The sequence below is a fragment of the Aequorivita marisscotiae genome (assembly GCF_029814825.1).
Classification (GTDB): Bacteria; Bacteroidota; Bacteroidia; order Flavobacteriales; family Flavobacteriaceae; genus Aequorivita; species Aequorivita marisscotiae.
Genome location: NZ_CP122379.1, coordinates 346,030 through 1,268,775 on the forward strand (window position 1 = coordinate 346,030; position 922,746 = coordinate 1,268,775).

Annotated in this window: 840 protein-coding genes, 13 tRNA genes and 5 pseudogenes (2 of these 858 cut by a window edge); 428 read left to right on the forward strand and 430 right to left on the reverse strand. The window is 37.6% G+C overall.

From position 1 onward, the window contains the following. The 22 genes from QCQ61_RS01665 to QCQ61_RS01770 form a co-directional block, all read right to left on the reverse strand. Positions 1-734, reverse strand: partial view of a T9SS type A sorting domain-containing protein gene (locus QCQ61_RS01665; protein WP_279448985.1) — the beginning only. It extends 877 nt beyond the left edge of the window; 734 of the gene's 1,611 nt are visible here — the first part of the coding sequence; its start codon is at positions 732-734; the stop codon falls past the left edge of the window. A gap of 85 nt (positions 735-819) precedes the next feature. Further along, positions 820-2,880, reverse strand: a complete 2,061-nt coding sequence (locus tag QCQ61_RS01670) for an alpha-ketoacid dehydrogenase subunit alpha/beta (protein WP_279448986.1) — start codon at positions 2,878-2,880, stop codon at positions 820-822. A 141-nt stretch (positions 2,881-3,021) separates the two neighbouring features. Continuing rightward, a complete protein-coding gene (locus QCQ61_RS01675) occupies positions 3,022-3,387 on the reverse strand; it encodes a four helix bundle protein (RefSeq protein ID WP_279448987.1) in 366 nt (121 codons plus the stop codon). Between the two features lie 92 nt (positions 3,388-3,479). After that, positions 3,480-4,790 (reverse strand): dihydrolipoamide acetyltransferase family protein, encoded by a 1,311-nt coding sequence (locus tag QCQ61_RS01680; RefSeq protein ID WP_279448988.1) that lies wholly within the window; start codon positions 4,788-4,790, stop codon positions 3,480-3,482. A gap of 127 nt (positions 4,791-4,917) precedes the next feature. Beyond that, positions 4,918-5,523, reverse strand: a complete 606-nt coding sequence (locus QCQ61_RS01685; RefSeq protein WP_279448989.1) for an acyltransferase — start codon at positions 5,521-5,523, stop codon at positions 4,918-4,920. A gap of 55 nt (positions 5,524-5,578) precedes the next feature. Next, on the reverse strand, positions 5,579-5,938 hold the full coding sequence (locus tag QCQ61_RS01690) for a four helix bundle protein (RefSeq protein WP_279448990.1): 360 nt from the start codon (positions 5,936-5,938) through the stop codon (positions 5,579-5,581). Between the two features lie 77 nt (positions 5,939-6,015). Beyond that, positions 6,016-6,774 carry an enoyl-CoA hydratase/isomerase family protein gene (locus QCQ61_RS01695; protein WP_279448991.1) on the reverse strand — a complete coding sequence of 253 codons (759 nt, stop codon included), beginning with the start codon at positions 6,772-6,774 and terminating at the stop codon, positions 6,016-6,018. A 12-nt stretch (positions 6,775-6,786) separates the two neighbouring features. Continuing rightward, positions 6,787-9,282, reverse strand: coding sequence for a phenylacetic acid degradation bifunctional protein PaaZ (paaZ, locus tag QCQ61_RS01700; RefSeq protein WP_279448992.1), 2,496 nt, complete (start codon positions 9,280-9,282; stop codon positions 6,787-6,789). Positions 9,283-9,293: 11 nt separating this feature from the next. Then, the gene (locus tag QCQ61_RS01705) at positions 9,294-9,626 is read right to left on the reverse strand and encodes a type II toxin-antitoxin system PemK/MazF family toxin (RefSeq protein WP_279448993.1); all 333 of its coding nucleotides are present in this window, start codon (positions 9,624-9,626) and stop codon (positions 9,294-9,296) included. Beyond that, a complete protein-coding gene (locus QCQ61_RS01710; protein WP_279448995.1) occupies positions 9,623-9,868 on the reverse strand; it encodes a ribbon-helix-helix protein, CopG family in 246 nt (81 codons plus the stop codon). The genes QCQ61_RS01705 and QCQ61_RS01710 overlap by 4 nt, the downstream gene beginning before the upstream one ends. A gap of 63 nt (positions 9,869-9,931) precedes the next feature. Then, positions 9,932-11,140, reverse strand: a complete 1,209-nt coding sequence (gene pcaF, locus QCQ61_RS01715; RefSeq protein ID WP_279448996.1) for a 3-oxoadipyl-CoA thiolase — start codon at positions 11,138-11,140, stop codon at positions 9,932-9,934. A gap of 85 nt (positions 11,141-11,225) precedes the next feature. Beyond that, a complete protein-coding gene (ypfJ, locus tag QCQ61_RS01720; RefSeq protein WP_279448997.1) occupies positions 11,226-12,083 on the reverse strand; it encodes a KPN_02809 family neutral zinc metallopeptidase in 858 nt (285 codons plus the stop codon). A gap of 34 nt (positions 12,084-12,117) precedes the next feature. Next, entirely contained in the window at positions 12,118-12,522 is a 405-nt protein-coding gene (locus tag QCQ61_RS01725) for a PaaI family thioesterase (RefSeq protein ID WP_279448998.1), read from the reverse strand. A 110-nt stretch (positions 12,523-12,632) separates the two neighbouring features. Then, complete coding sequence (locus QCQ61_RS01730; protein WP_431605808.1) at positions 12,633-13,766, reverse strand: 3-hydroxyacyl-CoA dehydrogenase NAD-binding domain-containing protein; 1,134 nt, start codon at positions 13,764-13,766, stop codon at positions 12,633-12,635. Between the two features lie 76 nt (positions 13,767-13,842). Next, on the reverse strand, positions 13,843-14,208 hold the full coding sequence (locus tag QCQ61_RS01735) for a four helix bundle protein (RefSeq protein ID WP_279449000.1): 366 nt from the start codon (positions 14,206-14,208) through the stop codon (positions 13,843-13,845). An 80-nt stretch (positions 14,209-14,288) separates the two neighbouring features. Then, positions 14,289-15,071, reverse strand: a complete 783-nt coding sequence (locus tag QCQ61_RS01740; RefSeq protein ID WP_279449001.1) for an enoyl-CoA hydratase-related protein — start codon at positions 15,069-15,071, stop codon at positions 14,289-14,291. A 53-nt stretch (positions 15,072-15,124) separates the two neighbouring features. Then, positions 15,125-15,628, reverse strand: a complete 504-nt coding sequence (gene paaD / locus QCQ61_RS01745; protein WP_279449002.1) for a 1,2-phenylacetyl-CoA epoxidase subunit PaaD — start codon at positions 15,626-15,628, stop codon at positions 15,125-15,127. An 84-nt stretch (positions 15,629-15,712) separates the two neighbouring features. Beyond that, a complete protein-coding gene (gene paaC, locus QCQ61_RS01750; protein WP_279449003.1) occupies positions 15,713-16,462 on the reverse strand; it encodes a 1,2-phenylacetyl-CoA epoxidase subunit PaaC in 750 nt (249 codons plus the stop codon). Between the two features lie 49 nt (positions 16,463-16,511). Then, positions 16,512-16,856 carry a four helix bundle protein gene (locus QCQ61_RS01755; protein ID WP_279449004.1) on the reverse strand — a complete coding sequence of 115 codons (345 nt, stop codon included), beginning with the start codon at positions 16,854-16,856 and terminating at the stop codon, positions 16,512-16,514. A gap of 32 nt (positions 16,857-16,888) precedes the next feature. Continuing rightward, positions 16,889-17,179: a 1,2-phenylacetyl-CoA epoxidase subunit PaaB gene (gene paaB, locus QCQ61_RS01760; protein WP_279449005.1), complete on the reverse strand. Its 291-nt coding sequence runs from the start codon at positions 17,177-17,179 to the stop codon at positions 16,889-16,891. A gap of 78 nt (positions 17,180-17,257) precedes the next feature. After that, complete coding sequence (paaA, locus tag QCQ61_RS01765) at positions 17,258-18,214, reverse strand: 1,2-phenylacetyl-CoA epoxidase subunit PaaA (protein WP_279449006.1); 957 nt, start codon at positions 18,212-18,214, stop codon at positions 17,258-17,260. A 41-nt stretch (positions 18,215-18,255) separates the two neighbouring features. Continuing rightward, a complete protein-coding gene (locus QCQ61_RS01770; RefSeq protein ID WP_279449007.1) occupies positions 18,256-19,329 on the reverse strand; it encodes a 2Fe-2S iron-sulfur cluster-binding protein in 1,074 nt (357 codons plus the stop codon). A 113-nt stretch (positions 19,330-19,442) separates the two neighbouring features. Here QCQ61_RS01770 and QCQ61_RS01775 point away from each other — a divergent pair, with 113 nt between their 5' ends. The 3 genes from QCQ61_RS01775 (at position 19,443) to QCQ61_RS01785 (ending at position 22,080) form a co-directional block, all read left to right on the forward strand. Beyond that, a complete protein-coding gene (locus QCQ61_RS01775) occupies positions 19,443-21,275 on the forward strand; it encodes an aromatic amino acid hydroxylase (protein WP_279449008.1) in 1,833 nt (610 codons plus the stop codon). 54 nt (positions 21,276-21,329) lie between these two features. Next, on the forward strand, positions 21,330-21,635 hold the full coding sequence (locus QCQ61_RS01780; RefSeq protein ID WP_279449009.1) for a rhodanese-like domain-containing protein: 306 nt from the start codon (positions 21,330-21,332) through the stop codon (positions 21,633-21,635). A gap of 118 nt (positions 21,636-21,753) precedes the next feature. Continuing rightward, on the forward strand, positions 21,754-22,080 hold the full coding sequence (locus QCQ61_RS01785; RefSeq protein WP_279449010.1) for a thermonuclease family protein: 327 nt from the start codon (positions 21,754-21,756) through the stop codon (positions 22,078-22,080). On the opposite strand, the gene QCQ61_RS01790 is transcribed toward QCQ61_RS01785, so the two are convergent. The 3 genes from QCQ61_RS01790 to QCQ61_RS01800 form a co-directional block, all read right to left on the reverse strand. After that, entirely contained in the window at positions 22,075-22,689 is a 615-nt protein-coding gene (locus QCQ61_RS01790) for a DUF4230 domain-containing protein (protein WP_279449011.1), read from the reverse strand. The genes QCQ61_RS01785 and QCQ61_RS01790 overlap by 6 nt on opposite strands. A 147-nt stretch (positions 22,690-22,836) precedes the next feature. After that, complete coding sequence (locus tag QCQ61_RS01795) at positions 22,837-26,118, reverse strand: caspase family protein (protein ID WP_279449012.1); 3,282 nt, start codon at positions 26,116-26,118, stop codon at positions 22,837-22,839. A 1-nt stretch (position 26,119) separates the two neighbouring features. Further along, positions 26,120-27,625, reverse strand: coding sequence for a C1 family peptidase (locus QCQ61_RS01800; RefSeq protein ID WP_279449013.1), 1,506 nt, complete (start codon positions 27,623-27,625; stop codon positions 26,120-26,122). A gap of 146 nt (positions 27,626-27,771) precedes the next feature. On the opposite strand from QCQ61_RS01800, the gene QCQ61_RS01805 reads away from it, so the two are divergent. From QCQ61_RS01805 to ppk1, 4 genes are all read left to right on the forward strand, one after another. Further along, entirely contained in the window at positions 27,772-28,569 is a 798-nt protein-coding gene (locus QCQ61_RS01805; RefSeq protein ID WP_279449014.1) for a hypothetical protein, read from the forward strand. 5 nt (positions 28,570-28,574) lie between these two features. After that, positions 28,575-29,189 (forward strand): deoxynucleoside kinase, encoded by a 615-nt coding sequence (locus tag QCQ61_RS01810; protein WP_279449015.1) that lies wholly within the window; start codon positions 28,575-28,577, stop codon positions 29,187-29,189. 83 nt (positions 29,190-29,272) lie between these two features. Next, positions 29,273-29,797, forward strand: a complete 525-nt coding sequence (locus QCQ61_RS01815; protein WP_279449016.1) for a lipocalin family protein — start codon at positions 29,273-29,275, stop codon at positions 29,795-29,797. Between the two features lie 132 nt (positions 29,798-29,929). Beyond that, a complete protein-coding gene (gene ppk1, locus QCQ61_RS01820) occupies positions 29,930-31,981 on the forward strand; it encodes a polyphosphate kinase 1 (RefSeq protein WP_279449017.1) in 2,052 nt (683 codons plus the stop codon). A 30-nt stretch (positions 31,982-32,011) separates the two neighbouring features. Here the strand turns inward: ppk1 and QCQ61_RS01825 are convergent, their stop codons facing one another. The 10 genes from QCQ61_RS01825 to QCQ61_RS01870 all read right to left on the reverse strand — a co-directional run bounded on the left by QCQ61_RS01825 (position 32,012) and on the right by QCQ61_RS01870 (position 53,068). Further along, a complete protein-coding gene (locus QCQ61_RS01825; protein WP_279449018.1) occupies positions 32,012-33,022 on the reverse strand; it encodes an App1 family protein phosphatidate phosphatase in 1,011 nt (336 codons plus the stop codon). 58 nt (positions 33,023-33,080) lie between these two features. After that, complete coding sequence (locus QCQ61_RS01830; protein WP_279449019.1) at positions 33,081-34,346, reverse strand: MgtC/SapB family protein; 1,266 nt, start codon at positions 34,344-34,346, stop codon at positions 33,081-33,083. Positions 34,347-34,543: 197 nt separating this feature from the next. Continuing rightward, the gene (locus tag QCQ61_RS01835; protein WP_279449020.1) at positions 34,544-37,078 is read right to left on the reverse strand and encodes a sodium-translocating pyrophosphatase; all 2,535 of its coding nucleotides are present in this window, start codon (positions 37,076-37,078) and stop codon (positions 34,544-34,546) included. Positions 37,079-37,259: 181 nt separating this feature from the next. Beyond that, positions 37,260-37,772, reverse strand: coding sequence for an inorganic diphosphatase (locus QCQ61_RS01840; RefSeq protein ID WP_279449021.1), 513 nt, complete (start codon positions 37,770-37,772; stop codon positions 37,260-37,262). Positions 37,773-38,253: 481 nt separating this feature from the next. Further along, the gene (locus tag QCQ61_RS01845) at positions 38,254-39,435 is read right to left on the reverse strand and encodes an MvaI/BcnI restriction endonuclease family protein (RefSeq protein WP_279449022.1); all 1,182 of its coding nucleotides are present in this window, start codon (positions 39,433-39,435) and stop codon (positions 38,254-38,256) included. Then, entirely contained in the window at positions 39,432-41,639 is a 2,208-nt protein-coding gene (locus QCQ61_RS01850; RefSeq protein WP_279449023.1) for a DNA cytosine methyltransferase, read from the reverse strand. The genes QCQ61_RS01845 and QCQ61_RS01850 overlap by 4 nt, the downstream gene beginning before the upstream one ends. A gap of 778 nt (positions 41,640-42,417) precedes the next feature. Then, a complete protein-coding gene (locus QCQ61_RS01855) occupies positions 42,418-44,496 on the reverse strand; it encodes a hypothetical protein (RefSeq protein ID WP_279449024.1) in 2,079 nt (692 codons plus the stop codon). A 286-nt stretch (positions 44,497-44,782) separates the two neighbouring features. Next, positions 44,783-45,559 carry a DUF1206 domain-containing protein gene (locus tag QCQ61_RS01860; protein ID WP_279449025.1) on the reverse strand — a complete coding sequence of 259 codons (777 nt, stop codon included), beginning with the start codon at positions 45,557-45,559 and terminating at the stop codon, positions 44,783-44,785. Between the two features lie 182 nt (positions 45,560-45,741). Next, positions 45,742-46,515, reverse strand: coding sequence for a DUF1206 domain-containing protein (locus QCQ61_RS01865; RefSeq protein WP_279449026.1), 774 nt, complete (start codon positions 46,513-46,515; stop codon positions 45,742-45,744). A gap of 574 nt (positions 46,516-47,089) precedes the next feature. Beyond that, positions 47,090-53,068: an HYR domain-containing protein gene (locus tag QCQ61_RS01870; RefSeq protein WP_279449027.1), complete on the reverse strand. Its 5,979-nt coding sequence runs from the start codon at positions 53,066-53,068 to the stop codon at positions 47,090-47,092. A gap of 355 nt (positions 53,069-53,423) precedes the next feature. On the opposite strand from QCQ61_RS01870, the gene QCQ61_RS01875 reads away from it, so the two are divergent. After that, on the forward strand, positions 53,424-54,902 hold the full coding sequence (locus tag QCQ61_RS01875) for an exonuclease domain-containing protein (RefSeq protein ID WP_279449028.1): 1,479 nt from the start codon (positions 53,424-53,426) through the stop codon (positions 54,900-54,902). Between the two features lie 76 nt (positions 54,903-54,978). On the opposite strand, the gene QCQ61_RS01880 is transcribed toward QCQ61_RS01875, so the two are convergent. From QCQ61_RS01880 to QCQ61_RS01905, 6 genes are all read right to left on the reverse strand, one after another. Next, positions 54,979-55,626, reverse strand: a complete 648-nt coding sequence (locus tag QCQ61_RS01880) for an HAD family hydrolase (protein WP_279449029.1) — start codon at positions 55,624-55,626, stop codon at positions 54,979-54,981. A gap of 73 nt (positions 55,627-55,699) precedes the next feature. After that, complete coding sequence (locus tag QCQ61_RS01885; RefSeq protein ID WP_279449030.1) at positions 55,700-56,719, reverse strand: LLM class flavin-dependent oxidoreductase; 1,020 nt, start codon at positions 56,717-56,719, stop codon at positions 55,700-55,702. A gap of 5 nt (positions 56,720-56,724) precedes the next feature. Beyond that, positions 56,725-57,792 (reverse strand): NADH:flavin oxidoreductase/NADH oxidase, encoded by a 1,068-nt coding sequence (locus QCQ61_RS01890; RefSeq protein ID WP_279449031.1) that lies wholly within the window; start codon positions 57,790-57,792, stop codon positions 56,725-56,727. A gap of 49 nt (positions 57,793-57,841) precedes the next feature. After that, positions 57,842-58,156 (reverse strand): hypothetical protein, encoded by a 315-nt coding sequence (locus QCQ61_RS01895; protein ID WP_373693835.1) that lies wholly within the window; start codon positions 58,154-58,156, stop codon positions 57,842-57,844. 80 nt (positions 58,157-58,236) lie between these two features. Continuing rightward, complete coding sequence (gene acnA / locus QCQ61_RS01900; protein ID WP_279449033.1) at positions 58,237-61,017, reverse strand: aconitate hydratase AcnA; 2,781 nt, start codon at positions 61,015-61,017, stop codon at positions 58,237-58,239. Between the two features lie 171 nt (positions 61,018-61,188). Further along, entirely contained in the window at positions 61,189-62,739 is a 1,551-nt protein-coding gene (locus tag QCQ61_RS01905; RefSeq protein ID WP_279449034.1) for a helix-turn-helix transcriptional regulator, read from the reverse strand. A gap of 163 nt (positions 62,740-62,902) precedes the next feature. Here QCQ61_RS01905 and QCQ61_RS01910 point away from each other — a divergent pair, with 163 nt between their 5' ends. Next, positions 62,903-67,291, forward strand: a complete 4,389-nt coding sequence (locus tag QCQ61_RS01910) for a T9SS type A sorting domain-containing protein (protein ID WP_279449035.1) — start codon at positions 62,903-62,905, stop codon at positions 67,289-67,291. Between the two features lie 189 nt (positions 67,292-67,480). Next, the gene (locus QCQ61_RS01915; protein ID WP_279449036.1) at positions 67,481-67,921 is read left to right on the forward strand and encodes a hypothetical protein; all 441 of its coding nucleotides are present in this window, start codon (positions 67,481-67,483) and stop codon (positions 67,919-67,921) included. Positions 67,922-68,064: 143 nt separating this feature from the next. Here the strand turns inward: QCQ61_RS01915 and QCQ61_RS01920 are convergent, their stop codons facing one another. Further along, positions 68,065-69,108: a T9SS type A sorting domain-containing protein gene (locus tag QCQ61_RS01920; protein ID WP_279449037.1), complete on the reverse strand. Its 1,044-nt coding sequence runs from the start codon at positions 69,106-69,108 to the stop codon at positions 68,065-68,067. Positions 69,109-69,394: 286 nt separating this feature from the next. Here QCQ61_RS01920 and QCQ61_RS01925 point away from each other — a divergent pair, with 286 nt between their 5' ends. Next, on the forward strand, positions 69,395-69,826 hold the full coding sequence (locus tag QCQ61_RS01925; protein ID WP_279449038.1) for a hypothetical protein: 432 nt from the start codon (positions 69,395-69,397) through the stop codon (positions 69,824-69,826). 9 nt (positions 69,827-69,835) lie between these two features. Here QCQ61_RS01925 and QCQ61_RS01930 read toward each other — a convergent pair whose 3' ends face one another. From QCQ61_RS01930 to QCQ61_RS01955, 6 genes are all read right to left on the reverse strand, one after another. Next, positions 69,836-70,360 carry a DUF1697 domain-containing protein gene (locus tag QCQ61_RS01930; protein ID WP_279449039.1) on the reverse strand — a complete coding sequence of 175 codons (525 nt, stop codon included), beginning with the start codon at positions 70,358-70,360 and terminating at the stop codon, positions 69,836-69,838. 1 nt (position 70,361) lies between these two features. Then, positions 70,362-70,631 (reverse strand): type II toxin-antitoxin system RelE/ParE family toxin, encoded by a 270-nt coding sequence (locus QCQ61_RS01935; RefSeq protein WP_279449040.1) that lies wholly within the window; start codon positions 70,629-70,631, stop codon positions 70,362-70,364. Then, entirely contained in the window at positions 70,621-70,866 is a 246-nt protein-coding gene (locus QCQ61_RS01940; protein WP_279449041.1) for a hypothetical protein, read from the reverse strand. The genes QCQ61_RS01935 and QCQ61_RS01940 overlap by 11 nt, the downstream gene beginning before the upstream one ends. A 58-nt stretch (positions 70,867-70,924) precedes the next feature. Continuing rightward, positions 70,925-72,142 (reverse strand): BaiN/RdsA family NAD(P)/FAD-dependent oxidoreductase, encoded by a 1,218-nt coding sequence (locus QCQ61_RS01945; protein ID WP_279449042.1) that lies wholly within the window; start codon positions 72,140-72,142, stop codon positions 70,925-70,927. Beyond that, the gene (locus QCQ61_RS01950; protein ID WP_373693818.1) at positions 72,139-73,533 is read right to left on the reverse strand and encodes a pyridoxal phosphate-dependent decarboxylase family protein; all 1,395 of its coding nucleotides are present in this window, start codon (positions 73,531-73,533) and stop codon (positions 72,139-72,141) included. Before QCQ61_RS01950 ends, QCQ61_RS01945 begins: the two co-directional genes overlap by 4 nt. A 221-nt stretch (positions 73,534-73,754) precedes the next feature. After that, a complete protein-coding gene (locus QCQ61_RS01955) occupies positions 73,755-75,221 on the reverse strand; it encodes a T9SS type A sorting domain-containing protein (protein ID WP_279449044.1) in 1,467 nt (488 codons plus the stop codon). A gap of 102 nt (positions 75,222-75,323) precedes the next feature. Here QCQ61_RS01955 and QCQ61_RS01960 point away from each other — a divergent pair, with 102 nt between their 5' ends. Together QCQ61_RS01960 and QCQ61_RS01965 are read left to right on the forward strand one after the other, a co-directional pair. Continuing rightward, positions 75,324-76,364 carry an endonuclease/exonuclease/phosphatase family protein gene (locus tag QCQ61_RS01960; protein ID WP_279449045.1) on the forward strand — a complete coding sequence of 347 codons (1,041 nt, stop codon included), beginning with the start codon at positions 75,324-75,326 and terminating at the stop codon, positions 76,362-76,364. A gap of 174 nt (positions 76,365-76,538) precedes the next feature. Beyond that, on the forward strand, positions 76,539-78,053 hold the full coding sequence (locus tag QCQ61_RS01965; protein WP_279449046.1) for a catalase: 1,515 nt from the start codon (positions 76,539-76,541) through the stop codon (positions 78,051-78,053). Between the two features lie 57 nt (positions 78,054-78,110). On the opposite strand, the gene QCQ61_RS01970 is transcribed toward QCQ61_RS01965, so the two are convergent. Next, positions 78,111-78,192, reverse strand: a tRNA-Leu gene (locus tag QCQ61_RS01970). Between the two features lie 173 nt (positions 78,193-78,365). Here QCQ61_RS01970 and QCQ61_RS01975 point away from each other — a divergent pair. From QCQ61_RS01975 to QCQ61_RS01985, 3 genes are all read left to right on the forward strand, one after another. Next, positions 78,366-79,754 (forward strand): dipeptidase, encoded by a 1,389-nt coding sequence (locus QCQ61_RS01975; protein WP_279449047.1) that lies wholly within the window; start codon positions 78,366-78,368, stop codon positions 79,752-79,754. Between the two features lie 223 nt (positions 79,755-79,977). After that, positions 79,978-81,759 (forward strand): hypothetical protein, encoded by a 1,782-nt coding sequence (locus QCQ61_RS01980; protein WP_279449048.1) that lies wholly within the window; start codon positions 79,978-79,980, stop codon positions 81,757-81,759. After that, a complete protein-coding gene (locus QCQ61_RS01985) occupies positions 81,756-83,507 on the forward strand; it encodes a tetratricopeptide repeat protein (RefSeq protein ID WP_279449049.1) in 1,752 nt (583 codons plus the stop codon). The genes QCQ61_RS01980 and QCQ61_RS01985 overlap by 4 nt, the downstream gene beginning before the upstream one ends. 1 nt (position 83,508) lies before the next feature. Here the strand turns inward: QCQ61_RS01985 and QCQ61_RS01990 are convergent, their stop codons facing one another. Further along, positions 83,509-84,084 carry a PhnA domain-containing protein gene (locus tag QCQ61_RS01990; protein ID WP_279449050.1) on the reverse strand — a complete coding sequence of 192 codons (576 nt, stop codon included), beginning with the start codon at positions 84,082-84,084 and terminating at the stop codon, positions 83,509-83,511. 197 nt (positions 84,085-84,281) lie between these two features. Here QCQ61_RS01990 and QCQ61_RS01995 point away from each other — a divergent pair, with 197 nt between their 5' ends. After that, entirely contained in the window at positions 84,282-84,647 is a 366-nt protein-coding gene (locus QCQ61_RS01995) for a BlaI/MecI/CopY family transcriptional regulator (protein ID WP_279449051.1), read from the forward strand. 2 nt (positions 84,648-84,649) lie between these two features. Further along, a complete protein-coding gene (locus QCQ61_RS02000; protein ID WP_279449052.1) occupies positions 84,650-86,704 on the forward strand; it encodes a M56 family metallopeptidase in 2,055 nt (684 codons plus the stop codon). Between the two features lie 69 nt (positions 86,705-86,773). On the opposite strand, the gene QCQ61_RS02005 is transcribed toward QCQ61_RS02000, so the two are convergent. Then, on the reverse strand, positions 86,774-88,708 hold the full coding sequence (locus QCQ61_RS02005) for a M1 family metallopeptidase (protein ID WP_279449053.1): 1,935 nt from the start codon (positions 88,706-88,708) through the stop codon (positions 86,774-86,776). A gap of 160 nt (positions 88,709-88,868) precedes the next feature. Beyond that, on the reverse strand, positions 88,869-89,543 hold the full coding sequence (locus QCQ61_RS02010; protein ID WP_279449054.1) for an RNA polymerase sigma factor: 675 nt from the start codon (positions 89,541-89,543) through the stop codon (positions 88,869-88,871). 103 nt (positions 89,544-89,646) lie between these two features. Between QCQ61_RS02010 and QCQ61_RS02015 the strand changes: the two genes are divergently transcribed. The 14 genes from QCQ61_RS02015 to QCQ61_RS02080 all read left to right on the forward strand — a co-directional run bounded on the left by QCQ61_RS02015 (position 89,647) and on the right by QCQ61_RS02080 (position 102,921). Continuing rightward, positions 89,647-90,045 (forward strand): hypothetical protein, encoded by a 399-nt coding sequence (locus QCQ61_RS02015; protein ID WP_279449055.1) that lies wholly within the window; start codon positions 89,647-89,649, stop codon positions 90,043-90,045. A 230-nt stretch (positions 90,046-90,275) separates the two neighbouring features. Then, positions 90,276-92,165, forward strand: a complete 1,890-nt coding sequence (locus QCQ61_RS02020; protein WP_279449056.1) for a tetratricopeptide repeat-containing sensor histidine kinase — start codon at positions 90,276-90,278, stop codon at positions 92,163-92,165. Further along, positions 92,165-92,932 carry a LytR/AlgR family response regulator transcription factor gene (locus QCQ61_RS02025; RefSeq protein WP_279449057.1) on the forward strand — a complete coding sequence of 256 codons (768 nt, stop codon included), beginning with the start codon at positions 92,165-92,167 and terminating at the stop codon, positions 92,930-92,932. The genes QCQ61_RS02020 and QCQ61_RS02025 overlap by 1 nt, the downstream gene beginning before the upstream one ends. Positions 92,933-93,377: 445 nt before the next feature. Beyond that, positions 93,378-93,902 carry a nuclear transport factor 2 family protein gene (locus tag QCQ61_RS02030; RefSeq protein ID WP_279449058.1) on the forward strand — a complete coding sequence of 175 codons (525 nt, stop codon included), beginning with the start codon at positions 93,378-93,380 and terminating at the stop codon, positions 93,900-93,902. A 20-nt stretch (positions 93,903-93,922) separates the two neighbouring features. Continuing rightward, positions 93,923-94,927 (forward strand): NADPH-dependent aldehyde reductase Ahr, encoded by a 1,005-nt coding sequence (gene ahr / locus QCQ61_RS02035; protein ID WP_279449059.1) that lies wholly within the window; start codon positions 93,923-93,925, stop codon positions 94,925-94,927. A 78-nt stretch (positions 94,928-95,005) separates the two neighbouring features. Continuing rightward, positions 95,006-95,944: an NAD-dependent epimerase/dehydratase family protein gene (locus tag QCQ61_RS02040; RefSeq protein WP_279449060.1), complete on the forward strand. Its 939-nt coding sequence runs from the start codon at positions 95,006-95,008 to the stop codon at positions 95,942-95,944. Between the two features lie 37 nt (positions 95,945-95,981). Beyond that, positions 95,982-96,914: a nuclear transport factor 2 family protein gene (locus tag QCQ61_RS02045; RefSeq protein WP_279449061.1), complete on the forward strand. Its 933-nt coding sequence runs from the start codon at positions 95,982-95,984 to the stop codon at positions 96,912-96,914. Between the two features lie 80 nt (positions 96,915-96,994). Next, the gene (locus tag QCQ61_RS02050; RefSeq protein ID WP_279449062.1) at positions 96,995-97,768 is read left to right on the forward strand and encodes a hypothetical protein; all 774 of its coding nucleotides are present in this window, start codon (positions 96,995-96,997) and stop codon (positions 97,766-97,768) included. Between the two features lie 80 nt (positions 97,769-97,848). Next, complete coding sequence (locus QCQ61_RS02055; RefSeq protein WP_279449063.1) at positions 97,849-98,184, forward strand: hypothetical protein; 336 nt, start codon at positions 97,849-97,851, stop codon at positions 98,182-98,184. Positions 98,185-98,318: 134 nt separating this feature from the next. After that, the gene (locus QCQ61_RS02060) at positions 98,319-98,768 is read left to right on the forward strand and encodes a RidA family protein (RefSeq protein WP_373693817.1); all 450 of its coding nucleotides are present in this window, start codon (positions 98,319-98,321) and stop codon (positions 98,766-98,768) included. Positions 98,769-98,779: 11 nt separating this feature from the next. Further along, positions 98,780-99,637: a nuclear transport factor 2 family protein gene (locus QCQ61_RS02065; protein WP_279449064.1), complete on the forward strand. Its 858-nt coding sequence runs from the start codon at positions 98,780-98,782 to the stop codon at positions 99,635-99,637. Between the two features lie 186 nt (positions 99,638-99,823). Further along, positions 99,824-101,188: an MFS transporter gene (locus QCQ61_RS02070; protein WP_279449065.1), complete on the forward strand. Its 1,365-nt coding sequence runs from the start codon at positions 99,824-99,826 to the stop codon at positions 101,186-101,188. 81 nt (positions 101,189-101,269) lie between these two features. Then, positions 101,270-102,076 (forward strand): DUF3472 domain-containing protein, encoded by an 807-nt coding sequence (locus QCQ61_RS02075; RefSeq protein ID WP_279449066.1) that lies wholly within the window; start codon positions 101,270-101,272, stop codon positions 102,074-102,076. A gap of 197 nt (positions 102,077-102,273) precedes the next feature. After that, complete coding sequence (locus tag QCQ61_RS02080; protein ID WP_279449067.1) at positions 102,274-102,921, forward strand: carbonic anhydrase; 648 nt, start codon at positions 102,274-102,276, stop codon at positions 102,919-102,921. 90 nt (positions 102,922-103,011) lie between these two features. On the opposite strand, the gene QCQ61_RS02085 is transcribed toward QCQ61_RS02080, so the two are convergent. The 7 genes from QCQ61_RS02085 to QCQ61_RS02115 all read right to left on the reverse strand — a co-directional run bounded on the left by QCQ61_RS02085 (position 103,012) and on the right by QCQ61_RS02115 (position 109,427). Further along, positions 103,012-103,590 carry a T9SS type A sorting domain-containing protein gene (locus QCQ61_RS02085; RefSeq protein WP_279449068.1) on the reverse strand — a complete coding sequence of 193 codons (579 nt, stop codon included), beginning with the start codon at positions 103,588-103,590 and terminating at the stop codon, positions 103,012-103,014. 80 nt (positions 103,591-103,670) lie between these two features. Then, positions 103,671-104,558, reverse strand: a complete 888-nt coding sequence (locus QCQ61_RS02090) for a DUF5777 family beta-barrel protein (RefSeq protein ID WP_347814823.1) — start codon at positions 104,556-104,558, stop codon at positions 103,671-103,673. Positions 104,559-104,562: 4 nt separating this feature from the next. Continuing rightward, the gene (locus QCQ61_RS02095; RefSeq protein ID WP_279449069.1) at positions 104,563-104,940 is read right to left on the reverse strand and encodes an OB-fold protein; all 378 of its coding nucleotides are present in this window, start codon (positions 104,938-104,940) and stop codon (positions 104,563-104,565) included. Positions 104,941-104,953: 13 nt separating this feature from the next. Then, positions 104,954-105,502, reverse strand: a complete 549-nt coding sequence (locus QCQ61_RS02100; RefSeq protein WP_279449070.1) for a YceI family protein — start codon at positions 105,500-105,502, stop codon at positions 104,954-104,956. A 5-nt stretch (positions 105,503-105,507) separates the two neighbouring features. After that, positions 105,508-105,870 carry a c-type cytochrome gene (locus tag QCQ61_RS02105; RefSeq protein WP_237603079.1) on the reverse strand — a complete coding sequence of 121 codons (363 nt, stop codon included), beginning with the start codon at positions 105,868-105,870 and terminating at the stop codon, positions 105,508-105,510. Positions 105,871-105,993: 123 nt separating this feature from the next. Further along, positions 105,994-107,499 (reverse strand): hypothetical protein, encoded by a 1,506-nt coding sequence (locus QCQ61_RS02110; RefSeq protein ID WP_279449071.1) that lies wholly within the window; start codon positions 107,497-107,499, stop codon positions 105,994-105,996. A 167-nt stretch (positions 107,500-107,666) separates the two neighbouring features. Continuing rightward, positions 107,667-109,427: a hypothetical protein gene (locus QCQ61_RS02115; protein WP_279449072.1), complete on the reverse strand. Its 1,761-nt coding sequence runs from the start codon at positions 109,425-109,427 to the stop codon at positions 107,667-107,669. Between the two features lie 103 nt (positions 109,428-109,530). On the opposite strand from QCQ61_RS02115, the gene QCQ61_RS02120 reads away from it, so the two are divergent. The 3 genes from QCQ61_RS02120 to QCQ61_RS02130 are packed head-to-tail and all read left to right on the forward strand — an operon-like array spanning position 109,531 to position 113,549. Beyond that, complete coding sequence (locus QCQ61_RS02120; RefSeq protein WP_279449073.1) at positions 109,531-110,040, forward strand: RNA polymerase sigma factor; 510 nt, start codon at positions 109,531-109,533, stop codon at positions 110,038-110,040. A gap of 40 nt (positions 110,041-110,080) precedes the next feature. Next, positions 110,081-111,007 carry a FecR family protein gene (locus QCQ61_RS02125; RefSeq protein ID WP_279449074.1) on the forward strand — a complete coding sequence of 309 codons (927 nt, stop codon included), beginning with the start codon at positions 110,081-110,083 and terminating at the stop codon, positions 111,005-111,007. After that, positions 110,988-113,549 (forward strand): TonB-dependent receptor, encoded by a 2,562-nt coding sequence (locus QCQ61_RS02130; protein WP_279450217.1) that lies wholly within the window; start codon positions 110,988-110,990, stop codon positions 113,547-113,549. Before QCQ61_RS02125 ends, QCQ61_RS02130 begins: the two co-directional genes overlap by 20 nt. 130 nt (positions 113,550-113,679) lie before the next feature. On the opposite strand, the gene argS is transcribed toward QCQ61_RS02130, so the two are convergent. Further along, on the reverse strand, positions 113,680-115,467 hold the full coding sequence (gene argS / locus QCQ61_RS02135; RefSeq protein ID WP_279449075.1) for an arginine--tRNA ligase: 1,788 nt from the start codon (positions 115,465-115,467) through the stop codon (positions 113,680-113,682). Positions 115,468-115,716: 249 nt separating this feature from the next. On the opposite strand from argS, the gene QCQ61_RS02140 reads away from it, so the two are divergent. Continuing rightward, positions 115,717-116,349: a MarC family NAAT transporter gene (locus QCQ61_RS02140; protein ID WP_279449076.1), complete on the forward strand. Its 633-nt coding sequence runs from the start codon at positions 115,717-115,719 to the stop codon at positions 116,347-116,349. On the opposite strand, the gene QCQ61_RS02145 is transcribed toward QCQ61_RS02140, so the two are convergent. Then, positions 116,346-116,552 (reverse strand): hypothetical protein, encoded by a 207-nt coding sequence (locus QCQ61_RS02145; protein WP_279449077.1) that lies wholly within the window; start codon positions 116,550-116,552, stop codon positions 116,346-116,348. The genes QCQ61_RS02140 and QCQ61_RS02145 overlap by 4 nt on opposite strands. 126 nt (positions 116,553-116,678) lie before the next feature. On the opposite strand from QCQ61_RS02145, the gene QCQ61_RS02150 reads away from it, so the two are divergent. Then, the gene (locus QCQ61_RS02150; RefSeq protein ID WP_279449078.1) at positions 116,679-118,121 is read left to right on the forward strand and encodes an SDR family oxidoreductase; all 1,443 of its coding nucleotides are present in this window, start codon (positions 116,679-116,681) and stop codon (positions 118,119-118,121) included. Here QCQ61_RS02150 and ctlX read toward each other — a convergent pair. The 4 genes from ctlX to QCQ61_RS02170 form a co-directional block, all read right to left on the reverse strand. Next, entirely contained in the window at positions 118,118-119,020 is a 903-nt protein-coding gene (gene ctlX, locus QCQ61_RS02155) for a citrulline utilization hydrolase CtlX (protein ID WP_431605809.1), read from the reverse strand. The genes QCQ61_RS02150 and ctlX overlap by 4 nt on opposite strands. Positions 119,021-119,228: 208 nt before the next feature. Beyond that, on the reverse strand, positions 119,229-119,606 hold the full coding sequence (locus QCQ61_RS02160) for a hypothetical protein (protein WP_279449079.1): 378 nt from the start codon (positions 119,604-119,606) through the stop codon (positions 119,229-119,231). Between the two features lie 121 nt (positions 119,607-119,727). Then, positions 119,728-120,126 (reverse strand): rhodanese-like domain-containing protein, encoded by a 399-nt coding sequence (locus QCQ61_RS02165; RefSeq protein WP_279449080.1) that lies wholly within the window; start codon positions 120,124-120,126, stop codon positions 119,728-119,730. Between the two features lie 13 nt (positions 120,127-120,139). After that, positions 120,140-120,451 carry a rhodanese-like domain-containing protein gene (locus QCQ61_RS02170; RefSeq protein WP_279449081.1) on the reverse strand — a complete coding sequence of 104 codons (312 nt, stop codon included), beginning with the start codon at positions 120,449-120,451 and terminating at the stop codon, positions 120,140-120,142. Positions 120,452-120,731: 280 nt separating this feature from the next. Between QCQ61_RS02170 and QCQ61_RS02175 the strand changes: the two genes are divergently transcribed. The 13 genes from QCQ61_RS02175 (at position 120,732) to QCQ61_RS02235 (ending at position 130,946) form a co-directional block, all read left to right on the forward strand. After that, entirely contained in the window at positions 120,732-122,195 is a 1,464-nt protein-coding gene (locus tag QCQ61_RS02175) for an anthranilate synthase component I family protein (protein WP_279449082.1), read from the forward strand. 103 nt (positions 122,196-122,298) lie between these two features. After that, the gene (locus QCQ61_RS02180) at positions 122,299-122,865 is read left to right on the forward strand and encodes an anthranilate synthase component II (RefSeq protein WP_279450219.1); all 567 of its coding nucleotides are present in this window, start codon (positions 122,299-122,301) and stop codon (positions 122,863-122,865) included. Positions 122,866-122,938: 73 nt separating this feature from the next. Continuing rightward, a complete protein-coding gene (gene trpD / locus QCQ61_RS02185) occupies positions 122,939-123,934 on the forward strand; it encodes an anthranilate phosphoribosyltransferase (protein WP_279449083.1) in 996 nt (331 codons plus the stop codon). A 137-nt stretch (positions 123,935-124,071) separates the two neighbouring features. Then, entirely contained in the window at positions 124,072-124,854 is a 783-nt protein-coding gene (gene trpC / locus QCQ61_RS02190) for an indole-3-glycerol phosphate synthase TrpC (RefSeq protein ID WP_279449084.1), read from the forward strand. Positions 124,855-124,877: 23 nt separating this feature from the next. Beyond that, on the forward strand, positions 124,878-125,492 hold the full coding sequence (locus tag QCQ61_RS02195) for a phosphoribosylanthranilate isomerase (RefSeq protein ID WP_279449085.1): 615 nt from the start codon (positions 124,878-124,880) through the stop codon (positions 125,490-125,492). A gap of 59 nt (positions 125,493-125,551) precedes the next feature. Next, positions 125,552-126,733: a tryptophan synthase subunit beta gene (gene trpB / locus QCQ61_RS02200; RefSeq protein ID WP_279449086.1), complete on the forward strand. Its 1,182-nt coding sequence runs from the start codon at positions 125,552-125,554 to the stop codon at positions 126,731-126,733. Between the two features lie 116 nt (positions 126,734-126,849). Next, the gene (trpA, locus tag QCQ61_RS02205; RefSeq protein WP_279449087.1) at positions 126,850-127,617 is read left to right on the forward strand and encodes a tryptophan synthase subunit alpha; all 768 of its coding nucleotides are present in this window, start codon (positions 126,850-126,852) and stop codon (positions 127,615-127,617) included. Between the two features lie 81 nt (positions 127,618-127,698). Further along, positions 127,699-127,827 (forward strand): hypothetical protein, encoded by a 129-nt coding sequence (locus tag QCQ61_RS02210; RefSeq protein ID WP_279449088.1) that lies wholly within the window; start codon positions 127,699-127,701, stop codon positions 127,825-127,827. A 40-nt stretch (positions 127,828-127,867) separates the two neighbouring features. Further along, positions 127,868-127,999, forward strand: a complete 132-nt coding sequence (locus QCQ61_RS02215) for a 30S ribosomal protein THX (protein WP_279449089.1) — start codon at positions 127,868-127,870, stop codon at positions 127,997-127,999. A gap of 141 nt (positions 128,000-128,140) precedes the next feature. Continuing rightward, on the forward strand, positions 128,141-129,454 hold the full coding sequence (locus tag QCQ61_RS02220) for a hydroxymethylglutaryl-CoA reductase, degradative (RefSeq protein ID WP_279449090.1): 1,314 nt from the start codon (positions 128,141-128,143) through the stop codon (positions 129,452-129,454). A 51-nt stretch (positions 129,455-129,505) separates the two neighbouring features. After that, complete coding sequence (locus QCQ61_RS02225) at positions 129,506-129,745, forward strand: hypothetical protein (protein WP_279449091.1); 240 nt, start codon at positions 129,506-129,508, stop codon at positions 129,743-129,745. Further along, on the forward strand, positions 129,742-130,032 hold the full coding sequence (locus QCQ61_RS02230) for a type II toxin-antitoxin system RelE/ParE family toxin (RefSeq protein ID WP_279449092.1): 291 nt from the start codon (positions 129,742-129,744) through the stop codon (positions 130,030-130,032). The genes QCQ61_RS02225 and QCQ61_RS02230 overlap by 4 nt, the downstream gene beginning before the upstream one ends. Before the next feature lie 11 nt (positions 130,033-130,043). Next, a complete protein-coding gene (locus QCQ61_RS02235; RefSeq protein ID WP_279449093.1) occupies positions 130,044-130,946 on the forward strand; it encodes a GYDIA family GHMP kinase in 903 nt (300 codons plus the stop codon). A gap of 314 nt (positions 130,947-131,260) precedes the next feature. Here the strand turns inward: QCQ61_RS02235 and QCQ61_RS02240 are convergent. After that, a tRNA-Phe gene (locus tag QCQ61_RS02240) sits at positions 131,261-131,333 on the reverse strand. Between the two features lie 145 nt (positions 131,334-131,478). On the opposite strand from QCQ61_RS02240, the gene QCQ61_RS02245 reads away from it, so the two are divergent. From QCQ61_RS02245 to QCQ61_RS02335, 18 genes are all read left to right on the forward strand, one after another. After that, complete coding sequence (locus tag QCQ61_RS02245) at positions 131,479-132,207, forward strand: type III pantothenate kinase (protein ID WP_279449094.1); 729 nt, start codon at positions 131,479-131,481, stop codon at positions 132,205-132,207. Next, on the forward strand, positions 132,207-133,445 hold the full coding sequence (gene bamG / locus QCQ61_RS02250; RefSeq protein ID WP_279449095.1) for a BamG family beta-barrel-assembly machinery protein: 1,239 nt from the start codon (positions 132,207-132,209) through the stop codon (positions 133,443-133,445). Before QCQ61_RS02245 ends, bamG begins: the two co-directional genes overlap by 1 nt. 19 nt (positions 133,446-133,464) lie before the next feature. Continuing rightward, positions 133,465-134,829, forward strand: coding sequence for a tetratricopeptide repeat protein (locus QCQ61_RS02255; protein WP_279449096.1), 1,365 nt, complete (start codon positions 133,465-133,467; stop codon positions 134,827-134,829). A 2-nt stretch (positions 134,830-134,831) separates the two neighbouring features. Further along, positions 134,832-135,410 (forward strand): LPS export ABC transporter periplasmic protein LptC, encoded by a 579-nt coding sequence (gene lptC / locus QCQ61_RS02260; RefSeq protein WP_279449097.1) that lies wholly within the window; start codon positions 134,832-134,834, stop codon positions 135,408-135,410. Between the two features lie 265 nt (positions 135,411-135,675). Next, entirely contained in the window at positions 135,676-136,929 is a 1,254-nt protein-coding gene (locus QCQ61_RS02270) for a hemolysin family protein (protein ID WP_279449099.1), read from the forward strand. 196 nt (positions 136,930-137,125) lie between these two features. Continuing rightward, entirely contained in the window at positions 137,126-139,237 is a 2,112-nt protein-coding gene (locus QCQ61_RS02275; protein ID WP_279449100.1) for a peptidylprolyl isomerase, read from the forward strand. Positions 139,238-139,371: 134 nt separating this feature from the next. Beyond that, positions 139,372-140,277 carry a tryptophan 2,3-dioxygenase family protein gene (locus QCQ61_RS02280; protein ID WP_279449101.1) on the forward strand — a complete coding sequence of 302 codons (906 nt, stop codon included), beginning with the start codon at positions 139,372-139,374 and terminating at the stop codon, positions 140,275-140,277. A gap of 29 nt (positions 140,278-140,306) precedes the next feature. Further along, positions 140,307-140,654, forward strand: a complete 348-nt coding sequence (locus tag QCQ61_RS02285; RefSeq protein WP_279449102.1) for a DUF488 domain-containing protein — start codon at positions 140,307-140,309, stop codon at positions 140,652-140,654. Positions 140,655-140,716: 62 nt separating this feature from the next. Then, positions 140,717-141,469 carry a DUF481 domain-containing protein gene (locus tag QCQ61_RS02290; protein ID WP_279449103.1) on the forward strand — a complete coding sequence of 251 codons (753 nt, stop codon included), beginning with the start codon at positions 140,717-140,719 and terminating at the stop codon, positions 141,467-141,469. Positions 141,470-141,579: 110 nt separating this feature from the next. Further along, on the forward strand, positions 141,580-141,918 hold the full coding sequence (locus tag QCQ61_RS02295) for an arsenosugar biosynthesis-associated peroxidase-like protein (protein ID WP_279449104.1): 339 nt from the start codon (positions 141,580-141,582) through the stop codon (positions 141,916-141,918). A 90-nt stretch (positions 141,919-142,008) separates the two neighbouring features. After that, positions 142,009-143,085 (forward strand): arsenosugar biosynthesis radical SAM (seleno)protein ArsS, encoded by a 1,077-nt coding sequence (gene arsS, locus QCQ61_RS02300; protein ID WP_279449105.1) that lies wholly within the window; start codon positions 142,009-142,011, stop codon positions 143,083-143,085. Between the two features lie 51 nt (positions 143,086-143,136). Continuing rightward, complete coding sequence (locus tag QCQ61_RS02305) at positions 143,137-143,637, forward strand: rhodanese-like domain-containing protein (protein ID WP_279449106.1); 501 nt, start codon at positions 143,137-143,139, stop codon at positions 143,635-143,637. Between the two features lie 31 nt (positions 143,638-143,668). Then, positions 143,669-144,361, forward strand: a complete 693-nt coding sequence (locus QCQ61_RS02310; RefSeq protein WP_279449107.1) for a TIGR04282 family arsenosugar biosynthesis glycosyltransferase — start codon at positions 143,669-143,671, stop codon at positions 144,359-144,361. Positions 144,362-144,363: 2 nt separating this feature from the next. Next, complete coding sequence (locus QCQ61_RS02315; RefSeq protein ID WP_279449108.1) at positions 144,364-145,182, forward strand: purine-nucleoside phosphorylase; 819 nt, start codon at positions 144,364-144,366, stop codon at positions 145,180-145,182. A gap of 31 nt (positions 145,183-145,213) precedes the next feature. Continuing rightward, the gene (locus QCQ61_RS02320; RefSeq protein ID WP_279449109.1) at positions 145,214-146,110 is read left to right on the forward strand and encodes a sterol desaturase family protein; all 897 of its coding nucleotides are present in this window, start codon (positions 145,214-145,216) and stop codon (positions 146,108-146,110) included. Between the two features lie 28 nt (positions 146,111-146,138). Then, the gene (locus QCQ61_RS02325; protein WP_279449110.1) at positions 146,139-146,939 is read left to right on the forward strand and encodes a DUF547 domain-containing protein; all 801 of its coding nucleotides are present in this window, start codon (positions 146,139-146,141) and stop codon (positions 146,937-146,939) included. A gap of 33 nt (positions 146,940-146,972) precedes the next feature. Next, positions 146,973-147,746: a TIGR04283 family arsenosugar biosynthesis glycosyltransferase gene (locus QCQ61_RS02330; RefSeq protein ID WP_279449111.1), complete on the forward strand. Its 774-nt coding sequence runs from the start codon at positions 146,973-146,975 to the stop codon at positions 147,744-147,746. Between the two features lie 87 nt (positions 147,747-147,833). Next, the gene (locus QCQ61_RS02335; protein WP_279449112.1) at positions 147,834-148,268 is read left to right on the forward strand and encodes a hemerythrin domain-containing protein; all 435 of its coding nucleotides are present in this window, start codon (positions 147,834-147,836) and stop codon (positions 148,266-148,268) included. A 20-nt stretch (positions 148,269-148,288) separates the two neighbouring features. On the opposite strand, the gene QCQ61_RS02340 is transcribed toward QCQ61_RS02335, so the two are convergent. After that, positions 148,289-149,335 (reverse strand): glycoside hydrolase family 113, encoded by a 1,047-nt coding sequence (locus QCQ61_RS02340; protein WP_279449113.1) that lies wholly within the window; start codon positions 149,333-149,335, stop codon positions 148,289-148,291. 128 nt (positions 149,336-149,463) lie between these two features. Between QCQ61_RS02340 and QCQ61_RS02345 the strand changes: the two genes are divergently transcribed. After that, the gene (locus QCQ61_RS02345; RefSeq protein ID WP_279449114.1) at positions 149,464-150,771 is read left to right on the forward strand and encodes an NAD(P)/FAD-dependent oxidoreductase; all 1,308 of its coding nucleotides are present in this window, start codon (positions 149,464-149,466) and stop codon (positions 150,769-150,771) included. 46 nt (positions 150,772-150,817) lie between these two features. Then, positions 150,818-152,404 carry a 4Fe-4S binding protein gene (locus QCQ61_RS02350; RefSeq protein WP_279449115.1) on the forward strand — a complete coding sequence of 529 codons (1,587 nt, stop codon included), beginning with the start codon at positions 150,818-150,820 and terminating at the stop codon, positions 152,402-152,404. 151 nt (positions 152,405-152,555) lie between these two features. Here QCQ61_RS02350 and QCQ61_RS02355 read toward each other — a convergent pair whose 3' ends face one another. Next, a complete protein-coding gene (locus QCQ61_RS02355; RefSeq protein ID WP_279449116.1) occupies positions 152,556-152,936 on the reverse strand; it encodes a DUF2784 family protein in 381 nt (126 codons plus the stop codon). Positions 152,937-153,059: 123 nt separating this feature from the next. On the opposite strand from QCQ61_RS02355, the gene QCQ61_RS02360 reads away from it, so the two are divergent. The 3 genes from QCQ61_RS02360 to QCQ61_RS02370 all read left to right on the forward strand — a co-directional run bounded on the left by QCQ61_RS02360 (position 153,060) and on the right by QCQ61_RS02370 (position 155,993). Further along, positions 153,060-153,755 carry a glycosyltransferase family 2 protein gene (locus tag QCQ61_RS02360; protein ID WP_279449117.1) on the forward strand — a complete coding sequence of 232 codons (696 nt, stop codon included), beginning with the start codon at positions 153,060-153,062 and terminating at the stop codon, positions 153,753-153,755. Beyond that, complete coding sequence (locus QCQ61_RS02365) at positions 153,752-155,242, forward strand: cellulose synthase family protein (RefSeq protein ID WP_279449118.1); 1,491 nt, start codon at positions 153,752-153,754, stop codon at positions 155,240-155,242. The genes QCQ61_RS02360 and QCQ61_RS02365 overlap by 4 nt, the downstream gene beginning before the upstream one ends. A gap of 154 nt (positions 155,243-155,396) precedes the next feature. Continuing rightward, a complete protein-coding gene (locus QCQ61_RS02370; RefSeq protein ID WP_279449119.1) occupies positions 155,397-155,993 on the forward strand; it encodes an FMN-binding negative transcriptional regulator in 597 nt (198 codons plus the stop codon). 1 nt (position 155,994) lies between these two features. Here the strand turns inward: QCQ61_RS02370 and QCQ61_RS02375 are convergent, their stop codons facing one another. From QCQ61_RS02375 to QCQ61_RS02435, 14 genes and pseudogenes are all read right to left on the reverse strand, one after another. Further along, complete coding sequence (locus QCQ61_RS02375) at positions 155,995-157,359, reverse strand: hypothetical protein (protein ID WP_279449120.1); 1,365 nt, start codon at positions 157,357-157,359, stop codon at positions 155,995-155,997. Positions 157,360-157,363: 4 nt separating this feature from the next. Continuing rightward, the gene (locus tag QCQ61_RS02380) at positions 157,364-158,719 is read right to left on the reverse strand and encodes a UDP-N-acetylmuramate--L-alanine ligase (RefSeq protein WP_279449121.1); all 1,356 of its coding nucleotides are present in this window, start codon (positions 158,717-158,719) and stop codon (positions 157,364-157,366) included. Between the two features lie 99 nt (positions 158,720-158,818). Continuing rightward, on the reverse strand, positions 158,819-159,838 hold the full coding sequence (locus QCQ61_RS02385) for a tetratricopeptide repeat protein (protein WP_279449122.1): 1,020 nt from the start codon (positions 159,836-159,838) through the stop codon (positions 158,819-158,821). Between the two features lie 36 nt (positions 159,839-159,874). After that, complete coding sequence (locus QCQ61_RS02390) at positions 159,875-160,396, reverse strand: DUF4136 domain-containing protein (RefSeq protein WP_279449123.1); 522 nt, start codon at positions 160,394-160,396, stop codon at positions 159,875-159,877. Positions 160,397-160,519: 123 nt separating this feature from the next. Continuing rightward, positions 160,520-161,635, reverse strand: a complete 1,116-nt coding sequence (locus tag QCQ61_RS02395; protein WP_279449124.1) for a sensor histidine kinase — start codon at positions 161,633-161,635, stop codon at positions 160,520-160,522. Then, positions 161,632-162,399 (reverse strand): LytR/AlgR family response regulator transcription factor, encoded by a 768-nt coding sequence (locus tag QCQ61_RS02400; RefSeq protein ID WP_279449125.1) that lies wholly within the window; start codon positions 162,397-162,399, stop codon positions 161,632-161,634. Before QCQ61_RS02400 ends, QCQ61_RS02395 begins: the two co-directional genes overlap by 4 nt. A 173-nt stretch (positions 162,400-162,572) precedes the next feature. Next, positions 162,573-163,124: a hypothetical protein gene (locus QCQ61_RS02405; RefSeq protein WP_279449126.1), complete on the reverse strand. Its 552-nt coding sequence runs from the start codon at positions 163,122-163,124 to the stop codon at positions 162,573-162,575. A 318-nt stretch (positions 163,125-163,442) separates the two neighbouring features. After that, the gene (locus QCQ61_RS15530) at positions 163,443-163,652 is read right to left on the reverse strand and encodes a T9SS type A sorting domain-containing protein (protein ID WP_431605810.1); all 210 of its coding nucleotides are present in this window, start codon (positions 163,650-163,652) and stop codon (positions 163,443-163,445) included. A gap of 140 nt (positions 163,653-163,792) precedes the next feature. Next, positions 163,793-164,791: a GTPase ObgE gene (obgE, locus tag QCQ61_RS02410; protein ID WP_279449127.1), complete on the reverse strand. Its 999-nt coding sequence runs from the start codon at positions 164,789-164,791 to the stop codon at positions 163,793-163,795. A 79-nt stretch (positions 164,792-164,870) separates the two neighbouring features. Beyond that, a pseudogene (locus QCQ61_RS02415) lies at positions 164,871-165,446 on the reverse strand (adenylate kinase); the annotation flags it as partial. 295 nt (positions 165,447-165,741) lie between these two features. Beyond that, positions 165,742-166,056: a hypothetical protein gene (locus tag QCQ61_RS02420; RefSeq protein WP_279449128.1), complete on the reverse strand. Its 315-nt coding sequence runs from the start codon at positions 166,054-166,056 to the stop codon at positions 165,742-165,744. A gap of 4 nt (positions 166,057-166,060) precedes the next feature. After that, a complete protein-coding gene (locus QCQ61_RS02425) occupies positions 166,061-166,558 on the reverse strand; it encodes a hypothetical protein (RefSeq protein ID WP_279449129.1) in 498 nt (165 codons plus the stop codon). Positions 166,559-166,606: 48 nt separating this feature from the next. Beyond that, entirely contained in the window at positions 166,607-167,152 is a 546-nt protein-coding gene (locus tag QCQ61_RS02430) for a GNAT family N-acetyltransferase (protein WP_279449130.1), read from the reverse strand. A gap of 117 nt (positions 167,153-167,269) precedes the next feature. Beyond that, positions 167,270-169,108, reverse strand: coding sequence for a DUF885 domain-containing protein (locus QCQ61_RS02435; RefSeq protein ID WP_279449131.1), 1,839 nt, complete (start codon positions 169,106-169,108; stop codon positions 167,270-167,272). A 540-nt stretch (positions 169,109-169,648) separates the two neighbouring features. Between QCQ61_RS02435 and QCQ61_RS02440 the strand changes: the two genes are divergently transcribed. Next, positions 169,649-170,263, forward strand: coding sequence for a class I SAM-dependent methyltransferase (locus QCQ61_RS02440; RefSeq protein WP_279450220.1), 615 nt, complete (start codon positions 169,649-169,651; stop codon positions 170,261-170,263). 55 nt (positions 170,264-170,318) lie between these two features. Here QCQ61_RS02440 and QCQ61_RS02445 read toward each other — a convergent pair whose 3' ends face one another. Continuing rightward, entirely contained in the window at positions 170,319-170,888 is a 570-nt protein-coding gene (locus QCQ61_RS02445) for a DUF4256 domain-containing protein (RefSeq protein WP_279449132.1), read from the reverse strand. 578 nt (positions 170,889-171,466) lie between these two features. Between QCQ61_RS02445 and QCQ61_RS02450 the strand changes: the two genes are divergently transcribed. Next, positions 171,467-172,591 (forward strand): M23 family metallopeptidase, encoded by a 1,125-nt coding sequence (locus QCQ61_RS02450; protein ID WP_279449133.1) that lies wholly within the window; start codon positions 171,467-171,469, stop codon positions 172,589-172,591. A gap of 82 nt (positions 172,592-172,673) precedes the next feature. Here QCQ61_RS02450 and QCQ61_RS02455 read toward each other — a convergent pair whose 3' ends face one another. From QCQ61_RS02455 to QCQ61_RS02465, 3 genes are all read right to left on the reverse strand, one after another. Next, entirely contained in the window at positions 172,674-173,576 is a 903-nt protein-coding gene (locus QCQ61_RS02455) for a DMT family transporter (RefSeq protein WP_279449134.1), read from the reverse strand. Positions 173,577-173,683: 107 nt separating this feature from the next. Beyond that, positions 173,684-174,016, reverse strand: a complete 333-nt coding sequence (locus QCQ61_RS02460) for a thioredoxin family protein (protein WP_279449135.1) — start codon at positions 174,014-174,016, stop codon at positions 173,684-173,686. Position 174,017: 1 nt separating this feature from the next. Beyond that, on the reverse strand, positions 174,018-174,473 hold the full coding sequence (locus tag QCQ61_RS02465) for a hotdog fold thioesterase (protein ID WP_279449136.1): 456 nt from the start codon (positions 174,471-174,473) through the stop codon (positions 174,018-174,020). Positions 174,474-174,707: 234 nt separating this feature from the next. On the opposite strand from QCQ61_RS02465, the gene purK reads away from it, so the two are divergent. The 4 genes from purK to QCQ61_RS02485 all read left to right on the forward strand — a co-directional run bounded on the left by purK (position 174,708) and on the right by QCQ61_RS02485 (position 179,003). Further along, positions 174,708-175,862 (forward strand): 5-(carboxyamino)imidazole ribonucleotide synthase, encoded by a 1,155-nt coding sequence (purK, locus tag QCQ61_RS02470; protein ID WP_279450221.1) that lies wholly within the window; start codon positions 174,708-174,710, stop codon positions 175,860-175,862. A 210-nt stretch (positions 175,863-176,072) separates the two neighbouring features. Beyond that, positions 176,073-176,564, forward strand: a complete 492-nt coding sequence (purE, locus tag QCQ61_RS02475; protein WP_279449137.1) for a 5-(carboxyamino)imidazole ribonucleotide mutase — start codon at positions 176,073-176,075, stop codon at positions 176,562-176,564. Between the two features lie 54 nt (positions 176,565-176,618). Next, complete coding sequence (locus QCQ61_RS02480; RefSeq protein ID WP_279449139.1) at positions 176,619-176,975, forward strand: GIY-YIG nuclease family protein; 357 nt, start codon at positions 176,619-176,621, stop codon at positions 176,973-176,975. A gap of 6 nt (positions 176,976-176,981) precedes the next feature. After that, positions 176,982-179,003, forward strand: coding sequence for a M3 family metallopeptidase (locus QCQ61_RS02485; RefSeq protein WP_279449141.1), 2,022 nt, complete (start codon positions 176,982-176,984; stop codon positions 179,001-179,003). A 148-nt stretch (positions 179,004-179,151) separates the two neighbouring features. Here QCQ61_RS02485 and QCQ61_RS02490 read toward each other — a convergent pair whose 3' ends face one another. Continuing rightward, on the reverse strand, positions 179,152-180,606 hold the full coding sequence (locus tag QCQ61_RS02490) for a M20/M25/M40 family metallo-hydrolase (RefSeq protein ID WP_279449142.1): 1,455 nt from the start codon (positions 180,604-180,606) through the stop codon (positions 179,152-179,154). Between the two features lie 258 nt (positions 180,607-180,864). Here QCQ61_RS02490 and QCQ61_RS02495 point away from each other — a divergent pair, with 258 nt between their 5' ends. Continuing rightward, complete coding sequence (locus QCQ61_RS02495) at positions 180,865-181,413, forward strand: sigma-70 family RNA polymerase sigma factor (protein ID WP_279449143.1); 549 nt, start codon at positions 180,865-180,867, stop codon at positions 181,411-181,413. Positions 181,414-181,418: 5 nt separating this feature from the next. Beyond that, entirely contained in the window at positions 181,419-181,649 is a 231-nt protein-coding gene (locus QCQ61_RS02500; protein WP_279449144.1) for a hypothetical protein, read from the forward strand. Positions 181,650-181,668: 19 nt separating this feature from the next. On the opposite strand, the gene QCQ61_RS02505 is transcribed toward QCQ61_RS02500, so the two are convergent. Beyond that, entirely contained in the window at positions 181,669-182,487 is an 819-nt protein-coding gene (locus QCQ61_RS02505) for a UbiA prenyltransferase family protein (RefSeq protein WP_279449145.1), read from the reverse strand. Positions 182,488-182,620: 133 nt separating this feature from the next. On the opposite strand from QCQ61_RS02505, the gene gcvP reads away from it, so the two are divergent. The 7 genes from gcvP (at position 182,621) to QCQ61_RS02540 (ending at position 190,827) form a co-directional block, all read left to right on the forward strand. Then, positions 182,621-185,470 (forward strand): aminomethyl-transferring glycine dehydrogenase, encoded by a 2,850-nt coding sequence (gcvP, locus tag QCQ61_RS02510; protein WP_279449146.1) that lies wholly within the window; start codon positions 182,621-182,623, stop codon positions 185,468-185,470. A gap of 117 nt (positions 185,471-185,587) precedes the next feature. Then, a complete protein-coding gene (locus tag QCQ61_RS02515; RefSeq protein WP_279449147.1) occupies positions 185,588-186,646 on the forward strand; it encodes a 3-oxoacyl-ACP synthase III family protein in 1,059 nt (352 codons plus the stop codon). 40 nt (positions 186,647-186,686) lie between these two features. Further along, positions 186,687-187,208 (forward strand): class I SAM-dependent methyltransferase, encoded by a 522-nt coding sequence (locus QCQ61_RS02520; protein WP_279449148.1) that lies wholly within the window; start codon positions 186,687-186,689, stop codon positions 187,206-187,208. Beyond that, positions 187,208-188,062, forward strand: coding sequence for a glycosyltransferase family 2 protein (locus tag QCQ61_RS02525; RefSeq protein ID WP_279449149.1), 855 nt, complete (start codon positions 187,208-187,210; stop codon positions 188,060-188,062). Before QCQ61_RS02520 ends, QCQ61_RS02525 begins: the two co-directional genes overlap by 1 nt. An 88-nt stretch (positions 188,063-188,150) precedes the next feature. Beyond that, entirely contained in the window at positions 188,151-189,257 is a 1,107-nt protein-coding gene (locus QCQ61_RS02530; RefSeq protein ID WP_279449150.1) for an alkaline phosphatase, read from the forward strand. Between the two features lie 68 nt (positions 189,258-189,325). Further along, entirely contained in the window at positions 189,326-190,066 is a 741-nt protein-coding gene (locus QCQ61_RS02535; protein WP_279449151.1) for an MlaE family ABC transporter permease, read from the forward strand. Then, positions 190,063-190,827 (forward strand): ABC transporter ATP-binding protein, encoded by a 765-nt coding sequence (locus QCQ61_RS02540; protein WP_279449152.1) that lies wholly within the window; start codon positions 190,063-190,065, stop codon positions 190,825-190,827. Before QCQ61_RS02535 ends, QCQ61_RS02540 begins: the two co-directional genes overlap by 4 nt. 2 nt (positions 190,828-190,829) lie before the next feature. Here the strand turns inward: QCQ61_RS02540 and QCQ61_RS02545 are convergent, their stop codons facing one another. The 3 genes from QCQ61_RS02545 to QCQ61_RS02555 all read right to left on the reverse strand — a co-directional run bounded on the left by QCQ61_RS02545 (position 190,830) and on the right by QCQ61_RS02555 (position 194,032). Continuing rightward, on the reverse strand, positions 190,830-192,266 hold the full coding sequence (locus QCQ61_RS02545) for a DUF389 domain-containing protein (RefSeq protein WP_279449153.1): 1,437 nt from the start codon (positions 192,264-192,266) through the stop codon (positions 190,830-190,832). Further along, positions 192,266-193,345 carry a mannose-1-phosphate guanylyltransferase gene (locus QCQ61_RS02550; RefSeq protein ID WP_279449154.1) on the reverse strand — a complete coding sequence of 360 codons (1,080 nt, stop codon included), beginning with the start codon at positions 193,343-193,345 and terminating at the stop codon, positions 192,266-192,268. Before QCQ61_RS02550 ends, QCQ61_RS02545 begins: the two co-directional genes overlap by 1 nt. Before the next feature lie 66 nt (positions 193,346-193,411). Further along, positions 193,412-194,032 (reverse strand): SprT-like domain-containing protein, encoded by a 621-nt coding sequence (locus tag QCQ61_RS02555; RefSeq protein WP_279449155.1) that lies wholly within the window; start codon positions 194,030-194,032, stop codon positions 193,412-193,414. A gap of 248 nt (positions 194,033-194,280) precedes the next feature. On the opposite strand from QCQ61_RS02555, the gene QCQ61_RS02560 reads away from it, so the two are divergent. Then, on the forward strand, positions 194,281-196,662 hold the full coding sequence (locus tag QCQ61_RS02560; RefSeq protein ID WP_279449156.1) for a TonB-dependent receptor: 2,382 nt from the start codon (positions 194,281-194,283) through the stop codon (positions 196,660-196,662). Positions 196,663-196,729: 67 nt separating this feature from the next. Then, entirely contained in the window at positions 196,730-197,761 is a 1,032-nt protein-coding gene (locus QCQ61_RS02565; RefSeq protein WP_347814824.1) for a PepSY-associated TM helix domain-containing protein, read from the forward strand. 115 nt (positions 197,762-197,876) lie between these two features. Here QCQ61_RS02565 and QCQ61_RS02570 read toward each other — a convergent pair whose 3' ends face one another. The 6 genes from QCQ61_RS02570 to porU all read right to left on the reverse strand — a co-directional run bounded on the left by QCQ61_RS02570 (position 197,877) and on the right by porU (position 207,150). After that, positions 197,877-198,557: an SDR family NAD(P)-dependent oxidoreductase gene (locus tag QCQ61_RS02570; RefSeq protein ID WP_279449157.1), complete on the reverse strand. Its 681-nt coding sequence runs from the start codon at positions 198,555-198,557 to the stop codon at positions 197,877-197,879. A gap of 71 nt (positions 198,558-198,628) precedes the next feature. Next, positions 198,629-200,323, reverse strand: a complete 1,695-nt coding sequence (locus QCQ61_RS02575) for a pyruvate dehydrogenase complex dihydrolipoamide acetyltransferase (protein WP_279449158.1) — start codon at positions 200,321-200,323, stop codon at positions 198,629-198,631. A gap of 3 nt (positions 200,324-200,326) precedes the next feature. After that, positions 200,327-201,325 carry a pyruvate dehydrogenase (acetyl-transferring) E1 component subunit alpha gene (gene pdhA, locus QCQ61_RS02580; RefSeq protein ID WP_279449159.1) on the reverse strand — a complete coding sequence of 333 codons (999 nt, stop codon included), beginning with the start codon at positions 201,323-201,325 and terminating at the stop codon, positions 200,327-200,329. Between the two features lie 179 nt (positions 201,326-201,504). Beyond that, positions 201,505-201,987, reverse strand: a complete 483-nt coding sequence (gene cdd, locus QCQ61_RS02585; protein ID WP_279449160.1) for a cytidine deaminase — start codon at positions 201,985-201,987, stop codon at positions 201,505-201,507. Between the two features lie 92 nt (positions 201,988-202,079). Further along, positions 202,080-203,240, reverse strand: a complete 1,161-nt coding sequence (gene porV / locus QCQ61_RS02590; RefSeq protein WP_279449161.1) for a type IX secretion system outer membrane channel protein PorV — start codon at positions 203,238-203,240, stop codon at positions 202,080-202,082. Positions 203,241-203,274: 34 nt separating this feature from the next. After that, positions 203,275-207,150, reverse strand: coding sequence for a type IX secretion system sortase PorU (porU, locus tag QCQ61_RS02595; protein ID WP_279449162.1), 3,876 nt, complete (start codon positions 207,148-207,150; stop codon positions 203,275-203,277). A 179-nt stretch (positions 207,151-207,329) separates the two neighbouring features. Between porU and gldJ (QCQ61_RS02600) the strand changes: the two genes are divergently transcribed. Beyond that, positions 207,330-209,003: a gliding motility lipoprotein GldJ gene (gene gldJ / locus QCQ61_RS02600; RefSeq protein ID WP_279450222.1), complete on the forward strand. Its 1,674-nt coding sequence runs from the start codon at positions 207,330-207,332 to the stop codon at positions 209,001-209,003. Between the two features lie 70 nt (positions 209,004-209,073). Next, positions 209,074-210,354: a UDP-N-acetylmuramoyl-tripeptide--D-alanyl-D-alanine ligase gene (locus tag QCQ61_RS02605; protein ID WP_279449163.1), complete on the forward strand. Its 1,281-nt coding sequence runs from the start codon at positions 209,074-209,076 to the stop codon at positions 210,352-210,354. 13 nt (positions 210,355-210,367) lie between these two features. Here QCQ61_RS02605 and QCQ61_RS02610 read toward each other — a convergent pair. The 10 genes from QCQ61_RS02610 to QCQ61_RS02655 form a co-directional block, all read right to left on the reverse strand. Then, positions 210,368-210,442 (reverse strand) — tRNA-Val (locus QCQ61_RS02610). 58 nt (positions 210,443-210,500) lie between these two features. Further along, positions 210,501-211,481: a YitT family protein gene (locus QCQ61_RS02615; protein ID WP_279449164.1), complete on the reverse strand. Its 981-nt coding sequence runs from the start codon at positions 211,479-211,481 to the stop codon at positions 210,501-210,503. Between the two features lie 113 nt (positions 211,482-211,594). Beyond that, positions 211,595-211,672 (reverse strand) — tRNA-Val (locus tag QCQ61_RS02620). A gap of 67 nt (positions 211,673-211,739) precedes the next feature. Further along, positions 211,740-212,957 (reverse strand): bifunctional folylpolyglutamate synthase/dihydrofolate synthase, encoded by a 1,218-nt coding sequence (locus tag QCQ61_RS02625; RefSeq protein WP_279450223.1) that lies wholly within the window; start codon positions 212,955-212,957, stop codon positions 211,740-211,742. A 23-nt stretch (positions 212,958-212,980) separates the two neighbouring features. Next, positions 212,981-213,763, reverse strand: a complete 783-nt coding sequence (locus QCQ61_RS02630; RefSeq protein WP_279449165.1) for an energy transducer TonB — start codon at positions 213,761-213,763, stop codon at positions 212,981-212,983. A 100-nt stretch (positions 213,764-213,863) separates the two neighbouring features. Then, complete coding sequence (locus QCQ61_RS02635; RefSeq protein WP_279449166.1) at positions 213,864-214,256, reverse strand: ExbD/TolR family protein; 393 nt, start codon at positions 214,254-214,256, stop codon at positions 213,864-213,866. After that, positions 214,256-214,954 carry a MotA/TolQ/ExbB proton channel family protein gene (locus tag QCQ61_RS02640; protein ID WP_279449167.1) on the reverse strand — a complete coding sequence of 233 codons (699 nt, stop codon included), beginning with the start codon at positions 214,952-214,954 and terminating at the stop codon, positions 214,256-214,258. Before QCQ61_RS02640 ends, QCQ61_RS02635 begins: the two co-directional genes overlap by 1 nt. A gap of 48 nt (positions 214,955-215,002) precedes the next feature. Then, positions 215,003-216,385, reverse strand: a complete 1,383-nt coding sequence (gene nhaD, locus QCQ61_RS02645) for a sodium:proton antiporter NhaD (protein ID WP_279449168.1) — start codon at positions 216,383-216,385, stop codon at positions 215,003-215,005. Between the two features lie 21 nt (positions 216,386-216,406). Next, the gene (locus QCQ61_RS02650; protein ID WP_279449169.1) at positions 216,407-217,633 is read right to left on the reverse strand and encodes a Glu/Leu/Phe/Val dehydrogenase dimerization domain-containing protein; all 1,227 of its coding nucleotides are present in this window, start codon (positions 217,631-217,633) and stop codon (positions 216,407-216,409) included. A gap of 127 nt (positions 217,634-217,760) precedes the next feature. After that, positions 217,761-218,822, reverse strand: a complete 1,062-nt coding sequence (locus QCQ61_RS02655) for an anhydro-N-acetylmuramic acid kinase (protein ID WP_279449170.1) — start codon at positions 218,820-218,822, stop codon at positions 217,761-217,763. A gap of 208 nt (positions 218,823-219,030) precedes the next feature. Between QCQ61_RS02655 and QCQ61_RS02660 the strand changes: the two genes are divergently transcribed. Then, positions 219,031-220,173 (forward strand): acyl-CoA dehydrogenase, encoded by a 1,143-nt coding sequence (locus tag QCQ61_RS02660; RefSeq protein WP_279449171.1) that lies wholly within the window; start codon positions 219,031-219,033, stop codon positions 220,171-220,173. A gap of 70 nt (positions 220,174-220,243) precedes the next feature. Here the strand turns inward: QCQ61_RS02660 and QCQ61_RS02665 are convergent, their stop codons facing one another. Further along, a complete protein-coding gene (locus QCQ61_RS02665) occupies positions 220,244-222,127 on the reverse strand; it encodes a putative porin (RefSeq protein WP_279449172.1) in 1,884 nt (627 codons plus the stop codon). A 203-nt stretch (positions 222,128-222,330) separates the two neighbouring features. Between QCQ61_RS02665 and rnhB the strand changes: the two genes are divergently transcribed. Next, on the forward strand, positions 222,331-222,942 hold the full coding sequence (gene rnhB, locus QCQ61_RS02670) for a ribonuclease HII (RefSeq protein WP_279449173.1): 612 nt from the start codon (positions 222,331-222,333) through the stop codon (positions 222,940-222,942). Positions 222,943-223,039: 97 nt separating this feature from the next. Then, complete coding sequence (locus tag QCQ61_RS02675; protein ID WP_279449174.1) at positions 223,040-225,508, forward strand: hypothetical protein; 2,469 nt, start codon at positions 223,040-223,042, stop codon at positions 225,506-225,508. A gap of 91 nt (positions 225,509-225,599) precedes the next feature. Here QCQ61_RS02675 and lipB read toward each other — a convergent pair whose 3' ends face one another. After that, positions 225,600-226,313, reverse strand: a complete 714-nt coding sequence (gene lipB, locus QCQ61_RS02680; RefSeq protein WP_279449175.1) for a lipoyl(octanoyl) transferase LipB — start codon at positions 226,311-226,313, stop codon at positions 225,600-225,602. A gap of 181 nt (positions 226,314-226,494) precedes the next feature. Between lipB and QCQ61_RS02685 the strand changes: the two genes are divergently transcribed. Beyond that, entirely contained in the window at positions 226,495-228,738 is a 2,244-nt protein-coding gene (locus tag QCQ61_RS02685) for a zinc-dependent metalloprotease (protein ID WP_279449176.1), read from the forward strand. Between the two features lie 148 nt (positions 228,739-228,886). On the opposite strand, the gene QCQ61_RS02690 is transcribed toward QCQ61_RS02685, so the two are convergent. Genes QCQ61_RS02690 through QCQ61_RS02700 form a run of 3 tightly spaced genes read right to left on the reverse strand, consistent with a single transcriptional unit; the run spans position 228,887 to position 230,384 of the window. Further along, positions 228,887-229,423: a hypothetical protein gene (locus QCQ61_RS02690; RefSeq protein WP_279449177.1), complete on the reverse strand. Its 537-nt coding sequence runs from the start codon at positions 229,421-229,423 to the stop codon at positions 228,887-228,889. Positions 229,424-229,474: 51 nt separating this feature from the next. After that, on the reverse strand, positions 229,475-230,221 hold the full coding sequence (locus QCQ61_RS02695) for a hypothetical protein (RefSeq protein ID WP_279449178.1): 747 nt from the start codon (positions 230,219-230,221) through the stop codon (positions 229,475-229,477). A 4-nt stretch (positions 230,222-230,225) separates the two neighbouring features. Continuing rightward, positions 230,226-230,384, reverse strand: coding sequence for a YqaE/Pmp3 family membrane protein (locus QCQ61_RS02700; protein ID WP_279449179.1), 159 nt, complete (start codon positions 230,382-230,384; stop codon positions 230,226-230,228). 246 nt (positions 230,385-230,630) lie between these two features. Here QCQ61_RS02700 and lysS point away from each other — a divergent pair, with 246 nt between their 5' ends. From lysS to QCQ61_RS02720, 4 genes are all read left to right on the forward strand, one after another. Next, a complete protein-coding gene (lysS, locus tag QCQ61_RS02705; RefSeq protein ID WP_279450224.1) occupies positions 230,631-232,322 on the forward strand; it encodes a lysine--tRNA ligase in 1,692 nt (563 codons plus the stop codon). Positions 232,323-232,498: 176 nt separating this feature from the next. Then, on the forward strand, positions 232,499-234,613 hold the full coding sequence (locus tag QCQ61_RS02710) for a T9SS type A sorting domain-containing protein (RefSeq protein ID WP_279449180.1): 2,115 nt from the start codon (positions 232,499-232,501) through the stop codon (positions 234,611-234,613). Between the two features lie 280 nt (positions 234,614-234,893). Then, positions 234,894-235,322, forward strand: coding sequence for a DUF4890 domain-containing protein (locus tag QCQ61_RS02715; protein WP_279449181.1), 429 nt, complete (start codon positions 234,894-234,896; stop codon positions 235,320-235,322). 94 nt (positions 235,323-235,416) lie between these two features. Then, entirely contained in the window at positions 235,417-235,764 is a 348-nt protein-coding gene (locus QCQ61_RS02720; RefSeq protein WP_279449182.1) for a hypothetical protein, read from the forward strand. A gap of 83 nt (positions 235,765-235,847) precedes the next feature. On the opposite strand, the gene hemL is transcribed toward QCQ61_RS02720, so the two are convergent. The 5 genes from hemL to QCQ61_RS02745 all read right to left on the reverse strand — a co-directional run bounded on the left by hemL (position 235,848) and on the right by QCQ61_RS02745 (position 242,575). Further along, complete coding sequence (gene hemL, locus QCQ61_RS02725; RefSeq protein WP_279449183.1) at positions 235,848-237,137, reverse strand: glutamate-1-semialdehyde 2,1-aminomutase; 1,290 nt, start codon at positions 237,135-237,137, stop codon at positions 235,848-235,850. A 67-nt stretch (positions 237,138-237,204) separates the two neighbouring features. After that, positions 237,205-238,041, reverse strand: coding sequence for a glucosaminidase domain-containing protein (locus QCQ61_RS02730; protein ID WP_279449184.1), 837 nt, complete (start codon positions 238,039-238,041; stop codon positions 237,205-237,207). A 1-nt stretch (position 238,042) separates the two neighbouring features. Beyond that, entirely contained in the window at positions 238,043-238,966 is a 924-nt protein-coding gene (locus QCQ61_RS02735) for a 1-aminocyclopropane-1-carboxylate deaminase/D-cysteine desulfhydrase (protein WP_279449185.1), read from the reverse strand. 102 nt (positions 238,967-239,068) lie between these two features. Beyond that, on the reverse strand, positions 239,069-241,561 hold the full coding sequence (locus tag QCQ61_RS02740) for a DUF5686 family protein (protein WP_279449186.1): 2,493 nt from the start codon (positions 241,559-241,561) through the stop codon (positions 239,069-239,071). A gap of 33 nt (positions 241,562-241,594) precedes the next feature. Beyond that, positions 241,595-242,575 carry a pyruvate dehydrogenase complex E1 component subunit beta gene (locus QCQ61_RS02745; RefSeq protein ID WP_279449187.1) on the reverse strand — a complete coding sequence of 327 codons (981 nt, stop codon included), beginning with the start codon at positions 242,573-242,575 and terminating at the stop codon, positions 241,595-241,597. A gap of 231 nt (positions 242,576-242,806) precedes the next feature. Here QCQ61_RS02745 and QCQ61_RS02750 point away from each other — a divergent pair, with 231 nt between their 5' ends. From QCQ61_RS02750 to QCQ61_RS02765, 4 genes are all read left to right on the forward strand, one after another. Further along, complete coding sequence (locus tag QCQ61_RS02750; protein WP_279449188.1) at positions 242,807-243,547, forward strand: electron transfer flavoprotein subunit beta/FixA family protein; 741 nt, start codon at positions 242,807-242,809, stop codon at positions 243,545-243,547. 19 nt (positions 243,548-243,566) lie between these two features. Beyond that, positions 243,567-244,535, forward strand: coding sequence for an electron transfer flavoprotein subunit alpha/FixB family protein (locus tag QCQ61_RS02755; protein WP_279449189.1), 969 nt, complete (start codon positions 243,567-243,569; stop codon positions 244,533-244,535). A gap of 154 nt (positions 244,536-244,689) precedes the next feature. Continuing rightward, the gene (locus tag QCQ61_RS02760; RefSeq protein ID WP_279449190.1) at positions 244,690-245,313 is read left to right on the forward strand and encodes a bifunctional nuclease family protein; all 624 of its coding nucleotides are present in this window, start codon (positions 244,690-244,692) and stop codon (positions 245,311-245,313) included. A gap of 88 nt (positions 245,314-245,401) precedes the next feature. Continuing rightward, positions 245,402-247,111, forward strand: coding sequence for a NupC/NupG family nucleoside CNT transporter (locus QCQ61_RS02765; RefSeq protein ID WP_279449191.1), 1,710 nt, complete (start codon positions 245,402-245,404; stop codon positions 247,109-247,111). 2 nt (positions 247,112-247,113) lie between these two features. Here QCQ61_RS02765 and QCQ61_RS02770 read toward each other — a convergent pair whose 3' ends face one another. Beyond that, a complete protein-coding gene (locus QCQ61_RS02770) occupies positions 247,114-247,473 on the reverse strand; it encodes a hypothetical protein (RefSeq protein WP_279449192.1) in 360 nt (119 codons plus the stop codon). Positions 247,474-247,615: 142 nt separating this feature from the next. Here QCQ61_RS02770 and QCQ61_RS02775 point away from each other — a divergent pair, with 142 nt between their 5' ends. The 6 genes from QCQ61_RS02775 (at position 247,616) to QCQ61_RS02800 (ending at position 251,983) form a co-directional block, all read left to right on the forward strand. Next, the gene (locus tag QCQ61_RS02775) at positions 247,616-248,440 is read left to right on the forward strand and encodes a thymidylate synthase (protein ID WP_279449193.1); all 825 of its coding nucleotides are present in this window, start codon (positions 247,616-247,618) and stop codon (positions 248,438-248,440) included. 22 nt (positions 248,441-248,462) lie between these two features. Beyond that, positions 248,463-248,897 carry an energy transducer TonB gene (locus tag QCQ61_RS02780; protein WP_279449194.1) on the forward strand — a complete coding sequence of 145 codons (435 nt, stop codon included), beginning with the start codon at positions 248,463-248,465 and terminating at the stop codon, positions 248,895-248,897. Between the two features lies 1 nt (position 248,898). Further along, entirely contained in the window at positions 248,899-249,399 is a 501-nt protein-coding gene (locus tag QCQ61_RS02785) for an energy transducer TonB (RefSeq protein ID WP_279449195.1), read from the forward strand. Positions 249,400-249,499: 100 nt separating this feature from the next. Beyond that, complete coding sequence (egtB, locus tag QCQ61_RS02790; RefSeq protein ID WP_279449196.1) at positions 249,500-250,663, forward strand: ergothioneine biosynthesis protein EgtB; 1,164 nt, start codon at positions 249,500-249,502, stop codon at positions 250,661-250,663. A gap of 33 nt (positions 250,664-250,696) precedes the next feature. Then, a complete protein-coding gene (locus QCQ61_RS02795) occupies positions 250,697-251,668 on the forward strand; it encodes an L-histidine N(alpha)-methyltransferase (protein ID WP_279449197.1) in 972 nt (323 codons plus the stop codon). A 33-nt stretch (positions 251,669-251,701) separates the two neighbouring features. Beyond that, a complete protein-coding gene (locus tag QCQ61_RS02800) occupies positions 251,702-251,983 on the forward strand; it encodes a DUF427 domain-containing protein (protein ID WP_279449198.1) in 282 nt (93 codons plus the stop codon). On the opposite strand, the gene QCQ61_RS02805 is transcribed toward QCQ61_RS02800, so the two are convergent. Beyond that, positions 251,984-253,060 carry an aminotransferase class V-fold PLP-dependent enzyme gene (locus tag QCQ61_RS02805; RefSeq protein WP_279449199.1) on the reverse strand — a complete coding sequence of 359 codons (1,077 nt, stop codon included), beginning with the start codon at positions 253,058-253,060 and terminating at the stop codon, positions 251,984-251,986. 88 nt (positions 253,061-253,148) lie between these two features. Here QCQ61_RS02805 and QCQ61_RS02810 point away from each other — a divergent pair, with 88 nt between their 5' ends. Genes QCQ61_RS02810 through fabD form a run of 4 tightly spaced genes read left to right on the forward strand, consistent with a single transcriptional unit; the run spans position 253,149 to position 255,859 of the window. Next, positions 253,149-253,586, forward strand: coding sequence for a 2TM domain-containing protein (locus QCQ61_RS02810; RefSeq protein ID WP_279449200.1), 438 nt, complete (start codon positions 253,149-253,151; stop codon positions 253,584-253,586). Further along, positions 253,583-254,068: a dihydrofolate reductase gene (locus tag QCQ61_RS02815; protein WP_279449201.1), complete on the forward strand. Its 486-nt coding sequence runs from the start codon at positions 253,583-253,585 to the stop codon at positions 254,066-254,068. The genes QCQ61_RS02810 and QCQ61_RS02815 overlap by 4 nt, the downstream gene beginning before the upstream one ends. Further along, complete coding sequence (locus QCQ61_RS02820) at positions 254,053-254,940, forward strand: fructosamine kinase family protein (protein ID WP_279449202.1); 888 nt, start codon at positions 254,053-254,055, stop codon at positions 254,938-254,940. The genes QCQ61_RS02815 and QCQ61_RS02820 overlap by 16 nt, the downstream gene beginning before the upstream one ends. Positions 254,941-254,977: 37 nt before the next feature. After that, complete coding sequence (fabD, locus tag QCQ61_RS02825; RefSeq protein ID WP_279449203.1) at positions 254,978-255,859, forward strand: ACP S-malonyltransferase; 882 nt, start codon at positions 254,978-254,980, stop codon at positions 255,857-255,859. A gap of 91 nt (positions 255,860-255,950) precedes the next feature. Here the strand turns inward: fabD and QCQ61_RS02830 are convergent, their stop codons facing one another. The 4 genes from QCQ61_RS02830 to QCQ61_RS02845 all read right to left on the reverse strand — a co-directional run bounded on the left by QCQ61_RS02830 (position 255,951) and on the right by QCQ61_RS02845 (position 259,303). Continuing rightward, complete coding sequence (locus QCQ61_RS02830; RefSeq protein ID WP_279449204.1) at positions 255,951-256,523, reverse strand: hypothetical protein; 573 nt, start codon at positions 256,521-256,523, stop codon at positions 255,951-255,953. A gap of 270 nt (positions 256,524-256,793) precedes the next feature. After that, positions 256,794-258,119 carry a D-serine ammonia-lyase gene (gene dsdA, locus QCQ61_RS02835; protein ID WP_279449205.1) on the reverse strand — a complete coding sequence of 442 codons (1,326 nt, stop codon included), beginning with the start codon at positions 258,117-258,119 and terminating at the stop codon, positions 256,794-256,796. A gap of 60 nt (positions 258,120-258,179) precedes the next feature. Next, positions 258,180-258,959 carry a methyltransferase domain-containing protein gene (locus tag QCQ61_RS02840; protein ID WP_279449206.1) on the reverse strand — a complete coding sequence of 260 codons (780 nt, stop codon included), beginning with the start codon at positions 258,957-258,959 and terminating at the stop codon, positions 258,180-258,182. Next, positions 258,959-259,303: a cupin domain-containing protein gene (locus QCQ61_RS02845; RefSeq protein WP_279449207.1), complete on the reverse strand. Its 345-nt coding sequence runs from the start codon at positions 259,301-259,303 to the stop codon at positions 258,959-258,961. Before QCQ61_RS02845 ends, QCQ61_RS02840 begins: the two co-directional genes overlap by 1 nt. Positions 259,304-259,496: 193 nt before the next feature. On the opposite strand from QCQ61_RS02845, the gene QCQ61_RS02850 reads away from it, so the two are divergent. Further along, on the forward strand, positions 259,497-259,973 hold the full coding sequence (locus QCQ61_RS02850; RefSeq protein ID WP_279449208.1) for a hemerythrin domain-containing protein: 477 nt from the start codon (positions 259,497-259,499) through the stop codon (positions 259,971-259,973). A gap of 109 nt (positions 259,974-260,082) precedes the next feature. Here the strand turns inward: QCQ61_RS02850 and QCQ61_RS02855 are convergent, their stop codons facing one another. From QCQ61_RS02855 to QCQ61_RS02870, 4 genes are all read right to left on the reverse strand, one after another. Next, the gene (locus QCQ61_RS02855) at positions 260,083-260,274 is read right to left on the reverse strand and encodes a hypothetical protein (RefSeq protein WP_237603294.1); all 192 of its coding nucleotides are present in this window, start codon (positions 260,272-260,274) and stop codon (positions 260,083-260,085) included. Between the two features lie 126 nt (positions 260,275-260,400). Continuing rightward, a complete protein-coding gene (locus tag QCQ61_RS02860) occupies positions 260,401-261,678 on the reverse strand; it encodes a metal-dependent hydrolase family protein (RefSeq protein WP_279449209.1) in 1,278 nt (425 codons plus the stop codon). Between the two features lie 29 nt (positions 261,679-261,707). Continuing rightward, positions 261,708-262,730 carry a UDP-glucose 4-epimerase GalE gene (gene galE / locus QCQ61_RS02865; RefSeq protein WP_279449210.1) on the reverse strand — a complete coding sequence of 341 codons (1,023 nt, stop codon included), beginning with the start codon at positions 262,728-262,730 and terminating at the stop codon, positions 261,708-261,710. Between the two features lie 32 nt (positions 262,731-262,762). Beyond that, on the reverse strand, positions 262,763-263,923 hold the full coding sequence (locus tag QCQ61_RS02870; RefSeq protein ID WP_279449211.1) for a DegT/DnrJ/EryC1/StrS family aminotransferase: 1,161 nt from the start codon (positions 263,921-263,923) through the stop codon (positions 262,763-262,765). A 168-nt stretch (positions 263,924-264,091) separates the two neighbouring features. On the opposite strand from QCQ61_RS02870, the gene QCQ61_RS02875 reads away from it, so the two are divergent. From QCQ61_RS02875 to QCQ61_RS02890, 4 genes are all read left to right on the forward strand, one after another. Then, the gene (locus QCQ61_RS02875) at positions 264,092-265,333 is read left to right on the forward strand and encodes a 3-deoxy-D-manno-octulosonic acid transferase (RefSeq protein ID WP_279449212.1); all 1,242 of its coding nucleotides are present in this window, start codon (positions 264,092-264,094) and stop codon (positions 265,331-265,333) included. Between the two features lie 143 nt (positions 265,334-265,476). Beyond that, positions 265,477-265,695, forward strand: a complete 219-nt coding sequence (locus tag QCQ61_RS02880) for a hypothetical protein (RefSeq protein ID WP_279449213.1) — start codon at positions 265,477-265,479, stop codon at positions 265,693-265,695. Between the two features lie 28 nt (positions 265,696-265,723). Next, on the forward strand, positions 265,724-265,954 hold the full coding sequence (locus QCQ61_RS02885) for a hypothetical protein (RefSeq protein ID WP_279449214.1): 231 nt from the start codon (positions 265,724-265,726) through the stop codon (positions 265,952-265,954). Positions 265,955-265,989: 35 nt separating this feature from the next. After that, positions 265,990-266,241, forward strand: a complete 252-nt coding sequence (locus QCQ61_RS02890; RefSeq protein WP_279449215.1) for a hypothetical protein — start codon at positions 265,990-265,992, stop codon at positions 266,239-266,241. Between the two features lie 34 nt (positions 266,242-266,275). Here the strand turns inward: QCQ61_RS02890 and QCQ61_RS02895 are convergent, their stop codons facing one another. Continuing rightward, on the reverse strand, positions 266,276-267,058 hold the full coding sequence (locus QCQ61_RS02895; RefSeq protein WP_279449216.1) for a LexA family transcriptional regulator: 783 nt from the start codon (positions 267,056-267,058) through the stop codon (positions 266,276-266,278). A gap of 168 nt (positions 267,059-267,226) precedes the next feature. Between QCQ61_RS02895 and QCQ61_RS02900 the strand changes: the two genes are divergently transcribed. Beyond that, positions 267,227-267,823 carry a TIGR03915 family putative DNA repair protein gene (locus QCQ61_RS02900; RefSeq protein WP_431605802.1) on the forward strand — a complete coding sequence of 199 codons (597 nt, stop codon included), beginning with the start codon at positions 267,227-267,229 and terminating at the stop codon, positions 267,821-267,823. 52 nt (positions 267,824-267,875) lie between these two features. Next, positions 267,876-268,136, forward strand: coding sequence for a hypothetical protein (locus QCQ61_RS02905; RefSeq protein WP_279449217.1), 261 nt, complete (start codon positions 267,876-267,878; stop codon positions 268,134-268,136). 121 nt (positions 268,137-268,257) lie between these two features. On the opposite strand, the gene QCQ61_RS02910 is transcribed toward QCQ61_RS02905, so the two are convergent. From QCQ61_RS02910 to mutS, 3 genes are all read right to left on the reverse strand, one after another. Continuing rightward, positions 268,258-268,341 (reverse strand) — tRNA-Leu (locus QCQ61_RS02910). Positions 268,342-268,471: 130 nt separating this feature from the next. Next, a tRNA-Gly gene (locus QCQ61_RS02915) sits at positions 268,472-268,544 on the reverse strand. A 97-nt stretch (positions 268,545-268,641) separates the two neighbouring features. Continuing rightward, on the reverse strand, positions 268,642-271,257 hold the full coding sequence (gene mutS / locus QCQ61_RS02920; protein ID WP_279449218.1) for a DNA mismatch repair protein MutS: 2,616 nt from the start codon (positions 271,255-271,257) through the stop codon (positions 268,642-268,644). Between the two features lie 207 nt (positions 271,258-271,464). Between mutS and QCQ61_RS02925 the strand changes: the two genes are divergently transcribed. After that, positions 271,465-271,998 (forward strand): RNA methyltransferase, encoded by a 534-nt coding sequence (locus QCQ61_RS02925; RefSeq protein ID WP_279449219.1) that lies wholly within the window; start codon positions 271,465-271,467, stop codon positions 271,996-271,998. Positions 271,999-272,072: 74 nt separating this feature from the next. Here the strand turns inward: QCQ61_RS02925 and QCQ61_RS02930 are convergent, their stop codons facing one another. Beyond that, complete coding sequence (locus tag QCQ61_RS02930; protein WP_279449220.1) at positions 272,073-272,984, reverse strand: geranylgeranylglycerol-phosphate geranylgeranyltransferase; 912 nt, start codon at positions 272,982-272,984, stop codon at positions 272,073-272,075. Between the two features lie 48 nt (positions 272,985-273,032). Then, positions 273,033-273,971 (reverse strand): mevalonate kinase family protein, encoded by a 939-nt coding sequence (locus tag QCQ61_RS02935; protein ID WP_279449221.1) that lies wholly within the window; start codon positions 273,969-273,971, stop codon positions 273,033-273,035. Between the two features lie 349 nt (positions 273,972-274,320). Here QCQ61_RS02935 and QCQ61_RS02940 point away from each other — a divergent pair, with 349 nt between their 5' ends. Further along, positions 274,321-277,494, forward strand: a complete 3,174-nt coding sequence (locus tag QCQ61_RS02940; protein ID WP_279449222.1) for a CHAT domain-containing protein — start codon at positions 274,321-274,323, stop codon at positions 277,492-277,494. Positions 277,495-277,531: 37 nt separating this feature from the next. On the opposite strand, the gene QCQ61_RS02945 is transcribed toward QCQ61_RS02940, so the two are convergent. After that, positions 277,532-278,623, reverse strand: a complete 1,092-nt coding sequence (locus QCQ61_RS02945) for a diphosphomevalonate decarboxylase (RefSeq protein WP_279449223.1) — start codon at positions 278,621-278,623, stop codon at positions 277,532-277,534. A gap of 107 nt (positions 278,624-278,730) precedes the next feature. Here QCQ61_RS02945 and QCQ61_RS02950 point away from each other — a divergent pair, with 107 nt between their 5' ends. From QCQ61_RS02950 to QCQ61_RS02990, 9 genes are all read left to right on the forward strand, one after another. Further along, positions 278,731-281,208, forward strand: coding sequence for a T9SS type A sorting domain-containing protein (locus tag QCQ61_RS02950; protein WP_279449224.1), 2,478 nt, complete (start codon positions 278,731-278,733; stop codon positions 281,206-281,208). Between the two features lie 268 nt (positions 281,209-281,476). Further along, positions 281,477-282,046, forward strand: a complete 570-nt coding sequence (locus QCQ61_RS02955) for an RNA polymerase sigma factor (protein ID WP_279449225.1) — start codon at positions 281,477-281,479, stop codon at positions 282,044-282,046. Between the two features lie 23 nt (positions 282,047-282,069). After that, positions 282,070-282,819, forward strand: coding sequence for a tetratricopeptide repeat protein (locus QCQ61_RS02960; RefSeq protein ID WP_279449226.1), 750 nt, complete (start codon positions 282,070-282,072; stop codon positions 282,817-282,819). 142 nt (positions 282,820-282,961) lie between these two features. Then, positions 282,962-286,225, forward strand: a complete 3,264-nt coding sequence (locus QCQ61_RS02965; RefSeq protein WP_279449227.1) for a CHAT domain-containing protein — start codon at positions 282,962-282,964, stop codon at positions 286,223-286,225. A 233-nt stretch (positions 286,226-286,458) separates the two neighbouring features. Further along, entirely contained in the window at positions 286,459-287,955 is a 1,497-nt protein-coding gene (locus QCQ61_RS02970; RefSeq protein WP_279449228.1) for a T9SS type A sorting domain-containing protein, read from the forward strand. Positions 287,956-288,011: 56 nt separating this feature from the next. After that, entirely contained in the window at positions 288,012-289,877 is a 1,866-nt protein-coding gene (locus QCQ61_RS02975) for a S8 family peptidase (RefSeq protein ID WP_279449229.1), read from the forward strand. 171 nt (positions 289,878-290,048) lie between these two features. Further along, positions 290,049-290,441 carry a DUF2147 domain-containing protein gene (locus QCQ61_RS02980; protein ID WP_279449230.1) on the forward strand — a complete coding sequence of 131 codons (393 nt, stop codon included), beginning with the start codon at positions 290,049-290,051 and terminating at the stop codon, positions 290,439-290,441. A gap of 130 nt (positions 290,442-290,571) precedes the next feature. Continuing rightward, entirely contained in the window at positions 290,572-291,672 is a 1,101-nt protein-coding gene (locus QCQ61_RS02985) for a DUF4407 domain-containing protein (RefSeq protein ID WP_279449231.1), read from the forward strand. A 98-nt stretch (positions 291,673-291,770) separates the two neighbouring features. Next, positions 291,771-294,794 (forward strand): aminotransferase class III-fold pyridoxal phosphate-dependent enzyme, encoded by a 3,024-nt coding sequence (locus QCQ61_RS02990; protein ID WP_279449232.1) that lies wholly within the window; start codon positions 291,771-291,773, stop codon positions 294,792-294,794. A gap of 37 nt (positions 294,795-294,831) precedes the next feature. On the opposite strand, the gene QCQ61_RS02995 is transcribed toward QCQ61_RS02990, so the two are convergent. Continuing rightward, positions 294,832-295,866, reverse strand: coding sequence for an AI-2E family transporter (locus tag QCQ61_RS02995; protein WP_279449233.1), 1,035 nt, complete (start codon positions 295,864-295,866; stop codon positions 294,832-294,834). Between the two features lie 135 nt (positions 295,867-296,001). On the opposite strand from QCQ61_RS02995, the gene QCQ61_RS03000 reads away from it, so the two are divergent. Beyond that, entirely contained in the window at positions 296,002-296,430 is a 429-nt protein-coding gene (locus QCQ61_RS03000) for a YybH family protein (protein ID WP_279449234.1), read from the forward strand. Here QCQ61_RS03000 and QCQ61_RS03005 read toward each other — a convergent pair. The 9 genes from QCQ61_RS03005 to hemW form a co-directional block, all read right to left on the reverse strand. Beyond that, positions 296,427-297,422, reverse strand: coding sequence for a metal-dependent hydrolase (locus QCQ61_RS03005; protein WP_279449235.1), 996 nt, complete (start codon positions 297,420-297,422; stop codon positions 296,427-296,429). The two genes, QCQ61_RS03000 and QCQ61_RS03005, sit on opposite strands and share 4 nt — an antisense overlap. 112 nt (positions 297,423-297,534) lie before the next feature. Continuing rightward, a complete protein-coding gene (locus QCQ61_RS03010) occupies positions 297,535-298,356 on the reverse strand; it encodes a hypothetical protein (RefSeq protein WP_279449236.1) in 822 nt (273 codons plus the stop codon). A gap of 165 nt (positions 298,357-298,521) precedes the next feature. Next, positions 298,522-300,294 carry a MutS-related protein gene (locus tag QCQ61_RS03015; RefSeq protein WP_279449237.1) on the reverse strand — a complete coding sequence of 591 codons (1,773 nt, stop codon included), beginning with the start codon at positions 300,292-300,294 and terminating at the stop codon, positions 298,522-298,524. A 52-nt stretch (positions 300,295-300,346) separates the two neighbouring features. Further along, a complete protein-coding gene (locus tag QCQ61_RS03020) occupies positions 300,347-300,706 on the reverse strand; it encodes an MmcQ/YjbR family DNA-binding protein (RefSeq protein WP_279449238.1) in 360 nt (119 codons plus the stop codon). Between the two features lie 26 nt (positions 300,707-300,732). Then, positions 300,733-301,662, reverse strand: a complete 930-nt coding sequence (locus QCQ61_RS03025; RefSeq protein WP_279449239.1) for a transglutaminase domain-containing protein — start codon at positions 301,660-301,662, stop codon at positions 300,733-300,735. Then, positions 301,659-302,276 (reverse strand): DUF4230 domain-containing protein, encoded by a 618-nt coding sequence (locus tag QCQ61_RS03030; protein WP_279449240.1) that lies wholly within the window; start codon positions 302,274-302,276, stop codon positions 301,659-301,661. The genes QCQ61_RS03025 and QCQ61_RS03030 overlap by 4 nt, the downstream gene beginning before the upstream one ends. A gap of 4 nt (positions 302,277-302,280) precedes the next feature. Continuing rightward, complete coding sequence (locus tag QCQ61_RS03035; RefSeq protein ID WP_279449241.1) at positions 302,281-302,631, reverse strand: DUF4260 domain-containing protein; 351 nt, start codon at positions 302,629-302,631, stop codon at positions 302,281-302,283. A gap of 1 nt (position 302,632) precedes the next feature. Beyond that, positions 302,633-303,379, reverse strand: coding sequence for a cyclase family protein (locus QCQ61_RS03040; protein ID WP_279449242.1), 747 nt, complete (start codon positions 303,377-303,379; stop codon positions 302,633-302,635). Beyond that, positions 303,379-304,572, reverse strand: coding sequence for a radical SAM family heme chaperone HemW (hemW, locus tag QCQ61_RS03045; protein ID WP_279449243.1), 1,194 nt, complete (start codon positions 304,570-304,572; stop codon positions 303,379-303,381). Before hemW ends, QCQ61_RS03040 begins: the two co-directional genes overlap by 1 nt. 154 nt (positions 304,573-304,726) lie before the next feature. Here hemW and QCQ61_RS03050 point away from each other — a divergent pair, with 154 nt between their 5' ends. Next, positions 304,727-305,785, forward strand: a complete 1,059-nt coding sequence (locus QCQ61_RS03050) for a transporter substrate-binding domain-containing protein (protein ID WP_279449244.1) — start codon at positions 304,727-304,729, stop codon at positions 305,783-305,785. 1 nt (position 305,786) lies between these two features. Here the strand turns inward: QCQ61_RS03050 and ruvC are convergent, their stop codons facing one another. After that, on the reverse strand, positions 305,787-306,347 hold the full coding sequence (ruvC, locus tag QCQ61_RS03055) for a crossover junction endodeoxyribonuclease RuvC (protein WP_279449245.1): 561 nt from the start codon (positions 306,345-306,347) through the stop codon (positions 305,787-305,789). Between the two features lie 44 nt (positions 306,348-306,391). Between ruvC and QCQ61_RS03060 the strand changes: the two genes are divergently transcribed. Genes QCQ61_RS03060 through QCQ61_RS03070 form a run of 3 tightly spaced genes read left to right on the forward strand, consistent with a single transcriptional unit; the run spans position 306,392 to position 309,399 of the window. Then, positions 306,392-307,348, forward strand: a complete 957-nt coding sequence (locus QCQ61_RS03060) for a lysylphosphatidylglycerol synthase domain-containing protein (RefSeq protein ID WP_279449246.1) — start codon at positions 306,392-306,394, stop codon at positions 307,346-307,348. Then, positions 307,345-308,484, forward strand: coding sequence for a glycosyltransferase family 2 protein (locus tag QCQ61_RS03065; protein ID WP_279449247.1), 1,140 nt, complete (start codon positions 307,345-307,347; stop codon positions 308,482-308,484). The genes QCQ61_RS03060 and QCQ61_RS03065 overlap by 4 nt, the downstream gene beginning before the upstream one ends. A 36-nt stretch (positions 308,485-308,520) precedes the next feature. Next, entirely contained in the window at positions 308,521-309,399 is an 879-nt protein-coding gene (locus tag QCQ61_RS03070; protein WP_279449248.1) for a hypothetical protein, read from the forward strand. Position 309,400: 1 nt separating this feature from the next. Here the strand turns inward: QCQ61_RS03070 and QCQ61_RS03075 are convergent, their stop codons facing one another. The 5 genes from QCQ61_RS03075 to gldJ (QCQ61_RS03095) all read right to left on the reverse strand — a co-directional run bounded on the left by QCQ61_RS03075 (position 309,401) and on the right by gldJ (QCQ61_RS03095) (position 314,343). After that, positions 309,401-309,880 (reverse strand): hypothetical protein, encoded by a 480-nt coding sequence (locus tag QCQ61_RS03075; RefSeq protein WP_279449249.1) that lies wholly within the window; start codon positions 309,878-309,880, stop codon positions 309,401-309,403. Between the two features lie 204 nt (positions 309,881-310,084). Further along, on the reverse strand, positions 310,085-311,503 hold the full coding sequence (locus tag QCQ61_RS03080; protein ID WP_279449250.1) for a M56 family metallopeptidase: 1,419 nt from the start codon (positions 311,501-311,503) through the stop codon (positions 310,085-310,087). Then, complete coding sequence (locus QCQ61_RS03085; protein WP_279449251.1) at positions 311,500-311,868, reverse strand: BlaI/MecI/CopY family transcriptional regulator; 369 nt, start codon at positions 311,866-311,868, stop codon at positions 311,500-311,502. Before QCQ61_RS03085 ends, QCQ61_RS03080 begins: the two co-directional genes overlap by 4 nt. 166 nt (positions 311,869-312,034) lie before the next feature. Further along, entirely contained in the window at positions 312,035-312,589 is a 555-nt protein-coding gene (locus QCQ61_RS03090; protein ID WP_279449252.1) for a nitroreductase family protein, read from the reverse strand. 95 nt (positions 312,590-312,684) lie between these two features. Beyond that, the gene (gene gldJ / locus QCQ61_RS03095; RefSeq protein WP_279449253.1) at positions 312,685-314,343 is read right to left on the reverse strand and encodes a gliding motility lipoprotein GldJ; all 1,659 of its coding nucleotides are present in this window, start codon (positions 314,341-314,343) and stop codon (positions 312,685-312,687) included. A gap of 289 nt (positions 314,344-314,632) precedes the next feature. Here gldJ (QCQ61_RS03095) and QCQ61_RS03100 point away from each other — a divergent pair, with 289 nt between their 5' ends. From QCQ61_RS03100 to QCQ61_RS03145, 10 genes are all read left to right on the forward strand, one after another. Then, positions 314,633-315,196, forward strand: coding sequence for a peptidoglycan-binding protein LysM (locus tag QCQ61_RS03100; RefSeq protein ID WP_279449254.1), 564 nt, complete (start codon positions 314,633-314,635; stop codon positions 315,194-315,196). Positions 315,197-315,468: 272 nt separating this feature from the next. Beyond that, the gene (locus QCQ61_RS03105) at positions 315,469-316,017 is read left to right on the forward strand and encodes a peptidoglycan-binding protein LysM (RefSeq protein ID WP_279449255.1); all 549 of its coding nucleotides are present in this window, start codon (positions 315,469-315,471) and stop codon (positions 316,015-316,017) included. Between the two features lie 232 nt (positions 316,018-316,249). After that, positions 316,250-316,798, forward strand: a complete 549-nt coding sequence (locus QCQ61_RS03110; RefSeq protein WP_279449256.1) for a peptidoglycan-binding protein LysM — start codon at positions 316,250-316,252, stop codon at positions 316,796-316,798. 89 nt (positions 316,799-316,887) lie between these two features. After that, positions 316,888-317,694, forward strand: coding sequence for a hypothetical protein (locus QCQ61_RS03115; protein ID WP_279449257.1), 807 nt, complete (start codon positions 316,888-316,890; stop codon positions 317,692-317,694). 9 nt (positions 317,695-317,703) lie between these two features. Beyond that, entirely contained in the window at positions 317,704-320,496 is a 2,793-nt protein-coding gene (locus QCQ61_RS03120; protein ID WP_279449258.1) for a hypothetical protein, read from the forward strand. A 12-nt stretch (positions 320,497-320,508) separates the two neighbouring features. Next, positions 320,509-321,924 carry a hypothetical protein gene (locus QCQ61_RS03125; RefSeq protein ID WP_279449259.1) on the forward strand — a complete coding sequence of 472 codons (1,416 nt, stop codon included), beginning with the start codon at positions 320,509-320,511 and terminating at the stop codon, positions 321,922-321,924. 35 nt (positions 321,925-321,959) lie between these two features. Next, positions 321,960-324,734 (forward strand): PAS domain-containing hybrid sensor histidine kinase/response regulator, encoded by a 2,775-nt coding sequence (locus tag QCQ61_RS03130; protein ID WP_279449260.1) that lies wholly within the window; start codon positions 321,960-321,962, stop codon positions 324,732-324,734. A 94-nt stretch (positions 324,735-324,828) separates the two neighbouring features. Then, the gene (locus tag QCQ61_RS03135) at positions 324,829-325,551 is read left to right on the forward strand and encodes a sensor histidine kinase (protein ID WP_279449261.1); all 723 of its coding nucleotides are present in this window, start codon (positions 324,829-324,831) and stop codon (positions 325,549-325,551) included. A 12-nt stretch (positions 325,552-325,563) separates the two neighbouring features. Next, positions 325,564-325,851, forward strand: coding sequence for a response regulator (locus tag QCQ61_RS03140; RefSeq protein ID WP_279449262.1), 288 nt, complete (start codon positions 325,564-325,566; stop codon positions 325,849-325,851). Positions 325,852-325,857: 6 nt separating this feature from the next. Beyond that, positions 325,858-326,199, forward strand: coding sequence for a LuxR C-terminal-related transcriptional regulator (locus QCQ61_RS03145; protein WP_279449263.1), 342 nt, complete (start codon positions 325,858-325,860; stop codon positions 326,197-326,199). A 181-nt stretch (positions 326,200-326,380) separates the two neighbouring features. Here the strand turns inward: QCQ61_RS03145 and QCQ61_RS03150 are convergent, their stop codons facing one another. The 8 genes from QCQ61_RS03150 to QCQ61_RS03185 form a co-directional block, all read right to left on the reverse strand. Next, positions 326,381-327,067, reverse strand: coding sequence for a DUF5995 family protein (locus QCQ61_RS03150; RefSeq protein WP_279449264.1), 687 nt, complete (start codon positions 327,065-327,067; stop codon positions 326,381-326,383). A gap of 225 nt (positions 327,068-327,292) precedes the next feature. Further along, positions 327,293-327,366 (reverse strand) — tRNA-Asp (locus QCQ61_RS03155). A 161-nt stretch (positions 327,367-327,527) separates the two neighbouring features. Continuing rightward, a complete protein-coding gene (locus tag QCQ61_RS03160) occupies positions 327,528-328,457 on the reverse strand; it encodes a DUF58 domain-containing protein (RefSeq protein ID WP_279449265.1) in 930 nt (309 codons plus the stop codon). A gap of 54 nt (positions 328,458-328,511) precedes the next feature. Continuing rightward, on the reverse strand, positions 328,512-329,057 hold the full coding sequence (locus QCQ61_RS03165) for a ClpP family protease (protein WP_279449266.1): 546 nt from the start codon (positions 329,055-329,057) through the stop codon (positions 328,512-328,514). Positions 329,058-329,244: 187 nt separating this feature from the next. Further along, complete coding sequence (gene trxA / locus QCQ61_RS03170; RefSeq protein ID WP_068761863.1) at positions 329,245-329,562, reverse strand: thioredoxin; 318 nt, start codon at positions 329,560-329,562, stop codon at positions 329,245-329,247. Between the two features lie 137 nt (positions 329,563-329,699). Beyond that, positions 329,700-334,130: a DNA polymerase III subunit alpha gene (gene dnaE, locus QCQ61_RS03175; RefSeq protein ID WP_279449267.1), complete on the reverse strand. Its 4,431-nt coding sequence runs from the start codon at positions 334,128-334,130 to the stop codon at positions 329,700-329,702. A gap of 202 nt (positions 334,131-334,332) precedes the next feature. Beyond that, positions 334,333-334,782, reverse strand: a complete 450-nt coding sequence (locus QCQ61_RS03180) for a ferritin-like domain-containing protein (RefSeq protein WP_279449268.1) — start codon at positions 334,780-334,782, stop codon at positions 334,333-334,335. A gap of 184 nt (positions 334,783-334,966) precedes the next feature. After that, complete coding sequence (locus QCQ61_RS03185) at positions 334,967-335,761, reverse strand: DUF6252 domain-containing protein (protein ID WP_279449269.1); 795 nt, start codon at positions 335,759-335,761, stop codon at positions 334,967-334,969. 140 nt (positions 335,762-335,901) lie between these two features. Between QCQ61_RS03185 and QCQ61_RS03190 the strand changes: the two genes are divergently transcribed. The 3 genes from QCQ61_RS03190 to QCQ61_RS03200 all read left to right on the forward strand — a co-directional run bounded on the left by QCQ61_RS03190 (position 335,902) and on the right by QCQ61_RS03200 (position 337,894). After that, positions 335,902-336,489 (forward strand): 30S ribosomal protein S16, encoded by a 588-nt coding sequence (locus QCQ61_RS03190; RefSeq protein WP_279449270.1) that lies wholly within the window; start codon positions 335,902-335,904, stop codon positions 336,487-336,489. An 11-nt stretch (positions 336,490-336,500) separates the two neighbouring features. Beyond that, positions 336,501-337,025, forward strand: coding sequence for a ribosome maturation factor RimM (gene rimM / locus QCQ61_RS03195; RefSeq protein WP_279449271.1), 525 nt, complete (start codon positions 336,501-336,503; stop codon positions 337,023-337,025). Between the two features lie 131 nt (positions 337,026-337,156). Continuing rightward, positions 337,157-337,894 carry a tRNA1(Val) (adenine(37)-N6)-methyltransferase gene (locus tag QCQ61_RS03200; protein ID WP_279449272.1) on the forward strand — a complete coding sequence of 246 codons (738 nt, stop codon included), beginning with the start codon at positions 337,157-337,159 and terminating at the stop codon, positions 337,892-337,894. Between the two features lie 6 nt (positions 337,895-337,900). Here the strand turns inward: QCQ61_RS03200 and QCQ61_RS03205 are convergent, their stop codons facing one another. From QCQ61_RS03205 to QCQ61_RS03225, 5 genes are all read right to left on the reverse strand, one after another. After that, on the reverse strand, positions 337,901-338,077 hold the full coding sequence (locus QCQ61_RS03205) for a hypothetical protein (RefSeq protein WP_279449273.1): 177 nt from the start codon (positions 338,075-338,077) through the stop codon (positions 337,901-337,903). 13 nt (positions 338,078-338,090) lie between these two features. Next, complete coding sequence (locus tag QCQ61_RS03210) at positions 338,091-339,038, reverse strand: hypothetical protein (protein ID WP_279449274.1); 948 nt, start codon at positions 339,036-339,038, stop codon at positions 338,091-338,093. Between the two features lie 4 nt (positions 339,039-339,042). Continuing rightward, positions 339,043-339,495: a hypothetical protein gene (locus QCQ61_RS03215; protein WP_279449275.1), complete on the reverse strand. Its 453-nt coding sequence runs from the start codon at positions 339,493-339,495 to the stop codon at positions 339,043-339,045. Positions 339,496-340,140: 645 nt separating this feature from the next. Next, complete coding sequence (locus QCQ61_RS03220) at positions 340,141-340,638, reverse strand: TlpA family protein disulfide reductase (protein WP_279449276.1); 498 nt, start codon at positions 340,636-340,638, stop codon at positions 340,141-340,143. Positions 340,639-340,806: 168 nt separating this feature from the next. Continuing rightward, positions 340,807-341,205 (reverse strand): hypothetical protein, encoded by a 399-nt coding sequence (locus QCQ61_RS03225; protein ID WP_279449277.1) that lies wholly within the window; start codon positions 341,203-341,205, stop codon positions 340,807-340,809. A gap of 463 nt (positions 341,206-341,668) precedes the next feature. On the opposite strand from QCQ61_RS03225, the gene QCQ61_RS03230 reads away from it, so the two are divergent. From QCQ61_RS03230 to QCQ61_RS03245, 4 genes are all read left to right on the forward strand, one after another. After that, the gene (locus QCQ61_RS03230) at positions 341,669-342,058 is read left to right on the forward strand and encodes a helix-turn-helix transcriptional regulator (RefSeq protein WP_279449278.1); all 390 of its coding nucleotides are present in this window, start codon (positions 341,669-341,671) and stop codon (positions 342,056-342,058) included. A gap of 71 nt (positions 342,059-342,129) precedes the next feature. Then, positions 342,130-342,348, forward strand: a complete 219-nt coding sequence (locus tag QCQ61_RS03235) for a hypothetical protein (RefSeq protein WP_279449279.1) — start codon at positions 342,130-342,132, stop codon at positions 342,346-342,348. A gap of 50 nt (positions 342,349-342,398) precedes the next feature. Further along, positions 342,399-343,577, forward strand: a complete 1,179-nt coding sequence (locus QCQ61_RS03240) for an acyl-CoA dehydrogenase family protein (protein WP_279449280.1) — start codon at positions 342,399-342,401, stop codon at positions 343,575-343,577. Positions 343,578-343,736: 159 nt separating this feature from the next. After that, on the forward strand, positions 343,737-344,429 hold the full coding sequence (locus QCQ61_RS03245) for an SGNH/GDSL hydrolase family protein (protein WP_279449281.1): 693 nt from the start codon (positions 343,737-343,739) through the stop codon (positions 344,427-344,429). On the opposite strand, the gene QCQ61_RS03250 is transcribed toward QCQ61_RS03245, so the two are convergent. The 7 genes from QCQ61_RS03250 to trmB form a co-directional block, all read right to left on the reverse strand. After that, the gene (locus QCQ61_RS03250; protein WP_279449282.1) at positions 344,426-344,755 is read right to left on the reverse strand and encodes a 2Fe-2S iron-sulfur cluster-binding family protein; all 330 of its coding nucleotides are present in this window, start codon (positions 344,753-344,755) and stop codon (positions 344,426-344,428) included. The genes QCQ61_RS03245 and QCQ61_RS03250 overlap by 4 nt on opposite strands. A 59-nt stretch (positions 344,756-344,814) precedes the next feature. Next, complete coding sequence (locus QCQ61_RS03255) at positions 344,815-345,867, reverse strand: NAD(P)/FAD-dependent oxidoreductase (protein ID WP_279449283.1); 1,053 nt, start codon at positions 345,865-345,867, stop codon at positions 344,815-344,817. A 67-nt stretch (positions 345,868-345,934) separates the two neighbouring features. Further along, complete coding sequence (locus tag QCQ61_RS03260; RefSeq protein ID WP_279449284.1) at positions 345,935-346,177, reverse strand: NifU family protein; 243 nt, start codon at positions 346,175-346,177, stop codon at positions 345,935-345,937. A 1-nt stretch (position 346,178) separates the two neighbouring features. After that, positions 346,179-347,318: an Mrp/NBP35 family ATP-binding protein gene (locus tag QCQ61_RS03265; protein WP_279449285.1), complete on the reverse strand. Its 1,140-nt coding sequence runs from the start codon at positions 347,316-347,318 to the stop codon at positions 346,179-346,181. A gap of 235 nt (positions 347,319-347,553) precedes the next feature. Then, positions 347,554-347,877 (reverse strand): MGMT family protein, encoded by a 324-nt coding sequence (locus QCQ61_RS03270; RefSeq protein WP_279449286.1) that lies wholly within the window; start codon positions 347,875-347,877, stop codon positions 347,554-347,556. A gap of 1 nt (position 347,878) precedes the next feature. Further along, positions 347,879-348,505 carry a lysine transporter LysE gene (locus QCQ61_RS03275; RefSeq protein WP_279449287.1) on the reverse strand — a complete coding sequence of 209 codons (627 nt, stop codon included), beginning with the start codon at positions 348,503-348,505 and terminating at the stop codon, positions 347,879-347,881. A 38-nt stretch (positions 348,506-348,543) separates the two neighbouring features. Beyond that, the gene (gene trmB / locus QCQ61_RS03280) at positions 348,544-349,218 is read right to left on the reverse strand and encodes a tRNA (guanosine(46)-N7)-methyltransferase TrmB (protein ID WP_279449288.1); all 675 of its coding nucleotides are present in this window, start codon (positions 349,216-349,218) and stop codon (positions 348,544-348,546) included. Between the two features lie 66 nt (positions 349,219-349,284). On the opposite strand from trmB, the gene QCQ61_RS03285 reads away from it, so the two are divergent. Further along, complete coding sequence (locus QCQ61_RS03285) at positions 349,285-350,352, forward strand: glycosyltransferase (protein ID WP_279449289.1); 1,068 nt, start codon at positions 349,285-349,287, stop codon at positions 350,350-350,352. Here the strand turns inward: QCQ61_RS03285 and QCQ61_RS03290 are convergent. After that, entirely contained in the window at positions 350,326-351,363 is a 1,038-nt protein-coding gene (locus QCQ61_RS03290) for a sensor histidine kinase (protein ID WP_279449290.1), read from the reverse strand. The two genes, QCQ61_RS03285 and QCQ61_RS03290, sit on opposite strands and share 27 nt — an antisense overlap. Before the next feature lie 6 nt (positions 351,364-351,369). Further along, positions 351,370-352,050, reverse strand: coding sequence for a response regulator transcription factor (locus tag QCQ61_RS03295; protein ID WP_279449291.1), 681 nt, complete (start codon positions 352,048-352,050; stop codon positions 351,370-351,372). 243 nt (positions 352,051-352,293) lie between these two features. Between QCQ61_RS03295 and QCQ61_RS03300 the strand changes: the two genes are divergently transcribed. Together QCQ61_RS03300 and QCQ61_RS03305 are read left to right on the forward strand one after the other, a co-directional pair. Next, complete coding sequence (locus QCQ61_RS03300; protein WP_279449292.1) at positions 352,294-353,271, forward strand: T9SS type A sorting domain-containing protein; 978 nt, start codon at positions 352,294-352,296, stop codon at positions 353,269-353,271. Positions 353,272-353,363: 92 nt separating this feature from the next. Next, positions 353,364-354,338, forward strand: coding sequence for a LuxE/PaaK family acyltransferase (locus tag QCQ61_RS03305; protein ID WP_279449293.1), 975 nt, complete (start codon positions 353,364-353,366; stop codon positions 354,336-354,338). Positions 354,339-354,596: 258 nt separating this feature from the next. On the opposite strand, the gene tyrS is transcribed toward QCQ61_RS03305, so the two are convergent. Continuing rightward, positions 354,597-355,895, reverse strand: a complete 1,299-nt coding sequence (gene tyrS, locus QCQ61_RS03310; RefSeq protein WP_279449294.1) for a tyrosine--tRNA ligase — start codon at positions 355,893-355,895, stop codon at positions 354,597-354,599. 166 nt (positions 355,896-356,061) lie between these two features. Between tyrS and QCQ61_RS03315 the strand changes: the two genes are divergently transcribed. Then, positions 356,062-357,060 (forward strand): NAD-dependent epimerase/dehydratase family protein, encoded by a 999-nt coding sequence (locus tag QCQ61_RS03315; RefSeq protein WP_279449295.1) that lies wholly within the window; start codon positions 356,062-356,064, stop codon positions 357,058-357,060. Positions 357,061-357,063: 3 nt separating this feature from the next. On the opposite strand, the gene QCQ61_RS03320 is transcribed toward QCQ61_RS03315, so the two are convergent. From QCQ61_RS03320 to QCQ61_RS03330, 3 genes are all read right to left on the reverse strand, one after another. Next, the gene (locus QCQ61_RS03320; RefSeq protein WP_279449296.1) at positions 357,064-357,438 is read right to left on the reverse strand and encodes a DUF4296 domain-containing protein; all 375 of its coding nucleotides are present in this window, start codon (positions 357,436-357,438) and stop codon (positions 357,064-357,066) included. A 56-nt stretch (positions 357,439-357,494) separates the two neighbouring features. Then, complete coding sequence (locus QCQ61_RS03325) at positions 357,495-358,835, reverse strand: dihydroorotase (protein WP_279449297.1); 1,341 nt, start codon at positions 358,833-358,835, stop codon at positions 357,495-357,497. Positions 358,836-358,904: 69 nt separating this feature from the next. Then, complete coding sequence (locus QCQ61_RS03330) at positions 358,905-359,654, reverse strand: polyprenol monophosphomannose synthase (RefSeq protein ID WP_279449298.1); 750 nt, start codon at positions 359,652-359,654, stop codon at positions 358,905-358,907. A 109-nt stretch (positions 359,655-359,763) separates the two neighbouring features. Between QCQ61_RS03330 and QCQ61_RS03335 the strand changes: the two genes are divergently transcribed. After that, a complete protein-coding gene (locus QCQ61_RS03335; RefSeq protein WP_279449299.1) occupies positions 359,764-360,423 on the forward strand; it encodes a DUF4271 domain-containing protein in 660 nt (219 codons plus the stop codon). A 32-nt stretch (positions 360,424-360,455) separates the two neighbouring features. Next, a complete protein-coding gene (locus tag QCQ61_RS03340) occupies positions 360,456-361,205 on the forward strand; it encodes a uroporphyrinogen-III synthase (RefSeq protein WP_279449300.1) in 750 nt (249 codons plus the stop codon). A 72-nt stretch (positions 361,206-361,277) separates the two neighbouring features. Here the strand turns inward: QCQ61_RS03340 and pckA are convergent, their stop codons facing one another. Further along, entirely contained in the window at positions 361,278-362,879 is a 1,602-nt protein-coding gene (pckA, locus tag QCQ61_RS03345; RefSeq protein WP_279449301.1) for a phosphoenolpyruvate carboxykinase (ATP), read from the reverse strand. 73 nt (positions 362,880-362,952) lie between these two features. Beyond that, complete coding sequence (locus QCQ61_RS03350; RefSeq protein ID WP_279449302.1) at positions 362,953-363,348, reverse strand: DUF423 domain-containing protein; 396 nt, start codon at positions 363,346-363,348, stop codon at positions 362,953-362,955. 72 nt (positions 363,349-363,420) lie between these two features. Here QCQ61_RS03350 and QCQ61_RS03355 point away from each other — a divergent pair, with 72 nt between their 5' ends. Beyond that, positions 363,421-364,788: a saccharopine dehydrogenase family protein gene (locus QCQ61_RS03355; RefSeq protein WP_279449303.1), complete on the forward strand. Its 1,368-nt coding sequence runs from the start codon at positions 363,421-363,423 to the stop codon at positions 364,786-364,788. A gap of 86 nt (positions 364,789-364,874) precedes the next feature. Here the strand turns inward: QCQ61_RS03355 and QCQ61_RS03360 are convergent, their stop codons facing one another. From QCQ61_RS03360 to QCQ61_RS03370, 3 genes are all read right to left on the reverse strand, one after another. Continuing rightward, a complete protein-coding gene (locus QCQ61_RS03360) occupies positions 364,875-365,564 on the reverse strand; it encodes a zinc metallopeptidase (protein WP_279449304.1) in 690 nt (229 codons plus the stop codon). Between the two features lie 52 nt (positions 365,565-365,616). After that, positions 365,617-369,003, reverse strand: coding sequence for a leucine--tRNA ligase (locus tag QCQ61_RS03365; RefSeq protein ID WP_279449305.1), 3,387 nt, complete (start codon positions 369,001-369,003; stop codon positions 365,617-365,619). Positions 369,004-369,091: 88 nt separating this feature from the next. Continuing rightward, positions 369,092-370,036, reverse strand: a complete 945-nt coding sequence (locus QCQ61_RS03370) for a UbiA family prenyltransferase (RefSeq protein ID WP_279449306.1) — start codon at positions 370,034-370,036, stop codon at positions 369,092-369,094. Positions 370,037-370,083: 47 nt separating this feature from the next. On the opposite strand from QCQ61_RS03370, the gene QCQ61_RS03375 reads away from it, so the two are divergent. From QCQ61_RS03375 to QCQ61_RS03400, 6 genes are all read left to right on the forward strand, one after another. Then, positions 370,084-370,962 (forward strand): cell division protein FtsX, encoded by an 879-nt coding sequence (locus QCQ61_RS03375; RefSeq protein WP_279449307.1) that lies wholly within the window; start codon positions 370,084-370,086, stop codon positions 370,960-370,962. A 65-nt stretch (positions 370,963-371,027) separates the two neighbouring features. Further along, complete coding sequence (locus QCQ61_RS03380) at positions 371,028-371,291, forward strand: DUF3098 domain-containing protein (RefSeq protein WP_279449308.1); 264 nt, start codon at positions 371,028-371,030, stop codon at positions 371,289-371,291. Beyond that, a complete protein-coding gene (locus QCQ61_RS03385) occupies positions 371,292-372,086 on the forward strand; it encodes an undecaprenyl-diphosphate phosphatase (protein WP_279449309.1) in 795 nt (264 codons plus the stop codon). It abuts the gene before it with no gap. Next, the gene (gene truB / locus QCQ61_RS03390) at positions 372,087-372,776 is read left to right on the forward strand and encodes a tRNA pseudouridine(55) synthase TruB (RefSeq protein WP_279449310.1); all 690 of its coding nucleotides are present in this window, start codon (positions 372,087-372,089) and stop codon (positions 372,774-372,776) included. A 71-nt stretch (positions 372,777-372,847) separates the two neighbouring features. Further along, positions 372,848-373,570 (forward strand): hypothetical protein, encoded by a 723-nt coding sequence (locus tag QCQ61_RS03395; RefSeq protein WP_279449311.1) that lies wholly within the window; start codon positions 372,848-372,850, stop codon positions 373,568-373,570. 39 nt (positions 373,571-373,609) lie between these two features. Then, positions 373,610-374,179 carry a DNA-3-methyladenine glycosylase I gene (locus QCQ61_RS03400; protein ID WP_279449312.1) on the forward strand — a complete coding sequence of 190 codons (570 nt, stop codon included), beginning with the start codon at positions 373,610-373,612 and terminating at the stop codon, positions 374,177-374,179. Here QCQ61_RS03400 and QCQ61_RS03405 read toward each other — a convergent pair whose 3' ends face one another. The 6 genes from QCQ61_RS03405 to QCQ61_RS03430 all read right to left on the reverse strand — a co-directional run bounded on the left by QCQ61_RS03405 (position 374,180) and on the right by QCQ61_RS03430 (position 379,036). Further along, positions 374,180-374,518: a hypothetical protein gene (locus tag QCQ61_RS03405; protein WP_279449313.1), complete on the reverse strand. Its 339-nt coding sequence runs from the start codon at positions 374,516-374,518 to the stop codon at positions 374,180-374,182. 194 nt (positions 374,519-374,712) lie between these two features. Next, positions 374,713-376,461 (reverse strand): agmatine deiminase family protein, encoded by a 1,749-nt coding sequence (locus QCQ61_RS03410; protein WP_279449314.1) that lies wholly within the window; start codon positions 376,459-376,461, stop codon positions 374,713-374,715. Between the two features lie 99 nt (positions 376,462-376,560). Next, positions 376,561-376,713 carry a hypothetical protein gene (locus QCQ61_RS03415; RefSeq protein WP_279449315.1) on the reverse strand — a complete coding sequence of 51 codons (153 nt, stop codon included), beginning with the start codon at positions 376,711-376,713 and terminating at the stop codon, positions 376,561-376,563. A 286-nt stretch (positions 376,714-376,999) separates the two neighbouring features. Continuing rightward, entirely contained in the window at positions 377,000-377,641 is a 642-nt protein-coding gene (aat, locus tag QCQ61_RS03420; protein ID WP_279449316.1) for a leucyl/phenylalanyl-tRNA--protein transferase, read from the reverse strand. Between the two features lie 95 nt (positions 377,642-377,736). After that, positions 377,737-378,114: a DUF3127 domain-containing protein gene (locus QCQ61_RS03425; protein ID WP_279449317.1), complete on the reverse strand. Its 378-nt coding sequence runs from the start codon at positions 378,112-378,114 to the stop codon at positions 377,737-377,739. 46 nt (positions 378,115-378,160) lie between these two features. Continuing rightward, positions 378,161-379,036, reverse strand: a complete 876-nt coding sequence (locus QCQ61_RS03430; protein ID WP_279449318.1) for a flavin reductase family protein — start codon at positions 379,034-379,036, stop codon at positions 378,161-378,163. 117 nt (positions 379,037-379,153) lie between these two features. On the opposite strand from QCQ61_RS03430, the gene QCQ61_RS03435 reads away from it, so the two are divergent. Further along, the gene (locus QCQ61_RS03435; protein WP_279449319.1) at positions 379,154-380,308 is read left to right on the forward strand and encodes a sensor histidine kinase; all 1,155 of its coding nucleotides are present in this window, start codon (positions 379,154-379,156) and stop codon (positions 380,306-380,308) included. 2 nt (positions 380,309-380,310) lie between these two features. Then, positions 380,311-380,655 carry a hypothetical protein gene (locus QCQ61_RS03440; protein WP_279449320.1) on the forward strand — a complete coding sequence of 115 codons (345 nt, stop codon included), beginning with the start codon at positions 380,311-380,313 and terminating at the stop codon, positions 380,653-380,655. Here the strand turns inward: QCQ61_RS03440 and QCQ61_RS03445 are convergent. Further along, positions 380,652-381,047 (reverse strand): HIT family protein, encoded by a 396-nt coding sequence (locus QCQ61_RS03445; protein WP_279449321.1) that lies wholly within the window; start codon positions 381,045-381,047, stop codon positions 380,652-380,654. The genes QCQ61_RS03440 and QCQ61_RS03445 overlap by 4 nt on opposite strands. Before the next feature lie 2 nt (positions 381,048-381,049). After that, positions 381,050-381,526, reverse strand: a complete 477-nt coding sequence (gene greA, locus QCQ61_RS03450; RefSeq protein WP_279449322.1) for a transcription elongation factor GreA — start codon at positions 381,524-381,526, stop codon at positions 381,050-381,052. A gap of 265 nt (positions 381,527-381,791) precedes the next feature. Between greA and QCQ61_RS03455 the strand changes: the two genes are divergently transcribed. Further along, entirely contained in the window at positions 381,792-382,226 is a 435-nt protein-coding gene (locus tag QCQ61_RS03455; protein ID WP_279449323.1) for a hypothetical protein, read from the forward strand. A 39-nt stretch (positions 382,227-382,265) separates the two neighbouring features. Here QCQ61_RS03455 and QCQ61_RS03460 read toward each other — a convergent pair whose 3' ends face one another. Beyond that, on the reverse strand, positions 382,266-384,653 hold the full coding sequence (locus tag QCQ61_RS03460; RefSeq protein ID WP_279449324.1) for a TonB-dependent receptor: 2,388 nt from the start codon (positions 384,651-384,653) through the stop codon (positions 382,266-382,268). 374 nt (positions 384,654-385,027) lie between these two features. On the opposite strand from QCQ61_RS03460, the gene QCQ61_RS03465 reads away from it, so the two are divergent. Continuing rightward, complete coding sequence (locus QCQ61_RS03465) at positions 385,028-387,496, forward strand: hybrid sensor histidine kinase/response regulator (protein ID WP_279449326.1); 2,469 nt, start codon at positions 385,028-385,030, stop codon at positions 387,494-387,496. Here QCQ61_RS03465 and QCQ61_RS03470 read toward each other — a convergent pair. The 9 genes from QCQ61_RS03470 to QCQ61_RS03510 form a co-directional block, all read right to left on the reverse strand. Then, positions 387,493-388,839: a sigma-54-dependent transcriptional regulator gene (locus QCQ61_RS03470; protein WP_279449327.1), complete on the reverse strand. Its 1,347-nt coding sequence runs from the start codon at positions 388,837-388,839 to the stop codon at positions 387,493-387,495. The two genes, QCQ61_RS03465 and QCQ61_RS03470, sit on opposite strands and share 4 nt — an antisense overlap. Before the next feature lie 125 nt (positions 388,840-388,964). Beyond that, on the reverse strand, positions 388,965-389,360 hold the full coding sequence (locus tag QCQ61_RS03475) for a hypothetical protein (protein WP_279449328.1): 396 nt from the start codon (positions 389,358-389,360) through the stop codon (positions 388,965-388,967). Positions 389,361-389,571: 211 nt separating this feature from the next. Beyond that, positions 389,572-389,976 carry an alternative ribosome rescue aminoacyl-tRNA hydrolase ArfB gene (gene arfB / locus QCQ61_RS03480; protein ID WP_279449329.1) on the reverse strand — a complete coding sequence of 135 codons (405 nt, stop codon included), beginning with the start codon at positions 389,974-389,976 and terminating at the stop codon, positions 389,572-389,574. Beyond that, positions 389,973-391,496 (reverse strand): DUF4301 family protein, encoded by a 1,524-nt coding sequence (locus QCQ61_RS03485; protein WP_279449330.1) that lies wholly within the window; start codon positions 391,494-391,496, stop codon positions 389,973-389,975. The genes arfB and QCQ61_RS03485 overlap by 4 nt, the downstream gene beginning before the upstream one ends. Positions 391,497-391,572: 76 nt before the next feature. Then, on the reverse strand, positions 391,573-392,103 hold the full coding sequence (locus QCQ61_RS03490) for an AAA family ATPase (RefSeq protein WP_279449331.1): 531 nt from the start codon (positions 392,101-392,103) through the stop codon (positions 391,573-391,575). Next, positions 392,103-392,738 carry a nicotinamide riboside transporter PnuC gene (gene pnuC / locus QCQ61_RS03495; protein ID WP_279449332.1) on the reverse strand — a complete coding sequence of 212 codons (636 nt, stop codon included), beginning with the start codon at positions 392,736-392,738 and terminating at the stop codon, positions 392,103-392,105. The genes QCQ61_RS03490 and pnuC overlap by 1 nt, the downstream gene beginning before the upstream one ends. Further along, positions 392,722-392,982 (reverse strand): thiamine-binding protein, encoded by a 261-nt coding sequence (locus QCQ61_RS03500; RefSeq protein WP_279449333.1) that lies wholly within the window; start codon positions 392,980-392,982, stop codon positions 392,722-392,724. The genes pnuC and QCQ61_RS03500 overlap by 17 nt, the downstream gene beginning before the upstream one ends. Before the next feature lie 87 nt (positions 392,983-393,069). After that, positions 393,070-393,762, reverse strand: coding sequence for a phosphoglycerol geranylgeranyltransferase (locus QCQ61_RS03505; protein ID WP_279449334.1), 693 nt, complete (start codon positions 393,760-393,762; stop codon positions 393,070-393,072). Continuing rightward, complete coding sequence (locus tag QCQ61_RS03510; protein WP_279449335.1) at positions 393,763-394,401, reverse strand: 4'-phosphopantetheinyl transferase family protein; 639 nt, start codon at positions 394,399-394,401, stop codon at positions 393,763-393,765. A 93-nt stretch (positions 394,402-394,494) separates the two neighbouring features. Between QCQ61_RS03510 and ahcY the strand changes: the two genes are divergently transcribed. From ahcY to QCQ61_RS03530, 4 genes are all read left to right on the forward strand, one after another. Next, the gene (ahcY, locus tag QCQ61_RS03515; protein ID WP_279449336.1) at positions 394,495-395,811 is read left to right on the forward strand and encodes an adenosylhomocysteinase; all 1,317 of its coding nucleotides are present in this window, start codon (positions 394,495-394,497) and stop codon (positions 395,809-395,811) included. Positions 395,812-395,937: 126 nt separating this feature from the next. Next, entirely contained in the window at positions 395,938-396,408 is a 471-nt protein-coding gene (locus tag QCQ61_RS03520) for a very short patch repair endonuclease (RefSeq protein ID WP_279449337.1), read from the forward strand. Beyond that, positions 396,401-397,546 (forward strand): methionine aminotransferase, encoded by a 1,146-nt coding sequence (locus QCQ61_RS03525; RefSeq protein ID WP_279449338.1) that lies wholly within the window; start codon positions 396,401-396,403, stop codon positions 397,544-397,546. The genes QCQ61_RS03520 and QCQ61_RS03525 overlap by 8 nt, the downstream gene beginning before the upstream one ends. Before the next feature lie 44 nt (positions 397,547-397,590). After that, a complete protein-coding gene (locus QCQ61_RS03530; protein WP_279449339.1) occupies positions 397,591-398,367 on the forward strand; it encodes an amidohydrolase in 777 nt (258 codons plus the stop codon). Here QCQ61_RS03530 and QCQ61_RS03535 read toward each other — a convergent pair. Continuing rightward, the gene (locus tag QCQ61_RS03535) at positions 398,354-399,958 is read right to left on the reverse strand and encodes an Ig-like domain-containing domain (protein WP_279449340.1); all 1,605 of its coding nucleotides are present in this window, start codon (positions 399,956-399,958) and stop codon (positions 398,354-398,356) included. The genes QCQ61_RS03530 and QCQ61_RS03535 overlap by 14 nt on opposite strands. Positions 399,959-400,039: 81 nt before the next feature. Continuing rightward, positions 400,040-400,702 carry a ComF family protein gene (locus QCQ61_RS03540; RefSeq protein ID WP_279449341.1) on the reverse strand — a complete coding sequence of 221 codons (663 nt, stop codon included), beginning with the start codon at positions 400,700-400,702 and terminating at the stop codon, positions 400,040-400,042. A gap of 83 nt (positions 400,703-400,785) precedes the next feature. Here QCQ61_RS03540 and QCQ61_RS03545 point away from each other — a divergent pair, with 83 nt between their 5' ends. Continuing rightward, positions 400,786-401,670 carry a hypothetical protein gene (locus QCQ61_RS03545; RefSeq protein ID WP_279449342.1) on the forward strand — a complete coding sequence of 295 codons (885 nt, stop codon included), beginning with the start codon at positions 400,786-400,788 and terminating at the stop codon, positions 401,668-401,670. A gap of 129 nt (positions 401,671-401,799) precedes the next feature. Further along, positions 401,800-403,338: a glycine--tRNA ligase gene (locus QCQ61_RS03550; RefSeq protein WP_279449343.1), complete on the forward strand. Its 1,539-nt coding sequence runs from the start codon at positions 401,800-401,802 to the stop codon at positions 403,336-403,338. Between the two features lie 47 nt (positions 403,339-403,385). Here QCQ61_RS03550 and QCQ61_RS03555 read toward each other — a convergent pair whose 3' ends face one another. Then, entirely contained in the window at positions 403,386-403,757 is a 372-nt protein-coding gene (locus tag QCQ61_RS03555) for a hypothetical protein (protein ID WP_279449344.1), read from the reverse strand. A gap of 99 nt (positions 403,758-403,856) precedes the next feature. Then, complete coding sequence (locus QCQ61_RS03560; protein ID WP_279449345.1) at positions 403,857-407,321, reverse strand: DUF8818 domain-containing protein; 3,465 nt, start codon at positions 407,319-407,321, stop codon at positions 403,857-403,859. Between the two features lie 286 nt (positions 407,322-407,607). Between QCQ61_RS03560 and QCQ61_RS03565 the strand changes: the two genes are divergently transcribed. Both QCQ61_RS03565 and QCQ61_RS03570 read left to right on the forward strand, forming a co-directional pair. After that, entirely contained in the window at positions 407,608-408,372 is a 765-nt protein-coding gene (locus tag QCQ61_RS03565) for an exodeoxyribonuclease III (protein WP_279449346.1), read from the forward strand. 2 nt (positions 408,373-408,374) lie between these two features. Beyond that, a complete protein-coding gene (locus tag QCQ61_RS03570; RefSeq protein WP_279449347.1) occupies positions 408,375-409,412 on the forward strand; it encodes an NADP(H)-dependent aldo-keto reductase in 1,038 nt (345 codons plus the stop codon). Between the two features lie 27 nt (positions 409,413-409,439). Here the strand turns inward: QCQ61_RS03570 and QCQ61_RS03575 are convergent, their stop codons facing one another. The 3 genes from QCQ61_RS03575 to radA all read right to left on the reverse strand — a co-directional run bounded on the left by QCQ61_RS03575 (position 409,440) and on the right by radA (position 413,474). After that, positions 409,440-410,804, reverse strand: coding sequence for an acyl-CoA dehydrogenase family protein (locus tag QCQ61_RS03575; protein WP_279449348.1), 1,365 nt, complete (start codon positions 410,802-410,804; stop codon positions 409,440-409,442). Between the two features lie 66 nt (positions 410,805-410,870). Beyond that, entirely contained in the window at positions 410,871-412,004 is a 1,134-nt protein-coding gene (locus QCQ61_RS03580) for a peptidoglycan DD-metalloendopeptidase family protein (protein WP_279449349.1), read from the reverse strand. A gap of 108 nt (positions 412,005-412,112) precedes the next feature. Continuing rightward, on the reverse strand, positions 412,113-413,474 hold the full coding sequence (radA, locus tag QCQ61_RS03585) for a DNA repair protein RadA (RefSeq protein WP_279449350.1): 1,362 nt from the start codon (positions 413,472-413,474) through the stop codon (positions 412,113-412,115). Positions 413,475-413,520: 46 nt separating this feature from the next. Between radA and QCQ61_RS03590 the strand changes: the two genes are divergently transcribed. Continuing rightward, complete coding sequence (locus QCQ61_RS03590; RefSeq protein WP_279449351.1) at positions 413,521-416,382, forward strand: sensor histidine kinase; 2,862 nt, start codon at positions 413,521-413,523, stop codon at positions 416,380-416,382. A 1-nt stretch (position 416,383) separates the two neighbouring features. Continuing rightward, on the forward strand, positions 416,384-417,037 hold the full coding sequence (locus tag QCQ61_RS03595) for a response regulator (RefSeq protein WP_279449352.1): 654 nt from the start codon (positions 416,384-416,386) through the stop codon (positions 417,035-417,037). Positions 417,038-417,043: 6 nt separating this feature from the next. On the opposite strand, the gene QCQ61_RS03600 is transcribed toward QCQ61_RS03595, so the two are convergent. The 4 genes from QCQ61_RS03600 to panC all read right to left on the reverse strand — a co-directional run bounded on the left by QCQ61_RS03600 (position 417,044) and on the right by panC (position 420,457). Further along, positions 417,044-418,192, reverse strand: a complete 1,149-nt coding sequence (locus tag QCQ61_RS03600) for an alpha/beta hydrolase (protein ID WP_279449353.1) — start codon at positions 418,190-418,192, stop codon at positions 417,044-417,046. Between the two features lie 83 nt (positions 418,193-418,275). Beyond that, the gene (locus tag QCQ61_RS03605; RefSeq protein ID WP_279449354.1) at positions 418,276-419,247 is read right to left on the reverse strand and encodes a lysylphosphatidylglycerol synthase transmembrane domain-containing protein; all 972 of its coding nucleotides are present in this window, start codon (positions 419,245-419,247) and stop codon (positions 418,276-418,278) included. 1 nt (position 419,248) lies between these two features. Next, positions 419,249-419,599 (reverse strand): aspartate 1-decarboxylase, encoded by a 351-nt coding sequence (gene panD / locus QCQ61_RS03610; protein ID WP_279449355.1) that lies wholly within the window; start codon positions 419,597-419,599, stop codon positions 419,249-419,251. Between the two features lie 12 nt (positions 419,600-419,611). Next, entirely contained in the window at positions 419,612-420,457 is an 846-nt protein-coding gene (gene panC / locus QCQ61_RS03615) for a pantoate--beta-alanine ligase (RefSeq protein ID WP_279449356.1), read from the reverse strand. Positions 420,458-420,588: 131 nt separating this feature from the next. Here panC and QCQ61_RS03620 point away from each other — a divergent pair, with 131 nt between their 5' ends. From QCQ61_RS03620 to QCQ61_RS03640, 5 genes are all read left to right on the forward strand, one after another. Continuing rightward, complete coding sequence (locus tag QCQ61_RS03620) at positions 420,589-421,398, forward strand: glycogen/starch synthase (RefSeq protein WP_279449357.1); 810 nt, start codon at positions 420,589-420,591, stop codon at positions 421,396-421,398. A gap of 147 nt (positions 421,399-421,545) precedes the next feature. Then, positions 421,546-423,084 (forward strand): BamH family beta-barrel-assembly machinery protein, encoded by a 1,539-nt coding sequence (gene bamH, locus QCQ61_RS03625; RefSeq protein WP_279449358.1) that lies wholly within the window; start codon positions 421,546-421,548, stop codon positions 423,082-423,084. A 9-nt stretch (positions 423,085-423,093) separates the two neighbouring features. Further along, positions 423,094-424,941, forward strand: coding sequence for a glutamine--fructose-6-phosphate transaminase (isomerizing) (glmS, locus tag QCQ61_RS03630; RefSeq protein WP_279449359.1), 1,848 nt, complete (start codon positions 423,094-423,096; stop codon positions 424,939-424,941). Positions 424,942-425,263: 322 nt separating this feature from the next. After that, the gene (atpD, locus tag QCQ61_RS03635; protein ID WP_279449360.1) at positions 425,264-426,769 is read left to right on the forward strand and encodes a F0F1 ATP synthase subunit beta; all 1,506 of its coding nucleotides are present in this window, start codon (positions 425,264-425,266) and stop codon (positions 426,767-426,769) included. Positions 426,770-426,840: 71 nt separating this feature from the next. Then, entirely contained in the window at positions 426,841-427,116 is a 276-nt protein-coding gene (locus tag QCQ61_RS03640) for a FoF1 ATP synthase subunit delta/epsilon (RefSeq protein ID WP_279449361.1), read from the forward strand. 83 nt (positions 427,117-427,199) lie between these two features. Here QCQ61_RS03640 and QCQ61_RS15535 read toward each other — a convergent pair whose 3' ends face one another. Genes QCQ61_RS15535 through QCQ61_RS03650 form a run of 3 tightly spaced genes read right to left on the reverse strand, consistent with a single transcriptional unit; the run spans position 427,200 to position 428,381 of the window. Beyond that, positions 427,200-427,376 (reverse strand): type II toxin-antitoxin system RelE/ParE family toxin, encoded by a 177-nt coding sequence (locus QCQ61_RS15535; protein ID WP_431605811.1) that lies wholly within the window; start codon positions 427,374-427,376, stop codon positions 427,200-427,202. A gap of 27 nt (positions 427,377-427,403) precedes the next feature. Next, positions 427,404-427,610 carry a helix-turn-helix domain-containing protein gene (locus QCQ61_RS03645; RefSeq protein ID WP_279449362.1) on the reverse strand — a complete coding sequence of 69 codons (207 nt, stop codon included), beginning with the start codon at positions 427,608-427,610 and terminating at the stop codon, positions 427,404-427,406. Between the two features lie 3 nt (positions 427,611-427,613). Beyond that, positions 427,614-428,381, reverse strand: coding sequence for a DUF2975 domain-containing protein (locus tag QCQ61_RS03650; protein WP_279449363.1), 768 nt, complete (start codon positions 428,379-428,381; stop codon positions 427,614-427,616). Positions 428,382-428,551: 170 nt separating this feature from the next. On the opposite strand from QCQ61_RS03650, the gene QCQ61_RS03655 reads away from it, so the two are divergent. Next, positions 428,552-429,406, forward strand: a complete 855-nt coding sequence (locus tag QCQ61_RS03655; protein WP_279449364.1) for a cupin-like domain-containing protein — start codon at positions 428,552-428,554, stop codon at positions 429,404-429,406. A gap of 40 nt (positions 429,407-429,446) precedes the next feature. Beyond that, positions 429,447-429,965, forward strand: a complete 519-nt coding sequence (locus tag QCQ61_RS03660) for a DUF6646 family protein (protein ID WP_279449365.1) — start codon at positions 429,447-429,449, stop codon at positions 429,963-429,965. A 43-nt stretch (positions 429,966-430,008) separates the two neighbouring features. Here QCQ61_RS03660 and QCQ61_RS03665 read toward each other — a convergent pair whose 3' ends face one another. The 5 genes from QCQ61_RS03665 to QCQ61_RS03685 all read right to left on the reverse strand — a co-directional run bounded on the left by QCQ61_RS03665 (position 430,009) and on the right by QCQ61_RS03685 (position 433,432). Continuing rightward, complete coding sequence (locus QCQ61_RS03665) at positions 430,009-430,200, reverse strand: helix-turn-helix transcriptional regulator (RefSeq protein WP_279449366.1); 192 nt, start codon at positions 430,198-430,200, stop codon at positions 430,009-430,011. Beyond that, on the reverse strand, positions 430,197-430,610 hold the full coding sequence (locus tag QCQ61_RS03670) for a hypothetical protein (RefSeq protein ID WP_279449367.1): 414 nt from the start codon (positions 430,608-430,610) through the stop codon (positions 430,197-430,199). Before QCQ61_RS03670 ends, QCQ61_RS03665 begins: the two co-directional genes overlap by 4 nt. A gap of 93 nt (positions 430,611-430,703) precedes the next feature. Continuing rightward, the gene (locus QCQ61_RS03675) at positions 430,704-431,180 is read right to left on the reverse strand and encodes a regulatory protein RecX (protein WP_279449368.1); all 477 of its coding nucleotides are present in this window, start codon (positions 431,178-431,180) and stop codon (positions 430,704-430,706) included. 60 nt (positions 431,181-431,240) lie between these two features. Beyond that, positions 431,241-432,785 carry an Rne/Rng family ribonuclease gene (locus QCQ61_RS03680; RefSeq protein ID WP_279449369.1) on the reverse strand — a complete coding sequence of 515 codons (1,545 nt, stop codon included), beginning with the start codon at positions 432,783-432,785 and terminating at the stop codon, positions 431,241-431,243. Positions 432,786-433,141: 356 nt separating this feature from the next. Then, on the reverse strand, positions 433,142-433,432 hold the full coding sequence (locus QCQ61_RS03685; protein ID WP_014782104.1) for an HU family DNA-binding protein: 291 nt from the start codon (positions 433,430-433,432) through the stop codon (positions 433,142-433,144). 127 nt (positions 433,433-433,559) lie between these two features. Here QCQ61_RS03685 and mutY point away from each other — a divergent pair, with 127 nt between their 5' ends. The 7 genes from mutY (at position 433,560) to rpmA (ending at position 438,889) form a co-directional block, all read left to right on the forward strand. Continuing rightward, positions 433,560-434,624, forward strand: a complete 1,065-nt coding sequence (gene mutY / locus QCQ61_RS03690; protein ID WP_279449370.1) for an A/G-specific adenine glycosylase — start codon at positions 433,560-433,562, stop codon at positions 434,622-434,624. A 112-nt stretch (positions 434,625-434,736) separates the two neighbouring features. Then, positions 434,737-435,192: a single-stranded DNA-binding protein gene (locus QCQ61_RS03695; protein WP_279449371.1), complete on the forward strand. Its 456-nt coding sequence runs from the start codon at positions 434,737-434,739 to the stop codon at positions 435,190-435,192. 21 nt (positions 435,193-435,213) lie between these two features. Further along, positions 435,214-436,545 (forward strand): gliding motility-associated protein GldE, encoded by a 1,332-nt coding sequence (locus tag QCQ61_RS03700; protein WP_279449372.1) that lies wholly within the window; start codon positions 435,214-435,216, stop codon positions 436,543-436,545. Continuing rightward, a complete protein-coding gene (gene gldD, locus QCQ61_RS03705) occupies positions 436,535-437,098 on the forward strand; it encodes a gliding motility lipoprotein GldD (RefSeq protein ID WP_279449373.1) in 564 nt (187 codons plus the stop codon). The genes QCQ61_RS03700 and gldD overlap by 11 nt, the downstream gene beginning before the upstream one ends. Before the next feature lie 89 nt (positions 437,099-437,187). Then, on the forward strand, positions 437,188-437,646 hold the full coding sequence (locus tag QCQ61_RS03710; protein ID WP_279449374.1) for a DUF4199 domain-containing protein: 459 nt from the start codon (positions 437,188-437,190) through the stop codon (positions 437,644-437,646). Positions 437,647-437,876: 230 nt separating this feature from the next. Beyond that, entirely contained in the window at positions 437,877-438,590 is a 714-nt protein-coding gene (gene rplU / locus QCQ61_RS03715) for a 50S ribosomal protein L21 (RefSeq protein ID WP_279449375.1), read from the forward strand. Between the two features lie 35 nt (positions 438,591-438,625). Then, positions 438,626-438,889, forward strand: coding sequence for a 50S ribosomal protein L27 (gene rpmA / locus QCQ61_RS03720; RefSeq protein WP_279449376.1), 264 nt, complete (start codon positions 438,626-438,628; stop codon positions 438,887-438,889). Between the two features lie 52 nt (positions 438,890-438,941). On the opposite strand, the gene QCQ61_RS03725 is transcribed toward rpmA, so the two are convergent. Both QCQ61_RS03725 and QCQ61_RS03730 read right to left on the reverse strand, forming a co-directional pair. Then, the gene (locus QCQ61_RS03725) at positions 438,942-439,601 is read right to left on the reverse strand and encodes a transglutaminase domain-containing protein (protein WP_279449377.1); all 660 of its coding nucleotides are present in this window, start codon (positions 439,599-439,601) and stop codon (positions 438,942-438,944) included. Positions 439,602-439,667: 66 nt separating this feature from the next. Next, the gene (locus tag QCQ61_RS03730; protein WP_279449378.1) at positions 439,668-440,648 is read right to left on the reverse strand and encodes a DUF1028 domain-containing protein; all 981 of its coding nucleotides are present in this window, start codon (positions 440,646-440,648) and stop codon (positions 439,668-439,670) included. A gap of 196 nt (positions 440,649-440,844) precedes the next feature. Between QCQ61_RS03730 and QCQ61_RS03735 the strand changes: the two genes are divergently transcribed. Next, positions 440,845-443,085, forward strand: a complete 2,241-nt coding sequence (locus QCQ61_RS03735) for a tetratricopeptide repeat-containing hybrid sensor histidine kinase/response regulator (protein WP_279449379.1) — start codon at positions 440,845-440,847, stop codon at positions 443,083-443,085. Between the two features lie 13 nt (positions 443,086-443,098). Here QCQ61_RS03735 and QCQ61_RS03740 read toward each other — a convergent pair whose 3' ends face one another. The 5 genes from QCQ61_RS03740 to QCQ61_RS03760 all read right to left on the reverse strand — a co-directional run bounded on the left by QCQ61_RS03740 (position 443,099) and on the right by QCQ61_RS03760 (position 452,107). Then, positions 443,099-445,564, reverse strand: coding sequence for a T9SS type A sorting domain-containing protein (locus QCQ61_RS03740; RefSeq protein WP_279449380.1), 2,466 nt, complete (start codon positions 445,562-445,564; stop codon positions 443,099-443,101). A 142-nt stretch (positions 445,565-445,706) separates the two neighbouring features. Then, on the reverse strand, positions 445,707-446,453 hold the full coding sequence (locus QCQ61_RS03745; RefSeq protein WP_279449381.1) for a succinate dehydrogenase/fumarate reductase iron-sulfur subunit: 747 nt from the start codon (positions 446,451-446,453) through the stop codon (positions 445,707-445,709). Between the two features lie 26 nt (positions 446,454-446,479). Beyond that, positions 446,480-448,483 (reverse strand): fumarate reductase/succinate dehydrogenase flavoprotein subunit, encoded by a 2,004-nt coding sequence (locus QCQ61_RS03750; RefSeq protein WP_279449382.1) that lies wholly within the window; start codon positions 448,481-448,483, stop codon positions 446,480-446,482. A gap of 20 nt (positions 448,484-448,503) precedes the next feature. Further along, complete coding sequence (locus QCQ61_RS03755) at positions 448,504-449,160, reverse strand: succinate dehydrogenase cytochrome b subunit (RefSeq protein WP_279449383.1); 657 nt, start codon at positions 449,158-449,160, stop codon at positions 448,504-448,506. Positions 449,161-449,266: 106 nt separating this feature from the next. Beyond that, on the reverse strand, positions 449,267-452,107 hold the full coding sequence (locus tag QCQ61_RS03760) for a WD40/YVTN/BNR-like repeat-containing protein (protein WP_279449384.1): 2,841 nt from the start codon (positions 452,105-452,107) through the stop codon (positions 449,267-449,269). Positions 452,108-452,376: 269 nt separating this feature from the next. On the opposite strand from QCQ61_RS03760, the gene QCQ61_RS03765 reads away from it, so the two are divergent. From QCQ61_RS03765 to QCQ61_RS15570, 6 genes are all read left to right on the forward strand, one after another. After that, positions 452,377-452,958, forward strand: a complete 582-nt coding sequence (locus QCQ61_RS03765) for an alpha-ketoglutarate-dependent dioxygenase AlkB (protein WP_279449385.1) — start codon at positions 452,377-452,379, stop codon at positions 452,956-452,958. A gap of 72 nt (positions 452,959-453,030) precedes the next feature. Beyond that, positions 453,031-453,852: a hypothetical protein gene (locus QCQ61_RS03770; RefSeq protein WP_279449386.1), complete on the forward strand. Its 822-nt coding sequence runs from the start codon at positions 453,031-453,033 to the stop codon at positions 453,850-453,852. Between the two features lie 67 nt (positions 453,853-453,919). Continuing rightward, positions 453,920-454,924 (forward strand): tetratricopeptide repeat protein, encoded by a 1,005-nt coding sequence (locus QCQ61_RS03775; protein ID WP_279449387.1) that lies wholly within the window; start codon positions 453,920-453,922, stop codon positions 454,922-454,924. A 192-nt stretch (positions 454,925-455,116) separates the two neighbouring features. After that, positions 455,117-456,409 carry an aminopeptidase P N-terminal domain-containing protein gene (locus QCQ61_RS03780; RefSeq protein WP_279449388.1) on the forward strand — a complete coding sequence of 431 codons (1,293 nt, stop codon included), beginning with the start codon at positions 455,117-455,119 and terminating at the stop codon, positions 456,407-456,409. 62 nt (positions 456,410-456,471) lie between these two features. After that, complete coding sequence (locus QCQ61_RS03785) at positions 456,472-457,242, forward strand: alpha/beta fold hydrolase (RefSeq protein WP_279449389.1); 771 nt, start codon at positions 456,472-456,474, stop codon at positions 457,240-457,242. 73 nt (positions 457,243-457,315) lie between these two features. Next, a complete protein-coding gene (locus QCQ61_RS15570) occupies positions 457,316-457,549 on the forward strand; it encodes a DUF1660 family phage protein (RefSeq protein ID WP_489470565.1) in 234 nt (77 codons plus the stop codon). A gap of 72 nt (positions 457,550-457,621) precedes the next feature. Here QCQ61_RS15570 and thiL read toward each other — a convergent pair whose 3' ends face one another. Next, a complete protein-coding gene (gene thiL, locus QCQ61_RS03790) occupies positions 457,622-458,677 on the reverse strand; it encodes a thiamine-phosphate kinase (RefSeq protein ID WP_279449390.1) in 1,056 nt (351 codons plus the stop codon). 202 nt (positions 458,678-458,879) lie between these two features. On the opposite strand from thiL, the gene QCQ61_RS03795 reads away from it, so the two are divergent. From QCQ61_RS03795 to QCQ61_RS03865, 15 genes are all read left to right on the forward strand, one after another. Continuing rightward, positions 458,880-460,289 carry a choice-of-anchor B family protein gene (locus tag QCQ61_RS03795; RefSeq protein WP_279449391.1) on the forward strand — a complete coding sequence of 470 codons (1,410 nt, stop codon included), beginning with the start codon at positions 458,880-458,882 and terminating at the stop codon, positions 460,287-460,289. A 19-nt stretch (positions 460,290-460,308) separates the two neighbouring features. Next, positions 460,309-461,667, forward strand: a complete 1,359-nt coding sequence (locus QCQ61_RS03800) for a hypothetical protein (protein ID WP_279449392.1) — start codon at positions 460,309-460,311, stop codon at positions 461,665-461,667. A gap of 29 nt (positions 461,668-461,696) precedes the next feature. Continuing rightward, positions 461,697-462,533, forward strand: coding sequence for an MbnP family protein (locus tag QCQ61_RS03805; RefSeq protein ID WP_279449393.1), 837 nt, complete (start codon positions 461,697-461,699; stop codon positions 462,531-462,533). A gap of 10 nt (positions 462,534-462,543) precedes the next feature. Then, positions 462,544-463,644 carry a cytochrome-c peroxidase gene (locus QCQ61_RS03810; RefSeq protein WP_279449394.1) on the forward strand — a complete coding sequence of 367 codons (1,101 nt, stop codon included), beginning with the start codon at positions 462,544-462,546 and terminating at the stop codon, positions 463,642-463,644. 153 nt (positions 463,645-463,797) lie between these two features. Continuing rightward, positions 463,798-464,127, forward strand: coding sequence for a HesB/IscA family protein (locus QCQ61_RS03815; RefSeq protein ID WP_279449395.1), 330 nt, complete (start codon positions 463,798-463,800; stop codon positions 464,125-464,127). Positions 464,128-464,141: 14 nt separating this feature from the next. After that, positions 464,142-465,590, forward strand: a complete 1,449-nt coding sequence (sufB, locus tag QCQ61_RS03820) for a Fe-S cluster assembly protein SufB (protein ID WP_279450226.1) — start codon at positions 464,142-464,144, stop codon at positions 465,588-465,590. Positions 465,591-465,669: 79 nt separating this feature from the next. After that, positions 465,670-466,089, forward strand: coding sequence for a hypothetical protein (locus QCQ61_RS03825; protein ID WP_279449396.1), 420 nt, complete (start codon positions 465,670-465,672; stop codon positions 466,087-466,089). 1 nt (position 466,090) lies between these two features. Beyond that, on the forward strand, positions 466,091-466,840 hold the full coding sequence (gene sufC / locus QCQ61_RS03830) for a Fe-S cluster assembly ATPase SufC (RefSeq protein ID WP_279449397.1): 750 nt from the start codon (positions 466,091-466,093) through the stop codon (positions 466,838-466,840). 19 nt (positions 466,841-466,859) lie between these two features. Further along, positions 466,860-468,173, forward strand: coding sequence for a Fe-S cluster assembly protein SufD (gene sufD / locus QCQ61_RS03835; protein WP_279449398.1), 1,314 nt, complete (start codon positions 466,860-466,862; stop codon positions 468,171-468,173). A 90-nt stretch (positions 468,174-468,263) separates the two neighbouring features. Next, on the forward strand, positions 468,264-469,481 hold the full coding sequence (locus QCQ61_RS03840) for an aminotransferase class V-fold PLP-dependent enzyme (RefSeq protein ID WP_279449399.1): 1,218 nt from the start codon (positions 468,264-468,266) through the stop codon (positions 469,479-469,481). Positions 469,482-469,537: 56 nt separating this feature from the next. Further along, complete coding sequence (locus QCQ61_RS03845) at positions 469,538-469,978, forward strand: META domain-containing protein (protein ID WP_279449400.1); 441 nt, start codon at positions 469,538-469,540, stop codon at positions 469,976-469,978. A gap of 9 nt (positions 469,979-469,987) precedes the next feature. Next, positions 469,988-470,413: a SufE family protein gene (locus QCQ61_RS03850; RefSeq protein WP_279449401.1), complete on the forward strand. Its 426-nt coding sequence runs from the start codon at positions 469,988-469,990 to the stop codon at positions 470,411-470,413. Between the two features lie 4 nt (positions 470,414-470,417). Then, complete coding sequence (locus QCQ61_RS03855) at positions 470,418-470,747, forward strand: SUF system Fe-S cluster assembly protein (RefSeq protein WP_279449402.1); 330 nt, start codon at positions 470,418-470,420, stop codon at positions 470,745-470,747. A gap of 31 nt (positions 470,748-470,778) precedes the next feature. Then, positions 470,779-471,282 carry a DUF2480 family protein gene (locus QCQ61_RS03860; protein WP_279449403.1) on the forward strand — a complete coding sequence of 168 codons (504 nt, stop codon included), beginning with the start codon at positions 470,779-470,781 and terminating at the stop codon, positions 471,280-471,282. A gap of 73 nt (positions 471,283-471,355) precedes the next feature. After that, positions 471,356-472,282 carry a DUF3078 domain-containing protein gene (locus tag QCQ61_RS03865; RefSeq protein WP_279449404.1) on the forward strand — a complete coding sequence of 309 codons (927 nt, stop codon included), beginning with the start codon at positions 471,356-471,358 and terminating at the stop codon, positions 472,280-472,282. A 77-nt stretch (positions 472,283-472,359) separates the two neighbouring features. On the opposite strand, the gene hflX is transcribed toward QCQ61_RS03865, so the two are convergent. Beyond that, positions 472,360-473,571 carry a GTPase HflX gene (gene hflX / locus QCQ61_RS03870; protein WP_279449405.1) on the reverse strand — a complete coding sequence of 404 codons (1,212 nt, stop codon included), beginning with the start codon at positions 473,569-473,571 and terminating at the stop codon, positions 472,360-472,362. Positions 473,572-473,890: 319 nt separating this feature from the next. On the opposite strand from hflX, the gene QCQ61_RS03875 reads away from it, so the two are divergent. Genes QCQ61_RS03875 through QCQ61_RS03885 form a run of 3 tightly spaced genes read left to right on the forward strand, consistent with a single transcriptional unit; the run spans position 473,891 to position 480,097 of the window. Further along, on the forward strand, positions 473,891-477,226 hold the full coding sequence (locus QCQ61_RS03875; RefSeq protein WP_279449406.1) for a T9SS type B sorting domain-containing protein: 3,336 nt from the start codon (positions 473,891-473,893) through the stop codon (positions 477,224-477,226). 37 nt (positions 477,227-477,263) lie between these two features. Then, positions 477,264-478,181 carry a PorP/SprF family type IX secretion system membrane protein gene (locus tag QCQ61_RS03880; protein WP_279449407.1) on the forward strand — a complete coding sequence of 306 codons (918 nt, stop codon included), beginning with the start codon at positions 477,264-477,266 and terminating at the stop codon, positions 478,179-478,181. 23 nt (positions 478,182-478,204) lie between these two features. Further along, positions 478,205-480,097, forward strand: a complete 1,893-nt coding sequence (locus QCQ61_RS03885) for an OmpA family protein (RefSeq protein ID WP_279449408.1) — start codon at positions 478,205-478,207, stop codon at positions 480,095-480,097. A 73-nt stretch (positions 480,098-480,170) separates the two neighbouring features. Here the strand turns inward: QCQ61_RS03885 and QCQ61_RS03890 are convergent, their stop codons facing one another. The 3 genes from QCQ61_RS03890 to QCQ61_RS03900 all read right to left on the reverse strand — a co-directional run bounded on the left by QCQ61_RS03890 (position 480,171) and on the right by QCQ61_RS03900 (position 484,949). Further along, entirely contained in the window at positions 480,171-480,659 is a 489-nt protein-coding gene (locus QCQ61_RS03890; protein ID WP_279449409.1) for a GNAT family N-acetyltransferase, read from the reverse strand. Positions 480,660-480,762: 103 nt separating this feature from the next. Beyond that, positions 480,763-482,151 (reverse strand): DUF5689 domain-containing protein, encoded by a 1,389-nt coding sequence (locus QCQ61_RS03895; protein ID WP_279449410.1) that lies wholly within the window; start codon positions 482,149-482,151, stop codon positions 480,763-480,765. Between the two features lie 32 nt (positions 482,152-482,183). After that, positions 482,184-484,949 (reverse strand): carboxypeptidase-like regulatory domain-containing protein, encoded by a 2,766-nt coding sequence (locus QCQ61_RS03900; RefSeq protein WP_279449411.1) that lies wholly within the window; start codon positions 484,947-484,949, stop codon positions 482,184-482,186. A gap of 132 nt (positions 484,950-485,081) precedes the next feature. On the opposite strand from QCQ61_RS03900, the gene QCQ61_RS03905 reads away from it, so the two are divergent. The 4 genes from QCQ61_RS03905 (at position 485,082) to QCQ61_RS03920 (ending at position 487,432) form a co-directional block, all read left to right on the forward strand. Then, on the forward strand, positions 485,082-486,140 hold the full coding sequence (locus tag QCQ61_RS03905) for an endonuclease/exonuclease/phosphatase family protein (RefSeq protein ID WP_279449412.1): 1,059 nt from the start codon (positions 485,082-485,084) through the stop codon (positions 486,138-486,140). Positions 486,141-486,341: 201 nt separating this feature from the next. Next, positions 486,342-486,584, forward strand: coding sequence for a cysteine peptidase family C39 domain-containing protein (locus QCQ61_RS03910; RefSeq protein WP_279449413.1), 243 nt, complete (start codon positions 486,342-486,344; stop codon positions 486,582-486,584). A gap of 87 nt (positions 486,585-486,671) precedes the next feature. Continuing rightward, positions 486,672-486,935 carry a hypothetical protein gene (locus tag QCQ61_RS03915; RefSeq protein ID WP_279449414.1) on the forward strand — a complete coding sequence of 88 codons (264 nt, stop codon included), beginning with the start codon at positions 486,672-486,674 and terminating at the stop codon, positions 486,933-486,935. Between the two features lie 2 nt (positions 486,936-486,937). Next, entirely contained in the window at positions 486,938-487,432 is a 495-nt protein-coding gene (locus tag QCQ61_RS03920) for a hypothetical protein (RefSeq protein WP_279449415.1), read from the forward strand. A gap of 98 nt (positions 487,433-487,530) precedes the next feature. Here the strand turns inward: QCQ61_RS03920 and QCQ61_RS03925 are convergent, their stop codons facing one another. From QCQ61_RS03925 to uvrC, 10 genes are all read right to left on the reverse strand, one after another. Continuing rightward, entirely contained in the window at positions 487,531-487,971 is a 441-nt protein-coding gene (locus QCQ61_RS03925; protein ID WP_279449416.1) for a hypothetical protein, read from the reverse strand. A 97-nt stretch (positions 487,972-488,068) separates the two neighbouring features. Continuing rightward, positions 488,069-490,702, reverse strand: a complete 2,634-nt coding sequence (locus QCQ61_RS03930; protein ID WP_279449417.1) for a TonB-dependent receptor — start codon at positions 490,700-490,702, stop codon at positions 488,069-488,071. 188 nt (positions 490,703-490,890) lie between these two features. Then, entirely contained in the window at positions 490,891-492,114 is a 1,224-nt protein-coding gene (locus QCQ61_RS03935; protein WP_279449418.1) for a M23 family metallopeptidase, read from the reverse strand. 29 nt (positions 492,115-492,143) lie between these two features. Further along, on the reverse strand, positions 492,144-492,917 hold the full coding sequence (locus tag QCQ61_RS03940; protein ID WP_279449419.1) for a DUF3108 domain-containing protein: 774 nt from the start codon (positions 492,915-492,917) through the stop codon (positions 492,144-492,146). A gap of 108 nt (positions 492,918-493,025) precedes the next feature. Beyond that, positions 493,026-494,186 carry a 4-hydroxyphenylpyruvate dioxygenase gene (hppD, locus tag QCQ61_RS03945; RefSeq protein ID WP_279449420.1) on the reverse strand — a complete coding sequence of 387 codons (1,161 nt, stop codon included), beginning with the start codon at positions 494,184-494,186 and terminating at the stop codon, positions 493,026-493,028. A gap of 37 nt (positions 494,187-494,223) precedes the next feature. Then, positions 494,224-494,451: a DUF2442 domain-containing protein gene (locus QCQ61_RS03950; protein ID WP_279449421.1), complete on the reverse strand. Its 228-nt coding sequence runs from the start codon at positions 494,449-494,451 to the stop codon at positions 494,224-494,226. Next, a complete protein-coding gene (locus tag QCQ61_RS15540; RefSeq protein WP_431605803.1) occupies positions 494,432-494,671 on the reverse strand; it encodes a DUF4160 domain-containing protein in 240 nt (79 codons plus the stop codon). The genes QCQ61_RS03950 and QCQ61_RS15540 overlap by 20 nt, the downstream gene beginning before the upstream one ends. 46 nt (positions 494,672-494,717) lie before the next feature. Further along, entirely contained in the window at positions 494,718-495,881 is a 1,164-nt protein-coding gene (locus QCQ61_RS03955; protein ID WP_279449422.1) for a homogentisate 1,2-dioxygenase, read from the reverse strand. A gap of 161 nt (positions 495,882-496,042) precedes the next feature. After that, a complete protein-coding gene (locus QCQ61_RS03960; protein WP_279449423.1) occupies positions 496,043-498,274 on the reverse strand; it encodes a patatin-like phospholipase family protein in 2,232 nt (743 codons plus the stop codon). Between the two features lie 44 nt (positions 498,275-498,318). Continuing rightward, on the reverse strand, positions 498,319-500,112 hold the full coding sequence (gene uvrC / locus QCQ61_RS03965) for an excinuclease ABC subunit UvrC (RefSeq protein WP_279449424.1): 1,794 nt from the start codon (positions 500,110-500,112) through the stop codon (positions 498,319-498,321). A 223-nt stretch (positions 500,113-500,335) separates the two neighbouring features. Here uvrC and QCQ61_RS03970 point away from each other — a divergent pair, with 223 nt between their 5' ends. From QCQ61_RS03970 to QCQ61_RS15545, 13 genes are all read left to right on the forward strand, one after another. Continuing rightward, positions 500,336-500,824, forward strand: a complete 489-nt coding sequence (locus QCQ61_RS03970; protein WP_279449425.1) for a hypothetical protein — start codon at positions 500,336-500,338, stop codon at positions 500,822-500,824. 44 nt (positions 500,825-500,868) lie between these two features. Next, positions 500,869-501,954, forward strand: coding sequence for a T9SS type A sorting domain-containing protein (locus QCQ61_RS03975; RefSeq protein WP_279449426.1), 1,086 nt, complete (start codon positions 500,869-500,871; stop codon positions 501,952-501,954). Between the two features lie 189 nt (positions 501,955-502,143). Then, positions 502,144-503,307 carry a zinc-dependent metalloprotease gene (locus tag QCQ61_RS03980; protein WP_279449427.1) on the forward strand — a complete coding sequence of 388 codons (1,164 nt, stop codon included), beginning with the start codon at positions 502,144-502,146 and terminating at the stop codon, positions 503,305-503,307. Between the two features lie 12 nt (positions 503,308-503,319). Next, positions 503,320-504,408 (forward strand): T9SS type A sorting domain-containing protein, encoded by a 1,089-nt coding sequence (locus QCQ61_RS03985; protein ID WP_279449428.1) that lies wholly within the window; start codon positions 503,320-503,322, stop codon positions 504,406-504,408. Between the two features lie 193 nt (positions 504,409-504,601). Next, positions 504,602-505,015, forward strand: coding sequence for a hypothetical protein (locus QCQ61_RS03990; RefSeq protein ID WP_279449429.1), 414 nt, complete (start codon positions 504,602-504,604; stop codon positions 505,013-505,015). A gap of 200 nt (positions 505,016-505,215) precedes the next feature. After that, positions 505,216-507,438 (forward strand): TonB-dependent receptor, encoded by a 2,223-nt coding sequence (locus QCQ61_RS03995; RefSeq protein WP_279449430.1) that lies wholly within the window; start codon positions 505,216-505,218, stop codon positions 507,436-507,438. A gap of 57 nt (positions 507,439-507,495) precedes the next feature. Further along, a complete protein-coding gene (locus QCQ61_RS04000) occupies positions 507,496-508,371 on the forward strand; it encodes an ATP-grasp domain-containing protein (RefSeq protein ID WP_279449431.1) in 876 nt (291 codons plus the stop codon). A gap of 103 nt (positions 508,372-508,474) precedes the next feature. Then, positions 508,475-508,900 carry an ATP-dependent zinc protease family protein gene (locus tag QCQ61_RS04005; RefSeq protein ID WP_279449432.1) on the forward strand — a complete coding sequence of 142 codons (426 nt, stop codon included), beginning with the start codon at positions 508,475-508,477 and terminating at the stop codon, positions 508,898-508,900. Beyond that, positions 508,897-509,769, forward strand: a complete 873-nt coding sequence (gene rimK, locus QCQ61_RS04010) for a 30S ribosomal protein S6--L-glutamate ligase (protein ID WP_279449433.1) — start codon at positions 508,897-508,899, stop codon at positions 509,767-509,769. The genes QCQ61_RS04005 and rimK overlap by 4 nt, the downstream gene beginning before the upstream one ends. Positions 509,770-509,771: 2 nt before the next feature. Beyond that, positions 509,772-510,773 carry a succinylglutamate desuccinylase/aspartoacylase family protein gene (locus QCQ61_RS04015; protein WP_279449434.1) on the forward strand — a complete coding sequence of 334 codons (1,002 nt, stop codon included), beginning with the start codon at positions 509,772-509,774 and terminating at the stop codon, positions 510,771-510,773. A gap of 129 nt (positions 510,774-510,902) precedes the next feature. Continuing rightward, complete coding sequence (locus tag QCQ61_RS04020) at positions 510,903-511,487, forward strand: 5-formyltetrahydrofolate cyclo-ligase (protein WP_279449435.1); 585 nt, start codon at positions 510,903-510,905, stop codon at positions 511,485-511,487. A gap of 34 nt (positions 511,488-511,521) precedes the next feature. Next, a complete protein-coding gene (locus QCQ61_RS04025) occupies positions 511,522-511,806 on the forward strand; it encodes a CD225/dispanin family protein (RefSeq protein WP_279449436.1) in 285 nt (94 codons plus the stop codon). Positions 511,807-511,837: 31 nt separating this feature from the next. After that, positions 511,838-512,209: a DUF2752 domain-containing protein gene (locus QCQ61_RS15545; RefSeq protein WP_373693847.1), complete on the forward strand. Its 372-nt coding sequence runs from the start codon at positions 511,838-511,840 to the stop codon at positions 512,207-512,209. 2 nt (positions 512,210-512,211) lie between these two features. On the opposite strand, the gene QCQ61_RS04030 is transcribed toward QCQ61_RS15545, so the two are convergent. The 6 genes from QCQ61_RS04030 to QCQ61_RS04055 all read right to left on the reverse strand — a co-directional run bounded on the left by QCQ61_RS04030 (position 512,212) and on the right by QCQ61_RS04055 (position 518,077). After that, positions 512,212-512,823, reverse strand: coding sequence for a lipoprotein signal peptidase (locus QCQ61_RS04030; protein ID WP_279449437.1), 612 nt, complete (start codon positions 512,821-512,823; stop codon positions 512,212-512,214). Between the two features lie 36 nt (positions 512,824-512,859). Beyond that, positions 512,860-513,282 (reverse strand): DUF4097 family beta strand repeat-containing protein, encoded by a 423-nt coding sequence (locus QCQ61_RS04035; RefSeq protein WP_279449438.1) that lies wholly within the window; start codon positions 513,280-513,282, stop codon positions 512,860-512,862. Between the two features lie 45 nt (positions 513,283-513,327). Beyond that, positions 513,328-513,489: a hypothetical protein gene (locus QCQ61_RS04040; RefSeq protein ID WP_279449439.1), complete on the reverse strand. Its 162-nt coding sequence runs from the start codon at positions 513,487-513,489 to the stop codon at positions 513,328-513,330. Between the two features lie 116 nt (positions 513,490-513,605). Then, the gene (locus tag QCQ61_RS04045) at positions 513,606-513,989 is read right to left on the reverse strand and encodes a TraR/DksA family transcriptional regulator (protein WP_279449440.1); all 384 of its coding nucleotides are present in this window, start codon (positions 513,987-513,989) and stop codon (positions 513,606-513,608) included. Beyond that, on the reverse strand, positions 513,986-517,396 hold the full coding sequence (ileS, locus tag QCQ61_RS04050) for an isoleucine--tRNA ligase (protein WP_279449441.1): 3,411 nt from the start codon (positions 517,394-517,396) through the stop codon (positions 513,986-513,988). The genes QCQ61_RS04045 and ileS overlap by 4 nt, the downstream gene beginning before the upstream one ends. A gap of 144 nt (positions 517,397-517,540) precedes the next feature. Then, positions 517,541-518,077: a hypothetical protein gene (locus QCQ61_RS04055; protein ID WP_279449442.1), complete on the reverse strand. Its 537-nt coding sequence runs from the start codon at positions 518,075-518,077 to the stop codon at positions 517,541-517,543. A gap of 371 nt (positions 518,078-518,448) precedes the next feature. Between QCQ61_RS04055 and QCQ61_RS04060 the strand changes: the two genes are divergently transcribed. The 5 genes from QCQ61_RS04060 (at position 518,449) to QCQ61_RS04080 (ending at position 524,191) form a co-directional block, all read left to right on the forward strand. Further along, positions 518,449-520,509 (forward strand): protein-disulfide reductase DsbD family protein, encoded by a 2,061-nt coding sequence (locus QCQ61_RS04060; protein ID WP_279449443.1) that lies wholly within the window; start codon positions 518,449-518,451, stop codon positions 520,507-520,509. Positions 520,510-520,618: 109 nt separating this feature from the next. Further along, complete coding sequence (locus QCQ61_RS04065; RefSeq protein ID WP_279449444.1) at positions 520,619-522,109, forward strand: aminotransferase class V-fold PLP-dependent enzyme; 1,491 nt, start codon at positions 520,619-520,621, stop codon at positions 522,107-522,109. 62 nt (positions 522,110-522,171) lie between these two features. Continuing rightward, a complete protein-coding gene (locus QCQ61_RS04070; RefSeq protein ID WP_279449445.1) occupies positions 522,172-523,095 on the forward strand; it encodes a DUF6268 family outer membrane beta-barrel protein in 924 nt (307 codons plus the stop codon). Between the two features lie 74 nt (positions 523,096-523,169). After that, entirely contained in the window at positions 523,170-523,523 is a 354-nt protein-coding gene (locus tag QCQ61_RS04075) for a hypothetical protein (protein WP_279449446.1), read from the forward strand. Positions 523,524-523,657: 134 nt separating this feature from the next. Further along, the gene (locus QCQ61_RS04080) at positions 523,658-524,191 is read left to right on the forward strand and encodes a lipid-binding SYLF domain-containing protein (RefSeq protein ID WP_279449447.1); all 534 of its coding nucleotides are present in this window, start codon (positions 523,658-523,660) and stop codon (positions 524,189-524,191) included. Between the two features lie 97 nt (positions 524,192-524,288). Here QCQ61_RS04080 and QCQ61_RS04085 read toward each other — a convergent pair whose 3' ends face one another. From QCQ61_RS04085 to QCQ61_RS04095, 3 genes are read right to left on the reverse strand one after another with little or no spacing between them, the layout of a single operon-like run. Further along, entirely contained in the window at positions 524,289-533,270 is an 8,982-nt protein-coding gene (locus QCQ61_RS04085; RefSeq protein WP_279449448.1) for an HYR domain-containing protein, read from the reverse strand. A 47-nt stretch (positions 533,271-533,317) separates the two neighbouring features. Beyond that, positions 533,318-533,830: a phage tail protein gene (locus tag QCQ61_RS04090; RefSeq protein ID WP_279449449.1), complete on the reverse strand. Its 513-nt coding sequence runs from the start codon at positions 533,828-533,830 to the stop codon at positions 533,318-533,320. Positions 533,831-533,848: 18 nt separating this feature from the next. Continuing rightward, positions 533,849-534,400, reverse strand: a complete 552-nt coding sequence (locus QCQ61_RS04095; RefSeq protein WP_279449450.1) for a hypothetical protein — start codon at positions 534,398-534,400, stop codon at positions 533,849-533,851. 261 nt (positions 534,401-534,661) lie between these two features. Between QCQ61_RS04095 and QCQ61_RS04100 the strand changes: the two genes are divergently transcribed. The 9 genes from QCQ61_RS04100 to QCQ61_RS04140 all read left to right on the forward strand — a co-directional run bounded on the left by QCQ61_RS04100 (position 534,662) and on the right by QCQ61_RS04140 (position 542,682). Further along, positions 534,662-535,750, forward strand: a complete 1,089-nt coding sequence (locus tag QCQ61_RS04100) for a sensor histidine kinase (RefSeq protein ID WP_279449451.1) — start codon at positions 534,662-534,664, stop codon at positions 535,748-535,750. Positions 535,751-535,755: 5 nt separating this feature from the next. After that, complete coding sequence (locus QCQ61_RS04105) at positions 535,756-537,072, forward strand: sigma-54-dependent transcriptional regulator (protein WP_279449452.1); 1,317 nt, start codon at positions 535,756-535,758, stop codon at positions 537,070-537,072. 231 nt (positions 537,073-537,303) lie between these two features. Continuing rightward, positions 537,304-537,477 (forward strand): hypothetical protein, encoded by a 174-nt coding sequence (locus QCQ61_RS04110; RefSeq protein WP_279449453.1) that lies wholly within the window; start codon positions 537,304-537,306, stop codon positions 537,475-537,477. 13 nt (positions 537,478-537,490) lie between these two features. Then, positions 537,491-538,786: a Glu/Leu/Phe/Val family dehydrogenase gene (locus QCQ61_RS04115; RefSeq protein WP_279449454.1), complete on the forward strand. Its 1,296-nt coding sequence runs from the start codon at positions 537,491-537,493 to the stop codon at positions 538,784-538,786. Between the two features lie 91 nt (positions 538,787-538,877). Beyond that, positions 538,878-539,294, forward strand: coding sequence for a GreA/GreB family elongation factor (locus QCQ61_RS04120; RefSeq protein ID WP_279449455.1), 417 nt, complete (start codon positions 538,878-538,880; stop codon positions 539,292-539,294). Between the two features lie 24 nt (positions 539,295-539,318). Continuing rightward, on the forward strand, positions 539,319-539,699 hold the full coding sequence (locus tag QCQ61_RS04125; protein ID WP_279449456.1) for a hypothetical protein: 381 nt from the start codon (positions 539,319-539,321) through the stop codon (positions 539,697-539,699). A 32-nt stretch (positions 539,700-539,731) separates the two neighbouring features. Beyond that, positions 539,732-540,865, forward strand: a complete 1,134-nt coding sequence (locus QCQ61_RS04130; RefSeq protein WP_279449458.1) for an NAD(P) transhydrogenase subunit alpha — start codon at positions 539,732-539,734, stop codon at positions 540,863-540,865. Further along, on the forward strand, positions 540,823-541,164 hold the full coding sequence (locus tag QCQ61_RS04135; protein ID WP_279449459.1) for an NAD(P) transhydrogenase subunit alpha part 2: 342 nt from the start codon (positions 540,823-540,825) through the stop codon (positions 541,162-541,164). The genes QCQ61_RS04130 and QCQ61_RS04135 overlap by 43 nt, the downstream gene beginning before the upstream one ends. Before the next feature lie 129 nt (positions 541,165-541,293). Beyond that, entirely contained in the window at positions 541,294-542,682 is a 1,389-nt protein-coding gene (locus QCQ61_RS04140) for an NAD(P)(+) transhydrogenase (Re/Si-specific) subunit beta (RefSeq protein ID WP_279449460.1), read from the forward strand. A 12-nt stretch (positions 542,683-542,694) separates the two neighbouring features. Here the strand turns inward: QCQ61_RS04140 and QCQ61_RS04145 are convergent, their stop codons facing one another. The 7 genes from QCQ61_RS04145 to QCQ61_RS04175 all read right to left on the reverse strand — a co-directional run bounded on the left by QCQ61_RS04145 (position 542,695) and on the right by QCQ61_RS04175 (position 549,226). Continuing rightward, a complete protein-coding gene (locus tag QCQ61_RS04145) occupies positions 542,695-543,636 on the reverse strand; it encodes a YeiH family protein (RefSeq protein ID WP_279449461.1) in 942 nt (313 codons plus the stop codon). 74 nt (positions 543,637-543,710) lie between these two features. Continuing rightward, positions 543,711-544,607, reverse strand: a complete 897-nt coding sequence (locus QCQ61_RS04150) for a LysR substrate-binding domain-containing protein (RefSeq protein WP_279449462.1) — start codon at positions 544,605-544,607, stop codon at positions 543,711-543,713. Between the two features lie 73 nt (positions 544,608-544,680). Beyond that, on the reverse strand, positions 544,681-545,787 hold the full coding sequence (locus tag QCQ61_RS04155) for a mechanosensitive ion channel family protein (protein WP_279449463.1): 1,107 nt from the start codon (positions 545,785-545,787) through the stop codon (positions 544,681-544,683). A 49-nt stretch (positions 545,788-545,836) separates the two neighbouring features. Next, complete coding sequence (locus QCQ61_RS04160; RefSeq protein ID WP_279449464.1) at positions 545,837-546,718, reverse strand: DMT family transporter; 882 nt, start codon at positions 546,716-546,718, stop codon at positions 545,837-545,839. A 242-nt stretch (positions 546,719-546,960) separates the two neighbouring features. Then, positions 546,961-547,377: a DUF2141 domain-containing protein gene (locus QCQ61_RS04165; protein ID WP_279449465.1), complete on the reverse strand. Its 417-nt coding sequence runs from the start codon at positions 547,375-547,377 to the stop codon at positions 546,961-546,963. Positions 547,378-547,406: 29 nt separating this feature from the next. Continuing rightward, positions 547,407-548,219, reverse strand: coding sequence for an META domain-containing protein (locus tag QCQ61_RS04170; RefSeq protein WP_279449466.1), 813 nt, complete (start codon positions 548,217-548,219; stop codon positions 547,407-547,409). 233 nt (positions 548,220-548,452) lie between these two features. Continuing rightward, positions 548,453-549,226, reverse strand: a complete 774-nt coding sequence (locus tag QCQ61_RS04175; protein ID WP_279449468.1) for a cation:proton antiporter regulatory subunit — start codon at positions 549,224-549,226, stop codon at positions 548,453-548,455. Between the two features lie 208 nt (positions 549,227-549,434). Between QCQ61_RS04175 and QCQ61_RS04180 the strand changes: the two genes are divergently transcribed. Continuing rightward, on the forward strand, positions 549,435-551,003 hold the full coding sequence (locus QCQ61_RS04180) for a serine hydrolase (protein ID WP_279449469.1): 1,569 nt from the start codon (positions 549,435-549,437) through the stop codon (positions 551,001-551,003). A gap of 1 nt (position 551,004) precedes the next feature. On the opposite strand, the gene QCQ61_RS04185 is transcribed toward QCQ61_RS04180, so the two are convergent. Next, on the reverse strand, positions 551,005-551,226 hold the full coding sequence (locus QCQ61_RS04185) for a PLD nuclease N-terminal domain-containing protein (RefSeq protein WP_279449470.1): 222 nt from the start codon (positions 551,224-551,226) through the stop codon (positions 551,005-551,007). A gap of 187 nt (positions 551,227-551,413) precedes the next feature. Between QCQ61_RS04185 and QCQ61_RS04190 the strand changes: the two genes are divergently transcribed. From QCQ61_RS04190 to QCQ61_RS04200, 3 genes are all read left to right on the forward strand, one after another. Next, positions 551,414-551,872, forward strand: coding sequence for a Na(+)-translocating NADH-quinone reductase subunit F (locus QCQ61_RS04190; protein WP_279449471.1), 459 nt, complete (start codon positions 551,414-551,416; stop codon positions 551,870-551,872). 83 nt (positions 551,873-551,955) lie between these two features. Further along, complete coding sequence (locus QCQ61_RS04195) at positions 551,956-552,651, forward strand: TVP38/TMEM64 family protein (RefSeq protein WP_279449472.1); 696 nt, start codon at positions 551,956-551,958, stop codon at positions 552,649-552,651. 70 nt (positions 552,652-552,721) lie between these two features. Then, positions 552,722-553,363, forward strand: a complete 642-nt coding sequence (locus tag QCQ61_RS04200) for a GNAT family N-acetyltransferase (protein WP_279449473.1) — start codon at positions 552,722-552,724, stop codon at positions 553,361-553,363. 22 nt (positions 553,364-553,385) lie between these two features. Here the strand turns inward: QCQ61_RS04200 and recO are convergent, their stop codons facing one another. The 5 genes from recO to gdhA form a co-directional block, all read right to left on the reverse strand. Then, a complete protein-coding gene (recO, locus tag QCQ61_RS04205; RefSeq protein ID WP_279449474.1) occupies positions 553,386-554,105 on the reverse strand; it encodes a DNA repair protein RecO in 720 nt (239 codons plus the stop codon). Next, positions 554,105-556,405, reverse strand: coding sequence for a type IX secretion system anionic LPS delivery protein PorZ (gene porZ, locus QCQ61_RS04210; RefSeq protein WP_279449475.1), 2,301 nt, complete (start codon positions 556,403-556,405; stop codon positions 554,105-554,107). The genes recO and porZ overlap by 1 nt, the downstream gene beginning before the upstream one ends. 136 nt (positions 556,406-556,541) lie before the next feature. Beyond that, positions 556,542-557,624 (reverse strand): T9SS type A sorting domain-containing protein, encoded by a 1,083-nt coding sequence (locus QCQ61_RS04215; RefSeq protein WP_279449476.1) that lies wholly within the window; start codon positions 557,622-557,624, stop codon positions 556,542-556,544. A 10-nt stretch (positions 557,625-557,634) separates the two neighbouring features. Further along, positions 557,635-558,768: a zinc-dependent metalloprotease gene (locus QCQ61_RS04220; RefSeq protein ID WP_279449477.1), complete on the reverse strand. Its 1,134-nt coding sequence runs from the start codon at positions 558,766-558,768 to the stop codon at positions 557,635-557,637. A gap of 267 nt (positions 558,769-559,035) precedes the next feature. Then, the gene (gene gdhA, locus QCQ61_RS04225; protein WP_279449478.1) at positions 559,036-560,379 is read right to left on the reverse strand and encodes an NADP-specific glutamate dehydrogenase; all 1,344 of its coding nucleotides are present in this window, start codon (positions 560,377-560,379) and stop codon (positions 559,036-559,038) included. A gap of 254 nt (positions 560,380-560,633) precedes the next feature. On the opposite strand from gdhA, the gene QCQ61_RS04230 reads away from it, so the two are divergent. Continuing rightward, positions 560,634-561,434: a THC0290_0291 family protein gene (locus QCQ61_RS04230; protein WP_279449479.1), complete on the forward strand. Its 801-nt coding sequence runs from the start codon at positions 560,634-560,636 to the stop codon at positions 561,432-561,434. Between the two features lies 1 nt (position 561,435). Here the strand turns inward: QCQ61_RS04230 and QCQ61_RS04235 are convergent, their stop codons facing one another. Next, the gene (locus QCQ61_RS04235) at positions 561,436-562,578 is read right to left on the reverse strand and encodes a cystathionine gamma-synthase (RefSeq protein WP_279449480.1); all 1,143 of its coding nucleotides are present in this window, start codon (positions 562,576-562,578) and stop codon (positions 561,436-561,438) included. Positions 562,579-562,735: 157 nt separating this feature from the next. Here QCQ61_RS04235 and QCQ61_RS04240 point away from each other — a divergent pair, with 157 nt between their 5' ends. Beyond that, complete coding sequence (locus QCQ61_RS04240; RefSeq protein ID WP_279449481.1) at positions 562,736-563,494, forward strand: DUF3298 and DUF4163 domain-containing protein; 759 nt, start codon at positions 562,736-562,738, stop codon at positions 563,492-563,494. Between the two features lie 10 nt (positions 563,495-563,504). Then, positions 563,505-563,867: an arsenate reductase family protein gene (locus tag QCQ61_RS04245; RefSeq protein ID WP_279449483.1), complete on the forward strand. Its 363-nt coding sequence runs from the start codon at positions 563,505-563,507 to the stop codon at positions 563,865-563,867. A gap of 37 nt (positions 563,868-563,904) precedes the next feature. Here QCQ61_RS04245 and QCQ61_RS04250 read toward each other — a convergent pair whose 3' ends face one another. After that, a complete protein-coding gene (locus QCQ61_RS04250; RefSeq protein ID WP_279449485.1) occupies positions 563,905-564,393 on the reverse strand; it encodes an acyl-CoA thioesterase in 489 nt (162 codons plus the stop codon). Between the two features lie 83 nt (positions 564,394-564,476). On the opposite strand from QCQ61_RS04250, the gene QCQ61_RS04255 reads away from it, so the two are divergent. The 5 genes from QCQ61_RS04255 (at position 564,477) to QCQ61_RS04275 (ending at position 568,889) form a co-directional block, all read left to right on the forward strand. Next, on the forward strand, positions 564,477-565,433 hold the full coding sequence (locus QCQ61_RS04255) for a YheT family hydrolase (protein ID WP_279449486.1): 957 nt from the start codon (positions 564,477-564,479) through the stop codon (positions 565,431-565,433). Between the two features lie 80 nt (positions 565,434-565,513). Further along, positions 565,514-566,371, forward strand: coding sequence for a YicC/YloC family endoribonuclease (locus QCQ61_RS04260; RefSeq protein WP_279449488.1), 858 nt, complete (start codon positions 565,514-565,516; stop codon positions 566,369-566,371). Continuing rightward, complete coding sequence (gmk, locus tag QCQ61_RS04265) at positions 566,372-566,947, forward strand: guanylate kinase (RefSeq protein WP_279449489.1); 576 nt, start codon at positions 566,372-566,374, stop codon at positions 566,945-566,947. A 54-nt stretch (positions 566,948-567,001) separates the two neighbouring features. Further along, positions 567,002-567,586 carry a nicotinate (nicotinamide) nucleotide adenylyltransferase gene (nadD, locus tag QCQ61_RS04270; protein ID WP_279449491.1) on the forward strand — a complete coding sequence of 195 codons (585 nt, stop codon included), beginning with the start codon at positions 567,002-567,004 and terminating at the stop codon, positions 567,584-567,586. 298 nt (positions 567,587-567,884) lie between these two features. Continuing rightward, positions 567,885-568,889: an NAD(P)H-dependent glycerol-3-phosphate dehydrogenase gene (locus tag QCQ61_RS04275; RefSeq protein ID WP_279449493.1), complete on the forward strand. Its 1,005-nt coding sequence runs from the start codon at positions 567,885-567,887 to the stop codon at positions 568,887-568,889. A 51-nt stretch (positions 568,890-568,940) separates the two neighbouring features. Here the strand turns inward: QCQ61_RS04275 and QCQ61_RS04280 are convergent, their stop codons facing one another. The 7 genes from QCQ61_RS04280 to QCQ61_RS04310 all read right to left on the reverse strand — a co-directional run bounded on the left by QCQ61_RS04280 (position 568,941) and on the right by QCQ61_RS04310 (position 575,789). Continuing rightward, a complete protein-coding gene (locus QCQ61_RS04280) occupies positions 568,941-571,088 on the reverse strand; it encodes a prolyl oligopeptidase family serine peptidase (RefSeq protein ID WP_279449494.1) in 2,148 nt (715 codons plus the stop codon). 115 nt (positions 571,089-571,203) lie between these two features. After that, entirely contained in the window at positions 571,204-571,584 is a 381-nt protein-coding gene (locus tag QCQ61_RS04285) for a DoxX family membrane protein (RefSeq protein WP_279449496.1), read from the reverse strand. 117 nt (positions 571,585-571,701) lie between these two features. Beyond that, positions 571,702-572,691, reverse strand: a complete 990-nt coding sequence (locus tag QCQ61_RS04290; RefSeq protein WP_279449497.1) for an aspartate-semialdehyde dehydrogenase — start codon at positions 572,689-572,691, stop codon at positions 571,702-571,704. A 125-nt stretch (positions 572,692-572,816) separates the two neighbouring features. After that, positions 572,817-573,398 (reverse strand): N-acetylmuramoyl-L-alanine amidase family protein, encoded by a 582-nt coding sequence (locus QCQ61_RS04295; RefSeq protein WP_279449498.1) that lies wholly within the window; start codon positions 573,396-573,398, stop codon positions 572,817-572,819. 111 nt (positions 573,399-573,509) lie between these two features. Then, positions 573,510-573,920: a large conductance mechanosensitive channel protein MscL gene (gene mscL, locus QCQ61_RS04300; RefSeq protein ID WP_279449500.1), complete on the reverse strand. Its 411-nt coding sequence runs from the start codon at positions 573,918-573,920 to the stop codon at positions 573,510-573,512. Positions 573,921-574,000: 80 nt separating this feature from the next. Further along, positions 574,001-575,110 carry an alanine racemase gene (alr, locus tag QCQ61_RS04305; RefSeq protein ID WP_279450227.1) on the reverse strand — a complete coding sequence of 370 codons (1,110 nt, stop codon included), beginning with the start codon at positions 575,108-575,110 and terminating at the stop codon, positions 574,001-574,003. A gap of 31 nt (positions 575,111-575,141) precedes the next feature. After that, positions 575,142-575,789 (reverse strand): thymidine kinase, encoded by a 648-nt coding sequence (locus QCQ61_RS04310; RefSeq protein ID WP_279449501.1) that lies wholly within the window; start codon positions 575,787-575,789, stop codon positions 575,142-575,144. A 181-nt stretch (positions 575,790-575,970) separates the two neighbouring features. On the opposite strand from QCQ61_RS04310, the gene QCQ61_RS04315 reads away from it, so the two are divergent. The 4 genes from QCQ61_RS04315 (at position 575,971) to QCQ61_RS04330 (ending at position 579,104) form a co-directional block, all read left to right on the forward strand. Beyond that, a complete protein-coding gene (locus QCQ61_RS04315; RefSeq protein ID WP_279449503.1) occupies positions 575,971-576,762 on the forward strand; it encodes a DUF8457 domain-containing protein in 792 nt (263 codons plus the stop codon). A gap of 9 nt (positions 576,763-576,771) precedes the next feature. After that, positions 576,772-577,128: a DoxX family protein gene (locus tag QCQ61_RS04320; protein WP_279449505.1), complete on the forward strand. Its 357-nt coding sequence runs from the start codon at positions 576,772-576,774 to the stop codon at positions 577,126-577,128. A 3-nt stretch (positions 577,129-577,131) separates the two neighbouring features. Then, positions 577,132-577,806: a 16S rRNA (cytidine(1402)-2'-O)-methyltransferase gene (gene rsmI / locus QCQ61_RS04325; protein WP_279449507.1), complete on the forward strand. Its 675-nt coding sequence runs from the start codon at positions 577,132-577,134 to the stop codon at positions 577,804-577,806. Positions 577,807-577,907: 101 nt separating this feature from the next. Beyond that, positions 577,908-579,104, forward strand: a complete 1,197-nt coding sequence (locus QCQ61_RS04330; RefSeq protein ID WP_279449509.1) for an ATP-binding protein — start codon at positions 577,908-577,910, stop codon at positions 579,102-579,104. A 20-nt stretch (positions 579,105-579,124) separates the two neighbouring features. Here QCQ61_RS04330 and QCQ61_RS04335 read toward each other — a convergent pair whose 3' ends face one another. The 3 genes from QCQ61_RS04335 to QCQ61_RS04345 form a co-directional block, all read right to left on the reverse strand. Further along, the gene (locus QCQ61_RS04335) at positions 579,125-579,712 is read right to left on the reverse strand and encodes a carboxymuconolactone decarboxylase family protein (RefSeq protein WP_279449511.1); all 588 of its coding nucleotides are present in this window, start codon (positions 579,710-579,712) and stop codon (positions 579,125-579,127) included. A 133-nt stretch (positions 579,713-579,845) separates the two neighbouring features. After that, positions 579,846-581,318 carry a T9SS type A sorting domain-containing protein gene (locus tag QCQ61_RS04340; RefSeq protein ID WP_279449512.1) on the reverse strand — a complete coding sequence of 491 codons (1,473 nt, stop codon included), beginning with the start codon at positions 581,316-581,318 and terminating at the stop codon, positions 579,846-579,848. 39 nt (positions 581,319-581,357) lie between these two features. Then, a complete protein-coding gene (locus QCQ61_RS04345; protein WP_279449514.1) occupies positions 581,358-582,845 on the reverse strand; it encodes a T9SS type A sorting domain-containing protein in 1,488 nt (495 codons plus the stop codon). Between the two features lie 172 nt (positions 582,846-583,017). Between QCQ61_RS04345 and recJ the strand changes: the two genes are divergently transcribed. Then, complete coding sequence (gene recJ, locus QCQ61_RS04350; protein WP_279450228.1) at positions 583,018-584,706, forward strand: single-stranded-DNA-specific exonuclease RecJ; 1,689 nt, start codon at positions 583,018-583,020, stop codon at positions 584,704-584,706. 70 nt (positions 584,707-584,776) lie between these two features. Here recJ and QCQ61_RS04355 read toward each other — a convergent pair whose 3' ends face one another. After that, positions 584,777-585,544, reverse strand: coding sequence for a UDP-2,3-diacylglucosamine diphosphatase (locus tag QCQ61_RS04355; protein ID WP_279449515.1), 768 nt, complete (start codon positions 585,542-585,544; stop codon positions 584,777-584,779). Positions 585,545-585,641: 97 nt separating this feature from the next. Here QCQ61_RS04355 and QCQ61_RS04360 point away from each other — a divergent pair, with 97 nt between their 5' ends. Beyond that, positions 585,642-585,896, forward strand: coding sequence for an AbrB/MazE/SpoVT family DNA-binding domain-containing protein (locus QCQ61_RS04360; protein WP_279449516.1), 255 nt, complete (start codon positions 585,642-585,644; stop codon positions 585,894-585,896). Further along, complete coding sequence (locus QCQ61_RS04365) at positions 585,890-586,210, forward strand: type II toxin-antitoxin system PemK/MazF family toxin (RefSeq protein WP_279449517.1); 321 nt, start codon at positions 585,890-585,892, stop codon at positions 586,208-586,210. Before QCQ61_RS04360 ends, QCQ61_RS04365 begins: the two co-directional genes overlap by 7 nt. Positions 586,211-586,213: 3 nt before the next feature. On the opposite strand, the gene QCQ61_RS04370 is transcribed toward QCQ61_RS04365, so the two are convergent. Next, the gene (locus QCQ61_RS04370) at positions 586,214-586,663 is read right to left on the reverse strand and encodes a 6-pyruvoyl trahydropterin synthase family protein (RefSeq protein ID WP_279449519.1); all 450 of its coding nucleotides are present in this window, start codon (positions 586,661-586,663) and stop codon (positions 586,214-586,216) included. Between the two features lie 187 nt (positions 586,664-586,850). Here QCQ61_RS04370 and QCQ61_RS04375 point away from each other — a divergent pair, with 187 nt between their 5' ends. Continuing rightward, a complete protein-coding gene (locus QCQ61_RS04375; protein ID WP_279449521.1) occupies positions 586,851-587,486 on the forward strand; it encodes a 2OG-Fe(II) oxygenase in 636 nt (211 codons plus the stop codon). 25 nt (positions 587,487-587,511) lie between these two features. On the opposite strand, the gene QCQ61_RS04380 is transcribed toward QCQ61_RS04375, so the two are convergent. The 6 genes from QCQ61_RS04380 to QCQ61_RS04405 form a co-directional block, all read right to left on the reverse strand. Next, a complete protein-coding gene (locus QCQ61_RS04380; RefSeq protein ID WP_279449523.1) occupies positions 587,512-587,823 on the reverse strand; it encodes a hypothetical protein in 312 nt (103 codons plus the stop codon). A 168-nt stretch (positions 587,824-587,991) separates the two neighbouring features. After that, the gene (locus tag QCQ61_RS04385) at positions 587,992-588,735 is read right to left on the reverse strand and encodes a WecB/TagA/CpsF family glycosyltransferase (protein WP_279449525.1); all 744 of its coding nucleotides are present in this window, start codon (positions 588,733-588,735) and stop codon (positions 587,992-587,994) included. Positions 588,736-588,765: 30 nt separating this feature from the next. Beyond that, positions 588,766-589,833 (reverse strand): glycosyltransferase family 4 protein, encoded by a 1,068-nt coding sequence (locus QCQ61_RS04390; protein WP_279449527.1) that lies wholly within the window; start codon positions 589,831-589,833, stop codon positions 588,766-588,768. Continuing rightward, on the reverse strand, positions 589,826-591,064 hold the full coding sequence (locus QCQ61_RS04395; RefSeq protein WP_279449529.1) for an O-antigen ligase family protein: 1,239 nt from the start codon (positions 591,062-591,064) through the stop codon (positions 589,826-589,828). The genes QCQ61_RS04390 and QCQ61_RS04395 overlap by 8 nt, the downstream gene beginning before the upstream one ends. After that, complete coding sequence (locus QCQ61_RS04400) at positions 591,030-592,031, reverse strand: glycosyltransferase family protein (RefSeq protein ID WP_279449531.1); 1,002 nt, start codon at positions 592,029-592,031, stop codon at positions 591,030-591,032. Before QCQ61_RS04400 ends, QCQ61_RS04395 begins: the two co-directional genes overlap by 35 nt. Next, positions 592,028-593,167: a hypothetical protein gene (locus QCQ61_RS04405; RefSeq protein WP_279449532.1), complete on the reverse strand. Its 1,140-nt coding sequence runs from the start codon at positions 593,165-593,167 to the stop codon at positions 592,028-592,030. The genes QCQ61_RS04400 and QCQ61_RS04405 overlap by 4 nt, the downstream gene beginning before the upstream one ends. A 213-nt stretch (positions 593,168-593,380) precedes the next feature. Between QCQ61_RS04405 and QCQ61_RS04410 the strand changes: the two genes are divergently transcribed. The 3 genes from QCQ61_RS04410 to QCQ61_RS04420 all read left to right on the forward strand — a co-directional run bounded on the left by QCQ61_RS04410 (position 593,381) and on the right by QCQ61_RS04420 (position 597,051). Further along, positions 593,381-594,058 (forward strand): class I SAM-dependent methyltransferase, encoded by a 678-nt coding sequence (locus QCQ61_RS04410; RefSeq protein WP_279449534.1) that lies wholly within the window; start codon positions 593,381-593,383, stop codon positions 594,056-594,058. A 47-nt stretch (positions 594,059-594,105) separates the two neighbouring features. Further along, positions 594,106-595,932 carry a heparinase II/III domain-containing protein gene (locus QCQ61_RS04415; RefSeq protein WP_279449536.1) on the forward strand — a complete coding sequence of 609 codons (1,827 nt, stop codon included), beginning with the start codon at positions 594,106-594,108 and terminating at the stop codon, positions 595,930-595,932. A gap of 63 nt (positions 595,933-595,995) precedes the next feature. After that, complete coding sequence (locus tag QCQ61_RS04420) at positions 595,996-597,051, forward strand: T9SS type A sorting domain-containing protein (RefSeq protein ID WP_279449537.1); 1,056 nt, start codon at positions 595,996-595,998, stop codon at positions 597,049-597,051. A gap of 45 nt (positions 597,052-597,096) precedes the next feature. On the opposite strand, the gene QCQ61_RS04425 is transcribed toward QCQ61_RS04420, so the two are convergent. The 15 genes from QCQ61_RS04425 to QCQ61_RS04495 all read right to left on the reverse strand — a co-directional run bounded on the left by QCQ61_RS04425 (position 597,097) and on the right by QCQ61_RS04495 (position 613,925). Continuing rightward, positions 597,097-599,889 (reverse strand): MGH1-like glycoside hydrolase domain-containing protein, encoded by a 2,793-nt coding sequence (locus QCQ61_RS04425; protein WP_279449539.1) that lies wholly within the window; start codon positions 599,887-599,889, stop codon positions 597,097-597,099. Between the two features lie 54 nt (positions 599,890-599,943). Continuing rightward, positions 599,944-601,257, reverse strand: a complete 1,314-nt coding sequence (locus QCQ61_RS04430; protein ID WP_279449541.1) for an MOP flippase family protein — start codon at positions 601,255-601,257, stop codon at positions 599,944-599,946. A gap of 8 nt (positions 601,258-601,265) precedes the next feature. After that, complete coding sequence (locus tag QCQ61_RS04435) at positions 601,266-602,468, reverse strand: glycosyltransferase (RefSeq protein WP_279449543.1); 1,203 nt, start codon at positions 602,466-602,468, stop codon at positions 601,266-601,268. A gap of 22 nt (positions 602,469-602,490) precedes the next feature. Beyond that, complete coding sequence (gene wecC, locus QCQ61_RS04440; RefSeq protein WP_279449544.1) at positions 602,491-603,702, reverse strand: UDP-N-acetyl-D-mannosamine dehydrogenase; 1,212 nt, start codon at positions 603,700-603,702, stop codon at positions 602,491-602,493. A 1-nt stretch (position 603,703) separates the two neighbouring features. Continuing rightward, entirely contained in the window at positions 603,704-604,828 is a 1,125-nt protein-coding gene (gene wecB, locus QCQ61_RS04445) for a non-hydrolyzing UDP-N-acetylglucosamine 2-epimerase (RefSeq protein WP_279449546.1), read from the reverse strand. A gap of 44 nt (positions 604,829-604,872) precedes the next feature. After that, entirely contained in the window at positions 604,873-605,835 is a 963-nt protein-coding gene (locus tag QCQ61_RS04450; protein ID WP_279449548.1) for a hypothetical protein, read from the reverse strand. Positions 605,836-605,853: 18 nt separating this feature from the next. Then, the gene (gene rfbD / locus QCQ61_RS04455; RefSeq protein ID WP_279449550.1) at positions 605,854-606,711 is read right to left on the reverse strand and encodes a dTDP-4-dehydrorhamnose reductase; all 858 of its coding nucleotides are present in this window, start codon (positions 606,709-606,711) and stop codon (positions 605,854-605,856) included. Beyond that, positions 606,708-607,253 carry a dTDP-4-dehydrorhamnose 3,5-epimerase gene (gene rfbC / locus QCQ61_RS04460; protein ID WP_279449552.1) on the reverse strand — a complete coding sequence of 182 codons (546 nt, stop codon included), beginning with the start codon at positions 607,251-607,253 and terminating at the stop codon, positions 606,708-606,710. The genes rfbD and rfbC overlap by 4 nt, the downstream gene beginning before the upstream one ends. 2 nt (positions 607,254-607,255) lie before the next feature. Next, positions 607,256-608,113, reverse strand: a complete 858-nt coding sequence (rfbA, locus tag QCQ61_RS04465; protein ID WP_279449554.1) for a glucose-1-phosphate thymidylyltransferase RfbA — start codon at positions 608,111-608,113, stop codon at positions 607,256-607,258. Positions 608,114-608,179: 66 nt separating this feature from the next. Beyond that, positions 608,180-608,461: a type II toxin-antitoxin system RelE/ParE family toxin gene (locus tag QCQ61_RS04470; RefSeq protein ID WP_269352300.1), complete on the reverse strand. Its 282-nt coding sequence runs from the start codon at positions 608,459-608,461 to the stop codon at positions 608,180-608,182. Continuing rightward, entirely contained in the window at positions 608,461-608,700 is a 240-nt protein-coding gene (locus QCQ61_RS04475) for a hypothetical protein (RefSeq protein WP_279449558.1), read from the reverse strand. Before QCQ61_RS04475 ends, QCQ61_RS04470 begins: the two co-directional genes overlap by 1 nt. Before the next feature lie 121 nt (positions 608,701-608,821). Beyond that, positions 608,822-609,832 carry a dTDP-glucose 4,6-dehydratase gene (gene rfbB / locus QCQ61_RS04480; RefSeq protein ID WP_279449559.1) on the reverse strand — a complete coding sequence of 337 codons (1,011 nt, stop codon included), beginning with the start codon at positions 609,830-609,832 and terminating at the stop codon, positions 608,822-608,824. A 2-nt stretch (positions 609,833-609,834) separates the two neighbouring features. Then, complete coding sequence (locus QCQ61_RS04485; protein WP_279449560.1) at positions 609,835-611,535, reverse strand: DUF6909 family protein; 1,701 nt, start codon at positions 611,533-611,535, stop codon at positions 609,835-609,837. A 23-nt stretch (positions 611,536-611,558) separates the two neighbouring features. Further along, the gene (locus QCQ61_RS04490) at positions 611,559-613,055 is read right to left on the reverse strand and encodes a GH3 auxin-responsive promoter family protein (protein ID WP_279449561.1); all 1,497 of its coding nucleotides are present in this window, start codon (positions 613,053-613,055) and stop codon (positions 611,559-611,561) included. Between the two features lie 6 nt (positions 613,056-613,061). Then, a complete protein-coding gene (locus QCQ61_RS04495) occupies positions 613,062-613,925 on the reverse strand; it encodes a M23 family metallopeptidase (RefSeq protein ID WP_279449563.1) in 864 nt (287 codons plus the stop codon). A 118-nt stretch (positions 613,926-614,043) separates the two neighbouring features. Between QCQ61_RS04495 and tatA the strand changes: the two genes are divergently transcribed. Continuing rightward, entirely contained in the window at positions 614,044-614,235 is a 192-nt protein-coding gene (tatA, locus tag QCQ61_RS04500; RefSeq protein ID WP_279449565.1) for a twin-arginine translocase TatA/TatE family subunit, read from the forward strand. Between the two features lie 75 nt (positions 614,236-614,310). Here the strand turns inward: tatA and QCQ61_RS04505 are convergent, their stop codons facing one another. The 3 genes from QCQ61_RS04505 to QCQ61_RS04515 all read right to left on the reverse strand — a co-directional run bounded on the left by QCQ61_RS04505 (position 614,311) and on the right by QCQ61_RS04515 (position 618,250). Next, positions 614,311-615,288, reverse strand: coding sequence for a DUF4837 family protein (locus QCQ61_RS04505; RefSeq protein ID WP_279449567.1), 978 nt, complete (start codon positions 615,286-615,288; stop codon positions 614,311-614,313). Between the two features lie 21 nt (positions 615,289-615,309). Next, a complete protein-coding gene (locus tag QCQ61_RS04510) occupies positions 615,310-616,875 on the reverse strand; it encodes a lytic transglycosylase domain-containing protein (RefSeq protein WP_279449568.1) in 1,566 nt (521 codons plus the stop codon). A 187-nt stretch (positions 616,876-617,062) separates the two neighbouring features. Continuing rightward, positions 617,063-618,250: a phosphoglycerate kinase gene (locus QCQ61_RS04515; protein WP_279449570.1), complete on the reverse strand. Its 1,188-nt coding sequence runs from the start codon at positions 618,248-618,250 to the stop codon at positions 617,063-617,065. A 149-nt stretch (positions 618,251-618,399) separates the two neighbouring features. Between QCQ61_RS04515 and QCQ61_RS04520 the strand changes: the two genes are divergently transcribed. Then, the gene (locus QCQ61_RS04520) at positions 618,400-619,554 is read left to right on the forward strand and encodes a DNA polymerase III subunit (RefSeq protein ID WP_279449572.1); all 1,155 of its coding nucleotides are present in this window, start codon (positions 618,400-618,402) and stop codon (positions 619,552-619,554) included. A gap of 142 nt (positions 619,555-619,696) precedes the next feature. On the opposite strand, the gene QCQ61_RS04525 is transcribed toward QCQ61_RS04520, so the two are convergent. The 4 genes from QCQ61_RS04525 to QCQ61_RS04540 all read right to left on the reverse strand — a co-directional run bounded on the left by QCQ61_RS04525 (position 619,697) and on the right by QCQ61_RS04540 (position 626,409). Then, on the reverse strand, positions 619,697-620,542 hold the full coding sequence (locus QCQ61_RS04525) for a class I SAM-dependent methyltransferase (protein WP_279449574.1): 846 nt from the start codon (positions 620,540-620,542) through the stop codon (positions 619,697-619,699). 83 nt (positions 620,543-620,625) lie between these two features. Then, a complete protein-coding gene (gene mnmG, locus QCQ61_RS04530; RefSeq protein ID WP_279449576.1) occupies positions 620,626-622,497 on the reverse strand; it encodes a tRNA uridine-5-carboxymethylaminomethyl(34) synthesis enzyme MnmG in 1,872 nt (623 codons plus the stop codon). Between the two features lie 110 nt (positions 622,498-622,607). Then, positions 622,608-623,024: an rRNA maturation RNase YbeY gene (gene ybeY, locus QCQ61_RS04535; protein ID WP_279449578.1), complete on the reverse strand. Its 417-nt coding sequence runs from the start codon at positions 623,022-623,024 to the stop codon at positions 622,608-622,610. Then, positions 623,017-626,409 (reverse strand): DUF4175 family protein, encoded by a 3,393-nt coding sequence (locus QCQ61_RS04540; RefSeq protein ID WP_279449579.1) that lies wholly within the window; start codon positions 626,407-626,409, stop codon positions 623,017-623,019. Before QCQ61_RS04540 ends, ybeY begins: the two co-directional genes overlap by 8 nt. Before the next feature lie 220 nt (positions 626,410-626,629). On the opposite strand from QCQ61_RS04540, the gene gltX reads away from it, so the two are divergent. After that, on the forward strand, positions 626,630-628,162 hold the full coding sequence (gene gltX / locus QCQ61_RS04545; protein WP_279449580.1) for a glutamate--tRNA ligase: 1,533 nt from the start codon (positions 626,630-626,632) through the stop codon (positions 628,160-628,162). 183 nt (positions 628,163-628,345) lie between these two features. Continuing rightward, positions 628,346-629,338 carry an SPFH domain-containing protein gene (locus tag QCQ61_RS04550; RefSeq protein WP_279449581.1) on the forward strand — a complete coding sequence of 331 codons (993 nt, stop codon included), beginning with the start codon at positions 628,346-628,348 and terminating at the stop codon, positions 629,336-629,338. 75 nt (positions 629,339-629,413) lie between these two features. Here QCQ61_RS04550 and QCQ61_RS04555 read toward each other — a convergent pair whose 3' ends face one another. From QCQ61_RS04555 to QCQ61_RS04570, 4 genes are all read right to left on the reverse strand, one after another. Beyond that, positions 629,414-629,662: a hypothetical protein gene (locus QCQ61_RS04555; RefSeq protein WP_279449583.1), complete on the reverse strand. Its 249-nt coding sequence runs from the start codon at positions 629,660-629,662 to the stop codon at positions 629,414-629,416. Positions 629,663-629,667: 5 nt separating this feature from the next. Beyond that, positions 629,668-630,114 (reverse strand): hypothetical protein, encoded by a 447-nt coding sequence (locus tag QCQ61_RS04560; protein ID WP_279449585.1) that lies wholly within the window; start codon positions 630,112-630,114, stop codon positions 629,668-629,670. A gap of 1 nt (position 630,115) precedes the next feature. Beyond that, on the reverse strand, positions 630,116-630,493 hold the full coding sequence (locus tag QCQ61_RS04565) for a YtxH domain-containing protein (RefSeq protein ID WP_279449586.1): 378 nt from the start codon (positions 630,491-630,493) through the stop codon (positions 630,116-630,118). A 168-nt stretch (positions 630,494-630,661) separates the two neighbouring features. After that, entirely contained in the window at positions 630,662-632,341 is a 1,680-nt protein-coding gene (locus QCQ61_RS04570; RefSeq protein ID WP_279449588.1) for a glutamine--tRNA ligase/YqeY domain fusion protein, read from the reverse strand. A gap of 108 nt (positions 632,342-632,449) precedes the next feature. Between QCQ61_RS04570 and folB the strand changes: the two genes are divergently transcribed. Continuing rightward, on the forward strand, positions 632,450-632,806 hold the full coding sequence (gene folB, locus QCQ61_RS04575) for a dihydroneopterin aldolase (protein ID WP_279449589.1): 357 nt from the start codon (positions 632,450-632,452) through the stop codon (positions 632,804-632,806). 95 nt (positions 632,807-632,901) lie between these two features. Beyond that, positions 632,902-632,972: transfer RNA gene (locus QCQ61_RS04580), tRNA-Cys, on the forward strand. A 108-nt stretch (positions 632,973-633,080) separates the two neighbouring features. On the opposite strand, the gene QCQ61_RS04585 is transcribed toward QCQ61_RS04580, so the two are convergent. Genes QCQ61_RS04585 through rnr form a run of 3 tightly spaced genes read right to left on the reverse strand, consistent with a single transcriptional unit; the run spans position 633,081 to position 636,765 of the window. Beyond that, positions 633,081-633,821 carry a LysE family translocator gene (locus QCQ61_RS04585; protein WP_279449590.1) on the reverse strand — a complete coding sequence of 247 codons (741 nt, stop codon included), beginning with the start codon at positions 633,819-633,821 and terminating at the stop codon, positions 633,081-633,083. Positions 633,822-633,867: 46 nt separating this feature from the next. Next, positions 633,868-634,545, reverse strand: a complete 678-nt coding sequence (locus tag QCQ61_RS04590; RefSeq protein ID WP_279449591.1) for a head GIN domain-containing protein — start codon at positions 634,543-634,545, stop codon at positions 633,868-633,870. A 15-nt stretch (positions 634,546-634,560) separates the two neighbouring features. After that, on the reverse strand, positions 634,561-636,765 hold the full coding sequence (rnr, locus tag QCQ61_RS04595; protein ID WP_279449592.1) for a ribonuclease R: 2,205 nt from the start codon (positions 636,763-636,765) through the stop codon (positions 634,561-634,563). Between the two features lie 154 nt (positions 636,766-636,919). On the opposite strand from rnr, the gene QCQ61_RS04600 reads away from it, so the two are divergent. The 4 genes from QCQ61_RS04600 (at position 636,920) to QCQ61_RS04615 (ending at position 639,617) form a co-directional block, all read left to right on the forward strand. Further along, positions 636,920-637,159, forward strand: coding sequence for a putative signal transducing protein (locus tag QCQ61_RS04600; RefSeq protein WP_279449593.1), 240 nt, complete (start codon positions 636,920-636,922; stop codon positions 637,157-637,159). A 643-nt stretch (positions 637,160-637,802) separates the two neighbouring features. Next, a complete protein-coding gene (rpiB, locus tag QCQ61_RS04605) occupies positions 637,803-638,234 on the forward strand; it encodes a ribose 5-phosphate isomerase B (protein WP_279449594.1) in 432 nt (143 codons plus the stop codon). 9 nt (positions 638,235-638,243) lie between these two features. Further along, on the forward strand, positions 638,244-639,161 hold the full coding sequence (locus QCQ61_RS04610) for a cation diffusion facilitator family transporter (RefSeq protein ID WP_279449596.1): 918 nt from the start codon (positions 638,244-638,246) through the stop codon (positions 639,159-639,161). Positions 639,162-639,176: 15 nt separating this feature from the next. Further along, positions 639,177-639,617, forward strand: a complete 441-nt coding sequence (locus tag QCQ61_RS04615) for a GNAT family N-acetyltransferase (protein ID WP_279449597.1) — start codon at positions 639,177-639,179, stop codon at positions 639,615-639,617. Here the strand turns inward: QCQ61_RS04615 and QCQ61_RS04620 are convergent, their stop codons facing one another. The 8 genes from QCQ61_RS04620 to QCQ61_RS04655 all read right to left on the reverse strand — a co-directional run bounded on the left by QCQ61_RS04620 (position 639,618) and on the right by QCQ61_RS04655 (position 648,296). Beyond that, positions 639,618-639,989 carry a hypothetical protein gene (locus tag QCQ61_RS04620; protein ID WP_279449599.1) on the reverse strand — a complete coding sequence of 124 codons (372 nt, stop codon included), beginning with the start codon at positions 639,987-639,989 and terminating at the stop codon, positions 639,618-639,620. It lies immediately after the preceding gene. Positions 639,990-640,062: 73 nt separating this feature from the next. Continuing rightward, positions 640,063-640,881, reverse strand: a complete 819-nt coding sequence (locus QCQ61_RS04625; RefSeq protein WP_279449600.1) for a sterol desaturase family protein — start codon at positions 640,879-640,881, stop codon at positions 640,063-640,065. 89 nt (positions 640,882-640,970) lie between these two features. Next, positions 640,971-642,593 carry a S41 family peptidase gene (locus QCQ61_RS04630; RefSeq protein WP_279449601.1) on the reverse strand — a complete coding sequence of 541 codons (1,623 nt, stop codon included), beginning with the start codon at positions 642,591-642,593 and terminating at the stop codon, positions 640,971-640,973. A gap of 94 nt (positions 642,594-642,687) precedes the next feature. After that, positions 642,688-643,482, reverse strand: coding sequence for a DUF4349 domain-containing protein (locus QCQ61_RS04635; protein ID WP_279449603.1), 795 nt, complete (start codon positions 643,480-643,482; stop codon positions 642,688-642,690). Continuing rightward, on the reverse strand, positions 643,469-643,834 hold the full coding sequence (gene rnpA, locus QCQ61_RS04640) for a ribonuclease P protein component (protein WP_279449605.1): 366 nt from the start codon (positions 643,832-643,834) through the stop codon (positions 643,469-643,471). The genes QCQ61_RS04635 and rnpA overlap by 14 nt, the downstream gene beginning before the upstream one ends. An 81-nt stretch (positions 643,835-643,915) precedes the next feature. Beyond that, positions 643,916-645,754, reverse strand: coding sequence for a M1 family metallopeptidase (locus QCQ61_RS04645; RefSeq protein WP_279449607.1), 1,839 nt, complete (start codon positions 645,752-645,754; stop codon positions 643,916-643,918). Continuing rightward, positions 645,754-647,421 (reverse strand): S8 family serine peptidase, encoded by a 1,668-nt coding sequence (locus tag QCQ61_RS04650; protein ID WP_279449609.1) that lies wholly within the window; start codon positions 647,419-647,421, stop codon positions 645,754-645,756. Before QCQ61_RS04650 ends, QCQ61_RS04645 begins: the two co-directional genes overlap by 1 nt. Positions 647,422-647,435: 14 nt before the next feature. After that, entirely contained in the window at positions 647,436-648,296 is an 861-nt protein-coding gene (locus QCQ61_RS04655) for an MBL fold metallo-hydrolase (RefSeq protein ID WP_279449611.1), read from the reverse strand. Positions 648,297-648,433: 137 nt separating this feature from the next. Here QCQ61_RS04655 and QCQ61_RS04660 point away from each other — a divergent pair, with 137 nt between their 5' ends. Continuing rightward, positions 648,434-650,302 carry a cation:proton antiporter gene (locus QCQ61_RS04660; protein WP_279449613.1) on the forward strand — a complete coding sequence of 623 codons (1,869 nt, stop codon included), beginning with the start codon at positions 648,434-648,436 and terminating at the stop codon, positions 650,300-650,302. A gap of 38 nt (positions 650,303-650,340) precedes the next feature. After that, positions 650,341-650,568, forward strand: coding sequence for a hypothetical protein (locus QCQ61_RS04665; RefSeq protein ID WP_279449615.1), 228 nt, complete (start codon positions 650,341-650,343; stop codon positions 650,566-650,568). 74 nt (positions 650,569-650,642) lie between these two features. On the opposite strand, the gene lepA is transcribed toward QCQ61_RS04665, so the two are convergent. Beyond that, entirely contained in the window at positions 650,643-652,439 is a 1,797-nt protein-coding gene (gene lepA / locus QCQ61_RS04670; protein WP_279449616.1) for a translation elongation factor 4, read from the reverse strand. Positions 652,440-652,660: 221 nt separating this feature from the next. Between lepA and QCQ61_RS04675 the strand changes: the two genes are divergently transcribed. The 3 genes from QCQ61_RS04675 (at position 652,661) to QCQ61_RS04685 (ending at position 656,857) form a co-directional block, all read left to right on the forward strand. Then, positions 652,661-655,069: a TonB-dependent receptor domain-containing protein gene (locus tag QCQ61_RS04675; protein WP_279449617.1), complete on the forward strand. Its 2,409-nt coding sequence runs from the start codon at positions 652,661-652,663 to the stop codon at positions 655,067-655,069. Between the two features lie 72 nt (positions 655,070-655,141). Next, positions 655,142-656,134, forward strand: a complete 993-nt coding sequence (gene dusB, locus QCQ61_RS04680) for a tRNA dihydrouridine synthase DusB (RefSeq protein ID WP_279449618.1) — start codon at positions 655,142-655,144, stop codon at positions 656,132-656,134. A 66-nt stretch (positions 656,135-656,200) separates the two neighbouring features. Next, positions 656,201-656,857: an FAD-binding oxidoreductase gene (locus QCQ61_RS04685; protein ID WP_279449619.1), complete on the forward strand. Its 657-nt coding sequence runs from the start codon at positions 656,201-656,203 to the stop codon at positions 656,855-656,857. A 38-nt stretch (positions 656,858-656,895) separates the two neighbouring features. On the opposite strand, the gene QCQ61_RS04690 is transcribed toward QCQ61_RS04685, so the two are convergent. Next, a complete protein-coding gene (locus QCQ61_RS04690) occupies positions 656,896-658,101 on the reverse strand; it encodes an ABC transporter permease (RefSeq protein WP_279449620.1) in 1,206 nt (401 codons plus the stop codon). A gap of 1 nt (position 658,102) precedes the next feature. Beyond that, positions 658,103-658,498 carry a 30S ribosome-binding factor RbfA gene (gene rbfA, locus QCQ61_RS04695; RefSeq protein ID WP_279449621.1) on the reverse strand — a complete coding sequence of 132 codons (396 nt, stop codon included), beginning with the start codon at positions 658,496-658,498 and terminating at the stop codon, positions 658,103-658,105. A gap of 105 nt (positions 658,499-658,603) precedes the next feature. On the opposite strand from rbfA, the gene mce reads away from it, so the two are divergent. The 3 genes from mce (at position 658,604) to QCQ61_RS04710 (ending at position 659,657) form a co-directional block, all read left to right on the forward strand. Continuing rightward, positions 658,604-659,011, forward strand: a complete 408-nt coding sequence (gene mce / locus QCQ61_RS04700; RefSeq protein WP_279449622.1) for a methylmalonyl-CoA epimerase — start codon at positions 658,604-658,606, stop codon at positions 659,009-659,011. Between the two features lie 116 nt (positions 659,012-659,127). Continuing rightward, positions 659,128-659,201: transfer RNA gene (locus QCQ61_RS04705), tRNA-Ile, on the forward strand. Positions 659,202-659,462: 261 nt separating this feature from the next. Then, on the forward strand, positions 659,463-659,657 hold the full coding sequence (locus QCQ61_RS04710) for a PID-CTERM protein-sorting domain-containing protein (protein WP_279449623.1): 195 nt from the start codon (positions 659,463-659,465) through the stop codon (positions 659,655-659,657). Here QCQ61_RS04710 and QCQ61_RS04715 read toward each other — a convergent pair. Further along, positions 659,638-660,225 (reverse strand): riboflavin synthase, encoded by a 588-nt coding sequence (locus QCQ61_RS04715; protein WP_279449624.1) that lies wholly within the window; start codon positions 660,223-660,225, stop codon positions 659,638-659,640. The genes QCQ61_RS04710 and QCQ61_RS04715 overlap by 20 nt on opposite strands. 56 nt (positions 660,226-660,281) lie before the next feature. On the opposite strand from QCQ61_RS04715, the gene pdxA reads away from it, so the two are divergent. From pdxA to QCQ61_RS04760, 9 genes are all read left to right on the forward strand, one after another. Further along, positions 660,282-661,343: a 4-hydroxythreonine-4-phosphate dehydrogenase PdxA gene (gene pdxA, locus QCQ61_RS04720; protein ID WP_279449625.1), complete on the forward strand. Its 1,062-nt coding sequence runs from the start codon at positions 660,282-660,284 to the stop codon at positions 661,341-661,343. 81 nt (positions 661,344-661,424) lie between these two features. Beyond that, positions 661,425-661,970, forward strand: a complete 546-nt coding sequence (locus QCQ61_RS04725; protein WP_279449626.1) for a YceD family protein — start codon at positions 661,425-661,427, stop codon at positions 661,968-661,970. A 9-nt stretch (positions 661,971-661,979) separates the two neighbouring features. Then, positions 661,980-662,177 (forward strand): 50S ribosomal protein L32, encoded by a 198-nt coding sequence (gene rpmF / locus QCQ61_RS04730; RefSeq protein WP_062620449.1) that lies wholly within the window; start codon positions 661,980-661,982, stop codon positions 662,175-662,177. Between the two features lie 170 nt (positions 662,178-662,347). After that, positions 662,348-663,346 (forward strand): beta-ketoacyl-ACP synthase III, encoded by a 999-nt coding sequence (locus QCQ61_RS04735; protein ID WP_279449628.1) that lies wholly within the window; start codon positions 662,348-662,350, stop codon positions 663,344-663,346. A gap of 35 nt (positions 663,347-663,381) precedes the next feature. Continuing rightward, on the forward strand, positions 663,382-663,873 hold the full coding sequence (gene accB / locus QCQ61_RS04740) for an acetyl-CoA carboxylase biotin carboxyl carrier protein (protein ID WP_279449629.1): 492 nt from the start codon (positions 663,382-663,384) through the stop codon (positions 663,871-663,873). A gap of 81 nt (positions 663,874-663,954) precedes the next feature. Then, positions 663,955-665,307 carry an acetyl-CoA carboxylase biotin carboxylase subunit gene (gene accC / locus QCQ61_RS04745; protein ID WP_279449630.1) on the forward strand — a complete coding sequence of 451 codons (1,353 nt, stop codon included), beginning with the start codon at positions 663,955-663,957 and terminating at the stop codon, positions 665,305-665,307. A 144-nt stretch (positions 665,308-665,451) separates the two neighbouring features. Next, positions 665,452-666,570 carry an NAD(P)/FAD-dependent oxidoreductase gene (locus QCQ61_RS04750; RefSeq protein ID WP_279449631.1) on the forward strand — a complete coding sequence of 373 codons (1,119 nt, stop codon included), beginning with the start codon at positions 665,452-665,454 and terminating at the stop codon, positions 666,568-666,570. Next, complete coding sequence (gene mtgA / locus QCQ61_RS04755) at positions 666,563-667,276, forward strand: monofunctional biosynthetic peptidoglycan transglycosylase (protein WP_279449632.1); 714 nt, start codon at positions 666,563-666,565, stop codon at positions 667,274-667,276. The genes QCQ61_RS04750 and mtgA overlap by 8 nt, the downstream gene beginning before the upstream one ends. After that, a complete protein-coding gene (locus QCQ61_RS04760; RefSeq protein ID WP_279449633.1) occupies positions 667,273-667,731 on the forward strand; it encodes a 3-oxoacyl-ACP synthase in 459 nt (152 codons plus the stop codon). The genes mtgA and QCQ61_RS04760 overlap by 4 nt, the downstream gene beginning before the upstream one ends. Before the next feature lie 8 nt (positions 667,732-667,739). Here QCQ61_RS04760 and QCQ61_RS04765 read toward each other — a convergent pair whose 3' ends face one another. After that, complete coding sequence (locus QCQ61_RS04765) at positions 667,740-669,962, reverse strand: FUSC family protein (RefSeq protein ID WP_279449634.1); 2,223 nt, start codon at positions 669,960-669,962, stop codon at positions 667,740-667,742. A gap of 160 nt (positions 669,963-670,122) precedes the next feature. Between QCQ61_RS04765 and QCQ61_RS04770 the strand changes: the two genes are divergently transcribed. Further along, complete coding sequence (locus tag QCQ61_RS04770) at positions 670,123-671,121, forward strand: NADP-dependent oxidoreductase (RefSeq protein ID WP_279449635.1); 999 nt, start codon at positions 670,123-670,125, stop codon at positions 671,119-671,121. A 129-nt stretch (positions 671,122-671,250) separates the two neighbouring features. Here QCQ61_RS04770 and QCQ61_RS04775 read toward each other — a convergent pair whose 3' ends face one another. Genes QCQ61_RS04775 through QCQ61_RS04795 form a run of 5 tightly spaced genes read right to left on the reverse strand, consistent with a single transcriptional unit; the run spans position 671,251 to position 674,232 of the window. Then, the gene (locus tag QCQ61_RS04775) at positions 671,251-672,207 is read right to left on the reverse strand and encodes an ABC transporter ATP-binding protein (RefSeq protein WP_279449636.1); all 957 of its coding nucleotides are present in this window, start codon (positions 672,205-672,207) and stop codon (positions 671,251-671,253) included. 9 nt (positions 672,208-672,216) lie between these two features. Then, entirely contained in the window at positions 672,217-672,612 is a 396-nt protein-coding gene (locus QCQ61_RS04780; RefSeq protein WP_279449637.1) for a hypothetical protein, read from the reverse strand. Between the two features lie 2 nt (positions 672,613-672,614). Further along, entirely contained in the window at positions 672,615-672,779 is a 165-nt protein-coding gene (locus tag QCQ61_RS04785) for a hypothetical protein (RefSeq protein WP_279449638.1), read from the reverse strand. A gap of 50 nt (positions 672,780-672,829) precedes the next feature. Continuing rightward, positions 672,830-673,849, reverse strand: coding sequence for a phenylalanine--tRNA ligase subunit alpha (gene pheS, locus QCQ61_RS04790; protein ID WP_279449639.1), 1,020 nt, complete (start codon positions 673,847-673,849; stop codon positions 672,830-672,832). A 26-nt stretch (positions 673,850-673,875) separates the two neighbouring features. Then, positions 673,876-674,232, reverse strand: a complete 357-nt coding sequence (locus tag QCQ61_RS04795) for a hypothetical protein (protein WP_279449640.1) — start codon at positions 674,230-674,232, stop codon at positions 673,876-673,878. A gap of 208 nt (positions 674,233-674,440) precedes the next feature. Between QCQ61_RS04795 and QCQ61_RS04800 the strand changes: the two genes are divergently transcribed. Next, complete coding sequence (locus QCQ61_RS04800; RefSeq protein WP_279449641.1) at positions 674,441-674,995, forward strand: CvpA family protein; 555 nt, start codon at positions 674,441-674,443, stop codon at positions 674,993-674,995. Positions 674,996-675,000: 5 nt separating this feature from the next. Here the strand turns inward: QCQ61_RS04800 and QCQ61_RS04805 are convergent, their stop codons facing one another. The 8 genes from QCQ61_RS04805 to QCQ61_RS04840 all read right to left on the reverse strand — a co-directional run bounded on the left by QCQ61_RS04805 (position 675,001) and on the right by QCQ61_RS04840 (position 684,120). Then, positions 675,001-675,750 (reverse strand): SH3 domain-containing protein, encoded by a 750-nt coding sequence (locus tag QCQ61_RS04805; RefSeq protein WP_279449642.1) that lies wholly within the window; start codon positions 675,748-675,750, stop codon positions 675,001-675,003. 11 nt (positions 675,751-675,761) lie between these two features. Further along, positions 675,762-677,534 carry a BatD family protein gene (locus QCQ61_RS04810; protein WP_279449643.1) on the reverse strand — a complete coding sequence of 591 codons (1,773 nt, stop codon included), beginning with the start codon at positions 677,532-677,534 and terminating at the stop codon, positions 675,762-675,764. A 3-nt stretch (positions 677,535-677,537) separates the two neighbouring features. Next, entirely contained in the window at positions 677,538-678,374 is an 837-nt protein-coding gene (locus QCQ61_RS04815) for a tetratricopeptide repeat protein (RefSeq protein ID WP_279449644.1), read from the reverse strand. Between the two features lie 47 nt (positions 678,375-678,421). Further along, positions 678,422-679,462, reverse strand: a complete 1,041-nt coding sequence (locus QCQ61_RS04820; protein WP_279449645.1) for a VWA domain-containing protein — start codon at positions 679,460-679,462, stop codon at positions 678,422-678,424. Between the two features lie 2 nt (positions 679,463-679,464). Then, positions 679,465-680,469: a vWA domain-containing protein gene (locus tag QCQ61_RS04825; protein ID WP_279450229.1), complete on the reverse strand. Its 1,005-nt coding sequence runs from the start codon at positions 680,467-680,469 to the stop codon at positions 679,465-679,467. Next, positions 680,459-682,129 carry a DUF4381 domain-containing protein gene (locus QCQ61_RS04830; protein ID WP_279449646.1) on the reverse strand — a complete coding sequence of 557 codons (1,671 nt, stop codon included), beginning with the start codon at positions 682,127-682,129 and terminating at the stop codon, positions 680,459-680,461. Before QCQ61_RS04830 ends, QCQ61_RS04825 begins: the two co-directional genes overlap by 11 nt. Positions 682,130-682,150: 21 nt before the next feature. Further along, positions 682,151-683,014: a DUF58 domain-containing protein gene (locus QCQ61_RS04835; protein WP_279449647.1), complete on the reverse strand. Its 864-nt coding sequence runs from the start codon at positions 683,012-683,014 to the stop codon at positions 682,151-682,153. Between the two features lie 101 nt (positions 683,015-683,115). Then, a complete protein-coding gene (locus QCQ61_RS04840) occupies positions 683,116-684,120 on the reverse strand; it encodes an AAA family ATPase (protein WP_279449648.1) in 1,005 nt (334 codons plus the stop codon). 246 nt (positions 684,121-684,366) lie between these two features. On the opposite strand from QCQ61_RS04840, the gene QCQ61_RS04845 reads away from it, so the two are divergent. The 4 genes from QCQ61_RS04845 to QCQ61_RS04860 all read left to right on the forward strand — a co-directional run bounded on the left by QCQ61_RS04845 (position 684,367) and on the right by QCQ61_RS04860 (position 688,226). Then, the gene (locus QCQ61_RS04845) at positions 684,367-685,119 is read left to right on the forward strand and encodes an SDR family NAD(P)-dependent oxidoreductase (protein WP_279449649.1); all 753 of its coding nucleotides are present in this window, start codon (positions 684,367-684,369) and stop codon (positions 685,117-685,119) included. A gap of 95 nt (positions 685,120-685,214) precedes the next feature. Beyond that, on the forward strand, positions 685,215-686,351 hold the full coding sequence (locus QCQ61_RS04850) for an ATP-binding protein (protein WP_279449650.1): 1,137 nt from the start codon (positions 685,215-685,217) through the stop codon (positions 686,349-686,351). Positions 686,352-686,444: 93 nt separating this feature from the next. Beyond that, complete coding sequence (locus tag QCQ61_RS04855) at positions 686,445-687,170, forward strand: metallophosphoesterase family protein (RefSeq protein ID WP_279449651.1); 726 nt, start codon at positions 686,445-686,447, stop codon at positions 687,168-687,170. A 66-nt stretch (positions 687,171-687,236) separates the two neighbouring features. Continuing rightward, positions 687,237-688,226, forward strand: a complete 990-nt coding sequence (locus QCQ61_RS04860; RefSeq protein WP_279449652.1) for an acyl-ACP desaturase — start codon at positions 687,237-687,239, stop codon at positions 688,224-688,226. A gap of 121 nt (positions 688,227-688,347) precedes the next feature. On the opposite strand, the gene amaB is transcribed toward QCQ61_RS04860, so the two are convergent. The 3 genes from amaB to QCQ61_RS04875 all read right to left on the reverse strand — a co-directional run bounded on the left by amaB (position 688,348) and on the right by QCQ61_RS04875 (position 691,224). Continuing rightward, entirely contained in the window at positions 688,348-689,901 is a 1,554-nt protein-coding gene (gene amaB, locus QCQ61_RS04865; protein WP_279449653.1) for an L-piperidine-6-carboxylate dehydrogenase, read from the reverse strand. Positions 689,902-690,111: 210 nt separating this feature from the next. After that, entirely contained in the window at positions 690,112-690,648 is a 537-nt protein-coding gene (locus QCQ61_RS04870) for a 3-hydroxyanthranilate 3,4-dioxygenase (protein WP_279449654.1), read from the reverse strand. A 66-nt stretch (positions 690,649-690,714) separates the two neighbouring features. Continuing rightward, positions 690,715-691,224, reverse strand: coding sequence for a CAP domain-containing protein (locus QCQ61_RS04875; protein ID WP_279449655.1), 510 nt, complete (start codon positions 691,222-691,224; stop codon positions 690,715-690,717). Positions 691,225-691,429: 205 nt separating this feature from the next. On the opposite strand from QCQ61_RS04875, the gene QCQ61_RS04880 reads away from it, so the two are divergent. From QCQ61_RS04880 to pbpC, 7 genes and pseudogenes are all read left to right on the forward strand, one after another. Continuing rightward, the gene (locus tag QCQ61_RS04880; RefSeq protein WP_279449656.1) at positions 691,430-692,494 is read left to right on the forward strand and encodes an isoaspartyl peptidase/L-asparaginase family protein; all 1,065 of its coding nucleotides are present in this window, start codon (positions 691,430-691,432) and stop codon (positions 692,492-692,494) included. Next, positions 692,495-692,785 (forward strand): annotated as a pseudogene (locus tag QCQ61_RS04885) (antibiotic biosynthesis monooxygenase family protein); the annotation flags it as partial. A gap of 140 nt (positions 692,786-692,925) precedes the next feature. Continuing rightward, positions 692,926-694,431: a DUF4153 domain-containing protein gene (locus QCQ61_RS04890; RefSeq protein ID WP_347814825.1), complete on the forward strand. Its 1,506-nt coding sequence runs from the start codon at positions 692,926-692,928 to the stop codon at positions 694,429-694,431. Positions 694,432-694,715: 284 nt separating this feature from the next. Continuing rightward, entirely contained in the window at positions 694,716-700,307 is a 5,592-nt protein-coding gene (locus QCQ61_RS04895; protein ID WP_279449658.1) for an alpha-2-macroglobulin family protein, read from the forward strand. Between the two features lie 35 nt (positions 700,308-700,342). Continuing rightward, complete coding sequence (locus QCQ61_RS04900; RefSeq protein ID WP_279449659.1) at positions 700,343-700,612, forward strand: hypothetical protein; 270 nt, start codon at positions 700,343-700,345, stop codon at positions 700,610-700,612. Then, positions 700,605-700,907 carry a type II toxin-antitoxin system RelE/ParE family toxin gene (locus QCQ61_RS04905; protein ID WP_279449660.1) on the forward strand — a complete coding sequence of 101 codons (303 nt, stop codon included), beginning with the start codon at positions 700,605-700,607 and terminating at the stop codon, positions 700,905-700,907. Before QCQ61_RS04900 ends, QCQ61_RS04905 begins: the two co-directional genes overlap by 8 nt. A gap of 55 nt (positions 700,908-700,962) precedes the next feature. Continuing rightward, a complete protein-coding gene (gene pbpC / locus QCQ61_RS04910; protein ID WP_279449661.1) occupies positions 700,963-703,263 on the forward strand; it encodes a penicillin-binding protein 1C in 2,301 nt (766 codons plus the stop codon). 61 nt (positions 703,264-703,324) lie between these two features. Here pbpC and QCQ61_RS04915 read toward each other — a convergent pair whose 3' ends face one another. The 3 genes and pseudogenes from QCQ61_RS04915 to QCQ61_RS15500 form a co-directional block, all read right to left on the reverse strand. After that, positions 703,325-704,014 (reverse strand): T9SS type A sorting domain-containing protein, encoded by a 690-nt coding sequence (locus QCQ61_RS04915; protein ID WP_279450230.1) that lies wholly within the window; start codon positions 704,012-704,014, stop codon positions 703,325-703,327. Between the two features lie 12 nt (positions 704,015-704,026). Continuing rightward, entirely contained in the window at positions 704,027-704,371 is a 345-nt protein-coding gene (locus tag QCQ61_RS15495; RefSeq protein ID WP_347814831.1) for an NHL repeat-containing protein, read from the reverse strand. A gap of 33 nt (positions 704,372-704,404) precedes the next feature. After that, positions 704,405-704,623 (reverse strand): annotated as a pseudogene (locus QCQ61_RS15500) (delta-60 repeat domain-containing protein); the annotation flags it as partial. 379 nt (positions 704,624-705,002) lie between these two features. Between QCQ61_RS15500 and QCQ61_RS04925 the strand changes: the two are divergent. From QCQ61_RS04925 to QCQ61_RS04955, 7 genes are all read left to right on the forward strand, one after another. Next, positions 705,003-705,491: a GbsR/MarR family transcriptional regulator gene (locus QCQ61_RS04925; protein ID WP_279449663.1), complete on the forward strand. Its 489-nt coding sequence runs from the start codon at positions 705,003-705,005 to the stop codon at positions 705,489-705,491. 11 nt (positions 705,492-705,502) lie between these two features. Beyond that, entirely contained in the window at positions 705,503-706,630 is a 1,128-nt protein-coding gene (locus QCQ61_RS04930; RefSeq protein ID WP_279449664.1) for an efflux RND transporter periplasmic adaptor subunit, read from the forward strand. A gap of 9 nt (positions 706,631-706,639) precedes the next feature. Further along, positions 706,640-709,783, forward strand: coding sequence for an efflux RND transporter permease subunit (locus tag QCQ61_RS04935; RefSeq protein WP_279449665.1), 3,144 nt, complete (start codon positions 706,640-706,642; stop codon positions 709,781-709,783). A gap of 13 nt (positions 709,784-709,796) precedes the next feature. After that, the gene (locus QCQ61_RS04940) at positions 709,797-711,185 is read left to right on the forward strand and encodes an efflux transporter outer membrane subunit (RefSeq protein ID WP_279449666.1); all 1,389 of its coding nucleotides are present in this window, start codon (positions 709,797-709,799) and stop codon (positions 711,183-711,185) included. 102 nt (positions 711,186-711,287) lie between these two features. Beyond that, complete coding sequence (locus QCQ61_RS04945; protein WP_279449667.1) at positions 711,288-713,840, forward strand: beta-mannosidase; 2,553 nt, start codon at positions 711,288-711,290, stop codon at positions 713,838-713,840. A 2-nt stretch (positions 713,841-713,842) separates the two neighbouring features. Beyond that, positions 713,843-716,140, forward strand: coding sequence for a glycoside hydrolase family 20 protein (locus QCQ61_RS04950; RefSeq protein ID WP_279449669.1), 2,298 nt, complete (start codon positions 713,843-713,845; stop codon positions 716,138-716,140). 34 nt (positions 716,141-716,174) lie between these two features. After that, the gene (locus tag QCQ61_RS04955) at positions 716,175-716,909 is read left to right on the forward strand and encodes a copper homeostasis protein CutC (RefSeq protein WP_279449670.1); all 735 of its coding nucleotides are present in this window, start codon (positions 716,175-716,177) and stop codon (positions 716,907-716,909) included. Here the strand turns inward: QCQ61_RS04955 and QCQ61_RS04960 are convergent. The 3 genes from QCQ61_RS04960 to QCQ61_RS04970 all read right to left on the reverse strand — a co-directional run bounded on the left by QCQ61_RS04960 (position 716,901) and on the right by QCQ61_RS04970 (position 718,622). Further along, on the reverse strand, positions 716,901-717,395 hold the full coding sequence (locus tag QCQ61_RS04960; RefSeq protein ID WP_279449671.1) for a YciI family protein: 495 nt from the start codon (positions 717,393-717,395) through the stop codon (positions 716,901-716,903). The genes QCQ61_RS04955 and QCQ61_RS04960 overlap by 9 nt on opposite strands. After that, positions 717,385-717,864: a CYTH domain-containing protein gene (locus QCQ61_RS04965; protein ID WP_279449672.1), complete on the reverse strand. Its 480-nt coding sequence runs from the start codon at positions 717,862-717,864 to the stop codon at positions 717,385-717,387. The genes QCQ61_RS04960 and QCQ61_RS04965 overlap by 11 nt, the downstream gene beginning before the upstream one ends. A 113-nt stretch (positions 717,865-717,977) precedes the next feature. Further along, positions 717,978-718,622 (reverse strand): NAD(P)H-binding protein, encoded by a 645-nt coding sequence (locus QCQ61_RS04970; protein ID WP_279449673.1) that lies wholly within the window; start codon positions 718,620-718,622, stop codon positions 717,978-717,980. Between the two features lie 92 nt (positions 718,623-718,714). On the opposite strand from QCQ61_RS04970, the gene dinB reads away from it, so the two are divergent. Next, positions 718,715-719,818 carry a DNA polymerase IV gene (gene dinB / locus QCQ61_RS04975; protein WP_279449674.1) on the forward strand — a complete coding sequence of 368 codons (1,104 nt, stop codon included), beginning with the start codon at positions 718,715-718,717 and terminating at the stop codon, positions 719,816-719,818. Positions 719,819-719,928: 110 nt separating this feature from the next. Then, positions 719,929-720,690, forward strand: a complete 762-nt coding sequence (locus QCQ61_RS04980) for an SH3 domain-containing protein (protein WP_279449675.1) — start codon at positions 719,929-719,931, stop codon at positions 720,688-720,690. A 43-nt stretch (positions 720,691-720,733) separates the two neighbouring features. Here QCQ61_RS04980 and pyk read toward each other — a convergent pair whose 3' ends face one another. The 5 genes from pyk to QCQ61_RS05005 all read right to left on the reverse strand — a co-directional run bounded on the left by pyk (position 720,734) and on the right by QCQ61_RS05005 (position 725,037). Beyond that, a complete protein-coding gene (gene pyk / locus QCQ61_RS04985; protein WP_279449676.1) occupies positions 720,734-722,164 on the reverse strand; it encodes a pyruvate kinase in 1,431 nt (476 codons plus the stop codon). Beyond that, the gene (locus QCQ61_RS04990; protein WP_279449677.1) at positions 722,165-722,656 is read right to left on the reverse strand and encodes an IPExxxVDY family protein; all 492 of its coding nucleotides are present in this window, start codon (positions 722,654-722,656) and stop codon (positions 722,165-722,167) included. A 131-nt stretch (positions 722,657-722,787) separates the two neighbouring features. Next, complete coding sequence (gene rnc, locus QCQ61_RS04995) at positions 722,788-723,531, reverse strand: ribonuclease III (RefSeq protein WP_279449678.1); 744 nt, start codon at positions 723,529-723,531, stop codon at positions 722,788-722,790. A gap of 8 nt (positions 723,532-723,539) precedes the next feature. Further along, complete coding sequence (gene fabF, locus QCQ61_RS05000) at positions 723,540-724,793, reverse strand: beta-ketoacyl-ACP synthase II (RefSeq protein ID WP_279449679.1); 1,254 nt, start codon at positions 724,791-724,793, stop codon at positions 723,540-723,542. Between the two features lie 10 nt (positions 724,794-724,803). Then, the gene (locus QCQ61_RS05005) at positions 724,804-725,037 is read right to left on the reverse strand and encodes an acyl carrier protein (protein ID WP_014781833.1); all 234 of its coding nucleotides are present in this window, start codon (positions 725,035-725,037) and stop codon (positions 724,804-724,806) included. Positions 725,038-725,261: 224 nt separating this feature from the next. Between QCQ61_RS05005 and purN the strand changes: the two genes are divergently transcribed. The 4 genes from purN to QCQ61_RS05025 all read left to right on the forward strand — a co-directional run bounded on the left by purN (position 725,262) and on the right by QCQ61_RS05025 (position 729,520). Continuing rightward, positions 725,262-725,840, forward strand: a complete 579-nt coding sequence (gene purN, locus QCQ61_RS05010) for a phosphoribosylglycinamide formyltransferase (protein ID WP_279449680.1) — start codon at positions 725,262-725,264, stop codon at positions 725,838-725,840. Positions 725,841-725,915: 75 nt separating this feature from the next. Beyond that, positions 725,916-726,548, forward strand: coding sequence for a ribonuclease H family protein (locus tag QCQ61_RS05015; RefSeq protein ID WP_279449681.1), 633 nt, complete (start codon positions 725,916-725,918; stop codon positions 726,546-726,548). A 90-nt stretch (positions 726,549-726,638) separates the two neighbouring features. Next, positions 726,639-727,562, forward strand: a complete 924-nt coding sequence (locus tag QCQ61_RS05020) for a PfkB family carbohydrate kinase (RefSeq protein ID WP_279449682.1) — start codon at positions 726,639-726,641, stop codon at positions 727,560-727,562. 59 nt (positions 727,563-727,621) lie between these two features. Further along, positions 727,622-729,520: an amidophosphoribosyltransferase gene (locus QCQ61_RS05025; RefSeq protein WP_279449683.1), complete on the forward strand. Its 1,899-nt coding sequence runs from the start codon at positions 727,622-727,624 to the stop codon at positions 729,518-729,520. A 1,357-nt stretch (positions 729,521-730,877) separates the two neighbouring features. On the opposite strand, the gene QCQ61_RS05030 is transcribed toward QCQ61_RS05025, so the two are convergent. Continuing rightward, a complete protein-coding gene (locus QCQ61_RS05030; protein WP_279449684.1) occupies positions 730,878-731,486 on the reverse strand; it encodes a superoxide dismutase in 609 nt (202 codons plus the stop codon). A gap of 137 nt (positions 731,487-731,623) precedes the next feature. Here QCQ61_RS05030 and QCQ61_RS05035 point away from each other — a divergent pair, with 137 nt between their 5' ends. From QCQ61_RS05035 to QCQ61_RS05095, 13 genes are all read left to right on the forward strand, one after another. After that, positions 731,624-734,782, forward strand: a complete 3,159-nt coding sequence (locus QCQ61_RS05035) for a UvrD-helicase domain-containing protein (RefSeq protein ID WP_279449685.1) — start codon at positions 731,624-731,626, stop codon at positions 734,780-734,782. 22 nt (positions 734,783-734,804) lie between these two features. Next, the gene (gene kbl / locus QCQ61_RS05040; protein ID WP_279449686.1) at positions 734,805-736,004 is read left to right on the forward strand and encodes a glycine C-acetyltransferase; all 1,200 of its coding nucleotides are present in this window, start codon (positions 734,805-734,807) and stop codon (positions 736,002-736,004) included. A 122-nt stretch (positions 736,005-736,126) separates the two neighbouring features. After that, complete coding sequence (locus tag QCQ61_RS05045; RefSeq protein ID WP_279449687.1) at positions 736,127-737,512, forward strand: OmpA family protein; 1,386 nt, start codon at positions 736,127-736,129, stop codon at positions 737,510-737,512. A 72-nt stretch (positions 737,513-737,584) separates the two neighbouring features. Then, entirely contained in the window at positions 737,585-740,311 is a 2,727-nt protein-coding gene (locus QCQ61_RS05050; protein ID WP_279449688.1) for a PD-(D/E)XK nuclease family protein, read from the forward strand. After that, the gene (locus QCQ61_RS05055) at positions 740,311-741,150 is read left to right on the forward strand and encodes an alpha/beta hydrolase family protein (RefSeq protein WP_279449689.1); all 840 of its coding nucleotides are present in this window, start codon (positions 740,311-740,313) and stop codon (positions 741,148-741,150) included. Before QCQ61_RS05050 ends, QCQ61_RS05055 begins: the two co-directional genes overlap by 1 nt. Before the next feature lie 80 nt (positions 741,151-741,230). After that, positions 741,231-741,304, forward strand: a tRNA-Ala gene (locus tag QCQ61_RS05060). Between the two features lie 55 nt (positions 741,305-741,359). Next, positions 741,360-741,875, forward strand: a complete 516-nt coding sequence (locus QCQ61_RS05065) for a GNAT family N-acetyltransferase (RefSeq protein ID WP_279449690.1) — start codon at positions 741,360-741,362, stop codon at positions 741,873-741,875. 29 nt (positions 741,876-741,904) lie between these two features. After that, complete coding sequence (locus QCQ61_RS05070; RefSeq protein WP_279449691.1) at positions 741,905-743,239, forward strand: MATE family efflux transporter; 1,335 nt, start codon at positions 741,905-741,907, stop codon at positions 743,237-743,239. 131 nt (positions 743,240-743,370) lie between these two features. Next, positions 743,371-744,594 carry an O-antigen ligase family protein gene (locus QCQ61_RS05075; protein ID WP_279449692.1) on the forward strand — a complete coding sequence of 408 codons (1,224 nt, stop codon included), beginning with the start codon at positions 743,371-743,373 and terminating at the stop codon, positions 744,592-744,594. 115 nt (positions 744,595-744,709) lie between these two features. Then, complete coding sequence (locus QCQ61_RS05080; protein ID WP_279449693.1) at positions 744,710-746,023, forward strand: UDP-glucose dehydrogenase family protein; 1,314 nt, start codon at positions 744,710-744,712, stop codon at positions 746,021-746,023. Then, positions 746,020-747,006: a UDP-glucuronic acid decarboxylase family protein gene (locus QCQ61_RS05085; RefSeq protein ID WP_279449694.1), complete on the forward strand. Its 987-nt coding sequence runs from the start codon at positions 746,020-746,022 to the stop codon at positions 747,004-747,006. The genes QCQ61_RS05080 and QCQ61_RS05085 overlap by 4 nt, the downstream gene beginning before the upstream one ends. A gap of 5 nt (positions 747,007-747,011) precedes the next feature. Beyond that, positions 747,012-748,364: an exopolysaccharide biosynthesis polyprenyl glycosylphosphotransferase gene (locus QCQ61_RS05090; RefSeq protein WP_279449695.1), complete on the forward strand. Its 1,353-nt coding sequence runs from the start codon at positions 747,012-747,014 to the stop codon at positions 748,362-748,364. Continuing rightward, complete coding sequence (locus QCQ61_RS05095) at positions 748,333-749,145, forward strand: glycosyltransferase family 2 protein (RefSeq protein ID WP_279449696.1); 813 nt, start codon at positions 748,333-748,335, stop codon at positions 749,143-749,145. The genes QCQ61_RS05090 and QCQ61_RS05095 overlap by 32 nt, the downstream gene beginning before the upstream one ends. Positions 749,146-749,148: 3 nt before the next feature. On the opposite strand, the gene QCQ61_RS05100 is transcribed toward QCQ61_RS05095, so the two are convergent. Continuing rightward, positions 749,149-750,462, reverse strand: a complete 1,314-nt coding sequence (locus QCQ61_RS05100) for a phenylacetate--CoA ligase family protein (protein WP_279449697.1) — start codon at positions 750,460-750,462, stop codon at positions 749,149-749,151. Between the two features lie 67 nt (positions 750,463-750,529). Between QCQ61_RS05100 and purD the strand changes: the two genes are divergently transcribed. Further along, the gene (purD, locus tag QCQ61_RS05105) at positions 750,530-751,801 is read left to right on the forward strand and encodes a phosphoribosylamine--glycine ligase (RefSeq protein ID WP_279449698.1); all 1,272 of its coding nucleotides are present in this window, start codon (positions 750,530-750,532) and stop codon (positions 751,799-751,801) included. A gap of 3 nt (positions 751,802-751,804) precedes the next feature. On the opposite strand, the gene QCQ61_RS05110 is transcribed toward purD, so the two are convergent. Further along, a complete protein-coding gene (locus QCQ61_RS05110) occupies positions 751,805-752,032 on the reverse strand; it encodes a DUF6341 family protein (RefSeq protein ID WP_279449699.1) in 228 nt (75 codons plus the stop codon). Between the two features lie 41 nt (positions 752,033-752,073). Between QCQ61_RS05110 and QCQ61_RS05115 the strand changes: the two genes are divergently transcribed. From QCQ61_RS05115 to QCQ61_RS05135, 5 genes are all read left to right on the forward strand, one after another. Then, positions 752,074-753,027, forward strand: coding sequence for a DUF6427 family protein (locus tag QCQ61_RS05115; RefSeq protein WP_279449700.1), 954 nt, complete (start codon positions 752,074-752,076; stop codon positions 753,025-753,027). Beyond that, entirely contained in the window at positions 753,024-753,665 is a 642-nt protein-coding gene (locus QCQ61_RS05120; RefSeq protein WP_279449701.1) for a hypothetical protein, read from the forward strand. The genes QCQ61_RS05115 and QCQ61_RS05120 overlap by 4 nt, the downstream gene beginning before the upstream one ends. Further along, a complete protein-coding gene (locus tag QCQ61_RS05125) occupies positions 753,662-754,681 on the forward strand; it encodes a DNA adenine methylase (protein ID WP_279449702.1) in 1,020 nt (339 codons plus the stop codon). The genes QCQ61_RS05120 and QCQ61_RS05125 overlap by 4 nt, the downstream gene beginning before the upstream one ends. A gap of 61 nt (positions 754,682-754,742) precedes the next feature. Beyond that, the gene (locus QCQ61_RS05130; RefSeq protein ID WP_279449703.1) at positions 754,743-755,351 is read left to right on the forward strand and encodes a DUF4254 domain-containing protein; all 609 of its coding nucleotides are present in this window, start codon (positions 754,743-754,745) and stop codon (positions 755,349-755,351) included. Positions 755,352-755,405: 54 nt separating this feature from the next. Then, the gene (locus QCQ61_RS05135; protein WP_279449704.1) at positions 755,406-756,440 is read left to right on the forward strand and encodes a glycosyltransferase family 9 protein; all 1,035 of its coding nucleotides are present in this window, start codon (positions 755,406-755,408) and stop codon (positions 756,438-756,440) included. 93 nt (positions 756,441-756,533) lie between these two features. Here QCQ61_RS05135 and QCQ61_RS05140 read toward each other — a convergent pair whose 3' ends face one another. Next, positions 756,534-757,574 (reverse strand): 2Fe-2S iron-sulfur cluster-binding protein, encoded by a 1,041-nt coding sequence (locus QCQ61_RS05140; protein WP_279449705.1) that lies wholly within the window; start codon positions 757,572-757,574, stop codon positions 756,534-756,536. A 282-nt stretch (positions 757,575-757,856) separates the two neighbouring features. On the opposite strand from QCQ61_RS05140, the gene porW reads away from it, so the two are divergent. The 18 genes from porW (at position 757,857) to QCQ61_RS05230 (ending at position 770,963) form a co-directional block, all read left to right on the forward strand. Beyond that, positions 757,857-760,409 (forward strand): type IX secretion system periplasmic lipoprotein PorW/SprE, encoded by a 2,553-nt coding sequence (gene porW / locus QCQ61_RS05145; RefSeq protein WP_279449706.1) that lies wholly within the window; start codon positions 757,857-757,859, stop codon positions 760,407-760,409. Positions 760,410-760,463: 54 nt separating this feature from the next. Then, positions 760,464-760,931 (forward strand): bactofilin family protein, encoded by a 468-nt coding sequence (locus QCQ61_RS05150; RefSeq protein WP_279449707.1) that lies wholly within the window; start codon positions 760,464-760,466, stop codon positions 760,929-760,931. A gap of 24 nt (positions 760,932-760,955) precedes the next feature. Then, positions 760,956-761,177 (forward strand): AtpZ/AtpI family protein, encoded by a 222-nt coding sequence (locus tag QCQ61_RS05155; RefSeq protein WP_279449708.1) that lies wholly within the window; start codon positions 760,956-760,958, stop codon positions 761,175-761,177. 6 nt (positions 761,178-761,183) lie between these two features. Continuing rightward, positions 761,184-761,579: a hypothetical protein gene (locus tag QCQ61_RS05160; protein WP_279449709.1), complete on the forward strand. Its 396-nt coding sequence runs from the start codon at positions 761,184-761,186 to the stop codon at positions 761,577-761,579. Between the two features lie 118 nt (positions 761,580-761,697). Next, the gene (atpB, locus tag QCQ61_RS05165) at positions 761,698-762,786 is read left to right on the forward strand and encodes a F0F1 ATP synthase subunit A (protein WP_279449710.1); all 1,089 of its coding nucleotides are present in this window, start codon (positions 761,698-761,700) and stop codon (positions 762,784-762,786) included. Positions 762,787-762,818: 32 nt separating this feature from the next. Then, complete coding sequence (gene atpE, locus QCQ61_RS05170) at positions 762,819-763,022, forward strand: ATP synthase F0 subunit C (RefSeq protein WP_237601234.1); 204 nt, start codon at positions 762,819-762,821, stop codon at positions 763,020-763,022. 81 nt (positions 763,023-763,103) lie between these two features. After that, entirely contained in the window at positions 763,104-763,595 is a 492-nt protein-coding gene (locus tag QCQ61_RS05175; protein ID WP_279449711.1) for a F0F1 ATP synthase subunit B, read from the forward strand. A gap of 6 nt (positions 763,596-763,601) precedes the next feature. Beyond that, complete coding sequence (gene atpH, locus QCQ61_RS05180) at positions 763,602-764,138, forward strand: ATP synthase F1 subunit delta (RefSeq protein ID WP_279449712.1); 537 nt, start codon at positions 763,602-763,604, stop codon at positions 764,136-764,138. A gap of 56 nt (positions 764,139-764,194) precedes the next feature. After that, complete coding sequence (gene atpA, locus QCQ61_RS05185) at positions 764,195-765,775, forward strand: F0F1 ATP synthase subunit alpha (protein ID WP_279449713.1); 1,581 nt, start codon at positions 764,195-764,197, stop codon at positions 765,773-765,775. A 72-nt stretch (positions 765,776-765,847) separates the two neighbouring features. Continuing rightward, the gene (gene atpG / locus QCQ61_RS05190; RefSeq protein WP_279449714.1) at positions 765,848-766,723 is read left to right on the forward strand and encodes an ATP synthase F1 subunit gamma; all 876 of its coding nucleotides are present in this window, start codon (positions 765,848-765,850) and stop codon (positions 766,721-766,723) included. Between the two features lie 114 nt (positions 766,724-766,837). Beyond that, the gene (locus QCQ61_RS05195) at positions 766,838-767,371 is read left to right on the forward strand and encodes an outer membrane beta-barrel protein (protein WP_279449715.1); all 534 of its coding nucleotides are present in this window, start codon (positions 766,838-766,840) and stop codon (positions 767,369-767,371) included. A gap of 84 nt (positions 767,372-767,455) precedes the next feature. Then, positions 767,456-767,968 carry a hypothetical protein gene (locus QCQ61_RS05200; protein WP_279449716.1) on the forward strand — a complete coding sequence of 171 codons (513 nt, stop codon included), beginning with the start codon at positions 767,456-767,458 and terminating at the stop codon, positions 767,966-767,968. Positions 767,969-767,970: 2 nt separating this feature from the next. Then, positions 767,971-768,336, forward strand: coding sequence for a cupin domain-containing protein (locus QCQ61_RS05205; protein WP_279449717.1), 366 nt, complete (start codon positions 767,971-767,973; stop codon positions 768,334-768,336). A 3-nt stretch (positions 768,337-768,339) separates the two neighbouring features. Continuing rightward, entirely contained in the window at positions 768,340-769,290 is a 951-nt protein-coding gene (locus QCQ61_RS05210) for a 2-hydroxyacid dehydrogenase (protein ID WP_279449718.1), read from the forward strand. Continuing rightward, the gene (locus QCQ61_RS05215; RefSeq protein WP_279449719.1) at positions 769,287-769,673 is read left to right on the forward strand and encodes a VOC family protein; all 387 of its coding nucleotides are present in this window, start codon (positions 769,287-769,289) and stop codon (positions 769,671-769,673) included. Before QCQ61_RS05210 ends, QCQ61_RS05215 begins: the two co-directional genes overlap by 4 nt. Positions 769,674-769,717: 44 nt before the next feature. Next, the gene (locus QCQ61_RS05220) at positions 769,718-770,065 is read left to right on the forward strand and encodes a TM2 domain-containing protein (RefSeq protein ID WP_279449720.1); all 348 of its coding nucleotides are present in this window, start codon (positions 769,718-769,720) and stop codon (positions 770,063-770,065) included. A 41-nt stretch (positions 770,066-770,106) separates the two neighbouring features. Continuing rightward, a complete protein-coding gene (locus QCQ61_RS05225) occupies positions 770,107-770,520 on the forward strand; it encodes a VOC family protein (RefSeq protein WP_279449721.1) in 414 nt (137 codons plus the stop codon). 20 nt (positions 770,521-770,540) lie between these two features. After that, positions 770,541-770,963: a hypothetical protein gene (locus tag QCQ61_RS05230; RefSeq protein ID WP_279449722.1), complete on the forward strand. Its 423-nt coding sequence runs from the start codon at positions 770,541-770,543 to the stop codon at positions 770,961-770,963. Between the two features lie 62 nt (positions 770,964-771,025). On the opposite strand, the gene QCQ61_RS05235 is transcribed toward QCQ61_RS05230, so the two are convergent. The 4 genes from QCQ61_RS05235 to QCQ61_RS05250 form a co-directional block, all read right to left on the reverse strand. Beyond that, entirely contained in the window at positions 771,026-771,775 is a 750-nt protein-coding gene (locus QCQ61_RS05235; RefSeq protein ID WP_279449723.1) for a DUF5995 family protein, read from the reverse strand. Positions 771,776-771,795: 20 nt separating this feature from the next. After that, positions 771,796-773,646: a GNAT family N-acyltransferase gene (locus QCQ61_RS05240; protein ID WP_279449724.1), complete on the reverse strand. Its 1,851-nt coding sequence runs from the start codon at positions 773,644-773,646 to the stop codon at positions 771,796-771,798. Positions 773,647-773,780: 134 nt separating this feature from the next. After that, on the reverse strand, positions 773,781-775,034 hold the full coding sequence (locus tag QCQ61_RS05245; RefSeq protein WP_279449725.1) for an aspartate kinase: 1,254 nt from the start codon (positions 775,032-775,034) through the stop codon (positions 773,781-773,783). 68 nt (positions 775,035-775,102) lie between these two features. After that, positions 775,103-775,585 (reverse strand): GNAT family N-acetyltransferase, encoded by a 483-nt coding sequence (locus QCQ61_RS05250; protein WP_279450231.1) that lies wholly within the window; start codon positions 775,583-775,585, stop codon positions 775,103-775,105. A 124-nt stretch (positions 775,586-775,709) separates the two neighbouring features. Here QCQ61_RS05250 and fbp point away from each other — a divergent pair, with 124 nt between their 5' ends. Next, positions 775,710-776,717, forward strand: coding sequence for a class 1 fructose-bisphosphatase (gene fbp, locus QCQ61_RS05255; protein ID WP_279449726.1), 1,008 nt, complete (start codon positions 775,710-775,712; stop codon positions 776,715-776,717). Between the two features lie 115 nt (positions 776,718-776,832). Here fbp and QCQ61_RS05260 read toward each other — a convergent pair whose 3' ends face one another. Continuing rightward, positions 776,833-777,258, reverse strand: a complete 426-nt coding sequence (locus QCQ61_RS05260; protein ID WP_279449727.1) for a tellurite resistance TerB family protein — start codon at positions 777,256-777,258, stop codon at positions 776,833-776,835. 148 nt (positions 777,259-777,406) lie between these two features. Here QCQ61_RS05260 and QCQ61_RS05265 point away from each other — a divergent pair, with 148 nt between their 5' ends. Genes QCQ61_RS05265 through QCQ61_RS05285 form a run of 5 tightly spaced genes read left to right on the forward strand, consistent with a single transcriptional unit; the run spans position 777,407 to position 783,974 of the window. Then, the gene (locus QCQ61_RS05265; protein ID WP_279449728.1) at positions 777,407-778,429 is read left to right on the forward strand and encodes a ligase-associated DNA damage response exonuclease; all 1,023 of its coding nucleotides are present in this window, start codon (positions 777,407-777,409) and stop codon (positions 778,427-778,429) included. A gap of 45 nt (positions 778,430-778,474) precedes the next feature. Further along, the gene (locus tag QCQ61_RS05270) at positions 778,475-780,067 is read left to right on the forward strand and encodes an ATP-dependent DNA ligase (RefSeq protein ID WP_279449729.1); all 1,593 of its coding nucleotides are present in this window, start codon (positions 778,475-778,477) and stop codon (positions 780,065-780,067) included. Next, positions 780,064-782,523 carry a ligase-associated DNA damage response DEXH box helicase gene (locus QCQ61_RS05275; protein WP_279449730.1) on the forward strand — a complete coding sequence of 820 codons (2,460 nt, stop codon included), beginning with the start codon at positions 780,064-780,066 and terminating at the stop codon, positions 782,521-782,523. The genes QCQ61_RS05270 and QCQ61_RS05275 overlap by 4 nt, the downstream gene beginning before the upstream one ends. Further along, positions 782,520-783,161, forward strand: coding sequence for a ligase-associated DNA damage response endonuclease PdeM (pdeM, locus tag QCQ61_RS05280; RefSeq protein WP_279449731.1), 642 nt, complete (start codon positions 782,520-782,522; stop codon positions 783,159-783,161). The genes QCQ61_RS05275 and pdeM overlap by 4 nt, the downstream gene beginning before the upstream one ends. A gap of 6 nt (positions 783,162-783,167) precedes the next feature. After that, positions 783,168-783,974: a tryptophan-rich sensory protein gene (locus QCQ61_RS05285; protein ID WP_279449732.1), complete on the forward strand. Its 807-nt coding sequence runs from the start codon at positions 783,168-783,170 to the stop codon at positions 783,972-783,974. 74 nt (positions 783,975-784,048) lie between these two features. Here the strand turns inward: QCQ61_RS05285 and QCQ61_RS05290 are convergent, their stop codons facing one another. Continuing rightward, a complete protein-coding gene (locus QCQ61_RS05290; RefSeq protein WP_279449733.1) occupies positions 784,049-785,401 on the reverse strand; it encodes a dihydrolipoyl dehydrogenase family protein in 1,353 nt (450 codons plus the stop codon). 182 nt (positions 785,402-785,583) lie between these two features. Here QCQ61_RS05290 and mfd point away from each other — a divergent pair, with 182 nt between their 5' ends. The 4 genes from mfd (at position 785,584) to QCQ61_RS05305 (ending at position 790,523) form a co-directional block, all read left to right on the forward strand. Continuing rightward, positions 785,584-788,940, forward strand: coding sequence for a transcription-repair coupling factor (gene mfd / locus QCQ61_RS05295; protein WP_279449734.1), 3,357 nt, complete (start codon positions 785,584-785,586; stop codon positions 788,938-788,940). A gap of 111 nt (positions 788,941-789,051) precedes the next feature. Further along, positions 789,052-789,288 carry a hypothetical protein gene (locus QCQ61_RS05300; RefSeq protein WP_279449735.1) on the forward strand — a complete coding sequence of 79 codons (237 nt, stop codon included), beginning with the start codon at positions 789,052-789,054 and terminating at the stop codon, positions 789,286-789,288. Beyond that, positions 789,288-789,593 (forward strand): type II toxin-antitoxin system RelE/ParE family toxin, encoded by a 306-nt coding sequence (locus tag QCQ61_RS15550; protein ID WP_373693807.1) that lies wholly within the window; start codon positions 789,288-789,290, stop codon positions 789,591-789,593. Before QCQ61_RS05300 ends, QCQ61_RS15550 begins: the two co-directional genes overlap by 1 nt. A gap of 111 nt (positions 789,594-789,704) precedes the next feature. Beyond that, positions 789,705-790,523, forward strand: coding sequence for a helix-turn-helix domain-containing protein (locus tag QCQ61_RS05305; RefSeq protein ID WP_279449736.1), 819 nt, complete (start codon positions 789,705-789,707; stop codon positions 790,521-790,523). Positions 790,524-790,544: 21 nt separating this feature from the next. On the opposite strand, the gene QCQ61_RS05310 is transcribed toward QCQ61_RS05305, so the two are convergent. Together QCQ61_RS05310 and QCQ61_RS05315 are read right to left on the reverse strand one after the other, a co-directional pair. Further along, positions 790,545-790,907, reverse strand: a complete 363-nt coding sequence (locus tag QCQ61_RS05310) for a YraN family protein (RefSeq protein WP_279449737.1) — start codon at positions 790,905-790,907, stop codon at positions 790,545-790,547. A 21-nt stretch (positions 790,908-790,928) separates the two neighbouring features. Then, positions 790,929-791,831, reverse strand: a complete 903-nt coding sequence (locus tag QCQ61_RS05315) for a S66 peptidase family protein (RefSeq protein ID WP_279449738.1) — start codon at positions 791,829-791,831, stop codon at positions 790,929-790,931. An 84-nt stretch (positions 791,832-791,915) separates the two neighbouring features. On the opposite strand from QCQ61_RS05315, the gene metG reads away from it, so the two are divergent. Beyond that, positions 791,916-793,991 (forward strand): methionine--tRNA ligase, encoded by a 2,076-nt coding sequence (gene metG, locus QCQ61_RS05320; protein WP_279449739.1) that lies wholly within the window; start codon positions 791,916-791,918, stop codon positions 793,989-793,991. 58 nt (positions 793,992-794,049) lie between these two features. Further along, complete coding sequence (locus QCQ61_RS05325; RefSeq protein WP_279449740.1) at positions 794,050-796,188, forward strand: Tex family protein; 2,139 nt, start codon at positions 794,050-794,052, stop codon at positions 796,186-796,188. A gap of 1 nt (position 796,189) precedes the next feature. Here the strand turns inward: QCQ61_RS05325 and QCQ61_RS05330 are convergent, their stop codons facing one another. Further along, a complete protein-coding gene (locus QCQ61_RS05330) occupies positions 796,190-796,858 on the reverse strand; it encodes a C40 family peptidase (protein ID WP_279449741.1) in 669 nt (222 codons plus the stop codon). Positions 796,859-797,167: 309 nt separating this feature from the next. Here QCQ61_RS05330 and QCQ61_RS05335 point away from each other — a divergent pair, with 309 nt between their 5' ends. Beyond that, positions 797,168-798,061: a DMT family transporter gene (locus QCQ61_RS05335; protein WP_279449742.1), complete on the forward strand. Its 894-nt coding sequence runs from the start codon at positions 797,168-797,170 to the stop codon at positions 798,059-798,061. Between the two features lie 5 nt (positions 798,062-798,066). On the opposite strand, the gene QCQ61_RS05340 is transcribed toward QCQ61_RS05335, so the two are convergent. Together QCQ61_RS05340 and QCQ61_RS05345 are read right to left on the reverse strand one after the other, a co-directional pair. Continuing rightward, positions 798,067-798,297, reverse strand: coding sequence for a ferredoxin (locus QCQ61_RS05340; RefSeq protein ID WP_279449743.1), 231 nt, complete (start codon positions 798,295-798,297; stop codon positions 798,067-798,069). Further along, positions 798,298-799,539: a peptidase U32 family protein gene (locus tag QCQ61_RS05345; protein WP_279449744.1), complete on the reverse strand. Its 1,242-nt coding sequence runs from the start codon at positions 799,537-799,539 to the stop codon at positions 798,298-798,300. A gap of 109 nt (positions 799,540-799,648) precedes the next feature. On the opposite strand from QCQ61_RS05345, the gene QCQ61_RS05350 reads away from it, so the two are divergent. Beyond that, complete coding sequence (locus tag QCQ61_RS05350) at positions 799,649-800,551, forward strand: histone deacetylase family protein (protein WP_279449745.1); 903 nt, start codon at positions 799,649-799,651, stop codon at positions 800,549-800,551. Beyond that, entirely contained in the window at positions 800,552-800,731 is a 180-nt protein-coding gene (locus QCQ61_RS05355) for a hypothetical protein (RefSeq protein ID WP_279449746.1), read from the forward strand. A 2-nt stretch (positions 800,732-800,733) separates the two neighbouring features. Here the strand turns inward: QCQ61_RS05355 and recQ are convergent. Together recQ and QCQ61_RS05365 are read right to left on the reverse strand one after the other, a co-directional pair. Further along, positions 800,734-802,811 (reverse strand): annotated as a pseudogene (recQ, locus tag QCQ61_RS05360) (DNA helicase RecQ). A gap of 74 nt (positions 802,812-802,885) precedes the next feature. Further along, entirely contained in the window at positions 802,886-803,221 is a 336-nt protein-coding gene (locus tag QCQ61_RS05365; protein WP_279449747.1) for a single-stranded DNA-binding protein, read from the reverse strand. Between the two features lie 252 nt (positions 803,222-803,473). On the opposite strand from QCQ61_RS05365, the gene QCQ61_RS05370 reads away from it, so the two are divergent. Then, positions 803,474-804,052: a TMEM175 family protein gene (locus QCQ61_RS05370; protein ID WP_279449748.1), complete on the forward strand. Its 579-nt coding sequence runs from the start codon at positions 803,474-803,476 to the stop codon at positions 804,050-804,052. On the opposite strand, the gene QCQ61_RS05375 is transcribed toward QCQ61_RS05370, so the two are convergent. Continuing rightward, a complete protein-coding gene (locus QCQ61_RS05375) occupies positions 804,053-804,514 on the reverse strand; it encodes a CBS domain-containing protein (protein WP_279449749.1) in 462 nt (153 codons plus the stop codon). It lies immediately after the preceding gene. 176 nt (positions 804,515-804,690) lie between these two features. On the opposite strand from QCQ61_RS05375, the gene QCQ61_RS05380 reads away from it, so the two are divergent. Beyond that, the gene (locus QCQ61_RS05380) at positions 804,691-807,057 is read left to right on the forward strand and encodes a M28 family peptidase (RefSeq protein WP_279449750.1); all 2,367 of its coding nucleotides are present in this window, start codon (positions 804,691-804,693) and stop codon (positions 807,055-807,057) included. Further along, positions 807,054-807,860 carry an SDR family oxidoreductase gene (locus tag QCQ61_RS05385; protein ID WP_279449751.1) on the forward strand — a complete coding sequence of 269 codons (807 nt, stop codon included), beginning with the start codon at positions 807,054-807,056 and terminating at the stop codon, positions 807,858-807,860. The genes QCQ61_RS05380 and QCQ61_RS05385 overlap by 4 nt, the downstream gene beginning before the upstream one ends. Positions 807,861-807,913: 53 nt before the next feature. Here QCQ61_RS05385 and QCQ61_RS05390 read toward each other — a convergent pair whose 3' ends face one another. Then, positions 807,914-809,980: a M13 family metallopeptidase gene (locus QCQ61_RS05390; RefSeq protein ID WP_279449752.1), complete on the reverse strand. Its 2,067-nt coding sequence runs from the start codon at positions 809,978-809,980 to the stop codon at positions 807,914-807,916. A gap of 75 nt (positions 809,981-810,055) precedes the next feature. Then, entirely contained in the window at positions 810,056-810,646 is a 591-nt protein-coding gene (locus QCQ61_RS05395) for a hypothetical protein (RefSeq protein WP_279449753.1), read from the reverse strand. A gap of 115 nt (positions 810,647-810,761) precedes the next feature. On the opposite strand from QCQ61_RS05395, the gene QCQ61_RS05400 reads away from it, so the two are divergent. Beyond that, complete coding sequence (locus QCQ61_RS05400; protein WP_279449754.1) at positions 810,762-811,709, forward strand: NAD-dependent epimerase/dehydratase family protein; 948 nt, start codon at positions 810,762-810,764, stop codon at positions 811,707-811,709. Between the two features lie 2 nt (positions 811,710-811,711). Here QCQ61_RS05400 and QCQ61_RS05405 read toward each other — a convergent pair whose 3' ends face one another. The 10 genes from QCQ61_RS05405 to QCQ61_RS05450 all read right to left on the reverse strand — a co-directional run bounded on the left by QCQ61_RS05405 (position 811,712) and on the right by QCQ61_RS05450 (position 822,893). Beyond that, entirely contained in the window at positions 811,712-812,587 is an 876-nt protein-coding gene (locus QCQ61_RS05405; RefSeq protein WP_279449755.1) for an SdiA-regulated domain-containing protein, read from the reverse strand. Between the two features lie 253 nt (positions 812,588-812,840). Beyond that, positions 812,841-812,912, reverse strand: a tRNA-Arg gene (locus QCQ61_RS05410). Between the two features lie 181 nt (positions 812,913-813,093). Further along, positions 813,094-814,884, reverse strand: coding sequence for a ribonucleoside-diphosphate reductase subunit alpha (locus QCQ61_RS05415; protein WP_279449756.1), 1,791 nt, complete (start codon positions 814,882-814,884; stop codon positions 813,094-813,096). Next, positions 814,885-816,159, reverse strand: coding sequence for a ribonucleotide-diphosphate reductase subunit beta (locus QCQ61_RS05420; RefSeq protein WP_279449757.1), 1,275 nt, complete (start codon positions 816,157-816,159; stop codon positions 814,885-814,887). It abuts the gene before it with no gap. A 227-nt stretch (positions 816,160-816,386) separates the two neighbouring features. Then, positions 816,387-817,376: a DNA topoisomerase IB gene (locus QCQ61_RS05425; RefSeq protein WP_279449758.1), complete on the reverse strand. Its 990-nt coding sequence runs from the start codon at positions 817,374-817,376 to the stop codon at positions 816,387-816,389. Between the two features lie 233 nt (positions 817,377-817,609). Then, positions 817,610-817,683 (reverse strand) — tRNA-Asn (locus QCQ61_RS05430). A 115-nt stretch (positions 817,684-817,798) separates the two neighbouring features. Continuing rightward, positions 817,799-818,533, reverse strand: a complete 735-nt coding sequence (locus tag QCQ61_RS05435; RefSeq protein ID WP_279449759.1) for a hypothetical protein — start codon at positions 818,531-818,533, stop codon at positions 817,799-817,801. Next, entirely contained in the window at positions 818,520-819,107 is a 588-nt protein-coding gene (locus QCQ61_RS05440; protein WP_279449760.1) for an RNA polymerase sigma factor, read from the reverse strand. The genes QCQ61_RS05435 and QCQ61_RS05440 overlap by 14 nt, the downstream gene beginning before the upstream one ends. Before the next feature lie 253 nt (positions 819,108-819,360). Next, complete coding sequence (gene rseP / locus QCQ61_RS05445) at positions 819,361-820,686, reverse strand: RIP metalloprotease RseP (RefSeq protein ID WP_279449761.1); 1,326 nt, start codon at positions 820,684-820,686, stop codon at positions 819,361-819,363. 275 nt (positions 820,687-820,961) lie between these two features. Next, positions 820,962-822,893, reverse strand: a complete 1,932-nt coding sequence (locus tag QCQ61_RS05450; RefSeq protein WP_279449762.1) for a M1 family metallopeptidase — start codon at positions 822,891-822,893, stop codon at positions 820,962-820,964. A gap of 170 nt (positions 822,894-823,063) precedes the next feature. On the opposite strand from QCQ61_RS05450, the gene QCQ61_RS05455 reads away from it, so the two are divergent. The 3 genes from QCQ61_RS05455 (at position 823,064) to feoB (ending at position 826,246) form a co-directional block, all read left to right on the forward strand. Then, the gene (locus tag QCQ61_RS05455; RefSeq protein WP_279449763.1) at positions 823,064-823,729 is read left to right on the forward strand and encodes an SCO family protein; all 666 of its coding nucleotides are present in this window, start codon (positions 823,064-823,066) and stop codon (positions 823,727-823,729) included. 125 nt (positions 823,730-823,854) lie between these two features. After that, positions 823,855-824,082, forward strand: a complete 228-nt coding sequence (locus QCQ61_RS05460; protein WP_279449764.1) for a FeoA family protein — start codon at positions 823,855-823,857, stop codon at positions 824,080-824,082. A gap of 64 nt (positions 824,083-824,146) precedes the next feature. Continuing rightward, on the forward strand, positions 824,147-826,246 hold the full coding sequence (gene feoB, locus QCQ61_RS05465; protein ID WP_279449765.1) for a ferrous iron transport protein B: 2,100 nt from the start codon (positions 824,147-824,149) through the stop codon (positions 826,244-826,246). A 389-nt stretch (positions 826,247-826,635) separates the two neighbouring features. Here feoB and QCQ61_RS05470 read toward each other — a convergent pair whose 3' ends face one another. The 7 genes from QCQ61_RS05470 to QCQ61_RS05500 form a co-directional block, all read right to left on the reverse strand. Then, complete coding sequence (locus QCQ61_RS05470) at positions 826,636-827,052, reverse strand: hypothetical protein (protein ID WP_279449766.1); 417 nt, start codon at positions 827,050-827,052, stop codon at positions 826,636-826,638. A 102-nt stretch (positions 827,053-827,154) separates the two neighbouring features. Continuing rightward, positions 827,155-828,315, reverse strand: coding sequence for a metal ABC transporter permease (locus QCQ61_RS05475; RefSeq protein ID WP_279449768.1), 1,161 nt, complete (start codon positions 828,313-828,315; stop codon positions 827,155-827,157). Continuing rightward, positions 828,308-829,426 (reverse strand): metal ABC transporter permease, encoded by a 1,119-nt coding sequence (locus QCQ61_RS05480; RefSeq protein ID WP_279449769.1) that lies wholly within the window; start codon positions 829,424-829,426, stop codon positions 828,308-828,310. The genes QCQ61_RS05475 and QCQ61_RS05480 overlap by 8 nt, the downstream gene beginning before the upstream one ends. A gap of 88 nt (positions 829,427-829,514) precedes the next feature. Next, positions 829,515-829,841 (reverse strand): four helix bundle protein, encoded by a 327-nt coding sequence (locus tag QCQ61_RS05485; protein ID WP_279449770.1) that lies wholly within the window; start codon positions 829,839-829,841, stop codon positions 829,515-829,517. Between the two features lie 70 nt (positions 829,842-829,911). Next, a complete protein-coding gene (locus QCQ61_RS05490) occupies positions 829,912-830,649 on the reverse strand; it encodes a metal ABC transporter ATP-binding protein (protein WP_279449771.1) in 738 nt (245 codons plus the stop codon). A gap of 19 nt (positions 830,650-830,668) precedes the next feature. After that, positions 830,669-831,574 carry a metal ABC transporter solute-binding protein, Zn/Mn family gene (locus QCQ61_RS05495; protein WP_279449772.1) on the reverse strand — a complete coding sequence of 302 codons (906 nt, stop codon included), beginning with the start codon at positions 831,572-831,574 and terminating at the stop codon, positions 830,669-830,671. A gap of 59 nt (positions 831,575-831,633) precedes the next feature. Further along, entirely contained in the window at positions 831,634-832,290 is a 657-nt protein-coding gene (locus QCQ61_RS05500) for a metal-dependent transcriptional regulator (protein WP_279449773.1), read from the reverse strand. Between the two features lie 89 nt (positions 832,291-832,379). On the opposite strand from QCQ61_RS05500, the gene QCQ61_RS05505 reads away from it, so the two are divergent. Together QCQ61_RS05505 and QCQ61_RS05510 are read left to right on the forward strand one after the other, a co-directional pair. Further along, entirely contained in the window at positions 832,380-834,686 is a 2,307-nt protein-coding gene (locus tag QCQ61_RS05505) for a TonB-dependent receptor (RefSeq protein ID WP_279449774.1), read from the forward strand. Between the two features lies 1 nt (position 834,687). After that, entirely contained in the window at positions 834,688-835,179 is a 492-nt protein-coding gene (locus QCQ61_RS05510; RefSeq protein WP_279449775.1) for a thioredoxin family protein, read from the forward strand. Between the two features lie 27 nt (positions 835,180-835,206). On the opposite strand, the gene QCQ61_RS05515 is transcribed toward QCQ61_RS05510, so the two are convergent. After that, the gene (locus QCQ61_RS05515) at positions 835,207-835,935 is read right to left on the reverse strand and encodes a TerB family tellurite resistance protein (RefSeq protein ID WP_279450232.1); all 729 of its coding nucleotides are present in this window, start codon (positions 835,933-835,935) and stop codon (positions 835,207-835,209) included. Between the two features lie 258 nt (positions 835,936-836,193). Here QCQ61_RS05515 and QCQ61_RS05520 point away from each other — a divergent pair, with 258 nt between their 5' ends. The 3 genes from QCQ61_RS05520 to QCQ61_RS05530 all read left to right on the forward strand — a co-directional run bounded on the left by QCQ61_RS05520 (position 836,194) and on the right by QCQ61_RS05530 (position 838,332). Continuing rightward, a complete protein-coding gene (locus tag QCQ61_RS05520) occupies positions 836,194-836,604 on the forward strand; it encodes a BrxA/BrxB family bacilliredoxin (protein WP_279449776.1) in 411 nt (136 codons plus the stop codon). Between the two features lie 322 nt (positions 836,605-836,926). Then, positions 836,927-837,670, forward strand: coding sequence for a lysophospholipid acyltransferase family protein (locus QCQ61_RS05525; protein ID WP_279449777.1), 744 nt, complete (start codon positions 836,927-836,929; stop codon positions 837,668-837,670). Beyond that, entirely contained in the window at positions 837,670-838,332 is a 663-nt protein-coding gene (locus tag QCQ61_RS05530; protein WP_279449778.1) for an HD domain-containing protein, read from the forward strand. Before QCQ61_RS05525 ends, QCQ61_RS05530 begins: the two co-directional genes overlap by 1 nt. 37 nt (positions 838,333-838,369) lie before the next feature. On the opposite strand, the gene QCQ61_RS05535 is transcribed toward QCQ61_RS05530, so the two are convergent. The 13 genes from QCQ61_RS05535 to QCQ61_RS05595 form a co-directional block, all read right to left on the reverse strand. After that, entirely contained in the window at positions 838,370-839,440 is a 1,071-nt protein-coding gene (locus QCQ61_RS05535) for a PA0069 family radical SAM protein (RefSeq protein ID WP_279449779.1), read from the reverse strand. A 143-nt stretch (positions 839,441-839,583) separates the two neighbouring features. Then, the gene (locus QCQ61_RS05540; protein ID WP_279449780.1) at positions 839,584-840,066 is read right to left on the reverse strand and encodes an Hsp20/alpha crystallin family protein; all 483 of its coding nucleotides are present in this window, start codon (positions 840,064-840,066) and stop codon (positions 839,584-839,586) included. 209 nt (positions 840,067-840,275) lie between these two features. Next, positions 840,276-842,099 (reverse strand): Xaa-Pro dipeptidyl-peptidase, encoded by a 1,824-nt coding sequence (locus QCQ61_RS05545; RefSeq protein ID WP_279449781.1) that lies wholly within the window; start codon positions 842,097-842,099, stop codon positions 840,276-840,278. Between the two features lie 83 nt (positions 842,100-842,182). Beyond that, on the reverse strand, positions 842,183-843,754 hold the full coding sequence (locus tag QCQ61_RS05550) for a hypothetical protein (protein WP_279449782.1): 1,572 nt from the start codon (positions 843,752-843,754) through the stop codon (positions 842,183-842,185). A 126-nt stretch (positions 843,755-843,880) separates the two neighbouring features. Next, positions 843,881-845,458, reverse strand: coding sequence for a hypothetical protein (locus QCQ61_RS05555; protein ID WP_279449783.1), 1,578 nt, complete (start codon positions 845,456-845,458; stop codon positions 843,881-843,883). Between the two features lie 68 nt (positions 845,459-845,526). Next, a complete protein-coding gene (locus QCQ61_RS05560; RefSeq protein ID WP_279449784.1) occupies positions 845,527-846,309 on the reverse strand; it encodes an enoyl-CoA hydratase/isomerase family protein in 783 nt (260 codons plus the stop codon). Positions 846,310-846,410: 101 nt separating this feature from the next. Then, entirely contained in the window at positions 846,411-847,868 is a 1,458-nt protein-coding gene (locus QCQ61_RS05565; RefSeq protein ID WP_279449785.1) for a sensor histidine kinase, read from the reverse strand. Positions 847,869-847,977: 109 nt separating this feature from the next. Beyond that, positions 847,978-848,523: a CopD family protein gene (locus QCQ61_RS05570; protein WP_279449786.1), complete on the reverse strand. Its 546-nt coding sequence runs from the start codon at positions 848,521-848,523 to the stop codon at positions 847,978-847,980. Positions 848,524-848,605: 82 nt separating this feature from the next. Then, entirely contained in the window at positions 848,606-849,319 is a 714-nt protein-coding gene (locus QCQ61_RS05575; protein ID WP_279449787.1) for a T9SS type A sorting domain-containing protein, read from the reverse strand. Between the two features lie 3 nt (positions 849,320-849,322). Then, on the reverse strand, positions 849,323-850,399 hold the full coding sequence (locus QCQ61_RS05580; RefSeq protein WP_279449788.1) for a T9SS type A sorting domain-containing protein: 1,077 nt from the start codon (positions 850,397-850,399) through the stop codon (positions 849,323-849,325). A gap of 40 nt (positions 850,400-850,439) precedes the next feature. After that, positions 850,440-851,780 carry an MATE family efflux transporter gene (locus QCQ61_RS05585; RefSeq protein WP_279449789.1) on the reverse strand — a complete coding sequence of 447 codons (1,341 nt, stop codon included), beginning with the start codon at positions 851,778-851,780 and terminating at the stop codon, positions 850,440-850,442. 30 nt (positions 851,781-851,810) lie between these two features. Then, entirely contained in the window at positions 851,811-852,848 is a 1,038-nt protein-coding gene (gene hemH, locus QCQ61_RS05590; protein WP_279449790.1) for a ferrochelatase, read from the reverse strand. An 87-nt stretch (positions 852,849-852,935) separates the two neighbouring features. After that, positions 852,936-853,826: an AraC family transcriptional regulator gene (locus tag QCQ61_RS05595; RefSeq protein ID WP_279449791.1), complete on the reverse strand. Its 891-nt coding sequence runs from the start codon at positions 853,824-853,826 to the stop codon at positions 852,936-852,938. Between the two features lie 302 nt (positions 853,827-854,128). Between QCQ61_RS05595 and hemA the strand changes: the two genes are divergently transcribed. The 16 genes and pseudogenes from hemA (at position 854,129) to QCQ61_RS05675 (ending at position 867,194) form a co-directional block, all read left to right on the forward strand. After that, a complete protein-coding gene (gene hemA, locus QCQ61_RS05600; protein ID WP_279449792.1) occupies positions 854,129-855,391 on the forward strand; it encodes a glutamyl-tRNA reductase in 1,263 nt (420 codons plus the stop codon). A gap of 2 nt (positions 855,392-855,393) precedes the next feature. Further along, positions 855,394-856,338 carry a hydroxymethylbilane synthase gene (gene hemC / locus QCQ61_RS05605; protein WP_279449793.1) on the forward strand — a complete coding sequence of 315 codons (945 nt, stop codon included), beginning with the start codon at positions 855,394-855,396 and terminating at the stop codon, positions 856,336-856,338. An 18-nt stretch (positions 856,339-856,356) separates the two neighbouring features. Further along, complete coding sequence (locus QCQ61_RS05610) at positions 856,357-857,010, forward strand: uroporphyrinogen-III synthase (protein ID WP_279449794.1); 654 nt, start codon at positions 856,357-856,359, stop codon at positions 857,008-857,010. A 69-nt stretch (positions 857,011-857,079) separates the two neighbouring features. Then, a complete protein-coding gene (gene hemE, locus QCQ61_RS05615) occupies positions 857,080-858,108 on the forward strand; it encodes a uroporphyrinogen decarboxylase (RefSeq protein WP_279449795.1) in 1,029 nt (342 codons plus the stop codon). Between the two features lie 57 nt (positions 858,109-858,165). Continuing rightward, a complete protein-coding gene (locus tag QCQ61_RS05620; RefSeq protein WP_373693808.1) occupies positions 858,166-858,591 on the forward strand; it encodes a DUF6973 domain-containing protein in 426 nt (141 codons plus the stop codon). Positions 858,592-858,663: 72 nt separating this feature from the next. Next, entirely contained in the window at positions 858,664-859,434 is a 771-nt protein-coding gene (locus tag QCQ61_RS05625) for an EI24 domain-containing protein (RefSeq protein ID WP_279449797.1), read from the forward strand. Between the two features lie 59 nt (positions 859,435-859,493). Further along, positions 859,494-859,847, forward strand: a pseudogene (locus QCQ61_RS15575) (transposase); the annotation flags it as partial. Between the two features lie 288 nt (positions 859,848-860,135). Next, positions 860,136-861,038, forward strand: a complete 903-nt coding sequence (gene hemF, locus QCQ61_RS05635) for an oxygen-dependent coproporphyrinogen oxidase (protein WP_279450233.1) — start codon at positions 860,136-860,138, stop codon at positions 861,036-861,038. Positions 861,039-861,132: 94 nt separating this feature from the next. Beyond that, positions 861,133-862,122 carry a porphobilinogen synthase gene (gene hemB / locus QCQ61_RS05640; RefSeq protein WP_279449798.1) on the forward strand — a complete coding sequence of 330 codons (990 nt, stop codon included), beginning with the start codon at positions 861,133-861,135 and terminating at the stop codon, positions 862,120-862,122. Between the two features lie 45 nt (positions 862,123-862,167). Next, the gene (locus QCQ61_RS05645) at positions 862,168-862,527 is read left to right on the forward strand and encodes a hypothetical protein (RefSeq protein ID WP_279449799.1); all 360 of its coding nucleotides are present in this window, start codon (positions 862,168-862,170) and stop codon (positions 862,525-862,527) included. Between the two features lie 83 nt (positions 862,528-862,610). Continuing rightward, the gene (locus QCQ61_RS05650) at positions 862,611-863,081 is read left to right on the forward strand and encodes a hypothetical protein (RefSeq protein ID WP_279449800.1); all 471 of its coding nucleotides are present in this window, start codon (positions 862,611-862,613) and stop codon (positions 863,079-863,081) included. A gap of 112 nt (positions 863,082-863,193) precedes the next feature. Continuing rightward, positions 863,194-864,300, forward strand: coding sequence for a CNNM domain-containing protein (locus QCQ61_RS05655; protein WP_279449801.1), 1,107 nt, complete (start codon positions 863,194-863,196; stop codon positions 864,298-864,300). Next, positions 864,300-864,776, forward strand: coding sequence for a methylated-DNA--[protein]-cysteine S-methyltransferase (locus QCQ61_RS05660; protein ID WP_279449802.1), 477 nt, complete (start codon positions 864,300-864,302; stop codon positions 864,774-864,776). Before QCQ61_RS05655 ends, QCQ61_RS05660 begins: the two co-directional genes overlap by 1 nt. Before the next feature lie 9 nt (positions 864,777-864,785). Continuing rightward, positions 864,786-865,934, forward strand: a complete 1,149-nt coding sequence (locus QCQ61_RS05665; RefSeq protein ID WP_431605812.1) for a serine hydrolase domain-containing protein — start codon at positions 864,786-864,788, stop codon at positions 865,932-865,934. 44 nt (positions 865,935-865,978) lie between these two features. Further along, positions 865,979-866,692, forward strand: a complete 714-nt coding sequence (locus QCQ61_RS05670) for a 3'-5' exonuclease (RefSeq protein WP_279449804.1) — start codon at positions 865,979-865,981, stop codon at positions 866,690-866,692. 85 nt (positions 866,693-866,777) lie between these two features. Then, positions 866,778-867,194 (forward strand): hypothetical protein, encoded by a 417-nt coding sequence (locus QCQ61_RS05675; protein WP_279449805.1) that lies wholly within the window; start codon positions 866,778-866,780, stop codon positions 867,192-867,194. Positions 867,195-867,261: 67 nt separating this feature from the next. Here the strand turns inward: QCQ61_RS05675 and QCQ61_RS05680 are convergent, their stop codons facing one another. Next, the gene (locus QCQ61_RS05680) at positions 867,262-870,306 is read right to left on the reverse strand and encodes a M4 family metallopeptidase (protein ID WP_279449806.1); all 3,045 of its coding nucleotides are present in this window, start codon (positions 870,304-870,306) and stop codon (positions 867,262-867,264) included. A 142-nt stretch (positions 870,307-870,448) separates the two neighbouring features. Here QCQ61_RS05680 and QCQ61_RS05685 point away from each other — a divergent pair, with 142 nt between their 5' ends. Beyond that, the gene (locus QCQ61_RS05685) at positions 870,449-872,137 is read left to right on the forward strand and encodes an ABC transporter ATP-binding protein (RefSeq protein ID WP_279449807.1); all 1,689 of its coding nucleotides are present in this window, start codon (positions 870,449-870,451) and stop codon (positions 872,135-872,137) included. 1,503 nt (positions 872,138-873,640) lie between these two features. Here QCQ61_RS05685 and QCQ61_RS05690 read toward each other — a convergent pair. The 6 genes from QCQ61_RS05690 to trhO form a co-directional block, all read right to left on the reverse strand. Continuing rightward, positions 873,641-874,297: a CoA transferase subunit B gene (locus QCQ61_RS05690; protein ID WP_279449808.1), complete on the reverse strand. Its 657-nt coding sequence runs from the start codon at positions 874,295-874,297 to the stop codon at positions 873,641-873,643. Next, a complete protein-coding gene (locus tag QCQ61_RS05695) occupies positions 874,297-874,998 on the reverse strand; it encodes a CoA transferase subunit A (protein ID WP_279449809.1) in 702 nt (233 codons plus the stop codon). The genes QCQ61_RS05690 and QCQ61_RS05695 overlap by 1 nt, the downstream gene beginning before the upstream one ends. Before the next feature lie 101 nt (positions 874,999-875,099). Continuing rightward, positions 875,100-877,412 carry a penicillin-binding protein 1A gene (locus QCQ61_RS05700; RefSeq protein ID WP_279449810.1) on the reverse strand — a complete coding sequence of 771 codons (2,313 nt, stop codon included), beginning with the start codon at positions 877,410-877,412 and terminating at the stop codon, positions 875,100-875,102. 7 nt (positions 877,413-877,419) lie between these two features. Further along, on the reverse strand, positions 877,420-877,905 hold the full coding sequence (locus QCQ61_RS05705; RefSeq protein ID WP_279449811.1) for a gliding motility lipoprotein GldH: 486 nt from the start codon (positions 877,903-877,905) through the stop codon (positions 877,420-877,422). Further along, complete coding sequence (locus QCQ61_RS05710) at positions 877,898-879,154, reverse strand: PSP1 domain-containing protein (protein ID WP_279449812.1); 1,257 nt, start codon at positions 879,152-879,154, stop codon at positions 877,898-877,900. Before QCQ61_RS05710 ends, QCQ61_RS05705 begins: the two co-directional genes overlap by 8 nt. Positions 879,155-879,766: 612 nt before the next feature. Next, entirely contained in the window at positions 879,767-880,798 is a 1,032-nt protein-coding gene (gene trhO / locus QCQ61_RS05715) for an oxygen-dependent tRNA uridine(34) hydroxylase TrhO (RefSeq protein ID WP_279449813.1), read from the reverse strand. 164 nt (positions 880,799-880,962) lie between these two features. Here trhO and QCQ61_RS05720 point away from each other — a divergent pair, with 164 nt between their 5' ends. The 4 genes from QCQ61_RS05720 to QCQ61_RS05735 all read left to right on the forward strand — a co-directional run bounded on the left by QCQ61_RS05720 (position 880,963) and on the right by QCQ61_RS05735 (position 885,226). Next, the gene (locus QCQ61_RS05720) at positions 880,963-881,688 is read left to right on the forward strand and encodes a T9SS type A sorting domain-containing protein (protein WP_279449814.1); all 726 of its coding nucleotides are present in this window, start codon (positions 880,963-880,965) and stop codon (positions 881,686-881,688) included. A gap of 217 nt (positions 881,689-881,905) precedes the next feature. After that, positions 881,906-882,913 carry a recombinase RecA gene (gene recA, locus QCQ61_RS05725; RefSeq protein WP_279449815.1) on the forward strand — a complete coding sequence of 336 codons (1,008 nt, stop codon included), beginning with the start codon at positions 881,906-881,908 and terminating at the stop codon, positions 882,911-882,913. A gap of 126 nt (positions 882,914-883,039) precedes the next feature. Next, the gene (locus tag QCQ61_RS05730; RefSeq protein ID WP_279449816.1) at positions 883,040-883,579 is read left to right on the forward strand and encodes an RNA polymerase sigma factor; all 540 of its coding nucleotides are present in this window, start codon (positions 883,040-883,042) and stop codon (positions 883,577-883,579) included. 111 nt (positions 883,580-883,690) lie between these two features. Then, positions 883,691-885,226 carry an outer membrane beta-barrel protein gene (locus tag QCQ61_RS05735; RefSeq protein ID WP_279449817.1) on the forward strand — a complete coding sequence of 512 codons (1,536 nt, stop codon included), beginning with the start codon at positions 883,691-883,693 and terminating at the stop codon, positions 885,224-885,226. Between the two features lie 129 nt (positions 885,227-885,355). Here QCQ61_RS05735 and QCQ61_RS05740 read toward each other — a convergent pair whose 3' ends face one another. Then, entirely contained in the window at positions 885,356-886,096 is a 741-nt protein-coding gene (locus QCQ61_RS05740; RefSeq protein ID WP_279449818.1) for a lysophospholipid acyltransferase family protein, read from the reverse strand. 74 nt (positions 886,097-886,170) lie between these two features. On the opposite strand from QCQ61_RS05740, the gene trpS reads away from it, so the two are divergent. Continuing rightward, positions 886,171-887,139, forward strand: a complete 969-nt coding sequence (gene trpS, locus QCQ61_RS05745) for a tryptophan--tRNA ligase (protein ID WP_279449819.1) — start codon at positions 886,171-886,173, stop codon at positions 887,137-887,139. Between the two features lie 91 nt (positions 887,140-887,230). Here the strand turns inward: trpS and dprA are convergent, their stop codons facing one another. After that, on the reverse strand, positions 887,231-888,334 hold the full coding sequence (gene dprA / locus QCQ61_RS05750; RefSeq protein WP_279449820.1) for a DNA-processing protein DprA: 1,104 nt from the start codon (positions 888,332-888,334) through the stop codon (positions 887,231-887,233). A gap of 94 nt (positions 888,335-888,428) precedes the next feature. On the opposite strand from dprA, the gene QCQ61_RS05755 reads away from it, so the two are divergent. The 3 genes from QCQ61_RS05755 to QCQ61_RS05765 all read left to right on the forward strand — a co-directional run bounded on the left by QCQ61_RS05755 (position 888,429) and on the right by QCQ61_RS05765 (position 893,757). Beyond that, on the forward strand, positions 888,429-889,385 hold the full coding sequence (locus QCQ61_RS05755) for an HU domain-containing protein (RefSeq protein WP_279449821.1): 957 nt from the start codon (positions 888,429-888,431) through the stop codon (positions 889,383-889,385). A gap of 66 nt (positions 889,386-889,451) precedes the next feature. Further along, positions 889,452-889,961 carry an acyl-CoA thioesterase gene (locus QCQ61_RS05760; RefSeq protein ID WP_279449822.1) on the forward strand — a complete coding sequence of 170 codons (510 nt, stop codon included), beginning with the start codon at positions 889,452-889,454 and terminating at the stop codon, positions 889,959-889,961. A gap of 196 nt (positions 889,962-890,157) precedes the next feature. After that, positions 890,158-893,757: a S8 family serine peptidase gene (locus tag QCQ61_RS05765; RefSeq protein ID WP_279449823.1), complete on the forward strand. Its 3,600-nt coding sequence runs from the start codon at positions 890,158-890,160 to the stop codon at positions 893,755-893,757. 52 nt (positions 893,758-893,809) lie between these two features. Here QCQ61_RS05765 and QCQ61_RS05770 read toward each other — a convergent pair whose 3' ends face one another. The 13 genes from QCQ61_RS05770 to QCQ61_RS05830 all read right to left on the reverse strand — a co-directional run bounded on the left by QCQ61_RS05770 (position 893,810) and on the right by QCQ61_RS05830 (position 906,849). Beyond that, positions 893,810-895,102, reverse strand: coding sequence for a murein hydrolase activator EnvC family protein (locus QCQ61_RS05770; protein WP_279449824.1), 1,293 nt, complete (start codon positions 895,100-895,102; stop codon positions 893,810-893,812). Next, complete coding sequence (lolB1, locus tag QCQ61_RS05775) at positions 895,103-895,867, reverse strand: lipoprotein insertase outer membrane protein LolB1 (protein WP_279449825.1); 765 nt, start codon at positions 895,865-895,867, stop codon at positions 895,103-895,105. It abuts the gene before it with no gap. Between the two features lie 6 nt (positions 895,868-895,873). After that, positions 895,874-897,250, reverse strand: a complete 1,377-nt coding sequence (locus QCQ61_RS05780; protein WP_279449826.1) for a tetratricopeptide repeat protein — start codon at positions 897,248-897,250, stop codon at positions 895,874-895,876. 81 nt (positions 897,251-897,331) lie between these two features. Further along, positions 897,332-898,351, reverse strand: coding sequence for a sugar phosphate nucleotidyltransferase (locus tag QCQ61_RS05785; protein WP_279449827.1), 1,020 nt, complete (start codon positions 898,349-898,351; stop codon positions 897,332-897,334). An 81-nt stretch (positions 898,352-898,432) separates the two neighbouring features. Continuing rightward, entirely contained in the window at positions 898,433-898,903 is a 471-nt protein-coding gene (dut, locus tag QCQ61_RS05790; RefSeq protein ID WP_279450234.1) for a dUTP diphosphatase, read from the reverse strand. A gap of 63 nt (positions 898,904-898,966) precedes the next feature. Then, positions 898,967-900,421: an oligosaccharide flippase family protein gene (locus QCQ61_RS05795; RefSeq protein WP_279449828.1), complete on the reverse strand. Its 1,455-nt coding sequence runs from the start codon at positions 900,419-900,421 to the stop codon at positions 898,967-898,969. Between the two features lie 68 nt (positions 900,422-900,489). After that, on the reverse strand, positions 900,490-900,885 hold the full coding sequence (locus QCQ61_RS05800) for an acyl-CoA thioesterase (RefSeq protein WP_279449829.1): 396 nt from the start codon (positions 900,883-900,885) through the stop codon (positions 900,490-900,492). After that, positions 900,882-902,237, reverse strand: a complete 1,356-nt coding sequence (mgtE, locus tag QCQ61_RS05805; protein WP_279449830.1) for a magnesium transporter — start codon at positions 902,235-902,237, stop codon at positions 900,882-900,884. Before mgtE ends, QCQ61_RS05800 begins: the two co-directional genes overlap by 4 nt. Beyond that, positions 902,212-903,045, reverse strand: a complete 834-nt coding sequence (gene rsmA, locus QCQ61_RS05810) for a 16S rRNA (adenine(1518)-N(6)/adenine(1519)-N(6))-dimethyltransferase RsmA (RefSeq protein ID WP_279449831.1) — start codon at positions 903,043-903,045, stop codon at positions 902,212-902,214. Before rsmA ends, mgtE begins: the two co-directional genes overlap by 26 nt. 68 nt (positions 903,046-903,113) lie before the next feature. Continuing rightward, complete coding sequence (locus QCQ61_RS05815; RefSeq protein ID WP_279449832.1) at positions 903,114-903,443, reverse strand: DUF4286 family protein; 330 nt, start codon at positions 903,441-903,443, stop codon at positions 903,114-903,116. A gap of 82 nt (positions 903,444-903,525) precedes the next feature. After that, positions 903,526-905,394: a tetratricopeptide repeat protein gene (locus QCQ61_RS05820; protein ID WP_347814827.1), complete on the reverse strand. Its 1,869-nt coding sequence runs from the start codon at positions 905,392-905,394 to the stop codon at positions 903,526-903,528. 184 nt (positions 905,395-905,578) lie between these two features. Continuing rightward, on the reverse strand, positions 905,579-906,181 hold the full coding sequence (locus tag QCQ61_RS05825) for a hypothetical protein (RefSeq protein WP_279449833.1): 603 nt from the start codon (positions 906,179-906,181) through the stop codon (positions 905,579-905,581). Positions 906,182-906,270: 89 nt separating this feature from the next. Next, on the reverse strand, positions 906,271-906,849 hold the full coding sequence (locus QCQ61_RS05830; RefSeq protein WP_279450236.1) for a DUF3109 family protein: 579 nt from the start codon (positions 906,847-906,849) through the stop codon (positions 906,271-906,273). A gap of 118 nt (positions 906,850-906,967) precedes the next feature. Here QCQ61_RS05830 and QCQ61_RS05835 point away from each other — a divergent pair, with 118 nt between their 5' ends. Continuing rightward, a complete protein-coding gene (locus tag QCQ61_RS05835) occupies positions 906,968-907,552 on the forward strand; it encodes a MarC family protein (RefSeq protein ID WP_279449834.1) in 585 nt (194 codons plus the stop codon). 4 nt (positions 907,553-907,556) lie between these two features. After that, on the forward strand, positions 907,557-907,754 hold the full coding sequence (locus QCQ61_RS05840) for a hypothetical protein (RefSeq protein WP_279449835.1): 198 nt from the start codon (positions 907,557-907,559) through the stop codon (positions 907,752-907,754). Positions 907,755-907,759: 5 nt separating this feature from the next. Here QCQ61_RS05840 and QCQ61_RS05845 read toward each other — a convergent pair whose 3' ends face one another. From QCQ61_RS05845 to QCQ61_RS05855, 3 genes are all read right to left on the reverse strand, one after another. Continuing rightward, complete coding sequence (locus QCQ61_RS05845) at positions 907,760-909,385, reverse strand: S41 family peptidase (protein WP_279449836.1); 1,626 nt, start codon at positions 909,383-909,385, stop codon at positions 907,760-907,762. Beyond that, positions 909,385-909,819 (reverse strand): deoxycytidylate deaminase, encoded by a 435-nt coding sequence (locus QCQ61_RS05850; protein WP_279449837.1) that lies wholly within the window; start codon positions 909,817-909,819, stop codon positions 909,385-909,387. The genes QCQ61_RS05845 and QCQ61_RS05850 overlap by 1 nt, the downstream gene beginning before the upstream one ends. Before the next feature lie 164 nt (positions 909,820-909,983). Next, positions 909,984-910,562: a HupE/UreJ family protein gene (locus QCQ61_RS05855; RefSeq protein ID WP_279449838.1), complete on the reverse strand. Its 579-nt coding sequence runs from the start codon at positions 910,560-910,562 to the stop codon at positions 909,984-909,986. 414 nt (positions 910,563-910,976) lie between these two features. Between QCQ61_RS05855 and QCQ61_RS05860 the strand changes: the two genes are divergently transcribed. The 4 genes from QCQ61_RS05860 to QCQ61_RS05875 all read left to right on the forward strand — a co-directional run bounded on the left by QCQ61_RS05860 (position 910,977) and on the right by QCQ61_RS05875 (position 913,970). Continuing rightward, the gene (locus QCQ61_RS05860; protein ID WP_279449839.1) at positions 910,977-912,356 is read left to right on the forward strand and encodes a T9SS type A sorting domain-containing protein; all 1,380 of its coding nucleotides are present in this window, start codon (positions 910,977-910,979) and stop codon (positions 912,354-912,356) included. A gap of 110 nt (positions 912,357-912,466) precedes the next feature. After that, positions 912,467-913,177, forward strand: a complete 711-nt coding sequence (locus tag QCQ61_RS05865) for a T9SS type A sorting domain-containing protein (protein ID WP_279449840.1) — start codon at positions 912,467-912,469, stop codon at positions 913,175-913,177. A gap of 153 nt (positions 913,178-913,330) precedes the next feature. Further along, positions 913,331-913,516 (forward strand): type II toxin-antitoxin system HicA family toxin, encoded by a 186-nt coding sequence (locus tag QCQ61_RS05870; protein ID WP_279449841.1) that lies wholly within the window; start codon positions 913,331-913,333, stop codon positions 913,514-913,516. 46 nt (positions 913,517-913,562) lie between these two features. Further along, the gene (locus QCQ61_RS05875) at positions 913,563-913,970 is read left to right on the forward strand and encodes a type II toxin-antitoxin system HicB family antitoxin (RefSeq protein WP_279449842.1); all 408 of its coding nucleotides are present in this window, start codon (positions 913,563-913,565) and stop codon (positions 913,968-913,970) included. 291 nt (positions 913,971-914,261) lie between these two features. Here QCQ61_RS05875 and QCQ61_RS05880 read toward each other — a convergent pair. Further along, positions 914,262-914,343, reverse strand: a tRNA-Leu gene (locus QCQ61_RS05880). Between the two features lie 122 nt (positions 914,344-914,465). Between QCQ61_RS05880 and QCQ61_RS05885 the strand changes: the two genes are divergently transcribed. From QCQ61_RS05885 to QCQ61_RS05905, 5 genes are all read left to right on the forward strand, one after another. Further along, positions 914,466-915,404, forward strand: a complete 939-nt coding sequence (locus QCQ61_RS05885) for a ribose-phosphate pyrophosphokinase (protein WP_279449843.1) — start codon at positions 914,466-914,468, stop codon at positions 915,402-915,404. A gap of 121 nt (positions 915,405-915,525) precedes the next feature. Further along, positions 915,526-916,173 (forward strand): 50S ribosomal protein L25/general stress protein Ctc, encoded by a 648-nt coding sequence (locus QCQ61_RS05890; protein WP_279449844.1) that lies wholly within the window; start codon positions 915,526-915,528, stop codon positions 916,171-916,173. 78 nt (positions 916,174-916,251) lie between these two features. Beyond that, positions 916,252-916,887 carry an aminoacyl-tRNA hydrolase gene (pth, locus tag QCQ61_RS05895; RefSeq protein ID WP_279449845.1) on the forward strand — a complete coding sequence of 212 codons (636 nt, stop codon included), beginning with the start codon at positions 916,252-916,254 and terminating at the stop codon, positions 916,885-916,887. Positions 916,888-916,889: 2 nt separating this feature from the next. Then, on the forward strand, positions 916,890-917,822 hold the full coding sequence (locus QCQ61_RS05900; protein WP_279449846.1) for a bifunctional riboflavin kinase/FAD synthetase: 933 nt from the start codon (positions 916,890-916,892) through the stop codon (positions 917,820-917,822). Beyond that, complete coding sequence (locus QCQ61_RS05905) at positions 917,815-919,149, forward strand: HTTM domain-containing protein (RefSeq protein ID WP_279449847.1); 1,335 nt, start codon at positions 917,815-917,817, stop codon at positions 919,147-919,149. The genes QCQ61_RS05900 and QCQ61_RS05905 overlap by 8 nt, the downstream gene beginning before the upstream one ends. A 20-nt stretch (positions 919,150-919,169) precedes the next feature. Here the strand turns inward: QCQ61_RS05905 and QCQ61_RS05910 are convergent, their stop codons facing one another. Then, positions 919,170-919,523 (reverse strand): 3D domain-containing protein, encoded by a 354-nt coding sequence (locus tag QCQ61_RS05910; RefSeq protein WP_279449848.1) that lies wholly within the window; start codon positions 919,521-919,523, stop codon positions 919,170-919,172. 247 nt (positions 919,524-919,770) lie between these two features. On the opposite strand from QCQ61_RS05910, the gene serS reads away from it, so the two are divergent. Next, positions 919,771-921,042 (forward strand): serine--tRNA ligase, encoded by a 1,272-nt coding sequence (serS, locus tag QCQ61_RS05915; RefSeq protein ID WP_279449849.1) that lies wholly within the window; start codon positions 919,771-919,773, stop codon positions 921,040-921,042. Between the two features lie 102 nt (positions 921,043-921,144). Here serS and QCQ61_RS05920 read toward each other — a convergent pair whose 3' ends face one another. Continuing rightward, positions 921,145-922,746, reverse strand: partial view of an inorganic phosphate transporter gene (locus QCQ61_RS05920; RefSeq protein ID WP_279449850.1) — the 3' portion only. Its footprint extends 642 nt past the window's final position; only the last 1,602 of its 2,244 coding nucleotides appear in the window; the start codon falls outside the window, past its right edge; it ends in the stop codon at positions 921,145-921,147.

The following is a 922,746-nucleotide window of genomic DNA, read 5'->3' on the forward strand; positions in this document are numbered from 1 at the left end:
GCAGTAGCTCTGTCAGAAATTTGAACAGCACTTCCCCAGACCGGATTACCATCTGCATCGTAACGTTGCGCATATAGAAAAGAGTTAATTCCCGTTAATAATTTATGGAAAACAGCTATATATTCGCCGCCTGCAATCTCAAAAAAGTTTCCTGGAGACGAAGTTCCAGAACCCGTTGTTAGCGGCTGAGTTGACGGCCAAACGGCAAGTCCGTTATCGTCGTATTTTTGCATAACTGCACCACTTCCAGAGAGCCAACTAACAATTGCTCCCCCTGTTGAAAGCGGTAGCACTGTTACCACATTCCCACTACCAACTTGAACTCCATTTGCACCCCATAAATGATTGCCATCGGTATCCATTTTAAACACAAAAGCAGGGTCTCCGCCCGCTGTTCCTGTAGCACCAATATAAAGATTGTCATTGGCATCTACGATTGTATTCATAATTACGGTTGAAGTACTCATAGGAATTTGGTCGCTAACCAACATACCATCGCTACCAAGTGTTTGGTTGCCATCGGCATCCATAATTTGCAAGCGAAGTTCAATATTTGTTGGTGGTCCAACATTTTTCCAAAACACTACATAAGTTTGCCCATCAGAAGTGCCACGCGTCTGTACATCTAGTTCTCCAGATTCTGCTACAAGTGTATTCGCATCGGTGTCGGCAGTCCATTGGGCGTGTAAAATCGTTACCCCAAATAATGCAAGAAACGTAATAATAGTTTTCATAATATAGGTTTTTGATTAAAATTAAGCCATATTAAACGAGGTTTACTGAGTGAGGTTGTCATCTTGTGAAATTAGTTAATTGAAATCAATATTTTAGTATTTCAAGTATCTTCTTCTTCACTTTTTCCGTGGAAGGTATCATCGTTTCCTCCAATGTGGAATTAAGTGGAATTGCAGGCATATTTTCTGAACCAATGAGCATCACCGGCGCATCAAGTTGCTGAAAACATTCTTCTTGAATTCTTCCCTGCAAACCGCGTGAAAATCCGTTGTCGGAAGGTTCTTCGGTTACAACCAAACATTTTCCGCATTTCTTAACCGATTTAAAAACCGTTTCATAATCCAAAGGATGCAGTGTTCTAAGGTCAACAACTTCAATTTTATCCTGCATTCCAAGTTCTTCGGAAGCGTTCATTGCCCAGTGCACGCCCATTCCGTAGGTTATTATAGAAAGTGTTTCCTCTTCTTCCTGTTTCCAGATTTCCTGCAAAACCCAAGCTTTTCCAAAAGGCAAAACATAATCTTCTGCAGGCATTATAGACGTTGCGCCCTTTGTTCCCTTCACCTTACTCCAATACAAGCCTTTATGTTCAAAAATCACAACAGGATTTGGGTCGTAATAGGCCGCTTTTAGCAGACCTTTTAAATCGGCACCGTTACTCGGATACGCAATTTTTAATCCACGAATATTAGTCACCACACTTTCCACGGAAGAGGAATGGTACGGGCCACCACTGCCGTAAGCGCCAATAGGCACACGTAAAATCATTGAAACCGGCCATTTTCCGTTTGAAAGATAACAGCTTCGGGAAACTTCAGTAAAAAGTTGATTGAGCCCTGGCCAAATATAATCGGCAAACTGAACTTCTACAATTGGTTTTAAGCCAACAGCGCTCATTCCCACGGTTGAACCTACGATAAATGCCTCTTGAATTGGCGTATTAAAAACACGATTGTCGCCAAATTTTTGTGCCAAAGTAGCCGCTTCGCGAAACACGCCACCCAAACGTGCGCCCACATCCTGACCATACAATAAACATTCCTTGTGTTTCCGCATCAATTCCTCAATGGCAAAAAGTGCACAATCTACCATCACCACTTTTTCGCCTCCTTTAGGGGATCGTTCACCCTTTTCTTCGGTAATTTCCGTTGGAGCAAAATCGTGCGTAAAAAGATCTTCGGGTTTTGGATCTTCAGCATTTAACGCCCTTTCCAAAGATTCTTTGATTTCGATTTTGATGTCGGCTTCTATTTCTGAAAGTTCTTTGTCATTAAAACCATTATCCAATAACAATTTTTTCAATTTTGGATACGGATCACGACTTCGCGCTTCCTCCAAATCATCGCGATAAAACTCCATCCGAACGCCAGAAGTATGATGGTTCAATAGCGGAACTTTTGCGTGAACCAAAAATGGTCTGCGCTCTTCCCGAATTTTTGAAATTACATTCTGAATTGTATTATAACTTTCCTCAAAATCAGCCCCATCAATTGAAATTGCTTCTAATCCGTGAAATCCCTTTGCGTATTCTGCGGCATTCTGGGCTCTTGTTTCCGCAGCATTAGCCGAAATATCCCACTCGTTGTCCTGTACTAAATAAAGAATGGGCAGCTTCTTTAAAACTGCCATTTGAAAGGCTTCAGCAACTTCGCCTTCTGTAACCGAGGCATCACCTAAACTACAAACCACAATGGGCAATTCTGAATTCTGAATTCCGAATTCTGAATTCATTGATTCCTTATACCAAAACCCCATTGCAACACCCGTAGCTGGAATAGCCTGCATTCCCGTTGCAGAACTTTGATGTGGAATTTTTGGTTTATCATCATCTTTCAAACTTGGATGACTATAATAGGTTCTTCCGCCCGAAAAGGGATCGTCTTTTTTTGCCAAAACCTGGAGCATAAGCTCATACGGTTTCATTCCAATGGAAAGCAACATAGAATCATCACGATAATACGGAAATGCGTAATCCTGCGGCAACAGCTGCATTCCCAGGGCTATTTGAATTACCTCATGACCCCGCGAAGTTGCGTGCACGTATTTTGAAACGGTTTTAAAATTTTCCTCATAAATCTCTGTCATCGCTTTTGCGGTGACGAGGTTTTTAAAGGCTTTTTTTAATATATCTTTTTTAATTTTCATCTTTAGATTTTGACGTTTTTGAATCACGACCACTTGCTTCGCTCGTTATACGAACCACGACGGTTGGAATCACAACTTTTAAACGTCGTTTTTCGTGCAGTATGCCAAGTGAACGATTGTGGTTCAAAACGTCCTTTTCATTTAATTATTCGGATCTAATGTATCTATAAAATTTGATATTTTACTTTGTAATGCTTGTACCTTATCTTCCAATCTCAAAAATAATTCTTTCGAAATAAAATTTTGACGAGCGCAAACCATCAACTGTGTTTCCCATTCAAAAGCTGAACCAAGGCTGTTTTCAAGAAAATTCAAAAAATGTCTATCTGTTCTTTTGCTCGAACCTTCAGAAATGTTTGAAGCAATGGAAACCGAACAACAATTCATTTGTGTTCGCAAACCGTATCTTTCATAATCTGGTAAAGTTGCCGTGAGTAAATAATTTTTATCAATTAACTCCATTGCCAGTAACCATATTTGCAATTTCTTAAAATTATGTCTTCTCATATATTAATTTTTTGAAACACGCCCTACGACTGTTTGATTCACAATTTTTAAAACTTGTGATTCGTGCAGTGAGCACAGCGAACGATCGTGGTTCAAAACGTCTTTTTCACATCAAACTGTTCCATATAATCGGCAATTCTTCGTAAAAAAGAACCTGCCAGATAACCATCTACTATTCGGTGGTCAAAGGAAAGTGAAAGGTACATCATTTGGCGGATTTCAATCGTATCGCCTTCTTCTCTTTCCATTACTTCGGCGCGTTTTTTAATAATTCCAGTTGCCAAAATTGCGGCTTCGGGTTGGTTGATTATGGGTGTACCCATTAAACTGCCAAAAGTTCCCACATTGCTAATTGTAAAGGTGCTGCCTTTGGTTTCATCGGCCTTTAATTTATTATCACGGGCTTTTCCAACCAATTCATTTGTCGCAGTAGCCAATTCATTTAAATTCTTTTTATCGGCGTTTTTAACAACGGGCACGATTAAGTTTCCCGATGGAAGTGCAGTTGCCATCCCAATATTTATTTCGTCTTTTACAATAATGTTTCTCCCATCCAAGGTAGAATTAATCATTGGAAAATCCTGGATGGCCTTCGCAACACATTCAATAAAAAGCGGGGTAAATGTTAGTTTTTCGTTGTATTTTTTTTGAAATGCAACTTTATTTTTATTTCGCCACTGAACCATTTCGGTTAAATCAGCTTCCACATAAGCTGTAACGTGTGGCGATGTATGTTTCGAAAAAACCATATGATCCGAAATCATTTGGCGCATACGGTCCATTTCTACGATTTTGCCTTTTCCTTTGTCGAATTTTAAATCTGGAACCTGAAATCCTGAAACTTCCGGAACAGCTTGCGCAAATTGAAACGGGCGTCCATTTTCCAAATAATTTGAAACATCACTTTTTCGTAATCGGCCATCTTTTCCAGTACCTGAAATTCGGGCCAATTCTTCGTAGCTGATATGATTTTTACGGGCAATGGCATCAACCAAAGGTGAGATGAAAACATTTTCGTTTACTTTAAAAGAATTTGAAGATGCCGATGGAATTGGTTTTGAAGTTAAAGTCCCCCTCTGCCCTGCGGGCATCTCCCCCGTGGGGGGAGAAACAGGTGCTATTTTTTCAGAATTTGAAATGCTTTTTTTAGATTTCACGTTTTCTGAAAGCTCCAAAACAGCAATCACTTCGCCAACGGGAACAACATCCTGCGCCTTAAATTTATGTTCCAGCATTTTTCCGGCAGCAGTAGCAGGTACTTCATTATCTACTTTATCGGTTGCAACCTCCAAAAGAATATCGCCTTCCTCAAAAGAATCGCCCTCCTTAACCATCCAATTTATGATGGTTCCTTCGGTTATGCTCTCGCCCATTTTGGGCATTTTTAATTCTGTTTTTTGCATTTTTTATAAATATCACACTGAGCAGTCTATCCTGAGCGCAGTCGAAGGCTGTCTAAGTGCTTTTGTGTACTAATCAAAATTTATCTTGACTATGACCCCTCGACTGCGCTCGGGGAGACATTCGTCATTACTCTTGGTTCTTGATTCTAAATTCTTCCAAAGTTTTATAAAAATCTTCCTGAACGGGTCGGTTCTTCGGAATTTCCCGTAACGGTTCCACTTCCCGCAAACTTTCGTGGCAATCATTGGGTAATTGTTGGTACAATCTTGTTCCAGCTGTTTTCCATGCAATCATTTCATCTGAAATATCCTTTATAGCTTTTGCAGGATTACCAACTATTAATTTCCGTTTTGGAAATTTTGTTTCCGCTTTTACAAAACTCATGGCACCAACAATACATTCATCTCCAATTTCGGCATCGTCCATAATTACGCTATTCATTCCAATCAAGCAGTTTCTGCCCAAATTTGCTCCGTGAATTATGGCACCGTGGCCCACGTGCGCGCTTTCCTTCAACACAATACTTTTTCCGGGAAACATATGAATGGTACAATTTTCTTGCACATTCACGCCATCTTTGAGAATAATCTCACCCCAATCGCCGCGAATTGCCGCACCGGGACCGATATAGCAGTTTTTTCCAATAATCACATTGCCGGTTACCGCCGCCAACGGGTGGACGAAACTGCTTTCGTGGATTACTGGAATATGGCCTTTGAAACTGTAGATCATTTTTTTAAATTATATGACAAAAAGATAAATGGACAAAAAGATTAAATGACAGTTATTAGTTCAATGTATTTTTAAAATTTGAAATCATTGCCTGCAATTTTTGTATTGTTTGTAAATTTTCTTCAAATGTAATATTGTCAATATATTGCAAATCATACGCACAAATTAATTGAGTTTCCCATTCAAATGAAGAACCCAATGCAGATTCTAAATACTGAATGAAATGTTTATCAGAATTTCTGGCAGAACCCTCCGCAATATTTGAGGCGATAGAAATTGAACAACGCTGTAATTGATTAGAAAGACCATAAATTTCAGATTTAGGAAATTTGGAAGTAAAAATATAGGTTTCACTCACAAGCTTCCTAGCATTCTGCCATATTGCCAATTTTCTAAAATTATTCTTTAATGCCATTTTAGGTTTTATTATCCTTTTATCCTTTCGTCATTTTATCCTTTCGTCTTTTATCATTTGATTCTTGGGGTTTCTATCTAACTTTCACCAAACTTCTTTAATGTATGTTTCGTAAATTCCGAAAGCACCAATCTTCCGGAAATCACGGCACGTTCCGCAAGTAATTCATCCCAATTTTCTGTGCCGCTCCAAAATACTTTTTTCATTTCCGCCATCGCTTCTGGATTATAATTGCAAAGATTTTCAGCAAATTTTTGAACCGCTTCATCCAATTCCTCCAAAGAATCAAAAACCTGATTGTACAATCCTTTTTGGCGGGCCCATTCGGCGTCGTAAAAGGAATTTGCATCAATTGCAATTTGGCTGAAACCGCTTGTTCCCAATTTGCGTTCAACGGCAGGACCAACCACAAATGGGCCAATTCCCACATTTAATTCGCTTAATTTAATTGCGGCAAATTTTGTGGCCATACAATAATCTGTAGCCGAAGCAACGCCTACGCCCCCGCCAACGGTTTTCCCTTGTATTCTTCCGATGATGAATTTTGGGCATTTTCGCATTGCGTTTATGACGTTTGCGAATCCACTGAAAAATACTTTTCCAGTTTCGGCATCATTAATACTTATAAGTTCATTAAAGCTTGCGCCGGCACAAAAAGTTCTGTCGCCGCCACTTTTCAGGATGATAACTTTTACTTCGTCATTGTTACCAGCTTCAGTTATTGTATTTGCGAGTTTCGACAACAAATCTCCCGGCAAACTATTGTGTGCTGGATGGAAGAATTCGATGGTTGCAATTTTGTTTTCGGTTTTTATGTTTACGTATGGTTGTTCCAAAATATTTTAAATTTAAATTATTCCAAACTGTTCAAAATGATGGTTCAAATGTTTTCGCTCCAGTAAATACCACTCGTAGCGATTCATTTCGCCAAAAACCAGATTGTTCAATTTGGCATCGGGATTTTCTTTGAAATAGTTTTTATATGCTTCCCGTTCTTCCAGAAATTTCTCTTTCGCCGTTGCTAAATCGGGATGTTTCAGTTTATCTAAAGTATCTTTTTCCAATTGCGGAAAATTCGAGTTTCGCGGAAATTTATCGTAATTGTAAAGGCTCGCGTGTACTTTTTCCAAAATCTTTTCTGGCGTCGCAACTTCAAAATCCTGAATTTTTCCCGAAGCAATTTTATAGGTATATTCCAAATGTTCCAACATATGTTGGGGCGTCATAATGCCCCACTTGGGCTTGGAATCTTCGGATAATTTATTCAACGATTCCTGAATTTTTTCATCGGTCATTTCAACAAAGGTTTCTTGCTTCTTTTGAACCATGGTGAGAATTGTAGCCAAAGCAACCAATTCATCTTCAGCATCAAAAACCTCCACAAACCATTTTACGATTCCGCTGGGGTGTTCAGCCGAAGCTACGTCGCGATCTACTTTTTGCTTGCACGTTAACCGTACATAAATTGTATCGTTATGATATAGCGGGCGCAAAAAACGACAGTCTTCCAAGCCGTAATTTGCTGCAACCGGCCCTTTGTTCGGATAAACGAAAAGTCCCGCTGCCGCCGCGATGATAAAATATCCGTGAGCAGTGCGCTTTTCAAAAATACTTCCGTCGAGCGAGGTGATATCCGTATGTGCATAAAAATGATCCCACGTAAGATTTGCAAAACTTATAATATCTGAATCCGTTAACGTGCGCTTGTGTGTTTTTAGCGACATTCCGGGTTTTATATCTTCCCAGTGATATTTAAAGGGGTGCTGTTCTGCCTCTTTATATTTGGCATTTGCTTGATAAATTCCGGTGATTTCGGTTAAGGTAGTTGGCGAACCTTGAATTGCAGTTCGTTGCAAATAATGCTTTATTCCGCGCATTCCGCCCATTTCCTCACCGCCACCCGCACGTCCCGGACCGCCATGGACCAAACTTGGCAATGGCGAACCGTGGCCTGTACTTTCCTTGGCACTTTCGCGGTTTAACACCAAAATACGGCCGTGATGCGAAGCTGCATTAATTACATATTCCTTAGCAATATTGTCGTCGTTGGTTGCTATGGAAGAAACTAATGAACCTTTCCCCATTTGCGCCAAAGTAATGGCTTCATCTAAATTTTTGTACGGCATAATTGTGCTCACCGGTCCAAATGCTTCAGTTTCGTGAACCGACAAATTCTTAAACGGATTATCTTCACGAAGTAGAATAGGAGCCAAGAAAGCACCTTTTTTTGCATCGGCGCCAATTACTTCTATTTTATCTAAATGGCCATAAACGATACTTGCAGTTTTTGACAATTCCTGCACACGCTCACGGACTTCTTTTACTTGATCTAAACTTACCAAAGAGCCCATTCGCACTTCCTTTAAACGCGGATCGCCAATGGTTACTTTTGAAAGGGCCCTCCCAAGGGCAATTTGCACATCTTCAACTAAGTTTTCAGGAACGATTACACGACGGATGGCGGTACATTTTTGGCCGCATTTTACCGTCATTTCATTTCGGACTTCTTTTATAAAGAGATCAAATTCGGGGGTTCCGGGTTTAGCATCTTCACCTAAAACCGAAGCGTTTAAACTATCGGCTTCCATTGTAAATGGTACGGCTTCTTCAATAATTCTTTTATGCGATTTTAGCAATCTTCCCGTAGTTGCAGAACCTGTAAATGTAACCACATCCTGTGATTCAACACTGTCTAAGATAGTTCTAGCCGAACCTGTAATCAATTGCAAGGCGCCTTCGGGCAAAATTTTGGAAGCAATTATTTCACGAACTACGGCTTCAGTTAAAAAGGAAGTATTTGTAGCTGGTTTTACCACCGCTGGCACACCCGCCATCCAGTTTACCGCACATTTTTCCAACATTCCCCAAACCGGGAAATTAAACGCATTTATATGAATGGCAACCCCGCGTTTTGGCACCATTATATGATGCGCCATAAAACGACCGCCTCTTGACAAATCTATAGGATCGCCTTCAACGTGGTAGGATTGGTTCGGAAATAATTTCCGAAGGGAAGCGTTGGCAAAAAGGTTGCCGAAACCGCCTTCAATATCGATCCAACTATCAACTTTTGTGGCGCCGGTTCGGTAGCTTATTTCATAAAAATCGGCTTTCTTTTTCACCAAATGCAGCGCTAAGGATTTTAACATATTTCCGCGCTCCTGAAACGTCATTTTCCGAAGTACCTCTCCTCCTTTTGTTCTTCCATATTGCAGGATTTCGGCAAAATCGAGACCTTCGGTATCCGAAAGTGCAATGATTTCACCAGTAATGGCATCGTGCATTGGTACGCCTTCGCCTGTGCCAGTAACCCAAGTTCCGAGTATGTAGTTTTGTAATTTCATATAATTGAAAACTAATATTTTAATAAATCGTTTAGAGTGTTTTTAATTTCAGAAATATAAGCTTTGTCAATATAACCAACCTTCTTTTTGAAACGTTCCTTCGAGATTGACCGAACATGAAAAACCATTACTTCCGAAATTGAAGTGAGTCCATTTTCGGGGTTAGGCCGTAAGATTGGGTTGCCTTTAAAATGATGTACAGACGAGGATAACGGACAAACAATTATGACATCGAGATGCATATTTAGTGCATTTCCACTAATAATTACGGCGGGTCTGTTGCCAGATTGCTCGCTACCTTTTACAGGGTCAAAATATACATTCCAGATTTCTCCCTGTCTCATTTTTCGTCATATTCCTGAAGCATCCTGAAATAGTCTGCAATTCCTTCCTCTGCCATTGCCATTACCTCTTTATCCTGCGAAGCACGTTTAAAAGACTTAATATATTGAGCTTTATTAAGTTCATCGAGGTATAGCTGTAAAGCCTTTTCGATAATTCTATTCTTCGGCATTTTAAGCTCTTTGGCCATTTTCGAAAGATTTTCGAGAAGATCGTCCGGTAAAGATGATGTGAATGTTGCCATAATATATTTATAAAACATAAATATAAAACATATTTCAATTCAAAAAAATTAAAAATCGAAAACTTATAGGTTTACATTTTCAATAATGGCAGCATAACCTTGCCCCACGCCTACACACATTGTAATTAAAGCGTATTTTTTATTCTGAAGTTGAAGTTCCAAAGCTGCGGAATATGCAAGTCGCGCTCCCGTAACACCGAGTGGGTGCCCGATGGCGATGGAACCGCCATTAGGATTAATACGTGGGTCATCATCTTTCAACCCCCATTCGCGAATGCATGCTAACGCTTGGGAAGCAAAAGCCTCGTTCAGCTCAATCACGTCCATGTCTTCCATTTTTAAACCTGCTTTTTCGAGTGCTTTATTAGAAGCTTCCACGGGACCAATGCCCATAATTCGCGGTTCGACTCCAACAACGGCGGAAGAAACAATTCTAGCAATCGGTTTTAAATTGTATTTTTTTACTGCCTCTTCCGAAGCGATAATCGTTGCCGCTGCACCATCATTTAATCCTGAAGAATTTCCGGCGGTAACACTCCCATCTTTTTTAAAGGCTGGACGCAATTTGGCCAAAATCTCTTTTGTGGAGTCTGGGCGAATAAACTCGTCATCCTTAAAAATTATTGGGTCTTTTTTTCGCTGCGGAATTTCAACTGGAACAATTTCCTTTGCCAAACGCCCATTTTGTTGCGCCTTTGCAGCCTTCATTTGCGAATTAAAGGCGAAAGCATCTTGGTCTTCCCGAGAAATATTATGCTTTTCAACCAAATTTTCAGCTGTATTTCCCATCCCGTCCGTACCGTACATTTCGGCCATTTTAGGATTTACGAAACGCCAGCCAAAACTGGAGTCGTACATTTTTGCATCGGTTCCGAAAGCTTTTGAAGGTTTAGCAACTACATATGGGCCACGAGTCATATTTTCAACGCCACCCGAGATAAAAAGGTCGCCATCGCCAGCTTTTATCGCACGGTTGGCGTGAATAATTGCTGAAAGGCCGCTGCTGCAGAGTCTATTTACCGTTTCACCGGGAACGGTTACCGGCAAACCTGCCAAAAGTGACGCCATTCGGGCCACGTTTCGGTTATCTTCCCCCGCTTGGTTTGCGCAACCGAGAATTACATCGTCATATGCTTCTTTTGGGATGTTTGGATTGCGTTTTACAATTTCGGCAATTACCAAAGCCGCCAAATCATCTGTTCTAACAGCACTTAGCGTTCCTTGATAACTGCCTATTGGCGTTCTTATTCCATCAATTATATATGCTTCCATAAATGACTTTTTATTTTTGATTGATAATTTTTGACGTGAAAAATAATTCGGAAATCAAAAATCGTTAATCTGAAATCGTTAATTATTAATTCAATAGTTCCGAAAAGGTATCGCCTTGATTTATATCGCCCGTTTTATAACCTTTCATAAACCATTTCATGCGTTGTTCGGAGCTTCCGTGGGTAAAACTATCTGGCACCACATCGCCCTGTGTTCTTTTTTGAATGGCATCATCACCAACAGCATTTGCGGCGCTTAATGCTTCTTCAATATCACCTTCTTCCAAATATTCTTGATTGTGATGTGCCCAAAGGCCTGCGTAAAAATCTGCTTGAAGTTCTAACGCAACTGAAAGTTGGTTGGCGGCGTTTCTATTTTGTTGTTGCAATTGCCGTACTTTTTGTGAAGTGCCCACCAAAGTTTGTACATGATGGCCAATTTCATGAGCGGTTACATAAGCAATCGCAAAGTCGCCACCTTTAGCACCAAATCGGGTTTTTAATTCATCAAAAAACGCCAAATCCATATACACTTTTTGATCTGCGGGGCAGTAAAACGGTCCCGAGGCAGAACTTGCATTTCCGCAGGCAGTGCTTACGGCATCTGTAAACAAAACCATTGTAGGTTCTTTATAATCGCCGATATTGTTTTGGCTAAAGATCTGGTTCCAAACATTTTCAGTGTCAGCTAATACCGTAGCCATAAAATCGCCCATTTCCTTTTCTTGTGCAGTAAGTTCTCTTTGCTCAGTTTGCTGCAACGATTGACTGCCTCCTATTTGTTCAACCAAGGGGGCTAGTTGTTGGCCTGTTTCACCTCCAAAAATCTGCAGTGCGATCACAATGAGTGCAACCACACCACCACCGGCAACTAGTTTTCCTTTGCCGCTCATTCCACGGCGGTCGTCTAAATTACCGCTTTTTCTTCTACCTTTCCATTTCATAATTTTTTCTGATTAGTTAAATATACTGCTTAATCTATTCCCAAGCCTTACTGGTTCTATAAACAACACCTTTGAAAAGTGCCACTAGCTTATCGCCGCGTTTTACTTCAACAATATTAAACCCTAATTTATTCCCTACTTTCTCAATTACGGATTGGGCTGTTAGATAATCACCCTCATTCAACGCTTCAATATGATTGATGGATGTTTCAATAGATACCGCGTATTTTCCGTGGGTATTTGCGGCAAAGCCGAAGGCAGTGTCAGCTAATGAATATGCAATCCCACCGTGGGCTTTGTTCATGCTGTTGAGCATTTCCTTTCGGATCGTCAATCCAACTTTTACACTTCCAACCTCACATTCTAGAATCTCTATTCCCAACCAACTGCTAAACGCATCTTGACTTAACATTTTGTGTGGTATTTTCTTTCCTTCCATATATTTTTATAAGTGTTGTTGACCAATATCAATTTCTTATTGAAAAGCTAAAATCTACATGATAGCCTGCGGCAATACCTTGCAGGAAATCTCCCGTATTTCTCCATTGTTTAGTCAAAAAAACTACTACCTGAATTTTTCATTTTCCGCAACAAAGGTGAACAACGATAGCGGTCTTCGTGGTATTCATTGTAAAGTTCGTCCATTTTTTTAACGCACCAATCAATTCCTTTTTCATCTGCCCAGCTCAATAATCCCTTCGGATAATTTACGCCTTTTGTCATCGCGTTGTCAATATCTTCTCCGGATGCTATGTTCCAAAAAAGCGCGTCGGCAGCCTCGTTTATTAGCATTACAAGAATACGATCAAAAATTTGTATAGATTTTTCAGAAGACAAAGACCCTTCGACTGCGCTCGGGGTGACATTCTTCGAATAATCATAATACCCTTTTCCGCTTTTTCTTCCCAAGTATCCAGCTTCAGCAAAACGCTTTTGGGTGAAAGAGGGTTTGTAGCGTGGATCGAAATAGAACGCTTTAAAGACAGTTTCGGTTACCGTATAGTTCACATCATTTCCGATGAAATCCATCAATTCAAAAGGGCCCATTCTGAAGCCACCGATTTCTTTCATTGCTTTATCTATTTCAGAAAACGAAGCAATTCCTTCTTCATAAATACGAAGTGCTTCCCCATAAAATGGTCGTGCAACCCTATTTACTATAAATCCGGGTGTATCTTTCGCTACGGCAACGGTTTTTCCCCAATCTTTAATAGTTTCAACTGAAATTTTCAGTGTTTCTACCGAAGTTTGAATAGATGGAATTACCTCGACCAATTTCATCAATGGCGCGGGATTAAAAAAGTGTATCCCGATGCAGCGCTCCGGTTTTTGAAGTGATGAAGCAATTGATGCAATGGAAAGCGACGATGTGTTCGAGGCAATTATACAATCGTCGCTTACAAACTTTTCAAGTGTTGAAAACACATTTTTTTTGATGTCCAGGTTTTCAACAATCGCTTCAATGGTTAAATCGGAATCTTTTAATTCCTTTAGCGAATTAACGTATTTTATATTAGTTTGAATTCGCTGTTTTTCTTTGGAATTGATTTTTCCTTTTTCAACCAACCGATCCATAATTTTATTTAAATCTGCTTCGGCTTTTTCCAAAGCTTCCGTTTTGGTATCGTATAATTTCACTGAGCAACCTGCGGTGGCAGCTACTTGTGCAATACCTGCGCCCATTGTTCCTGCTCCTATTATTCCAACAAATTTAATTGATGATTTTTGATTAACGATTTTTGATTTTTGATTTTCCAAGTTATTGAATATTATTTTTTTGTGATGCCGTTTTTATACTAGCTACAAAAATTGAGATTAATTCATTATTTTCAATCAGTAGCCTATCTATTATTTGAACATTTGTTATCAAATTCGCGCCCCTTTGAATTTTCATATTAACGAATGACTCTCTCAATTCTTTTAAAGAAATTTTCATTTTATGTAGAAAATCTCTTGAAGATTCGGCACTTCTTGCTTCGCCATAATTCAACGCAACAGATGTGCTGGAACGGATAAGTTGTTTTGTAAGATGCTCCGCAGCAAATGAACCGTTAATATGTTTGCACATTAAAATAACTTCAACGGCAAATTTGATTAATCTATCTTCAAGTTGATTTGGAACCATATTCTATAATTTGGGTTAACACCACCATATTTAAAATTTTAAAAATCTGCACTCAACAATCGTTAATCTTAAATCGTTAATCACTTTCCTCTGAAATTCGGTTTTCTTTTATTCACAAACGCATCAACTCCTTCTGCATAATCTTCGCTTTGGGCGGCTTCAATTTGAAGTTTGCTTTCCAAATTCAACTGTTCTTCTAAATTATTTTGCATGGAATTATTTAACAAACGCTTCGTTAACCCCAATGCTTTTGTTGGCATATTCGCCATCGTATTTGCAATGATTTTTACTTCTTCTGAAAAGTTCTCTGAGGAGACAACTTTGTAAACCATTCCAAGCTTTTCAGCATCTTGGGCAGAAACTTTGTCGCCCAGCATCATTAACGCCGAAGCCTTTTGAAAACCGATCAATCGCGGTAAAAAGAAGGTTCCCGCGCTGTCCGGCACCAAACCGATTTTACTGAATGCCTGAATAAAACTTGCATTTTCGGAAGCAATTACCACATCGCAAGCTAAGGCAATATTTGCACCTGCTCCAGCCGCAACTCCATTGATTGCGCCAATAATTGGTTTTTCAATATTCCGAATTCTTTGAATAATGGGATTGTAATGTTCTTCGAGAATTTTTTTAAAACCTGGATTTAATTCGGGGGAAGTTACTTCCTTTAAATCCTGCCCTGCACAAAACGCTTTTCCGCTGCCGATGATAATTATAGCGCGGACTTCTGGATTTTTTTCACAATTGTCCAATTCATCTTGAAGCAACAGCGCCATTTCGCGATTGAAGCTGTTAAAAACTTCGGGGCGATTAAGGGTTAATGTAGCTACTTTATTTTCTATTTGGGTGGTTATGCTTTTATTCACTTTTTATAGGTTTAATAAACCCTTCGACTGCGCTCAGGGTGACATTTAGAAATTTATTTCAAACATTTAAAATAATCAAACGGTTCGTGGCAATCGTCACATTTAAACAGTGCTTTACAGGCTGTTGAACCAAATTGACTCACTAAATGTGTGCTTGTACTTCCGCATTGCGGGCATTTTACCAATTTTTTATCGCCCAACAAAACATCTTTATCGTGCGACTCTGAAAGCGGACGCGCAATACCGTATTCCTCCATTTTCTGAAGCCCTTCTTCACTAATCCAATCCGTGGACCACGCTGGGGAAAGCACCAATTCAACTTCTGTCTTTTTTCCTATTTTAGAAAAAGCAGCTTTTAAATCGTCTGCAATAACATCCATTGCTGGGCACCCGGAATAGGTGGGTGTAAGTTTTATTTGAACGTTTCCATTCACTTCAACAGCTTCGCGAATTACACCCAAATCCAAAACCGAAAGCACAGGAATCTCAGGGTCTGAAACGGTTTTCAGAACTGAAATTAAATTTTCTTGTATGTTTGGTTCTTCTGTAAGTGTCATAATTTATTAACGATTGCTGATTAACGATTTTTGATTTTTGAACTTTTTTACTTCTGAAATCGGCAATCAAAAATCGTAAATCTTTTACCATTGCATATTTGGATATGTGCGCTGCATATATTGCAAATCGGCCAAAATATAGCCCATGTGCTCCGTGTGAACGCCTTCTTTTCCGCCTTTGGTGAAATATTTATTTTCGGGAATTGCCAGTGTTGCTTCTTTTAAAACTTCAGAAACTTCTTCGTAATATTTTTCTTTAAAAGTGGAAACATCTACGCCAACTCCTTTCTTCGCCATTTCGGTTTCTGCTTCTGTCATAAAAAAAAGTTCATCCGTAAATCGCCACAGATCGTCAATTGCTTCCTGCATCTTTTGATTGCTCTCTTCAGTTCCGTCGCCTAAACGTTTTACCCAATCTGATGAAAATCGTTTGTGGTAACTTACTTCTTTAATACTTTTTTTAGCAATTGCGGCCAAAGTTTCGTCTGGGCTATTCTGAAGCTTTTCCAATAACATAAAATGGTAAACATCAAACAGGAATTGGCGCCCAATTACATATCCAAAATGTGTATTGGGCTGTTCAACGAGCAAACAATTTTTGTATTCGCGTTCAATTCGAAGAAAAGCGATATCATCTTCTGTTTTTCCGTCGCCAGTTAGCTTTGCCGCATATTGATAATAACTTCGCGTTTGCCCCAATAAATCCAACGAAATATTAGTAAGTGCAATATCGGTTTCCAAACTTGGGCCGTGACCGCAAAGTTCGCCCAATCGCTGTGCGAGGATTAGGGAATTGTCGGCTATTGTTAGGATGTAATAGTATAAATCTTTCATTTAGTATTTATAAAAATCGAAATCGAAACTCAAATCGAAATCGAAAACATTAGCTATATTTTTTGAGAAGTGAAACAACAATTCTTATAAGTTCGTCATTTTCATTTCTTATTGCTGCAATATTATTAGAATTAATGAGAATCGCTTTAATTTGAATATTAATATTTCTCAGTGACTCTCGTAATTCTTTTAATGTAATCCTTAATTTATTAGCTCTATCTTTATCCGAACCTGCGCCTTCAAATTCTCCGAAATTTAAAGCAGATGAACAGGCAGATCTTATAAGTTGTTTAGCGAGATAATCGGCAGCATAGGATTTTGGTGGCATCTTAAAAATTACAACAATCGAAGCGGCGAAATCTTCAAACCGATTGTCTAAATTATAACTTTTCATTTTTCGATTTCAGTTTAGATTTCGATTTCCCTCTACATATGCTTCACCTCATCCGGCAAATCATAAAAGGTGGGATGGCGGTAAATTTTATCCTGTGCGGGCTCAAACATTTCGCCATTGTGATCTGGATTGGAAGCGGTAATGTTTTTGCTTTCCACCACCCAAATACTTACACCTTCATTTCTACGTGTGTAAACATCGCGGGCGTTTTCCAGAGCCATTTCGGCGTCGGCAGCGTGAAGGCTTCCGAAGTGACGGTGCTCCAGTCCGTTTTTACTGCGGACAAATATTTCCCAAAGGGGCCAGTTTTTCTTTTCAGACATGAGATATTAGATTTGAGATGTGAGATGTGAGATTTAGACACTTTTCTCACGTCTAATATCTCACGTCTCACATCTATTTCAACTTGCTTTTGCTATTTTTCTTTTTTCTTTTTTTTCGGCGTGTGCCATTGCGGCGTCGCGCACCCATTCGCCATTGTTCCAAGCATTCACTCTGGCGCTCATTCTTTCTTTATTGCAGGGTCCGTGGCCTTTTACAACTTGCCAGAATTCATCCCAATCAATTTCACCAAAGTCGTAATGGCCAGTTTCTTTGTTCCATTTTAAATCGGGATCGGGAATGGTAATTCCGAGAATATCGGCTTGCGGTACCGTTTGGTCTATAAACTGTTGGCGCAATTCGTCATTACTTTTGCGTTTCAGCTTCCATTTCATGGATTGCTCTGTATGTACTGATTCTGCATCTGTCGGGCCTAACATCATTAAACTTGGCCACCACCAACGGTTGAGCGCATCTTGCGCCATTGCTTTTTGCTCTTCAGTGCCGCGGCAAAGGGTGAGCATAATTTCATATCCTTGGCGCTGGTGGAAACTTTCTTCTTTACAAACGCGAACCATTGCTCTAGCGTACGGTCCAAATGAAGTGTTGCAAAGCGGCACCTGATTTATAATTGCAGCACCGTCAACCAACCAACCAATGGCACCCATATCTGCCCAAGTAATTGTGGGATAGTTGAAAATGGAAGAATATTTAGCCTTTCCGGAGTGCAATTGCTCGTACATTTCCTCGCGTGAAATCCCCAAGGTTTCGCAAGCGGAATACAGATACAATCCGTGGCCAGCTTCATCTTGAACTTTTGCAAGCAAAGCAGCTTTTCGTCTAAGAGTTGGGGCGCGGGTTATCCAATTTCCTTCGGGCAGCATCCCAACTATTTCTGAATGTGCGTGCTGGCTTATTTGCCGAATATGTGTTTGGCGGTATTTCTCCGGCATCCAATCTTTTGGCTCTATCTTTTCATCGCGTGCAATGCGGGCTTCGAAAATTTCTTCTAAATTCATTATTTCTTTTTCACTCATAACTTTATGCTTTAAGCTTAATGCTGTATGGAGTAAGCTAGTTATACATCAAAATCTACTTTTACTTTTTCGGAAGTAGGAACGGCCTGGCAACTTAAAACATAATTTTGCGCTACCTCCTTTTCTTCCAATGCGTAATTTATTTTCATCTCTACTTCGCCTTCCAAAATCTGGCATTTACAGGTGCTGCAAACTCCGCCCTTACAGGCAAATGGTAAATCTGCACCCGCGGCCAAAGCCGCATCGAGTATATTGTCAAAATCTTTTGTCATTGTAAATTGAAATTCCTTTCCGGCATCTACAATGGTTACTTCAACCCCTTCTACATTTTGTTGCGCCAAACGTTCGGCACGTTTTTTATCTTCTTCGGTTAGACCAGTTACAAATAATTCAAAATGAATCAATTCTTTCGGCAAACCTGCTTCAATTAAATAATTGCTTACGTAGCTCACCATTTCTTCGGGTCCGCACAAAAACACTTCGCTGGTATCGGGAATGTCGATAAACGTTTTGGTTAAAACCTGCATTTTTTCGTCATCAAATCTGCCGTTGAAAAGATCTATATCGCGACGCTCTTTGGTGAGAAAATAATAAATTTCCAATCTTCCAAAGTACTGGTTCCGCAACTGCTCCAAAGCTTCTTTAAAGATAATGGATTTTGCTGTCCTATTCACATAAAACAGTTTGCAAGTTGCGTTGGGCTCCAGTGCCAAATGTGTTTTAATCATAGAAAGTACGGGCGTAATTCCACTTCCGGCGGCGAAAAACAAATAGTTTTTAGCTTTTTCCGGTTCAATTTCCACACCAAACATTCCGCTGGGCTCCATTAATTCCAAAGTATCGCCAGCTTTTAAGGTTGAATTTACAAACGTTGAAAATCTGCCTTCCGGAATTGTTTTCACGGCAACCTTCCATTCCTTATCAATGGGGCTGGAACACAAACTGTACGAACGGCGGGTATCTTCGCCATTAATATCTGCTTTTAAGGTTAAATGCTGCCCTTGGCGGAAGTGGAATTCTTCAACCAATTTATCCGGCACATCAAAGGTTATAACCGAACAATCGTCAGTTTCTTTATAAATGTCCTTTACTTTTATTCTATGAAATTTTGCCACAAAATGAGTTTAAAATGGTAAACAAAACTACGTTTTTTGCTTTTATCGGCAAGATACAAAAATTAGCTCTTTATCGTTTTGGAAACCTGCCGAGTCTAACCTATTTTTGAACAATGGAATACAAAATTGAAACCAACGAATTGTTGGACCGTTTACCACCGCATTTAAAACAATATATAAAACCACAAAACTATGAGCAATACACGCCCATTAATCAAGCTGTATGGCGTTATGTAATGCGAAAAAACGTAGATTATCTTACCAAAGTTGCGCACGAAAGTTATGTTGAAGGTTTAAAAAAAACCGGTATTTCCATAGATGAAATTCCCTCTATGTACGGGATGAACCGTATTTTAAAAGAAATTGGCTGGGCCGCAGTTGCGGTTGACGGGTTTATACCGCCGAATGCTTTTATGGAATTTCAGGCTTATAAAGTGCTTGTGATTGCCAGCGATATCCGCCAACTTGAAAACATAGAATACACCCCAGCGCCCGATATTATTCACGAAGGGGCGGGACACGCTCCTATTATTGCAAGTCCGGACTATGCCGAATATCTTCGCCGCTTTGGGGAAATTGGCGCAAAAGCAATTTCTAGCGCACACGATATTGATATGTATGAAGCCGTTCGCGAGCTTTCCATTTTAAAGGAAAGCCCTGTCCCACCCCCCAGCCACCTCCCTAAGGGAGGGGGAGCCATAACGGATTCACAAAAAAAACATTGGCAAAAAATTGAAGCCGCGGAAGCACGAGTTGAAGTACTTCAAAATAAAAAAGTGAAACCATCAGAAATTTCTCTGATTCGAAATCTACATTGGTGGACCGTGGAATACGGTTTGGTGGGCACGGTTGAAAATCCGAAGATTTATGGCGCCGGATTGCTTTCTTCCATTGGCGAAAGCGTTTGGTGCATGCAGGATGAGGTGAAGAAAATTCCGTATTCCATTGACGCTGCCTACCAAGATTTCGACATCACAAAACCGCAGCCGCAATTGTATGTAACGCCAGATTTTGCGTATTTGCAGGAGGTTTTGGAAGAATTCGCAAACACCATGGCCGTTCGGAAAGGCGGTTGGCGTGGGTTGAAAAAGTTGATAAAATCGAAACAGCTCGGGACTATTGAAATTAGTACCGGACTTCAAATTAGCGGTCATTTTTCACGAATGATAAAAAACGAGGATAACGAGGTTGTTTATTTTGAAACCGAAGGCGAAACAGCACTCTCTTACCGTGAAAAAGAAGTGATTGGCCACGGCATAAGCCGTCATACCAACGGCTTCCGTTCGCCTTTGGGGAAATTGAAAGGAATAAATCTCGCCATTGAAAATATGGGCCCGCGCGATTTGCAAGCGTATAATTTTTACGACGGAAAACCCATTGAATTTGAATTTGAAAGTGGAATAACCGTAAAAGGCTTGAATGTTACCGGAATGCGAAATCTACGAGGCGAATTGATGTTGATTCAATTTACGGATTGCACGGTTACCTATAAAGATGAAGTATTGTTTTCTCCAGATATGGGCGATTTTGATATGGCCGTGGGCAAGGAAATAGTTTCGGCATTTGCTGGGGCGGCAGATTATAATTCGTTTAATTTGGTAACGCACACTGCCAAAAGCGAGACCATCCGACCACAACTTTCTGAAAGAGAAAAAGAATTAAACTCTCTCTATAAAGAGGTTCGGGGAATACGTAATGCTGAAGAAATTGATTCGACAAAACTTCAGCAAGTCTTTAAAGTTTTAGAAGATTTTCATACAACGGATTGGCTGTTGCCACTCGAAATTTATGAATTGGTAGCGGCTAACAACTCAGATTTTTCAAAAGAAGTACTGAATTATCTTTTGAATTTGAAAATAGAAAGACCAAAAGTTGCGCATTTAATTGAAGGTGGGTTAGAACTTATTGATATAAAAAGTGTAAAGATTAAAGCAGTTGCGGAATAAATCCGCATCGACAATAAATTAATTAAAAAATTCTGCCTGAGCAGTAAAAATATTATGGGACTATTTGATTTTTTATTCGGAAACAAAAAACGAAAAATACAAGAATTTAAAAGTAGAGGCGCCATTATTGTTGACGTACGCAGTAAAGGAGAATACGATAGCGGTGCAATTCCGGGTTCCAAAAACATTCCATTACCAAGCATTTCTTCAAAAATGAAAGAAATTAAAAAGTGGAACAAACCCGTAATTTGTTGCTGCGCTAGTGGTATGCGCAGTGCTAGTGCCGCTGGCATTTTAAAGAGCAACGGGATAGAGGCGATGAACGGCGGCGGATGGTTTAGTTTGAGCAAGAAACTATAGGCCCACCCCTAACCCCTCCCGAAGGGAGGGGAATTATTTTCATAAAAAACAATTATTTTTAAATGGTTGAATTTCAGTTTTTTGTAGCTTTATAAATACTAATCAAAAAATTGAAATTATGTATCAATACAGAGCAAAAATCATTAAAGTTTACGACGGCGACACCGTAACTGCTATGGTGGATTTAGGATTTTACCACTTTCAGCAAATGAAATTTAGGCTTTACGGAATAGACACTCCCGAATTGCGCGGTGAAGAAAGAGAGCGTGGTTTAGTTGTGCGCGACATTGTTCGTTCAATGATTCTGGATAAAGAAGTTATAATTAATTCGTATAAAGATAAGCAGGAAAAATACGGCCGCTACCTTGCCAATATTATTATTGGCGATATAGATTTAAATAAGTGGTTGGTAGATAACGGGCATGCAAAAGAATATATGCTATAGTTTCAGCTTTTGAAGTTCGGCTTCGGTTTCCACTACTGTGGAATTGTATTTTAACGTCCAGCCCATCGAGTTGGTTAATATATAAATTTTCTGAAGTTCGGAAATCAATCTGTTTTCAGCATTCGTTCGCAATTCTGAAGCTTCAATTTTTTTGCGAAGCGAATTTTCAATCCGACTTTTAATTTTATTATAATCTGATGCGGTGAACTGGTTTAAATAATCCTGCGTAACATCGTAATATTGAATATTTGGGTTTATGGAAAGCTCGGGCTCGGGAATGTTTGTAATGGTTACGGTTTTTGTGGTTTCATCTATTTCCGTTTTAACTTTACTTAAATCATACGCAATCGTAGCTTTTGCATTAACCACAACCAAAGCCCGTTTATTGGCATAGGTAAGTCCGTAAAACAAATCCTTGCTGTCTCGATAACTAAAAACTTGTGCGTAGCTGCCTTCGGTAACAATCAGTTTTCCCACATTTTTTAATTCCTTTTGAATGAGCGCTGTATTGGCTTCAAGAATTTCGCGGTTTTCTTTTTTGTTTTCACAATAACGAAGGCCGAAAACGATAACGAAGGCAATTATAATTCCGAGGAAAATATTTCTCATTTTTTAGATGTGAGATTTGAGACGTGAGATTTGTGATAGTACGATTATTTCGATATGAATAATTTTATCAAAAATACAATATTTTGAATCGCAAAAATCCCAAAGATTTTTTAAAACCTTTGGGAATCTCGTCTATTTAATTCAAAATCAATTTTTAACCCCAACAGGAAAATCTTGCCCAAAACCAAAACTGGCAGGATATTGTGCACTACCTCTATACTTTCCCGAAACTTCCGGCACTTGACTTTCTAAGTATGCTTTCAATTCGTTTACAGTTATTCTGCCATCGCCACTATCTGCTTTTCCACTTAGGGCTTGTAGTAAAACATAGGTAAAAACTCCGTGGCCAAGTTCATCAAATTCGGTGGCAAATTGTTCGCTGCCACTTGCCGTTAGCCAGTGAGTACCGGTACTTCGCGCAAGTTGTGCAATTGCTTTTTCTTCTGCCGCCCCTCTTGAAGAAATTGTAGTTAATGCGCCGCCACTTTGGCAAGCATCCAAAATATAAAGTTGTTTTTGTGCAGGGATTGCCGCTGAAAGTTCTTTTAAAAGTTCTGCTGAAATTCCTTTTTGGGCAATAGATTCATCGGCTCCATAAATCTGTGTCACGTCGTGTGGGACTAAATAAAAGGTTTTATTTTCATCGCTTGTCATCATTCCGTGGCCGGCGTAATAGAAAATGAAAACGTCTTGCGGATTTGCTTTTGAAGAAATTTCTTTAAACGTCTGCAAAATCTTATCTTTATTGGCTTCGCTGTCTTTAATGTAATAATTATTTACGTTGCTAGTAATGGTTTTCATTCCTGCGTCCACAGCACTTTTAAAACCATTGGCATCCGCAACAGCATAATTTAGGTTGTACTTTGGGTTTTTGTAATTGTCAATTCCCACAACCATTAAATGCAGTTGGATTCCGGCGGGTTTTATAATTTCCTCCTTTTTTGGAATATATTCTACCGAAATTTCCTGCGGGGCACTTTCGGTATTCTGACTGTTTAAAGCAACGGCACGAAAGCTGTTTTCACCTTCCAATAAAGTAAGGTTAAAAACTTTTTTTGTCGCTGCGGGAGCATCGTCTTCAACTGTGAGATTTCGAGTATTGTTTGAAACCAATTTATTGTTGTGATACAATCTTACCTCCGAAATTTTATCGCCTTTTGCAAAACCTTCAACCGTAATTTTAGCCGAAGGATTTTCAGTTTTTACCACTGCTACTGCATCTTCAACTGTTAGGTTCCGTGCACCTTCAGAATACATTATCGTAACCAGTGGCGGATTCTTAATTTTATCAATATCTATAGTGGGTTTGTTAATTTTTTCACCTTGCAGCGTGCTAAACAAAAGCCTTGGTGTATAAAATTTATCAAACACTTGGTCTAGAGGAATAGTTTCGCGACCTCGTACAAACGCAACTCTATTCCAAGCGTTTTGTGAACCTTCAAACAATCCTTCGGGGGTATGCGCAATCCACTCTCCGTCTAAAAAAAGTATCAATCTTAATATTTCATTGGCGCTATTTACGTTGAAAAATTTAATAGAACCATCAGATGCTTGGGCGTAAACATTATCGTTTACAAACGCCACACCCGCATAATAAAGATCTTTAAAATTTTTACTTTCGTTTTCTAATTTACCTGTAGTTATATTGTAAATTTTGGTGCCCATTTCCTTATTAAAAAAAATTAATTTGGTTTTACTGGGATTGATGGCAAACTCTGCGTTATAATCCGCCTGCGGAATTGGAAAACTTTTTACTAATTGACCAGTAGCAGTATTAAAAATATCGGCGGTTTTTGTATTGAGGTTTATTGCTAATAATTGTTCGCCATCCTTTATATGATACATAGTCCGATAGCTATTGGGTTTGCTCCACGCAAGCTTTTTTGTTTCCAGATTAAAGTAATCCAGCCTATCTATATATTCATGATCAAAAACAATTTCGTCGCTTAAACCAACGGCTACACCCTTTCCGTTGGGCGATATATCTAAATACGCCTGTTCGGCTTTTCGAACATTTGTGAAAGGAATTTCTGCTAGCTGCTGCTTACTTTCAACATCAAGAATATACAAGGTATTTTGTTTTACATATCCTAATAATTTACTGTTTGGGTTGAAATGTGCTGTATTTGAACTCTTATCAAAATCTGTAGTAAGTGTTGTAAAACTATCTTTTATTCCAGGTACAAATTGCTTAATTCCTTCGGTATCATTTCGGGTAATGTAGTATGCAAGATTGCCTTCTTTATTAACCGATATGTCGCCATACAGCGAGTATTTAGAAGTGTAATTAGGATCGTATTTGGTTAGTTGAGTGGTGGCGTTATTACTTAACAAAGAGTGAATTTTTCCGTTAATGTCTGAAGTAAACAAACTAACGGCATTATCTGTTTCTGAAAAAATAATGTTCTGCGAATTTAGCACTTCAGACCCAAAATGCGCCACCGGATTGTTGGAATAGCGTTTGTATTTTTTATAATTTCCTTGACCAAACCATTCGTCGTTTTCATAAACATACACAAAATCCTTATCCGCTATAAGTTTTCCTTTGTTCAGGTTATTGTAAATTACACCTTTTACTTCTCCAGTAGCCGCATTAAGTTCAATGATAGGCGTTTTTAAATAGGAAACCCAAAGACTATTGCTTTCTTCGGAAATTGCAATATTGCCCGTAAAATTTTTAAGGGCACGGTTTGTATTTTTTTCAACCACTACTATTTTTTCCCAAAGCGGTTGCGAAGTAGTGGCACTAAATCGAATTACTTTTAGATGTGTTTCATCAACCACAACCGTATAAATCTGATCCAGATTTTTAAAAAATGCACTTGGCGGCACGTATAATTCGCCATAGCTCTTACTATTTATTTCGTAAAATTGATGATTTCGGGTACCGCTTTTAAACCAGATATATTCGTCGTTACCCAAAAATTCCATTCCACCCGCTTGTGGATTAGGAAACGTTGCGCCATCTGTTTTTTGCATTGCGCCTGTAACTGGATTGAATGTATTCAATGCAATATCATCAAAATCTCCTGTTAGGTAATACACCAAATTATCTGCCTTCCGAAATGCTACGTTTTGAATTTCTTCCTTTGAAGGAAATCGTTTTACTTCATTTAAAGTTGTATTGTCGTAAACAATAAATTCATTTTTTGTAGCCACGTATGTTTTTCCTGAAATATCATCCAAAGTTAAATCTCTCGCGTGCTCAGGAATATCAATGGTTTTTAGTAAGATACCCGTTGTTTTGTCCCAAAACTTTAAGGTTTTATCGTCAAAACTTCCATAACTAATAACAAGGTTTCGAGGATTGTCAAAAAGCATTTTGGTTACATAACCGCTGTGAGCAGATTGTATAGCGATGCGCGAATCCTGTGCTTGCAGATTTAGCACAATGAGAAGAAGGATAAATATTGTAAATAGCTTTTTCATATTATAAATGTGTTATTTCTACCATTAGCGGCACTACGTAACCTTTTGCACCATCTTTAACCTTAAAACCTAGTTCGCCAGAAGCGTATTGAACCATATGTTTATCTATCAATTTATCGCCTAATGCTGCTTTTATTTTTGAAGTAAGGCCGCCGTTAGTCTGTTGCATTTTCTGAAGTAATTCTGCTTGGTTCAATTCTTCTTGGCTGAAAAGTATTAGCAAATAATCGGTTCCAGGATTGCTGTCCATTTTTATCACCTTCTTTTCACTGGGAAAAGCAAATTCTGAATTAGCACCAATGAGCGGCGACATGCCGTCGCTAAATGGTAAAATTTTATTGATTTTTTGTGAAAGATCTGTTGCAAAAGCATAGATGTAACCTTCATTTACATTTTTTAGATAAAACCGGAAACGCGTGTTGCTGGGATACCCTTGCGTCATTCTATACGCAACCAAATCTTCTCCTTCAACATCGTCTTCTACTACAAGGTTTCTTGTTGAAATACGGGTAACCGGCATTGGCTGTCCGTTGTTTTGTTCAAAACGAAGGCTGCCCTCAGGTAGTTTTGCAGCTATAGGGTTTGGGTCTGGTTTGGGTTCAGGTTTAGGCTCTGGCTTAGGGTCTGGTTTTGGTTTAACGTCATCTTCTTTTTTCTTAAAATAACTATATGGTTGCAAGGCGCCCAAGCACCATTTATCGTACACATCGTACGGAATCCAGATAAATCCGCCATCGCCCCATTGGGTGCTCCAACTGTTTAGTACTCTAAAACAGCCCCCTTCGTAATTATCGTCGTAGCCAACAGCTACCATGGCGTGTTGGCCGTGTTTTTTAGCCTGTGTTCCTTCATCGCTAGGTACGGTACGCCACACTTTTTTAGATGTAAAAAAACTTTCAGGTAATTTCATACCTATTAATACGGGATAGCCTTCAGACAATGCTTTTTTAGTGGCGTTTACCCTTACCATCGGTGCTTGTTCATCATAAAAAAACAAGGTTTGATAGTCTCTAATCCGATAGTCTATAGCTTCCATTTGAGCCGCTTGGCTTATGCGGGGATTGCATTGGTAAGGCACTGTTTTTAAGGTAGGAACCCCGAGTACTTTTAAAGCCTCCATTCCCAATTTTGGATTGGTTCCCATTTGGCAATTTACATCTTCTTCTCTTTTAATTGCGTAATACACAAAAGAAGGGGAAAGAGCTGCCTGGGTTATTTTTTGTTTGTCGGTTATGTTGTAATCTTTTGCGAGCATTGTAGTACGCAAGCCATAGGCCGCCGCATAGGCAACACAAGTACCAAATTGGCCCTGATCGCCGGGAATGGGCACATACTTTTCCAAGGAATACGCGCTAGGCAAATCGTCGTAAGTACTTGCGGTAAATTGTACTTTGTACGGAATACTCCGATAGGATTCTTCGTCCCATACCATCCCGGTACTGTATTGATTTTGCGCGAATAATAAACTCGTGAAAAGGAATGCAATAATGCAGCTTAGATTTTTCATAATGTTGAACTTAGTTTTTACATTATAAAATAACAGCTACTATTTTTAATTTTAAATAGGGCAGTTGCCGTATTATTTGGCGTGAATAATCTCTGTTCAAAGTTTGCGTTTAAGAGTTGGCTCACATTTTGTAACTTGCCACACGTATGAAATCGTTACTTCTTCTATTTTTAATTATCGCTCAAATTGGTGTAGCGCAAAGCATCGCTCCCGAAAGCAAGGCGCCACTTGTGGCTGATAGGTTTATTGGCATTGACAATTACAAGAACACCTATTTTATTAAAGATCGTGTAATTAATAAACAAGGGCCGGACGGAAATTTTCTATTTAACGATTTACAATTGGGGCGAATTACTTCGGTAGATATTATAAATCCGTTAAAGGTTGTTGTGTTTTTTCAGGATACCAATACAGTAGTTTTATTAGACAATAAACTGAGTGAAATACAACGAATTAATTTTAACAACCTTCCGCAATTTTTAAATGTAAGTACCGCTACAAATGCAGGCAATAACAGTCTTTGGCTATTTAATGTTGATACCCAACAGCTTGAACTTTACAATTACGGATCAAAATTGCAGACGGTGGTATCGCAACCGTTTCCGGGGAAATTACTATCGCAAGCCAGCAATTTTAATTATTGTTTCACATTAACCGAAAAGAAATTACGCGCCTTCAATATTTATGGAAGCATTTTAAATGAAGCACCTTCAGAAGGTTATGAACGTATAGTTCAACAGAATGAAAATGTAATAGCCCTAAAAGAAAACCAACTGCACTATCTCCCCGATTTTGCAAAGCGCAACAACGAAATTACCCATAACACTGTTAGGTTGAAATTGCCCGAAATTAGCATTAAAGACTTGCAGCTTAGCAATGATTTCCTGTATATTTATGACGGCGAAAATTTGCACACTTTTAAACTAACCATCCCAAAGAAATAACAGTTATGCACGTTGCAATTGCAGGAAACATAGGTTCTGGAAAAACTACCCTTACTCGTTTATTGTCTAAACATTACAAATGGCAAGCCCATTATGAGGACGTGGAAGACAACCCGTATTTGGACGATTTTTACAACCAAATGGAGCGTTGGTCGTTCAACCTGCAAATTTATTTTTTGAACAGTCGTTTCCGTCAGATTCTCGATATTCGTGAAAAAGGCAAGTCGGTAATCCAAGATAGAACAATCTATGAAGACGCCTATATTTTCGCACCCAATTTACATGCCATGGGGCTAATGACGAATCGTGATTTTGAAAATTACCGTTCGCTTTTTGAACTGATGGAAAGCGTAACCGAAGGTCCCGATTTGCTCATTTACTTGCGCAGCAGTATTCCTAATTTGGTAAACCAAATACACAAACGCGGGCGCGATTATGAAAATTCTATCAGCATTGATTACCTCAGCCGATTGAACGAGCGCTACGAAGCTTGGATCCATGGGTACGACAAAGGAAATCTGATAATTTTTGATGTTGACAATATTAATTTTGTTGACGATCCCGAGCATTTGGGAGAAGTTATCAATAAAATTGATGCAGAACTTCACGGACTATTTTAAAAATATAAACACTTCATTGCTACGTTTGATAAAAGTTATACCTTGCGCGCTTTAACTTTTTATTAACACGTAAAACATCACAAATGAAGATTTTTAAATTATTCTTATTTACAGCATTTATTTCATTAACTATTTCTTGTTCAAGCGATGACGACAGTTCATCTGCCGCTAATAACGATAACATCGTTGGCGTTTGGAAAGGCACTGAAGTAAATTATACAGGCGTACAAACTAGCGTTGCGAATGGAGAAACGACGACTATGGAATTTGTAGGAACAGGCTACGATCTTGATTACACAATAACCATTACTGCCAACCCAAATAATATAACATCTGAGGGAAGTTATAAAGTAGAATTGGTTACTACCATAGACGGGCAAACCAATACTGTAAATCTTGAAGATATCAACTTTCTTGAGACCAGCACTTGGAGTATAGACGGCGATCAGTTTTCATTAACCAGTAATGGCGATACAGACGTTATGACTATTGTAGAATTAACAGACAGCAACTTAGTGTTGAATGGCATATCAGTAGAAACACTTTCACAAGGTGGCGTTCAAATGGAATCGACAACAGATATAACTTTAAAGTTCTCTAAATTATAATTTTCAGCTTGTTTGTTTTTAAAAAATTCCTCGTCAATTATGGCGGGGTTTTTTTATGCCCATTTGCAAATGTCTTTTAACGTTTCCCTTACAGTATTCTATTACTAATTCCAGTAATTTGCCGTACAGACTATGGCATCACTCTACAACACTAAATTTTATCACCGCGATCTTTCTTGGTTGCGCTTTAATCATCGAGTTTTACAGGAAGCGGAAGACGAACGAAACCCGCTTTATGAACGCATTAAATTCTTAGCGATTTTTTCGTCTAATTTAGACGAATTTTTTCGGGTTCGCGTTTCAGATATTCGGCAGATCAAAGACTTAGAAAAACCACTCCGAAAAAAGCTTATAACCAAACCCAATAAGGTTTTAAAGGAAATAAAAGCGCAGGTAGATATTCAGCAAAACCAATACGGACACATTTTTAATAATGAAATTATTCCACAATTGGCTTCGGAAGGAATTCATTTAATTCGCCATGAAAACTTTTCAGAAGAACAAAAAGAAATAGCTACGGCCTATTTTGAAGAGCAGCTAAAGGAAATTACCGAAATAAGCTGTAACCCTTGTACCCAAACGCAATCGGTTTTTGTAAAGAATGAAAGGCTCTATTTAGCTGCCCAGACTACCAAAGACGAATTTTTAATGGTAGAAATTCCCGATACCGAACCGCGATTTTTTGTATTTCCGTCCAAAGATAAAACGGCGTTTTATATCACTTTTATAGACGATATTTTAAAATTCAATTTAAAAAGGGAATTTACAAAAGAGCAAGCCTTAGATTTTTATTCTATCAAAATTTCGCGCGATGCTGAATTGTATATTGAAGATGAATTTTCAGGAAATTTGATGGAAAAAATAAAGGCCGCACTTCCAAAAAGAGATACCGGCCAAGCTACAAGAGCTTTAATAGACCCGGAGATGCCACAGGAGTTCCGGGAAATTTTAAAGAAAGCACTTGATGTAAACCACACCGACGTAATTTTAGGCGGGCGCTATCATAACTTTAAGGATTTTATGCAATTTCCAAATCCGACGAAAAAAGACTTTAGCAACCAAAAATTGCCGCCCTTGCCGCATCCGGATTTAGCAAATTGCGATTCTATTTTTAACTTAATTGATAAAAAAGACCAACTGCTGCATTATCCATATCAGAGTTTTAAGCCAGTAATAAAATTGATGCAGGAGGCTGCTATCGATCCGCTGGTGAAAACGATAAAGATGACCATTTACCGCGCAGCAGACGATTCCGATTTAAACGATGCCATTGCTTTAGCCGCCAAAAACGGAAAGGATGTTACCATTTTTATTGAAGTAAAAGCTCGTTTTGACGAACATAACAATTTAAAGTGGGGTGCAATTTTTAGGGAAAATGGGGCAAAGGTTATTTACAGTTATCCTGATATTAAAGTACATTCAAAAATTTTATATTTTGAACGGGAATTGGATGGAAAAACAAAGCGCTACGCATATATTGCCACTGGAAATTTTAATGAAAACACGGCAAAACTTTACACCGATTTTGGATTAATGACTAGTCACAAAAAAATAACCAACGATTTAAAACGTGTGTTTATGGTTTTGGAGCGCGATGTAATAGTACCAAAAGCAAAACATTTACTCATCTCTCCATTTACTACGCGCGAACGGTTTACTGCACTGGTAGAAAAAGAAATAGCCTTGGCAAATGCAGGTAAAAAAGGACTTATTGTTTTAAAAATGAACAGCCTGCAAGATAAAGGAATGATAAAAGAACTTTACAAAGCCAGCAATGCGGGCGTAGAAGTTAGATTGCTTATTAGGGGTATTTGTTCTCTGGTACCCGGAATTAAAGGCCAAAGCGAAAACATTTATATTACCAGCATTGTAGATCGTTTTCTTGAACACGGACGGGTATATTTATTCGGAAATGATGGAGACGAAAAAATATTTGTGGGCTCGGCAGATTGGATGACGCGAAACCTAACGCACAGAATTGAGGTGGTAACACCAATTTTGGATAAAGACCACAAAAAAACCATTCGCGATTTACTAAATATTGAACTGGCAGACAACGTAAAAGCCCGCATTGTAGATGCCGATCAAAAGAATGAATATGTAAGAAATTCTAAGCCTGAAGTGCAGTCGCAGTTGGCAATTTATAGATATTTTAAAAAGAAAAGTATTCAAGAATCAGAATGATAAAAGAATCTTTTCACACGAATTTCTTTTCTAAATAAAATTGTTTTCTTTGGCATGGGCTATAGCGGCTTCGCTATCTTCAACCAATAATACTGGTACGGTTTCAAAGGTTTTAAAAAGGCCTTTTACACGAAGCATTTTGCGTTTGTGTTTTACATTTCGCAAGTAGATTGCAAGAATGCGTTCGGGGTGGTCTTCGGCAATTTCTATATAAATATCTGGGTCGTGTTCGCCGCTATCGCCAATTAAAATAAAGGGCAATTGCGGATATGTTTTTAGAATATTTATAATTTCCTTTTGCTTTTGCGGCTTTTCCCCATCTGTAGCTTTTGGCGCGAATAGTTTTACGAACGGATTTACAAAATCGCGAAGCAATATTGGTCCTTTTATAAAATTATTCTTTTGCAAGAATATTTCTAAATAACTGTATAGATTCCACGGGCCGTGACTTACATAAAATACTGGATTACACTCATTACCCGATTTACCATCGTGTAATTTTTCATACAATGCTGCAGCTCCTTTTAGTGGAATTCGTTTTTCGGCTCTTTTAAAAATTGTGTTTTTAACCACCTGCCATTTTAACCGAGACGTGAGTCCGGTGTGCATAATTGTGTCGTCTATATCGCTAATTATTCCGTATTTCACTTCCGTTGAAGGGATTAATACTTCGCCTTTAAAATTATTTTTACGTTGAATTTTTCGACTTAAATTTTTATCGACAAACGAAATGGAATAATGCAGCCACCCTTCTTTATCGATAAGCGGAAGTAAATTTTTAATTGTGGTATCTATTAAAAAATAACCTTGCGAATCTGTAGTGGTTTCAATGCTTCTTCCATCGGGAAGGGTGAGTAAAAGTTTCGTGTTTGTTACTTTATCCGTTTCAAAGCGTTTCCAACTATTCCAAAGTAAATTAAAAACGCCAGTCTTGGAATGATCTATGTTTTCATCTTCAATAGCCCGACCTTTTACATACAAATGGTTTGACGTACCATAGCTCCGGAAAGTGATAATTTGAATTGGGTCTTTTTTGAACATAGTTAAAGTTTGTGATTGGCATTGAACGTACACCTAATCTTTGCAAGTGGGTTACACTTTAAAAATGCCAGTTCTCGGGCCAGAGCATCATCAACAATAATCCAAAAACAATAGTAATTCCAAAAGAAATTCCCACCCATTTTGCCAATTGCCGTGTACCGAGAACGGCTGCCATAATTCCCTTAAACAATAAATTGGAAAGCGATGCCAACAAAATAAGTCGCCAGCCTGTAGCGGTATTCAGGCCTTCAACTTTCATCATTTGCGATAGAGACAGGGTAATTGCATCTACATCGGTAAGCCCGCTAATTATAGCGACCACATACAGTGCTTCTTTCCCGAACTCTTGTTTGGTAAATGCAACTGCCAATAAAATAGCGCCGTAAAGTAGTCCGAAAATCAATGCGCTTTTAAACTGAGCTGGATTTTCAGGTTCGGGCATTTTATCATCCGTACCATTTTTGGTGATTATATAAAACAAACCTACGCAAAGCAATACCATTAATACCAAAACAGTAAGCAGCGGTAATAGCAGCTCGGGCAGTTTGCTGGGAATAACTACGCTAACTTCAATTAAAACTCGCACCAAGGCTACAGCAGAGGCAGCAGTAATAACAAAAGCAGCCATTTTACTTATTGAGGTGTTATCTGTGGTCTTTCTGGCGTAGCTTACAGTTGTAGCCGTACTGCTAATAAGGCCACCTAAAATTCCATTTGAAATAATGCCTACTTTCTTACCTACAAATTTATAGATAAAGTAGCCTACCACGCTAATACCAACTATTAAAGTAACCATTAACCAAATATTCCGCGGGTTTAGCACATCCAGTGGACCGTAAGTTTTATCCGGCAAAAGTGGAAGAATTATTAAAGATATTCCGGCAAACGTCATAATAGCCGCAAGGTCTTTTTCGCTGAGTTTTTCAATAAAACTGTGGAGGTGTTCCTTTAAATAAAGCAGTATGGCCATAGAACCTCCAACAATAACCGCAATAACCCGATCGCCCATTACCAAATAAGCTCCCACGGCAAACATAAGCAATGCGGCTACCTCGGTGGTTTGACCAATATCGGTTTCGTTTAGTTTTTTCAGCTTTATAATATTTGCAGTAACCAGCAAAGCAGTTAGACACAGACCGAGGACTGGAAGAATAAAAGGATTGTTAAAGTCGCGTGCTAAAAAAGCCGAAACTACGCCCATAATAGAAATTAGGGTAAACGTTCGGACTCCCGCCATTTCATGGTCGCTTTTTTGTCTTTGCAGACCCACAAGCATCCCTAAACCAAAGGCGATTGCCAAAGTAACAATATCGTGGTAGTTCATAGCAGTGCCAAGATAATAAAAATTGTGAATAATTTTTTACAATATAATGTAAAATGGTGCTGCTGTTGAATGACCCTGGATGGGTGCCCGATGACAGGTGGCCGAGTGATAAAGGGCGCGGAATTTATATTAAAAAAAACCCCCAACGGTTTTGAAAACCATTGGGGATTGAGTTAAATTGAAATACGAATTTATCGTTATTCTTTATCTTTTATTTTTATTTTCATTCCTTCAACATCCTTTAGTTGGGCTCGAACTTCTTCTTCGGTACCGGTGAAGGTTTTGGTTTCAACTGTTTCTTCGCCATTAACGGTTTTAGTGATGGTTACATTGGCAGTTACTTGGTTGTTGTTATCGTTTTTCAACATTTCAACTACAGTTTCAGTTTTATCTTTAAGATTTTCACCTTCAACAATCGTGCTTCCAGTTTCAATATATTGAATTTGCTTTTCGGTTAAAACAGTTTTGTTTCCTTCGGCATTAATAAAGTAAACTTCCTCCGTAGTAGTTTCCGCAGCCGTTACGGTATTGGTATGGCCACCGAGAATAGGCGCAATAACAAGTCCGATTAGGCAGGTAAGTTTAATTAAGATATTCATAGACGGTCCAGAAGTATCTTTAAAAGGATCACCAACGGTATCGCCAGTTACAGCAGCCTTGTGCGCATCACTACCTTTGTAGGTCATTTTGCCATCGATCATAACACCTGCTTCAAAAGATTTTTTAGCATTATCCCAAGCGCCACCAGCGTTATTTTGGAAAATAGCCCAAAGTACACCACTTACGGTTACCCCTGCCATATAACCTCCGAGCATTTCGGCGATAGCCATATTGTTCATTCCAAAAATCATAGGTACAAAGGCGATAACAATAGGAAAACCAATTGTCATAATACCTGGTAACAACATTTCTCTTAACGATGCTTTCGTTGAAATTGCCACACATTTATCGTATTCTGGCTTGCCCGTACCTTCCATAATTCCAGGAATTTCACGGAACTGACGTCTTACTTCATTAACCATTTGCATGGCAGCTTTACCTACGGCATTCATTGCCATTGCCGAAAATACAACGGGAATCATCCCACCTACAAAAAGCATGGCCAGTACGGGAGCTTTAAAAATATTAATTCCGTCAATTCCTGTAAAAGTTACGTAGGCAGCAAAAAGCGCCAATGATGTTAATGCCGCCGAAGCAATGGCAAAGCCTTTACCTGTTGCAGCCGTAGTATTACCTACAGAATCTAAAATATCGGTACGTTCACGTACAATTGGGTCTTGTTCGCTCATTTCGGCAATTCCACCTGCATTATCGCTAATTGGTCCGAACGCGTCTATAGCAAGTTGCATAGCTGTTGTAGCCATCATAGCAGAAGCTGCAAGCGCAACTCCGTAAAAACCAGCCAGTGCATACGAAGCCCAAATAGCACCTGCAAAAAGTATTACTGAAGGAAAGGTAGAAATCATTCCAGTAGCTAAACCCGCAATAATGTTTGTTCCTGCTCCAGTAGAAGATTGTTGTACAATTTTAAGAATTGGTTTTTTACCTAGACCCGTGTAATATTCGGTAACCGATGAAATTCCAGCGCCCACTACCAAGCCAACCAAGGTGGCATAAAACACTCTCATAGATGAAATTTCTTGTAGTCCTTCACCGAAGAAACTCATATTCATAGTTTCGGGAAGCATCCATTTTACTAGCGCAAAACACGAAATAGCTACCAATATAATTGAAACCCAGTTACCAATATTTAAGGCGCCCATAACTTGAGCTTCCTTTGCATCATTATTTTTTATTTTCACCAAGGTTGTACCTATTACAGAAATAATAATACCCACTCCTGCAATGGCCATTGGCAATAATATTGGGCCAATACCACCAAAAGCATCGGTTATTGCACCGCCCATATCTTTAATTACGTAATTCCCTAAAACCATAGCGGCCAATACCGTTGCTACGTAGCTCCCGAATAAATCGGCACCCATTCCTGCAACGTCTCCTACGTTATCTCCAACGTTATCGGCGATAGTTGCCGGGTTACGAGGATCGTCTTCTGGAATTCCTGCTTCAACTTTTCCTACTAAGTCGGCACCTACGTCGGCAGCTTTCGTATAAATACCCCCACCAACTCTTGCAAATAGTGCAATAGATTCTGCTCCAAGTGAAAAGCCAGCTAATGTTTCAAGAACAATGGTCATAAGTTCCTGAGGCGCCAAGGTAACTCCATCTATAGTAGTTGGCTCCCAAACCCCATTCATAAAAACGTGAAAGAAGATGATAAAAAACAAGGTAAGACCTAAAACGGCTAAACCTGCAACACCCAACCCCATTACGGTACCACCACCAAAAGATATTTTTAGTGCTTCTGGCAAGCTTGTACGCGCAGCTTGTGTTGTACGAACATTTGTTTTGGTCGCTATTTTCATCCCCATATTTCCAGCTAAGGCCGAGAAAAATGCTCCGAAAATAAAAGCAATTACAATTAAGATATGTGTTGTGGGGACCACGTATGATACAAATGCCAAAGCAACGCTCACTACAAGAACAAACACCGCTAATAATCTGTATTCGGCATTTAGAAAAGCTAAAGCACCTTCGTAGATGTGGTCGCTAATTTCTTTCATTTTACCGTCCCCTGAATTTTGTTTTAATACCCAAGAACGTTTAACGGCCATAAAAAGCAAGCCTACAATCGCCATCGCTATTGGCGCATAAATCATCATTGATTCCATATAATTTTAAATTAAAGTTGGTTGTTAAAAATGCGATTGCAAAAATAGGGAAATGGATTGGGATACGAAACAGTAAAATAACATAGAACAATACGGCCTTTTAAAAAGCGTTGTACCATTCTATGTTATAGCTATATAGCTGGAAAGACTACAATAAGTTTTATGCCGGTATTTGTACTATTTAAATACTAAAATGTCCGTGAACTTCAGGAGTATCGGCATAACGCTTAATACATTGATTGTAAATTTCAGTAGCTTCTGCGGCATCGCCCCAACCACCAACATCTACGCGTTTCTTTTCTAGGTCTTTATAAACTTGAAAGAAATGTTCAATTTCACGTACCAAATGAGGGTTTATATCTGACAGATCATTTAAGGTGCTCCAAATAGGATCTGAAATAGGAACACAGATAATTTTTTCATCTTGGCCTTTTTCGTCTGCCATGTGGAAAACGCCAATTGGCTTCACTTCCATAACACACATAGGGAAAGTTGGCTCGCCTCCTAAAACCAGTACATCTAGCGGATCGCCATCCAGCGCTAAGGTTTCGGGAATAAAACCATAGTCTGCAGGATACATCATGCTGCTAAAGAGCATACGGTCAAAACGAATTTTCTTTAGTTCAAAATCGTATTCATATTTGTTGCGGCTTCCTTTGGGGATTTCTATCAGTACGTCGAATGTCTTTTTCATAATCTTTTCTGTGAATTATTTTTTGGTGGGTGCAAAAGTAGTCTTTTTTATTGGTATTTTTTAGTAGTGAGTAGTTAGTAATGGTTATTGAGGTTAGAATTTTTAGTGGATACTTTTTTATTATTTTCCATATCCAATCGGTATTTTGATTGCTCATTTCTGCGCATTTTCTACTATTTTCTAATTTGTAGGAAAAAAGAGCCATTTTCTTACAATTTAATACAGTATCTATGGCTTTGGTAGGGCTTTGCGGTCTAGTATATGAAAAGTAGGGCGGTTGATAAGCACCCATTTTCGGATTTATACTGAGCCATATTTTTCATTTTATTTTTATCTTTTTTCTAAAATACAAATTAAAAATGTGGCGGACTTTGCAAAAACGCACAAACCTTTGATTTAGCAATTATCGTCCTATTTTTTATATACATCTTTGTTATCTGGCTGGCGTTTCTCCGCAAACTTGCTAGCGTTGGCAATTCCGCTATGTCATTAAATTATAACTTTCACTTGGCGGGAACAGTAATTCAATTCCTTTAGGTCTGATTTTAAATAACGGACCTTTTTCAACCACTTTCCCTTTTGAGTTTCGCTTAATTAAATGGTCAAGAGTTATGATACCTTGTTCAATTAGTAAGTCAAATTGTGAGGTAATTGGCTTTTTTGTGTGTTCTACCAGCTTATATTGAAAATGTTCACGTTCATCAATCCTTATACTTTCAGCTTCTACCCAAAATGTTTCTTTATGTTTTGATTTTAATCGGTTATGAAGTTTGTCTAATGTCCACACTACAAAATCTCCAACCTCTGGCTTATCAGAGTTTTCAATTAGTTGTTTTATTTCGCTATCAATTCTTAAATTCAAACCTTGCGAGTTTCTTGTAATTGCTGAAACTGTGCAATAAAGTTTAAAATCATCATCACGTTCATATCCAAAATTGTCAAGAATTTCAGCTGAACTTTTAAACTTACTTAATTTCCAATCTGGAACTTGTGCGAATAGATTTTTTCGATTCGTTCTGCTGTTTCTAAACGATTTAAGTTCAATTCCTTTATAATCTGGTTGTTTTGAAGAGTTAATGTCAATTCCGAGTGCTGTCTCAAGTGTCCTACCTACAGAAGTGTCAGCGTCAACCATTGAAGGAATTGGGCCAGCATTTGCTATTTTTCTTAACATAGCCAAAAGCTCAAAAGCGACTTCGTTCTCAGTTGTGTTAATTGCATTAATTAACTCTTGAAATGGATTCAGAATTGAAGAATAAATTAATTCCTTGATATTTAATTTTGTCAAGTTAAAAACTTGAAAATTATCGTTGTAAAAAGTAATTCCAATAATATCGTTAGGGTCAGCTACTTTTGTTAAACCATAAAACCAAATTCTTGGGTCTCCTTTTTTAGTTGAAGGACGATATAGAGATGCTTTTGATTTTATAATCTTAAAACCAGTATGAATAATTGCTGGAATCATTACTTTGCTCTCTGTACCTTGATTCTGCAATTCATAATCGTGAATGTTCTCACTTTTTAAATAACTACGAACAGAACCAGTCGCATCCATAATGGATTTTTTTAATCCGGTTTCGGTTGGCTCAATTAAAGTAAGAGAAACTTGGTTTTTGGTCAGTAATTTTATTTTTTCTTGTTCGTCGTCTGTAAGTTTTCTCACTTGATATGTTTTAAAATTTCACTTGCTACTGCTCTTGCTAATAATGGTGGAACAGCGTTACCCACTAAAGTGTATTGTGGCACTTCCGTTTTTCTATTATTTCCACCTGTTGAGCGTTTGCCTTGGAATACAAAAGAGTCGTCAAAGGATTGTAAACGTGCCATTTCTCTAACTGTTAAAGACCTTGGCGAATTGTAATGAATATAATCGTCTGCGATGGTCATTATTGTAGAGCTTTGTTCATCTGGTTTTAAAACATTATAATTTCGCTTGTTTGTCGAAAGACCTAATTTTTCTAATTCTGGTTGCGCTTTTTTATAATCTCCATTTTTTAAAATGACACCAAGTCTTTCAATAACGGTTTCGTTTTGGTTACTTGTTTTGTGATTGTTTAGTATGTCAAAATACTTTTCTCCATTTTCAAGTGCTTCACTATTCCTTACATAAAACGGCTTAGTTTGTGGTTTGAAACGTTCAATCAATCGACCTTTTTTTGACCACTCAGCAAATGATTTTCCGCCTTTTGAAATTGGCTTTCCATCAATTCTACGTTTTTTCAAAAGTTTAGCCATTTTTTTGGCTGTTCCATTGTATTGAGCTGAAATGTCAACCAATTCGTAACGATGGGCTTCTTGATTGTTGCCTATAAAATCCAAATCATACAAAGCTTCAAAAATGGTAACTTTTTCTTCTTCTGAAACTGTTGCTGGAATTTCAGAAATATACTTTTGGTCTTTACGACAACCTATAAAAAGTACTCTTTCTCGATTTTGTGGAACACCATAATTTGATGCGTTAGCAACAAATGGCTGTTCTATTTTGTAAAGCCTAATGCTCTCAAGAATTATTTCTAACTCTTTATTCTGTTTGGTATTACAATGCGATTTTAATATTTCAATGGATTCATCAAAAGACGTTGTGTAGATTTTCAAAGATGTAATAATGTCTTCACAATCTTTTTTATGAGTACTTGGTACTTTAAGAATTTTGAAAGCATCTTCAATTTTTGAAATTACATTTTCAGAACTGATTTCTGTAAGGAAATCTGTGAACGCATTTGCGAAATTGTCGCTGTCAATATTGCAAAAATCTTTCTCTTTTATAATATCACGTTTGAGTTTTTCCCATTCTTTTGTTCTAGCCAAAAGGTTAAAACCGTGACGAATTGTGTTGATGTTTTCGTCCGTTTTACTCGTTTTGTAATCAGCAATTTTTGGCGTTAACTTTCTAAATCTATTTTCTACAAAAGTTATGAAATCAGCTTTTCCAGTATCTTTATCTTTTTCAAGTAGTTTTTCTAGTTCTACTCGTTTTATTATACTGTCAAAAAGAAACGAATTAGATTCTTTTCGTATTTTTTTAATGAATGAAATGAGTAATGGAATTTCATTTGTGTCAACAATAGAGTTAATCTCTTTGATGATTAGTTCTTTTATTTTGCCTTTTTCTTTTGTTAAAATTCCCTTTACATTTTCCATAACGAAGTATTTTGGTTGTAAAACCTTAATTACTTCTAAATAATGAGAGAATAAATCATCTTTTTTGTCAAACTTTTTTCTTTTCCCTGCAAGACTAAAACTTTGACAAGGTGGTCCACCACAGACAACATCAATTTGACGACCGTCAATTTTTTTTAATAAATTATCTAAAAAGTCTGGTTCTGTAATATCTTGTTTTAGAAATTCTGTATCTAAACCTAATTGGTGGTTGTATCGAACAACGTGAGTTAATTCGCAATTTTCATTAATATCGTTGGCAACCACGAAATCAAAGAATTTGTTGTTGTGCTCAGCTTGCAAAAATCCCTCACTAAAACCACCTGCTCCTGCAAATAAGTCTACAAAAGTGAAGGGCTTTCCATAAAGAGAGACCTGTTCTTTTATAATATTTACATTGCTATTCGCTTTATAGTTTTCTATATGCTCGTTCAATAAACTTTTTACTTCGTCCTGAACAAAGGTTTTTTTGTTAGAATGGTGCAGAAGTTCGTCCGCTCGTTCTCTTAGAAAATCCAAATAATGGTTGATTTCGTGAGATTCTACACTTAATCCAATAGCTTTTTGTTTGGATTTATTGAAGTTTTTCAGTTTTATTTTTTGTCCCGTTGAAACCTTAACTTGACTTCCGTTACAGTTTATTCGTAAATGAATTGGTGTAAACCCTTTTTTGTCTGGTTTGTCTAGATAAAAATTAATTGTTGCCATAATTATTCACGGACGTTTTTACGTACACGGACAAATTTACGGACATTTTTTTAAATTCCTATTTAATTCTGATTTTTGTTCGGATTAAGCGTTGGAAAAAGGCAAGCTCTTTTATTTTGTGAGGCACGAGCAAAATAAAAGAGCTTGACTATGCGGCTGAATTCGCTTGCAGGTAACTATGGGGTATCCGTGGGCGAGGGTTTTTGGAGCAGATATTATACGTTTTTGGATTTAAAAATGCTGGGGGTAGTTATAGGGATTTTACGGGAAAACGAATTTTAAGTTGGTATTGAGCAATGTTGGTTTTGAGGGTTTTGAGATATTATAAGCCTTTAAATTTTAGTTTAAAAAAATAAATGATTTTTGGTTTCTTGAAAAAAATTAATCTTTTCAATTAATGCTAAATTACCATTACAAAAAGAATTTTTCATTATTTATGCACCAGAGTGCCGAAGCTATAAATGGTGCTATTAGAATTTCAAATCAATTTAACTCTTTTCAAAATCAAAATAGTTTTACAAACTCTAAATATCGATTCTTAAAGAGGCGGTCTTCCCACTTATATTGCTTTATTAAAAATATGTATAAAACCCACGCTGGCTACCGTTTGCAACTTGTAGTTCCAAACAACCCCCAATCTCATCTTATAATATTTACACTAAATTCAGTCTGTATATTAAAATGATTGCCATGTAAGTTATTACATCGAGCATTTCAAAATAAAACAACTTACAAAACGCTCAAAAAGATTACATTCAAAAAGCCAAAACACTTCTATTTAATATTTTATAACTAAGTTACCTTTTTCCCATCTTCCGGCTTCCACTGTTTTATTGCTGTAAAATTTAATGCCCTTTCCTGTTAATTGATTGGCTTCAAAATCTCCAATATAGGTGAAACTTGGCATGGTGTACATACCGGGGCCTTGCATAATATTGTTGGTGTAACTGCCATAATAGTGGGAATTGACGCTTTTAAAATAGTAATGTCCTACTCTTTGTTGTTTGCCGGCTGTCCAAAAGCCTTCGTAAGTATCGCCGTTGCTATAGGTAAATTTACCAAATCCGTTTTCGCAATCGCCTTCGCAGCCGGCTATGTTGCTTTGTTTTCTTTCGAGAAGATAATTATACTTTTGTTTGCCATTTTCATATTCGCCAGCTTGGAGCAGTTTTCCGTCTTGTACAAAAAAACCGAAACCGTGTACATTTCCGTTGCTCCAATACCCATAGTAGTATTGGTTGCTGTCTTTCCAATAATATACGCCAAAACCGTCTCTAGCGCCATTCAGGAATTCACCTTTGTAATAGTCTGCACCATACGATCTCTCGCCGTACGAACTAAATTTACCCTTAAGATAAAGTCCTTTTTGAATATTGTTTTCAACTTTTTTTACACCATAACCATCTTTACAATTGCCTGAAATGCACGCGTCAGTTTCTTCATTTGCAATAATATTTGTTGTAGGAAGGTTATTGCCGCCCGGTAAGTTTGTGGTTAGTTTATTTAATTTCGGATTGTTTTCAAAATCTTCCAAGGTATATGCCGCGTAAAGTTCATTCGGTTTCGCTGTATTAAAATCTGGCAGCACCACTTTTATTTCATTATTGGGAAATCCGCTATGATACAAACTCACATAGGTAGTGTTTTTAGCAGACTGTGCTATTTTTTTTGATTCCGTATTCAATTTAACAGCTTTATAAACTACGCTAAATTCCTTCCCGTTACTATGTTTTACAAAAAACAGATGCTGGTTAGCAGTCATTGGTATTGCTTTATAATAGCCAGGATAGTCAGTTTTTATACTGAATGAAGTGTTAAGCGCTTCAATATAGAAAAAGCAAAATCCCTCGTTTATATAGGTGTCTTTTACTCCGCTAGCATATACACTTTGAGTATAGGTATTACCTTCGTGAATAAGGCCCGAATAACTTTTTTCTATTTGGGCGTAGGCTGCATTATCTGTAACGTTATAGAGTATTAAATTTAATTTTTTATTTCTTTCTTGGGTTACATCTACGTTGGTTAGGTATTTTTTTTGTGAAAAATCCCACAGCACCACTTGCTTTCTATCAATTAGATTGATGGGGATAAAAGAAGCGCGTTTGCCGTTCACATATACTTTAATATCATTAGCTGCCAAAGGCATCGCCATGGTGTTGGAAACATATTGCGTATTTTCTATTTGAATGTTATTCTGTTTGTTTTCAATTTCAGAAAAAGTGAAGTAATCGTTTGCCGTAAGCGGCGTTGTTTCAAATCGATCGCCGTTGCTGGTGATTGTATATACTTTAAAACCATCTTTATAGGCTTCCACACGAGATGTTTTTTTACCATTATTGTTTTCTACTATAGCAACCTCTAGTATATCACCTACTTTTTTATAGGAATAATCCTTGGTGAATTTCCCATCTTTATAAGACTGGCTTATAATGCGGTCTTCGTTATCATAGGCATAAGTAGTTTTAAACTCTTGGTTTTGTTGCTCTACCAACAAACCTTTGTTGTTATAGGTATAAGTCCAAATTCCACTGTTGCCCGCACCAGGTCTGCTAAATTTGGTTATATAACCTTGAGAGTTAAACTCAAATTTTTCTTGCAGTGAATTAGTTTTTAAAACACCATTTTCATAAAAGTACTTTACACCTCTATCAAAATTTAAAGCCGTATATACACTTCCATCTTTATTGAAGGTTTTATCTTGAAAAGCAAAAACACCTTTTGGCAGATTAAAATGCTCTAATTTATATTCAAATGCCATGGGATTTACCGGCGCTTTCACCCAATCTATTTTCTGTGCATTAACAGTTATTGAAATAAGAAAAATCCAGCTAATAGAGAAGCGTATTTTAAATTTCATAGTAATAGTCTTAGAATTAACGACTAAAATACCGTGGATAGATTGCAAATGGTATAAGGCATTTGCCCTATATTGACGAACATATGCTACATAATTGCTTATTCTAGAATTTAATGATTGTAAATTCCATCATTTGTTATTTTTAAAACAAGGTTATTGGATTTCGGTTGTAGCTTCTCTCCTCCTTGCCTATTCAATCTTGGTGAAGTTATACCTATATTGAAATCGCGATGGCAGAAGTATTCTAATTCCTAATTACAGAATCAACCATTTTAAGGCACAGCACTTACCTCTCTTCAAAAGTCCGAAATCGCGTTAGCAAGATATAAAATGTACCGTATGATATAAACCCTACGGCAGTAATGGCCATTAAAATACCGCCTATTCCAGAAGTGTGTAAAAACGAAAAAGCATCTTGTATGCCTTTAATTTCATTATTATCGGTATAAATTCCTGCTCTTAAAAAGAAATAGGCAAGAATTGCTACTACAAAGGCACGCGCGTAATATCCAAACTTGCCCAGAATTTTTATAAGATGTGAATATGTAGCACCCTCCAAATTAAACCTGTCGAGCAGATGCCCTTTAATTACGCCAATAATTAATGCAACAGCTTGCACGGTTAGCACTACTCCTACCACAATAAACAGGATGGTTAGCGTGGTTGGACCCAGAAAATCGAGATATGCAGTATCAGATTTTTTACTGCCGGTGCTGCCAAATAAATGATAAAAAGCCAATCCAGCGATTACCGTGTATACCAAACCATTAAAAAAATAGATGAATCGTTTTAGCTTGCCTTTGGTATCCGAACCTATATTTTCGGGGTCTTTAATGCTTTGTACATACATCCAAGCCGAATAACAAATAAGCCCTACACCCAATAACATTAATAGTACTTGCCCAAAAGGCTGTTTCTTTAAAAAAGACAATGCCGAATTGGTCCCTGTACTTTCGCCACCCATATTTAAAGCAGCTAAGAGCGAAAGTGTACCAATTACAAGATAAATAAGCCCTTTTGAGACAAACCCTATATAGGCAATTGTTTTAAACGATTTTTTCACAAGTTATAATTTGAATTTTATAAAAGTACAACTTGTCATGTCATCCTATTTGTGTTTTTTGATGATGTTAACAGGTTTACAGCGTAAACAGCAAACAAATTCTTACAGATATCCAAGATTACTGAAGGGTTTGTATTTATAAAATATAGTAGTAATTTAAAATACTTGAAATTTCATCCTCTTCACTCTTCAAAACTCCGAAACCTTGTAAGCAGTATATAAAATGCGCCATATGAGATAAACCCTACGGCAGTAATCGCCATTAAAACCCTACCAACCGGAGACTGATCTAAAAAAGAAAATGCATCTTGAATGCCTTTAATATCATGGTTACCCGTATAAATTGCAGCATGCAAAAAGAAATATGCTATTATTATTACCACAAAGGCTCTGGCATAAAATCCAAATTGCCCGATTTTTCTGATAACCCCCGAGCCTCTATGACCTTCTAAATTAAACTGATCTAACAGGCCACCTTTAATTACACCCACAATTAACACCACCGCTTGAAAGGCCAAAATAACTGCAATTCCACCAAATATATACGATAGCGTTACTGGGCCAATAAAATCTAAATACTGCGAATTGTCACTATCAGAGGTGGGATACGTTATTAAATGATAAAAACACAAAATAGCAACTACTACGTAAACCAAGCCTGTAGTAAAGAGTCCAAATCGGCGCAATTTCGCTTTCAATTTACTGCCTATATTTTCGGGATCTTTAAACGTTTGAATAAACATCCAATACGAATAACACAACAGCCCAACACCCATCAACATTAATAATACTTGGCCAAAAGGCTGTTTCCTTAAAAACCTAAGTGCTTGATTGGTCCCCGAACTTTCACCGCCCATATTTAAAGCTGCCAATAGAGATAATGCGCCAATAACTAGGTATATAATTCCTTTGGAAATGAAACCGATAATAGCAGCAGTTTTAAAAGAATTTTTCAATAGATTTTTTTCTTATTTGTAGTATTACTGAGCTTGTAAAGTTACAACTACAATGTGAGATTTATTAAAATATTAAAGATCAAAATCTTTGGTTAAAATTTATGAGAATTCGGTTAAAATTATCATTGCTTAATTTCTTTAACGCTTTAAAAAATTTTAATGGAGAAATTTATAGCGCTGTTTCAAAATCAACTAATATGAAAGTGAATCAATTTTGGAGACACGGTAATAAGTCTATCGAGTTGTGAAGCAATAAGCCTATTTGGGAGAAAATTAGTTATGTTCACAAAATTCTGCTGAGGCTGGTTTGGTTTATAGAGCGCAAGATTATGATTGTGGCAGTGCTTCGGATTATGTAATAGAAAAGGGATTGTTAGATGATATTGTAGTATATCGGTATTATGGTTGAATGGGAAAATTAGAGAATTTAATTAAAAATTGTGCAAGGAAAGAACACGATGTAATCTCGCACCAGTGGGGGATTGAGATAGTGTTTTATGGCAGTAATGAATATTAAAAAACCGCCTAGAGAATTTCCCTAGGCGGCTTTACAAAATAAACTAACAAATAATTACTATTCCTTTATAAGTCTCATGGTTATTTCACCATTAGCGCCTTTAATTTTTACGTAGTAAGAAGCAGCTGCAAGTTGATCTACGTTTATAGTTTTTACATTGCCCATTCCACGAAGGTCTGCACTTTGTACCAATCTACCTCTTAGGTCGTAAATTTCCAGTCTTTCCAATTCTAAACTCTGCGGATTGCTGATGTTTAAAATATTGTTGGTTGGAACTGGATACATTTTAACGCTTCCAAGGTTTTGGTGATTGTCTTCTGCACCAAGTACGCTTTCAACAGTTAATTCAAATTCGCAAGTACTTGTATTACCATATGCATCGGTTGCAGTGAAAGTAATAGTGTGTACTCCATCAGGAAGCGGCGTGCCTGCTACTGGCGATTGCGTTGTATTTGTAACTGGATCTGTACAGTTGTCTATTGCTGTAGCTTCGCCCGTTGCAAAATAATCTGGAAGTATATAGAATATATTTCCTGGTCCTGGATCTACTGTTTGATCTACTGGACACGTAATTACCGGTGCAAGGTTGTCTACCACAGTAACTTCTGCTGTACAAGATGCAAGGTTGCCATTTACGTCAATTGTAAACACCTGAACCGTTACTGGCGCACCAATATCTGAACAATCAAAATCGGTAATATCTACTGCCGAAGTAAAGATTCCACAAGCATCATCATTAGAAGCTATCACATCACTTGGGTCAAGAATAGCTGTTCCGTCTGCACCAAGCTCTAATGTGAAGTCTTGACAAACTAATACCGGACTCGTATTGTCTTCTACTGTTACCGTAGCGGTACAAGTTGACGTATTTCCGTTTACATCGGTTACCGTCAATGTTACAATATTGTCACCAACATTTGAACAATCAAAAGTATCCATATCTAAATCATAACTCGCAATGCCACAAGCATCGGTGCTTCCGCCGTCAACGTCTATTCCTGCGATGGTTACAGTTCCTGTTGCATCGAGTACAACTGTAATATCTTGACATACTACCATTGGTGCAGTTACATCTTCAACAGTTACAATGGCAGTACAAGTTGAAGTATTTCCGTTTACATCGGTTACTGTTAAAATAACGTTGTTGTCGCCAACATCAGAACAGTCAAAAGTATCAACATCTATCGATAGGCTACCAATACCACACTGGTCTGTACTTCCTCCATCAACATCGGCTGCAGTAATAGTTGCATTACCAGCTGCATCAAGTTGGATAGTGATATTCTGACATACTGCTACCGGAGCTTCATTATCCGTTACGGTAATAGTAAAACTGCAGGTGCTGGTGTTTCCATTTACATCGGTCGCGGTGAATTCAATGGTGTTTACGCCAACCGGGAAACTGCTTCCGCTTGGGTCACCCATTGTTTGGACGACGCTTGCAATGCCGCAATTATCAAATGCTACCGGAGTAACAAAGATTACCGTTGCAAAACAATCTCCCGCATCTGTGTTGGTGGTTATGTCTGCCGGGCAGATAATTGTTGGTACTTCATTGTCCTCAATTGTAATAACTGTAGTACAAGTAACAGTTTGACCGTTGCCATCATCTACTGTCCAAACTACTGTAGTTACTCCTTTTGGAAGCACTTCGCCAGCCATAGTAGTTGTTCCATTATAATCGTTGGTTATTGAACCATCAGGACAGTTATCTGTAAAAGTTGCATCAAATTCAGTTCCTATTACTGTGTATTCACATAAACCTGGTTCGGTATCTCTTGAAGCATTTGGTACGCAAGTGATAACCGGATCTTCGTTGTCTTCCACAGTGATTACCGTAGTACAAGTAGCAGTTTGACCGTTTCCATCATTCACTGTCCAAATTACAGTAGTTACTCCTTTTGGAAGAACTTCTCCAGCCATCGTAGCTGTGCCGTTATAATCGTTTGTAATTGAACCATCAGGACAGTTGTCTGTAAATGTTGCATCAAATTCAGTACCTACAATTGTGTAGTTACATAAACCTGGATCGGTATCTCTTGTTGCATTTGGTACGCAAGTGATAACCGGATCTTCGTTGTCTTCCACAGTGATAACCGTAGTACAAGTAGCGGTTTGTCCGTTGCCATCATCTACCGTCCAAATTACAGTCGTTACTCCTTTTGGAAGGACTGCTCCCGCCATAGTAGCCGTACCGTTATAATCGTTTGTAATACTTCCATCAGGACAATTGTCTGTGAAAGTGGCATCAAACTCAGTACCTACAACTGTGTAGTTACATACTCCTGGATCGGTGTCTCTTGTGGCATTAGGCACACATGTAATTACTGGGTCTTCGTTATCTTCAACGGTGATTACTGTAGTACATGTAGCGGTTTGACCGTTACCATCATCTACCGTCCAAACTACCGTAGTTACTCCTTTTGGAAGAACTTCGCCAGCCATAGTAGCTGTGCCGTTATAGTCGTTAGTTATTGAACCATCAGGACAGTTATCTGTAAAAGTTGCATCAAATTCAGTTCCTACTACTGTGTATTCACATAAACCTGGATCGGTATCTCTTGTGGCATTTGGCGCGCAAGTGATAACCGGCGCTTCGTTGTCTTCAACGGTGATTACTGTAGTGCAAGTAACAGTTTGACCGTTGCCATCATCTACTGTCCAAACTACTGTAGTTACTCCTTTTGGAAGCACTTCGCCAGCCATAGTAGCCGTGCCGTTATAATCGTTTGTAATACTTCCATCAGGGCAGTTATCTGTAAAAGTTGCATCAAATTCAGTTCCTACTACTGTGTATTCACATAAACCTGGGTCGGTGTCTCTTGTGGCGTTTGGTACGCACGTGATAACTGGGTCTTCGTTGTCTTCAACCGTAATTACCGTAGTACAAGTAGCGGTTTGACCGTTGCCGTCATCTACTGTCCAAATTACAGTCGTTACTCCTTTTGGAAGTACTTCTCCAGCCATAGTAGCCGTTCCGTTATAATCGTTTGTAATGCTTCCATCTGGACAATTGTCTGTAAACGTAGCATCAAACTCAGTTCCTACAACGGTGTATTCACATAGACCTGGTTCGGTATCTCTTGTGGCATTTGGAACGCAAGTAATAACCGGCGCTTCGTTGTCTTCAACCGTAATTACCGTAGTACAAGTAGCGGTTTGACCGTTGCCGTCGTCAACTGTCCAAACCACAGTCGTTACTCCTTTTGGAAGAACTTCTCCCGCCATAGTAGCCGTGCCGTTATAGTCGTTAGTAATACTTCCGTCAGGACAGTTATCTGTAAATGTTGCATCAAATTCAGTTCCTACTACTGTGTAGTTACATAAACCTGGATCGGTATCTCTTGTGGCATTTGGTACGCACGTAATAACCGGATCTTCGTTGTCTTCAACGGTAATTACCGTAGTACAAGTTGCCGTTTGACCGTTACCATCATCTACTGTCCAAATTACAGTCGTTACTCCTTTTGGAAGCACTTCGCCAGCCATAGTAGCTGTGCCGTTATAGTCGTTGGTAATTGTGCTACTCGTACAATTATCGGTAAAAGTTGCATCAAATTCAGTTCCTACTACTGTATAACTACATACTCCCGCATCGGTATCTCTTGTGGCGTTTGGTACGCAGGTAATTACTGGTGCTTCATTATCTTCAATTGTGATAACAGTTTGGCAGAAAACAACCGGATTCGTGCCATCAAACACTGCCCAAACAACTGTTGTGCTTCCTATTGGGAAAACAGCTCCTGCCAATGAAGTAGATCCGTTGTAATTATTTCCTATGGTACCTCCACAATTATCGTTAAATGTAGCGTCAAACTCGGCACCTACCACGGTATAATCACAAACTCCCGGATCGGTATCTCTAGTTTGATTTGGTACACAAGTAATTACTGGCGATTGATTATCAACCACTGTAATATCGGTAGAACAAGTAGCAGTTTGACCGTTACCGTCATTGGCTGTCCAAACCACCGTAGTTGTACCACTCGGGAATATTTCGCCCGCTAGGGTTGCCGTTCCGTTATAATCATTTGTAATGGTTCCGCCAGTACAATTATCTGTAAAAGTGGCGTCAAACTCTGTTCCTACAACAGTATAACTACATACGCCAGGATCGGTATTTCTTGAGTCGTTTGCAACACAAGTGATTACAGGAGCTTCGTTGTCTTCAACGGTGACAATAGTTGTACAAGTAGAAACATTTCCATTTACATCTGTTACAGTCAAAGTAACATTGTTTGGACCTATATCAGCGCAAGTGAACATGTTTGGCGAAACAGAGAGTGAAGAAATTCCACAGGCATCTGTTGAGCCACCATCAACATCGGCCCCCGTAATTGTTACATTTCCGGTAGCGTCTAGTTGCGCAATAAAAGGCTGACATACAGCTGTAGGTGAAACATTATCTTCAACTATTACTGTAGAAGTACAAGTTGAACTGTTGCCATTTACATCGGTTACCGTTAGGGTTACCGTATTTGGACCAACATCTGCACATGTAAAATTATTAGGACTCACCGACATACTGGCAATTCCACAATTATCTGTGCTTCCACCATCAATTGTCGCAGGATCTAATATTGCTTGACCATTTACATCCAACTGTATTACAGTAGGTGCAGTTGCAGTCCAAACATAGTTTATTTTGCTAAGATCGGTGTGATCCCTTACATAAGCAGATACCGCAGAATCATAGCCACCTGGATTATTATAGCCAGGAGCTCCAGTATCTAAACTATAATCTTCGGCATTGATTACAAAACCAGTTCCCCAGCTATCAGTCCAACCAGTGTTGGTAATGGTGCTAGGATCGGTAGTATTTGGATCAACAGAGATTGCATAATCTGATGCATTTCCTCCAAAAATTAAAGCAGCTGCTTCTTGAGGGCTATAAACGGAAGGATTAGTATTCCAGGTAGGTCCATCACTAACTCTATAAGATCCTACGAATATAGGCGCAGATCCAAGACATACGGCAGTCGGCGCTTCGTTGTCTTCAACGGTTACATCAAAACTACAAGTTTCGGTATTTCCATCGCTATCAGTTACTTCAAAAGTATTAGTTGTTGTACCAACTGGAAACCGAGATCCAGAAGGAAGCCCTGCCGTTTGGGTAGGCGTTAACGGCCCGTCTTCGGCATCATTGGCGGTTACCGTATAAGTTACTATTGCACCACATTCATTCGCATCATTATCAACAGTAATATCTCCAGGGCAGGAAATAGTGGGTGGTGTATTTGGTTTTACCAAAAACTCAACTTCATTTTCAATAAGATCTAAATATGAATTAAGGTCCATATCTCGCGCCGCAAATCCATGAAATATACTATTGCCTCCATTCCCCAAAACTATTGCTGCTTCATTTGTTGTTGGAGAAGACACAAAACCACCGAGAGCAGTAGCTCCTGCAGCTGGCTCTAAGCGATCACCGTTATCACCACCGCCATAATCGCCAATTGTGGCTAAGCCACTTACAGTATTAGGATTATTAAAAATAGGATGTGCAGCATCCCATACTGAAACCGAAATTGGGGTATTAAATGAAATTGTATTACTTACTTCTACTATCGATTGTACGGCAGGGTCATTATTTAAATTCCAATAAGACATTATTAACTTTCCCCCACTTGCAAGATAATTGGATAGAGCCGTTACTTCATTTGGTGAAAGATTACTTGCTTGTATTTGCAGAATTACAAGATCCCAAGGTTGAGAAGGAAGTAAAACATCCAAATTTCCAGCACCGTTATCTTCAGTAACAGTAAATCCTATACTCGTTAATAAAGGACTGAGTTCAACACCAGATCCAAACTGCATATAATCTAGCACAATCGATCCTGGAGGAACAAGGGCCGATGTAGTACCAATTGAAGAATCTTGACGCATCTGCAAAAGAGATTCTTGAACTGTAGTTTGAAAATTTAAAGGAAGATTGACATTTGTCGGTCTACTCTCAGAGTTAGATATCGTTTGTGCCGTTACGACACCTGCAATACACAAAAGCATCACAGAAAGAACCAAGGTAATTTTTCTCATAGATTTGGGGTTAGTTATAAATATGCGAAGTTATAACATTTTGTTAATATAATTTTAGCTAAAAACTCGTAACAACACCTAACTCGCTATAAAACACAACCAAATAATTAATTTACAAATTTTTAACTCATGCAAAAAAATAAAAATAAATTCAAATAAGACGATTATTGACTAAAATTATAGATTAAAAGCATTCTTACGTGTTAGGTATTGAATGATATTTTACCTATTTTTTAAAGAACTTCGGATGAAAAAAATCAGACTTTTAAAACGAAGTAGGATTAATTCCATATAACGGGAATAATTCCAATTATTTCAAATAGATTTCCCTACATTTGTTGATCGATTAAAAAACATGCAATCACAACTTTTCGCAATTATAGATGTAGAAACTACCGGCGGTGGCATTGCAGGCAATCGCATTACCGAAATATGCATCGCACTTTTAAAGAATGGTGAAGTTGTAGATAAATATTCAACATTAGTAAACCCCGAGCGCGATATTCCGCAGTACATTACAGCACTCACCGGAATTGATAATGACATGGTATCCGACGCCCCACGCTTTTTTGAAGTTGCCGAAAAAATTGAAGAATTTACAAAAGACGCAATTTTTGTAGCGCATAACGTAAGTTTCGATTACAACGTAATTCGCGGCGAATTTAGGCTTATAGGTCAGCATTACAACCGAAAAAAGCTATGCACTGTTCGGCTTTCACGAAAATTAATACCGGGTATGCTTTCCTATAGTTTAGGGAGGCTATGTAACACTATAAATATTCCGCATCTTAATCGGCACCGTGCTGAAGGCGATGTAGATGCTACAGTTATTCTCTTCCAAAGGCTACTTTCTTTAGATAAAGATTTCAGCACAATTAGTTCATTTTTAAATCCGCGCTCAAAGCAAGCCACCCTTCCGCCACATTTGCCCGCCGAACAAATAGACGAGCTCCCGGAAGAGGCCGGAATTTATCTTTTTAAAAACCAAAAGCACCAAGTGATTTATGCTGGAAAGGCGAAAAATATTAAGAAACGCGTTCTCTCCCACTTTTACGATAAAAAAACCAAGGAGTATCAATTAGGGCAGGAAACACATTTTATTGACTTTGAACGTACTGGCAATGAATTGTTGGCCCTTTTGGTGGAGTCTGAACATATTCGAAACTACTATCCAAAATTTAATCGCGCCCAAAAATGGCCTGCCACAACGTATCAAATAATAAGTTACGAAAATCAACGTGGCATTACGCAGCTTGCATTAGGTAAAACTAAAGCGCATCGCGATTCGGTTAGTACGTTTTACAATCGCGCCGAAGCTACCGAAAAGCTGGAGGAAATATGCGAAACATTTAAACTGTGCCCACGGTTTTGCAGTTTGCAAAGTAGTACCGAAAAATGTTCGCACTATCGCATAAAAAACTGTGAAGGTATTTGTGAAGGCTCCGAAAATGTGGCAGATTACAATTTAAAGGTGCAAGCGGCTATAAAGTCTTTAGACGAAAACCAACCTACTTTCGCTATTCAAGGAAAAGGCAGAAATCAAGACGAAATTGCTTTTGCTTTAGTTACTGAAGGGCAGTATAAAGGATTTGGGTTTTTTAGCAGAAGTGAAGCTATTTGCAATATTGAAGACTACGAACCTTTTTTAAAATTGCAACAAGCTAGTTATCACACGCACGCAATTATTAGAAGTTATCTTAAAAAAAATGGCGATCGCAATGTGGTTTATTTTGAAAAGCCCAAAAAACTTACAAATCACCGCCTAAAGAAATTATCAACGTATAAAGAAACCACAGAAACCGAAAATATTTTCAGCCATTGGAATTTGGGATAAACATTGCTTTCTAGCCTTTCCTTTTGAAAGAGATAGGTAGTTTTTCGTTCTACAAATTAGAATTCATAAAACTATTTTAGGGTAGATTGGCAAATAATATTTCGTCAAAACTTGTAATTACCCTATCTGCTTTACTGTAATCCTGATTTGCGGAGTGCGGACTTTTAAAACCCACGCAATAAATATTGGCGGCTTTTGCAGCGGCTATTCCGTTTGTAGAATCTTCAATAACCATGCAATTCTCTCTACGCTCGTTAGCGAGTTCGGCAGCTTTTATAAAAATTTCTGGATGCGGTTTTGAAGCTTTTAAATCGGCACCGCTAATTTTGGCTTTAAAGTATTTATTCAAGTCGAACCTATCAAAAATTCGGTTTATGTTAGGCATAGAAGCCGAAGATGCCAAAACCAACGTTAGCCCGTTATTGTAATAATCTTTAATTAAATTATGCACTCCGTCTAAAAGTGCTAATTCACTATCATTTTCAAACAAATATTTAAAGTGTTTTCTTTTTAAGGCAACTAAGTTTTCTGGAGCATCAGAAAGGTTAAAGTGATTACAAAGTGTTCTGCAAATAGGCAGAGTTGCCTGTCCGGTAAACGAATCGTACAAAGTTTCGGAAACTTCAATATTTACATCTTCAAACATTTTAAAGTATGCTTTTCGGTGCAAGGGTTCGGTATCTACAATTACCCCATCCATATCAAAAAGTACTGCTTTTAGCATTTTTTATAATTTTTGTTGGCAAAGAAAACAAAACTTTTTTAGAGTATCCCTTCAAAAGCAATTTGACTTCTTTTTAAATTGAAATATCATGTTTAAGTTGCGCTAATAACTCAAAAGAATTCAATCGCGCTTTTTGATCGTATATATGGGCAACCGTAATTAGTTCGTCAATATGAGTTTCCGAAATAAAATTGACTAATTTCTCCTGAACCGTTTCTGGGCTTCCCACAAATGTATATTGCATCATTTTCAAAATTTGTGCTTCCTCAATCGGACTCCAGCGTCCGTTCATACTTTCCACCGGCGGCGGAAGCGGTGCACGGGTATTTCTGATAATATTTAGCATAAACAGCTTCATACTCGTAGCCAAATATTCGGCTTCCGCATCGGTTGTTGCCACGACAACATTAACGCAGGCCATAGTATACGGCTTATTTAATTGCTTGGAAGCTTCAAAATTGCTGTAGTATAAACCCAGCGCATCGTGTAAATGTGTTGGTGCAAAATGACTGGCAAACGCATAGGGCAAACCCAGCGCTCCAGCCAATTGTGCACTGTATGTACTTGAACCCAAAAGGTAAAGCGGTACTTCCAAACCTTCGCCCGGAATGGCCCGAACCAAACTATTTTTATTGGTTGCTGAAAATAACCTTTGCAATTCCTGCACGTCATTCGGAAAATCGTTTACCGTTTCTGTGCGTTCGCGTCTAAGTGCTCGCGCTGTAATCTGATCTGTACCCGGCGCACGCCCCAAACCCAAATCAATTCTTTCTGGGTAAAGTGTAGCGAGGGTTCCAAATTGTTCTGCAACAATAAGGGGCGCGTGGTTTGGCAACATTACGCCACCAGAACCAACCCGAATGGTTTTAGTGTTTCCGGCTACATACCCAATAAGCACAGGCGTGGCCGAACTCACAAGACTTTCTGCATTGTGGTGTTCCGAAATCCAAAACCGCTTAAACCCTAAATTCTCCGCGTGTTGCGCCAACGCCAAGCTGTTTTCCATAGCTGTTTTATGGCTACTGCCTTCAATTACAGGGACAAGATCTAAAACTGAAAAAGGGATTTTTATAGTATGCTTTTCGTTACTCATATTTTTTAAATTTTGGCTCTTTCATATTGTAGTGGCCAATCTACGTCAACATTTAACTCTTGGGCAGCGTGCAGTGGCAAATAGGGATCTCTCAAACTTTCGCGCCCAAAGAGAATTAGATCTGCCTTCTCTTTCTTTAAAAGTTGCTCGGCCTGTTCTGCATTGGTAATTTGGCCAACGGCTCCTGTTAAAATATTCGCTTCTTTTTTAATTTGTGCAGCGAAACCTGCTTGATATCCCGGTTCGCTCGGAATGTTTGCTTTGGGAACATTTCCACCCGAAGAAACATCAATTAGATCTACCCCTATTTTCTTTAAGGCCATTGCGAGCTTTACAGAATCATCAACATTCCAACCGCCCTCTATCCAATCTGTGGCTGAAATGCGAACGAACAGCGGCTTTTTCTCCGGCCATTCGTTTCTTACAATCTCGGTAACCTCCAGTAAAAGTCTAATTCTGTTTTCAAAACTGCCACCGTATTTATCGGTTCGTTTATTAGCCAAAGGCGAGTAAAACTGATGGAATAGATATCCGTGGGCCGCGTGAATTTCAACTATGTCGTAACCCGCAATTTTAGCACGGATGGTTGCGGCTTTATAATCGTTTTTTATTTTGTCAATTCCGCTTGCGTCCAAAGCTAATGGTGCAGGTTCCGTATCCCTAAAAGGCAAAGCAGAAGCAGAAACCGTTTGCCATCCATTTTTATCAGTAGGCTTAATTTTTTTGGCTCCTTCCTTCGGCAATTCGTGACTGGCTTTTCTGCCAGCGTGTGCTAATTGAATTCCTATCAATGCGTGCTGCGCGTGAACAAAATCGACAATTTCTTTAGGTTTTCTGATTTGCTCATCGTTCCATAAGCCCATATCGCCATAACTAATTCTTCCTTCGGGCGAAACAGCAGTTGCCTCTTGAATTATCAATCCAAAACCGCCAACCGCACGACTGCCCAAGTGCACTAAATGAAAATCGTTTGCATAACCGTCAACGCAGCTATACATACACATAGGCGACACTACCGTTCTATTTTTAAACGTGGTGTCTTTAATTTGTAATGGGGAAAAGAGTAGGCTCATATTTTGTGTTTATTCTCTATTATTATTTGTTTTATATTGAATTGGCATTCTATAAAAACTTTAAAAACCCGAAAGGTTTTCTACGTTTTATATAATCGAAATGTTGTTCGTGAAAATACGCTTCTCTTTCAAAAGAAATATTACGATACGCTTTTAGCCGGTTTTTATATTGAAACCAACGAAATAAGAATTCAATCCCGTACCATACATAAAAAAGCACCAAGAGCAATTCGGCTTGTTGGCGAAGATGAATGCGCTCGTGATTTATAAAAATAGCGTCATTTTTTAATGAATTGTGTTTTAAAATTACGAACGGCCAAAGAGTTATTCCATTAAAATTTTTTCGAAGAAGTTTTGGTTGCACGAGTAATATCACGTTTCTATAAAATAGCAAAAGTTAGTTCGAGATTCAAATAAAGAATCCCGAGCTAACCAATTAGTAGTTTATTGTTTTAGAAACTGTCGCAATACATATTGCAAAATTCCTTCATTTTGGTAATAGGCAACTTCAATTGGAGAATCCAGTCTGGCAACAACTTTAAATTCAATTTTCTTGCCATCCTCAGTTTTCGCAATAACATCAATTTTTTTAGATGGAGTTAAATTATTCTCAATACCCGTTATACTAAAAGATTCGTTACCCGTAAGCCCGTGAAAACTGGCCGATTCACCCTTTAAATATTCCAGTGGCAATACGCCCATCATAATTAAATTGCTTCGGTGAATACGCTCGTAACTTTCTGCCAAAACGGCCTTAACCCCAAGTAAAATTGTTCCTTTGGCGGCCCAATCTCGCGATGATCCACTACCGTATTCTTTACCGGTAAGCACAATTAGCGGGGTTTTATCTGCAATATATTTTTGCGCCGCATCGTACACGGTCATTTCTTCGCCTGTAGGGAGATACTTGGTATAACCGCCTTCGCGTTGGGCCAATTGGTTTTTTATACGCACATTGGCAAAAGTTCCGCGAACCATCACTTCGTCATTTCCGCGACGCGAACCGTAGCTGTTAAAATGTTTCTTTTCCACCCCTCGCGAAATTAAATATTTACCTGCGGCGGAATCTTCGGAAAAAGCTCCTGCCGGCGAAATATGATCTGTAGTAATACTATCGCCTAACATCAACAGGGCGCGGGCGCCTTCAATATTTTTAAGTGGCTTTGGATCGTCAGGGAGATTGTGAAAAAACGGCACTTCCTTTATATAGGTAGAATCGTCTTCCCATTGGTAGAGATTATCTTCCGGCACTTCCAAGTTTTGCCAAATATCGTTTCCTTCAAATATTTCGTCATAATTCTTTTTAAAATCTTTAGGTGTTAACACCTTGCTCATCACTTCGTGAATTTCGTCATCGGTAGGCCAGATGTCTTTTAAATATATTGGCTTGCCGTTTCGGTCGCAGCTTAATGCTTCCGTTGTAAGATCTATGTCTACTCTCCCAGCGATTGCAAAAGCCACAACGAGCATTGGCGACATTAAGAAATTCATTTTAACCTGTGAATGAATTCGCGCTTCAAAATTTCGGTTTCCAGAAAGTACAGAGGTTACAATTAAATCGTTTTCTTCCACTGCTCTAGAGATTGCTGGCGGCAATGGCCCAGAATTTCCAATACACGAAGTACAACCATAGCCTACCAAGTGAAATTGCAGAGCTTCAAAATCTTTTAGCAGATCTGCTTTTTCCAGATAATCTGTAACTACTTTTGATCCAGGCGCCAAAGACGTTTTCACCCAAGGCTTTACATCTATGCCGTGTTCCCTGGCTTTTTTGGCCACCAAGCCAGCCCCTATCATTACAAATGGGTTTGATGTATTTGTACAAGACGTAATAGCCGCAATTGCTACCGCACCATCGGAAAGCATATATTTTTCATTGCCGTGCGAAATCCAAACGGTTTTTAAACCATTTTTAATTTTAGCTTCAATTTCTACATCGGGTTCGGGATCGTGCGGCTGCTCAACCGGCTGGCTTCCACCTTCGGCTTTCCACCGCGTTATTGCATCTTCTCTATCTGCGGGCGCAATATATTTTCTGCCGAAGGAAGTATCCTCCAACTCAATAAACTTTTCTTTTAAATCTTTTAATAAAATTTTATCCTGTGGACGCTTTGGCCCAGCTACACTTGGCATTACAGTTGAAATATCCAATTCTACTACATCGGTATATTCAATTTTATCTTCATCCTGTCTCCACAGCATATTTGCTTTACAATAATCTTCAACCAACTTTATCTGTTCCTCGCTGCGATTACTGCCGCGCATATACTCCAACGTTTTGTTGTCTATTGGAAAATAAGTAATTGTACAGCCAAACTCTGGCGACATATTACCAATAGTTGCTCTGTCTGGCACCGAAAGATTGTCTAAACCGGGTCCAAAAACTTCAACAAATTTACCCACTACCCCATACTTACGCAGTAAGTTGGCAATGGTAAGCACTAAATCTGTGGCCGTTGATCCCAGCGGGAGTTTTCCAGTGAGCTTTAAACCAATAACTTCTGGGCTAATAAAGTAAATAGGCTGCCCTAAAATGGCGGCTTCGGCTTCAATACCGCCAACGCCCCAAGCCACTACGCCAATTCCGTTTACCATAGGAGTATGACTATCGGTACCCACAAGCGTGTCTGGAAAAACCATGCCGTCGCGCGCAATGGCTCCCTTAGAAAAATACTCGAGATTTACTTGATGGCAAATACCCATTCCCGGTGGTACCACGCTAAAATTATTAAAGGATTTCTGTGCCCATTTTAAAAATGTATAGCGCTCTCTATTGCGTTTATACTCCTCTTCCATATTTTGTTGGTAGGCGTATTGAGCGGCAAAATAATCTACTTGCACACTGTGGTCTATCACCAAATCTACAGGAATTAGCGGGTTTATTTTGGAAGCATCGCCACCTTTTCGCGCCATTTCGGCTCTAAGCGATGCAATATCCACTACGGCCGGAACACCCGTAAAATCCTGCATTAAAACACGTGCAGGCTTAAAAGCGACGTCTTTTTCGCTTTGTTCAGGGGTCCAATTGAGTATTGTTTCTACGTGTTCTTTAGTAACCGAAAAATCATCAAAATTGCGCAGTGCATTTTCTAGTAAAATTCTTATAGAAAAAGGCATCTTGCTTATGTTATGCCCTTGTTTTTCGAGTTCGGGAAGACTGTAATACGTAAGTTCTTTGTTAGAAGAATTTAACTTCTTTGTGAGATTGTAGATATCGTGTTGCATAATTTAGCTATTAAATTACTAAAATTACGCAATATTTACTGTCTTAAGTAGGTAGTCTATTTGTTTAACAAGGTGTTAACAATTAGCTTATTTGTTGAAATTAATAAATTAAAGCAATTTGTGCAGCACCGCAATTTTTTTTCTAAAACTTTAAAAATAATCTTGCTTAAACTAGTAGTTTTCATTTAGAACGCTCACGAGTATTTTACTGTTTTCCAAACTCATTTTTTTACTGATGCGATAGCGTATGCTTTCCACACTTCGAATACTTCTGTCGAGAAAAAACGCAATTTCCTTATTTTTAAAACCTAATTTTAAATAATAGCACACTAGTGTTTCTGTATTTCCTAGTTGGGGATAATCTTCATTAATTTCATCAAAAAAAGACTCGTTTAATTCCTGTAGCATTTCAAAATGCTTTTCGTCGTCGTTTTTTATAGTAGTTGTTTCGGCATTTATAGTTCGGTATAAATCTCTAATTTCACTTCTCTGCGTGGATTTGTCTTCTTTGGAAGTAATTGCTTTAAGCTTGTTTTTTACATCTTCAATATAACTTTCCAACTCATGGTTTTTTACTTTTAGTTTCTCGTGTTTTGTTTCAAGTTGCGAAAAGTTTTTCTCCTTAAGTAAGAGATGCTTGATGCTTATCTTTAATTTTTTGTATCCAAAAATCAATACAAATAAAAAGAACAAGAGTACAACTCCTAATATTTTAAGCCAATTTTGATGTCTTTCTGTGTTTTCAGACTCTTTGCTCAATGTTTCTTCGGTTTTCAGCAATATGTCGTTTAGTTCTAAACTGGCTTCCATATTATCGCTAAAAATTTTTTCCTGAAATAGTTTAAGAGAATCTAAATAGGCGAGGCTTTTATCATAGGCTCCCTTGGCTTTATATGCCTCTGCATTAAATGAATAAAATTCACCTTGCGCAATTAGCCCTAAATAGTCTTGTAAACGCCTTGCATTAGACAAATAAAAGATAGCAGAATCTGACTGCTTTAGGTCTAAATGCAGTTTGGCCATACATATATTTAATTCGGCCTTATAATTTTTATAATTATATTCTTCAATTGTAGGGTTAGATTTTAGGCTTCGAAATTCATCCAAATATTTGTTGGCATTTTCTAGATCATTTAAATGTATATAGTTAGACGTTAGCATATATATAGCGAACAAATAGTAGTATGCATCGTCTGTTACAGCTTTGTACTCCGCCAGATCTTTAAGGATAAGCTCATTGCACTTTTTATAATCACTGTGCGTAAACGCAACGTAGGCATGCATTTGCTTTATCTGAAGTAGTCCGTTATGATCGTTTGCAAGTGTGTAATACCTTTGGGCGTCATCTAAATATTTATAGGCCGTAGAATCATTTTCAATTACATAAATATCTGAGAACAGTTCTATGCTGGCATCACCAGCAACAGAATAATCTTTTTCTTTTTTGGCATTTCTAATTGCCAGCAGATAACTTTGATACATTAATGCCTCCTCGTTTAGGCGGTAGTAGGCAATTCCCTGCAAATAATAATATTTTCCAACGCTTCCATCTATGTAGTTTTCCAGCGGTGTAGGAATGCTGTCTAAAAACTGAAGTGCTTTTTCGCCATCTACAAGAACATATACATCTGCGGAATCAATATACTTACCGTAATTGTTTTCCTTTTGGGAAAAAACGGGTAAAAATTGAAGGAAGAGGAAAACACAAAACAGGAATTTCATCAAAAAAAATAAGAGATTTGAGTTAAAAAATTGAGTTTGTAATTATACACCTTTTAACTGTAAAGTACAATATTTAGGGTTGCGTAGTAGGTGCGTAGTTGAAATTTTATTGTTGAATTGTAAAAAAATTAAATTCGCTCTATAAATTTTAATTCCACAAAAAATGTTGAAAAACTTTACCTTCTTATTTTGCATCTTGAGCATCGGGTTTATGACGGCCCAAAACAAAGATTTTGAATATAGTCAAAATTACAAATCTAGTGTAAACGACCCCAGCGCAAATTTCTTTGAAATAGTAGCGCAGAAAAGAGCGGAAATAGCCACTTGGGATCTTCGCGTAAAAGCAAACCACAAAGCGATGAAACAATTTGAACGCTGGGTGTACATTTGGCAAGACAAAGTAAACGCAGATGGATCTTTTCCTACAATGGCCAATCGTCCGTTATCTGGCACTGCATATATAAATGCTTTAATGGCAGACCAAAACCAAAATCGTGGTCCTGGCGATACGTGGGAACAGATAGGGCCTGTGGACAAACCTTTAGAAAATGGATATGTAGGCTATCCTGGAAAGGGAAGAATAAACGTAATTGCTGAAGACCCAACAAATACAGACATAATGTATGCTGGATCTGCTGCCGGAGGTATTTGGAAAACAACTAATGGTGGTTTGTTATGGACGCCAAAATCTGATTTTCTTGCGGGATTGGGTGTTACAGATATACTTGTAGATCCAAACAATACCAATATAATTTATATGGCAACTGGCGATGAAGACGGACAGCATATTTCTTCAATAGGCGTGTTTAAATCTACAGATGCCGGTGAAACGTGGAACCCAACCGGTTTAACATTTAGCTTAGACGAAAATGAATTTATAAACGACTTGGCATTTGCTCCGGGCAGTAGTACCAAAATTTTTGCTTTAACAAATACTGAAATAAAAGTTACTACCAACAGCGGAACTACTTGGACAGATGTACCGGTAACTTATCCCTATGGAACTTTTACAGAAGGATTTCAAAATATAGTTTTTGATCCAAATGATGCTACCAAAGTGGTGGTTTCAGATAGATTTGATGCTATATATTTTTCTACGGACAGTGGTGCAAACTTTGCGATGCACGCTATTTTTGAAGGAGGAAATAGTCAGAAAAAATTAAAAATAACCAGTTCGCCAAATGATCCCGATTATTTTTACGGTGTAAGTGAAGAAGAAAGAAGCAGTGGGGTTATTACCAAACAAGCTGAATTTAGAAAATATAAATTTAATTTGGCAAACACAGCCGCAGATTTAGTATCATCAACAGACATGACCGGGTTTAATTCGCAAGGCGGTTACAATCAAAATATTGCGGTTTCTCCTGTAAATAAAAATCATATTATCGTTGCCGGTGTAAATGGATTTCGCTCTACCGACGGAGGAGCCACCTTTACTACCCTAATGAATGCTTATGACACACCTCCAGGAGTAGGTTTTTATGTACATGCAGATCATCATCACGTATCATTTGTAGGAAATACTGAAAATGTATTAAATGGGCATGACGGTGGCATTCACAAAGGACCATTTAATGCAACAACCGCTACGCCTTGGGAAGATATCTCTAACACATTAGTAATTACACAACCATATAATATTGCAGTTACACAAGAAGCCAGTGGCGATAACTTTATGATGGCCAATCAGGATAATGATGGTTTCTCGAAAATACTGCAAGGTGGAAGTAGAAATTGGCTTTCGGCAATTGCAGGTGATGGTACGGCAACAGCTATTGATATTTCAAATTCAGATATTAGATACTTGGGTGGAACAAACGGGCAATTATATCGCGCAGATGCTGGATATGCAGATGGGTACGACCAAGCTACCTATATTCTTGGAAACAATAATGATGCTGCATTTGTTTCACCAATGGCAGTACATCCTACCAATGCCAATATTATTTATGCATGTCACGGCGATATAAAAAAATCTGTAAATAAAGGAGGTACTGGAGACCCAAGCGACTGGACCGCATTAAGTACGGGATTAACCAGAACAAAATTTATTGATGTTACAGCTAATGGTGGATCAATACGAATTTATACCATTAGTGAAACTGGTGTTGCAAAAAGAAGCGATGATGATGGAGCAACCTGGACAACCGTAACCCCACCAGCAGGGCAGGTTTTTAATAGTTTTTCGGCAATACCAAATGCCACAATAGTTTATGCAACGGTAAATGGTTACAATGCAGGAAATAAAGTATATAAATCTACTGATAGTGGCGCTACTTGGACGAATATAAGCGCTGGTCTTCCAAATATAATTATGAAGAAGGTAGTTGCCAACAGAGCCTCCACAGACGAAACTCTTTATTTAGGCACTGAATTAGGCCCTTATTTTAGAAACAATACAGCAAACTGGCAAAAAATGGGTACAGGTTTGCCGAACGTTCGGGTAGAAGATTTAGAAATAAATTATACCGACAATATACTTTATATTGGAACATTCGGACGTGGTATGTGGAAAATGTCTACAATCCAAACAGACTCAACACCACCAGTCCCAGATGTACCCGTGTTACCAGATGTAATTTCGCAGTGCGCTATTAATAGTATCGCCGAATTAACGATTCCAACAGCTACCGATGCAGTGTCAGGAACAATAAACGGAACTACCACAGCAACATTCCCTATTACTGCAAACACGACCATTACTTGGACTTATACCGATACAGCTAATAATTCTTCAACACAAACGCAAGATATTATTATCAATGACACTACAGCACCTGTTCCTGATGTAGTAAATTTACCAGATGCTATTGAACAATGTAGTGTAACGAGCTTGCCAGTGCCAACCGCAACAGATAACTGTGTGGGAAGTGTTACAGGCACTACAACAACTACATTCCCTATTACTGCATCAACTACGGTAGTTTGGACGTATACGGATGGTGCTAACACAAGTACGCAGAACCAAACGGTAACTATTAACGATACCACGGCTCCTGTGCCAGATGTTACAACTTTACCGGACGTTGTAGAACAATGTAGCGTAACCAGTTTACCTGCACCAACAGCAACAGATGCTTGTGCGGGTAGCGTAACGGGTACTACAACAACTACTTTCCCTATTACTGCATCAACTACGGTAGTTTGGACGTATACGGATGGTGCAAACACAAGTACGCAGAACCAAACGGTAACTATTAACGATACCACGGCTCCCGTGCCAGATGTTACAACTTTACCGGACGTTGTTGAACAGTGTAGCGTAACCAGTTTACCTGCACCAACAGCAACAGATGCTTGTGCGGGTAGCGTAACAGGTACTACAACAACTACTTTCCCTATTACTGCTTCAACTACAGTAGTTTGGACGTATACGGATGGTGCAAACACAAGTACGCAGAACCAAACGGTAATTATTAACGATACCACGGCTCCCGTGCCAGATGTTACTACATTACCGGACGTTGTAGAACAGTGTAGCGTAACCAGTTTACCTGCGCCAACAGCAACAGATGCTTGTGCGGGTAGCGTAACAGGTACAACAACAACTACCTTCCCTATTACTGCATCAACTACAGTAGTTTGGAATTATACGGATGGTGCTAACACAAGTACGCAGAACCAAACGGTAACTATTAACGATACCACGGCTCCTGTTCCAGATGCTACTACATTGCCAGATGTTATTGAAGAATGTAGCGTAGCAAGTTTACCTGCACCAACCGCAACCGATAACTGCGTTGGCGGCGTAATAGGTACTACAACAACTACTTTCCCTATTACTGCATCAACTACGGTAGTTTGGACGTATACGGATGGTGCTAACACAAGTACGCAGAGCCAAACGGTAACTATTAACGACACCACGGCTCCCGTACCAAACATTCCTAATTTACCCACAATAACAGCTACTTGTAGTGTTGATAGTATCCCCGCGCCAATTGCGACAGATAATTGTATTGGAAGTGTAACTGCAACCACCACGGCAACTTTCCCGATTTTGGAAAGTACTGTAATAACATGGTCGTATACCGATGGAACGAATGTTTCCATTCAAAACCAGATAATTGTTATTGAGCCTATTGACAATTCGGTTACCCAAACCAGCAATACCTTAACTGCCAATGCATCCGGATATAACTATCAATGGGTTGATTGCGACAACGGTAACGCTCCAATTTCTGGCGAAACAAACCAGAGCTTTACCCCTACGGTATCTGGAAACTATGCTGTAGTTATTAGTAATGCGCTATGTACAGTAACCTCCAACTGTTATATGGTTACAGTTTTAGGCATACCAGAAACGAGTTTTGGTACAAACCTAAAAGTATATCCAAACCCTGTAAAAAGGAGTGTTACTGTAGAATTAGGATCCTTCCATAAAAATGTAAGTGTTAGTATTTACAATTTATTGGGACAAATAGTGGCGAAACAAGATTTCAATGACACCAATAAAATTGAAATGGAAATTGAAGCAGCTGCTGCTATATATTTTATGAACCTTACTTCTGAAACAGGGCAGACAGTAATGCTCAGACTTATTAAAGAATAGGCTCATAGCTTTAGATTAATTGTTATTCGAATAACTCCAAAGACTACCTTTGGAGTTATTTTTGAATAATAATTAAAATTCGCACAATAAATTAAGTTGCTTTACACATCGTTTTTGCAACCGATTTAACTACGTTAAAAAATCTTTCCTTTATTAATTTCTTTCAGAATTTTAAAGGAAATAATCTGAATGAAGAATTCAAAAAAAATGCATTATTTAAAAATCATTGCGCTGTCGCTCGTTACAGGTATAACAATAGGCTGTAACATTATACAAGTTTCAAATGTACATAGTCAAATACACAGACCCGGATTGCCATCAGGCTCACCAACAATTAATTATTCCTGGAAGCTCTCTGTAGAAAAACCTATTGAAATAAAATCTGTTTCATTATATAAAAAAAGTGAAGTAATTAAAATTCCCAACTATATTATTTACGATTTAAAAGACGGAAAAATAATTAATGGGGAAAAATTGCCTTCGGGAGACTATTTTATAAAATTTGAAATTTCAGGCAACCAACTCGATCCAAAAGAAGAGAATATAATTCAACTGGAATATATTAAAAATAGCACCAAAAATACCCTTCGTTTTAAAAGCACAAAAATTGCAGATTTACTTATGAAATAGTTATTTGAAATATTCTGACTTTCATTTTACCCTAAAATTTAAACCACATATATTGAATGAATTTTAAAGTTAAGAATAATAAAAAAACTCCCGAAACATAACATCTCGGAAGTTTCTTTCTCCCCACATTCATAAATTTTAAACTATTCCTTTACTATCTTTTTTGTTATTGTGCCATTTTCAGTTTCTAGTTGAAGTATGTAAGCACCTCTTACAAGATTTTCAATATTTACTTCTCCATTAGAAAAAATTGAACCGGTATCTCTGCCAAGCATATCAAAAAGCGTAACGTTTTTTAATGCCACTCCAGTTGGATTCTCAATGTATAGTTTGTTGGTAGCTGGATTTGGGTACACACTTACCAAAGCCAGATCGTTCTCGCTTACCCCAAGCGATTCACCATTAATCGCAAAAAGACTGTATTTTCTGGAACCTCCAAATCCAAGGGTTGTAAGAGCTCCATTAGAAAGATTAACCGTATAAAAAGTAGACCAAATAGCACCTTCTCTATTCTGCAAAACTGCATACATAACATTGGTGCCGGGGTCTATGGAAAACCCGCTTCGCACCGGGTACATTCCATTGGGAAGCATATTGCCAACTACGCTGCCAACACCCGTATTAATATCTACAGTATACAAATTTCCTGTGTTAGCATCGGCAACGTACACGTTTCCGTTGTTGTCTATTTCCATAGCAACGCCATTTAAAATACCTGTACCAGCACCTATTGGTGTTAGAACGCCGGTGGTAATATTAACCTCATAAAACTGTGTTCCGGAGTTATTGTTAGGGTCTGCACTCAATGCGTAAAAAGTATTATTTGTGGTGTTAAAAGATAACTGACTTAAAAATTGGCCACCTACATTGCCGGATACGGTAGCGGCATAGTTTACAGCTCCCGTACTTAAATCTACAATTCCCAGTACATAATCTGGGGCTTGATATACAAATGTATAAAGTTCGCCAGCATCGTTAAAATCACCTCCCAACATAGTAAAAGCATTACCCGTAATTACAGTACCCAATGGGTAATACGGCCCTGCAAGCGGAATAGTGCCAAACTGCCCCGGATTGGTAAAAGTTTCCATTACATAAACATCTGTTGCAGCTCCGAGCAAATTCTGCGCTTTGGTGTTAGCTGCAATAAGTGCGAACAAAAAAGTAAAAAGAAGTAAATTTTTCATGACTTATAATTTTAAGGATTATAACCATATATCGAAGATTGAGTAATTGGTCATCATTCTTTTGGGAAGAATTTTTGTAAATTTAAAACCCTTAAACACAAATTTTCAGTCTGAATATTTTCCGGGAGATCCTTTTACGGTTTTCACTTCCGAATATTCTGAAATAAGGAATGCATATTTTGCTGAAAGGTATGCTGTTTGGAAGAGGGGGGAATGGGAAGTAAAGCCTAAAATAAATTTATTTGTAGCTTTAAATTAGTTCCATCATTTCAATAAATATTCTTTTATGAAACTAGATCAAAGTAAAAACAGTGATTTTACATTCGAAATGACCTCAGAGAATGTCGAGAAAATAATCAAAAAAATTAAATCACATATTAACGATGATGATAATGGTTATTGCCGTGTAGGTTGGGCAATGGCAGAAATTTTAGGAACTGAACAAGTTTATAATGATAAAGAACAAGTTTTAAAAAAAGTCAGAATTACTTCTTTGATTACGCAATCTGGAAAATACAAAGCAGAGTCGTCCGTAAAAGATTATAGAGATTGGGATATTATGCTAAATAGTGACTATCAAAAATCCCAATTAGAGATAAAGCTAGCTAAATCAACTCTCAAAGCATATAAATTAAATAATAAAGCAACAATTATAAACGTTTCTTTTGGCTTAATAAATCTGATACTATTAGTGATTCAAATTTTGTTATTAATATAAAACAAACAGCTATCCCGCCAACGCCACCAATTTAGCAAGCGTACGATGGTTGCGCGTAGTAGCCGCAACCTTCAGCTTTTTCTCAAAGAAGTTGTTGTTCAATTTTGCATTGCCGTAACCATTGCCGAAGTAGATATAAACACATTCTGGGGTCAACACAAATTCTTCATTTGGGTAGCTAATTTCGCGCACTGCCTCCATTAATTTCGCTTTGGGTGGCGATGTAAGTAACATATAATAGGTTTCAGTTTTCTTTGTTTCGTCAAAAGGACAATCGGCTAAAATTTCGGCAATTGCCTCGCCTGTTTTTACTAATACGGGAACTTCCCAACCAAACTTATTCGTTATTTCATTTGAAATTTTTTCAGAAAGACTTCTTTCTCCCGCAGCAGAAAAAATCACGTTCCCGCTTTGTATATAAGTAACCACATTTTCAAAACCCAATCCTTCAAAAAGAAGTTTTAAATCTGCCATTTTCAGTTTTTTATGTCCGCCAACGTTAATACCGCGAAGGAGAGCAATGTGGGTTTTCATTTTAATAGTTTTGGCGCTGGTGAAGAACCTTATAAATCTTTATACTGCCATCTGTCAGTTCATAATGAATATTAAAGCTGAAATATTCTAAAGCAACAATGCGTACAGAATCGTACCGAATCTGAAACGCTTCCGGCATCAATTTAATAACTTCTAATGTATTAAAGATATCATCTAAGAACAAGTCTCCCTTTTGAGCAAGATCATATTGGCATTTCGCTCTGTAAATATCACGCTTGGCATCCTCCGAAAAGAATGTTTTATCTGCCATAGCTCTTCTTTATTTCTTCGGAGGTATACCATTTTAATTTCCCTTCTGCATCACGTTTCTTCAATATATCCATCATAGCCTTATATTCCTCACTGGGCTCTGCTAAACGCAGTGCCGTTTCTTCCAAAGACCATTCAAGGAAATTTTTTAAAGAACGCTTGTTTATTTTTGCCTGTTCTTCAAGAATAGCAATTGTTTTATTATCCAGCTCGATCAATTTTTTTGTCTTTCCCATTGTATATAGATTGTATATATCAAATATATACAATCTAATACTGAATTTCAAAAATTAATTATAAATTTTGTGAAACAACGAACCCACTCGTCCAAGCACTCTGAAAATTGAAACCTCCAGTAATAGCATCAATATTAAGCACTTCGCCCGCAAAAAATAGGTTTTGGCAAATTCTACTTTCAAAAGATTTGAAGTTCACTTCTTTTAAATCTACTCCACCAGCTGTTACAAATTCTTCCTTAAAAGTACTTTTTCCAGTAACTTCAAAAATTGCCGCGGTTAACTGATTTGCAATATTTAATAGATTTTCGCGCGTAGCTTCGGCCCAAGTTAGGCGTTCGTTAATTCCCGAAGATTTAATAATACTTTGCCAAAGTCGTTTAGGCAGATCGAACTGGGCATACTTAAATATGGTCTGCTTCCCTTGAAATGATTTTAATTCCTTTAAAGAATCTAAAACATCTTCTTCAGAAAGTGTATTCAACCAATTTATTTCAATATTGAAATTATATTTTAAAGGTTCCAAAAGTCGTGCGCCCCAAGCCGAAAGTTTTAAAATGGCGGGGCCACTCATTCCCCAATGGGTAATTAAAAGCGCACCGCTACTTTCTAAAAGTGTTTTGCTTTTATTGTCTAGTACTTTTACCGTTACATCGGTGCTTAAGCCGGGTAAATCTGCAATACGGCTATCTTTAATATTAAAAGTGAAAAGCGAAGGCACCGCAGGCACAACGGTATGTCCCAAACCTTCAAGTATTTTCCAAATCTTCGGATTACTACCTGTGGCAACAACTAGTTTTTTTGCCGAAAAAGTCTCCGAGGTTGTATGTAAAATGAAGGATTCACCCTCCTTCTGAATTTCTTTTACGGGTTCATTTAACAGAATTTCAACACCCAACCGTTTGGCTTCAGACAAAAAACAATCAATAATTGTTTGGGAAGAATCTGTAACCGGAAACATACGGCCGTCTTCTTCAATTTTTAGCTCCACGCCTCTATTCTGAAACCATTCAATGGTATCGCCAGTCATAAAAGTGTGGAAAGGCCCTAAAAGCTCCTTTTCACCCCGCGGATAGTTTTGTGATAATTCTTTCGGGATAAATTCGGCGTGGGTAACATTGCACCTTCCACCGCCAGAAATTTTCACTTTTGTGAGTACTTCCTTTCCGCGTTCGAGGATTATAATTTTAAGATTCGGATTCCTTTCCGCAACATTAATTGCTGTAAAAAATCCGGCTGCCCCACCGCCAATTAGTAGTATATCGGCCTTTTTCAAACAAGTGCTTTTTCGGCTGCAAAAGATTCGCAAAGCGCAATTGTTTCTTTTACATCAGTGAGAGTTGTTCGCGGATTTATTAAACACATACGCAGCACCACTTGCCCATTGAGCACCGTGGTTACTAATAATGCTTCTTTGGAATTTACAACACTTTGTGAAATCCGCTGGTTTAAAGCGTCCAATTTTTTCTCTGAGAGCTTGTTGCCAATTGGGTTATATCTAAAGTTGATAACCGCCAAAGTTGCCGGCGAAATTACTTCCCAATTAGAACTTGTACGAAGAAAGCTTTCGGTAGCTTCTGCCAATTTAATATTGTATGAAATAGCTTTTCTAAATTCGCCCATTCCAAAAGTTTTTACAGACATGTAAAATTTTAATGCGCGGAAACGGCGTGTTAATTCAATCCCGTGATCGTAAAAATTTATCTCGGAAGTATTGCCTTCAATATCGCGAAGGTATTCAGGTTTTTCGGTAAAAGTTCCCTTTAACCACTTGTGATTTTTAATTAATAAACATCCTATTTCATACGGTTGATAAAACCATTTATGTGGATCGACAGTTAAGGAGTCTGCCTTTTCAATTCCTTTCATCGCTTTTTTTCCGTCTTCAGAAAGAATTGCAAAACCTCCGTAAGCCCCATCAATATGAAACCAAATATCTTCCTTTTTACAAATTTTTGCAATCTCCGATAACGGATCTACCGTTCCCGTATTTGTAGTTCCGGCAGTTGCAATTAAGCAAAAAGGCTGCAAACCTTCCAGTCTATCTTTTGCAATTGCGTTCTTTAATTTATTGAGCGAAAATTTAAACTCGCCATCGGTGGGGATTACTCTAATTTGTTCCTTTTTAAAACCGAGCACACGAATGGCCTTAATATTTGAGGAATGCGCTTGGTCTGAAAGATAAATTACTGCCTTGCTAAAATCGTCGCCACATTTTACCGTACGTGCTGTAACCAACGCAGTTAAATTGGCCATTGAACCACCACTCGTAAAAATTCCACCTCCTTTTTTCTGAGGAAAACCGAACATTTTTAACAACCAGTTCATAGTAACTATTTCCATTTCGGCTGCAGCGGGCGAGGCTTGCCAACCTCCAGAAAATATATTAAAACCTGAAGCCAACCCATCTGCCATGGCACTAATATAATTGCTCGGCCCCGGAACAAATGAGTAGGATTTTGGATGCGAAACAATATTGCTTTTGGTCATTACTTCGTTTAAAACAAAATTTAAAACCTTTTGTGGATCGCTGGATTTTTCGGGTGCATCTTCAAGAAATAAATCTTCCATTTCCTCTCGTGACCCAGAAACTACGGGTAGTTTTTCGTTTTGGGTTGCAAAATGCTCCACGATGGCATCAACTACTTTATAACCATAGTGTTTCATTTCGTCATGGCTCAATTCTAACGTTGCTTTATTCTGAATTTTCACGGATGTGTATTTTGAAATTTTAAAGTGCAAAATTACAGTTTTATGAAGGGAAATTAGGCTTTTATATAATAAAAATGCCTTGATGTAAAAACCAAGGCATTTTAAAAAAATTGTAGCACCGAACGTAGTCCAGACCTGTAAAGCGGTCACGTACTGCGATTGAATAAACTATCGCGTTATTTTACAATCATTTTCTTTGTAACCGTTTGTGTATTATTGCTGAATTTCACAAAATACATACCAGGAGATAAGTTAATTGGCAAAGATTGTTGCCCTTCAGAAATTGTTTTTAAAGCAATTAAACTTCCTTGTACATTATAGATTTCAACTTTTTCAAAAACAAAACGGTTGTTGAAGTTAATTTCGTTTTTCACCGGATTTGGATAAAAGTTAAAGTTTTCGGCCGTATTCTCCGCAACACCCAATACGCCACATAAAAAAGGATTAAAAGTAACCTCGCCTAAAGTAGGGTCGTCAACGCTGTGATAAATTACATCTTCTACTTGTTCCGGAGTACTTTCCTGGTTTTCGATCCAGCAGTTATTTTTAGCCATAATCGGGTTTGCCGTGTTGTTGTACAGTGCGTACACTACGCCTCCATTTTCGTTTTCGGCAAAAATATTATTGCCCGGATTACCTGCGTCATCTCCGAGATTTGCCGTAGCTGAGCCTTGTAGTGTAATTCCCCAAAGGTTTCTTCTTATTTGGTTATCCGAAACAATTATTGCAGTTCCAACATTAGAAGCATTGTGGTTTATTCCGCTTCCACCGAGCAAAGGATCTCCCTGAATGTTATTGTCTTCAATTATATTATTTTTTATTTCTGCCGAATCTACATTACCCAAAATAGTAATTCCGTACCGATTGCCGCGAATTGTGTTATTTTCAATTAGCACATTTACATCGCCGCCCACGAAATTGGCAATGGCAATACCGCCAGCTTGGTCTAAAGCAGGATCGCCAATGATTGTATTTTGAATAATCTCTAATGTAGTATTTGCCAATGTGGTACCCAAATTAATTTGCGGTCTGTTAGAATTTGCAATATTGTTACCTTGGATGGTATTGTTGAAAATATAGGCCGAAACAGCCGAATTTGCAGCAGAACCAATTGCCGGATTGCTATTGGATGAAATAGTATTATTGGTAATTTGCGGCGTTCCGCGAGAAAGTTGAATTACAGCACTACTTGTTGTTCCGGAAACATTATTAGTAAGCGTACAGTTATCTATGGAGAAAGTTTCGGTTAAAACTCGCAAACCACCCCCGTAGGTTATGGTTGCATTTTTTATATCTATAGTTGAAAATTCCTCAAAGCGAAAACCGTCGTAGGGTGCGTTTTCGTCTAAAGCTGTAATGGTTACAGCATTTGCATCTACTGTGAAATCGCCAAAAATCGTAACTCTTTTTTCAAAATCAATAAGTAAAGTTAAATCGGCGTCTATTAGCAGCGCGTCATTTTCCGAAATTGTAAGATTTCCCAAAAGCGTGTAGTCACTACCAGAAACAGTAATGGTAGAAGGGCTTGCAGCCGCAATGTCGTCTAGCGAATAGGTAACACCTGTATTTGGAGTTGTGTAATCTTGTGCAATCAAAGCACAGCTTAAAAGTGTAAAGAAGACACTAAAAATAGTTTTTTTCATTTTTAATTATTTTTTAGAATGTGGCAAAAGTAGGGATATGTAATTAAGCAAAAAAGTTATTTAATTGGTTTTACATAATTACAAAAGCGGTAACTTTGAAATATGGTATTATACGTTTTGATGCTATTTTTTATAATCAGCCCCTTTTTTCCTGCAACTGGAAACCCGCATTGGTTTTTCAGAACCGCAGATTTTGTACGATTGCAATCTTTATTTATACAACTAGTTTTACTTGGGCTGTTTTTCTATTTTGAAGAAAACTACTCGGCTTTTAGTTATGCCCTCGCAATAGCTTTAATTGCCAGCGTATTGTATCAGCTCTATAAAGTGTTTCCGTATAGTTTTTTATTTCCAAGAAGAAGATCGCACGCTGCGAGCGATGGCCACGTTTCTATTTTAGCCGGAAATGTTTTGCAAACCAATACAAGCTATCCTCAATTTTTAGCCGAAGTAAAACGATTTAAACCAGATTTGGTTTTGGTAATGGAATCGAACAAAGATTGGGAAAACGGACTTTCAGAACTTGAAAACAACTACCCATTCACCGTAAAAGTACCCTTAGAAAATTTTTACGGAATGCATTTGTATTCTAAAAAAGAATTGAAAAATGTGGAGGTAAAATACCAAATCGAAGGCGATAAGCCTTCAATTTTTTTCGATTACTACACCGATAAGTATTCGCCAATATTTTTCTGCTGTTTACATCCCGCTCCTCCCAGCCCCACTGAAAATGAAACCTCTAAAGAGCGCGATGCAGAGTTAATGATTACAGGAAAACGAATACGAAAACTAGACAAACCAACAGTTGTTTGTGGAGATATGAACGATGTTGTTTGGAGCCGCACCACCCGCCTTTTCAAAAAAATGACGGGAATGATAGATCCGCGTGTAGGCCGTGGTTTCTTTTCTACCTATCATGCTAACTATTTCTTTTTACGATTTCCTTTGGACCATCTATTCCACACGCGCGATCTGTATGTTGGAAAAATGATTCGTTCTAAAAATTTTGGCAGCGATCATTTTGCTATGTATTATGAAATCCATCATAAAAAAAAAGTAAAAACTCCTGAGAATCCTAAATTAAACGGCGAAGAAAAAGAAGAAATTGAGGAGTTAGTAGATGAAGGAAAAAACAATACATAATATTGCCATTCTTTCGTTTTATAATTTAAAATATCCCCTCTCAGTAATCTTTTGTTTTGCGTCTTGTTTTTAGATATTTTTTCCGCCACACACACTACGCAGCTACACAATTTTAAAAGTTTCAAAATTATTGTAACTTCATAGGCTATATCAATAATTTAAATACGGAGCATTATGGAGGATAAAAAATCGAAATTAACAAGACAAACTGGAGCACCTGTTCCAGACAATCAGAATGTACAAACCGCCGGACCACGCGGCCCAATGCTTATGCAAGACGCATGGTTTCTCGAAAAAATGGCGAATTTTGACAGAGAAGTAATTCCCGAAAGGCGAATGCACGCCAAAGGTTCGGGAGCTTTCGGAACATTTACGGTTACGCACGATATCTCGAAATACTCCAAAGCGAAAATTTTTAGTGAAGTGGGCAAAAAAACCGAAATGTTTAGTCGCTTTTCCACCGTTGCCGGGGAAAGAGGCGCTGCCGATGCCGAAAGAGATATTAGGGGTTTTGCCTTAAAATTTTATACCGAAGAAGGTATTTGGGATTTAGTTGGAAATAATACACCTGTTTTTTTCTTCCGTGACCCAATGAAATTTCCAGACTTAAACCACGCCGTAAAGCGCGACCCAAAAACTAATTTGCGGAGCGCCAACAACAACTGGGATTTTTGGACATTGCTACCTGAGGCTTTACACCAAATTACCATTGTTATGAGCGATCGCGGCATTCCAAAAGGTTACAGACATATGCACGGCTTTGGAAGCCATACTTATAGTTTAATAAACAATGACAACGTTAGGCACTGGGTGAAATTCCATTTTATTACCCAACAAGGTATTAAAAATCTAACGGATAAAGAAGCCGCAGAATTAGTGGGTATTGATAGAGAGTCTTCGCAAAGAGACTTGTTTGACGCCATTGAAAAGAAAGATTTTCCAAAGTGGAAGATGTTTATTCAGGTTATGACCGAAGAGCAGGCAAAAACATATCGCTTTCACCCTTTCGATTTAACCAAGGTTTGGTCTAAAAAAGATTTTCCACTTATTCCTGTAGGTGAATTTGCATTAAACCGAAACCCCGAAAATTATTTTCAAGATGTTGAACAGGCAGCTTTTAACCCAACGAATATAGTACCTGGAATTGGCTTTTCTCCAGATAAAATGCTACAAGGACGATTGTTTTCGTACGGTGATGCACAACGTTATAGATTGGGGGTAAATCATTACCAAATTCCTGTAAATAAACCTACCTGCCCGTATCACGCTTATCACAGAGATGGCGCTATGCGCGTAGACGGCAATTATGGAGCAACCAAACATTACGAGCCAAACAGCTACGGACAATGGCAAGAACAGCCCGATGCAAAAGAACCACCGTTGGAATTAAATGGCGATGCCTATGCCCATAATTTTAGAGATGACGATGAAGATTACTACACACAACCAGGCGATTTATTCCGCATAATAAAGAGCGATGGGAAAGCACAGCAATTGTTTGATAATACTGCAGCTCAAGTAGGGGGTGCAGAAAAGTTTATTCAGATTCGCCATATTAGAAATTGCTATAAAGCAGATCCAGAATATGGCGAAGGTGTGGCTAAAGCGCTGGATTTAACAATGGAAGAAGTTGATAGTTTTGACATGGCTCCATATAACAGATGGGCCCCCAGCCCCTCACAACGATAAACTCACAAATCATTATATAAAAAAAGCCGACTAGTTAAAGTCGGCTTTTTTGTTTAGTACAGGCGGAGAGACTCGAACTCTCACACCGTAAGGCACTAGATCCTAAGTCTAGCGTGTCTACCAATTCCACCACGCCTGCATTAAATTCTCCCACAAAAGTTATTACTTATTGTAAAAGGAGTGCAAATATAAACAAGAATTTTATTTTTCAACCAAATCTTTTCGGAAAATTTTCAATGTCATAAAATATCTATATTTCTTCAATGAAGGAGGGTTGTTTTTGTAACTTCGCTTTTATTCAAATAGTAATTTATGAAAAGCGCAAAACCTTACATTGAAAAAAATAAAGATCGATTTATAGACGAATTGGTTTCACTATTGAAAATACCTTCTATCAGTGCAGATTCAGCCTATAAAAAGGATGTTTTAAAAACTGCCGAAGCAGTAAAAAATCAACTTAAAAAAGCAGGCTGCGACACAGTTGAAATCTGCGAAACACCCGGGTATCCTATTGTTTACGGTGAAAAAATAATAAACAAAAAATTGCCCACTATTTTGGTATACGGACATTACGATGTGCAGCCGCCAGATCCATTGGATTTGTGGGATAGCCCGCCATTTGAGCCGGTAATTAAAAAAACCAAGCTACATCCTGAAGGCGCTATTTTTGCCCGCGGAAGTTGCGACGATAAAGGCCAAATGTATATGCACGTAAAAGCGCTGGAATATATGACCGAAACCAATCAATTGCCTTGCAACGTGAAGTTTATGATTGAAGGCGAAGAGGAAGTGGGTAGCAGCAGCTTAGAGTGGTTTGTAACCCGAAACCGAGAAAAACTCGCTAATGATGTTATTTTAATTAGCGATACCGGTATGATTTCTAAAGACGTACCCTCAATAACTACGGGACTTCGCGGCTTGAGTTATGTAGAGGTGGAAGTTACGGGACCAAATCGCGATCTGCACAGCGGTCTTTACGGCGGTGCAGTGGCAAACCCAATAAACGTTTTAACTAAAATGATTGCGTCCCTTCACGACGAAAACAACCATATTACCATTCCAGGATTTTATGATGATGTTGAAGAACTTTCAACCGATGAACGCGCAAAAATGGCAGAAGCTCCATTCAACTTAAAAGATTACGAAGCATCTATTGATATCGACTCCGTTTATGGGGAAAAAGGATATTCCACAAACGAGCGAAATAGCATTCGCCCAACTTTAGATGTTAACGGTATTTGGGGCGGCTACATTGGTGAAGGTGCAAAAACAGTTATTGCTAGTCAAGCTTTTGCCAAAATAAGTATGCGATTGGTGCCAGACCAAGATTGGAGAAAAATTACGGAACTTTTTAAAAATCATTTTGAAAGTATTGCTCCAAAAGGCGTTCGCGTTAAGGTAAAACCGCATCACGGCGGGCAGGCGTATGTTACCCCGATTGATAGTCTGGGTTACAAAGCTGCTGAAAAAGCGTATGAGGCAACCTTCGGCAAAACGCCTATTCCGCAGCGAAGCGGTGGTAGCATTCCAATTGTAGCGCTGTTTGAAAAAGAATTAAAAAGCAAAACAATCTTAATGGGATTTGGATTGGATAGCGATGCCATCCACTCGCCAAACGAGCATTTTGGTATTTGGAATTACCTAAAAGGAATAGAAACCATTCCACAATTTTATCATTATTTTACTAAAATGAGTTCATAAAAAATAATCTCCACACCTCCCTTTTAGCGGGGAGGTTCGGTGGAGAAATAAATTGTTATATGTACTCAGCAAAATTCTAAATTGTTAAGCCTACACTGTTTTTTAGGATAAATTCATTCCCATTTAAATTGGAATGTAATTAACCGCGTAAACTTTTAAATAGAATTTTAAAACATAATTTCGCTATCTTTAGGATTAGATTCCTCACCAAAGAATCTAAATTGTGAAGCGAAAAAATAGCTTTTGGAATGAACTAAAACGACGTAACGTAATAAAAAGCGCAATTTCGTATGTAGTTGTGGCGTGGTTACTTATACGTATTGTTGCGCTATTGGGAGATATTTTGGAAATGCCGCTATGGATTTCAAAAAGCCTGTTTTACCTACTTTTAATAGGTTTCCCCTTTTATTTATTGGGTTCTTGGATTTATGAATTTACTCCCACAGGCATAAAAAGAACCAGTAAAGTAACCGAATCTGCTTCCATTCGAAAAAAAACCGGAAAACGTCTCAATAAAATCATAATTGCCTTCTTAGTTTTAATACTCGCAGTTTTAATTGTTGACAGGTTTATTATAACCGACAAAAAAGCCGAAAACAACATTAGTAGTTTAGTTTTAGCGACAAACGCTACGACCATAGCCGTACTTCCATTTCAAGATTTTTCGGAACAAAAGGACAACGCCTATTTTGCCGACGGACTTACCGAAGAACTTCTCAATCTGCTGTCGCAAGTAACCAATCTAAAAGTAACTTCACGAACCTCAACATTTTCTTTTAAAAATTCTGAACTAAAAATTACCGACATCGCCAAAAAACTAAATGTTTCGTACATTTTAGAAGGAAGTGTTCGCAAATCGGGAAACCTTCTTCGTATTACTGCACAGCTCATCGATGCAAAGAACGATAAACACTTGTGGTCTGAAACATACGACAGAACTTTAGATAACATATTTGTAATTCAGGACGAAGTATCGGAAGCTGTTGTAAAAGCGTTGGAAATTAATTTATTGGACACAAAACCCCTTCCAAAATCTAAAAAAACAAATCCCGAAGCATATAAATTGTATTTACAGGCAATTCACGAATCGCATTTTTCCAGCGATCCCCAACAATTAATACAGGCTGTATCTTTTGCAAAACAAGCTTTGGCAATAGACAGCAACTACGTTCCGGCTTGGTTATTATTGGCAAATATATATCAAACACAGGCCAACAACGGCACCTTAACTTTTGACGAGGGCTATGGTTTGGCGACAAAAGCAGCAAAGAAAGTGTTGGAAATTGAGCCAAATAATGCCTTAGCATACGCCTACCTAGCCGATATTGAATTAGGATATAACTGGGATTTTACCAAAGCCAAAAAACTTAATGCAATTGCGCTAAAACTAGACGGTTCCAATCCCGAAATAATAAACTTAACTGCGGTACTTGCCATTGCACTTGGCAATATTGAAAAAGCCTTGCGGCTGCAGGAATATTCGGCAAGTTTAGACCCTCTTAACCCAGACATATATTACCAATTGGTAAACGTATATTATTGTGCAAATAGGCTCGACGAAGCCGTAGATGCTGCCAAGAAATGTATAGAATTACAACCCAATCGGTATGCCATTCATTATTATTACACAAGGGTTTTATTACAGCAGAATAAACCAAATGAAGCTCTTGAAGCTATAAAGGCAGAGAAAGATGAAGGATGGCGCTTACAGATGTATGCCGATATCTACTTTAAATTAAATGAAAAAGAAAAATCTGATGCATATCTGAACGAACTTATTTTAAAATATGAGCAAGAAATGGCGTACCAAATTGCCGAAAGCTATTCGTTTAGACGCGATACCGAAAACGCTTTTAAATGGCTAGACATAGCATACAAACTGCACGATGTAGGATTAAACGAAGTGCTTTCCGAACCGCGTTTTAGAAATTTACACAACGATAAAAGATGGCAACTCTTTATAGAAAAGATGGGTTTTCCCGAAACAGCTAACGATACCCAATGAATCTAAACGAATTTTTTAATGAGTTAAAAAGAAGAAATGTCTTTAAAGGCACAGTTTCCTATTTGGTGTTTTCTTGGGTTCTGCTACAGGTTATCGCCATACTCAGCCCCATAATAAATGCCCCGGCCTGGTTTGGCAAAATGTTGCTAATTATTTTAATTGTGCTTTTGCCCGTTTGGATTTGCATTTCATGGTTCTTTGAAATTACGGCTGATGGTATAAAAAAAACAAAGAATGTTCCAAGAGAAAAATCAATTTCACAAAAAACAGGGCAAAAACTCAACACTTTTATCATTGCGTTTTTGGCCCTGGCAATAATTTTATTGTTTGTAGATAGATTTAGATTACGGGCCGAAAAAAAAGAAACCGCCATTGCTACAGAAACAATTCCCGAAAAATCTATTGCAGTTTTACCCTTTTCAGATATCACCCCCGATAAGCAACAGGGTTATTTTGCCGATGGATTGGCAGAAGAGGTGCTTAATTCATTGGTGAAAATAAACGAACTGCAAGTTACCTCCCGCACCTCTGCTTTTTCGTTTAAAAACAAAGCTATGGACCTGCCCGAAATTGCAAAAGCACTTCACGTTAGTTATATTCTCGAAGGCAGTGTACGCGCCCAGGACAGCACACTACGGGTAAGCGTAAATCTTGTGGAAACAAAAACCGACAACAATATTTGGTCTCAAACTTGGGAAAAAGAACTGAAAAACATTTTTAAAATTCAAAATGAAATCGCTGAGGCTGTTGCAGAAAATCTTCAGTTACGCATTCTCGACAATATAATTCCGAAGGTTAAAGAATCTAACACCGAAGCGTACGAATTGTTTTTAGAAGGCAGATACGTTTTTAGAAGTAACATTGACGAGGCTTCGCTAATAGAATCTGAGCAGTTAATAAAACAATCCCTGGCTATTGATTCTACCTACGTTCCCGCATTAGTGCTTTTAGGAAATATTTATCACGTGCAAAACAATTACGGAACAATAGATTTTGAACAGGCAAAAAAAGTTACTTCGCAAATTGCTGAAAGAGCAATAAAAGCAGACAGTACCTATGCCGAAACGTATGCTTTTATGGCATTATCCTCCTTAGAATATGAAAACGATATCGGCAAAGCCGCTAAACTTACAAACAAAGCATTAAGCTTAGAGCCCAATAATGAAACTGCTTTGCACAGAGCATCAGAGATAGCATTACTCCGAGGCAATGCAGAAGAAGCAATAAACATTCTTAAAAAAGTGCTTGCGATAGATCCTTTGAATGCCAACAATTACTATGCGCTGGCAAACACATATTACATGGCTAAAAAATTTCCGGAAGCCGAATTAAATATTAAAAAATCTATAAAATTAGACCCAGATCAAGATTTGGCATATTCGCAACTTGCACTTACATTAATGTATCAAAAACGGTACAAAGAAGCTTTAAAAGTTATAGAAAAAGAACCTTTAGAAGGGTTTCAATTACATGTACAAGCTATGATATATTATTTTTTGGGCGATACGGAAAAATCTGATGCCGCGTTAAATAAACTTACCAAAGAATTTGAAAAAGCATGGGGCTTCCAAATTGCCAGTACCTATGCCGTGCTCAATAACGAAACCCAAATGTATTTTTGGTTAGAGAAAGCCAGAACCAACAATGATCTCGGATTAATAGAATTACCGTATGAACCTACTTTTGAGCCCTATAGAGACCAACCTCGCTTTAAAGAATTTATTAAAAAGCTGAATTATAAATACTAGCCTATATTTTCTTTACAAAATCTGTGATAATCACAATTTGTTGGCCATCTACTTTACCTTCAATATATTTTTCGTTTTCGTGATCGAGCGAAATTCTGCGTACGGCCGTTCCCTGCTTGGCAACCATACTGCTACCTTTCACTTTTAAATCTTTTATCAAAACTACAGAATCGCCCGCTTCCAAAATAACACCGTTGCTATCGCGATGAATAACGGCATCGGCTTTTGCTTCTGCTACACCTGCCTTTGCCCATTCCTTTGTTGCGTCTTCCAGATACATCATATCCAGCAAATCCTGTGGCCAACCTTCGGCTTTTAAACGGGTTAGCATGCGCCAAGCCATAACCTGTACTGCAGGAACTGTACTCCACATACTATCATTCAAGCATCGCCAATGGTTTGCATCTACTTTTTCTGGGTCTTCTATTTGTTCATTACAAGTATGGCAGATTAAAATAGTTGTTTCGGCCACGTCTGTTGGGGAATTTGGCACTTCAAAAACCCTAAGATTTTCTTCGTTTCCGCAAAGTTCACATTTGTTATCGCTTCGCTGTTGTAATTCTTTCTCTAAACTCATCTTAAAATAATTTGGGTCAAAGATATTCTTTTGAACTCGAAACCGAAACCCAAATCGAGACCAGTTCATAACTTTAAAAAGGTTTTGGTTACGACTTTGAAATTTGGGATTTGTCATTTGAAAATTTTTTAACCTCTACATTTGTAGAATTAAAATAATTGTTCTACGTTTGTAGAGTTAGTTTTAAAAATACAAAGATGACGCTCTCAAATGCCGAAGAACAATTAATGCAGCTCCTCTGGAAAAAGGAGCGTGCAATTATGAAAGATTTAGTTGAAGCTTATCCAGAACCAAAACCTGCCACAACTACCGTTGCCACGCTTTTAAAACGCATGCAGGACAAAAGGTTTGTAGATTACGTACAACTGGGGCGATCGCGCGAATATTTCCCATTGGTGAAAAAGAAAGATTATTTTTCAAAACACGTAAATGGGTTGATAAAAAATTTCTTTAACAACAGTCCGTCGCAATTTGCTTCATTTTTTACGGAAGAAACCAATCTTTCCAAAAAAGAGCTGGAGGAATTAAAGGCTCTAATAGATTCAGAAATTAAAAAGAAGTAGTTATGGTAGTATATTTACTGAAATCCGCAGCCATTCTAACAGTTCTTTTCGCATTTTACAAAATTGTTTTGGAAAAAACCTCCATGCACACTTTTAAGCGTTTTTATTTATTGGGAAGCTTTTGCGCCGCTTTTTTTATTCCTCTAATAACCTTTACCAGTTATGTAGCAATATCGCCGAGCGTTACTATTTATAACGACCAAATTTTGCAACCCATACACGCCGAAACCAAAATAACGATAAATTATTGGCCGTTTGTTTTATGGACAATTTACGGTTTGGGAGTATTGTTTTTTAGTGTGAAATTTATTCGAAATCTGCTGGCATTAGTTCAGAGAATTCAACAAAATCCAAAATATAAAAACAGTAGTTTTATTCATGTGCTTTTAAGCGAAACTGTTGTTCCACATACATTTTTCAACTATATTTTTTTAAATAAAATACAGTTTACAAACGGTGAAATCCCCGCCGAAGTTATGCAGCATGAAGAAACCCACGCACGGCAAAATCACAGTTTAGATATACTTTTAGTCGAAATTTTACAAATTGTATTTTGGTTTAACCCCCTATTCGCTTTCTTAAAAAGCAGTATTAAGCTAAACCACGAATTTTTGGCAGACCAAGCAGTATTGAACTCTGGCGCGCAAACTTCGGAATATCAAAAAATACTACTTGCATTCTCATCAAATGCTTTAACGCCCTCGTTGGCACATTCACTCAATTATTCATCAATCAAAAAACGTTTTACAGTTATGAAAATACACACGTCAAAAAGAGCCATTTGGCTTCGAAGCCTCTTAATTTTACCCATACTTTCCCTGTTAATTTATGGGTTTAGTACAAAGGAAGTTTTAGCGAAGGTTTCTGAAAAGAACACAACTATTACAACCGACACTATAGAGGATATAAGAATTGTAATTGATAAAGACTCTCAATTAACCCTAAATGGTTTCTCTGTAGATTTTGAAGATTTAAAAAGTGAAATCAACAAACGAAATACACATTTAACAGCCGAACAAAAGCAAAAATATATTTCGGCCACTGTGGGGTTCCACAATGATGATGATAAAGTTTTAGCTAAAAATATAATAGAAATACTTTATGCGAATAACTTGAGAAAACTAAGCATGTCCAATATAAAAAACCTGGAAGCTGCCAATTTGGATACAAATGTTATCGTAAATTCATACTCAGGAAAAACTATTGAAGAAGCTAGAATTTTATATCAGGAATATTTAAAGGATCTTGAAAAATTTAAAGCGACAAGAACTAATGTGAAAAATGACGAAAATAATCCGTGGTCCATTCAAGTTGGCGAACCCGAAGAAAGAGACGAAAACACTGGGAAAATTATCCAGCAAAAAGCTACAAAAGCCGAACTCGCCGAATACGACAAACTAGCGTTAAAATACAACGCTGTTGAAATTGAAAAACGCATCATCAAAAAGAAGGATTTGGAGCGATTGGAAATTATCTACAGAAAAATGACCGATGCACAAAAGGCAATAGCGCAGCCTTTTCCGGAATGTATTCCGCCGCCTCCGCCTTCGCCACCGAAACCACCGAAAGTAAAAAAGGGCGATAAAAGTGAAATTCCCCCGCCACCGCCGCCAAAGCAATTCAGTTCCAAAGAAGAGGACAACAAGAAATTTAGGGAAGCTACTTACTATTTTAAAGGAGAGAGAATCACTTTTGAAAAAGCCAACCACTTACTCGACAACAACAATAATCTGGGGATTTATATTGGCAAACCTGGAGGTGAAGTAGGGATTGTTCATTTATATGAAGAACCTTTCGATAAAACTAAAATAGAGGTTAAAGAACAGTCAAAAGCACCTTCAGCCGAAAACGGCAATTTATATACGGCAGCCCAAGCCCCCCCGCCACCAAATTCAAACCCAGTTGAATACGTAAAGGAATTGGGGAAAAGAGGTGCTACTTTTTATATAGGCCCTCACAAATACAGCACAGATGAGGCGATTGATTTGGTACGGAAAAGTAATGAAGCAACCATTGATGTAAGCAATTATCCAAAAGTGATTTTGGGAGGATGTTAATCTGAATTTCTTCAAATATCTTACAAAAAAAACCTCTTGTTTTTAGAGGCTTTTCTTTCGCTAAATGGATTATAACTTATTCCAAGTATCATTTAACACATTTACATCGGGAATAATTTTATCGGGATCCAACACCACGCGTTTTATTTCTTTGGTGCTATTTATTAGATGGGTCCAACTATTGCCGCGGTGCCAAATTTCAACTGGCAATTCAACAATTTCCGAAGCGTTATCGGTATAGATAACCTGAAATTTTACGGGCATTGGTATTTCCCCTTTATTTTCCAACGTTATTAACGAATTGCCTTTATACGGTTTCACTTCCACAATGCCCAAATCTATGTTGCCATTGCCATAAAACCATCCTTTCCAAAACCATGCTAAATCTTCGCCCGTAACGTTTTCAAAATGATTAAAAAAATCATTCGGCTGTGGATGTTTATACGCCCAAGTTTCAATATAACTTTTAAACGCATTGTCAAAACGCTCGTGGCCAATTATGTATTCGCGAAGCAAATAAAGCCCTGCAGCAGGTTTGTAATATGCGGTATAAGCTAAATTTCTTGGATTGGCTACATCTGGATAGGTATCAATACCTTCTCTACTTTCTGAAGTAAGATACCCAATTAGGCTGCGCGGACTGCTAGATCTGGTGGGGAATTCGCCATTGTTAAAAGCTTCGGTACTGTAATGGTTTATAAATATATTGAAACCTTCGTCCATCCAAGCATAGCGGCGCTCATTGCTTCCCACAATCATCGGGAACCAGTTGTGACCAAACTCGTGATCTGTTACGCTCCACAGCGAAGAGCCTTTACTTTGATAGCTGCAAAAACTAACGCCTGGATATTCCATTCCGCCAACGCTAGCTGCAACGTTAATTGCGTTATGGTAGGGATATGGGTAATAATTATTTGAATAAAATTCTATTGAAGCTTTTGTATATTCTGTAGAACGTGACCAAGCAATTTGCCCATCACTTTCCTTTGGATAAACCGATTGCGCTAACCCCGTTTTGCCATTGCCAAGATTCATTTTAGCAGCGTCCCAAATAAATGCCTTTGAAGCGGCCCAAGCCACATCGCGAGTGTTTTCCATTTTAAAATGCCAAGTAAGTGTGCCGTTGGTTTTGGTTTGGGCAATAGGTTTACCAACTTCCTCTGGTTTTATAATGTAAACCGTTTTGTCGCTTTTCTCGGCTTTTTCCCAACGTTCCTGTTGCTCCTTAGTCAATACTTCTTTTGGGTTTTGTAAAATTCCGGAGCAAACAACCGTTAGATTTGCCGGGGCGGTAATTTTTACATTGTAGTCTCCATATTCGCAATAAAATTCACCCGCACCCAAATACGGATCTGTGTTCCATCCTACCACATCGTCAAAAACCGCTACTCTAGGATACCATTGTGCCAAGGCGTAAATAGTGCCATCTTTTACTTCTAATCTGCCCATGCGATCCATACCTTCTACGGGCACTTTAAATTTGAAATCCATTTTTATCTCAACCTCGCCTCCATTAGCTGCCAAGGGTTTATCCAACCAAAGTTGCATGCGGGTATCCGTAATTATATATTTTGAAGAAACGCCCGTATCAGTTTTAGCGGAAACGTTAGAGAGGGTATAACCGCCTTCAACATCGCCACTGTATCTACCACCTTGAATTGAAGTGGTTAATGTACCGCGCGAATTTTCGGTAAAGCGATTTTGTTCCAAATAAATCCAAATAAAATCTAAGGTTTCAGGACTATTGTTTGTGTATTGAATGGTAACATTTCCCGAAACGGTGTGGTTTTTATCGTCTAAAGTAACATCCAAGTTATAATCTGCTGCATTTTGCCAGTATTCCGGGCCCGGTTTCCCCGAGGCGGTTCTGTAGGCATTGCCCTGTCTGTAGGTAAAATTATTAAAGAGATGTTGGTTGTCTTGATTTACTTCCTGTGCATTCAAAGTGAAAGATACTGTGGAGGAAAGCAGCATGAATAATAGGCTGCCAGCAAAATACTTCATCGTTGTTCAATTTTAAAAATAATCTGCTAATGTACTAAATACAATTTGAAATAGGGTGTTAAAGTAGATGCTTTAGCGCAACTTCAGATAAAATGAAAGCACGCTCAATTCCACCTTTTTCAGAGCTGATTGTAATTTTAAAATTTCTAAGAAACACAGCTTATAAATCTTGAATGCGCTTCATAACATTTGCAACCAATACGTCGCATTTATGATTTCCAAACTCAAACACCGAGGGATCGTGGGTGGTTTTAAAGAGTTCTTCTTTCAATAAATTTTTGGCACGATGCAAACGCACCTTTACATTGCTATCGCTCAGTTTTAAGCAAGCAGCTATTTCAGGATTAGACAATCCTTCTATTTGATGCAGTATAAATACCACTCTGTATTTTTCTGGAAGTGCATCAACAGCTTTTTCAACCAATATTTTGGTTTCTGTTTTTATAGCTTGCTTTTCTGGATTCATAGTATTTGTGTCTGGCAGATGAAAAACATTTTCTAAACTTTCGGTTTTTCCATAATTCGTCATTTGCCTTTTTTTCTTTCGAATTATTTGAAGTGCTTCGTTAATGGCTATTCTAGTGAGCCAGGTAGAAAAGGAAGATTGGTTGTTAAATTGATAAAGTTTTGTGAAAGCTTTTACGTAGGCATCCTGCAAAATATCCTGTACATCGTCTTCAGAATAAATATAGCTCCGAACCACCCTAAACAGACGCTGATTATAGCGTCGCATCAAAATTTCAAAAAGTTCTTTTTCGCCTTCCAACACCCGTTGCACAACGATAGAATCGGTTAATTGGGTATCAGCAGATCTGTTGGTTTGTGTCGCCTTCATAAGTTGTTTTTCTTTTAGATGCAATAACCAAGCTTAAGTTACAAATTTTGTAACCGTTTTTCGCATAATACATCTAACCGATAGAACTTTAATTCTAAAAACTATGAAAACACTAATAAACAATGCTGAAATCAGCAAATTACAGACTCTATTAAAATACACTTTTACTATAGTCCCCATTGCCGCTGGCGTGGACAAATTTTTAAATATTCTGACAGATTGGAGCAATTATTTGGCACCTTCCATGGTAGATATATTACCCATAAGTGCAACAACTTTTATGATGATTGTTGGGGTTGTTGAAATTGTTGCGGGAATACTTGTTTTCACCAAAACCCAACTGGGGGCTTATATAGTTTCTATTTGGCTATTACTAATTGCTTTAAGCTTACTGTTTACCTGGCATCAACCGGATGTTGCGGTACGCGATATTGTTATGGCCATTGCCGCTTTTGTCCTGGCAAAATTAAGCGGTTCTGAAACTGTCCCCAAAGCTTCCTAGTTTCTTTTTTTTATTGTAAATCTTCTCTGTCACTACAATTTGTGATGGGGAAGATTTGTTTTTTAGGCTATATAATTATTTTAAAATTTTAAAAATCAGAGCACAATAATTCAAAAAGTAAATTAAATTATCAAAAATTTACAGCAGAAATTAATAGAAATAGTTTCTCATTTTTGGTCGCTAAAAAAAAATAGTTGTAAATTTATAATCCACTTATAACCATTCAACTAATGATGAAACCACTATTACTCATAGTAGTATTAGCTTGTGTTTCGTGGAGTAGTCTTCCTCAAACTCCTTCTCAAAACCAAGAAGACACGCTAAAAAGTTCGTATTTAAATTCGGATGCAGAAAATGTAAGTATTAATGACACGGTTAGCGAGTACAACAATCTTAAAAAAACTATTGAGCGAGCCCAAAAAGATAAGAATTTTGAAACCCTCGCAAAATCTTACATTAGTTTAGCAAAATGGCATGAAGACAACACGGTATTAGACTCTTCGATTGTTTATTTAAAAAAGTCAATTTCAGTTTATGAAAAATTAAAGCTGCCAAACAAGTTGGCAGATACGTATCTTTTACTTGCAACCAATTACAGTGGTACTGCCGAATACGATTTAGGTTCGCAAGCAGTTTACAAAGCATTGGCGCTGTACGAAAAAGTAAACAACGAGCGCGGAATTGCGCAATGCTACACAAAAATAAGCGACCTACTTTATTATTCAGACAGCTATGCCGAAGGCGCAGAATACTGCAAAAGAGCAATTGCAATTCAAACAAAAAACGGTTACGAAGAAGATCTAGCCCTCTCCTACCGGCGATTATCTGAAAACCAATTGTTTCTGGGCGATTTGGAAAAAAGCCTTGGCAATATGAACCGCGCCATCAATTTGTATAAAAAAATAGGCATTACAGACGCGCCGCTCTTGGCCTGCTACAACGGTCGCGGAAATATATATAAGTACATGGAACGGTACGACGATGCCATTGCAGACTACAACCGCTGTTATGAAGGCGCAAAAAAAATAGGTCTCGTCCGTTATACTATGCCTCCCACAGCAAACATCGGGCACGTTTATATTTTACAAGGAAAATATGCCGAAGCCCTACCTTACAATTTAAGAGCTATAGAAATTATGAAACGCATAGGTAACACCAAAAACCTATGGGAAAACTATATGCACGTTGCCAATATTTACAGTGAATTGGGCGATTATAAAAACGCTCTGCAATATCACGAACTATACGAACAAGGCCATACAGAATACCTGAACACCATAATTGCACGACAGGATAGCGAACTACAAGTAAAATACGAAACCGCACAAAAAGATATAGAAATTTTAAATCAAGAAGCAAAAATTGCACAACAACGTAAAACACAAATCCTTTACATTGGCGTTGCGGGTTTGTTGGCCATTATACTTTTCGGGATGTATTTTACCTTAAAGAATATTCGCAAAAAGCGTAGAGCACTTGCTTTGTTGAATAGTGAATTGGATGCCAAGAACAAACAAAACGAATTGTTGTTAAAAGAAATTCACCATCGCGTAAAAAACAATCTGGAAATGGTAAAGAGTTTAATTGCCCTGCAATCTGCAAAATTAGACGATGGTGCAAGTAAAGAGGCCATGCTCGCCAGCCAGAACCGCGTGCAAAGTATGGGTATAATTCACCAAAAACTATATCAAGGTGAAAACTTGGGCAGTATTGAAATGAAGGACTATTTTATTAATTTAAGCGAAGGCGTTCTAGATACATTTAAGGCAGAGGAAAAAGTGAAAATAGAATGCGCAATGGACCATTTAAATCTAGATGTAGACACGGCAGTGCCAATAGGATTAATCGTTAACGAGCTTTTAACAAACGCTTTAAAATACGCCTTTCCCGAAGGAACTCAGGGAAAAATAAACATTAGTCTAAGCAAACAAAACGAAGAGTTATTTCTGAAAGTTTCGGACAATGGCATTGGGAAAACAAAAGGTTCAAAACCCAAAGGCACTGGTTTTGGAACACAATTAATACAACTACTTACCCAACAATTAAACGGAACTATAACCGAAGAAAATACCCAAGGAACTACCGTACTCTTTAATTTCAGAAATTTTAAAACCGCTTAATGGATCCTGTAACCAAGATATTAATTGTAGAAGATGAAATGGTTATTGCCGCTAATATTTCGTTGCAATTAAGCAACCTTGGTTATGAAGTAACGGGCATTTTGCCGCGAGGGGAAGAAGCGCTTTCGCATATAAATATTGATAGGCCGGATATTGTTTTAATGGACATACAATTAAAAGGTAAAATGGACGGCATAGAAACCGCCAAAATAATTGAACAGCAATACAACATTCCCATCATATATTTAACTGCAAATACTGATGACGAACATTTTAATCGTGCCAAAACCACCCATCCCTATGCTTTTATATCAAAGCCATTCAAAAAACTAGATTTACAACGTGCAATTGAATTGACGATTGAAAGAATTAATATAGAAAACACTGCCGATGCAAGTAAAAATAACGGTGATAATAATTTGTTTGACGATGGCAGCGCAACCGATTTTATTTTAAACGATCGCATTTTTGTTCGGAACAACGAAAAAATGCTGAAAATTGATATTAAAGACATTTTTTATATTGAAGCAGATCGCAACTACTGCCGAATTTTTTCGCAAGGAAGAGAATATCTTTTGGTGATGACCTTAAAAGATATAGACGAAAAACTTCCGCAGAAACATTTTCTTAGAATACACAGATCGTATATTATAAATATTTCACAAATAGACGAAGTAGCCGGCACGCACGTGGTAATTGCAAAAAAGGCTATTCCTATGAGCAAAGCCATGCGCACGGAGCTTCTTAAAAGGTTGCAGACAATTTAAAGATTTTAAACTTTTAAATCACGACGTTCAGGCTCACGACAGCATACCTGTAAATATTAACTGCCTACTTAAAAGATAAAATCTTAAAAGCCGTGGCTCAAAACCTCGCGATTATAAACTTCCAATTTCGTTAAAATTTCCTTCGGCAACTAATTTGCCATCTTCGGACAGAAATTGCTATTCTTCGTCCTAAATCATTTTCCATACTTGTTGTATTTCAGTTACTTAGATGCATTCCTCACGCATGTTTTTAGCAATATTTAATTCTATTTATTATGAAAACAAAAGCGAAATTTCTAAATACCTGTGCCACTCTTTCATATTAATAAGAAGAATTGAATTTACTACTTCCAATTTTTTCACGAGAAAATTAGAGTAGCGACTAGAGCAGCCGGGCAGGACGATTTCGGTAACATATAAATCAATAACTTAAAAATAGAAAATCATGAAAAAATCAATTCTTTTAGTACTTGCAGCAGTCCTTTCATTAACCGCTTGTAAACAACAAGAAAAGCGTTACACTCAGCAATCGCCAGAAATTGACACCTATAAAAAAGTGATTGAAGCTTATGATAAGCAAGATTGGGAAACAATGGCCAGTCATTACTCAGATACCGCAAAAATTATGAATAATGTAACCGAAAAGGAAGCTCAAACTCTGGCAGAATTGGTTGCCAGTGATAAAGAAGACGCCTCCCTCTTTTCGAGTTGGGAGTATGTAGACGGAGAATCTGAATTTGAAATGGTAGTGACCGACAAGGGCAAAACATATGTAAACTTTTGGGGTTTATGGCAAGGCACACTTGCAGCCAACAATAAAACCTACACCATACCAACACACCTAACCGCTCAGTTTGTAGATGGCAAAATAGTAAAAGAATTTGGCTATTGGGATCTTTCCAAAATCATGCTGGATATGCAAGTCATGCAGCAAGCAGAAGCAGCTATTGTGAAAGATTCAATCAACTAATAAATTAAATACTTAAAAAGATGATAGTTAACGGCTTCGCTGCCCTCGAGCAGCACAGTAAACTTACCCCATTCGCTTACAATTTGGAAACATTAGGCCCAGAGGAAGTAGAAATTAAAGTTTTTTATTGTGGTTTATGTCATTCCGATTTAAGTATGATAAACAATGACTGGGGAATGACCCAATACCCCTTTGTACCTGGCCATGAAATTGTAGGCGAAGTAATAGCCACAGGCAGTGCGGTAAAAAATGTAAAAGTAGGCGATAAAGTGGGCCTGGGGTGGCAATCTAAATCGTGTATGAGTTGTAACCAATGCATGGATGGGCACCACCATCTATGCGGCCAAGGCGAAGCCACCATAGTAGGCAGAAATGGCGGGTTTGCAGACAAAGTACGTAGCCATTGGTCTTGGGCTATACCACTCCCAAATGCTATTGATATGAGCAAAGCAGGACCTTTATTATGTGGCGGCATCACTGTTTTTAGTCCAATTATATTGGCCGGAGTAAAACCAACAGATACGGTAGGTGTAATAGGTATTGGAGGATTAGGACATTTGGCAATTAAATTTTTAAAACACTGGGGATGCCACGTAATAGCCTTTAGCTCAAATCCAAATAAAAAGGACCACATTTTAAAGATGGGAGCGAGCAAAGTAATTAATTCAACGCGGCCGGAAGAACTCGAGAGTATTAACGGCAAACTAAATTTTATTCTCAATACCGCGAATGTAAAGTTAGACTGGAATTCGTATTTAACCGCACTGGCGCCCAAAGGGAAATTCCATACAGTGGGAGCGGTTTTAGAACCTATGGAAATATCGGCTTTCAGTTTAATTCTCGGTGAAAAAACAATAGGTGGAAGCCCAATAGGAAGTCCTGCAATAATTAAAACCATGCTTGATTTTTGTGTAAGACATACTATTTATCCGGAGGTAGAGGAATTTCCGATGGAAAAAGTAAATGATGCCATTGAGCACCTTGAAACTGGCAAAGCTCGCTTTAGAATTGTTTTGAAAAACTAACAACTTTTTAATCTTAAATCTCATAAAGAATGGAAGCTAAGTTTCAACATTTTTAGGAGTTTAAAAAATAATCGAATTATGAAAACAGTAGGCATTATAGGTGGTTCAGGATTTATAGGAAGCTATATTACCAAAGAGTTTTTGGAACAAGGTTACAGTGTAAAAGTGTCTGTAACCGATATTAAAAAAAGTGAAAAGTATCAACATCTTTTTAATTTAAAAAATTCAGATACTCTAAATATCAGCCCATTAAAGGTTGAAAATTTAAGCGACTTAAAAGATTTTATTAGTGATTGTGAAATTGTTATTCACGGCGGCACCCCGTTTCAGCTCGACGTAAAAGATCCGCAATCTGAGCTTTTTGAACCAACAATTAAAGGTACCGAAAACTTTTTGGCAGCCGCCAAGGAAGCACCATCAATTGAAAAAGTAGTTTTTATTGCATCTGTGGCAGCGTATAATACCAACTTTCCGTTACCCGCAGGCGGCAAAAAACCGCAGGACACATTTAATGAAAGCGACACCCCATTTATAAGCGAAGAAAGTCATCCGTATGCACAGGCAAAATATATTGCAAACCAAACGGTTGAAAAATTTATTAACCAACATCCCGATCTATCATTTGAGATTACTTCGGTATCGCCGGTTGGCGTAATGGGAAAATCACTATCAAACAGAGAAGATTCTACTTCAACCGGATTGCAGTTTCTTATTAAAAATAAAATCGCTCCCAATCCATTTATTCAGATGCTGTATGACACTGATACCGAGTTTGCCCTAGTAGATGTGGGCGATGTGGCCCAAGCAATTTATAAAGCGGCAACTACAAATGGTTTGCACGGTAAAAACTACTTATTGAGCAGTGAATCCTACCGCATTAGCGATATGAATTTGATGTTAAACCATCACCCCCCAAAAAATAAGGCGAAGGTTATTTATGATAGTTCATTAGCAAATAAAGATTTAAAAATAACATTCAAGCCCTTACAAAAAACATTTAACCGGTACTCTCAATAACCCAAAAGCGAATAATAACCAAATAAATACAAACAAGATGAAAACAAAGATTCTCTCGGTAATGATGCTTATAGCTTTCATTTCCACAGCGCAAAAAAAGAATGGAACTGTGTATATAGAACATCCTTCCATTGAAATTGTAAACCAATTTGTAAAAGCCTCCGTAGCCGGTGACCGATCAAAAATGGCCAGCTATTTAAGCGAAGACTTTAAAGCCTACAACGGCACCACAGACCGGGCAAGCGACAAGGGAATGGATAAAGAGGCATTTCTGAACAATCAAATGGTTTACCACGACAACTTAGATTATTATAGTATTGAACCCTTTCCCAATTCGTATCCCGACGCCATCGAATACAAAAAAGACAATCCCAATGGTACGGTCTGGGTACAAACTTGGGATCTGATAAAGGGTGTTCATAAAACCACAGGCGTTAAAATTGATGCGGCATCGCATAGATTGTACACGGTTAATAAAGACGATAAAATAACCATGCTCATATATTATAAAAATGGTGAAGTAATTGACGAAATCCGCTCCAGTTTTTCGGATCGAAAAAACGGTACCATTTACAATCATCACGACTTTATAAACACCACACGTAAAATGATGTATGCTTTAGAAAATAAAGATATGGACAAAGTTTACGGTTTTTATGATAAGGACGCTCGATTCGTAGATTCTAGTTCGCCAGAATTCAAGAGTATTTCGCTGGAAGAGCAAAAAGTCATAGACAAACAAATCATGAACACATTTGATATTGCAAGTATAGATATGGTTGGCTATCCGGACTATTTGCATTATGAAATGGGCGATGCCCACGTAGTGCAGTCTTGGTGGAATATAAACTTAGTTCGCAAATCAGACAAAAAAACCATTACCGTACCAATACACTATCAAATGTATTTTAATAAAGATGGTAAAATAACACAAGAAACTGCTTATTACAATCCAAAACTCTTGGAATAACAAATAAATCTCCCCAATTAATTTATTAAAAATTAATTTATATAAACCAGTTCGCCCTTGGTGAACCCAAATTAAAAATTATGAGAAAATTACTATTTACAATATTTCTATTACCTCTCTTGGTAATGAGCCAAGAAAGCGCCGAATATGTCGTATTTGAAAATGATTTGTTAACGCCAAATCCCACGCAGATAAGCCAATTCGAAAAAGGGATTGCCGCCCACAACAAAAAATATCACAACGACGGAGCCCACGGTGTTCGCGTTTATTGGATTTCCAACGGACCTCGTACCGGAAGCTATATGTGGGTTATGGGCCCATTCCTCTGGAGCTCCATGGACAACGGCCCCGCACAAAAAGAAGGACATGATGCCGATTGGCGAGACAACGTATCGCCATACCTAATGCCCGGTAGTGGCTTTGAAACTTCGTATTGGAAATTCCATGCAAACCTTTCGCGCTTCCCAAAAAACTTTACCATAAAGAACATGGCGGTAAATATCTGGGATCTTAAACGCGGCAAATATAAAGAAGCCACAGCATTGGCAAAAAAAGTGCACGACGTATACGCCGAAAAAGCGCCTAATGAAACCTTTGGTATTTATACCAACGAATTCCCCAGCACAAAAGAAGGACAAGATATGGCGGTTATTTCGTTTTTTGAAAAGTCGGCCTGGCTTGGCGAAGATCACAGCATTGCCAAAAAATATAACGAAATGAACGGTGCAGGCAGCTGGGACCAATTTCTAAAAGATTGGATGGAGGTTACTAACGGCGGTGTTACCGAAATTTGGATGTATCGTCCAGATTTAAGCGGTATAAGCGGAGATGTGAAAGCTGCCGCAAGACAATAAAAACTTTGCGCCTCTGTGTCTTTGCGTATAATTTATTGTCTCGCAAAGACGCAAAGTCGCCAAGAAACTAAAAACAATATATGAAAACTAACGCAACTCCGTGGAACAAGGCAGAACTGAAAGCGTACATTTTAATGCTTTGTGCAAAAGTAGATAATTTGGAAACCAATGAAGAAATAGCACTTATAAAGACTAAAACTTCAGAAGAAATATTTGCTAAAATGTACAGCGAATTTCAGAATGATAACGAAGACGAAAGCATTGAAAAAATTGAAGATGCTTTTGAGCATCATCAATATTCTGAACTGGAACTGTGCGAATTAAAGAATGAAATTCAACAACTCTTTGCGGCAGATCGTAAAATACCTATGTCTGAAAGTAATTTGGGCCGCATTTTGGAGAATATTATTTACTAATAAATAAAATATCAGCCATGAAAACATCAATTATAAAAATCCTGTTTCTGTTATTTGCAACCTTCGCAATGAAGGCTCAAACAGACCCGCATAGTACTGCAGATGCCGCAATAACAGGCATAGCTTCAACAGAGATAAACACAACAACTTTTAATGCGAAAAAAACTTCGGTTACAACAAATTCAAAGGCAAAAGAATCACCCGAATATTTTCACCTACGGCCACAGATTGAAAAAGCATACGGCTATTCACATGCAGTAAAGATTGGCAATACCATAAAAATCTCTGGTGCCGTGAGTATGGACGATAAAGGCAATCCTACCGCTGTTGGCGATTTAGGGCAACAAATGAAAAACTGCTATTCAGATTTGGAAAAAGTACTAGCGCATTTCGGATGCACCTTTGACGATGTGGTTGTAGAAAATGTTTTCACCACTAATATGCCCAAATTTTTAGAATTGTCGGGTTACAGGGCTGAAATCTATAAAAAGCAATTTCCAACAGGTACTTGGCTTGGCGTAAAGGAATTGGCTATTCCCGAATTTATGATAGAGATAGAATTGGAAGTACATAAACCTCAATAAAACACAACATTATGAAAACTCTTAAAAACTTTACGTTATTAATCACTGCCATTTTTATTACGACGGCTTCTTTTGGTCAAAAAAAATTAGATGCAAATACCTTCGCCTATAATACGGGAAATCCTGCCGATTGGCCTGCCGAACTGGATGCTGTTATAGCCGCCCCAAAAAACCATAAAATTTTATTGGAAAACGATAAAGTTAGGGTTTTGGAGGTAACACTACTTCCTGGCGAAAAAGAACCGCTGCACCATCATCAATGGCCAAGTACGCTTTATATAATTAGTGCAGGCGATTTTATAGATTATGACAGCGAAGGCAATATGATTCTCGATTCCCGAAAATTCCCGGAACAACCGACTTATCCATTAACCATTTTCAAAAATCCGGAAGCACCACATCAAGCTGAAAACTTGAGCAAAACAGAGACCATCAAGCTTATTCGCGTTGAGATGAAAAATGGAAATACGGCTCAAAATATAGCCGCTGTGGATGGCCTTTACAAAGCCTTTGCAGCTGGCGATATTCCAACCGTCCTCGCCGGTATGGATCCAAAAATAGTTTGGAACGAAGCCGAAAGCAATTCACTTGCAGATGGCAATCCATACATTGGCCCGGAGGCGGTGTTAAATGGCGTTTTCAAAAGACTTGGAGAGGAGCACGAATATTTCAAATTGGCTGACATACAGCTTCACGGTATGGACAATAACCAAGTGCTGGCAACGCTTCGCTACGAGGCCAAAGTAAAGAAAACCGGAAAAACCTATAATGCTCAGGTAGCCCATCTCTGGACGCTTAAGAATGGCAAGGTAGTAACCTTTCAGCAGTTTTTGGATACCGAGAAAGTGGCCGAGGCGATGGAAAAATAAATTTTTCAAAGACGACGGAGCGGCTGACCTGCCTGCCCTCCTCCGGCGGGTAAACCGATCAGGCAGGAAACCGAAAAAAGTAGGCAGTAACAATTTAAATCAAACAAAATTCAGGAAGAAAAGGCAGTTTCCCCATGTCACCCATAAAAAAGGAAGATTTTAATCTTTCCATTAAAACCTAGAATCATGGCGAACGAAACTACTATCAGAAAAAAAAGATTGGGCAGGATCTTGACCGACAATGCCTTAACCAGGTATATTACCTTTTCGGCACTTTATATTGCCCAGGGAATTCCCGAAGGCATTACCTTTTTTGCAATTCCCGCTTGGTTGGCCATGAACGGCAAGTCGGCTATGGAAATCGCAGCATATGTGGGGGTTGTTGGGATTCCGTGGAGCTTTAAAATTGTGATTGCGCCTTTGATCGATCGTTTCACCCTGTTGGCAATGGGCAGAAAAAGACCGTGGGTGATCTTTGGGCAGCTTGGTTTAATCATTAGTTTTTTATGTATCGGGTTGGTTCCCGATCCGTTGACCAATCTTTCCGCCTTAATGGTTGCGGGTTTTTTCATCAGTTTTTTTGGCGCATTTCAAGACGTGGCAACCGATGGCATGGCCGTTGATGTAATTCCCGGGAACGAACAGGCCCGGGCCAATGGCCTTATGTGGGGGGCCAAAACCATTGGCATTTCGGCGTCATTGCTTATGGGCACTTGGCTTATCAATACCTTTGGTTTCCCTACGGCTATCTCTTCCCTTTCCATTGCGGTGGCAACCATTATGCTTTTCCCGATTTACTTTAAGGAACGGCCGGGCGAAAAGACAATGCCCTGGACAGCCGGGGCAGTTTCCCCAGATTCGAAGCAGACACAATTGCGAAGCTGGAAGCACATTTTTAAATGCCTTTACAAGGTTCTTCGGTTAAAATCGAGCTTGGTATTTGGCCTTGGGGTTTTTGCCGTGGGTTTAATGTTCGGACTTATTGACACGCTGCTGCCTATTTTCAGCATTCAGGAATTGGGGTGGACAAATTCGTATTTTTCAAATGTATTTTCCATTACAACGGTAATTGGAGGTTTTTTGGGCATGTTCATCGGGGGCTATCTGGTGGACTATTTTGGAAAAATCAAAATGCTTTCGGTGTATTTATTTTTCTTGACCCTACTTATAGCCGTATTTGCATCCCTGTCCAATCTATGGGGAAATAATTTAATTGTTTACGCCTTTATCCTTTCCTATTACACACTATACACATTTTTGTGCATTGCGGTGTTCGCATCGGCGATGCACCTTTGCTGGAAAACTGTTGCCGCGACCCAATTTACCCTTTATATGGCACTTTCCAATATGGGGCGCGCTGCCGGAGCTGCAATGCTCGGGGTTTTGAAAACAAATTTTACTTGGGAAATCGTCTTTTTCATTATAGCCGCTATGCCCGTGATTATGATAATCCTTATTCAACTTATAAACTTTAAGAAACACCGGGTTACCGTGGATAGCTTTGTTATTTTGAAACAAACGGTCGTGGCGCCACCTGTATTAAAAGATTAATAATAAAATGAAAAATCCTTGTCAGTAATCTGTTTCGGGTATTTAAAGCAAATGAAAACAACTAACCTAAAATCAACAATAATGAAAAATTTCAAGCAAATTTATACTTCAGCTGTCCTACTATTTTTTGCCGGCAATAGTTTTTTAATGGCACAAAATAATACGGGCGATAACGAATTAACCTTTAAATCGCCCTCTTATATAGCGTCAGCAATATTTAACTGGCCGCAATTAGATGCTGACAGCAAAGGATATAATAATTTAGATTTCTTTCTTACCATAGAAAAAGAAGCCCCCAATTTCTATTGGGCACAGCAATTCTCTTTTAAAAATGGTAAAACAGGATATATGGGCCTTCAAAATTCGGCTTTGTATAAAGGTGAGAAAACAAAAATTGCCATTTTCTCGATTTGGGAAGCAAAAACTGTCGAAAGTCCAAATGGTTTTACCGAAGCCTTTGGGCATGAAGGTTTTGGGTATTCTTGCAGGATAAAATACAACTGGCAGGAAGGACGTAAATACCGCATAAGGGTTTGGGAACTTGGCAAGGCAGAAGCACCAAATAGCGGAACTTGGTGGGGATCTTGGGTTATGGATATGGAAACTGGAAAAGAGGAATTTATAGGAAAAATCTTGGTTCCGGATACTTGGGAATGGCTTAATGCTACATCCTACAATTTTACTGAATATTGGGGCTCACAAGATGGCAATAGACATCCATGTAGTAGTATTGGGTATACAAAAACCATTTATGATTTTCCAACCATGGCCAACGGAGCTGTAAAACCTACCAAAGCAATCTTTGAAAGAAATGACGAATGTGCATCACTTACAACAACGGGACAAATTGGGCCAAATACTTATATAGTAGAAGCAGGAAGCCAATAAATTCTGAAAAGTCATATCAACAATCAATCATCAAGTTACCCAATATCTCCACCAAATTGCAGGTTTTGGAAGTTCCAGAAAAATCCAATCAACTTAAATAATGTTCAAAATTAATAACTAACGGAATATATTTTGAAGTTGCAAGCAAAACTGCTTTTACTGTATCTTTATAGCCTGAATAAAATCTTCAGAAAAATATGGATATAGCACAAATTTTTAAGAACAATCAAACCTGGGTGAGTGAAAAATTAGGCAACGATCCCGACTATTTCAAGAACCTAGCCAACGGGCAAAACCCAGATATTCTCTATATAGGTTGTAGCGACAGCCGCGTAACTGCAGAGGAAGTTATGGGGGTAAAACCGGGAGATGTTTTTGTAATGCGGAACATTTCAAATATGGTTTCCAACTTAGATTTAAGCGCGATGAGCGTTATAGATTATGCCGTTGATGTTCTAAAAGTAAAACATATTGTTATTTGCGGCCATTACGGTTGTGGCGGGGTTAAAGCTGCTATGCAATCTAAAGATTTGGGGATTTTAAATCCTTGGCTGCGTAATATACGAGATGTGTATCGCCTGCATCGCGATGAGTTAAATGGTATTGCAGATGAAGAGGAAAAATACAAAAGATTGGTAGAGCTTAACGTACAGGAGCAGTGCGTAAATGTTATAAAAACTGCCGATGTTCAGATTGGCGTGCGTCAAGGACGTTTAACCGTTCACGGGTGGGTGATGGATATGGCTAGCGGTAAACTGATAGATTTAAAAATAGATTTTGAAAAAGTCCTCGAAGGAATTATGGAAATTTATCACTTAGATAAAGATGAAATAGAATCTAAATAAAAACAGCCGCTTCACCAAAATGGAGCGGCTATTTTTTCTGCTTAGATTATTCAAACAACAATTTAACTTAAGGTTTAAAAAAGTAGTGTTTTATCGCTTTAAAACTTTAAAAGTTGACTGCATATCTCCCGAAGTTGCATTTATAAAATACATTCCACTCTCTAATTTAGATAGATCAATTTCTGTAATGTTTCCATTGGCAGCCCCTTGTGCAACCAATTTACCCAATACATTGTGAATTTTGTAACTATCTAGTTTGTAAAGGGAAGCCACGGTTAACTTATTGGTTACGGGATTGGGATAAAATGAAATATTCATTTTAAATTTTTCTTCAATTGAAGCAATATTATCTACCGTAATAGTTCCTTCCATATTTGAATGTACATCGCATTCGTAGTCATTTACACCTATTTCAGTAAAAGTGTACGAAAATTGCGTACCGCTACCCGTTAGTATTCCACTGTCAAAACTCTCCTGGCTTCCAGAATCGCTTGTTACCGAATGTGGAACCTCGTCTGTCCACGTCCACCGTACAGTATCTCCCGGTTCAATGGTGATGCTGGCATCCCCATTCGGAATTCCAACATACCAGTCTAGATCAAAAGTTGTTTGTGCACTAGCCAATGTAGCTATTAGTGCCATTGTAAAAAATAGTTTAAATTTTATCATAATGTTTAATTTTAGGTTAATAAAAAATTTTACTACTTTATGTACTTTAAGTTTCATTTAAAAAAGGAATGAAATATTCTTTAAAAAACACGACTAATATTAAAGCCGAAAAAGAAATTACCATCTACCCAATCACCTTGTCCCTGCACAATAAATCCTTCTTCAAACATGGCTTGAGCATTTGTGAAATGCATTTGAAACACGTGACCACCCGTTTCAATATCTACTCCCACCGAAAGTGGATTTCTATAACTGGAATTATCATTTCGGTTTAAATGAATTCCATAATCTGCGTTGATACTCACTCGAGTTGAAATTTTATATCGCCCTCCCACACCCAGTGCGAATTGATTGGAATTTTCGTCATAATTCACCGTGGTCCCATTTGGCAATACCTCACGACTACGCGTTGCTAAATTTTCATGGATATATGTTGGGGCGAGCAATACTGAAAATGATTCACTAAATTTTTTCGACAGCAACAATTGCGAAGTGTATGTAAGCCTGTCTTCAAATTCCAGATTTGTATATTGGTCTTTTTCCAACGAGGTATTTACTGTAACCAAATTATAACCTACTACGGTCAACGGAAAGCCGTCCCGCTTTTGAGGAATTAAACGGTATTTAATATGCGCTCCATATTTTTGTTGAAAAGAACTTCGTGCAATCCCTACATTCAACCAATTAGTAAAACCGTAAATAAATTTTAGTTGGGTGACTGCATTGTCCAATCCAAAAAAATCTTTAATTCCGTTTTTCACTGACCCAAAACGGTGCGCCACTACAAAATAGAAATCGTTTTTGTCGGCAAGCTTTGTGGTTTCAAAGTTTACTACTTTTAAACCTTTAAAGGCTGCGGTCACGGTTTTATCTACTTCCACTTCGCTTTCTAGATCATCTAATAAGTCATCCTGAGCGAAAAGTCCAAAGGGAAGAAAGCATATTAAGAGTGCTATATTTTTCATCATGGTTCTATTTTATCACTGTGCTTTGATCCAGCTTTACAATTTCAAATAACTCGTCATACCCTATACATCTGCCTTTAATTTTCACTTTATCCTTTACGTTAACTTCTGTGCTCAAGGCGTCAAAACTGGCATAAACGCTTTCATCTAGGGTGATGGCGTTTCCTTCTATGTTGGTTATAACTCCCGTTACGGTTATGGTTTTATTCAGCAGGTCCTCAGCATTATTTGTTTTAAAACGTTCCAATAAATACGGCGCAGTAATCTCTAGCTGTGAAGTTTCAGTTTTTATATTTCTATGGTCTTGGTATATATAGTTATAGCCAAAATAGCCTACTATCGCTAGTAGTAAAAGGGCGATTAAAAATATTCTTTGCTTGCTCATCGGTTCTATTTTTTTATTGTTTTTGTAGGCTGAATTCAGCAAAAACGTTTACATCTTCGGCTATTTTATTGCTGACAATCGAAGGGATTTTTATGTTGAAATCTTCCGGTTGCATAACAAATTGGGCCGTTAGCATAACTGTATCACCGTTTACAGAAATAACAGCGGGCACTTCCATTTCTTTATCGGTTCCGTGCATATTAAATGTGCCTTTAATAGAATAGTCACTCTTTCCTGAGATTTCAGAAATGTCAAAATCTTGAATAATTCCTTTAAAAGTCGCTTTTGGATATTTTGAAGATTCTATATAATTTTCATTAAAGTGTTCTTCCATTAAAGCCACTTTAAACCGAAATCCTTTCATTAGTGCGAGAGCCGCAAACTTACCAGTTGACGCATCTAAAACTGCACTCACGTTGGAGTTTGCTGCCTTTACTTCTTCAAAAGAAGGAACTGACGCTTCAAAATCTATTTGTCCAGTTTTGGTAGTGTATTTTTCTTGCCCTATAGCCGAAACTATAAAAGCGAAACAGATAATTGCAAAAGTGATTGTAGTTTTCATAAATTTTAATTTTCCAGTAGGCCATCTAGGTTCCACTGCGTTATTAAATCAATTTGTTGTTGTGGCAAGCGCGGGCCACCCAAGGGCATCAAACCTTGCTCGCCTTCTTCTCTGCTAATACGGTCTATTAAATCGCGATCTTCCACGGCATCTTTTACTTCGGAATAATTTGTTAAGGGCATTGGCGCACCGTTTTGTGGTGGATTGCTGTGGCAAACCGTACAATTATTTTGAAATATAAAAGCAACATCTTGATAGGTTACCAGCTCCCCTTGATTTTCTTCTTGAATCTCTTCAATATCATCATAGGTACTGGCGGTACAGCCAAGCAGTAAAAATGAAATTAAGATTAGAGCCACTGTTTTCATAAAGATGTTTTTTAGTTTTTATGTTCAATTTATTTTTCAAAAATGGAGGGCGCCGTAGTAATTGGATGACAAAATCACATCGCAGTTACATATTTATCACCCGCCAAAAAATTGACTAAAATGCTATAGTTTTTCAAAAGTTAAATAATCTGTGCCGCCGTTTCCACCGCTAACATCAAAGAGTTCAACTCTAGTGCTTGTGTAGGTATCAACATCCCAATCATCATTAAATTCGTCAAAAGGAATTGCAGTTCCAAAATCTAGTATTACATCAAGACCGCTTCCGCTTGTTACGACACTCCATGTTCCGCTAATGGTATTATTGCTATTTACTGCAAGCACACTGCCATCTGCGTTAAATGTAAGCGCATAGCCGTTGTAATCGTTTGTTTCATCATCGCCGTCGTCTATGTAGCTTGCTACTAACCATTGGCCATCAATTAAGATATTTGTTAGCTCCGTTGTGTTTCCACCACCGCTGCAACCTTGGTACGGATTTCTTCCGAAATCGAGATAATCTGTACCGCCGTTTCCGCCGCTAACATCAATTAATTTTATAATTTCAGTGTCAAAACTTAGCACATCCCAATCGTCGTTTAAGTCGTCAAAAGGATCGTCGCCACCAGCTATTTCGAAGTTTAGAATAAGGTCTATTCCGCTACCACTACTTGTAGCTGTCCAAGTGCCATTAACAGTGTTGTTAGTACTTGTAGCCGTAACCGTTTCATCTGAATTAAATGTGAATTTATAATCTACATAATCACATGTTTCGTCATCACCATCGTCGTCTAAAAGATTTACGTACCAAACACTGGTTGTAAGGTTATCGACAAAATTTGAAGTATTTCCACCCCCGCCGCCACCATTCGGGGTGCGTTCAAAGGTTAGGAAATCTACGCTGCCGTCGCCGCCGCTAATGTGTTTCAGTTTAATAATATCTTGTGTTGCTTCAATAATGTCCCAATCTTCATCTAATTCATCAAAAGGATCGGTATTACCGAAAAACAATAATAAATCTGGAGTTGTGCTAGTTGTTAAATTCCAAGTTCCATTCACGGTGTTTGAAGTACTTACCGCTTGAGCCGTGTTATCTGTTGCGAAGGTAAATTCATAGCCTGCAAAATCACCAGTTTCATCTTCATCGTCGAAAAAATAGGTTACAAACCAGGAATCTGTAGTTAATATAGTTTCAAAATCTGAAGGAATACCGCCGCCATTGGCAGAACAGTCAGAAATTAATGCTACCAATTCGGCATTGCTATTCACTTCTACAATAGTTCCATCTTGCAACACCACACTAATAGGAAACTGCAGCGCGATGTAAGTGCCATTTTCTAGTGAAAGCAATAACGCCAATAATTCCCCATCGTTATTAACCGTTTGTGTACCGGTTTGTTGCTGGTTAGAATTGTATATGAAAAATGTAACCGGATAAACCAGATCTATACAATCTATTGAAGACGTATTATTAACGTCTGTAGTGCGAAGCAATAAATTGCCTAATTCAGAATCTACTGCAATTAAATTTGAATCTGGATTTTCGGTAGGTTGTGAGTCGTCTTCGGAGCAGGAGTTGGCCACAATCATTAGAAGACAAATAAATACTGATAATTTGATGAATCTAGACATTGTAATTTCTTTTTGGGTTTTATATAAGTAAGACAGGCAACGCAATAAAAACCCTACCCTTAAATTGACTTTTTTTATAAAAACCCTGAAATCTCAATTTGATTTATAAAAAAAACCATCCAAAAGTGGGATGGTTTTACGGGGAAGCTTAAAACGCTGGGGGAAAATTAATTCTGTTTAAATATTAAAGTATCTTCTATTTGCCCTTGACTATTTCTAGTTATAAAAGTTACTGAAGTGGGTGCATATTGCAAAGCTTTATATTCTTGACTGTCTGCTCCATTTATTGGGCTATCCATATCAAATTCAAAATTGAGTTCTTGGCCAGTTACGGTTACAATCCATATTCCGTAAACGTACTCGGTGCCATTGGTGGCATAAACGGTTTCGTTGTTGTAAAAGTTGAAATTGTATCCGTTAAATTCTTCCGTTTCATCGTCGCCATCGTTCAAGAATTTTTCAACATACCAAGTTCCAGATTCAAGAATATCGCGCAGCTCCTGTGGATCGGGACCTCCGCCACCGCCACCGTACGGTTCACGACCAAAAGTAAGGTAGTCTGTACCACCGCCACCACTTACGTCGGAAAGTTCAATAATAGTTTGGGTGGCTTCCAGCACATCCCAATCATCGTTCAATTCCTCAAAATCGCCGTTGGTGGTAGTTTCAAAATTCAGGATAAAGTCTAAATTACCACTGTCCATTTGGGCAGTCCAATATCCGCTTATTGTATTGTTATTACTAACTGCAGTGGCTGAACCATTTCCGAAGAAAGTAAATTCATATTCAGTAAAATTTGTAGTGTGGTCAATCCCTTCTTCTTCCAGCAAGTTTATATACCAACTTCCAGTTATTAAATTTTCAATAAAAAGATTGAGTTCGGTATTTGTGCCGCCGGTATTTGGTTCGCGACCAAAGGTTAGGTAATCTGTACTACCATCGCCATCGCTGATGTGTTTCAGTTTAATACTATTTGCGTTGGCTTCAATTATTTCCCAATCTTCATCAAGCTCATCGAGCGGGGAATTTGTTCCAAAGAAAAGATCAAATTTTAAATCTTCTACCAGTGCCCAGGTTCCATTCACCACCACGCCTGATTTTACACTCTGCGCCGTGCCATCTAATGCAAAAGTGAACGCGTATCCGGCATAGTTATCCGTTTCATCGTAATCGTCAAAAAAGTAATCTACATACCAGGTACCCGTTGTTAAATCTTCTTCAAATTGCGAAATATCAATGGGGTCGTCGTTGGTATTTGCCACACATTCTAAAATTAATGTCTGCAGCTCTTCGTTGCTATTTACTTCTACTACTGGCCCCTCTTCTAAAATCGTCGACACAGGATAATCGAAACTTATAAAATCATCTGAGCCCAAATTATACAGATAATTGAAAAGTTCCCAATCATTCCCAATTGCAACGGTTCCTGTTCGTTGTTGCGCCGAATTATAGGTGAAAAATGAAACTGGATAAACAATATCCAAACAGCCTATTTCGGTATTGGTAAGATCGCACGTAGCGGCAAGGGCATCCAATTCGGCTTGATTGGTTATTGTTACTTGGGTATAATCAAACAATTCCAACGAAATTGGATATAATATTTCTAAGGTATCGGTATCGTTCGGAAACAGATTAAAAATCTCCTTAATTAAATTTATATCCTCAGGAGTGTTTACCGTTACTTGCTGTCCGTTAGCTATTACAGTTACGGGTAAAATTACTGACGCGCAGCTATTTCCGTCTATTATATCGTCATACGCGCCTGGACTTTGGGACGTTCGCAACAACAAACCCGTCAAAGGAGAATTTGCGGTTATGGTTTCTTCCTCGGTTTCATCAATATGCTCCTCTTCTTCTTTCTGACAAGAAAAAAGTGATACACTTAATAGAACCAAAAAAATAAAACGGAAGAAGTATGATTTTTTCAAATTTTAAACCTTTATGCTACAGTTATAACAAATTAATAAAAATTAACCCTACCCTGCAAATTGAATAACTTTTAAATATATTTGAAAATTAGCAATCCCCTTTATGAAACAACCCGAAAACGTCTGTAACGAAAATACATTTGCCCAGTTGTATGAGGCGCACGGAAAACCGGTTTGGCGGTTTATATATTTTAAATGTGGCGACACAGCGCAAGCCGACGATTTGGTGCAGGAAGCGTTTATAAAACTGTGGCAAAACTGTGCGAAAGTCACTAAAGAAAAAGCAAAATCGTTTTTATACACCGTTTGTAACAATGCTTTTTTAAATGAAGTAGCGCATAAAAAAGTAGTTTTAAAACACGCTAAACGGCAGCCTGATAAAACCAATTATCAGTCTCCAGAATTTGTAATGGAGGAAAATGAATTTCACGAAAAACTGAAAAACTCTATTGAAAATCTTACCGAAGCACAACGCACCGCTTTTTTATTAAATAGAATAGAAGGTAAAAAATATGCCGAAATAGCCGAAATGCTTAACATTTCGGTAAAAGCTGTAGAAAAGAGAATGAGCCAAGCGCTGGCTATTCTTAGAAAGGAAATAGGAAATGTTTAAAATTAAAAGTAGGGTAACGGTTGGCTGAACTGTTTCACTTATGAATACAATAAAAATGGACAAAGATTACATTTTACATAAATGGCTAAATAATGAAGCCACGCCCGAAGAACTGGAGCAATTAAAAGCAGACCCCAAATATGCTTCGTATTTAAAGATTGCAGATGCTAGTTCAGGTTTTGAGGTTGCCGATATGAATTCCGAAGCAAATTTTAAAGCTATTTCAAATAAAACAAAACCTGTTCGCCAGTTACAAAAACCGAATGTTTTTTCAGTGGTTTGGAAAGTGGCTGCGGTATTCGCATTATTGCTTGCGGGATATTATTACACTACAACCCTCGATACTTCAATTAAAACTGAAGTTGCACAAACCGAAACCTTTTCGCTGCCCGATGGGTCTGAAGTAGCTTTAAATTCGGGTTCAAAAATTACGTATAACAAAAAAAATTGGGACGATTCCCGCGAACTTTCTTTAGATGGCGAAGCGTATTTTAAAGTAACTAAAGGAAATAAATTCAGTGTAAAAACTGCAGAAGGAATTGTAAGCGTGTTGGGCACACAATTTAATGTTGCTGCACGCGACGGACTCTTTACCGTAACGTGTTACGAAGGCTTAGTAAGCGTCGCCTTTAACAATAGTTTGATAAAACTTCCCGCTGGGAAAAAAATAGAAATAATAAATGGCAAATTAGTTGCCAACGAAGTCACTGATAACCAATCCCCACTGTGGCTTCAACAAGAAAGTAGTTTTAACAATGTACCGCTACAAAGGGTTATAAATGCTTTGGAAAGACAATATGTGGTGAAAATAAATTTAAAAAACGTAAATTTAGAAAAAAGATTTACGGGCACATTTACCCATAAAAATCTTGAACTTGCATTAAAATCAATTTGTGAGCCCCTGCAATTGACGTATAAAATAAATAAAAACGGAGCAGTAACCATTGATGCCAAACATAGCAAGTAGCTACAGAGTTTTTGTTTTCTTTTTGGTGTTCTGTGTTTTTGGCGCAAAAGCCATAGCACAGGAAACCGAAGCCACTACACTTTTAACCTATTTAGAAACGTTAGAAAAAAAACACAATGTGCGTTTTTCGTACGTTCGCGAAGAAATTGAAGGAATAAAACTGAAAAAACCTACCGAAAATTTAGCATCAATAGAAAGTGAACTTTTATACCTTCGGGAAAACACGCCATTTCATTATAACCGCATTAACGAGCGGTACATTACAATAACCAAAAAAGAAAATACTGGGCTTCTCTGCGGTAGAATAATCGACTTTGAAACTCAGTTGCCATTGGTTGGAGCCACTGTTATTTCAAATGATAATTCTTTTAAAACAATTACCAATGCCGAAGGTTTTTTTTATGTTCCACTTCAAAATAAAAACACAGCCTTTACTGTTACTTTTGTTGGCTATTCGCCTCTTACAAGCAGCACAGCTACACTTTCAACAGATTGTGTCGCACTGTTGATGCTCCCCTCCGTTTCAACGCTTGAACCCGTGGTTATTCAAAATATATTTACCAAAGGAATCGATAAAAATACAGATGGTTCAATCCTTCTTTCAACGGCACATTTTGGCTTATTGCCTGGGCAAATAGAAAACGATGTTTTACAAATTGCACAAGCCCTTCCGGGAGTTGAAAGTGTGGATGAAACCATTTCAAATATCAACATTCGCGGTGGGATGCACGATGAAAACTTGCTGCTTTGGGACGATATAAAAATGTACCAAAGCGGGCATTTCTTCGGACTTATTTCAGCGTTTAACCCAGATCTTACCAAAAGGGTAACACTGTATAAAAACGGCACCAACATTCGTTATGGCGAAGGGGTTTCGGGTGTGCTAGATATGCGTTCACAAAATACAGTTTCATCAAAAACCGAAGCGGGAATCGGCTTCAATTTAATAAACGGAAGCGGATTTTTGGATATTCCAATTTCTGAAAAAGCAAGCCTTCAAGTTGCGGGAAGAAAATCCATAAGCGAAGTTTGGGAATCGCCAATTTATAAAAATTACACCCAACGAATTTTTCAAGATAGCGAAATAAACAAGGCTGAAAGCACCCAAAACAACATAGGTATTAGCACAGATGAAGATTTTAGTTTTTACGATTTCGGCACCAAATTGCTGTGGGATTTTTCAGAAAAAGATAAAATTCGTTTTAACTTTTTAACCATCGATAATTCACTCGATTTTACTGAAACTTTAGCAATAAACTCGCAGTCTAAAACCAGTAAATTAGACCAACGCAGCTTGCTTGGCGGCGTTTCTTGGAATCGCTCGTGGAACGATAAATTTGAAACCACGATTTTAAGTTACGGCACCTATTATTTACTGGACGCAATTAACCGCGATATTTTTACTACTCAGGAACAAATTCAAAGAAACGAAGTCTTGGAAACAGGCGTTAAACTTGACGCGAACATGCTACTTTCTGAAAATCTAAAACTTCAAACTGGCTATCACTTTTCGGAAGTTGGCATTGCAAATACGCAAGATGTTAACCTGCCACGCTTTCGTAATTACGAAAAAGATGTATTGCGAACACACACACTTTTCGCTGGAATAAATTACCATTCAAAAAACCGAAAGACCTTTGTGGTTGCGGGTTTACGGGGGAATTATTTCGATAAATTTGAAGAAATTTTAATCGAACCTCGATTTAGCTTACATCAAAAATTCTTAAACGGTTTCGCTATTGAAGTTTTGGGTGAGTTTAAAAGCCAAAGCGCAACGCAAAGAGTCGATTTTGAAAGCGATTTTCTGGGCATCGAAAAAAGACGCTGGATTTTAGCCGACGAAGAAAACACGCCAATTTTAAAAAGCAAACAAGCTTCGGCAGGATTGGTTTACAGCAGGAATGGACTATTTTTAAATGCTGAAGGATTTTATAAAGTCGTGGAAGATATAAACAGTGCGAACCAAGGATTTCAAAATCAATTTCGATTTACAAAAGCAATTGGAAATTACACGGTGAAAGGCGCCGAATTTATAATCAATAAAAAATCGAAAACATTTAGTGCGTGGGCAAGTTATGTGTTCAGTAAAAACGATTATGAATTTATAACGCTCGTACCACCAACCTTCCCGAATAATTTAGATATGCAGCATGCCGCAACGCTAGCGGGAAGCTATTCGTGGGATGCTTTAAAAATTGCATTGGGATTAAATTGGCACAGCGGAAAACCTTACACCACTCCCCTAAAAGATGCTGAAACCACAACCGACGGCGGTTTAACCACAATCCAATACAACCCTCCTAATAATGAGCGACTGCCAAATTATTTTAGAACAGATTTCTCTGCAGAGTATCTCTGGAAATTATCGCCAACCATTGATGCGAAAATTAACATTGCGCTTTTAAACATTCTGAATGCCGAAAATACTGTAAACATTCGGTATGCGATAATTCGAGATGAAAACAACGAAGTTTCAGTAAATAAAGTAGAAGAAATTTCCTTGGGAATTACGCCCAACTTTTCGTTTCAGGTTTTGTTTTAAGAAGTGGTGAGTGGTGAGTGGTGAGTGGTGAGTGGTGAGTGGTGAGTGGTGAGTGGGAAAAAAACATAAAACTCTGCGCCTTTGCGTGCAAAATTTCTCTCGCAAAGGCGCCAAGTCGTAAAGAAAAAATCTACATTCGCTCCGGAACCTCGATTCCTAACAGTGCGAAAGCACTTTTTATAACCTCAGCAACCGCTGCCGAAAGCTGTACTCGGAAAGCCTTTTCTGTTTTATTATCCGTTGCCAAGATTGGTACGTTTTGGTAAAAGCTGTTGAATTCTTTAACCAAATCATACGTATAATTTGCAATCAAAGCTGGACTGTAATTAGCTGCTGCCAACTGAATAGTTTCAGGGTATTGTTGAATAATCTTTAAAAGTTCTTTTTCCTTTGGATGCATTTTGATTCCTTCACCGAAAGAGGTTTCGACTGCGCTCAACCTGACATCATCAGCTTTTCGGAGAATTGACTGAATCCGTGCATAAGTATATTGAATAAAAGGACCTGTGTTTCCTTGAAAATCTACGCTTTCTTCTGGGTTAAAAAGAATCCGTTTTTTTGGATCAACTTTTAATATATAATATTTTAAAGCTCCTAAGCCAATCATTCGGTAAAGTGCTTCTTTTTCTTCTTCCGAAAAATCATCAATCTTTCCAAGTTCTTCCGAAATGGTTCTTGCCGTATTGGTCATTTGAGCAATTAAATCATCGGCATCTACCACGGTTCCTTCGCGGCTTTTCATTTTGCCCGAAGGAAGATCCACCATTCCGTAACTTAAGTGAAATAGGTTTTCAGCCCAAGAATAACCAAGTTTTTTCAGGATTAAAAACAAGACCTTAAAGTGGTAATCCTGTTCGTTTCCAACGGTGTAAATCATACCGCCAACATCGGGATGATCTTTTACGCGCTGCACGGCGGTACCAAGATCCTGCGTCATATAAACTGCAGTGCCATCACTGCGCAAAACCAGCTTTTCGTCTAGGCCTTCTTCGGTTAAATCGCACCAAACCGAGCCATCGTCTTTCATAAAGAAAACATCGTTTTTTATGCCTTCTTCAATAATATCCTTTCCTAAAAGGTAGGTGTCGCTTTCGTAATAATAAAAGTCAAAATTTACACCGATAGACTTATAAGTTTCCTCAAAACCGCTATAAACCCAGCCGTTCATTTTGTTCCAAAGCGCTACGGTTTGTTCATCGCCGGCTTCCCATTTGCGAAGCATTTCTTGGGCTTCAAGAATAAGTGGCGCTTGCGCTTTTGCTTCTTCTTCGGTTTTACCTTCAGCTTTTAAAGTTTCGATTTGCTTTTTATATTCCTGATCGAATTTTACGTAATAATTACCAACGAGCTTATCGCCTTTTAAATCGGCATCGGCAGGGGTTTCGCCATTTCCAAACTTTTTCCAAGCGAGCATACTTTTACAAATATGTATGCCCCGGTCGTTTATAATTTGGGTTTTATACACTTTTTTACCCGCAGCCTTTTCAATTTCAGAAACTGAATAACCCAGCAACACATTTCGAACGTGCCCTAAATGAAGTGGTTTATTAGTGTTTGGCGAAGAGTACTCAACCATTAAAGCTTCTTTTCCCTGCGGCACTTTTCCGAAGGAAGAAAAATCCGCAACGGAACTGAAAAAGTTTAAGTAATACGCATCGCTTAAAACAATGTTTAAAAAACCTTGAACCACATTAAATTTTTCAATTTCTGTAACGTTTTCAACCAAATAGTTTCCAATGGCTTCACCAATTTGCACTGGATTTCCTTTTACCACCCGCAACATAGGGAACACAACAGCAGTAATATCGCCCTCAAAATCTTTGCGCGTAGGTTGCAATTCTACCGATTCAAGTTTAGCGCCGTACAGTTTTTCTACCGCTGTTTTAATTTGATTGTCTAACGTTTGTTGAAGTGTCATTACTATAGTTTTTTAATATGGCGAATTGGGTTGTCCAGGTTTCAGAAATTTTGGCAAAGATACACGTTTTTAAATTTGAAGGATTTAGGAATGGGTGAACTTTATACGAAAAAAATATAGTGCAAATCGCAGCTAATTATTTTGAAAACATCGTAAAATCATCACATTTTCAACAACTGCATTTAAACTTTTGATAACATAATGGTAATCTCAAAATTGAAAAACCGCGCTTCCTTTGTTTAAAAAACTATGGATATATTTTTATACGTATTTGCGGCACTTTTTTCAGTAATAAACCCTTTGGGGACGGTGCCTGTTTTTGTAGGATTAACGAGTGATGAAAATCCTGAGGAACGAAACAAAACTTCACTTTTAACCACCGTTAATGTTGCTGTTATTTTAATAATTTCCTTTTTTGCAGGAACTTATTTGCTGGATTTCTTCGGAATAAGTTTAAATGCATTGCGTATTGCAGGTGGAATGATAATAGTTACTTCGGGCTTTGCGCTGCTCACGGGAACTTTTTCAAAACACAAGGGAATGAAAAACAAGCGGGTGCGAAAAGATTTAGACAAACGAGAAAAATTTTCATTAACACCGCTAGCAATTCCAATGCTCGCAGGCCCTGGATCAATTTCACTATTAATTACTTTTAATCAGAAATACCAAGCAACCAACGAAATTGTATTTGTAATTTTAGCCGTATTAGCGGTTGGTTTAGCCACTTTTCTAATTTTGCGAAGCTCTCATTATATCAGTAAGTTTTTAGGTGCTTCCGGTATTAATGCAATTTCCAGAATTGTTGGGTTTATTGTAATAGCAATAGGTATAGAATATATTAGCGCCGCCGTTATTTCTATCTTAAAAACGATACATATTTAATTCCGATTTTTAAGCAATGCGCCCGCCACCAAAGCCAAAACCCCAATGCCGATCATCCCTAAAGTTTGATTTGTTAATCCCTCTTTGGCATTGACTTCCAAAGGACCAATATCCAGTACTTGCTGCGGCACGAATGCATTGTAAAGTCCAAATACAATTAAAACAATTCCTACTATTAGCAAGACAACTTTTAAGATTTTCATCGAATTAAAATTTTACTGGTTGAAGTTTTAAAGATACCGCTTTGAAAAATATAGCAGGCTATTTGTTAACGGGTTTTTAACTGATGTTTAATTATATTACTTTATCTTTAAACAAATTATAAAGTATTGAAAATTTTACTCACTGGCGCCAATGGCTATATTGGCATGCGATTGTTACCCGAACTACTTGAAAACGGACACGAAGTGGTATGTGCAGTTCGCGATAAAAATAGATTGCCCTTAGACCCTAAAACCACCGAGCGAATAAGCGTGGTTGAAGTAGATTTTGCCGAAGAGGTACAAACCGATTCCTTCCCAACAGACATAGATGCGGCTTATTATTTAATACATTCTATGAGCGGCTCCACCACAAATTTTGACGAAATGGAAGCCCGTTCGGCCGAAAATTTCAACAAATACATGGCGGTAACGTCGGTTAAACAGGTAATTTATTTAAGCGGAATTGTAAATCAGGAAGAATTATCAAAACATCTTTCTTCCCGAAAAAAGGTTGAAGAAATTTTATACAAGGGCAACTATAATCTTACGGTGCTTCGAGCGGGAATTGTAGTAGGTAGCGGCAGTTCTTCTTTTGAAATAATAAGAGATTTATGCGAAAAATTACCAATAATGATTGCGCCCAAGTGGTTAAAAACAAAAATCCAGCCCATTGCAATTCGCGATGTGATTGCCTTCCTGTATGGGGTTTTAAATAACGAAAAATGCTATAATGAATCGTTTGATGTTGGCGGACCCGATGTTTTAACATACCGGGAAATGTTAGAAAAATATTCTAAAATTCGCGGATTAAAACTTTGGATTATTCCCGTACCCGTTATGTCGCCACGACTATCATCGTATTGGCTTTATTTTGTTACCTCTACTTCATATAAACTTGCTGTAAACCTTGTAGATAGTATGAAGATGGAAGTTGTTACCCGAGACAATAAACTTCAAAAAATATTGAATATTCAACCAATTTCATACGAAGAAGCAATTAAAAATGCATTTATAAAAATTGAACAAAATTTGGTTATCTCTAGTTGGAAAGATTCGTTGACCGCCGGGAGGATTTCGAATTTAAAGGAATACATTCAAGTGCCAAAATACGGCTGTTTAAAAGATGAACAAATTATTAAAGTAACTGATCCGGAAAACGCTTTAAATAATATTTGGGCAATTGGGGGAACCCAAGGATGGTATTATGCTAATTCGCTTTGGAGAATACGTGGTTTTATCGACAAACTTTTTGGGGGAGTGGGTTTACGGCGTGGCAGAACGCATCCCGATAAAATTTACACTGGTGATGTTTTAGATTTTTGGCGCGTATTGTATGCCGATAGAGAAAACAAACGTTTGCTCCTTTTTGCCGAAATGAAGCTCCCGGGAGAAGCCTGGTTAGAATTCTGCATTAACGAAGAAAACAACCTAATACAAACCGCCACTTTTAGACCCAAAGGTTTGTGGGGCCGCCTATATTGGTATTTAATGCTGCCCTTCCACTATTTTATTTTTGGGGGAATGATAAAAAATATCGCAAAAGGAAATTACGTTTCTAAACCAGATTAAGCTTTTGGCAAAAACACTTCGGCCATCATACAACGGGCGCTTCCGCCGCCGCAGGTTTCAATGGTTGTAAGGTCGCTGCTTAGTATTTGGCAGTGTTTTTCAATAGTAGTTATTTGCTGTTTGGTTAAACTATTGTGAGCAGCAGAACTCATTACCAAATACTTTTTGTCCTTTCCCTGAACTTGAAGCATATTGCCTGCAAAATGGTGCATTTGAGCTTCGGTAATTGGAATAATCTCTTTTCCGTCCTTTTTTAAATGCTTTACTACATTTTTCTTTTCAACAGCATCGTCAATACTGTCCAAACAAATAACGCAGAATTTTTCTGCCAAACACATCATTACATTCGTGTGATAAATTGGCACACGATTTCCATCAACAGTTTGGTTCGCGGTAAATATTACAGGGAAATATTCAAAATCTTCACAAAACTCAATAAGCAGCTCCTCATCGGCGCGTGCGGAAAGTGCGCAATAAGCTTTATGGTTTACGCGGTCCAGCAATAAACTTCCCGTGCCTTCCAGAAACAGGCCTTCATCTTCGGCAGATGTATAATCGTAGATAGTGTTGATTTTAAAACCTTCATCTTCCAATCGGATTAAAATTTCTTCGCGTCTTTCTCGCCTACGGTTTTCGGCAAACATTGGATACAAACCTATATCGCCATTTTCGTGAAAACTAATCCAATTATTCGGAAAAATTGAATCTGGCGTATCCATACGTAAATCGTCATTTTCAACAATAACTTGCACACCTACCGCTCGCAGTTTTTCAACAAAAGCATCAAATTCCTTCTGAGCTTTGGTATTTATTTCAGCATTTTTGAGCGCTATGTCTTCTTGAAAAAAATTATTCACCGCCGTTTGCTCATTCATACGAAAAGCTACCGGGCGTATCATTACGATTGTATCTGTTATTTGTCTTGCCAATTCATGAAATTTTAGGCTGCAAATTTACAGGAATTTCTTTCTGAAAAAATGCTTTAAACAGGAATATTAATTTTGATTTTTACAATTGAATTATTTTAAACCGAAATAGAAAAGATTAGTACAGATTTCTTGCACGATACCTCCGTTTCTGATCTATTTATAGAGAGAGAAATTTAATTTAGGCACTTAAAAAATGATCGTCGTTATTTAAGAAATTGCTGTATTTTAAAAGAAGTGTTTTATAATACTTGTCTTGAAGCTGCCCACTTTTAAGGCATCCTGCGAGGGTTTCCTCTAAACTGGTATAAGAGAGTGTGTCTGCCACGGCATCTTTCATATTAAATAACCGAACAGGACTTGTAGTTAACGGTTTGGAATTCCAAATGGAAATTAATTTTTTGCCATAATCAACTGTCACCCTTACCGCACCAAACGAAAACAATAACAACTCTTTGTGCAATTCCTGAAATTCAGAGTTTGGGCAAAGCTCGTCCATACAACTTATTGCCACGAGCCGCCGCATTTCCTTTTGTACAAATTGTGAGTTAGTATCCATTTCCAAAATTAGTTATCTTGAAGATACTTAATTTTGGCGTTTGATTGTTCTTTGAAGTTGCACTTTAGCGTGAGTTTAACTCACAAAGCAGGGCATCGTTAAATAAATTAAGAATTGGTTTTTAATTCGCTTCTTGAAGTCCTTGGCTGTCCCAATTTAAAAATCCACCTTCCATATCGTAGATTTCCTTAAAACCCATTTCTTTCATAATCTGGGCTGCCCGGGCACTTCTTTTTCCGCTTCGGCAGTATAGATAAACAGGTTCGTCTTTGTCTAACTTGGCTACTTTTTCCTTAAAATCATCGTCAGTAACACAAATATTTTGCGCTGTTTCTAAGTGATCTTCGCCATATTCCTCCTTGGTACGCACATCTATCAATTGCAAATTTTTGCTATTGCTAACTGCATCATATACTTCTTGAGGCGATATTACTTCAATACCATTTTGCGTATTGTTGTCTTTGCAAGCTGTGGTAAAAAGAAGCATCGCTAATCCAAAAACAAAAATTATCTTTTTCATAATATACTCAGATTTAATTATTTATTTCACCATTCCACTCCATAATTCCGCCCTTGAGATTATAGGCATTTTTTACGCCAACAGAATTCAGCAACATACAAGCTTGTCCGCTTCTACCACCCGAACGGCAGTAAACGTAGTAGCTTTTGTTGGGGTCTAATTCTTTAATCTTTTTTATAAATTCAGCACTATTATGAATATCCAATTGCAATGCCCCCGGAATGTAACCTTCCTCAAATTCGGCATCGGTACGCACATCCAAAATTACTGCGTTTTCGTCATTTTCGCACTGCTCGCACCATTGTTCTTGAGTTAAATCTGCCATATTTTAAATTTTTTAGCAAAAATAAGGAATCAAATATGAAGCGAAACTTAATTTCAAAAAATTATTATCATATTGTGAAATTTCAAGAAAAACCTTTTTATATTTGAACCCGAAACAATGAACACATTTACACAAAATATTTGGTGGTGGAAAAACTTACGGCAAATCTCGTGAGCGGAACACCTATGGTATAAAAATATACGAAAAGGCTTGTCAATCACGACAAGCCTTTTTTCATGCCCGCAACAGCCGACAATTCTCAAAATATAGTATTCTAAAAATGAAATATAACTTAAAAACACATTCAAAAAAACTATTGGCAGACACCCTCACGCCGGTTTCGGTGTATTTACGGTTACGCGATAAATTCCCGAACAGCCTACTTTTGGAAAGTAGCGATTACCACGCCAACGACAATAGTTTTAGCTATATCTGTTTCAATCCAATCGCATCAATTAAAGTTGAAAATGAAACCATAACACAAAAATTTCCGGATGGAAAATCAACCTGCATAGCTGTCTCCCCCATGGGGGGAGATGCCCAACGGGCAGAGGGAGACAAGGGGGACCGAGGGGATACTGTTCCAAAAATTTTAGACGAATTTGCCTCCTCTTTTTCAATAAAATATGTTGAGCCTTCCCCTCTTCGAGGGGATCGAGGGGGAGCTGGTCTTTTCGGCTTTATGGCCTTTGATGCCGTACGCTATTTTGAGGATATTTCGCTTTCAAAAAAAGAAGAAAATCTCGGAATGCCAGATCTGTATTACGCCGTTTACCAAAACATCATTGCGATAAACCATTTTAATAACGAAGCCTACATTTTTGCACATTGTTACAATTCCGAAAATAACATTGCGCAGATTGAACAGATTTTAAAGTCGAAGAATTTTGCCGAGTTTCCTTTTAAAAGAAATGGTCCGCGAAGTACAAATCTAAACGATGAAGATTTTAAAGATTTAGTGCGAAAATGTAAGGAGCATTGCCAACGCGGCGATGTATTTCAAATTGTGCCCAGCAAACGTTTTTCGCAGCAATTTACAGGTGATGAATTCAATGTTTACAGAGCTTTGCGAAGTGTAAACCCTTCCCCCTATCTTTTTTATTTCGACTACGGAAATTTTAAAATCTTTGGAAGTTCGCCCGAAGCACAATTGGTCGTAAAAGGAAATACAGCAGAAATTCATCCAATCGCAGGCACCTTCAAACGCACTGGGAACGATGAGCAGGATGCCGAGCTCGCCAAAAAACTTTCTGAGGACAAAAAGGAAAACAGCGAACACGTAATGCTCGTAGATCTGGCGCGAAACGATTTAAGCCGGCACGGTAGCGATGTTAACGTAGAAACCTACAGAGAGGTTCAATTTTTTTCGCACGTTATTCATTTGGTCAGCAAAGTTACGGCAACAAAAAATCCTGAAACTTCAACTATGCAGATTGTTGCAGACACTTTTCCAGCAGGAACTTTAAGCGGCGCCCCCAAACACAAAGCCCTGCAATTGCTGGAAAAATACGAAAACAGAAGTCGCGAATTTTACGGCGGCGCTATCGGTTTTATGGACTTTAGCGGTAATTTTAACCACGCAATAATCATCCGTTCCTTTGTGAGCAAAAACCATACATTGCATTATCAAGCGGGCGCTGGTGTAGTTTCAGAAAGCAATGAAGAAAATGAATTACAGGAAGTTTATAATAAACTCGGTGCTTTAACGAAAGCCCTTGAATTAGCAGAGAAAATAGCCCCCTAACCCCCGAAGGGGAAATTTAAACCCAATATAAATGAAAAGTAAAATGTTAAATAAAAAACCAAAACAAGCTCCCTTTCCCTTTGGGGAAGGGCTGGGGATGGGGATGAAAATATTAGTAATAGACAATTATGACAGTTTTGTTTACAATCTCGTCCATTATTTAGAAGAATTGGATTGCGAGGTTACTGTAAAACGAAACGATAAATTCACTTTGGAAGAAGTTGAAAATTACGATAAAATTTTGCTTTCCCCCGGTCCGGGTATTCCGGATGAAGCAGGTTTACTGAAGGAAGTGATTCAAAAATACGCAACCTCAAAACCAATTTTCGGCGTGTGTTTGGGGCAACAAGCAATCGGGGAAGTGTTCGGCGGGAAATTGGAAAACTTGAGCCAAGTTTTTCACGGTGTTGCAACAAAAGCAACAATAATTTCAGAAAACGAACCGCTTTTTAAGGGAATTGAAAAAGATTTTGAAATAGGTCGTTACCACAGTTGGGTGGTTTCCAAAGAAGATTTTCCGGAGGTTTTGGAAATTACCTCCGTAGATGAAAACGGACAGATAATGTCGCTCAGACATAAATTTTACAACGTATGCGGCGTGCAATTTCATCCCGAAAGTGTATTGACACCAATGGGAAAAATGATCGTTAAAAATTGGGTAGAAAGCTGAAAAAGTAGTGTTCAGTGTTCAGTAGTAGTATTCAGTAAAAACTTGGTGCCTTTGCGCCTTTGCGAGGAAAAAAATGAAACAAATTCTAGACAGATTAATAAACCACGAGCAACTTTCAAAAGAAGAAGCGCGTACTGTGTTGGTAAACATTTCCGAAGGAAAATACAACCAAAGTCAAATTGCCGCATTTTTGACAGTATATATGATGCGAAACGTGAGTTTGGAAGAATTGGAAGGATTCCGCGATGCGTTATTAGACCTGTGTTTGGCGGTAGATTTTAGCGAATACAACACTATAGATTTGTGCGGCACGGGCGGCGATGGAAAGAATACTTTTAATATTTCAACTTTGGCATCGTTTGTTACGGCGGGCGCTGGAATAAAAGTCGCCAAGCATGGCAATTACGGAGTTTCTTCCGTAAGCGGCAGTAGCAATGTGATGGAAGCATTGGGAATAAGATTCAGTAATAATAGAGACTTTTTAAAACGAAGTTTGGACGAGGCCGGAATTTGTGTTTTGCACGCTCCCCTCTTTCACCCTGCAATGAAAAATGTAGCGCCAATTAGAAGGGAATTGGGTGTAAAAACCTTTTTCAATATGCTCGGACCAATGGTAAATCCTGCATTTCCAAACAATCAATTGGTGGGGGTTTTCAATTTGGAATTGGCGCGGATGTACGGGTATCTCTATCAAAAAAGTGAAAAAAAATTCGCAGTGCTGAACGCAACGGACGGTTATGATGAAATTTCACTTACGGGCCCCGTAAAGGTTATTTCGAAAAATTCAGAAAACATGTTGAATGCCGAGGAATTTGGCGTGAAAAAAATTCGCGAATCTGAAATATTCGGTGGTGAAACGGTAAAAGCTTCCGCCGAAATATTTTTGGATATTTTAAACGGAAAAGGCTCCGAAGCACAAAATAACGTGGTTTGCGCAAATGCTGGAATGGCCATTTCAGTAGTTGAAGATTGCACTGTTAAAGAAGGTTTTGAAAAAGCGACGGAATCTTTACAAGCTAGAAAAGCATTGCAATCATTTAAAAAATTACAACAACTATCGGAAAGATGAATTGGGAGTGACGAGTTACGAGCGACGAGCGACGAGTTACGAGCGACGAGTTACGAGTGACGAGCGACGAATCACGAATTAACGATTAACGATTAACGATTAACGATTAACGATTAACGATTAACGATTAACGAAAAATGAACATTTTAAATACCATAACTGCTTATAAACGCAAGGAAGTTTCCGCAAAAAAAGAAGCTATTCCTACAAGATTATTGGAGAAATTTCCACTTTTCGCCAAAGAAACAAAATCATTAGCAGAGGCGTTACGCAATTCTACAACCGGAATTATTGCAGAGCACAAACGCCGCTCGCCCAGTAAATCTGTCATTAACGACAAGGTACTGTTGCCCGAAGTAGTTTTAGGTTATGAAAATGCTGGGGCTAAAGGAGTTTCAGTTTTAACCGATTCTAACTTTTTTGGTGGCTCATTAGATGATCTTTTGGTAGCCGAAAAAACGATTTCCATCCCAATACTACGGAAAGAATTCATCATTGACCCCTATCAAATTTACGAATCGAAAGCATACGGCGCAGATGCCATTTTATTAATTGCGGCGTGTCTTTCGGCAGAAGAATTAAAACAGTTTTCGCATTTGGCAAAAAGTTTAAAACTCGATGTATTATTAGAAGTCCATAATCTGGAGGAACTTCAAAAATCAATGTTGCCAAATGTAGATATGATTGGCGTTAACAATAGAAATTTAAAAAATTTTAAGGTAAGTATAGATATCAGCAAAAAGCTTTCCAAAGAAATTCCGAATGATTTTGTGAAAATTTCCGAAAGCGGAATTAGCGATGTGGAAACTATAAAAGAATTGAGAACCTTTGGTTACGAAGGGTTTTTAATTGGTGAAAATTTTATGAAGACGGAAAATCCCGGAGAAACCGCAAAACAATTTATTGAAAAACTGAGATGAAGCCATTGCTAAAAATTTGTGGAATGAAACACAACATCGCCGAAGTTGCCAAACTTCAGCCAGATTATTTGGGTTTTATTTTTTATGAAAAGAGTCCGCGGTATTTTGATGGTGAAGAAATTCCACAGCTTCCCGAAGGCGTTAAAAAGGTTGGCGTTTTCGTGGATGCTACAATAGATGAAATTCTCACAACTTTTGAAAAATACAATTTGGATGTTATTCAACTTCATGGCAATGAAACAAAGGAATTTGTGCTAACCCTAAATATGTATTTGCGGTTAAAGTTTTGGGATGGATATGAAGTTTGGAAAGTCTTTCCCGTTGACGATTCTTTCGATTTTTCCGATACACGTGATTTTGTAAAAAAAGTAGATGCTTTTTTATTCGATACAAAAGGTCATAATCACGGTGGCAATGGAAAAACTTTTAATTGGGAGATTTTGAAAAATTACAAATATAAAACACCCTTCATTTTAAGTGGCGGCATAGGTTTGGAAGAAATTGAAAATTTAAAAAAACTATTAAAAACAAACCTGCCAATTTATGCGATTGACGTAAATAGCAAATTTGAAATCGAGCCAGGAATGAAGGACGTTTCAACTTTAAAGAAGTTCATGGACGTTTTAAACCACGACTGAGGAAACCACGAACTACGACTAAAAAAAGCGATGAATACTGAATATTGAATACTGAAAATATGAATTATAATGTAAACGAAAAAGGCTATTACGGGGAGTTTGGTGGAGCGTATATTCCCGAAATGCTGTATCCAAATGTGGAGGAATTACGACAAAAGTATTTAAAGGTAATGGGTGAGGAATCCTTTCAAAAAGAATTCCACCAATTGCTGAAAGACTACGTGGGGCGCCCTACACCGTTGTATTTTGCAAAGCGGCTTTCAGAAAAATACAACACAAAAATCTATTTAAAACGCGAAGATCTCTGCCACACGGGAGCGCACAAAGTAAACAACACTATTGGCCAGATTTTGATGGCAAAACGATTGGGCAAAACCCGGATTATTGCCGAAACCGGCGCCGGGCAGCACGGCGTTGCGACCGCAACAGTTTGTGCTTTAATGGGCTTGGAATGTATTGTTTTTATGGGTGAAATCGATATAAAACGTCAAGCGCCAAACGTGGCCCGTATGAAAATGCTGGGCGCAAAAGTTGTACCAGCCACAAGTGGAAGCAAAACTTTGAAAGACGCCACCAATGAAGCAATTCGAGATTGGATCAACAATCCGGTTAATACACATTATATTATAGGTAGTGTTGTTGGCCCGCACCCATATCCTGATATGGTAGCCCGTTTTCAAAGTGTGATTTCAGAGGAAATAAAAACTCAACTCAACGAAAAAGAAAGCCGTGAAAACCCAGATTTTGTAGTGGCTTGTGTGGGTGGTGGCAGTAATGCCGCAGGAGCATTTTATCATTATTTAAACAAACCTGAAGTAGGAATCATCGCTGTAGAAGCAGCCGGAAAAGGAATTGATAGTGGCGAAAGCGCGGCAACTTCAGCTTTGGGAAAAGTGGGGATTATCCACGGGAGCAAAACGCTTTTAATGCAAACACCGGACGGACAAATTACAGAGCCATACTCTATCTCGGCTGGTTTGGACTATCCCGGTGTAGGCCCCATGCACGCCCATCTTTTTGCTAGCGGCCGCGGCGAGTTTATTTCCATAACAGATAACAAAGCGATGGAGGCCGGAATGGAACTTTGCAAATTGGAAGGCATTATTCCCGCCATTGAAAGTAGTCATGCATTGGCAATTTTTGAAACCCGAAAATTTAAAAAAGACGAAGTGGTTGTCGTGAATTTAAGCGGCCGTGGCGATAAGGATTTGGATACTTACATTAAGCATTTTGATTTATAAAACCGTTGTCCGGTGGAGCGCAATTGAGACCCACTTTTGTGCAAATGGACATTTAGTTCTCGACTTTAATTTATACTCAGCAGGTCGAAGGACTCGAACAGACAAAAAATAATAATATGAACAGAATTCAACAAAAACTTTCAGAGAACAAAAAACTACTTTCTATTTACTTCACCGCAGGTTATCCAAAATTGGATGACACGGTTGAAATAATACAAGAATTGGAAAAATCCAGCGTAGATTTTATTGAAATCGGATTACCTTTCAGCGACCCTTTGGCCGACGGACCCACCATTCAAGTGAGTTCGCAGCTTGCATTAAAAAATGGAATGACCACCCAAGTGCTTTTTCAGCAACTGAAGGACATTCGCAAAACAGTTACAATTCCATTAATTATTATGGGGTATTTTAATCCCCTGCTTCAATTTGGCGTTGAAAATTTCTGTAAAAAATGTGCCGAAATCGGTATTGACGGCTTAATTCTGCCCGATTTACCTTTGGCAGAATATCAAGAACACTATGCCGAAATCTTCAAAAAACATGGGCTTTTGAACATATTTTTAATCACACCCCAAACTTCCGAAGCGCGTATTAAACAAATAGATGCCGCTTCCGAAGGTTTTATTTATATGGTGAGCAGCGCCAGCGTTACGGGCAATTCTTCCGGTTTTGGAGCTGCGCAGGAAAATTATTTTAAAAGAATTGAATTACTACAACTTAAAAATCCACAGATTGTAGGATTCGGAATAAACAATTCAGAAACGTTTCAGCAGGCTACAAAATATTCAAGAGGAGCAATTATTGGCAGTGCCTTTATAAAAATGCTGTCCGAAAAAGGATTGGAAGGCATCTCTAACTTTGTAGGTTCAATTAGAGAGGTTTAACCAATTTTTAGCAAGCATTTAGCACATTTTATGATATATAATCTGTAGTTTGGTAATCTATTTAAATTAAAAGACAAGATTATGGAAAAGAAATTTGAAAGAAAGACAGAACAAAAAAATCCTACTAACCCTACAGGTAACACGAATCAAAAGACCAATAAATTTGATATTGACGAGAAAACCATTAAAAAGCAACAAAATAAAAAATAACGGATTTCCTTTCTAAAGGAAGTGCATTAAAAACTTTATAATGGGAAAAGGCGATAAAAAAACAAAACGCGGAAAGATTAATATAGGCTCGCATGGAAAATTGCGTCCAAAACGCAAAAAATTCAATGTTAGACCAATGCCTACAGAGGATGCGCAAAAAAAAGAAACTTAAAATAAATTGATTTTCGTTTTAAGTTGAATTGAAAAGATTTTTGAGAACAGAGTTTAGTTCTTAAAAATCTTTTCTTTTTTAATTGATTCCAGCGAAGACACATCGAAATACTATCTTTGCAACTTAATTATACCTATTTAAATGAAGCAACCCGTTTCTGGATTTTCAAAGAAAACCAAAGCCGAAAAAATTGATTGGCTCGCAAGTAATTATCTGCAAGACAATCCTTCGGCCATTGATATTTTAAAAAAATATTGGAACGAAGATGCACAACTGCAGCAACTTCACGACGATTTTATTGAAAATACACTCTCCAATTACTATTTACCTTTTGGCATTGCGCCCAATTTTTTAATCAATCAAAAATTATACGCTTTACCCATGGTTACCGAAGAAAGTTCGGTAGTGGCTGCCGCCAGTAATGCTGCCAAATTTTGGTTGGAACGCGGCGGATTTGAGGCAGAAGTAATTTCAACAGAAAAAAATGGGCAAATTCACTTTAACTTCTTTGGAAACGAAAAGGATATTGAAGCATTTTTTGAAGTAGTAAAACCAAAACTTCGCAATAGCATTCAATCTATCGAAAAGAATATGAAGGCCCGTGGCGGAGGGCTTTTAGAGCTTTCACTGGTAGATAAATCGCACATTTTAGAAGGGTATTTTCACATACACGCTACATTTGAAACACTTGACGCCATGGGCGCCAATTTTATAAATAGCTGCTTGGAACAAATGGCCACTGTTTTTGAAGAAGAAGCCAAAAGTTTTGAAAAATTTCAAAAAGAAAAAATGTATCCAGAAGTAGTTATGAGTATTCTCTCTAACTATGTTCCCGAATGTTTGGTTCGAGCCCAAGTGAGCTGCAGAGTTGACGAACTTACTCTAAAACATCACGACGGAAAACAGTTTGCCGAAAAATTTGTTCGCGCCATTGAAATCGCAAAAACCGAAACCCGACGGGCCGTTACGCACAATAAAGGAATAATGAACGGCGTGGACGCAGTAGTTTTAGCTACTGGAAACGATTTTCGGGCCGTGGAGGCCGGTGTGCACGCGTATGCCGCCCGAAATAGCTATTACGGAAGTTTAACTCACGCAAAAATAGAAGATGGCATTTTCACTTTTTGGATAGAATTACCGCTAGCAGTGGGCACCGTTGGGGGTTTAACATCGCTTCATCCTTTAACAAAACTTGCTTTTGAAATCCTTCAAAAACCCGATGCAAAGGAATTGATGAAAATTATTGCAGTGGCAGGACTCGCCCAAAACTTCGCCGCGATACGTTCGTTGGTTACCACGGGAATTCAAAAAGGACATATGAAAATGCATTTGATGAATATTTTAAATCAACTGCACGCCACAAAGGCGGAAAAGAAAGTAGCCATGGAATTTTTTATTGCTAATCCTGTTTCGCATAGTGCGGTGGTAGATTTTTTGGAAAAGCTGAGAAGTTGATGCCTTTGTTTGTTTGAATTTAATTTGAAAAAATGTTGTAATTTTATAAGCATGGATGTTAAGGCAAAAAAATTGGATTTGATTGAGTGGCTGTTACACCTTAAAGATGAAGCAACTATCGAAAAAATGTGTAAACTAAAAGAAAGTATTGATGGAGATTGGTATGATGAACTCCCCGACACAGCAAAAGCGTCCATCGAAAAAGGCAGACAAGATTATAAGGAAGGAAAAATCTTTACTTCGCAAGAGGTTAATCAACGTATAAAAAACAAATTTCCTTTTTTGAAATGAATTTAATTTGGACCGAAAATGCAGAAGAAACCTTTTACGAAATCCTACTGTACATTTCTACCGAATTTTCAGAACGCAACGCCCAAAAATTTTATGATGAATCCCATAAAATGCTGGAGAGAATAGCTTTGGAACCTTATTTATTTAGTGTGTCTGAAAAGAAATCTATCAGAAAAGCGGTAATACATAAATATACTACATTATTTTACTTCGTAGATACTGAGACAGATACCATCTATTTGTTTTCTTTTTTTGACACACGTCAAAATCCAAATAAAAAACCATAGAAATTAAACTTTTGAAAAAAACATTCCAAAGCAACGGAAAATTATTGCTCACGGGCGAATATGTGGTTCTCGATGGCGCAACGGCTTTGGCCATACCTACAAAATACGGGCAATCTTTAGAAGTTGAAGTTTCAGAAAGAAAAGGAGTCCATTGGCAAAGTTTTACTGAAAAAGGAGCTGTTTGGTTTGAAGGTTTTTTCGATGTAAAAAATTTTGAAACCCAAGATGCAGAAAGTGAAACCGCAAGTACCTTGGCAAAAATACTTCGTGAAGCACGAAATCTAAATCCTGATTTTCTTTTAAAATCTGAAGGAATTACAGTCAAAACCAAATTGGATTTTCCCCGAAATTGGGGTTTGGGCACTTCTTCAACCCTTATAAATAACATTGCACAATGGGCAAATGTGAACCCTTTTAAACTTTTAAAAAACAGCTTCGGCGGAAGTGGTTACGACATTGCCGCCGCACAAAGTGACGCCCCTATTTTATATGAATTGGAGAATGAAAATCCTAAATTTAAAACAATTCAACTTTCTTGGGATTTTAAAGATGCACTGTTTTTTGTGCATTTAAATCAAAAACAAGACAGTAAAGAAGGCATTTCACACTATAGAAATACTAGAGTTGACCGAAATACAATTCAGCAAATTTCGGAAATAAGCAATACGTTATTAACCTGCCCTTCCCTTTCAGACTTTGAAGATTTAATGAATGCCCACGAGGGAATTATTTCAGAAATTATAAAACTGCCCACAATTAAAGAGCACCTTTTTAATGATTATCCGCACACGATAAAGAGCTTGGGCGCTTGGGGCGGCGATTTTGTTTTGGTAACTGGAAGAGAAAAGGATATGGGTTATTTTAGAAAAAAGGGGTTTGATGTTATTCTTCCTTTTGAAGAAATGATTCTCTAAACAACTGAGTACAAACGCGATTTAAAAAAACTCGAAATAAAAGTTTGGGTTTTTAAATGGTGCCACCAACCCCGAAGTCTCGAGGGAACTAGAAACAAATCTTAAAATCAAAAAATCCCCAAACAAACCGTCTGGGGATTATGTGGTGCCTCCAACCCCGAAGCCTCGGGGGAACTAGAAACACAACGTAAAAACAAAAAATCCCCAAACAGACCGTCTGGGGATTATGTGGTGCCTCCAACCCCGAAGCCTCGGGGGAACTAGAAACACATCTTAAAACAAAAAATCCCCAAACAAACCGTCTGGGGATTATGTGGTGCCTCCAAGAATCGAACTAGGGACACACGGATTTTCAGTCCGTTGCTCTACCAACTGAGCTAAGGCACCATTATTGAGACGGCAAATATAAAGCTATTTTCGTTTTTGCAAAACATTATTTAAAAAAATAAATAAGAATTACACTTTCAATTTAATAGAGCCTTAACAATTTCTTCACAATGTGAGTTGTACTTTTATGGCCATATTTTAAAAAATGAATCTTGTAATTGATGTTGGTAATACCTTAGTAAAGCTTGGAGTGTTTGATTCTGACAGCCTTAAACACAAAAAGAGTTGTATAAAACCAGACTTTTTACCCACGCTCGAAGAAATTTATGAAAGTTTCCCCGCAATAAAACGCAGTATTGTTTCTTCGGTTTCTAATCTTTCAGAACATCAACTTTCAAAATTGAAACAGCTTTACAAAGTTTTAATTTTAAATCACGAAACCGAGGTTCCTTTTAAAAATAGTTATACCACACCGCAAACCTTGGGTATAGACCGAATTGCACTAGTGAGTGCCGCGGCGCATAAGCACAAAGAAAAAAATGTACTAATTATTGATGCGGGAACTTGCATAACGTACGATTTTTTAAATGACAAAAACGAATATCTCGGAGGGGCTATTTCACCTGGAATTACAATGCGTTATAAGTCGCTACATACGTTCACGGCAAAATTACCGTTATTGGAAGCAACTAGTACTAAATTAATAACGGGAAATAGCACGGTGAGCGCCATTCACTCCGGTGTGGTAAACGGAATGCTGTTTGAAATAGATGGATTTATTACTGCCTACAAAGAAAATTATGAGAATTTAACAGTTATTTTAACAGGAGGAGACGCACATTTTTTGCGTGATAGCATAAAAAATGACATCTTTGCCAACTCAAATTTTTTAATGGAGGGCTTGAACCACATTTTAGAATATAACAATCATTGATGTTTAGACAAATAATAGTCGGTTTATTTATACTTGTTTCAGGTGTAATTGTGGCCCAGGAAGGAACCACTTCTCCATATTCTTATTATGGTATCGGAACCTTGAAATTTCGCGGAACTTCAGAGAGCAGATCCATGGGTGGTTTGGGGATTTTTTCAGATAGTATTCACGTTAATCTTCAAAATCCGGCTTCGTACGCAGGTTTGCGCTTGGTTAACTTTTCAGTTGGTGGAAGTCATAAAGTTTCTACTCAGAAAAACAACGATAACAGCCAGAATACCTCTACTACCACTTTAGATTATATTTCAATGGGTATCCCGATGGGAAAGGTCGGGATGGGCTTTGGTGTTATTCCTTATACTTCAGTAGGCTATGATTTTTATTCTGATGTAGCCGACGGACGCACAGAATACTCCGGAACCGGCGGATTAAATAAAGCTTACCTTTCATTAGGCTATCAAATAATTCCGGAATTGAGCCTTGGTGTTGATGCAAATTATAATTTCGGTAAAATTGAAAATACAGCCATAACCCAAAAAAATGATGTTCAGTATGGCACTCGTAGTTTTAACCGTTCAGATATTTTAGGGTTCAGTTTTAATTTTGGCGTTCTGTATAAAAAAATGATTACTGAAAGCTTAGAGTTAACGGGCTCGGCAACTTATACCCCCGGCACTAGTTTTACATCGGAAAATTACAGAAGGATCGCCTCTGTTTCAATTACTCCAGTGGGAATATTTACGGTAGATGAGCGGGAGCTAACCGTTGCCGACACCGATTTTACCTTTCCATCGCAATTTAGTATTGGAGCTGGAATAGGAAAACCCAAACATTGGGCATTGGGTGCTGAATATACTAACCAGAAAACTAGTAATTTTACAAACCGCTCATTTAACATAGACAACGTAACCTACCAAGACGCATCTAAATTTCGTTTGGGAGGCTATTATATTCCAAATTACAATTCATTTGGAAACTACTTTCAGCGAGTGGTTTATCGCGCCGGAGCACGTTACGAGCAAACCGGCTTAAAGGTAAATGGGCAAGACATTAACGAGTTTGGCATATCTTTTGGAGTTGGTTTACCTGTTGGACGACTATTCTCTAATGTAAATCTAGGATTTGAAGTTGGAAAACGCGGAACCACAGATAATGGCTTAATTCAGGAAAACTTCTTTAATACCTTTTTAAGCTTCTCATTAAATGACCGATGGTTCGAAAAAAGACTATATGATTAATACCAATAACTTAAATACCATGAAAACAAAATTCCTTTTATTATTCTCAATTGCACTACTCACTTTTTCTGGATCATCTTTTGCCCAGGCTCCTGACGATTGTGCAATTTCGTTATCCTATTTCACCGAACCTGCCAAAATAAAAAACTATGAGGCTGCGCTTCCACATTACGAAAAACTAATAAAAGAATGTCCAGACTACAATCTTGCCATCTACCAATATGGCGTTAAAATGTTTGAATATTTTGTTGAAGAAAAAGGAGACAAAAGCAAAGTAACCGATTTAATCCAAGCATATAAATTGAGATTGGAGAATTTTCCGGAAAAAACGAAAGAAGGAGATGTACTTTCTACTATAGCGCAAATAAAATACGATTACGGTATTGGCTCCAAGCTCGAGCAATTTAACGCATTTGACGAAGCGTTTAAAAAACACCCTGAAGATTTCACCAGCGGAAAAAGTCTTTATACCTATTTCTCATTAGCGGTAGAACTTTATAACAACGGTGAGAAAACACTTCAGGAAATTTTTAATCTATACGACGTAGTAATAGATAAAATAGATGCTGAAAAAAACAACCTTGCTTCAAAATTCACTATTTTAATGAATAAAGAGGAAGCAGGCAACACCCTTACCAGCAAAGAAAAACGTGCAAAAGACGTTTACGAAAACAACTTGGGTGTATATACTACTGTTGAAAGCAGTGTTAATGGCACATTGGGTCAATTAGCAGATTGTAAAAATCTAGTTCCGTTTTACGAAAAAGATTTTGAAGAAAAAAAGAACGATATAGACTGGTTAAAATCTGCAAGTAACAGATTGGATGCCAAGGAATGTGAAACGCCATTGTCTAACAAGTTAGCAGTGCGTCTTCACGAATTGGAGCCAAGTTCTACTTCTGCTTATTTATTAGGAAAGCAAGCCGAAGCTGAAGGGAAAGCATCTAAAGCTTTAGAATACTTTAACCAAGCAGCTGATCTTGAAAAAGACAATTCAAAAAAATACAGAATTTATTATAGTATCGCAGAAAACTACCGCAAAAAAGGAAGTTATGGTACTGCAAGAAATTATTACAACAAGATGTTAGAGGTAAAACCATCTGCGGGTATTGCTTACTATAAAATAGGCGCTATGTACGCAGATAGCGCAAACAACTGCGGAAACACAGTTTTCGAAAAAAGAGCTATGTACTGGTTAGCAGCAGACATGATGGATAAAGCAGCTCGTGTAGATGGTTCTGTTGCAGGAAATGCTAGAGCAGCGGCATCGTCATACAGAGGGCGCGCCCCACAACCAAGCGATATTTTCTCTGAAGGTATGGCCGGAAAAACAGTTAAATTTAATTGTTGGGTTGGTGGAAGCGTAAAAGTTCCTAACTTATAGGAATGTACACCCCACTAAATATGTTTAAAAGCGTGATAGCCTTGGTATTGGCTATCACGTTTTTTGCATGTGAAAGCAATTACCAAAACGTAAAAAAACTGAGCCTTTCAGACGGCGCTCCCGTGGCCGAAGGCAAAAACGTAAATTTTAAATATACCGATTCGGGAAAACTGGTTACCAATCTTTTAGCTGAAAAGTTACTGGATTTTTCAAATTTAGAGTTCCCGTATAAAGAATTTCCCAACGGAATTGAAGTTAGATTTTGGGACGACGATGGCAAAAAAAATATTGTAACAGCAGATTATGCCATTCAGTTTGACGAAACGGGCCTGGTAGATTTACGCCAGAATGTAGTAGTTGTTACCGCAGACAGCGTAGTGTTAAAAGCGAACCAACTTTACTGGGACCAAAAAAACAAATGGGTTTTTACCGATAAACCCTATCAAATAAAATTTAAGGATGGTTCGTACAATGAGGGCGCGGTTGGGTTTGACAGCAGTGAAGATTTTACTACCTTTCTATCCCGAAAGAACCAAGGAGTACAATTAGTAGATAAAAATAAAACTATAGATGGTAAATAAAGTATATCGTTTTTTTGAATACGCATATTTAATAATTGCGGCATTTTTTCTTTATGAAACAATAAACAACTGGAACACCCAGCCCAATAGAGCATATTTATTTTTATTCTTCGTTGTGCTAGCAATTTTTATGTTTTTTTTCAAACGAAATTTCAGAAAGAAAATGGAAGAACGAAATAAAAAATAATGCAGCAATTTAAGTTTATAGGTTCAGAAACCAAATCGTAACCCTGTATTCAAAATTAAAAAAACCACAACCTAAAAATTGGATTACAGTATTTTAATTATACTCACCATGCTCATTCTCTCCGCCTTTTTCTCGGGCATGGAGATTGCCTACGTTTCTTCCAACAAAATCCATATAGAAATTGAGAAAAAACAGAACACCTTTTTAGCGGGTATTCTAAAAAAAATAACCCGACGCCCGTCAAAATTTATTGCTACAATGTTGGTTGGTAATAACATTGCGCTGGTTGTTTATGGTTTTTTTATGGGCGATTTGTTAATGCAGTATATTCCACTGGCTGGCTTCGGAGGGCTCTTTGTGCAAACCATAATTTCTACTCTTATTATTTTAATGACCGCAGAGTTTTTGCCTAAAGTGTTCTTTCAAATTTACGCCAATAGTTTGGTTAAAATTTTTGCGTTACCGGCCTACTTTTTTTATGTACTCTTCTCGTTAATTTCTGAATTTGTAATTTGGATTTCAGACCTAGTACTGAAATTAATTTTTAAATCTGAAGGCGATACGGTACAACTCACCTTCAGCAAATTAGAATTGGGCAATTACATTTCGGAACAAATGGATATTGCCGAAACCAAAGACGAAATGGATTCGGAAATACAAATTTTCCAAAACGCTTTAGATTTTTCCGAAGTAAAATCGCGCGAAGCCATGATTCCGCGAACAGAAATTGTAGCAGTAGATATTAACACCACTCCTAAGGAACTCGCCAAAATTTTTACCGAAACCGGCCTTTCAAAAATAATAGTTTACAAAGACAATATAGACGATATTTTAGGCTATGTGCATTCCTTTGAACTCTTTAATAAGCCGGCCAACATTAAAAAAGTTTTAATGCCAGTTGTTTTTGTCCCCGAAACTATGCTCATTAAAGACGTGCTCGGCATCCTGAGTAAAAAAAGAAAGAGTATTGCCGTGGTTATAGATGAATATGGCGGAACCAGCGGCATTATTACCGTAGAAGATATTATTGAAGAACTCTTTGGCGATATAGAAGACGAGCACGACAGTATAGCCCTGATTGAAGAAGAAATTGGCAACGGACATTATAAATTTTCTGCGCGTTTAGAGGTAGATTACATAAATGAAAATTACAACCTTAACCTAGAAGAAAGCGAAAATTATGAAACTTTGGGCGGTTTAATTGTTAACTACACCGAAGAAATTCCCGACCAAGGTGAAACCGTGGAAATTGACGATTATATATTTACAATTCTAGAAGTTTCCAGTACAAAAATTGAACTCGTAGAAGTAAAAAACAACGCGGACGATTAGAATTTGAATTATTCCACACTTTTTTTCATATACTTTTTTATTAATGAGAGGAAAATGGTATTTTCGCCCCCTAAATAACCGAAAAAAAAATACATCCTCAAAATCCTTGACAACAACAAGAAATAAGAGGAACTCACAACCAAATCCTTCATTTTCGAAAGATTGAGAATGAAGAAATATAAATTACTGAAATCAAATGGCAATCTTAAACAGTATTAGAAAAAGAGGGATATTCCTTATCCTTATTATTGCATTGGCACTTTTCGCCTTTATTTTAAGCGATGTTTTAACCAAAGGCGGAGGCACAAAAGTTCAGGATACAATTGCCACCATAAATGGCACAGACGTTTCCAGACAGAGTTTTATGGAACAAGTGGAAGCTACACAGCGAAACATGGGGCCAAATTCCAATGCCACACAAGCCGTTAATATGGTTTGGGAGCGTGAACTTCGTCGTGTAATTCAGGAAGAACAGTATGAAAAAGCAGGACTTTCGGTTGAAAAAGCACAATTAGACGATGCACTTAAAACAACCTTGGCAAACAACCAAACCTTTTTAAATGAAGCTGGACAGGTTGATGATGGCAAAATTCAAGAATACATTGCAAGCATTAAGGCATCTTCACCAGCTATGTATAAACAATGGCTCGATTTTGAAAAAAATACCGAAAATAGCATACTTCAGCGTACCTACTACAATTTGGTTAAAGGTGGCTTACGAACTACCGTTATTGAAGGTGAGCAAGAATACCATTTTCAAAACGACAATTTAAACATTAACTACGTTATGATTCCTTACAGCAAAATTGCTGACGAGGATGTAACCGTTTCTGATGACGAAATAAAGAAATATGTAGCCACGCATCCAAATGATTACGAAGTAGAAGCACAAGCAGATATTCAATATGTATTTTTTTCTGAGCAACCTTCGGAAGAAGATATTGCCGAAGCTAAAATGCAAACAGCCCAATTACTTAACAACAAAGTAGAATATAACCAAAACACTAAAATTAACGACACTATCGCTGGTTTTAGAAATACCAAAAATTACGAAGAATTTGTAAATGCAAATTCCGATGTTCCGTTTTTTGACCGTTGGATGTTTAAAAATGAACTTCCACAAACGGTTGCAGATACATTGATTAACTTAAACGAAGGCGATTTTTACGGTCCTTTTAAAGTTGATAATACATTCTACCTTTCAAAGGTTTTAGAGACCAAAAAAATGCCCGATTCAGCAGCGTCTAAACACATCTTAATTCGCTATGTAGGTACTATGCGCGCTCCCGAAACAATTACAAGAACTAAAGAGGAAGCACGTAAATTGGCAGATAGCATATTAAGCGTAGTTAAAAAAGACAAATCTAAATTCGCAGATCTAGCCAACGAATTATCAGACGATGGGTCCAGTCAAAACGGCGGCGACTTAGGCAGTTCTACTCCAGGCCGAATGGTACCACCTTTTGATAAATTTATTTTCAACAACCCAACGGGAACAATCGGGTTGGTAGAAACAGATTTCGGTTTTCATATTGTGGAGGTTGGCGAACAATCTGAACCTAAAAAAGCTATTAAACTCGCAACTGTTGTAAAAGCCATTGAACCGTCTGACAATACAATTAACGACGTATTTTCCAATGCCTCAAAATTTGAGGTGGCTTTAAAAGACGGCGACTTTTCAGAATTGGCAAAAGCTCAAAATCTAGAAGTAAAACCCGTTAACAATCTTGCTAAAATGGAAGGCAATATTCCCGGACTGGGAGCAAACCGCAGTATTGTAAATTGGGCTTTTGAAGAAGATACCAAAGTTGGAGACTACAAGCGTTTTAGCGTATCAGACGGCTATGTAATTGCACAGCTTACCCGTAAAAATGAAAAAGGTTTAATGAGCGTTGCACAAGCTACCGCCACTGTTAAGCCTATTTTATTAAAGGAGAAAAAAGCCGAAAAAATACGCAATTCGGTTACCGGCAATACGCTCGAGGAAGTTGCCAAAAACCAAAGTGTAAGTGTGCAAACAGCAACTGGTATTACTATGGCCAATCCATTAATTGGAGCCAATAGCGAGCCTAAAGTTGTGGGTACTGCTTTCGGCACTAAACCAGGCGAAACCACCGGGTTAATTAATGGTAACACTGGCGTTTATATGGTAAAAACTACCGCTTTTAATCCTGCTCCAAAACTAGAGTCGTATGTAAACTATGCGAACCAACTAAGTTCTAAAGCAGTTCCAGCGGCACAAAGCGCCGTTTATAACGCACTAAAAAAGAAAGCCGAGATTGAAGATAATCGCGCAACTTTCTATTAATAGTAAATAGATAAACTTATAAAAGCCCTGTTGCACATTTTGCAACAGGGCTTTTTCTTTAAAACTGAAGATGGAATGCTTCGGTTAATCAAAAATATCCATTATTTTTAAGCACTTTTACCAAAAATCACAAAATGGATAATTCAGAAATTATAGCAGCCATAGAGGAAAAATACCGCGCTCTGGGCGAAAATCCCCAAACCTACTTAAACGGTCTTTTACAAGCCAAACCCATTAATTATTGGGATTATATTCAAGTAGACACGCTTTTGTCACTTCAAAAAACGCGAACCGATTTTAAGGACGAAGAAATATTCGTGATGTACCATCAAGTTACCGAACTCACCCTAAAAATGATGGTTCACGAAATAAAACAACTTTCAGAAGGTGAGAATCTTTCAGAAGAAACTTGGATTACAAAGCTAGACCGCTTAAAGCGCTACACTCGTATGCTTATCACTTCATTCGACATTATGAAGGACGGCATGAGCTATGACGATTATAATATTTTTCGCGCAACCCTTACTCCTGCCAGCGGCTTTCAGAGCGCGCAATTTCGCGTGTTAGAAATATATTGCACCAAGCTAGAAAACCTTATAAATAGTCAAGGTAGAGAGCGCATGCCCGACAATCCATCAATTGATGATTATTTTGAAAACATTTATTGGAAAGACGCAGGTTTAAACCGAAAAACCGGTAAAATGACCTTAACGCTACGACAGTTTATTGAAAAATACGAAGCCGATTTTAAGGTCTTAGCCAAAAATACTATGGGGAAAACGCTCGAGGAACGCGTAGCACAAATGCCCAATCCTTCAGACGAACTAAAAGATAAATTAAAACAATTTGATCATTTTTATAATGTAGCCTGGCCCATTGTTCATTTAGATACAGCAAATCATTATTTAAACAGCAAAGGCGAAACTAAAGCCGCGACGGGAGGCTCTGATTGGCAAAAGTACCTCCACCCCAAATATCAGCAGCGCAAATTTTTTCCAGAATTATGGTCGGCTGAAGAAGTTGCAAATTGGGGCGAATAAGCAAAAACAGTGCGACAAGAATTTTACTGATGGACATAAAAACCAAACGCATTTATGAAGATGCCAACAAAACTGATGGCTTTAGGGTTTTAGTAGATAGAATCTGGCCACGTGGCGTGAGTAAAGAAGATGCAAACCTAAACGAATGGATGAAGGAAATAGCCCCTTCAAAAGAGCTTCGGAAATGGTTTGATCACAAAGAAGAACGCTTTGATGAATTCTCCAAAAAGTACAAAAGTGAATTGAAAAAAAAGGATGACCTTGTGCAGCAATTAATAGCGAAGGCAAATGATAAACGCATCACCCTTCTCTATGGAGCCAAAGACGAAAAAAATAACCAAGCCATTGTGTTAAAGGAATATCTCGAAAACCAATAAATTCTTCCCTTTTAAACCTTTTCAGTATTTTTAATGGCTGAAACCAATTTTTTAATTTTAGCATGAAATATTTTGTTGCGCTTTTAATTATCAGCTTTTCTATTACTGCAAAATCTCAAATTCTCAATGCCGAATCACTTCGAAAAGTAACCGACACTTCTGGTTTTTCGGGCTCAGTAAGTCTTGGATTTTCACTTAAACGCAATGTAAATGATTATTTCGCTTTTAGCAGTAGCACCCATCTTCAGTATAAAATGAATAAACATTTAGTACTGCTGAAAAACGATATAGAACTAAAAAATATTGAAGGCAATAAATTTGAGAATGCAGGAATAACACATCTTCGTTATAACTATAAATTTCACCCTCGCATTGCCTGGGAAGTTTTTGCACAAGCTCAGTACAACAAGGTTTCGAAAATAGATTTTAGAGGCTTGTTGGGAATGGGCCCGCGCTTTAAATTAACTACTTCTGAGGATTATAAATTCTATTTTGGCACACAACTAATGTATGAAGTTGAGGAGCTAAACGACGGTTTTACCGCAATTCAGCGCGGATTTAGAAGCACTTCCTATCTTTCTTTCAGCTTATACCCTACCGAAACTGTGACTATTGTTAGCACTACCTATTATCAACCCCGAATAAGTGATTTTGGCGATTACCGTATTTCAAATCAGAGCTCATTGCTTGTAGATCTTTTTAAAAATTTTGCCTTTAAAACTACGTACACCTTTATTTATGACGAAACCCCAGCGGTTGGAATTCCAAATTCCCAATACAATTTGGAAAGCGGTTTTGTTTATTCTTTCGATTAAATTGTTAAACTTTAGTAAGGATAGGACTTTTTAAAAGACTACTTCGCTATATTTACCTCAATTCGCAAACCGAATTGCTTCAATTTACGTATCTATAACCAAACTTCATTATGGCCAACAACAATTATTACGACCCCGCAGATCTTAAAAAATTTGGAAAAATCTCAGAATGGAGCAAGGAGCTCGGCGACAAATTTTTTGAGTATTACGGAAAAGTTTTTGAAGAAGGTGCGCTTACTGCACGCGAAAAATCGCTAATCGCACTTGCCGTTGCCCATACCGAAATGTGCCCGTATTGCATTGATGCATATTCACAAGATGGATTGCAGCGCGGCATCACTAAGGAAGAAATGATGGAGGCCGTACACGTGGGAGCCGCTATTAAAAGCGGTGCCACCTTGGTACACGGCGTAATGATGATGAACAAGGTGAACAAGTTAGAAATGTAGCGCCGCAGAACAATGTGCCACCGTCGGTAAAAAGCAATGTTTTACAATTTGCGTTTTAGAACAGTATTTCGAATATTTTAAAATGATTACATGCCCAATATTAAAAAGAAAAAGCAACAATCCCTTCATAAACGCGATAGCGAATTTGCAATTGCAAATAAACAACTCGAAAAACTTTCTAACGGCATTTTTGCCAATGGTGAGCTACCTACTTTTTCCGAAAAAATAAAAGAAACAGACCAGTTTCCCTTACGACCTTCAAAACTGGAGATTCTTCAAATTAATGTTGGTTATATGTGCAATCAGGTTTGCGAACATTGCCACGTAGATGCAGGCCCCGATCGCAAAGAAATAATGACGCGCGAAACCATGTTGCAGTGTTTGGAAGTAATTAAAAATACTGGCGCGCATACCTTAGATCTTACCGGCGGCGCCCCGGAAATGAATCCAGATTTTCGCTGGTTTGTTGAAGAAGCGAGCAAAGCTGGCATTCAGGATTTTATAGTGCGAAGCAATCTAACAATTATTCGCGCCAACAAAAAATACCACGATTTGCCCGAATTCTTTAAAAAACACGATGTACACGTAGTGAGTAGCATGCCGCATTGGACGCGTGGCAAAACCGACAAACAAAGAGGCGAGGGTGTTTTTGACCAATCTATTAAAGCTTTGCAGGAACTAAATGCCGTTGGTTACGGTATGCCAAACAGCAACCTGCGATTAGATTTGGTTTACAATCCGAGCGGCGCCTTTTTACCAGGCGATCAAACAAGTATGGAAAAAGATTTTAAAAAAGCATTACTCGAAGATTTTGGGATATATTTTCACAACCTTTTTGCCATTACAAATTTACCTATTTCGCGATTTTTGGATTATTTAATCGCTTCTGAAAATTACGAAGATTATATGTATTCCTTAGTGGAAGCCTACAATCCTGCGGCTGTAAAAAACGTAATGTGCCGCAATACCATTTCCATTAGTTGGGACGGATATTTATACGATTGCGATTTCAATCAAATGTTGGAACTAAAGGTAGCTAGCCAAATCCAGCATATTTCAGAATATAATGAAGATATTTTAAACAACAGAAAAATAATTGTGTCACAACACTGCTACGGTTGTACTGCAGGGGCAGGAAGTAGCTGCCAGGGCGTGGTTACAAATTAAATTCAGTACAGACTTTCACCTTTATAAAATCAGTTGGATCGTTATCATTCCATGAAAAAATTTCTACCATTTTTATTGCTTGTTTTTGTCTTTGGCTTATCCTTCGCCCAAAAACCGCTTGACGAACTTTTAGATCAATACAATTCACAGAGTATTTCCTATATTTCCGTGGAAGAACTGCGTATGTTACAATTGAATGATACCGTTCTAATTCTTGACGCGCGCGAGCCAGAAGAATTTCAGACAAGCCATATAAACACATCAATACACGTGGGTTTCAACAATTTTTCTATGGAAGAAAAACAGCTTCAAAAGCTCGATAAAAACCTTCCAGTAGTAGTTTATTGCTCGGTGGGAATTCGTTCCGAAAAAATTGGCGAAAAATTAAAAAAAGCTGGTTTTACTAATATTAAAAACCTCTACGGCGGTATCTTTGCATGGAAAAATAAAGGCTATCCAGTGGTAGATTCCACTGGCAATGAAACTGAAAACGTACACGCTTTTTCCAAGCATTGGAGTAAGTATCTGCACGGCGGCAACCCGATGTACTAAGTTCTGCTAGCCTTAAAAATAGTATAATACCATGGCTTTATTAACCTCTAAAAATACAAAAAGCGACAACGAAATGGCGCGTAATTTTTACTTTCCATCTTCAAAAAAAGCATTAATTATATTTACCCGAAACCCGGAATTGGGCAAGGTAAAAACCCGATTGGCTAAATCTGTAGGTGATGAAAATGCCTTAAATATTTACAAGTTTCTCTTAAAACACACCGTAGAAATTACAAAAAATATTAACGCAGATAAATATATTTTTTATTCCGAAAACATTCATCGAGACGATATTTGGGATCCGGAAATTTTCAGAAAAAAGCTGCAATCCGGAAGTAATTTAGGTGAAAAAATGAACAATGCATTTTCAGAATTATTTGAAATGGGCTACGGAAACATTCTGATTGTAGGAAGCGATATTTATGATTTAAGCCAAAAAGACATTGAAAACGCCTTCGAAGTTTTACAAAAAAACCAGTTGGTAATTGGTCCGGCGGAAGATGGTGGCTATTATTTACTGGGAATGAAAGAATTGCATTCAAAAATATTTCAAAATAAAAATTGGGGTACAAGTTCCGTTTTGGAAGAAACCTTAATCGATTTAAGAAATGAAAAAGTGGTGCTTTTGGAAGAGCGAAACGACATTGATTATTACGAAGATATTAAGGAACTAGATGCTTTTCAACAATTTTTACCTCCTCATTTAGACAAAAACTTTTTATAAATATGACAGCTTTAAAATATATTGAAGAAGCAGCAGCATACCTTCAGCAGCGAGGTATTGAAAAACCCGAAATAGGAATAATTCTCGGCACTGGCCTTGGAAAAATTATTGACAACGTAACTGTTGAAGTTGAAGTTAGCTATAATCACATTCCAAATTTTCCCACTGCAACCGTAGAATTTCACAAAGGAAAATTAATTTACGGCACGCTTGAAGGTAAAAAGGTATTGCTAATGCAGGGGCGTTTTCACATTTACGAGGGGTATTCGCTTACAGACGTAACCTTCCCGGTTCGCGTTATGCACCTTTTGGGCATTAAACATTTGCTGGTGAGCAATGCCTCGGGCGCGATAAATCTCGATTTCAAAAAAGGTGAAATTATGCTTATTGACGATCATATTAATTTGCAGGGCAATTCGCCGCTAGCCTTTCGTGGAGTTGAAAAAATGGGCGAACGTTTTGTAGATATGAGTGCACCCTACAATGCTGCCATGAACGAAAAACTGGAGCAGATCGCTTCCGAAAAAAATATAAAACTACACAAAGGCGTGTATGCCAGCGTCGTTGGACCGCAACTGGAAACTCGCGCCGAATACCGCTATTTAAAGATTATTGGTGCCGATGCCGTGGGAATGAGCACCGTACCGGAGGTTATCGTTGCCAACCACTTAGGATTACCAGTTTCGGCCGTTTCAATCTTAACAGATGAATGTAATCCAGACAGTCTTAAACCCGTTGACATTGAAGAAATAATTGCAATGGCCGCCAAAGCAGAGCCCGATATGATTACCCTCTTTACTGAGCTAATTAAGCAATTGTAAATTATTTCAATACGGCACGACTAAAGAAATCTTGGAAAAATACTTCGAAATATTTAAAAACTCCTACCACGGATACTTTAACTATCTGTGGCGGGAAATAACGTATTTCCATTGGGAAAACTATTTCTATGGATTGATTCTGGTTTCTTTATTGGTCTGGGTTTTGGAGCTGCTCTTTCCATGGAGGAAGCAACAAAAGGTGTTTCGAAAAGACTTTTGGTTAGATACTTTTTATATGTTCTTCAATTTTTTTCTGTTGAATTTAATTGTACTAATCTTCCTTTCCAACGCAACGGCCGAACTTTTTAACGACTTGTTATCGGTCGTGGGATTAAAGCTTTCAAGTTTTCAGCTTTTAGATTTAGACGCCCTGCCCTTTGGCATCGGACTTTTAATATTCTTTTTAATTACGGATTTTGTGCAGTGGAACACGCATCGTTTACTCCACTACTCTCCTTTTCTGTGGAATTTTCACAAGTTGCACCACTCTGTTAAGGAAATGGGGTTTGCGGCACATCTGCGCTATCATTGGATGGAACCAGTGGTGTATAAATCCTTACTGTACATTCCGTTGGCAATTATTGGCGGTTTTAATGTGGAATCTGTTGCCATTGTGCATTTTTCGGCACTTGCAATCGGTCATCTAAACCATGCCAATTTGGGCTGGGATTACGGCTTTTTAAAATATATTTTCAACAATCCTAAAATGCACATTTGGCACCACGCTAAAGTTTTGCCAAAACACGCCCAATACGGTGTTAATTTCGGGATTAGTTTAAGTCTTTGGGATTATCTTTTTAAAACGAACCATATTCCGCACGACGGTCGCGACATTGAGCTGGGCTTTGATGGAGATGAAAAATTTCCTTCCGGTTTTATTTCACAGGAATTATATCCTATAAAAACCAAAAGGCGAACTAATTCGTAATTATTTTAAATCCTGAAAACTGTTATAAATGAAAACGATCTTCAATCTCGCCACCTTATTATTTTTAGTATGCTCACTCCAAAGTTGCAATCTGCTATCGGCCGCGGGTATTAGTAGCCAAGGACAACCTACAAAGAAAGTACAATCCAATCTCACCTCAACCACAGCAAATTCTGCCGTAAATATTGATCATTCGCAATGGGACAAATTGCTGAAAAAACATGTAAACAGCGACGGAATGGTAGATTATAAAGCGTTTAAAAAAGACGAAGCCAAACTGGATGGATATTTAAAAATGCTTTCGGAAAAAAATCCAACCAACAACTGGAGCGTTCAGGAATTGCTCGCTTTTTACATAAACCTTTACAATGCAGCTACGGTAAAATTGATCGTGGAAAATTACCCACTAAAAAGCATAAAAGATATTGATGGCGCTTGGACCAAAGGACGTGTGGCAGTGGGCGATAAAATGCTTTCGCTCGGCGGAATTGAAAACGGAATACTTCGGAAAATGAACGAACCACGCATTCATTTCGCTATAAATTGTGCTTCTATTTCCTGCCCAAAACTTTTAGACGAAGCTTATACCGCCGCAAAAATTAACGAGCAATTGGACCGCGCGACAAACGAATTTATCAATAGCGACAAGAACGATATTTCTGCGAGCAACCCAAAGGTTTCCTCAATTTTTGATTGGTATGCAAAAGATTATAAAGTAAACGGCAAACAGGATGTAATAGCATTTATTAATCAATATTCTAATACAAAAATAAATGCAAACGCTACTTTAAGCTATAAAAACTATGATTGGAACCTAAACGATCAGTAGTAGGCGAATCATTTAAAAATTTTAAATCTCAACATGCTTTCAATCATCATCCCCGTTTTAAACGAAGCCGAAATCATAACCGAGTTGCTTCAAAAACTGCCCGCCCGACTTTCGGGAAAATATCGGGCCGATATAATATTTGTAGATGGCGGAAGCACAGACGGCACACAGTCATTAATCAATACCTATGTAACGAAAACGGTACAGCCCCAAAGTATTTATAGCATTCGCCTACTTTCTTCCGAAAAAGGTCGCGCAAAACAGATGAACGAAGGAGCAAAACACGCTCTAAGTGAAATACTGTACTTTTTGCACGCCGATTCATTTCCACCTAAAAAATTTGATAAATATATTGTTGCCGAAGTAAACAAAGGCAATCCGGCTGGCTGTTTCCGGTTAAAATTTGACAGTAATCATTGGTGGTTGCAATTGGCAGGCTGGTTAACGCGGTTTAACTGGAAAGCTTGTCGCGGCGGTGACCAAAGCCAATTTATCACCAAACAGCTTTTTAATTCTATCGGTGGTTTTGATGAAGATTATATAATTTACGAAGACAATATTTTAATAGGACAACTTTACAAACGAAAAAAGTTTGTAGTAATACCTAAAAAACTAACGACCTCCGCACGACTTTACAGGCAAAAAGGGGTTTGGAACTTACAGTATCATTTTTGGGCAATCTATGTAAAACGCGGGGTTGGCGCAGATGCCGACGAATTATATCAGTACTATTTGAAGCATATCAAGCAAGTGAATTCAACGGAAATTTCAGAAGAAAAATTTTCCAATCAAATTGTTGAAAATTAAACAGATTTAAAATCTTTCAATTTTCAAAGAGGTTTCTTTCCAAAATTTTTAGGATATTGTACAGAAAAACAAACAAAAAACATAGCTATGAACATTTTTGAAGCCATTAGAAAAGACCACGATAAACAACGCGAACTTTGCCGTTTGGTAACCTCCACTTCGGGCGATTCAAAAGGAAGGAAGGAAATGTGGGAAAAACTGAAGCACGAGTTAAAAATTCACGCTGATGCAGAGGAACGCACCTTTTATTCACCATTAATCCACAACGATATGATGCAGGAACACGCCCGCCACGGGATAGCCGAACATCACGAAATGGATGAACTCATGGAAAAAGTAGATGAGACCGATATGGATTCGCCAGCTTGGTTAGTGTACGCCAAACAATTGTGCGAAAAAGTTGAGCATCATTTGGAGGATGAGGAGCACAGTTTTTTTCAATTGGCAGGCAAGGTTTTCACCGAAGCACAAAAAACCGCAATCGCCAAAGATTATTTAAAACAAATGGAGGAAAACAGGTAACTGTTTAAAATAGTTACTCTTTATGGTCCATAATATTTTGCAATAATTTTCTGTGCTGGTTTATTTTGTGGCGTAAACTGAGTGTTCCTTGCACCTCCAACTTTATCGTTGGCAATAAACCATTTCCACAAAAAACCACCGGCGAACCACTGTTCATTCCAAACGCTTTTATACAGTCCTTCAAGTAAATTTGCCTGTGCTTTTAAATTTATGGAAGTCATTTCCCGATCGCTTCTCCAAGGCTCCTTCCCGCTTAAATCAACGCTTCGGTAACCGTATTCCGTAAAGAGAATTTTTTTATTTTCCTTATCCGAAATGGTTTGCAATTCTGTTTTCCATCGGCCCCAGCCTATTTTGGTTTCCTCTACTGTTGGCGTTTTTTGGTCTGAAATAGGGAAATACGCATTTACGCCAATATAGTCCAACGCATCCCAAAATGGAACTTGTTTGTACTCATCCCAATTGGCGGCATAGGTCACTTTTCCGTTGAAAATAGTTTTTACTTCAGCAATCAATTCGCGCCAAAATGCTGGGCGGTGTTCAATAAATTTTTCCAATTCGGTTCCTACACAGAAGATTTCAATATTTTCAGTTTCGGCAACTTTTGCAAAATCCAGAATGAAATTTTTATAGGTTTCTTCAAGTTGAAGCCAATCTGCTTCCGAAGCCATTTCAACATAGCCCGTAAATTCGCCGTTCCAAACCCAGATTTGAGGTTTCAACATTACCCTTATTCCGTTTTGATGAAGCATGTTAACATATTGCGCTACCCCTTCGTACGTTTCGCCAAACCATTGCCGCTTTTGATTGTATATAATTTCGGGATGATTCAAACCTTTTATAAAGCCAAAAGGCATCACCGTTACATAATTGGGATGGACCGTTTGTAACGCAACAATGTGCCTCGCCGAAAGTGAATCGGCAGCAGCCACAAAGCTCACGCCGTTAATTTTTGTAGATGCATTTTCAATAGTAGGTAAATCTAAAGAAGCATCCTTCTTTTGTGCACAGCCAGCACAAAAGAATATTATAAAAATGCAGCAAACAAAACGGTTAATAGGCTTCATAATAAAAGTTGAAGTTGAAATTACTGTTTTATTTCAGAATTTTTGTAAAAATTAATAACTGTTTTAAATCAGCCCCACATGTAATTGCGTAAATTTATAAACGACTGAAGAAAACAAGCATCAAAAGTATGGAGCACATTGTTATTATAGGCAACGGTATTGCGGGCATTACCGCAGCGCGACACATCAGGAAACTTTCAAATAAAAAAATTACCATCATTTCTGCTGAAACCGATCATTTTTTCTCCCGCACTGCTTTGATGTACGTTTATATGGGCCATATGCGGTGGCGCGATATAGAACCCTACGAATCTTGGTTTTGGGAAAAAAACAGACTGGAACTCAAAAATGCTTACGTTGAAACGGTAGATACCAACAACCAAACGCTTTATTTTAAAGGTGGCGGCAGTATAATTTACGATAAGCTAATAATTGCCTCTGGCTCCGTAACAAACACGTTTGGATGGGATGGACTGGAACTTAATGGCGTACAAGGTCTGGTGTCAAAACAGGATTTGGAAAAGCTAGAAACTAATGCTCCCAACAATAAAGAATGTCCGCGTGCTGTAATAATTGGCGGTGGTTTAATAGGCGTTGAAATGGCCGAAATGCTCCGCACTCGCGATATTGAAGTTACGATGCTTGTTCGCGAAGATGGTTTTTGGGCCAATGTGCTTCCAAAACAAGATGCCGAAATGATTTCTCGACACATTATTTCGCACGGTGTAGATCTTCGGCATAACACCGAATTGGATAAAATTCTAGATGATGGCAAAGGTAATGTGCGCGCCGTTTTAACTAAAAATGGCGAGGAAATTCCCTGTAGTGTTGTTGGAATTACCACCGGGGTAAAACCACAAATTTCATTTCTAAAAAACTCAAAAATTGAAACCGATAGAGGTATTTTGGTAAACCGTTTACTAGAAACAAATATTCAAAATGTATACGCAATTGGCGACTGTGCCCAACAACGGGAGCCCATCGGCAATCGCCCACCCGTAGAGGCGGTTTGGTACACCGGCCGAATGATGGGTGAGGCTTTGGCGCAGACTATAAGCGGAAAACCTTTTGAGTACAATCCTGGCAATTGGTTTAACAGCGCTAAATTTTTTGATATTGAATACCAAACGTACGGCTGGGTTTTTTCGGAAGAACGAAAAAAGGAATACGAAGTTCAATTTCATTGGAAATGCGCAAGCGACCTTCGTTGTATAACTATTTCATACCATAAAAATTCCAATGAATTTCTGGGTATAAATACGTTCGGAATACGGATGAGACAGGAAGTTTTTGATACTTGGCTCAACGAAAAAAGAAGTGTGGATTATGTAATCGAAAATTTAAAGCAAGCCAACTTCGACCCAGAATTTTATAAAAAATATGAAAACGAGATTTTGAGAGAATTCTTGTCATTAAATAAAACAGCAGTTTCCTAAAAACCTCACAGGTCTGGGAGACCTGTGAGGTCTAATTCCAAATAATATGAGTACAGTACAAAGAAATATGTCGCTTACGGGCGAACCGCCAAAAACCATAAACACGCAACAAAAGTTGGCTTCCGCCATAGGTTTAATTGGTTTGACCATACTCTTTTTGGCACTATTAAATGTAAGTTTTCCCAATAGAGCAATTTGGCTTACCACATCACTATTAATGATTGGCGGAGGAACCGTTTGGTTCTCTAATGCAGCGTATTTAAACAAACACGAAGGAATTAAAAACGACGGTGTCTATTTTAAATCGCTTACCTCTAAAGGGTTTTGGGCGTGGATTTTAGGCATAGCACTCACCTTATTTTATGTTTTGCTGTATTGGTTTCCACAATATTTGGGATTGGCTCAAAATGGTGATAATACAGGGCTCGTAGCACTTTTTGATCCGCTTAGCGAGGTTTTAAACGGTGGTCCCGCAAGCCAATGGTTTGTTTATGGCACCCTTTATACACTAGCTATTTTGGCATTTGGAATAAAATTTATTTTAAAATATCGCCACAATAAATACGAGAAATTACGCACCTATTCGGTCATGTTTTTTCAATTGGGTTTTGCGTTTCTTATTCCCGAGCTTATGTCCAGATTAAATAATGACACTTTCTCGCTGCCCTATTACGACCTTAAAAATATCTGGCCGCTTAACTATTATAATTTCGAGCAGTACCGTGTAGATCAGTTTATTTCGGCCGGTGATATTGGCTTGGCTTTGTTGATTTTTGGAATCGTTTCAATTTTTATAATCACCCCAATTTTAACTTATAAGTACGGCAAGCGCTGGTACTGTAGTTGGGTGTGCGGTTGTGGCGGACTCGCCGAAACGGCTGGCGATCCATTTAGGCATTTGAGCGACAAACGGCAGATAGCCTGGAAGGTGGAACGTTGGGTAATACACAGTGTGTTGGTTTTTGTAGTGTTAATGACAACGGCAGTAGTGCACAGCTATTTGGGCGACGACAGCACAAAATATTGGTTAACAAAAGATGTATTTCTACTCTCCGTGGCAGTAATTTTAACGGCAGTTGTCGTAGGTACTTGGATTTTTAAAAGAGAAGAATTGCAAAAAGATGCGCGTTATGGGGCAATTGGTTATTTCGTGATTATTATTTCGTTGATCGGGTTTCACTTTTTTTCAGGAAAGACTTTGTTTCTATTTGAAGCAGAAACCCTTCGTCAGAGCTATGGTTTTTTGATCGGTGCCGTTTTTAGCGGGGTGATTGGTGTAGGATTTTACCCAATCTTCGGAAGCCGGGTTTGGTGCCGTTTCGGTTGCCCGATGGCGGCAATTTTGGGATTTCAGCAACGGCTTTTTTCGCGGTTCAGAATTACCACAAACGGCGGGCAATGCATTAGTTGTGGCAATTGTTCCACCTATTGCGAAATGGGCATTGACGTACGCGCATACGCCCAAAAAGGTGAAAACATTGTACGTTCCAGCTGTGTAGGCTGTGGAATTTGCTCTGCGGTTTGTCCGCGTGGGGTTTTAAAACTTGAAAATGGTCCGTTGGAAAAACGCATCAATAGCAACGAAATTTTACTTGGTAACGACGTAGATTTAATGCATTATGTGAGCAAATAATCAGTGGTCAGTTGTCAGTTGTCAGTTGTCAGTGGTCAGTTGTCAGTTGTCAGTGGTCAGTTGTCAGTTGTCAGTTGTCAGTTGTCAGTGGTCAGTTGTCAGTTGTCAGTGGTCAGTTGTCAGTTGTCAGTTTCAAATTACTCATTATTCATTATTTTAATCCTTTTCTTTTAAAATTCACCCAAAGCGAAAAAACCAAAGCTAGCAGCGTAAAAACTAACGTTAATATTTCAACGAGTTGTGCATCGGGCCGCCAGCCGGAAAACGTTTCCACCAAAAAGCTTATGTAGCTATTCGGTAGATTGGTTTTACCCAAGTTACGCAAAATATCGTAATGCCAATCGGTTAAAAAACAATAACCGAAACCATTCCAAATGCCTAAAACAAGCCACGAAAAAAGGGTAAGTGCCAAAGTGAAAAAATGGAGCTTTCGTGTTTTTCTAAAAATCCAGCCAAAAAGATTAAAAACAATAAGCCCTGAATGAAAAACGATAAAAAACCAATTGCCGAATTGAAGCCAGAAATTTTCCAAGGGGAATTTTAATTTTTTGAATTAGTAAAATGCCACAATTTAAAGTTTATTTTTCTGAAATTCGCAAATCTAAAGAAGAGACCTAACAGGTTTTAAAATCCTGTGAGGTCTAATCCATATTAAATGAATAAAAACATCAAAGTAATAATTCCCGCCTATAACGAAGAAGCCTCGATAGGGAAAGTGATTGCTGAAATTCCCGATATCGTTTCAGAAATAATTGTGGTGAACAACAATTCTACTGACAGTACTGCAGCAGTTGCTGAAAAAGCAGGTGCCACTGTTCTGTTTCAACCAAAGGCGGGCTACGGAAACGCATGTTTGAAAGGAATGGAATACATTTCAGACAAAGATAAAAAGCCGGAAATAGTTGTTTTTTTAGATGGCGATTATAGCGATTACCCATCAGAATTAACAAAAATTGTGGCACCAATTCTTGAAGATAACCTAGATTTTGTTGTGGGTGCGCGTGTGAAAGAATTGCGGGAAGTGGGCGCCATGACTTTTCCCCAACGATTCGGAAATGTATTGGCAACCAAATTGATGACTTTATTTTTTAATTCAAAATTTACGGATCTGGGACCCTTTCGCGCTATTAAATACGAAAAATTACTCGCTTTAAATATGCAGGACAAAACCTACGGTTGGACGGTAGAAATGCAACTTAAAGTTCTAAAAAAGAATTTTACATATACCGAAGTACCCGTTAATTACAAAAACCGCATCGGGGTTTCAAAAGTTTCGGGTACCGTAAAAGGTGCTATCTTTGCGGGCGTAAAAATCCTAAGCTGGATTTTTAAATACAGTTTCAAAAAATGATTCTCGAATCAATAATCATCACGGTTTACTCCATTGCCCTGCTTCTCATTTTTATGTACGCTTTGGCACAATTAAACTTGCTTTTCAATTACCTCCGAGCGCGAAAAAACCATAAAATTGCGCCCACTTTTAATTTTTTAAATGCTGAAGAAATTCCATTTGTAACCATTCAGCTTCCTGTTTACAACGAATTATACGTAATGCAACGCTTGCTGGATAATATTTCTGAAATTGATTATCCAAAAGAAAAATTTGAAATTCAAGTGCTTGACGATAGCACAGACGAATCTTTTGAAAAAACCGCAAAACATATTATAGAACTTCAAAAAACGGGTTTGAACATCCAGCACCTAACACGTAAAAACCGTGAAGGCTTTAAGGCTGGCGCGCTAAAAGAGGGACTCAAATCCGCAAACGGCGAGTATATAGCTATTTTTGATGCCGATTTTCTTCCGAAGAAAAACTGGTTAAAAGAAACCATTCCTTATTTTAAAGATGCCGAAATTGGCGTGGTACAAACCCGTTGGGGACACCTAAACCGCGACTACTCCATACTTACGCGCGTGCAAGCCTTTGCGCTCGACGCACATTTTACTTTGGAACAAGTGGGTAGAAATAGCAAAGGACACTTTATAAATTTTAACGGCACGGCGGGTGTTTGGCGAAAAGCGTGCATTCTTGATGCGGGAAACTGGGAAGGCGACACCCTAACCGAAGATTTAGATCTGAGTTATCGCGCTCAACTTAAAAATTGGAAGTTTAAATATTTGGAAGCGGTGGAGACCCCTGCCGAACTTCCAGTGGTAATTAGTGCCGCGCGTTCGCAACAATTTAGATGGAACAAAGGGGGCGCAGAGAATTTTCAGAAAATGGCTTGGCGCGTATTTAAAAGTAAAAATGTTTCTTTTAAAACTAAAATACACAGTTTTCTGCATTTGCTAAACAGCACTATGTTTTTAAACATTTTGATAGTGGCAATCTTGAGTATTCCTATGCTTTACATAAAAAATGAATACGAACATTTGAAGCTCTATTTTTACGTGATGAGCTTTTTCGTGATAAGCACACTTATCTTTTTTATCTGCTATTGGTTTACCTATAAAGCAGTTTACGGCGGTGGTTTTAAACATTTTATGAAATACACAGCTATGTTTTTTACCTTCTTTTCGGTGGCGATGGGATTTTCGCTGCACAACTCCATTGCGGTTTTGGAAGGACATTTCGGGAAGAAAAGTGAATTTATCCGTACGCCGAAATTTAACATTGGAGCGCTGAAAGATGGTTGGAAAGACAATAAATACCTCACCAAAAACATTTCTCCAAACGTGGTTATAGAAGGCGTATTGATGCTCTATTTCGCTTTTGGAATGTACAGCGCCTTTGTTGTGGGCGACCAAGGAGGCGATTTCGGATTGTTCCCGTTCCACTTGATGCTTTTCCTGGGGTTTGGGTTTGTATTTTTTAAATCGCTTACTTCAAAAGCATAAACCATTTTTTTTTACATTTAAACTCTGCGAATCTCAGCGCTTTTCTCTGCGATACTCTGCGTAATATTTATTCCACAGAGTTACACAAAGAGCCGCAGAGTTTCAATGAGAAGTTCTTAAATCGTTAATCGACAATCTAAAATCAACAATCAAAATGTATCCACCACCACACCACCAATCGCACGACATTGAAAAAATGATTTCGGTTATTGAGCATTTTCCGTTGGGAATGTTGGTTACCGCAAAGGACGGAAAACCTTTTATTACGCACATTCCGTTTATTTACGACGCTGCCACCAAAAAATTGATTGCACATTTAGACCGAAGCAACCCACAAATGGAAACTTTAAAAGATGGCGCGGAAGTTACCGTTGTTTTTAAAGGGCCAGACACGTACATTTCGCCCAGCATTTATACCACTCCGCAATTACCAACGTGGAACTACATAATCGTTCATATTACGGGTAAGCTAGCCCTCATCAACGATAACGAAGCAGCCAAGCAAACCATTATTAATATGACTGAATTTTTGGAAGGCAATCAACCGCATTTTGTATTAAAAAAAGACGACGCCCGTATGGCACGATTAATAGATTATATTCAAGCTTTTGAAATAGAAATCACCAATTGGGAAGGGAAATTCAAGCTATCACAAGATAAAATCCCGCAGGATTTTGAGAATGCGAAAGAGGAATTGATAAAAAAATCTCGAAAGGATATCTCGCGGTTTATCAATTTTACTTACAATTAAACTATTCAATATAGTTTTCAATTATAAGTAGCGGATATTTCTTGTGAATTCTTTGCTGATCCGCTTCATACTCCTTTCTATTCAGCGGTCTAAAATAATCTTCAAACTTTAATTTGACCCTTTCATCGTTATATCGCAAATCTTGAATTGCCTGTTTATGGGAAGCCAATAACGTGATATATGTCTGGTAGGTGACATTGTCATTATAAACATAATTAAATTGTATAACACTATCAATGTGTTTTATAAAGAATTCAACCAGTTCATTTTCAGCTATTTTTTCATTGTCAACAATAAAGGCATTTTCACTTAAATAAATTTTTATTGTTTTACTCGCAACCGCATCTTTTGACTGTGGAGGTAAAGGGATTTTAGATGCAGAATCTGGGGTGTTTATAAAATGAAGCTCCTTATGCAAACCTCTAGCGTCGAATCGATTTACAAGTGCTTCATCATTGAATTTTGTTATATATTTTATAGAAAGATAGCCTAAACTAGTGAGTCGGTTTTCAAGTTTCACTAAATTTTTGAGGGAAATATTCTGTGGCATCAACAGTGTAATATTTAAACTTCCTCGAGATCTTTTGGATATTTCTTCCCTTAAATAATCGCCCAACAAATCAAAGTTTGCTATTTTCTCGCTATCCAATAGATACAGTAGCTGATTATTTTCTTCATAAACCTTGAGTTTCTTCCATCTAAAGTATATATCCACATTATCTTCATAATCAGACACAGGTAATTCTACAAACGGATTGAAACTCACCCGAATATTTTCAATTCTTTCTGCAGGAAATACTGAAGTAAATGCGAAACCAAAAGCCAAAACAAGTAGTATAGAAAAATTTAATAACAGGGGTTTGTAAGCTGCCTTTTTGAAGTATCTAATTATAGATTTCCAACTTTCAAAAAATATTACACTCACAGCTAAAGGCAGTATATACTTCATTTCAGAAACTCTCGTGTCAATACTGTCAGAAAGCAACGCGACCATAAGGCCTAATTTGAATAAAAGATAAGAAAAATTGAATGGAAGAAAACGCTGATCGTTTACTACTGCCAATCTCACATTACCTGGAACAGGATTGTAATCGGGTTTACGAAAAAGATTCAGTAGAAACATAGCATTTCCCAGCACCAATGAGATTAACGCAAAGTTGAAGTTTTGCCAATACCGCTCCACAGCACCAGTTGCAAGCACGTAATTAGAGGTTCCCAAATCGAATAACCCAGTAAACAAACTGATAAAGCAAAGTAAGGTATAAAAAGAATATGATGCCCCAATACCAAGAGCCACACTAACCCAAAAACGTTTTTTTGAAATGTTTGGTTTAGACCTATTTCTTAAAAATCCATTTTGGAGCATTCCGCTATTTTAAATACTCCTTCACCTCCTCAAAATCCAGCCCGCCATAATTTCCGCTGCTCATCAAAAGCAAACTGGTATTGTTGTAATCCTGTGAAAAAAGATAGGTCTTAAAATCTGCCGGATTTGTGAAAACTACCAAGTCATCACGGTCAAAGGCCTCTTCTATTTGCTCCCTCTTTATTTCTTCTAACTCTTTTATCATTACCGCGTGAGGCGAGTAGAAAACTACCGCGCTATCGGCTGCATCGAGCGTTCCTTTGTATTCCTTTAAAAATTCAGGATTTAGGCTACTGTAAGTATGTAGCTCCAAACAGGCTATCAGTTTTCTATGAGGATATTGATTTTTTACCGCTTGCGTAGTAGCTTTTACTTTGCTGGGCGAATGTGCGTAATCTTTATACGCCACTGCGGTCTTGGTTTCGGCAATTTTTTCTAATCGTTTACTCGCGCCTTTAAATGTAGCAATGGCTTCGTAAAAATCATCGGCATCCACGCCCATCAATTGGCAGATCCATCGGGCGCCTTCCAAGTTGTTTAAATTGTGTTTTCCGAAGATTTCAACCGGCATTGAGCCTTCGGGAGTTTCTAAAAGCGTGGTTCCGTTTTCAACGGTATATTCAGGAGTTTTATATGGATATTTTTTAATGGGGTTTGTAGCGGCTTCCACTACACGTTTTACTTCGGAATCTTCTTCGTTGTAAATAATTGCCCCGCCATTGGTTATTTCATTTAGAAATATTTTAAACTGCTCCACATAGTTTTCATAGGTTGGAAAAACGTTAATGTGGTCCCAAGCAATGCCACTCAACAAAGCAATGTTCGGTTTGTAAAGGTGAAATTTTGGGCGACGGTCTATAGGCGAAGACAGATATTCATCGCCTTCAATTACCATAAAGTCATTATCATTAGTAATTTTCACCATCGTGTCAAACCCTTCCAATTGGGCGCCAACCATATAATCCACATTTTTTTCGTGATAATTCATCACGTGAAGAATCATAGAAGTAATTGTAGTTTTTCCGTGCGAACCACCAATAACCACACGGGTTTTGGTTTTAGACTGTTCATAAAGAAATTCCGGATAACTATAAATTTTTAAACCGAGTTCCTTCGCCTTTAAAAGTTCTGGATTGTCTGCTTTGGCATGCATTCCGAGGATAACGGCATCAATTTCAGAAGTTAATTTTTTGGGAAACCAACCTTCTTTTTCCGGTAAAAGGCCTTTGTTTTTTAATCTGCTTTTTGAAGGTTCAAAAACCTCGTCGTCGCTTCCAGTTACCGTATCGCCTTTTTGATGTAATGCCAAGGCAAGGTTGTGCATTGCGCTGCCGCCAATGGCTATAAAGTGGATTCTCATTTTAATTTATGCGTTTAGCCCTTCAACTGCGCTCAGGGTGATATTTCGTTTTGTAAAGATACTTTTTCTAATTCTGAATTATGAATTCAAAATTCAGAATTACATCGCTAAAATTAGCGATTTTTCCTGTTGTGCCTCTTTAAAATCTGTTCGGTCCATTAATGCTTTATTTATCCAAGTAAGTGCAATTTCCTTTTTTCCGAGATTTTTATATATCTGTGCCAATCGGTAATAGGCCCAATCTTTGGGCACACCATCTTTTATGGAGTAATTGGCCAAATACTGGCTAAGGCATTTAATGCCGTATTCGGGCTCCAGATTGTATTGCGCAGCTATCTTCCCGATTTGGTAGTTGAGTTGGTTGCGCTTGTGGATTTTCAACGATTTTGAAGTTGTTTCCAAGGCTTCCTTCGGTTGGTTGTTTTTTTCATAAAGATCTGCAAGTTTTTCATAGGTGTGTGGCGAACCACCTACTGCAATTGCTTTTTTGTAATACCGTTCTGCATCTTTGGGTCTATCGGTATATTCGGCAATATAGCCATTGGCGAGATAGCCATCCACTTTTGAAATAGCTCCCAATTCATTCGCGTATTCTATTGCTTTCTTTTCACTTCCGCCGATAATTCCGGGCAACTGAATGTAAAATTCCACCAAGGCCCAGCGTGCCTCTATGTGTCTGGGATTGAGTTTTGCGGCGCGTTCCAAATGGTGTTTTATCTCGCCAATGTAGGTTACAGCGCGAAGACGACTCACCGATAAGGCTTTCATCCCGAGGGCTCCACCATACTTAAAATGATAGTTGGCATTGCTCTCTTCTTCCTTTACCAAATTTTCGTAATATAAAAGGGCCTCATCCCAATCTTTGCCGTAAGCAGCAATATCTCCCAGATATTCGCGGGTTTGTTTATCGTTCGGATTCTGTATTAAATAGTTTTCGAAAATTGGCTTTGCCTTGCCGAAATTTTCCTGTTTAAAATATTCCTCCGCCTGTTGGTAGTTGGTTTGGGCAATAGTAAATAACGGTAAAAGAATACACAGTAGGTATAGTCCCCCTCTGCCTGCGGCATCTCCCCCGAAGGGGGAGAAACGCGTCCATTTATTATAAACTTTGATTTGCAACTTAGAATTAATTTGGAATTTGGAATTTGGGAATTGTTATTTTCCTAAAGGTGGATATTTCGTCAAAATTTTCTGTAAAACCGAAATGTAATATGCTTCTTTTTGCTGCGGCGTAGCTCGTTCCTTCATTTCGCCATCGGCTACGGCCTGCCAAACCAAATCGTCTTTTTTAGTGTCTATAAAATCCATCGTTAATTGCTGGTTGACGACTCTTCCGCCAATTGGAATTCCGCCACTAACGCCCACTCCAACATTGCCACCGCCACTGCCAATACCTATGCCAATCGTGTTTCGGGAACGGGAAACACTTTCCCGTGCATAAAAGTTGATATACAATTGTGGCACTTCACTCTTAACAAAGCCGCGTTGCTGCATAAGACTATCCGTAATTTGCATAATGCGATTATCATCCAATTCATTTAAACCAGAATCTATTGTAGGGAAATAATTGTAGCTATTGTATTTTGAAAAATCTACCTGTTTGTCGTAATCCACAGCAACAGTGGCACCACAGGAAACCAAAAACAGGGAGAGCATAAAAATTGAGGGGAACTTCATTGCGTTATTCTTTTCAATAAAAATACGCAAAAACCAATAACTTGGATTTTAGAAAAGGTTAAAGTTGAAAAAAGCGTTTTAAAACTAAATGTTCGTTTTCGATTTAGTATAGCTCAAATACGCTTAATTTTCGATTGGAATTTTAATTAATGTTTCTACACCCGACCCGTCGATTTTATTTCGTACTTCAAAAAAGTAATTGTTGCCGTAAAGGTTTTCTAAACGATCATTAATATTGGCCAACCCCATCCCGCGTTTCAGCAATAATTTGTGACTTACCTCAACGGGAGCGCCATTGTTTTCGGCCTTTATTATCAAGGTTTTTCCTTCTGCATAAATTTTTACGAGAATCTCCAAATCGGTATGGTTAAAATCGTAGCCGTGTTTTATTGAATTCTCGAGAATAGGCTGCAACAAAAGCGCTGGCACCATTTTGCTCAACAACGATTCGTCTATTTCTGTTGTTATTTTTAAATGATCGGAAAACCGAACTTTAATTATATTTAGGTAGAATTCCAAGATACGCAGTTCCTTTTCCAGCGGAATGCGGTTGCTGTCGTTGTCGTAAAGTATTTCCCGTAAAAAATCACTTAGGTCTGCGATTGTATCTTTGGCTTTCCCGGCATCAATATCTGTTAATACGGAAATTGAATTCAATGTATTAAAAAGAAAATGGGGCTGTAACTGCGAAGAGAGCATTTTCATTCGGGTACTTACCAATTGCGCTTCTAATTTGCCATGTTTTTTTTCAGCTTTTTTCACCTCTTTCACATAATAGTATGTGTAGATAATGAAGACCATCGCAAAATAAATAAGGAAATTCAGGTCTATTACGTACATAAATCTAAAGATGCTGCTTTCAAAATCGTATTCTGCAAAACTTACACGACCAAGCAGAATGTAGTAAAGATCAACAACCAGCCGTATTACCATTCCAATCAACAATGAAAACAAGATATGTGTGGAAATGATTTTGGTCCAGGAATAATTTTTCCGCAAAAATCGTTTTGTGCTTATGGCGATCAACGTCATAAAACTCACCACGATTATATAGTCGAAAAGTAGGTTGTCTATCAAAAAGCGCAACCATGAGAAGCTTTTCATTGATTCCATTCCAAACATCTGCATGTAGGCGGTCTTGGCTATTAAAACCAAATCGAACAAGGCATAAAACCCAGCTAATAGCAGCACGAGTTTTAGGTCTATGTATTTCTTCTTTATATTGTAATTTTTCTTCATATTCCTACTTTTTCCAGGAAGTCTTTTTTATACGATTTGCTAATGCGCAACAGGGTATTATCATTCATCCGGGCATCAATTTCAGAAAATTCTGAATGCACTATTTCCTTCACATGCTGCAGATTTACGATGCTCGATCTGTGAATGCGAACAAATTTATTACTGTCTAAAGATTCGCAAAGATTGTTTAAAGTTTCGCGGAGCACGTATTTTTTATCTTCAACAAAAATTTCCGCATAACTGCCCGATGCGGTAATGTATATTATATCTACAGGATTAATGAGCAGGGTTTTGTTTCCCTGCTTTATGGGCAATTTATCCAGCGCAGCCGTTTTTTGCGATTTGCTTTTGTATAAGTTGAAAAGTTCAATAACGCGCTTTTCAAAATTTTCATCGGCTTCGTTTGCTGAAATTTTCCTGACTTTTTCAATCGTTCTAAAAAAACGTTCGTCCTTAAAAGGTTTCAGCAGAAAATCGAAAGCATCAACATCAAAGGCTTTTAGCGCATAATTGTCATAAGCCGTAACAAAGATAACGATGGGTTTTGGCGATAGGGTAATTTTTTTCAACACTTCAAATCCGTTCATATCCTTCATATTGATGTCTAAAAAAATAAGGTCGGGACGTTTTTGGTCTATGTCGAGGATGGCGCTTTTTCCGTTGGCACATTCGCCCAACACCTCTACATCGGGCACTTGCCGCAATAGGTAGAGCACCCTTTTTCGGGCAAGCTCTTCATCGTCTATTACAAGTGCTTTTATCATTTTAGCGTTTTTATTGATGGTTATAAATTATTGCATTGTAGCGTAAAGATATTCAAAATTCAATCGCTGAACATTTTTTCATTTTGAAAATTAAGAGTTCCATCAACCTATAAAAAGACCCTCAGTACAGTTGTTTCCTGACGGTCTTTCTATAAATTGCAAGCCACATTCCTTCAATTAACGGCAACCCCAACGCCACTGTCTCTGGCGTCAATTTTTAAGGTCTGTTTGTCCTTGCCGTTTTCAAGTTTAATTTTATAGGTGGCATTGGCCAAGATTTCGCCTTTAGTGCGGGCAGAATATTTTGCCTTGGTTAAGGTGTACCCTTGATAGTCGTTGTACACATTGTTGCGAATCTCCGCAGGCAACAGTACATTTTTAAAGTATTGGCGGGTTTCCAGCAATTCGCCCTCTTTATTAAAATCTGCCTCTAAAGAACCGTTGGCACTATTAAACGTAACCAAATAGGAGTGATATTTTTTGTCTGCAGTATGTGCAATAAAGCTTTGAATATCAAAATTAGCTTTCATAAACCCAATAGGATCTCGTGCAAACTGTCGGGAGCGACTTTCATTAATAGTATAAGTATAACTGTCGCCGTCTTGCGCAACGTTTACATTTAATGGCGCGTAAAACAATCTCGCCTCGTCTAGAACTGTAACCTCTTGGGCGCTGAGCACCGCCGCGGTTAAACTTAACATAATGGAAATAATGAACGTTTTCATAACTGATAATTTTTAGGATTAATAACTTGTTTTTCAAACTCGTAAACACTGATCAGGTATTTTTACAGACACTAAATTAAGGGAAGAAGTCGCGCAATGGGCAGGAATGATGTGAACGTCAAGATTTTACGGTCGGAAATACTTTATTTTGAAGTGAAATAAATTTTCACTTCAAAAAGCAGATCATATTCTTTGATAATCAGATGTTTACAAAACGATATAATTACAAATCACATTGCCAGATTACTTTTCAGGGAAAATAAAATGACAGCATTAGCATTTGGGAAGCGATAGCCTGGTTATTGAAGAAGACACTTTTTATTGCTTGACTATTTTTCGGGCAACTCTTCCTTTATCGGTTTCAACTTTCACAAAATAGATACCTGCGGTAAGGGTTTCTAGATTGATTTGTTTTTCTGTGATTTTAAAAAGTAGTTTCCCTATTGTTGAATAAACAGAGATTTTTTCAAGGGAAATGTTGTTTGAAATTTGAATGTTTAGAACCGTTAAGGTTTCTAATTCAACTATTTTTAAATATTTAGACGGATTTAAAGTCCAACTTTAAAAATGGTTGAAAAAGGGTAATTTTATTAATAGACAATCTATATTTTATAGGGACAAATTACAAAGAGAAATAGCATACCACGACTCCGCTCGGTAACCGAAAACTAATTAAGCATTTCCCAAAGCTTATCCTTCAACTCTGTCAAACCTTGTTGTGCCACGGAAGAGATAAACAAATACGGAATGTTTTTAAACTCTTTATCTAGAATTTTCTTCATTTCGGCTTTTAGTTCATCATCGAGCATATCGCTTTTGCTGATGGCTACCAAACGTTCCTTATCCAAAAGTTGTGGATTGTATCGGCGAAGTTCATCTACCAAAATATCATATTGTTCCTTAATATCGGGCGCATCGGCGGGAACTAAAAAAAGCAGCGTAGAATTACGTTCTATATGACGCAAAAAACGATGCCCGATACCTTTCCCTTCAGCAGCACCTTCTATAATTCCGGGAATGTCGGCAACTACAAAGGTTTTGAAATCACGGTATTCCACGATCCCTAAATTGGGTTTTAAGGTGGTGAATTCGTAATTGGCAATCTTAGGTTTTGCTGCGGTAATTACGGAAAGTAAGGTGGATTTTCCAGCGTTGGGAAAGCCTACCAAACCTACATCGGCAAGAATTTTTAGCTCGAGAATAATATCTACCTCTTCGCCCTCTTCGCCAGGTTGTGAGTAGCGAGGTGTTTGGTTGGTTGCACTTTTAAAGTGGGCATTCCCCAAACCACCGCGGCCGCCTTTGGCAACTACTTTTTCCTGTCCGTCTTCAGTAAGCTCGAAGAGTATTTCCTCAGTTTCCTTATCGCGAACAACTGTTCCTAAAGGCACCTCAATATACACATCGGCTCCATCGGCCCCGGTACTGGTTTGTTTACTCCCCGCACTACCGTGTTCGGCTTTATAATGTCGTTTAAATTTTAAGTGATAAAGCGTCCAAAGGTTTTTGTTGGCTTTTACAATTACGTGTCCGCCACGACCGCCATCACCCCCATCGGGACCACCTTTGGGAATATACTTTTCCCGCCGCATATGCTTGCTGCCCTGCCCTCCCTTTCCGGAAGTAACGTGCACTTTTACGTAATCTACAAAATTGCCTTCAGTCATTGTTTGGTTGTTGGTTGGTGGTTGTTAGTTGTTGGAATTATGATGATTGTTTTAACTAGCAACCATCAACTAACAACTATCAACTAATTTTATCTATAACTTCACTCAATCTCTCAGTAATCTCCTCAATACTACCCACGCCATCAACGCCGTAATACTTGCCTTTTTTCTCGTAATAATCTTTTAATATAGCGGTTTCGTTATAATAAACTTTTATACGGTTTCTAATAATGCTTTCATCAGCATCGTCTGCTCTTCCGCTGGTTTCCCCACGTTTAAGCAAACGTTTTACCAAAACCTCATCATCTACTTCCAAAGCTACCATAGCATTTATTTGAGAATCTTTATCGTCCATTAAATAACCTAGAGCTTCCGCTTGTGCTTCGGTTCTTGGGAAACCGTCAAAAATAAAACCATTGGCATCCGGGTTTTTATCTACTTCGTTGCTGAGCATATCGATAGTAATTTCGTCAGGAACCAACTTGCCTTTCGCCATAAACGATTTGGCAAGATTGCCCAAATCGGTTTCATTTTTAATGTTGTATCTAAATACGTCACCTGTAGAAATATGTATTAAGTTATATTTCTCCTTTAAAAATGTGGCTTGTGTTCCTTTTCCGGCGCCGGGAGGCCCAAATAAAATTATGTTTGTCATGGTTTTGTTGCTTGTTCCCTACCCAGCAATTAAACTGACCAAGGCTATTTAAAATAAACTGATCTTTACTAAAACGAAGCAGCAAATTTACGAAATTAAAATTGGGGAATAATGTATTTGTACTTTGTTAATGCAAGTTGTGCATTTAACCGAATTAAAGATGAAAACGGGGACTGCTTTTTTTGCGATGTTTTTCTATAACCGTCTCCATCAAGAACTTTAATTTCCCTTTTATGCAGCACCTAAATATTGCCGAGTTAATTTAGAAAATATAATAAAGAAAATTCAGCGTTTCTTAAACAACCACTCCAACGGCTTTATAGAGAAAGCTTATGATAGCATTCCAAAGTTTTTCAATAGTAACTATTAAAATACCTTTTAGGGTATTGATAAAATTACGCGTCATGGCTTCCAAACCATCCAAAAAAAACTCTCGTAGATCTTCATCAATATCACCACTGGCAACTCCTTTTTGAATAAGCGCGGTTTGCTTGGCGATGGCCTCCAATTGCCGCTCGCTAAAACCCCGCACCGTAGTAAGATCCTTATTTAAAATGCCAGAACTAATGTTCTTGATTTCGGTAATAATTGCTGTTACATTTTCGCCCATAACCTTATCTTTTTAAGAAACTTTCGTACGTTATTGCTTGATCTAAATACACCTCAACCTGCCCTTTAAATGCTTCAATAAGTATCGGGTTTAAACCCTGTTCCCTATCTGTTTTTTTCATATGTGCAAAGGTTACGGCTATCTGCTCGAAAGCGAAAGCACTGGGATAATCGCCGGCAATTGGGTTGCTGTCCTTGCTTCTTAATAATGCATTTATTTTTTCTATAGCTGCATTGTCTGGTACCGGTCGAGCTTTGGCGTGTAGTTTTAACGACTCGAACGCACCGATAAGCTGGTTGTAAACGGGCTCTCGCAACGAAAAGTTTTCACTTTCGGTACCTTCGTTTACAGATGCAAAAAAACGCATTGCCAAATCGCTATTTACGTTTACTTTATCTACAATTGCTTGATCATAGGCGGGTGCTAAAGTAGCTTCGCAACCCGAAAGTAAAAAAACACCCAATAAGGCCAAAAGTGAAATATGTAGCTTGATAACTTTCATAATACGAAGACATTAACAAGCACTAAGTTAGTTATTTAGGTCGAATTATTATATGTTTTTTCGCTTTTTCCACTCGGATTTGCTTAGCGAATAGAAGTTGTGAAGGGAGCCATCATAGGTAAATTCATTCCGTTTACGTAGCCCTGTTTTTTTCAAAATGGCATTTGATGCACTATGGCACACATCTGCCATGCCGCAGATTTCATCGAAATTTAATTTGGAGAAACCGTGATTTAAACAAGCCACAGCAGTTTCAGTAGCATAGCCTTTTCCCCAGTGATTTTTTATAAAACGATATCCCAAATCGTAAAAATTCGTTCTATTACCTATTTCATCCGTTATAAGTTTAAAGCCACTCCAACCAATAAAATCGCCGCTTTCTTTAATTACAACTGCCCATCTGCCTATTCCGTTTTGAACATATTGCTTTTTTACAGCGTCAATGTACCTTTGCGCTTCTTCCAAAGTAGAAATTGGTTTGTTTCCCAAAAATTTGTGCACTTCGGCATCACTATCCATTGCAAACATGCCGTGTACGTCTTCATCCTTTATATCGCGCATTAAGAGACGCGCTGTTTCTATGTGGATTTTCATTGAAATATTTGATTAAACATTCTTTGGAAACAACTTATCCTTTCCACTCAAAATTTGATTAATGCCGAAAACGCATAAAACACTTTCGCATTAGCCAAGCTTTGATGTTAATCCAGCTTATATTGCCGTGTTTTTTGAAGCAATATACTCGTCAACAAAGTCTTCCAAAACATTCAACGGAATAGCGCCTTGAGAGAGCACTACTTCGTGAAATTCACGGATATCAAAATTTTCACCCAAAGCCTCTTTGGCCTTTTTGCGCAATTCCAGAATCTTAAGCATCCCAATTTTATAAGCGGTGGCCTGCCCTGGCATTACTATGTGTCTTTCAACCATTTTAATGGCGTCCAACTCGGCGTTTGGCGTATTAACGGTATAGTATTTAATGCCCTCTTCCCGTGTCCATTTTTTATTGTGAATTCCCGTATCTACCACCAATCTACAGGCTCTCCATAATTCCATTGCCAAACGCCCGAAATCTGAATACGGATCGGCATAAAAGCCCATCTCTTTTGGAATAAATTCAGAGTAAAGCCCCCACCCTTCCGAATAGGCCGTATAACCTCCAAACTTTCTAAACATAGGTATTTCTTCCAATTCTTGCTGAATCGCCAATTGCATATGATGGCCCGGAATTCCCTCGTGATACGCCAAAGCTTCCATTTGATAGGTGGGCATAGACTCCATATCGTATAAATTGGCGTAGTAAATTCCAGGTCTGGAACCATCTGCGGCGGGACGATTGTAAAACGCCTTTCCAGCCGATTGCTCCCTAAAAGGCTCCACGGCTTTTACGATAAGGTCTGCCTTTGGTTTTGAAATAAATATTTCGTCCAATCTAGTTTTCATACTATCTATCAGGTGTACGGCTCCGGCTAAATAGGCATCCTTACCCTCTTGGTCTGCACTGTAATAAAACTGTGGATCTGTTTTCATAAATTGAAAAAATTCCTGCAAACTGCCTTTAAAACCCACTGCTTTACGAATGGTGTCCATTTCACCGTGTATTCTTGCAACTTCACGCAGCCCGATATCGTGGATTTCCTGCGCGGTTAAATCGGTGGTGGTGGTTCTTTGTAAGGCATTGTTATAAAACGCATCCCCGTCGGGAAATTTCCACGCGCCATGGTCAGAATTTGCTCTTTCCTTTTGTTGCTTCATAAAGGCAATCAAACTGCCGTAAGCCGGTTTTACCGAAGTCAATAAAGCTTCTTTGGCGTGGGTCTCCAAATTGGATTTTGTTTCGGCATCTACCTTCAACTCGTTAATCTTTTTTACAAAGTCTGCCAACAAGGTACTTTGCTTTTCGGATGCATCAAACGGCTCACCAATTAGAATATTTTCTGAATCCTGAATCACTTTGTCGTACACAAACGCGGGTGGCATTACGCCTATGGCTTCCCGTTCCTTTAAGTTTTTTACCAATTGGGTAAAATATTTATTGAATTCATTCAATCGGGAAATATAGGCTTCGGCATCCTTTACATCGTCAATTCTATGCATATTTATCAAAAAAGAAGGCAACCCAGATTGGGCGCCAAACATCTGATTTACGGGATAGTTGTGCAAACGGTATTTGTAATCGGCTATATTGTTTTCTAACTTTTGCTTATACAACTTGTAGCTTAACAATGCCTCCTTTGAAAGTGCCGCAACATTTACAGAATCCGTTAGCCATTGCAGTTGCTCTTTGTCCGTTTCCAATTCCTTTGCCCGTGCTTCAGGCGAAATATCATCTAGCTTGCTATAATCCTTTTTAATTCCCAGTCGGGTTTGAAATTCAGGCGAAAGATCTACTCTGGCATCAAAGGTTTTTTGAAAAAAATCATTTACTTTTTTGGATTCTGCCGCTACCTCAGCATCAGTATAGGTTGTGGTTGTTTTTTCAGGTTTACAGGAAATAATTAAAGTGAATGTAGCCAGAAGCAGGAATGGCTTTAAGATTGGTGAGTGCATAGTTTTATTTTATATTTCAGACATTTTTTAAATATAATATATTTTTAAGAAGCATATGCACAAAGCTCAAAAAACGAAACTTACAAATTTGATATTGGGCAGGAAAAGTCTGTTGTTTAGCACAAAGCTATTGGGCTTCTGGTATTAAAAATTATTTTCATTTAACGCATTTTTTAAATGCTAGCGGAGCTTCCCCCTCGTGCCGGCACAGTTGAGAGACAAGCAGTGCGGAGGATACGGGCGAGAAGCCCGCGCCAGCGAAGGGACTACCGATCCCGCACGTATACGCAAGTATTTTACAATTTCTGAAATATAAATCAAAGTATAATAACCCACCTACGGAAAACCGCAACAGTAAGTTTTTTAATCGGGGGAGAATATCAAATATACCTTTTAATTTTTAACATGCAATAAGCTGTAGGCTAATGATTAATACCTTATGCCTAAAAAACAATACATTTGAAAACCAATAAACAAATCGTGACCAAAAACCAAAACCATCCTAAAAAACCAAAAAGCCCTTGGCCCACAAAGGCCGCCATGGAGCAAGTGTATAAAAAAAATCTTTGGGGTGGTGATAATGCAGATTTCTATTCGGGCGAGGGCTCACACCTACCAGCAATAGTAAACCGCTATATAGAAACAGTAACTGCATTTTTTACTTCCTCTAAACCCCCACTAACCGTCTGTGATCTGGGTTGTGGCGATTTTAACGTAGGCAAAAACTTGGTGCCACATACCAAAAAGTATATTGCCATAGATATCGTGCCAAGTCTTATAGCCCGCAACCAGCAACTATTTAATGCTCCCAATCTAGAGTTCCATTGTCTGGATATTGCAACAGCCCCTTTGCCCAAGGCAGATTGCGCCATCCTCCGGCAGGTGCTCCAACATCTATCCAATGCCGAAATACAGAGCGTCGTAAACAAGTTGGCTGCCTATAAATATGTAATCCTAACGGAACACATCCCCGAAGGAGATTTTATTCCCAACAAAGACATCATTTCTGGCCAAGGGAATAGACTAAAAGTGCAAAGTGGTGTAAACTTGTTGGCACCGCCTTTCAATTTAAAGGTTCAGGAAGAGAAGCAATTATCGAAAGTCGTTTTGAATGATGGGAAAGGGATTATTGTAACTTGGCTTTTTAAACTGTAGACTGTAAGTTGTGGACAAAAATAAACTTTTCGCGCTTCGCCAATTTCTAAAAATATCAAACCCGCAAAGCTCCCCGAAATCCCCTACCCGCATAATATGATTGTGCGCCGTTGTGGTACACAAACACATGTCCGAATCGGTAATCGCCAAAAATGGCGCCACCCAATTTCCGAATGCTCTGTGGAGTTTTTAGCCAGCTTGAGGTTTTGGTGTCAAAATTTCCAAGTTTTTGCAAGTTGCGGTACTCTGCTTCGGTTAAAACTTCGATGCCCATTTCTTCCGCCATATCAATCGCAGTATTGTCGGGGCGGTGTTCCTTTCTAGATTCCCAACCTGCTCGGTCGTAGCAAATGCTTCTTCTACCCTTTGGACTTTCGTCGCTGCAATCGCAAAAAAGGTATTCACCAGTTGTTTTATCCTGCCCTACTACATCTGGCTCACCGCCGGTTTCTTCCATGGCGTCCAAAGACCAGAGTTTTCTTGGATTGGCTTTTAGTTTTCTTTCCACATCTTCCCATTTAACGCCCTTGTGACGGGAAGTGTTTTTTTCGAAACGTGTTTTTAGCACTTGCAACAAAGAATCTCGTTGCTCTGCGGATAAATTCTTATCGGATTTTTTAGGCATTATTTCTTACTTTCTAAATTCAATTCCCCCAAAATTAGAGCATTATGTGGAAAAAATCAAATGGCTATTTACGAACAATTAAAACATAAGATTAAAAACCACCAAATGAGAGAACCAATACCATAATAGGATTTGTCTTTAAGCCTTTCCCCCTCAAATTGAAGGTACCGTAGGCAAGCTGTCGAATTACCATTTCTATTCCAATATTAAAAACCTTACCATTATACGGTTCCCGTGCCATCAAGGATATATTTAATTTCTACAATATCGTTTGCTTAAAGCAATACCGGGAAATTTCCGCTGTTCCATTCCAATCGCTTACACTGAGATTCACATTCCCGCTGCTATCAAATAGAGTCCATCACGCAAAATCTTAATCGTTCCATTCTGCGCACTTTGGCCATTCTCCACAATTTCATACTAGAGAGGAAAATTATACAATATATGGGCCCTTTTGAGGAGAAAGTGCAACAACTCATAAGTCTATTTTCTTTGTTTGAGATGATAAATCGAAACGGCAAACCATTCAAAAAAACAAAACATCTATCTTTATACTTCAATTACCTAAAACAACCGCCATGTTTTTAAAATCCAAGTTTATACTTTTGCTTGCCACCCTTGCCCTCTTTTATTCCTGCAACGAAAACGAGCCACACAATGACCCGTACGATTTACTCGTAGCCTTACCCACCGCCCCAGTGAAAGTAGCAAACACCAGCGGCACTTGGTTGGTGTATGAAATGCATATAAAAGTTTCCAGCCTACAAAAAGTGGAAATTTTCAACAATAACAACCTACAATTATCCTATACCGATTTTATCACCCGGGACGATTTTCATCTTGCGAGTATATGGCTTCAATTTCCACCGCAAGGTTGGACCGATGATGTGTTGGCACATCAATTTTACTATAAAGATTCCACCGGTACCGCCAAACAACACACCTTCAATTTAAAATTAGCCGAACAATTTCCAGATCCCATAACCATTGCTTTCCCCGTGCCCGAAGGCATTTGGTTGGCGGAAGCAGCGGCCAGCCCCACTTCCTATCACACCCGCGCTATTTTCCCCTATCCAGAACCTGTTTTTGATCCCACCCAACAAGGCTATTTAATAGGAAACAATCCGCAGCGATACGCTATAGATTACGCAAAACTGGTAGATGGCCTCCCGTACCAAAATGATGGCAGCCAACTGGAAGATTGGTACTGCTATAACCTTCCCATCCTCGCTTCACAGGGTGGAAAAGTGATTTTTACCGAAAATAGTATTCCAGATAATTTAACGCCAGGCGAATTGGATTACACAATAAACGCTTCAAATATCACCGGAAATGTAGTGTATATTGAACACGATGACGGCAGCATTGGCACATATTGCCATCTTATTCCGAATACAATTTTAGTTGAAGTGGGCGATCTTGTTACCACGGGCCAAGAACTCGGGCGGTTGGGAAATTCAGGAAATTCCTTCGCCCCGCATTTGCATATGCACTTGCTAACAAACCCCGAAGGGAAGCAAATTCTTGAATATGTTGACGGCCTTTTCTTTGAAAGTCTGCCTTATAAATTTGCGCAATTTATAAAGCTGGGCCACCTTCCTCCCGGCTATCTCGACCAACCGCCTTTAACACCTTTTACTCCAACAACCAATCAGGTTTATACAGATGTGCTCCCTTCAGAAAGCGATGTTATAGAATTTTGAAAATACTGAAATTTTAAAAACCAAGCAGAAATTCTATGGAATTATAAAGTGTCTTGCAGAAGATTATTTCAGAAACAGTAAATCATTCCCCGCGTCTAAATCGAAGTTGTTTAAAGCTAATTTTATCGAACGTTAAACCGCCCACAATAAGGAATAATCCGATAATAGTTGGAAGGCGAATTGGTTCTTCCAAAATAAAATAAATTACTACTAGCGAGAGAAAAGGCACTAAATAAACAAGGTTACTCACTTTAGCAGCGGTAATTGATTTTCGCAACGCAATAGACCAAATAACGAAGGTAATCCCCATTTCAAAAAACCCAACATAGACTGCCCCCAACCACGATTTTAAATTAACGAACACAATTTCCGAAGTAAACAGTAAAACGATAAGGATATAAATAAAACCAAAGAAAAAATTAAGAAACAGTTTACTCAGTTCGTCGCGCTCGTCCTTAATGTTAAAAATCCAAAATAACGCCCAAACCACTGCCGAAGCTAACCCGAAAATCACACCCGCGCCATTGGTAAACGACAGATTAATCAAGTTTCCTCCAGTGGCAATAATTAGCACCCCTATAAAACTAATACCTATTGCAACCACATTTTTAAAACCTATTTTCTGTTTTAGCAAAGGCACAGCCAATAAACTCAGCATAATAGGCCAAGTATAATTGAGTGCTTGTGCTTCTTGGGCAGGTAAAAGCTCGTAGGCCTTAAATAAAATAATGTAATACAGAAACGGATTAACGGCCCCATAAAAAGCCGATCTTAAAATAGCTTTTGCCGGAAGTTTCATTAAATTACCGAACCGCTTTCGCACAGCCATTAATACAGTCAAGGTGAGCAAAGCAGTTGCCGAAGACCAAAACAACAACTGTAAAAAGCTATAACTTTGCAGGGCAATTTTCATACTTGTAGCCACCGTGCTCCACAACAGTACAGCGATACCCGCGTAAATATATGCCTGTTTTTGATTTTTCATTTTAGGCTTTTTTTAAATTAATAGTGAACTACTGGATTGCTAAAATAGGTTTTCGGCTTACTCAATGGTAGGTTTTCGGCTGCGCTCAACCTGATATGGGTTTAAATTTAAATATTAAAAACCATTTTATACGGCCGTTCAATTTTATCTCGAAGCTCTTGAATTCCCATCAATCTAACTTTTCTTAAAAACTCCTTTCCTTCAAAAAACACCAATAATGTGGGCGCAGAAAATACGCTAAATTTGGCTGCGATTTCTGGCGATTCCTCTATTTTAATATAAAGAAATTTTACAGCAGGAAATTCTTCTGAAAACAGCGCTTCCACCTTGGGCCGTAATGCTTCACAAACGCCGCAATTTGGGGCAGCAAAGTAAACCGCCACGGCAATTTCAGTTGCAATTGTTTCTTCTAAAGCAGTGGTAGTCATTAATTGTTTCACCTTAATTATTGTTGTCCGCCTCTTCCTCGGAATGGGTATTCATTCTTATAAAATTATAAACCCCTTTTCCTTCGGCTATTAATTTGTCATTTTGAAATGCTTTCATCCGCGCCACGAGTATTCGGTTGCCAAAGCGAATAATTTTTCCTTCCACCATAATGGCTTCCGGTTCGGCGCCACGCAGGTAATCTACCCGCAAATCTATAGTGGCAATTTTGTCGTTCAGCGAGGTAAAATGTGTCGCGCCAATTACACCGCCCACAGAATCCATAACCGTTGCAATTACGCCCCCGTGCCAACGGTTATTTCTAAAGTCGCCCACCAATTCCTTTCTAAACGGCACGCTAATACGCACGAAATTCTTTTCGAGCAGTTCAATTTTTAACCCCAAAAACTTGTGCATCGGGATGGTTTCTTCAAAAGTGGTTTTTATAAGTTGTAAATTGTTTTGGAGCATTTTTTAGTCGATTTCTTATTTTAAAATTCGCTTTTCAAAATTAGGTATAATCGTCCACATTACTATCCTAAAATTACAACACCACATCATTTTAAATGGTTGGAGTGAAACTTTAAGTTGAAAAAAATAGTGGTTTCACGAAAAACGAAATAACTATCTTTGCAAACCGACAACCGACAACCGACAACCGACAACAGACAACCCACAACAGACAACAGACAACAGACAACCGATATGAACTACTTTTCCACTAATTTCACCCTTGGCATCCTCGGCGGCGGACAATTGGGTAAAATGATGCTCTACGAAACCCGTAAATGGGACATCCGCACCAGCGTCCTCGATCCCAGTGCAGAAGCTCCCTGCCGCATTGCAGCAGACAATTTTGAACAAGGCGATTTAATGGATTTTGAAACCGTTTATAATTTCGGAAAAAAAGTAGATGTACTAACTTTTGAAATTGAAGGCGTAAATGTGGAAGCCTTGGAAAAACTGGAAAGCGAAGGCGTAAAGGTATATCCAAGCGCCGCAACGCTCCGAAATATTCAGGATAAGGGGGTTCAAAAACAATTTTATAAGGAGCACCAAATTCCTACTTCGCCGTTTAAGGTTTATAAAGATAAATACGAACTCAACGAAGCCATTGTTCGCAAAGAGCTGCATTTTCCATTTGTGTGGAAGAGCTGCACCGGCGGTTATGACGGCAAGGGAGTGAGTATTGTTCGTAGTGCGGAGGATGTAATTCCGCTTTCCGAAGACGCTTGTATTGCTGAAAAATTGATCCCTTTTAAAAATGAATTGGCAGTAATTGTGGCTCGTAATCCTTCAGGGGAAGTAAAAACGTATCCCGTGGTAGAAATGGAATTTCACCCCGAGGCAAATCAAGTGGAATACGTTATCTGCCCGGCACGAATAGATGATGCGGCAGCAAACAAAGCGAGAGCCGTAGCATCTAAGGTTTCCGAAGCCTTTAAACACGTTGGCCTTTTAGCTGTAGAATTGTTCCAGACCGAAGATGACGAAATACTCGTTAACGAAGTAGCGCCCAGACCCCACAACAGTGGGCATTACAGTATTGAAGCCAGCTACACCAACCAGTTTGAGCAACAAATAAGAGCTATTTTAGATTTACCTCTCGGCAATACAGAAAGCAAAGTAGGCGGAATAATGGTAAATTTAGTAGGTGCCGAAAGCCACACAGGCCCAGTAATGTATAAAAACATTGAAAAAATATTGGCGATGGAAGGCGTTACACCTCACATTTATGGGAAAAGAGAAACGCGTCCCTTTAGAAAAATGGGCCACGTAACCATAGTAAACAAAGATCTCAACAAAGCGCGAATTATTGCGGAAGAGGTTAAAAAAACGATTGAGGTAATTAGTGAATAAATGTTCCCTCGAGCGCAGTGGAGAGGTCCCTGTTAAGCAGAATAACAATAAACTAACAGGTCTCAACTGCGCTCGACCCGACACACAAAAGTTAACTATCTTTGAAGCCTAAAATGTCCCCTCGAGCGCAGTCGAGAGGTTCTTATTAAGCAGGATTACTATATAGAAGTAGGTCTCGACTGCGCTCGACCAGACATTGAACAAAAAAGTATGAAAAAAATAGCAATAATAATGGGAAGCATCAGCGATCTGCCAGTAATGCAGGACGCTATAGACGTTTTAAAAGAATTTAACATTGAAGTGGAAGTAGATATTGTTTCTGCCCACCGAACCCCCGATAAACTATTTGATTACGGTAAAAATGCCCACAACCGTGGCATTTCAGTAATTATAGCGGGAGCCGGCGGCGCGGCACACCTACCCGGGATGATTGCTTCCCTTTCGCCTTTGCCGGTAATTGGCGTTCCCGTTAAATCCAGCAACTCCATTGATGGCTGGGATAGCGTTCTTTCAATTTTACAAATGCCCGGTGGCGTTCCTGTCGCTACGGTAGCACTCAACGGCGCAAAAAACGCAGGTATTCTTGCCGCTCAGATTATGGGCGCTTCAGATAAAGCGATGTTGGATAAGATTGTTGCTTACAAAGAAAGCTTGAAAACAAAGGTTGAGGAAGGTGCTAAACAGATTATGAAGAAAAAGTAGTCACGATGTCCGGTCGAGCGCAGTCGAGACCTTATTATTAAGACGTAAATTAAAATGAAATCGTACTACATTTACATACTTGAATGTTCAGATGGTTTACTTTATACAGGTTTCACTAATAATATTTCACGGCGGTTCGATGAACATCAAAACGGATTAAATAAATCTTGTTTCACATACAAACGAAGACCATTAGAATTAATATTCTATCAAGAATTCAATGATGTAGAACAAGCAATATATTTTGAAAAGAAAATAAAAAATTGGAGTGCACAGAAAAAACGAGCCTTAGCGAATAAAGATTTTGAGATGCTTCAAATATTGGCAGAATGTAGAAATATGACACATTCAAAATATAAGCCAACTGCCGATGAGGTCTCGACTGCGCTCGACCAGACACAGAACCATTAATACACTATGAAGAATAATCCCCTATTACAACCCTACAACACCGCCCCCTTTTCCAAAATAGAAAACGCACACTTTCTGCCTGCCATCAGCAAATTAATTGCCGAAACTAAAGCGGAAATTGATGCAATCACTTCCAATACGGAAACCCCTACTTTTAAAAATACAGTGGAAGCTTTGGAAAATACCGGTGAACAATTAGATCGAGCTACAAGTATTTTCTTCAACTTAAACAGCGCCGAAACCAATGACGAGATCCAAAAAATAGCGCAGGAAGTTTCGCCTATGTTAACCGAATTCAGCAATGATATGCTGTTAAATGAAACGTTGTTCGAAAGAATTAAAACGGTTTACAAACAAAAGGATTCCTTAAACCTTTCCGAAGAACAGCACATGTTGCTGGACAAAAAATACAAAGCGTTTTCACGAAACGGTGCTAATCTTTCGGATGAAAAGAAAACCGAACTGCGCAAAATTGACGCTGAACTTTCAAAGTTGAAATTGACTTTTGGCGAAAATATTTTGGCGGAAACAAACAAGTTTGAACTTCATCTTACAACTAAAAGCGATCTATCCGGACTGCCCGAAGGCGTAATTGAAGCCGCCGCTCAAACGGCCCAAGAAAAAGGAAAAGATGGCTGGGTTTTTACTTTAGATTACCCAAGTTATGTGCCCTTTATGACTTATGCCGACAACCGCGAACTTCGCAAAAAAATGGCGATTGCCTTTGGCGCAAAAGGATTCCATAATGACGAATTGGACAACCAGCAAAACGTTTTGCAAATTGCAAACCTTCGGCATAAAAGAGCAAACTTGTTGGGTTATAAAAGCCACGCACATTTTGTTCTGGAAGAACGCATGGCCGAAACCCCCGAAAAGGTAAAGTCATTTTTAAATGAATTGCTTGAAAAAGCGAAACCTGCAGCCCAAAAGGAATTTGATGAATTAACCGCTTTCGCAAAAGAACTTGACGGCATCGATCATTTAGAAAAATGGGATGGCGCCTATTATTCCGAAAAACTGAAGCAGAAACTCTTCAATTTGGACGATGAAAAGTTAAAGCCTTATTTTGAATTAAAGAACGTTATCAATGGGGTTTTTACAGTTGCCGAAAAACTCTACGGCCTTCATTTTGAAGAAGTACACAACATTGATAAATACCACACCGACGTAAAAACATATGAGGTAAAAGACGATGAAAACGAATTGGTTGCCATATTTTACGCAGACTTCCACCCGCGGGCTGGAAAGCGAAATGGCGCTTGGATGACTTCCTATAAACCCCAGCAAATAAAAGACGGTAAAAATGATCGTCCGCATATTTCAATTGTTTGTAATTTTACGAAGCCAACGGCCAGCAAACCTTCGCTGTTAACTTTTAACGAAGTAACAACTTTATTTCACGAATTTGGCCACGCCCTTCACGGCATGTTGGCAAACACCCACTACCCTAGCCTTTCGGGAACGAGCGTATATTGGGACTTCGTGGAATTGCCCAGTCAAATTCTAGAAAACTGGTGCTACGAAAAAGAAACTCTGGAACTGTTCGCAAAACATTACAAATCAGGCGAAGTAATCCCGATGGAATACATTGAGAAAATAAAGGATTCCGCTACTTTTTTAGAAGGCATGGCAACCCTGCGCCAATTGAGTTTTGGAATGCTGGATATGGCTTGGCACGGGAGCGACCCTTCAGGAATCGCGGATGTAAAAGCCTTTGAAGCTGCCGCCTTTAACGATACCCAACTATATCCCGATGTAAAGGAAAATTGCATGAGCACTTCGTTTTCGCATATTTTCCAAGGAGGCTATTCCGCAGGTTATTACAGCTACAAGTGGGCTGAAGTTTTGGATGCCGATGCTTTCGCACTGTTTAAGCAGGAAGGAATTTTCAACAAAAAAGTAGCAGATCGTTTTAAGGGTTTTGTCCTGTCGCAAGGCGGCACGCTGGACCCGATGGAACTTTATATTAAATTCCGCGGCCAGAAACCAGATCCCGAAGCTCTTTTAAAAAGAGCTGGATTAGTATAATGAAAAAAGACCTAACAGGAGATTGCTTCGTTACTCGCAATGGTGCCTATTAGACCTATTCCAAATGTCACCTCGAGCGCAGTCGAGAGGTCATCTTTTCAACATAATTATGATTAAAAAGCAGGTCTGGACTGCGCTCGATCCAACACTAGTTCAATATAAACTTCTTTGAAAACGTATGTCCGTTTTCCAAAGTAAAATGCACGATATAAAAACCGTGTGCAAATTGGCTAAGTTGAAGGCTGCCACCTTCAGAATTTACATTTTCAGAAATTATTCTTTGCCCGGCTACGTTGTAAACAGACACTTCTTTTACGTTAGACACTGTATTGTTTAACTGATAATTCAAAGTTTTGTTTTTTACAAAAACGCGAATGGCATTTTCAGAAAAATCATCTACCGACAATATTTGTGGTTTTGCGGCTTCAATTAAAAACTCCAATCCAAGTTTTGCAAATTTTACACTGTGTTCCGGCGTATTAAAGAACGAATACACGTCGCCCGGACTATGGATATTTGGATTGTCTTCGCCCATTCTTGCTTCAAAAGGAAAAGCGGCGTCATACCCATTATCTGCCCAGCTTGCATGGTCTGAGCAGCCGTAGCCACATTCAGTATAGCCATAGGTAAAATTGTGAAGGTTATTGGGGTTATTGCTGTTGTAATGATCCATCAATTCGGTTAGGTAGGTGTTCAGCTGGTTGCTATTGTACCAATCTGTTGTAATATAAATATCGCTGCTGGAACCATTGTACCCCGTCATATCAAACTGAACATAAGCCGCTACATTTACACCGTTGTTTGCGTATTCTTCTGCAATTTCGGCAGAACCTACCAAACCAATTTCCTCGGCGGCAAAAGCCATAACTTCAATGGTTCTATTTGGCACGAAATTCTTTTCTAAAAGCACGCGAACCATTTCATTTAAAGAGGCAATTCCCGAAGCATTATCATCTGCTCCCGGCGCATTGTTTTTATCGCCAAAGGTGGTAGAATCTATATGGCCGCCAATAATTACAAATTCATCTGGCGTATTAGCCCCGTCAAAAGTTATAATCACAGAAGGCATTGGCGTGTTTACGTGGTTAAAAATACGTGTATGTACATCGGTTCTTCCCGATGCGGCAATCATGGCGTCCCACTTGGCCTGTTGATCGAGAACTGCCAGCTCGGCTTGCGATTTTGTGTGGTAACGCGTTCCGTAATTTTGAAGATTTAAAATATCGTCTTCAATATTTTGCCCGTCAACTAAATCTAAGCACTCGTTTACAAAGGCATCTTCGGTAATGCTAAAATCAATTTGCGGACTTCTGCGTTCAACCGGCTCCAAAGCTTGTAAGGCCTTTTGGGCCGATGCCCTAAAAATATAACCTGGGCCGTGCGTTTTTACATTATCGTGAATACTGTGCGAAACCTCTTCAGAAAGTAGAACCGCAGCTTGCCTGTCATTGCTTGCCAAAATGGTCATTCCATCTGGATAAAGTGCTTTAAATGAAACCGCATCTGCAGCATCCATGGTTGCATAAAAAGTATTGTCGTTTTGTGCAAAACCAACAATTGTAAATAATAGGAACATTAAAATTCCTGAAGTAAATTTTTTCATTGGGAAGTTTTAGGAGTTAATTTTCCGTAAAAATAAAACATCTCAATTAGTTATAAGCGCATTTTGCAAGTTTAACGTATTCGCACCTACCACCTTTGGTGCCATTGCTAAATGTATCTTTTGCTATTTTAAAGAATATATTAACTCAGTTATAAAGCAGATTCAATGCCTTTAGGGCTAATTTCAAACTAAATAATTAGCATTTCCGTATATGTTATAGAACTTCCCTATTTTTGAAATAGGTTTAAAAAATTTGCTGTGGAAATATTAAATCCTGAAATATGGGTAGACAAATATGCCGATTACCTCTACAATTATACTATTGTGCGGGTAAACGACCCTATTGTTGCCCAAGATCTTATTTCTGAAACATTTTTGGCAGGTCTTAAATCGAAAGATAATTTTAAAGGTGAAGCCACAGAGCGCACCTGGCTCATTTCAATTTTAAAGCGAAAAATTATTGATCACTACCGAAAGATAAATTCGAAAAAAGGAAAAGCCGAAGTGCATATTTCGTATAAAAGTGAAGATTCGGATGGAGATTGGTTGGAGGAAAATGCCGCGGATCCTTTTGATAAAACCGCGGAGGACACTATGGAAAATACCGAATTGGGTCTTGCAATTTTAGCATGTTTAGACAAGCTTCCGGAAAAACAAGCAACAATTTTTAAATTGAAAACAATTGCCGAATACGATACAGAGGCCATATGTAAAGAATTTAATATTACACCGTCTAACTTATGGGTGATAATTCACCGTGCACGAAAATCGCTTGCCGAGTGCCTCGAAAAAAATTGGTTTAATTAATGCGAATGAAGTTTTTTTTAAAATGTAACGAAGCCGCACAAGTTTGCGACAAAACCCAATATAAGGAAGCTTCTTTCTTAGATAAGGTCATGCTAAAAGTGCATTTATTAATGTGCAAATTGTGTCGCGATTACACAAAACGAAATGTAGCCCTCACAAAAAAAATTGAGTCTGCAAATATTAAAACCCTTTCGGAATCAGAAAAACAACAAATAAAAAACCGACTTCAACAGTAATACCGCTAATTAAAACAAATTAAAACACTTGAAATAAAAGATAAAGCAGCAACCACAGTATAGGTAGGCCTTCTATCCAAAAAGAAGCAAAATAACGAGTTTGACGTGTTTTTGAAATAACCAACAACCATCCCAATACTACACAAAATACAAGTAAACTTAACAGATAAGGCGCTTCAGAATACTCTTTAAAAAATTCAATTCCCAGACACGACAACAAAATAAATAACCCCAACAATTTTGTGTTTTTAACACCAAATTGCTGCGGCAGCGTTTTTAAATTTAAACCGTCATACGGCACATCGCGAATTTCAAAGGGCAGAATAAGTGCCACAACAATAAAAATGCGCTGAAAGAAAGTTAGAAACACATCTGCTGTGATTGCAACTTCTGAAGCTACAAACGGTAAAATAACGCTCACTCCCGCCCAGACAAAGGCCACCACAAAAATTTTTATACCTGAAAGATTTCGTAGGTTTTTACTTCTAATTACCGGAACTGCATATAAAAAAGTTGCCATCCCAAAACCCACCGTTAGCAATAAAACCTCTATGCGCAGTTGGAGTGAAAAGTAAACAAGTAAAGCAAAACACACCGCAGAAAATATCTGGATTAGCCTCAAGGATTGCGTTAAACTTCGATGATGAAGTCCAGCTACTTTGGCGTATTTCACAAAATTATATCCCGTTAAGGATGCTAAAAAAAGAAAACCCCAAAAAGGCTTTACAATTGTTAGATTATATTCCAAAACGGTTATGGCCAGCAAAGCCACAACTGCTAAGGCAACGTGGATGCTACTGTTTATATAAAATGCAAAAACACGCTTTAAAAACTTCATAATATCAAAAATAATCAAAGTGTTAGTAACCTCATTATTTAGTTGAAAAATAATAGGTTTCAAACCTTTAAAAAAGAAGCTATTTCGCGTTAAAAATCGTAAATTTGCCAGCTTAATTTCAATCGCATATTTAATGAATACAGATTCTTTTGCTTTAAGACATATTGGCCCTCGGGAAAGCGATCTTCCCGAAATGCTTTCAACTATTGGTGCAGACTCTTTAGATCAACTTATTTTCGAAACTGTTCCGGACGATATTTTGCTGAAAAAAGCACTTAACTTGGATACCGCAATGAGCGAACAGGAATACCTGGAGCACATTACCGAGCTTTCCACAAAAAACAAAATCTTTAAAACGTATATTGGCTTGGGATACCACCAATCCAACACCCCTCCCGTAATTCAGAGAAATATTCTGGAAAATCCGGGATGGTACACGGCATATACACCGTACCAGGCCGAAATTGCACAAGGTAGATTAGAAGCGCTGTTAAACTTCCAAACCGTAATTACAGATCTAACAGGTATGGAATTGGCAAACGCTTCACTTTTAGACGAATCTACTGCCGCAGCCGAAGCCATGTCGTTACTTTTAAACGTACGCGAAAAAGACAAGAAAAAAAACAATGCCGTAAAGTTTTTCGTTTCTGAAGAAATATTGCCGCAAACCCTATCGTTATTAGAAACTCGCGCCACTCCTATTGGCGTGGAATTGGTGGTTGGCAATCACGAAGAATTTGACTTTTCGGACGAATATTTTGGAGCTTTACTTCAATATCCAAGTAAAACCGGAAAGGTTTTCAACTTTAAAAGCTTTATAGAAAAAGCGAACGACAACCAAATTAAAGTTGCTGTTGCGGCAGATATTTTAAGCCTTGTAATGCTAGAATCTCCAGGACACTTTGGAGTTGATGTTGTTGTTGGAACAACCCAACGATTTGGCATTCCCTTGGGTTATGGCGGTCCCCACGCAGCATTTTTCGCTACTAAAGATGAGTATAAAAGAAGTATTCCGGGAAGAATCATTGGCGTTACAAAAGATACCGATGGCAACCGCGCTCTACGGATGGCACTGCAAACCCGGGAGCAGCATATTAAGCGCGATAAAGCAACTTCAAATATATGTACCGCTCAGGTTCTGCTTGCGGTTATGGCCGGAATGTACGCCGTTTATCACGGCCCCGAAGGTTTAAAATATATTGCCAAAAAAGTTCACAATGGCGCTGCAACCCTTGCAAATGCATTAGAAAAACTGGGCTTCGAGCAAGTAAACGATACATACTTTGACACCATTGCAATTAAAACCGACGCTACAAAAATCAAATTTTTAGCCGAGGCCAAAGAAGTTAACTTTTATTATCCCAACGACGAAACTGTTTCAATTTCTATTAATGAAACCACAACTATAAAAGACCTAAATAAAATAGTTGCAATCTTTTCCGAGGCGATTAAAAATGATTTCGAAAAGATTACCGCCCTAGAAACAGGCAATAAAATCCCGGAAGAAGTTGCCCGCAAAACTGAGTTTTTACAACAGGATGTATTTAACTCCTACCACAGCGAAACAGATTTAATGCGCTACATTAAAAAATTGGAGCGAAAAGACCTGTCTTTAAATCATTCTATGATTAGTCTGGGCTCTTGTACCATGAAACTAAACGCCGCTGCAGAAATGCTTCCGTTAAGCGACCCAATGTGGGGTAATATGCATCCATTTGTTCCTGTAGAACAAGCGGAAGGCTACCAAATTGTTTTAAAGAAACTGGAAAAACAACTTACCGAAATTACCGGTTTTGCAGCAACTTCACTTCAACCAAACAGTGGTGCGCAAGGCGAATTTGCTGGATTAATGGTTATTCGCGCCTATCACGAATCGCGTGGAGATGCACATAGAAATATTTGCTTAATTCCTTCATCTGCTCACGGAACAAACCCCGCGAGTGCCGTAATGGCTGGAATGAAAGTAGTTGTAACAAAGGCTACTGCAGAAGGAAATATTGATGTGGAAGATCTTCGTGAAAAAGCCATTAAACACAAAGACAACCTTTCCTGTTTAATGGTTACCTATCCTTCTACCCACGGAGTTTACGAGTCGGCTATTCGCGAAATAACAAGTATTATACACGAAAATGGCGGACAAGTTTATATGGATGGGGCTAACATGAACGCACAGGTTGGCTTAACCAATCCTGGAGCTATTGGCGCAGATGTTTGCCACTTAAACCTTCATAAAACTTTCGCAATTCCTCACGGGGGTGGCGGCCCAGGTGTGGGACCCATTTGTGTTGCAGAGCAATTAGTTCCGTTCCTGCCTTCAAATCCTGTAATAAAAACGGGAGGCGAAAATGCTATTTCGGCTATTTCAGCGGCACCTTATGGCAGCTCATTGGTTTGCTTAATTAGCTATGCTTATATATGTATGCTCGGTGTAAATGGTCTAAAAAAAGCCACACAATACGCTATTTTAAACGCCAATTATATTAAAGAAAGACTCAATGGTCATTACGAAGTTCTTTACGCTGGCGAACGCGGCCGCGCAGCTCACGAAATGATTGTAGATTGCCGTCCGTTTAAAGCAAAGGGAATTGAAGTTACAGACATTGCCAAACGCTTAATGGATTACGGTTTTCACGCGCCAACGGTTTCCTTCCCAATTGCCGGAACTTTGATGATAGAACCTACGGAAAGTGAAAGCAAAATGGCTTTAGATCAATTTTGTGATGCAATGATTTCTATTAGAAAAGAAATTGAAGCGGCAGATAAAGACGAACCAAATAACGTTCTGAAAAATTCGCCACACACTTTACAAATGTTAACGGCAGACGAATGGGATTTTCCATACAGCAGACAGGACGCAGCATTTCCGTTAGCGTATGTTTCAGACAATAAGTTTTGGCCCTCTATTAGGCGGGTAGACGATGCTTATGGCGACCGGAATTTAATTTGCACCTGCGACCCAATAGAAGCTTACATGGAAGCTTAAGAAAGTTTGCAGTAGCGGTATTCAGTACTCACTTTTAGAGTGAAAAGGATTAACTGAATACCGTTACTGAATACTGAACACATTTTTTTCCGTACTTTTAACAAAACTTTTTTCTTTATGAAAGTCAAAATAACCGGTATAGGCAGTTACATTCCAAGCGAGATTGCGAAGAATGAACATTTCGGAAACCATCATTTTTACAATGAAGATGGAACGCGCTTTGGCCAAGAAAATGAAACGATTATAGAAAAGTTTAAAGCCATTACCGGTATAGCCGAACGCAGATACCTACCCAAAAGCCTAAATACGTCAGACATTGCAACCTTTGCCGCAGAAAACGCAATTAACAGCGCAGGAATTAAAAAAGAAGAATTAGATTACATTATAGTTGCCCACAATTATGGCGATGTAAAATACGGAGCCGTGCAGAGCGATACGGTACCCAGCATTGCTACCCGAGTTAAACACAATTTAAAAATACAAAACCCTACTTGTGTAGGATACGATATGCTTTTTGGATGCCCTGGATGGATTGAAAGTATGATACAAGCCAATGCATTTATAAAGGCCGGAATTGCCAAAAAATGTCTGGTTATAGGCGCCGAAGCGCTTTCGCGCGTTGTAGATCCGCACGATCGCGACTCTATGATTTACAGCGACGGTGCAGGTGCTGCAGTAGTGGAAGCCACCGAGGATACCGGCGGAATTCTAAGCCATTTTAGCGCCACCTACGCTTTTGACGAAGCACATTTTATTTATTTTGGCGAAAGCAACAATTTGGCGAAAAAAGATAACCGCCGCTATATAAAAATGTACGGTAGAAAGATTTATGAATTCGCGCTAAGCCACGTGCCAGATGCCATGAAAATCTGCCTCGAAAAAAGCGGCCACGGCATAGACGAAGTGAAAAAAATATTCATCCACCAAGCCAACGAAAAGATGGATGAGGCCATTGTAAACCGTTTTTACAAGTTATATGACAAGGCCGCTCCCGAAAAAATCATGCCCATGAGCATCAACAAATTGGGCAACAGTAGCGTAGCCACGGTACCCACGCTTTACGATCTGGTGTTGAACGGTGAGTTAGAGGGCCACTCGATAAAAAAAGGAGATGTGGTTATTTTTGCAAGCGTTGGCGCGGGCATGAATATTAATGCGATAGTTTATAAGGTGTAAATAATTCTGAAATCCGAATTCAGAATTCAGAATTTAAAAGATGTACGAAGGCAAGTTTCCTAAAAAAAGATACAAACACACGCTTCATTTTTTGAAAGAGGTAATTTCCAAGGAAGAAAAAATCTTAGATTTGGGTGTTTCCAATCCCTTTTCCGAAATTCTCACTAAAGAAGGCTTTAATGTAACAAATACCAAAGGCGAAGACCTTGACCTTGAAACCGAAGTTGTTAAAACGAATGATTTTGAAGTGGTTACCGCCTTCGAAATATTTGAGCATTTGGTCTCCCCTTTCAACGTATTAAAAGATATTCAAGCAAAAAAACTGGTTGCTTCCATTCCTTTAAAGCTTTGGTTTGCCTCGGCTTATAAAAGCAAAACCGACAAATGGGACCGCCACTACCACGAATTTGAGGATTGGCAATTTGACTGGCTTTTGGAAAAGGCAGGTTGGCGTATTGTGAAACGTGAAAAATTTACCAATCCTGTAAATAAAATCGGGATTCGGCCAATTCTCAGAAGGGTTACGCCACGGTATTATATTGTTTATGCTGAAAGAATTTAATGAATTTCTACATCGTCATACCCGCCCATAACGAAGAAGCATTTATCGGCAAAACTCTTGGGTCGTTAGTTGAGCAAACCTTACTTCCCAAAAAAATTGTTGTTGTAAATGACGCTTCAACAGATGGGACACAACAAATAATTGATCAATTTTCAGAAAAATACCATTTTATAAAAAGTGAATTTCACAATTCAAAAAAACTTCACGAGCCGGGCAGTAAAGTTATAAATGCTTTTTATAAAGGTTTTGAAACGCTAGATGATGACTTTGATGTTATATGCAAATTTGACGCTGACATTATTTTACCCCCAAATTATTTCGAAAAAATAATAGAATTATTTTCATCCGATGAAAAAGTAGGCATTGCTGGCGGTAATCTTTATATTAAAGTAGAAAATGAGTGGAAATTTGAAAACATTTCAAAAAAAACTAAAGTGCGTGGCCCTATAAAATTGTACAGAAGAAAATGTTTCAAAGAAATCGGCGGCCTAAAAAAATCAATGGGCTGGGATACGGTGGATGAGCTCCTGGCCCAATACCACGGTTGGAAAGTAAAGACCGACCCTTCGCTGCACGTAAAGCATTTAAAACCTACGGGCAAAGTCTATACAAAAGCCTCAAAACACAAACAGGGCGAGGCTTTCTATAAAATGCGCTACGGGTTTTGGCTTACGCTTATCGCTTCGGCGAAACTCGCCTCCAAAAAAAATAGTTTTTCATTTTTTGCAGATACATTAAAAGGTTACTTTAAAGCGAAAAACGCCAAATTAGACTTTATCGTTTCAGAAAAGGAAGGCGAATTTATCCGCAACCTCCGTTGGAAAAACGTTCGAAAGAAATTGGGATTGGGGTGATTTAAGATTTAAGATTTAAAATACGACAACATCTCCTTAACATATAATCGTAGATAAATTCGTTATTTTTGCTCCTTAAATTTTAGCAATGCAACTCAAGATTTCTTTCCTCACATTTTTTTTCTCAAGCCTACTTATTACTACTTCCTGCGTTTCTGTTCAGGTAAGCGATAATACGGTATCTACATATTCGTCAGAAGAAAAGAAACCCAAGAATATTATTTTATTAATTGGCGACGGCATGGGGCTGAGCCAGGTTTCCGCCGCAATTTATTACAAGAACGGCAAACCAAATTTTGAACATTTCAGTACAATTGGACTAAGTAAAACATCGTCCGCTAGTGATTTAATTACCGATTCGGCCGCTGGCGCAACAGTTTTTTCCACTGGCGTTAAAACATACAACGGCGCAATTGGTGTAAATAAAGATACAATTGCCGTACCAACCATTGTAGAGCAACTTTCGCAACGAGGCTTGGCCACGGGTATTATAGCTACTTCGTCTATTCAACACGCTACCCCTGCCAGTTTTTATGCCCACGTAAAAAGCCGAAGAATGTATGAGGAAATTACAGAATTTGCACCTAATTCCGGTGTAAACTTTTTTGCTGGGGGTGGATTGAAATTCTTCAATAAAAGAAAAGATGGAAATGATTTGTTAGCTGAAATGGAAGCCAAAGGCTATAAAGTAATTACGGATCAACTTCCGAAAACCCCCAGTGAGAAAAACGAACTTATTTTACTTGCAGAAGATGGAATGCCCAAAATAAATGAAGGCCGTGGCAATTTTCTTCCGAACGCCACCAAACTTGCATTGGACAAACTGTCTAAAAACGAAAAAGGATTTTTTTTAATGGTTGAAGGAAGCCAGATAGATTGGGGCGGCCATAACAACGACGCCGATTACTTAATAGAAGAGCTTTTAGATTTTGACAAAACCTTGGGCGTAGCTTTAGATTTTGCCAAGCAAAATGGCGAAACGCTTGTAATTGTTACCGCAGACCACGAAACAGGAGGTTTTACACTAGCATCTGACGGCAAAGATTACAACAAAGTAAAACCGGTTTTTTCTACTACTGGCCACTCAGGTACGATGGTTCCCGTTTTTGCGGAAGGCCCTGGCGCTTCTAAATTTAATGGTATTTTTGAAAGTATTGCGATATACCATAAAATGATGGCTCTTTTTGATAAATAAAAGCCAAAAAAAGCATTTTCAATTATCAGTGTGCTAATTTTAGTATTTTAGCCATAGCTTACGATTGTATGAAGTATATAGAAGATATTGGTTCTTATTTTATAATGCTAAAAAAGGTGTTTGGTAGCTTTACCAAAACATCGGTTCTGCGGCATCTTATTTTTAAGGAAATCAACGATCTTATTATTAGCTCGTTGGGCATTGTAGCATTTATCTCCTTTTTTGTGGGCGGGGTTGTGGCCATACAAACGGCCCTAAATATGGATAACCCTATAATTCCGGACAGCCTAATAGGTTTCGCAACGCGCCAATCTGTTATACTGGAATTTGCCCCTACCTTTATTTCCATAATTATGGCGGGAAAGGTAGGCTCGTTTATTACTTCCAGTATAGGCTCTATGCGGGTTACCGAACAAATAGACGCTTTGGAAGTAATGGGAATTAATTCATTAAACTATTTAGTTTTTCCGAAAATTGTGGCTCTAATGTTCTATCCGTTTGTAATTGTGCTCTCAATGTTCCTTGGCGTTCTCGGGGGTTGGGTGGCTGGCGTTTACGGCGGTTTTACAAGTTCTTCCGATTTTATTGCGGGGGTACAGGAAGATTTTATTCCCTACCAACTCTTTTACGCTTTTTTTAAAACTTTTGTTTTTGCTTTTATTCTCGCCACCGTTCCTTCTTGGCAAGGATTTTATATGAAAGGTGGCTCGCTGGAAGTAGGTAAGGCGAGCACCAATTCCTTCGTTTGGACCAGCGTGCTGATTATTGCGGCCAACTATATTATAACCCAACTTCTCCTTAGCTCATGATAAAAATAGAAGATGTACATAAAAGTTTTGGCGATGAGGAAATCCTAAAAGGAATATCAACCGAATTCGATAAAGGAAAAACAAACCTTATTATTGGACAAAGTGGAAGTGGAAAAACGGTTTTGCTTAAATGTCTTATCGGACTTTTTAAGCCTGAGAAAGGTAGAATCTATTACGAAGATAAGGCCATACAAGATATGGACGACGAACAGCAGCGCAAGTTACGCGAAGAAATTGGAATGCTTTTTCAAGGCGGAGCACTCTTCGATTCTATGAATATTGAAGAAAATGTTATGTTCCCGCTGCGAATGTTTACCAAGCAGAAAAAAGCCGATATGGTTGCCAGGGTAAACGAAGTATTGAAACGGGTAAATCTTGAAAATGTGAATAAAAAATTTCCAGCAGAAATATCTGGTGGAATGCAAAAAAGGGTTTCCATAGCCCGTGCAATTGTAAACAAACCAAAATTTCTTTTTTGCGACGAGCCCAATTCCGGTCTCGATCCAAAAACAGCAACCTTGATTGATACATTGATTCAGGATCTTACCCACGAGTACGATATTACTACAATTGTAGTAACCCACGATATGAATTCGGTGATGGAAATAGGCGAAAAAGTGGTACTGCTGAAAGACGGAAAACTGGTGTGGCAGGGCACCAATCAACAAATTTTCAAAACAGATAATGAAGATGTTACAAACTTTGTGTACTCATCAGACCTTTTCAAAAAAATTCGCGAAGTACAACTAAAGGAAGGTTAACCCTACGGATATTCGGAAACTTGAAGGGTATCAAATTTCATTTTAAACTTCATCCAAGCTTCTATCTTTTTTAAATCTGCCTTCCGATTTTTAGAAGAAACATTCTTTTTCCAACGAATATTTATAACCGGGACAGTATCCGTAGTTTTAAAATTAGTGGTTATTTTATTCGAAAAACTGAAAGTTTCAATGTTTTCGTAATTAATTTTAATCTCTTCGCTTAACTGCTTAAACGGAATGTTCTGCACTTTTAAATGAGCTATTTCGTTTTCCAAAAAGCGAATCTGTTCATCTTTATTTTGAATAATTTGCTCGTTTTTAACATACAGATCTTCTAAAATTCCCGCCTTAATTTCACCGGAAAGTTTGGCTGCCATTTCCCCACTTTGATCGGCACCTTGATAAATACGCAACCGGGTTTCGCTTAAATTTTCGGTATTTTCCAATTCCTGAAGCCACTCGTTTATTTTATTTTGTGGTACAGGACGACCAATTAAATACACGTCAATATTTTTAGATTTATAGTCCTGCGTAAACTTTACAACTTCGGCACCTTCGTATTGAATAACGTTTTTTACAAAATCCTTGGTTTTATTTTCAAAAACCTGTTGGTCTAAAAGTTTAAGAAACAACCATACGCTGGGTATCATAACGGCAATAGCTATTACGGTTGCAATTTGCGCAGTTCGTTTTCTGCGCTTGCTATTGGCATAACGCACCAACGGAAACTGTAATATTTTTGAAACAATAAAGGTAGAAAGTGCTATAAAAACCGCATTTATAGAAAATAAATACAAAGCACCACCCGCATACGAAGCATTACCTATAGCCAAGCCGTAACCCACGGTACAAAGAGGCGGCATTAAAGCAGTGGCAATTGCAACTCCAAAAATAACACTGGCAATTGTACCACTCTTTGTTTTTGCAACAATTAATCCCAATCCACCAAATATTGCAATAAGCACATCTAAAATTGTAGGATATGTTCTGGCAATAAGCTCAGGCGTCTCCTCGGTTAAGGGCGAAAGTTTAAAATACAGAAAAGCGGTTAGCACACTTAAAAAAACCATCACTCCAAGATTAATTAAGGAGCGTTTAAGCGTATCTACATCGTTAATGGCAACAGAGAGCCCAATACCTACAATTGGCCCCATTAATGGCGAAATTAACATCGCACCAATAACCACCGCTGTACTACTAACATTTAGCCCAATAGAGGCCACAAAAATTGAAAAAATAAGAATCCATGCGGTATGGCCCTTAAACGAAATATCTTTTTTAACGGCTTCAATGGTCGCATCGCGGTCTGTATCTGCACGAATGTCAAAAAGTTCGCTCAGGAATTTTTTGATACTTTGCCAAGTGTTGAGCTTTACTTGCTCAAACTCCTCATCATTTGGAGTAACCTTAACGTCCTGATTATTTTGTGATGTACCCATTACAAATATTTTTTACCGAATTTATTCGAAACCTCCTGCAACAATGCTTTTATATCCTGCTCCTTCGCTTTCGGAAATAGCAAAAGAACATCTTCTTTATCCACCACAATATAATCTTCAATCCCGTCTAAAACAACAAGTTTTTTTCTATCAGTAAAAATCATGTTTTTATCAGAATTCTTTAAAAGTGTTTCGGCATTTACAATTGCATTCTCACCTTCATTTTTGTTCAATTTGTCATAAAGCGCACCCCAAGTTCCCAAATCATTCCAATCGAAAGTAGCTTTTTTTACGAATACATTGGCAGCCTTTTCTAAAATTCCATAATCAATCGAAATATTTTCGGCTTGCGGATAAGTATGTTCAATAAACTGTTTTTCTTCCGAAGTATTTAAAGTTTGCATCCCTTTTGAAAACAAGGTGTTCATTCGGTTCAAATAAGTTTTAAATGATGCGGTAATACTTTTTACGCTCCAAATAAAAATACCTGCATTCCAAAGAAAGTTTCCTGCTTCCAAAAATTGTTTGGCAGTGTTATAATCGGGCTTTTCGCGAAATTGCTTTACCGGTTTTATTTGTGAGGCGCTGCTTTTTTCGCTTTCTATATACCCATATCCCGTATTCGGAAAAGTTGGCTCAATACCCAAAGTAAGTAGGATATCTTCGCGCTGCGCCGCATCAAAACAGGCTTGCACATCATTGGCAAATGCAGCTTCATCTTCAATCCAATGATCGCTGGGCGCAACTAGCATTAATGCGTTGGGATTTTCCTTTTTAATTTTTAATGCCGAAAGTAGAATACAGGGTGCGGTATTTCGCATTGCGGGCTCTAAAACCACTTGTTTTTCGGTAATTCCGGGTAGTTGTTTTAAGGTAATTTCCAAATACATTTCATTGGTGAGAATGTATATATTTCCCGAAGGAATTATTTTATTTAAACGCGAAAAAGTTTTTTGTAATAAGGTCTGTCCCGTCCCCAACATATCGTGAAACTGCTTTGGGAATTCTTGGGTACTCATAGGCCAAAACCTTGAACCAATGCCGCCCGCCATAATTACTGCGTAATAATCTCTATTCATATTTTTAGCATTTAACAAACCTACAAGGCTTTAAATACCTTGCAAAAACCATATTGCTCCCGGAAATTAATTTTCCTTTTGTGGGTTCGGAGGCGTCAAAAATTCCACTTCGGCATTCGGATTAAATAAATAGGTTCTTCCCGTAGAAACTTCTACACACTCAAACCTTTTTACACGTTGTTTGCCGCGTTTAAATATTTTGCCGTTATACAATCTAAAATGTGCTCCAAAAGGAATCTCAAAGATATAGTTTTTATCGTTTTCGGGGTCAAATTGTTTTAGGGCTAAAGATAGTGCGGCATCGGTATCGCTGGAAGCTTTCGGATTTTTAAAATGCCGCGCCAATAATGGCAGTAATTGATTGGGGAAAACTTCGGGACGCAAATAAGGCAACATTAATAATTGAAAAGTGCGCTTCCACTCTATCCCGTGCGGTTTAATAAAACGCCCGTATTTTGTAAAAGCCTCCAAATGTGCAATTTCGTGAACTAATGTAATTAAAAATCGATATTTATTTAGCGACGCATTTACTGTTATTTGGTGTTGCCCATTGGGCATTTTTCGGTAATCGCCGTGTCGTGTAACGCGCTCGTTTACAATTTTAAGATGAACATTATGGGTTTTTATAAGTTCAAAAGCGGAGGCTACGGAAGCTTGCGGAATATATTTTTCTAGAATTTCTGTCATACGGAATAAAGAAGCTGCTAACCGTTATTTCAGTTCCAAAAATAGCCAGTTTAATGCAATTTCAGGCTTTTTACCACACTTAATATCGTCTTCCTGAAAGATATTTTAAAAAATTTGTAGCTGCATTTATTTTGATTTCAACATCTTACATCCTGCTATTTAAAACTGTTCTAAATAAACTTTGAAATATTAATTTTACACTTTAGATTTGCACCCAATTTAAATCCAATCTAAATAAAAATAACAAAATGAAATTCATCACCACCCTATTTTTTATATTGGGAGCACAGTTTATATTTTCACAGGAAGTAGCAAGAATCGAAGGAACTGTTACGGATATTGACAATATCCCAATCCCCTTTGCAAGTGTTTATATTCCCGAACTGAAGAAGGGAAGTGCTGCCGATGCCGACGGAATTTTTACAATTAATAATATTCCGTATGGCGCATGGCAACTTACCGCGAGCGCCGTGGGCCATAAAACTACCACACTAACAATTAATCCCAACGAAGCTGTTTTAAGCGGCATTATTTTTCAGCTATCCTATGATAATGAATTGGATCAGGTAGAAGTTTTCGGAAACCGAAATGACCATCCCGACAAAATTGAGTCTCTAACTCGCTTGCCGTTAAAACCCTATGAGCAAATACAAAGTATCTCTGTACTTTCAGAAAAATTGATTGAGGACCAAGGTGCTTTGAGCATTTCCGAAGCGACCAAAAACGTGCCAGGGGTTTACACTTTCGCAACCTACGGCAACAAACGGGAGAGCATGTCTTCCCGCGGATTTAGAGGCATCCCCATCTTAAAAAACGGTGTCCGCATACATTCCGACTTTCGGGGAGTGGGTATTTTAACAGATATGCAGGGCGTAGATAATATTCAGGTTTTAAAAGGAACAGCCTCCATAACACAAGGTGTAGCCACAGATCTGGGAAGCCCGGGAGGAATTATAAATATTGTTACAAAAACTCCAAAATATACTTCCGGTGGAAGCGTAAGCCTACGGGGAGGAAGCTTTGGGCAAGTACGTCCTACCTTTGACGTTTACGGCCCTTTGAACAAAGAAAAAAACCTAGCGTTTCGCTTAAATGGCGCCTTGGAAAGAGCCGATAGTTTTAGGGATTTGGTTGAAAAAGAGAGTTTCTATTTTAACCCTTCCTTTGAATGGAGAGTGAATGAAAAGACAACTGTAACTTTAGAACTAGATCATTATTATGACAGTCGAACTCCAGATTTGGGCACGGTAAATTTGGCCGAAAATGACACAAATGCCATTTACGATCTTCCACATTCACAATTTTTAGGGTTCGAAAACGATCGTTCAATTACCGAAAACACTACTTATGCCATTAGAATGGACCATGAGCTAAATAACAAGCTTACCTTAAAAGGTGCCTTTTACAGTTCTTCTTTAAAATTAAACGACAAAGGGGCAAGCTTAGGCGAAACGATTGAAGAAAATGATACGCCAATTTACAATATTCGCGAGCGCAGTTACACCACTTCTACCCGCGATGACAACAATAGTGTGCTGCAATTTGATTTAATTGGAGATAACGTTTACACAGGTTCTATTAAGCACACCTTCCAAGTAGGCTTTGATTATCGCGCTTCCCGATTTGGCACTAGTAGTCAATCTGCTGGCGTGATTGACACTATTAATGTCTTTCAAAATATAAGTCACACCTTGCCCGCTATAGCGCTGGATGCAGCAAGGACAAGTGGGGGAAAAACCCACTCACTCGGCTTTGTGGCACAGGATGTAATTTCTTGGAACACTTGGCTAAAAACATTTTTGGGAGCTCGTTTTAGTTCAACCGAAACCATTTCAGAAGCTGAGAATACACGTAGTGATGCCTTCAACCCGTTGGGAGGAATAATTGTTTCGCCAATTAAAAATGTAAATGTTTTTGTTTCTTATACCAACAGTTCCTATCCGCGTACGGCATCGCGTTTAGGTGAGAACGGTGAGGAATTGGGTAACGAGCGTTACGACCAATTGGAAACCGGTTTTAAGTCCACTTGGCTCAATGACCGTTTGCGTTTCAATTTAACGCTTTATAAAATCAACAATAAAAACATAAATCTGCCTGTTTATGATGAAACCTGGACAAATATTTTATACTATGCTAAAGGCGGAAATGACCAACGACAAGGAATAGAAATAGAACTCACCGGGCGTCCGCTAGAAAACTTGGAATTAATTGGCGGCTATGCATATATTGATTCGCAGTACAAAGAACACACTTCATACGTGTACGGATCGGCACCGTTAAACACACCCAAACACACCTTTAATGCCTATGCCAATTATTCCTTTAGAAACAACATTTTAAAAGGACTTTCCATAGGCGCTGGAGCCTACTTTACCGGGGAACGCCCCATAAACGATTGGTCGTCCGGAGCTGTTACCCATCAAGGAATTGTGCCAAACCAAAAACCTTTTGATGTGGAAGCCTACTCCATGGTAAACTTTCAAGCAGAATATAAATTCGATAAAAACTGGAGTCTTCAATTTCTGCTGAACAATGTGTTCGATAAAATAGGCTATAATGCCTATAGAACCAGATATATCAATCAGACCGAGCCACGAAACTTTGCAGGTGTATTGCGTTATAATTTTTAGTTTTTTGAATTGTTAAGTGTCCAAAGGCACAACGTAAGTTGTGCCTTTTATTAATTTTAAAGCCATTATGAAAACAAAAAAATATACGCTTCGAAAATTTATAAACGATGTTCATCTTTGGTTGGGAATCGGTAGCGGAATCGTACTCCTAATTATTTGCTTGACGGGTACCGTTCTCACTTTCGAGCAGGAAATAAAGGGACTCTTTGCCGAAGAGATAACTGTTCTGCCTACTAGGAATGCGCTTCCAATTGAAAACCTGACAAAATCACTTTCCAATGAAGGTGAAGTATTGCGCGTGAGCATAAATCCTGATAACACAAAACCTTATGCGTTTTCGGTTAAAACAAATAATGAAGACAGGCGCGGAACTACCTATTTTGTAGATCAATACAGCGGAACTTTTACAAAGGCTGCGCCAAATGTATTGGACGGCTTTTTTATGACAATGTTTAAATTGCACCGCTGGTTGCTGTTAGACATAGCTATCGGAAGACCAATTGTAGGTATTTCAACTATACTATTTTTAATACTATCCATTACGGGAATTGTACTTTGGTTTCCGAAGAAAAAATTAAAGAAATTAAAATGGAAGCATTTAAAACCAGGATTTAAAATTGCGTGGCGCGCGAAGTGGAAAAGAGTAAATCACGACCTACATGTTACCCTAGGATTTTATACAGCAATATTTTTAATTATAATGTCGCTAACAGGTTTGTTCTGGTCTTTTGAATGGTATAAAGATGCCGGAAGTGCCGTGCTTGGCACCCCTGTATTTGCAGGACGCGGCGGAGGACCCAAAATAAATTCCAAAGCTCCAAAAAACACGAAACAGATTAGTTTTGAGGATGTACTAAAGATTACTCAGAATGAACTTGCTTTTCAGGGAACAACCGAATTACAAATTCCTACAGATCAAACAGAAATTTTCAGCGTAAAAAAATACCATGATCAAGATTTTTTTCAGACTGCAGTAGATGAATTAAAAATAGATCGCGATGGAACGCTAATTTCAAAGCAAATTTTTTCGGAAAAACCCTTAAACGTACAGATTGCAAGTTCCATCAAAGCAATACATATGGGAACAATCTACGGGTAGTTTTCAAAAACAATATATTTTATTTCCTGTTTAATAGCTACGAGTTTACCCATTACGGGCGTAATAATATGGCTGAACAAATTGAAGAAAAAACCTAAGGGAAAGCAGCAACAACTTAAGGCGTAGTGCTTGAAACCTGCAATATTTTACCGTTGTAGAATTTATTCCCATTAAGTGAAAAATCCATAATATATTGCGCCATTTCTGTAGCCGAAAGCGGTGCTTTAAAACCGGGAAAAGCTTCGGCAAGCATTTCGGTTTGTACCGATCCCAAGGCCATAACATTAAAAGATGGACCGGTTTCTTTGTATTCTTCTGCGAGTAATTCAGTTAAGGCAATTAAAGCTCCCTTACTACTGCTATATGCGCTGAGCCCAGGAAACTTTACGCTTCCCTGTACGCCACCCATACTGCTAATGTTTAAAACGTGTCCCTTCTTTTTCATAAACGGAATTACTGTTTTTATTAACGAAGTTGGCCCCAAAATATTTACATCATAACACTTTTTAAATTCTTCGGAGGTAATTTCGGCAAAAGGTTTATTCACCAGAAATCCTGCGTTGTTTATTAAAACATCAACTGTTTTCATTGAAGTTTGAAGGAAGGCAGAAAGTTTTACTATTTCAGACTGATCGGCTATATCAAATTCTAGCGCGGCAACGTTCTTCAGTTTTAGATTTGAAATAGGTTTAGAATTTCTTGAAAGTGCTAGTACATTGTGTCCGGCTTCAGAAAAAAGCTTTACCATTTCAAAACCAATTCCACGGGAAGTACCTGTAATTATTATGTTTTTCATAATTTCAATAAATTAAAAAACCTCACAGGTCTCAAAGACCTGTGAGGTCTAACTCACTTTAGTTTTTTCAATTAAACAAACATCGTCACAGGATTCTCAATATACTGTTTTACAGTTTGCATAAACTTGGCCCCTGTTGCGCCATCGATAGTACGGTGATCGCAAGCTAGTGTAACCTTCATCGTGTTACCTACTACTATTTGTCCGTTTTTAACAACCGGTTTTTGAACAATCGTTCCAACAGATAAAATTGCCGAATTTGGTTGGTTGATAATTGAAGTAAACTCCGTTATTCCAAACATTCCAAGGTTTGAAACTGTAAACGTACTACCTTCCATTTCCTGAGGTGTAATTTTTTTGTTACGTGCTTTTCCGGCAAGCTCCTTAACTTGAGCTCCTATTTGTGAAAAAGTCATTTGGTCTGCAAATTTTAATACAGGAACTAACAATCCTTCATCTACTGCCACGGCAACACCAATATGAATGTGTTTTGCAATTTTGGTTGCCTCCGGCGTCCATTGGCTGTTTACCTGCGGATGTTTGCGCAATGCCATGGCGCACGCTTTAATTACCATGTCATTGAACGATATTTTTACATCGGGAGTAGCATTTATAGATTCACGAGCTGCAATTATGTGGTCCATATCCAACTCAACGGTTAAATAATATTCGGGAGCGGTGAATTTCGATTCGGCTAAACGTTTTGCAATGGTTTTACGCATTTGCGAGTTTTTCACTTCCTCAAAACTTTCGGTTCCAACCGGTGTGTAAGCTTGTCCGCCACCGGCAGCTGGATGATAATTTTCAATATCGCTTTTAACGATACGGCCATTTTCTCCACTACCAACAACTTGACGTAAATTAATTCCTTTTTCCTCGGCTAAAACCCTAGCCAAAGGCGATACAAATATTCTTTCCTGTTGTTGGCCATCATCAGTTTTTGGTTTTGCCGACGAAGTATTTTTTGTTTCTGAAACTTTTGCCGGCGCCGATTCCTTCTTATCTTCTTTTGAAGGTTTTTCTTCGGAACTTTTTTCCTTTTTAACCGAAGATTTTCCTTCTTTTTTGAAATTTTCTAACAGCCCTGAAACGTCTGTACCTTTCGGGCCTATTACGGCCAAAACCTCATCTACCGGTGCCGATTCGCCTTCGCCTATACCAATTTTTAAGAGCGTCCCCGAATAAAACGATTCAAACTCCATAGTGGCTTTGTCTGTTTCAATTTCAGCAAGAATGTCGCCTTCGGCTACTTTATCACCTTCTTTTTTTAACCAAGTGGCAACTGTTCCTTCGGTCATAGTATCGCTTAAACGCGGCATGGTAATTACTTCAACACCTTCGGGCAGTTCGGCTCCAGATGAAGATTCTTCAGATTTTTCTTTGGTGTCTTCATTTTCAGAATCCTTTTTCTCAACATTATCATTTTTAGAAGTATCTTTTTCTGAAGTGTCATTTTCCGAATCTTCGTTTGATGAACCATCTTTTTTATCGTCAGATTTTCCATCAATCAATGCTGAAATGTCTTCGTCTTTTTCACCAATAATTGCTAAAAGTGTATCTACAGCTGCGGTTTCGCCTTCGTTAATACCAATGTGGAGCAAGGTACCTTCGTAAAACGATTCGAACTCCATTGTTGCTTTATCTGTTTCAATTTCGGCAAGAATATCGCCTTCCTTTACGGTGTCGCCCACTTTTTTGAGCCAGGTTGCTACCGTACCTTCTTCCATGGTGTCGCTTAAACGCGGCATGTTTATTACTTCTGCCATTTCTTATAATTTATCTGATAAAAACGGGTAATCTTCTTGCTCGTAAACAGAATCGAACATTACGTTCTTCTCTGGATATGGAGATTCATCTGCAAATTTTTCACATTCCTCTACCAACTTTTTCACTTTTTTGTCAATCTTTTTTATGTCTGCTTCCGTTGCCCACTTATTCTCATAAATTTGATGAAGCACATAAGTAATGGGATCTTCTTCTTGCTTTTTGGCCACTTCTTCCTTTGTACGATAATGTTGGGCATCGCTCATAGAGTGCCCTCTGTAGCGATAGGTTCGTAATTCAAGGAATGTAGGACCATCGCCACGACGTGCGCGCTGTATAGCTTCATCCATTTCCTTTGCTACTACTTCCGGTTTCATGGCATCAACTGGTTTGCAGGGCATTTCGTAGCCTAAACCGAGCTTCCAAATATCAGTATGATTGGCAGTACGTGCAACCGAAGTTCCCATAGCGTAGCCGTTATTTTCAACACAAAATACCACGGGCAGCTTCCAAAGCATTGCAAGGTTAAAAGTTTCGTGAAGCGACCCTTGGCGCGTTGCTCCATCGCCCATATAGGTTATGGTTACCGCATCTCTTTCAAAATATTTATCGGCAAAAGCCAAACCAGCGCCCAGTGGAATTTGCCCACCAACAATACCATGACCCCCATAAAAACGGTGTTCTTTGGAAAAAATATGCATGGAGCCACCCAGACCTTGAGAGGTTCCAGTTGCCTTGCCATAAAGCTCTGCCATTACTCTTTTAGGATCCTCGCCCATCCCTATGGGCTGCACGTGGTTACGGTAAGCGGTAATCATTCGGTCTTTGGTAAGATCCATAGCGTGCAGCGCACCTGCCAAGACGGCCTCTTGGCCATTGTAAAGGTGTAGGAACCCCCTCACTTTTTGATTGATATATACTTGTGCTAGTTTATCTTCAAACTTACGCCAAAAGAGCATGTTCTCGTACCAATCTAGATACGTTTTTTTGGTGATTTTCTTCATCTATCTGCTATAAGGTTTTCCCGTGGGGAAAATAATTAAACGGATAACAAAAGTAGTACTTTATAAGCAGAAAATACAAATTCCAAATCCCAAAAACGAAATCTGAAATATTTACGGAGTTTTAAATAAATTCCAGATTTAAAAAAAACAAATTGTAAGTTTTAAGCTTAGCTTTTTCTTTAGAGATATTTGGCATCAAAACCCAGCGGCAATAAATCCATTATGGAAGCCACTTTAATAATGTCGCCAGATTCGCCGCGAAAGTAGATAGCTATTGGGCTTTTTTGTTTTTGTTCGTATTCGGCAAGCGATTGGCGGCAGGCTCCGCAGGGTGCAATGGCCTCGGTTACCTCATGACTTTCGGCTTGTACGGTAATGGCGAGCGCCGTAATCGTTTCATTTGGAAAGTTGGCACCCGCACTAAATACAGCCACCCTTTCGGCACAAAGCCCCGAGGGAAAAGCTGCATTTTCTTGATTGTTGCCCAATACAATTGTTCCGGATGCAAGACGTAACGCTGCTCCCACCCTAAAACGCGAATAAGGCGCATACGCATTTTTACATGCTTGCTGCGCCTTATTCATTAATTCTTGAATGCTTTTTGGAAGCTCCGAAACGGATTCAAAAACTTCCAAGGCAATCTCAATTTTTTGTTTTTTCATTTTATGTTTAATTGCTCACTGGTTTAATTGACAAATTGATTTATTTAAAATTAAACTTTTAAACATTTAAACATTTCATTAGTTAAACCTTTCTAATACTCGTCGTACTCATCGCCAAAGTTAAATGTTAACCCAAAACGAAGGGTACCATCCAGCGGACTATTTGCCAATTTTGAAGTAGAGAACAAGTACGAAATATCAATATTAATGGCGGTATAGCGGAAACCTGCTCCGAATGAAAGAAACTTTCTACTTCCCTTAACGTCACTTTCGTTGAAATAACCCGTACGGAAAGCAAATACATCTTGGTACCAATATTCGGCTCCCAGAGCCCAGGTAAATTCTTTCAACTCTTCACTAAAACCGTCTGGCGCATCGCCAAATGAAGAGAACATACCACTAAAGAAACTTTCGTTGTAATAATCGTCTTCACTATTAATTACACCGTCGTTGTTAGAATCGCTTGGGGTTGGAACCAACAACTTATTAACTTGTGCAGAAACACCTACTTTGTTGTACTCGTCTAAGATAAAATCGAATCCGCCACCTAAAGCGAGGTTTGTTGGCAAGTTACTTTCCGAGCCTACCTCGTCGTACTTAAGTTTAGGACCAATGTTAGAAATATTGAAACCCAATCTCCAACGGCCGTCAAAATCGTCGTAAGGAATTTCTTCACTTTGGTAATACCCTGCAACGTCTACGGCTACTGAGCTTGCTGCAGAAGCATCTGCCACCGCAGTTTGAAGTTTTAAATCTGAACGAATATAGCGTCCGGCAACGGCCATAGAGAATCGTTCGCTAAGCCTAAGTGCATATGAAACATCAAAAAGCAATTCGTTTGGTTTAACCAATAATGGCTCTTCATCTGCTGTTTGGCGCAATTCAATCTCCCCATTACTGAAATATCGGAAACTTGCACCCACGGCGCTTTGTTCGTTTAAACGGTTATAATAAGTAATATTTCCTAAGAATATATCATTTACCAACTTGCTTAGATAGGGGGTGTAGGTTACACCCACGCCCTGCTTTGAAAGTGCAAAAGCGTATTTTGCTGGGTTCCACTGCTGTGAAAAAGCATCGGCAGAAGTAACTACGCCAATATCTCCCATACCAGCGGCACGAGGGTCTGCGGCAATAAGTACAAATGGAACACCTGTTGTTATTACACGATTTTCAATTCCTGTATTATCCTCTTGTGCAACAGATTTAAATGCCACAAGGCCTAACAAAATTGGAATAAATAATTTCTTCATATTAAATAATTTTGAGCAAATATAAATTTAATTTTTAAAGGATGACGAGTTTCTCAAATTTTTCAACCCGCTGATTTGTTAACGCCGAATTAACGGTAATCTTATAAACGTACACACCTTTTCCGATACGATCGCCAAAATCATCGCGGCCGTCCCACGTAATTTCACGACACAGATAGCTTCCAGAAGGTGGCAAGGTTGCATTTTTTGTCCACACCACTTTTCCCGTTACCGTAAACACCTGAACCTGTACATCTAAAGTTTCATCTGGCCTGTTGTGGTTAAACCAGAATTGGGTGTAATTTACAAAGGGGTTGGGGTAATTAAGTACGCGGGTAATTTCGAGTTTATCGTTACCAGCCACTATAAACTGTATTTCGGCCGTTGACGAATTATTGTAAACATCCCATGCTTTTAAAGTTAGGGTATGCAAACCATCTTCAAGGTCGCGAAATTTAAAGGTTGCTTTTCCTTTGGTATAGTCGTCAACGTCGGCTTGATAAAATTCGTTTAAAACAAACGGATTAGACTCATCGCCATCCAGAATTGCAACTATATCGTGGCCTATACCACTCGCAGTGTTTATACCGTTGGTATCTTCAAGTTTGGCGAGCAACATAGGAGAATCGTCTGTGATTCCGCCCGACACAAAACTTTCGTCGTTCATAAAAAGTTTTATTAGCGGCCCTTCGTTGTCTTCGGGAGCATTTTCATTTAATCCGCCAACATCTATATCTAAGTTTACACCTGCCTGATCTTCCAGTTCGTTATTGCGTTTGGCATATAGACTTACTCTGCCTTTCCCCACAGGGATTTGAATATCTCTGGGAACCACAAATTCGAATTCAAAAAGTCCGTTGGCAATGGTTGCTTTCCCATTAAATAATGATTCACCCAAAGTGGTAAAATCCATTATAAAGTTAAAATTATCGTTATCTAATGTTTGCCTCATTACGTTTTTGTCGAACACTTTTGCTTCTAAAATACCGTTATAATCTGCCATTAGCATCCCCGCTTCATTTATAACTTCGCCAGCAAGTTTTATTTTGCTCAAAGCTTTTAAAGTATCTGTTGCTTGCCCGATAGGTACATCGTTCAACCGTGTAATTCGAATACTTTTTTTAGGAAAAGCAAGATGCATTGCAGGATCGCCAATATAGAAAACCACGCGTCTTAAATCGCTATCTATACCTTGCTTTGCGAGTCTAAGCCCTTCGGCCGGAGTTTCTGGCACATCTCTTCCGTAGCCAAAAAGATTGTCTGCCAGTAGCTGATTGAACAATACCCCCGTATTAATATAAATTGCCCGAGTAGTTGTAACCAAGGAAATGGCTCCTCCTTCTTTATTTAAATAGGTAAGTTCGCCAGCTGTAATACGCAATGGGTTGTCAAATTTGGTAAATTCGCAGGTAACTGTAACCACACACGGCAAGTTGTCTTTGTTTCGCAGATTTTGCGCAGTTTCTTTAGTGTAAATATACTCCGCAGCTAGACCATCTTCACCCCCATGGCCAAAATAATCTATAATAATAGCGCCTACATCAAAAGCACTTTTAATGGCTTCGTTTACTTCTGGATAACGGCTACCACCGGCAGAGGCTTCTTGTTGGTAGGCATCGGTGTGAATTTTTTTCACATTAATAAACGGCTTCTCCATAGAAATTTGATCGCCCAACGCATCTAGTTTTAACTGTAATTGCTCCTCATTATCTTCATCGATATCGTCAGAAATTAATACAAAATTGGTTCTCCAGTTGCCATACGAACTTTCGGAGGTGTATTTTATAATTTTATCGACCATGGCATTGGCCATGGAAACATTATCTGCAATTATTCTGCCCATAGCGATGTCTAACAAATCAATATCTGTGGTACCTGAGCCAATAGTGCCCTCACATGGATCCATATTTCCGAAGAAATCGTCAGACATAAACGATTGTGCAATACTAACCCCCGTAAGTGTTTGAAAAGTTGGAACAATATTGTTGTTGTTCGCCAGTCTGTTTTTATAATCTATAGATGCATCGCCTAAAATACCTACATATTTTACCCGTTTTGCTTCGGTGGAAGCGTTGTTATAAACATAGCGAACAAAATTCCTGATTGCGCTAATATCCTGACTGCCACCGCTAAATTCCTCATAAATCTTGTCTGTGGTTACCACTTTTACATTAAGCCCTTGAAGGTTTTTATGATACGTTGCCAAACGCAATGCAGGTTGAATTAAGAAAGGTGCTGTAATAATAAGATAATCTACATCTCGAAAATTTCCGGAACCATCCTTAAAAATAGTGCCTTTTAAATTTTGATTCTGAACAACCGGTTGTGCAACCTTAACAGGAGCCAAATAATTGGAAGGCCCTACGGCAACATACTCACGCACTTGCCCAAGTGTTTGTTTAAAACTGAATGAGGAAGCATTGTTTTCGTTTTGTTTTGAAGTAATAAACTGGGAGTCGGTAACGTCCCAAACTTGCGAAAACTGTGCGGCATTGGTTATTTGGTATTCACCCACGCCAGTAAGGGTTTCCGCAGCATTATATCTAAAAGGCAATTGTCCTTCGGCACCACTTAATGTTCTAACGGCCCATAGGCCAATATAGTCCAAATATGCAATGCTCGAAGGATTACCAGCGTTGTTGTATGATAAATCTATTTGAACAGTTTCGCTGCTGGCTGGAATTTCTTTTCTATATTCATCTAAATCTAAAAGCCCTCCCACTCCTAGAGCTCGAAATTCTATTGGGTCTAGCGAGGTGCTATTAACAGTTACCGCCATTGAAGTGGCACTTTCTGAAGCCGCAGCCGTTTTAATGGTGAGTTGTATTGGTTTGCTGGAAACTATATTTGGGAATTCAAAATTAAAACTTTGTTCATTATTAATATCGAATCGATTGCCAAACCATTTTCTACCCAGTTTTGTCGGACTTTCTTCGTCCTTTTCATAAAATTGATAATCGTCAAATTCTGAAATAGTAAAATCTACCGTTCCTGTTGGTTCAACCATGGGGCGCACCCGTTTACCGGCATCTCCACTTACGGTTACATAATAAAATGAATTGTCTGTATAAGGGTTTAAATTTGAATCGTTTTCTTCTACATAACCATTAGTACTGGTACCATAAAATAGAATGTAGTCGTTACCATCAAAGGACCCGTCTTCTTCACCTACAACTTGAATGGCTATTTCGGGCAGGTCAAAAAATTTATTTTCTTCATTCAACAACGGTAAGGATTTGCCTCCAAAACCATATATTTTAATATTTCTTGGATTAATGCCATCTACGTTCATTCCCAAGCTACTCAGAAAAGATCTGTCTATTTTGTGAATTCCAGTTTCGGCTACCTTAAATTTATACCACTTACCACTTGCAAGCACCGAATTAGTGATATCCGGCGTATAGTCTGTACAAAATGGACCATAGCGATAATCTACATCAAAAGACAATACTTTTTTATACCCACTGTTGGTTTTGATTATAGGTGAAATTTTTAATAAAGTGAAGAGTTTTTCCCTAGAGTGCGAACTACCAAGGTAGTATTCTAATTTATCGGGTACTAATTCGGTATCAATCAGGTTTAGTTCTTCGGCAGAAACCGAGCCATAACGCACATTGGTAAGCGTAACCGAAGTTTTATCGGCAAAACCCGCATCCTCCCATTTAGTTTGATAGCTAATTGCTTCTTTATTTAATTGAAGCTTTAATGCAGCCTTAGCTTTTTGCTTGGTGGTTGATGAAGATTCAGTGCCTTCAATTTTACTCGCAGCGGGTCTGGAATTTCCCCAATCTATGGTTATGCTTTTTGATTGCGCCTTTCCTAAAAAAGGCAGGGCTATAAAAACAAAAAATAGTATCGCTTTTCTCATTAGTACCAATAACGCTTCAAATATACACTTAGTATAACGCATTTTTTTAAAAGTTTTCTGTATTGTCGCATTAGGATAATAATTTTAAAACTAATACGTTTGCAACTTTATTGGTCTTAAAACCTTTTAAAACCCTACAGCGCAATAATAACAAAATATTATTGTGTTTTTGTCGTTAATTACTATATTGCGAACCCAATTTTATCATATTTGAATCTATGATGTTTAGAAAAAACCTAACGTTAAAGCTATTTATTACTTTAATAGCAGCCACACTTCTAGTTGGTTGCAACAAATCCAGAGACTATAAAAACAGTTCTCGAGCCACCGGCTGGAAAATGAATGCCAAAGAAGGAGGCTTTCAATACAATCCGCAATCTAGAGAACAGGAAACAGGCCCAGGCCTTGTATTTGTTGAAGGCGGTACTTTTACCATGGGTAGAGTACAAGACGATCCGATGCACGATTGGAACAACTCGCCTAACCAACAACACGTTCAATCATTCTATATGGATGAAACTGAGGTTACTAACCTTATGTATCTTGAATATCTTGATTGGTTAAAACAAGTATTCCCTCCTACCGACGAAAGTTATAGAAAAATTTATGAAGGCGCTGTACCAGATACATTGGTTTGGAGAAATCGTTTAGGTTTCAACGAAGTTATGACCAATAACTATCTTCGCCATCCTGCCTATGCCGAATATCCTGTAGTAGGGGTAAGTTGGATTCAAGCAGTTGAGTTTAGTAATTGGAGAACTGATCGCGTAAATGAAATGGTTTTGGCAAATGAAGGCATTACCGCCAGAAATGCACCTTATGAAGTTGAACCTGGCGAAACATTCAATACAGCAACCTATTTAAACGCGCCAACACTAACATACGGTGGTAATGATTCTATTACCCGCGGTGGGAAAAAATCTGAATCTATTGCAAAAAGAAGCAAAGACAGTACAAATTTATACATTCAACGTAAAGATGGTTTGCTTATGCCAGCGTATCGTCTTCCAACCGAAGCTGAGTGGGAATACGCAGCCCTCGGTCTCGTTGGGCTTCGAAACTACAATGCTTACAGAGGTAAGAAAAAATACCCTTGGGAAGGTCAATATACCCGTTCAGGCAAAAGAAGATCGCGTGGAGACCAAATGGCAAACTTTAAACAAGGTGATGGTGATTACGGAGGTATAGCTGGTTGGAGTGATGATGGTGCAGATATTACAGCTCAAGTAAAATCATACGAACCAAACGATTTTGGACTTTACGATATGGCCGGTAACGTTGCCGAATGGGTAGCAGATGTTTACCGCCCAATTGTTGACGATGAGTTTAACGATTTCAATTACTACAGAGGTAACGTTTACACCAAAAATGCTATTGGAGAAGATGGAAAAGTAAAAGTAGTTACAAAAGATTCTATTGTTTTCGACACTTTAAGCAACGGAAAAATTGTAGCTCGAAACCTTCCAGGCGGAATCCTCCAAGTTCCAGTTGATGAAAATGAAACCTATTTAAGAACAAACTTCTCCCAAAGCGATAATCGCGATTACAGAGACGGCGATAAACGATCATCTCGTTACTATCAATCATTTGCCGATGAAGAAGGCGAAGGTGCCGACAACACTAATCGCATGTACAATTCACCTATTCAAAAGGTTTATGTAGATAGCTCTGGTACCCTAGATCGTCAGTACGATAAATCATCAAATAGAACTACACTTATAGACAACGAAGTTCGTGTTTATAAAGGAGGTTCATGGAGAGATAGAGATTACTGGTTAGATCCTGCACAGAGACGCTATTTCCCCCAAGATATGGCTACAGACTATATTGGGTTTAGATGCGCAATGAGTCGCGTTGGTTCAAAATCTAAAAAAGGGAAGCGCCCCAGAAATTAGCGATTTAAAAATTAAAAAAACAACCCTCCTTGGCATACAGCTTCGGAGGGTTTTTTAGTATATTTATTTCATGAATATAGCATCCCTTCACACGTATTTTTTGCAGAGCAGTGGCGTTTGTACAGACACCCGAAAAATTGAAAAAAACTGCATGTTTTTTGCTCTTAAAGGTGAAAACTTTAACGGAAACTTATTTGCACAGGAAGCACTGGATAAAGGTGCTTTTAAAGTTATTGTTGATGAAACTGCCTTTCATAAAAATACTGGTGAAACTATATTGGTAGAAAATGTACTGTTAACGCTGCAGCAACTGGCACGCTTTCATAGAAAAAATTTAAATCTGCCTATTATTTCACTCACTGGGAGCAATGGCAAAACAACTTCCAAAGAGCTTATAAATGCTGTTCTTTCCCAAAAGTTTAATACCGTGGCAACACAAGGCAACTTAAACAACCACATTGGCGTTCCCCTAACTTTGCTCAATATGAATAAAGAAACCGAAATAGGCATTGTTGAAATGGGAGCCAATCATTTGGGTGAAATAAAAATGTTAAGCGAGATTGCAGATCCAGATTACGGGTATATTACCAACTTTGGAAAAGCCCATTTAGAAGGTTTTGGCAGCTTAGACGGTGTGGTTCAAGGTAAGACTGAACTGTATCAATATTTAAAAAAACACAAGAAGAAAATTTTTGTGAACGCCAACGATCTAAAACAATTAAATAAGTCCGAAAACAGTGAAAGAGTAACCTTTGGCACAAAACATAGCGATTATAATATAGAATTGCTAGATGGCTCGCACCAGCTTTTGGTGGCATTCAACAACACCGAAATACAGAGCAATTTAGTAGGGGCCTACAACTTTGCCAACCTTTCTGCGGCAATAGCTATTGGTGCATTTTTTAATATTTCTGCAAAAGAAATTAAGGTGGGTATTGAAAGCTATACACCGTCAAACAACCGTTCGCAATTGATTAAAAAAGGCACAAACACGGTTTTAATGGATGCGTATAATGCAAACCCAACCAGTATGATGGCTGCTTTGGAAAACTTTAAACAAGCCAAGGGCGAAACCAAAATTATGTATCTAGGCGATATGTTTGAACTGGGAAAGGAAGCTGAATCCGAACATCAAAATATCGTTGATTTTTTAACCGAAAACTCCTTCGGAAATGTGTATTTAGTAGGAAGCAATTTTTTTAAAACAGCCAATAATTCTTCACATATAAAACAATTTGAAACTTTTGATGAATTGCGTGAAACATTAAAAACCAATCCTCCAAAAAATGCTACAATATTAATTAAAGCTTCGCGTGGAATGGCATTGGAGCGGATTTTAGATTTTTTATAATTATATTTTGAAGTGGGCCATGTTGGATTCGAACCAACGACTTCCACGTTGTCGACGTGACACTCTAAACCAACTGAGTTAATGGCCCTATATACAAAGCTTGAAAATACAAAATCCGAAAGGTAAAACAAACTGGCTTTTTACAGTTATTTATCAAATTTTTTAATGGGCTTCTTTTTAATCATGCCTCCTTTCGCATCTTTAACCGAAGTCATGATCATAAATGCTTGCTTGTCTATTTTTTCAACTTCTGTTTTTAGCTTGCTCATTTCCAAACGGGTAATTACAGTATAGACCACATCAACGAGTTTCCGCGCTTCCCCCTTCTTTGCAAAGCCGTTTTCACCTTTATAAATTGTACAGCCTCGACCCATTTTTTCAATTATTGCCAATCTTATTTCTTCATTTTTATCAGAAATAATTGTAATCCCCATAAACTCTTCAATTCCATCAATTACAAAATCAACAGTTTTTGAAGCGGCAAAATAAGTGAGTATTGCATAAAGTGCAATTTCTGTAGAAAGAAAATAAGCTGCCGCGGTAAATATAGCAACGTTAAAAATCATAATTACATTTCCAACGGTAAGGCTGGTTTTTCGGCTAATATAGATGGCCAACACTTCGGTACCATCAATAATAGCACCACCGCGAATAGCCAGTCCGATGCCCAAACCTAAAAACAGTCCTCCAAAAGCCGCTACCAATATTTTATCGTCTGTAATTGCAGGGTACGGAATAACCGCCACGGCAACCGCCAGTAGCACGATCCCCATAACGCTTTTAATTGCAAATCTCCGTCCGATAGAAAAGTACGCCAGAATTAAAAAGGGCAGGTTAAAGCAGACTAATAACAATGAAAATGTAACTCCGGTTAATTCGTTCACCATAAGGGAAACCCCGGTAACGCCACCATCAATAAACCCATTAGGAATTAAAAAACCCCTTAGTCCAAATGATGCTGAAACCACTCCCAATAGTAAAAAGAAAAAATCTCCCACTTCGTGAACAATCTCAATTTCAAGATTGTTCACCCGTTTTTCAAGAGGTTCTGTTGCGCTTTTTGATTTTCCGGTCTTTTGCCGACTTTTTACTACGTCTGTTATTATTTTATGAATAAATGGAATCAAAAATTTTAGTTTTAAGTGGTGGTGGTTTCAAAGTTAAACTTATTCGCATAAATAATGAACACAGTATAACACAATAAAAAAAACCGAAGCTTTCACTTCGGTTTTTTAAAAACTGGTGGGCGATGAGGGGTTCGAACCCCCGACCCCCTCGGTGTAAACGAGGTGCTCTGAACCAGCTGAGCTAATCGCCCTCATTGTTTAGAGGTTGCAAATATAAGCTAGTTTTTAATTCCCGCAAACATTTATTTGAAAAAAAAATTATAAAACTTCAGCAACCACAAACGTACTGCCACCGATAAAAACTAAATCCTCCGGTGAAGCAGCTCGCAGCGCCGCTTTATAAGCCTGTAACACCGAAATATACTCCTCCCCGACGAGTCCGAAACCACGAGCTTTAGACAATAATAGCGATGCATCCATTCCTCTTGGAATGTTTGGTTTACAGAAGTAATAAATGGCGTTTTTGGGAAAAATTGGCAGCACGGAGGTTAAATCCTTATCGTTTACCACACCCAATACAATATGGAGTTTTTCAAAACGCTCTTTAGCCAGTTGGGCAATCACCAATTGCAAACCTTCTTTATTATGGCCGGTATCACAGATTGCGTTTGGACAACTGTTTAGCTTTTGCCAACGCCCCATTAATCCGGTATTTTTAACCGTATTTAACAATCCGTTTTTAATGTTTTCCTTAGAAATACTCCAGCCGATTTGCTGCAAAACCATCAAAGTCGCTAATACGGTTTTTATATTTTTTTCTTGATAAATACCTTTTAAGTCTGAAATATAATCTAGGCCATTCAAGTTTTCGGCAAAACTAATGGGAGCATATTTTTGTGCAGCAACGGTTTCAAAGATATGTTTCGTTTCGGGAACTGTTTCTCCTATAACAACAGGTGTATTGCTTTTAATAATACCTGCCTTTTCACCTGCCACTTTTTCTAAGGTATTACCCAAAAACTGTGTATGATCAAGCCCTATATTTGTAATTACTGAAATTTCCGGAAGAACGATATTTGTGCTATCTAGCCTTCCTCCCATTCCTACTTCAATAATGGCAATGTCTACTTTTTCATTTCTAAAAAAGTCAAACGCCAATCCCACAGTCATTTCAAAAAAAGACAATTGGTTATCTTTAAAATAAAGTTGGTGTTTTTCAACAAAATCTGAAACGTAGAGTTTCGGAATCATTTCACCATTAATTTTAATTCGTTCGCGAAAATCTTTTAGATGAGGCGAAGTATAAAGCCCGGTTTTGTAACCAGCTTCTTGAAAAACCGAAGCCAGCATATGGCTGGTGCTGCCCTTGCCATTGGTGCCGGCAACGTGAACACTTTTAAAACTTTCCTGGGGATTACCTAAATAATTTGCAAGATTGATGGTAGCTGCTAAGTCTGCCTTATACGCAGATTGTCCGACCCGCTGATACATTGGGAGCTGTGCAAAAAGCCAAGCAATGGTCTCTGAATAGTTGATAGCAATAAATTTAAGATACGAATTTACTGAGAAAGACTAAATCTATAGATAATTTTACCAATTTGTTTTACTGGAGCCTTATCGTCTGCATTAAATTTGGTTGCTAGAGCCGCTTTTTTCGCGGGCTCCAACAAGCAACGTGAATTGTTGGTAGTACCCCGCACTCCGGCAGTTGCACTGGTAACTTTCCCCAATCGGTTTACTTCAATACTTACAACTACAGTCCCGGCTTCGTTGCAATCTTGCACAAACTTTTCTTTATTAAGCGCCTTTCTTCCGCCAAGTAAATAGTTACCATCACCGTCCAATCCCTTACCAGTTCCATAATAGGCACTTGCATTCGGGTCGCCATCAATACTGCCTTTGTCGCCGGGATTTTTATCATTGCCTTCGCCTCCCGTGGCTGTGCCATCGCTTTTAGGACCATTCAAAATACTTGCAAGTGCATCGGTTGTAGATTTATCTGGTTTGGGGTCTGGCTTTTTTACTTCTTTTTTTGGCTGTTCCTTTACAGGAGTTACAGTTTGTTCCTTTTTTGGCTGTTCTTTTTTAATAACGGGAGCATCTTCCGTTTCCTGTGTTACTACTTCTTCTTTAATGTCGGTCTTAGGTTGTGTAACAGGCTCTGACGTTGCTCTTTGGGGCTCGGACTGTATTTTTTCAGTAGGCTGTACTGCACCGCTACCCGTCTCGGTAGTTCCGAAGTTAACGGCTATTCCTTGCTCTAATGGCGGATCCATATATTTCATACCCACATAAAACAGTAGAATAAGGATGATAACATGCACGATAATCGTGATTGTCATACTTTTTCGTTTATGTTTTGTGTTTAAAAAATTCAAGGATTATGATTTTGAGATTAAAGACAGTTGCAATTTCAGTGCCAATTATAGCACAATAGCAACATTAATTAGGTCTGACCGCAAGTACAACTTTAAAGCTATTTCTATTGGCAATGTCCATCACAAAAACGGCATCTTCTATGGGCACCCCCTCTTCGGCGCGAAGTATAATTGTAGGCTCTTCCTGACCGGCGAGTACTTTTTTCAATTCGTTTTCAATACTGTATTCGCTTACACGTTCTTTATCTACATAGTATGCTCCATCTTTTGTAATGCTAACGGAAGCTTTCTGTACATTTGAAGTTTTTCCTTTTGCCTTTGGAAGTATTAAATCCAATGCATCTGGAGTTATTGCAGGCGAAGTAAGCAAGAAGAACACCAATAACAGAAACACAATATCTGTCATGGAACTCATGCTAAATTCGGCACTTACTTTATTTCTTCCTCTAAGATTCATTAAGTTGGCTCGTTTAACATGTCTAGAAAATCTACTGCTGTGGCCTCCATTTGATGTACTACCTTATCGGTTTTTACCACAAGATGATTGTACCCCATATAAGCAATAATACCAACAATAAGCCCAGCCACGGTTGTTGTCATGGCTGTGTAAATACCTTCGGCGAGATTTCCCATTTCGGCTTGCCCGCTACTTGTTGCAAGTTCGTGAAAAGCCAGAACCATTCCAATAACTGTTCCTAAGAAACCAATCATAGGTGCAGCGCCGGCAATAGTTGCAAGCACACTCACATTTTTTTCGAGTTTATAAACTTCCAATCGGCCTGCGTTTTCAATTGCGGTATTTATATCTTCTAAAGGGCTACCTATTCTGGAAATTCCTTTTATGGTTAATTGTGAAACCGGCGTATTATTTTGAGCACACAACACTTTGGCTCCTTCAATATTGCCTTTGGCCACATGATCGCGAATTTGGTTCATAAAATTACCATCCATTTTGGATGCAGCTTTAATAGCAAAAAGCCGTTCAAAATAAATATAAACCGCAACGAATAGAAGCACGAATAGCACGAGTATTATTATCTGACCGGCAATTCCTCCGGTTAAGAGAAGATCCATAATAGAAAGGGTCTTTTCTTCAGAAATGGGTTCAAGTTCCTGTGCCAAATCAGCACCCTCTTGAATAAACAAGTTCAACATAAAATAGGTTTTGTTTTAGTGAATAACGGTAATAGATTTCAGAAATTGTTATGCGTTGTGAAATATCACTCTTTCAATTAATAAAAATGTTCCTGCGCCTGCTATAAAGCCGATAAACGCCAGCCAAGTGATTTTTTTCAGATACCAGATAAAATCTATACGTTCCATACCCATGGCTGCAACTCCCGCTGCAGAACCAATAATTAGCATACTTCCTCCAGTTCCGGCAGAATACGCTATAAAATGCCATAGTACAGAATCTATTGGTAAATCGTACATTCCGATAGACGCAGCAACTAATGGTACGTTGTCTATAATTGCAGAAACGATACCTAGAAGAATAACCACTACATCTTGGTTTGGTATTGCGGCTTGCAATACTTCTGCTAAATAACGTAGCGTTCCTACAGGATCACCTTCTGATGAAACACCATATACAAGACTTTCTAAACCTGCAACGGCCATTAAGATTCCGAGGAAGAAAAGGATGCTCGAAATTTCAATACGCGATAGCGCTTTATGTGCAGAGTACAGATGCCTTCTTTCTCGGGTAAAATCTTCTTCTGGATGAATATATTCAGAAACAAGCCATACAACCCCTAGAGCCAGCATCATTCCCATATAAGGCGGTAAATGTGTTAGAGTTTTAAAAACTGGAACCGAAACAATCATTCCCAACCCTAAAAACAACATAGTTCTACTGCTTAAGATAGCGCCTTCTTCTATATCTTCTCTGACTTCAACATCAATATTACCTCGGAAGGCCGGCAAATAACTTGCAACAATAAAAGGCAGAACAAAACAAACTATAGAGGGTATAACCACATATTCAATAAGCCCAGCGGCAGATACTTTTTTGGCTATCCAAAGCATAGTTGTTGTTACATCGCCAATAGGAGACCAAGCTCCACCGGCATTTGCAGCAATTACAACCATGGCAGCAAACCATATTCTATCTTCTCTTCTATGAATTAACTTACGCAGCAACGTAATTAAAACAATTGTAGCCGTTAGATTATCTATAATTGCTGAAAGTATAAATGCAAGCACCCCGATAATCCATAATAGTTTCCGTTTACTTTTTGTTTTAACGGCACTTTTCAACACTTCAAAACCGCGGTGAAGATCAATAATCTCTACAATTGTCATTGCCCCGATTAAGAAAATAAGTATTTCGGCAGTTTTTCCTAAATGATGAAGCAGGGTACCTTCAAACCCTTCCATGGCGAGCTCGCCACCTGTAAGAAAGCTAAATGCTTTTTCTTCAGTATTAATAACGTCAAACCAACCACTGGTAAAACCTATTGCTAAAACCGCCCAAATAAGGGCTGCCATAATAAGTGCCGGTACTGTTTTGTCTAGTTTTAAAGGATGCTCTAAGGTTATTGAGAGATATCCGATTACGAAAATTAAAATAATGATTGATTCCATAGTGGTGCTTATTATTGAAAATTATAACAATTGTTTCAATGCTATTTCAAAAGCAGTTTTGCTAATGTTGGTCTTGGTACTATTATTATTAAAGGTATTCTGAATTGCATTTTTAATAGTAATGGAGGTATCGTTAAAAATTGCCTCATCGGTCATCTGTACCTTGCGCTCCATAAAATATGCAAAAACGCGTGCCATACCACAGTTACTTATAAAATCTGGAATTAAACTTACGCGTTCGTCAGTGTATTCCATAATCGGACCGAAGAAAATCTCCTTATCCGCAAACGGCACGTTGGCACCACAGCTTATAACTTCCAATCCACTTTCAATCATTTCGGTAATCTGTTGCTGTGTAACCAATCTGGACGCTGCACAAGGAGCAAATATTTCTGCTTTGACCTTCCAGATTTTTTCGTTTATTTCATTAAATGGAATCATGTTTCCGGCAACAAGCAAGTTGCCATCCTTGTTTAAAAATAGTTGTTTTATTTCTTCAAATGAATAACCATCTTCATTTATTACACCTCCATCGCGATCTATAATACCTACTATTTTGGCGCCCATTTGCGAAAGATAGTACGCTGCAGCAGAACCTACGTTTCCGAAACCTTGTATTATTGCGCGCTTTCCCTTTACATCGCCGCCGTAAATATCGTAATAGTGTTTTACTGCTTCTGCCACGCCAAAACCCGTAACCATGTCGGCTACTTTATAGCTTCTTGTTATATCTGGCGAGTACTCGGTACTTTCCAATGCTTTTATAACGCCGTGGCGCAATTGCCCAATACGGTTAATTTTATCTGCTTCGGTGGGTATAAAGTGCCCGTTAAAAACACCTTCCTGCGGATGCCAAATACCACATTGCTCGGTAAACGGTATTACTTCGTGAATTTCATCTACATTCATATCGCCACCAGTGCCGTAATACCCTTTTAATAATGGAGCTACAGCCTTAAACCAACGCTCTAAAACTCCCTTTTTTCGAGGATCGGCAGGATCAAAATTAATTCCAGATTTTGCGCCGCCAATTGCTGGGCCCGAAACTGAAAATTTAACTTCCATTGTTTTCGCAAGTGAAAGCACTTCATTCATATCCAAACCTTTTCGCATGCGCGTACCGCCACCGGCAGCCCCGCCTCGCAACGAGTTTATAACGGTCCAGCCTTCGGCTTCGGTTTCTGGATCTTTCCAATGAAAAACTATTTCGGGTTCTTTTTCTTCGTATTTTTTAAGTAATTCTTTCATTAATTAGGGAGCATTAAAAATTTGTTTTCAATTGCGTTGAAGCGCGATAATCTTTTTGTGTTGGTGCTAATAGAATAGGACAAATATAAAAAACTTGTGAGGCGTTTGAATTTATTTTCTTTAAAAATTATGGATAGTATATATTCCCGCTGGAATGATCCTGTGAAGCTCCCGTAACACTCGCCAAACAATTAACCTCATCGCGAAGCTTGAGCACTCCCAACAGTCCAAATATCAATGCTTCCTTGTATTCCACAATTTTTGGCAATGGTATTAGTACCGCCACCGAAGATTGATTTTTCAATCGTTCAATTAAAAAAGTGTTATATGCACCACCTCCGGTAACCAAGACAGATGCACGCGCCGAAAATTGATTGGCAAGCTGCATGGCTATATGTTCGGTATATGTGCGCAATATATTTTCTGTTGAAATATTAAATGCATCCAAAAGAGTAAAAATTGTAGATTGCACCCACTCCAATCCCAAAGATTTCGGAGGCTTTTCAGTATAAAAAGGAAGCGCATTCAATTTTTGGAGCAACGTTTCATCTACTTTTCCAGATGCCGCCAATTTGCCGCTCTCATCAAAATCAAACCCCAATTTTTCGGCATATCTATTTAAAACAATATTTACCGCACAGATATCGTAGGCCACACGCACTGCCTTATTTTCGAAAGAACAATTGGCAAACCCGCCCAGATTTAAACAATAATCATAAGCCGAAAATAGCAGTTTATCACCAATAGGCACTAAGGGTGCGCCCTGCCCGCCAAGTGCCACGTCCTGCACTCTAAAATCGCAAATTACCGTTTGTTGAAGCGTTTTTGAAATGCGCGGTAAATTCCCGATCTGACGTGTAAACCCCTTTTCGGGCTGATGCAAAATGGTGTGCCCATGACTGCAAACTGCATCTATTTCCTGAATGGTGTGTTTTTTAATGAATTTAGAAATTTCTTCAGAAAGTTTTTCTGTGTATTTAAAATCTAAACGCTCTAATTTTTCTTCGGAATAATTTATGGCTTCGCGCAGCTTATCCCTCCAAAATGTAGTATATGGCACGGTTTCGACAGCGAGAATTTCAAAGCTCCATCGCGCTTGGGCATGGTTAAAAACAATTTCGGCCAAATCAATTCCGTCGAGCGAAGTACCGCTCATTACGCCGATAATATGATACTTTTCCTTTTTCAAATTATAAACATCAAGAATTTAAAGATACTACGGAAGATTTTAATAATGCCAATAGATAGGCAATCTATTTAAAATATAATCGAAATTATAATTGCATCGCCATGATTTATCCATCTGTTGTTATTTAGTATTTGTTTTTTAGAATTTGCTTTTTATAAGTACCTTTGTGCTTTCTTTTTAAAACACAATTCTTACATATAAAAAGCCTATGGATTTCAGTCTATCCGAAGAACATTTAATGATTCGCGACGCAGCTCGTGATTTTGCACGCACCGAATTACTGCCGGGCGTAATTGAAAGAGATAACCTTCAGAAATTCCCTACCGAGCAAGTTAAAAAAATGGGCGAACTTGGTTTTCTCGGAATGATGGTAGATCCAAAATACGGCGGCGGCGGAATGGACACCATTTCGTACGTACTCGTTATGGAAGAACTGAGCAAGGTAGATGCCTCCTGCTCGGTAATTGTTTCGGTTAACAACTCGCTCGTGTGTTACGGCCTCGAAGCTTACGGAACCGAAGAACAAAAACAAAAATACCTTACCAAATTAGCCACAGGCGAAAAACTTGGGGCATTTTGTTTAAGCGAACCTGAAGCAGGAAGCGATGCTACATCGCAAAAAACTACTGCAATTGATAAAGGCGACCACTACGTATTAAACGGCACCAAAAACTGGATTACCAACGGAGGAACCGCAGATTATTACTTAGTAATTGCCCAAACCGATAAAGACAAAAAACACAAAGGCATTAACGCTTTTATTGTTGAAAAAGGCTGGGAAGGTTTTGAAATTGGACCGAAAGAAGATAAATTAGGTATCCGCGGTAGCGATACGCATTCGTTAATTTTTAACGATGTAAAAGTTCCAAAGGAAAACAGAATTGGCGAAGACGGGTTTGGATTTAAATTTGCCATGAAAACCCTTGCTGGTGGCCGCATTGGTATTGCTGCCCAAGCCTTGGGAATCGCTGCAGGCGCATACGATTTGGCTCGTGAGTATTCAAAAGTTAGAAAGGCTTTTGGTACCGAAATAGCAAACCACCAAGCTATTGCCTTTAAACTTGCCGATATGCATACCACCATTGAAGCTGCACGGCATTTAGTAATGAAAGCAGCCTGGGACAAAGACCAAGGCAACAATTACGATATGAGCGGTGCGATGGCAAAGTTATACGCCAGCCAAGTAGCAATGGATGTATCTGTTGAAGCAGTTCAGGTTCACGGCGGAAATGGTTTCGTAAAGGAATACCACGTAGAACGCTTTATGCGCGATGCGAAAATTACCCAGATTTATGAAGGAACTTCAGAAATACAAAAAATTGTAATTTCCAGAGGGCTTTTGCGAGATTGATGGATTATAAATTCCGACTGCGCTCGAATTGATATAAATTAATGAACCCGTCCGAAAGTGGCGGGTTTTTTTATAGGAAGAAATTCCAAACCAGCCCAAACCTTAAAACAGCATCGCGATATGGGTAGCCCGGTGCCGCAAAATGATTGTTCTTGCCACCACTAAATAAATTAGTGAAATTTTCATAAACAAAGTAAATACGCGTTTGCCGAATTTTAGCATTAAAGAAAATATCTACCAACGGGAAACCGCCCAATTCCTGATCGTTCTGCACGTAAAACTCCGCCAATACAGGATCATAACCATTCATATTGTATTGGGTAAAATATTTAAAAGTTACACCCGTTTGTAAAAACAAAGCACGTTTAAACAAATGATCTTCAAAATAAAGCGTGTTTCGCGTAATAATCTGTGGAACATTCAAAATGTTTTCACCATTTAAAACCTGTTGATACATTACTGTATTCTCAAAACCAAAATTTCGGTATTTGAATTCCTTTTCGGCCTTTATTTTTAGATAATCAACTCTTTCAGAAGCTTGATTGGGAGACGGAGTGCTGTCGTTTTCCTTTATACCAAAATAGGTGTAATCGTCAATTCCCGTGTAACTTACCGAAGCATTTCCAAATTGTTTTGTATTAATTTCAAAATTGAGTTGCTGTGTTTTTACATTGTTTAAATTGGTTTTCCAATTGTAGTTTTGGTAATCGCTTTGGTACAATAAAAAGTTGAAATTGGGCGCCACCGAATGAATATTTACCGAAGCTTTGGCATTGTATTCCTCATTTAAATTATACGAAGCTGAACCTTCAATATAATTACCTTCAAAATCGCCAGCAATGTTTAATGCGCCTTTACCAGAAAGTTTAAATCCGCGATATTCTTTTGCAAAAGCGGCACCGGCTTCAATTATATCTCCTTTAATTCTGTTGGGAATTCGCGCCTCATCCAATATTAAAACGGAATTATAACCGTAATTAAAATCATTATAGCCCGCCCAAGCAGTTATTTTTCCAATGAGTGAATTGTCAAAATCTGCATACGCCTTTACATTAAAATCTTCCAATTTGGTTTTGGTGAACAAATCGGCTGTTTCGTACGAAGGGCCAAAACTTTTAAAAGGCTTTGTTTGGTTGTATCTGAAAAATTTATCTTCATAGCTTAAAACATTCCCAATAGTTAAAACCGAGTACCCGGTACTATCGCGATTGCTAAACAATTCGTAATACTGATCGCCATAAAAACGGAGTCCTTCCAGTTTATTTTCCGCATTTTCAAAATTTACATCCAACCTGCCGCGGTCATTAAATTCAGGGTCTGCAGTCATAAATAGCTGTAGCGAATTGTTGGTTAAACCACCGTTTTCCTGGTTTAAAATATCCTGTGCCGCTACGTGCGCACGAACAACATAGCGCTTATTTTTTGTATGGTAATTTGAAGTAAACAGAAAATTACCCGTACTGGTTAAAATATGCTGATATTTCCCCAACGAACGAACCCCTTTATAACCAACCGAAAAATTAAATTGCGGCGAGGTATTTACTGTAAAAAACGCATCTAATTGCTGTCCTTGTTCGTAAGCGGTTTTAAAATAAAGCTCCGTTAAAGGCGTTGGAACGTTAAAATAATTTACATCGTCAATTTCTTTATAGTTGAAATGATGCGACTGTGCTACAAATAGCGGCTTTAGATTAAACGTATTAAAATTATAAGCAAGCGAATTATACGTCTGCCCTACATTTGAAAATTGCAGCAGCTCAAAATTATCTTTCCGCAGGTAATTAAATTTGTACTTTTTAGCAATAGAAAGGGTAGTATCTACAAAAGTAGTATCTCTAGTTGCCGAAATAATTTTATAATAATCTATAGGTGGTTTTTCTTTCTTTGCAGGAGTTTGCGAAAACACAGTAGCCGAAGCGCAAAAAAGAAATAATAGCACAAGTGTTTTTTTCATCCTTGGAGAAACTTTCGGGCAAAGGTAATTTATTTTTTAGTTTATTGAGATTGGGCAGATACTCTAAATGTGCACCATTGAATTACAAATAAAACAAAATTTAAACTTCGTGAGTTTCATTCTATAATTTAAATTTTGCACTTATATATTAGATGGGTTTTCCATTTTCTATTTCTATAAATTTATAGAGATTTGTATAAATAATGCTTCAACTAAAAATTAATAAAAACCTCATTGAATGCGGCACGGATGAAGCCGGCCGTGGTTGCTTGGCGGGTCCGGTAACCGCTGCTGCTGTAATTCTTCCCGACGATTTTCAGCATCCTTTTTTAACAGACAGCAAGCAGCTTTCCGAAAAAAAACGAATGGAACTTAAGTCTATTATTGAGCGGGAAGCTATTTGTTTTAAAGTAGTTCATGTAATGATGGACGAGATTGATAAATTAAATATTCTTAATGCGTCTATTTTGGGAATGCACCGCGCAATACAAGGACTTTCGCAAGTACCACAATTTATTGCTATTGACGGCAATCGTTTTAAGCCTTTAGGGAAAACGCCTTTTGAATGTGTAGTAAAAGGCGATGGTAAATTTTTACACATAGCCGCGGCATCTATTTTGGCGAAAACCTATCGCGACGAATATATGGCAACGCTGCATAAAAAATTTCCACAGTACAATTGGAAACAAAATAAAGGCTACCCAACCAAAGCACATCGCGAAGCTATTCGCGAGCACGGTAGCACCATTTTTCATCGCAAGAGTTTTAAACTGCTTCCCGATCAACTTACATTAAACATTGCGGATACTTTGTAATTTTTAATCACAGCAAGTATTTGTACTGTTGAAAACCCGTCAATAAACATTTTATACTTCGCATTGAACCATCATTAATCCATGCTATTTTTGTGTTATGGGAAAAATTTGCCGGAAACCATTTGCGCTTCTATTTATTACTGCTATTCTTTTTGGAACTCTTGGAGGTTGCGACAAAAGCCCTTCGAAAACAGGCACTTTAATGGATTTTGTTCCAGAGAATGCTTCGATGGTTTTTAAAATTTCGAATCTTAAAAATCTACAGGCAGATATTGAGGCCAACTCCCTGCTTTCAATGTTCGAAAAAACTGGCCCGTATTTATTTTTTGCCGAAAAATCTGTTTTCTTTAAAAAGCTACATCCCACGGCGCAAAGTCTTTTGTGTATTAATATATTAAACGATTCGGTGTCTGCATTTACCTTTATTTCAAAACACACTGAAAATTTATTTCAGGTAGATTCCATTAAAAATAAAACAGTTGAAACCCTGCAAATAGATAAAAAATCGTTTCAACGTATAACGATAGATGCCAGCAAATCTGGCCGTAGCCCAGAAATTGCTTATACCGCACAGATAGATAGCGTGTTTGTAATTTCGTCTTCGCAAAAAATTTTGCAGGATATTTTAAAGGGAAAAACCGAACGCGATGCCACTTTTAAAAAAGTATTTAATTTACCATCTTCAAACGGGTTTACGGCTTTGATGCGTGGAAATAGAATTGCTGTCGCCGATTCTACCAAAATAGATTTTACTTCGTGGAGTGCGCTGGACGTTGCCATTGCGCCCGAATCTCTTACCGCCACCGGAATTACACTAGCTACAGACAGCATTCCACAATTGCTAAACGTTTTTAAGGAACAAGTACCGCAACACAATGATGTAGCTGCTTTGGTGCCCACCGATGCGTTAGGCGCCTTAAGTTTTACCTTTAACGATGCCGAAGCTTTTCAAAATAATCTGCGTACTTTTAGAGGTGAAAACCCAATTTTAAAAACAACCGGGATTTTCGGCTCGGTTAGTGAAGTGGGAAGTATAAGCCTAAAAAGCGAAACCGCAATTTTTATAAAAAGTATTGATCCTTCTTTAACAAACGATGCTTTGGCGCGATTTGTTTCTTCTAAAAGCATGTTTCGCGAAACTGAAATAAGCAGTTTTAGCGAGCCGGACTTGTTCCAAAAAACCTTTTCGCCATTTATAAATTACAAAAAAGCGAATTATGTTTTTCAACTTGAAAATTTCTTTGTTTTTACCGAAAGTGAAGAAACCGCAGCGCAAATTATAAGTTCGTTTCAAAATAATGCAACTTTAAAAAACACTTCGTATTTTAAAAATACAGCACAGGATTTAAGCAGCGCTTCTTCCCTTTTAATCTTTAAAATGCAAGGCGAGTTTTCGGAAACCATTTCAGATTTTTTCAATTCAAAAAGCCGCGCGGATTTTAAAAATATATCGTTTGATAAATTTCCCCTGGCAGCCCTTCAATTTAGCTTCGACAGAAATTTTGCGCACGTAACGCTTAGTTGCAAAGAAAGCGGGGGTGCTACTAAAAGTATTTCGGGCCGCGTGTCGGAAAAATTCAACATACAACTCGAAAACCCCTTACTGGGAAATCCACACGTAGTTAAAGGCAAAAATGGCAGTGTAAAAATAGTGGTGCAGGATATTGGCAATAAACTCTATTTTATTTCGGAAAGCGGAAAAATTCTTTGGAGTAAAAATCTCGGTGCTCCGATTTTAGGAAAAATTGAGGAAGTTGAAATTTCTGGCGGCAATCAAATTGCTTTCGTAACCCAGGACACGTTTTATATTTTAGATAGAAATGGAAAAGATGTAAAAGGCTTTCCTATAAAATTTAAAGACAAAATTACGCGACCGCTCTCCGTTTTTGATTACGACAACAACCGCAATTACCGCTTTGTAGTTGTGCAAGACAAAGAGGTGTTTATGTACGATAAAAACGGTAAAACCGTAAAAGGTTTTGGATTTAATAAAACGCAGAGCTCTATTGTGCTATCGCCCGTACACATACGCATGGGCAACAAAGATTATATTGTAATTGCCGAGGAAAACGGAAAACTCAATATTTTAAGTCGCGTGGGAAAACCGCGGATTTCAATTTCAAAAAAGTTCAATTTTTCTGATATTCCAATTGCAGAAGAGGACAACAATTTTGTTGTTATTACCAAAGAGAACACGAAAGAACGCATCGCTCAAGACGGGAAGGTTTCTACGCTAAAGTTAAATGTAGGCAACAACTATTGGTTTTTAGTTGAAGAAAACACAAAAGTAACCAAGGACGACAATTTGTTGCGAATTAATGGTAAATTAGTAGAACTACCCCTGGGACTTTACACGGTGCCGAAACTATTTAATATAGGTAGAAAAACATACATTACCATAACCGAAACGCAGGAGAAAAAGGTATATGTTTTTGATAAAAATGGAGAAACGCTCAACGGTTTTCCGGTTTATGGCACTTCAGAAGCCGCCATGGGCGAGGGCAGTTCTACTGGTTTAGTTGTAAAAGGCGAGGCGAACAGTATAGTATTTTACGGTATAAATTAAAGTTTAAAGCTGTTATACTACAAACTACCGCAAAGAAATTCAATAAAGAAATAAAAAAACAAGGCCCAATGGCGAGTGAGAAAATAGAAGGTTAAGCTTCCATTTTTTTCCTTATTTCGGCTTCAAAGAGTTGAAGAAAATGTTTTAGTAGTTTTTCTTTTACTTCGGCTAATGAAACTTCGGCTTTTCCTAATTCTACGTGTAACGAGGTAACGGCTTTGTCTTTAATTCCGCAGGGAATCATATGGTCAAAATAACCTAAATTGGTATTCACATTAAGAGCAAAACCGTGCATGGTAACCCAGCGACTTGCTCGTACCCCCATAGCGCAAATTTTTCTGGCAAAGGGAGTGCCTACATCTAGCCAAACTCCGGTCTCGCCTTTACTTCGCTCTGCTTTTAAGCCGTATTCGGCGAGCGTAAGAATAATCATTTCTTCTAAAAAACGCAGATATTTGTGAATGTCGGTGAAGAAGTTTTCTAAATCTAAAATAGGATAACCTACAATTTGCCCTGGGCCGTGATAGGTAATATCGCCACCGCGGTTAATTTTATAAAAAGTGGCGTTTATTGCCTTTAACTTTTCTTCTGAAATAAGTAAATTTTCAATATGTCCGTTTTTGCCTAGCGTATAAACATGCGGATGTTCAACAAATAAAAAATAATTGGGGGTATCGTGCGCAAAACCTTGCTTTTTGTTGTTGCTTTTAATTTGTAGAATTTTTTGAAACAATACTTCTTGATATTCCCACGTTTCTTTATAATCCTTAAAACCTAGGTCTTTTATTTGTAAAAATTTACTCATTACATTGCCGTTTTTATTAAGCTCGGTAAAATTATTGATTAATATTTTCTTCTACTTAAAATTCTCAGTTTTTGTGAATTTTTTTATAAAAAATCCCAAAGTTAATTTCTTAAATATTTATTAAATCGGCTAAAGGTTATTATATTTACCGCTCTAAACATTCATATAAACTACATTTACAATGAAAAAAAGTACTTTTAAGCCATTCCTGATTGTATTTTTAATGCTAATAAGCATTGGATTACAAGCGCAGAATGCGTTATGGAGCAAGGCAACAAACTCCGAGACGCAGACCCGACAAAAGGCATTTCGCAACGCTATGCCGCAAGAATTTAACTTATACTCACTAAACACAACAGCTTTAAAAAGCCAATTGCAACGTGCCCCCGAAAGATTTACGGGAACCTCAGATGTTGTAATTGAACTTCCAACAAATGACGGTGTTATTCAGCGTTTCCGTGTTTATGAAGCCTCTGTAATGGAGCCAGAACTTCAGGCGCAACACCCAGGTATTCGATCTTATGCCGCACAAGGTATAGATGATGGTTCTGCCATTGCTCGTTTTAGTGTTTCGAATGTGGGCGTACATGTAATGATCTCTTCTGTACACTATTCTACTATCTATATTGATCCTTATACACAGGACAAAAATTATTATATAGCTTATAATATTAATCAAGTTCCTGCGAATCCTAATAGTGCTGTTTGTTTAACGGAAGAAACTGAAATAATGGATTTGCCTAATAACAACATTAATGCAGACGATGGAATTCTAAGAACTTTTAGACTTGCCTTAGCGTGTACAGGTGAATATGCTCAATATCATTTAAACCAACAAGGAATCCCTAACGGTGCCTCGGATGCTGTAAAAAAAGCTGCAGTGCTTTCTGCAATGAACGTGGCCATGACACGTGTAAATGGAGTGTATGAAAGAGACGCTTCTTTAACTATGGTTATCGTTGCCAATAATACAGACATTATCTTCCTTAATGCAGCATCAGATCCGTACACCAACAACAGTGGAGGTACTATGCTTGGGCAAAACCAAACTACCTGTGATGCTATAATTGGAAATGCCAATTACGATATTGGCCACGTATTTAGTACTGGTGGTGGTGGTATTGCTGGGCTTCGAGTTCCTTGCCGAACCGGACAAAAAGCAAGAGGAGTTACAGGTTTAACTTCGCCTATAAACGATATTTTCTATATTGATTTTGTTGCACACGAAATGGGTCACCAATTTGGTGCAAACCACACTTTTAATAATTCTTGTGGAAATAATAGAAATCCTTCAACTGCTGTAGAGCCTGGTAGCGGATCTTCAATTATGGGTTATGCTGGTATTTGCCCTCCAAACGTACAAAGCAATAGTGATGATTATTTTACTGCTATTAGCATACAAGAAATCTGGAACTATATTAAAAATGGACAAGGACAATGTGGAGTACAATCACCAACAAACAACTTACCTCCTGTAGCAGATGCTGGTCCTAACTACACATTACCAAAATCTACTCCTTTTAGATTAAAAGGAATTGCTTCTGATCCAGATGGCGATATATTATCACATTGCTGGGAACAAATGAACCCACAGGTTGCGCCTATGCCACCTCAAAATTCATCTAATAGCGGCCCGGCTTTTAGAACTTTAGATCCATCAGACTCGCCGATGAGATATATGCCAGCTATTGGTACTGTACTTTCTGGTAATACACAAAACACGTGGGAAGTAGTACCTTCAGTAGGTAGAATTATGAATTTTAGATATACCGTTCGCGATAATGTTGCCGGTGGAGGTGCTTCGGCTAGCGACAATTTAATATTAACTTTTGATGCTAATTCCGGTCCGTTTGAGATTACTTCTCAAAATACAGCCACTACGTGGACTATCGGGAATACCGAAACCGTTACTTGGGATGTTGCTGGAACTGATGTAGCTCCCGTAGATAGCCCAAATGTAGATATTTGGTTCTCTACTGATAATGGACAAACATACCCAATTTCGGTTGCGCTAAACGTTCCAAACAACGGAAGCGCTGTGGTAAATGTTCCAAACGTAAATACTACCACAGGAAGATTGATGGTTATGTCTTCTAACAATATTTTCTACGACCTAAACGATGCCGTTATAACAGTAGATGGCGTTGTAGGCGTTGAAGACTTTGCTTTCGAAAACTTCTCGGTGTATCCAAACCCTTCAAATGGAACTTTTAACCTAACTTTCAAACCAGCGTCTAACGACAAAATTGAAATTTCTCTTTACGATTTAAGAGGAAGAGCAATTAACCAATACAGTTTTGACGATGTATCTGCTTCAAGTACTTTTAACAAACAATTGGAGTATAGCTATATTGAAAGCGGTATGTATTTCCTTGTTGTAAAGAACGGCAACAAAGTAACGACCAAAAAGATTGTGAAAAACTAATTCGCAGTTAATTCAATAATTAAAAAAGAGAAAAGACAGGATTTAGTTTCCTGTTCTTTTCTCTTTTTTTTATATCTATTTCTTTTTTAAAGTGAAGCTTAACTTCGCCCTCAATACAGTTCCTTTTTATCTCAAAGGAAGCTTACAACTATAGCTTAACCGTTTCTGAAATATTTGAAACTACCTGCGATGTTTTGCCAACTTCAAAATTTAAATTGAATGTAAGCGTTTCATTGTTGGTAGAAATAGAAAGCTCGCCATTAGTAATTGGATAGTAACCCGCCTCCCCCTTGCAAAAACAATGTTTGCCGTACAAAAGTTTTACATCGCTCAAAGAAGCATTTACTTTGCTTATTTTTTTCACATTATTGGGTATTTCAAAATGGATGGTTTCAGAATAATTGCCATCTGCAGTGCCTTCGGGGCCTTCTTTTAAATAGGTGTATTCCACTACCATATTGTCGCCGGCGGTCATTTCGGGATACAAAGCTCCGGTACCGTCTTCTTTTACTACAAGACTTTTATTTTTGTGCAATACTACACTACAGTTTCCAGCCTCTGGGCAGCCAGAACTGGTGTTTTCTACTTGTTCCATATTGGTGTTTTCTGATGAAATTACAGTTCCAGTCTGCGTTTTGCAGGCATTAACCATAAAAAGTGGAATTAAAAAATACAATGCTTTCATCTGTGTTTAGTTTAGTGTTATGTGAGTAAGATACAAATACGTTGCCGAAAATTACTGTTTTTCCAATTCTACTTGCAAATCAAGTAAATCGGGATTTTTAAAATATTCAATAAAGGGAGTTTGAACGGTAACCGTTTTTTTGTCTGCCGAAAAGTTAGCTTCGGGATTAGAGGTTGTCTTTATTTTTTTGGCAAAAGTGTATTTTATGGTATAATTAGATCCACCCATAAAAGCTTCAGCTTGCTTTAAACTATCAACTTGCTGTTTGTGCATTTTCTTATCCTTTATGTATGCATCGCGCTTAAACACTCCATTTTTAAATGTATAATTCACACCAATTAATTCTTGCGAACCTTCCTCTTTGGTTGTTTTCATCGCTTGGGTTTTATCGCCAGGCATCATGCCTCCAACTTGCTCCAATCCGTTTAGTATGTCGTTAGCTTCCGCTACATTTTTGAAATTGGTAGAAATTGCATAAATCATTTCAGAAGTTTCTGAATCCATTTTTACACGTACATTAAAATTCTCCATCTTCTTTAATTTCTGTTGTTGGGCAGCCGAAAGCTTCGAGATACTATCGCGTTTTTCTTCCAAAAACTGCTTCATATGTATAATGGTATCTACTTTAACCGAGGCAGAGTCTAGCATCGCACCGCCTCCAAAGGCCATCATTTCGTTTAAATTTACCTCAACGGTCATTTCGCCACTTCCGTCAGCATTCATAACCATGGTTTCAGAAAATTGGCAGCCTATTAATGTAAGTGCAAAGGCAAATAGAAATAGTAATTTTAGTTTCATAATGTTATCTATTAGGGCTATTTAAAATGATAAGAGCGGCAATCACGCCCGGAATCCATCCGCATACGGTAAGGATAAAAACAATAATTACAGAGCCACAACCTTTATCTATAACGGCGAGCGGCGGAAATAGAATTGACAGTAAAACTCTCCATATACTCATAACAAACAAAACTACGCTAATATTTTTTATTTCTCACTTCTGTAATTTATTAATCGTCCGCACCTGCTTTTTAAAACACTAAACATCGCGTGTACCACTCGGTATTCTATTTATAACTTCTGTCATTTTCAATTCTCGGCAACGTATTTTACATTTCAAATCTTGCACTTCGATTTTCGAACTTTGAACTTCATATATCGAAGTTCAATTACCTATCTTTGCAAACTTATTTTTATATTGAAATATATGCAACTGTCTGAATTGGAAATCATCCGAAGAGAAAAATTACAACAACTGCGCACGATGGGCATTAACCCATATCCAGCAGATTTATATCCCGTTAGCGAAACTTCGAAAAACATTAAAGCAGATTTTGAAGAAGGCAAAAATGTGATAATTGCCGGAAGATTAATGTCTCGAAGAATACAAGGAAAAGCATCGTTTGCTGAACTTCAAGATGCCGATGGCCGAATTCAAGTATATTTTAACCGCGACGAAATTTGTTCGGGAGATGACAAAACGTTGTACAACGAGGTTTATAAAAAGTTGTTGGATATTGGCGATTTTATAGGAATTGAAGGCGAACTTTTTAAAACGCAAGTAGGCGAAAAAACCGTAATGGTGAAAAATTTCACCCTATTGAGCAAAGCCTTAAAACCTTTGCCACAGCCCCGCGTTGATGCCGATGGGAAAGTGCACGATGCCTTTACAGACCCCGAACAACGCTATAGACAGCGTTATGCAGATTTGGTTGTAAACCCGCACGTAAAAGAAATTTTTGTAAAGCGCACCAAACTTTTTAACGCCATGCGTACTTTCTTTAACGACCGCGGCTATTTTGAAGTTGAAACTCCAATTTTACAGCCCATCCCTGGAGGTGCTGCAGCACGACCATTTATTACTCACCATAATTCGCTAGATATTCCGCTATATATGCGAATTGCGAATGAATTATATCTAAAAAGATTAATCGTTGGTGGCTTCGATGGGGTGTATGAGTTTTCCAAAAACTTTAGAAACGAAGGAATGGATCGCACCCACAATCCAGAATTTACCGCCATGGAAATTTACGTTTCGTATAAAGATTACAACTGGATGATGGATTTCTGCGAGCAATTGTTAGAATTCTGTGCTTTGGAAGTAAATGGCACCACAAAAGCAACCTTCGGAAAACACAATATAGATTTTAAAGCACCCTATCCGAGAGTAACGATGGCAGAATCTATTAAAAATTTTACAGGTTTCGACATTACTGGAAAAACCGAGGATGAAATTAGAAAAGCTGCCGTAGCAATGAAAATTCCCGTGGATGAAACAATGGGGAAAGGAAAGCTCATTGATGAAATTTTTGGCGAAAAGTGCGAAGGCAATTATATTCAGCCAACATTTATTACAGATTACCCAAAGGAAATGAGTCCGCTTTGTAAAGAACACCGCGACAATCCAGATCTCACCGAACGCTTTGAATTAATGGTTTGCGGCAAGGAAATAGCAAATGCCTACAGCGAATTAAACGATCCCATTGACCAACGCGAGCGTTTTGAGGCACAATTAAAACTTGCAGATCGCGGAGATGACGAAGCAACAGCTTTTATAGATTACGACTTTTTACGCGCATTAGAATACGGTATGCCCCCAACAAGTGGTATGGGAATTGGCATGGATAGATTAATAATGTTTTTAACGAATAACCCTTCCATTCAAGAGGTGCTATTTTTCCCGCAAATGCGCCCGGAAAAGAAAAAAGTGGAAATGACCGAAGATGAAAAAACAGTTTTCACTCTTTTAAAAACCAACAGTCCGATTATGTTGGAAGCATTAAAAGCTCAAAGCGGTTTGAGCAACAAAAAATGGGACAAAGCCATTAAAGGCCTAACGGCTTCAAAATTGGCAAAGGTTGAAAAAACCGACGACAATTTGCTGGTTTCAGTTTTATAAAAACAGCAATAATATAGTATAAAAAGGGAAGTTACTTCAATGTTGCTTCCCTTTTTTTTTCATTTACCACCATAATTTTGAATAAAATTTTGAATTTCTTTATTTCAAAAACCTTTGATTTAAATGTGATTACAACTACATTTGACAATCTATTCACGCTTTTTAAACCTAATTTTATGAAAAAACTTTTATTCACTTCGCTAATTTTGGTGTTTACACAAGTTTTCTTTGCCCAAAGCAGCAAGGAAAGTGTTGCCCAAACTTGGATGGACAATAATATGCCCATCAACAAAACCAATCAAAACTTTCAATTAAAAAATAGCCACATAGGTCCTTCGGGAGCAACTTTCCGATACCAACATACAGTAAATGGGGTAGAAGTTTTTGATTCTTCAGTTGCGGTTCACGTTTCAAACAAAAACCAAGTAACTTACCACGCAAGTACTTTTGACAGTTCGGTGGCGAGTATTGCCACAACACCTTCAATATCTGAAGAAGACGCCTTACGTATTGCAAAATCTGCACTGAATATTGAAGGGTATATTTCTCAAAAAGAAGTAAAACTCTACGTATATAATAAACTTGGCGACAGCAAATTGGTTTATAGGGTTACTACGATGTCTGAATTCCGAATGGGAAATTGGGAAACAATTATAGATGCCACAACTGGCACTGTTTTAAGCACCCGAGATATTGCAATTTATCATAAAAAGAATGGTAAACACACCTCAAACACTGTAACTCCCACAACTTTGGTTAATGGTACAGCAATGGTTTTTGATCCGGATCCACTTACTAAAACTGGTAACGTTTACGGCGGAAATTACTCCGACAACGGCGACGCTACAAACCCAGATCTCGATGCGGCAAGAACCGCAGTAACCTTATTTGATATTCAATTTGACGGCACCAACTACCGACTTAAAGGCCCCTATACCGAAATAGCCGAACTTGGCTCCCCCTCCACGGGATTGTTTTTACAAACAAATTCAGATTTCAGTTTTACAAGAGACCAACAAGGTTTTGAAGCTGCAAACTGCTATCACCATATTGATAAGAGTTTTCGATATATTAATGATGATTTAGGAATTCCTTTGGTATCAATTTACAATGGTGGCGTAATGCGTTATGATCCACATGGTGCCAACGGAGCAGACAATTCATTTTACAGCGCAGGAAGTCTTCAATTTGGGGAAGGTGGAATTGACGACGCCGAAGATATGGACGTTGTGCTTCACGAATTGGGTCATGGTCTTCACGACTTTGCTACTAACGGAAATCTAAGTCAGGTTAATGGGCTAAGTGAAGGAACTGGCGATTATTGGGCTAATAGTTATAAAAGAAGTACAGGTTTTTGGGATATTACAGACCCACAATACTTTTGGGTGTTTGGTTGGGACGGACACAATCCATTTTGGAATGGCCGCGTAACCAATTATGGTGCAATGTATCCGGGTGGCCTAACGGGTTCAATTCATACTGATGGTCAAATATGGTCCTCCGTATTACTCGAAATTTGGGAAATAATTGGAAGAGAAAAAATGGACGCCGCAGTTTGGGAAGGCCTTGCCATGACCAATAGCAACACCAATCAACAAAACGCTGCGATCGCTGTAAGACAAGCTGCCATAGATATGAATTACAGTTGTGCAGAAATTGATGCCTTTACAGACAGATTTACAGCGCGAGGCTATGTATTGCCAAACTATGTTTGCGATCCAAACGCTTGCGACATCTCGGGTATTCAAACCTCAAATCTTTCGCCTTGCAACGATAATGGCACCCCGACAGATGGCAGTGACGATTTTTTTACTGCTGATGTAACTGTAACCTTCGTAAACCCGCCAGCAACAGGAACTTTAGATTTAACGGGTGACGGAACGGCTTCAGTATCTACCTCAGGTTTAACTACGTCGCATACGTTCACTAATGTTGTTTTTGCAGCAGATGGTGGCACAATAGAACTTACCGCTGCATTTTCAGACGCTGCTGATTGTAATTATGATGAAAATAACGCTGGTACTGCCCCAACCCCTTGCGTTACTGCAGGAGTGAATGACAACGAATTTTTTGGCGTGTCGCTTTATCCAAATCCAGCAGATCAAACTATTTCATTGGCAAACTTAACCCAAGAATACACTATTGCAATTTATAATATGTTAGGCCAAAAAGTGAAACAGCAAATTGTAAATGCCGATAATAACAGCATTAATATTCAAGATCTGTCCTTGGGAGTATATATACTCAAGTTTAACGATTACAACAAAGTATTGCGCTTCGTTGTAAAATAATTAGTACTGTTTTTAAAATGAAAAGAGCCGTATTTCTACGGCTCTTTTTTATGAATATCACTGAACACAAATTATCCTCCTTTTTGGCATAAGTGGCCTCGCATCGGCGCGAGAATTATGATCAGCAACCATTTATTGCATAAACCTATTCAGTATATCTAACATTTAAAAACCACTTTTAGGGAACCTGCCGTTTGAGTGAGTTAAGATTATATTTATAGTAAATTAAACTAATATAAAAATTGAAGGTCATACTTATGTAACAATAAATATTATACAGATGAAAAAAGCAATGATTATTTTTATGGCGCTTGCAACCTTCGCCATAAGTGCACAAAACAAAAACGATAATAGACCTGAACACCGCAAACAGTTACGGGAAAACTTAACCCCTGAACAAAGAGCCGAATTACACACCAAAAAACTGACTTTAGATTTGAATTTAAATGAAACGCAACAAATAAAGGTGAATCAACTATTGCTAAATATGCAAAAAGACAAACCCAACCGTTCAAAAAACCGAAAGGATATGACAGATGAAGAAAAATATGAAGCAAAATCTGCAATGCTGGATAAGCGCATTGAAATGAAAAAAGCGATGAAAGAAATTCTTACCGATGCACAGTTTACTAAATGGGAAAAAGCCTCAGAACATAATAGACGAAAAATGAGGAGTAAAAATGCGTTAAATAAGAGAGGTGAAAAATAATTGCGGTTTCAATTGTATTTTTTGGCGTAATTATTGTTTTAGTTAATACCAAATTAGTTACATTAGTAACTTCAAAAAATTAAAAACAACTAAAATGAAAAACCTACTAACAGTATTTGCCTTTGCCGTAACTATGCTCTTGGGAGTTCAAACAACCTCAGCGCAGCAATTGTCTCAAGATACTAACAGACCAGAGGTAATTGCCAAAACCGAAACTGCAAAAATTACAGAAGCATTAAATCTAAACGGCGATCAAAGCCGCGCAGTTTTTAGAGCACTTGTAGCAAAAGAAGTTAACTATCAAAAACACGTTACGGGCAAAGATGCTAGCAACGCAGGTGTTAAAGCCAATAAAGAAAAATTTGATGCTTCGCTAAAAGAAGCAATGAAAAAAACATTGACGGCCGAGCAATACGCTCAATGGCTTAAAATGAATAATTAGTGATTGATTATTAGTAAAAAAAGCCCCTTTCTTGGTTTAGAAAGGGGCTTTTTTATGCACCTATTTAAAATAAGCAGTTTTCTCTAATTTAGCTTTTTTGCAACCTTTTGGCATGCTGCAATAGTAGCATCCAAATCTTCATAACTCAATGCATCGCAAATAAACCAAGTTTCAAAAGCACTCGGCGCAATGTAAATTCCTTCATTCAGCAATCCGTGAAAAAACTTTTTAAAATTTTCATTGCTAGCTTGGGCCGCCGACGCAAAATCTGTAACGGGAACTTCTGAAAAATGTACCGATATCATTGAACCTACCCTATTAATAGTAAATTTTACATTTTCCGTTTTTAAAGCTGTTTCTAAGCCTTTGTGTAAGTATTCTGTCTTTTTATTAATTGAATTAAAAACCTCTCGATTTTCGTTCAATTCTTTTAACATTGCCAATCCAGCCGCCATTGCCAACGGGTTGCCACTTAAAGTTCCCGCCTGATATACAGGGCCAATAGGAGCCAGATAATTCATTATTTCTTCTCGTGCGGCAAATGCGCCAACCGGCAGTCCACCTCCAATTACTTTTCCGAAGGTAACAATATCTGCCTTTACACCAAACAACTCCTGAGCTCCTCCCGCTGCAAGTCTAAACCCCGTCATTACTTCATCAAAAATTAAAAGTATATCGTTCGCATCACAAAGTTTACGCAAGCCTTCTAAAAATCCCGCCGCTGGTGGAATACATCCCATATTTCCAGCAACTGGCTCTAAAATTATACAGGCAATTTCATTTTTATTTGCGGCAATTACTTCTTCAACATTTGCCAAATTGTTATATGTAGCAAGCAGGGTATCTTTTGCGGTGCCTTTAGTTACACCAGGACTATTTGGTGCCCCAAAAGTAATCGCACCACTGCCTGCCTGAATTAAAAAGGAATCACTATGTCCGTGATAGCAACCTGCAAATTTTATAATTTTGTCTTTTCCCGTAAAACCACGCGCCAATCTAACTGCGCTCATACAAGCTTCCGTACCGCTATTTACAAATCTAATTTTATCAATATTTGGCACCATAGAAACCGCTAGTGCCGCTATATCGGTTTCAATTTCCGTAGGCATACCAAAGGAAGTTCCTCGCTTAGATTTTTCAATAACGGCATTGACTACCGGTTCGTGGGCGTGGCCCAAAATCATAGGACCCCACGAATTTATATAATCAATTAGTTTATTGCCATCTACGTCATAAATATAGGCCCCTTTCGCTTTTTCAACGAAAATAGGATCTCCGCCAACTGATTTAAATGCGCGTACCGGCGAATTAACTCCGCCAGGAATAACCTTTTGCGCCTCTTGAAAAAGCGCACTGCTTCTTTGATATTTCATTTTAATTAAAAGTTTATTGCTTATGAAAAGAAATTATTTCAGAAAACTACAGTCTTAAGTCGCTTTCTTATTGATTTTTCACAGGATGTAGATACAGTATTTGCCCAATAGCCAGATCATTATTTTTTAATCCGTTGTATTGTTTTAAGGTTTCCACTGTAAGGTTAAATCGTCTTGAAATACTGTAAAGCGTATCACCGGGTTTTACCGCATACGTTCCAATTTTAGTATCGTCGGGTTCTGCGGTACTTACACGTTTTCCCAAAACCTGATCGTCATATTGATCCAATCTATAGCGTTCTACAATGCTTATAAGTTTATCGGGATATTTTGGATCGGTGGCATAACCGGCCTTTCGCAAGCCTTTTGCCCAGCCTTTATAATCGTCTTTTCGCAATTTAAACAAATCTTGATAGCGGCTGCGCTGGGTTAAAAATAAAGAGTGATCTCTGTATGAATATTTGGGATCGCTGTATTTTCTAAAGCATTCGCCGCGCTCATCATCATCGTGGTAAACACTTTCGCCTTCCCAACCTCTATGGCATTTTATACCAAAATGATTGTTTGCCTTCATTGTGAGTTCACCAGCACCAGCACCACTTTCTAAGATTCCCTGTGCCAAAGTAATGCTTGCAGGAATTCCGTATTGTAGCATTTCTTCCATGGCAATTCCACTAAATTCATTAATGTAATTTGCTACACGTTCGCTATAGGGTGTATTCACAGGTACTTTTACAACGCTAGGTTCTTCTGCTTTGGTGTCCTTTTCTTTAACCGTTTGGTTTACGCGGACCACACGTTCCGTATTTTGCCTTTTTTTATATTTTGAAGCTGTTTTCTTCGATTTACAACTGCCAAAACAAATAATACACAGTAAGAGAAGTGGAATAATTCTGCCAATCATGTTATTCAATTATAGGTAGGTTTTTCTTTTTCAATTTTTGGTTCATACCAGCTATGCCTTGTAAACCGCCTGTATGAACGGCAAAAATACAGCTATTTTCTTTGAAATGCCCCTTTTTCAGAAGATCCATAATACCGTACAACATTTTTCCGGTATAAATAGGATCTAAGGGAATTTTTGTTTTTTCTTTGAACTCATTTATAAAACGAACCAATTCAAAATCTATTTTACCATATCCGCCAAAACAATATGCATCGGTAATTTTAAAATTTGTTTTTGAAGTAAATTTTGAAATTTCCTTCGCCTGAAACGTGCCTTTTAATGCCGAAAAACCCAAAACACGTTGGTTTTCTTCTGAAGCCACTACCAAGCCAGCCAGCGTACCGCCCGTACCTACGGAAACACAAATATAATCTGCCGATAATCCCTTTTCGTTTAAAATTTCTTCACATCCCTTTACGGCCAAGGCATTGGTTCCGCCTTCGGGCAACAAATAGAAATCGCCAAATTGGGTTTTTAATTTGTTTATGAAATCAATTTCTGCTTTGTGTCTATATGCTTCTCGCGAAATAAAATATAATTGCATTCCGCAGTTTTTGGCAAATGAAAGGGTTGGGTTTTCAGTAATCTTGCTTTCTAGCTCTTCTCCCCGAATAATGCCTATGGTTTTAAAATTTAACTCTCTTCCAGCTGCCGCTACTGCCGCAATATGATTTGAAAATGCTCCCCCAAACGTTAAAATCGTTTTATATCCTTGTTTATCAGCCAGCCGAAGGTTGTATTTAAGTTTTCTGAATTTATTGCCTGAAACAAATGGATGGATTAAATCTTCTCGTTTTAAAAATAATCTATTTCCAGAGATATTAAATAGTGAAAGATCTATTTCAGTAGTGGGAAGGGGTTCTGCAAACGAAAGATTTTTCATAACACAAAGATATACCGTTACAAATACTTGAAGTGCGACTATTTCACCTTTAAAAACTATTTGAATTATTGCTGCTTATTGCAAATTTGGTAGGACCAACTGCTAAAATGAAAAGCCGAACTCCCCCGTAACTCCGAAATCACGAGCATTTATATTGTCTAAATAATTACCTCGAAAGTTAAAATCGAGTCTGAAAACCCGAAAAATATTTCCTATGCCTACACTCCACTCCCAGTAGATATTTTCGGGGGCTTTATACACGATATTAGAGGCATTTAAATTTATATTCTCTTGCGAAATTGTACCATAAACTGCTCTAAATCCAACCACCTCGCGTAAATCTAAATTTCGCAACAATGGAATTCTCGAAAATATTCTGCCTCCAAAATTATGCTGCAAATGAAGCGACGCATAGGTATCGCTAACAAATTCGTAATAATCTAGCTGCGTAAAAGTATTGTAAAGACTAAAATACGTTTGATTTCCGGGTATGGGATTTAACAAACTTAATGGTACGGCGCCAATAGTAGTACCCACCTCAACGGTAGAGAGCAAGCGCCCTAGCCCCCCGATATTCCAAGGTTGGGTGTATAGTGCCTGCAGTTTTTTATACTCAAAATCGCCTCCCATTATATCTTTTAAACCATAGCTATAACCTGCATAAAAAGATGGAAAATCGCCTTCGTTAATTACAGTGCGTTCCACACCGTATCCGGAAGTTTTCTTTCTTGGCGTATAATAGAACCCAAGCTGTATTTCGGCTTGTTTAAGCACGCTCTTTACTTCGCCAGTAAAAACTCCATCATTCATTACTTTGTAGTCTATGCTAAACGTATCGGTGGCAGATTTTAATGTTCTATACGAAGTAGTTAAGCGCAAAATAAAATTCTTCCAAGGTTCAATATCAAATCCTACTGTACTCAAGTTAATTCGCGACAATCTGTCGTTAGAGCCCACCGAAAGCAGTGACGACGACGCTAAACTTCTTCCCAAAACATCATTACTGTTGGTTAGACTCGCGCCTGTTTGCTCCACATCGCGACGATTTCCCCCAAAAACTGTAAGTCGGGATTTTCTATCTAAAAGCCATTTCCCAGAAATACCATATTTAAAACGATTATCCTTAAACCCGTACGCCCCAAAACCTTCAAGTCGCCAAGGATCATTTTGACCAAAATAGGTTCTTCCTCCCAAGCGAATACGCATTCCTTCGGCCTCATTAAATCCGAAAATTGAAAATACAGGGCCAATATCAAAATTGTTTACTTCATAATAACCACTGGCCAGGGTGGCACCTATGTTGTAAAGTGCTTTAAATCTACCTACCGTTTTAAGCGTGTCGAGCATTTTATAGACGCCAGTTTCATCTTTGCTTAACTTTTCCATTCTATTTTTTTCCCAAAAATCGTCGGGACGATTATAAACTTCATAGTTATACGGATCTACTTGCTGGGCGTAAAACTTTTTATCCTTTGGAATATTAAAAATGTAATTATCGTATAATGTGGTGCGCTTTCCATAAATGCCGCGTGCCTCTTCTTTTTTTCTAAAGCTGAAATCGCTCATAAAATAATCGCGGGTAATAAGAAACGTAGAATCGTTTAGCACTTCAAATTCTTGTTCAATATAAACATCGCGAACCCAGTTTAGGTTTGCACTTTTAGAAGCTTTTAAATTTATTTCCTTGATGGCCCAAGTAGTATCGTTTACCCAAAAATCGCCTTTAAAAGTCAACTCGTTTTTTCGGCGGGGGTAGTACACAATATTATAACACCATTTATTGTCGCGGTATGCACTATCTCGCAGCACATAATTATAAACGTCTACACCCGTTTTGGAAAGTGGGCTTGTAAACGCTTTATCAAAAAATTTAAGATAGTTATCATACACATCGTATTCGCTATAAAGATCTTTTACGAAAGCGATAAGTGCCTGATTATTTTCAAAACCTGAATTTTTATTTCCTTGCAATACTTCCTTTTCTTCAGACAAAAGATTATCGCCATAAACTTTGGAAGCGGCTTCGTTGATAAAAATGGGCAGATAAGTGTTTCCGGTAATTTTTGAAGTATCTGTCTGGTCAAATATAAATTCCATGCCCTTAAAAATCTTACTCTTAATAAGCGCACTGTCAATTGTATTTAAATCAAATTCAAGTTTTTCGTATTTATCGTACTGATATTGGTTGAATTTTTTAACACCATTTTCCCGCCTATTTTCCCAAATTTTTCGAAGAATATCGAGGGCAGGATTGTTTTTTTTTGAAGTTTTCCCGGCATACACCACTACCTCGTCCAATGCGTCGGCGCTTTCTTGCATAACTACTTCCATATTATACGTAGTGCGCGAAGTAAGCTCCACCTCATTAGTGGTAAAGCCTATAAACGAAAAAACAACGGTATCATAACTTTTGTCGCTTTCAAGATAAAACCTCCCGTTCTCGTCAGAGATTGTGCCCTCCTGCGAATCTTTAAAAATAACGTTTGCAAAAGCAACAGGATAATCCGTAGCATCTTTAATTACACCGCTTACTTTGGTTTGGGAATGTACCGAAGCACCTGTTATCAATAAAAATAAAATTAAAAGATGCTTCATGTATGTAGTGGACTATTTTTTACGAGCGCAAAATTAGTCTCTATAAAGCACTTTCTTTACAGCCTTAACAACATCTTCACTATTTGGCAACCATTCCTTTAATAATTCGGGCGAGTACGGAGCTGGCGTATCTGCCGTATTTATTTTTACGATGGGTGCATCTAAATAATCAAAAACGTTATTTTGAACCTGGTACGTTATTTCTGTAGCAACATTACCAAAAGGCCATGCTTCTTCCAGAATAACCAGTCTATTTGTTTTCTTTACAGAGTCGTAAATTGCTTGATAATCCAACGGACGCACGGTACGCAAATCTATAATTTCGCATTCAATACCTTCTTCGGCAAGTGTTTCGGCCGCTTTGTAAGCTTCTTTTATAATCTTTCCGAAAGAAACAATAGTTACGTCTGTACCTTTTCTTTTAATATCGGCAACACCAATGGGGATTAAATATTCGCCTTCTGGCACTTCGTCTTTATCGCCGTACATTTGCTCACTTTCCATAAAAATTACGGGGTCGTTATCGCGAATGGCACTTTTTAGCAACCCTTTTGCATCGGCAGGATTGCTTGGCACAATTACTTTTAATCCAGGACAGTTAGCATACCAGCTTTCAAAAGCCTGGCTATGGGTAGCGGCCAGTTGTCCTGCAGAAGCTGTTGGTCCACGAAAAACAATGGGAATATTAAATTGCCCACCGCTCATTTGGCGCATTTTTGCAGCGTTATTTATAATTTGGTCTATTGCAACGAGAGAGAAGTTAAACGTCATAAATTCTACGATGGGCCTGTTGCCATTCATTGCAGAACCCACGGCTATACCTGAAAATCCGTTTTCGGAAATAGGGGTGTCAATAACCCGTTTTGCGCCAAATTCGTCTAGCATTCCCTTACTGGCTTTGTACGCACCATTGTACTCGGCAACTTCTTCGCCCATTAGGTATATAGTTTCGTCGCGACGCATTTCTTCACTCATCGCTTCTTGTATGGCTTCTCTAAATTGTAGTGTCTTCATTTGTTTAAATTGAAATGTAAATAACAATATTCCGAAAAGATATCGGAATGGGTAGCAAAAATAGCATAAATACTATCTGTATATATAATAATTAGTCACTTTTAACCAAAATTTATTATGCGTGCATAACAAAAAAAAGAAATATATTCTTAACTTCGCACACGAGCAATTTGGTTATAATCTTAATTTATAAATTGGCTCAAATTTTACAATCCAAAAACACTTTTAAAGATGAAAATATTAGTCTGTATAAGTCACGTACCGGACACAACTTCAAAAATTAATTTTACCGACGGCGACACCAAATTTGATACAAATGGGGTACAATTTGTTATCAATCCAAATGATGAATTTGGCCTTACACGCGCCATGTGGTTTAAAGAAAAACAAGGAGCCACGGTTCACGTAATAAACGTTGGCGGGCCAGAAACAGAGCCCACATTGCGCAAGGCATTGGCGATTGGCGCCGATGAAGCAATACGTATAAACACCCCGGCAACCGATGGTTTTTCTGTTGCGAAACAATTGGCAAATATTGCCAAAGAAGGCGGTTACGATTTAATTATTGGCGGAAGAGAATCTATAGATTACAACGGCGGAATGGTACCTGGAATGCTTGCCAAACTAATTGGTGCCAATTTTGTAAACACCTGTATTGGCCTAGAAGTAGAAGGTGAAAAAGCAACCGCAATTCGTGAAATAGACGGAGGAAAGGAAACTTTAAAAACATCACTTCCGTTGGTAATTGGTTGCCAAAAAGGCTTGGTGGAAGAAAGCGATCTTCGCATCCCTAATATGCGCGGTATAATGCAAGCCAGAACCAAACCATTGAATGTGAAAGAAGCAGATGAAACAAGTTCCGAAACAAACACCGTAAGTTTTGAAAAACCTGCACCAAAAGGCCCCGTGAAATTAGTAGATAATGTAGAGGAATTAGTAAATCTTCTTCACAACGAAGCGAAGGTAATTTAAGAATCAAAAAAAGAAAAACATGTCAGTTTTAGTATATACAGAATCAGAAGAAGGAAAAATAAAGAAAATTGCTCTCGAAGCAGTTTCTTACGCAAAAGGCATTGCAGACCAAATGGGAACTTCGGTTACCGCGGTTAGCATAAATGCAAACGACACTTCGGAATTAGGAAAATACGGCGCTTCAAAAGTGCTACAGGTTTCTAATGACAAATTAAATAAATTTAATGGCGAAGCTTACGCAGATGCCATTGGGCAAGCCGCAAAAAGTGAAAACGCAACAGTTATTGTTTTATCGGCGAGTGCAAACAGTAAGTTTTTAGCGCCAACCCTGGCCATTAATCTTGAAGCTGGTTTTGTTCCCAACGTTGTTGCACTACCAGAGAGCACCTCACCATTTAAAGTGAAGCACAGCGTTTTTACGAACAAAGCCTTCGCCACAACAGAAATTAAAACCGAGATTAAAATAATTGGTTTAGGTAAAAATTCATACGGGTTAAAAGAAAATGAAACGTCGGCATCAACTGAAGACTTTGCTCCAAACCTCGATGCACACGATTTTGATATGGAAATTGTTTCCGTAGATAAAGCTACCGATACCGTAACCATTGCAGATGCCGAAATTGTTGTTTCTGGTGGGCGCGGCCTAAAAGGACCCGAAAATTGGGGAATGATTGAAGATCTCGCAAAAACCTTAGGTGCCGCCACGGCGTGCTCAAAACCCGTGAGCGACATGGGTTGGAGACCGCATAGCGAGCACGTGGGGCAAACAGGAAAACCTGTTGCATCAAATCTTTACATTGCCATAGGTATTTCTGGTGCTATTCAGCATTTGGCAGGTATTAATGCTTCAAAAGTAAAAGTGGTTATTAATAATGACCCCGAAGCACCTTTCTTTAAAGCCGCAGACTATGGTATTGTAGGCGATGCCTTCGAAATTGTGCCTCAGCTTACAGAAAAATTAAAAGAATTTAAGGCACAGAACGCATAATTTTTTATTAATTTGTGCCTCGATAAAAGGCTGTTTAGATAAGGAAGCATCCAAATTTAAACAGCCTTTTTTATTGATTTTTTATTCGTTACTTTTATAGTCTATTGTTTAACTGAACAACGCGAAATAAATATTTACAACTGATTTTTGAAGAATGAGTTTAGTGAAACTTACAATCAAAGGAATTTCATACAGCCAAACACAAAATGGCGCATATGCCCTTATTTTAAACGAAGTTGACGGTGAACGAAAACTTCCCATTGTTATCGGGGCTTTTGAAGCACAATCTATTGCCATTGCCCTAGAAAAGGATATTACCCCTCCGCGACCGCTCACCCACGACCTTTTTAAAAATTTTGCAGACCGTTTTGACATTGTTGTAAAGCAAGTTATTATACACAAATTGGTAGACGGCGTTTTCTATTCCAGCATTATCTGCGAACGCGATAAAATTGAAGAAATAATAGACGCGCGCACCAGCGATGCCATTGCTTTGGCGCTTCGGTTTAATGCTCCAATTTTTACCTATAAAAATATCTTGGACAAAGCGGGAATCCACTTAAAAACTTCAACTTCCAAAAAAGCGCTTTCAAAAAAGGAAGAAGCGGTAATTGAAGATTTAATTCTAGGTGAAGACAGGGAGTCGCTAAAATCATCGAGTGCAGATTATTCCAATTACAGTCTTAGTGAATTAAATAAAATGTTAGATGAAGCTGTGAAAAACGAAAATTACGAAAAAGCCGCAAGCATTCGCGATGAAATTTCTAAACGGGAATAGTTGCAGATCTACATCTAAAAAGTAAATTAACAACACTTTATAGAAGATCAATAAGAGCAAAAAAAAGATTGGTACTTATTTAATATTTATGCAAAAAATTATACTTGTAGCCTTGGCGCTTTTCTTCTTCGGAAATAGTTTTGCCCAAAGCATAGAAAAAACCTGGCAATTTTCAGAAGTAAAAGATGAAAACGGTCTCGCTATACTAAACATAAATTCTAAAGAGGATTTTTTAAAATTCGACAACGGAACTTTTGAATATCACTTGGCAGCCGACAGTTTAACACCAAGTGGCGACTACATGCTACAAAATAATCTATTAGTTCTTTTCTTTAATAATCCTGCCGATAGTATTCGAAGATTTCGGGTTGAACAAGTAACAGACAGCACGCTATCTCTCTCCGAAAATAATTACAAATACCAACTAACATCTGCAGCCCCCAAAACTACTTCGGCACTTGCAACGGTTGCAAATACTGCAGAAATTACTCCCAGCCAAGGTTTTACGGTACATAGTTTGTGGCGTGGTATTATAGGGATGATTTCACTGTTATTAATAGCTTTTCTTTTTAGTTCAAATAGAAAAGCCATAAATTGGAAGACAGCTGGTATCGGACTCGCTTTTCAACTGCTTATTGCCATTGGGGTTTTAAAAGTGAATTTTATCAAAAATATTTTCGAAAGCGTTGGTCAACTTTTTGTAAATGTTCTTAATTATACAAAGGCCGGAAGCGAGTTTTTATTCGGCGGCATGTTAGACATTAATTCGTACGGGTTCATTTTTGCATTTCAAGTTTTACCAACTATTATCTTTTTCTCTGCGCTAACTTCGGTGCTTTTTTACCTCGGAATAATTCAAGTAGTAGTTAAGGCAATGGGGTGGCTACTTACCAAACTTTTAAATATTTCCGGCGCCGAAAGCTTAAGTGTTGCCGGAAACATTTTTTTAGGCCAAACTGAAGCTCCGCTTTTAATTAAAGCTTACCTGGAAAAAATGAATAAGTCTGAAATGTTACTGGTAATGATTGGCGGGATGGCTACTGTTGCTGGAGCAGTACTAGCCGCATATATTGGGTTTTTAGGCGGTGATGATCCCGCTTTGCGATTAACGTTTGCAAAACATCTTTTGGCTGCTTCAGTAATGGCCGCGCCGGGTGCAATTGTTATTTCCAAAATTTTATACCCTCAGACTGAACCTATAAATACAGATGTAAAAGTTTCTTCAAAAAAAATAGGCTCCAACTTTTTAGATGCCATTGCCAACGGAACAACCGAAGGCTTAAAACTGGCGGTAAACGTAGGTGCGATGCTTTTGGTTTTTGTAGCTTTTATTGCCATGCTCAACGGAATCCTGGGATGGGTGGGCAGTGTAACAACGGCCAATGATTGGGTAGCTGCAAATTCAGATTATAAAAGTCTTTCGTTAGAGGCAATTTTAGGAACTATTTTCGCACCATTAATGTGGCTAATTGGCGTAGCAAAGGAAGATATGTTTATGATGGGGCAATTGTTGGGAATAAAACTTGTTGCCAGTGAATTTGTAGGCTACATACAATTGGCCGAACTTAAAAACATAGGAAATTCGCTTCATCTCAACTATGAAAAAAGCATCATTATGGCTACCTATATGCTTTGTGGGTTTGCAAATTTTGCGTCCATAGGAATTCAGATTGGCGGAATAGGTTCTTTAGCTCCCGGACAGCGAAAAACACTTTCAAAATTTGGAATGAAAGCTTTATTAGGCGGAACTATTGCTTCTCTAATTTCGGCAACCATCGCGGGTATGATAATTGGGTAATTTTAGTTTACAACCGTCTCGGCCCAGTTTGCGGCTTCTTCAATGCAATTAAAATACCCAAAGGAACCCTTAAAAAGACCTTGTTCCTCAATAGCTTCATTTTTAACATTCTCGCTATTAGACACTATTGCAACGCCTACAACACTTTTTGAAGGCACTTCTTGATACACTAGCGGATTAATAGTTTTGGTAAATTCTCTGGTAGAAATAACAACACATTTTCTGCCCCTATAATGGGTATCGAGCGCCTTAGATAGCTCCTTTGCTTCGGCTATATTGAAGGCAGTGGCTTTAAAATAAAATAAAGCATGAAAAGGATAACATTCCAAGATCCCAGTTGATAGCTCGTACTTTTTTTCCATAACGCAGATTTACAATTAAAAATAAGAAAAAAATGATTTGAAAATTAAAACCGTTGATAACTATTTTAAAAGCAAGTCTAAAATTATTTGAGCATCAGCGTCGCTATTAGTACATTAGGCCATTAATTTATTTGGCTTTAAAATGAAACAATATCACGACCTTTTAAAACACGTAATGCAAACTGGCTCTGCAAAACAAGACCGCACCGGCACTGGCACCAAAAGTGTTTTTGGCTATCAAATGCGTTTTGATTTAAGCGAAGGCTTCCCAATGATTACTACTAAAAAACTTCACTTAAAATCTATTATTCACGAACTTTTGTGGTTTTTAAATGGCGATACAAATGTAAAATATCTTCAAGAAAACGGCGTGCGAATCTGGAACGAATGGGCAGACGAAAACGGCGACCTGGGACCCGTATATGGCCACCAATGGCGCAATTGGAACAGCGAGGAAATTGATCAGATTTCAGATATAATTACAACCCTAAAAAGCAACCCAGACAGTAGAAGAATGCTCGTTAGCGCTTGGAACCCGAGCGTGTTGCCGGATACTTCAAAATCGTTTTCAGAAAACGTTGCCAATGGCAAAGCAGCGCTCCCTCCCTGCCACGCTTTCTTTCAATTTTATGTAGCCGATGGTAAATTATCTTGTCAACTTTATCAACGCAGTGCCGATATATTTTTAGGAGTACCTTTCAATATTGCCTCTTATGCATTGCTAACGATGATGATGGCACAAGTTTGTGGCTACAAAGCTGGCGATTTTATACATACCTTCGGCGACGCCCATATTTACAGCAATCACTATGAACAAGTGGAGCTTCAATTGTCTCGAGATTTTAGGCCTTTGCCAAAAATGTTGCTCAATCCAGATGTAAAAGATATATTTGGCTTCACTTTTGATGATTTTACACTTGTAGATTACAATCCGCATCCTCACATTAAAGGTGCTGTTGCCATCTAATTTTTAACTCAAAAACCCCAAAATGAAGAATTTACTATTTTTAACTTGTTTTCTATTTTCAACCGCCATTTTTGCACAACAAGAATGGGGAGACGTTCGTAAAAACAATATTACCCTTAAAGAAATAGCCCCCATCTGGCCGGGTTGTGAAAAAGGAAATGTGTCCCAGCGCGACAATTGCTTTAACACTCAGTTGGCCACGCATATTTCAAAAAATTTTAAATACCCTCCCAACGCCTACAAAAACAATGATGAAGGTAGAGTAATTGTAGAGTTTGTTATAAACGAACAAGGAATTGTAGATGTAAAAAGTGTTTCTGGAGGTACTAAAGAATTGCAAGAAGAAGCCAAACGCAATATAATGGCAATTCCAAAAATGGCAAAACCCGGAATGATGGGCGGTAAACCTCGTGCTATTAAATACACTGTGCCATTTACATTTAAAACCGGGAAATAAAATGTTCAAAAAAATATTCACAATTCTGATTATTATCAGTTCGGCATTTTCTTTTGCGCAAAGCGAAGAGGTTTCTGAATCTCACGCGACCAACGATAACGTGCCGTTTGCAGTAATTGAAAAAGTTCCCGTGTATCCAGATTGCGACTTTAACACCAATCTGGAACTAAAAAAATGTATGTCTACCAAAATCTCTGAATTTGTTAGCATGCATTTTAATTTAAGCAAAATTGAAGCACTTAACCTCCCTCCCAATGTTTACAGAGTTTCCGTTCAATTTAAAATAGACAAAGAAGGAAATGTGGTAGGCGTACGCGCCCGTGCCGCACATCCCGAGATTGAAGCCGAAGCCGTTCGCGTTGTAAGCAACCTCCCCCAAATGGAGCCAGGAAAACAAAAAGGCGAAGCTGTTGGCGTATTGTATTCATTACCTATTGTGTTTAAAATTGAACCACCAACACAGAACGAAAAAAAGAAAAAAAAACGAAAGCGAAAAAACTAATAATTCCAGTTTAACAACTGTTTAACGCCAATGAAATAGCCTTAAACAATTTTAATATTTATATTTAAAGTGTCGTCAAAAAAAATGCGGCACTTTTTTTATGATAGCAACAAATACATTGGTTTCATTTTTTTTAGAAACCCGCCAGCGCACCGAAGATATTTGCAAACCCTTGGAGATTGAAGACTATGTGGTCCAGCCCATTGTAGACGTATCGCCACCAAAATGGCACTTAGGCCATACCTCTTGGTTTTTTGAGGAATTTATTTTAAAACCACACAAACCCGATTACCAACTTTTTCACGAGGACTTTGCTTTCGTTTTTAACAGCTACTATGAAAATGTAGGAAAAAGAGTAATTAGAAATGATCGCGGAAATCTGTCGCGGCCTGGAGTAGCCAAAGTTTACGACTATCGTCATTATGTTACTAACGAGATGAAGGAATTTCTTTCCGAAGATATTTCAGAAGAATTAAAAGAAATTCTCCTAATAGGAATCCATCACGAAAAACAACACCAAGAATTACTTACCACAGACATAAAGTATGTTTTGGGAAATAATCCGTTACTGCCCAAATACAATGATTCTTTTGACGAAAATCCACTTCAAAATTTTCAACAGGAATGGCTTCAATTTAACGAAGGAATCTATGAAATAGGGCATAATAATTCTGAAGAATTCTGTTACGACAATGAGTTGGGTCGCCACAAGGTATTCCTGCACGATTATAAAATTTCGAATAAATTAATTACCAATGCCGAATATCTGGAGTTTATAAATGCAGACGGCTACAAAGATTTCAACTTATGGCATGCCGAAGGTTTAGATTGGGTAAAACTGAATAATATTTCGGCACCTATGTACTGGCATAAAATTAACGATGTTTGGCACCAATATACCTTAATGGGGCTCCAAAAATTAAATTTACAAGCCCCTGTTTCGCATCTATCGTATTTTGAAGCGTTCGCCTTTGCTCAATGGAAACAATGCCGTCTCCCCACTGAATTTGAATGGGAAGCCGCCCAAGAAAATTTTAAATGGGGAAGCCGCTGGGAGTGGACTGAAAGCGCCTATTTACCGTATCCCGGATATACAAAGGCTCCGGGCGCTATTGGTGAATACAACGGTAAATTTATGGTAAATCAAAAAGTGCTTCGCGGTGGCTCGGTGGCTACTTCACCAAAACACACCCGCGCCACCTATCGCAATTTTTTTCAAACAAACTTACGGTGGCAATTTACCGGTTTAAGGTTGGCTAAATAATAAGGTTGGCTAAATAATCTCGACTAAAAATATATGACTACTAAAACGCAACCGAAACACAACACAAATTTTAAAAACGAAGTTACCGAAGGGCTTACCAGTTTTCCGAAATACCTTTCTTCCAAATATTTTTACGACAAAAAGGGCGATAGCCTTTTTCAGGATATTATGGCAATGCCAGATTACTACCTAACGGGTTGTGAATTTGAAATTATTTCTAACCATACCCAAACAATAGGCGAACTTTTTCGGGATCGCGAAAACGGTCTCGATTTAATTGAATTAGGTGCTGGCGATGGCAAAAAAACAAAGCTGCTCTTAAAGTATATGTCTGAAAATAACTTCAACTTTATTTACAAACCCATTGATATAAGCGAAAATGCTGTTGAATTACTTGCCAAAAATTTAGCTGTCGAAATGCCCGCACTTACCGTAGATGCCGAGGTAGGTGAATATTTTGAAGTTTTAGAACGGTTAAAAGGGTTTAACAAGCGCAAAAAAGTAATAATGGTTTTAGGCAGCAATATTGGCAATCTAAAACATCCAAAAGCCATTGACTTTCTCACAAAATTGAAAGATAGTATGCTCCCGGACGATTTGCTTTTTATGGGCTTCGATCAAAAAAAAGAACCTCAGACAATTTTAAACGCTTACAACGATCCCGAAGGAATAACCGCAGCATTTAACAAAAATATCTTAACTCGAATTAATCGCGAGCTCGGCGGTAATTTTAATCCGGAAAAATTTAAACATTGGGAAGTTTACGACCCCGAAACCGGTACAGCTAAAAGCTTTTTAGTAGCCACCGAAGCAATGGACGTGACAATTGAAGCATTGCAGCTAACCGTACATTTTGATAAATGGGAAACCATACACACAGAAATTTCGCAGAAATACGACGATAAAATAGTGCGTTGGCTTGCCCAAGAATCGGGATTAACAATTGTTTCGTCGTTTACAGACGAACAGGAATATTATAAAAATTACGTTTTCAAAAAAGCGTAATACGAACTACAAAAACCCAAAACAATACAATAAATGAAAGCCATTTGGAATACTAAAATTATTGCAGAATCTGACAAAACAGTCGTTATTGAAAACAATCACTATTTTCCCGAAGACGCAATAAAATCTGCCTACTTCAAAAAAAGTGATACCAAAACACATTGCCCATGGAAAGGCGATGCTTCATATTATACCATTGAAGTAGATGGCGCTGTTAATAAAGATGCGGCGTGGTATTATCCGGAACCCAAATACGCCGCCAAAGCCATAAAAAATCACGTGGCATTTTGGAAAGGAGTATCGGTAGTTGAATAGCTATTTTAAAATACGAACCAGCTTGTCTAAATCTTCTTCGGTGTTGTAATAATGAAAACTCACGCGTATTCCCCCACCTCGAAGCGAACAAATAATATCGTTTTCCCTCAGTTTTTTAAACTGCGATTTATCGCCTTTCAAATTATAAATTGAAGAATGCCTTTCGCGAAGCAATGTATCTTCCTTTAGAAGCCCCATTGCCGCAAAACTCGCTCTCGCTTTGGTGGAAAGGAATGCTATTTTTTTATATATATTTTCGGTTCCCAGTTTTTCCTGAAATAATATAGCCTGCTCCAAACTTCCGTAATTTAAGGTGTCTTGGTGGCCCGGTTCAAAATGCTTCATAAAAGCAGTTTCGGCAGGCAAACTCTCAAAACGTTCGGCAGAATTAAACCCAATGGTTTTTGGGAAAATACGTTCTCTTACAGATTTCTTCACCATAATAAATCCGTTACCATAGCCTGCATTTAGCCATTTATAAGCACTCGCGCCCAAAACATCGATGGCGTTTTCAGCAAAGCTAAATTTCTCCGCACCCATATATTGCGTACCATCGGCAATTGTTAGCAAATTGGGATAACAGCTTTTTAACCGTTTTAAAAATTCAAAATCTATTTTAATTCCACTTTGCCATTGTACAATGCTAAACATAAAAATATCTGGGTTGTGCTTTATAACAGCTTCTTCAATATTTTGTTCTAAATGTTCATCAATTTCGGCATAACAAACTTCAAAATCTCTTGTTTCAACAGGCCAATTTACAGACGGATAATCGTTTTTAAGAAGCAATACTTTCTGCCCTTTTAAAAGTCCTTCCAAAACGCTATTTATTCCAAAGGATATATTGGGAATTAGGGCAGTTTCAGTTGCACGGGCATCAAAAAAGTTAGAAACGGTTTTCCTAATTCGTTCAATATGAAGTTTGTGCTTATCGCGAAAAACACTGGCTTGGTTCATTAAATCTAAGTCGTGCTGGCGGCGCCATTCTATAACTGGTTTTGGAATTACGCCGTTTGAAGCAGTATTTAAATACGTACAGGTTTTTAGCGCTGGAAAGTGTTTTTTTAAATCTTCCATAAGTGCGTGGCCAAAATGGCGAATTTTAGGTATTTTTACATTGCTGAATGCATCAGTAAAAGTTCAATTTCAACGAAAGTAACCAACTATGTTTTCAAAAGCTAAAAAAACCGAAAGAATTGACGCCGAACAACGCGAACAGTACGAGTACGCGCGCCAACGTATAAAACAGAAAAAAAACCTGATGCGCCATTTTGTTCTGTTTTTAGTAGGCTCAGTACTATTAATAATTATTAATCCTGTTTTGGGTTACGGTAATGAAACCTTATTCCAAAACTGGTTTGTGTGGGCTATCTTAATCTGGACATTTATATTTCTTGTACATCTTTTTAACGTTTTTGTGATGAATAAGTTTATGGACAAAGAATGGGAAGATCGGCAACTTGAAAAACTAAAAGCCCGACAAGCCGAACGTATTGCCGAACTTCAGAAAAAAGTAGATACAGAATTACAACTGCCCACCGCGCCGCCAGCGACTCCAAAAAAAGACCAGTTAAACAATCCTTTACCGCCAGACGTACAATGATTACAATGATTGCCGCCGCTGGCGAAAATAACGAACTAGGAAAAGACAATGGGCTGCTTTGGCATTTACCGGATGATTTTAAACGTTTTAAAGAGTTAACCACCACGCATTATATTATTATGGGGCGCAAAACGTTTGAATCGTTCCCGAAGCCACTTCCCAATAGAACGCATTTGGTAATTACTCGAAATAAAAACTACAAAAAACCGGGCGCAGTGGTGGTGCACAGTATGGAAGATGCACTTGAAATTTCAAAAAACGATTCGCAACCTTTTATTATCGGAGGGGGCGAAATTTATAAAATGGGCCTGCCATTTGCAGATAAAATTGAACTTACCCGCGTTCACGGCGCCTTTAAGGATGCAGATACTTTTTTTCCAGAATTTTCAAAGGACCATTGGCAGCTAATTTCTAAAACAGAACACGCCAAGGATGAAAAACATAAGTATTCCTTTACGTATGAAACTTGGATTCAGAAATAGCGTTAATTGCTTTCCCGTATCAATTGGAAAAACTACTTTCTGAAATAGCATCGCAAAACAACCTTCAATTAATTGATGCGCAACCACTATCTGGGGGCGACATTAACCAAGTTTTTCTTTTAAAGTGTAAACAAGGGCGTTTTGTTGTGAAATTGAATAATAATACCTCAAAGTTTCCCAATATGTTTGTTGCCGAAGCGGCAGGTTTGCAATTGCTTAAAACCTCGGAAAGCTTTAGCATACCCGAAGTAGTGACAACCGGCACTTCCGAAAATACTTCCTATTTGTTGATGGAATATATTTCTGTTGGTAAATTACGCAGTGATTTTTGGAGCCTATTTGCCGAAAAGCTGGCGACCCTCCATAAAACCACTCAGCAAAATTTTGGATTGGACCACGACAATTATATAGGTAGTTTAAAGCAGCAAAATAACATCTGTATTTCTGCTTCAGAATTTTACATTACACAAAGATTAGAACCGCAATTTAAATTAGCGTCCAACCATAAATTTCATTTTAAAAATCTTGAAATATTGTATAAAAATATTTCAGAAGAAATCCCGACTGAACCTCCTTCATTAATTCACGGCGATCTTTGGAACGGAAATTTTTTAATTTCAGAAAAGGGAGAGGCCGTTTTAATAGACCCGGCAGTAGCTTTCGCATCGCGCGAAATGGATCTTGCCATGATGAAGCTTTTCGGTGGTTTTTCGGAAGAAGTTTTTTATAATTATAGCGCTATTTTTCCTTTAAACGAAGGCTGGGAAAAACGTGTATCACTGTGGCAACTGTATTATTTATTGGTTCATTTAAATATTTTTGGCTCAGGCTATTTACCGCAGGTGAACCAAATAGTAAATCGATTTTTATAGAATTAATCCTATTTTTGTAATTCTAAATCAACTAAAAATGAAAGCATACATATTTCCCGGACAGGGCGCGCAGTTTACCGGAATGGGTAAAGATCTTTACGAAAACTCTTTAAAAGCAAAAGAACTTTTTCAACAAGCAAACGAAATTTTAGGATTTGACATTACCAAAATAATGTTCGAAGGCACTGCAGACGAGTTAAAAGAAACCAAAGTAACCCAACCCGCTATTTTTCTTCACTCCACTATTTTAGCCGAAGTGATGGGTAGCAAGTTTAAGCCAGATATGGTTGCTGGGCATTCTTTAGGCGAAATTTCGGCTTTGGTGGCCAACAAAACGCTTGCCTTCAGCGATGGCTTACAGTTGGTTTACAAACGTGCTTTGGCAATGCAAAAGGCTTGTGAAGTAACGCCTTCAACTATGGCCGCAGTTCTAGGTTTGGATGATCATTTGGTTGAAGAAATATGTGCAAATACTCCTGGAATCGTGGTTGCCGCAAATTATAATTGTCCCGGACAGTTAGTAATTTCAGGCGATGTTAATGCTGTAGAAAAAGCTTGTGAAAGTTTAAAAGAAGCTGGCGCACGTAGAGCTTTAATTTTGCCAGTAGGCGGCGCGTTCCACAGCCCGTTGATGGAACCTGCTCGCGAAGAATTGGCAGCAGCTATTGAAGATACACATTTTAAAAAGCCAGCTTGCCCCATTTATCAAAATGTTTCAACCTTTGCTGTGACTGAACCAAAAAAAATAAAGGAAAATCTCATCTTTCAACTTACAGCTCCTGTAAAATGGACCCAGAGTGTTCAAAACATGATTAAGGATGGCGCAACCAATTTTGTAGAAGTTGGTCCCGGCAATGTTCTCCAGGGATTGGTAAAGAAAATTGACAGAAATGCCGAAACTGAAAAAGGCGAGGCATAAAATTTAAGATACCTTGCGGAATAAAATATTAAAACCTTCGGCACCAATGCTACCGAAGGTTTTTCAGATTTTTAGAGAATCTTAAATATATTTAAAATCTATAGCCTATTAAAATCCCACCTCTAAAATATCCTTCTGGTGCATAATCATCATTTAAAAGGTATCTTCCACCTCCGGCACTAATCTCAAAAGTAAAGCCATTATTACTAACCCATTTTTGACCAATAGCTAGCCCAATTCCTGTATCGAACCAGTTATTTTTAGTTGTACCTTCTATATATGTATCTGTATTTGGATTGTAGTCGTAATAATATATTTCGTGCTCACCAGTGGCCAGCTGTAGCGACCCTTCAACAAAAAGACCCCGTGCCCCGTATTCTTTTTTATTTAAAAAATACTGTCGATAATAAGGTGTAAAGGCAAACTTTTGACCATAATCTCCGATAGTTTCTCCGTCCGTATTAAAACTGATGGCGGCACCTGCTCCAGAATATTTACTGATAACATATTCATAATTTATTTCAATTGTTTTAAAAACTAATGCTTCAAAACCATCGAGTCTAAATTCGTGCTTGCCCTGCGGTCCTGCATCAAAATTTTTCGACTCTTGGGCAAAGCCTATAAACGACCCGCTCATTAAAATTAAAAACAAGATTTTTTTCATAGTATATCGCAGTATTGAGTTGATTTTTTTTGAGGAAATTTCTTCATCATCCAAGGGGTAATATTAGTAATTATATTGCAGATTATTATATATATCGCTCTAAATAAATTATGATTTATTTTTTATATAATAATGGATAAAATTAATTTATCAAATAAAAAAAACAGTTTTATTCGTTGAGAATTGCGGCATTTTTAAAATTGGAAATGGAGCAAACCTAATGCGGCTGATAGAGCTGTGTTATTCCATTCGGTTAAAGTATTTTTACTATTAAACCAGAGCTTCTGATCCGCGTTTATAAAATTCTTCTCGTTCAAAACTGGGTACTAAATCACCCCCTGTTGCCCAAACAATATGGGTAGCATTTTGCATGTTCAAGTTGTTCTTTTCGGCGTAATTTGTAGTGGCAATTCGTTGCGGTCCAATTAAACCCGCGGTGGCAGATGGCTCCAAAAATATCTTTTCAGTGTCCATCAATTTCGCCAATAGGATAAAAAGTTGTTCGTCTTCTATGGTATAAATGCCGCTCACCAAATGACTACTTACTGAAGTTGCAAAATTAGATGGGCGCCCCACTGCCAGACCATCGGCCTCGGTCTTATTGTCAACACCAATATCCTGAACACTTATATTGCTCATTTCGCCAGTTACCAATCCTGTTAAAACGGCTGGAGAATGTGTGGGTTCCACAAAAAAACAATGCACATTGTCGCCATAAATTTGTTTTAGCCCAAAGGCCGTTCCACCTGGAGAACCGCCAACGCCACAAGGAGAATAAACAAACAGTGGATGCTCTGCATCTACCTTAATATTGGCCTCTTCCAATTGTTTTGCTAAGCGGAGCGCACCCACGGTGTAGCCCAAAAATAATTCGTAGGAGTTTTCATCATCCACAAAATACGCCATTGGGTCGGCGTTCGTTTTTTGTCTGCCTGCGAGAATCGCTTCACTAAAATCGCCATTAAACTCAATCACTTCAACTCCTTTGGAACGCAGCAAATCTTTTTTCCAGATTTTGGCATCAGCCGAAACATAAACCGTAACCTGAAATCCCAATTTGGCACTAATAATTCCAATACTCAATCCCAGGTTGCCAGTAGAACCCACTCCAATTTTATACTTGTTGAAGAATGTCTTGTATTTATCTGTCGTAAAATCAGCGTAATTGTCTCCTTTTTTCAAAATACCTGCTTTTAACGCCAATTTTTCGGCATAGTGCAATACTTCAAAAAAACCACCGCGTGCTTTAATCGAACCCGCAATTGGAAGGGCGTTGTCGCATTTTAGAAAGTAGTGTGCTTCAATTTTTGTGTTTTCTTGGTTTAAAAGCGACTTCATATTTTGAATTTCCATTAACGGAGATTCCAACACACCATTGGTTTTTGCAGTGGTTGGAAATGCATTAACAAAGAAGGGGGCAAAGCGCTTCCACAATTGCTCAGCAGCATCCATATCTTCCTTCTTAATAGGAAAAGAAGGCATTTCCGAACTTGGTTTTCTGTTGGGATTTAGCCAAACCACAGGTTTTAAATTCATAATATCCTTTAAAAGAGGTATTTCTTTAATAAAAGAATCTATTTTATTTTTTGAATACATTGTTTTTAAGTGAATTATTTTTAAAATTTCATACTTAACTGAAACTATTTATTTTTACATTCAAGGTTTTTGGGCAATTATAGCATATGAAGTCATTTGGTTTTCATACTTATTGAAGATTTTTCGCATCTTTAAAATTCGTTTTTTGGCAGCCGGATGCGAGAGAATATTAAAACCTATTTTAAGAGCTCTAAAAATTCCTTCATCGGCAATCATTCGTTTGGGTTTTAGAAGATGCATTGGCGATTCATAGATTGCTTTTATCACAAACCCTTCATTTTCCAAAAGCTGGCACCATTCCTTTTGGGTTAAGGGGCGCGCATTTACGCGAATGGTCTGTGCCAACTTCCGTTGAATGGTCTCTTTAAATTTAACGTCCAGTTCATTGGGAGTTAAACCGAGTTCGTGAATACCGTAAAGCCCGCCCTTTTTAAGAATTCTAAATGCTTCTCTTATAATTTCCGATTTGCGCTTATCAACCTGCATTGTGAGTATCGCTTCACCTAAAACCTTGTCTGCACTTTCATCTTTTAGCCCAGTTTGGGCCGCATAGGTATTAATTATTGTTGCCGTTTTTGCACCGTTGAGCTTTTTCCGTAATTTTGCGGTAGCTTCTTCATTTAGTTCTATTCCAGTATAATTTTTTGGTTTTTCCTTAAGTATCTTAGCCATTGTAAAGCCTATCCCAGGCGCAAATTCAACAAAGGAATCTTCAGGACAAACATGCATCCCACCCACCAATTTTGAGGTGAGTTTTTTTCCGCCAGGACGCAATACTTTTTTTCCCATATTGGCGAGAATCCAGTGGCCTTGTTCGGTATTTATTGTTTTATGACCCATCAGGAATTTTTTGCAACATCGTCCACTCGTTTTGCGGAATCTGCTTTGTTTAAACTTAAACGTACCGTACTGGTTTGTAAAGCTTTTAAATCGTGTGGCACACCGCCTTCCAGCGCTACCAAATCTCCCTTTTGCAAATTGTGAATAACTCCATTTATCCCAAATTCAATGCTGCCCTCAAAAACTTCAACTACAATCGGAAAAGGTGTTTTGTGCTCTTTCATTACATGACCCTCCTTAAATGCAATTCTTATTTCCTTTCCTGTTTCGGTTTCCATTAAAACTTGAATGGTCGGACGAGTTTCGTGATATTCAAGTTCCTTAACTAATGATGCTAATTTCATATATATTTCTTTTTTTAAATTTCTTATTTAGAATCATTCAAAATTAAGGATTATTTATAGAATAGCCTTGCAAAAAATTTATAAATTTTTGGACTATGATTGAACTCATAAGCCACGTTAAAGAATTCATGCAAATTTGCATACTAATAATTAAGACTCAATTAATTTAAATTAAACCTTATAGACGCTAGAAATGAACAAAACAACAAAGAATCCGAAGGTAGAACTAACGCCTATTATTGAAGAACACGACGAGGTTATCCTGCTCTGCGAACGCATACGACTGGGACTACGCAATAAAGTTGATGCCAAACGAATTAAAAAATATATTGATTGGTTTAAGGCGAATTATTTAGACGCTCATTTTGATATGGAGCAAAAAAACATTTTTCCAATTCTAGGCGAAAATAATGTACGTGTTAAGAGAGCCTTAGCAAACCACAGAAGACTAAATAGGTTATTTGCAGAAACCGCAGAACTAAACAAGATACTGCACAAAATAGAAGAAGAACTAAGCAGTTATATTAATTTTGAAGAGCGCATTTTGTATAAAGAAATTCAACTTGTTGCTACCGAACAACAGTTAGAAGTAATAGAAAATGGTGAACAACAAATAGTTTTTTCCGATGAAACGTGGAAAGACAGATTTTGGTTATCCTTAAGTGCTTAAAAGAGTAGCAATGTATTAAAACAAAAAAACACCGAATAAAGCTTTCGCATTCGGTGTTTTGGTATAGTAAAAGATTTATTGAAACTTTAAATCTTAAATTTTTTGTTCATTAAGCGCTTATCCTACAATCTTCACAATCTTTAGTTTTACCATAATAAGTTTCACGGTATTTGTGAAGGGTTTTAAATGGAATGCTCAAAAATGTTTTTTTTATGTAGATCACGCTTGTTGTGAACATTCCCATTTTTTCTGTAAATCGTTTTTCTGTTTTTGTTTGTCGTTTCACTGAAACTAACTTCATCTTTGTTTTTTTGATCCCCTTTGCCTTATTTTTAAAGCGAAAGTACAGGATACTGTTCGGGTGCAAAGAAACAAAGGCTTAGCTCCAATTGCAAATAATTAATGTTAAATATGAATTAAACTTTGATTAATTCTTATAAATTACCCCGTTTTTCATAATAAAAACTACATTTTCTAGCGATTTGATGCTTTTTATTGGATTATCCTCAACTGCGATAATATCTGCTAAAAACCCGGGGGCGATTTGTCCTATTTCATTCTCTGCATTTAGAAGCTGTGCCGGAATAATAGTTGCCGATTGAATTGCTTGCATTTCTGGCATTCCAGCTTCAACCATATAACCAAATTCTTTTGCATTTTGTCCATGTGGGAATACACCCGCATCGGTTCCAAAAACTATGGGCACTTCTTTCTTGTACGCTCGTGCAAACATTTCTTGAATTTTCGGGCCAATCTCCAATGCTTTCGGTACAATTATAGCCGGATAATAATTTTCAATCTTAGCTTGATCGCTTACAAACCTGCCAGCGCTAATTGTAGGCACTAAATAAGTATTGTGTTTTTTCATTAATTCCATGGTTTCGTCGCTCATAAGCGTGCCGTGTTCAATGGTTTTTACACCTGCGCGAATGGCGCGCTGCATACCTTCATCGCCATGGGCGTGCGCTGCTACCGGCATTTCATAATCTTTTGCAGTTTGTACAATAGCTCGAATTTCATCTTCTGAAAATTGCGGGTTTTTACCGCTTTTCGCAACACTTAAAACCCCTCCTGTTGCAGTAATTTTTATCCAATCTGCACCATTTTTGTAGCGTTGCCGCACAGCTTTTGCAGCATCTTCAACGCCATTTACAACCCCTTGGGCAGGACCGGGATCTCCCATCAATTCTTTTTTTCGTCCGTTTGTGGGATCTGCGTGCCCACCCGTTGTAGCCAAAGCTTTTTCCGCAGTATAAATTCGTGGCCCATCGGATTTTCCACTGTTGATTGCATTGCGAAGGGCAACATTTACGCCACTTCCTCCTAAATCGCGTACTGTGGTAAATCCGGCTAGCAAAGTTCGGCGGGCAATTTCAGCAGCATTAAAAGCAACATCGGCATCGTTTAAAGTAAATGGTTTTAAATATTGATCGCGGCTGGTTTCCCCTTCAATATGTACATGCATATCTATTAAACCAGGTAGCACTGTTTTATTTTTTAAATCAATTACCCGATCTTTAGGATTTTTGGGAGTTAAATATCCTGTTTCAATACTAATAATTTTGTTGCCCGAAACAATTATTGTCTTCTCCGAAAGTTCTTTACCGCTTTTGGTGTCAATTAATTTACCACAGTGTAGATAAACATCCTGTGCATTGCTTGCAATAAAAACGAGTAAAAGCAAAAGGGTTAGTAGCTTCTTCATATTTGTATTTTAAATTATAAACAGTGTTATTACGCTATTTCACGAACTTTCTTCTCCCACTTCCAAGCTGAAGCCAAAGCATCTTCCATAGTTTTTTCGGCTTTCCAACCTAAAATTTCATTTGCCTTCTTTGTGTCTGCATAAACCGAAATAACATCGCCCGGACGACGGTCCACAATTTTGTAATTCAGTTTTTCACCCGTGGTTTTTTCGAAAGATTCTACAACCTCCAAAACAGAGCTGCCTCTGCCGGTACCTAAGTTAAAAACCTCGAACTGTGTTTCATTTTTGTTTAAAAGTAAGCGTTGCAATGCAGTAACGTGGGCTTTTGCCAGATCTACTACATGTATATAATCGCGAACACAACTACCATCTTCGGTAGGATAATCATCTCCAAAAACCGATAGCTCCTTTCGGACCCCGGCAGCGGTTTGGGTAATAAACGGTACAAGATTCTGTGGCACGCCCGCCGGTAGTTCGCCAATTTCGGCAGTTTCGTGTGCTCCAATGGGATTAAAGTATCGCAGTGCTATGGACTTTAAAGTTGAAATGGAACACGCATCCTTTAATATTTCTTCACTTATCTGTTTGGTGTTTCCATATGGAGAAGTTGCAGCCTTAACAGGGGCGTTCTCTGTAATTGGAAGTGAATCTGGCTCGCCGTAAACCGTGCAGGACGAACTAAAGATAAAGTTATTTATACCGTACGCTTTGCACTCCTGAAGTAAATAGATAAGTGTATTTAGATTGTTTTCGTAATAAAGCAACGGATTTTCAACACTTTCGCCCACCGCTTTACTGGCAGCAAAATGAATAATCCCTTCTATATCTTGATTTCTTTTAAAGAAGTCTGTAACATCTGCTTTTATTCTAAGATCGAGTCTTTCGAAACTGGGCGCTGTTTTAGTGATGTTGGTCAATCCCTCCAAAACATCAATTGAAGAATTTGAAAGGTTATCGATTATGATAACTTGAAAACCTGAATTTTGAAGTTCAACTACGGTGTGACTTCCTATATAGCCCAATCCGCCAGTTACTAGTATTTTTTTCATATGTGTGCCCGATAATGTGGGAATTAGTTTAATTAATATTTCTCAATAAAATTAATTACCGTTTTTGTTATAAAATCTATTTGTTCATCATCCAACTCGGTGTGCATTGGCAGCGAAATAACTTCATTTATTAACTGATTGGTAACCGTGAAATCTTCTTCTTTATAACGTTCATCTCTATACGCCTTTTGCAAGTGTAATGGAATTGGATAATAAACTCCACACGGAATTCCTTTTTCATTTAAATGGTTAACCAACGCATCGCGATCTGCATTAATTATTTTTAAAGTGTATTGATGAAAAACGTGACAATCGCAAACATCGCATATAGTTTGCGTGTTATTGCAAAAACCGGTGGGCGTTACTATATTTTTTACACCTGCAAAAGCCTCGCTATATTTGCGGGCTGCATTTCTGCGGGCCGCATTATATTCATCTAAAAGGGGCAGCTTTGCACGTAGCACTGCGGCCTGAATGCTATCTAACCTACTATTTACACCCACGACATCGTGATGGTAACGCACGTACATACCGTGGTTTACAATACCGCGAATGGTATGTGCTAAATCATCATCGTTTGTAAAAATCGCGCCGCCATCGCCATAGCATCCTAGATTTTTAGAAGGAAAAAAAGAGGTTGACGCAACATGACCAATAGTGCCGGTTTTCATTTTAGTACCGTCTTTTGATGTGTAATCTGCACCAATGCCTTGCGCGTTATCTTCAATTACATAAAGATTGTGTTCTTCGGCTATAGCCATAATTTCGTCCATATTAGCGGCCAGGCCAAAAAGATGCACGGGAACTATGGCTTTGGTTTTGGGCGTTATTGATTTTTTAATAGCTTCAACATCTATATTAAAATTTACCGGATCTACATCTACCAAGACCGGGGTTAATTGCAAGAGCGCGATAACCTCAACAGTTGCAGCAAAGGTAAAATCGGCAGTAATTACCTCATCGCCGGGTTTTAATCCAAGCCCCATCATCGCTATTTGTAATGCATCGGTACCATTGGCGCAGGGAATCACGTGCTTCACCCCCAAGTATGTTTCCAATTCTTTTTGAAATTGATGTACCTCGGGACCATTCACAAAAGCGGTAGTTTCAATAACGTTTAAAATGGAACTGTCTACCCGCTCCTTTATTTTTTGATATTGACCTTTAAGATCAACCATTTCTATTTTTTTCATAATTACCCCGCCCCAGCGGAAACTTTAAATTGAACTTCTTTTCTTTCAGTTCGGTAAAATTACGAAAATGATATTTGTTTGAATTGAAGAAGTTACCTTATTGAATTATTACTTTATTGCGCCAACTAATTGAAAATTGGTTCCTGAAATTTGGTATTTTTGTTTTGTATGCGCACCTTTTATAATGTAATAATTTACTTAGTGTCCTTCGGGCTACACATTGCGGCACTTTTCAGTAAAAAGTTAGCGCTCTTTATTTCGGGCAGAAAAGATGTTTTTAAAATTTTAGAAAAAAAGATTTCGGCTGCAGATAAAACTATTTGGTTCCACTGTGCCTCTTTGGGCGAATTTGAACAAGGGGTACCAATAATGGAAGCTGTAAAAAAAATAAAACCCAACCATAAAATTATTGTCAGTTTTTTTTCGCCTTCGGGTTTTGAAAATAAAAAAAATACTCCTTTGGCAGATGCGGTGGTCTATTTACCGATAGATACCGCCATAAACGCTCGAAAATTTATTTCGGCAATTACGCCTACTCTTGCCATCTTTGTGAAGTACGAATTTTGGCCCAACTACTTATTCGAACTTCAGAAAAAGAACATCCCAACGCTTTTGGTTTCAGGTGTGTTCCGGAAAAATCAGATATTTTTTAAAAGCTATGGCGGGTTTATGCGAAGAGCTCTTGGCACTTTTAATCATTTTTTTCTACAGGATAAAGATTCTGAAACACTTTTGAAAGGTATTGGCATTAAACAAACTACCGTGAGCGGCGACACACGTTTTGACCGGGTTTCGCATCAAATTGAAATTGACAATACTTTAAAATTTGCAGCAGAGTTTAAACAAAATTCTGTTTGTATTGTCTGCGGAAGTACGTGGCAGGAAGATGAAAATGTACTAATAGACTATATAAATTCGGCTCCCGACACAGTAAAATTCATTATTGCCCCGCATAAAATTGAAAGTGATAAAATAGCCGCTTTCACCACCAAAATAGTAAAGAAAATGGTGCTTCATTCCGCAATAGACGAAGTAAATATTTCAGAATACAATGTATTAATAATAGATTGTATAGGTTTATTGACCAAACTTTACAATTATGCAGATATTGCGTATGTGGGCGGTGCAATGGGTAAAACGGGACTTCACAATATCTTGGAACCTGCTACTTTTGGTGTGCCCATTGTAATCGGTAAAAATTTTGATGCATTCCCAGAAGCCATTCGTTTGCGCGATCTAGCTGGTTTATTCGCCGTAAAAAATGCTGCTGAAGCCAATGAAATTCTTTCCAAATTAGTGAACGATGAACATTTCCGAAACAAAACTGGAATGATTGCCGGTCACTTTGTAAACAACAATACGGGCGCTACAAAGACTATTGTTAACTGGATTTCCCACAAATTAAAATGAGCAACTTTTTTATTAAATTTTAATGATAACAATCGCTCAATTAATTTCAAATTAGTATTTCCTTTACATTATTTAGTATTTAATTATACATTTCATAATTTTAATCACTTAGCTTTGTTCTAACAATTAAAAACAATCTAATTATGAAAAAACTAATTTTGGTACTTGCTGTTGCTTTAATAGCTTTTGGTTCGTGCCGTGAACAGAAAACGGAAACAAAGGAAGTAGTACGTGAAGTACACGTAGAAACTGAAGCCGATAACGACAATGAAGGTATTCTAGAAAGAGCCGCTAAAGAAGTGGATAAAGAAGTGAATCAAGAAATTGACAAGAAAATCGAAGATATAGGTAACGACGATTAATAAATAACCATCATAAAAAATAACTAGTATGAAAAAGCTAATAGTAAGTTTGGCACTCGTAGTAGCATTTAGCACTGCTTTTGTATCGTGCCGCGAAACTAAAAAATCCGACGATGTTGAAGACGTTGTTGACGACGTTAACGACGAAATAGAAGACATGACAGATGATGATGCCACAGACCCCGTAGAAAACACAATTCAAGAAGGTGTTAACGAAATACAGGAGAATACAGGTACTGGCGGAACTGACGACATTTAACAACAAACAATTTGAACCAAACTAAAACACTAAATATGAAAAAAGTAGCAGTAATTTTATTAAGCGCAGCATTCCTATCTGTAGGATTTACCTCGTGTAGAGATCAGGAAAAAGAATTGTCTGAAGAAGAAGCAATAATTCAAGAAATGCAGGCAGAAGGCGCTGACACAAAAGTAAAAAGCGACGACGGCGACACAAAAATAAAAATGGAAACCGAAACGAAAGAAGTGAAAATTAAAACCGATGAAGACGGAGATTCCAAAATAAAAGTGGACGTTGACAATTAAAATCCGTTAACCCAAAAAATCAAAACCGACTAAATTAGTCGGTTTTTTTTTGCGTTATTCCTATAACTTGTGCTTTTAGATCGTCCATAGATTGTTGTAACTGGCGCAGCAAATTACTTTCTGACGGCTCGTCAATTCCGAAGGTTAATTTGCTATTTACCATCCACAATTCTTGAATATCCTTCACTTTTACATCAATTGGCAGATATTCCTCATTTAAAGATATTAGCCTAATTGCCTGAGGATTATTAGGTATTTTCTGCAATTTTTTCACCAGTACGGAATCTCTTAAAACAACGATATAAATTTTACTGTCGGCAGCTTCGTTTATACTAGGTACAGCCCTACCTAAAACCCATTCATTTGGCCTAATATTCGGCAACATACTATCACCTTCTACCTGAAAACCGCGATAGGATGCGTTTCTATATTCTGGCAAAGGAATATTAAATGCCGGAAGCGTTTGGTACCATCCCACATCGTGTATATTGTTGGGGTATCCGGCAGCTGCTTTTTGGTTCACTAAAATAATAGAATCTTCACCCGTTGTATCTAGCGTTAAAACTTTTGGACTTACATCACCACGACTCGTATCTATATATTTTTCAAAACTTTTACCATAAATCCATAACGGATTTATATTAAACTGCGCCATGAGCTCCATCACAACCTTCCCGGTAATTTTGGTTTTTCCTCTTTCAATATCGGCGGTTGTTGCACCAATTTCTAGCAATTCGGCAAAGGATTGCTGGGTATGCCTTAGCTCTTCGCGAATTTTCTTAAAACGCTGAGCTTCTATAGATAGTTTAGATTCCATACACAAATATACTATTATTTGGAACATATCCTAAAAATACAATGGATTTAATCCAATATGATTGGAATATTTCCGTATTTTTGGCAAAATTCCAAATCAAGCTATGAATTTCGAAAGAATAAATGAAAAATTAAGCATCCTTGCCGATGCAGCAAAATAGCAAACAGGGTGTGGAACGGCCTATCAAAAAAAATAAGTGCGCAAGGCAAAAGAAAACTTTACAAAGCTTATTTAAGTGAAATAGCCTCTATTGAAAATAGCATTCTGTATTACATACGGCGTGCAATAAATGCAAATAATAATATAGAGAAGGATTATACCGATCCTTACATTTTAGAAATCTCCAAAGTTTGCAAAAAAGTAGATCGCGAAAAACATAGAATGGACGCTTTTATTCGGTTTAAATTAACCAAAGACCAAATTTATTTTGCCACAATTGAACCGGATTTTAATGTTTTGCCTCTTAATTCAGACCATTTTCAAAAAAGATACGCAGACCAAAAATGGCTTATTTACGATTTAAAAAGAAAATATGGGTTGTATTACAATCTTAAACAAGTGCAAACTGTTTCAATGGAAATAGCTTCAAACATAAACACCGAAAGCAGCGCACTGGCCTACTTCACCCCCGAAGAGATGCAATTTCAGGAACTTTGGGGCAACTACTTTAAGAGCAGCAATATAGCTTCGCGAAAAAATATGCAACTGCACATAAAACATATTCCGAAACGATACTGGAAATATTTATCTGAAAAAAAATTTTGAATCATTTTTTTAATTACTTTTGCGCACTATTAATCACTAATTTATTATCACAATGAAAAAAATATTCTTATCACTTACTGCTCTTGCACTAGTTGCTTCTGTTTACTCTTGTAGAGAAACTACATCTGAAAACGCTGAAGAAACTGCTGAAACTATTGAAGTTGAAACTGAAAACGCAATGGACGAAGCTGGCGAAGCTATCGACAACGCTGCTGACGCTACTGGCGAAGCAATGGAAGATGCAGGTGAAGCTGTAGAAGAAGCTGCTGACGACACTAAAGAAGCTGTAGAAGACGCTACTGACGGTCAATAAGCCTTTTTTATCAAAAAGCATACGAGCCTTTTCTTAACCGAAAAGGCTTTTTTTGTGCGAATTTTTACGAACTTTCTTGGCATAAAAAAATCCCCTCTGTTTTTCAACAAAGAGGATTCTGTACTCGAGGCGGGACTTGAACCCGCACGACCAGATGGTCACAGGATTTTAAGTCCGGCGTGTCTACCAATTCCACCACTCGAGCTTAAAAATGATTGTCTAACACAATCTTGGACTTAACAAAAAATGCCGAGCATTCGGCATTTAAAGCGTAGCGAAAACGGCTTCCACAATTTGATGGAACCCGCAACCTCCTTAGAGATTCTCGCATTGTGAGCGAAAAACGGGATTCGAACCCGCGACCTCCACCTTGGCAAGGTGGCGCTCTACCAACTGAGCTATTTTCGCAGAATTTTAATGAACGTCGCTTCCTAGTGAAAGCGGGAGCAAATTTAAAAATTTTACTTCAAAAGCAAAGTGTTTTTAAAGAAATTATTAATGAATTTTATTTTTTAATTTTTACAGTTGCATTTCGTTGTAACATACGCCGTATTTCATTGAGTTTCATTAAAGCCTCTACAGGCGTAAGTGTATCAATATCAATGTCTAATATTTCTTCGCGCAACTCTTCGAGCAACGGATCGTCTAACTTAAAAAAGCTCAACTGCATTTCTTCCTTTGAAACTGCTTTCATTTCTTCGGTCAATTCTTCCGAGGCGTGACTCTTTTCCAGCCGTTTTAAAATTTTATTCGCCCTTAAAAGCACAGCCTGGGGCATACCTGCCATTTTTGCAACGTGAATTCCAAAACTATGCTGACTGCCACCTGGGACCAATTTTCGAAGAAAAAGCACGTTGTCTTTTAATTCCTTTACCGAAACATTGTAATTTTTAATTCGCTCAAAGGTTTCGGTCATTTCATTTAATTCATGATAATGGGTTGCAAAAAGCGTTTTTGCGTGCGTTGGATGTTCGTGTAAGTATTCACTAATGGCCCATGCAATTGAAATTCCATCATAAGTACTGGTGCCTCGTCCAATTTCGTCTAAAAGAATTAAGCTGTTTTCCGATAGGTTGTTCAGAATACTTGCCGTTTCGTTCATCTCTACCATAAAAGTAGATTCGCCCATAGAAATATTATCGCTTGCCCCTACTCTTGTAAATATTTTATCTACACAGCCCATCCGTACCGCCGAAGCCGGAACAAAACTCCCCATTTGCGCCAGTAAAACAATTAAAGCTGTTTGCCTAAGAATAGCAGATTTACCGCTCATATTAGGCCCCGTAATCATAATAATTTGCTGGTTTTCGCGATCGAGAAATACATCGTTTGCAATATAGGGCGCGTCGGGCGGAAGTTGCTTTTCGATAACCGGATGACGCCCCTCTTTTATATCCAAATCAAATGAATTATCTAGCAACGGGCGCGTATAATTAGCTTCCCGTGCCTGTGTAGCAAACGAGCACAAACAATCTAACTGCGCAATTAAAGCTGCATTTTGCTGTACCGAACTAATATATTGAAGCAGCCAATTCACAAGTTTTGCAAAAATTTCCTGTTCCAATGCCAGTATTTTTTCTTCGGCGCCAAGAATTTTGGTTTCGTATTCTTTAAGTTCTTCGGTTATATAGCGCTCTGCACTAACAAGCGTTTGCTTTCTAATCCACTCTTCCGGAACTTTGTCTTTATGGGTATTTCGGACTTCAATATAATAGCCGAAAACATTATTTGAAGCTATTTTAAGCGAAGTAATACCCGTGCGTTTTGTTTCGCGTTCCAGCATTTCATCTAAATATTCCTTGCCATTTGCAGAAATATTCCGAAGCCCATCGAGCGTTTCTGAAAAACCTTCGGCAATTGAGTTTCCTTTTAAAATATTTACCGGAGCGTCCTCAAAAAGGGTTTCTTTTATTTTATTTCGAAGTAATTCGCAATCGTGCAATTGTTCCCCAATAATTTTTAGCGATTCGTTTTCCGAATGCATTGCCAACGTTTTTATGGGAACTACCGCCTCCAACGAATTTTTAAGTTGAATAAGCTCGCGCGGATTAACCTTGCCTGTTGCTACTTTAGAAATAAGACGCTCTAAATCGCCAATGCGTTTGGTGTTTAATTGAATTTTTTCCAAAATGGCCGGGTTATCCAATAAAAAACTTACTACTTCGTGACGGCGGTTTATTTTTTCGGCATTTTTTAGCGGAAGGGCCATCCAACGTTTTAAAAGCCTTCCACCCATAGGCGAAATTGTTTTATCTATTACGTCTAAAAGCGTTACCGCATTTTGCTGATTAGAATGGTAAAGTTCCAAATTGCGAATGGTAAAGCGGTCCATCCATACGTACTCGTCTTCGGCAATTCGGGCAATACGCGATATATGCTGAAGTTTGGTATGGCGTGTTTCGCTTAAATAATGAAGCGCTGCACCGGCAGCAATAATACCATCTCCCAGATGATCTACGCCAAATCCTTTTAAATTTTTTACATCAAAATGTTTTGTAAGTGTTTCAAATGAATAATCGGTTTGAAAAATCCAGTCTTCCAAGTGAAAAACGTGATATTCATTCCCGAAAGTTTCGGTAAAATGCTTTCGTTTTTGTTTCGAAAAAAGCACTTCCGAAGGCTTAAAATTCTGAAGCAATTTATCTACATATTCCGCAGATCCTTCCGAAACCAAAAACTCGCCCGTGGAAACATCTAAAAACGATACGCCCAAATTTTTTGCTCCAAAGTGAACCGCTGCCAGAAAATTATTAGATTTAGACTGTAAAATATCGTCGTTAAAGGCCACGCCTGGGGTAACCAGTTCGGTAACTCCGCGTTTCACTATTTTCTTTGTTAATTTTGGATCTTCCAATTGGTCGCAGATTGCAACCCTGCAACCGGCCATAACCAATTTTGGTAGGTAGGTATTTAACGAATGGTGCGGAAACCCAGCAAGCTCCATATTATCACCGCCATTGTTGCGGGCGGTAAGTGTAATGTTTAAGATTCTAGCGGCACGTACGGCGTCTTCCCCAAAGGTTTCGTAAAAATCGCCCACACGAAAAAGCAGCAAAGCATCAGGATACTTAGCTTTAATAGTATTATACTGTTTCATCAAGGGGGTTTCTTTCTTCGCCATAACAAATGCCCAAATTACGGGTATCTTTTTATAAATCTACAATCGATAAAAATAAGCAAATTGCAGTTTTCTATAAAATGAAGTAGTACTGATTTATTGGGTTTTATCAACAATAATAGCACATTACCGACCTCGAGTTGTTTTTGGCTTCAATTTACCGAGTACCAAATTTCCCATTAACGAATTAACGAGTAACTTTGCGCCCTTATGAAATACCGCAAACTTAAAAATAGCGAATTAGACCGTATAAATCCTGAAGAATACAAGGCTTCGGATAAAACTCCGTTGATTATAATTTTGGACAACATTCGGAGTTTGAACAATATAGGCTCGGTTTTTCGAACAGCAGATGCTTTTTTAGTGAAGAAAATTTATCTCTGTGGCATTACTGCGCAGCCGCCGCACAAAGATATTCAAAAGACAGCTTTGGGCGCAACAGAGAGTGTAGCTTGGGAATATGCCGAAAACACATTAGATGTTGTATCAAAACTAAAGAACGATGGTGTTTTTGTGGCATCTATCGAGCAGGCTGAACTGGCGGTAAACCTAAACGATTTTTCTGTGCAAAATGATTTAACCTACGCCGTAATTTTTGGAAATGAAGTAAAGGGCGTTCAACAAAAAGTAGTCTCTGCCAGCGATGCCGTCATAGAAATTCCGCAATTTGGCACCAAACATTCGCTTAATATTTCGGTAAGTGTGGGTGTGGTAATTTGGGATTTTTTCGTAAAGTTGAAGTAGTTAGTCTCGCTGGTCCTTTTCATTTAAACTCAATGAAGCAGACTATCTTTTATGCATAACCTTCACTACTACTTTTAAAAAATTCTACTTGTTAATAATTCTACGTGAATTAACACAATACTGAAAACGCCTAAGACAATGGCAAATTTTAAAATGTTGTGAAGGATTATATAATGCGTTTTTGTTCTAGAATACCATAAAACCGCAAGAAAAAAAGCAAGCCCAATAATACTGCCATAAAAATAAAAGTGCATATAGCCAATTTCATCCTTAAATTTTGTGACAAGTAAAATGATGGGAACTAGCGTTAACACACTTAAAAGAGACAGCATGCGCTTTGCCATCCTTTCGCCGTAAACCACGGGAATAGTATTGTAACCGTGTGTTAAATCGCCCGTAATATTTTCGAGATCCTTTACCAGTTCACGCATAGAAATTAATAGAAATAGAAAAGTAGCGTGTACAAAAATTACAACGTCAAAATTGCCATAATGCACAAAAATCGCAAAGAATGGTACAACTGCAAGTATCGCTGCAGTTATGTTTCCTATAAAAGGATACTTCTTTAATTTATGTGAATAGAACCACAGAAAGAAAATATAGAAAGAAAAAAATAATACCGCTTTAAACGAAACATAGCTTGCAAAAACCACCGACAAAAAGTTGAGTACAAAATATGCAGAAAGCTTGGTGCGCTGACTTACCAGTTTATCCAACATTGTTTTGTGCGGCCGGTTAATCAAATCTTTTTCGCTGTCGTAAAAACTGTTTATAATGTACCCTCCTGCAATTGCTGAGGAAGAAGCCAATACGAGCATCAATAAATTAACATCGAACAACACCTGCCTAACGGGCAAATCTGGCGCTAAAATGTAAATACTTGTAAGATATTGGGCAATTACAATAATTAAAATGTTATATCCGCGAACTACTGAAAACAGGCTGAAAAACTTTAGTAAGAAGAGTTTTTGTTTTCGGGATAGCATAGTGCAAAATTGAAAAATTCTGAAAATATTTCAGAGCAGAAAAAATTCCTAAAAACTATAAACCACTTCCAGTTTATAATCTTTTAGTGCTTTACGGGCCTTATCAATATCTTCGGTGAAGCCTAGCATATAGCCGCCGCCGCCAGAACCGCAAAGTTTTAAATAGTAGGCATTGCTATCAATTCCCTTTTTCCAAAGCTTGTGAAATTGCGCAGGAATCATAGGTTTAAAATTGTCTAACACTACTTTTGAAAGTTGTTTAATATTCCCGAATAACGATTTAACATCGCCTTGTAGAAAATCTTCAACACAGGCATCGGTATGTTTTACAAACTGATCTTTTAGCATATTCCTAAAACCTTCCTGTTTCATATTCTCCATAAAAATCTGCACCATCGGCGCGGTTTCACCTGTACTACCACTATCTAATAAAAACACAGCACCTTTGCCATTTTCGGTTTGCGAAGGTATGCCGGCAGGTTCAATATTATCTTTGGAATTAATTAAAATAGGAAGACTCAAATAGCTATTTAAAGGATCTAAACCCGAAGACTTTCCGTGGAAGAAGGATTCCATTTCGGCAAAAATTGCTTTCAGCGCCAACAGTTTTTCACGGGTGAGGTTTTCGAGTACGGTAATTTTATCGTTCGCATATTTATCATAAATAGCGGCAACTAACGCCCCACTACTACCAACGCCATAACCCTGCGGAATACTGCTATCAAAATACAATCCGTTTTCCACATCGGCTTTTAAAGCTTCCAAATTAAATGAAACCAGTTTTGGGTTTTCAGTTTCAAGTGCTTCCAAATATTCTGAAAAGCGCTTTAAGCTTGCATTAGACTTATGAGTAGCAACAGTATGATGTGCATCTATTTTCAGTGCTCCGTTATAAAAATTATACGGAATGGAAAGTCCTTTAGAATCTTTAATGATTCCATATTCACCGAAAAGCAAAATTTTTGAGTAAAAGAGCGGGCCGCGCATAAGCTGTTTAGTTGTATCTATAAAATTACAGTTTTTTATTCTTAATACCGAAATATGTCACAAAGATAGGGTTTTTAAAGATTATAGTTTCACAAAGATTTCTCAATAATAGCAAACATTTTTAATTTAATGCCCTGTCCTAAAGCCGAATATTGAAAAGAACACCTCATAGATTACTAAAAAATAAGTTGTATCTTTCTTTTAAATATTCCTCAACTACGTATTATCTTTAAAAAAGTATTCCTAAATGACTTTTAAAATCTTGAGATTCCTCGTCTTCTTCCAGCTCGTTTTTTTTTCAGTTTGTTTTCAATGCTATTCGCAACAAAAATACAGTTCCGTAAAAAAAATGCACACGCTTATTGCGCAGGATTCTCTTGAAAAAGCCCGCGCTGAGCTTTCAAAAATCCTTACACGTTATCGTACCGAAAAAAAATACGACAGTCTTTACAAATACATTCAATTTGTGGGTGATTTTAAATTAAGCAATGGCAACAATAATTTAGCCATACAAAAAGCCGAGGCGCTTTTAGCCGAAATAAAAACCCACGCCACCCCACAGTATATTGCCGAAGCTATTGCAGAAATGACGTGGGTTTACGACTATGCCGGACAAACACAAAACGCATACAACATCTTGTTCGAAAACCTATCAATTACCAAAAAAAATAATGCTGCCAATAATAAAATTGAAGCTAACTTTGAATATAAAATGGGGTATTATGCAGCAAAAATGGGAAACTATCCGCTTGCGAACAAACATTACCAAACTGCCTTGCGCATCTTAAATAAAATAAAAGAACCAGATTACGTTTTTTACAATCAGGTTTACAATGCACTCGGTGGAATGATGTGGCAAGAGGCTAAGCTAGATAGTTCTAGATATTACTTTGAGGAGGCGATAAAAGTTTTGGCAAAAACCGATGAAAGCGATATAATGAACCGTCATTATCGTCCGGCCCTCATAAAAATGAACCTTGCCGTTTTATGGAATGCCCTCGGCAAAAACCGTGAAGCCATTAAAATTTCTAAAGAAGCTATCTCTGGATTTCAGGCGTATATAGAGCAATCTACAGATAATGCAAGAAAAATTGAAGCAAAAAACCAGCAGTGTGTTACCCTTGATAATATGGCGGTTTTTTACAATACTTTAGGTGAACATTCCCGCGCTCAGGAACTAATAGAATATTCGTTCGAACAGAAAAAAAAGTTCCTTGAAAAAAACGATATCAATCTTATTATTTCAAATATAATCTTGGCTGAAGCAAAAATTGCAAGTAGAGATTTTGAGGGAGCTGCCATAAATGCAGATCGGGCATTAGAGCTTTTAAAAACGAGCCCCGGAGCAAACCTTTATTGGGAAGCCGGAGCTCTTAACACGCGGGCAACTATATATGAGTCTTTAGGAGATGTAACCAATGCAGAACTCTATTATCAAAAAGGCGAAACGGCATATAGAAATACTCTGGACGGTAACTATCCGAAAGATTTTTTAGACGGGTTGCAAACCCATTCGCTCTTTGCTGCTAAAAATCAATTTAGAAAAAAAGCAATTGCCCTAGCTGAAGAAATATACAATTACACCCACACGGGCGATTTTAAAAATACCTTACAGGAATTCTATCACATAATCAATTTGGCACAAGTACATTTTTTACTTAAAGATTATGCCGAAGCAAAAAAATACAGTACCGAAGCCCTCGATTTCAACATTATAAAGAAAGGTGAAAAATTAAGCACGGCAGATTCTATTCTCAGTCAGTACCGAAAGCCACAAGCCTTACTAATAAATGCTGCGTCTAAATATTATTTAGAAGAAAATAAAAACCCCGATTTTTTAAAAGAATTGCTAGCACAAGTAGATGAGGGTATCGCTATTTTAAACCAACGAAAAAAAGTGGTGAACAACCAGGAAGACATTATTTTACTACTTGCCGAAAATGAAGAGCTTTTAGACTTTGTTGAAAAAATAAGGCTAGAGTTATACCAGATTACCGAAAATCCGGAATATTTAGATAAACTTATCGCCCTACACGAATCCAGTATTTACAACCGTATCCGGTCGCGATTGGATTTGCGTGAAAATATAACCTTTAAACATATTCCCAATAAAGTTGTGGCACGCGAATACTTACTAAAAAATAATATGGTTTCTGCATTTAACAATTCGGAAGAAACTAATATTGCATCTTTTTTTAAGGCGTCAGAAAACTGGGAACAATTTTTAGATTCGCTAAAGCATCACTTTCCCAAATATTACAAAATGCGCTATGCAACCCTTGAGGAACCCATTACAGATCTGCAACAAAAAATACCCAATAACACAACGGTAATCCGATACATTTTTATTGAAAACGAACTTTATGCTTACGTAGTTTCTTCGGTTTGGAAAAAAATGATACACCTTAATTTTTCTTCGGTTAAAGAGCATATCACAAAACTACAAGATGATGCTTTTTCAGTTGAAAAAATTAGTCCATTATTATTCGACTTATATCAGGCACTATGGCTGCCATTAGAAAGTTATATTAACACCCAAAAGGTAGTGATTGTACCGGACCGTGAACTTTTTAATCTCAGTTTTGAAATTCTTACACCAAAACGCATTGCTACTTTTAAGGAAATGGCGTCCAATAGCTTGTTGGCCAATTACGACATTTCGTATAATTTTAGTTTGTTGCTGTATAAAGACAACAGAAAAGTTGCGGAGTATGCATCAGAGTTTATTGCCTTTGCACCTGGATTTAATGAAGTAATGAAGAAAAACTATAAACATGCCATAAAAGACTCGGTAAATTTAGATAAAGCCTATTTAAAACTTTTGCCACAACCCTTTAGTGAAGATTTAGTAAAACAGTATGCCCAAGAGTTTAACGGGAGTTATTTTATAAATGAAAAAGCAAATAAAGAAAAGTTTATTGCCAATGCAAAAAAACATAAAATTATACATATTGGGACGCACGCAGAAAGCAATAATATAAGCCCAGAATTAAGCCGATTAATTTTTGCAAAAACCCCGGAGAGCGTAGAAAATTACAACGAAAACTCATTGTATTCATTCGAGATATACAACATAGATCTTTCTTCCAATCTCGCTATTTTAACAGCCTGCGAAACCGGCAAACCTACCTATCAAGCCGGTGAGGGGATGATTTCCTTGGCGCATGCTTTTAACTATGCGGGAAGTGAAAGCATTTTAACCAGCCTCTGGGAAATTGATGAAGAGTCCAGTGCTAAAATTGTAAAATTGTTTTACGATAATCTTGCCCAAAAAATGCCCAAAGACGAAGCATTGCGCAAGGCAAAAATACGTTATATTCAAACCGCCGAAGGCCGTACAGCATCGCCTCACTATTGGGCGGGTTTAATACTTATAGGCGATTCGGCTCCTATTATTTTAAAAACTAGTGTAGCTTGGTGGTGGTATGCTTTGGCTGGGATTGTTGGTTTTTTATTACTATTTTTTATCGTGAAGAATAAAAAAGAAACTATGAATACCGAACACCAGAACAATGAACCCTAAAGTCCTTCTAAGTCACGGAAACTTCTATATTTAATCTTTAAAATTTGGTGTCTTGTAGTTTTTCCGCACCACAGCCAACCTCATCTTTAATAAATTCAGCATTTTTACAAAATTGTGCGAGTTCCGTTTTAATAAAATGTAGTACGGTGTCTTTTTCAACTTCAGGATAAAGCATGTGAACATTTGCTCCGGCATCCAACGTAAAGCACACCTGGCTGTTTGTATTGTTGCGAAATTTCCAAATACGGTTAATGATTTCCAACGTGTTGGGTTTCATTAAAATAAAATAAGGCATAGAAGTAAGCATCATGGCATGCAGCGATAACGCTTCGCTTTCTACAATTTTAACAAATTGTGAAATATCGCCATTTTTAAAAACCGAAATCAGTTTTGATAAATTATCTTTCGCTTGCCTAAAACGTTGCACAGCAAAGGGATGCTCCACCATTAAATTATGGCCAAGAGTACTACTTACCTGTTTTTCGCCCTTATCTACCAATAAAATAGTGTCTTGGTAGTTTTTAAAATTTTCGTGAACTTTAAATGGAAATTTTGTACCGAAATAATTACTACTTCCATTAATTTCAGGATGTTCTCCCCACACTATTAAAGGACCTTCAATACTTCTACAAGCACTTCCAGACCCCAAACGCGCCAAAAATGAAGCTTTTTCAATGAAGTAATCTTTAGGTATATCGGGTTGCATTTGCCGTTCCATATCCATTAAACACAAAGCCAAAGCGCTCATCCCGCTAGCAGAAGAAGCTATACCACTACTGTGCGGAAAACTGTTGGCAGTTTCAATTTTAAATTGAAAATCCTTCAAAAACGGTAAATAGGCCTCTACTCTTTCGAAGAATTTTAAAATTTTTGGTTCGAATGATATTTCTCTATGTCCATCCAGATAAACTTCAAAATCAAATCCGTTAGAATCCTTCTTTTTAAAAGAAAGTATTGTTTTGGTATTGCAGTTTTTTAAAGTAAAACTAACGGAAGCATTCATGGGCAACTGCTCACCATATTTACCCCAATATTTCACCAAAGCAATATTGCTAGGTGCTTGATATGAAACGGTTCCGGAAGATAAAGAGTTGTTGTAGTTACAAACAATAAATTTGTGTTGTGGCATATTGCAATGGGGATAAAGCACAAATGTAGCGAAAAAAACAATTCATGAAAATGATGACATTTTTAAAACAATCCCGATGTACCTATATAATCCCAAAACCAAATAGTATGAAACGATTTTTATTTTTCTCGATTTTAGGTATTTTTTGCTTGACAATTTCAGCACAGACAAAAACATGGGTGGGACCTTCTGGCGGCAACTTTAATGTAGATGGCAATTGGGATCCATTTGGTGTACCAAGTTCAACTCATGATGTTATAATTCCCACAGGAAGTGTTATGACTTTTAATGCTTCAGCAAATATTAAATCTTTTGATTTTCAAGGAAATGCAATGGTTACAATAGAACATAATATTTCCACGTCCTCTGTTTCTTCTATCTCAACCAATGTGATTGTTACTTGGACCACTGGACAGTTAAGTGGGAATGGCACAATTAATAACCTTGGAATAGTTAATATAGTTGAAGGCCCTTCATCCTCTCAAACACTTAGGGACCAATTGATTCTGAACAATGAAGGAACAATCAATTTTAATGACTCTGGACTCTTTAAAATGGGTTACGGAACTCCAACACTTAACAACTTACCTACGGGAATTCTCAATCTAAATACAGACACATCAATTGTAGGAGGTAATAGTCAGTGGGGATCTATCGTAAACACAGGTTTAATAAAAAGAGCACAGGGAACAGGTGTTTTTGAAATAAATGCTCCATTACTAAATAACAATGGAACTATTTTAGTGGAAAGCGGAACCTTGCAATTTACTAAAGAAAATACCGTGCTAACCGATGGTACTTATAATGTAGCGACCAATGGTACTCTGGAATGGAGCATTGGAATTAACCCAGGAATAATCTGCGAAGGCACTCTTAGCGGGCAACTGGACGGGCCCATAAATTGGAACAGAAAGTTAAGTGTTGCAACAGGAACGGAAGCCATTTTCGATTTTGATGGGCCAGCTGGTGTTAATTGGTTCCAAGGAGACCTTCAAGATGATGGCACTCTTACCAATCTTGGAATACTTAATATAGTAGATGGTGGTCAAAGCACAGCCATCAGGGACCAAATAACCCTAAACAATGAAGGAACTATAAATATTAATGAATCTGGTCAAGTTAAATTAGGATATGGTAATCCAAGCTTGAACAATCTTCCCACAGGAGTTATCAACTTAAATTCTGATGGTTTAATTGTAGGAGGCAATAGTCAGTGGGGAACTATCGTAAACACAGGTTTAATAAAAAGAGCACAGGGAACAGGTGTTTTTGAAATAAATGCTCCATTATTAAATAACAATGGAACTATTTTAGTGGAAAGCGGAACTTTGCAATTTACTAAAGAAAATACCGTACTGACCGATGGTATTTATAATGTAGCGACCAACGGTATTCTGGAATGGCACATTGGAAGTAACCCTGGAATAATCTGTGAAGGCACCCTTAGCGGGCAACTGGCCGGGCCCATAAATTGGAACAGAAAGCTAAGTGTTGCAACAGGAACGGAAGCCATTTTCGATTTTGATGGACCAGCTGGTGTTAATTGGTTCCAGGGAGACCTTCAAGACAATGGCACTCTTTATAATCTTGGGATACTTAATATAGCAGACGGTGGTCAAAGCACAGCCATCAGAGACCAAATAACCTTAAACAATGAAGGAACTATAAATGTAAATGAATCTGGTCAAGTTAAATTAGGGTATGGTAATCCAACCTTGAACAATCTGCCCACAGGAGTTATCAATTTAAACACAAATGGTTCAATTGTAGGAGGCAATAGTGAGTGGGGAACCATTGTAAATACAGGGATTATAAAGAGAGCACAAGAAGCAGGAACTTTCAACATACAAAGCAATGTAAACAATACAGGGTCAGGGAAAATCATTGCCGAAACTGGCAATTTAGAGTTTAGTAGATCCTTACAAGGTGATGGTATTTTAATGGGAAATGGATCGGTACAACTTGGAAGTAACATTATTTTTGAAGGCACCCTTTCGCCAGGTGGCTACCCCGGAACTTTAACCCATATTAACGATTATGCCTCATCAACCAATGCGATCTTAGCCATTGAAATATACGGACCAAACGCTGGCTCTCAATTTGATGTATATGATGTCCAGGGAGATGCCATTTTAGAAGGCACTATTCTCGTAGACTTAAACTACGAAGCAAATTTAAATGATGAATTTGTAATTCTTACGGCAAACGACATTACAACTTGTAACCTACCGGCAAGCGTTACTGCACATCACGACGGCCATAATTATACTTTTGATGTAATCTGCAACCCAAATGATGTTACGCTAAAAGTAAGCAACATTGTTTTGGGAACCGAAGAAAATTCTCTGAGCAATCTAACCCTGTTTCCAAACCCTTCAAATGGGCAATTCATTATAAACCTTGGTCAGGAATATACAAATGTTTCTGTGCAAATTACAAACATGCTCGGGCAACTTATATCTGAAGAAAATTACACTTCGGCAAAAACAATAGAACAGCAGATAAATGCTTCGGCAGGCATGTATTTCGTAAAAGTGAGCACAGCTAAAGAAGGATCCAACACTTTAAGGATTATAAAACAGTAGATCGTTCAATAGCTTTTAGGTTGGACATCAGCCGGAATGCCCCTGAAAAATGGGGCATTTTTTATTGCCAATTATACATCTTATATCTTTCAGCGAAGCGGTCTTACGTCCTAAATCCATTTCTTTTTGATGACCTTTTAAACAATTATCGTTATGGTATTGAAACGCCAATTGGCTTGAGGTTTAATAGCTGTCAATTAAAATTAAAAATAGGACAAATTTCAAATTGAAAAAGAAAGTTTAAAATCGTATATTTCCATAGATTTCTATGGAAGATACACTCACTCAAGGAAAATTTAAACTATTGGATGCTTTCTTAAATAATGAGGAGGCAACAATACGTGAATTTTATATTGCCGAATATCCGAAAACAAAATATTACATCCTTAAAAATGGAGGCACTATAGATAATGCCAAAGATGTTTTTCAGGAAGCTTATTTTGTTTGTTGGAAAAAACTGAGCTCGCGAAAGTTTCAGCCAAAAAACGAAAAAGAGATAGAAGCATATCTATTTACAATAGCCAGAAACAAATGGATAGACCAAACAAGAACTGTAGCTAAAAGAAAAACAACTTCAATAAACGATAAAATGTATCAACTAGCAGCAGATGACACACCAGCGAGTGAACTGAACAAAAAGGACATGCAACTAACTATAACATTGGCTGCTTTTGAAAACCTTGGCCAAGGATGTAAAGATTTGCTCACGCAGTTTTATTTCCACAAAATGTCTTTACGGAATATTGCGGAAAATCTAAATATTGAAGAAGCCTCGGCTAAAAACAAAAAATACAGGTGCATTCAAAAATTAAAGGAATTGGCACTTGGCAAAAACTAGTACCTAAAAAGTAAAATGAAAAAATGAAATCCCCAATTGAAATAAACTCGTTAGAATGGGACATAATAGAAACGTATCTGGACCAAAATAATGTTTCAGAAGAAGCACTATTGTCAGATAAAAAACTCAACCAAATTTCAAACCTATCCGAAAAAATAGCACACGTAAAACAAGTAAGAATAGAGATTGAAGACAGTATCCGCCAATCGAAAATCAAGGAATTTCACGAGCACATTTCAGCTGATCAAAAAGGTTTATACATACAAAAAGGTGCAGCAAAAAAAACGAAATCAACGACAATATGGTATTCTATTGCCGCGGTATTGGTCGTATTATTTGGAATATTTTGGTTATTGCAAAACACCAATTCTCCAGAAAAAATATTTGCAGCTCATTTTGAAGCAGACCCTGGTTTGCGAACAGTAATGGGCACGACAAACAACTATAGTTTTTACGAAGGAATGATAGTTTATAAACGCGAAGAATACAAAGAAGCTATTAATTGGTGGCAAAAGCTGCTCCCCGAAAAAGCAAACAATGACACTCTAAATTACTTTTTAGGAGTGGCCTATTTAGCCGAAGGAAATGCTGAAAAATCATTAGACTATTTAGAACCTTCCAGTAAATTCAATGAAGGTATTTTTAAAGAAGATGCCGCATATTACACAGCATTGGCAAAAATAAAATTAGGACAAATGGAAGCAGCAAAACAACTGTTAAAACAGCATCCTTCTGAAAGAAATAACAAGTTACTAAAGGCTCTAAACAAATAAACAGAGCCTTAAATACAACTCATATAATTACAACCCTGGACTTTGGTCTGTGGCAATGAAAAAACAGCTGTAATAATATAATCGTACAAGAACACGATTATAAACTGTGCGCACTATTTCCGATAACATTAACTAAAATTGTATGGTATTTAAATACAACAATTTTTTACTTTTAATCCTGACCGCTTTTTTAGTTTTCTCCCAAAAGAGCTTCGGTCAAGACACAGATTTATCTGGCATTAAATTAATAGACGGTTATCTATTAAACAATCAATTAAAAGAGGCAGATATTGCACTACATACGCAAATTGAAAATTTTAAACAGGCCAAACAAATAGATTCTTTGGCGCAATACACAGTATATGTGGGGAAGGTTGCGTTCTTAAAAAGCAACCCAAATAATGCAGCCAAAAAAGCCGATGCATTTTTTAAAAACCTAATAACACTGGGAGCATCCAAACGCGCCCAGCATAAAGCACTGTACGGGCTTTCTCAACTTTATGAGGAATTGGGAAACATCACCGAATCTTTCAATGCTGCTGAAAAATCACTAAATACAATACGATCAGTCCCCAATGCAACGCACAACGAAATTGGCGAGGCATACTATGCGTTAACGTATTCCTATTACATATCCGGAAAATTTTTAGACGCCAACAAACAGGCTAAAAAAGCACTTTCAGAATTAAAAAAATCCGAGATAAAGAACTATAAAAAAATCTCCGACGTCAACAATTTTTTTGGCATTATGATGTGGCGGTCCCAAAAATTAGACAGTGCGCAATACTTCTTTGAAAACGCTATCAAAACCTTACAAAAAATACAGGGCGATTCGGTTTATAAAGTGTATTCCTCCTCAGGCATTAAATTGAATATGGCCCTGGTAATGGAAGCTCGTGGCAATATTTCTGAATCCATACAAACACTGGAAAGGCTCATTCAAGATTGCAATTTTGTTATAAATGAATCAAAAGATGTTCGTGTTGTTTCGCGCAGTAAACGTTTAAAATGGACCGGTATTTCAAACCTCGGTTCGCTTTATACTAATATTGGCCACGTAAATAGAGCCAATAAACTTATGGCGTACATTTACAATAATCGTGATCAATTATACCTCCCAGGCGACCCAGAAATTCCACGTGCGCTTATATTGTTAGCCCAATCGCAAATGGCATTAAAGGAAACAGGCAGCGCTGTTGTTTCCTTAGAAAAAGCACTCGCCATCTACGAGACCGATTCCAGTCCGGATGTATATTGGCAAGCTATTGCAATTGCCAATCTTGCAAGTTGTTACGACCTAAAGGGCGAAATTGAAAAGGCGGAAAAATCATACAGCGATGCCGAAAAATTATACAAAATCGCCCTAGGAGAAAACCTAGACGATACCTACTTAGGTTTTGCACAGGATAAAAGCTTGTTTTTGGCGAAAAACGGTAAAGATGAAGCAGCATTAACCACTTCTTTAAACGCCTATAAGTATTTAAAAAAGAACGGAGGCGAAAACAATAGCGACCTCATTGCTCATACTCTAAACCTTTCAGAAGTGTATTATACTATTGGCGACTTCGCAAAAGCCGCCGAATGGAGCCAAAAAGGAATAGATTATATTGATGCCCGCACTCAAAACAAAAGTACCCGTTTAGATGTATTAAAATTGACCTACCGCAAACCATTGTTGATTTTAGCGAAATCAGAAGCACTTTACGCACAAAACACTTCCAAAGATTCTATTTTTCTCAAAAGTCTTTTGAAAAATTTGGGCGATGCCTTCAAAATTCTTGAGGAACAGAAAGCCCTGATTTCAAAAGACGATAATGTAAATGTGCTGTATTCAAATTTTTTGGGGCTTTACAATTTCACAAAACAGCTGTATTATGATTTATACACCCAAACCGACAATAAAAAATACCTTACAAAGCTTATTGAAACTCACGAAAACAGTGTTTATTACACCATCCGCTCCAAGTTGATGCTTCAAGATAAAATCAATTTTGCAGATGTTCCGCAAGCTGTTATAAAAAGGGAAAGCGAGTTAAAAAATGAAGCCGTTAACCTCAGCGCTTTAAGTGAAGATTCATCTTCGTCATTTCAAAATTATCTCGACGCGAGTACTATTTATAATTTGTTTTTAGATTCTTTGAAAACAGCCTATCCCAAATATTACCAAATGAAGTATGCCACATTGGATGCTTCACTTAAAGATTTACAAAAATATATTCCCGCCAACACTACTATAATTCGCTATTTGTTTATCGAAAAAAATTTGTACGGAATTGTTTTGGATAGCAAAAACCGAAGTATTCTTCCCCTAAAATACAAATCTGTAAAAAATCATATTGAAAAGTTAAGCGATCCAAAAGTAACTTTTGAAGTAGAATCCAACTTGCTTTATGAACTTTATCAGCAATTGTGGAAACCTTTGAGCAACCGTATTAGTAATGAAAAAATAGTTGTTATTCCAGATGGTCCATTATTCAACTTAAGTTTTGAAACCCTAACGCCTTCAAAAATAAAAAGCTATAAAGAACTTGCCACTACTAGTTTGCTGGCGAGCTATTCCATTTCGTACAACTTTAGTCTATTGCTTTTAAACGAAGACAAAAAGCCCAAAATGTTTTCTGAAAATTTTGTTGCCTTTGCTCCTGGTTTCACTAAAAAAATGAAAAGCGAATACAAAATCGCCATTACAGATTCGGTAAATAGCGACATTGCCTACCTTACTTTGCTATCGCAACCAAGTAGTGTAGAATTGGCCGAGAATTACTCTAAAATTTTTGATGGGCAATCGTTTATAAATGAAAATTCAACCAAGCAAATTTTTAAAGCCAATGCTGGCGATCACAAAATAATTCACATTGGCACACATGCAGAAAGCAACAACGTAAGTCCTGAGTTTTCCCGGCTTATTTTTGCGAAAAAATACGCGCGCGATAACAGCTACGACGAAAATTCATTGTACACTTATGAAATTTACAACACAAACCTAAACTCAAATTTAGCTATCCTAACGGCCTGCGAAACTGGAAAACCTACGTACCAGCCCGGTGAGGGAATGATTTCTTTGGCACACGCCTTCAACTATGCCGGTAGCGAAAGCATCTTGACCAGTCTTTGGCAAATTGATGAAGAAAGCAGCGTGAAGATTATTCAAAATTTTTACGAAAATCTCGCCGAAGGAATGGCAAAAGATGAAGCTTTGAGACAAGCAAAACTAAACTACATTGCAACTGCCAAAGGCCGCACCGTATCGCCCCAATATTGGGCAGGCATGGTCTTGATTGGTGACACTGCTCCCATTCAATTACAACACAATTTCAATCCTATTTGGTGGTGGGTTTTAGGATTTTTATTAATAGGTGTCTTCATTATTTTTCTTCTCAAAAGAAAGAAAATAAACAAAGCATAATCCAACTACTCCCCGACTACTTTCTAGTGTTTTTTTTTAAGATTCAAATCTCAGGTCACGGATCCTCCTATCTTTTCTTTTTCTGAACTTCCTCTTTTATCTATTTTCTTTCATCTTTTCTCTAGAATAAGTGATGACCTTTTTAAACACCATCGTTAAAAGAATAGAAACTTGTCACAGAAATACTTCGCCAAGTTTCAAAATCTATTTTAATTAACACTAAACCAGATATTATGAAACGACTTTTATTTTTTTCAGTATTAAGCATTTTTTGTTTTACTGCTTCTGCGCAAAATTGGGTGCAATTGGGTAACGATATAAATGGTAAAGCCCCCGGTGATGACTTTGGTCGCTGGGCTTCCCTTAGTGCCGATGGCAATACAGTCGCTGGGGGAGCGCAATATAATGACGACGCAGGAAACGACGCAGGCCAGGTTCGAGTGTTTAGCTACAATGGCACCGTTTGGTCTCAAAAAGGAGCAGACATTGATGGTGAAGCTGCAGATGACCACAGTAGCAGGGTCAGTCTGAGCGCAGACGGCAATACCCTTGCTGTTGGCGCCCCATATAACGATAATACGGGAAATGGTTCTGGAAATGTGAGAGTTTTTTCTTTTGATGGTGCAAACTGGGTCCAGCTCGGGGCAACTATTCCAAGTGAAACCGCAAATGATCAAAGTGGTGGAGCGGTGAGCATGAGTGCAGATGGCACCAGAGTGGCAATTGGATCAATTGATCATCGTTCCCAAGGTATAAACACAGGACAGGTGCGGGTTTTTGGCTGGAACGGAAATGCGTGGGTAAAACTAGGTTCAAACATAAATGGGGAGGCAATGGAAGATCAATTTGGATATTCCGTAAAATTAAGCGCAGATGGAAACACATTTGTTGCAGGTGCCCTATATGCTGATCCTGTAAGCAATGGTAATGGAGAAATTAGCGTCTACGAATTTAATGGGACCGAATGGATTGCAAAAGGAGATGATATTCCAGGCGAGCAAACCAATGGTAATTTTGGTTTATCTGTGGATATTAGCGCAGATGGCAACACAATAATTTCCGCAGAAAGTGAATTTAAAAGTAACAGTGGAGATCGGATAGGAAGAGCCAGAGTTTTTTCTTGGAATGGTACTTCGTGGGTTCAAAAGGGGTCCAGCATTGATGGCATGGGAGATTTTGATAAAATTGGGATAAGAGTTGCCATAAACAACCCTGGAAATATTATTGCCATAAAAGGTTTATTAGGCCCCGGAGGCGCTACCACGCTGGATGGGAATACCCGAATTTTTAAATTTAATGGAACAGATTGGGTGCAATTTGGCCAAACCATTTACGGACAAGTTGGAGACAATAGTGGCTTTGGTCTAGAATTCAGCAATACTGGAGATACAATAAGCATTGGATTCCCTCAGAGTGATGCCAACGGTCAAGATTCTGGACAGGTGAGGGTGTATAAATTTGACCAACCATTGAGTGTTATTGAAACTAATCAGGAATTCGGCATGCTTTACCCAAATCCCACCACTGGCAATTTCACGATTGATTTAGGCAAAGAACATGCAAATGTAACAGTACAGATTTACAATATACTCGGGCAACAAATCTCTTCAGAAAAATACGCTTCTGCAAAAATAATATCAAAAGAAATCACAGGTTCCATAGGAGTTTATTTTGTAAGAATAAGCACTGTCAATGAAGGATCGAAGACCTTAAGAATTATAAAAGAATAGATTGCTCAATGGGTGTCTAGTTTAATATATAAATAATAATACTAAATCTAAAAGCCATGAAAAACACAATTATATTTCTTTGTTTCCTATTTTCATTACAATTGATAGCTCAAGGACCTATACCAAGAGCTGAAGTTAACTTAGACGAAGTATATACGCAATACGGTCTGAGTGGAGAAGGTGTTCTAATTGTTATGATTGATCGGGGTATTAACTATACACATCCAGATTTTATTGATGAAAATGGTAATACGAGGCTTGCCTATATCTACGACATGGTTGATCCAACGGGAGCAAATGACCCCAACAACCCCTATGGAGTGGGCACCATCCATAATCACGACGCCATCAATACAGCACTGATAAATAATGATCCGCTGCTCTCAACAGATAGATTTGGTCATGGCACGGCAACCACCGGAATTATTTGTGGCAATGGTAGTGGCACTACAGACGGCCAATTTCATGGAGTAGCTCCAAAAGCTACTATTATTAGTATAAAAATCACTCACGATTATTTTCCTCCTTTTAATGGCCAGCCTGGGCAAGATGCTTTTTGGGATCCATCCTACATAGCTATTGCATTGCAATTTGCGTCAGATAAAATAGCCGAACTCGGACTCCCCGCTGTAACCTTAATGAATATAGGTTCAATAGGTGGCCCAACGGACGGAAGTAGCACGTATAGCAGAGCTATTGATCAATATGTGCAAAGTGGCCATACATTTGTTTGTGGAATAGGTGACGATGGCGGACGAGATAATCACGCTTCAGGTACTATTTCACAGGATCAGACCATTGAGCTTTTAGTAAATAAAACAATTGCAGGTAATTTACGCTCTGATCTTTGGTATAGTGAAAATGACCGTTTTACAGTAAGTTTTCAAAGACCTAATGGAACGGTAGAAGGTCCTTTTGCGGCTCCTAATGGCCCTAATGATGCTGTGGATCAGAACTTGGGAGATATTTTTATGTACCATCGAGGGAAAAATCAGGAATTTTGGGGATCTGACGCCAACAGAAGAGAGTTAATGGTGGATTTTACTGGAACAGGTACTTACAAAATAATTCTTCAAGGTGCAACGATAACTGATGGTGGCGAATTCCACAGTACATTAAATCCCTCTAATTTTGCTCTTAACAACAGATTCCTCTCCTATGTAGTGCACGGCTACAGCATTAATGATTATGCCAGTGCCACATTGAACATTGTACCCACAGACTATGTGATAAACGATGGATGGTATGATTTAGATGGAGTATTTCGACACTTTACAGGACAGGGCGATCCTGGAGAATTATGGATCGGCTCTAGTGGAGGGCCTACACAGGATGGAAGATTAGCTCCAGATTTTGCAGCACCGGGAGAAATCGCGTTTTGTGCCTACAGTCCCGATACGTACTATAGCCGGTCTAACAGTACACTTGTTCAAGGCGGGAACGGGCTTTATGGAATCCAAAACGCGGTAAGTGCCGCAGCACCGCTTTCCACAGGGATTATGGCATTGATGCTAGAAGTAAATCCTAATCTTACCCCTGGGCAAATAAAAACCATATTGCGCAATTCCTGTAGAGAGGATTCCTTTACTGGGTCTGTTCCCAACAATACGTGGGGGTATGGAAAAATTGACGCACTTCTTGCCATTCAAAATACAATTAGTTTGGGTATAGACCATATTGACAATAAAGCATTTGTCATTTATCCAAACCCTTCTAAAGGCAGTTTTACGATTGATTTGGGCAAAGAATATACAGATGTAACAGTACAGATTTATAATATGCTCGGGCAACTTATATCTGAAGAAAATTACACTTCGGCAAAAACAATAGAAAAGCAGATAAATGCTTCGGCAGGCATGTATTTTATAAAAGTGAGCACAGCTAAAGAAGGATCAAACACTTTAAGGATTATAAAACAGTAACTTTCTGGAAATATCCAACACAACAAAAGAGCCTCCTTAACGAGAGGTTTCTTTTGTTGATAGCAATTTTTTAACACAATCTAAAAATCAGGGCGACGCTCAAAAGCATAAAAACTCGTATCTTCACAAAAGTTTAAATTAATCCGTAAATTCCATAAAAAGATAATCACAATGAAAAACTTAATAACCCTTTTCGCCTTCATCCTTCTCGCTGCCAACGCGCAAAGTCAAACACTTTCCCAAAAAGAAATTACAGGTACTTGGCTTGTGCAAAGTGTTGAAAACAGCAGCAGCAATCCAAAAATGGCAGCAGCTATGGCAAATGCTGTTATTAATTTATATGCCGATAACAGTTTTGAGATAAAGGAAAAAGAACCGGGCGGAACGGCTTATTCATACACTACCACTACGCATAAAAACGCTACTTGGAATTACAACGCGAGCACGCAAACCATAACTACTACCCGTTCAAAAATTACTTTTAAAGTTTCTAAAAATGGCGAAAAAGTGTTTTTTACAGATGAAAATAGCGGTTTAAAATTTGAAGTTGTAAAGCCCATTTAACCGCAAAACCACAAAATGCAACTTGCAATAATTGTGTGTTTTTAAACTATTAGTATAAATTAAATATCTGCCGCCTCTGTAACAATCTGATAGAAATAGCGTTATATAGTTTCATCAATCTTCAAAATTTATGTTACAACGTTTTTTTATCTTCTGCTCTGGCGCAGATACAGCCATCCTTGATGAATGCTCGCCCGGTGAGCGCACAAAATACGCCGGCATTGGCGCAACTGTTTTCTTTACCGCCATTATGGCTACCATAGCTGGTGCTTATGCACTTTACACCGTTTTTGATAATTATTATTCGGCTATTTTCTTCGGAATTATCTGGGGGTTATTAATTTTTAATCTCGACAGGTTTATCGTTTCCACAATTAAAAAAAGAAACAACTTTTTTGACGAATTAATACAAGCTTCGCCTCGAATAGCCTTAGCAATCATTATAGCAATTGTTATTTCGAAGCCTTTGGAAATGAAGATTTTTGAAAAGGAAATCAATCAAGTTTTACTTACCGAAAAAAATGAAATGACCCTCGCCAATAAAGATCAATTGGCATTACAGTTTACGCCTTCGGTCACGGCATTAGAAGGTGAAATAGCAACATTAAAAAACGAAATAACCAAAAAAGAAGCCGAAGTAAACGCGCTTTACGAAACCTATATTGCCGAAGCCGAAGGGCGCAAAGGCACAGAACTTATTGGAAAAGGCCCTGTTTACAAAGAAAAACGCGAAAAACACGACGCAGAACTTGCAGCATTAGTCGAATTAAAGAAAACAAACGCAGAAAAAATAGCCGCTGCCGAAGCGAAAATAGCCAATCTCGCAACCCAATATCAAACAAAAGTTGCAAACACCCAACCCATAATTGAAGGATTTGATGGTTTGATGGCACGAGTAAATGCATTGGATAAACTGCCGTTATTGCCTTCCCTCTTTATCTTTTTATTGTTTTTAGCGATTGAAACTTCGCCTATTTTGGCAAAACTTTTATCGCCAAAAGGCGCCTACGACTTAAAGCTGGAAGAACAGGAAAGCGCCTTAAAATCATGGGTAACCCAACAACAGGCACAGCGCGATATACTCGTTACTACCGATCGCGAAATTAATAATAGGGTTTACGCTGATATTGCCGAAGAACAGGAACTCTACGATTACAAACGAAAAAAAGCCCGCGAACTTATGCAAATGCAGGCAGACGCGTTTTACACGAAACAAAAAAGCATTCTATAATTTTAATTAGCCCAATGTAAAGGACGAAGTTTTAACGCAAAGTTTAATTTCGTCCTTCTCATTTTCAGTATTATTGTTAGTTTATACTACCATAGATTATGACGAAATTTAGCCCCCAGCAAGCATCACAAATTGCCGAAGAATATTACAACATTACTGCTAAAGCCACTAAACTGGACGGATATGTAGATGAAAACTTCTTTTTAAGCTGTTCTTCACCCCATAAAAAAAAGAGTTTAGGTAAAAAATTTCTTTTAAAAATCTCTAAAGAAGAAAACGTACAACAATTAGATTTTCAAATTGAAATATTAAAGCACCTTTCAACAAAAAAACTTGATTTTTCACTTTCGAAAATCGTGGAAAACAAAGGTGGAAAGCCACTCACAACGATTGAAAATAACAAATCGGCGCGAGTTTTAACTTGGGTTCCCGGACGGCTTTGGGCAACCGTAAATCCGAAAACGGAAAGTTTGCGAAATAGCCTTGGCAATGCCGCAGGAAAGTTAACACAGGCGCTAAAAGACTTTAGCCATCCGGCCGCGCACAAAAAATTAGACTGGGATTTGGCAAACGCCGCCTGGACAAAAGCGCATTTAAATATCTTTACAAGGGAAGAAAAAAAGATGCTTTCCCATTTCCAAAATCGTTTCGAAAAAATACAAACCACCTATAAATCTCTTCCAAAAAGTATTGTTCATAACGATTTGAACGATTACAATATTCTAGTTTCAGAGGATTTCAAAAATCCAGAAATTACAGGTTTTATAGATTTTGGCGATTCGGTTTTTACCCAAACCATAAACGACCTGGCTATTGTTCTGGCGTATGCAATGATGCATCTCCCAGACCCGCTTTCGGCAGGTTTAGAAGTAATAAACGGATATAACAAACATTATAAATTATCTGAAAACGAACTTGAATGTCTTTATATTTTGGTGGGTATTCGGTTGGTAATTACGGTTACTAGCGCTGCTCTAAAAAAGGCCGAATTCCCAAATGATGAATATTTTATTATTAGCGAAAAGCCCGCTTGGGAATTATTGCAGAAATGGTTTCAAGTGAATGAAAATTTCGCCTATTATTCCTTCCGAAACGCTTGTGGATATTCGGCACATCCATTGGAAAAAAAGTTTGAAACCTGGGCAAAAAGTAAACAAGTTACATTAAAAACAATGTTTCCAAATGTAGCTTCAGAAAAAATAGTAAATCTGGATATGAGTGTTGGCAGCACGCTTCTCGGCAATCTTTCGGAATACAACGACCCAGAGATTTCAAAATTTAAATTAAAGCAATTTCAAAAACACCATCCTAAAACCATACTGCTAAACGGTTACTTAGAAACGCGCCCTTTTTATACCACGGAGGCTTTTAAAAGTGAGGGAAACAACGGGCCACAATACCGAACAGTTCATTTGGGTACCGATTTTTGGTTACCGGCAAAAACTCCCGTCCACGCTCCCTTTGATGGAGTTGTGGAAATAATTCATAATAATAATTTTGATAAAGATTATGGCCCGATGCTTATCTTAAAGCACACCTTTAAAGACCTAAAGTTCTACTCACTTTACGGGCATCTATCGCTAATGTCGCTGGAAATTTTACAAGTAGGTCAAAAAGTAAAACAAGGCGATCGTATAGCCTATATTGGCAAATCTTCCGAAAACGGCAACTGGGCACCGCATCTTCACTTTCAGCTTATTTTAGATCTTTTGGGCAATAACGAAAACTTCAACGGGGTGGCTTTGCCTTCAAAAGTTGCAGTTTGGAAAAGTATCTGTCCGAATCCGGATTTCATTTTTAAGGAAAAATTAAACACTTCCGAAGAAAAGATTTCCGAAGAAAATATTATTAACTTCAGAAAGGATCATCTCGGAAAAGGCTTGAGTCTTTCATACGACAAACCGTTGCATATCGTGCGAGGCGAAGGTGTCTATTTAACAGACATCAACGGCAGAAAATATTTAGACACCGTAAATAATGTAAACCACGTTGGGCATCAACACCCGAAAGTAGTGGAAGCTGGCCAAAGACAAATGGCCGTTTTAAATACCAATACCCGCTATCTGCATCAAGAAATTATTGCGTACGCCGATGCACTGTTGAAAAAATTACCGCCACATTTATCGGTTATCCATTTTGTAAACTCAGGTAGCGAAGCCAATGAACTCGCACTGCGAATGGCAAAAACCGTTACGGGCAATAAAAACTTTTTGGCCGTTGAAGTTGGATATCACGGTAATACAAATGCGGTCATGGACGTGAGCTCGTATAAATTTGAAGGTGAAGGAGGTTTTCCAAAGCCCGAAACAACACATATTCTTCCACTTCCAGATTCATTCCGAGGGACATATTTAGGGGAAAATTGCGGCACCAATTACGCAAATCACGCTAAGAAAATAATTGCAAATCTAAAAGCCGAAGGAAAGGAAATAGCTGGATTTATCGGGGAAACACTAATTAGCTGCGGTGGACAAATTGTGCCTCCAAAAAACTATTTTAAAGAAGTTTACAAACATGTTCGCAAAGCAGGTGGTATATGCATTGCCGATGAAGTACAAACCGGTTTTGGCCGTATGGGTAAAACCTTTTGGGCCTTTGAACTTTACAACATTATGCCCGACATTGTAACCATGGGGAAACCTGCCGGCAACGGGCATCCACTGGCAGTGGTAGCGTGTACAAAAGAAATTGCCGAAAAATTTAATACGGGCATGGAGTATTTTAATACCTTCGGAGGTAATCCCGTTTCTTGCGCTATTGGCCTTTCAGTTTTAGAAGTTATAGAAGCGGAAAATCTACAGCAAAATGCGCTGAAAGTAGGAGGATATCTAATTGCTGGATTAAAGAAACTTCAGAAACAATTTCCTGTTATTGGCGATGTGCGCGGTGAAGGGCTTTTTTTAGGCTTTGAATTAAACGATTCGGATAAAAATCCCTTGCCCGAACACGCTACCTATTTAGCCAATAGAATGAAGCAACTCGGAATTTTAATGAGTATTGACGGACCCGATCACAACGTTCTAAAAATAAAACCACCAATGGTTTTCAATAAAGCGCACGCAAATGAGCTGTTGGTAAGATTAAAAACTGTTTTTACGGAAGATTATATGGTTCGTATTTAATACTATTTTTTTCAGTAAAAGCAGAGCTTCGATAGGTTTAAGAACCTTTCTTTTTTATTAAAAATGCATACGGTTCCATTCCTTTGGTCTGCTGAAAAACCACTTTTAAAACACCGATAAGCGGAAGCGAAATAATGGCTCCGACCATACCCCAAAGTACTGAAAATAGTATAACGCCAAAAACCGTAACGAAGGGGTTAAGATCTATTTCATCTCCAATTATCCATGGGGTTAACACATAATTTTCTACCAACTGTGCTGCCGAGATCACACCAATCACGATAAGAGCAGGTGTAGCGCCGGCATACAAATAAGAAAGGATTACTGCAATGCCACCCCCGATAAAATTTCCAACGTAAGGAATAATTGAGAAAAGTGCCGCAAATAGAGCTAAAAAAAATGCATACGGTACCGAACCTAATGTGAAACCGAGATAATATATTGCAAAGAGAAAAACCATAATTTTTCCTTTACCCAATAAATAACTACTTATAATTTTTTTTGAATTACTTAAAATAGTACCCATCGCAGCACTGTCTGAAACCAATTTCTTAAAAAACGTGATAAACATATCCCGTTGCATTAAAAGTAGAATGATGTACACGAAAATAAGCAGGGATTGCGAAACGAGATTCATTAACGAAGAAAGAAATGCACTGCCAAAACTTTCGGCTTTTTGGATTAACCTTTTGTTGTTTTCCAAGTAATCTTTATAATCCCAATTAAGGGTTTGGTTTGCCCATTCGGAGAGGTTGTTTAGCTTTCCAGCAGCCTTTTCCTTTATGGTGGGCCAATCGTTCGCCATGGTATTTACTTGTGAAGTAATAAGCCACGTTAGCAAGCTAAAAATTACGATCATAAGCAAGACAGATAGTGTAATAGCCAACCAAGAAGGCAGACCCCATTGTTTTAATTTTTCGGTAGGTTTGTCTAACACAATCGCAATAATCGCGGCCACGAGCAAAGGCATTAACAGCCCTGAACCAATATATAGAATTGTTAATATACCGCCTATAATCAGAAACGATTTTATAAGATATGAACCGGAAATTTCTATTTTAGAAGTGCTCAAAAGATTTTAAATTGGGTTATCGATAGTTTGTTTTGAAGTAAAGTTAGCTGAAATTTTTAAAATTGATTTGATTGTGTGCCATTTTAAACCCTTCAGTTTAAAAATAAATTTATCTTTAATCGAAACATTTAAATTATGAAAAAAATTATTCTATTACTGTGTTTAATCACTACCATACACGCCGCTTCCCAAACCGAAGTAACCGATAAAGAAGCCATTATTTCGGTATTAAGAATACAGGAACTTGCCTGGAACAATAACGATCTTGAAGGTTTTATGCAGGGGTATTGGAAAAGCGATTCCTTAAAATTTTACGGCAGCAAAGGTGTTACAAATGGTTGGCAAAAAACGCTGGATAACTATAAAAAAGGATATCCGTCAAAAGCACATACCGGAACATTAAAGTTTACTATAGACGCAATTACCAAAATTGAAAAAGATTCGTATTACGTAATGGGCCAATATCACTTAGTGCGTGATGCGGGCAATGCAAATGGTGTTTTTATGATTATTTTCAGAAAGATTGAAGGTGAGTGGAAAATTATTGCAGATTTAAGTTGTTAATTTCCTTTAATCCGCTCCCACAGATCTGTCAATAATTTTTTGGCCTCGCGGGTATCTTTTTCTTCTTCGGTAACGGTTACCTCGTTTCCAGTCTTTTCGATTAAAAAACTAAAAGCATACTTTTCGGCCTGCGGATCTACGCTTATCATTCCAAAACGAAGATCGTTTAAAAAAATACCTTTATCCTTTTCTGAAACTGTGTACCAACCTTGTGTAATTTTTATAAGGCGTTGCACTTTGTCGAATTCCCTTAAATTGCCTAGAGCTTCGTGATTCTTCGGATGCGAATAAAACTGAATGGGTTTGGAATCAAAAAACGAATAATCGCCTATTAAAAAGGCGTCTTTAGTTTCCACATTTGCCGTCCATAAAATCGTATTCAGTGGGCTGGGTTTGGTATCCAAAGCAAGGTAATCAATGTTTTGATGGTCTAAGGCAGACTGAAATTTAGTATAACTAATTCCTTTTAGAACAATAGTAAGCAACATATACGCGCTGCTTACAATTAAACCGAGATTATTATATTTTCTTCTTTTAATACTGCCTCTTTTCTGAAGCATTGCCAAAATTAAAAACACTAAAAATGGCAAGGTATAAAGCGGATCAATTACGAATATATTTTTATACGCCAACCGCAAATCTAAAGGCCAAAAGAGCTGTGTTCCCCAGGTGGTATGTGCATCTAATAACGGGTGTGTAACAAAGCACAAAAACCAAAACCACGACCATTCCTTTAAACTTGCCCGTTTGTCCCAGAGTGAAAGTAGCCACCCAAAAAGAAGTCCGAAAGTAACAGCAAAAACGATGGAATGCGTAAAGCCGCGGTGAATTTCCAAAGCGGTAACGGTATCGGTAAAATGGCTGGAAAGCACATCTAAATCAGGAATTGTACCTGCAATTGCTCCTAAAACCATTGCTTTATTCCCAATTTTTTTACCTAAAACCGCTTCGCCAACCGCCGCTCCTAAAACTATTTGTGTTACTGAATCCATTAAAAGCTAATATTTACAAGAGCCAAGCCGCGAAAATACACCCTTCCTCAATATAAAAAAAGGATGCTTTTTTAAAACATCCTTTTTTAGATAAAGTAGAAATTTTATAGTTTTATTTTGAAAGTTCCGCGATTAGCGTATATGCGGCATCACCGTGTTTGCCCGTAAAATATTTACCCCATTTTTTACCGCGTTCCATTCCGGAATCTCTTGGCCAAGCTTGGCTAATTAACTCGCCATTTTTATCGAACATTTTCTCCATATCGCATAAAGAATCAACGAAAAACGCTTCTATAAATTCGGTTTTATCGCTGCCCCAAGCGTGAACATTTGGGTAATATCCTTTGATGTATTCGTTCTTTGAAAGAACTTTAGCAAAATTATCTGCTCGCATTTCATCAAATTCCTTTTGCGAACCATCTTCCGGAAAAGTAAAATATGTTTTGCGAACGTAAAGCACTAAATCTTTCGTGTTGTCAGCAGGCAATAACTTGGCGCCATCAATCGGAGCATAAATTTCATCGGAATGGTATGCTGCAAAATAATCATTGCGTTTCTTAAAGAAATTAGCTCTCGCTTTGTCATCCGGCCAAGCTTGTTTTTCAAGTTCAGCACTGCGTTTAGCCGCTTTATCCATGGCTTCCCAAGAAGGGTATGTTTGCACATAAAGTACTTCGGTATTATCGGGTGAAAATAAATGTGTGTAAAAGGACGCAGACGTAACATGTTCGTTTTTACTTACAACTTTTTGTAAATATTCCTTTTCTAATGCCTTCCAATCACTCATACTGAAATCATCTTTATCCATATTCCAATGGTTCGTGGTAACAGACATATACTGTGGTCTGTTCGCATTTTGTGCAAAAAGGCTAAAATTAAATAGCAACATCATAGATGCTACTGCAATAAACTTAAGGTTGGTAGTTGTTTTCATAATTCCATAAAATTAAATTAGTATAAATATTAAAATTGATTACTAGTTTAATATTTGGGACAGACTGTAAAATAAAATTTTATGGAGGAAAGAGTGTATAGGAATCAGATTGCTAAATGTAAATAAAAAAACACAAACATCTATTAATGTGTAGCTTATATTTTTTTAATCTACAATTTGCATCTTTTTTAATAGAAAAGAGGCGTTCATGTTTTGGCAAATTCCGGGTTTAAAAGTATAGTCGAAATAAAGTTCGTCGTTTTCAATTCGAGCGTCGAAGAAATAATTTTTTACTTCGGACAAATCTTCAGCGGCGGCGCACAGACTTAAATCGTGCGTTGCGATAATTCCCGTAGAATTACTCGCAACGAGTTTCTCCACAAATTTGCGGGAGCCGATGGCCTTGTCTGTGCTGTTTGTACCCTTTAAAATTTCATCGAGAATAATAAAATAACGGTCGGTTTTAATTTCGTCCACAATAAATTTTAAGCGTTTTAATTCACTAAAAAAGTACGACTCATCATCGGTTAAACTATCGGTGGTTCGCATACTGGTAATAAGTTTTATTGGGTTGTATTCGGCTTTTTCGGCACAAACTGGCAGCCCAATATTCCCCATTACAATTTGAAGCGAAACCGTTCTTAAAAATGTACTTTTCCCAGCCATATTTGCGCCAGTAACAATAAAAAATTCTTCCGAGTTTATTTGAAAATCATTGCGAACCATCGTAGCTTCTTTCAGCAGTGGATGCCCCGCTCCTTTTACTTTTAGCACGGGAATTTTATCGTTTATTTCTGGAAAAATATAATTGGGATGATTAAATTTAAAATTCCCCAAACTGTTGTAGGCATCAAAAAGTGTTATGCTATTAAACCAAGCAGGGACGCTATCTTTATGCGTTTTAATCCACTTTTCTATATTGTAACATTGGCGCAGATTACGAAGGGTAAAACCATTGATAAGCGTACCAAAAATCATAATATTCCCCTGTTCCAAAACATCTAAATATCTTGCAAATTGTTTTACTACCGCAGATGTTTTTGTCTTGGACTGAATTACCGAATTTCGTTTTTTAGAAAGTATTTCAGAAGAAAAGTCCTCGTTTTCAATTTCTAAAATTAGTTTGTAAAATTGCTCGAAAGTACTCTGTATTTTTGAAGTATGCGAAGTAAGGTTATTTACTTTTTTTTGAAATATCCCTGAAATTATAATTCCCAATATAAGCCATCCAGCTGTAAAATAGCCCGATAAAACACCGAAATAATTGGCTACAATTAATCCAACGGAAACCGTTGTAAATACTAGTGAAAGAGGCTTAATCCAGTTGGGAATAAAAGCTTTGTACTGCTGTAACCAATCATTAACTTCTGAGGCTGGACTTTCAGTTTTTACCAAGGATGCAATTGCCGAATACCGCTGCCGCCATTCGGGTTTTTCAGAAATTTCTGCAATAGCTTTTTGCTTCTCTGAAATGGCTTCAATTTTGTTTTCAATAAAAATATTTGCCAAAAAATCGGAACCACTTAATAACGAGGTTCTATTTAAATATTGAAAAAAAGAGCCACGCCCAAAAAGATCTATATCCTGACTATAAAAATGAAGGGGGTTCTTATACTTTTCGCCGTCCGGCAAATGATGAAAAACCCGGTTTAACACTTCGAGTTCCGTCTCATTTTGGTCAATTAATGCTTTTTTTAAATCGCGTTGGTATTGAAGTTCGCTATGCTTTGTTACCAAATAGATAAAAATCACGATAGTTAAAAAAACAATAGTTAGTACTGCTTGGGCATTTCCGAAGAAAAAATACAACCCAACACACGCCGCTATAAAAACAAACAACCGAAGTGTACTGGAAACGGCCAATTTTTGTTTAAGTTTTTTTAAAGCTTGGGAATGTATTTCAATTTGTGTTTTATAAAAAGCTGAGGGATTATTCATTATGTGTTGGTTAAAACCTTTAGGGATTTAGCGATTTGGGGATATTGCAAAATTACAGATTTTTGAGCGCTGTTTTTAATTTTTTAGTAAGACTATCCACAACTAAATCGTACGAATGATCTATCAATTCCAGCAGCAAATTATGTGGCACATTTTGCTCTAATGCCACAGTATTCCAATGAACTTTACTCATGTGGTAGCCTGGCACAATTAAGCCTTCGTATGCTTCCCGCAGTTCAATGGCTCGTTCAGGATTACACTTTAAATTGGCTGTTGCAGGGTGGTTTTCCAAACCAACGAGGGCAAACATTTTACCCATTACCTTAAACACCAGCGTGTCTTCGCCAAAGGGAAAAGATTCGGTTACCCCTTTTTTGGAAATACAGTATTCTCTAAACTCTTCTATATTCATAAACTGCTAAATGGCAATGGTGCTCATTAATTTATTTTATAACCCAAGGTTGGTTTTTCATCAATGTAAATTAGCAAAATCTTTGCTCCTATAATTAAGGGCACGTTAAACTTTATTCGGTCTGCTTCTCTTTCTACAGATTTAATTGGTACAACTTGATCTCCATACGAATATGAAATTTTTGCAGGATTAATATTTTTTATGGAGAATAAAATTTCGTCGTAATATTCCTCTTCAAATAGCAAGCCACTTGTGGGAGATTCAATATCTGTAGGCAATAGCTCTCTTTTAATTATTAGAGGCATTGCCGCAAACTGCTCTTTTGTAATTGTATTGTTTAAAAAAGCGTCTTCAAACATATCGGGGTAATGGGTTTTTATAAATAATTCTGGCGGGGTTTTGTAATAAAAATACGTAGGATCCTTAATAAATTTTTCGTTGTACTTTCCTGCGCCCCAGGTAGCATCAAACAAATACGGTTTCCCGTCAATTGTAGCCACATTCCACATATGAATACGTTTAAAAGGCCGCCCAATATCTGAAAAATTAGATTTTATATCGCCCCGTACCAAATAGTTTTTTATTCCCTGCAACTCGCAAAGTCTTTCAAATAGCATGGCATAGCCTTCGCATACAGCCTGACCGGTTTTTATAGTACGTTGAATAATGTTATTTCGAAGTTTTTCGTCCTTTTCATTACGTTCACGATAATTGGAAAACTTATAATCAAACTTTTTATATTCATCTGGATTGTATGCTATATTTTGTATAATCCACGTATAAATTGCCCTTACTTTATCTTCTTCGGAAACAAAATCGCGGGAGATGAATTTTGAAAGTTTCTCCGGACTCTCAAATGAATCTGGATACATTGTAAGAATAGCGTCAACGCGCTGATAGTCTTGCCCAAAAGCCGAAATATTCAATGCAATAAAAAACCAAAAAAGCAGCTTCATTTTTCCAAGGCAATTTTTTGAGGTATTTCATCAACTTGCAAGGCTGTGTAATCAAGTTTCCAATTAATAGTATCAACTAATTTTTCCATAAGTTGAATGGTTTCCAACGCTTGTTTTGAAGCTTCGTTCAGCAAACCACTCTCTGGAATTTTGGCGACAATATGTTTTTTGGCTTCTTGATTTATTTCGGTTAAATCGCCAGCAGTAAATGGGTTTGCCCAACCTTCTTTTTTATTGTAATATTTAAAATCTGTTTCAATGGAAAGTAATTCGGGTTGGGGAAAATTAGTTAAAACAATTGTTCGGGTTTTGGTATCGGCGTGCATCCGTACTTTGGTGAGGTCAAAACCAATGTGCGCTTTTGCATCAATTAAAATAAGGGCTTTCTTCTTCCCTAGTACTAAATTGAGCCATTTATCCTTTACATTTTCGTAGTGGAAAATTTCAGAAAAATCGCCTTCAACGGTAATGAATTTGCAAACACTTCTAATTTTTTCCATTAAAATAACCGATTGGGCGTTTACCTTTTCCCTTCTTCCCCCGCCGCCAAATCGCGCGAAAATAAAGTATGCCAAAACGGCGCCAACAGCTAATCCTATAAATAGATATTCCATAATTTTAATTTCCTATTCTTCCCAAATGCGTATGTTTAAAATTGTCTGGAAATTTTAATCCATATCCAAAAATTCTATCCAGCGACGCATGAGCGAACAAAATTACAGCTATTAAAATTAACAACGAATAGTTACCGTAAAACCCTACCAAACCAATAGCGATGGCTATGGCTTTGTTGTGAAGTAGATTGTATGTAAATGCACCACTTTTAGAATTTATTAAATACCCAATCATTCCAATGTCTGGAGTGAGCAATAGCGCGGGAAACCACCACCACGCATATTCTAGCTGCGAAAAAAGAAAAATTGCCAAAATAAATTGCGCCGCTTCTTCGAGTTTTAAGGTTGTTTTCATCCTAAAAAATTTTATATAAAACTGGTTTGCTGGGCGAAGCATCATTATGGAATGAGGCTAGCTGCAGGTTAAGCAAGTAGCTACCGTCTTTAATTGCAGTGGGAACAAAGATTAGTTCTGAAATTGTACAATCTGTACGAGGGTTTTTCGGATAATTCCAAAAAGCTTTATGTGCCAAAAGGTTGCCGTCGTCTTTCTCTTTATCTACCGAGGGCAAGTCAATCAACAAATGTTTTACGCCTATTTCCCTTAAAAACAGCGCTGCTTTTTCGTTAAGATACGGCCAATTGGTATTGGACCAATGTTTCGATTTTTTTTCTGAATTATTCGGAAGCGTTCTAATTACAACGGCTTCGGGGGTTTTTCCGTTTAAGGATTTTTTAATGCTTTCTTCGGAAATGATTTCGTCCTCCCCTACTTTTTCGGGTTGTACCGAAATTACTTCGGCTAAAAAAAAGAAGGTTTTTAATGAGTCGTTTATAGCGTGGAATTCTTTTGAAATATGTCCAAAACATTCGGTATGTGTACCGTGGGCGTGCGGATTGAAAAAAACATTGTTGAAATTTACCGAAGCACCTTCGGAAACTTTTCCCGTCCACTCACCCATTATTACGGGTTTAATGGTGGGTTTGTTTTGGTACCAAGCCAATGGATTCTTTTCCGATGCTTGCAAAGGGATTGAAATATCCAATGGTTTGGATAGGTTAACGAGTATGGTTTTATTTTGAATTTCTATCGTGGTTTTCATCAATCTAAATTTACTAAGAATAAATCGGCCGCAATACCATCGCTTAAAAACTTTCCCTTTTTTGAAACTTTCAATGTTTGATTTTCAAGTATTAAAAGTTTGTTTTTTAATGAATCTTCGGCTTGTTTTAAAAGATATTCGGAGTATTTTGGACCAAACTCCCGTATAACTTTTTCTATTGACACCCCTTTTTTAGTTCGCAATCCCGTCATAATATATTCGTTGTATTTATCGGGTTTTGAAAGGGTTTCGGTTTCTAAAGGCAGTATGCCGGCTTTAATACTTTTTATGTATTTTGTATTGTTTGAAACATTCCAACTCCGCGAATTGCCATCGTAACCGTGTGCCGATGGTCCAATGCCCAAGTAAGGTTTTCCTTCCCAATATGCCGTATTATTACGCGAATGAAAACCTGGTTTTCCAAAATTTGAAAATTCATAATTATCGTAACCTGCCCTTTCGGTTTCGCTAAGTAAAATTTCATAATGTTGTTTTGCAACGGCTTCATCTACGGGCGGTACGATTCCCTTTTCAATAAATTTCTTTAAAGCCGTTTTTGGCTCAACGGTTAATGCATAACACGAAAGATGCGGTACCTGTATGCTTAAAGCAATAGACAGATTTTTCTTCCAGCGTTCGTTGGTCATTCCGGGAATGCCATAAATTAAATCGATGCTGATGTTATCGAAATATTGTTTTGCCTCCTTTATAGACTCCAACGCTTCGGCAGCATTGTGCGCGCGGTTCATGAGCTTTAAATCTTCTTCAAAAAAAGATTGAATTCCTATAGAGAGTCTGTTTATACCGATGGTTTTATAATCGCTAAAAATAGTTTCCGACTGCGCACGGACCGATACAATATCATCTGGGTTTGCCTCGAGAGTTATTTCAGGATTTTCCGAAACTTTGAAGTTTTTGTAAACTTCATCAATCAATAATTGTAATTCCCGAATGGTTAACAATGAAGGGGTGCCGCCGCCAAAATAAATGGTTTCAACTTCGGTTTTTAATTCATTTTTTCGCATTGCCAATTCTTTGCACAGTGCTTCGACCAATTCGGGCTTTTTCTTTATGGAAGTAGAAAAGTGGAAGTCGCAGTAGTGGCAAGCTTGCTTACAGAACGGAATGTGAATGTAAATTCCGCCACTATTCTGCCTGTTATAATCGTGATTGAGCATTGTATTTTTCGGCATAATCCTAAACTATTATCTGCCGTTTTAAATATATAGAATTTTTAAAACCACAAAAACGTATTAAGTCTTCAAAATTAGTTATTATTTTTACCGAAATTGGACTTCTTCATTTTAAAAGTTGACAATCAAAAATCGTTGATAAACCATTAAAATTATGCATCGTTATTTATGTTTTTTTCTTTTATTGTTTTCCTTTCTTTCTATTGCACAAACTAATGATGAAATAATTCGGGTAGGATATGCAGGTTCGGCTCCCTTTGTAATTGAAGGTGAAAATGAGGAAGGAATCGTATTTGATATTTGGAAAGAAATTGCCTTTGATCTAAACCTAAAATATACATTGCAGGAATACGCTTCGGTTGAAGCGGGAATTGAAGCTGCAAAAAATAACGAAATAGCCATCCTGTTGGGCCCGACCACAATAAATGAGGAACGCGCCGAGGAAATTTCGTTTTCACAACCCTATTACAATACCGAAATGGCCATTTTGGCGCCTGTACAGGAACTTACGGTTTGGGAAAAAGTGAGTCCTATTTTCTCAAAAACATTTTTGTTTGCAGTACTTGGATTATTGTTAATACTTACTGTTGTAGGCTTTTTATTTTGGCTGGTGGAAGGTAGAAAATTCAAAGAAGACTACGGAGAGCGCATACACCAGGGCATTGGCTCGGGTATTTGGTTGGCCATTGTTACGATGACCACGGTTGGGTATGGCGATTATTCGCCACGCACCCCAGCGGGCAGGGTAGTTATGGGTTCGTGGATGATACTATCGCTAATTCTTGCTACTTCTTTTGTGGCCGGAATTGCAACCACGCTTTCACTTACCGCGCGCGAAGACAAAACCATTACCAGCATACAGCAATTAGATGGTAAAAAAGTGGCGGTACCAGATTACAAAAAAATAATGGATCGGGTTCGGAATGTAGATGGGCAACCCATAGCTGTAAAAACGGTATCGGAGGGTTACAAGTTGCTTTTGGAGAAAAAAGTAGATGCTTTAATTTATGATGAAATTCCGTTGGAATATATTTTTTCAGATAAAGAAAAAGATCATTATGTGTTGAGTAAAAAGAAAATTGAACCGCAGTATTACGGTTTTGTGTTTCCTATAGGAAGCAATTTAAAAAGAAAGGTTGATTTAGAAATTATTCATTTACAGGATACAAAGGAAATTTCGCATATTGTGGAAGATTGGATTTCTAGAAATTAAGTTACTTTTTTACACGACCTTCATTCTGTTTTACAAAAGCAGCCCAGCCCGTGTAGCTTTTGCCCACCTCAACTTTCCCCATATTGTAAAAATGGCAAACCGCCGCTGCCAAACCATCGGTACTGTCTAAATTTTTTGGTAATTCCTTTAAACTTAAAACACTTTGCAGCATTTTAGCCACTTGCTCCTTGCTGGCATTGCCATTTCCGGTAATAGCCATTTTAATTTTTTTGGGCGAGTATTCGGTAATGGGAATTTCCCGTGAAAGTCCCGCTGCCATTGCCACTCCCTGCGCTCTTCCAAGTTTTAACATTGATTGAACGTTTTTGCCAAAAAAAGGTGCCTCAATGGCTATTTCGTCTGGCTTATGTGTGTCTATAAGCTCTACGGTTCGTTCAAAAATAAGTTTTAACTTTAGGTAATGGTCGTCGTATTTTTTTAGTTGAAGCTCATTGAGTTGTAAAAACTTCATTTTTTTTCCTACAACTTTTATAAGCCCAAAACCCATAATTGTGGTTCCGGGATCAATTCCTAAAATTATTTTTTCAGTTTTGTTTTCCATCTAGAAGAAGATCCTGCCTAGACAGGAATTTGTATTTTAGCATCATGATCGCCCAATCGCACAAAGCTAAACAATATCTACTTGCCACCGCAAAAGTTTTGGTGCTCACAATAACTTTTGGCTATATTTATTATAAACTGAAAAACTATTCATCGGTAGATTTAGAAGCATTTACATCCTCGGTTTTTTCCAAGGGAATGGTTTCAGGGTATCTGTTTTTGTTGTTTTTAATTCTAGCAGCTGCCAACTGGTATTTTGAAATAGCAAAGTGGCAAAACTTACTTTCCACAGTAGAAAAAATAAATTTTAAAACGGCTTTAAAACAGAGTTTGGCGGCACTAACCATTTCATTGGCAACACCCAACCGCATTGGAGATTACGGTGCGAAAGCTTTGTTTTTTGACGTGAAGTTGCGAAAAAAAATACTTCTTTTAAATTTTTTTTCCGGTACGGCACAAATGTTTGTCACCACAATTTTTGGAGTTTTTGGATTGTTATATTTACTGCAAAACTTCAATATTACGTATTCTATAACAACTGTAGCGATTGCTTTAGTTAGTGTGATTTTGATTTTTGTACTCGGCTATTTTTTTAAAGATAAAGTGCTTTTATTTAAAGATCTTTCTGTGGCGAGGGTTTTTCGTTTTTATTATAAGTTACCCCGTCAAGTTAAATTAAAAACAATACTCTTTTCGGTTTTTCGCTATGTAATTTTTAGCGTAATGTTTTATGCACTTTTATTATTTTTTGGAGGGAATATAAGCGTTTCAGCAGCCCTTCCTTTAATATTCGCAATGTATTTTTTGGTATCTGTATTGCCTTCAATTTTTTTTTTAGATGTGGTAATTCGCGGCGGAGTTGCGGTGTGGCTGTTTTCGCTAGTAGGGGTTTCTGAACTTACAGTTTTATGGTCCGTATTGGCAATGTGGCTTTTAAATTTTGTAATTCCTTCAATCTTGGGTAGCTTTTTTGTTTTTACCTATCAACCTGTTACCCGATGATTTGGGTCTTTTCCACCCTATTTGTGGTGTACGTTATTTGTATGCTAATTTTGGTCTTCGGATTTAAAAAGGTACCGTTATTTTCGGAAAAAGTTGCAAAGCGAACAACTGGTTTTAGCATTGTAATTCCGTTTAGAAATGAAGCTGAAAACCTCTCGAAACTATTGGAAACGATAGAAGGTTTACATTATCCTTCCAATATGTTTGAAATTATATTTGTAAACGACGCTTCGGAAGATACTTCCGAACAAATTATTTCCGAAGCTACTGTAAAGAGTAAGCTTTCTATAAACCTAATTCAAAACAGACGCCGCACTTTTTCACCCAAAAAAGATGCTATCACCGAAGCCGTTAAACACGCAAATTTTGAATGGATTGCAACTACCGATGCAGACTGCGAATTGCCAAAAAGCTGGCTAACAACGTTAGATGGTTTTATTAAAAAAAATAAACCAATGATGGTTTGCGGTCCAGTTTTATACAAATCTAACGGGAGTTTTATTGAAAATTTTCAACAGTTGGATGCACTTAGTTTACAAGCAGTAACCATTGGTAGTATTGGCTATAAAAATATATTATTGAGTAACGGCGCCAATTTAACCTATAAGAAAGAAGCGTTTATAAAAGTGAATGGTTTTAAAGGAAACGACCATATTGGCAGTGGCGACGATATTTTTTTGATGGAAAAAATAAAACAGACCTTTCCGAAAAAAGTCTTGTATTTAAAATCGAAAGACGCAATTGTTATCACCAAGCCACAAAAAAACTGGAAAGCGGTTTTAAACCAGCGTATTCGTTGGGCTTCAAAAATCTCAAAGCAGCAAAATAAAATTTCATATTTCTTGGGAATGCTTGTTTTTTTAGTTAATATCTCAGTTTTAGCCTTGCCTTTCCTTATGATCTTTGATTCTGAAAATACTACAATTTATATCGCGTTGCTCGGCTTTAAAATTATAACCGATTATATAGTTTTGTTGCAATCGGGGGATTTTTTCGATATAAAAATCTCGTTTTGGAAATTTATTCGTCAGCCCTTTTTGTATGCTATTGTTATTGTTGCGGTAGTTGTTGGATCTTTGGACGGAACGTATTTGTGGAAAGGGCGAACCTTTAAAAAAGCCCAACAAACAAATTAAATTTTTTACCTTAGCCGTACTTAAAAATAAGTTGTTATGAAACCGTTTCTCCCTCATTTTGTTTGGTTGTTTTTACTTTTTGCAGGTACCCTGCAAGCCCAGCAGCAATACACTGTAGATGGCCAAACATATACTTTGAATACAGAAGTTGACGGCGAACTAACCTTACTTTGGAACACCATTGACGGTAAATATCGCTATTTTTCAAAAAAGGGAGACCAAATTGAAGAGCTTAAAAACACCAAACAAAACGGGACATATTTAGAAGAATACAAAGTGGTTTTGAAGCAGCAGACCAAAGATGCTGCTGTTTCTACCGAAAAGGTAAATTTAACCTTACCGAGTTTGCACACTTTTTTTGCAAAGTACAACAAATTAAAAAACCCTAATTTTTACGAAGATTCGGCAACGATTGCTTTACAGTTTAGGCTCGGAGCTTTTGCGGGTATTAGCAATAGTATTTACACTTCAAATCCTACGAATGCATTTCAGCCAGTAGCTGGAATTGATTTTGAATTAATTGATGCGGTAAAATTAAAACGGCACGCTATGGTGCTTCAATTTAAACAAACTTTTGAAAGCGACGAGCATAAATATTCAGCTTCGCAACTATCGTTGAACTACCGTTTTAAATTTGTAAAAACCACAAAATTCGATGCTTTTATAAATGCCAAATTTGCTGCTTTTACTCATTCCAGTAGAGAATACACGGTTATACCTTTTGGAGGGCCAGCACAGGTTTATACGGAATCGGGCGGTGATTTTAATACGCCTCTAACTTTTGGAATTGGCGCAGACGTAAAAGTGGGCAAGGGTTTTATTACTTTTAACTACAGCGATATTGTAGGCTTAAATGTAGATAGTAATTCAGAATTTCCCATAGATTTAACGCTTGGGTACAAATTTGTACTCTAAGTTAATTGGTTTGAATAACCACAGGTAAGGTAAATCTTGTTTTTACAGGAATACCGCGTTTATAGGCAGGAGCAATGGGCTTGAGCGAATCTATACTTTGCACAATCCATTTTTCTAAACCGGGAAATTCTTTTCTCAGCAAAGTATCCATTTTAATTTCCAAAATATGTAGCTGTCCGTCGCTGCTTATTTCAAAATTTACTTTTACGGTGTCGGAAACTTCGCGTACGGCAATAATATTTTCGTGACTGATAGATTTATAAAGGTGACTGCTAATTGTATTGATAAAACAGTTTTTCTGTTCAGGTTTTTCTAATTTGTCTTCGCAGTTTGAAAATGAAGGATACCGATCTACTTCTTTCCAGTCAATAGCTTTAATTTCCTCTTTGTATATTTTTTCGGAAGTAACCTTTTCAGTTTCAAAAAACTGGCAGGAAGTTGCCAGTAGCAGAAGAAAAACAAAAAACAGTCGCTGTGTCATTTCAGAAAAAATTCAACTTGAAAAGTACAAATTTACTGAAAGTTAATTCTTTGGAAAGATAAGTTACTATTTATTAAAAAAAGACTCCAAAGGTTTCTTGAGAAGAGAAGCTCTTTTAACCTCGATTTAAAAAAAAATGAACTGAGAAGAAAGTAAAAAAGACCTCACAGGTTTTAAAAACCTGTAAGGTCTTAAGATAAAGTTTTATTCCACAACGTCAAAAACAATGGGCAGGGAGTATATCACGCCCACTTTTTTACCTTTTTGCTCACCGGGTTGCATTTGTGGTAACAATTTTACGACACGAACGGCCTCTACTTCAAGTTCTGGTTTTGGGGCTCGTGCCTTAACATCAACTATTTGCCCAGATTTGTCAATTTTAAATTGAACAAGAATCCTTTGTCTGCCTGTAAGTCCTAAATCACTCCCAAGTTTAGTGTTGAAATTTTCTCCAACAAAGGCACTTATCCGTTCTGTGAAACATTTTTTTAATGCTTCATTATTACCTTCACAACCGGGATAGGTTGGCACTTTCTCCATTTCGGAAAAGGAAAATGATTTGTCAGAATCATCTGCAGTTTCATTTAAATATTCCTGAACAGATGTATAAACTTTATCGCCCGGTTGCGCAGGGGTTGTTAGCAGTTTTAGTGCTTTTTCCTCTTCGGGAGTCATATCGCCCTTTTTCATAATAGCTTCGGCCAGTTCGTTGATTTTGTTCATCACTTCGGAGTCTGATTGTTGCACGGTTAGAGTTTCCTCCGCCTTTGGTTCGTTGCTGCAGGAAGCGTAAAACAGCATACTGCAAATTACTGGCAACAACAATAAATACTTGAGTTGCGCGATTTTTTTCGATTTTGATTTTTGTAACATACTAATTCGTTTTTTGATTAATGATTGATTGAAAAATGTATTGATGAATGAAATTTTCTCGGTTTGGAAAACTTCCGATAATAGGTTTTGATAATAAGAAGCTTTACTTTCTTGAGCGGTAATCTTGGCATCTGCAATATATTCATGTAGGGTTGCCAATTGGTTTTGGAAGAGATATACCATCGGGTTAAACCAAAATACGATTTTAAGAAATTCAAAAAAAAGCAGGTCTAGCGAATGTTTGTCATTTAGATGAATTTTTTCATGAGCAATAATTTTTAATCTGTTTGCTTCAGAAATATTTTCACCTAAATATATAGTGTTTAAAAACGAAAATGCAGTATTGGTATTCGGTAGTATTTTGAGTTTAGTTCCGTCGTTATTTTTTATAGTAACTACCGATTTTAAGGTTGCTATTTTAATGTATTTATAAAGAAAAAACAGGGCACTAACCGTTATTCCCAAGAAATAAATATCTAAAAAACCGGGAATCCAAGTTCCTGTATTAGTTGATATTGTTTCGAATGTGTTGGCGCCAATAACAACAGCTGGCAATTGTTGCACAAATTCCTGAGGCACGGTTTGCTGAAGAAAATCTAAACTTATAAATGGTAAAATGCAGCCCAAAATTGGAGTGACTAACAGATAGATTCTGTTTAAACCAAAAAAGGTTTCTTTTTTTAGAAAGAGGTTGTACACTGCCAAAAACAGGCATTGAAAAACGAATATTTGTAGGAGTAAGTGTATCATTTTCCAGTTTTTTCAGAATTAATTTCTTTCATTATAGCTTCCATTTCCTGAATACTTATATCGTTCTTCTTCATAAAAAAGGAAACCATGCTTTTAAAAGAGCCTTGAAAATAGCCCTCCATTAACTTATTTAAGGATTGATTGCTGTATTCGGTTTTTTTCACCTTTGGGAAATAAACATGGCCCCGCCCTTCCTTTCTGTAATCCACAAAATTTTTGCTTTCCAGAATACGTACAATGGTAGAAACGGTGTTATAAGCAGGTTTTGGCTCTGGCAGTTGCTCTATAATTGATGCTACATTAGCTTCTTCCAAATCCCAAAGGATCTGCATAATATCTTCTTCGGCTTTTGTTAATTGTTTCATGATTTATAGATATGACACTTTAGATATTAAATGTGAGATAACAAATATAACTAATTATTTAGTTTAAACTAATTTTATAGTTGTTAAATTTTTATATAAAATAAAAAAGCCTCATATATTGTAATTTATGAGGCCTCTTAGCTTTCTTTGTATAGAGAATAATTAGTTACATCCAGACTACTTTTTCTTGAATAGAATTTTTTCGTGTTCCTTCGGGCAGAGGCTCGTCGTATTTGCCTAAATAGAACAATCCCAAGCACTGTTCTCCCTCCTCCAATTGAATAAACTTGTCCATATATTTTAAAATACCTGGAGTAGACCAATACGCTCCTATTCCCAAGTCGTGAGCGGTAAGCCACATATTTTGCACAGCCATGGCGGTCGCGGCAATTTCTTCCCATTCTGGCAGGCTTTCTTTCGGGTCGCGCTGCATACAAATTACCATTACACAGCCTGCCTTTACAGGGTTGTCCATAAGCTTATTATATGTAAATTCGGAGAATTTTTCGGTGGTTTGTTTATAGGTTTCGGCCATAAATTTACCCAGACCAACTTGTGAAACACCGTGAAAAACCCTAAATCGCCATGGTTCGGTACGCTTATGGGTAGGCGCCCAATTTGCGGCTTCGAGTATATTTAATACATCTTCCTTTGCAATGGGTTGTTTGTTGTATTGGGCTGGAAAAACCGCGCGGCGGCTTTTTATACTATTTAAAATCATTTCTATCAATTAGGGCCGTGAAGATAGCAAATGCGGGTATTAAAACAAACAATTTGAGTGTAATGTGTGTTTTTAAACAATACTCCCGTTTGTAATTAATTTCGCGGTTTCTTTTTAGCAATCGCCTTAGCACCTACTCTAGACATTGCACATCTAAACCCTATATAGTCTGTAGCCAAATATTGTGGCATAAAGCGCCTTTGAGCGGGATCTAACCAATATTCACGATCGCGCCAAGAACCTCCTTTAAATACGCGCACTTCATTATTTATAAGAGTGGTTCTATGGGAACTTTTATCGTATTGCCTATGTACTTTTCCAGCACTATCTATCCTTGCGGTGTGTACCGGCGCATTATACATTGGACGAGCTTCTTGGGAATCTTTATTTCCATATCTTCTTGAGCTTAAATCGCCATCGATATAATTTCGGTTGTCGCTGGTAGAAAAGTTTGTTCTAAGATACGTTTCGTTTTCATCTACTGGTATTTGAACCAACTCACCCGGAAGTTGTCTGGGAATTAGCTTTCCAGTTTGTAAAGTGTCATAAATAATAGTGTTTGGCGTTACAACATTAAAACTACCATCTGGATTTCTTGAATCTTTGGTATATATATTTCCGCGGTGGTAGTTAAAGTCGTTATACTCATCGGCAATTAAGGGTCGATAAACATCTGCAACCCATTCGGCAACATTTCCAGCCATATCGTAAATACCCAAATCGTTTGGAGGATAGCTTTTTACTTGAGCCGTAATATCGGCATTGTCATCGCTCCAGCCAGCAATGCCACCATAATCGCCTTTAGAATTTTTAAAATTAGCCAATTGATCGCCTCTCATTTGACGCTTGCCCGATCTAGTATATTGTCCGTCCCAAGGATATTTTTTTCGTCCCTTGTGTGTATTGTATTCCCTGATACTTGTAAGTCCCAAGGCCGCGTACTCCCACTCCGCTTCTGTTGGTAGTCGGTACGCTGGAAGAAATGCACCATCTTTTTGTTGTAAATACAAGCTTATATTTTTGGCACCTATAGCAGTACTGTCATTTCTGTATTTTAGCAATTTACTGGCTCGTTTCCCACCACTTAAAATAGAGTCGCTACCGCCATACGTTAAGGTGGGTGCCTGAAGGTAAGTATGGGTAGAAAATAGTTTATCGCCAGTTACGTTATACCGTGCATTACGTGCTGTAAAATTCATTTCTTCCAGAATTTTTTCATTCACTCTATCTGTGCGCCATTCACAAAAATTTACAGCTTGAACCCAGCTAACCCCTACTACAGGATATTCAGAAAACGCTGGATGACGTAAATAGTTTTTAACCATGGATTCGTTGAAGCCAAGTGGATTGCGCCAAACCAAAGTATCTGGAATAGCGCTGGTGAGAATGTATTTATAATTGTCTATCTCTGGTGGAAAAACACGTTTTAACCAATCCAAATATTCTAAATACATAATATTGGTAACCTCAGACTCATCTATATAAAAAGACATTACATGTTGCTGAGTAGGGGTATTATCCCATTCGCCTAGCGGATTGTCTTGAACGCGGCCCATTGTATAAGTTCCGCCCTCAACAAAAACCAAACCTGGTCCTGTTTCTTGCTCCTTGGTAGTTTTATTGTAATTACTAGCCGACCCACCCGTGCGACCAATCATTTTCCATCCTGTGGCTCGTGAACTGTTTTTATAATCGCGTTTGTTGGAACAGGAAACAGAGAGAATTATACAAAAGACAAGTAGGATTCGGGGCATTTAAAGTTTGATTTAGGAATTTCAAAAATAAAATTAAAATCATGGCTTTCAAATTTTTTAACGCAATAATATAAATGTAACGTTAACATAGGCCGAAAAATAGAGAGACCGCTAAACATCTTAAAATAAAATATTTATCATTGAATTAGTGATTAAATGCAGTAACATTATTTTTAGATAAACTATAAGAATTCGGTTAAAGCGAATAAAATTTCGGATAAAGTGCATAAAAAATTCTTAAAATTGATTTTTTAATTTATATTTGAAATTCATTTATATCATTTTAACTATGAAAAACTACGTGCTATCATTTTCATCCAATAAGGTAATCGCGGTTACGGCAATTGTTATTACGTTTTTTTTCTTTGGAAATAGTTCAATGTTAGCACAACAAGCTACTACTACAATAAACCTTGTACTGGCTGATGTACTCTCAATTGAACCCGGTAGTGTTGCCGATGGTGGCACTGTTGATTTTCTATATGAAAATGTAAATGATTACAATTCAGAAAAGACCGCTACGATAAACAACAGCTTAATTATTACATTTTCAAAACCTTTCGATTTAAAAGTAAAAGCAAACGGCGCTACTTTTGAAAATGGATCGCACCATATTCCGGTAGATGTACTAACTATTCGAAAGAATGAGAGTTCTCAATTAACCGGTTCTTCTGCTCCCGTAGTTTTATCTACCCAGGACCAAGTTTTAATTTCTGGTGCAGACCAAGGGAGCAAACTTAATTTAGATTTAGATTATATTATTCCACAAGCCAGATCTACCTCTTCAGATATACTTGGAAAACCAGCTGGCATTTATTCCCAAAAGGTTACCTACACCTTAACCGCCATTTAATTATATTGCATTTTTTTTAGTTATACCCTTCATATATAACGCAAGTTATTCCACAAGTCATTTTATTAGATAGGCTGAAGTTCGCACTATTACTGCGCGCCCGCCATATTTTTAGGATTTTTTATAGTCTGATATTACCTCTGTAGTTATTTTACTACACACAGTTACAATTTCTACTACAGACCAAACTTGAAACGCACTCTATATTTGCAGTGTCAAAAACAAGTAACTGACAGTATAAAAAACAATATCAAACCCTAAACCCTATAAAAATGAAAAACCTAGTAATTATTTCAACTTTAGCTCTTGGAGCTTTCTTTTTCGGAACCAACAACGCAGCAGCTCAAAACAATACCGCAACTACTACAGTGAACATTACCCTGGCAGATGTTATCTCAATCGATGCCGGCAGTATTGCCATTGGCGGAGAAGTTGCTTTCAACTACGTTACAGCAGCAGACTATAACACAGATACTACTATAAACGTTCCAAATAGTTTGAAAGTTACTTCTACAAAAAACTTTGATATTAAAGTAAAAGCTGACGGTGCTAACTTTACAAATGGAACAAACAACATTCCTGTGAATGTACTAACCATTAAGCCAGTTGCTGGCGGTACTACAACTATGACCGGAACACCGGCAAACATTGTCTTGACCACCTCGGACCAAACATTGATCAGCAACGCGACATTGGGAAGCGCAGTGGTTTTAGAGCTAGATTATTTAATTCCTGCTGCTAGATCTTCTTCTACGGACATTTTAGGAAAACCGGCAGGAACCTATACGCAAACAGTAACTTATACTGCTACTGCACTATAATACGAATAGTATTCTGAATAAAATTTAGGGATCTCCTTGGATGCAGTTGCTGTAGCCTTGGGGATCCTTTTCAAATTTATAAAATACTTAAATCTTCTCTTGTAGTTAATTAACTACACACACTTACAACTTCTACTACAAACTAAACTTGCAATGCATTCTATATTTGTAGTGTCAAAAACAAAGTAAAAGACATTTTTAAAAAATAATAACAACCCCTAAATTTAATAAAATGAAAAACCTACTAATTATTTCTACACTAGCTCTTGGAGCATTTTTCTTCGGAACTAACAACGCAGCAGCTCAAAACAATACTGCTACTACTACAGTAAACATTATCTTAGCAGATGTAATCTCAATCGACGCCGGCAGTGTTGCCATTGGCGGAGAAGTTGCTTTCAACTACGTTACAGCAGCAGACTATAACACAGATACTACTGTAAACGTTCCAAATAGTTTGAAAGTTACTTCTACAAAAAACTTTGATATTAAAGTAAAAGCTGACGGTGCTAACTTTACAGATGGAACAAACAACATTCCTGTGGATGTACTAACCATTAAGCCAGTTGCTGGCGGTACTACAACTATGACCGGAACACCGGCAAACATTGTCTTGACCACCTCGGACCAAACATTGATCAGCAACGCGACATTGGGAAGCGCAGTGGTTTTAGAGCTAGATTATTTAATTCCTGCTGCTAGATCTTCTTCTACGGACATTTTAGGAAAACCGGCAGGAACCTATACGCAAACAGTAACTTATACTGCTACTGCACTATAAATCTGGTTTTAACGCCTAAAGATTCCCTAAGTTACTTTTTTAACGTAATTTTGGGAATCTTTTCTCATTTTAAAACCTTACAACGTATTATGCGCACCTACTGGCATTATTCTCTTATTTTATTCTTTTGTACTTCCTTCGGCCAATCAATTTTTGCACAAGGAATTTCTATGTCGCCCACGCGACTTTTCTTTACTGGCAATCCCGGCGAAACAATAAGTCAACCTGTAATTTTAAACAACAGTTCAGAAACAGATTATGTGTTTAACATAAACACAAAAGACTGGAAAAGAGAGGAAGATGGCAACAAAGTGTACTTTGAACCTGGTACCTTAGAAAATTCTAACGCTACTTGGATCTCCACCACTGAGTCATCCGTAAACCTTCCAGCTAAAAGTACCAAGGAAATTATAGTTACCATGAAAATTCCTGTGGACGCCTCAGCTTCGGCCGTAACAAACAGTATGTTGTTTTTTACGCAGATTGGCAAACAAAAAGACAAAGCAGAGCAACAAAAAGGAATAGGGATTATAGCCTTGTTTGAATTTGGTTTGCACGTTTATTGCACCCCACCAAACAATAATACCTTGAGTTTGGAGATTATGAGTATTGAGGATATCTCTGATGAAAATACTACTTCACGAAAAGTTGCAATTGGTATTGAAAACGACGGCAATGTAATAAACGACGCCTCTGTAGAATTAGAACTTACAAATACTTCAACTGGCGAGGAACTTAAACTGAACCCAATCAATATTTCTATGCTTCCCGGCACCAAACAAGTTGTAAAATTTAATTTACCCGAAGGATTAACAGGAACTTATCTGGGAGTTACCATTATAAAAATGGCAGGAACCAACGATTTACGAGTCGGTGAAAAAACCTTCGAGTTTTAAAAACTGAAATTGATATCCCCAAACTGCATACCGCTTCTTATTCTAAAAAATACAACTTCAATTTTTGTGTTTTTCGGGATCTTTAATGCATATACCCAAGAAGTAAATAAACTAGATTTTTATTTTGAAAAAGATTCGCTGTCAGTAAAGCAGGGGCAAAGTTTTATCAATTTTATAGTTCTCAAAAACAATAGCGATAGTGAAATTACTCTGGAAAATCTGAAGCCACAGGAAACATATCCCGGATTACTTCTTTCACCTCAATCAACATATAAGCTTTTAAAAGGGGAAGAAAAAAGATTGCCAATCAAGTTTATAGTAAATACCGATTTTATGAAAATGAAGTCGGAAGAAATATCCTATCAACTCTCCTACTTGATTGAAGGAAAAAAAGAAAACTTAGAAGCTTCGTTTTTTATTGATAGAAATGAAGAAAGGCAGATTGCGTTATATTCCTTTACGCGCGAAAACTATATTGATCCTTCCCAGACTGAATCTACACTTTCTTTGTTTGTTGAAAACAGGGGTTTTTCTCAGCGTTCCATCAAACTTACTTTTCAAGGGGTGCCAGATGGTTTGGAGATTAAGCCTAGAGAAATTATTCTAGCTTTGGAAGGGCAGGAAAAAAGATTAGTGGAATTTAAGGTGTCCTTAAAGCATCAAGGATCTTTTTATCCCGATTACAATATTAATGTAAGAGCAACCGATTTAATAGACAATGAAAATGTTGGGAACACCTATTTAAAATTAATAATCCTTTCTAACAACCGGCAGCTAATGCGCGGGCCGGGCGCTGAGATGGGCAAAAATTTTGTAGAAGTTGGTTATAACGGACAAAGCAGCGGCTTTAACTATCTGCAAGTAAAGGGAAATTCAACATTTTTATTAGGAAAAGATACGCAGGCAACCTTTAATCTGGCTACCGATTATTACTTGACCGAAAACCAATACAACTTTTACGATACTTGGCTTGAAGTTGAAAAAAACAACACCGTATTCCGTCTTGGAAATATTTACGCAAACGAATACGACTATTCCGTTTCGGGAAGAGGAGGATTAGTAAACACAAAGTTTGGCGAATATGAAGCCGTAGAGGTTTTCGCATTAGACAATAGCTACAACCTTTATGGCACCTATTTCCCAGAGAGCGAAGGCTCTAAATTAGCAGGTGCAAAATACAGCTTCGGAGACTCTAAAGACTTTAACGGAAAGGTTTCGTATGTTTTTGACCATGATCCACGTTCAGAAACAGATTCGCAGGTTGCAAGTTTTGTTTCTTCATTTGCATTAAATCCAGCTCATAATTTTAGAGTTGAAACAGGACTAAGTCACGAAAAAGGAAGAATAAACCACGATGAAAATGTAGGTTTAAGTGCAGGATTGAATTACCAAACAAAATTTGGAAAATGGGAGTTCCAATCGTTAAACGATATTGCCAGTAAAAGCTATGCAGGGTTAAACCGTGGTTCACTCAATTTTAATCAGAATATTGGGTTTAAAGTTTCTCAATTTGCACGCCTGTTTCTGCAATACCAAAATTCGCAAGTGCAGCCTGAATATTTAAGTTATCAAGAAGTGGTTAATGTTGATGAGACGAGGTATTATCCATATTATTTCTATAGTACACAATCTTTAAAGACTGGCACACAGTTTTCGTTCTCCAACTGGAATTTTTCATTTTCACCACAAATTGAGAAACAAAAAAGCACAAATACTTCCTTTGCACACGAACTACTATCCTATCGTTTTCGCACAAGCATAGGCACTTCTTTCAGTGGGCACAGCTTCGATCTTTCGGCAGAATATTCGTATTCAAGTCCTTCCAATAACAGTTGGTTTCACAGTTTAAAAACCAATCTTTCGTATAGATATGGCGGTTTTTCACTAAATGGTTCTGCGCAGTACAATCCGAATACCATTATGGAGTTGAATAACTACAATTTGGAAAACAAGAATTTTCTCAATTACAGTGCGTTTGCTTCCTATAATTTTAATACTATAAACAATACATTCACAGGTGCAATTGCAGCAGGAATTAATTTTTCCGAACTTTACAGCAATACCAACAAAACGCTGAATGGAAATTTAGAGTATAAATTCTCCCGAAGCTGGTCTGCCACCGGGTATGGCAATTACAGCCAATATAACTCAACAATGAATTTGGGGTATAAAGGAAGCAATTACCAAATTAGAGTAGGGATTAAAAAATACTTTATAAAAGCTACTGCTGTAGGCAATCACAAGCTTAGTTTACAATTATTTCACGATAAAAATTTTAACGGTGTTTTTGATTCTGATGAAATTGCACTAGCCCACGAAACCATTAAGTTAGACGATTTTATTGCCATTACAGACAAGAACGGGAAAGTTAGTTTTTCCAATGTGCCCAAGGGGAGCTACACCTTAAAAATTAACGAAACTGCTGGCCTTCGAATGGTAACGGACCCAAATATAATAGTGGACAGAAACAAAACACTTAAAATTAGTTTGGTGAAAAAGAATAAAGTAATCGGCAAGTTAGTAGAGAAAAAACAAGCTTACGATAAACTGAACACCTCTGTACGTGGAGTAGTTGTATATGCAAAAGACCGTAAAGGCATTGTTATTAGCACCGTGGTTGATCAAAACGATACCTTTGAATTATTTCTTGGCAATGGCGCTTACGATATTTATATTGAGAACAATAAATACGAATATACAAATGCTTCGCAAAAAGTTATTTTGGAAAATGAAATTCATCCTAAAACCCTAACTTTTGAATTCAAAAAGAAGAATACGGAAATTAAGGTGAAGAAATTTTAAGACGAGAAAAATATGAAAACATATAACTGGATTGTTTTGGGGGTTTTGTTACTAATAGGTAGTACGGCCATTGTACACGCCCAGAATGTCAACATCGTTGTGCCAGCACAGAATATTTTTAACGGCACTGAATTTCTTACTGTTCAAACTGTTATGAATGCCACAAACGGAAAAAAATGGGATAAACATAACGACCCGGCTATGTGGGCCACTAGCAGTCAATATTTTTCTCACACGTCCCACTCGGGAGTTTTATTACCAAATTCTGTACTTCATTGGCAATTTAATAGCATTGGCGGCGAAGATGCGCCACTTCAAAATAAAGATGGATTACCTGGTTTCCAAACTTTCACCATGAGCCCACAAGCTTGGTACTACCCACACCCCTCGGGCAGATATAATCCGGGAAATATAACGTTCAAATTTAAAATGCCTGCATCAGTCTTTTTAAATAACACTTTTGTCGCAGGAAATTATACCTTGGCTGTTACGCAAAATTATGATGGTGATTTTACCCCAGTTTCCTTCAACGTAATAATTTCCGTACCAAAAGCCATTTGGTGGCTTACTGCTAATAATTCTGTTTATAGACAAATAAACTCGCTAAATCAATATAGGTCTGGCGGTACACAAGTGCAAGCGAGTTTGGGCGATTTTGTAATAGGAAACACAGTAGACTTTAAGTTGTTTGGAAAAAGCGCTTCTTCCACCATCCAGTTTACGTCTTCAAAAGGAGTTGAGGGTACGCGCAATATAGCAATTGTTAACCTTGGCGGAGACAATCTGAAAATTAATACGTTGCCACTTTCCAATAGCTGGAAAGATTTTACTGCTTCAGATAATTTTAATGTTGAAAGCGATAATAGAAATAGTTTTCAACTAAAAGCCTCTGTTTCAAAAGAAGACTTGAAAACGCATTTTTATGAAGCAGGGACGTATAAGTTTCAGATAAATTTGAATGCAAATAGCACAGACAATTCCACCGCTTCACCGCAGAATATAGATTTCACAATAAATGTTGTTCCTCTTTCAGAAATAACAATTCCTACTTCGGGCAATGCGGTTAATTTTGAATTCAATACCATAGCGCAATACCAAGACGGGCAAACCAAGACAATTGCCAATCAATTAATGATTTCAAACAATGAAACCTACGAGCTTAACGTTAAAACAGATGCGCCTTTCTTTAGGAAGTCTGGCGTGCAATCTGACGTGCCTTCAAGCATTTTACAAGTGGGCATTGAGGGAGGTTCATCAAATGTGGCTCTGTCTACTACCTCTCAAAAAATAATTAATAACGGCACCCCCGTTCTCGATGAAAGTTTGAATATAAAATATACCATTTCAGCCAGTGCTGCCCAATCATTGGTAGCAAAAGAAAAAAACACCTACTCAATAAATGTTATTTACAGTTTTATCGCCCTTTAAGGGTATTTATTCGCCCCATCTAATAATAAAAAAAAATGAAAATAGTAAGCCCAAAAACCGCCCCAGTTCAAGATCAATCAATAACGAAGCTAAATGCGCTAAACAAGCGCTATGCCGATGTTTTTGATTATTTACTTTTTTCGGTTTCAGAAATAATTGATATGCCTTTATGCACCATCACTATCTTTGACGAAGAGGAAGCATTTGTTATTGCCACAACCGATAATTCCATCGAAAAAATAGGCCCATTTAGCGCCGCAATAAAAGCCAATTTAAAAAAGAAAAACAAAGATATAAAACTGGCACCTCATACCGTAACTAATTTTGAGGTGAAGTTTTACGAATCATTCCCCATTATAGACTCCAACGATTCCGTTATCGGAAGCTTAAATATCTTTGATAACAAAGAAAGAGTTTTAACTCATTCTGAGAATAACTTTCTCGAAAAATCGGTTCAGCAAATAAACAGATGGGTAACGAGTAAAGAAAATGAGCAGCGCTTAAGAAAGCACGACAATCTATTTCAGCTCTCAAATGATTTAATTGGAATTGCCTCTTTTGAAGGCAGCTTTGTAAAAATAAATCCTGCATTTTCCAAAACTTTGGGATGGACAAATGAAAAATTTATGGAATCTCCTTTTAGTGATTTTATTCACGAGGACGACAAGGAAGAAACTACTATTGCGATGCAGAATCTAGCTTTGGGTAAATCTGTTGTCAATTTCACCAATCGTTATAAAACAAAGGAAGGCGAAAATAAGTGGATAGAATGGACAAGTACTCCAGATTTGGAGGCAAAACTTGTATTTACCATTGGGCGCGATGTTACCGAATTTGTTCAACGAGAGCAGTTGCTTAAAAAAAGTGAACAAAAATATCACAAGCTATTTGATAATATACAAGGTATTTTAAGCATACACGATTTAGACGGTAACTTTATAGATGTAAACGACGCAGGTTTGGCAGCAACTGGATATTCCAGAAAGGTGATGCAAAAATCTACAATTTTTCATTTAAGAGATGCCCAATACCACGATGAAATTAAAGAGTATTTAAAAGCAATTAAAAAGTACGGAAAAGCTTCGGGCGAAATGTCTATTGTAAAAAAATCGGGCGAAAACGCCATCTGGTATTTTATAAGCACGCTCGATGAAGATGAAGCGGGTAACAAACAAGTTTTAACCAATGTTATAGATATTACCGAGCGAAAAAAATTAAACAACGAGTTAAAAAAAGCCAAAGAAGAAGCCGAAGAAGCTTTTAAAGCTAAGTCGGAATTTGTGGCAAACATGAGTCACGAAATCCGTACGCCTTTAAACGGAATTATTGGTTTTACAGAACTTGCATTAGCCACAAAACTAGATGAAACCCAAAAACAATATTTAGAAATCATCAATCAATCGGGTGTTTCATTATACAGTATAATTAACGATATTTTGGACTTTTCCAAAATGGAAAGCAACAATATGAAGTTGGCTATTGACAGAATTGAAGTGGAAGAAATAGTTTCAGAAGCCTTCAATATTGTTTCCTACGGTATAAATACCAAAGGGTTAGAGATGCTTTTAGATATAGACCATAACATACCGCACTATATTTGGGCAGACGCCATGCGTTTAAAACAAATATTAGTAAACCTTTTAGGCAACGCTCTAAAATTTACCGAGAAAGGGGAAATTAAACTGTACGTTACTATTTTAGAGAACTATGGCGAGGGCAAAATGCGACTGCGTTTTGGGGTAAGCGATACCGGGATTGGTATTCATAAGGACAAGCAGCAGGAAATTTTTAATCCATTCTCACAAGAAGACGGCAGCATAACCAAACGATTTGGCGGCACCGGATTGGGATTGTCTATTTCAAATAAACTATTGGCATTGGCAAATAGCAAGCTACAACTAGAGAGCGAACAAGGAAAAGGCAGTAACTTTTATTTCGATCTTGATTTTAGAGTAGAAGACGAAGAATTAGAAAATGGTCTTCATGATATAAAAAGTGTGCTTATTGTAGATGATAATGAAAACAACCGAAAAATCCTAAAGCGGATGTTGGAAATAAAAAACATTCAAGTAAAGGAGGCCGAAAGCGGTTTAAAAGCATTATTGGTAATGCTAGAGAATCCCGAATTTGATGTAATAATCATGGATTATCATATGCCTATAATGGACGGAATTGAAACCATCCAAAAAATTAAAGGATTAAAACCTTCGGCCCAAGAACTTCCTTTTATCGTGCTTTACAGCTCTTCTGACGACGACAAATTGCAAGCGGCTTGCGACGAGCTGGAAGTTTCGAGCAGGTTGGTTAAACCCATCCGTATGAAACAGATGTACCAAACACTTTCCAGAATTAAAAATAACGAAGCTGCCAAAGCCCCTGTTATAGAAGAAAAGCCCACGCAACCCACCATTTGCGATTTAAAAATTTTAGTAGCGGAAGATAATGATGTAAATATGCACCTAACGCGGCTATACTTAAAAAGCATTGTGCCCAATGCGATTATTGTTGAAGCTACAAATGGAGCAGAAGCCGTTGAAAAATACAAAAAGGAGTTTCCAGATTTCGTGCTTATGGATGTACAAATGCCAAAGATGAATGGCTTAGAGGCCGCCCGAAAAATCAGGGCCGCGGAAGTTCAAATGGAAGTTCCTATAATTGCCCTTACCGCAGGCAGTCTTCCTGGAGAAAAAGAAAAATGCCTTAATGCGGGAATGACCGATTTTTTAACAAAACCTCTTTTAAAACAAAGCCTGAGCCACATGTTGTCTAAATGGTTGGGAGAAAAAGTAACTAATGGTGGCGGAAAGTGAAGAAAAAACTTAAATTGATAAACCACAATTTTTCCAGTCAACTTCGGAAAAAATAAATCATAAATTAAGGTTCACGAAAATTAAAATATAGAGAATGACCAAGAAAGAACTCGCTGATGAAATTGAGCGCCTAAAAACCCAAAATGAATTAAAAACAGGATGGATTTCATTGCTCACCCACGATTTTAAGCAAGCCTTTGGCAGTTTATTATGGGTTATCGAAGCCGTTGAAAGCGAAACAATAAGTAAAGACGATTTCTTTAAACTATTAGTGCAGGTACGGCAAGATGCCAAAAAAAATCTCCAAACAATAACAGATACCAGTGAATGGCTTAGAACACAAATAAATGATTTTGAGCTTAAAAAGACTGAGATTTTTGCGTTAGATTTATTTATTAAACTGAGAAAGGAATTTGAAACAAAACTTAAAAATAAGGAACTATCTTTTCAATTTAAAGGCGATGAGAGTTTAGTTTTTAATAGCGATACCTTCTTAATAACCTATATTTTATCAAAATTTACAGACAATGCCATAAAATATTCGCATAAAAAAAGTGATATTTATTTTGAGGCAATAAAATCAGACAATTCAATCGTTTTATCCCTTATAGACCACGGTACGGGCATGTCTGCCACCACCCAAGAACTGCTCTTTACATTTGAAAAACCTGTTTTTCAAGGTACTGAAAATGAAATTGGTGCAGGATTAAGTTTGCAGATTGCAAAAAATTTCGTAAACTTGGTGCATGGAAAAGTAGAGATTGAATCCGCTGAAAATGCGGGTACCAAAATTTCTATGATCCTGCCCCTAATCTAAAAATGAAATATTATGCTTTCGAACACTCGCATCTTAGTTGCGGATGATCATGGTATAGTGCGCATGGGGCTGGTGCAAATCATCAAACAGCTCCGGCCACACGCAAACTTATCAGAGGTAGAGGATTACAAATCGCTCTCGTCTCTCATCTCCCGCGAAAAATTTGATCTTGCTATTCTTGACGTAAATATGCCCAATGGCACCTTACAGCAAGCAATCGATTTTATTAAATTAAAACAGCCCGATTTAAAAATTCTCATTTTCTCCTCCCAGGATGAACATGTGTATGGGTTGCGCTAATTAAAAATGGGCGCCGATGGATTTTTAAACAAGCACTCCACTAAGGACGAAATAGACCAAGCTCTATATGCAATGCTTGAAAAAGGAAAATTTATAAGCGAAGGAATAAAAGACTCAATTGTTTCTAGCTCCTTAAATAAAGATCAACAAGCATCGCCTTTAGAAAGCCTGTCTAATAGAGAACTTGAAGTTGCGAGTAAATTGGTAGAAGGCCTCCCTTTAAAGGAGCTTTCTAACCGCCTAAATTTACATTCTTCAACTATTAGCACCTATAAAAATCGGGTATTCGAAAAACTTAAGATACAGTCCATTCCCGATCTGGTAGAGGTTTTAAAGATGTATGCCTAAAAAATAGCTAAGGCTATTTCGGGTTACCTTCTTCTTTTATAGTATAACTTCAAGTTTAATTTGAAGTAATATGTTAAGAGGCGGAACACTATTCCTATTCCTAAAAAACAAGTAAAAATGAGCTAGATTGAATATTTAGCTGATTCTTCAACTAAGTAATCTTTGCTAAATACAACCATGTTTAAAATACACAAATGGCTGCAGCGCGCTTTAAAACCGAATTTTCTAGTTGTATTCTAAAAGCTTCGCGGGCATCTGGATCTTCAATTTTAAGTAGCATTTGCGTGTTTTCCCAAACATCTTCGCGCCAGCTTGTAATAAGCCTAGATATTAGATACTCATCCATTCTGCCTAACAAACTATCTACCCATTCAAGCATTGGGTTTAGCGGTTCTAGAATTTCATCCTGTACACGATCTATTGTACTTGCAATTACATAATTTACATGTTTGTGATCTTCGTAACGTTGTCTTTGTTGCGTTTCGGAAAGCGATTCCCATTCGGGTTTTAGAAGATCGGATAGGGCCAACACCAAATCGTAATTTATATGTGCATTCACTCCAAGTATTAAACACTGCAATTGACTTACATCCTTATTACACGTAATCTTATGGGCGTGTTCCCACACTTTGGAAGTTACATCTCCGCAATCGTAACATTTTAATGAATTAAAGTAATAATCTGCAAAACGCCGAAGCAATGCATTCACCCAAACGGTATCGTGAAATTCATTGTTATTAATTGCCGACACCATATTGGCACTCATTAAATTATAACAGCTTAAAAACACATAACGCAAATCTTTGGCAGTTTTGTATTCAGCGACGTATTGATTCATTTTAGCTAAAACTTGATCTGATGTATTCATAAATTTCGAAGAAAAAAGACATTACTAAAATATAAAATTTACTTTTAATCAGGACAGTACAAAAGTAAGTGCTAAAGAAAGCACAATTGAAAAGGATCTCCAAAAAGCGGAAAGACATTAGAAACCTTCCAAAAACAAAAAAAGCCCATCCATTGGATAAGCTTCTCATCGGTCTATTTCTAAACCACAAGCCACCCTTAAGTGACTCAACACAACTTCTTGTTGCGGTCTGGACGAGACTCGAACTCGCGACCCCCTGCGTGACAGGCAGGTATTCTAACCAACTGAACTACCAGACCAAGTTTTTCAACCTTTCTTTCGAAAGATCCCAACAACAGTTGGGCAAAGTGAAAAATTGTTACCAATACATTTTGAAATTTCTCTCTTGCTGTATTAAGCGGTGGCAAATATACTACTCCATTTCATTTCCACAAACTATTTTTTTAAAAAATAATAAATATTATCCAAACTTCTGACGCTCCACAAGATACGTAGTTAATATCTTATTGAAATTTTCGTTTATATCGGTTAATACATACTTAATTCGGTATTGCGCGCAACGCAACTGCAATTCGGTAAAGTAATTTTGCACCGCTTCGGCGTATTGTTCCTTAATATTATCTGCATACAGGTTTACATATTCGCCTGTTTCAACATCTACAAAACGCTTGGGACGGTTACTAAAATTAAACGTTACTTCCTTCTTTTTATCGAAAGTGTGAAAAAGTATTACTTCGTGTTTGTTGTATTTTAAATGTTGTAGGGCTTCAAATAACTTTTCAGCCTCGGCATCGCTTTGAAACATATCGGAAAATAGAAAAACCAGCGACCGTCGTTTGAGTTTTTCTGCAATTAAATGCAGGTGCTCGTACGTTTTAGTTTGGGTCTTTTCTTGAGAAGTAAGCAGCGCTTCATTTAATTTTTGAAGTAACATTTGATGGTGCCGCTCACTGCCCTTTTCCGAAGCATAAAATTCATATTCGTCGCTGTAAACACTCAAGCCCACAGCATCGCGCTGCCGCTTCATCAAGTTCATAATTGCCGCTGAAGCCAGTACCGAAAAACCAATCTTGTTTAAGGAATTTATATTAAACTGTTTCAATTTAGGGTAATGCATAGAGCTGCTATTATCTACAATTAAATGGCAGCGCAGATTTGTTTCTTCCTCGTAACGCTTGGTATAAAGCTTATCGGTTTTGGCAAAAAGTTTCCAATCTATATGTTTGGTGCTCTCGCCATTGTTATAAATTTTGTGTTCAGCAAATTCTGCAGAAAACCCGTGAAACGGACTTTTATGAAGTCCCGAAATAAAGCCTTCCACCACTTGTTTTGCAAGCAGCTCGAGGTTTTTGAAACCTGTAATCTGGTTTATTTCTTTTTCTATATTCATTTAATGCGGGTCACAAAGTGAAGCTAAAGTGAGTAACCTCAACAACTTATAATGTTATTTTAAAATTTCATCCACAATTCCATACTCCACAGACTCTTCGGCATTCATCCAATGGTCGCGGTTAAAGTCCTTCATTACTTTTTCAAATTTTTGTCCGCAGTTTTCTGCCAAGATTCGAGCACTAATTTCTTTGGTTTTTAAAATTTCCTGAGCCGTAATTTCTATATCGCTTGCTACACCTCTAGCACCACCGCTTGGCTGATGAATCATAACGCGTGCGTGCGGCTGGATAAACCGTTTTCCCTTTTCGCCTGCCGAAAGCAAAATGCTACCCATAGAAGCTGCCAAACCAGTGCAAATGGTTGAAACGGGACTCTTTAGCTGCTTGATGGTATCGTAAATTGAAAAACCGGAAGTTACATAACCCCCCGGACTGTTTATGTAAAATGTAATTTCGTCGTGGCTCAGTGCATCTAGATACATTAACCTATCCACCACGTGGCGTGCACTTTTGTCATCTACCATTCCCCAAAGGAAAACCTTGCGTTCCTCTAATAATTTGCCATCTATTTTATCCTGTACTTTATTTGTTTTTTTCATAGTTTTCGGTCAGTCCCCTCGAGCGCAGTCCAGAGGTTTTTATTATCATATTTTCTACAAAGGAGGTCTCGACTTTGCTTCGACTGTACTCAGCATAACACGCCTTACCTGCCATTTTACTAAAATAGCAAAAGGCCTAGCAATACGCCAAGCCTTTTTGTTTTTAATTTTTCTTTTTCAAAATATTTTACAAAAGCGAATCTATTGCTTCTGCATATACATTTTTGGGAGCAACGCCAACTTGGCGGCCTACTACTTCACCATTTTGGAAAACCAAAACCGTTGGTATATTACGTACTCCATATTTAGCAGCAAACTCTTGGTTTGCATCTACATCTACTTTTCCTACTACGGCTTTACCGTCGTATTCTTTGCTTATTTCTTCAATGATGGGTCCTACCATGCGGCAAGGGCCACACCAGGCTGCCCAAAAGTCAACCAATACCGGTTTATCGCTTTTTAAAACCGTTTCTTCAAATGTTGCGTCTGTTATTTCTAATGCCATAATCTTTGTTTTTTAATGAAGTTTCAAAAATAGTTAATTTTTATGCGAAATCTTATACTCTTAATATATGTTTAGGAAATGAAGGTATTAAGGTTTTCTATAGCGTGATTTCTGTGTTGTTTCAGAAATCGTTTGGCTTAGTTTAACTTATAATGTAATTGTTCTCGTTCCAATTCGTCAAGTAATTCTTTTGAAATATTTATTTTGTGCTTTCTACTTGGCATGGTGAGTTTAATTTTTTCACCTTTTTCAATTACTACAAAAAATAATTGTTTTTCGCCTTTATGTACTTTTACCAAGTTTTTGAGAGAATTGATTTTTTCATCTTCCAATTCATTCAAAGGAATTGTAAGTGTTAGCTTTTTACCGTAAATTTCCATTACATCGTGTAATAATAAGAAGCTGTTATACTGAAGTCGCGGCTCCCCTTTTTTACCGGTATCGCGATTTGTCCAGCCTTCTTTCACAAAAACACGTCCGTAAATAAAGCTGTTCGGAACTAAGAAATGGCGCCACTTTAAGTACTCTTCTCCAAAAATTTTAAAATCGTAACTATCCTCATAATCCTCTACGGTAAAAATAGCCCAACCCTTCCCAGCTTTTGATTCACGGTGCTGCACATCGCTCACAACGCCTCCAAAACACAATTCTTTATTGATGAATTTTTCGAGATTATTAAAATCTGAAACCTTGCAATTGGTAAAGCTGCGCATTTCTATTTTAAAATCGTCCAGCGGATGGCCCGAAATATACACGCCAACCACTTCGCGTTCCTGCTTCAATTTTTTCATCGTGCCCCATTCCTCGCACGGCGGAACTTCGGGCTCGGGGATTTGCACTTCACTGGCATCGCCAAATAAGCTCACTTGTGAAGAATTTTGAGTTTCTTGATATTTTGCGGCATAGCGCAGTACTTTTTCAATAAACATTACGCCATCGCCATCATCGTGTAAATATTGTGCGCGGTGGGTATCAAAACTGTCAAAACCGCCAGCCAGAGCCAGATTCTCAAAAGCTTTTTTATTCGCGGAACGAAGATCAATCCGCTTTGCCAAATCAAAAACCGATTTGTATTTACCATCTTTTCTGTGTTCAACTATTGTGGCCACGGCACTACTGCCCACGCCTTTTATAGCGCCCATTCCAAATCGGATTGCGCCTTGATCGTTTACCGTAAACTTATGGAAAGATTCGTTCACATCCGGTCCCAAGACTGTTAGGCCCATTCGCTTACATTCGTCCATAAAAAAGGTAACCTGTTTTATATCGCTCATGTTGTTGCTCAAAACCGCCGCCATATACTCTGCTGGATAATGGGCTTTTAAATAGGCAGTTTGATATGCAATCCATGCATAGCAAGTAGAATGCGATTTGTTAAAAGCATAGCTGGCAAACGCCTCCCAATCTTTCCAGATTTTTTCAAGTTTTTCTGGATCGTGACCTTTTTGCGCTGCTTGGGCAATAAATTGCGGCTTCATTTTATCGAGTACCGCTTTCTGTTTTTTACCCATGGCCTTTCGCAAAACATCGGCTTCACCTTTGGTAAAATCTGCCAATTTCTGCGATAAAAGCATCACCTGCTCTTGGTAAACCGTAATACCGTACGTTTCCTTTAAGTATTCTTCCATTGCAGGAAGATCATATTCAATTTCTTCTTCGCCGTGCTTTCTTTTTACGAAACTAGGTATATATTCCATCGGGCCTGGACGGTACAACGCGTTCATTGCAATTAAATCGGCAAATACCGTAGGCTTCAATTCCTTCATATATTTCTGCATTCCTGCCGATTCATATTGAAAAATACCTACCGTATCCCCTCTCTGAAAAAGCTGATAGGTTTTTTCGTCATCCAATGGAAAAAAGTCCGGATCAAGTTCTATATTGTGTTTGTGCTTTACAAGTTTAACCGTATCCTTAATAAGAGTCAAGGTTTTTAACCCGAGGAAATCCATTTTTAAAAGCCCTGCACTTTCCACCACCGAGTTATCGAATTGGGTAACGTACAAGTCTGAATCTTTTGCTGTGGCAACGGGTACGAAATCTGTAATATCGCTAGGGGTAATAATTACACCGCAAGCGTGAATACCCGTATTCCGAACGGAGCCTTCCAGTATTTTTGCTTGATTTATAGTTTGCGCTTCCAAATCGGTTCCTTCTGCAAGATTTAAAAGCTCTTGCACTTTCGGCAGCTCATCGCTTCGGAAACGGCTCCGTAAATCTGCAGGACTCAAACCGAAAATTTTGTTCAGCTTGGTCATATTGGGAACAAGCTTCGAAATTCTATCGGCTTCATTTAATGGCAAGTCCAAAACCCGCGCCGTATCGCGAATGGAAGATTTTGCAGCCATGGTTCCGTAGGTAATAATTTGCGCTACTTGGTTGCTGCCGTATTTATTAATTACGTAATCCATTACTCTGCTTCGGCCCTCGTCATCAAAATCGATATCGATATCGGGCATACTCACACGATCTGGATTTAGGAAACGCTCAAAAAGCAAATCATACTTTATGGGGCAGATATTGGTAATTCCCAAACAATACGCCACTGCACTTCCCGCAGCTGAACCACGCCCAGGACCCACGGAAACGTCCATTTTTCGGGCTTCAGCAATAAAATCCTGTACAATTAAAAAGTAACCCGGATAACCAGTATTAGCGATTACTTCTAGCTCAAAATCGAGACGTTGTTTTATTTCCTTTACTCGTTCCGAGGCACCTTCGGGAATTTCAGAATCGGTTAATGCTTCATAAGAAACTTCTATTAATTCCGGATAGCGCTTTTTAGCACCTTCATACGTTAAGTGTCGTAAAAATGCGTTCTCTCCACGTTTGCCCCCATCAATATCCTCAGGGTTTAAAAATTCCTTTGGAATTCCGAAATTGGGAAGCAAAACATCGCGATGCAAGCTGAAGGGTTCTATTTTTGAAACTACCTCTTCAATATTCAAAATTGCTTCAGGAAGATCCTTAAATAGAGTCTTCATCTGGTCTTGCGACTTAAAATAATACTCCTGATTTGGTAAACCATAGCGGTAGCCACGGCCGCGACCAATCGGAGTTGCTTGTTTTTCACCGTCCTTTACACAGAGCAGAATGTCATGGGCATTGGCATCTTCCTTTTTAATATAATAGGTATTGTTGCAGGCAACCAATTTTACGTTGTTGCGCTTTGCCATCTCGACCAATACGCCATTTACGCGCTTTTCGTCTTCTTGATTGTGGCGCATAATTTCTACATATAAATCGGCGCCAAACTGTTCTTTCCACCAAAGCAATGCTTCTTCCGCTTGGTTTTCACCAATATTGAGGATTTTTCCCGGCACTTCGCCATAGAGACTTCCGGTTAGAACAATTAGGTCTTCTTTGTATTTTTCAACTATAGATTTATCAATTCGCGGTACATAGTAAAATCCGTCTGTGTAAGCAATAGAAGCCATTTTGGCCAAATTGTGATAGCCATTTTTATTTTTCGCCAAAAACACAATTTGGTAGCCATTGTCTTTGTGGGTTTTGTTCAGATGATCTTCGCATACAAAAAACTCGCAACCCACAATTGCCTTTAGCGGTTTTGGAGGATCTTCATCGTCAGGGTCCTTTGGTAAATCTGCAAGTGTTTTATTGTAATTGGAAACGGCTTGCACAAAATGGAAGGCACCCATCATATTTCCGGAATCTGTTAACGATACGGCAGGCATGTTATCTGCTACCGCTGCGTTTACCAAATCTAACGTACTTGAAGTAGATTGAAGGATTGAAAACTGCGAATGATTGTGAAGGTGCACAAAAGGCGCGTTTTCAAGCGTTGCAATATTTTCTTTTATTTCTTCGGAAGAGATTTCCTCTGTTTCTGAAGCAGCCTGCATTTGCTTTCTGATACGTTCAGAAGCCTTTTTCAGATTTATGTGTTCCAGTCCAATAAGCTGAAAGGGTTCAGGGTTTTTTTCTGAAAAATTTTCGAAATAATCCGGTTGCACTTCAAGCTCAGCCGTTGTAAAAATCTGCCTTCGCACCAATTCTAAAAAACACCGTGTGGTTGCTTCCACATCTGCTGTGGCATTATGCGCTTCGGCAAATGGCTCGCTAAAAAGAAATTCGTGCAGTTCGGTTAACGTTGGCAATTTAAACTTACCGCCGCGACCTCCAGGAATCTGGCAAAGTTGCGCAGTTGTTTCGGTACACGTATCTAAAACAGGTAGATTGGGCAGCGGATTTTCTATTCCGAGACGGAAAAATTCTGCGCCCATTATATTTACGTCGAACCCCACATTTTGGCCGACAAGAAATTTTGTTTTTGAAAGGGCGGCCTGAAATTTTGTCGCGACTTCTTCTAAGGAAACTCCTTCGGATGTTGCCAATTCGGTAGAAATACCGTGAATTTTTTCGGCGTCGAATGGAATATTGAAACCTTCGGGCTGCACCAAATAATCCTGATGCTCAATCAAGTTGCCCATGGCATCGTGCAATTGCCATGCAATCTGAATACAGCGTGGCCAGTTATCACTATCGCTAACGGGAGCCTTAAAGCGTTTTGGAAGACCTGTTGTTTCTGTATCGAAGATTAAATACATTGGGATTGAAGCTTTTAGATTGACGATTACCGATTGTTGATTTCAGAATTTTAGGTTAAGAGCCTTGAAAACTGAACACTGAACCGAGGACGTAAAAATAGAAAAACCCTTCGCTTTTGAGAAGTTAAATTGTTAGGAGTTGTTCACAAAAAACCGTCTTTAGAAAAAATCTAAAGACGGTTTATTCTTTTTTTTCAAAAAATTAGGATACTACAGCTTCAAAATTTTTGGCACTTTGGCATGCATTCGTTATTGTGTCACGCTGCTTGGTTAAAATCTGCTTTGTGGTAGGAGGCAATGTGGTATCTGTAATAACTTCATTATACTCCTCGATTGCAGCTTTTTCACCTTTTTGTACTTCTTCTAAAATGGTTTCTTCGTTATTAGAAGAAAAGGCGGTTTCAATATCCATCCAAGTTCTGTGCATTGCACCCGTTGTGCTTCCACCCTTATCTGGGGTTTCGCCGTAGTTTTTAATTTCGGTTTTTAATTCGTGACCGAAATCGTATCGTTTTTGGGCTTGATCGTTAAAGAATTGTTTCAGCTTTGTATTTTCTACATTTTCAGCTGCTTTCTTATAACCCTTTTCGGCGTCATAATTTTTCTCTAACAGTTCGTTTAATTTGTTCGACATTTTTTCAGTAAACTTCATATTCGTTTCGTTTTAAATTATGCAGTTGTTTTTTCAACATCGTTCCTTTAAAGACAACTGCTCAACTTCATTCGGATATACCTCAATATACTACGAACAAAGGCGTTCAACGAATTATTAACCTAAGTTTAAAACAAATTAACAAGGTTTAACCTTTAGCGGGATTCTATCTGGCGAAGATTATTTAATAGCTCACATTAAACTGCCCTTCCGTAATTTCAGACATATCTGTTACAAAAGAAAAAGCGGCTTTAATGGTCTGTGCTGCCACATTGTGTTCTAAAATCTGTACAGTTCCAGAGGCCGTGGTTTCAAGCCCATTCACACCTTGATATCTTGCGGTAAATCCTGCTCTTGGCAAAGAGTATTCTCCTGGCTCCGCATCGGTTGGCACAGAAATCATCATAATGGCATTGTCTGTACTTGCAGAAGTAATTATTGCGTTATCAGAGCTACGTGATGATACGGCTACGGGGGTGAATAAAACCCCATTTACTTTTGCAGAAAATGTACCAGCATTGTTGGGATCGTCAATATTAACACCAATATACGGCACATCATACAGTACTCCTTTAGAAACAAATACGGTGTCTATTCCCGGAAGAAAGGCATTAAATTTAAACGTACCCGAAAGCGTTTTATTGGTCTCATTTAGTTCAGAAATGGTAACTACACCCTCGCTATCTTGATTTGTTGTGTACATATTACCGCCCATATCTGTATAGATAGCGTAATTTCTTGAGCCCTCTTGGAAATTAAAATTACCCTCTGCCAAACGCGAAAGATGAATTTTTATAGATTCATCGCGGCTTAATCCTAGAATTGTAACGGTACCATTTGGGTTGGCATCTGCGCTGGCTTCAGTAGAAATATACAGGGTGTTATCTACTTTTGCCTGTAAAGCAACAGTATTGGTTTTAGTATCTTCGCAGGAGATTAGTGATATAGTGGCAACTAGCAAAAAAAGTAGCTTTTTCATCGGCAAATAGAATTGTAAGTGTTTTTCTACAAATGTAAAATAAAAAACTTTAATTGATTGAATTTCAAAACTAAAAAAACACTATCTTTGCCGTCCTTAATTATAACCGGGGTCGAGAACCCCAAAAATTAATTTTAAATATGCCTGTAAAAATCAGACTACAAAGACGCGGAAAAAAAGGGAAACCTTTTTTCTGGATTATCGCGGCAGACAGCCGTAGTAAAAGAGATGGTAGATACCTAGAAAAAATAGGTTCTTACAATCCTACAACAAACCCTGCACAGATTGATCTTGATGTGGACTTAGCTGTAAAGTGGCTTCAAAATGGAGCACAACCTACAGATACCGCCCGCGCCATTCTTTCTTACAAAGGTGCTTTAATGAAAAATCACCTTGCTGGTGGTGTTCGTAAAGGTGCTTTAACAGAAGAACAAGCTGAAGCAAAATTTAATGAGTGGTCAGAAACTAAGAGAGATTCTATCGATCACAAAAAAGCAACACTTTCAGAAAGCAAAGACAAAGCGAAAGCTGAAGCACTTGCTGCTGAAAAAGCTGTAAATGAAAAGCGTGCTGCTGAAACTGCCGCCGCTGAAGCTCCAGCAGAAGAGGAAACTACTGAAGAAACAGTTGAAGCATCTGCTGAAACTGCAACTGAAGAAGCTCCAGCTGCAAAATCTGCAATTGAAGAAGCTGCAGAGGAAGCAAAAGAGGACAAGAAAGAAGCTTAAATCTAAAGGCGATGCAAAAGGAGAATTGCTTCTACTTGGGCAAAATCGTTAGAAAATATAGTTTTAAGGGAGAGCTGCTCATTAAACTTGATACAGACGAACCCGAACTCTTTACTGAAATGGAATCGGTTTTTGTGGAACAACGCAAAAACCTGATTCCATTTTTTATTGAAGAAAGTTCATTGCATAAAAGTGAGCTGCTACGCGTGCGTTTTGAAGATGTGCAAAATGAAGCCGAAGCCGATGCACTTATTGGCGCACATTTATATCTCCCTTTGGAGTTTCTTCCAAAACTTTCTGGCAACAAATTTTACTATCACGAAATAATTGGTTTTACCGCCGAAGACGAATCTTTCGGAAAAATTGGTGAAATCACCGGCGTTAACGATACCACTTCGCAAGCTTTGTTTGAAATAGATCGCGACGGAAAGCAAATTTTGATTCCGATGATAGATCATTTCATCAAAAAAGTAGATCGGGAAAACAAAACTATTCTTTTGGATGTACCGGAGGGGTTGATTGAAATGTACATTTGAGAATGAAATCCCAAATTGCAAGCACCAAATTCCAAATAACTTCGAAATTACAAATTCCAAAATCTTCAATCAGCAATCAACAATCGTTAATCGTTAATCGTTAATCGTTAATCGTTAATCTGAAAATCATTTTGAAACCTTTTCAATTTAAACAATTTACCGTGGCACAAGACCGTTGTGCGATGAAAATTGGTACAGACGGGGTGCTTCTCGGAGCATGGGTTTCAATTGAAAAAAACCCATTTTCAATTTTAGATATTGGCGCAGGCACCGGAATTATTGCACTTCAACTTGCACAACGTTCCAACGCCGAAATGATAGACGCCATTGAGGTTGAAGAAAACGCTTTTGAACAGTGCGTAGATAATTTTGAAAACTCACCGTGGGGCGATAGATTGTTTTGCTATCATGCATCTTTGGCAGAACTAGCTGAGGAAATAGAAGATAAATACGACCTCATAATTTCCAACCCGCCATTTTATTCTCCCCCTCTGCCTTCGGCATCTCCCCCGAAAGGAGAGAAAATAATTTCTACTTCTCGAGAATTGGCTCGGTTTAACGATGCGCTTCCTTTTGATGAATTGATTGAAAGTGCTTCTCTTTTACTTTCGGATGAAGGTGTTTTCGCAGTAATTATTCCGCGGAAAGAAGAAGAGCGTTTTATAAAAATTGCTTCGGAAGTAAATCTGTTTCCGAATAGAATTTGCAGAGTTCGCGGCAATGAAACTTCCGAAGAAAAAAGAAGTATGTTGGAGTTTTCTTTCGAAAAAATTTCTCCTAAAATAGAAAATCTTATCATTGAAACTTCACGCCACAATTACACTGAAGAGTACAAAAAACTAGTGGGGGATTTTTACTTGAAGATGTGATATTTTTCAATCATATTCATTGATGCCATAAAGCAACTGTTTCATTTTACTCCCATTGATCTCCACGGGCTTATAAGCGGTATTGAATTTTTCAATGGTAACCGAAATGCCTTCCTTTAAACGTGAATATTCCACAGGGGTTTTTGAGGCACATTGTTTCTCATTTTCATAACTGGAAAGCATAATCTGGAATTTTTCATAAAAGTTTACTCCCTCGTTTATAAAATTGTTGTATTCGGTGATAAACTGGAGCAGGCGGTCTACGGGAAATTCCAGATTTATCTGCAGGTTTCTTGCGGCATTCTTCCAAGGTTTTGTCCAAAGTGGCTAAATAAGTGTCAAGGTTTTTCCGTACCGCATCCCAATCATCACTTTTTCTGCAATCCTCAAGGCTCGTGGAATACTCCAATGGTTTTGTATATTCTTTAAAAAGTTCTTTGATGGCTTCGGAAATGTTCTCGTTTTTCTTTTGCAAAAAAGCGGTCTCGAAATAGATGGTGTTTAGGTCGTTGTGCATTCGCAATGTAAAATCGAGGATGCATTCCACTTCCTTCAAGCTGCTATCTTTTTCGGCTTTGGAAGTATTTGTGTTCGTGAACATGGAAACAAAGGAATATACGACAGAAGTGTATATATTGCTGTTTAACAAACTGGGCAAGTCAAAACCTGTTCGCTTATCCTGTGTGGTTTTCAGTTTGTCCTTCATTTCAACAAACTCGGGATAGTTGTTTGGGTTGCTGATGTTGTTCACATCCCTGAGCGTGGAAACGGCAGCAAAATGGTGGTCCAAGGAAAGCGTTTTTTCATAAAGCAGTTTTATAATCTGCAATCCCTTGATGTATCTAATTTTACTGATGTCCCGAAGTTCACTGTTTTTCAAAAATTCCAATTCTGTACTGAAAGCATCTTTTTGAATTAACAAATCCACTTTTTCGTCTGTGGTCTTGGCATTTTGCAGCAAACTATTTGCCTGTTGCAAATGAAGAAAAATCAGTTCCCTTTTTATGGCATACTCCCGCTGCACTGCCCTAATCTCAAAAAGCATTTCATCCACAATATTATTGGGATCTTCTTCTGGATTTATAGTGCAAAAGCCTTTATAAAAGCAGAGAAAGAATAGCATAAAGACCAATGCGCGTTTCATGGGTTTAGGGTTTACCGACCTCTGCGAGGGTCAGGGTTATTTTTACGACATTTTCTTCTATTTGCATAGGATAGCTGCCTTTTTTTAGCAACTTGTATTTTGGGACGAGCCCTAAAGCCTGCACTACCTCGCTATCGAAGATTAAATCATCTGTCTGCGTAAATGATGTAGGGAGATTGGCCTGAAATGCAGAAAAGGGTTGTCCTGCAATACTGGTCTGTTCAGCTCCGGACAATGAAGAGCGATTTATTGCCAAAACAAAGACATTTTCACCTGTCTTTTGAATAGAGATGTTATTGTTTGGGCTGCTCATTTTATTTGCGCTGCAAAGGCCAAGGCCACCGCTGCAATCCCTTCCGCGGATGTCAAAGCCAATTGGGGCTGCGGATTGTGCGTAGGTCGCGAATGTTGCATATAGCAGCAAGATAACCAATGTTAAGTATAGTCTTGATTTCATTTTTTTTTTTGTTTTTTAAGCGAATAATTTTTTGGTCAAATAGTTTTACATTTCTCTCTTCAACATTTTATTGACCGGGGGCTGGATTATCCATATTCCTATGGGGTAAAACCACAATAGCAAAAGTTCCAAAATGAATTCGGACAAAGAGGCAGTTTTTCCCAATTGGGCTGTCTTAAAAATCTTTGCGATCCTATAAAGACAATAGAGATATAACACCACAAATACAAAACCCAGCATTGTTATAATTATTATTATCTTAAAATAGTTTTGCATATTCCCCTCCAACGCCCAAGTATCAATGTTCAAATAAAGCAACAGATTCACCGCTACATACAACAGAAAAGCGAGTAACAGCAGAAATTTAAGTCTGGTTTTTCTGTGTACATTGGGATTTTTCTTGGTGAAAAAGCTTGCAAGGGACCAAAGCCAATAAAAATAAATACCCATTGAAATTAAAAAGCCCAACAGGAATAATTTATAGAAAAGGAGTGCTTCCGAAGTGCCGCCTCCGACTATTATCATGTACCCAATCATACCCGCCAACAAAGCAAGGGGCAGGCAATAAATTAAAAGGAACAGTTGCCAATGTTTTAAGGATAGAAAAACTTTCATAACGTATGGGTTAAAAGTTAATTGAAACAATTACTGCTTATTAAGCATTTTAATAGCCTTATTTAATTCGGTTTTAGTTACTGAACCGCTTTTGGACCAGACAACCTCTTGATTTTGGTTTAACAATACCGTTGTTGGCAGCACATTGATAATTTCGTCATTGCTAACTCTATACTGCGCAATCATAAAGGAGTATTCATTTTCTTTAACAAACTTTCTAATAATATCCATTTTTTGATTTGACAGTGCAATTACTTTTATTTTTTCTTCATTTTCTATTTCATGAAAAAAGGGCATTTCGCTTATACAAGGTGCACACCAAGTGGCCCAGAAATTGATCAGCAAACCGTTTTCATTAATAGTATTTAATCTTAAAGATGTTCCATCTGTTCCTATAATTTCCAGAGAATTGATGTCCATTACTATAGGTCTCTCGATCTTTTTATTATAAAATAGTATAAAAGTACCTACTATTATAGGAGTCAAAAATCCTAATAACACCCCCCATATGAAATTTATATTTTTCATTTCTAACTTATTTTAAAATTTCCCAATGTCAAAGCAATAACTGCAATGAGTATTATAGAAATAATTAGCCCTATAACGTATCCTTTTAAAAATTTTGATCGCATAATTCTATTTGGATTATAAAGCACCCTTCAAACAAAATTGTTTGAAGGGTGCTTTTATTCGTAATTATTTCTTTTTCAGTAGAACTTTCAAATCGCCGTTGCGAATCACATACTCACCTGGAACAGTCTCATAGCCATTCGGCATATCATACTTACCACCAGTAACTTTAACTCCTGTCAATTGATTATTGAATCCATGAATAACCAAATAAGCGTTTGCACCTTGAGTAACAATATCCCCAGTAGTATTTTTATTTGCTTCAAGCAATGGTTTCCAACCACCGTTTCCTCCCTCATCTTCCCAAGAATAACAATAAGTTACTTCTACTAAAATCAAATCTATTGTAACACAGATTTCATGTCCAGCATCATATTTTATAGTTTTGTCCTTTTTATTAATCGCTCCATAGTTAACTCCACTTATTAATACTATGGCCATCAAGGATAGAATTAAATTTTTCATAATTACATAATTTAAAAATTAAAACACCTACTCTGTACGCTTTTCGGCTTCAGCGTTTTTTGGGCAAAAACCATTTGTGTTTTAATGATAAATATGTAACTTTGGGTTTCGTGAAGGTTTCGTTACACTTCCAATCTTTAAAACATTGGTTTTTGCGGGACTGTGAGAGCTCTTACCTTGTAAGGGCTTTCTCTTTTTTTAGTATTTATTCTATGATAGGTAACTTAATTTAGATGATTGTTGATTTTTTATTGATATACATTAAAAACTTAAGATAAAGTTAACGCATTGTCACTAAAATACCAAGCGGTAGTTCTCCCTTTTTACCCCCCCATTTTTCTGATAATCAATATCATACAAATTATTCGCATAATCCATAATAAATGAATAATAAATTATACTTGATTTTTAGGTCTTTATTAAATACATTTGAGAATGCTCCCCTGCCCTAAATCAAGAAATTATGCACAAAAAACTACGAAAACTGCGGGAGGACAGAAGAATGTCCCGAGAAGCTATGGGAGCTTTGCTGGGTATTTCCCAACCTCAGTACCAACGCAAGGAAACAGGCTTTGCACCATTCACGGAAGCAGAGTGTGAAATAATAGCAGCTCATTTTAATGTTCCCATTGAAGAGATTTTGGAAACAAGTAGCACCACAAAGCACAACCACCATCTTCAGGACGATATGGCCCAGGTTATTTATTTTATTTCCGATAGGCTAATTGAGGAGATAAAAGAAATGAACGGTTTTCTGAAAAAAGAGTTGTTGGAGAAGAAAGAAGAAAATCTAAAACTCAAGGAACAGGTTGAAGTGCTCCAACGCAAACTGAAAAGTAAAAATGATAAGTAACAGTCTTTCTCATCTCTAAATTTCTCCAATAAGGCCTAATTCCACGGAAAGAAGAAGAAAATTTTATAAAAATGGCTTCGGAAGTAAACCTTTTTCCAAATAGGATTTGCAGGGTTCGGGGCACTGAAACTTCCCGCCACGGCGGGCAGGCCGAAGAAAAAAGAAGTATGGTGGAGTTTTCTTTCGAAAAAATTTCTCCAAAAATAGAAAATCTTACCGTTGAAACTTCACGCCATAAGTATACGGAGGAATACAAAAATCTTGTACGGGAATTTTACCTGAAAATGTAGGTCTATATGGTTGTGATTTCTACATTTGTATTCCTTTAAATTACTTATACATGAAACCAGATTTATTTGAAGCTCCAGATTATTACAATCTTGACGAATTACTTTCCGATGAACACAAACTGGTACGCCAAGCCGCCCGCGATTGGGTAAAGCGCGACGTATCGCCTATTATAGAGGAATACGCCCAAAAGGCCGAATTTCCAGAACAAATTATTAGCGGTCTTGCCGAAATTGGTGCATTTGGCCCGTATATTCCCGAGGAATATGGCGGGGCGGGGCTCGACCAAATTTCCTATGGATTGATTATGCAGGAAATTGAACGCGGCGATAGTGGCGTTCGCAGTACCGCCTCTGTGCAATCTTCTTTAGTTATGTATCCTATTTACAAATACGGAACCGAGGAACAACGCAAAAAATATTTGCCAAAACTTGCATCGGGCGAATGGATGGGCTGTTTCGGTTTAACCGAGCCGGACCACGGGAGCAATCCCGGCGGAATGACCACCAATTTTAAAGACAAAGGCGACCACTATCTTTTAAACGGCGCCAAAATGTGGATAAGCAATGCTCCTTTTGCACAAGTAGCCGTTGTTTGGGCTAAAAACGAAGAAGGTAGAATCCACGGGCTTATTGTAGAACGTGGCATGGAAGGCTTCTCTACCCCCGAAACACACAACAAATGGTCGCTTCGCGCTTCGGCAACGGGCGAACTTATTTTTGACAACGTAAAAGTTCCGAAAGAAAACTTACTTCCAAACAAATCAGGTTTGGGTGCGCCACTTGGCTGCCTTGATTCTGCACGTTATGGAATTGCTTGGGGTGCCATTGGCGCTGCGATGGATTGTTATGACACGGCGTTGCGTTATTCAAAAGAGCGAATCCAGTTTGGAAAACCAATTGGGCAATTCCAACTTCAGCAGAAAAAATTGGCCGAAATGATTACTGAAATCACCAAAGCCCAATTGTTGGCTTGGCGTGTGGGCGTTATGCGAAATGCAGGTACGGCTACGAGCGCACAAATTTCAATGGCGAAACGAAATAACGTAGATATGGCAATTAACATAGCTCGCGAAGCGCGACAAATGTTAGGCGGAATGGGTATTACTGGCGAATACAGCATTATGCGCCACTCGATGAACCTTGAAAGTGTAATAACTTATGAAGGCACACACGACATTCACTTGTTAATAACTGGTTTGGATATTACAGGACTAAACGCTTTTCAATAGTAGCACGATTATTTTAACAAAGCCACGATTTTACTGGAAAGTCGTGGCTTTGTTTTTTCAATATATAATTTTTCGAAAAGAATATGCTTGTCGATATATGAAGGATTACAAACCTCATTCGCAGCAATTATCGTATTATTATAAACTGAAAATACAAAAATGATGTTTTTTAAAAATGCAATAGCGCTACTTACCCTAATTACAATTTCCTGTGGAATTTCAAAAGAACCCCTTTCTTCTGAAGAAACTACACATACATATTTAGCACTTGGAGATAGTTACACTATAGGCGAAAGTGTTTGCGACAGTTGTAATTACCCAAAACAATTAACCGCTTCTTTAAACGCCGTATTGAAGAAAAAAACCACGGTTAAAATAATTGCCAAAACTGGGTGGACAACAACCAATTTACTTGCTGCAATCGTCAATGAAAATCCACCAAAAAATTACGATTTGGTTACCTTACTTATAGGTGTGAACAATCAGTACCAAGGAAAACCCTTTTCAGTGTATGAAGAAGAATTTTCAGAATTACTTGAAAAAGCAATTGAATTTGCAAAAGGAAAAACTGAAAATGTAATTGTACTTTCCATTCCCGATTATGCGTTTACGCCATTCGGACAAAAATCTGGGAAAGCGGAAAAAATAACTTCAGACTTAAAAAGATACAATGCATACGCTAAAAAGATTGCTGAAGAAGAAGGAGTGGCATTTAAAAACATAACCCCAATTACACAGCAAGGTTTAGACGATCCAGAATTGGTTGCAGCAGACAGTTTGCACCCTTCTGAAAAAGCATATAAAAAATTTGTTGAACTGCTATTTAAAAGTGTGTTGAAAACACTTCACTAGACTTCGGGGGCTAATTCTACTTCAAGTCCGTCGAGTTCTTCCTTAATAAATATTTGGCAGCTAAGGCGGCTGTTTTCTTTCACATTAAAAGCTTCTGAAAGCATTAAATCTTCATCATAGCTCATTTCGGGAAGTTGGTGGGGACTTTCAACGTAACACTGGCAGGAGGCACACATGGCCATTCCGCCGCAAATACCAATGGTTCCTTCTGGCGCTAATTCGTACGATCTAACTATTTCCATCAGGTTCATATTCATATCTGTGGGAGCATCAACTTTATGTTTTACCCCATGACGATCTACAATAGTTACTTTAATATCTTTCATTGGTACAGACTCCAGTGCATTAAATGTTTTAAACCCGAGGAGGCATTTTTTTAGGTATATTAATCTATTGATTTAATTACTGCCTTTGGCGCTTCCTTTTTACTGCCATCAAAACCTTCAACTCCGCCAACGGTAGTGTATTTCATAACATAACGTTTATCTGGAAAAATGCGTTGATACGCACTTTGGCACATTAGCGTAGCTTCGTGAAATCCGCAAAGAATAAGTTTCAGTTTTCCGGGGTACGTATTAACATCACCAATGGCATAGATTCCGGGGATATTTGTTTGATAGTCTAAAGCATTATTGACTTTAATTGCGTTCTTTTCAATTTCAAGTCCCCAGTCGGCTATTGGCCCGAGTTTTGGCGACAATCCGAATAAGGGAATAAAATGGTCGCATTCACGGTTAAAAACCTCATCGCCTTGTTTTATTACTACTTCTTCCAAACCGTTATTTCCAACCAAACCAATTACTTCGGCAGGCGTTATTAATTCAATCTTGCCAAGGTTTTTTAATTCTTGAACTTTTTCAACGCTATCTAACGCGCCACGAAATTCGTTTCTTCGATGAACAAGCGTTACGCTTTTAGCAACATCTGTTAAAAAGATACTCCAATCCAAGGCAGAATCACCGCCGCCAGAGATAACCACATTTTTGTCGCGGTATATTTCAGGATTTCGAATAATATATTCTACACCTTTATCCTCAAAATCTGAAAGATTGGTAATGGGAGGCTTTCGTGGTTCAAAACTACCTAAACCACCAGCAATAGCTACTATTGGCGCGTGATGTTTTGTGCCCTTATCGGTAGTTACTACAAACGTGCCATCTTCTAATTTTTCTATTGTATTTGCGCGTTCGCCTAATGTAAATCCAGGCTGAAATGGTTCAATCTGTTTCATTAGATTGTTTACCAAATCGCCCGCTAATATTTCTGGAAATCCAGGTATATCGTAAATAGGTTTTTTGGGATATATTTCTGTACACTGCCCACCCGCTTGTGGAAGTGCATCGATTAGATGACATTTTAGTTTTAGTAATCCGGCCTCAAAAACAGCGAAGAGTCCCGTAGGACCAGCACCTATTATGAGTATATCTGTTTTTATCATGAAAGACGATCTCTTAATTGTGTTCAAAAATAATTTAGAAAATGGTAGAATAAAATGACGATTGTCATTACTGGGTAATGCTCACAACTTTCTCTATTTGTGGAGCATATTTTTTAATGGTCATTTCTACCCCGCTCTTTAGGGTCATTTGGTTTACCGAACAACCCACACAAGCGCCCTGTAATTGTACATTTACAATTTTATCATCTTCTATGGACACGAGCAAAATATCGCCACCATCGTTTTGTAAAAACGGTCTTATTTCTTCTAATGCTTGCTCTACTTTTAGTGTAAGTTCTTGGGTTGTCATATTATTTTTTTACGGCACTGCAACCTGCCATTGTTGTAATTTTTATTGCCTCGGTTGGAGGTAGATTTTCGTTTCTACGCACGGTTTCTTCTACCACATTTCTGGTTATTGTTTCAAAAGCTTCCTCGGTTTGCGTTGCTGTTTGCAAAGCTGCTGGCCTTCCAACGTCACCTGCTTCACGAATGCTTTGTACCAACGGCACTTCACCTAAAAATGGCACGTCTAAATCGCCCGCCAAATGTTTTGCACCTTCTTTTCCAAATATATAATATTTATTTTCTGGAAGTTCCGCAGGAGTAAAGTAGGCCATATTTTCAATAATTCCCAAAACGGGAACATCTATATTTTCTTGGCGGAACATTGCCACACCTTTTCTAGCATCAGACAAGGCAACGGTTTGCGGAGTACTTACTACAACTGCGCCGGTAATTGGCAACGACTGCATAATGCTTAAATGAATATCGCCTGTTCCTGGAGGAAGATCTATTAACATAAAATCTAGTTGATCCCAAGCGGCATCAAAGATAAGTTGGTTTAATGCTTTGGCGGCCATCGGTCCACGCCAAATTACAGCCTGATCGGGTTGCGTAAAAAAGCCAATGGAAAGAATTTTAATTCCGTAATTTTCAATAGGTTTCATTTTACTTTTTCCGCCAACATTAACCGATAGTGGTTTTTCCATTGCCACATCAAACATTATTGGGATGGAAGGTCCGTAAATATCGGCATCTAGGATACCCACTTTAAAGCCCATTTTTGAAAGTGTTACCGCTAAATTTGCCGTTACTGTAGATTTACCAACGCCACCCTTTCCGGAAGCTACTGCTATAATATTCTGAATTCCAGGAATTGGCTTTCCCTTTATTAGATTTGGATTTTGTGGTTTAGCAGGCGCTTCAACTTTTATATTTACTTGTACTTTGGCTGTTGCGTCTACTTTTTCATGTATGGTTTTTATAATATCTGCCTCAGCGCGTTTTTTAATGTGAAGTGCAGGGGTAGATAGTTTTAAATCTACGATAACTTCGTCTGCAAATGTAACAACATTTTGCACAGCACCGCTTGCTACCATATTTCTTCCTTCGCCAGAAACAGTAATGGTTTCAAGTGCTTGAAGGATATTTTGTTTTGAAATGCTCATTGTATATATGTAATATTTAGATTCATTCTAAAGTGCAAATATACTAAAATAAGTTGGCAGTATACAGTGGTAGTTTTTAGGAAGTTTTAGTGAAATTATTTCCAATGATTTGTAAATTTTTTTAAAATTAGGAAATAATAAAGTATTGAAAATTTCAACAATTTAATACTTCCAATTCTTAAAACGCCGGATTAGTTTGGTTAAAACTTGATGCTTGCAGTTTGTAATTTACCTACTAAAGCTCCTTCATCGGATCCCAAAAGTGTTTTTCAAAATTCTGGATTTTATTATCCACAATTTCAATTCCTTCATTTTCCAAAAGCTGTTGCATTAGGTTTGTGCCGTCAAAATGATGCTTCCCGGTTAACAATCCGTTTCGGTTTACCACACGATGTGCAGGAACCTCGTGTTTTTTGCTCGCATTCATAGCCCAACCCACCATCCGAGCGCTTCCGGCAGCACCTAAATAATTTGCTATTGCACCATACGATGTAACCCTTCCGAAAGGAATGCATTTTACGACCGAATATACTTTGTCAAAAAAACTCGGGTCGGCCACGTTACATATGTTTTATAATTTTCAATAGTGTAATTGCGGAGATAATAGCGGTAATTATCCCTATTACATAATTCATATTTAGCTTTAACTTACGGGAATCTTCTTTAGGTCTAAAAAACTGAACGTAAAGTGCCAAACTGCTAAAAGTACCAATGCCAGCCGCAATAACGGCAAGTATAAGTGCAGGTTGAGAAAACGAAAAAGCTCCAAAAGTGTTAAAAGTAATGCTCAAATACATCCAATATGGCAGTGGGAGCAGATTGAGCATTGCAATAAAAATACCGAGGAAAAAACGATTTTTTTTTGAATTTTCACCGTGGTCGCGAATTTGTATTCGCGTGTCTTTTGCGATAAAAATAAAGTAAATGGTAAGGCTAATAAAAATTCCTAAGGCTACCTTTTGAAGTAAGCTTACAATCTCGGGATGCTGACCAATATATCTTGCAAAAATCAAGGCAACATACGTTTGTATCATCACCGTTATGCACACGCCAATGGAGAAAAGGAAACCTCTCTTTCGGCCCTCTTTCATGCTTATTTTTGCCGCATACATATTTATTAATCCGGGCGGCAACACCCCAATAAACGCCCCAAATAGACCTATAAGTAAGTTGTAAAAAATTGCCATTTAGGGCCTTAGTTTCTGTGAATATAATAAAATTTTAACTAACGGAATTTAAACCTGATATAGGTTATTTTTTTTCCTTTTTCAAGATATTGGTTTTCATAAAAGGTTTGAATAGCCGTTACAGCTTCGGGAGCGCCATCGCTTCCGTACACGTCGTGGTGAGCGTATTCTATTATTTCGTCCAATCCGTGCAATAATCCAAGTGTATAACCGTGCATAAATTCGCTATCGGTTTTTAGATGAACTACCCCATCTGGCTTTAAAATCTTTTTATACTTATTCAGAAAATCCTGATTTGTGAGGCGGTGTTTAGTGCGTTTAAACTTTATTTGGGGATCGGGGAATGTAATCCAAATTTCATCTACTTCGTTTTCGTCAAAAAGCTGATCTACGAGTTCTATTTGCGTTCTAAGAAAACCAACGTTTGTATAATTTTCTTCCAAGGCAGTTTTTGCTCCACGCCAAAAACGGGCGCCCTTAATATCTATTCCCAAAAAGTTTACGTTCGGGTTGGCTTTTGCCAAACTTACACTGTATTCTCCTTTGCCACAGCCAAGTTCTAGCACGAGTGGGTTTTCATTTTTAAAAAATCCTTTCCGCCAATTACCCTTTAACTTCAGCGAGTTGTTTTGCACTTCCTCCCGCGAAGGCTGTACTACATTTTTAAAAGTTTCATTCTCCTTAAAACGCCTTAGTTTATTTTTACTTCCCAAAATTTTTAAATTTTCGGTAAAATTAAGGAAATAAAATGCCGCTGCAATTATTGCTACCTTTGTTTTATGTCACAGCAGAAGACAATTTTGGTAGCGCCCTTAAATTGGGGTCTTGGGCACGCTACGCGCTGTATCCCAATTATTCGCGCGTTGCTTAAACAAAACTTTAAAGTTTTAATTGCTTCAGATGGAGCTGCATTATTATTGCTAGAAAAAGAATTTCCGTATTTAGAGGTTTTTGAGCTTCCTACCTACAATATTACATATCCCGAAAAGAAAATATTTTTTAAATGGAAAATGTTTTTAAAACTTCCACAATTACGGCGAACCATTATCGCAGAAAATAGGTTTATAAAAAAATTAATGTCGGAAAGGGAAATACACGGTATAATAAGCGACAACCGATTTGGCATAAGAAATAGCACCATTCCTTCAATTTTTATAACTCATCAACTTCGCGTTTTAACCGGAAGCACAACGTATTTTAGTAGCAGAATCCATCAAAAAATAATTAAGAAATTCAGCAGCTGTTGGGTGCCGGACGTACCTGATTTAATTATGAATCTCAGCGGAAAATTGGGCCATTTAAACAACGAGCCGTTTCCGGTAGAGTACATGGGTGTATTAAGCCGAATGAAAAAAAAGGAGCTGCCCAAAACCATAGATATTTTATTGTTGCTCTCCGGTCCCGAACCACAGCGCACTCAATTTGAAAAACTTTTAATAAACGCTTTTAAAGAAAGTGAAAAACGCATTCTAATGGTTCGCGGTATTGTAGAAAATGTTGAAAAATGGGATGACTTTGGAAACATTAAAGCAGTAAACTATTTGCAAACCGACGCATTGGAAGCTACGATAAACGAAAGTGAAATAATAGTTGCTAGATCTGGTTATACTACCATCATGGATTTAACAGTTCTTGAAAAAAAGGTTTTTTTTGTACCTACACCCGGACAATATGAGCAGGAGTATTTGGCAAAACGATTGCATTATTTGGGCATTGCGCCATCGTGTAAACAACAGGATTTTAAAATAGAATTACTAAATAAAATTTTGGTGTACAAAGGCTTAAAAAAACTAGCACATCCGCCAATTAATTATACCAAATTATTTTCCCCTTTCGAGAGTAAATGAAAATTCTGAACCCACACCAAACTGACTCTCGATATAAATTTTTTCATTATGAGCCTCCACGATATGTTTTACAATTGAAAGTCCGAGGCCACTTCCGCCCTCCTTTCTTGAGCCACTTTTATCTATTCTATAAAAACGTTCAAAAATACGCTGAATATTTTCTTTTAAAATTCCTTCACCATTATCGGTAACCCTTACTAGTACCTTACTTTTTAAAATATTCTCAATACTTATTTCGGTGGTTCCGTCCTGTTTTCCATATTTTAGAGAGTTTACAATAAGGTTTGTGAGCACCTGTTCTACTCGCTCCCTATCTGCATTTACTACTATCTGGCTTGGGTATTCTTTATCGAAAACAAGGGAAATGTTTTTCTTTTTAGCTTTCATTTCCAACAAATCAAAAACGTTTTGAACCAGGGTAATTATGTCAAAATTTTCTTTGTTCAGCACTAGGCCGCCTACTTCCAGTTTGGCAATCATATCTAATTCCTTCACAATATAGATGAGTCTTTCCACACCTTTATTAGCTCTTCGAAGGTATTCTTTGAGCACTTTTTTATCTTTCATTGCGCCGTCTAGCAAGGTTAAGATATAGCTTTGTACTGTGAATAACGGCGTTTTAAGTTCGTGCGAAACGTTTCCCATAAATTCTTTTCGATAATTTTCGCGAACGTTTAGGGTTTCAATTTCAAGTTTTTTTACGTTCACGTAATTCTCAACTTCGCGGGTAAGCACTTCCATATCTGTAGTTACGGAAGGTTTGGGGAAATCTTTCTCGTTTAAAATTCGAACGTCTTTGTATATTTTTTTTATTCGGTGAAAAATAAATTTCTCAACCCTATGTTGAAGTACGAAAAACGAAAACAGAAACAATATAACAAAAAATAAAAGTAGCCAGAGTGAAACCGTTTCTATTAAAAAATATAAAAACACACCCGTCGCCAAAGTAGAAAACAAGGCGATGAGCAGCGAAGTAGAAGCAGCAAAGTTATATTTTCGGGTATACTTCATCGGGAATTAAACAACAAATTTGTAACCAACACCTTTTACGGTTTTAAACCTATCGTCGCCAATTTTTTCGCGAAGCTTCCGAATGTGAACGTCGATAGTTCGCCCGCCAACGATAACATCATTGCCCCAAATTGTGTCTAAAATTACTTCGCGTTTAAACACTTTTCCTGGTTTAGAAGCCAGTAGCGCCAATAATTCAAATTCTTTTCGGGGTAAAATCAACTCCTTTTTACCGAGCATAATTTTATACTCTTCGCGATTAATTGTTAGATTTCCCAGTTTAATTTTCTCTTCTTCATCTTCTTTTTTAAACCTGCGCAACAGTGCTTTCACCTTGCTTACAAGTACTTTCGGTTTTATTGGTTTGGTTATATAATCGTCGGCACCAGCTTCAAAGCCTGCCATTTGCGAATAATCTTCGCCTCTCGCGGTTAAAAAAGTAATTACTGTTTCAGAAAGTTCAGGGATGCTTCTTATTTTTTCGCAGGCTTCCATACCGTCCATTTTCGGCATCATTACATCCATAATGATTAATTGGGGCTTTATTTGTTTTGCTCTATCTATTGCTTCCAATCCGTTTTCGGCAGTTTCAACCGTGTAACCTTCGGAAGTTAGATTGTATTTTACTATTTCAAGAATGTCTGGTTCATCGTCTACCAACAAAATTGTAATATCCTTTTTTTTCATTTTTTATAAATCTTTTTGCGAAGCAGTATTTCTCAATTTAACATTTCAAAGATACTATTATTTAATGTGAGCTAATGTTTAGCATACTTATTGTTAACCATAAGATAACCTTTTATTAATATGAAAAAAATTCTGATTGCGCGGTTGTAATTACAATAGCTTAACAGAGCCTTGCACCTCACTGCCAATTGGTTAGGTTAAAATAATGAATTATATTTGTATATAACCCTTAAACTTTTTCCGATGAAAAAAACTACAGCAGTTGTGGCTCTTTTATTGGCCTCCGTTTCTTTCGCTCAAGTTGCGGGAACCAGTTTTGAGGAGCCAGACACTTTTACTGGAAAATATACGGACACTGGCGATCCGAATATTGCACACGATTTAATAAACAACGCCAGCCAACCGCTTGTAGATTTTGCAAGTATGGGTGGAGAAATGGGCTTTGATGCAAGATACACACCGTACGACTCACCCGGCGTGGGACTATCCGATGGGGATGACGTAGGGGTAACCGATAAAAAACCGTCTTCCGAAGTTCCGTTTACAGCTGGTGAAAACGGCTATAGAATGAGCGATATAGACGGTAATTATATTTTGGAGTTTGATCAGGTAGATTTAACCGGCGTAACTACTCCCGCGATTTCGGTAGATTTTTTAATAGCAATCAATAGCAGCAATCCTGCCAATGGCAATTACGAAGGCGACGGCACAACAAACGAATCGGGCTCGGATCGATTGCGTATTTACGTAAAAGACATTACAAATAGCACCGAAATAGACCTTTTTAATTCCACGGGAACAGATCTTGACGATTTAGTACCGTTTAATACAACCACAGGCCAATACGAGTTATCATGGCAAAATGTATTTGGAGCAGTACCATCTAGTGTTGTTCAACTTGTAATTGAAGGAAGAAACAATGCCGGTGGAGAATCATTTTGGTTTGACAATGTTATGTATGTGAGCACAACAGGCGTACCTGAACAAAGCGCCAATCAATTTAATTTATTTCCAAATCCTGCAACCAAGGGAGTTGTAAACATTCGCTCGGCAACCCAAGGGATAAAAAATATTTCTATTTATGATGTACTCGGAAAACTTGTATTAAAAACAGCACTACGGGGCGAAATATTAGATATTTCAAAGCTTAACAGTGGTGTTTATATTTTTAAAATTGAACAAGGCAACCATTCGGCTACAAAAAAACTGGTTGTAAACTAAGGGGTAAATTATAATACAACTTTTAAAGCTTCGGTGTCGGCGGAAGCTTTTTTATTTGCCTATTTTTGAATAAAATTTTGGGCACATTAAATATGTTTGAAAAAGAAATTTTCAATATAAAATCTTCCGAAGAATTTGAGCAGCTTGCCCTAGAAGTTTTTCGATTTCAGTATGAAAATGTACCCGTATATCATAATTTCTGCGATCTGTTAAATACAAAAGTTCACGAAGTAGCAACCTTAAAGCAGATTCCCTTTCTGCCCATTCAATTTTTTAAGAGCCATAAAATAATAGCCAGAAACACTTCTGTAAACACCATTTTTACAAGTAGCGGCACTACCGGAAGTATAACGAGCCAACACTTTGTTTCAGACTTAAAAGTGTACGAAAAGAGCTTTCAAAAAGCGTTCGAGCTACAATACGGCAAGCCCGAAAATTATACAATTTTAGCCTTGCTGCCTTCCTATTTGGAACGCGAAGGATCTTCGCTAATTTATATGGTTGAAAACTTAATAGAAAAAACCAACAATACGCAGAGTGGCTTTTATTTATACGAAATGGAAGCATTGATAAACAAATTAGAAGTTTTAGAAAAAATCCATCAAAAAACCTTATTAATCGGGGTTTCGTATGCTTTGCTCGATTTAATTGAAAAGCAAAACTTTCAGCTTGAGCACACTATCGTTATGGAAACCGGCGGCATGAAAGGTCGCCGAAAGGAAATGATTAAAGAGGAATTACACGAAATTTTAAAAGAAGGTTTCGGCGTTTCTACAATTCACAGTGAATATGGAATGACCGAGTTGCTTTCGCAAGCGTATTCAACTGGTGAAGGTGTTTTTAACTGTCCTCCGTGGATGCAAATTTTAACGCGCGACACCGAGGATGCGTTTACCTATACTTCTGGAAAAACTGGAGGAATTAATGTTATTGATTTAGCAAACCTTTATTCCTGTGCTTTTATTGCAACTCAAGATTTAGGAAAAACGGCAGACGATGGCTCTTTTGAAATTATTGGGCGTTTTGACAGCAGTGATATTCGCGGATGCAATCTTATGGTTTTATAGGGAAAAGTTTAACACAAACGCTTGAATTTCAATGTAAGTAACTCGTAAATACTCCGACCAAACCAATGTGAAAAAGTGATGATTTTTCATAATTTGGTTGGTTAGTTAATTGAAAATCCCCGTGCAGGTTCTGCCGGGGATTTTTACTATAAATAGCCCAAAAAATTTTGAAAGCTGTTTAAAACGAATGTGCAGTCCAAGCTGCAATAAAATAGATTAAATAGCTTGCTTAGATTTACAAACAAATACTTTTAAAAATTATACGGCCCTAATAATAAAGTAATTTTTTTTGCCGCGCTGTAGCAATACAAACTGACCGTTTATTAAATCGTTTTCCGATACGGTAAAATTGTCTGTGACTTTTTCTTTATTTACCGAAATTGAATTTTCCTTTAAAGCTCGGCGGGCTTCCCCGTTAGATTTTAAAAACCCCGTATTTTCGGCGAGTGCCCCAATAATATCAATTCCTTTGGCTAAATCTTCTTTTGAAACATCTGCCTGTGGCACACCTTCAAAAACATCGAGAAAGGTTTTTGCATCCAAAGTTTTTAAATCTGCAGAGGTGGACTTTCCAAATAAAATTTCGGAAGCTTTAACGGCTTTTTCATATTCTTCGGCACTGTGTACCGTTGTAGTTACTTCTTGTGCCAAGCGCTTTTGTAGCAGGCGCAAATGCGGAGCCTCTTTATGTTCAACAATTAAATTTTCAATTGTTTCTTTATCTAAAAAAGTAAAAACCTTAATGTATTTTTCGGCATCCTCATCGCTCGTATTCAGCCAGTATTGGTAAAACTTATACGGCGACGTTTTATTTGCATCTAACCATACGTTGCCTCCCTCACTCTTTCCAAATTTGGTTCCATCACTTTTAGTAATTAACGGGCAGGTTAAGGCATACCCTTTGGTACTGTCCATTCGTCTTAAAAGTTCAGTCCCGGTGGTAATATTGCCCCATTGATCGCTGCCGCCCATTTGTAGGGTACAGTTTAGGTTTCGATTAAGGTGAACAAAATCGTATCCCTGAATTAGTTGATAGGTAAATTCGGTAAACGAAAGTCCATCTGCACTTTCGCCGCTCAATCTGGTTTTTACCGAATCTTTTGCCATCATATAATTAACGGTAATGTGTTTACCCACATTCCGAATAAAATCTAGGAACGAAAAATCTTTAATCCAGTCGTAATTATTAACAAGTACAGCTTGATTTTCTGCTCCCGAAGAAAAATCTAAAAATTGCGACAATTGATTTCTAACACCTTCTTGATTTCTTTTTAGCGTTTCTTCATCTAATAAATTTCGTTCGCTATTCTTCATTGATGGATCGCCAATCATTCCAGTGGCTCCACCAACCAAGGCAACTGGTCTATGGCCGCAGCGCTGATAAAACGACAAGAGCATAATAGGCACCAAATTACCAATGTGCAGGGAATCTGCCGTTGGGTCAAAGCCCACATAAGCAGACCGCATAGATTCCATAAGGTGTGTTTCGGTTTCGGGCATTACATCGTGTATCATGCCTCGCCATTGTAGTTCTTCTACGAAATTTTTCAGCTTCATTTTTATAAAAATTTTGTGCAAAGATAAGGTTCTCAATTTAGAAATATGACCTGAATTACGATGCTTCCTTACATATTTAAGAAATGTTTAAATACGGTATCTATTTTTAAGGCTTGCTTTTTAATTTCAATTTCGAAATAGATTTCAAAAAGAGTATTTTCGCATAATGATTTTAGTAACCGGTGGTACAGGCTTGGTGGGTTCGCACCTTTTGTATTTTCTATTAAAAGAAGATGCTCCTGTACGCGCTATATACAGAGAGAGTAGCGATATAAATGCCGTAAAAAAAGTATTTGGACTCTATACTTCGGAAGTAGATTTGCTTTTTAATAAAATTGAATGGGTAGCGGCAGATATAATAGATATACCCGCGCTTACCGAAGCATTTAAAAATGTTGCCACCGTTTATCACTGCGCCGCCACAATTAATTTTGAAGCTTCAAAGTATTCACTTTTAAAAAAGATTAATGAAGAAGGAACAACAAATATCGTAAATCTGTGCCTATCAAACTCTGTTAAAAAACTATGTTATGTTAGTTCTGTCGCAACTTTAGGCAGCAGTGTGACCAAACAAGCTGTAAATGAAGAAACGCTGTGGAATCCCGATGAAAAAAACAATGTATATGCCATTACAAAATACGCTGCCGAAATGCAAGTTTGGCGCGGAACCCAGGAAGGTCTCGATGCTATAATTGTAAATCCCGGAATTATTTTAGGTACATCGCCACAGGATGGTGGAAGCAGCCGTATTATTTCGCTGGCGAAACGAGGTATATCGTATTATCCTTCGGGAACTATGGGAATTGTTGACGTAAAAGATGTAGTACGCGCAATGATTGCCTTAATGAATTCTGAAATAAGCAATGAAAAATATGTGTTGGTAGGCGAAAATATATCGTACAAAGATTTACTTTCAAAATTAACACGATTATTTGGCAAAAAACCGCCCACTAAAAAATTATCCCGCCAATTAATGTATTTTTTAAGTACGATGGATTGGCTTGCAAGTAAATTGTTTAATACCAAGAGAAACTTAGCAAAACCGATGGTTCGCTCTATGTTTAAAGTTTCACGCTACGATGCTTCAAAAATTGAAAACGCCATTAATTTTCAATTTACCCATATAGACGACACGCTTAAGCGCGTAACAGATGAAAACAAATAGTTTTTAGATTAAACTATCTTTTAGGGGTTCGTCTTCTATTATTTTTTCAAACTTCTTTTTCCCGACACTATCGTTTAAATCTCTTTCCATTTCGCGAATACTGTCTAATTTATGCTGCATTTGCTTGAGTCGAGTTTCAACTTTTTGAAAAATTTCCATATAGCTATTTACATCCGCGGCGTAATAGGCATTGCTTTTGGCAAATTGTAGGCTATCCACCCCAAAATTGTTATAAATTATTGAATCTAGAATTACGCCCTTATCTATAATAGTTTGGTTGTTTACACTTCGCGCAGCATTGGCCAGATACGATTCGGTTAAGATATCTATCATTTTATCTTTAGAAATAAGGTTTTTTGGTTTTTTTGGTTGTTCCACATTTTGGCAACCAAAAAAGCTTAAAGCACATACAAAAATAAATAGCCAGTATTTCATTATCTATTAAAGGTTAATCTTTCAGCATTGCTTTTATTCGGAAATTTGAAGTTTTCATACACAACAACACCATTTACCAAAGTATGGGTTATACGCGATTTAAAGATAGTACCTTCAAACGGAGACCATCCGCATTTATAAAGTATATTCTCCTTTTTTACGTTCCAAGGCGAGTTTAGATCTACCAGAACTAAATCGGCTTTATAGCCTTCCCTTATAAATCCGCGTTCCTTTATTTGAAACAGAATGGCAGGGTTGTGCGCAAATTTCTCCACAATTTTCTCTATAGAAATTTTGCCTTTATGATACATTTCTAACAGGGCCACCAAGCCGTGTTGCACCAATGGTCCTCCAGATGGTGCGCTTAAATATTTATTATTTTTTTCTTCTATGGTATGTGGTGCATGGTCTGTTGCAATTACATCTATACGGTCGTCCAGCAACGCCTTAAGCAAACCATCTCTATCCTTTTGAGTTTTTACGGCGGGGTTCCACTTTATTTTTGTGCCTTTTAGTTTGTAATCTTCTTCAGAAAACCACAAGTGATGTATACAAACTTCGGCTGTAATTTTCTTTTCGGCCAATGGTTTTTTATTGCTAAAAAGATGTGTTTCTTTTTCAGTTGAAAGATGAAATACATGTAAGCGAGCCCCTGTTTTTTCGGCAAGTTTTATGGCTCTAGAAGAAGAAATATAACAAGCTTCCTCGCTGCGGATTTTTGGGTGAAGTGCAATTGGAATATCCTCTCCATACTCCTCTTTTGCTTTTTCTAAATTCTTTTTAATAGTGTCTTCGTCTTCGCAATGGGCAGAAATAAGCAACTTGGTTTTACTGAAGATTTCCTCCAGAATCTTAGGATCGTCCACAAGCATATTTCCCGTGGAGGAGCCTAGAAATAATTTTAGTCCAGCCACTTTCTGTGGGTCAACTTTTAAAATTTCGTCTATATTATCGTTCGTGCCTCCAAACATAAAAGAGTAATTGGCCCACGACGTTTTTGCCGCAATATCAAACTTATCTTCCAGCAAATTAATTGTTGTGGCTTGCGGGTTCGTGTTTGGCATTTCAATAAAGGAGGTAATACCACCGGCTACAGCTGCTTTAGACTCCGTTTCAATAGTAGCTTTATGTGTTAATCCTGGCTCGCGAAAATGTACTTGATCGTCTATCATTCCGGGCAGTAAATAACTTCCATCTGCGTCTATAACTTTAGTTTCGGCAGATTTCATACTTATGGTTTCAGAAATTTCTGCAATACGGCCGTCTTTAACGAGAACGTCTCCTTTTACAATTTTTCCTTCGTTTACTATGTTTGCGTTCTTAATTAAAACTGATTTCATCTGTAGCTTTTATACTTTAATTTACCCAATAAAACTTTTTTAAAAAAAATCCTACCCTGTATTATTTGTTTAATGAAATGATTTTTCATTAAATCGTTTACGGTTAAATACACTTTTAAATTTCATCCCTATCACCCCAAAGATAGCCTCCGAGATAATGCCTGAACTCATTTTGGACTCTCCCTTGGTTCGGTCAGTAAATATAACGGGGACTTCCTTAATTTTGAAATTGCTTATGTATGCTTTAAACTTCATTTCTATTTGGAAGGCATAGCCCACAAAACGTATATTGTCAAGGTTTATTTTCTCTAAAACACTTCGTCTATAGCAAATAAATCCGGCGGTGGCATCATAGATGTTCATTCGCATAACAAACTGCACATAGCGCGAGGCAAGCCACGAAAGCAGTACCCGGCTCATAGGCCAATTTACAACGTTTACGCCTTTTACGTACCGGGAGCCAATGGCAAGATCGTTTCCGTTTTTTTGACAGGCGTTAAACAACCGTATAAGATCGTTTGGGTTGTGGGAAAAATCGGCATCCATTTCAAAAATATAGTCGTAGTTATTTTTCAATGCCCACTTAAATCCAGCAATATAAGCTGCTCCCAATCCCTTTTTTTCAGCTCTATTCAGTAAAAAAAGTTTTTCAGGATACCTGCTAAAATAGTTTTCTACGAGTTTTGCAGTACCGTCCGGCGAGTTATCATCTACAACCAACACGTGAAACTCGCGCTGCAAGGAAAATATTGTGCGCAGCAACCGCTCTATATTTTCACTTTCATTGTAGGTTGGCACCACCACTACCGCCTTAGACATACTGCTATTTTTGCGCAAATGTACCCTTTTTTGAAGAAACAAATGTGAATGAAAATCTAATTCCGAGGCTAAAAAGGAATTATATTTTACTGTACCTTTACCAAAAAAATTGAACGCAGATTATAGCTATAGACTGATAGAAGCCATAGATTGGGCTACCTACTTGCTGCTGGGCTGCTTTGTATTTTACGCAGTTGCCAAATATTACTATCCAAGACGCTTTCACGAATTTTCGTTGTTGCCCTTAACAAACCAGTACTTTTTTGTACACGGTAAAAACGACGAATTAACCCATCCGTTTAACATGATATTATTTGCGACACAGATAGTATGTGTTTCACTTTTTATATTTCTGTTATTTAATACTTTTAATCCAGAATTGGTTAAAAATAACGACTGGCTGTTTATACAAATTTGCACCGCCTACACCACATTCATCTTGATTAAATTCGCCATTGAGAAAATTGTCGCGAATATTTTTTCAATAGATGATCTAATCAATAATTATTTATATCAAAAGTTGAGTTACCGGAATTTTTTGGGAATATTCTTTTTTGCTGGCAATCTATTCTTTTTATATATGTATCCGCCTACCCCAATGTCGCTCATTCTCTTTGGGGGTTTCGCCCTGTTGCTAAACGCTACTGCACTGCTTTACAGCTATAAGAAAAATGGAAAATTGATTTTCCGCAATTTCTTCTATTTTATTTTGTATCTTTGCGCACTTGAAATTTCACCTTATATCATCCTTTACAAGAGCATTGTTTAAGATTTTATATTTAAAAAAAATCAAGACTACCTATGAAAGTGAAAACTATTTTGGTTTCCCAGCCAGAGCCTAAGATTGAAAACTCCCCCTATTTTGAATTAATTGAAAAGCAAAAGGTGAAAATAGATTTCCGGCCCTTTATTCATGTGGAGGGTGTTTCGGGCAAAGACGTTAGAGCCCAAAAAGTAGATCTTGCCAAATATACAGCGGTTATTCTTACAAGTAGAAACTCTGTAGATCATTATTTCAGAATCGCCGAAGAGCTTCGCTTTAAGGTGCCTGATTCTATGAAATATTTTTGTTTAAGTGAAGCCGTTGCTTATTATCTTCAAAAATATGTAGTGTATAGAAAACGAAAAATTTATGTGGGAAAACGTACTTTTTCTGAACTTACGCCACTTATTAAGAAATATAAAAATGAAAAATTCTTACTTCCTTCTTCAGACAAATTGAAGCCGGAAGTTCCAGAAATACTCAACGATCTGAAAGTAGATTGGAAAGAAGCAACTTTTTACAAAACTGTTATTAGCGATCTTTCAGATTTACGCGATGTTTATTACGATATTCTGGTGTTTTTTAGCCCCAGCGGAATTCAATCGTTGTTCGAAAACTTCCCAGATTTTGAACAGAAGGATACACGCATTGCCGTATTTGGGAACACAACGGTAAAAGCAGCTGGCGAACAAGGCCTACGTGTAGATATACAGGCGCCAACACCAGAAACACCTTCTATGACCATGGCTTTAGAAAAGTACATTAAAGAGGTAAACAACAAAAAATAACTTTACCTACTTGCTAAATAAAAAAAGGCTCGCCATATTGGCAAGCCTTTGTTTTATAATTATCTCAGGAAATTATTCTGAAACTGGTGCTCCTGCTAGTATTTCGTCATTGGCGTACGATTCAAACTTGGCAAAGTTTTCCTTAAACGAGTTTGCCAATTCTTTGGCTTGAATATCGTAAGCTTTTTTATTCTTCCAAGTATCTTTTGGATTTAAAATTTCGGCTGGAACATTGGGGCAGGATTTTGGCATCATCAAGTTGAAAATTGGATGTTTTTCAAATTCTACATCCTTTAGTTTTCCATCTAGTGCAGCTGCAATCATAGCACGGGTATATTTAAGCTTCATACGGCTTCCTACGCCGTAGGGACCGCCGGTCCAACCTGTGTTTACCAACCAAACATTAACGCCAGAATCTTTCATCTTTTTGCTTAACATTTCGGCATATTCGGTAGGGTGAAGCAGCATAAACGGCGCTCCAAAACATGCCGAAAAGTTTGGTGTTGGTTCGTTAATTCCATCTTCGGTACCCGCCACTTTGGCTGTATAACCACTTATAAAATGATAGGCCGCTTGTCCCGGAGTTAGTTTTGAAATAGGAGGCAATACCCCAAATGCGTCTGCCGTTAAAAAGAAAATGTTCTTTGGGTTTTCACCAATAGACGGCACTTGAATATTATTAATGTGGTAAATAGGGTAGCTTACACGTGTATTTTGTGTAATTGAAGTATTGGAAAAATCCACCTCGCCCTTATCATCCATGATTACATTTTCAAGGAGGGCTCCAGGCTTTATTGCGTTAAAAATATCTGGTTCGTTCTCTTCAGAGAGGTTTATTACTTTTGCGTAACAACCACCTTCAAAGTTAAATATTTTGTTGTCTGCGGTCCAACCGTGTTCATCATCACCAATTAACTTTCGTTCCGGATCTGCAGATAGTGTGGTTTTTCCAGTTCCAGAAAGCCCAAAGAAAATAGCGGTTTCTCCATCATCACCCACATTTGCCGAGCAGTGCATTGGCATGGTGTTTTTATTTACTGGTAGTATAAAGTTAAGGGCAGAGAAAATTCCTTTTTTAATTTCGCCGGTGTAGCCTGTTCCACCAATTAAGGCAATTTTTCTAGTAAAATTTAGAATTGCAAAATTGTGTTGTCTGGTGCCATCAACTTCTGGGTCTGCCATAAATCCCGGAGCATTTACGATAAGCCATTCGGGATCAAAGGAAGCCAATTCATCTTCATTTGGACGCAAAAACATATTGTGGGCAAATAAATTGCACCAAGGTGTTTCATTAATTACACGTATATTTAATTTGTAGTCTTCATCAGCGCAGGCGTAACTGTCGCGCACATATACTTCCTTTTCAGAAAGATAATCGGTAACCCGATCATATAGTTTATCAAACATATCAGATGGAAAGGGAATATTTATATTTCCCCACCATACTCTCTCACGGGTAACATCGTCTTTCACAATAAACCTATCTTTAGGAGACCTTCCAGTAAATTCTCCCGTATTTACTGCCAGGGCGCCACTAGCGGCTTCAGTTCCCTGTCCTTTTTGTAATGTTTCGCTGTGAAGCTCTTGAGAAGAAAGTTGATATTTAACTTTTGCGTTTTTGATTCCGTATTTTTCAATCGAAATCGTTTTCGTAGCTTGGTTTTTATCGACCATACCTTTTTTAGATTTTGTAGAGTACAAAAGTAGCAAATCTTATAGAGATTGAAGAAAAATAAAAAAACAATTATTACTTCTTTAAGGAAAGCACCGAATAGCCCAAATAAATCCAACCTATTATAAACGTTAATCCGCCGAGAGGCGTAACAAAACCAATACTAGCCGAATTAAAAGGCAAAATTTCGTTTAATGCTAGCAAATAAATTGAACCTGAAAAAAACAGTATTCCTATTATAAAAAACCAGAATACCGTTTTTTTTATTTTTAATGGAATAGCAGGTGCCAATCCCAATGCCAAAATAGCCAAACAATGATACATTTGGTACCGTACGCCTGTTTCAAAAGTTACCAAGGCCGCGGGCGCTACCAAATTCTTTAAACCGTGCGCCCCAAAGGCTCCAATTGCAATGGTAGCAGCAGCAAGAAAAGTAGCCGTCACCACCATATTTTTATTGAAATCTGTCATTTTTAAATTTTGGAATTAGTAATTTCGTGCCATACAAAATCTACCCTCAAAGTTAACAAAAAAACTCCCCCGATGAGAAACATTTTAATTATAGGCGCCGGAAGATCTGCCGCAAGCTTAATACGTTATTTATTAGATAAAAGCGAAAAAGAAAACCTTTTTATTACCATAGGGGACATTTCCATACAGTCTGCGCAAAAGTTCACTGAAGGTCATAACAACGCACGCGGAATTTTGCTGGACGTATTTAACGAAGTGCAGCGCAAGGAAGCTGTTTTAAATAGCGATCTGGTAATTTCTATGCTGCCAGCGCGCTACCATATTGAGGTGGCCAAAGATTGTTTGGAATACGGAAAACACATGGTTACCGCTTCTTATGTAAGTAAGGAAATGCAGGCATTAAATCACAAAGCCGAAGCAAAAGGTTTGGTTTTTATGAATGAAATAGGTCTAGACCCTGGAGTAGATCATATGAGCGCCATGCAGGTTATAGACCGAATTCGTGCAAAAGGTGGCAAAATGCTTCTTTTTGAATCATTTTGCGGCGGTTTGATCGCTCCCGAAAGCGATAATAATTTGTGGAATTACAAATTTACATGGAATCCTAGAAACGTAGTATTAGCGGGCCAAGGCGGTGCCGCGGAATTTATTCAGGAAGGAAGGTATAAATACATACCGTACCACAGACTTTTCCGAAGAACCGAATTTATAAATATTGAAGGCTACGGAAAATTTGAAGTATTGGCAAATAGAAATTCGTTACAATACCAATCTGTTTACTGCCTCGACAATATTCTTACACTTTATCGCGGAACCATTAGAAGAGTTGGTTTTAGCAAGGCTTGGAATATGTTTGTGCAATTGGGAATGACCGACGATACATATATAATTCCGGATTCCAAAAACTTAACATATCGCGAATTTGTAAATTTATTTCTGGCGTATTCACCAACAGATACAGTTGAACTGAAACTTCGTTACGCGCTTAAAATAGACCAAGACGATTTAATGTGGGAAAAATTAGTGGAATTAGACATTTTCAATAAGGAAAAAACAATAGGTATTGAAAATGCAACCCCAGCCATGGCGCTTCAAAAAATATTGGAAGAAAAATGGACCTTGGCACCGGAAGATAAAGATATGATTGTAATGTATCACAAATTCGGTTACGAATTAGATGGTAAAAAACACCAAATTGACAGCCATATGGCTTTAATTGGCGAAGACCAAACCCATACGGCTATGGCAAAAACAGTTGGTTTGCCGGTTGCAATTGCTGCTGTAAAAATTTTAAATGGTGAAATAAATACACCCGGCGTTCAACGACCAATTGCAAAAGAAGTTTATGAACCAATTTTAAAAGAACTGGAGGAAAATGGCGTTATTTTCCGCGAAGAAGAAGTAAGATACCTAGGGTATAATCCAGATAACCTAAGTTAAATAATGCGCATTACACATTTACGATACCAAAAAAACCCGCGAAATTCGCGGGTTTTTTATTTCAATAAATTATTTAAAATCGTTTATTATCTTCTTCCCATGAAAATAGAGATAAAGTAAAGCAGGGTTGCTAAAGACCCAAGCGCCGCAACTACATACGTTCGCGCAGCCCATTTTAAGGCATCTTTTGCACCATCGTGTTCTTTTGGAGTAACCATATTATTGGTTTCTAACCAAACCAAGGCACGCTTACTCGCATCAAACTCCACCGGAAGGGTAATAAATGCAAATGCCGTAGTTACAGCGAAAAGTATAATACCAACGCCAAAAATCCAAGTGCCAAACGCCGATCCGGTTGCGAATAAAATAATACCCGCCATAATTACAAAATTAGACAGTTTACTGGAAACACTTACCGCCGGAACAATGGTTGATCGTAGCTTTAACCAACTATAAGCAGTAGCATGCTGCACCGCGTGGCCGCATTCATGGGCAGCAACGGCTGCCGCAGCTGCATTGCGCTGCATATAAACCGGCTCACTTAAGTTTACAGTTTTCTTGGCAGGGTCGTAATGATCTGTTAATTGACCGGGCACCGAAATTACCTGAACATCGGTTATACCGTTATCTGCCAACATTTTTTCAGCAATTTCCTTTCCGCTCATTCCATTCTGAAGATGGATTTTGCTGTATTCCTTAAATTTACTTTTTAGTTTATGGCTCACGTACCAACTCACCAAAAAAATAATTCCTGCAATTATATAGTATCCAAACATTTTTTTAGTTTTTAATTCTTACATCAAATTTAAGCAAAAAGCGTGCAAATTTTTAACCAACGATATTCACTATTATTCCGGGTACGATAATTACCTTTTTCGGTGTTCTTCCCTCTAAATACTGGGCTGTCTTCTCATGTGCCATTACGGCAGATTCAATTTCGTCTTTGCTTAAATCTAATGGAAGTTTCATCGTAAAACGCATTTTTCCGTTGAAAGATATTGGGTATTCCTTTGTACTTTCAACCAAATATTTCTGTTCAAACTTTGGAAATGGCGCCGTGGAAATACTTTCTGAATGCCCCAACTTTTGCCATAGCTCTTCCGCAATATGTGGCGCATAGGGCGAAATAAGAATAATAAAAGGTTCCAATACTTCGCGCGAATTACATTTTTGCGCAGTAAGCTCATTCACCGCAATCATAAACGACGAAACCGAAGTATTAAAGCTGAAGTCTTCAATATCTTCCTGTACTTTTTTGATGGTTTTATGAAGCGTTTTTAAGGCCTCCCTCTTGTCCCCCTCCGGCTCCCCCAAAGGGGGAGTGTCTGCGACGTAAAATGAATCATCTGGGCCCGTATGATACAATTTCCAAAGTTTTTTTAGGAAACCGTGCACGCCGGTAATTCCTGCGGTGTTCCACGGTTTTGCTTGTTCCAACGGGCCGAGGAACATTTCGTACATTCTTAGAGTATCGGCCCCGTATTGGTTGCAAATATCATCGGGATTTACCACGTTGTATTTGCTTTTGGACATTTTTTCTACTTCGCGGGAAACTTTAAAGTCCCCTCCCGTCCTCCCCAAAGGGGAGGAGTTTGGTTCGTAATTACTTCCATCTTCTAAAATAAAAATAGCGTCTTTATATTCTTCACGCCAGTTTTTAAAGGTTTCTATGTCTAATTCATTTGAATTGTTTACAAATGAAACATCTGAGTGTATTGGTTGCGTATTATAATCTTTGGCCAAAGTAGCAGAAACAAACTTATTTTCTCCTTCAATTCGGTGCACAAACGCACTCTCCCCCAAAATCATTCCTTGATTTATCAGCTTTTTAAAAGGTTCCTCTACGGGCACCAATCCGCGGTCGTGCATAAACTTTACCCAAAAACGGCTGTACAACAAATGGCCAGTTGCGTGCTCGCTTCCGCCTATGTATAAATCCACATTTTTCCAATAATTTAATGCTTCTTTTGAGGCGAAAACTTCGTTGCGCATTTCACTTTCCATATATCGGAAAAAGTACCAACTGCTGCCCGCCCAACCCGGCATGGTGTTCAATTCCAAAGGAAAAACGGTTTTGTAGTCAATCAACTGACAACTGACAACTGACAACTGTTTTTCATCCCACGCCCAGTCATCGGCGCGGCCCAACGGTGGCTCGCCTTCTTCGGTGGGCAAATATTTTTCAACATCGGGGAGGCGTAATGGCAAACATTTGGTTGGAATTGCATATGGCATTCCGTCTTTATAATAAATCGGGAAGGGCTCACCCCAATAGCGCTGGCGGCTAAAAACTGCATCGCGCAAACGGTAATTTATTTTTCCTTCTCCAATTCCTTTTTCTTCCAAAGCAGTAATTATTTTTTCCATTGCTTCGGAATAGTTTAACCCATTTAAAAAATCGCTGTTGGTGATGATTGTATTTTCTTTATCGGAATAGGCTTCCTCCGAAATATCGGCATCTTTAAAAATATTTGGAATAGGGATGTTGAAATGCTTGGCAAATTCATAATCGCGTTGATCGCCGCAGGGAACGCTCATAACAGCGCCCGTTCCGTAGCCCGCCAACACATAATCGCCAATCCAAATTGGGATTGGTTCTTTTGTAAACGGATGCTCTGCATACGCGCCGGTAAACACACCTGTTATGGTTTTTACATCGGCCATTCGTTCGCGTTCGCTGCGTTTTGCGGTGGCTTCAACATAGTTTTCTACGGCTTCTTTTTGTTCAGCGGTAGTGATTTTTGAAACTAATTCGTGCTCTGGCGCCAAAACCATAAAACTTACACCGAAGATTGTGTCGGGACGGGTTGTAAACACGGGAATTGTCCCCCTTGCCCCCAAAGGGGGGATTAAGGCCTCCTCTAAATCCTCTAGTTTGGGTATGATTTCTAAGGTTTCATTAATTTTTGAAATCACCTTTTCTAGATTGTGAAAGACTTCGTTATTGGTAAAATGTAAAATTTTAAAACCTTTTTTTTCTTTTAAAAGCAATTCCCGCTCTCCATCCTTTTCTAATTGATATTGATGAATTTCACCATCAACTTCAATTATTAATCTTTTAGAAAGACAAACAAAATCAACTATATAGTTGTCGATGGGATGTTGTTGACGAAATTTATATCCCGTTTTTTTTGTTTTTAATTCGTTCCATAAAAGTGCTTCAGCTTTCGTTGGATTTTTACGCATTTCTTTAGCTCGCGAAAGTAAAGTGCCAATTATTTTGGAATTGCCTGTTAAATACTCAGCACTACTTGCCCCCCCAACTTCGGAGGGGGTTAGGGGGAGGACTTTGAATTCTACGCTTGCTCCCTTCGAACGCCCAATCCAGTTGGTTTGGGAATCCTTCAATGGTTGCGGCCAATCTATATTCTCGAGTCCGTCAAGCAAACGCTGGGCGTAAGCGGTAATACGCATACTCCATTGTTTCATTTTTTTTCGAACAACAGGATAGCCACCGCGTTCGGAAACGCCGTTTACTATTTCGTCATTCGCCAAAACGGTACCGAGTTGCGGGCACCAGTTTACTTCCGTTTCGGCTAAATATGTTAATCTGTATTTTAGAAGAATTTCCTGTTTTTCGGTTTCTGAAAAATCGAGCCATTCCGAAGCCGTAAAATGTGCAATTCCATCATCACAAACCGCATTTATATGAATATTTCCTTCAGAAGAAAAAATACTTCGCAGCTCTTCTATTGAACGTGCCTTGTTTAAATCTGTATCGTACCAACTATCAAACAACTGCAGAAAAATCCACTGGGTCCATTTATAATATTCGGGATCGCTGGTGCGCACTTCGCGACTCCAGTCAAACGAAAACCCTATTTTATCGAGTTGTTTGCGATAACCATCAATTTTATTACCACTGTTATCTACGCCACCTTCAATATTCACTTTAGTGGTTTGTGCCGGATGTTGCCCCGTTTGTATGGCGTATTGCTCTGCTGGCAATCCAAAAGAATCATAGCCCATAGGGTGCAAAACATTAAAACCTTGGTGGCGTTTAAAACGCGCATACACATCGCTGGCAATATAGCCTAAAGGATGCCCAACATGCAGACCCGCACCGGAAGGATAGGGAAACATATCTAAAACGTAATAGGGCTCCCCCAGCCCTTCCGAAGGAGGGGATCCTGGATTTTTAGCCTTAAAGGTTTCGTTTTCGGCCCAATGTTTCTGCCACTTTGCCTCTATTTCGTTGAAGTGATATTTGCCCATCTTCTTTTATTCTTTTGAAAAATTATTTCCAATGTTGGAAAGAGCGGCAAATTTAAGGTTTATTAGAACAAGTAAAAACCTTAATAATTTAAAAGTTTGGTTGAAGTAAGTTTCCCGAATAAAGCACCCAAGCAATAGATAAAAACGCCACGATATTTATTGCTATTCCGAAGTACTTTAATTGCTTAACGGTATAAGGCTTCTCTTTAAAGAAAACAAAAATATCTAAAACAAGCCATAGTGAAAAGGCTGCTAAAAAACCGGACAGCACCCACTCATTAAACCAGTAAAACAGTATAAATACTTCGGTTAAAATTAAAATGAGCACGAGGAGTTTTGTTTTTTTTCGTCCCAATAAAACGGCCGTTGTTTTTTTACCGGCTAAAACATCGGTTTCAATGTCCATAATTTGCCCAGCCAATTGTGCGTGAAAAGCAAACAACAATAGATATAGAAATGTTTGCCAAGGCAGCATTTCCAAATCATTTAATAAAATACTAAAAAGTGCCGTAAAGAGATAGCCCACTTGAAATAAAATTTCGAGTGGCGGTCTACGCTTAATTCGAAAGGGCTTAAAATTGTAAATAATATTCATCACAATCATAAAGAGCAATAACAGAAACATTTCTCTTCCTTTTAAATAAGAAAAGAAAGCTACGCAGGGTAAAATAACGGCGGTAATTTGCCAAAAAACTGGTTCCAGTTCCTTTTTGTTAAATTTAGGACCAAAAAGATAATTGCCCTTTCGCGGATTTAAAACATCTGCTTTGCCATCTGTAAAATCGTTTAGTCCGTATAACAAATAATTCAACGGAAATGTAACAAAAACCAGACCTACCCAAAAGAGGGGCGTCTCCCAGAAACGCGAAGCTAAGTCAAAGGGAACTAAATAAATCCAAATAACTGGAAACCAAAGTCCCGGTCGGGAAATTTTTAACGATTTAAGCAGGTGTTTAATAATTTTAAAAAGTTTAAGGCTACACAAATTTAAACTTAATGTAACAATTTGGAAACTTTCTACGTTGTTTAACACAAGATGCAAAATTACTTGTATTTTTACGCCAAAATTCAACAAAACCTATGAGCTCCTCTTTTGAAAAATATCAAAAACGCAGATTGATTTCTTCCTATTTTTCTGTAGTTATAAGTATTTCATTGGTGCTCTTTCTATTGGGATTACTAGGGTTGCTAGTTTTAAATTCAAAAAAAGTTGCCGATTATTTTAAAGAACAAATTGCAATAACGGTATTTTTAAAAGACAGTGCCAAAGAAGTTGAAATTACCCAATTAAAGCAAAGTCTAGCATTGGCCGAATATACGAAGTCTGCAGCTTTTGTTTCAAAAGAAGATGCCGCCAAAGAACACCAAGAAACTTTGGGCGAAAATTTTATAGAATATTTGGGTGAAAATCCGCTACAAAATAGTATCGATGTTTATATTTTGGCAGATTATGTTACGCCCGAAAAAATGGAAAACATAACTAACGAGTTAAAAAACAAGGATTTTGTAGATGAGGTTATTTACGATAAACCCCTAATTGCACAACTTACAGAAAACGTAAAACGCATTAGTTTTTGGGTATTGGTAATTAGCGCAATTTTCACATTTATTGCAGTTTTGCTCATTAATAGCAGCATCCGGCTAAGTATTTATGCAAAACGATTTACCATAAAAACCATGCAAATGGTTGGAGCTACTAAAAAATTTATACGCAAACCCTTTGTATGGAAAAGTGTTCGCCTAGGCATAATAGGAGCTATTGTAGCCATGATTGGGATGGGATTGGTGCTTTATTATTTAAATCAAAGCTTCCCTCAATTACAATTATTGGGCGACCCTGTGCTTTTGGCAGTACTATTTGTATTTATATTTTTAATGGGTGTTTTAATAACCTGGATTAGTACCTTTATTGCCACACAACGGTTTTTAAATTTACGCACCGATGATCTGTATTATTAAATTTTATAAATTATTAAATAGTCCTATTTAAAAAACGAAAATTCACAACTTGTAATTCTATTACCATGGGAGAAAAAAAACGAAAAGAAGATTATAAACCCGTATTTGTATTTGAAAGAAAAAACTACAAATTTATGCTTATTGGCGTGGCGTTTATAGCTTTAGGTTTTATTTTAATGACAGGAGGTGGAAGCGACGATCCCAACGTTTTTAATCCCGAAATATACAATTGGCGCCGCATTCGCTTAGCGCCAGCCCTGGTACTTTTAGGATTTGCCATTGAGGTGTATGCAATATTATTAAAACCCGAGAGTAAAGAAGAAAATTAAATGGATTATCTAGACGCTATTATTCTTGGTGTTGTTCAAGGTTTTACTGAATTTTTACCCGTTTCATCAAGCGGACATCTTGAAATTGGGAAAGTAATTTTAGGAGACACCTCATTACCGGAAGAAAGTTTGCTTTTTACGGTGATTCTTCACTTTGCCACCGCGCTTAGTACAATCGTAGTATTTAGAAAAGATATTATTGAAATTATAAGCGGACTATTAAAATTTAATTGGAATGAAGAAACACAATTCTCGGTAAAAATTATTCTATCCATGCTTCCAGCCGTAATTATCGGTTTGCTATTTGAAGAAGAATTAGAGTCGTTTTTTGGAGGCAGCATTGCATTTGTTGGCGCTATGCTAATTATAACCGCAGTGTTATTATGGCTGGCAGATAGATCTAAAAATACCGGCAAACCCGTTACTTTAAAAGATTCAATTATTATTGGGGTAGCGCAAGCTATAGCTATGTTACCCGGTATTTCCCGAAGTGGCGCAACAATTTCAACGTCTGTACTTTTAGGAAACGACAAAGCCAAAGCGGCAAGATTTTCATTTTTAATGGTAGTACCGCTCATTTTTGGTAAAATAGCAAAAGATTTATTGGGTGGGCAGATTTCAACCCATAATACAGACTTTGGCGTATTGAGCGTTGGGTTTATCGCAGCCTTTATTTGCGGCCTTATAGCTTGTACCTGGATGATTTCCCTTGTGAAAAAAAGCAAACTTCGATATTTTTCAATTTACTGTGTAATAGTGGGTATTGTTGCAATAGTAGCGAGCTTTTATATATAAATGACAGCAGAAGACTACAAAGCGGGTCAAGTAATTTTAATAGACAAACCATTGGAATGGACATCGTTCCAAGCGGTAAACAAAGTACGTTGGTTAATTAGAAAATCCTTCAACATTAAAAAAATAAAAGTTGGCCATGCAGGCACGTTAGATCCTTTAGCCACTGGACTTTTAATTATCTGCACTGGAAAATTCACCAAGCGAATAGACACATTTCAAGCTCAGGAAAAGGAGTATACCGGTACTTTTACCTTGGGAGCCACCACCCCGAGTTACGATTTGGAAACTGAAATAGATCAAACTTTTAATATTTCAGAAATCACTTCGGAAAAAATATACGAGGCCACAAAGCAGTTTTTAGGCGAAATACAGCAACAACCCCCCGTTTTTTCGGCATTAAAAAAAGATGGCGTACGCTTGTACGAATTTGCGCGAAGTGGCGAAAAGGTTGATATTCCATTTAGAACGGTTACCATTTCAGAGTTTGAAATAACTAAAATTGAAATGCCAAAAATTTATTTTAGAGTGGTTTGCAGCAAAGGCACCTATATTCGTTCTTTGGCGAACGATTTTGGAAAGGCGTTGGACAATGGCGCACATCTTTCGGCTCTTAGACGAACTAAAATTGGCGACTTTTCAGTAAAAAACGCAATTGATATTGAAGCATTTGAAAATTCGCTGACAAGTTAAAATATCATTAATACTGTCTTAATTTTCAGCGGTTTTGTGGAATTTTGCACAAAATTTCGGTACTTGTAAAGATGAATTTTAATTATTCGTATAGAGCCTTTTTGATCACTTCCCTGCTTTCGGGAAGTTTAGTGCTATTTCTGTACAGCGTAAAACTTTCAAAAGAGCAGGTTGCTCCAAACGAGGAAAGTTTCGATGTTGTTATGGCACCAGAAGAGTTGCTTCCCGAAGATATAGCTATTGCTAAGCTTTCACCTGAAAAGGTAAAAATTGAAACCAATCGAGCCTACAATCAAGCTGAAAAGTTTATTTCATCCGTAGAAAACGACAATCGTGAAATTACCGAAACAACCGAAGGAAAACTTCAAGAAATAAATGAAGCTATCACCAATTCAAAAAGCGATAATGGAGTTGGAACCACAGTTTTAACAAAGCCCGAAAAGGAAAACAAAAAAAAATTCTCCAATAGCGAAAGCAATAAAACAGATGAAGCCGTTGTAAGTAGCGGTAATAGAAATACAACTATAAGTTATCGCTTGGTTAACAGAAAGGATATTGAATTGCCCAATCCGGTTTACACCTGCTACGGTTCGGGAAAAGTAGTGATAAATGTTGAAGTAAATAATCTCGGGAAGGTGGTTAAAAATTCATATAACAAAAGTGCTTCATCTACAGCTAATGAATGTTTAATAGACGCGGCTTTGGATTATTCCAAAGAAGCCCGATTTAATACAGATGCAGTTAGAGAAAAGCAGTTAGGCACCATAACTTTTAACTTTCCGGGCCAGCAATAAAAATTTTGGTTGAAGATTTATCTTAAATAAAATACACGAATGAGCTCAAAAAAAGTACGTTGTGAATGGTGCGGAACAGATCCGCTTTATGTAAATTATCACGACATAGAATGGGGCGTACCTGTGAAGGACGATAAAACCCTCTTTGAATTTCTATTATTAGAAACTTTTCAGGCGGGCTTAAGCTGGATAACCATTCTTCGGAAACGAGAAAACTTTAGAGCAGCTTTCGACAATTTCAACTATAAAAAAATAGCCAAATACGATCAAAAAAAGATTGACGAATTACTTCAAAATGCAGGAATTATACGCAATAAATTGAAAGTTTATTCTGCAGTTTCGAATGCAAAATGCTTTATGGAGGTTCAAAAAGAATTTGGTAGTTTTAGCAACTATATGTGGGGATTTGTAGACAATACTCCCATAAAAAATGCTTATAAAACCCACGCCGAAGTACCTGCCACAACCTTAGTTAGCGATGCTTTGAGCAAAGATTTAAAAAAGCGCGGTTTTAAATTTGTTGGAAGTACAGTGGTTTATGCACATATGCAAGCAACAGGAATGGTAAACGACCACATTAAAACTTGTTTTCGATACAGCGAAGTTTAATTATTTAAGCAAATTAGCGCTTTCCGATTTATTTGAATTTGCATACGCCACAGCTTTTAAAGACTGGGTATACTGGTAAGCCAGCGTTGGATCTGTATTAGATTTTTCAGAATAAAACTTTTGGAACCACGAAACAGCTTTGTCATATTCTCCTTTAAAATAATAGGCTGTTGCCAATCTTTCGTAAATAAACGGAGTGCCGTAGCCATCGCGCACTACTTGTTCATATACGCGTACTACATCTATCTGTTTGTTATCGTTTGTTTTAGATTGCGAAAATGAAAAGGTAGAAATACCGGCAAATAAAAGGAATACAAGTAGGTTTTGTTTTATAATCATCGGGGATATTTAGATTTTATAATCTACTTTTTTTACTAGGAATACTATTACTGATTTGTTTGGTTGCACAAAAAAACAATTAATAAATGAATAAATTGTCTTCCGTGTAAAATTTAACAAAAACACACTTGTTCTCTATTGTAGCCAACTGCATACGTATAAAAGCGCTGTACCAATTTTACCTTTCGGAAGGATTATAATTTTATAACCTTTTTATGTATTTGTCCGAAATTGCCTTCAAACGTTATTAAAAGGGTGCCCTGCCAATTTTTATTCAGATTTAAGGTTATTATTCCATTGCCATCTACAATCAGGGTCTCGTATAATTTTTGTCCCAAAAGATTATGGATTTTCACTGTAACGGGACCTTGAATTGAATTCAAATTAAAGGAAACTTTACCGGTAGTAGGATTGGGAAATGCCGCCGAAATATGGTTCTGCGCCCACTCTTCTACGGAAAGCGTTTCTACATTTATAGTCCAATATCCTTCTGGAGCCACAATGGGTCGGTTTAATTCTTTTCCTGAAATAGCTTTGGCCCAAATATAATATTCAATGTCTGTGGTTGTATTCGGGATGGTTAAATCTGCCGCCCAATTATCGCCATTGGAAGGTGCCATTTCAACCTCATTATAAGTGGTAGCACCCTCTTCTCGCCAAAAAACCTTTGCCTGTGCTACACCAGAAATATGTTTTATCATGGCTTCGATCATTACAGTACTTCCCGAGTTTGCTTCATCAATGGGTTGATGTACAATCCAAAGCGGATCTGCAACTCCAATAGTATGTGTTATACAGTGAATTGCCCCTAGGGAATTAATTAAATTTTCACCCGGATTATCTACGTCTATCCCTACAATATTATACCCCGGCATCAATTCTTGATATTGTGCTAATGCCGGCGCATCAACCTCTGGGCGATAGGTAGGAACCATAATTGTTTTATTTACAAAAACCGCATTGCTATATGTATTATAAGGGCCTCCTGTGTTGGGATAATTTCCGCTGGTACTCGGTGGCGCATCTATCCACTCAATTTCATAAGGCGTTCCGAAAGGAGATTGAAAATTATCTAAAACATACTGAATATTTGCTTCAATTTGAGGGCCATCGGCTATTCCGGGTGGATACTTGCTTACGAGAATGGTTTCTTCATCAAGTAATTTCATGTGCATATCAATATGGTGAATTTGGTCGTATGGCAGTGTATTCATTTTTACAAAGCGGTTTATACCCATGTAATCCTGCATAATATCGTCTATTTGCGATTCTGTTTTAACGCTTACGCCATAGGGGTTGCCAGCGGCATTTTCATTCAAAATTAATTTTGAGGCAAAAGCGTTGCCCAGTCCGTCGCTCATATAATTTCCCCCGGTGTTAACCAAATCATTGGTGCCAGAGTTAGTAGTATAAAGTGGAATGCCCACTTGTGCAGCATGAGCTATTGGCATAACATCATCATTCGGACGAGGCCGATTGTAAATCCAATCGGTTAATGCTAGTTCTCCAACATCGTCAGAATATATTGTATTTCCTGCATAATCGCGAATCCAGATGCTATCCCAATCAACATCTAAAAATGTTACATTTGAAATATCTACACCATTGGTTGTAAGGTAATTTGAAACATAAGTCTCATTTTGAGTAGTAATAATTACTTTACATTCCTGTACACCAGCCGCTACTATTTGCCGAAGAATATTTGGGTAATTGGGATTCCAAGTAACCAAAAGATATTCAACCTCTTCCCATTCAGCAGCTGCACGTACTGAACCGGATGGTGGTGGCGAGAATCGCGGACTTGTAAATTGATAATCAGAAACCAAACTTTTTTCGGTTTCAGATAAATTGTGCGGTAGGTTTTGTTTTTCTTGTGAAATGGCGAAAGCAGTCTGCAAGGCCATAAGTAATACCAAAAGGTATTTTGTGTAGTTGTTTTTCATTTGAATAACGGATTGTGGATTACGAAGGTAGGATTTTAAATTTTTTTTGAAGGATTAATTATGTGAAAAGAAAATACAAACAATTGAATAATTTTGTCTTCAGGAGTCTTTCAATTGTTGCTGAAGAACCATTTGTTCTTCAGTTTTAAAAAAATTATATCTTTTGTGCGCACCTTCAATATTAAATTCAATTCTTCCAAAATCATTATACCACTTTTTATTAAAAATCTTTATGTGGGAAATTTTTTCCATTTCGAAATGAACTTTTCGGTTCTGCAAAAAAGCATTTGTGGATTCTATATGGAGCATTTCATCTTCTATCCAAATTTTATCTATATATGAAATCCTAAACGAAAAAAAACATAAATCGCCCCAAGAGTAAATCCAGTTAAAAGCCCAATATTTAGAGGTATATCAAATAACAGCCAAACTATTCCCATACCCAATGGAAAGCCAATAAATGGGAAGTAACTATTATAGAGTATTTTAAAAGTTTTGTTCATTTAGTCCAAAATATAGTTCATTAAAAAACTATTCCTTAAAGCTTTAGCATCTGTAAAAACTCCTTCCTCCCAATCTCCTCCGCCCCCAAACTTTCCAAATGTTCGTTGTAAATCTGACAGTCTATAAATTTATAATTCTGACTTTTTACGTATTCCGAAAGGTGATAAAAAGCAACTTTTGAAGCATTGCTCACCAAACTGAACATACTTTCGCCACAAAACACTTTTTTCTGTGGAAGATCAACGCCGTAGAGTCCGCCAACTAATTTATTATCATGCCAAGCCTCGACAGAAATTGCATGTCCAGCTTTATGCAAGGCAATATACGCTTGTTGCATTTCCTCGGTAATCCAAGTGCCAGCTTGATTTTTGCGTGTAATGGTAGCGCAGTTTTTTATAACTTCCTTAAAGTTTTGGTTATATGTAATTTTAAACTTTTCATCTTGTAAAATTTTGCGAAAGCTTTTAGAAACCTTGAAATTTTCAGGGAACAAAACCATTCGTGGATTCGGGCTCCACCATAAAATAGGTTGGTTTTTTTCAAACCACGGAAAAATTCCAAAATTATATGCCAATAGCAACCGCTGCACCGAAAGATCGCCTCCTATGGCGAGTAGGCCATCGGCAGTTGCTTCGTTAGGGTTTGGAAACCAAAGTTTATGGGCTATATAATGCATTATTCAAATTTGCTAAAAATTATTGCATAAAAAAACCTCTGGGAAAATTTGATTTCTTCGAGGTTAATTTAAATTATATTAAATTATAGCCTTACTTAAAAGGGAAGGTCGTCGTGTTCTTCTTCATTAAAATCATTAGCAGGCTCAAAGGCTTCCGCAGGTGGCATCGGAGGCATGTCGCCACTAACTGGCGCTTGCGATAAGTTTTCAATTCGCCATCCTTGAATACTGTTAAAGTATTTGGTTTCGCCCTGTGGATTTACCCATTCGCGACCTCGAACATTGATGCTTACTTTTACGTCCTGCCCTACTTTATAACTGTTCAACAAATCTGTTTTGTCCTGTACAAATTCTATCATGATATGTTGTGGATATTGCTCTTCAGTGGTAATTACCATCTCTCTTTTTCTGAAACCATTGTTACCGTATTCTTTAGTTTCATCTATCATCTTAATTTTTCCTTGTAGTTCCATTGTTTTTATTTTTTATTCTTTATTGTTATTTTATATTCTTTGGATTCTATTTTCTACCCAGCAAAACTTTCCAAGCGTCGTCAACTTTTCCTTTTGAGAGAAAATCCTTTGCTTTCTTATGTATTGTTTCAGAATTGCTTGATGTTATTATTTTCTGCAATTCTTCCGAAGCATTAATAAAGGTATTGATTTCTTCTGAATTGGGAAAATTTTCTACGTTGCCCAGCATCCCTAAATCGTTACCTGTGAGCACCTTGCTGTGGCGAATTTCTTCGGGAAGCATATCTACACCCATCCCTAGCGATGTAAGTGGTTTTGGCACTTCGAACAGGCCTTCTTTGGCACGGCAGTACCAATTGCCTCCAAGTCGCGAAACCGTGTCAATTTTGAAAGGATCAATAGCGCCGTTTTCATCGAGAATTTCTTCTTTTATATGAAGCTTTACCACTTCACAAATTACCAAATTGCCTGCGCCGCCTTCGGTTCCGAGTTTAATTACTTCGTTTACTTTACACTCTAACTGAACCGGTGCTTCGGCTACGCGTGGCGGTTTTATTTTTTCAGAAGCCAATTCAGTAAAACCAGCTTTTTTAAATTCATTTACACCTGCGGCATATTCAGTTGAAGAAAGCGAAACTTGTTGCACCATAGCGTAGCTCACAATGTTTATAACCACTTCGGGCACTTCAAGCACATTTTCGTAGGTGTGTTTTGTAGTATTATCGCGTCCTCGTCTTGCGGGTGAAAACACCAAAATAGGTGGTTTTGCGCTAAAAACATTAAAAAAACTAAAAGGCGAAAGGTTTACCTCCCCTTTTTTGTTAATTGTACTTGCGAAACAAATAGGCCTTGGCGATACTGCGCCCAATAAATAGCCATGTAGTTTTGCGGTAGATAGTTGGTGTGGTTCAATAGATATCATTGTGGCAAAAGTACCCAAAGATTATAGCTTCTAAAAACATGATTGCACAATAATATTAACATATTTGCTTTATATTTAAACCTGCTTGGAAGGCAGACCTACAATTAACTTATCATTATGTTTCGCAACAAATCGCTATCCCGTTGGGGTTTTATTTTAGCTTCCCTTATTGTAATTAGTCTTATTTTGTGGAATACGTTTATTTTCTTCAATCAATTAAAGGAAAATGAACGCGCTAAAATGGAGATTTGGGCAGCGGCCTATCAAGAACTTCAGCAAAAAAGCACCACTGACGATCCTACCGTTGGCGAATTGGTTCTGTCAGTAATCCAAAGTAACACCTCTACGCCTATGATCCTTTATACGCTAAAGGAAAAAACGTACACAGAGCGTAATATTGATTCGTTGAAAGTTAATACCCTCGAGAAAAAACAGGAGTTAATAAAGCAATATTCTTCGGAATATACACCTATTGAAATAAGAAATGAAGGCAAATTATATTCCACGATTTATTACGGAAACTCGCCAATTATAAATAAACTGAAATATTATCCTGCATTTTTAATTTTAATAATTTTTCTTTTCATTTTAGCTATTTATCTTTTTTATAAAACTTCAAAAGCTGCCGAACAGAACAAGCTTTGGGCGGGCATGGCAAAGGAAACCGCGCATCAAATTGGCACGCCACTTTCGTCCTTAGTGGGTTGGACCGAGATTTTAAAAAGCGAAAATGTAAATCAGGAATACGTTCTTGAAATGGAAAAGGATATTTCGCGCTTAGAAATGATCACGGATCGTTTTTCGAAAATTGGTTCGGTGCCAAAACTGGAACAGCACGATTTAATTGAAGAAACAAAACACACCTTTCAATATTTACAAAAACGCACCTCTAAGCTTATAGATTTTCAACTAAATATTCCTGAAAAACCAATTTACGTACAATTAAATCCGCAACTATTTAGTTGGACGATAGAAAATTTGGTGAAGAATGGAATTGATGCGATGAAAGGGAAAGGTACAATAACAATTTCATTGGAAACAAATTCAAAATTTGCTTTTATCCGAATAAGTGATACCGGAAAAGGACTTACGAAAAGTGAATTCAGACGCATTTTTACTCCGGGCTACACTACAAAAAAACGTGGGTGGGGCTTAGGCCTTTCATTGGCGAAACGAATTATTGAAGAATACCACAACGGAAAAATTCGCGTAATAAAGAGTATTCCAAATCAAGGCACTACGATGGAAATTGCATTAAAGACTACAGTTTAATCATGAGCACTAAAATACATACTATACATACCGCGCGATTAAAAAATAATTGCCCAACGTGTTTTGGCGCAGACGGACTGGAATTTACGTTCACGCAGAAGGAAAAAGAAACACCATTTTATACCAAACCAACCTCACAACTATCCGAAAGGCTTTATTGCCATACTTGTAAGAACACTATTTATCCTGTAAACTGGACCGAAGATATTGAGCGGGTTTTTGAATACAACAAAAAAATAGCGGAAACCCATAAACAGTATTTACAGGTAAAACCGCTATTTTATATTATAATTTTGGTAGCAATTGTATTGACAGGCGTAGGAATTTATACTTTGTTCCTGACCTAAGACTTTAATTTCCCTCTAATTTCGAGTGCCAAGGCTTCAAACTCTTCTGAGGTCATTTTTACTTTTTTGGAGAAACGCATATCGTCCATATCGTTTAACGGAATAAGATGTACGTGCACGTGAGGCACTTCTAAACCAACTACTGCCATTCCCACACGTTTGCACGGAACTGTTTTTTCTAAAGCGCGGGCAATTTTTCTGGAAAATTGCATCAATTGTAGGTACAGGTGTTCGCCCATATCAAAAATCTTGTCTATTTCTTCCTTTGGAACACAGAGGGTATGCCCTTTTGTATTTGGATTTATATCCAAAAACGCAATAAAATTATCGTCTTCTGCAATTTTGTAACATGGAATTTCTCCATCAATTATCTGTGTAAAAATAGACGCCATAGTTAGTCTCTTGTGATTTCTAAAATTTCGAATTTAAGTATTCCATTTGGCACTTGTATTTCGGCAATTTCGCCTTTTTGTTTGCCAAGCAATCCTTTTCCGATTGGGGAATCTACGGAAATTTTTCCAGATTTTAAATCGGCTTCGCTTTGGGCCACTAACTTATAGGCCATTTCCATTCCATTGTTTTGGTTTTTAATCTTAACATTGGAGTGTACCAAAACCTTACTTAAATCTAATTGCGATTCGTCTATTAATCGGGCATTCGCCAAAATTTCTTCCAATTTTGCGATTCGCATTTCAAGCATTCCTTGTGCTTCTTTTGCGGCATCGTATTCGGCGTTTTCACTTAAATCGCCCTTGTCGCGTGCTTCGGCAATTGCGTTAGAGGCTTTTGGTCTTTCTACATCACGTAGGTGATCTACCTCATCTCTTAATTTTTTTAATCCTTCGGCTGTATAATAAGATACTTTACTCATAACTTCATCGTTTGTGCATTACAAACCCTTTTTTAATTCATTAAATTCTATATAATAAGATTCCCGCCTGTGCGGGAATAGAAAAATCCCATACGGCGACGGGATTGTGTTTAACAAATATACTAAAAATTTACTTGTTCCGTAATTTGTTGTAATTTCGGCCTTAAAATAGTTCATTTTAATTTTATGCGTGCCTTCTCATTGAAAACTCGCTTATAATGAACAACAACCGCCAGACCAAAGTTTGTCTAAATACTTTATACAGATGAAAACTAAGATTTTTTTACTTTTAATGCTTTCTATTTTCTTTTCTTGCTCAAAAAGCGACGATAAACGAGAACGAAACCCATATTTAACGGATCCTGTGGTTAATTTGAATTTAAATCTAAATTTACCAGAATACAACCCTTTAAAATTTCCAGGAAATTATGTGGTTACGGGCCAGGGCATTAAAGGCATTGTAGTGTATTGCGTTACCGAAAATCAATATTTGGCTTTTGATTTAGCAGACCCCAATCATGCTCCGAGCAACTGTTCCCGAATGGAATTAACGGGCGTTATAGCCAGCTGCCCCTGCGCTACTGATGAAAATGAATATTTTATAACCTCGGGACAGCACACTACAGAACCAGACGCCAAATACCCCATGCAACAATACAACGCGCAGAAAAATGGAAACACAATTGTAATTAGCAATTAAGTGTGCCATAAACGCGGTTACAAATTTTTAGATAATTTGCTAAAATTTTATGGTTGCACCCAGTAGAAAATTTATTGTTGCCTGCGGATAGTAGCCAGCGCCTTCAATCGTAGTAATTGTTCCTGGATTACTGAAATCATCATCGTAGGTATAAAAATAGCCGTTGGAAATATATTTTACATTAAAAATATTGTTTATCAATGCCGAAAAAACCACTTCGTTTATCCACGGAAGATTGTCTAAAGTATAAACAATATTTAGATCGTTAATAAAATAACTGTCTAATTTTGAAGCCTCACTGTCAATATTTCCCATATATTGTTGGCCTACAAATTTTGAAAGAAAACCCAATTGTAATTTCCCGATTGGTGAATATTCCAGCATATTTCCCGCAACAACGGAAGGTGAAAACGAAATATTTGTATTTCCTAGATTTACCAATTCGCCATCGCGAGCGCTAACAAAATCTACGTTTTTATTTGTGCTTAAGGCAATATTTGGAAGAACGCGCAAATTCTTTAAAATCTGAATTTCGGCATCTACCTCCAATCCTAAACGGTAACTCTTCCCACTACTTGTTCTTAACGCAGCACCCACATCGTTCAATTCGCCGGAAAGCACTAGTTGGTCTTTGTAATTCATATAATACAAGTTTGTATTTACCTTTATTTTTTCTGAAGCAAAACGCCAACCCAGTTCAAAATCGTCTAATTTTTCAGGAGTTATAATTCCCTGTTCATAATCGTTTCGTGAAGGTTCGCGGTGGGCTTTTCCGTAGGAAAAATACAACTGGTTTTCAGTATTCATTTTATACGATAATCCAGCTTTGGGATTAAAAAAAGTATAGTTTTCATCGTATATCATTTCCACTAAATCTGAAGTAATCCCTGAAGTTTTATAATTTAAAAAGCGTCCTTGCAAATCTCCAAAAATGCTCCATTGCGAATTAATGGTATAAGTTCCTTTTGAAAAAACGGTAAATTCGGTTTTTGTACCATTGCTATCATAATAGCGATCGCGAATTTCAGAATCGCTGGCAAAGCGCGCCCAAATTACTTCTCCAAAATGATCGCCAGTATAGTAGCTATAAAATGCGCCACCTGTGAAATCAATTTTATTGTTTTTGTAATTTACGTTTGCATTTACTGCGTAAAAATTATTGTCTAACCAACGTCTGCGAATTACATCGGTTGTATTTATGGTATCGCCTCCAATTTCGAGAGGTTCAAAACCGTATGTTTCAAAATCCTCATCTTCTTTATACTGTTCAAAATACCCCTTTCCCTTTGTATAATTTAACGCTACATTGGTGCTCCAATTGTTATTGAAACGCTGGTTCCAAAGTAGTTGGTAGTGATCCTGTGCATAATTATCTACTTCCTTATCGTAAAACTGTGTATTTCCGTCTTCATCGGTGTACATTCCCGCAGTGTTAAAAGTCCTGTCGTTTTGCAATTTTTCCGGGTCTTCCAAACCGTTCCACGATTGGTATGTTTCTTCCCGTCCGCCAAAAACCAAGGCTTTAATTAAAGTGTTATCGGCAACAAAAGCACCTTGCAGGAAATATGATTTTAAGTCGGAACTGGCTCGGTCTATATACCCATCAGATTGAATTGTTGACAATCTTCCCGCTAATTCAAAATGCTCGGAAAGCAAGCCAGTACTGAACTTAACATTGTGTTTATGTGTATTATAACTTCCGAATGAATTTGAAATTTCGCCATTGGCTTCATTCGAAACTGCATCGCTCAACAAGTTTAAACTCGCACCAAACGCGCCGGAACCATTGGTAGAAGTTCCCACGCCACGTTGCAACTGCAAACTCTGCACCGAAGAAGTGAAATCGGGTAAATTTACCCAAAAAGAACCTTGACTTTCAGAGTCGTTATACGGAATTCCGTTCAAGGTTACATTTACGCGCGAAGCATCGCTTCCACGAACACGTATATAGGTATAACCTACGCCAGCCCCCGCATCGCTTGTTGTAACAACCGATGGCATATAGCTCAGCATATACGGAATATCTTGCCCGAGATTTCGTTTTTCAAGATCTTCTTTGTCTAGGTTTGAATGCGTAATTGGTGAATCTGCAGACACGCGAACCGCTTGTACCAAAACTTCGTCTAGAGTTTCCGATGATTCAACTAGTGTAATATTCAACTCTAAATTACCATTTACACTTACAGAGCGGCTATCCGGAACATAGCCTATATGGCTAAATTGAATACTGTGCTTACCCAAATTTAGAGAAACTTTATATGTGCCATTAAAATCTGTAATGGTTCCGCCGTCCCCTTTTAAAATTACATTTGTTCCTGGCAATGGCTGTCCGTTAACATCAGTAACCACCCCCGAAACGGTAAATTCTTGAGCAAAAACGGCACTACTTAATAAAGTAAAAAAGGTAGAAATTAATAACTTTTTCATTCGTAATAATTTAAATTATACGAATAAAAGGGGCGTTATTCTTTGTTGATTAAATAGTTAAATAAAAAACCCTGAAAATAATACGTCGCGCATTATTACAGGGGGTTTACTGTGTTCCCTTGGCAGCATTACCCGCCCAGGTTCTTTGGGTATAATCTCAGCCAGAATGATTAACGATTGTTGATTTTCGATTAACGATTTCAGAACTACTTCTAAAATCAACAATCTTCAATCTTCAATCTAAAATCCCTTAGCACCCCTTTGAGATGTTGGGCAAAGATACATTCCTTTTTTATAATTCAAATTAATTTTCATATTCAATTTTTACCATATCCTTAATACTTCGCCTTTGCTTTAGTTTTTACATTTGGATAATGGCTACTGCAAAAAACAAGTTTACATTTAAGATTATTCTGAGCTACGTCATTCTGGGAGCTTTATCGGTATTGGTTGGCTTTTTTCTGTATTCTGAATTTAAAAAATTCAGCGCTGAAACCAATGAATCCACAGGCGAAAAGAAGTTTATTGAAACTGGAATTCTCATTAATTTACTTTATGAAACCGACGGTTTTTCGAGGCTCGCCCTTTTAACCGAAAATGATGATGATTTTCAAGCCTATATGGCCAAAACAGATTCGCTTTTTAAAAAGATTGAAGAAATAAAATCGCTTACTTCCAATCAATTTCAAATAAAACAGTTGGATAGCGTACATGCGCTATTAAAGGAAAAAAATGAAAATATTGAACAACTTCGAATTCTACGGCTAACAAATCAAAAAGACGCTTCGCTGGACGATATTATGCGCGAAGTGCAAAAACTGGAGGCTTCCGTGGGGCTAACCTCTGTAGAATCATTAATCCGAAACCCAGCGAACTTAAGCAACAAGGAACGCAGAATTTGGCAAAATTACGCAGACTATCTCAATAGTGATAGACGGCGCGACACTTCTACTGTAAAGTCGAAAACCGTAGATTCTATGCTAATTGCCGCACGTTATATTGTAGCCGAAGCTAAAAAGGAAAATTCGCGAATTCGGCAATCTTTGATGCAAAAGGAAAACGAACTGATTAAAAACGACCTAAATATTTCGGAGCGCTTGCGCGAGATAATTGAAAGTTTTGACCGCGAAATAACCAAAAACAATACGCTTGAAAAACAACAACGCGGTGCATCGATGAAACGCACATCGGAAATTCTAAAATTTGCCGGGATTTTGGGAGGGATTTTGGTTTTACTGTTTTCGTATTTTATTCTTTCAGATTTTTTTAAAGCAGAGCGCTACAAAAAGAATTTGGAAGAATCTAAAAATTATGCCGAATCACTTTTAAAAAGCCGCGAACAACTTATTTCGACCGTAAGTCACGATTTAAAAACACCTTTAAATACAATTAGCGGTTATGCCGAATTGTTTGAAAATTCAAATCTTTCCGAAAAACAAAAATATTATTTGGGGCAGATTAATACGAGCTCGCATTTTATTTCGCATTTGGTTGATGATTTGTTAGATTATTCAAAACTAGAAGCTGGAAAACTGCCACTTGAAAGCATTCCATTTTCACTTGAAAATATAATTATCGATACGGGAAACGCCGTAAAACAACAATACTTCCAAAAACAAGTAGCCCTTAAAATTTCGATTTCAGAAAAATTAAAAGCCAGGATTTTTGAAAGTGATCCGTTGCGAATTCGGCAGATAATAAATAATTTGGTGGGCAATGCTTTTAAATTTACCGAAAAAGGTAGCGTTGAAATAAAAGTGGTTGAAATAGAAATAAACAATGCAATTTCAACTGTTCAAATCTCCGTAATCGATACCGGAATTGGTATTTCCGAAGAAAAACAACAACTTATTTTCAACGAATTTACACAAGCCGAAACAGAGATAGCCCACAGATTTGGCGGTAGCGGCTTGGGACTCGCAATTTCTAAAAAACTAACTGCTTTGCTGGGCGGCCATTTAAATGTAAAAAGTGTTTTGGGCGAAGGGAGCACTTTTATTTTAACGCTTTCATTGAAAAATACATCGCGAATTTTACCCAAAAAAGTATCTAAAGAACAGCCTAATTTTCAAAATTTAAATGTTGTAATTATTGACGATGACGATGCCATGCGTGCGCTTTTACAGGAAATTTTTGAACAAATGAATATTGCTTCAAAAGCCTTTCAGAATTACAGCGATTTTAAAACATTTAGTTTCGATAACGGTTTCGATTTTATTTTAACTGATATCCAAATGCCCCAAACAGATGGCTTTTCAGTGCTAAAAAATTTAAAAAATGGCAACGTTTCTTCATATAAAAATCAACCCATAATTGCCATGACAGGCAACCGAGAGCACGCCCGTGAATATTATATAAAACAGGGGTTTGCAGAAATGCTTCCAAAGCCGTTTTCGAAGCAGGATTTGGTAGCCGTATTGGCTAATATATTTCCGACACAAAACCAATTTTTTGAGAATAGCTTCGATACTACAGCTAGTGAAAAAAGCCCATTAACGAATGACGTGATTGATCTTTCCCTGCTAAAGTCATTTTTGAGTACGCCCCAAGCCATGAATGATGTACTCGCGGTTTTTAATTCTCAAACTACTGAAGACTTGCAGCAGCTCACAAATTTAATTGAAGAAAAAGACTACAAATCAATTTCAGATTTAGCTCACCGAATGCTTACGATGTTTCGTCAAATTAAAGCAAAGGAAGCAATATTAATACTTGAAAAAATGGAGGATTATCCCCTGCAACGTATTCCCGAAAATTTTTACTTTACAATGCAAAGCGATTATAAAGAATTGGTTGTAGCAATTGGCGTAGTGCAAAATGCTCTTAAAAACGAAGTGTTTTAAAGTTCAATTTTATATAATTCTAACTTGTTATAAAGTGTTTTACGGGTAATATTTAACATTTTTGCAGCCTTCGTTTTATTGAAATCGGCTTCTTTTAGGGCATTTAAAATGAGTTGTTTTTCGTTGCTTTCCTTTGAAAAATCTACAGAATTCTTTTGCTTTTTTTCAGAAAATAAAACCTCTTTCGGAATAACCTCCAGCGGTATTACGGCTGAATTGGTTAATAAAACCGACCGCTTAATTACGTTTTTTAATTCGCGCAAATTCCCTGGCCAGGCATAGTTTTTAAACGCTTCTTCCACTTCCTTTGAGAGCCCGACAACTTCTTTTTGCAAAGATTGATTGGCTTCGGCCAAAAAGTATTCAGTAAACATAAATAAATCTTCTTTGCGTTCGTGCAAAGAGGGTATATGAACTGAAAATTCGTTTAAACGATGGTACAAATCCTCTCTAAATTTACCTTCGGAAACAGCTTTTAACAAATCTTCGTTTGTTGCAGATAGTATGCGAACATCTACATCTATTTCGGTATTGCTGCCCACGGGTTTTATACGTCGTTCCTGTAAGGCACGCAATAATTGAATTTGATTTTCATACGAAAGGTTTCCTACTTCATCTAAAAAAAGTGTCCCTCCATTGGCGGCTTCAAAATGACCCATTTTATCGTTAACCGCACCTGTAAAACTTCCTTTTACGTGGCCAAAAAATTCGCTTGCAGCAATTTCCTTTGGAATAGCACCGCAATCTACCGCTACAAAATTTTTGTTATACCGGGAGCTATATTTATGAATTGCCTTTGCGGCTACTTCTTTTCCAGTTCCGCTCTCGCCCTGAATGAGAACGCACATATCTGTTGGTCCGACGAGCTTCAAATATTCGTTGAATTTTTTGGAAGATTCACTAATACCAACTACAAATTTTGTTTCGGGTGCCGAAATAGGTTCGGTTTTGGTTTCGGTGAAGTTTAAATCAACATCCTTTGATTTTGAAGTTTCTTCTTCAATAATCATTAATAGTTCCTCGGGCCGAAAAGGTTTAGAAATATAATCTAAAGCTCCCTTTTTAATTGCCTTTACGGCAGTATCTACTTCGGCATAACCTGTCATTAAAATAACTTTTGTATTTGGGGCTATTTTTTGGGAGAATTCCAAAAGCGCCAAGCCGGAGTCGTCTGGTAATTTTAAATCTGTAATCAAAAAATGGAACGTTTTATCGGTAAGCATTTTTCGAGCGTTTTCTCCACTGAGGGAAACCGAAACAGCAAACCCTTTTCGTTCCAAAAAAGTTGTAAGCATTTTTCCAAAAGCTACATCGTCTTCAACTATGTGTATTTGCTGCGCCATTATATATTTCCAGTAGGTAAAAATAGTAAGTAATTGAGCGGGTAATCTTTAAAATTATCACAAAAAAGGCGTCCAAAAATTTGGACGCCTTTCTCAGAAGTATTGAATCTAAAAATACCTGCAGCTTACTGCTTCTTTAATTCATTTTTAATCCACTCACCTTTTGCGTTCGCATAAACGGTTGCGCTTTTTGCATCGGCAGTTGCAAGTTCAATTTTATAGTCACCTTTGGCATTCACATAAGCTTTAGAGATAGTTGCATCGCTGAAATCTGCAGCTACTGCATCTTGAACACTCTGAGGTAATTCAGTAACCTTTACTTCTTTGTAATCTTGTGCTACTACAGAAACTGCTACAGATTCGGCTGCTGCATCTTGGGCGGCATCTAATCTGTTTTCTACTTGAACTTCAACTGCAGATTGCTTTTGTGCCGTCATTGCTGTTGCTTCCTTTTCGGTTTGTGCAGTTACTGCGGTTAACCCTCCTAATAAAATTGCTGTACTTAAAATTAACTTTTTCATCTTTTTGTTTTAAAAATTTATTTATTCGTTTCTAAGTTTGTTTGTTGTCTTGTATAATGAAAAAGTAATGCCATAGAAATTTGGTTCGGCAAATACCTATTAACATTCTATAATATAGCGTTTTAGCTAATTATTAAATATTTTGAAGAATTGAAATAGTGTGTAAAACAAAGAACAGTTGTATAAAAATTACACAACTATTGTATAAAGGCTAATCAATTTTGGGAGGTCGGCGATTAGATTTTTTGAGCGCGTGTTGTTTTTTAGATTTTAATCGTCGTTCAATAGCGCCTTTTGAAGGTTTGGTTTTTTTACGTTTTTTTGCAACTTTTAAGTTTTGCTGAAGAAGCGCCAGCAACCGTTCTATTACAATAGATTTGTTGCGATGCTGGCTCCGCGTTTCGCCACATTCTAACGTGAGTGTGCCATCGGAAGATATTTTTGTAGCCAATTTATTTCTAAGTCGTGCCTTTTCTCCTTCTGATAGCGCCTGCGAATTTTCCAAATTAAAAGATAGCACAACTTTCGAAGCAGTTTTATTTACATGCTGACCTCCGGGACCGCTACTCCGAATGCCTTTAAAATTTAGTTCTGATATTAAAATTTCTACATTCACTTGGGTTGGTGCGCTTTGTTTAAAAGATCGTTTACCGTTTTTACTGGGTTAAAGGTATTAAGGGGCACTTCAACAAAAACTGTATTCCAATTTGCCATAGCGCCATTCCAAAGGCCCGGCAATTCTAAGGCTTTAATAGGTTTACCGAGATACGATTTATTGGATATAAAACCTGCTTCGGGATCTGTAAAATTGAGCAGGTTAAATTTTTCACCCTTGTAATTACGTACACCGCAAACCAAATCAACAGGATTAAAATGCGTAGCTTTTGCCACCAGCTTTTGCTGCTGGGCATTGATTGTATCTATCTGCGACATTTCTACAATTTGATACGAAAGGTGCCCGTTTTTATCTTTTACTAAAAAAGGCCCACCGCCCGGTGCACCGGTATTTTCAACTACACCGCAAACTCGGATTGGCCGATCCAAAATGTTCAAAATTGCCTTTTTATCTATGGGTGTGTCAATAATTTTTAATTGTTCCGAAATAAAATTAGAAGCCAATTTTAAAACGTTTTCAGATGGATTATCTGACTGCAGTAATTCAATAAAACCAAAAATTTCCTGCTGAAGTGAAATCAATTTTCCAGCTAAAACCTTTTTCTGAAAAGCAATAGTTTCAATATAATTTTCAGAAACTACGTTGTCTATATTTTTAATAAACACAATATCTGCATCAATATCGTTTAAATTTTCCAGCAAGGCTCCGTGGCCCGATGGGCGGAAAAGCAAATTGCCGTTTTGGTCTAAAAACAAATCGTTATCGGGCGTTACAGCGACTGTATCTGTTTCATTTTTTTGAAAGGAATACGTTATTTTAAATGTTTTTCCAGTGCGATTCTCCACATTTTTCTGGATTTCTGCATAGCGCTTTTTAAATTTTTCTTCATGCTCTGCCGAAACTGTAAAGTGCAAATAGGCAGTGCCATTAGACGTTGCGTAGTGTGCGGCCTCAAATAATTGTTCTCCGAAAGCGGTAACGTAATTGTCGCCGTATTTGTGAAAAGGAACGAGACCTTTGGGTGTATTACTATAATTTAAACCAGTTTCCGCCAGCATTTCTTTTACAAATAAATAGTATTTCTTGCCTTTTTCGAAATTGTAATAATCGGGATATTTTATATCCAGTTGCTTAAAAACCAAATGTGAAAAAGCAAAGTCATCAAGTGCATCGAAGAATATCTGTACATTTTTATTTTCTGTTTTTTGAAGAAATTCATCTATATTTTCTGAAATAGTATAATCTTCCAAAAACTCGTGTAGAAACTTAAACATACGCGTGGCCGCACCAGAAGCGGGAACAAATTTCAACAGATTTAGCTTATCTTTTTGACCTTCAAAAAGATTGGCGAATTGCCTTTGTTCCGCTTCGGAAAAAATGTTTATCCCGTTGTTTGGCGCTGCAGGTGCAATTATCTGCGCAAACGGAATTCCATTTTTAAATATTTGCAGTTGCCGGTCTATGTCGGCTTCGGTTAGGCCGTGTTTTTGTATTTGTTGTATGTTTTTTTTGGTAAACATTTTTCAATTTTTCTCTATGTACTCTGTGTATTTGTAGTTTGTATTCTGCACAGAGGCTAGGCGTGTACGGAGGGTTTTAATTTTGTAAAAGAGCATTAATTATTTCAACCGCCTTATTAAATCTTTCATTCTTGTTTCCTTTTAAAATTTTATACGGAAAACCCTGCTTTTTTAATTCGGCCTCGAAAATATGAAACATTTCTTCGCGATTATTGGGTTTATCCCGCAAAATATCCGGCTCCCAAGGTATGTCTATATAGGTTAGTAAATAGATGCTGTAATTGTTTTTGGTTGCTTCACTTTTTATTACTTCTGGGCAGTAATCGTTGTAATAGTATTCCGAGTACACTTTTAATTCCAGTAAATTTGTATCGCAAATTAGCAGCTTATCTGCCTGTTTTGCTGCTGCTTTTTCAAGTTTTAATTGTCCTTCCGCAATAGGAATTAAATCGTTTATTGAGATTAATTCTTCTTTTAAATTCCACTTTTCTTCTAGAAATTGCCGCATATATTCTGGAACCCACTGAGTATCGTAGTGCGCCGCCAATTGTTTAGACAGCGTTGTTTTTCCAGTAGATTCTGGACCGTATAGCACTACTTTAATCATTATAGTAAAGAGGTTTCGAGTTTATTGACGTTCTTTCTCCAAGCGCGATAACCATAGATAGCCACAACTGTGAACAATACATATTGAAACGAACTAAATACAAGCCCCTTATAAAGGTAAAGTGGTATTGAAATTAAGTCGCCAATAATCCAATAAATCCAGTTTTCCACTTTTTTTTTGGCCATTAACCACATTCCCACAAAAAAGATTGCAGTAGTAAAAGTATCCACATAAGCCGTCCAACTGTTCCAATTATCGAACAATTGGTACACTGCAAACACAAAAATAAGGGTTGCAATAAAAATTATGATTGAGGTTTTATGCTCCTTTTTTGTTGTTTTAGTTATTGGCGTGTAATGTGTTTCGTCTACTTTTCGGGTCCAAATATACCAGCCGTAAATACTCATTGAAAAGTAATAGGCGTTTATCATCATATCGCCCAAAAGCGCATATACCGCTAAAATATAAACAAAAATTGCGGTGCTGATGATACCCGTGGGATACACCAATATATTATCCTGTTTGGCATACCAAACACTCAAAAACCCAAATACAACAGCAACAATTTCTAGAATTACTAAATGCGTTGGTACATTTTGGTACTGTGCAAAAAACCAATCAAAAATGGGGCTCATAATCGCTGCGATCAGATTTTACAATTTTAATATACAGAAGACCTCTATCTACAGCTTCCAATGCAGTTTTCATTTCCTTTTGAAGCAGGTTCATTACCGTGTCATATTCGCCGTAAACTTGTGTGCTAAGCGGATTTTCCAAAACGGTAAGTCCAGAATTTCGAAGACTTTTAATAAAGTTGATAATCGCTGGTTCGTAGTTGTCTTGTAGCGGCGAAAGGGTTAATTCTACTGAAATTTTCATTTTTTCAATTTTAGTTCAAAACTACGATTTTAATAACTATCCAATCACAATTTCGGTTTTTGGAATTTTGTTTTTAAGATTTCAAATTTATTCGAAAGCCGTCCCCATCACAACCATATCTGCGCCGGCCCGATAGGCAGCCTGTTTTTGTGCTTCGGTTTTAATTCCGCCCCCAACGATTACAGGAATACTTATTGTGCTTTTCACTCTTGAAATTATCGCACCATTTACAGGAAACTTAGCGCCACTTCCCGCCTCTAAGTAAATAAGTTTTGCACCCATATATTGTCCCGCAAGGGCGGTGTGAACAATTTCTTCAATATTTTGCTGGGAGAGTGGTTCGGTTTTCGTCACTTTTGAAACTGCCGAATTATTTCCGCCATCAATTAAAATATAACCTGTTGAAATAATTTGCAAGGCCGTTTGTTTTAGTTTTGAGATAGCCTTTATTTGTTGGCCAACTAAATATTCGGCATTTCTTCCTGAAAGTAGCGTAAGAAAGAGAAGAGCGTCTGCAAGTGGGGTTATGTGTGAATAATCTCCCGGAAACAAAAATATAGGAAGATTAGTTTCAGCCTTTAAAACTTGTACGGTTTCGTTAGTTCTGCCATTTTTTACCGTACTTCCACCTACAAAGAGATGCGTAGTTTCATTGGGAATTTTTTTCAGAAATACTGCCGCTTCGGCATTGGTAAATTTTTCCGGATCTATTAATATAGCAAGCTGCTTCTTTTTTGCCGAAATATTGTTGAGAAGCGTTTTGTAAAACGTATCTTCCATTTATTGATTTTCTGAAAGTAGCGCAAAGGCACAGGTAAAACCTTCAAATTCTAAATATGCCACATTGTATTTTACAGTTTTCTCTTTAAAAGTAACGGTGGCCGTAGTTTTATAATCTTCTAACGCGAATTCTTCCACATATATATTTTGCAAAAAGCTCACGCCTTTTTCAGCAAAACTTTTATAAAGAGACTCCTTTGCACACCAAACAATTGTTAGTTTGCGCATCAAAGCATCGTCATTTGCAATGGTTCGGTATTCTTCAATCGGAGTAAATTTATGTGCTATTTTTAGAATCTTATTTCGTTGTTTTTCAATGTCTATTCCCACTTCAGAATCGCTAATTATTATTGCAGAAAAATTAAACGAATGGGTAATTGAAATATGCATATTACCCGTTAAGTGAGGTTTTCCATTTTCGTCGTAATACAAATCGTGGTCGGTATAACCCGCTAACGCTAATAAATGACGAATACTCATAAAGCCACGCCTGTGCAAATCGCTTTTCATATTAAAAACTCTGTTCGAACAGTTTTCGGTTAAAGATATTCCTTCGGAAAGAGCTTTAAACGACTCTTCAATCTTCCAAATGAAGACTTTAGTTGTGGCGTTAACTGTTATAGTTTTGTAAAGTGGCATAGATTATAAAAGGATAATTTGTACTTTTGCAGACTCAAAAAAAGAAATTAATCTTAACAAATGCCCGCTTTTGAGGGTATAAATATAACAAATATGTCAACGAAAACTGTGCCTTATACGGCGTTTAAAGTAAAAGATATTTCCCTGGCAGATTGGGGAAGAAAAGAAATTGAGCTTGCTGAAGCAGAAATGCCTGGACTTATGTCGCTTCGTGAAGAATATGGCGCGGAGCAACCATTAAAAGGTGCGCGCATTGCGGGATGTTTGCACATGACCATTCAAACCGCGGTGCTTATTGAAACTTTAGTGGCCTTAGGAGCTGAAGTTACTTGGAGCTCTTGTAATATTTTCTCCACCCAAGATCACGCTGCCGCTGCAATTGCTGCCGCTGGAATCCCAGTTTATGCTTGGAAAGGAATGACCGATGAGGAATTTGATTGGTGTATTGAACAAACGCTGTTCTTTGGCGAAGACCGCAAACCGTTAAACATGATACTAGACGACGGTGGCGATCTTACCAATATGGTTTTGGATAAATATCCAGAGCTTGCCGCTGCTGTAAAAGGTATTTCGGAAGAAACCACAACGGGCGTTCACCGTCTTTACGAACGAATGAAAAAAGGTACTTTGCCCATGCCTGCCATTAATATTAACGATAGCGTTACTAAAAGTAAATTCGACAATAAATACGGTTGCCGCGAAAGTGCTGTCGATGCAATCCGCCGTGCTACCGACATAATGTTGGCGGGTAAACGCGTTGTTGTTTGTGGCTATGGCGATGTTGGTAAAGGTACTGCTGCTTCCTTCAAAGGCGCCGGAAGTATTGTTACCGTTACGGAAATTGATCCAATTTGTGCTTTACAAGCCGCAATGGATGGGTTTGAAGTGAAGAAATTAGAAACCGTTGTTGGTAATGCAGATATTGTAATTACTACTACCGGAAACAAAGATATTGTTCGCGGAGAACATTTTGAAGCGATGAAAGATAAAACCATTGTTTGTAATATTGGGCATTTTGATAACGAGATCGCGGTTGCTTGGTTAAAGGAAAATCACGGAATTACGCACGTTGAAATTAAGCCACAAGTTGATAAATACACTATTGATGGTAAAGACATTATCCTATTGGCCGAAGGTCGTTTGGTAAATTTAGGTTGCGCTACGGGACATCCAAGTTTTGTGATGAGCAACAGTTTTACCAACCAAACTTTGGCACAAATAGAGCTTTGGAAAAATGGTGAAAATTATGAAAATAAAGTATATATGCTTCCAAAACATTTGGATGAAAAAGTAGCCAAACTTCACCTTGAAAAAATTGGGGTTGAGCTTACTGAGCTTTCCGAAGAACAAGCCGAGTATATAGGCGTTACTGTTGAAGGACCATTTAAGCCTGAGTATTACAGATATTAAGGATTAACGATTGTAGATTTTAGATTTGCGATTTTTGAATTTTAAAACCCTTGCATTTTTGTGAGGGTTTTTTTATTTGAAAACATTTAACTTTTACAAAGCAAAGATAATTCATACTTTAAGTGAATGATTTATGAAGAGGAAAAAATAAAAGTCCCAAGATTCAATGAAGAATCCGGCTTCTACACTACGAAAAAGCGCTCTAAAATAATGGGCAAGATTCGCGGGAAGAATACGAAACCTGAATTGCTTTTCAGAAAATCGCTTTGGAACCAAGGAATTCGGTATCGGATAAACAGCAAAAAACTTCCCGGAAAACCAGACGTTTCCATTATTAAATATAAACTCGCTATTTTTATTGACGGTGAATTTTGGCACGGATACAATTGGCCGGAACGAAAAAAAACCTTAAAAAGCAATAGCGGCTTTTGGATTCCAAAAATCGAGCGGAACATGCAGCGCGATCGCGAAGTAAATCAACAATTAAGCGAAATGGGTTTCACCGTTTTTAGATTTTGGACCAACGAAATAAAATATAATTTAGACAAATGCATCAACGATATTTTGGTGTTTATAAATACCGGACAAAATGATTAATTCTAAACTCCCAAACATAGAAACCTCCATTTTTGCCAAAATGAGCAATATGGCGGCAAAGCACAATGCCTTAAATCTTTCGCAGGGCTTTCCCAATTTTCCCAGCGACCCCGCTCTCAACGCTTTGGTAAATCAAGCAATGAGCGATGGCTTTAATCAGTATGCGCCAATGCCCGGCGATTTCGGACTGCGGATGGAAATTTCAAAAAAAATTGAAAATCTTCACAATCACATTTACAATCCCGAAACGGAAATTACTATTACGGCGGGAGCTACTCAAGCCATTTTTACAATAATCGCTGCAACGATTAATAAAGGCGATGAGGTTATTATTTTTACGCCGGCCTACGATTGTTATGCCCCAACGGTAAAACTCTTCGGTGGAAAAATAGTCTCGGTACAATTAAAACCCCCATTTTATAGTCCCGATTGGCAAGAAGTTGCCGATAGGATTTCATCAAAAACTAAAATGATAATTATCAATTCGCCGCACAACCCCACAGGAATGCTTTTTACTGAAGATGATATGCTTCATTTGCAGGATTTAGCTGAAAAAAACAATCTTTTAGTTTTAAGCGACGAAGTGTACGAGCACATCATTTTTGACGGAAACAGCCATCAAAGTGCTTCAAAATTTGAAGCATTGGCCCAACGTAGTTTTATAACGGCCTCTTTCGGAAAAACATTTCACAACACCGGTTGGAAAATGGGCTATTGCGCAGCTCCAGAAAAGCTAATGCGGGAGTTTCAAAAGGTGCATCAATTTGTAGTTTTTTGCGTGAATCATCCCGTTCAAAAAGCATTGGCCACGTATCTAAAAGACGAAAACCACTATTTAAAGCTTGCAGATTTTTACCAGCAAAAACGCGATTTCTTTTTACATTTAATCGAAGGTTCCAATTTTAAAATTATTCCCACCAAAGGCACGTATTTTCAAATGCTCGATTTTTCTGACATTTCAAACGAAAGTGATCTCGTATTCACCGAAAGACTTACAAAAGAATGTAAAATTGCAACGATTCCAACTTCAGTTTTTAATAAAGACCTACAAGATTTTAAACAGATACGTGTTTGTTTTGCCAAAACAGACGAAACACTCGTAGAAGCAGCGAAAATTCTTAATGAGCTCAAAGTATAATTTAATATTTCAATTGAAAAAGAAACAGTAATTTTAAAAGAAAAATGAAAACTGATTTAAAAGTAACTATTGTTCAAAGTGAATTGGTTTGGGAAAATGCCGAAGCCAATAGAGCACAATTTTCAAAGAAATTCCAGCATATAAACGAAGAAACAGATTTAATAATTCTTCCTGAAATGTTTACCACGGGCTTTTCAATGAACGCGGCAAAGCTAGCCGAACCGAACTATGGCCCAACACTTGAATGGATGATTCAAGAGGCAAAAAAATACAATGCCGCCATTACTGGAAGCGTTATTATTGCTGAAAACGATACATTTTTTAACCGCCTCTTTTTTGTTTTTCCCGATGGCAATTACGAAAAATATGATAAGAGACACACTTTTACGCTAGCGAAGGAAAATGAAACCTACACCGATGGAAACAAGAAACTGATTGTAAATTACAAAGGCTGGAAAATTTGCCCATTAATTTGTTACGATTTGCGATTTCCTGTTTGGGCAAGAAACACCGAAGATTACGACGTTTTAATTTACATTGCCAATTGGCCAAAAGTTCGCACCCTTGCTTGGGACACGCTACTTAGAGCGCGAGCCATAGAAAATATGGCGTATTGTATTGGGGTAAACCGGGTAGGTTTTGATGGTGCCGACCATGAATATATTGGGCATTCATCGGTTTTTGATGTTTTGGGGAAACAGATTTCTCCCTCTGCATTTGGTGAATTTACGGAAACTGTTGCATTAGAAATGGAACATATTAAAACCAACCGACAACATCTGCAATTTTTAAACGATCGCGATACGTTTACTTTAACGTAAAGGTTTCGTTTAAGCTCCAATTGGCGCGCACTTCAATTTGTCTGGGGTAGTAGATTATTTTTTCGGGTTCCATTCGGTTTAGGAAACTTCCGGCGTCCCATCTTCCGTTTTGGTTTTCGTCGTAAATTATTCGAAGAAAATATTTGTCGGGCAAAAGCGCTTCAAAAAGTACCGTTTTATCTTCCGTAAGGTATTCTTCTGCCACCAGTTTGTATTTGCTGTCTTGTAACTGGACGATTAATGGCCATTGCGCTGCATTTACCAAAGTTAAGCTCAATGTACCGTATTCGGAATTTAAACGTGTACTTACCTTATACTCTAGGGTGTCATTGGTTTTTTCGAAAAAATCCGTCAGCGCTCCAGGCAATAATTTTACGGTGTAGCTTTCATCTTCAGTTTTTGAAAAATATACCTCGGCACGGTTGTATTTTTCATTCAATTTTATACTCGTTTCAACAAAGGTTGAATCATTCGCCATTACTTCAAATTTGGAAGCGTTATACGAAATAAGCGGTGTATTAGCCCGTAATTGGAAGGTGTCCTTTAATTTTACCGTACCTGTTTTTATTGCTGTAATAGTTAGCGAATCCTTATAAAGTTCGCGCATTCGCACCGTAGCTGTATCGATGTTAGAATTATTGGAAATTTTAAACCTTAGGGAATCTACTTGAACCGTTGGCTTAAACCAATAGTGAAGTGTATCTTTTGTTTCATCTTTAAAAAAGGTAGAAACATAGCTTTCGGGCATTTCTGAAAGTGTGCTTATGTTTAAATTTTCTGCGCGGCCTTCATAACCAAAAACTATATGATTATTACCAATCTGACTGCCACGTGTAAATTTATAATCGGGTATTTCCTTAAAAAGGGTGATGGTATAAGTAGTGTCCGTAGGCAAGGTAATTAGTTCCTTTACAAAACCAATTTTATCGTTTTTAGGCTGAAACGTGTAATCGTTATTTTTTTCCTTTAACGCCATTAGTAAATATTGCCCTTCTTTTAAGTTGCTTAACTCAAAAGTTCCCGTACTATCTTTGGTAACCGTTATGTACGTTGGTTTTTCAAAATAAACCACCGAATCCTTAAAGGTTTCATTAATCTCGTAAAGCATTACGGTTGTTGGAATTTCGGGTGTAATAAGTTGTGCATATTTTACGCTTCCCGCAACTTTTAAACTATCTATATAACTTCCAGTAGAAAAAATGTATTTGTAATATTCAAATTTGTTTTCTTCGTTATTATCTACAATGCTATTGCCAAAATTGAAGGAGTATGTTGTATTTGGTTTTAAGGTATCAATTATTTTTATTTTTAAGGTTTTTGAAGTGCTTAAAGGTGTTATAATTGGAGCATACTTCATCGGTGGTGATATGATGAGCTCTTTGGCTATATCTTTCAGCTTTATATATTCATCGAACCTAATTTCAATTTCGCTACCTGTAAAATTAGTAGTGAAATTTTCAGGAATACTTCGCACTATAACCGGCGGAATGGTATCTCGTGGTCCACCCGATGGCGATCCTTTTTTTGCGCAATCTACAAATGAAAGCATAAATAAAAAGGCGATGGCAATGTAAAGTAGACGGTGTTTCACTAATAGTTTTTTAAAGGTTACTGGATGCGAAATTGAGATTTCAAAATTAAACAATAAGTGGCAACAATTTGCAATATACTTTTATGCAGTGGCAATTGTGGCAATGCTGATGGTAACATTTTCAGCTTTTAATAATTGAAGGGCGCATTTTTCTAAAGTTGCACCAGTGGTAATTATGTCGTCTACCAGCAAAACGTGGTGGTTATTTATAACTTCCAGGTTTTGGGTTGTAAAAACTTCTTCGGCATCAAAACGGAGGATTCGTGTTTTAAAAACCTGTGGGCCCGATTTCGAAATCTTTATTAAAATATCATCGCGGTAAGGAATGTTTAAAGCTTTGGCTATTTCTTTTCCAAATCCTTCCACTTGATTGTAGCCGCGTTTCTTTAATTTTTGTTTGTGAAGAGGCACTGGAATTACAACATCTACGTCATTGTACGAATTTATCTCGGCTAATTCAGCTCCCAACCATTGTCCAAAAAAATTACTTATCTCGCTCTTGCCGCGATATTTAAGATTGTGCAACAATTTCTGTGTTAACCCTCTTTTTTGAAAATAGACGAGGGCGGTAGCATTTTTCAGTAAAAACCTTCCGTAAAATTTATCTTTTAATTGTGTGCTACCCGTTCTGTGAAACACTGCTAGCGGAAGAGAATGAACACATTCTAAACATACCACTCCTTCACCCTTCAATAACAGTTGCTTACAACCCACGCAAACTCTCGGGAAAAGAAGATTTAACATATTTTAAGAATTTTTATCATTTCGTAAACGTTTGTTAAAGAAATAGCTGCATACATTTACCAGCTAAACTTAACTTATTAATTATGACTACAAATGAAAATAATAGTGGCAAATTTAAGATACTCATTGGGGTACTCTCAATTTTGCTTATAGCCCTTGCTGTTTATACGGTTACTTTATTTAATGATAGTAAAAGTACGGTATCAAAGCTTGAGATGCAAAAAGCAGATATAGAGCAGGAACTAGAAAGCCTTATTGCCAACTATGACGAAGTGATAAAAGACAACGAACTTAAAGACAAAGATTTACTTGCCGCCCGCGAAAGAATTACTGTGCTTTTAGATTCAGTTAAAGATGCCGAAGCCAACATGGTTTTAATTGATAGATATAAGAGAGAAATTGGCAAACTTAAGCAAGAACGAATTTTACTCTTTAAACGTGCCGATAGCCTCATAGCGGTAAATAAGCAATTAGCAATGGAGCGCGATAGTACCTCGACCGAGTTAGAAAACACACGCATGGTTGTAGATTCGGTAAATCAGGAAAATATGGCTATGAACGAAACCATTAAAAAAGGATCTATCGTTAAAGCTACAGATTTACGCGGCGAAGCTGTAATTATTAGAAATAGCGGAAAAGTGGTAGATACCAAACGTGCCAGTCGTGCAGATAAAATAAGAGCGTGCTTTACTCTAGCCCCAAATGCTATTGCGAAAAAAGGCGATAGAACATTCTACGTTCAAGTTATTAATCCACGAAATAAAATGATGGGCGACGATGCGGTTAAACAATTTGAAGAAAAAAATATAAATTACAGCAGTTCCACAAACGTATTTTACGAAAATGATGAACTAGATGTTTGTATTTTAGTAAATTCTGCCGAGGTAGACCTAATTGAAGGCCGATATACTATTAATCTTTTTGACGGCCCAAGCCTTATTGCCACTACCACAATGGCACTTAAATAGAAACCATTTACAACACATAAAAAGGAATTTTAATGCCTCAAAAATCAAATATGATTTTTGAGGCATTTTTTTTCAGTAAATTTCAATTCCCCACTTGGGGACTGGAGGGCTTTTTGCTATTTTTGCGCCATGGCAAATAACGAAGATCAATTCAAAAAAGTAGTCTCCCACGCAAAGGAGTACGGTTATATTTTTGCATCAAGCGAAATTTATGACGGATTAAGCGCTGTTTACGACTATGCCCAAAACGGCGTAGAGTTAAAGAAAAATATTCGCGAATACTGGTGGCGCAGCATGGTGTATATGCACCAAAATATTGTAGGTATAGATTCTGCAATTTTAATGCACCCAACCACGTGGAAGGCTTCTGGCCACGTAGACGCTTTTAATGATCCGTTGATAGATAATAAAGATTCCAAAAAACGGTATCGCGCCGATGTGCTAATAGAAGATTATGCCGAAAAGCTCAATCAAAAAGCTCAAAAAGAAATTGAAAAAGCAAAGAAGCGTTTTGGCGACAGCTTTAATGAAGAAGAATTTGTTACCACCAATCCTCGTGTAGTTAGATATGTAACCGAGCAGCGCACAGTTTTAGAAAGAATGGCACGCTCTCTCGAAAATGAAGATTTAGCAGATGTAAAAGCTTTAATTGAAGAATTGGGTATTGCCGATCCAGATACAGGATCGAAAAATTGGACCGAAGTACGCCAATTTAATTTAATGTTTGGCACAAAGTTAGGTGCCTCGGCAGAAAGTGCTATGGATTTGTACTTACGTCCAGAAACGGCACAGGGGATTTTTGTAAACTTTTTAAACGTCCAAAAAAGCGGAAGAATGAAAATTCCTTTCGGAATTGCCCAAATTGGTAAAGCTTTCCGAAACGAAATCGTTGCGCGTCAATTTATATTCAGAATGCGCGAGTTTGAGCAGATGGAGATGCAATTTTTCGTTCGTCCCGGCGAAGAGCTTAAATACTACGAATACTGGAAAGAAACTCGTTTAAAATGGCACCTTTCTTTGGGGATGGGCGAAGAAAATTACCGCTTCCACGACCACGAAAAAATGGCGCATTACGCAAATGCCGCAACCGATATTGAATTTGATTTTCCTTTTGGATTTAAGGAATTGGAAGGAATTCATTCCCGTACCGATTTCGATTTAAAAGCTCACGAAAAATTCTCTGGAAAAAAACTACAGTTTTTTGATCACGAATTAAATGAAAGCTACGTGCCCTATGTGGTGGAAACATCTATCGGGCTAGACAGAATGTTTCTTGCCGTATTGAGCAATTCGTTACAAGATGAAACTCTGGAAGACGGAAGCGTACGAACTGTTTTAAAACTTCCCGCAATTTTGGCTCCTATAAAAGCAGCTGTTCTTCCTTTAATTAAACGCGATGGCCTACCTGAGATTGCACATAAAATAATTGAGGACCTGCAGTGGGATTACAATGTAACTTACGATGAAAAGGATGCCGTGGGCAGACGTTATCGCCGTCAGGACGCTGTGGGTACACCTTTTTGCATTACCGTAGATCACCAAACAATTGAAGACAATACAGTAACGATTCGCTATAGAGATTCTATGGAGCAAGAACGTATTAAAATTGAAGATATTTCAGAAAAAATGAAGGAAACCATATCATATAAAAACTGGCTTTCCGAATAATTTTTTTAAGTTGTTAATTCTATATTTTGAAATTGGAGGGTAATATTTTACCCTCCTTTTTTTATATCAGTTATTTCAGCGGGCGTTGCTTTGTCGCACCTATTCATTCTTCGCAATCCGTTAAACTTCACCCATACTTTTAACCCATCCACTTTGTAGGTTTCATCTAAATTTATAGGGTCCAAATAGTAAAATTCCATTTTATCACCAGGCATTTGTATGGTGTATGGGCAATCATTTTCTTTATCCGAATAAATTATTGTACCCAACATATACCCAGCAGCAATCATTTTTTGAGGATCTACGGTTTCTTCTTTTGAAGTTGTTTCCTCCGTTGAAGTACTTTCCGTTTGTTTCACTGTGGTGCCACAGGAAAGTATTAAAGTTGAAAAGATTGCTATTCCTATTTTTAAAAACATTTTTTCCTTTTTTTAATTGTTTTATGAAGATACAAAAAAGGAAAATAGCGCTACCGTTTTAAGTAAATAAATAGTGAAACAACCTACTTGGTGTTATTGCTAAAAATATGCCCGCAACTGTACACTGCCTGTATGTACTGTTTTGGTGGCTTCACTTTTTCTACCGAAATAGGAAAGATTAGCATCTAAATATTTAGTTATCCGCTTTTGAAAAAGTAACCGCCAAGTAAAGTTGGTACCAGGTTGCAATCCTTCTAACATTTGGTATGCCACAGGTGAAAAAGGACTTCCGGTAAAATTATTGTCTATGTAGTTTAACTCACCATTTACCGAAATTTTTTCGGCATTGGTGTATGCGAATGAAAAACCTAAAGTTTGTTGTTTTAATTGCTCCATTTCGCCCAACTGATTATCCTGATTTGCAAATTCATAAAAAACGTCGAATCGTGTTTGTTGGCTCAGCAAATAGGAAATCTTTGGAATAAATTCATACATATCCAAACGGTAATTTCTACTGGCAAAACTCTCTGAAAGACTTTCGTTACTGCCCGTAGCACCTTTTAAATTAAGCAGCCAACTTTCGTAAAATTTATGGTTGAAATTCAGTTGGTGGCTTTTTAAATTATTTCGTTGTAATCCCACCGCCAGTAAATTATCGGCCGACGTAGATATAAAAGTATAACTGGTAGTATAGCGCTGTTTGCCACGATTAAAAAACAATGCATTTCTAAAATTCAACGTAAGTCCCAATTGGTCTTCGCCTCCATCTTCAAACGGATTTATATTGAATCCGTCATTTTTTCGTTTTACTTTTCGATCCAAAACATAGGAAGTTTGATTGTAAAAATGCGAAAGCAGCTTTTTAAAGCCCTCTTTATTCGACCAATTTTGAGGGTTTAAGGTTAAAATTTGACTAAATTTATTTTGTCTTATTTTTAGAAATACTTGGTTAGGAAGTAAAACTCTAACGTATTCCGCCTGATCTTGAAACTGTGCCACTTCAAATTCTTCCAATTCCTGAATACCATTGTTATTATAATCTATCCAAACATAAACGCCCTGTCCCGGCTCCGTTTTTACATAGGTAAATTCCTGTTGCGCAATAACTCCGTTGTTAGATTCCAAAGCTGTATTTAAGCGAATACCGCCATCAAAAAGCGATTGATTATACAATATTCGCGAATTGAGCGAACGTTCAGTTTCACGATTATCAATAGTTACGGGCAGCGAATCATTCGGGTTAAAACCGGTGCCTGTTTTGGGCTCGTATTTTAATGTCCGATAATTTGCAAAAGCCGAAAGTTGGGTGTTTTCGGTATTTATGAGCCGCGATTTTAAATAATACGTATTTGAAGAATTCACCTTTTGAAGTAAATTATTGCGAACACTATCGGTTACTCTGTATTGATAGCCGGCTTCCACAAAAACTTTGGTGCTATCGCCAATACCGGTAAAGGCCTCAAAAGCACTAAACTTTTGACTTATAGGTGAAATACTATCGCGAACCACATCTTTTATCTGGTTGTCTTCCAAGGCAACTTTTGCGCCCACCCAAGCTTTTTCTAACGAATAAGTTGTACGGTTATTAAACCTAAAAAATTTAGATGCTATAGAATCGGCTTTGCTGTTTAAATAGCTTCCGTGGGTATGAACCTGAAATTTCTTTAGTCTTAATTCGGATCCAATTACGTGCCGAGTGCCGTTGAAATTTTCAGAATAATTCAAGTTTTGGAATTCATACCGCCCCCCGCCAATTTTTGGATGCGAAACCTCTACTCCTGAAATCACAAAGCTTTGGTTTCCCATCGGGTTTATCAGGTTCCAATCTCTGTTGAATTCAATATTATATAGCCTTTCAATGGTCCTAAAATCTCTCTGTACAAAATCCAAAGAGCCAAATCCGTCTATTTTCAATGTATCTGCCGTTGTTACTAACCGCTGCTTAAAAGCCAGTCTCCCCGCAAAACCATCATTATTATTGTCGTCTATATCGCTAAAAAGATTGAGGTCGTTTTTACTCCCTGCAACTTCAAAATCTACTTGTGTTTTTTCGGAAGGATGAAAACTTCCGTTTAGGCCGCCAACCTGCAATTTTATTGGTGCATTTAACCGAATAACCGGCGCATAATTTCCCTGAGGCACGTTATTAACTGGAGCTACGTATTCAAAAATACGGCTTATGGCATTGGTTTCACTTATTACATAATTGCCATTATTGGGGCCCACAAGTGAAAATCGCACACTAAAAAGTTCATCTTCGGGATTGCTTGAAAAGACAAAAATTTCTTCGCCATTAATAGTTTCCTTTTTATAGAGAATTTTGTTCTCCGAATATGTATCGGGCACCGCAGATGGTGCGTTCATCAGCTCCCGATTATCTCCTGCCGCCTGTAAAATAGCTACCTGTTCTTCCGAAAGACTTTGTTGCAAAGGTTGGTTTTTAGCATCATTTTCTGAATAAACATAAACCCCCAAATCTAAATTTTCACTTGTATAATTCCCGCCACCATAACCAATAAACCGCGTATAACTTCTATCGGTATATTGATATTCCACCATAATTCGCATATTACTAGTTATCGGAAAAGTTGGGTTAAATTTAATTTCACCAGCGTTGTAATCTATTACATAATCTTCGTTTTCCCCACGTTGCAAAAGCAGTCCATTAACGTAAACCCGCTCACTACCTGAAACCACCAAAATATAAAGTTCGCCATTGGGCCCCACCAATTTATACGGTCCTTGGTTTCCTTCCTGCCCAATAAATTCGCTTTTTGAAAAAACGCCACGTACCAAAGCACCCGATGCATAGGCCGAAATTTTAGAGCCATCTTCATTATTGAAAATGCCACCAAGTGAAATTCCCTGTACCTTTTTCGTAAATTTCCCAAAATAGCTATTGCTATTTTGAAGATCGATATCGCCGGCGCGGATGTTCCAATTTTCACCAAATAGCTCGATAAAAATTTGGTCAAACTCATTTAAACTTTGCGAATATCCACCTTCCTGCGTGGGTATATTTGCATCCTGAATAGAAGCTCTAATTGAAACTTTATCGCTCAGCTTTCCGGTAATTTGAAGGTCCAGCTCGCTGTTAACCACTGCATTTTGATTATTTCCTATGGTAATTCCGCGCGTAATACTACCGGAGGTATTTAGACCGTCAAAAGGTGTAAAAACATTTTTTGTAGTGCTTTCGTCCAACGAATAAAGCTTGTCGATTTTACCAGTATTTTCAACTATAATTTCTGAATCGAAGGTGAAATATTCGCGTGTTAAAAATTCGGGATACTGTAAATATTGGATGGTTAACGAATCTTGCTGTTGCTGTAATTCTTCGGAAAAAATAATAGTTCCCTTTTTAAAATCTATTCGGTAACTGAACGGATTTGGCGAATTTCCGTTTTTATCGAGAATTACAAATCGCTTTGGATTAATACCCGCGCTGTCCAAAACAACAGTGTCCCGTAAAGCAACTTTTTTCTCTTTATAATTTGAAGAAATATCCTGCGCATAGCCAGCAGCCACAATAAAAAAGAATAAAACAGACAGGAATAACTTCATTGACTATTAAACTAAACACTTGGGTTTTTATTTCCCTTTTCCGCGCATCCGGGAATCTTTTGGTATTACAACAAACTTTTCTAGTTAAACTTATTTCACAAGATTTTATTTTGTGTATTCCAATCCTTCGGCTGTTGCTAGGGATAAACTTTGGTGGGAATTTCATCAAAAATAGACAAACCAGTAAAGAAATACTCAACAAGTTGGTAATCGAAATTTAGATTTTTATATTGCGACTACAAAAAAAATAAACCTAAAAGAGATTCCCGCCTCCGCGGGAAATGTTATGAAAATAATCTCATACAACGTAAACGGAATTCGCGCCGCAATGCGCAAAGGATTTATTGATTGGCTTAAAGCCGCAAACCCCGATGTTGTTTGCCTTCAGGAAACTAAAGCAAATTTTGATCAAGTTGAAATTGAACAAATTGAAGACGCTGGTTACCCGTATCACTATTGGCACAGCGCGGTAAAAAAAGGCTACAGCGGGGTGGCCATTTTTTCAAAAATAAAACCAAACCACGTTGAATACGGCACCGGTATAGAATATATGGATTATGAAGGAAGAAACATCCGTGTAGATTTTAACGATGTTTCCGTGATGAGTTTGTATTTGCCAAGCGGAACAAATATTGCCCGTTTGGAACATAAATTTAAATTTATGGCCGATTTTCAAAAATATGTTGATAAGCTGAAAAAAGAAATACCAAACTTGGTTATTTGTGGCGATTACAATATTTGTCACGAAGCCATTGATATTCACGATCCCGTTCGCAATAAAAACGTTTCTGGCTTTTTACCAGTAGAAAGGGAATGGTTAGATAGGTTTATGAAAAGTGGGTTTATTGATAGTTTTCGCCATTTTAACAAAGAGCCGCACAATTACACCTGGTGGAGCTACCGCGCCAATGCCCGAAACAATAACAAAGGTTGGCGTATAGATTACAATTTGGTTTCAAAACCGTTGCTGGATAATTTAAAACGCGCCGTAATCCTGCCCGATGCAATGCACAGCGACCATTGTCCGCATTTAGTGGAACTTGAATTTTAAAAATGAAATACACAATCCTCCCAAATACAAATTTAAAAATCAGCAAACTCTGCCTCGGCACCATGACCTGGGGCCAGCAAAACATTGAAGCCGAAGCCCACGATCAGCTGGATTTTGCCATTGAAAAAGGCATCAATTTTATTGATTGCGCCGAAATGTATCCCGTGCCCGCCAATCCTAAAACGCAGGGAAGAACCGAAACTTATATTGGCAATTGGTTTGCGAAAAAAAAGAATCGCGAAAACTTGGTTTTAGCCACCAAGATTGCTGGCCCGAGCCGAAATATGGACCATATTCGTCAACCATTGGATTTCAGTAAAAATTCTTTGGAAAATGCACTGCATAATAGTTTAAAACGGCTGCAGACAGAGTATATAGATTTATACCAACTCCATTGGCCGGAGCGAAACACCAATTACTTTGGCCAGCGGGATTACAGCCATAAGCCGAATGAAGAATGGCGAGATAATTTTGCCGAAATTTTAAGTAATTTGGAAGAATTCGTAAAAGCGGGAAAAATTCGCTATTTCGGGCTCTCCAACGAAACTCCTTTTGGCGTAATGCGTTGTTTGGAAGAAACGCGAAAGGGAAAATTAAAAGTGGTTTCCGTTCAAAATCCGTTTAACTTGGTTAACCGAAAAGACGAAATTGGTTTAAGTGAAATTCTTCAACGTGAAAATATTGGGTATTTGCCTTATTCGCCCTTAGGGTTTGGTACGCTCACCGGAAAATATTTAAACGGAACCGCCGACAAAAATTCTCGAATTAATCAATTTAAACAATACAGTCGCTATAGCAATGCAAATGCTGTTCAAGCAACTGAAAAATATTTCGAAATTGCCAAAAATAACAACCTCAGCTTTGCACAAATGGCTTTGGCTTTTATTCTTCAGAAAAAATTTGTAACCGCCCCAATTATTGGCGCGACGGCTATCACGCAACTTTCGGAAAATATTGAAAGTATTAATGTTTCGCTTTCCAAAGAAATTTTAAAGGAGATTAATGCGGTACACAGTCAAATTCCGAATCCAGCTCCTTAGTCCCCCTCACCCTCAAAGAGAGCTTTTTTACACAAACGCACTATAACCGGTAATGGCTCGACCCACAATTAACGAATTGATTTCTTTGGTGCCTTCGTAACTGTAAATTGCTTCGGCATCTGCTACGAAACGGGCAACGTCGTACTCCAGTAAAATTCCGTTGCCGCCCATCACTTCGCGGGCTTGGCTCACTACGTCGCGGGTTCGCATACTGCAAAATACTTTTGCCAACGAAGCGTGTTCATCGGTAAGTAAACCTTCATCCTGCAATTCGGATAGACGGAAACACATAGTTTGCATTGCCGTAAGATTGGCAACCATTTCAACTAAATGATTTTGCACCAATTGAAAAGAAGCAATCGGTTTTCCAAACTGTTCGCGTTTTTTGGTGTATTTTAGAGCTGCTTCATAAGCGCCTCGAGCGCAACCCACTGCTTGCCAAGCCACTCCTGCGCGCGTCATTCGCAATACTTTGGCAGTGTCTTTAAACGAATCGCATTTTTGAAGTCGGTCGCTTTCGGGAATACGACAATCGGTCATAGTTATCAGTGCGTTTTGCACGGTTCGAAGTGCCATTTTGTTTTCAATTTTTTCAGCCTTAAAACCCGGATTTCCCTTTCTAACCAAAAATCCCTTCACTTGATCGGAAGCTTCGTCGCGTGCCCAAATTACAGTAACATCAGCGAAAGTAGCATTCCCAATCCATTTTTTTTGTCCGTTTAAAACCCATTCATCGCCTTCCTGTCTGCAGGTAGTTCCCAAACCTCCGGCAACAGCCGAACCAACTTCGGGTTCCGTTAGGCCAAAGGCGCCAATAAGTTCCATTTTAGCCATTTTTGGGAGCCATTCCTGCTTTTGTTCTTCGCTTCCGCAGATATAAATAGATCCCATTGCCAAGCCGCTATGAACGCCAAAGAATGTTGAAATTGAAACATCCACCCGCGCCAATTCCATCGCGATAATGCCTTCCATAACGTAGGTTTCATAAGGCGTTCCGTAACCTTCATAGGTAAGTCCGCAGATGTTTAATTCTGCCATTTTCGGAATAATTTGAAACGGAAATTCGGCCTTGTTCCAATATTCGTTGGCTATCGGCTTTATTTCGTCTTCCATAAAATTGCGCACTTTTATTTGTAATTCTCGCTGTTGGGGAGTGAGTTTTAACGCCAAATCGTAAAAATCGCCATCAATGGGCGGCAATTTGTGTTGTCCTTTTTTTCCACCTTTATGTTTCAGCATTCGCATTAATCCTGCAAGTTGCCTATCGTCAAGCTCGCCAACAGTTTTCATAATTTCGGAAAGATCTACTTTTTGCGAAAGTTTCCCCAGCGCGTCCAGATCAATGTCCTGCATTAAATTAATAGTTTGTTTAATTTTAGAAAAGATAGACATAGCTGCAGTTTTAGAATTGATTTCTAAAGATACTACTAAGCTATTTTTCAAACGGCTAAAAAAAAGTTAATTCGGAAATACGGCTTTTAGTGTGGCTTCATTTACAAAACCTTTTAAACTGTCTCGGATTTGAATATGAAACCAGTTTTGATTTTTTCCCAAAACAATAATTGTGTCGTGCTTTTTCAAACTGCCAAATTGTTCAAAAACTGAAGCGGGCCCTTTATGAATATTTGCGCGATTTCTTACATTAACAGCTTTTGTAATTGCCGAAGATTTTTCACTGGGCTGAATCTCGGTTTTCTTAATAAATGAAAGCGGATTTATTGCTCCGCGTGCTTTGTAAATTCCGAAATGAAGATGTGGCTCCGTGGTTTGTGCATTGCCCGTATTGCCTACAAAACCGAGAGTGTCGCCAATTTTTACCCTTTTTCCTTCGGAAACTGCAATGCTGTCTAAATGCGCATAATAAATAATCTTTCCAAAGAGACCGTCGCGAAGCCAAACCTGTTTGCCGCCCAGACCGCGCTCGCCTACCGAAGAAATAACGCCATTTGAAACTGCAATCACCGGCGTACCCCGTACTGCGAAAATATCAACTCCTTCGTGGGAGCGGCTTCCTGAATCGCGTGGATCTGCCCAAAAACTCTGGATGTTTTTATTTCCCGCCCCACTTACAGGAAAGGTGTATATTGGTTCTGTATAAATTTTTAAAACAAAAGAAAATTGCAACTCCAGTTGCGGCTGGACCATAACTTTGTAAAATCCGGATGTTTCTATTTCTTTTGACAGAAATGGCTTTTTTATTTCCGAGCTTTCTAAAAGTTCAAAAGATTGAAGCGAATCATTCTTCGCCTGAAAGAGATCTACAAATACCAAGGCAGAATCAGCTTGTTTTTCCACATCAACCACAATGCGTTCGCCTTCTTTCAACTGAATGTTATAGCTGTAAACATTGAAATTTTCCTTTGAAAAAACACCGCTTTCCGAATAAGGTAATGTAATTTGAATACTATCCTGCTTTGCCCTCTCAAAAGCCTTGTTCCAATTAACCAACAGGGAATCATTTTTTGAAAAATTGCGTTCGTAAACCTCGCGGGCCGTGGGTTGCACAAATACATCGGCCGCTTTGCGTACTTGTTTGCAGCCACTGGCAATTATTATGAAAAGGATAATAATTAAAAAAAAATTCAAATTCATAACCATGCTAATGTACTTAAAGTTCCCCTAATCCCCAAAGGGGAAAGCCTTACGCTGCTTCTGCCATTCTGGGAGGTTGGGGAGGATACTTTTCCCTTAGCGAGAAAGTTACCCAAAAAGATGATGCACCACATCGTGCACCTTGGCTACTTTAATAATATTTATGTGAAAGTTATTCTTTGGGATTTTGCAGTATTTTGAAATTACTATGGAAGTAAAACCAAGTTTTTCGGCTTCCATAATGCGCTGCTCCACACGGGTTACGGGACGTACCTCGCCGGCAAGGCCAACCTCCGCGGCAAAGCAAAGGCGCTTATCTATAGCAATATCAATATTTGAGGAAAGTACTGCGGCAACTACCGCTAAATCTATTGCGGGATCGTCAACGGTTATTCCTCCGGTTACGTTTAAAAATACATCTTTTGCACCAAGTTTAAAACCGGCGCGTTTTTCCAAAACTGCTAAAATCATATTCAGCCGTTTGGCGTTATAACCCGTGGCGCTGCGTTGTGGTGTACCATAAACTGCGCTGCTTACTAAGGCTTGAATTTCTATCATCAAGGGGCGCATACCTTCCAGAGTAGCAGAAATTGCGGTTCCGCTTAAGTCTTCGTCATTTTTTGAAATTAGTATTTCCGAAGGGTTGGAAACTTCGCGAAGACCACTGCCCTGCATTTCGTAAATACCGAGTTCGTTTGTACTTCCAAAACGATTTTTGTTGGCTCGGAGGATTCTGTAAATATGGTTTCGGTCGCCTTCAAACTGCAGCACGGTATCTACCATATGCTCCAAAATTTTTGGGCCAGCGATATTTCCATCTTTAGTTATATGACCAATTAAAATTACCGGAGTTGCGGTTTCCTTTGCAAATTTTATAAGTTCGGCCGTGGTTTCCCGAATTTGCGAAATACTGCCCGCAGTGCTTTCAATATGGTCTGTGTGTAAAGTTTGAATAGAATCGATTACCACGATATCTGGTTCAATTTCTTCAATATTTCTAAAAATATTCTGCGTTTTTGTTTCGGTTAAAATGAAACAGTTTTCGGAAATAGGTTGAATACGTTCGGCGCGCATTTTTATTTGTTGGGCACTTTCTTCGCCCGAAACGTAAAGCGTTTTATACGGAAGTTGCAAAGCAATTTGCAGCATTAACGTACTTTTCCCAATGCCGGGTTCGCCGCCCAAAAGCGTTAGGGAACCTGGAACCAATCCGCCGCCAAGAACTCTATTTAATTCGTTGTTTTTTGTGTTTAAACGGGCTTCGGCTTGTGTTGATATTTCAGAAATACGCTGTGGTTTTGCCACTCTTTTTGAGGCGTTTTCGGAAGATTTCCAACTTACCTTTTCGGCTTTTTGGATTACTTCTTCGGCAATGGTATTCCACTCTTTACACGAATTGCACTGCCCCTGCCATTTGCCGTATTGGGCACCGCAGTTTTGGCAGAAAAATGTTGTTTTTGTTTTAGCCATAATAGTTCGGCTAAATTAAATATATTTACACAACAAACTTCGCTAAATGATACGCTTATTCCTCACAATGTTATTTTTGTGTGTATTCTCGATGCATACAAACGCGCAGCGATATCAATTTAAAAAATATAAAGCCGAGGAAGGATTGATAACCAACGAAACCTTCGCCATACTTCAAGCGAGCGATTACAGAATTTGGATAAGTACTACTTCGGGATTAAGCAGTTTTAACGGCAAAACTTTTACAAATTACACAACCGAGGACGGTCTCGCTTCCAATATAATTTTTAGTCTTTTTGAAGATTCTAAGGGTCGCATCTGGGTGGGCACCTTAGATAATGGCGTTAGTTATATTGAAAATGGTAAAATTACCAATCCAAAAGGCGTAAATTTTGACGCCTTGGGAGCCGTAACCGCTATGTTGGAAAGTAGCGATGGTTTAATGTATATATTTTTTGTACAAGGCATTGCTATTTTTAAAGATGGCAAACTGCACGATTTGTTAAAAAATGATTCTAAAAATCGGGTTGAAGGTATTCAAAATGCAGCGTGGTATGACGATAACACTATATATCTAGCTTCTACCAAATTAGGGATTTACAAAATGACTTTAAACCCGCTTAAGATTGAAAATATTTTCAACGAAAAGAGCGGCATTAATAATATTTGTTATTCCGTTTTGGTAGACGATGCAAAAAATATATGGGTAGGGGCTTATGGCGAATTGTATAAAATTACCAATGACAAGCTTCAGTTATTTAAATTTAATCCTGACGATTTTGATAAAAACCGGATATACGGCATTTTAGAAGCGAATGAAAATGAGTTCTATTTAAGTTTTGAGGGAAATGGCATTGGAATTTTTAATAAAAACACCGGGCATTTAGAAATTATAAATGAGGCTCAGGGCTTGCCTTCAAAATACATTTATCAAACTATTAAAGATTATGAAGGCAATCTTTGGATGACTTCATATGGCGAAGGAATTATCCGTTTTAGAGATACAGCTTTTAAAATTTACGATGACAGTCAAGGGTTGGCTACTGTAAATGATATTGTTGAATGGAACGGAAAGGTGGTGATGGCCACAAACGAAGGGGTTGCTATTTTGGATGATTCCCAAACAATTAGACAAATAACAAAAAATGGCCCTATAAAAAATCTTTTTGTAACAGAAGAAGACAACCTACTATACAATACCGGTAAAGCCGTTTTTGAACATACAAATAATAAACCAAGTTCAAAATTAGTAGATGAAGGCGATTATAATTTAATATTTAAAAAGCAAGACAAAACCTTTCTGTTTGGTACAAATACAATAAAAGTCCGCACCAAAGATTCAATATATTTTATAAATTCTAAAAGATCTATAGGCATTGAACCAATTGGCAACCGTTATTTGCTTTGCAAAGTAAGTGGTTTATTTCAAATAAAAAATAAAAAATTAGATACAATCCACGGTTTAAGCCCGATTTCAAACAATAATTTTAGGAGCATATCTACTGTCACTAAGACTGAAGTGCTAGCTGGTAGCGAAAAAAAATTATATCACATTAGCCTGCAGAACGACCAATTTAAAATACAAACTTTTAATATGAATCGGTTTTCTGGTTTAAAATACTTTAGAGCTTTAGAGGTAGATGGTAACGATTTATGGTTAGCCGGAAGGGATGTTTTAATTAAAGTAGATCTCCCAAATTTGCTGCAAAATGATTCAATTGTCGCAAAATATTACCACACCATACCTCATTTTTTAGCAAACGATATAGATTTTAATTCCCTGCTTGTTACAAAAGATAAAACAGTATTGGCCACTTCATTAGACGGTGTTATAGCTTTTAACGAGAATAAATTTACAGCTAACAATAAGCCGCCAAAACTAAATTTACCCGAAATTTTATTGTTTTCAGAACCGTTGATCGATAGCTTGTATAGTACCGAAAAAAGCATAGTTCTACCCTATCAAAAAAACTATTTAAGTTTTTCGATGGAAGCAATTACGTTTACCAATCCGGAAAACGTAAAGTATAAATACCGAATGATTGGGCTGCGTGACGAAAACCAATGGTCTGAACCTATAGCAGATAACAATGTGGTATTTTCATATTTACCTCCGGGCAAATACACCTTTGAATTTACTGCAGATAATGGCTATGGAAAATGGCAAACCCAGCCCTATCAGTATTCGTTTGAAATAAAAGTTCCATTTTGGAAAACATGGCTTTTTTGGGTTACGGTAGTATCTATTATTACCGCTAGCGTATTTGTCTTTTTTTCCTATCGCAGTAAACTAGCGCGTAAAAGAAATGAGGCCTACACGCACAACCTTATCAAGGCACAAGAAGAAGAGCGTACAAGAGTGGCGCGCGAATTACACGATAGTGTAGGCCAAAAACTAATGTTGTTAACCAAAAAAACAAAAAATATTAAAAATCAAGATATGGAAACTTTGGCCAGCAGCACTTTAGATGAACTTCGCAGTATTTCTAGAGGACTGCATCCGGCAAATTTAGAACGTTTGGGGCCTACTGCCGCAATTAAGAACATGATTAATGAAGTAGATGCTAATACCAATATTTTTTTTACACATCAAATAGATGATATAGACAACCTTATAACCAAAGAAGCTTCACTACATTTATATAGAATTATACAAGAAGTACTCAATAATATGGTAAAACACGCCGAAGCCAAGGCCGGTTCCGTTTCTATTAAAAAAAGAAATAATACCATACAAGCAACAATAGCAGATAATGGAAAAGGGTTTGAAGTCTCAGAAATGATTAAAACGAGCGCAAGCCTCGGAATGAAAACATTAAGAGAACGCGCGAAGATTTTAAACTCAAAAATTGATATTAAAAGTCAGTTAAAGAAAGGCACTAAAATAACGCTTACAATTCCAATCTAAAATGATTAAAAAAAATAATATCTCTATTGTAATTGCAGACGATCACCCCATGATCCTGAAAGGGCTTTACGACGAATTGTTAGAAAATAATTACAATGTTGTGGGACAGGCTTCTGATGGAATGCAAGCCTTGGAAAAAATTCTGGTTCACAACCCAACCATTGCCTTGTTAGATATAGACATGCCTATTTTAACCGGTTTTGATGTAATTAAAATGGCCAAGCAGAAAGAAGTTGACACTAAGTTTATAGTGCTTTCCTTTCACAAGGAGATAGAATATATATCGCAAGCTAGGGCGCTTCAAATAAACGGGTATTTGCTAAAGGAAGATTCATTTTATGAAATTGAAGAATGCATTGAAGAGGTATTAAATAACAATGTTTACTTCAGCCGGGCATTTGAAGATTCATCGCTTAAGGCTGTTTCAGAAGACATCCGGAAAATGAAACATTTAACGTATTCTGAAAAAATTATTTTAAAATTGGTTTCCCAACAAAAAAGCAGTAGCGAAATAGCAAAAGAATTGTTTATCTCGGTTCGAACGGTAGAAAAGCACAGAAGCAATATTATTACAAAACTAGATATTGAAAATACAAATTCCAATGCACTCAACACTTGGGCCTATTTGCATAGGTTAATTATAAAGGAACTTTAAGTTGGTTTAGTACCCAAAATCCTGCTTTATTTTATCTGCTCGGTCCAATAATTTATCTATTGTAATAAAATCTACTTCTTCTTTATCAAAAGCTCCTTGGAAGATTTTCATTGCTTTTTTGGGTTCACCGGTTTCTTCATAATAACGGCCTAAATAATAATCGCCCAGCACGGTTTCTGAGTATTGCTTTTTTGCCATAGTTGCAATTTCCCGCAACGACTCCCATTGCTTTAATTTTTCTGCTGCGGTTGCCGTGGCAATAAAATCGTTAACACGAATATTGTTAGTTATTCCAAAGAGATCTTCAATAACTTTATATTTATCTAAAAGATATTGAATAACCGGCGTTTTTAATTTTAGCAATACTTCCGAGTATTCTTTTTTGCTTATTGGTCTATAAACTGAAAATATTTTTTCCAACGCATTGGGTATTCCCCTACCGCCCAACGAATAATGTGTAGCGCCTTCAAAATTATCGTAATAATAGCTAAACGAATTATTCTTTATACTGCTCAATTGTTTGTTTAAATCTTCCGATGATTCCATCAGTCCTTTTATATCGTCTGTGCCAGTTGCCAAATAGTAAAATATTTTTCCCGGAATCTGTGGTATGCGTTCTGCTAGCCGCTCTTCCATCATGGGCGCCAGATCTGGACTCAAATTAATATATCCGTTAAGCAAAGGTGGATCTTTAAAGAGATAATAATTTAAAAAATTAGCGGTAAAATCGTGTCCCACTCCAATAATAAACTTAGCGGTACGGTATTTTTTATCTATGTACGGAATAAGTTCTAGCCCTAAAAATTCAAAAAAACGGGCTCCCTTTTCATCGGGAAAAAATGTATTGTCGTCGTAAGCACAATCAAAATATCGCGAACCACCCTGCATAACTCCAACGACGATAGACTCTGGCATGTCTTCCCAATAACTAAAATAATCTACATTTCCGGCAACTGGCTCAAACAAATAATCTGCATCCAGCACCAACACTATTGGATATTTTTTATCAACATTCGTGTCGTAATTTCTGGGCAATTGAATTTTTAATCTTCGCGACTGGTCCAGTCTTTCCGATTTAAATTCTTCATAAATAATTTGTGAGAATGAAGCATTGCTAAGCAAAACTCCGACCAAAAATATTAGCATACTTTTCATAACCCTACCTTTTTAAATGCTGTGGAAAGATATGAAATTTTGAATTCGTAGGTTTTTTGAAAGAGCTATATTTTCTAAAAAAGCTATAATTGTAACCCCTTTCTATTATAAATGGGAAGCAATACCAAAGAGAGTACTCCAAAGAAAATAATCGCGCTAATATTTGAAATCCAAACAATCCAACCCACAGCCACACCCACAGTTTTGGCTACTCCAAAAATTGCTAAAATTCCGGCTATAGCCGCGGGGTAGGTACCAAAACCGCTATTGGTAAAGGCAAATGTAAAACTACCTACCACAAAAGCAATAATAATTGTACCGATTGAAATATTTGCAGTTTCTGGCAATGCGTGGAGCGCCGTATAGAAAGAGAGCAGATACAACCCCCAGATTAAAAACGAGTGAAATAAAAACGCCGCTTTTCTTTGCATTTTTAGAATGCTGAAGATTCCTTCCTTTAAACCAATTACAAAGTTTTTCAGCTTTTTATTGACATTCGATTTTGAAAATTTAACATACAGCGGGATACTAATGGCGCCTAATACAATCCCGAAGATAAGAATATACAACAGCGAGCTAGGGATACTGCCCACGATGTACTGATACAAAACATCAAACTTAATAAACAATGCCAAGGCGGTAAATAAAAGTAGAAATATTAAATCAACGATTCTTTCAGAAATAATAGTACCAAATCCTTTTTGAAAAGGCACTCCTTCATATTTATCTAAAATAATACCTCTAGAAAATTCGCCACTTTTAGGAATAAAAATATTCATTAAATAGGCCACGGAAACTGCCATAAAATTATTGGCAATTTTAGTGCGATAACCCAAGGGTTCTAACATAAAGCTCCATCTATACGAACGTGATATATGGCTTAAAACACTCAGCGCTATTGAAAGCAGTACAAAACCGTAATTAGCATCAGTAAAATGTTTTTTAGTTTCAGTGAGTTGTTGGGGAGTAAACGATTGATATATATACCAAATAAGAAAGATGCCCAAACCAAGTGGAACGGCAATCTGTAAGAATTTTGAAAGGGAACGGCTCAATTTAACGAAGTAAATTTGTTTCCTCGTCCGGGAAAACCAATGCAGGCTTAAAGGCTTTGGCCTCTTCTATTTCCATTATTGCATAGGTAATAAGTATAAGTACATCGCCCGGAGCTACGCGTCTTGCGGCAGCACCGTTAAGCGTTATTTCGCCACTATTGCGCGGACCGGGAATGGCGTACGTTTCGAGCCTTTCGCCATTATTGTTATTTACAATTTGAACTTTTTCGCCTTCAATAATATTGGCGGCGTCCATTAAATCTTCGTCAATAGTGATGCTACCAATATAATTTAAATCGGCACCGGTAACTTTTACTCTATGGATTTTAGATTTTACTACGTGTATTTGCATGGTGCAAAGATATTAATTTAAAGAGATATTATCTATAAGCCTAACTTTACCAGCAAATACTGCCATAAAAGCACGGTATTTTAAACCTTCATTTTTATGGGTTGCGGTTTTAAGTGTTTCTTCATCGGCTATTTCAAAATACTCCAATTTTAAGTTTGGGTTTTGCAAAAATCGTTCCGCAACCAGAGAGTTTAGATCTGCAATGGTTGTTGATTCAAATTTTTCACGTACTTCCTTTAAAATTTTATAAATAATAGCGGCCTCATCGTACTGGATTTTATTTAGCCGTTTATTTCGCGAACTCATGGCAAGCCCATTTTCTTCTCTTAAAATAGGGCAACCAATAATTTTTACGGGGAGGTTTTCAATTTCAATCAATTTTTTTACAATCTGTAATTGCTGAAAATCTTTTTCGCCGAAGTAAGCCGAAGCGGGCTTTACAATTTTTAATAGTTTACTTACAATTGTTCCCACGCCATCAAAATGCCCCTTCCGGTGTTTTCCCTCCATTTCGTTTTCAAGAGCGCCAAAATTGTATTTTTTTGCCGTAACAGTTTCTTCATATAAATCTGAAATCTCAGGTAAATACACAATTATATCCTCATTTAACGATTTTAACAACATAATATCGTCTTCGGGAGTACGCGGATATTTTTTAAGATCTGCCGTGTTATTAAACTGGGTTGGATTTACAAAAATGCTCACCACCACCAAACTATTTTCGCTCAAAGCTTTAGCAACCAATGATATATGGCCTTTATGCAATGCACCCATTGTTGGTACAAAACCTATTTTGTCATTTTTATATTCAGAAGACAAGGCTTTCACCAAGGTTTCTTTCTGGGTAAATACAACCATAAAATTGCTTTAAGAGCGGGCAAAATTAATATATTAAAGACAATCTACATAAATTTTCGTAATTTTGCGTGTTTTTAAATGCCTCGAAGCAATTGAGGCAAAATTTCAAATAATTTTTAAAAAACTTATAGATGAAAGATAAAAGAGTCTTGTATGTGTCTTCAGAAGTTGTGCCTTATCTTCCCGAGACCGAGATTTCTTCAATGTCGTTTGAAGCTCCTAGAATGATCAATAACAACGGTGGCCAGATTAGAATCTTTATGCCCCGTTATGGAAACATTAATGAAAGAAGACATCAACTGCACGAGGTAATACGCCTTTCAGGTATGAATTTGGTAATAAACGATCTGGATATGCCGCTGATAATTAAAGTGGCGTCAATTCCCAAAGAGCGTATTCAAGTTTATTTTATTGACAACGAAGATTATTTTAAAAGAAAAGCCACCTATGCCGATGAAGATGGCAACTTTTATAAAGACAATGACGAACGCGCTATATTCTTTGCAAAAGGAGTAATTGAAACGGTAAAAAAATTAAACTGGGCGCCAGATATTATTCACGTGCACGGTTGGTTGGCAGCCTTTTTGCCGCTTTACCTTCGCAATTATTACGGCAATGAACCATTATTTGAAAACAGTAAAATTGTAACCTCTGTTTACAATACTGGATTCGAAGGATCGTTAGCAAAAGACACCATTGAAAAAGTGAGGTATGACGCTATAGACGATGAAGCCATTGCCGAATTAGAAGATCCGAGTTATATAAACCTGATGAAGATTGCCATTAGAAATTCGGATGCCATTATTGTAGCTACAGAAGAAATTCCTGAAGCGCTCGAAAATTTTATTAACACTATGGACAAACCCGTGTTAAAGTATCATAATATGGAAGATTTTTCGCAAGCATATTTAGATTTTTACAGCTCGAAAGTTTTGGAATAAATTTTAGTGCTATAATTAATTTGAAAACAGTTTAGCACGAAATTTTTAAGAAAACCCCAATTAAATTTTATCCCCTTTATTTACGAAACAACTTATAACCAATAATCTAGACACAATTCCTTCCTATTTAATAAACATTGTATGCAGATGAAATTAAAAAGCTTGTTGCCAATGGTTGGCACTATTTTCCTCATAATTATTGCGTTTTCTTCATGCCAAAAAGAAACCTCTCTTATCGGTTCTGAAGTATTGGGAACAGAAATTCCAAACGGAATTTTAGACGATTCGCAAACTGTTATTTCTTACAGCAGAAAATTAGGGCCGGTGCAGAGCAATAGATTGCCATCCTATCAATTTGGGGTTTATAACGATCCTGTGTATGGCAAATCAACCGTTAGTTTGCTTTCCCAGCTAACGTTAGAGAGTAGCGACCCAAAATTTGGAGACAGTGCAACGGTAGATAGTGTATTTGTGTACCTTCCCTACTACAGCACCGAGACCACAGTAGACAGCATAACAACGTACGAACTCGATTCTATATACGGTACAAGCCCGATAAATATTTCAATTTTACAGTCGAAATATTTTTTAAGAGAATACGATCCAGACTCTGGTTTTGAGGAATTTCAAAACTATTATACCAATCAAGGACCACTTTTTGAAAGTTATTTAGGTGAAGAATTAGCTACAGTAATCGATTTTATTCCTACTAAAAACGGATATCTATTTAACCAAGGCGAAGAAGACGAAATAAAACTGCCCCCAGGCCTTCGCGTAAAATTGGATTCTACCTTCTTCCAAACCAATATTATTGACATGGAAGGTACTCCCGAATTACGCAATAGCAATAACTTCAAAAACTTTTTAAGAGGACTTTATTTTGATGTAAGCTCAACAACAGACAATGGAAGTTTGTTTATTTTTGATGCCACAAAAGCTTTCGTTACAATTTATTACAACTTTAAGAATGATGATGACGAGCGCGAAAATGGCACGTTTAAGTTAAACTTTAATGGAGGCATAAGTGTAAATACATTTACAAACCAACTTCCGCAACAAATACAAACTGCTGTAGAAAATCCAAATATCCAAACGGGCAATGAAAACTTATATCTGCGCGGTGGCGATGGAATTATTTCGGTAATTGAGCTTTTCGGAAAAGATAATGACAATAATGGAGTTGCTGACGATCTTGAAATGCTTCGCGATAAAAAATGGATTGTAAATGAAGCAAACCTAATTCTGTATGTAAATCAAGATTTAATGGTTGGTGGCGCTACGGAACCCGAACGAATTGTAATTTACGATTTAAAAAACAGCGATGTTTTGGCAGATTACAATCAAGATCCAACTAACGGACTTGAGGCAATAGATGCACTTTCCAATCATTACGGAAAATTGCAAAGAGGCAGCGATGGTAACGGCGATTATTACAAGTTGAAAATTACCGACCATATTAGCAACTTGATAAATAAAGACAGCACAAACGTGCCTTTGGGAATTATTGTTTCGCAAAATGTGTTAACCCGCACAACGCAGAAGCTGCAGAACCCGATGGAGCCTAGCATTAAGGAAGTTCCCTCGAGTGCTATCGTTTCTCCCGAAGGAACCATTCTTCACGGAAACGCATCGCCCAATCAAGAAAAAAGACTAAAACTTCAAATTTATTATACTGAACCAAATTAAACGTCGATTATGTGTGGAATTGTAGGCTATATTGGCAAAAGAGAAGCATATCCCATTGTTTTAAACGGATTAAAACGCTTAGAATACAGAGGATATGACAGTGCAGGAATTGCACTATTTGATGGTACCGACATTCAACTGTGCAAAACAAAAGGCAAAGTTGCAAGTTTGGAGGAAAAAGCAAAGTTGAATATTTCTCGCGAAGGCAATTTAGGCATTGGCCACACCCGTTGGGCCACCCACGGAATACCAAACGATGTAAACAGCCATCCACACTATTCTATGAGTGGCGATTTGGTAATTATACACAATGGTATTATTGAAAATTACGGTTCACTTAAAAAAGAATTAATAAATAGAGGCTACACTTTTAAGTCTGATACAGACACCGAAGTTTTGGTTAATTTAATTGAAGACATTCAAATTAAAGAAAACGTAAAGCTAGGAAAAGCCGTGCAAATTGCTTTAAACCAAGTGGTGGGAGCGTATGCAATAGCACTTTTCGACAAAAAGAAACCAAACGAAATTGTAGTTGCAAAATTGGGAAGTCCATTAGCCATTGGTATTGGTGAAGACGAATTTTTTGTGGCTAGCGATGCTTCTCCTTTTATAGAGTTTACAAACAACGCCATTTATTTAGAAGATGAGGAAATGGCAATTATTAGACTAGGACGCGATGTAAAAGTGCGTAAAATAAAAGACGATATTCTTGTTGCCCCGTACATTCAAGAACTTCAACTTAACTTAGAACAAATTGAAAAAGGTGGTTACGACCACTTTATGCTAAAAGAAATATACGAGCAACCTTCAGTTATAAAAGATACGTATCGCGGCAGATTACTTGCAGATCAAGGCATTGTTAGACTGGGCGGACTGGAAAATTATATTGAAAAATTTACAAATGCCCAACGCATTATTATAGTTGCCTGTGGCACTTCGTGGCATGCCGGTTTGGTTGCTGAATATATTTTTGAAGATTTGGTGCGCATACCAGTAGAGGTTGAATACGCTTCCGAATTTCGCTATCGCAACCCTATTATTTCTGAAAAAGATGTAGTAATCGCTATTTCTCAGAGTGGTGAAACAGCAGATACACTTGCAGCCATAAAATTGGCAAAATCTAAAGGTGCCTTTGTTTATGGAGTTTGCAATGTGGTTGGTTCTTCTATTTCGCGCGAAACTCACAGTGGCACCTACACCCATGCGGGACCAGAAATTGGCGTGGCATCTACCAAAGCTTTTACTACCCAAATTACTGTTTTAGCAATGATAGCGCTACGTCTGGCAAAAGCAAAAGGCACAATAAGCCAAAGCGATTTTATGCTTTATTTACGTGCGTTGGAGTTAATTCCAAACCAAGTTGAAGAAGCTTTAAAAACCGACGATAAGATAACCGAAATCTCCGCTGCGTTTAAAGATGCCAGAAACTTTCTTTATTTGGGAAGAGGCTACAATTTTCCAGTAGCTTTAGAAGGCGCTTTAAAATTAAAGGAAATTTCATACATTCATGCCGAAGGATACCCTGCCGCTGAAATGAAGCACGGTCCTATCGCATTAATTGACGAACAAATGCCAGTAGTGGTAATAGCCATAAAAAGCGACCATTACGACAAAGTTGTAAGCAACATCCAAGAAATTAAGGCCCGAAAAGGAAAAATTATCGCGGTAGTGTCTAAAGGCGATACCGTTGTAAAGGAAATGGCAGATTACGTTATGGAGGTTCCGCATACTATGGAAGCCTTAACACCTTTGTTAACAACCATACCATTGCAGTTACTTTCATACCATATTGCAGTTATGCTGAACAGAAATGTAGATCAGCCTCGAAACTTGGCAAAATCTGTTACTGTAGAATAATTTACAGCATAAGTTACTACTAAAACCCAAACGGCCTGACTTGCTTATGTAAGTTACACTGTTTGGGTTTTTTTATATTTTCAAAACATATTCTTCAATTTAAGGCAATTTCAAAGTTTCATTAGCTATAAACTATACGTGTGAAACACGCACTTTTACTATACATTAATCAATTTTTTCTAGTTTAATGTTTTTTCTTTTGAAGTAGTTAATTTTTTCAACATTCCCATTGCATTTTTCATCTAGAAAAAACTATCTTTGCACCGTTCAAAATAGGGGTGGTTTTTTTGCCCTTAGATAACTATAAAATAAACAGTTACTCATGTCACAAAGTACAGGAAAAGTTGCACAGATTATTGGCCCGGTAGTTGACGTTGCGTTTGATAGCGGATCGGAACTTCCAAAAATATACGACTCGTTAGAGGTAAACAACAACGGAAACCTTTTGGTTCTTGAAGTTCAATCGCACATTGGCGAGAGCATGGTTCGTACCATTTCAATGGATTCTACAGACGGTTTAAGCCGTGGCGTTGAAGCTGTTGCAACGGGAGCTCCAATTCAAATGCCCATTGGAGATGCAGTATACGGTCGACTTTTTAACGTAATTGGCGATGCTATTGATGGTATCGGAAACTTGCCAAAAGCTGGCGACAACGGCCTTCCAATTCACCGTGATGCTCCAAAATTCGAGGATCTTTCCACTTCTACCGAAGTTTTATTTACAGGTATTAAAGTAATAGATCTTATTGAGCCGTATGCAAAAGGTGGTAAAATTGGTCTTTTCGGTGGTGCTGGTGTAGGTAAAACGGTACTTATTCAAGAGTTAATTAACAATATTGCCAAAGGCCACGGAGGTCTTTCGGTATTCGCAGGTGTAGGTGAACGTACTCGAGAAGGGAACGATTTACTTCGCGAAATGCTTGAGTCTGGTATTATAAAATACGGAGACGACTTTATGCACTCAATGGAAGCTGGCGGCTGGGATCTTTCAAAAGTAGATAAAACTGCGATGAAAGAATCTAAAGCTACCTTTGTTTTCGGACAGATGAACGAACCACCGGGAGCACGTGCGCGTGTTGCTCTTTCTGGGCTAACTATTGCTGAATACTTCCGTGATGGAGCTGGCGAGGGCCAAGGAAAAGACGTTCTTTTCTTCGTTGATAATATTTTCCGTTTTACACAAGCAGGTTCTGAAGTGTCTGCACTTCTTGGACGTATGCCTTCAGCGGTGGGTTACCAACCAACTTTGGCAACAGAGATGGGTGCGATGCAAGAACGTATTACTTCAACAAAAAGAGGTTCTATTACTTCTGTTCAGGCGGTTTATGTACCTGCAGATGACCTTACGGATCCAGCGCCGGCAACAACTTTTGCCCACCTGGATGCTACAACTGTACTTTCAAGAAAAATTGCGGAGCTTGGTATTTACCCAGCGGTAGACCCGTTAGACTCTACATCGCGTATTCTTACTGAACCTATTCTAGGTAAAGAGCACTACGGCTGCGCACAACGCGTAAAAGAACTTTTACAACGTTATAAAGAACTACAAGATATTATTGCAATTCTTGGGATGGAAGAACTTTCTGAAGAAGATAAAATGGCTGTTGGCCGCGCACGTCGTGTACAGCGTTTCCTTTCTCAACCATTCCACGTAGCTGAGCAGTTTACAGGTATTCCTGGCGTATTAGTAGATATTAAAGAAACAATTAAAGGTTTTAATATGATTATGGATGGCGAATTAGATCACCTACCAGAATCTGCTTTCAACCTTAAAGGAACCATCGAAGAAGCTATTGAAGCAGGAGAAAAAATGCTTGCTGAAGCTTAAAAAAGTATGCAGTATTCAGTGGCAGATAGCAATAGCTGCCAACTGTAACTGCCAACTGAAAACTTATAAATATGTACTTAGAAATAGTAACCCCCGAAGCGTCTTTAGTTGCAGGTGAAGTTGAAAGCATTACCGTACCCGGTGTAGATGGTGAATTTCAGATGCTTAATAATCACGCTCCCATTGTTTCTGTTTTACAGGAAGGCAAAGTGAAATTTAAAGGCAACCCAACGATCGCCGATGGTTTTGAGAAAAAATTTACCAAAGAAGGTGACAGGTGGGTACTTCATATTTCCGGAGGCACTGTTGAGTGCAACAACAATCGTGTGATGGTTTTGGCGGATTAAGCCGAAGCAAATCCAAAAAAAATAAGTCCCAAATTCCAAAATGATGGAGTTTGGGATTTTTGTTTTTTATAAAAATTAATTTTTTACTCGAAATAATCCGCATTGTTTTGTCTATGATGTAAAACCCTGACAATCAAAATAGATTTTTCGTAAATAAGATAGAACACGATATGTGGTTGGTATGGAATGCTTCGTATGTTCTCAGCTAAGTCATTTCGTAAAATACCTTCATTTGGAAAAAGCGTTAATTGTTCAAACAGATATAGACATAAATTATACCTATCATTTCAATCTTTTATATACTCCAAAATATTTCCAGGCTGGCAATCCAATGCTTTACAAATTGCCTCCAAGGTTGTAAACCGAACTGCTCGTGCTTTTCCAGATTTTAATATTGACAGATTGGCTTCCGTAATATTGATAATTTCTGCAAGTTCTTTGCTTTTCATACCACGACTTTCCAATAACTTATCTAAGTTTATAACTATACCCATTTGCTATATTGTTAAGTCGTTATCCTCTCTGATACTTTGCCCATACCTCAATAAAACTGAGAGTATAATCAATGATAGGCCCATTATAAAAAACACAAAATTGAAATCCAATGTAGGATTAAAAATATACTCAACCAATTGATTGACATTGGGATCATCAGCAAGTATAAAGCGAATTACACCATAGTTAGTTGCAAAATAAACACTTAGCACTACATAACAGATTTGTGAAAATATGAATAGAAAACCCAAATTTCTTATGTTTTCGAAAAGAGCGGAGGAAAAAGTAATTCTTCTTCTTAATATTTGAAAAATCCTTTTTAATAAATAAAATGAAATCACTGCTACAACAAGTGAAAGATAATTATAGAAATATCCAAAAATACCAAATAGCATATTCGAACTTTTTACCCGAACCTTGGTGTTTACAGATACATGATTTTGTGTTAATTGCAATGTTTCGTTCTTAAATTTAGACAAAATTTCGAACGAGGTTTCAGCGGGTATCTTATTTATACTGTATATGTCTTTGTCGATCCTCTTTGAAGGTCTTTCTCCTTTCCAATCGAAGATTGAATCGGGAGTACGAATATACATTTTTACAGGAATTTGAAACCCTTTTGAAGGATGCAAATCAGTCGAAAAATTACCGACAGATCCATCATGGGTAAAAACTAGCAACGATAGGTTAAATATTAAAAAAGCAATACTTACCCAAAAAGCGAAATTGAAAATAAAATACAAAACACTTACTATACCTAAATTTTTCATTTATAAAATAATTATTGTTTAACGATAACAAATATATCCAAATTATCGAAAAACAATAATTTATTTAATTGGATTGAATTTGAAAAAATTATTCAATTCCTTAAAGTTATATTAACACCCCTTCCATCTGTTAAAAGAGATTCGTAAATTTGTTTCAACCCAAAACAGTTATGCAGTTACAGAAGATAGACAAGGTAAAAACTATTACCAAAGAAGATTTTCTAAAAAATTACTTTAAGCCCCAAAAACCAGTAGTTATTGAAAGGTTTGTAGAGGACTGGCCGGCATTTACAAAATGGGATCTCAATTATATGGCCGAAGTGGCTGGCGATAAAACCGTTCCACTTTACGATAACCGTCCCGTTAGTCATAAAGATGGTTTTAACGAGCCGCACGCAGAAATGAAGATGAGCGAATATGTTGCTCTTTTAAAAAAAGAACCCACCAATTACCGTATTTTTCTTTGGAACATTTTAAAGGAAGTGCCACAACTCCAAAAAGATTTTAGTTATCCAGATTTTGGTTTGAAATTAATGAAAGGCCTACCAATGCTCTTTTTCGGCGGAACAGATTCGTACACGTTTATGCATTATGACATTGATTTGGCAAACATCTTCCATTTTCACTTTCAAGGAAAAAAAGAAGTGATTCTCTTCGACCAAAAACAGAATGATTATCTATATAAAATACCCCATTCCTTAATTACTCGTGAAGATATAGATTTTCACAATCCTGATTATACCAAATGGCCAGCATTAAAAAAAGCGGAGGGCTATATCACCAACTTAGAGCACGGCAATGTTTTATACATGCCCGAAGGCTATTGGCATTATATGCGCTACATTACCCCAGGTTTTTCGATGAGCCTACGTGCCATTGCAAGAAATCCTAAAAACTTGGCCAAAGCAATTTATAATATTGCTGTTATGCGTTACTACGATCAGTTAATGCGAAAACTAAAAGGACAAAAATGGATTGATTGGAAAAACGAACAAGCTATTTTGCGCACCAATAAAATGCTATAGTTCCTTAAGAATTCAGTACCTTTCCTTTAATTTTTTTTAAATGAAAATCGCCGCAATCGTTTTTATACTACTTTGGGTACAGGTAACTTTTGCACAGGCCTATACCGGAAAGGGCGACGTAAAATTCCAGATTGGTGCTAATTTTCAAGATAATGGCACTGGAATTATGGGGAGTGTAGATTTTGGCGTGGGTGAAAATATTTCACTCGGACTGGCTTCAACATATTTGTTGGGCATCGATAAAATTAGAAATAAAAGTGGCGAAGAAGAGCCCTTCGCAGATTTTAAGGATAGGTTTGACTTCCGTGCACGTTTTAACGCAAACCTTGGAAATGTTATAAACGTTGATGAATATTTAGATGTTTATCCCGGTCTTTACGCAAGTTTGAAAAACTTTGGCGGGCATTTGGGTTTGCGATACTTCTTTACCAATGGTTTTGGAGTTTTTACCGAGATAAATATTCCTATTTCAAAATACAACACAAATATGTTAACTCAGGCCGAAAAGTTGCATAATCAAGTTTCAGTTAGCTTTGGGGCTTCGTTCAATATCTATTAAATAGGCGCTATTGGTATGAGTTTAAAATTCGCTTAATTATACCTTATTCTTCAAAAAATATACTTTCAATTGGCAATTTAAATAATCTTGAAATCTTAAAGGCAAGTGGTAAACTGGGATCAAATTTTCCTGTTTCAATAGCGTTTATAGTTTGCCGAGAAACCTGAACTTCAACTGACAATTGGGCTTGGGTCATATTGTGCTGGGCACGTAGTATTTTGATTTTATTCTTCATTTGTATCTATTTAAGCCTACAAAAGTTGCTACTAAATATGTAATCCCAATGAGTATAACTACATCTGCAATTTCCGCGTTAATACTAATAATTTTTGCTTGATCTAATAATGAATAGCTCAATCCACCAACCACGCCTATACCTAATGAAATTGCCATTGCCTCAACATGTATTTTGCGCTGCATTTCGTCCAAATTGTTAATGTATTTTCGATTCATAATAATCATTCCTATACCAACAACAGTAGCTATAAAAATAAATATGAGAGTTAATACAGTATTGCCTTCCCAGAAAAATTTTTGTCCAAAGGAGGCCACTGCCATGGCTATTACCCACCCTCCGGTCCAATAGGCTAATTGTTTAATATTGTTCCTATTGGTTACTTTCCATGTATTCTGTTTTGCGTCCATAAGTAAAGTTTATTTGATTATTTGTAAAGTTTATTTGACACAAATATAAATAAATGCCTTGAAATGTCAAGTTTTATTTACAATAAATTCTAATTATTTTAAAATTTCATTCACTTTGTGGTACACCAACTCAGGTTCCCACCCACGATAAAAAAGGTAATCGGCCAGTTTTTTTCGCTTTTTTTGAAGATTTTTTTCGCCAGCTAATTGTAGCAATCGTTTGTCTGCCAAGATTTCAAAGGTTTTGTAGTATTCAGCATCGGGTATTTCCTTTAGAGCAATTTTAATATTGAATTTTGAAATTTCACGGAATTTCAATTCATTCACAATTCTATTTCTTCCCCATTTTTTCGTTCTAAACTTTCCTCTGGCATAGGCTTGCGCAAAGCGGGTTTCATTTAAAAAATTATGTTTAAGTAAGTGATCTATAATATTATCCACTGTCACCGGGATCATCTGCATTTCATACAGTTTTTGGCGCACTTCTTTATGGCAACGTTCCTGATAGGCACAGTAGCGCTCCATTCGCCTGGTAGCTTCTTCAACGGTGTATGTTTTGTGAGTGTTCAAACTGGAAGTAAAACTAACAAAAAAACCCCTTTCGAAGTAAGTCTTCAAAAGGGGTTTTGGTTATTTTATCAATTCACCATCTTTATCGTGAAAGTGATATTCAAGATATGTATATGCATCTCTTGGTTGAATTTTTATCCATTTTTTGTGCTCCAAAAACCATTTGGTGCGCACACTTGGAAAACCTTTGGTTAAAAAGGCCGCTATAAAAGGGTGCGTATTTAGCGTTATCTTTTTATAGTCTTTTTTGAATAGGCGCTTTACCTCTTCATTTATTCTGTTAACAACAATTATAGGCGCTTCAATTTCTCCGTCTATCACATTACTGGGATTTTCTTCACGGGTTTTAATATTCATTTCTGGCCTAACGCGTTGGCGGGTTATTTGTATTAACCCAAACTTACTTGGTGGTAGTATTTTGTGCTTTGCTCTATCGTCTTTCATTTCATCGCGAAGATGGTTGTAGAGCTGTTTTCGGTGATTGGCATTTGCCAAATCAATAAAATCTACCACAATAATGCCTCCCATATCGCGTAACCTTAGTTGTCTTGCCACTTCGGTAGCTGCAATTAAATTCACTTCCAGCGCAGTGCCTTCTTGTGTTTTTTGCTTATTGCTACGATTACCGCTATTCACGTCTATTACGTGCATTGCTTCGGTATGTTCTATAACCAAATAGGCTCCTTTGCTACCTGAGACCGTTTTTCCGAAGGAAGTTTTAATTTGCCGATCGATGCCAAATTTTTCAAACATCGGTACATTGCTATCATAAAACTTTACGATATTGTCTTTTTTGGGTGCAATTTCCTGCACATAATCTTTTATTTGCAAGTATAGGGTTTCATCGTCTATATGTATTGCAGAGAATGAATCGTTGAACATATCACGAATGATAGATGCTCCCCTATTTAACTCACTTAGCACTTTTGAAGGGTGGTGCGCCCCTTGTAGCTTCTTACACATCGCTGTCCAGCGTTCCATAAGATTCTGTAAATCTTTGTCCAGTTCTGCTACTTTTTTGCCCTCGGCTACGGTACGAATAATAACGCCAAATCCTTTGGGTTTTATGCTTGTAATTAAGCGTTTTAACCTGTCTTTTTCTTCGTTGGTTTCTATTTTTTGAGAAACAGAAACACGGTCTGAAAAGGGAACCAAAACTATGTATCGTCCGGCTATAGAAAGCTCTGAACTTATACGGGGTCCTTTGGTGGATATGGGTTCTTTTACAATTTGAACCAAAATAGATTGATTGCTTTTTAAGGCATCGTTTAAGTTGCCATGCTTATCAATCTCTTTTTCGAACGGAAATTCTTTTAAGGAATAATCTTTTAATTTTCCAGAGCTTACGGCTTTCACAAATTTTAATTGCGAAAGTATTTTAGGCCCGAGATCATGATAGTGTAAAAAACCATCTTTCTCGTAGCCTACATTCACGAAGGCGGCGTTAAGCCCAGGAACAGTTTTACGTATTTTGGCAAGAAATATGTCGCCTACGGTAAAATTGTTATCCTCTTCCTCCTTGTGGAGCTCTATAAGTTTTCCATCTTTTAAAAGGGCAAAATCAACTTCTTGTGAACCGGACCTAATAAATAATTCGTAGTTCACTTTACATTAATTTTGTTGTTCCGAAGAAAAATTCGGAACTAATTAAACAATATTTTTCACAGATTTTATATAAAAATCCGGCGATACTGCACCAATCTAAAAGCCAGTTGCTGCAATGTCATTTTCAAAGAACGATCTTTTGTTTGTTTTTATTGAAAAGAATACCCAAAAGGGATTCTGTCCAAAACACTTTTAAAACAGAAAAAGTAGTTTAGAAACTACTTTTTCTTTTTGTGGCGGTTAGCGCGACGTCTTTTCTTGCGCTTGTGAGTCGCTACCTTATGTCTTTTTCTTTTTTTACCACTTGGCATACTAAAGTCTTTTTTAATGCCCCACAAAAGTGGAACGGGTTAGTTTTATTTTACGTCCACGTTAGTTTTTACACCTTCAACAAATACTTTTGCAGGTTTAAAAGCTGGAATATTGTGAGCCGGAATTTTAATAGTTGTGTTCTTTGAAATATTTCTTCCTGTTTTTTCGGCTCTTGTTTTAATAATAAAGCTTCCAAAACCTCTTAAATACACATTGTCTCCTCCTTCTAATGAATTTTTTACTTCTTCCATAAAGGTTTCAACAGTAGCTTGAACTTCATTCTTTTCCATTCCGAGCTTTTCTGAAATTTTCGCTACGATATCTGCTTTCGTCATTCTTGTAAATTTTAATTAATTATTCTTTTCTAGATTTTTTTTCAGACCGCAAATATACATATTTTAAAATCAATAATTCAAACCTTAATCCTTTAAAATTTAATGGGATATAGATTAATTTTACCCAATGCATAAAATAGCCCCTAATTTTTCCAAAAAGCTCATTGCGTGGTATATACAAAACAAGCGTGAACTGCCTTGGCGCAAAACAAAGAATCCGTACCATATTTGGCTGTCAGAAATTATTCTACAACAAACCCGAGTAGCGCAAGGATTGCCCTACTTTTTGAAATTTATTGAAGCCTATCCGCAAGTTGAAAATTTAGCCAATGCCCGCGAAGACGAAGTGCTTAAACTTTGGCAAGGTTTGGGTTATTATTCGCGTGCCCGAAACCTACATGCCACCGCAAAAATGGTGTGCCAAGAAATGAACGGGGTTTTTCCCGACAATTACAAAGACCTTTTAAAGTTAAAAGGCGTGGGCGATTACACAGCCAGTGCCATTGCTAGTATTGCGTTTAACCAACCCGAAGCGGTTGTAGATGGTAATGTTTATCGTGTTCTCTCTCGCTTTTTTGAAATCAACACTCCTATTAATACCACTGCCGGACAAAAAGAATTTAAACAACTCGCACAGCAACTTATAGATATAGATGAGCCCGGCACCTTTAACCAAGCCATTATGGAATTTGGCGCGCGGTACTGTGTGCCGCAAAACCCAGATTGCAATAATTGTATTTTTAACGATAGTTGTAAGGCTTTCCAGCAGAAAAATGTAGATCATCTTCCCGTTAAAATAAAGGCCAAACCCATTAAAAAAAGATTCTTCAATTATTTAGTTGTGCTTTCCAAAAATGAACACACCATGCTACAACAGCGCACGGGAAAAGGAATTTGGCAGCAGTTATACCAATTTCCTTTAATTGAAACTTCGGAAGAAGTAAATCTTCGTTCCCTTACAAAACATACGCAATTTCAAACATTTTGCAAAAATCTACAAATCGATACTATTTCACTATTTAATGAAACGCCAATCGTTCACAAACTTTCGCATCAACATTTAAGCACACGGTTTTGGATCGTTGAAACGTTGGAGGAAAATGAAAATACAATTCCAATTTCCAACGTAAAAGATTACGCAGTTCCCGTTTTAATTGCAGATTTTGTCTCGGAGTTTTTTGAGAATTACTGATGTTCGGTTACCTTACATAATGCGGCAGGAAATCATTTTATATAAAATTTTAAAAATTCCGTATATTTAAAACGCAAAATCTACCTTTGCACAAATTAAAAAAACAATAGTTATGAGTGGAACATTAAACAAAGTAATGTTGATTGGGCATACCGGAGATGATGTAAAAATGCATTATTTTGAAGGCGGCAATAGCTTGGGCCGTTTTCCGCTTGCTACCAACGAAACCTATACCAATAAAACAACAAACGAGCGCGTAACAAACACAGAATGGCACAATGTTGTAGTGCGAAACAAAGCAGCAGAAATTTGCGAAAAATATTTAAAAAAAGGCGATATGGTCTATATTGAAGGTCGCCTAAAAACTCGCAAATGGCAGGACGATAAAGGCATGGACAGATACAGTACCGAAATTCACTGTACAGATTTTACTTTTTTATCTCCCAAGAGTGACAGCGCAAACTCTGGAACTGGCAATACCGCGCAAACTACTCAGAAAACACAGTCTGCAGCACAACCGCAAACAAACAATCAAGTTTCTGATGAAGAGGACGATCTTCCTTTTTAATGTTTAACTAAAATAATCAACTTGGATACTGACCCCCCTGGTTTACTATATTTTCTTACCGTTTTGGATTTTTCCCAAATATTAAGTACTGTTTTACTGTTTGTACTTTTGGCGTGCTCAGCCTTGATTTCTGGTGCCGAAGTGGCTTTCTTTTCGCTAACATCATCTGATTTTGAAACTAATGACGAAAAATCAATCGCCAAAAAATTAGGCATCGTACAGCGCTTACTAGCAAAGCCCAAAAAGTTATTAGCCACTATTTTGGTAGCAAATAATTTTATTAACATAGCCATTGTATTGCTTTTTGAGTCGTTGAGCACTATTTGGTTTGCCAGATGGGACTATTCCCTCAATCTGCATTATTTTGAACTAAGCGTAGTATTCCTTTTAAAAGTAGTTGTAGTTACTTTTTTAATCTTGCTTTTTGGCGAAATCCTTCCAAAAATATATGCCAATCGCAACCGGATTTCATTTGCAGTTTTTATGGCGCAGCCGCTAAATGTATTAGATACATTGTTATCGCCAATTAGCTCGCCAATGCGTTCTGCCACATTGTATCTTCACGATCGGTACGGCAAACAAAAATCTAATATAAGTGTAGATCATCTATCGCAAGCGCTAGAGCTTTCTAATCAGGATACCACTTTTGAGGAACAAAAAATCCTTCAAGGTATTGTTACCTTCGGAAACACCGACACCAAACAGGTAATGAAAAACCGAATGGACATTTTTGCACTTAACGAAGAGCAACCTTTTAAAGAAATTCTGCCAGAAATTATTCAACGAGGTTATTCCCGGATTCCTGTTTACAAAGACAGCATAGACAATATTACCGGAATTTTATATGTAAAGGATTTAATTCCGTTTACAGATAGAAAAATACTAGACTGGAAAACCCTAAAGCGCGAAGCCTATTTTGTTCCCGAAAATAAAAAGCTGGACGATTTACTGAATGAGTTTAAAGAAATGAAAATGCACCTCGCCATTGTTGTTGATGAATACGGCGGTACGAGCGGCTTGATTTCCTTAGAAGATATTATTGAAGAAATTGTTGGTGAAATTAGCGATGAATTTGACGATGAAGATTTAATTTTTTCAAAATTGGACGATCATACCTATGTTTTTGAAGGAAAAACACCACTAAAAGATTTCTATAAAGTAATAAAACTTGAAAATCCAGAAATTTTTGAAGACGAAAAAGGTGAAGCCGAAACGCTTGCCGGGTTTCTATTAGAAATTTCAAAAGGCTTTCCCAAGAAAAACGAAGTAATATCTTTCAACAATTATGCGTTTACCATTGAGGCGTTTGAGGGCAAGCGCATCAAACAAATAAAACTTACCATTGAAAATTAATAACTTCTATATTACTTTATTTATAAGCTTTTTTACCCTTGCATCCTGTCAAGATAATACGTTGGTAAAACCTGCGGCTATGTTGCGTTTAGAATATCCACAACCCCAGTACCGTACCGTTTCCACAGACTGTCCCTATTCTTTTTCGGTGAATCACATTACAACGCTCGTCCAGAAAAACAACTGCGGCATAAATATTACGTATCCAGAAATGAAGGCCACCTTGTATTTAACCTACCAAGATGTACGAAAAAACAATTTAGATTCACTCTTGCAAGATGCGCAAAAATTAGCATATGACCATACTATAAAGGCAAATAGCATCCCCGAGCAGCCCTATGTAAATCCAGACAAAAACGTATACGGCATGTTCTATATGATTAATGGAAATGCAGCCACCCAAGCAGAATTTTATGTTACGGACAGTACAAATCATTTTTTAAACGGAGCCTTATATTTTGATGCAAAACCAAATTTTGATTCCATCTATCCTGCCGTAGTTTATTTACGCGAAGACATTCGTAAACTAATGGAAACCATTACGTGGCAGTAGCCTAATATAGCTTGTAAATAAAAAGTTAACAAACCATTTACAAATGGTTCGGCAACTTTTCGTAACTTTTGGGTGTAAAAACCACCACTATGTTTAAAGTATATTCTCGTTATGGCGTTTGGATTGCAATAGCCTTAATTGCATATTTCCTTCTCTTAAAATTAATAGGTCTTCACCAATACCCTGAATTAAGTTCGGTTAATGGTTTAATTTTTGGCTTTGGTATTTATATGGCAATGAAAAATTACGCAACAGGAGAAAACAACTTTAAATACGAAAAGGGCTTTGAGGTAGGTTTATTTTCAGGCGGAATAGCTTCAATTCTTTTTACGCTATTTATGGCAATCTATATGTACCAAATAGATACCGAATTTTCCGCTGGAATTATGGACCGATGGAATTTGGAATACAGCATGGGAACACTTATGTTAATACTTTCTATTTTAATTATGGGCTTTGCCACAAGTATTGTTTTAACACTCACCTTTATGCAACTTCTCAAAAAATCTTGGAACACACAAGACGGAAATAGGCACACCATCAAATAAATGCAGGGAAATGGCCTTCCAGCTTTTATTTACTTGCAGGCAGATACAAAAATCTAAAACAAAACACTTTGCACACTTAGTTCTGAAAAGATTAAAGAAAAACACTTTGCTGTTTCCAATTTAAAAATTATATTTGCAGCCCCCTACGCAAACCGTATTTGCTTCGGAAGTTACCGCCTCCGTAAACGTTAGGGAAATATAAGTTTAACTAATTTTATAAACGATTCGCTATGTACGCAATTGTAGAGATAGCAGGGCAGCAAGTAAAAGTTGCGAAAGACCAAAAGGTTTTTGTTAATCGTTTGCCAGTAGAAGAAGGAAAAAAAGTGTCTTTTGACAATGTACTTCTTATTGGTGACGGAGACAATATTACCATTGGCGCCCCGGCTATAAACGGCGCTCAAATAGGAGCAAAAGTCGTAAAGCACCTTAAAGGTGACAAAGTTATAGTATTCAAAAAGAAACGCCGAAAAGGATACCGTGTTAAAAACGGACACCGTCAGGCCCTTTCTGAAATTGTAATTGAAAGCATTGTAGCTTCAGGAGCTACACCAGCTAAAAAGGAAACAGCCAAAAAAGCTGCTCCAAAACCTGCCCGTCCGTCAGGCGGGAAAGAAACTAAAGCAGCTGCTCCAAAAGCAGAAGCTAAAAAGGCACCTGCAAAAAAAGCCGCTCCAAAAGCTGCAAAAGCAGATGATCTTAAAAAGATTGAAGGTGTTGGACCTAAAGCTGCAGAAGCTATGGTTGCTGCCGGATTGGATACTTTTGCGAAAGTTGCAAAGGCAAAACCAGAGGCTATCGCAACTATTCTTTCTGAAGCAAGTTCAAACCTTGCTCATTTAGTTACCGATACTTGGCCAAAACAAGCTAAATTAGCTGCAGATGGCAAGTGGGATGAATTAAAAGAATTGCAAGACAATTTAGACGGTGGGGTTGAAAAATAATCTCGCTAACGTATAATATTTAAAACCGAAACAAAATGGCTCACAAAAAAGGAGTTGGTAGTTCCAAAAACGGTCGCGAATCCGAATCGAAACGTTTAGGCGTTAAGATTTTTGGAGGCCAGGCCGCTATTGCCGGAAATATCATTGTAAGACAAAGAGGATATACACATCACCCAGGTGAAAATGTATATGGTGGTAAAGACCACACCCTTCACGCGCAAGTAGACGGGGTAGTGAAATTCACCAAAAAGAAAGATAACAGAAGTTACGTTTCTATCGTTCCAAACGCAGAAGCATAATAACAATTTTGTTTAAAAATAAAAAAACCTTCACCACGCTGTGAAGGTTTTTTTATTTTACCAAGTGAGCCTGAAAGTCTGAAAATGAAACTTGGTGCTTTAAAAGTGTCCATTTTGAAATCTCTGGGTAGTGCGTGCATATAAAATCTGAAGGTTCCGTTAAAAACCAAAAATCGTCTGTTCCATTTTTATTGCCATAACTTATAGCCCAAGTAATGTCTAGCAATTGCCACTGGCCATCGAGTTTTACGGCATTCCAGGTATGATTTGGCGTCTTGCTCTTTCTACTCTTTCGGGAATAATCTCGTGTAAATCCATGAATTACTTCAGCAGAAACCCCCACATCGATACAAAGATTTTTAAACAGAAAAGCGTACCCACCACAAAGCGCTTTGTTTCTTTCCAAAACCTTTTTTATTACATTATTTTCTGAAGTATATATTGTGTTTTGAAGCATTTTGCTCAGTCGCAATTCATGGTCGTAAGCAATATTGGCGGCAATCCAAGTATAAATTGAAATTACTTTTTGCCTATCTGTAGTAGCATTTTTGGTTATGACATGCGCCAACTTTAAAGTTGAAAATTGTGAAGAAATTTCACCCTTTGCAACACGTTCTTCATTGTTGCTATTTCTTCCAATAACAGGGCCTATCTGTGCCGAAGTACTAATTCCGAAAAAAATATAAAACAATAGAATAAAGCCTTTTTGCATAAATATCAATCAATTTATGAGAAAACGGATTTATTATAATTATATTGAATATAAAGGTGTTAAAACTTATTTAACCAATTCTAACAATTCATTTTCCGAAACATTCAACAGCCCCACTTTTGGTAAACGCCGGGTTAATTCTCTCCAGTTTTTATCCTTTTCATAAATTTTACCAAGCATTTCGGCAGCTCGTTCAAATTGTTTATCATTTGCCAAGGTTATGGCAGTCCAAAATTGCATTTCAAGATTTTCAGGAAACATTTTCATGGCAGCATTATATTGGGCCATTGCTTTTTTCATTTCATTTTTTTCAACATATACATCGCCCTGATTCATGTGTTCATACGCTCGAAATACGTTCAAAAGCCTATCTAATTCCTTTACAGGATTTTCGTTGTCATCTACTCGCAAATCTAGTAGTACGTCGTTCCATGGCTCATCCGTAGCTTCTGGAGCAACAATTAGTAGCGCCGCAGATTGCTTTCCACGAATATCGCCCCCTGAATTTTGGGCAGCGAGTAAAACCTGTACCATCCTTTCTGCTAGCGGCAATTTATTGTATGTTTTCCAGGCTTTTTCCATGGCAGGAACAACCTTATCATTAAGCATCATATTTGCCTGTATTGAAAAGTTTTCACCATTTGCATGGCTGGCATAAACAATACAATTTTTTCCCGTATGTGTTGCAACTCTTCCTTTGGAATCTAGAATTGCAACTTGTCGAAAATCGCGGCCCTCATCGTCGCTCAACAAAATGTCCATTGCCTGTTGCGGAGATTTTCCTTGTTTTAACAAATCCAATCCCCGAATACCGAAAGATCTATTGGTAAATGATTGTGTTGCAACTACACCAACTCCGGCTTCGCCCCAGGAAACACCTGTGCCAACGCTAAACCAATGACTTTGAACGGCCACCGCCATTTCTCCTGTATTCGCATCGCGTGCAACAATAGAATAGGTATGTGCCAAAGGATCGTTAGGCTTTGTAGATTGGGCCATAGTGGTAAAAATTGAAAAAAGTCCGAAGTATAAAAGAAATGATTTCATCGATGTGTTTTTTTGAGTATTTAAAGATAAATTTTTATTTCAAAAAACAACAACATGTTATATAGCATCTGTTGAAATTGCTATTTCAATAATTTATAATTAAATTCTTACTTAGCTCTAAAAAAATACTATCCGCTCTCAATTTCGTTATATTTTAGTATATTTAGAAACCTCACTCACAACACATCTTTTTATCTTGAAGTATCTTACCTCCATAGTGTTACTAATTTCCTGGTTAGGATTTGCACAAATTAATCCGGACACTGTTTCCCAAAAAACCGCGAATGATATTGCTGTACTGAAAGATTCATTAATAGCACTGCAGCAACATACGCATACCTTATTGTTTAGAGGAAAATATGATTCTGTAATACTCTCTTCCATTCATAATATTAAGTTCGCTGAAGATATTGGAGATATTGAAAACGCCTATTATTCCCGATATATGATGGCAGCCGCCTTTATGCATTTAGAAGATTTTAAAAATGCCCATCTCTATGGAGAGGACTACTTAAAATTTACCAAAAAAACTACCGATAACCTTAAGATGGCACGCGCATATAATTTTATTGGAACACTGTATCTTACTGAAAAAAAATACGATTCTGCCCTACCATTTTTTGTAAAATCCTTGCCACTTTCCCTCCGTAGAAAAGACACACTAGCTGTTTCAATAGTGTATTATAATCTATCGAAAATTTATCTTAATCAAGGTCAAAACAAAAAAGCACAGAACTATTTTAAGTTGGCAAAAAAAGGCATTACAGCCGTGGATTACAAGCGTATGCAAACCGACATGAAGTTACTTGAAGGGAAATTGCAGCGCGCTTTAAACAATCCGATTAGAGCCATTGAAAATTTTAATGAAGCTATTGCATCTACAAAAAATGGCGTTTTTTTAGACGATACGTTAATTGAAGTGTATTTAGAATACAGCAATACTCTTTATAGCCTAAACCGCTTTAAAGAGGCTTATTTAATGCGGAAAAAATTTGACAGTATTACACAAATTCGGTTTGAAAAAGAAAAGCTAATGGCCATTCAAAATGCAGCCGCACAGTTTAGTGTAAAAGAGTATAAAGAGCAAGCCCAAAAAGCCGAATTAGAGAAAAAATTAATTTCGGAAAGAGCCATGGTAAGCAATCTTCTGCTTTTCTTTTTTATTGGAACAGCAATTATTATGGGGCTTTTTTTAATTATTCTGTTTAGATCACATATGGGTAGAAAAAAGCTCACGCAATCTTTAAAAGAAAAAAACCAACAATTATTAAAAGCAAAGCAGGAAGCAGAAGAATTGGCAATGGCCAAAAGTAAGTTCTTTAGCACCGTAAGCCACGAATTGCGCACCCCGCTTTACGGTGTTATAGGGCTAGCCACAGCTCTGCTAGAAGACAAATCGCTTAAAAGTCACCAGACAGATTTAAAGCATCTAAAATTTTCTGCAGATTATCTTTTGGCACTTATTAACGATGTTTTACAAATAAGTAAGCTCGAATCTAACACCTTGAAAGAGGTTAAAACATCATTTAATTTAAATGAATTAATCCAGTCTATTGTTTCGTCGTTTCAGTATGCTCTAATGCAGAACAAAAACAAAATCCACGTATCAATATCAGAAAATATACCCCAGAACTTGGTTGGAGATCGCGTTAGACTATCGCAAATTCTTATGAATTTGGTAGGCAATGCCGTGAAATTCACCTCGAAAGGAAATATTTACATTTTGGCACAAATGGAGTCCATTTCCAACAATAAAGTAACTATAAAATTTAGCGTTGAAGATACTGGCGTCGGAATTCCGAAAGAAAAACAAAAGGCAATTTTTGAGGAATTTCAACAAGTAGATTCAGAAAATTCTAAAATACAAGGCACTGGACTTGGGCTAACTATTGTTAAAAAATTGCTGGAAGCCTCAAATGCCACTATTAGTTTAGAAAGCGAACCAGGTAAGGGTGCTACGTTTAGCTTTGCATTGACGTTCGGTATCCATAAGCAATCGTTGGAAAGCGAAACAGCGCACGATTACAACGTTTTGCGCGGCAAAAAAATACTTGTGGTGGATGATAATAGAATTAACCAGATAGTAACACAGAAAATAGTTGAAAAATACGGAATGCATTGCACCATTGCCGATAGTGGTAATATTGCCATTGAAAAATTAAAAACCAATATGTTCGATTTAGTATTGATGGATATTAATATGCCCGGTAAAGATGGAATGGAAACCACTAAAGAAATTAGAAAATTCAATAAAACTATTCCAATAGTGGCCTTAACAGCCATTGAAGTTGAAGAAATGAGAACCAAAATTGCGGCCTCAGGAATGAATGCCATAATTGCTAAACCCTACGACACAGAAGAATTTTTGAAAATTATCCATAACAATCTCATTAACGAAGTAGAACTAACTAATCAGAATGAAAAATTTTCTACGTAAAAATAGTACTGTCTTATTTCTTGACTATTTTTTTTACATAGCAATCACCGTTTATATCGTATATTTTCAAAAAGTATAAACCCACCCTCGTTTTCGATATATTGATTGTATTTTGATGCGATTCTTTTGAAACAAGCTGCCCTAATTGATTGTATATTTCTAACTTAACAATTTCCGTTGGCGATTTAACCGTTAAAATACCCGATGTTGGATTAGGATAAATAATAAATTCATCTAGATTATTTTCAGCTACGGACAAGGGGCCTAAGTTTTCGTACCAAGCAATTTTATCATCACCGTTTGAAGTAGATAGTACATCTATATCGCCATCGCCATCCATATCTGCAGCAAATACAGATGTTGGATATATTACATTTGATGTTACTATTTGTTGAGGGCCAAAAGTGCCTTGGCCGTCTATATTTTCAAACCAAGTTACCAAATTTGGGTTACTGGATAAGGAGAGTACGTCCATATCGCCATCGCCATCAACATCTTCAGAAAAAACACTTCTATTGAAATTTGCACTCGCCGAAATAATAATTTGTGGTCCAAAATTTCCCAGTCCATCCAAATTTTCATACCACGCCACTTTATCGTCAGCGCTAGATGCTGAAAGCACATCCATATCGCCATCACCGTCAAGGTCTGAGGCATATACCGAGGTTGCATAATCGGTCTCGGTAGAAATTATCTGTTGCGGGCCAAAAGTGCCCAAGCCGTCGGTGTTTTCATACCAGGTAATCATATCACCTTCCAAGGCAGCAGCCAGCACGTCATTATCGCCATCGCCATCTACATCAACAGCATAAATGGAAGAGGGATGATCTGCATTTAGCGTTATTAATTGTTGGGGACCAAAATTTCCTTGGCCGTCCAGGTTTTCATGCCAAACAATTTGGCTATCTCCTCCAGTAGAGGAAACAATATCCAGATCTCCATCGCGGTCTATGTCTATTGCACCGAGACTTAAACCAATGGCCATACCGCTGGATACTATTTGTGGCGGCCCGAAGCTTCCTTGCCCATCGAGGTTCTCGTGCCAAGCTATATTATAGTCATCTCTTGAAGTAGAGAGCACATCCATATCGCCATCACCATCAACATCTGCCGCCCTAACAAATCCCGCGCCATTTAAGTTAACAACAATTATGTTCTGAATACCGAAAGTTCCCAGCCCATCGAGGTTTTCGTACCACGCAATTTTATTATCAATACTCGATGCTGAAATTGCATCCAAATCGCCATCACCATCAAGGTCAGCAGGATATACGGAAAGTGGAAAAACGGCTTGAACAACAATGTTATTAAACTGTCCAAAACTGCCCAAACCATCTAGATTTTCGTGCCACGCAACAAGGTCATCATAAAGCGAGGCAAAAACAACATCTTTATCACCATCGTCATCAATATCTGTAGCGTGAGCCCAAACTGCAGTTTGAATATTTGAATTAATCATCCGTTGAGGACCAAAACTGCCCAACCCATCAATATTTTCATACCATCTTATTTGATCGATTCCTGTAGAGAGCACATCCATGTCACCATCGCCATCAATATCACTTGCAGATACTTGATGTAATGGAATATTATCTAAAGAATCGTCTATTTCGTGGGATGCAAAAACACCTTGTCCATCTGTATTCTCAAACCAAATTGTTTTATTGAAAACCCCAATAAAATCAACATCATCAGCAGAAACACATACTATATCCATATCGCCATCCAAATCAAAATCTGCAGCGTAAATAGAAATTGGAGCCAAAAAATCGGTGTTTATTATTTGTTGGCCGCCAAAGGCGCCCATTCCGTCTGTATTTTCATACCAAGCTATTTTATCATCCAAATATGATGCGGACAGCACATCCTGATCGCCGTCGCCATCAATATCAGCAGTGTGGACTGATAATGCTCCATTAGCATTTGAGGTGATTATTTGTTCTGAGCTGAAATTTCCTAAGCCATCTAAATTTTTATACCAAGCAATTTTATTATCATTACTAGATGCAGAAAGTACATCCACATCACCATCGCCATCGATATCGGCAGTATAAACCATTCTAGCTCCATTTGCGTTTGTTGAAATTATCTTCTCGGGGCCAAAAGCACCTTGGCCATTAGTGTTTTCATACCAAGCTATTTTCTTGTCTTCATAAGATGCAGATAGTACATCCATATCGCCATCGCCATCGATATCTGCGGCATAAACTGAAATTGCCAAATTAGCATTTGTAGAAATAGCTTGTTGGGTCTGAAAGTTGCCTAAGCCGTCGTTTTTGTACCAAGCTATTTTATCGTCATCGCGGGATGCTGAAAGTAAATCCATATCGCCGTCGCCATCAATATCGGCTGAATGTACTGAAAATGGCCCATTGGGTAAAAATGTATCATCAATGATTACGTGGTCCTGAAATTGAATTTGAGCACTTATGCTCCCACAAATCAAAAGTAAAATTACGAAGGGTAGTTTTGCGAACATAGTTTTCTGATTTTAAAGGATAAGTTAATCATTTATTTGAAAATTATCGGTAAACAAATTACCATTTAAAAACCGAAACCTTTATCCTCTAAATAAAAAAACCCTGCGAGTGCAGGGCCTTTACTATATAAAAGTTGAAGAATTAGCCTTCTAAACTCGCACTTAAATATTCACGATTCATACGGGCAATGTTTTCCAAAGAAATACCCTTTGGACATTCAATTTCGCACGCACCGGTATTGGTACAATTTCCAAAACCTTCTTTATCCATTTGAGAAACCATGTTTAAAACACGCTCTGTTGCTTCAATTCTTCCTTGCGGCAGCAATGCAAACTGGCTCACTTTTGCCGAGGTAAACAGCATAGCGCTGGCATTTTTACAAGCTGCCACACAAGCACCGCAACCAATGCAGGTTGCCGCATTGAATGATTCGTCTGCATCGTGTTTATTTACCGGGATAGCGTTGGCATCAATAGTATTTCCAGATGTATTTACCGAAATAAAGCCACCTGCCTGCTGGATTCTATCAAAAGAACTTCTATCTACCACTAAATCTTTTATCACCGGAAATGCTTTTGCACGGAATGGCTCAATAACAATGGTATCGCCGTCATTAAACATGCGCATATGCAACTGGCAAGTTGTTACCAACCTATCTGGTCCGTGCGGTTCGCCGTTTATTTGTAGGGAGCAGCTTCCGCAGATTCCCTCACGACAGTCGTGATCAAAAACTACGGGCTCTTCGCCTTTGTTTATTAAACCTTCATTAAGAACGTCGAGCATCTCTAAAAAAGACATATCGCCTTCTATTCCGTCAATAGGATATGTTTTTAGTTCTCCTTTGGCCTTATTATTTTTCTGTCTCCAGATTTTAAGTGTTAACTTCATGTTGTTAAAAGTTAATTGTTATTCTGTTATTTATAACTTCTCGATTTAACTTCAATATTTTCGTACTCCAAATTTTCTTTGTGAAGCACTTCATTCCCGGGATCTCCCGTGTATTCCCAAGCGGCAACGTACATAAAGTTTTCGTCGTCGCGGAGGGCTTCTCCTTCTTCGGTTTGATATTCTTCACGGAAGTGACCCCCACAACTTTCGTTACGGTGAAGCGCGTCCTTTGCGAATAATTCACCCAACTCTAAAAAATCGGCCACTCGAGTGGCTTTTTCAAGTTCGGCGTTCATTTCGGTCATAGTACCGGGAACCCTAACATCTCTCCAAAATTCTTCGCGTAAGGCTCTAATTTCGGTCATTGCCGACTCTAAATCTTTTGCATTACGGGCCATTCCGCATTTGTTCCACATAATATGGCCCAGTTTTTTATGGAAATGATCTACCGAGTGTGTTCCCTTATTATTTATTAGTTTCTCTAAAAGCTCGCGCACTTTATGCTCCGCTTCCACAAATTCCTTTGATTCAGTAGATATAGGTCCGGTTTTAATATCTTGTGAAAGATAATCGCCAATGGTATAAGGCAATACAAAATAACCATCTGCCAAGCCTTGCATTAAGGCCGAAGCGCCCAATCGGTTTGCGCCGTGATCACTAAAGTTGGCTTCTCCAGTTACATAACAACCCGGAATTGTAGATTGTAAATCGTAATCTACCCAAATTCCACCCATTGTATAATGCACGGCTGGATAAATCATCATTGGGGTTTCGTACGGATTTTCATCTACAATTTTCTGATACATTTGGAATAGGTTCCCGTATTTATCTTCAATTACCTTTTTTCCCAATTTTGTAACTTCTTCTTTACTTGGGCTATGATTTCCGTGAATTCCGGCCTGCTCCTTTCCATAACGCTCAATTGCTGAGGCAAAATCCAAAAATACGGCCTGCCCAGTCTTATTTACGCCATAACCGGCATCGCATCGTTCTTTGGCAGCACGCGAAGCAACGTCGCGCGGCACTAAGTTTCCGAAAGAAGGATATCTTCTCTCCAAATAATAATCTCTTTCCTCTGCTGAAAGATCGTTCGGTTTTTTCGATCCGTTTCTAATAGCTTCGGCATCTTCCTTCTTCTTTGGAACCCATATTCTACCATCGTTTCGCAAAGATTCAGACATTAAAGTTAGTTTACTTTGATGGTCTCCTGAAACAGGAATGCACGTAGGATGTATCTGTGTGTAGCATGGATTTGCAAAATACGCACCTCTTTTATGGATTTTCCACGAAGCAGTAACGTTACTTCCCATAGCATTTGTAGATAAAAAGAAAACATTTCCGTAACCGCCCGAAGCAATAACCACGGCGTGTGCGGAATGTCTTTCTATTTCACCTGAAATTAAATCACGCGCAATAATTCCTCTGGCTTTTCCATCAACAATTACTAAATCTAGCATTTCGTGACGGTTGTATGGAGTAATTTTTCCGCGGTTAATTTGACGGTTCATTGCAGAATACGCTCCTAATAATAATTGTTGTCCGGTTTGTCCTTTGGCATAAAAGGTACGCGATACCAACACGCCACCAAAGGAGCGATTGTCTAAGTACCCACCGTATTCACGTGCGAAGGGAACCCCTTGCGCTACGCATTGATCTATAATATTTGCCGACACCTCAGCCAATCGGTACACATTTGCTTCGCGCGAACGGTAGTCGCCACCTTTTACAGTATCATAAAACAATCTGTAGTTTGAATCGCCATCACCTTGGTAGTTTTTGGCAGCGTTAATACCTCCTTGTGCAGCAATAGAGTGTGCACGACGCGGCGAATCTTGGTAGCAGAATGTTTTTACATTGTAACCCAATTCGGCCAGAGTTGCCGCAGCACTACCGCCGGCAAGCCCAGTACCAACCACAATAACATCTATACTGCGCTTGTTGGCCGGGTTAACGAGGTTTATATCGTTTTTATGTTTTGTCCACTTATCTGCTAAGGGTCCTTTTGGGATTTTTGAATCTAATTTTGACATAGCGTTGCGTTTCGTGGTGTTTATTGATTAAAGTGAAGATAAAGCGCAATGAAAATAAATCCTAAAGGAATAAATATTGCGTAAAACTGGGTAAAGCCTCTTAAGCCTTTTGAATATTTGTTGTTCCAGCCCATGCTCTGAAAAGACGATGAAAACCCGTGCCATAAGTGCAAAGCAAGCAAAACAAAAGCCAAGCAATACAAACCGGTGCGTACCGGGCTTTCAAATTTATGCAGTAATTCTGGGTAATACCGCGTTGCATCCAGCGGATTGCTTTCAACGTATTTATGAACTATTTCCGGAAACCAGAAATCGTAAAAATGAAGTCCCAAAAACGCCAAAATAACGGCACCACTAATAATCATATTTCGCGAAGCCCACGTTGAATTTTTGTTTCCTTTAAACGAAACGTAATTTATTTGTCGTGCGTTGCGATTTCTTATTTCAAGAACCAGCCCCATTATAAAGTGAAAAACCACTCCAAAAATCAAAATAGGCTGCGCAATAAATTGCACAACAAAATTATGCCCCATAAAATGAGACAGATTATTAAAAGTTTCAGGATCTATGACCGAAGTAATGTTGATGGTAAAATGTTGTGCCAAAAACAAAACAAGAAACAAGCCGGAAAGCGCCATAGCAACTTTTCGTGCAATTGAAGAAGATAATATTGCCATTATGGTTTTATTTCAAGAATAGTGATACAAAAATACACTTCAAAAGGCATGTCGCCAAACATTCTTAATTTTTTAAAATCTATTTAGAATCGATTTAAATACAAAATTATATTATTTTTAAATCGGTAGTTGCCTCCTTGCCGTTCAATAAAATATTCAATTTATACGCTCCTTTGGGAAGATAGAAGATACCATTGTCTGCTTCCTTAATTTTAATGTCAGATTTTTTAAAAACTTTTATTCCTTTTTCAGATATTGAAAAATTATATTCCACCACATTAATTCCTTCTGTAGCTTCGATTGTAAACTGATGCAGCACCTTTCCTTCCTGTGATTTAATTGAAATAACCGCTTTTCCACTTTGGGGGCTGTAAAATTGAATTTTCATTTTTGGCTCATAAATTTCACCCCAAGTGCTCCATTTGCTTCCCCAACGCGGACTAAAATTTATTGAATCTATTTCGGATAATACTACTTCGTTCATCGTGCTTTTATTCAACTTTTGAAGCAAATTAATATCGGCTACATAAATAGAACGGCCGTGTGTGCCTAAAACCAAATCTTTAGCCTCGGGCTGAATTACCAAATCGTGCACCGCAACGTTGGGCAATTCTTTTGAAAATACTTCCCAATTTTCGCCGCGATTAAAAGAAACGTATGCGCCGTTATCTGTTCCCAAATACAATAAATCTTCATTTTCTGGATCTTCCTTTATAACATTCACGGGAGACTCAGGTAGATTACTGCGAATATCTTTCCACGTGACGCCGTAATTTTCACTTACAAAAACCAAGGGGGTAAAATCATCCTGCCGATACCCGTTTAAAGTAACATAAACCCGTTCTTTTTTATGCGAAGAGGCAATCACACGGCTTATCCAGTATCCGGCGGGAAGGTTATTCGAAATTTTAGCCCATTGACCCCCTGCGTCTTTGCTAAGGTGCAACAAACCGTCATCGCTACCAGTATATAAAAGTCCAAACTGAAAAGGAGACTCACTAATAGTCGTAAGCGTTCCAAAAGCCACATTCCCTGGTTTTCCACCATTGGTTAAATCTTCAGAAATTGCGGTCCAATCTTCTCCTTGGTTCATACTTCGCATTAACTTATTGCCGCCCAAATAAAGAATATCCTGATTGTGCGAGCTCAACAAAATAGGCGTTTGCCAATTAAAACGATACGGACTGTCGCCTAGCTCGTGCTTGGGTTGTATGTAAACAGGTTCGCCACCGTTTCTATTTAATCTGTAGTAGTTGCCAAATTGAAATCCCGTATATACAATATTGCTATTTCTGTTGTCAATTTCTACCTGCATACCATCTCCTCCAAATAGAAAATGGTAAGGATACTTTCCATTTTGAAGCCAGCCAGCATTTGCTTCGTAATCGCTTGGGCCCACCCAAACGCCATTGTCCTGTAAGCCTCCGTAAACATTGTAGTTTTTTTCGTGATCTACATTTACCGCATAAAATTGACCCACTGCTGGTGAATTATTTTTTATCCACGTTTTACCATCGTCGTACGTAATATTAACGCCGCCATCGTTACCATTTATCAAGTGGCCGGGCATTTTGGGGTTTATCCAAAGTGCGTGATGGTCAACGTGCACATTATCAGCATCAATACTGGTAAAGGTTTTTCCACCGTCGGAAGATTTTAAAATTGGCACCCCATAAATATATATTTTGTTGGCATTGCTGGGATCTACATGAATTTTTCCAAAGTAATATCCGTACGAATAGTACAGATCGTCCAGAAATCTGTCGTGAGTTTTATGCCACGTTTTTCCACCATCTGTACTTTTGTAAACCTCAGCACCAATTACGGGTGTATTAAAAAGTGCGCTATTGGCATTTTCTAAATATTTGGCAACATCTTCAGGTTTTACGGTACCTACCCGAATCATTTGTTTTACATTTTCGGAACGATATTTTTCCTGAAAACCATTCATTTTTAAAAATTGGTTTAGCTTTTTGTCATCCAGCGCCAAGAAAGTTGCAACATCCATTGTTTTAAAATCGTCTTTAGTGAGCATTTCCGAATCTTCTTTTTTCTCTTCTTCCGCTCTGTGAAATTGATTATCCACTATTAAATAAACTGTGTTGTCATCAACCACGGCGGTACCCATGCGGCCCATTCCTTTTCCTATTGGCAATCCGCTATTTTCTGTTGAAATTTTAGTCCACGTACTTCCAGCATCCGTACTTTTATAAACACCACTACCCGGACCGCTACCTTCAAAATTCCACGCTTTCCGATCTTTGTCCCACGCTGTGGCGTACATTGTGTTGAAATTTTTAGGATTTACAGAAATTTCAATTATACCAGTTTCGTTATTTATAAAAAGAGTTTTATTCCACGTTTTACCGCCATCGGTACTTTTAAAAACCCCGCGCTGCTCATTAGTTGAATACAAATGCCCCACGGCTCCCACAACCACTTCATCTGGATTGGACGGATTTATAAGAATACTACTTATATGGTGGCTATCCGTTAGCCCCATAATTTGCCACGTTTTACCTTTGTCTTCGCTTTTCAGCAAACCAATTCCGGCGTAGGAAGAACGCGACGCATTTACCTCACCTGTACCCACCCAAATAGTTCCATCTTGCCAATTTACTGCCACGCAACCCACATTTTGAGTAGGACTATTATCCATAATTGGAGTGAAGGACGTGCCATTATTATTTGTGTACCAAACTCCACCGCTGGCATAACCCACATAAAATTCAATAGGGTTATTAGGATTTACCGCAAAATCTACCACCCGTCCGCTCATAATGCTCGGGCCAATGTTTTTAAACGGTAAATTTTTAACCGAAGAAGTTTGAGCCAGTTCCGATTTTCTTTGAATACTAGATGTAACGGTAGTTTCAGAAATAGCGCCTTGTTGCGAATAAACTAATACAGTAGTAAAGCAAAGTACCGAAAGAATAAAATTTTTCATCAAAATTGGTTTTAAGAATTATGAAAGTACTTATTTGAGATGGGGTATGCAACTGTAATTGAAGCCTTGCTAAATTAAAATAAAAGATTACCTATTAAAATGCGCAGCGACCGGATAAAAATTTTTTCTATTTCAGTAGTACAAAAGATTTTAAGCGAAATAATTAATAGTAATATTTCACAAAAACCTTATTTTAGGCGAACAGAAAATTTAATTGGGACGAAAAAGTTCAAATATATCGCGGTCCGAATAACAAATGATTGTTTTAGATGAAAAATATTGAAGAAGTAATTAGCTATCACGCAAATTTTATCCCTAAAAAAGAGGCCAACGAGTTGTTTGAACATTTAATGGAGATTGAAGAACTTACGCGCATGATGGAAATTACAACTTTCGCTGGCGTACATTTTAAATTTGATTTTGGCAAAATAATGTTTCTCGACAAAGACCTCATAGAACAAAATAAATTTCCCGAAACGGTCTGGGGCCACAATAGAATTTGGTCCGAGCAGATGTTAGCCCTTAAAAGTCAAGTTGAAGATTTCACGGGCGAAAAATTTAAAACCTGTGTTTGTATTTATTATCCCGACGGAAATGCTGGAGTAGATTACCATTCAGATAAAACAGCTTATGGCGATACTACGGTAATCCCTGCAATTAGTTTAGGCGAGGAACGACAATTTTGTTTTAGAGAAAACCAAACTTTAGAAAAATCAAGTATGGTGCTAAATCACGGCAGTTTATTAATTATGAAAGCAGATTGTCAAGAAAGCTTTCAACACAGTTTACCCGTAGATCCGGCATATAAAAACCCAAGAATAAGTATAACTTTTAGAAAGTTCGGATATTGACTCTACAGATCGTTCAATGGGCTTAAATCAACATAAACAATAGGGTTATTCAATTCATTTAAAATTCGTTTAATGAACATTAAATTAAATCTTTTTTTCCTTTTAATCTTTCAGATTGGGATCTCGCAACAATATGACACGGTTTATATTGAAGCAGAAAATATAGACGAGAACAACAAAATTTATAAACCCGGAAGTGTATTTATTTACGATTACGAAATAAATTTAAATGGAGAAAAACTAAAACTTAAACGGAATGAAGGAATGTTCGCAAACAGTAATTTTGAACTTACGCCAATAAGCACTGACAGTATTGGGGTAACTAAGATTCATTTAATAGTTCAACCCATAGAAAACAACAATAGAAGTAACGAAAACCAAACTCAAATTTCGTATTTGCAGGAACCTACTTTTGCATCAATAACCTCAACTGGCGCAGTAGAAAATGAAAAAAATGTATGGATCCATCCTATTAGATCTGGTTTTTTTAATTGTTTGGAAACAGCATCATTTCCCTTTGTAAAAACGCCTTTAAAATTAAATTCTACTTGGACCGATAAAATGCAGATTGGCGAAGGATGGGGAAACAAAATGTGGGGTACTTGGGAAGGAAAACTCCTGCTAACCTATAATTATAAGATAGTTGGCACCGAAACCCTCGATACAGAAATGGGCAAAGTACCTTGTTTTATTGTTGAAAGCACCGCAACATCAAATCTTGGAGTTACTAAATTAAAAAGCTTCTTTTCAGAAATTTATGGTTTTGTACGCTTAGAATATGAATTATTAAACAACCTAAAAGTAAATATGTGGCTCATTGAAACCAAAAATGAAGTGGAATTTAATGATACAGGAACCTTTTTTAAAACTAAAAAATATATGAAACAACAATAAAGTTGCTCGTTACCGCTAAATTGAAAGCTAGTTAAAAAACCCTACATTTAATTTATAACTACATCGTATGAAATATCTATTTTTCCTCCTACTCACTTTAAGTTTCACCACGTTTTTTGCACAAAATAATATAAACACATATATAGAGGAAGGCATAGCCTACCACGACAAAGGCGAATACGACAAAGCACTTGCAACTTATGAAAAGGCATTAATATTAGACCCACAATCTACGGTAGTAAATTATGAAATGGCACTGAGCTATTTTAAAAAAAACGATTATAAAAACACCATAGCCCGTGCAGATATGGTACTTAAAAAAAACGAAGATAATTTGGTTAACGCCTACCTTATTAAAGGATCTGCTTTAGATATGATGGGCGAGGTAAAACAGTCTATTAAACTTTTTGAAAAAGCAATGCGAAAATTTCCGGATGACTACCTTTTGCCTTATAACTTAGCGCTAAATCATTACAAACTGAACCAGATGGAAGAAGCCAAAGAAAATGTAATTAAGGCCTTAGAAAACAATCCCAGCCACGGTAGCAGCCATTGGATGCTCGCAAATATTGAATCTGAGCAGGGCAACACTGTACAATCGTTGCTGGCTAATTATTATTTCCTCTTTTTAGAACCAAATTCTTCTCGCTCATTAGATGCTTACACAATGCTTCAACTAAATTTTTCGGGAAACGTAACTAAAGGTAAAGACGAAGCCATAACTATAAATATATCCATGAGTGATGGCGATGATCCCTTTTCCGCTGCTGCACTAATGCTCGGCCTGATGGGCGCCTCAAATATGTTACCCGAAAACGCAGATAAAACTTCCGAAGAACTTTTTGTGGAAAATACCAATTCCTTTTTTCAAGTTTTGGGCGAATTGAAAAAGGAAAAAGAAAAAGGCCTCTATTGGAATTTTTATGTTCCTTTCTTCTACGACCTTGCCAAAAGCAACCATTTAGAAGCGTACTGCATGTATATTTCGCAAAGCGGAAACGAAAATGCCGAAGCGTGGCTAAATGAAAATAGCGAAAAATTAAAAGCCTTTGCCGCGTGGTTAAAGATGTAGTTTGTATTGCAACGACCACACAATTACAATTATACAATTAGTACACATTTAACCCTTTCCCTTCCTTGGATAACTTTGAAATAATTAATTTTGCGCTTCGTTCATTCCAACAGGTTAAGAGCAAACAAAATTAGCATACTTGCTTTGCTAAATTTAACCAAAAATTCTTTTTATTAAAATAAAACACAACAGATGAAGTACGATCAAATTTCCAGTAAACTCTTTGTAAAAAACCGCAAAAACTTTATGGCGCAGATGAAACCAAAAAGTGTAGCCGTTTTTAACAGTAACGATATTTACCCAATTAGTGCAGACAGCACCATGCCATTTCAGCAGGCGCGCGATATTTTTTATTTAACAGGCGCCGATCAGGAAGAAACTATTCTGGTACTCTTTCCCGATGCTCCTTATGAAGAGCACCGCGAAATGCTATTTGTACGCGAAACAAACGACCATATTGCCGTTTGGGAAGGTGAAAAGTTAACCAAGGAAAAAGCTACAGAAGTTAGCGGTATAAAATCTATTCACTGGTTAAAAGATTTTGATAAAATCTTTTTTGAAGTAATGACCCAAGCCGAGCGTATTTATTTTAACACTAACGAACATTATCGCCAAAGTGTTGTAACCGAAACCCGCGAAGATCGTTTTATAAAAGCTACGAAAGCAAAATTTCCTGCTCACAGTTGGGAACGAAGCAACCCAATTTTACAAGCACTGCGTTCTGTAAAAGATCCTATTGAAATAGAAATTATGCAGCAAGCTTGCAATATTACGGAAAAAGGACATAGAAGAGTTTTAAATTTCGTAAAACCAGGAGTGTGGGAATACGAAATTGAAGCCGAATATATGCACGAGTTTTTAAGAAATCGTTCGCGCGGTTTCGCATATACTCCAATTATAGGAAGCGGCAATAACGCAAATGTGCTACATTATGTGGTAAACAACCAACAGTGTAAAGACGGCGATTTAATTTTAATAGATGTAGGTGCCGAATACGCAAACTATTCTAGCGATATGACGCGTACAATTCCAGTGAACGGAAAATTTAGCAAACGCCAACGCCAAGTTTACGACGCGGTAAAACGCGTAAAAGATGAGGCTACAAAAATGCTCGTTCCAGGAGCTTATTGGAAAGAATTTCACGTAGAAGTGGGTAAATTAATGACCAAAGAACTGTTGGATTTAAAACTTTTAGACAAGGCAGACGTTAAAAATGAAGATCCAAATTGGCCTGCCTATAAAAAATATTTTATGCACGGCACTAGCCACCACATAGGTTTAGACACTCATGATTACGGCGTTCTTTGGGAAAAGATGACCGAAAATATGGTTTTTACCGTGGAACCAGGAATCTATATTCCAGAAGAAAGCTTTGGCGTGCGTTTGGAAGATGATGTGGTTATACAAAAAAATGGAGAGCCTTTTAATCTAATGCGAAATATTCCTATTGAAGCAGAAGAAATTGAGGAAATTATGAATAAGTAGAACCCAATTTATAGATTTTAAACCCCAAAGGTGTTTTCTGCCCTTGGGGTTTTTTTCAAGCTATGACATTCAATTTTAAAAATACTCGCATCCATTATGAAGTTTTCGGAAAAGGTCCGGCAGTAGTACTTTTACACGGCTTTCTCGAAAGTTCTACCATGTGGAAACCGCTTATCTCCCAATTATCTGAGCACAATACAGTTATTACACTAGATTTTCCCGGTCACGGAAATAGCGGTGTACTAGCCCAAAGCTTTACTATGGAAATAATGGCAACGGTTATAGCCCAACTTCTGCTACGTTTAAATATTTCTACGGCTACATTTATCGGCCATTCTATGGGCGGATATATAGCTTTGGCTTACGCCGAATTATTTTCGGAAAACATTGAAAAATTAGTTCTATTAAACTCTAGCCCAGCAGCAGATTCCGAAGCGAGAAAAAACAATAGAAATCGCGCTTTAAAAGTTATTGATAAAAGCCCAAAAGCCTACATTAGCATGGCCATCAGCAACCTAATTGCTGAAACTTCACGTGAAAAATATAGTGCAGAAATCAACCAATTAAAAGCCGAAGCATACACCTTTCCAGTTGAAGGAATTAAAGCGGCAATAAAAGGTATGCGCGATAGAAAGGACAGAACCGAGGTACTTAAAAATTTCGGAAAAGAAAAGCACGTACTACTTGCTGCAGACGACCCTATTTTACCAGTATTGGAAGTAAAAGAACTAGCAGAAAACTGTAACGCAACGGTAAAAGTTATAGCGGGTGGACACATGAGTTTAATAGAAAATAAAGACTCTGTTGCCAAATATTTAAAGCAATTGCTATAACTATTGCATTATTGCTAAATAATGGCTAGCTTTATCAAATAAACCCTAAATCTTCCTTAAGATGGAAAAAGTCATGCCCCAAAGCCGACCTCCTATCTCAAGCCTAATCTGTTTTGCATTTGGCCACGATTATATCGTAACTCGCAAAATTACCAATCACATTTTTGAATATCAATGTGCTTGCTGCGGGAAAGAGGTTTCTAACAATCGCTCCGGTAAATTTGAAAAACTTACCCTCCAACGCCGTAAACTAAACGAAAAATTAATGCAGTATATTCGAAAGAAGAAAAAGCTTTTATATTATTAAAAACCAACCTCCTTTATGAATGCTTCATTTTTCCGTATAGGAAATAAACTAACTTGTAGTTACACTAAAGAATTATTCTTCGCTACTTAGTGCATTCCAACCACGTGCAATTAGCGGTATTTTCGCACCAGCGCGGCTAATTAAATGCACGCCTTCATTTTCATCGGTAATATGTCCAATAATTGATAAGTGTGGGTTGGCCTTTATTTTTGGAAAATCTTCTGTTTTAACAGTAAAGAGCAATTCATAATCTTCTCCGCCACTTAAGGCTATTGTAGTGCTATCTAGTTTAAATTCTTCACAGGTAGAAATTACTTGCGGATCTAGGGGGATTTTATCTTCATATAAATTACATCCCACTTTAGAGCTTTTACAGATATGTAATATTTCAGAAGACAAACCGTCGCTAATATCAATCATTGCCGTTGGTTTTACGCCCAATTCTCTCAATAAGCCAGGAATATCTTTTCGTGCCTCCGGCTTTAGCTGCCGTTCTATTAAGTAGGAATACGGCTCTAAATCTGGCTGCGAATTAGGGTTCACTTTAAAAACTTCCTTTTCGCGTTCCAAAATCTGCAATCCCATATATGCCGCACCAAGGTCGCCCGATACTACTAGCAAATCGTTTTCTTTTGCACCGCTTCTGTAAATTGCCTCTCCTTTTGCCACAGTACCCAAAGCTGTTATGCTAATTAGCAAACCTCTGGTAGATGAGGTAGTGTCTCCTCCAATTACATCTACATTGTACATAGTAGCAGCAGTAGCAATTCCGGCATAGAGCTCTTCCAAAGCTTCCACCGGAAATCTGTTAGATACCGCAATACTCACTGTTATTTGCGAAGGCTCCGCATTCATTGCGAAAACATCAGAAAGATTAACGACTACCGCCTTGTATCCCAAATGTTTTAGGGGCATATAGCTTAAGTCAAAATGAACTCCTTCAAGGAGTAAATCGGTAGTAACAACTATTTCGTTTTTTGAGTCGCAAGCAAGAACAGCTGCGTCATCGCCAATTCCCTTTACAGTGGACTTTTGCTTTATTTTAAAGTTCTTTGTTAGATGGTCAATTAGGCCAAATTCACCCAAACTTTCAATACTTGTAGCGGAGTTATCTTTATTCTCAAACATATAATGTTTTTGCAATTTATGGCAAAAATACAGTAACCAATAGCAATAAAAAAGCTAATTGTAAATAATGGTTGTTTCATTGATTATAACCTAGCAGAAGAAAAAAAAGCAGCATTACATTAATATTTAACCTCTTAGGTTTGTAAGAAAACTCAGAATATGTTTACATTTAGCCCCACTTTTAATTTTACAAAACAAACCGATGAAAAAATTAGTACCCTTTATTGCACTATTTCTTAGTATAATCGCAGTAGCCCAAACACCTTGTATTAATGGTATGGCTGGCCAGTACCCGTGTAACGGATTAGACTTACAGTCGCGTATTAGCCTCGCCACCTTTAGCACTGATAAAGGAAATGATTCTTGGGGTTGGACCGATCCGCAAGATGGTCGAGAATATGCTATAATGGGCTTGGGCAATGGCACCGCTTTTGTTGACATTACAGACCCCATTAACCCATTATATTTAGGCAAATTACCTACCCACAGTAGCTCAAGTACTTGGAGAGATATTAAAGTGTACAACGACCATGCTTTTATTGTAAGTGAAGCCAACGGACACGGAATGCAGGTTTTTGACTTAACAAGGCTACGCAACGTTACCAACGCTCCAGAAACTTTTACTGAAGATGCTCATTACAATGGTTTTGGCAATGCTCACAATATTGTAATTAATGAAGAAACTGGTTTTGCTTACGCAGTGGGCACAAGCACATTTGGCGGAGGACCCCATTTTGTTAATATTCAAGACCCACTAAACCCAATGGGAGCCGGCGGTTTTAGTGACGACAATTATTGCCATGACGCACAAGTTGTAATGTACGACGGCCCTGATGCAGATTACACAGGTCGCGAAATTTTATTCGGAAGTAACGAAGATAGAATTTCAATTGTAGATGTAACAGATAAAAACAATCCTGTTGGAATTTCAGTTGGGTTCTACGGAAGCATTGACTATACACACCAAGGATGGCTAACTGACGATAAACGCTACTTTATTATTGGAGACGAATTAGACGAAGCTAATTTCGGATTTAACACTAGAACAATCATTTTTGACGTGAGCGACTTAGATAATCCAGTAGTTCATTTTGAATACGAAGCTGCTGTCGAGGCAATAGATCACAACGGGTATGTAAAAGGAAATGAATTTTATCTGTCTAGCTACAGAGCTGGTTTAAGAGTGTTTGATATTAGTGACTTGGATAACGAAAATTTCGTTGAAACCAAGTTTTTCGACACGTATCCCACGAGTAATTCGGCCCGTTTTGACGGCGCTTGGAGCGTATATCCTTATTTTGCCAGTGGCAATATTGTTATTAGCGACATAAATAGAGGATTGTTTATTGTAAAAGATCCGCTTTTAAACGTTTCAGATAATAACATCGCTGCTTTTGCCATCGCACCAAATCCTGCAACAGAGCGTGTTACCGTTTCATCCAAAGAAGATCCAATTCATAAAATTGAAATATACAATGTATTGGGTCAGAAAGTAATGCACTTAACCGTTGCTAATAGTCTTTCTGAAAGTATCGACATTTCAAAATTTCAAGCTGGAATGTATATAATGAAAATAAATGCCACCACAACAAAACGATTGTTGATAGACTAAAAAATTGAGTTTCCCCTTTATGCCAAATAGTAAATTGAGTAGATTAAACGTTGCAATTCTTTCGCTATCCTTTTCACTTTTAGTTTCTTCCTGCGGAAAAGATGATGGCCCCCAGACCGAGCCAGAACCTGAAATAAGTGTAGAAGTAGAACTTATAAAAACTTACGGGGGGAGCGGAATAGACGAAGCTGTCTCTGTTGTAGAAGCAGCAGACGGCAGTTATCTAATCCTAGGCACCACCCGAAGTTCTGATGGCGATATTACAGACAGATCTGGCAACGATAGCGATTTCTGGCTTTTAAAGGTTTCTAAGGAAGGAACTATTATTTGGAGTAAAACCTACGGTGGTAGTGATGACGAAAATGCTGCACGAATTACAAAAACAAATGATGGCGGCTTTTTACTTACCGGTTATACCTCCAGTAGCGATGGCGATATAAATTTTAACGCAGGGTTCCAAGATTATTGGATTGTTAAAATTAACGCCAGCGGTACTATAATGTGGGAAAAAACTTTTGGCTTTTCCGGTAGCGATCAAGCTTTTAAAGCTTTTCAAACTTCAGACGGAGGATATTTTATTACTGGGTATTTTGATGTATCGGCAAGCGGTGGCGCCGGAAACGATTTCCAGAAAGGTGCAAAACACGGCGTTGGAGAATATTGGGGAATTAAGCTAAATGCAAACGGATCTACCAGTTGGAGGCGTTATTTTGGCGGCAGCAATAACGATCGTAGCTACGATGCCTTAGAAACGGCAGATGGCGGATTTTTAATGACGGGAACTTCAGAAAGTGACGATTTTGACAAAACAGATCCAAAAGGCAGTTACGACTATTGGGCTGTGCGTTTAACAGCAGATGGCACCTTGCTTTGGACCAAATCCTTTGGCGGAGATGAAATAGATAACTCCTACGCTTCCGTTAAAACCGACGATGGTAACTATATCATGGTAGGCGATTCCCGCAGTAGCGATCAAGATGTTACCAACCCACGTGGCAATGCCGATGCCTGGTTAGTTAAATTTGACGACAATGGTAATAAAATATGGCAAAAATCATATGGCGGCTCCCTGTTCGATACCGCTCACAGTATTGTGCTGCGCAACAACGGCGATTATATTTTAAGTGGCCACAGCCGAAGTTCAGATGGCGATTTACAGGAAAACAACGGCCTGAATGACGTATGGGTATTTATTATTGATAAAGATGGAAATTTAAAATTTCAAAACAGCATTGGCGGATCCAACATCGAGTTTGCTTCGGAAGCAATTGAAACCACAGACAATAAAATTGTGGTTGTCGGAAATAGCGAAAGCAATGATTTAGACATACCTTTAAACAAAGGTTCTAAAGACTTTTTAATGATTAAACTGAAATAATAGTGCCTAAAAGCACGTTTTCTATAAATATGAAAATAAACGCTATCTTATTGCTAATAATGCTTGTAACCATTGGTTGCAGCACCAATGACGATCCTCCCGCCGAAGTACTTGGCTGTATGGATGCCAATTCGCTTAACTATAATTCTGCCGCAAATACAGATGACGGCTCCTGTATTTATGAAAAAAATGCAACCATTCTCTTTACCCAAAATTGGTCTGGAAACCCAGTTGCCGAAGCAGATTTAAACACCACAGAATTTTTAAACGAAGCGGGAAACTTAATAAAAATCTCGAGACTTCGGTATTTAATTTCGCGTATCGTACTAAAAAAAGCAGATGGCACTACCGTTAATTTTGACGAATACAATTTAGTAGATCTTTCAAATGTAAGTTCGTTAACACTTTCACCGGCCAATTCTATAATTACTGGAGAATATACCGGAATAACCTTTATATACGGTTTTAATGAAGCCGATAATATTAGTGGCGCATATCGCGATTTAAACGATGCCGATTGGAATTGGCCAACCAATTTAGGCGGTGGTTACCATTTTATGCAGATGGATGGCAAATTTGAAGATGTTGCAGGAATTTCACAACCTTTCAATTTTCACAACGGAACTGCACGCGTGAGTGACGGAGTTTTTGAACAGAATTTCATCGCCTTTAATTTCGACAAAAACTTCACAATTACAGACGATGCTACCATTGAAATAAAAATGGATATTTCAGAATGGTTTAAAAACCCAGTTACGTGGGACTTAAACGATCGTAGCACAAATTTAATGATGAATTATGGTGCACAAAAAGATATGCAGAAAAACGGAGGTAGCGTATTTAGTATTGGTGATATTTCACAATAAAAAATAACGAATGGTTTGTAAATTAAAACAATTTCAATTTTTAATCGGTGCTTTAGCAGTATTGATTGTAGTTGGCTGTTCTTCGAACGATTCAACTCTGGAAGAAGTTACCGAACAATACACCCCCACGCCAAAGCCTTTAACTGTTCCCACCATTCTTGAACGCCTTTTACCACCTCCTTTTATTCCAGCAGACAATCCACAAACCGAAGAAGGTATAGCCTTAGGGCGCAAATTATTTTTCGATCCCATCCTTTCAGGAAATAATACCCAGGCTTGTGCATCATGTCACAAACCCGCCAATGCCTTTACAGATAATACGCGCTTTAGTGTGGGAATAGACGGTTTGGAAGGCGAGCGAAATTCGATGCCAATTTTTAACCTGGCATGGAATAGAGACAATCATTTTTTTTGGGACGGACGCGCCTTAAGTATTGAAGCCCAAGCACTGGAACCTGTAACCAATCCGGTAGAAATGCACAATACGTGGGAAAATGTCGTTGGTAGTTTACAAGACCACAGTAAATACCCAGAACTTTTTAATAAAGCATTTGGAACTAAAACCATTACCAAAGAATTGGCCGCCAAGGCCATTGCCCAGTTTGAAAGAACATTGATATCTGCCAATTCGCCATTTGACAAATATCTTTTAGGCGAAGGCAGTTTAACGCAGCAAGAATTAAACGGCTTTGATATTTTTATGGACGAAGCGCGTGGAGATTGCTTTCACTGCCACGGAAATGAAAACAGCCCCTTATGGACGGACAATATATTTCATAACAATGGGCTGGATGCTATAATTACAGACAAAGGACTGGGCAACGTAACTGGCGACCCCAACGACGATGGCCTTTTTAAATCGCCCTCCCTTCGTAATCTCGCCTATACAGCACCCTATATGCACGACGGTCGCTTTGCAACTTTAGACGAAGTTATTAACCATTATAGCGAAGGTTTGGTTTACTCCCGAACCATAGACCCTCTTATGAAAGCCGTATCGCGTGGCGGCGTTCACTTATCTGAAGCCGACAAAGCAGACCTAAAAGCATTCCTGCTCTCGCTTTCCGACCCTTCCTTTCTCACCAATCCAAATTTTCAGGACCCCAATTAAATCGAACTAATTTTAGGTTTCAAAAACACGATAAAAACCAATGTGTTAATAATTGTTTAAAACTATTGTGCCATAGTTTTAAATTCCCGCTTCCGTATGGTTAAAAGTTCCATTTGATGTATATTTGCCCTCTAATTTAGAATTAATCTATATATGGTTAAAATAAGTGAAGGTGCCAAAGCAAAAATTGCACAATTGATGGCTGAAGAAGGCTTCAATATTGCAAACGATTTTGTGCGCGTTGGCGTTAAAAGCGGTGGCTGTTCTGGCTTGAGCTACGAATTAAAATTTGATCATACCATAGGCGAAAACGATAAACTTTTTGAAGAAGATCAAGTAAAAATAGCCATAGACAAAAAAAGCTTTTTATATTTAGTAGGAACCACGCTTGAGTACAGCGGAGGCCTTAACGGAAAAGGATTCGTGTTTAACAACCCCAATGCCAATCGCACCTGTGGCTGTGGTGAATCTTTTTCACTCTAAAACATTTTATGAAGATGAATAAATATACCGAAGACGATTTAAAAAAAGAACTGGAAACCAAAGAATACGAATATGGTTTCTATACCGATATTGAGTCTGATACCTTCCCCGTGGGATTGAACGAAGATGTAGTACGCGCTATTTCAAAAAAGAAAGAAGAGCCCGAGTGGATGACCGAGTGGCGTTTGGAGGCTTTTCGTGCCTGGGAAAAAATGATAGAACCCGATTGGGCAAACGTACATTACGAAAAGCCAGATTTTCAAGCTATTTCGTATTATTCCGCTCCAAATAAAAAACCCAAATACAACAGTATCGACGAGGTAGACCCCGAACTTCTAGACACTTTTAAAAGACTCGGAATTTCGTTAGATGAGCAGAAAAAACTTGCCGGAGTTGCTGTAGATATTGTTATGGACTCTGTTTCGGTAGCAACTACATTTCAAAAAACATTGGCTGAAAAAGGAATTATTTTCTGTCCTATTTCTGAAGCAATAAAAGAACATCCCGAATTAGTCAAAAAATATTTGGGAACGGTAGTTCCGCAGCGCGATAATTTTTATGCAGCATTAAATAGCGCGGTGTTTAGCGATGGATCTTTTTGCTATATTCCAAAAGGTGTTCGTTGCCCAATGGAACTTTCTACATATTTCAGAATAAACCAAGCAGGAACTGGCCAATTTGAGCGAACCCTAGTTATTGCAGATGAAGGAAGTTACGTGAGTTATCTGGAAGGTTGTACCGCACCAAGTCGCGACGAAAACCAATTGCACGCGGCGGTAGTTGAGTTAATAGCATTAGACGATGCCGAAATAAAATACTCTACAGTACAAAACTGGTTTCCGGGCGATAAAAATGGTAAAGGCGGTGTTTACAACTTCGTAACCAAAAGAGGTTTATGCGAAAAGAATGCTAAAATTTCCTGGACACAAGTAGAAACAGGAAGTGCCGTAACCTGGAAATACCCAAGTTGTGTATTAAAAGGCGACAATTCTATCGGTGAGTTTTACTCCATTGCAGTTACAAACGATTTTCAGCAAGCCGATACGGGTACCAAAATGATTCACCTCGGGAAAAACACTCGAAGTACCATAATTTCAAAAGGTATTTCGGCCGGAAAATCGCAGAACAGTTATCGTGGATTGGTTAAAATTTTACCCAATGCCGACAATGCGCGTAATTTTTCGCAGTGCGATTCCCTATTAATGGGCAACAGTTGTGGCGCACATACTTTCCCCTACATTGAAGCAAAAAACAAAACCGCCCAAATAGAACACGAAGCAACAACCAGTAAAATTGGAGAAGACCAAATTTTCTATTGTAACCAACGTGGAATTGATACCGAAAAAGCAATTGCACTAATTGTAAACGGTTTTAGTAAAGAAGTATTAAATAAGCTCCCTATGGAATTTGCCGTAGAAGCACAAAAATTATTGGAAATAAGCCTAGAAGGATCGGTAGGATAACCTTGAGTTTATGGGCTATAATTCCAAATAAACTAGGGAAACATTCTCACTATTTAATAACTTAAATTATCGTTTTATTATGAAAAAAATCTTTTTGATGCTAATGCTTTCGGCAGCGGTTTTTTCTTGTAAAAATTCAGAAGAAAAAAACGAGGCTACAGAAGAAATAGCCACCGAAAACGCAGCGACAAACCCAGACAATTTTAAAGCCTACAATGGAGATTATATAGATTCTAACGGTGCCGTAGTTTTAATGGGAACCAATTTTATTTACGGTGTAAAACGCAACGAAATTTCAGACCAACTTTCTAAACAAGTTGCCGCCGTTAAACAAAACGATTTTGATATGGTAAACGTAATAGTTAGGGGCACCGTATCTAAAAATACCGATACCGACAGTGAGTGGGAAGAGGTAATAACAATTAATGAAATTTTGAGGGTGAGTGATAAACCTTCGGAAGCAGATATAAAATTTGAAGAATCAGCAAAGAACAATTAACATGTTAAAAATAAAAGATTTACACGCCGGACTTGAAGGAAAAGATATACTACAAGGTATTAACTTAGAAGTAAAAGCAGGCGAAGTACACGCCATAATGGGCCCAAATGGCTCGGGAAAAAGTACCTTGGCATCTGTTGTTGCAGGCAAAGAAGAATTTGATGTTACAAGAGGCTACATAACTTTTGAAAATCAGGATATTTCAGAATTAGATCCAGAGGAAAGAGCGCACAAAGGTATCTTCCTCTCGTTTCAATACCCTGTTGAGATTCCAGGTGTTTCGGTAACAAATTTCATCAAAACAGCTATTAACGAAACGCGCAAATCTAAAGGACAAAAAGATATGCCAGCTTCTGAAATGTTAAAGATGATAAAGGAAAAAGCAGATTTGCTAGAAATTGACCGCAAGTTTCTTTCCCGATCCTTAAACGAAGGTTTTTCTGGAGGTGAAAAAAAACGCAACGAGATTTTCCAAATGGCAATGCTAGATCCAAAACTCGCAATTCTTGACGAAACCGATTCTGGATTGGATATTGACGCATTAAAAGTAGTTGCCAAAGGCGTTAACACCCTAAAAAGTGAAGATAACGCCGTTATAGTAATTACTCACTACCAACGTTTGTTAGATTATATAATTCCAGATTTCGTACACGTAATCATGGATGGAAAAATAGTAAAATCCGGCACCAAAGAACTTGCTTACGAGCTAGAAGAAAAAGGATACGACTGGATTAAAGAAGAATTAGTTTAAAGATTCTGAATTAAAAAATATGAGTTTTAAAGACAAATTATTATCATCTTACATCGGGCTCGAAGATTACCTTGAGTTTGACTCACCCCTGCACGATGTTCGAAATAACGCCATTAAAATTTTTGAGGAAAAAGGATTTCCTTCAAAAAAAGATGAAGACTGGAAATACACTTCCCTCAATTCGTTGTTAAAACCAGACTACAGCGTATATTCAACCAAGGAACGCAATGTGGAGCTTAAAAATGTACGCAAGTATTTTCTTCACGAAATAGATACCTACAAACTTGTTTTTGTAGATGGTGTTTACAGTTCATTTTTATCTGAAACTACCCACGATACACTGGATGTTTGTTTAATGTCTGCTGCTTTAAACAAAAGTAAATACAAAGCCGTAATTGAGGCGTATTTTAATAAAGCCGCAAAAAGCGAAAGCTTAACGGCGTTAAATACAGCATTCACCAAAGAAGGTGCTTATATTCATATCCCAGCACATAAAGAGGTTGAAAAACCGATTGAAATTATCAATTTCTCAACGGGAAATGAAGCTGCAATGTTTCTTCAGCCCCGAAACTTAATTGTGGTTGGCGAAAATGCCCACGTTCAGATTATTGAGCGCCATCAGAGTCTTTCTAATAATGCGGTTTTAACCAATTCGGTTACCGAAATTTTTGCCGAGAAACGCGCATATGTAGATTTTTATAAAATCCAAAATGACGAAGCTTCTGCTTCGTTAATTGACAACACTTACATTTCGCAACAACGCGATACCGTTTGCCGCGTGCACACTTTTGCTTTTGGTGGAAATTTAGTTCGCAACAACCTCAACTTTTATCAAAAAGGCGAAAATTGCGATTCCACGTTAAAAGGAGTTACTATTCTTGAAGGAAAGCAACACGTAGATCACAACACATTGGTACACCATATAGCGCCTAATTGCGAAAGTCACCAAGATTATAAAGGGTTGTTTGCCGAATCGTCTACCGGTGTTTTTAACGGAAAGATAATTGTTGAAAAAGATGCACAAAAAACCGACGCTTTTCAACAGAACAACAATATTTTAATTGATGATAAGGCCACGATAAACGCAAAACCACAATTGGAAATTTTTGCCGACGATGTAAAATGTTCGCACGGATGTACCATTGGCCAGTTTGATGAAGAAGCCTTATTTTACCTTAGAAGCAGAGGAATTGGCATAAAGGAATCGCGCGCCCTATTGATGTACGCTTTCGCAAACACCGTTTTGGAAAGTGTAAAAATTCCAGAATTGAAATCGCGAATCAACAAGCTTATCGCCAATAAAATTGGAGTGAGTTTGGGGTTTGAGCTTTAAAATCCACTGCGAATACACGAATGAAAATATAATTAATTCGTGTATTCGTGGTAAACTTCATCCCGAATTTCAAATTCAAAAAAACTCAAAATGTCTTTTAACATCCAAAAAATACGTGACGATTTTCCCATCCTTTCCCGAAAGGTAAACGGTTATCCGTTAGTGTATTTGGACAATGCTGCAACTTCGCAAAAACCACAACAAGTTATAGATTGTATTGTAGATTATTACAGCAATTACAATGCAAACATTCACCGTGGCGTACACACACTATCGCAAGAAGCTACAGATGCTTACGAAGCAGCTCGCCATAAATTACAAGCGCATTTTAAAGCAAAAGAAGCCCACGAAATCATTTTTACCGCAGGAACAACCCACGGAATAAACTTAGTTGCAAGCGGCTTTTCTGAAATATTAAAAAAGGGTGACGAAATTATCGTTTCGGCATTGGAGCATCACAGCAATATTGTGCCTTGGCAAATGCTTTGTGAAAAAACAGGCACCATTTTAAAGGTAATCCCGATGAATGAGGATGGCGTTTTAATTTTTTCAGAATATGAAAAATTGCTTACCAATAAAACGAAGCTTGTATTTGTAAATCATATTTCAAATGCATTGGGAACTATAAACCCGATTGAAAAAATTATTGAAAAAGCACACCAAGTGGGAGCTGCTGTACTTGTTGACGGCGCACAATCTTGTTCGCATATTAAACCCGATCTTCAAAAACTCAATGTAGATTTCTACGTTACATCGGCCCATAAAATGTGCGGACCAACCGGCGTAGGTATATTGTATATAAAAGAGGAATGGGGCAACAAACTACCGCCATACCAAGGTGGTGGCGAAATGATTGCGGAAGTTACTTTTGAAAAAACCACCTATGCTGGCTTGCCTCATAAATTTGAAGCTGGAACACCCAATATTTGCGGTGGAATAGCCTTTGGCGCAGCTATAGACTATCTTAACCAGATAGGTTTTAACGCTATCGAAAAACACGAAACCGAGCTGTTGTTGTACGCAACCGAAGAACTTTTAAAAATTGAAGGATTAAAAATTTACGGCACCGGACCCGATAAAACTTCGGTTGTATCTTTCAATATCGAGGGAATCCATCCCTATGATATTGGAACAATCGTTGATAAACTCGGTATTGCCGTCCGCACTGGTCATCATTGTGCACAGCCCATAATGGATTATTATAAAATTCCGGGCACGGTACGCGCTTCCTTTGCATTTTACAATACTTTAGATGAAGTAGATGCGTTAGTAAAAGCGGTAAAAAAAGCTAAAATGATGTTAAGTTAGCCCAAAGCTTAATGCTAAAACTTGAACTTTGATGTTCAATTTTTAAAATAAAAACTATGAAAACAATTGCCACATTTTCGATTTTAATCTTTTCAATATTTTTTATAAGTTGCGATGAAACTAAAAAAGTAATTGATGTAGCCGGAAGCGTTCAACTTACGGGCAGTTATACGGTTACCGCAATTCAAGGTAAAAAGCTAAACGTTAGCACAAACCCGACGTTTACAATGTCTGCGTTAGACAACTCGTTCCGAGGAACCACGGGTTGCAATTCGGTTTTTGGCACATACACCATTGACCTTTATACAATTGATTTTGGAAATCTTGCGGTAAGCGAAAAATTTTGTGCGGAAAAAGAAATAATGAAAACCGAACGAGATTTTTTAGATGCGCTTAACAATACAGGCTCTTTTACCATAGAAAACGGCGTGCTCACATTATTTTCTAAAACGGACAGAAGTGTACTCCTGAGCGCGAAGAAAGACGCAAATAATTAAAAGTGAATTATGACGATTGAAGAAATACAGGAAGAGTTAATAGACGAGTTTTCAATGTTCGACGATTGGATGCAGCGATACGAATATATGATAGATTTGGGTAAATCGCTTCCGCTAATTGATGAGGATTTAAAAACCGACGAAAAGCTTATTAAAGGTTGCCAGAGTAAAGTCTGGCTCAATTCCGAAATAAAAGACGGCAATGTAATATTTACAGCAGATAGCGATGCCATAATAACAAAGGGAATAATTGCGGTTTTAGTGCGCGTATTTTCAAACCAAAATCCACAAGCTATTCTCGATGCCAATACCGATTTTATAGACGAAATTGGGCTGAAAGAACATCTTTCGCCCACGCGAGCAAACGGCTTGGTTTCAATGATAAAACAAATGAAAATGTATGCCCTGGCATACCAAACACAAGTAAATAATTAAACAGATGGAAGCAGATACAGAAATAGACATGGCCGAATTAGGCGAAAAAATAATAGCCGTAATTAAAACTATTTACGATCCAGAAATACCGGTAGATATTTATGAATTGGGACTTATTTATGATGTTTTTATTAATGAAGATCGCGAAGTAAAAATTTTGATGACTCTTACCACTCCAAATTGCCCCGTAGCAGAAAGCTTACCGATGGAAGTGGAAGAAAAAGTAAAGTCGATGAAAAATATTACAGACGCCGAAGTAGAAATAACCTTCGACCCACCATGGACGCAGGAATTAATGAGCGATGAAGCAAAACTAGAACTAGGAATGCTGTAAACACGCTTTCTAAATTAAAAGTATTTTAACTGTGAACGAAATAGTAAATCGCGTAGCGAATAGCAAATTGGCAACCTTTAACCTTGAAGACGTATATCCAAAAGGTGAACGAATTGCTTTTGATATTTCACAATGGTTGTTGGAAGGTATCGTACTTCGAGAAAGTGATTTCAGGGATAGGGCTAATAATTACGATTGGTCGCAATATCAGGACAAATACGTAGCGCTATATTGCAGTACAGATGCCATAGTTCCCGGATGGGCGTATTTACTTTTATCACTTCATTTAGCTCCTTTTGCTGCTAAAGTTACTGTTGGAAGCTTGGAAGAATTGGAAAGCATTCTTTTTGCGGAACTGCTTCAAAATTTAGATGTTTCAGAATACACAGACAAACCCGTAATTATTAAAGGTTGCGCCCACAAACCCATTCCGCAGAATGCGTATGTACTTTTGGCCCAAAAACTTCAGCCTGTGGCAAAAAGCATTATGTACGGCGAGGCCTGTTCTTCGGTACCACTTTATAAAAGAAGATAGATTAATTTTCGTATTTGTGCCAACTCCTATAAAAGCTTAGTATTTTTGCAGAAACAATATATCATAAATTAAGATGAAAAAATTTTTACTTCTGGCAGTTCTTTTTGCTGCACCATTGGCATTGCTTGCCCAACAAGAAGCTCCGAAAGATACAGTGCCAAATGGCTGGACACGTGCGGGGAACATTTCGCTATTATTTAATCAAGCAGCTTTTAATGCGGAATGGACTGGTGGCGGAACTTCTAATTATTCTGGAAACCTTTCATTAACGTACGATTTCAATTATAAGCACGACAAACTTTCGTGGAACAACCGATTAATTGGCGAATACGGAATCACTAAAAACAAAGACGACAAATACTCTCGAAAAACCAACGATCGCTTGGAGTTGAACTCTATTTTAGGGCAACAGGTTAAAGAAAGCAATTGGTATTATTCATTGTTTTTTAACTTTAAAACGCAATTCGCAAAAGGGTATGAATTTAACAGCGATCTTAGTCCAGAAGACGAAGGGTACCGCACCGAAACCACACACATTTTATCACCCGCCTATATTCAGTTTGGCCCTGGTATGCTTTGGAAAAAAAGTGACAATCTGTTCGTAAACATATCTCCTGCAACAGTTAAATTCATCCTTGTTGATAAAGATTTTACAACCGTGGATGAATCGGTTCCTGGCGCTTTGGATGCTTACAATGCAAATAAATATTTTGGTGTAGATGCTAATGAAAGCAGCCGCTTCGAGTTTGGAGCTTCTGTTTCGGCGTACGCCAAATTTAATATTATGGCTAATATTTCCGCAGAAAATATTTTAAACCTCTATTCAAATTATCTTGAAGATCCTCAAAATGTAGATGTAGATTATACATTTAATCTTGTAATGAAGGTGAATAAATATATTTCGACTAATGTAACTTTGCAAGCCATTTATGACGATAATGCGGTACAAGGTTTCCAAATACGTGAAACTTTGGGCGTTGGATTGTCTTACGGATTTTAGAAGTTAAACATTATACAAAAATAAAAAGCTCCCTTATTTAAAATTGGGAGCTTTTTTTTACGTCCCTTTAAAAGCTATTATTCTTCCTCTGAGTATTCGTTGTAAAGAAAATTATTATACGGAAAGCGCGTGGTATGAATTTCTTTCACCTTTTCATAAACCAATTTTCGAAATTGGCTGAAATTTTCTTTGTTCAATGCCGAAATAAAGATAGCGTCCCCATTTAGTTTGGCCATCCAGGTTTGTTTCCATTCTTCTAAAGTGTAATGCGCTTTGGTCTTTTCGGTTATTAGATCGTCTTCTTCAATTTCTTCGGGATTGTAAACATCAATTTTATTGAAAACCATGATTGTGGGTTTATCTGCGCTTTCAATTTCTTCTAAAATTTTATCTACAGAATCTATATGATGTTCAAAAGAAGGATGACTAATATCAACTATGTGCAATAGCAAATCTGCTTCGCGCACTTCGTCCAACGTGCTTTTAAACGACTCTACTAATTGGGTAGGTAATTTTCTGATAAAACCAACCGTATCTGTAAGCAAAAATGGCAGATTGCCAATTACCACTTTTCGCACTGTAGTATCTAGCGTTGCAAAAAGTTTATTTTCGGCAAAAACATCACTTTTGCTAAGGACGTTCATTAATGTGGACTTTCCCACATTTGTATAGCCTACCAATGCCACTCGAACCAGCGAACCACGATTGCCGCGCTGTACGTCCATTTGGCGATCAATTTTTTTCAATTTTTCCTTTAATAAGGCTATTCTATCGCGAACAATACGTCTGTCTGTTTCAATTTCTGTTTCACCGGGGCCGCGCATTCCAATACCACCGCGTTGGCGTTCTAAGTGAGTCCACATACCAGCTAGCCGCGGTAATAAATACTGGTATTGAGCAAGTTCTACTTGGGTGCGGGCATAGCTCGTTTGCGCGCGTTGGGCGAATATATCGAGAATTAAATTTGTACGATCAATAATTTTACATTGAAGAATTTTTTCAATATTCTTTTGCTGGGCTGGTGAAAGCTCGTCGTCAAAAATAGCGACACTTATATCGTTTTCATCTACAAAATTTTTCACCTCCTCTAATTTTCCGGTACCTATAAAGGTTTTTGGATTGGGTACATCTATTTTTTGGGTGAAGCGTTTTAAAACTTCACCACCCGCGGTATAAGCCAGAAATTCTAGTTCGTCGAGGTATTCTTCAGATTTTACTTCGTCCTGAAATTTTGTAATCAGACCAATTAAAACTGTTTTTTCATATGAAATATCTACTTGCTCTATCATAAAAATAATTATGACACAAATGTACAAAACAGATAGCAAGAGTAATTTGTAGTTTACAAGCAATTAACATCATTTTGCTAATCCGTAGCATAACTTTAAAAGAAAAGATGTGTAAATCACGGAAATTAAGGTGAATTAGCATAGCATTGAGAAAAAGTGTGTTGGAAAGCTAAGTAAATTTCATTTTTCAAGGATTTTAATTTTGAATTTTATTATATTTCGCTGTTAAAAAAAAGTTAACGGATAAAACCATATTAATTACTCATCTAAACTTATGAATAAAAAATTACTCCTCTATTCAAAAAGTTGTAAGCATTTATTGAAAAACAGCTTTAAACCACACTCCTTTCTACTCTTTTCATTTTTATTTATTTCTGTCTCAGCATTTGCGCAAGGTCCTGGTTGCCCTAATGTTTATGCGGGAGAAGATGTTGAGCTAGACTGCGGCGAACCATGTACAGATCTTACGGCAAGTTATTTAGACACTGGAGAGACCACTAGTTACCAAGTGACTTCAATACCGTATGACCCTCCATTCCCATTTACAGGCGGAACACCGGTTTCTGTAAATACAGACGATGTTTGGTCTCCAGCCATCCAACTACCCTTTGATTTTTGTTTTTTTGGACAAACATATACTCAAATGGTAATTGGCTCTAACGCCGTAATTTCATTCGATTTGGCGAGCAATTCACCCGGCAGTTATTGCAGTTGGTCTTTTGACGAATCTATACCGGATCCTAACTTATTTTTTACAGCCATTTTTGGGCCGTATATGGATGTAGACCCATCTGTTGGTGGCTCAGGCCAAATAAATTGGGCTGTATTTGGCGATGCACCTTGTAGAACAATGGTGGTTAATTTTCCTGGCATTCCTTACTTCGGATCTGCTTGTACAGGTCTTGAACTTACATCTCAAGTTGTAATATATGAAACTACAAATGTGGTAGAAGTTTATATTCAGGATAGACCAGATGGTTGTTCCTGGAATGACGGAAATGCAGTAGTGGGAATCCAAAACCAAAACGGAACCCAAGGATATACCCCGCCGGGAAGAAACACCGGCGACTGGTTAGCAACAGATGAAGCATGGCGATTTACGCCAAATGGAGCATCAAATGTGGTGTTTTCTTGGTTAGATTCAAGTGGAACCGTTATTGGTACAGACCGTACAATAAATGTGTGCCCAACAGATCCTACAACTACCTATACCGCACAAGCTGTTTACACAAATTGTAATGGCGATATTATTACTGAAACTGATGAGGTAGTAGTTACCACTGCCTCCGGAAACATTACTTTAGAGTTGGGCCCAGATTTAAGCTTCTGCGATACACCTTCTTACGAAATAATTCCAGAAATAACAGGAGACACCACAGGAGCTACATATTTATGGAGCCCTGGAGGCGAGACCACACCAACTATTACGGTAACGACTTCCGGGACTTACACCCTCGAAATAACCAAAGGCTCCTGCGTAGTAACAGATAGTGTAAACATTCTTTTTCTTTCCAGTCCTAACTGTACTATAGAACCTATTTGTGAAGGTGTAGACTTTGAAGAAAATTTTGGTACAGGCACTGGTAGAGTCTCTACACCTTATACTAATTATACCTTCAACGGAACTACTCAAGTAGATGATGGCGAGTACACGATTTCAAATACTTCTGCAGGATTAAATACAGGATGGTTTCCAGATATGGAAGATCATACTGAAGGTGATGTAGATGGAAGAATGCTTTTTGTAAATGCTTCATTTGATCCCGATGAGTTTTACAGAAGAACCATAACTTTAAACCAAAACATTGAATACACGTTTAACGCATGGATTACAACTGTTTACGATACAGATACTGGTATTTGTAGTGGCTCTGGAATTCCTTCAAACGTTATTTTTAGAATAGAAGACCCTTCAGGCAATCTAATAGCCGAAACAAATACAGGTGATATTCCAAATGGTCCTGAGCCTAACTGGCAAGAATTTGCCATTGTATTTAATACGGGTAACAATACAGATGTGCAGCTCGTACTTATTAATAACTCTATTGGTGGCTGCGGAAATGATTTAGCTATTGACGATATTACGCTGAGTCTTCAAAACCTACAACCGGAAATAGTTACCCCGCCAGACTTGAGTGCGTGTGATGAAAATGGCGATGAAACGGAAGTATTTAATTTGGAAGATCAAATAAGCATTATTTTAAATGGCCAAGACCCTGCACTTTTTAATACTTCATTTCATCTATCACAGTTTGAATCTGAAGCGAACCAAAATGCAATTACAAACCCATCTGCTTATACCAATGTTTCTAACCCAGAAACTATATATGTTAGAGTTGAAAAAGCCAACGAACCTACATGTTTTAGCACGGTTTCATTCCAACTAATTGTAAATCCCATTTTTGATCTGTCAGGAAATCTGCCATCAGAAGTGCAACTTTGTGTTGGAGACGATTTTCCAGTTCTAGATGCCACTCCTTCAGATCCTGGTATTGATCTAACTTTAGTGACTTATGAATGGACTGATGAAAATGGAAACACAGTATCTACAGATGCTACTTATACGCCAACAGATGCTGGCACATACAATGTTACTGTTAGCTATCCTCCGTGTAGTGAACAAACGTTTGTAATAAACGTAATAGTGAACGAACCTCCAGTGCTTGATTTAGGTTCAGACCAAGTTTTATGTAACGGTTCTTCTTTTGAAATAGTTCCAGTAATTACAGGAAATACTTCAGGAATTACGTATCTCTGGAGTACTGGCGAAACAACACCCACTATTACCGTTAGCGAAAGCGGAACCTACACGTTAGAGATAACTGTGGGTCCTTGCGTGGTATCTGATAGTATTGATATTATTATTTCAGATCCAGTTATGGTAAACTTAGGTGATGATTTCTCAACCTGTTTTGAATCGGATACTATTCTTACTGCCCAAGTAGATGGCGACCCACAAAATGCAACTTACGAGTGGTATTTAGACGGAATCTTACTTGCTGGAGAAAATAACCAAACCTTATTCATATCGCAAGCAGGAGAATACACTGTCGTAGTAACGGTAGGGAGCTGTAGTGGCGAAGATTCAATAGTTGTAAGTATTCGGGACGATTTGGAGGTTGCGCTTGGTGCAAATTTCCAAACGTGCCCCAATCAACCAGAAACGTTAACGGCAACTACTTCGGAAGAAGATGCAACCTTTCAATGGTATTTAAACGGTACCTTATTAGCTAATGAAACAAACAATACTTTAAATTTTAGTATTGAAGCGGGAACGATGGGAACTCAAACCTATTCCGTTGTAATTACAGTTGGAGGATGTTCTGGCGAAGATTCAATAGACATCACTTTATATGATGTAGGCCAATGCGTTATTTCTGAAGGGTTATCTCCAAATGGCGACGGTTATAACGACACCTTAGATTTAACTTTCTTAAATGATAGAACAGGTATCAGTAAACTGCAAATCTTTAATAGATTGGGCGCTCTTGTTTTTGAACAGAACAATTACATAAACCAATGGAGCGGCCAAACCCAAGACGGGAACGACTTACCTTCCGGAACATATTTTTACGTAATTGATCTTGCTGGTAACGATGCTGTTTACGGTCCGCAAGCAACGGGCTGGATTTATCTTAACCAAGAAGCTAACTAAAACCCATAAATACTTTTTAACTATCAAATAGATAAAAATGAAAAAACATATATATATCCTTATTGTATTGATGGCGGTGATGCTCTTTCAAGAAACACAAGCGCAGCAAGACCCTCAATACACCCAATACATGTACAATATGAACGTTGTAAACCCTGCTTATGCTGGGTCAAAGGAAAGCCTTTCCCTCACAGCATTATACCGAAACCAATGGTCCGGGATGGACGATAACCCCGTTACCTTTACATTTTCGGCGCATAAGCCAATTAGCGACAAAATAGGTCTGGGGCTTTCTGCCATTAAAGACGAATTAGGCCCCGTGAGCGAAACAAATGTTTACGCAGATTTCTCGTACACCCTGCAAGTAGCAAGTACGGTAAAACTGGCTTTGGGATTAAAAGCGGGTGCATCATTTCACGAAGTTGGTCTTTCAACTTTAGAGCTGCAAGACCCGAATGATCCATTTTTTAGCCAAGACATTAAAAACACCTATCCCAATATTGGAGCCGGAGCATTCCTCTATGGCGATAATTTTTATGTAGGTTTATCTGTTCCAAATATGCTGAAATCTGTTCACTTAGACGAAAACGGAATTAAATACGGTTCAGAAACTAACCACTATTTTGCAACTGCGGGATACGTTTTTCAGGTTTCAGAAAACTTTAAGTTGAAACCTTCAGTGATGGTTAAATCTGCTTTTGATGCACCAGTTTCTTACGACGGAAACTTAAACGCACTATTTTATGATAAGTTTGAACTTGGAGCATCGTACAGATTGGACGATTCATTCAGTGGCTTGGTTGGGTTTCAAATTAATCCCAATATACGCATTGGATATGCTTATGACCACGTAACTTCAGACCTTAAAACCGTTGGTCCAGCATCGCACGAAGTGGTGCTAACCTTCGATCTGTACTTTAAGCCACGTGTTTTACGTTCCCCAAGATTCTTCTAATAACTATAAAAAATTCATTTAAGATGAACAAAATATATACAATATTTTTACTCCTAGCGGTAAGTACTTCCATGGTGACCGCTCAAAATAGTAAAACGAAAAAAGCCGATCAATATTACGATCGTTTACAATATGTAGACGCTGCAGAGGCTTATGGAAAACTACTTAAAAAAGGCGAGGGAAGTACCTACGTTTTCGAACGATTGGGGAATAGCTATTTTTATATTAACGATACAAAAAAGGCTGAAACCTACTACAAAAGAGTAGTAAAAAGAAAAGATGTAGATTCTGAAACGGTTTATAATTATGCCCAAGCCCTAAAATCAAATGGTAAGTTTGGCGATTATAACACCTATATGAAGCAATTTGCTCAAATGAAACCAAACGATTCGCGCGCTATTGCTTTTATGAAAAATCCAGATTATCTTCCTAAAATTGTCGATGAAAACAGCCAAAAATACGAAGCAAAAAATCTGGAGGCGTTAAACTCAGAATATTCAGATTTTGGTGGGTTAACCATTGAAAAAGATTTCTATTTTACATCTGCCAGAAATACAACTCGCAAAAAGTATGGATGGAACGAAGAGCCCTTTTTAGATATTTACAAAGCTTCTATTGTTGGCGATGTTGAAAAAAATGAAGTTCTGCTCAAAGGCGATGTAAACACAAAATATCACGAAAGCACCGCAGCCATTACCCCAGATGGCAAACGCATGTATTTTGACAGAAACGATTATTACAATGGAAAATACAAGAAGAGCGAGGCGGGCATAAGCGAATTAAATATTTATTACGCCGAAAATGTAAATGGGGAATGGAAAGATATACAACCTGTACCTTTTAACGATAAACAATACTCTACCAGTCACCCTGCGTTGAGCCCAGATGGCAACACCCTGTACTTTACTAGCGATCGTCCCGGTGGGAAAGGCCAGGCAGACCTTTATAAAGTGTCTATCGCTGCCGATGGAACTTTTGGAACACCCGTAAATTTAGGCGATAACATAAACACCGAAGGCAGAGAAGGTTTTCCTTTTGTGGATTCAAACGGTACCCTGTATTTTGCCAGTGATGGGCATTTAGGAATGGGTGGCTTAGATGTTTTTGCTGCAGAAGCTAATGGAAATAACTTTGGCGAAGTTAAAAACCTCGGACTTGGCGTTAATTCTAGCGATGATGATTTTGCGTATTCGTACAATCCAGCTACAGACGAAGGTTATGTATCTTCAAACAGAGCTGGCGGAATGGGGAGCGATGATATTTACAAAATTAAAAAGTTAGAAATCTGCGACGTAATTCTCAATGTTTTGGTAGTAGATGCTACAACCAACGAACCAATTTCCGGAGCCCAATTAGATTTGTTTGACAATCTTGAAAACAAATTAAAAAGCGAAACTACCAGTACTAACGGGACTTCAAAAATTACAGCAGCTTGCGATCAAGCACACGTGGTGCAAGCCTTTAAAGAAGGTTACGAAAGCAATGCCGAAACCGTAGCCTCTTCAAAAGAAGGAGAAAAAAATATACGCATAGCACTTCGTCCAATTGACGATATTGTTGAAGGCGAAATGGTTAAATTGAATCCAATTCTATTTGATTTTGACAAGCACAACATAAAGCCCCAAGCAGCATTCGAGTTGGATAAATTAGTGCAATTAATGAAGAAGCATCCTGAAATGGTTATTAAAGTTGAAGGCCACACAGATAACAGAGGCACCGACGCTTACAATATGAATCTATCTGATAGACGAGCAAAAAACACGGTGCAATATGTAATTTCGAAAGGAATTTCAAAAAACCGCATTAGCGGTGAAGGGTTTGGCGAAAGCAGACCTGCGGTAAATTGTGGTGAAAACTGCACCGAGGCACAACACCAGCAAAACCGACGTTCAGATTTTATAGTTGTAAAGAAATAAATTTTTAACTGGTAACCAACCAGAAAATGACCCTCGCTTATTTGAGCAATCAAATACAGTGAGGGTTTTTTCTTTATAATTTCAACCTAAAATACGTTGCAGGAAGACCAAAGTATTCGCCGTTATAATCAAATTGAAATCCTTGATTGCTCAAAATTTTTTGCGACGCAATATTTACCGGATCAATAATAGCTATTAATGTACTAATCTTTTCAACTTCTCTTCCCCGATTAGTTAGTGTTTCGGCTATTTCGTTGCCGAAACCTTTACCCCAATATTGGGGCATAAGCACGTATCCAATTTCGGCCTCACCTTCTGCTGTCAGTACTAACTTTGAATGCCCCATGAAGGCTTCATCTTTTGCACATATAACTTTAAAATGACCTATTTCTGGAGATTCAAGGTTTATCTTCAACATTTTGTCGAAACGATCTTTGGCCTCCTCTTTTGATAACGCATACCCTGTTATCATTTTCATTACCTCGGCATTGCTTACCAATTTAAGATAATCGTCAAAATCGCCTTCGGAATACTGGCGAAATAGCATTCGTTTAGAATTCATATTTGCTATTGTTTTGGTAAAAATAAATCTATTAATTTATTTTATACCGAAAATAAAATTTTTGGTTTTAGCCAGTAATTTCAAAATAGATAATTAACACAATTTATTCCACTACCGAAATCGTGTCAATTTGATAGGTTGTAGAAACGCCATTTGAAGCACCTAAATATTGAAATGCAATATAAACAACTTGCCCCGCGTAGGCTGAAAGATCAACATTACCAGATGGTGTAAATTCGGAACCATAACTACTCGTATGTCCGCTGGAGATATTGGCATTCAATTCTGTCCACGTTGCCGTTAAAACATCGTCAATAAAATCTGTTGAAATTTTCACGAATAGTCCAACTCCATTATAAAAACCATCATTTGTTTCAAAAGTAAGGGTTGGCGAAGAATCGCTCGGCAATATTAATCCGGGGGTAACCAACCAAACTTCACAAGGATTTTCATTAGAATTGTATGCCGACATTTGGGTATATTTATTAGCTTCGTGCTCCTCGACCATAAATAGTTTAGCGCCATCGTTTACATTTATATTTGCCCATCCTTCCATAGTTACGGGGACATCTGCAGGTTGATTTTCAAAATTTTCCGAGAAGGGTAAATCTATCGCGCCGCCGGTACCACCTCCGCCTTCGTCACAGCGTTCACCTTCCATTTGCACATCATCAATATCGCGGATTATGAGTTGCACGTCATCATTAAACCTACTTAAAATAGCCGTAATAGAACCATTACCTTCGGGCAATAAAATTCCTTTAAAATCTGCAAATCCACTTGTTCGCAGCGCAATTAATTCGCTTTCGCAATTTTCTACATCGCGATTTACTCCATAGGTATTATCCGGATTTGCGTAATGTGCTACCCCCGCGAGGCCATCGGGAAATTGAACATCTTCAAACTTTACCAGTGTATTTAAAAGTGCGGCATTGTTATCATTATCTGCCGCTTCCGATATTGTTACTATTTGTGGAATAAGCGAATCTGTTTCGGTTGAACGAAGTATTCGCTCTTCAAAATCTTCAATATTTATACGGCCAATTTCATCTCCATCTTGCGTACCGATTGTAGGTAGCTCGGCATATCGCCCAATATACAAGCCATCTACCCGAAAGTAAATTTTACGCCCAGGTTCATATTTTGTATAAAGATCAGTGGCATTGGTAGAAATAGCAACACCTGCTGTGGGATTTTCCGGTTTATCCTGAATAACCAGCGATTTATAAATATTACCCGTTTCATCGCTAGAAATTACATATGCTTCAATATATAGTTCTCTGTTAGACCCATCGCCTGCTTCAATTATTTTGGGTTCGTACCCTCTGTAACGCTCTTTAATTGATATTATATTTTCATTCACCACTACATTGGGCTCTTCAACATTTACATCGGGAATTTTATAATCGTCGTCCTGCACGCAAGCAGCCGCAATGGCACAAATTAAAAGTAGTAGGGAAACGAGCTGTTTTATATTTTTAAAATTTTTCATTGTAGTACTATTTAATGTCGTTATACCTTAAATTAAAATCGAACATAGAAGTTTATATAATACGTAGTTCCGTAGCCATACCAGTATTTGGGACCGAATACACGTGTAGCATTTGCGGTATCTTCTAAAAGTGTTCGGTAGTTTGCACTTCTTCCTTGTTCAAAACCACCGGTTTTATATTTTTGGTCTAAAATGTTGCTAATACTGGCAAAGAAGCCGAGATAATAGCCCTTAATCTTCCACGATTTTCCGCCTATTACATTTACCAAAATATATTCGTCAAACTTTTCTTGCCTTAAAAGTTCTCTTGCAATTTCTGGGTTGTAATCGTTGAAAGGAATTCCGTCGGTATCTAGATAAAAATTCGCTGTTCTGGTAAGTGGCGATACATCAATATATGCATTGGAGAAATAATTTGTGGTTGCGCCAAGGAACCAAAAATCTGGATCGCGATATTCAAAACCAATTTGATAGGCTTGCTGCGGTCCGCCCGCAATTTTGTAATTTTTTAAAGTTGATTCCCCATAGTTTACAGCACCATTGGGTACATCTGTAAAATCATCGGAGGTTAAATAAAGGTTCGGATTGTTGTTATATATATACTGTCCGTAGGCCGCGGCACCTTTAATTTTAAAAGTTGGAATTAGTTGTGCTTCAATACCGAATTCGCCCCCGATATTTTTTTTATCTATATCTGTTAATACTTCTTGTACAAAAGCAGTGGAAGCACTTCTTCCCGGTACCGAAATGCCATCTGCATAATAAAACGATATTTCGGAAGCATCCTGCTTTAAGCTATAATATCCCGTTAAACGCGCCTTTACAATGGGCGAACGGAAAATATAGCTGCCATCAATATGTATATTTAATTCTTCAGATAGTCCTACCACAGTAGCATTGTTCTGGCGAGCGTTTGAAAAAGAATTGCGAAGGGTTGGCGCATTGGTAAAATACGCACCGTTCGTCTTTAAAATATGTCTTCCCGAAATATTATAGGTAGCCCCCGCCTTTACACCATAAGTTGTAAAATTCAATTTCTCACTTTTCCCAAAGGAATTTTCTGGAAAACTTCCATTGCGATAAAGACCGTTTCTTTGATAACCCGTAATACCAAATTTTCCGGCTACGTAAAAGTTTATTTTAGAATAGTTAAACTGCCCTTGTAAAAACGCATCGTAATCTGTGGCATCAAATTCAAAATTATATTTCATTTTATCGCCTTCACCTATAACGCGATTGGGATTGTTTAAATCGTTTTGCGAAGCATCGCCCGTGTTAAAGGTATCTACATCCAAATATCCGTTTCCACCGAGCAGATCGAGCATATTGGCGAAGTTTTGGGAGTTTAAATTCCGAAAATTTATAGCTGCCGTTAGTGTGAGCTTATCATTTAATTTCGAGTTTAATATTGTATTTGCAGAAAGCTGGGTATCATCGTTTCTATCTTCGTATAAATAATATCGCGCTGTGCCGCCGTAAAAAATATTGGTTTCGTAAATGTTCCTCCAATCTAATTGCCCATCTTCTACAAATTTTGAATATGCCTGGTACGCTCCTTCATAATTTGGCCCAGTTGGATCTGCCAAAAAATAACTCGGCATTTTTTGATAGTAGCTCGGATCTGGATTGGGAGCGTTGTCGTAACCCAAGCGGCTGTTTCCAATCTTTCCAAATTGATACCCGATATTAGTATTGAGCCTAGTTTTTTCTGAAATATCCCAAAAATGATTAAGCATAATAATAGGTTCTATCACTTCTTTTATCCGTGAATTGCGAATTTCACCCTCCTGTAATCCCCAGTAAGCATTGTATTGAGTGTCTTTAAGGTCATAAACTTCTTGGGTGTTTGGTGAAGATTTACCCCTTCTATTTGGGGTATAAAAGGCTGTTAGGTTTAAGCTGTTCGTCTCGTTGAATCTTCTCTCTAATGAAACAAATATTGAATTGGCATCGTACAAGGTTCCTTCATTAAACCCTTCATTTGCAAAACGTCTTGCCAACAATATGGAGTAAGCCCAACCACTTGGAAGCAATCCGCTGTTATAAGAGCCCATAACCCTACCCCGATAACTTCTGTTGCTGGTGGCATACGAAATGCGCCCTCCTTTTCGATATTGGGAAGCTCGCATAATTATATTTGTAGTTCCTGCGAGATCGCCGAACGTATATTCATTTGCCGAAATACCCATTGAGAACATTTGGTTGCGTTGCGCATCATTTAATCCTCCCCAATTGGACCATTGTGGTCTTCCGTTGTATATTTTGTTCATTTCCAATCCGTTAATTAGCACTTTGCCATCGCTGGAATCGTAGCCTCGTGGCCGAAAGAATGTTGTACTAAAATCGTAAGCCGCAGCGTTTAAAAAAACGTCTTTGGTAGCCTGTAACAAGCCAGAAATATTGTAGGATGTACCCTCATCTTCATCCAATTCGGCGTCCGATAGACTAATTATACCAATTTGTGCTTCAATTGCAGATAGGTCTAACGCCAATAAAATTGAATTTAAAACTACGGGTGTGTTTTCTTGAATTTTTATAGGAATTCGCAAGGTTGTGTATCCAGCTTTTGTTACTACAAGAATCTGTTCGCCTTTAGGGAGGTCTGGCTGCGAAAATGAAAATATTCCTTCGGCATTAGTAGTTGTTGCATAAGCTGTATTTAATATAGCAATATTTACATCCGGTAAAGGTTCGCTGGAATTTGTATCTACAACGCTACCTGTAATCACTGCGTTTTGAGCAAACGAAGAAAAGCCACTCAAAATAAATAGAACCCCTATAAAAATGAAACATTTCATCTTTTAGTACAAACTTTAAAGGGGAGTTTTATCGGGAAGTAACTTAAATTAAGCGCATAAAATTAACAAAAAAGTAATTTTTTATCAAATTTTTTAGTTAACTTTTTTGATTATTTTCTTTTTTAAGCTATTATGAAACATTTTAGTTTGCCTTTATTTTTTTGTTTCTTTTATATTTCTATTTCGTTTTCCCAAACTGAAAAAACGTATAAAATAAATACCATAGCGTTTTACAATCTCGAAAATTTATTCGATTTTGAAGACGACCCCATAACTTTTGACGATGACCGAACCCCAGAAGGGAAAGATCATTGGACCCAAGAAATATATCGCGCAAAATTGGGAAATATGGCAAAGGTTATTTCAGAAATAGGGAAGGATATTACTGGTACTTCGCCAGCCATTATCGGGGTTAGCGAAATAGAAAACCGACGTGTACTTGAAGATTTATTAAATCAGAAGTCATTGGTAACTCAAGAATATGGTATTGTTCATTTTAACAGCCCCGATCGTCGCGGAATAGATGTGGCATTATTGTATCAAAAAAGGCTTTTTACTCCCACCAATTACAAAGCATACGAACTAGTAATATATAACGATCAGGAAAGTAGCGAACGTATTTATACTCGAGACCAGCTATTGGTAAGCGGTATGCTGGATGGCGAAAAAATACATATAATTGTAAACCACTGGCCCTCGCGACGTGGTGGAGAAGCGCGAAGTAGGCCTAAACGAATAAAAGCGGCCGAGCTAAACACGAAAATATTAGATTCGTTATTCAGCGAAGATCCGTATGCAAAAATCATCACGATGGGCGATTTAAACGACGACCCAACAAGCCCAAGTGTTAAAGAGGTGCTCAAAGCCAAGCGTGACCGCAGCAATATGCATATTAAAGAGCTATACAACCCCATGGAGGAAATGCACAAAAAAGGATTGGGCACCTTAGCGTATCGCGACAGTTGGAATTTATTTGATCAAATTATCATTTCGACAGAATTGACGAAAAGAGATTTTTCGAGCTATCGTTTTTACAAGGCCGGTATCTTCAATAAAAATTACCTAATAACGCCCCGAGGACAGTATAGAGGTTATCCTTTCCGAAGTTTTGTAAATGGTTACACCGGTGGCTATAGCGACCATTTTCCCGTTTATATTTATTTGATAAAGGTGAAAAGTGATGATAAATAGAATGTAATTGCAGAAATTTAATTTCAGTTGAAATAAAAGTTTGAAGAAAGTTAATCCTAAAAAAATCAATTTTCAATAAAACGGCCTTAGATAAAACTGGAATTATACCTGAGAACCACCATAGAATTGCATGAAAACTACAGTACAAATATACCCATTACTGGGTATTTAGATCATTCTAAAAATGTTATATATTTGATTATGAAATATTTACTAATTATCCTATTGCAATCCACAATGATAGTATATTCTCAATCAGGGAATATTTTTCAAATTGGAGATACAAATAATTATGCCGCAGCGGTTAAATCAGATAGGTTCAATTATCATGTTGCTAGACAAGAAAGTCAAAATTGGTGTTGGGCAGCTTGCATACAAATGGTATTAGATTACCAAGGTTTAGAGGTTGGCCAATGTGAAATAGTCAACAACGCTTTTGGCTAAGGTTGTATAGATAGACCTGCAGACTGCTATACAATTCAAAACGCAGCTGCTGGTTGGAGAGTAAATGGTTATCCAATAAAGGCCTATATGGAGCATAATCCTACAGCTCATAGTATTATTAATGATTTAGCATATAAATACCCTCTAATTGTAGGTTTAAATATTCCTAATCAAAATATTGGTCACGCCTATGTTTTAACTGCTGTATTCTTTCAATATGACAATTATAACAGAAAAATTCCATATAAAGTAGTATTACGAGATCCTTGGCCGAGTAATCCTTCACGTTTAGAACTCGATTGGTCTGATTTTATAGGACGTATTAATTGTTTAACCCATATAACTTTTTAAGTATGAAAAATTTATATTTATTATTCTGTCTTTTATTCTTTTTTCTACAGAAAACTGAAGCACAAATTTATTCACCGCAACTAGCTGGTTATAACGGAATACTTATATTGACCTACCCGAACGGATATTTTCAAGGCAACGTAGTGAATGGCGTGGCGCAGGGGGAAGGGCTATATTATTATTATCATGATGGTTCAATTCTTAAAGGTAATTATCACGGTGGATTTCTCTCGGGTGAAGCAGTATTTGTAACACAGTATGGATATATTAATAGCTGCTGGTCTAATGGTATTTATGTTGGCAATTCTTGTCAAAATAATGTTCAAACGTTCAATAATGCCTATGTTCAAAATACTTTGAATCAAGTAAATAATAATAGGCGCACTAATGATGAAATTGCAAGAAGAAGTACTTCGCCCGAAGGTTATAAAATAAACAAAATTGATCCCAATACTCAAATGGGAAGAACCTTGTTAGGCGGAATAGGCGGCAATTAAGAGCATCTTAATACTGCTTAAGTCACTTTAATTCAGTTTCTAACATAAACTGTTAGATATCTGATTTCTCAATATCTACAATATTGACTCTAGATTTTTTAAAACCACTGGCTCCAAGGAATTCTACTGAGCATTAAAATTAAGGCAATTGTATAAAATATTGCGAGGGTTTTAAACTTACGGTGCGACAACAATTTCTTTTTGTGTTTTGAATACCCTATTGTTATAAAAACAACCGTTATCAGCATTACTAATGGGTGCTCTACTGCATACAGTCTAAAAACAGAATCTTTCATAACCACGCCCATTCCGTTGGTCGTAATATTTTGCAATCCCATTGGCGAGATAAAATAAAGAATTAAGCCAATTAGTACTTGAATGTGTGTAACGATTAACGCAAAAAGCGAAATTCTAAAATCTTTAGCTCCATATTCTCGTTTTGAGAACAAACCTGCAAGTGCATTGAATGTTGCAAGCAAAACAATTAGAAGCACTAAATAAGCCCAATACGAATGAAGAAATTGAAAAGTGGTGTACATAGTTTACAATTTTAAATATGCTTCAAATATAAGGTTTATAAACAAAAAAAATGCCCCAAAGATATGAGGCATTTTTATTAAATATTTACGTGTGATTTTAGAAATCGTAACGCAAGCTTGCATTCCAAGTTCTTCCGTTTCCGTAATAGTAACCGAATGAGCTTTTCTGGCTTAAGTACATTTCGTTCGTTGCGTTGTAGCAGTTTGCTCTAACTGTAAAGTCATTACCTCCAAAATCAAATTTATAAGTAATCCCCGCATCTAATACACTGTAAGGATTAAGGCGCTCTGCTTGGTAAACTACATTGTTTTGTGATGCCTCAACTACGTCTCTAGCATTTACAAAACCGTAAAGATCTGAATAGATGTTATAATCCGCATCTACAGACAGTCCGCCTACGATATCGTATTTAAAGCCAAAACCAAACGAGGTTTGTGGCGCATTGCCCACTTTTGTTCCCGTTAAGTTTACAGTGCCTTCCTGTAAGAGATTGTTAGTTTGGTCTTCTCTTGTTTCAAAAGGTGTTTCGCCATCATATTTCCAGTTTCCGATACTACCAAATGCACGGAACATAAATGCATTAGAATATCTGTATTTCCCTTCAAATTCAAAACCTTTGTGTACTTGTGTAATATCAGTAAAGCGCTGGTATCTATCAACCTGCTCGATTGGGTTTGAAGATGTTGGATCTCCTTCAATAAAACTACCTCCTAAAAATCTGTTACCCCAACTAGTGTAGTAAGCATTTAAATCTAAGCTGAATCTACCTGCACGAAGTCTGTATCCTGCTTCTAATCCTATAATTTCCTCATTGTCTATTTCATTCTCGCCTTCCAGCATATAGTTTGAATTTCTCACATCTTCAAAAATATTATCAAGGAATGGCTGTCTTGAGTAATAGCCAGCATTTACAAAAATGGTATTATCTGGCATAAAGGTATAACCCATTCCTCCTTTAGCGTTATAACCCATTTTATTCACTTTATCAGATTTTCCAAGACCATTCACACCTTCAATTTCATTACCTGGTGCACGACCTTCTCTTTGGTAGCTTTGTGTAGAAACAGCTCCTTGAAGGAAAGCAGAGAAAGTATCTGTTTTAAATTCTGCTTGTCCGAAACCACCAATATAGTTGATGTTTTCTGAATAATCGTAAGAATAGCGTTGTCCTTCATCTGCCGAATTAAATAAAGCCGCCCATGGGTTTGCTTCAAATGTTTCGCTTAGCACATAATCTTCGCCTCGAACTCCGTCATATCCAAAGTTGTCAGTAAAGCCTTGAAGACCCAATAAATCGTTTAATTGACGATAGTGGTCTCCTTGGTAAAAACGTGTATCGATACCAACATTAAAGGTGAAATTATCGCTTACGGCACTTTCAAGATTGGAAAGAAATCCATACCAGTTGTGATTATTTACAGACATTCTTCTAACAACGGAACCCATACCATAGCTTCCAATACCGTTTTCGGCTCCTGCTATATTGTTTTCTTCAATTGCATCAAAATCAATCTCGCCATTTCTATCTCTTACAATATTTCTTGAACTTCCCAATGGGCCAGTTCCACCTCCACGACCCCAAGAGGCGTAAAGTACAGAAGAAAGGTTGGTCTTTTCGCTAATATTCCAATCCCAGTTTAAGTTTACTATAGGCTTGTGATAGTAGTTTCTTCTAAAAGTATATCTCTCGCCATTGTAAAATCCTGAATTGCTATTGTAGCGCTTACCGTATAGGGCATATGTTTCTAGATCATCATCAAAATTTTGATCGTGCCATTGTGGCGCACCGGTTAACAAAAAGTTGAATGAGTGTGTGTCGTTAGGTACAAATCCAATCCCAATAAAATAGTTTTGTCCTTGGCCGGCAGTACCGTCAGAATATTTTCTGTGTGCTTGCCAGTGGTCTAATAAAAATGAGTATGCCCATTTCCCTTTTAATCCAGAATCGTAACTTATTGTACCTTTAAAGTAGCTGTCATTACCCGTCATAAAACGTGCAAAACCACCTTCTTTTCTACCTGCTGCGCGCGATATAATGTTCACCGTACCACCTACCGAAGAAATAGCAAGTTTAGAAGAACCTAAACCACGCTGAATCTGAATAGCGTTTGCAACGTCGCTCATACCAGACCAGTTAGACCAGTACATTTTACCATCTTCCATTCCATTTATTGGCTGTCCGTTTAATAAGAAAGCTGTATTTGTTTGGTCAAAACCACGCAAAAACATTTCAGAATCTCCGAAACCTCCAGCTTGGTTTGCAACATACACACTGGGTGTGCTTTTTACAGCTTCAGGAAATTCTACGTTACCCACAGCCTTTGCCTGAATTTCGGCTCTAGTAATGGTTGACACAGCAATAGGAGTCTGGCGATCTTTCGCCAAATCTATAAGTCCTCTACCTACAATTACCACTTCTTCGAGTGCATCGGCATCGACGGTAATTTTTACGTTGCCAAGCGCGGTAGTTGCGCCTACAGTTTTAAAAGGAACCGTTTCAACGGTATAACCTATGTAAGATATAGTAAGTGTACCCGATTTAGCAGATGTTTCTAAAGTGAAATTTCCATCAAAATCAGTAATGGCGCCGTTTGCGGTACCAGTCTCAACCACATTGGCACCTGCCAACGGATCGTTAGATTCAGAATCGATTACCGTTCCAGTAACCGTTGTTTGTGAAAAAGCGGCAAAACCGCCAAGTAAAAAAACAACAAGTAATAGTTTTTTCATGAATTTAAATTTTAGGTTTAAAAATTTCGGCAAAAATACAATCTTAAATAGTTTCTAGCCAATAAAAGCCATTAAGAAATTATTAAGAATATTCTTTCTGAATAAAGATAAAATTTAAATCCAAACTGTCTGAAAATTGGATAGTTAGTTAATAACAAGGTTATCAACATGGGTGATTTCTGAAAAAATTAAAACACAATGCAATCTAATTTTTCTTTCATAGGAAGAAGATTTGCAAAATATTGTTCGTGCAATTCTTTAGGAAGTGGTTGCGAAAAGGGTGTATCTTCTTTAAAAGGATCTACTTCTTTTCCATTCTTCCAAAAGCGATAACACACGTGCGGCCCGCTGGTATTTCCGGTCATTCCAATCCAACCAATTACATCGCCTTGGCTTACGTATTGGCCTACCTTTACATTCCGAGCTTTCATATGTAGATACTGTGTTTCGTAGGTTCCGTTGTGTCTTATTTTTACATAATTACCATTACCCCCTCTTCTTTCAGATTTTGTTACAACGCCATCTGCAGTGGCCAAAATTGGTGTTCCTATTGCAGCCGCAAAATCGGTTCCTCGATGCGGCCGTAGTTTAAACCCGTAATATTTTATGCGTCGTTTTAGATTAAAACGGGAAGATATTCTGCTGAATTTAACAGGCGATTTTAAAAACGCCCGCTTTAAATTATTGGCGTTTTCATCATAATAACCCGATAATTTTTCTTTTGAATCGGAAGCGAATTTAAATGCGTATAGCGGCTTGCCCCGATGCTCAAAATAGGCAGCTTTTATTTCTTGCAGCCCACCCGGAATAGTATCATCAATAAATTTCTCGGTGTACACAACTTTAAAACGATCGCCTGGTTGTAGTTTAAAGAAGTTGATGGTCCAAGCATAAATGTTTGCTAACTCATCCGTCATATACGGACTTAAATTCTGCTCTTCCATGGTTGCCGAAAGTGAACTCGTTATTACACCCGAAGCTTCTCTTTCTTCATAACGTACTGGTTTTTGACTGTTATAAATAGATAATGCATCTCTAAAATCTACCACCGCAAAATCTACTTTATTGGTTTCGTAAATAAAAACCTGGGTTTTATTTAGGGAGTCTTTAGAATTTAAAAGTACGTATGGTTTGCCAATACCTATTTTCCGAACGTCGAAGCTATCGCGAAATTTGGTTGCAACTTCCATAATTTTATCTTGCGATACGCCATTTGCGAAAAGAATATCGCCAAAGGTATCGCCTTTACGAATGGTATCGCGGATTACATTAAAATCATTGAGAATATAACCGTATTGTTCAATAGTCGGTTCTGTTTCGACTACATTGGTATCGGCAATTTCATTTTTAGATTTTTCGCAAGCGGTAGTTAATAAGGTTAGTGCAAATACGGCTAAAATTAATTTTTTCAAGGTTGGGGAATTTTCAATATTATTTATTCTTAATCTGCAATTATTTTAAAGGAGTGCTGTAATCCTTTAAATTCGGTTAACGTTGCTTTTAGGGAACCTACGGCCAAATCTGCTTTTACCAGTAGTGGAATTTTGTTTTTATCATCACTAATCCAGACCGTTAGACTTTCTTTTTCTTTAAAAACGCGACCAGATTGTACGTAAGGTCTAAATATAAGCGTTCGCACGCGCCCAAAATTAGTGTCTAAAATTTCTTTTCCAAGGAATTTCAGTCGGAATTTGTAATTTTCTTTGTCAAAAAACATATTCATTTCTATAACGTCGCCTGCTTTTATGTTTTCGGTGTTTAATTGGTTGCGCAAATAGTAAAAAGCCGAAATCATATCTTGTGTGTCCTTTGGAAACGACAAGACTGAGGTTTCATTGTTTTTTTTATCGTTTACCGTGGCTTTTTTTGTGGTGTGGTTAAAATCTATTTCAATATCTTTAGTGTAACCACCTTCGTCTATTTTTCGAATAAACCGGTACGGAATATCTTTTTCCCTGTCTATGTAAGATTGATAGTCGTCTTCTACTTTAAAAAACCATTTGGAAATACCTACCGTTTCGCCAAAACCGCGTACGTGGTAAACATCTTTTCCTTTTATTGAAGCATTTTTTACATTTAGTGTAGCATAACCCGCGGTTACAAAACCATAGTGAACGCGGAATTTAAAATACTCGCCATTGCCATAAGCTCTTTCCTGTGCAGATACGGAAACAAAAGCGCTAAAAATAAGTATAACCGCGAACAGCTTTTTCATAGAGTACGACTTAGGGGTTTTTAATGAATTTAAGATTTACAACTACCATTCCAAAAAAATAAAACCCCACCTTCAATAAGACGATGGGGTTCTTATAAAGTTACACTATTACAGTGTGCCTCGTTGTGCTTGTTCTCGTTCTATAGATTCAAAAAGTGCCTTAAAGTTTCCTGCTCCAAACCCTTTAGCTCCCATGCGCTGTATTATTTCAAAAAATAAGGTTGGTCTGTCTTCCAAAGGTTTGGTGAATATCTGTAGCAAGTAACCATCTTCATCGGCATCAATCATTATAGAGAGTTTTTTTAACTCGTTGATGTCTTCCTTCATCATATTCATATGGTCGCCCAATCTACGTGGAATATCGTCGTAATACGCTTGCGGCGGTGGCGGTAAAAATTCTATACCGCGTTCCTTTAATTGGCTAACGGTTTTTATAATATCATCTGTTGCCACGGCAAGATGCTGTACGCCCGAATCTTCATAAAAATCTAAATATTCTTCTATTTGCGATTTTTTAATTCCTTTAGCCGGTTCGTTTATAGGAAATTTGATGCGGCCATTACCATTGCTCATCACTTTACTCATCAACGCCGAATATTCTGTATGGATTTGCTTATCGTCAAACGAAAGGAAATTTACAAAACCCATAACATCTTCATACCACTTAACCCATTTGTTCATTTGGCCCCAACCTACATTACCAACCATGTGGTCTATATATTTTAGGCCCGTTGGGGTCGGGTTGTAATCGCTTTTCCATTCACGGAAACCTGGTAAAAATATACCCTTGTAGTTTTTGCGTTCTACAAACATATGCACCGTTTCGCCATAGGTGTAAATGCCGCTTCGCACTACTTCGCCGTGCTCGTCTTTTTCAACGGTGGGTTCCATGTAGGGTTTTGCGCCGCGTTTGGTTGTTTCTTCAAAAGCACTTGTAGCGTCATCTACCCAAAGGGCTATAACTTTTACGCCGTCGCCGTGTTTAACTATGTGGTCGTTTATAGGCGATTTACTGTTTAACGGGGTGGTAAGCACAAGTTTTATTTTATCTTGTTTTAGTACATAGCTTACAGAATCGCGCGAACCAGTTTCCAAGCCTTTATAGGCGTAGGACTGAAAACCAAACGCAGTTTTGTAAAAATGCGCAGATTGTTTTGCATTGCCAACGTAAAACTCTACGTAATCAGTGCCCAATAATGGCAGAAAGTCTTCTGCTCCTTCAAAAATTTTCTCCAGTCCGTAATCAACCGATTTTACTTCTTTGCTCATAATTTAATTTTATAAAAATCTTATTCCTATTATTATTTTAGAAGATTTTCAATAAGAATATCTTCATCCAGTTCTTCCAGTGAACACCCTCGCCATCTCCAATAAACCGCCAGTTATTTAATTCACTTTCTGTCGCATTTCTAAGTTTTGGAAACCATTCCAAAGGGATTAACAATTCCCTGCCATCTTCAAAAACTATTTTCATTTTATAATCTTCGAAACTTATACTAACCGCATTAGTCGATTTAATTATTGAAATACTCATTCCATTTATTTTTAATTAAGCCACTATTTTCATCCACTAAACTACGAATTTCCCTAATCTCGGAGGCATTGAATTTTCTCGATTTGATTAAGAAAGTTGGAAAAATTTCAAATTTAGCTGTTTTATTGTCTTTCTCTATATGGATATGTATCGGCAAATGTTGGTTACTATAAAAGAAAAAACGATAACCCTTTTTTTTTTGAAAAAAAATTGGAGGCATGGATTTTTGTGTTAGTTCATAACTGCCAACTGTAACCGCTTACTTTTTACTCTTTTTCAAGCCAACTCTGGTAATACGTGCCATCGGAAAGTTTCAAACCATCTTCGGTTACCTGTAATGGTTTAAAAGTATCTACCATAACGGCCAGTTCTTCTGTTTCTGTTTTACCAATGCTTCTTTCCGCAGCCCCCGGGTGTGGACCGTGTACGATACCGGCAGGGTGCAGCGTTATCTGTCCTGCTTCAATATCGTTCCTGCTCATAAAATCGCCATCTACATAATACAACACCTCATCGCTATCAATATTGCTGTGGTTGTACGGCGCCGGAATACTATCTGGATGATAGTCGTATAGCCTAGGCACAAAACTGCATACTACCATGGCATCAGTTTCAAAAGTTTGGTGCACTGGAGGCGGTTGATGAATACGCCCGGTAATGGGTTCAAAATCGTGGATTGAAAAAGCGTACGGAAAGTTGTACCCATCGTATCCTACAACATCAAAAGGATGTGTGGCGTAAACCATCTCAAAAATATCGTCTTGCTTTTTCACTTTTACTAAAAACTCCCCTTTTTCGTCGTGATGTTCAAGTTCCTGTGGTTTGCGTATGTCGCGTTCGCAAAAAGGTGAATGTTCCAAAAGCTGCCCAAACCAGTTTCTGTAACGTTTTGGGGTGTAAATTGGGCGTCGCGATTCAACGATAAAAAGTCGGTTGTCTTCCGTATCAAAATCTATTTTGTAAATAATTCCGCGGGGGACCAACAAATAATCGCCGTATTTAAAATCGAGGTTGCCTAAAAAGGTTCGCAATTTTCCGCTGCCTTTGTGGATAAAAATCAATTCATCAGCATCGGTATTTTTATAAAAATAATCCTTTTGCGATTCTTGCGGCGCGGCAAGTATTATACTGCAATCGCTATTGGTAAGCACCGTTTTACGACTGCTTAGATAATCTTTTTCAGGTTTTACGTCGAAACCTTTTAGCCGAAGCGATTCCAGATTATTGGCGCGTGCAATCTTCGGGGCAACGTTGTACTGTTTTAATATTTCCTTTACTTGTGTGGGGCGATACTCGTGATAAATATTGCTGTACATCCCATCAAAACCAACGGTTCCGAAAAGTTGTTCTGAATAAAGGCTTCCGTCCGGTTTGCGGAATTGCGTATGGCGTTTGGGCGGTATCTTGCCCAGTTTGTGATAGAAAGGCATCTTTTTAAGTTAATGGGTTATTGAGTTATTGTGTTCATTAATTTATCGCAAAATATGAATTTGTGATTAAAGTTTTTCCTAATATCTTAACAACCAAACCACTTAATAACTCTTCTCTACAAATATCGGAAAAATATTAGAGCTAAACGTTCAATATTATGCTAAAACCGATACCCCAGCGCAACATACCACTCGCTGCGATCCAATTCTGGCGAATAGGAATATTTAAGTTCCATTGGCCCCAAAATTGTTTCTAAACCGTAGCCCAAAGAATAGCCCGAATAATCTACACCATCTATCCACTCTCCATTTTCAAAAAGGTCGTTACCAACGTTGGCAATATTTGCTGAAATATTGATGTGGTTTTTTCTGAAAATTTCATAATCAAGGGTAAGGGTAGATTTAAGATAAGTATTTCCACGGAGCGAAATAGCTTCATAACCCATAAAAGGCACAATATTATTCATCTCTTTAAAACCGTACCCGCCCAAAGCAAAATCGAGAGTTGTAGTTTCGGGGCCGCCTAATTTAAAACCGCCTTCACTTGTAAAATGGGCTGAAAAATTTGGAAAAAATGTATGTGCATATCCAAATTTTGCTTTTGCTAGCGAGAATGGTTGAAAATCCTTATTGCGGCCGTGTGCGAAAAGATACCAATGAAAATCGCCCGAGAAATAAGCCCCCGATTTTGGAAAAAAACTATTGTTATAAGTATCGTACTCTAAGAAACCGTAGGCACTGTAATAATTGGTGCTCTCAAAAACTGTCCGTGGCAAATTCTGATCATCTGTTCCTATGGTTTCAGAAAGATATCTAAGGTATTTATGCTCTCCTCCCATGCCAAAAACAAAAGTCCGTCGAAAGAGCGTTTCAAAATATAGCTGATTGGTAAAATCGCTATATTTTATGGAAATTTTATTGATTGGTAACGATAGTTCAGCGTTTAAATCTGCATCAATAAAATCTATAGGCACATCGGCTTCAAAAAAATGATATTTTGAATTAAAGCCCACGCTCCAATAAAAACCTTTGTCTATGTAGTATTCAAAATTATAGCGCAGATTGTCGCCGGCAATTAAATCTAATGAAGCAATATCGTTATTAGTTAACAGCCGTTTTCGGGTAATGTTTACCAAAGCCGCTGTGCGGAATAAATCGTCATAATGCGCCGCAAAACGAAGCATCATAGACGAGCTGCTTTCCCGCAATTGCAACAACAGTGTGCTTTGATTGTTATCATCTTCAAAAAATCGATAATTAATATCCTGAAAATTTCCGGTAGCAGAAAGATTGTTGATGCCGTCACTAAAGTCTTTATAGCTAACCTTATCTGGGGTGCGAAGCTTCAATTTCCCCAACACATAACTTCGGCTGTATTTTTCGATGCCTTCAATGCGTACCTCTTTTATATAAATGGTATCTAAGTCTTCAAACTTAATTTCCTTCTTTTCAAAAGGTCTTTGTTGCGAAGCTATTTCAGCAAGCTGATCGCTAAACGATTCCGCAGCGGTTACGCCAGCCTCCACAATTTTTTTACCTTCATTAAATGAAACCACCGAGAAATCCTTAATATTTGGGTGAATATAAACGTCGGTATTTTTTCGTTTTTCTATCATATCGTTGATAGTTCGGTAATTGTTTATCTGTACCAAAACCTCGAAAGCCGATTTTAAATTGTCGCGGGTTTTAAGGCTGTCCTGCACATCCACACCAATAATAATATCCATTCCCTTGGCGCGCACCTCGTTTAACGGATAGTTATTTACCACACCGCCATCTATCAGCACTTTGTCGTCAATAATCACCGGACTAAAAAGTGATGGCAACGCTCCGCTGGCAATAACGGCACGCGGTAGATAGCCGCGATCTAAGATTACTTCTTTCCCCGTTTCAACATTTGTGGCAACGCAGAAAAAAGGAGTGGGCAGCTCGCTAAAATCTGAAATATTACTTACGTGACTCGTTAATTTTGAAAGCAGATTATACACATTTTGCCCTTTTGATAGTCCGGATGGGAAACCAATTTTAAACTTGTCGAACGGAAGCGTTAACGCGTATTTTTCAGATTCTTTTTTTTCGTAAAATGTTTTTGAACTTCGCGGAATATCGTCCTGTATTAAAGTGCTGAAGTTAGTCTCTTTAAAAATACTATCTAGCTGTTTAGCCGAATATCCCGACGCATACAACGCGCCTATAATAGCCCCCATACTAGTCCCGCCAATGTAATCTATCCGCACGCCCGATTCTTCAATTACTTTTAAAGCACCAATATGCGCCAAACCTTTTGCCCCGCCACCGCTCAACACGAGACCCACTTTTAAGTCCTGTTGTTTTTCTTGTGAAAAGGAGAAGGATGAAATTATTAATAATACTACAAGGGGCAGGTGCTTCATTAATGGGGTTATTATTTATTATTATTTATTACTATTTTTTATTATTATTTATTGCTGAAATGTTCAACTAATTTCTTCGCTCGGCTGGCTCCCACAACTTTTGAGAGTTCTTCAAAATTGGCTGCTGCAATTCGTTTTGTGCTTTTAAAATGTTTTAACAACTCAACTACCGTCTTTTCACCAATGCCGGCAATGGTTTCTAACTCTGTATTCAACGCCTGTTTGCTACGCTTACTTCTGTGAAAAGTTATTCCAAAACGGTGCGCCTCGTTTCGTAATTGCTGTATTATTTTTAAAGTTTCACTTTTCTTATCTAAATATAGCGGAATGGGGTCATCGGGATAAAACAATTCTTCCAAACGTTTTGCAATTCCTATAATAGCTATTTTTCCGCGTAATCCCAACTTATCCAAACTTTTTAACGATGATGAAAGCTGCCCCTTTCCTCCATCTATGATGATTAGTTGCGGTAAGGGTTGCTCCTCTTTCAATAATCTTTTGTAACGGCGGTAAACCACTTCTTCCATCGACGCAAAGTCATCGGGCCCTTCCACCGTTTTTATATTGAATTTACGATAATCCTTCTTGCTCGGTTTTCCGTTTTTGAAAACCACACAGGCGGCCACAGGGTTTGTGCCTTGAATATTACTGTTGTCAAAACATTCTATATGTCGTGGTTCTTCGGTCAACCTTAAATCTTTTTTCATCTGAGCCATAATACGCTTTTCATGGCGATCCGGATCCACGATTTTTACCTGTTTGAATTTTTCCATTCGGAAATACTTAGCGTTCCTTTCAGAAAGTTCAAGAATTGCTTTTTTATCGCCCAGTTTCGGCACGTGTACTTTTATATCCTCGCCCAATTCCACTTCAAACGGGACATAAATTTCTTTTGAAAGCGAATTGAATCGTTGCCGAATTTCCACAATGGCAAGCTGTAGCAATTCGGCATCGGTCTCGTCCAACTTCTTCTTTATTTCCAACGTATGCGATCGGATAATCGCGCCGTGCGAAATCTGAAGAAAATTTACGTACCCATAACTTTCATCAGAAATTATGGTGAACACATCAACGTTATTAATCTTTGGATTTACAACCGTAGATTTTGATTGATAATTCTCCAAAACATCAATCTTTTCCTTTACCCGCTGTGCCTCTTCAAACTTTAAATCGGCTGCCAATTGCTTCATCTGACTTTTAAATTTGTGCAACGAATCCTTAAAATTTCCCTTTACGATATTCCGGATGGCCTCAATATTTTCATGGTATTCCTTTTCGGAATAAAACCCTTCGCAAGGCCCGGCGCAATTTCCCAAGTGATATTCCAAACACACTTTATATTTTTCTGCCCTAATTTTTTCTTCGGAAAGATCGTAGTTGCAGGTGCGCAACGGGTACAGGCCTTTTATCAAATCCAGTAGCGTGTGTACGGTTTTCATACTCGTGTACGGCCCGTAATATTCGCTGCCGTCCTTTATCATCCGTCGCGTTGGAAAAACCCGCGGAAACCGTTCGTTTTTAATGCAAATCCACGGATAACTTTTATCGTCTTTCAGCATCACGTTGTAGCGTGGCTGATAGTTTTTTATAAGGTTGTTTTCCAGCAAAAGCGCATCGGTTTCGGTTTTAACTACGATGTGCTTGATGGTCGCAATTTTCTTCACCAACAGTCGCGTACGGTTGTTATCAAAATTTTTAGTGAAATAGGACGAAACGCGTTTTTTCAGGTTTTTGGCCTTGCCCACATACAACAATTTCCCATCCTTATCGTAGTATTGATAAACACCGGGCGAATCGGGAAGTGTTGCAATTTGAAGTGTTACCGAAGCTTGGGCCATAGGCTCAAAGATAGTGGATTGTAGGTTTTATGCGCAATGAAATTGAAGGGTAAAATGTTAAATGATAATCTTACTATTTTCAAGACTTTTTGGATACACGAAGACACAGTATTAATGAAAAGACAGCGAAACTCTATTGGGATTTTTCTTCCATTTGATGAAATTGTTTTTTTTTAAATTTTAACGTATATTTAACCATTATAAATTTTAAATGGCCCAAATCATGAAAAAATTTACTTCTTACTTCTTACTTCTTACTTCTTACTTCTTACTTCTAGCTTCGTTGATCTTTATGATGAGCGATAAGGCCCACGCACAGATCCATTGCGAAATTGACACCTTGGCTTCCGCCAATAAGGAAGCGCTGTATGCTCCTTATAAAAGTCTGGATTATTCCTCCTATTCCTTTTGCGTAAATCTGTACGTACACGTTATCCGCAAGAGTGATGGTACGGGCGGACAATCCGTCTCTGATGTCTATCAGGCACTTAGCTATTTGGATACCAGCTATAATCCCTATAATATCTATTTTAAGTGGAACCATCAAATTGACTACATTGATGACACGAATAGATATGAAAACCCTTCCGGGGCGGTTTTTAACATCAACAACCACAACGATGGAATCGACATCTATCTGTTTGATGACAGTGCGGAATTGGATATCGCAACCGGTGGGGGTTCGTCAAATGAAAATTTAACTGCAGTATAGCTTATCGTGAAACAATTGGTCATTGAACATTAAAATTAAATAGTATGAAGTATTTGATAATCATTGGCTGTTTTATTTATAGTGTATTTGGCTATTCCCAATACACGGCAATACCGGACCCCAATTTTGAAAACTACCTAGAGCAGAACGGAATGGGGGATGGGGTACCTAATAATGGACAGGTGCTAACCTCTAATATTAATACGGTAACGGAATTGTTTGTAAACAACCAGAATATTGGCGACCTTACGGGCATCGAGGATTTTATGGCCTTAGAATATTTGGGGTGTGCTTTTAACCCTCTCGGGGGTATCCTGGACCTCAGCAACAACAACCAGCTTATTGCAATTGGATGTACCTCAACTGACCTGACAAGCTTAATTTTACCTCCAAGCACAAATTTAGAGTTTTTGTATTGTGATGAAAATTTCTTGACAGAACTGGATTTGACCCAAAACCCAAACCTAATCGAGGTATATTGTGAATGGAACTTTTTGACATCATTGGATATTACCCAAAATACGAATCTATATTTATTGTGGGCGGATCATAATGAAATTAACGGATATTTTGACACTTCCAACAATGTTTCAATTACATCTTTAACCATTGCCTACAACAATATCACCGCTTTGGATCTTTCACATAACGTAGAGCTTATAAGCTTTGGAGTAAGCGACAATCCTTTAGAGACTCTTGACGCCCGCAATGGTAACAATGAGAATATAGCAACATTTGTAGCCACCGAAACCACGGGTCAATTAAAATGCATCCTCGTGGACGATGCCAGTGCCACCTATCTGGACGATTGGTTAATTGATCCGTACACCACCTTTGTAAACAACCAAGCCGAGTGCGATGCGCTGGGAGTGCCAACGGCAACGCTCCAAGATTTTACCATGCACCCCAACCCGGCAACAAGCACCGTGGCAATAAACCTCCCCAACCAGGGGATTGAGGAGTTGGTCGTTACCGTGGCCAACAATTTAGGACAGGTCTTGGAAAGCAAAGAGCTATTGGAAAACACTGCTGTTGTACCTCTGGATGTTTCAGGCTATGCCGCCGGAGTCTATTTTGTAACCCTAAAAGCCGGCAATGATGTTACTACCAAAAAGTTGGTGGTGCAGTAAGATTTTTTGTACTTTAAAATTAGAAAAAGGGAGCTGTTGTGGCTGCCCTTTTTTGGTTTTTTCGTTGTCCGAAAACTATTAGACATTCTGATTATAAATGGGTTATTAGCAATTTTTTAAGAAAAATCTTGCAGAAAGCTTCATTTTAACTTATATTTAAGACGAACGGCCAAAAAAACCCAAACTGTTATGAAAAAATTACTACTCTCGTTTTTAGTCCTTATTATGTCCGTGAACATCTCCGCCCAAATATATTGCGAAATTGACACCATAGCCGCTGCCAACACCGAAGTATTGATGGCGCCCTACAGAAGCCAAAATTATTCAAATTACTCTTTTTGTGTTCGGATTTATGTTCATGTACTTCGAAAATCCAACCATACTGGCGGGCAATCTCCTGCCGATGTAAGTTTGGCATTGAGTTATTTGGACACCGCTTTTAATCCTCATAACATCTATTTCGTTTGGGACCATCAAATTGATTATATCGATGATGATGATACATATTCTAGTCCAAATGGTGATATATTTAATATTAATAATCATACCGATGGAGTAGATATTTATATGTATGATGATTCTATTATTTTTCTCGGTGGAGGTTACGGATTAACAAATGAATCAAAAACAGCTTTTCTTGTTTCAGGTTCTTTTGAGGATCCCGTTACACATAAAAAATATCCAGCAGTTAAATCACACGTTCTTTCCCATGAGATGGGACATGTTCTTTCATTGTGGCATACCCATCACGGAACAGGGGAGAGTACGGGCGATCCGAATGAATGTCCAGAATTTGTGGATGGATCAAACTCAACTACTTGCGGCGATTATATAACGGATACCCCAGCAGATCCCGATATGCTTTATTATATCGATTATTCTACTTGTCAATGGTTGGGCAGCGGCTTTGATGGAAATGGAGATCCCCAAGACCCCAATGATCCTGGTGATCCCTATGATCCCGATGAACAAAATATAATGGGGCATACCGTTATTCCCTGCATGTATTATTTTTCAACCAATCAAGGTAATAGAATGAAGATTGCAATGGTAAATATACTTTATTTGACTGCCGTTTCAAATTACACTCTTTCGGGCTATCCCTGCGCCACCGCAGGCCTAAACTACTATCCAAACGCAATGGATGGAGAACTAAATCTCGACCTTAGGGAAAAACCAGTCAATACCTATCCTTTTCAAATATACGATGCCTATGGAGTAATGGTACTTTCTGGCGAAAGTCAAAATGTGTTAAAAACCATTGATACCTCTAACCTCGATGAAGGATTGTATTTTCTTCATTTTTATGAGAATGGCAAATTGACTATCAAACAATTGATTGTAGAACATTAAAAAACCAGTATTATGATTTTGAAAAAATTGTTGGTTTTTATAACTCTTTTGAGCTCATTTATTTGTTTTGCACAATACACTGCTATACCGGATTCAAACTTTGAAAACCATCTCGAGCAAAATGGCATGGGTGACGGCATTCCAAATAACGGTTTGGTATTGACGGCAAACATTGAAAATGTAGACACCTTATTGGTAAATTCGCGAGGCATCCATGATCTTACTGGGATTGAGGATTTTGCAGCATTGGAACTCTTAAATTGCGCCTATAACATCATTCCGGTTTTGGATGTCTCGCAGAATATGAACCTATGGGGGCTAAATTGCGAATCCAGTAGCGTTACCGAATTAATACTCCCCCCTACCTCAACCTTGGAGATTATTAACTGTCCAGAAAACAACTTGACCGAGCTGGATGTTTCTCATAACCCTGGTCTAGTACAATTATACTGCTTTTTCAATTACTTAACTAGCTTGAATTTGACTAATAATACAGTGTTGGATTTGGTTTTCGCTGATCATAATGAGATCACAGGTTTTTTGAACACCTCACAAAATCTGGCGCTTACTTCTCTTTCGGTGAGTTACAATGATATTGCCGAATTGGATTTGACCACAAATATAGCACTCCACAGTTTGGGAGCTAGTTCTAACCCAATTTTATCATTGGATGCTAGAAATGGCAATAATGAAGATATAGTGAGTTTTGTTGTTACTGAAACTACAGGCGAACTCGATTGTATCCTTGTGGACGACGCCAACGCCAGTTATCTGGACGATTGGTTGGTTGATCCGTACATCACCTTTGTAAACAACCAAGCAGAGTGCGATGCGCTGGGCGTGGCCGAGGCAACACTCGAAGATTTTACCATGTACCCCAACCCGGCAACGAGCACCTTGGCAATAAACCTCCCCAACCACGGGTTTGAGGGGCTGGTCGTTACCGTGGCCAACAACTTGGGGCAGGTTTTGGAAAGCAAAGAGCTATTGGAAAACACTGCTGTTGTACCTCTGGATGTTTCAGGCTATGCCGCCGGAGTCTATTTTGTAACCCTAAAAGCCGGCAATGATGTTACTACCAAAAAGTTGGTGGTGCAGTAAGATTTTTTGTACTTTAAAATTAGAAAAAGGGAGCTGTTGTGGCTGCCCTTTTTTGGTTTTAGAGTGTTATGGAGTTCGGTTTTCATCCACACCGAATACATTATCAAAAATAGTTAAGAAACGGTTAAATCAAGCTTTTTAAAAATCCAAACTTCCGAATCTTGCGTATCTATTTACAACCAACCCGAAAAAAATGCCCAAAAGCAATTTTCATATTTCCTTTAAAAAGCATGTCGTGCTTTTCCTTGCAGCTTTGTATTTGCTCAACCCGATGCAGAAACAGCTAGTGGAAGGAATGCACACATTTTCTCACGTGCTGGCGCATACAGATTATTCGCACCACCAAGAAGACCATTTGTTGGGCCACGAACATACGCACGAGCACAAACTGATTACATTTTTCTCTAAAATATTTTCTTCGGAAGAGACCAGCGATCACGATAGTATGTATTTCAATTATACTTTTGATAAGCATTTTGCACAGGACTATCCCCCCGTCAATTTCAAATTTAAAACAAATATCAGCAACATTTTTACTTACACTTTTCATATTCCGACAAGCGTAAAAACCATCCCCAGCCCGCCTCCCGAAACATTCTTTTCATAAGTTTTGCAATATAAATTTAATTGAATTTTCCGTGTCACGCTGAGCCTGTCGATGTGCACGTCCAGAGATGTCTTTAACAAGCTCAGACTGATAAAACACGTTACGTATATTCAAATAGAAATTTATTCCGCAAGCATATTTTAACCGAGACATTTTTTGTTCGGTAACCCAATTATTTAAATTTTTTAAACCAATCACCCATGAAAAAAATACTCTTACTGGGGCTGATGCTATGCTTTGGTATTGCGCAATCGCAATCGCTAAAAGGAAAAGTAACAGACCCCAATAATTCACCTTTAGAAAATGTAGCGGTTTTTGACCGCACCTCGGGCAATCATACCCACACCGACGCCTCTGGAAAATTTTCACTTGAAAATGTAGCCGAAAACGACCAAATAAGCTTTTCAATTTTAGGCTTCAATACTTTTGAATACACCGTAGCTGCCAAAAGTTTTTCGGAACCTATAAACATTACTTTAAACGAAGCCGCAGTTTCTTTAGAACAGGTTACAATCACACCCGAAGTAAACACGCTCAGCCAAATAGTGGCGGTAGATTTAAAGACCGCGCCCGTAAAATCGTCGCAGGAAATATTGCGGAAAGTTCCCGGACTAATCATTGGCCAGCACGCCGGCGGTGGAAAAGCGGAACAAATATTTTTGCGCGGTTTTGATATAGACCACGGAACCGACATCAATCTTTCCGTAGATGGAATGCCCGTAAATATGGTTTCGCACGCACACGGGCAAGGGTACAGCGATTTGCACTTTTTAATCCCGGAAACCATCGAGAAAATTTCCTTCGGAAAAGGTCCATACAACGCGAAATACGGCGATTTTGCCACTGCAGGTTACGTAGCTTTCAAAACCTTGGACAAGCTAGACAAAAGCTCTATTTCTGTGGAATACGGGCAGTTTGATGCTTTTAGGACCGTGGGGCTTTTTAACCTTATGGATACGAAGAATAGCAATGCCTATGTTGCGGCTTCACTCAACACGTTTAACGGTCCGTTTGATTCACCGCAGAATTTCAACCGCTTTAATATGATGGCGAAGTACAATCTGAAATTGCCCGACAACCAAAAACTGCAACTTACCGCTTCGCATTTCCAAAGCAAGTGGGATGCTTCGGGGCAAATTCCGCAGCGCGCCATTGATGCTGGACTGATTGATCGTTTTGGAGCCATTGACGATACCGAAGGCGGAAACACCAGCCGCACCAATTTGTTGATAAACCATTCCAAACTGCTTTCAGACAACAAAAAGTTGGAAACCCGCGCATATTATTCGCATTATGATTTTGAACTGTTTTCAAACTTTACATTTTTCTTGGAAGACCCCGTAAACGGCGACCAAATTGCACAGCGCGAAGACCGAAATATTCTGGGTTTCCAAACGGAGTTTTCAGATAAAATATATTCTGAAACAATTGATTTTAAGTACACCGCAGGAATTGGCGTTCGCTACGACGATGTGAACGACGTGGAACTTTCGCACACCAAAAACCGCTATGAAATCTTGGACCGGATTGCCTTCGGAAATGTGGACCAAATAAACAGTTTCGCCTTTTTAAATACAGAAATTGGTTTGGGCGATTTCAAAATAAATCCTGCGTTGCGATTGGATTATTTCAAATTTGATTACGAAAACAAACTCTCGCCAACCTACAATAACCGAAGTGAAAGCAAAGTTTTCGCCAGTCCGAAATTGAATTTTATTTATAGCCCGAGCCGCGATTTCCAATTGTTTTTGAAATCGGGAATTGGTTTCCATTCCAACGATACCCGTGTGGTTGTTTCCAATGACGGCGAGGATATTTTGCCCGCGGCTTACGGCGCTGATTTGGGCGGAATCTATAAACTGACGGACAATCTAATTTTCAATACAGCTATTTGGGCTTTGTATTTGGAACAGGAATTTGTGTATGTTGGCGATGCCGGGATTGTAGAGCCCAGCGGAAAAACCCGCCGATTAGGCATTGATTTTGGCCTGCGTTACGAAGCAACGGACTGGCTGTATTTTTACGGCGATGCAAACTACACCTACGCCCGAAGCACTGAGGAGCCCAATGGCGCAGACTACATTCCGCTGGCGCCGGATTTTACCTCAACCGGTGGAATTGCAGTTGAAAATCTCGCAAATTTTTCTGGCGGACTTACCTATCGATATCTAAAAGACAGAGCTGCAAACGAAGACAACAGCATTGTTGCCGAAGGTTATTTTGTGACGGATTTAAATATAAATTATACTTTTAGAAACTTTGTTTTTGGAATTGCAATTGAAAATCTCTTCGATACCGAATGGAACGAAACCCAATTTGCAACCGAAAGCCGATTGTTTGACGAACCGGAAGCTGTGGAAGAAATACATTTTACGCCCGGAACGCCGTTTTTTCTAAGAGGAAAGATAACCGTTAATTTTTAACTAATGATTTTATGGGCAATGTTCTTTTTGGTTAAATTGCACCCACAATAACCAACTATGAACATTGCCATTTTATCGCGCGGGGAAGCGCTTTATTCCACCCAAAGTCTTTTAAAAGCTGGTGAAGCGCGCAATCACACCATGGAGGTTTTGGATCCTTCCTATTGCAACCTCGCCGTAGAAAACGGAAAAGCCGTCCTCTATTTTCAAAATGAATTGGTGGACGACCTGCACGCGGTAATTCCCAGAATTGGTGCTTCAAATACTTATTTTGGCACCAATGTAGTCCGCCATTTTGAGGCAATGGGCGTTTTTAGCGTGGTTTCTTCCGAAGGAATAATTAATAGCCGTGACAAATGGACATGCTTTCAAATTTTGGCTAAACATCAAATTCCCGTGCCACGAACGGTTTATGCTTCGTTTTTTGAATTTGAGGAACAATTAAAAACATTCAACGGCAAACCAATTATCATCAAACTTTTGGAAGGCACACACGGCGAAGGGGTGATTTTAACTGAAAGTCCCCAAAATGCCTTGGCAACAATTGAAACCCTAAATGCTGCTGGCGTTAAATTTATACTGCAGGAATATATTGAAGAAGCAAATGGCGCCGATGTTCGTGCTATTGTGGTGGACGGCGTTGTGGTTGCGGCGATGAAACGCAAATGCAAAGTTGGCGATTTTAGAAGCAATCTGCACCGCGGCGGTTCTTCGGAAATGATTTCGCTCTCTTCCGCAGAAGAAAAAATAGCGATAAAAGCTGCAAAAGCATTGAATTTGGTTTTTTGCGGTGTGGATATCCTGCAATCCAAAAATGGTCCTTTGGTTTTGGAAATCAACAGCACGCCGGGTCTGGAAGGCATTGAAAATACGTCGGGCAAAAACGTTTCAAAAAGCGTAATTGGATATATTGAGCGAAATTTTAAAAAGTAGACAGTTTACAGTACCATTGAACAGTTTTTATTTTTTGGGTTTCGATTTCAATTTCGATTTCAATTTCGATTTCATACCTTGCAATAACAAAATTCCTTAAACATTGAAAAGAGACATCGGCAGGATAGATAAGGCAGATTTTCCACAATTCAACTTGTATAACATTGAAGTGAAAGTGGACACGGGCGCCTACACTTCTTCCATACATTGCAAAAATATGAAAGTGGAAGATAACTATCTAAAATGTAATTTTTTAGATGAAGCACATCCCAGCTATCATGAAAAAGAAATTGTTTTTGACGAGTACGATGTAAAAGTTGTAAAGAGCAGTAACGGGCAGTCTGAGGCGCGATATAGAATTAAAACGGAAATTGTTCTTTTTGGCAAAACGCACCCAATATATTTAACACTGAGCGATCGCGAAGAGATGCGTTTTCCCGTACTTTTGGGACGAAATTTTCTTAGCAGAAAATTCTTTGTAGATATCAATAAAACGAACCTCTCCTTCAAACTAAAAAACAAAAAATGAAAATTAGAATATTATCGGCTAATGCAAATCTTTACTCCACCCAACGGCTCGTGGAAGCGGCAAAGGCCCGAAAGCACGAAGTAGAGATTATTAACCACGCAAAATGTGATATTGTTATCGAAAAGAAAAATCCGGTAATTATTTACAAAGGCCATAAACTGGACCACACCGATGCTATTATTCCGCGTATTGGCGCATCGGTTACATTTTATGGCACTGCAGTGGTGCGGCAATTTGAGATGATGCGTGTGTTTACCACCACCGAATCGCAAGCCTTAGTGCGCTCACGCGATAAACTGCGAAGCTTACAAATACTTTCGCGTGCAGGATTGGGATTGCCTAAAACCGTTTTTACAAACTACTCTAAAAACGTAAAGGAAATTGTAGATCAAGCCGGGGGAGCTCCAGTAATTATAAAATTATTGGAAGGCACACAGGGCATCGGCGTTATTTTGGTTGAAACCAGAAAAGCAGCCGAATCTGTAATTGAAGCTTTTAATAATTTACAAGCGCGGGTAATCGTGCAGGAATTTATAAAAGAGGCTGGGGGTGCAGACATTCGTGCCTTTATTGTGGACGGACAGGTTGTTGGCGCAATGAAGCGACAAGGAAAAGAAGGCGAATTTCGCAGTAATCTGCACCGCGGTGGAACGGCTTCGGTCATTAAACTTACCGACGAGGAAGAAACGGCCGCGCTGAAAGCCGCCAAAGCCATGGGGCTTGGAATTGCGGGAGTAGATATGCTTCAGTCTGCACGAGGACCGCTTATTTTGGAGGTAAATTCTTCTCCAGGTTTGGAAGGAATTGAACAAGCAACCGGCAAAGACATTGCAAACTCCATTATTAAATACATTGAACGAAACGTTTAAAAATGGCCAAAAAGGAAGAACGCGATATTGTAATTTTAAATGAGCACGTAGCTCTGGGCGAAAGTAAGACAATTGATTTCAGCATTGCGAAACTTTACACTTCCACAAAAGTTGAAATACCAATAATTATAGAACGCTCAAAAATCCCAGGGCCTACGGTTTTAATTACTGCTGCCATTCACGGAGATGAAATAAACGGGGTGGAAATTGTACGCCAGCTCATTGCCCGAAAATTAAACAAACCTAAACGGGGTACTATTATCTGTATTCCTATTCTTAATGTATTTGGATTTTTAAACGGCGACCGTTCGTTTCCCGATGGGCGCGACTTAAATCGGGTTTTTCCGGGTACAAAAACAGGTTCGCTAGCCAGTAGGGTTGCATATCATTTCACCAAAAAAGTGTTACCGCACGCAGATTATTGCCTCGATTTTCATACAGGCGGCGCCAGCCGTTTTAATGCTGCACAAATTCGCATAAAACCGGGGAACGACAAATTGTTGGAACTTGCAAAAGTTTTTAATGCTCCATTTACAGTGTTTTCTAATACTATTGAAAAATCATATCGCAATACCTGTCAAAAAATGGGGATTCCCGTATTACTATTTGAAGGAGGAAAAAGTCGCGAAAGCAATAAACACATTGCAAAAGAAGGTGTTGACGGTATATTGCGAGTGTTAGCACATTTAGACATGTTGGGCAAACGGCACGTAGCGCCAGAACCAAATGCCAAAACGGTAATTATTGAAAAAAGCAAATGGATTCGTGCCTACCGCAGTGGATTGCTACACGTTAAAATAGATTGCAACAAGCACGTAGAAAAAGGCGAGTTTTTGGCAACTATTACCGATCCGTACGGAAAAATGCGCTTTAAAGTTACTTCGCCCAATGAAGGTTATATTATAAATGTAAACCAATCGCCCATTGTAAACCAAGGCGATGCTATTTTTCATATTTCCACTCAAAATTCCGATAATACGGATGATGAAGAAATGGAAGACTAAAAGGATTTTTTGATTGACGATTGAGGATTAACGATTGATGATTTTGGAATTTGGGATTTGGGATTTGGGATTTGGCCCTTAGACTGTGTTCTGGATGACAAAATTTGGAAGTTGGAATTTTAAAATATTATGGCAGATAAAACTTCGCTTCGTTTGAAATATAAAAAACTCCGGGAAGAGCTTTCCGAAGAATCCATTGAGGCCATGAGCCTTCAGATAGCCAATCAGGCATTAAAACTTCCTATTTGGAATAAAACCTATTATCATATATTTCTTCCCATTTTAGAAAAAAAAGAGGTTAATACGGAATATTTACTTCACATTTTACAAGGGAAAGACAAAAGTATAGTAATTTCCAAAGCAAATTTTGATTCGGGTGAAATGAAACATTTTTTACTTCAGGAAAATACGGTTTTAAAAACTTCAAAATACGGTATCCCAGAACCAGTCTCGGGCATTGAAATTATGCCTGAAATAATTGAAGTTGTATTTGTACCTTTATTGGCGTACGATACCAGCGGAAACCGCGTGGGTTATGGCAAAGGATTTTACGATAGGTTTTTGGCTAAGTGCAATAAAAACACAATATTAGTTGGTCTTTCATTTTTTAAACCGGAGCCGAAAATACCTTTTGAAACCACAGATATTCCTTTAAATTTTTGTATCACTTCAGAAAAAATTGTGAATTTTGAAAATTGCCACCTATCTTTATAAAAATTCTAATATTTTAACTTAAAAATTAAAGCAGATGGAAACAACCAACCAACCTATGCAAACTCCACCGGACAACAACTTGATCTGGGCAATTTTATGTACCGTATTTTGCTGCTTACCGCTGGGAATTGTATCGATTATTTCCGCTTCAAAAGTTAATGAACGATGGGCTCAAGGCGATTACGATGGTGCATATAGAGCAGCAGACGACGCAAAAAAGTGGGCAATTTGGGGAGCGGCATCTTCACTAATTCTTGTGGTACTTTATGTAATATTTGTTGTTATAATAGGTATAGGAGGAAATTTTGCCGGATTCTAATAAGTATTTTAAAATAGGCCTAATTCTAGTATTGGCAGGTGTCTTTTTTATAGTTTATTACACGTATGATCCTTCGGAAAATGGATTTTTTATTCCGTGCCCGTTTCACTATTTAACGGGGTTTCACTGTCCGGGTTGTGGTTCACAGCGGGCTATTCACCTATTATTTCGGGGCGATATTTTTGGAGCATTTCGATTTAACCCATTAATGGTTTTAACAATACCTATCCTAGTTTATGGCTTAGGAATTACCATTGTTAATTGGATTTTTGGTACCAGTTACAGATTTTTACTTTTTTACAGTAAGGTTTTTATTTTTGGATATTTCGCTTTGGCAGTTATTTATTGGGTTTTGCGAAACATACCCATTTATCCTTTTAATTTGCTTGCGCCCACCGGTTAATACTACTCCGAAACTTCTTTCTTTGGAAATGCTTTTTTATTGAAGATAAGCAGCAAAATTACACCTACGCTTATAGACGAATCGGCCACATTAAATACGGGATCAAAAAAAGTGAAATATTCTCCACCCCAAAAAGGAATCCACTCTGGCAAGACGCCCCCATAAAGCGGAAAGTAGAGCATATCTACCACCTTTCCGTGAAAAAGCGTGCCGTAACCTCCTGCTTCAGGAAATAACGTAGCTACTTGGTGGTGACTGTCGTTAAAAATAATTCCGTAAAAGACTGAATCGATAATATTGCCCAAAGCTCCTGCAAATATAAGCGCTACGCAAAAGATGAGAATGCTTGGCATATTTTTTCGTACGGAGTCCCACAGCCAATAGCCTATACCGCCAATAGCAACAATTCTAAAAAGTGTTAAAAATAGCTTGCCGTATTCGCCAGGAATTTTTGCACCCCAAGCCATACCTTCATTTTCAACAAATAGAATACGAAACCAATCAAACACGCGAACTTCGTCGCCTAAAGCAAAATGTGTTTTTATATAAAACTTAGAAATTTGATCTATCAATAAGACCAGAATAATAATAAAAATAGATTTTTTTAGGCTCATATATGCAAATGGATAACGCGGGCAAAAGTAGCAATATTATTTGGTTTGAAGCATCCTAATATTGCCATTAATACTTTCGGCTTCAATGAAAAACTTTCCATTGGGCGGCAAGTTGTTCTCAATCTTTCCACGGGTAGAAATGGCTTTTCCGCCAACAGCATCTGCAGCATATACGGTTATAGTGCCATCGGTGGTTTTAAGGTGGGCATTTCCGCTAAAATTTGTTGCAAAACAATTGCCTCTTTGTAGCGATACTGCAAGATTTTTAATGGTGCCATCTATTGCTACGGAGGCAAGTTTCGATTTAATTTCTAACGAAAGAGTTTCGGGAACAATTAATTTCACCTCTATGGCCATTAGTTTATGGGCGGCCAATTTGTCGTTGTTTAAAACGAAAAATGGCGCAAATCCGGTTTTTAATGAAAGTTTACCTTCAGAAAAATTTTCTTCAATTATCACATTTTCGGAGTGTTCACCAGAAATGTGTGCTGAAAATTTAATTTCCTATTCTTCGGAAGTATAAACTGTTATTTTAAAGATGGCATTATCTTCAATAGAGAGCGTAGTAATATCCTCGGTAAAAAATTGCTTTTCGATTATTTTTTGACCGACCGAAGCATTTATTCCGAAACAGCTTACAGCGAGTATAAAGAGTGCTAGTTTCACAAATTTAATAATAAAGATCGTCAAGAATTTATTCAATAAAAAAAGCCCTGAAAATTTTCAAGGCTATAATTTTTACGAATAAAATCCCTTAGCATTGGGCAGGGGCTAGGATGATCCTATTTTTGCAAATTCTTAGCCTCTATGCTCAGTGTAGCGTGCGGCACAAGTTTTAAACGCTCCTTGTTTATTAATTTACCGGTTACGCGACAAACCCCGTAGGTTTTGTTTTCAATACGCACCAACGCGTTTTTAAGGTCACGGATAAACTTTTCTTGTCGAATGGCAAGTTGCGAATTTGCTTCTTTGCTCATTACCTCACTGCCTTCGTCAAAGGCTTTAAAGGTAGGCGAAGTATCGTCTGTACCGTTGTTACTGTCGTTTTTATATGAACTTTGGATTAACTCTAATTGTTCTGTTGCCTTTTTTATTTTATCGTTTAAAAGTACTCTAAATTCTTCCAGCTCGGCATCTGAATATCTGGTCTTTTCTGTTTCTGTCATGATTCGTGTTTTTTAATGCTTATTTGCGTTTCAATATCGTCAAATGCAATTTCGGTTCCTTGTTCAATTTTTGGTTGAAATTGCAAAACCTCAGTTAATGTTTCTTCTTGTATATATTTTAGGTTTTGGTTTACCGCCACCTGTAATTCTTCGTTATTTTCAAGTGTTACCTCAATACGGTTTGTTACTTCAAAACCGCTGTCTTTTCGCAGGTTTTGTATTCTGTTTACAAGTTCGCGGGCAATCCCTTCATTTTTTAATTCTGGCGTTATAGTTACATCTAGTGCAACGGTAACTCCATTGGCATTTGCAACCAACCAGCCCTCAATATCCTGCGAACTAATTATTACATCTTCGAGTGCCAATTTAGTACTTTTTTCATTAATAAAAACTGATATTTCACCGTCTTTCTCTAAAATAGCAATTTGTTGCTGATCAAAAGCCGAAATTGCTGCTGCCACGGCTTTCATCTCTTTTCCAAATCGTGGGCCGAGGGCTTTAAAATCTGGTTTTATCTGCTTTACCAGCATTCCGGAACCTTCGTCTATCAGTTCTATTTCTTTTACATTTACTTCACTTTTTATTAAATCTGAAACCGCTAATATTTCCTCCTTTTCGGTATCTTCCAAAACGGGAATCATTATTTTTTGAAGCGGTTGACGCACTTTTATTTTTTCTTTCTGTCGTAACGAAAGCACCAACGACGATATGGTTTGTGCTTTCTGCATTTTATGCTCCAATTTTTTGTCAATAAATGCGGCATTTACTTTTGGGAAATCGGTTAAATGTACCGACTTCACGCCTTCTTTTGATGTTCCGCCCGTTAAATCTTTATAAAGTCTATCCATAAAGAACGGTGCTACCGGAGCACCTAATTTAGCTACGGTTTCCAAACACGTATATAACGTTTGGTAAGCCGAAATTTTATCTTCATTATTGGTACTTTTCCAGTATCTCCTTCTGCTTAAGCGCACGAACCAATTACTTAAATTTTCCTGTACAAATTCTGAAATAGCACGCGAAGCTTTGGTAGGCTCATAATCTGCGTAATATTCGTCTACTTTTTGGATAAGGGAGTGTAATTCTGAAAGTATCCAACGGTCAATTTCCGGTCGCTTTGCCAGCGGAAGATCGGGTTCAATATAGTTAAAATTATCGAGATTGGCATATAAACTAAAAAAACTATAAGTATTGTATAGCGTTCCGAAAAACTTATTCCGAACTTCTGAAATTCCGTCTTGATCAAATTTTAAATTATCCCAAGGATTGGCGTTACTAATCATATACCAGCGTGTAGCATCTGGGCCAAAAACATCTAAAGTTTCAAATGGATCTACAGCGTTGCCCAGGCGTTTACTCATCTTCTGACCGTTTTTGTCTAAAACAAGTCCGTTTGATACAACATTTTTATAAGCTACGTCGTCAAAAATCATGGTTGCAATGGCGTGCAGGGTATAGAACCAACCGCGTGTTTGGTCTACTCCTTCTGCAATAAAATCGGCCTTTCTCCAAGTATTTTCAACTTTCTCTTTGTTTTCGAACGGATAATGCCATTGTGCGTACGGCATACTGCCACTATCGAACCACACGTCTATTAAATCGGCTTCGCGCTTCATTGGTTTTCCAGATGGCGAAACTAAGGTTATTCCATCTACGATATTTTTGTGAAGATCTACCTCTTTATAGTTTTCGTCTGATAAATCGCCCGCTTTAAAGCCTTCAAAAATATCCTTCTCCATCAATCCAGCTTTAACAGCTTTATTCATTTCAATTTTCAATTCTTCTACCGAACCGATAATGATTTCTTCCTTTCCGTCCTCGGTTCTCCAAATTGGCAATGGAATTCCCCAATATCGCGAACGTGAAAGATTCCAGTCGTTGGCATTTGCAAGCCAGTTGCCGAAACGGCCTTCGCCAGTTGCTTTTGGTTTCCAGTTTATTTCCTTGTTTAATTCGAACATTCTATCGCGAAATTCGGTAACCTTTATAAACCAGGAATCTAATGGATAATATAGAATTGGTTTATCGGTACGCCAGCAATTTGGATAGCTGTGAAGATATTTTTCAACTTTAAAAGCTTTGTTTTCAGTCTTCAATTTAATGGCTAGCTCAACATCTACAGATTTTTCGGGTATTTCGGAATCGTCGTAGTATTCGTTTTTTACGTACTTTCCGGCGAGCTCCTTCATTTCGGGACGGAACTTTCCTTGTAAATCTACAAGTGGCACTAAGTTACCGTTTTCGTCTTTAACGAGCATTGGCGGCACTTCGGGCGTTGCTTCCTTTGCCACTTTAGCATCGTCCGCTCCAAAGGTTGGTGCCGTGTGCACGATTCCGGTACCATCTTCTGTGGTAACAAAATCGCCTGCAATTATTCTAAAAGCATTTTCGGGATTGTTGTGCGGCTTGGCATAATCTAATAATTGCTCGTAGCGAATTCCCAGTAAATCTGTGCCTTTAAATTCCTTCGCAATAAAATACGGAATCATTTTATCGCCCTGTTTAAAAGCTTCGAGGGATTCTTCATTTGGCTTTTCTTCAAACTTATTTGCGAATTGGCTAGCAACTAAATTTTTAGCCAACACAACATGTATTGGCTGAAAGGTGTATTGGTTGAACGTTTTTACCAATACATAATCTATTTTGGCGCCAACGGTAAGTGCTGTATTGCTCGGAAGCGTCCACGGTGTCGTGGTCCAAGCGAGGAACCAAATGTTGTTAGATTCTTCGGCCAAGAAATCTGGCAGTGTATTGGTTATTGCTTTAAATTGCGCAACAACAGTAGTATCGGTAATATCTTGATACGTTCCTGGCTGGTTAAGTTCGTGCGAACTTAAACCTGTTCCAGCTTTTGGCGAATAGGGCTGGATTGTATAGCCCTTATAAATTAAGTTTTTATTGTAAATTTCTTTTAGTAACCACCAAACGGTTTCCATATATTTGGGTTGGTACGTTACGTACGGGTCTTCCATATCTACCCAATACCCAGCGCGTTCTGTAAGATTGTTCCAAACATCGGTATAACGCATAACTGCTTTTTTGCATGCCGCGTTGTATTCTTCAACAGATATTTTTTTGCCAATATCTTCCTTGGTAATACCGAGTTCTTTTTCTACGCCCAATTCTATTGGTAAGCCGTGGGTATCCCAGCCTGCCTTTCTATCTACTTTAAATCCCTTTTGGGTTTTATAGCGGCAAAAAATATCTTTAATAGCACGCGCCATAACGTGATGTATTCCCGGCAATCCATTGGCCGATGGCGGTCCTTCAAAAAACACAAATGGTTCTGCCTCTTCACGAATGGAAATACTTTTCTCGAAAATATGTTCTTCTTTCCAGAAATCTAGTATTTCTTCCGCCAGTTTCGGGAGGTTTAGCCCTTTATACTCTTTAAACTTTGTACTCATAGTATGGATATTGCAATAAAGTGTGCAAAAGTAAGGTTTTTTAAAGAATTAATTGATTTCTCGAGTGGTAGTGATTTTGGAAAATTAAATAATAAAAAACGCCACTTAAAAAAGCGGCGTTTTCTAGTGATTATAATGTAAGTTCTATCTAGAAAATCTGTATTCAACGGAAGTTACAATAGTACTGTTGTTAGAAACTGTTGTTTCTTCTGCATAGAGTGTCATACTGGTTTCGGTATAGTCACTAATTTCTAATGCTGTTACTTCCCCATCACTATCAGTCACAGTTAAGGTGCTATTGCCAACATTTAAAGTGTAGGTACCGGTTTCATCTAAGCTCACAATAACCGTATCGCCAACCGTTGTACTCCCGTCAGGATTAGTTACTGTGGTTACCGTATTAAACAACCCATTTGCGGTATAGGTGTTATTTGAGTTGAAAACAAAGTTTACATTTTGAAAAACACTGCCCACAGTTACCGCCGAAGATGTGGAAGTTGTTCCGTTGCTAAAAGTAATTGTTTCAACTTCTCTAATTTCCAAAAATTTTAATTTGTAGGTATCCACAAAATTTGTTGTGGAAAGCGTGTATGGAGGCGGATTATTGTCGTCATCACTACTACAGCTAATGGTTGCCACTGCTAAGATACAAAGGATAAATAATTTTGATATTTTCATCATTTCGATTTTTTTAATTTTTCGGCGAATATAACACCATTTTATCAACTAACGCCCTCTAATTGTAATTATTATGCCGAAGAATCCGTAAATCTTCCTAAAACTTTATTTCGATTTTTCAGTGTTTAATTTTTGATGATTTTAGAGTTTTTTGTTCTTTAGAGAGGTTTATGTGATAAATATTTCCAAATAAGGCAATATTTATTTTCAAAAACCTTCTTTTCTAAATCAATTCACCTGCATAATCTAAAGGTATCTTTATATTTGTATTTATTTTTTTAAGGGTTTATCCTTAAAATTGCATCATATTTTTGATTACTTCATTCTCATCTTCAATTATGAAATTCATTTTGCCATTACAAAACAGTTTACTAATGAAAAAAATTTTCTTTTTACTGCTGCTTGTTTCGTTCGGTTCTGTACAATCGCAGATTCTAGATCCTGTATCTTGGACAACAAGCATCAAGAAAATATCAGAAACGGAATACGATTTAATTGCAAAAGCCACTATTGAAGACAATTGGCATTTATATTCGCAAGTAGTGCCCGAGGATGGCCCTTTGCCAACGGTTTTTACTTTTGAAGAAAATAATGCATACAAATCTGTAGGCGAAGTAAAGGAAGGAAAAGGCGTTACCGAACACGATCCGGTTTTTGATATGGTTATTACTTTCTTTTCGCACACGGCCACATTTACCAAGCGAATAGCTCTAACCGGCAATGAAGGCACTACCATAAAAGGCGAAGTAGAGTTTATGGTATGTGACGATACGCGCTGTTTGCCACCAAACTATGTAGATTTAGTTTTTAAAATTCCCGCGCCAGCCAAAAATTCTGAAACGAACGTTGTTCCTGAATCAACAGATAATTCAGAACTTACCGATACTACCACTGAAAATATTGAAGACACCTTAACTGCTCAAAATACAGAAGTGGTTAAAGATAGTGTTCAAACTACTTCCGAAACTTCGAAAGCAGCAATTAAGCAAACAAAAAAACAGGAAAATAGAGGGCTGTGGACCATTTTTGTCGTGGCGTTTCTATTCGGGTTTACAGCATTGCTAACTCCCTGTGTTTTCCCGATGATACCTATGACTGTAAGCTTTTTCACAAAGCAAAGCAAGTCGCGAGCCGCGGGTATTAAAAATGCTATTATATACGGTATTGCAATAATTGTAATTTACGTATTTCTGGGTGCAATAGTAACTTGGTTTTTTGGTGCCGATGCGCTCAATGCGTTATCTACCAATGTTTGGTTTAACTTTTTCTTCTTTTTATTGCTTGTAATTTTTGCGCTTTCCTTTTTAGGAGCATTTGAAATAATGTTACCCAATTCGTGGGCGAATAAAGTAGATAAGCAAGCGGGACGTGGCGGAATGATTGGAATCTTTTTTATGGCCTTGGCATTGGCCATTGTTTCGTTTTCATGTACGGGACCTATTATAGGAACGCTTTTGGTTGAAGCGGCTTCAAAAGGAGGCATCGCACCATTTGTTGGAATGTTTGGATTCTCCCTGGCCTTGGCAATGCCTTTCGCGCTCTTCGCAGCCTTTCCGGGATGGATGAATTCGCTTCCAAAATCTGGTGGATGGCTTAATACCGTAAAGGTATTCTTAGGATTTTTAGAACTTGCTTTGGCATTCAAATTTCTTTCCAATGCAGATTTAGTTCTTCAACTGCACTGGTTGGAAAGAGAAGTTTTCTTAGCCATTTGGATTGCAGTTTTTGGAGCTTTAACACTGTATTTATTCGGAAAATTCAAACTTCCGCACGATTCGCCTATAGATCATTTATCTGTGGGTAGATTGAGTTTAGGTTTGGTTGTAGCTGCGTTTACCATATATTTAATTCCAGGCTTGTGGGGAGCACCTTTAAAATTAATAAGCGGTTTCCCACCCCCGATGCAGTATAGCGAATCTCCTTATGGGGTTGGTTTTACTAAAATGAGTAGTGGTGGTAGTACTAGTACGGCTGAATTTCCGGAAGGTGCCCATCTTGGACCACATGATATTCTGGCATTCCACGATTACGAAACCGGTTTGGCCTATGCCAAAAAAGTAGGTAAACCAGTACTTGTAGATTTCACAGGTCATGCGTGTGTTAATTGTCGAAAAATGGAGGAACGCGTTTGGAGCGAACCAAAAATATTGAAATTGCTAAATCAGGATATCGTGCTAATTTCGCTCTATGTGGATGATAAAAGACCCCTACCCGAAGACGAAGTTTTTGTTTCTGAAATATCTGGAAAGAAGTTAAAATATATAGGGCAAAAATGGAGCGAATTTCAAATTAAGCGATACAAAGCAAATGCCCAACCGTTCTATGTTTTGATGGATCATAACGAAGAAAATTTAATAGATCCGGTAGGTTACACCCCCGATATTGACGAATATTACAGCTGGCTTCAAAAAGGTACCGCCGCCTTTCAAAATTAAAAATAGCTAAACACCTCTATTTAAGCTATTTTCATTAATTTGTTATGGAATTTAAATAAAGTTAAAAACTAGATTTCAATTTATTAGGCAATTTTTTTAAATATTAATAATGATTACTTCCGAAGAAAACATAAAAACATCGTCCCTTGAAAAGTATTTTGAGCCTTTTCGAAATAATATTGTGGGCATTAATCAAGAATTTGAATCTCCCTTTGGAAGAAAGAAAATTATTTACACAGATTGGACCGCAAGTGGCCGTTTATACGGTCCAATTGAAGAGAAAATGCTCAAGGATTTTGGGCCCTTTGTAGCCAATACCCACACCGAAACTTCGGTAACGGGCACCGCAATGACAAAGGCCTATCACGAAGCACGAAAAATCATTAAAAAGCATGTAAATGCCAACGATCAGGACGTGCTCATTACTTGCGATAGCGGAATGACAGGTGCTATAAATAAATTTCAAAGAATTTTAGGCCTCAAAATTCCCGAAAACATAAAGAAGTACACTAACATTCCGGATGAAATTAGACCCGTGGTTTTTGTAACGCATATGGAGCATCACAGTAACCAAACCTCTTGGCTCGAAACCATTGCCGATGTTGTGGTAGTGCCGCCAAACGACAATGTATTGGTCTGTATGGAAGCTTTTGCCAGAACAGTTGAAAAATATAAGGAACGGCCCATAAAAATAGCTGCGGTAACAAGCTGCTCTAACGTTACGGGAATTCAAACACCCTATCACGAAATTGCAAAACTAATGCATAAGAACGACGGTCTCTGTTTTGTAGATTTTGCTTGCTCGGCACCCTACGTTTCCATTAATATGCATCCCGAGGAGGAAGGAACGCATTTGGACGCAATTTTCTTTTCGCCCCATAAATTTTTAGGTGGTCCAGGATCCAGCGGCGTGTTAATTTTTAATAATAATCTTTATAAAAACACCATTCCCGATAATCCGGGAGGAGGTACGGTTTCGTGGACCAATCCTTGGGGAAATCACAAATATATTGACGATATTGAAACCCGAGAAGACGGCGGTACACCTGGATTTCTTCAAACTATTCGCACAGCTCTTTCTATTAAATTGAAAGACAAAATGGGGATTGAAAATATTTTAAAACGCGAACACGAACTTTTAGAAATTATCTTTGAAAAGCTAGAAAGTATTCCCAATCTAAAAATTCTGGCACCCCATACTCAAAACAGATTGGCGGTAATTAGTTTTTATATTGAAGATTTACATTTCAATTTAGGCGTAAAATTGCTCAACGACCGTTTTGGCATTCAGACCCGCGGGGGTTGCTCATGCGCCGGCACGTACGGTCATTACCTACTTCACGTAGATCAGGAAACTTCAAATACAATTACTTGCGAGATAGATGGCGGCAATCTTACACATAAGCCGGGATGGATACGCATGTCTTTCAATCCTACGAGTACCAATGCCGAAGCCCATTTTGTTTGCGATGCCATTGCCCAATTGGCAGCCAATTTTTCAGATTGGAGCAAGGATTATAAATACAATGCCCAAAGCAATGAGTTTTTTCATAAGCAGGAAGTTCCCGATAATAAAATGGAGCATTGGTTTACGTTCTAGCGAATTTTTATTTTATCTTTAAAACGATAAATATATATTCGTAATTAGTTCAATTTACCAATTTGAAAAAACTATTACTATTTACAATCCTTTTGCCATGCTTTGTTTCCGCACAGGAATATGTAGATATTTTCCGACTAGGGTACGGTCAAACATTCAATAATAAGTTTGAAGATACGGGCAGCAGTACATATGTAAAATCTTTTGAAGTAGGCGTAACGCTACCCATCGTTCTTAATGAAAACCACGCATTGGTTACTGGTGCAGATTTCAGTCGAAATAATCTACAACTTTTTCCAGAAACTGAATTTACTAGTCTTTATAGTGCCAATTTAAAATTGGGACTGGCATCTACCTGGTCAGAAAAATGGAGTACTACCATTGTTTTGCTTCCCAAAATTGCCTCCGATTACAAAAACATTTCTGAAGCCGACTTCTATTTTGGTGGTTTTGCAGTATTGAAATTAAAGCGAAATGATAAGTTAAAATATCGTTTCGGTTTATATGCAACCCAGGAAGCGTTCGGGCTTTTCACCACCCCTATTTTTGGATGGTACTACCTAAGCGCAAATAAACGGTTTGAAATGGATATGAGCCTTCCCATTTCGGCAGATGTAAGTTACAAATTAGGAGCCACTACTATTGGAATGGATTACTTCGGAATTGGGCGAAGCTATAATGTACATTATGAAAATGCACCCACCCTATACGCAGACCTCAGTTCTTTGGAATTTGCGAGTTATTTGCAATTCAATGTAATGGAAGAAAGTGTGCTATTGCGTGCAAAACTTGGCTATTCCAGTAATAATTACGAAATGTATGCCGAAGGCGAAAAGATGGATTTGGGCATTTCGGCCTTTAGTTTTGGCGACGATCGCACCCAGTTAAATCCTTCGCTTAGTGGCGGTGTTTTTTTGAAATTTGAAGCTATTTACAGGTTTCATATTAAAGGAAAAATTGAAGTTCAAGAGCAAAGTTTCGATTAAATTCGAAGAAACCGTCCGCAAGATTTTAAATTGTGTGTTTTGATATTTGCCTCCAAAAACCCTATCTTTAAAATATGGAAAGGAGCTGTCCCGAATGTGGCGATAAAATTGTTGGGCGCGCAGACAAAAAGTATTGCAGTGACGCCTGTCGTAATGCGCATAACAATTCGTTAAATAAAGACAGAAAGAATTTAGTGCGCAATATTAACAATCGCCTAAGGAAAAATTACCGAATTCTAGAAACATTAAATACCGAAGATAAAACGAAAACTACCAAAGATAGGCTACTGCGAATGGGTTTTAGTTTTGAATATTTCACCGGAATTTATACAACCAAATCTGGTTCTACGTACTACTATTTATACGATCAAGGATATCTTCCATTAGACAACAATTTTTATCTTTTAGTGAAAAAAGATCTTAAATAAGTATTGGAAATTTTTCTACACTTATATTTTTCATCCACCTTATTTGGCACAACCTTAAATATAATCTAACACTTCTTTAACCAGAGGGGTTTTAAATTGGTCGTAATTTTATATTTCAAAAAAAAAACAGAAATATGAAAACGAAAAATCTTTTTACGATAGTAATGCTATTTATAGGTGCTTACATCTTCGCGCAGAATGCAGAGGACAAAAAAATTATTCGGGATGCCGAACAATCTAAAGCCGCATTTATTGAAGCTAATCCAAAAATGCAAGACTATTTTGATGATGCCAAGGCATATGCAATATTTCCGAATGTAGGAAAAGGAGCCATAATTATTGGTGCCGCTTCAGGAAATGGTGCCGTTTACGAACGAGGGGTACTCGTAGGAATGGCAAATATGAAACAACTGGATATTGGCGCACAGATAGGTGGAAAAGCCTATAGCGAAGTAATATTCTTTAAAACGGACAAAGCTGTTCAGAAATTTATGGACGACGATTTTCAGTTTGGATCAAATGTTTCGGCTATTGCTGTAGATCACGCTCCGCCTTCATTAGATATTTCGTATAACGATGGCGTTGCAGTTTTTACCTTGCAAAAGGAAGGATTAATGGCCGAAGTATCGGTTGGAGGTCAACGATTCGATTTTGAAGAATTTGATTAATTAATCTGAGATTGAAATTTTTTATCATTTGCTAAGATTAAAAAAAATCGCCCGAGAAAATTCTCGGGCGATTTCATTTCAATATTCAATTATAAAACTACTCTTTTAAAAGGCGTTTGGTTATCTCGCCCTCTGTACCTTTTATTTTTACATAGTAGGAAGCAGCGGCAAGTTGGTCAACGTTTATTGTTTTTACATTGCCCATACCTCTAAGGTCTGCGGTCTGAACCAATCTTCCTCTTAGATCGTAAATCTCCAGTCGCTCCAATTCCAATAACTTCGGATTGCCGATGTTCAGAATATTCTTGGCCGGTACCGGATACATCGTAATGCTTCCAAGATCGTAGCTATTATCGCCAACCCCTAAGACACTTTCTACGATAAGTTCAAAATCACAAGTTGAAACATTTCCATATGCATCCTCTGCGGTAAATGTAATGGTGTACGTACCATCAGAAAGCGGCGTTCCTGCTGCAGGAGATTGTGTTGTAATTGTAACTGGATCTGTACAGTTGTCAATTGCTGTAGCTTCACCCGTTGCAAAGTAATCTGGAAGGATATAGAATATATTTCCTGGTCCTGGATCTACTGTTTGGTCTGCAGGACACGTAATTACCGGTGCAAGGTTGTCTACCACAGTAACCTCTGCTGTACAAGATGCAAGGTTGCCATTTACGTCAATTGTAAACACCTGAACCGTTACTGGCGCACCAATATCTGAACAATCAAAATCGGTAATATCTACAGCTGAAGTAAAGATACCACAAGCATCGTCATTAGAAGCTATCACATCACTTGGGTCAAGAACGGCAGTACCATCCGCGCCCAGTTCTAGGGTAAAGTCCTGACACACTAATACCGGGCTTGTATTGTCTTCCACAGTTACCGTAGCGGTACAAGTTGACGTGTTTCCGTTTACATCGGTTACCGTTAATGTTACAATATTGTCACCAACATTTGAACAATCAAAAGTATCTATGTCGAGGTCGTAGCTCGCAATGCCACAGGCATCGGTGCTTCCGCCGTCAACATCTATTCCTGCAATGGTTACAGTTCCTGTTGCATCGAGTACAACTGTAATATCTTGACATACTACCATTGGTGCAGTTACATCTTCAACAGTTACAATGGCAGTACAAGTTGAAGTATTTCCGTTTACATCGGTTACTGTTAAAATAACGTTGTTGTCGCCAACATCAGAACAGTCAAAAGTATCAACATCTATCGATAGGCTACCAATACCACACTGGTCTGTACTTCCTCCATCAACATCGGCTGCAGTAATAGTTGCATTACCAGCTGCATCAAGTTGGATAGTGATATTCTGACATACTGCTACCGGAGCTTCATTATCCGTTACGGTAATAGTAAAACTGCAGGTGCTGGTGTTTCCATTTACATCGGTCGCGGTGAATTCAATGGTGTTTACGCCAACCGGGAAACTGCTTCCGCTTGGATCACCCATAGTTTGAACAACACTATCAATTCCACAATTATCAAAAGCTACTGGAGTCGCAAAGGTTACGGTAGCGTAACACTGACCTGCATCTGTATTTGCCGTGATATCGGCAGGACAAATGATTGTTGGTAACTCATTATCTTCAATTGTGATAACCGTAGTACAAGTTACTATTTGACCGTTTCCGTCATCTACTGTCCAAACTACAGTTGTATTACCGGTAGGAAGCACTTCACCAGCCATAGTAGTTGTTCCATTATAATCGTTGGTTATTGAACCATCAGGACAGTTATCTGTAAAAGTTGCATCAAATTCAGTTCCTATTACTGTGTATTCACACACGCCCGGATCGGTATCTCGTGTTGCATTTGGTACACAAGTAACCACTGGATCTTCGTTGTCTTCAACTGTAATTACTGTAGTACACGTAGCCGTTTGGCCGTTGCCGTCATCTACCGTCCAAACTACGGTGGTCACTCCTTTTGGAAGTACTTCACCTGCCATAGTAGCGGTTCCGTTATAGCTGTTTGTGATGTTTCCGTCAGGACAGTTGTCCGTAAAGGTCGCATCAAATTCGGTTCCTATTACGGTGTATTCACACACGCCCGGATCGGTATCTCGTGTTGCGTTTGGAACACAAGTAATAACTGGATCTTCGTTGTCTTCAACTGTAATTACTGTGGTACACGTTGCGGTTTGACCGTTTCCATCATTCACTGTCCAAACTATCGTAGTTACTCCTTTTGGTAGTACTTCTCCCGCCATAGTAGCCGAACCGTTATAATCGTTTGTAATACTTCCGTCAGGACAATTGTCTGTGAAAGTGGCATCAAACTCAGTACCTACAACTGTGTAGTTACATACTCCTGGATCGGTGTCTCTTGTGGCATTAGGCACACATGTAATTACTGGGTCTTCGTTGTCTTCAACGGTGATTACGGTAGTACAAGTAGCAGTTTGACCGTTACCATCATCTACTGTCCAAACCACAGTAGTTACTCCTTTTGGAAGAACTTCGCCAGCCATAGTAGCTGTGCCGTTATAGTCGTTAGTTATTGAACCATCAGGACAGTTATCTGTAAAAGTTGCATCAAATTCAGTTCCTACTACTGTGTATTCACATAAACCTGGATCGGTATCTCTTGTGGCATTTGGCGCGCAAGTGATAACCGGCGCTTCGTTGTCTTCAACGGTGATTACTGTAGTGCAAGTAACAGTTTGACCGTTGCCATCATCTACTGTCCAAACTACTGTAGTTACTCCTTTTGGAAGCACTTCGCCAGCCATAGTAGCCGTGCCGTTATAATCGTTTGTAATACTTCCATCAGGGCAGTTATCTGTAAAAGTTGCATCAAATTCAGTTCCTACTACTGTGTATTCACATAAACCTGGATCGGTATCTCTTGTGGCGTTTGGTGCGCACGTAATTACTGGGTCTTCGTTGTCTTCAACGGTGATTACGGTAGTGCAAGTAGCAGTTTGACCGTTTCCATCATTCACTGTCCAAATTACAGTAGTTACTCCTTTTGGAAGAACTTCTCCAGCCATCGTAGCTGTGCCGTTATAATCGTTTGTAATTGAACCATCAGGACAGTTGTCTGTAAATGTTGCATCAAATTCAGTACCTACAATTGTGTAGTTACATAAACCTGGATCGGTATCTCTTGTTGCATTTGGTACGCAAGTGATAACCGGATCTTCGTTGTCTTCCACAGTGATAACCGTAGTACAAGTAGCGGTTTGACCGTTACCGTCATCTACTGTCCAAATTACAGTCGTTACTCCTTTTGGAAGAACTTCTCCCGCCATAGTAGCCGTGCCGTTATAGTCGTTAGTAATACTTCCGTCAGGACAGTTATCTGTAAATGTTGCATCAAATTCAGTTCCTACTACTGTGTAGTTACATAAACCTGGATCGGTATCTCGTGTGGCGTTTGGTACGCACGTAATTACTGGATCTTCGTTGTCTTCAACGGTGATTACGGTAGTACAAGTAGCGGTTTGACCGTTGCCGTCATTCACTGTCCAAACCACTGTCGTTACTCCTTTTGGAAGCACTTCGCCAGCCATAGTAGCTGTGCCGTTATAGTCGTTGGTAATTGTGCTACTCGTACAATTATCGGTAAAAGTTGCATCAAATTCAGTTCCTACTACTGTATAACTACATACTCCCGCATCGGTATCTCTTGTGGCATTTGGTACACAAGTAATTACTGGTGCTTCATTGTCTTCAATTGTGATAACAGTTTGGCAGAAAACAACCGGATTCGTGCCATCAAACACTGCCCAAACAACCGTTGTGCTTCCTATTGGGAAAACAGCTCCTGCCAATGAAGTGGATCCGTTGTAATTGTTCCCTATGGTACCTCCACAATTATCGTTAAATGTAGCGTCAAACTCGGCACCTACCACGGTATAATCACAAACTCCCGGATCGGTATCTCTAGTTTGATTTGGTACACAAGTAATTACTGGTGATTGATTATCAACCACTGTAATATCGGTAGAACAAGTAGCAGTTTGACCGTTACCGTCATTGGCTGTCCAAACCACCGTAGTTGTACCACTCGGGAATATTTCGCCCGCTAGGGTTGCTGTTCCGTTATAATCATTAGTAATGGTTCCGCCAGTACAATTATCTGTAAAAGTGGCGTCAAACTCTGTTCCTACAACAGTATATGTACAAACTCCTGGATCTGTATTTCTTGAGTCGTTTGCAACGCAAGTGATTACAGGAGCTTCGTTGTCTTCAACGGTAACAACTGCTATACAAGAATCTGTATTCCCGGTACTATCGGTTACCGTAAGCGTTACATTATTTGGCCCAATATTGCTACAATCAAAAGATGAAATATCAATTGATAATGTTACGGGACCGTCAGGGTCGCTCGAGCCCCCATCAACTTGTGAAGCCGTAATGGATACATTCCCTGTACCATCTAACTGCACTGTTATGTCTTGACATACGGCAGTTGGCATAGAATCGGCAACTAAAACTACATCGTTACCATCGCCACCATCGTAATTTACAATTATGCTTTGACCATTGAAGGTAAAGCCAGTTCCATTTGGTAAACCATTAAATTCTCCTACAATAGGATCCGCACCATCATTATCTATAATTATGAGCGTATTACCTTGAGGAATAGTGCCAGCAAAATTATCAATTAAACTTAATATTGCATCGGTTATATCTACGACGCCATTTACAACAATTTGATCGAATTCTGTACCTGGGGTATTAATATCATCAATTTCTATTTCAATCGAATCGCCAGAACCAATGGCTAAATTACCATTAATAATGGCTTGTCCGGGAGATTGACCTGGCGCAAAAACACCATTAATAGTACTAATTGCTGCGTCAAAAATTGCATATCCTGGCAGGCCAGCAGGAGTATTAAGTTTTCCCACATTTGCCGTTGCCGTAATATTGCCCGAAGTTGTAATTGGGGTTGTAAGAGCAGCAATATCGATAGCCGGGGTAGTAGCCCCACTACTTGTTCCATTAAATTGAATAGAACCACCGTTACTAGTAATAGCAGTATTGCTTAGGGTGTAAATCCCCATATCATTGGATGCACCATTCCCACCAGTACCATTAATTTCTATATTACCTGAACCAGCTGCATTTATAATCGCATCTATAAAGGCTCCAAAATTATTAGAGCCCGAAGTTGCGGTTGATGTGCCGGTTACAGTGATATTTCCATTCCCAGTAATTACGCTTGTTACGGGCGAAACAATTTCTAATCCATAATTAGCACCTGAACCAGCACCGCTAGTACCATTCAAGACAATGTTTCCAGCTCCAGTAGTTGACAATGTTGCCCCATTTCGTATACTTGTGCCAACATTAAATGGCCCTGTAGAACCTGAGCTACCAATTCCAGTAAGGCTAATATTACCACCATTAGTTAATATTGACGTAGACCCACCTTCAAAATTTATACCTCGATTTTGTTGATCTCCGGCACCACCAACTCCAAAGATTGTAACATTACCTGCGCCTAAGCTCTGTAAAATAGCTCCATTGTATATACTAACTCCTTGATTAAAATTACCCGTTCCATCACCGCCAGTTCCGTTTAAAAGAATATCTCCGTTATTAGTTTCAATAAGCGTAGTTGCATCCCAGATTCTAATTCCATTATTATTACTTATACCACCTGAACCACCAGTTCCAGTTAATTGAATTGCTCCATTGGCTGTATCTTGTATAACACTTCCGTTTAAAATAACCATTCCATCATTAAAATCAGTAGATCCATTACCTTGAGCAATCATGGTAATTCCTCCTCCAGCTGTGATAATAGAGCCATTGTTTGCCTCATACCCAAAATTATCGGAAGTACCAGTAGTTCCCGCGTTTGTGTTGATTGTAATTGATCCAGACCCAGTGGCCGTGATTAACGATCCACCAACATTTCTTAATCCTCTATTGGCATTTCCCGTACCAGCTCCGCCAGTGGCCAATATGTTTATATTTCCATTATTGGCTCGTAGTATGCTTGCGCCGGTAAAATCGACGCCTATGTTTGCAATAGCACCTGAACCTCCAACACCGGTTAATGAAATGTCTCCATTTGCGGTATCTTCTACAACAGAATTATTCTCTAAACTAATTCCAGGATTTCCATTATTAGTTCCGGCACCCGTACCATTCAAAGTTATTCCTCCTCCGGCAGAACGCATATTACCATTGTAAAAAACTATTCCTTTATTGGCATTGGTCCCTCCTACTGCATTTCCTGTTACGTCAATAACACCTGTTCCTGTAGCTTCTACAAGAGCACCGAAGATTATTGTTACCCCTTCGTTATTGGTTGTTGCTGCATTTCCACCTGTTCCATGTAAGGTTATACCACCATCGATTGTTGTAACACGTGTTCCTGCACCTTCAAAGCGCATACCTTGATTTTGATTATTACCATCACCACCGGTACCGGTTATTGAAATTGTACCGGTGCCTGTATTTTCAACTACGCTGCCACCTCGAATATTAATTCCAACATTTAAATTTGTTGGCCCAGTACTTACACCTGTTCCTGTAAAGGCTATGTTTCCTGAGCCTGAAGTTGAAATGGTTGAAGCTCCAGTTATTACAATAGCATCTGTGTCTACTCCTGTTAATGTTCCACCGGCATTCGCATCTAACGTAACATTTCCGTCAATAGACGATACTATTGCTCCACCATCCACAAGGATATTTTGCGAAGCTGTAAACACTATTGCGCCATTTGCAGTGGTAGTTACATTGTTAGTTGCAGTAATTGTCTGCCCATTTATATCAAAATCACTCGTGCCAATATCGGTTGGATTGGTTTGGAAAAATACGTTGTCGTCTGTTCCGCCGTTAACTGTTAAATCTGCATCAAATAAGCTATCTAGTCCTTCAATATTTATAATATCTGCACCTGAACCACCGCCTACTTCTGTATTGACTGTAAGGCTTGCTGTTGGATTTAAAAATGTAACACTTTCACCCAAAGAGCTATCAATAAACGAAAAATTATCTCCAGGAGTAGCATCATCACTTAAAGTTATAGTTTCGGCTCCTCCAATAAAACTAAAAACACGATTGATAGCTGAAAGATTATCTATTATCGGTTCAAGACCGGTATAAGATATTGAAGCATTTCCTGTAATATCAATACTTCCATCGTTTTCGTTTAAGAATTCGTGGGTAACGTCTGTAAAAGTACCTCCTCCAGTTAATGTTAGCGCATCTCCTGTAGTTTGAGTTCCACCTTCATAATTTAATGGAACCGGAAAATTACCTGTGAAATCTACCGTTAATAAATCGTCGCCTCCTAATGTTCTTGCCAATACACTGGTTACTCCAGCATCAGGAACTGTTATAGTACTTGTACCACTTCCTGTAGCTCCTGGAATACTGCAATTTATTATTCCGCCGTTATTATCAGTGATGGTATAAACACCTCCTGAATAACTAATTGTTAAATCGTCATTTTTGTCTGTTACATCTTCAATTATTAACACACCTGCAGCTAAAGTTACATCCGTATCGAATGCGGGAAGCACTGAATATAAGCATCCTGCCATAGCAGCGGGCGTAAATTCTACTGCATCGTTGCTCGTCCAATATTGAATATCATTAAAAATTGCAGCCAACTGTGCCGGAGTTCCAGATACTGGAAGCCCTCCAGGAACCAAACTACAGTTAAATTGCCAGTTATCTACTTCCGTCTCTGGTGGTCCTGTCGCATATAGCCTAATAGCATTTACACCATTGGTTAATTGATCTGGCAATGCAGTTGTAGTGCTAGATGTGTTTGCGCCATCCCAATCTGAATCTGTAGTTGGTGCTGAATCAACATTACTATGAATTCCTGTTATAAAGATAGGAGAACTGCTTGTACCTTGATATGCAAACAATTGATCTCCAATAGAGGATAATACACTAGAAGCCATAAAGCTACCATCCAAACTGACAATATCACCAGCGCTTCTGGCTAGTGATGAATACCAAGTTGCACTTCCGTCGCCACTACCATTACACGAAATTGTATTTGGATTAGTTACACCACAATCTGTAAAGCGAATATGTGTCCCGGCAATAATATCTTTAAGAAGTATAAAAGCGAAACCGTCACCGCCATCGAGATTAAAACCTACAAAGGCTATATCTCCCGCGGCTAATATTGTAGTAGGTGGTTCATTTATTGTAACAGTTACAGTACAAGTGGCACTATTACCAGCTTCATCTGTAGCAGTTAAAATAACAGGATATACCCCCGCAGTGTACATAGTACCCGCAGTGGGTGATTGCGTGATTGCAATATTTGCAGGATCTGAAACATCGTCCGTTGCTGTTGTTATTGAAACCAAATCTGGTATGGCTGCCAACCCGTCGCTTCCAGCGGTAATTGGTGCCGGATCTATCGGGCAAGAAATAATTGGTGGAGTAGTATCTCCTCCAGCAGTCACTGTAAATGTACAGCCAGCTTCAACCGCTGGATTATATACAGTTGTATTATTACTTACCCAATTTGCTCTATTATGAACTATTGCTCTAATATCGTTTGGAGTACCTGTAATTGGCCCTCCTCCTGCCGCCGTGCAACTAAACTGCCAGTTATCTTGTTCGGGCACTAGACGAACGGCTGTATTTCCTGTGGATAAAGCATCTGGTAAAGCCGATGTAGAATTAGAAGTGGCTGCCCCATCCCAGTTGGCATCGTCACCCGATGTGTCGTTATACTGCAATCCAGCTATAAATTGTGGTGCTGCAATAGACCCTTGAATAGCAAATAGCTGATCACCAATAATACTATACACTGCTGGTGACGGCAATGGCCCCATGTTAATGGTTACTACTGTACCTGCGCTCATCGCAGCCCCAGAAGTCCAAGTAAATTCGCCATCTCCTGCATAACTTGAAAAACCAGATCCATCATTCCAACCTCTGTCGGTAAAAATAATTTGCGTACTAGCGTCAATATCTTTCAGAAGCACAAAGGCGACTGTGTCGTCTACGTTAGTTGTTCCATCGGCATTACTACCAATAAAGGCAATATCACCTACGGTTAAAGTTGTTTGGCCAATACCTGTTACGGTTGTAATTAGCAGGATTAATAATAAGGTAATTTTTTTCATGATTTTAAATTTATAAATGATTTGGGGAGATAAATTATATAATGTTCTTAACTTCTTGAAGGATAGATACCTTGCAAGGCAATGCAAAAGTTTATACCCAAAAACGGGTCCCTAACGCCAAAAGATTGACCCCCACCAGTAAAAGTACTCGGTGAAGCTCCTAAAGAAATATCGGAAGTGTCTCCAAAGGAACTAGTTCCATCTCCTGCAACATACCTTCCGTCAGGATTGTCAGAATTTCCCTCTTCCTTACCGCCAGGTGCAACAGTGTGATTATGAGAAGGCATTTGGGCAGTAGTGAGCGTGTGATTTTCTACTCCCCCTCTTTCGCCAATACGAATATCAGACAACCCTGGGCCCTGTCCGAAGTGTAACCCAGCTCTTCCTCGCAAGTCTGGAAGCGCAAATGTAGTTCGGCCATCTCCACCGTAAATTGTTCCCAGAAGGGAGAAAAGCGCTGTATTTTGTGAAATGGCCAACAATTGTCCATTACAATGTGCCCAACCACGTGGTGCGAAATTAAATCCAAATGCTTGTATTTGTCCTAAAAATGGTTCCATAATAATGTGTTAATTAGATTATATTGATAAATTAAATTGAATAGTAGTTTTAAATAATGAACTCGAATGCTTTGGGAATAATTTATCTCCTAACTGATTATTGTTTTCCCAATGTTCACCAGTAATATGTGCATTATTGGCATTGAGCAAAAGTTCGGAAAACACCGAACTTCCCGAATTAGAAACTTTAAAATAAATACGCGAGCTCTTTCCTTTTTCCTTATTTGGAAAATCCGTAACAAACTCATAGCGTCCCTCTTGGTCTGTTTTAAGCTTTGCACGATGCCTGTATTTTGACGAATTCGGCGATAAATGCCAAACCTCAACCAAAGCATTACTTAAAGGAGTAACACCATCTTTTTTATAAATGGTTCCATTAACCGCAACAGTGTTTGAATTAAATATGCTAGTTCGTAAATCTTTTTTCGCCTCGGAATATGGATTGTATCCATCAAAAGGACTTTCAGAAGGTGTGAATGCACTTGCAACAGTAGGAGTTAAAACTGCCAAACCAGTTAGGGCAATAGCAGAATTTCGCATAAAGTGCCTTCGCGAAGTAGTTTTTTTCATTATTTTATTGTTTGGTTAGTCAGGAAGTAAAATTAACTAAATATATATGTTAAAATTTTCCGTAAAATGAATCTTAATCATCTTTATTCTGCAAGTTATTTAAATTGTTTTAATATATCATACGTAGCAGCACGTATTTTTTAACTTTCTTTTGTGAAATACTGACAAAAATTCTATATAATTCCTTAAATATCTACAGAAATTGCAAGTTCCAAGTAGATGTTTAATTTGATACCTTTGAAAAGTAGTTTGATTGAAAATATGACACCCGAAAAAAATCTTAAAGAACGAATTAAAGAGCTTACCTGCCTCTACGAAGTTTCTTCCATAATTGTGAATAATGACTTTAGAGAGCTCGATAAAACACTCTATTCCATCGCCTTAAGCCTACGAAAGGCATTGCAGTATAATAAGTATGCCACCGTTGAAATTGTTTCAGAACCCTATCATCTAATTTCTTCTACAATTTCGAAAAAAACAGTGCTGATTGAAAATAACATCAATGTATTTAACGAGCCAAAAGGTTTTATAAAAATTCATTATCCGGCCGATAGGTTTGCAAAAAAAGATTTTTTAACCGAAGAAAAAAAATTGTTGCAAACGGTCGCAATTCACGTTGGCGATCTCTTAGAACGTGTTTCCATACGAGAAAATGAAGCGGTTTTAAAACGAAAAATGGAGCACGCCGACCGTTTAAGCATTTTGGGCGAAATTACCGCCGGAATAGCACACGAGCTAAACACGCCCCTGGCAAATATTCTCGGCTTTGCCGAACTTTTAAAAAGCAAAGAACCCGAAACTACCCAAACCAGCCAAGACTTAGATAAAATTATTAATAGTGCCATATTTTCGCGCGAAGTAGTAAAAAAACTCATGTTCTTCGCTTGCGAAATGCCGCAAAATCTAGGACTAACAAACATAGTTCCCGTAATTAACGATGCCCTAAATTTACTGGACCCTACCTTTAAAAAAAACAACGTTCATTATAAGGTTACCCTGCCAAAAGCCGAAGTATTATTAAAAGCCGATACCATTCAATTGACGCAAGTAATCTTCAATTTAGTGTTAAATGCCATTTATTTTTCACCAGAAAATGGTTTAATCAAAATAGAGCTAGAAGAAGTAAAAGACAAGGTAATCCTTAAAATTTCGGACGAAGGTCCCGGCATTTTAACCGAAAATGTGCAGAAAATATTTCAACCTTTTTTTACTACCAAAACCGTGGGAGATGGTTCCGGATTAGGCCTAAGTGTTGTACACGGTATAATTAGAAGCCATCGCGGAACTATAGATTATTTGCCAAATAAGCCTACAGGAGCCATTTTTATTATTACTTTTTCAAAACAATAACACCCATGCTTCAAAAGGAAAACATATTAATAGTAGATGACGACATCAATATTTTAGAGTTAATTCAGCGGCATTTACAGTCGCTAGATTATCACACATATAAAGCAGTTTCGGTTAAAGAAGCCGTTGCCATCCTGCGCGATACCGAGATAGACCTGCTGATAACCGACCTAAAAATGCCCGAGGTGGACGGTTTTCAACTTATTCAATTTGCTTCAGAACATTATCCAAACATGCCCAAATTAGTGGTGACGGGCTATCCTTCGGTACAAGACGCGCTGTCCGCCATTAAATCCGGGGCAGTAGATTATTTAGTAAAACCATTTACAAAAGAAGAATTAAAGAACAGTGTTTTAAAATCGCTTTCTACAAGATCGCAGAAAAAAATTTCGACCGAAAAATTAGATTCTAAAAATTACAACGAAATTATTGGCGAAAGTGAGGCTATTAAAAATGTAACACAAATAATTGATCGGGTTAAAAACAACAAAGCCACCATTTTTATCAGTGGTGAAAGCGGCACCGGAAAAGAACTCGTAGCCAGATCCATACATTATAATGGCAAGTTTTCACGCGAACCGTTTATTGCGGTTAATTGCGGCGGAATTCCAGAAAATCTTTTAGAGTCAGAATTATTCGGGTATGTAAAAGGCGCCTTTACGGGCGCTAACGATAACCGCGAAGGTTTTTTTCAGGCCGCAGATGGAGGAACTATTTTTTTAGATGAAATAGGAAATGCGCCACTTTCTGTACAATCCAGGCTTTTGCGAGTTTTACAAGAAAAGGAAGTGATGAAGGTAGGAGAACGAAAAACGGAAAAAATTGATGTACGCGTAATTGCAGCAACAAACAGCAATTTAAAAGAAATGATTGCCAAGGAAACGTTTCGCGAAGATCTATTTTATCGGTTAACCGTTGTAGAAATAAATGTTCCCCCGCTTCGAGAAAGGAAAGAAGATATTCCGTTGTTGGCAGATAAATTTCTATTTAAATACGGCAACGAGTATAAAGACCGCTACATTGCTATAGATTCTGATGCCAAAGCCCTGCTGCAACGTTACGATTGGCCCGGCAACATTCGCGAATTAGAGAATGTAATACAACGGGCCGTAATTATGTGCGACCGTACCATAGGTGTAAACGATCTGCCCGAAACACTAAAATATCAAATAGATTTTCCCGAAGACGGTTTACTGCCTTTAAAAGAAATGGAGAAAAAATATATAGAAAAGGTACTTGCAGCAACAGAAAACAACCAAACCAAAGCTGCCGAAATCCTCAACATAGACCGAAAGACCCTCCGTGGAAAAATTAAAGAATAACGCATTCGCGTTTTTTAAAATACTTTTCAGCTATAATTTAAACTTTCAAATCAATAAATGTGGGTAGAATCTCCCCAATAGGGGAAATATTCCCCTATCTCTACAAATAGCCTTCCTGTTTCAAATACACATAACTAACTGATTTTAAGCTAGTTCATTATGTTTTGTCCAGAATTTTAATTTATTGGCACACCCCTTGCCAATAGGAAAGTCACAAATAATAAAAGAAATATGATTTCTAATTCTACAAATCCTTGCCGTGAATGTGCACACGTTTCTTATTGTGTTTTAACACATAATAAAAATGCCGTATTTTCGTGTAGCGATTTTGAAGAATTGCAGCAGCAAGTGCCAAAGCCGCTTTTAAAAATAAAACAAACAGAACCCGAATTGGCAACTATTTAAAATTATTATTAAAATGATAAAAACACAAACCGTGGAAAAACCGCAACCTGTAAAAAAAGGAATGTTAGACAATGTGCTGGAGCAATTCAACCATGCCGCTGACAAAATAGAATTGAACCCAAACGTTCGTAAAATTCTTAGCATTACAAACACTGAAATAATTATTCACTTTCCAGTTCGAATGGACAATGGCGATGTAGAGGTTTTTACAGGGTATCGTGTGCAGCATAACAATGCCCTCGGACCCTATAAAGGCGGGCTTCGCTATCACCCTACGGTAGATATTGACGCTGCCCGTGCCTTGGCAATGTGGATGACCTGGAAAACATCCTTGGCAGGTTTGCCTTATGGAGGCGCCAAAGGAGGAATCCAAATAGATCCTTCTAAATATTCAAAAGGCGAATTGGAACGTATTACGCGTAGATTTACATATGCTTTAGGTGAAAATATTGGCCCTGAGCACGATATTCCCGCTCCCGATGTAAATACCAACGACCAAACCATGGCTTGGATCGCAGATACCTATATGAGCACCAAAAGCACAAGCGAACGTTCTAAAAACCAGCATGTTGTTACAGGAAAACCTGTAGGAAGTGGCGGTTTGGAAGGTCGTGACCGTGCTACCGGATACGGTGTATTTTTGACCATTAAATTTTGGGCCGAAAAAAATAACGAAAGTCTAAAAGGAAAAACTTTTATCGTACAAGGTTTTGGTAACGTAGGTTATTGGGCTGCACATTTCTTAGAAAATGAAGGCGCAAAACTCGTTGGAGTACAGGATGCTTTCGGAAGCCTTCAAAATAAGGAAGGTATAAAAGTTGAAGATCTTTTTAACTACGGAAAAGCAAACAAAGGCAGTATCGTAGGTTTCCCTGAAGCCTCAGAATTAGACAGTAAAAATTTCTTTGGTCTAGATTGCGACATCTGTATTCCTGCAGCATTGGGCAACCAAATTACAAAACACAACGCGCGTTCATTAAAAGCTACTTTAGTGGCCGAAGGTGCAAATGGCCCAACAGATGTTGAAGGCGAAAAAATACTGATTGAGCGCGGTATTACCATCATTCCAGACATTATGTGTAACTCTGGCGGTGTAATAGGAAGTTATTTTGAATGGCTCCAAAACCGTAATGGTGAGTTATGGCAGATGGATGAAATTTTAGAAAAATTGGAGAAAAAATTGCGCACCACCTTTAAAAAGGTTACCGCCTACTCCGAAGAAAACGACGTAGATATGCGTACGGCTGCATTTAGTATTGCCATAGAACGTATTGAAAAAGCATACATACTTAGAGGTATTTTCCCATAATTAATTAAAAAACCCATAAAGATGGAGCTTCTAAATAAAATTGCCCACTGCGGCAAGGACGCTCCATCTTTTTAATAATGATCCTATAACCATGAAATATGGAAATTTAATATTAGAGAAGAAGGAGTTCGTCTTCTTAAAGCGTTTACTAAACGTTACGAGCTATTATAAAGACGAAAACACCAAGGTTTCTCTTAAAAAATTAAGCGGAGAGCTTACAAGTGCAATTATCTATGATCATGATGAAATGCCAGAAGATGTAATTCGCTTTAATAGTAGAGTTACCGTGCAATCCGGAACCTGGCAAACAGAATTTCAATTGGTTATACCCACTGAACGCGATATTGCAGCCAATAAAATTTCTATTTTGGCTCCCATGGGGTCTGCCGTTATGGGATATGCCCAAGGCGATTCAGTAATTTGGAATTTCCCAAATGGCACAAAAGAGCTTAAAATAACAAGTGTTAAGCAAGCCGAACGACCTATTGATATAGACGTGCTATCATAACATTTTTAAATTTAATTTAACATTATGCAAATTTACGATCACGATTCACCAGAAGCCATAGCCTTTAAAAACAATTTTATTGAATTGGACAACTGGATTGAGCATCTCAGATATATCGAGAAAGAGATAAGCAACCTGTTAAATCTAGGTACAAAAGAACTTTCGGGTGCATTTAAATCGCAAACAGTACTCGATAAATTAAAGCTAGAAAAAGAAGTGAATACGGCTGCTATAGACGCCTTTTTAAATTATAAAGAAGGATTGCCAAAAGCTGCAGAATGCGAAGATGTAGATTGCGACATGTTTTATGTTGCCGAACACGAAAAATTTAGAAAAACATATTCTGCCCACCTTAAGCGATATAGAGACGTTAAAGAGGAATATTTCAACGTTCTGAGTAAATAATAATTTTAAAGTAAAAAATTTAATAATAATATATGAGCGAACAGCCGCAGCCCAAAACAATAGGAATCCTTAAAACCCCAAACGATCCGCGGGTTTGTTTGTTGCCCAAAGAAGTTAAACGACTTACCGGGGAGTTAAAGCTCAATATACTTTTTGAGTCAGGGCTCGGCAGTTCGCTAGAAATTGAAGACGACGCATACGTGCAGGCCGGTGCATCCTGCCAATCTCGCGAATCAATTTTTAAAAATTCGGATACCATTGTATCCATAAGTCATACTTTTAGCGAAGTGGAAATGAAGGGGGGTTGTTGCTTCATTGGTATTTTCAACCCCCTCTTTCATGATTCAAAATTCGCTATTTATAAAGAAAAAAACGCTACGGTTTATAGTTTAGATCTTCTGCCACGAACTACTTTAGCGCAATCTATGGACGTGCTCTCCTCCATGGCCTCATTGGCCGGTTACCGAGCCGTTATTAAAGCTTCAGAAATTTATAATGGTGTTTTTCCTATGTTTACAACAGCGGCAGGAACCCTTACACCTGCTAAAATTTTAGTGCTCGGCGCTGGAGTTGCAGGGTTGCAAGCCATTGCCACAGCGCGTCGTTTGGGTGCTGTAGTTGAAGCCTTTGACGTTCGTAAATCTGCTGGTGAAGAAGTTCGGAGCCTAGGCGCAACGTTTATTGAAGTAGAAGGTTATACCGAATCCTCAACCGCAGGTGGGTATGCCGTAGAGCAAAGCGAAGAATATCAAAAAAAGCAAAAGGAATTAATTCACAATCATATTCTGTCTGCCAATATTGTTATTAGTACGGCAAATATTCCTGGAAGAAAAGCGCCTTTACTTATTGAAACACGCTCGGTAGAAGCTATGCAGCCAGGTAGTGTAATTGTAGATTTAGCAGCCGAACAGGGCGGAAATTGCGAACTTTCAAAAAACAAAGAAAGTATAAAACACAAAGGCGTTACCATTCTCGGAAACTCAAGTCTTTCTGCCGAAATTCCTGCGGCAGCATCAAAATTGCTTTCAAATAACTATTTCTCGTTTCTGAAATACAAACAGAAAGCCGAGAGCGTAGAAAACGATCCGTTATTATCCGCTTCGCAAATACTAAACAAAGGCGAATGGACACACCCACATTTCACCAAACAACTACAAACAGTTTAAGTATGGATTTTATAAATCAACACATTCAAGAAATTTATTTTGTTATTTTCTGTGTCTTTATTGGTATAGAAGTTATTGCAAATGTTCCCGCCATCTTGCACACCCCTCTAATGAGTGGTGCAAACGCTATTAGTGGAGTTATTTTGGTAGGAGCTATTATTGTAATGCTCCGCGTGCCTGCAGACGATTACCTAAACCTGACCTTAGGTGGAATTGCAGTTTTTCTCGGCACCCTTAATATTTCAGGTGGATTTTTTGTTACTGGGCGAATGCTTAAAATGTTCAATCCAAAAAAATAATTCCTCATCTAATTAATTCAATTATAAAGACGTAAAACATTCGGTTTCCAGCAACTAAAATTTGTATTTTGTTTTACGTCTTTTCTTTTATCATATTTTTTCTAAGAATAATTTCAGAATAAAAAAGCCATGCACGCAATCATCGAAATAGGTTATTTAATTGCCACGCTTTCCTTTTTGGGGGGATTAAAATTTATGAGTTCTCCGAAAAATGCAAAAACGGGAAACGCCATAGCTGCAATGGGAATGGTACTTGCCGTGGTACTAACCTTTATTGCCGCGCTAACAGCTGTTGTTCCGTATACTAACTTGGTAATTATGTGTTTGGCAATTGCCGTGGGAACCGTAATTGGCAAAAGGCTTTCAGACAAAGTTGAAATGACCGGCATGCCGCAATTAGTGTCGTTGTTTAATGCTACAGGGGGTGGATGTGCGATGCTTTTAGGATTGGTAGAAGCCAATCAGATGGATGTTTCAACAGCCATTTTAGGAAATAAAATATTACTTATCGCAGGTTTAATTACTGGCGCAGTAGCGTTAACTGGAAGTATAATTGCAGAACGGAAATTAGCCGGCAAAGTAAAAGATAGACGCACTAAAGCCGTAATTTTTTCGGCGCGTATACTTTTAGGGTCAATGTTACTATTGCCCGTACTTTATTTTATTGGCATTATACCCATTGGCTTTACCGCTTTTATGTATATTTTGGCAGCCGTAGCAATGGTTTACGGTGTGCTTTTCGTACTGCCAATTGGCGGCGCAGATATGCCAGTTGTAATTTCACTTTTAAATAGTATTACAGGTATTGCCACTGCATTTGCAGGTTTTGTTTACGGAAATAAGGTAATGATAGCTGGTGGTATTTTTGTGGGTGCGGCCGGTATTTTGCTCACACTTTTAATGTGTAAAGCAATGAACCGTTCCTTGTTAAAAGTACTTGCCGGAACGTTTAAAAAGAGTACAAATGGCGCGGTGGAAGAAGAGCAAGAAATAAAAGAAATAAGTATTTCTGAAACAGCCATGTCTCTATCATTTGCCCAAAAAGTGGCAATAATTCCCGGATATGGGCTTGCTGTTGCCCAAGCACAACATATGTGTGGGCAATTACAACTGCTTTTAGAGAAACGCAATACGCAAGTAGATTATATTATCCATCCCGTTGCAGGCCGAATGCCTGGGCATATGAACGTGTTACTGGCTGAAGCCAATGTAGCCTACTCACACTTAAAGGAAATGGACGAAGGCAATGAAAATATGGCTCAATACGATACTGTTTTGGTAATAGGAGCCAATGATGTTGTTAATCCAGCTGCCGAAAATAATCCCGACAGCCCAGTGTACGGAATGCCTATTATTAGAGCCCACGAAAGCAAACAGGTAATTGTAATGAAACGCAGTATGGGCAAAGGGTATGCGGGTGTACAAAACGATCTTTTTGGCTTAGACAATTGTAGCATTCTTTTTGGCGATGCAAAGGTTTCTTTACAGGAAATTTTAAATCAGTTAAAGTTAATTTAAACAACTTCACTCTTAAAAGGCCAATATTGCAAAAATTGCGGCTACAGAAATAAAAACCCACAACGACACGCCAAGTATCATTGGTTTAAAACCGGCAGTTTTAATTTTATCTACCGAAAGACCGGCGCCTATTAAGAAAAGAGTAAGCACCAATAATGACTTTGAAATACTTGTGATTCCGTTGGTTAAAATTTCGGGAATTGCCAAATAACTGTTCATAATAATAGCCAGAATAAACAGGAAGATAAAGTAAGGGATTTTTACACTTTTCCCTTTTCCCTTAAATAAAAATACCGAAAGAATTGACAGGGGAATAATCCACAACGCCCTTGCCAGCTTTACGGTAGTAGCTACTTTTAGGGCCTCTTCCCCAAAAGTATATGCAGCACCCACAACCGAGCTAGTATCGTGAATGGCAATAGCACACCACAATCCGAACTCGTGCTGGCTAAGCCCAAGCAAATGTCCCAAGGGCGGAAAAACAATTAGCGCAATAGAGTTTAATAGAAAAATAACGCCAAGGGAAATAGAAATATCTTTTTCCGAAGCATTTATTACGGGCGCAACCGCCGCAATTGCACTTCCACCACAAATGGCGGTTCCAGAGCTAATAAGATGGCTCCCTTTTCTATCCATTTTTAATAGTTTTCCTATAAAGTAGCCTAAGATTAATGTTGCCGCTATTGAGAAAATGGTTAGTATAAATCCTTCTTTTCCGGCATTAACAGTTTCAACCAAATTCATTCCAAATCCGAGACCAACTACGGCAATTTTTAAAAGCCAATTAACTGCTTTGCTATTGAGCGCCAAAAATGGATGGCCCAAAAAATATGAAAAGAGAAATCCACCTACTAATGCTACCGGACTGCTTACATATCCCAAAACGCAGAGTACCATTACAATTATAAAAACTACTTTTATGATTGTACTTTTATCGTTCTGGCTATTTTTCATCGTGATGTGTTTTAATTTTACACTGCAAATTTCCGATGTTTTAACGTATATTTTTCATTCCAATTTGTTATGCGCTATTCCATTAAGTTATAATGGGTGATAAAGAAATTTTTTAAACGTTCGGCAGTTTTATCGTAATCTCCGTGAAGACTAACAAACTGAAATGTGCGCTCAATACGCAAGGCTTTAACGTCAACAATTTTAAAACTGTGGTTTTTAAGTTCTTTGGCTATGGAATGTATGGAAAGAAACGCATACGCATTAGACGATTGTAGATAATTTTTTATGCTTTCTGTACTTCCCAGCTGTATTTGGATGTTCATTTTTTGAAAACGTAACCCTTTTTCTTTTAAAGCATTTTCAATAATATTTAAAGTGCCTGAACCCGATTCGCGAATTACTATGGGCAATCTAGCTAGTTCCTCCAAGCTTATATCATCACTTTTTAAATTTGTATTCGCAATGCGGGTGGCGAGCACAATTTCATCTTTTATAAAAGCCTCGTAATGTAATGTTGGATTATGGGTGGTTCCTTCGGAAAGACCGAGGTCGGTCTTTTTTTGAAGCACTAATGCTTCTATCCTTTCTGAATTTTGGTTTATAAGGCTTATGGCCGTATGCGGATAAACCGACTTAAATTTCGATAATAATGAAGGTAAAATATATTGCGCAATAGTAGTGCTGGCTGCAAGGCTTATTTTTTTCGGAAGTTCTTTTTGACTATCTATAAGTTCTTGCTCCAATTTGATGTACAGCTCAATTATTTTTGAAGCATAATCTAATAATATTTCACCATCTGCAGTAAGTGTTATTGAATTTCCATGACGATTAAACAGGGGTTTACCGTATTGTTTTTCAAGCTCATTAATATGTTTTGTAACAGCGGGCTGCGATATAAATAGCAATTTTGAAGCTTTTGTAAAACTCAATTGCTCTGCCACCATTTTAAATACTTTCAGCCTAAAATCCATGGTTAATTATTATGCAGTTTTACTATAAATCTATTTGGTAAATTCAGTAATTAAACTTCTAAACTATAAAACATCAATTGTTTTCTGCGCTATTTTTAAAAATATTTTCATCTTTAAAAACAAGCGTTCTATGCGGATATGCTAGATCTATTCCTTCGGCTTCAAAGCGTTTTTTAACACTTTCTAAAATATCGCATCGCATGTTAAAGGCATCGTCATAATTTCGTGCCCAACACCAAGCGCGCACCGTAATTGTAGAATCATTGATAGATACCAGCGCCGTTCGCACCACATCACTGCCATTTAAGATATCTACAGCCGAACGGTTATCTATTATAAGCGGATGTGCTTCACAAACTTGTTTCATAATTTGCTTCGCCAATAGAATGTTGCTTTCATACGAAATTTGAAACTCAATTCGCTCGCAAATTTTTACATCGCCAAGATTATAATTAATTAGTTTTTCTTTATTGATAATTGCATTGGGAACAACAATCATTTTATTTTCAAAATTGCGAATAATTGTATGTCTTAAGGTAATATCTACCACAGTGCCAACCATATCGTCAGAAAGTTTTATAATGTCGCCAATTTTGAAGGGTTTAAAGGAAATTATAAAAACCCCGCCCACTAAGTTAGCCAAGGCCTCCTGCGATGCCACTCCAGCAATTAAAGCAATAACTCCAGCGCCGCCAAGTGCTGTTTGCGCCACACCCTTTAACGATGGGAACGCGAGAAGCGCTATTAATACACCTACCGTATATACAGCAAAAACGGCTATATAACGCAAAAATTTAAAAGCGGTAGGATCTTCATTGGCGAGTATTTTTCGCTTTATGCTTTTTCTGAACCAAATGTTTACGGAAGAAGCAATAACAATAGTTATTACCGCCACTATTCCCAAATACACGAACACTTGGAATTCGTGTTTTAGTTTTTCATAAGCATCTGTAAAAAATAAAAAGATAAGGCCCATAATTCCCATGACAAGCCAAAGTGAATTTAATATTCGTTTTATTAAATTTATTGCAGTTGGCTCAGTTCCTTCCGTTCGTTTCAACCCTCGTTGAACCATTGCTTTATGAATAATATTTGTAATAAACGTTAGCGCCACAACCCCTACTAATATTAGAACGGAGTATAGCAGTTCCGTTTTGTATGTTTCAAAAAAATCTATCATAAAACATTTATTAGTATAAGCTTAATTTCTTTTTATTGCGTTTCCGCTATTATATTTTCTTCTTTTCACGAATTAAATATATTCCCCACAAGATAAGTAATCCGCCGATTACATACCATAAACTAAATTTTTCTCCGTCTAATAATCCCCAAACTACTGCAACCAACGGCAATAAATAAGTTACTGTACTCGCAAAAACAGGCGATGTATTCTGAATTAATTTATAGTACAGAATTATTGCAATCGTAGTTCCCAAAATCGTCAAAATACTCAGATAACCTAATGCTTCCCATGTTTCAGTATTTGGCTGAAAATCGGAAAAAAAGCCACTAAAAATTAATATTAATAACGACGGAACCATCCAAATTGTAAAAACGGCACCCGAAAGTTTCATTGAAGGAATATGCTGTAATTTGGCTTTTATAATAAGTGCTGCTACGGCATAGCAAGCTGTTGCCAATACTACTAAAAGCGCGTATCCAAGTTTTGATTCTTCGGAAGTTGTTTCGGAAAAATACATTAATATACCTGCGCCGACAAACCCAATTAGCGCCCCCAAAATTTGAAGCCATTTACTTTTAATTCCAAATAAGAAAAACCCGAAGACCAATACAAAAACTGGTACCAGCGAATCTAAAATGCCCGCTAGTGCACTGCTTACACGTGTTTGTGCTATTGGGAAAAGATACATCGGGATAAAGTTGCCAAAAAAACCTGTGAGTGCAATCCAAAACAACGTTTTAGAGGGCATTTTTCTAAGTGCCGGTAACCCAATTAACGCTAATAAAATTCCTGAAATGGCAACTCGAAAAGCACCAATCTGAAAGGGTGAAAAAACTAGTAGTGATTTTTTTATCAGTATAAAAGAACTGCCCCAAGTAACCGCAATAATAATAAGTAAGAACCACTTATTATCTATAATTTTTCCCATTCCCAATTAATTTTTTCTACTGAAAAATAAAGGTGCAAATTTATGGGTTTTATTTCTCGAACCGCTGTCAAAAAACTTTTATTCTCGTGCTAAAAAAATTATTCATAAGAACTAAAATGCCAGACTGCTTTTAGAAAAAAATGCTTTCCTATGGCAATCTGGCAACAATAAATTTGTTTATTGCGTTCGCTTCATAAGTAGCAAACAAATTTTGTAATAGTGGTTTTACAGTTAATGCAATATTATCCCTTTAAGGCTATTTCTATAGTGTGATCTGCATCTAAATAAAATTGGCAATCCTCAAATTTAGGTGCCGAAAACTTTGGATGAAAATTGTTTGAAAATCCATAAGGCTCCTTAGGAATACCCATGAAATTTCGATTAAAATCGCCGTCTGAATTTTCGTCATGGTACATAGAAACAGCATAATTTCCTGAAGGCAAATCTTTAAATACTACAGTCTGAGCATTTGCTTTTACTTTAACCGAAATAGTTTTTAGCGCTTGACCTTCTTCTAAAAATCGCTCATCAGAATTAAATATTGCTACTTCTAAAGTTCCTTCAACGTTTTCAATATTGGTAATATGAATCGTTAAAGTGTTGGTTTCATTAATGGTACCAATAAAGAATACATAAAAATAAAGTAATAAATACGTCACAGAATAAAGTTTTAATTAATCTTTATGTTTTAGTTGAAATAAACCGCTTCAAATACCGCCAAGGGTGCTCTGCGACCTACATTAAGCGACAGCACATCATCCTGAATAGTGAAGTTATCTGCCAGCTCAAACACTTTTAAAAATTCGGCTTCATTTATATCTAAATCTGGACAAGCCATCATTGTAGTTGCCATTTGCGAAAACTGAATCCGATTACCTTCTTGCAAGGTATAGTTTCCCGAAAAGGTATTGCAACCGGCAAATCCAACTACTTTATTATCGTCGGTTTTCAGCATAAAGTAAATTTCCTTTTCCTGGTTTTTAGCCATTTTTACTTCCTGCCCTTCCAATGTTTTTAATTTCCAGTATTTTTCAGTTATTGGTTCCGTTTCCGTTGCTTTTTTAAATACGGCCAGTGGAGCTCTTTTTCCAACGTTTAGCGAAAGTTTGTCGCCAGAAATACTATAGTTATCGGCTAGATTAAATACTTCCAGTAAATCGGCTTCGTTAAAAGCAAGGGTTAAACATGCCATTTTTGTTGCTCCCAAAGACGAAAAACTAATTCTATTGCCGGCTTCCAAGCTATAATTTCCAAAAAAACTATTGCAGCCTGAAAAACCATTAATTCTATTTTCTTTGTCGTTTAGCTTAAAACCTATTGGGTTGCCATATTTAAAAGCATCAATTTTCTCGCCTCCAAGCGTTTCTAGTACCCAATGCGTTTCTGTAATTGTATTTTCTGAAGTGGATTCTGTTGTATTGATCATTGCATTGTTTTGGGTTGTACCGCAACTAAATAAGCTAAAGGATGCGAGCACAATTGCTAAAAATTGAAATTTCATATTTTTTCTTTTTATTATTAAAGTTCGTCTTTATCGTTACCGAAGTATATTTATTGCAATCTACTATTTATGCGTTAGAATAAATCCCACTAAAAAGCTAAATTAAAGTGAAGGATTTATTAATACAGCGAAGATTTACATAAAGCGTACCGTAATTTTAAAAAGATTGAATACTTTAATTTTTTAGGAATTATTTACAAAGCACGGCGTGTACGAACGTTGGTAAAAGACCTTTAATTATTGGCTTGGTTCCGATCTGCACTTTGTTTTTCAATTCGTTTATTTTCTTTTGCCACATATTCTTTATGGGCCATAGATGCCACAAAATCCCTTTTTCGGGAATACAAATTTTTTATCACCTCAGCCTTGCCATAAATAGTTAACACATCGCGGGGTAATATTTCAAAACTCCCCGTTGGCGACCCAATATAATCGCAATCGGCTCGATAAATTCCTAAAACCGTTATGCCTTCATGCCTTAAATCCAGTTCCATGAGCGTTTTATTTGCCATCCAACTGTCTTCGGCAACTTTGCGTTCACTAATTTTATAATCGTCTTTTAAGTGAAGTACTGCTGCGTAATCGAGTATATCTAAATCGGTGTATTTTTTTAGCATTCTATTTATAATCTTTGAAAGAACTCGATCTACCCATTCGCTTTTAATGGCCCACCAAATAAGGCTTAACCCCAAAACAACAATTGCCAACCCATATAATTTTGAAGTTAATGTATCGGGTAAGACAAAAGTTAATATAAGAGACGACATAACTGTAACAATTCCCGCATTACCAATTAACATTAAATTGAAAATGATTTTTCTACGAACAGGATGGTTCATAATTTTTTCGGATTCTGAAGTGGTAAATCCCGCGCCAGTATAAGCCGAACGCGCTTGAAACCGCGCGCTTTGAGTAGAAAGACCCGTGTGGATTAATGCAATAGTTGCAATTTTTGTAATTAAAGCTGAAAGGGCCACGACCAAAAATAATGTTATTGCTGCAATCATATAGTTTCAAAATTAAGAAGAAATAGGCGCCCTCAGCAATTCTTTATAAAAATATTAATGTAAAGTTTTTTAAGGTATCGGTTTAAATATATCGCAAATTTTTAAAAAGTAGAAGTGATTTTAGACCTGATATTATAATTAACACTACAAAAATTTATAACTTGAACGCGCTAATAAATTTTAAATTTCAACACATTAAAATAGAAGTATGAAAACCTTTTTTCAAAAAACCATTGCCTTAACCGTTATGTTTTTCGGCATTACTTCACTCATAAATGCACAGGCACTTAGTAGCTCGCAAATTGACAGTTTGGTACAAAAAACCATGAAAACGTTTGATGTTCCCGGAATGGCGGTTGCTGTTATAAAGGATGGAAAAATATATCATAAAAATACCTACGGCGTGCGTTCGTTAAAAACCAATGCCGAAGTAAACGAAAACACTCTTTTTGGCGTGGCATCAAATACAAAAGCTTTTACCACCGCCGCCTTGGGAAAACTAGTTGATGCGGAAAAACTTTCATGGGACACCAAAGTAACCGATATTATTCCTGAGTTTAAATTGTACGACGCATATGTAACCGACCAATTTACCGTTCGCGATCTTGTAACCCACCGCAGCGGGCTAGGTTTGGGCGCTGGAGACTTAATGGTTTTTCCAGCTTCAAACACAACTACGAAAGATGAAATGATTCATAATTTGCGGTATTTAAAGCCAGTTTCTTCCTTTAGAAGCAAATACGATTATGACAACTTACTGTATATTGTAGCTGGCGAAATAGTTGCAAGAATTTCTGGAAAAGGTTATGACGACTATATTTCTGAAAACTTTTTTAAACCCTTGAAAATGGAGCGTTCGTTTCTTTCAATTCCAAAAATTAAAGCAGACGACAATAGAATAGACGGCCACGCCCCGGTAAATGGAAAACTGGAATTAACAGCCGATACCTTTACGCAAATTGCTACTCCAGCGGCCGGAATCTATGCTTCAATTAACGATATGTGTACTTGGGTGCAGGCACAACTGAACGAGGGAAAATACGGCGAAGAACTTCAAAAAAGTCTTTTCAGCAAAAAAGTACACAACGAAATGTGGACGCCCCAAACTATTGTACGAGGCGGGAGAGGAGCGTATAATACACATTTTACGGCTTATGGGTTGGGTTGGTTTTTAAGTGATGTTAATGGCTACTTTCAAGTTACGCATACAGGAGGCCTACTTGGAATTGTAAGCCAAGTAACACTGCTTCCCGAATTAAATTTAGGCATAATTGTTCTTACCAACCAACAAAGTGGTGCGGCTTTTAGAGCTATTACCAACTCAATAAAAGACGGCTATTTTAATATTAAAAACAAGGATAGGATTGAGCAATATAACGAACGACGCTTGGCTGGCGAACGCAGGGAAGACAGCATTACCAAGCAAGTAGCTGCAGATATAAAAGCTTCCTTAAATAGCAAAACACCAAAACCCAGCACTAAAAACATTGTAGGCACGTATAAAGATCCGTGGTTTGGCGGCGTACAGATCAGCGACCAGAATGGTACACTACGCTTTAGCGCAGAAAAGGCATTGGATTTAAAAGGTGAAATGATTTTTTATAAAGGAACTACATACGTGGTTCGTTGGGATGATCCCGCGCTAAAAGCCGATGCTTTTTTAAATTTTACTTTTAATACTGAAGGTAAAGCAAATGGATTTACCCTCAGCGCCATTTCGCCACTTACCGATTTTAGTTATGACTATCAGGACTTGGAGTTTACCCGGATAAAATAGATTAGGACCGTTTTTTCAACTTGTGCTCGTTTCCTAAGGCGAAGTAAAGAACAGATCCAAACAGCGGAAGAAATAATACGACCAATACCCAAATTAATTTATTTTGGGATGTAAATTCATTTTGTAATATGTTTATCAAAGCCAATATAGGCAGTACAGTAATAATCAATATTACAATTATTAGTACAATCTGCCAAACGCCTATGGTGGAAAGAAATATCATTTAAATTCTCAATTAAATATTATTTAAAGCGATCTAAATAGCTAAATCATTGATTGTAAATATATAACATTTAATTATTTTCTTGCTTTTAAAATTTCCGCATTACTGCCGTCATCATAAAGATATCTAAAATTGGTGGCCTGTTTTACAGATATTCCTTAATTTCATAACACATAAAGTCGAAATTATGAAAACTACAAAAAGATTAGACAATGCTCTAACTAAACTCTATGTTGCGTTTCATGAAAATATGCTAAATCCAGAATGCTGTATGCACTGTGCAGTGGGTAATATTTGTAATAATACCGATAGCTGGAAGCACCTCAGCGACGCGCATGGATCGTTGCAATTAAATTATGTTGGTTTGGTACATGAAAAATTAGGGCGAAAATTTTACGGGTACTCTCCTTTAGAACTTTTAAATATTGAAGCAGAGTTTTTAAAGGGCTGCGGCTATACACTTCCTTTAAATTATAGAAACAGTAAGCCCAAAAATCCCACTTCAAAAGACACTTTATTAAAGGGTCTTTCGGCTGCTACCGCGTATTTGTGTAAGCTAGATAACGTACAAAACGTGATGGATTATTCTTCATTATTTATTACGGAAAAGCCAAATACTATAAGCAAACAGCTTGCGCGGGTTTAAATTATTGCACTTAAAAAAATGAGCCCTATTTTATAAAAAAGTGATAATAAACTTCACAACTTTAAGATTCCATTTAAGTAACTATGACCAATACACGTAAAGCGACAAAAAGGCTGCCGCTCTATCTTTCACTTATTTTTATTGCCATATTAGTGGTTTGTTATTTTACAATACCGGAAGTAAAACAATTTTTTACCCAAGCTTGGAATGTACTTACAAGCGATGACGAAGCCCGCATTCAAAAGTGGGTTGAAGGCTTTGGTTGGTTTGGACCACTTGTGCTTGTTTTAGCAATGATTGCACAAATGTTTTTGATAGTCATTCCCACCATTTTGCTAATGATTGTTACTATTTTGGCCTACGGACCTATTTGGGGAAGCTTACTAATTTTAATTGCCGTATTCTCGGCTTCATCCGTAGGATATTTAATTGGTAAATATGTAGGAACGCAAATTATAGTGAATCTTTTAGGAAATACGACCATGAAAAAAGTAAGTTCTTTTTTAAAAGAATATGGGTTTTGGGCCGTTGTAATTACTCGTGTAAATCCTTTTCTCTCTAACGATGCCATTAGCTTTGTAGCCGGCGTATTAAAAATGAATTATTGGCGATTTATAACAGCAACCTTGCTGGGAATTACGCCCCTAACAATATTAATTGCTATTGTAGGAAAAAATATAAATACTTTAAAATCTGGCTTGTTGTGGGCTTCAATAGGAAGTTTAATACTTTTTATAATTTATATTTGGTGGGATAAAAAGCGAAAAACAACAAATTGAAATTTTCTATTTTTGCAAACCAATTAATTGTTTCGAGATTTTAAATAAAAAGTTGGATTACAGCTAACTTTTGAAGATTTCAATTGCTTCTTACAAACTTTTAAATCACTTATTGATTCATTATTTTTCCTCTATGGATACTAGCTTGCATTATAATATACGCCCGGCTCGAGCCGAAGATTACAAACAAGTAGCACCGTTAATTGTGCAAGCGATGGAAGATTTGGCGTGTACTTTTGCCAATACAAATTCTCCTGAAAAAGCAGTTCCCCTATTTGAATATTTTTTTCAGCAACCTGCCAATCAGTACAGTTTTGAACATACTTTGGTATATGCCGAAGAAAATATTATAATGGGTTCCATTACGTGCTATAATGGCGCGTTATTGCCTAAATACAGAGTTCCTTTTATGGCGTATATAGCCGATAAGTACAATGTAACCGACTTAAAAATTGAAGACGAAACCATTCCCGGAGAAGTTTATATAGATACGGTAAGCGTATCGCCAAACCATCAAGGGAAAGGAATTGGCAAAAAATTATTGGCAGCGGCAATACAGAAAGCTAAATTTGAAGGACACGAAAAAATAGGATTGCTGGTAGATTTTAAGAATCCAAATGCCAAAAAACTTTATCTAGCTTTGGGGTTTAAAAGTGTAGGCAAAAAACAACTTGGCAGCAATGTTTACGAACATTTACAGCGCCCATTATAAGTGAAGTTTTAATAAAATTGAATTACGAAAACAACTGGTTAAGTACTGCCAATGATTTCGGTTTTTGATACCCTTGAACGTGAAAACTATAATACGCTAAAAGCAAATCCAACAATTCCTTTCGCTGTTTTTTTGAGAGTTTTACTGTATGTAAAGTGTTGTAATCTAAGTTAAAAAACAGTTTAAAATTTTCAATTTGCGTTCCTTCCAAACAATATTTAGATGTGTCTGTAGCTTGAAAATTTCCATCTATAATATTGAAGTATTTTTCTTCAATATTAGAAGCATCCGGGAAAAAACCTAGGTACAAACTGAGTTGCATTAAAAAGAATATATGAAAATTGGCAATGGCTTCATTTGCATCCAACCATTGAAAAGCGCGTTCCATAAAAGCAAAAAGTGCTGTATTTGGCTCTTCTTCACGAATACAATTTTTTAGCATTTCAGATAAAAACATAACCAGACCAGACTTCACAATATCGGTATGTAAAGATTGGTACGGAACAGCAACTTTAGCTTCTTTTATATATTCTAAAGTACCTTTGTTTTTATGGTCTGCAATAAGTTCGAGTTGGGTGAGTGGTTGAAAATACGAGGCCTTGAGCTTTCCTCTTTTCGATTTTAAAATACCGCGAAGCAAATAGCTTTTTACACCTGCAATTTCGGTATAACAGCACACAATAAGGTCTGCCTCTGAATACTTTATTGCCGAAAATACGATGGCTTTGGTAGCAACTACCATTAACGGATTATCATTATTTTCGAAACTTTGGTTTCGGTGTTGTCATCTGTAGTAACGAGTACTAAATACACCCCCGAACGCACCTTATATTTTCCAAAAGCAGTTGTGTCCCAAAGTACGCTTCCTCCTTCCGAAGTTTCTTCAAAAACAAGATTACCGGTAATATCGGTAATTTTTACATTCGCCTGGGCGGTGAGTCCGTCTATAGTAACATTGCCGCTAAATCCGGGTCGAACAGGATTTGGAAAGGCGTGTAGGTTTTCTAAATTGTCACCGGGAGCAGTTGCGGTTCCTTTATAAGCAACAAGACCTTTGAGGGTGGCAAAATAAACCACGCCCGTAAATGGATCGATAGCAATATCCTGAACGGTATTAGACGGTAATGGCGAATTATCTTTGGTGAAACGTAGCAAGGTTTCTTGCCCATTTGCCGACAAGTAAAAAACTCCCGATGAGGTTGTAGCTATCCATTTGTTATTAGAACCATCTACTTCAATATCGGTAATTGTTTGTTCGTATAAAAGTTCTTGGGCTACGCCATCTTCCAATATAATTATTGCTTGTGATTCTGGAGTAGTACCTTCTTCAAAAAAACTACCGGGACTATAAAGTACGCGCAATCCTTTTAGGGTTCCAATCCAAAGTCTATTTTGAGCATCAAAGGCAATTGTTCTTACTGCAGCTGAAGGTAAATTGCCATTGCCAGGGCCTTGGCCAATTTTATTAAGTCGGTTTGTTGTGGGATTATACCCTATTAAACCATTGCTATAACTACCCATAAATACATAATTTTCTCTACTTATATCTAATTGGGTTATAGCCAATTCATTTAGGGCATTCGTAATAACGCTCGATAAGTCAACTTTTTGAAATTGTCCGCCCGGGGTTAATTTTATTAAGCCCTCGTCTGTTTTTGTTTGCGCGAACCACAAATTCCCTTGTGGGTCAAAATCAGACCCATAGATTCTAATTCCCGCATCGTCGTTACCAATCATAATCCGGTCTAACGGGCTATTGGTTTCATCGTATAGGATTGTGGGAGTGTCGTCCACAATTTTTAAAAGCCCTTTTTGAAATGAACTCATATAAACTTCATTTGGCAATTTTGGATTGATGGTAACATTTACCAAATCTGTTGGTTCAGCTCCCACAGCTGCACTTAAATCTTCGTATGAAATATTATTCCAAAGCGTATCTTTTAAAACACTTATGCCATAGCGCGAAAGTGGATATGGATTGTAATCTTTGTCTATTTCACCAAAATTTACCCAAAGTTGTCCGGGAGAAGCATCTATAGCATACGGACTGTTACGTTCGGGACCATTTGGCAAAATCTGGTCGGCTTGCATACTTCCAAAAGGAACAATTAACAAACCGTCTTCATTTGTTCCTATGTAAAAATTGTCATCAAACCCGTACCCAGAAAGCAAATCCAAATCGTAATTAAGCACATTGTTTACAGCTGCTGCTTCAACAAATCCTTCGGAATAAGCTTGTACAGAATTATTGGTAGTTATAGTTAATAGGTTATCCGCCAGTCGAAATTTAAGCACTTGGGCCGAAAAATTTTTTACTTCGGTAGTAGCGCCATTGGATGTAAAACGCAATATAGTATTTGCGCGGTTTGCAGCATATAGGTCGTTGCCAAGCTTTTCTGCTGCTCTGTAGCCCCCGCCCATAATTGTAGTCCAGTTTTCAAAGTCGATTAAATTATCGTCTGCTACAAGTGCTCTGCGCATTCCATCGGTAGCGCTCGCCGCAAAAATATAGGGTTCCTTTATTATCGTTTGTACAATATCTATTTGGCCACCGCCATCGCCAATAAAATAAGTATCGCCAAATTCTAGTCTGGCCAAATCATAAACCGAAATACCGTATTGTGTGGCTATATAGAGTTTGCCGTTAAATTCGGTAAAATTGTTAATTCGCTTTCTGTCGGGAGGAATAGTTTGTTTTTCTAAAATATCCACCACTTTTAAAACTCTTTCTTCACCGTCTTTTACTATTTCCATTAGGCCATCTTCATACCCAATAATTAACAAATTATAATCCTCGCTGTAGTAAATGGTAGTTATGGCATTTCCCGAGAGGCCGTTTACGGTAGAGAGCGTTTTAATTTTTTGAGTTGAAATATCATAATAAAACACAGCATTTTCGGCTCCCACATATATTTTATTGTTGCCTTGTGAAATATCTTTTATTGATACATAAGAGAAATGACCCGTCCATCGATCTTCGAAATTCTGGGCGCTTGCCAGAAAGGGAAATATAAATAGTAAAGCAATTGTCCACTGCTTCATAGAAATTCTGTTTTGAATATTAACACGCTAAAATACTATTTATTGCGAGATGGGAATGAAAAAGCCTTTCCATATTATAAAAACCAACAGAGGAAGCTAATATAGCTTCCTCTGTTGGTTTTCGATATTTCAACTCTTAGCGCACCACCAATTTCTTAGTAATGGTTTCATTTAGGGTTTTTAGGGTTACAAAATAGATGCCTGCCGCATAGCCCGAAACATCCAGTTTTATGACCGTTGTGTTTTCCAACGGCTCTTTGCTTTCCAAAACCTGCCCCAAGTTGTTGGAAACCGTAACCGCCAAGCCAACAAACCCTTGGTTGGGGAGGTTTATGGCAACGGTGCCGGTTGTCGGGTTGGGGTACATGGTAAAATCTTGGAGTGTTGCCGCTGCCACGCCCAGCGCATCGCACTCTGCTTGGTTGTTTACAAAGGTTGTCCCCGGGTCTTTTAGCCAATCGTCCAGATAGGTGGCGCTGGCATCGTCCACGAGGATGCAGTCTAGATAGTCAGAAGTTTCGTAAACATTAAAGGTTGCAATATTCTCGTTATTGCCGTTTCTTACATCGAGGCTTTCGAGTGGGTTATTAGTTGCGTCAAAGCCCAAAAGTATTAGGTTTTGGGTTAAATCAATATTCGATATGTTATTATGACTCACGGAAATTGACGTGAGCAATGGATTTTGGGAGGTATCCAAAACTCCTGATATATTATTATATGTGGCTATAACTAAATCAATGACCGGATTGTTTGTAAGGTCCAAGCTCCCTATACCGTTAATATCACAATACAATTGTTCCAAACCGGGGTTTTGGCTAATATCGAGCGCAGTCAAAAAATTTTCAGGACAATATATTATCTCAAGGGTGGTAGTTGGCGGCAGGAGTAGTTCTGTAATATTGCTGGATGCGCAATTTAGCCCCCATAAATTCATATTCTGTGAGACATCTAGTATTGGAAGGTTGTTATTGGCACAATTTATAAGCTCCACTGCGGCAAAATCCTCAATTCCAGCAAGATTCTGTATGCCTTTCGAGAATACTACTAACTCCGTTACGTTCTCAATATTTGCTGTAAGCACCAAACCATTATTGGGCACGCCATCGCCCATGCCATTCTGCTCAAGATAGTTTTCAAAGTTAGCATCGGGTATAGCGGTGTACTGTCCAGTACAGAAAATGGTATGTACAAAAGCAGCAAGAATCAATATCTTTTTCATATCAATGTTCTTAATGTTCTACAATCAATTGTTTGGTGGTCAACTGCCCATTGTCGTAAAAATGAAGGAAGTATATACCGTCGTCAAGACCTGAGGTGTCAATGGTCTTTAACACATTTTGGCTTTCACCCGATAGTACCATTACCCCATACGCGTCGAATATTTGATATGGATATGTATTGGCTGGTTTTTCCCTAAGGTCGAGATTAAGTTCCCCATCCATAGCGTTTGGATAATAGGTGAGGCCTGCAGTTGCACATGGATACCCGGAAATAGTGTAATTTGAAACGGCATTTAATACGGGAAGATTTGTTAAGGCCACCCGCATTCTGCTGCCCTGTTTTGGTGTTAGATAAGAAATACACGAGATAACCGAGTGCCCCATAATATTATATTCATCAGGATCATAAGGGTCACCAGGATCATTGGGGTCATTGGGATCCCCATTACCATCAAATCCGCTGTCCAACCATTGGCAGGTGGCAAAATCAACATAATAATCCATATCTGGATCGGCTGGGGTATCCGTTAGATAATCGCCACAGGTCGCTGAGTTGGAACCGTCCGCATATTCGGGGCATTCAAATTCATCATCATCGGTATTCTCGCCCGTTCCGTGATGGGCGTGCCACAGAGTAAGAATGTGGCCCATTTCGTGGGAAAGGATGTGCGATTTTACCAATGGATAGGTTTGAAGGGTTACCGGGTCTTCCATAAATCCCGAAACCAAAAATGCAGTTTTATCTCGTTGTGATGTACCATAACCGTCCCAACCTAAAAATCCAACAGAATCATCATACATATAAATATCTACACCATCGGTATGATTATTAATATCGAATACGCTGGCGCCTGGGCTATAAAATTCTGAATCATCATCAATATAATCAATCTGGTGATCCCAAACAAAATATATGTTATGGGGGTTAAAAGCAGTGTCCAAATAACTCAGTGCTAAACTTACATCGGCAGGAGATTGCCCGCCCGAATGGTTGGACTTTCGTATTACATGTACATATATCCGAACACAAAAAGAGTAATTTGAATAATTTTGGCTTCTGTAGGGCGCCATCAATACTTCGGTGTTGGCAGCGGCTATGGTGTCAATTTCGCAATGGATCTGTGCGTGGGCCTTATTGCTCATCACAAAGATCAAAGAAGCTAGAAGTAAAAAGTAAAAAGTAAAAAGTAAATTTTTTCATGATTTGGTCAGTTTTAAAAATTACACTTCTTAAAGATAGGTTAAAAGTTTGTTTTGTCAAAAAACAAACCAAAAAATATACTGTCTAATCTATTAATTGCCAGATAATTTTAGGGTTTCTGCTTTCATAAACAGATAGGCTAAAATTAAAAGCCTTTCCGAATTATTTCATTGGGAAAGGCTTCTACTTTAATTTTGAATTTGAAGTTATTACACCACTCCTTGCGCAAGCATTGCGTCAGCTACTTTTACGAAACCTGCTACGTTTGCCCCTTTTACATAATCTACATATCCATCGCCATCTTTTCCGTATTGAACGCAAGCGGCGTGAATGTCATTCATAATACCGTGCAGTTTTTCGTCAACCTTCTCTGCTGTCCAGCTTAAACGCAATGAGTTTTGCGACATTTCCAAACCTGAAGTTGCAACACCTCCTGCATTTGAAGCTTTACCAGGTGAAAACAGAATCTTCGCCTTTTGGAATGCTTCAACCGCCTCTGGGGTACACGGCATATTAGCGCCTTCGCTTATACAGAAACAACCGTTATCGAGGAGCATTTTGGCTTCATCGCCGTTCAATTCGTTTTGGGTTGCGCAAGGCAGTGCGATATCACATTTCACTTCCCATGGGCGTTTTCCCGCTATATATTCTGCTCCGCTATATTTTTCGGTATATTCTGAAATACGTCCTCGCTTTTCATTTTTTAAATCCATTACAAAGGCCAGCTTTTCTTCGTCTATTCCTTCAGAATCGTAAATATATCCGCCAGAATCTGAAAATGTTACCACTTTCCCTCCAAACTGAATTACTTTTTCGGCAGCGTATTGCGCCACATTTCCGGCGCCAGATATAACAACTGTTTTTCCGTTAAAGCTTTCGCCTCGAGTTTCCAGCATATCTTTTGCGAAATACACATTGCCGTAACCCGTAGCTTCTGGACGAATAAGCGAGCCTCCGTACGAAAGTCCTTTTCCTGTAAGCACTCCCGTAAACTCATTGCGAATGCGTTTGTACTGGCCGTACATATAGCCAATTTCGCGACTACCAACACCAATATCTCCAGCAGGTACATCGGTATCTGGTCCTATATGCCTACATAGTTCGGTCATAAAACTTTGGCAGAAACGCATAATTTCGGTGTTGCTTTTTCCCTTTGGGTCAAAGTTTGAACCTCCTTTTCCGCCGCCGAGCGGAAGGGTAGTAAGACTGTTTTTAAAGGTTTGTTCGAACCCTAAAAATTTAAGAATACTCAAGTTTACAGAAGGATGAAATCGGAGCCCACCCTTATACGGGCCAATGGCCGAATTAAACTCTACTCGAAACCCTTTATTTACGTGAATTTTATTATTATCGTCTGTCCAAGGTACGCGAAAAACAATTGTGCGCTCTGGTTCAACCATGCGCTCTAACAACATTTTGTTAGCGTATTTTTCGTTTTCTTCAATAAAAGGGATTACTGTTTCGGCAACTTCTGTTACCGCCTGTAGGAATTCAGGCTCATGAGGATTGTTTTTTTCGACTTCAGAAATGAAATCAATAATGCTTTGCTTCATTGGTTACAATTTTGTTTTATTTTTAGCGAAAATCCTTGCCGAGCGATAGTTTAATCTTTTAGCGAATTAGCTTTCAAAAAACAATTTTTAAAAACAATTTGGAATGTACAGCTGTACAAGGATTGCACAAATATAAGTGTTATGATAAAAACTGGAACTCAATTTTTTACAAAATAGCCAAATCGCTTTTTAAAACTTCAATGGTGAATATGTTTTTATATATTTGTTCTTTTTCAATCTAAATAAATCACTCAATGAATACCAAATTCTTTTTATTGGTATTTTTCTTCTTACTTGTAGGCAAGCAAAGTAGTTTTAGTCAAGCTGGGTTTTCGCATGAGGTGGGTCTTATTACCGGCCCTGTGGTTTTTTATTCAGATTTTGGAGAGCGCTATAATTTTGAAACAAATGCCGGAAACGTTGGTTTTGGCATAGGCTTAATACATTATATTAATTTTTCATATAGCGCAGATTGTAACTGTTATACAAGAGCGGTTTATTTTAACGACCACTTTAAAATACGCACGGAAATAGATTACCACCAAACAAATTTAAATCATTACGGCAAATGGGTTGCGCCAGACCGTACCTCTTTAGTTGCAGATCAGCTTAGAGCTATGGGTGGCAAGGCAACAGTTTTTGAAGTAGGTTCCCAACTTGAATATTTTCCGCTTAGCATTCGCGATTTTGCCGCGGGCCAATATAAAATTGCACCTTTTATAAGTTTGGGAGCACATTGGGTAAGTTTTGATCCTGAGGTTTCTTCTACGTTAGGCCAATTAAATAGCCCAGCCACTACGCCAGATAAATATTTTAACGGTTTTCAGCAAGATCCGGCCACTACTTGGGCAGTAGTTGGAAGTGTGGGTATACGCTATAAGTTATCGCCACTAAGCGATTTAATGTTGGACAGCCGCTGGCATTTTTACTTTTCAGATTGGGTAGATGGTCTAAACCCAACGCTCGCAAATAACGGTACCACTCCAGTGCCCGAAAACAAAGCCAACGAGTGGATTTATTGGTTAAATCTTGGCTATATTTACTATATAAATTAGGCTACCCGATTGCCTGTTTTAAATCGGCAATTAAATCTTCTACATCTTCAACACCCACCGAAAGACGGATTAACGCATCTACTACCCCAATTTTCTCACGTTCCTTTTTAGGGATACTGGCGTGCGTCATACTAGCAGGATGTCCGGCAAGGCTTTCCACTCCGCCAAGACTTTCTGCCAAAGTAAATATCTTTAATTTCTCCACTATTTTAATAGCTCCGTTGTAGTTATTTCCCTTTGTTACAAATGAAATCATCCCGCCAAAACCTTTCATCTGGTCCTTTGCTATTTTATGATTTGGATGACTTTCAAAACCGGGCCAATAAACCTTTTCAATCTTTGGGTGCTTATTTAAATATTCGGCTACGGCTTTGCCATTCTCGCAATGGCGTTGCATACGTAGGTGAAGCGTTTTTAACCCGCGTAAAACCAAAAAACTATCTTGCGGCCCGCAAATTGCCCCGCTCGCATTTTGTATAAAATAAAGCCTGTTTGCGAGTTCACTGTCCTTTACTACAAGTGCGCCCATTACCACATCGCTATGCCCGCCGAGATATTTTGTAGCACTGTGCATCACAATATCGGCACCCAAATCTAAAGGTTGTTGTAAGTAGGGTGTGGCAAAAGTATTATCGACCGCCAGTAGCACGTTGTGGTTTTTTGCAATTAAAGCAGCCTTTTTTATATCTATAATATTCATCATTGGGTTTGTTGGTGTTTCTACCCAAATCAGTTTTGTTTTATCGTTTATGTATTGCTCAATTTTTGCGGCATTTTCCATTCCCACGAAATGAAATTTAATGCCAAAACCTTCAAAAATCTTTGTAAACAATCTATACGTTCCACCGTAAAGATCGTTGGTAGAAATAACCTCATCACCGGGTTTTAGAAGTTTTATTACAGCATCTATTGCGGCGAGCCCACTACCAAAAGCGAGACCAAATGCCCCATTTTCAATACTGGCAAAAGCGCGTTCCAAGGCTGCCCGTGTTGGATTGTTGCTTCGCGAGTATTCAAATCCTTTGTGACCCCCTGGAGTAGTTTGCGAATATGTTGAGGTTTGGTAAATTGGCGGCATGACCGCACCGTATGCCGGATCTATATTTTGCTGCCCGCCGTGTATAATTTTTGTGTTGAATTTCATTTTTTAAAACAGTAATTTATAAGTGATAATCAGTATTGGCAAACTATATTTTATCATTTAATATAACTTTCACAATAGCTGATTTTAAAGTTATTACTTTTGAAATTCAAATGTAAGAGTTTCATTTGTGAAAGCTAACCATCTATTTCATTTACATATGTATTACAAAATTGCGGTCGCTATTTTTATTGCGCTTGTTGCCATGGGTTGCAACGAAGAAAAAAATATTGAAATTTCTTCGGAAAGTTTTACTGAAAAAGAGCTTACAATTTGCGAAAATACCAGGTGCCCCGAAGTAACTATTAATTATGTAGAAGTATTTGGCGATACAGAGGTTTCAGAAAAAATAAATAGAAAGATAAAGAACTTTATTTTAAGCTCCCTGATCTTAGGAGAGGATACCGAACCAACAGCAAAGACTATAGAAGAAGCCGCAACTGGTTTTATTGAAGCATATATTGCAGATAAAAACGCATTTCCAGATATGGCGGGCGAATATTTTGCCGAAATTTCAGTAAACGAAATATACACGAGCGCAGACCATTTGTGCTTTGAAATGCGCCAATATTTGTACACGGGCGGTGCGCACGGATACGGCACCACCACCTTTTTGAACATTAATCCGCAAACAGGCGACGAACTTAGCACAGAAGCACTCTTTACTAATAAAAATGAATTTACTGCATTTGCTGAAAAAAAGTTTAGACAGCAACAGGAAATTTCAGCAGATCAAGGAATTAACGACACCAAGTTTTGGTTTGAAAATGAAACATTTTATCTCCCCGAAAGTGTTGGTTTTACACGCGATAGCCTTATTTTTATTTACAATCAATACGATATAGCAAGCTACGCCGATGGTCCGATAGAACTAAAAATAGCTATAAAGGATGCCGAGCCATTTTTAAGTACAGATTAAATTTAACATCATGCAAAAAGTATATTATTTATCCACCTGCGATACCTGCAAACGCGTAATGAACGAAGTAGAAATACCTTCATCATTTATAAAGCAGGACATAAAAACGCAAGGTATTACAGAAGAAGAATTAGACGAGCTTTTTAATCTTACAGATAGCTTTGAAAATCTTTTTAGCCGAAGAGCCAAACTTTTTCAAGAACGGAAATTAAAAGATGAAAACTTACTTGAAGAAGACTACAAACAACTTATTTTAGAACACTATACCTTTTTAAAACGTCCGGTAATTGTAAATAATGACGAAATTTTTATTGGCAGCAGCGCCAAAACGGTTGCCGCCGCCAAAAAATCCATTCATCCTAAATCTAAATAATTTGGTGCCAAGTTCGCCGCACCGCAAACCAATTAGGTTATTGAACTATGGGAGCAATATCTCGCGGGCGTTCGCTGTATTTACGGGTATTCTCTTTAGTTAAAATTCGAAAATCGTCTGTTTTTTCCAAAGCACTAAATTGATCGAAAAACACTTTTGGCAGCCCCACAAGTTTTCTGTCCATTAAATCAATCCAACCGCCCATCATTTCGCAACGGGCGCAATTTTTGCCATTTTCGTCGTAGAAGTTATGAAGAAATTCAAAGTACATACCATCATCCGATAATCCTTTTAACTGTAGTGAAACGAACACTGGTTTCCCCGGAAAAAATTCACGGAAATAATACATATGTTCATAAAATGCCACCGGCCCTAAATTATGCGAAGCCAGACCTTTTTGATTCATACCACATTCCAGTAAAAATGACATTCGGGTGTGGCTCATATAATCTATATAGGCACTGTTGCGCAAATGGCGGTTTGCATCTATATCGCTCCAGCGTATTTCAAATTGTTTTGTATACATAAACTAATTTTTTACAAATTTAAGCTACTTTTGTTATGCAAGCATAGTAAATATGTTTAGTTTCTGTTAAAGTTATCCGTAAAATGCCACTCATTAAAAGCAAATACAACCCACCCTTTCCATTTAAAAACGGCCATTTTTCTACTGTATATTCTGCAAAACTTAGACCTTCGCCAAGCTTGCATCAGCAACGCGAACGCTTACTATTGCCAGACGACGATTTTTTAGACATAGACTGGTCCTTTACCTCCACATTCTCCCCAAAAGTAGCAATCTTACTACACGGACTGGAAGGAAATGCACAGCGGGTTTATATAAAAGCTCAAGCAAAAATTTTAAACCAAAATGGTTGGGACACTGCCGCCGTTAATTTTAGAGGTTGCAGCGGCGAGACTAACCTTTCGTATCAATCATACAATGCAGGAAAAACAGACGATCTGGAAGCAGTTATCGATTTAATTTTAGAGAAAAACAAATATTCCGAAATAGCATTAGTGGGTTTTAGCCTTGGTGGAAATTTGCTTTTAAAATATTTGGGAGAGCGCGAAACATTTCCAAATCAAATAAAAAAAGCGGTGGCCATTTCTACTCCACTAAATTTAAAAGGCTCTTTGGAAGCCTTAAATGCCTTTTCAAATTATATTTATAGAAGTTCATTTTTAATAAATCTTCGAAAAAAGTACAAAGCAAAAATGAAGGATTTTCCTCAAAAAATGACGATTTCGGAATATAAAAAAATCACTTCACTTTTACAATTCGATCATATTTACACCGCTCCAGCCCACGGTTTTAAAGATGCTTTTGATTATTACGAAAAAAACAGCAGTTTGCAATTTCTTCCCAATATTAAAATTCCGGTTTACATTTTAAACGCCGAAAACGATAGTTTTCTTTCACCTAATTGCTATCCGGTTAAATTAGCTGCCACGATGAAAAATCTGCATTTAGAAATTTCAAAATACGGGGGGCACGTAGGTTTTTACCAAACCAATAAATTGTATTTCAGTGAAGCACGCACCGTGCAATTTTTAAATGAGTAATTCAATATAAAACACACTGCATTCAAAATCACAACCTACCACCTAATTTTATTACCTTTGCGCTTCAATAAATTAGGAATATGATCCAATCCATGACGGGCTACGGCAAAGAAGTTGTTCAGTTGCCTTCCAAAACCATTACCATTGAAATTAAATCGCTAAACAGCAAAGGTCTGGACCTCAACACGCGCGTGCCTTCGGCCTATCGCGAAAAAGAACTAGAAATTCGCGATGTGCTTGCAAAATCGTTACAACGCGGAAAGATAGATTTTTCACTTTATATTGAAGTTACAGGCGAAGAAGTTACCACACAACTTAACGAAAGTGTTGTAAAACAATATATAAAACAGTTAGCAAATGTGGTAAATGGCGATCCTGTGGAACTTTTAAAAATGGCGGTTCGCATGCCCGATGCATTAAAAACCGAGCGCGAGGAGATTGATGAAAAGGAATACAAAGCTATTTTAAAAGGAATTGAGCAAGCGCTGGAAGCTATTAACAAATATAGGAATGATGAAGGTTCGGTGCTCGAAAACGACTTTTTGGATCGTTCAAAAACCATTTCAAAATTATTGGACGATGTTATAGCTATTGACCCCGAACGCGTAGATGCTGTTAAAGAGAGACTCCGAAAAGCAGTTGCAGATATTAAAGAAAAAGTAGATGAAAATCGGTTTGAGCAAGAGCTAATCTATTACCTCGAAAAATACGATATAACGGAAGAAAAGGTTCGGCTTAAAAACCATTTGGAGTATTTTGAAGAATCGTTAAAATCTAAAGATAGCAACGGCAAAAAACTGGGCTTTATTACGCAAGAAATAGGGCGTGAAATCAACACCATTGGCAGCAAGGCAAATTATGCCCCGATGCAGCAAATAGTTGTACAAATGAAGGACGAGCTGGAAAAAATAAAGGAACAAGCCTTAAACGTTTTATAAATGAAAGGAGGAAAATTGTTTGTTTTTTCGGCACCTTCCGGCAGCGGAAAAACCACCATCGTACAACACTTACTAAAACAAAAAGATCTCAATTTAGAATTTTCGGTCTCCTGTACCAGTCGCGACCCACGGGGAGATGAAAAGCACGGCGAAAACTACTATTTTATATCACTTAAAGATTTTAAACAACACATAAAAAATGATGATTTTTTAGAGTGGGAAGAAGTATATCGCGATAACTTTTACGGTACATTAAAAAGTGAAGTAGAACGTATTTGGAGCCACGGAAAAAATGTTATTTTCGATATTGATGTGGTTGGCGGACTTCGGATTAAAAAGAAATACCCCGAAAAAACCTTGGCTGTTTTTGTAAAACCTCCAAGTATTGATGAGCTTAAAATCAGACTGAAAAAACGTAAAACCGAAAGCGACGAACGCATTAACATGCGCATAGCAAAAGCATCGGTAGAATTGGCTACAGCACCACAATTTGATCATATTATAAAAAATCACGATTTGGAAACCGCTTTAAACGAAGCGCACGATTTGGTGAAAAATTTTATAAAGGCACGATAGAGACGCAACGCATTGCGCCTCAACAACAGTGGAACACCACTGAAAAAATTACAAATGGCAAAAAAAATAGGACTCTATTTTGGCACCTTTAACCCAATACACATTGGGCATTTAATTATTGCCAACCATCTGGTGGAGTTTAGTGATTTGGATGAGGTTTGGTTCGTGGTTACGCCGCACAATCCGCATAAAAAAAAGAAAAACCTTTTAGAGGACCATCACCGCTTGGCAATGGTTCGGATTGCAGTTGAAAATTATCCAAAATTGAAAGCAAGCAATGTAGAATTTGATTTGCCGCAGCCTAATTACACAGTAAATACCTTGGCATATTTGGAAGAAAAATTTCCTGATAGTAACTTTTGTTTGATTATGGGTGAAGACAATCTGAAAAGCCTTCACAAATGGAAAAATTACGAAATTATTTTAGAACGCTATTCAATATATATTTACCCCAGAATTTCTGAAGGAACTGTAAAAACACAGTTTGAAAATCACGAAAAAATCATAAAAATAGATGCCCCAATTATTGAGCTTTCCTCAACCTTTATCCGCAACGGCATACAATCTGGAAAAAACATTCAACCCATGCTTTCGGCTGAAGTTTGGAAGTATTTGGACGAGATGAATTTTTATAAATAAAAAAACCGCCCCTCCAAAATATTATTTGGGGAGCGGCCTCAACTAAATAACCAACCAAAATCATTGAAACTACTCTCGTATTGATGGATAAACCATCTCAATAATCAATGCCAATAACGCCCCCTATTACTTAAACATTGTACGGCTAATCTTAAGCTACTGTTAAATGTTTAAGTAGGAATTGTGTACTTTTGAAATATACTTGTATCGTTAGTAGATAACCGAAGATTTATAATCTAGGCATTAAACTTTTAATAAATGGAAAGAGTATGTGTAGAATAAATTTTAAATTACATTCATGTCAGAAAAATTAAAATACGCGGTTTTTGGTGGAGGAAGTTGGGCGACAGCTATTGTAAAAATGCTTTGTGAAAATTTAGACGAAGTAGGTTGGTATATGCGTAATAATTACGCTTTGGAGCATCTAAAAAAACACGGTCACAATCCAAATTATTTAAGTTCGGTAGAGTTTAATTTAAAACAATTAAATCTTAGTAACAACATTAACCAAACTGTTAACTGGGCAGACGTCCTTATTTTTGTGGTACCTTCGGCCTTTCTTCACAAAGAATTAGAAAAACTAACCGTTTCTTTAGAAGACAAAATAGTTTTTTCAGCCATTAAAGGAATTGTCCCCGAAACAAGCTTGATAGTTGGCGATCATTTTAACACGCATTATAAAGTGCCGTTCAACAATATAGGGGTTATTTCTGGGCCCTGTCACGCAGAAGAAGTAGCTTTAGAAAGACTTTCCTATCTTACAATTGCCAGCGCCGATGATGAAAAGGCCAAAATGATTGCAAACGTGTTAAGCAGCGAATATATTAAGTGCACCACGAGCGACGATGTGCTGGGAATTGAATATGCCGCAATGCTTAAAAACATTTACGCAGTAGCCGCAGGAATAGCCCACGGTTTGGGCTATGGAGATAACTTTCAAAGTGTATTGATGAGCAACGCCATTCGCGAAATGAAAAAGTACGTAAAAAAGGTACATAAAATGAAACGCGATATTAATGATTCGGCCTATTTAGGCGATTTGTTAGTAACTGGCTATTCTATTTTTAGTAGAAATAGGCTCTTCGGAACCATGATTGGAAAAGGCTATACTGTAAAAAGTGCGCAATTGGAAATGAGCATGATTGCCGAGGGTTTTTACGCCACTAAAAGCGCTTACAACCTAAACCAACAAAAAGGAAAGAAAAAGGCAAAAACACCAATAATAAATACAGTTTACGGTATTCTATACGAAAATAAGGATCCCAAGAAAACATTTAAAAAACTAACCGAAAAGCTAAACTAAAAAAAACGGCTGTCCTAAATTACACTTTTAAGACAGCCGTTTTTCTATATTTTATTTTAGTTGTGTTGGTAATTTTTCAAATCCCATATTAAAAAGAGTAAAGCCGAAAATATCTGCATATTGCTCAATAGTTTTGCTTACTGGCGTACCGGCGCCGTGGCCGGCATCGGTTTCAATACGTATTAAAACCGGATTGCTTCCAGCTTGTTTTGCTTGAAGCTCTGCGGCAAATTTAAAACTGTGTGCTGGTACCACTCTATCGTCATGATCGCCGGTAGTAATTAAGGTTGCGGGATATTGAACGCCTTTCTTTACATTATGTACCGGTGAATAACCCTTTAAATATTGAAACATTTCTTTGCTGTCTTCGGCAGTTCCATAGTCATAGGCCCATCCAGCGCCAGCAGTAAAAGTATGATAGCGAAGCATATCTAACACCCCAACCGCTGGCAAGGCTACTTTCATTAAATTTGGTCTTTGCGTCATAGTAGCGCCCACTAATAACCCTCCATTAGAGCCACCGCGAATTGCGAGATAGTTGCTAGAAGTATAGTTGTTTTCGATTAAATATTCGGCTGCAGCAATAAAATCATCAAACACATTTTGTTTTTTCATTTGCGTACCTGCGTCGTGCCATTTTTTTCCGTACTCGCCACCCCCACGAAGGTTTGGCACTGCGTAAATTCCGCCCTGTTCCATCCAAACTGCATTGGCGATACTAAAACTTGGTGTTAAGCTAATATTAAACCCACCGTAACCATAAAGAATGGTTGGATTTTTTCCATCCAATTCTAGGCCTTTTTTATGGGTGATAATCATAGGCACTTTTGTTCCATCTTTTGATGTATAGAAAACTTGTTGGCTTTCAAAATTTTCTGGATTAAAATCTATATCTGGTTTAATGAATAATTCAGAATTACCACTGGCAATATCATATTTATAAATGCTACCGGGTGTTACATAATTGGTAAAAGAATAATACAACTCTTTTTCTTTCTTTTTAGTTCCAAATCCGCCAGCAGAACCTACACCGGGAAGTTTTACTTCTCGAATTAAGTTTCCATCGTAATCATACTGCAAAACTTTTGATACTGCGTCTACCATATAATTAGCAAAAATATTGCCTCCCCCAGTGCTCGGAGAAAGCACATTTTCGGTTTCTGGAAGAAAGTCCTTCCAATTTTCGGGAGTTGGATTTTTTGCATCTACCGTAACAATCTTTTTGTTTGGCGCATTCATATTGGTAACAATGTAGAGTTTGGAGCCTACATTTTCAAGAATATAGGTATCTGTATCTGTATTGTTTATTATAGTAACAAATTCAGAATTAGGCTTGGAAAGATCTTTTATAAAAAGTTTATTTCCCGAAGTAGATGTACTGGCTCTAATAAGTAAGTAATTGTTATCTTCGGTTACGCTTGCGTTAATATAGCGGTGTTTTTGTTCAGGAGTAGCACCAAAAATTATTTTGTCTTCGCTTTGCGGTGTACCCATTTTATGATAGTACACTTTGTGTTGATCGGTTTTTGCCGAAAGTTCACTGCCTTTAGGCTTGTCGTAACTGGAGTAATAAAAACCGTCTTCGCCCTTCCAGGAGAGGCCGCTAAATTTAATATCTTTTAAAGTATCGCCAACTAATTTTCTAGTTTCGGTATTCATTACAAGCACTTTTCTCCAGTCGCTTCCACCTTCAGAAATACTATAAGCCAACTTGCTGCCATCTTTAGAAAAACTGGTTTCTCCCAATGAGATTGTTCCGTCTTCCTTAAAAGTATTCGGGTCTAAGAAAACTTCGGCCGTACTGGGATCTTCTCCCGTTTTGTAGCGATAGATTACGTATTGATTTTGCAACCCATCGTTTTTATAAAAATACGTGTAGTTACCTTCTTTAAACGGAGGTCCAACTTTTTCATAATTCCAAAGATGTGAAAGGCGCTTTTTTAAGTTATCTCGGAAAGGTATATTTTCTAAATAATCAAAAGTTACTTCATTTTGGGCTTTTACCCACGCGGCCGTTTCTTTACTCCGATCATCTTCTAACCACCGGTATGGATCTTTTACTGTTTCGCCAAAATATGTATCTACGGTTTTTTCCTTCTTTGTCTTTGGATATTTCACAGAAAACATTTCTTTTTTAGTTTGGGCTTCACCAGAAAAAATAGCGAGCACCAAGATTACGGTAACGATTGTGTACTTCATAAAAATTATTTTTTTTCTTAGAAATGCAAAGGTACTGCTTTTAACCTTATTGCGAATATTCTAAAAAGCAAAAGGCTTCGGTTAAAGAAGCCTTTTGTTTTGTTAAATGGACGGTCTATATAAATAACGGTCTATAAACCTTCCAATGTTTATAGATAAGTATAACATTTAAAACTACAATCACCAAGGCCGCAATAAGACCCGGAGTATCTAAAAATATATGGAATAGTAAAATATTTACTGTTATTGGCGCCAATAATAGCAGGGCAAATGGCACCCATTTATTAAATAGTAAAAGTGCGCCGATAAATATTTCAAAAATTCCAACTACATATAGAATATAGCCAGTGTTGCTGAGCGAGTCTATAAAGATTGCTGCCTCTCCTGTATAAATATGCGTTGGCATAATTTTAAAGTGAAGCAACTTGCTCAGTCCAAAAAAAAGTAATCCTAAGCCTAATATAATCCTTAGGATTTTAGTAAAAGTTGAATTCATAGGCTTTACGTTTAAGGTTAATCCTTAAAGATACTGAAAAAAAGAGAACATCGCTTTGTAAATATTATGATTTTTTAACAAAAAATAAATAAATATTTCGCGATTTTTCTTAAAAGCCTAAAGTAGTTTGTGGTATATTAAATATTCTGCAATTTGAATTGCATTGGTAGCAGCACCTTTTCTTAGGTTATCGCTAACAATCCACATATTTAGCGTGTTGGGTTGGGTTTCGTCCCTTCGAATTCTTCCAACAAAAACATCATCTTTGTCGTGCGCATATATGGGCATAGGATACGTATTGGTATCTGTATTATCTTGAAGCACAATACCAGGAGTTTCGTGTAACATTTTACGTATAGCGCCTAATTCAAAATCATTTTCAAATTGAACATTTACAGATTCACTGTGGCCTCCTGCGGTAGGAATTCTAACAGCGGTTGCCGTAATAGAGAAGGTACGGTCGTTTAAAATTTTTTGTGGCTCGCGCGCTAGTTTCATTTCTTCTTTGGTATAACCATTTTCTTCAAAAACATCGCAATGTGGTAAAGCATTTTTATGAATTGGATAGGGGTAGGCCATTTCTCCCTTTATTCCGGCCATTTCATTCTCCATTTGTTTAACGGCCTTTAAACCTGTTCCAGACACTGATTGATAGGTAGAGACCACCACGCGCTTTAGCTTGTATTTTTTATGAAGTGGTGCCAAAACCATTACCAACTGAATTGTTGAACAATTTGGATTGGCAATAATTTTATCGTCCTTCGTTAATATGTGGGCATTTATTTCGGGTACGATTAGTTTTTTATCGGCCTCCATACGCCAAGCCGACGAATTGTCTATAACGGTAGTCCCTACTGCGGCAAATTTTGGCGCCCATTCTAACGATGTGCTACCGCCTGCCGAGAAAAGCGCAATATGGGGTTTTGCAGCCACGGCTTCATTAAGGCCAATTACTGTAAGCGTTTTTCCTTTAAATGAAATTTGTTTGCCCACAGACCTTTCCGAAGCTACTAAGAGCAGCTCATCTACAGGGAAATTGCGTTCCGCCAAGACTTTTAACATTACTTCGCCCACCATTCCTGTGGCACCCACCAAAGCTAATTTCATATTTCTTAAATTTGAATAATTACCTACAAAGGTCGCAAAGATTTTTGCAAAGTTCACCAATTGAGTGTGGTAAAATTAGCTTTTGTCTCTTGAATGTTTTTCTAGCGATTGAAAAGCCAGCTTGGCTATTTAATTAAGTTATAAATAGCGCCCGCAATTTTATTCTGTCCCTTTTCGGAAGTCAACAATTTAAAGTCGTTTGGGTTACTTAAATAACCCATTTCAATAAGGGTAATAGGTGCGCTTACATTTTTCAAAATAAAGAAATTTGAATTTCTAATTCCATTGCTTTCAAATTCTTGATCTATTGCATTTTTTAGACGTTCAGCAAGTTTGTTAGATGCCTCTGAGAAAGCGTTTTCAGAACTTACAAAAAAATCGAACCCACTTGCAGCAACATCTACGTTTGAGTTAATGTGAAGTGAAATAACAAAATCTGGATTTAATGTATTTATAAATTCTGCTCGACTTTTTAAGGAAAGCGGGTAATCTCCTTCACGAGTTAAAATAATTTTTACATCTTCAGCGGTATTTAAAGCCACGATTTTTAATGCGATTTCAAAAACAAGATCCTTTTCTTTAAAGCCATCTATTGCATACCCGTCATCGTTGCCGCCGTGGCCGACATCAATTACTATTATTTTTTCCGTTGCAGAAGAAAGGAAGGTCGAAAACAGCAAAATGCTTAATATTATAATATTTCTCATAAACGCTTATTTAAAAATTACAGTGTTGATAAACATATAAAAAGAACCCTCTCTCGATTGAACGAAAGAGGGTTTAAGGGTTAGAATATGTAATGTAGCGGTGATTGAAATTTATTTTTTTCTAAGCTCATCACGAATTTCCAATAGGATATCTTTTTCAGATGGTCCCGGATCTGGTGCAGGAGCTGCTTCTTTTTTCTTTCGAACTTTTGCGTAGGCTTTAACGATTAAAAACAATACAAATCCTACGATAATCAAGTTAATGATTGAGTTAACCCATTTACCCCACATTACTGCATTTTCAGGTTCTACTACTTCACCGTCTGGTCCAATAACTGCTGGATCTAGCACGTATTTAAGATCGGCAAAATCTACGCCTCCAGTAAAATGCCCTACAATAGGCATAATCATATCATTTGTAAAGCCGGTAACTACGAGTCCAACGGCACTTGCCAAAATTACGGCTACGGCAAGATCTACGACGTTGCCCGTCATAATAAAATCTCTAAATTCCTTTAACATATTTTGATGGTTTTAATGGTTAATATGTGCTAATTTACTTAAAATGCTTTCAAAAAATTAATACTTTATACATTTAAGTATTAATTTTTACGAATTACCCGTTTTACTCGTTGCGATATGGCCGTAATCAGTTCATAAGAAATTGTATTTATTGAAGCCGCTAAGTCTTCAGCACTGGCAGAGGGGCCAAAAATAATTGCCTCATCGCCTTCTTCACAAGTAATATTAGTAACATCTACCATAATCATATCCATACAAACGTTACCAAGAATAGGTGCCTTTTTTCCAGCAATAGTTACCCATCCTTTTCCTTTGCCATATGAGCGCGGAATACCATCTGCGTGACCAATGGGAAGAGTTGCAGATCTGGTTACTGTTTCAGCAATAAAACCGCGATTATAACCAACACTTTGATTTTTTTGCACCACGTGGATTTGCGAAATAACCGTTTTTAAGGTGGCTACAGGTTTTAAATGTTTGTTTTCTTCGGGATCATTTCCAAAGCCGTAAAGACCAATTCCAGATCGCACCATGTTAAAATGCGCTTCGGGATAATTTATTATTCCAGATGTATTTGCACAGTGTAACAACGGCTTGTACCCAAGTTTAGCGATTAATTCCTCCGAAATTTCTCTAAAATCTTTAATCTGACCTTGGGTAAACTCCTTCAATTTTAAATCTTCGCTAGCAGCTAAATGCGAAAAAATAGATTTTACTTTTACGCTTTTTGTGTTGGAAAGTGTTTCTGCAATCCATAATAAATCATTGTGGTTAAACCCCAAACGATTTAACCCCGTATTAAATTTTAAATGTATTGGATAGTTAGATTGATTGTGATTCTCTGCAAATTCAATAAACTCTTTTAAGGTTTTTCGAGAATAAATGCTCGGTTCCAGACAGCGATTTACAATAGTTTCAAAATTAACTGGCAGCGGATGCAACACTAAAATTGGAGTTTTTATTGAAGCATTTCTAAGTGTTTCGCCCTCATTAGTATAGGCTACAGCAAAATAAGATACACCCAAAGTTTCAAGTTCTTTTGCAACAATAACTGCATCGTTACCGTAGGCGTATGCTTTTACTACTGCAAGCATTTTCGTGCTCGGAGCTATTTTTGAAGTTATATATTTGTAATTTGAATTGAGCGCATTTAAGTCAATTTCTAATAAGGTTTCTGTGGCTTTGGGCATATTATGCTTGTTTTCCCGTTTTATCGGGCTGTCAGTCTTGGCGAGATGCTTTTTCATCTTTAATTTCTTCGGCATCCTTCACGTCTAATTTTACTACTTTATCTCTGAGCTGTACTTTGTAATATGCAGCGCGGCTTAGGGGTTCGTATTCTTCGGTTTCGCCCAGCAAAACAAGCGCTTCACTTTTTGCTTTTCTATAGCTATAGTGTGCAAGATTACCCGTTCGGGTGCAGACGGCGTGTACTTTTGTTACATATTCGGCAGTTGCCATTAAAGCGGGCATTGGGCCAAACGGATTTCCTTTATAATCCATATCCAGCCCCGCTACGATTACCCGAACGCCCCGGTTGGCGAGGTCGTTGCACACTTTTACTATTTCGTCATCAAAAAATTGAGCCTCGTCTATACCTACTACATCGCAATTATCTGCCAAAATAGGAATATTAGCTGCTGCCGGAACGGGCGTAGATCTAATTTTATTGCTATCGTGGCTAGTTACAGCATCTTCGGCGTAACGAGTATCTAATGATGGAGTAAAAATTTCAACTTTTTGTCGAGCAAATTGGGCACGTTTTAACCTTCGGATAAGTTCTTCGGTCTTTCCTGAAAACATGGAACCGCAGATTACTTCAATCCAACCAAATTGTTCTTTCTGATTTACGGTATTTTCAAGAAACATAGTTTATTTTTACGCGAAACATGAACACAAATCTATTTACAAAAGTAAACGCAACTAAAATACGGTTTAAAACCTTTGTAAAATATTGGTTTTAAACAAGAAACAAAAATAGTTGACGTTTACATATAGGATGCGTAAATTTATAAAAACAAAATAGAAAATCCGTTTAATTTAAAAAGATATGAAGAAGAAAGTCCGCGAGCAGGTAACAGCGCTCGCCAAGCAGCTAATTGAAGAAGAAAGTACTTGTAAAACCGCATATTTAAAGGGGTTAGTTGGCGAACTATACGAAAAATTATCTGTGCTCGAATATCTTGAAAATCAGTTGGAAGATACGCCCGAAGATAGCACTATAGATTCCTTAGATTCAAAAAGTTTCCGCGAAGAAAACTGGTTTACGGAGCCCGAACCCGTGCCACAACCAGAACATAAAGAAGATCTTATTGAACCTTTGATGGAAAAAATAAAAGATATTGTAGCCCAAATGCCCGAAGAAAGCGAGCGTATTGACGAATTACTGGAAGAAATGATGCCAAAAAACCAAGCGGCAACCTCGGTACAGGTTAAGGAAAAGCCTTCGGTAAAATACACAAAAAACGATTTGGAGGAATTTGCTTCAAATTATCAGCAAATGCCCGAATTTGAAAGAAAAACAACCGGGCTCTTCCCAAAAGCTTCGGAAGGAGAAAAGGCGAGCAAAACATTAAAAGAATCTCGTCCAAAATCGCTAAACGAAACTATTAACAAAGGACTAAATATTGGGCTCAATGATCGTTTAGCCTTTATAAAGCATCTCTTTGACGGTCACGCCGAAGATTACACCCGGGTACTTTCACAAATTAACACGATGGATAATTTTGATGAAGTACAAAATTTCGTGAAGGCAAAAGTAAAGCCAGATTATAATTATTGGTTAGATAAAGAAGAATATTCTGAACGTTTTATGAATATCATTGAAAAACGCTTTAACTAAATAAATGTCATGACAGCCCAAAAAACCATTTATTGGATAGCCACAAGCCTGCTTAGCGCATTATTTTTATATTCGGCATTTACTTATTTAACAGATACCGCGGTAATTGAAGGTACATATCAAGATTATCAATATCCTTCCTATTTGGTAATTCCGATGGCGCTTGCTAAAATTTCTGCCATTGTATTTATAATTTTACGAAGGCCAAAATGGGTTATGGAGTGGGCCTATGCAGGGCTTTTTTTCGATTTGGTATTGGCCTGCTTTGCCCTTTACCGAATTGGCGACCCAGGAATGACGCTGCCATTGTTTGGAATTTTGGTATTATTAATTTCATACTTCTTCGGAAAAACCGTACGCCCATAAATTATGACGGGAAAACTCTATTTGGTACCCACACCCATCGGCAATTTAAAAGATATGACTTTTCGTGCGGTAGAAGTACTGAATGAAGTAGATTTAATTCTCGCCGAAGATACGCGCAATAGCGGAAAACTATTAAAACATTTTAAAATAGGTACCCAAATGCATTCGCACCACATGCACAACGAGCACAAAACGGTGGAAGGCATTGTAAAACGAATTCAAAACGGTGAAAACATTGCGTTAATTAGCGATGCCGGAACTCCGGCCATTAGCGACCCAGGATTTCTATTAACCCGTGCCTGTGTTGAAGCTGGTATTGAAGTAGATTGTTTGCCTGGCGCGACTGCCTTTGTTCCCGCATTAGTTAACAGCGGTTTCCCAAACGATAAATTTGTATTTGAAGGATTTCTCCCTGTGAAAAAAGGAAGACAAACCCGCTTGGAACTTTTAGCCGAAGAAACCCGAACTATTATTTTCTACGAATCGCCGCACAAGCTTTTGAAAACACTCGCACAGTTTGTGAAATATTTTGGCACAGAAAGACGAGTTTCCGTTTCGCGCGAACTCACAAAACTACACGAAGAAACCGTCCGCGGCACTGCCGAAGAAGTTTTAAACCATTTTGAAAACAAGCCGCCGAAGGGGGAGATTGTTATTGTAGTTGCCGGGAAGAAATAGTTTTTCGTTTTACATAATGTTTTTTATAAAAAACACTTTTTGTTTATTTTGTTTTTTGTCGTAAACAATATTTATTATATTTGTTTTTCATAAAAAACAAAATGAAAGAGCTTTTCATAATCAGCGAACGTATTTTAGATGCTTTAAATATCCAAAAAGAACGGTACTTGTTGGAGCAAATTGATTGGTCGCAACGGCTTATCGGGATAAAGGGTGCTAGAGGCTCTGGGAAAACAACCCTATTGCTTCAACGTATAAAATTTCATCTTTCCGAAGCGGAAAAACCTTTGTACACTTCCTTAGACAATCTATATTTTATGAACCATACCTTAATTGGTTTGGCGGAGGAATTTGCAGTACAAGGCGGAACACATTTGTTTTTAGACGAGGTACACAAATACCCGAACTGGTCTCGGGAATTAAAGCTGATTTACGACCAATTACCTTCTCTAAATGTAATATTTACATCTTCCTCCATTCTTGAAATAAATAAAGGAGAATCCGATCTAAGTCGACGGGCGGTGAAATATATTTTAAAGGAAATGTCGTTTCGTGAATATTTGAATATAAAACATAACCTCAATGTACCATCTTTCAATTTCGAATATATTCTCAAAAATCAAAAAGAAGTAGCACTAGAACTTAAAAAGCATGTTAAATTCCCAGTAGCAGAATTCAAGGAATATCTAAAATACGGCTGCTATCCTTATAGCTTTGAGGGAATTGACAATTATTATCCCAAACTTTTAGATACCATTAATTTAATGCTCGAGATAGATGTAAGTTCAGTAGAAAACATCCCGTATCAAGAAAGTCGGAAAATAAAAAAGCTGCTCGTTGCTATTGCACAAAGTGCCCCATTTACGCCCAACGTTTCAAAACTTAGTGAGCGCTTGGGTTTTTCAAGGAATTTTCTGTTGAATTCACTCAAAATATTAGATCGAGCCGAACTTATTCATGAATTCTTTACTCCTTTAAAAGGCATTGGTGCATTCACCAAACCTGAAAAATTATACCTCAACAATACTAATTTAATTTATGCACTTGCACAAAGTCAACTAGAGCAAGGAACCCTACGCGAAACATTTTTTGCCAATCAATTAAAACATATTCATGAAATTCACCTTGTTAAAAAAGGTGATTTTATCGTAAACAGAAAATATACCGTTGAAATAGGAGGCAAAAATAAAACTACACATCAGATTAAAGATCTCAAAGATGCTTTTATACTTAAAGATGATATTGAAATTGGAGCCTTAAACATTATTCCATTACATCTTTTTGGATTAATGTACTAATAGTTATCAATCTAAAATTACTAGTGCTTTCCTTTATTCCACCCATGTTTCCCGAGATATTGCTCGCCACTTTCTACAGCACCTTTTTCAATTGAAGTACCCATTGAGTCATTCCAACGGTTTAAGTATCCAAAGAGCGAAATCACGCCCAGCATTTCTACAATTTCGCCTTCATCCCAATTATTGTAAAGTCTTTGTTTTATTTTCTCATCAACGGCATTTGGTACTTGGCTGGCAGCGAGTGAAAAATCCAAAGCAGCGCGTTCAGCCTCTGAAAATGCAGGATGGGTTCTGTATTCCCAAATATTATCAAGTTGCTCCTGCTCGGCTCCGTAACGTTCGGCAGCGCGAATGGCGTGTGCTTGGCAATAGCGGCAACCCGTGGCATTACTGCTCACCCAAGCAATCATTCGTTTTAAAGCTGAAGTAACGCGGCCTTCATTCGCCATTACGGCTTTGTTGAGGTTGATAAACGCTTTGCTAATTGCCGGTCGATGCTGCATAGTAAGCACGCTGTTGGGACAAAAACCAAGTGTTTCATTAAAAAACTTGGCTAACTGTTGGGTGTCTGCATCGTAGTTTGGAGAAAGTGGAATTACTAGAGCCATCGGTGATTTTTAAATAATTTTTGCCGAAGATATGAATTGCCAATGGCAAATACCAAAACACTGCTTCGAAATTAAAATAAATTTCAACATCTAAATGTGTCAAACTGAACTGAATCAATATGAAATAGAATATTTAATTCTTCAATAAACGAAAAACACTCTTTGAAGTTTTCAGAAAATAAACGCCACTTTGGACAGCGGCAAGATTTAGCTGTGTTTGCTTTTCAGTCAATTCACCGGAAGAGATAATTTTTCCTGTAATATCTGTTATTTGGAAAGGTGTGTTTTCAGAAAACAATTCGCGTTCAATAGTGAAAATTCCATTTGATGGGTTTGGGTAAATTTTAAAGCTATCGTTTTCAAATTCTGAAACACTTAATGGACCATTAATAAGACGAGCCACAACCAAGCTTTCGCTGCCACTGTAGAAAAATGTATTGCCTCCAATTACGAGTTTTCCGTCCTGCTGAAAAGCAATATCGGCACCTTCAAAACCCAGCGCAGTGTAGCCGTTAGCGCCAAAAGTAGTGTCAAGTATTCCTTCTGAATTAAATCTATAAGTCCTGTTAAAATCGGGCTCAAACCCAAAAGTAACTCCAAAAACAATTATGTTGTTATCTGGCTGAATCAAAATTTTAAGGGCAGTAAATATATCGCCGTCAATAATTGCCGTTCCATTATTTCCAAATGAAGTGTCAATTTCACCACTTGGCAGGAATCTTTTTATGGAAGTTCCGGGTTGTGTTCTCAACGAGGTTAGTATTTTTCCATCGTCTTGAATAGTGATAGATGAATGAAATACTTCAGAGGACGACTCTATTTCAACAATACCATCAACTCCAAAATCATTGTCCAAATCGCCATTAGGTAAAAATCTGGCGATTTGGAATTTTTTTACAAAATTCTCTTCGGTTTTATAAGGCACTACTATTTTATTATCGCTTTGTACCTTAATGCCAAAAACTTTAAAGGATTCATTATTTATAAAATGAAAGAGACTTCCATTTGTGCCAAATGAAGTGTCCAGCGACCCATCTGGCAAATACTTTACCAGTAAAATAGAATTGTCGCCTCCATTTGTTGAACTTCCCCCTGCCAATATTTTAGCGTCGGGAAGCAACACAGTGCCGCTTAAATAGTTTTCGGCATAACTGGTTTTTACAATTCCGTCCGTGCCAAAAGATGTATCTAAAGTGCCATTTGGTAAATAGCGAACCAATAGAAAGCCTACTTCTCCATTTTCAAAAAATGTTGTGGAGGTTATAATTTTTTGATCGGGCTGAATGTGAAGTGAATTAAAGTATTCCTCGTAAAAATTTCCAATTTGCGTAGTTACCAATCCTCCTATTCCAAAAGTAGAATCCAAGCTGCCATCGGGCAGATGTCCAGCAAGTGCGTAAGAAAAACCGCCTCCGGAGTGGCTTGCAAAACCATAAATTATTATTCTTCCATTATCTTGAACAGCTATGGAAGTACCTCTGTCGCTCCTTCCAAAAAAATCGGTAATTGCAAAGCCATTATTCCCAAAAGATGTATCAAGTGTTCCATCCTGCGAATAGGTAAGTGTTGAAGCTATTCCTATTAAAAAAAGTAAAAGTATTTTCATATTTTCAAGTTTTAATGCTTCCGAAGAAATTTTTTCAACTCAATTCTTCAGTAAACGAAACACACTATTTGAAGTTTTCAGAAAATAAACGCCACTTTGGACAGCGGCAAGATTTAGCTGTGATTGCGTTTCAGTCAATTCACCAGTGGCAATAACTTTTCCAGTAATATCAGTTATTTGGTACTCCGTAGTTTCAGGAAATTCGCGTTCAATGGTGAAAATTCCGTTTGAGGGATTTGGGTAAATAGTTGTTTTTTGGTTTTCAAATTCGGGAGTGGACAAAGGATTATTAACACGGCGCTCCATAATAATATCTTCTTGCCCATTGTACCAAGCTGTATTGGCCAAACAAGTGATTTTACCGTCCTGTTGAATTAACATATCTGTTACAAAATACTCAGTAGAATTTGTGACGAAATTAAAACCTGTATCCACATATCCATCAATGTAATACCGCTTCATAAAAAACGGTCCGCCACCCTCAAAAAAATCAGTAAGCTCTCCAAAAACTAACAATCTTTGGTTCTCTTGAACTTCAATGTTGCTTATTATAAAATTATTTCTGTTCGGATTTATATACCCATTATTGCCAAAAGATGTATCAAAACTTCCATCAGGTAGGTATCTGAAAATTAAATTATTCATTATATCAAACTGCCAATCCAAAAAAGAACTGTGAACTGCAATTTTACCATCATTGTACAGAGCAATATGGTTTGATGAATAATCAGGTTCATTCGTTATGCTCACTATTCCATTACTGCCAAACGACGTATCCAATGTACCATTAGACAAGTAACGCAATAGCACTTGAGATGTAACACCGTTTTCTTGACTTATGCCGAGGACGACTATTTTGTTATTAGACGTTATTTCTATTTTTTGAGCCGAGTTTGATTCATTTCCTACTTCTGTAATTACCACGCCATTATTTCCAAAAGTAGAGTCTAAAGTTCCGTCAGGCAAATATTTTTTCAAGCCAATTTTAGATATTCCATTTTCAAATAATCTACCCGCTGCTAAAAGCGAATCATCATTTAAAAGTACCATCTCGCCACTATAAATACTCTCGGGAAATACTATCAGTTCTCCACTATTCCCGAAACTAGTATCTACTGAGCCATCGGCTAAAAATCGGTTAACTACAAACTCAGAATTAGCAGTCAGACTAAATGATCCACTAGCAACAATTTTACCATCACTTTGGCTTAAAACCTTTCTGTAATATTCCTCTTCATAACCTGCACCATTAAAAACTGTTACCCCATTTGTACCAAAAGAAGTATCTAAAGTACCATTTAGGTTATATCTAGCTATAGACGGAAAAGCTTGTCCTTGAATTTTAAACTGTCCCGCCACCAATAGTTTTTCATCTGTTTGCTGTGCAATTGAAATGGCCATATCCGTATCGCCTGCAATATCGGTTTGTACGGTTCCATTGTTTCCAAACGAAACATCTAAACTGCCGTCTTGGGCAAGTCCTAAAGTCGAGAACATTCCCACTAAAAAAAGTAAAACTATTTTCATAATATTGAGATTTTATGAATAAAGGGGAGAATTATTCCTACAAGATACTAAATTTTCAAATACAGCAAATATTTTCCACCAAATTTTGTAAATTTATAGCGCTTCCCATAATTAAATAATCGCAATCTATTTTTGGAATTTGTAATTTTAAACTTTGAAATTTTCGAAGTATATGCGCTGGACCCTAAAACCAAAACCCGATCCCGAAAAAGTAAATTCACTTTCAAAAGCCTTGAAGATTGAACCACTTATTGCTTCGCTTTTGGTACAGCGCGGGGTAGAAACTTTTGAAGAAGCCGAAAAATTTTTTCGCCCAAATTTGGACAATCTTCACGATCCGTATCTTATGAAAGATATGGATAAGGCGGTTTTGCGCATTCAAAAAGCAATTGAAAATGAAGAATACATATTGGTTTACGGTGATTACGATGTAGATGGAACCACAAGCGTTGCCTTGCTTTCTTCATACTTAAAAAGTTATTACCCTAATGTTTCAACCTATATTCCCGACCGTTATAACGAAGGGTATGGCGTATCGTATAAAGGAATTGATTATGCCGAAGACAATGGTTTTTCGTTAATTATAGCTTTAGATTGCGGTATAAAAGCCATCGACAAAGTTGGCTACGCATCCGAAAAAAATATCGATTTTATCATTTGCGATCACCACCGACCGGGGAAGGAAATTCCGAAAGCCGTGGCCGTACTCGACCCAAAACGGGATGATTGCTTCTATCCGTACAAGGAACTTTGCGGGTGCGGTGTTGGTTTCAAATTAATTCAAGCTTTAGCCGAAAAACGAGGTTTACAGCTTGAAGATTTATTGCTGTATTTAGATTTGGTAGCTACTGCAATTGCAGCAGATATTGTACCAATCACCGGTGAAAACCGCATCCTTGCACACTACGGTCTTAAAGTAATAAACAGCAATCCACGAACGGGAATACAAGCAATCTTAAAGCAAGTAAAAAAGGAAAAACTTACCATTACCGATGTAGTTTTTATAATAGCCCCGCGCATCAACGCCGCCGGACGAATGAAACACGGAAACCACGCTGTTGCGCTCCTTACTGAAACAGATTTTGAGAAAGCCCAAACGTACGCCGCGGAGATTGAAACTTTTAACACGGACCGACGTGAAGCAGACAAACAAATTACAGAGGAGGCACTACAGCAAATAATTGCTAATAAAGAAGAAGCACGTAAAACCACTGTTGTTTATCAAGAAAACTGGCACAAAGGGGTTATTGGCATTGTGGCTTCCCGATTGACCGAAACCTATTATCGCCCAACTTTAGTGTTTACCAAAAGTGGCGAAAAGCTTGCTGCATCGGCCCGATCTGTGAAGGGATTTGATGTGTATAATGCGTTGGAAAGTTGTTCGGAACACATCGAGCAATTCGGAGGGCATATGTATGCCGCAGGTTTAACATTATTTGAAAAAGATTTCGAAAATTTTAAAAATGAATTTGAACGCGTGGTTTCAGAAACCATTGATCCACATTTGCTTACCCCCGAAATTAGAATAGATACCGAAATAAACCTGCAAGACATCACCCCAAAATTTTTCAGAATTTTAAAACAATTTGCCCCTTTCGGCCCTGGAAATATGACACCCACTTTTATGACCCAAAACCTAATGGATACCGGTTGGGGAAAATGTGTGGGGGAAGATAAAACACATTTACGCGTCGTGGTGAAACAAGGAAATTCGAACCAATTTACGGGAATTGGGTTTGGTTTGGCAGATAAACAAGATATCGCCTGCGGCGGAAAACCTTTTATGGCAGCGTATTGTATTGATGAAAACGAATGGCAAGGAAACATTAGCCTGCAATTACGTTTAAAAGATATTCGTTAATATTGACCCGGAACCGTTGTAGGGACAAGGCAAGCCTTGTTCCTACAATCACGACACATCCGTAAAACGATTACAATGAATGGGGTTTGAATTCCCTCAATTCAAACCGTTCGCCATCAAAAACGCCGTAGGTATAATGGTTTATCCAATCGCCAAGATTATAATAGGTTGAATTGTCGCCAACCTTTATTTCCATCGGCAAATGGCGATGCCCAAAGATAAAATAATCAAAATGTTTCCTTTCCAATTTTCGTTTGGCGTATTGGGCCAACCATTCCTTTTCCTCACCTAAAAACGCTTTGTCCTCATCGCCGGAAATCAATTTGTTTTTTACCGAAAGATGTTGTGCCAATCGCACTCCAATATCGGGATGCAACCACCGGAATAGCCACTGCGAAAGCGGATTGGTAAAAACTTTCTTCATCCGCTTGTAACCTTTATCGCCCGGACCTTTTCCATCGCCGTGACCAATAAAAAAATGTTTGTTATTAAAAACAAACTCTTTCGGGTCGTGATATACTGGAATATTGAGTTCTTTTTCAAAATAATCGTGCATCCACAAATCGTGGTTGCCCACAAAAAAGTGAATTTGGATGCCGCTATCACGAAGCTCTGCCAATTTCCCCAAAACACGAACAAAACCTTTTGGTACAACAGTTTTATATTCAAACCAAAAATCAAAAAGGTCGCCGAGCAGGAAAATTGCTTCGGCATCGTGTTTTATAGTGTCCAGCCATTTCACAAAAATCTTTTCGCGCGGCAAGCTTTCGGCCTGTGTGGGCGCGCCAAGATGATTATCGCTGGAAAAGTATATTTTCTTGCCTTGCGGGATTTGCATGGAGCAAAGATAGTGAAAGTGAATTGTCGGAGTACTTTTTTATTAAGTTGTATGTTTTGTTATAACAATGTATTAACTTTGTGTAAATTTTTCAAAAATGGAAGCGAAAATAATAAAGATTGGTAATTCAAAAGGAATCATTATACCAGCCAAATTTCTGAAGCTCATCGGCCTCGAGGAAAAAGTTGCCATCGAAATTGAAGATGACAAAATGATCATTACAGCTGCAAAATCTAAACCTCGTGAAGGGTGGGAAGAAATGCTGGCAGAAGATGTGACTAAATATGGGCAGCCCGAAAGATTGATGCCAGATTTTTTCGAAGAAGAAAATAATTCTGATTGGGAATGGTAAAACAATACGATATTTATTGGGTGAACTTAGATCCAACCGTTGGAAGTGAGATTAAAAAAACGCGTCCTTGTCTTATAATATCTCCAGATTTTTCAAATAAAATTTTAAATACACTCTTGGTAGCGCCCATTACTTCTACCCTTAGAAATTTTCCGATGCGAATTGAGATTATTTTAAAAGGCAAAAGAGGGCAAGTAGCATTAGATCAAATAAGATGCATAGATAAGTTGCGATTAGGCAACAAGATGGATAGCTTGAACAAGAGATCCATCAAGGAATTAAAAACAATTCTTTCAGAATATTTAATTGAATAATTGTTAATTATCTCCCGCAAACCATTCCGCATAACTGCTGTCGGTTTCCTGCAATCTGAGGGAGTGAAGCTGAATGTTTTTCGGCAAACGATTTTTTATTTTTTCAGAAAAATCAATCACCATCATTTCGCTGGTAGGTTGGTAATCTACCAAAAGTACACTGTGGCCGCGGTCGCTCAATTCCTTTGCCAATTCTACGTGTGGCGTATTTTTATTGAAAACGGTTGCGTGATCAAATACATCTACAATTTCTTCTTTTACGATTTTTTTTAGGTCGCTAAAATCTATTACCATCCCAAATTTCACATTTTTGCTATCTGAAATTGGGCTGCCAATTACCGTTACCGAAAGTTTGTAACTGTGGCCGTGTACATTTCGGCATTTGCCGTCGTAGCCGTAAAGTGCGTGTCCGGTTTCAAAAGAAAAAATCTTGGTAATGCGTATCTGGTTCATAACGTAAAGTTGGGCAGCAAAGATACAACTTTCTTCGCCCGTGCTTTATTTTCTACCTTTTGAAAATTGAAGCTGAATTTTACGAACAAAAATATCCTCCTCAAACCGCATATATTTTAGTTTATAGCACGTGTAAAACCAATGACTTTCTGCGCTATATTTGCGCGTTTTCTTAAAAGAATATAAAATGACCGAAGAACTTTTTGAGCAATTGGAATTTGTTGAAAACCCGCTGTTCGAAACTATTATAGATAACTTGTTGGACAAGCAATACAGCATTGTAAACAACTTTTTTTCTTCGGAAGAAGTAGTGGTTTTACGCAACTCACTAATTGCAAAATACGACGCAGATAGATTTAAAAAATCTGCAATTGGCAGTAAAACGAATGAAGAAATTGACAAATCAGTTCGTGGTGATTTTATTCTTTGGATGGATGAAAATAGCGCAAATGAAGCAGAACTTGTTTTCTTCAAAAAAATAAATGACCTGGTTAATTATTTAAACAAAACCTGTTTTTTAGGAATTCTTCATAAAGAGTTTCACTACGCTGTGTATCCAACCGGCACTTTTTATAAGCGGCATTTAGATACCTTTCAGAATGACGACCGACGTAAGCTTTCTATAGTTTGCTATTTAAACGAAGACAACTGGTTGGCAGAAAATGGAGGCGAGCTCACTATTTATACCGAAAATGAAGATTTAAATATTTTACCGATTCCGGGACGTATTGTTATTTTTGAAAGTCAAATTTTGGAGCACGAAGTAAAAGTTGTAAAAGCTTCGGAACGCATGAGTATTACCGGTTGGCTAAAAACGCGTTAGTTTTTCGTGTATTCCTTTTTTGGTTTCAGAGATAAATTTTGTGGTCGCGACAATATTCATCTATATACTCCCGAAGATTTTCAATTGCATGTTTAAAATTTACACGCTCTGTTTCGCCAAATCGTTCGGCTTCGAGATCGCGATTTAATTCCATTGAAATACTTTGGCGGATTTCGAGTAAAAGAATTTTCAGATATTTTTCTTTGCTCATTTCTGAAATCTGCTGCAAATCTATAAGCGCATCGCAAACTGCTTCGTATTCTGAAATAAGTTCTTTAACCGATGGATTTTGCTGTATTTCAGGATTGTTTTTAAATATTTCGGAAGGTGTTTTCACGGTAAAAAAATTCAGAGGAAAAAGCCAAATAACTTTAGCGTTTTTTCAATTTTTGATATAGAACGACGACAATAACCAAAACGGCCAGAAATAAAAAAAGCCCAGGGCCACCAAAAAACTTTAACCAATCCATAGTAAGATTTTAAAGAATTTAAATAGTAAACGCGATTATGAAAATCGTTCTTTCAACACCAAATATATAAATTTAGAATTGCCTACAAGATAGCGCTTCCACATGCGTTTAGGCTCTTGGGCAAAGCGATAAAACCATTCTAAACCTGAGGTTTGCATCCAATGTGGAGCGCGTTTTGTTTTTCCAGCCACAACGTCAAAACTGCCGCCAACACCCATAATTAAGTTTACATCTTTAAGGATATCGCGATATTTATAAAGAAAATTTTCTTTGATGGGCGAAGAGATTGCAACGAAAAGCATTTGGGTGCCACTGTCTGCAATCTGTTTGGCAATTTCCGCTTCTTCGGAAGGAGTGAAATAACCGTTTCTATAACCAGCAATAATTTCTGGACTGTAGATTTCGGAATATTTTTCAACTACATTTTTAACCACTTCTTCTTTTGCTCCAAAAAGAAAGATTTTATTATGGTTTTTATATGCCATTTCCACAAGGCTCGCCATTAAGTCTATTCCTGCAACGCGCTCTTTTAGAGGTTTCCCTAAAAACCGCGAAGCCCAAACAACCGATTGCCCATCAGCGTTTATTATACTACATTCATTTACACTGTGGCGCAGCTCTTTATTCTTCTGCATCGCCACCACTTTTCCGGCGTTTACCACTACGTGATGGAGCTGTTCTCCCTTCTGTATTTTTTCCTGAACCAGAGCAAGGGTTTCTTGCATAGAAAGGTTATCTATGGTAGTGTTAAGGATTTTTATTCTTTTCTCGGTACTCACGATTATTATTTAAAGATGCAAAGATAGTGTTTACAAGTTCTTTAAAAATGCTACAAGATCTTTATTTACAGTCAGTGAATCATAATTTTGGGCTGTAGTGATTGCATTGCGCTTCATTTTATTTTTCTCAATTTCGGGCAGTTTGTAAAAATCCAGAATTTTTTCAGCTAGCATAGTGGCATTCTTTATATCAAAAAGAAAACCATTTTCATTATCCACAATATATCCCAAAGGGCCACCAATTTTAGTGGCTATTACTGGGATTCCACAGGCCATTGCTTCGAGGCCAACGAGTCCAAGACTTTCCTCTTCCCGATACGTGGGAAAAATGAAGACATTCATTTGGTTATAAATAGCTGCGAGTTCTTTCTGTGAAATGTTTGAAATAATTTCAAATTTAATATCCAAGTCGGCAAGTAAATCTTCTATTTCTGGCTTGTCTGGGCCATCGCCAACCATGAGTATTTCAAAATTGGTAATGCTATTTTCACTTTTGATTTTCTTAAGCGCATCCAAAAAAATGCGCCATCCTTTTCCTTCTATAAAGTTTGAAACAAAACCTATTATAAAACTGGAATTCTCGCTTTTTCGGTTTGGAGAAAACACTTTGCTATTAATGCCTCCGGAAGGATAAACGAATAATTTTGACTTAGAAATATTAAATTTTGCAATGAGTTTTTCTTTGTAATAGTTGGACGGCAACACAATGGTCGATTTTTTTAAACCCGGCTTTAAGAAAAACGATAGTGCTTTTTTAAATGTAGTATTAAAAATAAGATCACTGCCGTGAAAGTTTAAAACTACTTTGCGGTTTAGCCACCACAATGGCACTAAGGCTAGCGCCACGTGCAGTGGAAAATGCACATACACCAAATCATTTTTTCCGCTTTTAAAATAGAGCTGTATTATTTGAAAATACAATTTCAAATACCCTAAAAACTTGGATAGGAAGGAATATTTTTTGGTAAGCACTACTTTTTCAACTTCAAAAAAATCTGAAACTGCTATTTCAAAATTTTTCACAAAAATACCGTAGCGCACATTTTCTGTGGACGGATACATGTTTGATACGAGGTACAATCGTTGTTTTTTAGACATTTACCGCTCGCTTTGAATATAAAAGAATAAAAAGTGCATAGAAAAAAGCAAATATAAAAACACCTTTACTTATGCCAAAAATGGTTTCTGAACCTGAAAACAGCACAATTATTATAAATAAACTAAGCGCCTCTCCCTTTAATCTGGTTTTTTTGAAAAAGATAAACAGCACTCCCAAATAAACCAACAACCCCAACATTCCATTGGAAATTAGAAATTCCAAGTATTGGCTGTGGGCGTTATATTCATTCTTTAATGCGACCATAAACCCATTTTTGCTATAGGCAATATTATAGAGTTCCTGCGAATCGCCAGTTCCGATACCAAAAATCCAACTTTCACGGACCTTAAAATCTGTGAGTATTGCGCCCCATCTGTCGTACCTATCAAGGGTTATATTTCCTTTAGAATCTACGATTTGCGACATTTTTGAACCTAAATAATCAAACTTTAGAGATAGTATTGCCAATGCAATCAGTAAGCCAATTACATAAAATATTCTCTTAATTTCAAGCTTTTTAAAAATTGTTACTACGGCAATTACCACCAGACAGATTACGCCAATTCTACTGCTCGTTTCGATTAAAAAGAGGAAAAAGGGTGCTAAAAGTAGGATAAATTTAAATTTATTTTTTCGTACGTTTTTAAATGCTGGCATCCGTATAAGTCCCACAATAAATATTACCAACATTACGGCAAAATAACTGGGATGACCTTCTAAAGGGGCTACTGCATTCCAACCGTTATAAACCCATTTAAAAAAGTAGCCAGCTTGTACCCACGGGGTAGCGTTGGTTAAAATAGATTCAATTATTACCGCCCAGCAAATAACCATTGCCGTAAAGAGTCCCACTCCAAATGCAACGTACATTTTTTTTAAATTGAAATCTTCACGTTTGTGAGACAAAAGAATTAAGGGAATTATAACGAGGGTTAGCGTGCGTTCCATATCGCGCAATGCATCTTTAGTCTCCGTTGAAAGTAGCCATCCTATTATAAACAAGAGATACAACGCAAACAAACCCATAAAAGCAGTCTTGTTCTGTTTTATATTTTCCAGCCGCTCTCTTGGTTTTAAAAGAAAGATAGACGAAGCCACGAATAGCCACAGCACCAGTGTATTTAGCTTGTCCCATAACGGTAAGGTTGCTACAAATAAATAGGTGCTAGTTTCAAATAAAATCTGCCAAATAGATTTATTGCTCCAGTAGCTTTTTATACCTTTTATCATACGTGTTATTAAGGGCTGTCTCTTTAATCAGGTTCAGTATTTCCTGATATTCCTGTGGGTTAATGCTTTTTATTTTTCGATGAATTTCCTCGTTGTTTTCAAAAGATGCAAAAAGTGGGTAATCGTTGCCTAACAATCTTTTTGCCGGATTGTGTTCTTCAGAAAAAAACGGCAGCTGAAAGCTTAAAAAATCAAACATCTTAATAGGAAACGTAATATCGTCGTATATATTTCTGGGACGTGTATGGAAGGCAAATGCAATATTGTTTTCAGCAATAAATTGTGGAATGTTCTTTCTTGGTACTTTTCCTAATTGTATGTGACCTGCCGTTACCTTTTCTTTTAAATCTTTGTCGCCAGAGAGGATATAGAAATTGTATTCGTTTTTATACATTTCGGCAAAGTCAATAAAATTTTGGTAGCCCGAATTTGTATAGCCCAAGCTACCCAAATAGAGAATACCAAGTTTTTCTGAGAAATTGGGTAGCTTTCGGTTTTGGGTAATATCGTGTGTTCCCGGCGGTAAATCTGTAAATGGCCGTTTTGGAAAAAACTTGTTTTTTTGAAAAAAGACTTCGCCCATTTCTACGGTGGGAAAAACCATTGAAGTGGAAATCAAGGTTAAATAGAAATTGCTCAGCTTGTTAGAAAAATAAGTGATCTTGCCTCTAAAAGTGTTGTATTCTTCCGGAAATAATTCAATATAAATATCGCGGATAAAGACGATTGTTTTTTTAGAACGCAGCCTTAAGAAAAAGAGGCACGGAATGTCAATAAGAGCTATGCGATTGGTTGCGGATTCAACGTAGGCTATCTCTGATTTTCTGAAAAGCGTATTATGCTTGTTCTTTTTATTAAAGATAAAATTTCCTTCTTTTTCAAAAATATTTTTAAATAATGAGATTCTGGTTTTGGGTCCACCAGAAACCTTGGCGACATCTGGAACTACATATAAGCTGTTCCTCATGCCTCCAACTTTTTTGTGTCTTCCTCTTTTTTATTTATTCCTGTTTCTAAGATAAGAAATGGTATTATTAAATAGAAAACATTATTAAAGTAGTGAATGGAAAGCAAGTTTGTAAAAACCACAATGAATATAAAACCCAACTTCGCTTTGAGTGATGGAATTTTATAAATTAAGTAAATGTTTGCTAGTAAAAACAAAAACAGCAATAAAAATCCGCCTCGATGATAGAGGTAATAAAATCCATTGTCAATTTCTTGAAAAGTAATTTTACCGCTTAAGCTTACGGCTATTTCGTTTTCGCGATAAATAGTTGTACTCGCACCAAAACCTTCGCCAATTAATTTTTCAGACCAAGTAAAATCCTCAGCGCGTAACGCCATCCCAAAATCGGTTATACGAGTCTTTAAACTGGCGTATTCCCAAGGCTTTAAAATATAAGGCAATTTGGTTTTGATAGCTTCTGGCGCAAAATCTGAATTAAAAAAAGCAATTGATCCCACCAGAATTATTGCAAACCCAACCAGAAATGCAGGTTTAAAAATTTTATAAACATTTACAACTATCAGACCCAAAAGTATTCCTGCGGTTACAAGATTCATAAGATTTGACGTCATAAAGAGATAGACTAACGCTAACAGCCAAGAAATACCCAAGGGCATGTCAAAAGACATTCTGTTGTATAAATAATAAAAACCGATGAGAACTATAGGTATAATGGACGGTCCATACAACCTACCTTCCATTCCTGCTATGGATTCATTCCATAAACTTGGTACCAAACCCAGATAAATAAAAATATAAACAGCGCTTACTATTGCATTTAGGATAAACAAAAAGCGCAACAGATTAAAGTTCTTAAAATTTACCAAAAAAAGATAAAATACAAATCCAAAAAACTGAAACTTCACGTCGCGCACCAGATTGGGGTGACCATTTATTATACCCAAAACAAGAAAAAAAACATAAAGACCAAAGACCAAAATAATGTAATGCGGAACCTCCAATTTTCCTTTTTTGGTGTCAATCCATACACTTGCAAGCAATATTACCAAACAAATGGCAACCAAGGCGCTCAAGGTCTTTGTGCCAATGGCAAGAAAAAGCACTATTAACACTATTTGATTAAATACTTTCAAGTTGACAAATTAGGGTAAAATATATAAAACTATGGCTTAACTATCTTAATGGAATCTTCTGGCAAAGCTACTATTTTTTAAATTTTATTGCAGAAAAAGAAAAGGCTTTAATAATTTAACAAAGACTGTAATCTAACTGCTTAAATAAAAGATTTAATTGTAGTTTTGGTTGTACCATAAAAATAAGTGCCATTACCTAAAAAAACCTATTAAATGTCTTTTACAAACGAGCTTGCAGACTACAATAATAAAAAATCTTTGGCCAATAGATTCAGAGATAGACGATTTCGATTTTTTGAGAATCAGTTAAAAAAAATAGCGCCTAAAAAAGGAGCCGTTTTAACAATTTTAGATGTGGGGGGCACGGAATCTTTTTGGGTTAACAGAGGTTATCATAAAAACCCAGATATACATATTACGCTTTTGAATTTAACAAAAGCTGAAACCCAACACGATAACATGGAATCTGTTGTAGGTAATGCTTGCGATCTCTCTGAATATAGCGATAACACCTTCGACCTCGTTTTTTCAAACTCAGTAATAGAGCATTTATATAGTTATGAAAATCAAGAGTTAATGGCAAAAGAAGTTCAACGCGTTGGCGAAAATTACTATATACAAACCCCAAATAAATATTTTTTCATAGAACCGCATTATTTATTACCGTACTTTCAGTTTCTTCCGCGGAAAACAAAATTGTTTGTCTTGAGCAAAACCAGACTTTCCAGAGGAAATAAATTGTCTATGGAAAAAGCTAAGGACAAGGTTGCAGAAATTCAATTGTTATCCTTAAAGGACATGAATCATCTTTTCCCAAGGGCAAAAATATTTAAAGAAAAGTTTTTGGGGATGAATAAATCGCTGACGGCTTATTTGATAAATGAAAAATAATCCAAATGTCAGAAATCTCAAAGATTTAAAACTATTGAAAAGACATTATGAAAAGGAACTACTTCATTATTTTAACACCATTAATATTACTTATTGCATGTAATAGCAATAGTACTGATAGCAACAAAATCGAAAAATTAAAGGATACCGCTATAAACATTACGCCAGATAGCACACATTATGCCTTGAGTTTATATGATATCTCAAAAGAATTACGATTTGACGAAATTCCGAGAACGGTTCCTTACGATTCCATAAAAAACAAACGCTATGCAGATCTCATAATGAAAGACTCCATTGTGGTAATGCACTCTTTTAAGCCATTTTATATTCCAATCGATCAAATAACGTGGTCTGAAAATCCAGAAAAGAACAATACTTGGCAAAATTATTACGAAGCTCTCTTTTTTGTATCTATACTTAATCATGCATATCACGATTATGGGAAAGAAACGTATCACGAAAAAGCTAAAAAATATATTTTCAACTATATTGATAAACACCCATCATTAGAAGAAAAAACTTCAGAATATACTTGGTATGACCATGCAGTAGCTTTTAGAACCTTGCACTTGCTACAAACTGTTGCAAATGAATTGGATGAAAGCGACCCGGATACCAATTTCATACATAAAGCGTTCAGCCATATTTCATTGAACGTTACTTTTATGATGGATCCAAAAAACTACAAATCGAATAATCATTCATTAATGATGGATCGCACTTTGCTCTACTTAGCAAAGATTACAAAATCCGACCCTCCATTTTACAAAAAAATCTATTATCCAACAGTAACCCGCACAGAGGAAAACATTGATAAGATAATAGATCCCACTGGGCTTGCCAGGGAGCATTCTACAACGTACCATATATTCAATCACAACCTGAATAAAAGCATATTGAAATTCATTGAGAAAGATGATATAAACCCCGCATTTCAGCTGAAGATGTTGCGAAAAAATGATGTGCTCTTACAATTGGTAAAACCAGACCTTACTTTTCCGCTATGGGGCGATAGTCAAATGGAAATCCTGAATGCTAAGCTTGCCGATGATTTTGGGAATGACCAGCGTGTTTTGGATTTATTAACAGTCAAAAAACTACCTTCCATGGTAAACTTTGATAATAATATTGCAACATTAAGAAGCCAAAAAGCCGATAACGGCTATGTAGCTTTATTTGCAAATTTTTACTCTCGTGTACATAAACACAATGATGACTTATCCTTTATTTTTCAAACATTGGGTGTTGATATTCTTACAGACCAAGGCTATTTTGGGTATGAAAAAGAACACAGACAATTTCTAATTTCAGTATTTGCACATAATTCCATTGCGGTAAATAATGAAGATTATTGGCCAGGAAAGAAAGGTCAATATTCTAAGCTTACTGGATATTCAAAAAGTGATGATGTTGAAATTGTTTCTGGTGAACATAACATGTATGATTCCATAACCGTAAAACGCAAATTGTACTTTATAAAACCGAATGTAATAGTACTGCAAGATTGGGCTGAGACAGATTATCCAAATCTTGTTAAAAACATTAGCCAGCAATTCAACTTTGGAGAAAAAGCCACAGATGCGAAAGTTTCAGAAAACAGTGCTATTATCACTTTTCCAAAAAATATGACCGCAACTGTAACGTCATTCATAAATAATGATAAAATCACTTTAGAGGAATCCTATAGGTCTAGAATTCAATATTCCAAAGTTCCCATATATCAAATTAAGGTTCAAAAAGCGAGCAATAAATTAATTACCGTAATTGAGGTTCAGTCTCCAGCTTACAAAAACCCTGTATCAAACATCAGTATTCAAGAGGGGGAAATTAAGTATATAAAAGATAGTCAAAAACACACATTGCCCTTATAACTCACGTAAAATACCATAGGTCATATTAAATAATTTTGTATATTCATAGTAAAATTGAGCATTATGAAATATCTTTTTACATTTATTATTTTCTTAATTCCTTTTTTAATATTAAACGCACAAACTACTTATGTGCCCGATAATAATTTTGAACAGGTATTAATAGATTTAGGGTTAGATGATGTTTTGGACGATTACGTTTTAACCAGTAATATTTCTGGAGTTACGCTTTTAGATATTAGTAATAAAAACATTTTAGATCCAACAGGGCTTGAGGAGTTTAGTAGTTTAACCCATATTAATATAGACGGTAATCCTGTAGGTAGTATTCCATTTCACCCCAATGTTAACCTTACAGACCTAATATGTCAATATACGCAGCTTACAGATTTAGACCTAAGTCCTCATACAAATTTAAGAACATTGTTTTGTGCTGGAAATAATCTCACATCTCTCGACCTAAGTCAAAACCCGGATTTATTAGATCTAATCTGTGGCCAAAATCAACTTTCAGAGATAATATTTAACCCTCAAATAAATCTCTACGAATTTAATTGTACTAATAATAATCTTACATCACTAGATATGAGCCAACATGTTAGTTTAAGATATTTGGGGTGTTCATTAAATCAGCTCACAGAATTAGATCTTTCAAATAATATAAACCTTCTGCAGGTTCGTGCTCATACCAATCCACCTTTGGAAATGGTAGATATTCGTAACGATAATAACAATCAAATCAAACAATTTCTACTATATAACAATCCTAACCTTCCATACATTTATGTTGACGATTGTGTATATAGCACCACAAACTGGACAGACATTGACCCAACTACTATTTTTGTTGAAATGGAAGGTCAAACAGAATGTGAAATGATAGGGGTGGAAGATAATATTGCTGTTTCTTTTAATTTATACCCAAATCCAGCAAAAAATAGTATTAACATCCAAGCAACAGAGGCGCCAGAACTTGTTCAGATATATTCAATTCAAGGCATATTAGTTAAAGAAACGTCTGAACTAAACATTGACGTATCAAATTTAGCTCCGGGTTTATATTTTATCAAGGTTTATTCACGGGGCAATTCCATTACAAAAAAGTTTATGAAGAATTAATCATAGGATTAGAAATTTATGCAAAATTGAAAATCCTCACATTTGTTATGTTTTAACTTTTTCAATGCGCAATTCCCCGGTATCAGCATCTCCCGTAATAGTAATACTCAAAGTTCCTTTATTAAATTCTTTGTGCGAAACCTTTTTATCATTCCAATAAACATCATAGGAATATGCTGGGTTAAGACAGGCTATAAGTGAAAAAGGTTTATCAGCGTGATCCATAATTTTTAAGGTGGCTTCTAGCTGTGAATTATCTTTATTAAATTTTTCCTTTTCAACCCAAACATCATAGCCCGTAGTAAGATTTCCTATCTGGTAATAGGCATTAAACCACGATAATACCGGTGCAGATAATCCACTAAATTGATACCAGCCTTTTCCGCCTTTGGTTTCAATAGAAAAACTTTCATAGGAGTTATAGGTTTTTTCTGTTTCTCGCTTCCAAACCTCTAGCGCTGTTGTGGCAATTTTGTGCGCAAAATCCGCTTCCCCAAGATCTAGCATTGCTTTCCAATAAAACCATTGGTGCGGCATCCATACACGGCCATTCCAATAACCCGTCTTGTTAAAATATGGAGCAGATTGATCTACTGTAGATAAACCCACATCAGACCATAATTCGCCTTTCGTTTTAAGATGTGAAAGGGTTTTCTGTATTTGCACTTCATTTCCAATTCCCGCTATTAAGGGCGAAACACCGCCCAAGCCCATATTATAGTTAATGGTATCGTTGTACATTAAAATTTCTTCAGGCTTTCCAGAATTTGAATGCAGGACATAGCCATAGTATCCGCTTTCTTCATCCCAAGAATATTCATTTAAAGCTGCAGAGAGGCTCTCAATGTCTTTATTGTATCCAACAACGTCGTCCGAAATGTTTAACGCCTCAGCAGCCATCTTTAGGATTTTTGCAACTCGAATCATATGAGCCGAGCTTACTACTGGAGCCGTAATCTTCGCCATTTTCTGCTCGTGCATATATTTTTGAGGTGGATAATCGTCCCAGCCACCCGAATTGTAAAAGTAATCCCAAGTGCGAATAAGCCCTGAATCTAGATTTCTGGTAGAAGAAGTGCTCGTGTTTCCTATCAAAAAATCGTAATACCGTTTTAATCTGGGGTATTCCATTTTTAAAAATTCATCAGACTGTGTTTTGTTCCACAGCTCCTGAAATAAATAAATCTGTACTGGCAACGGCGTACCGTGATGGATAAATGCCGATTGTTCTTCGGGTCCTGTTAAATAGGCATTGAGGTTTTCGGTGCCGCGCTTAATATCCAATTGGCTAAGACCAATGCCAATAAACCCTGAATCCCAAGTGTATAAACAGTCCCACTTTCGTCCCGGTGCGTGATGCCTAATGTATTGATGTTGTGTGTAGATGGGGTAAACCACATTTGTTATAGTGGTGGCTGCCATTCTTTTTTGACTGAATAGATATTTTTCACCAGCAGGAACTGTATTGTAGGTGTGCAACTTTTTTTTAGCTTTCGTAAAAATATCTTTATAATCTAGGTCTTTTACATTTTTTAATCGGGTTTTAACTGTTGCCAATGTACCCGAACAAATTAAAGCGTTAATGGTTTTTGAGGAATTAGGATCAATTTTTATCTCTTGAATTGCTGCATCCGTAAAATGCCCTTCTTTATCGCCGTAAAATTTAGTATCTTCTGTTGCGTTTAGTTGTTCGTTGAAATCCTTAGGCAAATCTTTCGCGAACCATTCGGCAATTTTAAAATCCGCATAATCCCAAGAAATTCCGTAATAGGTATCCGTATTCGCGTATTTCAGAATTATTGAGGTTGGCGTGGGACCTTCAATTATTTCTGGTTCACTATTCCAAGTAACCGGTTTAAATTCAATTGAACCTAAATCCTTTTTTGGCACAATAGCATATCCGTCAATATTAACGGCGGTTTTGGAGGTAGATTCCACCGTAAGTTGAAATTCGCCCTTTTGTATATCTCCAATAGGTGTTTGAACCAAGTTAAGGGTAGTCGAAGCAGGTAGGCGTACATCAGTATTTACAAAACCGCTCAATCGCAATTTTGCATTTTCCTCCTTTTCGATTTTATATCTAATGGCTATTACTGCATCTTTTATGTTCGTTGGAATTGCAAATTTGTAGGTAACCAAATCGCCAGCGCTTTTACCAAATCCGTTCCCTATGCCGCTTCCATTTACAAGGCCGTTTTCTCGAATTTCTCCGCGTAGCATTCCATCGGGAACTAGTTGGTCTTTTATCCAAGGATTTTTAAATGTGAAAGTTTCATAATCCAAGGCATCAACCCAAACTCCGTTTTCAGGCAAGTTTACAATTCCATAAATCAATGGTATTTCTGGTTTATGCGGTGCCAAAGGCGGAAAGTGCATTGAGGCTACTAAATGCATTGAAAGGTTTTGAATGGAATCTGTGTTATTAATACAGGTCATTTTTATGGCTCGTGCATCCGGGTTAATTTCAGCATAAGCTATATCTGTATATACTTTGTCTTTCCATTCCAAATCGTGACGGTACGAAAAATAATCGAGGTTTGGCGAGGCTTCCCACGGGTGAAAATTTGATGTTTTTAAAACATTGGGAGGAGCAATTGCTTTGTTGTAAAACGATGGAAAAACAGCCAAATCAAAACGAAGTCCTTCTTCAGTATTTGGAATATGAGAAATTCCGACGTATTTTTTAGTGTATGGCCCCCACTGCGGAAGGCTTAAATCGTGGGATTTTTTGCTAATCAAGTTAGTAGTTTCACTTTTATTATCTTCACAAGAACCAATTATTACAGCAAACCCAACGCTTAAAACGATCAATCTTGCTACTCCTACTATTCTTTTCATTATTTAAAAATTTTGATCGATTTTCAATTTAACAATACACGTATATGAGCCTATTTATCCATTATATTTTTTTGAAATTGTTCGTTTTATTTCATCAAAATAAAGTTTAGGGACGATGGCTTTTGTAAATTCCGTTAAACTTGCACCAGTCATTCTTCTTACCAAAAACCACCAATTAGGTACAAATAGAAATAAAAATCCCAAGGTTACAGCCCAGGCAACAGCTTGAATGGAAACCAGGCTTCCTAAGAAAACAAATATTGCCATTATTGCCATGGAAAACAAATTCCAATAAAACGATAGATTTGTGCGTCCCGTTGCTATTACAAGGCTGCCAATTGGATTGCCCAAACTGCGAAGGTACATGTACAACGAAAGGATGCGAACCAGTGCTACTATGCTTTCATATTTAGAGCCGTACAATATGGTAACGATTATTGGCGCAAAAATTATAATGCCCAAATACACAAAGAAGTTTAGCGAAGAGATGATATTTATAAGCTTTAAATAATTCCTTTTGAGCACATGAATGTCTGTTTGGAATTTTGCCAACAACGGATTCGCAATTTTTGTAATAATGGGGTTAATAATTTGTGCAGGTTTAAAAACCAGTTGTTTTGCAAGGCTGTAGCCCCCTAATAACTCGGTACTAAATAGTTTCCCGATAACAATTATATCCAAATCGCGATTAAAGTAATTTACAAATTGGCTTCCCACTTCATAAATACCAATCTTTAAAAAGGGCAAGGCTTCACTTAATTTAAAGTGAAAACGTACCGGATTTAAAAATAGACCTCGCAGCCAAAAAAATAAATTTGGTACCGCATATTGAAAAAGTGCAGAGAATATTAAGGCATATATGCCGTATTGGTAAATTGCAAGAATAACGGCTATTCCCAAAGAAATAATAGCACTTGTTAATTCTACTAATGCAATAATTCGAAAGTTTAAATTTTTATGTTCTATGGTTTTAAATTGGCCTCCAAGCGCAGCTGCCAAAACAGCCAGAGCCATTATAATTATAAGCTCGGCCAACAGTGGTTCATTGTAAAATGAAGCAATATAAGGCGATACGAAAAAAATAATGCCAAAGACCAATATCCCAAAAATTAAATTAATCCAGTAAAGGCTCGAGTATTCGTTTTTTGAAATATTCTGTTTATGAAATATGGCCGAAGTTAAGCCCATGTCCATAAAAAGATTTATGATTCCCAAAATAAACAGTGTTAGAGCCATAAGCCCAAAATCTGATTTATCGAGAAAGCGGGCCAAAATTGATAATCTCAAAAGGGAGCATATAGCAACTCCTATGGTACCCAGAGTAGTCCATTTTACGCCTTTTATTACGCTCCCTCTTATTGGATCCATCTGTGTTTTTAAGTATTTAGCATTCCCGTAAACTCAGCGATACTATTATTTGTAGCGCTGCTAGTGTGCTGGCTTGTCATTTGCTCTCTAAGAACAGTTAGCTTTTCCGGGTTTTTCAATAAAGTTTCTACCCCTTGTAGTAATGCTTTTGTATTATTGGCAACAATACTTCCGTTTACATTTTCTATTACAAATTCCTTTGCCGCTGGAAAATCTGTAGTAATAACTGGAGTATTTAGCATAATTGCTTCACTTAAAACCATTCCTTGGGCTTCATAGGCAGAAGATAGTACAAAACAATCTGCATATTTTATATACGGATAGGGATTTTGCTGAAATCCTTTAAATACCATATATCCTTTTAAGGCATTTGTTTTAGCTTGCGTCTTTAACGCTTCTAAATCGGGGCCATCGCCTATAAGGTACCATTTAAAAGAATAGTTTTTTTCTTTGAGTTCTTTGGCAATTTCTAAAATTCTATCAATACGTTTTTGGTTGTTTTCAACACGCGCCACGGTTACAAAAATAATTTCATCACTTTTTTTTGAATACGGAGTGCTGTTGCCAGCCTTTTCAATAAGAACTTTTGGATCAAGAAAATTATGAACCAAATACGATTTGGCTGAAAATTCTGGTGCAAGTCTATCAAAATCTGCTTTACAACTTTTTGATACCGATACTATTTTATCAAAATTTTTATAGCGTTCTAAAATATATTTTCTTGTAAAGCCCAATTTATCGAGGTCGTTATGGATCCAGGCTATTTTCTGTTTGGCCGTTACTGAAGTCTGAACAAAATAGTTTGTTCCCATCTCGGCATTATTTTTTGGAATATCGTTCGAAAAAGAAATTGCTGCGTCGTAGTTAGTTTCTCGATTCCAATGATTATACAGATACCGCATTGCTAATTTACGAGAAGTGATATCGCCCAAGATCTTTGAAATAGGCTTAACAATTGCATAGGCTGCCAATTGATACCACGGCAGATGTGTTTTGGCTACGGTGAAATTAATGTATAAACATTTCAGAATAAAAGGAGAGTAAACCTGTACTTTATTGGTTATTTGGTTGAATTTTTCACCAAAATACGGATTAAAGCATACCAATTCAATAGAGAACTGACTATCCTTTTGCAGTTCGATAAGGAGATTGTACAATGAATTTGCAATGCCTCCCATTTTAAGGTGTGGATTTACAAATAATATTTTCATTGTACTTCTCTTTTAAAAAATTCTAGCTATTTAATATTCCACAAAAATCTACAACTATAGCTTGAGGTGGTATCTCTAGTCCTTTAAACTCCTTATGAGCCACCAAAAAAACCATAATGTCGCTGGTTTCTTTAGCTTCTGAAACTGAAGTTAAATTGAATTTACTGTGAGATTTTAGGTTTGGTTCTACAAACTGAACATTAAACCCATCGGTTTTTAATTGTTGTGCAACGTGAAGGGCAGGCGATTCGCGTAAATCGTCTATATTGGGTTTAAAAGCCAAGCCCATGCAGGCTATTTTAGCATCTTTACCGGTATCTACTTTGAACTGAAGGGCGGCATTTTTTAATTTTTCAATAGCCCATTCGGTTTTATAATTGTTTATTTCACGCGCATTTCGAATTATTTTCGATTCCTCTGGAAATTCAGAAACAATAAACCATGGATCCACTGCAATACAATGGCCGCCAACACCCGTTCCCGGTTGTAAGATATTTACACGAGGGTGTTTATTCGCCAATCGGATTAACTCCCAAACGTTTATGTTTGCCTTGTCGCAAATCATTGAAAGTTCATTTGCGAAAGCTATTTGCACATCGCGCGATGAATTTTCAACCAGTTTGCACATTTCGGCCGTTTGCGAATTTGTTTTGTGAAGTTCACCTTTAACGAAATGCTTATAAAACCAAACTGCTTTTTCAGTAGATGCTTCATCAATTCCACCTATTGCGCGATCGTTCTGTTCCAGTTCATAAATTACATTCCCGGGCAAAACACGTTCTGGACAATAGGCAATAAAAATTTCACCCTTTAAATCGGGGCGTTCCTCAAAAATTATTTCTTGGATTTTATGGGTCGTGCCAACGGGGCTGGTAGATTCCAAAATAACCAGAGCGCCCTTCTCTAGTGTAGGAATTATATTTTTAACCGCACTTTCAACATAAGAAAGATCTGGCACGTGCTCTTCTTTAAAAGGTGTTGGTACAGCTATTAAATAAACATCTGCTATAATGGGTGCTGTTGAAGCTTTAAGGTAGCCGTGCTTAACAACATGATGCACCAAACCATCAAGTTCGGGTTCTACAATGTGAATTTTACCTTCATTTATGGTATTAACGACACTTTGAGAAATATCTACTCCAGTAACATTTAATTTTTTACTCGCTATTAACGCTGCTGTGGGCAAGCCTATATAGCCAAGCCCCATCATTACCACTGTGGGTTTATTTTCCATTTTATAATGCTTCAATAAAATTTACAATTCGTTCTGCCGATTTTCCATCACCATACGGATTGTGTAACATACTCATACTTTTGTAATATTGAGTATCTGTTAATAATTTTTCGGTTTCTTCAATTATTGTTTCTGTGTTTGTTCCCAATAAAATTACGGTGCCTTCTTCAACGGCTTCGGGACGTTCGGTAGTAGTTCTAGTTACCAAAACTGGTTTCCCCAAGCTTGGCGCCTCTTCTTGAATTCCGCCACTATCTGTAATTATTAAATACGACTTTTCCATTAACCAAATAAATGCGGGATACGCTAGAGGTGCTACTAAAAATAAATTTTTAATTCCGCCGAGAAGTTCGTTTACAGGTCCAACTACGTTCGGATTTAGGTGAACAGGGTAAATTATTTCAACATCTGGATGCTTCTCTGCTATAGTTTTTAACGCAGCGCAAATACTAATAAGTCCATCCCCGTGATTTTCTCTTCGATGCCCTGTTACAAGTATTATTTTTTTCTGAAAATTCAAAATGGTTTTTAAATTTTCAATTTCTAAATCCTTAAAATTTTCTGCATTTACCTTTTCAATTCCGTAGAGCAGAGCATCGATAACGGTATTTCCGGTAACCAAAATAGTATCTTCCTTTGTGTTTTCGGCCAAAAGATTATTCTTAGAAAGTTCCGTAGGCGCAAAGTGATAATCTGCAATTTTTCCCGTAAGCTGTCTGTTAAATTCTTCGGGGAACGGATATTGCCTATTAAAGGTTCGTAAACCAGCTTCAACATGACATATTTTCGCACCACTATAAAATGCGGCTATCCCCACGGCCATAGAGGTTGTTGTATCTCCGTGAACGTAAACATAATCTGGTTTAACCTCGTCCAGTACTGCTTTCATATTTTCAATTATAGCAGCAGTCAGCGAATACAGATTCTGGTTTGGACGCATGAGATCTAAATCAAAATCCGGTATTATTTCGAAAAAGTCCAGCACCTGATCCAGCATTTCTCGGTGCTGCGCAGTAACACAAACTTTTGTTACAAAGTTTTTATTCTTTAAAAACTCTTGAACCAGAGGCGCCATTTTTATAGCTTCGGGACGCGTTCCAAATACAATTAAATTTGTTCTAGACATTAACTATTTTTTGAAGAATTACTAAACTTTATCGTTTCAGAAAATTATTCTGCATTAGCATATTTTTTAAGACCTCTAAAAAGATAAAGCACAAAAAAGATTAAAGAAAACAAGAAAACCAATAGTATCGGGTATTTTACTTTATTTGAAATATCAATAAATTTCTCTGGTTCCATATTAAAGTTGGCACTTACTAGTTTTATTGGAACGGTATAATCATTCTGCTCTATTTCAAGTTGCTGTAAATATTCTACAAGTTGTCGTTTCTTTTCTACCAAATTATACTGATCGGCTATATTGTTTACCGATACTGAAGTACCCGCTTTGGGTCCGGCGTAATTAGATTTTATTAGCGAATCCAGCTGACCTATCATTATATAGTGTTCCTTTACCTCAAAATCCTTTACTTCTTTATATATTTTTTGATACTCTTGCAGATGCTCATTACTGTTAAAATGAGCAATAAGATCGTTTACAATTTGTTGTGATGTAGTTTTTCCCTTGGCAAATACTCGTATTCTATGATATTTGTAGTATTTGCTAGTCGTCATGTTTTCTACATATTCAGAAAAATCCTGATTTTGAGAAATAATTTTTAAAATATCAACATATTGTCGAGATTCGGATATAAAATTGTACAAATCTACAATTGGTTCAATTTCAATGAGTTTAAGTTTCGAAAAGTTGGTGTCTAACACCGTCTTTAAATACGCCGTATCTTTTGCGGCAATTTTTAAATTAAGCTCATTTACTTTATCGTACAGATAATCTACACTTTGAAAGTTTGGAATTACGATCAATTCATTGCTGTAGGTTTTAGTGGATGTATAATCCTTATAAAACCCATATGCAAATCCTATAATTGCAATAACAATAATTACTATGAAATATCTTTTAAAGAAATCAATAGCTAATAAAAAGTTTCTTGCTGCACTTTTAGAAAAATCGCCAAATTTTCCCAATAAATATCCCAAATCAACCTCTTCTGATGAATTGTGTTTTGCCATGCTAAATAATTTTAAAAATCAATGACTGTCCTTTTGTAATACAGATTGGAGGCTCTCCCGCCAATCTATATATTTTAATTTTAACTTATTCTGCGCCTTCGTATTATCTAAAACACTGTATTCTGGCCTTGCGGCAAAAGTACGGTATTGGTTGGTTTTTGCAAGATTTGTATCTTTTAATTTTCCCGTATGTAGTAGTATGGCTTCTGCAAAACCAAACCAGGTGGTTTCGCCACTGTTACTGTAATGATAAACGCCATATTCTGTAGAATCTTGTGCAATTATTTGCAATAAAGCTTCGGCTAAATCATTGGCATTTGTCGGGGTTCCAGTTTGTTCGGTCGTAATTGTTAGCGGTTTTGCCGCTTCGGCATTTTTTAAAATAGTTTTTAGGAAGTTATGGCCATATTGCGAATACAACCACGAAGTGCGCAATATAAAGAATGACTCACAAAGTTCCTGAATATATTTTTCCCCCTTTAGTTTTGAAGCCCCGTAAACATTGATGGGGTTTGTAATATCGGTTTCAACATATGGCGTTTTCGATTTACCATCAAATACATAATCTGTAGAAACGTGCAACAAAACAGTATTGTATTCATTACATATTGAAGCCAGGTTTTTCACCGCTTCGGCATTTATTGCAAGTGCTTTTTTTGCATCGCTTTCGGCCTGTTCTACATTTGTGTATGCTGCAGTATTAATGCAATGTGAAAAATTATTTTTTCTGAAGAATTCCGATACTGAATCTGCATTTTCAATATCTAATTCATTCTTTGACAGAAAGACAAATTCAAGGTCGGGAAAATCGGCTGCCGCATCTCTTATGCATTTTCCCAACTGTCCGTTTGCGCCTGTGACTACTATTTTTTTCATGAAAATACTTCCGTGAAACTAGGAAGCTCCAAATCCTTTTCTGATATAATAAATTCTTCCTTTGGAAGATGCCAATCCAGCGCTAAGGTTGCGTCATTGTAAATGATTCCGCTTTCTGAGGATTTATTGTAAAAATTATCACATTTATACGAAAATATTGACTCTTCAGAAAGGGTTATAAATCCATGTGCCAAACCACGCGGCACAAAAAGCTGCAAATGTTCAACATCGTCCAGAACAATGCTGAACGACTTCCCAAAAGTTTCCGAATCCTTCCGAATATCAACCACTATGTCTAAAACTTTTCCTTTAACTACTCGAACTAGCTTTGCCTGCGCCATTTCACCCTTTTGAAAATGGAGTCCGCGCAAAACTCCTTTTGATGAAACAGATTGATTATCCTGCACAAAATCTATCTGTAAACCAGTAGTTTTTTTGAATGCTTGTTGATTGTACGTTTCGTAAAAAAGTCCGCGTTCGTCTCTAAAAACGTTCGGCTTTATAATAAAACAATTTTTTAAGGGAGTTTTTTGTAGTTCCAAATCTAATCTAATTGAAGTAAATGTTTTCCGTAACCGCTTTTTAACAGCGGTTTGGCCAATGTTATTAATTGTTCTTTTGAAATATAACCCATTTCGTATGCCGCTTCTTCAATAGCACCAATCTTTAAACCTTGCCGCTCCTCAATAACCTCAACAAATTGCGCTGCTTGCATTAACGAAGCAAATGTACCGGTATCCAGCCAAGCGGTACCTTTATCGAGAATACTCACGCTTAATTTGCCTTGTTTTAGATATTCGTTATTTACATCGGTTATCTCCAATTCGCCGCGGGCGCTGGGTTTTATATTTGCAGCAATTTCTACTACGCTATTGTCGTAAAAATAAATTCCCGGCACGGCGTAATTAGATTTTGGCGTTTTGGGTTTTTCTTCAATTGAAAGGGCCTTTCCAGCTTTATCAAATTCTACAACGCCATATCGTTCGGGGTCTAATACGTGGTACGCATAAATTACTCCACCGTCCGGATTGTTGTTGGATTGCAGCAATTCTTTTAAGCCAGAACCGTAAAATATATTATCGCCCAAAATTAGAGCCACTTTATCATTTCCAATAAAATCTTTTCCGATGACAAAAGCCTCGGCAAGTCCGTTGGGATTGGGTTGTTCGGCATATTGAAAGTTGCAACCCAACTTTTTGCCATCGCCCAAAAGTTGTTTAAACAGCGGTAAATCCTGCGGTGTGGAGATTATTAAAATATCGCGAATACCCGCAATCATTAACGTGGACAGCGGATAATAAATCATCGGTTTGTCGTACACCGGCATTAATTGCTTGCTTACCGCCAATGTTATTGGGTGTAAACGTGTACCTGAACCTCCTGCTAAAATTATTCCTTTCATCTACGTGTTTTTTTTTGACCACGAATACACGAATAGAAGTGTAAAACGAAATCGTTTTTTATATGTTCAAAACAAATCGGAGTGGGAGCCGATTCTAATCAATTTTATGGTTTTTGGAGATTCAATTTGAAACCAAATAATCAAAAGATCAGGTTTTAAATGGCATTCCCAATCATCCTTATATTTCCCCTTCAGTTTATGGGGTTTCATAGTAGGCGGTATACCCTTAACACCCTTGATTTCAAGCAGATGAAGAACTTCTGAAACTAACGCAAAGTCTGCTCCGCTTCTTTTAAAAATTCTTTTAATATCTTTTCTAAATTTAGAAGTTTCAATTAATTCGTACATCAGTCTCTATCATTCATTATATCTTCTAAATACTTGTCTAGATTAGGAATTTTTGTAAGATTTATATCGTTATGGGCTTCATAAATAGCTTGCTGTGTTTCGGTATTTGGAATATTGCCAACATCTTGGTACAATAAAAACTCAATATAATTATTTAAGCTTCGTTTTTGGGCTTTTGCTTTTGCTTTTACGAGCTCCAACAAATCTTTGTCAAATCTTAATGCTGTTTGTACCTTCATAATATCAATTCTTAAATATTTCTTCAAATATATGCAATAACAACCTGTTATACAAGTGTTATAATTGACCGTGAATACACGAATATTCTTTTATAATTATTCGTGTATTCATGGTTAACATTTACAATCTATCCCGATTATCCAAATACCAAGCAATTGTTTTTTGAATACCGGTTTCAAAATTTTCCTTTGCTTTCCAGCCCAGTTCACCTTCAATTTTTGAAGCATCAATGGCGTATCTAAAATCGTGGCCGGGACGGTCTTTTACAAAAGTAATTTGTTCTTTATACGAAGTATTCTTCGGAAGCATTTCGTCTAACAATTCGCAAATAACATTGGCTATATATAAGTTTTCGCGTTCATTGCGGCCGCCAATATTATAGGTTTCCCCAAGCTTTCCGTTCTCTAATGCCAACTGTATGCCACTGCAATGATCTACAACGTAAAGCCAATCGCGCACATTCTTTCCATCCCCGTAAATCGGGATAGATTCCCCCGAAATTGCTTTGCGAATAATAGTTGGGATTAATTTTTCTTTGTGCTGATTGGGCCCGTAATTATTAGAGCAATTTGTAGTAACAACGGGCAATCCGTAGGTGTGAAAGTAACTGCGTACAATAAAATCTGACGAAGCCTTTGACGCGCTATACGGACTATTGGGCGCATACGAGGTTTTTTCGGTGAAAAGACCTGTTTCTCCCAGTGTGCCGTAAACTTCATCGGTTGAAATATGCAGAAAACGCGCATTTCTGAATTCATCTTTCAAATCATTGGGGCCGTTCATCCAGGTTTTATAGGCACTCTCAAGCAAATTAAAAGTTCCTACAATATTTGTTTGGATAAATTCGGACGGACCCGAAATAGAATTGTCCACATGGCTTTCGGCAGCAAAGTGAACTACTTTTTGAAATTGATGTTCGGCAAATAAATTTTGAACCATTTCGGTATCACAAATATCACCTTTTATAAAGGTGAATTTATGCGAAACTTGTTCCAGATTTTTCAAATTTCCCGCATACGTTAGCTTATCCAACACGAAAATATCGTATGCTGAATTTTTTAGGACGTATTCCACATAATTGGATCCTATAAAACCTGCTCCTCCGGTAACCAGTACTTTATCGTTTTTCAAAATTAATTTTTAGGTGTCTCTAAAATTTGTTTTAACATCTTTTCGGTGATTAAGTAGGTGGGTTTTACTCCAGTTGTACCCAATCCGCCAGAGGCTAATGTACTTCCAGTTTCCAACGGATTATCCGATGCGTAATAGGCATAACGAACCTTAACTTTCGAGCTTATGCTTCGGCGTATTTTGGCCGCGGCTTGAATTGCCTTTTGGTAATGCGCACCTTCCATTTCAAGTCCAATTACATTCCAAGTGGAATTGTGAAAAAACTTGAGTACATCGCGATTTTGAAGCGAAGTACCTAAAACCGAAATCATTGTTCCCGTAAAAACTGCTACGTCGTCATCTTTAAAATCAGACTTATCTAATCTATTTTTAAACGGATAATTATCTGCCGTACCTTCAAAAACGTGGGCTGAGGGAATCATGATGTCGCCCTTTCCACCCTCCAGAATTCCTGCTTTACCCATAATAGAAACAGAAGCAACGTTTAATAAATGGCGATTCTTATTGCTATCTACATATGGTTTTAAAAGCTCGTCCATGGTTTCGTAGGCTTGCTCACCAAAAGCGTAATCCATTACAATTATTACAGGTTTCTTTGAATCTTCTACATCTTTTATGGCTTCGGTAAATGGGCTTTCCTTTATTTTGGCGGTATCTATTACTTGTATATCAATATTGGTTCCGCTTTGATCTTCAATAAAAATCATTCCTTCGGCCAATGCCGTTTTTGTAACCTTATCACGCAATTTTAAGTTAACGTTGTTGCTTAACGCTTCAAAAACCTCCATTGGCTTTTTCTTTAAAAACTCTGTTGCAAGAGCTTTTGGAGCATAAATACTATTCATAACGCTGTGCATATTTGCACTAATAATATGCAGCGGACGTTTTAGCAATCCTTTGCTCTGAAGTTTTTCTTTAATGCGAAATGCCCATTGCTCGCCGTGAATATGATGGCCTAAACGCTCGCGGAGTACCGGGCTAAAAGTAATAATACGCTGATTGTCTGATAACACCTCGTCTATAGCCAATTTTCCTAAATAGTAAATAATACTAAAAAAGCGGTTTTCGTTTTTTTCACTTGCAAAAAAAGCATACACATTTTTCACTTCCTCAAAAGTTCTTCCTAAAAAGTTTGCAGTGTGCGTTAATGCAACTTCTTTCTCTTCCTTAGTGAGTTTGCCTTTTTTAAGTACGGCGTGCTCAAGTTTTTTCCAATCGCGTATTACATCGCCGTTTTCATTTATGAGCACTTGCTTCATAATCTTGTGCGATTCAATAAAAAGGAAAGTTAAATGGGTGAGAATATCATAAATTTCTGAACGGCCGCGGGTTATTTCAATATTCATTTGCTCAGAATCTATTCGGTAACAGTTTCTGCGGCGTTTAAGCGGAATTATTGGCTCAAAATGTGAATTTTTATATCCTTCATCGCTGGTTAGGTTTATGAATCTACATTCCTCAATACCATAGGGCAAACGGTCCATTACATATAGCAAACCTTGTAGCTCTATTTTGTCTTCGGTAATGGAACCATAAATTTCCGGACGAAGGGTTAGTAAAGATTCCCGCAACGTTTCTCCCGAAACGCCCATAGGTTTGTAAAAACCGCGATTAAACAAATGGCGCATTGTAATGTAAATACGCTCAATTGCTTGTGTGCTCTCTTGTGCACGTGTTCTTGTGTGTGACTTTAATTTATTCATCGGAAGCAAAGATAACACTAATTTTAAGGCTGAATTTTTATTAATGCATCGGCAATTTTACGGTCATTGGAAAGACGTGGCACTTTATTCTGCCCTCCCAGCTTGCCTTGCGATTTCATGTAGGTTTGAAAACTGTTTTTTTTAAGTGAAGTTACTTTTAAAGGTTGAAGTACTTTTCCAGCAATTAAATCGAAATAGTACGAGTTTTGTTGTTGCATTTCGGTATCGAGAAATTGGGTAACTTCCGGTATACTTTCAGGTTCATTTTCAAATTCTACCATCCATTCGTGGTACGGAAGCTTATTTTCGGAAGGGGTTATTTGCGGTGCAACAGTGAATTCAGTAATTGAAAAATTATATTTTTCCATCGCTTTATTCATGGCTTCCTCAACTTCTTTTCCTATTACGTGTTCGCCAAATGCCGAAATAAAATGTTTTATACGTCCCGAAACAATTACGCGGTATGGTTTTGTTGAAGTAAATTGGACAGTGTCGCCCAAATTATAGGCCCAAAGCCCCGCATTTGTTGAAATAATCATCACATAATTCACTCCAATTTCAACATCGCCGATGGTCAATCGTTTTGGATTTTCTTCAAAAAAACTGGAAGCTTCTATAAACTCATAAAATATTCCAGCATTTAAAAGCAGTAACATGCCTTTTTCCTTTTGACTGTCTTGAAATGCAAAAAATCCTTCACTGGCGGGGAACAGCTCAATGCTGTCTACTTTTCTTCCTATTAAATTTTCAAATTTGGCGCGATAAGGCTCATAGTTTACACCTCCGTAAATAAACAGGTTAAAGTTTTTAAAAAGATCACCAACTTTTTTCCCTGTATTTTTTTGAAGTTTTTCAAAATACATTTGTACCCACGACGGAATACCGCTAATTACGGTCATATCCTCACTTTTGGTTTCCTCAACAATAGCGTCCACCTTGGTTTCCCAATCGTCTATGCAGTTGGTTTCCCAACTTGGCAGACGGTTTTTTTGAAGATATGCCGGCACATAATGGGCTACGATGCCGGAAAGTCTGCCGAGTTTAATTCCGTTTTTTTCGTCCATTTCTGGACTGCCTTGTAAAAAAATCATTTTACCGTCCACGAAATCAGCCTTGCCGGTTTCATTTATATAACACAAAATTGCGTTCCGAGCTGCCTCGATATGATGGGGCATGGATTGCTTTGTTAATGGAATATATTTTGCGCCCGAAGTTGTTCCGGAAGTTTTGGCGAAATAGAGTGGTTTTCCGGGCCATAGCACATTTTCTTCGCCCGAAACTACTCGCTCTACATATGGTTTTAAAGCTTCGTAATCGCGTATGGGAACGTGTTTGGCGAATGTTTTATACGAAGTAATATTAACAAAATCGTGATCGCTCCCGAAGGCCGTGTTTTTTGCATCGGCAATTAATTTTTCAAAGACTTTTTGTTGCGTTTCAATTGGATTTCTACTCCATTTTTGAATTCGGAGCGCAACAATTTTAGCAAAGATTTTAGCGGAAACGGTTTTTAAGGACATAATGGGTTAATCAAAATCTATAAAATTTATTGGATTTACTGGAAAGCCATCGCGCCATAATTCAAAATGTAAATGAGGGCCAGTGGTTAGTTCGCCGGTATTGCCAACGGTACCGATTACTTCGCCAGCTTTTACGGCTTCTCCTTGACCTTTGGTAAGTGTTGCGTTGTGTTTATACACTGAAATTAAGTTGTTATCGTGCTTTAAAATAATAACATTTCCTGTGGCTGCAGTCCATTCGGCAAAAATAACTGTTCCTTCTGCCACTGCTTTAACTGGGGAGTCCTTTACCGTAACTACATCTACGGCATAATGTTTTGCTTTTGAATTATAATGTTCGGTAATGGTACCTTTTACCGGTGCAAAAAGAGCATATTGCCTAATCTGCGGCGCTATTAATGGGTTGTATTTGTCTTCCTTGGCCACGGCATCACGTAGTAGTGAATCTTTCCGCGAGGTTCTAATTAATACCGAAGGATCTGTTTTTGCAACTGCTATGATGGAATCTTTATTGAACTCAACCGATTTTACGTCGCCTGTAAGCACTTTTTTAATTGAAGCAAGGTATTGCTCGTTTACGGCGAGAATCTGCTGTAGCGAGTCTGTTTTATAGGTTAATTGCGTTGCGCGCTTCTTAAGTGCAGTTGAGGAATATCCGGGAATGTATTCGCGAAGTGGCGTAAAAGCAATAATTACGGTAGTTAACAAAATAAGGAGCAATGCAAATAGTGTACTGAATACAAAAACATTCAATCTATTTAATTTAAACGAAAAGCGTTCCTCAAAGGTTTCTTCGTTCAAAATTACCAAACGGTATTTGTGCAAGAGCTTCCTTTTAAATTTTTTTGCTCTCTTTTCTTTTTTAGCCATAAACTGCAATTGCTTTTTACAAATATAAAATAAACTGAAGCGCTATACGCTAAAGTTATCCTCAAAACGTTGTATCTAAACATTTCTTGTTACCTTTGCGTAATTAAAATTTTAAATTATGAATGCATTATTTCTTCCTTTAGGTGTTATTGGCCCTTGGCAAATTGTATTGATTGTTGTGATCGTATTGTTGCTTTTCGGCGGAAAGAAAATTCCAGAGCTTATGCGCGGTCTGGGTAGCGGACTTAAGGAATTTAAGGATGCTTCCAAAGATGAAACCACTGATAAAAACTTAGACGAGAAAAAATAATTTTCGTTTAATATTTATAAAAAAGAGCCTTTCAAATTTTGAGAGGCTCTTTTTTATAAACTCTATTATTTCTTGTTATTCAATTTTAGCAGAATTCAATATAGATTCCAGTTCAAATTGAAGATCTCTTTTTGACACCGCGGGGGCGTAGGTAAATCCTTCCAATATTAAATAGCGGTTATTTTTTTCGTCGCGAACGGCGTAGTTTACAAAGGGTCCGCCCATCCAATCGTCCTTTACTTCCCAAGTACCTTTGGTTTCATAAGCAAATTTACCATCAATTTTTGTTGTGAAAAGATACGGAGCATAGGCATCTTCGGTAACAAATTGGCCATCGTCTTCCACAGGTAGCAGTTTGCTGCCAATAGAATCGCGTATTTTAATGATGTCGCCCACGGCAGTGCTGTCGTTGTTGATCATTGAAAGAGGAACTTGATATACCAAAATGTTTGTTGTTCCATCCTTTAAATCTTTCCGCATCCAGAAAAAACTGTCAGTAGCTTTCGCAATTCTATAAGCACTGGGGATTTGCATCGTAACGCCCATAGCTTTTTTAAGCGAATCGGTTTTCATTAACGAAATAGCGGTTCTGCGTTGCCTTTCCTTTATTTCAGATTGGTGGAAGTTTTCAATTATCTGGGCAGCATTTTTATTGATAAGCTCCACCAATTTTTCTTCGGAAGAAGCTTTTATTATGGCTCCAATTTGTGGCTTGGCATATTCATTGGTGGCGATAGTTACTTTATCTTCTTCACTCAAAACCACATATAAAAATAGCCTGTTGCTACGGGCAAAACCGGTAAAGGCTTCAGGCGGCATTTGATTCATTGAAAAAAGCGGTTCGTCCTGTGGAAGACCGTCTGTGGGAGCTGCAAAATTATTCCGAATGGCTTCACCCACCACTCCATTCCATAAATCGTTAGGAGTAATTATTTGAAGCACATTAATGTTTCCTACAGAATCGGGAACAAGAGATTTGTCTTTGGCGCCGCTATTATTGCAAGAAGTAAATGCAACAAAAAGCGATAACAATGCAATGGTAAATAGTTTCATTTAAAGGATGTTTTTAGGGAACTATCCTTTGTGTATTTTTAGTTTAGTTCCAGGCTTTAAGTTAGTACCACTAATATCGTTCCATTTTTTGATATTTTGGACTGAAACTCCAGGAAATTTTTGAGAAATACTCCACAAAGAATCACCATTCCGGACTGTGTACGTTTTTTCTGAAGAATTACTGCTCTGCACTGCTGCGTTACTTGCAATGTTTTGAACACTTTTTCTTGGGTATATTATTAAATTCTGACCCGCCCTTAAAGTGTTGCTGCGCATGCCATTCCATTTTTTTATTTGGCTAACCCCAACTCCATAGCGTTCGGCAATTCTACCCAAATAATCGCCTCTTTTTACACGATAACGCAGTTTTTCAGGCTGTTCAAATAATTCGGGCAGTGGTTTTTCGGCTTCTTCCTGCTCTTCCTGTGCAAAGGTATAAATTGCATTTTCGTTGGTTACAAAAGTTCCTACGGCAGTAAGCGGTAAACGCAACACGTAATTTTCATTTTTTATAACAGGAATAATGCCTAGTTTATATGCAGGATTAAGAAATTCAAGTTCTTCTCTATCAAGATTGGTGAGTTTTGCAACTTGATCTAAAGTAATCTGTTGTTTAACGCGAATGGTGTCTGTAGCTACAAAAGGTATCCTCGCAGATTGTTTTTTAAAGCCGTGCTCTTGTGCATATTCAAAAATATACATAGTGGCCAAAAACGCAGGTACATAGCCAGCAGTTTCACGTGGAAGATAATTGCGCAGGCTCCAGTAATTTGTCATTCCACCAGAACGACGTATTGCTTTTGAAACATTCCCAGGACCCGAATTATAGGCTGCAAGTGCCAAATCCCAATCGTTAAAACTGTTGTTTAAGCTTTTTAAATATTTACAGGCGGCTTCGGTTGCCAGATATGGATCTGAGCGCTCATCTACATAGGAACTTACATCTAATCCAAACATTTTTCCGGTAGGAAACATAAACTGCCAAAGCCCCGTAGCACCTACTCTAGATTGAGCCTTTGGGTTTAAAGCTGATTCAATTACGGCTAAATATTTTAATTCTAGCGGCAAATTATGTTTGTCTAATTCTTGTTCAAATAATGGAAAGTAATATTCACTAAGCCCCATTAAGCGTTCCAAACCTCTGCGACGATTTTTTAAATATTGTTTGATTACACTTTCTAAAGAGGGGTTATACTCCACCTTAAACGGAGTGCGCGCATCTAACTCTTTTAAACGTTGCTTGAGTACTTCTGTGGGTAGCTCGTCATAATCAACAGGGTCAAAATTCTGATTGGCAACGCTGTTGTAAAAATCATCGAAAAGATCAGACTTGTAAAGTTCCTTTAGCCATAAGCTGTCCTTTTTACGAGCCAATGCCATATCCTTTAAGTCAAAAACTATACTATCTTTAATAGAAGTTGCCACTACAGAAGTAGGTAATTCTTCAGAAATTCTGGTTACTTTAATAGAATCAATAACCTGAATTTCCTTTGTTTGAAGCTTTTTATTCTGCTTTTTACCTTGTTGTGCAAAACTCATACCGCAGGCTAGCAACAGTATAAATGGAAGGTTTGTACTTAGTTTCATCAGCTATTAATTGTATTTGGGGATTTTAGTAAATTCGCCTGATTATTACTCCTAAAATAAAGCATCTGGCCTTATAGTAGTCAAAAATGGTAACGCATTTTTGATTAAAAAATTTTATCAAATTTAATGATTTCGCGAAATTACGCAAATTTTACACTCAAATGCCTAATATTGTGATATTTAACTTTTACTGCAACAATGCTTTTATACCGGGCAATGTTTTTCCTTCCAACATTTCCAACATTGCACCCCCACCTGTAGATACGTAACTTACACTATCCGACAGATTAAATTGTTGGACAGCCGCTACAGAATCGCCACCACCTACTAAAGAAAATGCGCCTTTTTCGGTTGCTTTGGCAATATTTTTTCCTAGCGCTTTAGTGCCTTCGGCAAACTTATCCATTTCAAAAACACCTACGGGACCGTTCCATAAAATAGTTTTGGAGTTTAGCAGTACCTGCGCAAAAATCTGGTTTGTTTCGGGTCCTACATCCAGCCCCATCCAACCATCGGGAATTGTTTTTATGTCTGAAACATTGGTATTGGCTGTTCCCGAAAAACTATCGGCAATAATAGCATCAACAGGTAGATGAACTTCCACGTGTTTGTTTTTTGCCAATTTTAAAATCTCGAGGGCCAGCTCTTGCTTATCGTCTTCTACCAACGAATTTCCAATTTTTCCACCTTGTGCTTTTATAAATGTGAAAGCCATTCCTCCGCCAATGATTAAATGGTCTATTTTATCGAGAATATTTTCAATTATTGTAATTTTTGAAGAAACCTTGGCACCGCCTATAATAGCTGTTACTGGCTTTTCATTGGATTCCAGCACCTTTTTTACATTTTCTATTTCTGAAGCCAACAATAATCCGAAACATTTATTTTCCTCAAAAAATCGGGCTATAATCGCTGTTGAAGCATGTGCGCGGTGTGCAGTTCCAAATGCATCATTTACGTAAATGTCTCCAAATTTTGAAAGCTTTTCGGCAAAATCCTGATCACCATTTGTTTCTTCCTTGTAATAACGTAGGTTTTCGAGCAATAAAATTTCGCCAGATTTTAAACTGGTTACCGCTTCTTCAACATTTGGCCCTACGCAATCATCCACAAATTTTACCTGCACTCCTAAAATTTCAGACAATGGTTTAATTATGTGCTGCAATGAAAATTCAGATTCTCTGTTTTTGGGTCTGCCCAAATGCGACATTAAAACACAACTTCCACCGTCCTCCAGAATTTTCAAAATGGTAGGTTTAGCGGCGCGTATCCGGGTAACGTCGGTAACTTTGAAATCATCGTTTAACGGTACATTAAAATCTACTCTTATTAACGCTTTCTTGCTTTTAAAATTTATGTCGTTTACAGTTTTCATCTATATAAATTTAGGCTGCAAATATACTTTTTTTAACGATTAAAATGTCTTTGGAAGCATAATCCAAAATGTCATTCTATTTTTAAAAATCTATTTTTTCAATAGATTTTTCAATCATAAAGTAAGTATTAAATTGATTAGATTTGCGAATGGATTTTTCAGAAGTAATAGGCCACGAACATATAAAATCGCATCTTTTAAAAACTATTGAAAATGGCAGAATTCCGCACGCGCAGCTGTTTTCGGGAGTTAACGGCAGTGGATTGCTGCCAATGGCCATTGCTTATGCTTCGGCCATTTTATGCAGTAAATATTCCGTAGGGAGCGCAGCCCAACTTGCGTGCAAAAACAAAGTTTCAAAATTAACGCATCCAGATTTGCATTTTGTATATCCTGTAAACACTAGCGATTATGTAAAAAAGAATGCTATTTCGGACAATTATGCCGAAGGATGGCGCAATTTCGTCCTTAACAATCCATATGCTTCATTGTTTGAATGGTTGCAAAGTCTTGGAATTGAGAATAAGCAAGGAAACATCAGCAAGTACGAGGCAGAAAGTATTTCAAAAAAATTATCGCTTAAGGCATACGAGGGTGACTATAAAGTGATGATTATTTGGATGGCAGACAATATGAACGGTGAATGTGCCAACAAAATATTAAAGCTGGTAGAAGAGCCGAATGACAAGACCGTGCTGCTACTTTTAACCGAAAAAGAAGAACAAATACTAACTACGATTAAATCGCGATGCCAAAAACTAACCTTTCCTCTGTTATCGGAAGCCGATATTTCTGAATCTTTAATTAGTAACCTACAAATAAGTGAACCATTGGCCGTTCAAACGGCTCGCAGGGCACGGGGAGACTATAATAATGCATTATTATTGCTAGACGACACTGGTGATGATGAAATATTCGAAAAATGGTTTATAAGCTGGGTACGAACTGCGTTTAGAGCCAAAGGGAATAAAACTGCCATAAACAATTTGTTAAACTGGAGTGACGATTTAGCGGGAGCGGGACGCGAAACCCAGAAAAAATTCTTAACTTATTGTATAGAGCTATTTCGCGAAGCGTTATTAGCTAATTATGGGGCAAAGTCTCTTTTATATTTTGAAGCGAATGACAGTTCGTTTTCTATATCTAAATTTGCGCCCTTTGTGCATCAAAATAATATTTTTGAAATTATTGCTGCTTTAGAAGAAGCCACTTACCACATTGAGCGAAATGGAAATGCAAAAATAATCTTCACCGATCTTTCCATTAAGTTAACTCGATTAATTCATAAAAAAGAACTAGTATAGACAGAATCTATTTTAATAGGTTTATCATAATTGATACCTATTGAAAATGACTCATTATTAGGCCGTTACAGCAAATTTTATAAATTGAATAAGATGTTTGTGCATAAATCGTGAAATAGGGCTTAAAAAGGCTTTAAATAGCCTATTTTATTCTTTTGAAGCAGTAAATGTGCGAAGAATACTCCTTGGTGCTCATTCCTTTGAAATTTGACAATAATCCGATCCAAATTGCTTTCACTGAAAATGCATTTCCTGCTTTATATTTTTCGGAAAGTAAACTCACATAAAATGAATCGAAAATCATTGGTTTAATTTTCTGCAGTTGAAAATTAGTTTTAAATAGTTTTATTATTGAATGTTTTGAAAAATGCCAAAGGTGTCTGGGCGCATCATACGCTGCCCAATATTTTCCGTAATACTTAGCATCATAACTTTTAAAATTTGGCACTGCAATAATTAAAGTGCCACTGGGCTTTACCAAATTTGCCAAAGTTCTTATTGTTTCATCTAGATCCGCCACATGCTCCAATACGTGCCAAAGCGTAACAACATCAAATTGTTCTCCAGCAAATTCATTTAAATTAGCTTTCAAACTAATTCCTTTTTTCGATGCTAAATTTAAAGCGTTTGTATTTGGTTCCGTTCCATTGACCTTCCAACCATTGTCTTTCGCTACTTTTAAAAAATCACCGGTTCCTGCGCCAACATCCAACAATGAGCCAACACTGCCATTTTGATTGCGTATTAATTTTGTTTTGTGTTTTAGCGACCATTTTTTTACCAATTGATACAAACTTGCAAACAATCCACTCTTATCATCGGTATGTGAAATATATTGGTCGCTTTCATAATATTTAGAAAGATTTTCTACTTTTGGTTGTGGAGAGGTTTTTAATAAGCCTAAGTTTTCATCTAGAAGTAAATCAAACTTTTCACCAGAGACTAAGTAATCCTTTACCGATACGTAAATGTTTGCGCGATTTTTCAAAATAAGAAAAGCTTATTTATTTTTATGAAGTTTAAAGCTAGATTTTACAAACAAGGTAATATGTTCCACGTGAAACAACATTGTTAACGCCCCATATATACAAGAAGCACGGAAACATCATTTGGAGAAACACCACTTATTCTCGAGGCCTGTGAAACTGTAGCTGGTTTAATTTTTGAAAGTTTCTCCCTTGCTTCGTACGAGAGTGATTTTAATTTTGAATAGTCAAATGAAGCAGGAATCTTTAAACCTTCGAGCCTGTTCAATTTATCGGCATTATTCTTTTCCTTGGCTATATAGCCAGAATACTTTACTTGGATTTCTGTTTGTTGAATCATTTCATCATCCAAATCGTTCTCTGAAATATATTTTGCCACCGAACCAATACCCCTCATATCCTCCATTGTAATTTCTGGACGCGAAAAGAATTTAAACATTTTATCGCTCTGCTGGACTAAAGCAGATTCACGTGCCTGAAAAATTGGATTCATTTCTTCTGGGGCAACACTTGTATCTTTAAAAAACTGTACAAATGCACTAGATTTCCTTTTCTTTTCCTCCATTTTCCGCATACGTTCTTCACCCGCCAATCCAATTTCAAAAGATTTTGGGGTTAATCTAAAGTCTGCATTGTCCTGTCTAAGTAATGTTCTATATTCTGCACGCGATGTAAACATACGGTAAGGTTCTTCCGTTCCTTTTGTAATAAGATCGTCAATTAAAACACCAATATATGCTTCGTTACGTTGTAAAATAAAGGGTTCCTTTTCACGTACTTTTAGATGCGCATTTATACCAGCCATTAATCCTTGCGAAGCAGCTTCTTCATACCCAGTGGTACCATTAATTTGACCAGCGAAATACAGTCCGGAAACCAATTTGGTCTCAAGTGTATGTTTTAATTGTGTTGGCGGAAAATAATCGTACTCAATAGCATACCCAGGACGGAAGAATTTTACGTTTTCAAAGCCCGCAACTTTTCTTAAGGCTTTAAACTGAATATCTTCTGGCAAGGAAGTTGAAAATCCATTTATATAATATTCTACCGTATCCCAACCTTCAGGTTCTACAAAAAGCTGATGTCTGTCTTTATCGGCAAATCGATTAATTTTATCTTCAATGGAAGGGCAATAGCGAGGACCCAAACTTTGAATAGACCCATTAAACATTGGAGATCTATTAAATCCTTCACGCAAAATATCATGCACATCCAAACTGGTATAGCTCATATGGCAAGAGCGTTGATTTTTCAATGTAGTGGTTTTATCCGAATAAGAAAATTTCTCGGGAATTTCATCTCCGGGTTGCTCTATCATTTTTGAGAAATTCAAAGAGCGTCCATCAACCCTCGGTGGGGTACCTGTTTTCATTCTACCCGCTTCAAATCCTAAATCGATTAAGTCTTTTGTAATTCCTGTTGAAGCCTTTTCGCCCGCACGTCCACCACCAAACTGTTTTTCACCAATATGAATTAGTCCGTTTAAAAAGGTTCCATTTGTAAGTACAACACTGTTGCCTTCAATTGTTAAACCTAGTGATGTTCTAACGCCTTTTATAATACCATTTTCTACGATTATGCCAGAGATCATTTCTTGATAAAAATCTAAATTTGGTGTACTTTCCAACATTAATCTCCAAGTTTCGGCAAATCGCATGCGATCACTTTGAACTCTCGGACTCCACATAGCCGGACCTTTAGATTTATTGAGCATTTTAAACTGAATGGCAGTCTTATCAGAAACAATACCGCTGTAACCTCCCATTGCATCAATTTCCCGCACAATTTGCCCTTTAGCAATTCCTCCCATAGCCGGATTGCAACTCATTTGAGCAATAGTTTGTAAGTTCATGGTAACCAACAGGGTCTTGGAACCCATGTTCGCAGCAGCGGCAGCGGCTTCAGATCCCGCATGCCCCGCACCTACCACAATTACATCATACTTTTCTTGAAACATATTCTTCCTTAATTGTTCCACGTGGAACATTTTATATAAACTAATTTTTTTTGGGGTGCAAAATTACAACAATTATCTTATTATTAATTGTTTAATCCAGATTATTGGGTTTACATTTTGAGGAGTAATTGCAGAGCCTCATCTTCCTTATTTCGCATTTGGACTACTTCCTCTTTGGTTTTATCCAAATAACCACAGAAATGTAAAATGCCATGAATAATTACCCGATTTAATTCGTCGGTAAACTCAGTTTTAAAGTCTGCAGCATTATCCGCTACGCGTTCAACAGAAATATAAATTTCTCCATTTATTTGTTTGCCGAGACAATAATCGAAACTCAAAATATCCGTTAGCGTGTCGTGATTTAAAAATTCAATATTTAGTTTGTGTAAATATTCATCATCACAAAAAATATATAAAATCTCACCCACTTCAAACCCTTCAGCAATTATTACTTTAGAAATCCAATTTCGTAGTTTCTTAGAATTATCTAACGTAAAATCGGTTTCAAAATTAAACTCAATCATTGGCTTCTTTAAAATATTCCTGAACTTTATTTTTGTAATCTTGCCGCAAAGGTAATGCCTCCCGATTTAAAATTTCAGTAGTATTAAAGTATTTTTTTATATCATCGGGAGCTAGCTGAATAGGATTACGATACTCTCGTTTATTGGTCTTTGATTCCCTCCTATTTTCCTGTCCCTGTTCAAAAGCAGCCTTGTCTAACTTTAACAATTCATACTTTAAGTTTTGCATTTGTTGAAGCGTATTCTCATTAAACCCTTTATCTAAAAGTTGCTGTTCTATTCCTTCCATCTTTTTTAAAAGATTTCCACCATTTCCCTTTAAGCCCTCCTTGCTGAGTCTATTTTGTAGTTGTTGTCTCAAATCCTGTTGTTGCTTATAAATTTCATACAACTCACCATTCATCCTTTCGCTTTCGCCTTTGCCATTTTCACCTTCCCCTTGTTTTTCACCCTCAGATCCATTATTACCGTTTTCACCCTTTCCATCCCCAGTACCATCTCCTTCACCTTTGCCTTCTCCCTTACCCTTTCCTTCACCTTTGGAACCCTTTTCACCTTTCTCCATTCCCTCTTTCATTTGTTCACTTAAACTCTCTTGCTTTTTGATGATGTCGGGTAATTGAAATCCCTGCCCACTTCCAGCACCGGGGCTCGGCATGCCCTTTCCAGAACCGGAACCCATGGCCATAGATAATTGCATTTGCATATTGCTTAAAATATCACTTAACAAAACCGCCAAATCATTGGCGCCAGTAATTGTATATTGCTGATTACCAATACCTTGTCGCGTTTGATTTTGTGCAAGCCTGTCTAAAGATTTATCTATATTATACTGTATTTCAGTCAACGACGAATTTATTTGGGTTCCAAGCAGCGGCTGTCGTAGCGACAGTGAAAACAAACTGTCGTCTATATGTTCAAAATTAGTTTTAAGATCGTTTTGGATATTTAACTTTTTACCAAAAATTGGGTTACCGTAATCAATCTTTTTAAATACTTCCATCAAATCTTCTTGCTGAAAAGAAAATACAACGAGATTATCCACAATTTGTCGCAGCATTTTTACATCTTCATCTATAGATTCCATTTGGCCGGATTTCATTTGCATTTGCATAGATTTGCCCATCTGTTTCATTTTTTGTCCAGCCTTTTTTTGATTCTTTCCGGCTTCGGTGGGATTCTTTTCCTTTAATTTTTCGGTGGCCTTTTTTTGCTCCTCATCAACTTGTTGCTCTCCAACTTTATCTTTAGGAATATCTAAAGGCTTCTTTAAATCTTCATTTTCCTTTTGAAGCTCTTCCGCTTGCTTTTTATGTTCTTCGAACTTTTTGTTTAATTCCTCTTGCGCTTCTTTTGTATTTTCCTCGACAGGTTTTTCTGCAAGTTTTTCCTGTTCCTCTCCTATTTCATATAATTGTTCGGCCAGTTTCTCCGCTTTCTTTTCAACGTAATAGCGCTTAGTTAATTCAAGTAATTGATCTAGATTTTTTTCTTGATTTTTATTTTGTTTTGAGAGCTTTTCAAGTTTATCCGTTAACTCTTCTTTTTGAATTTTTTCAAGTACTTTTTCCAATTCTTCGAGCAATTTTTCATTCTCCTTTAATTGCTCTTCATTTTCATCCAATCGTTTTTCAAGTTCTTCTTTAAATGAATCTTTTTCTTCCTTTTCCGGCTGAAAATTTTGAAGCTCCTCTTTTAATTCCTTTGAAAAATTCTTCATCATTTCCTCTTGCTGCTTCTGACGTTTTAGGAAATTTTCAAGCTTCTTTTTGTCATTGTAATTAAGTTGATTTTTTTCCTTTTGAGTACGCGAAAGTTCCTCTAAGGTTTGTCGTTGGTCCTTAAATTCTTCTAAAGATTTATCCAACCCCTTTATAGCGTTTTGTTGATTTTGCAATTGTTCTTCCTCCAGCTCAGCCTTGGTAAGCTTTTTGAATGAGAAAACACCCGATTTTGAAGATTTGTAATGATGGATAGCATCGTTGTCAAAAACTTCAAAATAGTATTCGTAGGCTACTCCTTCTTCTAAGTTCAATGCTCCTGGAAATACAAAGGTAAATTGATCAAAATTTGTTGCTTTAAGCGGTAAAAGTTGCTTTTTAGCCTGCTTTTCTTCTCCAATGGGGTAATAGACCAATTGTAATTTTGTAAGTCCATAATCGTCTGAAATCTGACCTAAAAATAAAACTCGCTGGCTATTGGTGCTATCTTGTTTTGACTGCACATCTATTTCGGGAAATTGATCCTTTACAACATTTAAAGTAAAGGCGAGATTTTCATAATCCTTCAATTTTTCGTTGGAAGTGGTAATAGCATAATCTAATTTGTTGTAAATATTTTTTTCAATATTAAACTTCGCTCCGTTCGCCGAAAATGAAAAAGAAGTATCTGCTGTTTTTAACGTAACCATTTCTGTGTTCTTGGTAGCCACGTTCCATTTAACCTTTGTGCCTTCGGGAACAGTAGCATTTCCCGTACTTTTTAAAGTTTCATCTTTTTTTCCGGTATAATGAGGATAATCCAAAACCATTTCAAAATTAAGCAGCGACGGAGTTTTTACGACGTCTAAACTATAAGTGCGAGAATTCACCTTATTGGCCTTTAAATTGAAAAGAACCCTTTCCGAGGGTTGTTGAAAAGTGTATTCGAAAAAACCGGGGGCAGTCTGCTGCATATAATAGGTTTCGCCATTATAATTGATGCTAGCATTCTCTGGAATAGCTGTGCCTTGAGTGCGAATTTTTAAGTTGAATGGTTTGTTTTCAACCGCATTCAAGTTTTCGTTCAACACTATAAAAGCAAAAGGTGCGGGTGGCTCAAAAGCAGTGTCATAATGCACTACGCGTTTATAACTACTCGAAAAAATATCTGTTCCACCTAAAAGACTAAAAGCCAAAAACACAAAGATAGGGATGGCTGCGTATTTTAAATATTTGGCGTTTTTTTTAAAATTTACCGCGCTTTTAAAAGGAATAGGTTGTAGCTCAATAGCCTTTTGATCAATACTTGCAGCTAGCAATTCACTTTCACGTTGGTTCTGATTTAACTGAATTACATTGAGCAATTTATCGTTTACCTGCGGAAAATGGTTCCCAATTATTTTTGAGGCTACTTCGTAATCAATTCCTTTTTGGAGTTTAAAAAGTTTTGCTAGCGGGAAGGCAATAAAGCGAACAAACAATCCTATTTCAACAATTACAAATGCCCAAAACAGTATGCGTCTTCCAGTGGGATTGAGCCACAGAAAATACTCAACGAGCAACGTTATAAGCAAATACAGCAGGCCAATGGCAAAAAAAAGGATAGCTCCCTTTATAAGCTCATTGGTGTAGTATTTCTTAATAAATTCTTCCAGTTTTTGCTGGATGATATTAAAAGTGCTCATAGTTTTTGTGAAAACAGGAATTTCACCCGTAGTGTTTTACATCTGTACGTACCATTAAAAGGTTTAAAACCCTGAAATAAGAAGCTAAAAATACAATAATATTCTGGTCTTGCCACGTTGCAATAATCAATCCAAAAAAACACAAAACCCCGACGTGCAATGACTTTAAAAAACCCGAGCATAATTGTACCTTTGCAGCTTATAAAATTAATGTAATATTATGTCTCAAAAAGTTCGGGTGCGTTTTGCCCCAAGTCCAACTGGTCCCTTACATATTGGTGGTGTTCGTACTGCCCTATTCAACTATTTATTTGCGAAAAAGCACGGAGGCGATTTCCTTTTGCGAATTGAAGATACAGATCAAAATCGTTTTGTGGAAGGTGCCGAGACTTATATTATTGAAGCTTTAAATTGGTTGCAGATACCCTACGACGAAGGCCCCAGGAAAGAAGGAAACTACGGTCCATACAGACAAAGTGAACGCAAGAATATTTATAAAGAATACGCCGATACTTTGATAAATTCTGGCAATGCGTATTACGCTTTTGATACTCCCGAAGAACTTGACGCACACCGTAAAGATCATGAAGCTAATGGAAAAACCTTCATTTACAATTGGCATAACCGTTTAAAGCTAAAAAATTCACTCACTTTTTCTGCGGAAGAAACACAACAAAAAATAGCAAATGGCGACGAATTTGTAATTCGGTTTAAATCGCCTGAGGATGAAACGCTCTATTTAAACGATCTTATTCGTGGCGGCATGCAAGTAGAAACCAATGTGCTGGACGATAAAGTTTTGTTTAAAAGCGACGGTATGCCAACCTATCATTTAGCCAACATTGTGGACGACCATTTAATGAAAATTACCCACGTAATCCGAGGCGAAGAGTGGTTACCGTCATTGGCACTGCACGTTTTGTTATACCGCGCTTTTGGTTGGAATGCCCCGCAATTTGCGCATTTGCCGCTGATTTTAAAACCAACTGGCAACGGAAAACTCAGCAAACGCGATGGCGATAAAATGGGTTTCCCTGTATTTCCTTTGGAATGGAAAACTGCAGAAGGCGATTTATTTTCCGGCTATCGCGAAGGTGGTTATCTGCCAGAAGCCGTTGTAAATATGTTAGCCTTTTTAGGCTGGAATCCAGGAACCGAGCAAGAAATTTTTAATTTAAACGAATTGGTTTCTGCCTTTGAACTGGAACGTGTGCATAAAGCCGGTGCCAAGTTTGATCCCGAAAAAACCAAATGGTTTCAGCATCAATACCTTCAAATGGTTGATGATTCAGTATTGGCAAATGAATTTGAAAAATATTTAAACAAAGTATCATTACAAAGCAATGCTCTGTCTCAACCATCAACAGAAACATTGATAAAGATCGTCTCCCTTTTAAAAGAGCGTGCAACATTCGTAAGCGACCTTTGGGAACAGGGAAGTTTCTTTTTTGTTGCCCCCACAACATACGATGCAAAAGCCTCCGATAAAGCTTTTAAACCTGAAACTCCAGGTATATTAAAACAGGTAATTACAATCTTAGACACTACTGACGATTTTTCCGCAACAAATCTCTCCGAAAGTGTAAAAGGCTGGATTACTTCAGAAAATATTGGATTTGGAAAAGTGATGATGCCACTGCGTTTGGCGTTGGTGGGTGAAATGAAAGGCCCAGAAGTTTTCGATATAATTTCAATTTTAGGGAAAAAAGAAAGTATTTCCCGAATTGAAAAAGCAATTAATCATATTTCTTAAACTTCTTATTCAACTCTATTTAATGATAGGAATGCGCGTAATTACAGCTTGCTCGCTTAAATTCGCGCGCAGACACACACCAAATAATCTGTTAGCAAATACTTAGTTACCAAAAATATTAGACGCCTAAAATTGCTTTAATTTCGTATCTTCCACATTCAATAATTAAAAATTTAAAGAAATATGGGAGGGTTTATTTTAGTACCAATTTTAATAATAGGCTTGTTTATTCTATTTGCAAGTTTTTTTACCGTGAAACAACAAACGGCTGCAATAGTAGAAAGATTTGGAAAATTTCAGAGTATTCGGCATTCTGGATTACAATTAAAAATACCTTTAATAGATCGAATTGCCGGACGCATTAATTTAAAAATTCAGCAATTAGATGTTATCGTTGAAACAAAAACGAAGGACGATGTTTTTGTACGGTTAAAGATTTCGGTACAGTTTCAGGTGTTGGAACAAAAGGTGTACGATGCATTTTACAAGTTGGAAAATCCACACGACCAAATTACATCCTACGTTTTTGATGTGGTGCGAGCAGAAGTTCCAAAAATGAAACTGGATGACGTTTTTGAGAGAAAAGACGATGTTGCAATTGCCGTAAAAGCCGAATTAAACGAAGCCATGAGCACATATGGTTACGATATAATTAAAACCCTTGTTACTGATATTGATCCGGATATACAAGTAAAAGCTGCAATGAACCGTATTAACGCGGCAGAACGAGAAAAAGTTGCCGCTGAATTTGAAGCAGAAGCCGAACGTATTAAGATTGTTGCAAAAGCTCGTGCAGAAGCGGAAAGTAAACGTTTACAGGGTCAAGGTATTGCAGATCAACGCCGCGAAATTGCACGTGGTTTAGAAGAAAGTGTAGATGTATTAAACAATGTAGGTATTAATTCGCAGGAAGCTTCGGCATTGATTGTAGTTACTCAACATTACGATACCCTACAATCTATTGGTGAAGAAACCAATACAAACCTTATTTTACTGCCAAATTCTCCACAAGCAGGTAGCGAAATGTTGAATAATATGATTGCCTCCTTTGTAGCAAGCAACCAGATAGGTGAAGAAATGAAGAAAAAAAACTTGGAAAAAGGAATTGTAATGAAAAAACGGCCTAAAAGACAAACCCCGCCACGACCCGAAGAAGGGGAAGATTTAAATTATTAACTAGCAAAACGTGTAAAACAAGAGCGTTCTTTAAAATTTTAAAGGACGCTCTTGTTTTATAATAATATTTAAATATTAATCGTTGTATTCTTTCTTTTTCACCGGTTTTATACCAATTAATTTATCCACCACTTTTAAAACAAATGCTCGCTTTATTATGGCTCCAAATGTATTTGCAATTAGGTTTATTGGCGAAAATGTTTCGCTTATTGTTTCCCTACTTTGGGTTAAACCGAGCTTAACTTCTTCTAAATCTATTTGTGATTTTAGACGAAGGTATTTTAAATCTCTATCTATTTCTTCAAAAGTAGTGTATCGCTTCATTCGTTTTAATTTGAAAAATTTTCGCTCCTAGCCTGCTCTTCCTGTAGAGTTTCTTGATAATTTGTCAATTCGTTTTCGGCTGCTTTTCTAGGTTCCAATTCGTCTTCGTCATATAATAAACTGGAGAATTTATGAAGCAAATTGCGCTCAATTATTTTCCTGCCATAAATAAACATGAAAATAAGGATTATTCCGTAAAATGCGCCAATTAATAGAAAACCTACATAATGATGTTCAAAGAAAGTTCCCAGCCAAAAAGCCGCCCCGATAGAAATAAAAAGCATCACAAAAAGTGATAAACTACCGTAAACGAGCAAATTTACCAATGCGATGGCGCCCTTCATAGTAGATTTAAACAGGCGAAGTTTATAGTACTCCGCCGTGCTTACGCTGTAATCCTCTATTCTGTCGGCTACCTGATTTAGACTTTCCTTAAGGCTACTAAATGCCATATTATGATGTTGCTTTTTTGGCTTTTGCTTTCGTTTTATCGATGGTAGCATCCATCTGTAATTTTGCATTTTGCTTTCTCAATGCCTCCAATTTATCTTCCATAGCTAACAAAATATCGTCTGCTTTATAGCTTGCTGATGATAAAGTTTCGTTTAGTTTTTGCTCAAAACTTACTCTTGCTTTTTGTGCTCTTTCGGTTAGATTGCTAGTGGTTTCTTGATATTGTTGGTTTAATTGCTTTTGAGCCTTTTTGGCTTCTTTGCTTAATTTGTCTCTTGTTTTAGACCCTTTGTCCGGTGCATAAAGAATTCCTAAACCAGCTCCAATAGCTGCTCCAGTAATTAATGCAAGAAGTGTTTGACCTGTATTTGATGCCATTTTTTTGTGTTTTTATTAGTTAATATCCTCAAAGGTAAGTAACGGCCATTCAGCATATTGTTAACAACCGGTTAATAGTTAATTTTCAATACCTAAATTTATCACAAAAAGAAAAAATTATAGCCAAATCCTCTTAAAATAAGCCGGATTTTGCCGAAATAATGTTAATTATTCATTCAATTTTGCCCAAGAGTCGCGTAAGGGTACGGTCCGATTAAAAACTAACTTTTCTGAAGTAGAATCGCGATCTACCACAAAATATCCCAACCGTTGAAATTGAAATTTATCCTCACTTTTTGATTGCGCTACAGACGGTTCTGCATATCCAGTGATTGTTTGTAAGGAATCTGGGTTTATGAAACCCATAAAATCTTTTTCTTTGTCGGCATCGGGTGAAGGAACAGTAAAAAGGCGGTCGTACAGCCTAACTTCAACTGGCAATGCGTGTGGCTCAGAAACCCAATGTAACGTACCCTTTACCTTGCGTAGCGAGGCTTCAGATCCGCTGCCACTTTTACTGTCAGGATCATAGGTGCAATGTATTTCGGTAATGTTTCCATCGGCATCCTTTACAACGCTTTCGCCTTTTATAATATACGCGTTTTTTAATCGCACTTCTTTACCAATGGTTAAACGAAAAAATTTGCGGTTTGCTTCTTCTTTAAAATCCTCTCTTTCTATTAATAATTCTCTTGAAAAGGGCACTTCGCGAAACCCTGCACTTTCGTCTTCCTGATTATTTTCGGCCTCCAACATTTCGGTTTTACCCTCCGGATAGTTATCTATTATTAATTTTACGGGATCTAAAACCACCATTATTCGCGGTGCTTTTTTATTTAAATCTTCGCGAACATTGAATTCTAAATGCGAAACATCAATTAAATTTTCGCGCTTTCCTACGCCAATACTTTCTGCGAAATTTTTTATAGATTCTGGCGTGTATCCTCTTCGGCGCAATCCTGAAATTGTTGGCATACGCGGATCGTCCCAACCTGTAACCACACCACTGCTTACCAAATGAGCGAGTTTTCGTTTACTAACGAGTGTATGACTTAAATTTCTACGCGCAAATTCACGCTGTTTAGGGCGTAATTTCTTTGGATCGACTACTTGGTCCAGAAACCAGTCATAAAGCTCTCTATGGGGCAGAAATTCGAGTGTACAGAAAGAATGCGATACCTGTTCTATATAATCGCTCTCGCCATGTGTCCAGTCGTACATCGGGAAAATTCGCCAATCTGTGCCTGTACGATGATGATTTTTAAAAAGTGTTCGGTACATAACCGGATCGCGCATTAACATATTTGGCGATTCCATGTTTATTTTGGCTCTCAGCACGTGCTCACCTTCCTTGGTTTCGCCATTTTTCATTTTTTCGAACAACTCTAAATTCTCAGCAACTGAACGATTGCGGTACGGACTTGCTTTTCCCACCGTATTCGGGGTGCCTTTTTGTTCTGCGATTGCTTCGGAAGTTTGCGAATCTACATACGCCTTTCCGTCTTTTATAAGTGCAACCGCCCAATCGTACAACTGCTGAAAATAATCTGAAGCATAACATTCGGTTGCCCAGGTATAGCCCAACCACGAAATATCGTGCTTAATGGCATCTACAAATTCCTGTTCTTCCTTTGCCGGATTGGTATCGTCAAAACGAAGGTTAACCGGGGCGCTATAACGTTCGCCCAAACCAAAATTTAAGCAGATTGATGACGCGTGGCCAATGTGCAGATAACCATTGGGCTCTGGTGGAAAGCGGAAGCACAATTGTTCTTTTGTATATTCCTTGCTAAGATCATCTTCAATTATTTGCTCTATAAAATTTAGCGGTGTGGCTTCGTTTGTCATATTTTTATTGATTTAAAGACGAATACCGTCTTGTAAATAATGCTTTCAATTTAAGTGGTACAAAGGTAACCAAATAAATAAAAAAGTATCTTTGCGAAAACTAATTCCATGGGAACGATTCGTTTAAAAAACATAAAAATTTATGCCTTTCATGGGTGTTTAATTGAAGAAGGAAAAATAGGTTCAGATTATTTGGTAAATCTATCGGTAAAAGCCAATTTAAAAAATGCCTCGATTACTGATGAACTTCAGGATACCGTAGATTACGTACTATTGCAAAAAATAGTAAGAGATGAAATGGCAGTACGCGCCAAGCTTTTAGAACACGTGGCAAAACGTATAATAGATTCCATACTTTTAAAAATTGAAATGGTAAACCAAGTAAAAGTAACCGTCGCTAAAAAGAATCCGCCTATTGGCGGCGATGTTGCAGAAGTAAGTGTTACGATGAAAAGCAAAAGGTAATTTACTTTTTTAATGGCAATTTTACGTTTAATTTTTTTACATTTGCAGTCATTCTGAGAAAAAACCTCAAGAATTTCCCGCCTTGGCAGGAATTTGGTATCGTGGCCGAGTGGCTAGGCTCAGCTCTGCAAAAGCTGCTACAGCGGTTCGAATCCGCTCGATACCTCTAATAAAACCTCAACTTTTTGTTGGGGTTTTTTTATTACAAGTTTCAAAAACCATTGGGCGCCGGAAACGTATATTCAAGACAAACGTAATTTATACAGTTTTTAAATTATTTTTCCAGCTGGTTGGGGGCATTTTCCAAAGTACCATCAACAGGAGGAATGGAATGTTCAATAGGCCGCTGCTTATTAGGAATTCTATTTAATCCTGCTTCAACCCCTTTTGGAAAAATACCTTGAATGAGTAATAAAATTCCAAAACCTAGAATTAATATACTTACCCACTTTTTTGTTTTAAAAATAAAGCGTGGCGTCATTTTATTTTTAAGTCTTTTTGCTAAAACCATTTTTAAAATGTCTGTAATAAAAAAAGCAGCCAACACAGTTGAAACAAATAGAAAAACGCCATTGTCCGAAGTTGTTAAGGCATTCGCCATAATTAGCGTACCAATCCATCCCGCTAAAACGCCAAAGTTTACAAAGTTTAAGAGAAAGCCTTTTAAAAATAATCCACCGAGATTTTTTTTCACTTTTACAGCGTAGTGCTCTCTAACAATTTTAAAAACCGAACGATTGGTACGTATGTACGAAATTATGCCATAAGCAATTAAAATAGCACCTCCGAAAATAAGTAATCCCGGATCGTGCTTAACCTTTTCAAGAATTCTATTGGTACTGAAAAAAGCTATTAATATAAAGATAACGTCTGCAAAAATAGCTCCTAAATCAAAAAAAATAGCCGCTTTTATTCCTTTCGTAATAGCCGTTTCAATTAGCGTAAAAAAAACGGGGCCAACGGCAAATGCCAATAGAAATCCATAAAACGCAGCATAGAGTAAACCGTCAAACATAGTACTGTAAAAATACAAATTACTTTTACCCAATTACGGTAAAAAATTAATTATTACTTTTTACAATTTCAATTTTTCCGCCGGCACGCCTTTTCTTTTTTACATTTTTTGGGTTGCCATAAATTTTTATAGAACCTCCCGCAGTTACTTTGGCATCAATACTATCAGTTGTAAAAAGTGTGGCATAACCCCCTGCAGTAACGCTTACCACACTCTGGGAACAAATAAGATTTTCAGCATTGTAAACCCCTCCCGAATTTATAGTAACTTGTTGACGTTTAGCTGTTCCTTCGGCATCTATTATACCACCTGAAACAGATTTTACATTTAGATTTTCTGTTGAAATTTGTACCGCTATTTTGGCACCTTCCTGCACTCTAAGTTCTAATGAAGGGGCTTTTATTTCTTCTTCTGAAAATATAAACGAACCTTCGTTGGCATCCAAAATTGAAATATTTTTATAATAAACCACAACCTCGGTTGAATTTCCATCAAAGCGTTCTTCCAGCTCCATTCTAATTTTTAAAACTCCGTTATCGTTTATAAATTTTACATAATCGGCATTGGTTCCGCTAACAACTACTTCATTTTTAGAAGCTGAAATAAGTTTAACCGTAATAAGATCAAAAACTTTTACCTCGTTAAAATCGCCAACCTCCATAGTCTGTTGGGCAAATGAAACCACAGATACACAAAGTGTGAATAGAAAAATTAATTTTTTCATTAGTAGTAATTGGTTTTAATTAGACTCTAATTGATGTCCTAACATCGTAAAATCTAAATGCTTCTTAACCAGATCTGCATTTTTTACTTTTACATATACTTCATCGCCAAGTCTATAAATATTGTTGGTACGTTGGCCAATTACGGCAAATTCATCTCTGTCAAATTCGTAACGGTCGTCCTGTAAATCTTGCAATCGTACCATTCCTTCGCATTTATTCGAGATAATTTCAATATATATTCCCCATTCGGTAACACCCGAAATAACCCCTAAAAACGCTTCGTCTTTATGATCCTGCATATATTTTATCTGCATGTATTTTATGCTATCGCGCTCGGCATTGGTAGCAAGACTTTCCATATCGCTACTATGGCCACATTTTTCTTCGTATTCTTCTTCTTTTGCAGATTTTCCATTTTCTAAATAATGCTGCAATAAGCGATGAACCATAACATCGGGATACCTACGAATTGGCGAAGTAAAATGTGTATAATAATCAAATGCCAAGCCGTAATGCCCTATATTATGGGTAGTGTACATGGCTTTGCTCATACTCCGGATAGCCAAGGTATCTATTAAATTCTGTTCCTTTTTACCTTGAACATCCTTTAAAAGTTTATTCATTGAAGTGGCTGTAGAATGACGGTCCTTTGTGTTTAATTTATAACCAAAGCGTTTAATTATATTTTCTAAAGCCGCAATTTTTTCATCATCCGGTTCGTCGTGAACACGATAAACAAACGTTTTTTTAGGTTGTTGCTTGCCTATAAATTCTGCTACTCGCCTATTTGCCAACAGCATAAATTCCTCAATCATTTTGTTGGCATCTTTACTTTCTTTAAAATACACACCCTCTGGATTTCCTTTGTTATCGAGTATGAATTTTACTTCAACTTTGTCAAAAGAAATTGCGCCGGCTCGCATACGTTTTGTACGTAACTTTTTTGCCATGGCATCCATTTGTAAAATAGCCTGTGCTATTTCCGGTTTTACCGTATATTCCTTATCGGTAATTGAAATATTTGACGGTATTTTATGTATTTCCTCTTTTGGATTTTCTATTACATGTTGCGCTTCTTCATAAGCAAAACGCGCATCGCTATACGTAACCGTTTTTCCAAACCATTGGTTTATAACTTCGGCTTTTTTATTCATTTCAAAAACTGCCGAAAAGGTATATTTTTCTTCGTTTGGTCGCAGCGAACATGCATTGTTAGAAAGAATTTCCGGTAACATTGGTACTACTCTATCTACTAAATATACCGATGTTGCGCGCTCGTAAGCTTCGTCATCAAGTTCGTTTCCGGGGGTTACATAATGTGAAACATCTGCAATGTGAATTCCTACCTCGTAGTTGCCGTTGTCTAATATTTCAAATGAAAGAGCATCGTCAAAATCCTTTGCATCTTTTGGATCTATGGTAAAAGTTAGAGCTTTGCGCATATCGCGCCGCTTTTTTATTTCCGATTCTTTAATTGAAGTATCAATTTTATTGGCAAAAACCTCTACTTCCTGCGGAAATTCGTACGGGAGTCCGTATTGTGCTAAAATAGAATGAATTTCGGTATTGTGCTCACCTGGCATTCCCAGAACCTTTAGCACACTTCCAAAAGGCGAGTCTGCCTTTTCGGGCCAATCTTCCATTGCCACCAGTACTTTCTCGCCATTTTTAGCTCCGTTTATTTTGTTCTTCGGAATAAAAATATCGGTGTACATTTTATAATCGGTAACTTCAACAAATGCAAAGTTTTCCTGCACTTGGATAGTACCCACAAATTCGGTTCGTTTGCGTTCTACAATTTTGGTTACTTCCCCTTCAGTTTTACCTCCCTTTTTGCGTTTAAATACGTAAACTTCAACAATATCGCCATTTAAAGCTTTGTTGAGATTTTTACTACTTACATAAATATCGTCTTCTAAATCTTCAACAATAATATATCCTTGGCCACGGCCTGCTATATCTACTTTTCCGGTATAATAATTTTGTGAAGGAGTGAGTATATATTTGCCGCGATCAATTTCTTGAATGCTTCCTTTGCCCTGCAAAACCTTTAATTTTTTTATTATTTGATTTCTGCTGCTAGGATCGTCCAATTGTAATTTTGCGGCAATTTGTTTGTAGTTGAATGCTTGCGAATGATCTTTCCGAAGAATGTTTAATATGGTTTGGGAAAGATTTTCAATTTTATTTGTTTTCTTTTTTCTTTTATTTCTTGGCATACTTAATTTTGTAATTCGGTAAATGTACTACTTCTCATAGAATGACGTGTTTACATTAGGAAAGATTTAGTACCTTGGTTACGTTATTAATTTCTTGGATATGTTGTAATGTAAGGGTTAATTTTTTAAAAATTCAAACTAATGCACACTCTAAATGAAGCATTTTAAAACCATAGCTATTTTTCAATATCCTGCGGAATACGCAATACTTCAGCTTTTGTTTGAACAGGAAGATATACGATACTTTTTTGAAAATGAAACCATGATTAGCGTTTTTCCTTTTTACTCAAATGCAATTGGCGGAATTAGACTTCAAGTTCATTTGGACGATGTGGCCCAAGCGGAAGAAATTATCGCTAACTTAAACTCTTCTTCAGATTTGAAAATAGTTTAATTTTCAATAATACCTTTTCTTCAAATTCATTTTCTCTAAATTTTTTATGTTATCAACATACATTAATATATCATTTGTTTTTTTTAAATTAATTAAAGAAAAATTAGTGATGATTATAGGGTGTTAATATGTACAATAACTTTTTGCAGTTTTATTTTGAAATCTAATTATCGCTATTTAATAATAGGTTATTAACATACAATTAAGAATTAATATCCTTGATTGTAAGCGAATATAAATACTAATTAACAACTGTGAACAACCTATTTTCACACCTATAATTTTATAAGTTTTTAGAAAATTATTGTTTGAAACTGAAAAAATGATGCTAACAAGTACCCCGTAAAAAATGAGTTATAAATTTGGTTTCCCAGAATATTAAAACCTATTGTAAAATTTAATTACATGTGCAATTTTAGTTGTGTTATTTATGCTAACAAATATCAACAATGTTGTTAACTGTAATGTGAAGTTGTGGTTAAGAAATCATTAATTATTTAAAACCAGTAAGTTAATTTTAATTTGTGGCGCTAGGCGTAGCTTTTTATAAAAGAGCATTTATTTTAACAATTTATGGCATTATATAATGTGGGGGAAATTTTCTGAATTCGAATTCATTATCTTTGAAAAAAAAATTAAAACCATGAAGATTTCCATCGGCAACGACCACGCAGGTACAGCGTATAAATTTGAAATTGTGTCCTTTCTCGAAAAGGAAGGCCACTCAGTTATAAACCACGGAACCGACTCTGAATCGAGCGTAGATTATCCAGATTTTGTGCATCCCGTTGCGGCAGATGTTGAAAGTGGAAACGCAGAGTTAGGAATTATTATCTGCGGAAGCGGAAATGGCGCAAATATGACAGCTAATAAACACCAAAAAGTACGCTCTGCTTTATGTTGGACTAAAGAAATTACTGCGCTCGCCCGCCAACATAACGATGCTAATGTATTAAGTATTCCGGCCAGATTTACTAGTAAACCACAAGCTTTGGAAATGGTTAAAACATTTTTAAATACCGAATTTGAAGGGGGACGCCACCAAAATCGCGTAGAAAAAATAGCTTGTATATAAACAGCTTCAATGTCGCATAAGCACGTACATTCACACGATCATTCGCATCCAGATTTAAAAGGGAAAAAACTTTTACTTTCCATTCTTTTAAATATAGGAATTACACTTGCACAAGCAATTGGCGGTGTGGTTTCGGGAAGTTTGTCGTTACTCTCCGATGCGCTCCATAATTTTAGCGACGTTCTGTCTTTGGTGGTAAGTTATATAGCCGATAGATATTCAAAAAAGGATGCTTCGGTTACAAAAACATTTGGATATAAACGCGCCGAAATAATTGCTGCATTTGTAAATTCGGCCACCTTAATTGTGGTAGCAATTTACCTAATTTACGAAGCCGTTATTCGCTTTTATAATCCGCAACCAATTGAAAGCGGCCTCGTTATTTGGCTGGCTATTTTAGGAATTGTTTTTAACGGGTTTAGCGTATTGCTTCTATATAAAGATTCAAAAAGCAATATGAACATGCGCTCGGCCTACTTGCACTTGTTTACCGATATGGCAGCATCGGTAGCTGTTTTAATTGGTGGTTTGCTTATGCAATTTTATCAATGGTATTGGGTAGATAGCCTATTAACCGTTTTAATTGCGCTTTATTTACTTATTATGGGGTACGATTTATTAAAGACTTCATTTAAAGTTTTAATGCTTTTTACACCCGATGATTTAAATTTAGAAGTAATTAATAAAGCAGTTTGTAAAATTCCAGAAATTAAAAATATGCATCACATTCATATCTGGCAATTAAACGAGCAGGAAACACATTTGGAAGCACATATAGATTTTTATAATGATCTTACCCTTTCAGAATTTGACGCCGTATTAGCAAAAGTAGAAGAGTTGCTGTATCACGATTTTGGAATAAACCATGTAACCATTCAACCCGAACATCAAAAAGATGACCCAAAAGACATTATTGTTCAAGATTGATTTTATTAAAAAAATATGGAATTTAATGTAAAGAATTTTGAAGAATTAAGCCGAAAGGAGCTATACGAAATTTTGCAATTGCGAAGTGAAATTTTTGTAGTGGAACAAGATTGCGTTTATCAGGATATTGATGGAAAAGACCAACGTGCGTTGCACATAATGGGCTGGGAAAACGATATTTTAGTAACCTATGCACGCTGCTTTCAAGCTGGAGATTATTTTGATGAAGCTTCTATTGGTAGGGTTTTGGTACGCGAAAATTATCGTAAATTGGGGTACGGTCATCAAATTACCGATGCTGCCATAAAAGCTATTGTTGAAAAATATAAAGCCGATACTATAAAAATATCGGCGCAAATATATTTAGTAATGTTTTATGAAAGTCACGGTTTTAAAACCATTGGTGATAGATATATGGAAGATGGTATTCCACATATAGCAATGATTAGAGAATGATTAAAGCTTTATAAGATTTTTTTCTAGATTTAGATCTTTTAGCATTTCATCGGTAAATTTATAATGCCCACGGCGAGTTATTATTTTAAAACGCTGGTTTCGCATACGTGTTAAAGTATCTAAAAATTGCCATTTCGATTTTAATAATCTTGGCTTTGCAGATTTTAAACTAATTTCAAAATAGTGCTTAATGCCTGCGCGCTCCGCTACAATATCTGGGGTAATTACCACATCGCTATCTTTTTTAAGATAGGATTTTGGAGTTTCATATCCTTCCACATCTGCTTGAATGTGTTCAAAACCCCGGTTCTCTAAATAAGTCACGGATTCTTTAAGAATCGCTTTGTTTTCTTCTCTTTCTGAATGTACCATAACCGCTAAATTACAATATCATTGATAAACAGTGAGTTAAGTTTATGTTAACCGGAAAGCAGATGGTGTTAATTTATTTTTTATACCGAATTGATTTATCAAAAGGAAGTCTTAATTGATGTAAAATATCCTCATCATTTTTATGGTCTGCAATGTCTAAACCATATTTTATTTCTGATGTATCTGCGTAGATAAATGTACCAAATAAACGATCCCAAATAGAAAGCATATTGCCGAAATTGCTATCTGTCCAAGGCATTTTATAATGGTGATGAAATTTATGCATATTTGGAGTTACAATTATATAGCTAAGTAGGCGATCTACCTGCTTCGGAAGCGAAATATTGGCGTGGGTAAAATAGGTAAAAAGCACACTTAAAATTCTGTAAAAAAGATAAAAAGCAATTGGCATTCCCATGATAATTACAGCAATTAATGCGAAAGTTTCACGAATAATAAAATCAAACGGATGATGCCTGGTGCCTGTAGTAACGTCCACATTTTTATCGGAGTGGTGTACAGTGTGCAAGCGCCACATCCACTTTACTTTGTGAAGTAAATAATGCACAAAATATTGCGCAATTAGATCCAACACCATAATTGAAAGCAACAATTCCAACCAAATTGGAGCATCAAAAAGTGGAAGCAACCCAAAGTTAGAATGGTTTAACCACAAAAAAATACTTACAGTTGCAATTCCGAAAACTACATTTATAAGCATTACAAACACAAGCAAAATGAAGTTGGTTTTTGCATGGCGCCATTTGTTGTATTTGGTAAAAACGAGTTTGTAATAGCCTTCAAGAATCCAGAAAACGGTAAGGACAAAAAACACCCAACCAGCTTTCATCCAAACGGGCATTGTTTCGAAGAAGATTAAGAAGGATTGCATACTAAGTTCTTAAAGGAAATTTTTAGTATTTGTTGTTTATATAGTTCATTCTTAAAGGTGATTTTGTTTGTGCTCAAGCCGACAAAATATTACTTCAAAATTTTCCCATACCGTCCAGCATCATTTAAAACGGAAACCGCTTCTAATATTTCCGGATTGTGATTAATTTGATAATTATACAAACCTTCGCGGTAGAAATAGCGTTTTAATATTTCATCGGTCAGAAGCGATTCTATTTCTACTTTTTTATCGAGTATGGCTTTGTCTTTTGCATTGTCAATGGCAGCCATAAGTTGTTTGTAGCTTGTTGAAATATCCTTGCTTAAATCGTCGTTTTCTGCAACTTTTAATCCTTCAGAAAATTTCTTTTCTGTTTCTGTTTCGTATTCAAAATTGTTTTCTTTTAGAAACTTTAGAAAATCCTGAAAATCTGCTTCACTGAATTTAAAGTTTTTCCAATCTGCTAATTGATGATTATAATAGTATTTTGTGGCATAATCAAAAATGGCATTGTCTTTTAAAAGTGCTGTGGTTATTGAACTGAATGCTGCGGATTTTAATTCAATATCTGGTAAAATGCCACCGCCATCGTAAACGGTTCTGCCGCCTTTGGTTTTAAAGGCGTTGTACTCTTTTAAATCCTTACGAACGGGATCGCCGTTCTCGTCGCGGTGCCAATAATCTAATGCTTGAATACAACGACCGCTGGGGGTATAATAGCGCGAAATAGTAACTTTTAATTGGGTACCGTAGGTTAATTTCTTTGGTCGTTGCACCAATCCTTTTCCAAAACTGCGCGCTCCAACAATAACGGCCCGATCTAAATCTTGCAAACCGCCGGAAACTATTTCGCTGGCAGATGCACTTCTTCCATTAACTAAAACTACCAGTGGAATTTCAGTATCTATGGGATCGTATTTGGTTTTGTAAACTTGGTTGTATTTTTCAATTACAGATTTTGTAGTGGTAATTACTTCACCTTTATCCACAAATAGGTTCACTATATTTATTGCTTCACTCAGTAATCCTCCCGGATTTCCGCGAAGATCCAAAATAATTTTTTTGGCTCCCTGCGATTTTAAATCAACTAATGCAGCTTTTGTTTCTGTAGTCGTTTTTCGATTAAATTGTGAAAGTACGATATACCCAATATCATTTTTTATTAATTTGTAGAAGGGAACCGCTTTAATTTCTACTGCCTCGCGAGTAATAGTTGTAGTGGCAGTTTTACCTTGGCGTTTATAAGTTACAGCTACTTTTGAGCCCGGTGTACCTTTTAATAATTCGCCTGCATCGTCCTGTAAATCGGCAATAGTTATATCGCCAATTTTTACAATTTCGTCACCGGCTTTTAAACCTGCTTTATCGGCTGGATAATCTTTATAAGGCTCAACAATTATAATTTTATCCTTTCTACTTTGCGCAATGGCACCAATACCTGTGTAGGTGCCCGAATTATTGATTTTAGCGTCTTCTACCTGCTGTTCGTTCCAATAGACTGTGTATGGGTCTAAATCTTCGAGCATGCCCTTAATAGCCTTGTCCATAAGTGTGGCGGGGGTAACCTCGTCCACATAATTCATATTTAACTCTTTATAGAGGGTAGTAAAGATTTCAATTTGTTTTGCAATTTCGAAAAAATCACTTTTAAAACTTACCGTGGTAAAAAATATACCAATGGCCACTATGGGTATTAAAATTCTTTTTTTCATTTTGTTGAAAATTTAAATATTCGGTCAGGTTACAACCTTAAAAATCTTTAGTAAAAGTATTAATTGCAAGATCAGAGATAAAATATACCGCTTTCTATTTGTTTACCTTTTTTCGTTTTAGAAATTTACGAAGAACAAAAATTACAATTATTGCAACGAGGAATAAGGGCCAAAGGTATAAAACGCCTAAGAAAAATACCGAAATACCGTTCCAACCTCCTTGAAGGGCATTTTTTATTTTTTGTCCGTAAGACTGAGTAATACCTGTATCGGCGGTAGTTTTATAAAATTCTACGATTACCGTACTCATGGAAACTTGTGTTTGGAGGTATTGCAAACGCCCTTGTTTTGCTTCAATTTCTTCACGAATATTTGAAAGTTCGCGTTCTATTTCCAGCATTTCCTTTACACTGTTTGCTTTTTTTAGCAACTCCAAATATCGGTTTTCTAAAGTGCGTTTTGCCTTTAAGCGTGCTTCCAGATCTACAAATTCTTCAGAAACATCTTGCCTACTTATATCGCGATGATCAAAATAAGCTACCCCTTCAGATATCCCGTCAATAAAAGATTGAAAGTTTTCTGTAGGTACGCGAACCACAATATTTTTATAGATTCGATTGTAATCTTTTCCGCTGTTGTCGCTTTGCACCAAACCTTTGTATTGCGATGCCAGATTAATAATTTTTTGGTGTGTTGCCTCAACGTCTTTTGTTTCGAAGGCTAATCGTGCAGTTTTAATAATTTTTTGCTCATCGAGCTCCGGTGTGGCTATATCTTCAGAAACATTTTCTATACCGGCCATTGAAGCTTCGGCTTCAAAATTGTTGTCTGAACCGCTATTTGTACATCCCAGAACAAATAATAAAAATATTGTGCTAACTATTTTCATCCCTTAATTTTTTAAGCAGCATTACCATTGCTCTTTCAAGTTGGGCGTACTGCGGTTTAACTTTGCCTAAATATAGAAAAAGCATTACAAATTTCTTGCCGTTAATTTCCTTAAATATATGTTTATTAAGACGGTATGCTTCGCGAAGCTGTCGTTTTGCCTTATTGCGATCTACCGCAGATTTAAAATTGCGTTTGGGAACGGCAAATGCTGCCAGGGATGTTTTTAAATTTTCTTTCGGAAGAAAAAATACTTTTATAGGATAACTGGAATGTGTTTTTCCGTCCGAAAACAATGTTTCAATTGTTTTGGAACTCTTTAGTTTTTCGCTCTTCGGAAATTTTTGATTCACACGGTAAATATAAAAAAGAAAGACCTAACAGGTTTTAGATTCTGTTAGGTCTGTGTAAGATATTAATTTCTTTTTTTACGATTAGGGATTTCTTTCCCAAATATTATTATCCTGATTAATATCTGCCATTCTGCGTGTGGCATCAATCATCATATTTTTTACTTTTTTCCCATTTTTAATTTCAAATGTATAGGTGGGATAAGCCCAAGCCCAATCTGCTAAAACAGTACGTTTTAAATCTGTAAACGGATTTGGTTTTTCATTCCACGTCATACGCAATGGAATGTAAAACAACTCCTGCGTGCCATCTTCATAAGTTACATAAAGGTCTATAGGCATTGGCATTAAACCAATTCTTTCTAAAGTAATTTTTGTATTATCCGTTTCATTTTCAACAGATTTTATACCATAATCTATTGTATTTGTAGTTTGTGTCCAATCTGTTAAATACCAATTTAGTTTAAAACCGGAAACCTTTTCGGCCGTGCGAATAAAATCTGTTGGCGTAGGGTGTTTAAATTTAAAATCTGAATAAAAACGCTTTAAGGTCTTAGATAGATTTTCTGGGCCAATAACGTACCCTAATTGAGTTAAAAATACCGAACCTTTGCTATACGCATTTACGCCATACGCACGGTTGGTTGCATATCTGTCTGCATGTGTAGATAGAGGTTGTTCATTGCCACTAGTGGCCATGTAAAAGTAACTTCTGTACGAACCTGCGTGCGGATTTGGTTTATTTTCTTCCATCACATAATTCATTGCCTCATCGGATATGTATGAGGTAAAACCTTCATCCATCCACTCGTGTTTTAGTTCGTTGGTTGCCAAAACAAACTGAAACCAAGAATGTGCCAACTCGTGAGCAGTTACACCAACTAAACTTCCAAACTCCCGATTGCCAGTAATCATGGTACTCATAGCGTATTCCATACCACCATCGCCGCCTTGAATTACCGAGTATTGTTCGTAGGGATATTGGCCTATCTGTTCGTTAAAAAACTGCATTAGAGCAGCTGTTTTTGGTTGTAGATTTTTCCAGTTCTCAGCAATTTCAGGATCATTTTTATAGAAAAAATGAAGTGTTACTCCGTTTGGCCCCGGATAGGTATCGTGTACATATTGGTTATCTGCTGCCCAAGCAAAGTCATGTACATCTGGTGCTAAAAAGTGCCAAGTGTATTTTCCTTTTTTTGGTTTCATCCATTTTTGGCCTGGTTCTGTGTAGCCGTGGCCAACTTCGGCAGGGTTTTGTAAATAACCTGTTCCGCCAATAGTGTAATCTGCATCAATTGTAATTGTCACATCAAAATTACCCCATACTCCGTGAAACTCGCGACCAATGTACGGATCGGCGTGCCAACCTTCAAAGTCGTACTCAGCTAGTTTGGGATACCATTGGGTCATCGTAAGCGCTATGCCTTCAGAACTATCGCGTCCTGAACGGCGTACTTGCAAGGGCACCTGTGCATCCCACTCCATATTAAAAACGGTACTTCCGCCGGGCAAAATAGGTTCGTTTAAAACTACTTCCATTACCGTTCCTTTAATTGTATACTTAGCGGCAACGTTATTTTGTGTAAATAAGTTTGGTTTTATGTAGCCAATTTCATCCGGTGTAAGTTTCGAAATTCTATCTGTAACGCGGCTATCAGGATCGGCAATTGTGCGTGATCGTACATCCATTTCGCTGCCAGGTTGAAATGCATTAAAGTAAAGATGATAATAAACTTTGGTTAAGGTATCGGGCGAATTGTTTGTATATTTTAATTCCTGGGTGCCTTGGTATTGAAAATTTTTCACGTTCATCTGAACGTCCATTTTATAATCTACTTCCTGCTGCCAATAGCACGGATTATTTTGTGCTGAAGCCGAAATGATTACGGCTATAAAAAAAATTACACTTAAAAATTGCTTCATTATTTAGACATTTTATCTGCCATAATTAAGGCGTTATACATATTTACCATTTTACCAGATTTTGAAATATTTGAGAAAGACTCCGTATTTGAAACTTCCCCGCCCAAAATAACATTAGTTTTTACCGAAAGGCCGCTATCCATTAATATTTGTTTTACTTGTGCAGCTGTTAGATTTGGGTAGTAAGATCTAATCATTGCGGCAACACCGGCAACTTCGGGAGATGCCATTGAGGTTCCCTGCAAAAATTCATATGTATTTAAAGGGGTTGTTGCCCAAATTTTTACACCGGGAGCAAAAACATCTACATTGGTTTTTCCGTAATTTGAAAAGTTTGCAACCAATTCACTACCATACTCATAATTAAGTGCACCAACGGTTAAAAATGAATCGGCAATTTCTGGTTGGTTATCAATCTGATCGTTCGGGTAAACATTTACAGTATCTAAATCAAGACCGTCGTTTCCAGCGGCATTCACAATTAATACATCTTTTGAGGCCGCATATTTTATAGCGTCGTACACCCAATCTGCGTGTGGCGAATAATATTTTCCGAAACTAGTATTTAGTACCTTAGCGCCATTATCTACGGCATATCTAATTGCCAATGCAATATCTTTGTCGTACTCATCGCCATCCGGTACTGCTCGTACAGCCATTATTTGCACATTGTTAGCTACGCCATCCATACCAATCCCGTTGTGGCGTTCAGCGGCAATTATACCTGCAACGTGGGTTCCGTGTTTTACGTTTTCGCGCGTTGGGTCTGGACCAGCTACATTATTGTCGCCGTAAACATTGTCTGTAATATCGTCGGGATTATCGCCTAACACAGCCCGGAAATCTTTGGTCATACTAAAATTATCTTCCAGTCTGTCATTAAAATATTTTATTCCTGCTTCAAGTTCCTTTAAAACTTCAGGAACTGAATCGGCAAAATTTAACATTTGGTCTAGCATGGCTATTTGGTGCTGTTCCTGTGGCGAAGGATTTTTTATATCCGCTAAATCTTCTTTTGAATAATCTTCTTTTCCAAGTTTCTGAGCAATTGCTTGATGTGTAGGCTTTAACTGCGCAATAATTTGCTCATACCGCTCTTTATTAGTTGAAATTTCTGAAAATTCCTTTTCGTATTCGGCCATTGCTTTTTGATAGATTGCAAAATCTTCACGATCTGCAGCACTTATTGAAGATTCGCTCTTACCTTCAAATTTTGGTTTAAATTTTCTGATGATACGTACATATTCCATGTTTTCACCAATAATATCGCCAATAAAATTCCAACCGTGTACATCATCAATGTAACCGTTGTTATCGTCGTCTATTCCGTTGCCGGGTATTTCACCAGGATTGGTCCATAGTACATTTTTAAGGTCTTCGTGGTCAATATCTACCCCGCTATCTATAACGCCTACAATTACAGTTGTGCCTTTGCGTTTTTTGATTATTTGGTTGTAAGCTTTATTTACGCTCATCCCCGGAACGGTGTCTTTTACCAAATCCATCGCTGGCCAATTTTTTAATTGTGCCTCGGTAAGCGGAACTATTTTTAAAGGGATTGCATCAATGTTTTCTATTGGGGTGGCAACAATTGCCGAGCTACTGCCACAGCTTGCCATAGAGGCTGCTATTACTACAGCCAAAAGAGAGTTTCTAAAGATTTTCATTTTAAAAATAAGAGTTAATTAAAAAATTCGTTAAGTGAGAATGTTTCGTTTAGCCGAACACCTTTATCGGTGTTTTTTACGGTAATTATCGGATTGTGTGCATCGTGTTCCAAAAATAGATAGAAATTATTTTCGGCAGCTTTATCCAAAAATTTTTCTTTTTCTGGAAGCGTTAGCAATGGTCGTGTATCGTAGCCCATAACAAACGGAAGTGGTAAATGACCTGCTGTGGGCAATAAATCTGCCATAAAAACCAGCGTTTTTCCTTTGTATTCTATATGCGGAATCATTTGCTTATCTGTGTGTCCGTCTACAAATAGAATTCCAAAATCCAATTCGTTGGCTGTTGCAAAATCTGTATTGGGTTGTGCCACAAACTTTAACTGTCCGCTTTCTTGCATCGGCATTATATTTTCCTTTAAAAAAGAAGCCTGCTCGCGTCGGTTTGGTTGCGTAGCCCACTGCCAGTGATCTTTATTGCTCCAGAAAGTTGCATTTTTAAAAGCTGGTTCATACCCTGTGCGATCTTTGTTCCATTGTACACTGCCACCGCAATGGTCAAAATGTAAATGGGTCATAAAAACATCGGTAATGTCGTCGCGATGAAAACCGTACTTTTTTAATGAATTGTCTAGGTTGTAATCGCCCCAACGGTAATAATAGCCAAAAAACTTTTCGCTTTGCTTATTGCCCATCCCGGTATCAATTAAGGTTAACCTATCGCCATTTTTAATGAGAAGACAGCGCGCGGCAATGTCTATCATATTATTGGCATCTGCAGGATTGGTTCTGGTCCAGAGGGTTTTAGGCACAACACCGAACATGGCACCACCATCTAATTTAAAATTGCCGGATTCAATAGGAAATAATTGCATAATCTGAAGAAATGAGTCGCAAATTAGCAAAAGCGTTACAGACCAAAGACGAAGTATAAATTAATTATACTATTTTTAACAAATTATTATTTTTTCGTAGCGTCGAAAAAGTTTTAATTTGCCTAAACCCCGATTGAATGGTAGAACTTGCAGGAATTATAATTTTAGGAATTTTGGCCCAATGGGTTGCATGGAAATTTAAAATACCCGCTATTTTACCTTTAATTTTAATTGGGCTGCTGGTAGGCCCGCTTTCTACGTTTTTCACTGAAGATGGAAGACAATGGCTTCAACCTATTTGGAATGGCGATAAAGGTCTTTTTCCGGGAGAAAATCTTTTCTATTTTGTTTCTTTGGCTGTAGGAATTATTCTTTTTGAAGGGGGATTAACGCTTAAAAGAGAAGAAATTTCGAAAGTAGGCTCTGCAATTGGCAAACTTATAAGCATAGGTGCTGCCATTACTTTTATTGGTGCCGGTGTGGCTGCCCACTACGTATTCGGGCTAAACTGGCGAATTGCTTTCCTTTTTTCAGCTTTAATAATTGTAACCGGCCCCACTGTAATTACGCCAATTTTGAGGAATATCCCACTTAAAAAAGATGTGGCCGCCGTACTTAGATGGGAAGGAATTTTAATTGATCCTATCGGAGCTTTGGTTGCTGTACTTGTATATGAATTTATAAGTGTAGAAGGCGATTCTGGTTACACAAAACAGGCACTACTGGATTTTGGAAAAATTGTTTTAATAGGAATGACTTTTGGAGTTTCGGCAGGGTATGCACTTTACATTTCAATAAAAAAGAAACTTGTGCCGCATTACTTATCTAATGTGGTTTCGCTGTCATTGGTTATGGCAGTTTTTGTAGCCAGTGATTTACTTGCGCACGAATCGGGTCTGCTGGCCGTAGTTGTTATGGGTATGTTTTTAGGAAATAGCGATTTGCCAAGCCTTAAGGAACTTCTCTATTTTAAGGAATCGTTGAGCGTTTTATTGGTTTCAATACTTTTCATTTTACTTTCTGCCAATATTAGTGTTGACGATCTTTTGCTGGTTTTTAACTATAAAACTGCCATTTTATTGGCAATAATTATTTTTATTTTAAGACCCATGACCGTCTTTGCGAGTACTATAGGTTCTTCGCTTAAAACCAATGAAAAATTATTTATTAGTTGGGTTGGTCCTCGTGGAATAGTTGCAGCTGGTATATCGTCACTTTTCGGAACACAATTGGTTTCTAAAGGCGTGGTTGGGGCTGAATATATTACCCCTTTGGTTTTTGCGGTTGTTTTAACTACTGTAATTATCAATGCCACTACGGCTAGAGTAATGGCAAGTTGGATGGGGGTATTTTTGAAAAAATCTGAAGGAATACTCATGGTGGGTGCTTCAAAAGTATCTAGATTAATTGCTACTTATCTTCATAAAAACAATAGGCATGTGGTGCTTATTGATTCAAACCAGTTGAACATTAATAGAGCAAAAGAATTAGGGTTAGAAGCATTTACTGCAAACATTTATGCCGATGACCTTACAGACAATATAGAGCTGAACGATGTGGGTTATTTGTTATCTATGACCGGAAGCGACGAAATAAACAAACAAGCTATTAATCGTTTTGGACAGTATTTTGGCGAAAATGGAACTTTTAGGTTAATGACTTCCGAAGAAATGAAACAAAAACAGAACATTTCCGCAAAAGAACTATTTTCATACACTCATGATTATACACGTTTTACCCAGGTAGCTCAGGATTTTCCGTCTATACAGGAAATTCCTGTTGAAAACCACAATCAATTTTTACGTGTATTAAATATTATTGGTGAAAACCCAGACGCAATTCCGCTATTTTTAAAACACGACAATGGATTTTTAGATCTTTTGAATTCTCCATCCGAGCTTGAAGTTGAAATGGGAAGCAGCCTTGTTTATTTAGGAAAACCAATGGATTTTGAAGATGTTGTAAATGCCACTAGATCTGAAAATGAAGGGAAGGTAAACAAATAATCTTAGCATTAATTCGTTTTCCTTAAAATTACTTTTTAATGAAAAATACATTCTTTGTTGTCGCTATTGTTTTGTGTGTAGGGATAGTTTCCTGTAAAAAGGACGATGGCGTTAGTTGCACTACTTGTACCTCGCCACAAACCGCAAATTTTGAAGTATGCGAGGAAAGCAATGGTAATGCATCGGTTAATGGTGAAAACACCGGTACGCCCTACGAGGTGTATTTGCAAGGGCTTATAGAGGCTGGCGCTACTTGTGGCATGTAAAATTTTTCCGAAGAAAGATATACGCAAAGAAAAAACTATTGAAACAGAAAAATAAATTATTTAAATTTCCTTTTCTAATCATTTAATTTAAGTACCGCCATAAAAGCCTCTTGCGGAATTTCTACATTGCCCACTTGGCGCATTCGTTTTTTACCTTTTTTCTGTTTTTCTAAAAGCTTTCTTTTACGCGAAATATCGCCTCCGTAACATTTTGCGGTTACGTCTTTTCGTAGGGCTTTCACAGTTTCACGAGCAATAATTTTGGCTCCGATAGCGGCCTGAATAGGGATGTCAAACTGTTGTCTGGGAATAAGTTGTCGTAACTTTTCACAGATTTTTTTGCCAATATCGTAGGCGTTGTCTCGGTGAAGGAGCGCAGAAAGTGCATCTACAACATTTCCGTTCAATAATACATCAACCTTAACTAAGTGCGATTGCCGCATTCCTATTGGCGAGTAGTCAAAGGAAGCGTATCCTTTTGAAACGGTTTTAAGCCTATCGTAGAAGTCGAAAACAATTTCTGCCAAAGGCATATCAAAAGTTAGTTCAACTCGTTCGGTAGTTAAATATGTCTGGTTGGTAATTTCGCCTCTTTTTTCAATACATAGCGACATAACCGAACCCACAAAGTCTGATTTGGTAATAATAGTCGCTTTAATATACGGTTCTTCTACACGATTTAAAGTGGAGGGTTCCGGTAAATCTGATGGGTTATTTACGAGAATGGGAGTTTCCGGGTTTTTATTGGTGTAAGCGTAATACGAAACGTTTGGAACGGTGGTAATAACCGTCATATCAAACTCTCGCTCCAATCTTTCTTGAATTATTTCCAGGTGAAGCATGCCTAAAAATCCACAGCGAAAACCGAAACCAAGGGCTGCAGAACTTTCTGGAATAAATACGAGCGAAGCATCGTTTAGTTGCAACTTTTCCATGGAGTTTCGCAACTCTTCATAATCTTCGGTATCTACAGGATATATCCCGGCAAAAACCATAGGTTTTACATCTTCAAACCCTTCAATCATATTAACAGTTGGGTTTTTAGAATCGGTTATGGTATCGCCAACTTTTACTTCTTTGGCTTCTTTAATTCCGGTAATTAAGTAACCTACATCGCCTGTTTTAATAACGTCTCTGGGAAATTGTTTCAACCTTAAAGTTCCCACTTCATCTGCGAAATAACTTTTGCCGGTAGCCATAAATTTAATGTGCTGTCCTTTTCGAATTTCGCCATTTAGCACTCTAAAATATGTTTCAACTCCACGAAAGGGATTGTAAACTGAATCAAAAATCAGTGCTTGCAACGATTCGTCTGGATTACCTTTTGGCGCCGGGATACGTTCAATAATGGCACTTAAAATTTCTTCGATTCCCAGACCTGTTTTAGCACTTGCTGGTATTACTTCTTCGGGTTTACAGCCCAAAAGATCTACAATATCATCGGTTACTTCTTCTACATTTGCAGAGGGAAGATCTACTTTATTCAGTACCGGAATTATTTCCAGGTCGTTTTCTAAAGCCAAATATAGGTTTGAAATTGTTTGTGCCTGTATGCTTTGTGCGGCATCTACGATTAGCAAAGCTCCTTCACAAGCGGCAATGGAACGGGAAACTTCGTACGAAAAATCTACGTGGCCAGGCGTATCAATTAAATTTAAGGTGTATTTTTCACCTTTGTATTCATAATCCATTTGAATGGCATGGCTCTTAATGGTTATGCCGCGTTCGCGTTCCAAATCCATACTATCCAGTAATTGGGCTTGTTTTTCGCGATCGGTCACGGCGCCAGTGGCATCTAAAAGTCTATCTGCCAAGGTGCTTTTTCCGTGGTCTATATGGGCAATAATGCAAAAATTGCGTATGTTCTTCATAAAATTTCCTTCTCAAGCTATAATTTGCAAATATAGATTAAAAGTGCGATTATTTTTAAATTGCATTTAAACACTTAAAATAATAACGATACGGCGGTATTTATTTCATAAATTTTCAACATATTTGTAGTGCATTGGCTAAGGTATAGTTAATACTATTTGTTTTCTCCCCAGAAAATGTACAATTAAATGATGTCTTCCCCCAGATATCTACTTATGTTATGAGAAAATTTTTTATACTCCTATGCTGCCTTCAGCAGTGTGTTTTATTGGCTCAAGATTTTTCTATCTCAGGGCTGGTGAGCGATGCAGAAAATACCCCTTTATCCTTTGTAAATGTGTTGCTCTATGGGGCTGAATCTGAAGAGCCCATAAAAGGTACAACTACCGATGACGATGGTTATTTCGCAATAAAAAACTTGCCCGCTGGTAATTATAAATTGAACTTTAGTTACATAGGTTTTGAAACGCAGGAACAAACCGTTGCAGTTTCCTCCAACCAAAATTTAGGTACCATTATTTTAAAGATAAATCAGCAAATGCTAGATGAAACGGTGGTCACGGCAAAATTACCGACTATAAAAAAAACTGTTGGTAAATTGGTCTTTAATGTAGAAAACACCTCATTATCTGTGGGCAGCACTATGGATCTTCTTAAAAAAACACCAGGTGTCGTAGTTATTGGTGAAAATATACAAGTTAAATTTTCATCACCCACCATCTATATTAATGGTAAACGAGTTTATTTGTCTGCAGCCGAAGTAGCTTCACTTTTAGAAAATACCGATGCCACGAATATTAAATCTGTTGAGGTAATTACTAATCCAGGTTCAAAATACGATGCCGAGGCTGGCACTATTCTAAATATTGTTACTACAAAGGCAATTTCAATAGGATACAAAGGCTCGGTGAATGCCACATATACTCAGGGAATATTTCCAAAATACAGTTTTGGTACTTCACATTTTTATAAAAACAACTGGCTAAATCTGTACGGTAGCTACACGTACAATACTAAAAAGGAATTTAAAGAAGACGAGAGCTATCTTCGATTTTTTAAACCAGATGAAGTTTCTACAAAATCTATTTGGGAAACCTATTTTAACCGAACTACAAATTCCGAAAACCATAACGGCAATATGGTAATGGATTTTACTATAGATGAAAAAAATACAATTAGTTTGGCTTCCACTATTTCGGTATCGCCGGCAAGCACGTATTTTAATAATGGCACCGCGGCTATTTATAATTCACAAATGCAATTAGACTCTACCAATACTACATTGAGTGGGGTAAATTATAAAAAGGATAACCTAACCTTTGCGTTAGACTATCAAAGAAAATTAAACGAGAATGGTGCTACCCTTTCTGCTGCTGCCAATTATATTTATTATAATAGCAATCAAGATCAAGACGTTAGCACCCATTATTTTTTGCCCAATAACGAATTTATAAAACACAACAGCTTTTTTACAAATTCGGCACAAAAGAGTAATATTCTTACTGCGCAGACCGATATATCTACACCGTATTGGGGTGGTACTTTTGAAATAGGGTTTAAATTGAGCAAAATAAACACGGATAGTAAAATAGACTTTTTTGATACCGTAAATAATACAGATACATATAACTGGGCGCTCTCAGACGATTTTAATTACAAAGAAAAAATCTATGCCGAATATGTAAAATTTGAAAAAGATTGGGAGAAATGGAGCTTTACTGCCGGACTGCGGGCTGAATATACAGACACTAACGCCAATTCGCGAAGGCTTGGAAAAACAACCAACCAAGACTATTTTGATGTTTTTCCTTCGGCATCGGTTAATTATAGTATTAACGATAATAACAACATTGGTATTGGCTATAACCGAAGTATTCAGCGGCCACGATATGAGAGCCTAAATCCGTTCAAATATTTTATAACAGAAAACAATTATATAGGAGGAGATCCCAATTTAGTGCCTTCAATAAAAGATAAAATTACTTTAAGTTATTCCCTCAAGAACAAATGGTTGTTTGATTTGTATTACGAAAACATTAAAAATGAATTGGGGTATTTATCATTTCAGAATAATGAAAATAGTGTGTTGCGAAGCGTTTATGACAATCTTATCGAAGCCTATCAATACAGTTTTGATGTTGTATATTACAACTCACTCACCCCTTGGTGGTATTTTCAGCTATCTACCTCATCCTATTATCTATCTAATAAATTTGAGGCATTAGAAAGCTCACAACAGGCCTATACCAACGATACATTCGGGCAGTATTTACAAACGTTTAACCGCTTTACCCTTACAAAAGATCAATCGTTTACGGCAGATCTTTCGGCACTTTATATTTCAAACTTTGTCTTCGGAAACCGCTATTTTAAAAACCAAAGCTTTGTAAATATTTCGTTTAGAAAAGTATTTTGGGACAAACGCGCGAGTGTAACCGCGGGAGTTGACGATATTTTTAACACTTTAAACAATGTTGTTTCTGTCGCTAAATATTACAATCAGGACAACCGTTTTTTTGTTAATGAAGAAAGCCGACTTTTCCGCCTTGGATTTAAATATAACTTCGGAAATGCCCGACTTCGCGATAACAATAAAACAATAGAAACTGACGAAGGCGACAGGTTATAAACCCAGTTAAACTTTCATTCACATTTAATTAACGGAGTATTTACTACTTTTGCAATTCCAAAAACAAAAGAATTGCCAAAAATAGGAAACATACAACTGCCTGATTTTCCATTGCTTTTAGCGCCCATGGAAGACGTTAGCGACCCTCCATTCCGCGCACTTTGCAAAGAGCAGGGGGCCGATGTGGTTTTTACTGAATTTATCTCTTCGGAAGGGCTTATTCGCGATGCTGCCAAAAGCGTAATGAAGCTGGATATTTACGAAAAGGAACGCCCCGTTGGAATCCAGATTTTTGGTGCCGTTTTGGAGTCTATGCTTCGCAGTGTAGAAATAGTTGAAGCCAGCGGCCCAGATATGATTGATATTAATTTTGGCTGTCCGGTGAAAAAAGTAGTTTCAAAAGGCGCCGGCGCAGGTATTTTGAAAGATATTGATTTAATGGTGAGCTTAACTGAAGCAATGGTAAAGCATACCAAACTTCCCGTTACAGTAAAAACGCGATTGGGTTGGGATCACGATTCCATTAAAATTATGGAAGTTGCCGAACGTTTGCAGGATGTAGGCTGCCAAGCTCTTTCCATTCACGGTCGTACGCGTGCGCAAATGTATAAAGGAGACGCCGATTGGAAACCCATTGCCGATGTAAAAAACAACCCGCGAATGCACATTCCCATCTTTGGGAACGGCGATGTTGATTCTTCAGAAAAAGCGATGGAAATGCGCGACAAATACGGTTTGGATGGCGCCATGATAGGCCGTGCCAGCATAGGTTATCCGTGGTTTTTTAAGGAGGTGAAACACTATTTTAAAACGGGCGAACACTTACCGCCGCCAACAATGGCTGAGCGTGTTTATGCAGCTAAACGTCATTTACAAATGGCTATAGACTGGAAAGGCGAAACCCTTGGCGTTTTTGAAACCCGCCGCCATTATACAAACTATTTTAAGGGCATCCCAAACTTTAAGGAATACCGAATGAAAATGGTTACAAGCGATGATTCTGCTTCGGTTTTTGAAGCTTTTGAGGAGGTTTTGGAAGTATTTGGGGATTATGAGTTTGCTTAAATTGATTAGGAATTTTAAGTGTTTTAATTTATAAATCCTTTTACCTTTGAAGATCAAAATATCCTCATGCAGCCGCTCAAGATACTCAACACCCATTATATTTCTCACAACGTTAAATGCTTTGTACTAGAAAAACCATCAGGGTTTACTTATACTCCGGGACAATCGGCACGTATTTCCATCAATTTGCCAAACTGGAAGGACCAAATCCGTCCATTTACATTTACGTCGTTACAGCATTGGGAATACTTAGAATTCATCGTAAAAATTTACGAAGATCACAAAGGTGTAACTTCGCAAATGGGCAGATTAAAGACTGGTGACGAACTGTTACTCCACGATGTTTACGGCACAATCAAGTATAAAGGTCCCGGTATATTTATAGCTGGCGGTACGGGAATCACCCCTTTTATTGCAATATTTAGAGCGCTTTTTGAAAGTGGAAATCTGCGGAATCTCGCACTTTTGTATTCCAACAAAACCAAGGAAGACATAATTTTACACGATGAATTAACGAAAATGTTGGGGCCAGCCTACAGAAATGTTTTCACTCAAGAAGGGGTAATTGGCTTTCGCGAACGCAGAATTGATCGAAAATTTCTTATTGAAACAATCGGAAGTTTCGATTCGCGATTCTATGTTTGTGGTCCTAAAAAATTTACAGAAGAAATTTGTAAAGCATTGGTGAGCTTGGGTACAAACCCCGAATATCTAATAGTTTAAATATTTTCTGATAATAGTATAATTGTGCTTTTTCAGAATTAAATTAACAGCTTCTCCCGAACTCTACTCGATGCAATTTTTGAAGCGATAATTCCTAACACACTAATCGTTACAAAAACAATTACAATATTCAGTAACTCTAATTTTACAGGATAGGGAAGGGTACTGGTTATAGCTACAAACTCAAATTTAAGTTGTGCCATTACGGCTAGAATTCCCAAGAAAATTCCGAACGAACCTCCAAGCACGGTCATTAAGGTACCTTGAAGAAAGAAGATACGACGGATTTCTGGCAATGAAGCACCCAAGTTGTAGAGTGTTTTTATGTTTTTTCGCTTGTCTAATACCATCATAATTATGGAACCAATTACGTTGAAAAGGGCAATTATCAATACCAAAGTGAAGATTAAATATACCGCGATATTTTCGGTATTGAGCATTTTATAAAGCGTGTCGTTTTGCTGAATTCTGTTTTTGATAGTAATACCTTCTGGAAAAATTTTTTCAATTTCGCTTCGCACTTTGTCTTCTGTTGCCGTAGGTGAAAGTTTTATTTCAATAGAAGAAATTTTAGTACTATCTAAGGACAGCAAATTTCTAGCAAATTCTAAGTCGGAAAAAACATATTTTGCATCCAGTTCCTCGTTTACTTGGTACACCCCGGAAACTACTACATTTTCTTTTGTGAAAGCATCTGTTGGATCCAGTGCATTGAGTTGTCCCGTCCCCGGTTTTGGAACGTAAATTTCCAAAAGTGCGCCATAATCGCGCACTCCCAACGATAGTTTCGCAATGGTAGAAAGCCCTACTACAACTTCATTTTGGTTTCTAACAAACCAATCGCCATAGTACATTATACTGTCTAGCTGCGTTACTTTTCCATAAAGTGAATCTACACCTTTAATATAGGCGATGTGGTTTTTTCCTTTATAATGAAGAAATATTCGTTCTTCGATTATTTCTGAAAAGGTTTCAATGCCTTCAATATCGTTTAACTCATTTTTTTGGGCCTCGGTAAATAATATTGTTTTACCGTTTTTGGGAATTATTTTAAGATCGCTGTCAAAAATATTTGTAAACTGAAGACTAAAGTCTTTTAGTCCCGAAAAGCCCGAAAGCACTATGAACAAGCACATGGCTCCCACAACCACGCCCACCGCCGCGATGCCCGTAATAATATTAATAGCATTGTTACTGCTTTTTGAAAACAAATAACGCTTGGCGATGTAGAGCGAAAAATTCAAGTTATGACTTTTTTCGTTTCGGAAGTAAATCCGGATTTTTTAAAGGATTATCTTCACCTTTTACTGCCTTGTCTATCTTTTCAATATATTCCAACGAATCGTCGTTATAAAAGGAAAGATCCGGCATTTTACGCAGTTGGTTCTTGGTAAGCTGTGCAATTTGATGTTTTATAGTTGGTTTTAATTTGTTTAGTTCAACCACAATACCATCGGCTTTATCTGCTGGAAATACACTTACATATACTTTCGAAATAGAAAGATCTGTGGTAACCGTTACCTTACTTACGGAAATTATTATGCCTGTTTGTCCGGCTTCGCGAAGCATATTTTGCAACACATTTGCGAGGTCGTTTTGTAAAACACTCGCAATTTTCTTTTGTCTATTACTTTCTTCCATACTGCAAAAATAGAATATAAAACCATACAATAGGTTAATGAAGCTTGGAGCTTGGTGAAATTCAATGCGATTAAGTTTGTATTTTTGAACTACTAAATTGAAAATATGGAGAAAATAGAACACATAGGTATTGCGGTTAAAAATATTAAAGATGCAAATAAAATATACGAAGTCTTACTGGGAGCCGCTCCGTACAAAAGTGAAAAGGTGGAAAGTGAAGGAGTGGAAACTTCCTTTTTTCAGTGTGGGGAAAGTAAAATAGAACTTTTGGAAGCATTAAACCCCGATAGTCCGATTGCAAAATTTATTGAAAAAAGAGGCGAGGGCATACATCACATTGCATTTGCGGTAAAAGATATTGAAGCAGAAATGGCCCGTTTAAAAAAAGAAGGCTTTGTATTGCTAAACGAAAAACCCAAAAGAGGCGCTGATAATAAATGGGTTGCTTTTATTCACCCAAAGTCTGCAAATGGAGTTTTGGTAGAGCTTTGCCAAGAAATTGAGAATAACTAAAAATAGTTTTGTGGTATTTGGAAAGTGTTTTACCTTTGCGAACCTTAAATTCGTCCTTTTTAGGATTAGGCATTAACTTAAGATTTGGTAGTTAATTGAAATATTGATAGTATAACGGTCCCATAGCTCAGCTGGTTAGAGCACCTGACTCATAATCAGGGGGTCCATGGTTCGAGCCCATGTGGGACCACTTTTTTAGTCTGAAACTTTATTGTTTACAAATTGTTGTTATTGCAATTTGAATTTGGCGAGAAGTTTACACTGAGCGCAGTCGAAGTGAGCCCATGTGGGACCACTTTTTCAATTGAAAAATTATTGCACCCTTTAGAATTATGCAATTTTTACTGCTATAACGAGTTATTACAATACGATTTTCTATATTTAATTTTTAATACGTAAATTTTATTATTTTAGATTTATTATAGCAATCCCCAATCGATAATTCTGTTTAATGCTATCAAACATTTATCTTTTAATGTTTTTGGTTGTGCAGGCTAGAGAAGATGTGCCACCACCAAATGATCCACCACCCCCCGGTCCCCAATTACCAATTGATGATTCGTTATGGATTTTAATTGTGGCTGGTCTAATTTATGGAATCTATATAGTTTACAAACATCGCAAAGCTATAAATAAGGCGTCATAAGATTTTTTATGTACTTCCCAATAATATCAAATTCTAAATTTACTTCGCTTCCCACGTTAATTGTTTTAAAATTGGTATTCTCAAAAGTATAGGGAATAATAGCTACACTAAAAGCTTCCTTTTTAGAATTTACCACAGTTAAACTAACGCCATTAACAGTAATAGATCCTTTTTCAACAGTGCCGAAATTTGTATTGTTATATTGAAAAGTAAAAACCCAACTGCCACTTTTATTTTCAATTTGAGTACAAGTAGCTGTGCCATCCACATGTCCTTGAACCATATGCCCATCTAAACGGTCGCCGAGTTTCATGGCTCTTTCTAAATTTACCAACGAACCAATTTTTAGATTTTTAAGATTTGTTTTATCCAAAGTTTCTTTAATAGCGGTAACCACATACGATGCTTCGTGTATTTTTACAACAGTTAAACACACCCCATTGTGCGAAACGCTTTGGTCTATTTTAAGTTCCTGCGACAGTGAACTTGCTACTTCAATATGAAGATTTTCACCTTCGCGGGTAAGTTGGGCAATTTCGCCAACGGTTTCAATAATTCCTGTAAACATTGTAGTATTTGGTTACATTTGTACTGCAAAAGTAACAATTTAAAAAGCCAAACGTAATGAGCGCAGAAGATAAAATAGTGGTGGGTATTTCCATAGGCGATATAAATGGCATTGGAAGTGAAGTAATTCTAAAAACATTTGAAGATTCGCGTATGTTAGAGTTTTGCACGCCCGTTATTTTTGCTTCGGTTAAGTTGCTGTCTTTCTTTAAAAAGCACTTCGAAACTGATATAAACTTTCACGGAATAGATAAAATTGAAGATTGCATTCCCAAGAAAATAAACGTATTAAACGTTTGGAAAGAACACGTAGATGTAAAATTTGGTGCAGAAACACCCGCTGGCGGCGAATATGCCATTAAATCGTTAAAGGCCGCTGTAGAAGCATTAAAAGCTGAAAAAATTGACGCCCTGGTTACCGCGCCTATTAATAAAGCTAACATACAGTCAGAAAATTTTAACTTCCCGGGCCATACAAATTATTTGGCACAGGAACTTGAAGGGGAGAGTTTAATGCTATTAATTTCTGAAAACTTGCGTGTTGGGTTACTTACAGACCATGTACCCGTAAAGGACGTAGCCAAAAATATAGATCGCGCACGTATCGATAAAAAAATAAATACAATTTACCATACTTTAATTGAAGACTTTGGGATTGAAAAACCAAAAGTAGCGGTTTTGGGTATTAATCCCCACACTGGCGATAATGGAGTTATTGGAGACGAAGACGACACTATTTTGCGCCCCGCCTTAGACAATATCCGAAAAAATGGCAAAATGGTCTTTGGGCCCTATGCTGCCGATAGCTTTTTTGGTTCGGGCAACTATAAAAATTTTGATGCAATTATTGCGTCGTACCACGATCAAGGTTTAATACCGTTTAAAACGTTGGCTTTCGGAAAGGGAGTAAATTTTACCGCGGGACTTAACCGCATACGCACTTCGCCAGATCACGGAACAGCTTTCGATTTAGCAGGAAAGAACGAAGCCAATTTTGAGTCTTTTCGCGAAGCGGTTTTTAGCGCAGTTTCAATTTATAAAACACGCGAACAATACAAAGAAATTTCAAAAAATCCGCTCCAGACAAATCGCAAAAGAGGGTTCTCAAAAAAGAAATAAAAAAATGAATTGCTATTGAAATATTTTTTTATCTTTGCACCCGCCTTATCCGTAAGGTTAAGGTCTTAAATAGGTGTGAAAATGAAGGATTTGAAAGAGTTTACCATCCCTTTCGTAGGGTTGAAATTAGGAAAACACCAGTTTAACTTTGAATTAAAAAAAGCGTTCTTTGAGCATTTTGAGTATGACGAATTTAATGACGCTGCCATTAATCTCGACGTACAGCTGGAAAAAATGAGCACGTTGCTCGAGATTACATTAACATTTAATGGGTCTGTAAACGTTGCTTGCGATACAACAAATGAGCCTTTTGATCAAGAAATTGCCGGCTCGTATAATTTTGTTGTAAAATTTGGTGAGGAATATAATGATGAAAATGAAGATTTGCTCATTTTGCCTCACGGAAGTTACGAAGTAAACATCCAGCAATACGTTTATGAATCTGTTGTGTTGGCTATGCCCTCACGAAAAATTCATCCGGGAATTGCAGACGGCACATTAAAAAGCGATATACTCGATAAACTTGAAGAATTAAGTCCGAAGGCCATAGATCAAGAAGAACTGCCCGAAGACAACAATACCGATCCCCGATGGGATTCATTAAAAAAACTATTAACGGATAAATAATAAATAGCAATGGCACATCCAAAGAGAAAAATCTCGAAAACAAGAAGAGATAAGAGAAGAACGCATTACAAAGCTACTGCACCTACGCTTGCAACAGACCCAACAACGGGTGAGTCGCATCTTTTCCACAGAGCACACTGGCACGAAGGCAAGATGTACTACCGCGGTCAAGTTGTAATTGATGCAACTGAGCAGGTAGAAGCTTAATATATTTTAAACATACTCAAAACTCTCACATTCCCGTGAGGGTTTTTTTGTTTTTTAACTTTACAATAAGTCAAAAACAACTTAATTAGTGCCGAATTTCAAGTAAAATTTAGTATTTTTCACTCTTTTTAAAGATTTTTGGTCTTTTTTGTGAATTTTAATTCAGCCTTATGAATACTATCACGGCAGCTATTACCGCTGTAGGGAGCTACGTTCCAGATTATGTTCTTTCCAACAAAGTACTGGAAACTATGGTAGATACCAACGACGAGTGGATTACCTCCAGAACCGGAATTAAGGAAAGGAGAATACTAAAGGATAAAGACAAAGGAACTTCCTATCTTGCTATCCAAGCGGCCAAAGACCTTCTCCAAAAAAGCAATACAGACCCTGCCGAAATAGATATGGTAATCATGGCAACCGCAACGCCAGATATGCCCGTGGCAGCCACAGGAGTTTATGTGGCTACACAAATTGGTGCCGTAAATGCATTTTCTTTTGACCTAGTTGCAGCTTGTTCCAGTTTTCTGTTCGGAATGTCAACGGCCGCGCGATATATTGAATCAGGAAAATACAAAAAGGTGCTTCTAATTGGCGCAGACAAAATGTCGTCTATAATAGATTATACCGATAGAACAACATGCATTATATTTGGTGATGGCGGCGGCGCAGTTCTATTTGAACCAAACACAGAAAACCTTGGTGTAAAAGACGAATACCTTCGTACCGATGGTATAGGCAGGCCATTTTTAAAAATTGATGCTGGCGGCTCTTTGCTTCCGGCTTCAAATGAAACGGTGGCCAACAAACAACACTTTGTCTTTCAGGAGGGAAAAACAGTTTTTAAATTCGCCGTTTCGAATATGGCAGACGTTTGCGAAAAGGTAATGAAAAACAATAACCTTACAGGCCAAGATGTAGACTGGCTTGTGCCGCATCAGGCTAACAAGCGTATTATTGATGCAGCTGCTTCGCGAATGAAATTGCCCGATGATAAGGTAATGATAAACATTCACAAATACGGCAATACTACTTCTGCTACGTTGCCACTGTGTTTGGCCGATTATGAAAAACAACTTAAAAAGGGCGATAATTTAATATTCGCCTCATTCGGAGGAGGATTTACTTGGGGCGCTGTTTATGTAAAATGGGCCTACGATACTAATTAACTTTATAACCAACGCAAAAGACTAAATTTTATAATATGGATTTAAAAGACATTCAAAACTTGATCAAGTTTGTGGCGAAAAGTGGCGCCAGCGAAGTAAAACTTGAAACGGAAGACATAAAGATCACAATTAAAACAGGATCTGAAGACACTAAAGGAGAAACTACTTACATTCAGCAAATACCAACGATGGGGCAACCGCAAATGCAAATGCAACAACCCCAAGCCGCGGCAACTCCACAGGCTGAAACGGCAACAGAAGCTCCTGCCACCAAAACCGATTCTAAATACATAACTATTAAGTCGCCAATAATTGGTACTTTCTACAGAAAACCCGCTCCAGACAAACCCGTTTTTGTTGAAGTTGGCGATACAATTAACGTAGGCGATGTGCTTTGCGTAATTGAAGCAATGAAACTTTTTAACGAAATAGAAAGCGAAGTTTCTGGTAAAATAGTAAAGGTTTTGGTAGACGATTCTTCACCGGTAGAATTCGACCAACCTTTGTTTTTAGTAGATCCGTCGTAAATATAAACTCCAAATCACAAATTCCAAATTCCAAAAATAGTGGGATTTGAAAAATTTGGGATTTGTTATTTAAGAAACGTTATGTTCAAAAAAATATTAATTGCAAATAGGGGCGAAATAGCACTGCGAATAATTCGTACCTGCCGCGAGATGGGTATTAAATCTGTTGCAGTTTATTCTACCGCCGATGAGGAAAGTTTACATGTGCGTTTTGCAGATGAAGCCGTTTGCATTGGGCCACCAGCCAGTAATCTTAGCTACCTTAAAATGTCTAATATAATTGCCGCTGCCGAAATTACAAACGCAGACGCAATTCACCCTGGCTATGGTTTTCTTTCTGAAAATGCTAAATTTTCAAAAATCTGTCACGAACACGGTATAAAATTTATTGGGGCTTCCCCAGACATGATTGAGCGCATGGGCGACAAAGCTTCGGCCAAAGCAACTATGAAGGCTGCTGGAGTACCCACTGTTCCCGGGAGCGAAGGTATTATTGAAGATTTTGAGCAATGTGAAAAACTGGCCGAAGAAGTTGGTTATCCAGTAATGCTTAAAGCTACTGCAGGTGGTGGTGGTAAAGGAATGCGCGCTGTTTGGAAAAAGGAAGAGCTTAAAAAAGCTTGGGACAGTGCTCGCCAAGAAGCCGCTGCAGCCTTCGGAAACGACGGCATGTATATGGAAAAACTTATTGAAGAGCCACGCCATATAGAAATTCAAATTGTAGGCGATAGTAGCGGTAAAGCTTGCCATTTAAGCGAACGCGATTGTTCTATTCAGCGTCGCCATCAAAAACTTACCGAAGAAACCCCAAGCCCATTTATGACGAAAAAACTTCGAACAGAAATGGGGAATGCCGCTGTAAAAGCAGCTGAATACATAAAATACGAAGGCGCCGGTACCATAGAATTTTTGGTAGATAAACACCGAAATTTCTACTTTATGGAAATGAATACGCGTATTCAGGTAGAACACCCAATTACCGAACAGGTGATTGATTACGACTTAATAAGAGAGCAAATTTTAGTGGCTGCTGGAATTCCAATTTCTGGTAAAAATTACACGCCACAATTACACTCAATAGAATGTAGAATTAACGCCGAAGACCCGTACAACGACTTCCGTCCGTCACCCGGAAAAATAACGGTTTTACACGCACCCGGAGGACACGGTGTACGTTTAGATACGCACGTTTATGCGGGATATACCATTGTGCCGTATTACGATTCTATGATCGCTAAACTAATTACCACTGCACAAACTCGCGAAGAAGCTATTAGCAAAATGAAACGCGCTTTAGACGAATTCGTTATTGAAGGTATAAAAACCACAATTCCATTTCACCGTCAATTAATGGACGATCCAAATTATGTGGCAGGAAACTATACCACGGCTTTTATGAATACTTTTAAAATGGACGAGCCCGAGGAGGAATAATTCTTTAAAATACCAAATAACAAGCACCAAATTCCAAAAAACTTACCTTTGGAATTTGGTGCTTTTTTTAATTCTTAACATTCTACTTTAAATGAGGGTTAGAGAGAATGGATTCCTACCTATATTTGTTTAAACAGAAATAAAATGAACCTTTCTTTTTGGGAGCATAAAACCTGGTTTTCTAATATAGATTTTGCTGTTATTGGCAGCGGAATTGTAGGCATAAATTGTGCACTTGCTCTGCGTAAAAAATTTCCAAAAAGTAAAATTGTAGTGTTTGAACGCGGTACACTTCCCAGTGGCGCTAGTACAAAAAATGCTGGATTTGCCTGCTTCGGAAGTATTTCTGAAATATTAGACGACTTAAAAAACCATTCGGAAGAAGAAGTAGTTGAGCTTGTAAAAAATAGGGTGGAGGGCTTAAAATTATTACGAAATACACTTGGCGATAAACAATTAGGGTATCAAGAAAATGGCGGCTACGAACTTTTCACTAACGAAGATGCTGAACTTTTTGAAACTTGTAAATCAAAAACTGCTTATGTAAATGAGTTGTTGAAACCTATTTTTAATGCTGAAGTTTTTTCAGAAAAGAAAAACCATTTCGGGTTTAAAAATATTCAACCAAACCTCATATACAGCAAATTTGAAGGTCAGATTAATACCGGAAAAATGATACTCGGGCTAATCAAAAAAGCTTCCGAAGAAAACATATTGATTTTAAATGCTACCGAAATCACCAACATTATAGATACAGGCGAAAATGTTTCACTTCAATTGAATTCCTCGGAAAATATTTCGGTAAAAAAAGTTTTTATTGCAACAAATGGGTTTGCGAAACAATTTTTAAAAGAAGATGTTACCCCAGCAAGAGCGCAGGTTTTAGTAACGAAACCCATTAAAAACCTCGCCATAAAAGGAACCTTTCATTTGGAAAAGGGATATTATTACTTCAGAAATATTGAAAACAGAATCCTACTTGGAGGCGGACGAAATCTAGATTTTAAAGCAGAAGAAACCACCGAAATGGAGTTGACACAACTGGTGCAAAACAAGTTGGAGCAATTACTTAAAACCGTAATTTTACCGAACCATAATTTTGAAACTGATCAACGTTGGAGCGGCATTATGGGCATTGGAAAACAGAAAAAACCAATTTTAAAAAACGTGTCCAACAATGTATTCTGTGGCGTACGACTGGGCGGAATGGGTGTTGCAATAGGAAGTTCTATTGGCAACCAATTAGCAAATTTATATGATTAAAAAACTTTTCAGATTTATATTTAAACTTATACTCTGGTTTATTGGGCTTACAGTTTTATGGGTGCTTATTTACAAATTTGTACCAGTGCCTTATACGCCATTAATGGTAATTCGCGCCGTAGAAGGTAGCAAAGAGTATAAAACGCGACATGACTGGGTGCCAATTGAAGAAATTTCTCCATACTTGCAATTGGCAGTTATATGCGCCGAGGATCAAACCTTTTTGAGCCATAATGGGTTTGATAGGGAAGCTATTGAAAAGGCATTAAAGCACAACGAAAAAGGTAAGAAAATTAGAGGAGGCAGTACTATTTCGCAACAAACAGCAAAAAATGTCTTTTTATGGCCTGACCGGACGTGGTTCCGAAAAGGCCTGGAGGCATATTTTACCTTGCTCATCGAAAATATTTGGAGCAAAGAGCGAATTTTAGAAGTATATTTAAACAGCATTGAAATGGGGGAGGGCGTGTTTGGCGCCGAAGCAGCCTCACAATTTTGGTTTAAAAAGTCGGCAAAAAACTTAAAAGCAGAAAACGCTGCTGCAATCGCAGCAATATTGCCCAGTCCACAACGCTATAGTGCCAATCCACCAGGATCATATGTGGCGAGACGCACCCAATGGATTTTGAGACAAATGCGTTATTACGGTCCTTTTAGCCTAGAGAAACAACAACCAAAAGATACTAATAAGAAGCAAAAAAAATGACCGCAGTAGAACTAAAAACCGAATTGTTGCAACACTGCCAAAAACAGGTTGACAACCGTTACTCCAAAATAAAACAAACCATTGAGGCAATTGAAGAATCGCTGCTTGAAGAATCTAAAAGTAGCAGCGGCGACAAACATGAAACTGGTAGGGCAATGCTTCAAATAGATAGGGAAAACGCGGGAAAGCAACTTCACGAAATTGAAAAAATAGCACAACTTCTCAAAAAAATTGATGTAAATACTACTTCAGATTATGCGCGATTGGGCAGTTTGGTTTATACCGATAAGTTTGCCTATTACATTAGTATTTCTATTGGTAGCGTTGAAATAGATGAAACAGATTATCTCTGTGTGGCGCTAAATTCGCCGGTTGGTTTGCTTATTTCTGGAAAACGGAAGGGCGATGAATTTACACTGAATGGAAATCTATTTAAGATTAAAAAGGTGAAATAAAATGCTCTTTAAAATGTAGTAGCCTTTAAAACCTTTGGTATTTTTTCGCTCATTGTAAGTAGCCATTTTAATTGTTCTCTAACCAGATGGGCTTCTTCCAATTTTGAGACAAAGGCAGCAGATTTTTGTATCTTTTCTACTTCTGTAGGTTTTAGGTTATTACCGAAAGTTGCTTCAAATAAATCCTCAAGATTGTGGGAGTCTTCCAAAGTTTCAGATACGGTTTTACTCTCCAAAATTGATTCTGCCAACAATAGATTTTGAACTATTCTTGAAGCGATGGTATTAAAATTCTCCGAGGCTGGAGTAGTTGGGTTGTTTATAATATAGGTACTCAAAGAGGCTAATGACGCTAAAAAAGTGTGATTAAGCATGGCAATTTCGTATATTTTATCAATATTTTTTCGTCGGGATTTTGGCTCCTGGGTCATACGTTGAAATGCCGAACTTAAGTCTGACATTTCTAAGAATGCTTTTTTTCGTGCTACTTTATAATCATCAGATACATCTCCTTTATTATTATAAAAAGCTATAATTTCCTGTAAATAAATACGATTAGCTTTTACGGTTTCTACTAAGGTATTTTGCAGACTGTGTATTTCCCACGCGGGCCAAAGCAGCAAATTACCGAGGGTTGCCAAGCCGGCTCCGATTATTGTGTCTGTTACGCGAAACTGGATAACATTAAAAACATCTGGGCTAAGCAATGCATAAATAAAAACCACACTTAAGGTAATAAAGGTGGCTGAAGCTTTGTAATTGCGTTGTACCATTGAAAAGGCAATAACTAACGAGGTTATGGCTAAAATGCCATAAACGGTGGTATTTTTGGTGATTAAAACAATTGCTACCGCCAAGGCTCCGCCAATTAACGTACCAATAGTTCTTTCCTTTGAACGCGTTTTTGTTAGCCCAAACGTAGGCCGCATGATAACGATTAAGGTTAGTAATATCCAATACGGATTTTGAACCGCAAAAACAATTCCCACGGCATACCCAATCATTGTCATAGTAGCGAGCCGAAGTGAATGTTTAAAAATGGTAGACCGTAGATTAAAATTTTCGACCAAAATTTCAAAATCGTAATTTTGTTTGGTTAAAAACCTCTTTGCGTTTTCACTTTTTATAAATGGAATTTGTTGGCGATCCGGATTGCCGAGCAACCATTCTATCTTTTCTATTTTTTTTACTTGCTCTTTTTGATATTTATAAAGGTTTCGGAGCATTAATAAATCATCAGTATATCCATCTTCTGAAGCAAAAACATCGTCTTTTACTCTTTGTAAAAATGATTCGATACTGTGGTTTTTTCGAAGTCGTTTCGGTTTCGAAAGAAAATTAGAAATTACCCGTAACCTATCGCTCATTGCAAATAACAAACCTTGGAAATCTGCTAATTGTTGCGGTTTCTTTTTAAAGAGCGCATCGGTTTTTGAATAATTTACCGGATTGGCCATAGCTAGCTCAAGCATATCTACCAATTGTACAAAAATGAGCATTCTTTTGCCTTCGTAATCAGATTTTCCCGATCCCGCTCTGCTCGAAATTAATATATCGCGTAGGGTTTCGTGAATGGAGGTAAGCTCTGTTTGAGTATTTAAAAGTTGTTTTAGCAACTCAGACCTGTCATTATTTTCTACAACCAATTCGCCACGGGTATGTAAATAATCTGCGGTAAGCCGAAGTGTTTTTGAAAGATAATATTCTGTAGCAGCTTTCGGAAAAATATATTGTCTGAGCAAGGAAAGCCCAACGTACCATAGTCCGCCAATACCAATTAAAAGCGATCTTTCATAAGGTTGCATATCTACTGAAACGTTCGAAAAACTTAGCACCAGAGCCAAAAGACCTGAGAAGCTAATAAGCGATGCCCGAAACCCATAGATTGAAATATATGAAATGAAGAACATTAATATTCCCAAAATTGGAAATAGAAACCACAACGAAAGATGTAAATAGCCTCCTATAAAACTAACAAGCATTGCGAGCAAAGTAGCCAATAAAAGACCAGTTATTTTGTGTCTGATACTGCCGCTAATATCACTGGGCGAAGCGAGCATTGCGCCAATAGTAATTGTAATTCCTATGGAAAGAACGTTAAATTTAATGCCAAGAAGTATAGGCACAGTAAGTGCAATTCCTAGTAAAATAGCTCTCGAAAAATCGGTACTACTAAAGTATTCCGAAAGATCTTTGAGCGATTCCTTAACGATGTTTTCAGAATTTTTCAAACGGGTTAAATTGGCTAGCAGCAAAGATATTCACTACATAATGCAAGTTCGTTAATCTTTTCAAAAAAGAAAATTTGTTATTGTTTTATTAAATAAAAGTTTGGAGTGGTTGTTTGTGTTTTAAAGTATTAAATTTAAGCAAATCACAAATTGCCTTACTATGAAAAATAAAACTATATCACTGAAAGAACGACCAAGCGGAAAGCCTACTCTAAATAATTTTGAAATATCTGAAGAAGAAGTGCCAAAACCAAAGGATGGGGAGCTATTATTACAAGCAAAGTACGTTTCTGTAGATCCGTATTTGCGGGGTCGGATGCGCGATCAAAAATCGTACATTCCGCCGTTCGAGCTTGGTAAACCGTTAGAGTCTGGCATTATTGCTGAAGTTCTGGAATCTAACAACAAAAATTTTACGAAAGGCGAATTCGTCAATGGAATGCTTCAGTGGAAAAAATTTCAAACTTCAAACGGAAATGGACTTAATAAAGTTGACCGAAAACACGCTCCCCTAAAAACCTATTTGGGCGTATTGGGATTAACTGGTTTAACGGCCTATTTAGGATTGGAAAAAATAGGAAAACTTCAAAAAGGTGAAACACTGCTAGTATCTGGAGCTGCCGGTGCTGTAGGAAGTGTGGTGGGACAAATAGGAAAAATAAAAGGCTGCCGTGTTGTGGGCATAGCTGGAAGCGAAGAAAAAATTGATAGAATTCAAGAGAAATTTGGGTTTGATGCTGCCATTAATTACAAGACTACAACAAATATTAATAAGGCGGTTGCGGCTGCCTGCCCCAATGGCGTTGATGTTTATTTTGACAATGTTGGTGGTGAAATTTTAGATGCCGCACTTGTAAATATGAATAGGTACGGAAGAGTTATTAATTGCGGTGCCATCTCACTTTACAATAAAACTGAAACACCAACTGGACCCCGAGTTGAACCGCTACTTATTAAAAACAGTATTTTAATGCAGGGTTTTATTGTACGCGATTTTGTAAAAGATTTTGGTCCTGCCCAAAAACAACTTGCAAAATGGATGGAGGAAGATAAACTCACCTATTTGGAAACCGTTGTTGAGGGTTTTGAAAATATTCCACAGGCTTTTATAGATTTATTTGATGGTAAAAACAAGGGAAAAATGATTGTTGTAGTGTAAAATATAATGTACGTATATAAACTACATTAACGGTGTAAAAGGTCTAATTCGTTTCATGTTTATATCATACCCGCGATTTAAGAGTAAAAACGTAAAAATTGGTTACGTCCAAAATTCACACTTTTATCGCTAATTTTTTTTATTAAAAAACGAAAGAAAATAAACGTTATTTGTTGCGAGCGAATCGCGATGATTAAAAAAGATTGTCTGCGCGTTCCAATGGCTTTCAATAAGATAATGGTCACCTTTAAAGTAGCTTTGTATAATTGATACTTCAAGCTTGGTTTTTTTGTCAGAAATATTTAATTGATGTGGAAAGACAACTATTGTTTCATCAGTTTTAGTTTTACAGAATAATTTTTTTGGAAGAATATTCGCCTCGCCAAAAAATCCCGCTTGATATTCGGTTTTAACATTATTATAGATAAATTCAGGGGTGCCGAGCATTTCATTGGAACCATCTTTCAACATTAAAATTTGATCAGAATATGCCAAAGCTTCATCACTTTCGTGGGTTGCGGTAATGCAACTAATCTGCTTTTCTTTTAAGTAATTATAAATTTTTCGCTGAAGTTTATTCTTTCTAAAAGTATCAATATTGCTGAAAGGCTCGTCCAGTAAAAGAATTTCGGGTTTGTTTGCCAATGCTTTTGCCAAGGCCACCCGTTGTTTTTGACCGCCACTAAGATTTTTAACCAAAGTATTTTTAAAGGCTTCCATTTCTACCACTTCAAGCAGAGTGTTTATTCGCTGTGTATCTTTTTCCTGATTTAGGCCAGAAAGATGCGATGCTAAATTTTCGGCTACCGTGGTAAAAGGCATAATATTAAATTCCTGCGCTACAAGTTTCATAAACGTTTCACCCGGAATAAGCGTTTTTGTTGGTCCGAGTAATTTTTTCCCATTGTAAAAAATACTTCCGAATTCTAAATGAAGCAATCCGTAAATAAGATGCAAAACGGTAGATTTTCCGCAGCCGCTTTCTCCGAGTATGCTGAGGTGCTCACCGGGTTTTAACGTGAAATATATGTTTGTTAATATTGTTCTTTCGGAATAGGAAAAGGAATCTATTTCAACTTTTAACATCGCCCAGGTTTATTTTGCTATAATTCCCTTGCTATTAACTACTGGCAGTTGAACCGTCTTTTCTTCAGCAATACTATTGGGAGCAAAGGTGAATTTTCGTTCTAAGAGTAAATTTTCAGCAAAGAAGGTTACCAAATATTCATTGGTGAATGCTAATACTTCATCTGAGATAAATTCTATTTTAATCGCGGATTTTGGAGCTACATTGCCTAAGTTGCGGCGTAAGGTGGTTGTTTTTTTATCTGCGTTATTTCCCCGAGAAAGTACCAGAACGGTGTCAACCTTTTCTTCGCGATTGTTTATAAAATATACGTTCCACAGCGCTGCCAAAATAGATTCATCCCATTCGTTTATGGCAACGATATAAATGTTTTCAGCTTGCGGAATTACAATATCTTTTTGCATAGCTAATCGTCAATTTTCCACATAATCCAAACTGCTAAAAGGGCAATTGCTGCAACTCCCAATAAAATGGAACCGATTATAATTTTAATTGCCGCAATTACAAAAGTTAAATATGCAACGGTTAAACCAACAATTACAAGGAGCGCGATGATAAAATATTTTTTCATAAACTGAGGGTTTAAATACTTGCGAAATTTATAATGTGTAAAAATGTTAGTTAAAGCACACTTTTAAATTGGTCTAAAAAGCGAACGTCGTTTTCGCTGAACATTCTAATATCTGGAATTTGGTGCAACAACATTGCAATTCGGTCTATGCCTACGCCAAAAGCAAATCCGGAGTACACTTCGGGGTCAATGCCGCAATTTTTAAGAACGTTGGGATCTACCATTCCACAGCCACCAATTTCTAACCAGCCGGTTCCTTTTGTAATTTTATAATCTGTTTCGGTTTCCAAACCCCAATAAACATCAACTTCGGCGCTGGGCTCAGTAAAGGGAAAGTAGGAGGGACGAAGACGGATTTTAGATTTTCCGAACATTTCAGTAGTGAAATATTGCAGCGTTTGCTTAAGGTCTGCGAAGCTTACACCTTTATCAACGTACAAACCTTCCACTTGATGAAAAAAGCAGTGCGAACGTGCCGAGATAGCTTCATTTCGGTAAACACGACCGGGCGATATTGTGCGAATTGGCGGTTTGTTGTTTTCCATATATCGCACTTGAACAGACGAAGTATGGGTGCGCAGCAAAACATCCGGATTGGTTTGCACAAAAAACGTGTCCTGCATATCGCGGGCGGGGTGATATTCCGGTAAATTTAAAGCAGTGAAGTTATGCCAGTCGTCCTCTATTTCGGGACCTTCAGAAACATTAAAACCAATGCGTAAAAAAATATCTATTATTTTGTTTTTAACAATAGAGATAGGATGACGTGCACCTAACGGAATAACTTCACCCGGTCGGGAAAGATCGCCGTAAATGCCTTTAACTTCTGTGCTGTTTTCGAGAGCTTCCCTTAGCGAATCTACTTTGTTTTGGGCTGCATTTTTAAGCGTGTTTATAACTTGCCCAAATTCTTTTTTCTGGGCATTGGGCACATTTTTAAACTCGGCGAAAAAGTTGTTTAAAATTCCTTTTTTGCCCAAATATTTTATGCGGAAGTTTTCTATTTCTTCTTTATTGGTGGAAGAGAAATCCTGTACTTCGGCTATGTGTTTTTTTAGTGTGTTTATCATTACTAAATTTTCTAAGGAAAAATATTTTAGTTAATTACATTCTTTTCAACAAAATACTGTACAATAGCCTCTTTCATTAAAACGCTTTGTTCGCCAGCTTTTAATGGTGGTAATTGTTCTAAAACAATGTAATGCGGCCAGCCTTCATCGTCAAAATAATCAAACTTGTAATAGCCATACGGTTCAAGAAGGCGGCAGATGGCTATGTGCATTAAGTTTAATTTTTCGTCTTTTTTAAACTTTCGGTGAACTTGCCCCAATTCCTGCAAACCAACCAAATAAATTATAGCGTCCAAATCTAGAGTATCTCCATCGGCAAAGCGGTTGCTAAGTAGCTTTACCACTGCTTCCCACTGCATTTTTAATTGTTCGTCTCGTGCCATTTTAATACAAAAATTAATTTGCAAAGATACTGGTTTAAAATTTCAAATAGCAAATATCAAAATTTAAAGAAATAGCAAAAACGAAGGTTGTTTTAAATGATTATGATAGCAAAATGATTTTATAATCAATTTAGAAGGTTTTGTTTTAAAATCGCCAATTTTTAATTCAGAATTTTGAAAATGGTATATTTATCAAAAATTTAAAAACATGAATACTATCGACATCGTTCTTGGAATTATTTTAATAATTGCCTTTTTCTTAGGCTTTAGAAAGGGAATTTTAAGATCGTTAGCTTCGTTAATTGGTCTGGTGGCAGGGGTTTATAGTGCCATGTTTTTTTCAGATTACGTACGTGTTTATATTGAAAAATGGTTTAACTGGAGTGAAGATTTAACCAGTATAGCCTCTTTTTTAATCACGTTTTTTTTAATTATGTTCCTCTTTGCCCTGCTTGGAAGACTATTAACAAAGATGGCTGATTTTGCAATGATGGGTATTGTAAACAAACTTTTTGGCGGAGTTTTTAATGCGCTAAAATATGCCTTTTTGGTAAGCGTGGTTTTTATGTTTGTAAATGCATCTGAAGATTACCGAATTCTTTCGCCCGAGCAACGAGACGATTCTATTTTATACACTCCCGTTGCTGCCATGGCACCGGCTATTCTTCCTGCAATAATGAAAGAAGTGGATGATTTAAATATTGAACTTCCAGAAATAAACACGCCACTAGAAAATGAAACGGTTAAAGATAGTATTGAGTAATCGCTTTACAACTGTTTTAAATCTGTGGCAGGAATCCAGCCGTCTTTGCCGTCGGCGAGTGTAATGCGATACCAATTGCCATCCTGGGCAGCAATTTGAACCTTTGTGCCTTCGTGAAGGGTAAATGCTGCGCTGCTCCCCATAGATGGTTCGGTTTTTACTTCAATTTCACTTGCAAAAATTATGGCGGGTTGTTTATTGGTGAAATCGGCATAGGTAAAAAATGCCATCGTTAACGAAGCAACCAAAAATATTCCCGCAACCATGGAACTGGCAAATAGCAAACGCTTTCTTTTTTCGATATAAGCGAAATAGTAAAAAAGAAACAGAGCCACAAAAAGGATTGAAAAAACTACTGCCAGGATTGCCCACCCATTAAATGTAAAAATTCCTGCAATACTTGAATACCATTTCGAAAAAACGGTTTGGGGCAAAGGTTCTATTGAATCAATTCGCGCGTTTTCGGCAAAGGCGAGATTATTTTTTATGTCGGAATCATTGGGAGCAAGTTGAAGTGCTTTTTCATAATAATACACACTCGGACCAATTTGGTTAAGTTTGTACTGGGCATTTCCTATATTGAAATACAGCTCCGCAGAATGTTGGCCTTTGTCCAAAATCTGCATCCATGCGTTTATGGCTTGTTGGTATTTTCCATTTTTATATAGATGTTTTCCTTGGTCGAAAAGATTTTCGTTTTGAGCAATACTCGAGAAAGAAACGAGTAAAATTAATAGGTACAGCAGCTTTTTCATCTTCTTCATTTTTACTGTATTTGCTTATCAATATTTGAAATTACTTCTACCGCTTTTGAGTAATCTTGTTGCACTGTAGCTTTAGAAGTAGAGGCGTATCGTGCAAATTCGCAACTTTTTAATAAACTGATAAAATCGTCAACTACGGGTGTTTCAACCTGACGTTCCAATAACATATTTGAAATCAGGCTCTTTTCCATTTCTGATGTTTCAATATTCAATTTTGCTTTTAAATAATTATGTAGCGCACGTTCTAAGGCTTCGTAAAAAGCAACTGGGTTTTGCATATTGCGTTTGGCTTCTGAAAGATATTTCTTTGCCAGTTTGTTTGCACGTCTTAATTTATTTCCTTCAACATCATTTAAACGTTGTCTGCGTTTTTTTCCTGCGATAATAAATAATGGAATTAATAAAAACGGTCCGCCCAAAAGAGACCAAAACAATGCCGATTTAAAGAAACTTTGTTGAGTAATAGATTTTAAATTGGCTTCTAATTTTATGTATTTAAAATTATCTTTTGAAAGTACAATTTGTTTGTTACCGTCATTGGTGGTAACCTGTGGCGCGGAGGCAGATAATGGCCCGTTTTCCACTTCAATGGTAAATTCTTTTGAAGTAATGGTTTGGTATTTTTCGGTCTTTGGATTAAAATATGAAAAAGTAATCGGATTTATAGGGTAGGTACCCTTAAATTGTGGAACTATAGTGTACGAATCGGTGATAGAACCTTGCATACCTCCAGCGGTGGTACTTACGTTTTCGTTGTGTTCTGGTTCGTAAACCTCTAACGTATTTGGAAGCTTTATTGAAGGAATGGTAAATAATTTTAAATTTCCTTTTCCCGAAACCTTTATATCTAGTTGTAGCGATTCGTTTGCGTTTAGCGAAGTTTTATTTGTATTTACGTTAAAAGAAAAATCGCCAACCGCCCCGTTAAAACCATCGGGTTTACCATCTAACGGAAGTGGTTTTACATTTATGGTACGTTTTCCTGCAGAAATTGTTTTATTAACGCGCTCCATCAATCTACGGCCAAAAATATCGCGACGATTGCCTTGAACGTCTATGGGAACATCTAGCGTAAGCGGTTCAATTTCTAGCTCGCCAGTTTTTTGAGGATACAGAACTGTGGTTCTTAAAATTACATAGCGGTAATCTTCGCCGTTGTATTTGCCTTCAGAAACTTTATAATTGTTTTGATTGTCTATATTTTGGCTCCAAAAATCGGCGTATTTTGGGGTGTCTATTTCACGCCATTGACTTGTAATACTTACATCGTGCGAAACATATAATTTGTAAGTAACTGTAATGGCTTCATTTAAAAAAGGATTGGCGTTAGACACTTCTGCCACCAAATGTACATTTTCACTGGCTACATATTCGGCGTTATTTCCATCTTTTGGAACGGCAACGGCAGCAGTAACTTCAACTTCAACGGGTAGTGTTTTATAGGTTTCGCCTTCAATTTCAATAGTGGCTTGGCCAATGGTTATATTTCCACGAGTTTGCGGGGATAAAAAATAAGAATAGGTTTTTGAAAAACTTCGTTTACCATTTATCCACGAATTGCTAATAGATTGATTTGGTCCGCCCACCACGCGAAACCCGTTAAAATTTGGCGGTCTAAAATTATCGCCGTCTTGGTTCATTTCAAAATCTACGCGTAAACGTTCGTTAATTCCGAGTCTCTTTTTGCTCACTTTGGCATCAAACTGAACTTGTGCCGTGACGGCCATGCCACACAACACAAACCCTAAAAGGAATAAAAATTTCATCGTCTTCATAATCTACCAATCTTTATCAGATTGCACTTTTGTGCCTTTTTGCTTTTCAGCATTTATTTTTTCCTGTGTTTTTTTCTCTTCGTTGTTCATTGCTTCCAACAGACTTTTTACTTGTTGAGGCGAAAGTTGCCCGGGAACAGGCTGCTGTTGTTGCGGTTTGTCGCCTTCTTCGTCTTTTGATTTATCGGGCTTTCCTTGGTCTTTTTCGTTATCGCCTTCTTTTTTATCCTCTTGCTGGTCGCCCTTATCTTTATCTTCTTTTTCGTCGCCTTTGTCGCCTTCGTTATTTTTATTGTCCTTATTTTCTTGATCCTTGTTTTCCTGATCTTTTTTGTCTTCGTTTTTATCTTTGTTTTCGTCGTTTTTATCTTGCGGTGGCGGCGGGTTTTTTTCCAGCATATCCTTTGCCAGCGCTAAATTATAACGAGTTTCATCGTCATTGGGATTATTTCGAAGTGCATTTTTATAACTTTCCACGGCTTCGGTATATTTTTTTTCATTCATATACGTATTTCCTAAATTGTGGAAAGCCTTGTGTTTTTCGGCCTTACTATCTGCGGTTGCTGCAGCTTGTTTAAATCGGAGCATTGCCTCGGCATTTTTTTCTTTACCGTAATATGCCGTTCCCAAATTGTATTTTGCTGTTTCATTTTTCGGATTTAAGGAAATGGCTTGTCGGTAATCTGCTTCGGCAATCGCAAATTTATCTTTCTGAAGTGCTTGTTGGGCTTCGCTCATAAAATGCTGCGCAGCCTTTATTTCTTTTTGCTGCGCTTGGGTTTGTTGTGCAAATGAATTTAAAGAAAATGCAGCCGCACAAACAATAAATATAATTTGCACCCTAATTTTATTTTGAAAAACTGAATTATCTCCAACCATCATCTTAATTATTTTTCCTTCTCATTAAACAAATTCAACTTTTTAAGCCAAGCAGTTTGTCGTTCTAAAAAGAACACGTCTAATACTAGCAAAAATAATGCCCCGGCTAAAAACCATTGAAATTGATCTTTAAAGTCGGTAAATTGTTTTGCTTCAAATTCTTTTTTATCCATGCCGCCCAAAATGGCTTTTACTCGATCTACCACGGCTTTTGTATTATCGCCGTCAAGATACTCACCATTAGTGGTTTTCGCAATCTCTTTAAGAGTTTCTTCACCTAATCTGCTAATAACTTGTTCGTTATTTTTATCGCGAAGGTAATATTGCAGTACTCCATTGTTTTTAATGGGAATTGGCCCACCTTCAACAGTTCCAACACCAATAGGATATATTCTAATTCCTTTTTCGGCGGCTTCTTCGGCAATTTTGGCAATGTTGCCACCGTGATCTTCTCCGTCTGAAACTAAAAACATAACGCGGTTTGTTCGGCTTTCGTCATCGTAGAAAGTCTGGGCCATTTCAATAGCCTCCGTAATTGCTGTTCCCTGCGATGAAACCATATTGGTATTCATGCCGTTTAAAAATAGTTTTGCGGCAGCAAAATCTGTTGTTATAGGTACCTGCGGAAATGCACTACCGGCATATCCAATAATACCAACGCGATCTCCAGAAAGATTATTTATTATCTGGGTAATGAGTTGTTTTGATTTGTCTAATCGGTTGGGGGCAATATCCTCAACAAGCATACTTTTTGAAACATCTAAAGCGAAAACGATGTCCACACCTTCGCGTTTTACGGTTTCGAGTTTGGTTCCAATTTTTGGGTTTACCAATGCAAAACTCATACAGGCAATAGCCAAACAGAGTACCAAAATCTTTAAAACAGATTTAAAAATGGATCGATTCGGACTTAATTTTTTCAGTAATTCTTTGTCGATAAATTTTTTCTGAACCGATTTTTTCCAAACTAAAAGCAATAGAAAAACCACCACTATCACCGGAATGGCGAAGAGAATGTAAAAATATATGGGTTGTTCTAATTGATACATTTTTATAAAAATCCTTTAAATATGGTTATTCGCAACAAAAACTCAAAGCCAATTAAAATCAGTCCAAAAATCACCCAGGGGCGAAACATTTCGTCGTAATTTGTGTATTTGAATTCTTCGATATCTGTTTTTTCAAGTTTGTTTATTTCTTCGTAAATCTCTTCCAGTTTTGTATTATTGGTGGCGCGGAAATATTGACCGCCCGTTTTTTGGGCAATTTCTTTTAGCAAGGCTTCGTCAATTTCAACCTGCACATTTCCGTATTGAAATCCACCGTCGGGACGGATACCAATTGGCGACATGGCCATTCCGTTGCTTCCCAGACCAATGGTGTAAACTTTTATGCCAAATTCTACAGCCAATTCGCTTGCAATTCGCGGATCTATAAAGCCAGAATTATTTACGCCATCGGTTAATAGTATAATTACTTTGCTTTTTGCGCGGCTATCTTTTAATCGGTTTACGGCCGTTGCCAAACCGGAGCCAATTGCCGTTCCTCCTTCAATTGTAGTGTTATAGCTCATGCTTTTTAAAGAAGACAGAACTATGGTTTTATCGCTGGTTAATGGGGTACGGGTGTAACTTTCTCCGGCGTATTCAACCAAACCAATCCGATCGTTGGGGCGGCTGTTTATAAAGCGCGCCGCTACCGTTTTTAAAGCCTCCAATCGGTTGGGTTTTAAATCGCGTGCAAGCATACTTGCCGAGAGGTCCATAGACATTACAATGTCTATTCCGCGAGTGGTTTTTGTTTTTGTAGATTCGTCTACAGTTCGAGGTCGCGCCATGGCAATAATTAATGCCGAAAGTGCCACAAGCCGTAGTGCAAAAAGTATGGGTTTTAATTGTGCCAACCAGTTTTTACCGGTTTTAAATCCTTGAATACTCGATATTTTTAATGAAGCAGTTTGCTGCTTTCGTTTCCATAAATACCATAGCACGAGCACTGGAAGTATAAGAAACAACCAGAAAAACTGCGGATTTACAAATTCGAAATTACTGCCCATCATTTTTTGCTGAAATTTCAAGCTCTATGGAAGCTTCAATTCTTTTTAATATTTCTTCGGCGTATTTGCCATCGTTTTGATATACTATCAAAACCTCCTGCAAACCGTTTTGCTGTGCAAAAAGCAACAATTCATAGGTGCTTTTTTCTTTTAAAACTTTATTGTCCGAAACTTGTACGTTGAATTCGCCATAAGCTTTCAAACCTTTTATTCCTTTTTCGGTTTCAAAATCGTCGCGTTTTACAATCATATTTTTAGCGCCACTTTGTTCCAAATCGTCCAATACTGCATCTAAAGCCGAATCTAAAGCAATGTCTTGTTTTTGGTTAAAACGCATTGTTGAAACCATAATGTACAATGGCGAATTCATTTGGCCAAAAGTGAAAATGTCTCTTCCACTTACTGTGCTTTTAGAAGCGTTTGTAACGGGTACTTCGGCTCTAATTAGCACTTCGGGTGTTTCTAAAATTACGGCTGGACTTCCATATTCGCTTTTTACCCATCGGCCTTCGGCAAGTTCGCGCATTTGGTTTCCTAATACTTTATCTTTTAAATTATCGAAACCAGTCACTGCTCCGTAAATTGTACCTGCCAAAATTACTGCTGCAACAACTCCAGAAATTCCTAAGATCCATTTTCTGCGTTGGCGTTTTTTGTGCAGTTTTTCCAGGTATTCTTGATTTTTTAAAAGCTCTTCTTCCGTAGGCTCAGGAACAGCTTCGTGTGTTTCATTAATAATTTCTTCAATGGTTTTTCTATCAACTTCTGCTTGCCCAGATTCTTGATTCATCTTTGCAAACTTGACCAGATCGGCACGCTTAAATATTGAATCTAATTTACGGATGGTTTCTAAATCGAAATCGAAACTTCCCGCGTCTTTATGCATCATTAGCCGGGTAATAAGTTCGTCGCTCGTACTTTCCAGCGCCGCTTCGTCCACTTCTCGATCTAGATATCGCTTTACGATTATGGTGAGATTACTGTAATATTCCTTGTTTTTATTTTCTTTTAAAAGTTGACTGTTGTCTAGCGTTTTTAAGGCTACAATTGCTTCTTCGTAAGGCGGCAATTGCTTCTGTGCAGCATCTTTTCGTTTTTTCCTTTGAAATAAATAAATGGCAATTACAATAATTAAAACAATAGGAACGAGCCAATACAGCAACAATAGCCATTCAAACCGAGGGCCTTTTACTTCAACCGCAGGTTTTATATCGAACATTTTCTGTTTGGTGGTATCAACGGGAACGTCAGCCACTTCAACTTTTATGGAATCTGTTAAAAATGGATTGTTATTTATAAAAATGCGTTGCGGCGGAATGGTGTAATTACCACTGTCAAATTGCGTTAAACCGTATTTTTTTATGAGTCTATATTTGGTGCCTTCAAACGTTGTATCGGTTTTATATGATTCAATCATTTCTAAAGGCGCAAAAGTTTGCTCTTCGGGAAATACAACTACATCAGTGGAATCTATTTGAACATTTATAGTGTAAAGAATTTCTTCCCCAATTTTAATTTTTGTAGAATCAACGGATGATGTTACTTGGGCTGTTGCGAAGAAAGAAAAAAGAAAAAAGAGAATAGAAAACAGAGAATAGCGATTGCGCTGAAATTTTAAATTTCGGTTTTTTAAATTTTTATTTTGTTTAAAGTCTAACATCTCAAATCTCACGTCTAAAATCTATCTTGTCTTAAAATACCCCAACAATTTTTTTACATAACTTTCATCAACTCTACTGCTTAAGGCGCCTGCACCACTTTTTGTAAAAGCCTCAGAAAAGTAATCTACACGTTCGCGGTGATAACTATAATATTGGTTTCGAACGTTTTTGGAGCCAGTGTTTACCAATAAAAGCTCACCAGTTTCTTGATCTTCCATCTGTACCATGCCTAGATTTGGAATGTTTTCCTCGGCTTTATCGTAAACTCTGATACCTGTTAAATCGTGTTTTTTTGCGGCAATCTTCAGCGTATCTCGATAATTGTCTGCTATAAAATCTGAAAGCACAAAAACGATAGCCTTCTTTTTCATCACGCTACTTAAAAATTTTAGCGCATTGGCAATATCGGTTTTGTTGCTTTTTGGCTTAAATTCAAGTAATTCGCGAATAATTCGCAATACGTGCGATTTTCCTTTTTTGGGTGGAATGTAAAGTTCAATTTCATCTGAAAAAAGAATCAAACCTGTTTTGTCATTATTTTGCATTGCTGAAAATGCCAAGGTTGCGGCTATTTCAGTAATAATTTCATTTTTAAATTGTTCTTGTGTTCCAAAAAATTCGGAACCGCTAATATCTACCATTAGCATTAACGTAAGCTCGCGTTCTTCTTCAAAAACTTTTACAAAAGGTTCATTGTAACGTGCGGTAACATTCCAATCTATATTCCGAACATCATCGCCAAACTGATATTGGCGCACTTCGCTAAAAGTCATTCCGCGACCTTTAAAAGTACTGTGGTACTCGCCTCCAAACACGTGATCGCTTAAGCGTCGTGTTTTGATCTCGATTTTCCGTACTTTTTTAAGAAGTTCTTTAGTATCCATTTCTGTGTAGTAGCCAGTTGGCAGTTACAGTTGGCAGTATAAACAGATCGCTTTTAGTTAATTAGCTTACTGCCTTCTGCCACTGAACACTGCATACTTTTTTAAGGTACTTCAATTACATTTACAATCTTATTGATTATATCTTCTGAAGTAATGTTTTCAGCTTCTGCTTCGTAGGTAATTCCAATTCGGTGGCGAAGCACATCGTGTACAACGGCCCGAATATCTTCAGGAATTACGTAACCGCGACGGCGTATAAAAGCATAACATTTAGCAGCAATTGCAAGGTTGATGCTTCCTCGTGGTGAAGCGCCAAAATTAATAAGTGGCTTTAAATCTGAAAGTCCAAAATTTTCCGGTGTTCTTGTGGCAAAAATTATATCGAGTATATATTTCTCAATTTTTTCGTCCATATAAACCTCGCGAACGGCCGCCTGTGCTCTAAGTATTTGCTCTACGCTTGCAACTGGATTAATTTGTTCATAAGCGCCTTTTAAATTTTGGCGAATAATTAATTGTTCTTCTGCAATTTGCGGATATTTAATGACGGTTTTGAGCATAAAACGGTCAACCTGCGCTTCGGGCAATGGGTAGGTACCTTCCTGCTCAATTGGGTTTTGCGTTGCCATTACCAAAAATGGTTTATCGAGGGTAAAAGTAGTTTCGCCTATGGTAACTTGTTTTTCCTGCATTGCCTCCAAAAGTGCAGATTGTACCTTTGCCGGAGCCCTGTTTATTTCGTCTGCGAGTACAAAATTTGCGAAGATGGGTCCTTTTTTAATGCTGAAATCATTCACCTTCATATTGTAAATCATAGTTCCCACCACATCTGCAGGTAGCAAATCTGGCGTAAACTGAATTCGGCTAAAAGTACCGTGAACTGCTTTGGCAAGTGTATTAATAGCAAGTGTTTTTGCTAGGCCGGGAACCCCTTCCAAAAGAATATGGCCCTGCCCCAAAAGGCCAATTAAAAGCCGCTCCACCATGTGCTTTTGGCCCACGATTACTTTGTTCATTTCCATTGAAAGGATATCCACAAAGGCACTTTCCCTTTCAATTTTTTCGTTTAACGCCCCAATGTCAAAGGTCGAATTTGTATTTTCCATATTGTATTTAGATTCAATGTAGAATGCTTTTTAAAAAGTGGATGCAAATTGTGCATTAATTGCTAAAAAGCCTGTTAACAATTGGTTAAATTAAAAAAAGTGGAAACTTAAAGTTTTCTTAGCAATTGCAGGCATTTGTTAAGATTTTTAATATTGAATAAAATGGTGTTTCAAATATTTCAGAAATAGTACTTTTAAGGAAAGTTTAAGTTTAGCACAATAATAATAAATAGCAGGATAAATAAGATGAATAAAACAGCATTTATAACTGGCGCAACTTCTGGAATTGGAAGAGCCACAGCAAATCTTTTCGCTAAAAATGGTGTAAGATTAGTGCTTTGCGGAAGAAGAGCAGATAGATTAAAAACAATTTCGGACGAGCTCTCTGCATCAACTGAAGTTTACACTTTAAAATTTGACATTCGCAATAAAGAAGAAGTTTTTTCGGCTGTACAATCGCTTCCAAAGAATTTTTCTGAAATAGATATTTTAATAAACAATGCGGGCAATGCGCACGGACTAGACTCCATTAACGATGGCAATACAGACGATTGGGATGCTATGTTGGATATTAATGTGAAGGGTTTATTGTATGTTTCTAAAGCTATTGTTCCAAAAATGATAGAACGGAAAAGGGGCCATATTATAAATATTGGCAGTACCGCCGGAAAGGAAGTTTATCCTAAAGGCAATGTGTATTGCGCCAGTAAACACGCCGTGGACGCCATAAACCAAGGTATGCGATTAGATTTAAACGGAAAGGGAATAAAGGTAGGTGCCATAAACCCCGGCTTGGTAGAAACGGAATTCAGCGAAGTGCGCTTTAAAGGAGATTCGGAAAGAGCCGAAAAAGTTTATCAAGGTTATACCCCATTAAAACCCGAAGATATTGCCGATATTATTTGGTTTGCCGTAACCCGGCCACCGTACGTAAATATTGCAGATTTAACCGTTATGTGTCTCGACCAGGCTTCTTCTACTATTGTGAATAAAAATTAAATTGTCTCCTCGAGCGCAGTCGAGGGGTTTGCGAAATAGCACTATTTTTCTATTTAATATAGGTCTCGACTGCGATCGGCCTGACATTTAACCAAATGATCAATAAAAGACTTCTTATCAAAAACCTGCTCGCCCATAATGACGAAAGCAGTTTCTATGATAAAAAGCGAAAAATTGATCTCGGCACTAAAGAAGGAAAAGCAAAATTCTTAAAACATATTTGTGCACTAAGTAATAGCAATCCGGCAAATAACTCGTTTATCGTAATTGGCGTTGAAGATGAAACCAACGAAATAAGGGGCGTAGATTTTTTTGACGATAGTAAAATTCAAAATTTGGTGAACGCTTATCTTACCCACGCACCATTGATTATTTATGAAAATGTGGCTTTTCCCAATTTGCCTTCAGATAAAGTTGTTGGGTTGGTTACTATTAGACCGAATGGCAAAATAACCTCCTTGCGCAAAAACATTTGGAAGTATTGGGGCGGGTCTATCTTTCTTCGCGATGGCAGTATTTCCATGCCAAAAGATTTCGATATTGAAATAAAGGATGTAAATTCTGAAATCGTGCGAGCTATTGAAAACGCTGCAAAAAACAATATTCAACTTACCCTGGACGGCGTAATGGATTTTGTAACGCACCGGCATAAAGATTTGGAAAACCATTACAAGGTTTTTAAGGAACAATTTGTGGTATGTTGGGCAGGAAATCCGAAGAAACTAAAGGACAAAACTTATTATTCGCGTGTAGATATAGAACTTATTAACGAACAAGTTAGACTGTTTTATTCGGCTTTAGATGAAGTGAGTATTGAATTTACCGATGATTATTTTAAAACAGTAGAATACGTACACTTAGGTCTGAATGAACAATTTAAATATTATCCGTTAGAAGAAGTTACCATCAGTTTTTATGAAAACGGCTCCTATAATATAGATTCCCAGTTAATATTTGACCCGCCAAAATTCAACAAAAAAACGCTGTATCATATTTATAATGCGAACAACGCGGTGCTTGAAAAACTGAAAAAGAAAATTCCACTAAATGCTTCCGAAGTAAAAGATTTGCGAAATCTTCCGTCAACATATTTAATCTGCTATTTAAACAATTTTGAAGAGGCCAAAGACAAGTTGCAGGAGGCCAAGGAATTTTTAAGAGAATACGATGAGGAAGCCTATCAACTTTCAAAGGAATCATTGCGGATTTTACGGAAGGTGAGTTATAATTGATTGCGAACATGTATTCGTTCAGTAGAAATTTTAGTCCAACGGATTTATAAAATTATTAACTATTTCAATTTAGATATTCCTTATATTTTCAAAATGAAAACGGTTGTCATAGGAGACATACACGGAGGTTTTAGAGCCTTAAAACAATTAATAGAGCGCGCCAATCTTCCCTCCGACACAAAATATATTTTTGTGGGCGATTACGTGGACGGTTGGAGTCAATCTGCCGAAGTTATTTCGTACCTAATAGACTTTTCGCAAAAGTACGATTGTATTTTTCTTCGCGGAAACCACGATGAGTTGCTTTTAAATTATTTGCGTACAGGTGATGACAATCCAATGTGGCTCAGCCAAGGAGGCCAAAGTAGCGTTAACAGTTATTCAGAATTGTCTAAAACAAAGAAGAATATCCATCTTCGGTTTTTAGAAAATCTTCAAAATTATTATATCGATTCTGAAAACCGTCTTTTCTTGCACGCCGGATTTACCAATCAGCACGGGCCTCAAAACGAGTATTATCCAAATATGGTTTATTGGGACCGGACTCTTTGGGAAATGGTCTGCGCAATGGATTCGTCTATTTCCGAAAACGATGATAAATACCCAAAGCGATTAAAACTTTTTAAGGAAATTTTTATTGGTCATACACCCACCATTCGCGTAGGATATGACAAACCCGCTAATTTCGCCAATGTTTGGAATGTAGATACGGGTGCCGCTTTTAGAGGAAAACTCTCAATGCTCGATGTAGATTCTAAAGAAATTTGGCAGAGCGAGCCGGTATTTAAGTTATATCCCAATGAATTTGGCAGGAATTAATACTTCTTTATAATAATTTCCGCAGAACAGTCCCTATCTTTGTAATTACCTCTTTATAAAAATATCATGGCACTTAAAAACATACGACTTGAAGTAATGCGAACTCTTGAAAAAGAAGTTGATAGCTATATAAACCAATACCTTATTCCTGTTGAGGAAATTTGGCAACCTACCGATTTACTTCCTGATTTTCAAGGAGAAAATTATATGGAAGAGGTAACCCAAATACGTGAAGAAGCTAAAGAGCTGGGGTACGATTTCTGGATTGTATTGGTAGGCGATATGGTCACGGAAGAAGCTTTACCTACCTACGAAAGTTGGTTGATGGACATGGAAGGGGTGGACCAGCACGGCCGAAATAGTTGGAGTAAATGGATTCGGCAATGGACCGGCGAAGAAAATCGTCACGGCGACACCTTGAACAAATACTTGTATTTATCTGGAAGGGTGAATATGAGAGAAGTTGAAATAACCACTCAACACTTAATCAACGACGGTTTTGAAGTAGGAACAGGTCGCGATCCCTACAGAAATTTTATTTATACCAGTTTTCAGGAGCTTGCCACCAATATTTCGCACAATCGTGTGGGCAAAATAGCGAAAAAGAAAGGAAACAAGTCGTTGGCAAAAATGTGCAATCTAATTGCCGGTGACGAAATGCGCCACCATTTGGCGTATCGTCATTTTGTAAAAACTATTTTTGAATACGATGCCAGCGAAATGATGATTGCTTTCCAAGATATGATGCAGAAAAAAATTATTATGCCCGCACAGAACCTTCGTCAAAGTGGCGGCAAAATGGCATCGGCTTTTGATGATTTCAGTAACGCAGCCCAACGTTTGGGTGTTTACACTACTTTTGATTATATTGATATTCTCGAAAAATTAAATGCCCATTGGGAAATTTCAAAAATTAGTAATCTTACTGATGAAGCTGAGAAAGCGCGTGACTATCTGTTGAAACTACCATCGAGAATGTTACGCATTGCTGAAAGAATTAAAATTCCAGAAGATGCAAATCGATTTAAATGGGTTGAGCCGAATGGGGTGGTGTAACCCCCTCCCGACCTCCCCGAACGGGAGGAGATTGTAACTCAAGAAAAAACCTCACAGGTCTCAGAGACCTGTGAGGTTTTTTTCGTACCCACAGCATTTCCCCTACCGGGGTTAGGGGCTATTACAAATCAAACTTAATTCCCTGCGCTAACGGTAGCTCAGTAGTGTAGTTTATTGTATTGGTTTGTCTACGCATATAAATTTTCCAAGCATCACTTCCACTTTCGCGTCCGCCACCGGTTTCTTTTTCGCCACCAAATGCACCGCCAATTTCGGCACCGCTGGTTCCAATATTTACGTTTGCAATTCCACAATCTGATCCTTGAACAGATAAGAAATGTTCTGCTTCGCGTAAATTGTTAGTCATAATCGCAGAAGATAGCCCTTGTACAACTCCATTCTGCAATTCTAGAGCGTTTTCAACATCTCCGCTGTATTTCATCATATACAATACAGGTGCAAATGTTTCGTGTTGTACTATTTCATAACTGTTTTCTGCTTCGGCAATTGCTGGTTTTACGTAGCATCCGCTTTCATATCCTTCACCTTCCAGAACGCCACCTTCAACTATAATCTTACCACCTTCTTCTACCACTTTATCAAGAGCATTCTGGTAATTTTTAACAGCATCTTTATCAATAAGTGGCCCCACGTGATTGTTTTCATCTAAAGGATTTCCAATTCGAAGTTGGTTATAAGCTGCAACAACAGCATCTTTAACCTGATCGTAAATGCTTTCGTGAATAATCAATCTTCTAGTAGATGTACAACGTTGTCCTGCAGTACCAACAGCACCGAACACGGCTCCAATAACGGTCATTTTAATATCTGCATCTGGCGTTACGATTATTGCATTGTTTCCGCCCAGTTCAAGAAGCGATTTTCCCAAACGCGCTGCAACAGCTTGCGCTACAATCTTACCCATTCTAATAGAACCCGTTGCCGAAACTAAAGGTACGCGCTTGTCGTTGGTCATTAATTCGCCAACTTTATAGTCGCCGTTAATCAGGCAAGAAATTCCTTCTGACAAATTATTATCGGCAAAAACTTTAGCTGCAATTTTTTGACAAGCTACGCCTGTTAGAGGTGTTTTTTCTGAAGGTTTCCAAACACAAACGTCGCCACAAACCCAAGCCAATGCTGTGTTCCAAGCCCAAACCGCAACTGGGAAGTTAAAGGCAGAAATAACTCCTACCACTCCAAGTGGGTGATACTGTTCGTACATTCTGTGTCCCGGACGTTCACTGTGCATAGTTAAGCCGTGAAGCTGACGAGAAAGACCAACTGCAAAATCGCAAATATCAATCATCTCTTGTACTTCACCCAAACCTTCTTGGTAACTTTTTCCCATTTCATAAGAAACTAGTTTTCCTAACGGTTCTTTTAATCTTCTTAACTCTTCACCAAATTGACGAACAATTTCGCCTCTTTGCGGTGCAGGTTTTACTCTCCAATCTTTAAAAGCTGAAGTAGCCGCCGTCATTACTTTTTCATAATCGTCTTTTGAGGTAGCAGTTACTTTTGCAATTACATTGCCATCTACGGGTGAATATGAAGTTATTTCCTCCCCATTTGAAAACCAATTATTTCCTGTAGAGGTTCCTAGATTTGTATCTTTAATTCCTAATTGTTCCAATGCTTCTTCAATCCCGAAGCTAGTGGTTGTTGCTTGCATATATTTATTTTTTTTATTCCCGCGAAGGCGGGAATCTTATTGATATAGTATCTCCGCCTTTCGAATAACACTTGAGATAAACTTAGGCGGAAAAATTTTAATTAATTATCTAAATTTTCTAAAGATTCCCGCCTTCGCGGGAATTTGGCAAAGGTACACAATGCATTGTAGAATGTAAAACGAAACTATATTTGATTGATGAATACAGAGTTAATCTTGTATAAAACGTTTATCGACTTCCATCACCGTTCCGCATTTGTCGCAAGTGCGAAGTTCTTCGCTTCCGAAGAAATGTTTAAAATGCTTCAAAAAATCTGTTTCAATATTATTTAAGGGAAAGTAAACTTCGTATAATTTATTGTTACAATTGTCGCAAAACCAAAGCAATCCATCTTTTCCTTCTAAATCGGTACGTTTTCTTTCAATTACCAAACCAATTGAACCGGCACTTCTACTAGGAGAATGTGGCACTTTTGCGGGATGTAGATACATATCGCCGGGACCGAGTTCCATTACTTTTTTCTCACCGTTTTCCTGAATTGCAACTTGAATATTTCCTTCAAGTTGGTAAAAAAGTTCTTCAGTTTCGTTGTAGTGATAATCTTTTCTGGCATTGGGGCCGGCGACGACCATTACGATGTAATCATCAGATTCTACGTATAAATTCTTATTGCCAACGGGTGGTTTAAGTAGATCGCGATTTTCTTTTACCCACTTAGTTAAGTTGAAAGGTTTTTTAATAGTCATTGCCGTATTTTTAATTGTTACGTAAAAATACGGCAAAATGAGCTAATAGAAAAAGGGAAGTGAGGGTTACTTTCTGTAAAAGAGTTGGGTAAAGTATGTGCGGCCTTTAGGGCACTTCATCACGCCAAATCCAGTGTGTGTGTAGTTGCCTTCAATAATAGCTTTATGTCCAGGACTTTTCAGCCAAGCGTTTACTACATCTTCGGCAGTATTGTAGCCGTAAGCTACATTTTCGCCAACCACTTTTGCGTTATCGTGGAATTTTATACCTTCAGAACGGTATCCAAAATTATCGTGATTTATTTGTCCTTTATCAATCATATAATCTGTATGATCTACAGCAAATGCCGAGGCATATTGGCTATCTAACTTAAGTGCTGTAAGCCCAATAGAGGTACGATGGTCATTTACTAACCTTAAAATTTCAGACGACATAATGGCGTCATTTTTTTGAGCCAGAGCTAAATCTATATCGTATTTAGCGGCTTCAACTTCAACAGTATCTTCTTTTGAGCAAGAAGTGAAAACGAGGCATGTTAATGCTAATGCAAGTAGGTTGCTTTTGAGTAGGTTCATAATTTTAGGGACATCAAATTTGGGGCATGATGTTGAGACAAATATAAAACAAATATTGAATAAAAATGCTTTTAGTCGTAAAAATATTGCACTTAATCGATAAAAGACAGGTATTTTGTATTTCTTGGATAAAATCGAAATCGGCTTATCTACTATAAACATTATATATTTCACGTATATTAGTAGTAAAATTAAAACATTAGCCATGATTAAAACTTTAACATATTTTATCGCTATTTTTCTGTTTTTAGGTTGTAAAAACGGAAAAAATGACACTTCGTCGATTAATTATCCGTCTAACGACAGCAATAAATCGTCAAAAAACTTTGGAATTGTAATTCACGGAGGTGCCGGAACCATTTTAAAAGAGAATATGAGCGATTCGCTGGAAACCGCTTATATGTTAAAATTGAAAGAAGCAATTAGTACGGGCCACGAAATTTTAAAGAATGGAGGTACTTCTTTAGAGGCCGTTACCCAAACCATAAATATTTTGGAAAACTCTCCTCTATTTAATGCAGGAAAGGGCGCCGTGTTTACCCATACTGGCGCAAATGAATTGGACGCCTCCATAATGGATGGAGCTACATTAAATGCCGGGGCAGTTGCCGGGGTAAAGCATATTAAAAATCCAATAGATTTAGCCCGTGATGTTATGCTAAAAAGTGAACACGTAATGCTGTACGGTCAGGGAGCAGAAGAATTTGCCCAAAGTTTAGGCTATAAAATGATGGATACTTCCTATTTCTATACCCAAAATAGATATGAGTCTTTGCAAAAGGTTTTGGAAATGGAAAAGAGTAAAGACGAAAAGAAGGTTTCTTTTGAAGATCCCTTTATTAAAAATTCAAAATTTGGAACCGTGGGCTGCGCTGCTCTTGACAAAAACGGCAATCTTGCCGCCGGAACTTCAACGGGAGGAATGACAAACAAACGCTGGAACCGCATTGGCGATGCCCCAATTATTGGAGCTGGAACTTACGCGAATAATAAAACCTGTGCAGTTTCTTCAACGGGCTGGGGCGAGTATTTTATCCGTTCTGTTGTTGCTTATGATATTTCGGCGCTGATGGAATATAAAGGAATGACCTTACAGGAAGCCGCTTCCGAAGTTATCCAGAAAAAAGTACCAGCACTGGGTGGTGACGGCGGCATTGTTGCAATTGATAAAGACGGAAATGTAGCGATGGAATTCAACACTGCAGGAATGTATCGCGCCACAATGAATTCTGAAGGTGAATTAATTATTAAAATCTATAAAGAAGAATAAATGGAACCGTATTACGCTGTAATCTTCACTTCAATCCAAACCGAAAATATTGAAGGCTATGCTGAAATGGCAGATTTAATGGAAACTTTGGCAAAACAACAACCAGGTTTTTTAGGGATTTAAAGTGCCCGAAATGAAGTTGGCATTACCGTAAGTTATTGGCAAAGTCTTGAAAATATTAAAAACTGGAAAGCGAATCTTGATCATTTAATTGCACAGAAAAAAGGGCGTGAACAATGGTATTCCTATTATAAAGTGAGGATTTGTAAGGTGGAAAGAGAGTACGAATTTTTGGATAGTGCAAATAAAACCTCAGCTAGTATTTTCTTGCGCAACCTTTTAAAGGTTTTCTTATCTATAAATTATAAAAGTAATTTTTAAACCAACCAAATTATAGATAAAAACTACATCTAATCCTTAATAGTAAATAGATGTTGGTAAAAAACTTGCTTCCAGTAGCTTTTCTTAGCGCAATACTTTTTTCGATTTTATTTTACAAACAAGCCTTAGGGCTTAATCTTCTTATTTTTGAGGCTTCATTTGTCATTTTTCTATTTCTAACAAAACAGGTTAAGTTTTCCAGTAAAATTCAAATAGTTTGCTCCGTAGGATTTTTATTGACAGCTATTTTTACAGTAATTACCCATTCAACTTTTTCATATATAATACATTTCATATCCTTATTGGTTTATGTTGGAATTCTTAGTTATCCCTATGCAAAATCTATCATAAACATTTTTTTCATTTCAATTATTTCAATCTTTCAATCGCAAATTGAGTTTTTCAGAAGCGTAACAAACTCAAAAGTGAAAGGAAAAAGCTTCGGAAAAACTATATGGAAATTCAGAATTTTTATAATTCCCGCAGTGGTTATTTTTGTTTTTGTAGCAATATACAAGGCTTCAAATCCAATTTTCGACAAACTGACAGTAAACTTGGGAAGCGTGTTTCAAAATGCATTGGACTTTATTTTTAGTGATATTGAATTTCTATTTGTTTTAACTTTTTTACTGGGATTATTGATCAGCAATATTCTTTTATTCAGAACAAAGAGCCCTTCCCTTGGAGAAAATGATGCAAAATCCAGCGATTTATTAATAAGAAATAGAAAGAAAAATTCCAGAAGCTTTGGTACAGTAAGTTTAAAAAATGAATTGAAGGCAGCATTATTTCTGCTTTTCATTTTGAACGCAATTTTATTGATATTGAACATCACAGATATTTACTTGGTTTGGTTCAATTTTGAGTGGGACGGACAAACTTTAAAGCAGTTCGTGCACGAAGGAACTTACCTTTTAATTTTCTCCATTTTAATTTCCATTGCAATTGTTCTTTACTTTTTTAGAGGAAATATTAATTTTTACAAAAAGAATAAATTACTTAAAAAATTGAGCTATTTATGGTTGTTTCAAAACGCAATTTTAGCAATATCGGTAGGCTTTCGCAATTATTGGTATATAGAATATTTTTCGCTGGCATATAAAAGAATTGGGGTTGTACTATTCTTGATTTTGACTTTATATGGACTGTATTCAGTTTTTATAAAAATTAAAAATTCGAAGTCTGGATTTTATCTTTTCCGTACAAACGCAATGGCTATTTATATTATTTTGGTGCTAAGCTCCATCGTTAATTGGGACACTTTGATTGCGAAATATAATTTTGCACATGCAGACGAGGCCTTTTTACATTTTGATTATTTGGCAAATTTGTCAAATAAATCCTTGCCCTATTTAGACAAGTCTTTTTCTGAATTGATGAAGATTGAAAATATCCAAAAAGAAAAATTTGCTTTTGAAACTGATTTTATGAACGCTAAAGAATATTATCAACATATTGAATTCAAAAAAACAGTATTTAAAAAGGAATGGGAATCCAAAGGGTTTCTATCTTGGAATTTGCCTGAATACATTGCTTATAATAAGCTGTTTAAATGATCAATAAACAGTCTTTTTTGTTAATTCCATCCCAAATGTTAAATTTTAAAATACGATTATAAAATAGTTGAACGTTAGAAATTTAACCTCCCCACCCATAAAACGTATTTAAGTAATTATTTCAAACAAAACGATTTGGTTTTTGCTTTGCAGCCCAATCATTTTGCCTTATTTTTAAATGCTTTTAACCATCGCTTATGAAATGCCCATCTATAGAATTCAAATCAATTGAAGAAACACAATGCGGCATTCCATCTTCCGCTTTATTAAAATATTATATGCTGATGAAAACTCTGCTCAAGTTCCTGCCTGTACTTTTATTGTTTTTCGTCTTTTCCTGTAAAGACAAAGACAAGCACTCCGAAACCGACAACCTTTTCAAATTCAAGGATTATATTTCGTATAACACTTACGGAAACCAATCCATAACAACGGCCATTCGCGTTGAACTTGCAAAACCATTGGAGCAATTTGAGATGACGCAGGAACTTTCAGCTGATGATTATTTAAAAATTTCCCCATCCACAAAAGGAAAACTAATTGTTGAAAACGGCAAAACACTAATCTTCCAACCTTCGGAATATTTAAAACCGGATACAGAATATACTGTAACCGTAAAACTGAATAAATTTTACGAAGACATTTCAGCGGATTTTAAAACCTATACTTTCAGTTTTCACACCATTACCCCAAATTTTAAGGTTGAAGTAGGAAAACTTCAAAGCTATAGCAAGCAATGGCAATATGTTGAAGCATCTATTGAAGCGTCGGATGTAATTTCATTGGAAAAAGCGAAGCAATTAGTTTCGGTTTCGCAAGATGGAAAAAGTTTAAAGCTGAAATGGCCAGCGGAAGCTGCTGACGCCAAATATTTCAATTTTAAAATTGACAGTATCAACCGAAAAATAGACGATTCCGAAATCATTATTAAATGGGATGGCAAACCAATTGATGCTGAAAACAAAGGTGAAAATACATTTGCAATTCCAGGTCAAAACAATTTTACAATCATTGACATCAGTAGTACGTTGGCACCTGCCGCGCTTTTGAGCATTAATTTTTCCGATCCTTTGCTGGAAAATCAGGATTTTGCAGGCTTGGTAACTATTGAAAACACGCAGGATTTACGGTACGAAGTCAATGGAAATGTACTAAATGTGTATCCGCCAAACCGCGTGGTTGGCGATGTAAAAGTCACCGTATTTACAGGAATAAAAAACACGGAAGGTTTCGGATTGAAGAAGGAATTTTCAGAATTGGTTTCCTTTGAACAGTTAAAACCCGCCGTTCGGATGATTTCAAAAGGCGTCATTCTTCCAAATTCTACTTCAACGCCGGTTTATTTTGAAGCGGAAAATCTTTCAAAAGTCGATGTTCGCATCATTAAAATTTACGAAAATAACGTGTTGCAATTTCTTCAAAGTTATAATTTGAATGATAACAATACCTACGATATTAAACGCGTGGGAAGACGAATTGCCAAAAAAACCATCACCCTTCAGAATGACAATTTGGGCAACAACGGCAATTGGAAAGCCTACGCCATCAATCTTTCGGAATATTTTAAGGCAGATCCCGGCGCTATCTATCAGTTGGAACTCAGTTTTAAAAAGGATTATATTACTTACGATTGTGCCGAAATGATTTCGGAAGAAGATAATTCCGAAGATAACGGATATTCTGATGATTATTACGAAGATGACCCCTATTATGCCAACGATGCCACCGAAGATGAGGAACTACGCGAAGAGCGCTATTGGGACAATGAAATTTACCGCTGGCGGAATTACACCTATAATTGGGAGCAGCAGGACAATCCGTGCCACCCCGCATATTACAACGAAGAGCGCGTAGTTACCGCAAATATTTTGGGCTCCGATTTAGGATTGATTGTGAAAAAAGGCAACAATAGATCGTATCATTTTTTTGCTACGAATCTTATTTCCGCAAAGCCTGAGGGCGGAGTAAAAATCAAACTTTTTAATTATCAGCAGCAATTAATTGAAACCGTTACTACAGAGAGTGATGGATCCACTCTTTACGATAGTAACAGAAATGCAGCTTTCGCCGTAGCTCAAAAAGGAAACAATTATGCCTACGTTAAACTGGAAGACGGTAACGCCCTTTCAATGAGTAATTTCGACATTTCGGGGAAAGAATTGCAAAAGGGCTTAAAAGGATACACTTACACCGAACGCGGCGTTTACCGTCCCGGTGACAGTATTCACTTGACTTTTGTGTTGAACGATAACGCAAATCCACTTCCAAAAAACCATCCGGTTACACTTTCAGTAACCGATGCCCGCGGAAAACTCGTTCAAAGAACGGTTTTGAATGCGAGTGATTCCCCCTTTCGGGGGGTGCAGGGGGGCTTCTATTATTTCCCAATCGCCACAGACGTATCCGCCCCAACCGGAAATTGGAACGCAACCGTAACCGTTGGTGGCGCACAATTCAGTCACACTCTAAAAGTAGCAACCATAAAACCAAACCGCTTAAAAATCAAACTTGATTTTGAAGATGAAATCCTCGATGCAACAAAGCCCGTAAAAGGAACCGCAAGCGCAATGTGGCTTCACGGCTCGCCTGCGCGCAATTTGAAAATTGATATGACCGCTACGCTTCGCGCCAGCAATTCCGCTTTTCCGAAATATCCGAAATACAATTTTATCGACCCAATCCGAAAATTTGAGGAGGTTGAAATTCCTATTTTGGATGCGCAACTTTCTTCGGAAGGCAGTACTTCTTTCAGCCAAAACCTGGAAGTTGGAAAGAACGCTCCCGGAATGTTGAAAGCTACTTTTTTAACGAAAGTGTACGAAGGCGGTGGCGATTTTTCAATGGATATTTTTTCAAAGGATTTAGCGCCATTCTCACATTTTGTCGGTTTAAAATCGCCCGAAGCCGGCCGTTACGGTTCTTATTTTACAGATGAAAACACAAATTTTGATGTGGTTTCCGTAGATGCCCAAGGCAAAGCTGCAGCCAATCGCGAACTGGAAGTAAAAGTCTTTAAAATTGAATGGCGTTGGTGGTGGAATCGGGGAGAAGACAATCTTTCAACCTATGAAAATTCAACCGTGCATCGTCCGGTGAAAGAATTCACCGTAAAAACCGATGGCAGCGGAAAGGGGAAATTCACAGTAAATATTCCCGAAGAAGAGGGCGGAAGATATTTAATTCGCGTAATCGATAAACAATCCGGGCACGCAACAGGGCGCATTACATATTTCTACCGAAATTGGTGGCAACGCCCAAGCGACGGTGATGCTGAAAGTGCACGAATGTTACTTTTTTCCGCAGATAAAGAAAAATACAACGTTGGCGAGGAAGCGTTTATAACCTTTCCTTCAGGAAGTGATGGCCGAGCTTTGATTAGCGTTGAAAACGGCACCGAGGTTTTAACAACGCATTGGATTGAAACCAAAAAGGGCGAAACCAAAGCTGCGATAAAAATTACAAAGGAAATGGCGCCGAATATTTATGTGAATATTTCGCTGTTACAGCCGCACAGCCAGACGAAAAATGATTTGCCAATACGGCTTTACGGCGTTATTCCGCTTTCGGTGGAAGATCCTTCAACTGTTTTGCATCCACAAATTACGATGCCAAATGTGTTGAAACCTGAGGAAAATTTCACCGTAAAAGTTTCCGAGGAAAAAGGCAAACCGATGACTTATACTTTGGCGGTTGTGGATGAAGGTTTATTGGATTTAACCCGCTTCGCAACGCCTGATATTCACGATGCTTTTTACAGTCGTGAAGCTCTGGGCGTAAAAACCTTTGATATGTATGATTACGTGATTGGCGCGTATTCCGGCAGCGTGGATAATATTTACGCAATTGGCGGTGGCGATGCGGCTTTGGGTGCAAAAAACCGAAAAGCGGACCGGTTTAAACCGGTTGTAAAATATCTTGGACCATTCGAACTCGCCGCCGGAAAAACAGCGACGCATACTTTAGTGATGCCGAATTATGTGGGATCCGTTCGGACTATGGTAATTGCCGGTGATAAAACGAAAAGTGCCTACGGAAGTGTCGATAAAACTACGCCCGTCCGTACACCATTAATGGTGCTGGCTTCGCTTCCGCGGAAATTGTCGCCGGGCGAAACCGTTACGCTTCCCGTTACCGTTTTTGCGATGGAAAATAAAGTGAAAACTGCTACGATTACTGTGAAAACTGGCGATGCATTGAAACCGAAAAATGGTGCTTCAAAAACTGTTTCTTTCAGCAGTCCGGGCGAGCAAATTGTGAATTTTGAATTCGAAGTTTTACCAACCAAGAAATTTCAAACTATTGAAGTAACCGCTTCTGGCAACGGCGAAAAGGCGAGTTATAAAGTAGAAATCGATGTGGAAAACCCGAATCCTATTTCGCAAAAAGCTATAAATTATACGTTGGATGGAAACGCTTCGCAAACCATTACTTTTGAAACTTTTGGCGTGCCCGGAAGCAATGCTGCGATGCTTGAATTTTCAACCTTGCCACCGATGGATTTTGGCAAACGAATGGAATATTTAATCCACTATCCGTATGGCTGTTTGGAACAAGTTACATCGTCGGCCTTTCCGCAGCTTTATTTAGCAGATGTTTTCGACATAACTTTCGAAAAAAAGAAAGAAATTGAGAAAAACGTAAAAGCTGCAATTGAACGTTTGGGCAGATTTCAACTCCCCAATGGCGGACTTTCGTATTGGCCAGGAGAACGGGAAGCGGATGAATGGAGTACCAATTTTGCAGGTCATTTTATGCTCGAAGCCAAGCAAAAAGGGTATGCACTTCCTATAAGTTTTATGAGCAATTGGTTGCTATATCAACAAAATGCAGCACGCCAATGGCGAAATAGTTACAAGGTTTACAATTCCAGTTTAACGCAGGCTTATCGGCTTTACACATTGGCGCTGGCTGGAAAACCGGAATTGGCATCGATGAATCGACTTCGCGAAAGCAAGGAATTGAGCAATGATGCAAAATGGCGTTTGGCAGCTGCGTACGCTTTGGCTGGAAAAAAAGAAGTTGCACAACAAATTGCACAAACGGCCAACATAAATTTTGTTCCGCAGAAGTATGATTATTACACTTATGGCTCGCCTTTCAGAAATAGGGCGATGGCTTTGGAAACTTTGGTGCTTTTGGGTGATTCGAAACAACGCGATTTAGCGATTTCTGTTGCGAAGGATTTGTCATCCGGAAATTGGTACAGCACCCAGGAAACTTCGTATGCGCTGATGGCAATGGCGAAAATGGTTGCCAAAAACGGCGGAAAAGCGATGGAACTTACGTTTACAAATGGCGGAAAATCTGTTAAGGTAAAAACCGATCGGGCCATTGCGCAGCGCGATCTTTCGTTTGTAATGGGAAGTAATTCCGTTTCTGTGACCAACTTAAAAGGAAATGTGGTTTACGTTACGCTTTCACAACATGGAAAACTTCCATTGGGAAAGGAACTTGCCGAACGACGCAATCTTTCATTGAAAGCCGAATATTTGGACGGTGTCGGGAAACCAATGGATATTTCAACTGTAAGACAGGGAACTGAAATCATTGCAAAGGTGAGTGTAACCAATACTTCCAATAATGAAATAAATAATGTGGCGCTCTCAAAAATCTTCCCAAGCGGCTGGGAAATTGTAAACACAAGTTTTTCTGAATTGGGTGGCGGCGCAAGTGGAAATGCGCGATACACAGACATTCGCGACGACCGCGTGAATTTTTTCTTCGATTTAAAGAAAAATGAAACGAAAACTTTCGCCGTGAAATTAAATGCATCCTATTTAGGAACGTATTATTTGCCCGGAACGCAGGTTGAGGCTATGTATGATAATAGCTATTATGCGAGGAATAAAGGGATGTGGGTAACGATTGAACAGTAAAATTCTTATATTTACTTATAATTAATAGTCTGAAAATGAATATTGCTGAAAGAAAAATAAAACTTGTGGAAAAAATTCTTCGTCTAGTGAACGATGAAAATGTTTCTCGTTTTGAAGAAATTTTAGAAAGTGAATCTTTAAAAGATTCAACTATAGTTGCAAAATCCGTGAATGGGCGAGAAATTTCCTTGCAAGAATATCGAGATAAAAATGACCGTGCCGTAGCTGATTATTCAGAAGGAAAATTTAAAACTTCCGCGCAATTAAAAGATAAATTCAACTCAGCTAAAAACAATAATGGATGATAAAGTTAAAGGCATCCATTGGTCTCCCGAAGCCGAACGGGATTTGGAAGAGATTTTTGAATTCTATTTTAAAAACTCCCCAAATTCTGCTTCTAAAAATATAGTAAGCATAATTACAGAAACCGAAAAAATGGTCTTTACCAAACAATGGCAGGTGGATGAGTTTGACCCAACTTGCCGAAGAGTTATTGTTAAAGGAAAATTTAGAGTCGTTTATAAAATTATAAATGAATTTATTTTAGTTACAGCCGTTTATCCTACAAAGAAAAATCCTGAAAACTTCCGAAAAGAATAAGGCATCCAAAAAAAAACTCCTTCTCTTTGCGAAGGGGGCATTGGGGCTATTATTCATGCTTTGGCTATTCTGCCTTCCATCCCCATTATTTAACGTTCCAACCGCGACCGTTGCGGAAAGTAGCACTGGCCAGATGCTTGGTGCGCGAATTGCAGTTGACGGCCAATGGCGTTTTCCACAAATGGATTCTGTGCCGGAACGGTTCGAAAAATGCATTCTTTATTTTGAGGATGAACATTTTTATTGGCATCCCGGTTTTAATCCGGTTTCAATTTCAAAAGCGCTCTGGCACAATATTACTACCGATTCCCGCCGTGGTGGAAGTACAATTACGCAACAAGTAATCCGACTTTCCCGACAAAATAAAGGACGTACTTATTTTGAAAAAGTGGTTGAAATTTTTCAAGCCACGCGATTGGAAGCGGGTTACAAAAAGAAATCAATTCTAAGTTTATATGCTTCCTACGCGCCTTTCGGTGGAAATGTGGTGGGGCTCGAAACTGCTTCGTGGCGATATTTTGGAATTCCCGCTAGCGAACTGAGTTGGGGGCAATCAGCGGCATTGGCAGTGCTTCCAAATGCGCCGTCGCTTATTTTTCCTGGCAAAAACGAAGAAATTTTAAAGAAAAAAAGAGATGGGTTATTGCTGAAACTTTTCAGAAATGAAGTGATTGATGAAACCACGTATCAATTGGCTTTGGATGAAAAATTGCCGGGAAAACCTTTGCCATTACCAGAATTTGCATCGCATTTAACCGAAAAAATAAGAAAGGAACATCACGGAAAACGCATTGAAACCACAATTGATTTTTCGCTTCAGCAAAAGGTAAATAATATTGTAAAAGAACAACATTATATGTTGGCGCAAAATCAAATAAATAACCTCGCCGTTTTGGTTTTGGATGTGAATACTCGGGAAGTTCTGGCGTACGTGGGCAATTCACCAACCACACGCGAGCACAACAATTTTGTAGATATAATTGAAAAACCACGAAGCACGGGCAGTTTATTGAAACCCTTTCTATTTACTTCAATGCTCGATGCGGGCGAAATTCTTCCAAATACATTGGTTGCTGATATTCCAACTTCGGTGAATGGGTACATGCCTGAAAACTTCGACAAACAATTTAATGGCGCAGTGCCGGCCAGCGTTGCACTTTCGCGTTCGCTGAATATTCCCGCGGTGCGAATGTTACGTGATTTTGGATTGCAGCGTTTTTATAATGTTTTGGGCAAAATTAATTTAAACGAAATAGATAAACCTTCAGATTATTACGGACTTTCGTTGATTCTCGGTGGCGCGGAAAGTAGTTTGTGGGATATTACAAAAGCTTATGCAGGAATGGCTTCAACGTTAAATTTCTTCAATAATTCTTCCAGCGAATATCGGAAAAATGAATTTGTGGAACCTGTTTATGTGAAAGAGCACGATGTCCCGATAGCTATCGGGATCGGCAAAATTCAACAAAAACCTTCCGTTTGGAATGCTGGAGCCATTTATGAAACTTTCAACGCAATGCAAAAAGTGAATCGCCCGAGCGGGGAAGAAAACTGGGAATTTTTTACCAGCAGTCAGCCGCTAGCTTGGAAAACTGGGACGAGCTACGGATTTAAAGATGCGTGGGCAGTGGGGGTAACGCCTAAATACGCAATCGGGGTTTGGGCGGGAAATGCCGATGGGGAAGGCCGTCCGGGATTAACGGGAATTCAAGCTGCAGCGCCAGTTTTGTTTGATGTTTTAAATATTTTACCGCAAAGCGGTTGGTTTAAAATTCCGTATGATGAATTGGTTGAGGTAGAGGTTTGTTCAAAAAGCGGTCATCTCGCTGGGCTTTTTTGCGATGAAATAAAAGAGGAATGGATTCCAAAAAGTGGAGTGAGAACCGAAGCTTGTCCGTATCATCAAACTGTATTTCTAGATGCTTCACAAAATTATCGGGTGAATTCGTCGTGTTATCCGCTTTCGGAAATGGTTCAGAAAAATTGGTTTGTATTGCCGCCGGTGATGGAATATTATTATGCACAACTTCATCCGGAATATAAAATTCTTCCCCCTTTTGCGTTCGATTGTTTGCAGGAAAGTGAAAAGTTAATGGCTTTTATTTATCCGAAGAAAAATGAAGCGGTTTTGCTTCCGAAGAATTTTGATGAAAACGTAAACGAAGTAATTTTCAAACTTGCCCACCGTTCTCCGGACACTACTGTTTTTTGGTATTTGGATTCGGAATATATTGGGAAGACTGAAACCTTTCACGAGTTGGCAGTTTCGCCAAAGCCCGGAAAATATTTATTGACAGCTGTGGATGCGGAAGGCAATGAGCTTCGGGAAAAAATTGAAATTAAAACGCTTCAATAATTAACCAAAAAAAGAGACTACCTAAAAATAGATAGTCTCTTTGGAATCTTATTCGAATGAATTATTGCTTCACAAATCGAACAACGCTTGATTTGTTATCAGAATTAAGTTTTACCAAATAGGTGCCCGAAGCCAAAGCAGAAACATCAATCTGTCCTACTTTTTGAATTTCGGAAGCATATACTTTTTTGCCCAAAACATCAAAAATAGCAACTTGATAGTTTGAAGAAGCATCGCTTAATTCAATTGTAATTTGTCCGTTTGCAGGGTTTGGATAAAGGCGGATATCATTTTTTTCAAATCCTTCAATTCCTGCAGTGTCATCATTATGATAACGTGCAATAACCATTTCAGAATCATCACCTGCTGCAGAATATGAGTGACCCGCTAAAATAATTTTGTTATCTGGCTGCATTGCAATTGCATATCCGTGGTCTTCTTTTCCATCATTATCTGTGCTCACTTTTCCACCATTTCCAAAGGTAGAATCCAAGGTTCCGTCAGTATTAAAACGAATCATTGCGAAATCATAATCGAACAATTTTACTGTACGACCTGCTAAAACTACTTTGTCATCTGCCTGTATTACTAAACCGTTGGCATAATTGGCTTCATCTACAATTTGCGTTGTGGCCACTCCATTATTACCATACGTGTTATCAAGACTTCCGTCTGGATTTAGTCTTGCCACTGCAAAATCATAGGCTAGTCTTGGGTTGCTTCTGATATACGTATGACCTCCCAAAACGATTTTTCCATCAGATTAAATACCCAAGGTAGTCGCTATATCGTGGTCAATACCGAAGTTAAAAGCAACCTTTCCATCGGTTCCGAAACTATTATCTAAGGCGCCATCTGTATTAAATCTTGCGATAGAAAAGTTATTGTCGGAATCTCCGGCGATATAGATTTTTCCATCATCTGCAATTATAACGGAGGCCAATACATCGCTCCCGCCAGAATTTGCTATCACAACACCGTTTGTGCCAAAAGAGCTGTCAAAAGAACCATCGGTATTAAGTCTGGCTAGAACCATATTTCCGCTAACATTATCCCAAGTTCTAGCACCAACCACGATTTTTCCATCATCTTGAAGCGCAACATCCATTCCGAATGACTTTGCAGATGGAATAGTAATGGTTGCATTTCCGCCAGTTCCGAAAGAAGTGTCTAAAGTTCCGTCGGTATTAAGACGCACCACTGTAGCTTTATAAGTTGCTGGTTCGCCTGAATCTCCAACAAGAATTATTTTGCCGTCAGGCTGAACTGTGGTAGCGGTAACAAAATTATAGGTTGGGGAAACCTGGGTAGTTGCAATTCCGTTGTTGCCAAAGGAAGTGTCTAGCACACCAGACTGTGCATAAGAAAGGGATGTTACTACTAAAAGTAGTACTAAAGAATAGAATTTGTTCTTGTTATTAGGTTTTAAAAATTTTCGCCGAAGGTATTATTTATTTTTACTTAATACCAAAATAATTTTGGTATTATCAATTGAAAATCAAACATATAAAGAGATTATATATTTGAAAAATGTCAGAGATTTATAAAATTCAAAATACGGTTTCGGAAATTAAATCTTAAAAAATTGCCTATTCAATATTTTTAAAACGAATTATTGTGAAAATGACAATGTTGTTAAAGTGCATATTAAATTATTTAACAAAAATTTAGGCCTCGATTAGTTCGGTTATTACCGAACCAATCGTATTTTTGCGCCCTAATTATAAAATTTAGTTGTTTTGACTAAACGAAAAAATTTAATTGAAAAGCTTGGCGTGCATATAGAAGGAAAGGAGCAAATTGCGCCTTTGGCCGCCAGGATTTTGGCAACGCTAATACTAACGGGCAAACAGGGAACAACCTTTGAGGCCTTGGTTTGTGAACTGGGAGCAAGTAAAAGTACAATATCTACCCATCTTACCACCTTACAAGCGGCCAGTAGAATTACATATTATACAAAATCTGGTGATCGGAAAAAATATTTCATCTTAATTCCGGATGTTATGATTCATGCCATGGCCGATATGCTAAAAAATTGGAAATGTGAACAGCGGTTGCATTTAGAAATAATGGAATATAAAAAGGAAATAAATGAATCGCTTCCCAAGGATTCCGATGAAATCTTCGATTTGGAATTTCATACAGATTACTTGGAATTTCTAAATCAAGCGAGCGCTTCTATTGAAAAACTTCAAAAAAAACTTACTGAAAAAAATACAAACAACTAATTAAATCAACAATGAAAAAGATAAATCAACTTTATTTATTTCCCATTGCTTTAGGGATTTTATTTATGCTTACTTCCTGTGGCGAAGAAAAAACGGGACAACAAGCTCCACAAGCGTTACCATTTCCGGTAGTTACCGTACCTACAAAAACGGTTACCGCTTATGCTACTTACCCAACCAGTTTAGAGGGTATAATTAATAGTGAAGTTCGCGCAAAAACTTCCGGTTATATTACACAGGTTTTGGTGGACGAAGGAGAAAAAGTAAAAAAAGGGCAAACACTTTTTAGGTTAGAAACCCAGGCATTGAGTCAAGATGCGGCTGCTGCCAAAGCTAATGTGAATGCCGCACAGGTGGAGGTTAATAAACTAAAACCACTCGTTGAAAAAAATATAATTAGCGGTGTACAATTAGAAACGGCGAAGGCAAAATTGGCCCAAGCCCAAAGCGGGTATAACGCTATTGCTGCAAACATAGGGTACGCCACAATAAAAAGTCCTGTTGATGGCTATGTTGGGGCTATACCTTTTAGGGAGGGTGCTTTAATTAGCCCAACCTCTCAAATGCCTTTAACAACGGTTGCTAATATTGAAAAGATATATGCTTTCTTTTCACTAAATGAAAAAGCGTATTTAGATTTTATTGAAAAGAACGAAGGTAGCACCTTAGAGGAAAAAATTAAAAATCTTCCGAAAGTGCGGTTAGTACTAGCCAATGGAAGTCTTTATGATAAAGAGGGAACTATAGAAACTATAAACTCGCAGGTAAATCCATCTACCGGTACAGTGTCTTTTAGAGCAGTTTTTGACAACCCAAATAGAATTCTGTCAAGTGGTTATAGTGGAATAATACAACTTCCAAATACCTATGAAAACGCAACGGTTGTACCTGCCTCCGCTACGTATGAAAGACAAGGAATAACGTATGTGTATAAAGTACAAGGCGATACTCTTGCAACAACTAGCGCTATTCAGGTAATAGACCGTGTAGATAACATGGTAATAGTAAAAGAAGGCATAGCGCCAGGCGATAAAATTGTTGCGAAAGGAGTTGGAAAACTACGAGATAAAACTCCTATTGTTGCTCAGTCAGCTAGCTTTGATAGTATTGCACAAGGATTAGAAAAAGTATTTAAATAATAAAAGACCATGATAAAGAAGTTTATAGAAAGACCCGTTTTATCGAGTGTCGTTTCCATTATAATATTAATATTGGGGGTTTTAGGTATTACAACTCTGCCCACCACCCAATATCCAGAAATAGCTCCACCAACGGTACAGGTTTCTGCAAATTATCCTGGGGCTAATGCGGCAACTGTTCTTGAAAGTGTAATTGTTCCTATTGAAGAACAAATTAATGGAGTAGAAGGAATGACCTACATTACTTCTACCGCAAGTAACAATGGTAGCGCTAGCATTAATGTGTTTTTTGATCAGGATGTAGATCCGGATATTGCAGCAGTTAACGTTCAAAACCGTGTGGCTCGCGCAAGTTCATTATTGCCATCAGAAGTAACGCAATCTGGCGTAATAACTCAAAAACAACAAACGAGTGCCTTAATGTTCCTTACAGTATATTCGGAAAATGAAAATTACGACGGCACTTATATTCAAAACTATCTAAACATTAATGTTCTTCCAGAACTAAAAAGAATTAATGGAGTTGGTGGTGTTAATGTATTTGGTGGTAAAGATTACGCAATGCGTATATGGTTAAAACCAGAGAAATTAGCTGCATACAACCTAGAACCTGCAGATATTACTGCAGCTATCCGTGAACAGAGTAGAGAGGCTGCAGCTGGTTCCTTAGGACAAAATAATGCAGAATCTTTTGAATACGTTTTAACTTACAGTGGTAGATATAAAGAAGCTTCACAATATGAAGATATCGTAATTAAATCATTGGGCAGTGGTAAGTTTCTTACCCTAAAAGATGTAGCCGATGTAGAATTAGATGCACAAAACTATGGCTCCATTTCATTTACAAATGGAAACCCAGGCGTTAGTATGGCAATTTATCAAACAGCAGGATCTAATGCTCAAGAAATTATCCGTACAGTTCATGAGAAGTTCAAAGTAATGGAAAAAGATTTTCCAAAAGGAGTAAAATATATTGTAAACTTCGATTCTAATGAGTTTCTAGAAGCTTCGATAAGTAAAGTAATTACCACATTAATTGAAGCATTTTTATTAGTGTTTTTAGTAGTGTTTATCTTCTTACAGGATTTTCGTTCTACATTAATTCCTGCAATTGCAGTTCCTGTATCTATTATTGGAACTTTCTTTTTTCTCAATTTGTTTGGTTACTCAATCAATCTACTTACACTGTTTGCACTTGTTTTAGCAATTGGTATTGTAGTAGATGATGCAATTGTAGTTGTAGAGGCGGTACATGCTAAACTTGAAGAAGGGGCCCAATCTGCACTAAAAGCAACGCATTCGGCAATGGATGATATTACGGGCGCTATTATATCAATTACTTTGGTTATGGCGGCTGTGTTTATACCTGTAACTTTTATTACCGGACCAACAGGTGTATTTTACGAACAATTTGGCGTTACTCTTATTGTGGCAATTATAATTTCTGCGGTAAACGCGTTAACACTGAGTCCGGCATTGTGTGCTATTTTTCTAAAAACCCACGATGAAGAAGTTAAAAAGAAAAATTTATTAGGTCGTTTTTTCAGTAAATTCAATACTGCATTTACAGTAACAACTAATAAATACGTTAGATCATTAGGTTTTTTATATAAACACAAATGGATTAGTGGTGCTTTCCTTATTTTATGTGTAGTCGGAATTGTTTGGGCCTCCAATACTACGCCCACAGGCTTTGTTCCAGACGAAGATAGAGGACTTATTTTTGCGAATATTGAGCTTCCAGCTGGTGCTTCATTAGACCGAACTGTTGGAGTAACTAAAGAATTACAAGAAAAAATTAAGAATGTTCCCGGAATTAGAGATATTTCGTTAGTAAATGGTTTTAGTATTATAAGTGGTTCGGGAAGTAACTACGGTATTGGGTTTATTAAATTAGATAATTGGTCTGAAAGAAAAGAGGATAGTAAATCGGTAGAAGCTATTACCGGCCAACTATTCGGAATTGCTGCAAGTATTCCGGACGCAAAAATTTTATTTTTCCAACCTCCAAGTGTTCCAGGATTTGGAATATCTTCAGGGTTCGAGATGAAAGTTTTAGATAGAACGGGCGGTAGCTTTAACGACCTGAGTGCGGCAACCCAAACCTATCTGCAAGAATTAATGCAACGGCCGGAAATTATGTATGCCCAGTCTTCATTTAATACCGATTATCCCCAATACGAAATAGATGTAGATATTACTAAAACAAAAGAAGCCGGAATAAGTGTAAGTTCCATTCTTACAACCTTGCAAGGCTATATAGGAAGTATTTACGCAGCAGACTTTTCTCGATACGGAAAACAATACCGTGTTTTTGTACAAGCATTGCCAGAAGATAGAACTTCTGTTGAAAGTTTAAATCAAATGTTTGTTCGTAACGCTATGGGCGAAATGGCTCCTATTACCGAATTCATTTCTTTAAAAAGAGTTTACGGGCCCCAATCGGTAACCAGATTTAACTTGTTTAACTCTGCAAGCGTAAACGGTGCAGCAGCACCAGGATATTCTTCGGGAGATGCTATTAAAGCAGTGCAGGAAGTTAGTAAAAACTTACCTCAAGAATACACCGTGGCATTTTCAGGACTTACGCGTGAAGAAATATCATCCGGGAGTCAAACCACCTTTATTTTTATTTTGGTTTTACTATTTGTGTACTTTATCCTAGCGGCGCAATACGAAAGTTTCTTAATTCCATTTTCAGTAATATTCTCTGTGCCAGTTGGGGTTTTTGGAGCCTATATTGTTACTAAATTTGCGGGATTGGAAAATAATGTTTACTTCCAAATCGCGTTGATAATGCTCATTGGGCTACTCGCCAAAAACGCTATTCTTATTGTAGAATTTGCCCTTCAAAGACGCAGAACAGGACTCTCTAGAATGAATTCAGCTTTTGAAGGTGCCAAAGCAAGACTTCGCCCAATTTTAATGACGTCTTTTGCTTTTATCGTGGGTCTTTTACCACTTGTATTTGCCTCAGGTATCGGTGCTCGTGGAAACAATGCAATTGGTACCGGAGCCGTTGGAGGATTATTAATAGGAACCATTTTTGGAGTATTTGTTATTCCTATCCTTTACATTTTCTTCCAATGGATTCAAGATAAAATGAATAAAACCCCAGACACTTTTGAAGTAGAGATTCAAGATGAAAAATAAAAGAAATCAGATTATGAAATTTATAAAAGGAGCTGTAATCGCGCTGGCGTTTTTAACATTACAATCTTGTTTTGTTGCCAAAGATTACAAAAGACCCGAAACGATAGTAGAAGCTCAAAACTACCGCACGGACCAATTGTCGCAAGATACACTCACCATTGCCACACTTTCATGGAAGGAGTTGTTTACAGACCCAATACTTCAAAATTATATTGAGGAAGGATTACAAAACAATATGGATATTCGCGTGGCGCTGCAGCAAATACGAATTGCCGAGGCGTATGTAAAACAGGGCAAAGCCGGTTATTTACCTTCCATAAACGGAAATGCAAAATACACCCATCAGGAATTGCCAGCAACCAATCAATTTGGCAATGTTTCATCTATTGGCCAATACGAATTAAGCGCAGGCCTTTCATGGGAAGCCGATATTTGGGGAAAAATTAGAAGTACAAAACGCGCTTCAGATGCTTCATATTTACAAACAGTGGCCGCGCACCAAGCCGTTAAAAGTAGGTTGATTGGCAATATTGCCTCAGTTTATTATCAATTATTGGCCTTGGATGAGCAAATTCGTATAACCGAAGAAACAATTGAAACACGCTCTAAAGGATTAGAAACTACCCAAGCTCTAAAAGAAGCGGGAAATGTTACCGAAGTGGGCGTGAAGCAAACCGAAGCGCAATTATACACGGCGCAGGGTATTTTAATCGATTTAAAAAACCAAGCGCGGTTGCTGGAAAATACATTATCAATTTTAATGGGAAGCGCACCGAGAATGGTTGAACGCAGCAGTTTGGAAAACCAAACATTAGACGTTTCTTTAAAAACCGGAATTCCCTCTCAATTACTTCGAAATAGACCAGATGTAATCGCCGCGGAATACAATTTAATAAATGCTTTTGAACTTACTAATGTAGCGCGAGCTGGTTTTTATCCGTCCTTAACGCTTTCTGCTACCGGCGGACTTCAGAATATAGAAATTGACAATCTATTTAATGCCAATTCACTATTTGCCACAATTATTGGCGGGTTAACGCAGCCTATTTTTAACAAGCGTCAGATTCGTACCCAATACGAAGTTTCGCAAGCGAAGCAGGAACAGGCTTATTTAGATTTTAGATATGCAATTATAAATGCCAGTAAAGAAGTTTCTGACGCACTGTACAGTTACCAAGCAGCCACTGAGAAAATTGCGGTAAAGCAAAAGGAATACGAGGCGTATACCTTAGCCACCGGATATTCAGAAGAGCTTTTAGATAACGGTTTCGCAAATTATTTGGAAGTTTTAACAGCGCAGGAAAACGCCTTAAATTCTAGTTTAAATTTAATTAACGCAAAAAATAGTCAACTGCAATCCATTGTAGATTTATACGAAGCTTTGGGCGGCGGCTGGCAATAGATTTTTCATAGTTTTTTTATTGTTGATAGTAGAAAATCTGTCTTGAAATTTTTCAAGGCAGATTTTTTTATGTGTTATACCGAAAACTGCTACTTTAGTGCAATGGGAAAACATTACTACACTTTCTTCATAATTATTTTCACTTTCCTTTCCTGTGAAGAAAAGCCCAATAAAATACTTTTGCTCCATGAAGATTGGCAGTTTTCAGAAGTTGAAAAAATTAAGTGGCAACCCGCAAATGTTCCCGGAACGGTACAAGCAGATTTATTGCGTTTAGGTGAAATTCCCGATCCGTTTCTAAAAAATAACGAAGACTCCATTCAATGGGTTTCTTCTAAAAATTGGCAGTATAAAAAGCAATTTTCCGTTTCTGAAGAAATCTTAAAAAGAACAAAGCATTTTTTGAAATTTGAAGGATTGGATACGTATGCCGAAGTATTTCTCAATGATAGTCTAATCCTTTCCACAAACAACGCTTTCCGCAGTTGGGAGGTAGATGTAAGCGATGCTTTAAAAGCCAAAAACAAACTTTTGGTAGATTTTAAAAGTCCAGATTCCATCGAAAAAGCTGAAGCTAAAAAACTGAATTACAAACTTCCCGAAGGTAATCGCGTTTTTACTCGAAAGCCGCAATATCAGTACGGATGGGATTGGGCACCCACTATAAAAACTATGGGCATTTGGCGAAATGTTTCATTAGAAAGTTATGATATTGCACGGCTAAAAGATGTCTTTCTTCAAACAAAATCTATTTCGGATTCTCTTGCTGAAATTGTTGCGAAGTTTGAAATTGAAACTTTAAAAGCGGTAGAAATCACTCTTAGAATTACCAATAAAAATACCTCGGAAACCATTTCTTCAACCTTTAAAACCAAAGCGGGAGAAAGCGAATTTCAAATGCCTTTCAGCATTAAAAATCCGAAACTTTGGTGGACGCACAATTTGGGCGATTCGTTTTTGTACGATATTGAAATTGAATTGCTTCACAATAAGAATGTCTTGGAAACTTATTCAAAAAATCTTGGCATTCGCACCATTGAATTAGTTACTGAAAAAGATTCCATTGGCGAAAGTTTTTATTTTAAATTGAATGGAAAACCTGTTTATATGAAAGGTGCCAACTACGTTCCGCAACAAATGTTGGACGCAAAAATAGATCGAGAAAAATACACGCAATTGATTGGTGATGCGGTTTCGGCAAATATGAATATGCTTCGCATTTGGGGTGGTGGAATTTATGAAGATGATTATTTCTACAATTTATGTGACGAAAAAGGAATCCTTATTTGGCAAGATTTTATGTTCGCCTGCGCCATGTATCCCGGCGATGCCGAATTTCTGGAAAACGCCAAACAAGAAGCAATTGAAAATGTAAAGCGTTTGCGGAACCATCCGAGCATCGCGCTTTGGTGCGGCAATAACGAAAATAACGAGGGCTGGCATCGTTGGGGTTGGCAGGAAGGAAAAACCGAAGCCCAAAAACAAGAAATTTGGGATAGTTATTACGCCCTCTTCAACCACATTTTACCGCGCGTTGTAGATAGTTTAAGCCCAAAAATCAGTTATTGGGAAAGTTCGCCAAAATTTGGTCGAGGCGACAAACGCTACCAATTTCAAGGCGATGCCCACGATTGGTGGGTATGGCATGACGGTTACCCCTTTGAACATTTTGAAAAGAAAGTTCCGCGTTTTATGAGCGAATTTGGCTTTCAATCGTTTCCCAGTCCTGAAACTGTAAAATATGCCACCGGAAGAGATTCTGTTTTTAAAAACGATCCGCTTTTTGCAAACCATCAAAAACACGTCAGAGGTTTTAAGATTATTGAAGAATATATGGCGCGCGACTTTCCAGTGCCGCAAAATGCCGAAGATTATATGTATGTAAGTCAGCTTTTGCAAGCCCGTGGAATTACGATGGGAATTCACGCCCACCGTCGTGCAAAACCATATAACATGGGCACGCTTTATTGGCAATTGAACGACTGTTGGCCGGCTATTTCGTGGTCCAGCATTGATTATTTGGGCAATTGGAAAGCACTGCATTATAAAGCCAAGAAAGCCTTTGAAAACGTTTTGATTTCTACTGAAGAAAAAAAGGATACGCTTAATATTTTTGTAGTAAATGATAGTTTTAAAACCATTAAAGATTCTTTAGTTTTAAAGTTATTGAATTTTGATGGAGAAGTAATTCACAAAAAACAACTTGCGATTGAAAGCCCCGAAAACAGTAGTAAAATTGTCTATTCCCTTCCGTTGGAAACTTTAAAATTTGATAGAGATTTTAGCGTTTTAAAAATCAATTTCGGGAAAAGTGAATATTTAAATTATTTTGTAAAACCGAAAGATTTAAAGCTTAAAAAAGAGGAAATCGAAATTGAAGTATGCTGTTCGGTCGAGCGCAGTCGAGACCTATCATTACCATCAAACTCCAAAGTTCTCGACTGCGCTCGAACAGACAATAATTTGTGTTTTTCCGTAACCCTTGTATCAAAAACACTTCAAAAGAATGTATTTTTAGAGGCAGATGAAAAGGGAAAATTTGATGATAATTTCTTCGATTTGTTGCCGAATGAACCCAAAACAATTCTTTTTTCAACCGAAAGTAAAACCCCACCAAAATTGAAGTTAAAAACCTTAAATCAACTTTTTCCCTAGCTATGCGAACTATTTATACTCTAATTCTCACATTATTTTCATTTAGCGTTTTTTCGCAAAATCCCGATGTAGTTTTAATTCCAAAACCGCAACAATTAACCTTGCGAGATGGTAATTTTACCCTCGATAAAAACACAAGTTTATTCACTGCTCCTGAATTTGAAATTGCGAGTAACTTCTTAAACGAATTTCTTAAAAATGGTGCTGGATTTAAGCTTCAAAATACTTCAAAAGAAGACGCCAACATTATTATTGAGAAAGACACTTCGCAACCTTCCGAGGGTTATTTTTTAGATATTTCAAATTCAAAAATTCACATTAAAGTTAGCGATGCGAGTGGCGCTTTTTATGCAATACAAACGTTGCGGCAATTACTTCCAATAGGGCTCGAAGTCCCTCTTGCCCCCGAAGGAGGAGTTGAAAGTGCAACGTTTTTAATTCCGCAGTTAACGATTACGGATTTTCCGAAATTTGCTTATCGCGGGATGCATTTAGATGTTTCACGACATTTTTTCGATAAGGAATTTGTAAAAAAATACATCGCAAATCTGGCCATGCTAAAGATGAACACTTTCCATTGGCATTTGACGGACGACCAAGGATGGCGAATTGAAATTAAAAAATATCCCGAACTCACGGCAAAAGGGGCGTTTAGAAATGAAACGCGAATAGGGCATTACGAAGATAAACCAGAATTGTACGACGGTAAACGTTACGGCGGTTTTTACACCCAAGAAGACATTAAAGAGGTAGTTGCATTTGCTGCGACGCAAAACGTAACTATAATTCCTGAAATAGAAATGCCTGGGCACGCGCAGGCTGCCATTAGTTCGTACCCCGAATTGGGCTGCACTGGGAAACAGATTCCCGTGGCGACAACTTGGGGTGTTTTTGAAGATATTTTTTGCCCAAAAGAAGAAACATTTACTTTTTTGGAAAATGTTTTAAACGAAGTTATGCCATTATTTCCGGGCGAATATATTCACATTGGTGGCGACGAAGCGCCAAAATTGCGTTGGAAAAATTGTGCACATTGCCAACAATTGATAAAGGATAAAAATTTAAAAAATGAACACGGGTTGCAGAGTTATTTTATTCATAGAATTGAAGAATTTGTAAATAGCAAAGGCAAAAAAATAATTGGTTGGGACGAAATTTTGGAGGGTGGCCTCGCGCCAAACGCCACTGTAATGTCGTGGCGCGGCATGCAAGGCGGAATTGACGCCGCAAAGCAAAAACACGATGTAATTATGACCCCGGTGTCGCATTGCTATTTTGATTATTACCAAAGTGAAAATTTAGATGAACCCACGGCAATTGGCGGATTCCTACCGTTGAAAAAGGTGTATTCCTTTAATCCAATTCCTCACGAATTAGATGTCGAAGAAGCAAAATACATTCTTGGCGCACAAGCCAATGTGTGGACGGAATACATTCCAACGGAAAAGCAGGTAGAATATATGGTTTTTCCGAGAGCGCTTGCTATGAGTGAGGTTGTTTGGAATGGACCTTCAAAAGATTTCGAAAAAGATTATCCCGATTTCTTTTCGCGAGTTGAAGATTTTATGAAGCGTTTGGATGCTTTAAATATTAATTACGCCAATTATTTATATGAAATTGACGGCAAAATTATAAAAGTGGAAAACAAAGTATTTTACGAGTTATCCACGCCCACCAAAGGAAAGGATATTCATTATTCGATAAATAACTCTAAAACGAAACTTTACTCAGAGCCAATTTTAATTGAAAGGGATTCCAAGATTACGGCTAATGTTTTTAAGAATGACGAAAAACTAGGGCGTGATTTTTCCGAAGAAATAAAATATCATAAAGGGATTTTAGGAAAAATTGAACTCAACTTAGCGCCAAATCCTGCGTATGCAGCCGGCGGAAAGGAAGCATTAATCAACGGAATTTCTGGTAGCGACAAACGCTATGGCGACAAAGAGTGGTTGGGTTTTTGGGGTGATGATTTAGAAATTACAATCGATTTGGGAAAGGAAACGGAAGTACGTTCCCTAAAAACTCGATTTTTCAATTCGCCCGGAGTTTGGATATATTCACCCAAAGAGCTTTCCATTTTCTGCAAAAATGTAAAAGGTGAAATAATTTCCTTCACTAAAAATATAAATGCGGAAAACGATAACTTAATTGATGTCGCGGTTAATTTGGCCGAGAAAGGGGGTTTAAAGACCAGATATATAAAACTGAAAATCCTCAATTATGGTATGATTCCAGACGGTTTGCAAGGTGCAGGACACAAAGCGTGGACGTTTATTGACGAAATAATAATTGAATGATATAACTTTGACAAAGTTTTAAACTTTGTCAAAGTTGAGTTATACACAAATTGAAATCTGCGCGAATAGCTTCCAAAGTGCCCAAAATGCACAACTTGCAGGAGCAAACCGAATGGAACTTTGCACCGAGCTTTCCGTTGGCGGCCTCACGCCAAGCCACGGACTAATTGAAAAAGTAGTTTCGGAATTAACTATTCCAACCCACGTTTTAATCCGTCCGCGAAGTGGAAACTTTACCTATTCCGAAGAAGAATTTGATGTTATGTTGCACGATATTGCATTTTGTAAAAAATTAGGTTGTGCAGGAATTGTAAGCGGATTTTTAACTTCGGAAAACAAAATTTATTTTGAAAAAACGAAGCAATTGATTGCTGCTTCCGAAGAAATGGACTTTACTTTTCACCGTGCTTTTGACTGGGTTGAAAATCCGATAGAAGAATTTCAAAAATTGATTGATCTAAGAGTAAACAGATTACTTTCCTCGGGACAAAAACCTAGAGCAATTGAGGGAATTTTATTGTTAAAGAAACTTCAAAATCTTTCAAAAGGTAAACTGGAAATTATGCCAGGCGGCGGAATTAATCTTGAAAATGCCTTGAAATTTAAAGAAGCTGGGTTTAAAAGCATTCACTTTTCAGCAACAACAAAAAAACAAACACTCCAACAGAAACCGAAAGTTTCCATGCACAGTAAAACATTTTTTGAAGAAGGAATTGTCAGCACTTCAAATATAGAAACCATTCAAAAAATTAAAGAATTATTAACGTAACGGAAAACCTTTGGCAGCCCACCAAGGATGGATTTCAATTGAAAGCCTGCCAGCTTTAACCATAGGGTCCATATTTGCAAGACTGTCTGCCATTTTTTGGGTAGGAACGTTGTAAATGGTAATTCCACGTATATCGCCTTCATCGCCAAAAGGGCCTGAAATATCTGCAAAACCTTCTTCGTACATCCGTCCCAAATGTGCCAAATGCAATGTTTGTAGGCTGTCCGCTTCCTCTTTGGTTTGGGAACGAGCGGGCCCTTTTTTTAGAAATGCAATAAAATATTGTTGCATTAAAATGGTGTCGCCAGATTTTTCATCAACGTAATCAAAAGTTTGAAAGCCTTTTTGAGTAAGTTCCTCTTTTAGCTGCGACATTGGAATTTTTACTTCCTCTGGGCAGGGTTCGGAGATATATTCCTTTTCAATTTTGGTTTCACAACTTAAAAATGTAATTCCTAAAATTGCAACAAGTAATTTAGCTTTCATTTTTCCAGTTCTTAAAGGGGTTTTTACTCAAATTTGAATTGTAATATTTTACCTCGCCCGTTACTTCCATTCCCAACCATTCAGGTTTTGAAAAGGGTTCGTTTTCAGAATCGAGTTCTATTTCAGCGATGATTAGCCCGGCATTTTCACCAATAAAATCATCTACTTCAAAAGTATGGTTGTCTATTGAAATTTCATAACGGGTTTTTTCAATAATGCCTGGTTCACATAAAAGAAGCAATTCTTCAGCTTCTGCCTGTGAAATCTGTTTTTCCCACTCAAAACGCGTAAGCCCAGATTTGTTAGATTTCCCTTTAATAGTTATAAATCCATCATTTCCTTGAATACGGATGCGCACGGTACGTTCCCGATGGGTATTTAAAAACCCCTGAACAAGGCGTGTGCGTTTGTGTGCTTCGTTTTTAAAAGCTTCGGAAGTGACCAAAAATTTACGTTCTATTTCTTGCATGTTTTGTTTATTATCCTGCAAGGTTTTCAAAACCTTGTAGGTCTATTAAGCGTATTTATTGTATTTACCTACAAGGAGCCAGCCGCGGCGGGAACACCTTGCAGAAAGAAGGTCTATTTTCCAATTTCCCTAATTTTTTCCGAAGTAATAATTTTTTCAGAATATTCTTTTTTTGCCAAAATCAGCATGGCTTCCGCAATAGTTTCGGCTTTAATCATTTTGTATTTTTTCGGAATTAAAAAGCCGAAAGACTTCATAAAAAAAGTCGCTACTTTTTCACCTAAACGATTTTCATCACGGTCGCCCACAATAAGCGAAGGTTGTAGAATATAAGTGTTTTCAATATTCTCCGCTAAAACATCGCGTTCCATTTGGCCTTTCGTTTTGTTGTAAAAAACACTGCTATTTTCATCTGCACCGAGTGCTGAGATTACAATAAAAGTCTTAATTCCGTTGTTTTTGGCAAGTTTTGCAGCCGTAACGGGAATACCATAATCTATCTTTTTATAAATTTCTTTGTCGGGAGTTTTAGCTTTTGTTGTTCCAATACAGCAAAAAGCCACATCGGCTTTAAAGGCTTCGGAATAATCTTCCAATTGAAACATATCTATTAAATGCTCTTCAATTTTAGGCGAATGCTTTTTTGCCGAACTGCGGGAGAATAACTTTATTTTTTCAAAGGAAGCATCTTTTAATAGCTTTTCCAATAATATGCCGCCCGTTAATCCCGTGGCGCCGAGAATGATTGCTGTTTTCATAGTCTAAATATACCTACAAGGTTTTGAAAACCTTGCAGGAAATTTTAAAATCTGTTAGGTTTTAGTCTCTTTAAAGGTATTAAATTTACGCTATGCAAGAAATGCTTCCCATCCGTAAAATAATACACATAGACATGGACGCATTTTACGCCTCTGTAGAGCAGTTGGATAATCCCGATTTGCGCGGAAAACCCTTGGCAGTTGGCGGAAGTTCTGTCCGTGGTGTAGTGGCGGCAGCAAGTTACGAAGCTAGGAAATTTGGAGTGCGGAGTGCCATGAGTGGCGCAATGGCGCGAAAACTTTGTCCCGATTTAATATTTGTTAGAACTAATTTTGATAGATATCGAGAAGTTTCTAAACAGATTCGAAAAATTTTTCTTGAATATACAGATTTGGTAGAACCGCTTTCGTTGGATGAAGCTTATCTGGACGTTACCGTAAACAAAATTGGCAATCCCAGCGCTTCAATGATTGCTCAAGAAATTCGCAATAGAATAAAAGAAGTTACCGGTTTAAATGCCTCTGCCGGAATTTCGGTAAATAAATTTGTGGCGAAAATAGCCAGCGACATCAATAAACCCAACGGACAAAAAACAATTGGTCCCGAGGAAGTGGAACCTTTTTTGGAAACGTTGGATGTAAAAAAGTTTTACGGCGTTGGAAAAGTGACAAAGGAAAAAATGTACCGTTTGGGCATTTTTACGGGGAAGGATTTGAAGGGAAAATCACTTGAATTTTTAGAGGATCACTTCGGGAAGAGCGGTGGTTTTTATTATAACGTTGTGCGCGGAATACATAACAGCAAAGTAAAACCAACACGTACGCAAAAATCTTTGGCGGCGGAGCATACCTTTTCTGAGAATATTTCTTCGGAAATTTTTATGCTGGAACGGCTGGAGGAAATTGCCACCGAAGTTGAAAACAGACTTTCTGCAAAAAAACTAGCGGGCAAAACCGTAACCTTAAAAATTAAGTATCGCGATTTTACCATTCAAACCCGCAGTAGAACGCTTGCTGAATTTATTTCTTTAAAGCAACCTATAATGACTGTGGTTAAAGAATTGTTATTTCAGGAAAAAATGAAGGAATCGGTACGGTTGTTGGGAATTTCAATTTCACACCTAAACAATGAAAAATCTGTGAAAACGGACATTTTGAAAGAGTCCATAGACGTACAATTGAAACTTGAATTTTAAAGGCCCTCCGGCTTCGGCACTTCCCTTGAAAAAAAGGGGAGGAAAACAGTAAAAATTTTAAATATGATATAAAGCTACTTATCTTTAAACTAATTTAAAACTCTAAATTTATGAAGACTGTAGCTTTTTCTGTCCTTGCCCTTGCGTGTTTTACTTTTCTTTTTTCCTGTAAAAACGACGCCAAAACCACTGACGAAGCGCAAACTGTTGCTGCAGATTCCATTCCTGCAGAAACCGCTCCCGATGCAATGTACGTTACAGCCGTTAGCGGATTGACCTTGCGCGAATTTCCAAACTTGCAAAGTGCGAAACTTGCAGTGATGCCTTTAGGCACAAAAGTGAAAATTATTAATGCCGAAGGAAAAACTACGATGAATGTGGGCGGAATTGACGGTGCAATGGACAAGGTGGAATTCAACAACCAAAAAGGGTTTGCATTTAACGGTTTTCTGTCGAAGTTTTTTCCTCCTGGGGAAAATGCTTCGGCAGAGCATTATGCCGAAGAATTGAAAAAGGATTTTCCGAAGGTAAGCTATTCCGAAGCTACGGGCGGAACGGCGAGCAAGCCTACAAAGACTGAAACCTTATTACTTCCAACTGATAAATGGCACGAGGCATTTTTTACGGCGCAACAACTTTTCAATATCCCGAAGGTGTTTGCATTTCCCAATCCAAAAGGCTCCAATAACGAAACCCAACAAAACGGCAACAAAAAGAAAACTGATTTTGTAAGCGAACTACAGATTACTCGAAATAATAACGATTTACAGAAAATAGTGTATAACTACAAAACAACGGGTTTTGGCTATACGATAACCATTACCAAGGAAGCGGAGGGGATGAAACTGGAAAAGGTAGAGGTGGTGGATTGACCTTTTCAACATTGACAAAGTTTTAAACTTTGTCAATGTTAGGTTATTTCACCTGCGACACACGTAGCGTATTCACCATTCCTTTGTCAACAATAGGCATAGCCGCGAGATTGATTAAAAAATCGCCCTTATGCACAAAACCACTTTCAAAAGCTATGCGGTTTACGTCTTCCACGGTTTCGTCTGTACTTACATATCTATCGTAATAGAAGGCTTTTACGCCCCATAATAAATTTAAGCGGGCCAAAATGCGCTTGTTGCTGGTAAAGGCGAGGATAAAGGCTGAGGGCCGCCAAGCCGAAATCTGGAAAGCTGTGTAGCCACTATTGGTTAGCGTGCAAATGGCTTGCGCTTCAATCTCGTTTGCCATATGTGCGGCGTGATAGCAGATAGATTTTGTAATGTAGCGGTTCGTTTTAATTTGTGGTGGCTCTTGGGGCACGCGGATCAATTCAGAATTTTCTACGCTTTTTAGGATTTTTGCCATTGTTTTTATCACGGCAACGGGATAATTACCCACGGAAGTTTCACCGGAAAGCATCACGGCATCGGCGCCGTCCATAACGCTGTTTGCCACGTCGTTCACTTCGGCACGGGTTGGCGTTAGCGAAGTTATCATTGTTTCCATCATTTGTGTGGCGATGATTACAGGTATTCGTGCTCTTTTTGCTGTTAGTACCAACTCTTTTTGGATTAATGGCACCTCTTCGGCTGGAACTTCTACGCCCAGATCGCCACGGGCTACCATGAGGCCGTCGCAATAAGCAACAATCTTATCTATATTTGCTACTGCTTCGGGTTTTTCAATTTTGGCAATGATTGGTATTTTATATTCGCAATGTGCTTCAATCAGCGCCTGTAATTCCTTTAGATCTTCGGCATGGCGCACGAAGGAAAGTGCCATCCAATCTACTTTTTGCTCGATGGCAAATATGGCGTCTTCCTTGTCTTTGGCGGTAAGCGCGGGAAGCGAAATATTTGTATTGGGAAGGTTTACCCCTTTTTTGGAACGAAGTGGGCCACCTTGTACAACCATTGCTTTTACTTGGTCTATTCGGTTGGTTTCCAATATTTCAAAAATAAGTTTGCCGTCGTCTAAAAGCACGCGTTCGCCTGGGTTAACATCGTGCGGAAACTTATCGTAATTCATATAAACCCGCTTTCTATTGCCTTCAAATTCATCGCCCGTGCAAAAGAAAAGCTCGTCGCCGGGCTGAACAACCACTTCTTCTTTCATCATTCCCACGCGCAATTTGGGACCTTGCAAATCTCCTAAGATGGCTACGTGGGTATCTAACTCTTCTGAGAGTTCGCGGATTGTTTTTATGTTCTCTTTTACAGTATCGTAATTTGCGTGCGAAAAGTTTACCCTAAATACATCTACGCCTTCCAAAATCATATATTTAAGAATTTCTCTGGAGGAAGTGGACGGGCCAAGTGTGGCGACTATTTTTGTTCTTTTTTGATTTGACATTTAATCGAAAATTAAATTGTTCTTAGATTTTATATTGTCTATTGCTACCGAATAGGCAGAAATAACTTGTTTTATATCGTTAATTTCTGAAATGATTTTGTGCAGCGATTCTGTTTCAAAATCTGAAAAAATTTTTAGAAAATAATCTACTTTTTTATATTCAGGAAGAAGGTAGTGGGTTCGGGATTTTTCCGAAAGCATTTCGGCAAATAAACCATCCGAACTTTGTAAACCTGCTTCGACCGACTTGCATTTGTTAGCTACCAAATAGAAGTGAGTGTATTTGTGTACGTCTTCAAATTCGTATAGCGGAAATGTAATTAACAACCCATTGCTTGAAAAATCGAGATCTGTCTTACTTCGTTTTAACCTCATGTTGAGGTTACGGTTCATTAAATATGCCAATTTATAATCTTCTTCACTACAATGAATGGCAATGAGCTCAAAGGGTTCTTCAAAATCTTCGTCAAAAAGTAATTTGTAATTCGCCATTAATTTTTAGGGTTCTTGAAGTAGATGCAGTAGTTGTAAATTACCTACAGACAAAAATAAGCAACTTTACAGCTATTAGCTAAAATACGGGCAGGCTAATGGTAAATTTGAGAGAAATATAACTTTTAACACTAAGGTTTTTCTGAATCTACCTTTATGTGAAGTTTGTAAAAGGCTCTTTTGGCAGCACGTTCTTCGGCTTTCTTTTTTGAAGTAGCTCGGGCTTTTGCAACTACTTCGTCCCCTAGTTTTAAACGAACGGCAAAATGTTTTAATTCGTCTTTTCCGTTGTCTTCGTATATTTCGAAGTTAAATTGGTTTTTGTGCTTTTGACACCATTCAATAAAGAGGCTTTTGTAGCTAATTACTTTTCCTTCTAGTTTTTTAATATCTACATAAGGTTTTACAACTCTTTTTTGGATAAATTTTTCGCAATATTTAAATCCGCGATCTAAGTAAATGGCGCCCACTAAGGCTTCAAAAACATTGCCGTAAATATTACCGCTAAACTGTTGGGTGGGAATGGTTGTTTTTAAAAATTTTATAAGGTTTAAATCGCGCGCCAATTCATTTAAGTGTTCTCGGCTCACTACTTTGCTTCGCATTTTGGTAAGATAGCCTTCATTTCCGCCTGGTACTTTTTTAAAAAGATGTGCGGCAATTACCGCTCCTAGCATGGCATCGCCTAAAAATTCTAGACGCTCGTAATTTTGTGGTTGTCCGCTGGTATTTTTTTCGTTGGTAGAACGGTGGGTAAAAGCCGTTTCGTAAATGGAAAGATTTTTGGGACTAAACCCTAATATTTTTTTTAGGGAATTATAAAATTCCCCGTTCTTTTCTGTACGGGAAGTAAATATGTTTTTAATGGAAGCCATTAATTAATTTAGGCGTCAAGTTTTTTAAAGAGTACACAAGCATTATGTCCTCCAAAACCAAAGGTATTGCTCATTGCAACTTTAATGTCGCGTTTTTGAGCTTTGTTGAGGGTTAGGTTTAAGGAAGAGTCAATGTTTTCATCTACCGTTGCGTGATTAATGGTAGGTGGAACAATGCCGTGTTTCATTGCCAAAATAGAGGCAATTGCTTCAATAGCGCCCGCAGCCCCTAAAAGGTGCCCGGTCATAGATTTTGTAGAATTGATATTGATGTCTTTTGCATGTTTGCCAAAAACATTCACAATAGCTTTTAACTCGGCAACATCGCCAAGAGGCGTTGAGGTTCCGTGAGTATTTATGGTATCTACTTCGTCTGAGCTTATATTGGCATCGCGAAGCGTGTTTAACATAACGCGTTCCACTCCAATTCCGTCTGGGTGTGGGGCCGTCATATGGTAAGCATCGCTGCTCATACCCCCGCCAACTACTTCGGCGTAAATTTTTGCGCCGCGTTTTTTGGCGTGTTCGTATTCTTCAAGGATTAGTGCGCCTGCTCCTTCACCTAAAACAAAACCATCTCTGGTGGCATCAAATGGACGCGATGCGGTTTCAGGGCTTTCGTTTCGAGTAGATAGTGCGTGCATAGCATTAAATCCTCCCATGCCCGCCAAAGTTACGGCAGCTTCGCTCCCCCCTGTAACAATAACGTCGCAATGGCCTAACCGTATATAGTTTAGTGCATCTATCATAGCATTGGCAGAGGAAGCACAGGCAGAGACCGTTGTATAGTTTGGCCCCATAAAACCGTGCTTAATAGAAATATTTCCCGGCGCAATGTCTGCAATCATTTTTGGAATAAAGAAGGGGTTGAAACGTGGTGTTCCATCCCCTTCTGCAAAGTTTATTACTTCATTTTGAAAAGTTTCCAACCCGCCTATTCCAGCTCCCCAAATTACCCCTACGCGAAATTTATCAACCTCATCAAGGTTAATTCCGGCATCTAGTATTGCTTCATCCGAAGATACTAAGGCATATTGTGCAAAGCGATCTAATTTACGGGCTTCTTTCCTATCAAAATGATCTTCTGCGTTGAAATTCTTCAATTCGCAAGCGAATTTAGTTTTGAACTTTTCAGCATCAAAATACGTTATTGGCGCACAGCCACTTTTCCCGTTAACGAGGCCATCCCAATATTCTTGAATATTGTTGCCAATAGGGGTAAGGGCACCAAGGCCTGTAACTACAACTCGCTTTAATTCCATAGAAGAATTCTTATTTTGCTGCTTCTATATAGGAAATTGCTTGACCTACTGTCGCAATGTTTTCAGCTTGGTCGTCTGGAATCTGGATATCAAATTCTTTTTCAAATTCCATGATAAGCTCTACCGTATCTAAGGAGTCTGCTCCTAAGTCGTTAGTGAAGCTCGCTTCGTTTACAACTTCGTTTTCGTCTACACCTAATTTGTCTACGATAATCGCTTTTACTCTTGATGCAATGTCTGACATAATTCTTGATTTTTAAATTTAATTATAAGTGGCAAAAATAAAATATTTTAATTGAAAACACCATTTAATGTTGAAAATGTGAACGAGATGATTATTACCTATTCACTTTCAAGTAGTTTTTGACCTACCAATTTAAACATTTTTGGGCGAAGTAAAACCCTATTGCCTTACTTTTGTGTTTTATTTGTTAATTTTTACTTCGAGAAAAACCTTTGGAAACAGAAATGAAGAAACGAATTGTAATTTTTGCCTCGGGTAGCGGTACCAATGCCGAGAACATTATTAAATACTTTCAACGATCGCAAGTTGCCCAGGTCGTTCGCGTGCTGTCAAACAAGAAGAATGCCAAAGTTTTGGAACGTGCCGAAAGGCTTGATGTTGAAGCCGCTTCTTTTACAAATGAAGAACTGCTTTCTGAAAACGGCGTTTTAAAAATTTTGAAGGAAGTTAAGCCAGACATTATAGTGTTGGCGGGTTTTCTGTTGAAATTTCCCGAAATTATTCTAAAAGAATTTCCAAACAAAGTGATTAACATTCACCCAGCACTGCTCCCAAAATACGGCGGAAAAGGCATGTACGGCAGTTTTGTACACGAATCTGTTGTTAAAAACAATGAAGTTGAAACGGGAATAACCATTCATTATGTAAATGAAAATTATGATGAGGGCGCCATTATTTCACAGAAAAAGGTAGTGCTTTCAGAAAATGAAACGCCTGAAACGGTCGCCAAAAAAGTACATACATTGGAATACGAATGGTTTCCAAAAATAATTGAAGAAGTTTTGAGTGGACAGCCTCAGTAAAATTTGAAAATCCTCTTTATTTATTATTAAATAGTTCAACAATCAAAAATCGTTAATCGACAATCGTTAATCTTTATGGCTAAAAAGCAGAAATTTTACGTAGTTTGGTTTGGTAATCCCGCTGGAATATTTGACAGTTGGAAGGAATGCAAACGTTCTATAGATGGCGTAAAAGGGGCGCAATACAAAAGTTTTGAAACGTTTGATGAAGCTAAAAAAGCCTACAATAAAGAATATGCAGATTATAAAGGGAAAACTGTAAAAAAGACACTTTCCAAAGAACAGCTTCTTAAAATAGGCGAACCGAATCTATATTCTATCGCTGTGGACGCAGCTTCCAGCGGCAATCCCGGAAAGATGGAATATCGGGGCGTGGATACGCAAACGCACAAACAACTTTTCCACCAAGGCCCTTTTCAGCAGGGAACCAATAATATTGGGGAGTTTTTGGCACTTGTGCACGGCTTGGCATTTCTTAAAAAGAACAACAGCGACCGTATTATTTACAGTGATTCGCGCATTGCGATGGGCTGGGTAAAAAAGAAAAAATGCAACACAAAACTAAAACAATCTGCTAAAAATAAAACCCTTTTTGAATTGGTTAAACGTGCTGAAAACTGGCTTAAAACCAATAAATACGAAACGAAAATAGTAAAATGGGAAACCAAGGCTTGGGGTGAAATTCCTGCGGATTTTGGAAGGAAGTGAAACCTACAATAAGATTCTTTCAAAGCTGTTAAAAGCTCATTCTTTTATAATTAATTTGATTAAATTTGCACCCTCTTTAAAAATCCCTTTATGAGCAAACTCGTAATCGTTGGTACTGTAGCTTTTGATGCTATTGAAACTCCTTTCGGAAAAACCGATAAAATTCTTGGCGGCGCCGCTACCTATATAGGTTTGGCTGCATCGCAGTTTAATGTTGATGGCGCAATTGTTTCTATTGTTGGGGGCGATTTTCCGAAGAATGATCTTAAAATGCTTCAAGAAAACGGGATGGATATTTCGGGTCTCGAAGTGGTTGAGGATGGAAAAACCTTCTTTTGGAGCGGAAAATACCATAACGATATGAATACCCGCGACACTTTAATCACAGATTTAAATGTGCTTGCCGATTTCAACCCTAAAGTTCCCGAGGGCTATCGCGGTGCCGAAGTGGTCATGTTAGGAAATCTGCATCCGCTCGTCCAATTGGGCGTAATTGAGCAGATGAATTCGCCGAAGCTAATTGTTTTAGACACTATGAATTTTTGGATGGATAGTGCTTTGAACGAATTAATGCAGGTAATCGCAAAAGTTGATGTTATTACAATAAACGACGAAGAGGCGAGACAGCTTTCCGGCGAATATTCATTAGTAAAGGCTGCTGCTAAAATAATGGAAATGGGACCTAAATATGTAGTAATTAAAAAAGGCGAACACGGTGCATTACTATTTGGCGACGACGATGTTTTTTTCGCTCCAGCAATGCCCTTGCGGGAGGTTTTTGACCCAACTGGCGCTGGCGACACATTTGCCGGTGGATTCACCGGATATTTGGCAAAAACCGGTAATTACAGTTATGATAATATGAAGAACGCAGTAATTAATGGTTCGGCATTGGCTTCGTTTTGTGTTGAAAAATTTGGGCCAGAACGATTGCTCAACCTTACAAACAAGGATGTGCATCAACGCATTCAGCAATTTAAGAGCTTGACACAATTTGATATAAAATTAACCTAAATACGCGCCCTTACTTATTAAGGGCGTTTTTTGTACATTTATATAGTTTCAGAAAAAATATGAGCGACGCGTTAAAACATGAATGTGGCATTGCCTTGGTAAGACTGTTAAAACCTTTAGAGTACTATAAGGAGAAATACGGAACGGCCTTTTACGGAGTAAACAAAATGTATTTAATGATGGAAAAGCAGCACAATCGGGGGCAAGACGGTGCTGGTTTTGCCAGTATTAAATTAGATGTAAACCCTGGTGAGCGTTACATAAGCCGCGTACGATCTAACGCTGCGCAACCCATTCAGGATATTTTTGCGCAAATAAACGAACGCATAAATCTTGAGTTTTCTGAGCATCCCGAATACAAGAATAGCGTTGCAGCACAAAAAAAGAACATTCCGTATATAGGCGAACTTTTTCTTGGCCACGTGCGTTATGGAACATTTGGCTTAAATAGTGTTGAAAATGTACATCCATTTCTACGTCAGAATAACTGGATGCACCGTAATTTAATTATTGCGGGTAACTTTAATATGACCAATACCAACGAGCTTTTTGATACGCTCATAAAACTCGGAATGCATCCAAAAGAAAAGGCCGATACCGTTACAGTGATGGAAAAAATTGGTCACTTTTTAGACGATGCGGTTCGTAAGCTTTATAAAAAAGCTAAGGCCAAAGGATTGAGTAAACAGGAGGCTTCACCGTATATAGCCAAACACTTAAACGTGGCTAAAATTTTGCGACGATCGGCTGCGGATTGGGATGGTGGTTATGCAATGGCTGGCTTATTGGGTCATGGAGACGCCTTTGTACTGCGCGATCCGGCAGGTATTCGTCCGGCTTATTATTATCAAGACGATGAGGTTGTTGTAGTGGCATCTGAACGGCCGGCAATTCAAACAGTTTTCAACGTTCCTTTTGAAGAAGTTAAAGAGTTGGATCCTGGAAATGCCATTATAGTAGAGAAAAACGGCACAATGAAACTGGCTGAAATTCTTCCACCGCTCGAACGAAAATCTTGTTCTTTTGAACGTATTTATTTCTCTCGCGGTAGCGATGCCGAAATCTATCAAGAACGAAAAATGCTTGGTAAATTGGTAATGCCAAAGGTTTTAGAGTCGATAGATCACGATACCGAAAATTCTGTTTTCTCATTTATTCCAAACACTGCCGAAACTTCATTTTACGGAATGCTCGAAGCGGCACAGGATGAACTTAATAAGCAGAAAAATGAAGCTATTCTTAACGAAAAAGATAGTTTAACCACGGCGCGCCTGCAACAAATACAAGCGCATAAAATTAGAACTGAAAAAATTGCAATAAAGGACGTTAAACTCAGAACGTTTATTACGGACGATAGTAGTCGAGACGATCTGGTTGCTCACGTATACGACGTAACATACGGTGTGGTAAAACCCAATGATAATCTTGTTATTATAGATGATAGCATAGTGCGCGGCACCACGTTAAAGAAAAGCATTTTAAAGATGTTGGATAGGCTTCATCCAAAGCAGATTGTTGTTGTTTCTTCGGCGCCTCAAATTCGTTATCCAGATTGCTACGGAATAGATATGGCCCGGCTCGAACATCTGGTGGCGTTTCAAGCTGCTTTAGCACTTCACAAGGATCGTGGCACATACGGAATTGTTGAAGAGATATATCATAAATGTAAGGAACAAGTTGTAATGGAAGATGCTTCGGTTATTAATCACGTAAAAGAATTGTATGCTCCTTTTTCCGATGAGGAAATTTCGGATAAAATTTCGGAAATAATTAGCGATGAAGATATAAAAGCTAAGGTAAAGCTCATCTTTCAATCGGTTGATGATCTTCATAAAGCCTGCCCGAAAAACCTTGGAGACTGGTATTTTACAGGAAACTATCCCACTGCCGGAGGCAACAGAGTTGTAAACAGAGCTTATATTAATTTCTTTGAAGGAAATCCAGAACGCGCCTATTAAATTTTAACACAACATTTGCCGTTTAACGGAATTCTAATTCACTTAAACGAATATGTTGATTGACAATACTTTATGGCTTAAACTTGAATTATATTTGGGCTTACCATAAGGCGTAAGTAGGTTAGGTCTATGGTAAGATTTGGGGCAAAAAAGGTAGATCGAAAGATCTGCCTTTTTTCATGCCCCAAATATGGGGTGGCGAGCATAAAAAACTATAAAACTTGTTCCAATTTTGGTTGCGAGCCGTTTTCTCCCACTCTTTTGAAAGAGCTGCATTTTCCAACTTTTGATGGTTTCATTCGCATTTGAGTTACGATGTGAGAGACTCATAAAAAACTATAAAACTTGTTCCAATTTTGGTTGCGAGCCGTTTTCTCCCACTCTTTTGAAAGAGCTGCATTTTCCACCCTTTGATGGTTTCATTCTCATTTGAGTTACGATGTGAAAGATTCATAAAAAACTATAAAACTTGTTTCAATTTTGGTTGCGAGCCGTTTCATCATACACTTTCGAAAGAGCTGCATTTTCCACCCTTTGATGGTTTCATTCTCATTTGAGTTACGATGTGAAAGATTCATAAAAAACTATAAAACTTGTTTCAATTTTGGTTGCGAGCCGTTTCATCATACACTTTCGAAAGAGCTGTATTTTTCTGCTTTAAACAAATACATTTTTTCGCTTCCAGATCAGAAGTGTAAAGGACACTTTTTCAAGCCATTTCGCGATGTTAAAATTTTAACTAAATAGCTTAATTTTAGAACTAAATCTACTCAATATTGTTTTTTATCGAATAAACAAGCCATTCATCTAAAAGCAAATTTTCGAGTCAGATAAAGTTATATATTTGAGCATACCATTAGCATAAGTAGGTTAAGTTCATGGTAGATTTGGGGCAAAAAAAGACAAACACTCGTTTGTCTTTTTTTATGCCCAAATCTAAACGGGGTGGCGAGCCTCCAAAATTTCATATTAATATCAGATCTCGTTCGAGCCGTTTCTTTTCTTATCTGCACTTGTTTGTTTTGTCTGTCTTTCGGTTGGTTCATTCTTACATCCAAAAAGGGTGGCGAGCCTCCAAAATTTCATATTAATATCAGATCTCGTTCGAGCCGTTTCTTTTCTTATCTGCACTTGTTTGTTTTGTCTGTCTTTCGGTTGGTTCATTCTTACATCCAAAAAGGGTGGCGAGTCTCCAAAATTTCATATTAATATCAGATCTCGTTCGAGCCGTTTCTATTTTTTCTGCATTTACTTTTTATAAAAAATTTATATTCAATTTTCTATTCAAAAATTCACAAAAAAAATCCACAGCTTAAAAACAGCTGTGGATTTTATATTTAGTATATAATATATTGTATTACTTATTTTTATCGTAGTTGGCAGAAACCTCTTCCCAATTAACTACATTCCAAAATGCTCCTACATAATCAGGACGTTTATTTTGGTATTTTAAGTAATATGCGTGTTCCCAAACATCCAACCCTAAAATTGGCGTGCCTCCGCAACCTACATTGGGCATTAACGGATTGTCTTGATTTGGCGTGGAGCATACCTCAACTTTGCCTCCTTTGTGTACGCAAAGCCAAGCCCAACCTGAGCCAAACTGAGTTTTAGCGGCAGTAGAGAATTTTTCTTTAAACTCTTCAAAACTTCCAAAGGCATCGTCAATAGCTTTTGCCAAATCGCCCGAAGGTTTTCCGCCACCATTTGGCGACATTACTTTCCAGAAAAGACTGTGATTGTAAAATCCGCCACCGTTGTTTCGAACGGCTTTATTGTCCATATCAAGATTTTTTAAAATATCTTCAATAGATTTACCTGCCATATCTGTACCTTCAATCGCAGCGTTCAGATTGTTGGTATATCCTTGGTGGTGTTTGTCGTGATGTATTTCCATGGTTCTTGCATCTATATTCGGTTCTAGTGCATGAAATGCATACGGTAATTTTGGTAATTCGAAAGACATAATATATTTGTTTTTTGGTTATTACTAATTTTACCCAAATTTAGGCAATCTAAAAACTTAATTGTGTTATAGGTTTTATAAGATTTCTATTTCACTATAGATTAATTTGATTCTAAAACCATAAAAGCCGTATTTTAGTGGAAAATGTAACTTCCTTGGAAAAACAAACCTCCTTTTCAATATATAATGCTGCCGCAGGGAGCGGTAAAACATTCACCCTTGTAAAAGAATATCTGAAACAAATTCTTTCCGCAAAAAACGACGACTATTTTAAGCACCTTTTGGCAATAACATTTACCAATAAAGCGGTTGCCGAAATGAAGCAGCGAATTGTAGATACTCTGGTAAATTTTAGCAATGAGCAAAATGCTGCATCACCGCTGCCCATGTTGCGCATTTTAGCAGAAGAAACCGGACTCACTATTACAGAAATTCAAGTACGGTCTAAAAGAATTCTTAAAAACTTGCTCCATAATTACGCGGCGTTTAGCGTTGAAACTATTGATAGGTTTAACCATAGGCTTATACGTACATTTGCGCGCGATTTAAAATTGGCAACCAATTTTGAAGTCACGCTGGAAACAGATGAACTTTTGGCGGAAGCCGTAGATCTTTTATTGAGCAAAGCGGGTGAAAATAAAGAAATTACAAAAGTATTGCTCGATTTTGCCTTGGAGAAAACCGATGACGACAAATCGTGGGATATTTCGAGAGATATTGCCAGCGCCGCAAAATTGCTTTATAATGAAAATGAAGCCACACATGTTTCTATTTTGAAACAAAAATCTTTGGAAGAATTTCTCGAATTTAAAAAGCAATTACTTAAAAGAAAGAAGATTCTCTCTGCCGAAATTGAAACAATTGCTTTGCAGACCCTCGCGCTAATTGAAGAAAGCGGCTTGCAGTTTAATGATTTTAGCGGTAGCTATTTGCCGAAGCATTTTCAGAACCTTGCAACCGGCAGATTCCAACTTAATTTTTCAACTAAATGGCAAGAAACCATGGGCGAAAAGCCTCTGTATCCAGGCCGTGTTTCTCACGCAATTAAAGGGATAATAGATGAACTAACACCCGTATTCATCAAAAATTTTCAGCAAACAAAAACGATGGTCTTTAAATTGTTGCTAGTTGAAAATATTCTAAAAAATACAACGCCACAGTCAGTGATTAATTTAGTAAATCAGGAAATTGAAGCTATCAAGGAGGAAAAAAACGTCCTGCCAATTTCAGAATTCAATTCGTTGATAAACAAGGAAATTAAGAACCAACCGGCGCCTTTTATATATGAACGCTTGGGTGAAAAATACCGTCATTTTTTTATCGATGAATTTCAGGATACATCAAAGTTGCAATGGGAAAATATTATACCATTAATAGATAATGCCCTGTCGCAACAATTGGAACCAAGTTCTGGTAGCTTGCTATTGGTAGGCGATGCCAAACAATCTATCTATCGTTGGCGCGGTGGGTTGCCCGAACAATTTATGGATTTGTACGGAAAAGTGAATCCGTTTCAGCGGGAAAAGAAAATACACACATTGGGCACTAATTTTCGTAGTTGTGCAGAAATCGTAAAATTTAATAATGAATTTTTCAGCTTTGTGTCTTCATATTTTGCCAATCCAAATCACGGTGAATTATATCTAGAAGGTAACAAACAAGAATGCAACGATAAAAAAAACGGCTACATAAAATTCGAATTTATTGAAAAGCAAAATAAGGCCGAAAAAAACGAAACCTATTCAAGCCTTGTTTTTGAAACTATTTTAAAAGCGAGAAACAACGGTTTCTCCGAAAGCGATATTTGTATTTTAACGCGCCGAAAAGCAGAAGGAATTGCCCTCGGTGCTTTTTTAATGGAGCGGGGTGTGCCAGTTATTTCTTCAGAAACATTACTGCTACAATCTTCGCCATTGGTGCAAATATTGGTTTTTGCATTGCAACTTTGCGTGTATCCAAATAAAGAGGAGGCTAAAATACAACTACTAGATTTACTGCACGATCATTTAAAAATTTCGAAAGAAAAACATACATTTTTTACTAAATTTTTAAATATTTCTGAAACAAAATTCGTCGAAAACCTTAAGGAATACAACCTCGAATTTACCTTTAATCGAATGCGTTCCGTTTCACTTTACGAAGCTTTTGAATATTGCATTGAAAAATTTGAAATTGCGAAAACAGCAGATGCTTATCTATTTGGTTTTATGGATTTAGTTTATGATTTTGAACAAAAGCCACAAGCCGATAAAGTCTTGTTTTTAGATTATTGGGAAACCAAAAAAGAAAGCGCTTCCATTCCCGCTAGTGAAGGAACCAACGCAGTGCAATTGATGACTGTTCACAAAGCGAAAGGATTAGAGTTTCCAGTGGTAATTTTTCCATTTGCCGATATTCAATTGTACGATGGTAAGCTAGATAAACTGTGGTATCCTTTACAAATGGAAGATTTCAGTTTTAGTGAAGCGCAGATAAACTTTAAGTCCGAAATAGCTAATTATAGCCAAGTGGGCGAGCAATTATACAACGATCATCGCAGCCAGTTAGAGCTAGATAATATTAATTTACTCTACGTTACTTTAACCCGCGCAGTGGAGCAGCTTTTTATTTTTTCAGAAATGCCCAAAGACTCAAAGGACGGAATTCCTACCTGTTACAACCAGCTTTTTATGGAGTTTTTAAAACAGAAAGGGGTGTGGAATAATGACCAAATGATTTATGAATTCGGAAGTGATTCAACGAAAACCTCAAAGGTTAAAAAAATCATTGCACAGGTAGAGCCAAGTTATATATCCAGTAGCCCAAAACGGCATGGACTAAAACTGGTCGCGCCTCAAGAACTTTATTTGGAAGAAGATACCGCTGCTGCAATTTCTGCTGGAAATTTGCTTCATGAAACCATGGCTAAAATTTATACAAAGGCCGATGCAACAAAAGTTTTGATGGAACTGGAAGAAAGGGCAATAATTCCAAAGGAAGAATTAGAGAAATTACAGCAAACGGTTTATAAAATTATACAACATCCCAAATTGGAAAATCTGTTTTCGGGTACCGATAGTGTTTATAACGAGCGCAGTATTATTACTAAAGATGGTCTGGTTTTGCGGCCCGATAGAATAAATGTAAATTTAAAAAATACAGCGGTTGTAATTGATTACAAAACGGGACTGCCAACAACCAGGCACAAAGAACAAGTGGCTCAATATGCAAACGCGCTAACAGAAATGGGCTTTTTAAATATCGAAAAAATACTTATATATAGTAACGAGGACGAAATAGTAATAAATAAAGTTTAATTTTGAACTTAAAATTTAGAATATGTACGGAAAAATAAAAGAACATCTACAGCGAGAACTGGAAGAAATTAAAGAAAACGGATTATACAAAAAAGAGCGAATTATTACTTCGCCTCAGGGTGCCGAGATAACAATTTCTACAGGTCAAAAGGTTTTAAACTTTTGCGCAAATAACTATTTAGGTTTATCGGCCAACAAAGAAGTAATTCAAGCGGCCAAAGATACTATGGACACACACGGTTTTGGAATGTCGTCTGTTCGTTTCATTTGCGGAACCCAAGATATCCACAAAGAATTGGAGCAAAAAATCGCCGATTTTTACGGTACCGAAGATACAATTCTTTATGCCGCCTGTTTCGACGCCAACGGGGGGGTTTTTGAGCCATTGTTGGGTGCAGAGGATGCTATTATTTCAGATTCACTAAATCACGCTTCCATTATAGACGGGGTGCGATTATGTAAGGCGGCACGTTATCGTTATCAAAACAATGATATGGATGATTTGGAAAAGCAACTTATCGCCGCTAATAAAAATGGGGCACGCTTTAAAATAATAGTAACAGATGGCGTTTTTTCTATGGATGGATTAGTTGCGCCACTTGACAAAATATGCGATTTAGCAGATAAATATGACGCTTTGGTTATGATAGATGAATGTCATGCAACAGGCTTTATTGGTGACACCGGTCGCGGAACCTTGGAAGAAAAGGGTGTGATGGGCCGTGTTGATATAATTACTGGCACGCTCGGAAAAGCACTAGGCGGCGCCATGGGCGGTTATACTACGGGAAACAAAGAAGTTATAGATATGCTGCGCCAACGTTCGCGTCCATATTTGTTTTCCAACTCATTGGCACCAGCTATCGTTGGAGCATCTATTAAGGTGTTCGATTTGCTGGCAAACGATACTAGTTTAAAAGATAAACTCACTGAAAACACGGCATATTTCAAAAAAGGTTTAAAAGATGCAGGGTTCGATATTATTGATGGCGAATCGGCCATTGTCCCGGTAATGCTGTACGACGCAAAACTCTCTCAGGAAATGGCAAATAAATTATTGGAAGAGGGAATATATGTAATCGGATTCTTTTTTCCAGTGGTTCCCCAAGGTAAAGCCCGAATCCGAGTGCAGCTTTCTGCGGCACATAATAAGGAACATTTAGATAAAGCGATACGTGCCTTTATTAAGGTAGGAAAAGAATTAAACGTTATTGGCGATTAAAACCTTTATTTCCCTACCAATAGCAGTGATTTTAGGAAAATTTTATTAGATTTGCTTTTGTTTATAAAATTTAACAACTTACTTTTGCTCTTAATTAACACTTAAAAATTAAACAATCGAATATGAAACATCTTAACAGATTATTAGTTGCTGCTGTCCTTTTTATGGCAATCGGGGTAGCGAACGCGCAAGACGAAAACAATCCTTGGGCTGTTGAGGTTGGTGTAAACGCTGTTGACGTTTATCCAGCAGGTCTCAACGAAGACCAAGTACGTATCCCAGCTGCTGCTAGAGGGGATATTTTTGACGAATACTTTAATGCAAATGACCACTGGAACATCCTTCCATCGGTTTCAAGACTTGCTATCAGTAGATATATTGGTAGTGGTTTTGTATTCACTGCAGCAGGTTCAATCAACCGTATTGATAGATTAGGAGACCTTCCTGCTGATGATCTGAGCTACTACAGTGCAGATGGTGAAATTAAGTACAGTTTAAAAGGTGCATTAAATAGCAGTTGGTTTGATCCTTCTATCGGTATCGGTGGTGGTTACACTTGGGTAGACGATATAGGGTTTGGCTCTGCTAACGCACTTGCAGGTGTTAAGTTTTGGTTCAATGACTATTTAGCTCTAAACTTACAATCCACTTATAAACATGCTTTCGAAGATTCTTACGGAATCACACACTTCCAACACTCTGCTGGTATAGTTTTCCAATTCGGTGGAAAAGACACTGACGGTGATGGTATATACGACAAAGATGACGAATGTCCAGAAACTCCTGGTCTTCCTGAATTTAACGGATGTCCTGACACTGATGGTGATGGAATCGAAGATAGACTTGACGAGTGTCCAAATACTCCAGGTTTAGCTGAATTTAATGGATGCCCTGATACTGACGGTGACGGTATTCCAGATCACCTTGACGAGTGTCCTACTGTGGCTGGTTTAGCTGCTCTTAACGGATGCCCTGATGCTGACGGTGACGGTATCGCAGATAAAGAAGATGCTTGTCCTAACGAAGCTGGTCCAAAAGAAAATAACGGTTGCCCTTACCAAGATAGAGATGGTGACGGTGTATTAGATAAAGACGATCAGTGTCCGGATGTTGCTGGTACTGTAGCAAACAAAGGTTGTCCTGAAGTTTCCGTAGAAATTATCAAGCAGTTAAATGAGTACTCTAAAACGATCTTGTTTGACTATGACAAAGCAACCATTAGAAAGGAATCTTACTCAGCACTTCAGAGTATCGCTGATATTATGAAAGAATATCCAAATTCTAATTTCCTTATCGAAGGTCATACAGATAGCAGAGGAAGTGATTCATACAATATGAAGTTATCTAAAGAAAGAGCTGCTTCAGTTCACGATTACTTAGTGACTATTGGAATGGATGACGATCGCTTACGTTCTGAAGGTTTTGGTGAAGAAAGACCAATTGCAACTAACAATACTGCAGCTGGTAGACAACAAAACCGTAGAGTTGAAATTTCTTTAGAAAAATAATCTAGAAGAATATTTCTAATAAATAATTTTGAAACGCCTCCGTTTATCGGGGGCGTTTCTTATTTTTAGACTATGCAAACTTTTCTTCAACAAACCCTGAACCATATTAAAAACACAGGAATAAACATTTCTGAAATTACCTTTATCTTACCTAGCAAACGTGCCGGTGGTTTTCTTTTAAACGAATTAAAAACCAACCCAAACAATACGCAATTTGCACCTCGCATTTGTAGTATAGAGGAATTTATAGAAGAGCTTTCCAGTCTAAAAATTATAGAGGCTACCGAACTTCTTTTTAAAAGCTACGAGGCCTATTTAAACACAGACTCTATTCCCGACAAAGAAGACTTCGAAACGTATGCTACTTGGGCAATTACGCTCTTAAACGACTTTAATGAAATGGATCGTTATCTGGTAGATCCTGAGCCGTTTTTTAATTATTTGGCCAGTATAAAAACATTGGAGCGTTGGGGTGTAAAAGATGAAAAAACAGAACTGATTTCAAATTATATACGCTTTTGGGAAAGCTTGCCTTTATTTTATGAGAACATCCAAACCTTACTGTTAAATGAAAATATTGGTTATCAAGGAATGGTTTACCGCGAAGCAGCTGCCAATATAGAACATTATATTTCTAGCAATAAAAATAAAAAACATTTCTTTCTCGGATTTAACGCGCTTAATACGGCTGAACAAAATATTATTCAGGAATTGTTGGAGGCAGGAAACACAGAAATTTACTGGGATACTGATCGGGTTTTTTACGAAGATTTAAAACACAGCGCATCATATTTTATTAGAAAATACATTGGTGATTGGAAATATTATCAAAACAACGACCCAAAATTTATTGCCGAAAACTACCATACTCCAAAACATTTTCAGTTTGTTGAAGTGCAAAAAAATATAGGACAGGCAAAACACGTTGGCGAACTACTAGCCACCTATTCTGAGGAAGATTTAAATAAAACAGCAATCGTGTTGGGCGATGAAAATCTTCTAATTCCGTTGCTTTATTCGTTACCCGAAAATGTAAAAAATATTAACCTCACTATGGGAGTTTCGCTAAAAAACTTTCCTGCTGTTGTTTTTTTTGAATTACTTTTTGCCATTCAGCAACGCAATACCGAAACGCTTTATTACAAAGATATCCTTTCAATTTTAAATCATCCCCTAGGCAAGAGTTTAATAGTTAATGCCAGCAAAATATCCCTAATTTTAACGCGTGAAAACATAACTCATATCACTGCCACCGAATTAATTGAAATAGCAACTATCCCAGAAAACAAAAATATTGAATTACTATTTGCCAATTGGAAAAACGATAGTAATACGGCCATAACTTCCTCATTAAAAATAATTGAAAACCTACAAAAAACTCATAAACCCAGCACCGTTGAAGGTGTTGTACTCCACGAATTAAAAACAGTATTTGGTAAAATTGAAGCACTAAATACAAGATATCCACACCTAAAATCTATTAAAAGTGTACTCACCCTTTTTTCCGAATTAACGGCCACAGCTTCCTTAGATTTTGAAGGCGACGCCTTTAATGGCTTACAACTTATGGGAGTATTGGAAACTCGTGTTCTAGATTTTGAAAATGTTATAATTACTTCGGTAAACGAAGGTATATTTCCTTCAGGAAAATCGAATTCGTCATTTATTACTTTCGATTTAAAACAACAATTCAACCTTCCTCTTTTCTCCGAAAAGGATGCAATTTATACCTATCATTTTTATAGAATGTTGCAACGAGCAAAAAATATTACCTTGCTTTATAACAATCATTCGGAAGGAATAAATACCGGCGAAAAGAGCCGATTTATCCGGCAGTTAGAAGTTGAATTACAGCAAGAGCACATCATTAAAAAACGTGTGCTGTCTCCAAAGGTTCAGTTAAAAAAGCAGGAATTGCGTCAAATTGCAAAAACCGAAGCCGTCATGGATCGCCTCCAACAAATTGCGGAAAGGGGTTTTTCTCCTTCGGCATTAACTAGCTATATCCGCAACCCCTTAGAGTTTTATTTTCAGAAAATTTTAAGGCTACAAGAATTTGAAGAGGTTGAAGAAACCGTAGCTGCGAATACTTTGGGCACCATTGTTCACGATACATTGGAAGAATTTTATTTACCCTTGGAAGGACAGAAACTTACGGTTGCACATTTGCGGGAGATGAAAACTAACATTCACGATGAAGTAAGTGTGCAATTTAAAAAAACATTTAAGGGCGGTACGTTTTCAAAAGGGAAAAACCTAATTGTCTTTGAGGTAGCAAAACGTTACATCTCAAATTTTATAGATCGCGAAATTGCAGATGTGGAAGCCGGAAACACGATTAAAATATTAAAAATTGAAACAAATCTTACCTTGCAGATTCCCTTTGCAGAACTCAGTTTTCCTGTAAATATCCACGGAAAGGTAGACAGGGTAGATGAATACAACGGGCAACTTCGAATAATTGATTACAAAACGGGCCAAGTAAAACAAGGCGATGTAGAAATTACTGAATGGGAAGAATTAAATCAGGATTATAAATTCAGTAAAGCCTTCCAGATTTTAACCTACGCTCTAATGATGAATGGAGAAATACCAATTAACAATGCTGAAGCAGGAATCATTTCATTTAAAAATTTGGGAAGTGGATTTCTAAAGTTTGGCGCCAAAACAACTACACGCGGAAAAAAGGAACAACTGATTAATACAGATGTTTTGGAAACTTTTACAGTTGAATTAAAGAAATTAATTTTAGAAATTTGCGATCCTAACATTCCCTTCACCGAAAAAGAAATAGCTTAATGATTATAAAAAAGAACAATATTCTTACGTCTAAAAATAAAAAACCCATTCTTTACGATGTGTATTATAACCAAAGTAGTGGTCCTGTACCTGTTGTAATTTTCTGCCACGGCTATAAAGGATTTAAAGACTGGGGAGCTTGGCATTTGGTGGCCGAAGCGTTTGCAGAGGCTGGATTTTGTTTTATAAAATTCAATTTTTCGCATAATGGCGGTACTGTGGAAAATCCTATCGATTTCCCAGATTTGGAAGCCTTTGCGGAAAACAATTTCAGTTTGGAATTGGACGATTTAGATAGGGTGTTAAACGAAATTGAAAACGGAAACCAAAATATTCCAAAAAATATTTCAAAAATTTCATTAATTGGCCACAGCCGTGGAGGTGGCATTGTTATAATAAAAGCCGAAGAAGATAACCGAATAAACAAAGTTGCAACCTGGGCAGGTGTGAGCGATTTTAAAGCCAGATTTCAGGAAAATACGCCGCAATTTACAGCTTGGAAAGAAACTGGGGTTACGCACATTGAAAATAGTAGAACGAAGCAAATGTTGCCACATAAATTTCAATTTTATCGCGATTTTAAGCAAAATGAAAAGCGGTTTACAATAAATAGGGCAGTTAAAAATTTAAGTGCCTCCCAACTAATTGTTCACGGCAGTGATGATACCACAGTTTCAGTAAAAGAGGCTGTTGCCATGCACGGATGGAATCCTGCGAGCGAATTAAAAATTATTGAAACTGCGGATCATGTGTTTAATGCCAAACATCCGTGGGAGGAAAATAATTTGCCCGACCAACTTAAAAAGGCAGTGGAAGTAACAATTGCATTTTTAAATTGAAGCTTATATTAAAAAAATCACTATTTTTGGCATCCTAATTAGCAAATACTCCTTAGGAACTGTGTGCTTAAAAACACTATGGGGGATTAGCTCAGCTGGCTAGAGCGCTTGCATGGCATGCAAGAGGTCATCGGTTCGACTCCGATATTCTCCACTAAAAAACCACCGTAGCAGCGGTGGTTTTTTGATTTTAAAAATGTACTTCAATAATGATTGAAAAGGCAAAGAGTTCGCAAATAGACCAATTATTGGCTATAACAAAGGCTTGTGCAAATACCATGCAAAGTTTAGGAATTTTTCAATGGAATGATTACTACCCAAATGCAGCTGCTTTTATCGAAGATATTAAACGCGGTGAATTGTACATATATTTGGAAGGGAACAAAATTGTGGGTTGCATTGTAATTTCAACCAAAATGGATGCTGTGTACAAAACTGTAAATTGGCTCGCACCTACTTCTAATAATTATTATATTCACAGATTGGCAGTTCACCCCGATAGTCAAGGAAGAGGAATCGCACGAACGCTGATGGATTTTGCTGAAAAATTAGGAGCTGAAAATAAATTGGTCTCTATTCGCTTAGATACCTTTAGCCAGAATGCACGTAATCAAAAATTTTATGAAGCGCGCGGGTATATACGTTTGGACGCTATTTATTTTTATAATCAAAGTGAGTATCCTTTTTACTGTTACGAATTCCTACTGCCAAAAAAAACATCTTAACGGCCGCTATTTTGTAGCTTAGCGCATTTATGCAATACACCGATATTTCTTTTAAACGAATCCAGCAACTCGCTATTCCGGCTATTATTTCTGGAATTGCCGAACCCGTACTTTCTGCTACCGATGCAGCGGTCGTTGGAAATCTAGACATATTTGCAATAGAATCTCTTGCAGCCGTTGGTATAGTAGGTTCATTTCTTTCTGCCCTTATTTGGATATTGGGGCAGACTAGAAGCGCCATTTCGGCAATAGTTTCACAAAATTTGGGCGCTGGAAAATTAAAAGATTTACAAAACTTTCCCGCGCAGGCAATCTATTTTAATATTGCATTGAGTATAATCGTCCTATTTTCTACATATTTTTTTGTGGAAGAAATTTTCAGATTGTTAAATGCTGAGGGAATGATATTGTCTTTTAGCATAGATTACTACAATATTAGGGTTTGGGGTTTTCCGCTAACGCTTTTTACATTTGCCGTTTTTGGATTGTTCCGGGGTTTGCAAAATACTTTCTGGCCTATGGTAATTGCTACAATTGGTGCAGCACTAAATATTGCGCTCGATTTTGCATTAGTTTACGGGATAGACGGATATATTTCACCAATGGGTATTAAAGGAGCTGGATGGGCTAGTTTAATTGCCCAAGCCATCATGGCGCTAATGGCATTGTTTTTTCTTTTAAAAAAAACCGAGGTTTCATTAAAACTTACATTTCCGTTGCATCCGGAAATATCCCGATTGGTGCGTATGAGTTTCAATTTATTTTTACGATCTGTGGCTTTAAATACGGCATTGATACTTGCAACCCGAGAAGCGGCCGATTTAGGAAAGGAATATATTGCAGCACACACCATTGCTTTTAACATTTGGATTTTCACTGCTTTCTTTATCGATGGCTACGGTGCGGCGGGAAATATTTTAGGAGGAAGACTTTTAGGGGAGCGCAACTATGGTTCTCTATGGAAACTAACCAAAAAAGTAAATCTTTACAATGTTGGGGTAGCTGCTGTACTAGTTTTTGTGGGGTTTTTACTGTATGAACCCTTAGGGTTACTTTTTAACAAAGATACACAAGTACTTACTGTATTTTACGGTATGTTTTTTATGGTACTGCTTTGTCTGCCATTTAATGCCTTGGCTTTTACTTTAGATTCAATTTTTAAAGGTTTGGGCGAAATGGGTTATTTGCGTAATGTGCTTTTGGGCGCAACAATTTTTGGTTTTATACCCGTTCTTTATTTTTCAAAATATATGGGTTGGGGGCTCATAGGCATTTGGAGCGCCCTTATTGTTTGGGTGGCGTATAGAGCTGTGGCATTGATGATTAAATTTAAAAGAAAATACATTCCGTTAATAGAGAGCTAGCGCTTTTGCAAAAGCGATTGTCAAAACTCGCGTAACACATGTACCCGGGTTTAATATGTTGCACTTAACATAAATTATCTCGTCAGAGTTTTTTATCTTCCCCTAAAATTTAGAAAATAGATTTTACAACGATGAGGATACTTCTTTCTGCCATATATCCCTATGCTTTTTTGTTGCTCTACCTCATTATACCTTTTGATAATTATATCAGGGCGCTACCAAACATTCTATTGGCAATTTTGGTGGTCGCATTTCCTTTTATAGTGAAGAGGGAAGACTTCAAAAAACTTAAATCGCTTCCCGTTGCCATATTTTTAGTTCTTTTCGGCTATTTATTTATTGATTCGTTTAGCAGTGGAAGACTGGTCGAAGATTTCAATATTATTAAAAAGGTAATGATAGCAGTAGGTTTGGCAATACTATATATTCCAGTGGCTGATGCAAAAAAAATTAATAGCGCCATCATTTTTTCTTCGTTGGCGGCAATCATTTTTTCGGTTTATAATTTTGTACTTATAACCGACGCCGTAGGAAATTTCGCCCTTGGCGATTCGCCGCAAGTTGTAGAATCGCTGTTGATAGACAGACTGTATTTGGGCCTACTCTGTACATTTAGTATTTTAATTTCATTTCAGGAAATTCAGAAAAAATACCATCCAAATAACAATTATTATTTGGCCAATATTTTAATAAATGCTGTATTTATAGTACTTATCGCTTCAAAAATTGCAGTGGTTTCATTATTGGTGTTAGTATTAATACATCAATTTTATGGCAAGCGAAAAATTTGGAGAATCCTTATTGCACTAGCCGCAATTATGGCGGTGGGGGTATTGTTCGTGGTTATTAAAGGTGAAAAGGATATTGGGCTAAACAAAACCTTTAAACAAGGAAATTCACCCACATTTATTGAAAATTCATTAACCTACGAATTACGTGCCGTAGTGTGGCAATGTGCACAAAATATAGTTAATGACGAAGGTTTTACTTTAACAGGCATTGGCTTTGATATAACAAAAGATAGATTGGTTTCGTGTTATGAAAACCAAATTAACGATGTAAATAAAAAACAGCGATTTATAGCAGAACGCTACAACACACACAATCAATTTATAGATTTTTACTTAAGTGCAGGGATAATTGCCTTGGTACTTTTCTTGGCATTTATTGCTACTAGTTTTATATCGATCCGAAAACAATTTTTCCCCATGGCATTGTTAGCAATATTGCTGATATATTGTATGATTGAAAATCTCTTCCACAGACAAATTGGAGCTTACTATGTAGGTTTTATTTTAATTGTATTAATTACAAGTGCTAGGTCTGGGGAAAACAACAACATAAAAACGATATAATAAGATTTGCAAATTGTACTTTTGCAAGCGTTAAACTAAAAAAATACCGCAATAGAATATCTCCGAGCTTATTAGTTAAATAGTGTAGGGAACAAATAAAAACGCGGGTAGAATTATGAAAATTTCAGTAATAGGAACTGGCTACGTTGGTTTAGTAACGGGTACTTGTTTAGCCGAAACAGGGAACGAAGTAATTTGTGTAGATATAGATAAAACCAAGGTAGATAAAATGCGCAATGGCGAAGTGCCTATCTATGAGCCACATCTAGATGTTCTTTTTGAGCGTAATATTAAGGCCAATCGGTTAAAATTTACAACTTCACTTGCCGAGGGATTGGCGCATGGCGAAATTATTTTTCTAGCACTTCCAACGCCGGAAGACGAAGATGGTTCGGCAGATCTTAGTTATGTTTTAAGCGTTTCTGAAGAAATAGGAAAAAAAATTAACAATTATAAAGTAATTGTAGATAAAAGTACGGTACCCGTGGGTACGGCAGAAAAAGTACGTGCCATAATTGCTGAAAATGCAAGTTGCGAATTTGATGTTGTGTCCAATCCCGAATTTTTGAGAGAAGGCTTTGCAGTAGATGATTTTATGAAACCCGAACGCATTGTGGTAGGTTCAAGTAGCGAAAGAGCAACTACACTTATGAAAAAGCTTTACAGCCCATTTGTTCGCTCGGGTAACCCAATAATAGTAATGGACGAAAAATCTGCTGAACTTACAAAATACGCTTCCAATTCGTTTCTGGCTACCAAGATTACCTTTATGAACGAAATTGCAAACTACTGCGAAAGAGTTGGCGCAGATGTAGATATGGTCCGGGCCGGTATGGGAACCGATAGCCGTATTGGCAGACGCTTTCTGTTTCCGGGCATTGGTTATGGGGGCTCTTGTTTTCCAAAAGATGTAAAGGCCCTTAAAAAAGCAGGGAAGGATGCAGACTATGATTTTAAAATATTGAAATCAGTAATTGAAATTAACTCAGCTCAAAAAACAATTCTATTACCTAAAATTGATGCATATTTCAATGACGATTTAAAAGGAAAAACCATTGCAGTTTGGGGTTTGGCATTTAAACCCGAAACCGACGATATACGCGAAGCGCCATCTATAGCTATCATGGATGCATTGTTAGAAAAAGGAGCGATTCTTCAAGTTTTTGATCCAGAGGCAATGCCAAACATCAGCAAGCGTTTTGGTGACAAATTAACCTATTCAGAATCTATGTATAGCGCTCTGGAAGAAGCAGACGCTTTATTAATCTGTACCGAGTGGAGTATTTTCCGCACCCCAGATTACAACAAATTGAAAGAACTACTGCGAAATCCAGTTATTTTTGACGGAAGAAATTTATACAATATAAACGATATGGAAACAGAAGGATTTACCTATATTTCCATTGGAAGAAAGGCTGTAAATTTATGAAGAAACGAGTCTTAATTACTGGTGCTGCTGGATTTCTAGGCTCGCACCTTTGCGATAAGTTTATAGCCGAAGATTTTCACGTAATAGGTATGGACAACCTAATTACTGGCGATCTTAAAAACATAGCCCATCTTTTTAAACTAGAAACTTTTGAATTTTATCATCACGATGTAACCAAATTTGTTCACGTTCCCGGAAAGGTAGATTATATTCTTCATTTTGCATCTCCCGCAAGCCCGATAGATTATTTAAAAATACCTATTCAAACCTTAAAAGTAGGATCGCTGGGAACGCATAATTTATTGGGTCTAGCTAGAGAAAAGAATGCGAGAATTTTAATTGCATCAACTTCCGAAGTTTACGGAGACCCTCTTGTGCATCCACAAACCGAAGAATATTTCGGAAATGTTAATACCATTGGTCCTCGAGGAGTTTACGATGAGGCTAAACGCTTTCAGGAATCTATTACTATGGCATACCATAGATTTCACGGACTCGAAACACGAATTGCCCGTATCTTTAATACCTACGGTCCGCGTATGCGCTTAAACGACGGGAGAGTAATACCTGCCTTTATAGGGCAATCATTAAGAGGAGAAGACTTAACGGTTTTTGGCGATGGGTTACAAACGCGCTCATTTTGTTATGTTGATGATGAGGTAGAAGGACTTTATCGCCTATTAATGAGCGATTATCCATTGCCAGTAAATATTGGCAATCCGGAAGAAATAACTATCCTAGATTTTGCAAAGGAAATTATTAAATTAACCGGTACGCAACAAAAAATTGTTTTCAAACCCTTGCCACAGGATGACCCCATGCAACGCGAGCCCGATATTTCTAAGGCGAAAAAAATATTAGATTGGCAACCTAAAATTTCAAGAGAAGAAGGAATGAGAAAAACGTTCGCGTATTTTAAGAATCTTTCTAAGGAAGAACTAACGAAAAGCGAACACAAAGATTTTTCAAAGCACAATAAATAAAAGAAATGTTTAAAAGCGGAAGATATTCAGGTTTATTACGGCCTATTTCATACGGAATAGATCTCTTCTTTATTCATTTTTTTGCATTTGAATTTTTTGGGTTGCCATTCCCTTATTTTAACTATGTAATTTACTTAACCATTGCTTGGTTGCTGCTTTCAACACGTTCGGGATTTTATGAAATCTATAGATTTACCCATCTAGCAAAAATCATGTCGCTTATAGGAAAACAGGGCATCATTTTCGTTTTAATAGTTTTTTCTTTTTTCGGTTTTTACAATGAGTTGCCAACTTCGGCTTTAACCATATTTAAATATATTGGTTTAGTATTGTTGTGCGTTACTGTTATGAAGTTGAGCGTTTTCTTTCTACTTAAAAAGTATCGCTTACATCTTGGAGGCAATGTTAGGAAAGTGGTAATTATTGGGTTAAACCAAAAAACGGAATTGCTGCGAAAATTCTTCACCGACAATCCTGTATATGGGTATAAGCTTTACAAAACATTCGATTTAAGAGGTCCAAATAAGGTTACTATTGAAGAATGTATGGACTATATCTTAAAAGAAAATATAGATGAGGTATATTCTTCCGTTGCCGAAATTGGCAATAAAGACCTTATTAAATTAATTGATTTTGTAGATAATAACCTTAAAATATTAAAATTTCTTCCCGATAATAAAGAGATTTACAGTAAAAAACTAGACTTTTCATATTATGGTGTCTTGCCCATTCTATCGATGCGAAAAATACCGATAGACGAACCGTTCAACAAGTTTTTAAAACGCAGTTTCGATATAGTATTGTCGCTACTAATCATTGTTGGCATACTCTCTTGGCTTACTCCATTACTAGGGTTATTAATAAAACTAGAATCCAAAGGACCTGTTTTTTTTAAGCAAAAAAGGAATGGCTTAGATTATAAAGAGTTTTACTGTTATAAATTTCGCAGTATGATTCCTAACCCAATGGCTCACCTAGAGCAAATAAGAAAAGGAGACGAGCGAGTTACACGAGTTGGCAAGATTATTAGAAAAACTAGTATAGATGAGTTGCCGCAGTTTATAAATGTGCTAAAAGGCGAAATGTCTGTGGTGGGGCCCCGTCCGCATATGGTTAGCCACACCCATATGTATGCCGAAAGAATAGATAAATTTATGGTGCGCCATTTTATAAAACCCGGCATTACCGGATTGGCACAAGTAAGTGGTTTTCGCGGCGAAGTAGAAGACGATAATCATATTATTAATAGAGTTAAGTTTGATATTTTTTATCTAGAAAATTGGAGTCTTTTCCTCGATATAAAAATTGTTTTTCAAACTATTTTCAATGCCATTCGAGGAGAAGAAAAAGCATATTGATGTGAACGAAGATGTACTTGTTTCGGTTATAATGCCAGTTCACAATTCTTCAAAATTTGTTGCTGAAGCAGTAAATAGTGTGCTTTCTCAGGTTTATCATAACTGGGAATTGATAATTGTAGATGATGCCTCTACCGATAATACGGCCGCAATTATAGAAGAACTTGCCGCCAAAGATCACAGAATTAAGTGCTTAAAATTATCTGCCAATCAAGGGCCTGGATATTGCCGTAATAAAGCCACAAACATAGCCCAAGGCGCCTATATTGCCTTTCTAGATTCTGACGATCTTTGGGCGCCAGAAAAATTAAAGGTTCAATTAGAGTTTATGCTAAAAAATGCTTGCGCCGTGTCTTTTACAAGCTATCTTCACATTGATGAAAATGGAAATCCACTTAATAAAAGAGTTATAGCAATGCCTGTACTTTCTTTTAAAAAACAGCGTAGCAATAATTATATTGGCAATTTAACCGGAATGTATCACGCGGCCACATTAGGAAAAATCGCGTCGCCGGAAATTCCGAAGAGACAAGATTGGGCATTGTGGTTGGAAGCAATAAAAAGAAGTAAAAAACCTGCAAAAGGAATTGTTCAAGATTTGGCGTTTTACAGAATTAGAAAGGATTCTGTAAGTGCTAATAAAGTGAGGCTGTTGAAGCATAACTATAATTTTTATAAAAAACACCTTGGGTATTCAATTCCCGTTTCAATCTATTTTATGAGTTGCTTTTTATGGGAATATTTTTTTATTCGCCCTAAATTTATTGAAACTTTAAATTAAACCTTATTCCATCTCGACCAATGAAGTAAACTGTTTTAACTTTCCATTTTTACTTCGCTCTAAAACCGGCATTTTTTCAAAAATAAGTTTTAAATCGGTTTCCAAATATTTAGCAACCGATTTTTCGATATCTAACTTTTCCTGCGGTTCTAGCGCCCTATTTGCAACATATTGGATATTAAAAGTATTGGTTTTAGACTGTTCAATAACAAATTCTTTAACGTTACCACTATTTGAAATTATTGTTTTGGTAACATAATAAAACGTAAGGCCCGGAACTACCTTACCACTTGGTAATTTGGCAAAATCGTTTGTTCGTCCTATTAGTTTCTCCAACACCGGTCGCTTTAACGTACTGCAAGTAGAGAGCGCTCCGGAATCTCCAATTTCGTATCGAATCATCGGATGTGCTTTATTGTATAGGGAGGTAACTATTATACGGCCAGTTTGGCCTAACGGAACTGCATTATTATTGTCATCAAGAATTTCGATAAATAGGTCTTCGCTATTACCAATTAAATTATCTTGTTTATCCGTAAAAGCGATCATCCCTAGTTCGGAGGCGCCGTATTCGTTTATAACGGGCACACCAAAGACACGTTCCATCAATCTTTTGTCGTCTTCAAATAGCATTTCACTAGTTACAATGCAGTATTTTAAAGTGGGGCAAATGTGTTTTAAAACCACCTTTTGTTCTTTTATATATTTTGCAAAAAGTACAATTGAACTAGTGTACCCATTCATATAAACAAATTCTTTCTTTTTAAATGAATTTAAAATTCCCTTTAACTTTTCATCTGAAAGATTAAAAATTGGAAACCTGTATCGCTTACCTAAAAAATCTTTAAACCGTTCTTTATAATATCCTTTTAATTCTAGTGGAATTCCATAAAATCGCGCCTGTAATGATGTGTTTAAATCAATTTCTAATTTGCCGTAGCTGGATAAAAATTTTGCCCAAGCTAATGCATGACAGTATTTATCTTTCGCAAAAATAAATGGCGTTCCACTAGAACCCGATGTTTTACTTATATAAATTGAATTTTTTTGATATTCGGTAGAAAGTCGTAATTCTAAAGGTTGTTGAAGATGGCTCTTGGTCAGCACCGGAATTTCTTTCCAAGCCACGTTGTTTTTTCCTATAAAATTTTTATAAAACGGAGTGTTTTGTAAGTGGTATTTAACTATTTCTTCTCGCGCTCTAAGAACATAGTTTTCAAATTCATTTTCTGGAATTTGCTGAATATTCTTTAATTTCCGCTTGGCTTCGGCAATGGGGAAACCACTAAACTTCAATGTAAATTCGAACAAATTCATTTTAGAATAAATTAGGGTGTCAATTTACAAACAATTATTTTTGACACCGAAACAAAACATTTCAATTATGAATATCTTAATTCTTGGGTCTGGAGGTCGCGAACATACATTTGCTTATAAAATTTCGCAGAGCAAACGCTGCGATAAACTTTTTGTAGCACCTGGAAATGCAGGAACAGCCTCTATTGCAACTAACATTCCGTTAAACATAACCGATTTTAAAGCGGTAAACAAATGCGTTGTTGACAATAATATTGAAATGGTAATTGTGGGTCCAGAAGATCCTTTAGTGCAGGGTATAGCCAATTATTTTGCCGATACGCCAGAATTAAAAAAAGTTATGCTCATCGGACCTTCAAAAAGAGGTGCTTTGCTCGAAGGCAGTAAAGAGCGCGCAAAGGAGTTTATGATGCAGCACAACATTCCCACGGCTGCATACGAGAGCTTTACGGCCAAATCTTTGGAAGCTGGAAAATTATTTCTGGAAAAACTGAACCCTCCTTATGTGTTAAAAGCAGATGGATTGGCGGCAGGAAAGGGTGTTTTAATCTTAAACAATTTAAATGAAGCCAAACAAGAACTTGAAAATATGCTCACCCATAGTAAATTTGGCGAAGCGAGTTCCAAAGTGGTTATCGAAGAGTTTTTAGACGGAATAGAACTCAGTGTTTTTGTATTAACAGATGGTAAAAACTACAAAATTCTTCCCACGGCCAAAGACTACAAACGTATTGGCGAGGGCGATACGGGCTTGAATACGGGCGGAATGGGCGCTATTTCCCCGGTACCCTTCGCAGACGAAATGCTTATGGAAAAAATTGAAAATAGAATTGTAAAACCTACGGTTAACGGGCTTGCAAAAGAAAATATTGATTATAAAGGTTTTGTTTTTATTGGGTTGATTAAAGTGAAGAACGAGCCATATGTTATAGAATACAATGTACGGATGGGCGATCCCGAGACCGAAGTTGTGCTACCGCGCATAAAAACGGATTTGGTAGATTTATTTGAAGCTACCTACCATAAAAAATTAAACGATAGCACTATTGAAATTGACGAAAGAGCCGCAACCACTATCATGCTCGTCTCTGGTGGATATCCTGAAAATTATGAAAAAAACAAAATAATTAAAGGATTAGAAAATATTGAAGGCTCTATTGTTTTTCATGCGGGAACCAAAGCTGAAAATGATAAAATACTTACCAATGGTGGACGAGTATTGGCCGTAACTTCGCTGGATAGTGATTTTAGAAAGGCATTAAAAAAATCCTACCAAAACATAAAAAATATATCTTTTGATAGGATGCAATATCGTACTGATATAGGTTTCGACCTATAAAAATTATGGATTTTCGTCGAAGGTGTAAGTTACTTCGGTATTTTCATTAAAATCTTTCAATTTGCGTAGCCAATAAATAAAGGCTGCCGCACCAATAAGTAAAAATATCCAAGAAACTATATTTGCCAACCACCAACTATCGAGCTCTAACTTCATTAAAGCGTCGTAGGGTATAAATAGAAAATCTTCAAAAAGGGAAGCTATTCCTTCCCAAAAACCTTTCCAAGTCATATCTTTAATCTTTAAGAGACAAAAATATAAAATAACACCCTATGCTAACAAGCTTTTTTGGAAAATCTAACCCAATAAACTATTTAATTCTCGGTGTTTTTATAATTGCTGGGTATTTGTATGCCGAAATTTCGGCGAATGCTATAGCTTTTTCCATTTCAGAGGTTTTTTTTCATTTACTCTTTATGCTCATTAGTGGGCTGGCCATGTTGCTTTTGGACTTTATAATCCGGAAAAATCAATTAACTAAAAACAATACGTACGCTATTCTTTTCTTTACTTGTTTTATGCTAATGCTACCTGTAATTTTTCTTCAGCATAAAATAATATTTGCCAATGCCTTTTTACTGCTAGCCCTGCGAAGAATTATGAGCTTGCGGAGCGATCGGAATTCGTCTAAAAAAATATTGGACGCCAGTCTGTGGATAACCATAGCGGCTCTGTTCTATTTTTGGAGCCTGTTGTTTTTTATTCCTCTTTGGATTGCGATCGTTCAAAAACCTAATAGCAATTACAAGCAATTATTGATCCCTTTTACAGGTTTTCTGGCCGTAGTACTTTTGAACACGGCCTATCAATTGTTGTTTAATAATTCAATTGGATGGCTCTATACTTGGAAAGAAGAAATACGTTTTAATTTTTCAGCTTATAATTCAGTTTCAATATTAATTCCGGTCACTATTATTTCAGCATTTTATATTTGGACTGGCTTTTATCGCGTTTTAAAGATTCCGGCATTGCCATTAAAAGAAAAACCAAATTTTATCCTACTGTTATATGTTAGTCTTACCACACTTTTCGTAGCGCTGGGCGCGCCCGATAAAACGGGTGCCGAGGTACTTTTTGTTCTAGCTCCGGTTTCAATTATATGCGCTAATTATATTGAAAGTTCATTTAAGGACAGGAATCGAAGAAACGACGCCTCGGAGTTTTGGTTTAAGGAAATTATGTTGTGGATGGTTGTAATCTTGCCCGTTATATTTTTGTTTTTATGAAATTAATTCTTTCAAATATTGAAAAAGAACTTAAAAAAAGACAGGCTTTTTCCTATAAATGGTTTCAAAGGCAAAACGATGTTTGGGACAGTTACACAAACTTTATATACCGAACAGACAATTGGAACGCTCTAATTCGGAAAATTGCTGATGTGGCCGACACCCAGAAGTTAAACAAACAGCATATTTTTCAATATGCCGCCAATCGCTGGTACAACTTTTGGAGCGCTCGAGCGGTAGAGCAAATTTTTAATGAAATAGAAGGTGTAGAATCGGTGGCGGATTGCAAAGATTCAGAAAAGGATTTTTACCTCTTCGGAATTCCTTTTGATCATAAAACATCGGTCTTCCCAAAACAATTTGGCAAAACTTTTAACTATGCCAAAACGCATAAACACGAACTTATTTCGTGGCTCTATAAAAATCAAAGCACCCAAAAAAGACATCATTTTAAAAACCGACTTTTTATTGTTGTTTATAATGAAACCGGGGAGCACTGGAAATTAAAAGCTGAAATTTCACTGCTTAAAAATGCCATTCAAAAATATGTTGATTCTTTCCGGCCGGAGCAACTTCATTCCTTTACTTTTGTAGGCGAACAGAAAACTTTTAGCGATATTATCTGGGTTTCTCAATGAACTACATAGGCTCCAAACACAAACTCTCCAGTTTCATATTTGAAACAGTTACCGAAACCTGCGGAAATGACCTTCATAATAAAACATTCTGCGACCTATTCGCGGGTACGGGTATCGTAGGCCGAAATTTTAAACCCCACGTAAAACAAATTATCGCAAACGATGTGGAGTATTACAGTTTTGTGTTAAACCGAAATTATATCGGCAATCATATAGTTTTCAATTACGAAGGATTTATAAATGAATTGAATCTTCTAAAAGGCGAAAAAGGCTTCATTTTCCAAAATTATTCCGAAGGTGGAAAAGCCGGCAGAAACTACTTCACAACAGAAAATGGGCAAAAAATTGACGCTGTTCGTATTGAAATTGAGAAATGGAAAGAATCTTCAAAAATTACTGAAGATCAATATTTCTTTTTGCTCGCTTCATTATTAGAAAGTGCCGATAAAGTGGCGAATACGGCTTCGGTTTACGGGGCGTATTTAAAACACATTAAAAAATCGGCAGCAAAAACGATGATAATTCAACCTGCAATGACAAAAAAGGATCTGTTTTCCAAAGTATTGCCCTTTCAAAAAAACCAAATTTTCCAAAAGGATGCCAACCAACTTATCAAGGAAATTAAAGGCGATATTCTATATTTAGACCCGCCGTACAACGCGCGTCAATACGGCGCCAACTATCATTTGCTAAATACTATCGCAAAATATGATACCTTTGTGCCAAAGGGGAAAACTGGCTTGCGCGATTACTACAAAAGTGATTGGTGCAAAACAGGCGAAGTGCTAAAAAGTTTTGAAGAATTGATTGAGAACGCACAATTTCAATATATTTTCCTGAGTTACAATAACGAAGGATTAATGAGTCAAAAAGAAGTGCAAGCGGTTATGGAACGGTTCGGAAAATATACTTTGAAAACCAAAAAATACCAACGTTTTAAAGCCGATAAAACCGAAAACCGAAACCACAAGGCCACAGCAACTTTTGAATATTTGCATATTTTAGAAAAATCATAATCCAAATGTCAGGTTGAGTGCAGTCGCAACCTACTTAAGATTTCAAAATAAAAATAAAACTATGTTTTCAGACAAAGCCAATAAAATTTTTGCAGAAGTTATCGAAAAATATCACGAAATAAATACCGTGGATCAACCATTTAATAATCCGTACGATAAAGACAACCAGTTAATTGAACATTTACTCTACAGAAAGTGTTGGATAGATACCGTACAGTGGCATTATGAAGATATTATCCGCGATCCAAATATTGACCCAGTAGGGGCCTTAAAATTAAAACGCCAAATTGATGCCTCCAATCAAGATCGTACAGATATGGTGGAGTATATTGACAGCTACTTTCTTGAAAAATTCAAGGATGTTAAGGTGAAGGAGAACGCAACGATTAATACCGAGAGCCCTGCTTGGGGAATTGATAGACTTTCAATTTTAGCCCTAAAAGTTTATCATATGAATGAAGAAGCAACGCGTACAGATGCTTCACAAGAGCATTTAATGGCCTGCAAAGCCAAACTAAATATACTGCTAGAACAGCGTGTAGATTTAAGTACTGCAATTAACCAATTGTTGGATGATATTGCCCACGGCAGAAAGTATATGAAAGTCTATAAGCAAATGAAAATGTATAATGACGATGAGCTAAACCCAGTGCTTCGCGGAAAAAAATAGTATTATTTTAAACCTCACAGGTTTTCAAAACCTGTGAGGTTTTTCAAATCCCAAATGGCTAAACCCACCCACATACTGGTAATCCGCCTCTCTGCAATGGGCGATGTGGCTATGACGGTTCCCGTAATTGGCATTTTGGCGCAAACCTATCCCGATGTAAAGATAACGGTGGTTTCCCGTCCGTTTTTTAAACCTTTTTTTAAAGATATTCCGAATCTTAATTTTTTAGAAGCCGATGTTTATGGTGAACATAAACGTCTCGGATTGCTAAAACTGGCTAAAGAAGCTCAGGAGTTTGGCGTTGATTCTGTGGCAGATCTTCACAATGTAATTCGTTCAAAAATAATAACGAAATATTTAAAATTGAAAGGGCTTAAAACTGCAACAATCAAAAAGGGAAGAGCAGAAAAAAAAGCATTAATTTCTGCCAAAGGGAAAAATATTTCGCAATTAAAAACTACCCATCAGCGCTATGCTGATGTTTTTGGGAATCTTGGTTTTCCAATCGATTTAAAAAACTTTTGTGCACCCGATAGAAAGCCATTAATTCCCAAATTGAATGGGCTTATAGGTGTGGAGCCGAAAAAATTGATTGGTATTGCGCCCTTTGCGGCTTATGATAGTAAAATGTATCCTTTGAATTTAATGGCAGAAGTACTTCGCGAATTAGACAAAAAGGACATGTACCGAATTTTTCTATTTGGCGGAGGAAAAAGGGAAGTAAAGCAACTTCAGCAGCTTGAAAATCCATTTACAAATGTTACCAATGTAGCCGGAAAAATCACCTTTGAAGAAGAACTCACCTTAATTTCAAATTTAGATTTAATGCTTTCCATGGACAGCGGCAATGGGCATTTAGCGGCAATGTACGGGGTGCCGGTGGTAACACTTTGGGGCGTAACACATCCGTATGCGGGCTTTGTGCCTTTTAATCAGCCAGCTCAAAATCAATTGCTTGCTAACCGTGAAAAATTTCCGTTGATTCCTACTTCAATCTATGGCAATAAATTTCCGAAGGAATATAAAAATGCTATGCAGACTATTTCACCAAAAACAATAGTAGAAAAGATTTTTGATTTGCTTAAATAAATTGCATTTAACTTCTGGATTCCAAAAAACTTAAAAATCCTTGTAATTCGCTTTCAACCATTGTAAAATCTTACCATTTGGGAGGATAGCGGTTTACACATCGTCGTAATCTACCACGATTTTTGGCGTAGTGGGATGGGCTTGGCAAGTAAGTATTAATCCGTCTGCGATTTCAGATTCGGTGAGAATTTGGTTTTTTCGCATTTCGGCCTTTCCTTCTTTTAATCGAGCTATACACGTACTGCAAATACCACCTTGACAGGAATACGGAGGATCTAATCCTTCGTCTAATGCGGCTTCAAGTATAGATTTTGTTTGTGGCATATCAAAAATCTCTTCTTCATCATCAAGAATTACGGTAATGCTCGAATTGCCGTCATGCTTTTCAACCAGCAATCCTTTTTCGGCAGTTGAAAAAAGTTCGTGATGAATTTGTTTTGAGTTAATGCCGTTATGCTTTAATGTGGCGGAAACTTCATCTATCATCTCTTCGGGCCCACATAAGTAAAATGCTTCAAAAGTAGTCTGATTGTATTTATTTTTCAGAAAAAAGTTAACGATAGCCCGGTCAATTCTACCAAATTTAGCATTTTCTTCTTCTTTTCTACTAAAAACAAATTCGGTTGAAAAACGTTTTGGAAATTGTTTCTGAAGATCCAAAATCTCGTTGTAGAACATGGCCTCTTCAATATTTTGATTGCCGTAAATTAAAAGAAAATTGCTCTGGGGCATTTCTTCCAATGTGCTTTTTATTAATGAAAGTACTGGGGTAATTCCGCTTCCGGCAGCAAAAGCTACATAATTTTTTAAATTAGGCTCCAGAATAAATTTTCCTGTTGGTGGCATTACCTGTAAAGTGTCACCAGCTTTTAATTTTGAATTAGCATACGCAGAAAAAGCACCCTTTTCTACCTTTTTCACCCCAACTTTTAAAATGCCACTTTTTGGTGAAGAGCAGATAGAGTAGGCGCGCCTAAGCTCTTTTCCGTCTTTGTTGTATTTTATTGTAATATATTGACCGGCCTTAAAAGCAAAGGTGTCTTTTAGTTTTTCGGGAATAGTAAAGGCAATAGAAACGGAATTTGGGGTTTCTTTTTTTACTTCGGAAACAGTAAGCGTATGAGAGTCGCTCATAATCGTATATTTTTTCTGCAAAAGTACAAAGGAAATCAAGGAAACAAAGCTTCAGCCGCTTTAATATGTAGCATTTTTTTCGGTGTTTCCTTAAGTAGATATTAAAAAGAAATGTATTTTTACCGCTCTATAGCGATTCTACATACTAAAATAGAACCTTTTAAGTTACAATAACATATAAACTGAATACATTTTGAAAAGAGCCGGCACACATTTTTTTACACAACCAAAATAATGTTTAGCGGCAAATTCAATCATTCAATTATAGCATATAAAATATAGATGAAAGGCACATATAAACTTACCTTATTTATTCTCGCTGTTATTTTTTTAGCGGCGTGTTCTCGTAAAAAAAATACCTTTTTAAGCCGAAATATTCAAGCGGTTACTACGGAATACAATACCCTGTATAATGGCGAAATGGCTTTTGAAGACGCTAAAGACCAATTGGCATATGGATTTCGCGATAATTTTTGGGAGATACTTCCTGTAGAACGTATAGATGTTGTAGAAGCTGAGGTAAAAGTCAAGGCGCCTGGCGCCAATAAACAGAACAGCGGAGGTTTTAACCGAGCTGAGGAGAAAGCTACTAAAGCAATTCAAAAACATTCCATGTACATAGACGGCAAGGAGTATAACCCGCAGATAGACGAGGCTTATATGTTACTAGGGAAGGCCCGTTACTACGATGGTCGTTTTATTCCTGCATTAGATGCTTTCAATTTTATTTTAGATCGTTATCCCACCAGCAATAATATAAACGTGGCTAAGGTTTGGAAGGCTAAAACCAACATTCGTTTAAAAAATGAAGAATTTGCCATAGAGAACCTCAAAAAAATGTTTGAGCAGGCTGAACTTACTGAAGAAGAAACTGCAGAAGGCGCAGCAATGATGGCGCAGGCCTTTATAAATTTAGATTCGTTACAGCCCGCGCTAGACTACATTAAAATTGCGACAGATAATGTAAAAGACAATGAGCTAAAAGGCAGATACACTTTTATAAAAGGACAGTTATACAATCGTTTGGGTGCAAAAGACAGCGCTAATATAGCTTTTGAAGAAGTTATAGAGATGAATAGAAAAACTTCAAGAATCTATATGATTAACGCCTATTTGGAAAGAGGTAAAAATTTCGATTATGAAAAAGGAGATCGCACCGCATTTTTAGAGCTTTTGCAAGACCTTGAAAAAAACCGCGAAAACCGTCCGTTTTTAGATAAAATCTACAATCAGTTCGGAGATTATTATTACAATAGCGACAGTATTGCAACGGCAGTAAAATATTACAATAAATCTATTAAGGCTTTTAAGCAGGACAGAATTCTTCAATCTGTAAATTACCAAACCCTGGCCCTAATAAATTTTGATGCGGCAGAATATAAAAATGCCGGTGCTTATTACGATAGTACGCTCACATTTCTGGAGGAAAACAGCCGCCAGTGGCGCCGTGTAAAAAAGAAGCGCGAAAATTTGGACGATGTAATAAAATACGAAGAAATTGCCACTGCAAACGACAGTATTCTAAGGTTAACAAAAATGAGCGAGGCAGAACAGCTTGCGTTTTTTACTGAATATACAACTAGACTAAAGGAACAAGCTATCAAAGATTCCTTGGAAGCCATAAAAATTGAAGAAAAAATAGCCAATAAGGAATTCTACGAAAAAGGAAAAACCACGGCAGGTCCGAACAAAGGAAGCACCTTCTATTTTTACAATACTTCTACCGTAGCATACGGAAAAGGAGAATTTAGAAAAATATGGGGCAATCGCAATTTAGAGGATAATTGGAGGCTATCGAGTAAAAGAAGCTCTTTAATTACGCAGGATGAGGAGATAGTTGCCGAAACGCCAATTGCCGAGAACGAACTTTACCAGCCTCAGTCTTATATTGCTAAAATTCCCACAGAGCAAAAAGTAATTGATAGTTTGGCAAAAGATAGAAACTTTGCGTATTACCAATTAGGCTTGATTTACAAAGAAAAATTTAAAGAATACAATCTTGCCGCAAACAGACTTGAAAAATTACTTTCTTACAATCCTGAAGAGCGTTTGGTGGTTCCGGCAAAATATAATCTGGTGAAGATTTACGAAATTTTGGAGAACCCTTCCGCAGCAGATAAATACAAAAATGATGTATTGACCAATCACGCCGATACACGCTATGCAGAAATACTCCGCAATCCAAATTCGCAATTACCTACGGACGAATCCAGTCCTGAATTTAAGTACAAACAGTTGTATAAAGAATTTGAAGCATCTAAATATGCCGATGTAATTAACAAAGCAGATAATTATATTATAGTGTATAACGGCAATGATATCGTACCTAAATTTGAACTATTGAAAGCAACCGCCATAGGCCGTCAACAAGGATTTGAGGCATATAAAAAAGCATTGAATTTTGTTTCGCTAAACTACCCTAATAGCGAAGAAGGAAAGCAAGCGCAGCTAATTTACAGCAATACATTGCCTCTTTTAGCAGAAAAGGATTTTGTAACTGAAGAGGAATCCGATAGTTGGAAGCTTGTTTACAAATTTAGCAATGAAGAAGCCGAGGCCGCACAACAACTAAAAGATAAACTTGAAAAGGCCATAAAAGATTACCACTATACAAATATGGTAACCTCAATTGATTATTACACCCCGCAGACAAATTTTGTAATTGTGCACGGACTAAATACAAAACTGGGTGCCAAGGGCTTTGGCGACATTCTAAAAGAAAAGAAAGAATATAAAGTAAAACATAAATTCTTTGAAATTTCTACACCGAATTATAAAATCATTCAAATCCATAAAAACTTGGACGAATATTTACAAGGTGAAGAGGCCGAGTAATATTTTTAAAGCAATCAGAACAACAGTATAGAAATTATATAAATACAACCTATTATGTTTTCCGACAAAAAAGAAAAACGAATAAATGCCGAACCTGGTTCGGCCCAAAATAGAATCAATGAAGGAACCAAGTTAAAAGGCGATGTTTCCTCATCTGGGTTTTTTAGAATTGATGGCTCAATTGATGGTAACGTTAATACACCGTCTAAGGTAGTCTTGGGAAAGGCAGGGGTTATAATAGGAACCCTTACTTGCGAAAATGCAGATATTGAAGGTAAATTTGAAGGAACATTGCAGGTTTCGGGAACACTTACTTTAAGAGCTTCGGCAGTAATTGAAGGCGATGTAACAGTGGGTAAATTATCTGTTGAACCTGGCGCTACATTAAATGCATCCTGTGTAATGCAGGGGGGTAAAGCTAAAACTGTAACAGCTATTAATCAGTCAAATTCAAATTCAGAGAATTCTAAAGCGAATCTTTTTGACCGTCAATCTCAGATCAAAAAAGTAGCAGATTCTTAAGAATGAACATAATCTATTTTGCGCATGTCGGACAATAATAATAATCTCCGAAAATGGGCTGTGTTTTCTGGCATTGCAATACAGATGGGTGTAACAATTGGTATCGGGGTATTTGCTGGCAGAAAATTAGACGAAATTTATCCAAATAAATACGCTGCCTATACCATTATCTTTTCTCTTTTAGGCGTTTTTATTTCGCTGTATGCTGTAATTAAACAGCTTCAAAATATGAATAAAAAAGATTGAAACATTTTGAAAGTCAATAAATTTTACTTCATTCCTACGCTTTTGGTGTTAGTAACACTGCCGCTGTACTTCCTTCATAGATTAATAGTAGATAGTATTTCTGATAGCTTTGTTTTCTACTATTCAATTTGGAGCGTATATACCTTTCATTTCGTAGTAACTTTAGTAATACTTTCGGTGCTTTACCTTGTTAGTAAAATTGTTCCTAATTATATAGGCTTTGCCTTTTTAGGATTTATTTTATTGAAGATGATTGCCGCCATTGTGTTTTTAATTCCGCTCATAAAAATGGAGCAAGTTTCAAAAATTCCAGATTTTGTATCCTTTTTCAGCCCTTATTTTCTTTATTTATTTCTTGAAATAGTGCTCACATTAAGGCTTTTACGTCAATCTGCTCCGTAAGTAAACTCGATTATTTTCATAAAAATAAAACAATCGTACTTCCCCCCTTTTTTTTGTCGTTAAAAGTTGTACTTTTGCACAAATTTTAACGAGCACAATATTTTATAGTTATTAACATATGAGGCTTACTCAAACACTTATCGGTAGCTTAGCATTAATTATTTTTTTATTGATGCCTTTTTTAGGAACCGCTTCGGGTCCTAACCCAGAAGAGGGTGATGGGAAATTTGATCCCAAGGAATTGATAAATAGTCACGTATGGGATTCGCATGAATTTCATATTGCCGACTGGTCTGGGCACCCTATCACGTTGGCGCTACCCGTAATTCTTTGGACAGAAAATGGTCTTACCGTTTTTCCTTCTTCAGAATTTCATCACGATAATTCCGGGACTACGGTGGTTGAGGCTAATGGGCAGGAGTTCGTTAAATATCGGGAGCATATTTTTTATGCAGACCGTTTTGACAAAGAGAAGTTTGAAGCAGCTAGCACAATGGGCCGTCCCTTTCTTTATGAAGACAGACCGTTAGATTTTTCTATAACCAAAACCGTATTTTCTATGCTTTTGGTGTCGCTACTTTTAGTACTTATATTCGGTTTTGCAGCGCGCTCTTACAAGAAAAATAAAAAGGCGCCAAAAGGTATTTCTGGACTTTTAGAACCTGTTATTCTTTTTGTTCGCGACGAAATTGCATTGCCAAATATCGGGAACAAATACCAAAAATACATGCCGTTATTATTAACCATCTTTTTCTTTATATGGTTAAATAATTTAATAGGTCTAATTCCTTTTTTCCCTTTTAGTGGAAACGTAACTGGAAACATTATTTTCACCTTAGTAATGGCGGTAATTGTATTTATCGTTACTATTTTTAGTGGAAATAAATATTACTGGAAACACATCCTTACGCCAGATGTGCCAAAAGCATTATACCCAATTATGATTCCGATTGAAATAATTGGAATGTTTACAAAACCCTTTGCACTTATGGTTCGTTTATTCGCGAACATTACTGCTGGGCATATTATAATTTTAAGCCTTGTTGGCTTGATTTTTATTTTCGAAACTGCCGCCATTTCGCCGGTGTCTATAGCATTTGTACTATTTATGAGCGTGCTGGAACTTTTAGTTGCCGCATTACAAGCTTATGTGTTTACATTGTTAGCAGCGCTGTTTATTGGTCAGGCAGTAGAGGAGCATCATTAATTTTGTTTAATTATTTTTAAAAAGTTTCAATTATGACAGGAACATTAGCAGCAGTAGGAGCCGGATTAGCCGTAATAGGTGCCGGAATTGGTATTGGTAGAATTGGTGGTTCAGCAATGGACGCAATCGCTAGACAACCAGAAGCTACAGCAAAAATTCAAACCGCAATGATTATTGCAGCAGCTCTTGTAGAGGGTGTTGCACTTTTCGCAGTGGTTGTGGCATTAATTGCCTAATTTTTAAAACACAACATTTCGTGGCGGTTGGCCACGAGATGTTGTTTTAAACAAAAAAGTTTTTTTAAAAAATATCATCAAATGAATATAGTAGCACCTGAGAGTTTAATATTTTGGACAACCATCATATTTTTATTGCTTTTATTTCTTTTGCGAAAATTTGCGTGGAAACCTATTTTGGGCGCCGTAAGATCTCGTGAAACCTCTATTAATGATGCATTGGAAGCTGCCGAAAAGGCAAAACTCGAAATGCAAAACATGCATGCAGACAACGAGAAACTACTTCAAGAAGCCCGTGCAGAGCGCGAAGCAATGATGAAAGAAGCTCGTGAATTAAAAGCGAAAATGATTTCCGATGCCAAGGAAGATGCTAAATTAGAAGCCGACAAAATGGTAGCACAAGCACAAGCGGCCATTGAAAGCGAAAAGAAAGCGGCAATCGCGGAATTAAAACAACAAGTAGCAAGCCTTTCTTTAGACATTGCCGAGAAAGTTGTAAAACACGAACTTTCTGATAGCGATAAGCAAATGAAGCTTGTGAATGAAATGTTGGGAGAAGCCAAATTAAACTAATATTAAATGAGCAGAGCAGCCATAAGATACGCGAAAGCAATTTTGCAGAAAGCAAACGAAAACAACACCGAAGCTGTGGTTTTTGGCGATATGCAGTCTGTTTATACAACGCTGGAAGATAGCCGCGAATTGAGAGCCGTACTTCAAAGTCCAGTTATTAAGGCCAACGATAAAAAAGAAGCTTTGTTGAAAATTTTCAAGAAGCAATCTGAGGCTACGCATTCGTTAATTAATATTTTAATAGCTAACAAACGTGCTTCGCTATTGGGAAGTGTGGCCAAAAGCTATGTAGATATTTACAACACCCAGCAGGGAGTAAAGACGGCAACCGTAATTACGGCCGTACCACTTACTTCCGAAATGGAAACCAAAGTTTTGGCCAAGGTTAAGGAATTAACAGGCAGCGACAAGGTAACCTTAAACCACCAAATTGATTCAGAAATTATAGGAGGATTTATCCTTCGTATGGGCGATACGCAATACAACGCAAGCATCGCGAACCAATTAGGAAATTTAAAAAGAGAATTCAGTAAATCAATATAATAAGGAAATTAGGTTTAGTCTAACGTCTAAAATCTAGCATCTAATATCTAAATAAAATGGCAGAAGTAAAACCAGCTGAAGTATCAGCAATATTAAAGCAACAACTTACAGGCTACGAAGCAACTGCTTCCCTGGATGAAGTAGGAACTGTTTTAACCGTGGGTGACGGAATTGTTCGTGCATACGGACTATCTAACGCGCAATACGGCGAATTAGTAGCCTTTGAAAGTGGTCTTGAAGGTATTGTATTGAACTTAGAAGAAGACAACGTAGGTATTGTACTTTTAGGTCCTTCAAAAGAAATTAAAGAAGGTTCTACCGTAAAGCGTACCCAACGTATCGCATCTCTTAATGTAGGTGAAGGTATTGTTGGTCGTGTGGTAAATACACTGGGCCAGCCTATAGATGGTAAAGGTCCAATTACAGGCGAAACTTACGAAATGCCATTGGAGCGTAAAGCTCCTGGGGTTATTTACCGTCAACCGGTAACTGAACCACTTCAAACTGGTATTAAATCTATTGATGCAATGATTCCTGTAGGTCGTGGCCAGCGTGAGCTTGTTATTGGTGACCGTCAAACAGGTAAATCTACCGTTTGTATTGATACCATCCTGAACCAAAAAGAATTTTACGATGCAGGGCAACCTGTTTATTGTATATATGTTGCTATCGGACAAAAAGCTTCAACTGTTGCAAACATTGCAAATGTCTTGGAAGAAAAAGGTGCAATGGCATACACAACTATTGTTGCTGCAAACGCGTCAGATCCGGCACCAATGCAGGTTTACGCTCCTTTTGCAGGTGCAGCCATTGGTGAGTATTTCAGAGATACGGGCCGTCCCGCACTAATTATTTACGATGATCTTTCAAAACAAGCGGTAGCATATCGTGAAGTGTCTCTTTTGCTTCGTCGCCCACCGGGACGTGAGGCGTATCCTGGAGACGTTTTCTTCTTGCACTCAAGATTGTTAGAGCGTGCCGCGAAGGTAATTGCAGATGACGATATTGCAAAAGAAATGAACGATCTTCCAGAATCATTAAAAGGAATTGTAAAAGGAGGTGGTTCCTTAACTGCACTTCCAATTATTGAAACACAAGCAGGTGACGTTTCGGCTTATATTCCAACAAACGTTATTTCCATTACCGATGGGCAAATTTTCCTTGATGGAGATTTGTTTAACGCAGGAGTTCGTCCGGCGATTAACGTAGGTATTTCGGTATCGCGTGTGGGTGGAAACGCTCAGATTAAATCGATGAAAAAAGTAGCAGGTACCTTAAAATTGGATCAAGCAGCTTTCCGTGAATTGGAAGCTTTCGCAAAATTTGGTTCAGATTTAGATGCCGCAACTTTAAATGTAATTGAAAAAGGAAAACGTAACGTTGAAATATTAAAGCAATCTGAAAACGATCCGTACACGGTAGAAGATCAAATTGCAGTTATATATGCAGGTTCTAAGAACCTAATGCGCAACGTTCCTGTAGATAAAATCAAAGAATTTGAAAGAGACTATCTTGAAATGCTTAACGTTAAGCACAGAGATACTTTGGACAATTTGAAAGCAGGAAAACTTACTGACGAAGCAATTGATGTTATGACAACAGTTGCAGCCGAGCTTTCAGCGAAATATAAAAAATAGTTAGATTTCAGTATTGAGTATTGAGCTATTTGGTCTCAATACTCAATACTAAATACTCAATTCTATAATAGAATGGCGAATCTTAAAGAAATACGTAACCGAATATCATCCGTTAGTTCAACGATGCAGATTACCAGTGCCATGAAAATGGTTTCTGCTGCAAAATTGAAGAAGGCTCAGGATGCTATTACCGCAATGCGTCCTTATTCCGAAAAGCTTACAGAACTTTTACAGAATCTTAGCGCTACGCTTGATGCCGACACTGGTAGCAAATATTCAGATCAACGTGAAGTAAATAAAGTTTTAGTGGTTGCCATTACGAGTAATCGTGGTTTGGCCGGAGCTTTTAACAACAATATTATTAAGCAGTCTCGCAACCTTGCAGTAAATTCATACGCAGGGAAGCAAGTAGATTTTATGACGCTCGGGAAAAAAGGAAACGATATACTTAAAAAATCGGGCACTATACTCGAGAACAATAACGATATTTTCGACGATCTTTCGTTTGAAAATACTGCCGAGATTGCCGAAAAATTGATGCTTTTATTCTCCGAAGGCAAGTACGACAAAATTATTCTGGTTTACAATAATTTTAAAAATGCTGCCACACAATTAGTAATGACAGAGCAGTTTTTACCTATATTACCTCCAAAACCAATGGAAGGTAAAGATGTAAAGACGAGCGATACATTTTACATTTTTGAACCTTCAAAAGAAGAAATTGTTGAGGCATTAATTCCAAAGAGTTTAAAAACACAGTTATTTAAAGCGCTACGCGATAGTGTTGCTAGTGAGCATGGCGCGCGTATGACCGCAATGCATAAGGCAACCGATAACGCAACGGAGCTTCGCGATGCGCTTAAATTGCAATATAACAAAGCCCGTCAAGCTGCAATTACTAACGAGATATTAGAAATTGTTGGAGGTGCAGAGGCACTGGCCGGATAGTTTTGCTGTCGCTCGTTAGGCTACCAATACATTATTTGAACCCCAAAGATCTTTAAGATCTTTGGGGTTTTTTGTTTAAATTATTTAAGTATCTTCATTTTTAATTTTATACAAATGAAGAAAGTAATAATTCTTGTTTTATTTTTACTCAGTTCCATAACTTATGGCCAAATACAAAAAGGAGAATCTCTGCTTTCACTTTCGGCTTCACCTTATCCCACAACTACTAATAATAAAAACGACTTCGGTATTTTGGGCTTGGCTAGTTTTGAATTTTTCGCTTTCAAAAATATATCGCTTTCCGGAACCTTTTCTATATCAAATAATACACTATTTAAAAATAATAGCCAAGTAACCATTCATTCCTACAGTTTTATTCCGTCTGCCCACTACTACTTTATCAACAAGAAAAAATGGAACGTTTTTGCACAAATAGGATATGGCTATGGCTTCGAGGACCAAACTCAAGGTGTTATTCAAAACAGTGCTTTAACTATCTTTAATATTGGGACTGGGGCGCATTACAATATTAATGAAGCATGGTTTTTAAAACTATTGCTGCCGTATTTTGACGCAAATAATATTACCCTAAATGTAGATGCTGCTAGCGGAATTGCCGTATTTATTGGAGGCGGAATTAAATTGTAAGTATTTTTTGCCAATTCTATTTTTTCAAAAGTCGCTTGGTTTTTTGTTCTATATTATTCGTAAATTTCGTGAATGATAAATATTATGAAAACCCTAGCTATAATTATAACATTGCCATTTTTGTTTTTAAGTTTTACCAATTGTGGCGGAACCAAGGACACCAATATGAAAATTTCGTTGGAGCAAAATCCACCCTTTAAAATTACCGAAGCCTACTATCAAAATTGGGTTGCTGGCATAAAAGAAGGAGGTTCGGGCACTAATGTGCATATAACATTTGGTGAAATGGAACCCGCAGTTATTGTTAAAAACATCTACTTTAGAAACCATATTCTTACGGCTAAAAGCACAGAAATGTCCCCCAACAAATTTGTGGGATATTTACAAAATAGTGCACAACGCGACATTATAATGGATGAAAATCCAGTAAAGGAAACGCAAAATACCATTTCAAAATCATTTCCCTTTCAACTAGAACACAATCAGGCGATGGTGGAATATCAGTACAAAGAAAAAAGGAATTATTATAAAATCACTAATCTTTCACAAAGGGATATGATACCGTACCCGCAGGCTAATCCAAACCAACATGAATAGTTATGCATACAATAAACATCGAAAAGAAATTTTCTAGCTTTAAAGCACATTGGCATCCGCACCAAATTGCAATTGTAGATTCCATGCAGGTTTTGTTGGCAAAACTAAAAGATGAATTTGTTTGGCATGCTCATGAAGAAGAGGATGAGTTGTTTTTTGTACAAAAAGGAACTTTGGAAATGCACTTTCGCGATAAAATTGAAGTGGTTTCCGAAGGTGAAATAATAGTTGTTCCCAAAGGTGTGGAGCATTGTCCAAAAACTCAAAACGGTGAAGAGGTGCACGTGCTACTTTTTGAAAAACTATCTACCAAACACACCGGCAACGTTTCTTCTAAAAAAACAGTTGTAGATTATCCTAAAATCTAAATCATGAAAGTACTTCACCTCGATAACAATCACCCGCTTTTGCTAAAAATGTTGCAGGAAGCGGGATTTTCTAATGATGAAAATTATAAAAGCTCTAAGTCTGAAGTTGAAACAATTATTTCAAAATATGATGGCCTTGTAATTAGAAGTCGTTTTAACATAGACCAACAATTTTTAGATGCTGCCAAAAATTTAAAATTTATAGCGCGGGTTGGAGCGGGCTTGGAAAGTATAGAAATTGATTATGCCGAAAAACGAGGCGTTAAATTAATAGCTGCCCCGGAAGGAAATAGAAACGCTGTGGGCGAACATGCATTGGGTATGCTTCTTTCGCTATTCAACAAATTAAATAAAGCCGATAACGAGGTTAAAAACGGTTTATGGAACCGCGAAGCCAATCGCGGTGTAGAACTAGACGGAAAAGTCGTGGGAATTATAGGGTACGGAAACATGGGCAAAGCGTTCGCAAAAAAACTAAAAGGATTTGACTGCGATGTACTATTTTTCGATATAAAAAACAATATTGGCGATGAAAATGCAATGCAGGTTTCGTTACCTGAGCTTCAACAAAAAGTTGATGTACTAAGTGTTCATACCCCCTGGACACCCTTGACCGATAAAATGATTAATTCAGAATTTATTAACTCATTTTCAAAACCTTTTTGGTTTCTCAATACGGCACGTGGCAAAAGTGTGGTTACGGCAGATTTGGTTTCGGCATTAAAATCGGGCAAAATTTTAGGTGCCGGATTGGATGTTTTAGAATTCGAAAAACTTTCTTTTGAAACACTTTTTGATTCCGATAACCTTCCAAATTCCTTAAAGGAATTATTTTCGATGGAAAATGTTATATTGAGTCCACATATTGCAGGTTGGACCATAGAAAGCAAAGAGAAGCTTGCAACAGTGATTGCCCAAAAGATTATTCAAAATTTTAAAACAGTAAAAAAATGAAAAATAGAGTTACCGGTATTGGCGGTATTTTTTTTAAAACAGATGATCCCGAGGCTACAAAAAAATGGTATAAAAACCATTTGGGTTTAAACACCGATACTTATGGTTGTACTTTTTGGTGGCAAGACGAAAACGGTAATAAATGCTCCACACAATGGAGCCCCTTTGCGGCAGATACCAAATATTTTTCGCCCAGCAAAAAAGAGTTTATGATAAATTATAGAGTTGACAATTTAGTTGAACTTCTTAAAGTTTTAAAGAAGGAAGGCGTTACTATTGTTGGTGAAATGGAAGAATATGACTACGGAAAATTTGGTTGGATTTTAGATCCCGAAGGAAACAAAATTGAACTTTGGGAACCTGTGGATAGCGCATTCTTGTAAATTTTTATATATTTAATAAGAATATAAACTAACTAATTTATACAATGGAAGAACAACAAAATTCAGGCTACGATAGCACAAAACAAACAGACACTACAGAGCAGCAGGCAAGAAATAGTGCCAATGATTTTAACGAAAGCTGGAATGAGGCAACACACGGTCAAGAAAATAAAAAATTGCTCGCTGGTGTATTGGCAATTGTTATTGGCTCTTTAGGTATTCACAAATTTATTCTTGGGTATACACAGGAGGGTATAATACAAATAGTTATAACTATTGTTACCTGCGGTATTGGTGGTATAATTCCATTAATTGAAGGAATTATATACCTTACAAAAAGCGATGAGGAGTTTTACCAAACATACCAAGTAGGTAAAAAAGGCTGGTTTTAGCGTGTTGATTTTCTGCACATTTTTATAGAAATTTTTAATATATGAGCAAATTTGGTGCAATCCCCAATTTAATTTACAGCGATGTAAATACTGCGGTCTCATTTATAAAAACGGCTTTTGGTTTTAAGGAACACAAGGTTTATAAAAATGATAGTGGCAATATTGTTCATGCCCAACTAATATTGGGCAATGCCTTAATCATGGTGAATCCATTTAACCCTTACACAGCATTTGGAAAGATGTTGAATTTGCCTAAAAATCTAAATGGTTATAATACCCAAACACCTTATTTTGTAATTGAAAATATTGATGCGCATTATAAAAACGCGATAGCGAATGGCGCTGAAATTATAATAGAAATTAAAGATGAGAGCTACGGCGGCCGCGGTTATAGCTGTAAAGACCCGGAAGGAAACATTTGGAATTTTGGAAGCTACAACCCGTATTTGGAATAGTTCAATTTAAAGAATAAATTATGAAAATGCTTTGTTTACTCTGTACTGTTTTATTGTTTTTCGTTAACTGTAATACTAAAAATAGTGAAGTAAAGAAAATAGAAATTGAACCAGAGACAGCACAATCGTTATGTTTTCGAAATGAATATACTTTTCCCGACAGTACCGAAAATATTGATGTTCTCGAGCTAAACCTTACTATTCTAAAGGACGCGGTATCGGGAAATTACAATTGGCTGCCAGCGTTAAAAAATCAGCGCAACGGATTTTTAAATGGTACCATTAACGAAAATACCGTTAAGGCTACATACCATTTTATGCAAGAAGGTGTTGAACAAACCACGGCAATAACAATTGTACTTCGCGACGATAAAGCAATTATAACGGGAGATAACCCTACTTCTGGCTTAGATACAGAGGTTGAAAAAATTACTTGTAATTAGGATGCTGAATGTTGCCTAATGCAGGGCTTTTGTTTGCACTTTGCAGTATAGAATTTATAGTTTTATTCCTTAAGAACGGCAACTATTTTGGCAACATCTTTCTTTTCGAAAAAGTAAATAATTTTTACTAAATATTTTAAAATCCAGCTTTTTTGACGAATTAACTTTTGGGCTAAGGTTGCTATTATTACGTCCCGATCGTTTAATTCGTTCGTTTTATTGTGTGAAAAGTAATATTGGTTTGCAAAAAGCCAAGCTCCGTCGCGAGCAATATTTATACTGAAACTAACTAATTTATCCTCCCGTCCTTTGCCGAACTTATCCAGCATTCCGAACAAAGGGGAAACCGAAATTATTTTCGATTCTACAGCGGCTATCATCGAAGCTAAAATTTCATTAATTTTATTAAAGTCGTCTTCAAAATCTATCAATTCGTCATCGTTGCCAACAGTTTCGGCAACGGCTATCCCGAGGTCTAAATTAATATGTGCATTAATGCCCAACAGCAAATGTTGCATAATCAGCAACTTTTCTGTTTTAGAGGCATCAAAGGCTTTTTTCCAGCTCTTTGTTATGGGTTTACCGCTTGCTAAACACTCATAGGCATCAATATAACGATTTGCAAAAAGCACATCGAGCTTTTCCATTCGTGGGTTATTTGCAAATTCTCGGTTTAAAATACCTTCTTTTATTCGAATGGTAACCTTTCTGTAAAGAATTGGAAAATATGCCATACAAGAATTTTGCAGACATTCGGCTTCAATGATAGTATCTAACCGCGCTATAACTTCATCAATATTTGTTGCGGTCATAAATCATTGGTTTTAAAAAATTATTCAGGTTTAAGCTCTTCTTTAGAATTTTCAGAATCAAAATTTTCGTTGTTTCTATCTGAATATTTTTTTTCCAGTTCGGCTTGAAATTCTTCCATCACTGGTTTTACTGTGCTTTCCGGTAAATCTGCAATACGAATGTACATTAAACCATCTACCGCATTATTAAAGAGCGGATCTACATTAAACGCCACTACTTTTGCATTTTGCTTAATGTATTTTTTAATTAGCACGGGTAAACGAAGACTTCCCGGTTCTACTTCGTCTATTATTTTATCAAATTTATTGAGATCGGCTTCACTTTCGTCGAAGATAAAGTCTTTGTCGGCATCTTTCAGTTTTACTTTATACTCTTTTTTTGGATTTATATATTGCGCCACATACGGATCGTAGTAGTTAGATTTCATAAACTCGATCATCAAACTTTTTGAAAATTCTGAAAACTTGTTGCTAATGCTAACTCCACCAATTAAATAACGATGTTCGGGGTAGCGCAGTGTGGTGTGTACAATTCCTTTCCAAAGTAGAAAAAGTGGCATGGGCCGGAGTTGGTATTCTTTTATAATGAAAGCGCGTCCCATTTCAATAGACTTGCTCATCATGTCGTACAATTCGGGTTCAAACCTAAAAAGATCCTGTAAATAAAACCCATCTATTCCGAAGCGCGCAAATATCTCGGAACCGAGTCCCATCCGGTATGCTCCGGCCATTTTCTGCGCATCATTATCCCACAAAAACATGTGGTGGTAATAGCTGTCAAATTTATCTAAGTCGGTACTGTTATTAGTGCCTTCACCAACCTCTCGGAAGGTAATTTCGCGCAATCGGCCAATTTCTTGTAATATGTATGGAACTGAATTTGCTTCGGCCAAAAACACTTCGTAATTTTTACTTATAAGCAATCGTTTATCGTTTTCGCGAAGCTTTTCAATTTCGGCTTCCATGGCTTCCAACGGAATGGGGCCTGCAATTTTCTTGGGTGGCTTTGGAAATTTTAGTGTTTTTGGAATGCTATCCAACAATTTTTTCTTCTGAAACGCATTGGAGAGCATATACGTTTTCTTCCTGAGAAATTCGGTAAATGAAGCCAGCGATTGGTGTTCCTTTTGGTCTTCAACCGAAATAGGATTACCAATCCGCACCTTTATTAAACGCTCTTTTTGTGTTAATAATTCTGAAGGTAGTTTTGCGGTTCGCAGTGTATCGCTCATTTTTGCCAAACGGTAAAATAGTTTGCTGTTTTTGGCGTGAAAATAAATTGGTACTACGGGTACTTCGGCTTTTTGTACGAGTTTCATTGCCGCTTCTTCCCAAGGTTTGTCTATTAATAATCTGCCATCTCTATAGGTAGAAACTTCGCCAGCCGGAAAAATACCCAACGGTTGTCCTTGACGCAGATGTAGGATGGCATTTTTAAAACCTGAAATACTCGATTTAGCATCCTTTCTATCTTCAAAAGGATTTACGGGCATTACATAAGGTTTTAACGGTTCTATACGATGCAGTAAAAAATTGGCGACTATTTTAAAATCTGGGCGTTGTTCCAGCAATAATTTTAGGAGCAATATACCATCAATACCACCGAGCGGATGGTTCGAAATTGTAATAAAAGCACCTGTTTTTGGGATACGTCGAAGATCTTCTTCGGGAATTTCAAACTTTATTTCGAATTCTGAAATTAACCCATTTATAAACTCAAGGTCGTTTAAATGTTTGTTTCTGTCGTAAATCTGATTGAGTGTAGAAATGTTTAAAACCTTCATTAAGGACCAACCCATAAATGTACCCAGAAAGCCGAATTTATCGACGTTTATCGCTTTTGCAACTTCCTTTGCGTTGACTAATCCCATGAAATTAATTGGTTGTTTGTATCAAACAAAGATAACGAAACATCAATGATAAACTTTATACAAATCAATCAATGTCCTGTAAAGATGTTTCACTTGGCTTTTAAAATCCAATTTCTAAATACAAATAAAATTGCTTATTCCTTAATTACTAATTGAACCGTTTCTTTACTTTCCTGTTTTAAAAGTACATTTTTGTTTTCGGCAAGTGCCTTTACTTCTGAAGGGTTAAAATGACGAATGGTGTAGAGGGTAACATTTTCGTTCCATTTAACGCTAAAGTTTTCTCTAAGTTTTGCCAGTAAAGCCTCTAAATTTTGGAATTTGTTATCTACACAAACAGAAAAACTAATGGCTGAATTTTGAATTAAATTCACCTTCATTTTATATTCGTGAAGTAGTTTAAACACATCGCCAATATTGTCTTCCATCATAAATGAAAAATCTAAAGACGATAACGAAATTAATACCTGCTCCTTTTTCAATATAAAAGATGAAGTAAACGGATCCAGAACAACTCCTTTGCCAACGCAGGTTCCGGGGGCTAAAGGATTAAGAAACGATTTTACATACAGCGGAATTTCCTTTCGTTGCAAAGGCTGTAACGTTTTTGGGTGTATAACAGAGGCACCGTAAAAAGCAAGTTCAATAGCCTCTCTATACGAAATATGGTTATAAAGTTGCGTTTGTGTAAAATAACGCGGGTCGGCATTTAATACCCCGGGAACATCTTTCCAAATTGTAACATTTTCGGCATTTAAACAATATGCAAAAATTGCGGCGGTATAGTCGCTACCCTCACGGCCCAAGGTGGTGGTAAAATTATTTGTGTTTTCAGCACCCAAAAAACCTTGGGTAATAGTAATTCCTGTATCACTTACTTTTTCTGAAATTTTTTGCTGCGTTTTTTCCCAATCTACTGTTGCATCGCGGTAATTCTCATTGGTTTTTATACATTGGCGCACATCTAACCATGTATTTTGAATGCCCTTTTCTGTAAAATAAGTTGAAATAATTGTTGAAGAAATAAGTTCGCCGTATGAAACTACTTGGTCATAAACGAAGGCGTGATTTTTTGATTTATTGGTTTCCAGAAAATGTTTTAACTCGTTAAAAAGCGTATCTAATTTAGCAAAACATCCGTGTGAAGGCGAAAATAATCCCTTTAAAATTTCGAAGTGAAAATCATAAACCGTGTTAAGCGATTTATAAAGATTGTTTTTATCAGAAAAATAATCATTTACCACATCTTCTAAGGCATTTGTTATTTTACCCATCGCAGAAATAACCACCACCAGATTTTTTTCGCCAGATTGATTAATTACTGAAAGTACATTTTTTATGTTTGCGGCATCCTTTGTGGAGGCACCGCCAAATTTGAATATTTTCATAAATAAAAAAGTTTACCAGAATACACGAATAACTTCTTTAAATATATTCGTGTGTTTGTGGTCAAAATTTATTTTTTGCTTGATTTTTTAATATAATTCTGTAAGGCGTTCTCGTCCATATGTACAACACGCCAAGTTTCTAAAACGTTGGCGCCACTACGCTCGTAAAATCTTATTGCTCCGGTATTCCAATCCAAAACATCCCACGCCACACGTTTTAAGCCACGATCGTAAGCAAATTGCATTACCTGTTTATAAAGTTTTTCGCCAATGCCTTTTCCTCGTTCAGATTCTTTTACAATTAAATCTTCTAAGTGAAGCGTGCGTCCCTTCCAAGTAGAAAAACGGAAGTAAATTAGTGCGGCCCCAACAATTTCATTTTCCAACTCGGCAACGAAGCATGTAAATAACGGATTTTCGCCATAGCCCTCGCGCTCCAAATCTGCAACATTTACTTCAACCGCATTGGGTTCATTTTCAAAAATAGCGAGCTCTTTTATTAGTTCTAAAACTTGTGGCATATCAGATTTTACAGCTTCCCGTATATTCATCATTTTATGTTTTTTAACTGAATGGTGTCTATTTCAGTTTCTATTTTGTTTTACCTCAACAAATATCGGTTCAATTTCTTAAAAATCCCGATATTTGCGGGAAATTCAGGATACCTTCAACCCTATGGCAAAAATAAATCAATCTCTCGGAGAATTTATCATTGAAAACCAAAGCGAATTTAAATATTCATCCGGAGAGCTTTCACGGCTAATCAATTCTATTCGCTTAGCTGCAAAAGTTGTAAATCACAAAGTAAACAAAGCAGGATTGGTAGATATTTTGGGAACAGCCGGAAACCACAACGTGCAAGGCGAAGACCAACAAAAACTAGATGTATTTGCCAATGAGGTTTTTATAAACACGCTTACCAATCGTGAAATTGTTTGCGGAATTGCCAGTGAAGAGGAAGACGACTTTATAACCATTAAAGGTAGAAATCAGAAAAACGATAATAAATATGTGGTCCTGATGGATCCTTTAGACGGGTCCTCAAATATTGATGTTAACGTTTCAGTAGGTACTATTTTTTCAATTTTTAGAAGAATTACTCCCTCAGGAACCCCTGTAACAATTGACGATTTTCTGCAACCTGGCATTAATCAGGTGGCCGCAGGATATATAGTTTATGGTACTTCTACCATGATTGTTTATACCACTGGGCACGGCGTAAATGGCTTTACTTTAAATCCGGCAATTGGCACCTATTATCTTTCACATCCAAATATAAAATTTCCTGAAGACGGACATATATATTCTGTAAACGAAGGAAACTATGTTCACTTTCCCCAAGGTGTAAAAGATTATATAAAATATTGTCAAAAAGAAGAAGACGATCGTCCGTACACCTCGCGATATATTGGTTCGTTAGTTTCAGATTTTCACAGAAATATGATTAAAGGCGGAATTTATATTTATCCAAATACATCTAAAGATCCAAATGGAAAATTGCGACTTTTGTACGAATGTAACCCCATGGCAATGATCGCAGAACAAGCAGGAGGAAAGGCTAGTAATGGTTTTGAGGATATTTTAAATATTAAACCTACAAGTTTGCACCAACGCGTTCCGTTTTTCTGCGGAAGCACTAAAATGGTAGAGAAGGCCGAAGAATTTATGAAAAAGTCTCAATAGTTCATTTTTAGCAGTTTTAAATAAAGCAACCCTAATTTAAACACATAAAAAAAGCTCCGAAAGGAGCTTCTTTATTTTATAGATGTTATATTTCCAGTAAGGAAATTATGGCAACTTACTTTTTATTCAATAAATAACGGTAATCTTCAAAATCTAGCCCGCCGCTGTAAATTTCAATGGAACGTTTAATAAGATGTTGGGCAGTTTCAGCATTATATCCCAAACCAATGGCATATCTTTCAAGTAGAAAACGCTCGTGATCGTCAATTTCATTATCTGCAAAAACCATTTCGAACAAATCGTGAATACGCTCTAAACGCCGTTCTGCATCATTGGGAGGATTTATCGGGTATTTTCCGGGATTTTTTAATACAGCTATATACTCAGATTCCTCAATATCGAGCTTTCGGGCAAAACGCTTTAAGAGTTTTTCCTCTTCTGGATTAATTTCACCATTAACCGAAGCAATATTTGCAATAGATGCAAAGTGTCCTAAATTTCGGGAATGCTCCCCACTTTCGAATAAATCTGTAAATGACATAAATTTGGTTTTATGGTACAAATATAAAATTTGTAATCCACTTTTTACACCTTATTTGTTCTGAAAAAAGCAGGACCCCTAAACTTTTCTTAATAACCCACACCACAAACTCGTCTTTCAGTATTTTTAAGCTGCTATAAAAGGAAAAATGACGCAACCATTACTTGTTTTTAACGATAAAGGAATTTACTGCCAGCAGGCAGATGTGTATATAGACGCCTGGCGGCCTGTAGATAAATGCATCGTAACCCACGGCCACGCAGACCACAGCCGGTGGGGGCATAAGCAATATATTACACACACTAATAATGTGCCGATTATTAAACATCGACTGGGTGAAATTTCAGTAACCGGTAAAGCTTGGAATGAAACGTTCACCATTAATGGCGTAAAATTTTCACTTCACCCCGCAGGGCATATTATTGCTTCATCGCAAGTAAGGGTTGAATATAAAGGTGAAGTTTGGGTTTTTACGGGCGATTTTAAAACCGAAGACGACGGCTTGGCAGAAGTTTACGAACCTGTAAAATGCCACACATTTATTACCGAATGTACTTTCGGTTTGCCCGCCTTTAAATGGACTCAGCAAGCGGTAGTTTTCAACGATATAAACAATTGGTGGGCAACCAATAAAAGTGAGGGGCGGACGTCAATTCTTTTTGGTTATAGTTTAGGAAAAGCGCAGCGATTACTAAAACATTTAGACACTTCCATCGGAAAAATTTACACCCACGGCGCCGTCGAAAATATGACGGGAGTAGTTAGGGAAAATTATAAACTACCCGAAACTACTTTAATCACGCGCGATACATCCAAAGATGAAATAAAAGGAAACATAATTGTTGCCCCACCGAGCGCCCACGGCAGCACGTGGATTCGAAGATTTGTGCCCTATGTAACCGCTTCTGCCAGCGGCTGGATGACCTTTCGCGGCGCGCGAAGAAGACGCGCAATAGACCGCGGATTCGTCTTGAGCGACCACGCCGATTGGGAGGGTTTGCTTTCGGCAATTGATGCCACGGGCTGCGAAAAAGTAATCGCCACGCACGGATACACAGATATTTTTGCGAAATATTTGCGGGAAGAATTAGGCTACGACGCAAGAACCGAAAAAACGCAATACGAAGAGGAGAGTGCCGAAATTGATAAGAAAATTGAAAATGAAGATTAATATTTCAATACATATAAAATTCCCCCTTTGGGGGCAAGGGGGACTATGAAGCAATTTGCCCAACTCATAAAAAAGCTCGACAGCACCAACAAAACCAATGAAAAGGTGGCGGCGCTAACAACTTATTTTCAAAATGCAAATGAGGAAGATAAACTGTGGACCATCGCCATTCTTTCGCACCGTCGCCCAAAACGCCCCGTAAATACAACGTTGCTCAGACTTTGGGCAACGGAAATAAGTGGCATTCCTCTTTGGCTTTTTGAAGAAAGTTATCATATTGTGGGCGATTTGGCAGAAACCATTGCTTTAATTTTGCCAACTTCGGAAACACATTCCGATAAATCGCTTTCACAATTTGTTTCTGAAATTATTGAATTGCGATCACTTCCCGAACCGGAAAAAAAGAAATATTTACACGACAATTGGCTGGCTTTAAACTATTTTGAAAGATTTGTTTTCAATAAAATCCTCACCGGAAGTTTTAGAATAGGCGTTAGCCAAAAATTGATGACGCGTGCTCTCGCCAAAGCTACAGACATAGATGAAGATGTTTTGGCGTATAAATTAATGGGCGATTGGACCCCAGAAACCACTACGTATCAAAAATTAATTCTCGAAACAAATAAAGAGGATTACCTAAGTAAACCCTATCCGTTTTATTTGGCCTATGCAGTCGAAGACGGTTTCCAGGAAGATTTGGGACCAATTTCCGATTGGAGTTTTGAGCATAAATGGGATGGCATCCGGAGTCAGGTTATTATTCGAAACGACGAGGTATTTGTATGGTCCAGAGGTGAAGAATTGGTGACAGATAAATATCCCGAGTTTCAAAATTTTTTGAAGGCAATTCCCAACGGCACCGTGATTGATGGTGAAATATTGCCTTTCGGCGACGGGGAGATCGGTAATTTTAATGCACTGCAAACGCGTATAGGAAGAAAAAATGTTTCAAAAGCACTCTTAAAAAAAACACCCGTAATTTTAAATGCGTACGATTTGCTGGAGTGGAATGGTGAGGATATTAGGCAAAAACCGTTTGCGGAAAGAAGGGAGATTTTGGATGAAATAATTCAAAGAATCAATTCCGAAGAAATAGGGCTGTATTTAAGTGAAACAATGATTTTTGAAACCTGGGAAGAAGCCGCCGCAGAGCGCGATCTTTCCAGAGAAAAGCGCAGCGAAGGTTTGATGCTGAAACGCAAGGATTCACCGTATTTAGTAGGCAGAAAAAAAGGAGATTGGTGGAAGTGGAAAATTGATCCCTTTACTATTGATGCAGTTTTAACCTACGCCATGCGTGGGCACGGAAGGCGCGCCAATCTTTATACAGACTACACTTTTGCACTCTGGAATGAAGGCGAGCTGGTAACTTTTGCAAAGGCTTACTCCGGATTAACAGATGCGGAATTCAGACAAGTTGATAATTGGATAAAACGAAACACCTTAGAACGTTTCGGGCCTGTACGAAGTGTAACTCCGCATCATGTTTTTGAAATTGCTTTTGAAGGAATTGCTGAAAGTAGCCGCCATAAAAGCGGTATTGCAACTAGATTTCCGCGGATTCTTCGTTGGAGAAAAGACAAACCAATTTCTGAAGCCAATACTCTGGATGATCTTAAAGCCTTAATTCCAAAATGAAACAATCTGAACTTATTTCAATTGCGGAAGATTGGTTTCAAACAAAAAATTGGAAGTCATTTCCTTTTCAAAGAAAAACGTGGAAAGCATTTCTGGGCGGGAAGCACGGTCTTTTAAATGCCCCAACCGGAAGTGGGAAAACCTATGCGCTTTGGGTACCAATCGTACTTCAATATTTAAAGGAAAATCCCGCGTATAAAACAAAACATACAAAAGGACTAAAAGCCATTTGGATTACCCCATTGCGCGCTCTTTCTGTAGAAATTCAACAAGCGGCACAGCGTTTTGCCGACGATTTGGGAACAGGATTAACCGTTGGGATCCGCACAGGCGATACCACCCAAAGCGAACGCGCAAAGCAAAAACGCCAAATGCCCGATCTGCTGATAACGACACCCGAAAGTCTGATGCTTTTGCTGGCGTCAAAAGATTATGATAAAATCTTTAAGCCATTAACTGCGATTGTGGTTGATGAATGGCACGAACTTTTGGGAAGTAAACGCGGCGTGCAAATGGAACTCGCGCTTTCACGTTTAAAAACGGTTTCAAAACATTTGAGAATTTGGGGAATTTCGGCGACCATTGGCAATCTTGAAGAAGCACAGGATGTCCTGTTGGGAATGGATTCTGAATTCAGAAAAAATGAAGTTTTGATTAAATCCAATCAAAAGTCGAAAATAGAAGTACGTTCCATCATTCCAAAAAAGATGGAAACTTTTCCTTGGCGCGGGCATTTAGGACTGCATCTTTTGGAAGAAATTGTTCCAATAATTAAGACTAGCAAAACCACGATTATTTTTACAAATACACGCGGACAGTGCGAAATCTGGTTTCAGAAACTACTCGAAAAACATCCCGAGTTTGCCGGCGAAATTGCAATGCACCACGGAAGCATCGGTAAAGATACGCGGCTGTGGGTGGAACAGGCTATTCGCAATGAATCGTTATTGGCGGTAGTTGCAACCTCCAGTCTCGATTTGGGGGTTGATTTTGCACCTGTAGAAACGGTAATTCAAATTGGCGGACCTAAAGGAGTTGCCAAATTTCTTCAACGTGCAGGGCGAAGTAATCACCGTCCGGGGGAGCCTTCGGTTATTTACTTTTTGCCAACCCACGCTTTGGAATTGTTGGAGGCTTCGGCTTTAAAACGGGCTGTAAAAGATGAAGTTGTTGAAGATAGAAATCCATATTTGCTCAGTTTTGACGTGTTAATTCAGTATTTGGTGACACTTTCGGTAAGTAACGGATTTTTTCCAAAGGAAATTTTCCCAGAAATTAAAAAAACCTTTTGCTTTCAAGGAATAACAGAGGAACAGTGGAAATGGTGCCTAAATTTTATAACTATTGGAAGCCAAAGTTTGCAAGCCTACGACGAATATAAAAAAGTTGAAGTTACTCCCGAAGGGCTATTTAAAGTGGAAAGCAGGCAGATTGCAATGATGCACCGTTTGAGTATTGGCACAATAGTGAGTGATAGTATGATGCTCGTAAAATATGTTTCCGGCGGATTTATTGGCACGATTGAAGAATGGTTTATCAGTAAAATGAAACCCGGTGACACCTTTGTTTTTGCAGGAAGAACTTTGGAATTGGTCAGAATTCGGCAAATGCAGGCTCAAGTTCGAAAAAGCAGCAAACGAACTGCAAATATTGTAAGTTTTATGGGCGGGCGGTTGCCCCTTTCTTCGCAAATGAGTAAAATTCTGCGGGAAGAATTGCAAAGTGAATCCGACCACAAACGAAACACGCCGGAATTAAAGGCATTGAGCCATATTTTTGACAGGCAGGAACGCGAAAGTATCGTCCCCGGCGAAAACGAATTTTTGATTGAAACCTTTAAAACTCGCGAAGGATACCACGCGCTTTTTTACCCTTTTGAGGGGCGATTTGTACACGAGGCAATGAGCAGTTTGCTGGCGTACCGGATAAGTTTGCTATTGCCGATTACCTTCTCTTTGGCGTACAACGACTACGGCTTTGAACTTCTAAGCGATCAGTTTTTGGATATTCAAACGGTGTTGGACAACAATCTTTTTTCTTCAGAATATTTATATGAAGACCTTCAAAAAAGTTTAAATTCCACTGAATTGGCTCGTCGAAAATTTCGAGATATTGCTGTAATTAGCGGCATGGTTTTTCAAGGATATCCAAACAAAGTCATTAAAACAAAACATTTGCAAAGCAACAGTCAATTGCTTTTTGACGTTTTTCGGGATTACGAATCCGACAATCTTTTGTACCTTCAAGCCTATCGTGAAACTTTTGAACATCAATTGGAGGAAGGCAGATTGCGGCAAGCTTTGGAACGTATAAATTCACAAAAAATAATTTGGAAACAATGTGAAAAAGCAACGCCTTTCAGCTTTCCGATTATTACGGACAGGCTCCGCGAAAAACTTTCTTCGGAAAAATTGGCGGATCGGATTAAAAAAATGACTTTGCAATTGGAAAAATGATACAAAATATTTCAATTAAAAATAACGACTTCAAATTACACCCTAGTGGCGCCATCTTTTGGAAAGACAAGAAAATGCTGTTAATCGCCGATGTGCATCTGGGTAAAATTGCACATTTCAGAAAACACGGCGCGCCCGTTCCGGCAAATGCAGCGTATAAAAACCTTGAAAAACTTACCGAGATATGCAATCACTTTAAGCCTGAGACTATCTGCTTTTTGGGCGATCTTTTCCACAGCAAATTAAACGAGGAATGGCAGGATTTTGAAAAGTGGACGGAATACACAAAGGCGGAAATAGTCCTGATTTCGGGCAATCACGATATTATTCCACAGTATTTATACGAAGAATTAGGAATTAAGGTTTTTGACGAATTTTTGCTCGACGGCTTTTTGTTGACCCATCACCCCACTGAGATTAAAGGTGCGTTCAATTTTTGTGGCCACGTGCACCCGGGCGTTCGGATGAAGGGCGTTGGTAGGCAATACGTGCGGTTTTCATGTTTTTATAAAACCCTTAACAGCCTTATTCTCCCTGCTTTTGGTAACTTTACGGGAAAGCATATTTTAAAACCTTCAGAAAATGATGAAATATTCGCCATTGTTGAAGGAGAAGTAATTTGTGTTTCAAGAAACTAATTTATTATGAAAAAAACACTACAAATAGCAAACATCATCGCTTTCGTGACAACGGTTTTCGTCAATTATTTGTCAAACACGGGCGCGATAAACAATACCACAATAGGCGAAATTTCAGAATCTTCAAAAAACCTTTTTACGCCTGCCGGTTATGCTTTCTCCATTTGGGGTTTGATTTATCTGCTACTGTTGGGTTTCATAATCTACCAAAGCCGAAGTCTTTTTACCAAAGTGCGCGATGATGACTTCATTTTAAAAACAGGTTGGTGGTTTGTGCTTTCCTGCTTTGCCAACATTATGTGGATTACTTTCTGGCTATATGGCTACATGGAATATTCAATTCTCGCCATTTTCGTTCTGCTTTTTTCACTTTTAAAAATTGTAATGAATAACCGGATGGAACTTTGGGATGCACCAATTTCGGTCATTGCATTTCTTTGGTGGCCTTTTGTTTTTTACAGCGGTTGGGTTACCGTTGCCAGTATCGCAAATGTTGCAGCATATTTAACAAGCATTAATTGGAATGCATGGGGTTATAGCGAGATTTCGTGGGCGGTAACGATGATAATCATTGCGGGAATCATTAATCTAGTTGTTACATGGCGAAGAAACATGCGCGAATTTGCCTTGGTGGGCGTGTGGGCCTTAGCGGCAATAGCAGTCGCTAATTGGGAAGTGAGCCAAACCGTTGCCTATGCCGCAATTGCAGTGGCTGCTGTGCTTTTTGTGAGCAGTGGATATCACGCATTCAAAAATCGCGATACCAGTCCTGTGAATAAATGCAAAGAATATTTAAATAAACAAAACATTTAAGACCGCTTCGTTGAAAGATTAAAGACAAAACATTTCAAAAAATCTGAAATCGTCGATCGAAAATCGTTAATCAATTAAACCATTCCCTTAATATCATTCCCCCAAGTGGGGTACGCAAAAATCATTGCTTTTAAATTTTCGGTAGTTAATTTTCCGCACATTGCGAGGACGAAAAGATTGATCATTTCTCCGGCTTCGGCAGCGACTATATGGGCGCCCAATACAATATTTCGTTCTTTGTCCACAATTGTTTTGTACGCATAAACTTCTTCTTTGATTCGCTTCGCGTTAAACCATTTCGGAACGCTTTTGTATTCCACCACAAAATCGTAGCCTTTTTCTTTTGCTTCTTTTTCGGTTAAACCTATTGCAGCAATCTGCGGAATAGTAAAAACAACCGATGGAACCGGCGGAAAATCCATTTTAGTACTGTTTCCCTGACGGATATTCAATGAAACAATCCGAGCTTCCTGCGAAGAAGTGGGCGTTAACGGTAAAGAACCACTTGCCGAAACATCACCGCAAGCGTAAACGTTTTTATTGGTTGTATTTTGAAGATATTCGTTCACCGAAATTCCACCTTTTTCAAAAGTAACATTTCCTTTTTCCAAATCAAGTTCATCAATTGAAGGTGCGCGACCAGCAGTGTTAAAAACCATTCTGGTATCAATTGATTCGGTTTTACCATTTTTTTTAAATGAAACACGATAATTTTTCTGAAGTTTTTCAACTTTAGAAACTTCGGCATTGAAAATAAATTTGATTCCCAATTCTTCCGAAGCTTTTGTGAGGTGCGAAACGATATCGGCTTCAAAAGGCCCGAGCGGACGATCCTCGAACTCAATTACCGTAACTTTTGCACCGCAGCGCGCGGCAATGTGGGCAAACTCCATCCCAATATAGCCCGCGCCAACAAACACGATGCTTTCGGGCAGTTCTTCCAATTCCAAAAAATCGTCGCTCACTTTTAAATGTTCCCGGCCGGGAATTTTCAGTTCCATCGGTTTTTGCCCGGTAGCGATTACAATTTTCTTCGCTTTCACCGTTTTTCCCTCTACCGAAAGTGTGTTTTCATCCAAAAATTTGGGCGATTGGTGAAACATTTCAATTCCGGCTTCTTTCAATTTCTTTTCGGTGGAGGCGGGCACGGCATCGGTAAAGGTGGATTTAAATTTTTGAAGATCTTTCCAACTTATTTTTGGAACGGAAATAATTCCCTTCCCTTTTAAATTTTCCGAAAGCTGCATAGCTTCAGTAATTCCCACCAAAACTTTTTTCGGATCGCAGCCTCTATTTGGGCAAGTTCCGCCAAATTCGCGGTTGTCGGCAATCGCCACTTTCATTCCTGCGGCAGCAAAATCGTATGCCACAGTTTTGCCTGCAGTTCCGGTTCCTATTACAAAAACGTCGTATTCTTTTTGTGCCATAACAATACCCGCCCTTCGACTATCGCTCAGGATAAACTTTGTCGGGTAACTTTTAATGATAATCTACGAATCTAAAAGTAGTTAATGCAAAATGGTCATTATGTTATCAAAATGATAAAGTTGTTTGAAAAACCTCACAGGTCTTTGAGACCTGTGAGGTTTGATTTATATTTGCCGTCCCGATGAGCAAAACTCTAGTTACGTCACTTTATTCTCAGTCTTCGCAAACACGAAAACTGGAGGAAACTATTGTCCAATCTCAAAAAAGTACATCGGTTTCAGGTCTTGTGGGTTCTTCGCTCTCGATAGTTTTAGCCCAAACTTTTCGAAATACGGATTTGCCATTTTTGCTAATTTTAAATGATAAAGAAGAAGCCGCTTACCATTTAAACGATTTGGAAAATTTATTGGGCGATAAAAATGTGCTTTTTTATCCGGGAAGCTATCGGCGGCCCTATCAAATTGAAGAGACAGACAACGCCAATGTTTTATTGCGAAGCGAGGTTTTAAACCGAATAAATTCCCGCAAAAAACCCGCGCTTATTGTAACCTATCCCGAAGCGCTTTTTGAGAAAGTTGTAACTCGAAAAGAGTTGGAACGCAACACCTTGAAAATTGCCATAAACGACCAACTTTCAATAGATTTTGTAAACGAGGTTTTGTTTGAATACCGCTTTAAGCGTACCGATTTTGTTACCGAACCGGGCGAATTTTCGGTGCGTGGGGGAATTTTGGACGTGTTCAGTTTTAGCAACGATGAACCTTACAGAATTGAATTTTTTGGGGATGAGGTTGATAGTATTCGCACCATCGATGTGGAAACGCAACTATCTTTGGAACAGGTGAAAAAAGTATCAATCATTCCGAATGTAGAAAACAAAATGATCGATGAAAATCGCGAAAGTTTTTTGAAGTATATCGCTTCAAAAACAGTGGTTTTTCTAAAAAACGAAGAGCTTTTCAGTAGCGCGATAAATAATCTTTTCAAAAAAGCGACAGAAGCTTTTAATTCAATCGATTCAGAAATAAAACGCGCAAAACCTTCGGAATTATTCTGTACTTCGGAATTGTTAAACGAGCAATTGAATGATTTTACAAAAGTTCAACTAAGCATTAATAAAACTTTCCTCCCCTCGGGAGGGGCTGGGAGTGGGCTTTCGTTTTCAACCAAACCGCAACCATCATTCAACAAACAATTCAACTTACTGATTGAAAATTTGAATGATAATACCGAAAAAGGGTATAAAAACTACATTTTTTGCAGCAGCGAACAGCAGGCAAAACGATTTCACGATATTTTTGAAGATGCTGAACAGAATGTAAATCAATTTGAAACTATTGTTTTTCCGCTATTTCAAGGATTTATTGATGACGATTTAAAAATTGTTTGCTACACTGATCATCAAATTTTTGAGCGTTACCATAAATTTCAACTGAAAAATGGATACGCTAAAAAACAGGCAATTACTTTAAAGGAAATTACCAATCTGGAAGTGGGCGATTATGTAACGCATATTGACCATGGAATAGGGAAATTTGGCGGTTTGCAGAAGATTGAGGTAGAAGGAAAAATGCAGGAAGCCATTAAACTTTTTTATGGCGAGCGCGATATTTTATATCTCAGTATTCATTCGCTGCATAAGATTTCAAAATACAACGGCAAGGATGGGAGAGAGCCCAAAATCTATAAATTGGGCAGCGATGCGTGGAAAAAATTAAAGCAAAAAACCAAAACGCGCGTTAAGGAAATTGCTTTCAATTTAATTGAATTATACGCCAAACGCCGCACGCTAAAAGGTTTCGCCTTTGACCCCGATAGCTATTTGCAAGCCGAATTGGAATCGTCCTTTATTTATGAAGATACCCCGGACCAGAGTACAGCAACCGAAGATGTAAAAAAAGATATGGAAAACGAGCGCCCAATGGATCGTTTGGTCTGTGGCGATGTGGGTTTCGGAAAAACGGAAGTGGCCATTCGAGCAGCTTTTAAAGCAGTTGACAATGGAAAACAGGTCGCAGTTTTGGTGCCAACAACTATTTTGGCATTTCAGCATTTTAAAACATTTTCAGAGCGTCTTTCGGAGATGCCCGTGAAAGTTGATTATTTAAACCGTTTTAGAACTGCGAAAGAACGAAGAACCGTTTTGGAAGAGTTGAAAAATGGTAAACTCGATGTTGTTATCGGCACTCATCAATTAGTAAACAAATCGGTTGAATTTAAGGATTTGGGACTTTTGATTATTGATGAAGAGCAAAAATTTGGAGTAGCCGTAAAAGACAAATTAAAGACCATTAAAGAAAATGTAGATACGCTCACGCTAACGGCAACGCCCATTCCGCGAACGTTGCAGTTTAGTTTGATGGCCGCACGTGACCTTTCGGTAATTACCACGCCGCCGCCAAACCGCTATCCCGTGGAAACGCACGTTATTCGTTTCGGGGAAGAAAGTATTCGCGATGCGGTTCGCTATGAAATTTCGCGCGGAGGCCAGGTTTTCTTTGTTCACAACCGAATTGAAAATATAAAAGAAGTCGCTGGGATGATTCAACGTTTGGTGCCAGATGCCAAAATTGGAATTGGTCACGGCCAAATGGACGGGAAAAAACTGGAAGATTTAATGCTTCGATTTATGAACAATGAATTCGATGTTTTGGTATCCACAACTATTATTGAAAGTGGCTTGGACGTACCGAACGCCAATACTATTTTCATCAATAATGCTAATAATTTCGGACTTTCAGATTTACACCAAATGCGCGGTCGTGTTGGGCGAAGCAACAAAAAAGCGTTTTGTTATTTTATCACTCCGGAATATTCGGCAATGACGGACGAAGCGCGAAAACGAATTACGGCTTTGGAACAATTTTCAGAATTGGGCAGCGGCATCAACATCGCGATGAAGGATTTGGAAATCCGCGGTGCTGGCGATTTATTGGGTGGTGAGCAGAGTGGATTTATAAACGAAATTGGTTTTGAAACCTATCAAAAAATTCTAGCCGAAGCGATTGAGGAATTGAAGGATAAAGAGTTTAAAAATTTGTACGAAGAAACAGAAGGTCCGAAGAAGAATTTCGTAAAAGAAATGACCATCGACACCGATTTCGAACTTCTTTTCCCAGATGATTACGTTAACAATATTACCGAAAGACTTAATCTATATACCAAACTGAACGAGTTGAAAAACGAAGCCGAGCTTCAAAAGTTTGAAAAAGAATTGCTGGACCGTTTTGGGGAAATGCCAAAACAAGCCGAAGATTTACTGAACAGTGTTCGCATAAAATGGATTGCAATATCTATGGGCTTGGAACGATTAATTATGAAGCAGAAAAAAATGGTAGGTTATTTTGTGGCAGACCAACAAAGTGCTTTTTACCAAAGTCCGTCGTTTACAAAAGTGCTTCAATACGTGCAAACCCATTCACAAAAAGTAACAATGAAGGAAAAGCAAACCCGCAACGGATTGCGATTATTGCTTAATTTTGAAGGAATTTATTCGGTTGAAAAAGCGCTTCGGGCTTTGGAGCCTTTTTCTGAATAACAAATCATTTCATCTGTATAGAATATTTGATAAAGTGAAAGATGGAATGCCCGAATTATTCATCGTCGGTTTATATGCAAATTGTTTACAGGCATTTCGTATATTTGGTTTATGTCCGCAACAAATAATTTTACTATTAAACAACTTGCCGAGGCTTTTCAGGAATTGAGTATTTCTGAAAGAGCAAAACTTGCATCTCTTCTACCAGAAGAATGGTTTAAAAATTCAAATGATTTGACTGAAATCCAGAAACAAGCTTTGGATTTTGCTTCAGAAAAGGAAAATGAAGGAAGAGCGGTTTTTCATACGTGGGAAGAAGTTGAAAATTATGTGAAGAATAGAAGCTGATGGGCAACTATCGAATTTTGATAGAAGAGGATGCAAAATTCGATATTGCCGAAGCCTACGATTGGTATTCAAAAATATCATTGAAAATTTGCGCGTCCTTTCTTACTGAAATAAAGAAAACCATAGCGTATTTATCGAAAAATCCTTTTCTTTTTCAATTTGTTTATAAAGATTTTAGACAGGTTCCAGTCAAAAAATTCCCGTTCGTTATTCTTTACAAAATTGATTCGGAAAATGTGAAAATTTTTCGAATTTTCCCGACAAATATGAATCCTGATAATAAATTTAAGGTTTTCAGGAAATAAGTAATATCTTCTAAAATCAACAAATGTCGGGCAAATGTCGGGTGAAATTCACTTGAAAAGATTGTACTATATTTACTGCCATCGTACTATTGCTTCATAAAATTTTAAAAAATGAAACAACCAGAACTCGGTCGAAAAATTTTGGAACTCCGAAAGCAAAAAGGCTTTACGCAGGAAGAACTTGTGGAGCAATGCAACATAAACGTGCGGACCATTCAGCGTATTGAAGCGGGTGAAGTAATGCCGCGCAGCTTTACACTGAAAACCATACTTAATGTGTTGGGCGAAGATTTGGAAAAATTGCAAGAATCAGAACCTTCTTTTTTTAAAAATATCGATTTAAAGGAAATAGCATTTTCAGCGTTTTACATAAAACTCGCTTGGATCTGTGGAATTATTTATTTCCTTTCCGGTTTTGTGGAATTTGCAGTGGACTACGCCCGATTTTATGAAGATGAATTGATACTGCCAAAAGCCGCTTACATAAGTATGAAATTTATTATAATGCTGGCCTTTATTTATTTTTCATGGGGTTTTGTTTTAAGCGGGAAAATCTTCAATAATTATTTGCTGAAAATTGGAGCTTACTTTTTAATTGGCACCACCATTTTATTTTATGGGTATGATATGGTTTCACTTTATTTTGAGCCATTTTATATTGAATACGTAATTACAATACAATCTATTTTCTGTGGAATTGGAAGTGTTATTTTTGGATTGGCTTTAATGCGATTGAAAGGTAATTTCGGGAAAATTCCAGAAATTGCCGGCGGATTTCAGGTAGTGAGCGGAATATTGTTCACCTTGGTTTTTATGGCGTGGTTGGGACTTGCCTTTTTAATTCCGGCTACTATTTTGCAAATTATTTTGCTTTATAAAATTGAAGATTTATTAAAAACCGAAAGAGATTTCCGCCAAAGTTTATCCTGAGCGACAGTTGAAGCACAGGAATTAAAAGTGATAAAAAGCATTTTCAAAATGTTCTAATTTCTCTTCTTTTTGGTTTTTTAGAATTGCAATAATATCAAACCGAACTTCCACATTTAAATTATTTGAAATAATATATTCATTGGCCGCCTTTACCAAAAGTTTGATTTTTGAAGGAGTTACAAAGCTTTGCGGATCGCCAAAAAATGCGCTGTTTCGGGTCTTTACTTCTACAATAACAACGGTTCCTTCTTCTTTTTGAGCAATTATATCTATTTCGGCCTTTTGAAAATAAAAGTTACGACGTAGAATTTTATAACCCCTTTTCAATAAATATTGTGCGGCTATTTCTTCTCCTATTTTTCCAAGTTCGTTGTGGCTTGCCATTTTTTTAAAGAGTGTAAAAGCTTATTTCTTAAAGCTTAAAGCAATATTGTTTTTCGTTACTTTTAATTCTACTTCCCGACCCAAAATCAAAGCCCGATTATCATTAATATGTCCCACCGGAAAATTGAAACACACGGGAAAATTATATTCTGAAACTAAATCAAAAATAATCTCTTCCGCCGTTTTTCCGAAAGGAACAGCATTATCGTGCATATTGGTCATTCCGCCTACAATCAATCCTGAAAGATTTTGTAGCATGCCGTTGCGTTTTAGATTCATCATCATTCTATCAATATGGTACAGATATTCGTCCAAATCTTCAATAAAAAGTATTTTACCTTCGGTATTCAGCGAAGAATTACTTCCGCATAGCGAATAAATGAGTGAGAGGTTTCCGCCAACCAATGGCCCTTGTGCGGCTCCGAGTGTATTTAATTTCTCGTTGGAAGCAATACTGATTTCGTAATCACCTCCAAACAATATTTCTTTAATTGAAGTGGAAGTTGCCTTCGACTTATTTTCAAGATTTTGTAAAATTTGGGCGTGTAAAGTTTCAATTCCCAATGTATGAATATGTGAATGAAGCGCAGTTACATCGCTATAACCAATAACCCATTTCGGATTTTTTCTAAAGTTTGAAAAATCCAGCTTATCAATTATCCGAACGGTGCCATACCCGCCTTTTGCGCACCAAATAGCCTTTATTTTAGGGTCATCAATCATTTGTTGAAAATCTGCTGCACGCAAATCATCACTTCCTGCAAACTGGTTTTCTTCGGCACCGATGGTTTTACCCAAAACGGCTTTTAAACCCCAACTTTCAAGCAATTGAAGCGCAGGTTTTAATTCTTCTTTTGAAATTTTACGTGCGGTTGAAACGATGCCAACTGTATCGTTCTTTTGTAGTCTGTTTGGAGTAATCATGGATTTATTTAAAACCACAAATTACTACATTTATATGTACTTTTGTGCCTGCCCGCTCATTTTGGCGGGCTTTCAAAAAAAATTATGGACAAGAACCCAAACAGATATACCATTACCGCCGCGTTGCCATACACAAACGGACCCGTACACATTGGCCATTTGGCTGGCGTTTACGTGCCCGCAGATATTTACGCGCGTTATCAACGACTTCAAAAAATGGATGTTGCCTTTATCTGCGGAAGCGATGAACACGGCGTGCCAATTACTATAAAGGCAAAAAAAGAAGGTATTACGCCTCAGCAAGTGGTAGATAAATATCACGCCATTATTAAAAAGAGTTTTGAGGAATTCGGAATATCCTTTGATAATTATTCGCGGACTTCTGCGAAAATTCATCATAAAACTGCTTCAGAATTTTTTAAGAAGTTATACGAGAACGGTAAATTTACCGAAGAGATTACCGAACAATTATATGACGAAGAAGCCAATCAATTTCTTGCAGACCGATACATTACCGGTACGTGTCCAAAATGCGGCCATGAAGAAGCTTATGGCGACCAATGTGAAAAATGTGGTTCCAGTTTAAACGCTACCGAATTAATTAATCCGAAAAGTGCTATCTCGGGAAATGTACCAATTCTTAAAGAAACAAAGCATTGGTTTTTACCACTGAACGAATACGAAGATTTCCTAAAACAGTGGATACTCGTTGACCATAAAAAGGATTGGAAAACCAACGTTTACGGACAGTGCAAAAGCTGGATCGATGACGGTTTACGGCCGCGTGCGGTAACCCGCGATTTAGATTGGGGAATTCCCGTGCCAGTGGAAGGAGCAGACGGAAAAGTACTATACGTATGGTTTGACGCGCCCATTGGTTATATTTCTTCAACGAAGGAATGGGCCGAGCGCGAAGGAAAAAACTGGGAAGATTATTGGAAAAACGATAAAACCAAAATGCTTCACTTTATTGGGAAGGACAATATTGTTTTCCATTGCATTATTTTTCCAACAATGTTAAAAGCCGAAGGGGGTTATATTTTACCCGAAAACGTTCCAGCTAATGAATTTCTGAATCTGGAAGGCAATAAAATTTCAACCAGTAAAAACTGGGCGGTTTGGTTGCACGAATATTTGGAGGATTTTCCAAACCAGCAAGATGTTTTGCGATATGTATTAACGGCAAATGCCCCAGAAACAAAGGATAATGATTTTACTTGGGCAGATTTTCAAGCCCGAAATAATAATGAATTGGTTGCCATCTTTGGAAATTTCATAAATCGAGTGATGGTTTTAACTGATAAATATTACGAAGGAGTTGTGCCCGAGCCTGCTGTTTTTTCAGAAATTGACGAGCAGATTTTAAACGAATTAAAAGCGTATCCTGCAGTAATAGCAAGTTCGTTGGAACGTTACCGTTTCCGCGAAGCTCAGGCAGAATTAATGAACGTCGCCCGCCTCGGAAACAAATATCTTGCAGACGAAGAGCCGTGGAAAACAATAAAAACCGACGAAGAGCGCACCAAAACAGTAATGTATGTTGCCTTGCAAATAGCTTCTGCTTTGGCTGTTTTAAGCGAACCGTTTTTGCCATTTACTTCAGACAAGTTGAAAGACATGCTCAATGTCAGGTCGAGCGCAGTCGAGGGGTCTTTAGGATGGGCTGACGCTTCTGTTAAAAGTGAACTTTTAAAACCAGGTCATAAAATAAATAAAGCTGAACTCCTTTTCAGCAAAATTGAAGACGAACAAATTCAAGCACAATTAGACAAACTACAAGCCAGTAAAAAGATGAATGCCGAAGCAAACAAAAAAGTAACGCCACAAAAAGAAACCATTCAATACGACGATTTCGTAAAACTCGATATGCGCGTGGGAACCATAATTGAAGCCGAAAAAATGCCAAAAGCAGATAAGCTTTTAGTTTTAAAAGTAGATACAGGAATCGACGTTCGTACTATAGTTTCAGGAATTGCTGAAAGTTTTAAGGCTGAAGATATCATCGGGAAAAAAGTTACGGTTTTGGTAAATCTTGCTCCAAGAAAGCTTCGCGGTGTTGAAAGTGAAGGAATGATTTTGATGACTGAAGACGCAGCGGGGAAACTTGTTTTTGTGAATCCCGATTCTGATGGGGTTGAGAATGGGGCGACGATAAACTAACAAAAAAATCTGCGAAAATCTGCGCGATCTGCGGACGATATTAAACATACATACCCTATTGAAAACATTAGTAGCCTATATAACCTCCCAAACCCAACTCCCCCAAAAAAGCGTTGAAAACACGGTAAAACTTTTAAAGGAAGACTGCACCATTCCCTTTATTTCACGCTATCGAAAGGAACTGACTGGAAATCTGGATGAGGTTCAAATTGGCGAAATCGTAAAATTCAAGGAACAATATGAAGCATTAGAAAAGCGGAAAGCTACTATCCTAAAATCCTTGGAAGAGCAAGAAGTTTTAACAGCAGAACTTCAAAAAAGCATTGAAGAAGCAACAGATTTAATCGCTTTGGAAGATTTGTATTTGCCGTACAAAAAGAAGCGAAAAACAAAAGCTGATACCGCGCGCGAAAATGGTTTGGAGCCTTTGGCGAAAATTATAATGGCGCAGACCCGAAGTCTGTCCAGTTCAGAAATTTCTGCGCTTGCTTCAAAATATATTAAAGGAGAAATAAATTCCGAAGATGAAGCTTTGGAGGGCGCCCGACACATCATTGCCGAATGGATAAACGAACGCACCGATATTCGGAATATGCTTCGGAATCAATTGGAACGTTATGCAACAATTTCGACTAAAGTTGTAAAGAAAATGGCCGACGATGAAAAAGCCCAGAAATTCCGTGATTATTTTGACTGGAACGAAGCTTTGAATAAAATTCCTTCACATAGATTATTGGCAATTCTTCGTGCAACTTCCGAAGGATTTATTCGAAATAAAATAGAAATCGACGATGAAAAAGCACTTTCTAAAATTGAAGACCGCGTTGTAAAGTCTAAAGATGCCGCTTCAAAACAAATAAAACTCGCGATTGAAGATAGCTACAAACGTCTTTTGTTTCCGGCACTTTCAAACGAAACGCTTTCCGCTGCAAAGGAAAAGGCGGATGAAACAGCTATTAACGTTTTTGCCAAAAACTTAAAGCAACTTTTGCTCGGTTCGCCTTTGGGTGAAAAACGTGTTTTGGCAATTGATCCTGGGTTTAGAACGGGTTGCAAAGTAGTTTGCCTGGATGCACAAGGCAATTTGCAGCACAATGAAACCATTTTTCCGCATCCGCCAAAAAACGATTCTTCAACCGCGATGAAAAAGATAAGTTCGCTTGCCGACGCCCATAAAATTGAAGCAATTGCGATTGGCAACGGAACAGCTTCGCGAGAAACAGAGCAGTTTATAAAACGAATTCACTTTAAAAATCCACCACAGGTTTTTGTGGTTAGCGAAGCCGGGGCCTCAATTTATTCGGCGTCAAAAATTGCACGTGATGAATTCCCGAATTACGACGTTACGGTGCGCGGCGCAGTTTCCATCGGTCGACGGTTACAGGATCCGTTGGCGGAGCTGGTAAAAATTGATGCCAAATCTATCGGTGTTGGGCAGTATCAGCACGATGTAGACCAGACAAAACTTCAAAATTCGCTCGATACAACCGTAGCGTTATGTGTGAATTCGGTGGGGGTAAATATCAATACCGCGAGCATTCCGCTACTGAGTTATGTTTCGGGGATTGGTCCAAAATTGGCTGAAAATGTGGTGAATTATCGTGAAGAAAATGGCGCTTTTGCTTCCCGTGAAGAAATAAAAAAGGTGTCACGTTTGGGTGAAAAGGCTTTTGAACAAGCGGCTGGCTTTCTTCGTATTAAAAATGGTAAAAATCCGTTGGACGATTCTTCGGTGCATCCCGAAAGTTATTCGGTTGTTTCAAAAATGGCGAAGGATGAAAAAGTAAACGTGCAAGATTTAATTGGCATTAAAACACTGCTTCAAAAAATAAATCTTGAAAATTATATTTCAGAAAAAATAGGGCTTATAACTTTAAAGGATATTTTAAAGGAACTTGAAAAACCGGGCTTGGATATTCGTGAAGAGGCGAAGGTTTTTACCTTCAATCAAAATATAAAAACCATTGCTGATTTGCAGGAAGGACAACTGCTGCCGGGGATTGTAAACAACATTACCAATTTTGGCGCTTTTGTGGATATTGGTATAAAGGAAAGCGGTTTGATCCACGTTTCGAACCTTGCAGATGCTTATGTTTCTGATGTGAGCGAGCATGTACATTTGCATCAACAAATAATTGTAAAAGTGCTTGATGTTGATGTTGCGCGGAAACGGATTCAGCTAAAATTGCATAAATAGATTATAGATTTAATGCATTTTTAAGTACACTTCTCGATTGGCTGCCGTAAATACCATCTACCGTAATATTATTGCTTGTTTGAAACGCTTTTAATGCGGCTTCGGTTTTTGGTCCAAATACACCATCTGCGCTACCATCCAAAAAATCTAATTTAATCAATATTTTCTGCAGTAATTTTACGTTTCCGTTGCTGTCGCCTCTCCTTAAATAGCCAGCAGGAACTTTTATATCTTCTGGTAAATCTGCGGTAAGGCTTCTGAATTCCAGTATTCTGGATATGGGAAAAGTTTGAATATTTACTTCGTCATCTTGATTGCCTCCAATACAATAAATGGATTTACCACTTTTAGTGAAGCCCAAAAAGAAACCGACGTGGCCAAAGGCACTGGTTCTGCTTTTTCGCCAAAATACCACTACATCGCCCGGTTGCGGCCAATCTGTTTTAGCGCCAATATTCAACCAACTTCTAGCCATGGCGCTATTAGACCTCGGCAAATTGGCCTGTAATGCCACCCAATTTGCAAAAATGCTACACCAAGCAACCTCGTCGTTGCCAAAGTTTAGCCCTGTCATTTCTTGATATTCAAGAATACGTTCGTTATGATTGGTACCTTTAATTTCTTTTTGGCCCAATTCGCCCAATGCAATTTTTATCGTTTCTCCCAACATAATAAAATAATTTTCAGCAATAATGAATTTACTATCTCTGTAATATAATTGGGGATACAGTTTTAAATATACGCAAAAAAACAATATCTTTTTTATGAATTCAATAAATGGATTATGCAATTGCAGCTAAATATGTGTAAAAGCTATTAAAATTTAGATTTTTGTTTAGGTGCAGTAAGGGTTTAATTCAATGTTACAAAAATAATTTAACACCTTAGGTATTCTTAAAATTTCACTTAAATCATTAAACAGTGGTATTTAAAGACTAATTTTGCGGCTTTTTACTTTAAATCGCTAAAATTCAGTGATATGACAAAGCCTAGAATTGCCCTTGTCTTAGGAATTATTTGTATTTCAATCTTTCCTATTTTGGTGAAACTCAAGTTGGCGCCTGCCATAGTTTCGGCATTTTATAGAATGGCAATTGCCGCTTCAATATTGGTTCCCTTTGCGCTGTTATCGGGAAAATTTAAAATTCCTTCTATAAAATTGTTTTTACTTACCCTGGTATGTGGTACTATTTTCGCGTTAGATGTGGCCGTATGGAATATTGCAATTCAGGAATCTACGGCTACGCAAGCCACACTTTTAACTAATCTTTCTCCCGTATGGGTAGGAATAGGTGCGTTTTTCTTCTTAAAAAATAAGCCCACACGCAATTTTTGGATTGGTACAGTGATCGCAATTTTTGGAATGATAACTTTAGTTGGATTCCACTTTTTTGTGAATTTAGATTTTAATTTGGCCTTTATCTTTGCAATTCTTTCAGGTGTGTTTTATGCCATCTATATGTTGGTGAGTAAGTTTGTGCTTTATGATGTTGAGGTACTTCCGTTTATTACTTTAAGCACTTTTACCTCTGCCGTTTTTCTGGGAGTACTAAGTTTTTTTATAAATGAACCCTTTACGGGCTTTACCGAAATGGGTTGGATTTCGTTGCTAATTCAAGGCTTAGTTTGCCAATTGGCGGCGTGGTTATTGTTGGGCTACGCCACAAAACACATGCGTGCTACAAGGGTTTCGGTGAGCTTGCTAGGCCAAGCGGTTTTAACCACCATATTTGCGTGGTTGTTTATAAATGAAACGGTTACTTTCCAAATGATTATTGGTGGAATTATTCTATTATTCGGAATTTGGGTTACTTTCTATTCCAAAAAAATCCCAATTATTGGCAAGGAGATAAAAATTGAAAAAGGAGTTTAGAACCGTTAAATAAGTTTTGTTGAAATAATCTTTACAGGACACGCTTTTGCGGCCTGCTCACAAGTTTCGAATTCGGCATTGTCCGAAATTTTCCGCGTAAAGAATCCACGTTTTTCCTCAGAATGCAGCAATACGGTTTTGCCGTCTTTTTTAGACATTCTAAAATACGCCGGAGCCAATTCTACACAGTAATTGCAGCCAATGCATTTATTCCGCTGAAGTGTTACCACTACCATTTATGAAGTTACTATTTTATACAGTTTGTCTGATGGGCGCACTCTAAACGGCACTGGAATAGTACAGGAATCGCCTTTTTTCGCTGTAGTTAAGGCTTGGTCGTTTACTAACATTTCTGAAAGTTGAAACTCCTTGGCGCCAGTTGTTGGGCCAGTAACCAAAATTTTATCACCTAAATTTAAATCGTATGCTTCAATTTTGAATTCTGCAATTTTCGCTTTAGTAAAATAGTGTTCACCTTTTCCTATATAAACTTTTTTCTGCGTAGCTTGGGAACCATCGGTATTGCTCCATTCTCCCAATTTTTGACCCAGATAGTAACCGCTCCAAAATCCGCGGTTATACACTTTAGCCAGTTCGAGCATCCATTGTTCTGCTTTTTCTTCGCAATACGTACCTTCATAATAAGCATCTATGGCTTCGCGGTAGGTTTTTACTACAGTGGCCACATATTCGGGAGCGCGACCGCGACCTTCAATTTTTAAGACTTTTACGCCAGTGTCAATTACTTGATCCAAAAAATCTACCGTGCAAAGATCCTTGGGCGACATCATATATTCGTTGTCCAATTCAATTTCAAAACCTGTTTCTTGGTCTATAACCGTGTATTTTTTTCGGCAATTCTGCTTGCAAGCTCCGCGATTAGCAGAAGAATTATGCGAATGGAGGCTCAAATAACATTTGCCCGAAACTGCCATACAGAGTGCGCCATGGCCAAAAATTTCAACTTCAACTAAACTCCCCGACGGCCCTTTTATCTGTTCTTTTTCAATATCACTGGTTATCTTTTTTACTTGTCGCAGGCTCAATTCGCGACTCATTACCATGGTATCTGCAAAAAGTGCGTAAAATTTTACCGTTTCAATATTTGTAATATTTATTTGGGTTGAAATGTGTACCTCCATCCCAATTTGCCTGGCGTATGCAATTACGGCCTGGTCCATGGCAATTACCGCAGTAAGTCTGGCAGCTTTTGCGGCATCGAGTAAAGTTTTAATCAACGATAAATCGTGATCGTAAATTATAGTATTTAAAGTAAGGTAGGTGCGAACTCCATTTTTTTTACAACGTTTAGCAATTTCGGGAAGATCGGCAATTGTAAAATTAATGCTTGCCCGAGCGCGCATGTTCAATTGTTCAACACCAAAATATACAGAGTCTGCGCCATTGTCTAATGCTGCCTGTAACGATTCAAAATTGCCCGCAGGAGCCATTAATTCTATTTTTCCAGAAGAAGTCATTGCCGTAAAATTTGAAAATTGCTACAAAAGTCGGCCAACTGTTCTTTTTAAAATATGATATTTGTTAGGTTTAAACATTATTATACTCAAGTTTTAATTGAATTCTAAAATGTTGAAAATAGCCTATCATTCTATTTATAAACATCCCTTGCCAGAGGGACATCGCTTTCCAATGGAGAAGTATGAATTGCTGCCGCAACAGCTGTTACACGAAGGGAGTTGCACCCCTGAAAATTTTTTTAAACCGAAAATGCCTGCGGAAGCCGTTATTCTTGCTGTACACACCCAAGAATATTTTACTGATTTATTGAATCTTACACTGGATAAACGAGCTGCTCGAAAAATTGGCTTTCCTATATCTAAATCACTAATTGAGCGGGAACTTCGCATTGCCCAGGGAACAATTGATGGGAGCGAATATGCATTACAGTACGGAATTGCAATGAATATTGCGGGAGGAACGCACCACGCATACACCGGACACGGTGAAGGATTTTGCTTGCTTAATGATCAAGCTATTGCGGCCAGATACCTTCAGAATAATGGATATGCAAAGAAAATTCTGATAGTGGATTTAGACGTGCACCAAGGCAATGGCACGGCGCAGATTTTTCAAAATGACGATTCTGTATTTACATTTTCCATGCACGGCGCGGGCAATTATCCGTTTAAAAAGGAAAAGAGCGATTTAGATATTGCAATTCCCGACGGCAGTGGCGATGCCATTTATCTTCAGAAATTAAAAGAAACTCTACCAAAATTAATCGATAACCAAAAGCCGGATTTTATATTTTATTTAAGCGGTGTTGATATTTTGGCGACCGATAAATTAGGAAGATTAAATTGTACTGTTGCGGGAAGCAAAGCGCGCGATCGTTTTGTTTTAGAGTTTTGCAAAGATTTGCAAATTCCGGTGCAGGTAAGCATGGGTGGAGGCTATTCGCCAGAAATAAAAACTATTATTGACGCGCATGCCAATACTTTTCGGTTGGCGCAGGAAATTTTTTTCTGAATGGGGAAGAAAAAAAACAAAGCAGACAAGAAAAAAGGTTTTAAGACCGAATGCTGCGAAAAGTATTTAAAAAAAGGCGAACATAAACGCTGCAAACGCTGTCCGTGTTTTGATCTTACTGTTGAACAACGAATGCAGCGAGTTCAATATTTGGAAATTCTGAAAAATCTGCCTAAATAGAGCTATAAATATAGCCCCAATTTAATTTTCCAGTATGGCAAACGTTCTTCAAAATATTCAAAATAGGGTTTTAATGCATCTGGATTTTCGAGTGTTTCTTTTGCTTTTTTTATTTTTTTAATTTCTTTGGAAGAAATAAATTGTGAAAAGTCGAAATCATTTCCCTGTCTATGCATTTTAATAAAATGTCCATAAACTGAGTCTTCTGAAAGCCCACGTTTTGAAGCAATTTCTAATGGTGAAAGACTTTCTTCAACATACATTTTATAGCTGCGTTCGTGGGTAGGCAAGGTACTTTCCAAACTGTCTAAATGCCGATTGATAACTTTTAGAAAATCGTCTGCATACTTTTCAAGTTTCGCCTCGCCAACGCCTGAAATCTCTGCAAATTCTTCGCGAGTTCGCGGTTTTTTATGTTCCATATCTTCCAAAGCTGCATCGCTAAAAATTATATATGCGGGCATACTAATTTCCTGCGCTAACTTTAAACGAAGGGTTTTCAGTTTCTCGAAAAGATCGGCTCGTTTTCGTGGCGTTCTTTCGGTTTTTACCTTTTCAACTTCTTGTATAATATTTGCCAGACGTACCTTTTTTTCTTCAAATAAAACTTTTTTTGCAAGCGGGGTGAGGAGTAACCTCCCGTTTTCGTGAAAATAAATTTGCAGCACGCCTTGATTTAAAAGTTGAATGGCATATTGTTGAAGATCACGCCATGAAATATCTTTAGCGGCGCCAAAGGTCTTATGTTTTGGTAGCCTTTGTCGAAAACCTGTGCGTTTTGTGCGCCGCGGAGTACGTCTAAAACCATTCCCAAGGCTTCCTGTTCCTGCAATCGCGCCACTGCAGAACAGATTTTCTGTGCAATTAAGGTTCCGTCAAAATATTTGGGTGGCGTTTTGCAGATATCGCAATTGCCGCAATCTTCGGTAATGTGTTCACCAAAATAACCAAGCAATGCTTTTCTTCGGCAACTCAAGGCTTCGGCATATTGCTGCATGCGTTCCAACTTTGCCAATTGATAGGTTTCGGTTTCGGTGCCTTCGGCAAATTTTCGAAGCATAATTACATCGGCCAAACTGTAAAAAAGCAATGTATGCGCGTTTAAACCATCTCTTCCGCTTCGTCCAATTTCTTGATAATAGCCCTCAATGTTTTTCGGCAAATTGTAGTGTATTACCCAACGTACGTTGCTTTTATCTATGCCCATTCCAAAAGCAATGGTTGCTACAATAATTGGTGTTTGGTCGTTTAAGAAATTATCTTGAATGTTACTTCTCTCTTCTGAAGTAAGACCGGCATGATAGGCTTGTGCCTTGTGGCCCTTGGAATTTAAAGTTGCCGCGAGCTTCTCGGTGCTTTTCTTGCTTAAGCAATATATTATGCCACTTTGGGTGCCGCGTTTGGCGAGGAAGTTTAAAATTTGCTTGTTTCGGTTTTGACCCGGCCGGACATCTAAATACAAGTTGGGTCTATCAAAGGAAGCGATAAAAGTTTTAGCGTCTGGAATGGTAAGTTGTGTTGCAATATCTACCCGCGTGGGCCTGTCTGCCGTTGCCGTAAGTGCAATTATTGGTACTTGCGAAAACTGTTTTTTTAAACTATTAAGTTGTGTGTATGCTGGGCGAAAATCGTGTCCCCAACTGGAAATACAATGGGCTTCATCTACCGCGAAGAGACTTATTTTTATTGATTTCAGAATAAAATTTACCTGCGGAAGACTTTCGGGAGCTACATAAAGCAACTTTAAACTTTCGTCTTGTAATTCTTTTAAAATTTGTTGCTGTTTATCATAGGGTTGCGAACTATTAAAAAATGCGGCTGAAATTCCGTTTGCTTTTAAAGCATCTACTTGGTCTTTCATCAATGCAATTAGTGGTGAAATTACTATTGCCGTACCTTCCAAAGCCAAGGCTGGCAATTGAAAACACAACGACTTTCCTCCGCCGGTGGGCATGATGGCAATAGTGTCTTTTTGAGCTAATACATTATTTATGATTTCTTCCTGATTGGGAAGAAATTTGTCGTATCCGAAAAATGTTTTAAGTAAATCGAATTTATCAAGCTGGGCAGTTGTTTCCATTTTTGTAAAAATAACTATTCGAAGTTAAATAAAATAAGCCCCCGAGAAAATCGAGGGCTTGATTGGCCGATCATTTATTTACTCCCCAGCATGACCAGCTCGTTGCAAAATACTTCGGTAATATAATGTTTGTTGCCTTCCTTATCGTCCCAGGAACGGTTGGTAAGTTTTCCTTCAATTACAATTTCCTTGCCTTTGGTTATATAGTTTTCTACAACTTTTACCAAACCGCCTTTTACCACTATATTATGCCAATAGGTGCGTTCTACTTTTTGTCCACTTTTGTCTTTGTAGCTGTCGTCTGTGGCCATAGAGAATTTTGCCATTTTGTTGCCATCGGCAAAAGTTATTATTTCTGGGTCTTGGCCCAATCTTCCAATCAACTGTACTTTGTTTCTAAGTGCGTTCATAATTTCTAAAATTTAATGTTAAACAATTGATACTATCGAACTTCATTTTATTCGACAGGACAAACTTACGGCGACAGGCAAATGCTAGTTGGTTTTTACTTATTTACTTTCGTTTATAGTTGTTTGTAAGCGTTTGTAATTGGATGTATGCTTATAAAATCCTTTATTTAAATCTGAAATATATTGCGAATTTTCAGTAATTTAATCTACTTAAAATCAACTTTATCTTTATATCATTTAAATAAACTTACCATGAACCGCAACAGATTGGAAGCTTTTAGCGATGGCGTGCTCGCTATTATAATTACTATTATGGTATTGGAATTAAAAGTGCCGCACGGCACCAAGTTAAATGATCTGGTACCCGTATTGCCCGTATTTTTAAGTTACATTTTAAGTTTTATCTATGTAGGCATTTACTGGAACAACCATCACCATATGATGCATACGGTACAGAAAGTAAACGGCACCATTCTCTGGGCCAATCTTCATTTGTTGTTTTGGCTTTCTTTAATTCCTTTTGTTACGGGGTGGGTGGGAGAAAATCATTTTGCCGAATTACCTATGGCACTCTACGGAGGGGTTCTTTTAATGGCTGCCATTGCCTATTTTATTTTACAGCGAAGTATTTTAGCGGTACAAGGGAAGGATTCTCTATTAAATAAAGCATTGGGAAAAGACTTTAAAGGAAAGGCATCGCCCATTATTTATTCCATCGCAATAATGGGATCGTTCGTAAATCCTTGGATTGCGGGTATGTTATATATTTTGGTGGCTTTAATGTGGCTTATTCCCGATAAGCGTATAGAAATTATTTTTAAGGAAGAATAATTACCAGGTCTGGCCTTTTAATTTCATAGCGGCGCGAAGTACGTCGCTTTGGCTAATCTGACCTGCAAGCTTACCATTCTCCAAGATTGGAAAACGACGGTGTTTTGATTCCAAAAATTTATTGGCTGCGTCCAGCACATTCATTTCACCATCAATAGTATCAACGTTTTTAATCATGTGCTCTTCTACCTTTACATCTTCCATGGGGTGGTTGTGATACCGGGCATCGCTCAATTCTTTAAGGCAATCTCCTTCAGAAATAATGCCAACCAACTCATTTTGGTCATTAACCACTGGGCCGCCCGAAATTCGCTTTTTTAAAAGCACTTCCATAACTTCCAAAATAGATTGCTCTGGTTTAAATGTAATTAGGTTACGGGTCATATAATCAGAAACTTTTACCTTTTCCGATGACCCTTTTTTGGGCTTCGCCCTTCTACCAATAAAACTTTTAATTCCCATAATATCAAATTTTTGCGAACTTCTAATATAATCATTTTTATCAAATTAAATTATTCGAGGTATAAGTAATTATTTTATATAGCGAACTGCCTATTAATATTGCTGTTTCATTAATCCTTATCTATTTAACATAATGTGATTAAAAGTGTATTTTTATCAATCAAAACTTCCCAACCATGAAAAAACTTGGCGCCATTCTTTCCCTTCTGCTTATCGTTGGCTTATTATTTTATAGCTTTTATTCACTTACCCCGCATTACGATGAAAATAAAACCTATCCAGCTACTGAATTTTCGGTTGACAGAGCGTTGGAACCTTTAAGCGAAATTGCTAAACAACCACATTATCTGGGTTCTGATGGACATAAAGAAGTGCGTAAAATTTTAATTGCCGAAATGCAAAAATTGGGTTTAGACCCTCACATTCAAACGGGTTTTAGCTTGAATCCAGATTCTAAAACGCTCAATAAACCAGTTAATATTATTGGGCGAATAAAGGGCAGCGAAGATGGAAAGGCGCTTTTGTTACTTTCGCATTACGATAGCGCGCTTGTACCGTCGTTTGGTGCCAGCGATGCCGGAAGTGGCCTGGTTACTATTTTAGAAAGTGTACGCGCGTATCTGGCTTCCCGAAAACAACCTAAAAACGATATTATAATTTTATTTTCCGATGCTGAAGAAATCGGGCTAGATGGCGCAAAATTATTTGTAAATGACCATCCTTGGGCAAAAAATGTGGGATTGGTACTGAATTTTGAAGCGCGTGGTACGAGCGGTCCAAGTAATATGATTTTAGAAACCAACGGTGGAAATTCAAAACTTGTAAAGGAGTTTATCGCGGCAAATCCAGACTTTCCGGTGGCTTCTTCATTAATGTATAGTGTTTATAAAATGTTGCCCAACGATACCGATTCTACTGTATTTAGGGAAGATGGCGATATTGATAGTTTTTTCTTCGCCTTTATAGATAGCCATTTTAACTACCATACAGCAAATGACAATATGTACCATTTAGCATGGAATAGTTTAATGCATCAAGGTAGTTACTTGCTTCCGCTTATTCATTATTTTGCTGATGCCAATCTGTCCGAGTTAAAAGCCGAAACAGATAATGTGTACGTAAACCTACCTCTGGTTAAAATGCTAAGCTATCCTTTTGCATGGATTTTGCCTATGCTTATTATTGCTGCAATTCTATTTATTCTTTTAATTTATTACGGTTTAAAACAGAAAAAGCTCAATGGTAAATCTATTGGTTTGGGTTTTGTTCCATTTTTGCTTTCCTTGCTTTTATGTGGCCTACTTGGTTTTTTTGGTTGGAAATTAATTTTGGCACTATACCCACAATACACCGAAATTCAACAAGGTTTTACCTATAATGGCCATTGGTATATCGCCTTTTTCGTTTTTATTTCATTGGCAGTATCCTTCGCTATTTATAAAAAGTTCACCCAAAAATTTAATGAGCCTGCGTTTTACGTAGCACCCTTGTTTTTTTGGTTATTAATTAACGTGGCTGTATTTATAGTTTTAAAAGGAGCAGCGTATTTTATTATTCCCGTATTTTTTGGGTTATTGTCGTTTTTTATAATGCTTCGGCAGGAGCGCCCAAATCTTTTGGCAATGGCGCTTTTGGCAGCTCCGGCGCTTTTTATTTTTGCACCGCTTATTCAATTTTTTCCTGTTGGTTTGGGTTTAAAAATGCTGGTTATTAGTTGTGTTTTTACGGTTTTACTATTTGCGTTGCTCTGGCCCGTTTTTGGTTTTTACAAAATGAAACGCTTACTTTCTGTTGTGTGTTTGCTGCTTGCAATAACTTGCTTCGGAATAGCGCATTCAAAAAGTAATTATTCCGAAGAACGAAGAAAACCAAACAGTTTAATTTATTATAAGGATGCAGATACCAATAAATTTTATTGGCTTACCTACGACGAAGAAATTGATGAATGGACGCAGAATTATTTAGGCGAAAACCCTAAAAAAGCATCTGCGGTAGTTGCCGATGCAGCATACAGTAAATACGGCGCCAATTTTACTTATGCGACAAAAGCTCCACAAAGAAATATTGCAGATTTTGAAATAATATTAAAAGAAGATACCTTAATTGAAGCACTTCGGAAGGTGAAACTTATCATCGTTCCGCACCGAAGAGTACATAAAATAGACTTATATAGTGAAACGATTTCGGCTTTAAAAGCTTTGGAGTTTAACGGACAAACGATGCCTGTTTCAAAAGTTTCGAGCAACTATAGAGGTACAAAAAATAGTGCACTAATTAATTATTACGTGTCTGAAGGCGATTCGCTAAAAGTGGCGTATTCCGCAGAGAAAAATACTCCGGTTTCTTTTAAAATTATGGAATATTCTTTCAATTTAATGACTGAGCCACAATTTGAAATTACCCAAAGACCAATTTATACCATGCCAAAACCATTTGTTATTACGGATGCTATTATGGTTAAACGAACTTTTTCAGTAGATTCGCTTAGAATACATGTTGAAGATACAACAAAGGCAAACTTTCAAAATATCCCCTCACAATGAATAATACAATCGCTATTACGGGTCTTGGCTGGCTCGGACAACCTTTAGCATATCGTTTATCGGCTTTAAATTATACGGTAAAAGGTTCGGTAACTTCTATTGAAAAAGCCACTTTATTACAACAAAACGGTTTTAACGCTTTTCCTGTTGAAGTTTCTGAAAACGGTATTGAAGGCGAAATAGAGGCATTGTTATTAAATGCCGATTGTTTTATGATAATGATTCCGCCCGGACTACGAAGAAACACGGGCGCAGATTACGTATTAAAGATGGCGCATTTACTTTCGGCTATCAACGAATCTGCCGTAAGAAAAATTATTTTAGTGAGTAGTACTTCGGTTTATGATGATTCACAGGGGAGGGTGACGGAGCGGGACGAGCCAAAACCCGAAACCATCGCCGGCAAGCAATTGCGGCAAGTAGAAGAATTATTTATGAATGCCGAAGGCTTGCAGACTACCGTAGTGCGTTTTGGCGGATTGATAGGCGGCAGTAGAAACCCTGTGAAATATTTGGCAGGAAGAAAAGATTTGATTGATGCTAACGCTCCCGTAAATTTGATTCATCGGGATGATTGTATTAATATCTTGGTTGAAATTTTAAAGAAAGATGCCTTCGGAAAAGTTTTTAACGCAGTAAACCCGAACCATCCAAAAAAAGCGGAATATTATATCCAAAAGGCAAAGGAGCTTGGGTTGGAAGCTCCCACTTTTGCGGAAGCGGTTTCAAACGGAACTTTTAAGCAAGTGGATTCCGATAATTTACAATCAGTCTTGAATTATTCGTTTAAAACTTCTATATAAAAAAAGGAGCCTGTTACAGCTCCTTTTTCAATCAATTAAAATACTTTAAAAAACTACCAAATACGCACTCTATCTTCTGGCGCAAGATACATAGGGTCGCCTTCCTTAATATCAAAAGCTTCGTAAAACGCATCAATGTTTAGTAAAGGCTGTGTAGCACGAACCATACCCGGAGAATGCGGATCTGTTTTTACTTGGTTACGCAATGCCTCGTCGCGCGATTTTGTGCGCCATACGGTTGCCCAACTCATAAAAAAGCGTTGCTCTGGTGTTAGACCGTCTATGTTATCAGGACGTCCGTTTTCTTTGTAAAAACGTTGTAAGCCATCATAAGCACCAAGTACCCCGCCAAGATCACCGATGTTTTCACCGAGGGTAAAATGTCCGTTGATGTAAACACTGTCCAAAACTTCTACATTACTGTACTGTTCTGCAAGTTTATTACCACGCTCGGTAAAGTTTTTAAGATCGGTATCTGTCCACCAGTTTACCAGGTTTCCGTTAGCATCAAAACGTGAGCCGCTATCGTCAAAAGCATGTGAAATTTCGTGGCCTATTACTGCGCCAATTCCACCGTAATTTACTGCTTCGTCTGCTTTATAATCGTAGAAAGGCGGCTGAAGAATTGCAGCTGGGAAAACGATTTCGTTATTAAAAGGATTGAAATACGCATTCACGGTTTGTGGGCTCATGCCCCATTCTGTACGATCTACAGGCTCGTCTATTTTTTCAAGGTTATCTTTAAGATTCCAAGTTTGCAGCGCAACCATATTGTCATAATAGGTGTTTTCTGGTTTTACTTCCATAGAGGAGTAATCTTTCCATTTGTCTGGATACCCTACTTTTACGGTGAATTTATCAAGCTTCTCAATGGCTTTCACTTTAGTGCTATCGCTCATCCATTCTAAGGCATTAATGCGGTCTTTGTAGGCTGCAATTACATTTTCGATCATGGATTCTGCCTTAGCCTTTGCTTCTGGTGGGAACATTTCATCTACATAAAGTTTACCCAAAGCTTCGCCTACGCTTCCATTAACGGTGGCAAGAGCACGTTCATCTGCTGGTTTTTGTTTTTTGGTGCCCTTTAAGGTTGTAGCATAAAAATCAAAATTTGCCTTTTCAATTTCAGTGGTTAACATTCCTGCGGAACTGTTTAAGGTAGACCAACGCATCACGGTTTTCCAGGTATCTAAATCTGGGTTGGCAAACATTTGTTTTAAAGTTTCCATATATTTTGGCTGCATTACGATAACAGTGTCCAGTTTTTTATCGATGCCCATTTGCTCAAAAGCTTGTTCCCACTTAATTTGTGGTAGCATTTTTTGCAATTCTTCAATACTTCTTGGATTGTTGAAATTTCTAAAATCGCGGCTCGCTACTTTATCTAATCTCGGAGAGGCAAGTTTAGTTTCAAAAGCTAGAATAGTTTCTGCCTGCTCGCGGGCAGCTTCTTCAGTATCGCCCAAAAACTGAAGCATTCTCGTAATATGATCTACATATTGTTCACGTATTTTTACCGAAGCAGGATCTGTATTAGTATAAAAATCGCGATCTGGCAGGCCTAAATTTCCAGGGGTAATATAGGCTGAATTTATAGCACTATTGTTTGGGTTTGAAAATGCTGCAAGCCCCAAAAATGGTTGTGAAACTGCAACGGCATCTTCCGCCATTAATTTTTGAAAATCTTCCATGCTATTCATAGCGGCAATTTTTTCGAGCGCTGGTTTTAGCGGTTCAATACCCGCTTTGTCCCTAGCAACCGAGTCCAGTTTTGACTCATATATCATTAACGCTTTGGCTTGATCGGTATCGGGGGCGTATTTACCGCTTTCTTTGGCTTTTGCTAAAATATTCAGCATGTCCTTACTGGTTTTTTTGCGCAAAATAGTGAAGCCTGCCCAACTGGTTTCATCGTCTGGAATTTCGTTGTTCTTCATCCAGTTTCCGTTCACGTAATTGTAAAAATCGTCTTTTGGACTTACGGTGGTGTCCATGTTTGCGAGAATAATTCCGTGTGGTTCGTTGTCTGTTACGGCCACTTCGGTTTTTTCCTTACAAGCGGTTGTGGCGACTGCAATAACTGCAAAAGCCACAACGGGTTTTAAAAAATTGGTTTTCATTTTATTATTTTAGATTAAAGTAATTGTTGATTTAAAATTATTCTGAAAGTATAAGTTGCCTTTTAAGTGGGTATGTTACACTTTTTTATTTTTTTTATCTTGAAGCTCCAAATTGAAAATGGAATCTTTGGTGCGTTGTTGTTTTTTTAATTCGTTTTCTTCGTCTTCTTTTCTTGAAAAGTCTATTTTATCTTTTTGAAACTTTTCATTTAGTTGTACTATTAAATCTTTTACCGCACTATTCATTTCTTCTAAGGATAGTTGCACCTTTAGCGAATCGATAGTTGCTTGATGCGAAACTTGAGAAAGCAGCGCTGTTCGGGTTTTTAACACTACTAACCGGCTGTGGATGGGTTTGGTATTTAGCGTATCTGGAATTTTTTTAAAAAGCGAATCGGCGTATTCGTTTAAAAGCTCCGATCGGTTTCGCAAATCTTGGTAGTTAGTTCCGTTTGCATTTTGTGCTTCGGCCAGAAAATCTTCTAAAACGCCCCAATGCACCGCCTGTTTTTGTGCTGGCTCAGAGAGTTGTGGGAAGGCATGGTTTTTATTGCCAAAAATAATTGATGCGTCGTTATTTGGAACTTCAGCTAAGTTTTCTTCGGAATTATTTCCGCAGGAAAAAACAAAACCAACAACCATTAAAAGTGGAATTAAAATCTTCATAAAAAATAAAAGGGTCACAAAGATACTGGTTATTAACCAAATGGCATATCTTTTTTTTAACGCTGAAAGAACTCATAATACGTATCTTTACACTTCATTTTTGAACATTAAACTCATGAAAAAACGGATTTTAATTATAGGCGCCTGTGGCCAAATAGGTACTGAATTAACCCTTTATTTACGCGAAAAATTTGGCAATCATAAAGTAATTGCGAGCGATATAAGAGAAGGCGAGGCAGAGCTTATGCAGAGCGGACCTTTTGAAATTTTGGACGCTATGAATTACGACGCTATTCAGGAAGTAGTAATTAGATACGAAATAACAGACGTTTATTTAATGGCTGCGATGCTATCGGCCACTGCCGAAAAATTTCCGATGAAGGGTTGGAACTTAAATATGAATTCACTTTTTCACGTGCTGAATTTAGCAAAAGATAAAAAAATTGAAAAGATATTTTGGCCTTCAAGTATAGCTGTATTTGGTCCAACCACTCCTAAAATAGATACGCCGCAACGCACCGTGATGGAGCCGAGTACTGTTTACGGAATTAGCAAGCAAACTGGTGAGCGTTGGTGCGAATATTATTTTAAGCGGTACGGGGTAGATGTACGTAGCGTTCGGTATCCGGGGCTCATTAGCTACAAAACCCTACCAGGAGGCGGAACTACAGATTATGCGGTAGATATTTATCACAAAGCATTAAAACATAAAAAATACATTTGCTTTTTAAATGCTGAAACTACCTTGCCTATGATGTTTATGGACGACGCTATTAAAGCCACTGTAAATATTATGGAAGCCGATACGGAAAAAATTAAAACGCGGAATGCTTACAATCTTTCGGGCATGAGCTTTAATCCTGAGGAAATAACTGCAAGTATTAAAAAGCACATTCCTGAGTTTAAAATAAGTTATGAGCCAGATTTTAGACAAGCCATTGCAGATAGCTGGCCGCAAAGTATTGATGACAGCGAAGCACGTGATGATTGGGGTTGGAAAAGCGAAATTTCTTTAGATGAAATGACCGAAATAATGCTTACAAACCTAAACGATAAATATTAGGGTTATTTATCCTCGTTAAATATTACTTCCAAAATATTGGCGGTACCATTTTTTCCTTCATTGGAAATATACAGTGTGCCATCGGGAGCAAATGTAATTCCTTCGGGTTGGGCAAAGGACTCTTTGTATAATCTGTGCAGTTTTAACGGTTTTCCAAGACTGTCCATTATTAACATCTGCGGATATTTTCCTTCCAGAATATAATAGTGTCCTGTTTTAGGATGAATTGCCATATCTGACGGGAAAAAATTAGTTGAAGCTTCAACATCGTCATCGGCATCCTTCGGTTTAAAAATGGAACTATCTAAAGGAATTTTTAAAACAGGCAAGCTACTTGTTTGTTTAGTTTCTAGGTTGAACGCATATATTCCTTTATATGCCTCGCTGTTGGGATCCTTGTCTTTAACAGTAAAAAGAAGTCTGTTTTTAAGGGTATCGGCAACCAATGATTCCATATTGTTTCTGCCGGAAAAAGGCACTTGATATTCATTTGTGGTGAAAGTATCGCTTAAAAAACCTTCTACTTCAAAAAGGCGGCCGCTGCTTTCCATTACATATGCGGCACTATCTGTAGTGGTTATTGCTTCGTAGTCTCCAGATTTTCCAAAGGAAATCTTTTTTTCTACAAGATTTGTCTTAAGGTTATAAATAAAAATTATTCCCTCTTCGTCCTGCACGGCGGCAATTCTGTTTTCTGAAATCCATCGAATGCCACTAATTTCATTTAACTCCAAAGGCATGTCCCATTTGCGTATAATGGTATAGGTTTCTTCTTCCAATCGAGGATTGAGTGCTGGATTTTCAAAGGCGTACCAAAGTATCCCAACAAACGCCAAAACTCCAACAATAATTAAAAAAGCTATTTTATTTTCTCTCATAATTCAATATATAATACAACGGTATAAATTAAATGAAATAATGCTGGACACTCCTTAAAATTATTATAAAAAGTAATAATCTATTGTTTGTGATTGATGAAATGGATGGTAAAGTTTATCACATTTGCGTTATGCTGTGGGTAATTAAGTGCCTTAATTGGATTTACCTGTACGGGCTAAAGTAAAAAGATATATTCTTAAAAGTGAAAAAGGTATTCAAACTGAACTAAGCAAAACTAGGGTGTGTTACTAGTGATCCCACCAGGACTCGAACCTGGATCTAGAGTTTAGGAAACTCCTATTCTATCCCTTGAACTATGGGACCCTAAAACTTCAAGGCTTATGAGGTGCGTTGTATTTTGAAGCCAAAGAATTCACTGCAAATTTAAATAAATTTAGATTGTTTGCTTTATGAATTAAACCTACTTCTTCAATAATTCAAAATAAAAAAACAGGTTTAGCAATGCCGAAACCTGTTTTATATTAAAGTATTTGCGATTAAAAGTTTACGCTTCGCAACTTGCACAGTCTTTTTTCTGCGCAAATTTTTGGGCGGCATTCATGCTATGTTGGTAATACAATGACTTTAATCCCAATTTCCAAGCTGTAACGTGTATTTTATTAATTTCTTTTACTGGCATTTCTGGATGTACAATAATGTTTACGGACTGTCCTTGGTCTATATGGTTTTGACGGTTGGCAGCTTGGTAAATTAAATCCATTTGATCTATTTCCGAATAAGTTTTAAATACATCTTTCTCTTCATCGGTTAAAAAATCAAGATGCTGAACAGAGCCGTCATAATCGCGAATGTTTCGCCAAACTTCAAGTGTATTGAATCCTTTTTCTTCCAGTAATTGTTCCAAGAATGGATTTTTAATCGTGGTTTTTATTTTGGCAATGTCCTTTACATAAACATTAGACCATATAGGTTCTATTCCTTGTGAAACCTGACCCAAAATAAAAGCCGACGAAGTTGTTGGCGCAACCGCATTTAAGGTTGCATTCCGCCTGCCATAGCCTTTAAGCACTTCTGGTTCGCCGAATTTTTCTGCCAATTCTTCCGAAGCTTTGTACGATTTTTCTTTAATAACTCTAAATATTTCGCTGTTTAGGTCGTATGCCTCCGCACTATTTAAAGGCAGCATTTTAGATTGTAATAAAGAATGCCACCCTAAAACTCCTAAGCCCAAAGCGCGGTTGTCTTTGGCAAAATTATAGGCCCGTTCCATAAACAGGAAAGTTTGTTTGTCTTCTCTGCTTTCAGAATCGCGGTACGCTTCTAGTTTTTCAACAAATTCGGTTATTACTGCATCTAAGAAATATACCATTGTTTCTACGGCATCTGTATTTTTCCACTTGTCGTAATGCAACAAATTAACCGAAGAAAGTACGCACACAAACGACCAATCGTCATTAGACGGCAACATTATTTCGGTGCAGAGATTACTGGCATAGATAGGCAGTTTTTTATCTTTATAAACATCTGCAGCGGTATTGTTGGCATTGTCTTTAAAGAAAATGTACGGGTAGCCCATTTCGCCTCTACGCTGTAACACTTTTGCCCAAATGGAGCGTTTTTCTACATCGCCGGCAATCATTTCTTCCATCCATTGGTTGGTTACGGTAACCCCATGGGTTAGTTCCTGAATGGGGTTTCCTTCTGTACCTATTTCTAAAAACTCCATAATATCTGGATGTTCCACAGGTAAGTAAGGAGAAAAACGACCGCGTCTTACCGAACCTTGGCTAACTACATCGACCATAGATTCAAACAATTGCATGATATGTACTGCCCCCGAAGCTTGTCCATTATTTTTTACTTCGGCCCCACGATGACGAATTTTACCGAAATAACCAGAGGTTCCACCTCCGAGTTTAGACATCATGCCCACTTCAGATTGTGTATATAGAATGTTCCCCATATCGTCGTCTATATGTGAGCCAAAACAACTAATGGGCAATCCTCTTTTTTTTCCGAAATTAGACCAAACAGGCGAGGCAAGAGAGAAAAATCCTTGAGACATATAACCGTAAAATTTATCTGAATACCCAGGAATACCGAGTATTTTCTCTGCTCTATCTGCTATTTCGCGAATTCGTTCTTCTGCGGTTACACCTGGAGTTAGGTAGCCTGAAGCCAAAAAATTACGGCTGTGTTCCGTAAGCCATTCAAAGCCTTTTGGTTCGTTTTTTTCGGTCTGATGAAGCGCTTCCTTTCGAGCGTTTACAAGATTATTGGCTTCAGAATTTGTTTTTGTGGTCTGTGTGTCGAGGTTTAGATTTTGTTCGTTCATTTAAAAAAGGTCATCACTGGTTATACTTTGAGTTCTTTTACTGTAATTGATGGAGCGTTTTACGAAAAAATCACCGTGTTTGGTACCGATAATTTCATCGTCAAACCATTCGGTCTGTGCCAAGAGGGTTTCGTCTATTTCAAATATTTTTTCAATTCCGATGCTTTCAAGCGAATTGTTAAATCGGTTTTTTATAAATTCGTTTACAACTGCTTTCGGCAAGAAATCTAATTCGCCTTCTTCAAATATCCAATCTACTATTCTGCTTTCGGCAGTAAAGGCTTCCTTGCAGATTTCCTGAATCATGGCGTTGTAACTTTCATCAAACCACTCTGGGTTTTCTTCTTTTATAATTTTAATAATATCTATTCCGAAATCTCCGTGTATTTGTTCTTCTTTTGAAGTGGCTTCAACCACATTTGAAATTCCCTTAAGCATATTTTTATGCTTGTTGAAAGCCATAATGATTAAAAACTGGGAGAAGAGGGAAACGTGTTCAATAAAAAGAGAGAACAACAATATAGATTCGGCATATTCTTTATTGTCTTCACTTTTAGCATTTTTGAGTGCGGTTTCAAGGTAATGTACGCGCATCATAATGACCGGCTTTTTTTTGAGGTCTTTAAATTCTTCATTTAAACCCAAAATTTCGAGGAGATGCGAGTAGGCATCGTGATGGCGAACTTCGCTTTCGGCAAATGTTGCTCCTACCGAACCAATTTCGGGTTTTGGCATACGGTGGTATATGTCGCCCCAAAAGCTTTTTACGGCAACTTCAATCTGCGAAATTGCAAGCATGGTGTTTTTAATAGCGCTTTGTTCTACATTGGTTAGTCTGGTTTTAAAATCTTGGATATCGCTCGTAAAATTAAACTCTGTGTGTATCCAGTATGAGTGTCTGATGGCAGGTACATATTCGTACAAGGCGGGATATTCGTATGGTTTTAGGTTTATGCGTTTTTCAAAAATATTGAGTTTTCGTTTTTGGGTTTGTTGATTTCTATAGAGAATATATCCTTTGGCAACATCAAAAAAACCGCCTTCCATTAATTTAGTTTCCACAAAATCCTGAACCTCCTCTACTGTAGGAATATATTTACTGTCTTGATTTTTTCGGTCGAGTAGGGCAGCATAAACTTTTTCTGATATCCGTTGTGCATCTTCTAAACTACCGTGTTTTGCAGCGGTCATTGCCTTTAAAACTGCATCGGTAATTTTCTGTAAATGAAATAGTTTTGTGGTGAAATCTCTTTTAATAACGTGGGTAATTTCCATGGAAATGCGAACTAAAAATTAGAAATAAATTTGAAGTATAAAGATGAAAATTATATCAATGTGTTTTCATCCAACCCAGATTATGTTGTTAAATGATTATCAACAATTTTAAATAAACGGAAAGAATTGGGTGTGAGGTAATTTGCAAAACCTTGCATATATTAGTGTTTTAGCAAGGCTTACGTAAGGTGTTTTTCTTTGGTTTTTTATTTAGAAACTAGCTGGTGTTATTTCTTTTTTAATCGATTGCGAAGCATGCACAGCACTCCGACTTCTTCTTTTGAAAGGCTTTCAATTTCCGTAAGCAATTTGTTTATTTCCTTTTCAAAATATTTTAGGGTTCTTCCTTTGGTATAATCGTCAATAACCCTGGGGTCTATATACGAGTCGCGTGCAACGGAAGGCGTATTTCCAAGTTTTTCTGAAACACGATTTACAGCCTCCTTTATATTTTTGTCTAATAATTTTTGATCCTTTTTATCTACTACGCCAAGTTCGTCGAGTGCAATTGCGGCAATCATGGTTCCGGCCCACGTTCTAAAATCCTTTGCTGAAAATTCGTCGCCCATCACCTCGCGGATATATGCGTTCAGGTCGTCGCTTTTAACGTCTATGATGTTGTTATTTTCATCCAGGTATTTAAAAACCTCATAGCCTTGCAAGCTATCTACCTCTTTAACAATCTTGGCTAACTTTTTATCTACAATTTGTTTTTCTTGCTCTTGTCCAGATTTGCCATTGTAGCTAAAAATTATTTCGTCTCCATTAATGGTTAAATGCTTGGACCGCAATGTTGTTAGGCCATAGGTTTCGTTTTCTTTGGAGTAGGTTTCGCTGCCGGGCCTAAAAAAGGCAGTCTCTAATAAACGAAGCATGGTGGCCAAAACTTTTTCCCTATTTAACTTACGTTTTCGCAAATGCTGTCCTGTTACCCGGCGCATGTGTTCTAATTGATTTGCAAAATCTACAATACGGTCAAATTTTTTGGAATTCTGCTTTTCTATATAATTGGGATGGTAAATGTATTGTTTTCGGTCTTTATCGTCGCGACCTGTAACCAATAGGTCTGCATTTTTGTTTTCATTTATTTCTACGGCTGTCCAAGCGGGTGGGATAATAAGAGATTCTATCCACTTGCGCGTAGATTTATCTTTAATAGTTGCTCCATTTTCGTACTTATATGTAAAACCTTTGCCGTGCCTTTTTCTATGGTACATTGTTTTTTCTTTAAAAATAGAACAAAAACAGTTTGACCGTTGTAACTTTATATTCTTCTTAAGATTTTTTAAGGAGTCTGTAACGCAAAGGTTTGTGTAGCGGTTAAGTGTTTGGCAGAATTTGTTTTATACCTTCTTTAAAAAACGGTTGTAAAATTTATACGTATACCCAAGCTAAAAGTGCCCAAAACAGAAAAGCCTCCACATTTCTGTGAAGGCTTTCTCTAACTAAGCTCCTCCTCTTGGGCTCGAACCAAGGACCCTCTGATTAACAGTCAGATGCTCTAACCAACTGAGCTAAGGAGGAATTTTGCGTTAGCGGTTGCAAATATATGTCTATTTTTTAATTCCATCAAAATAAACTTGAAACTTTATCAATAATTATATTGAATGTTTTTTGAAGTACAGCGAGTGTCTATGGGTTAAAGACTTTGCAATTCGGCTAGTAGCGCTTTATTGGCGGGCGATTTACTTTGCTTGAGTACCGATTTGGCTTCCTGTAATTCGTCTTTTCTAAGAAGTGTAAGTGCCAAATAATATCTTATTTCTTCATAAAAAGCACTTTCAGAAATTTTTTCGGCTATTTGAAAATATTTTTCAGCTTGTCGGGGATTGTCGTTGGCCAAATTTGCTACTCCCAGAAAATATACCAACGTATCATTTTCTGGTTCTGCAGCGTATAGTGGTTCCCAGCTAGCAATGGCATCAGAATAATTTTTACGTTTGTAATTTACCATTCCAAAGTAAAATTGATAGTCTGTATTTGTTCCCATAGTTGTTGGGAGTCCGGGGTCTGGTTTAAAGTAGGTTGCAAAAACCCGATCATACGAATTTTCGTGAAAAAAAATAGCCCAAGTACTCACGGCAATTAAAAGTAACAAGGAAGCTGCAATTGCCAACAGGCCTGGAGTAACCCACTTTTTAATAGATTTTTCTTGAATTTCTTGGTGAAAACCGTCTAAAGATTCTATGAGATTTAGTTCTTCAACACTTTGCATTACGGCTCTTTGTTCTTCTACTTCCTGTTTGAATTCTGGGGAATTTTTCATTTTTTCTTCAAACTGGGCACGTGTTTTAGCATCCATACTTTCTAATAAGTACGCATCTATCGTCTCTTGATTTTCTTGATTGTTTGTTATATTATTATGTGTTTCCATTGGGGGGGGATTGAGTCATTTTTTTTAACTGTTCTTGGCATCGATACTTGGCATTACGCGCTGAAGCTTCGTCTATTTTTAAAATTTGAGCTATTTCTTTATACGTTCTTCTTTCAAAATAAAACAACTTTAATAAATCTTTACAACGATCGCCCAGATTGCCAATACAGTGCATTATTGTATTTATTTTTTCATTTTTATCTGTATCAATTTCAAGGTCCGGTTCAACAGATTCTATTTCGCGATTAATAAATGTGGTATTTTTGTATTTTACAGATCGTACGTGGTCTAGCCATTTGTATTTGGCAATCTGAAATAGATACCCATTAATTATTTTCGGGTTCTTAGCAGAAAATTTATCATCTTTAATATTTCGCCACATTGCTACAAATGCTTCTTGATATACATCTTTTGCTTGATGTTCGTTACCACTATTTTTAAGTACATAACGCCGTACATTAGGGTAGTTATGTACATACAGTTTTTTTAATGTGTTGGCATCATTATTTTTTATGAGCGCAACAACTTCTGTAATTGGCAAATCGTATAAATTTATTCCGTTTCTTGTATGCATTGGTTATAAAACAATACAGAAAGATACAATTAAAATACAATCGCTCTAAATTTTTTGGCAGTTTCGGATAAACGGGCGCTTTTTTTTGTTTAAATGAACTGTTTTACGAGTTACTATTGCGCCCTTGATTCCAAAAAAATACATTGCCATTATAACCTCATCGGAAGAGCCGTTGAAATGTCATCAAAAAATTATCATAAAAAAAAATACTTCGTTGTGGAAGCGAAGTATTTTTTTAGAAGTTGATACCGTTTTATTCAAACAGCCAGCGATAGATGTCATTCCCGTTGGCAAATAACACGAGCGCGATTAGTAGAAAGAATCCGACCATTTGGGCGTATTCCATAAACTTATCGTTGGGTTTTCTTCCAGTAACTATTTCGTATAATAAGAACATAACATGACCCCCGTCTAAGGCGGGAATTGGAAGAATATTCATAAACGCTAATATAATAGAAATCAAGGCAGTGGTTGCCCAAAAGCTTTGCCAGTCCCAAACACCCGGAAATAGATTGCCAATTGCTCCAAATCCACCTACCTGTGTAGCTCCTTTTTTGGTGAAAACATACTTAAACTGGGCTACATAGTCTTTTAGAGTATTATAGCCAAAACCAAATCCTCCAACAATGCTTTCGCCCAAAGTGTAATCTATTTTAGTTTTTCCTAGTTGCGATATTATTTTTTCGTTAGAATATCCTATTCCTATAAATCCGTCTTCATTGGGAGTAATATTTAGGGTATCCGTTGCGTTTCCTCTTAAAAAAACAATTTGTTTAGCCTCAAGTTTGTTTTCATCAATTATACGTTGAAATTCATCGCGGTATTCTACTGTTTTTCCATTGATTGAAACTATTTTATCAGTTGCTAATAAGCCGGCCTTTTTGGCAGGTCCAAATACCGAGTCAACCGATATTTCTTGTCTCGGACTAAATGCAGGCATAATACCGCTTTCAAACATTTTGGAGCCAGCGTTTTCTGGTACTTTAACAATTTCAACGCTGCCGTCTGCGTGTTTTACTTCTACGTTTGAAACATCGCGAACAAAAATATAACGGTTTATTTCTAAAACATCGTCTAATGGCTCGCCATTAATACTTAAAATCTGGTCGCCGTCCTGAAACCCATATTCCTTAAATTGTTCAGTAACTGCAAAACCTTGGGGTAAATCTTCGTTAGTGGTAATATTTCTTCCGTACACATAAAGTATACCCATATATATTACAAAACCAACAATAATATTTACCGTAACTCCCCCGAGCATAATTATTAATCGTTGCCAAGCCGGTTTGCTTCTAAATTCCCATGGTTGTGGGGGTTGAGCCATTTGCTCTTTATCCATGCTCTCATCGATCATTCCAGAAATTTTTACATAACCACCCAACGGGAGCCAGCCAATTCCGTAAACGGTTTCGCCAATTTTCTTTTTAAAGAGTGAAAATTTTACATCAAAGAAAAGATAGAATTTCTCTACTCTGGTTTTAAAAAGTTTTGCGGGTATATAGTGTCCTAATTCGTGAAGTACGATTAACAATGATAAACTTACAAGTAATTGTATGGCTTTTACAGCAAATGGAGTCATAGGTGTTTAACTAGAAATTTTAATAAAAGTGTCAAATTTTAAGCTGGCTTCGCTAAAAACGCGCCAAATTTAAAATTGTCAGTAATTTTTTGGTTCCGATAATTAATTAACCGATTCAATAAAAAATCGCACAAAAGTACTCTTTTACAACTAGCAAAAAAAATAAGCGGGTGTGTTCCGCTTATTTATGATGTATTTAATATATAACTGTAAAAATAAAAATGTGATTACAGCAGTGGTTTTGCAGAAAAATTCTAGCTAGTAATACGGTAAAATTAATTTTTTACTATTGTCTTGTTTATTACGCCTTCCGAAGTCTCTAAGCGAAGAAACAATATTCCAGTGTTAAATTTTGATACATTTATGGTTTTTGAAAATGCTTCGGCGTATAAAACTTGCCCTAACGAATTATAAATCTCAACTTTCTGAACGTCTAAATATGCGGGTTTTTCAAGAGTAATAATTCCCGAAGTTGGATTGGGATAAACAACAATTTTTTGTTCTAAAGCGAAATTTTCAGTACCCAATATTACATTGTTGCTTCTTGAAATTATATCGTATTCGGGATCAAAACGCACACTTTGTACCGTAAAGTTTACCGCTGGCTGGTAGGTTTGGTTGTTTGTGGTATTGTCTAAAACTATATCTAGTACTTCGCCCTGTGTTCCGTTAATTCGTAATGGCACCGGCGCATCAAAATACGAAACGGAAGAATGGCTTTGAGTTTGTGAAATCTTCACATAAATACTTCCAGAATTTACTTGATTCCACGTAATTGTGTAGCGCGGATATCCTTCGCCATATACCCAATCATCAAAAAACTCGGAAAGATTAGCGCCACTGGCGGTTTCCATATTTCTTATTAAATCGCCAGTTTTGGCATACCCATAAGCAAGTTGAGGGTCAGCGAGATAATCTTTTAATCCTTGATAAAAAACGGCGTCGCCCAATTTCTTGCGAAGCATATGCAGCACCATCGCTCCCTTGTTATAACTTAACCTGCTGCTGAAAATACGGTTTACTGAAGTGGTATCTTGGGCGGGTATATAAACAGAACCATCGGGATAATTGGTAATTGAAGAAATTTTGTCCTGCCTCCAAGCTCTAAAATCTGTACTCCCGTCAAAATCTTCTACCACCAACCCTGACAAATAAGTAGCAAAACCTTCGTTAAGCCAAATATCTTGCCAGCTACCACACGTAACTTTATCACCAAACCATTGGTGAGCAAGTTCGTGTGCAATTAATCCGCGTCCAAGGCTGCCCATAAACGAAACTGTGGTGTGTTCCATCCCGCCGCCCCAACCAAACTGGGCGTGACCATATTTTTCGCTGGCGTAGGGATAGGGTTCAAAGAGATCTGAAAACAGATTCATAATATCTACCGTTACGGGCGTACGCGATTGTGCATACGAAAGATCTTCGGGGTAGATGTAATTTATTATTTCAAACGGATTCCCATTATTGGCAACGGTATGCGAATAAACCGAATAATTGGTAACAGCAATGGCAATTAAATAAGCCGGAATAGGATATTGATGCCTAAAATGGGTGGTTTTAGTGTTTCCATTTATAGTCTGGCTTAATTCCAAACCGTTGGCAACCGCAATATACTCTTCATTTGAAGGATTAAGTCTTGGCGTGGTAATATAAACGTCTATCATATCTATTTTGTCGTTCAAATCCTGTTTGCACGGCCACCAAGCTTTTGCGCCAAAAGGTTCTGAAAGAGTCCACATTACGGGGTCGCCGTTATGGGTGTCTATTTCAAAAGATCCAAAACCGGAACTAATGGGATTGCCCGAGTAGCTTATTGCTAACGAGTCTAAAACGCCAGTAGCCTGCATTTGCGGTAAGGTAATAACAACTTCGTCGTTGTTGTTTTGCGTAAAACTTAGTGGGGTGCCGCGCTGCGTAACTTGCGATACCGTCATATTATCTACAAGTTCAAAGGTTACAGTGTTTAAATCTTCTTTTGCTACAAAATGCGAGGTAACTTTACCCGAAATAAATGCCTGCTGTGGGTCTATGTTAAATTCTAATCTGTGGTATTTAAGGTCGTAATTACCGGTGTTTAGGTTTACTGGTTTTCCAAACCAGCCAGTTGCTGCTTTAGCTTCGGCTTCGCTAATGTCTTCGTTTTGAAAATTTTGTGAAAAGGATACAAGTGAGATAAGTAGTAAGGCGGGGAGTAGAAGTGTTTTCATTTTAAAATAATTTTTTAATTTAATAATTTCAACAACGTATCTCTTAAAAATGAGGCGTTGAAATGAAATATTTCAGTAGAATAATTCTGAATGTTAAATGTATTCATTTTGATGAATTTAGAGACTATTTTTGCTCTCGAATATAGAAATTGAGTCTAAAATTTAACGCAATGCTTTCTTTTTTCCGTAAATATAAATTCTTCGCAATTGTTTTATTTATCCTGTCTGCCATTATTATAACGGCGATTTATCAAATAATGAAGCCGAAGGAATCGTTAAAAATATTTCAACCGGCCGATGTTTCGGCAGAGCTTGTAGATAGTACACTTCAATATGTAAAAAGATATCATACCATTGCAGATTTTAGTTTAATAAATCAAAACGGAAAGACCATTACGCAAGACGATTACAAAGATAAAATTTACGTTGCCGATTTTTTCTTTACAACCTGCCAAACAATTTGTCCAATAATGACCGATCATATGGTTGAAATTCAGGAAAAACTCAAAAACGACCACGACGTTCTTTTGTTATCCCATACGGTAACACCTGAAATAGACAGCGTGCCGCAATTAAAAAAATACGCTTTGGAAAAAGGAGTGAATGATGATAAATGGAACTTGGTTACCGGCGACAAAAAGGAAATATATAATCTGGCTCGAAAATCGTACCTAGCTGCGAAGGACGTTCCTTTTCAGGAAAATGATCTTGTACATACCGAAAACTTTGTTTTGGTAGATAAAAAGAAACGCATTCGCGGATTTTATGACGGAACAGATCCCGAAGCCATAGAATCACTCCTTCACGATATTAAAGTACTGGAACAGGAAGACTAAGCGGTAAGGGTAAGTGCCGGTTGCGGCTTTGTGCTAGTCGGGTTTAATAATTATTAATCACGAATTCTTCTTTCTAAATTAAAACACTTACTTTTGCCTTGTTTAAACTCAATCTAAATAAAAATATGGCAATTACGATTGCTTCACTAAAGAAAGGTCAACGGGGCATTATTAAAGAATTTTCCGTAGATGTAGTACCCCTAAAATTATTAGAGATGGGCTGTCTGCCCGGTAATGAGGTGAGTCTAGTACAAATTGCGCCTTTTAACGATCCGCTTTATTTAAACATAAACGGAAGTCATCTTGCCATTCGTAAAGAAACGGCTTGTTTGATTGAAATAGAACTGATTTAATTTTTTAAAATATTCCGCTGTCTTTGAGCGGAGCCTAATTTAGGTTATTGAGCGAAGTCAAAATATGGCAAAACACATAAATGTAGCACTTATTGGAAACCCAAACACCGGAAAAACATCTGTGTTTAATAGGCTTACGGGACTAAACCAAAAAGTGGGTAACTATCCCGGAATAACAGTAGAAAAAAAACAAGGCTCGTGCAAATTTGGCCGTGCGTGTAAAGTACACGTCTTAGATTTGCCAGGTACTTATAGTTTAAATGCCTCCTCCTTAGATGAAAATGTAGTAATTGAACTATTACTCAACAAAAACGATAAAGATTTTCCCGATGTTGCCGTTGTGGTTGCCGATGTAGAAAATTTAAAACGCAATTTGTTATTATTTACCCAAATTAAAGATTTGGGCATCCCTACCATTTTAGCCATTAATATGTCTGACCGCATGAAACGGAAAGCAATATCGCTGGATGTGCCGCTGCTCGAAGAAAAATTACAGACAAAAATTGCGCTTATAAGCTCACGGAAAAATCTAGGATTCGATTATTTAAAAGAATTAATTGAAAATTACAATCAGCTTTCCACAAAGCCGTGTTTAAATGCCAGTAGTATTTCTCCTGAATACTTTGACCGTTTGCGCAAGGCATTCCCAAATCAGGATCTTTACAAATTGTGGTTGGTTATAACCCAGGACGTTAACTTCGGAAAGTTAGACCGAAATGAATTAAAGGGAGTGGTTTCCTTTAAAACAGAATCAAAGAGCAATTTAAAACGGCTTCAGCAAAAAGAAACCATTATTCGGTATCAGTTTATAAACGAAACTTTAAAACAAACCCTTCATATAGATTCGGCAAACGCCAAAGATTTACGCAGTCGTCTAGACCGTATATTAACCCATAAAGTATGGGGTTACGTTATTTTCTTTGGAATTTTACTCCTTATTTTCCAAGCTATTTTTGATTGGAGCGAATACCCTATGGATTTTATAGACCAAACGTTTGCCTCTTTGAGCGAATGGGCTAAAACTACATTGCCGGCGGGAGAATTTTCTAATTTAATAGCCGAAGGAATAATTCCAGGATTGGGAGGGATAGTAATATTTATTCCACAGATCGCCTTTCTATTTCTCTTTATTTCCATCTTGGAAGAAACCGGCTATATGAGCCGCGTTGTTTTTTTGATGGATAAACTAATGCGTCGCTTTGGGCTGAGCGGTAAGAGTGTTGTGCCACTGGTAGCTGGTACCGCTTGCGCCATTCCTGCAATTATGGCCACTCGTAATATTGAAAACTGGAAAGAACGTTTAATAACCATTTTAGTTACGCCCTTTACTACTTGTTCGGCGCGTTTGCCAGTGTATTTAATTATTATTGCTTTGGTAATTCCCGATACCCGTGTCTTGGGAATTTTCAGCTTACAGGGGCTTACCCTTATGTTTATGTATATTTTGGGCTTTGGAGCTGCAATTTTTTCGGCATATCTTCTGGATAAAATATTAAAAATACGCTCTAAGAGTTTCTTTGTGGTCGAAATGCCCAATTACAAACTTCCGTTGCCAAAAAATGTATTCATAACCGTTGTTGAAAAAACGAAAGCATTTGTTTTTGGAGCCGGAAAAATAATTCTTGCTATTTCAGTTATACTTTGGGTTTTAGCTTCCTACGGACCGGGTAATTTTAATAATGCCGAAGAAATTATTAAATCTGAATACGCTTCGCAAAATCTTTCAGAAGAAGAAATTGAAATGCACATAGATTCGTATAAACTGGAGCATTCCTACATAGGCCATATTGGTCATGCCATTGAGCCCGCAGTGCGCCCTCTGGGTTACGATTGGAAAATAGGAATAGCACTGGTTAGCTCTTTTGCTGCACGCGAAGTATTTGTAGGAACCCTCGCCACCATATATAGTGTGGGCAACGACGACGAACAAACTATTAAAAGTAGAATGGCCGCCGAAGTAAATCCTGTTTTGGGAGGGCCGTTGTTTAATTTTGCCAGTGGTGTGTCGCTCTTGTTATTTTATGCGTTTGCAATGCAGTGTATGAGTACCCTAGCAATTGTAAAACGCGAAACAAATAGCTGGAAATGGCCTATGTGGCAGTTGGTTGTTATGACCGTTATCGCCTATGTAGTATCCTTGGCAGCATATCAATTTTTAAAATAAATAGCTTTATTATGCAAACAATTTTAGTTTTAATAACATTCGCTTTGGCCGTATTTTATATGATTACTAAGTTTATTTGGAATCCTTTTAAAACTAGTAAAAGTGGAATAAAAAATAAGCCCGGAGACCATTCAGATTGCAGTAGTTGTAGTTTCCATTAAACTTTCTGTTTTTTATTCAACAGTATTTTCCTCGTTGTAAAATAGAAGGGTATTGAGTATCTTTGCACTATGCAAACAATATTAGTTTTAATAACTTTTTCAATCGCTGCAGGCTTTTTACTTAAAAAGTTTGTTTGGAACCCTATTTTTGAATCGCGCCAAAACTCAAGTGGCACTTTGGATGGCGGAAAAACAAAATGTGGCAAAAGAGACTGTGGTTGCCACTGATTATTTGTTCTTTTCTTCACAAATTAACAATACGTATTTTTTCTCTTTTCCAGCATCTTCTGAAGTTGGATAAGGATTTAGTTTTAAACCGTTAATTGCAAATTCTTTGGAGCTGAATATATTTGTATTCTTCGCTTCGCCAGATCTAGTTTCGCCAAAAGTTAATATTTTTTCCTCGGTATTCCCGTTTGCCGTTACGGCAACTTTTACTTTCGCACGTCCGGCCCAGATACAATCTACACCCGTTGGGCAGCGAGAATCTTCTACCACTTCCAAAAATTTTATTGAAATGCCTTTTAAAACAACAGTTTCTCCTTTGGGTACTTTTACTGCAATTTTAGGAGTTTCAGCAGCATCGTCCTGTGCAAAGGCAAATGTTGAAAAAAGAATAAGTATAGCTAACAGTGAATTTTTCATTGTATTTATTTTTTTTCGAATTTAAAGATACTATAAAAAATAGTGCCAAAAAACCGGCGATGTAAAATGAGCTCTGCAAATTTTGTGATCCGGATAACTATTTTATCCTCTAAAAAGGAAGAAATCCTTTTTCATCGGTTCTATTTTTTCGTCTTTATTGCTGATTATATATTCAAGCGATTTTTCGGTAAAAGCGAGACCTTTTTCCGTTAGTGAAACTATATCGGTTTCTATTTCAACGAGATTGTTTTTTTCGGCTAAATCTAAAACGGTTTTAGCCCTAACGGCACCCCAATTAATATGTTCTTGTAAATGATTTATATGTCGTTCACTTACTTCCTCATGCCTATTTAAATGTAATAAAAAGGTTATAAGCGAAACTTCTATCCGCTGTTGTTTTTGGCGGTAAAGCACAGAAATAAGCCCTTTTTTTGGCGCAAATAAATAAATCAATAAAAATATTGCACCCAACATAGTAGCGATAGAACCCGAAATGGAAGCATCTAATAAATTAGCGGTCCAATAACCCGATACAGCCGAAAACACTCCGAAAAATAACGAAAGTGCAATCATTTTTTTTAAGTCTTCAGTAAGCAAATAGGCAGTGGCGGCCGGAGCAATCATTAAAGCTACAACCAAGATTGCGCCAACGGCATCAAAAGCGCCTACTACAGTTATTGATGATACAGACATTAGGCCGTAGTGCATTAGTAATGGTGAAATTCCCAATGCCGAAGATAGGCCAGCATCAAAAGTGCTTACTTTTAATTCTTTAAAAAACAGTATTAATAAGCTTACGGTAATCAATAAAATGCTTCCCATTATCCACAAGGATTTTGGGCCCCAATTTGCACCATCTACCATAAACCGGTTAAAAGGGGCAAAGGCTAGTTCGCCTAACAAAACAGCGTCAATATCTAAATGCACGTCACTGGCATTCTTAGCTATTAAAATAACTCCGATGCTAAATAATACAGGAAAAACCAAGCCAATAGCCGTATCTTCCTTTACAAGGCCAGTCTTTTGAATAAACTCTACCAATACCACCGTAATAACACCAAAAAGTGCTGCTAATAAAATAAGTAATGGCGAATTTAAATCTTGGGTTATAAAAAAGCCAATAACAATGCCCGGTAAAATTGAATGACTTATCGCGTCGCTAATTAATGACATCTTCCGAAGTACCAAAAATACACCGGGTATGGCACAAGCCATGGCCACTACGGCTGCAATAAGCTGTATTTCTATTTGCGGATTACTCATTTTCGGTTTTTTGATTGTACATTTCCTGTGCCTGTTTATAACCTTTTGGTGTCATAGCCCATTGCTGCCCTTCGACAACTATCCAGCCTTCATTTTCTAATTTTTTAAGCGAACCCTTTGTGAATCCGTGAAAATTATTCAGGATACGAATGGCGTGCGGATGCGAAATATTTTTGTGGTCCTGTACAATGCCGTACATAAATTGAAGGGTTTTCATCAGTTTTAAATTGGATCGGTTTTTACGAAATCTAATTTCGCGAAATAGCAATCCTCTTTTATGGGAAAATATAAATGAAAACAATACAAATACACCGGCCACCAATACAATTACTGGACCGGTTGAAAGATTGTTTTGGCTCGCACTAATTGCCGTTCCGAATACACCCGAAAACGCCCCAATAATGGCTGCCAATATAACCATGGTTCCCAAGTTATTTGTCCATTGCCGAGCCGCCGCCGCCGGAGCCAAGAGTATAGCGCTCATTAAAACCACCCCGACCGTTTGCAGCCCCAATACTATTGCCAACACAATTAAAAATGTAATTAGTACATCAATAAATTTGGTATTAAAACCAAGGGTTTTTGTATAGTCTGGGTCAAAAAGAAGTATTTTGAATTCTTTCCAAAAAAGGAGCATTACCAAAAGTGAAATTCCGGTAACGATAATCATTAAATTTACATCGCTTTCTACGAGTGTGGCCGCTTGCCCAAAAAGATATTTGTCTAATCCCGCTTGGTTTGCATTGGGCTGTTTTTGAATAAAGGTGAGCAAAAGCATTCCAAAACCGAAGAATACCGAAAGAATAATCCCCAGGGCAGCATCGCTTTTTAAATGAGTTTTTGAAGTAATTCCACGTATCCAAAAAGTACCGATTAAGCCGCTGACCAATGCGCCCAATAATAAGGTGCCAGAATCTTTGGCTCCCGTAATTAAAAACGCCATTGCAATGCCTGGCAGTGCTGCATGCGATATTGCATCGCCCAACAGACTTTCCTTTCTAAGTACGGCAAAACTACCCAACATACCACAAATAGCGCCTAACACGGCCGTTCCTAATGTTATGGTGCGCAGGGTGTAATCTGTCCAGAGTAAGTTGAAATATTCAGTCATGTTTTAGCATTTAGCTGGTAGCTAGTGGCTACTCGTTGCCAACATTTTTTAATTTTATTATTAATTTGTTTCTAAGACCCGAGATCATTTAAGATAATTCTTCAAGTTTTACCCTAAGTGAATTATCAACATCTTCACTTATATATCCTTGTCTTCTTGCAACGGTGGAACAGGTTACACATTCTTTGGTAGAATGTGAAGCTATTTTTAAAAATCTATTAAATTGCTTATCTGTTTCGCCATGACCTTCACTAATGTTCAAACAAATTGAAAGCGATGCTCGTTTAAATTGAGATGTTAAATTGTACAATTCGTCTTTGGAAAATGATTTTGTAGTTTGATACACTACATCCATAAAATCTAATGATTTTTGATATACCATTAGCTTTTCAAAATTAAATACAACCTTTTCCATATTTTATCTATTATATTCTAAATCAAAAGTATACTACAAGCTACAAGCGAAGCGTCCTACCAGCAAAAAGCTATTTGTTCACCGCAACCTTATAATTTATGCCGTAAGTTTTGGTTAGATTATCATCGTTAAAAATATCTTTCACCGGCCCGGTGGCTATTTTCTTCACATTTAAAAAAGTTACCCAATCAAAGTATTCCGGTACGGTTTGTAAATCGTGATGAACTACAATTACGGTCTTTCCAGCTTTTCGCAATTCCTTTAAAATATTAATAATTGCAATTTCGGTAGTAGCATCAACGCCCTGAAACGGTTCGTCCATAAAATAGATGGAAGCATCCTGTACCAAAGCCCTCGCTAAAAAAACACGTTGTTGCTGGCCGCCGCTTAATTGGCTTATCTGCCTATTTTTGTAGGGAAGCATACCAACTTTTTCCATAGATTCTAAGGCAATTTTTTTCTCCTTTGTCCCCGGTCGCTTTATCCAGCCCAAACTACCATAGGTGCCCATCATTACCACATCGAGCGCAGTTGTGGGAAAATCCCAATCTACACTGCCTTTCTGGGGGACATAAGCCACTAATTTTCGTTGTTTTGAATACGGTTTGCCATAGATAGATATACTGCCCGCAATGGGTTTTATGATGCCCAAAATAGCTTTTATAAGAGTAGATTTACCCGCACCATTTGGACCTACAATAGCCATTAGCACACCTTCGGGAACGGACAGATCAATATCCCATAACACAGGTTTATAATTATACGCTACGGTAAGGTCGTCTATCTGAACTGCAATTTTTTGCTTCATTTCTTTTAAATTTTAAACCTTACTTAAGTGCGTTTACAATTGTATTTACGTTGTATTTAAACATCCCAATGTAGGTGCCTTCTACTGTGCCCGTATTTCCGAGAGCATCACTGTAGAGCGAGCCGCCAATTTCCACATTGTGGTTTTTAGACAGCACAGACGCTCGCAGCGCTTCAATAGTTCGGCGTGGTACGGAGCTTTCCACAAAAATGGCTTTTATGTTATTTTGAATAATAAAATCCGAAAGATTTTGCACATCTTTTACGCCCGCTTCGGTTGCGGTAGAAATGCCTTGTAGCCCAACTACCTTAAAATCGTACGCTTTTCCGAAGTAATTAAAGGCATCGTGCGCTGTTACTAAAATGCGCTTTTCTTTAGGTAAGGTAGCAATAATAGCCTTGACTTCGCTTTCTAAATTGTCTAATTTTTTTTGATAAATAGTGTTGTTTTCTGAATAGCTTTCGGCATTTTTTGGATCGGCTTTAGATAGTTCTTCAGTAATTATTTGTGCAAACTGTTTGAAAAATTGAATATTGAACCAAACATGCGGATCAAAATTTGAAGCAAAATTTTCTGAAGCTATCAATTGCTCTTTCGGAAGCCTATCACCCAGAGAGACAGTGTTTTTGGATCCTTCCATTTTTTCGAATATATCTACCAATTTTCCCTCCAAATGCAGGCCACTATAAAAAATAATATCGGCGTTGTAAAGTTTTGAAACGTCTCCTTCGCTCGCCTTGTAAAGATGCGGATCTACACCAGCGCCCATAAGTCCTTCTAACGAAATATTGTCCCCTCCAATTTCAGAAACAGCATCGGTTAGCATGGTAGTTGTAGTTACAACTTTTATTCTACCATCGTCCGTAGCCTTGTCATTACAGCTAATTAGAAGGGTTAAAATTGCTAGTACTATAAGTTTTTTCATTGTATTTTATCTTTTTCCAATCAATAATTTTAATCGGTATTTGCATTATACCTACACACTTAAAGTGTTTGCACGTAAATATTTTCAGCAACGGTTTTCGAAATAAAAAACTGATCTTTTCCCACGGAAATAACCATAGAGCCATCAAAAAATTCCTTACCCAATACCTTTATTTTAGTGCCTATACTTATTTGTTTTTTGTCGAGATACTGTAAAAATTCTGTGCTGGATTCTTTTACACCCACGCAAACTCCCTGCTGATTTTTCTCAATTTCTGAAAGCAATTTTTTTTCGGTACGTTTTAACACGCCGTGTTTATCGGGGATGGGATCGCCATGAGGATCAAAATCGGGGCTGCCTAAAAATTTATCGAGACGCGTAATTAACTCATCAGATTGAATATGTTCCAATTGTTCCGCAATTTCGTGGACTTCGTCCCAATGGAAATTTAATTTTTCCACTAAAAAAACTTCCCATAAACGATGTTTCCGTATTACGGAAGCAGCAATTTTTCTGCCTTTTTCAGTTAGTTGAGCACCTTTGTAGCGTTTGTAAATAAGCATTTTTTTCTCTGCCAATTTTTGCACCATGTCTGTCACTGAAGATGGCTTGGTTTCCATACTCTCAGCAATGGCGTTGGTGCTAATCTCTCCCGTGCTTTCCAATTCCAGATGGAATATTGCTTTTAAATAATTTTCTTCAGCAAGTGTCATCATTAAATTTATATTTATGCAAAGATATATTTTTTTATCCTAAAATATAGTTTTAGTTTTGCCTAAAATATTAATTACCCAAAGCTAATTATATGAAATTTTTTCAATGTTTTTTTCTTTTTTCAGCAACCATAGTCTCGGCCCAAGTAAATAAATCTACAATTTCCGGAACAGTAACGACTCAGGGCAATCCCATTCCTTTTGCACAGGTTTTTGTTAAAGGCGCTATGCAAGGTGCAAGTGCTGACGAGGATGGTAAGTATCAATTTTATTTAGACGAAGGCACGTTTACAATCGTAGCGCAATCGCAAGGATACACATCCGAAAGCAAAACTATTACTATAGAAAATAAGCAATTTGTATCTCTGAATTTTGAATTATCTGAACGAAATGAAGAACTGGATCAAGTTGTAGTTACGGGTACACGTACTGCAAAACGCCGGGTAGATTCACCTGTAATTGTAAATTTAATTAACAGTGAAACTCTCGAAAAGGTAGTTGCCACAGATTTAGCCAATGGCCTGCGTTTTCAGCCAGGGCTACGCGTAGAAACCGATTGTCAGACATGTAATTACACGCAAATTCGAATGAATGGATTACAGGGTGGCTACTCACAAATACTCATTAATGGCCGCTCCATTTTCAGTCCGTTAACCGGTTTATACGGCCTAGAACAAATTCCTGTAAATATGATTGAACGTATTGAAGTTGTTCGCGGTGGCGTTTCGGCACTCTACGGATCTAGTGCCATTGGCGGAACGGTAAACGTAATTACTAAAATTCCGAAACAAAATAATTATAGCTTAAGCAATACTTACGAAAGTATTGACGGTAAAGCGTATCAAAATGTAATTAACGGAAATGCCACAGTTGTAAACAAAGATTACAATGCAGGAGCAAATTTTTTTGTAAGTAATAGAAATAGAACTGCTTATGATGCCAATGATGATAACTTTTCTGAATTGCCCGAATTAAAAAGCAATTCATTTGGAGTAAATGCTTTTTATCTTCCCAGTGAAAATTCAAAACTTGAGATGAGTATTAGCAGCCTAAACGAATATCGTTACGGCGGCGAAATGGTTGACAAACCTGCATATCTAGCAAATCAATCGGAAGAGCGTACCCACAATGTTTTAATGGGAAGTTTAGATTATCAAATTAATTTTAATGAAGATAAAAGTTCGCTCATAGTGTATTATGGCGCTCAAAAAACAGATCGCGATCATTACACGGGAATAATACCTGATGATCAAGCGGAGCAACAAGCCTTTTTTGCGGCTCCACCATACGGTGTATCCGAAGTTACAACGTATCAAGGTGGAGCGCAATACAACCACAAGATCAATAGCTTTTTAGGTGGAAAAACGGTGCTAACTGGGGGTCTGGAATACGTTTATGACGATGTTTTTGATCAAATTGAAACGTACAACTACCTAACAGATCAAACCACTAAAAATTTGGGTGCTTTTGTACAAAATGACTGGGACATTTTTAAAAATATTAATTTTCTTTCCGGGTTCCGAATAGACAAACACAACTTGGTAGATCACGCCATTTTTAGTCCGCGACTTTCACTTTTGTACAAATTAAAGGAAACTACACAATTTCGGCTTGGATGGGGTACAGGTTTTCGCGGGCCACAAGCGTTTGATACAGATTTGCACATAGCCTTTGCTGGCGGCGGAGTATCGCGAATTTCACTTGCTGAAGATTTATTTGAAGAGAAATCCAACAGTTTTACCGCTTCGGTAAATTACGATAAAGCTACCGAGCACTTTATAGCGGGCTTTACTGTTGAAGGATTTTACACACATTTAAAAGATGCGTTTTATCTTTTTCCGTTGGGGGAGGATGATTATGGTGAGCGTTTTGAAAAACGCAATGGTAATGGCGCTACCGTAAAAGGAATTACTTTGGAGGCGAGAGCCAATTACGACTATTTGCTAGAACTGGATGCCGGATTTACCATTCAATCTAGTTTGTTTAACGAGGCCGTTTTAAATATTGATAGCCTTCCGGCAAAACGCGAATTTTTACGAACTCCCAATAATTACGGATACGCAACACTAACGTACACTCCTACCAAAAAACTGAGCGCAACTGCCAATTTGGTGTACACGGGCACTATGGATATTCTTCACCTTGCTGGCCCAAATACGGGGCAGGCTATAAATGAATATTACGCAACTCCTAGTTTTACTGAATTGAGTTTGCGAATGGGTTACACTATTAATCTCTCAAAAATAAACACCGGACTTGAACTTTATGGAGGTGTAAAAAATATAACCAATAGCTATCAAAATGATTTCGACTTCGGGAAAAATCGCGACAGTAATTATGTTTACGGACCGGGAGCACCGCGCACTGTTTTCGCGGGTTTAAAAATTAAGTCTATCTAAAATGAAACGAATTTTTGTTTTGCTAATTTGTTTTTTGGTTTGGGCCAGTTCCGCTTCTTCGCAGGAGGAAGGAGCGGTAAACTGGCTTACTTTTGAACAATTGGAAGATTCGTTAAAAACAAATCCGAAAAAAGTGTTTATCGATTTTTATGCAGATTGGTGTGGCCCGTGTTTGCAAATGCAGCGCCATGTTTTTACCGATAAAAAAATAATTAAATTATTAAGTAAGCAGTATTACGCGGTAAAAATGAATGTAGAAAGTACCGATACCATTCAGTTTGGCAATGATGTTTTTTTTAATGAACGGCAGAACCGCAGAAACCCCATTCATCAAATTCCATTGCTAATGGCGAGCAGAAAAAACAAACCATTTTCGTTACCAGCGCTCATTATTTTAGATGAAAAATTTAAGGCACAAGCCCGGTATTTTCAATATTTAAATGTGGAACAACTGTCAGAAATTTTAGAAAAAACTATATCTGAAAAACAATAACTACAAAATTGCGTGTCCTTTCAGAATTTAAAATCCACGCTCTTTTTGAAGCTGCTCGTAGGCCTCCTGCACTTTATTGAACTTTTCTTCGCCTCCTTTTTGGTGTGCTTCGTCCATATGCTGTAGTTTGTCGGGGTGGTATTTTTTTACCATTGTGCGATAGGCGGCTTTTATTTCGGCATTCGTGGCTGTTTTGTCAATTTCCAAAATTTTGTAGGCGCTGTCCGGATTTTTAAAGAACATGGCTTTTATGCTTTCAAAGTCGCGAGCGTAAACGCCCAAGAAACCCGCAATACGGTTTATTTCATTTACTTCGGCAGTAGAAACGCTTCCATCTGCATTTGCAATACTGAATAAAAAGTGAAGAATTTGCAACCTGCTTTCATAACGCGTTCTTTGGCGCAAAAGGCTACAAATGCTTTGTGCAGATATTTCACGCTTTTTAATTACTTCGTTAAAAACCTTAAAAGTTGCATTAGCCCGCTCCCGGCCGTAAGCTTGCACAAAATACTGCCTAACGTAATCCAATTCGGTTTGGCTAACCTGCCCATCGGCCTTTATAACTAAAGAAGCCAATGATAGTAAGTTTAGCTCAAAATCTGCCGGGGTAACTTGTCGTGACGAACCAAATGATGTTTGAAAAGTCTTGCCTTTTACACTTAGGTTATCTAATAGGCTTCCAATTATAAATCCTGCCACAGCACCGGGGAAGCGATATAAAAAATAACCTAGTACGGCTAATAACCAACGAATCATAAATTGTAATTTTTCTTTTAAAACGGCGACAAAGGTAACTATTAAAAGCTCCAAATCTCAAAATTCAAATACCAAATAATTTTGAAAAACTAAATTACAAACAACAATATTTAAACTAATTGCTTTTAATTATTGTGCCATTTATGTACTATTTTTTTAAAATTTGATGTTTGGGATTTGGGGTTTATTTGAAAACATTTCGTTTTCAAATTTTGTATCTTTGCAGTCAATTTTTAATACACTTTAAATAGAAATAATATGTATCCACCAGAATTAATAAAACCAATGCGCGAAGACCTTACAAAAGTAGGTTTTTCTGAATTACATACCGCAGCCGATGTAGAAACGGCTTTAGAAAAAGAAGGAACAACCTTGGTAGTGGTAAACTCGGTTTGCGGTTGCGCAGCTGCCAATGCACGTCCGGGAGCAGCCATGTCTATCCAAAACGATAAAAAACCTGACCACTTGGTAACGGTTTTTGCCGGAGTAGATCGTGAGGCCGTAGATGCGGCAAGAGCAAATATGGTTCCGTTCCCACCAAGTTCACCATCAATGGCTTTGTTTAAAAACGGCGAATTGGTACATATGTTAGAGCGTCACCATATTGAAGGCCGCCCTGCACAAATGATTGCTGAAAACCTAAAAGGAGCATACAACGAATATTGCTAAAACGCAGTGATACAGCTCAACAAACCACTAACTATTGTTATAGGTGTTTTAGCTTTCGGGGCCATTATTTATAATTTTTACGACGCTCCACAAGTTTCCCATTTATTGGGAAAGGAAGTTAATAATTGGCTTTACCGTGCGTTTTGGGTTGTGGTAATTGCGATATGCGTTTATAATTTTATCCAGATTGACCGAAATACACTTAAGAATAAATCGAAATCTAAACGGAATTCGAAACAAGGAAAATCTTAAAATCAGCAACTGAAATTTGCAAATGGAAAAACCGTCTTTTTTAGGGCGGTTTTCTTACTTTTGAACACAAATGAAAGCACTCTTAAAACTTATAAGCTATCCCTTTTCAGTATTGTTTTACCTATTTTTTGGGATAACCATATTGGTTTTTCATCCATTGCAATGGGCTGCGTTTAATTGGTTCGGGTACAGCGCCCATAAAAAAATGGTCGATGCTTTTAATTGGACACTTTTGCGATGTTTAAATGTTGTGGGAACAACTTTCAGTATAAAAATAGATAAAAATATTCCCGAAAACGTACCACTTATAATTGTTTCCAATCATCAGAGTATGTGGGATATTTCGCCCATAAGCTGGTATTTGCGAAAATATCATCCCAAGTTTATTTCGAAAGTTGAATTGGGCAAGGGAATTCCGTCCATATCTTTTAACCTGCGCCATGGCGGTTCAATTTTAATAGATAGAAAAAACCCACGACAAGCCATTGTTGAAATGGTGAAGTTTTCAAAATATCTTCAAACGCACAACCGCAGCGGCGTTATTTTTCCGGAAGGAACACGGAGTAAAACTGGAGCGCCAAAACCTTTTAGAAGAACCGGTTTACAAACGCTTTTCAAAAAAATTCCGGATGGGTATGTTGTGCCGGTAACCATAAATAATTCGTGGAAATTACAACGGAATGGAATGTTTCCGATACAAATGGGCGTTTGCTTAGAATTAATTGCACATCCCGCCATTAAAATTTCAGATTTTGAAGTGGAAGAATTAATTGATAATGTAGAAAAAACGGTTATTTCAAAAATACACGAATAATGATTTCAGTTACTTTTGAAGAATTAATTCAGAATACAATTGCTTTTGTAAAAGATGAATTAAAAAATGCCGAAGGCGGCCACGATTGGTTTCATGTGGAACGGGTTTATAAAAACGCGCTCCTAATTTCCGAAGGTGAAAATGTGAATAAAACAGTTGTTGCTCTTGGAGCTTTACTTCACGATATAGCCGATTCAAAATTTCACAGTGGCGACGAAACGGTTGGTCCTAAAAAGGCACGACAATTTTTAAAATTTCAAAATGTTTCTGAAGAAATTATAGCCCACGTTGTAAAAATTATTGAAAATATTTCGTTTAAAGGCGGCAACAGAACTCAAAGTTTTAGCTCAAAAGAATTAGATGTCGTGCAAGATGCAGATAGGTTAGATGCGTTGGGAGCTATTGGCATTGCGCGCACTTTTAATTTCGGCGGATTTAAAAACAGAAAACTTTACGACCCCGAAATTAAACCGAATTTAAAAATGACTCCATCTGAATACAAAGCGTCAAGCGCACCTACTATTAATCATTTTTATGAAAAATTGCTGCTTTTAAAAGATCGAATGAATACCGAAACCGGAAAGAAAATTGCCGCCCAAAGACATGATTTTATGGAAGCGTTTTTACAACAATTTTATGCCGAATGGAATGGCACAAGGTAGAATTTTGCATCTGCGAACCGAACCGCAGGATTTAAAACTAAAACAACGTAGTCTGTGGATTTTTAAGCTGCAGAAAATGCGATGTATCTAAAGGCGCTGCTACCCTATTATTTAAATACCGTTTTTTAGCAATGGCCATCGTGTTTTTAATTTGCTCGCTAATGGTGCCTTCGCCTTTTATTCGTCTTCCCCAATTGCTATCGTTGAGGTTTCCGCCGTGGCATTCGGCTATTTGATTTAAAATTCGCTCCGCTTTATCGGGAATGGTTTTATGCGCCCAATCTGTAAAGATTTCAGCAATCTGTCCGTTTAGGCGAACAATGGTGTAGCTAACATCCTTTGCTCCGAGCTCTGCAACTTTTTTTACTAAAGGAAGAATTTCGTGGCTGTTTAACGATGGAATTATTGGCGCCATCATTACCCGAACGGGAATGCCATTGGCCGAAAGTATCTCCACAGTTTTAAGGCGTTGCTTTATGCTTGCAGTTCGAGGTTCTAACAATCTGCGCGTATCTTCAGAAAGCGAAGTAATGGAAAGATTTACCGAAATTATGTTCAGTTTAGCCATTTCTTTTAAAATATCCAGATCGCGAAGTATCAATGAATTTTTAGTGATAATGCCGGTTGGGTGTTTCCACTTCAACATTACTTCCAAACATTTTCGGGTTATTTCCATTTTGCGCTCCAAAGGTTGGTAGCAATCTGTATTTCCTGAAAATACAATTGTTTCGCCCTGCCAATTTTTTGAAGTGATTTTTTCCTCTAAAAGTTGGGGTGCATTTCTTTTAAAAAGAATTTTCCGTTCAAAATCCAAGCCCGCGCCGTACCCCCAATATTCGTGACTATTTCGGGCGTAGCAATACACGCAACCGTGCTCGCATCCTTGATAGGGATTTGCCGAAAAACCCATTCCAACGTCTGGGCTATTTACTTTGTTTACAAAGGTTTTGGGGAAAATTTCAATGTACTTTGTTTTGTTTTTATCTGCTTCTTCGCCTTCCGCTTCACAGAAGTTTAAATACTCATTCAGCACTTCGTGTTGGTTTTCGGAGAAACGATTGTGAACATTTTTTTGGGCGCCACGACCTTTTAAAATAGTATCAGACATAAAAACGTTGAAGAATTTAAACCTTCAAAGATATTTATTATTTGGAAATATTCCTAATTAAATGGGATTTATTCCTACAATTAATATTAGATTGGAATAAAAAAAGGGTCAATAAAGACCCTTTAATACAGTTAAAAACTCCTTTAAGAAATTTGGATATTGCGAGGCGGTTTTTGTTTTGCTTCCTCTTTTTTTGGAAGATGGATTCGTAAAACTCCCTCGTTATAAGTAGCTTTAATTTTCCCGTCTTCCACGGTTTCAGGAAGGGTAAAACTTCGTTTAAAGGAGGAGTAACCAAATTCCTTTCGAGTGTAATTCTCCTTGGTCTCTTCGTTATTTTCTTCCACCTCGGTTGCAATAGAAAGTACTTGGTTTTCCAGATTTATATTAAAATCAGATTTTTTTAGACCCGGAACTGCCATTTCCACAAAATACGCATCGGCGGTTTCCTTAATATTTACTTTAGGAAGACTCATTCCGGTATTGAAATTTTGCGAAAAGGTGGAAGATAATTCCCTGTTAAAAATATCGTCTATCCAAGAGGACCAAGTAGGGAGGTAGCTGGAACTATTATTGGTTGTTCTAGTTAAACCTCCATTTTTAGGAACATTCATTACTGTGCTCATAATAATTAAGATTTAAGTTAAACTTTTTAACGATAACGGAACAAAAAAAATACCAAACTGAAAGATATTTTGATTTAAAGAAATTTTTAAAAATTTTTAAGAAAATTATCAAAAGACTTTCAGAGTTATTGTACTTATAGTGTCATTTTGACATTTTTAAAATGACAAATTTTCAAATTTTTTCCGATTGGCTATTAAACTAAATGTTTTTAGTTGGCAACGGCTTTTTTGAATACCTCTGTTCCACCAACAACTGGAATTTCAATTGTGGTTTCATCAAGATCAATTGTTAAAATTGTTCCCGGTTTTGGCAATAAAGTGAATTTATTGTCACTCGAAAAAATCATTAGTCCAATTTGCTGCCCCGCAGGAATTATTTGATCGTCCGGCTGTAAGTCAAAAGAAAGTTCATAAAATGTACCGGGTTGTAAAGGCTCACTTTCCGAAATGGATTTATAATTCTGAGGGTCTGCCCAACCGCGAGTGATAATATTGTCGGTTATTTTTGCATCTGGCGCATTGTTCCACGGCAAAGAAACCATCCAAACCGAAAGGCTAGCCGCTGGTTTGCTGCTGGCCAATTTTATATTCAATTTTGAAAGGCCCGAAAGATGTAAATCTTCCTTTAAAACTGGTGTTACAAATAGTAATCTGTGAATAGAATTTGCAAGTTGTGCGAGTGAATCTCCCGAAAAATGATAGTCATCAACCAAAGTTCGCGTGCCTTGCTTTTTAGTTTTTTCAACCGTTAAGATTCCTTCATTTTTTGAAGTTGCTATTAAATTAAGCATAACTTTTTCAGCATCCGGATTTGGATAATTGGCGTAGGGGATAGGATTGTTATTATCGTCATCTTCGCGAACAATCCAAGCTTTTGGGCCGTTTTCTATATCGTTGTCAATTCCGAATAAGTATTTTGTAAACCATTTATTCATCATCGGTAGCGGTGGCGGTCCCCCGTGCCCTTTTTGATGATAGTAAATTTTTACTGGAAGCCCCATTTCTTCGGCTTTTTTATAAATTCTAAAACTGTGTTCAGGCATTACGTTCCAGTCGTTAAAACCGTGCGCCATAAACAATGCGGCGGTCATCGGTTCCATATCGTTTAAATAATCGCGACCAGCCCAAAATTCATTGTAATCGCCGGTTTTACGGTCAATGCCTTTTATTATTTCGTCATCACGATATTTAGCGTTGTTGTGGGCACGTTTAGATTCGTCGCCACTATGAATAAAATCGTAAAGAACATCCACATCCTCCCCCAAATATCCTCCGGGGGAACGCACCAATCCGTTGGAGCGGTAATAGTGATAATACGAAGTATTTGGCGCAATCGGGATAATTGCCTCGAGCCCTTCAACGCCTGTAGTTGCAGCTGCTAAGGGAATTGTACCATTATACGAAGTTCCCGTCATACCTACTTTTCCAGTGGCCCAATAAGCCTTTACCTCTTCGTTTCCGGTGGGAGTTGTATAGCCTTTTGCGCGGCCGTTTAGCCAATCAATTACTGCCTTTGGAGCTAGCGATTCGTTATCCCCGCCCACGGTTGGTGAGCCTTGCGAAAGTCCCGTTCCAGGCGAAGAGGAATGCACAACAATAAAACCGCGCGGCACCCAAGTATGTATTTGAGAGTTTGAAATTATGGGTCGCTCCCCGCGTCTTGTAACAGATGGATGCACTATTGGATCGCTTACATCGCCCAATTCCTGGTATACGTTATAAAATGCTCCTTCGGTTTCTGGCGCCACTCCGGCAAAATATGGGCTTGATTCATAAATAACAGGCAGTTTTAAACCGTCGGTTTCGGTTTGTATTGGCCTTGTAACGTCAACGTGCATACGGTCTGGTTTCCCATCGCCATCGGTATCAAAAGTAGTTTCCACCCATAAATCGGTACGAATCCAATCTGCTTGATTTTCAAAAGCTGGAACAATTTGTGCTTCGCCATCTTTAAACCACGGTTCGGCTTTTTCTTGGGCTATTGATAAAATAGTAAATAGAAAAGCTGCAAATAATAGAAAGTAAGTTTTCATAATATTTAGAATATAGTATCTAAAAAGAATTCTTTAAAGTTACGAATCTTCCTGAAAGCATAATAGCTTTCAATAATACAATTTTAATCCTCAAAAGCCAGTTTCACCATCATGGGTTTGTCGTTGCTTTCTGCTTGCACCAAAATATCAGATTTGTTTAACATAACCCCAAATCGAAGTCCGAGGTGTGCGTTGTAAATATCTGGATACAAAATTTTCTCATATCTAAATGCCCCAGTTTCGTACATTTTTAGAAGATATAAACGCGGTCCTTCCTTAAACTCTACTTCATTATTTTTCAAAATTTTTAAATCGGAAGCCGCGTTCACAAAATAATAAGAAACATTGTTTTTTGTAGTGGAAGCATAGGATAGAAAAGGAATATTATCCAACGACCAAGCGCTTTGTTTTTTATTGATGTTTTTTGTCCACATTAATTCGCCTTTGCTGCTCAGCCTGCTACTTAAAATGTCTTTATAGATTCTATTTGCATTTACATAATCGCCAGATCCATCCATCCAAAATTCTTCAGCATTTATAATAATGTCGCCATTTTCTAGCATAAATGTGCTTCTGTAAGAGAGGAACGATTTTAATTTTTCTTTCACTTTTCCATATTTTTCCACCATAAATTCTTCCGAAAAAGGTTGAAAGGATTCTGTGGATGTAGCTAATGTTTTTGGGTTCAAATTAAATCGCACCACGCCACTATAGCCCATATAATTATCAAAAAAACCTGTGGTTGACGGGTCTGTGTAAAGCCCCACTGCGGCAAGCTTATCCGCATTATTTACCAATTGGAGCGAACGAATAATATTGGTGCTCATTATGGAAATTGGCTGTTGTTTTTTAGAAACTTTATCTGCTGAAAAAAGGATAAAATAATAATTTGGAGCGTTTTTCTTTTCTAAAATTATCTTGTCGTTAAAAACCCGTCCTAAAAAATAAACTGTGCCATCGTTACTCATTACCATATTGAAATATTGTAATTGCAACGATTTATTAGCCATTTCTTTAAGTGAAATTAAACTTTCAAATTCGTATTCATATAGCTTTTCAAAATTTTTATTAAAAGCAATAACCAACAATGCACTGCCCTTTTTAGTTTTGGTGAATAGATTTAGTGCAATAAATTCTCCATTTTCAGATTCTACAATATCGCCGAAGATATAATTATGATGCAGATTGTATTCTGGCTCGCTTCTAATCCCAAAATGATCGTATTTGTTTAGGCGGCTCCTGTCTAAAGCATAGATTTCATTTTCACTAAAATTGAAATTTTCTTTTGAAGAAGTTAAGGTAGCAAAGGCATATTCTTTCGCTTTATAATTATACTGAAATTGTAGCAAAACCACCGAATCTTCGGTTAAAAACAGACCTTTTATTTCGTTGCGATTTACGTCAACAGTAGTTCTTTTAAGCAATTTTAAACCTTTGCTGTAATGTTCAATATAATATCCCTTTGGGTTTGAAACGCTTGAATAATAATTTCGAACCGTAAAAATATCGCCGTTGGTATCTTCCTTGGCAAAAAGTAGCGTTGTTTTAAATTTTTCATCTTTAAAAATTTCACTTGCTGTAATTTTAAGCGAATCTGTTTGTGCATAACTTATTGCACTTAGTAATAGAAAAATAGATAAAAGGATAGCTTTCATAATTTATGAATAATTGTGTAAATACTATTTAAAAAAATGGCCCTTCGTTTTAAAGAAAGGCCAAGGAAATTGCGTTGTAAAAAGTATGGTTTTTTCTACCTCAAAAATACGAGTTACACTTGTGGCCTACATTATATTTAGTTTCAAAAATTGTTTTTTAGATTTTTTTCTTCCTATAAAAACCAATTCACTGCCGTCTATAGCAGTGTGAATGCCTTGTTTTACGAAATAGGAAACATCGGAATCATCGGCGTCTACAACGTTTTTAAAGGTGTAATTTCCGTTATTATCAATTTTTATGGCGTACAAATTGGCTTTCTTCATATTGCCTTGTTTAAACTCAATACGGTCGTTGCTAATCTTCCTAATTTTATCGGAACAATTTATAAAAAGGTAGGTGTCATCACCAATTACAGATGAAGAAAATGATAAATATTCTATTACTGCTCCGGCGGTAGATTGGTTTTTATTTATATTCCGAGCCCACAATAATTCGCCATCGCGACTCATTTTCACAGATACAATATCGTTAAAATGATAGGTGGTAGTTGTGCTCATCCCACCATTCATACTAGATCGTGTGTGGGTTACGGTGTAAAATTCTTCGGCGTTTAGAACAATGTCTTCCTTTTCGTTTATAAAAGCACTTCTAAAACTGAGGTTTTTTAATTCTTTATCTTTTACTTTTCCGTACTTATCTTTAATAAACTCTTCAGAAAATGGCATATAGCTTTGCTTGGTAATTGCAAGCGTTTCTGGATCTAAATTAAAGCGGCAAACGCCTTTGTAACGAAAATCATTTTTTTCAGAATAGAAACCTGCACAGCTAATTTTATTTTTGCCGCGCACGGTAAACAGTGAGCCTATAAAGTTTTCGTCTGGCGAAAAACTTACGCTTTTCTCGGTAGATGCTGTAATTTTATGAAGCTCGTAATTGTAATTTGCCTTGCCTTTCTTTTTGGTTCTGGTTGAATTATTTTCGAATACTTTTCCGAGCAGATAAATCTCACCCGTTTCATCGTCAACGTCAATGTTTTCGTACTGAAATAACCTGTCTTGAATGTTTCTTTTAAACTCTCTTTCAAAAACAGGTTTAAAATCTTTGTCGAAAACATACAATCGCTGCGTTTGCGCTTCTTTGTCCTTAATATCGAAATTTACACAAAAGAAGTTCTTTTTAGCCGAAAAAGTAACTTCACCAAAGGGATTGGAATCCATTTGATTAAAACCATTGGTCATAAAGAAGGGACCTATGCCCACACCGAAAAATTTCTTTATTTCCTCCTCATCGAGTGAAAAAAGCGTTCGTTTTTCAAAATTTAATTTGCTGAGTGAGCTTTCAAGAATGTTGAAATTAAAAACGTCTGCTTTTGTGTCCAGTGCAGATTCTAGTAAAAATACAGTTCCGTTGTTAATCATTAAGCCTTTTATCTGGCTTTTGTCTATTTCAATTTCAGCTTCGTTAATCTGATTTAGTTTGGCGTCGTAATGATCTATATAGTAGCCTTTTGGCATTTGCAGCAAGCCGCTTCTGTATTCGCGAACGGTTATAAAGCCGCCATTTCCATCACTTTCAGAAAAAAGTAATGATGTGTTTTTCTTGTCGTCTTTAAAAACTTCGCTAGTAGTAGATTTTACTGAAATATCTTGGGCGAACGTAACATATGAGCCTATTAAAAATAGGAGAAGTATTATTTTTTTCATCTATAATAAGATTTGGGTTTAACGGTTGCCAAAGTACAAAACCAAATCAAATTACCGACAATAAAATATTATTTTCCCGGAAAATTTGCCTTTCTTTTTTGAAGAAAAGCTTGGGTGCCTTCTTTAAAATCCTCAGTGCCAAAGCAATTGCCAAATTCTTCAATTTCTACTTTAAAGCCATTTTCGCCATCTTCGTAGTTTGCGTTTATGGCGTTAATTGCCGATGCGATTGCAACGGAGGAATTTTTCATAATTTTTCCAGCAATTTTTTCCGTGAATTCCAATAATTCTTCTGAAGTGGTTACGTGGTTTACCAAACCGTATTGAAGCGCTTGATTTGCATCGATCATTCCGGCGGTCATAATCATTTCCATCGCACGGCCTTTGCCTACCAATTGTGGTAAACGCTGCGTGCCTCCGTAACCTGGAATTACCCCCAAAGATACTTCGGGAAGCCCCATTTTTGCGTTGTCGGACGCAATTCTGAAATGGGCCGCCATTGCCAACTCTAGACCACCGCCCAAGGCAAAACCGTTGATGGCAGCTATTACGGGTGTAGATAGATTTGCCACAAAATCGAACAATAGTTCCTGACCTTTTGCAGCAAGTTTTGCACCTTCTTTAACCGAAAAGTTTGCAAACTCGCTAATATCTGCACCTGCAACGAAGGCTTTTTCACCGCTACCGGTTACAATAATAACCTTTGTTTTTGATGAAGCATCGGCTTCGTCAAAGGCATTGTGCAATTCTTGAATGGTTTCGCGGTTTAAAGCGTTTAATTTAGACGGGCGATTAATTGTAATGGTTGTAATGCCGTTGCTGGTTTCAGAAAGTATATTGTTGTATTTCATTTCTATTTTTTTTAAATAGTCAAATTTTTTTTACCACGAGCTAACGAATAATTATGTTAAAATTCGTGCATTCGCAGTCATCTCACAAAGCTACTAAAATCCTAAATCATTGCGGGAAATGAAACTTTAAAAGTGGTTTTTTCTTGGGTAGATACCAACGTTATTGTGCCGCCGTAAGTTTCAACTATATTTTTTACCATTCCTAAACCTAGGCCCATTCCGCTGGTTTTGGTTGTAAATTGTGGTTCAAAAATGCAACTTCTATTTTCTTCGGGCACGCCAATTCCGTTGTCTGAAACTGAAATATTTACAAAAGTATTTTCCATTTTTACCACAACATCAATTCGTGGATTTTCGGGTTTTTCTTGTTCTACAGATTGAATGCTGTTTTTAACCAAATTGGTAACTACTCTAATGAGTTGTGTTCTATCAAAACGCGCTCGTATTTCATCTTCATCTGAAAAGAAATAGATATAATCTTCATTAAAAATATCTAAGGCAAGCTTGCTTATTTTAACAACATTTAGTGTTTCATCTTGTTGGGCAGGCATTTTTGCGTAGGTAGAGAAGGCCGATGCAATGGAGCTTAACGTATCTATTTGCTGAAGTAAAGTATTGGTGTATTCGGCCATTTTGGTGTCGAAATCGGGGTCGTTACAATCAAATTTTCGTTGAAAACTTTGTACGGTAAGCCGCATGGGTGTTAACGGGTTTTTAATTTCGTGCGCAACTTGTTTTGCCATTTCGCGCCAAGCAGTCTCCCGTTCGCTGGCGGCAAGTTGTGCGGCACTTTTTTCCAGCTCGTCTATCATTTGGTTGTAACTGTTTATAAGTACGGCAATTTCTTGGGGTGTATCGCTAATATGAATTTTTTTATTGCGGGTGTCAAAACGGGTTTCAGATAATTTGTCGCTAATTTCCTTTAGGGATCGGGTAATATATTTAGAAAGAAAATAGGCCATTATAGTTGCCACTAGCAACATAAAAAAATAGGCTACCCCAAGCCTATAAAGATATTCGGTGAGTTCTTTGGTTATAAAACCGTCGTCTTCAATATAGGGCAGATTAAGTATTGCCAGCGGTTTAAAATAACTATCGGTAATGTAGGTGTAAGAGGATTGATACTTTTGGCCGCCTTCTTCAAACTCTTTTATATAGCTTTTGGTTGGCGAATTTTGAAGCGCATTCAGCGCTTTTTCATTCATCTTGGGTAAAACGGTATCCTTAAAAAATGAAGGTTTTGACGATTTTAAAAGATTGCCATTTAGATCGTAAAGAAAAATCTCGAGGCTGTGAATGTCTTTAATTTCGTAAATTTTCTCTTTAAAAATTAGCGGAATTTGTGCGGTTTCTACGGGATAAGTAGTGGTTTTTAAAATGTAATTAATGTTCTCCCTGATTGCGGCTTCTTTTCGTAAAAGTCTGTCGCGATGATAATCCTGCGCTTCTTCTTTATATTGAAAAACGGTAACAATAGCAATTAGTACAGAGGCTCCCAAAACCAATAGGAACAAGGAAAGAAAAATACGCGTGCGAAGTGATTTTCTGTAAAAGTACATTTACATTATTTTGAAGATAGAAAGATAGCAATAATCGAACCTAAAAGGAAAATTTCAAAAAAAAATCATTCTGTGCTCAATTGTGAAGTTGAATATCAAAATTTAAATATCAATTGTTTTTCTCTCTAATTCTTTTGTAAATTTTATATCCGATCATTAACATAATTGCAAAAACGAAAATACCCACGGTGCCATAAATCCAGTTAACGGCACTTTTTAATATAACCAGAAATACCACGGCAAATAAAATGAGAGTGGGCACTTCGTTAAAGAGGCGCATATAATTGGACGAGTATTTAACCTCGCCTTTTTGAAGTTGTTTAAATATTTGGTGGCATTTAAATTGATAAATTATTAAAGCCACTACAAAAGCCAGTTTTACCTGCATCCAAGCGTCGCTCACAAAAAATAAACGCATTCCGAGTAACCAAAACCCGAATACCAATGCCAAAACCATACTGGGCCATGTAATAATATTCCATAGCCGCGAAGCCATTATTTTTAGTTGTTCGCCCAAAATTTCCTTGTCGGGCGATGGTTTTTGTGAAGCTTCAATTTGATAAACAAATAAACGCACAATATAAAAAAGTCCCGCAAACCAGGTAATTACAAATATTAAGTGCAGCGATTTTATGTAGGGGTAATATTGTTCCATTAATAGCTCAGTTTCGTAAAAACTTGGCCGTAAAGATACCTAATTAATCAACTAATAGTAGTGACGAATTATTTATCGAGAATCAATTTTTGATGAATTTTTTTGTAATATTTCCTTCGGAAGATTGAATGGTAATAAAGTACATTCCTGCATTAAAGTTGGAAACATCTATTTCTTTTGAATTATTGTTTACCGAATTCATTACAATTCTTCCGTTAATATCTGTTATTGAAACAGATTCAAAATTGTGAATAGCGGAATGGATAATTAATTTATTCTGTGCCGGATTTGGAAAAACAAGTAAGTCCTTAATAGATTTATTGTCTGATATGTTGAGCGCAGGAAAGTTTTTATATACTTGGTATCCAGGAAAACTAAAATATTGCAGTACGATCATTTTTTCAGTCCCAGGTAGATCTATGAAATAAATATCGGCCACATCTTCATTAAGGAAAGGAATGAAAAAGTGTGTTTCCATGGCCTCAAAATCTCCACAATTTTCAGTTTCACGAACAATATTCCGAGGAATAAACATCTCATTAACACCTATAGGACCAGGTTCTATATATTCATAATTTCCGGAATAATTGTTACAAAAAGAAGTTCCGTGAAGCGTAAAGTCACTTTCTGTAATTAAGGTTGGGCCTTCAGTTAATCCTAATGTATTTATGAAAACTTCTTCATCACTGAATGAAAAACTGTGCAAATACCAGTTGTCAACAAAATATTCTGGTGGTTGGGCAACTGCAATTTGAGTGGTAAAAAGGATTAAAAAAAGAAACAGCAGTTTTTTCATAACTTAATTTTTAATAAATTTCTTCGTAGTATTTCCTTCGGAAGAAGTGATATTCAAAAAATACATACCAGCTTTTAATGCTGAAACATCTATTTCATTTGAAATCATATTTTTAAATGAAACAATTATTCTGCCGTTAATATCTGTAATGGAAACTGAATCGAAGTCACTAATAATGGATTGTATAAATAATTTGTTTTGGGCTGGATTAGGGAAGAGCTTCAAATCAGAAAAGTTATTTTCAGAAGTGGAGAGTAATATGTTGGTAAAATGGGAGAGAAAGCCTGGGGCATATTCCCATGAAAGATAATCATTTCCGTCATTTCCTTCATAAACACTGGTGTCTAATAACATTCTACCTTGAATTTCATACAAAGCGTATTCTGCTTCACCCGGCTGGCAATTGCTTTCGTCATTTATATAATTCTGTGGCTGTAATTGAAATAAATAAATATCGCCACTTCCTAAAATAAAATCGCCACTAATTGTTGCGCAGCTTTCAATGCCAGTATATGTAAAATCTGGATTTATAGTTATTTGTGGTGGATTGGGTCCGTTATAAAAAATGGGATCGCCCATATCTACTTCTTGCATAAAGAGATACCAAGTTTGAAACAACATGGGATTGGCTATGGGCGCAGGTTCTGTGCTATAATATGCAGTATTGTAATTTGCATCTCTCAGCCTTAAAAATTTAAAACCGTTGTTTTCAGAATAGAAAAAGGTGAATGTTTTAGTCTCGAGATTCAGATTTGTTAAGACATCATAAAAATATAAATCTTCATAATAGCAATTAGGTTCTATACAATCGTGTAGCGTAACACCATAATTATTGAGCGTCATTGAATTTCCGTTGAAACTTGTCGCTGCATTCATTGTGTTTAAAATGCCGTCAGCATCCAAAACGTAATCCCCTGCAACTTCGTAAATAGTTAAATTAGGATTTTCGCCATTAGGGGTTAGATACGTATTTCCAATGTATAAGGATTTTAAGCGAAAAGTTTCGTTCAGCATTCCAGCGGGCTGCGCAAATGATGACAACATTGAAATACCAAATACAAGAAGTAGTAGTTTTTTCATAACCGAGGAATTAGTATTTTAAAGATACTAAAAAATCGACCTAGTCCGTAAGCGTTTTCCGGATTTCCCGATTCAAAAAATAACCCGTTACAATAGTAGAGAGCACATCGGCCGCGGGAAAGGAAATCCAAACCCCAAGTTCGCCAAAATAATGGGGCAGTATAAAAATAAGTGGAATAAAGAAAAACCCTTGCCGTGTTAAAGTTAGAAGCAGGGCCGGAACAGCCTTCCCAATTGCTTGAAAGTATGCGGAGCCAATAAGTTGGATTGCAATTATAGGTGTTGCGGCAAAAACCCAACGCATATATTCAGGGGTTTTTGAAAGTATATCTATATCATTTGTAAATACTGAAACAATAGCTTCAGGGAAAATTATTATAACGGTAAATATAACGAGGCCCAAGCCGCCAGCATAAAGTATTGCTTTGTTAATACTTTCGCGTACGCGTGTAAATTGATGTGCTCCATAATTATACCCAGCTATGGGTAAAAAACCTTGTGTAACCCCAAGGATAGGGAAGAGTGCAAACATTAACATGCGGGCAATAATACCATAGGAAGCAACGGAGGATTCGCCGCCAATGTCGAACAAAATATTGTTCATTAAAAGATAGGTTATGCTCACCACAGCCTGTCGAGAAAGCGTAACAAATCCAAGTGCAGACATTTCCTTTAAAATAGGCAGATCTAAACCAAAGTGCGGCATACTTATTTGTAGTTCCGATTTATCGCTTAAAAAGAAATAAAGCACATACAAAAAACATAAACCGTACGAAATGGTGGTTGCCCAAGCGGCACCAGCCATTCCCATATCTAAATGATAAATTAAAATGTAATCTAAGATCAGATTCCCCACCGACGGAATTATCATCGCAATCATTGCAAACTTCGGTTTTCCTTCAGCGCGGATTACATTATTGCCCATCATACATAACGCCAAAAGTGGCACTCCGTAGAGCACAATGCGGTAATAGATTTTGGCAGGTTCAAAAATAGCCCCTTTACCACCGAAGGCCGGAATAAGTTCATTTATAAAAATTAATCCGAAAACTACCATTGCGGTAGTAAGTAACAGCGTTAGGGTAATTTGATTGCCGAAGGTTTTTAATGCGCGCTCTTTATTTCCGCTTCCAAGAGCACGCGAAATTATAGATGAACCGCCAATTCCAATGGCCATTCCCAAGGCAGCGATAAAAAATGAAACAGGCAGAACCACATTAATTGCAGCTATAGCGATGGAACCAATCCAATTTCCTACAAAAATGGTGTCGACTAAAATATTCAGCGACATCACTAGAATTCCAATAGAGGCAGGAACCGCTTGTTTAATTAATAAACTTCCAATGGGTTCTGTGCCTAAAGCGGCAGATTTATTGTTCATTTCTTTTAGTTCCTTTAATCTGAAAGGGGCTTAGGCAATCGCAGTTTTTGTATCAACTATACGCCATTGATCAATCCAGCCCGTTAGCACTTCGGCCCAATCGTCGCGGTCGTTCAAGCATGGAATTACCGTGAATTCCTTTCCGCCTGCTTCGTGAAAAATTTCTTCACCTTCCATGGCTATTTCTTCCAAAGTTTCAAGACAATCGCTTACAAATGCCGGGGTTACAATGGCTATTTTTTTTATGCCTTCAAGGCCTAAACGCTCAATGGTCCTATCGGTTGGCGGTTTTAACCACGGGTCAAAACCCAAGCGCGATTGAAAGGCATTGGAGTAGGTGCCCGGTTTTAAATTTAATTTTGCAGCAACTAATTCGGTGGTTTTAAAACATTGGTGACGGTAGCAAAATTGGTGTGCTGGTGACTCGGTTACGCAGCAGCTGCCATCAATTTTACAGTGGCTTTTTGTAATATCGCGCTTATAAATATGTCTTTCCGGAACCCCGTGATAGCTAAATATTAGATGCTCATAATCTAAACCTTCCAGCTTTTCTGCCATGCTCTTTGCGAGTACTTCAATATATTCGGGTTTATTGTAAAATGCGGGGAGGGAAGTAATTTTTAATTGTGGAAAAAATTCATTTTTAAGTTCTTCCACCTTCACGTCAATGGTTTCTGTAGTTGCCATTGCAAATTGCGGATAAAGCGGAATTGTTAATACTTCATCTACGCCTTGATCTACCAATTCTTGTAATCCTTTTTTAAGTGTCATACTACCGTAGCGCATTGCCAAGGCCACCGGAACCGTAGTTTTGTTTTGTATTTTTTTCTGAAGTCTTTCAGAAAGCACTATTAATGGCGAACCCTCGTCCCACCAAATTTTTTGATAGGCTTCGGCAGATTTTTTTGGTCGCGTATTTAAAATAATTCCACGAACGATAAAGGAACGCAACCAAAAGGGCACGTCTATGACCCGAGGATCCATTAAAAATTCGTCTAAATATTTTTTAACATCTTTTGGATCGGTGCTGTCTGGCGAGCCGAGATTTACAAGGAGAACTCCCTTCATAGGAAAAAATTTTAGGCAAAATTACGTTTTTAAAACGCAATGCTCAAAGGTGATGACACTTTAAAATAATAGTGCTATTTTAATTAATTATACATTCAATCCCATTAAAAACTTTTTTGGCGTTGTGCCAAATTTCTTTTTAAAAGCTGCAATAAAGTGGCTGGAGGCACTATATCCCACTTTTAGTCCAACTTCATTTACATTGTGCGAACCCGTGGCTAAAAGTTGGCGTGCAACCTCCATTTTATAATCGAATAAAAAACTGAAAACCGAATCGCCATAAATTTGCTTAAAACCTTCTTTTAATTTGTTTAAGGGCAAATTTATCTCGTCTGCCAATTGCTGCAAAGTTGGGGGTTCGGTCATTCGGGCAATTATAATTTGTTTCGCTTTTTTTATTTTAGAAACATTGTCTTCGTCTGCTAAAAAGGGACATTGCTCTACATCGGCATCTACAGGCCTATTAAAATAGAGGCTTAGCAGTTCGTAGGCTTTTGCTTTAAAATAAAGCGGTTTAATGGTAGGATGCAAATTATAATTCATCAATTGGTTTAACACAATGGCCATCGATGGCGAAATTTGTGCGTCCTTATAGTATTTTCGATCTTTATTTTCATCGCTTAAAAAGGTAATATAGTTTGCTTCCGTAGAAAAAAGACTGTGAAATTTATTTATGGGAAGCAGTACAGAAAGCACCCACGAATTTATATTGAGCGTTAAATCTAGTGGCAAATCCCGCTGCGGATTGTACAGCAATAACGAATTTCCTTCCTGAATTGGCAACTTGTAATTTCCTTCATTAAAAATAAACGACGCCGTACCTTTTATACAAAAATGAAACTGTATAAAATTAGAGCTTACTTCGCGTTTAAAAGTTTGATTTTCATCACTTTCGTTGTTAAACTTTAAGATAAGGAACCCTGGTTCAATTGTAGTTTCTCTGTAGAAACCTTGAGCGACATTTTTTTGTAAATCCATCTCGTTTTTAAATTAATTCTATTTAGAACTGTTCTAAATAAAGCGCTATTAATTTGGTTTGGAAACCGCGAATTTAGGGCTAAAGTATGATAAAAGTCATTTTTTAAATATTTTTAACAGACATCGACATAAAAGATACCGCTGGCGTTACTTTTTAAAAAACAATGCACTTACATTTGCTCTGTTTTATATGAAATGGCTTCGAATAAATTTTAAACCAACCAAAAGAAAATATTTTAATTACATTATTTCTTTTCGGCGTTGCGAAAAAGCCTTCCAAATTTCACAAATATAATCCATGAATGAAAACTAATTTGAAAACATATTCTGGAGAAGCACTCGAAGGTAATTTTTATACCATCGGGTTAAACTACAAAAAAGCAGATGCCGAGATACGTGGTCATTTTAGCATTGACGATACCGCAAAGGAAAAAATATTAGAGCAGGGCAAGGCAGACGGAATTCCTTCACTTACCGTTATCTCTACCTGTAATCGCACCGAACTTTACGGTTTTGCCCAGCATCCGTATCAGCTTATAAAACTGCTCTGCCAGTATACCAACGGCACGGTCGAGGAATTTGAAAAAGTGGCGTACATTTATAAAAACCGCGATGCCGTTTCACATCTTTTTACCGTGGGAACCGGACTAGACAGTCAGATTTTAGGCGATTTTGAAATTATAAGTCAATTGCGAAATGCCTTCCGCGAGTCTAAAAAGCGCGACATGATTAATCCGTTTATGGAGCGTCTTGCCAATGCCGTTATTCAGGCCAGCAAACGTATAAAAAATGAAACAGGTATTTCTTCGGGTGCCACTTCTGTCAGTTTTGCCGCGGTACAATATATTATGGCCCATGTGCCGCAAATTTCAGAAAAAAACATTCTCCTTTTCGGAACTGGAAAAATAGGCAGAAATACCTGCGAAAACTTAATTAAACATACCAAAAACGATCATATAACGCTTGTTAATCGAACAAAGGAAAAGGCGGAAAAGGTTGCTGGAAAATTTAATTTAGTTGTAAAAGACTACGCCGATATTCAAAGCGAAATTGCCCAGGCAGATGTGCTTATTGTCGCCACCGGGGCACAGCAACCCACTATTTCGCAGGAACTTTTGTACCTAAATAGACCGTTGCTAATTTTAGACCTTTCAATTCCTAAAAACGTTTCGGATGATGTTTTGGAAAATGAATTGGTAACCCTGGTGCACATGGATCAGCTTTCGGCGCTCACCGATCATACGTTGGAGCAACGTGCGGCGCAACTTCCGCTCGCTAAAAAAATTATTGCCGAAATAGAAAAGGAATTCAACAAATGGGCGGATCATAGAAAATATGCGCCAACCATTAATGCTTTAAAAAATAAGTTGATTGAAATTAAAGCCGGCGAATTAGATTATCAAAGTAAAAAAATTGATGGTTTTAACCAAGAGCAGGCCGAGATAATCAGCAACCGCCTTATTCAAAAAATCACTACACATTTCGCCAACCATCTAAAGGGCGAAGAAGGCTCTGCCGAAAGTATTGAACTTATTAGAAGGGTCTTCCAACTTGAAACTGCCTAACCTTGAAAAAAACAATCCGAATTGGTACGCGCGACAGTGAACTTGCACTTTGGCAAGCAAACACTGTAAAGTCTAAACTCGAAAATTTAGGTTACACCACTGAGCTTGTTCCCGTAAAATCTACAGGTGATCTTGTTTTAGACAAACCACTTTACGAAATGGGAATCACCGGTATTTTTACAAAAACCTTGGATGTTGCCATGATAAAGGGCAAAGTAGATATTGCCGTACACAGTATGAAAGACGTGCCAACGCAATTGCCATACGGTATCGTGCAAACAGCTGTTTTAGAGCGCGCTTCTTCAGACGATATTTTAGTAACTACAACCAAAATAGATTTTGAAAAACCGTGCACTATCGCAACGGGAAGCCTCCGCCGACAGGCACAATGGCTTAATCGGTACCCACACCACAAAGTTGTAGATATTCGCGGCAATGTTAATACTCGACTTCAAAAATTAAAGGATAGCGATTGGCAAGGTGCGATCTTCGCAAAAGCAGGATTGGAAAGATTGGGTTTTGCCAATGGCGATGCCATTAAAAGTCCGTCCTTTACTGGGGCTGGCGAAGCCTTACACTGGATGCTTCCTGCACCGGCACAGGGTGCAATGGTTGTGGTGGCTTTGGAAAATGATAAATTTTGTACGGAAGCCACGTCAAAATTAAATGATATTCGAGCACAGATTTGTACGCATATTGAACGCGAATTTTTAAGAACTTTAGAAGGCGGCTGCACGGCTCCGATAGGAGCATTTGCCGAAATTATTGGCGATGAAGTGCTTTTTAAAGGTTGCTTATTTTCTTTAAATGGTAAAAATAAACTCGAAATTGAAAAAACCGTTAAAATAACTAATTACCAAGAATTTGGAAAAAAATGTGCTTTGCATATCCTAAATAACGGCGGTACCGAATTAATGGCGCAGATTAAAAAGCAGATCAATAAGTAATTTTTTATATTCAATTTAATGAAAAGCGTTCTTTCAACTAAAAAATTGAGTCTTTCTCAAAGAGAGTTGTTGCTGAATGCATCTGTTTCGTTGGTTGAATATAACGCGATAAAAATTCAATTTGAAGTTTTTGAAATTCCCCCGAAAATTAAAAACGCAATATTTACAAGTCAGAACGGGGTTCATTCCTTTTTTGAGAACAATCGGTCGAGCGAAATTAAAAATTGTTTTTGCGTTGGTGAAAAAACAAAATTACTTCTCGAAAAAAACGGTTTAAAGGTGATTAAAATGACTGAATATGCTGCAGATTTGGCTTCATATTTAGTTGAAAATCATAAAGACGATACCTTTCATTTTTTCTGCGGAAATATTCGAAGTGAAGAAATTCCCTCGAAATTAAAAGAAAATAACGTTTCATTTCAAGAAATAGTGGCTTATAAAACCACGCTAAATCCTATAAAAATTAACAGACAATTTAACGCCGTGCTTTTTTTTAGTCCCAGTGGCGTCCGAAGCTTTTTTTTAGAAAATAAACTCACTAACGGAACGGCGGTTTGTATAGGAACAACAACTGCTTCCGAAGCAAGAGAATATACCGAAAATGTGGTAATTTCAAATACCACGACTGTTGAAAGTGTTATTGCTAAGGCAGCAAAATTATTAATAACGTAATATCCGTTCGATCGCAATCGAGTACTCCTTATAACTCTCAACTGCGCCCGAGACGACAAAAGTATAATTATGATTAAAAACGATTTATTTTTAAAAGCCCTCCGCGGCGAAACCGTGGAAAGACCACCCGTTTGGATGATGCGCCAAGCTGGAAGATACCTGCCCGAATTTCAGGAAATAAAAGCGAAATACGATTTTTTCACTCGCTGCCAAACTCCCGAGCTTGCCAGTGAAATTACCGTACAACCCATCCGCAGATACGGCATGGACGCCGCCATTTTGTTTAGCGATATTTTGGTAATTCCACAAGCCATGAACATTCATGTAGAAATGAAACCCGGAATTGGACCGTGGGTGCCAGAGCCTATCCGTTCGCAAAAGGATTTGGAACGCGTTATTGTTCCAGATATTAACGAAACGCTTGGCTACGTGATGGATGCCATAAAAATGACGAAGGAAAAACTAAACGATGAGGTTCCGTTAATTGGATTTGCTGGGAGTCCGTGGACAATTTTGTGTTATTGCGTGCAAGGGCAAGGCAGTAAAAATTTTGACAAAGCGAAGGAATTTTGTTTTACGCAGCCAGTTGCGGCACACGAATTACTTCAGAAAATTACCGATACAACAATTTTATACCTAAAAGAAAAAGTAAAGGCTGGGGTAAACGCGGTGCAGGTTTTTGACAGTTGGGGAGGCATGCTTTCGCCAACCGATTATCAGGAATTTAGCTGGCAATATATGCAGCAAATAATAGATGCTTTAAAGGATGAAACTCCAGTTATCGCCTTCGGAAAAGGTTGCTGGTTTGCTTTGGATACCATGGCGAAAAGCGGCGCTTCGGCTTTAGGAGTAGATTGGACGTGTTCGCCAAGAAACGCTCGATATTTAACCGGTGGAAATATTACATTACAAGGAAATTTTGATCCAACACGCCTTTTTAGTCCGCCATCGGAAATAAAAAAGATGGTAAAACAAATGATTGATGAATTTGGAAAAGACCGTTACATCGTAAATCTAGGCCACGGAATTCTGCCAAATATTCCACTGGAAAACGCGGGTGCTTTTATTGAAGCTGTAAAGGAATACAAACAAGAATAAATGCTTTGGCAGATTTTTAAAAAGTTAGATTTTAGGCAACTTTTCGGGTTGTTTTATATGTTTTTAAAAAATCCGCTTTACGCATTTCCTACTATTTTTGCTACAAAGCGTTGTATGAATATTGCCTATAAAGAATACGGAAGCAGGCATCATTTAAGCAACAAAGCTAATGCATTTCGGCATGCACTATGGGTAACTTTAATTATTAAAAAATGTTTAAAGTGGCGCAATAATGAAGAGATGGCAAAAGCATGGGCAAAGGAATTTACAGATTGGCATGAAAAATTTTCGCCTAACAAGGCTTTGGCAAAAGCAATGGATTTGCATAATAATCGCGTTGGAATTCTTTATTTTGAATCAATAAAAAATAAAAACGAAGCGGAAATCGTTTCATTCTTGAAACAAAAGGCTTCGGAAGCAATAAAGATTTCAACTGTTAAAAATTTAGAACAACTTGAGAATAATTTAGTTTATATAGAATGAATTGTCTATTCGAGCGCAGTCGCGAACTTCAATTTAGGTCTGGACTGCGCTCGACCAGACATTTGAACGGGAATGATCAAAAACATTTTAAATGCAATAAAAGCATACGCAGGCACTTTCAAGCTTATTGGGCAACTTGGGCTTTGGAAGTATTTCGGCGTACCTATGGCCATTAGCTTTTTAACCGCGGTTGCAATTGGTTTTTTAGCTTGGGGTTTGAGTGACAATTTGGGAGCTTTTATTTCGAAAATTTGGTTTTGGGAATGGGGCGCTGAAACTTTTAGAACCATCAGTGATTTTATTGGAGCTTTAATAATAATTGCTTTAGGTTTAATTCTTTACCGGCATATTGTAATGGCCTTGAGCGCACCCTTTATGAGTCCCGTTTCAGAAAAGATTGAAAAACATCTTTTTGGCGAAAACCATTCGCACCGTAATACCTCAAATCTGGGTCAGCTTTGGCGGGGCATACGTATAAACGTTCGCAATTTATTAATGGAATTATTGTTCACTATTCCAATTATTTTGATAGGTTTTATACCTGTAATCGGGATAATTTCTTCAGTACTTTTGTTTTTAGTACAGAGCTATTACGCAGGTTTTGGAAATATGGATTACACTTTGGAACGGCACTATAAATATTCCGAAAGCATCCAGTTTGTGAGTAGGAACAAAGGTTTGGCAATTGGCAATGGCATGGTTTTTATGCTGATGCTTTTAATTCCAGTTGTGGGAATAATTTTAGTTTTACCACTTTCGGTAACTGCCGCGAGTACGGAGACTCTAAAAGTTTTGGAATCAACGAAGCAAATTGGCTTTAACGGAGATTTGGATAGGAATTAAGGTTTCCAAAACCTCCTGCAAGGTTTCCAAAACCTTGTAGGTCTAAAAATTAAGATATTATGAATTTACAAAATATAGAACAATCTCATTATTATCACATTTATAATCGTGGCATTAATGGAACTGCTATATTTAAAAATGACGAAAATAAACGCTACTTTCTCCAGCTGTTTGGAAAGTATGTTGCACAACACGTGGAAATTTTTGGATATTGTTTAATGGACAATCATTTTCATTTTCTAATTAAAGTGAATTCTGTCTCGGAAGAATTCACCAAGGCAATGTCAAATTTCTTTAATGCTTATGCAAAAGCATTCAATAGATTTGCTGGGCGCACGGGAAGTTTGTTTGAAAAACATTTTAAAAGAAAAAAAATTGAAGATGAAAATTATATTAAGAACCTCTTGATTTATATTCACAAAAATCCAACAGAAATTCAGAATCATAAAACTTATAGGTTCTCTTCTTATCATAATTATTTAAATAATAGTGAACCTGATTATTTTAAACTTTCAAAAACTTATGTAATTAATAATCTTTTTGATTCCGCAAAAAACCTAGAGTATTCACATTCAAAAGAGATACAAATAATTGGCGCCATATTAGGGGAGAAAGACCTACAAGGAGCCCCCGCTGAAAAGACGGGGGAACACCTTGCAGGAAATAACCAACGGCAACCTTACTCAATACCCACTAATTCAATGAAAGAAAAATTTGTAGCATATATAAAAAATTTGCAAAACGAAATCACTTCCGCTTTGGAAGCAATTGACGGAAAAGCAAAATTTAAAGAAGATATTTGGAAACGCACTGAAGGTGGAGGCGGACAAACGCGCGTGATTGAAAACGGAAATGTTTTCGAAAAAGGCGGTGTGAACATTAGTGAAGTGCACGGAAAATTGCCCGAAAGTATGCAGGCTTATTTTGGTGTAAAAGATGCCGATTTCTTTGCCTGTGGATTGAGTTTGGTACTTCACCCAAAAAGCCCGATGGTGCCTACGGTTCACGCCAATTGGCGTTATTTTGAAATGTATGATGCCACAGGAAACATTGTAGATAGTTGGTTTGGCGGTGGGCAGGATTTAACGCCCTACTATTTGTTTGAAGAAGATGCCATCCATTTTCATCAAGTTTGCAAAACTGCTTGCAACAAACACAATCCAGCTTTTTACGAAACCTATAAAAAACGTTGCGATGATTATTTTTGGAATGCACATCGTGATGAAGCGAGAGGAATTGGCGGACTTTTCTTCGATTATTTAAAGAAAACAGATGAAATGGAGATGCAAGATTGGTATAATTTTGTAACCGAAATTGGTGATAGTTTTTTGGAATGCTATATTCCAATTGTTGAGAAAAGAAAAAGTCTATCTTTTTCCGAAGAAAATAGAAACTGGCAAGAAATACGCCGTGGTCGTTATGTTGAATTCAATTTGGTTCACGATAAAGGAACGCTTTTCGGACTAAAAACTAACGGACGGATCGAAAGCATTTTGATGAGTTTACCACCACATGTGCAGTGGAAATATGATTATCATCCAGAAGCTGGAAGTGAAGAATACAAACTTGTGGAGGTTTTAAAAAATCCGAAAGATTGGGTATAATACACTATTCCCTCGAACGCAGTGGAGGGGTTTTTACAAAAAATAGAATGCTAAATAGGTCGCGACTGCGTTCGACCGGACAAATTTAAAAATTATGTATCCATTACGAAGAAACCGAAGATTGCGAACCAATGAAAGCATGAGAAACTTGGTTCGGGAAACAATTATAAGCCCTAACGATTTTATAGCTCCACTTTTTGTGGTGGAAGGAAAAGGCGTGAAAGAGGAAATTGCCTCCATGCCAAATTATTACAGATTGAGCTTGGATTTGCTTCAAAAGGAAGTGAAAGAACTGCGGAAACTCGGCATTAAATCTGTTTTGCTTTTTGTAAAAGTTGACGACAAATTGAAAGACAATAGTGGGAAAGAAGCTTTAAATCCCGACGGATTAATGCAACGCGCTATAAAAACGGTTAAAGATGCTGTGCCTGAAATGATAGTAATGACCGATGTGGCGATGGATCCTTTTTCAAGTTTTGGCCATGACGGGATAATTTCCGAAGGAAAAATAATTAACGACGATACCAATGCGGTTTTAGCCGAAATGGCTTTAAGCCACGCCAAAGCTGGTGCAGATGTTGTTGCGCCGAGCGATATGATGGACGGTCGTATTTTCGAAATTAGAACACTGCTGGAAGATGAAGGCTTTTGCGATACCGCAATTATGGCATACAGCGCTAAATATGCTTCTGCCTTTTACGGGCCGTTCCGCGATGCTTTGGATTCTGCTCCCGTTGATGTCAAGGATATTCCGAAAGATAAAAAAACCTATCAAATGGATTTTGGCAATCGCGAAGAAGCCATTAGAGAAACTTTGATGGATATTGACGAGGGCGCCGATATTGTAATGGTGAAACCTGGCCTTTGCTATTTAGATATAGTTCGCGAAATAAAAAATGCGGTACATGTTCCCGTTGCCGTATATCAAGTTAGTGGTGAGTATGCAATGCTAAAAGCTGCAGCTGAAAAAGGCTGGCTTAACCACGATGCAGTTATGCTGGAGCAAGTTACGGCCATAAAAAGAGCCGGCGCTTCTATGATTGCCAGCTATTTTGCGAAAGATGTAGTGAAGCTTATTAATTAGCAAAATTTTTTACTTCCGCATCAATTTTTCGCATACATTTGCGTGGTGAAAAGCACTGAAAAACACATAGTTAATTTTATATTTTCCACAGCCATATTTTTGGTATTTGGGAATGTGCTTTTAGCTCATGGAGCAATTGCAGATAACGGTAAAGCTACTGTAATATCTGCGCTTCAGGATGAAGACCAAGGCAAGCCTTTTGTTTTTGACGCTATCGCTGTTGGCGAAGTTTCGCAAACAGTTTCGCAACACGAATATTTGGGCTTAGATTTGGCGGGAAGCATTTTTGCTCACCAAAATGTTGTTTACGCACGTTTTTCTTCAAATTACAAATGTTATTATTCTTCAAAAGATAAACGCGAACTTATCTTTAAGCACTTATTTCCATTTCATTTTTTTTGGTGATTTTTTGATGCTTGTTTGGCCTGCTCGATTTGTTTTTCGAGCATAAATTCACTCAAATTTATTCACTTAAAATTTTTTTTAAAATGGAATTAAACACAACCTTTATCGGGGTAGTTATATTATTATTGATATTCGTGCCTGTAACCTATTTAATCGTAAACGCTTCAGGCAAGGAAAAGAAACTTCGAAATGTTATTTCGCAACTTTCGCACAACAATGGTATTCAATTAAAAAACATCGATTTTATTGGTAATTGTATCATTGCAGTAGATGAAAACGCCAAAAAATTGGTTTATACTTCAAAGTCAAATCCTACAGGCGATTTCAAAATAATTGACATGGAGGAAATTAAAGATTGTCGCGCAAAAAGCGTAAAGCTTTCTGGCAAATCCCTGGATTGGGTAGGACTGGAATTTGTTGCTAAATCTGGTCGACTTGAAATTCCTTTCTATATTGAAACGAATGACGAAGAATACACAAGAGATCCCCACGTGTGCCTACAAGACGCCAAACGCTGGGAGACCACTTTAAAACCGTTGCTAAAAGCTTCGTAGTATAATTTAAAAAAACCGTCCTTTGTGGCGGTTTTTTTTATGCAATTAACAAAGCATTGCATAAAAAGAATTAATAAATCTTTATTTTAGTTGAAATTTATTAAAACCACCTATGGCCTTATTATTAATCTACGCTATACTATCTATTTTCTTTTCGTTTTTGTGTTCTATATTGGAGGCAGCGCTGCTTAGTTTTACCCCTACTTATCTGCGAATGAAAACCAATGAAGGAAAATCGTACGCCATAACCTTAACAAATTTTAAAAAAGATATAGACAAACCATTAATTGCTATACTTACCTTAAATACAATTGCACATACTGTAGGAGCAATTTTAGTAGGTGTTCAAGCTGAAAAACTCCCCTATAAAGTTGAAATATGGGGAGTAAATATTGTGGGAATTGTTTCAGCTATAATGACGATGCTCATCTTAGTGGTTTCTGAAATTATTCCAAAAACTATTGGTGCTACCTATTGGAAAAAATTGGGGTCGTTTACAGCACTTTTTCTAAAACTAATTATTTTTCCCTTAAAGTACACTGGTATTCTGTGGCTGTTAATGCTAATTACCCGCTTGGTGGGCAAATCTGCCCATGTAAGTACCATGAGTCGGGAAGAATTTATGGCAATTACAGATGCCGCCGAAGAAGAAGGAGTGTTTGAAGAAAATGAAACTACCGTTATTAAAAACTTATTGGTGTTTAAAAGCGTACACGCAAAAGATGTAATGACGCCATTTACAGTTGTAACTTTAGAAGACGAATCTAAAAGTCTCGAGGCTTTTCATCAAGATCATAAAAGTTTGCGGTTTTCTCGTATTCCCGTTTATAAAGACAAATCGCATAACATTACCGGTTTTGTGCTTCGGGATGATGTGCTGGAAGAAATTGTGGAAGATCGGGGCGATAAGCTGTTAAGCGATTTAAAACGCGAAATATTTGTTGTTGCTGCCGAAAAGCCAATCCCGGAACTTTTTGAAACATTTATAAAACAACGCGTGCATATTGCTTCTGTAGTTGACGACTTTGGCAATACCATTGGTGTAGTTACTATGGAAGATATTATTGAAACGCTCTTGGGTCTTGAAATTATGGACGAAAGTGACAGTATAGAAGATATGCAACTACAAGCGCGTAAAAATTGGGAGCGTCGGGCCAAACGGATGGGAATTCAAATCAATACAGATATTACCGGCGAAGACGAGGAGAACAACACATAATGGAAACGGCCTATATAAATTCACCAATAGGAGTTTTGGAACTAAAAGGCAGTGCCCAGGGTCTTGCTTCGGTTTATTTTACAGACGATAAAAATGTGGCTATTTCTAAAATATGCCCCGAATATTTAAATGAAGCGATTGTTCAATTGCGAGAATATTTTGAAGGGAAGCGGCACCAATTCAATTTAAAACTCGCGCCGGAGGGTACAGATTTTCAGAAACGAGTTTGGAAACAATTACAGGAAATACCTTTCGGAAAAACTGCTAGCTATCAGCAAATGGCGAACAAACTTGGCGATCCAAAAGTAATTCGCGCGGCTGCTTCGGCCAATGGCAAAAATCCCATTTCAATAATTATTCCTTGTCACCGCGTTATTGGTAGCGACGGATCGCTCACGGGTTTTGCCGGCGGATTGTACAGAAAAAAATGGTTATTGGAACACGAAAATCCGTCGCCACAACAATCGTTGTTTTAGATGAAAAAAATATTAAAATTTTTAAAATGGGTCTTAATGCTACTTATTTTTGTAGTCTTGGGACTTTATATTACGGGCTATGGGTATATTTTAAAGGGTGTTTGGGTGGTTTACCTCCACGGTCATACCACCGCTTATATTGACGATTTTGAATTTTTTGACATCAAAACGATTCCTGCAAGTGCCCATCCGCAACCTTGGAAAATTCATAAAGATTATAACACGGTTCAAGCAACTAACGCGCTTTCTGAAATAAATGATAAACTTGGAACGGTTGCGTTTCTGGTTATAAAAAATGACAGCATTTGGTTCGAAAAATATTTTGACGGATTTGGAAGGAATTCACAGACCAATTCATTCTCCATGGCTAAAAGTATTACATCGGCTTTATTGGGAAAAGCAATTGACGATGGTTTTATTGAAAGTTTAAATCAGCCCGTTGGCGATTTTTACCCGCAATACGCTCATAGTGGAATGACGGTTGGCGATCTCTCGTCAATGGCTTCTGGTTTAGATTGGGACGAATCGTACTCCAATCCGTTCGGAATGACAGCAAAAGCGTATTATGACTCACATTTGGCAGAAACAATTCTGAAGCTAAAAGTGGTGGATAAACCGGGCCAAAATTTTAAATATTTAAGTGGAAACACACAGCTTTTGGCGATGGTTATTCAGAAACCGCTTCAAAATGCAAGTATTGATTTAAGTGAATATTTACAGGAAAGCTTTTGGCAACCAATGGGTTTTGAACAACCGGCCCTTTGGCAAATTGATGATGCAGAAAATAGGTTGGTAAAAGCGTACTGCTGTTTGGGAAGCAATGCCCGCGACTTTGCACGTTTCGGAAAATTGTATAAAGATTACGGCAAATGGAACGGTAGGCAATTGTTGGATTCTACCTTTGTGGCGAAAAGCATCACTCCGAGGTTTGCTAAAAGTCCCGAATACGGATATGGCTTTTGGTTGAGCGATTTTTTGGGAAAGAAAATATTTGCAATGCGTGGCATTTTAGGGCAGTATGTTATCGTAATCCCTCAGGACGATTTAATAATTGTACGCTTAGGCCACCAAAGAGGAACAAAAACCGACTTGCCTTTTAGTTCAGATTTCTACGTATATATTGATGAAGTTTATAAGATGCTTGGAGAAAATCAATAATTTTACGTAGCTTTAAGCATCTCCCCGATTATAATTTCAGAAACATGATTAAGCGTATTAATTTACAGCATATCCTTTTTTTGGATATTGAAACCGTCCCGCAAAAGGAATATTACTCCGAATTGGACGACACTTCCAAAACGCTTTGGGAATTGAAAAGCAAATACCAACGAAAGGATGATATTTCGGCCGAAGACTTTTACGAACGTGCCGGCATATGGGCAGAATTTGGATTAATAGTCTGTATTTCGGTGGGTTATTTTGTACTAAAAGGCGATGTAAGAAACTTTCGTGTAACCAGTTTTCACGGTGATGAAGTAAAGATTTTAAAGGAATTTAAAACATTGCTCGAATCCCATTTTAATAAACCGCATCATTTACTTTGTGCCCACAATGGGAAGGAATTCGACCTCCCCTACATTGCCCGCCGGATGATTATCAATGGCATAGACATTCCTTTTAAATTAGATCTTTTCGGAAAAAAGCCGTGGGAAGTTCCGCACTTGGATACCTTGGAGCTTTGGAAATTTGGCGATTATAAAACCTTTACTTCCCTTAAATTAATGGCGCACGTTTTAGGTATTCCTTCCCCAAAAGATGATATTGATGGCAGCGAGGTGCGAGATGTTTTTTACAAAGAAAAGGATATTGATAGAATAATTGTTTATTGCGAAAAGGACACCGTTACGGTTGCACAAATTTTCTTAAGACTTCGTAATGAAGAAATATTAGTTGCCGACGAAATTCTTTCAATTTAAAGAAGTTTTAAGAAGGCAAATCTTTCAATATGGAATTCTATTTAAAATTTAGTAGATTTACCAGCCATATTCAAAATATACTTTTATGACAATTCTGAAATTTAATCTAAAAACGTTTTTAATTCCTGTGTTTGCAATTTCTATTTTCTTTATTTCTTGTAAAGACAAAGAAACCACTGAGGAAGCAGCGCCGGCAGCGGTACAGGAAGCAACCCTTGAGCAAAAGAAACAAGCGCTACAAAATGTAGCACCTCCTGCAAATACGCGTACAACAACAAATACAGCGGGTGGAATAAATCCTGCCCACGGACAACCGGGCCACCGTTGTGATATTCCGGTAGGCGCTCCATTAAATGCAGCGGCTGGCAGTGCTAACAAAGCACCTGCAATTAATTCATCAAATGCAGTGCCTGTTTCAACTCCGGCTTCTGGTAGTGGTATAAATCCGCCACACGGACAGCCAGGACACAGGTGCGATATAAAAGTGGGCGATCCGCTTTAAACAAATTATATATAAAAACGGCCCGTTTCAAATATGAAGCGGGCCGTTTTATTTGTTGCAATTAAAATTACTCTTTCACAAATCGTTTCATAAGTTTGTTGAAATTTGTATTTACTTCCATTATGTAAACACCGCTTTGCAAAGTAGAAATGTCTAAGCTCGGTGTAAACGCACCTTTGCCAACTACTTGCCCAATTACGTTATAGATAACGTAATCTGTTCCCACTGAGTTAACCAATGAAATATTCAGCGTGTGTTTGGCAGGATTTGGGTAGATAGAAATTTCTGAACTATTAAAACCTGTATCGCCCGTAATTCCTTGATTAACCGAATTACTAATAATTACAGTATAATCTTCCACTTCACCATAACTGAAGGTTTCACAAGAAGATGGGTAGGCGTTGTACTTCATAGAAACTCGCATTCTCGTTGCTCCGGAAAGGGCAGATGATGGCACCGTAAAACTTCCAGAGATAGAAGTAGAAGTAGTTCGCGAACGTGAATATACTTGTTCGCCAGAGTCATTAAAATCGCCATCTTGATTGTAGTCAATCCACACTCTATACGCTTCACGGTATTTTCTTCCGGTCCATCTTGGAGTAATTGTAATGGTATTGCTACTTCCTTTAGATAGTGTGGTAGACATACTTGTGAAATCTGCATAACCACCATTATTGCCAGAATAATTATTGATGCTTCCCAGTTGAATGCGATCTATATATTCGTCATTTGTATTGTTTCCTTGCGAAGTACAATAGGTTACGGAGTTTGAAAGTGTAGTAACATTTACCGTATTGCTGAAACCAGAATTGTTCCCGGCAGCATCGTGCGCCCGTACTTTAAATGAATACCCAGTTGAAGGGGACAAACCAGTAATATTTGCCGAAGTACCTGTAACACTTCCTAAATTTGTACTGCCTTCAAAAACATCGTAGCCCGTAACAGCTACATTATCTGTGGAAGCATTCCACGAAAGTGAGAGGGTGGTTTGCGTTACATTTGAAGCTGCCAAACTAGAAGGTGCCGTTGGTGCTTGGGTATCTGGTCCGGCACCGCCCAAGTTTATAGTGTAATCTTCTACTTCACCATAACTGAAAGTTTCACAAGAAGTTGGAATTCCATTGTATTTCATAGAAACCCGCATTCTAGTTTCTCCGCCTACTGTGCCCGAAGGTACGGTAAACGTTCCACTATTCGGTGTGTTTTTTGAAGCGGCTTTAGACCAGACCAATTCGCCAGCATCGCCAAAATCACTATCGCCATTATAATCAATCCACACAGCGTAGCCTTCGTTATAAACAGTTCCAGTCCAAGTTGGGGTAACAGTTATAGTGTACGTTGAGCCTTCATTTAACGAAGTAGAAATACTCGTAAAGTCTGAATAAAACTGCGCACCAGAAGCATTGTCAATTGTGTTTAATTGTACGCGGCTAATATATTCATCATTCACATTATTTCCTTGTGAGGCACAATAGTCGCTTCCACCGCCACCGCCATAAGCAGCACCAACACCAACTGCATACCAAGCGTTTGTAGTTGCAATTTCTTCAGGGCTATCTGCGCCGTACAAATCTCTCGCAGCTTGAATGGCCCCATTTCTGGCATCGCTGTATTGTGAGTTTGAATTTAAATATACCGTTAGGTTTCTGTAAGCAATTGCTGCGGCTTTGTCCATCCCGATTCCGGTAACATTGTAACTGTTTCCTTTGTCGTTGGTTCCACTTTTACCTACACTTAACACATAAAACCAGAAGTTTTGTACACCAGAGTTAATGTGTACTCCTCCATTATCTCCCGAACCGGAATACCAGTTTGTACCTTGATATGTATCGGGGTCACCATAGGCATTTGGATTACTCATGGAGCGCAAAGCTCCACCGCTACCGCCAGCGCCAATGTCGTCGCCCATTAGCCAATCGTTTGTGCCAGAGGCGAACTTTTCAATAGATTCGCCGAAAATATCGGAAAACGATTCGTTTAACGCTCCGGACTGGTAGCTATAAACCAAATTTGCAGAATACTCAGTAACCCCGTGAGTAATTTCGTGACCACATATATCTAAGGATACCAATGGGCCATAGTTTACACCATCACCGTCGCCGTAGGTCATTCGGCTACCGTCCCAAAATGCATTTACATAATTGGTGGAATAACTCACATACGATTTTATAATAGCTCCAGCATTGTTGTAGGAGTTTCTGCCATGTTTCTGGCTAAAATATTTGTGCGTGCGTTCAGCACCAAAATGTGCTTGAACTCCGGTTGGGTTGGAAGTAAAGTTTGTTGAACTACTTGTAACATCCACGGCATTGTTATAATTAGTGCCATTATTCATGTCAAAAGTTTGAATTCCACCGCCATCTGCTGTTTGCCGTAAACGATAAGGCCCCGATGCATTATCGGCAGTAAAGGAAACGTTGCCATTATAAAGGCTGGTTCCGGTGGCGGGTACATTGGCGTGATGAATTTTTTTGTTTTCCATGATAAATTGTCCCGTTGTTGCATCAATATATACATCGGCCCTGTATAACGGTGCTGTTGCATAAATATCAAATTTATAAGCAAGTCGGTTTGTTTCAGAAATATTCTTTATCGCGGGGAAAATAACGAGTTCGCCCAATGGTTTTTGATAGTTTGCCATCGCAGCTTCGTTTGGGTTTTGCCACATATATTTAATGGCACCTACATGGGCAGTAGCGTTGTTAAATGCTTGCGATTTACTAATAGTAGGAGTGGTAGAAAAATCTTCGGCAATAGGAGCGTAGGAAGAATTTAAAGTCTGCACCGTTCCATTTTTGCTGTTAAGTGTAATTGTTGCGAATTCCACTTTTATACCGTTATAATACTGCTGCATTTTTTTATGCGTAAAACCTAACGGATCAATTTCTTGTTTTAGCGAAGTAAAAGAAGTTGGGCCCGAAGGATTAAAAACTTCTTTAAAAATTTGTGTAGCATTTTGAAGCGAGTACGATTGTGAGGCATCAAAAACCACTAAACTTTGGGATGATGTGTTGTTTTTCTTTTCTCGATCTTTGTTTTGGGCGGAAACTACCGCTGAAAACCCGAAGATAAGCAATGAAAAGAATAAAACGAATTTGTTAATTTTTTTCATAATAAATAGGTTTTAGTGAATGTTTGTGTTTGATTTCGTAATAAAATCATATAAATTAACAACATGTTTCGATTAAAACCTATTTATTTCGATGAAATACTGTTAAAGTATTATTCACGGCATTTATTCTATCTTTGAAATTATGAATACACCCCCTCTTCTTTCGGTCAAAAAATTATCGGTTTCCTTTGGTAAAGGGAATACCGAAACCTCGGTTTTACACACCATATCTTTTGATGTTCACGAGGGTGAAATTGTAGGAATTGTAGGCGAATCCGGTTCGGGAAAGTCGGTTACTTCATTATCAATTATGGGTTTGTTGCCTTCAAAAGATGCACATGTGGAGGGTGAAATTTTCTTTGAAAAACAAAATTTACTGGTACTCAATGAAAAGGAATTTCGAAAAATAAGAGGCCGGGAAATAGCTATGATTTTTCAGGAACCCATGAGCGCATTAAACCCGTCCTTAACATGCGGATTTCAAGTTGCCGAAGTGCTTCAACTTCATTTAAAGATGAATGCAAAAGAGGCCAAAAATGAAACCATTTCACTTTTTAAAAAGGTGAAATTACCGCGGCCAACTGAAATTTATAATAGTTATCCGCATCAAATAAGCGGCGGACAGATGCAGCGGGTTATGATAGCTATGGCCATTGCCTGCAAACCCAAACTACTAATTGCAGACGAACCAACCACAGCACTCGATGTTACGGTGCAAAAGGAAATTATTTCACTTTTAAAATCCATACAGCAGGAAACTAAAATGGCGATGCTATTTATTTCGCACGACTTGAGCTTAGTTTCTGAAATTGCTGATACGGTTGTGGTAATGTATAAAGGTAATATTGTTGAAAAGGCAACTACTATTGAAATTTTTAAAAATCCCCAAGCGGAATATACAAAAGCGCTCTTGGCGTCGCGACCTGCATTAGATGTGCGTTTGGCAAAACTGCCAACCATTGCTTCCATCGCCGATAAAAGTTTTAAACCGCGAGAGATTAAACCTGTGGAACGTGCCAAAAGACATAAAAATATATATACGCAACAACCAATTTTGGAGGTTGCCAATTTAAAGAAATACTATTTCAGCAGTGTGGGAATTTTTGCTAAAAAGGAAATTGTTAAAGCCGTGGATGCGGTTAGTTTTTCGGTTTTTGAAGGCGAAACCTTAGGGCTGGTTGGCGAATCGGGATGTGGTAAATCTACATTGGGAAGAACAATTCTTCAATTAGAAAATGTTACGGGTGGCAGCATTAAATATCGGGGAAGAGAGCTGGTAAAACTTTCTAAAACGGAGATTAGAAAACTGCGAAAGGAAGTGCAAATTATTTTTCAAGACCCTTATTCGTCGTTAAATCCGCGTTTAATGATTGGCCAGGCGTTAATGGAGCCGATGGAAGTGCACGGTTTAGGAAATTCTAAAAGCGAACGAAAAAACCGGGTGCTTTCACTTTTGGAAAGGGTGGGTTTAGACAAAAGTTATTTTTATCGTTATCCGCACGAGCTTTCTGGAGGGCAACGGCAGCGTGTTGGAATTGCCCGTACAATTGTAGTGGAACCAAAACTTGTTATTTGCGATGAGTCTGTATCTGCTTTGGATATTTCGGTTCAGGCGCAAGTCCTTAATTTATTGAACGAATTAAAAAATGATTTTGGGTTTACCTATATTTTTATATCGCATGATTTGGCCGTGGTAAAATATATGTCGGATCAGCTTTTGGTAATGAATAGTGGTAAGATTGAAGAATTGGGCGATGCCGATGAAATTTATGAAAATCCACAGACCGTATATTCCAAAAAGCTTATAGCTGCAATTCCTAAAGGAATTTAAACTTGTTTTTGTACAAAATAAAAGCCCGTTCAATTTTAATTGAGAACGGGCTTTATTATAAATCTGCGTTTATGACAGATTTAGGGCAAAAAACCATAAGAAAAAGATTAGGTTAACAATTACACAGTTTTAAATTTGAAAAGTAGGTTTTTCGCATTACGGTGTTTATTAGATCTAATACTTTTTCATTAGATAGGTTTGGTAAAATTTGGGACTTCAAAGATGCAAAATATTTTAGTATAAACGATAAAATACAAAAATATTCGATGAAATGCACTATTATTTAACATTTAGCGTTATTTCGTCGTGTTTTTATCATAATAAAGTGTTAATTACTAGGTCCAAGAACCCTCTAATTACAGTAACGCAATACATTTTATCTTTGAATTCTTTCTATAATTTAACCCTCAGCTGAATCCTATACAATCAAGCTGCCTGCTAATTCTGGCATATTTTTTTATTATATTATTAGATGACAATAATTTCGATAATAAGAAAGTCTGCGGAAGTTCTGTTTTAGATTTGGATCTACTCAGCCATCTTTGAGAAAGTTTTTCGGAGGAAATTTTTAAAAATTAAAAACCCGTTCTTTCTGTAGAAAAAACGGGTTTAATAATAAATCTGTGTTTATGACAGATTTAGGGCAAAAAACCATAAGACGGGATCAGTCTGGAAAAAACACTTTTTAAATGATACAAAGTAGGTTGCTCAACATACCACAGTGAATTTTCAATGAACTGATTTCCTTTTTCATATTAGGTTAAGTAGGTAAGATTTGGGACCGTAAAGATGTACGTTAAATTTAATATAAACGATAAAAAGCACAATAATTCGATGAAACACACTAATATTTAACATTTTGCATTGTTTTGATATGTTTTTATCATAATAAAATGTTAATTATTAGGTCAAAGAATCTTTAAATTACAGTAGCGCAATACGTTTCATCTTTGAATTCTTTCTATAATTTAACCTTCAGCTGAATCTTATACAATCATGCTGCCTGTTAATTCCAGAATATATTTTTATTATATTATTAGATGACAATAATTTCGATAATAAGAAAGTCTGCGGAAGTTCTGTTTTAGATTTGGATCTACTCAGCCATCATTGAGAATATTTTCGGAAGAAAATTTTAAAAATTAAAATCCCGTTCTAACCTCACGAAGAACGGGATTTAATAATTTATCTGTAACTATGACAGATTTGGGACAAAAAACCATAAAAAAAATCAGACAAAGAAGAACACTTTCTTAAATATGAAAAGTACGTTTCGTATCAATCCACTTGTTCTTTTTAATGATCTGATTACTTTCTCCATATGAGGTTAGGTTGGTAAGATTTGGGTTTGTAAATATGCGGGAATAAATCGTATTACACGATTAAATACATAAATATTCGATGAAATACATATAAATTTAACATTTGGAGCTAAATTTGATTCTTTTAACCAAAAAAACCATGAATATCATGGTTTTTAAAAGCAGTTTTATGGGTTACAACTTAAAATTTCATCTCAGGGATTTCGCCATCCACGACCAAATCGCCAGCTGTTGCTTGTTTGATTTCTTCTATGGACACTCCGGGAGCGCGTTCGAGCAAATGAAACTTTCCGTCACGAATTTCGAGCACCGCGAGATTGGTCACTATTTTTTTAACGCACTGTACTCCAGTTAGTGGTAAGGAACATTCGGGTAATAATTTTGATTCTCCTTGGCGGTTTGTGTGCATCATGGCAACGATGATATTTTCTGCTGAGGCAACCAAATCCATAGCGCCACCCATACCTTTTACCATTTTGCCGGGAATTTTCCAATTTGCGATATCGCCGTTTTGTGAAACTTCCATTGCTCCAAGAATGGTTAAATCTACGTGTTGCCCTCGAATCATACCAAAGCTCATTGCCGAATCAAAAAAGGACGCGCCGGGAAGGGCTGTAATTGTTTGTTTTCCGGCGTTGATTAAATCTGGATCTTCCTCACCTTCAAAAGGGAAGGGGCCCATGCCAAGTATGCCATTCTCACTTTGGAATTCAACATCTATATCGTCGCGTACAAAGTTGGCAACCAAAGTAGGAATTCCGATACCTAAGTTAACGTAGTACCTATCTTTTACCTCCTTCGCTATGCGTTGTGCTATTTGTTCTTTAGTTAAAGCCATTAGTTTCTTTTTCTAACTGTTAATTGCTCAATTCTTTTTTCAAATTTTTCTCCTTGGAAAATTCGCTGTACGAAGATTCCGGGAATGTGAATTTGGTTCGGGTCTAATTGTCCGGCCGGCACTAGTTCTTCTACTTCGGCCACGGTAATTTTTCCGGCGCCGCACATGGCAGGATTAAAGTTTCGAGCGGTACCTTTAAAGATGAGGTTTCCGGCTTCGTCGCCTTTCCAAGCTTTTACAAACGAGAAATCTGCTTGAAATGCTTGTTCCATCACGTACATTTTTCCGTTAAATTCGCGTGTTTCTTTACCTTCTGCTACTTCTGTACCGTAACCGGCGGGGGTAAAAAATGCTGGAATTCCGCTGCGCGCGGCTTCACAACGTTGCGCTAAAGTTCCCTGCGGCACAAGTTCTACCTCCATTTCGCCACTGAGCATTTGGCGTTCAAATTCGGCATTTTCGCCAACATACGAAGAAATCATTTTTTTTATTTGATGTTTTTTCAGTAAAAGTCCAAGACCGAAATCGTCCACCCCTGCATTATTTGAAATACAAGTAACGTTTTGGATATTTTTTCGAACCAATTCTGAAATAATATTTTCAGGAATGCCGCAGAGACCAAAGCCACCGAGCATAAAAGTCATTCCGTCTTCAATGCCTTCACAGGCTTCGCGAACGTTTGCAACTGTCTTTTTTATCATGTTTAAAATTTTCTGAAAATTACAAAATTTCGAACTATAAAAAAACCTCACAAGGCTTCAAAAAACTTGTGAGGTTAAACTTTTAAGTTGAAATATTAATGTTAGAAATCGAATTCATCCGGAATTTCTTCTACATCTGGGTCTCCTTCTCGCCATTTAGAACAATCGGTTTCAATAGAAAGATTTGCCGGACGTTTAAAGCTACCGGTTGAAACATCGAGGTCTTCGTCTTCATAGCAACTTTTCATATAGGTTCCCCAAATGGGTAATGCCATAGTTGCGCCTTGGCCATAGCGTGTGGAGCTAAAATGAATTGCCCGATCGTCTCCTCCGACCCAAACCCCTGTAACTAAGTTTGGCACCATTCCCATAAACCAACCATCGCTGTTATTTTGAGTTGTTCCGGTTTTTCCTGCAATTGGATTTTTAAAATCGTATGGATATCCGGTAATTACGCTCTTATAGTACGCATTATCTTTGGCCCAAGTACCACGCAAACGCGCGCCGGTTCCTGATTGCGTTACACCTTCCATTAAACTAACGGTAACATAAGCCGCCTCATTACTAATAACATCTTTTGTTTTAGGTACATTTTGATAAAGTACTGTTCCGTTTTTATCTTCAATGCGCTGTATTAAAATAGGTTCTATATATACCCCTTCATTTGCAAAAGTGCTATAGGCACCAACCATTTCATAGACCGATACATCTGGGGTGCCCAATGCTATGGAAGGCACGGCAGGCATATTTTTAGTATCTACCCCCATCTTTTCTACTAAATCTATAACCGGTTCAGGACCAACTCTATCTATCAATCTTGCGGTAATTGTATTTATAGAATTTGCTAAGGCATATTTAAGTGTAACCATACCGCCGTAACCGCCGCCGGCATTTTTTGGGGTCCAAGGTTTTAATAAATTGTGTTTTCCTGCGGGAATTGTGTAGCTCGTGTTTGGCAAAGTATCGCAAGGCGACATATGCATTTGGTCCATAGCAGTGGCATAAACAAATGGTTTAAAAGTGGAGCCAATTTGGCGTTTTCCTTTTTTCACCATATCGTATTTATAATGCTTATAGTCTATACCGCCCACCCACGCTTTTACTTCGCCCGTTTGTGGGGTCATGGACATCATTGCTGCTTGTAAAAACGATTTGTGATAACGAATGGAGTCTAATGGAGTCATAATGGTATCAATATCGCCTTTCCAAGAAAATACACGCATGGGTACTTTCTTTTTAAAGCTCTTGATAATTTCCTCTTCATTTTTGCCCTGTTTTTCCATTTCGCGCCAGCGATCGCTTCTGCGCATGGCGTTATTTAAAATATTTTGGGTTTCTGCTTCTGTAATATCCCTAAATGGTGCGGTTTTGTTTTTTTCGTTTTGCTCATCGAAAACTTTTTGCAAACGCGCCATATGCGTTTTCACAGCTTTTTCGGCATATTCCTGCATTTTACTGTCTATGGTTACATACACTTTAAGGCCATCTTCATAGATGTTGTATTTGCTGCCATCGGTTTTAGGGTTTTCCTTTATCCAGTCTTCCATAAATTGACGGGCGTATTCGCGAAAATAGGTAGCGCTTCCTTCGTCGTGGCCCTGAGGTGTAAAGTTTAAATTAAGCGGCTGGGCTTGAAGGGAATCCATAACTGTTTCTGAAATATAATTGTACTTTTCCATCTGGGCCAATACAACATTTCGCCTATCGCGAACCAATTCTGGTCTTCTATTTGGATTAAAAAGTGAAGAGTTTTTAAACATACCTACCAACATCGCTGACTCGGCCGTAGATAATTGCGAAGGCGGCTTGTTAAAATAAATATGGGCTGCACTTTCAATACCAACGGCTTGGTTTAGAAAATCGTACTCGTTAAAGTACATGGTTATTATTTCTTCTTTGGTATAGCGTCGTTCTAAACGGGTAGCGATAATCCATTCCTTTATTTTCTGAAGCACGCGTTCTACTTTATTGGAAGCTCTTTCGCCGGTAAAAAATAATTTTGCCAACTGTTGGGTAATGGTACTTGCGCCGCCGCGAGATCCTAAAAATGCAACCGCTCTAACGGTTCCTCTTCCATCAATACCGGAATGTTCGTGAAAACGTACATCTTCGGTGGCTATTAGCGCATTTACCAAATGATCGGGCAAGGAATCGTAAGGTACAGGTGTTCGGTTTTCCTTATAAAATTTTCCAATTGTTTTTCCATCTGAAGAAATAATCTCGGTTGCGAGGTTTTTTTCTGGATTTTCAAGGCTCGTTTCATCGGGTAGACTACCGAAAACGCCCCAGGAAGCCAAGAGAAAGAACGCTATAAATACGAATATAAACCCTGCAAAAATTTTCCAAAAAGTTTTAATATGACGGCCTACATCATTCTGTTTCTTTTTTTTGGAAGCTGCTTTTTTTGTTGCCATAAATTATTTACTGTTTGAAAGCTTCTTCAATGCTAAAACCAACATCGGTTATGCCTTCGAGTTTTGTAACGCCTTCTACATCACCATTATTGCGCATTGCTTGGGCTATATCTACTGTGTAGTGACCGTTTTCTAAAAACCGGACGTTTTCTTTATACCAAAGCTTATTTTCCTTTACATCGCCAATGCCTTGACCCATCCAAGAACCATCTGGGTTTGCCATTCGGTATTCGAGGGTGTCGGTAACGGTTTTTCCGTGCGGAAAGTTCATTGAAACTATCAAAAATAGGTTGTTAAACTTGTATTCATTCGAATTTCGAATATTTACAAATAGATTGTACTGTTTAAGCGAGTCTAACTCAGGGAGTGCGAAGGATACTACTTCATTAGCGCCCCAATGATCATCCATAGCGCGAATTTCGCTAAAAACCGTATCAGACTCACAAGAAACTAAGAGAACGGTTATCAATAAAAATGCCAATACTCTATTCATCTTTTTTCGGCTTGCGATTTCTATTTTTTTGGGGCCTATTTCCTGAAGGTTTTGATGAATTACCTCTTGGTTTGCGTTTGGGCGCATTTCCCGAAGTTGCATCAACACTACTTTTTTTGTTGCGTTTTTTATTTCGGCGTTTTTTACTTTTTTGCTTTGGTTTATCAAAACGTGTAAGGCTGTCTTGCCCGACAGTATTGCTAAAGGGCTCTTTGTCAATTTTGGGAGCTTCAATTATAAATTCTTCCAAAGCCATTGGCTTTTTGCCTTTTTTGTTAAGTTCAATTATTTCGTTGGCCTTTTCGGCAGATAGCTCGTGCCAATTCATAAATTCCTTTTCATAAGCATACCATAGAACGCCTTTAAAAATATCAATTTTTTGGCAGGTTGCATACCCTTTTTCAGTTTGCAATTTGGTATCGGTGCTGGGGAAGGATTCTAATGCCTCCAAATAGGTGTCTAACTCGTAATTTAAACAACACTTCAGTTTTCCACACTGGCCGGCGAGTTTTTGTGGATTTAAAGAAAGTTGTTGATACCGTGCAGCAGATGTGTTTACCGAGCGAAAATCGGTGAGCCAAGTAGAGCAGCACAGTTCGCGGCCACAGCTACCAATACCGCCTAAACGAGCAGCTTCTTGGCGAAAACCTACTTGTTTCATTTCAATTCGGGTGTTGAACGTACGAGCGAATTCTTTTATTAATTCGCGGAAATCTACGCGTTCTTCAGCGGTGTAGTAAAAAATTACTTTTGAGGCATCGCCCTGAAATTCTACATCGCTAATCTTCATTTGCAGTCCTAAACGAATTGCAATTTGTCGCGAGCGTTTTTGAACATCGGCTTCTTTATCGCGAACGCCTTGCCAGATATCAATATCTTTTTGAGTGGCTTTTCGGTAAATTTTAGGAAGCGCTTGAACCTTTAAAGGTATTTTTTTCTTCCTCATTTGTACACGTACTAGCTCTCCGGTAAGTGTAACAATACCTATATCGTGGCCCGGCGAAGCTTCTGTAGCTACAATGTCGCCAATACTTAAAGTAATATTTTCAGAATTTTGGAAGAATTCTTTTCTCCCGTTTTTAAAACGCACTTCGGCCGCATTAAAGGGTTCCATATCGGCGGGAAGTTGCATATTTGAAAGCCAGTCGAACACCGTTAATTTGTTACAGCCATCGGTTCCGCAAGTACCATTGTTCTTGCAACCCTTTGGTTGTCCCGTGGTGCCTGTGGCACAGCTGGTACAGCCCATATTTTTTATATATAAAGCCCTTTTCTAATTGAAGAGGGACGAAAATTAAACAAAACAGTTAATCGGTAAAGATACCAATAAATTTTTCGATTTCGGATTTCAGTTTTTCGATTTTCTGTCAAAGATGTTTGGGTGTTTTGAATGCACTGCTTGTCTCTTATTCCACTTGACTACTTTAAAACTAAAAATGTTTGTGTGAACACTTCATATTTAAAGAGTACTTGTGTTTTGAAAGTAGTACGATACTAGGGGGAGAGTAGGGAAAGACTAGCATAAAAGTAGCACTAGAGTAGCATGAAAGGTACATGAACAATACATTAACAAGGCATGAACGCTACATTAAGGCAGTCTGAACTATACATACATAATTTTAAAACCTACATTAAGACATTTGAAATAGGCATTATTTATCATATAATCTTTAAATTTTCATACTATTTTATCCTAAATTTATGCAATTATGAAATACTCAATTTATACTTAAAATATTATGTTCAATCTTACTTAAAAAATTAAAGAAATAAAATCATTTTACGATATTGAGCGCAGCAGGTTGTAAGACATGCTAAATTTTATCAACCGCCTCACTACATCTAGCATCTGTACTGAAAACTATTTTTTAAACTTCAACTTCTCCGATCTTCCTTTCTTAAAAATCTTGTTGCTGTTTGGGATGCCTTGGCGAAGTCTTTTTTGCTCTTCTTCGGGCAAATGGATTATTTCGACACATTCTTCGGAACAACAATTTTCCATTGCCACGGCACATTTTTTACATTGAATAAAAAGCAAATGGCAGGCTTCATTGGCGCAGTTGGTATGTTCGTCGCAGGCTTCTCCACATTGGTGGCAATGGCTAATAATATCTTCCGTAATACGTTCGCCTCGACGATGATCAAAAACAAAATTTTTACCAATAAATTTATTTTCCAATCCCAGATTTTCTACTTGGCGGGCGTATTCAATAATACCACCTTCCAGCTGAAACACATTTTTAAAACCCTTGTGTTTATAGTAAGCACTGGCCTTTTCGCAACGAATTCCGCCGGTGCAATACATAACCAGTTTTTTGTCTTCTTTGTGGTCTTTTAAATCTTCTTCAATAATATCCAATGAATCGCGAAACGTGTCAACGTCTGGCGTTACAGCGTTTTTAAAATGGCCTATTTCGCTTTCGTAATGGTTTCGCATATCTACCAAAACCACGTTCGGATCTTCAATAAGTTCGTTGAATTTTTGCGCATCTACGTGAATGCCTTTGTTCGTAACGTCGAAGGTTTCATCTTTCAATCCATCGGCAACTATTTTTTTGCGAACTTTTACTTTTAGTTTTAGGAATGATTTTAAATCCTGTTCAATGGCGATGTTTAATCGAACGTCTTTCAAAAAATAAATACCATCCAGAAATTTCTTGAACTCCTTAAAACGTTTCGCCGGAACGGATAGTTGGGCGTTAATACCTTCGTGGGCAACATAAATTCGGCCCAAAACATCCTGCTCGTGCCAGGCTACAAAAAGATGGTTACGGAAAAGATGTGGATTGCCAATCTTGGCGTACTGATAAAAAGAAAGGGTAAGCCGTTCCTCGCCGGCCTGTTCCAATAATGCTTCCCTCTCTTTTGCACTTAATTTGTTGTACAGTTGCATGCTATACTTTTTTTAGGTGAAAAGAATTGATTTTTATAATGGGGCAAAAGTACGGGTTTTTTTGTAAAATTAGGATCGGCCTAGAATAACAGGAAAAAACCATTTTTTATTTAAATGTTGTAGCATAATTTAGTAATTTAACTAACTTTATAAAACAATAGACCGTGAAAACATTATTATATATTTTAATCCTCAATATAGGCGCTATCTCTTATGCCCAAGACCCACAATTGGCGGGTGTCGATTGGTATTTACAAGACCTTATTATAAACGGCGAGCACTATCCACCTCCTCGTAATTCCGAGATACAAAACGTGCAAGCTCGTTTTTATGCCATTTCAAATGGCGATAGTGCCGATGCGTTTATTACCTTCGTTTGTAATGAAATATACGGACTGCTAATTTATGATGAATTTAACCCTGTTTTTTCGTTTACCTATCAAGAAAACACATTCATTACGTGTACTCTTCAAGTGAACGAAGACTATGAGGGGCTTTATTTTAATTTTTTTTACGCTCCCTTTGGTAGTATTTATAACTATTCAATTACCACAGACACAAACGGTTATAAAGTTTTGCTGTTAACATCGCCTACTGGAGACAAGGCCATTTACGGCGACAATATTTTATCCAGTGAAGATTTTTACAGTTCGCAATTCTCCATCCACCCCAACCCCGCCCAAAACGAACTCTTTATTATAGCACAAAACACCACAGAAAATCTAACCCTCAAAATCTTCAACATAGTAGGAAAATTGTTAAGCACTCAAAACATAATGCTTCAAGATCAGAAAGCAATAGATGTCTCCCAACTTGTCAGCGGCATCTACTTTCTAAACATAGAAGAAGAAAACGGGAACACCACAACCAAAAAATTTATAAAGGAATAACTTTAAAACAATCATTAATTCCCGAACGGCCGCTTTAGTAGTGGTTGTTTTGGTTTACACAACTTTGACAAAGTTTAAAACTTTGTCAAAGTTAAAGTCTTGTTTCAACCTTTTTTGTTGTTAACAAAAACTCCTTCTCCTTACATTTAAATTTTGTCCCACGCTCAAAGAAATAGTATCTTAGCTACTTAAAATTCCATCATAAAACACACTGAAAATGAGCACTGAAAAAGACGCAAAACTAAAAGCACTAAAGCTTACTCTCGATAAATTAGACAAGACATACGGCAAGGGAACCGTAATGAAAATGGGCGATAGGGCCGTAGAAGATGTAGATGTAATTCCAACTGGTTCGTTAGGTTTGGATGTTGCCCTAGGCGTAGGCGGTTATCCACGCGGAAGGGTTATTGAAATATACGGCCCGGAATCTTCGGGTAAAACCACATTAACGCTTCACGCAATGGCAGAGGCCCAAAAAAAAGGAGGCATTGCCGCCTTTATTGATGCAGAACACGCTTTTGATCGTGTATATGCCGAAAAACTTGGGGTGGATGTAGAAAATTTAATAATCTCGCAACCCGACAATGGCGAACAAGCCCTCGAAATTGCCGACAACTTAATTAGAAGTGGTGCGATAGACATAGTAGTAATTGACTCCGTTGCGGCATTAACGCCAAAAAGCGAAATAGAAGGCGAAATGGGCGACAGCAAAATGGGGCTTCACGCACGTTTAATGAGTCAAGCACTTAGAAAACTTACGGGTTCCATCAGCAAAACAAAATGTACGGTTATCTTTATTAACCAATTGCGTGAAAAAATTGGAGTAATGTTTGGTAACCCTGAAACCACTACAGGTGGAAATGCATTAAAATTCTACGCCTCGGTACGTTTAGATATACGCCGTTCCACACAAATTAAAGACACTTCCAGCAATGCCACCGGAAACAAAACGCGCGTAAAAGTTGTAAAAAACAAAGTGGCGCCGCCTTTTAAACAAGTGGAATTCGACATTATGTATGGCGAAGGAATTTCAAAAGTTGGCGAAATTATAGACTTAGGTGTAGATTTTGAAATTGTGAAAAAAGCAGGCTCTTGGTTTAGCTATGACGATACAAAACTGGGGCAAGGTCGCGACGCCGTAAAAGCGCTTCTATTGGACAATCCTGAATTAATGGAAGAGTTGGAAACAAAAATTAAAGCCGCTATAGCTACAATAAACGAATAAAACTTCGGCAATCCACGCAACCCTTTTGATACTGTGGCATCTACCAAGTGTAGGAACCTTGATTAGTACGGTTGCCCTCTAAAAAAAGAGGTATTTACAACGGAACGATAACTCACGGTACCACATTTGACGTTAGACGAGCTCATAATACAATGCAAAAAGCAGAATGCAACGGCGCAGGGCGAATTGTACAAAAAGTACAGCAGCGTTCTCTTTGCCATCTGTCTTCGCTATTCGCCTAATTATACAGAGGCAGAAGATAATTTGCAGGATGCTTTTATAACCATTTTTAAAAAAGTGGAGCAGTATAATGGCAAAGGTTCTTTTGAAGGTTGGATGAAACGGGTAACCGTTAACACCGTACTTCAGAAATACCGAAAGCAACGCACTTTTGATATTGTTGATGAAGGCCAGATAGCAGATGAAGCCGAGGTTGACATTGAAAGTGAAGAAATTCCGTTGGAATTTTTGCTGAAAATTGTGCAAGAGCTGCCAGACAGATACAGATTGGTTTTCAGTATGTACGTGATGGACGGCTATCAGCACAAAGAAATAGCAGAAATGTTAGGAATCAGCGATGGAACGTCTAAATCAAACCTAGCGCGTGCTAGAGCGATTTTAAAAAATAAGATAGAACATTATAATGCTAAAAACTATAACACTTAAAGCATTGTATGATTGTTTAGATTGAAAGAGAAAGCCCCTGCCTCAGGGTTGGGGTTTTTAAAAAAAGCTTAAAACCGGCGTATCCTGTACGGAACCAAAGGTTTATTTAGAATGAAAGAAAAGAAAAACATAGACAACATTTTTAACGAAGGTTTCAAAAATTTTGAAGCTACTCCTTCGCCGCGCGTTTGGGAAAACATACAAGCGGAGTTGCAAAAGGAGAAAAAAGATCGTAAAGTTATTCCACTGTGGATTAAGTTTGGCGGTGTTGCTGCGTTAATTGCTCTATTGTTAACCGTGGGTAATTCACTTTATAATTCTTCCAATACCGCTCCTTCTATTACAAATGAAAATGTAAATGAAGTTGAAAATTCTTTTGAAAAAAATAAATCTGAAATAGAAAATTTCTATAAAACTCCACAAGTAGCTTCGGAAGAAAAAATAATTGAAAGAAAAGCCGTTGAAACCGAAAATGCTTCAAAATCGAATATTTCTGAAAAAGGAACCGATGCAAAATCTTCGAATAAAGTTTTCAAAAATAATGCTGAAAAATCAAACCGCTCGGTAATTGCTTCAGACGATTCTAAAGAAAATTCAAATAAAAATGCAATTCAAAAAAACACTTCAATAAATAATTTGGAGGAAGGAATTGCCACTTCAAAAAATATTTCTGAAAAAGTAAAAGCCGATAATATTTCAGATAAAACCCACGAGAATATTATCAGAAAAGACGACCCAATTTTTGATTCCAAAACGGAAAACCTCGCTGTTAACAAACCTCCAAAAAAAGATTCTTCCGAAGAAAGTATTGTTAAAACCGAGGCACAATTAGCAGAAGAGAATAAAAACAAAAAGTCAATTTTTGAAGCAATCGCTGAACAAGACGAAGAAATAATTTCAGAAAAGAAAATAAATCAAAAACCGGAGCGCCGCTGGAATATTGCACCAAACGTTGCGCCAGTTTATTATAGTAGTTTAGGCAATGGTTCTTCCATAGACCCAACTTTTGGCGACAATCCGCAGGATGGCGATGTTAATATGAGTTATGGCGTGCAAGTGAGTTATGCACTAAATAACCGATTGAGCGTTCGCACGGGGATAAATAATGTAGATTTAAGTTATAGTACGGGAGGCATTGAGATAGGTTCAGGCCCTGTGGCACTGGCGCTGCGCACTGTAGATTACGGTGGTAGAGAAATAGTACTTACCGCGGTTGATAAAGGTGCATTGGCAAATGCCGCGCCATCAAATGGTTTTGGTGAAATTATGCCGAAATCTACAAAAGGAGAAGCGAGACTTATTCAAAATATAAACTATTACGAAGTGCCTGTAGAGCTTAAATACGCCGTAATTAATAGCAAATTTGGCCTTAACCTAATTGGTGGAATTAGCACCTTATTTTTAGGAAATAATGAAGTTTCGGTAAAAGCCGATAATTTTAATAGTGTATTGGGAGAAGCCAATAATCTTTCAGCACTAAGTTTTTCAACTAACGTCGGGCTGGGAGTGGACTACAAATTGTCCAAAAAATTTACGTTTAATATTGAGCCAATGTTTAAGTACCAGCTCAACCCTTATACCGATTCATCTGTAGACTTTAAGCCATACTATTTGGGCGTTTACAGTGGATTGAGTTTCAAGTTTTAGGTTAATTTTTAGTTGAACTTGTTTGATATACTTCAAGCAAAATGATTGGGAAAACCGTTCTGCGCCATAGGACGGTTTTTTTTATTCCTGTGTCAAATGTAATCTTACGAGTCTGTTTTGGAATTTATCTTAAACCGTAGGGTTTTTTAATTCGTTTAAAATTACATCGCGCGTATTTTTCTTTAGTTCCTTTCGGTTTTCTAATGTTAGTCCAGCTGTAGGAATGAGTTTATGGATTTTCACTCGCATTTTACCGGGCCCTCCTTTAAAAAATGAATAGGGAAAACGCTTTTTATTATCGTGAAAAGTCATGGGCGCAATAGGAATTTGGTGCTCAATTGAAAGCCGAAAGGCGCCATCCTTAAATTCGTCTAATATTAGTGAAAGATCCTCGGGCACGCCCCCTTCTGGAAAGATGCAAACACTCAAACCTTCGTCCAAGCGTTTTTCAGCCCTTCGGAAAGCCTCAACGCGGCTCTTGGTATTTCCGCGATCAACCAAAATACAGGTGCGTTTATAAATATAACCGAATAATGGAATTTTTGCCAATTCTTTTTTGCCAACAAAAACAAACGGGTTTTTGGTAGCGTAAAACATTAACATTATGTCTGTCATAGAAGTATGGTTGGCAACAAACATATAACTTTTGCCTTTTTTATATTCAACTTCGCGTTTAAGTATCGGATAGCAGCCAATACCGTAAATTATAAATGCCGACCAAGTTCGGGCAACTTTAAAGAAAAGTGGGTACCAAGAATGTTTTAAAATGCTAATTATAAGAAATGGAAATAGCAGTAATGTGGCTATCGCTATTACCAAATAAAACCAAATACGGTAAAAGGCTGCAAAAAGTTGTTGAAATAGTTTCATTGAAGTTCAAAAGTAACAAATTGAACGATGCAAATAAATCAAATAAAGTACCTTTGCTAAAATTTTTTAAAATAATGTCTAGAATACTTACAGGAATACAAAGCACGGGCACGCCACACCTCGGAAACCTTTTGGGGGCAATTATTCCCGCTATTGAAATGACGAATAATCCAAAGAACGATTCCTTTCTTTTTATTGCGAATATGCACTCTTTAACGCAAATAAAGAATGCCAAAACACTTCGCGAAAACACCTATAGCGTTGCGGCAACGTGGTTGGCTTTTGGCTTAGACATAGAACGGGTGGCTTTTTATCGGCAGAGCGATGTACCCCAAACTACCGAATTGTCTTGGTATTTAAGTTGCTTCTTTCCGTTTCAGCGATTAACGTTGGCACATTCGTTTAAGGACAAGGCAGATCGTTTGGAAGATGTAAATGCAGGGCTGTTTTCGTATCCAATGCTTATGGCTGCCGATATACTTTTATACGATGCCGAAATTGTTCCCGTGGGAAAAGACCAAATGCAACACTTGGAAATTACTCGCGATGTCGCTTCTCGTTTTCATGCGCAGATGGGAGAAACTTTTGTTATGCCCGTTGGAAAAGTTCAAGAAGAAACCATGTATGTTCCCGGTACAGATGGAACTAAAATGAGTAAGTCTAAAGGAAATTACATAAATATTTTCTTGAATGACAAACAACTTCGGAAACAAGTCCTGGCGATTGAAACTGACAGCACGCCGCTAGAGGAACCAAAGAATCCGGACACTTGCAACGTTTTTGGCATATATAAATTATTGGCTTCAAAAGAAGAAATTGCGCAAATGCGTAAAAATTATGAAGGCGGAAATTACGGTTACGGTCACGCAAAGCAAGCATTGTTTGAGTTAATAGTTACAAAATTTTCTGAAGAACGCCAACGCTATACTTACTATATGCAAAACCTTTCGGAAGTAGAAGCAGCCTTAACTGCCGGTGCCGAAAAAGCTCAAAAAGTTGCCGATGGCGTTTTGAAAAGAGTTCGGGAGAAGGTTGGGTATTAGCTTCGGCTGCGCTTAGCTACCCAGTTTTGAGGAGCCAATGGCTTCACAGTTAAGTAGGATCTTTAATGAATTTTAGATGTTTAAATGTGTTTTAAACCAATTGAAATAACTTTCCCGGCAGTGGCCGCACAACGCCTTTCAATTCCATATTCATTAAAATACTTGCTGCTTTATAGGCCGGAAGGTTGCATTCTAAGGCAATGGTATCTAGCAGTTCTTTTTCCTTTTCTTTTAAAAATCGAAAAATTACTTTTTCCGTATCATCCAGTTCAACGAAGAGTTGGGTCTGTTTTGGTTTTTGGTTTTCCTTCAATTCCCAGCCTAGCATATAAATAATATCGGCGGCATTTGAGAGCAATTGGGCTTTCTGTTGTTTTATTAAATTGTTACAGCCGCGACTTTGATTGTCTGTGGCTCGTCCGGGTACGGCAAAAACTTCGCGGTTGTATGAATGGGCTATATCTGCCGTAACTAAACTACCACCTTTTTCAGCAGATTCAATAACAATGGTTGCTTCGGAAAGCCCTGCTATGATTCGGTTTCGCTTTAAAAAATTGTTGCGGTCAAAGGCGTCGCTGCTCCAAAATTCAGAAATAAAACCGCCATTTTCCTCAATCTTCTTTTTGTATTTTTTGTGATCCTTCGGATAAATTTGATTTAGTCCGTGCGCCAAACACGCAATATTTTGCAATTTGTTTTCAATGGCTGCCTTGTGCGCGCAAATATCTACACCGTATGCCAAGCCCGAGACAATCACGGGGTTTAGGGGTGCAATTTCTTCAATTAAATTTTGGCAGAACGTATTGCCGTAGCTTGTAATTTTGCGTGTACCTACAATGCTAATTATTTTCTTGCCCACCAAATCAATGTTTCCGCGATGAAAAAATAAAATAGGGCCGTCAATACAATGTTTTAATCTGTCGGGATAGGTTTTGTCTTTAAAATAGCTGAATTCAATATTATTTTCTTCAATAAAGCGAAGTTCTTCATCTGCTTGATCCAGTTGTAGCTTCAGATTAATTTCCTTTAAACGAATAATGCCGATGCCATCTATTTTGGCGAGATTACTTTTCTTCTCTTTAAAAATAGCTTCTGCAGAGCCCATTTTACGCAATAGCTTTTTTGCCGAAATATCGCCCAAATTGGGTATTCGCTGTAAAGCAAGCGTATAGCGTAGTTCGTTTTTGGAAAGCATATCTTAAAATTTACAACCGGGGAGGATTTTTAAAAATACGAAAATTTTAAGTTGTTAATAAATTACCAAAACAAAAATTGGATTGCCTCGAAAAATGGCTAAATTTGTTATTATGCAACTTACAACCTACATTTCCGATCTGCTTTATCGTTACGAATGTGTTATTATTCCTGGCTTTGGAGCGTTTTTAACCCGCTACAAATCTGCACATATTGACGAGGTATCAAACACGTTTAACCCGCCTTCTAAAATAGTTTCGTTTAATAAGCAATTGCAGGCAAACGATGGCTTGTTTGCGAATTACGTGGCTTCGGTGGAGAAATGTAGTTATGAAACCGCCTTACAAAGAATACGGAATTTTACAGCTCAAATTACACGCGATTTATATGAAGGAAAAACTGTTTCATTCAAAAATATAGGCGAGTTTTCGTTGAACGATGAAAAGTTACTTCAATTTGAGCCTTTTACCCAACATAATTACAGTACTTCGGCTTTTGGTCTTTCATCATTTGTTTCACCTAAAATAAATCGCGAAACTTATAAGGAAACAGTTTCTGATTTAGAAGAAAAGGCGGCCATTCATTTTACGCCCGAAAGAAGAGAGGCTAAACCCTATCTTAAATACGCCGCAATTGCCATTATTGCGCTTTCAGCTTTAGGTTTTGGAGGAATGAAAGTTTACGAAAATCAAGTTCAGCAGTTTAATTATGCGGAACGCGAAAAGGCAAATTCGCTTGTTGAGAACCAAATTCAGGAAGCCACCTTTATAATTGAAAATCCGTTGCCCGTACTTAGTTTGCAAGTTCCGAAACACACGGGAATGTACCACCTGGTTGCCGGTGCCTATCGGATGGAAGCAAACGCTTCTAAGAAAGTAGCGCAATTACGCGAAAAAGGATATTCTCCCTTAAAAATGGATGCCAATCGCTACGGACTGCACCAAGTGCTTTACGCCAGTTTTGACGATAAATTGGAAGCACAGCGAAAACTTCTTGAAATTCAAAAAACCGAAAATGCCGATGCCTGGCTATTGGTGCAGGAAATTAAGTAAAAATTCTTTATTCATTTTTCACTTCCCAATATTTATACTTAGGTATCTTTGCAAAAAATTTCACAGATGCAAGCCAAAACACCGCAACAGTCTTTAACCGTATATACCGATATGGTATTGCCAAGCGAAACCAACCCCATTGGCAATATGTTTGGAGGCGAATTATTGGCGCGAATGGATCGTGCTGCGAGCATTGCCGCACGCCGCCACAGCCGCAGAATTGTAGTTACCGCTTCGGTAAATCACGTGGCCTTTAACAAAATGATTCCGTTGGGAAGTGTTGTAACGGTTGAAGCTAAAGTTTCACGGGCTTTTAGTAGCTCTATGGAAGTATATATGGACGTTTTTATCGAAGACCGCGAAAGTGGGGAACGAAGTCTTTCCAACGAAGCTATTTATACTTTTGTGGCTGTTGATGAAACTGGCAATCCTGTGCGTGTGCCTGAGTTAGTTCCAGAAACTGAAGTTGAAAAATCCCGGTTTGAGGCAGCCTTGCGACGAAAACAATTAAGCTTGGTACTCGCCGGAAAAATGAAACCGAAAGATGCTACGGAGCTTAAAGCGTTGTTTCAATAATAGGAGGTATTCTGTTTAAATTTCTGAAAGTGTAGGTTTAAATATCAATTCATTTTAGTTAAAAGTTAATTATTTCATCAATTTAATAGTGCGTTTCATAGTGGTATTAAATATATTTGGAAGTCTTTATTAAAATGTTCGCAAGAATATTTTCTGTAAGGATTTTTTCGAATCTATTTCAAAATCTATTTCAACTATGAAAAAAACTACTATTCCTTCATTTCGAAGCCTGCTGTTTTTAACCTTAGCCTTGGTGTTTTCCATGTCGTTTGGCCAAAATTCAGCTACCATTAACTTTCAGGGTGAAACCATTGCAATGCCTGAAAATATAGCTAATTTTCAATGGAGCCAAATGCCAGAATCTTCAAAATTGGCAAATGGTTATGTGGGTTGGGTTCAATTTTATGAAACGCCAACACAGAAAATCCAGGACGCTTTTAAACGAAACAATCTAGAGCTTCTGGAGTATATTCCACATAAAACCTATCTTTTTTATTTTCCGAATAATACATCCGTAAATTTTCTGAGAAATAATGGTGTGCGTACAATTGTACCGGTAGAAGCCAGTGCAAAAATTTCTTCAACATTAAAAAATCCGCCTTATGAGAGTTGGGCTATGGACGGCGATAATATTTTAGTAACACTTCAATTTCATAAATTCGTTGCTATTGATTATGTAATTCAGCAATTGGCTGCGCATCAAATAACGGTAAAACAAGCGTATAAAGGAGCTAATAATATAGATCTTTCTATTCCTAATAATTGTTTAGAAGATTTGGCAAATCTGCCTTTTGTTAAATGGGTAGAATTAATTGTAGCGCCATCTGTGCATGATGACACTCGTGGCCGTAGTTTACACCGTTCAAGCAATTTAGATACACAAACTACAGCGGGAAGAAATTATACGGGATTGGATATAGGCGTAATGTGCCGGGATGACGGTATCGTTGGTCCGCATATAGACTTTCAGGGTAGAATAGATAATACCTTGGCTAGTGGTACTGGCCAAACGCACGGCGATGGCGTTTCGGGTATTATGGCTGGCGCTGGAAACCTCAATCCTTCTAATCGAGGTATGGCTGCGGGCTCTATGTTATACGTTGTAAATTATGAGCCAAGCTTTTTAGATTCACCAACAGTTACACTTATAAACAGTGGAGATGCAGTTATCACAAACTCATCCTATAGTAATGGGTGTAATGCCGGTTATACTACCATTACCCAAACCGTTGACACACAAGTTAAAACCTTGCCAAACTTACAACATACGTTTTCGGCAGGAAATTCTAACAATAATAACTGTGGTTATGGAGCCGGAAATCAGTGGGGTAATATTACGGGTGGCCACAAACAAGGTAAAAACGTAATTGCAACCGCAAACGTATTTTTTGATGGTTCGTTGGTAAATTCTAGTAGTCGTGGCCCTGCACACGATGGTAGAATTAAACCGGATATTGCTGCTAATGGTCAAAACCAGATATCAACTGCGGAAAATAATACCTATCAGAGTTTTGGTGGTACTTCGGGCGCTTCTCCTGGAATTGCCGGAGTTTCTGCACAACTTTATCAAGCCTATTCCGAAGCAAATGGCAACGTTCTACCACCATCGGCTCTTATTAAGGCTACCTTGCTTAACACGGCGAACGATGCTGGAAATGTTGGACCGGATTATAAATTTGGTTGGGGAATTGTAAACGGCCTACGAGCCGCAAAATTGATTGAAGAAAATCGTTTTCTCTCAGATCAAGTTACACAAGGTACTTCTAACAATCACAATATAAATGTTCCTGCGGGTACCAAACAAGTTCGGTTTATGGTTTATTGGAGCGATGTTCCTGCATCGCCCGGTGCTAATCCGGCGTTGGTAAACGATTTGGATTTATTAGTTACAGATCCATCAAGCACAGTTTTGGAGCCTTATATTTTAGACCATACTCCAAATCCTGTTACACTAAACCTCCCTGCCACAAATGGCCCAGACCATTTAAATAATATGGAACAAGTACTTATAAATAATCCGGCAGCTGGCAATTATACCATAAATGTTGATGGGTTTAATGTTCCGGTAGGGCCTCAGGAATATTTTGTAGTTTATGAAATTATTTCAGATAACATAACAGTTACTTACCCGAATGCAGGCGAAAGCTTTGTTCCAGGCGAAACCGAATCAATTCACTGGGATGCGGTGGCTGTAAATACTACTTCAGATTTTGAATTGGAATACTCTATTGACAATGGTGCTAGTTGGAATGCTATTGCAACAGTTTCTAATACAACTACCAACTACGGCTGGAATGTGCCAAACTCTGTAACTGGGAGCGCATTGATTAGGGTTAGCAACGGAGCTTCGCAAGATGTTAGTGATGAAAATTTCGCTATTGCACCTTTAGTTACCAACGTTCATTTAAATCAAGTTTGCCCAGATGAAGCAACATTTGCTTGGAACGCCGTTTCGGGAGCAGAATCGTACGATTTGTATATTTTGGGTACTAAATATATGGAAGTGGTAGGTACTTCTGCTACGAACAGCATTACCGTACCAATTACAGATCCTAATAGTCCGATGTGGTTTGCAGCAGTGGCAAAAAATGCTACAGATAATTGGGAAAGCAGAAGATCAATAGCAACCTATTATTCCGGAGGACTACTGAATTGCTCACTTGCAAACGATGTAGGCATAGAAAGCAATAACGATCCTGCCGATTTTAATTTGGTTTGTAATCCGGGCCCTGCAACAGTTTCGGTTGTAATTTTAAATACAGGAGTAGCATCACAAAGTAATTTTGATGTTAGCTATCAATTAGATGCACAACCAGTAGTAACCGAAACATTTACTGGCACCGTAGCATCCGGACAGCAAGAGATTTATGATTTTTCTACGCCATTAAATATTACTAACTCAGGAACTTATACACTTACCGTGACAGTAGATTTAACTGGGGATGAAAATCCGAGTAACGATATGGACTCACTAACATTTTTTGCAGCTACTGACTCTGAACAGTTGGATTATGCAGAGCCGTTTGATGTAAACGGAGTGCCTCCGGCAGGATGGAATATTATTAATCCGGATAATTCAGATACTTGGGTACAACGTACTACTGTGGGTAGTTCTGGCTCTCAGACAGTAACTGCTTATATAGATAATTTTGGTTATAATGGGCAAGGTGAAGAAGACACTCTAGAAACATTGTTTATAGATTTAACGATGGCAAGCTCAGCTGCTTTAGATTTTGATTTGGCGAAAGCGCAATATTCTGCAGGGTTCTCAGATGCTTTTAGAGTAGATATCTCAGTTGATTGTGGAGCTACATTTACTCAAATCTATTATAAAGATGGGTTGGATTTATCTACCATTTCCGGTTATAATACTTCAAACTGGCAGCCAACATCTGCGAGTGATTGGAGAACAGAAACTATTGACCTGGCAGCATTCTTAGGTAACAATATTCAATTGCGATTTGTGAATATTAATGGCTACGGAAATGGTACATTTATAGATAATATAAACGTTAGCGGTGTATTAAGTGTTGTTGAAGCAGATTTTACTGAGCTTGCAATTTATCCAAATCCTGCATCGAGCGAAGTATTTATCAATTTGAATAACGCAGTGCAAGACAATGTTTCCATTAGCTTATTCAACAGCTTGGGGCAACGTTTGCAAACTATTTCAGAAAGCCAAATGGCTGGAAAATCAGTGGGCGTACTCAATGTTTCGGGTTATGCTAGCGGAGTTTATTTTATAACTATTAAAGCTGGAGAGAAACTTGCAACTAAAAAATTAATAGTTCAATAGCAAAATCAATTAATAGCTAAACTTTATAGGGAGCCAATTTGGCTCCCTTTTTTTACATTCTATAAATCCAGTCTGCAGGATTAATTTTCGTTTTGTTCTGATAGATATAAAATTTTAAAACCGTTCTACCTTCCGTTGGACTTTTTGCCACGGTTCCGATAGTTTGTTTAGTTGAAACTTTATCATCTTTTTTTACGGAGACGGTTGCGAGATTGCTATACACCGAAATATAATCTCCGTGCTGAATAAAGACCACCTTGTTTGCACCTTTTATTATTTGAATAGACATAACCTGCCCATCAAAAATAGAGCGTACCTGCTCGTTATCTGCTGTTGCTATTTCTACACCGCTGCTATTTGTAGTTACATTGGGAAATTGCGGGTGCTGATGTGTTCCAAAACTTTTTACAACCATTCCTTTTTCCACTGGCCACGGTAGTTTTCCTTTATTATTGGTAAAGTTAGCCGCAAGTGATTTTTCTTCTGCCGTTAGTGCAAATTCCTCTGTTTTAGCAGGTTTGGTAATTACATTTTTAGTTGAAGTAGAAGTGCTGGCCGTACCTTTTGCTTTTTCGGCTGCCAGTGCTTTTTCGCGGGCAATTCTATTGGCCTCTTCAATAGCGGCTCTAATGAGTTCATCAATTTGTTTATCTATAGCGTCTGCTTGTTTTTGCTTTGTCCTGATTTGCGAAGCAAATTTGCTTTCATCCTTTTTAAGAGTAGCAACTAAAGCTTGCTGATCCTTGCGTTCTTCGGTTAATTGGGCTTTCGCCACTTCGTTTTCGGCTATTAGTTTTTGTTTCGTCTTTTTTTGTGATATTAAATCGGCATTCAATTTTTGAAGTTCTTCGGTTTTTATCCGGATACCCTCTCCCTGTTTTTTTCTGAATTTTGCATATTGCTTCATATACTGAACGCGCTTGTACGCCTGCAAAAAATTTTGTGAAGATAGTAAAAACATAATGCGGCTCTGCTGGTTTTTGCTTTTGTACGACTTTTGAATCATTGCCGCATAATCTGCCTTCATTACTTTTAATTCTTCGCGAAGAGAACTTATTTTTTCAATATTACTATTTATGCTTCGGGTGAGCAAATTGGCTTGTTGATTGGTAACGCGAATTAAATTTTCTGAAGCAGCAATACGCTGGTTTAAATCTTCAACTTGCGAAAGCACAGACTTTTCTTCTTTTTTTGTTTTAAAAAGAAGTGAGTTTATCTGTTTTATTTCCTCTAAAATGGCTTGCCGTTTTTCTTCCAGTTCCTTTTGCTTATCTACTTGTGCAGAAAGCGTTGAAACCGAAATAATGCAAACGAATAAAAAGAGATATGTGCGTAACTGCTTCATTTAATTAAGTTGTATTTCTTCGTAATCTTGGGGTATTTCAAACGGAAAACTAACGTTTGCATTAATTTCAATTTTTCTGTAATTAATTTCAATTTTGGTTTTTGAATTTTTTTCAGAAGTATCTATTAATATAGTTGAGGGAAAAAATTGTCGTTCAATATTTTGATAATCGCCGTAGCGAATACTTAACAGGCGTTCTGCACTGGGTTGCCCAAGTGTTTCTGATGAAATTTTGAAATTTTCTGGATTTAAAATCAACGAATGTATAAAATCTTGCGGTTGTTGTTTGGGTTGTATTTTATACTTATTCTGTGCGATTGCCACTTTATATTCCGAGGGATTTAAGGTAAAAATAGACTGTCCCAAAAGTAAATTTTGCGTTTGCTGAAAATTAATCGGCGTACCCAACCATTCGCCCAACAAGGCAAAATTACCTTCAAAATAGGTCTTTCCGATGGTTTCATAATAACTTACACGTGTGGGTGTTATTAAAGCTTTGGCAACGGTAATTCCTAAAATTGAAGCTTTTATCCAAATATTTTTGTCTTTCTCCATCCGAAGACTAACCGTTATACTCTGCGATTTTTCCTCGGTTTCGTAAACCAATTGTGCCCGTCCGGCCAGTGTTTTAAAATCTGGAGTGGCAGCTTTGTGTGCGGCAATTACATCTTTGGCGGAGGCGCTTTCAATATTTGTAATGCTTTTGGCGCCACCACAGGAAACAAATAATAATAAAAGTATTAAATAGAAGGGTTTCAATTTCATAAAATATTAGTTCGGCAATTTTGTTGCAGTGGCTTTTTCGGAATACATTTTTGCTTTTTCAACATTGCCTTTTGCCGTGTATGCAAATGCCAGCTGTTGGTAAAAATCGCGCTCCATTTTCGGATCTCCCAATATAAAGTCTAATCCGGTTTCTAAACTTTCAATAGCTGCATCGCTTTTGTTAAGGCCGTTGTTGGCAACGCCGTTTAATAAATATAAAAGCGCTTGGGCAGGAAAAATTTCGAGCCCTTCGGAACTTAATTTGGCTGCGGCTTCATATTTTTTAAATTCAATTTGAAATAGTAGCGTATTTCGCAATAGATTGTAATTATCTGGCGCGCGAGCAATACCTTTTTCGTATGCATTAAGCGCATCTTCTTTCCTGTTTTTTGTGGCGTAATAATCGCCGAGTTTTTCAAAAACACGACCATTTTCAACAGAAAATTGATTTACAATTTGATTTAAGTCGGTTTCAAATGAAGGGTTTTTATCTACAAATTGAATAAAATCGCCCAACACTTTATACTTGGTTTCCTTGTCAACTTCTTCTGAAGAAAAAATAATTTTCATTGAAGAAATGGCTTCCGAAGTATTTCCCGCATCCAAATAAAATTTATAGAGAGCCAAATGCACCAACTGCGATTTTGGATTGTTTTTTAAGAGGTTTTTAGCTGCTTCAAAAGCTTTTTCGGTATTGCCCTGTTCGCTGTAAAGAAAGATGAGGTTTAGGTATTCTTTTTCGTTTTTTGGGTTGTTATCTATTTTCTCTTCTAGGTTTTCTATTGCGCCATCGGTATTGCCAGTTGCGCGATATATTTGAGCCCGTAGCGCGTTTCGGATGTCGCTTTCGCCCCAAGCTTCGTCCAGCTCATCCAATTGTGCCAAAGCTTTGTTATATTGTTTTGTGAGCGTGTAAAGATTGGCTAGATCTTCTTTATAATCTTCGTCAAAAGTAATAAGCCGCTGTACCAACGGAATTGATTTATCGTACTCTTTCTGTTGGTGGTACAATTCGTAAAACTGCTCTAAAACATCTAGCCTGTCGCCTTGGCTCTGCAACACTTTGTTAAAATTTGCTTCGGCTTCGGCATACTGTTTTAAATAGGTGTGGTTTTTACCCATTTCAAAATACACAACAGCTTTATTTTCATCGGTTTTAGCTGCTTTTTCGGCTTTTTGTAGTGCCGTGAGCGCCAATTCATAATTTTCAATACCTTTTTGTTTTAAAGCTTCAAAGAAATTTTCCTGAAAATCGTCGGTTACATCGCCTAATTGGTCCATCGGATTTTGGATGGAATCGTTTTTAATTTCCTGCGCACAGAGTTGCTTCGGAAGAAGAATTCCGCAGAAAAGAAGTACTATATTTAAAAATTTTAATTTCAAATTTAATGTCTGTTCGAGCGCAGTGGAGACTTTTTTTAATTCATTTATTTTAAAACCCTCGGCCGCGCCCGTGTATATTTATTATTGTTTTAACTCTGAATAATCACCAATACTAACATTGGTGAATTTACCATCAAAAGTAGCATAATTACCAATCATTGCGTTGTTTAAAGTTGCATTCTTAATTGTTGCATGGGTTTGGATTATACTGTTTTTTATTGTGCTGTCTTCAACTACCGTTCCTGCACCAATAGAGGCGTAAGGACCCACGGTGCTATTTTTAAGTGTAACATTTTCACCGATAAAACACGGCTCGATTATTTTTGAATTTTCATTGCGAATATTCTCCGAAATAAGCGGGCTGTTTGCTGCTGAAAGGAAACCTAACATTCGTTTATTGGTTTCTACAGTTACCTCTTTGTTGCCGCAATCCATCCATTCGTCTACCGTTCCGGTTTTAAAAATTTTACCTGCGGCCATCATCCTTTTTATACCGTCGTTAATTTGGTATTCGCCACCGTTTATTATGTTGTTGTCTAAAACGAACTGCAATTCGTTCTTAAGTTGTGCAACATCTTTAAAATAATAAATACCTATAACGGCTTGGTCGCTTACATATTCTTCTGGTTTTTCAACAAGTTCTATTATTTCATTTTTTTGGTTGAGATTTACTACGCCATAAGCTTCGGGATTTTCAACTTTTTTTGTCCAGATAACCGCGTCTGCATCTTTGTCTAAATTGAAATTGGCACGAATTAATGTATCGGCATATGCAATTACCGCTGGGCCTGAAAGCGATTCTTTAGCGCACATGATAGCGTGACCCGTTCCTTTTGGGTCAAGTTGACGATAAATTGTGGGTTTGGCTCCAAGAGATTTTGCCAGTTCTTCTAACGCTTTTATAACGTCGTCTCCAAAAAAAGCTGGATCGCCCAGAATAAATGCTATTTCGTCTATTTCTTCATCTAACACCCCGACAATATCTTCAACCAAACGATGCACAATTGGTTTTCCTGCAACTGGAATTAATGGTTTAGGGACTGTTAGTGAATGTGGGCGAAGGCGACTTCCGCGGCCTGCCATTGGTACTATTATTTTCATATGTATGCCCGCGATGGCGGGAATTTTTTAAAGTTGATAATTTATTTTATAGCGGTGCACTATTGTATTGCGACGCTGTTATTATTTTGTTCCAGTACTTCCAAAACCGCCCGTACCTCGCGAAGTATTGCTTAATTCTTCCACTTCTTCCCAAACGGCGCGTTCGTGTTTTGCGATTACTAATTGGGCGATGCGCTCGCCGTGCTCAATGGTAAAATCTTCGTTGGAAAGATTTACTAAAATTACTCCAATTTCGCCGCGATAATCGGCATCAATTGTTCCGGGAGAATTTAATACCGTTATTCCCTTTGTGGCTGCGAGCCCACTTCGAGGCCGAACTTGCGCTTCAAAACCAATAGGTAATTCTATAAAAAGTCCGGTTTTTACTATGGCGCGCTGTAATGGTTTTAAGGTTGAAGGTTGGTCTACATTTGCACGCAAATCCATTCCGGCCGAAGCAATAGTTTCATACGATGGCAACGGATGGTTAGATTTATTGATGATTTTTATGCCGGTAGGTACGCATTGCTGAACCTTATTCGCTGAGGGCATATCTTCATTTATATTCATATATACAATTTAAAAAGGCCTGGCTGCCCGAGACCGAGATTTTGATTACTTTTTAATAATTTTTAAAAAATCATTTTTTTCGGAATAATACATAATAGCTGTAAATACTAATAACAACGCTGTTCCGAGATAAATATTTCCGTTGAAAATGTAAAAGGAAATACCGGAAAAGCCAACTGCCAACAATAGATAGCTGCTTATTTTTTTTACGTCGTAGGGCACATCGTAGTACTTCCGGCCGTAAAGATACGAAAGCACCATCATACTGCCATAGGCGGCGAGTGTTGCAATGGCAGAGCCCATATAACCAATTATTGGAATTAAAATATAATTGAGCACGAGAGTTACTGCTGCTGCAAAAATAGAGATATATGCGCCGTATTTTGTACGATCTGTAACCTTGTACCAAACCGAGAGATTGTGATAAATTCCTAAAAACAAGTTGGCCAATAAAATGAGCGGTACAATCTTTAATGCTTCCCAATATTGACTATTTGGAATTAAAATGCGTTTAAAAACATCAATATAAACTACTACCACCAATAAAATAAAACACCCAAAAAAGGTAAAATATTTTGTGATGGTTGCATACGTAGTTTTTGCGTTACTTTCTTTTGAATGATTAAAAAAGAAAGGTTCTATCCCCAGTCTAAAAGCCATTACGAAAAGGGTCATAAACATGCCGAGTTTATAACAGGCGGAATAAAGCCCCACCTGTATTTCGGCAATATTTTCGGGCAATAAATATTTTAAGAGAATCCGGTCAAAGGCTTCATTTATACTAAAAGCAATACCCGCAAATAGCACGGGCAGGGCATAACGCATCATTTGTTTCCAAATAACACGATTGAAGCCCAAACCAATTTTTACATAGAGCGGAAGTAATACCAAAAGTGTTACCGCACTTGCTATTAAATTGGCAATAAAAACGTAAGCCACCTTATTTTCGGGAAACCATAGGGCGTTCCAATAGCTGCTATTAGCAGCTAGTTTGGGAAGTATTAAGAGGAAAAATATATTAAAAGCAAGGTTTATTGCCACGTTAAAAATTTTAATTGCGGCATATCGAGTAGGTTTTTCATTTACGCGAAACCAGGCAAAAGGCAGCACCACCAAAGCATCTAACGCCAAGATTATTAACCCATAGGTAACGAACTCGGGTTTAAATTCAGAAATTTCTGCAATACTATTTCTTAATAACAGGGTAATTCCCAAAAAGAGTAATGTAGAAACCGTTAGCGAGGTAAGGGTAGTGGATTGTACAATTTTTTGCTGGGAGGTGTGTTTGGTAATAAATCTAAAAAAGGCGGTTTCCATTCCGTAGCTAAGAAGCACATTTCCCAAAATAAGAAAAGCCATTACGGTAGAATAAATTCCGTATTCTTCGGGCAATAGCACTTTTACATATAGCGGAACAAGAATAACCGTAAGCAAACGCGGGAGTACGGTGGCCAGCCCATAAATAAAAGTTTGCTTAAAAAGTTTTTTGAAAACGCTCAATTGGGTGAAGTTTTATAGCATAAAAGTATTGAAAATATTGGGCAATCAGGTAATTATGATTGGGCTTATCAATTAAAAAGTTCGCCAATTTCCCGTGGAATTTTTGTAGGTCTAAAAGTTTTTCCGTCTAAAAAGCACCACAGTGTTTTTGCTTCTACGATTATTTTACCATCTGCTGGGCGAATTATTTTATAATGCCGTTCGCTTTTAACGCCTTCATAACTGTCTATCCAGGTTTGGGTTTCCAATTCTTCGCCTAAAAATGAAGGGTTTCTGTACGAAATAAAATGATTTAAAACTACCCACACATTTTCTTTGCGTTGTTCTTCGGTAGTTTTTGAAATCCAATGTTCTTCTGCGGTATCTAAACACCATTGAAGATATGTTACATTATTTACATGGTTTAACTCGTCTATAGCCGAAGCCGGTACGATAAAGCGATGTTTATAAACAGAAGTTTTCAAAATCCTAAAATCATTTTTGCAATTAAAAAATAGGTAAGTATTCCGAAAATATCGTTGCTAGTTGTAATAAACGGACCGGTTGCTACTGCGGGATCAATACCTCTTTTGTCTAAGATAATTGGTATAAAAGTACCAATGAGTGCAGCCAAAAGTATAACTGAAATAAGCGCTGCTCCAATGCTAATGGATTCTAAATAACTTGTGTGAAATATAAAATGACTTATAAAAAGAACAATCATTGCGATTGAAAGACCATTAATTAACGCCAGCCCAGACTCCTTAAAAAGACGGGCAATTATATTGCCTTTTAAAGTATTGTTTGCCAAACCTTGAACTACAATGGCGCTGGATTGTACCCCTACATTTCCGGCAGTTGCCTGAATAAGTGGAACAAAAATCAAAATTCGCGGAAAGCTCTCCAATATTTCCTGAAACCCAGAAATAATACTCGCAGCGCCCAAGCCGCCAAACATACCAATTAACAACCAAGGCAAACGGGCACGGGTTTGTTTAAAAATACCATCGTCTGCCTCCACATCTTTTGTAATACCCGCAGCCATTTGGTAATCTTTCTCGGCTTCTTCTTTTATAAAATCTACTATATCGTCAATAGTAATTCGTCCTACTAGAATGCCATCTTCATCAACAACGGGGAGAGCTTCCAAATCGTATTTCTGCATAATACGCGCTACATCTTCGGCTTCGGTGTGCACGTTTACATAATCTACTTTTGGAATATAAACTTCGCTAATATGTGCACGTCCGGGGGCGGTAAGTAAATCTTTTAACGAAAGCCTTCCTTTTAGTTTTCCGTGTTTGTCGGTAACGTAAATAGAGTGAACGCGCGTAACGTTTTCGGCTTGCCGGCGCATTTCGCGTACACAGCCAGCGACGGTCCAACTTTCTTTTACTCGCACAAGTTCTTTTGCCATTAAACCACCCGCAGTATCTTCATCATAACGCAAAAGATCTACAATATCTGCGGCGTGTACTTCGTCTTCTATGTGCCCAATTACTTGTTTTTGAACATCGTCATCCAATTCTGCAATAATATCTGCAGCGTCATCGGTGTCCATTTCATCTAGCTCATCGGCTATTTCGGAAGGGGTAAGCTTGTCTAGAATTCGCTCTCTAAAATCGTCGTCTAGCTCTATTAAAACTTCACTGGTTACTTCGCTGTCCAGCAGTTTTACAATATATGTGGCCTCTTCAGTATTGAGTTCGTGCAGCAGTTCGGCAATATCAGCAAAGTGAAATTCTTCTAAAAGCGCTGTTAGTGCAGGGCCATCGTTATTTTCAATGAGCTGTTCAACCTGCTCGATAAATTCATCTGTCAGTTGAAATTGCATCATTTTCTAGTTTTTGGGTGAGTGCTATAAATTGCGATACGGAAAGCTGTTCCGGACGTTGGCCAAAGATAGTATCTTCTTTTATTTTATCTGAAAGATTAAAAGATTTTAAACTATTGCGAAGGGTTTTTCTACGTTGTTGGAAGGCAGTTTTTACAACTTTATAAAGCATTTTTTCGTTGCAAGCAAGGGTAAAGTTTTCTTTGCGTTTAAGCCTAAGTACGCCGCTATCTACTTTTGGCGGTGGATTAAAAACTGTAGGAGGAACGGTAAAGAGATATTCTGCTTCATAAAAGGCTTGTGTTAAAACTGAAAGTATGCCATAGGCTTTGCTGCCTTCTTTTTCGCAAATGCGCTGTGCTACTTCTTTTTGAAACATTCCTGTAAATTCTGGGATTTGTGCTTTCCATTCCAACATTTTAAAAACAATTTGTGTTGAAATATTATATGGAAAATTACCCGTAATACCGAATTGTTCCGCTCCAAAAAGTTGCGAAAGATCATATTTCAAAAAATCTGCTTCAATAACTTTTAAATTCTTGTTGGGATAATTTTTATTTAAGAAAACGATAGATTCGGTGTCGAGATCCATTGCAATTACCGCCACATCCTTTTCAACTAAATACTTGGTAAGCACACCCATTCCGGGGCCAATCTCCAGCACATTTTTGTAACCTTGAAGCGAGAGTGTGTCGCCAATTTTTTTGGCTATTGCTTCATCCTTCAAAAAATGTTGGCCAAGGTGTTTTTTAGCGCGTACCGTTTCTGAATTTGAATTTTCTCTGGCTTTGTCTCGGTTTTCCTTTTTCATTAAAAAATTTGCAAAGTTTTTTCGGATTTGTACACAAGGGTATTTGCAACGTACGGAGGGTACCTTGGCTATTGATTAAAAATTTCGTTGTGGGCTTCGCCAATAACTTCGAGCTCGGTTCGGAAGGCTACAAATTTTCCTTCAAAAGGATTGCTTTGCGCGCGGAGCTTATCGGCATTTTCGGAATAATATTTTTCGAGCGTTTCTTTACTATCTGTGGTGTATTGCACGGAATAGGTTGTGCCGCCCATTTCTTCTTCTATAACTACGCGCGTTAGTAAGGCTTTTTTAAATTTTCCGGTGGCTAGCATAGCGGGAATGTGTACTGTTTTCATCCAGTTAAGCCAAGTGTCGTGTATGGCTTGATCTACATTTATCGTTACATTATAGATGTACATATTTTGTAAAATTTAAAATTTTGTGTGCAAAATTACAAATAAAAGGAAACCTAGTGGGTTTAAAAATCTTTAGTGTTAGGCTTTAATTTATAGCATCGCCGCGCAAAGAACGATACTTTTTCCGCGCTTCAACAAAATAAATGCTATCTGCGTAGTTAAAGATTATAGCTTCGTATTGCGCTTTTGCTTTTTGCGGTTGGTTTAGTTTTTCTTCGTAAATCTGGGCGAGTCTATAATGGGCATTGTCTGCTAGGATATCGTCGCTATAAAATTCGGTAATTTTTAAATAGTTGCTTTCGGCTTTGGTGTATTCGTGAAGTTTTTCATAAACCAGCCCCTGTTTATAGAGTGCTTCGTCTTCAATTTTTTCGCCTTTATGATTGGTTAAAATATCATCCAAAACAGCAATGGCTTCGGTGTTTCTGTCTTGAAAAGCCAGCAGATCGGCACGGGCGTATTTTTTAAGTGCGGTTTGTGTGGAGTCTTCCAGTGAGTTATCGCGAATTAATAAACTGAGTTCCATAGCGTCGTTGGCAATTAATTGCGAAGTAGATTTTTTTAGGACATCTAATTGTACCTGTGCCCATTCAAAATCGCCTTTAAAATAACTGGTGCGTGCAACTTTAAAACGGGCTTCTTGTGCCAAAACGTCGTTCTGTACTTTTTTCTGGATTTGAGAATAATAAATAAGGGCTTCGTTAAACTTTTCATCGAAGACCAAAATATCTGCGAGCGCCATTTTTACGTGAGCTTCCTGATAGGGCGTTAGATTTTGCTTTGCCAGCGATTTTAAATTTTCGATTGCCAATTCTTTATTATTTGCCTGAAAGGCTAAAAATTGATTGTAATCTACTTGTAATGAATAGGTTTCGCGATTGCGGCCGAATTCGTCTAAAAGGTTTTTAAATTTATTTGCTACCTCAGGATATTGCTCGGCTGTGGCGGTTTTCACCTCCATTTTCATAAGAATTTGATTGCCTTGCAATTTACTTTGTGGCGTAAACGAATTTTCAATAATGTAGTTTACTATTTCCCTGCCGGCCTCGTAATCTTCATCGGCGATAGCTATATAGGCTAGGTTTGTAATTCCGCTGAGATTGTCGCCTAGGCGTTTGTAAATTGCTTTTTCTTGTGTAAAAGCTTTTTTATATTCTTTTTGTTGAATAAATAACCAGCTTAACAATTGGTTGTAAAGAACATCCGGATTTTGCTGCAACCGTTGCAAAAGTATTTTTTTTAGCAATAAATTTGCTTCGTTATTTGGATCTTCGGTGGTATAAAGACTGAAATATCGCTGCGCATTTCCCTTATATGAATTGTTTTTTTCTACCAGCCCCAAATAGCTATCGAACATTTTTTCCAATTTGCCCTGCTCGCCATAAATTTGCGCCAGTTGCATGTTAAAATCTAGTTTGTCGCTTAGCGCCATTGCTTTTTCGTAAGCGGTTACTGCTTCGTCCAACAGGCTGTATTTTTGAAATGTGTTGCCAATAATGTAGGAGAAATTTGGGTTTTCGTCAATTATTTCGATGGCTTTGTTATAACTTAAAGTAGCCAGTTCGGTTTTGTTTTGAAGGGTGTAATTGTGGCCTAACTCTACGAATAGCTGCGGAAAGTTTCGTCCGCTGCCCAATTTTTCCTTAATAAGTTGCTCGGCTTCTGTAAAATTTTCGAGCTGTTGATTGCTCTGTACCACACCCATAAAATAATCGAGTCGGTATGGATTTTCCTTGTTCAGTTTTTCATAAATACGCAATGATTTTTCGAACTCTCCTTGTTCGAAATAATTTTTTGCCAAAGCATCGCTCTGTGAAAAGCTTGCCGTAGCGGTAAAAAAGAGTACTATACATAGAATTCTGCGCATGCCGTAAATATACGTAAATAGCCCGATAGCTAAAGGTAACTTGTAAAAATTATCAAAAACAAAGCCACGAATGCAATAGGTGTGCAATCTTATTTTGTTGGCATCCTAGTAAAAGAAAAGAGGCTGTATAAAGCTTAAGATTTGTATAATTTTGCTTGCTTGAGTGCCACCAAAAAAAATTGGTTTGCAATATCTTGCCGTTGAGGCTTTCGCTGAAACAAGCTTTAAATCTTACATTTTAAACAGCCTTTGTGCAGTGGGAAATATTATTTTAACCTAGTTCTTCTAAATCTAATTCGTCAATGGCATCCCAAGTTTCGTCTATATCCATATTGGTGCCTTTTGCTTCTAGGTAAAAACGGTTTCCTTCCATAAGTTGGATGGTGCTTCTATTGTTGCCAGTACGATATTCTTCAATGGCTTTTTTGCCATTTTTGGTAACAGTACGTCGGGAGCCGTGCTCGTCTTCTTCTTCAAAATCTTGAGACATGACCATTCGCATACCCATTGTTGCTGCTGCTCCTACTTGTCCTGCACCATCAATTATATTTATTGAAAACTTTTTCGATTTGTCTTCGTTAGCGTATGTAGCTTCAATAGACGAGATATTCATCATTCCTGCTTGGCCAGCTTTATAGCTTATGCGTTTCATTCCGTTTACCTCTTCTGGCATCCAAGATTTTAATTCTTCATTGGTAAGTGGAGTAATGTCCTGCAGTTCTTTTATATCATCCTGCATATTGGTCATTTCTTTTACCGCATTTGTAGTGTTGGAAACAGCATCTTTCGTTTCCTTGATTTTCTTGCTCACTGGATTGTCTTTACAGCTCGCAAAAGCTGCAAGAACCAATAGGGCTAATACATACTTCTTCATATTTGAAAATTTTAGTTAGTAAATAAATTTAATTAAAATACTAAGGTAATCAATATGAATAAGATAAGACAATTTAAAGTGAAAGAAGGCTACATTTCCGAAGCTACTTTTTCTAATTGGGTGTACCAATTTTCGCCAAATTTTCGGATAAGGGCTGTTTTTACAAATTTGTAAACCGGTACTTTTAGTTCTTTTCCCAGAGTACAGGCGTCGTCGCAAATTGGCCAGCGATGATAGTTAACTGCCGAAAACTCGCTGTATTCCTGTACGCGCACTGGGTATAAATGGCAAGAAATTGGTTTTATAAATCCTGGAGCTATGGAGTCAATTGCGCCAGCATTATGGGCGTCTTCAATGCCACAGCTTGCAATACCACGTTCGTTAAAGGTTACGTAGGCACATTCTTTTCCATCTACCAAGGGAGTTTCTAATTCGCCTTGTGTGGTTTTAATGTGAGTGCCTTGTTTTTCAATTGCCTCAATGCCTTCTGGCCGTAGAAATGGTTTTACTTTCGGGTAAATTTCTTTAAGAATAGACACCTCTTTTGGGGTGATGGGGGCGCCTGCTTCGCCCTCAATACAGCACGCACCTTTGCACGCATGGAGGTTGCACACAAAATCTTTTTCGATTATATCTTCAGAAACGATCGTTTTTCCCAGTTGAAACATGCGGCAAAGATAGTTGTTTTGTAATTTGGGCATAGTAAAATTTATGCTTTTATTAACCACATAAAATTCTGTGGCAACCAATTATATTTTATAATTTTGCCGCCTCAAAAAAAAGGGTATGACTTTAAATTTCAAAGAAATAGCAACGGCCACAATGGTGCTTTTTGCAGTAATAGATATTGTAGGAAGTATTCCTATTATTATTGGGTTGCGTGAAAAGGCTGGCCATATTAATTCTGGCAAAGCCTCTATTATAGCAGCAGTAGTGATGATTGTCTTTCTTTTTTTAGGAGAAAGTATTTTAAATCTCATTGGAGTAAACGTAAATGAATTTGCCGTAGCAGGTTCGTTGATACTTTTCTTTATTGCTTTGGAAATGATTTTGGGCGTTACCCTTTTTAAAGAAGGCGATACGAGCCCTGATTTGGCTTCTATTTTTCCATTGGCTTTTCCGCTGTTGGCCGGTCCGGGAAGTTTAACTACGCTACTGTCCTTACGTGCCGAATATCAGCTTCAAAATATAATTGTTGCTATAATTGTAAATATTATAGTAATATATGTGGTTTTAAAAACTTCGGGGAAATTGCAGCGTTTTTTAGGAAAAAATGGAATTGCAGTAATTCAAAAAATATTTGGTGTAATTTTGCTTGCAATTGCTGTGAAGCTATTCACCTCAAACATTCAAGAATTATTTAACCATTGATATTATGAAAACTGTAATTTATATAATGATTGCCCTCGCTGCAATATTGGTTGTATTTAACGCTACCAAATTAAACTTTGAAAACCTGCTAAATGGCGACAGCGGCGTTGCTTTCATCTGTATATTAGCGGGGTTTTGTGCAATATTACTATTAACTATTCTGCTTATTTCCAAAAGAATTGCAGCGCAGACCAAAAAGTAAGGATTTTAGTTATTGCCGATAGCATTATTGGCCTCCAGTTCTAGAACTTTTAGAATCATGGGATCGTTTTCGTTTAATATAATCTCGTAAGCATTGGGGCCGAATAGCTGTTGGGCGATATTGGCTTTTAGGGTTCTTCTTAATTCTTCGGTGTAATTTGAAAGATCTATTTGCGCTTCATTAAACTTGGCATATTCTATAAATTCTTCTGAAAGGCTCTTATCAATTTTATAGTTTTTTCTAAAGTCTTCAAAATTCATATCTTTAAATAGGGCTCGGTTTTTTTCGAGATATTCAAATATAAAATAGCTCATAAATCCGCTTCGCGAAACGTATTGAAGTGTTTCGTTTTCTACACTCGTGTCTTTCGCCACAAATACGTCTGGAATTATTCCGCCGCCACCGTAAACCACTTTTCCTTTGGGCGTGGTGTATTTTAATGAGTCTGCTACTTTTATGCTATCTGCGTGTAATAATTCGCCGTTGCGATAGCGTTTTTCGTACTCATTGTAATAGGTGTCGTTCCCATTACCGTATGGGCGCTGGATAGAACGGCCGGTGGGAGTGTAATACCTGGCAATGGTAAGGCGGACCGCACTGCCATCTCCGAGCGACATTTCGCGCTGCACCAGACCTTTTCCGAACGAACGACGGCCAATTATTGTGCCTTTATCGTTGTCCTGCAGTGCGCCAGCTACAATTTCGCTTGCCGAAGCTGAGTTTTCATTAATTAGCACATAGAGTTTTCCGTGTTCAAAATCGCCGCGGCGCGTGGCATAGGTTTTATTTATTTCGCCACTTTTGTTTTTTGTGATTAACACGAGTTTGTTGTTTTCTAAAAACTCATCAACAATACGTTCGGCAGTAGAAATATAACCACCCGGATTATCGCGAAGGTCTAAAACCAATTTAGTGGCTCCTTGGTCTTTTAATTTTTCGAGGGCCGATTCAAACTCCCTAAACGTAGTTTCTGAGAAGCGATTTATTTTTATGTAGCCCAATTCTTCTTCAATCATATACGAAGCGTCAACACTTACCAGAGGCACCTGCTTTCTTCGCACTTTAAATTCTAAGGTTTTGTTTTCGCTCGGTCTATAAACATCTAGTGCAACTTTACTGTTTATTTCGCCTTTTAAATAATTGGAAATGCTGTCGCGCTGCACCAATTCGCCGAAAAGTTTTTTACCGTCGGCATAAATTATTCTGTCGCCACCTTTTATTCCGGCTTGCTCTGCGGGACCACCTTCAATAGTGCGAATAACGGCAATGGAATCTTTATAAATATAAAAACTTACGCCTATACCAATAAAGGCGCCGCGCATGTCGTCTGCACTGTGTTGATATTCTTTTTTGGGAATATAAACCGAATGGGGGTCTAAGTTGGAAAGGATTCCGTAAACGGTTACATCTACAATACTGTCTGTGTTTACTTTATCTACGTATTCATAATCTATATAGTCTATAAGCCTATTGAGCTTATCTTTTTTGGAACTGGTCGCAAAAATTTTTTCGGTATTGTCATTAAAATTTAGCTTCGAACCAATAAAAACGCCTATGGCCAGAGCCAATCCAATCCACAGCGGCAAGTATTTTTTTTGCTTGTTAAGTGTTGTCGAAGTTTTATTTTTCATTATACCGATTCCAAATCTGAAATATGCTGCACGCTCACTCCTGCTTTTTCAAGAAAAGCGATTCCAGAGTTGTCTTTATATTCATTGAGGTAAACCATTCTCTTTATACCTGCTTGGTGAATTAATTTGCTACACTCCTTACAAGGCGACATTGTAATATATAATGTGGCGCCTTGGCAGGCCTGTGTGCTGGAGGCTACTTTTAGTATTGCATTTGCTTCGGCGTGTAGCACATACCACTTTGTGTATCCTTGATCGTCTTCACAAATGTTTTCAAAACCTGTAGGGGTGCCGTTGTACCCGTCGCTTATTATCATTTTATCTTTTACAATAAGCGCGCCAACCTGTTTTCTTTTACAATAGGAGAGTTTGCTCCATTCTTGGGCCATCCGTAGATAGGCAATATCGTATTTGCGTTGTTTGCTGTCCTTCATACTTTTAAATAGACAACGAAATTACTTTGAAGTTACGCCACTGCCAAAAAAAATGTTGTTAACTTCTTGCCAAAGAAAAAACTTGCTTGTAGTTGTACCAGTTTTTGCAAAGGAAGATATTTTTAAAATCGAAGCCTATTGGTGTTATTATGAGCTGTTACAGTTTAAAAAATCCAATTATTGATGAGCATTGGTATAACCATTCCTATTACCAATGAAGAAACTACCAAAACCCAATCTCTTTTGTTGAAACGGAATATAGTTTGAAAGATAAAAGCAATAATTAAAAAAACGATAACAACTATAATTTGGGCAGTTTCAATACCGAGGGCAAATTCCAGTAATGGTAGCAATTCCCTGCCGCTGTCTAATGCGGTAAAGAAAGAGGCAAATCCCAAACCGTGAATGATTCCGAAGAAAATAGTAACAATGTAGAGCATGCCAATTTTTTCGAACTTTTTCTCCTTTCCCGCGGTAAAAAGGTTAAATAGCGCCGTAACCAAAATAGTTACGGGTATTAAAAACTCAATTACCTTTCCCGAAACACTCACTACATTATAGGCTGCCAAAAGCAGCGATAGCGTGTGCCCAATGGTAAACATGGTAACTAAAATTAGTAATTTTTTCCACGAAGAGAAATTATAGGCAGCGCATAAAACTATTAAAAATAGAATATGATCGTAGGCTTTCCAATCCAATACATGGTGCAGGCCAAGATTAAAATACAACCAGAAATCAGTCATGAAGGGGAGTAGTTTGTAAAGTTTGTCAAATATACATTTTTGTGGGGAAGATATCAATGAATTTGGCCAAGGATCGAAAACTTTGCCAATGAGGTGGTTTTTAATTATTTCTAAAATAGTTGTTTAAATATTTTAAAAAATTGGCATGTTAATTATATAGCGTAAATAACACATAATTAGATATTTAAAAGCGTTGTTCAAAAAAATAATTACAAAAAAGATGTCATGTGTTTTTCATTTTTATTTTGAAGTATTATTGTCATTTTGCTTCATCTTTAACAGCTAATTTATCAACATCATAGAAACGGTATTAAATAAATTAAAAAGCCAATTATTTGCTTAGTATTGGGGCATTTAAATCCCTTTGCACGGGTAAAGTTGTTTAATATATTTGCGGAAAATCTCTAAAACATAATGATGAAAAAATTACAAATCTATTTAGTATTGCTTTTGGTATCTGTAACGATGACTCAAGCACAAACTTTCCCCACAACATCTTGGAGCGATCTTGCCGACACAAGTTGGTACGATGCCGGCCAAGACGAATTTACCCTCTCAACTGCCGAAACCTTGGCTGGCCTGGCACAATTGGTTGCCGATGGCAATTCATTTGCAGGTAAAACTATTTTAATTGGAGGCGATATAGACCTCGATGGCAATTTATGGAGCCCTATAGGTGTAGAATTCAATATTCCTTTTTCAGGTACTGTGAATGGTAACGATTACGTAATAAGCAATTTATGGGTAAATATGCCTACAACTGGAATGGCGGGTCTTTTTGGTCATACCGAGAGCGCTTCTTTTTCAAACTTGCATCTAGACACTGCCAATGTTATTGGCGATGATAATACAGGTGCTTTAATAGCAAACCTTTATAATAACGGTTCTATTGAAAACTGTAGCGCTATAAATGTAGATGTTACCGGACAATATACAACTGGCGGATTGGTTGGTGGATTTTTAACCAACTCTACTATTACTAAAAGTCACGCAATTGGTAATGTAACTGGTTTCGCACAAGTAGGAGGTTTAGCCGGTACAGGTTGGGACAATGTAACTGTTGCTGAATGTTATTCTGAAGGTACCGTAACTGCCGATGCATTGACAGGTGGATTAATTGGTTCTTTTCCATTTGCTTTTGCAGGCGAAAGTGTTGTAGACAATAGCTATTCTCGTGCTAATGTTGTTTCATTAATGGACCGTGCAGGGGGGTTAATTGGTAATGGAGACAATGCGTTACTTATTAAAAATTCATATGCTACCGGTACGGTAACTGCTCCTGATAGTGCTGGTGCTGTTATAGGTTTATGGGGAATGATTAATGCCGAAAACTTATATTTCGATACCGAAACTTCAGGAATGACCGAAGGTGTAGGTGTTGTTCAAGGGCCTCCGGTTACTCCAGATATTACAGCTTTAACAACTGCCGAAATGAAATCTACCGAAACTGTAGATTTACTAAACGCAGGTTCAACCGAGGCACCTTGGTCTATAGATTCAAGCGTTAATGATGGTTACCCGGTTTTAAATTTTGTACTAGGAGTAGAAAACAACTCTTTTGATGCTACTGCGGTAAAAGTTTATCCAACTATTTTTGACACTACTTTTTCGGTTGCTTCTACTTTGGGATTGCAATCTTATAGTATATACAGCTACACCGGCGCACTAATTTCTAAAGGAATTTTAAGCAATACAGTTTCAACAGTAAATGCAGCTAACCTTTCGGCTGGAGCTTATATTTTGAAAATTAATACTGCCGAAGGAACGATTACAAAGAAGATTATTAAGAAATAAATTTTCTAAAAACCTTAAGTAAACAGTGTAAAAAATCCTCAGAAAATCTCTGGGGATTTTTTTATGGCGAAGATTTTGTACCTTTAATTGAGTTTCTAAAGAATTCGATTATGAAGAAATTTACAATATTATTAGTTACACTTATATTGGCATTTCAAAGCTTTGGTCAAGATCCCGATCCTGAACTTTTTAAAACGTGGCAGCTTTATAGTATTATTCCAGATTTTGGCCATCCGGCAATTATTTCAGAAATAGACCCTCCCATTAGACCGTATTTAACGGTAAATTACAATCTTTCGTTCGAAGGTTTTGGAGCTTGTAATTCCTTTTCGGGAAACTTCATTCTTATGGGCAATTCTGAGGAATTGAGACCCATTAATTACACGCAGACCACGGAAACCTGTGAACACCAGATATGGAACGACTTTGAATTTTATTACTTCGATTTTTTTTCAACTGAAGATGATTACTGGTACAATATTTTTATTGACTCATCAGATGGCTTACAGCATATGCATTATACAAATAATCCTTTTGGTTTAGTGCTGGACTTTATTGCTGGAGAACCACTATCCATTCAAGGCTATAATTCCGAAAAATTCAAACTCTATCCAAACCCAGCTACCGATCGGCTGTTTATAAAATCCGAAGACGCTCAAATTATAAAAACAATAGTTTATTCCATATCAGGGAAAAGAATTTTAGAAGGCGAACCAATTGAAGGCGCTCTAGATATTACTTCACTAGCAAAAGGAATGTATTTTCTTGAATTAACAACTTCCGAAGGTCATAGAAGCGTAGTAAAGTTTATAAAAAAATAAAGCCCGAACATTTCAGTTTAGGTTTTCCTTTATACCCGAGGCATCAGGGAAAACTATGCTGTTTTCTTAATTATTTCAATTATACGAAGAAAATCGAAAACCAAAATAATATAGCAATTTTGCCATATAACATATTTGTTATACATTTACTTTATGAAATCCAGCTCATTGATAACGATGATTGAAAAAGATGGTTGGTATATCGTTAGGACAAAAGGTAGCCATCATCATTTCAAACATCCAGTGAAAAAAGGATTGGTTACTATTCCACATCCAAAAAAGGATGTACCTCCAGGAACAGTAAATTCAATATTAAAACAGGCGGGGCTTAAAGACTAAGTTTATTATAGCGTTGAGAAAAAAGTAGAAATAGAAACCTTGAATTATGGTAAAAGTGAAAATTTATGTCGAAAAGGCGCAGGATGGGACCTATTGGGGTACAACAGAAAATTTGGAAGGCATAGTTTCCGTTTATGGGAATTCACTTTCTGAATTAAAAATGGATCTGCAAAAAGTTTTTGATGAACATTTGGAAGTTGCGCGAGAATTAGAAGAAGACTGGGTTGCCAAGTATGAAAACGGAGTAGAATTTGAGTATAAAATGGATTTGGAGGGTTTTTTCAATCTTATACCAGAGGTAAAGATTGGCTCAATTGCCGAAAAAGCAAAAATCAATTCTTCGTTGCTTCGTCAATACAAAACGGGAAAAGCTAACGCCTCTGAAGACCAAACTAAAAAAATAGAAAAAGCAATACACGAACTTGGGCAGGAATTGCTTTCGGTTTCATTTTAAGGCATATAGTAATTAATAGTAAAAAAATAAAGCTCCAACATTTCTGTTAAGGCTTTTTGTACTCGAGGTGGCCCCGAATCCTCGGGGGAACCCGCTTGTTGAAAGAACTGAATTTTGAGCCCAGGGCGTCACACATAAAAAAACCCCCCAACAAAAATTGTTAGGGGATTTTGTACTCGAGGTGGCCCCGAATCCTCGGGGGAACCCACTTGTTGAAAGAACTGGATTTTGAGCCCAGGGCGTCTATCACACATAAAAAAATCCCCCAACAAAAATTGTTAGGGGATTTTGTACTCGAGGTGGGAATCGAACCCACACTCCCGAAAGAACTGGATTTTGAATCCAGCGCGTCTACCAATTCCGCCACTCGAGCAAACGGGAGGCAAAAATAAACAAATAATTGGAAATTACTTGAAAATTTATAAGGCTATTTTTTTAAATATCGCTAACTATTATTTTTACCTTTGTAGCCTATTCAAACAAAACCAAAAACAAATGCCATCTCTCGCACCAGACCCAAAGATTTTTGCCTGTAAACAAAGTGAAGCCTTAGCAAAAGATATTGCTGATGCCTTCGGAATTCCCTTGGGAAAAGTAATAACTTCCCATTATAGCGATGGCGAGTTTCAACCTTCTTTTGAAGAATCTGTCCGGGGAAGCCGCGTTTTTCTCATTGGCTCAACTTTTCCAAATAGCGACCATTTAATGGAGCTACTGTTAATGATTGATGCCGCGAAAAGGGCTTCCGCCCGCCATATTACAGCTGTATTGCCATATTTTGGATGGGCTAGACAGGACAGAAAAGATAAGCCTCGGGTACCTATTGCTGCAAAATTGGTGGCAAAAATGCTGGAAACGGCAGGCGCAACACGTATAATTACAATGGATTTGCACGCAGATCAAATTCAAGGGTTTTTTGAAAAACCTGTGGATCATCTTTTTGCTTCCACGATCTTTTTGCCGTATTTACGCAGTCTAAATCTTGAGAATCTTACCATCGCTTCGCCAGATATGGGCGGTTCAAAACGCGCGTATGCTTATTCAAAATTTTTGGAAAGCGATGTTGTTATTTGCTATAAGCAGCGAGAAAAAGCGAACGTTATTTCGCATATGGAACTAATTGGCGACGTAAAAGGAAAAAACGTCGTGTTGGTAGATGATATGGTTGATACCGCCGGAACCCTTACTACGGCAGCAGATTTAATGATAGAGCGTGGCGCCTTAAGTGTTCGTGCAGTTTGTACACATCCACTACTTTCCGGAAATGCTTATGAGCGCATAGAAAAATCGCAAATGTTAGAACTTATTGTTTCAGATTCAATTCCTACAAAACCCAGTAAAAAAATTCGGGTAATTAGCTGCGCAAACTTGTTTGCCGATGTTATGCTGAGCGTTAACGCCAATAAGTCTATTAGCGGGAAGTTTTTAATGTAGATTTATTTCAAAATAAAAAATCAATTTTCCTAAACCGATAATCCAAAATAAAATTTATCTTTGCACTCCCTAAAAAACAGCTTTTTAGGGAGTTTTTTAATAAATAAACAATTCAAACAAAATGAAATCTATTACAATTAAAGGATCACAAAGAGAAAGCGTGGGCAAAAAGGCAACGAAGGCCCTACGTAATGCTGGAATGGTTCCTTGCGTAGTTTACGGAGGGGATGAGCCAATTAGTTTTTCAGCAGAAGAAATTGCATTTAAAGACTTGGTTTACACTCCAGATGTACACACAGTTGTAATTAACCTTGGCGGCACAAAAGTAAATGCCATTCTTCAGGATATTCAATTCCATCCAGTTACTGATCGTATTCTTCACATTGATTTTTACCAAATTTTTGATGATAAAGAAGTAACAATGGAAATTCCTGTACGTACTACAGGTAATTCCCGTGGTGTTCGTAACGGTGGTACTTTGCGTATAGTTACGCGTAAACTTCGCGTAAAGGCATTGCCAGAAAACCTTCCAGACTTTATTGAGGTAGATATTACCGAAATGAAAATTGGTAATAAAAAGTACACCAAGTCTGTGGAAAGCGACAAATTTAAAATCATGCACCCAGAAAATACAGTTATCTGTCAGGTTAGAACTTCACGTACCGCTATTGTGGACGAAGTTGATGAAGATGCTGAAACAGCTGAAGGCGCAGAAGGAGAAGAAGTTCCAGCTACAGAAACAGATGATGTTGCTGCAGTAAAAGAATAATTTCTTTTTAAAGATAAGTATAAAGCATCCTGTTAATTCAGGGTGCTTTTTTTATTTTTACCGAAGATTCAACGTAATATGTTTTCATTTTTTAATAAGCTGTTTTCTGCAAAAACGGTCAAGGTTATTTCAGAAGAAAAAGATCCAATGAAAAAATTTCTTATAGTAGGACTTGGAAATATAGGTCCAAAATATGCGAATACCCGTCATAATATTGGTTTTAAAATTCTAGATTTTTATGCCGAACAAAACTCACTTACGTGGCAAACAGCCAAATTGGGTGATGTTACTTCGCATAAAGTAAAGGGCAGAACTTTTATTTTTCTCAAACCCAGTACGTATATGAATTTAAGCGGAAAGGCTGTAAATTACTGGCTGGAAAAAGAAAAAATTCCGTTGGAAAATTTACTTGTAATTACAGACGATTTAAATTTGTCTTTCGGTACAATTCGAATAAAAACTAAAGGTAGCGATGGTGGTCACAATGGGTTAAAGGATATACAAAATACCCTGCAAACCACAAATTACAATAGATTCCGATTTGGAATAAGCGACGCTTTTTCAAAAGGACGGCAAGTAGATTACGTCTTGGGTGAGTGGGAAATGGAGGAAGAAAAAAACATGCCCGAACGTTTAAAAATATCTTGTAATATTATTGAATCTTTCGCGCTTGCGGGAATGAACATTACTATGAATACATTTAACGGTAAATAATTTTGAAGAAATTTTCGGCAGCTTCCACCTATAAAAATGACCGCCAAAGTGTGGTTACCATTGGCGCTTTTGACGGGGTCCATATTGGCCATAACGCTATTTTAAAACGACTTGTAGCAACTGCCAAAAATGAAAATCTGGATGCTACCGTGCTCACATTTTTTCCGCACCCGCGAATGGTATTACAGCAAAATTTAAATATCAAACTGCTAAACACTATTGAAGAACGCACGCAACTGCTAGAAAATACGGGGTTAAATAATTTAGTAATACATCCGTTTACGCATGCATTTTCGCGGTTAACAGCTCTGGAATATGTACGCGATATTTTAGTGAATAGCTTAAAGGCGAAAATAATAATTATTGGTTATGACCATCGTTTTGGCAGAAATAGAAATGCCGATATTGAAGATTTAAAAGAATACGGAAAAACGTATAATTTTGAAGTAGTAGAAATCTCGGCAAAGGAAATTGACGATGTAGCGGTTAGTTCCACAAAAATTAGAAGGGCTTTAGACCACGGCGACATTGAAACAGCTAATACCTATTTGGGTTATAATTTTATGATTACTGGCGAAGTAATTAAAGGAAAGGCCATAGGCCGAACCATAAACTATCCTACGGCAAATTTAAAATTGGCCGAAAAGTACAAATTGGTTCCAAAAAACGGCGTTTATATAATACAATCAATAATTGATGGTACGAGGTATTTTGGAATTACAAGTATAGGTACAAACCCAACCGTTGGCGGAAAGGAGAAAACTATTGAAACACATTTTCTCGATTTTAACCAAGATTTATACGGAACCCAAATTACTATTGAATTTTTAAAATTTATTCGCGACGAAGCAACTTTTGATTCTTTGGAATTGCTTCGACAGGAAATTTTAAAAGATGAAAATTTCGCAAAAGCATATTTAAAGCAACGTGAATAAATTTCTGTTTAGGCAAATAGACAATATAGGGCTTGTTCTTTTTAGGGCGGTATTTGGCTTTTTGATTGCTACAGAGGCTTTTGGTGCAATTTTTACGGGCTGGTTACGCCGCACCCTCGTAGAGCCACCCTTTACTTTTAATTTTATAGGTTTCGACTTTTTGCAGTATTTGCAAGGAGATTTTATGTACTATTATTTTGTGGTCATGGGCATCTTTGGCATTTTTGTGATGCTTGGATACAAATATCGCTTTAGCATGATTGCGTATGCTATTATGTGGACTGCCGTGTATTTAATGCAGAAATCTAGCTACAACAATCATTATTATTTAATGATGTTACTGTGTTGGATTATGGCTCTGTTACCGGCCAATCGCTGGTTTTCCTTGGATGCTAAAATAAATCCCGAACTCAAAAATCCGGCTATGCCCCGATGGGTGCTTTTGGTGTTAATTTTTCAGGTTTGGATTGTTTACACGTACGCCTCGGTGGCAAAATTTTATCCAGATTGGCTCGACGCCTCTATGGCGGCACTATTAATGGAAGGCCGCAAACACTATTGGTTAATTGGCAGTTTGCTACAGGAAAACTGGGTGCATTGGGCCATTGCCTATACGGGTATTTTATTCGATTTGTTAATTGTGCCCTTAATGCTTTGGAAGCGCACTCGCGTAATTGGTTTTGTGATTTCCGTATTTTTTCATTTGTTTAATTCTATTGTTTTTCAAATTGGCATTTTTCCATATATGTCAATCGCCTTTGCGCTTTTTTTCTTTTCTCCACAAATTCTTCAAAAACGCTTTCTTCCAAAGAAAGAACTTTATATTGGCAACGATGTGGTTGTTCCGAAGTATAAAAATTTACTCCTTGGAGCGTTTTCAATTTATTTTGCATTTCAACTGGCACTTCCACTGCGGCATTGGTTTTTTAAAGACGATGTGCTATGGACCGAAGAAGGCCACCGTTTAAGTTGGCGAATGATGCTCCGTGCAAAAAGCGGTTCGTTAACGGTTTATGTTGCCGACAAAAAAGACGGCGCAAAAGAATTTTACAATTACAGTGTATTATTAGGTCGCAAGCAACAAGGTTCCGTTGCTACTAAGCCAGATATTATGTGGCAGCTCGCACAAAAAATTAAAGCCATTGAAGCAGAAAAAGGTCGTGATGTTGCTGTTTACATGGAAGCAAAGGTGCGGGTTAACCGCGGAAAATTCTATCCTTTTACCAATCCTGAAATAGATCTGGCAGCCGAGAAGTGGCATCCCTTTAAACACAGCGAGTGGATCTTGCCATCGCCCAAAGATTTGCACCGCCCTTTAAAAGATTAATTTAAAGTTGAATTAAAATTTTATTTGGCTTGTATTGAAAATTTATCGGTGGGCTTATCTTTTTTGTTGAAATAAATTTTTACTTCGCGCTTGCCAAATTGTTTTGCAGCCTGTTCATCCAGCCCCATAAAAATATCTATTTTCCTTCGCCAGCGACCATTCATCTTATCTTTTACAATATAGATGCCTTCCAATCCCTCAATTTGTATTTCCTCGTTGTGGTCTAGCCCCATCGCAATTAAGTCTCGCGATACAGCAACGGATTTTATACCATCTTCCAATAAATCGCCCCAAGCAGCTCTGCGGCTATTCCCCTTTTTAGTTTGATGTTCTACTGCATTGTAGGCCGTTGCGGTAACGGTTAAGGACGTCATTTCTTTTTGAGACTTTTTATTGGTTTGACATCCAATTATCAGAAATATTGAAAAAATTATAAATATGTGTCTAAATCTCAACATATTAATAAGATACAAAAATTTTAGCACAAGGGAAAGGGCTAGCGATGCTAATTGCTATACTGATAGTTAAAAATTGTTTGATTATGACAGTATTCCGGCAGTGGAAACTTAAAACCTGTGTGTCCTTTTTTTGTAACTTAGCGGCTTCAAAAAAATTAAGCAAATGCTACAAGTAACCGACATCCGTGAAAACAAAGAAAAATACAGTAAAGCCTTAGCCAAACGCGGCATAAACGCTGATTCTACTTTGGAAGAAGTTTTAAAAGCAGATGAAGAACGTCGCGCTTCTCAGGCACAATTAGATGAAGTTTTGGCGCAGAGCAATTCCTATTCAAAGGAAATTGGGAAACTTTTTAAATCCGGAGAAGTTCAAAAAGCAAACGAGTTAAAGGAAAAAACAGTTGAATTAAAAGAAGCATCTAAACAACTAAATGAGCAAATGCTTGCTGCTGCCGACAAATTGCAGCAATTGCTTTACACACTTCCTAACATTCCGAATGATTTGGTGCCTGCCGGAACCGACGAAAATGATAATGAGGAAGTTTTAAAAGTTGGTGAAATTCCCAAACTTATTGATGGCGCTATGCCGCATTGGGAGCTAGCTAAAAAATACGACCTCATAGATTTTGAATTAGGTGTAAAGGTTACGGGAGCTGGATTTCCGGTTTATAAAGGAAAAGGCGCAAGATTGCAACGCGCACTTATTACGTATTTTTTAGATAAAAATATCTCCGCTGGCTATACCGAATTTCAGGTGCCACTTTTGGTAAATGAAGCTTCGGGTTACGGAACAGGACAATTGCCTGATAAAGAAGGGCAAATGTACCATGTGGGAGTTGATGATCTTTACTTGATTCCAACTGCTGAGGTTCCTATTACAAATATGTTTCGGGGCGAATTGTTAAACAACGCCGATCTGCCTATTACTTGCACCGGATACACACCCTGTTTTAGAAGAGAAGCTGGTAGTTATGGCGCGCATGTTCGCGGACTTAACCGTTTGCATCAATTTGACAAAGTGGAAATAGTTCGTATTGAGCATCCCGAAAATTCTTACAAAGCGCTGGACGGCATGGTAGAACATGTTAAAGATATTTTAGGCGAATTAAAATTGCCGTACCGAATTCTGCGTCTTTGCGGGGGCGATTTAGGTTTTACTTCGGCGTTAACCTATGATTTTGAAGTGTTTTCAACAGCGCAGGATCGTTGGTTGGAAATTTCTTCAGTATCAAATTTTGAGACTTTTCAAGCCAATCGGTTAAAACTTCGCTTTAAAGATACAGACGGGAAAAATAAACTTGTGCACACCTTAAACGGAAGTGCCTTAGCACTACCAAGAGTTTTAGCGGGAATATTGGAAAACTACCAAACTGCAGACGGTATTAAAGTGCCGGAAGTGTTGGTGCCCTATTGCGGCTTCGATTTTATAGACTAATTTATTTACCGTGTATTTGCGGTTTAATTTCACTTAAAATAAAAACCCCAAAGATTTTTAAGATCTTTGGGGTTTGTCGTTTACAGCGGGTTTGGGTTTTTACTATTTCTTTTTATAACTGTTGTAATATTCCTCCATTAAACTCATCAACGCTTTCACTAAATCTTTAGTTTCCAACAACAGGCTAAAATACAATGTGGTATTTTTAGGACTGGATTCTTCGGTTCGCGTACGGGCTATTTGCTTTTCAATTTTATTGGAAAGGCTTTCAAAGATTTCATCCTTATTTTCAATTACACTTCCAATTCGTTCAAATTCTTTTTTATTGAATATGTCTTCAATTTCATTAAGGAATTGTTCCAAGTGCCTGTCTATTTCCTGTAAATCTTTAATTTGATTAAATCGAAGTGCCTTGTGATTGTTGTTTACATGCTTATAACTAGCTTTTGAAATAAATTCCAACGATTGCACTACATCTGTTAAATACCCCAGAATTACAATGTAGAAGTTGCTTCCGCGAACACTGGTATCATCAAGATTTTTAATAAAATAGAAAATATTATCGCGCAGTTCTTCAACTTCATCGTTCAGTTTTTTAACTCCTTTTTTGCTCTTTTTTAATTTTTTGGTATCCTGTTTTGCAAGACCACGGAGCATGTCGGTATATATTTTATTTGATCGTGAAACTACATTGCTAATATTTTCAGCACTTTCCTGAATAATACCTTGTACGGTTTTACTTTCGGTTTTCTTTAAACCGCTTTTATCCATTTTTAGCTTAACTTTATTTTTATGCGAAACATAATTTCTAACCAATAATAAAATTGCTAACAATAAAAGCACAGCTATCATTGCGCCTCTTCCTATGTAAATTAAATAGGTTAGAGTACCGGCAGCTGCAAAGGCTACAAAAGCTGTAAAGAACCATCCGCCAATTACATTAAGTACGCCCGCCACTCTGTAAACGGCACTTTCCCGGCCCCAAGCTCTATCGGCTAAAGACGTACCCATGGCTACCATAAACGTAACATATGTGGTAGAAAGCGGCAATTTCATAGAAGTTGCCGAAGCAATTAATATACCTGCTACTACGAGGTTTATGGAAGCTCTAATCATATCAAAAGCGGGTAGCTCGTATGTTTTGTGTTTTGGAAGATCAATAACCGGCTTTTCAAAACGTTTGTCTATTTTCTCTTGGAGCGATTTTGGAAGAACAAACTCAAAATACGTTGCTACTTGTGTGCTGGATTTTACCAGAAAACGAGACAGCATATTTGGGCTGAACTTTTCGTGGCCTTCGCCTTGACGCGCTAAATCTATTTCTGTATCAGACACGGTTCTTGCTTTTTTAGAAAACCACAATGTAAGTACCATAATAGCTCCTGCTGCAAAGAGTAAGTAGGGCTCGGCGGGCACTGCGTTTTCGAGGCTAGCCATACTGTATTGGGTTGCGGCAACACCAGAGGCAGACCAGTCTATATAACTGTGATAGGCTGCCATTGGCACACCTATAAAATTCACCAAGTCGTTTCCGGCAAAGGCCAGTGCCAAACTAAAACTTCCCACTGCAATTACTATTATTAAAATGCTCTTTTTAAAGATCATCATAAACAATTGCGAAAATATTGTCCACACAACAAAACTACTTCCTACTAAAAATAAGGTGTTGTTATCTACAATTCCCTTAAAGCTACCGTAGAATGG

Bases quoted from the DNA above. Each gene is read 5' to 3' on its own strand.
- QCQ61_RS01670 (WP_279448986.1), bottom strand. From the start codon at position 2,880: ATGAAAATTAAAAAAGATATATTAAAAAAAGCCTTTAAAAACCTCGTC.
- QCQ61_RS01675 (WP_279448987.1), bottom strand. From the start codon at position 3,387: ATGAGAAGACATAATTTTAAGAAATTGCAAATATGGTTACTGGCAATG.
- QCQ61_RS01680 (WP_279448988.1), bottom strand. From the start codon at position 4,790: ATGCAAAAAACAGAATTAAAAATGCCCAAAATGGGCGAGAGCATAACC.
- QCQ61_RS01685 (WP_279448989.1), bottom strand. From the start codon at position 5,523: ATGATCTACAGTTTCAAAGGCCATATTCCAGTAATCCACGAAAGCAGT.
- QCQ61_RS01690 (WP_279448990.1), bottom strand. From the start codon at position 5,938: ATGGCATTAAAGAATAATTTTAGAAAATTGGCAATATGGCAGAATGCT.
- paaZ (WP_279448992.1), bottom strand. From the start codon at position 9,282: ATGAAATTACAAAACTACATACTCGGAACTTGGGTTACTGGCACAGGC.
- QCQ61_RS01705 (WP_279448993.1), bottom strand. From the start codon at position 9,626: ATGAGACAGGGAGAAATCTGGAATGTATATTTTGACCCTGTAAAAGGT.
- QCQ61_RS01710 (WP_279448995.1), bottom strand. From the start codon at position 9,868: ATGGCAACATTCACATCATCTTTACCGGACGATCTTCTCGAAAATCTT.
- pcaF (WP_279448996.1), bottom strand. From the start codon at position 11,140: ATGGAAGCATATATAATTGATGGAATAAGAACGCCAATAGGCAGTTAT.
- ypfJ (WP_279448997.1), bottom strand. From the start codon at position 12,083: ATGAAATGGAAAGGTAGAAGAAAAAGCGGTAATTTAGACGACCGCCGT.
- QCQ61_RS01725 (WP_279448998.1), bottom strand. From the start codon at position 12,522: ATGGAAGGAAAGAAAATACCACACAAAATGTTAAGTCAAGATGCGTTT.
- QCQ61_RS01730 (WP_431605808.1), bottom strand. From the start codon at position 13,766: ATGGGCGCAGGTATTGCACAAGTAGCTGCCACCGCAGGTTGCTCAGTG.
- QCQ61_RS01735 (WP_279449000.1), bottom strand. From the start codon at position 14,208: ATGGTTCCAAATCAACTTGAAGATAGATTAATCAAATTTGCCGTTGAA.
- paaD (WP_279449002.1), bottom strand. From the start codon at position 15,628: ATGACACTTACAGAAGAACCAAACATACAAGAAAATTTAATTTCAGTT.
- paaC (WP_279449003.1), bottom strand. From the start codon at position 16,462: ATGAAAGATTTATACTATTACATCCTAACAATAGCCGACAATTCCCTA.
- QCQ61_RS01755 (WP_279449004.1), bottom strand. From the start codon at position 16,856: ATGAAAAGTTATAATTTAGACAATCGGTTTGAAGATTTCGCCGCTTCG.
- paaB (WP_279449005.1), bottom strand. From the start codon at position 17,179: ATGTCTGAAAAGAAAAACTGGCCCCTTTGGGAAATATTTGTCCGCAGT.
- paaA (WP_279449006.1), bottom strand. From the start codon at position 18,214: ATGAGTGAAAAAGAAATAATGAATTTAGAAGAAATTTTCGAAGCCCGC.
- QCQ61_RS01775 (WP_279449008.1), top strand. From the start codon at position 19,443: ATGGAATACAAAATTGAAACCAACGAATTGTTGGACCGTTTACCACCG.
- QCQ61_RS01780 (WP_279449009.1), top strand. From the start codon at position 21,330: ATGGGACTATTTGATTTTTTATTCGGAAACAAAAAACGAAAAATACAA.
- QCQ61_RS01785 (WP_279449010.1), top strand. From the start codon at position 21,754: ATGTATCAATACAGAGCAAAAATCATTAAAGTTTACGACGGCGACACC.
- QCQ61_RS01790 (WP_279449011.1), bottom strand. From the start codon at position 22,689: ATGAGAAATATTTTCCTCGGAATTATAATTGCCTTCGTTATCGTTTTC.
- QCQ61_RS01795 (WP_279449012.1), bottom strand. From the start codon at position 26,118: ATGAAAAAGCTATTTACAATATTTATCCTTCTTCTCATTGTGCTAAAT.
- QCQ61_RS01800 (WP_279449013.1), bottom strand. From the start codon at position 27,625: ATGAAAAATCTAAGCTGCATTATTGCATTCCTTTTCACGAGTTTATTA.
- QCQ61_RS01805 (WP_279449014.1), top strand. From the start codon at position 27,772: ATGAAATCGTTACTTCTTCTATTTTTAATTATCGCTCAAATTGGTGTA.
- QCQ61_RS01810 (WP_279449015.1), top strand. From the start codon at position 28,575: ATGCACGTTGCAATTGCAGGAAACATAGGTTCTGGAAAAACTACCCTT.
- QCQ61_RS01815 (WP_279449016.1), top strand. From the start codon at position 29,273: ATGAAGATTTTTAAATTATTCTTATTTACAGCATTTATTTCATTAACT.
- ppk1 (WP_279449017.1), top strand. From the start codon at position 29,930: ATGGCATCACTCTACAACACTAAATTTTATCACCGCGATCTTTCTTGG.
- QCQ61_RS01825 (WP_279449018.1), bottom strand. From the start codon at position 33,022: ATGTTCAAAAAAGACCCAATTCAAATTATCACTTTCCGGAGCTATGGT.
- QCQ61_RS01830 (WP_279449019.1), bottom strand. From the start codon at position 34,346: ATGAACTACCACGATATTGTTACTTTGGCAATCGCCTTTGGTTTAGGG.
- QCQ61_RS01835 (WP_279449020.1), bottom strand. From the start codon at position 37,078: ATGGAATCAATGATGATTTATGCGCCAATAGCGATGGCGATTGTAGGC.
- QCQ61_RS01840 (WP_279449021.1), bottom strand. From the start codon at position 37,772: ATGAAAAAGACATTCGACGTACTGATAGAAATCCCCAAAGGAAGCCGC.
- QCQ61_RS01850 (WP_279449023.1), bottom strand. From the start codon at position 41,639: ATGGCAACAATTAATTTTTATCTAGACAAACCAGACAAAAAAGGGTTT.
- QCQ61_RS01855 (WP_279449024.1), bottom strand. From the start codon at position 44,496: ATGAAATTTAAAATACGCTTCTCTATTAGCTGGATTTTTCTTATTTCA.
- QCQ61_RS01870 (WP_279449027.1), bottom strand. From the start codon at position 53,068: ATGAGAAAAATTACCTTGGTTCTTTCTGTGATGCTTTTGTGTATTGCA.
- QCQ61_RS01875 (WP_279449028.1), top strand. From the start codon at position 53,424: ATGCAATCACAACTTTTCGCAATTATAGATGTAGAAACTACCGGCGGT.
- QCQ61_RS01880 (WP_279449029.1), bottom strand. From the start codon at position 55,626: ATGCTAAAAGCAGTACTTTTTGATATGGATGGGGTAATTGTAGATACC.
- QCQ61_RS01885 (WP_279449030.1), bottom strand. From the start codon at position 56,719: ATGAGTAACGAAAAGCATACTATAAAAATCCCTTTTTCAGTTTTAGAT.
- QCQ61_RS01890 (WP_279449031.1), bottom strand. From the start codon at position 57,792: ATGAGCCTACTCTTTTCCCCATTACAAATTAAAGACACCACGTTTAAA.
- acnA (WP_279449033.1), bottom strand. From the start codon at position 61,017: ATGCAACACGATATCTACAATCTCACAAAGAAGTTAAATTCTTCTAAC.
- QCQ61_RS01905 (WP_279449034.1), bottom strand. From the start codon at position 62,739: ATGAAATTCCTGTTTTGTGTTTTCCTCTTCCTTCAATTTTTACCCGTT.
- QCQ61_RS01910 (WP_279449035.1), top strand. From the start codon at position 62,903: ATGTTGAAAAACTTTACCTTCTTATTTTGCATCTTGAGCATCGGGTTT.
- QCQ61_RS01915 (WP_279449036.1), top strand. From the start codon at position 67,481: ATGAAGAATTCAAAAAAAATGCATTATTTAAAAATCATTGCGCTGTCG.
- QCQ61_RS01920 (WP_279449037.1), bottom strand. From the start codon at position 69,108: ATGAAAAATTTACTTCTTTTTACTTTTTTGTTCGCACTTATTGCAGCT.
- QCQ61_RS01925 (WP_279449038.1), top strand. From the start codon at position 69,395: ATGAAACTAGATCAAAGTAAAAACAGTGATTTTACATTCGAAATGACC.
- QCQ61_RS01930 (WP_279449039.1), bottom strand. From the start codon at position 70,360: ATGAAAACCCACATTGCTCTCCTTCGCGGTATTAACGTTGGCGGACAT.
- QCQ61_RS01935 (WP_279449040.1), bottom strand. From the start codon at position 70,631: ATGGCAGATAAAACATTCTTTTCGGAGGATGCCAAGCGTGATATTTAC.
- QCQ61_RS01940 (WP_279449041.1), bottom strand. From the start codon at position 70,866: ATGGGAAAGACAAAAAAATTGATCGAGCTGGATAATAAAACAATTGCT.
- QCQ61_RS01950 (WP_373693818.1), bottom strand. From the start codon at position 73,533: ATGAAACACTATGGTTATAAAGTAGTTGATGCCATCGTGGAGCATTTT.
- QCQ61_RS01955 (WP_279449044.1), bottom strand. From the start codon at position 75,221: ATGAAAAAAACTATTTTTAGTGTCTTCTTTACACTTTTAAGCTGTGCT.
- QCQ61_RS01960 (WP_279449045.1), top strand. From the start codon at position 75,324: ATGGTATTATACGTTTTGATGCTATTTTTTATAATCAGCCCCTTTTTT.
- QCQ61_RS01965 (WP_279449046.1), top strand. From the start codon at position 76,539: ATGGAGGATAAAAAATCGAAATTAACAAGACAAACTGGAGCACCTGTT.
- QCQ61_RS01975 (WP_279449047.1), top strand. From the start codon at position 78,366: ATGAAAAGCGCAAAACCTTACATTGAAAAAAATAAAGATCGATTTATA.
- QCQ61_RS01985 (WP_279449049.1), top strand. From the start codon at position 81,756: ATGAATCTAAACGAATTTTTTAATGAGTTAAAAAGAAGAAATGTCTTT.
- QCQ61_RS01990 (WP_279449050.1), bottom strand. From the start codon at position 84,084: ATGAGTTTAGAGAAAGAATTACAACAGCGAAGCGATAACAAATGTGAA.
- QCQ61_RS01995 (WP_279449051.1), top strand. From the start codon at position 84,282: ATGACGCTCTCAAATGCCGAAGAACAATTAATGCAGCTCCTCTGGAAA.
- QCQ61_RS02000 (WP_279449052.1), top strand. From the start codon at position 84,650: ATGGTAGTATATTTACTGAAATCCGCAGCCATTCTAACAGTTCTTTTC.
- QCQ61_RS02005 (WP_279449053.1), bottom strand. From the start codon at position 88,708: ATGAAGTATTTTGCTGGCAGCCTATTATTCATGCTGCTTTCCTCCACA.
- QCQ61_RS02010 (WP_279449054.1), bottom strand. From the start codon at position 89,543: ATGAAGGCGACACAAACCAACAGATCTGCTGATACCCAATTAACCGAT.
- QCQ61_RS02015 (WP_279449055.1), top strand. From the start codon at position 89,647: ATGAAAACACTAATAAACAATGCTGAAATCAGCAAATTACAGACTCTA.
- QCQ61_RS02020 (WP_279449056.1), top strand. From the start codon at position 90,276: ATGATGAAACCACTATTACTCATAGTAGTATTAGCTTGTGTTTCGTGG.
- QCQ61_RS02025 (WP_279449057.1), top strand. From the start codon at position 92,165: ATGGATCCTGTAACCAAGATATTAATTGTAGAAGATGAAATGGTTATT.
- QCQ61_RS02030 (WP_279449058.1), top strand. From the start codon at position 93,378: ATGAAAAAATCAATTCTTTTAGTACTTGCAGCAGTCCTTTCATTAACC.
- ahr (WP_279449059.1), top strand. From the start codon at position 93,923: ATGATAGTTAACGGCTTCGCTGCCCTCGAGCAGCACAGTAAACTTACC.
- QCQ61_RS02040 (WP_279449060.1), top strand. From the start codon at position 95,006: ATGAAAACAGTAGGCATTATAGGTGGTTCAGGATTTATAGGAAGCTAT.
- QCQ61_RS02045 (WP_279449061.1), top strand. From the start codon at position 95,982: ATGAAAACAAAGATTCTCTCGGTAATGATGCTTATAGCTTTCATTTCC.
- QCQ61_RS02050 (WP_279449062.1), top strand. From the start codon at position 96,995: ATGAGAAAATTACTATTTACAATATTTCTATTACCTCTCTTGGTAATG.
- QCQ61_RS02055 (WP_279449063.1), top strand. From the start codon at position 97,849: ATGAAAACTAACGCAACTCCGTGGAACAAGGCAGAACTGAAAGCGTAC.
- QCQ61_RS02065 (WP_279449064.1), top strand. From the start codon at position 98,780: ATGAAAACTCTTAAAAACTTTACGTTATTAATCACTGCCATTTTTATT.
- QCQ61_RS02070 (WP_279449065.1), top strand. From the start codon at position 99,824: ATGGCGAACGAAACTACTATCAGAAAAAAAAGATTGGGCAGGATCTTG.
- QCQ61_RS02075 (WP_279449066.1), top strand. From the start codon at position 101,270: ATGAAAAATTTCAAGCAAATTTATACTTCAGCTGTCCTACTATTTTTT.
- QCQ61_RS02080 (WP_279449067.1), top strand. From the start codon at position 102,274: ATGGATATAGCACAAATTTTTAAGAACAATCAAACCTGGGTGAGTGAA.
- QCQ61_RS02085 (WP_279449068.1), bottom strand. From the start codon at position 103,590: ATGATAAAATTTAAACTATTTTTTACAATGGCACTAATAGCTACATTG.
- QCQ61_RS02090 (WP_347814823.1), bottom strand. From the start codon at position 104,558: ATGATGAAAAATATAGCACTCTTAATATGCTTTCTTCCCTTTGGACTT.
- QCQ61_RS02095 (WP_279449069.1), bottom strand. From the start codon at position 104,940: ATGAGCAAGCAAAGAATATTTTTAATCGCCCTTTTACTACTAGCGATA.
- QCQ61_RS02100 (WP_279449070.1), bottom strand. From the start codon at position 105,502: ATGAAAACTACAATCACTTTTGCAATTATCTGTTTCGCTTTTATAGTT.
- QCQ61_RS02105 (WP_237603079.1), bottom strand. From the start codon at position 105,870: ATGAAAACAGTGGCTCTAATCTTAATTTCATTTTTACTGCTTGGCTGT.
- QCQ61_RS02110 (WP_279449071.1), bottom strand. From the start codon at position 107,499: ATGTCTAGATTCATCAAATTATCAGTATTTATTTGTCTTCTAATGATT.
- QCQ61_RS02120 (WP_279449073.1), top strand. From the start codon at position 109,531: ATGAAACAACCCGAAAACGTCTGTAACGAAAATACATTTGCCCAGTTG.
- QCQ61_RS02125 (WP_279449074.1), top strand. From the start codon at position 110,081: ATGAATACAATAAAAATGGACAAAGATTACATTTTACATAAATGGCTA.
- QCQ61_RS02130 (WP_279450217.1), top strand. From the start codon at position 110,988: ATGCCAAACATAGCAAGTAGCTACAGAGTTTTTGTTTTCTTTTTGGTG.
- argS (WP_279449075.1), bottom strand. From the start codon at position 115,467: ATGACACTTCAACAAACGTTAGACAATCAAATTAAAACAGCGGTAGAA.
- QCQ61_RS02140 (WP_279449076.1), top strand. From the start codon at position 115,717: ATGGATATATTTTTATACGTATTTGCGGCACTTTTTTCAGTAATAAAC.
- QCQ61_RS02145 (WP_279449077.1), bottom strand. From the start codon at position 116,552: ATGAAAATCTTAAAAGTTGTCTTGCTAATAGTAGGAATTGTTTTAATT.
- ctlX (WP_431605809.1), bottom strand. From the start codon at position 119,020: ATGATACGCCCGGTAGCTTTTCGTATGAATGAGCAAACGGCGGTGAAT.
- QCQ61_RS02160 (WP_279449079.1), bottom strand. From the start codon at position 119,606: ATGGATACTAACTCACAATTTGTACAAAAGGAAATGCGGCGGCTCGTG.
- QCQ61_RS02165 (WP_279449080.1), bottom strand. From the start codon at position 120,126: ATGAAAAAGATAATTTTTGTTTTTGGATTAGCGATGCTTCTTTTTACC.
- QCQ61_RS02170 (WP_279449081.1), bottom strand. From the start codon at position 120,451: ATGGCAGATTTAACTCAAGAACAATGGTGCGAGCAGTGCGAAAATGAC.
- QCQ61_RS02175 (WP_279449082.1), top strand. From the start codon at position 120,732: ATGAAATATAACTTAAAAACACATTCAAAAAAACTATTGGCAGACACC.
- QCQ61_RS02180 (WP_279450219.1), top strand. From the start codon at position 122,299: ATGAAAATATTAGTAATAGACAATTATGACAGTTTTGTTTACAATCTC.
- trpD (WP_279449083.1), top strand. From the start codon at position 122,939: ATGAAACAAATTCTAGACAGATTAATAAACCACGAGCAACTTTCAAAA.
- trpC (WP_279449084.1), top strand. From the start codon at position 124,072: ATGAACATTTTAAATACCATAACTGCTTATAAACGCAAGGAAGTTTCC.
- QCQ61_RS02195 (WP_279449085.1), top strand. From the start codon at position 124,878: ATGAAACACAACATCGCCGAAGTTGCCAAACTTCAGCCAGATTATTTG.
- trpB (WP_279449086.1), top strand. From the start codon at position 125,552: ATGAATTATAATGTAAACGAAAAAGGCTATTACGGGGAGTTTGGTGGA.
- trpA (WP_279449087.1), top strand. From the start codon at position 126,850: ATGAACAGAATTCAACAAAAACTTTCAGAGAACAAAAAACTACTTTCT.
- QCQ61_RS02210 (WP_279449088.1), top strand. From the start codon at position 127,699: ATGGAAAAGAAATTTGAAAGAAAGACAGAACAAAAAAATCCTACTAAC.
- QCQ61_RS02215 (WP_279449089.1), top strand. From the start codon at position 127,868: ATGGGAAAAGGCGATAAAAAAACAAAACGCGGAAAGATTAATATAGGC.
- QCQ61_RS02220 (WP_279449090.1), top strand. From the start codon at position 128,141: ATGAAGCAACCCGTTTCTGGATTTTCAAAGAAAACCAAAGCCGAAAAA.
- QCQ61_RS02225 (WP_279449091.1), top strand. From the start codon at position 129,506: ATGGATGTTAAGGCAAAAAAATTGGATTTGATTGAGTGGCTGTTACAC.
- QCQ61_RS02230 (WP_279449092.1), top strand. From the start codon at position 129,742: ATGAATTTAATTTGGACCGAAAATGCAGAAGAAACCTTTTACGAAATC.
- QCQ61_RS02245 (WP_279449094.1), top strand. From the start codon at position 131,479: ATGAATCTTGTAATTGATGTTGGTAATACCTTAGTAAAGCTTGGAGTG.
- bamG (WP_279449095.1), top strand. From the start codon at position 132,207: ATGTTTAGACAAATAATAGTCGGTTTATTTATACTTGTTTCAGGTGTA.
- QCQ61_RS02255 (WP_279449096.1), top strand. From the start codon at position 133,465: ATGAAAACAAAATTCCTTTTATTATTCTCAATTGCACTACTCACTTTT.
- lptC (WP_279449097.1), top strand. From the start codon at position 134,832: ATGTACACCCCACTAAATATGTTTAAAAGCGTGATAGCCTTGGTATTG.
- QCQ61_RS02275 (WP_279449100.1), top strand. From the start codon at position 137,126: ATGGCAATCTTAAACAGTATTAGAAAAAGAGGGATATTCCTTATCCTT.
- QCQ61_RS02280 (WP_279449101.1), top strand. From the start codon at position 139,372: ATGGATAATTCAGAAATTATAGCAGCCATAGAGGAAAAATACCGCGCT.
- QCQ61_RS02285 (WP_279449102.1), top strand. From the start codon at position 140,307: ATGGACATAAAAACCAAACGCATTTATGAAGATGCCAACAAAACTGAT.
- QCQ61_RS02290 (WP_279449103.1), top strand. From the start codon at position 140,717: ATGAAATATTTTGTTGCGCTTTTAATTATCAGCTTTTCTATTACTGCA.
- QCQ61_RS02295 (WP_279449104.1), top strand. From the start codon at position 141,580: ATGGCCAACAACAATTATTACGACCCCGCAGATCTTAAAAAATTTGGA.
- arsS (WP_279449105.1), top strand. From the start codon at position 142,009: ATGCCCAATATTAAAAAGAAAAAGCAACAATCCCTTCATAAACGCGAT.
- QCQ61_RS02305 (WP_279449106.1), top strand. From the start codon at position 143,137: ATGAAAAAATTTCTACCATTTTTATTGCTTGTTTTTGTCTTTGGCTTA.
- QCQ61_RS02310 (WP_279449107.1), top strand. From the start codon at position 143,669: ATGGCTTTATTAACCTCTAAAAATACAAAAAGCGACAACGAAATGGCG.
- QCQ61_RS02315 (WP_279449108.1), top strand. From the start codon at position 144,364: ATGACAGCTTTAAAATATATTGAAGAAGCAGCAGCATACCTTCAGCAG.
- QCQ61_RS02325 (WP_279449110.1), top strand. From the start codon at position 146,139: ATGAAAACGATCTTCAATCTCGCCACCTTATTATTTTTAGTATGCTCA.
- QCQ61_RS02330 (WP_279449111.1), top strand. From the start codon at position 146,973: ATGCTTTCAATCATCATCCCCGTTTTAAACGAAGCCGAAATCATAACC.
- QCQ61_RS02335 (WP_279449112.1), top strand. From the start codon at position 147,834: ATGAACATTTTTGAAGCCATTAGAAAAGACCACGATAAACAACGCGAA.
- QCQ61_RS02340 (WP_279449113.1), bottom strand. From the start codon at position 149,335: ATGAAGCCTATTAACCGTTTTGTTTGCTGCATTTTTATAATATTCTTT.
- QCQ61_RS02345 (WP_279449114.1), top strand. From the start codon at position 149,464: ATGGAGCACATTGTTATTATAGGCAACGGTATTGCGGGCATTACCGCA.
- QCQ61_RS02350 (WP_279449115.1), top strand. From the start codon at position 150,818: ATGAGTACAGTACAAAGAAATATGTCGCTTACGGGCGAACCGCCAAAA.
- QCQ61_RS02360 (WP_279449117.1), top strand. From the start codon at position 153,060: ATGAATAAAAACATCAAAGTAATAATTCCCGCCTATAACGAAGAAGCC.
- QCQ61_RS02365 (WP_279449118.1), top strand. From the start codon at position 153,752: ATGATTCTCGAATCAATAATCATCACGGTTTACTCCATTGCCCTGCTT.
- QCQ61_RS02370 (WP_279449119.1), top strand. From the start codon at position 155,397: ATGTATCCACCACCACACCACCAATCGCACGACATTGAAAAAATGATT.
- QCQ61_RS02375 (WP_279449120.1), bottom strand. From the start codon at position 157,359: ATGCTCCAAAATGGATTTTTAAGAAATAGGTCTAAACCAAACATTTCA.
- QCQ61_RS02380 (WP_279449121.1), bottom strand. From the start codon at position 158,719: ATGAGAATCCACTTTATAGCCATTGGCGGCAGCGCAATGCACAACCTT.
- QCQ61_RS02390 (WP_279449123.1), bottom strand. From the start codon at position 160,396: ATGAAGTTCCCCTCAATTTTTATGCTCTCCCTGTTTTTGGTTTCCTGT.
- QCQ61_RS02395 (WP_279449124.1), bottom strand. From the start codon at position 161,635: ATGAAGAAAAATTACAATATAAAGAAGAAATACATAGACCTAAAACTC.
- QCQ61_RS02400 (WP_279449125.1), bottom strand. From the start codon at position 162,399: ATGATAAAAGCACTTGTAATAGACGATGAAGAGCTTGCCCGAAAAAGG.
- QCQ61_RS02405 (WP_279449126.1), bottom strand. From the start codon at position 163,124: ATGAAAACGTTCATTATTTCCATTATGTTAAGTTTAACCGCGGCGGTG.
- obgE (WP_279449127.1), bottom strand. From the start codon at position 164,791: ATGACTGAAGGCAATTTTGTAGATTACGTAAAAGTGCACGTTACTTCC.
- QCQ61_RS02420 (WP_279449128.1), bottom strand. From the start codon at position 166,056: ATGGGCGAAAATGTAACAGCAATTATTACCGAAATCAAGAACATTAGT.
- QCQ61_RS02425 (WP_279449129.1), bottom strand. From the start codon at position 166,558: ATGAAAGTTATCAAGCTACATATTTCACTTTTGGCCTTATTGGGTGTT.
- QCQ61_RS02430 (WP_279449130.1), bottom strand. From the start codon at position 167,152: ATGAAAATCCACATAGAAACAGCGCGTCTCTTAATGCGCGATATAAAG.
- QCQ61_RS02435 (WP_279449131.1), bottom strand. From the start codon at position 169,108: ATGCACTCACCAATCTTAAAGCCATTCCTGCTTCTGGCTACATTCACT.
- QCQ61_RS02440 (WP_279450220.1), top strand. From the start codon at position 169,649: ATGGAGCAAGTGTATAAAAAAAATCTTTGGGGTGGTGATAATGCAGAT.
- QCQ61_RS02445 (WP_279449132.1), bottom strand. From the start codon at position 170,888: ATGCCTAAAAAATCCGATAAGAATTTATCCGCAGAGCAACGAGATTCT.
- QCQ61_RS02450 (WP_279449133.1), top strand. From the start codon at position 171,467: ATGTTTTTAAAATCCAAGTTTATACTTTTGCTTGCCACCCTTGCCCTC.
- QCQ61_RS02455 (WP_279449134.1), bottom strand. From the start codon at position 173,576: ATGAAAAATCAAAAACAGGCATATATTTACGCGGGTATCGCTGTACTG.
- QCQ61_RS02465 (WP_279449136.1), bottom strand. From the start codon at position 174,473: ATGCTCCAAAACAATTTACAACTTATAAAAACCACTTTTGAAGAAACC.
- purK (WP_279450221.1), top strand. From the start codon at position 174,708: ATGAACTACTTTTCCACTAATTTCACCCTTGGCATCCTCGGCGGCGGA.
- purE (WP_279449137.1), top strand. From the start codon at position 176,073: ATGAAAAAAATAGCAATAATAATGGGAAGCATCAGCGATCTGCCAGTA.
- QCQ61_RS02480 (WP_279449139.1), top strand. From the start codon at position 176,619: ATGAAATCGTACTACATTTACATACTTGAATGTTCAGATGGTTTACTT.
- QCQ61_RS02485 (WP_279449141.1), top strand. From the start codon at position 176,982: ATGAAGAATAATCCCCTATTACAACCCTACAACACCGCCCCCTTTTCC.
- QCQ61_RS02490 (WP_279449142.1), bottom strand. From the start codon at position 180,606: ATGAAAAAATTTACTTCAGGAATTTTAATGTTCCTATTATTTACAATT.
- QCQ61_RS02500 (WP_279449144.1), top strand. From the start codon at position 181,419: ATGAAGTTTTTTTTAAAATGTAACGAAGCCGCACAAGTTTGCGACAAA.
- QCQ61_RS02505 (WP_279449145.1), bottom strand. From the start codon at position 182,487: ATGAAGTTTTTAAAGCGTGTTTTTGCATTTTATATAAACAGTAGCATC.
- gcvP (WP_279449146.1), top strand. From the start codon at position 182,621: ATGAATACAGATTCTTTTGCTTTAAGACATATTGGCCCTCGGGAAAGC.
- QCQ61_RS02515 (WP_279449147.1), top strand. From the start codon at position 185,588: ATGAAAGTCAAAATAACCGGTATAGGCAGTTACATTCCAAGCGAGATT.
- QCQ61_RS02520 (WP_279449148.1), top strand. From the start codon at position 186,687: ATGTACGAAGGCAAGTTTCCTAAAAAAAGATACAAACACACGCTTCAT.
- QCQ61_RS02525 (WP_279449149.1), top strand. From the start codon at position 187,208: ATGAATTTCTACATCGTCATACCCGCCCATAACGAAGAAGCATTTATC.
- QCQ61_RS02530 (WP_279449150.1), top strand. From the start codon at position 188,151: ATGCAACTCAAGATTTCTTTCCTCACATTTTTTTTCTCAAGCCTACTT.
- QCQ61_RS02535 (WP_279449151.1), top strand. From the start codon at position 189,326: ATGAAGTATATAGAAGATATTGGTTCTTATTTTATAATGCTAAAAAAG.
- QCQ61_RS02540 (WP_279449152.1), top strand. From the start codon at position 190,063: ATGATAAAAATAGAAGATGTACATAAAAGTTTTGGCGATGAGGAAATC.
- QCQ61_RS02545 (WP_279449153.1), bottom strand. From the start codon at position 192,266: ATGGGTACATCACAAAATAATCAGGACGTTAAGGTTACTCCAAATGAT.
- QCQ61_RS02550 (WP_279449154.1), bottom strand. From the start codon at position 193,345: ATGAATAGAGATTATTACGCAGTAATTATGGCGGGCGGCATTGGTTCA.
- QCQ61_RS02555 (WP_279449155.1), bottom strand. From the start codon at position 194,032: ATGACAGAAATTCTAGAAAAATATATTCCGCAAGCTTCCGTAGCCTCC.
- QCQ61_RS02560 (WP_279449156.1), top strand. From the start codon at position 194,281: ATGAAATTCATCACCACCCTATTTTTTATATTGGGAGCACAGTTTATA.
- QCQ61_RS02565 (WP_347814824.1), top strand. From the start codon at position 196,730: ATGAAAACAAAAAAATATACGCTTCGAAAATTTATAAACGATGTTCAT.
- QCQ61_RS02570 (WP_279449157.1), bottom strand. From the start codon at position 198,557: ATGAAAAACATAATAATTACAGGTACTTCCCGTGGAATTGGTTTTGAA.
- QCQ61_RS02575 (WP_279449158.1), bottom strand. From the start codon at position 200,323: ATGGCAGAAGTAATAAACATGCCGCGTTTAAGCGACACCATGGAAGAA.
- pdhA (WP_279449159.1), bottom strand. From the start codon at position 201,325: ATGAAGAAAATCACCAAAAAAACGTATCTAGATTGGTACGAGAACATG.
- cdd (WP_279449160.1), bottom strand. From the start codon at position 201,987: ATGAAAAAACAAAAAATTGAGATTGCCTTGGAAGTTTTTGAATCCGTT.
- porV (WP_279449161.1), bottom strand. From the start codon at position 203,240: ATGAAGAAATTATTTATTCCAATTTTGTTAGGCCTTGTGGCATTTAAA.
- porU (WP_279449162.1), bottom strand. From the start codon at position 207,150: ATGCGTTATACTAAGTGTATATTTGAAGCGTTATTGGTACTAATGAGA.
- gldJ (WP_279450222.1), top strand. From the start codon at position 207,330: ATGTTTAGAAAAAACCTAACGTTAAAGCTATTTATTACTTTAATAGCA.
- QCQ61_RS02605 (WP_279449163.1), top strand. From the start codon at position 209,074: ATGAATATAGCATCCCTTCACACGTATTTTTTGCAGAGCAGTGGCGTT.
- QCQ61_RS02630 (WP_279449165.1), bottom strand. From the start codon at position 213,763: ATGACAATCACGATTATCGTGCATGTTATCATCCTTATTCTACTGTTT.
- QCQ61_RS02635 (WP_279449166.1), bottom strand. From the start codon at position 214,256: ATGAATCTTAGAGGAAGAAATAAAGTAAGTGCCGAATTTAGCATGAGT.
- QCQ61_RS02640 (WP_279449167.1), bottom strand. From the start codon at position 214,954: ATGTTGAACTTGTTTATTCAAGAGGGTGCTGATTTGGCACAGGAACTT.
- nhaD (WP_279449168.1), bottom strand. From the start codon at position 216,385: ATGGAATCAATCATTATTTTAATTTTCGTAATCGGATATCTCTCAATA.
- QCQ61_RS02650 (WP_279449169.1), bottom strand. From the start codon at position 217,633: ATGAAAGAATTACTTAAAAAATACGAAGAAAAAGAACCCGAAATAGTT.
- QCQ61_RS02660 (WP_279449171.1), top strand. From the start codon at position 219,031: ATGGATTTCAGTCTATCCGAAGAACATTTAATGATTCGCGACGCAGCT.
- QCQ61_RS02665 (WP_279449172.1), bottom strand. From the start codon at position 222,127: ATGAAAAAAACACTTGTGCTATTATTTCTTTTTTGCGCTTCGGCTACT.
- rnhB (WP_279449173.1), top strand. From the start codon at position 222,331: ATGCTTCAACTAAAAATTAATAAAAACCTCATTGAATGCGGCACGGAT.
- QCQ61_RS02675 (WP_279449174.1), top strand. From the start codon at position 223,040: ATGGGAAAAATTTGCCGGAAACCATTTGCGCTTCTATTTATTACTGCT.
- lipB (WP_279449175.1), bottom strand. From the start codon at position 226,313: ATGAGTAAATTTTTACAAATAAAAGACCTAGGTTTTAAGGATTATAAA.
- QCQ61_RS02685 (WP_279449176.1), top strand. From the start codon at position 226,495: ATGAAAAAAAGTACTTTTAAGCCATTCCTGATTGTATTTTTAATGCTA.
- QCQ61_RS02690 (WP_279449177.1), bottom strand. From the start codon at position 229,423: ATGAAAGCATTGTATTTTTTAATTCCACTTTTTATGGTTAATGCCTGC.
- QCQ61_RS02695 (WP_279449178.1), bottom strand. From the start codon at position 230,221: ATGAAACTAAAATTACTATTTCTATTTGCCTTTGCACTTACATTAATA.
- QCQ61_RS02700 (WP_279449179.1), bottom strand. From the start codon at position 230,384: ATGAGTATATGGAGAGTTTTACTGTCAATTCTATTTCCGCCGCTCGCC.
- lysS (WP_279450224.1), top strand. From the start codon at position 230,631: ATGCAACTGTCTGAATTGGAAATCATCCGAAGAGAAAAATTACAACAA.
- QCQ61_RS02710 (WP_279449180.1), top strand. From the start codon at position 232,499: ATGAAAAAACTTTTATTCACTTCGCTAATTTTGGTGTTTACACAAGTT.
- QCQ61_RS02715 (WP_279449181.1), top strand. From the start codon at position 234,894: ATGAAAAAAGCAATGATTATTTTTATGGCGCTTGCAACCTTCGCCATA.
- QCQ61_RS02720 (WP_279449182.1), top strand. From the start codon at position 235,417: ATGAAAAACCTACTAACAGTATTTGCCTTTGCCGTAACTATGCTCTTG.
- hemL (WP_279449183.1), bottom strand. From the start codon at position 237,137: ATGAAATATCAAAGAAGCAGTGCGCTTTTTCAAGAGGCGCAAAAGGTT.
- QCQ61_RS02730 (WP_279449184.1), bottom strand. From the start codon at position 238,041: ATGATTGGCAGAATTATTCCACTTCTCTTACTGTGTATTATTTGTTTT.
- QCQ61_RS02735 (WP_279449185.1), bottom strand. From the start codon at position 238,966: ATGAAAAATCTTTCGTTTGCAGAACCCCTTCCCACTACTGAAATAGAT.
- QCQ61_RS02740 (WP_279449186.1), bottom strand. From the start codon at position 241,561: ATGAAGCATCTTTTAATTTTATTTTTATTGATAACAGGTGCTTCGGTA.
- QCQ61_RS02745 (WP_279449187.1), bottom strand. From the start codon at position 242,575: ATGAAGACACTACAATTTAGAGAAGCCATACAAGAAGCGATGAGTGAA.
- QCQ61_RS02750 (WP_279449188.1), top strand. From the start codon at position 242,807: ATGAAAATATTAGTCTGTATAAGTCACGTACCGGACACAACTTCAAAA.
- QCQ61_RS02755 (WP_279449189.1), top strand. From the start codon at position 243,567: ATGTCAGTTTTAGTATATACAGAATCAGAAGAAGGAAAAATAAAGAAA.
- QCQ61_RS02760 (WP_279449190.1), top strand. From the start codon at position 244,690: ATGAGTTTAGTGAAACTTACAATCAAAGGAATTTCATACAGCCAAACA.
- QCQ61_RS02765 (WP_279449191.1), top strand. From the start codon at position 245,402: ATGCAAAAAATTATACTTGTAGCCTTGGCGCTTTTCTTCTTCGGAAAT.
- QCQ61_RS02770 (WP_279449192.1), bottom strand. From the start codon at position 247,473: ATGGAAAAAAAGTACGAGCTATCAACTGGGATCTTGGAATGTTATCCT.
- QCQ61_RS02775 (WP_279449193.1), top strand. From the start codon at position 247,616: ATGAAACAATATCACGACCTTTTAAAACACGTAATGCAAACTGGCTCT.
- QCQ61_RS02780 (WP_279449194.1), top strand. From the start codon at position 248,463: ATGAAGAATTTACTATTTTTAACTTGTTTTCTATTTTCAACCGCCATT.
- QCQ61_RS02785 (WP_279449195.1), top strand. From the start codon at position 248,899: ATGTTCAAAAAAATATTCACAATTCTGATTATTATCAGTTCGGCATTT.
- egtB (WP_279449196.1), top strand. From the start codon at position 249,500: ATGATAGCAACAAATACATTGGTTTCATTTTTTTTAGAAACCCGCCAG.
- QCQ61_RS02795 (WP_279449197.1), top strand. From the start codon at position 250,697: ATGACTACTAAAACGCAACCGAAACACAACACAAATTTTAAAAACGAA.
- QCQ61_RS02800 (WP_279449198.1), top strand. From the start codon at position 251,702: ATGAAAGCCATTTGGAATACTAAAATTATTGCAGAATCTGACAAAACA.
- QCQ61_RS02805 (WP_279449199.1), bottom strand. From the start codon at position 253,060: ATGGAAGATTTAAAAAAACACTTTCCAGCGCTAAAAACCTGTACGTAT.
- QCQ61_RS02810 (WP_279449200.1), top strand. From the start codon at position 253,149: ATGTTTTCAAAAGCTAAAAAAACCGAAAGAATTGACGCCGAACAACGC.
- QCQ61_RS02815 (WP_279449201.1), top strand. From the start codon at position 253,583: ATGATTACAATGATTGCCGCCGCTGGCGAAAATAACGAACTAGGAAAA.
- fabD (WP_279449203.1), top strand. From the start codon at position 254,978: ATGAAAGCATACATATTTCCCGGACAGGGCGCGCAGTTTACCGGAATG.
- QCQ61_RS02830 (WP_279449204.1), bottom strand. From the start codon at position 256,523: ATGAAAAAAATCTTGTTTTTAATTTTAATGAGCGGGTCGTTTATAGGC.
- dsdA (WP_279449205.1), bottom strand. From the start codon at position 258,119: ATGTATTCAAAAAATAAAATAGATTCTTTTATTAAAGAAATACCTCTT.
- QCQ61_RS02840 (WP_279449206.1), bottom strand. From the start codon at position 258,959: ATGGGTCATAAAACAATAAATACCGAACAAGGCCACTGGATTCTCGCC.
- QCQ61_RS02845 (WP_279449207.1), bottom strand. From the start codon at position 259,303: ATGAAATTAGCATCATTAGTTAAGGAACTTGAATATCACGAAACTCGT.
- QCQ61_RS02850 (WP_279449208.1), top strand. From the start codon at position 259,497: ATGAACAAAACAACAAAGAATCCGAAGGTAGAACTAACGCCTATTATT.
- QCQ61_RS02855 (WP_237603294.1), bottom strand. From the start codon at position 260,274: ATGAAGTTAGTTTCAGTGAAACGACAAACAAAAACAGAAAAACGATTT.
- QCQ61_RS02860 (WP_279449209.1), bottom strand. From the start codon at position 261,678: ATGAAGAAGCTACTAACCCTTTTGCTTTTACTCGTTTTTATTGCAAGC.
- galE (WP_279449210.1), bottom strand. From the start codon at position 262,730: ATGAAAAAAATACTAGTAACTGGCGGATTGGGCTATATAGGAAGTCAC.
- QCQ61_RS02870 (WP_279449211.1), bottom strand. From the start codon at position 263,923: ATGAAAAAAATAGAAATGGTTGATCTTAAAGGTCAATATCAAAAAATA.
- QCQ61_RS02875 (WP_279449212.1), top strand. From the start codon at position 264,092: ATGCGCACCTTTTATAATGTAATAATTTACTTAGTGTCCTTCGGGCTA.
- QCQ61_RS02880 (WP_279449213.1), top strand. From the start codon at position 265,477: ATGAAAAAACTAATTTTGGTACTTGCTGTTGCTTTAATAGCTTTTGGT.
- QCQ61_RS02885 (WP_279449214.1), top strand. From the start codon at position 265,724: ATGAAAAAGCTAATAGTAAGTTTGGCACTCGTAGTAGCATTTAGCACT.
- QCQ61_RS02890 (WP_279449215.1), top strand. From the start codon at position 265,990: ATGAAAAAAGTAGCAGTAATTTTATTAAGCGCAGCATTCCTATCTGTA.
- QCQ61_RS02895 (WP_279449216.1), bottom strand. From the start codon at position 267,058: ATGGAATCTAAACTATCTATAGAAGCTCAGCGTTTTAAGAAAATTCGC.
- QCQ61_RS02905 (WP_279449217.1), top strand. From the start codon at position 267,876: ATGAAAAAAATATTCTTATCACTTACTGCTCTTGCACTAGTTGCTTCT.
- mutS (WP_279449218.1), bottom strand. From the start codon at position 271,257: ATGGCGAAGAAAGAAACCCCCTTGATGAAACAGTATAATACTATTAAA.
- QCQ61_RS02925 (WP_279449219.1), top strand. From the start codon at position 271,465: ATGAAATACCGCAAACTTAAAAATAGCGAATTAGACCGTATAAATCCT.
- QCQ61_RS02930 (WP_279449220.1), bottom strand. From the start codon at position 272,984: ATGCTATCCCGAAAACAAAAACTCTTCTTACTAAAGTTTTTCAGCCTG.
- QCQ61_RS02935 (WP_279449221.1), bottom strand. From the start codon at position 273,971: ATGCGCGGCCCGCTCTTTTACTCAAAAATTTTGCTTTTCGGTGAATAT.
- QCQ61_RS02940 (WP_279449222.1), top strand. From the start codon at position 274,321: ATGCACACGCTTATTGCGCAGGATTCTCTTGAAAAAGCCCGCGCTGAG.
- QCQ61_RS02945 (WP_279449223.1), bottom strand. From the start codon at position 278,623: ATGCCACAACACAAATTTATTGTTTGTAACTACAACAACTCTTTATCT.
- QCQ61_RS02950 (WP_279449224.1), top strand. From the start codon at position 278,731: ATGAAACGATTTTTATTTTTCTCGATTTTAGGTATTTTTTGCTTGACA.
- QCQ61_RS02955 (WP_279449225.1), top strand. From the start codon at position 281,477: ATGGAAGATACACTCACTCAAGGAAAATTTAAACTATTGGATGCTTTC.
- QCQ61_RS02960 (WP_279449226.1), top strand. From the start codon at position 282,070: ATGAAATCCCCAATTGAAATAAACTCGTTAGAATGGGACATAATAGAA.
- QCQ61_RS02965 (WP_279449227.1), top strand. From the start codon at position 282,962: ATGGTATTTAAATACAACAATTTTTTACTTTTAATCCTGACCGCTTTT.
- QCQ61_RS02970 (WP_279449228.1), top strand. From the start codon at position 286,459: ATGAAACGACTTTTATTTTTTTCAGTATTAAGCATTTTTTGTTTTACT.
- QCQ61_RS02975 (WP_279449229.1), top strand. From the start codon at position 288,012: ATGAAAAACACAATTATATTTCTTTGTTTCCTATTTTCATTACAATTG.
- QCQ61_RS02980 (WP_279449230.1), top strand. From the start codon at position 290,049: ATGAAAAACTTAATAACCCTTTTCGCCTTCATCCTTCTCGCTGCCAAC.
- QCQ61_RS02985 (WP_279449231.1), top strand. From the start codon at position 290,572: ATGTTACAACGTTTTTTTATCTTCTGCTCTGGCGCAGATACAGCCATC.
- QCQ61_RS02990 (WP_279449232.1), top strand. From the start codon at position 291,771: ATGACGAAATTTAGCCCCCAGCAAGCATCACAAATTGCCGAAGAATAT.
- QCQ61_RS03000 (WP_279449234.1), top strand. From the start codon at position 296,002: ATGAAAAAAATTATTCTATTACTGTGTTTAATCACTACCATACACGCC.
- QCQ61_RS03005 (WP_279449235.1), bottom strand. From the start codon at position 297,422: ATGGATTCAGTAACACAAATAGTTTTAGGAGCGGCGGTTGGCGAAGCG.
- QCQ61_RS03010 (WP_279449236.1), bottom strand. From the start codon at position 298,356: ATGAAAACAACTACCAACCTTAAGTTTATTGCAGTAGCATCTATGATG.
- QCQ61_RS03015 (WP_279449237.1), bottom strand. From the start codon at position 300,294: ATGAATAATCCCTCAGCTTTTTATAAAACACAAATTGAAATACATTCC.
- QCQ61_RS03020 (WP_279449238.1), bottom strand. From the start codon at position 300,706: ATGAATATAGAAGAGTTTAGAGAATACTGTATTTCCAAAAAAGGGGTA.
- QCQ61_RS03025 (WP_279449239.1), bottom strand. From the start codon at position 301,662: ATGAAGCTGCTTTTTTGGTTTTTTATTGCATTGAATATTTCGGCTTTT.
- QCQ61_RS03030 (WP_279449240.1), bottom strand. From the start codon at position 302,276: ATGGAATATCTATTTATAGGATTAGCTGTTGGCGCCGTTTTGGCATAC.
- QCQ61_RS03035 (WP_279449241.1), bottom strand. From the start codon at position 302,631: ATGAAAACAACCTTAAAACTCGAAGAAGCGGCGCAATTTATTTTGGCA.
- QCQ61_RS03040 (WP_279449242.1), bottom strand. From the start codon at position 303,379: ATGAAAACCACGATAGAAATTCAAAATAAAACCATACTCGTTAACCTA.
- hemW (WP_279449243.1), bottom strand. From the start codon at position 304,572: ATGCCGAAAAATACAATGCTCAATCACGATTATAACAGGCAGAATAGT.
- QCQ61_RS03050 (WP_279449244.1), top strand. From the start codon at position 304,727: ATGCATCGTTATTTATGTTTTTTTCTTTTATTGTTTTCCTTTCTTTCT.
- ruvC (WP_279449245.1), bottom strand. From the start codon at position 306,347: ATGGAAAACAAAACTGAAAAAATAATTTTAGGAATTGATCCCGGAACC.
- QCQ61_RS03060 (WP_279449246.1), top strand. From the start codon at position 306,392: ATGATCGCCCAATCGCACAAAGCTAAACAATATCTACTTGCCACCGCA.
- QCQ61_RS03065 (WP_279449247.1), top strand. From the start codon at position 307,345: ATGATTTGGGTCTTTTCCACCCTATTTGTGGTGTACGTTATTTGTATG.
- QCQ61_RS03070 (WP_279449248.1), top strand. From the start codon at position 308,521: ATGAAACCGTTTCTCCCTCATTTTGTTTGGTTGTTTTTACTTTTTGCA.
- QCQ61_RS03075 (WP_279449249.1), bottom strand. From the start codon at position 309,880: ATGACACAGCGACTGTTTTTTGTTTTTCTTCTGCTACTGGCAACTTCC.
- QCQ61_RS03080 (WP_279449250.1), bottom strand. From the start codon at position 311,503: ATGATACACTTACTCCTACAAATATTCGTTTTTCAATGCCTGTTTTTG.
- QCQ61_RS03085 (WP_279449251.1), bottom strand. From the start codon at position 311,868: ATGAAACAATTAACAAAAGCCGAAGAAGATATTATGCAGATCCTTTGG.
- QCQ61_RS03090 (WP_279449252.1), bottom strand. From the start codon at position 312,589: ATGATTTTAAATAGTATAAAAAGCCGCCGCGCGGTTTTTCCAGCCCAA.
- gldJ (WP_279449253.1), bottom strand. From the start codon at position 314,343: ATGCCCCGAATCCTACTTGTCTTTTGTATAATTCTCTCTGTTTCCTGT.
- QCQ61_RS03100 (WP_279449254.1), top strand. From the start codon at position 314,633: ATGAAAAACTACGTGCTATCATTTTCATCCAATAAGGTAATCGCGGTT.
- QCQ61_RS03105 (WP_279449255.1), top strand. From the start codon at position 315,469: ATGAAAAACCTAGTAATTATTTCAACTTTAGCTCTTGGAGCTTTCTTT.
- QCQ61_RS03110 (WP_279449256.1), top strand. From the start codon at position 316,250: ATGAAAAACCTACTAATTATTTCTACACTAGCTCTTGGAGCATTTTTC.
- QCQ61_RS03115 (WP_279449257.1), top strand. From the start codon at position 316,888: ATGCGCACCTACTGGCATTATTCTCTTATTTTATTCTTTTGTACTTCC.
- QCQ61_RS03125 (WP_279449259.1), top strand. From the start codon at position 320,509: ATGAAAACATATAACTGGATTGTTTTGGGGGTTTTGTTACTAATAGGT.
- QCQ61_RS03130 (WP_279449260.1), top strand. From the start codon at position 321,960: ATGAAAATAGTAAGCCCAAAAACCGCCCCAGTTCAAGATCAATCAATA.
- QCQ61_RS03135 (WP_279449261.1), top strand. From the start codon at position 324,829: ATGACCAAGAAAGAACTCGCTGATGAAATTGAGCGCCTAAAAACCCAA.
- QCQ61_RS03140 (WP_279449262.1), top strand. From the start codon at position 325,564: ATGCTTTCGAACACTCGCATCTTAGTTGCGGATGATCATGGTATAGTG.
- QCQ61_RS03145 (WP_279449263.1), top strand. From the start codon at position 325,858: ATGGGCGCCGATGGATTTTTAAACAAGCACTCCACTAAGGACGAAATA.
- QCQ61_RS03150 (WP_279449264.1), bottom strand. From the start codon at position 327,067: ATGAATACATCAGATCAAGTTTTAGCTAAAATGAATCAATACGTCGCT.
- QCQ61_RS03160 (WP_279449265.1), bottom strand. From the start codon at position 328,457: ATGAATATAGAAAAAGAAATAAACCAGATTACAGGTTTCAAAAACCTC.
- QCQ61_RS03165 (WP_279449266.1), bottom strand. From the start codon at position 329,057: ATGAAAAAAACAAATAAAGTACAGGATAAAATAGATGGCAAATTATTA.
- trxA (WP_068761863.1), bottom strand. From the start codon at position 329,562: ATGGCATTAGAAATAACAGACGCAACATTTGAAGAAACGGTTTTAAAA.
- dnaE (WP_279449267.1), bottom strand. From the start codon at position 334,130: ATGTATTTAATCTTCGATACAGAAACAACAGGTCTTCCAAAACGCTTT.
- QCQ61_RS03180 (WP_279449268.1), bottom strand. From the start codon at position 334,782: ATGAAGTTTACTGAAAAAATGTCGAACAAATTAAACGAACTGTTAGAG.
- QCQ61_RS03185 (WP_279449269.1), bottom strand. From the start codon at position 335,761: ATGAAAAAGCTACTTTTTTTGCTAGTTGCCACTATATCACTAATCTCC.
- QCQ61_RS03190 (WP_279449270.1), top strand. From the start codon at position 335,902: ATGCCTGTAAAAATCAGACTACAAAGACGCGGAAAAAAAGGGAAACCT.
- rimM (WP_279449271.1), top strand. From the start codon at position 336,501: ATGCAAAAGGAGAATTGCTTCTACTTGGGCAAAATCGTTAGAAAATAT.
- QCQ61_RS03205 (WP_279449273.1), bottom strand. From the start codon at position 338,077: ATGCTTTCCAGTTATGAAAATGAGAAACAATGTGCCTCAAAAACCCCT.
- QCQ61_RS03210 (WP_279449274.1), bottom strand. From the start codon at position 339,038: ATGAAACGCGCATTGGTCTTTATGCTATTCTTTCTCTGCTTTTATAAA.
- QCQ61_RS03215 (WP_279449275.1), bottom strand. From the start codon at position 339,495: ATGAAATCAAGACTATACTTAACATTGGTTATCTTGCTGCTATATGCA.
- QCQ61_RS03220 (WP_279449276.1), bottom strand. From the start codon at position 340,638: ATGAAAAATATAAATTTCATATGGGGGGTGTTATTAGGATTTTTGACT.
- QCQ61_RS03225 (WP_279449277.1), bottom strand. From the start codon at position 341,205: ATGAAAAATTTAATTCTATCCTTGATGGCCATAGTATTAATAAGTGGA.
- QCQ61_RS03230 (WP_279449278.1), top strand. From the start codon at position 341,669: ATGCACAAAAAACTACGAAAACTGCGGGAGGACAGAAGAATGTCCCGA.
- QCQ61_RS03235 (WP_279449279.1), top strand. From the start codon at position 342,130: ATGGCTTCGGAAGTAAACCTTTTTCCAAATAGGATTTGCAGGGTTCGG.
- QCQ61_RS03240 (WP_279449280.1), top strand. From the start codon at position 342,399: ATGAAACCAGATTTATTTGAAGCTCCAGATTATTACAATCTTGACGAA.
- QCQ61_RS03245 (WP_279449281.1), top strand. From the start codon at position 343,737: ATGATGTTTTTTAAAAATGCAATAGCGCTACTTACCCTAATTACAATT.
- QCQ61_RS03250 (WP_279449282.1), bottom strand. From the start codon at position 344,755: ATGAAAGATATTAAAGTAACTATTGTAGATCGTCATGGGGTAAAACAT.
- QCQ61_RS03255 (WP_279449283.1), bottom strand. From the start codon at position 345,867: ATGATAAAAACAGATATACTCATAATAGGTGCTGGTCCTACGGGACTC.
- QCQ61_RS03260 (WP_279449284.1), bottom strand. From the start codon at position 346,177: ATGACAACCCAAGAACTTACACTAAAAGTAGAGCAAGCATTAGAAGAA.
- QCQ61_RS03265 (WP_279449285.1), bottom strand. From the start codon at position 347,318: ATGAGCATTTCAAAACAAAATATCCTTCAAGCACTTGAAACCATTACT.
- QCQ61_RS03275 (WP_279449287.1), bottom strand. From the start codon at position 348,505: ATGGCAATTTTTTACAACTTACTTATAGGTCTATTTGGGGCGTTTATT.
- QCQ61_RS03285 (WP_279449289.1), top strand. From the start codon at position 349,285: ATGTCACAGCAGAAGACAATTTTGGTAGCGCCCTTAAATTGGGGTCTT.
- QCQ61_RS03290 (WP_279449290.1), bottom strand. From the start codon at position 351,363: ATGAAGTATACCCGAAAATATAACTTTGCTGCTTCTACTTCGCTGCTC.
- QCQ61_RS03295 (WP_279449291.1), bottom strand. From the start codon at position 352,050: ATGAAAAAAAAGGATATTACAATTTTGTTGGTAGACGATGAACCAGAC.
- QCQ61_RS03300 (WP_279449292.1), top strand. From the start codon at position 352,294: ATGAAAAAAACTACAGCAGTTGTGGCTCTTTTATTGGCCTCCGTTTCT.
- QCQ61_RS03305 (WP_279449293.1), top strand. From the start codon at position 353,364: ATGTTTGAAAAAGAAATTTTCAATATAAAATCTTCCGAAGAATTTGAG.
- tyrS (WP_279449294.1), bottom strand. From the start codon at position 355,895: ATGAAGCTGAAAAATTTCGTAGAAGAACTACAATGGCGAGGCATGATA.
- QCQ61_RS03315 (WP_279449295.1), top strand. From the start codon at position 356,062: ATGATTTTAGTAACCGGTGGTACAGGCTTGGTGGGTTCGCACCTTTTG.
- QCQ61_RS03325 (WP_279449297.1), bottom strand. From the start codon at position 358,835: ATGAAATCAGTTTTAATTAAGAACGCAAACATAGTAAACGAAGGAAAA.
- QCQ61_RS03330 (WP_279449298.1), bottom strand. From the start codon at position 359,654: ATGTCTAAGGCGGTAGTGGTGGTGCCAACCTACAATGAAAGTGAAAAT.
- QCQ61_RS03340 (WP_279449300.1), top strand. From the start codon at position 360,456: ATGAAAGTGAAAACTATTTTGGTTTCCCAGCCAGAGCCTAAGATTGAA.
- pckA (WP_279449301.1), bottom strand. From the start codon at position 362,879: ATGGTCGATAAAAACCAAGCTACGAAAACGATTTCGATTGAAAAATAC.
- QCQ61_RS03350 (WP_279449302.1), bottom strand. From the start codon at position 363,348: ATGACAGATTTCAATAAAAATATGGTGGTGACGGCTACTTTTCTTGCT.
- QCQ61_RS03355 (WP_279449303.1), top strand. From the start codon at position 363,421: ATGAGAAACATTTTAATTATAGGCGCCGGAAGATCTGCCGCAAGCTTA.
- QCQ61_RS03360 (WP_279449304.1), bottom strand. From the start codon at position 365,564: ATGTTTGGATACTATATAATTGCAGGAATTATTTTTTTGGTGAGTTGG.
- QCQ61_RS03365 (WP_279449305.1), bottom strand. From the start codon at position 369,003: ATGGGCAAATATCACTTCAACGAAATAGAGGCAAAGTGGCAGAAACAT.
- QCQ61_RS03375 (WP_279449307.1), top strand. From the start codon at position 370,084: ATGAGCTCCTCTTTTGAAAAATATCAAAAACGCAGATTGATTTCTTCC.
- QCQ61_RS03380 (WP_279449308.1), top strand. From the start codon at position 371,028: ATGGGAGAAAAAAAACGAAAAGAAGATTATAAACCCGTATTTGTATTT.
- QCQ61_RS03385 (WP_279449309.1), top strand. From the start codon at position 371,292: ATGGATTATCTAGACGCTATTATTCTTGGTGTTGTTCAAGGTTTTACT.
- truB (WP_279449310.1), top strand. From the start codon at position 372,087: ATGACAGCAGAAGACTACAAAGCGGGTCAAGTAATTTTAATAGACAAA.
- QCQ61_RS03395 (WP_279449311.1), top strand. From the start codon at position 372,848: ATGAATTTTAATTATTCGTATAGAGCCTTTTTGATCACTTCCCTGCTT.
- QCQ61_RS03400 (WP_279449312.1), top strand. From the start codon at position 373,610: ATGAGCTCAAAAAAAGTACGTTGTGAATGGTGCGGAACAGATCCGCTT.
- QCQ61_RS03405 (WP_279449313.1), bottom strand. From the start codon at position 374,518: ATGATTATAAAACAAAACCTACTTGTATTCCTTTTATTTGCCGGTATT.
- QCQ61_RS03410 (WP_279449314.1), bottom strand. From the start codon at position 376,461: ATGAAAAACAACTACACAAAATACCTTTTGGTATTACTTATGGCCTTG.
- QCQ61_RS03415 (WP_279449315.1), bottom strand. From the start codon at position 376,713: ATGGAAAAAATTTCCCACATAAAGATTTTTAATAAAAAGTGGTATAAT.
- aat (WP_279449316.1), bottom strand. From the start codon at position 377,641: ATGCATTATATAGCCCATAAACTTTGGTTTCCAAACCCTAACGAAGCA.
- QCQ61_RS03425 (WP_279449317.1), bottom strand. From the start codon at position 378,114: ATGGAACTACAAGGAAAAATTAAGATGATAGATGAAACTAAAGAATAC.
- QCQ61_RS03430 (WP_279449318.1), bottom strand. From the start codon at position 379,036: ATGATATCTATTGAACCACACCAACTATCTACCGCAAAACTACATGGC.
- QCQ61_RS03435 (WP_279449319.1), top strand. From the start codon at position 379,154: ATGTTTCGCAACAAATCGCTATCCCGTTGGGGTTTTATTTTAGCTTCC.
- QCQ61_RS03440 (WP_279449320.1), top strand. From the start codon at position 380,311: ATGAGCACTAAAATACATACTATACATACCGCGCGATTAAAAAATAAT.
- QCQ61_RS03445 (WP_279449321.1), bottom strand. From the start codon at position 381,047: ATGGCGTCTATTTTTACACAGATAATTGATGGAGAAATTCCATGTTAC.
- greA (WP_279449322.1), bottom strand. From the start codon at position 381,526: ATGAGTAAAGTATCTTATTATACAGCCGAAGGATTAAAAAAATTAAGA.
- QCQ61_RS03455 (WP_279449323.1), top strand. From the start codon at position 381,792: ATGAAAACTAAGATTTTTTTACTTTTAATGCTTTCTATTTTCTTTTCT.
- QCQ61_RS03460 (WP_279449324.1), bottom strand. From the start codon at position 384,653: ATGAAAAAGTTATTAATTTCTACCTTTTTTACTTTATTAAGTAGTGCC.
- QCQ61_RS03465 (WP_279449326.1), top strand. From the start codon at position 385,028: ATGGCTACTGCAAAAAACAAGTTTACATTTAAGATTATTCTGAGCTAC.
- QCQ61_RS03470 (WP_279449327.1), bottom strand. From the start codon at position 388,839: ATGGCGCAGCAAATACACATAGTTGAAGACGATGTAGCTTTTGGAAAA.
- QCQ61_RS03475 (WP_279449328.1), bottom strand. From the start codon at position 389,360: ATGAAAAAGTTAATTTTAAGTACAGCAATTTTATTAGGAGGGTTAACC.
- QCQ61_RS03485 (WP_279449330.1), bottom strand. From the start codon at position 391,496: ATGTTTACCAAAAAAAACATACAACAAATACAAAAACACGGCCTAACC.
- QCQ61_RS03490 (WP_279449331.1), bottom strand. From the start codon at position 392,103: ATGATTAAAGTAGTGCTATACGGTCCAGAATCTACTGGAAAAACAACG.
- pnuC (WP_279449332.1), bottom strand. From the start codon at position 392,738: ATGAGCCCCATTTTTGATTGGTTTTTTGCACAGTACCAAAATGTACCA.
- QCQ61_RS03500 (WP_279449333.1), bottom strand. From the start codon at position 392,982: ATGAAAATTTCAGTAGAATTAACCCTTTCGCCGCTACAAGACAACTAC.
- QCQ61_RS03505 (WP_279449334.1), bottom strand. From the start codon at position 393,762: ATGGAAGATACGTTTTACAAAACGCTTCTCAACAATATTTCGGCAAAA.
- QCQ61_RS03510 (WP_279449335.1), bottom strand. From the start codon at position 394,401: ATGCCACTTTACAAAACTATAACAGTTAACGCCACAACTAAAGTCTTC.
- ahcY (WP_279449336.1), top strand. From the start codon at position 394,495: ATGTCAACGAAAACTGTGCCTTATACGGCGTTTAAAGTAAAAGATATT.
- QCQ61_RS03520 (WP_279449337.1), top strand. From the start codon at position 395,938: ATGATTTATGAAGAGGAAAAAATAAAAGTCCCAAGATTCAATGAAGAA.
- QCQ61_RS03525 (WP_279449338.1), top strand. From the start codon at position 396,401: ATGATTAATTCTAAACTCCCAAACATAGAAACCTCCATTTTTGCCAAA.
- QCQ61_RS03530 (WP_279449339.1), top strand. From the start codon at position 397,591: ATGAAAACTGATTTAAAAGTAACTATTGTTCAAAGTGAATTGGTTTGG.
- QCQ61_RS03540 (WP_279449341.1), bottom strand. From the start codon at position 400,702: ATGTTAAATCTTCTTTTCCCGAGAGTTTGCGTGGGTTGTAAGCAACTG.
- QCQ61_RS03545 (WP_279449342.1), top strand. From the start codon at position 400,786: ATGACTACAAATGAAAATAATAGTGGCAAATTTAAGATACTCATTGGG.
- QCQ61_RS03550 (WP_279449343.1), top strand. From the start codon at position 401,800: ATGGCAAATAACGAAGATCAATTCAAAAAAGTAGTCTCCCACGCAAAG.
- QCQ61_RS03555 (WP_279449344.1), bottom strand. From the start codon at position 403,757: ATGTTTTTAAAAATAGGAATAGCAATCTTTTCAACTTTAATACTTTCC.
- QCQ61_RS03560 (WP_279449345.1), bottom strand. From the start codon at position 407,321: ATGAAGTTATTCCTGTCTGTTTTATTCTTTTTTATTGTGGCTGCTGGC.
- QCQ61_RS03565 (WP_279449346.1), top strand. From the start codon at position 407,608: ATGAAAATAATCTCATACAACGTAAACGGAATTCGCGCCGCAATGCGC.
- QCQ61_RS03570 (WP_279449347.1), top strand. From the start codon at position 408,375: ATGAAATACACAATCCTCCCAAATACAAATTTAAAAATCAGCAAACTC.
- QCQ61_RS03575 (WP_279449348.1), bottom strand. From the start codon at position 410,804: ATGTCTATCTTTTCTAAAATTAAACAAACTATTAATTTAATGCAGGAC.
- QCQ61_RS03580 (WP_279449349.1), bottom strand. From the start codon at position 412,004: ATGAATTTGAATTTTTTTTTAATTATTATCCTTTTCATAATAATTGCC.
- radA (WP_279449350.1), bottom strand. From the start codon at position 413,474: ATGGCTAAAACAAAAACAACATTTTTCTGCCAAAACTGCGGTGCCCAA.
- QCQ61_RS03590 (WP_279449351.1), top strand. From the start codon at position 413,521: ATGATACGCTTATTCCTCACAATGTTATTTTTGTGTGTATTCTCGATG.
- QCQ61_RS03595 (WP_279449352.1), top strand. From the start codon at position 416,384: ATGATTAAAAAAAATAATATCTCTATTGTAATTGCAGACGATCACCCC.
- QCQ61_RS03600 (WP_279449353.1), bottom strand. From the start codon at position 418,192: ATGAAAAGTATGCTAATATTTTTGGTCGGAGTTTTGCTTAGCAATGCT.
- panD (WP_279449355.1), bottom strand. From the start codon at position 419,599: ATGCAAATACACGTAGTAAAATCTAAAATCCATAGAGTAAAAGTTACC.
- panC (WP_279449356.1), bottom strand. From the start codon at position 420,457: ATGGTTGTATTTACCCAGAAAGAAACCTTGGTGAAAGCCTTGTCTTCT.
- QCQ61_RS03620 (WP_279449357.1), top strand. From the start codon at position 420,589: ATGAAAGATAAAAGAGTCTTGTATGTGTCTTCAGAAGTTGTGCCTTAT.
- bamH (WP_279449358.1), top strand. From the start codon at position 421,546: ATGAAATTAAAAAGCTTGTTGCCAATGGTTGGCACTATTTTCCTCATA.
- glmS (WP_279449359.1), top strand. From the start codon at position 423,094: ATGTGTGGAATTGTAGGCTATATTGGCAAAAGAGAAGCATATCCCATT.
- atpD (WP_279449360.1), top strand. From the start codon at position 425,264: ATGTCACAAAGTACAGGAAAAGTTGCACAGATTATTGGCCCGGTAGTT.
- QCQ61_RS03640 (WP_279449361.1), top strand. From the start codon at position 426,841: ATGTACTTAGAAATAGTAACCCCCGAAGCGTCTTTAGTTGCAGGTGAA.
- QCQ61_RS03645 (WP_279449362.1), bottom strand. From the start codon at position 427,610: ATGGGTATAGTTATAAACTTAGATAAGTTATTGGAAAGTCGTGGTATG.
- QCQ61_RS03650 (WP_279449363.1), bottom strand. From the start codon at position 428,381: ATGAAAAATTTAGGTATAGTAAGTGTTTTGTATTTTATTTTCAATTTC.
- QCQ61_RS03655 (WP_279449364.1), top strand. From the start codon at position 428,552: ATGCAGTTACAGAAGATAGACAAGGTAAAAACTATTACCAAAGAAGAT.
- QCQ61_RS03660 (WP_279449365.1), top strand. From the start codon at position 429,447: ATGAAAATCGCCGCAATCGTTTTTATACTACTTTGGGTACAGGTAACT.
- QCQ61_RS03665 (WP_279449366.1), bottom strand. From the start codon at position 430,200: ATGAAGAATAAAATCAAAATACTACGTGCCCAGCACAATATGACCCAA.
- QCQ61_RS03670 (WP_279449367.1), bottom strand. From the start codon at position 430,610: ATGGACGCAAAACAGAATACATGGAAAGTAACCAATAGGAACAATATT.
- QCQ61_RS03685 (WP_014782104.1), bottom strand. From the start codon at position 433,432: ATGACGAAAGCAGATATCGTAGCGAAAATTTCAGAAAAGCTCGGAATG.
- mutY (WP_279449370.1), top strand. From the start codon at position 433,560: ATGCATAAAATAGCCCCTAATTTTTCCAAAAAGCTCATTGCGTGGTAT.
- QCQ61_RS03695 (WP_279449371.1), top strand. From the start codon at position 434,737: ATGAGTGGAACATTAAACAAAGTAATGTTGATTGGGCATACCGGAGAT.
- QCQ61_RS03710 (WP_279449374.1), top strand. From the start codon at position 437,188: ATGTTTAAAGTATATTCTCGTTATGGCGTTTGGATTGCAATAGCCTTA.
- rplU (WP_279449375.1), top strand. From the start codon at position 437,877: ATGTACGCAATTGTAGAGATAGCAGGGCAGCAAGTAAAAGTTGCGAAA.
- rpmA (WP_279449376.1), top strand. From the start codon at position 438,626: ATGGCTCACAAAAAAGGAGTTGGTAGTTCCAAAAACGGTCGCGAATCC.
- QCQ61_RS03725 (WP_279449377.1), bottom strand. From the start codon at position 439,601: ATGCAAAAAGGCTTTATTCTATTGTTTTATATTTTTTTCGGAATTAGT.
- QCQ61_RS03730 (WP_279449378.1), bottom strand. From the start codon at position 440,648: ATGAAATCATTTCTTTTATACTTCGGACTTTTTTCAATTTTTACCACT.
- QCQ61_RS03740 (WP_279449380.1), bottom strand. From the start codon at position 445,564: ATGTTCGCAAAACTACCCTTCGTAATTTTACTTTTGATTTGTGGGAGC.
- QCQ61_RS03745 (WP_279449381.1), bottom strand. From the start codon at position 446,453: ATGAAGTTAACACTTAAAATCTGGAGACAGAAAAATAATAAGGCCAAA.
- QCQ61_RS03750 (WP_279449382.1), bottom strand. From the start codon at position 448,483: ATGTCAAAATTAGATTCAAAAATCCCAAAAGGACCCTTAGCAGATAAG.
- QCQ61_RS03755 (WP_279449383.1), bottom strand. From the start codon at position 449,160: ATGGCAATATTATCTTCTTCAATTGCACGAAAAGTTGCTATGGCGCTT.
- QCQ61_RS03760 (WP_279449384.1), bottom strand. From the start codon at position 452,107: ATGAAAAATTTTATTCTTTCGGTACTTTGCTTTACTACTGTATTAGTT.
- QCQ61_RS03765 (WP_279449385.1), top strand. From the start codon at position 452,377: ATGAAAAATATTGAAGAAGTAATTAGCTATCACGCAAATTTTATCCCT.
- QCQ61_RS03770 (WP_279449386.1), top strand. From the start codon at position 453,031: ATGAACATTAAATTAAATCTTTTTTTCCTTTTAATCTTTCAGATTGGG.
- QCQ61_RS03775 (WP_279449387.1), top strand. From the start codon at position 453,920: ATGAAATATCTATTTTTCCTCCTACTCACTTTAAGTTTCACCACGTTT.
- QCQ61_RS03780 (WP_279449388.1), top strand. From the start codon at position 455,117: ATGAAGTACGATCAAATTTCCAGTAAACTCTTTGTAAAAAACCGCAAA.
- QCQ61_RS03785 (WP_279449389.1), top strand. From the start codon at position 456,472: ATGACATTCAATTTTAAAAATACTCGCATCCATTATGAAGTTTTCGGA.
- QCQ61_RS15570 (WP_489470565.1), top strand. From the start codon at position 457,316: ATGCCCCAAAGCCGACCTCCTATCTCAAGCCTAATCTGTTTTGCATTT.
- thiL (WP_279449390.1), bottom strand. From the start codon at position 458,677: ATGTTTGAGAATAAAGATAACTCCGCTACAAGTATTGAAAGTTTGGGT.
- QCQ61_RS03795 (WP_279449391.1), top strand. From the start codon at position 458,880: ATGAAAAAATTAGTACCCTTTATTGCACTATTTCTTAGTATAATCGCA.
- QCQ61_RS03800 (WP_279449392.1), top strand. From the start codon at position 460,309: ATGCCAAATAGTAAATTGAGTAGATTAAACGTTGCAATTCTTTCGCTA.
- QCQ61_RS03805 (WP_279449393.1), top strand. From the start codon at position 461,697: ATGAAAATAAACGCTATCTTATTGCTAATAATGCTTGTAACCATTGGT.
- QCQ61_RS03810 (WP_279449394.1), top strand. From the start codon at position 462,544: ATGGTTTGTAAATTAAAACAATTTCAATTTTTAATCGGTGCTTTAGCA.
- QCQ61_RS03815 (WP_279449395.1), top strand. From the start codon at position 463,798: ATGGTTAAAATAAGTGAAGGTGCCAAAGCAAAAATTGCACAATTGATG.
- sufB (WP_279450226.1), top strand. From the start codon at position 464,142: ATGAATAAATATACCGAAGACGATTTAAAAAAAGAACTGGAAACCAAA.
- QCQ61_RS03825 (WP_279449396.1), top strand. From the start codon at position 465,670: ATGAAAAAAATCTTTTTGATGCTAATGCTTTCGGCAGCGGTTTTTTCT.
- sufC (WP_279449397.1), top strand. From the start codon at position 466,091: ATGTTAAAAATAAAAGATTTACACGCCGGACTTGAAGGAAAAGATATA.
- sufD (WP_279449398.1), top strand. From the start codon at position 466,860: ATGAGTTTTAAAGACAAATTATTATCATCTTACATCGGGCTCGAAGAT.
- QCQ61_RS03840 (WP_279449399.1), top strand. From the start codon at position 468,264: ATGTCTTTTAACATCCAAAAAATACGTGACGATTTTCCCATCCTTTCC.
- QCQ61_RS03845 (WP_279449400.1), top strand. From the start codon at position 469,538: ATGAAAACAATTGCCACATTTTCGATTTTAATCTTTTCAATATTTTTT.
- QCQ61_RS03850 (WP_279449401.1), top strand. From the start codon at position 469,988: ATGACGATTGAAGAAATACAGGAAGAGTTAATAGACGAGTTTTCAATG.
- QCQ61_RS03855 (WP_279449402.1), top strand. From the start codon at position 470,418: ATGGAAGCAGATACAGAAATAGACATGGCCGAATTAGGCGAAAAAATA.
- QCQ61_RS03865 (WP_279449404.1), top strand. From the start codon at position 471,356: ATGAAAAAATTTTTACTTCTGGCAGTTCTTTTTGCTGCACCATTGGCA.
- hflX (WP_279449405.1), bottom strand. From the start codon at position 473,571: ATGATAGAGCAAGTAGATATTTCATATGAAAAAACAGTTTTAATTGGT.
- QCQ61_RS03880 (WP_279449407.1), top strand. From the start codon at position 477,264: ATGAAAAAACATATATATATCCTTATTGTATTGATGGCGGTGATGCTC.
- QCQ61_RS03885 (WP_279449408.1), top strand. From the start codon at position 478,205: ATGAACAAAATATATACAATATTTTTACTCCTAGCGGTAAGTACTTCC.
- QCQ61_RS03890 (WP_279449409.1), bottom strand. From the start codon at position 480,659: ATGAATTCTAAACGAATGCTATTTCGCCAGTATTCCGAAGGCGATTTT.
- QCQ61_RS03895 (WP_279449410.1), bottom strand. From the start codon at position 482,151: ATGAAAAATTTTAAAAATATAAAACAGCTCGTTTCCCTACTACTTTTA.
- QCQ61_RS03900 (WP_279449411.1), bottom strand. From the start codon at position 484,949: ATGAAATGTTTCATTTTTATAGGGGTTCTATTTATTTTGAGTGGCTTT.
- QCQ61_RS03905 (WP_279449412.1), top strand. From the start codon at position 485,082: ATGAAACATTTTAGTTTGCCTTTATTTTTTTGTTTCTTTTATATTTCT.
- QCQ61_RS03910 (WP_279449413.1), top strand. From the start codon at position 486,342: ATGAAATATTTACTAATTATCCTATTGCAATCCACAATGATAGTATAT.
- QCQ61_RS03915 (WP_279449414.1), top strand. From the start codon at position 486,672: ATGGAGCATAATCCTACAGCTCATAGTATTATTAATGATTTAGCATAT.
- QCQ61_RS03920 (WP_279449415.1), top strand. From the start codon at position 486,938: ATGAAAAATTTATATTTATTATTCTGTCTTTTATTCTTTTTTCTACAG.
- QCQ61_RS03925 (WP_279449416.1), bottom strand. From the start codon at position 487,971: ATGTACACCACTTTTCAATTTCTTCATTCGTATTGGGCTTATTTAGTG.
- QCQ61_RS03930 (WP_279449417.1), bottom strand. From the start codon at position 490,702: ATGAAAAAACTATTACTTGTTGTTTTTTTACTTGGCGGTTTTGCCGCT.
- QCQ61_RS03940 (WP_279449419.1), bottom strand. From the start codon at position 492,917: ATGAAAAAGCTGTTCGCGGTTATACTTATTTTTAGCGCTTTTGTTTCC.
- hppD (WP_279449420.1), bottom strand. From the start codon at position 494,186: ATGAGCAAAGAAGTAAAATCGGTTGATTACGGACTGGAGAAAATTTTT.
- QCQ61_RS03950 (WP_279449421.1), bottom strand. From the start codon at position 494,451: ATGAGTATTTCAATAATTAAATCGACTAATGCGGTTAGTATAAGTTTC.
- QCQ61_RS15540 (WP_431605803.1), bottom strand. From the start codon at position 494,671: ATGCCTCCAATTTTTTTTCAAAAAAAAAAGGGTTATCGTTTTTTCTTT.
- QCQ61_RS03955 (WP_279449422.1), bottom strand. From the start codon at position 495,881: ATGCCTTTCTATCACAAACTGGGCAAGATACCGCCCAAACGCCATACG.
- QCQ61_RS03960 (WP_279449423.1), bottom strand. From the start codon at position 498,274: ATGAAGCACCTGCCCCTTGTAGTATTATTAATAATTTCATCCTTCTCC.
- uvrC (WP_279449424.1), bottom strand. From the start codon at position 500,112: ATGGCCCAAGCTTCGGTAACACTTCAAATTGCAACACTTCCCGATTCG.
- QCQ61_RS03970 (WP_279449425.1), top strand. From the start codon at position 500,336: ATGAAAAAATTTACTTCTTACTTCTTACTTCTTACTTCTTACTTCTTA.
- QCQ61_RS03975 (WP_279449426.1), top strand. From the start codon at position 500,869: ATGAAGTATTTGATAATCATTGGCTGTTTTATTTATAGTGTATTTGGC.
- QCQ61_RS03980 (WP_279449427.1), top strand. From the start codon at position 502,144: ATGAAAAAATTACTACTCTCGTTTTTAGTCCTTATTATGTCCGTGAAC.
- QCQ61_RS03985 (WP_279449428.1), top strand. From the start codon at position 503,320: ATGATTTTGAAAAAATTGTTGGTTTTTATAACTCTTTTGAGCTCATTT.
- QCQ61_RS03990 (WP_279449429.1), top strand. From the start codon at position 504,602: ATGCCCAAAAGCAATTTTCATATTTCCTTTAAAAAGCATGTCGTGCTT.
- QCQ61_RS03995 (WP_279449430.1), top strand. From the start codon at position 505,216: ATGAAAAAAATACTCTTACTGGGGCTGATGCTATGCTTTGGTATTGCG.
- QCQ61_RS04000 (WP_279449431.1), top strand. From the start codon at position 507,496: ATGAACATTGCCATTTTATCGCGCGGGGAAGCGCTTTATTCCACCCAA.
- rimK (WP_279449433.1), top strand. From the start codon at position 508,897: ATGAAAATTAGAATATTATCGGCTAATGCAAATCTTTACTCCACCCAA.
- QCQ61_RS04015 (WP_279449434.1), top strand. From the start codon at position 509,772: ATGGCCAAAAAGGAAGAACGCGATATTGTAATTTTAAATGAGCACGTA.
- QCQ61_RS04020 (WP_279449435.1), top strand. From the start codon at position 510,903: ATGGCAGATAAAACTTCGCTTCGTTTGAAATATAAAAAACTCCGGGAA.
- QCQ61_RS04025 (WP_279449436.1), top strand. From the start codon at position 511,522: ATGGAAACAACCAACCAACCTATGCAAACTCCACCGGACAACAACTTG.
- QCQ61_RS04030 (WP_279449437.1), bottom strand. From the start codon at position 512,823: ATGAGCCTAAAAAAATCTATTTTTATTATTATTCTGGTCTTATTGATA.
- QCQ61_RS04045 (WP_279449440.1), bottom strand. From the start codon at position 513,989: ATGACAGAAACAGAAAAGACCAGATATTCAGATGCCGAGCTGGAAGAA.
- ileS (WP_279449441.1), bottom strand. From the start codon at position 517,396: ATGAGTACAAAGTTTAAAGAGTATAAAGGGCTAAACCTCCCGAAACTG.
- QCQ61_RS04055 (WP_279449442.1), bottom strand. From the start codon at position 518,077: ATGATGAAAATATCAAAATTATTTATCCTTTGTATCTTAGCAGTGGCA.
- QCQ61_RS04060 (WP_279449443.1), top strand. From the start codon at position 518,449: ATGAAAAAAATTTTCTTTTTACTGCTGCTTGTTTCGTTCGGTTCTGTA.
- QCQ61_RS04065 (WP_279449444.1), top strand. From the start codon at position 520,619: ATGATTACTTCCGAAGAAAACATAAAAACATCGTCCCTTGAAAAGTAT.
- QCQ61_RS04075 (WP_279449446.1), top strand. From the start codon at position 523,170: ATGGAAAGGAGCTGTCCCGAATGTGGCGATAAAATTGTTGGGCGCGCA.
- QCQ61_RS04080 (WP_279449447.1), top strand. From the start codon at position 523,658: ATGAAAACGAAAAATCTTTTTACGATAGTAATGCTATTTATAGGTGCT.
- QCQ61_RS04085 (WP_279449448.1), bottom strand. From the start codon at position 533,270: ATGAAAAAAATTACCTTATTATTAATCCTGCTAATTACAACCGTAACA.
- QCQ61_RS04090 (WP_279449449.1), bottom strand. From the start codon at position 533,830: ATGGAACCATTTTTAGGACAAATACAAGCATTTGGATTTAATTTCGCA.
- QCQ61_RS04095 (WP_279449450.1), bottom strand. From the start codon at position 534,400: ATGAAAAAAACTACTTCGCGAAGGCACTTTATGCGAAATTCTGCTATT.
- QCQ61_RS04100 (WP_279449451.1), top strand. From the start codon at position 534,662: ATGACACCCGAAAAAAATCTTAAAGAACGAATTAAAGAGCTTACCTGC.
- QCQ61_RS04105 (WP_279449452.1), top strand. From the start codon at position 535,756: ATGCTTCAAAAGGAAAACATATTAATAGTAGATGACGACATCAATATT.
- QCQ61_RS04110 (WP_279449453.1), top strand. From the start codon at position 537,304: ATGATTTCTAATTCTACAAATCCTTGCCGTGAATGTGCACACGTTTCT.
- QCQ61_RS04115 (WP_279449454.1), top strand. From the start codon at position 537,491: ATGATAAAAACACAAACCGTGGAAAAACCGCAACCTGTAAAAAAAGGA.
- QCQ61_RS04120 (WP_279449455.1), top strand. From the start codon at position 538,878: ATGAAATATGGAAATTTAATATTAGAGAAGAAGGAGTTCGTCTTCTTA.
- QCQ61_RS04125 (WP_279449456.1), top strand. From the start codon at position 539,319: ATGCAAATTTACGATCACGATTCACCAGAAGCCATAGCCTTTAAAAAC.
- QCQ61_RS04130 (WP_279449458.1), top strand. From the start codon at position 539,732: ATGAGCGAACAGCCGCAGCCCAAAACAATAGGAATCCTTAAAACCCCA.
- QCQ61_RS04135 (WP_279449459.1), top strand. From the start codon at position 540,823: ATGGACACACCCACATTTCACCAAACAACTACAAACAGTTTAAGTATG.
- QCQ61_RS04140 (WP_279449460.1), top strand. From the start codon at position 541,294: ATGCACGCAATCATCGAAATAGGTTATTTAATTGCCACGCTTTCCTTT.
- QCQ61_RS04145 (WP_279449461.1), bottom strand. From the start codon at position 543,636: ATGAAAAATAGCCAGAACGATAAAAGTACAATCATAAAAGTAGTTTTT.
- QCQ61_RS04150 (WP_279449462.1), bottom strand. From the start codon at position 544,607: ATGGATTTTAGGCTGAAAGTATTTAAAATGGTGGCAGAGCAATTGAGT.
- QCQ61_RS04155 (WP_279449463.1), bottom strand. From the start codon at position 545,787: ATGATAGATTTTTTTGAAACATACAAAACGGAACTGCTATACTCCGTT.
- QCQ61_RS04160 (WP_279449464.1), bottom strand. From the start codon at position 546,718: ATGGGAAAAATTATAGATAATAAGTGGTTCTTACTTATTATTATTGCG.
- QCQ61_RS04170 (WP_279449466.1), bottom strand. From the start codon at position 548,219: ATGAAATTTCAATTTTTAGCAATTGTGCTCGCATCCTTTAGCTTATTT.
- QCQ61_RS04175 (WP_279449468.1), bottom strand. From the start codon at position 549,226: ATGATTGCAGCAATAACATTATTTTTGGTCGTGGCCCTTTCAGCTTTA.
- QCQ61_RS04180 (WP_279449469.1), top strand. From the start codon at position 549,435: ATGAAAACCTTTTTTCAAAAAACCATTGCCTTAACCGTTATGTTTTTC.
- QCQ61_RS04185 (WP_279449470.1), bottom strand. From the start codon at position 551,226: ATGATATTTCTTTCCACCATAGGCGTTTGGCAGATTGTACTAATAATT.
- QCQ61_RS04190 (WP_279449471.1), top strand. From the start codon at position 551,414: ATGAAAACTACAAAAAGATTAGACAATGCTCTAACTAAACTCTATGTT.
- QCQ61_RS04195 (WP_279449472.1), top strand. From the start codon at position 551,956: ATGACCAATACACGTAAAGCGACAAAAAGGCTGCCGCTCTATCTTTCA.
- recO (WP_279449474.1), bottom strand. From the start codon at position 554,105: ATGGTAGTTGCTACCAAAGCCATCGTATTTTCGGCAATAAAGTATTCA.
- porZ (WP_279449475.1), bottom strand. From the start codon at position 556,405: ATGAAGCAGTGGACAATTGCTTTACTATTTATATTTCCCTTTCTGGCA.
- QCQ61_RS04215 (WP_279449476.1), bottom strand. From the start codon at position 557,624: ATGAAAAAGATATTGATTCTTGCTGCTTTTGTACATACCATTTTCTGT.
- QCQ61_RS04220 (WP_279449477.1), bottom strand. From the start codon at position 558,768: ATGAGCAATAAGGCCCACGCACAGATCCATTGCGAAATTGACACCATA.
- gdhA (WP_279449478.1), bottom strand. From the start codon at position 560,379: ATGAAGCAAAGCATTATTGATTTCATTTCTGAAGTCGAAAAAAACAAT.
- QCQ61_RS04230 (WP_279449479.1), top strand. From the start codon at position 560,634: ATGAATACCAAATTCTTTTTATTGGTATTTTTCTTCTTACTTGTAGGC.
- QCQ61_RS04235 (WP_279449480.1), bottom strand. From the start codon at position 562,578: ATGAAATTCAACACAAAAATTATACACGGCGGGCAGCAAAATATAGAT.
- QCQ61_RS04240 (WP_279449481.1), top strand. From the start codon at position 562,736: ATGTATTACAAAATTGCGGTCGCTATTTTTATTGCGCTTGTTGCCATG.
- QCQ61_RS04245 (WP_279449483.1), top strand. From the start codon at position 563,505: ATGCAAAAAGTATATTATTTATCCACCTGCGATACCTGCAAACGCGTA.
- QCQ61_RS04250 (WP_279449485.1), bottom strand. From the start codon at position 564,393: ATGTATACAAAACAATTTGAAATACGCTGGAGCGATATAGATGCAAAC.
- QCQ61_RS04255 (WP_279449486.1), top strand. From the start codon at position 564,477: ATGCCACTCATTAAAAGCAAATACAACCCACCCTTTCCATTTAAAAAC.
- QCQ61_RS04260 (WP_279449488.1), top strand. From the start codon at position 565,514: ATGATCCAATCCATGACGGGCTACGGCAAAGAAGTTGTTCAGTTGCCT.
- gmk (WP_279449489.1), top strand. From the start codon at position 566,372: ATGAAAGGAGGAAAATTGTTTGTTTTTTCGGCACCTTCCGGCAGCGGA.
- nadD (WP_279449491.1), top strand. From the start codon at position 567,002: ATGGCAAAAAAAATAGGACTCTATTTTGGCACCTTTAACCCAATACAC.
- QCQ61_RS04275 (WP_279449493.1), top strand. From the start codon at position 567,885: ATGTCAGAAAAATTAAAATACGCGGTTTTTGGTGGAGGAAGTTGGGCG.
- QCQ61_RS04280 (WP_279449494.1), bottom strand. From the start codon at position 571,088: ATGAAGTACACAATCGTTACCGTAATCTTGGTGCTCGCTATTTTTTCT.
- QCQ61_RS04285 (WP_279449496.1), bottom strand. From the start codon at position 571,584: ATGAATTCAACTTTTACTAAAATCCTAAGGATTATATTAGGCTTAGGA.
- QCQ61_RS04290 (WP_279449497.1), bottom strand. From the start codon at position 572,691: ATGAAATTAGCTTTGGTGGGTGCCACAGGAATGGTGGGCGAAGTAATG.
- QCQ61_RS04295 (WP_279449498.1), bottom strand. From the start codon at position 573,398: ATGAGAAATATTATAATATTAAGCATTTTGCTGTTTTCGACCTTCCTT.
- mscL (WP_279449500.1), bottom strand. From the start codon at position 573,920: ATGTTAAAGGAATTTAGAGATTTTATTATGACGGGCAACGTCGTAGAT.
- alr (WP_279450227.1), bottom strand. From the start codon at position 575,110: ATGCCCAAAGCCACAGAAACCTTATTAGAAATTGACTTAAATGCGCTC.
- QCQ61_RS04310 (WP_279449501.1), bottom strand. From the start codon at position 575,789: ATGTTTCTTGAAAATACCGTAAATCAGAAAGAACAATTTGGTTGGATT.
- QCQ61_RS04315 (WP_279449503.1), top strand. From the start codon at position 575,971: ATGAAGAAGAAAGTCCGCGAGCAGGTAACAGCGCTCGCCAAGCAGCTA.
- QCQ61_RS04320 (WP_279449505.1), top strand. From the start codon at position 576,772: ATGACAGCCCAAAAAACCATTTATTGGATAGCCACAAGCCTGCTTAGC.
- rsmI (WP_279449507.1), top strand. From the start codon at position 577,132: ATGACGGGAAAACTCTATTTGGTACCCACACCCATCGGCAATTTAAAA.
- QCQ61_RS04330 (WP_279449509.1), top strand. From the start codon at position 577,908: ATGAAAGAGCTTTTCATAATCAGCGAACGTATTTTAGATGCTTTAAAT.
- QCQ61_RS04335 (WP_279449511.1), bottom strand. From the start codon at position 579,712: ATGGCTCTAGTAATTCCACTTTCTCCAAACTACGATGCAGACACCCAA.
- QCQ61_RS04340 (WP_279449512.1), bottom strand. From the start codon at position 581,318: ATGAAAATACTTTTACTTTTTTTAATAGGAATAGCTTCAACACTTACC.
- QCQ61_RS04345 (WP_279449514.1), bottom strand. From the start codon at position 582,845: ATGAAAATAGTTTTACTTTTTTTAGTGGGAATGTTCTCGACTTTAGGA.
- recJ (WP_279450228.1), top strand. From the start codon at position 583,018: ATGCGCTGGACCCTAAAACCAAAACCCGATCCCGAAAAAGTAAATTCA.
- QCQ61_RS04355 (WP_279449515.1), bottom strand. From the start codon at position 585,544: ATGCAAATCCCGCAAGGCAAGAAAATATACTTTTCCAGCGATAATCAT.
- QCQ61_RS04360 (WP_279449516.1), top strand. From the start codon at position 585,642: ATGGAAGCGAAAATAATAAAGATTGGTAATTCAAAAGGAATCATTATA.
- QCQ61_RS04365 (WP_279449517.1), top strand. From the start codon at position 585,890: ATGGTAAAACAATACGATATTTATTGGGTGAACTTAGATCCAACCGTT.
- QCQ61_RS04370 (WP_279449519.1), bottom strand. From the start codon at position 586,663: ATGAACCAGATACGCATTACCAAGATTTTTTCTTTTGAAACCGGACAC.
- QCQ61_RS04375 (WP_279449521.1), top strand. From the start codon at position 586,851: ATGACCGAAGAACTTTTTGAGCAATTGGAATTTGTTGAAAACCCGCTG.
- QCQ61_RS04390 (WP_279449527.1), bottom strand. From the start codon at position 589,833: ATGTCTAAAAAACAACGATTGTACCTCGTATCAAACATGTATCCGTCC.
- QCQ61_RS04395 (WP_279449529.1), bottom strand. From the start codon at position 591,064: ATGATAAAAGGTATAAAAAGCTACTGGAGCAATAAATCTATTTGGCAG.
- QCQ61_RS04400 (WP_279449531.1), bottom strand. From the start codon at position 592,031: ATGAGGAACAGCTTATATGTAGTTCCAGATGTCGCCAAGGTTTCTGGT.
- QCQ61_RS04410 (WP_279449534.1), top strand. From the start codon at position 593,381: ATGTCTTTTACAAACGAGCTTGCAGACTACAATAATAAAAAATCTTTG.
- QCQ61_RS04415 (WP_279449536.1), top strand. From the start codon at position 594,106: ATGAAAAGGAACTACTTCATTATTTTAACACCATTAATATTACTTATT.
- QCQ61_RS04420 (WP_279449537.1), top strand. From the start codon at position 595,996: ATGAAATATCTTTTTACATTTATTATTTTCTTAATTCCTTTTTTAATA.
- QCQ61_RS04425 (WP_279449539.1), bottom strand. From the start codon at position 599,889: ATGAAAAGAATAGTAGGAGTAGCAAGATTGATCGTTTTAAGCGTTGGG.
- QCQ61_RS04430 (WP_279449541.1), bottom strand. From the start codon at position 601,257: ATGGATCCAATAAGAGGGAGCGTAATAAAAGGCGTAAAATGGACTACT.
- QCQ61_RS04435 (WP_279449543.1), bottom strand. From the start codon at position 602,468: ATGAAAATATTATTTGTAAATCCACACCTTAAAATGGGAGGCATTGCA.
- wecC (WP_279449544.1), bottom strand. From the start codon at position 603,702: ATGGAAAATAAACCCACAGTGGTAATGATGGGGCTTGGCTATATAGGC.
- wecB (WP_279449546.1), bottom strand. From the start codon at position 604,828: ATGTCTAGAACAAATTTAATTGTATTTGGAACGCGTCCCGAAGCTATA.
- QCQ61_RS04450 (WP_279449548.1), bottom strand. From the start codon at position 605,835: ATGGCAAAACACAATTCATCAGAAGAGGTTGATTTGGGATATTTATTG.
- rfbD (WP_279449550.1), bottom strand. From the start codon at position 606,711: ATGAAAAAAATAGTAGTCACAGGCGCAAACGGACAGTTGGGAAAATGC.
- rfbA (WP_279449554.1), bottom strand. From the start codon at position 608,113: ATGAAAGGAATAATTTTAGCAGGAGGTTCAGGTACACGTTTACACCCA.
- QCQ61_RS04470 (WP_269352300.1), bottom strand. From the start codon at position 608,461: ATGTACGAATTAATTGAAACTTCTAAATTTAGAAAAGATATTAAAAGA.
- QCQ61_RS04475 (WP_279449558.1), bottom strand. From the start codon at position 608,700: ATGAAGGTACAAACAGCATTAAGATTTGACAAAGATTTGTTGGAGCTC.
- QCQ61_RS04485 (WP_279449560.1), bottom strand. From the start codon at position 611,535: ATGAATAAATTAAAGTCACACACAAGAACACGTGCACAAGAGAGCACA.
- QCQ61_RS04490 (WP_279449561.1), bottom strand. From the start codon at position 613,055: ATGTCCTTAAAAACCGTTTCCGCTAAAATCTTTGCTAAAATTGTTGCG.
- QCQ61_RS04495 (WP_279449563.1), bottom strand. From the start codon at position 613,925: ATGGCTAAAAAAGAAAAGAGAGCAAAAAAATTTAAAAGGAAGCTCTTG.
- tatA (WP_279449565.1), top strand. From the start codon at position 614,044: ATGAATGCATTATTTCTTCCTTTAGGTGTTATTGGCCCTTGGCAAATT.
- QCQ61_RS04505 (WP_279449567.1), bottom strand. From the start codon at position 615,288: ATGAAACTATTTACCATTGCATTGTTATCGCTTTTTGTTGCATTTACT.
- QCQ61_RS04510 (WP_279449568.1), bottom strand. From the start codon at position 616,875: ATGAAACTAAGTACAAACCTTCCATTTATACTGTTGCTAGCCTGCGGT.
- QCQ61_RS04515 (WP_279449570.1), bottom strand. From the start codon at position 618,250: ATGAAAACTGTAAACGACATAAATTTTAAAAGCAAGAAAGCGTTAATA.
- QCQ61_RS04520 (WP_279449572.1), top strand. From the start codon at position 618,400: ATGGATTTTTCAGAAGTAATAGGCCACGAACATATAAAATCGCATCTT.
- mnmG (WP_279449576.1), bottom strand. From the start codon at position 622,497: ATGTTTCAAGAAAAGTATGATGTAATTGTGGTAGGTGCGGGGCATGCG.
- ybeY (WP_279449578.1), bottom strand. From the start codon at position 623,024: ATGATTGAGTTTAATTTTGAAACCGATTTTACGTTAGATAATTCTAAG.
- QCQ61_RS04540 (WP_279449579.1), bottom strand. From the start codon at position 626,409: ATGAGCACTTTTAATATCATCCAGCAAAAACTGGAAGAATTTATTAAG.
- gltX (WP_279449580.1), top strand. From the start codon at position 626,630: ATGTCTCAAAAAGTTCGGGTGCGTTTTGCCCCAAGTCCAACTGGTCCC.
- QCQ61_RS04550 (WP_279449581.1), top strand. From the start codon at position 628,346: ATGGGAGGGTTTATTTTAGTACCAATTTTAATAATAGGCTTGTTTATT.
- QCQ61_RS04555 (WP_279449583.1), bottom strand. From the start codon at position 629,662: ATGAAGCGATACACTACTTTTGAAGAAATAGATAGAGATTTAAAATAC.
- QCQ61_RS04560 (WP_279449585.1), bottom strand. From the start codon at position 630,114: ATGGCATTTAGTAGCCTTAAGGAAAGTCTAAATCAGGTAGCCGACAGA.
- QCQ61_RS04565 (WP_279449586.1), bottom strand. From the start codon at position 630,493: ATGGCATCAAATACAGGTCAAACACTTCTTGCATTAATTACTGGAGCA.
- QCQ61_RS04570 (WP_279449588.1), bottom strand. From the start codon at position 632,341: ATGACAAACGAAGCCACACCGCTAAATTTTATAGAGCAAATAATTGAA.
- folB (WP_279449589.1), top strand. From the start codon at position 632,450: ATGGGAACGATTCGTTTAAAAAACATAAAAATTTATGCCTTTCATGGG.
- QCQ61_RS04585 (WP_279449590.1), bottom strand. From the start codon at position 633,821: ATGTTTGACGGTTTACTCTATGCTGCGTTTTATGGATTTCTATTGGCA.
- QCQ61_RS04590 (WP_279449591.1), bottom strand. From the start codon at position 634,545: ATGAAAAAATTAATTTTTCTATTCACACTTTGTGTATCTGTGGTTTCA.
- rnr (WP_279449592.1), bottom strand. From the start codon at position 636,765: ATGCCAAGAAATAAAAGAAAAAAGAAAACAAATAAAATTGAAAATCTT.
- QCQ61_RS04600 (WP_279449593.1), top strand. From the start codon at position 636,920: ATGAAGCATTTTAAAACCATAGCTATTTTTCAATATCCTGCGGAATAC.
- rpiB (WP_279449594.1), top strand. From the start codon at position 637,803: ATGAAGATTTCCATCGGCAACGACCACGCAGGTACAGCGTATAAATTT.
- QCQ61_RS04610 (WP_279449596.1), top strand. From the start codon at position 638,244: ATGTCGCATAAGCACGTACATTCACACGATCATTCGCATCCAGATTTA.
- QCQ61_RS04615 (WP_279449597.1), top strand. From the start codon at position 639,177: ATGGAATTTAATGTAAAGAATTTTGAAGAATTAAGCCGAAAGGAGCTA.
- QCQ61_RS04620 (WP_279449599.1), bottom strand. From the start codon at position 639,989: ATGGTACATTCAGAAAGAGAAGAAAACAAAGCGATTCTTAAAGAATCC.
- QCQ61_RS04625 (WP_279449600.1), bottom strand. From the start codon at position 640,881: ATGCAATCCTTCTTAATCTTCTTCGAAACAATGCCCGTTTGGATGAAA.
- QCQ61_RS04630 (WP_279449601.1), bottom strand. From the start codon at position 642,593: ATGAAAAAAAGAATTTTAATACCCATAGTGGCCATTGGTATATTTTTT.
- QCQ61_RS04635 (WP_279449603.1), bottom strand. From the start codon at position 643,482: ATGAAAATAGTTAGCACAATATTTTTATTATTTGTTCTGGGATGTACA.
- QCQ61_RS04645 (WP_279449607.1), bottom strand. From the start codon at position 645,754: ATGAAGCAATTTTTAAGTGTAATTTTTTTTATAGCCGTAATCATTTCG.
- QCQ61_RS04650 (WP_279449609.1), bottom strand. From the start codon at position 647,421: ATGAAAATCTTTAGAAACTCTCTTTTGGCTGTAGTAATAGCAGCCTCT.
- QCQ61_RS04655 (WP_279449611.1), bottom strand. From the start codon at position 648,296: ATGCAATTATTTCCTATTGAATCCGGCAATTTTAAATTAGATGGTGGT.
- QCQ61_RS04660 (WP_279449613.1), top strand. From the start codon at position 648,434: ATGGTAGAACTTGCAGGAATTATAATTTTAGGAATTTTGGCCCAATGG.
- QCQ61_RS04665 (WP_279449615.1), top strand. From the start codon at position 650,341: ATGAAAAATACATTCTTTGTTGTCGCTATTGTTTTGTGTGTAGGGATA.
- lepA (WP_279449616.1), bottom strand. From the start codon at position 652,439: ATGAAGAACATACGCAATTTTTGCATTATTGCCCATATAGACCACGGA.
- QCQ61_RS04675 (WP_279449617.1), top strand. From the start codon at position 652,661: ATGAGAAAATTTTTTATACTCCTATGCTGCCTTCAGCAGTGTGTTTTA.
- QCQ61_RS04685 (WP_279449619.1), top strand. From the start codon at position 656,201: ATGCAGCCGCTCAAGATACTCAACACCCATTATATTTCTCACAACGTT.
- rbfA (WP_279449621.1), bottom strand. From the start codon at position 658,498: ATGGAAGAAAGTAATAGACAAAAGAAAATTGCGAGTGTTTTACAAAAC.
- mce (WP_279449622.1), top strand. From the start codon at position 658,604: ATGGAGAAAATAGAACACATAGGTATTGCGGTTAAAAATATTAAAGAT.
- QCQ61_RS04710 (WP_279449623.1), top strand. From the start codon at position 659,463: ATGCTATCAAACATTTATCTTTTAATGTTTTTGGTTGTGCAGGCTAGA.
- QCQ61_RS04715 (WP_279449624.1), bottom strand. From the start codon at position 660,225: ATGTTTACAGGAATTATTGAAACCGTTGGCGAAATTGCCCAACTTACC.
- pdxA (WP_279449625.1), top strand. From the start codon at position 660,282: ATGAGCGCAGAAGATAAAATAGTGGTGGGTATTTCCATAGGCGATATA.
- QCQ61_RS04725 (WP_279449626.1), top strand. From the start codon at position 661,425: ATGAAGGATTTGAAAGAGTTTACCATCCCTTTCGTAGGGTTGAAATTA.
- rpmF (WP_062620449.1), top strand. From the start codon at position 661,980: ATGGCACATCCAAAGAGAAAAATCTCGAAAACAAGAAGAGATAAGAGA.
- QCQ61_RS04735 (WP_279449628.1), top strand. From the start codon at position 662,348: ATGAATACTATCACGGCAGCTATTACCGCTGTAGGGAGCTACGTTCCA.
- accB (WP_279449629.1), top strand. From the start codon at position 663,382: ATGGATTTAAAAGACATTCAAAACTTGATCAAGTTTGTGGCGAAAAGT.
- accC (WP_279449630.1), top strand. From the start codon at position 663,955: ATGTTCAAAAAAATATTAATTGCAAATAGGGGCGAAATAGCACTGCGA.
- QCQ61_RS04750 (WP_279449631.1), top strand. From the start codon at position 665,452: ATGAACCTTTCTTTTTGGGAGCATAAAACCTGGTTTTCTAATATAGAT.
- mtgA (WP_279449632.1), top strand. From the start codon at position 666,563: ATGATTAAAAAACTTTTCAGATTTATATTTAAACTTATACTCTGGTTT.
- QCQ61_RS04760 (WP_279449633.1), top strand. From the start codon at position 667,273: ATGACCGCAGTAGAACTAAAAACCGAATTGTTGCAACACTGCCAAAAA.
- QCQ61_RS04770 (WP_279449635.1), top strand. From the start codon at position 670,123: ATGAAAAATAAAACTATATCACTGAAAGAACGACCAAGCGGAAAGCCT.
- QCQ61_RS04775 (WP_279449636.1), bottom strand. From the start codon at position 672,207: ATGTTAAAAGTTGAAATAGATTCCTTTTCCTATTCCGAAAGAACAATA.
- QCQ61_RS04780 (WP_279449637.1), bottom strand. From the start codon at position 672,612: ATGCAAAAAGATATTGTAATTCCGCAAGCTGAAAACATTTATATCGTT.
- QCQ61_RS04785 (WP_279449638.1), bottom strand. From the start codon at position 672,779: ATGAAAAAATATTTTATCATCGCGCTCCTTGTAATTGTTGGTTTAACC.
- pheS (WP_279449639.1), bottom strand. From the start codon at position 673,849: ATGATAAACACACTAAAAAAACACATAGCCGAAGTACAGGATTTCTCT.
- QCQ61_RS04795 (WP_279449640.1), bottom strand. From the start codon at position 674,232: ATGGCACGAGACGAACAATTAAAAATGCAGTGGGAAGCAGTGGTAAAG.
- QCQ61_RS04800 (WP_279449641.1), top strand. From the start codon at position 674,441: ATGAATACTATCGACATCGTTCTTGGAATTATTTTAATAATTGCCTTT.
- QCQ61_RS04805 (WP_279449642.1), bottom strand. From the start codon at position 675,750: ATGAAAAAGCTGCTGTACCTATTAATTTTACTCGTTTCTTTCTCGAGT.
- QCQ61_RS04810 (WP_279449643.1), bottom strand. From the start codon at position 677,534: ATGAAGACGATGAAATTTTTATTCCTTTTAGGGTTTGTGTTGTGTGGC.
- QCQ61_RS04820 (WP_279449645.1), bottom strand. From the start codon at position 679,462: ATGTATCAATTAGAACAACCCATATATTTTTACATTCTCTTCGCCATT.
- QCQ61_RS04825 (WP_279450229.1), bottom strand. From the start codon at position 680,469: ATGGGCAGTAATTTCGAATTTGTAAATCCGCAGTTTTTCTGGTTGTTT.
- QCQ61_RS04830 (WP_279449646.1), bottom strand. From the start codon at position 682,129: ATGTTAGACTTTAAACAAAATAAAAATTTAAAAAACCGAAATTTAAAA.
- QCQ61_RS04835 (WP_279449647.1), bottom strand. From the start codon at position 683,014: ATGGATACTAAAGAACTTCTTAAAAAAGTACGGAAAATCGAGATCAAA.
- QCQ61_RS04840 (WP_279449648.1), bottom strand. From the start codon at position 684,120: ATGGAAAATACAAATTCGACCTTTGACATTGGGGCGTTAAACGAAAAA.
- QCQ61_RS04845 (WP_279449649.1), top strand. From the start codon at position 684,367: ATGAATAAAACAGCATTTATAACTGGCGCAACTTCTGGAATTGGAAGA.
- QCQ61_RS04850 (WP_279449650.1), top strand. From the start codon at position 685,215: ATGATCAATAAAAGACTTCTTATCAAAAACCTGCTCGCCCATAATGAC.
- QCQ61_RS04855 (WP_279449651.1), top strand. From the start codon at position 686,445: ATGAAAACGGTTGTCATAGGAGACATACACGGAGGTTTTAGAGCCTTA.
- QCQ61_RS04860 (WP_279449652.1), top strand. From the start codon at position 687,237: ATGGCACTTAAAAACATACGACTTGAAGTAATGCGAACTCTTGAAAAA.
- amaB (WP_279449653.1), bottom strand. From the start codon at position 689,901: ATGCAAGCAACAACCACTAGCTTCGGGATTGAAGAAGCATTGGAACAA.
- QCQ61_RS04870 (WP_279449654.1), bottom strand. From the start codon at position 690,648: ATGACTATTAAAAAACCTTTCAACTTAACTAAGTGGGTAAAAGAAAAT.
- QCQ61_RS04875 (WP_279449655.1), bottom strand. From the start codon at position 691,224: ATGAACCTACTCAAAAGCAACCTACTTGCATTAGCATTAACATGCCTC.
- QCQ61_RS04880 (WP_279449656.1), top strand. From the start codon at position 691,430: ATGATTAAAACTTTAACATATTTTATCGCTATTTTTCTGTTTTTAGGT.
- QCQ61_RS04890 (WP_347814825.1), top strand. From the start codon at position 692,926: ATGTTGGTAAAAAACTTGCTTCCAGTAGCTTTTCTTAGCGCAATACTT.
- QCQ61_RS04895 (WP_279449658.1), top strand. From the start codon at position 694,716: ATGAAAACTCTGCTCAAGTTCCTGCCTGTACTTTTATTGTTTTTCGTC.
- QCQ61_RS04900 (WP_279449659.1), top strand. From the start codon at position 700,343: ATGAATATTGCTGAAAGAAAAATAAAACTTGTGGAAAAAATTCTTCGT.
- QCQ61_RS04905 (WP_279449660.1), top strand. From the start codon at position 700,605: ATGGATGATAAAGTTAAAGGCATCCATTGGTCTCCCGAAGCCGAACGG.
- pbpC (WP_279449661.1), top strand. From the start codon at position 700,963: ATGCTTTGGCTATTCTGCCTTCCATCCCCATTATTTAACGTTCCAACC.
- QCQ61_RS15495 (WP_347814831.1), bottom strand. From the start codon at position 704,371: ATGGATGTTGCGCTTCAAGATGATGGAAAAATCGTGGTTGGTGCTAGA.
- QCQ61_RS04930 (WP_279449664.1), top strand. From the start codon at position 705,503: ATGAAAAAGATAAATCAACTTTATTTATTTCCCATTGCTTTAGGGATT.
- QCQ61_RS04935 (WP_279449665.1), top strand. From the start codon at position 706,640: ATGATAAAGAAGTTTATAGAAAGACCCGTTTTATCGAGTGTCGTTTCC.
- QCQ61_RS04940 (WP_279449666.1), top strand. From the start codon at position 709,797: ATGAAATTTATAAAAGGAGCTGTAATCGCGCTGGCGTTTTTAACATTA.
- QCQ61_RS04945 (WP_279449667.1), top strand. From the start codon at position 711,288: ATGGGAAAACATTACTACACTTTCTTCATAATTATTTTCACTTTCCTT.
- QCQ61_RS04950 (WP_279449669.1), top strand. From the start codon at position 713,843: ATGCGAACTATTTATACTCTAATTCTCACATTATTTTCATTTAGCGTT.
- QCQ61_RS04960 (WP_279449671.1), bottom strand. From the start codon at position 717,395: ATGAAAGCTAAATTACTTGTTGCAATTTTAGGAATTACATTTTTAAGT.
- QCQ61_RS04965 (WP_279449672.1), bottom strand. From the start codon at position 717,864: ATGCAAGAAATAGAACGTAAATTTTTGGTCACTTCCGAAGCTTTTAAA.
- QCQ61_RS04970 (WP_279449673.1), bottom strand. From the start codon at position 718,622: ATGAAAACAGCAATCATTCTCGGCGCCACGGGATTAACGGGCGGCATA.
- dinB (WP_279449674.1), top strand. From the start codon at position 718,715: ATGCAAGAAATGCTTCCCATCCGTAAAATAATACACATAGACATGGAC.
- QCQ61_RS04980 (WP_279449675.1), top strand. From the start codon at position 719,929: ATGAAGACTGTAGCTTTTTCTGTCCTTGCCCTTGCGTGTTTTACTTTT.
- pyk (WP_279449676.1), bottom strand. From the start codon at position 722,164: ATGTCAAATCAAAAAAGAACAAAAATAGTCGCCACACTTGGCCCGTCC.
- QCQ61_RS04990 (WP_279449677.1), bottom strand. From the start codon at position 722,656: ATGGCGAATTACAAATTACTTTTTGACGAAGATTTTGAAGAACCCTTT.
- rnc (WP_279449678.1), bottom strand. From the start codon at position 723,531: ATGGCTTCCATTAAAAACATATTTACTTCCCGTACAGAAAAGAACGGG.
- fabF (WP_279449679.1), bottom strand. From the start codon at position 724,793: ATGGAATTAAAGCGAGTTGTAGTTACAGGCCTTGGTGCCCTTACCCCT.
- QCQ61_RS05005 (WP_014781833.1), bottom strand. From the start codon at position 725,037: ATGTCAGACATTGCATCAAGAGTAAAAGCGATTATCGTAGACAAATTA.
- purN (WP_279449680.1), top strand. From the start codon at position 725,262: ATGAAGAAACGAATTGTAATTTTTGCCTCGGGTAGCGGTACCAATGCC.
- QCQ61_RS05015 (WP_279449681.1), top strand. From the start codon at position 725,916: ATGGCTAAAAAGCAGAAATTTTACGTAGTTTGGTTTGGTAATCCCGCT.
- QCQ61_RS05020 (WP_279449682.1), top strand. From the start codon at position 726,639: ATGAGCAAACTCGTAATCGTTGGTACTGTAGCTTTTGATGCTATTGAA.
- QCQ61_RS05025 (WP_279449683.1), top strand. From the start codon at position 727,622: ATGAGCGACGCGTTAAAACATGAATGTGGCATTGCCTTGGTAAGACTG.
- QCQ61_RS05030 (WP_279449684.1), bottom strand. From the start codon at position 731,486: ATGTCTTTCGAATTACCAAAATTACCGTATGCATTTCATGCACTAGAA.
- kbl (WP_279449686.1), top strand. From the start codon at position 734,805: ATGTACGGAAAAATAAAAGAACATCTACAGCGAGAACTGGAAGAAATT.
- QCQ61_RS05045 (WP_279449687.1), top strand. From the start codon at position 736,127: ATGAAACATCTTAACAGATTATTAGTTGCTGCTGTCCTTTTTATGGCA.
- QCQ61_RS05050 (WP_279449688.1), top strand. From the start codon at position 737,585: ATGCAAACTTTTCTTCAACAAACCCTGAACCATATTAAAAACACAGGA.
- QCQ61_RS05055 (WP_279449689.1), top strand. From the start codon at position 740,311: ATGATTATAAAAAAGAACAATATTCTTACGTCTAAAAATAAAAAACCC.
- QCQ61_RS05065 (WP_279449690.1), top strand. From the start codon at position 741,360: ATGATTGAAAAGGCAAAGAGTTCGCAAATAGACCAATTATTGGCTATA.
- QCQ61_RS05070 (WP_279449691.1), top strand. From the start codon at position 741,905: ATGCAATACACCGATATTTCTTTTAAACGAATCCAGCAACTCGCTATT.
- QCQ61_RS05075 (WP_279449692.1), top strand. From the start codon at position 743,371: ATGAGGATACTTCTTTCTGCCATATATCCCTATGCTTTTTTGTTGCTC.
- QCQ61_RS05080 (WP_279449693.1), top strand. From the start codon at position 744,710: ATGAAAATTTCAGTAATAGGAACTGGCTACGTTGGTTTAGTAACGGGT.
- QCQ61_RS05085 (WP_279449694.1), top strand. From the start codon at position 746,020: ATGAAGAAACGAGTCTTAATTACTGGTGCTGCTGGATTTCTAGGCTCG.
- QCQ61_RS05090 (WP_279449695.1), top strand. From the start codon at position 747,012: ATGTTTAAAAGCGGAAGATATTCAGGTTTATTACGGCCTATTTCATAC.
- QCQ61_RS05095 (WP_279449696.1), top strand. From the start codon at position 748,333: ATGCCATTCGAGGAGAAGAAAAAGCATATTGATGTGAACGAAGATGTA.
- QCQ61_RS05100 (WP_279449697.1), bottom strand. From the start codon at position 750,462: ATGAATTTGTTCGAATTTACATTGAAGTTTAGTGGTTTCCCCATTGCC.
- purD (WP_279449698.1), top strand. From the start codon at position 750,530: ATGAATATCTTAATTCTTGGGTCTGGAGGTCGCGAACATACATTTGCT.
- QCQ61_RS05110 (WP_279449699.1), bottom strand. From the start codon at position 752,032: ATGACTTGGAAAGGTTTTTGGGAAGGAATAGCTTCCCTTTTTGAAGAT.
- QCQ61_RS05115 (WP_279449700.1), top strand. From the start codon at position 752,074: ATGCTAACAAGCTTTTTTGGAAAATCTAACCCAATAAACTATTTAATT.
- QCQ61_RS05120 (WP_279449701.1), top strand. From the start codon at position 753,024: ATGAAATTAATTCTTTCAAATATTGAAAAAGAACTTAAAAAAAGACAG.
- QCQ61_RS05125 (WP_279449702.1), top strand. From the start codon at position 753,662: ATGAACTACATAGGCTCCAAACACAAACTCTCCAGTTTCATATTTGAA.
- QCQ61_RS05130 (WP_279449703.1), top strand. From the start codon at position 754,743: ATGTTTTCAGACAAAGCCAATAAAATTTTTGCAGAAGTTATCGAAAAA.
- QCQ61_RS05135 (WP_279449704.1), top strand. From the start codon at position 755,406: ATGGCTAAACCCACCCACATACTGGTAATCCGCCTCTCTGCAATGGGC.
- QCQ61_RS05140 (WP_279449705.1), bottom strand. From the start codon at position 757,574: ATGAGCGACTCTCATACGCTTACTGTTTCCGAAGTAAAAAAAGAAACC.
- porW (WP_279449706.1), top strand. From the start codon at position 757,857: ATGAAAGGCACATATAAACTTACCTTATTTATTCTCGCTGTTATTTTT.
- QCQ61_RS05150 (WP_279449707.1), top strand. From the start codon at position 760,464: ATGTTTTCCGACAAAAAAGAAAAACGAATAAATGCCGAACCTGGTTCG.
- QCQ61_RS05155 (WP_279449708.1), top strand. From the start codon at position 760,956: ATGTCGGACAATAATAATAATCTCCGAAAATGGGCTGTGTTTTCTGGC.
- atpB (WP_279449710.1), top strand. From the start codon at position 761,698: ATGAGGCTTACTCAAACACTTATCGGTAGCTTAGCATTAATTATTTTT.
- atpE (WP_237601234.1), top strand. From the start codon at position 762,819: ATGACAGGAACATTAGCAGCAGTAGGAGCCGGATTAGCCGTAATAGGT.
- QCQ61_RS05175 (WP_279449711.1), top strand. From the start codon at position 763,104: ATGAATATAGTAGCACCTGAGAGTTTAATATTTTGGACAACCATCATA.
- atpH (WP_279449712.1), top strand. From the start codon at position 763,602: ATGAGCAGAGCAGCCATAAGATACGCGAAAGCAATTTTGCAGAAAGCA.
- atpA (WP_279449713.1), top strand. From the start codon at position 764,195: ATGGCAGAAGTAAAACCAGCTGAAGTATCAGCAATATTAAAGCAACAA.
- atpG (WP_279449714.1), top strand. From the start codon at position 765,848: ATGGCGAATCTTAAAGAAATACGTAACCGAATATCATCCGTTAGTTCA.
- QCQ61_RS05195 (WP_279449715.1), top strand. From the start codon at position 766,838: ATGAAGAAAGTAATAATTCTTGTTTTATTTTTACTCAGTTCCATAACT.
- QCQ61_RS05200 (WP_279449716.1), top strand. From the start codon at position 767,456: ATGAAAACCCTAGCTATAATTATAACATTGCCATTTTTGTTTTTAAGT.
- QCQ61_RS05205 (WP_279449717.1), top strand. From the start codon at position 767,971: ATGCATACAATAAACATCGAAAAGAAATTTTCTAGCTTTAAAGCACAT.
- QCQ61_RS05210 (WP_279449718.1), top strand. From the start codon at position 768,340: ATGAAAGTACTTCACCTCGATAACAATCACCCGCTTTTGCTAAAAATG.
- QCQ61_RS05215 (WP_279449719.1), top strand. From the start codon at position 769,287: ATGAAAAATAGAGTTACCGGTATTGGCGGTATTTTTTTTAAAACAGAT.
- QCQ61_RS05220 (WP_279449720.1), top strand. From the start codon at position 769,718: ATGGAAGAACAACAAAATTCAGGCTACGATAGCACAAAACAAACAGAC.
- QCQ61_RS05225 (WP_279449721.1), top strand. From the start codon at position 770,107: ATGAGCAAATTTGGTGCAATCCCCAATTTAATTTACAGCGATGTAAAT.
- QCQ61_RS05230 (WP_279449722.1), top strand. From the start codon at position 770,541: ATGAAAATGCTTTGTTTACTCTGTACTGTTTTATTGTTTTTCGTTAAC.
- QCQ61_RS05235 (WP_279449723.1), bottom strand. From the start codon at position 771,775: ATGACCGCAACAAATATTGATGAAGTTATAGCGCGGTTAGATACTATC.
- QCQ61_RS05240 (WP_279449724.1), bottom strand. From the start codon at position 773,646: ATGGGATTAGTCAACGCAAAGGAAGTTGCAAAAGCGATAAACGTCGAT.
- QCQ61_RS05245 (WP_279449725.1), bottom strand. From the start codon at position 775,034: ATGAAAATATTCAAATTTGGCGGTGCCTCCACAAAGGATGCCGCAAAC.
- QCQ61_RS05250 (WP_279450231.1), bottom strand. From the start codon at position 775,585: ATGAATATACGGGAAGCTGTAAAATCTGATATGCCACAAGTTTTAGAA.
- fbp (WP_279449726.1), top strand. From the start codon at position 775,710: ATGGCAAAAATAAATCAATCTCTCGGAGAATTTATCATTGAAAACCAA.
- QCQ61_RS05260 (WP_279449727.1), bottom strand. From the start codon at position 777,258: ATGTCATTTACAGATTTATTCGAAAGTGGGGAGCATTCCCGAAATTTA.
- QCQ61_RS05265 (WP_279449728.1), top strand. From the start codon at position 777,407: ATGACGCAACCATTACTTGTTTTTAACGATAAAGGAATTTACTGCCAG.
- QCQ61_RS05270 (WP_279449729.1), top strand. From the start codon at position 778,475: ATGAAGCAATTTGCCCAACTCATAAAAAAGCTCGACAGCACCAACAAA.
- QCQ61_RS05275 (WP_279449730.1), top strand. From the start codon at position 780,064: ATGAAACAATCTGAACTTATTTCAATTGCGGAAGATTGGTTTCAAACA.
- pdeM (WP_279449731.1), top strand. From the start codon at position 782,520: ATGATACAAAATATTTCAATTAAAAATAACGACTTCAAATTACACCCT.
- QCQ61_RS05285 (WP_279449732.1), top strand. From the start codon at position 783,168: ATGAAAAAAACACTACAAATAGCAAACATCATCGCTTTCGTGACAACG.
- QCQ61_RS05290 (WP_279449733.1), bottom strand. From the start codon at position 785,401: ATGGCACAAAAAGAATACGACGTTTTTGTAATAGGAACCGGAACTGCA.
- mfd (WP_279449734.1), top strand. From the start codon at position 785,584: ATGAGCAAAACTCTAGTTACGTCACTTTATTCTCAGTCTTCGCAAACA.
- QCQ61_RS05300 (WP_279449735.1), top strand. From the start codon at position 789,052: ATGTCCGCAACAAATAATTTTACTATTAAACAACTTGCCGAGGCTTTT.
- QCQ61_RS15550 (WP_373693807.1), top strand. From the start codon at position 789,288: ATGGGCAACTATCGAATTTTGATAGAAGAGGATGCAAAATTCGATATT.
- QCQ61_RS05305 (WP_279449736.1), top strand. From the start codon at position 789,705: ATGAAACAACCAGAACTCGGTCGAAAAATTTTGGAACTCCGAAAGCAA.
- QCQ61_RS05310 (WP_279449737.1), bottom strand. From the start codon at position 790,907: ATGGCAAGCCACAACGAACTTGGAAAAATAGGAGAAGAAATAGCCGCA.
- QCQ61_RS05315 (WP_279449738.1), bottom strand. From the start codon at position 791,831: ATGATTACTCCAAACAGACTACAAAAGAACGATACAGTTGGCATCGTT.
- metG (WP_279449739.1), top strand. From the start codon at position 791,916: ATGGACAAGAACCCAAACAGATATACCATTACCGCCGCGTTGCCATAC.
- QCQ61_RS05330 (WP_279449741.1), bottom strand. From the start codon at position 796,858: ATGTTGGGAGAAACGATAAAAATTGCATTGGGCGAATTGGGCCAAAAA.
- QCQ61_RS05335 (WP_279449742.1), top strand. From the start codon at position 797,168: ATGACAAAGCCTAGAATTGCCCTTGTCTTAGGAATTATTTGTATTTCA.
- QCQ61_RS05340 (WP_279449743.1), bottom strand. From the start codon at position 798,297: ATGGTAGTGGTAACACTTCAGCGGAATAAATGCATTGGCTGCAATTAC.
- QCQ61_RS05345 (WP_279449744.1), bottom strand. From the start codon at position 799,539: ATGACTTCTTCTGGAAAAATAGAATTAATGGCTCCTGCGGGCAATTTT.
- QCQ61_RS05350 (WP_279449745.1), top strand. From the start codon at position 799,649: ATGTTGAAAATAGCCTATCATTCTATTTATAAACATCCCTTGCCAGAG.
- QCQ61_RS05355 (WP_279449746.1), top strand. From the start codon at position 800,552: ATGGGGAAGAAAAAAAACAAAGCAGACAAGAAAAAAGGTTTTAAGACC.
- QCQ61_RS05365 (WP_279449747.1), bottom strand. From the start codon at position 803,221: ATGAACGCACTTAGAAACAAAGTACAGTTGATTGGAAGATTGGGCCAA.
- QCQ61_RS05370 (WP_279449748.1), top strand. From the start codon at position 803,474: ATGAACCGCAACAGATTGGAAGCTTTTAGCGATGGCGTGCTCGCTATT.
- QCQ61_RS05375 (WP_279449749.1), bottom strand. From the start codon at position 804,514: ATGGGAATTAAAAGTTTTATTGGTAGAAGGGCGAAGCCCAAAAAAGGG.
- QCQ61_RS05380 (WP_279449750.1), top strand. From the start codon at position 804,691: ATGAAAAAACTTGGCGCCATTCTTTCCCTTCTGCTTATCGTTGGCTTA.
- QCQ61_RS05385 (WP_279449751.1), top strand. From the start codon at position 807,054: ATGAATAATACAATCGCTATTACGGGTCTTGGCTGGCTCGGACAACCT.
- QCQ61_RS05390 (WP_279449752.1), bottom strand. From the start codon at position 809,980: ATGAAAACCAATTTTTTAAAACCCGTTGTGGCTTTTGCAGTTATTGCA.
- QCQ61_RS05395 (WP_279449753.1), bottom strand. From the start codon at position 810,646: ATGAAGATTTTAATTCCACTTTTAATGGTTGTTGGTTTTGTTTTTTCC.
- QCQ61_RS05400 (WP_279449754.1), top strand. From the start codon at position 810,762: ATGAAAAAACGGATTTTAATTATAGGCGCCTGTGGCCAAATAGGTACT.
- QCQ61_RS05405 (WP_279449755.1), bottom strand. From the start codon at position 812,587: ATGAGAGAAAATAAAATAGCTTTTTTAATTATTGTTGGAGTTTTGGCG.
- QCQ61_RS05415 (WP_279449756.1), bottom strand. From the start codon at position 814,884: ATGAACGAACAAAATCTAAACCTCGACACACAGACCACAAAAACAAAT.
- QCQ61_RS05420 (WP_279449757.1), bottom strand. From the start codon at position 816,159: ATGGAAATTACCCACGTTATTAAAAGAGATTTCACCACAAAACTATTT.
- QCQ61_RS05425 (WP_279449758.1), bottom strand. From the start codon at position 817,376: ATGTACCATAGAAAAAGGCACGGCAAAGGTTTTACATATAAGTACGAA.
- QCQ61_RS05435 (WP_279449759.1), bottom strand. From the start codon at position 818,533: ATGGAAACACATAATAATATAACAAACAATCAAGAAAATCAAGAGACG.
- QCQ61_RS05440 (WP_279449760.1), bottom strand. From the start codon at position 819,107: ATGCATACAAGAAACGGAATAAATTTATACGATTTGCCAATTACAGAA.
- rseP (WP_279449761.1), bottom strand. From the start codon at position 820,686: ATGACTCCATTTGCTGTAAAAGCCATACAATTACTTGTAAGTTTATCA.
- QCQ61_RS05450 (WP_279449762.1), bottom strand. From the start codon at position 822,893: ATGAAAACACTTCTACTCCCCGCCTTACTACTTATCTCACTTGTATCC.
- QCQ61_RS05455 (WP_279449763.1), top strand. From the start codon at position 823,064: ATGCTTTCTTTTTTCCGTAAATATAAATTCTTCGCAATTGTTTTATTT.
- QCQ61_RS05460 (WP_279449764.1), top strand. From the start codon at position 823,855: ATGGCAATTACGATTGCTTCACTAAAGAAAGGTCAACGGGGCATTATT.
- feoB (WP_279449765.1), top strand. From the start codon at position 824,147: ATGGCAAAACACATAAATGTAGCACTTATTGGAAACCCAAACACCGGA.
- QCQ61_RS05470 (WP_279449766.1), bottom strand. From the start codon at position 827,052: ATGAAAAATTCACTGTTAGCTATACTTATTCTTTTTTCAACATTTGCC.
- QCQ61_RS05475 (WP_279449768.1), bottom strand. From the start codon at position 828,315: ATGAGTAATCCGCAAATAGAAATACAGCTTATTGCAGCCGTAGTGGCC.
- QCQ61_RS05480 (WP_279449769.1), bottom strand. From the start codon at position 829,426: ATGACTGAATATTTCAACTTACTCTGGACAGATTACACCCTGCGCACC.
- QCQ61_RS05485 (WP_279449770.1), bottom strand. From the start codon at position 829,841: ATGGAAAAGGTTGTATTTAATTTTGAAAAGCTAATGGTATATCAAAAA.
- QCQ61_RS05490 (WP_279449771.1), bottom strand. From the start codon at position 830,649: ATGAAGCAAAAAATTGCAGTTCAGATAGACGACCTTACCGTAGCGTAT.
- QCQ61_RS05495 (WP_279449772.1), bottom strand. From the start codon at position 831,574: ATGAAAAAACTTATAGTACTAGCAATTTTAACCCTTCTAATTAGCTGT.
- QCQ61_RS05500 (WP_279449773.1), bottom strand. From the start codon at position 832,290: ATGATGACACTTGCTGAAGAAAATTATTTAAAAGCAATATTCCATCTG.
- QCQ61_RS05505 (WP_279449774.1), top strand. From the start codon at position 832,380: ATGAAATTTTTTCAATGTTTTTTTCTTTTTTCAGCAACCATAGTCTCG.
- QCQ61_RS05510 (WP_279449775.1), top strand. From the start codon at position 834,688: ATGAAACGAATTTTTGTTTTGCTAATTTGTTTTTTGGTTTGGGCCAGT.
- QCQ61_RS05515 (WP_279450232.1), bottom strand. From the start codon at position 835,935: ATGATTCGTTGGTTATTAGCCGTACTAGGTTATTTTTTATATCGCTTC.
- QCQ61_RS05520 (WP_279449776.1), top strand. From the start codon at position 836,194: ATGTATCCACCAGAATTAATAAAACCAATGCGCGAAGACCTTACAAAA.
- QCQ61_RS05525 (WP_279449777.1), top strand. From the start codon at position 836,927: ATGAAAGCACTCTTAAAACTTATAAGCTATCCCTTTTCAGTATTGTTT.
- QCQ61_RS05530 (WP_279449778.1), top strand. From the start codon at position 837,670: ATGATTTCAGTTACTTTTGAAGAATTAATTCAGAATACAATTGCTTTT.
- QCQ61_RS05535 (WP_279449779.1), bottom strand. From the start codon at position 839,440: ATGTCTGATACTATTTTAAAAGGTCGTGGCGCCCAAAAAAATGTTCAC.
- QCQ61_RS05540 (WP_279449780.1), bottom strand. From the start codon at position 840,066: ATGAGCACAGTAATGAATGTTCCTAAAAATGGAGGTTTAACTAGAACA.
- QCQ61_RS05545 (WP_279449781.1), bottom strand. From the start codon at position 842,099: ATGAAAACTTACTTTCTATTATTTGCAGCTTTTCTATTTACTATTTTA.
- QCQ61_RS05550 (WP_279449782.1), bottom strand. From the start codon at position 843,754: ATGAAAGCTATCCTTTTATCTATTTTTCTATTACTAAGTGCAATAAGT.
- QCQ61_RS05555 (WP_279449783.1), bottom strand. From the start codon at position 845,458: ATGAAAAAAATAATACTTCTCCTATTTTTAATAGGCTCATATGTTACG.
- QCQ61_RS05560 (WP_279449784.1), bottom strand. From the start codon at position 846,309: ATGAAATACAACAATATACTTTCTGAAACCAGCAACGGCATTACAACC.
- QCQ61_RS05565 (WP_279449785.1), bottom strand. From the start codon at position 847,868: ATGTACTTTTACAGAAAATCACTTCGCACGCGTATTTTTCTTTCCTTG.
- QCQ61_RS05570 (WP_279449786.1), bottom strand. From the start codon at position 848,523: ATGGAACAATATTACCCCTACATAAAATCGCTGCACTTAATATTTGTA.
- QCQ61_RS05575 (WP_279449787.1), bottom strand. From the start codon at position 849,319: ATGAAAAAACTGCTGTTTCTTTTTTTAATCCTTTTTACCACTCAAATT.
- QCQ61_RS05580 (WP_279449788.1), bottom strand. From the start codon at position 850,399: ATGAAAAAACTACTACTTCTTGTATTTGGTATTTCAATGTTGTCATCA.
- QCQ61_RS05585 (WP_279449789.1), bottom strand. From the start codon at position 851,780: ATGAACAATAAATCTGCCGCTTTAGGCACAGAACCCATTGGAAGTTTA.
- hemH (WP_279449790.1), bottom strand. From the start codon at position 852,848: ATGAAGGGAGTTCTCCTTGTAAATCTCGGCTCGCCAGACAGCACCGAT.
- QCQ61_RS05595 (WP_279449791.1), bottom strand. From the start codon at position 853,826: ATGGATTTACAAAAAAATGTCGCTCAAGGTTTCTACAGAGAAACTACA.
- hemA (WP_279449792.1), top strand. From the start codon at position 854,129: ATGAAAACTAATTTGAAAACATATTCTGGAGAAGCACTCGAAGGTAAT.
- QCQ61_RS05610 (WP_279449794.1), top strand. From the start codon at position 856,357: ATGAAAAGCGTTCTTTCAACTAAAAAATTGAGTCTTTCTCAAAGAGAG.
- hemE (WP_279449795.1), top strand. From the start codon at position 857,080: ATGATTAAAAACGATTTATTTTTAAAAGCCCTCCGCGGCGAAACCGTG.
- QCQ61_RS05620 (WP_373693808.1), top strand. From the start codon at position 858,166: ATGTTTTTAAAAAATCCGCTTTACGCATTTCCTACTATTTTTGCTACA.
- QCQ61_RS05625 (WP_279449797.1), top strand. From the start codon at position 858,664: ATGATCAAAAACATTTTAAATGCAATAAAAGCATACGCAGGCACTTTC.
- hemF (WP_279450233.1), top strand. From the start codon at position 860,136: ATGAAAGAAAAATTTGTAGCATATATAAAAAATTTGCAAAACGAAATC.
- hemB (WP_279449798.1), top strand. From the start codon at position 861,133: ATGTATCCATTACGAAGAAACCGAAGATTGCGAACCAATGAAAGCATG.
- QCQ61_RS05650 (WP_279449800.1), top strand. From the start codon at position 862,611: ATGGAATTAAACACAACCTTTATCGGGGTAGTTATATTATTATTGATA.
- QCQ61_RS05655 (WP_279449801.1), top strand. From the start codon at position 863,194: ATGGCCTTATTATTAATCTACGCTATACTATCTATTTTCTTTTCGTTT.
- QCQ61_RS05660 (WP_279449802.1), top strand. From the start codon at position 864,300: ATGGAAACGGCCTATATAAATTCACCAATAGGAGTTTTGGAACTAAAA.
- QCQ61_RS05670 (WP_279449804.1), top strand. From the start codon at position 865,979: ATGATTAAGCGTATTAATTTACAGCATATCCTTTTTTTGGATATTGAA.
- QCQ61_RS05675 (WP_279449805.1), top strand. From the start codon at position 866,778: ATGACAATTCTGAAATTTAATCTAAAAACGTTTTTAATTCCTGTGTTT.
- QCQ61_RS05680 (WP_279449806.1), bottom strand. From the start codon at position 870,306: ATGAAAAAAATTAACAAATTCGTTTTATTCTTTTCATTGCTTATCTTC.
- QCQ61_RS05685 (WP_279449807.1), top strand. From the start codon at position 870,449: ATGAATACACCCCCTCTTCTTTCGGTCAAAAAATTATCGGTTTCCTTT.
- QCQ61_RS05690 (WP_279449808.1), bottom strand. From the start codon at position 874,297: ATGGCTTTAACTAAAGAACAAATAGCACAACGCATAGCGAAGGAGGTA.
- QCQ61_RS05695 (WP_279449809.1), bottom strand. From the start codon at position 874,998: ATGATAAAAAAGACAGTTGCAAACGTTCGCGAAGCCTGTGAAGGCATT.
- QCQ61_RS05700 (WP_279449810.1), bottom strand. From the start codon at position 877,412: ATGGCAACAAAAAAAGCAGCTTCCAAAAAAAAGAAACAGAATGATGTA.
- QCQ61_RS05705 (WP_279449811.1), bottom strand. From the start codon at position 877,905: ATGAATAGAGTATTGGCATTTTTATTGATAACCGTTCTCTTAGTTTCT.
- QCQ61_RS05710 (WP_279449812.1), bottom strand. From the start codon at position 879,154: ATGGGCTGTACCAGCTGTGCCACAGGCACCACGGGACAACCAAAGGGT.
- trhO (WP_279449813.1), bottom strand. From the start codon at position 880,798: ATGCAACTGTACAACAAATTAAGTGCAAAAGAGAGGGAAGCATTATTG.
- recA (WP_279449815.1), top strand. From the start codon at position 881,906: ATGAGCACTGAAAAAGACGCAAAACTAAAAGCACTAAAGCTTACTCTC.
- QCQ61_RS05735 (WP_279449817.1), top strand. From the start codon at position 883,691: ATGAAAGAAAAGAAAAACATAGACAACATTTTTAACGAAGGTTTCAAA.
- QCQ61_RS05740 (WP_279449818.1), bottom strand. From the start codon at position 886,096: ATGAAACTATTTCAACAACTTTTTGCAGCCTTTTACCGTATTTGGTTT.
- trpS (WP_279449819.1), top strand. From the start codon at position 886,171: ATGTCTAGAATACTTACAGGAATACAAAGCACGGGCACGCCACACCTC.
- dprA (WP_279449820.1), bottom strand. From the start codon at position 888,334: ATGCTTTCCAAAAACGAACTACGCTATACGCTTGCTTTACAGCGAATA.
- QCQ61_RS05755 (WP_279449821.1), top strand. From the start codon at position 888,429: ATGGCTAAATTTGTTATTATGCAACTTACAACCTACATTTCCGATCTG.
- QCQ61_RS05760 (WP_279449822.1), top strand. From the start codon at position 889,452: ATGCAAGCCAAAACACCGCAACAGTCTTTAACCGTATATACCGATATG.
- QCQ61_RS05765 (WP_279449823.1), top strand. From the start codon at position 890,158: ATGAAAAAAACTACTATTCCTTCATTTCGAAGCCTGCTGTTTTTAACC.
- QCQ61_RS05770 (WP_279449824.1), bottom strand. From the start codon at position 895,102: ATGAAGCAGTTACGCACATATCTCTTTTTATTCGTTTGCATTATTTCG.
- lolB1 (WP_279449825.1), bottom strand. From the start codon at position 895,867: ATGAAATTGAAACCCTTCTATTTAATACTTTTATTATTATTTGTTTCC.
- QCQ61_RS05785 (WP_279449827.1), bottom strand. From the start codon at position 898,351: ATGAAAATAATAGTACCAATGGCAGGCCGCGGAAGTCGCCTTCGCCCA.
- dut (WP_279450234.1), bottom strand. From the start codon at position 898,903: ATGCCCTCAGCGAATAAGGTTCAGCAATGCGTACCTACCGGCATAAAA.
- mgtE (WP_279449830.1), bottom strand. From the start codon at position 902,237: ATGATGCAATTTCAACTGACAGATGAATTTATCGAGCAGGTTGAACAG.
- rsmA (WP_279449831.1), bottom strand. From the start codon at position 903,045: ATGAAAAAGGAAAACCGAGACAAAGCCAGAGAAAATTCAAATTCAGAA.
- QCQ61_RS05815 (WP_279449832.1), bottom strand. From the start codon at position 903,443: ATGTACATCTATAATGTAACGATAAATGTAGATCAAGCCATACACGAC.
- QCQ61_RS05825 (WP_279449833.1), bottom strand. From the start codon at position 906,181: ATGAAGAAGTATGTATTAGCCCTATTGGTTCTTGCAGCTTTTGCGAGC.
- QCQ61_RS05830 (WP_279450236.1), bottom strand. From the start codon at position 906,849: ATGTTTCAACTGGGAAAAACGATCGTTTCTGAAGATATAATCGAAAAA.
- QCQ61_RS05835 (WP_279449834.1), top strand. From the start codon at position 906,968: ATGACTTTAAATTTCAAAGAAATAGCAACGGCCACAATGGTGCTTTTT.
- QCQ61_RS05840 (WP_279449835.1), top strand. From the start codon at position 907,557: ATGAAAACTGTAATTTATATAATGATTGCCCTCGCTGCAATATTGGTT.
- QCQ61_RS05845 (WP_279449836.1), bottom strand. From the start codon at position 909,385: ATGAAAAATAAAACTTCGACAACACTTAACAAGCAAAAAAAATACTTG.
- QCQ61_RS05850 (WP_279449837.1), bottom strand. From the start codon at position 909,819: ATGAAGGACAGCAAACAACGCAAATACGATATTGCCTATCTACGGATG.
- QCQ61_RS05855 (WP_279449838.1), bottom strand. From the start codon at position 910,562: ATGACTGATTTCTGGTTGTATTTTAATCTTGGCCTGCACCATGTATTG.
- QCQ61_RS05860 (WP_279449839.1), top strand. From the start codon at position 910,977: ATGATGAAAAAATTACAAATCTATTTAGTATTGCTTTTGGTATCTGTA.
- QCQ61_RS05865 (WP_279449840.1), top strand. From the start codon at position 912,467: ATGAAGAAATTTACAATATTATTAGTTACACTTATATTGGCATTTCAA.
- QCQ61_RS05870 (WP_279449841.1), top strand. From the start codon at position 913,331: ATGAAATCCAGCTCATTGATAACGATGATTGAAAAAGATGGTTGGTAT.
- QCQ61_RS05875 (WP_279449842.1), top strand. From the start codon at position 913,563: ATGGTAAAAGTGAAAATTTATGTCGAAAAGGCGCAGGATGGGACCTAT.
- QCQ61_RS05885 (WP_279449843.1), top strand. From the start codon at position 914,466: ATGCCATCTCTCGCACCAGACCCAAAGATTTTTGCCTGTAAACAAAGT.
- QCQ61_RS05890 (WP_279449844.1), top strand. From the start codon at position 915,526: ATGAAATCTATTACAATTAAAGGATCACAAAGAGAAAGCGTGGGCAAA.
- pth (WP_279449845.1), top strand. From the start codon at position 916,252: ATGTTTTCATTTTTTAATAAGCTGTTTTCTGCAAAAACGGTCAAGGTT.
- QCQ61_RS05910 (WP_279449848.1), bottom strand. From the start codon at position 919,523: ATGACGTCCTTAACCGTTACCGCAACGGCCTACAATGCAGTAGAACAT.
- serS (WP_279449849.1), top strand. From the start codon at position 919,771: ATGCTACAAGTAACCGACATCCGTGAAAACAAAGAAAAATACAGTAAA.